Here is a 922,746-nt window from a genome sequence, read left to right as displayed (position 1 = left end):
CGGGCGGCCTTCCGCCAGATCATCGCCGAGGGTGGTAACATTGGCAGCCTGCTCAAGCAGATGGGCAGCGTCGCCAGCAGCCCGTTAGTGACGCAGTTGCTGAACGCCTTCTCCTATATGGCTCTGGCCAGCTCCTTCCTCGGCGTCTCTCTGGGGCTGTTCGACTACATCGCCGACATGCTGAAGTTTACCGATACACCGAGTGGGCGGGCCAAGAGCGCGCTGATCACCTTCGTGCCGCCGACCATCGGCGCGCTGCTGTTCCCCAATGGCTTCCTGTATGCCATCGGCTTCGCTGGCCTGGCGGCCACCATCTGGGCGGTGATCGTCCCGGCGCTAATGGCGCACGCCAGCCGCCGCCGCTTCCCGCAAGCGCACTATCGCGTGCCGGGCGGCATCGCGGTCATCGTCTTGGTGATCGGCTTTGGCCTGCTCAACGCCATCGCCCATATTCTGTCTCTGTTCAATCTGTTACCAATCTACCGCTAAACGACTCGCGCCCCGTTCTCCGGGGCGCCTCTTTTCCCGTCGAGGCCACTTTTTCCGCCGCCTCCCCTTGCCTGAAACGCGGTGTACGGGTAGTGTGTCGCCACCTGACTGCCTCCCGCCGTATCGCCAGTGGTATCCGTAACGGATGGGAGCGCGGCCGAATAACCCCGCTGTTTTTTTAAGGTATTGCAATCATGGCCAGAGCTAACGAAATCAAACGCGGTATGGCGGTAAACTACAACGGTAAGCTGCTGTTGGTCCGCGATATTGATATCCAGTCCCCCAGCGCACGCGGCGCGGCGACCCTGTACAAAATGCGTTTCTCCGACGTGCGTACCGGGCTGAAAGTGGAAGAGCGCTTTAAAGGCGACGATCTGCTGGAGACCATCACCCTGAGCCGTCGTCCCGTCACCTTCTCTTACATCGACGGCGACGAGTATGTGTTTATGGATGACGAAGACTACACCCCGTACACCTTCAAGAAAGAGCAGATCGAAGAAGAGCTGCTGTTTATCCCGGAAGGCGGCATCCCGGGGATGCAGGTGCTGACCATGGAAGGCCAGGTGCTGGCACTCGAACTGCCGCAGACCGTCGACATGGAAATCGTCGAGACCACCCCGAGCATCAAGGGTGCCTCCGCCAGTGCGCGTACCAAGCCGGCTACCCTGCCGACCGGGCTGGTCGTCCAGGTACCGGAGTATCTGAGCAACGGCGAAAAGATCCGTATTCACGTCGAAGAGCGTCGCTTTATGGGCCGCGCCGACTAAGTCGCCGCCCATGCGGCAGGTGACGCCGCTCGGTACGCAACAGGGGGGGACGCATCGCGTCCCCCCCTGTTGGTTATCTCATGCGCCAAGGCGCCGAGCGCATCACTTCATCTGCGGGAAGTAGACACGTTTAATCGCCAGCTCGACACCGCGAACCTCGGCCAACCCCTTTAGGCGCCCGATGGCGGAGTAGCCCGGGTTGGTCTTCTTCTTCAGATCGTCCAGCATCTGGTGACCATGGTCCGGACGCATCGGAATCGGACGCAGATCGCCCGCCTGCTGACGACGCTGCTCTTCCGTCAGGATCGCCTTGACCACGGCGAACATGTCGACATCCCCCTGAAGATGCGCCCCTTCATGGAAGCTCTTCGGGTTATCTTCGCGGCAGGTGGCGCGCAGATGGGTGAAGTGAATACGATCGCCGAAGCGTTCGATCATCTCCACCAGATCGTTATCGGCCCGCACGCCGTAGGAACCGGTGCACATGGTGAACCCGTTGTAGATGCTATCGACCGTCTCTTTCAGCCACTGCATGTCTTCGATTGTCGAGACGATACGCGGCAAGCCGAGGATCGGACGCGGCGGATCATCCGGATGTACCGCCAGGCGTAGACCACAGGCCTCGGCCACCGGGACAATCTCACGCAGGAAGTGAGCCATATGCTCACGCAGCTGCGCCTTGTCGATGCCATCATATTCGGCCAGGCGGGCACGGAACTGATCCAGGGTATAACCCTCTTCCGCCCCCGGCAGTCCGGCGATGATGTTGCCCGTCAGCTTGGCCACCTCGGCCTCACTCATCGCGTCGAAGTAGGCCTTGGCCTGGCGCTGCTCTTCCGCGCTGTAATCCTGTTCGGCACCCGGACGCTGCAAGATATGCAGTTCGAAGGCGGCGAAGGCGATCTGGTCGAAACGCAGGGCCTTGGAGCCATCCGGCATCAGAAACTCCAGATCGGTACGCGTCCAGTCCAATACCGGCATGAAGTTATAGCAGACGGTATCGATGCCACAGGCCGCCAGATTACGCAGGCTCTGTTTGTAATTGTCGATATGACGCTGATAGTCACCCGTCTGCGTCTTGATCTCTTCGTGAACCGGAACACTCTCTACCACCGACCAGGTCAATCCCTTTTCAGCCAGCATCGCCTTACGCTGCTCGATCTCCTCGACACTCCACACTTCGCCGTTCGGAATATGGTGCAACGCCGTCACGACGCCGGTCGCGCCAGCCTGGCGGACATCATCAAGGGAAACCGGATCGTTCGGGCCATACCAACGCCAAGTTTGTTCCATCTACTGTTACCTTCTGCGGTGTGTTAACGGGTACTGCTCTGACGGGTCAGACAGATTTCACGATTCACGGCCATCGCCGGCACAATCTGTCATACCAAATCGTCACAGATATCACTCAGCTTTACCCTGACGCATCCCGATGCGCCTGTCAAAAGCGAAAGTCTCATTGGTTGATCCGCCTCACGATTATCGGGGAATTTTGGACTAACCAATTTGATTTTCTGTCATATCAATTTAGACTGCAAGCCCATGTGATGCTGTCTGACCACCCTGTGAATGCGTGTGGGCTTAGCGCAATTCAGGTGACGGCTCTCGATAAAGTGGTCTAACACCTTTGCGTATTGCTATGAAACAGGCCGCCCATGCGGCGCTGCTTCACTCATCCATTAGATGGAGCTCCGAATGAAAAACCTCGCCAACCATACATTACCGGCCGATGTGCAGCGTCCCAGCTACGATCGCAGCGCCCTGAAGTCCCGTATCGTACACCTAGGCTTTGGCGCCTTTCACCGTGCGCATCAAGCCTTATTGACCGATCGCGTCTTGAATAAGCAAGGCGGTGACTGGGGATACTGTGAGGTGAACCTGATCGGCGGGGAGGCCTTGATCGAGCAATTGCGCCAGCAGGATCATCTCTATAGCGTGCTGGAGAAGGGCGCTAGCCACAATCAGGCGATCGTGGTCGGCGCGGTGCATGAGTCGCTGCACGCCACCCTCGATGGCATCGAGGCGGTGGTCGAGAAGATGGCCGAGCCGCAGGTCGCCATCGTCTCTCTGACGGTCACCGAAAAAGGGTACTGCATCGAGCCGGGTAGCGGACGCTTGGACCTGAACAACCCGTTGATCCAGGCCGATCTGGCCACGCCGCACCAACCCGCCTCCGCCCCTGGCGCCATCGTTGAAGCGCTGCGCCTACGTCGTGAGCGCGGCCTCGCCCCCTTTACCGTACTCTCCTGCGACAACATCCCGGAAAACGGCCATGTGGTGAAGAATGCGGTATTGGATCTGGCCCAGGCGCGTGACCCGCAACTGGCCGCCTGGATCGACGCCAATGTCACCTTCCCCAGCACCATGGTCGATCGTATCGTACCGGCGGCCACCGCCGAGACGCTGGCGGAGATCCATACGGCACTGGGCGTCGACGACCCGTGTGGCATCGCCTGTGAACCCTTTATTCAGTGGGTGGTCGAGGATAATTTCGTCGCCGGTCGCCCCGAGTGGGAGATCGCCGGCGCCGAGTTGGTCAGCGATGTGCTGCCCTACGAGGAGATGAAGCTACGCATGCTTAACGGTAGCCACTCGTTCCTCGCCTACCTGGGGTATCTGGCAGGCTATCAACACATCAATGACTGCATGGAGGATGGCGCCTACCGTCAAGATGCCCATCGTCTGATGCTGCAAGAGCAGGCGCCAACCCTGAGCGTCAGCGGCGTCGATCTGGCACGCTACGCCGCGTTGCTGATCGACCGTTACAGCAACCCCTCTCTGAAGCACCGTACCTGGCAGATCGCCATGGACGGCACCCAGAAGCTACCGCAACGCATGCTGGACTCCATCCGCTGGCATCTGGCGCACGATAGCGCCTTCCCTTGCCTGGCGCTGGGCGTGGCCGGTTGGATGCGTTACGTCGGAGCTATCGATGATGCCGGGCAGCCGATCGACGTGCGCGACCCGATGGCGGAAACCCTGAAGCAATGCGTAGCCAACAGCGCCGACGGCGCAGAGCGTGTCCAGGCGCTGCTGGGCGTCAGCGCGGTCTTCGGTGACGCGCTGCCGCAGGAGCCCCGCTTTGTCGAGGCGGTGACCGCCGCCTACCTGTCACTGATGCAGCAGGGCGCGGCGCAGAGCTGTGCCGAGCTGGCCGCTCAAGCATAAAAAAAGGCCGTCTTTGGACGGCCTCGCGTTCTCCTCGCAGGCCCCCTCCGGGGCCTGCGTTTCGCCGCTTACACGGCCAGCAACGTTTTGCTCCCCTCGCTAACGGTAAATGTCGCGACCATTTCAGTCAGTACCTTGGCCTGATCCTCCAGGACATGGGAGGCGGCGGTGGACTCCTCCACCAGCGTCGCATTCTGTTGCGTCACGGTATCCATCTGGTTGATGGCCTGGTTTATCTGGACAATCCCCCGACTTTGCTCCTCTGCACTGTCCGAGATCTCCCCCAAGACCGCAGAGAGATGGGTGATCGAATTAATGATATTCTCCATCGTAGAACCGGCCGCCGAGACGCTGGCGCTGCCTTGGTTCACCTTCTCCACCGAGGCGGAAATCAGGCTATTAATCTCCTTCGCCGCCTGAGCGCTGCGCTGGGCCAGATTGCGAACTTCGCTGGCTACCACGGAGAAGCCCCGCCCCTGATCCCCCGCGCGAGCGGCCTCAACCGCCGCATTCAGCGCCAGGATATTGGTCTGAAACGCAATGCTGTCAATGACACTGGTGATCGACGAGATATGTTGGGAGTTAGCGGAAATCGCCTCCATGGTCTTAACGACATCCGTAATCGCATGGCCGCCCGATACCACTGTCTTCGCCGCCTCATTGGCCAGCTGCGCCGCGTTGCGTGAGTTATCGCTATTCTGATTCACGATAGAGGTAATTTGCTCCATGCTGGCGGCCGTCTCCTCTAACGCCGCCGCCTGTTGTTCGGTTCTCGACGCAAGATTGCTCCCACCGGAGGAAATCTCGCCAGCCCCCGAATAAATCACCTCGGCGCTGCCTCTCACAGAGATAACAATATCCCGTAACGCCCGCTGCATCTCGGCCAGATGGCTGGACAAAACCTGCATTTCACTTTTACCCTGACAGGCGATACGCTGCGTCAAATCCCCGCGGGCAATGTATTGAATATGGCGAATGACGATCTGCAACGGCAGTAGCATCGCTTTTTTCACCGAGAGCCAACATATCAACAGGCAAAGCAGGGATAACATACCGACCAGCGATAATACCCACTTCATCACCAGGCAATCATGTTGACTCTTACTGACGCCCTGATGCATGAGTCGATCATGTTGCTCCTGCCAGGCATTATAGGCATGCTGTGTCGCAATATTCAGATCGACCAGTTTCTCATTCAGCGCCATCGCCTGCTGGATATCATTTTGCTTTAATAATGAATAGATTTGAGAAACAATGGTGAGATACTGACTGAAATTATTATTTACCCGATTAACCACATCGGCCGATAAACCATCAACATCAGGAATATCTTTATATGCCAGGTAGTTGCGGCGAGCTTCAACGATCCGCCGTTCCGCTCGGTCTGAGAGGCCTTGCACCTTCTCCTGATCAAACTTTGCTGCCGTAACCTGATTTAACGCCTCGCGTAGACTCGAGCGCGCCTGAATTAAATTGATCCAGGCCTCGCTGAAGAACATGACATTACGCCGTGACTGATAATTTTCCTGTATGTGATCATCATCGTTATTAATTACATTATAAAAAATACAGAATGAGATCGCCTGAATTGAAAAAATCGCAACGATTATTATCGGAATTAATGTTGCTATTTTTACCTTAGAAAACATAAGAACGGATTTTCCTGTCGCCGATTATTTATTAAGTAAGCGTTATCGGCACGCGCATCACTTTCTTTATCAGTTTTTTTGAAAATATAAAATATGTCTACAATGCATACAGCCAAATAATGGCTGTAGAAATAGACCGCTCGGTGATAATAACTAATGAAATAACATTTTATGTTATTTCATCGCCTGAGTTGGCACATTAGCTAACCAATGCTGGGTAAAATCCGTGAGGGATGATGGACGACCGAACCAATATCCCTGCAAGAAATCCAGATGGTAAGCGCGTAAATGCTGTAGCTGTGGCTCCGACTCCACCCCTTCCGCTAACGTCACCATGTTGAGACGCTTCGCCAAGGTGATCACCGTATCCACAATATGCTCGGATAACGCGTCGCTCCCGATCATCCGCACGAAGCTCTGATCGATCTTCAAGATATCAAACGGGTAACGCTGTAGATAAGCCAGACTCGAGTGCCCGGTACCGAAGTCATCCAGCGCCAGCTGCACCCCTAATGCGCGTAACTCATCGAAGATACGCTCCGTCAACGCGCCATCGGGCACCCGCTGACGCTCCGTCAGCTCCAACACCAGCTGAATCGGGTTCTCTTGGAAGGCGGCGAGGAAACGACGACACTCCTCGACCAGGCTGAGATCGTTAAAATGGCTGGCGCTGATGTTAAAACCGAAGTGAAAATCTGCCGGTAAACTTTTGCAGCGAGGGGCAAAATAGTCACTGACCTGCTGCATCATGTCACGCGTCATCGCGACGATAAGCCCGCTATCCTCCGCCAAGGGAATGAAGTTATTCGGTGGGATCAGCCCCAACTGGGGATGCTGCCAACGCATCAGGATCTCACAGCCGACCAGACGCTCATCCTGACCACTGACGACCGGTTGGATGTAGGGGATGAACTGATGACGACGCAACGCCTCACGCAAGTAGGCCACCGGGCTATTCACCTGCCCCGCCAGACGGTAGGTCACCACACCAAACACGATGGCTAAGCCCAAGAACAGCACCAGGCTGCCGCGCGAGTAATCCAAAATATAGGCCCAGTGGCTGTTGACCGGGATCGTCGTCACCACCGAGACGGCATAATGGGGGGCCTGCTGCACGATGCGCCGCCCCTCCACCGGCGGCAGCGCCGCGATCACCTGGCCGCGCGCATCCATCCAACGATCGCCGATATGCAGATACAGCGGGGTCGGCTCACTCAACGAACGCAAAATATTGCGCAGATAGTAGCCATCGATCCCAACTAATACACTGCTATTCTCCGGCCCCGGTGTACTGAACACCAACAGGGAGCGGTTCGGCGTCAGCTGATTATTCGGCATCAGGGTCAAGCGATGCTCGCTGTAGCGATCATGACCAAGTTTACGTTGGGTGGCGCCATACAACGACGAGCAGTAGATGGTGCTGTCTCGCGCCAGGTTGACCGAGCGCACGTCGGGCACCGTGGTCACTTGGAAGGCCAACGCGGCGTGTACCGTGGCATCACAGGGTTGTCCGGCATAGCGTAACACCGCATCGGAAGCCAGGCGGGCATTGCCCAGCGCCTCCTCGATCTGCCCCAAGGCCAGCGTAATGCGTTGATGCGCCGAATTACTCAAGCCACGCGAGGCCTGCCAGGAGACGGTGATCACCGCCAATAGCAACACCATCCCTACCGCACCCGCAGACAGCAGCGGGCGGAAATAACCGCGCCAACGCTCAGTGCCCAGTTGCGTCATTCCGCTATGCCTCGCTTTTGCCCGACGCGCCATACGGCCCGCCGCTCCCTGCGCCGACCACCCACCCCGACGCGCATCGTTCGTTACTTACAGTCTAGTCGTACCGGTGTGGAGTCAAACAGATAACCGTCAAATCCTGGATCATCCGGATTAGAGATCTCCAAGAGTTTAGCCTTCACATTTTCCAAATGCTGCCACATGGCCTGTTTGGCGGCGAGCGCGTCACGGCGCAACACCGCTTGTAAGATCTTCTGGTGATCCTCCAGCCAATTCCAGCGGTAGCTGAAGTCCTGGGTATGACCATGCAGCCCCGCCCACAGCGGATTATGCTGACGTGCCCGCCAAGCTTCCTGCACCATACCGGCCAAGACACTGTTCTGCGTCGACTGTGCCAACAAACAGTGAAAGCGCTCATCCGCGCTCTCATCCGCACAGCCGCCATTCAATGCCTGGCGCTCTTGCTCGATGGCCTCACGCATCTGCAAAATATCGGACTTGGTGGCTTGCGTCGCGGCGAAGGCGGCGACCTCGCTCTCCAATAATTGGCGCGCCTGGAGCAGCTCAAAGGGCCCAAAGGTATTCTCGTCGAGGTTGCGTACGTGCACCCCCGAGACCTGCTGGGGAAGGGCCATCACATACACCCCTGACCCCTTACGGACGTCGATCAAATGCTCTAATTCCAACATGATCAACGCCTCGCGCACCACACTCCGACTCACATCGAACTGCTCGGCGATATCACGCTCCGGAGGCAGACGCTCCCCGATAGGATAATCGCCGCGTGCGATCGCGGCCCGCAGCGTGTTGCCGACTTCCTGATACAATCTCATGGCTTGCCCCTCTGGATGTACGCCGATGCAGAGTAAAACCGCAATTGGACAGACCAATTGTCAATAATTATACGCTGTTGCGTCTAGATTGGTCTGATTGTATCACAGCGTTGATTCGTTCAGAAAAAGCAGATAAGAACACGACAATGGCACGCCTCATGATGAAGGTGCAAGAGATAGGAGGGACGTTCCCGCTCACGCCGGAACGTCCCGGACAGGAGCATTAACGATACACGACGGTAATCAGCGCCTGAGTATGCGCCGTGTCCACCCAGGTCAGACGCCCTTCGCCTACCTGAGCCGGTAGACGCCAGTCGGCATGATACTGCCTGCCGATATCGCGTTTAACCTGCTGGAGCTTACCCTCGCGATAACACGCGGAATGAACCTGATTATTTATAACAGTGAACTGACAGCCATCCTCCTCAATCATACCTCCAAAATGGACCACGCCCATGGATTGAGCTTGGGCGGGACCTGCGGCCAATCCGGCCATCAATAGCATCCCCACAGCGACAACCTTAAATAGTGATAAATACTCACGCTTCATATATCACTCCTGTCGTCAAGTTACTGCGTTTTCTCACCCTGCCTAGGCAATAATGGGTGAAAAAACAGAGACATTCCTTGTAAACCCTCTCCTTGAAACATAGCAGAACTCATTGATTAATAACGGCTATCCAGATCAAAACTTCAGTTATTTCTTCAGGTGATATAAATACAGAATTACTCGCCAAAGCACTTAGCTAATTCAGCATAAAAATCTTAAATATGATAAATAAAATGCCGAATCTAATTAAATACATGGCGTTTACGCAAACTCCCGCTAGGCGTGGGGTTGTCTCCCGGTCGATTTTTCTCAAGAATGTTTTCTTGCTCACAAAACTCCCGTCCCGGCCGTAGCGGCAAAAAAAGAGAAGGAAGAGACAATGACCCGTGTAAATGTGATCACCGGTTTTCTCGGCAGTGGCAAAACCACCACCCTGCGCCACTTACTGGCCCACAAACCGGCACAAGAGCGCTGGGCGATACTGGTCAATGAATTTGGCGAAATCGGCATCGACGGCGCACTCTTAGCCGATAGCGGAGCCCTGTTGAAGGAGATCCCCGGCGGATGCCTGTGCTGCGTTAATGGACTGCCGATGCAAATCGGCTTAAACCGACTACTGAAGGAGCAGCCCGATCGGTTGCTGATCGAGCCCACGGGATTGGGGCACCCCAGTCAGATCCTGCGACAACTCGCGAGCGACACCTATCAAGCTTGGCTGACGATCCAGGCGACCATCTGCCTGCTCGATGCGCGCCAGCTCGACAGCGCGCGTCTACGCAACGATGAGAGCTTCAATGCGCAACTGGCCGTGGCCGACATTATTGTGGCGAATAAATGCGACACCTATGACGCCGTAACACGTGAGCATTTGCAGCGCTGGTGGCAAGAACAGGGAGCCGAACGCACGCTGATCGAGACTCAGCAGGGCCAGCTCGATACACACTGGCTCGACACCCCGCGTCGCGCCACTACGCCACTCCCCACATCCGCGCATCATCACGCCTCCCCGACGCCCGCCTCCGGCATCGCCGCCTTACGCCTACAGCCGGGCCAAGGCTGGCGCCGCGCGCTCAATCAAGGCCAGGGGTACTACAGTTGCGGCTGGATCTTTAGCGATGACAGCCTCTTCGATACCGTCGGGCTGCTGGAGTGGGTTCGCCTCACCCCACTGCTACGCATTAAGGGTGTCTTACGCGTCGCCGAAGGGACGCTACGCGTCAACCGCCAGGGAGACGACTTCCACATCGAAACCAGCCCCGTCGCGCCACCGGATAGCCGCATCGAGGTGATCCACGACGCCGAAGCCGATTGGAACAGCCTACAGAGTGCCTTATTAAAGCTGCGCACACGCCGTCACTGCGACGACAGGGCTTAGAGCCTATTCCAGTAGGCTATTTTGTTTGCCATTTTGGCCCTGGGCAGTGCTCTTAATCGTGACGCCCAGCCTGCCCACGCCGGTGAGAGGGTAAAGGCTCCCGTCGCGTGTCGATGCCGTCCTCCTCGCGCTCATCACCCGCAGGCTGGCAGACGGAGGGGGAGAAAGTCCCCCACCTCGACGGCCAATCCCCTCTCCCACAACCAGAGTAAGCACGACGCAAGCAACCCGATAGCCGATGAATATTCTGCATCCCCGACGCCCTCGTCGAGTTCGCAAGGGATCAGCAGCGACCAAACGCTCGGCGAGGCACGGCAAAACGGCATGAGGAGAGGAAGAATCTGGAGAGATTACAGGCGAATATATTACTAAATGTGTCAAATTAAACTATTGCTTACTTATTGATAAGATATCTCTCCCCGTTTCGTTTTTTCCTCCATATAATAGAGCGGCACAGATCAGGAGAATAAGTCATATATTTAGCTGGTTTTACATATGATTAGCTTAGTGGCTTCTACTGAATATCCCCCGAGAGACAAGCGGTAACCTGACGTTTATTCCATAACTTTGCTTTTGCAGACGCAAATTTTTGCCGGCGATGGGAATAAAACAGGACAAAAAGTGTGTTCTGCTGCACAATTCTACCCTAGTGTGATTGTCAGCCTGTCACGCGGAAATTAGTCTCTTGAAGGGTAATTTTTAGATAGCGACATGACAGGTCGTTAAGGACAACAAGGGAAACGGTTTATAATGGTCAAGTCTCAACCAGTTCTGAGATACATTCTGCGTTTGGCACCCGCCATCGCCGCCGCAGTGTTACTTTCAGCCTGTACCACGGCACCTCGCGATCGCTACGCACAGACTGATACGCATGCAGTTACCAATCAAGATAACCTTTTACTGCAAGCGTCTCAGGATGAATTCGAAGAGATGGTGCGCAATGTGGACATCAAGTCCAAGATCATGGATCAATACGCAAGCTGGAAAGGCGTCCGCTACCGTTTAGGCGGCGACAGCAAGCGTGGTATCGACTGCTCCGCCTTTGTGCAGCGAACCTTCCGTGAACAATTCGGCTTGGAATTGCCGCGTTCCACCTCTCAGCAAGAGGGAACCGGGCGCGCCATCAAACGCTCCAAACTGCGTATCGGCGATCTGGTGCTGTTCCGCGCCGGCTCTACCGGGCGTCACGTCGGCATCTATCTGGGCAATGATCAGTTCGTGCATGCTTCCACCAGCAGCGGCGTAACCATCTCTAACCTGAACGAGACTTACTGGAAGAAACGCTACCGTGAGGCGCGTCGCGTCCTGCCGGGTGTCCAGTTAGCCCAGGCCGATACACACAGTTAATATACCTACCGTTTTCCTGTCCCGATAAGACGCTGCCTCGGCAGCGTTTTTTGTTGCTCCTCCCCCACCCCGCCGCGAAGATTTACACAAAGACATACATTTTATTAACACAATAATCTCGTCGCGGTAGGCAAAATGCGCTATAGGCCCTACTATTCATATCGCCTAGCAGCAACATGGCGGCAGCGGCGATAGCGCGCTATGACGCAAGCCGACGCCTTTCCTCAGGCTAATCAGATAGGAAGAGCAGACATGGGAAATCGCATCGCACCACCGGAAGCCCATCCCACTCCGCCCCCGGGAGAGCGACTACAGCGTCACCTCACCAACCGCCATATTCAACTCATCGCCATCGGTGGCGCCATCGGTACCGGCCTGTTTATGGGATCGGGTAAAACCATCAGCCTCGCGGGTCCCTCGATCATCTTCGTTTATATGATCATCGGCTTTATGCTGTTCTTCGTGATGCGGGCGATGGGCGAGCTACTGCTCTCCAATCTGGACTATAAGTCCTTCAGCGACTTCGCCAGCGATCTCCTCGGGCCGCGAGCCGGCTACTTTACCGGTTGGACCTATTGGTTTTGCTGGGTGGTCACCGGCATGGCCGACGTGGTCGCCATCACCGCCTATGCCCACTTCTGGTTTCCCCATCTGGCAGACTGGATCATTTCGCTCTCCTGCGTGCTGTTGTTACTGTCGCTTAACCTGGTCACGGTCAAGATGTTCGGCGAGACCGAGTTCTGGTTCGCGATGATTAAGATCGTCGCCATCATCGCCTTGATCTTGATCGGCCTCGGCATGGCCCTCTCCGGCTTCCGCGCCCCCTCCGGCGAGCAGGCCGCCTTCAGCAATCTGTGGCGCGAGGGATTCTTCCCCCATGGTATCAGCGGCTTCTTTGCCGGATTTCAGATCGCCGTCTTCGCCTTCGTCGGTATCGAACTGGTCGGCACTACCGCGGCGGAGACGCGCAACCCTCATCAGGTCTTACCCAAGGCGATCAACGCCATACCGCTACGCATCATCATGTTTTACGTCCTGGCGCTCTGTACCATCATGATCGTCACCCCTTGGCATCAGGTCGTCGCGAACAAAAGTCCGTTCGTCGAGCTGTTCGTCTTAGCAGGGTTGCCCGCCGCCGCCGGGATCGTCAACTTCGTGGTGCTGACCTCCGCCGCCTCCTCTGCCAATAGCGGCATCTTCTCCACCAGCCGTATGCTGTATGGGTTAGCGCAGAGCGGTCTGGCCCCGCGGCGCTTCGCCCGGCTATCGCGGCGCTCCGTTCCCGCCGCCGGGTTGTTCTTTTCGTGTCTGTGCCTGTTGGGCGGTGTGGTATTGCTGTATCTGATCCCTAACGTCATCACCGTCTTCACCCTGATCACCACCGTCTCGGCGGTGCTATTTATGTTCGTCTGGTCGATCATCCTGTGCAGCTATCTGGTCTATCGCCGGCGCTATCCACAGCGCCATGCGGCCTCCCAGTACAAGATGCCGTTGGGCATCGTCATGAGTTGGCTATGCCTGGCGTTTCTGTTCGGCGTGCTGATCCTGCTCACCCTCGAAAACGATACCCGCCAAGCCTTGATGGTCACCCCGCTGTGGTTTATCGCGCTGGCTATCGGCTGGCGTTTCACCCGCCACCGTCCCGCCACCACGCCCCAGCGCGAGGAGAATGGCATCATATAAAAAAGCGGGGGAGTCAACTGACTCCCCCGCTTCAGCGTGGCGAGATAAAAGGGCATGCTTAGTGTGCCGCCGCCTTCTCCGCCTGAATGGCGCCGTCCGGCTGCTTGATCAGGGCATACAACAGCCCGCTCAACAGCGTCCCGGCCACGATGGCCAACAGGTAAGGCAATACCGGCGAGATCGCGCCAGGGATCAGCAGGACAAACAACCCACCGTGCGGTGCCATCAGCTTGGCGCCAAACAGCATCGATAACGCCCCGGTCAACGCGCCGCCCAGGATACAGCAGGGCAGGACACGCATCGGGTCGCGCGCGGCGAAGGGGATCGCCCCCTCGGTGATAAAGCACAGCCCGAGGATCACCGCCGCCTTGCCGCCCTCTCGCTCGCTCTGCGCGAATTTACGCCGCGCCACGAACGTCGCTAAGCCCATCGCCAGCGGCGGCACCATCCCGGCGGCCATGATGGCGGCCATCGGGCCATAGGTCTGGGTGCTGAGCAGCCCCACCCCGAAGGCATAGGCCGCCTTGTTTACCGGCCCCCCCATGTCGGTACACATCATCGCCCCCAGGATGGCCCCCAGGATCACCGCATTGGCGGTGCCCATGGTTTGCAGCCAGTGGGTCAGCCACTCTAGGATCTTGGCCACCGGCGTACCGATGACATAGATCATCGCCAGACCGACGATCAGACTCGACAGCAGCGGAATGATCAGGATCGGCTTCAACGCCTCCATACTCGCGGGCAGCTTGAGGCCATTGCTGATGGCGCGCGCCACATAGCCGGCAAGGAAACCGGCGATGATGCCGCCGATAAAGCCGGAACCGAGACTGACCGCCAACATCCCGCCGATCAACCCAGGCGTCAGGCCGGGACGGTCGGCGATCGAGAAGGCGATATAGCCGGCCAAGACTGGCACCATCAATGCGAAGGCGGAGTCTCCGCCGATCCGCATCAACGCCGCCGCCAACGTACCCGGCTCCTTAAAGGCCTGAATACCGAAGACGAAGGAGAGCGCGATACACAACCCCCCCGCCACCACCATCGGCAGCATATAGGAGACACCGGTCAGCAGATGGCGATAGGCGCCGCCCGCCTCCTTCTTAGCGCTCGCCGACGCCGGGGCGCCCGCCGCAGAGGCCGGTTGATAGATCACCGCCTCCCGCTGCGCCTTATCCAACTCCTGCGCACTCTTCTTCAGCGCCAAGCCGGTGCTGGTCCGATACATCGGCTTACCGGCGAACTTCGCCAGATCGACCTCGATGTCAGCGGCGACCACCACCAGATCGGCCTGCGCCACCTCTTCGGGCGTAATGGCGTTACCCGCCCCTACCGATCCCCGCGTCTCTACCTTGACCTGCCAGCCGCGACGTCGTGCCTCAGCCTCCAACGCCTCGGCTGCCATAAAGGTGTGGGCCACCCCGGTCGGGCAGGCGGTGACCGCCACCAGGCGCAACGGCCGAGCGCCCGGCGCAGCTGTTTGCGGCGCCACATACTGGTAAGGCATGGCATCGCGCTGTGCTCGCGCCAATAGCGCCTCCGGCTGGCGGATCGCCTCGGCCACCGTGGCACGGTAGAAACGCTTACCGTCTAACGCCGCATCCTGCGGCGTGTCGTCGCCGATAAACAGCACCAACTCCGCCTCTTGCGGGTGGGTCACCCAGCTCACCTGCCGTTGTTCACCGGCCGCTTCCAACATTCGTCGAGCCAGGAAACAACGGGCTTCGCCCTGCGCACCTTCGGTAATCAGTAGGGTATTCATCACGCCCTCCGCAATCAGTTAAAAGGATCGAGCTCCACGCGTGCCATCATCGCCGCCAGTTGAGTCCGATCGGTAATGCCCACATTACTCTGGCTGACTGCCAAGGCGGAGACCGCCGTCGCCAGCCGTAGGGTATGTTCACTGGATTCACGCATCATCAGACCATAAATCAGCCCACCGACCATCGAGTCACCGGCACCGACGGTGCTGATGACCTCAACTTCCGGCGGCTTCGCCAGCCAGGCGCCGGAGGCGTTAACCCACAGCGCGCCTTCGGCGCCGAGGGAGATCACCACATGGGCGATGCCCTGGTCACGTAGCGCATGCGCCGCGCTGACCACATCCGCCAGCGTCGGCAGCGCACGCCCCGCCCAGATCTCCAACTCGCGACGATTCGGCTTCACCAACCAGGGCGCCGCCTTCAGGCCGGCAACCAACGCCTCGCGGCTGCTGTCGAAGATGATGCAGGGGCACTGGCTACGCAGACGACGCATCCAGTCGGTGAAGTCGTCTGCCGCCACGCCAGCCGGCAGGCTGCCGCTGACACACACCATGTCGAACTGCCCCAGCCAACTGAGCGAATCGTTGACGAAACGATCCCAGTCATTCTTGCTGACATCGAAGCCGGAGAAGTTAAAGTCGGTGACCGCCCCATCCTTCTCCGTCAGCTTCACGTTAATGCGCGTACGCCCTGGCACCACCTGGAAGCGATTGGCAATACCCAGCTCGCTGAACAGCTGCTGAAAGCCATCTTGGTTATCTCTCCCCAGGAAACCGCCTACCGTCACATCGATGCCCAGATCCTTCAGCACCTTGGCGACGTTGATCCCCTTACCCGCGGCATGCAACCCGGCGGTCTGCACCCGGTTGACTTCACCTCGCTCGATCTCGGCACAATAGCCCACCAGATCGTAAGCCGGGTTTAAGGTGATGGTTGCTACTCGTCTACTCATGATATTTCCTCGCCGAGGCCATCTGCGATGGCCTGACCAATAACGTCTAAAGCCTGCTGCGCATCACTGCCGCTGGCAGTGAAACGCAGGCGGTGGCCTTTTTTAACCCCCAGTGCGACGACTTTCATCAGACTGCGGCCATTGACCGGAATCCCACTGCCATTAAGGTTGGCAACGGTTATCTGGCTTGCAAATTGCTTGATGGTACTCACCAGTTGTGCGCCCGGACGGGCATGCAATCCATGCTCATTGCGGATGGTAAACTCGGCACTCAGGCTGAGTTGCTGATCCGTCAGCTCGCTGGTCAGCAAGGCCAGCACCTCCGCCGCGCTCTGAGCCGTCAGCAGGCGTTCAGCTTGTTGCTGTCGCAGCAAACGACTCAGATAATCCAGCATCCCTTCCGGTTGGGCATCGGCCATGGCGACCGTCAGCAACAAGGCCACTTGCTCGCTATCGACCTCAAACGGCTGACGCGGACGCGCCACGGCCGCCGCGCTGGCGCTGACGCCCAGCGCGCTATCACACAGCCAGATCCCTTGGCCGAGGCACAGTGGCGGACGACGAATGACATCGCTGACAAACTCTCCCCCCACCGCACCACATTGCTGCAAACGCCCGGCATTCAGCGCCTGCAGCGTCATCAGGTTATCCGTCTCTACATCCAGGGTAATCATGCTGATATCGAAGCGAAACTCGGCAATGCTACGCTCGCCGAGCAACAGGCTGCGCAGGGTCTCTGCCGAGGTCGTTTGCGCTAACTCGCGGCTGACGCTCTCGTCACCCAGCACATGCGTCAGCTGACGCAACAGCGCCAGGTGCTCGTCGGACTTGGCGGCAATCCCGATCGCCACATAGGCGCGCTCCCCCTCGCCCCAATCTACCCCCTGCGGGAACTGAAACACCTGAACGCCGGTCTTCAGCACCTGATCTCGCGTGTCGGTGGTGCCGTGAGGAATGGCGATGCCATTGCCCAGGTAGGTCGGCGTCTGCTTCTCACGTTGTAACATGCCCTGTACATAGCCCTCGCCGACATAGCCGGCCTGAACCAAGGCCGCCGCAACCTGCCGGATGGCCTCTTCTTTATTTCCTGCTTCCGCAGCCAGGTGAATATCCTGTGGGGTCAGATGAAACATAGATGGATGCTCCTCGTTGTCGCGCCTGCACCAAGCGCCGCCGGCGAATTGAATCGTTTCAGCTTCATGAGGTAAAAAATGGACCATCTTTACGTTGCTGGGCCACCATGACGACGCTGAATCGTTTCTTGAAGTGTGGTATTTCTCGCCGGGTTACGCAAGCACTTCTCCCGAAGCCTGATTAAATTTTAGACCTTCAGCACATTTTTGCTGAAGGCTGTCATCCCGCGATCTCACGTGCGACAATGGTAGAGCTGAAATTTGCTGATGGAGGAATAGAGATGGCAGTAAACGTAGGGGTCGGCGTGATCATCGTGAATGCGGACGGCCAGATCCTCATGGGAAAACGCTGTGGCAGCCACGCCCCCTATTGGTCGATCCCCGGCGGCCACGTCGAGGCCGGCGAGAGCTTCGAGCAGGCGGCGATACGTGAAGTGGCCGAAGAGTGCGCGCTGCAGATAGCCACACCACACTTCGTCGGTGTCACCAACAATCTACAGACCTGGCGCGACGAGGGGGTACATACCGTCTCCATCATTATGCAGGTGGCAGCCCCGAGCGTGGGCGAGGCGCAACGCTGCGAACCGCATAAGTGTGAAGGCTGGCAGTGGTGCGATCCGCGTCAGCTACCACAGCCCTGCTTCGAGGCCTGCCGCCAAGGCGTCGCGCTCTGGCTGACGCGACAGCACTATCGGGCGACACACGGCTAAGCCAGGCGCCTACGCTCCGCCATGGTGCGCCCGCACCGTCGCGGAGCGCTGAAAGATTGTATAAAAATTCCTCTACAATGAAGACGATACCTGCCGTTATTTCGCTCAATCTCCCGCACTGCACCAATCCCGCTCAACCGTCGCCCCTTCTCTGCACCAAAACAACTCACAATGCACAAAAATGGTGCAAGTTTATGGTGCTCACGCGCTCGCCCGATAGGCATTAATGGCAAAAATACTTTTAATAGATTGATTACAAATAAAAATAAATTATTGGCACGTTTCTTTCATTACTGTTCAGGAATAGATGAGGCGGTGTCCTGATTCGCGTCGCTGACGCGCAGCACCACGGGACACCGCGCAGCGGGTTATCGCCACGACAAGGAACCATTACAATGAAATCACTGTTGAAAGCCTCTGTAGCCGCACTGGCCCTGACCTTCGCCCTCGGCGCTCAGGCCGCGGAAAAACCGCTGATCGTCGCCACCGACACGGCCTTTGTCCCCTTTGAGTTCAAGAAAGGTGACAAGTATGTCGGTTTCGATATCGATCTGTGGGAGGCCATCGCCAAGCAACTGCACCTGAACTACACCCTGAAGCCGATGGACTTCAGCGGCATCATTCCGGCGTTGCAAACCCATAACGTCGATCTGGCGCTGGCCGGGATCAGCATCACTGAAGAGCGGAAGAAAGCCATCGACTTCTCCGACGGCTACTACAACAGCGGCCTGATGGTGATGGTCAAGAGCGATAACGCCGAGATCAAAGGGATTAAGGATCTGGATGGCAAGGTGGTGGCCGTCAAGAGTGGTACCGCCGGGGTGGACTATGCGAAGGCGCACGTGAAGAGCAAGGATCTGCGTCAATTCCCCAACATCGATAACGCCTATCTGGAGCTGGCGACCGGCCGTGCCGACGCCGTGCTGCATGATACCCCGAACATCCTCTACTTTATCCAGACCGCCGGTAACGGCCAGTTCAAGGCGGTGGGCGACTCACTGGAAGCCCAGGCTTATGGCATCGCCTTCCCGAAAGGCAGCGATGCGTTGCGTGAACAAGTTAATGGTGCCTTGAAGACCCTGAAAGAGAACGGCACCTACGCCGCCATCTATAAAAAATGGTTCGGCGTCGAACCGAAATAATCGTCATGCTTTGGGCGCCCGCCGGGCGCCCCCTTTGCCCGCTTGGGCGTTGCACGGTAACAACCTCGTTTTACCAGGAGAATCAACATGCAGTTTGATTGGAGCGCCATCTGGGATGCCATCCCGCTGTTGCTGGAAGGCGCCAAACTCACCCTCTGGATCTCGGTGCTAGGGCTACTCGGCGGCCTGGTCATCGGTCTGGCCGCCGGCTTCGCCCGCGCCTTCGGTGGCTGGCTGAGTAACCACGTCGCCCTAGTGTTCATCGAACTGATCCGTGGTACTCCCATCGTGGTACAGGTGATGTTTATCTACTTCGCCTTGCCGATGATGATGCCGCTGCGTATCGATCCCTTTACCGCCGCCGTCGTCACCATCATGATCAACTCCGGCGCCTATATCGCCGAGATCACGCGCGGTGCGGTGCTCTCCATCCACAGCGGCTTTCGTGAGGCCGGGCTGGCATTGGGACTGTCACGACGCGATACCCTGCGCTATGTCATCATGCCACTGGCACTGCGCCGCATGCTGCCGCCGCTGGGTAACCAGTGGATCGTCAGCATCAAGGATACCTCGCTGTTTATCGTCATCGGCGTCGCCGAACTGACCCGCCAGGGGCAGGAGATCATCGCAGGTAACTTCCGTGCCATGGAGATCTGGAGCGCCGTCGCCGTGATCTACCTGATCATGACGCTCGCCCTGAGCTTTGTCTTACGCCGTCTGGAAAGAAGATTGAAAATTATATGATTGAATTTAAAAACGTCGATAAAAGCTTCGGTCAGACCGCCGTCCTCCACGACATTAACCTGCGTATCCAGCCGGGTGAGGTGGTGGTGATCATCGGGCCATCCGGCTCGGGCAAATCCACCCTATTACGCTGCATCAATAAGTTAGAGGTGATCAGCCGTGGCCAGCTGTTGGTCGATGGGATGGATGTCAACGATCCCAAGGTGGACGAGCGGCTGATCCGCCAGGAGGCGGGCATGGTGTTCCAGCAGTTCTATCTGTTCCCCCACCTGAGCGCGCTGGAGAACGTCATGTTCGGCCCGATCCGCGTGCGTGGCATGAGCCGGGCGGACGCCGAGCAGCGCGCCCGTACCTTGCTCGCCAAGGTGGGACTGTCGGAGCGCGCCCACCACTACCCCTCCGAACTGTCCGGCGGGCAGCAACAACGTGTCGCCATCGCCCGTGCCCTGGCGGTGAAACCCAAGCTGATGCTGTTCGATGAGCCGACATCGGCACTGGATCCCGAACTGCGCCATGAGGTCCTGACGGTGATGAAAGATCTGGCCGAAGAGGGGATGACCATGGTGATCGTGACCCATGAGATCGGCTTCGCCGAAAAGGTAGCCTCCCGGCTGATCTTCGTCGATAAAGGCCGTATCAGCGCCGATGGTAGCCCGCAACAGCTGATCCATAATCCGCCCAACGAGCGTCTGCGCGAATTCCTGCAACACGTCGCGTAATACCACTGGCGGTGAGGATAAAACCCGGGGCGTGCGATGGCGCCCCGGGTGACATCTGGCGCCTAGAAGCGCCAGGCGATAAAGCGACTGACCTTCTGCCCCTGCGCCATCGTGACCTCGCGCACCTCGCGCGCCTGAACGGCCCGCAACGCCTTACGCAAGGCTGGTAGCGTCTCGCGCCGAGACACCAATGAGGTGAACCAGCCCACCTGCTCGGCGAACTCACGGCTCTCGGCGATCATCCGTAGAATGAAGCCCTGCTCACCACCGGGACACCACAACTCATCCGCCTGGCCGCCGAAGTTCAAGTCGGCCGCCGTCGTTGCCAGCCCGAGGTTGGTCCGCTTGCGCTGGCTGCCCGCCGCCGCCTCCGCGGCGTCACGGTGAAAGGGCGGATTGCACATCGTCGCAGCGTAACGCTCGCCGGGCTTGATAATGCCGTGAAACAGCGCCTGTGGCTGGCGCTGACGCCGCAGGCGAATACGCGTCGCCATGCCCGGGTTAGCCTGAATGATCGCCGCCGCCGCCGCCAGCGCCTGCGGCGAGATATCGCTGGCGGTGAAACGCCAGCCATACTCAGCCTGCCCTAACAGGGGGTAGATACAGTTGGCACCGGTGCCGATGTCCAGCACACAGGTCTGTGCGCCGCGCGGAATCTGACCATCCGCGCACTGGCTCGCCAGCAGATCGGCCAGATAGTGCAGGTAATCGGCACGTCCCGGGATCGGCGGGCAGAGAAACTGAGCGGGGATATCCCACTGGGCGATGCCGTACACCTGCGCCAGCAACGCCTGATTCAAGGCGCGTACCGCGAGGGGATCGGCGAAATCGATACTCGTCTCACCGCGCGGGGTGGTGCGTAGAAACGGACGCAAGGCCGGCGAGGCCTGACACAACGCCGCCATATCGTAGCGCCCCTGATGGCGGTTACGGGGGTGTAGGCGCGCTTTCTGCCGCCGCTCCGGCGGTGTAACTGGCTTGTTCTTCATCGTCAGATTCGAGGGGATTACGGATACAGGGCGGCAAGTATACCCATTTCACCGACGCAGACCTACCCTGTTGCTCGGCAATGCCGCCGCATCTAGCGTATACTGAGGTCGCTATCCCGCGGCCTATGGTCGCACGCCGTGTGGCACGCTCGCGTTGGCGCCCCCACGCTTACTCTCTGGAGCCTGCTTGCCATGTTTGTCTCCATCGCGCGGCCGCTGGCGGCGCTCTTTCTGTTCTGCTCGCCCTATGCGGCGGCCCAGGCCGATCACATCGACGAGCGTTATGCCCTCTCCCTCCTCGGCCCGCCTCGTTACGCCGCGGGCTTCAACCACTTCGACTATGCCAATCCGGCCGCCCCTAAGGGAGGCGCCTTACGCCTCGCCGCCCTCGGCAGCTATGATAACTTTAATCCCTATGCCGCACAGGGCACCCCGGCTATCCACAGCGCCCGCCTGTTCGATACCCTGTTCACGCGATCGGCGGATGAACCCGCCAGTGCCTATCCCCTGATCGGCTCCGCGATCCGCTACGATCGGCGCTTTCGCTGGGCCGAGATCCGTCTTAACCCAAAGGCCCGCTTTCAAGATCACACACCGATCGGCGCCGCCGATGTCGTCTTCAGCTTTCAGGCGTTGATGCAGCATGGTCCGGCCACGTTTCGCCAGCGCTTTCGCGGCGTCACGCTACGGCCGCTTAGCCCATTATCGGTACGCATCGACCAGCCCGGTCCCGACAAGGCGCGCATCTTCGCGCTGTTGACCCAACTGCCGATCTTGCCGCAGCATGCCTGGCGCCATCAGCGCCTGGATCGGCCGCGATACACGCCACCCATCGGCAGCGGCCCTTACCGCGTCGCCTGCTACCGGCTTGGCCACTCGGTGACCTACCAGCGCCTGGACGACTACTGGGCTAGCGATCTGCCGGTCAACCGCGGACGCGATAACTTCACCACGCTGACGTACCGCTATTATCCCAATGACGCCGCGGCGCGCTCGGCCTTCCTCGACGATGCGCTGGATGCCCGCCTGGAGCGCTCGCCCGCCGCTTGGGCACAACAATATACGGGACCCGCCGTACGCCAAGGACAGATCATACTCCAGGTACGCGACAGCCATGCCGCCCAGGCGACGCGCTGGCTCGCCTTCAACACGCAGCTCCCGCTGTTTCACGATCGACGGGTACGCCAGGCTATTTCGTTGGCCTTCGACTTCCCGACGCTCAATCGGCGCTGGTATCACGCGGCCTACCGCCGCGCCAACAGCTACTTTCAGCAAACCCCCTATGCGGCACACAGCTACCCCGACGCCGCCGAATTGCTCTGGCTGGCGCCGCTACAGGGGCAACTGCCGCCCGCCCTCTTCCACCATATCTATCAGCCGGGAGGGCATGGCAAGGATGCCCTGCGCCAGGCCGAGGTGCTGCTGGCTCAGGCGGGCTGGCGGCGCCAGGGTGCGCGCCTGATCAACACGCATAGCGGACAACGCTTCGCCTTTACCCTCTTGCTGCCCTACGCCAGCCAGCTGCACTATGTCGCCGCCCTAGGCGATCGTCTCGCCGCGTTGGGTATCGTGATGCATATCCGCTATGCCCCGCGCGCTCAGTTCGCCACGCTGGCTCGGCGGCATGACTTCGGCATGATCCCCGTCATCTATCCCGCCACGCCCTACCCCTCGCCCGCCTTACTGGCGCGCTGGGGCTCGCGCTACGCCGATGACGGCGCCAATCTCGCTAATGTACGCAATCCGGCGGTAGATACCCTCCTCGCGGCGATCGTCGCCCGACAAGACGATCCTCCGTCGCTGTTAGCATTGGGACGAGCGCTCGATCGGGTATTAACCTGGAATGCGTTCATGTTGCCGCTGTGGTATACCCCACAGCGACGTATCGCCTATTGGGATCGCTTCGCCATGCCGTCACAGCCGGTGCCGTATGATCTTGGATGGGATTACTGGTGGTATGATGTGAATCGCGCCGCACGCCTAGCGCCGACGCCGTCCCCCTGTCTGGGGCACTCCGCCGAGCGGGACACCACAGGGATCAAATAAAGATGGGTTGTGCCATGGGTTCGGCGATGACCACACCGGCATTCTTCAGCCGGCACATCACCGTGCTCTCATCATCGGCATGGACAAACAGGCAGGGTTCGCCTTCCAGCGCCACGATAGTGCTGGAAACCTGCATCTCTTGCAGGGAGAGATCCAGGTCACGCATCACCTGCCATGCCGCCTCACCGCGCTGACTGAGCAGTTGAATCCCGATCAGCCGGTCATCCGCCTTCTGCGACTCCGGCTCGGAGAGCGGCTCCACCTGGACACCGGTACCTCCCGATGCCCAGCGATAAGGTCGCGGCAACCGATGAACGATCGAAAGCTGGAAATTGTTCACGTTAATACCTTGCTCGGAAACACGGCACAATTTTTTCACAAAAAAATCACAACGTAAATGCTGAATCGCGTAAATTCAATTAAATTTCCAATTTTTCTATCCGTGCCCAAGCGAACTTAATTACATACTCCTAACAGAAGCGACATCTCTCCCCTCCACGACGTCGCAACGGGTGATCTACCTTGCCGGTAGCGCCGATCGTGCCGCATACAGAAACAGCGCCATCGCCGAGGTACTGCACAACGCCATCGACCCAACCAGAGGCCAAGCCGAGGTGATCGGTAACTGTGCCAGCAAGGCGCCGACCAGCGCACTGAGGCCAAAACGCAGGGTGCCGGCCAGTGAGGCGGCGGTGCCCGCCATGTGCGGGAAACTGTCCAGGATCACCGCCATGGCATTCGATGACACCATGGCGATACAACCGACATAGGCCGCCACGCCGAGCACCAAGGCCCAAAACCCCCAATCGAGCGAGACGCAGGCCAGTAGCCATAGCCCCGTCATGAACTGTACCGCCAGACCAATGCGTAGCATCGATTGCGCGCCCTGACGGCGCACATGGCGGCCATTAAGGGTGGTCATCAGGAACAGGAATACGATGTTCAAGGCGAAGTAGTAACCGAAGTGCTGCGGCGAAACACCGTGTAACTCGATATAGACAAACGGGCCGGCGCTGAAGAAAGAGAACATGCCGGAAAAGGAGAAGGCGCTGGCCAACATATAACTCAGCACTCGCCGGTGGCGAAACAGCGTGGCGAAATTGGTCAGCGTCGTATACAGGCGGAAGGGCTGACGCCGCTCACGCGGCAAGGTCTCGCGGATAAAGCGCGCCACCAGCAGTGTGGCGCATAATGCCGCCACGGCCATCACCCAGAAGATGGCGTGCCAGCTAAACCACAGCATCAACGCCCCACCCAACAATGGGGCCAGCAGCGGGGCGACGGTCATCACCAGCACCACGAAGGACATCATGCGCGAGAACTCATCCTTACTGAACATATCGCGCATCAGGGCATTGATCACCACGCTGGCGGCGGCGGCAGACAGGCCATGCAGCAGACGCAGAACGATCAGCTGATCGATACTCTGCGCCAGGGCACAGGCGGCACCGGCCAAGGCGAACGACAGGGTACCAAACAGGATCACCGGCTTGCGCCCCACACTGTCGGCCAACGGCCCATACAGCAGCTGACCGCCGGCGAAACCCAGGGTGTAGGCGCTCAACGTCATCTGCACCTCGCCACCGGAGACACCGAACTGCGCGGCGATCACCGGCAGGCTGGGCAGATACATGTCGATGGCCAACGGCATCAACATCGATAATAGCCCGAGGATCAAGATCAATCCCAGGTGAGATCCCTTCCGTTCGCCCATCCTTATGCTCCGGGCGCCAGGACGCTGGCGACTTCGTCGTCGCTCAATGCCCGGTACTCGCCCGGTGCCAGCGCCGCATCCAGCGCGATGGCACCGATACGCTCACGATGCAAGGCCACCACCCGGTTACCCACGGCGGCGAACATCCGTTTCACTTGATGATAACGCCCCTCGCTGATGGTCAGACGCACCTGATGCTCATCCAACGCCTCCAGACGCGCCGGTTTGGTCAGATCCTTCTCGCCATGCAACTGCACGCCCTGAGCGAACTGCTCCGCCGTCTGAGGATCCAACGGTTGCTCCAGGGTCACCAGATAGGTCTTCTCGCAATGATGACGCGGCGAGGTGATACGGTGTGACCACTGGCCGTCGTCCGTCAACAGCACCAGACCGGTGGTATCCAGATCCAGGCGCCCGGCGGCATGCAGTTTCTCGGCCATTGGCTCGTCGATAAAGTAGAGAATGGTGGCATGATCGGGATCGTCCGTCGAACAGACATACCCTTCCGGTTTGTTCAGCATGAAGTAGCGCGGCCCGGTGATAAAGGTCAACACATTACCTTGATAGGCGACCTCCTGCTCTGCCGTGATCTGTAGCGAGCCACTGCGCGCCACCACACCATCGACGGTGACGTACCGAGCACGCAGCTCCCGTGCGACCAGCGCGCGGCTGATCCCCAACTGCTGGGAGATAAATTTATCCAGTCTCATTAAATCTGCTCTGTTATTACTAGGCGAATAAAAACCGATTCCGGCGTAAGCATAAGCCGACGGCGAAGATCAAGCGGGGCCGCGGAGATCGCGACGAACGCAGATCGTCCAGTCTAGCATAGAGCGCCCCCCGGCAGCCATCGCCCCCACGCCGTCATGCCACTGGATCTCGCGCGTGCCATGAGTAAACTGAATCCCCTGCCCCGAACGGGCCCCTATTCTCGTCACTATCGAGGTTCTCCTATGAGCACATCTATCCACGGCCACGAAGTCATGCACATGATGCTTGCCAGCGCGACGCCCTATACTCGCGAAACGCTGATCGCCGCCATCGCACAGCGTTTCGGCGCCGATGCCCGTTTTCACACCTGCTCCGCGACCGATCTCAGCGCCGCTGAGCTGGTGGATCTGCTGGCGGCGCGCGGCAAGTTCGTCCCCGCCGACGGTGGCTTCACCACCCAGGCGAATAAGATCTGCCGTCACTGATGGCCTTTACCCTTCGCCCCTACCAGCGTGAGGCCGTCGAGGCCACGCTGGCCTATTTCCGGCGACATGACGAACCGGCCCTGATCGTCTTGCCAACCGGTGCCGGCAAGAGTCTGGTGATCGCCGAACTGGCCCGCCTGGCGCGTGGGCGGGTATTAGTCCTGGCCCACGTCAAGGAGCTGGTGGCGCAGAATCACGCCAAATATCTGGCCTGGGGGCTGGAGGCCGACATCTATGCCGCCGGTCTAAACCAGAAGGGCAGCCAGGCCAAGGTGGTGTTCGGCAGCGTGCAGTCGGTTGCCCGTAACCTGGCCGACTTCGACGACGCCTTCTCGCTGCTGATCGTCGACGAGTGTCACCGTATCGGTGACGGCGAAGAGGGTCAGTACCAGCAGATCCTGCAACACCTGCGCGGCCATAATCCTCGCTTACGCCTGCTCGGCCTGACCGCGACCCCCTACCGCCTCGGTAAAGGCTGGATCTACCGTTATCACTACCATGGCATGGTGCGGGGCGACGCCGACTGTCTGTTTCAGACCTGTATCTATGAGCTGCCGTTGCGCTACATGATCCGCCACGGCTTCCTGGTACCGCCAGAGCGCTTGGACATGCCGGTGGTACAGTATGACTTTAGCCGTCTGCAACCCTCGGAGAGCGGGCTGTTCAGCCAGGATGATCTCAATCGCGAGTTACGCGCCCAGCAACGCATCACCCCGCACATCGTCAGCCAGATCGAGGAGTATGCCGCCAACCGCCGGGGCGTGATGATCTTCGCCGCCACCATCGAGCATGCGCAAGAGGTGCTGGGGCTGTTACCCACCGGCAGTGCGGCGCTGATCAGCGCCACCACGCCGTATCAGGAGCGGGATGAGATCATCGACGCCTTCAAGGCGCAGCGCTTACACTACCTGGTTAACGTGGCGGTGCTGACCACCGGCTTCGACGCCCCGCATGTCGATCTGATCGCCATCCTGCGCCCGACGGAGTCCGTCAGCCTGTATCAGCAGATCGTCGGCCGTGGGCTGCGCCTGTGCGAAGGGAAACAGGATTGCCTGATCCTCGATTACGCCGGGAACCCACACGACCTATATAGCCCCGAAGTGGGCAGCCACAAACCGCACGCCGACAGCCAACCGGTACAGGTGTTCTGCCCGGCCTGTGGCTTCGCCAACACCTTCTGGGGTAAATGCGACGCCCAGGGGCGCATCATCGAGCACTATGGACGCCGCTGTCAGGGTTACTTCGAGGATGACGAGGGGGCGCGCGAGCAGTGCGATTACCGCTTCCGCTTTAAACATTGCCCGCAGTGCAACGCAGAAAACGATATCGCCGCCCGACGTTGCCATCAGTGCGCGGCGCTCCTCGTCGATGCCGACGATATGCTCAAGGCGGCGCTGAAACTGAAGGATGCCTTGGTGTTACGTTGCGCCGGCATGCAGCTACGCCATGGCGAGGACGCCAAAGGTGAGTGGCTCCAGATCACCTATTACGACGAGGACGGTGCCGATGTCAGTGAGCGCTTCCGTCTGACGACGCCGGCCCAGCGTACCGCCTTCGCCCAGCTGTTCTTACGCCCGCACCAACGGGCGCCGGGATGCGAGCTGGCTTGGCACCAGGCGGCGGACATCGTCGCCCAGCAAGACGCGCTACGCGCCCCCGACTTCGTGGTAGCGCGCCGCAAGGGGCAATTCTGGCAAATACGGCAAAAGGTGTTTGATTACCAAGGACGTTATCGCAAGGCGTATCAACTGCGCGGCTAATTTATTTGCCGTCCCGACGCAGATCGGCTAGAATGCCGCCCGCTTTGCCGAGGCAAGGCACACTATCCCGTCTGCTGCTGGGTCGCCTGTGGCGGACTTCATTTTTTTATCGAGATAGATCTATGTTAACTATCAATGCAGAAGTACGTAACGAGCAGGGTAAGGGTGCGAGCCGCCGCCTGCGCAGCGCCGGCAAATTCCCGGCAATCGTTTATGGTGGTAAAGAAGACGCGCTGACCATCACCCTGGACCACGACTCTACCATGAACATGTCTGAAAAAGACGGTTTCTACGGCGAAGTGCTGACCCTGGTTGTCGACGGCAAAGAAATCAAAGTAAAAGTTCAGGCGGTACAGCGTCATCCGTACAAGCCGAAACTGAGCCACATCGACTTCGTTCGCGCCTAATCGCCGTTCGGATTCAGATCAGTAAAAAAGACGCCGCTTTAGCGGCGTTTTTTTTCGCCTGTCGTGCACAGGAGGCGGCCACCCGCCTCCCATTGCGGACTCAGCGCCCGCTACCGTTACGTTGCAGCTGATCGCGCAGGTTCGGCGGTGTTCCCTTAATCGTTAGGGTATCGGTCTGGGCATCCCAGAAGATGCGCTCACCCAACAGCATGGCGTCGAAGTTGATGGTCAGGCCGCCACCGCTACCGGCATACTTGGTCAACTGACGCAGGGTGCTGCGATCCGCCGGGAAATGCTCCTCCAGCTCATAGCCCCGCTCGGCGGTAAATTGCTGAAAACTCTGCTCGCCAACCGTCGGGATCTCGCGTGATAGCGCCTCCAGGGCAATCTCCTCACCCGCCTGCAACTGTTCGTTGCAATAGTCATACACCTGCTGACGGCACGCCTGACGCTCGTTCTTGTCCAGTTGCCCTTCGTTGCAATAATCGCTCACCGCCTGAAGCAGGCCACGATTCTGCACCTTGGCGTCTAACCCCGCCTGCGCGCCGAGGAAATCCATAAAGAAGTCGGCCACCTTGCGACCAACCCGTCCCTTTAGGTAGGAGAGATAGCGCTGGGAGGCCGGATTGGTCTCCCACTCGGTCAGATCGATACGCGCGACGATGTCGGCGTGCATGATATCCAGGTAGTGCGTGGCGCTGAGATCCAGCTGCTCATTGACACGCATGCTGTTGCAATTGTTGAGCACCGCGACCAACAGGTAGTCCACCGCCAGATAACGATACTGGCAAAACAGCACGATCCCCCCATCGGCAAACGGATACTTGGCCAGCTCATCGCGCAAGCGCCCGGTCGCCGCCCGGCTGAATTGCAGAAAGGTGTCCTCCCCTTTACGATAGTGGGTCAGCGCCTGCGCCAACTCGCTGTCGGGAGTAAAAGTGCCATAGGCCTTGCTCTTGGCGTTGTAGACCCGGTGCAGCTCCGCCATGGTCTCGTCGACGACGGCACTCGGCGCCAACAACGAGTCGCGCAACACGACCTCCAACTGCTGTTCATCGCGTTTCACCAGTTGATGCAGCGCGATGTTCTCCAGATCCAGACTCATTGTTTACTCCTGTTATCCTCAGCCTGATATAGGCGCGTATTCAAACACCGTTGCCCGGCCCTCGCAAGGGGCGCTCCGCTCATCGATGCGGCGTATGCAGAAAACTGCAGAAAATCCGCCGCCCATCGGGTAATATGTGTGACTTTGTCAGTCATCGATGGTCTCTTTATATGCCACAATCATCCCGTTACAGCGATCAACGCGTTGAACAACTGCTCACTGATCTGGTCAACGTACTAGAATCGCAACATGCCCCCACCGATCTGTCACTGATGGTGCTGGGCAACATGGTAACCAACCTGATTAACAGCAGCGTTGCGCCCGCACAACGCCGCATGATCGCTCGCTCTTTTGCCGAGGCATTACAGGCTTCCATTCGGGAAGACAACGCCCACTAAATCCTCCGAGTATGGATTCGACGGAAACAGACAGAGTTTATGGTAACCAACCGTCAGCGCTATCGTGAAAAAGTCTCCCAGATGATCAGCTGGGGGCACTGGTTCGCCCTGTTCAACATTCTGCTGGCGCTGCTGCTGGGCAGCCGTTACCTGTTTATCGCCGACTGGCCCGCTACCCTCGCGGGACGCGTCTATGCCATTGTGAGTTGGCTAGGACACTTCAGCTTTCTCGGCTTTGCCGTCTACCTACTGACGCTGTTTCCGTTAACCTTTGTCGTCATGTCGCAGCGTCTGCTGCGCTTTCTCTCGGCGGCGGTCGCCACCGCCGGGCTCACGCTGTTACTGATCGACAGCGAGGTATTCACACGCTTCCATCTCCACCTGAATCCCCTGGTGTGGGAGCTGGTGGTCAATCCGTCCCAGGGCGAGTTATCCCGCGACTGGCAGTTGATGTTCATCTGCGTCCCGGTGCTGTTCCTGATCGAGATGCTCTTCGGTACCTGGAGCTGGCAGAAGCTGCGTAGCTTGAACCGGCAGACCTTCGGTAAACCGTTGGCGGCATTGTTTATTGTCTCGTTTCTCGCCTCACACCTGATCTATATTTGGGCGGATGCCAACTTCTACCGGCCGATCACCATGCAGCGCGCGAATCTGCCACTCTCCTATCCGATGACGGCACGACGCTTCCTGGAGAAGCACGGCCTGTTGAACGCCCAAGCCTATCAGGAGCGGCTGATTCGGACCGGTAACCCAGAGGCGGTCGCCATCGAATACCCCTTGGGGGAGCTCAGCTACAGTGACCAGGGCGCCGGGCTGAATCTCCTGATGATCGTCGCCGACGGTCTGCAAAGCGACGATCTGGCGCAGAACATGCCGGACTTGGCCGCCTTCGCCACGACCAGCCTGAACTTTAGCCAACACTACAGCACCGGTAGCGCCGTCGATAGCGGGTTATTCGGCTTGTTTTATGGTATCTCGCCCAACTATTTGGACAGCATCCTCGCTGGGCGTAAGTCTTCGGCGCTGATCAGTGCACTGGCACACCAGCATTATCAGTTCGGCCTCTTCTCCTCCGATGGCTTCAACGCGCCCCTGTACCGCCAGGCGCTGTTTAGTGACTTTACCCTCCCCACTCCGCAGAAGCAGAGTGACGCCGCGACCGTGCGCCAATGGGAGAGTTGGTTAGACACCCAGACCTCACAGCACCCGTGGTTTGCCTATGTCAATCTTAACGGCACCACCAGCGGCAGTAACCCGAGCGGGAGTGCCGCCAGCCGCTATCCACGCGCCGCCCAACAGTTAGATGGCCAGATCGCCGCGATGATCGATGCCCTGCGGGCGCGCCATGATCTGGCTAAGACGGTGGTGGTGATCACCGCCAGCCACGGTTTAACCGCCGACAACGAGGCGCCGGGGAATAATGCCTATCGACGTCATCAGCTCCAGGTTCCGCTGATCGTCCATTGGCCTGGCACCACGCCACAATCGATCGCTAAGATGACCAGCCACGAGGATGTGATGGCCACCCTGATGCAACGGCTGCTCCACGTCGATAGCCGAGCGCTCAACTACACCCAGGGCGAAGATCTGTTCGCCGCCAGCCGTCGCCACAATTGGTTGACGCTCGGCGATGGGCGCGATCTGGTGATCGTCACCCCGCAGCAAACCATCGTGCTCAACCGCAATGGGAGCTATCGCACCTATGACCGCGAGGATCGTGAGCTGACGGGTGAACAGCTGCCACTGCCGCTGTTGTTGCAGGTGCTGACCGACGTAAAACGCTTTATTGCCAACTAACTGCCTAAAACAACAGCGATCGATCGCGTGATGGGTTGCAAATGGTGAGGAAAACGGTAGTATACAAAACCAGTTCGGCACGTAGCGCAGCCTGGTAGCGCACTGTCATGGGGTGTCAGGGGTCGGAGGTTCAAATCCTCTCGTGCCGACCAAAATTCCCTAAAAAAACCAACCATTGCGGTTGGTTTTTTTGTTTCTGCTCGCCAATCATGTTTACCCACCTCTCCCCATCCCCTCAACGGATCTCGTCAAAATCGGAATGGCTGCCGCTTCACAGCGTCGCGCTCGCACGGCAAGATGGCAACGCGAGACTAACCGATATGACACCCCGAGGATGATGACACGAGAGGAGAGAGCGATGAGCCGTTATGACCAGGGGAAACAAGTATTTGACTACTATACGCAGCAAAGTAAACACCATCTGAGCGATGAGATAGGGGACGTCGCACCGGAAATCCAACGCTATATCGTCGAGTTTGTCTTTGGCGAAATCTATGCCCGACCCGGCCTCAGCCCGGGAGAAAAGACCCTCACCGCCATCAGCGCCTTGGCCACTCTCGGCAGTTGTGAGGCGGAGTTAACCGCCAATATCAACAACGCGCTGAATGTCGCGGTCGCACCGAAAAAGATCCTCGACACGCTGATCCATCTTATCCCTTACGCCGGCCTACCGCGTACGCTCAACGCCATTCGCGTCGCCCAACGCGTGTTCGCCGATCGGGGCATCACCCTACCTCGCCCACCCGCCAGCACGCGATCGCATGGTGCTCCGGACGGGGAATAGCCCCTATTGTCGAGGTTTCTCCTCATCAAGGTGGGGGGTATAACGCGCGGCGTGTGGCGTGCCGTCAGGGCTCCAGCGGTAGGTCCCTCGCCCCGCCCCCTTCGCCTGATAGAGCGCGTCATCGACGCGATGGATGAACGACTCCAACATCTCATCGGGGGTACTGATGCCGACCCCGATGCTGACGCTGAGCATCCGCTCCTCGGCGATGCGGATCATGCTGGCACGCTGTAACAGACGTTGTGCGCTCGCGGTCACGCTGGCGCAATCGCTCTGCTCCAGCACCAAGGCGAACTCTTCACCGCCGATGCGCGCCGGAAACGCATGATGGGTAAACTCGGCACGCAGCAGGCGACCAAACTGAAATAACACGCGATCGCCGACGGTATGACCAAACTCGTCATTGACCCGTTTGAAGTGATCCAGATCGATGATCATCAACCCGATCTGGCGCGGTTGTGGGCGTGACATCAGGTAGGAGTAGAAATGGCGTCGATTCGGCAAAGCGGTCAGATCGTCAAACATCGCCAGGTAACGTAACCGCGCGCGCACCCGCGCCAGATAACGCAGGGTATAGCCCCCACCCCAGGCGCCGATCAACATCCCCAGACTGTGTAAAACATCCTCTAGATCGCCTAGCAGGACGGGTTGTACGACAATCTCATCCAATAAATTCAGCAAACCACTCAACAGCCACAGGGACAAGCCAAAGGTCAGGCAGAGGTAGGCGGGGCGATCCAGCGCCGAGTATTGCACCGCCACCAACATCAGCAATACCGTCAAATAGTCCACTAACTCCAATGCAAAGGCGAAGCCATTAAAGCGCTGCAAGGCATAATGGGGGAGATAGGCGAGATGTAAGCCGGCGATCGCGACCATCAGTATCCCGAGTAGCATGAGGAACCACGCACGCCGACGGGTAAAGCGCCGGCGCGGTTGCGCCGGATCACCATACAACGCCATCGAGCGGTGCCGATCATCGCCAAAAAGATCCATCATTCCCCTGTGGCCTCATACTGGAGTCACCGTTAGATAAGAAAAATAATATATTGAAATTATTATAAATATTTAGAAAAGTCCCATCATAGTAACTATAGATAGCGGACCTCAGATTGACAACCTCTTTTCTACACGCCACGGTGACGCGCCAACGAGGAAGGCGGAATTTCGCGCAAAGGAGCGGGAGAGATGGTCGATGAGAAAGGCGGATGGCGGCGAAAAAAACGGCGCGACCCCGCTGGATCGCGCCGTGAAGATTAATGGGCCTTAACGGCGTTTGAAGGCGTGTTTCCCGGCAAACTGTGCCGCCGCCCCCAGTTGATCCTCGATGCGCATCAGTTGATTATATTTCTCGATGCGTTCACCGCGGCAAGGGGCCCCCGTCTTCAGATGACCCGCGCGCACCCCGACGGTCATATCGGCAATGAAACTGTCTACCGTCTCGCCGCTACGATGCGAGATGAACGTCCCCCAGTCGTGGCGATGGCAGAGCTGAACCGCCGCGATAGTTTCCGTCAGCGTGCCGATCTGGTTCAGCTTGATCAACGCCGCATTCGCCACCTGCTCATCGATGCCACGCTGAATATAACGCACATTGGTGACGAACAGATCGTCGCCCACCAGTTCGACGCGTTGACCCAGGCGGGTGTTGAGATGACGCCAGCCGCTCCAGTCATCCTCGGCCAAGCCATCCTCCAACAAGACGATGGGGAAGTCATCGAGCAGATCCGTATAGTAGTCGGTCATCTCCTGAGCAGTGAGACGACGATCCTCGCTGCGTAAGTGGTAGATGCCATCCTGATAAAACTCGCTAGAGGCCGGATCGATGCAAATCACAATATCCTCGCCGGGACGATAGCCGGCACGCTCGATAGCTTGCACGATCAAGGCCAAAGGTTCACGGTTACTGCGTACATGCGGGGCGAAGCCCCCCTCATCGCCGACGCCGATGCTCAGACCGGCATCCAACAGCACCTGACGCAACGTTTGGTAGACCTCGCTGCCCCAGCGCACCGCCTCGCGCAGCGAACTCGCGCCCCACGGTGCGATCATGTACTCTTGGAAATCGGCCCCCTGCCAACGCGCATGCACCCCACCATTGATGATGTTCATACACGGGACTGGCAGCAGCGTCGCGCCCAACCCACCAATATAACGATACAACGGTTGCTGCGTCAGCTGCGCCGCCAGGCGAGCACAGGCCAGCGAGACGCCGAGGATGGCGTTAGCCCCGAGCACGGACTTATTATCGCTGCCATCCAGCGCCAACATACACCCATCGATCGCCGCCTGCTGGCGTACATCATAACCGCGTAACGCCTCGCGTAGCGGGCCATTGACATGGGCCACCGCCTGCTGTACGCCGCGCCCACCGAAACGCGCCTTATCGCCATCGCGCAATTCGACCGCCTCACGCGAACCGGTGCTGGCGCCGGAGGGTACCGACGCGCGCGCCCAGGCGCCCGTCTCTACGCGTACATCCACTTCTACCGTAGGATTACCGCGCGAGTCGAGGATCTCGCGGGCGACAATGTCATCGATCACAAAGCTCATGTTCTACTCCTAGGTTTACAGGTGTTTCACTAGAACGTCAGTCTCAAGGCCATTGATAAAGTCAAATGAGGTGGAGACAAACTTGGCCAACGTGCGGTTATGATGACCCAGCATCAATAAGTCCACCTGTTGGCTGGTCACGAACGCGCGCACATCGTCGAGGGCGTCGATAGTCACGATCTGTTGCGTATCGATCGGATAATCTTGTTGATGTACTAACGACATCAGCAACTGGCGCGTCTCATTGATACTCTGCTGCTCCATACGCGTCAGGTTAACATCCAACATGCCACGCAGCGCGGCCAAATCGCCGCTGATATGCCCGAGCGTCAGCTGGGCCTCATTCTGGCGCGCGACCTGACAGGCGTGTGGCAATAACACCTCACCATCGTGCCGGCCATGCACCAGGACCAAAACGTGTCGATAGATCTTCATCGGGGACCTCATCTCAAATCAGCTGGGCGCTAACCCAGGGCAAAATCTCTTTCTTGCGGCTTAGCATACCGGGTAATGGCTGGACGGGTAGAATGCGACCATCGCGGGCGACACGGTAGAGCATCGTATGGCGTTGCCGAATGTCGCTGACCGCCAACATAACGTAATCCAACGCCTGTTCACGGCAACGCTGTTGCATACATGCCAACAGCGGCGTCAACTGTGCGTCGACCTGTTGCGGCGACGCCACCTCCAGTTGGGCGATCTCCAACGTATACTCACCGATGACGAAACGCTTCAGATCCTTTTCCAACAAGGCCTGCGCCGTGTAACCCGCCAAGCTCGTCTTCGCCGCCAAGAGCCCGGCGAGGAAGGTGTCATAGTCGGGGCGGCAAGCCGCGCGTAAGGCGGCAACCGCCTGGCGGTCTGCCTCGGTCGTGGTCGGGGAGATCAGGCCGATGGTATCACTCAGGATGGCGCCCAGTAACAAGATCGACTGGCTGCGATCCGGCACCATGGCGTACTCCTGGGTCAGGATCTGCCACAGCAAGGTCGCCGTACTGCCGACACGACGGATCCAGGCATCGATCGGTTCACGGCTGGTCAGGGTACCCAGACGATGGTGATCGATCAGCCCCAGCAAGTGGCTCTGCCCGAGCGTGTCCGGCCCCTGCTCGGCATCGCTAAAGTCCACCAGCCAAGTCGTTTTATCCTGCAACGATTCGGTCAACAGCGGTGGCGGCTCACACTCGGCCTGGCGCAGGATGTAGGCCGTTTCATGATTGATCTCTCCCAGACGCCAAGCGTGCGCGGGCAAGCCGCGCGCCGTCAGCCACTGGGCGGCGACCAGTGCGCTACAGATCGCGTCGCTGTCGGGATACTTATGGCCAAAAACGTAGATCATTTCTCCTCCGTATAGCGGTGGTTAACCACGGGGAGTGCAGGGATAAGCGCGGGAAAATAGTATGACGCCGATGCCCCGCTCCCCAGGAACGGTAGTCATCAGGCGTCATCATCCGTAAGTGGATTACGGCGGTTGGTTATCACGGGTGGCACGCCATCACCCTGTTTGGCAGCTAACCAGTTTAACTCATCGATGGCAAGCGCTAGAGTGTTGCAAAGCGTGTCGTTTAGCTTTCCTCGACACGCTTATGCCGGTAGGCGACAGGCCTCACATAACGCCGGCCAGACCGCCATAGTGGTCTCCACGATGGCCTGGAGATCGCCGCATTCAGCCCCCTCACGGGCGCGCACCGACATCCCCTGAATCAGGCAGCATAGGTAACGCGCCAATCCCTGAACATCGCTATAGGCGGGCAATTCACCGGCACGCTGACGCTGCTCGAGAAAGCGCGTCAGCATCGCCTCTTGTATCGGCTGACGACTCTTCAGCACTTGGCTGACCTTATCCGAACAACTGGTCGGCACCATCGATGCGCAGATGATAAAGCAGCCGCTGGGCGTGTCATCGCTGGTAAAACAACACGCCGTGACATTCAGGTAGTCACGCAGTGTATCGATCAACGGCAAGTTAACCTTGAACAGCAGACGATCGTATTTATCCTCATTACAGGCGGTGTAATACTCGACCACCGCGCGAAACAGCCCCTCTTTGTTTTCAAACTCCGCGTACAGGGTCGGCGCCTTCGCACCGGTCGCCTCGACCAGATCGGCCATCGAGGTCGCCTCGTAGCCCTTACGCCAAAACAGTTCCAGCGCCTTGCGCAACGCGACTTCCCTATCGAACACCTTTGGACGGCCGCGCCCGGCGCGTTTACAGGATGTATGTTCTGTTACCATTCCCTTTATCTACACCTCACTCACTGGATCTCCCGCTAAAGGTAGCCTTGCCCCCACGAATATGCAAACCGTGGCGCACCGCCCGTGCAGGCGCCGTCAGAACACTGCATACCCTAGGTAGAGAATAAATAATATTTTGTTAACAAACATAGAGTTAACAATTTTATTAATAAGCGTTAATAAAAAACGTTGACGACACTCCGGCGACGGAATTACCATTAAATTAACGATCGTTAAGATAATGACTTCATACGATGTGCGCCCGATGCGAACATCACCGCGATCGTCACCAGAATGACACTAAAACGCACCTGCTGTACGGATTAAACTGCTGTACACCGCGTCGTGTCACTAACCATCGCACAAAAAGAGTAAGGTGATTGCCATGTACAATACCGATTTTATCAGCGCGCTCCGTACCTGGATCGATAACAATGTTGCGACCATCTCATCCCTCGATGATGTAGCGGCGCGTGCGGGTTACTCCAAATGGCACCTACAACGCATGTTTAAAGCGCACACCGGCGTACGCCTTGGCGAGTATATTCGTAATAAGAAGTTGGATGAGTCGGCGCGTCGCCTGAAAGTATGCCAAGGATCAATCCTCGACATCGCACTGTCGATGGGGTTCGACTCCCAACGCTCCTTCACCCGCTCCTTTAAGCGCCGTTTCGACATGACGCCAGGAGTTTGGAAGCGGGAGATGGTGGCCGCGAAATCCTTCGAGCGCGCCGCCTGAGCGCCGCGCGTGATCGACCCGCTGCGGATGCAGTCTCACGACTGCCTCAGCGGCGGATCGTTTTCCGCTTAGGACGTCTCGCTTAACGCCCCTCTACCCGTCCCTTCGCCTCCGCCGCCGGACGGCGCGGACGACGATTCTGCCCCGGACGGGCCGCCGGGTTACGTTGGCCTTCCGCCGCCGAACTTTCCTTGCTGCGCGTCCCTGTTCCACGTCGCCCCTGTCCCTGCGTGCCACGCTCGTTGCGGCCATTCTGCCGTCCACCCTGACGACCATTTTGGATCGGCTCGGCCTTGATGCTGGGATCCGGCTCATAACCGGCGATCGCCATACGGGGGATCGGGCGTTTCAGCAGGCGTTCGATATCACGCAGCAGCTTATGCTCGTCGACGCAGACCAGTGAGAGCGCCTCGCCCGTCGCCTGCGCACGCCCGGTACGTCCGATACGGTGGACATAATCTTCCGGGACGTTGGGCAGCTCATAGTTCACCACGTAAGGCAGCTGATCGATGTCCAAACCACGGGCGGCGATATCCGTCGCCACCAGGACGCGAATGTCGCCACTCTTGAAGTCTGCCAGCGCACGGGTACGCGCGCCCTGGCTCTTGTTGCCATGGATCGCCGCCGCGCTGATGCCATCCTTATTCAGCTGCTCGGCCAGATGGTTGGCGCCATACTTGGTACGGGTGAACACCAGAACCTGGCGCCAATCCTGTGAGCCGATCAGGAAAGAGAGCAGCTCACGCTTACGCTTCTTGTCCACCAGATGCACGTGTTGGCTCACCAACTCGGAGGCGGTGTTGCGGCGCGCCACTTCCACCTCGGCCGGGTTATGTAGCAATGAGGCGGCCAGCGCCTTGATCTCGTCGGAGAAGGTCGCGGAGAACAGCAGGTTCTGACGCTTGGCCGGCAGACGAGCCAGCACACGGCGAATATCGTGAATGAAGCCCATGTCCAGCATGCGATCGGCCTCATCCAGCACCAAGATCTCAACCTGGGACAGATCGACCGCGTTCTGATGCGCAAGATCCAGCAGGCGTCCCGGTGTCGCCACCAGCACGTCCACGCCACCACGCAGCTTCATCATCTGCGGGTTGATGCTCACCCCACCGAACACCACCAGCGAGCGTAACGGCAGATGACGGCTGTATTCGCGGACGTTATCGCCGATCTGGGCCGCCAACTCACGGGTCGGCGTCAGGATCAGGGCACGCACCGGACGGCGCCCCTTGCCGTTCTTCGGGTTCTGGTGCAGCAATTGCAGCAACGGTAGGGTAAAACCGGCGGTCTTGCCGGTACCGGTCTGCGCGCTCGCCATCAGATCGCGACGTTGCAGCACCAGAGGAATGGCCTGCTGTTGAATCGGGGTGGGGTCACGGTAACCCTGCTCTTCCACCGCACGTAACAGTTCGGCACACAGGCCAAGGGAATCAAAAGACATGAAAAACTCCAAACCCGCCCACTCCCTGGCTTCCAGGGATGCAGTTTCCGGACGGGCGTATCAGACGAGGCAAAGCGAGAATTACCACGAGGACAGGCACAAACTGCGGGTACACAATTGGCGGCTAGTGTAACAGCAAGCACCCGCGCTGTCTGCCCTGATGTTCCGCCTGACACGACTTTACAGTGGGGGAAAAGAGGCCTAAAGTTAATCAATCAGATGATTAACTTTTTCCGAGTGTCATCGTCATGAAGAGACTTCGTCGCGCGCCACCGCCAGATCAAGCCCGCTCACGCGGCGACCAGGCACGCCAGGCACTGATCGCCGCCGGATTACGCCTGTTCGCCCAGCAGGGATTGGAGGGGGCCACCACGCGCGACATCGCCCAGGAAAGTGGGCAAAATATCGCCGCTATCCCCTACTATTTTCACTCTAAACAGGGACTCTATCTGGCCGTCGCCCAATGGATCGCGACGACACTCAGCCACAGCTTCAGCCCGCTACGCGAGGAGTGCGAGCGCCATCTCGCCGATCCCGACGCCACGCCGCAGGCGGCGCTGGCATTGATCCAACGCGCCATCGCCCATCTGTGCCACCTGATGACTCAGCCACAAACCCTGCACCTAAGCCAGATCATCTCGCGCGAGCAGATGTTTCCCAGCGCCGCCTCCCCCATCCTGCACCAACAGTTTATTACCCCGCTGCATACCCTGATGACCCGCCTGGTCTCGGGCTACGTCGGTCTGGATGCGCATCATCCCATCGCGGCGCTGCACACCCATGCGCTGATCGGTCAGGTGCTGGCCTTTCGCATGGCGCGCGAAACCATTCTTACCCGGACCGGCTGGCCACAGATCGGGCCGCAACAGGCACATGAAATCCATCAGGTGGTACAGCTCCACACCGAACTGCTGATCACCGGGCTGCGCCGTCACCTTGGCGCAGCACAGCCCACTGCATTGCGAGGAACGCGAGGAATCAACGATGAATAAAAGGCGAGTCGCCGGCGTCGTTATCGGCATCGTGCTGATAGCACTCATCGCCGGAGGATATGGCTACTACCGCAGCCAGCAGGATCAACCGCTGACCCTGTACGGTAATGTCGACATCCGTACCGTCAATCTGGGCTTCCGCGTCAGCGGCCGACTGGCCTCACTGACCGTCGATGAAGGCGCGGCGGTCAAGCCCGGCATGTTGCTCGGTCGGCTGGATGACGCCCCTTATGTCAATGCGTTGAACGAGGCGCGGGCCGCCGCCGCCGCCGCACAGGCGAACCTGGCGCTGTTGCAGGCCGGTTATCGCAGCGAAGAGATCGCTCAGGCGCAGGCCGCCGTGGTTCAGGCCGAAGCCAACTACCGCTACATGCAGAGTTTCTATGAACGCCAGCAGGGATTGTGGACCAGCCGCGCCGTCTCGGCCAATGAGTTAGAGAGTGCGCGCACCAACCGTAATCAGGCGCAGGCCCAACTGCAACAGGCGCGCGATAGGCTGGCACAGTATCAGTCCGGTAATCGTCCGCAGCAGATCGAGCAGGCGCAGGCGCAACTGCAACAGGCCCAGGCCCAAGTGGCGCAGGCCGAGCTGAATCTGCATGACACCGCGCTGTTCGCCCCGTCGCGCGGTACCGTGATGACCCGCGCCGTCGAGCCGGGTACCATGCTGGCCGCCGGTAACACGGTATTCAACGTCGCCTTAACCCGCCCGGTCTGGGTACGGGCCTACATCGATGAGACCCACCTCGATCGCGCCATCCCCGGTACGCCCATCGCGCTGTATATCGATGGACGGCGTCAGCCTTATCACGGCACCATTGGCTTCGTCTCCCCCACGGCCGAATTCACGCCGAAGAGCGTCGAGACGCCGGATCTGCGCACCTCGCTGGTCTATCGTCTGCGCGTGATCGTCGACGATGCCGATGACGCGCTACGCCAGGGGATGCCGGTCACCCTGCGCTTCCCGACCACCCCGGCGCAACGCTAGCGGAGTAGCGCATGGTCAGCCATTACATCGAGCTGGAGGGGTTGGAAAAACGCTTCGCGGGGCTGGATCGCCCAGCGGTCGCCAGCCTGACGACGCGCATTGCCAGCGGCGCCGTGATGGGATTGGTCGGCCCCGATGGCGCCGGCAAGACGACCCTGATGCGCATCTTAGCCGGGTTACTGAAACCGAGCGCCGGCCGGGTCAGCGTCGTCGGACTCGATCCCGTGCGCCAGGATCGCCAACTGCACGCCCTCCTCGGCTACATGCCACAGAAGTTCGGCCTGTATGAGGATCTGACGGTCATGGAGAACTTGGTGCTGTATGCCGAGCTGCGCGGCGTCACTGGCGCGGCGCGCGCCAGCACCTTCGCACGTCTGCTCGCCTTCACCTCGCTGGCCCCCTTCACCGATCGTCTCGCCGGCAAGCTCTCCGGCGGAATGAAACAGAAGCTGGGACTGGCCTGCACCTTGCTCGGCTCGCCACAAGTGCTACTGCTCGACGAGCCCGGCGTCGGGGTTGACCCCATCTCACGCCGCGAACTATGGCGCATGGTGCACGAGCTGGCCGACGAGGGGATGCTGATCCTGTGGAGCACCTCCTACCTGGATGAGGCCGAACAGTGCCGTGAGGTACTCCTGCTTAACGAGGGACGGCTACTGTACAGCGGCCCGCCGCAACAACTGACCCAACGCATGGCCGGGCGCACCATTCTGCTACGCGCCCCCGGCCTCTCTCACCGTCGCCTGCTGCAACAGGCCATTACCCTGCCGATGGTCAGCGACGCGGTGATCCAGGGGCAGTATCTGCGCCTGATCCTCCAAGCCGGTTGTGACCACCAGCAGATCCCGACGGCGCTTAACCTCACGCAGGCCGAGGTGTTGGAGGCCACCCCTCGCTTCGAGGATGCCTTCATCGACCTCTTAGGCGGCGGACCGCACCAGGCCTCGGCATTAGCGAGTATCATGCCGCAGGTTGAGGCCGATGCGACGCAGACGGTGATCGAGGCGCGTCAATTAACCAAGAAGTTTGGTAGCTTCGCCGCCACCGATCACGTCGATTTTCAGGTCAAACGTGGCGAGATCTTCGGTCTGCTCGGCCCCAACGGCGCCGGCAAGTCGACCACCTTCAAGATGATGTGTGGCCTGCTGGTACCCAGCAGCGGCCACGCGCTGGTGTTAGGCATGGATCTCAAGACCGATTCGGGGCGCGCGCGCCAGCATCTGGGTTACATGGCGCAGAAGTTTTCCCTCTACGGCAACCTGACGGTCGCCCAAAATCTGGCCTTCTTCTCCGGCGTCTATGGCCTACGCGGCAAGCGTCAGCGCGCCAAGATCGCCGACATGACCCGGGCGTTTAACTTTACTCCGATCCTGCAGCAGACGCCGGACGCCCTGCCGCTGGGCTTTAAGCAGCGCCTGGCCCTCTCCTGCGCCCTGATGCATGAACCGGACATCCTGTTTCTCGACGAACCCACCTCCGGGGTCGATCCGTTGACCCGGCGTGAGTTTTGGCTGCACATCAATGGGATGGTCGATAAGGGGGTCACCGTGATGGTTACCACCCACTTTATGGATGAGGCGGAGTACTGCGATCGTATCGGCCTGGTCTACCATGGGCAGATCATCGCCACCGGCTCGCCGGACGATCTCAAGGCGCGCATCGCCAGTGCCGACAATCCGACGCCCACCATGGAGCAGGCATTCATCGAGCTGGTACAGGCCTACGATCGGGAGCATGAACATGGCTGATGGGACTCTCCACTTCTCCTGGCGCCGCCTACGCGCCCTATGCCGCAAAGAGACCGCCCAGATCATGCGCGATCCCAGCAGTTTATTGATCGCCGTGGTGATCCCGTTGCTGCTGCTGTTTATCTTCGGCTATGGCATCAACCTCGACTCCAGCCGCCTACACGTCGGCATCCTATTGGAACAACAGACCCCGGAAGCCCGCCAGCTGGCCGATACCTTCCGCGGATCACCCTATATCGCCGCCACCGTCAGCGACGATCGCCAACAGCTGACGCGCCAACTCCAGGCCGGGCAGATCCGCGGCATGGTGGTGATCCCGGTCGATTTTTCCGATCGCCTACTGCGGAGCCAAGATAGCGCGCCGCTCCAGGTGATCACCGACGGTAGCGAACCCAATACCGCCAACTTTGTGCGCGGCTACACCGAAGGCGTTTGGCAGGTGTGGCTTCAGCAACGCGCCCAGGATCGCGGTTTGTCCTATCAGCCCCCTATTGATATTCAGCTGCGTTACTGGTTTAACCCGGCCGCCATCAGCCAGCACTTTATCATTCCCGGCGCCATCACCATCATCATGACGGTCATCGGCGCCATCCTGACCTCACTGGTTATCGCTCGCGAATGGGAGCGCGGTACCATGGAGGCGCTGCTGTCGACCCAGGTCACCCGTAGCGAGCTCTTGCTCTGTAAGCTGTTGCCCTACTATGTATTGGGCATGCTGGCGATGGTGCTGTGCATGGTGGTGGCGGTCTTTATTATGGGGGTACCGTTCCGTGGTTCGCTGCTGATCCTGTTCGCCATGACTAGCCTGTTTATGGCCAGTACCCTGGGGATGGGGCTACTGATCTCCACCGTCACCCGCAACCAGTTCAACGCGGCGATGATCGCCCTGAACGCGGCCTTTCTGCCGGCGGTGATGCTCTCCGGCTTCGTGTTCGAAATCGATAGCATGCCCGCCATCGTACGAGCGATCACCTACGTCATCCCGGCGCGATACTTCGTCAGCACCCTGCAATCCCTGTTTCTGGCCGGCAACATCAGCAGTGTACTGTGGGTAAACTTGGCCTTCCTGCTGGTATCGGCGCTGTTCTTCATCGGCCTAACGGCCTTAAAAACCCGGCGGCGGCTGGACTAAGGAGGAGTGAGACCATGCTGCACCGTCTACTGACCCTGATCATCAAAGAGCTACAGTCGCTACTGCGTGACCCGCAGACGCGCACCATCTTGGTGGTGCCGGTGATCATGCAGGTCTTACTGTTTCCCTTTGCCGCGACGCTTAACGTCACTAACGCCACCATCGCCATCTACAGCGCGGATAGCGGCCCGGCCTCCATCGAACTGACCCAGCGTCTGGCCAAGGCCAGCGCCTTCTCTCAGGTGATCCTGCTGGAGAGTCCGCAAGCCATCGCCCCGACCATCAACGATCAGCGCGCCCTCCTCGTGGTGCGTTTTCCAGCTAACTTTAGCCGCGATCTGCTCAGCGACCAGCCCACTACCCTGCAACTGATCCTCGATGGCCGTAGCTCTAACAGTGCCCAGATCGCCGCCAACTATATTCAGCAGATCGTCAGCGAGTATCAGCAACAGCTGCGTAGCGAACTGCATCAGCCTAGCTTGATTAATAGCCGCCTGATCGTACGTAACTGGTATAACCCTAATCTGGATTACAAATGGTTCGTGGTCCCCTCGCTGATCGCCTTGATCGCCACCATCGGGGTGATGATCGTCACCTCACTCTCCGTGGCACGTGAGCGTGAACAGGGTACCCTCGAGCAGTTGCTGGTCTCACCGCTCAATACCTGGCAGATCTTCATCGGTAAGGCGGTGCCCGCCCTGATCGTCGCCACCTTTCAGGCGACCTTGGTCCTGCTGATCGGCATCTTTGGCTACCAGATCCCCTTCGCTGGCTCGCTGTGGCTGTTCTACTTCACCCTGCTGATCTACGGCCTGTCCCTGGTCGGCTTCGGGTTATTCATCTCCGCCCTGTGTGCCACACAGCAACAGGCGTTTATCGGCGTCTTTGTCTTCATGATGCCCGCCATTCTGTTGTCCGGTTATGTCTCACCGGTGGAGAATATGCCGGTCTGGCTGCAGAATGTGACGTGGATTAACCCCATCCGCCACTTTACCGACATCACCAAGCAGCTCTACCTGAAAAATGTCGGTTTCGCGGTCATCTGGCACAATCTGTGGCCACTGCTGGTGATCACCGTCGCCACCAGCGGTATCGCCTACGCCATCTTCCGGCGCAAGATCGCCTAATGAGGCGGGGGGCGACGATGGGCGATGCCAGCGCCGCTCCCCCTTGCTATACTGCGCACAGCGTTTTTTTCGACTGACAGGATCGCCCGCGCGCTATGCAGCTAACGTCAAATTCCATGTCCCTTTCCGGCGTCACCCGCAGCTATCTGCTGTTTATCTTGCTATTGCTGCTGGGCAACCTGCTGTACGGCTATAACACGGTCAATGGCTACCTCAGCGCCAAACAAAATATGCTGTCGTCGGTCGCCCGGTTGTTACAACAACGGATCGAGACCTACCGTTTCATCACCTATCAGATCTACGAAACACCCCCCAGCGACGAGCCCGCCAACAGTTCGGCGCCGCAGCATGAATTGCGCCTACGCCCGGATATCTACTTATTGGATAAGGCGCGCCATAAGACCGATGCCTTGATCTTTGGCCTACACGATAGCGCCACCAGCGAACTGGCACAGAACCTGTCGCGCTATCTGGACACCCTCTGGAGCGCCAATACCGAACCCTATTCGCTCTACTATCTCAATGGGCAAGATAATAGTCTGATCCTGATCTCAACCATGCCGATGAAGGATCTCTCGGCGCGCTATAAGGATGGCTATCTGGGGAACCTGGTCGAGGCGCGCAAGGCCGAGATGCTCCAGCAGTCGAACGCGCTCGATCAGCGTGAAGGCTTCTCCGGGTTGCGTAAGTTTCGTTTCCAAAACGCCTACTACTTTACCCTGCGTACCACCTTCAACGATCCCGGTCATCTGGCCACCGTGATCGCCTTCGATCTTCCGGTGGAGGATCTGTTGCCGAGCAACCTACCGGCGCAGCGCTTCCAGTTACGGGAGGAGCAAGGCAACGAGGGCGAGTGGAACGCCAACGATGAGCCACCACGCGCGATGACTCAGCTGAGCTGGCCCTGGATCACCATCAACAGCCCGATCCATAACACGCCCTTGACGCTCCAGTTCCACATTCCGGCGATGGCGTTGATCATCGATCTGGCGCGCAACAACTTCTGGGTGCTGCTGATCAACCTGGCGCTGCTGGTCCTCTCCGCCATCGCCTTCTACATCGTACGCCACCAGTATGTTCGCCCCGGTAAACGCATGGCGGCTCAACTGAACGCCCAGCAAGAGATGAATCAGGAGATCATCGCGCATCTGCCGATGGGGTTGTTAATCTACCGCTTCGATAACAACACGTTGGTCGCCAGTAACAAACAGGCTGACCAGTTGCTGCCCCACCTGAGCCTGCATAAGATCGCCGCGATGGCCGATCGCCATCATGGTAAGGTGCAGGTCAGCATCAACAATGCCATGTACGAAGTACAGATGGTGCGCAGCCAACAGACGCCTCACTCGGCGCTATTTCTGATCCGGAATTTGGACACCGAGGTGCTGATGAGTCAGAAGCTCAAGCTGGCTCATGAGGAGTATGAGAAGAACCTGACGGCGCGCAAGACCATGACCGACAACCTGAGTCATGAGTTGCAAGCCCCCCTACGCGCGATCTCTCGTCTAAGCGCGGCCCTACGCGAGGCGCCGAATCAAGCGGCCCTGCTCGATGATCTGTGGCTGGAGAGCCAACACGCACAGCGCCTGATCGACGAAATCACCCTGTTGACCGCCGTCGAAAGCCAGGATTGGCATCCTCAGACCCGCCAATTCCGCCTGCATGAGCACATCGACGCCCTGTTACTGCGCAATCTCCCCGCCATGCGGCGCAAGGGATTAATGCTACTGGGGCGCGTCGATACCGATCCCGCGCAACAGTTTGATGGCGACATCACCACCCTGGAGCGGGTGCTGGAAATGCTGCTGCACTATGCCATCGTCACCACCGCCTATGGCAAGATCAACCTGACCATCGGCCTCGATCCCCAGCAACCCGACCGGCTGCACGTCCAACTGAGCGATACCGGCGCCGGCCTCACACGCACCGAGCGCCGTAACCTGCACTATCCAGCGCTATCCGCGGCACAAAGCGACCGCTTTACCCGCGGTTCGAGCCTCACCTTCTACCTCTGCGCCCAGCTCTGTCGCCGGTTAGACGGCGAGTTAACCATCGATAGCCGGCCCGATATCGGGACCCACTACCGCTTCACCTGCCGTATGCACCCCCTGCCACTCAACGAGCAGCAGGAGGAGAAACTGCTGGAGGGCATTACCATCGGCCTGCGTATCACCGCCGAGGAGATCCACGCCCGTGTCAGCCAACGTCTGGAGGGACTCGGCGCGACGCTGATCAACGCCGCCGACGAGGGCGAAGCCAACGGCGCCACGCCTCCCTGCGATCTGCTGGTCACCGATGATCCCGCCCTGGCCCAGGCAAATACCTTATTGCTGGCGGCCGACGTCGACGGGTTCGAGGAGTACGCGCCACAACGCATTCGCGCCAACTTTAATCTCAGCGATGCATTGATCGACGCCATCCTGCTGCTGATCGAGCGGCAAATGGCGGCGGCAGAGCCCCCCGTCCATTGCGAATATGCTGAAAATGCTGAAAATGCGTTATCCTCTATCGAGGAGAACCCTTTTAAATCAAAGGATTACTATTCGCTGTTTTTGGATACAGTACCCGCAGATATACAAAAACTGTATACTGAGTCGGATCAACAGGATTGGCCCACGCTGGCCCTCACCGCACATCGCCTCAAAGGTGTCTTCGCCATGCTGGCGTTCCCCGTCGGTAAAAAGCTGTGTGAACAGCTAGAAGAGGCCGTTAAACATAACGACGCGGCACAAGCGCGAGTCCTGATCAGTCATATTGACGCTTTTGTCAGCCGACTGCTTCAACTAGGTAACCAACAATATGAATAACCTGAATGTAATCATTGCTGACGACCATCCCATCGTTTTATTCGGCATTCGTAAGTCGCTGGAACAGATCGAGTGGGTGAATGTCGTCGGGGAATTCGAAGATTCCACTACGCTGATCAATAGCCTGCCTAAGCTGGATGTCAACGTTCTGATCACCGACCTTTCCATGCCCGGTGACAAGTACGGCGATGGTATTACCCTGATCAAATACATCAAGCGCCACTTCCCGGAACTGTCGATCATCGTCCTGACCATGAACAATAACCCGGCCATCCTCAGCGCCGTGTTGGATCTGGATATCGAAGGGATCGTGCTGAAACAGGGCGCGCCGACCGATCTCCCCAAGGCGCTCGCCGCCCTGCAGAAAGGCAAGAAATTTACCCCGGAGAGCGTCTCTAAACTGTTGGAGAAGATCAACGCCAGCGGCTATGGCGATAAGCGCCTCTCGCCGAAGGAGAGCGAGGTTCTGCGCCTGTTCGCCGAAGGCTTCCTGGTCACCGAGATCGCCAAGAAGCTGAATCGTAGTATCAAGACCATCAGCAGTCAGAAGAAATCGGCGATGCTGAAGCTGGGCGTCGATAACGACATCGCCCTGCTCAACTACCTCTCATCGGTCAACATCATGCCGAATGATGACAAGGAATAACACGCCCTCGCCCGCCGCCTCGGCGGCGAGCAGCCACCCCACAGCCGCCAAATCTGTGGGGTCTTTTTTTATTCACCGCGCGTGGCCGCCCGATGGCGACGGATCTCGACCGCATAGCCGCTGAGCGAAGCCAGCAGATCCTCACGCATCACCGGTTTGGAGAGGCAACTGTCCATTCCCACCTCGATACAGCGCTGCCGCTCCTCCGCCAACGCGTTGGCCGTCACGCCAACGATCGGTTGGGTACGCCCCTGCTGCCGTAGACGCGCCGTCAGCTGATAGCCATCCATGTTTGGCATGTTGACATCCGTCAGCACGATATCGGCCGGCTGTTGCTGCAACATGCCTAAGGCATCCACCCCATCACACGCCGCGCTGACCTGCGTGAAACCGAGCGAGTTCAGTTGGTCGGCTAACAAACGACGATTGATCGGATGATCATCGACGATCAGGATCGCGATATCGCTGAAGTCCTGCGGCGACATCGCCTGCTCATCATCGCCCGAGGAGACGAGCGCCTCGCTAACCACATCGCCCGGCGCGGCAAAGAGGCGGTTGAGTAGCTGCAACAGCTCCAACGGGGCGGCAGTATTCAGCACCCATGCGCCCGGTGCTTGGCTACAGGCGTGTCCCAAGTAGTCGGCGCGCAGCTGAATACGGGTAGCAAAAGGCGTCTCGGCGGCCAACGGATGATCGCTGATCACCACCGACTGCGCCGCCTCGTCTGACGAGGCGGGACAGAGACAGACCCGCGCCCCGGCCGCGCTCAGCAGCGCGTGCAGGTAACGCTCCAACCGGGCGTTGTGAATATCCAACCATAGAGTACGTTGTAGCAAGGCCGGCTGTATCGGCTGCGCCGGCACGGCCTGATACATCGGCAGACGAATAGTAAAGATACTGCCCAGCCCCGGCTCCGACTCCACCGCGATATCCCCATCCATCAGACTGACCAGCTTCTCGCAGATAGCCAATCCTAGCCCGGTGCCGTGGAAGTGACGCTGCACGCCGCTACCTACCTGGAAGAAGGGGTCGAACAGGCGCAGCACATCACGCGCCGGGATCCCCATCCCGGTGTCCCGGATACGGAACTCCAGATAAAAATCATTGACTCGCGCCTGGAGGATAATGCAGCCGGTATCGGTAAACTTGATGGCGTTGCTCAACAGGTTAGAGAGCACCTGTTGAATACGCATGATGTCGCCGCTGATCTCCGCCGGGACATCGGGCTCGATAAAGCAGTACAAGGTCAGACGTTTACGCACCACCAGCGGCAGGTAGTTGCCGATGATGTGCGGGATCACCTCGCGCGCGACGAAGCGCCCCGGCTCGATCTTCAACTGCTCCGACTCGATCTTGGAGAAGTCGAGGATGTCATTGATGATCTTCAGCAGTAGTCCCGACGAGTTGCTCATCGCCCCCAGCAGACGTTGTACCTCCTCGGGTAGCGTCTTGGTACGCAGCAGATCCAGGTTGCCGATGATGCCGTACAGCGGCGTGCGTAACTCATGGCTGACCGTCGCCAGGAACATCGACTTGGATTGGCTGGCCTGCTCTGCCGCCGCCGCCATCTCCTGCAACGACTCCTCCATCTTCACCCGGGTACTGACGTCGACCATGGCGCAGATGGCCACCTCCTCGTTGCGGTAACGCGAGCGCACGAAGCTGATTTGCAGGTTCTGATTCTGCGCGGTGATCACATCCAGCACGCTGACCTGCTCTTCATTGAGCAGGCGTACGATGCGTTGACGATCTTCCGGTGTAAATTGGCGCGTATAGTTATGGGCCAACTCGTTACTGAGGATGTTGCTGCCGTCACTCACCCGGAGGATCGAGATCCCCACCGGCGCCGACGCCACAATCTTACGGTTAAACTGCTCGTGCTCCTCGAGGCGCAGCGCGTTGTTCTCCGCCGGGAGGAACATCTTGCGCTCAAATAGCCAGGTCAGCACAAACAGCACCAGCGCGCTGATCAGGTTCAGCACGATGGCGTTGATCAACAGCAGGTTAAAACGTTCCAGCAATACCCGTACCGGTAACGAATAGACGATAGTCAGGCCGCTAGGACGCAGCTTCTTCTTCAACAGCAGGGTATCGTAGCCGCTGTTATAGCCGAAATAGTTGTCATCCTCCGGCAAACCATTCAGCAGCGGCAACGCGCCCCCGTTTTCGGCGTAACTCAGCAACACGTCTCCGTCATCGCTCAGCAGCGTCACCCCGATGGGCAGTACCGAGGGATTGGTCAACTCCTCTAGGCGCAGCGTCTGCTCGATCCCCAGCACCGCCTCCAGGTGGGTGGCCGCATAGACTGGCGCAGTGATATACAGGGCGCCGACGTCCCGTTGCGTGCCCGGCACCACCCAGTACAACACCTGCTCCTTGTCGTTGTTATTACGGAAATGGTTAACACGCTGCTGTAATAAGCGCAGGCTGTTCCCCCCCTCCAACGGTACGTTGCGAATGCTGAAATCCGCCAAGCACAGGCTGCTACCACCGATGACGAAGATGCGGTTGAGATCGTAGGCGGCGACAAAGTTCTCCTTCCAGTAGCGGATGAAGCCGCTCAATGCCCGCAGCGAGGTGCGATAGTTGTCGCTGGCTCGCCGGCAGTCCGACTCGGGGAATACCGGCAACAACGGCGGTACCTCGCCGTGGATGTCCAACAGCCCGCCGCTGTAAGGCTGGATACTCTCATCCCCCGACCAGGCCAGGCGATTCTCGGCGATATAGCGAATGTCGCGCATGGTGGCGCTAGCCTGACGGATCACCGCCTCCGCCTGATCGTAGTTCAGGTGGAAGTCCTGGCGAATATCGGACTCTTTCTGGTGGAACTGATTCAGAATATAGAAGGTGGTCAGCAGGGCGCCCAGGATCCACAGCATCAACGCCAGCGTTCGGAACAGGTAGCGCGACAGGCGGAGCGTGGTGCGAAAAGAGACAAAATATTTCAACGTGGCACCCGTAACCGTGATGACAGGAGGAATGGCGTTAAGGTAGCGGCAAACCCCGCGCGGCGCAATGACTTGACGCCGATCGCCCCCCTTGGCGCCGCGCCAGCGGGGGCTCAACAAGCGCGGAGACAGCAAAAAGGCCGGTCAAGACCGGCCTTGGTTTACTCGGGCGTGGCGACGCTTACTCCGCGTCGTCGCTCCCCTCGTCGTCGTTCTCCACCTCCGGCACGATCTCCTCGTCGCCTTCGGCGGCGCTACCGTCGATGCTGTCCAGCTCTTCGTCATCCACCGGCTCGACCACGCGTTGCAAGCCAACGACGTGCTCATCCTCGGCGGTACGGATCAGGATCACCCCTTGGGTATTACGCCCAACGATGCTCACCTCGGAGACGCGGGTACGCACCAAGGTGCCCGCGTCGGTGATCATCATGATCTGGTCACCGTCATCGATCTGCACCGCGCCCACCACGCGACCGTTACGCTCGGTCACCTTGATGGAGATGACCCCCTGAGTGGCACGGGACTTAGTCGGATACTCGGCCACGGCGCTGCGCTTACCGTAACCGTTCTGAGTCACCGTCAGGATCGCCCCCTCACCGTGCGGCACGATCAGCGAGACGACGCGATCATCGTCGGCCAGCTTAATCCCTCGCACCCCGGTGGCGGTACGGCCCATGGCACGCACAGCGTCCTCCTTGAAGCGCACCACCTTACCGGCGGCGGAGAACAGCATCACCTCATCGTTACCGTCGGTCAGATCGACGCCGATCAGTTCGTCACCGTCGTTCAGGTTCACCGCGATGATCCCCGCGGCACGCGGACGGCTGAACTCGGTCAGCGCCGTCTTCTTCACGGGCCCGCTGGCGGTGGCCATGAAGACATTCACCCCTTCGGCGTACTCGCGCACCGGCAGGATGGCGGTGATACGCTCATCGGCCTCCAGCGGCAACAGGTTGATGATCGGACGGCCACGGGCGCCACGGCTGGCTTCCGGCAGCTGATAGACCTTCATCCAATACATGCGACCACGGCTAGAGAAGCACAGGATGGTGTCATGGGTGTTGGCCACCAGCAGGCGCTCGATGAAGTCCTCTTCCTTAATACGGGCGGCAGACTTACCCTTACCGCCACGACGCTGGGCCTCGTAGTCGCTCAGCGGCTGATACTTGACGTAGCCCTGATGCGACAGGGTGACCACCACATCTTCCTGCTCGATCAGATCTTCGATGTTGATGTCCGCCGTGTTGGCGGTGATCTCGGTACGACGCGCGTCGCCGAACTGTTCACGGATGGCGATCAGCTCTTCGCGGATCACCTCCATCAGGCGTTCTGGGCTTTGCAGGATGAAGATCAACGCGGCGATCTGCTCCAGCAGCAGCTTGTACTCATCCAGCAGCTTCTCGTGCTCCAGGCCGGTCAGCTTTTGCAGACGCAGATCCAAGATCGCCTGTGCCTGCTGCTCGGTCAGGTAGTAGTGACCGTCACGGATGCCATACTGTGGCTCCAGCCATTCTGGACGAGCGGCGTCATCGCCGGCGCGCTCCAGCATCGCCGCCACATTGCCCAGCGCCCAGGCGTGGGAGACCAGAGCCGCCTTGGCTTCCGCCGGCGTCGGCGCATGACGGATCATCTCGATGATCGGATCGATGTTCGCCAGGGCGATGGCCAGACCTTCCAAGATATGCGCGCGTTCGCGCGCCTTGCGCAATTCGAAAATCGTCCGGCGCGTCACCACTTCGCGGCGGTGGCGAACGAAGGCTTCCAGGCACTCTTTCAAGGTCAGCAGCTTCGGTTGCCCCTGATGCAGGGCGACCATGTTGATACCGAAGGAGACCTGCATCTGCGTCTGGGAGTAGAGGTTGTTCAACACCACCTCGCCCACCGCGTCGCGTTTGATCTCGATGACGATACGCATGCCGTCTTTATCGGACTCGTCGCGCAGCGCACTGATGCCTTCGACACGCTTCTCTTTCACCAGCTCGGCGATTTTCTCGATCAGACGCGCCTTGTTGACCTGGTAAGGGATCTCATGCACCACGATGGTCTCGCGACCATTCTTGGCGTCGGTCTCGATCTCGGCGCGCGCACGCACGTAGATCTTGCCGCGCCCGGTACGGTAGGCCTCTTCGATACCGCGTCGGCCATTGATGATCGCCGCCGTCGGGAAGTCCGGCCCCGGGATGTGCTCCATCAGCCCCTCGATGGTGATGTTCTCGTCATCGATATAGGCCAGGCAACCGTTGATCACTTCGGTCAGGTTATGGGGCGGAATGTTAGTCGCCATCCCCACGGCGATACCGGCCGAGCCGTTCACCAACAGGTTCGGTACCTTGGTCGGCAGCACGTCGGGGATCTGCTCTGTGCCGTCGTAGTTGGGCACATAATCCACCGTCTCTTTCTCTAGATCGGCCAACAGTTCATGGGCGATCTTAGCCATGCGCACTTCGGTATAACGCATCGCCGCGGCGGAGTCGCCGTCGATGGAGCCGAAGTTACCCTGACCGTCAACCAACATGTAACGCAGGGAGAAGGGCTGCGCCATACGCACGATGGTGTCGTAAACCGCGCTGTCACCGTGCGGGTGATATTTACCGATAACGTCACCGACCACACGGGCCGATTTTTTGTATGGTTTGTTCCAGTCATTGCCCAGCACGTTCATCGCGAACAGGACGCGACGGTGTACCGGTTTCAGGCCATCCCGAACATCCGGCAGCGCACGACCGACGATAACGGACATGGCGTAATCCAGATACGAGTTTTTCAACTCTTCTTCGATATTGACCGGCGTAATCTCTCTGGCAAGGTCGCTCATGGAGCTGCTATCCCTCTACTAATTATTCATCTGCCGCTACCCTCAATACATCGAGTAGAACCAGGCGCATACACGATGACAAAGACGACAATGATACCACAAAGGCACTGCTTGTGCGAAATGCGCCACGCCATTCCTGCCTGCCTGAACGCTGCCCCTTTGCCCGTGGCGTGGAAAAGGTATAATCCGCGCTAATGGGTATTTTTTGCGCGCGCCAGCGCGCCGAATTAAAGGAGTCTGAGGTGTCACAAAACGTTGATATGCAGGAAATTGCCAAGTTTGAGGCCGTCGCTTCACGCTGGTGGGGCCCCGAAGGCGAATTCAAACCACTACACCGCATCAATCCACTCCGACTGGATTACATCCAGCAGCGAGCCGATGGGCTGTTCGCCAAGCGGGTGCTCGATGTCGGCTGTGGCGGCGGTCTGCTGGCCGAAGCCATGGCGCAGGCCGGTGCCGACGTGACGGGGCTGGATATGGGAGGAGAGCCACTCCAGGTGGCGCGCCTGCACGCCTTGGAGAGCGGAGTCACGGTCGACTACCGCCAAGAGACCGTCGAACAGCATGCCGCCGATGGCACGGCACAATATGATGTGGTCACCTGCATGGAGATGCTGGAGCATGTGCCCGACCCCTGCTCGGTCGTACATGCCTGCGCCCGCCTGGTGAAGCCCGGCGGCCAGTTATTCTTCTCGACCATCAACCGCAACCCGAAGTCGTGGCTACTGATGGTCGTCGGCGCCGAGTACCTGCTGAAGATGGTCCCCAAAGGCACCCATGATGCGCGTAAATTTATCCGCCCCGCCGAGCTGATGGGCTGGTTAGACAGCACCCCGTTAACGGTACGCCATCTGTGCGGCATGCACTACAACCCGCTGCGTGACCGTTTCACCCTCGGGACCCGCGTCGATGTCAACTACCTGTTGCACGCCCAACGCGAGGCGGACTAAGGCGAGCGTAGCGAAAAGGCAGGTAAGGCGGGCGGTAGTGGTGCGCCGTCCGTCCACCATGCGATGGCTTTTGCAGCAACCTCGAAGCAGATCAAGATTAGTGATTTTAGCAATGAATAATAAAGCGGCAGACGATCAATTTTTTTAAATCCGCCTCCATTTTATCCCCCACGGGGATGGTGCCAGAGCCGACGCCGTCTACCGTCCACTCCGTAACATTTCACCCCCAACTTATCCACAAGCCGTGCCGATTTTGTTCACTTGCAAATCGCGGCAAACACCACTATCTTGTTGCCACATCGTCACCAACCCCCTATATATTGTGTTAACACCCCAAGCAAGCCACTAGTGCGCCGGGTGTTGATGCCGCGCGGCGCTGGCCCTCAGGGCACGCCTCGCCGGGGATCACACGGACAGGAACGCATCCTATGAATCAGAGTCTGCTCGTCACTAAACGCGACGGAAGAAAAGAGCGCATCAACCTCGACAAGATCCACCGAGTCCTCGATTGGGCCGCGGAAGGGTTACAGAACGTCTCGGTCTCCCAGGTTGAGCTACGCTCCCACATCCAGTTTTATGATGGCATCCGCACGGCGGATATCCACGAAACCATCATCAAGGCCGCCGCCGATCTGATCTCCCGTGAGACCCCGGACTACCAATATATGGCCGCGCGTCTGGCCATCTTCCACCTGCGCAAGAAGGCTTATGGCCAATTCGAGCCGCCGAAACTGTACGACCACGTGGTGCGCCTGGTGGAGATGGGCAAGTATGACCGCCATCTGCTGGAAGACTTCAGCCGTGATGAGTTCGAACAGATGGATGGTTTTATCGACCACTGGCGCGACATGAACTTCTCCTATGCGGCGGTCAAGCAGTTGGAGGGCAAGTACCTGGTGCAGAACCGCGTCAGCGGCGAGATCTACGAGAGCGCCCAGTTCCTGTATATCCTGGTGTCTGCCTGCCTGTTCTCCCACTATCCGCGTGAGACACGGCTGGACTACATCAAACGTTTCTACGATGCGGTCTCCACCTTTAAGATCTCTCTGCCGACGCCGATCATGTCTGGAGTGCGTACCCCGACGCGCCAGTTCAGCTCCTGCGTGCTGATCGAGTGCGGCGACAGCCTGGACTCCATCAACGCCACCTCGAGCGCCATCGTGAAGTATGTCTCCCAGCGTGCCGGCATCGGCATCAACGCCGGGCGTCTGCGCGCGCTGGGCAGCCCAATCCGGGGCGGTGAGGCCTTCCACACCGGCTGTATCCCGTTCTACAAGCATTTCCAGACCGCGGTGAAATCCTGCTCTCAAGGCGGAGTACGTGGCGGCGCGGCCACCCTGTTTTACCCGCTGTGGCATCTGGAGGTCGAGAGCCTGCTGGTGTTGAAAAACAACCGCGGGGTCGAAGATAACCGTGTGCGCCACATCGACTATGGTGTGCAGCTCAACCGCCTGATGTATCAACGCCTGATCCAGGGCGGCGAGATCACCCTGTTCAGCCCTTCCGATGTGCCGGGGCTGTACGATGCCTTCTTCGCCGATCAGAATGAGTTTGAACGCCTGTATGTACAGTACGAGCAGGACAACCGCATCCGCCAACGCAAGATCAAGGCCGTCGAATTGTTCTCGCTGATGATGCAGGAGCGCGCCTCCACCGGGCGTATCTATATTCAGAACGTCGATCACTGCAACACCCATAGCCCGTTCGATCCCCAGGTGGCGCCGGTTCGTCAGTCTAACCTCTGTCTGGAGGTGGCGCTGCCGACCAAACCGCTGGAGGACGTCAACGACGAGAGCGGTGAGATCGCCCTGTGTACCCTGTCGGCCTTCAACCTGGGTGCCATCGACTCGCTGGACGATCTGGAAGAGTTGGCGACCCTGGCGGTACGTGCGCTCGACGCCCTGCTCGATTACCAGGACTATCCGATCCCGGCCGCGAAGCGCGGCGCCATGGGACGTCGCACCCTGGGTATCGGGGTGATCAACTTTGCCTACTACCTGGCGAAGAATGGGGTACGTTATTCCGACGGCAGCGCCAATGCCCTGACGCATCGCACCTTCGAGGCCATCCAGTACTATCTGCTGAAGGCTTCCCACCAGCTGGCGCGTGAGCAAGGCGCCTGCCCATGGTTCAATGAGACTCGTTATGCGCAGGGTATCCTGCCCATCGACAACTATAAGAAGGATCTCGACGCCATCTGCGCCGAGCCGCTGCACTATGATTGGGAGACCCTGCGCGCCGATATCGTCCGCGACGGGCTACGCAACTCGACCCTGTCGGCCCTGATGCCCTCGGAGACCTCATCACAGATCTCCAACGCCACCAACGGCATCGAACCGCCGCGCGGCTATATCAGCATCAAGGCCTCGAAGGACGGTATCTTGCGCCAGGTGGTGCCGGAGTATGAGCGTCTGCAGGAGGCCTACGAGCTGCTGTGGTCCTTGCCGAACAACGACGGCTACCTGCAGTTGGTCGGCCTGATGCAGAAATTTATCGACCAGGCGATCTCTGCCAATACCAACTACGATCCGTCACGCTTCCCCTCCGGGAAGGTGCCGATGAAGCAACTGTTAAAAGATCTGTTGACGGCGTATAAACTGGGCGTGAAAACGCTCTATTATCAAAACACCCGCGACGGTGCGGAGGATGCCCAGGAGGATCTGGGAAGTACACAGGATGATGGCTGCGAAAGTGGCGCCTGTAAGATCTAACCTTCCCGCCTCAGGCGCTCCCCGCCGGGAGCGCTGGTATCTCCGCTTGATTTTCGACGCCCCGCGCCGCGGGGCACACTAGGATTAGGGTATGGCCTACACCATCTTCTCGCAAAACAAAAACGACCAACTACTCGAACCGATGTTCTTTGGTCAGCCGGTTAACGTTGCTCGCTATGATCAACAGAAACATGAGATCTTCGAGAAACTGATCGAGAAACAACTCTCCTTCTTCTGGCGTCCGGAAGAGGTCGACGTCTCACGTGACCGTATCGACTACCAGGCCCTGCCGGATCACGAGAAACATATCTTCATCAGTAACTTGAAGTACCAGACGTTGCTGGACTCCATCCAGGGGCGCAGCCCCAACGTCGCCCTGCTGCCGCTGATCTCCATCCCGGAGCTGGAAACCTGGGTGGAGACCTGGTCCTTCTCCGAGACCATCCATTCGCGCTCCTATACCCATATCATCCGCAATATCGTCACCGATCCGTCGGTGGTCTTTGATGATATCGTCAGCAATGAGGAGATCCTCAAGCGTGCGCGCGACATCTCCGTCTACTACGATGATCTGATCGAAAGTACCGGTTACTACCATCTGCTGGGCGAAGGCACGCATCAGGTCAACGGCAAGACGGTCATCGTCAACCTGCGCGATCTGAAGAAGAAGCTCTATCTCTGCCTGATGAGCGTCAATGCCCTGGAGGCAATCCGCTTCTACGTCAGCTTCGCCTGCTCTTTTGCCTTCGCCGAGCGCGAACTGATGGAGGGTAACGCCAAGATCATCCGGCTGATCGCCCGCGACGAGGCGCTGCACCTGACCGGTACGCAACACATCCTCAACCTGATGCGTTCGGGGCAAGACGACCCTGAGATGGCCGAGATCGCCGCCGAGTGTGAGACCCAGTGCTACGATCTGTTTGTGCAGGCCGCCCAGCAAGAGAAGGATTGGGCCAGCTACCTGTTCCGCGACGGCTCGATGATCGGCCTAAACCGGGATATTCTGTGCCAGTACGTGGAGTACATCACCAATATCCGCATGCAAGCCGTCGGCTTGTCGCTGCCCTTCGAGACACGCTCCAACCCGATCCCCTGGATCAACGCCTGGCTGGTCTCCGACAACGTGCAGGTCGCCCCGCAGGAAGTCGAGGTGAGTTCCTATCTGGTCGGACAGATCGACGCCGAAGTCAACACCGACGATCTGAGCGACTTCCAACTCTGATGTCGCAGCACGCCCTAGACGCCGCCGTGGAAACGGCGGCAAGCGAGAGTGACGGTTGTGCGCCGGTGCGTTACCGCATCCGGCTGGCGCGGAGCGGACGCCAAGTCGACCACCTCGATGATGGCGGCTCCCTCTTGGCGAGCCTGGAGCGGCAACAGGTGGCGCTGGAGTACCAGTGCCGCTCCGGTTTTTGCGGCGCCTGCCGCTGTCGGCTACTACGCGGTCGAGTCAGCTACCGCCAACCGCCGCTGGCCTTCCTGCAGGCGGATGAGATCCTGCCCTGCTGCTGTCAGGTGCAGCAGGACATCGAACTGGATCTCTAACCGACCCGCTCCAGCACCACCGGAATACTCTTATAGGCAGGGATGCCACTCGCTGGGTCATGATTCTCTAAGGTCAGCATATGGTTGGACTCGGGGAAGTAGGTCGCCAATGAGCGATCGGCCATCGGGTAGATCACCACCGTTAAGCCATCCATTCGGCGAGCGCTGCGTTTCCCCTCCGACGTCAAGGCGATCAGATTGACGCGTTCGCCCGCCTGCACACCACAGCGCTGCGCCTGCTCGGCGCTGATAAACACCACATCGCGCTGGCCAAACACCCCACGGTAACGGTCATCCATCCCATACAGGGTGGTGTTGTATTGATCGTGACTACGCACCGTCGCCAATACCAACTCGCTGTTAAACGCCGAGGCGGGATCCTCTAACAGACCCTCACAGGGAATAAAATTAGCCTTACCCGATGCCGTCAACCAGCGCCGCTCCGCCGCCGCATTGGTCAGGTGGAAACCGCCCGGATGACGGATACGCTGATTAAAGTCGGCAAAGGCCGGGAATACCGCCTCGATGTCGTCACGAATACGATCGTAATCCTCCACCAGGCTCTCCCAGGCCACCACGCTATGCGGCAAGGCCGCCTGGGCGATGCCGGCCACCACGGCACACTCTGACTTCAGTAAGGCACTGGCCGGTTTTAATACCCCACGCGAGGCATGCACCATCGACATCGAGTCTTCCACCGTCACGGCCTGAGCCCCGCTCTTTTGCATGTCGATCTCGCTGCGCCCCAGTACCGGTAAGATATAGCTATGGTGCGCGGTCAGTAGGTGCGAACGGTTCAACTTGGTGGCGATATGCACCGCCAGATCCAACTGGGTCAACGGAATGGCACTCGCCTGCCGATCGGGCATCGCCAGCGCAAAGTTTCCCCCCAGGCAGATCAGCGCCCGGGCCTGGCCGCAACAAATCGCCTGCATACTGGCGACCGCCGCGTGGCCGGGAGCCGAGGGTGGCGTGAAGCCGAAGCGTTCCCCCAGACGAGCCAGAAACTCGGCCGATGGCTTCTCGGTAATGCCGACGGTACGATCGCCCTGCACATTGGAATGGCCGCGTAACGGGCAGATGCCCGCTCCCGGCCGCCCGATGTTCCCCTTCAGTAGCAGCAGATTGACCAGCTGCTGTACGTTCTGCGTCCCGTGTTGGTGTTGCGTGATCCCCATCCCATAGCAGATGATGGTACGTTCGGCGGCGGCATAGGCATCGACCAGCTCGGCGATCTGGGCCTGGCGCAAGCCGGAGATCCGCTCAATATCCGCCCAGTTCGTATTGAGTACGTCACGACGCAGATCGGCATAGCCGACGGTATGCGTCTGAATAAAGGCGTCATCCAGCAGCGGCGCCTGCCCGGCGGCGCGGGCCGCCTCATCGCGCTCGATCAATAAACGCATCATCCCCTTGAGCAACGCCGTATCGCCGCCGATGCGCACCCGGTAGTAGGCGCTGGCCAACTGGGTCTCGGCATCCGTCAACATCTCCAGCGGGTTCTGCGGCGCGGTGAATCGTTCCAGACCGCGCTCCTGTAGGGGGTTGATGGCGATCATCTTCGCCCCACGCTTCACCAAGGCCCGCAGTGAGGTCAACATGCGGGGATGGTTGGTCCCAGGATTATGGCCGATACAGATCACCAGATCGCACTGCTCGAAGTCCTCCAGCAGTACCGTTCCCTTACCGACGCCGATGCTGGCGGCCAGGCCGACGCTGGTTGGCTCATGGCACATGTTAGAGCAGTCGGGGAAGTTGTTGCTGCCATACTCGCGGGCGAAGAGCTGATAGAGGAAGGCGGCCTCGTTAGACGTGCGCCCCGAGGTATAGAACTCGACCTGGTTCGGGTCGCTATAACCTTGCAGACGAGCGCCGATCTCATCGAACGCCTGCTGCCAGCTCAACGGCAGGTAACGGTCGCTGGCGGCATCATACTTTAACGGCAAGGTCAGGCGGCCGGCGGCCTCCAGCGCGTGATCGTCCCAACTCAGCAGTGACTGCACCGTATGCGCGGTAAAAAACGGGGCATCCAGCCGCTTATCCGTCACCTCCCAGGCCAATGCCTTGGCGCCATTTTCGCACACGTCGAATGAGGCACTGTGCTTGGGATCCGGCCAGGCACATCCCGGGCAGTCGAAGCCATCCGGTTTGTTCATGTCAAACATGGCGATCACCTCACGCCGCAGATCCATCTGCTGGCGCAGCGCACCCGCCACCGCCTTCACCGCATCCCAACCGCCGGCGGCGGCCCGATAGGTTTCTATCTTCTGCTTCATGATTCCCCCACGGCACACTGTAAAACAGTAAGTATAGTCACCCCCTTAGGCCACGCTGACGCCAGGCGATAAAAGCGCACAAAAAACCCCAATGGCCAAAGGCCATTGGGGTTATCAATGCTGCCGTCGAGTGACGGTCGTTTAGCGGCGATCGCCGAAGATGCGCAACAGCATCAGGAACAGGTTGATGAAGTCCAGGTAGAGCGTCAACGCCCCCATGATCGCATAACGACGGAAACCGTCGCGATCATCACTCGCAATCTGTTCCCCCATCACACGCAGCTTCTGGGTATCGTAAGCGGTCAGACCGACGAAGATCAGGACCCCGGCGTAGGTCACGATCCAGGTCAGGGTGCTGCTCTTCAGCCAGATATTGACCAGCGATGCCAGCACCAGGCCAATCAACGCCATAAATAGCATCGACCCCATCCCGCTCAGATCGCGTTTCGTGGTATAGCCATACAGGCTCATGGCGCCAAACATCCCGGCGCTGACCACGAAGGTACTGGCGATAGAGCTGTAGGTGTAGACGATGAAGATGCTCGACAGCGTCAGGCCGGTGAGCAGCGAGTAGAACATGAACAGCCCGGTGGCGGCGGATCCGCTTAAGCGGTTAACCATCCCCGACAGCACGAACACCACCCCCAACTGCACGATGATCAGCCCGAAGAAAACCACCTTATTGGCGAAGATCAGCTCCATTAGCGCCGGCGTCCGGGCGGCATACCAGGCAACCAGCGCCGTCAGCAACAGCCCGCAGCACATCCAGCCATACACTTGCGCCATATAGGCCTGGAGGCCGCTACCGGCACGCTCAACCAGTGTGCCATTTGTTCGTGGGTAACGATCCATGGAATGCCCCTTGATAATGCATACGAAAAAATCGTGTCCGCAGGCGATAGACACTGCGAACCGCCTAGATTAACGCCTCTAAGCCTAACATAAAAAAATGCGATCTCGCTCAAACAATCACGTCATACGCCGCCAGGCACTAGCCGGGCGGCGTACAGCCAGGCTTACGCTTATGATGCCGCGCCGCCCCAACGCACAGCCAGCGTGGCCACCCGCGCACCGAAACGCCGCGCCGTCTCCAGATCGCCCGGCAATGGCGCCTCATCCGGCGTCGCGTCGGAGGGGGAGACGGTCATCAGCCCAGAGAAACCGGCGATATAGTTCACATCATTACGTTGTGCCGCCTTGCTGTTGGCTGGCAACATACCCATGCCGACCCACACGCCGCCATGTTGCTGCGACAGATGGAACAGGTAATCCAGGGTAGAGAGCTTGTCGCCGTTCATGCTGGCGGAGTTGGTAAACCCGGCGAACAGCTTGTCGCGCCACTGCTGAGTGAACCAGGGTTTAGAGGATGCGTCGGCGAACTTCTTGAACTGCCAGGAGGGCCCACCCATATAGGTCGGCGAGCCCATGATGATGGCATCGGCCGCCGCTAACTGCTCCCAGCCGTGCTCGGGCAGATTGCCCTCGCTGTCGATCGGCAGCAGTGTGATCTGCACGCCGTCGATGCCTTGCGCCCCTTGCGCGACCGCCTCGGCGGCGCGGGCGGTATGCCCGTAACCGCTGTGATACACCATAACGATGACTGCCATGATCCCGACTCCTTTTGTCTACGGATGATCACAACAGTTATAGGCTAGCCCTGGCGGGAAATCCACGTCCCTGGCACGCGGGGTGTATGCTTACCAGCGCTCGGCGGCTTGACGGTCGCTATCGCGGGCATCGACCCAACGCTCGTGGCCATTCGAGGCCTCGCGCTTCCAGAAGGGCGCACGCGTCTTCAGATAATCCATGATGAACTCCGCCGCCTGGAAGGCCATGCCGCGATGGGCGCTGGTCACGCCGACGAAGACGATCTCCTCGCCGGGCTGCATCGGACCAATACGGTGGTACACGGACACCCGTCCCAACGGCCAGCGGGCGCGCGCCTGCTCGACGATCTGCGCCAGCGCCTTCTCCGTCATCCCCGGATAGTGCTCTAGCGTCAGCGCACTGACGTCATCCCCCAGGTTATGGTTGCGCACCTTGCCGGTGAAGGTCACCACCGCGCCATCCTCATCGCACTGCGCCAGCCACGAATACTCATCGGCGACCGCAAAGTGTGCCGTGTTGACGACGATCCGACTCTGTGTCATCTCAGCCTCCGGTGACGGGGGGGAAGAAGGCCACCTCGTCGCCATCCTGCAACGGATGGTCGAAGGAGACCATGGTCTGGTTGACGGCGGCCAGCAGCTTACCCGACTCCAACGCCAGGGCCCACTTATCACCGTGCTGGATCAACTGTCGGCGCAGGGTCTCCACATCCTGACAGGCCTCACACGCTAACTGGGCACAGCCGGTCAGTTCACGTACCTGAGCAAAAAATAGCACTTGGATCATTGCGCCTCCTCGACACGAAAATCGCCCGACTTACCGCCGCTCTTGGCCAACAGGCGCACCGGCCCGATCACCATATCTTTCTGGACCGCTTTACACATGTCGTAAATCGTCAGGGCCGCTACCGAGGCGGCGCTCAACGCCTCCATCTCTACCCCGGTCTTGCCACACAGGCGGCAACAGGTCTCGATGCGCACGCGATGGTGCGCCGGTTCGACGCTCAGCGTCACCTCCACCTTGCTCAGTAACAACGGATGGCAGAGCGGGATCAGCTGCCAGGTGCTCTTGGCGGCCTGAATACCGGCGATGCGTGCGGTGGCGAACACATCCCCCTTCGGGTGTTTACCGTCGATGATCATCGCCAGGGTGTCGGGGCGCATGGTGACGTAAGCTTCGGCGCGCGCTTCGCGTACCGTCTCCGCCTTGGCGGAGACGTCGACCATGTGCGCTTCGCCGGCCGCGTTGATATGGGTTAACTGGCTCATAAGTTTTTCGCTATTCCGGATTGGCCGAACCGGCGGGCTAGCCGCCGATGAAAGAGAGATTCTGGGTATGCCCGCTATCGCCCTGGTGCAGGAAATGGCGCTCCCGCTTGTGCTGCAGGGCGGCGGCGATGCGTGCCTGTAGCGCCGGTAGCTGCGCATCCTGCTGCAGCAGATCGCGCAGCGTCATCCCCTGCTCACCGAACAGGCACAGATGCAGGTTGCCGAGTGCGGAGACCCGCAGCCGGTTGCAGCTGGCGCAGAAGTTTTTCTCGTAGGGCATGATCAGACCGACCTCGCCCTGGTAGTCCGGGTGCCAGAATACCTGAGCCGGACCATCGCTCCGCCCGGGCAAGCGGCGCTGCCAGCCGGCGGCCAGCAGTTGACGGCGGATCAGCTCCCCCGAGACGTGATGACGGCGGAACAGATCGCTGCCCTCGCCGGTCTCCATCAACTCGATGAAGCGCATCTGAATCGGACGATGGCGGATCCAGTGCAGGAAGGCGTTGAGGCTCTGATCGTTCACGTCACGCATCAGCACGGTATTCACCTTGATGCGCTCGAAACCCGCCGCGAAGGCGGCGTCGATACCCGCCATCACCTGGGCAAAACGATCCTCGCCGGTGATGGCATGGAACTGCCGCGCGTCCAGGCTGTCGACACTGACGTTGATCGCGCTCAGCCCCGCCTGACGCCAAGCGGCCACATCACGCGCCATGCGATAACCATTGGTGGTCACCGCCAGGGTTTTAATGCCCGGATTCTCACGCACGGCGGCGATGATGTCGCAGAAGTCGCGACGCAGCGTGGGCTCTCCCCCCGTTAGACGCACCTTCTCGGTACCCAGCGCGGCGAAGGCTCGACTGACCCGACGGATCTCATCCAGCGACAGGAAACGCTTCGCCTCGTGGCTGGCCGGGCGATAACCGTCCGGCAGGCAGTAGGTGCAACGAAAGTTGCAAACATCGGTGACAGAGAGGCGCAGATAATAGAACTTGCGCGCAAAAGCGTCGGTTAATTGGGAGCTCATAAACACCTTTCCAAGTCGGGAGGCACCGGCATTTCTACCTGATACCCTGGTGGCGCAAGGCCACGGCCAAGGCACCGTATCCCGCCGACTGCGTGGACTTAGGCACCATGGCTCGGAGTTCAAAGAAGTCGCGCCGGCGACGCCCAAGGCATCCTACCGTCGCGGCCATTGCCGTCACGCCGCGCGCTGCATCGCCCATCACAGCGACCACCACGAAACATCACCGGCAATCGACCCCGGCATTGTCCTTCGGGACATCTACCGTGGCCAGCGTTATATACATAAAGATATAACGCTTATATCTCAGTAAGTTACTGCACATAGTAATCAAATTAGCGCCGCTTGCAATTGATACATATCACGCCCCGGACGCCTCGCATCGCCTTTTTGACGCCAATCCGCTATCTTAGGCGCCCTCTGCGCCAGCGCCTCAACAAGGAGCCTTATGCGAAACCGTACTCTGGCCGACCTGGATTGCGTCGTCGCCCTCGGCGGCGGCCACGGACTGGGCCGCGTCATGTCGGCCCTCTGTTCCCTCGGTCCTCGCCTGACCGGCATCGTCACCACCACCGATAACGGCGGTTCGACCGGACGCATCCGCCGTGATGAGGGGGGGATCGCCTGGGGAGATATGCGTAACTGCCTCAATCAGCTGATCACCGAGCCCAGCGTCGCCTCGGCGATGTTCGAGTACCGTTTCGCGGGTAATGGCGAGCTGGCTGGCCACAACCTGGGCAACCTGATGCTCAAGGCGTTGGACCACCTGAGCGTGCGTCCCCTGGAGGCCATCAACCTGATCCGTAGCCTGTTGAAGGTCGATGCCCAACTGATCCCCATGTCGGAGCATGCCACCGATCTCTGTGCCATCGATGACGATGGTCTCCCCGTCCATGGCGAGGTTAACATCGACCAACTGACGCGGATGCCGCGCCAACTGCAGCTTTCCCCCGCCGTCACCGCCACCCGCGAGGCGGTGGAGGCCATCGCACGCGCCGACCTGATCCTGATCGGCCCCGGCAGCTATCTCACCAGCCTGATGCCGATCCTGCTGGTCGATGAATTGAGCCAGGCGCTACGTCGCAGTCGCGCGCCGCTGGTCTACATCGGAAATCTGGCGCGTGAACATAGCCCCGCCGGGCAATTGCGGCTGGTTGAGAAGTTACAGCACATGAAGGCGGCGCTGGGCGGACGCGCGATCGACGCCGTCATCGTCGGCCCACAAACCGACACACACGACCTGGCGGCGCCCTGTTGTGTCGTACAGGGCGTGCTGGCCGCCGACGACATTCCCTACCGCCATGACCGTGGGCGCCTGCACACGGCCATCGAGCGGGTACTGCAACAACTGGGTTAGGCGGCATGCTCGCAGGCTAGGCGAGTCGGCCACTCATACTCACCGAACGGCGAGGCACCATCCAAGTAGCGACACACCATATCCAAGGCGAGGGTAGCGCACACCTCACGGCGCAGCGTCTGGCTATGATGGGCGGCGGCATAACGCAGCGTCTGGCCGTAACTCCCCTGTGGCGTATGCAGCGCCAGGGTCAATTGCCCCGCCAGCAGCTCGCCGCTGGCCAGCGTCAGCGCCGCCCCACTGCGAGCGGCTAACTCGCGCGCGCGCCCCATCACCTGCGACAAGGTGGGATGTCCCCCCGCCGCCAGCAACTCGCCGTCGGCCAACGGCGCATCCGCCGCGCGCAGCCAACCATGGATCATGCCCGCGCTGAATTGCTCACTGAGCGCCATCCGCATCCCGGCCTGGCGTAAGGCCTCGCTGGCACGTCGCGCCACACTCTGCTCGCCCTCATACAACAGATTCGGCGCCACCAAGGCGCGTACCTGCGCCCAGCTCGCCTTCATCGCCGCCGCCTGCGCGGCGGGTCCGGTCAACTTCAACTCGATGATCGGCGCCGCCGAACGGTAACCGAGCCGACAATCGGCGGGCAGGCTCAGCCCATCTAACTGCTCGGCCAGGCTGCTCTCGCTACGGCCAAAGGTGGTCAGGCGCAGACAGAGCGGCGGCGCGGGCAACGCGAAACGCCGCTGTAAACGCGGCATGATCTGCTGCTCGACCATCTGGTAAAACTCACTCGGCACGCCAGGCGTAAAGAAAACAATACAATCATGCAAGTTCAAGGAAAAACCGCAGGCGGTGCCGATCGGGTTATCGAGGCGCTCCGCCCCGGCGGGCAACAACGCCTGCTTACGGTTACTCTCGGCCATCGGTCGACCGCGTTGCGCGAACCAATCCTGCATCCACGCCAACCACGCCTCATCCTCGACCAGCGGCAGATTCGCCACCCGGGCCGCCGCCTGCGTCGTCAGATCATCGCTGGTCGGCCCCAACCCACCGTTGACGATCAGCACCTGTGCTCGGCGACTGGCCGCGTCAATGGCGGCGCATAGCGCACCGATCTCATCCCCTACCGTGGCGCGTTCGCTTAACGGTAGGCCATGATCGAATAACCAACGCCCCAGCCAGGCCGCGTTGCTGTCTAGGATCTGTCCATGTAGCACCTCATCACCGCTGCTCAGCATCTCAACTCGTAACATAGTCCACTCCGTTTTAGGCTCTAGCCCACTTTAAGAAGTGCGCTCGCAGGTGACAATGGCCGCCCCATGATTTGCTCCCGAGAGTGCCAATAAAACATTACCCCAATGGAGCATGTAAAGTTATCATTACATATAATGTAACGCCGATTTGACGACGATAATAATTTCCCGTACGCTGCGCTGAAATAACTCCCTGGAGCAGTAAAGCAGAGGAAAGCGTGAAGAATCGGACTATTGGCAGTATTTTTATCGTGGCAGGTACCACGATCGGCGCAGGGATGTTGGCGATGCCTTTGGCCGCCGCCGGCGTCGGTTTTAGTACGACCCTGGTGATGCTCATCGGGCTATGGGCACTGATGTGCTACACCGCGCTATTGATGGTTGAGGTCTATCAACACGCGCCGGCCGATGAGGGATTAGGCACCCTGGCTCGCCGTTACCTCGGGCGCCCCGGCCAGTGGCTGGCTGGTATCAGCATGCTGTTTCTAATGTATGCCCTCACCGCCGCCTATATCAGTGGCGCCGGTGAGTTGCTCGCCGCCAGCCTGGAGCAATGGCTGGCGCTGCCGGTCTCCCCCCTGCTCGGCGTGTTGCTCTTTACCTTGGTCGGCGGCACCATCGTCTGCGTCGGCACCCACTCCGTCGATCTGTTCAATCGCCTGCTGTTCAGTGCCAAGATCATCCTGCTGGTGGTCATGCTGACGCTGATGATGCCGCATATTCGCGCCACCAACCTGCTCAGCCTACCGCTGGAGAAGGGGTTAGCGCTCTCCGCCATTCCCGTGATCTTCACCTCGTTTGGCTTCCACGGCAGCGTCCCGAGCATCGTCAGCTATATGAAGGGGGATATGCGTCGCCTGCGGCTGATCTTTATCGTCGGCAGCGCCATCCCACTGTTAGCCTACATCTTCTGGCAGTTAGCCACCCTGGGCAGCATCAGCAACACCACCTTCCTCGGTCTGATGGCCAGCCATGCCGGGTTAAATGGCCTGTTGCAATCGGTGCGTGCCGTGGTGGCCACCCCGCACGTCGAGCTGGCGGTACATCTGTTCGCCGATCTGGCGCTGGCGACCTCATTCCTCGGCGTCTCCCTTGGGTTATTTGATTATCTTGGCGATCTCTTTAAGCGCCGCCGTAACGCAAGCGGGCGTCTGCAGACCGGTCTCTTGACCTTCCTGCCACCGCTGGCCTTCGCCCTGTTTTACCCGCAAGGCTTCGTCATGGCGCTGGGCTATGCCGCCATCGCGCTGGCGGTACTGGCCCTGCTGCTCCCCGCGCTACTGGTCTGGCAGACCCGTCGACGTCACGGCGAGCAACGCGCTTACTACCGCGTCGCGGGCGGACGTCCGCTGCTGTGGCTGGTATTGCTGTGTGGTGGCGCGGTAATCGCCATCCAACTGTCGATCGCCGCCGGGCTCTTGCCCGAGGTGGGATAAGCGAGTAAGGTAACGGAATGAATAGCACAGTCTCTCTACACATCACGTTAGGTTGGTGGCGTCGCATCTCGCGGCGGCACGTTACTGTGTATTATTAATCTCAGTCATCAAGCCGCCGGAAGGCGGCTTGATACTTTTTAACGGGTCGCACTCCGGCGCATTTATCGCTTAAAGGGAGCACGACCATGCCATCTACCGATCTCAACCTTGCCCAACAACCCGTCTGCCTGAGCGGCGATCGCCCCACCGGGCCGCTGCATCTCGGCCATTACGTCGGTTCGCTGCGCCAACGCCTCGACTTGCAACGCCACTTCCCGCTGTATGTGATGATCGCCGATCTCCAAGGGCTGACCGATAATGGCAGCCATCCGCAGAAGGTGGCGGATAATATCCTGCAGGTGATGGCCGACTACCTGGCGGTCGGTCTCGACCCCGCCCGCACCACCCTCTGTCTGCAATCGGCGCTGCCGGCGCTGCCCGAGTTGACCATGCTGTATATGAACATCGTCAGCGTGGCCCGGGTGGCACGTAACCCGACGGTCAAGGCGGAGATCGCCCAGAAGGGATTCAGCGCTAGCCTACCGGCGGGCTTTCTGCTCTACCCGGTCAGCCAGGCCGCCGATATCACCGCCTTCAACGCCGAACGCATTCCGGTCGGCGACGATCAACTGCCGATGCTCGAGCAGACAAACGAACTGGTGCAACGCATGAATAGCCTACTGCCCCAGCCTGTACTACGCCCCTGCCAGGCGATTCTCAGCCCGGTGGGGCGTCTGCCGGGCATCGACGGTAATGCCAAGATGTCGAAGTCGCTGGGTAACGCCCTGCCCCTCGGGGCGACACCCGCGCAGATCCAGACGGCGGTACACGCCATGTATACCGATCCACAACATCTGCGTGTCAGCGATCCGGGACGTGTCGAGGGTAACGTGGTCTTCACCTACCTGGATGCCTTCCATCCCGATGCCGAGCGCGTGGCGCAAATGAAGGAACAGTACCGGCGAGGTGGCCTTGGCGACAGCCAGTGCAAGCGTGAATTGGAGGGATGCCTACAGGAATTGCTCGCGCCGATACGCCAGCGCCGGGCCGAATTTCTCGCCGATCCCGCCATGCTATTGCAGATCTTACGTCAGGGAAGTGAACGGGCGCGGGCGGTCAGCCAGCAGACGCTGATGGCGGTCAAACGCGGATTGGGATTACCCTTGATGTACTGAGCGCAGGCGATAGTGCCCGCTAAGGCTAACAGGGCGGCGAAACGCCGCCCAGAGAGACATCAGAAGCTGAGGCCGACCCCGACGTAAGGACCATCGGCGATGGCGTTGTCGCGGTGACCGTCTTTCCCGGCCAGGTTGACGTAACGATAGCCGACATCCACGCTCAACGGACGCATCACGTTCCAACGCACGCCGCCGGTCGCTTCCGTATAGTCCTTGATCCCGCTGGAAAGGGAATCCGGCGAGTAGTAGGCTGAACCATACAGGGCAAAGCTCTGCCCCAACGGCAGATTGATGCCGCCGCCGATTGCCACGGCGTAATCGTCGCTGCCGCCGCCGCTGTGCTTCGGATTCAGGTACATGGCCTTACCGCCAACAGAGATGATGGCAGAGCCCAAAGGAATGCCCAATCCCAGACCCAGGCCAACGATATCGCCGTCGTTATCGCTGTGCGCCCAGTTCAGGGTGGAGTACAGGCCCGAAGTTTCGGTCCCTAAACCGGCTTCAAAATTAGTGAAGTTTTTCCCGGCTTGCCCATTCACGCTGATCGCCTGCGCCGCCCCGCTCAGCAGTAGCGCGCTGCCAGCCACCAGGCAGTAAAACGACTTCTTCATTGAATTTTCCTTATCAATCATTAAAAAAATGTGTCCCACAACCGCCTCCCGATGCCTGGCTAATCCCCGTCGTACGGGAGATCCGCCCTGACTCATGCCAGACATTCACCGCCCTCGGGGCGGTCCTGGCCGATCCATGCCAGCCCATGGCCCGACGCAACGGAGATCCATCACGTACCGATTCGGGGGAGAGGGCGACATCGAGCAACGTGGCGCAGAGCGCCGCGGCGGCGTTAGCATAACGGGAAGCGAGCAGAAACAGAATAAAAAAAGCGCCTCGTAACCCTACGAGACTCTCACTTTAAGACTAAGCCTTATCGACGGAGGTGACACCAGCGGCAGAGAGGACTATCGTTCAGCGTTGGACGATGCCTGATAGGTCGCCTGCGCCCACTGCTGTACCTGACGTCGCGCGATCTTGATGCCGCCAGACTTCAGCGCAGCGGGCAACGGCAACCAGGCCACCGGGCGCTGAAAACGCGCCACGCGCGTCGCTAGCCACTCGCCCAACACCGCCAGGTCGACCTCACTCTCCACCACCGCCAAGGGACGCTGGCCGAACTCGACATCCGCCACCGGCACGATGAAAGCCTGTGAGACGGCGGGATGCTGCAGCAGGATACGCTCTATATCCTCCGGCTGGATCCCCTCTCCGCCGCTGAAAAATTGGTTATCCATACGCCCCTGGATGCGTAATTCGCCCGCGACCCAGGATGCGCGATCGCGCGTATGGAACCAGCCATCGGCAGCCAGCAACGGGTGCAACTGCCCCGCCTGCCAATAACCACAGGCCAGGCTACTGCCACGCAACAGCACCTCACCATCCGCCGCCAGACGCACCTCTCGCCCCGGCAACGCGTGACCGACGCCGGGTAGGCCATCGGCCCGTTTGGCGCAGACGGTCGACGCCATCTCCGTCAGGCCATAGCCGCACCAGCAACGAATACCGCGCGCCTCGGCCTCCTGCGTCAGGGCTAACGGGATCATCGCCCCGCCCAACAGCACATCGCGCAACGCCACCGGCTGCGTCGACTGCAACAGGCGCCACAGCTGAGTCGGCACCAATGAGGCGTGACTACAGCCGGCCAATGCCTGATGCAACGGATGCATCGGGCGCCAGACTAGGCAGGCTCCGGCCAGCAGCCAGCGCCAGAGGATCCCCTGCCCCGAAACGTGAAACAGCGGCAGCGACAGCAACCAGCTATCCTGCGGCGCCAATGGCATCAGGCTCAATACACCCGCCGCCGAGGCCAGATGAGCGGCGGCACTATGCACCGCCGCCTTAGGTAGGCCACTCGACCCGGAGGTCAGCGTCAGCGTCGCCTGACGTTCGGGCTGCCACGCGGCGGCGACCTCGCCCGCTAGCGAGCGCAGGGATAATGCCGCCACGCCGCGAGGCCAGGCGATGGGCGTCTCCGTAGCCAGATCCAATCCCGCCGACACCGTCAGCGATGGCAGCAGTTCGGTCAGGCGTGTCTGCGGCAACTGCGGATTTAACGGCAAGACCCGTGCGCCAAGCTGCAATAACGCCAGATAGGCATACAGCATCTCGGCGCTGTTCTTACCACGCAGGGCGATCACTGCTCCCGCCGTAACGCCTTGGGCCGCCAAGCCCGCGGCCAACGCCGTGATACGCTGAGCCAGCGTGCGCCAATCGATCGCCTGCCCCTCAAGACGCAAGGCGCAGGCGGCCGGTCGCTGTTGCGCCCAGTGACGCCATGGCCAATCGCCAAACGTCATCACGCCCGCCAGACCTCATCCAGATGTTCGACGCCCCACAACGGGAGCGTACTCTCCGGCCAAGGCCGCAGCAATTGGGCGCGCATCAGCGCCAGAGTATCCAAACCTGGCGCCGTGCCCGGCGTCAGCCAGGCGGCCAGACGCGCCAGTTGCCCCAGCCCCAGGCTGGACTCGATGCTCGAGCTGATCACCACGCCCAGGCCAGCTTGCTGGGCCTGCTGTGCCAACTGCTGACAACGTTGCAGGCTGCCGGTCAAGGTCGGCTTGATGATGATCGCGGCGACGCCCGGCTCGGCCTCGACGCGAAAATCAGGATCACGCACACTCTCGTCCCAGGCGATGGCGATCCCGGTGTCACGCGCGAAGGCCCGCGACTCATCGCGCGTCTTACAGGGCTCCTCTAGGAAGAGAATGCGATCACGCCAAGCCGGGTTAACGTACTTGGCGAAGCCATCCGCCTTGGCGCGCGTCCAGCTTCGATTGGCATCCAGACGCAGCCGCAAATCCGGCAACGCCTCCAACAGCAGGTTGACGATCATCCCGTCACGCACCGCCTCGTAGAGCCCAACCTTGACCTTGGCCACCTTCTCGCCCGGAATGGACTGTAGTGCATGAAATAGCGCGTCAGGGTCGCCGTTGCACAACGTGGCCGAGCGGTAGTTAGCCGCCTGCGGCAACGTGCCATCCAACTCCGCCAACGCGCAGCTCAGCCCAAAGGCGACCGAAGGCAGCGCGCTCTCCGCCGGGCTCTCGCCCGCCTGCCAGGCGGCCAACCAGTCGGTGGCCGCCTGCTGCGCCTCAGGCAACGTCTCTCGACTAAACTCCGGCAGGGGCGCGATCTCGCCCCACCCCTCACGCCCCGCCTCACTCAGGCGGACCAGCAACCCCTCGCGGCTTTTCAGCCGTTGGTTACGTAGCGCGACACCGGCTTCCACCGGCAGACTGTAGCGATACAACGTGACCTGACGCATTACGGATTCCGTTTAAATTTGGAAAAGTCCGGCTGACGCTTCTCATTGAATGCGTTACGCCCTTCCTGACCCTCTTCCGTCATGTAGAACAGCATGGTGGCGTTACCCGCCAGCTCCTGAAGGCCGGCTTGGCCATCGCAGTCGGCGTTGAGCGCCGCTTTCAGACAACGCAGCGCCATCGGACTGTTACGCAGCATCTCACGGCACCAACGTACGGTCTCACGCTCCAGCTCGTCCAGCGGCACCACGGTGTTGACCAACCCCATATCCAGCGCCTGCTGTGCGTCGTACATGCGGCACAGGAACCAAATCTCGCGTGCCTTCTTCTGGCCGACGATGCGTGCCATATAGGAGGCACCCCAGCCGCCGTCGAACGAGCCGACCTTCGGCCCGGTCTGACCGAACTGGGCATTCTCGGCGGCGATGGTCAGATCGCACATCATATGCAGAACATGACCGCCGCCGACCGCGTAACCGGCCACCATCGCCACCACCGGCTTCGGACAGGTACGGATCTGACGCTGGAAGTCGAGGACGTTGAGGTGGTGAACACCGCTATCATCACGGTAGCCACCGTAGTCGCCGCGGATCTTCTGGTCGCCACCGGCACAGAATGCCTTGTCGCCAGCACCGGTCAACACGATCACCCCGATGCCGTCGTCATAACGTGCATCGGCCAGCGCCTGCAACATCTCCTTCACCGTCAGAGGACGGAAAGCATTACGCACCTGCGGGCGGTTGATGGTGATTTTGGCGATCCCGTCGGCCGACTTGTGATAGAGAATATCTTCAAAGTCGCCGCTGCAATCTTGCCACGCGATCGGGGCATACAGCTCTTGTTCGCTCGGATACAGCATAATACGCTTCCTGTTAATGATGATTTCGTCCTGGTTCAGCGCGCCTGGCGCGTCAGCCGGGACGACATGTGGTTAAAAAGTCACGCAGCGCGCAGAGAAACGCCTGCGGATTGGCGCGGTGGGCGTTATGCCCGGCACCGGCGATCAGACGCGGCGCCAGTCGCCACTGCTCGGCTAGCGCGCGGAACTTGGCGTCCTGCGCACCGCACAGATAGCATAGCGGGCAGCGTAGCGTGGCCAAGGCCTCCCCCAATGGCGGCTGATTACCCAACGAGGTGGCCTGTAGCATCTGCGCCAAGGCCTCACCGGATTGCGCGGCGCGCAACGCGACCAGCGCCTGGCGCTGCGCCGTGTCCAGATCGGCGAAGACTGCTTGACGATACCAGTCCGCCAATACCTGCGCCATCGGTTCACGGCGCAAGCGCTCGGCCCAGCGAGCGTCATGCTCACGTCGAGCCTGACGGGCCGCGGGTGCCTCCAGACCGGGATTCCCGCCCTCAACCGCCAGCGCCCAGAGTCCCTCGGCGCCACGACAGGCATGGTACATCGCCAGTCGCCCCCCCAAGGAGTAGCCGACCAGTCCATAGCTGGTCACGCCGGCGGCGGCCAGGGTAGCGCGTAGCGCCGTATCGCATTGCGCGAAATCGTCCACCGCCGACGCCGCCGAGGCGCCGTGTCCCGGCAGATCGATCAACAGATGGGCGAACTCGGGCAACTGCTGCGCCAAGGGTAGCCATTCATGATGACTACCGAGAAAGCCGTGCAGCCACACCAGGGTCGGCGCCGCGGGATGCCGCCCGGCCAGACGGTGGCTGGCTAAGATCACAGCGCCGCCACCTTGGCCAGCAGACGCTGGAGTGTCTCGGCCCCCTCGGTGCTGGGGACGCGCAACTCGATCAACGTACACCCATCCTGCTCCCAGCCCTGGCTGACCGCGTCACACAGGGACTCCCAGTCCGCCGGGCAGGCATAGCGTAAGGAAAATAAGGCGGCCGCGTGGCGAAAATCCACGTTCTGCGGCATCAGATAGAAGCGCTCCCGCTCCGCCGGCGGCGTCGGCAACATGGAGAAGATCTGCCCGCCATTATTGTTCACCACGATCACCACCGTCGGGGCACTGACCTGACGCAACAACGCCAAGCCGTTAATATCATAGAGCGCCGACAGATCCCCGAGGATGGCCAACGTCGGCCGCCCCGCCGCGCGCTGCACCCCCGCGATGGTGGAAATCAATCCGTCGATGCCGCTGGCACCGCGGTTACTGTACACCGGATAGCCCGCTGGCAACTGCCCCAACGCATCGATCAGCCGCACAATCAGACTATTGCCGACAAACAGCTGCCCCTGCGCCGGTAACAATTGCGCCAGGCGATGGGCAACCTGTGCCTCGCCGAAATGGTCCCGCACCGCCTCCGCCACACACTGCGCGGCACGCTCGGCCAACACGGCCAACTCGGGTGCCCAGGGTTGGCTCGGCAGCGCCGGATGCGCCGCCAGCCATGTCTCTACCGCAGCCACATAGCGATGGCCGCGATGACAGGCCGGATCGAGCCGCCCCGGTAAAGGATCGATCAGCCAGTAGCATTGTGGCTGACAGGCCGCCTGCCACTGTAGCGCCCGCTTCCCCGTCAGGCTGGCGCCAAACTGTACCACCAGCTCGGCGCGCGCCAACACATCACGCGCGCGGGGGTGATTCAGCCACAGATCGGCGCAGGGCAGCGGCTGGCCGCTTTGCGACAAGACATCGCCGATCACCGGCCATCCCAGCGTCGCGGCCCACTCGGCCACCTGGCGCCCGGCACGCGCATTCACGCGCCCGATAAGCACCACTCCACGCCGGTTACGCCACTGCGGCCAGGCGGCCTCATCGAGGGGCTGCACGCCCGCATAGGGTGCGCTCTCCTGCAGCCAGGGCGTCTGCCCCCGCCACCAGTCGCCCAAGGCCGCCGACCAGGCCTGCTGGCCGTCGTCGTCCTCACCATACAGCGGCTCGGCGAAGGGGCAGTTGATATGTAGCGCGCCATGATCGAGACGGGCCATGGCGCTGTCGATGCTAGAGGCCAGCCAGGCGGCGGAGATATCCGGGGTCGGTCGCGGGAGATTGAGGGTTTCGGTGGGATGAGAGGCAAACATGTTCTGCTGGCGGATCGCCTGATTGGCGCCGCAGTCGATCAGCTCCGGCGGACGATCGGCGGTCAATAAGACCAAACGCTCCCCCGTCAACCCGGCCTCGATCAACGCCGGATAGAGGTTCGCGACGGCGGTTCCCGAGGTGACGATCACCGCCACCGGCTGGCCACTGACCTTCGCCAGTCCTAACGCCAAATGGCCCAGTCCGCGCTCATCGAAGTGGGTGTGGCAATGGAGACGGGTGTTGGCCGCCGCCGCCATGGTCAGCGGCGTGGAACGGGAACCGGGAGCAATACAGACATGATATACGCCGTGACGGGTCAACGCCTCAAGCAGCACCGTAGCCCAGCGACGGTTAAACAGAATAGATGACATGGCGACTCAATAGTTACTTAGCGGATTGCGCGTCCTGCGCTGAGGCGAGCAGACTGGCGGCACCAGCCACTAACGCGCGCGTTGGCGTCGCGCCCCAGCAAGCGAGGCATAACACCATGATTTAAAAGAAAATCAAATCTAAAGTATGACCAATATGGTACACCAGGCGTCCCCAGACCTCAATCGATGTGCGCTAGGCAAAATGGTGCCGTCGAGCGCTAACCACACGCCAGGATCACGCCGTCTCTCCCTCCAACAGGGTGCGCAGCCCCGCCGCCTTATTCTCGATCTCCTGCCACTCCTGCTGCGGATCGGAGCCGGCGACGATGCCTGCACCGGCATACAGGTGGATCTGTCGCTCGACGATCAACGCCGAGCGCAGGGCCACCGCGAACTCTGCCCGGGCGAGCGAGAGGTAACCGGCCGATCCGGCATACCAACCGCGATCGAACGGCTCATCCTGCATGATGAAACGCCGGGCCGGCTCGCGCGGTAACCCCGCCACCGCCGCGGTCGGCTGCAACCGGCGCAGGCAGTCGGCATCATCCTGCTGATTCAACGTGACATGAATGGTGCGCCGCAGATGCTGAACCTTACGCAACGCCACGATCTCCGCCGCCATCACCTCTAGGGTCGGCGCTCCGGCGCTCCCACGCAGACGTTGGCAGATATCATCCACCACCAGCAGATTTTCATGTTGATTCTTACCATCCTGCATCAGCCAGATCGCATTGGCGCGACACTGCTCATCGTCCTCGCCACGCGCCACCGTGCCCGCCAACGCCTCGGTCTCTAGCTTACGCCCTATGCGGCGATACAAGCGCTCCGGCGAAGAGCCGAGAAAGGCATGATGCGGCGCCAACGCCAACATAAAGTGATAGCAACGGTGGTTGACGGCTCGACTGGCGGCGAGGAACTGCGCCGCACGCAATGGCTCACGCAGCGTCAGCGTGGTGCGGCGCGCCATCACCACCTTGGCGAAATCATTACGCGCGATAGCCGCTAATGCGCTTTGCAACAGGGCACACCAGGCATCGCGATCCGGTTGATGCGCCGCGTGCAACACCGCCGCCTGCAAGCTTCCCAGTGGCTGAGGCGGTAACAGCGCGGCCAGATCGCGCAAGGCGCGAGCCAAATCGTCACGCAGCGAATGGTCGCTGTACAGATAGACCACCAGCTCCGCCTCATCGCCACGGCGCAACAGCGCTAGACGCGGTAAGAAGAGTAGGCTCTCGACCTCGCCGATCCCCTCCAACGCCACGCGATCGAAGGCATTCAGCCCCCAGATGCGTAACGCCGGATTATTCTGCTGACGAATAAAGGCCTGGGCCTGCTCGGCATCACGAAAGATCTGCAGGGCACCACACACCGCCGCCTCTTCTTCGTCGCTGCGATGGCGCCAATAAAACTGGGGATAGAGCGGCTGCGCGGCAAGCCACTCCAGCATTCCCTCCCCCGCTTGCGCACGGAAAGGGAGCGCCACTCTGACCAGTCCCGGCCCCTCGTGGGCCACTGCGTCTAACAAGGGGACGATGCGTTCGATCAGAGTGGTAAATTGATGCACGACAACCTCGGTCGGAGATAAGAGCGTTAAGCCATGAATTATACGGGGGATTAGGCAGAAAAACAGCGCATGAAGGTGATATCGCTCGCACTGGCGGACAATCGTCGAAAAAGCCGCCAGTGAGGGCCAACAGCGGGTTAACGGATGCGTACCTCATCCGTGTTAGTGGTGGCGTCAGCGGCACGGCGACCACGCGCCGCCAACCACAGTCCGCTGTTCTTCATGCCGTAGCCAAACAGCAAACCGAGTAATAGCGACGGCAACACCAGGCGCCAATCTCCCCCGGCGGCGAACGTCGCGCAACAGCCAATAAAGGTCCCCGGGACAAAAGAGAGCCAGCGTTGACGCGCCTGGACGCACATCAGGAACGCCACCACCCCGGTCAGGCCATAACCCAGCAGCTCCAGATGTGGCTGTAATGCGCTGCCATTAATGATGATCTCCGCCCAGAAGACTCCGCTACAGAGCGTACATAGCGAGATGCCTAGCCCTTTCACGCCCCCTTGCGGACAGGCGAAGTAGGCGGTACAGCCCAAGAAGCCGGCCCAGGCCGATAACCCTAGACTGATGGCGAGCCAGCCCCAGACGGCAGACAGGATGCCGGTAGTTAAGGCAATGGCAAGTAGAACGGACATCACAGACTCTCCTGATACAAAAAGCGTAGTGTAGCGGCGAATACGCCATATTCATTGACCATCATCACATCGACAATTAGTCGAGTTGTGATTATTACATCATAAAGTGAGATAAATCACATTTATTGCCGCTTTTATGCCAGGCGCGGATACGTCTATTCCACACGCCTCTTATGGTCATTTCCGCTTACAAAAGGTAACGCCGTTTTTATTAGCAGGGTTTGTAACTGACAGAGCCACGATCTAAGGTGAAGAGGCTTTACAATACTTATAACTATTGGAGTTACTTATGAAAACCACTCTGCTGGCAGCCACAATTGCGACCCTATGTATGGGCCAAGCGATGGCTTGCACCACGATACTGGTGGGCAATCAGGCCACGACCGATGGTTCTTTTATCGCTGCACGTAATGAAGACTACTCAGCTAATAATGCTAAACATATGGTCATCCATCCGGCCGCCCATAATCAGCACGGGGTGTTTAAATCTCACGGCAATGACTTTACCTATCCGCTGCCCAAAGAGGCCATGAGTTACACCGCTATCCACGACTTCGACACCCAGGACAAGTCGATGGGGGAAGCTGGCTTCAACTCGGCCGGCGTCGGAATGACGGCGACCGAAACCATCTACAACGGCCAACCGGCGCTGAAAGCCGATCCCTATGTAGAGAAAACCGGGATCACGGAAGACGCTATCCAGACCGTGGTGCTGCCGCGTATTCACAGCGCGCGTGAGGGCGTCGAACTGCTGGGTAAGATCATCGAACAGCAGGGCGCCGGTGAAGGCTTTGGCGTCGCCTTCGTCGACCAGCACGATCTGTGGTATCTGGAGACCGGCAGCGGCCACCAGTGGATGGCGACCCGCCTGCCGGCGGACAAGTATTTCGTCTCGGCCAACCAGGGGCGTCTGCGTCAGTATGATCCGAAAGACACCGCAAACTATCTTGGCTCCCCGACCCTGATCAGCTTTGCCGAACAGCATGGCCTGTACAGCCCGAAAGACGGCGCCTTCGACTTCCACAAGGCCTATTCTCAGGACGTCGACAACGATGTGACCTATAACTATCCGCGCGTCTGGACGCTGCAACACATGTTCAACCCGCAGCTGAAGACCACCATCACCGACGGTAAAAACTTCCCGGTCTTCCTCACCCCGGCGAAGAAAATCAGTATTGCCGACGTAGAGCAGGCGCTGCGTAATCATTATCAGGGGACCGCGCACGACCCCTATGCCAACAACAACCCGAAAGAGCCTTACCGCCCGATCTCCGTATTCCGCACCCAGGAGTCGCACATCCTGCAGGTGCGTCCGAACCTACCCAAAGCGATCGGCGAAGTGGAGTACGTCGCCTTCGGCATGTCCGCGCTGAGTGTCTATGTGCCCTATTATCAGGGCATCGAGCACTACTTGCCGGGTTATGACAAGGGGAGCGATCAGGCCAGCGATGACTCCGTCAACTGGAAGTTCCGTACGCTGCAAACCCTGGTCATGCAGGATTACAACGCCTATGCGCCTGACGTACAGCGCGCCTACCATCAGTTCGAGCAGCAGACGGCCCAACGTCAGCAGAGCATGGAGCAAGCATACCTGACGCTCTACAAGTCTCAGCCGAAGAAGGCCCAGCAGCTGCTGCAACAGTTTGAGGATCAGACCATGCAGGGCGCGCTGAAGCTGACCGATCAGCTGACCAGTCAGGTCGTGAGCAAAATGACCCATGCCACCGACATGAAGTATCACTTCGAAGGGGCATAATCGCCTCCGCAGTGCGCTCGATAACCGCCTCCCTCACGAGCGGGGGAGGCGGGAGATAAAAAAACACCCCGCAAAGCGGGGTGTTTACATGACACGGCAGAAAAGATTAACCGCGACGACTGAACAGCGCGCGTCGCGACAGGTCGACGTCATGCGCCTCCGCCACCGGCAACGAGAGCAGCATGGTCAAGGTGTCGCGCATCAATTGCTCGGCCTGATCCGCCTGCAGATGAGGATCGAGAGGCGACATCAGCGAACAGGAGAGCAGTTGCCCACTCTGCGGCAGCTCACCGACCATGAAGGTCATGTTGCCGCGCGGCAGTTGCAACGCCAGACGGTCGCCGATCTTACGCTCCGGCCAGGCCTGATCCGGCCCCGGCAGGATCACCACGCTCAACATCCAGGGTGTCAGCACACAACCGACCCACTGACCGTCGAACGGGCGCATCACGGCACTGACCGGGATCCCGGCGCGGAAGAACGGCAGATCATGCATCTCGCCACTGGCGATCTGCTGATACTGCTCCACCAGCAACGCGGCGGGATCGTTGTCGAACCCGACGCATGCGGCCGCCATACCCAGCGCATTCTCGTCACTGTGCATGGCATTCTCTTCACTGTGCATGAACATCTCCCTGATGCGTAGCCTGTACCCCCTGCTCTCGCAGGATGGCCAATACCCGATCCATCGCGACCGGTACGGCGCTAGCGATCGCCGGCGTCAGACCGATGTTGGGCTCCAGCGACTGCGGCTCAATCCCCACCAGCGTCAGCTGTTTCGGGAACTCGTCCGTCAGACGCAACGCCGACAGCACATCGGCCAACCCCAACTGATGTGGCGAGATCTTGCGGCTAAACATCGCCGGCACCTCATCGTCACGCAGGGTGATCACCGTACCCGGCTCGTTGCCGCTGAGTACCGCATCCACCACGATCAGGTGATCGCGGCAGGCCAGGTACTCCAACAGCTCCATGCCCGCCGTCCCGCCATCCATCAGCTCGATGTTGTCCGGGAAATGATAGTCGCGCTGCAGGCGCTCGACGATACGCACGCCGACCGCCTCATCGCTGAGCAACAGGTTTCCAATCCCGAGAATCAGCGTATTCATTACAGGATTTTTACCTTGGTCGTTTCGCCATCCAGGGTATTCACCACGTGTACCGCACAAGACATGCACGGGTCGAAGGAGTGCACGGTACGCACCACTTCCAGCGGCTTGTTAATGTCGGCGACCGGCGTCCCCACCAGCGCCTGTTCGTACGGACCCGGCTCATCCTGGCCGTTACGCGGGCCGGAGTTCCAGGTTGACGGTACCACGGCCTGGTAGTTGGCGATCTTGCCACCCTTGATGACGATCCAGTGAGAAAGCGCACCACGCGGAGCCTCTTCGAAGCCGACGCCACGATACTCTTTGTTCGGATCGATTTCGGCCGGGATATAGGCCACATGGTCGCCCTTGCCGATGTTGTCGATCAGCGCCTGCCACTGCTGCATCAAGGTATCCTTCAGCACGCAGCAACGCACCGCACGACCGATGATACGGCCCATGGTGGAGTGCAGCTGTTCGACCTGCAGCTTCTGGCCGGTCAGGGTGTGATACAGGCCATTGACCTCGTTGTAATGCTTAACGGTGTCTTCATGCTTGGCGGCCAGTTTAACCAGCAGATCGGCCAACGGACCGACTTCGACCACCTGATCATACAGGGTCGGCGATTTCACCCAGGAATACTTGCCGTCTTCCTGCCAGCCGGTGTAATTCGGCTCGGTCTTACCTTCCCACGGTTTCAGATTCGCGTCGTCCTGATACCAGGAGTGCTTACTGGATTCGGCAATACCGGCGATCAGCCACGGATCCTGCTGGCTGGTGATCGGACGGTAGTTAGCCATGTCGCCGTTTTCGATATAGCCACCCGGCAGCAGGAAGCTACCGCCGTCGCCGTCGGTCGGCAACTCCGGCACGCTCAGGTAATGCTTGGCGCCACGACCCAACGTCATCCACTCCGGATAGTTGGCCGCGATGATCGCCGCATCCACCTTGTACACCTGCTCGATGAAGTCGCCCAGACGCTCGATGAACATCTTGACGTACATCAGGCGCTCCAGGTTGAGCACGCTCGGCGCGTTGAGGTTGATCGGGTTAGCAACACCGCCGACCGCCAGGTTCTGGATGTGCGGAGACTTACCGCCCAGGATGGCGACCACGCGGTTGGCGTCGCGCTGGCACTCCAGCGCTTGCAGGTAGTGAGCGACGGCGATCAGGTTCACTTCCGGAGAGAGTTTCATCTCCTTGTGGCCCCAGTAGCCGTTAGCAAAGATACCCAACTGGCCGCTATCAACCAGGTTACGGATCTTCTGCTGTACCTTCGCGAACTCACCGGCGCTGTTCAGCTTCCAGGCGGAGACGCCCTGCAGCATCGCCTCACACTTGTTCGGATCGGCCTGCAGCGCGGAGGTGATATCCACCCAGTCCATCGCAGACAGCTGATAGAAGTGGACGATGTGGTCGTGGATGCTGTGCGCCGCCAGGATCAGGTTACGGATGTACTGTGCATTGACCGGCACCTTGGCGCCGACGGCACTCTCCACCGCACGAACAGAGGCGATGGCGTGAATGGTGGTACATACGCCGCAGATACGCTGCACGATCATCCAGGCATCGCGCGGATCGTTACCCTTCACGATGTCTTCCATCCCGCGCCACATGGTGCCGGATGACCAGGCTTTGGTCACCTTGCCGTTTTCGATTTCGCAATCAATGCGCAGGTGGCCCTCGATGCGGGTAATCGGGTCGATAGTAATACGTTGGCTCATACTTTAGCTTTCCCTTGGGCCTGATAACCTTGGTGTTTTAAATGGTCAAGCGCTGGCAATACCGGCAACAACCGGATCAGCAGCAAATAAGCAACAACCTCGATGGCGACGAAGCCCATCGAAATCAGCACCTCTTCGGAGGTTGGAAAATAGCCGTAGCCGTTGCCCGGCGAGTAAGCCAGCAACGAATAGTTCAAACGCCATAGCGCCGAGCCGAGCAGCATGCTCAGGGCGCCGACAAACAGGATACGCGAGTCTTCACGGCAGCGTGCAGAGCAGAATGCCAGCAGCGGGAACAGCATCAGCATGGCTTCACACCAGAAGCTGATGGCGTAGCGATTAAACTGGAACAGATAGTGCAGTTTATCATGCATCGCCAGTTCACCGAAGCGCAGCGCCAGGAAGACCAGCAGGAATACCTGGATTACGCGCACTAATTTGGCAAACAGCGTCTTCTCGTTCGGGCCGCGACCCCGCAACCCCGCCTGCACCAGCGAGCCTTCAAAGACCACGATGGCGAAGCCCATGATGAAGGCGGTCAGCACCGACAGTAACGGCAGCAGCTCATAGCTTTGCCACAACGGATGCACCTTCTTCCCGGCAGAGATCATCAGCGACCCCATGGAAGACTGGTGCATGGTCGGCAGCAACGCCCCCAACGCCAGAATAAAGAACATCACTTTATTCAGTCGTTTCAGCGACACCTTCCAGCCGAAGCGCTCCATGATCACCGGCGCGAACTCCAGCGCCATGACACCGATGTACACCGTCATACAGACCGCCGTCTCGAACAGTACCGAGGAGGTGTTGAAGTGCCCCGGAATGTAGAAGTACGGCAGGTTCCAGTAACGACCGACGTCGATGGTGATGGACAGACCGCCAAGGGAGTAACCGAACAGGCTGGCCAGCAGCGCCGGACGCACCAACGGATGATACTCGCCGCGGTTAAAGACATACACCGCCCAGGCCAACGCCCAGCCGCCACAGGCAAAACCGGTACCGATCAACAGGTCGAAGGCGATCCAGATCCCCCAGGGATAGCCCCCGTTCAGATCGGCGACTGAACCGATACCGAAGATCAAACGCTTCAGGATAAACATCCCACACAGCAGGATGAATGGGGCCAGCAACACGACGGGCCAGCTGACCAGACGCCCGCCGAGCGGACTGGCTTTATGCTCACTCATTATCATCGTCTCCGTCATGGTGATTCTTGGTGTTTCGATAGGTCATTACCGAAAGACCGGCCAAGACCACCAACGGCAGGATCATGCCTTTATACAGCGTATGCTGAATATGCTCAGAACGGGCGCCCGTCGACAGCTCATCCAACTGCGGCATCCCCAACTTCTCGTAGGGTACGCCCGCCAGCACCAGGACCTGAGTCCCCCCGCCCTCTTTCTCACCGTAGACACACGGCTGATAGCGCGCGACCGGGTGCAGGTAGCTGTCGTTACTGTGCAACGTCTGACGCGGATAGGCATACTCGGAGCCCGGACGCGCGGCGAGACGCTTCTTCGCCTCGGCCAGCAGCTCGTCACGGGTACCATAGATCACCGCCCCGGCAGGACACACCTCGACACAGCCCGGCAGTTTACCCTGATCGATACGCTCCAACCCTTTCTGGTTACACAGTTCACACTTGTGAATCGCCCCGAACGGGTTATCGTAATCATACTTCGGTACGTCGAACGGGCAGGCTACCATGCAGTAACGGCAACCGGTGCAGACGTCAGGATCGTACATGACGATCCCGGTGACAGGGTGCTTCTTCAGCGCCGATACCGGACAGACCGAGACACAGTTAGGATCGACGCAGTGCATGCACTGCTTCTTGATATAGGCGTAGCCGTTCTCCAGCTGATCCTTGTTGACCCCGGTGCCATCACGCCATACTTGGATGATGTTATTGGTATAAGGCGTCAACTTGTCGTTGTTCGACCAGATCGGATCGCCTTTCGGGTTCAACGCATTCTTGTTCAGGCGCTGACACTCGGCGACGCAAGCCTGGCAACCCACACACAGGGTGGAGTCATACAGCATCCCGACCGCCGTTGGAATCGGCGGCTTGTTCTCGGCCGCCGCCTGGGCGCTGCCGGACGCGGCAGTGCCGGCCGCGAGCGCACCAACGGAAGCGAATTTAAGGAAGTTTCGTCTGTTCACGGTTTACTCCTCCCGTGAATCGTGTTGATCCGCCTGATTACGCTTCTGCTGGCGACCCAGTTCACGCACCGCCATCAGGCTGACCCCGGCCAGAATACCCAGCGCACCCCCGATCAGACCGGTTGCCGTCGGCGAAATGTGGCCGCCCTCTTTATTGTCCACCAGCGGTTTTTCCGCGCGTGGGGTCGGGTTTTCTACGCTGGAGAGCTGGAAGATCCCCTTGGTGAAACCGATACCCTGCTCGTTACAGCCATAGCACGGGTGACCGATACCGACCGGCCAGATACCGCCGCCGATGTCGCAGAACTCCAGGGTCGAGCAGTTGCCGTAAGTCTCCGGCCCCTTACAACCCAGGTGATACAAGCACCATCCCTGACGGTGACCGTAGTCGCCGAACTCTTTGGCGAAACGACCAGCATCGAAGTGCGGACGACGCTCGCAGTTTTCGTGGATCAGACGCTCATAGGCGAACAGCGGGCGATGCTTGCTGTCCAGCTCGGGCAACTTACCGTAGGTGATGTAGTAGACCACGGTCGTCAGGAAGTTATGCGGGTTCGGCGGGCAACCCGGGATGTTAATCACCGGATGACCCAACGCCTCTTCCAGGCTGACCGCACCAGTCGGGTTACCCCCGGTCGCTGGCACGCCGCCCCACGCCGAGCAGGAACCGATAGCGATCACCGCTGCCGCGTCGGCGGCAGCCTTACGGATCTGATCGACGATCGGCTCGCCCGCCACCATGCAGTAAACCCCGCCATCTTTCAGCGGAATAGAACCATCGACCACCAGGACATATTTGCCCTTATAACGCTCCATGGCATTGTGCAGGTTTTCTTCCACTTGGTGACCGAACGCCGATGACAACACCTCGTGGTATTCCAGCGAGATGGTATTCAGCAGTAACGTCTCCAAGGTCGGGTGAGTCGAGCGCAGCAGGGCTTCGGTACACCCCGTACACTCCTGAGCGCCGATCCAAATCACCGGGGGACGTTGCGGGCTGGTGATCGCCGCCGCCATTTCCGCCGCCGCATTGGAGCTTAACCCTAGTGTGGCGGCCATGCCCGCGCACAGTTTCATAAAGTCACGACGATTGATGCCGTGAGCGGATAAAAAAGAATCCTCAACCATTCTGCAGTTTCCTGTTTGTGCGCATTCGTCTGGTGGAATGCTTTCAGGGGCGCAATGCTAAGGATTTGCCCCCCCCGCTGTGGTTGATCTCCATCAAGTTGACTGGCTTTTTTTACACAATAGGGATATTTATGTGAAACAAAGCGATTCAGCCTGGTCAAGCTGTACAAAAACCAGGCAAATAATTCACGTAATTACACCTAAATATTCTAAGGATATTCTTATGCATAACAGCCTATCTATTGCTTTTAGGCATTGTTTAGATTTAATTATGACGTGCCGCCAGATCCGGCTTAGCTATTCACAAACCAACACGCTGCGCTATTTTCCCGCAAATTAGGCACGATTTATCCCCCATTCTGGCAAATATTATCCCCGCGCAGCTGATCAGGCGCCACCTGATTAATTCGTGTCCTATCCCCCCTGTCGCAATAGAAAAAAGCGTATTCCTCCCCTTTATTATGCCCCTCACGCCGAATAAATTATCGCCAAAAAGATAAATAAACTTAAAGCAACGCGAGGTTAATCGACTTAATGCAGCTAATACTGCTACGCCGGCTGAAAATAATTGAGGAGGGGGATTAAATACACCGCCTTTCCATCCCCTTTCCCCTATCATGTTCTTAACTCTCCGCTACCCTCCGCTGAGTATTCATATTTGAAAATGATAATTAATAACATTTGGAAATATTCTGAAAGCACGTTTGTGGCCGATTTGCTGGCGTGGGGCTACTATTCGAATTAACGATTTCGTCTACAATGTAGCGTCCTGATAAGAGTGAGATACCATGCAACGTTTTAGTAAGATACAGATATCCCTACATTGGTTAACCCTATTACTGATTATCATCGCCTATATCAGCATCGAGTTTCGCGGCTTGTTCGAGAAAAACTCGGCACCGTATTTGCTGATGCGCGAGACCCACTATAACGCCGGCGTATTGGTCTGGATCATCATGCTCGTCCGTTTAGGGCTACGCCATATCCTGCCGGATCCGCCGATTGTCCCTACCCCGCCACGCTGGCAGCATCTGATGGCGCGCCTGATGTATCTGGCGCTCTACCTGTGGTTCCTGGCGATTCCCCTCTTAGGCGTCGCCATGATGGCTTACGGTGGGAAAACCTGGTCGTTTCTCGGCATGACCATCGCCCCCTGGGTCACCCCGGATCCGGCGACGAAGTCGCTGCTCAAAGAGTGGCATGAGGTGTTAGCGAACATCGGCTATGCGCTGATCGGGTTGCACACCGCCGCCGCCCTGTTCCATCACTATGTGATCCGTGACAACGCCCTGCTGCTAATGATGCCGCATAAGAAGACGCGCTAAGCGCGTCTCGCTACGGGGTGGCCTGCGCCGCCCCGTTTCTTTTTCACTCCCCCTTACCACACCGCTATGCCGGGCGATCCGCCCCACATAACCGATAAATCGCCGCTACGCTATCAGCATTCACCTGTATGATATATCTCCACTTATTTATCCGATTACGCTGCGTTACGCAGCCCTGGCAAAGAGAACCTGAACACCATGAAATGGCTTCGCCCCTTCGGCCTGCTCGGCGCCCTGCTCACGGCACCTGCCCTCGCCGCGACCACGCCCTACCCTGATACCTGGCCTGACCCCGCCCTACCGCGCGACGCCTTCGTCGACCAGATGCTGCAACGCATGACCCTGGAAGAGAAGATCGGCCAATTACGCCTGATCAGCGTCGGCCCCGATAATCCCAAGGAGAAGGTCTACGCGATGATCGCCGACGGCCAGGTCGGCGCCATCTTCAATACCGTCACCCGCCGCGGCATTCGCGGTATGCAGGATCAGGCGGTAAATCACAGCCGGATGGCGATTCCGTTATTCTTCGCCTATGACGTGATCCATGGTCAGCGAACCATCTTCCCGATTAGCCTCGGCCTCGCTGCCAGTTGGGATCGCGCCCTGATCGGCACCGTCGGGCGCGTCTCCGCCTACGAGGCGAGCGAGGATGGTCTAAACATGACTTGGGCACCGATGGTCGACGTCACCCGCGACCCCCGCTGGGGACGGACCTCCGAAGGCTTCGGTGAGGACACGTACCTCACCTCGGAGATGGGACGCCTGATGGTCGAGGCGATGCAGGGGCCGCGCGCCAGCGATCGCCATGCCTTGATGACCAGCGTCAAACACTTCGCCCTGTATGGGGCGGTCGAGGGCGGGCGCGACTACAACAGCGTGGACATGAGCCCGCAGCGCATGTTCCAAGACTATCTTCCCCCCTATAAGGCGGCGCTGGATGCGGGCAGCGGCGGCGTCATGGTCTCCCTCAACGCCATCAACGGCACCCCGGCCAGCGCCAATCCCTGGCTGCTAAAGACGCTGTTACGTGAGCAATGGGGATTCCAGGGCATCACCATCAGCGACCACGGTGCCATTAAGGAGCTGATTAATCACGGCGTCGCCAGCGATCCCCAGGATGCGGTGCGCCTGGCCATCCAGTCAGGCATCGACATGAGCATGAGCGACGAATACTACAGCCGCTATCTACCTGGCCTGGTGAAAAGCGGGCGTGTCAGCCTCAGCGATGTCGACAATGCCTGCCGCCACGTGCTCAACGTCAAGTATGATATGGGGCTATTCCACGATCCCTATCGTCACCTCGGCCCCGCCGCTAGCGATCCGCTGGATAGGGATGCCGAAGACCGCCTACACCGCGCCGAGGCGCGCACGGTCGCCGCTCAGAGCCTGGTGTTGTTGAAGAACCGCCTGGAGACGCTCCCGCTGAACCGTCGCGGTACGCTCGCCGTGGTGGGGCCTCTGGCGGACAGTCAACGTGACGTCATCGGCAGCTGGTCTGCCGCCGGTAATCCCGCCCAGGCGGTGACCATTCTCAGCGGCATTCGCCGCGCCATGGCTGGCCACGGCACGGTACTGTATGCACACGGCGCCAACGTCAGCGGCGACGCGGATATCCTCCAGTTCCTCAACCAATATGGCCCCTCGGTCCGTGTCGATCCCCGTCCCGCGCAGGCCATGATCGACGAGGCGGTCGCCATCGCTCGCCGTGCCGATGTGGTGGTGGCGGTGGTCGGTGAGGCGCAAGGCATGGCCCATGAGGCCTCTAGCCGTACCCACATCGGCCTGCCACAGAGCCAGCAGGATCTGATCGCCGCCCTGAAGCAGACCGGCAAGCCGCTGGTCTTGGTGCTGATGAATGGACGTCCGCTGACCCTGGTACGCGAAGATCAACAGGCCGACGCCATCCTAGAGAGTTGGTTCCCCGGCACCGAAGGGGGGAACGCCGTCGCCGATGTCTTGTTCGGTGACGTCAACCCCTCCGCTAAGTTGCCGATCTCCTTCCCCCGCTCCGTCGGCCAGATCCCGACCTATTACAGCCGACTCAATACGGGCCGCCCCTACGATCCGCAGAAGCCAGAAAAGTACACCTCGCACTACTTCGATGAGGCCAACGGCCCGCTCTATCCCTTCGGTTATGGCCTGAGCTACACCACCTTCACTCTCTCCGAAATCACGCTCTCCGCCCCGCAGTTGGCGCGTGATGGGCAGATCGAGGCCAGCATCGAGGTCACTAACAGCGGGCGGCGAGCTGGCGCGGCGGTGTTGCAGCTCTACCTGCAGGATCCCGTCGCCAGCCTCAGCCGCCCGTTGAAATCCTTACAGGACTTCCGCAAGGTGATGCTCCAACCGGGCGAGCGGCGGCGCGTCACCTTCACCCTGACGCCACAGCAGCTGCGCTTCTGGAACGCCCAAATGCGCCAGGTCACTGAGCCGGGACGCATCAACCTGTTCATCGGCAGCGACTCGCAACGCGTGAAGCGCGCGCACTTCGATCTCTTGTGATCCGCGCCCGCTGGCATTACGCGCGTACGAGCGCATAATAAAAGGCGAACGCCGCGTCGACGATGGTCGGCGCGGCGGCCTGGTCTCGCACTTCTCAGCGCTGGCCTCTTCCTGGGAGGAAATTCGATGTCTAGCTGGCCTAGCCTACTCATCAGCGTAATCTTCAGCCTTGGCATGACGCTACTGTCCATCATGATCGGCGTAGAGAGTCCCTGGATCCGTCTGTGCGTCTTTAGCATCAGCTGTTTCACCTGCGATCTGCTCTTCTCCATCCTACGCTAGCCAGGCATCCGGCAAGGAGAGAGACAAAAATGCCGGGCCCATGGCCCGGCATTTTCATCACGGCGTGACGCCCATTGGCGCCCTCACCCTTACGGCATCGGCTGCGCCAGCTGCACCAGCGAGATCAGCGTCTGCGGGAAGATACCCGTCAGCACCACCAGCACCCCAGAGAGCAGCACCACCACCCCACCGGCCGTCAACGCCCAGTTATTCGGCGTATCCCGGATCAGGGTCTGCGGTGCGCGCAGGTACATGCTGACCGCCACGCGCAGGTAGTAGTACAGGCCGATGGCGCTACCGACCACCACCGCGCCGACCAGCCACCACAGCCCGGCGCTAACCCCGGCCATCACCACGAACAACTTACCGATGAAGCCCAGGGTCATCGGGATACCGGCCAGGGAGAGCATCGCCACCGTCATCACCGCCGACAGGATCGGCTTATGCCAAAACAGGCCGCGATAGGAGTAGAGCGACTCGGCGTCCGGCCCGCTATACGGGCTGGACATCAAGCTGACGATACCGAAGGCCGCCAGGCTAGCGAACAGATAGCCAGCCAGGTAGACCCCGACGGTCTCGACGGCGATCCCCTCGCTCTGCACTGCGATCAACGCCACCAGCAGGTAGCCCAGATGAGCAATAGAGGAGTAGCCGAGCAGACGCTTGATGTTGCTCTGGGTGATCGCCATCAGGTTACCGAACAGGATGGAGCAGAAGGCGATGACCCCTAACACCACGCGCATCGCCTCGCTGTCGGTCGCCGGCAACAGGATGAACAGACGCAACAACACCGCGAAGATGGCGATCTTGCTGGCGGTCGCCAGGAAGGTAGAGACCGGTGCCGGCGCCCCTTGATAGACGTCCGGCGTCCACAGTTGGAACGGCACCAGCGACAGCTTGAAGCCGAAACCGACCAGCATCATGCCCAGACCGGTCAACACCAACGGCTGTGTCAAACGATCCCCGCCCAGGGTATAACCCAGCCCGGCGAAGGAGAGATCGCCGGATTGCGCGTACAGCAGCGCCATACCGAACAGCAGGAAGGCCGAGGCGGCCGCGGAGAGGATGGCGTACTTGATCGCCGCCTCCAGCGAACGCTTCTGGCGATAGGCGTAGCCCACCAGGCCGAACAGCGGCAGGGAGATCAGCTCGATCCCCAGGAACAGCGCCGCCAGGTGGTTGGCGCAGGCCAACAGGATGCCACCCAGGGTGGCGATCAACACCAGCAGGTAGAACTCGTCGCGGTTATCCGGATACCCCTGCAACCACGGATAGGCGAAGGTGCAGGTCGCCAGTGCCGACATCAGCACCAGCGCGGTATAGAACATCGAGAAACCATCGACATGCATCAGCGGCGTGATGTCGCTGGGCACCGCGGCGGCCACCAGGAACAGGGAGAGCAGCGCCGCGTTGAGGCCAATCACGGCCACCGTCGCGTTGACGAAGTGGTTGCGTCGCCACGCAATGCACAGCATCACAACCACCACCGTCAATCCGACGATCAACAGCGGTAGCAATGCGATCAGATTTTGAGGAGTTATTGTCATGGCGATTTACGGCCTTGTGGTTAAAGTTGAAGCAGAAGCAAACCAATGCTGAATATTACCCATCGCCGCGCTGGAGGTATCCAGCACCGGCTGCGGGAAGATCCCCAACAGCACCAGCAGGACCACCAGCAGCAGAATCAGCGACAATTCACGCACACTCAAGCTGGCCAGCGGCTGGTCGGACTTAGGCGCACCATAGTAGGCGCGTTGCATCATCACCAGCGAATAAACGGAAGCGAACACCAGACCGAAGCTGGCGACCACCGTGGTCACCGGCACCACCTGGAAGCTGCCGAACATCATCATAAACTCACCGACGAAGTTACCGGTACCCGGCATCCCCAAGGTCGCCACGGCGAAGAACAACGACAAGGCCGGCAGATACTTCAGACGTCCCCATAGCCCCCCCATCTCACGCAGGTCACGGGTATGCAGGCGCTCATACAGCTGACCGGTGATGATGAACAGGCCGGCGGCGGAGAGGCCGTGTGCGATCATCTGCACCACCGCCCCCTGGAACGCCAGCTGGCTGCCCGAGTAGATGGCGATCATCACAAAGCCCATGTGCGACACCGAGGTGTAGGCGATCAGGCGCTTGATGTCGGTCTGTACGTAAGCCATCCAGGCGCCGTAGAAGATGCCGATCACCCCCAGCGCCATGGCGATGGGCGCGAACTCGTGCGAGGCCTGCGGGAACAACGGCAGGCTGAAACGCAGCAGACCATAGGCCGCGGTCTTCAGCAGGATACCGGCCAGGTCGACGGAACCGGCGGTCGGCGCCTGACTGTGCGCGTCCGGCAACCAGCCGTGCAACGGCACCACCGGCATCTTGACGGCGAAGGCGATGAAGAAGCCCAGCATCAAGAGGTACTGCACCGTATGGCTCATCGGCGTGTTGAGCAACACCTCATAGTCGAAGCTCAAGACCCCGGTGGCGTTGTAGTGCACCCACACCAGGCCGAAGATGGCGATCAACATCACCAAGCCGCTGGCCTGGGTATAGATGAAGAACTTGGTCGCCGCGCTGATACGCGTCTTACCGTCCGACCCCTTATGGCCCCACAAGGCGATCAGGAAGTACATCGGCACCAACATCATTTCCCAGAAGAAGAAGAACAGGAACATGTCGATGGCCAGGAAGACGCCGATCACCCCCGCCAAGATCCACAGCAGGTTCAGGTGGAAGAAGCCCTGATAGCGCTGCACCTCATTCCAGGAACAGAGGATCGCCAACACCCCTAGCAGCGCGGTCAGCACCACCATCAGCAGCGACAGACCGTCGAGCGCCAGGTGGAAAGAGATGCCCAGGCTGGGGATCCATGGCACCGAGAAGCTCGACTGCCACTGCGGGATCCCCGCCGGCTGCATCAGGCCATAGTTGCCCTGTAACCATAGGTACAGGGAGAGCGCCAACGTCAGGCCCATCGCCAGCAGCGCGATCCAGCGCGGCGCTTTCAGCCCTAGGCGTTCACCCTGCCAGGACAGCAGACCGCCGATCAGCGGGATAAGAATTAGCCAAGGTAATAACATGGCGTTTTGTTTCCCTTATTCTGAATACATTCAAACGGAGGGGACGAGGGTCGCCCCCTCACCCGCTTTAACGTGCTTCACTACACCAATAACAACAGCGCCAACACGACCACTGCCCCAACACCCATCGATGCCGCATACCAACGCAGCTGGCCGTTTTCGCTGACCACCAACACACGGTTGCCCAAACGCGCCACCCAGCCGCACAGGTTCATCAGGCGATCGAGCGGATCGCGACGCACCAGCCAGGCGACAGCCTTAAACGGCTGAATAAAGATCTGCTTGTACAACCAATCGAAGCCCCAGGCATGGAACCACCAAGTAGACAGGAAACGCCCCGGCGCACTGCTGGCGATCTGGTTGACCCACTGACGCTGCCCCAAGTAGAGACGTGCCGCCAGCAGCAACCCGGCGATGGCAACGACGGCGGAGGCGATCTCCAACGTCATCTTGCCCCCTTCGCCCTGCGGCATGCCCGGCAGTACCCCCGCCAGCGGCGGCGTGATCAACGCGCCGACGAAGGTCGACAGGATCATCAACACGATCAGCGGTAGATTGTGTGTCCACCCCTTAACCTCGTGGGCCTGGGTATGCGCCTCGCCGTGAAACACGATGAAGATCATGCGGAAGGTGTACAGCGAGGTCAGGAAAGCGCCCGCCAAGCCAGCCATCATCAGGTTAACGTGACCGGAGGCCAAGGCACCCCACAGGATCTCGTCTTTACTGTAGAAGCCGGCCGTGATCAACGGCAACGCCGCCAGGGCTCCGCCCCCGACCAGGAAGCACAGATACGTCAGCGGCAATTTACGGCGCAAGCCGCCCATCTTGAAGATGTTCTGCTCGTGATGACAGGCCAAGATCACCGAACCGGAGGCCAGGAACAGCAACGCCTTGAAGAAGGCATGGGTCATCAGATGGAAGATGGCGGCATCCCAGGCTTGCACACCCAGCGCCAGGAACATGTAACCGATCTGGCTCATGGTGGAGTAGGCCAGCACCCGCTTGATATCCGTCTGCACCAAGGCGGCGAAACCAGCCAGCACCAGCGTCACCGCACCGATGATCCCCACCAGATGCAACACCTCCGGCGCCAACACGAACAGACCATGCGTCCGCGCGATCAGGTAGACCCCAGCGGTCACCATGGTCGCGGCGTGGATCAACGCGGAGACCGGCGTCGGGCCCGCCATCGCGTCAGCCAACCAGGTCTGCAACGGTAGCTGCGCCGACTTACCGACCGCCCCACCCAGCAACATCAAGGTTGCCCAGGTGATCGCCGGGGAGCCGACCGCCAGTTGCTGCGGCGCCAACACCATCAGCTCACGGATATTCAGGGTACCCAACTGGTGATAGAGGATGAACAGGCCGATGGCCAGGAAGACATCGCCGACACGCGTGACGATAAAGGCCTTCATCGCCGCCGCCCCGTTGGCCGGATTGGTGTAGTAGAAGCCGATCAGCAGATAGCTGCACAGCCCTACCCCTTCCCAACCGAGATACATCAGCATCAGGTTATCTGCCAGCACCAATACCACCATGCTGGCGATAAACAGGTTGGTATAGGCGAAGAAGCGGGAATAGCCCTCCTCACCACGCATATACCACGAGGCGAACAGATGGATCAGGAAGCCGACGCCGGTGACGACCGACAGCATGGTCAACGACAGGCCATCCAGGCTCAAGGTCACCGGAATTGAGAAGTTACCGACCGTCATCCAGTTCCACAGGTGCTGGTTGTAAACCAAACCCGCCCCCTGATTGGCACTCATAAAGTCGATAGCGATATACAGGGTGACCAGGGCAGCCAGCCCGACGGAGCCGACCCCGATGATCGCCGTGCTATTCTCCGACAACCGACCACGCGAGAAGGCCAGGATCAGGAATCCGAGCAGCGGCAGCAGAATGGTTAAATAGAGTAGGTTCATCCGCGCATCTCACTGACAGTATCAATATTCAGGGTGTTGCGGCGACGATGCAATTGTAGCAACAGCGCCAGACCGATGGAGGCTTCCGCCGCCGCCAGACTGATCGCCAAGATATACATCACCTGACCGTCGGCCTGGCCCCAGACGCTACCGGCCACCACAAAGGCCAGCGCCGCCGCGTTGATCATGATTTCCAGACTGATCAACATAAACAGCAGGTTACGCCGGATTAACAGGCCGGTTAGCCCCAGCACAAACAGAATGGCTGCCAAGATCAGCCCATGTTGTAACGGGATCATGCGCGCTCCTCCGCTTTATTACGCGGCGTGCTTGCCGCGCCGCTCTGAGCCGAGTGCTGATTGCTCAGCACCTCGCCCTGATGATGTTCACGACCGATGTGGAAGGCGACCACCAGCCCGGCCAGCAGCAACATGGAGACCAACTCCACCGCCAGCACATAGGGGCCAAACAGGGCGATACCGACCGCTTTGGCGTCCACCACCTGGCCGCTGATCGCCCCACCCTGTAGGGTGGAGATGGCGTACAGCACCACCAGCAACAGGAGCAGCGTCAGCACGGACGGGCCGATCCACACGCCGGGACGCAACCAGGCGCGCTCCTGCTCGACCACCGAGTTCCCCAGGTTGAGCATCATCACCACGAAGACGAACAGCACCATGATGGCACCGGCATAGACGATGATCTCCAGCGCCCCGGCGAAGTAGGCGCCGAGAGAGAAGAACACCGCCGCCACCGCCAGCAGTGAGACAATAAGATAGAGCAACGCATGTACCGGGTTGGTATGGGTGATCACACGGATCGTCGCCAACACCGCCACCAGCGCCGCCACATAAAAGGCAAATTCCATGCTCGGCTCCTTAGGGCAACAGACCTTTGACGTCGATCGGTTTGGCTTCGTTTTCGGCCTCGCCCTTGGCTTTGCCATCGATCGCCATCCCGGCCATACGGTAAAAGTTGTAGTCGGGGTATTTCCCCGGCCCCGAAATCAGCAGGTCCTCTTTCTCATACACCAGGTCCTGGCGCCGGAATTCACCCATCTCAAAGTCCGGAGTCAACTGCAGCGCCGTGGTCGGACACGCCTCCTCACACATGCCACAGAAGATGCAACGTGAGAAGTTGATGCGGAAGAATTCTGGATACCAACGGCCATCCTCCGTCTCCGCCTTCTGCAACGAAATACAGCCGACCGGGCAGGCGACCGCGCACAGGTTACAGGCCACACAACGCTCGGCCCCGTCCGGATCGCGCGTCAGCACGATGCGGCCACGGTAGCGCGGCGGCAGGTAAACCGGCTCCTCCGGATACATTTTGGTTTCGCGTTTGGCGAAAGCATGCAGGCCGATCATCCACAGGCTGCGTACTTGGGTGCCGAAACCAACCACTAACTCTTTCAATGTCATGGTTACACTCACCCCTTTGACTAAGCGTGATACAAAATAACAGCCGCCGTGACCAGCAGGTTGATCAGCGTCAGCGGCAGGCAGATACGCCAACCGAACGCCATCACCTGGTCATAGCGGGGACGCGGCAGGGAGGCGCGTACCAGAATGAACATCACCATAAAGAAAGCGGTCTTGATGGCGAACCAGATAAACGGTGGCAGCCACGGGCCATGCCAGCCGCCGAAGAACAGGGTGACGATCAGCGCCGAAATGGTGACGATACCGATATATTCACCGACGAAGAACAGGCCAAACTTCATCCCGGAATATTCGATATGGTAACCATCGGCCAGCTCCTGCTCGGCCTCCGGCTGGTCGAACGGGTGACGGTGACACACCGCTACCCCGGCGATGATGAAGGTCAAGAAGCCGAAGAACTGCGGAATGATATTCCATACCTGGCTCTGCGAATCGACGATCACCTGCATGTTGAAGGAGCCGGCTTGCGCCACCACCCCCATCAACGACAGACCGAGGAATACCTCGTAACTCAGGGTCTGCGCCGAGGCACGCATCGCCCCCAGCAGCGAGTATTTGTTATTACTCGACCAGCCGGCGAACAGCACCGCATACACCGCGAGTCCCGCCATCATCAGGAAGAACAGGATGCCGATGTTCAGATCGGCCCCCATCCACCCCGGCGCTACCGGCACGATGGCGAAGGAGAGCAGCAGGGAGCAGAAGGCGATCATCGGCGCCAAGGTGAAGATCAGGCGGTCGGTGAACGGCGGAACCCAATCCTCCTTGAAGAACATCTTGATCATGTCCGCCACCAGCTGCAACGAGCCGCCCCAGCCCACGCGGCTTGGCCCGTAGCGGTTCTGGAACAGCCCCAGCAAGCGCCGCTCGCCGAAGCTCATAAAGGCCCCACAGGTGACCACCACCAGCAGGATCACCACAGCCTTCAGCACGGTGAGAAGGATCTCCACCGTATCCGGCGTTATTACGCTCATACCGCAGCCTCCCGCATTGAATCTACTTTAACGCCGTTCAACACCGGCGATACTCCCGGCATCCCCAACGGCAGGCCGACCTGACCCGGTTGCAGACGTGGGCTGATCTGCAACGGCAGACGCAACGCCTCACCGGCGCAGGTCACCTCGATCACCGTCCCCTCCTGCGCCCCCATGCGCGCGGCATCCTCCGGGCTGACACGCACACAGGCCTGTGGCATGCGACGCTGGATCACCGGGGCACGTTGGGTCAGCTCATCACTGCCGAACAGATGGTAGTACGGGGCGATCACCCAGCCATGCACCTGGTATGCCGCCGGTACCTGGGTGAAATAAGGCAAGCTTCCCGCGCCGCTGGCGATCAGGCGCACACCCGGATCGCCGAAACGCAGATGGCTGCCCACCTCGTTTTGGAACTTATTCCAGGCCTGCGGCGAGTTCCAGCCTGGCGCCCAGGCGAAGGCGAACTCTTGGCGCTCAGCCTGCGGCGCGCTATAGCCCTCCATCGAGAAGGCGAAGGCGGTGTCTTTATCTTGCGGCTGGCGCTGCTCATGCACGCTGATGTTGGCCAGCATTGAAGTGCGCCCACTGTAGCGATGCGGTTCACGCGCCAACTTCTGCCCGCGTACGCGGAAGGCGGCGTTAGGGGCCGCGTCAACCATCCCGGCGAACTGTGGGCAGGCCTGCACGCAGTCGGCGATCACGTGATCGAGCTGGCTCCAGTCCGGCGCCTGCTGGCCGGCACTCACGCGCAGGGCATGCAGCCAACGCCACCCCTCCAGCATGATGGTCGGCGACTTCTTCTTCGGATCGTCGTAGAACGCGGGATCGAACACCTGGAAGAAACGCTGCGCACGCCCCTCTTGGTTGACCAGCGTACCGTCGCTTTCGGCAAAGCTCGCCGCCGACAACACCAGATCGGCGCGATCCATGATCGCCGTACGCTGATGATCGATGACGATCAGCCCATTGGCCTTGGCCAACGCCGCATCGACGCGCGCGCGCGGCGCATGACGGTAGAGATCGTTTTCCAGCACGATCGCCGTGTCGGCATAGCCTTGCTCCAGCTGTACCAACGCGTTATCCAGCGAGGAGGCTTCCAACATCGCCAGCCCCATGCTATTCGCCTCAGCCGGTACGAAGGTGATGCCGACCTCCAGCTCACGCTGTTTCAAGGCGCGCGCCACGTTAGCCGCTGCCTCGATCATCGGGGTATATCCCGCGCCGCTACCGGTGACGATCAGCGGCTTGCGGGCGCCGGCCAGCGCCTGGGCGATGATATCGACCTGACGTTGCACCTCGTCCGACAGCCCCTCGACCGCCGGGGCGGCAGCATCCAGGGCATGGGCCACGGCAAAACCGAGTCGTGCCTGGTCGGCCACCGGTGCGCAGTAATTCAGGGCGGCAATATCATCCAAGCGGGTCTCATCCACACTGGTGATAAACAACGGATACTTGGCATGCTGGCCGATATTCTGCACCGCCGCGATCTGCCAGTCGGCGACGCGTTGGGCGGCGGCCATCGCCTGTGCCTTGCCCTTCACCGCCTGACGCAGCGCCAGCGCGATACGCGCCGCCGTCTGGGTCACATCCTCACCGAGGATCAACACCGCGTCATACTGCTCCATCTCGCGCAGAGACGGGGTATAGATCCCCCCCTCACGCAGCACCGACAACATCAGGTTGAGACGCTTCAGCTCGCCCACCTCGATGCCGCTATAGAAGTTTTCCGCACCGACCAACTCACGCAGGGCGAAGTTGCTCTCCACGCTGGCACGCGGCGACCCGATGCCAATCACCTTGTTGGCGCGGCGTAGGATGTCAGCCCCCCCTTGCAACGCCTGATCGGCGTTGAGATCGATCCAATCCTGACCGCGACGCTGTTGCGGCCGACGAGGGCGATCCTTGAGGTTAACGTAGCCGTAGCCGAAGCGACCGCGATCGCACAGGAAGTAGTGGTTCACGGTGCCATTAAAACGGTTCTCGACGCGGCGCAGCTCGCCATAACGCTCGCCGGGGCTGGTGTTACAACCGACGCTACATTGCTGGCAGATGCTCGGCGCAAACTGCATGTCCCACTTACGGTTGTAGCGCTCGGAGTGCGTCTTGTCGGTGAATACCCCGGTCGGACAGATCTCCACCAGGTTACCGGCGAACTCACTCTCCAACGTCCCACTCTGCGGACGGCCGAAGTAGACGTTATCGTGCGCGCCATACACGCCGAAATCGCTGCCGCCGGCGTAATCTTTGTAGTAACGCACGCAGCGATAACAGGCAATGCAGCGGTTCATCTCATGGGAGATGAACGGCCCCAGATCCTGGTTCTCGTGGGTCCGTTTGGTAAAACGGTAACGACGTAGGCGATGGCCGGTCATCACGGTCATGTCCTGCAGGTGGCAGTTGCCCCCCTCCTCGCACACCGGGCAGTCATGCGGGTGGTTGGTCATCAGGAACTCGACCACGCTCTCGCGGAACTGCTTGGCCTCTTCATCATCGATGGAGATATAGGTGCCATCGGCGGCCGGCGTCATACAGGACATCACCAGACGCCCGCGGGTGTCCTCGGCGTTCTGATATTGCTTGACCGCACACTGGCGGCAGGCGCCGACGCTGCCCAGCGCCGGGTGCCAGCAAAAGTAGGGAATGTCGAGCCCGAGAGAGAGACAAGCCTGTAGCAGGTTCTCCGCCCCGTCGACGTCATACTCTTTGCCGTCTACATGTATTGTTGCCATTGACATGCTTCCAAAATAAGAAAACCTTATCCTGCCGCTCAAGTGCGGCGACAGGATGCAATTACCAGCGCGATTTCAGTAAGTTAGGCTGAATTCCGCGAATCGGATTGACGTTACCGACCGTCTCACGGGCGATGCCCGCCTCGAACTCGTCACGGAAATATTTAATCGCGCTCTGCAGCGGCTCTACCGCCCCAGGGGCATGGGCGCAGAAGGTATGGCCCGGCGCCAACAGGCGGCACAGCTGCTCAAGGGTTTCGATATCGCCCGGTTGTCCCTCGCCGCGTTCCAAGGCGCGCAGGATCTTCAGCCCCCACGGCAGCCCATCGCGGCATGGCGTACACCAACCACAGGACTCGCGAGCGAAGAATGACTCGAGGTTGCACAGCAGCGAGACCATGTTGACCTCATGGTCGACCGCCATCGCCAACGCGGTACCCAGGCGACTACCGGCCTTACCGATGCTGGCGAAATCCATCGGCAGATCCAGGTGTGCCTCGGTCAAAAAGTCGGTCCCCGCCCCGCCCGGCTGCCAGGCCTTCAGTTTCAAGCCATCGCGCATCCCGCCGGCGTAATCCTCCAGGATCTCGCGCGCGGTGGTGCCGAAGGGCAGCTCCCACAGGCCGGGGTTCTTCACCCGACCGGAGAAGCCCATCAGCTTGGTGCCCGCATCCTGACTCTTGCCCGCAGACAATCCCTGATACCAGGCGGCGCCGTGTTCGATAATCGCCGGCACGTTGCACAACGTCTCGACGTTATTGACGCAGGTCGGCTTGCCCCAGACACCAGCCGAGGCTGGGAACGGGGGCTTGGCACGCGGGTTGGCACGACGCCCCTCCAGCGAGTTGATCAGCGCCGTCTCCTCGCCACAGATGTAGCGCCCGGCGCCGGTGTGCACGAACAGATCGAAGTCAAAACCACTGCCGAGAATATTCTTGCCCAGCAACCCGGCCGCCCGTGCCTCCTCGATCGCGCGACGCAGATGATGCGCCGCCGCGACATATTCGCCACGCAGGAAGATGTAGCCACGATAGGCCTTCAGCGCATAGGCGCCGATCAGCATCCCCTCCACCAGCAGGTGCGGCAATTGCTCCATCAACAGTCGGTCTTTATAGGTACCCGGCTCCATCTCATCCGCGTTGCACAGCAGGTAACGGATGTTCATGCTTTCGTCTTTGGGCATCAGGCTCCACTTCAGACCGGTGGAGAAGCCCGCGCCGCCACGCCCTTTCAGGCCGGCGTCTTTAACCAGCGTCACCACCTCATCCTGCGCCATCCCTTTCAGGGCGCGCTCGGCGGCCTGGTAACCATTCTTGGCGCGATACTCATCCAGCCAGACCGGCTGTTTATCGTCGCGCAGGCGCCAGGTCAGCGGATGAGTCTCGGCGGTACGAATAATCTCTCTCATTTGTAACGCTCCAACAGTTCGATGGCGCGCTCAGGCGTCAGATGATCATGCAGATCCTCATCGATCATCATGTTCGGCCCCTTGTCGCAGTTGCCTAGGCAGCAGGTCGGCAACAGGGTAAAACGCCCATCGCACGTCGTCTCACCCGGCTGAATGTTCAGCGTCTGCTCCAGGGCGGCCTTGATCCCCTGATAGCCAGTGATGTGACACACCACACTGTCACAATAGCGCACGATGTGGCGCCCGACCGGCTGGCGGAAGATCTGGCTGTAGAATGTCGCCACCCCTTCCACGTCGGCGGCCGGGATACCCAGCACCTCGGCGATGGCGTCAATGGCCGCATCCGGCACCCAACCGTGCTCTTTCTGCACGATCTTCAACGCCTCGATCGAGGCGGCACGCGGATCTTCGTAGTGTTGGATCTCATGCTCAATCTCGGCGCGCGCGTTGTCGCTGAGCACGAAAACCGAATCCTTATCCAATACGTTTTCTGTCATGGTTAGCGGTCCACGTCTGACATAACAAAATCAATACTGCCGAGGTACACGATCAGGTCGGACACCAGACAGCCACGGATCACCGAGGGGATCTGCTGCAAATGCGCATAGCTCGGTGTACGGATACGCGTGCGATAACTCATGGTGCTGCCATCGCTGGTCAGGTAGTAGCTGTTGATCCCCTTGGTTGCCTCGACCATCTGGAATGACTCGTTGGCGGGCATCACCGGCCCCCAGGAGACCTGGAGGAAGTGGTTGATCAGGGTATCGATGTGCTGCAAGGTCCGCTCTTTCGGCGGCGGCGTGGTCAGCGGATGGTCGGCCTTGAACGGGCCCTCTGGCATGTTCTTCAGGCACTGGTGCAGAATACGTAGGCTCTGACGCACCTCCTCCACCTTCAGCATCACACGGTCATAGCAGTCACCGTTGCTGGCCGTCGGTACCTCAAACTCGAAGTTCTCATAGCCGGAATAGGGACGCCACTTGCGTACGTCGAAGGCGATACCGGTGGCGCGCAGGCCGGCGCCGGTGGTTCCCCAGGCCAGCGCGTCTTTCGCGCTATAGGCGGCCACGCCGACGGAACGCCCCTTCAGGATGGTGTTTTGCAACGCCGCCTTGACGTAGGAGTCCAGACGCTTCGGCATCCACTCCAGGAACTCGCGTAGCAGGCGATCCCACCCCTTGGGCAGGTCATGCGCCACACCACCGATGCGGAACCAGGCCGGATGCATACGGAAACCGGTGACGGCCTCGACGATGTCATAGATCTTCTGCCGATCGGTAAAGGCGAAGAAGACCGGCGTCATGGCGCCGACGTCCTGAATAAAGGTGGAGATATACAGCAGGTGGCTGTTGATGCGGAACAGCTCGGAGAGCATCACGCGGATCACCTTCACCCGCTCCGGCACCTCGATACCGGCCAGCTTCTCGACCGCCAAGACATAGGGCATCTCGTTGACGCAGCCGCCCAGATACTCGATACGATCGGTATAGGGGATGTAGCTGTGCCAAGACTGACGCTCCCCCATCTTCTCGGCGCCGCGATGGTGATAACCGATATCCGGTACACAATCGACGATGTCCTCCCCATCCAACTGCAACACGATGCGGAAAGCGCCGTGGGATGAGGGGTGGTTCGGCCCGAGGTTGAGGAACATGAAGTCTTCGTTCTCGGTACCGCGCTGCATGCCCCACTCTTCCGGACGGAACTTGAGCGACTCCATCTCCAGATCCTGCTTCTGCTTGGTCAGCTCGAAGGGATCGAATTCGGTGGCGCGTGCCGGGTAATCTTTACGCAGGGGGTGTCCCTGCCAGGTACGCGGCATCAGCAGGCGCGTCAGATGAGGGTGACCGTCGAAGGTGATGCCGAACAGGTCGAAGGTTTCCCGCTCATACCAGTTGGCATTGGGGAAGAGACGGGTCACCGTCGGCAGATGCAAGTCTTGCTCGGCCAGGGCGACCTTCAGCATGATGTCGCGGTTACGATCGATGGAGATCAGGTGGTAGAACACGGAGAAGTCCGCCGCCGGTAACCCCTGGCGATGGGTTCTCAGGCGCTCGTCCATGCCGTGCAGGTCGAACAGCATCACATAAGGCTTCGGCAACTGTTTCAGGAACGCCATCACCTCGAGCAACTGTTCACGCTTCACCCATACTACCGGCATGCCGGTTCGGGTTGGCTGGACGCTAAACGCCTCCGGCCCAAAGCGCTTGGTCAACTCCCCGATAACCGGATCGTCGAGATGGTCGTGGGTCTGCCACGCTGGCATCTCGCGATCGTGCGTCGTCGAATCTGTCATAATTTTTTATCACCACGCATTGAATGACACTTGCCACCGCGAGCGCGGGGCAAAACGGGCTAAATTCCAACGGCAAACGCGGCGGCCCGCCGCGCCGCGCTTAAATTTCGTCGGGAGTACGCAAGTTGGTTACCGCGATACGCTCCGCGCGCTTACGCTCGCGCTCGGACTGCATGTTGGCGCGGTAAACGCCCTGATCGCCCACCACCCAAGAGAGTGGGCGACGCTCTTGGCCGATCGACTCTTGCAGCAACATCAGCGCTTGCATGTACGCCTCGGGGCGCGGCGGGCAACCGGGGATATACACATCCACCGGGATAAACTTATCCACCCCTTGCACCACCGAATAGATGTCATACATACCGCCGGAGTTGGCACACGCACCCATAGAGATCACCCATTTCGGCTCCAGCATCTGTTCATACAGGCGCTGGATGACCGGAGCCATCTTGGTAAAGCAGGTGCCGGCGACCACCATAAAGTCCGCCTGACGCGGCGAGGCGCGCAACACTTCCGCACCAAAACGCGCCACGTCATGCACGGCAGTGAACGATGTCACCATTTCCACATAGCAGCAGGAGAGACCGAAGTTGTAGGGCCACAGCGAGTTTTTACGCCCCCAGTTGACCATATCGTGCAATGCATGATCGAGCTTGCCCATATAGACGCTACGGTGCACGTGTTGCTCTAAGGGATCGCCTACCACCTCCTGCTTCTGCAGCGGGTAGCGATCATTGTCACCATCAGGATCGATGCGCGTCAGCGTGTAATCCATCTTTGTTGCCTCGTATCTTGATAAAGCGGGTAAATCCTGGCGTCACGCCCAGCGTTACTGCGGACGCTTGTCGGTCATGACAATCGTACTTTCCTGTGTAATACGGCGCTTGGAGCGAGCGGGGGCCCAATCCAGGGCACCAATACGCACCAGATAAAAGAGACCGGCCAGCAATACCAAGATAAACAGGGTTGCCTCAGCAAACCCTAACCAACCGTTTTCACGCACAGAAACCGACCAGGCGTACAGATAGAGCGCCTCAACGTCGAAAATGACGAAGAACATGGCGACTAGGTAAAATTTGGCGGAGAGACGCAGACGAGCTGAACCGACCGAGTCGATACCGGATTCATAGGGAATATTTTTGGTACGCGCACGAGCCTTGCCTCCTAGCGCGTACGCCCCAAGCAGCATGAACCCACACAGTCCGAGAGCGACGAGGACAAAAACGGCGAATGCCCAATGCTGGGCGATAACTTCAGTGGCTGTTGACATACTCTATGCTTACTCATTTAACGCGGTATTTGCCGTAGCCGAATCGCTCCAGCAGGCAATGACCACAACGCCCAAGGGAGGGAAATCATCACGGAACGGGTGTGAATCAACCGATGCGCCCACCGACGCAGACGGCGTAATCCGTGTGTTTTACCCTTCTTGATAACCTTTTGTCAACATTGTCAATGTCAAATGCGACACGCGTTAACAAAAAATAAACATACGCCCTGATTTTTACACATTCAGACGTTGATAAGCAGTATAAAATACCCAATAAACGTGGCTGGAATGTAAAAAAACGTGAACGTATGGTTTCTACTATATCATTTATTGACGCTGTGCCTGTCCATAGGATGAGGTATCTGCGACATTTTTATGATCTAGCGCACATTTAATCGTGTGATGATATTAATAAAAAATCGGGGTTTATTTCAGGCGAAACGATGATGCACGCTTTTGCGCACTTTATTGATAATGATTTTTATTTGAGAAATAAAATAAAAATCGTGAGCAGAGAAAAGAGGGGAAAAAAGAATAAACCGGCGCAAAGCACCGGTAATATTCAATAAATTAATAATTTTATAGAATGATATATCGTTTCATTGATAAACATTCACGATAGATTAGCATCTAGCGGCGCGTTCAAGGCGGATGAAGCCGCCTCCAATGACGCGGTCCCTCCCTCACGCAGCGCATCGAACAACGCCTGAGCCAAAGGATTATGACATTCCGGCGCCAGACACAGGCTGTATTCAGTATCTGCCAGACGCGGCAGCCCGTCGGCCTCGCCCAAAACGCGTAACGACGAACTCATCATCTCGATCGGCCGCGCCGAGATCCCCAACCCCGCCTTCAATGCCGCCCGTAAGGCTGGCAAGGTCGTGGCGACATAGGCCAAACGCCAAGGCAGTCCCTGCGCATCCAAGGCGGCGGTCACCAGATCGCGATAAGCACTGGGCTCCTCCAGCACCACCAGATCTAACGGTGCGCCGGGGGTAAAGTCATAGTCGGTAGAACAAAACCAGACGGTCGGTGAACGACGCAACAACATCCCGGGTAACGCAGACTCGCGCCGCCCCGTGTAAATCGCCATGTCGGCGTCATTATTTAGCAACATGAGGCGAATGTCGGCGTTACGCTGCATGCGCACATCGATCGCCAGTTTAGGATAAAGTGCAGTAAAGCGGCCGAGCAGTTGCGGCAAAATGCTGTCCGCACTGTCATCGGTCGCGCCGATGACCAACGTTCCTTGCAGATGGTCGTTGATCAAGGAATGGCAAGCTTCGTCGTTAAAACGCAAGATCTTGCGGGCATAACTCAATAACTGGACGCCATGTTCCGTCAGATATTTATTGCGTCCCTGGCGGGCGAATAGCTCTTTTCCCACCAACTGCTCCAGACGCTGCATCTGCTGGCTCACGGCCGATTGGGTGCGTTGTACACAGGTTGCGGCGGCGGCGAACGTTTTCACGTCCGCTACGGCGACAAAGGTGCGTAGTAAATCCAAATCCAGATTAATGGGGGGACGTGGTCCGTTGCTCATATCTTTTCTCGTTATAAATCAAAAATAATTTACCCTGGCATTCTCGACAATAGGACAATCTTTAAGGTTAAGATTAGCCCGACTAGGGATTACAATAATTCACCTAAATCCCTAGCTAACAGAACGATAAAGATCACGCTACGTTATCAATAATTATGGCTGAAAATGACAAAGAAAACATAGGGGCAATCAAATACTTTTTTGCTGCAAAATACTACAAAGCATCGTGAGCATGACCCACGGAATGTAATTAATATTATGATATTAAAGAGTTTTTCTTTTTTGGCAGATTCAGCAGAATGAAAGCTTCGCCTATAGCGAACAGTTAAGAAAAGCTAATGCGATCCATGTAAGCGATATCCTTTGAATGGTCAAGAAATATTAATTTAAATTAATCATTAGCCGTTGGCTTATGTTTAATTGCGTAAATCATAATGCTTATTGCCGATAATACCAATAAGCCACAGATTATCATCTGCAAACTCCCGCTCAACATCGCACCAACATAGGAATAAATCAGCGTCGCAGGGAGCTGGCCGATAGCGGTCGCCAACAGAAACTCGCCGAAGCCCATCGCGGTCAGACCGGCGGCATAGCTCACCGCATCGAAAGAGACGAAAGGCAACAAGCGACAAATCAACACGGTATAACGGCCATAACGCTGAAAGAAGCGGTCACAACGCCGCAAGGTTTGCGGCGCAATCCAACGCGCTAAGGCATCGCGCCCTAATAGCCGCGCTAACGCGAAACAGATGGCGGCGGCCACCGTGGCACTAAACCAGGAGAGCAAGGCGCCCTGCCACCAACCAAACAGGGCGGCGTTAGCCAAGGTGATGACGAAGGCAGGCAAGGGAGCCGCCAACGCCTGAAAAAGCATCAGGAAAAAAGAGACCACCATCGCCCAGGGGCCGAAGCTGCGCAGATAATTGAGCAGGGCGTCGATATCCAACGACGCGAGGAGTTGCCAGATCTGCGCCAGTGGTTGGCGCAGGGCGATCCCGGCGCCCAGCAGCAACGCCGCGACCAGCGCCAGCACGATGACCCGCCCTTTCATACCGTTCGACATCGCCTCTCCCCGTCTCTCTCTCGACTAAACCGACCGCAAAGTGCCACCCGCGCCAGCCTACCCGGCCAACGACTGTGCGTTTGGCGCGGTTTGGTGTAGCATCGCCCACTCTCGCGCACTTTTGTATGATGGATAATGGTGTATGAAACCGCTCTTTGCACTGCTCACCACCCTATGGCTAGCCCTCTCGCTGAACGCTAACGCCGCCAGCCAGCCATTGCCGCTCACCGCCCTCCAGGCGCAACAGGGGATCATCATCGATACCCGCCCCAGCGCCTTCTATAATGGCTGGCCCGCGCAGGGCCGCTCCGGCCACGAACCCGGTGCCCTGAATCTGGCCGCCAGCTGGTTACCGCTGATGGATGACGACCAACTGCGCCAGTGGGCCGACACTCACCATATCACGCCACAGCAAACCTTGGCGCTATATGGTAGTCCTACCGAAATCAACGCCGTGACACAACGCCTCACTCAGCTTGGCTTCCCACATGTCACCACGCTGAGCGACGCCTTGACACAGCCAGCACGTCTGCAACGCCTGGCGCATTATGAGCAGTTGGTCTATCCCCAGTGGATCGCCGATCTCCAGCAAGGCAAGGCGGTCGCCAACGCGCCGCACGGCAAGTGGAAACTGTTCGAAGCCGCCTGGGGCGCGCCGAAGCAGTACCTGCTCAGTCATATCCCCGGAGCCGGTTACATCGACACCAATACGGTAGAGAGCGAACCGCTGTGGAATAAAGTCTCCGATGCCCAATTAAAGGCGTTATTGGCGAAGCAAGGTATTCGCCATGATACCACCGTGATCCTCTATGGCCGCGACGTCTACGCCGCCGCGCGCGTCGCCCAGATCTTACTGTATGCCGGCGTGCAAGACGTCCGGCTGTTAGACGGCGGCTTTCAGACCTGGCAACAGGCCGATCTGCCGGTCGAACGCGGCCTCCCCGCCGATCAGAAACCCGCCGCAGACTTCGGCGCACCGTTACCCGGCGCACCGCAGTTGATGCTATCCACCGCCCAGGCCCGCCAACTGTTAGGGCGCGATGACGCCTCCCTGGTCAGCATCCGCTCCTGGCCGGAGTTCATCGGTACTACCAGCGGCTATAGCTACATCAAGCCCAAGGGTGAGATCGCCGGGGCTCGCTGGGGCCACGCCGGTAGCGATGCCACCCATATGGAAGACTTCCATAATCCTGACGGTACCATGCGCTCAGCGGATGATATCGCCGCCATGTGGCGCACCTGGCATATCACCCCGAACCAACAGGTCGCCTTCTATTGCGGCACCGGCTGGCGCGCTTCCGAGGCCTTCATGTATGCCCGCGCCATGGGTTGGCCGCATATCGGCGTCTACGACGGCGGCTGGTACGAATGGTCCGCTAATCCGGCCAATCCGGAAGTACGCGGCGCACGCGGCCCGCAGAGCAGTTGGCACTGATCGCTCGCTACAGCGAGGAAGCGCCCTCCCCCTGCGCCACACGGCGCAGGGTGTGATACCCCCCCCAGATCCGTGTCAGGGTCGTAAACCAGCACAAGGCGCCGAACAGCCAGGCTAATGGCGCAAACAGGGTCGGCCAGAGACAGAACGCCACGAATAAGGCGATGGTCTCCGTCCCCTCCGTCAAGCCGCCTAAGTAATAGAATGACTTATGCGGATAAGCCAGCGCCTCCAAGCGGTGTTTCTGTGCCAAGGCGGCGAAGGCCAAGAAGCTGCTACCGGTGCCGATGAAGGCACACAGCAGCCAGGCGCCCGGCAAGGCGTTATTCGTCGGATCCGCCAGGACAAAGCCCAACGGCACCAAGGCATAGAAGAGAAAGTCGAGGGAAATGTCCAGGAATCCCCCGGCGTCGCTTAGCCCTTGCCGACGCGCTAACGCACCATCTAGGCCGTCGCATAATCGGTTTAGCCCTACCGCCAATAGCGCCGCACCGTACTGCTGCATCGCCAGCAACGGCAGTGCCAACACGCCGAGAGCAAAGCCGCCCAGCGTCAGATGGTCGGCACGCAGGCCACGACGATCCAACCCCTGAGCCAGCCGGGCCAGCACAGGTTTCAACGGTGGGTGTAGATAACGATCAAGCATCCTCTCTCCCGGAACCTTCAGTCGGTGGGGTACACAAGCCTTGTGCGGGAATAGCCAGCGCGGCGTTAAAGCGCGCCGAGAGATTCTGGAACGCCACCAGCGCCGTCAGCTCCGTCAGGGCGCGATCATCGAAATGCTGGCGCAACGCCTGTTGCAATGCCGGCGTGACCTGCGGCGGCGTCTCACTCACCGCATCCGCGTAAGCCAACGCCGCCCGTTCGGCGTCATCGAAACAGTCGGCCTGCTGCCAGTCGGCTACCGCCAAGACCTTCTCCAGCGATCCACTACGTTGTGCCAGCCGTAGGCTATTGGCATCGATGCAGAAGGCACAATCGCAACGTTGCGAGACCCGGGTCATCACCAGGGCACGCAGGCTGGGGGCCAACGTGGATTGACGACGCTCAAGGTAACCGACAAACAGGGCGATCAGCCAGAACAGGCGGGGAAAGCGCCCCCACCAGCGGACAGGATTCAGCACGGCCCCATAATGGCGCCGTTGCAGGTGCAACAGGGGAGCCAGACTAAGCGGCAGACGTGACAACGGCGCCACCCACGGCGCCTGACTTGATTTTTTCACCCGATTCACCCTCTCCTGTTATCTCAACTTTACGTAACGCGATGCCACAACCAAGATTAAAATCTATATTTATTTATTTTTTTAGTTAAATTTCCCACAAAAAAGCACTAATCCCATTTTTTTTGCTAAGTATTATGGCCAAATAATACTGTTTTGCACTAAAAACAGGCATCTATCTTCTAAAGCCCGATCGTGGGGAGTACAGTATTTTGATTGCCGTGTCAGTAAGGACACCGATCCGTCAGCGGCAACGCTGAATCAAATTAAGGCCATTGTGTTATGTCTCCGATTGAAAAATCCCATAAGCTGGACCACGTCTGTTACGACATTCGCGGCCCGGTACTGAAAGAAGCCAAACGTCTGGAAGAAGAAGGTAACAAAGTCCTCAAACTGAATATTGGCAACCCGGCCCCCTTCGGCTTCGAAGCCCCGGATGAAATCCTGGTCGACGTGATCCGTAATCTACCGACGGCACAGGGGTACAGCGATTCTAAGGGACTCTACTCGGCGCGTAAGGCCATTATGCAACACTATCAGGCCCGCGACATCCATGACGTCACCGTCGAAGACATTTACATCGGTAACGGCGTTTCCGAGCTGATCGTGCAGTCCATGCAGGCCCTACTCAACAGCAACGACGAGATGTTGGTGCCGGCGCCCGACTATCCGTTATGGACCGCCGCCGTCGCGCTCTCCGGCGGCCACGCCGTCCATTACCGCTGTGATGAGCAGGCGGACTGGTTCCCGGACATCGATGATATCCGCAGCAAGATTACCCCACGCACCCGTGGCATCGTCATCATCAACCCCAACAACCCGACCGGCGCCGTCTACAGTAAGGCGTTGCTCGAGCAGATCGTGGATCTGGCGCGAGAACACAACCTGATCATCTTCGCCGATGAGATCTACGACAAGATCCTGTATGACGATGCCGAACACATCTCCATCGCCTCGCTGGCGCCGGATCTGCTGGTGATCACCTTCAACGGCCTGTCGAAGACCTACCGTGTCGCCGGCTTCCGCCAGGGCTGGATGGTGCTTAGCGGGCCGAAGAAGCATGCCAAGGGCTATATCGAAGGATTGGAGATGCTGGCCTCCATGCGTCTGTGCGCCAACGTGCCGATGCAACACGCCATCCAAACCGCGTTAGGCGGTTACCAGAGCATCAGCGAATTTATCTGCCCCGGCGGCCGCCTGTACGAACAGCGCAATCGCGCCTGGGAGCTGATCAACCAGATCCCCGGGCTCTCCTGCGTCAAACCGCGCGGCGCGCTGTATATGTTCCCCAAAGTCGACGCCAAGCGTTTTAACATCCACAACGATCAGAAGATGGTGCTGGATCTGCTGCTACAGGAGAAAGTCCTGCTGGTACAGGGCACCGCCTTCAACTGGCCGGAACCCGACCATTTCCGCATCGTCACCCTGCCCCGGGTCGATGAACTGGATAGCGCGATCCACAAGTTGGGCCGCTTCCTGGCCAACTATCATCAGAAATACTGATCTCCGACGGCGCCGACGGGCGCCGCTCGCTTTTTTGGCGCATAATGGCAACATCCTCTCACTGCGACAGGCATAACCGCGCCATGAGTTCTACCCAGAGTCATTTCTTCGCCCATTTGGCACGTCTGAAACTGATCAGCCGTTGGCCATTGATGCGCAACGTGCGCACCGAAAACGTCTCCGAACACAGCCTCCAGGTCGCCTTTGTCGCCCATGCCCTGGCGATCATCAAGAACCGTAAGTTCGGCGGCGAGGTTGACGCAGAGCGCGTAGCGTTACAAGCGATGTACCACGACGCCAGCGAGGTCCTCACCGGCGATCTACCGACGCCGATCAAGTACTACAATCCGCAGATCGCCCACGAATATAAGAAGATCGAGGCGGTGGCGCAGCAGAAACTGCTGGCCATGCTACCCGCCGAATTACGCCAAGATTTTCTGCCACTGATCGACGAGCACCACTACCCAGAGGCGGAGCGGCAGATCATCAAGCAGGCCGACGCCTTGTGCGCCTACCTCAAGTGTCTGGAGGAGCTCTCCGCCGGCAATCAAGAGTTTCTGCTGGCCAAGGCGCGCCTCGAGAAAACCTTAGCGGAACGCCATAGCCCAGAGATGGACTACTTCATGGCGGTGTTCGTCCCCAGCTTCACCCTATCGTTGGATGAGATCAGCCAAGACACCCCGCTATAAAGCCAAAGCGCCCCCGCCGAAGCGGGGGCACACTCAGAATGGGAACAACCAGGGCACCACCGCCACGCTGACCAACATTACCAACACGGTGAAGGGGACGCCGACGCGGACAAAGTCGCCGAAACGGTAGTTACCCGGTCCGAGCACCAAGGTGTTCACCGGTGACGAGACTGGGGTCATAAAGGCGGCCGAGGCGGAGATGGCGATGATAATGGCGAAGGGATAAGGCGACATCTGCAACTCTCGCGCCACCGCGATGGCGATGGGCGCCATCAACACGGCGGTGGCGGTGTTGGAAATAAACAGCCCGATCACCGCACACAACACGAAGAGACAACCGAGGATACCGCGCGGCCCCAGGCCACCGACGGCGTCGGTCAAGCCACGCACCGCCAGCTCGATACCACCGGTCTTCTGCAATGCCAAGGCAAACGGCAGCATACCGACGATCAAGATCAGACTGGGCCAATGGATCGCCTTATAGGCGCTCTCCATATCGATACAGCGAAACTTCCCCATCAGCAGACAGGCGATCAGGGCGGCGATGACGTTAGGGATCTCCGCCGTGAGCATCATGGCGATCATCAGCGCCAGGCAGAACAGGGCGTGAGGCGCTTGCGAGAGCGCCGGGACTTCGTCATCCACCTCCGCAGGCAGGCTCAGCACCACGAAGTTACGCGCATTTTGCTGCAGCTGGCGCAACTGGCGGATCTGACGCCAACTGCCGATCACCAGCAGAATGTCCCCCATCTGCAAGGGTTCATCCACCAGCTTCCCTGCCAACGCGTCGCCGTTACGCCGAATGCCGACCACATTGAGGCCATAGCGGGTCCGAAACGTCACCTCGCGCAGGGTCTTGCCGATCACCTCGGCCTCCGGCACCAGTGTCACTTCGGCCATGCCGACATCGCGCGCCTGCTCCGAAAAATACTCGCCGCGCAACACCATCGGTTCCAACAGCTGCTCGGCGCAAAATGTGCGCACGTCTACCTCGGGATCGGACATGTCGATCAGCAACACATCGCGCGCCTTCAACTCCGTGTCGCCAAAGGCGCTGACCATCACCCGGCGGAACTTACGCCAGCGTTCGATCCCCACCACATTGGCGCCATAACGCGCGCGGAGATGCAACTCATCCAGGGTATGACCAATCAACGGAGAGCCGTGGCGTAACGCCAGGCGGCGGGCACGTCCCGCCAAGCGATAGTCGCGGATCAGATCGCGGAAGGTCCGCCGCTGCCAGTTCTCTTTATGGGGGGATTGCGTGGCGGCGCCCAACCAACGGCGCACCACCAACATATAGCCGATGCCTAACAGCAGCACGATCACCCCAATCGGCGTGACACTGAAGAAGCGTAAGCCGGAAAGCCCCTCACGCACCAACTCACTGCTGACGATCATGTTGGGGGGCGTGGCCACTAGGGTCATCATGCCGCTGATCAATCCGGCGAAGCTCAGCGGCATCATCAGACGCCCCGGCGCGGTCTTCATGCGTGCCGCCACGCTTAACACCACCGGAATAAAGATCGCCACCACCCCGGTCGAGCTCATCACCGCCCCCAGCGCGGCGACCGTCGCCATCAGCAGCACCAGCATCTTGGCCTCGCTGTCGCCGGCCACCCGCATCAACCATTCGCCGACCTGGTAGGCGACACCGGTACGCACCAAGCCATCGCCGATCACAAATAACGCGGCGATCAACAACACGTTGGGATCACTGAAGCCCGCCGTCGCCTCGGCCAGCGTCAACGTCCCGCTCAACACGAACGCCACGATAATCAGCAAGGCGACGACATCCATACGCAGCCGGTTGGTAGCGAACAAAATGATGGCGACCACCAGCAAGCTCAAAACCCACACTAACTGACCGTTCACGGGCTCTCCCTATTACACATCCCTCTCCTGCCGCTTTTCCCCGGTGACGCGGGGCATATCCATTAACCATGGATAACACAAACGGGTTAGCTGTTATTCACTATGCCATAAAATAACCGAGGGATGCAGGGGGGATTTTATCCACAGCCCCGCTTCCCTCGCCGATGCGATGGCGTGACAAGGGCGAAGGATGAGCGCACCGGGCAGGCGCTGAGGGTGCTCGGCTAAGTGATCGGCGTTCGAGCGGACCGTCATTGGATGGCTAGGCGACCCGGCAGACGCGAGTAATGTGTGAAGAATCGGCGAGGCGGAGGGGCGCGAAGAGATAGGGATGAACACGATATAAAGGGTGGCGCAGCGCAACACGTCGCTTCGCCACCCAGAGAAGTCAGCTGAACGGCTTAATCCTGCGCCACGACGATCTCGGCCTCATCGCCGACACGGGTCACGGTAATCGGCGCCAGGCTAGACAATACCAACGTCGCCTTATCCAGCTTAGGGGTCTCTGCCGGCGCATTGACGGCGATCACCTGACAACCGGCGGTTAAGCCGGCCAAGATCCCGGCGGGCGCATCCTCGACCACCGCGCAGGCGCCCGGTGCGAGTCCCAGTTTCTGTGCGCCTAATAGATAGGCATCCGGCTCCGGTTTGCCACGCTGCACCTGCTCGGCGGTAATGAATACCGCCGGCTTGGGCAAACCCGCCGCCTTACAGCGCGCATAGGCGACCGGCACTGATCCGGAGGTGACGATCCCCCAGGGGAGTTGCAACGCCTGCAGTGTGGCGATCAACTCGGCGGCGCCAGGCATGGCGACGACCCCCTCGGTATCACGCGACTCCAGCTCCTCCAGCCACTCAAACTCCTCCTGTAAACGCGCTGCATCGGCATCCGGCATAAAATGGCGCAGGGAGGTGATCGCCTGTTTGCCATGAATAAACGCCAGAACTTGCTGAGGATTGATCCCTTGACGCTTGGCCCAGTTAATCCACGAACGTTCCACCACCGGCAATGAATCCACCAGGGTTCCATCGAGGTCAAACAAAAAACCTTTACACTTCACGGGTACTCCTCATAGCAAAATCAGCCGGCGTTACGCATTCAGGATTTGCGTAATCTCCACGGCGCTTAAATGGTACTGGCGCGGACAGGCATGCCAAACGGCCAGCATGCGCAGATACTTCTCCCACATCTTGGTTTGGGCATTGAAGCCATGTGAACCGCAATCGAAATGGGTATAGCGCCCTTCGGTATTGACCAGGAAACGGACATAGCTCAGATAACGCGCCTCTGTCGCCGCATCAAATCCTAAGAACTCCAGGCGGCGGGCATCGATATCTTGACGCTCCTTCAGGTTATTGTAAGAGACTTGCAGCGCATGATGCATCTCCATTATGTCGATGATGCTGCGGCAGGTCTCTTCCGGCAACTCGCCGAAGTCGCGATCGAGCTCACGCAACTGCAGGCCGAATCCCCGTTCGATGATGGTTTGCAGGCGGCGATAACGCTCGGCATTGTCCGGATCCAACATCGACATCATCTTATACTGATTAGAGAGGATCAGGCGTTGTGCATTGGTCATTTCCATCTTTATTGTCCTTATTGGCCGACGACGGCCAGAGTTACCATAATCGTTGCTTGCCGTTCAGCATGACATATTGCCCTATTGACCAACAGAGCAATAAAAGATGTTTTTTGATCTTAACTGGGGTTCGCCACAATAAAAGGAAGAGATAATTCCCCTCTTCTGCTTTTTATTATCAAGTGTGATTTGTTTTGCTCACAACTAATTAACCAGCCAACCTGAGCGGCGCTTAAATATCGTCCAGAAAGGTCTTGTCCAATTGCTTACAGCAACGCCGCAGCAATTCAGCCAAGGATTGATAGGTCGGCGCACCGTCGAGCGGCGCCAAGGCGATACCCGATGCCGACAACTTGTCGCGTAGTTGATGAAACCACTGTAATAGCGTGGGCGGCAGCGGCGTCACCGAGCGTTTACCCAGCCACCAGAGCCCCTGCATCGGCAGGCTACAGGCGAACAGGGCCGTCGCGAGCGCCGGGCCTAATTGCCCGCCTAACGCGATCTGCCAGCACAGGGTAAACATGGCGATCGGCGGCATAAAGCGGATGGCGAAACGCGTCGCCCGAGAGACACGATGCTCGGGGAATACCGGTGCCAACCGTTTCTCATTCGGCCAGGTCTTCATATAGATCTGGCCACGCTGGAAAAGGCGGAACCAAGCGACATGGGGCGTAGGAGCTGATGACATGGCAACCTCAATTTATTCGATAAACATTCAACAAATGCAGTAAAATGACTACAAAAAATAGGCGGGCTCAAATTTATTTTGTTTTTAAAGGCCGCTATCGGTATTCTAAGCCGGCCTTGAGCCGCCGTCAGTCAAGAAGGGTAAAAAAATCCTCCCAGCCGCTGACGTTCGCACTCATCGCCCCCGTCGATGCACCAACCTTAGCCGATTCGGCGTATTGGCCGCAGACGGGCGGGCTCACAGCAGCGCACTCCCCCGCAGGGAGCGACGGACAGTGGCAGTCATGCCGCAGCGCCCAAGCGCGCTGCTGTGAACCTGCATGGTTTGAGGGGAGATCCACGGCGCCTCGCGGGCGCCTTGGCCGCTTTCCCCGGATACCGTGGCCGCCCACAGGGCGGATTATTTTGATGCAACACCGTTTATGAACGGCACGGACAGCGGCCTCGCGCCAGATCGTGCCGCGCATGATGTTAATCATAAATGCCGGCAGCGTATTGCGCTACGCTTAGCGCCTGTCTGGTACACTTTCTAACCACGCATAACAAGTAGGTACTTCCATGTCGAAGCTGGTACTGGTTCTTAACTGCGGCAGTTCTTCCCTGAAATTCGCCATCATCAACGCGGTCAACGGTGAAGAGCACCTGTCTGGTTTAGCCGAATGTTTTAACCTCCCTGAAGCCCGTATTAAATGGAAAATGGACGGTGCGAAACACGAAGCGGCGCTGGGCGCAGGCGCGGCTCACAGCGAAGCCCTGAACTTCATCGTTAACACCATCCTGGCACAGAAGCCGGAACTCTCCGCCTCCCTGACCGCCATCGGTCACCGTATCGTACACGGCGGCGAAAAATTCACGCACTCCGCCGTGATCAACGACGAAGTTCTGCAAGGCATCAAGGATGCAATCCCGTTTGCCCCGCTGCACAACCCGGCTCACCTGATCGGCATCGAAGAAGCCTTTAAATCCTTCCCGCAGCTGAAAGAGAAGAACGTCGCCGTATTCGATACCGCGTTCCACACCACCATGCCGGAAGAGTCCTACCTGTACGCCCTGCCGTACCACCTGTACAAAGAGCACGGCGTTCGTCGCTACGGCGCACACGGCACCAGCCACTACTATGTCAGCCGTGAAGCCGCCAAGATGCTGAACAAGCCGGTAGAAGAGCTGAACGTCATCACCTGCCACCTGGGCAACGGCGGTTCCGTCAGCGCCATCCGTAACGGCGAGTGCGTAGACACCTCCATGGGTCTGACACCGCTGGAAGGTCTGGTGATGGGGACCCGTTCCGGTGACATCGATCCGGCCATCGTGTTCCACCTGCACGATACCCTGGGCATGAGCGTCGCCGAGATCAACACCCTGCTGACCAAAGAGTCTGGCCTGCTGGGTCTGACCGAAGTCACCAGCGACTGCCGTTATGTCGAAGACAACTACGACACCAAGGCCGACGCTAAGCGCGCCATGGATGTCTACTGCCACCGTCTGGCTAAGTACATCGGCGCCTACACCGCCCTGATGGATGGCCGTCTGGATGCCGTCATCTTCACCGGTGGTATCGGTGAAAACGCCGCGATGGTGCGTGAACTGACGCTGGACAAGCTGGCACTGCTGGGTCTGGAAATCGACCACCAGCGCAACCTGGACGCCCGTTTCGGCAAGTCAGGCGTGATCACCAAAGATGGCAGCCGCCTGGCCATGGTTATCCCGACCAACGAAGAGCTGGTTATCGCACAAGACGCAGCCCGTCTGACCGCCTAACTCGCCTACGCCGTCCCTCGTGGGCGGCGTCGCTGGCGGCGGGGCTGCATGGTCCCGCCCACCGGCAAGACTCCCTTTTACCGCCGCCGCTCCCGTCGCCGCGGTGGACTACTCAAAAGAGGTTGCTATCGTGTCCCGTACAATCATGTTGATCCCCACCAGCACCAGCGTTGGCCTGACCAGCGTTAGCCTGGGTGTCATTCGTTCCATGGAACAGAAAGGCGTGCGCCTGAGTGTGTTCAAGCCGATCGCTCAGCCGCGTACCGATGCCGATGCGCCGGATCAGACCACCACCATCATCCGCGCCAATTCCACCATCCCGGCCGCCGAGCCGCTGCGCATGTCGCACGTCGAGGCACTGCTGAGCTCTAACCAGCAAGACGTGCTGATGGAAGAGATCGTCGCGCGCTATCACGAGAACACCAAAGACGCCGAAGTGGTGTTGGTTGAAGGCCTGGTACCGACCCGCAAACATCAGTTTGCTAACGCGCTGAACTATGAGATCGCCAAGACCCTGAACGCCGAGATCGTCTTCGTCATGGCGATGGGCAACGACAGCATCGATCAGGTGAAAGAGCGCATCGAACTGGCTCGCTCCAGCTTCGGTGGCAGCAAGAACCAGAATATCTCTGGTGTGATCATCAATAAGTTGAACGCACCGGTCGACGAACAGGGCCGCACCCGCCCGGATCTGTCAGAAATTTTCGACGACTCCACCAAGAGCCGCGTCGTGACCCTCGACGTCGCCCAGGTTGTTGCTAACAGTCCACTGCCGGTACTGGGCTGCATCCCTTGGAGCCTGGAGCTGATCGCCACCCGCGCCATCGATATGGCCAGCCACCTCAAGGCACGCGTGATCAACGCCGGCGACATTCAGACTCGTCGTATCAAGTCTGTCACCTTCTGCGCACGCAGCATCCCGCACATGCTCGAACATTTCCGTCCGGGCTCCCTGCTGGTTACCTCTGCGGACCGTCCGGACGTGTTGATCGCCGCCTGCCTGGCCGCCATGAACGGCGTCGAGATCGGTGCCCTGCTGCTGACTGGCGGCTATGAAATCGATGCACGCGTCAGCAAGCTGTGTGAACGTGCCTTCCAGACCGGCCTGCCGGTATTTATGGTCGATACCAACACCTGGCAGACCTCTCTGAGCCTGCAAAGCTTCAACCTGGAAGTTCCGGCCGACGATCATCAGCGCGTCGAGAAGCTGCAAGACTACGTCGCCAGCCATATCAATGCCGAGTGGATCGACTCCCTGAGCGCCACCTCCGAGCGTTCACGTCGTCTCTCTCCGCCGGCGTTCCGTTATGAACTGACCGAACTGGCTCGCAAGGCTGGCAAACGCATCGTCCTGCCGGAAGGCGACGAACCGCGTACCGTGAAAGCGGCCGCCATCTGCGCCGAACGTGGCATCGCACAGTGTGTGCTGCTGGGTAATCCGGATGACATCCAGCGCGTCGCCGCCGCACAAGGCGTGACGCTGGGTGACGGTATCGAAATCGTCGATCCGGCCGCCGTACGCGAGAAGTATGTGCCGCGTCTGGTCGAACTGCGTAAGAGCAAGGGCATGACCGAAGTCGCCGCGCGCGACCAGCTGGAAGACAACGTGGTGCTGGGCACCCTGATGTTGGAGCAGAACGAGGTCGATGGTCTGGTTTCCGGCGCGGTACACACCACGGCCAACACCATTCGTCCGCCGCTACAGCTGATCAAGACGGCACCGGGAAGCTCCCTGGTCTCCTCCGTCTTCTTCATGCTGTTGCCGGAACAGGTTCTGGTCTATGGCGACTGCGCCATCAACCCGGATCCGACGGCCGAACAGCTGGCCGAGATCGCCATCCAGTCAGCCGACTCTGCCGCCGCCTTCGGCATCGACCCGCGTGTCGCGATGATCTCCTACTCCACCGGTAACTCCGGCGCAGGTAGCGACGTCGAGAAGGTACGCGAAGCCACCCGTCTGGCGCAGGAGAAACGTCCGGATCTGGTTATCGATGGTCCGTTGCAGTACGACGCCGCCATCATGGCCGACGTCGCCAAGTCGAAGGCGCCGAACTCACCGGTCGCCGGTAAAGCCACCGTGTTCATCTTCCCGGATCTGAACACCGGTAACACCACCTACAAAGCGGTACAGCGTTCCGCCGATCTGGTCTCCATCGGGCCGATGCTGCAAGGCATGCGTAAGCCGGTTAACGACTTGTCTCGCGGCGCCCTGGTCGACGATATCGTCTACACCGTTGCCCTGACCGCGATCCAGTCTGCTCAGCAGAAGTAATCTCGCCTCAGGCATAAGTAAAAATCCACCTCTTGAAGAGGTGGCTTTAAATGGGGCCCCCTAAAAGGGGGCCTTGTTCGTTTTAATCCTGTAATAACGCCATTTACTGCTCGTATTCTTGATCTTTCTTATCCTGATGCCTCACGTAGCGTCTGATAATTTCTTCGTTCACTCCAACTGTGTCTGCAAAGTATCCCCTCGCCCAAAAATGATTACCCCACAGCTTCTTTCGTATATGCGGAAACTTGTTGTAGAGACGAATAGCTGTGCGCCCTTTCAGGACGCCCATCAGCGTTGAGATCGAGAGTTTCGGTGGGATCATCACGACAAGATGAACATGGTCTGTCTGAACATTCAATTCAAGTACATCACAATCTTTCATATTGCAAAGTATATAAACTGAGCGATAAAGCTCTTTACCTACCGCCCCTGTTAAAACCTTGTAGCGATACTTTGGCGTCCACACCAAGTGATATTTGCAACGCCAGAATACATGTGCTGAACTTCTATAACTGCTCATGTCAGTGATTTCCTTCTTACTTGTGGTGAGTAAGCTGGAATTTTCTGGCATGGGCTTCCTTCAGGCTATAGCCTCACAGGGACAATCACCACCTCCCGAGGAGGTGGTTTAAAGCTGACAACCAAAAGGCTCCCTCAAGGGAGCCTTTTTTATGGCGATCAAAGCGTGCGTCGCACGCGTCACGCGCGGAGATGAGGGCATAACGCCGCGCCTAACATCCCTGAGTACAGGTCGCGCCCTTAGCCGCATCGCTCTGTGCGGTTCCGGTCGGCGCCGCCGTCCCGCCCTTCTCTAGCGGATAGCCCGCCTCTTTCCATGCGGTGATACCGCCCGGTAAACGGTAGACATGCTGATAGCCCAGCTTCTTAGCCCACAACGCGGCGTTATGTGAACGCGCGCACTTGACGAAGCCGCAGTAGAACACCAGCGTACGGGCCTTGTCCGTGCCGAGCAGACGGAGGAAATCGGCCTGGGTCGTCGCCCCCATGGTCGCCTTATCCCATACGTTCATGTCGCTCATCGGGAAAGCCATGTTCACCGCCCCCGGAATATGCTGTTTCTTATAGGAGTCGGCAAACGGCATGGTGTCGACGATCAGCAGCGGCTTCTTCTCATCCATCCACTGCTTCAGCTCCTGCACCGTCAGCAGTTGATACTCACCGTTTACAGTCTCGCGCGCCAGTTGTACCGCTTGCTTTTCCGCATCCACCTCGGATGAAGAGAATAAGCCCGCCTGAGCCGGTAAAGAGGAAAGGGCGGCCAGCATCATGCCAGCGACCAGAGGCAATACAGGTTTCATCATTTTTCCTTATGTAAAAATCCCATTCTCACGGTAACTTTTTAAATAACAAATAGATGTGACAATTGTAGCAAATGCCATTTATAAACCTGATGATTGCCTTATGCCTGATGATGGCTTGATTCGCGGCACAGCACGAGGATCATGCCTGTTCGCTACCTACGGGGTCGGCGTCATCGCCGGCTTCCCGCTCGGCCAGACGCGGGGTCGAAACCAGCGGAGGCTGGCTCGCATCCACCTCGCTGCAACGCGTACATAACGCAGGCGCCTCACCCTCACTGTTACGCGCCATCCACAACGACAGGGCGTGGATAGAGTCGGGTGTGAAGCTATCACACTGAGCGGCGATCTCCTGTGGCGTCATCCAACAGACCGACTCCACCTCCTCTTCCTGTAAGGCGAAGGGGCCATGAGAGACGCAGCTAAATAGCCCCCCCCACACCCGGCAATCCGCCTGCTGATAGTAAAACAGGCCATGATCGGCGAAGGGGACTCCGGCGATCCCCAGCTCCTCCTCCGCCTCCCGGCGCGCCGACTCCAGCATATTCTCGCCACTCTGCACCACACCGCCGGCAGTGGCATCCATCCAGCCGGGATAGAAATCCTTACTCTCGGTCCGCTTCTGCACCAAGATTTGCCCCATACCGTTATGCACCACGATATAGGTGGCGCGATGACGTAGCTGCTGCGCACGCATCTGCTGCCGACTGGCCTGTGCGATCACCTCGTTGTGTTCATCGACGATGTCCACCCACTCGATCTCGCGGTTAACCTGTTGATCCACCATCCTCTGCTACCCTATGACTCATTCTCACTCGCGCTCACGCGCACTCTGCCTCTGCACCCTGCGGTGGCATGGCCCCTCGCCAAAGCAAATTACCATCTTACCTCTGCCAGTCTCTCTGTACCGTGCAGGGCCTGAACCCACATCTGATTCCCCTCCAGCATCCCGAAACTCGGCACGTTGCCCCCTTTCGGCAGGCTGATGGAGCCGGGGTTAAAGTAAATATGTTCCCCCTGGCGCTGCGCCTGCGGCAGATGAGTATGACCGTAGACCAGCACATCGCCGGCGGCCAGTGGCGGCAACTGTTGCGGATGATAAAGATGGCCGTGAGTCAGAAACAAACGCCGCTGCGGCAACAGCACCTGCTGCCACGATGCCATCAACGGGAAGTTAAGCAGCATCTGATCGACCTCGCTGTCGCAGTTGCCGCGCACGGCGATGATGCGAGACGCATAACCGTTCAGGCATTCGGCGACTGCGGGCGGATCGTAACGATCCGGTAACGGATTACGCGGCCCGTGATTCAGCACATCCCCCAACAGGATCAGCCAGTGGCTGCCACTGCGTTCGAACAGCGACAAGGCGTGTTCCGTCGCACTGAGCGAGCCGTGGATATCGGAGATAAACATCAGTTTCATCGTGGAATTCTCAACAAACAATCGACCATAGCCTGCCCCCAACCCGAGGGCATCCTGCTCAGGCACAGTGTACCCAGCCCGGGAAGCGGACACCAGCCTCAGGCGCCGCGCCGCCCCAAGGCCAGCCACTGGCATACCGAGGCGCGCTGCCATTGAAAATGTGCATACTCCGCCAAGCGCTCGGGCAGGCCGTCGTCATGTAACGCTAAACGGTTTAGCATCAACGCCAGATCGGTATCCGCGATGCACCATTCGCCGAATAGATTCTGCCGCCCAGGCGGTAACAGACGCTCCACCGCCGCCACCAGGCGAGCCGCCTCATACTCCGCCTCGGCGGAGAGTGGCGCAAAGCGCTGAGCGCGGAAGACCACCTCGCTGGGCCGCTCCCGGCGCAACGCGGCCAGATCGCTGCGTAGCCAGGCCTGCACCTCACGCGCCCGTGCGCGGGGCTGCCGCTCACGCGGATAGAGTGGCGCATAGTGCGGTGCACAAAAGGTTTCATCCAAGTATTCACAGATGGCGGAAGACTCCGACAAGGCAAACCCCTCGACCAGTAAGGTAGGGACACGGCGTGTTAGCGAGATCTCCGCATAGGGCTCCTGGCGGTTCTCTCCTTCGGCCAGATCGACCGGTATCAATTCGCAACGCAGCCCTTTCTCTTGCAGGGCGACGAAGACGGACATCACGTAGGGACTCAGATAACGGCTATCGGAATAGAGCACAATCGCAGAGGCATTCATAAACACTCCTGATGGCAGTCAACAGCGGGCAGGCATACACGCAACGTCCGGCGACAGCGGCGCCCTCTCGGACACAGTATGCCATGTTTCATCCGCCGCGAAACGCCAGCTTACCCGCTCATTGGCGATAAATGCCGTACAAGCTAAATCCGTGCTATAAGAAAACAATCTGTTAACATCGTCCTTTTTTCCCCCTGCAATTTGCTCTATAGTCGCCAGACATCCCCCCACTCGCAGGAAGAGATGATGATCGATCTTTATTATGCCCCGACCCCCAATGGCCACAAGATTACCCTGTTTCTGGAAGAGTGCGATCTCCCCTACCGTTTACACCGCGTCGCGCTCGATGCCGACGAACAGTTTTCCCCTGAGTTTCTCGCCATCTCGCCCAACAACAAGATCCCGGCGATCGTCGATCAGCAACCGGCCGATGGCGGCGCGCCGCTCAGTTTGTTCGAGTCTGGGGCCATCTTGCTCTATCTGGCAGAGAAGAGTGGGCGTTTCCTCGGCAGCGATCTGCGTACGCGCGCCGACACCCTACAGTGGTTGTTCTGGCAAGTGAGCGGGTTCGGCCCGATGCTCGGGCAGAATCACCATTTTAACTACTATGCCCCGTTACCGGTTCCTTACGCCATCGAGCGCTACCAGACGGAGGCATTACGCCTGTACGGCGTGCTAGAGCGTCAATTACAACGCCACGCCTACCTGGCGGGCGAGGCCTACAGCATCGCCGATATGGCCACCTACCCCTGGGTGGTACCGCATGCGCGCCAACGGGTCGATCTGGCCGATTACCCGGCGGTCACGCGCTGGTTCCACGCTATCCAGGCGCGCCCCGCGACCCAGCGCGCCTACCGACTCGCCCAGGCGTAACCGCCTACATTTATGAGCACGGGCGGCCCGTACCGCCCACTGTTGTTGTTACCATCCAGGATGTCTTATGAGTCAACACTTTCCCGATGCCATCATTAAAATCAAGAACCTGCGTCTACGTACCTTCATCGGTATCAAGGAAGAGGAGATCGCCAACCGCCAGGACGTGGTGATCAACATCGCGATCCACTACCCAGCCCAGCAGGCTCGCCACAGCGAAGATATCGCCGATGCGCTCAACTATCGCACCATCACCAAACGGATCATCGCCCATGTGGAGCAAAACCGTTTCGCGCTGCTAGAGAAATTGACGCAGGATGTGTTAACCATCGCTTGTGAACATCCCTGGGTCACCTATGCTGAAGTAGAGGTCGATAAACTCTACGCCCTGCGCTATGCCGACTCGGTCTCCCTGACCATGCGCTATAGCCGTGGGGATTAAGCGACGCGGATGGTGCACCGGCGTGCACCGCAAGGAGCCTACCTATGGAGATCTTGATCACCGGCGCCACCGGCCTTATCGGTAGCGCGCTTTGCGCCCGACTACAGATCCTTGGCCATCAGCTGACTGCCCTGACGCGTGACGTGACGCGAGCCCGGCAACGGCTCGGCGAGGCGGTCACCCTGCTGAGCTCGCTCGATACCCTCAGCACGTTGGATGGCTACGACGCCGTCATCAACCTCGCCGGGGAGCCGATCGTCGATAAACGCTGGAGTGCCGCGCAGAAACAGCGGCTATGCGATAGCCGCTGGCAGATCACGCAACGCCTGGCCAGCCTGATCCGAGCCAGCCAACGTCCGCCCAGCGTGTTACTCTCCGGATCTGCCGTCGGCTATTACGGCAATCAGGACGATACGCCACTCAATGAAGATGACGCACCCGTAGACGATTTCACCCATCGCCTGTGTGTTCGTTGGGAAGCGTTGGCTCGCGAGGCCGAGAGCGAGCAGACTCGGGTCTGCCTGATGCGCACCGGCATCGTGCTGGCTCCGCATGGCGGGGCCCTGGGGCGAATGCTGCCGTTATTCCGCCTGGGGCTCGGCGGCGAATTGGGCAGCGGCCATCAATATCTGTCGTGGATCCATATCGATGACATGATCAATGCCATCCTTTACTTGCTCGATAATCCCACCCTGCATGGGCCGTTTAATATGACGGCACCCTACCCGGTACGCAATGAGCAGTTTGTCGCGACACTGGGCGAGGTCTTGGGGCGCCCCACCCTGATGCGGGTACCGGCGCTAGCGCTACGCGCCCTATTGGGTGAGGCAAGCCTGATGTTGCTCGGCGGCCAGCGCGTATTGCCACGTCGCCTGGAGGAGGCAGGATTCGGTTTCCGCTACTACGATCTGCGCGAGGCATTGGATGACATCGTCAAATAGCCTGGTAAAGCATCGAATGTGCATGCGAGCGCACCGGACGTCCGGAGCGATGTAGCACGTTGACTACACTGATGGTCGGGTGCCTCTAGACGGTGTAGACCGTACAGAGTCCCCGCGACAGTTGGCGCTATACCTAGCCGCGGCGACAAGTGTCGGCGGCTACGATCCCCCGGGTACCCGATTCGGGCACGGCGCCCCATTAGTGGAGCATCTATGAACCAAGCCTTATTGCACGATAAAGTCGCGCTGGTCACTGCGGGCGCACAGGGGAGCGGCGCGGCCATCGTCCGCGCACTCGCCGCCGCGGGCGCACGCGTCGCGCTGACCTACCACCACTCGGAGCAGGAAGCCCGGTTACTGACCGCCCAGATCCGCCAGCAGGGGGGCGAAGCCGTCGCCTTGCGTACCGACGCACGCAATCCAGAGACCTGCGTGCGCGCCATCACCCGCACGTTAGAGTTGTGGGGGCGCATCGATATTCTGGTGAATCACGCCGCCGTGATCATCTGTAAGCCCTTCGATGAGATCGAGTTGCGTGAATTTGAACAGAGCATGGAGATCAATGTCCGGGCGGTGTTTCTCACCAGCCAACTGGCCGCACGCCAGATGCCGGCAGGGGGACGCATCATCCATATCAGCAGCACACGGCAAGAGGCCGATCACAGCGACGCACTTTGTGCCATGGGACGAGCCGCGCTGGGCGCCCTCACCCGAGCCATGGCGCAAGATCTCGGGCCACAAGGCATCACGGTCAATCAGTTGATCCCCAGCGTCACAACCCCACTCCCGTCGCTCACAGCGACGCGTGACGAGAAGATCCTCGGTTGCCCCGCCACGACGCACAGCATCGCGGATCTGGTGCTCTGGCTCTGTTCACCGGCGGCCGCCGCCGTCAACGGCACGCAATTCGATATCGCCGCCCAATAAGCGCCTCAGGTCGCGCTATCTGGCGTCCGATGCCCGCCCTGCCAACGAGGAAACAACTCGTGCGGCAGGGTGATATCCAGCTGATCCAATACCCGGTTCACCGTCTGATCGATGATCTCCTCGATCCGCTGTGGACGGTGGTAGAAGGCGGGTACCGGCGGCATGATCACCGCCCCCAACTCGGCGGCACTGGTCATCATACGCAGATGCCCCAGATGCAACGGCGTCTCTCGCACACATAGCACCAATGGTCGACGCTCCTTCAACACCACGTCGGCGGCGCGGATCAATAGCGTATCGCTGTAACCATGCACGATGCCGGAGAGGGTTTTGATGGAACAAGGCAAGATAACCATGCCGGCGGTCTTAAAGGAGCCGGAGGAGATCGCGGCGGCGATATCGCGCACGTCATGCACCACATCCGCCAAGGCCAAGACCTCACGCAGGCTGCGATCCGTCTCCAACGCCAAGGTCTGGCGTGCCGCCTGACTCATCACCAGGTGGGTTTCTACCTCTGGGTGGCTACGCAACACCTCTAGCAAACGGATCCCGTAAATCACGCCACTGGCGCCGGAGATACCGATAATCAGTCGTTTCATCGCCCGTTACTCACTCTCATTCACTCTGCTGCTGCGACTTTGCCGCAAGCCGACAGATGGCGCAAGCGAAAACGGGCCGCATCGGCGGCCCGTCATCGGGAAAGGAAGACGAAACGTGCGTTAGCCTTCGTTATACAGCGCCAAATCCTCGGCTTGTTGCTGATTGCTCAACGCCTTGCTGTCGTCGCTGCGCAGAGACTGTAGATAATCCAGGTAGGATTGATCCACATCGCGTGTAATGTAGACGCCATTAAATACCGAACACTCGAACTGTTCGATGTCGGGATTATCCTCGCGGACCGCGTCGACCAGATCGTCGAGATCTTGGAAGATCAAGCCATCGGCGCCGATCAACTGGCGGATCTCATCCACCTCACGGCCATGCGCGATCAGCTCACTGACGCTCGGCATATCGATGCCATACACATTCGGGAAACGGATCTCTGGCGCCGCGGAAGCCAGGTAGACCCGACGGGCGCCCGCCTCACGCGCCATCTCGATGATCTGTTCGGAGGTGGTGCCACGCACGATGGAGTCATCCACCAATAACACATTCTTATCGCGGAATTCGGCACGGTTAGCGTTCAGCTTACGGCGTACCGACTTACGCCGCAGTTGTTGACCCGGCATGATGAAGGTACGGCCGACATAGCGATTCTTAACGAACCCCTGACGGTAAGGCTTATCCAGAATACGGGCGATTTGCAGGGCGATGTCGCAAGAGGTCTCCGGGATCGGGATCACCACATCGATATCCAGATCTTCCCACTCACGCGCGATCTTCTCGCCCAGTTTCTGCCCCATACGTACCCGGGCGCTATAGACGGAGATCTTGTCGATGAAGGAGTCTGGACGGGCGAAGTAGACATACTCAAACAGGCAGGGGTGATTCTTCGGCTCCTGCGCACACTGGCGCGTAAACAGCTGCCCCAGCGTGTTGATGTAGATCGCCTCCCCCGGCGCCACATCACGGATAAAGTCGAAGCCGAGCGTATCCAGCGCCACGCTCTCCGAGGCGACCATATACTCGGTGCGGCCATCCGCCAGATCGCGCTTACCGATCACTAGCGGACGGATACCGTTGGGGTCGCGGAAGGCGACCATGCCATGACCGATGATCATCGCCACGCAGGCATAGGCCCCGCGGATCTGGCGGTGCGTCGCGGCGACAGCGGCAAAGATGTTCTCCTCGCTCAGCGGATAGCTATCGTAGCGATCCAACTCATAGGCGAACACATTTAACAGGATTTCGGAGTCGGAGGAGGTATTGACGTGGCGCCGGGCATGCTCGAACAGCTGTTGCTTCAACTGATGGGCATTAGTCAGGTTACCGTTATGCGCCAAGGTGATGCCAAAGGGGGAATTCACATAGAACGGCTGCGCCTCGGAGGCGCTGGAGCTGCCGGCGGTGGGATAGCGCACATGCCCTATCCCCATATTTCCCTGTAGGCGCTGCATGTGACGCGCCTCGAACACATCGCTCACCAGCCCATTAGCCTTACGCAGGCGAAAGGTATGGTTATCATCGATGGTAACGATGCCTGCGGCGTCCTGGCCGCGATGCTGCAACACCGTCAATGCATCATAGATGGACTGGTTTACCGGCGTAAAACCGGCGATACCGACAATACCGCACATGTTGTCATTTCCTCATCAGCGTTACCGGAGCGGCATGGCAGGCATATGCTCCGGTAAGAAACTCGACGTGCTTTGCAGATAGTCAAACGACCACCTGATGATAGGGCTGAACTGCGGGATGAGCCGGGATTGCTGCCACTCCTCGCTCTGCGCCATCGCCGTAAACGTATCCAGGAAGAACAACAGGGCCGCGACGATCAACACGCCGCGCAACGCGCCGAAACAGACGCCAAGCACCCGATCCGTACCGCTTAGGCCGGTACGTTCCACCAGGGAACCGATCACATAGTTAACGATAGCACCGACGATCAGGGTTGCGATAAACAACACCGCAATCGCAATACCGTTACGCACCAGCGCATCTTCAAAACGGGTAAAAAAGGCAGCCAGATAAGAGTAAAAATGGCTGGCAACAAAGAACGCCGCCCCCCAGGTAACCAGTGACAACGCCTCGCGCACGAATCCCCGGATCAGGCTGACTAAAGCAGAAAATCCGATGATGCCAATAATGACCCAATCAATCCAAACCATGATAATTCCAAAGCATGAATTGCCGCGCTATCCTACTCGCGGCGCATTCTAACAGAAAAAGAAAACGTTTGCGTAGCAGATTTCCCGCGCTCGGCGTAAATAAATCCGCCCTGCTACACCCCCGTTTTCATCAAAAAAACGGCCCTGCCCGCCAAGGCGGACAGCGCCGTATCCCTCTCCGCTGCGTGGCTTAGCGCACGCTGTAATTGCGGATTTGTCCATTCAGCCCGCTCAGGCTATTCAGCTCCGGCAACGCCGCCTGTAACTTGGCGCGCGAGGCTTCCGGGCCGACGAATAGCCGGGTGATCTCCCCCTGAACCGGTGTAGCAGGCACGCTGTAGGCCCGGTAACCGGAGAGGCGCAGCTTGGCGATGATTTCGTTCACCTTGCTGGCGTTACGCAACGCACCCAGCTGTACCACATATGCCTGACCGACTGGCGCTTGCTCCGCCCGTGGGGCCGGGGCGGGCGCTGGCGTCGGGGCCGGTGTGGGCGCCGGGGCCGGACGCGTCTCCTGCGGCGGCGGCGTCACTCGCTTCGCCGGTTCGACGGGCTTCGCACGGCTCTCCGCGGCTCGCGCCGTCTCGCTCGGTTTAGGACGGCTCTCGACCATCGGAGCCGGTGCCATCGTCGGCGCTTCCGCCACCTGACGCGGCTCCGGCGCGCGACTCTCGACCGGTTTCAACTCCACCAGCTCACCGGCGCCACGTGTCGGTGCGGCCGCAGCGGAAGATGCCGACGAGGGCGCCGTTGCCGAGCCAGCTGGCGTACTATTCACGCCGCCATGCGCTGCCGTACTGGGCGCCTCGCCCAATGGCTGCGTCACCGGCGGAATGGCATCCGTCGGATCATCTTCGCCGGGACGGGGCACCAACGGGATCGCCGCGAAATCATCCTGATAATGCTTCTTCTGACCATCCAACAGGCCCGGCAGTACGATCACCCCTAGCGCAACCAGGATCACCGTCCCGACCAGTCGGTTTTGGAACTTACTCGCCACCCCGTCCTCCTGACGGTAGAACCGCCATCACCTGCGCAACCGTGTGGAACGAGCCACAGACCACCACCGTATCCTCGGCGTCAGCCTCATCCATCGCCTGGCGCCAGGCCTGCTCGACATCGGCGAATACGCGTGCGCCAGCCGGCAGATGCGCCGTCAATGCAGACGCTGGCGCTCCGCGCGGCCCGCTTAGCGGCGCGCAGTACCACTCATCGACCAACGGCGTCAGGCAGGCCAGGGTGCCGGCGATATCCTTGTCGCTCAGCATGCCGATCACCATCCGCAGCCGCTTAGGCCGCGGCAATGCTTGCAGGCGTTGCGCCAGATAGGCGGCGGCATGCGGATTATGCGCCACATCCAGAATCAGGCGCGGTGCGTCCCCAACTTGCTGAAATCGTCCCGGCAAGGCGGCGTGACGCAACCCTTGGCGGATAGCCGCCTCATCGACGGCCAGCGGCCCGGCGGCCAACGCCGCCAGCGCCGTCGCCGCGTTCGCTAATGGCACCTGCGGCAACGGTAAATCATCAAGCGTCTTTTCCCCGGCGCACCAGCGCCAGCTCGTCGCCTCGGCACTGAAGTCCCAATCGACGCCACGCCGCAGCAACCGGGCAGCGCACGCCGCCGCCACCGCCGCGATAGACTCAGGCATCTGTGCCTCACCCACCACGGCGGGCTTAGCGGCACGGAAGATACCGGCCTTCTCCCGGCCGATACTCTCGCGTGAATCGCCCAACCAATCGGTATGGTCCAGCGCGATGCTGGTCACCACCGCCACGCTGGGATCGACGATATTGGTCGCGTCCAGGCGCCCACCGAGGCCAACCTCCAGGATCACCGCGTCCAACGCCGCCTGCTTGAACAGATACAACGCCGCCAGGGTGCCAAACTCAAAATAGGTTAATGATACGCCATCACGCCCCGCCTCAATGGCGGCGAAGGCGGCGGCATGCGCCGCATCATCCAACTCACGATGCTGAATGCGCACCCGCTCGCGATAGTGCAGCAGGTGGGGAGAACCATAGACCCCCACCCGATAGCCCGCCGCCATCAGGATGGCCTCCAAGGTGCGGCAAGTGGTGCCCTTACCGTTAGTACCCGCCACGGTATACACCACGGGCGCAGGCGTCAGCAGGTCCAGACGCTGCGCGACACGCCGCACGCGTTCCAAACCGAGATCGATGGTTTTCGTATGTAGCTGCTCAAGATACTCGAGCCAGCAAGAGAGTGGCGAGGTCGCCTGTGGGGTAGGAAGCGTATTCATGCTGTTTTACGTCCCGTAATTTAGCCGTTGCGGAGGGTGACCGGCCCCGGAACGGGCCGGTTCCCTAAGATGTGCGGCGCAGGCGATAATCCTGCGCCGCGCCCGGCGCTAAGCCGGGGGAAGCACGCCAGGGGGATTATGCCTGTGCGCCCTCTTCCGCCGCTGCCACGACCGGTGCCGCCTCTTCCAACGGTGTCGGGCGTCCGGTCATCTTGGCCACCAGGCTGGCCAGCTTGTCGCGCATCGCCGGGCGGCGCACGATCATATCGATAGCGCCTTTCTCCAGCAGAAACTCACTGCGCTGGAATCCTGCCGGTAGCTTTTCACGCACCGTCTGCTCGATGACGCGCGGACCGGCAAAGCCGATCAAGGCCTTCGGCTCGCCGATGTTGATATCGCCCAGCATCGCCAGGCTGGCGGAAACCCCACCCATCGTCGGATCGGTCAAGACGGAGATATAGGGCAGGCCACGCTCGCGCATTTTCGCCAACGCCGCACTGGTCTTCGCCATCTGCATCAACGACATCAGCGCCTCCTGCATACGGGCACCGCCGCTGGCGGAGAAGCAGATCAGGGCGCAGTTATCTTCCAGCGCCTGCTCGACGGCGCGCACGAAGCGGGAGCCCACCACCGATGCCATCGAGCCCCCCATAAAGGCGAACTCGAAGGAGGCGGCAACCACGGGGATACCATGCAGGGTCCCTTTCATCACCACCAGCGCATCTTTTTCGTCGGTCTCTTTCTGAGCGGCGGCGAGACGATCCTTATACTTTTTGGAGTCCTTAAACTTCAGGACATCCTTCGGCTCCAGCTCGCTGCCCAATTCGACATGGCTACCCTCGTCCAGCAGCGTATTCAGACGCATACGCGCCGTCATGCGCATGTGATGGTCGCACTTCGGGCAGACTTCTAAATTGCGCTCCAGCTCGGCACGGTAGAGGACCTGACCACAGCTATCGCACTTGGTCCATACCCCTTCCGGAATGCTTGCCTTGCGGGTTTGAGAGATATTGCTCTTATTAAGAATGCGTTCAATCCAGCTCATCGATGACCTTTCTGTTTGAACCTGGCGGAATGCCAGTCCTCTGCCCCTGCCGGGGGAACAAAATGCAAAGACCCAGCTAACGCTGAGCCTGGTTTTAGCCCGTGTCTCCTTTAATCGCCGGAGAGTGGCCATTTTTTACCGGCAGGTAACAGACCATAAATGCCGTTCATTAAACCACAACGGTTCGACCGTGTAGATAAAAAACTGGTCGAACCGTGCAGAGTTTACATTTTTTACCCACTCAGCGTGAGCGAGGGGTGGCGATTCTGTGACCTACTTACGCAGCGCTGCGCGCCGCGCCTGACGCTTGTGGCGCCAGATCTCGATCACGCCCGGCAGAATCGAAACCACGATGATCGCCACGATCAGCAGCTTCAAGTTCTCCTGTACCACGGGTACGTTGCCGAACAGATAACCGGCGTAGGTGAAAGAAAGCACCCACAGCAGCGCCCCGATCACGTTATAGGCGGCGAAATGACGATAGGTCATATGCCCCATACCGGCGACGAAGGGCGCAAAAGTGCGCACGATGGGCACAAAACGCGCCAAGATAATCGTTTTTCCGCCGTGACGCTCATAGAACGCATGGGTCTTATCCAGGTAGCTGCGGCGGAAGATGCGCGAGTCGGGATTGCTAAACAAACGCTCACCAAACAGGCGACCGATCGTATAGTTCAGCGCATCGCCGAGGATCGCCGCCGTGACCATCAACGCCACCATCAGATGCACGTTCATATCGTTACTCGGTAACGACGCTAATGCCCCGGCGACGAACAGTAACGAATCTCCCGGGAGGAACGGTGTCACCACCAAACCGGTTTCACAGAACAAGATCAAGAACAGTATGCCGTAGATCCAGACACCATACTGGGCCACCAATTGCGCCAAGTGCACATCAATATGCAGAATAAAATCAACAATCCACTGTAAGTATTCCATCACGGCTCCGGTTATCAATCGGGTAAAAACAGCGGCCCCATCGGCGGCTGTGGTAGGGCAAAGTGCGCCGGGTAATCCACGGCGACTAAATACAGGCCGGCGGCCTTGGCGGTCGCCGCTGCCAGAGTGCGATCTCGGGCGGCCAGCAACTCGGCGATCCAGCCCTCCGGTTGATTACCGCATCCCACCTCCAGCAAGCTGCCGACGATATTACGCACCATGTGATGGACAAAGGCGTTAGCCTTAATATCGACCACCACATATGGCCCATAACGGTTGACCCATAAGTGGGAAACGTTACGCCACGGGGTACGCGACTGGCACTGGGCGGCGCGAAACGAACTAAAGTCGTTCTCTCCCAGCAATGCCTGGCCAGCGCGCGCCATCCGTTCGGCATCCAGCGGATGGTAGAAGTGCGTCACGCCGCTCTGCAACACCGCTGGACGGTAGCGATGATTATAGATGACATAACGGTAACGCCGTGCCGTCGCACTAAAACGCGCGTGAAAATCGGCGCTGACCGCCTTGACCCAGCGCACCGCGATGTCCTTCGGCAGATGGGCATTGACCCCCATGGTCCACGCCCCCTCTTGGCGGCTGGCGTGGGTGGTGAAGTGTACCACCTGCCCGGTGGCGTGTACCCCAGCATCGGTACGCCCGGCACAGAACACCGTCACCGGCTCGCTGGCGACGCGCGACAGCGCCGCCTCCAGACGCGCCTGCACGCTGTCCACTTCCTGCTGACGCTGCCAGCCGGCATAGCGGCTGCCATCGTACTCAATGCCCAGCGCAATGTGATATACCGGACGTTCCTCCTGCCCGGCCAACGATGGCTGCGTCATCAGTACAGGTACTCCTGCATCAGACGCTCGGCGATCTCCAAGGCCATCAGGGCGCCGCCGAAACGAACATTGTCCGCCACCGACCAGAACTGTACCGCCTCCGGCAAGCCATAGTCGTTACGCACGCAGCCGATGCTCAGATGTGGGTTACCCGAGGCATCTCCCACCTGTGTCGGGTAATCGTCCTCTTCGCTCAGGCGGATGTCGCCGGTCTGTGCCAACAACTCGCGCGCCTCCTCGGCGCTGAGCGGACGCAGGGTCTCCAACTGCACGCACTGCGCATGGCCGTAAAAGACCGGAGACTGAATACAGCTCACCGTCAGCGGCAGCCCCGGTTCCTGCAACACCTTGCGTACCTGATCCACCAGGCGGCGCTCTTCACAGACACTGCCCTGCTCATCCGCCAGTAGCGGCAGCAGGTTAAACGCCAATTGCTTCTGGAACAGGCCCGGCTCGAACGGCATACCGTTCAGCAGGCGGGCACTCTGCCCGGCCAGCTCATCCACCGCCGCCTTGCCGTATGCAGAAGCCGAAAGCAGGCAGGTCACGCCAATGCGTGCCAGGCCATTCTCCGCGCTCAGCGGGTGGATCGCCGTCAACAGTTGGCTGGTCAGACTGTCGGCCACCGCCACGATATTGCGGTTACGGTACTCGGCCAGCGCATGCGGGTTCACTCCCGGCACCACCAGCGGCACATCGGCCTCCAGGGCAAAGGCATCGCTGCTATCGATCACCAGACACCCGGCGTTACCCGCCTCCTCGGCATAGCGCAGTGAGGCCTCGCGCCCGGCGACAAAGAACGCCAACTGGGCCTGCGCCCAATCGAAACCGGCGGCATCCTGCACCAGGATCTGGCGACCATCGACGCGAATGCTCTCTCCGGCACTGCGCTCACTGGCCAGCAGATACAGTTCTCCCAACGGGAACTCACGCGCCTGGAGCTGCTCCAGTAACGCTTCCCCAACGGCGCCCGTCGCGCCCAATACGGCAATATTCCAGCCTTCGCTCATTTTCACTCTCCTCGGACGGCTAACGCGAACCACGCCGTCCTCTCCATAACCATCAAAAATCGCCAGTGCGTATCTCGACGCACTGGCGATAAAATGTCACTGTCCGCACGCCGTTCAGGCGACGCGCGCGCTAAATCCCAACGCCGTCAACAGCTCAGCCGTGGCGCTATCGTCGCATATCACCAGGAGCGACGACCACTCCCGCCGCGCCGGATAGTGTTTACGCAGACGATCGAACGCCCCCTCCTGCCCGGCGACGCGGCGCAACGGCGCATCGTCACGGCGCACATCATACACCAGATGCATCAGACGTTTGAGCATCGCCTGATCGAGCGCGCCCTGAATACGCACCTCCGCCACCGGCGGCGGCGGCAACAACTCGGCCAAGGCGACCCGCTCCGGCCGCCCGAGGAAGGCACTAAAGGCCTCGAACACCTGAGTGGTACCACGCGCCTTGCCTTCCAGGCTATAGCCGGCGATATGCGGGGTGGCGATATCGACATGCGCCAATAGCGGCAGCGACAGCATCGGCTCCGGCTCCCACACGTCCAACACCACGCGGAGATCCTGCCCCGCCTGCAAGGCGCACAACAGCGCCGCATTGTCGACGATGGCGCCACGCGCCGCATTGATCAGGATAGGCCCCGGCGGCAACGCCGCAAGGAACGCCTCGTCCACCAGATGCCAGGTACGGTAGGGGCCGGACTTATTCAGCGGAGTATGGAAGGTGATGATGTCCGCCTCGCGTTGCAGATCCGCCAGACTATGGAAGATCTCGTTATCGCCCCGATCGGCACGCGGAGGATCGCACAGCAGGGTCCGGATGCCCAACGCCGCCAAACGGTGTTGCAAGCGGCTGCCCACATTGCCCACCCCAACAATCCCTACCGTCTTATCGCGCAGCGCGAAGCCATCGCGCTCCGCCAACATCATCAAGGCCGAAAAAACATACTCCACCACGGCGATGGCATTGCAGCCGGGGGCGGCGGAGAAGCCGATACCCGCCTGCGCCAACCAGTCGGTGTCCACATGATCGGTACCGGCGGTAGCCGTGCCCACAAAACGCACCGCCTGATCGGCCAACAACGCCTGATTGACCGAGGTCACCGAGCGCACCATCAACGCATCGGCCCCGCGTAACGCATCGGCGGGCAACGGACGGCCCCGCACCGCATGTACCTGGCCGAGGCGGCCAAACAACGCCTCGGCATACGGCATATTCTCATCGACTACAATCTTCATCGTTTCTCCTACCCGCTATGCAGCTTGGATTGAGCTGTGCTAATTCTGCCACTAAATCAACCGCAGGCCTAACCACAGCCGGTCACACATCGTGGGGACAGTGGCCCGACGCCCTGCTCGACGCCGGGCCAACACGGACTAGGCGAACCACTGCGCCCAACGCAGGCGTAACCATAAGCCGGGGTAGCTACTCCAGCCCGTGGTACTGGCGACAACCTGCCCGCGCACCAGGACGATGAAGGTCGGCGTGACGCCGACTCGCCACGCCGCGCTCAAGCGGCTATCGGCATCGTTGATCACCGGGAAGTGCAGCCCGCGGCGCGCCAGATACTGCGTCAGGCGGGCGTCATCGCCCGAACGCAGCGCCAGCGTCACCACGTTCTCGCCATTGCGCGCCAATGCCTCGACCGTCGGGCTGGTCACCCGGCAGATCCCACACCAGCTGGCCCAGACATAGATCAACAGCGGACGCTCGGTGCTGAGCGCCGCCAGCGCTACCGGGCGTCCCGCCAGATCGGTTAACTGTGTGGGTAGCGTCGCCGGCAACTGAGGACGGCGCAGAAAGTCCATCACGCCGACAACCACTGCCAACAGTAGCAACATCACTAACGCCTGCCGCACCCAGCGGCCCCAGCGCCTCATGGCCGCTGCGCCAGCGCAGTCTCGACCGCCTGCGTCAACTGGTCGTAGTCGATCGCCCCGGGGATCAATTGGTTACCGATCACCAACGTCGGCGTCCCCTGCACCCCCAACACCTGTGCCAACAGCAACGAATCGCGCAACTCCTGAATCGTCCCTTGACTATCCGCCTGGAGATCGGCGTTGCCGCTGCGCTGTAACGCCGCCTGTATCGAGCGCGTCGAGTGATAACCGCGTTTGGCCATCAAGGCCCGATGTAACGCCAGAAAACGCTCGGGCTGTTGACGCCACAGGGTCAGCGCAAGCTGAGCCGCCTGGTGGGAGCTCTCGCCCTTGAAGGGCAACAGCTTAAAGGCGACCGCGACCTGCGGATTACGCTCGACGAGCTGCTCCAACAGCGGATCGAGGCGCTTGCAGTAGGGGCAGTTATAGTCGGTAAACACCACCACCGTCAGCGCCGCATCGCTAGCACCCAGGCGCGGCGTAGCCGGGTTATGGAATAGCAGCGTCTCCGCCTCATCCGCCGCCATCGCCCCCGGTGCTGCCAGCGTTAATAGCAACAGCATCATCGTCATCATAGAATGCAATCTGATCTTCATCGCTTACTCCTTGGCTGCCGCCAATTGGGCCAGCAGTTGCTGGCGATCGAGCAGTGAGGGCAACACCACGCCCTGAGGGAGCGTCGGGCCATAAATTTGATTGAAAGGCACCGCCACCGCGCCCCGCTGGCGCAAGAAGGCCTCCAGCGACGGCGAGGGCAGCGTCCAGTCGCCGCGCAGCGCCACCACATCCTCGGCACTCAGCGCCTGCTGCACGTCGTCACGCAGTAACACATTCACCTTGTTAGCCTTGCAGGTCACACACCAGTCGGCGGTCACGTCGATAACCACACGCTTGTGCTGCTGTAACGCCTGTTGCAACGCCTGCTCGCTCAGCGGCCTCCAATCGACGCGGTCGCGTAGCGGTGTCAGCGCCGCGCCCCCATACATCACCCCCGGGACGACGGACAGCAAGGCCGTCACCAACAGCGCCCATCCCACTCCGCGTATGCCGTAACGGCGCCAGCTCGCCGCTAACAGCAACAGCGCCAATACGCCCATCGACATCATGATGATCGGCCAGCCGACATGGGCCGCCAGCAGTGACAGCAACCATAGGCTGGAAGCCAGCAGCATCCCCCCCAGGATCGCCCGCAGATGCAGCATCCAGCGGCCAGGGCGTGGCAGCCAGGTCGCCAGGCGCGGCCAGGCGGCGATGGCCAGCCAGGGCGCGCTCATCCCCACGCCCAGCGCCAAGAACACTAACCACAGTTGCGCCAGCGGAGCCGCCAAGGCGAAGGCCAGGGCCGTCCCCATAAAGGGCGCCGAGCATGGCGTCGCCAGCAGCGTGGCGAACATCCCCTGCCAAAAGTGCCCCTGTGAGGGGCTGGCCAATCGAGTCATCAACCGACTGGACAGCGTCACCGAGAAGAAGCCGAACAGATTGAGGGCAAACCCTAAGGTGATCACGCTCATCAGCGCGATAAACCACGGGCTCTGGAACTGGATCCCCCAGCCGACGGCCTGCTGAGTGAGGCGCAGGATGCTCATCAGGCCAGCCAGTAGGCCGAAGGAGGCGATGATCCCCGCCGCCGAAAGCAGAAACTGGCGACGTAACGACGCGACCGCGCGCGTAGGGGCATGCAGCACACTCCCCAACTTCAGCGCCAAGACCGGCAACACGCAGGGCATCAGATTCAGGATCAGGCCACCGGCCAGCGCCAGGAGCAGCGCACTAAGTAGCGTCGTACTCGATCCGCTTGGCACCGGTGGTGCGACAGGCGTCGCCTCCGGAGTAACTGTGATCTCGCGCGCCACACCGGCGTCGCTGATCACCAGCGCCAACGGCACGCCACGCAGATCCGGTGCGGCCCCTTGCCAGCCGTCGCTGACGGCGACACGAGCATACAGCGTCTCCGCCTGGTGCCACAGCCGTGGGGCAGCGAACTCCGCCCCCTCGGGGCCCGCCAGGAAGATCGCAGGCTGTTGCCAGCCGCCGGGCCGCTCGACGCGTAGCGTCAAGCTTCCGGCGTCATAACCCGCGCTAACCCGCGCCACCATGCCGTGGCTCAGCGGTAAAGCCCCCTCCGCCTGCGCCAGGGTATGGCGGAACGCCGCCGTCGGAGGGGCCGTGAGATCTAAATCGAAGGGGTAATCATGCAGCACGCATACGTTGCTGCACAGCGGCAGAGTCAATACCCCTTGTAAGCGCAGGGCCGAGGTATCAACCTGCAGAGGAAAGCTGACATCCTGGGTATACCCCTGCGCCGTCAGCCCCGCAACCGTAAAGCGCTGCGGCACCGGCCAGCGCCAATTCACCGATGCCGGCGGCGTACGCCACGCGATACTGGGGGCGACGCCTCCCTCACCGGGCGCGCGCCAATAGGTCTTCCACCCTGCAGCCAGCGCCACCTGCACCACCAGATCGACCCGCTGTGTATCCTGTCGGGCGGCGCTGAAGCGTACCCGAGCCTGGCCGCTACTGTCACCCAGTAGCCAGCCGCTATCCGCCGCCCAACCCAGGGGCAGCCAGAGGCACAGGCCGATGGCCAGTACCCGAAAAATCAAAGACATAATTATTCTCCGCCAATAAACGTAAGAGAGGACGCGTACTCACGTCCGACGTTATTCGCGGAAGACACACAACCTAAGATGGAGACGCCGTTGCGCCGGTGAGCAGACCGGTGGCCGATGGCCGATGAGATCGCTAAGACGACGCAATGGGCAGAGAAGCAGGAGCAGGAAGGTCAGCAAAGCGAGCGCCAGATGCTCGACGGCTAGCGGTGGCGCACTCAGCAACATCTTGACCCCCAACGAACAGGCGGCCGGCGCGCTTCCCTCTTCTTGACTGTCCGAGAGAGAGAACGACGAGGCGGCCCAGGGCGGCGACACGCTAAGCTGAGGTACGCCCGCCATACGCTGACTGGTGCAGACCAGCACCACCAGGCAAGCAAGCGCCAACAACACTTTCGCCATCCTTGTCTGTCGCACCATCGCCACCCCCATGATTTACTGAGGTTATCTTACCCGAGCGAGCGTAATTCACAATCCTCTGTCTGAATACGCCTCGGCCAAACGCACAGATTGTCATCCCTGCGTAAAAGGGGCATGGTAATAGCTCCTTATCTGGCATGGAGGTTAGCGTGTTACCCCTCTCCGCCGACGTCTGGCAACGGCTACAACGCTCGAGGTTCCGACGCCGCTTTCGCCTCAGCAACGCCGAGTGGCGCTACCTGGAGCGCCAAGGCATGGCTCAGGTATTGCGCCACGCTCACGACTTTATTGATGCACGCCTCGCTCCGGCTCAACCGCCCAACGATGGCCGCCAAACCCCGATGCGAGGACACCCGGTCTTTATCGCCCAGCATGCCACCGCCACCTGTTGCCGCGGTTGCCTCGCGAAGTGGCACCACATCCCGGCCGATCGCGCGTTAACGGGCGGGGAGAAGCTGTACATCTTAGCCTTGCTGGCATACTGGCTGGCCATTCAGACGCCTCCCGAACCACCAGCACGCTAACTCGAGCGTTTGTACATACGGTTACTTACCGACACCAAACACACACGGACAATCGTAACGCCAATACCTAACATATCCTCAACGGCTCCACTGCGGGGCTAATCAAACAGCGAATATTGAGGATAGCAAAATGAATAAAGTATTAGCTCTGGTTGTTGCTGCTGCGATGGGCCTCTCTTCTGCCGCGTTCGCTGCCGAACAGACTGCCGCCCCGGCCGCCGCCCCGGTCGCACACAGCGCCACCCCAGCCGCTCAGGATGCTGGCGCGGTCAAACATCACAGCAAGAAGCATCATAAGAAGGCGACGACTGAGCAGAAAGCCCAGGCCGCCAAGAAAGTCCATCACAAGAAGGCTGCCGTAGAACAGAAAGCCCAGGCCGCCAAGAAAGTGCACCACAAGAAGGCTGCCGTAGAGCAGAAAGCCCAGGCCGCCAAGAAAGTGCACCACAAGAAGGCTGCCGTAGAGCAGAAAGCCCAGGCCGCCAAGAAAGTGCACCACAAGAAGGCTGCCGTAGAACAGAAAGCCCAGGCCGCCAAGAAAGTGCACCACAAGAAGGCTGCCGTAGCTCAGAAAGCCCAGGCCGCCAAGAAAGTCCATCACAAGAAGGCCGCTGCCAAAGCCTAAACGCGCGCTCAGCATGCCCCCCTCGACACCCGACCATCAGGCTCGGGTGTCTTTTTTTATCTCACCTCGGTCGCACGCCGATCCTCAACGGCGGAGGCGGCAGATAAAGGCCGTCACGTCGAAGTTAACCCGCACATCGCGCTCCCCGCTGGCGGAGAGCAATGCCAACAAGCGTTTGGCATACTCCGGGCCCCCCTGCTCCGCCATATAGCGTGTTACATAACTGGTCGACAGGAAAAACGTCGCCAATTGCGCCACGCTCAAGGTCAAAATATTGGGGAATAGCTGACGCTGACTGTGTTGTAGATTGGGCTGGATCTGCATCAGCTCCAGCGTGTCATCGTAGTCCACTAAACGCCGATCGCGGAACGGCGCCCAACGCGTCGCCAGCTCATACTCCACCACGTCACGCAGCGGCCCGTAGACCAACGGAAACTCATAACGGTAGGCGCAGAAGATCCCTCCCGGCTGCAACAACTGCGCCATCCGCGACAGCATCAATGGCCGATCCATCCAGTAGAAGGCGGTCGCACAGGTCAACAAGTCGACCGGTTGCGGCGGGGTAAAGAGCTCGGCCTTCGCCACATCGAAGGTCAACTGCGGGTAATTCTGCTGTGCCAACGCGACCAGTGCCTCATCGCGATCGCAACCCGCGACCTGGGAAAAATAGGTCTGCAAACGCGCGCTGGAGAAACCACTGCCACAGCCCAGATCTAACGCGCGATCATGGTGGGTACACTGGCGCGCGAGAAACTGATACAGCGCCTCGGGATAACGGATCAACGCCCGGATTTGTTGATAGGCAATAGCGTAATGGTTGAGCTGTCCCATAGTTTTTCCTTTGGGTGATGACGCCGGCGTCATCGCGCCGTGGTTATGAGTGTACCGATCCCGACGCCGGATACCAGGCATAAAAAACGCGGTTTGGCGCACAAAGTGACGTAAACAGCTAAACCGTATTCTCCCCTTGAGATCACTCCCTCACCGTGTGGTTAGCCATAAAAAGAGCGACAACAGCAGAGGCAGAGGCAGAGGCGTTGAAAAGAAAAACCCCCTTGCCGACAACGCGGTCGACAAGGGGGAGATATCATTACGCTACCCGCCATCGCGGGTAGGCTTGGCCGATACGCTTACTTATGCTTACGCATCACCAGCGTGGCGTTGGTGCCGCCGAAGCCGAAGCTGTTGGACATCACCACATCCAGCTCACGCTCGGTCATCTCGGTGACGATGTTCATCCCGGCAGCCTGCTCATCCAGCTCTTCGATGTTGATGCTCGGTGCGATAAAGCCATGCTCCAGCATCAACAGGGTATAGATAGCCTCATGAACCCCCGCCGCACCCAACGCATGGCCCGTCATGGCCTTGGTTGAGGAGATAGCCGGCGTCTGATCGCCGAAGACTTCGCGGATGGCACCCAGCTCTTTCACGTCACCAACCATGGTGGAGGTACCGTGTACGTTCAGGTAGTCAACCGGCTTATCCAGATCCTGCATCGCCATCTGCATGCAGCGTGCCGCACCTTCGCCTGACGGGGCAACCATGTCGTAACCGTCAGAGGTCGCACCGTAGCCGACGATCTCGGCATAGATGTGCGCGCCACGCGCCAATGCATGCTCCAACTCCTCCACGACCACGATGCCGCCGCCACCGGAGATGACGAAACCATCACGCTTGGCGTCGTAGGTACGGGACGCTTTTTCCGGCGCATCGTTGTAATGGGTAGACAACGCCCCCATGGCATCAAACTCACACGCCAGCTCCCAGCACATCTCTTCCCCGCCGCCGGCGAAGACCACGTCCTGTTTACCCAGCTGGATCATCTCTACCGCATTGCCGATACAGTGTGCCGAGGTGGCGCAAGCGGAGCTGATGGAGTAGTTAACACCACGGATCTTAAACGGCGTCGCCAGGCAGGCAGAGACACCCGAAGCCATCGCCTTGGTGACCATGTAAGGGCCAACGCCACGAATACCGCGAGAACGCATGCCATCGGCACCGGCAACCTGGTTACGCGGAGAACCGCCGCCAGAGCCGACGATCAGACCGGTACGGTTATTGGAAACCATCTCGTCCGTCAGGCCAGAATCTTTGATCGCTTCCTGCATCGACAGATAAGCATAGATCGATGCATCGCTCATAAAACGCATCACCTTGCGGTCGATCAGACCAGTGGTGTCCAACTTGATGTTGCCCCACACCTGGCTACGCATACCGGCTTCCTGCAATTCAGGCGCAAAGGTGATCCCCGAACGCCCTTCTTTCAGAGACGCCAGCACCTCCTGTTGGTTGTTACCGATACTGGAAACAATACCCAAGCCAGTAATCACTGCACGTTTCATTCATTACCTCGTGAAAAAATTATGTCATTCGGGATACGAGTCGCACTTTAGCGTACACCTGTACGCCGAGGCAAGTCCGATCAGCGCTGGTAAAACCAGATCGCGTGAAATTTGCTGCCCCGTCCACAGACCGTTAAAATCATGCACTGGCTGATTTCGCGGTAAAAAAATGTGAACCATACATCGATACAGGGTGCATCGCTGAGCTGGAATCAACAGGGTACCCCTGTTTCACAGCAGTTTGACGACGTCTACTTTTCCAATCAGGATGGACTGGCGGAGACGCGCCATGTCTTCTTACAGGGCAATGCGCTACCTCAGCGCTGGCAGGAGCCGGGCCGAGCGAGCTTTACCGTCGCCGAAACCGGATTCGGTACCGGACTCAACTTCCTCACCCTGTGGCAAGCCCACGCGGCCTGCCTACAAGAGGCGCCCGAGCACGCGCCGCGCCGCCTGCACTTCATCAGCTTCGAAAAGTATCCGCTGCAACGCGACGATCTGCGGGCGGCGCACGCCGCCTGGCCGGAGTTAGCCCAATTCAGCGCACAACTGTGCGCTGTATGGCCCGATGCCTTGCCCGGTTGCCACCGCCTACATCCGGCGCCGCACATCACCCTGGATCTGTGGTTCGGCGATATCAACACGCTATTGCCACAGTTACCCGATGGGCTAGATGGCCACATCGATGCCTGGTTTCTCGATGGCTTCGCCCCGGCGAAAAACCCAGATATGTGGACCCAGACGCTGTTCGACACCATGCTGCGGCTGGCGCGTCCCGGCGCCACCTTCGCCACCTTTACCGCCGCCGGTTTCGTGCGGCGCGGTTTGTTACAGGCTGGCTTCGAGGTCAACAAGGTCAAGGGATTCGGGCAGAAACGTGAGTGCCTGGCGGGTCGTCGCCCCCTGGCGCTCCCCGCCGCTCCCGCCCGCGCGCCCTGGTATGCCCGTCCGGCGGCGACACGCCCGGATGAGGTGGCCCTGATCGGCGGCGGGATCGCCTCGGCCCTGTGCGCCTTGGCGCTATTACGCCGTGGTAGCCGCGTCACCCTGTACTGCGCAGATGCCCGCGCTGGCGAAGGGGCTTCCGGTAATCGCCAAGGGGCGCTCTATCCCCTGCTTAACGGACGTGGCGATGCCTTAGAGCGTTTCTATGCCCGCGCCTTTCCCTACGCCCGGCGCTGCTATGATGCGCTGGCCGAGCAGGGCATGACGTTCGCCCATCAATGGTGTGGCGTGAGTCAACTGGGTTACGATGACGCCAGCCGACGCAAGATTACGCAGCTGCTGGCCGCCGGTTGGCCTGCGTGGCTAGTCCAAGGCGGCGATGCCGCCGCCTTGAGTGAGCGCTGTGCCCTGCCGTTACCCCAAGGCGGCGTCAGCTACCCACGCGGCGGCTGGCTGGATCCGGGGCAATTGACCCGCCAGGCGCTGGCATTGGCCGAACAACAGGGCGCCGTCTTGCACTTCAACCAACGCGTGACGCAACTGCAACGCGAGCCACAAGGTTGGCTGCTACAACTGGCCGACGGCGCGCAACGGCGGCATGGCTGCGTAGTACTGGCCGCGGGCGCCGAGATGGATCAATTTAGCCAAAGCCGTGCACTGCCGCTCTATCCGGTGCGTGGCCAGGTCAGTCATATTCCCAGCGCGCCGGCACTGGCGGGGCTACGTCAGGTGTTATGCTACGACGGTTACCTGACGCCCTGTAGCCCGGACTACGGTAGCCATTGTATCGGCGCCAGCTACCGACGAAACTGCCGTGACCTCGCCTATAGCCCACAGGAGCAACAGGAGAATCGCCAACGGCTGATCGACTGCCTGGCGCAGAGTCGCTGGCCCCAACAGGTCGATGTCAGCGCTGGCGAGGCGCGGGTCGGCGTGCGTTGCGCCGTGCGCGACCATCTTCCCTTAGTCGGTGCGTTACCGGATCAGCCTGCGCTGCAAGCCTGTTACGCCCCCGACGCGCGCTACGACGCCACGACGGCGCCATTAGCGCCCACTCATCCGGATCTGTTTATTCTCGCCGCGCTCGGCTCGCGCGGTTTGTGCAGCGCGCCGCTGTGCGCCGAACTGCTGGCCGCCCAGATCCACGATGAGGCGCTGCCGCTGGAGCAGGATCTGCTGGCGGCACTCAGCCCCAACCGTTTCTGGGTACGTAAGTGGTTAAAGGGAAAGGAGCAGCGCGAGTCCCGCGCCGCGTCAGCGTCAGCGTCAGCGTCAGCGTCAGCGTCAGCCAGCGATAGCGATGACGCTACCCGCGTACACCACTGATGTGCGACGGCGTTGACGCGCGCCAACGGCAACGCAGGCGGGGGAGATCATTCACCCCGCCTCAATCTCTGCCGTTATTGCGCGCGCTGGTAGAGGTCTTGCCACAAGTTATATACCAACGCCTGATCGGGTGGAGAGAGTTCACCGGCATGAATGGCGCGGGCCAAACTGGCGCGCACCGCCGCGTCCAGCTGGGCTGGCGTCGCCTGCGGTAAAGGCTCCACCTCCGCCACCGCCAGGGTCAGATGGCCGCGCAGGTAGCCGCCGGCAAACAGGTCATCGTCGCTGGCATGTTCAACCATCTCGTCGATCAGTGCCAGAATACGGCATTCAAACTCTGCAATCATTGCGTTTCCTTGGATTGGGGGATCGATTACGCCCGCCGTCACTGCAACGCTTCCGGGTAAGGGAAGGCGTCCGGACTCAGCGCTGGGGTATTGTAAAACGATTGTAACGCCTGGACAAAGCGCGCCGCACGCGGCGGGATCCCCTGCGCCAGGTAGACCAAGACTTGCTCACGAACCCGACGCTGAAAGGCGATCCTATCGGGATCAAAATTCCCCTCCAGATTATCGCAACTCACGTTGAAAGGGTAACCGGCCGCAACGCAGAACAGCCAGTCCAACGCCTGCGGTTTCACCTCGACCACTTCGAACTGCGCCTGCGTCGCAGCATCGCGTCCGTCGGGGCAGTACCAGTAGCCGTAGTCCTCCAGACGACGTCGTGCCTCACCGGCGATACACCAGTGGGAGATCTCATGCAGGGCGCTGGCATAATAGCCATGGGCGAAGATGATTCGGTGCTGCGCATCCGTCTCATCGGCGGGCAGGTAGATGGGTTCCTCCTCGCCGGCCACCAGGCGAGTCTGATACTCCTGACCGAAGGTCTGCGCGAACAGATCGATTAACTGCTGATAATGATGGGTTACAGACATGGATATCTACGACTCTCATAAAGAAGTAAGGGACGGCGCCGTGCCGTGCGCGGCGATTGTCGCACAGGCGGCAGCGGCTTGCACCCGTTACCCCCATTGCCGCAGCCAGGTCAGGATTTCATCGCCATGATTGTCAAACAGCAACTTCGCGCTCATGATCAGCGACATCGTCACGATCATCGGTCGGATCAGCTTCTGCCCCTTGGTGAGCACCATCCGTGCGCCGAAGCGCGCGCCGATCACCTGCCCCACCAGCATCAATAATCCGACAACCCAGACGACATTCCCGCCGAGGATAAAGAACAGGAGCGAGGCCGCATTGGAGGTGAAATTAAGGACCTTGGCGTGCGCCGTCGCCTTGGGGAGGGTCAAACCAAGCAGCATCACATAGGCCAGGGCGTAGAATGACCCCGCCCCGGGGCCGAAGAAGCCATCATAAAAGCCGACGCAAGCCCCCCCGACGACAGCGAATAGCGCTATCCCGATACGCGGTATCCCCTCGCTTGCACCCAACGACGGGGTCAACAGGAAGTAAATACCGACGCAGATAACTAAGTAGGGTAACAACTGGCGCAGAATATCGGCCTGGAGGCATTGCACCAGCACGGTACCGATGGCGGAGGCCAGAAAGGTCAGTAAGATGACCCACTTCTGCTGGGCCAGATTCACCACCCGACGGCGCACAAAATAGAGACTGGCGGAAAAGGATCCTCCCACCGACTGCAACTTATTGGTGGCCAGCGCCTGTGCCGGCGGCAGGCCGGCGGCCAATAATGCCGGCACCGTCAGCAGGCCACCGCCGCCGGCGATGGCATCGATAAAACCGGCGAATAACGCCACGCAAAACAGAATCCCGATCAACTCGGGGGAAAGCAACAATGTTTCCATAATCCTTGCCTAAACCGTCACATCGTGTTGTGTCTGTCCTGTATCACACCGGCATTATCAGGCATAAAAATCATATGCAGCGTTATGTGATTTAGACCGCTAATTAGCGCGTTATCATGACAAACTATTTATACGACGTAACTGACTTTTATCATGTCGCCGTGTCCGCCGCTGGCTAGCGGCGCTATGCGGCTGTCGCCGAGGAGGATCTGAGGCGGAAACAGGCTGGCATCACGTCGCGCCGCGGCTTAGCGCGCGCAGTAACCTGCGCACGCCGGCTCATCAGGCCGACGTGGCGATGCCGTATGCTTAGTCGTGCAATTGTGCCAGTAACGCCTGACACGCCGGCGGCAACGGCGGTGGGGTGCGCGGTTTAGCCGGTGCGCTGGGCGCCGACGGCGGCAAGAACCAGCTAGCTAGCTCTGCGCCGCAGCCATCACCCGGCGGGGGTGGCACCTGCGCCTCACAGGTCGTACTGCCCGGTGGACAATTCAACCGCACATGCATATGCGCCCGATGGGCGAACCAGGGACGCACCTTATGCAGCCACTGGCGATCGTCGCCCGCCGTGTCGCAAAGTTGGCGCTTGATCGCCGGATTGACGAAGATGCGTGACACCTGCGCATCCTCGGCGGCCAGCTTAATCAGCTCACCAATCTTGGGCGACCAGCGCGAGGGGATCACCCGCTCCCCGCCGACCGCCACCAGATCCTGCGGCACCGGCTGGCGTAACTGTTGTTGACTCCAGCGCTGCTGAGGCAGTTGCAGCCAAATATCCACATCTAGCCCCGACTGATGGCTGGCATGACCGCCGTTGAAGCGCCCACCTGCCGGCATCGCCATGTCGCCGATCAGCACGGTACCCAGATGTTGCACCTTGGCCTGCTCGCTCAAGCGCTCGATAAACGCCAGCAACGTCGGATGGCCGAAGTAACGCCGCTGTTGGCTACGCATCACCTGGTAATCCGGCGAGGCCAACGGCAACGCCTGGGCGCCGATGATACAGCCGTTAGCATAACTGCCGATGGCCTGAGCGGGCCCCGCCACCGGTTGAGTGATGCGCTGCCAAGGCGTCTGGGCGCATACCGGCCAGACGCAGAGCGCCAGTAATAATCCCCAGCCACATCTCATCGTCCGCACTCCTTTACCAACGCGGTACCGTGCAGACCACATCCGCACACTGCGCCCGCTGGCGCAACAGGTGATCCATCAGCACCAGGGCCATCATCGCCTCGGCGATCGGCACCGCACGGATCCCGACACAGGGATCGTGGCGACCACGCGTCACCATGGTCGTCGCCTCCCCTTCACGCGTGATGGTTTGCCCCGGCACCATAATGCTTGAGGTTGGCTTCAGCGCCAGACGAGCCAACAGCGGCTGACCGCTACTGATCCCACCCAAGATGCCACCGGCATGGTTGCTCAAGAAACCCGCCGGCGTGATCTCGTCGCGATGCTCGCTGCCGCGTTGCGCCACCACCGCGAAACCGTCACCGATCTCCACCCCTTTCACCGCGTTAATGCTCATCAACGCATGAGCCAGATCGGCATCCAGGCGATCGAACACCGGCTCGCCCAATCCAGGCGGCACGCCCGTCGCCATCACCATCACTTCGGCGCCGATCGAATCGCCGCTTTTCTTCAGATCACGCATCAACGCATCCAGCGCCGCCAGTTGTTGCACATCGGGACAGAAGAAGGGATTGTGCTCAACCTGCTCCCAGTCATACTGCTGGCAGGCGATCGCCCCCATGCGCGATAGGCAGGCGCGGATGGTAATGCCATGCTGCTGGCTGAGGTATTTTTTGGCGATGGCGCCGGCGGCCACACGCATCGCCGTCTCGCGCGCCGAGGAGCGGCCACCGCCCCGGTAGTCGCGCAGGCCATATTTCTGCTCATAGCTGTAGTCGGCATGCCCCGGGCGAAACAGATCCTTGATGGCGCCGTAATCCTGCGAGCGCTGATCGGTATTCTCGATCAACAGGCCGATGCTGGTACCGGTCGTGACCCCGTCGAAGACACCGGAGAGGATGCGTACACGATCCGCCTCCCGTCGCGCAGTGGTGTAGCGCGAGCTGCCGGGACGACGACGATCGAGATCGTGTTGCAGATCCGCTTCGCTCAACGCCATGCCCGGCGGCACACCGTCCACGATGCACCCCAGCGCCGCACCATGCGACTCGCCGAAGGTGGTGACCCTAAATACCTGCCCAATGCTGTTTCCCGCCATGTCACTCTCCTGGTTACCCTGACACCATCAGGGGACTGCCTCTCTTTGCACTCGGTTTAGGGGCAGGCATAGCGCCTGCGCGACGGATCAGCTGCGATAAAGCGCGAAGTGATCGGCACACGCCAGCAACTGCTGACGGGTCAACATAAATACCCCGTCGCCGCCGTTATCGAACTCCAACCAGACGAACGGGATGTCCGGATACTGCGCCATCAGATGTACCATGCTGTTACCGACCTCGCAGATCAGCACCCCATCGTCGCTCAGATAGTCCGGCGCGCAAGCCAGGATACGGCGGACCAGCTTCAGGCCATCGCTGCCAGCGGCCAGGCCCAGTTCCGGTTCATGACGAAACTCATCCGGCAGATCGGACATGTCTTCTTCGTCGACGTAGGGGGGGTTGGTGACGATCAGGTCATAACGCAACGCCGGCAGCTCACGGAACAGATCGGAGCGGATCGGCGTAACCTGTTGCTCCAGGCCATGCTGCTGGATGTTGTGCTCGGTCACCTCCAACACCTCACCGGAGATATCCACCGCGTCCACCTCGGCCTCGGGGAAGGCATAGGCACAGGCGATGGCGATGCAGCCGCTACCGGTACACATGTCTAAAATATGTTGCGGCGAGCCGCTGATCAGGCCGGCGAAGCGGTTGTCGATCAGCTCACCGATCGGCGAGCGCGGTACCAAGACCCGCTCATCGACATAGAATTCATGCCCGCAGAACCACGCCTTATTCGTCAGGTAGGCAACCGGGATACGCTCATTGATTCGGCGGATCACCCGCTCGACGATGCGATGGCGCTCACTCAGGGTCAGGCGCGCATTGCGCATCTCTTCGGGGATATCCATCGGTAGGTAGAGGGTCGGTAGCACCAGTTGCACCGCCTCATCCCAGGGGTTATCCGTGCCGTGGCCGTAGTAAACCTCCGCGGCGTTAAAGCGGCTGACGCTCCAGCGCAGCATATCCTGAATGGTGTGCAGTTCGTTTACCGCTTCGTCGACGAAAATTTTGTCCAAAGTAGCCTCCAGCAGCGCTCGGAAAGTCATGCCTCACGGCATGGATTACAGATAGAATTGACTCGTGCCCAGGCGGGCACCGTAACGGCGTAGTGTGCCATGAAGCCACGGACAAATCAGCAAGGAATCCATTAAGACCGCGGTTTTACTTAGCGTCGCGCCCATCTGCGGTTACACTATTCGCTCTAGGTCAGCCATCAGCGAATACTCACAGCAATGAGCAAGAAACATTCCATCAGCAGCGATGACGCGGCGCTGTTCCGTACCTCTATCGCCGGAACGCGCCGATTCCGTCAAGATACCGTCACGCACCGCCCTGCACGTATTACGCGTCAGGCCGCACCGCAGAAGGTATTACAGGAGCAGATCGATGCCAGCTTCTATTTTTCCGATGAGTTTCAGCCCAATCTGAGTAGCGAGGGACCGACCCGCTACGTGCGGCCAGACATCAGCCATTTTGAGCTCAAGCAATTGCGACGGGGGGACTATTCTCCAGAGATGTTCCTGGATCTGCACGGTTTGACCCAACAGCAGGCCAAACAGGAGCTAGGGGCCTTGATCGCCGCCTGTCGGCGGGAGCATCTGTGCTGTGCCTGCGTCATGCACGGTCACGGCAAGCACGTGCTCAAACAACAAACCCCACTCTGGTTAGCCCAGCACCCCGATGTGCGCGCCTTTTATCAGGCGCCGCGCGAATGGGGCGGCGATGCCGCACTGCTGGTATTGATCGACGTTGACGAGCGGGAGACGCCGCGCCGCTAGAGGGAATGGCGGCGTCGTCATCGGGCCAAGCACACAGACGATTAGGCGATATCCGCGATCTGCGCCGGGCTGACCTGCCATTCGAAGACCCCGCCATCTTCCGCCAGGGTAACGGCTGCGATCGCCGAGGTAGAGAACATCGGTGGTGCTTCCTGTGGGCACAGGGATGAGACCAGGTAACCGACCAGCGGAAGGTGAGAGATGATCAGGACGTGCTGCGATTCTTGCGCCGCCAATGCCTCGAGGTAACTGGCGGTCACATCGGCATCACCGCCGGGCACCAGCTCGTTCAATACCTCGACCTCTTGCGGCAGCGCCAAGACTTCCCGCAATGCGGCCAGCGTCTGTTGCGCGCGGAGGTAGGGACTGACTAATACGCGATCGATTCGCGCCACTCTGTGCGCCAGCCACGCCGCCATACGTACCGACTCATCATGACCCGCCAGCGTCAACGGACGTTGCGCATCGCTTGCCGCTTCAAGCGCCGCCTCGCCATGACGCATAATAAAAACTTGCATATTGCACCGCTACTATGGGTAAACACCGACGCTACCGTGCGTGGCCCTTACACCCTGATGGAAAGAAAATATCGTTGCTCAATGCATCCTTTACCGGCATTCACCGGAAGAGCAAAGGATAACTATCGGGTCGTCGCCTGGTTATTGTGGTTGCGCGGCGCGACCGCTTGATACTGCCGGCAACGTTCTAACTCCGTGCCGTAGGAAGGGAAACTACCCCGTTCACCCACAGCTGTACAGCATTGCCGGGGAAAAGAGTTGCAGCCAGTGATCCGCCTCTCATCCACGCGTCATAACGTGCGACTGTACTGACGAGGCGAGATTCATGCGACGATAAAAAACGCACGGTTTCCCGTGCGTCCGTGATTCTGCTGAGGCTAACTTAGCGCAGACCCAGTTGGAAAATCAGTGTCTCGGCTTGGCAGCAAAATACAAAGTCGATGTTCAGCTCGTAGCCCTGCTCACTCTCGATGATGCTGCTAGTGATCTGGCATGGCTCAGACTCCACGGCTCGCGCCTTCTCCGTCAGCGTCGCCAGCATGGCCTCGGCCTCTCCCTGACTGGCGAACAGATGACGATAAGATGCGGTGCAGTCGGTGTTATCCATCACGGTACCTACGTCTACGCAACAACATGCCGCCGTTTCAGTCGCGCTGCATTTATTGATGGCATCGGTCATTTCACTTATCTCCTCATGGGGGCAGAGGCCCCGATAGTCGTGCCAATGATGATCTGGCTCAAAAAATAAGATATTTACGCTTATTTTACCTCGACTACCTAGCCCGCACTAGCACCAGAGACGAGGAATTGTATGTCGTCGCGTAACGCCGATCCTCAGCGATAAATCGGCCTTTTTTTACCCACTCTCGTCATAAAACACAACAAAAACAAAGAAAAACCAACAATTAATATACAATAAGCGCATGAATCACTAGCACATTTTCATAACATTCAACCTGAAATTCGCCGAATCCTACGACTGGTCTGATTTGTTAGACCGCCGTACACCCCTACAATCCGCCGCTCCTTGTTACGATGTGTAACATTGCTTAAAAAAAGTTCTGCGAGGCTTCGGATTATGCGCCCACAAAAACTGTTTACTCGATCGGCGTTAGCCGCAGCAGTAGCTCTATTCTCTTCCGCCAACGCGTATGCCGCGGGTTTTCAGCTCAATGAGTTCTCGGCCGCGGGGCTGGGACGCGCCTTCTCTGGTGAGGGGGCGATGATCGATACACCGGCCTCCGCTAGTCGTAACCCGGCCGTACTGAGTACCTTCGACCGTCCGGCCCTTTCCGTCGGCGGCATCTATATCGATCCCGGCGTCGATATCACCGGTACCTCGCCAACGGGACAGAGCCTGAATGCGCACAACATCGCGCCAAGCGCCCTGATCCCTAACCTGCACTATGTGCAGCCGCTGAATGACCATTGGTCCATCGGTGCCTCCGCCACCAGTAACTACGGTCTGGCTACCGAGTTCAGCGATAACTACACCGCCGGTGCCTTTGGCGGCACCACCGATCTGATGACGGCTAACTTCAACCTGAGCACCGCCTACCGCCTCAATCAGCAGTGGAGCTTCGGTCTGGGCGTCAACGCGGTCTACGCTAAAGCGAAGATCGAGCGTTATGCCGGCGATCTGCCGCTGATCATCGGCAGCAAACTGCCGCCAAAGTACCAAAATATCGCCATGGGTATCCAACCGAATACCCAGATCGCCGACCTGAAAGGTCACACCTGGGGCTATGGCTGGAACGCCGGGATCCTGTATCAGATCGACGAGCGTAACCGCTACGCCCTAACCTACCGCTCCGAAGTGAAACTTGACTTCAAAGGCGACTACAGCAGCGCGCTGCCTTCCAAGGCGAACCCAATCCTCGGCCTGATCGGTCTGCCGATGGGTAGCGATGGCCAGGTCATTCCGGGCAAGCTGAGCATGACGCTGCCGGCAATGCTGGAGGTCTCCGGCTATAACCGCGTAGCACCGCAGTGGGCCATCCACTATAGCCTCGCCTATACCACCTGGAGTCAGTTCAAAGAACTGAAGGCGACCGATAACGACAACGATACCCTGTTCCAAAAAGACGAGCAGTTCCACGATGCCTATCGTATGGCGCTGGGTGCCACCTATTACTACGACGATAACTGGACCTTCCGTGGCGGCGTCGCCTTCGATGCCACGCCGGTACCGGCTGAGCACCGTTCTATCTCCATCCCGGATCAGAACCGTGCCTGGCTGAGCGGCGGCTTTAGCTACGCCTTCAATCGAGATCTCTCCGTGGACGTCGGCGCCTCCTATATGCACGGCTCCCACGTTAACTTCAAAGAAGGCCCCTATCAGTTCCGCTCTGTCGGCAAAGCCTGGCTGTACGGTGCCAACGTCAACTACGCCTTCTAAGGCTAGCTAGCGCGTTTAATCGTTCAGTAGCGCCCTTCGGGGCGCTTTTTTATGCCGCGATGTCATCTCCCCCTGCCCCGCCTTACCCGCACCGTTCATTACCCCGCCCCGCCTCAATACCCGATGTCCCCTCACACCCTAGATAACGGGAATGCACTTCCCGGACGCGGGTAAGAGCAACGCATCCCCGCCCTAACAGGGGACGCGAGAAACAAAAAAGGCGCCCATTGGGCGCCGATCCTCAGCAACACGACCTCAGTTTGCCGAGTCGATATCCTTCAGATCATCCTGAATCGCCTGCGCATTCGGATTCACCTCGGGTTTAACCTGACCGCCATTCGCCAGGAAGTCGTTGTACTGGAAGTAAGCCTCACGCACCGTGATATAAGGATCGGGCGAGCTACGCAACAGCCCATCGGAATCCAACAACTGCGCACGCGTCTCAATGCCCTCCAAGGCCCACTTACCGGCCGACATCCAGAAGGTCAACCAGCTCAACGGGGGATACAGATGGTCCACGGCATCGCCGCCATCCTCACGCAAGGTAAAGCTACCGTAGACAGGCAGCACCAGGTAGGGACCATAAGGCACATGATAATAGCCCAACGTACTACCGAAACCCTGCGGATCCTGTTTGCCCAGCTTCGTCGGATTCGCCATCGCGGCGACATCGATCAACCCGCCCAGGCCGAGAGTGGAGTTCAGGAAGAAACGGTTAAAATGACGGAAACCATCATAGATACGTCCTTCGGCAAAGCTATTCACCATGCTGGCCGGTTCGGACAGGTTAACAAAGAAGTTCATCAGTCCGTTACGCGCCGGACGGGGAACATAGTCGCGCCATACCACCGCCATCGGTCGTACCACATAAGGGTCGAGATAGTCGTAGTTGACACTGAACATGGCCCGGTTAAACCCTTCCAGCGGATCGGTTCGCCCTTGGGAATCCGGTTGGGAAGTGCTCGTCGCACAGCCAGCCAATACCACGCTTGCCAGAGCCACTCCCGCCAGACGATATTTCATAATTCACTCCATAAACAAGAACGCCCCTGTACGGGGCGCCCTTAATACCAACATCTCCAGCAGTGAGCCGCTTACGGCGTCTGCCTATTGAGGGTTATCGCTACCGTTTTACCGCTAGTATAGGGTAAAACTGCACTTTCTCCGAACACATTGCTCGCGCCCTCTGCCACTCCCTCGGCCGGGGCTACCTGCACCCGCACCTGGAACTGGCTTAACGACGAGAGCAGGTGTTCCGGCATCATGGCATCGCTGTCCGACAGGGTTACCGACTGAGGGAAGTGACCTAACGGCAGACGCTTGACCGCCACTGGCAACGGGTTCTTACCGTCGGTTACGGTGATCAGCAACTGACTCCCCGGCGCTAATTGCCGCTCCAAGGCGGGAGCCATCGCGATATCGACCCGTATCTGGGCGGCATCGATCCCGGCCTGTACCCGAGCCTGCGCGATACTACGCTCGATCATGTCACGACGCCGATCGTCCGGCGGCAACAGCTTCAGCATCATCTCCCAGGCGCCAATCGCCTGACGGTACTCCCCCTGCTCGAAAGCATTAAAGGCCAGCAGACTCAGCACCTGGGTATTCTGGTGATCTTGGCTAAGCAAGCGACGCAGCAAGACCGACGCGTCACGGTTATCCTGCTCATCGCTGGATCGCGTCAGCACTTCCGCATAGCCCAGAGCCACCTCCGGTTCATTGGGCGCCAGTTTATAGGCATGGGCGAACGCCTGTGTCGCCGTCGTGGCGTTATTCAACGCCATACCGATACGTCCCAGCATGACCCAGTCCGCCACGTTGTTAGGATGCTGTTGTAACTCGGTACGCAACCCCAATCCCAGACGCGCCAACTCTTCACGATCCAGCGGCTTCTGCGCCTCATTCATCACCCGTTCGCGCAGTTGTGGCATCTGCGCCATCACCTGATGCCATTCGGCGACCTGACGCCAACCACCGGTCTTCAGATAGACGCCGAGTGACAAGGCCACCAATACCACCAAGCCCGGTAATAACGCCCAGCGACTGAGCGGGGCCGCGCGCCGAGTCTGCTCACCCGGCACGTCATTCAGCAGATTATGCTGCAGATCGGCCAGCATCTCCGCATGCCCCTCGACAATCCCCTGCGCCTCATCCTGTTCCAGCTCACGCAGGCGTTGATGATAGAGTTGGGTATTCAAACGATCGCGATCCGCCGCGCTAAGCTCGCGTGGGGTGCGCAACGCGGGGATCAAGAACAACGCCGCCGCACCCACCAGCAACAGCAGCACTATCAGCCAAAAGGTTATCATCGATGCTCTCCGTCATCATCCTGGTTGAGCAGGCGCTGTAGGCGCCGTTGCTCGGCGGCGCTAAGCGCTGAAGGCGTCACGCCCTCCCCCTCAGCCGGCGAAGCGGGGCGACGGCGGGCGAGACGCACCAAGATCCACACCCCGCCGAGGATCGCCAATACCGGCCCGATCCACAGGATCAACGTCGCCGGTGTCACCGGCGGCTCATAGGTCACAAAGTTGCCGTAACGCGCCACCATATAATCCACCACCTGCTGCTGGTTATACCCTTGCTGCATCAGCTCATACACCTTCTGGCGCATGTCCGAGGCAATGATAGAGTTAGAGTCGGCAATGCTATTATTCTGGCATTTGGGGCAACGTAACTGCTCCGTCAGCTCGCGGTATTGCTGTTCCTGCTGCTCACTGGTGAAGTTGTAGGTGTCGATCACCGCCGCCCACAACAACCCCGGCAGGAGAAGCCCCAGCGCCAGTAGCGCACTGCGTAGTGCGGTCATGATTGCCCTCCCTGATATTTCAACCACAGTGGTTCGATCTCTTCTTTCCAGACTCGCTCATTGAGATCACCGGCGTGGCGATAACGAATGATGCCGTTGCCATCGATCAGGAAGGTCTCCGGCGCACCGTATACCCCCAGATCCAACCCCAACATGCCATCGCCGTCATACAGGCTCAGGGCATAAGGATTACCCAGCTCATTCAGCCACTTGATCGCCTTCTGACGATCATCCTTATAGTTCAAGCCAACCACACGTACCCCGCGGGCTGCCAGCGTGTTCAAATACTTATGCTCGGCATAGCAGGTCGGACACCAGGTCGCCCAGACGTTGAGTAGCAGCGGCTTGCCATCGTGCAATACCGACTGGCTATAGGTCTTCCCCGGCGTATCCAGCGAGGCCAAACGGAAGGTGGGTACCGGTTTCCCGATCAACGCCGACTCCAGCAGGGTCGGATCTTCCCCGTCGGCATTACGCTGCAACTGCACCAGGAAGGCCACGACCAACAGTAAAAACAGCACCAGCGGGACAAAAAGCCATTTACGATTCATGCTGTTTTCTTCTCCTGACTCTCCGCCGTACGGCGCGAACGGTAACGCGGATCCAGCATACACAACAGCCCACCCACAGCCATCAGCACGCCGCCATACCAGATCCAACGAACAAAGGGTTTGTAGTACAGACGCACCGCCCAGACACCGTCGGACAACTCCTCACCCAGCGCAGCGTACAGATCGCGTGTCAGACCGCCATCCACCGCTGCCTCGGTCATCATGCTGCGCGCATTGGTGTAGAAGCGCTTCTCGGCACGTAGAATGGTTTCCAGCTGATCGTTACGGATCACATCGATCAACGCCTCCCCCCCGGTATAGTTGGGACCGCTGATCTCATGCACATCACGGAACACGAAGCGATAGTCGCGGATCTGTAGGCTGTCGCCCGACTTCATCCGCACATCGCGCTCGATGCTATAGTTCTGGCTAAAGGCGATACCAATCACCGTCACCGCGACCCCCAGATGCGCCAGCACCATGCCCCAATGGCTACGTGATAGCTTACCCAGACCACGCCATAGGCCGTCACGATGAGTCGCCCGCTGATACAACTCCACCAGCGTCAGCACTACCACCCACAACGCCATGACTAGCCCGACCACCGTCATCGCCACGATGCGATCCTGCAGCCACCACGGCAACAGCAACGCCAATAACACGCTGATCACCAGGGCACACAGCAGCGGTTTACGCAGCCGACCTAAGGTATCACGCCGCCAACGCACCAATGGCCCAATCCCCAACAGCAGGGCAAACGGCACCATCAGGTAAGTAAACATGGTATTGAAGAACGGCTCACCGATGGAGATGCTGCCCAGCCCCAGCTGCTTATGCACCAACGGCAGCAGGGTACCCAGCAGCACCACCAGCGTGGCCGCCACCAACAGCACGTTGTTGCCGAGCAACAGCGTCTCACGGGAGAACAGCTCATGGCGGGTATAACTACGCACTTGGCCACCGCGCAGCGCATACAGCAGCAGCGAGCCACCGATCACCACCACCAGATAGGCGAGGATGAACATGCCACGCGCCGGATCGGAGGCGAAGGCGTGAACCGAGACCAACACCCCGGAGCGCACCAGGAAGGTGCCCAATAGACACAGTGAGAAGGAGGTGATAGCCAGCAACACCGTCCAAGCCTTGAAGGCCCCACGCTTTTCGGTGACGGCCAGCGAATGCAGCAACGCGGTCCCCGTCAGCCACGGCATTAACGAAGCGTTCTCCACCGGATCCCAGAACCACCAGCCACCCCAGCCCAACTCATAGTAGGCCCAGAACGAACCGAGGACGATGCCCAGGGTGAGGAATACCCAGGCGGCCATGGTCCAGGGACGCGACCAACGCGCCCAGGCGGTATCCAACCGCCCGGCCATCAGCGAGGCGATGGCGAAGGCGAAGGCCACCGAGAAACCGACATAGCCCATGTACAACAACGGCGGATGGAAGATCAGCCCGACATCTTGCAGCAAGGGGTTCAGATCACGTCCGTCGATGGGAAAGCCAGGCAACGTGCGAATAAAGGGATTCGAGGTAAGCAGGATGAACAGCAAAAAGCCGATATTGATCATCCCCATCACCGCGAGCACACGGGCGACCGAGTCTTGCGGCATGCGGCGGCTCAACAATGCCACCGCCAGCGTCCACCAACTCAGCAGCATGACCCACAGCAGCAACGAGCCCTCATGCGAGCCCCAGGTCGCCGCGATACGGAAGTAGACCGGCAACTGCGAGTTAGAGTTGGCCGCCACATAGGCTACGCTGAAGTCGTTGGCGACAAAAGCATACACCAGGCAGGCAAAAGCGAGAGTGATGCTGGCGAATAACCCGAAGGCCAATGGCCGCGCCAGCGCCATCATCCGCGCGTCGTTACGTGCCGCGCCCCAGCTAGGGTAGACGCTGAGCAGCACCGACACCGCTAACGCCAACGACAGAAGAAAATTACCGATCTCAGGGATCATGATGGGTTACCGCCCTGTTGATTGTTCAGTCGTACCCGCCTGCGGCATGTGATGATTCTCTTTCATCGCCGCTTCCACCTCTGGCGGGGTGTATTTCTCGTCATGCTTAGCCAGCACCTCTTTCGCCTGGATCACATTGCCCGGCTCCAGCACGCCCTGAGCCACGACGCCCTGCCCCTCGCGGAACAGATCCGGCAGGATGCCGGTATAGGTGACATCGACCACACCATGAGCATCGTACAGCTTGAAGTTGACGCGCAGGCTATTGGGATCACGCTGTACCGAGCCCGGCATGACCATTCCGCCGATACGCAACCGCTGCCCCACCTCTGGTTTTTCATGCTGTTCGCCCTTCCCCATCAAGATTTCACTCGGGGTGTAGAACAGATCGATGTTGGCGCGCAAGGCATACAACACTAATGACACCGTCACCACTAAGCCGACCAGCACGCCGATAACCAGATACAGGCGATTTTTACGCCGTGGATTCATCATGATGTATATCCTCCTTGATCGGCGTCCGCCGCCGCTGACTGCGCCTGACGCATGCGTAACTCGCGCGCCTGATGGCGACGGATTTCACGGAACAGTGCACGCCGACGCAGGGTAGTGTGCAGCACCAAACCTAACAACGGCAATAGGCTCAACGCGACCGAGAGCCAGACGTAGAAGGCATACCCCCCCATCGCAAAGAAGGCCTGCCAAGAATCGAAGAATGGAGTCATTGCGCGCGCCTCCCTCGCGAACCCGCCGACGTCAGCAATGCCGTCACCCATGGGCGATGACGCTCTTGCTGTAGGATCAAGTTACGCAGACGCATCAGCGTCAACGTGATGAAGAAAAAGAGGAAGCCAAAAATGCTGAGGCGCAACGGGGCGCGCATACTCGGGTCGACGCTCTGCTGCATATTACTGGAGCCTTGGTGCAGGGTATTCCACCACTCGACGGAGAAATGGATGATCGGTAAGTTGACTACCCCCACCAACACCAAGATGCCCGCGGCGCGCCCGGCGAGACGTCGATCGTCAAAGGCGTGATACAGCGCGATGACACCCAGATAGAGAAACAGCAATACCAGCTCGGAGGTCAGACGGGCGTCCCATACCCACCAGGTTCCCCACATCGGCTTGCCCCACGCCGACCCCGTCGCCAGCGCGATGAAGGTGAAGACGGCCCCGACCGGTGCCATGGCGGCGCTGACCAGATCCGCCATTTTCATCTGCCACACCAATCCCACGAAGGCAGCGATGGCCATCCCGGCATAGATCCCCATCGACCAGATGGCTGCCGGGACATGCAGGTACATGATACGGTAGCTATTCCCCTGCTGATAATCGGCGGGCGCGAAGCCGAAGCCCCAGATCAGACCGGCCAGAAGAAACAGGATACCAAGCCCCCCCAACCAGGGAGTCAGTCTGCCGCACAGCCGATAGAGCCGTTCCGGCATGGCAAGCTGATGAAGCCATTTCCACATAGCGATTTGCTCACAAATAATAATGAATGGTCCGGGCTCGCGCCCGGAATGATGAAAAGTCATTCAAAGTCAGCGTTAATCCAAGAGAAACGCCGCAAATTTTGTCCTGTTGATAGCCACAGCAGCAACAAGGTTTTAGTTATCGCTGCATGTAAAGATCGCCCTATAACTATCACCTTACTGGATACTCACACGTAATGCGGCGGCGGCGGCGAATGGCGCCAGTGTCATACTCCCGGCCAGCATCGCCCCCAAGATCGCCAAATACCCTCCGATGGGCATCCCCATCGATGCCGCATCGATCGCCGAGGTGGCGAAGATCAGCACCGGAATATACAGCGGCAGCACCAAGAGACTCAGCAATACCCCGCCTTTACGCAGCCCCACCGTCAGCGCGACCCCGATCGCGCCGATAAAGCTCAATGTCGGTGTTCCGAGCAGCAGCGTCAACGCGACCGCCTGCCACGTCGCGACATTGAATGACAGCAACAGTGCGACCAACGGCGACAGAATCAACAACGGCAATCCCGTCAGCAGCCAATGCGCGACCACCTTGGCGAGGACCGTTAACGTCAGCGGGGCGGGCATCAACACCAGTTGCTCTAACGAACCATCCAAAAAGTCATCTTTAAACAGCCGCTCTAGCGAGAGCAGCGACGCCAGCAATGCGGCCACCCAGACGATACCCGGTGCGATGCGCGCCAGTAGCTGAGGCTCAGGGCCGATGCTCAAAGGAAACAGCGTTACGACAATCAGAAAGAACCACAGCGGGTTAATAATTTCAGCGCCACTACGTGCGGCGATCCTCAGCTCGCGCCGAATCACTGCCAAGATCATACCGCCCTCTCTTCACCACGCAGGCATAGCCGACGCATATTGGAATAATTCAGCTCCTGATGGGTGGTCAGGATAATCGTCCCGCCGCTGGCGGTATGACGCGCGAACAACGCGAGTAAACGTGCCACGCCACGCTTATCGATCGCCGTCAACGGTTCATCCAGGATCCACAAGGGCGCCTCACTCAACCATAGGCGCGCCAGCGCGACGCGCCGCTGCTGCCCCGCCGAGAGTTGGGCGATGGGGACATCTTCAAAACCGACCAGTTCGACTTGGGCAAGCGCCTGCCAGATAGCCTCGTCATCACGCTGGCCCAATACTCGGCAATAAAACGCCAGATTCTCAAAGGCCGTCATCACACTCTTCACGCCGGGGTGATGCCCTAGATATAACAGGTGCTGCTGGTAATGTTCCCGTTGACGACGGATCGACGCCCCCTGCCAGATGATCTCGCCGCTGTCCGGCAAGGACAACCCCGCCAACATGCGTAGCAGTGTGGTCTTCCCGGCGCCGTTCGGCCCCTCGATCTGCACCATCTCTCCCGGCTGTACCCGAAAACTCAGATCTTCAAACAACACGCGCTCATCGCGCCGACAGCCCAGGCGGGAAATCGTCAACATGGATAGATTCTGCTCTGATTGGAATCGCTGCATAATAGCATAAGCCCCCCTCTCCCCGAACCCTGTACACGCCCTGCGACCTAACTCATTCGGGGTAAAATAATGCGCCAGATCAAGGATAATCATCGGGTCTGTCCCGCTAAGGCACTGGAAATGCCGCCCATACCGACGCAGTTCACATTTTACCGTTTGGCATGCATGCAGTCAGTCGCTAACGGGCAAGAGAGCGAGGAAAGCGCAGTGTATTAATCACGGCGAGAGGACCTAGCACACCGTTATCCCCCGACAGCGATGTCATTCCCGCTGTACTGCGCTCCACTCATCCTAATCAACAATCATCATTAGGCACAATAAAGAAAGATTTCACTATTTCTTAATTAGATCAGCTTGATATATATCGAATATATATTATGGAAATAAACATTATTATCACCGATTAAAAATCGGACACGCCCTCCCCTGCGCACAACCGCCCCCAATGATGACGGGAGGCGTCCTAGCGAAGCTAGAGGTGTTCGCGCATCACACTGGCACAATAGCGGTGAGCATCTATAATAGCATAATAAATAAAATGATTTTTATCGGATCGAAACAAGTGCAGACAGCGAACGCCAGGCGAGATTGCCTAATTACGCGGCACATAAAGCCCTGTTTCATTATCCCTATGAAATAATAATGCACATTATCAATAGTGTGCTATATAATACCCGAATAGAACTACTATAATAATCGTAGGCCATTATGGAACTCTTTAACGACGTCGTGCTACTGAATGCCTTTATCCCCAAGCTGGTGGTATTAGGTATTCTTTGTTTCATTATCACGCAACTGTCGGTGAAATTTGCCGCACGTTATCGTCTATTAAGTTATTTCTGGCACCCACGCCTCATCGTCTGGGCTTATGCATCGGCCATCTATGCATTACTGGTTATCGCCATCCTTCATTTCTAACAGGTCATGATATGCTAAAGTCACCCGCTTCACGTACGGCGTTATTTCTCGCCATTACCTCCACGATCATTATCTTTGGCATCCATCAATACAACCAGCAGCTGAGTACTCGCCATGGCGTCGTACGGGCAAATATCATCGATATTACGCCGCAAGTAAGCGGCTTGGTGACACAGGTAAATGTACGCCACAATCAAACGGTCAAAAAGGGTGACTTACTGTTCTCCATCGACGATAGCGACTATAAGATCAATGTGCAGAATGCCCAAGCTAATCTGGCGAATGTCGAGCAGCAGTTGTTAGAGCAGAGCGCGGCGGTCCTGTCGGCCAAGGCCGCGCTACAAAACGCACAGAGCCAATACAGCTATATGCAGTCGAATTTTCAACGCATCAGTAACTTGAAGCAGCGTAACTTCGCCTCAACCAATGACTACCAACAGGCCGAGACCGATCTCAATGTGAGTAAAGGCAACGTCGCCACCGCCCAGGCACGGCTGCAACAGGCGATCGCCGCTCGTGGCGCACTCGGGGATGACAACGCACAGCTATTGGCCGCTAAGGCCTCACTGGCTAAAGCCGAACTGGATCTCTCGCGTACCCATATCTATGCGCCTAGCAACGGAAAAATCGCCACGGTCAATCTCAACGTCGGCGACTACGCCCGTCCCGGTAACGCATTGCTGGCCGAGGTCGATACCGATAACATCTGGGTAGAGGGTGCCTTCCCTGAAACCGTGATCGCCGGCATTCGCGCCGGCGATAAGGCCAAGGTCTATCTGATGGCCGATACCCATGTTGCCTACCATGGCCATGTACAGAGTATCGGTTCGGCGATCAACTCCAAAGAGTTGCCGAATCCCGGCTTACTCTCTGAGTTGCCCCAGGTCTTTGACTGGGTTCGCCTGGCAGAAAACGTACCAGTGAATATTCAATTAGATCCTGGCAGTAACATGGAGAATTTTATTCCGGGACTCAGTGCTACCGTCGATATCGTTAAATAAGGCGCCCCATGCTACTACAAAGCCTAAAAGCCCTCCGACTCACCCTCGCCGTGATGCTCTCGCTCTATCTCGCGATACGGCTGGGGATGCACTCACCGGATTGGGCGGTGACCAGCGCGCTGATCGTCTCGTTGGGGACGATCGGCCAAATCCGCAGCCGCTGGTGGCAACGCATCGTCGGTAACTTTGTCGGTGGCAGCCTCGGTTTCTTCGTCATCTGGTGGCTAGCCCAAGACCCCTTCACCATCATGCTCTGTGCCGCGCTGTTTGGCAGCGTCTGCACCTATATCAGCCTGACACATTTCCAATACAAGGACATGTGGCGCTGGGTGATCATCGGCTTTATCATCGTCTTTAGCGCCTCCCTCTCCAATCCCAGCCACGCCTTCAGCGTGTTGTTCGACCGCGTAGGGTGTGTCTTCATCGGCTCTTCGGTGATCTTCATCTTCAACCTCGTATGGCCTTTGGAGTACGCCGCATCATGGCAGAAGCAATATCACGTTATTCTGGAAAAGTTAGCTATCCTACTCAATAAAGAGGATGTGGATGCGGTCGCGCTATACCTGGACCTGTCACAAAAGATCGACCTGTTGCGCCAGTCGCTATCCCTAAACTATAGCGATTATCGCAGTATCTACGCTCAGGAATACAACCTGATCAATAGTATCTACGCGCTGGAGAAGCTCAGTCGCCACCTCTACTCCTTGCGTATGCAACATGCCCTAGATGATCAGGCCAAAGCATGGATTAATGCCGCCATCGCGGCGGCCAAGGCGCGCGAGGCTATCCCTCCGATTGAGATGGCGCACTCCCCACGTTATGCCTCATTACTGACGCTGATCGCCGCTGATTTGCAAGGCATAGTAGAAAAAAATGCGACCACCGATGCGCAAAGCCGCTTTCGTTGGCAGTGGCAAAACCGGATGTTTAGCGCGGGAACCGACTCCGCCTTTACCAGCGCACTGCTATTCTTCGTCAGCTGTATACTGAGTCTGCTACTCTGGCGTTATGGTTGGCCTGGTGGTCCGCAGGTGATGCTCTTGACGGCGGTACTCCTGGTGATGTGCCAATACGGTGAACGCATGTCACCCAAGGGTTTCGCCATTGGCTTTAGTATCGGCACGCTGTTCGCCTTCCCGATCTTTGTTTTCCTATTACCGAACCTGCACGATGCCAATGCCTTTTGGCTGAGCATGCTGCTTATCTACTTCCCGATGGCCTTTGTGATGAATGGGCAATATAAAGTCCGAGCCATCCCTTTTATCGCCTTCGCCGTCGCTGTCATGGTCAACGCCAACAGCCATAACTACGTTCCTGGCAATGACTATTTCAATGGCTATACCACCTTCCTGTTTGCCTTGGTCGCCGTCATCACCATCAGTTCCGCCACGCTCAGTTTGCTGGTGGTGAATGATACCGAGACACGCCTCAAGGCGCAGATCGCAGGTTGGGCGAAGGAGCGGCAGCGCTTCCTCAGCCAGCGTAACCCGGATCGCAGTAAGATACTGGCTCGTCTGGAGCGTCGTACCGACATTATTATCAGCATGTACAGTAAACTAGACCCGGCACAACAAGAACAGTGGCGCAGAAGGGTATCGACGATACCGTTAATGCTGACACGTATCCAACGCTGGGAGCAAGTCGAGGTCCCCTCCTCCGCGCTAAGCGCTTGATCGTCGAGGCGTCGCTCGCCCTTGTGGCGTGCTGCTTTCGGCACGCCGCAGGCCGTCTATTTAGCAGACAGACTATTTAATAGACGGAACTGCATAAAAATACTGCACCCTGCCCCCCACGCCGAGGATTGGCTTGAAAAAAAGAGAAGGAATACGCTAGGATAGCTCCCGGCTTTCGCATAGATAGCGTCATAATGCCTAATCTTATTCGCGTGTTCCCTTAGTTAAATGGATATAACGAGCCCCTCCTAAGGGCTAGTTGCAGGTTCGATTCCTGCAGGGAACGCCATTACACCGTTCGCACGCATCCGCAGAAGTCCGTTAAGTTCCCGCCCAGTCACACAACCCATTACCGCACTAGGCCGCGCTCACACCGTCCCAAGTGCAAAAAATTGGCAATCCAGAAAACTACCGCTCAACAGATGGCTGCCCCAAATCTGTCCCACATATGACCGCCATACGCCCTTACCAGCAGCTACTACCGTCCAGATTGCTTTATGCATCAGGGATGCGCCATAACACAACATGCTGGCCAAGAGCAAAAATGGCAGACCTCCAAGCATCGGCACATCCGGATGGCTAAAATAAAGCTTGTGCTTACCGACGCCATATGAGTTAATGACATCACGGTTTGCAGAACAGACCTTAATAAAGCAGTTTTAGTCAAGTAGCCTCAGCTCCAGTGTTATCTTCTGATTTCCCTTTATCGTGAGTCTCCTCCTTCAATGCCTTAGTAAGCTTTTCTGTCAAAGCAGGCCCATTTCGTCACCCTGAGTGACTCACAAAATTTAGAAGGTAATAACAATGTCTAATAAAATGACTGGTTCTGTAAAATGGTTCAACGCAGATAAAGGCTTCGGCTTTATCTCCCCGGCTGATGGCAGCAAGGACGTTTTCGTTCACTTCTCTGCTATCCAAAGCAATGAATTCCGTACCCTGGATGAAGGACAAAAGGTTGAGTTCTCTGTAGAGAATGGCCCTAAAGGCCCTTCAGCCGTAAACGTAGTTGCTATCAACTAATTTTATAGGCTCGATCTCCTGCGATAACGAAGATGGCTAGAGCCGGAGTAGACAGATAGATAGAGCCTATATAAGAAAACCGGAGCTAACGTGGCTCCGGTTTTTTTGGTCTCTAGTGTGATCGGTATCCCATCCACTAGCCAACCGGCGTGGCGACTGTAAATAGGCCCGTTTTAGCGCCATGCACTTTTTGAGATCCTACCTTATTATTTTGCAGGCGGAACACCTCCAATATCATGTTATTCGGTGATTCGTGCGGGCGTTTATGGTGGTATGCTGATAGTCATCTCCTCGTAATATCCCGTACTTTATTCAACGTTCTAAACAGATAAAGATCGAATGTTTCTGTATGGTATGTCCGATTCAATCATTCAATGAATGCGTTCTGCGTCCGTTTACCCGGTTGGATAACTTCCAGTTTTATTTCCTGTTTCTCGGCCCAATCAGCCAATGCCAGAGAAATAAACTCCGGGCCATGATCCATGTGAAACATAGCTGAATAGACACGCTTTCCCGCGCTCCTGTCGAGTACATACACCACCTAGGGTGGCTGGCAGATTCAGCTCGATTTCAATCGACAACGCTTCCCGGTTAACGTCATCAATGACATTGAACGTGCGAAAGCGACGACCATAAATCAGGACATCATACATAAAATCGACAGGCCAACTCTGGTTCTGCGCTTCCGATATGGCCAACGGCGAGGGAATAGCACTAAAGCCGACATATATACTGATATATCAGACTCTGATGATTACGCGACAAAAACATCCCACCTATAAATAATTTCATCTCGCGAAGTTCACATATAAATATCAATGCGACGATAACACCCTGGTTTAATGATGTAAGAATAGTGTCAGGAGCTGACTGCCATGATGCTTGTTTTTTTATTCATCTTATTAAATAATACGAATTGAAAACATCAAAGATATATTTACGTGAAGTATAGATAGAACCTACCCAGAGGATAAATATAAATGAAGAAACTCACTCTTGCGGCTATCATTGCCAGCATTTCTTTTTCGACCTATGCTAGCCAGGCACAACAGGCTGACTTTGAACTAATGCAAGCCATACCCGAAAATACTGAGCATGTTTTCCAACAGCCGGAGATAAGCTCCACGGCCACAGTCTGGCTAGAAATGATCAAACAGGCCAAGCATTCTCTTGATATTGGTACATTTTATATTACTAATAAACCTGGAGAAAAATTAGAACCCATTATTAATGCGATCAAAGATGCCGCCCGGCGAGGCGTAAAAGTTCGGATCCTAACCGAAGCTATGCATCTAGGAGGAAGCAGCGATCCCGTGCAACTATTCCAGAACATTGCTAACATCACTGTACGTCAGGTCGATTATAAAAAAATCGCCGGGGGCGTGATGCATGCCAAGTATATGATAGTCGATAACGAAAACGTTGCCGTCAATAGTGCCAACTGGAGTTGGATCTCGCTTTCTCAGATCCATAATATCGGTGTCCGCATTCGCAATCCCCAACTCGCCACGACAATCCTGGCCGTCTTTAACCTCGACTGGCAACTGGCTGAAAATAATAATGGGCCACAGGATCATCATCTGCGTAATAATATGCAAAAAACAATGTGGGTAACGGCACAGCGACCGGCCATGGTCAGTTATCATCATGAGACACTGCTGGTCCACCCCGCTTTCAGCCCCGTAGACATGCGTCCGAATGGGACTGACAGTGAGATCTCACAAATGATTGCTGCGATCGACAATGCCCATCATGATCTAAAAATGCAGGTAATGACATTTTCTGGGTTTAAAAAATATGGTTATGTTGGATATTGGGATGAACTCTACAATGCTATCGCCAATGCGGCGCAACGTGGTGTACATGTCAAAATCATCGTAGCGGATTGGAATAACAGCCAACCGGCCAATGATTTTATGAAAACGCTCCAGCTACTCCCCAATGTCGAGGTAAAAATCAGCACCATCCCACCTCTGAAGTCCCGCTACATCCCCTACTCACGGGTTGAGCATGAGAAATACTTCGTGGTCGATAATGACCTCAGCTGGTTAACCACCAGTAACTGGGAGTGGGGATATTTTTATACCACTCGTAATATCGCGCTCTTAATCAATGGTAAACAACCTGCACAAATCTTAGGGAGATTGTTCGATACCGATTGGAATGGCCCTTATACACAAATGCTAGACATCAGCAAAAACTATCAATCGCCTAAGCATAACTAATACCTCCTCCTATTACCTTCAGCGTTACTCAAGTAGCGCTGAAGGTAATATCATTATATTTAAATACTATGATCAGCATCATCAAATACGGCGTTATCGATAGAGGGTATTGATTACACCCCAGAATGACTTATTAAAATAAGCATCCCTACCACTCTGATGAGAGCCAGCAATAACGACATTTAGAATAAGTAAAATCTTACTGCCCCCCGATCTATCACTTATCGTTTTCTATTGACAAGAAAATTGCCGGCATATACCGGCAATAATACAGCGAGGATCAGGCATCAAATTCGCAAGCAAACCAATAAGGAATGTAGCCACTAACTGCGGCACAGCAAAGCATGTGCCGCCAGATGATATCATCAGAAGACACCGCTTAGATTAACCCCAAAGCCGGTATGATCATTGCTATCATAGTCATGCTGCAGATATACCCCCTCCGTCAAATACAAATTACTACTCAGCCGTGAGGAAAGCTCTAAGCTGTACTGATGTGCATACAGATCAGAGGTTAACGGAGAGTACTTATTGTATTTAGACATATACTTCAAATCATTCCTCAAGCCAAAGGCATCGCTACTACGATCATAACCCGCGATAATCTGATTCTGCACACCTAAAAGATCAAAATTATAGCTACCATTTACCGTCAGTAATGAAGGACGGACGCGCTCACTCCCCTTCCAGCCTTGGGCAAGGTCACCATCCAGTTTCATATAGTTAGAGTAGATATGATACTGATCAGTAATATCCAAACGACCGTACAGGGCATAGGCTGGCAAACGCCCGTTGGGCTGAGTTACCGCCTCAAACATGTTATTGTCCGGCATGCCAATATCATCACTATCGGTACTACCGATGCCCTTAATATCGGTAATATAAGATCCACCTAGACGCCCACCCACAGGTCCCAAACACCAGTCATAGTGGGTATCGAAGAGATAAGAGCCAATATTGGTTGCCTTGCCAAAGATCTTTTGCTCAACCGCACTAGCACTCGCAGACAGATTATCGCCATGATAGCCTAAGGTCACCGCATAGCCTTGCAGATCCATATAGGATTCGGCACTCTTGGCAATCACGGTCTGATGTCCACGGCCGCCAAAGTCCAAATACTCCAGACCAGCACTCAGATAGACGGGCAATGTATTGTAATCCCCCAGGGTAATCACCGCCGACTTCATCTCGCTAGAGCGAAAATCGTAGAGCACACTCATGGTGGCCCATTGTACCGGGTTAATCACAATTTTAGCCTTAATCTGCGGTACTTCGGTCTGGGTGCTGTAATGACCCTGAGACTGCATAAAAGGTAAATACTTGGAGCTATTGACCTGATAGCGATCGGCAATCCAGCCAGAAGTCAGCGTGAGATCCGCAATCCCCCCGATCATCAGTAACGGAGCCGCATTATGCTTCTTATACTGGAGTATCGATTGGTTATTATCGTCCAATGCATGAGTAAACTGATTACGCGTTAAAACCTTGGGATGGAGCTTCTGCACCGCTTTACTAACCAGGTTCTGTTTCAACTCACTACTTTCTTGACTTTCAGTGACGGCTCGCGCGGCACGTTTCTCCAATACTCGTGTTTGCTGCTCTAATTGGTCCAATTGCTTCTGCAACGCAGCTGTATCATCCTGAGTCGAGGCATACGCCATTCCTTGCATGGCCAGCGTAGCAACAATCAGTGAGGTAATAATTTTTTTATTCATGATTTTAAGTCCGATGCAAGATTAATGTTGTGTCTGGTGTGGCAAGGCAAGATGTGGGGAACTCACAAGTTCTGATACCCGGTAGGCGGGTGTAGCCATATCATGTGCCAGCGTCGATTTCAGCGTATTCAGTACTGTGGGCTGCTGAGTAATAATGCCCAATTCACGGTTGCGCTGTAGTGAGTTAGTCGTGAAGTTCTCCGAACCGATATATGCCTGTTTGCCATCGACTAAGATCGCCTTAGCATGAATAAATGGTGCACTATCTTCCAATACCCGTAGATTAGCGCCCTGACGATATAGCTTAATCAGATCCTGCTGACTCCAAGCAAACGGCGCCTTACTGTATATAATGCTCACATCCACCCCACGCTTCAGGGCTTGTTCGAGAGCCGATACAATCGCCGGATCACTCATCTCCAAAGCATAAATATCCATACTATGCTGTGCACTATTAATAAGTTTTACCAGTGCAGAGGTAGCATTAATCGGACTCCAGACGAGTTGCGAGGCCGTTAACTGTTGTTGCGTTAGATGTGGACGCTGATGCTGCCAATCTGCATGGTAAACATCAACGATCTGCTTCACCTCTTGTGGCTCATCGGTTAAAACCAAAAAGTTACGACTATTGGGATATCGGTCAAAATCCATATTCCCTGTACTGATCAATGCCTTTTTATTGTCAAAGATAAAGGTCTTCTGGTGAGTATAGGTAAAGTCCGGATTAGTCCGTTTAACCTCGATACCTTCATCTTGAAATTCATGGATATTTTTCCAAATAGGGGCATAGTTACCATGAATTCGAGAGGTCATCAGTACGCGTACCTTCACACCTCGTTTCTCGGCTTCTCCTAACGCTTTAATCAGCGTGGGGTCGGAGAACTCATAGATTACAACATCAATATTCTTCTTACTCTGCTGTATCAAGTTAAGAATCGGTTTCTGCTGTACTTGTGGTTCAACATACAACTGTTGCTCGGCCAGCACAGAAGATGAGATAACCAGCAGGCCAATCACTGTCGCCAGGTGAGAGATAACCTTTTTCATCTGTGCTCCTAGATAGAAACGTTAATTTCAACAGCCGTACCAATATAACGGGTTGATCCGGATTCAAAGTCAGTACTATTTGCTTGGTGTTTCCGATACCAGTTACCACCATAGATCTCACTCGAGAGATATACCCCTTTATGCAAAGGAAGATCCCAAATTAATGAAACTTGATTACGCATGGCGGCATAGGGTGTTGCACCAGATTTAGCCGCATCGCTATAATCAATCTCACTATCATTAAAGCCACCGGTAGTGTTATATACCAAAGAGACACCGTTCCACTTATGGAACAGATCGAAGTGGTGAGTAAACGCCAGAGAAACACCCCAAGGGTGACTATCAGCGAAACGCTGATTATCATTAATCTCAGCGCCAAGCACACCATCCAAGGTTTTACTGTAGGTTGCATAGATCTCATTACTACCGATGGTAAAATTGGTAAATAATGTACCTTCAGGTATCTTATGGCTCGCAGATGATCCACGGGCAGTTGCCAGGTGGTTATATTCAAAGCCGCGCACATCACTGGCATAACCGATACCGGCTTTAAAGCGATCGAATAGACCACCCCGGGTAGCGTAAACCAGCTGGCTATTCCAAGCATTAATCGAGCCATTCAATGCCTTATTACCATTATAGCTGGATGAGCTGTTCTCTCCTTGCAAGGCTGAAACGGTGGCGACAATATGCTCGCCAGCATAGCCAGCAGTGAGCGCATTCCCTACCAGTTCAAACTGTCCCTCCGCTGTACTTTCATCGACATATGGCGCATTCATCAGGCCAAAGTCGATATATTTTCTACCTACGGCAAAATAGAACGGTGAGCGGTTCAGGTCGCCAATGGTAAAATTGGCAACGCGTAACTCATCTCTACCGGAGTCACTCAAGGCATAATAGGCCGCCCCGGCAAGCCAAGAGTTAAAGTTGACCGCTCCCTTAAACTTCGCGATCGAGTGCTTATAGGCAAACGGCCTAGCCTGATTTTTATCGTTAAAGTTATCGTGATAACTCATTTTTACCGTGGCTGATACCCCGAACAAAGCCTCTGGATAATGATCCTTTGGTAGATAACGCTTATACTTCAACATCTTCACATCATCCCCGACATGCCCTACAGGGATAGAGCGACCGGCGAAGTGATAGTCAAGAAAAGGCTGCTGAGTCTGGAGCGTACGGGCTTTAATCAACTTTTCACGGATAGCTTGCGCACGCTTATTCAACAGTGCAATTTTCTCTACAATTTGCTGATGGGTTAACGTCTCCTGCATCGCGGGTGACGCTAATGGTGCCTGCTCAGCGGAGGCCGCTATCGCCTGACTCTGGCCGAAGCTCAGTCCTGCAATAGCGACAGAGATTAATATTTTTTTATCTATTTTCATAGGTTCTATCTTTGAGTTATTAACACCTATCGTCCGTCGAGTAGCTAGATAAAAAATATAGCTATGCAAATAGCTAGCATCGATACCCGACGATAAGTGTATTGCACAGAAAGAAATTAAGACCATTCCACGCTGACGTTAACTTAACCTATAGCGATGATCACCCTAGAAAAAAGTGACGACGATACTCTAACAGCTCATAGGTTATTAATGCTCGCGAAGCTAGATTGTTGTGTTCGATTACCTGGAATAGTCGCTCATTATCAGAACTGTGAGTTAATGACGACACGCTCTCCGAAACGACCATTTTTTGGCATTGGCTGATTGGTTGAGTTCAATGGGCGTAGAACTCGAATGCCTTCAGCACCGGCTAAACGCGCATTGGTAATATCATTATCTGAGTCGCCATAAAACATGGTGATATGATGTTGTTTCATATACTCAACTTTAGCGTTATGTTTGGTCCCTGCAAAGATAACCGGGTTCAACTGTGCCGCAGGAATACGAAAGTCATCCTGGAGGATTTTGGTCAAATCCTCTTTGCCGCTCGTTGGCATCGGCCGGCCAGTAATAAAGTAGACATGGTCACCACGTTGTAAATGCATAGCCAGCAGCGCGCGCCCCGATGCCTTTGGCAAGGAAAAACGGCCCCATCCGCTACTGCTAGCCGCATTCCAAAAATCAGTATTTTTCAGATAGGCATTGCTGTCCGGGGAGAATTTTTGTTTTCCATGGAAAAATACCGGACTGGAAAATAACAGTGTGTCATCAATATCAAATCCTACACTGATAGGAGCCTTACCATGCAAACTCTCTGCAATCTGCTCAATGGAAATCCAGTGGATTGGATATTGCTGGGTCAATTGCGTTAAGGTCGCACCTTGTTCACTACCTTCCGGCTGCGATTGAGCGAAAGTCGTCGCAGAACACATCAATCCGGCAGCGACCAACGCAAAAGAAATCAGTGATTTTTTTAACATGATGATAATCTCTTTTTCAGTATGTAGGGTAAGTGGCACGTTATTTAGCTACTATATTTACACAAACTGAAGTTTTATGTGACAGATTTCAAATTTCACGTTATAAGAATAACAACAGATGTTATGTTTTACACATTGAAATAACAGTAAAGTAATGGTTCATGCTGTCAGGATTACCACTCATAGATAATCTTCACCTAAAACAGTTCCGTGTTTTTATATTGCCATCAGTCATCATCACACCAATAAAGTAATCATGACCACATCAGCACATAAAAATTATTTGTGGTAATTAATCTGACAATATTAATTAATATCTCGAACTCATTGGGGATATACGTTGACATCTATTATCTAAATAATATAAGTGCTGTGGTAAAATAACCAACATCATCAAGAAACATCGCCCCCCCACTTTCTCACAATAAAAATTGCAACCTCTCCACTTGCCCGAGTTCCGCCACGACGAGCGGCCGATGGCTCATCCGCCTATGTTTCGTCCCTCACCTTATCGCCTTATCGCCTTATCGCCTTATCGCCTTATCGCCTTATCGCCTTATCGCCTTATCGCCTTATCGCCTTATCGCCCAGGATAATTGTGTTCCTCCCGAGGAGGACATCGGGAAAATAACTCTGTTGAATCAGTCTAACGATTCCGAGGTGAACGATCCGATCACACCGCATCCTGATACCACAGGTCGTACCATGGCAAAGCAGACGTTCAGAATGATCAATTAGAAGGCAGGCCGCAGCCGGGCCGTTACGGATCAGCGCCTGAGCGGATGCCATCCCGAGGGCAATGAGCAATGAGCAATGAGCAATGAGCAATGGGCAATGGGCAATGGGCAATGGGCAATGGGCAACCGATTATCCCCCTTACTCGCGCAAACGGCGATATAGCGTATTAACATGTACCGGATTAAACAGTGGTTGGAAGGCTCTGACTCGGTGCGATGACGATGGTTAGCTTGCCGAGGGTCTGACCAGAGAGTCTACGTTGAACACCATGACCAAAGTAGGGATAACAGAAAGTGTGCGTATTGCTAGGCCGCAGTAGTCGGCAACGGGGATACTCACACCCAATAGGATTTATTCACTACAACCGGTTGGGCAGTACAGAGCGCGACATTGCCACCGGTGGAATTCACTTTATCGCTGATTTTCACCTCGAATATGGCGGTATCTGCAGGGCGCAGACGCGAAAGCCCAGCCCAATCGGTGAGTTGGCCTGGAGTCTCGTCGGACTATACCGAGCCGACGAAAGCGAGCGCCGCCTTGCCTATCCCCTTCTGAGATTCGCTTCCCGCAACGAGGCATGGCGTCATCCTCCGGCTTACCGTCACGCTCGGCACCCTGGCTTGCGTTGACGCGTCGCGCACAATGGAGTGTGGCGATACGCGATCCTATTCCACGCCAGCATGCTGTGATGGAATGACTTCCCCCTGTATTTCCCCCCTCTCGCCAGAGGACTAGCATGCTAAAATGAGGTCAATCACCGAATCAGAATGAAATTATTGTTATTTCTAAGCCTGCAGGATACTTAAGGGATGAATAGACCGTTTTTCCACCGCTGCCCAAGGATCAGACACTACCTGCATGGGCGACCCCGCTTCTTGTTTTCCCTCTTTATGGCCACGATCACCTACTTGTGCCTATTACCTTTCTTTTCTCCGGCCATTCGCCTGATGTTCGCGTGGAATGTCTTTGCCTGGCTCTATATCATCTTTCTACTGGTCAAGATCATCAATCGCAAGGCGCATGATATCCGCAAGATCACCCGGCTAGAGGATGAGAGCGCTAAGATGGTGATCTTCTTTGTGGTCATCGGCTGCTGTATTAGCGTCCTGGTACTCTTCTTGGAGCTCGCTACGGCCGGGCAGACCAGTGGCCACCTAAAGATCCTCCACTTCATCATCACCGGATCGACCTTGATCTCTTCCTGGTTGTTGTTACCGATGGGCTTTACCATGCACTATGCCCATCTGTTCTATGCCAACCCACGCACGGAAGAGCCTTGGCTCCTCTTCCCCGATAAGATGCTGACCCCCTCTTATTGGGACTTTATGTATTTCTCCTTTACCATTGCCGTCGCCTCTCAGACCGCCGATGTCTGCGTCGGATCCCGCGAGATGCGTAAGGTCGTGCTATTACAGTCGGTGATCTCCTTCGTGTTTAACATGACCATTCTCGGCCTATCGATCAATGTCTGCGCCAGCCTCTTTTAAACACTCGACGCCGCCGTCCGTGCTACACGGGCGGTTTAGCCACACGATTTCCCTTGTCTCGCGTCCACAACGACGCTAACGTACAAGACTGGTTTAAACCAAAGGATGATATTATGGAGATGGCCTCGCACGCTGGGCTCGCTAAGGCTCAGATCAGTCGGTGGATCGATGAGGGGCGATTCGGCGCGGGGGAACGCTTACCGGCAGAGCGAGAGTTAAGCGAACAATTAAACGTCAAACGCATGACCCTACGCCAGGCCCTGCTAGCACTGGAGAACGACGCGAAAATCTTCCGCAAGGATCGTTGCGGCTGGTTCGTCGCCCAGCCTCGTTTTCGCTATAACCCTAACGCCACCACCAGCTACAAGCAGGCGGCAATCGAGCAGGGTCGCGTTCCCTCCTGGGGCTATTTGGAGCAGTCTCGGGTGGGGGATGCGCCGGTACATATCCAGACGTTACTTCAAGCCGACCCAACCCAGGGACTCTACCGTATCCGTGGATGGGGCGCGTTAGAGGAACACCGCATCCTGTACCATGAGAGCTATATCAACCCCTTGACGGCCCCCGACTTCCTCGACTGCCTGGGCGAGAATGCCCTGGCCGATGTATGGTCGCAGCATTACCAACGCCAGACCATCACCAGCCACCTAGCCTTCAAGCCGACTCGCCTCAATGCCACCGCCAGTCGGGTGATCGGCGGCAATACCACGACACCGGCGATCCGGGTCGAGAAATTTCGCGCCGATATGCTGCGTACCCTGCTACAGATTGATATCGAATACTGGCGTTTCGACTCCGTCGACTTCTATCTCGATCTCTAACCCGCGCGTCGGGAGCCGCGACGTGCGGGGGACGTCGTCTGACGCCCCCGCGTGATGCCTCACTGGCCAAAACCGTTAAAGGCTCGGATATCCTTACCCAACGCATTCAACGCGGGCTGCATATCCTGTAACCGCAATGGCGTCTGCTCATTGCGCAGCGGATTACCGGAGATCTTACGTACCACTTTCAACACCGGTTTATGGGTCGCCGCATCGATAAACTCCGCCTGGAGATAGACGGCGCTATCCAGCGTACGGTGCCCCGTCGCCGCCTGCGTCCCGGCGATCAACAGCGTAACCGGTAATACCTCATAGAACTGCAACCCCTGTTTTTGGGTATCGATGGCGGTGATCGCCCCACGGAAGATCAACGTCTTACCCGTCGGCTTATCCACCAGCGGATAATGGCTAGCCAGCGCCGCCTTCACCTGCTGGTTGGTGTAAGCCAGGATCTGATCGAGCGTACTCTGGCTAATTTGCGCTGTCGGTTTCGGACGCGGCGCATAGATCACCGGCTGATAGATCAGGCTGTTGAACTGCTTCATATCGATGCCGGGCGCACGCCAATACAAGACCGGCTGCCCCGATGCCGTGTTCCCCCGCGTCACGTTTTCGTAAGGGGTAAAGTAGTTACCGTATTGATCCTTACTCGGTACCGTCGAGGCGCAACCGGCTAACAGCAAGCAGGCCGGCAAGGCGATACACCCTAACGTCTTTAACCTTAATCGTTTCATCTTCCACCGCTCCTTTAGTCACGGCGCCGTTACCTCAGAGAAATCCCCATCCACGACACGGCATCAGCGATACGCCAGACACAGGGCACCCCGCCTCACCGTTATCACGGGACGCGTCGCCATCTGCTATCACACACGATCTCCACACCCGCCGGCGGGATAATAAAAGCGTAGCACAGGCTAAATAGGGCGCGGCCTGGCCAAAAGAACAGGACGAACGCCAAGAAGCATCGGTGCGACGGAATGACGATAACACCTTAAATCTGCTAAAAAAATCCCCGCTGAAAGCGGGGGAAAAAGGGGCAAGTGCCTCGCCGGCTCGGCCCATTGAGGCGCTCGCCCCCTGCAGCGGTTATCATTCGCCGGCATCATAGCCTGAGTCGCTGACACCATCAGCTAATATTTATGCTAAAGATATATATCGATATTGATATATATCTTATGGTCGAGTTCAGAATGAAAGATTATAAATTCGATGAGTTACGTATTGTGCTCGCCATCGCCGGGCAAGGGAGTATCACGCGGGCGGCCCAATTGCTGCTGATGCCCCAGCCTAACGTATCGCGCGCCCTGGCCTCCATCGAGCGTCGCTTAGGGCTGCCCCTATTCAACCGGCATAAACATGGCCTGACGCCCAGCGAATTCGGCCAGCACTTCCTATTACAAGCCGAACAGCTACTGGAACAACAACGTGCCCTGCAAGCACTCGCCGATCAACATAAACGTAGCCTCGCAGGGGGCGTCACCCTCGGCGCCCCCATCGGTATCCATGCCTTCCTGGCGCGTCATCTGCTGGCCCCCCTACAGGCGCAGATACCCGAATTGGTCCTCGATCTGCGCACCCGAATCCCGAGCGCCACCGAACGCCAATATGGCGCCATCTTCGACAGTGACTGCGACCTGCTGATCAGCCCCTTTCAGCCACAGAATGAAAATCTCATCGCGCGTCCGCTGATCGACTTCCGCATGGGGATCTTCGCCTCCGTCGATTACCTGGCGCACCATCCGCTAACCTTGCGACAGGCCGCCGATCTGGCGCCGCACCGCTGCATCACCCTCAGCATGCTGGGCGGTCAACGCAACCTATGGCGTTTCCGCGCTGCGCACGGTGAAATACAGCAGTGTGAGGTCAACGGTGTTTGTATCTGCGATAACCTATTGCCGGCCATCGAATTGGCTCGCCAGGGCATCGGGCTGCTCTATGCGCCCTATTACGCGGTGGCCGCCGATCTTCAGGCAGGAACGCTACAGGCCTGCCTGACGGACGCCGCGAGCCTGCCGATGCGGAGTTACCTGATCTACCGCCAACGCCACACCCTGCCGCACCGCGTCCAGGTGCTGGCTGAGACGCTCTTAAACACACTGCCGCGCCATGTTCCTTGAGGGGAATACATCCCATTTACACAGATTAATGGTTAATTATATGAGTTATTTCAATTAGCTACTTTCGCCGTCTCGCACCGGCATCCGAGCTGGCAAAATCGGCCTAATAGATTGATATGTAATATTATTTGTTCTATTTCTAAAAAATAGAATGATTCGCCAGCCTCGCTCAGAAGAAGAAACGGCGCCATTATTGATCTGACGCAGTTTTTACCCGCCAGTTTGGCGTAATTTTATCCACAATCTCATTTTTATTGTTTGCCGCCCCGTACCCGCTTGCCACGCCAATCGCGTCGGGCCGCTATCTTTTATCACTCGACACCGACTGCTGCGCACTGACGCTGGCGGTCTGTTTTATGGTTGTCTCTTTCCCTGTACAACAACTGATAAAGAAGCAATATGATGAGCAAAAACCAACGTGATATGACGCTGCCACCGGATCTGGGCGCCACCCTCGGCACCGGCCCCATCCGCAGCCAACGCCCTGTCTATCAGGATTCCCTGCCACCCTGTAACCATGCCTGCCCCGCTGGGGAAAATATCCAAGCTTGGCTGGCGCTAGTGCAAGAACAACGCTATGAAGAAGCCTGGCAAACCCTCATCGCCAACAACCCGATGCCGGCGATCCATGGGCGCGTCTGCTACCACCCCTGCGAACAGGCCTGTAACCGCCTGCAGGCCGATCAACCGGTCAGCATCCATGCCGTAGAGCGCTTCCTGGGCGACATGGCCCTCGAGCAGCATTGGCGCCCACGCCTCGATGCCGTCGCCAGCGGCAAGAAGGTACTGGTGATCGGCGCCGGTCCTTCAGGCCTCTCCTGCGCCTGGCACCTGCGCCGCCTGGGCCATCAGGTCGAGATCCGCGAGGCGGGGCCGATGCCCGGCGGCATGATGCGCTTTGGCATCCCCGCCTATCGCATGCCGCGCGACATCCTCGATCGTGAAATCGACGCCCTCCTCGCCACGGGCATTACCCTCACCCTGAATCATAAAGTCGAGGACGTGCTACAAGAGATGCGCGATGGCGGCTTCGACGCCGTCTTTATGGCCATCGGCGCCCATCTGGCGAAGAAGACCGACATTCCTGCGCGCGAGGCCGGCAAGATCCTCGACGCCGTCAGCTACCTGGCCGCCGTCGAACGCGGTGAAGCCCCCCAGCTAGGGCGGCGCGTCGCCATCTATGGCGGCGGCAATACTGCGATGGACGCCGCACGCACCGCGCGCCGCCTCGGTGCCGATGAGGCGATGATCATCTACCGCCGTGACATGGCCCACATGCCGGCCCACGCCTTTGAGGCGGAGGAGGCGATGGAGGAAGGGGTCAAGATCAACTGGTTACGTACCATCCGTGACATCGACAGTACCACCGTTACCGTCGAACAGATGACCATCGACGAGCAAGGACGGCCACAGCCAACCGGCCGCTTCGAAACCCTACAAGCCGACAGTCTGATCCTGGCGTTAGGACAGGACGTCGATACGCGCGTACTGACGCGTATCCCGGGGATCGCCCTGCGTCCGGACGGCATCGTCGAGGTGGATGAACACATGATGACCCGCGTCCCGGGGCTGTTCGCCGGCGGTGATATGGTGCCCTCCGAGCGCACCGTAACCATCGCCACCGGGCATGGCAAGAAGGCGGCCCACCACATCGACGGCTGGCTGCGTGGCCACCCCTATCACAAGGCGCCCAGCGGGGCGGTGTTGGAGTATCCCCGGCTGCACCTGTGGTTCAAGACCGATGCCGATGCCTCACGCCAACCGGAGGTCTCCCCCGAACAACGTGCCGGATTCGACGAGATCATCGGCGGACTGAGCGGCGAACAGGCCACCTATGAGGCCGCCCGCTGCTACTCCTGCGGCAACTGCTTCGAGTGCGACGGCTGTTACGGTGCCTGTCCTGAGGGGGCGGTGATCAAGCTAGGTAAGGGGCTGCGCTACCGCTTCGACTACGACAAGTGTACCGGTTGCCGCGCCTGTTACCTGCAGTGCCCCTGCCATGCCATTGAGATGATTAGCGAGGAGGAAGCCGAATGAGCCAGCCGGATAACGAGGTCATGCTAGACGGCAATGAAGCCGCCGCCTGGGTGGCTTATAAACTGAGTGAAGTCTGCGCCATCTACCCGATTACTCCCAGCTCTACCATGGCGGAGCTGGCGGACGAATGGGCCAGTCGGGGCATGCCCAACCTGTGGGGCGACATTCCCACCATCATGGAGATGCAGCACGAAGGCGGGGCGGCCGGTACGGTACACGGCGCCCTGCAAGCCGGTGCCCTCAGCACCACCTTCACCGCTTCCCAAGGGCTGATGTTGATGCTGCCCAACATGTATAAGATCGCTGGCGAGTTGACCAGCGCGGTGTTCCACGTCGCCTCGCGCTCACTGGCGACCCAGGGGTTGTCGATCTTTGGCGACCATCAGGACGTGATGGCGGCCCGCAGTACCGGCTTCGCCATGCTGAGCAGCGCCTCGGTGCAGCAGGCGCAGGATCTGGCGCTGATCGCCCATGCGGCCACCCTGGAGTCTCGCATCCCCTTCGTCCACTTCTTCGATGGCTTCCGTACCTCTCATGAAGTCAATAAGATCCATAAGTTGAGCGAGGACGATCTGCGCGCCATGATCGACGACGATCAGGTCCTCGCCCACCGTGCCCGGGCGTTAAACCCCGATCAACCGATGATGCGCGGCACCGCCCAGAACCCGGACACCTACTTTCAGGGACGCGAGAGCGTCAACCTCTACTATCAGCGGGTACCTGGCATCGTCGAGCGCCAGATGGCGCGTTTCGGTGAACTGACCGGGCGCCACTATCACCTGGTGGATTACGACGGCCCGGCCGATGCCCGCCATGTGGTGGTGGTGATGGGCTCCGCCTCCGCCACCCTGCGTCAAACCGCGGCCCTACTCAACCGCGACGGTGAGCACTACGGGGTACTGACGGTGCATCTCTATCGCCCCTTCCCCAGTGAGGCCCTCCTTCAGGCGCTGCCCGCCAGCTGCGAGGTATTAACGGTGCTCGACCGTACCAAGGAACCGGGCGCCCAAGGCGAGCCACTGTATCAAGACGTGTTGGCCACCCTGGTCTATGGTGTGCAACATGGCCTACGCCGCGCCTTGCCACGCCTAAGCGGCGGGCGCTATGGCCTGTCGAGCAAGGAGTTCACCCCGGCGATGGCGCGGGCCGTGTTCGAACAGCAACAGGCCGCCACGGCCCGTCCCTTCTTTACCATCGGTATCCACGACGACGTCGCCGGGCTGAGCCTGCCCTGGGACGCCGATTGGAAACCGGAACCGGACGATCAGATCCGGGCGCTGTTCTTCGGCCTCGGCGCCGACGGTACCGTCGGGGCGAACAAGAACAGCATCAAGATCATTGGTGGTCAACCCGATTACTACGCCCAGGGCTACTTCGTCTATGACTCGCGTAAATCCGGCTCACGAACCACCTCGCATCTGCGCTTCGGCCCGCGCCCCATCGACTCCCCCTATCTGATCGGTAGCGCCAACTTTATCGGTTGCCATCAGTTTAACTTTGTCCACACCGTGGAGATGCTGGAGCATGCGCTGCCCGGCGCCACCTTCCTGCTCAACAGTCCCTATCCGGCCGAGGAGGTATGGGGGCATCTGCCCGCCGCGCTGCAGCGCCAGATCCGCGCCAAGTCGCTGGCATTTTACGTCATCGATGCGGCGTCTGTGGCTCAGGCCGTCGGGATGGGCAGCCGCATCAACACCATTATGCAGACCTGTTTCTTCGCGCTCTCGGGGGTGATGGCGAAAGAGCAGGCTATCGAGCTGATCAAGAGCAGCATCCGCAAGACCTACAGTAAAAAGGGCGAGGAGGTGGTGCGCAAAAACTTCCTGGCGGTGGATAAGACCCTGGAAAATCTACACGCCGTCACGCCACCGCCCCGCGATACCCAGGCCGAGGAGCAGGGCTGGCAACTGCCCGCGAGCGCCCCCCGCTTCGTGCGTGAGGTGACCGCAGCGATGTTACTCGATCGCGGCGAGCGTATCCCGGTCTCGCTGATCCCCGCCGATGGCACCTACCCCACCGGCACCACCCGCTTCGAGAAGCGCAACATCGCGCTGGAGATCCCCATCTGGCGCCCCGAACTGTGTATTCAATGCGGTAACTGCGCCTTTGTCTGCCCGCACGCGGCCATTCGCGCCAAGTTTTATCATCAAGATCGGCTCACTGGCGCACCGGATGACTTCCGCTCTGCCCCGATCAGTGCGCGTGGCTTCCCCGAAACACGCTACACCCTCCAGGTCTATCCCGAGGATTGCACCGGCTGCGGCTTGTGCGTCGAAGCCTGCCCGGTACGCCACAGCGAGCCGGGTCAAACGGAGCCCCAACGGGCCATCAGCATGCAGGAGAAGTTGCCTCATCTCAACGCAGAAAAACGGGCGCTCGACTGGTTCGAACAACTCCCTTGGCCCGATCGGGCGCGAGTGGATTTCTCCAACGTACGCGGCGTGCAGTTCCTCGAGCCGCTGTTTGAGTTTTCCGGCGCCTGTAGCGGCTGCGGCGAAACGCCGTATTTGAAAGCCCTCAGCCAACTGTTCGGGGATCGTATGATGGTGGCCAACGCCACCGGTTGCTCCTCCATCTACGGTGGCAATCTGCCGACCACGCCCTGGAGCCATAACGCGGAAGGGCGCGGCCCCGCCTGGTCCAACTCGCTGTTCGAAGATAACGCCGAATTCGGTCTGGGCTTCCGCCTGGCCGCCGATCAACACCGTGCGATGGCGCAGACGCAACTCCAGGCGCTGGCCCCACAGATCGGGGAGGCGCTGGTCAGCGAGATCCTACAGGCCCCGCAACAACGCGAGAGCCAAATCCGCGCCCAACGCGCCCGCCTACAACAGGTACGGGAGCGACTGAGTGTGCTGCGCAGTGCGCAGGTCGATAACCTGCTGAGCCTGTTGGATCACCTGGTGCGCCGTTCGGTGTGGATCGTCGGTGGCGATGGCTGGGCCTATGACATCGGATCCTCTGGTCTGGATCACGTGTTGGCCTCCGGGCGTGATGTCAATGTGTTGGTGATGGATACAGAGGTCTACTCCAACACCGGGGGGCAGATGTCTAAATCGACCCCTCTGGGTGCGGTGGCGAAGTTTGCCGCGAGCGGTAAGACCATGGCGAAGAAGGACATTGCCATGCAGGCCATCGCCTACGGCGACGTATATGTGGCACGCATCGCCTTCGGCGCCAATCCGCAGCAAACACTGGAGGTGCTACGCGAGGCGGAGGCCTATCCGGGCCCTTCGCTGATCATCGCCTACAGCCACTGCATCGCCCACGGCATCGACATGCGTCAAGGGCTGTTACAGCAGAAGCGCGCGGTTTATGCCGGCCATTGGCCATTGATGCGTTACAACCCGGTATTACGCGAACGGCACGTCAATCCATTCATCCTCGATAGCCTACGGCCATCCCTGCCGTTGCTGGAGTACCGGCAACATGAGACCCGCTACCAGTCATTGATGAGCGCGCACCCGCAAGAGGCGCAACGCATGATGGCCAGCGCTCAACGGGTGGTCGATCTACGCTGGGCAGAGTATGAGGCGATGGCGCAACGTGACGAGAGCGCCTTCCCGGATACCCACTAAGCAGTACCCTTACCGCCGCCCGTGCGCTCGCCGGGCGGCGATTAGATACGTTGCGATTAGCGGCTCAGGCCACGATTCCACGGCATCTTCATCAACAGACGCGCCATACCGCAAAAACCACTCACACCGGCAAACAACAGTCCCGCGCCGACAAAAGCGGAGAGCAGGAAAAAGCCCGTCGACACGCCATATCCCAGAATCACCCCCAATAACACCAATGAGCCGGCGGCGATCTGCACCTGACGCATCAGCGGTAACGGTTGACGCCGATCCTCGATCGTCGGCAGACCGGCCTGTTTCCAGCCATTCAGCCCCCCCTGCAACACATAGGCTGGTGCCGGGGCGACACGTGACGCCAACAGCGCCGCATGGCTATCCGAACGCATCCCGGATTGACACATGAAGATCACCGCCGTCTCCGGTTTTAATGCGGGTAAGGCGCTGCCTTGTTGCCACTGGGTCAACGGCACCAACGTCGCCGCGGCGACATGTTCACGCGCATACTCCTGCGCGTCACGAATATCGATCAGTTGCGCGCCCTGAGCCACCATTTCACTGGCCTGACGTGCGTTAAGCACATTGACTTGCATGACAACCTCCCGTTATGGGCAATAGTGTGTTTTCAGCGTGGCGATCAGTTGCGCGACGACTGGATTCTGGATCATGTAACGCACATGGGTACCTTCACGGACGGAGTCGATCAGCCCCTCGGCTCGCATGCGTGCCAGATGCTGGGACGTCGCCGAGGGAGTCAGTCCGACCGCACGCGCCAAGTCGCCGGCACCGGTGCGGGGCTGCCCCAACAGGATGCACAGGATCAACAAACGTTGCGGATGCCCCATCGCCTTCAGTAAGGCCGCCGCCTGACTGGCACTAGCCTGTAGCTGTTGCAACTCACTCGTCTCGCTCATCGTCGCCCCATAGTTTAGATAATTCTTAATTAAGAAAATACTAAAATAAGCGGTACTTGGCAAGCCGATATCGCGCAATGATGTTCAGGGAGGGCAAGAAAGGGGGACTCCCGCCAGCGCGGATGCTGAGCGGCGGGAGCGATACGAGCAGAGGGCCGATCAATGTCCCGCCGAACGGGCCACCGCTTCACCCAACTGCCAGACGGCCATGGCATAGTGGGTACTGTGGTTATAACGGGTGATGGTGTAGAAGTTGGGCAAGCCATACCAATATTGATAGCCATCCCCGACATCGAGACGCAACAGGCTAGCCTGGCGATAATCCCCCAGCGATCCCTGAGGCGTCAAACCCGCCTGTGCCAGATCGCTCAGCGTATAGCGCGTCTTGAAGCCATGATCCAATCCCGGCGCCTGCCCCTTTGCCGGCACCGCCACGACGCCATTCGGCGTCCAGCCATGCCCCTTAAAGTAACTGGCCACGCTGCCGATGGCGTCCACCGGGTTCCACAGATCGACATGTCCATCGCCGTTAAAGTCGACGGCATAGGCTTGGAAGGCCGACGGCATAAACTGGCCATATCCCATGGCCCCAGCGAACGAACCGCGCAACGTCAACGGATCTTTCCCCTCTTCCCGCGCCATCAGTAGGTAGGTTTGTAGCTCGCCACGAAAATAGTCGGCACGCCGTGGATAGGCGAAGGCCAAGGTCGCCAGCGCATCGATGGTCCGCGTCTTACCCATCACTCGCCCCCAACGGGTCTCCACCCCGATGATACCGACGATGATCTCGGGGGGCACACCGTAGATCTGCTGCGCGCGCAGTAACTCGGCATAGTACTGATTATAAAACTGTACCCCATTCTGGATGTTATCCGGGGTGATAAACTTGGCGCGGTAGCGTAGCCAGGCGCCATTGGGGCCAGCGGCTGGCCGGCCCGTCGGGGCCTGACGATCCATCAAACGCAGCACGTAGTCCAAGCGTTGGGTCTGCGAGAGCACCGTGGCGAGTTGCTGACGATCGAAGCCATATTGCTGCACCATCTCATCGATAAACTGAGCGGCGGCGGGATCGCGGGCAAAGTCACCATTAGGCTGGTAGTCGTTATGTTCCGGCTGCAACACAAAGCCACCGCTCTGACTACGGCTCAAGGCCTCCGCCGCCGTCTCTGGGGTGGCGTTTTTCGCAGGATGATTGCTACAGGCACTGAGCAGAGTGATCAGGGGGATAAGTACGATTAATTGACGCATGATAATTCCATAGGATCAGGTCAAATAGATTGGAGTAACGTAATGGTAGAACATTGCCCGCAGCGAGAACATCCCTAGCATGCCTGTATGCTGCCTCTCCGTTTGCGCAATCGGCGTGACCATGCATGCGCGATACCATAATCGCGCGTTATCACCCACAATAAAAAGGGTTATTTTTTATAAACTGTTAACAATGGCACATTGTTCCCCCCCACTCTGCAGAGTAAAATAACTAACGCTGACGCGCCATCGCGCGCATCATGCACCGTAGGGCGGCCTCTGCCGCTATTCGGCTGTGAAGATTGTTACATATTGCAGGCCATTGCGCGTTGCGCAAACGCGGCGTATCCATCATCATTCCGATGGGTTCCTTGCCGGCAGGCAAAACCGCTTCACGCCGCCCACGATTATCTCAACGCAGTTAACCATCGCGCCTGACCGGCAAAGTCATGCGCATGTCGACCTTCAGGTTATAAAAAATGAATCAATCTCAAGACGAAACCTATTGGAAATTCTATAACACCACCAATGGTCAATGGCGCTGGTGTAAAGTCGAGAACACCGGCTATATCATCTGTTGCTCGGAAAAGACCTTCCGCCAACGCGCCGAGTGTATCCATGATGCTCAGGCGCACGGCTACGAAAGCCCGCGAGAATTAACTCACGCCTGATCGACCGCTTCGGAGGCCGATGATGCTCGGCCTTCGCATGTTCTCTCCTCGTACTCTCTCCTCCCTTCCTTACTCGACACGGGCTCATCCCCAAGACGGCTCGCGCATACCCCTAGCCTTCTCATGCCTTCTTCCCCGCCCTATCACGTAACAAGCCCTCGCGTTACATCAATGCAGAGATGATCAGTGATCACTCCTGCAATCCCACAGCAATATTGCAAAATGTAACCATGTCGCTGGCGCGATCCACTATGCTCCACTATGCGGCGTTAACTATTTGCAACCTCATTGATCTATGCATAAAAAATAAAGGCTAAAGGAATGTTATGGATAAGATCGGCAAATACCTCATCTGGATCGTACTGGCGCTACTCGGCGCCGCCTCTCTCGCCTATATCGCCCTCCATCGTGGAGAACAGATCAACGCGCTGTGGATCGTCATCGCGGCGGTTTGTGTCTATCTGATCGCCTACCGCTACTATGGGCTGTATATCGCTCGACGGGTATTGGGCGTCGATGCCACACGCATGACCCCGGCGGTGCGTCATAATGACGGCCTGGATTACGTGCCGACGGATAAGAAGGTGCTCTTCGGCCATCACTTCGCGGCTATCGCGGGCGCCGGTCCCTTGGTCGGCCCCGTGCTCGCGGCGCAGATGGGCTACCTCCCCGGTATGCTGTGGTTGCTGGCCGGTGTGGTGTTAGCCGGGGCGGTACAGGATTTCATGGTGTTGTTCGTCTCCACGCGACGCGATGGCCGCTCACTGGGTGAGCTGGTTAAAACGGAGATGGGTAACACCGCCGGGGTGATTGCCCTGGTCGCTACCTTCATGATCATGGTGATCATCCTGGCGGTGCTGGCGATGATCGTGGTCAAGGCGCTGACACACAGCCCCTGGGGAACCTATACCGTCGCCTTTACCATTCCACTGGCGCTGTTCATGGGGATTTATACTCGCTACCTGCGCCCAGGGCGCATCGGTGAGGTGTCGATCATCGGCCTACTGTGTCTGATCTTCGCCATTATCTCCGGCGGATGGGTGGCGGAAAGTCCGACCTGGGCGCCCTACTTTGACTTTACCGGCGTTCAGCTCACCTGGCTGCTGGTAGGCTACGGCTTTGTCGCCTCGGTGTTACCGGTATGGCTACTGCTGGCGCCACGCGACTACCTCTCCACCTTCCTCAAGATCGGCACCATCGTCGGACTGGCCATCGGCATCCTGATCATGCGCCCGACGCTACAGATGCCGGCGCTGACCCGCTTCATCGACGGCAGTGGGCCGGTCTGGGCGGGCGATCTGTTCCCCTTCTTGTTTATCACCATCGCCTGCGGCGCGGTCTCCGGTTTCCACGCACTCATCGCCTCCGGCACCACCCCGAAGATGCTGGCCAACGAGAACCAAGCCTGCTTCATCGGCTACGGTGGCATGTTAATGGAATCCTTCGTCGCCATCATGGCACTGGTTGCGGCCTGCGTCATCGATCCGGGGGTCTACTTCGCCATGAATAGCCCGCTGGCCCTGCTGGCACCCGCCGGGAGCGTCGATGTGGTGGCCTCCGCCGCGCAGGTCGTCAGCGGCTGGGGCTTCCACATCACCCCCGATGCCCTACACGCCATCGCCGAGGAGGTGGGGGAGCAGAGCATCATCTCACGCGCCGGTGGGGCGCCGACCCTGGCGGTCGGCATGGCCTATATCCTGCATGGCGCGCTGGGCGGGCTGATGAATGTGTCGTTCTGGTATCACTTCGCCATTCTGTTCGAGGCGTTGTTTATTCTGACGGCAGTCGATGCCGGTACCCGAGCGGCACGCTTCATGCTGCAAGATCTGCTGGGGGTGATCTCGCCATCGATGAAGAGGACCGACTCGTTGCCGGCCAATCTGTTGGCCACCGCGCTGTGTGTGTTGGCCTGGGGGTACTTCTTGCACCAAGGCGTCGTCGATCCACTCGGCGGCATCAATACCCTGTGGCCCCTGTTCGGCATCGCGAATCAAATGCTGGCCGCCATGGCGCTGATGCTGTGTGCCGTCGTGCTATTCCGCATGAAGCGCCAAGCCTATGCTTGGGTCGCCCTGTTGCCGACCGCCTGGCTGCTGGTCTGCACCATGAGCGCCGGTTGGGAGAAAACTTTCAGCAGTGATGCGCGCGTCGGTTTCCTGGCCGTGGCCAACAAGTTCCAAGCGATGATCGACAGCGGCAACATCCCGGCACAGTACACCCAGACACAACTGGCGCAATTGGTATTCAACAATCGTCTGGATGCCGGGCTAACCCTGTTCTTCATGCTGGTGGTCGTGGTATTGGGGCTCTTCTCCCTGAAGTGTGCACTGGCGGCGCTACGCAACCCACACGCCAGCGCCCATGAGGTGCCCTATCAACCGTTGCCCACGCAAGCGCAGGCGGATGCGCCTCTCTCGCCGGGCCATCGCCGCCAAGCTTAACCCCTATCCCCCGGCGCTAAAGCGTCGGGGGAGCACGGAGGAACCATGTTCGATACGCTCGCCAAGGCCGGGAAATATCTGGGACAAGCCGCCAAGCTGATGGTCGGCGTCCCCGATTACGACAACTACGTGCAACATATGCGCCTGACACACCCCGAACAGACACCGATGAGTTATGAGGCGTTTTTTCGCGAACGTCAGGATGCACGCTACGGCGGTAAGGGCAGCACGCGCTGCTGTTAACCCCCCTCGCTGCCACGGCCATCGACGCGGCAGCATCGCTCACCAGCATGACGCCCGGCCACGCCGGGCAAGCCACACAGGAGGACACTATGCAGACCCCCGTTTCCGTCACCCTACTGACCGGCTTCCTCGGTGCCGGGAAGACCACCCTACTCAATTACTACCTACGCCACGGAACGGATCGTCGCCTGGCCATCGTCGAGAATGAGTTTGGCGCCGCCAACCTCGACGGGGCACTGCTTGAGGTCGATGACAGTGTCTCCGTCACCGAGTTGAGTAACGGTTGTGTCTGCTGTAGCGTGCGCGGTGAATTCAGTGCGGCGCTGCGCGATCTGCTGCAACGACGCCAACAGGGGGCGCTCACCTTCGACCATCTCATCATCGAGAGCACCGGGCTCGCCGATCCGGCGCCGATCGTGCAGACCTTCTTCGTCGAACCCACGCTACGCGACGCGCTACGCCTGGACGCGGTGATCGCACTGGCCGATGCCCAGCACCTCGCGACACAGTTGGATCAACACCCCGTCGCCGCCGCACAACTCGGCTGTGCCGATCGTATTCTGTTGACTAAATGCGATACCGTAGACACGGCGCATTGCGAAACGCTCTTGGCCCGCATCCGACGCATCAACTCACGTGCCGAGATTTATCAAGTCGAGCACGGCGCCTGCCCGCCGGCGCTGTGGCTGGATCTGCACGCCTTCACCCTCAGCGATGAACTGAGCCTGTCCCAAGGGTGGCATACCCTCACCCCACACGGCGACGCGCCGCCGCGACTCCGCCCATTTCGCCCCCTGCCCAGCTCCGCCATCACCGTCGATGACGCCATCCAGGCGCATCTGCTTGAAGGCGGCGTCATGGATCTTCAGCGTATCGGCCAGACGATGGAGCGTTGGGTGGAACAATACGGTCATGACATGCTGCGCTATAAGGGCATTCTGGCCATCAACGAACACCCCCAACGCCTGGTAGTACAAGGCATTCATCGGGTAGTCGGATTCGACTATGGCTCGCCCTGGCGCACCGAGGAGATCCCCTGCTCGCGTCTGGTGATCATCGGGCGTCAGTTGCCCATCACCCAACTGCGGGTCGATTTTGACGCCGCCCAGGTTACTACGGATGCATTAAGCTGAAGACCGCCGACGCGACGTATTCCCGGGAAACATAGACGCTCAACAGCGGGGGAAATAATAAGCAACGAAAAGTGGCAGAATGAATGCCGCCTAGGCAAATACATCAACAAACTTAACTAGGCGGCAGAGGAAACATCCGAAGACTTTATTTGAGGTTAAAACAACCTTTACCCGTTTAATAACTTATTACTCCTTGATTGCACGCTCCACCATCCACGCCAAGGCATAGGCGACCATCAGAAATGGGATATTAATAAATACATGATACCAGCTGCTCATTTCTCCCCAAGCCAGGGAACGCACCAGGCTCATACCGAAGAAAAAAACCACTGTTAACAACAAGGTATAATCACCATGCCCCCGATAGGCTGGCATGAATGCCCAACGCAACGAACCACGAAAACCAGAATAAATAGCAGTCAACATAATATTTCTCCTTGGATTAAACAGAACCTATACCTTTTGGTTCTAAGACGCCCCATTAATCTCATGATGAAATGCTGCGTTCAAGTCAAAATACGGAAATTAACGCTGAAAATAGAATTTCTCGTAATCGTCGCGCAGTTATAAGTTTTACTAATCAAGAAATTTTATGCACTCGCCTAACCTGTCATCCCCCGCTATCAGGCAAGCGACGGGGCTCATCACCCTCAGGCGACGCATACGCAACGGGGAAAGTTGCGTAAATAGGCATATCCAAGGATGTAAGCTAACGCTTACGCGACAAAGTATAAACTCCCGGAATGATCTAATGAGTTGCAACAGTTTTCACAAATCTATATGTTCGCACGAGCAATAATGTCTACACTAACCACTAGGACGTCGATGTCACGTCCATCGGTCTGATGTAGGCTAAAAAATCAGCTAATGATATGGAAAATCACAATAAATTTTTTACCCATATCCGCCGATGCCTCCGCTTACTGAGCGTGCGGCACGGCCTATTCGAACGTTTTCACGCGGTGTCATGTTCCGCGTTTAGGGGCCAGGCGTCCCGCCTCCCACACACAGTTTACTTGAGGCTACAGCATGCAACAGTTTCTCTGCCGTTATGACCATATTCTCACGCTAACCGAGGAAAGAACGGGAAAAACCACCGCCAGTAAAGAGCAAGGTGCCTTTGTCATCAGTGCCGAATCGCGTCCCAAGGCGATGATGATGGCCAATGCGCGCCTGGCATCCATGATCGATCTGCACAGTACCTACTACCTGACTAGCGTCGACTGCTGCACCAAGTGAGCCAGTGAACACGGGACGAGCGACACCGCCAACCGTGTTATCGACTTCCTGCAGGTGGGTGGCGCACGAGGGTGTTGTGCCGCGCCACCACACAGTGGATGACTCGCACTCGCCCTCTGCCATTCGTCGAATAAAATGTGTAGAATATTCAGCCACTGTTATAGCCCCAATCCCACATAATTTACTTATTAAAAAGAGGTTGATGTGTTAGAAAGCTTTGGCGTACTCAATATCTGGACATATGTCCTGGGTGCGGTATTTATCATCTTAGTTCCCGGCCCCAACACCCTATTCGTACTGAAGACCGGGATCACCGGTGGTGTGCGCGAAGGCTATAAGGCCGCCAGCGCCGTGTTGATCGGGGATGGTGTATTGATCTTTCTGGCCTATCTTGGGATCGCCTCCTTGATCCGCTCCTCACCGTTCCTCTTCAATCTGATCAAGATGCTGGGGGCGCTCTATCTTCTCTATCTGGGGATTAAAATCCTCTACTCTACGTTGCGCCGACGTGACACGCCGCATCAAGGAGAGGAGCGTATCGAAGTCAGCCACACCTTTCGCAAGGCGCTGACCCTGAGCCTGACCAACCCCAAGTCGATCCTGTTTTACGTCTCTTTCTTCGTACAGTTTATCGACTTGAACTACGCCCATACCGGGCTCTCTTTCCTGATCCTGGCGACGATCTTGGAATGCATCAGCATCTGCTATATGACCTTCCTGATCTTTTCCGGCGCCGCCCTGGCTCACTTTCTGGGGCAGAAGCAGCGTCTGGCACGCCTGGGTAACTCCCTGGTCGGTGTTATGTTCCTCGGTTTCGCCAGCAAGCTGGCCAGTGCAACCGCCTGATCCTCCTCGCGCGGAGAGGCTTCCCTCTCCGCCCTCCCTCACATTCTCTACGTATTGCGCCGATTATTACGCTTGGAAACACCTGGCTGGCATTTCTTTACAAAACAAGAAGAAGCCTTAGTTTTTGTATAAGTCTCTCTATTTTTGTTCCGCTAACATAAAAGTCGGCTCAACGAGTGCCTGCGATTGAGGGATTGCCAATGACGACCCAGGGACAACATCAACTGTTGGTTGACGCATTAATTCAGTGGATAGAGCAGAATCTGGATAAACGCATACTGATCGACGATATCGCCGACCGGGCGGGATATTCCAAGTGGTATCTACAACGGCTGTTCAAGGAGGTAACCGGGTATAACCTGGCCGCCTACGTCCGCCGGCGTCGACTGATCCGCGCGGCGGCCGAGCTGCAGCGCAGCAATAAGAAAATCATGGAGATCACGCTGCAATATGGCTTCGACAGCCAACAGACGTTTAGCCGAGCCTTTAAACGCCGCTATGGCACGTCACCCGGCAGCTACCGCCAACGCGCCGACGCACAAGGGGGGGAGCACCTCAGCGGCCCCCTGCTGGCGCCGATGTAATCACGCCCCCTCGATGACGGGGGCGTGGCCCCAATTTATTGGGTCAGCGCATCCTGTACCTGCGGCTGCGCCTGCCAGATACGATATTTCACCTGTACCCCTTGTGGGACATAGACCACCAGCGGCAACTTGCTGTTATAACGCTGCAAGGCATCATCGCCGAGATGCACCGTGACAAACGCCTGATGGCGCTGACTGTCTGGGCAAGCCATCAGGGTGCCCACCGGCCCGGTGACCTTATCCATCACCAGATAGTCGTATCCCCATCCCTCCAGAGTCTTACTCTCCAGCTCACCCATCAGACGCTGGCGGTTGCAATCCACCGACAGCGTTTTGCCGATCAGCAACTCGACGCGCAGATCCGCCTCGTCGGCACGCGGCGGCAGAGCGATCACCTGACGCGTCATGCCTTTCTCCGCCTGCGGATAGGGGGCGATCTTATCTAACGGTTGCGGGCTCCGATCCGTCGTACCAGCCCAGGCGGTAGCAGAAGAGGCGGCGAGCAACATGCCGGCCATCACCATCGAGAATGTCTTCATCATCAAATCCTTGTTTAAGCTATCTCGGCCTCAGACTAGCACATTCTCTTGCCATCCCCCCATCGGCTTATTCTGACAAAGCGCTAGAGGTAAAAGATCATGCTACAGCCGGAATAAAAGGCAGCATAAAAAAACGGCCCCAAGGGGCCGTTATGCTTACTCGTCGATGCCTTTACTACGCAGGTAATCCTCGTAGCCGCCACCGAAGTCGACCACCTTCTGCGGGGTGATTTCGATGACCCGAGTGGCCAATGAACTCACGAACTCACGGTCATGAGAGACGAAGATCAGGGTACCTTGATATAATTCCAGCGCAATGTTCAACGCCTCGATGGACTCCATATCCATATGGTTCGTCGGTTCGTCCATCACCAGCACATTGGGGCGGCGCATCATCAGCTTACCGAACAACAGACGCCCTTTCTCGCCCCCCGACAGGACCTTGACCGACTTCTTGATATCTTCTTGGCTGAACAACAGACGGCCTAGGAAGCCGCGCACCGCCTGCTCGTCGTCCCCTTCTTGGCGCCACTGGCTCATCCAGTCGAACAACGTCATCTCTTGTTCGAACTCATACTCATGATCCTGCGCGTAGTAGCCGATCTGCGCGTTCTCGGCCCACTTGACGGTCCCGGCGTCCGGCGTCAAATCGCCGACTAAGGTCTTTAACAGCGTCGACTTACCGACCCCGTTCGTCCCCAGCACCGCGACCTTCTCGCCCGCCTCGAGCAACAACTTCAGGCCGCTGAATAGCGGGCCATTGTCGAATCCCTTGCTGAGATCCGTCAGCTCGAGAGCGTTGCGGAACAACTTCTTCTCTTGCTCGAAGCGAATAAAGGGGTTCTGTCGACTGGAGGCCTTAACATCATCCAGTTTAATCTTCTCGATCTGACGCGCACGCGAAGTGGCCTGACGCGACTTCGACGCGTTGGCGCTAAAGCGACTCACGAACGATTGAAGCTCGGCAATCTGTGCCTTCTTCTTGGCGTTATCGGCTAACAGGCGCTCACGCGCCTGAGTCGCGGCGGTCATATAGTCGTCGTAATTACCGGGATAGATGCGCAACTCACCATAGTCCAGATCGGCCATATGGGTACATACCATGTTGAGGAAATGGCGGTCATGCGAAATGATGATCATGGTGCTGTTGCGCTCATTAAGCACCGTCTCTAACCAACGGATCGTATCGATATCCAGGTTGTTGGTCGGTTCATCAAGCAGCAGAATATCCGGATCGGAGAACAACGCCTGCGCCAGCAGCACACGCAGCTTCCAGCCGGGGGCGACCTCACTCATCGGCCCATAATGTTGTTCGACAGGAATACCGACGCCCAGCAACAGCTCACCGGCGCGCGCCTCGGCGCTATAACCATCCATTTCACCGTAAGCGACTTCCAGATCGGCGACACGGTATCCCTCTTCTTCGCTCATCTCGGCCAGCGCATAGATGCGATCACGCTCTTCCTTGACCGCCCACAGCTCATGATGTCCCATGATGACGGTATCGATGACACTGTATTTCTCAAAGGCAAATTGATCCTGGCGCAACTTACCCAGACGCTCATTCGGATCCAACGCGACATTACCGGCGGTCGGTTGCAGATCGCCCCCCAGAATCTTCATCAGGGTAGATTTACCGCAGCCGTTCGCACCGATCAAACCGTAACGGTTGCCGCCACCGAACTTGACCGAAATGTTCTCAAACAAGGGTTTACTGCCAAACTGCATGGTGATGTTGTTACTTATCAGCACAGCGCGATCTCAATAGGTTAACGTGATTTTGCTCACATTATGCCACAATTGCCGCGCAAATGTCGTCCATTGTCGCCCCCTATCCTCAACACATCCCGGGTGACCGCCTTCCGCCCTCATCGCGTTAATTGGACAGTTATTGTTCGATCATCGATAAATAATCGATTAAATAGGTTCTATTATTAAATTAATATTAAAACTTTCTGCCAAACTGACGAAATACTTTATAGCGTGCAGCATTAACTGTCGCACCAGTCAATAATTTTCCAGCTGAAATTATAAACATGAAAAGGATAGTGCTAATTTAGTATAAAAAGTAAATAAACCCCATTAAGTGATAAATAGTAAACAACAAGGTTAAATAACAAACCATTTTACCGATATATTTTTAGTGCGGGTAAACGCCTTCACTTAGAGCCTATCCGAGTAGGCGTGTATTGTTGCAGCCAGTTTGGACACGGACAGCGCGCAACAACCGGAGCGTACACGCAATACCTGAGGATTATTCGCTTCGCTCACCCTGCGGGCCGCCCTGAAGGGCGTGCAAAACTGAGTTAAGTTTTGGGTGAGCACGGCCCAGGGTCAAATGGCAAATAAAATAGCCTAATGGGATAGGCTATTATATCTAAAAATAACGATATAAAGGGATCTATGAAGAATAACGAGCAAGATATTATGATGTTTTTTTTAGGGTTATTGACTCATTGGCATAAAAAAGTGTTCAGCGGCCAGCACCCTCATCCACGCCACACTAACCCAGCCATCAATGCCGGGGGACGCGGCCTATGCGAATAAACCTAGAGGTCTTACTGATCCTGGATGCATTAGATCGTCACGGCAGTTTTGCCGCCGCCGCTCAATCGCTCTATAAGACGCCGGCCGCGCTAAGCTATATGGTGCAAAAGTTGGAAAGTAACTTAAATCTACAACTCCTCGATCGCAGCGGGCATCGCGCACGTTTCACTCAAGCCGGGCGTATTATTCTCGATAAGGGACGCCATCTACTCAGCGAGGCGCACGCGTTAGAGCAGCAGGCGCTACTGCTGGAGTCGGGTTGGGAGACGGAGATCATCGTCGCGCTAGAGGGGTATACGCTGCCGGAGATCCTACACCCGGCGATCACGGACTTCCTCAGTCAACATCCGCATACCCGCCTACATTTAGCCCCCGCGCGCTCGGCCCAAATTGGCCTAGCGGGGCTCGATACCGGCACCGATATCATCATCGGCACCGCGGCGCGATTACCCGAACAGGGCGGTTATGTCTACCAGGCGCTCGGCATCATCGAAACCTTGCTGGTCGTCGCCCCGCATCACCCATTGGCACAAGCCACCACCCCCCTCACACCCAGCCAACTCGGCCAACATCGCACGATTGAGATGGGCGAACGGCTCGGCCAGCCGGCGATAACGCACACGCAGGAGGCGAGCCATGCCCCGCTCATCGTCTACGATATCTACTGCCAGATCAGCCTGTTACTCAATGGCGTTGGCATCGGTTATCTCCCCTACCATATTGCACGGCGCTATCTGACACAGCAGACGCTGATCGCCTGCCCACTTAGCTTTAGCCCCGCCCATGAGATCGCGTATATTGGCTGGCGCGCCGCCAAGAATGGGCGCGCCGTGCAGTGGTGGCGCGAACGCTTACTGAGCGGAGAGTTACGCACGCCCTTAGGTTATGCTTAATCCCCCGACCGCCCTGCCGCAGTACACGTTTTCACCATCGTACTGCGCACTGCTCCCGACATTCTGCTCGGCAGACGATTTAATTAATTAGCTAAAACATTAAAGTTTTTACTCTATCTTCCGACAGTAATAACACCTTATTCCGATCCTTTTATCCGATCGGTAGTTTTCTCATGCTGTTATGACAGGTTACACAATGTTCGAACGATTAAAAATTTCACGGGGTCTGATGGCTGTGCTCGCGCTATTCTGCGGCCTACAGATTTTTTCCGGTATTTGGAGCCTGCGTGATGCCTCCACTACCGATACCCGCCTAGATGAGATCTCGCGGGGATTTAGCCAAATTATGGCGATGGACCGTGCCTACGCCTCGATCACGCAAATCCGTGAAGAGATCATGAAAGACGCGCTGGCATTGAGTGCACACGGCGACGACGATAACGCGCGTACTTCACTCACCAATCTGCAGCAGCGTCTGGTGAGTGTCGACCAAGAGATGGAAAACTTTTATGCCCTCTCACGCGCCAGTGGCCATGACAATGGCCGCGCAGAGAAGGTCAAAGGATTATATGGCAAAGCTCGCGCCGATCTGGTGACCATGATCGAACGACTGCAGAATAACGATATTAATGGTTTCCAAACCATCCTGCAGAATCACTCCAGCACCGGCTTCATGTCCTCGCTGGACGACGCTTCCGACTACGTCGCCAACAAGATCATCCAACCGGCGGCGCAGGCAGCCTCCGCCAATTACCATCAAATTATCCCACTGACTATCGGCTTTATGCTGCTGTTCGTTGCGATCACAGCGCTGGTCATGTATTGGGTTCGTCACTACATCATCGACCGCATTCAGCAAGTTATCGCCTACCAGGCGGAGATCGCACACGGCAATCTGGCCATCGATATCCAGGCGCGTGGCGATACCGAAATTAGCCAACTGATGCAGGGATTGCGCCATATGCGCGACGAGTTGGCTAACATGGTTGGCGCGGTGCGCAACGGCACCAGCCACATCTTCACCGGGGTGCAGGAAATCGCTGCCGGTAACAACGATCTCTCCAGCCGTACCGAAGAGCAGGCGAGCTCCTTGGAAGAGACCGCCTCCAGCATGGAGCAGATCTCCAGCACGGTGAAAAACAACGCAGATAGCGCTCGTGAGGCGACCGAACTGGTGCAGAAAGCCTCCGCCATCGCCGTCAATGGCGGCGAGATCACTCGCCAGATGGTCAGCACCATGACCGAAATCGCCGAAAGCTCACGCAAGATCGGCGACATCACCGGTGTCATCGATGGTATCGCCTTCCAGACCAACATCCTGGCGCTCAACGCCGCCGTCGAAGCCGCGCGGGCTGGCGAGCAGGGACGAGGTTTCGCCGTGGTCGCGGGGGAAGTCCGTAACCTGGCACAGCGCAGTGCACAGGCCGCCAAGGAGATCAAGGGGCTGATCGAGGCCTCCGTCAGCCGCGTCGAGCAAGGCAATCAGTTGGTGGAGAATGTGAGCCAGTCGATGGGCGACATCGTCACCTCCGTGAACCATATCTCCGATACCATGCTAGAGATCTCATCGGCCTCGGAGGAGCAGAGTCGCGGTATTGCCCAAATCGCGCAGGCCATCAACGAGATGGATAAGGTGACGCAACAGAACGCCGCCTTGGTTGAGCAATCCGCCGCCGCCGCCGGTGCGTTGGAGGAGCAGGCCGATCGCCTGACCCAGACCGTCGCACAGTTCAAGATCAGCCCGCAAGAAAGCGCCATCCCGCCCGCCGCACCGAGCGTCAGCCCGCAATCCCCCATCGTCAAGAAGGCCCCACTCTCGACGCGTGAGAACGCAGACGACGATAACTGGGATACCTTCTAATTTCCCGCATACGGCATGTCAGACGGCATGCCGCCACCCCCAGCACGTGTCCGTGCGCACACGCTATGACGCCGCCTGCGCGCCACAGGTGATTACCGCGCAACTTTGCCCTACCATAGGGAACTCTATTTCTATTGCCAGCTAGCGAGAGAGCCCCATGGCCATTATCCCGAAAAACTATGCCCGCTTGGAAAGCGGTTACCGCGAGCAAGCCCTGAAACTGTTTCCCTGGGTCTGTGGCCGCTGCGCCCGCGAGTTCGTCTACTCCAACCTGCGAGAATTGACGGTACATCATCTCGATCATGATCATACTAACAACCCGACAGACGGCAGTAACTGGGAGTTACTCTGTCTGTATTGTCATGATCATGAGCACGAAAAATACACCGAGGCCGACACGTTTGGTACCCGCGTCGTCGCCGGAGAGGACGCTCAGCACGAGGTGGGCGTGGCGACCTACAACCCGTTTGCCGACCTGAAAAGCCGCTTGAGCGGGAAAAAATAGTCGCCAGCGGGGTGACGCCGCTGCGTCACCCCGCTGAGCGCTGGCGCGGATTACCAGGTATATTTCAGGCCGATACGATAGCGTCCCTGACGCCGGTCGCTGTCGCGGCTCTCCTTAATATCACCAATTTCGATAAAGGGGCGCCAGTTGGCATCAATGGCATATACCACCCTAAAGTTATTGGCATAATCCCACTTTTTACCGTTATACAACGGCTGACCATTGGCGGACATCTCACGCATCAGATCCAACTGATACTGAAAGTTCCACTGCCCCCACTTATAGCCAATAAACGTATCAAACTCTTGGATCTTTGAATGGTAAGGCTGCTGGTCTACCCCCTTCATCGAGTAGTCCCATAGTTTCCACTTATAGCGGCCATGGATATAGAAACCATTATCGAAGGTGTAATTCAGGCGCACAAATGGAATGAAGACCAGCCCCTCAGAGGTAAAGTCAAAGGAGTTTCCTGCCAGCAACAGGGTATTTTTATTTAGATCAGTATAATAAAAAACATTCAGTTCAGAGCCATTCAGGTACATCTGGTCATAGGCTTGATCATCGTGGTTACCATAGCGGGCATCGAACTCGAAGCCGATATGATTACCGGTATCTAAAAACACCTTAAACCTATCGCTATGTTTCTTTACGCCCTCGCGATACTCATGACGGTATTCAACGCTGGTTTTATAATTATTGGCCCATGACTGAGAGGCAGAAAACAAGCATGGGAGTGCGGCCAAGTAAATTAACTTGTTCATCGTATCCTTAACTCTTTTTCATAGTATTGACTGATGGGTAACCCGCGCATTGCCGTCATGACACCCGGGCCATAGCGCATTGACGCCGCACAGCGCCGGTACGTTCGGAGGCCGCCGTTAGCGTAGGGGTATACTACGCGCACTAAAGTTTCATATTATTACGCACGATCACAAAACCGCACTAAATAGAAAGCAAGCGAAAGAAATAAAAAGAAAGAATAGCGCCATAATCAAAAAAAAACGGTATCACCTTGCGGTGATACCGTCGCAGTCAAAGTAACCCCTAAAAACGCTTCGGCAATTAATTACCCTTCAGACAGTGGCCAGCGCCGAAAATAGATATGGCTAGCCTGAGCATCGACCTTGGCCACATTGTCGGCCAAGAGGTGACGCGCCACCGTAAAGGCGAATTCAAAGCTAACACCCAACCCCTTGGCGGAGATGAAACGCCCATCGACCACCACGTCACGATCGACATATTCGCCATCGGCAAAGCGCTCAGCCAACTTATCCCCGGTACTATAACGCCGACCTTCCAGCAAGCCATGCGCCGCTAAGACCTTGGCGCCGGAAGAGCACAATGCACAGATATACTTGTCGGCGGCGATATGGCGACGCAAGAAAGCCAAGACCATGGCGCTGGCATTAAGGCGATCGGTACCCTGTGGCCCGCCCGGCATCATCACTGCGTCATACAGCGTCTCTTGGCGATCGGCCAGCAGCGCATCCGCTCGGATAGGGGTCTCAAAATAGCTATTCAGTGCCAGGCTCTCCTCGCAGGAGAGGATCTCCACCTGAATATCCAGGCGACGCATGATGTCGATAAACACCACCGCCTCCCCCTCTTCAAAACCGTGTGCCAGCAATACGGCAACGCGCTTCGTCATGCTGCTCTCCTCTTACAGTTGCCCGGCGCTGCCGCAGATACGGATCTTATGCTCGACGACCTGTTGCATCGCCGCCTTACCCGGCTCCATATAATGACGCATGTCGTTGGCGGCCGGATGGCTGGCAAAGTAAGCCTTCACCGCATCGGAGAAGGCGATCTTCAGTTCGGTCGCAACGTTAACCTTGCAGATCCCCAGCGACACGCAGCGCTCCACATCCTGATCGGGAATCCCAGAGGCGCCGTGTAGGACCAACGGTACCTCGGTCTGGCGGCGGATCTGAGCCAAACGATCGAAGTCCAGACGCGGCGCCTCTTTGTACATCCCATGGGCGGTGCCGATGGCAATCGCCAGCGAGTCGATGCCGGTGGCTTGCGCAAACTCAGCCGCCAAGGCCGGATCGGTATAGCTGCCGTGCGCCGCATCGACCACCAGATCATCCTCTTGGCCGACCAGACGCCCCAACTCCGCCTCGACGGTGCAATCCAAGCGGTGGCAATACTCCACCACTTGGCGTGTCAGCGCCACGTTATCGGCAAAGCTATGATGTGAGGCATCGATCATCGCCGACTTGACGCCACTGGCCACCTTGGCACAAATGTCGTCATAGGATTCATGATGATCCAGATGCAGCGCCAGCGGAATACGGTATTCACGCGCCGCCTCACGGCAGATATCAACCAGGTAAGCGACACCGGCATAACTAAAGGTGCCCGGCGTTCCCGCCAGGATCACCGGAGAACCCATTTGCGCCGCCGTCTTGGCGATCACCTGGATGGTCTCCAGGTTATGAATGTTAAACGCCGGTACGGCGTAGCCCCTGGCCTGCGCTTGCAGCAACATATCCCGGGAAGAAACCAAAAACATCGTCACACCTCCGCATCTTCATATGCTTTCATTTAACCATCAAAATAAAACAAAGAAAACATTCAAAAGATAATAAAAGTGTGACTCCGTCCGGCGAAACTAAAAGTAAAGATCCATTTTCGAGCTATAGCAGGTGACGCCTTTACGCAACAGGTTGTTTTTCGGCCGCTCGGCGCGTCCCGTCAGACTCTCCAACAACCACTGCCAAGGACGTTGACGGCTCAAGCGGCGGCTAAGCGGGGTCTGCGTCTGGGTATAATCATGGCGAAACAGCACCACACTTTCGCCCGTCTCACGGCACCCGAACAGTTGCATCCCCGTCTCCTCGATACGTAGGGAGAAATCGTGCTGCTCGATCGGCAACGGTTGCTCCTGCGCCTGCCACAATCCATTCTGGGGCGCGCTGTACAAGGCAATATTCAAGGCGCGCAGCGACCAGAAGCTACTGGCCGGTCCACTGTAGTTGTCCACCAGGCGCGCATCATCGGCAAATAGCCCCTGAGTCGGCGCACCGGCACGCATCGCACCATTGGCGATGAAGTAACGTAGCGTCACCGCCAATGCGCGCTTGGCCAGGCCAAGGGTGGCGGGGGATGGCGCCTGACTGGCCTCAGCCAGGAGTGGCGCGGCGGCGGCCAGCCGATAACAGGCGCTACGTCCGAAGAAGGCGATGCCTTGCGGGGTCAGCAGATGGCGATAACCCGCGTTAAACTGCTGCAATGTCTGCTGAATAAAGGCCTGATCGAATTGCGGATCGATCTGATTTAGCCAATACAGGGAGTAATGGAAACCCCAGGCGTTGTAATAGTCATAGTTACCGCGTGCACCATCACGGAACCAGCCTTCGCCGACATGGAATTCCTTAATACGTTGGTATTTTTGCTGATCGACCTCCCCCTCACCGCGCAGATCGCGTAATACCATCTCGACCGTTAACCCGAACAGATGCCAGTTATTATCGACGGTTTGGCGTGCCGGTACCTGCGCGAACCAAGCCAGGACTTGTTCACGCTGGCGAGCATCGTAACGCGCCCACACCCAGCGCTTACTCAGCCAGAGTGCCAACGCCAGATCGGCACTCTCACAGATGCGCTGGTCGTAATCGTGTAACGTCCCCCAATAGCCGGGGTGGGCCGGGTCGGTACCGGCCAGAAACGCCCGACTCAACAGATCGGCGATATCCCAACGTTGACCATTCAATCCGCTCAGCACACTGCCCCGCGCCTGGCTGACTGCACCATGCAACCAGGCCGCCAGCGTCGGCAGTACCCGACTGCATCCCTCCATCGCATCGGTGCGTGCATTCTGTTGGCTGGGGCGCCCTGGGTAGTAGGCGTGGCTGTAGTCCCACACCGCATAATGATCGAAGGCCTCGGCGACGTAGCGCACCAGCATGTCACACTGCTGTTCCAGCGGCTGGCTATCATCGGCGAAACAGGCGCGCAGCGCGGCATCGTTACGCGTATAGGCACGCTTACGCCAGCGCAGCCGGACCAAGCGTTCACGCAACAGACGCAGATACATCTGCGCATCGGGATGTTCATAAGGGATGATCGGACGCGGCGCGCCGTCGATTTTCTTTTGCGCCATTTCGGTTCCTTCGCTGAAAAAAAGTCAAAAAAAGGGCAGCGCACACCACGCTGCCCCGATACAAAACTTAACTGCGGGCCGACTGCTCCAAGATATGGTAGCGATCCTGGCCCCAGGCGACCGGCTTCGGCTTGGTCTTGATCCACTCATGGTAGGCGGCCTTCATCTCGGCCACGCGCTGTGGATACTTAGCCGACAGATCCTGGGATTCCGCCGGGTCGAGGCGATCGTTGAACAACTGGACCTTATCGCTACCGTCGTCATAGAAGTAGAGCGTCCACTCCCCGTCGCGTACCGCCCAAGATGAGGGCGAGAGCTTCTCCAGGTTCGGGTTCTTCGGCGGCTGCGGGGCCTCATAGCTGATCCACTTCCAGTAGTCGAACCAGAACGGCTGGTTCTCTTCGCTGTAATGCTTGGCGCCCGGTCCGGCCCAGTACAGATAGCGGTGCGGTGAGGTCTGCGCCTTGCCGCTCAGCTGCGGCATGATGTCGCGCCCATCCACCTTCATGCTAGCGGGAATGGTGATCCCGGCGGCCTTCAGCGCGGTCGGCAGAATGTCGATGGCGCTGACCATCACGTTGCTCTGTGTCCCGGCCGGGATATGTTTCGGCCAGTAGGCGACGAAGGGAACATGCACCCCACCGTTAAACATCTGCCCCTTGAAACCCCGATCCATCCCGTTGAGCGGCATCGGCGACTCATGCACCGCTCCATTATCGGAGATAAAGAAAATCAGCGTATTATCCAACTCACCCAAGGCCTTCAGACGGGCGATGATCTCACCGATACCTTCATCTGCAGCATTAATGGCGGCGAAATATTTATCCGCCTCGACGTTACCGGTCTGGAACTTGTCCATATAGCGCGCCGGTGAGGCCTGCTCTAGCGGGATATGCGGAACGCTGTAGGCCAAGCTGATAAAGAAGGGTTTGCCCTTATTCTCATCGAGGAACTTCAGGGTTTCGTTGGTCAGGTTATGCGTCAGGTAGCCCGGCGCGGCAATATTCTTACCGTTTTGCCAGATGGCCGGTGAGTTCCACAGCGCCGCCCCGGACGCGTAATAGCTGTAGGAGTAGTCGAAACCACGCTCTTCCGGCCCGTAGCCCGGCGCGCTGATGGAGATCATGTTGTCGTGATAGTCACGGGTCTGATCGGCCTTATCGACATAGTTTTTCTTTTCGATACGCGCGTTGTGCCACTTGCCGATATTGGCGGTGGCGTAGCCGTTCTCTTGGAACAACGCCGGTAGCAATTTGATATCCAATGGCACGCCGAGCAGTGCATCATCGTTGCTGTAGGTGCCGAAGCTGGCCGGATAACGGCCGGTAAAGATGCCAGCACGCGACGGTCCACACACCGGATGGGCGACGAAGGCGTTAGTCATCTTCACCCCTTGGTTCGCCAGTTGCGCCACATTCGGCATCGCTCGGCGCGCCGCATCGATCATCTTATCCAGGTCGCCCTGATAACGGGCGGCGACGGGGCGCTGCGCTAACGCCTTGGGATCTAACGCCTCTAACGCAAAATCAAGTTGCCCCGTCCCGAGGTCATCCATGATCACCAACAGGACATTGGGGCGGCTATTGTCCGCCGTCGGGGCGGCCTGAGCTGTCGCGGCGCCGCACAGGCAGGCAGCGGCGACGAGCCCTGCCAACTGCTTCTTCTTGCTACTGAAAAACGTCATTGCCAACTCCGTTATTATGCATGCTTAAGTAAAGGCATCACATCCGCCGCCACACCGCCGCGTCGGATCACCGCCTGCATCATCTGCATCGCCTGGGCGGTATGAGTAAAAAAGTGCAAGTAGGAGGGGCACAGATAGTTGTGCCGCTGACGCTCATCGGGCAAGCCAATGAGGCGATGTTTCGGGCAGCCGCCATGGCAGAGAGGACGCACCGGACACTGTTGGCAGCGCGTCGTCAACTTATCCTGCTTAGCCTGGCCGAAACGCTGCTGACGCGCCGACGTCGCCAGCTTTAGCAACGACGTATCGGCGATATTGCCCAAGCGGTTGGCGGGATAGACGAAATGGTCGCAGCTGTAAATATCGCCGCTGGCCTCGATGATCAATGCCTGTCCGCAGGTCGCCGCCTGTACACAGGTCGAGGCGGGATAGCCCATCCATACCCCAAGCAGACTGTCGAACTCCCGCACGTAATAACGCCCCACATCCTGCGTAACCCAGGCGTCGAAGACGTCACTCATAAATTGACCGTAACCGTGCGCCGGTACGCTGAAGGGCGCCATCGTCGGTGAGGCGGGCGGCGAATAGTGACGCCCCTGGCCGCAGCCGATGGACGCATCGACCTCCACCAGCGGAATAAACTGCATGAACGTCGACCCCAGCGCCTTGAGCGCTTCATAGGTCTGACGCCCTTTATCCCAGTTCTGATCATTCACCACCGTCAGGGTATTGAACTCCACCTGATGATGACGCAAGGTTTCGATGGCACGACAGACACGATCGAAGGTGGGTTGCCCCTGTGCGGCGATACGGTAGCGGTTATGCACCGCGGCTAATCCATCCACCGAGACGCCGATCAGAAACTGCTGCTCGGCGAAGAAATCGGCCCACTGGCTATTGATGGCGATACCGTTAGTCTGGAAGCTGTTGGTGATAGTCTTGCCGTCGGCATACTTCTTCTGGTACTCCACCGCCTTCTGATAAAACGGCAATCCCGCGAGCATCGGTTCGCCACCCTGCCAGGCGAAGTCGACCTGTTCGCCCGCATGCGACTGAATATAGTCGCGCACATAGCGGCGCAGCGTGGCATCGCTCATCGTCTCCGCCGCGCGCGCGCCCGCCTGTTGCGGCACCACCTCCTCCTTCTCCAGGTAGAAGCAGTAACTACAGCGCAAGTTACAACGATAACTCGCCGGCTTGGCCATCATATGAAAATGAGCTTGCGGCGCAGAGGGAGAACGCGACATGAGAAACACCCCAATTTAAAACGATGTTTCTTATTTTACGAAAGAGAAAGCAAAGATACGCTGCGTAAAATCACAGTATCGAAAAAAATCGAAAGTGAAAAGATCCGGAATAGTGTCTAGCGTACACCTGTAACGAAAGTTGGCGAAAGAACGCCCGACCAAAGCCGGGCGTCATGTGTCATCCTGGGTCGATCAGGCGTACAGATCCAACATCGCACACCCCGCCAGCAGATAGGCACCGGCACCGTAATCGATGTTGTGCTGCGCCTGCACATCGCGCGGGTTGAAGGCGGGCAACTGCACCCAGCCCAGCATGCCATTAGGCTGGATACAGCCATGTAATGCCGCCCAGGCACGCTCGACGATCGGCTGGTAGCGCTCACGTGCCAGCAACCCCTGCGCGATGCCCCAGGCTAAGCCATAGCAGAACAACGCCGTGGCGCTGCTCTCCGCCGCCGGGAAGCGCTCGGGATCACGCATACTGGTGCGCCACATGCCATCGGCCTGCTGGTAGTCACTGATCGTCTCCGCCAGATCGCCGAACAACGCCAGATAGCGCGCACGACTCGGATGATCCGCCGGCAGGTGTGCCAAGATGCGCGGTACCGCCGCCAACACCCAACCGTTACCTCGGCTCCAGAATACTTTCTCACCATTTTCTTCCCGCAACTCACCGCCCTGCCCGTCGGGAATGTAGCGGTAATCGCGATAGAATAGGCCACTCTCAGGATCGTACAGATGGTCGACCGCATCCCAGAAGGCGACATCCATATAGTCGACGTAGCGGCTATCGCCAGTGCGCGCACTCAGCGCGGCGAAGGCCGGCGGTGCCATGAACAGCGCGTCACACCACCACCAATCTTCACGACCGGGACGCGGCTCATCCACCATCTGACCCAGCGCCTTGATGGTCGGCTCCAGAGCCTCCGGCTGCTCGACCTGGGAATAGACATCCAAATAGGCCTGGCAGCACACCATGTCGTCGGCGAAGCGGGCATTAGGGCCGGTACGGAAACCGGTGTGCAGCGTGTAGTTCATCACTCCATCGAGATAGCACTGATCGCCGGTCGCCTGCCAGGCGGCGGCGACGCAGGACCAAAATACGCCGCGCTCCCAATCGGTATCCTTAATGAAACGCGTCTTGCCGCTGCGGCGTACCACACTGCGTGTCTGGTTGGCCGCCTGATAGCGGTACACCCGCAACATGTCAGCCAGGATCTCTTCACGTGTTATCGCATTCATTGCATTATCCTCACTGGGCCCGCGCGCCAGCAACTGGCGACTCCCCTGCGGGCCTCCGATTAGTGGTGGCCATGCCGGGCATGACCCTCCCTGGTTATCATGTATCGAACCGGTACTCAGGCCCGGCTCATCACGCGTCAGGCCGAACGCCGGTAGGCGCACTCACCGTTGATATAGGTCTCGACAACCGTCATCGCCTCATCGACCACGGTAAAGTTTGCCAGTGCACCGGCGCGGATCTCACCCAAACGCTCCGTCAGACCGAGGTAGGCGGCCGGTACCGCCGAAGCCATCTGCACGGCTTCCCACGCCGGAACGCCCGCCAGATTGATCATGTTGCGTACCGCCTGATCCAGGCTACAGGTACTGCCCGCCAACGATCCATCGTCGGTGCGCGCCTCGCCGTTACGCACGGTGATCTCCTGAGCACCGAGTCGATAACGCCCCTCACCCAGTCCACCGGCACGCATACAGTCGGTGATCAGGGCGATGTGATGATAGCCCTTGCTACGATAAGCCAAGTTGAGCATCACCGGATGAACGTGGATCCCATCGGCGATCAACTCCGCCAGCATATCCAGATACAGCACCGCCCCACAGCAACCCGGCTCACGATGATGCAACCCAGACATGCCGTTATACAGATGAACGCCGCAATCGGCGCCCAAGGCATGGGCGCGCTGAACCTGAGAAAAACTGGCCGCGGTATGGGCAACGCCCACCTTGACGCCGCGCGCGCGCCACCAGGCGATGGCTTGCAGAGCCGTCTCCGATTCGGGCGCCAGCGCGGCACGTAGCAGGGTGCCATCACTGGCCTGCCACAACGCCTCTAGCGCATCGGCATCCGGTTCACACAGGAAGGTCTCGGGATGAGACCCCCGATAAGGTGCGGTAAAATGTGGCCCCTCAAGGAAGCTACCCAATAAGCGGGCACCCTGCCGTTGCCCGGCGGCGATAAACGCCCCGACCTGTTGCAGCGCCTGGCAGACATCCTGCTGTGGCGCACTGACGGTGGTACCCACCCACGCCACCACCCCACACTGCGGTAAGGCATCGGCGATGGTTTGTAGTGCCTGCGGTGTCGCATCCATCACATTGGCGCCGGCACGACCATGAATATGAATGTCGATCAATCCCGGCCATAGCGTATGACCGGCCAAGCGCACCACCTGGACGCCCGAGGGGATCGACGACCCGACAGCGGTGATGATGCCATCCTCGACCACTACGGCGACATCGCGCTCTATGCCGTGCGGGGTAAAGACCCGGTCGGCCAGATAGGCAATCGGCATCATCTTACAGTCCGTCGCTCGCTTCGCATTCGACGGGGGCCATCGCGGCTTCCAGCGTCTGACGCATATTCTGTACGCTGCTGGCGCCGATCTCTTGCAGGATCGCCACCAACTCCGCCAGCGTGGCACCATCGCGCTCGAAGGCGGCGTTGGCGATCATCGGCAGGTTGACCCCGGCTAACACCTCAACGCCGTCACGGCTCATCAGCACATTCAGCGCACGATTACAGGGCGATCCCCCCGGCAGGTCGGTCAGGAACAGGACACCTTCGCCCCCATCCACCTCATCGGCGGCCTGGCGCAAGGCGGCCTCCAGATCGTCGGTAGACATGGACTCAACAAAATCGATAAAACGCATCTGCGGCTGTTCGCCGGCGATGGCCCGTACGGCAGAAGCCATGCCGCTAGCGAAGTGGATGTGACCGGAAATGACAAGACCAATCATGGAATAACCCTTACAACTGACTCATTGGTAAACTCCCCGCCCATCGATGATGGCGCGGGGAGCGACGATTACAGAATACCCATCAGGTGGCCGACGACGCCGGCCGCCAAGGTCGAGAAGATCAGCACCGGAGGCTTAGCCCAGAAGCCGGTTCCCTTCACCATGCGGAACATAAAGAAGACCAACAGCAACGGCAGCATGTTTGGCATGATCTTGTCGAACAAGGCGCTCTGGAGATCCACCGTCTTGCCGCCCAACTCTATCGATGCCGTGGTACTGAAGCGGATAAAGGTGGCGCACAACGCCCCGATGACGAAGATACCCATGATGTTGGCGGCGCGCGCCAACTTCTCGGTGGCATCGCTCATGCTCACCATCGCCGCCGTACCGGCGCGATAGCCCATGAACATCAGGCCGAAGTAGACCAGGAAGTGGACGATCTGATACAGGATAAAGAACACGAACGGACCCGCGATGGAGCCATCGATGGCGATGGAGGCCCCCAGCGCCAGCGTCAACGGCATCAACGTCATATGGTCGATGGCATCACCGATCCCGCCGGTCGGGCCCATGCCCGCTACCTTCATCACGTTGATGGTAGACGGCTTCTCCTTGTTCTCTTCCATCGCGATGGCGGTGCCCAGCAGGAAGGTGAACAGTTTCGGACTGGCGTTAAAGAATTGCAGATGGTTCTTCAGCGACTTAGCCAGATCTGCGCGGTTATTACCGTGGATCTTCTTCAGGGCCGGGATCATCGAGTAGGCAAAGCCACCGCCCTGCATACGTTCGAAGTTGAAGTTACCTTCCATGAACAACCCGCGGAACGCGCACTTCCACAGATCCTTCTTGGTGATCACCTTGCGGACTTCACCATCCTGATAAGCATCCACGTTGTCCACCAGGCTGGCGGCCTTACGTGTTTCTTCCTGCGCCGGAGAGATAATGACTTCAGATGCCATCTTCGAATTCCTCTTTAACCTGCTGCTGTGAATTGGACTTATTACCGCTGAAGAAGTAGTACAACACGGCGATAGACGCGCCGAGGATAGCCACGGCCATGATCGGCAGCTTGAGGTAGGTGGTCATCACGAAGCCGATAAAGAACACCCCAGCCATCTCCTTGGACCACATGATTTTCAGCAACATGGCGAAGCCGATTGCCGGAACCATCTTGGCACCGATACCCAGGCCTTCCAGAAGCGCTTTCGGTGTGTTTTTGTCGATCCAATCGGCGGCATGCTCACCGAAGTAGACGGTGGCGAAAGCGATCACAAAGTAGAGCATCGAACGCGTGACGATAGTGCCGATCAACAAGCGCGATATCCCGCCGGCATCCGCCTGCTCCGCATACTCGTCTGCTTTCCCCATGGTGAACGCCGTCAGCGCGAAGAAACCGATGACGATCATCTGCATCAGTACGGCGATCGGCATGCCGACCCCCATCGCCACTTCCGGTGACTGGCCAGTCATCACGGCAAATGCCACGGCGGCGATGGTGCCCATGGTGACATCCGGCGGCTGCGCCCCGGCGTTCGGCACCAGACCCAGCCAAGCCAGCTCCAGCGTCGCGCCGGCGATCAGACCGATTTCCATATTCCCCATAATTAATCCGACCACCGGGCCGGTAATTAGTGGGCGGTGAATATTTAATGCCACATCGTATTTATCGATGCCGCATAAGAATGCCCAAATGGCAACGAGTGTCGCTTCAAAGACCATAAATATATTCCTCTACCGCAGAGTTACAATGGGGGGACCAGCCCCCCATTGAATTAGGCGCTTTTAGCCAGAGTCAGAATATCAACCGGAGATTGGTCAGGTGTATTTTGTACGGTACAGCTAACACCTAAATCAATCATGCGACGGAAAGCATCCAGATCCTTATCGTCTACCGATACGGTCTTCGCGATCTGGCGTTTACCTTCATGGAAATGCATATTGCCAATATTGCAATGTTTAATCGGCACACCGCCTTCGACTAAACGCGCGACATCGCTTGGATTATTGCACAGAATAAAAATCTTCTGGCGTGCAGCGGCTTTGTGAATCACATCGATGGTTTTCTGAATCGTGAAGAAGCGTACATCATATTCGCCGCCTGCAGAGGCCTTCATTCCTGCTTGCATGAATGCCGCGCTATCGCCTTCAGCCGCTTCGTCGTTAGCAACCAGAATCAGATTGGCCTCAGTATGTTTACCCCAGGTAATTCGGATTTGCCCGTGCAGTAAACGCTCATCGATACGAGTCCAGACAATATTAGGCTGATTCATATATTTTCCCTTCGAGTGATTTTTCAAAACCGTAAATAGTGACACCTTGTACAACCCGATTAATTTCCCCGCTAGGTGATGGGTTGTCCGGTGAATTGCCAACGGCGATTGAATTATGGAATGCAAATGCTTGCGCCAACATCAAATAAGCAAACAACAGTCCAATGTCATCGCTTTGTGCTACGCCTGGCACGATAATATGCCGGCCGGCAGTGACAGCGTGTTCTGTATAAGCAGAGACGGCAATAATTTCACTGGCAACATTATCGCTGCGTAGCTCTTGCAACAGATCGAGATCATACTTACGCGTATAAGGATCGTTGGAAATAAAAACAAAGATTAATGTTTCGCTGTTAACTATTGCCTTCGGTCCATGACGGAATCCCAATGGGGAATCGTACATGGCAGCGATTCTGCCTGAAGTTAACTCCAGCACTTTCAGTGCCGACTCCTGAGCCAATCCCTGTAATCCTCCGCTTCCCAGGTAGATAACTCGCTGATACTGCCCAGCCCGGATATTATCCACGAATTGCTGGTTTATTTGTTTGAACCAATCCGCACTTTTTTTACAAAATTCTTCGATATCTTTCGAATATTTATCAAGACCGGCAAAAATCGTAACTGCCGCCATCATCATCGAGGAGAAGCTGGAGGTCATCGCCAACGACTGATCGTTGGTCTCCGCCGGCGTCAACACCGCCAAGGCATGCTGGCTATCCTGACAGAAACGGTAGAGATGGCCCTCGGCGTTACAGGTCAGCACCAAGTGATAGCACTGGCTGAGACATTCGGAAGCGACTTGCAACGCCGCCACGCTTTCCGGGCTATTACCCGAACGGGCGAACGACACCAACAGCGTCGGAACATCTTCGCTCAGGTACTGTTGCGGGCAGGAGACCAGATCGGTGGTCGCGATCGCCTCCATGCGACGCGGTACATAACGTGACAGCAGCGGCACCAACGCGCGTCCGGCGAAGGCGGAGGTACCCGCGCCGGTGAAAATCACCCGCGCATTCTCGGCAGCCAGTGCGTGACGTAAGAAGCTGCTGATTTGTTCGTGCATGTCACTGACAATCTGTTGGGTCTTCGCCCAACAAGCCGGCTGTTGTTCAATCTCTTTCGCTGTCCATGTCGCGCCGAGACGCTGTAGGGCGTCCAGGTCATATCCCATATACTGTTGCATAGTCACGTCCTAATTAGTTGCGCAGGCAGGCCTGCGCGTAGCCGGATAAAATGTGTTTAACGTGCGCCTTAACCAACGCCTCGGGTTGCAGTGTCAGCTGACCTTCGCGCACGGCGGTGAATTCACGCGGCAGATACTGGCTGAGCAGCGGGTACGGAATCGGTGCCAGGGTCAGGTTGTCGAACAGCTTCTGCTGCGCTTCCTGGACCGCGGGTGTCGGCCAGTAGTAGCGGATGCGATCGCTAAAGCTGTAACGACGGGCAAAACGGACCTGCTCTTCGCTACCGCTGTAATATTTCTGCCAGTTCTGCGGCGCCTCCAGCATGGCTTTCTCAATGGCCTGGCGTAGACCGGAGCACTGTTCCGGCGCATACATCTCTTCTTCGATATGGCACAGGTTAAACAGCGCCTCTCGCAGGGCGAAGGTCAGGGCCGGGCCGACCTTGAGAATGGCGAAATGGTTGTCCACCAACTCACGATAGGCGCGATCGGTCTGATAATCGGTCGAGTGCGCCTCGAACACCTGGTGTGGGTAATCCTCCAGGACTTGGCTAAGCGCCTGCGCCTGCTGCGGACGGAAGTCGATCACCCCGGTATGGTCAAACTCGACGCCCGGCTGTACCACCAGGCCGATCACTCGCTCCCAGCAGTCGGCGACGCCGGCCCGCGCAAAGGCTTCACGGTGACATTCGATGGTCTGACGCGCCGCCTGCGGTAAGGTCACCTCCAGCGTGTCGATATGCTCCTTAGCGCCGCCCGGCACCGGGACTTCGGTACCGATCACATACACCAGCTGACTGCGACCGAAGTGATCGCGTGCGCTGCGTTCGGCGACGGCCGCCAGACGGGCGGCACGCTCGGCGACGATGGCATCGCTCAACGGCACCGGATCATCGGCGCAAGACATGCTGCAATCGAGGTGGATTTTTTGGAAACCGGCGGCCACATAGGCGGCGATCAGGGTATCGGCATGCGCCATCGCCTCGGCGGCGGGCAGATGCTGCCAACGGTTGGGACCGAGATGGTCACCACCGAGGATCAGACGAGCGAGTGGGAATTGCAGCAGATCGGCCTGACGGCACACATAATCGCGGAAATCGGCCGGGGTCATCCCGGTATAACCGCCAAATTGATCCACCTGGTTGGAGGTGGCTTCGATCAGCAGGAGAGAATCATCCTGCAGTGCCTGCTCCATCGCGGCTTCGATAACCAACGGATGAGCGGAACAGACTGAATAGATACCGACCGGCTCACCGGCCTTGTGACGCTGAACGAGTTGCGCTAACAGATGCATCAAAATAACTCCACAATAAACACGGACCGGTTTACCGTGGAGTCAGCGCGTCACTTCTCTTTTTCAGCGATAATCACTTCGACGTGGGCTTCCCGCAGACGCTCGACATATTCATCGGGCACCCCGGAATCCGTCACCAGGATATCGATATCCGTAAAATCCCGAATCATGTGGTAGCCGCGCTTGCCGAACTTGGTCGAGTCGGCAACGGCGATCACCTGATCGGAGATCTCGCACATCAAGCGGTTAAGACTCGCTTCCTGCTCATTGTGCGTAGTGATACCCGCTCGCAGATCGAATCCATCCACCCCGAGAAAAACCTTGTCGAAACAGAAGTTTTTCAAGCAGGCTTCGGCCTGCGAACCTGAAAAAGACATTGCGCTCTTACGTAACACCCCACCGGTACACACCACTTCGATACCCGGTGAGGAGACGAGCTCCACGGCGACATCCAGACCGTTAGTCATGACCACCACGTTTTCGAGGCCCCGTAGGTGCCCTGCGATCTCACGGGTCGTCGTACCAGAATCCAGAATCACCGCGTCACCGCTGTGAATCAGCTTGGCCGCCGCCAGACCGATCTGGGATTTCACACCGCTATTACGGTGGCGCTTCTCGTGGACACTCAGTTCGGCAATCACCCCGGTATTCGGGATGGCCGCACCATGCGAACGCACGATATAGCCGTTCTCCTCCAGAAAGGTCAGGTCACTGCGGATGGTGACGCTTGAGACGTTAAATCTTGCGGCTAACTCCTCGACGCGGGCTTTCCCTTGGGAGGTCACCACGTTGAAGATTTCCATACGCCTTTCGATTGCTGCCGCTTTCACTTTTGTCCCCTTACGAAACCGGTTGAAGCGGGCTTCAACTGGCCTCGACCTAAGATTAATAACATTACGATTGCTTTCAACATAAACAACCGAAAAACATGATTGCTTTCACAAACTTTCGAATAACTACCATCAACTTTCAAAGCTAGCCTAGCAACAACCTAACTGGGACGTCACCCGCGTGGTGACAGGCGCGGTCTATCCGCTTGCAGGAGAGCGCCATCGATAGCAGCGACAATCAGCACATATCACCGCTCTCCGCCATCAGGCTGTACACGCTACATAGTAGCAAACGAAAGCAACATTCTTCGTTAACTTACGCAAAAAATGAAATAAAAAACAAATAAAAGCGGATGAGAGAAAAACGCGGCACTTCCCGTTGGAAACGGCATAAAGGTACGACAAGGCTTGTGCTTAAACACGCTTCCCCCCTCAACAACGCTTTGGCAGCTATTTATCCAAATATTACCCGGGGAAAGCAAGCGTTAAATCCATTACCCCACCTCTGTTTTCACACATCTCTCGCTAGGATATGGACGAAAACGCTAATACCTTTCCAGCACCTACGCAAGGATACGAAAATAAAACAAGGAGATATTAAGCATACCAACGAAAAGAGAAACGCAAAGAGGAGAGAGGAGAGCGGCGGCGGCAGACTGCTACCGCCGTCCTCCGTCAACGACGCAGGAGACGCTGCCCGCCAAGGAGCAACCCCACAATCAATACCCCCAACAGCAGGCCAAACACCATCGCCAGCAACGAGGGAGCGATGCCGCCGAATAGCGCCCCCAAGGTCGGTAATGCCCCCACCGACTGGCTCAAGGCGAGGATGCCATGATGAACCCAAGGCAAGCCATGCACCACGATGCCCCCGCCCACCATGAACATGGCGATCGTCCCCGCTACCGACAGTAGACGCATCAACCAGGGCGCCGCCCGCAAGATCCCTCGCCCCACACCACGCGCCAGACGCCCTCGGCGCGCGCAAAGCCACAAGCCGGCATCATCCAGTTTCACGATCAACGCAACCAGGCCGTAAACCCCGAGGGTCATCACCAAGGCAATGCCGCATAACACCAACACTTGTTGCATGAAAGGCGCGCTCGCCACCGTCCCCAGGGTAATGGCAACGATCTCGGCGGAGAGGATAAAGTCGGTGCGGATCGCGCCCTTCACCTTACTCCGCTCATAGGCGACGCTATCTCCCTCTGGCAGCGCCGGCTCCTCCGCCGCGTCGAGTTCCCGCGGTAAACACTTATGCACCAGCTTCTCCGCACCCTCGTAGCACAAGAAGGCGCCGCCCAACATCAGCAACGGTGTAATCAGCCAGGGTGCCACGGCACTGATCAACAGGGCCAAGGGCACCAAAATCGCCTTATTTAGCAAGGAGCCGCGCGCCACTGCCCACACGACCGGCAGTTCGCGATCGGCATTCACGCCACTCACCTGTTGCGCGTTAAGCGCCAGATCGTCGCCTAACACGCCGGCGGTCTTGCGCGCCGCGACCTTACTCATCAAGGCCACATCGTCGAGTAACGAGGCAATATCATCGATCAGGGTTAATAGACTACTACCGGCCACCCTCTACCTCCTTCTTGCGGGGATCGCGCTCTGTATCATAAGACGCGACGATCAAAAAGTCGTGCGCCCTCAGGCGCACGTGGAAAACGCTAGCACATCACCCCATTATGGGGCGATACGCCTTAATTTTCGGCCAGACGCTGGCCCAGATTCTTCTGCTGTTTGTAGCTTAGCGCCGCCGCCGGTACCGGCGACGCCTTGCCCGTCAGCATCCATTCGCGCAGACGGTTAGCATCGGCGAAATGGGTATACTTACCGAAGGCATCCAACACCACCAGCGCCACCGGACGCCCGCCGATCACCGTACGCATCGCCAGGCAGTGCCCCGCCTGATTAGTAAAACCGGTTTTGGTCAGCGCGATGTCCCACTTGTCATTGCGTAACAGATGGTTGGTGTTGTTAAAGGTCTCCGTATAGGTCGGATGACGGAAGGTCACGCTCTGGGTCTCCGTCGTACTCAGCTCACTGATCAACGGATAGCGCTTCGTCGCCTGTAGCAACTTGACCAAATCACGGGCACTCGACACGTTCAGCGGCGAGAGGCCGGTCGGTTCGACGTAGTGGGTACGCGTCATGCCCAATGCCCGTGCCTTAGCATTCATGGCGCGAATGAAGGCATCGTAGCCGCCGGGATAATGATGCGCCAACGTCGCGGCGGCGCGGTTTTCCGACGACATCAACGCCAATAGCAACATCTCACGACGCGTCTGCTCACTGCCGACCCGCACCCGCGAGAAGACCCCCTTTAGCTCCTTGGTATGACGGATATCGACCGCGATCACCTCGTTGAGATCAGGATGGGCATCCAACGCTACCATCGCCGTCATCAACTTGGTAATCGAGGCGATCGGCACCTGCACATCGGGATGGCTGGCGTAGATCACCTGATGCGTATTCAAATCCATCACCATGGCGCTGCCCGACGCCAGCGCCAACGGCGCACGCTGTTGCGCGGAGGGCGTGTTGTCACTGGCCTGCGCCGTCGGCAAGGCGGTCAGACTGCCACCCAGGATCAGTAGACTTAATAGGGAATAACGGAGTGTAACAACCATGTTTCTTCATTAATCTCGCTAGGGAATGGCCCGGTATGCGCCGGGAAGCCCGCCGTACGGGTGACCAACAGTGTCCCACCCGGCGGGAATTGTGAGCCGAAAAGGCATGTCCATCATGGCATTAGCGGCTACCGTGCTCTGCACACGCGCCGATACAGTATAGACGCTGGCGGCGCGCTGGGCGCGGCGGCACACAGCCTAATCGCTCGCTGGAAAGGCGGCAAAAATAAAAATGTTTCCGTATGTGAATGGCGCGGCGTACCACAGACATTCAAAATTATCGCCGCCGTACAGGGGAAAAAACACACGAACAGATGGCATTGACTATAGTTGTTTTATCAGTGAGATAAACGGCAAAACGGCCACGGTCGCCGCACCGCCGCTCGGGAATGAAACGACAAGATGAGGGAGGCATTATGGGGCTGAAAGATACCCTGCTGGCGCTGTTGGTGGTCGCGATCTGGGGCGTCAGCTTTGTGGCGATGCAACTCGGGCTGCAACAACTCTCGCCGCTGCTACTGGGTGGCCTGCGTTGTCTGTTATTGGCGCTGCCCGCCATCTTCCTCCTGCCGCGCCCGGCCCTCGCGGCGCACACCCTGATCCTGTATGGCCTGCTGATTGGCTTCGGCCAATTCGCCTTCCTGTTTTTCGCCCTGCATGGTGGCCTCAGCGCCGGAGTGGCCGCCATGCTGCTGCAACTGCAACTGCTATTTACCGTGTTGCTGGGCACCCTCCTGTTCGGCGAGCGCATCCGCGCCAGCCAGATCCTCGCCCTCCTGTTCGTCTTCGCCGGTGTGGCCTTACTGTTACACCAGGGTGCCGATGGCCTCTCTCTGCCTGATGGCGCCATCTTATTCGCGCTGGGGGCCGCCCTCTGCCTGGCGCTGGGTAATCTGCTGCAACGCCTACGCATCCGTGACAGCATCCAGGGATCGTTACCGGCTTTGATCGCCTGGGCGGCGTTGGCGCCGATCCTGCCGTTCTTCCTCGCCGCCTGGCTCTTCGACGGGGGACAGGCTACGCTAACGGCCCTGCGTGGGATCGATCTCACCACCCTGCTAGCACTGCTCTATCTGGCCTACATCGCTACCCATCTGGCCTATGCCATCTGGGGACGCTTGCTAAGACGCAACCACACCGGCTACTTGATGCCCTTTACCCTGCTGATCCCGTTAATCGCGTTGGCCGCCGATGAGATCGTCTTTGCCACCCCGCTGAGCGCCGTACAGCTCTATAGCCTACTGCTGATCCTCCTCGGCCTGGCGCTGGCGCTATTGGGTAACCGCCTGATGGATTTTCGCCTGGTACGTCACTAAGCCGCGGCTCAGGGAGTCGGGGGGCGTCCGTCTCCCCGATTCCCCCACTCAGGCTGGGATTTTTAATTGGCCACATTAACGCTATGATACGCCGCCCTAAATCACTAACGGACTCGCTGCGCAATGTCCCTCAGCAGAGAATGGCTAGAACGCCGGCAGATCGCCCTCTATCTTGCCGCCATCCTATTGGCGATCCTACAAGGCCTCACGTTACCGACCCACGCCCCCTCTAGCCAGGCCATCTCCCTCGCCTTGGCATTGATGCTCTACGCGACCTTCTTGCCGTTACCGCTTGGAGAACTGGGACGAGCATTGCGCCAGCCCCGCTTCCTGGCGGCGTTGCTACTGACCCAGTTTTTATTGATCCCACTGCTGCTCGCCCTGCTGCTCCCGCTGCTACCCAACCAACCGCTGTTACGCCTCGGTATCCTCCTGGTGCTCTTAACCCCCTGCATCGACTATGTGGTGCCCTTCGCGCAACTCGGACGCGCCGATGTGCGTCCACTCCTTGCCGCGACCCCTCTGCTGCTCATGCTGCAAATGGTGTTGCTGCCGCTCTACCTGCATCTGTTCCTCGGCGCGCAAGCCGCGCAACACATTCAGCCCACCCCGTTTATCACGGCATTCCTTCAGTTAGTCGTATTGCCACTGTGTCTGGCGGCGCTGACGCAAACCCTATGCCGTCGCAGTCGACGCGGGCAGGCCATCGCCCACGGCCTTGCGCTATTGCCGGTACCGAGTTGTGCATTGGTGTTATGGGTTGTCGTAGCGAGCACGCTCACGCACCTGGAGGCTGCGGCAGACGCCGCCCTACAGAGTATGCCAATTTATCTGTTGTTCGCCGCCGTCGCACCGCTGATCGGCTGGGGCATGGCGCGCCTCTGGCGTCTCGATGCCCTTCAAGGCCGCGCCATCGCCTTCAGCGCCGCCACGCGCAATTCGCTGGTGGTACTCCCGCTCGCGCTCGCCATACCGGGCGCGCTGCCGCTCCTACCGGCGGTGATCGTCAGCCAGACCCTGGTAGAATTGCTGAGTGAGTTGGTTTACATTCGCCTGATCGCCCGGCTGGGACGCCGGGCAGGCGTTGACGACTAACGGCAGAGGCGGCGCGAGTCGCCGCTCACCGAGTCATGGCGGGCCGCCGCCGAGCGAGAGGCGCTTACACCTGGCCCGACAGCGCGTCGATGTGCGCCGCGATCGCCGGTGTCGCCATCAGTGGCCGCACCTGACGAAACAGCGTCTCCGCCTCGGGATAGACCTTGCGCAGGTAGCTGAGCCACTGCTTAATGCGGGCGACATGATACAAACCGGTATCACCCTGCTTCTCCAGACGGACGTAACGCTGCAACAGCGCTACCACCTCCGGCCACGCCATCGGCGCGGCGTTATCCTTCACCACCCGACTCAGATTTGGGATATTCAACGCCCCACGCCCGATCATCACGGCGTCGCAGCCGGTCTGTGCCAGGCAGGCCTGAGCGCTGGCATAATCCCAGATCTCACCGTTGGCGATCACCGGGATGGTTAAGCGCTGGCGGATCTCCCCGATCGCCGCCCAGTCGATACGATCGGCGCGATACCCATCCTCCTTGGTACGCCCATGCACCACCAGCTCCGTCGCCCCCGCCTGCTGTGCCGCATCGGCGATCTCAAAACGCTGGCTGGCACTCTCCCAGCCCAGACGCACCTTGACCGTGACCGGCAACGCCGCCGGTACGGCCTGACGCATCGCCAACACCCCGGCGTAGATCTGCGCGGGATCCTTCAGCAGCGTGGCACCGCCGCCGCTGCCATTGACCGCCTTCGAGGGGCAACCACAATTGAAGTCGACGCCGGGCGATCCCAGCGCGACCGCGCGCTGGGCATTCTCCGCCAGCCAGTGCGGTGACTGACCCAACAGTTGAATACGCACCGGGGTGCCGCTGCGGGTACGACTGTGACGATGCAACTCCGGACAGAGACGGTAGAACACCTTCTCCGGCAACAGACGATCCACCACCCGCACAAACTCGGTGATACACAGATCGTAGTCATTCACTTCGCTCAGCAGCTCGCGCACCAGGGCGTCAAGCACCCCTTCCATCGGCGCCAGCAGCACCCGTTTTACTTTCGGCATACCTTTCCCCTCGTGGATAGCGGCGCAGATAGTACTGAGTTCCTGTGCCGCCCGCAACGCGGGCGCGGCCCCTCACTCGTCGTCGCTACGTCGGCGCCAACCCTCCCACGGCGTCGAAGCGTCGGCCGCGTCATCCTGCAACGACGCCAGATAGAGCGCCTCCACCTTGGCGCGCGCCCAAGGGGTACGACGTAAAAACTTGAGGCTCGACTTGATGCTGGGATCGCTTAGGAAGCAATTGATGGCGATACGACGCCCCAATTCCGGCCAGCCATAACGCGCCACCAGCGCGGTGAGGAGAGCTTCGAGGGTGATCCCGTGCAGAGGATCGCGTGATGTGTGCATAGGGGTTATCCGCTTGGCATGAAAGGCGCCTACCCTAACGGCCTTATGGCCGCCGGGCAAGCAAAAGCGACGGCGTTATGGCGCCGTCTTGAACTGTTCGCGCAGCTGGTGAATTTCGTCACGTAACGCGGCAGCCTGTTCGAACTCCAGGTTCTGCGCATGCTGGTACATCTGGCTCTCCAGACGCTGGATCTGCTGTTCGAGCTGTTTGGCGGAGAGGCCGCTGTAGGCCCGCTGCGGCTCGGCGGCACGTTGCCCGCGCGTTCCCTTACCGCGCCCGCGCGTCGCGGCATCGCCCAGTTGTAGGATATCGGTCACCTTCTTGTTCAACGCCTGTGGGACGATGCCATGGGCCAGGTTAAACGCCTGCTGGCGCTCACGTCGCCGCTCCGTCTCGCCGATCGCCCGCGCCATCGACGGCGTAATGCTATCGCCATACAGGATCGCCTTACCGTTCAGGTTGCGCGCCGCGCGGCCGATAGTCTGGATCAGCGAGCGTTCGGAGCGCAGAAAGCCCTCCTTGTCGGCATCCAGGATCGCCACCAAGGAGACCTCCGGCATGTCCAAGCCTTCGCGCAGTAAGTTGATGCCTACCAGGGCGTCGAACTCGCCCAGACGCAGATCGCGGATGATCTCCATGCGCTCAACGGTATCGATATCGGAATGCAGGTAGCGCACCCGCACGCCATGCTCCTCCAGATACTCCGTCAGATCTTCCGCCATACGTTTGGTCAGAGTGGTCACCAAGACCCGCTCACCGATGGCGGCGCGCTGGTTGATCTCCGACAGCAGATCATCCACCTGGGTCGCCACCGGGCGCACCTCGATCTGCGGATCGAGCAGCCCCGTCGGCCGCACCACCTGGTCGATCACCTCGCCGCCCGACCTCTCCAGCTCGTAGTTGCCCGGCGTTGCCGAGACGTAGATCGTCTGCGGCGCCAACGCCTCGAACTCCTCGAAGCGCAGCGGGCGATTATCCAGCGCCGAGGGCAGACGGAAGCCATACTCGACCAGCGTCTCCTTGCGCGCCCGATCACCGCGGTACATGCCCCCGATCTGCGGAATGGTGACATGCGACTCGTCGATCACCAGCAAGCCGTCTGCCGGCAGGTAATCGAACAGCGTGGGCGGTGGCTCGCCCGGCCCACGCCCAGAGAGGTAACGTGAATAGTTCTCGATCCCCGAGCAGTATCCCAGCTCATTCATCATCTCCAGATCGAACTGGGTGCGTTGACTCAGACGCTGCTCTTCCAACAGCTTGTTGTTGGCCAACAACACCTGACGGCGCTGCGCCAACTCGCCCCGAATCTCCTCCATCGCCTGCAGGATACGTTCACGCGGAGTCACGTAATGGGTCTTCGGATAGACGGTGAAGCGTTGCACGGTACGCAGCAGTTGCCCGGTGAGCGGATCGAACAACGACAGACGTTCCACCTCCTCGTCGAACAACTCGACCCGCAACGCCTGATCCTCCGCCTCGGCGGGGAAAATATCGATCACCTCGCCGCGCACCCGAAAGGTGCCGCGCGCAAACGCCTGATCATTGCGGGTGTATTGCAGCTCCGAGAGACGACGCAGAATCGCGCGCTGATCGATCAGCATGCCCTGGGTCAGATGCAACATCATCTTCAGATAGAGATCGGGATCACCCAAGCCATAGATCGCCGAGACCGAGGCGACCACCACCACATCGCGCCGCTCTAGCAGCGCCTTGGTGGCCGAGAGTCGCATCTGCTCGATATGTTCGTTGACCGAGGCATCCTTCTCGATGAAGGTATCGGAGCTGGGGACATAGGCTTCCGGCTGGTAATAGTCATAGTAGGAGACGAAATATTCGACCGCGTTGTCGGGAAAGAACTGCTTCATCTCACCATACAATTGGGCGGCCAGCGTCTTGTTGGGCGCCATCACCATGGTCGGTCGATTGAGATCGGCGATCACGTTGGCGATGGTGAAGGTCTTCCCCGAGCCGGTCACACCCAACAGCGTCTGATGCGCCAGTCCATCCTCCAACCCCGCCTCCAGGCGACGAATCGCCTCGGGCTGATCGCCGGAGGGCTGAAAGGCGGAATGCAGTTTGAAGGTCTTACTCATGGCTCGCTACCCCATAGCTTGTGCGGCGGCAGAATGCCGACGGAAGCGCCGCACCTCACCCGCCGAATCATCGCGTGAACCCATCATGTTACTGGATGGCCCCCCCGCTTAAAATAGCCAGCCACATCGCTGGTGCAAACATTCACATTTCACTCACAACTGTCACGCTAAAATGACATTTATCCCCATTCCGGCGTGGCGAGGGGGCATTCCCGCCCCCCTCGCGTTGTCAAGGGGGACGCCCCGGCACAGACGAAAATCCCCCGCCACCTTGCTTTTGCTTAATTATTTGATATAAAAGGAAATCATTGCAAAGACGAGAATCCGAGCGGGTTAAGTGGAAGCCGCATAGATACTGGCTTTGCGTCGGTTTTCTAAACCTAATACACAAGGTTATCCACAGGAATAGTGGATAACTTCGCGCGCCCCGCAGGAGAGCGGCTGTGCGAGGCAGGCGATTTTTTTTCGCCTACCCGGGGTGATTGGTTTATTAAACGAATATATCGATTAAAAAATTACAAACAATCTAAATTAGAGTTATAAGGTGAGGTGCAACGCCACATTAGCGTTGCGTGCGAGCGAGGGAGAGACGTGCATCCCCGGCGTCGAGCAGGGGCGTCAGATCCAAGTAGGCGGCACGCGCCTGGCTGTCCTGCGCCGGATCGAAGGGGATCTCCCCCAGACAGGGCGCCGGGAGTCCCTGTTTCAGGGTCGCCAAATACTCCGCATGGCGCCGACCGGGAGGCTGGATCTGATTGGCCACCCAAGCGACCAATGGTAAGCCGGCGGCCGCGATGGCTCGCGCGCTCAGCAAGGCGTGATTGATGCAGCCCAACTTCACCCCGACCACCAGGATCACCGGCAAGCGCTCCGCTACCACCCACTGATCGAAACCATAATCCCGACTCAGCGGCGTAAACCAGCCGCCCGCCCCTTCCACCACGACCCACTGCGCCCGATGCTGTAGGGCATGTAAACCGGCGCTGAGGCAACGCGGATCGATGTCCACACCCTGCGCCGCGCTGACAATATGGGGCGAGGTCGCTTCGGCGAAGGTATAAGGATTCACCTCCTGGTAACGCAGCGCCAGGCTTGAGGCGGCCTGCAAGGCGAGGGCGTCGGCATTACGTAGCCCCTCCGGCCGCCACTCACTACCGGAGGCGACCGGCTTATAACCGGCGCAACGCAGGCCATACCGCGCCGCCGCCTGCAGCAGCGCCGCGCTGACCACCGTCTTGCCCACATCGGTATCGGTGCCGGTAATAAACCAACTCTGAGTACGACTAGTCACGCGTCAATTCTCCTACCACTAGTTGATAACTCAACGCCACGCCCTGTGCTTCGCGTGGATAGCACTGCGCCAGACGCGCCAGATGCTGGCGTCCGTTCAATCCGCCGCTGCGCCCGGCATGCAGATGGGTGGCACCGATCCCTTTCAGCGAGCGCATCAGCGCCATGACATCGGGAAAGTGATAACGCAGCGTATGCATCGTCAGGCAGTGGCGATAGGGCGCGCAGGCCGCCGCGATCTGCTCATGGCGCAGAAAGCGGTTGACGTGTTGCCGACCATCCACCTGCCGCCAGGCGCTATCCAGCTCCTGTAACGAACCGGCGGCCAAGGTGGTAAACAGCACCCGCCCCCCAGGCCGCGTCACGCGCATCAATTCGCCCAGTGCCCGGGGCAACGAGGCGCACCACTGTATCGCCAGGTTACAGAAGCAGAGATCCACGCACTCATCGGCCAGCGGCAGATGCTCCATATCGGCCAATAGATAGTGCTGTGCGCTGTCCAAGCGCCGCGCCTGTGCCAACATTCCGGGCGCCAGATCGAGTGCGGTGACACGATAGTCGTAGGCCGTCAGACGCCGGCTAAAATAGCCGGTGCCACAGCCCACATCCAAGGCCGTCTGCCCCTCGGCACGCCCCTCCAGCAGGGCCAGTAGACGTTCGCCGCTGTGACGCTGAAACGCCGCCGATTCCTCATAGCCGTGAGCGGCGCGACTAAAGGCCGCCGCCACCGCCGGTTTATTCACCCACTCATGCGTCAGCGTCATCGAGCGCCTCCAGCAGGCGTTCGATATCCTGCGTCCGATGCGCCGCGCTCAAGGTGATGCGCAGGCGAGCGCTGCCCGGCGGTACGGTCGGTGGACGCATGGCGCACACCCACAGGCCGCGCGCACGTAAGCGTTGCGCCAGCGCCAGCGCCGCTTGGTTCTCCCCGACGATCAGCGGTTGAATGGCGCTATGGGAGTCCGTCAGACGCCAACGCCCACCAGCCAAGGCCTGGCGTAGGCGCGCCACGTGGCCCGCCAGCCGTGCCCGCGCCGAGTCAGCCTGGCGCACCACCTGTAGGGCGGCCCGGAGGGCGCAAGCCTGCGCCGGCGGCATGCTGGTGCTGTAGATGAGGTGACGGGCGAACTGCAACAGGTACTCCGCCAATGGCTCACTACACAACAGCGCCGCACCACTGATGCCGAAAGCCTTGCCGAAGGTGACAATCAGCAGATCGGGACGTACCCCTTGGGCGTCGCAACTTCCGCGCCCCTCGCGGCCACAGACCCCGACGCCATGCGCGTCGTCCACCATCAGCCAGGCCGCGTGGCGATCGCACAGGGTGCGCAGCGCGGCCAACGGCGCGCTATCGCCATCCATGCTGAAGATCCCCTCGGTCACCACTAAGCTCTCTCCCTCATGTGGGCTAGCGAGCAACCGTGCCAGCGAATCGGGCTGGTTGTGTTGGAAGCGACGTAACGCACTCGGTGCCAACATGGCCGCCTCCATCAGTGAGGCGTGACTCAGTTTGTCCGCTAACACCCGATCCTGACGCTGCATCAACGCCAGGATCAGCGCCTGATTCGCGGCGAAGCCGGAGATGAACAGCAGCGCACGCGGATAACCGAGCCAATCGGCCAGCTCTGCCTCTAACGCCGCATGCGCCGTCGTTTGACCGGTGACATGGGCAGAGCCCCCGGAGCCGCTACCGTAGCGTGCCAGCCCCTGCTGCCAGGCGGCGATCGGCGCCGGATGCTGGCTCAGTCCCAAGTAGTCGTTAGCCGCAAAATTGAGATAACGCCGCCCATCGATGACGATCTCTCGCCCGCCCGACGCCTCGCGTACCGTACGCCGCCGATAGGCGTCGGCGGCCTGCCGCGCCGCCAATGCCTGTGAAAGCCGTGTCTGCCAGCCCATATCAGCGCGCCGCGTTATAGAACAGATCGCTATCGGCCTGCAGCACCTGTTCGGCCAGTTGTTGCTGCTGCTGATTGTCGCCATAAACCACCTGAGTTTGCTGTGGATTTAGCCCCAGCTTACGGAACAGCTGCCGATCGCGATCCTCCGCCGGGTTGGGGGTGGTCAGCAAGCGGCAGCCATAGAAGATGGAGTTGGCGCCCGCCATAAAGCACAGCGCCTGAGTCTGCTCGTTCATCTGCTCACGCCCGGCCGAGAGACGCACATAAGAGGTCGGCATCATGATGCGCGCCGCGGCGATGGTGCGGATGAAGTCAAACGGCTCGACGTCGGGATTATCCGCTAGCGGGGTACCCGCCACCTTCACCAGCATGTTGATCGGTACGCTCTCCGGCGGCGTCGGCAGGTTGGCTAACTCCACCAACAAGGCGGCGCGATCGCGCACACTCTCCCCCAGTCCGACGATCCCGCCGGAACACACCTTGATCCCGGCGGCGCGTACGCGCGCTAAGGTATCCAGGCGATCCTGATAACGGCGTGTGGTGATGATATTGGCGTAGTACTCCGGCGAGGTGTCCAAGTTATGGTTGTAGTAATCCAGCCCCGCCTGTGCCAGACGTTGCGCCTGGCTAGCGCTCAACGCGCCCAGCGTCATGCAGGCCTCCATCCCCAACGCCTTGACGCCACGTACCATCTGCTCCAAGTAGGGCATGTCGCGCTCATGGGGATTCTTCCACGCCGCTCCCATGCAAAAACGGGTCGAGCCGGCGGCGCGCGCCTGACGCGCCGACGTCAACACTTGCTCCACCTCCATCAACCTCTCGGCCTCCAGGCCGGTCTTGTAACGGGCGCTCTGCGGACAATATTTGCAGTCCTCCGGGCAGGCGCCGGTCTTGATGGACAGCAGGGTGCTCACCTGTACCTGACGCGGGTCAAAGTGTTGACGGTGGACTTGCTGTGCCTGAAACAACAGCTCTAATAGGGGGTGTTCGAACAACGCCTGCGCCTGCGCTAACGTCCAGCGCCCGGAATGCGGTCTCTCTGCCACGGCAGCCTCTCTCATCGGATAAGTCGATAACTCGTCGGCTCAGTGTAAGACGACAAAACACCATGTCAACCATATGGAATGCAAAATGGTTTACGAAAGTGGCTGCTGAGTTTACCTAATTACGGCACATGACATGACGAAGACGGCATGAAGCGTTACAATGTCAACTCTTATGAAGAAATGAAGGTTGACAAAATAAGTCATGGATCTCAGCGCACTCGACTTCGACCGCCGCCACATCTGGCACCCCTATACCTCGATGAGTCAACCGCTACCGGTCTACCCCGTCGTCGCGGCCAGCGGTTGCGAGCTCCAACTGGCGGATGGCCGCCGTCTGGTGGACGGGATGTCTTCCTGGTGGGCAGCCATCCATGGCTATAATCATCCTCATCTGAATCAGGCGCTGACCCAGCAGCTCACGCAGATGGCGCACGTCATGTTCGGCGGCATCACCCATCCGGCGGCGGTGGCGCTCTGCCAAAAGCTGGTGGCACTGACGCCAGCGGCGTTAGAATGCGTGTTTCTCGCCGACTCCGGTTCCGTCGCCGTCGAGGTGGCGTTAAAGATGGCGCTGCAATATTGGCAGGCGCGTGGCGAGCCGCGCCAACGCTTTCTCACCCTACGCCACGGCTACCATGGCGATACCTTCGGTGCCATGGCGGTGTGCGATCCGCATAACAGCATGCACAGCCTGTATCACGGCTACCTGCCGCAACACCTGTTCGCCCCGGCACCGCAATGCGCCTTCGGCGACGACTGGGATGAGGCGGATTTCGTCCCCTTCGCCCGCCTGCTGGCGGCCCACCACCAGGAGATCGCCGCCGTGATCCTCGAACCGCTGGTTCAGGGCGCCGGCGGCATGCGTTTCTATCACCCGCGCTACCTGCAACGCGTACGCCAGGCCTGTAGTCGCCACGGGGTATTGCTGATCGCCGATGAGATCGCCACCGGCTTTGGCCGTAGCGGCGCACTGTTCGCCTGCGATCACGCCACCATCACCCCCGATATTCTCTGTCTCGGTAAGGCCTTGACCGGCGGCTATCTGACGCTCTCCGCCACCCTCACCACCCGAGCCGTCGCCGACACCATCAGCGAGGGTGAAGCGGGCTGTTTTATGCATGGTCCAACCTTTATGGGCAACCCGCTGGCCTGCGCCGTCGCCTTGGCGAGCCTAGAGCTTATCGAACAGGGGCATTGGCGTACTCAGGTCGCCGCCATCGAGTCTCAACTGCGTGCGGAGCTACTACCGCTCAATGCGCACCCCCGCGTACGCCAGGCGCGGGTGCTCGGCGCCATCGGCGTGGTGGAGACCCATCAACCGGTCAATATGGCTACGCTGCAAGCCTTCTTCGTCGAGCAGGGCGTTTGGATCCGGCCCTTCGGTCATCTGATTTACCTGATGCCGCCCTACCCGATCAGCGCAGCACAACTCACCCGGCTGTGTGAGGCGATAGCGGCGGCCTTGTCGCATGATGCGCACTTTTTACCGCTCTCCGACACCTAAGGGGCGTTAGCCTAGCGCACGGTGATCAGGTCATCTCTGGAAGAGTGCTCGCACTCGCGATGGGGGGAATAACGGCTGTTGTCGACTGGGTATCCGGTGTAACATTCGGCGCAGAATTCATCGTTTTAAGGTATCCCTCATGCACTATCGCCTGATCGCCCTCGATCTCGACGGCACCCTGCTCAATGCCCGCAAACAGATCCTGCCGGAGTCACTGGCCGCGCTGGCCGAGGCTCGCGCCGCGGGTCTGGAGGTGATGATCGTCACCGGTCGCCACCATGTCGCCATCCACCCGTTTTATCGCGCGCTGGCGCTCGATACGCCCGCTATCTGCTGTAATGGCACCTATCTGTATGATTACTTGGGACAACGCGTATTAGCTGCCGATCCGCTGCGCGCCGATCAGGCGCAGGCGGTGCTGGATCGTCTCGAGGCACAGCAGATCCACGGATTGCTGTACGTCGATAATGCGATGCTCTACCAGCGGCCAACCGGCCATGTGCAGCGCTCCCACGCCTGGGCGGAATCCCTACCGGCCGATCAACGCCCAGTACTACAGCAGGTCGAGAGCCTGCGCGAGGCGGCACAGCACGCCGACGCCATCTGGAAGTTCGCCACCTCCGACGAGGACGGCGACCGCTTGCGGGACTTCGCCGCCGGCATCGAGCGCGATCTGGGATTGAGCTGTGAGTGGTCCTGGCACGATCAGGTGGATGTCGCCCAGGCGGGCAACAGCAAGGGACGCCGCCTGGCGGAGTACGCCGCCACACGAGGCATCACGCTAGATCAGGTGGTTGCCTTTGGAGATAATTTCAACGATATCAGCATGCTGGAATCTGTTGGCTTGGGCGTTGCCATGGGCAACAGCGATGAGGCGGTCAAGGCGCGCGCTCAGCGTGTCATCGGCAGTAACGAGACCCCGGCGATCGCCGATTTCCTGCGGCAGCACGTCCTGTAACACCCTCACGGGCACCGCCGAGGCGGCGCCCGCTTATATCCCTACTGGTTGATCGACACGCTCTTGATCTGGGCGTATAGCTGTTGACCGGGCACCAACGCCAAATCGTCGCGAGCCCACGGGGTGATGCGCGCCCACAGCGTCTCGCCCGCTAACGCCAGCTTAACGTCGATCTGCCCCTCAACCTCCACCAACTCGACCACGCTAACCGCCAGGATGTTACGGATGCTGCTGGCACGCGGCACTTCACGCACCAGCGATACGTCCGCCGCATCGATCCGTAGCCGGAAACGCTCACCCGGCTCGCCCGCCTGCCGCGCCACCCACAGACACTGATCGCCCAACGCCAACGCGCTCATGGCGTAGTGCGGATGATGGTGATCGAGGCGCACATTCAGCACGCTGCTCGGCGCCTCCTTTTGTAGCCAGGGACGCAAGGCGCTGCTGGCCCAGACCTCCTCCAAACGGCCAAAGGCACGCATCTGCCCCTGATCCAACAGCAAGACATGCTGCGCCAGCCGCAGGATCTCATCCATGCTATGGCTGACGTAGAGGATGGGGATGCGCACATCGCGCGCCAAACGCTCCAGGTAAGGCAGCAGTTCACGCTTACGCGGCAGATCGAGGGAGGCCAACGGCTCGTCCATCAGCAGCAACTCGGGGGCGGTCAACAGGGCGCGGCCGATGGCCACCCGTTGGCGCTCGCCACCGGAGAGGGTGCGCGGAAAGCGCTGTAACAAGGGGGCGATCCCCAGCAACTCAACGATGGCATCGAACTGGCTACGCATCGTCTCCGCCATGCCGTAGGTGAGATTGCCGCGCACCCGGTAGTGCGGAAATAGGCGCGCATCCTGGAAGACATAGCCGATGCGCCGCTGCTCCGGTGGTAGATAACGGCCCTGCTCGCAGTCCAGCAGCGTGCGGCCGTTGAGCACAATACGTCCCTGCTGCGGACGTGTCAGCCCGCCGATGGCGTTGATCAACGAGGTCTTCCCCGCGCCAGAGAGCCCGAAGATGGCGGTGATCCCCTCCCCCGGAAGATCGGCATTGACCCGCAGATCCAGATCGCCTAGGCGTTGACGAATATCGACATGCAGCATCTTAGGCGCCTCCCAGCCGTTTCTGGCTCCAACGCGCCAGCCACTCCGATAGCAACAGAGAGAGCAGCGATAACGCGATGGCGATGGCGCAGAGACGCGCGGCCTCTAACTCCGCCCCCGGTGTCTCGATCAGGGTATACATCGCCAACGGAATGGTTCGCGTCTCACCCGGAATATTGGAGACGAAGGTGATGGTGGCACCGAACTCGCCCAACGAGCGGGCAAAGGCCAGTACCGTTCCGGCCAAGATCCCGGGAAACGACAACGGCAAGGTGATGGTAAAGAACACGCGCAGTGGCGTGGCGCCCAGGGTACGTGCCGCCAATTCCAGACGCTGATCGACGGCAGACAGCGCCAGGCGAATGGCACGCACCATCAAGGGAAAGGCCACCACGGCCGAGGCCAGTGCGGCACCATGCCAACTGAAGCTGAAACTAAAGCCGAACCAGTGATACAGCCAAGCACCGATCACCCCTTTGCGCCCCATCGCCAATAACAACAGGTAGCCAATCACCACCGGCGGCAGCACCAACGGCAAATGGATCACGCTATCCAGCAATGCCTTGCCAGGGAAACGGTAACGGACCAACACCCACGCGGTGAGGATGCCAATCGGCAGACTAAAGAACACCGCGGTGCCCGCCACTTGCAGGCTGAGCACCACGGCTTCCCATTCATAAGGACTCAGAAACATACTCACGGATTAACGCGGGGTAAAGCCGTAGCGGGTAAAAATGGTGGCTGCCTGCGGCCCCTTCAGATAGTCATAGAAGGCATCGACCGCTGGCGATTGTTTGCCCTTGACGATCGCCATCGGGTACTCCACCGGCTTGTGGCTATCCGCCGGGAATACACCGACCACCTTCACCTTCTTACTGGCCACGGCATCGGAACCGTACACGATCCCCAGCGGGGCCTCGCCACGCTCGACCAGCGCCAAGGCGGCACGCACGTCGTTAGCGCGCGCCATCAATGGCGACACGCTCTGCCAGGCACCCAACTTCTGCAACGACTCCTTGGCATAGATCCCCGCCGGCACATGGTCCGGATCACCGACGGCTAAGCGACCACCGTCCAACAGCTTCTTCCACGGGGTCTGTGCGTCGATGGTGATCTGACCCAGCTTGCTATCGGCCGGTGCCACCAGCACCAACTGGTTGCCCAGCAAGGTGTAACGGGTGTTCGCCACCATCGCCTGCTTATCGATGGCATAATCCATCCACTTCTGATCGGCAGAGATGAACAGATCGGCCGGCGCCCCTTGATCGATCTGGCGCGCCAGCGTCGAGGAGGAGGCGAACGAGGTCACGATGCTGACATCCTTACCCTGCTGATACTGCGCGGCGATCTCCTGCAGCGCATTGGTCAACGAGGCGGCGGCGAATACCGTCACCTTCTCTGCGGCCTGGGCCCCCTGACATACCCCGGCAGCCAGCACGGCTCCCGCCACTAACTTATTCCACGCTTTCATCGCCTCTCCCCGTTGCATACAGTGATATCGTTATGTAGTGGATTATATGGCGCGAATCCATGCAATAACACTGAAAAAAATCATAAATATGACGCCGTTGGCATTTGTCCTTATGCCGGACGGAAGCCATAGCGCTCGCCGAGCATCGACGCCAGGCGCTGAAAGGCGGCCTCAACCTCATCGGGCAGATCGACGTGAGCGATAAAGTCACGCCCGCGTGGCCCATACCCCTGGGCATCGTCACGCAGACGCGGGATCTCGCCCAACAACAGCGACATGAAGCGCGCGACGGGCCACAATGTCCCCGGAGCGCCAGCGAAACACCATTGCCCCGCACGGCACACTAACTGTGGAACAAAGGTCGGCCAGCTGGCAAAGGATACCGCCGGCTGATCCTGCCAGACACGCTGAAAGGTCGCTAGGGTACGGCGTTGCATCAACGGATCCTGCACCAACAGAATGCGCGACGGCATTTCCCCCTGCGCCTGCAACAGTGCGCGACTAAAGCGCGCATTCTCGCCACAGTTCGTCGACGCCTTCTCCAGCCAGATGCGACAGCCATCGATGCCCGCCTCACTCAACGCTAACTCGGCCAACAGCTCGGCCTCCGCACGCCCGGCACACACGAGCGTCGCCCCCACGGGATCGGCAGCCAACGCCTGGTATAACAAGGGGGTAGAGTGACCAATGCCACCGGCGATCAGCAGCTGCGGCGCCACACCGGCGCGCAGCGCGGCGAAGCTGGCGCGAGCGGTCGGCAACAGGGCATTGCCCAGCAAGATCAGCAGATCGGCACTCTCCGGCGGCGGCATCTGCCCGGCGAACTCATCACAGGCGAGGAAACGGGCGATCAGGTTAATGTCATGCACTTGTGCGGTGGAAAACACGGCGGCCTCCATGGCGAAAGGTGAGATTGAAGATACAAATAGCACATCGCCCGGCAGTACCGGGCGATGTGAGGGGGCGGCAGACCAGGTCTCACCGCCACGGCGCCGCGCGCTACGCGACGCGCATTAATTAGGACTCTTTCTCTTCGGGATGACCCCACGCGGAGATCAGGTTACAGAGCTCACCCATTCCCCAGATCAGTCCCAAAATCACCGCCATCACCACCGGCACCATGATGGCGGCGACGACCAAACTCTTCAGCAATTCAAACATAGCTGACTTCACTCTCCGTTGATATGCGCGCTGCGCTAACCCTACCCTACGCCGCCGATGACGTAACGGCGGCGCTGTCCTCGTCGGATGACAGGCTCCTAATCGATAGTGTAACTCAGCCATCACCGTTTCGCATTGTTCAATCCGTGCGATAGTCCCGGTTTGCCTGTCGACGGTCAGATCGGCCACAATAGCGTAAGCAACCACGCCGAGGAGCCGCCATGCAAGCCGATATCTTACTCACTCTCAAACTTCAGGATCGTCTATTCGCCGATCCGCGCCGCATCGAGCTGCTCAAACAGGTACGCCACACCGGCTCCATCAGCCAGGGAGCCAAACTGGCCGGGATCAGCTATAAGAGTGCCTGGGATGCCATCAACGAGATGAATCAACTGGCCGATGAAGAGATCGTCGCCCGCGCCACCGGTGGTAAGGGCGGCGGCGGCGCACGCCTGACTCGCTATGGCGAGCGCCTGATCGCCCTGTACGATCTCCTGGGACAAATCCAACAGAAGGCCTTCGACGTGTTGAAGAGCGACGAGCTACCGCTCGATAGCCTGTTAGCCGCCATCGCCCGTTTCTCACTGCAAACCAGCGCGCGTAACCAATTTTTCGCCACCGTCATCGAGCGGGACGATGAGGCGGTGCAGCAACACCTACTGCTGCGCCTGGCAGACGGTAAGACCCAGTTACGCGCCGCCGTCACCGCCCAGAGCGCCCAACGCCTGGCGTTACATCCGGGTAAAGAGGTGTTGGTGCTGATCAAGGCGCCCTGGATCCGTCTGAGCACCGATCCCGCCCTGAGTGGTGCCGCCGACAATGCCCTGAGCGGACGCGTCAGCCATATTCAAGCCGGTAGCGATAACAGCGAAGTGCTGCTGACCCTGCCCAGCGGTGAAACCCTGTGTGCCACCGTCGATAATCGCACCATGAGTCAGCTCCAGCTGAGCCTAGGGATGTCCGTCAACGCCCTATTCAACGCCGATCGGGTCATCGTCGCAACCCTAGCCTAACGCCGCGCGGGCGGCGCGGCTCCCCCGCGTCGTTCTCGTCAACGCGCCTCCCCTTGACCTCCATTATGTTACCGTTAGGTTAATAATGATGTGCTAACATCGTATCCCTTTAGATAGCAGCACGATCATTCCAAGGAGGAAACATGTGGGAGATTTTACTCCTGCCAGCCCTGTTGTTGGCCTGGGCGCCGCGCGCCGCCTTTCTGAGCGCCGCCGTCGCTGTCGCACTGCTCGCATACCAAGGGCTGATCGCCCCGTTGGCGGTCGCGCTGCTGGCGTTGATGGCACTGGTTCTCTATCTGCGAGGCCGTCTGACACTGAGCACGCCCTGGCGTGCCCTCAGCGAAATCGGGCTCGTGGCCGCCATTCTGACACTCTATCTACACCACTTTCCCGGCTTCCATAACCCGCTGCTGCTGGATAAGGTGCGTGTCGGCGCGCACAGCGCCCCCTTTACCCTGTACGCTAATCTCGACAAGGCATTGGCACCGCTACTGCTGCTGGCGCTGTATCCTACCCTGCTGCGCCGCCCCGACGCCCCGCGTGTCCCGGCCTGGCGCTATGGCGCCTTGCTGCTTAGCCTGCCTGCCCTACTGCTGCTGGCGGTCGCCCTGGGAGGCCTACGCATCGAGCCCCACTGGCCCCACTGGCTCCTGACCTTTTCCCTCCTCAACCTGCTGTTCGTCTCGCTGCCAGAAGAGGCGCTGTTTCGCGGCTACTTGCAACAGCGTCTGAGCGCCTGGTTTGGCCCCTGGGTCGCCCTGCTACTCGCCGCCCTGCTCTTCGGCCTGCTGCATCTAGCCGGTGGCCCGTTACTCGTCCTCTTCGCCACCCTCGCCGGGGGAATTTATGGCCTGGCGTGGCAATGGAGTGGGCGATTATGGGTGGCGGTACTGTTTCATTTTGCGTTGAATATGTTGCACCTGCTGTTCTTCACCTACCCACTCTACCGCCCCTAGCGCGCACATTAGTGTAAACGATACCACTCACACCGCTACTGACGCGGCGCCATCCGGATAAAATAGAACGGTTGCCGCGATAGTTAAAGGGGTGAGTGGGTATCAGCCACTGTGTAAACGATTCCATTTTTACCACCTAGATCACCTTTTCACCTGCTGGTGCGTGTTACCTTTTTAACCATCAGAGTCGCACTGGGAGTTCATCATGATTGTATTAGTCACCGGGGGAAGCGGTTACATTGGCAGCCATACCTGTCTCCAACTGCTCCAGGCGGGCCATACACCGGTCATCGTCGATAATCTCTGCAACAGCAAAGTCAGCGTGCTAGATCGTATCGCCGCACTCGGCGGCACACGTCCCGTGTTATATCAAGGAGATGTTCGCGACCGAGCCCTGCTCACACGCATCTTCGCCGAGCACGCCATCGACGCAGTGATCCACTTCGCCGGTCTGAAGGCGGTCGGCGAGTCGGTGCAACGCCCCTTGGCCTATTACGACAACAATGTCGGTGGAACGCTGGTACTGCTGGAGGTGATGCAGCAGGCGGGAGTGCATAACATCATTTTCAGCTCCTCGGCCACCGTCTATGGCGACCAACCGCAGGTGCCCTATGTCGAAGCGATGCCAACAGGGATGCCCTCCAGCCCCTATGGCCGCAGCAAGCTGATGGTCGAACAGATACTGCAAGATCTACAGCACGCCTCGCCGGCATGGAGCGTGACACTGCTGCGCTACTTCAATCCGGTCGGCGCACATCCCTCCGGTACCATGGGCGAGGATCCTCAGGGTATCCCCAACAACCTGATGCCCTATATCTCGCAGGTAGCCATCGGCCGCCGCGACTCACTGGCCATCTTCGGTAATGACTACCCGACGCCTGACGGTACCGGGGTGCGCGATTACATCCATGTGATGGATCTGGCCGACGGCCACCTGGCCGCGTTACAGGCCAAGTGTCATCAGCCAGGGGTACACATCTATAACCTCGGCGCGGGCGTCGGTTACAGCGTGTTACAGGTGGTCGACGCCTTCAGCCAGGCCTGTGGCAAAGCGGTTCCCTACCATTTCGCCCCTCGTCGCGCCGGCGATCTGCCCGCCTACTGGGCCGACGCCGCCAAGGCTGAGCGTGAGCTAGGTTGGCGCGTTCATCACTCCCTGGCGCAGATGGCCGAAGATACCTGGCGCTGGCAATCCCGTAACCCGAATGGCTACCCACAATAAGGAGTGTGGCGATGACGACGACCTTTAACCCGGTGGATCATCCCCACCGCCGCTACAATCCGCTCAACGATCAGTGGGTGCTGGTATCCCCCCATCGCGCTAAGCGCCCCTGGCAGGGCGCGCAGGAGACCCCCGCCAGCACACAGCTGCCGGCACACGATCCCGACTGCTATCTGTGCCCGGGCAATCTGCGTGTCACCGGCGATCGCAACCCGGACTACCGCACGACCCATGTCTTCACCAACGACTTCGCCGCATTGATGCCGGACACGCCAGATGCGCCGTCCAGCGACGACGTGCTGATGCGTAGCGCTAGCGCCCGTGGGACGAGCCGAGTGATCTGCTTCTCTCCCGATCACAGTAAGACGCTGCCCCAGCTCTCATTAGCGGCGTTAGAGGCGGTGATCGCCACCTGGCAGAGCCAGAGCGCCGAGCTGGGCCGCCGCTATCCTTGGGTTCAGGTATTCGAGAACAAGGGGGCGGCGATGGGCTGCTCCAATCCGCATCCTCATGGCCAGATCTGGGCCAACAGCTTCCTCCCCAACGAGGCGGCACGCGAGGATCGCCTGCAGCGAGACTACTTCCTCCGTCACCATCGCCCGCTGCTGCTCGACTACGTACAGCGAGAGTTAGCCGACGGCAGCCGCACGGTGGTGGAGACCGCGCACTGGCTGGCGGTCGTGCCCTACTGGGCCGCCTGGCCGTTTGAAACGCTCTTACTGCCGAAACAGCCGTTACGACGCCTGCCCGAGATCGATGCAGCACAGCGTAGCGATCTGGCCGTAGCCATAAAAAAACTGACCAGCCGTTACGATAACCTGTTCCACTGCGCCTTCCCCTATTCGATGGGCTGGCACGGCGCCCCCTTCGATCAGGTCGATACCGATCACTGGCTGCTACATGCCCATTTCTACCCACCCTTGCTGCGTTCCGCCACGGTGCGCAAGTTCATGGTCGGCTACGAGATGCTGGCGGAAACCCAACGCGATCTGACCCCGGAGCAAGCGGCCGAACGCCTGCGCGCCGTCAGTGACATTCACTTTAGCGAAGCCTAACGCCCGAGAGGATACAACCATGCGCCTCCATGATCTGACTCGCCTGACCCGTGAGATCTTTACCCGTGAATTTGGCTACGCGCCGACCTGCTGCGTCCAGGCGCCGGGACGCGTCAACCTGATCGGTGAGCACACCGACTATAACGATGGCTTCGTCCTCCCTTGCGCCATCGACTACCAGACCGTCATCAGCTGCGCGGCGCGTCCCGACCGCCAGGTGCGCGTCATCGCCGCCGACTACGCCAATCAGCAGGATAGCTTCAGCCTCGATGCGCCGATCGTCGCCCACGACAGCATGATGTGGAGTAACTATGTGCGTGGGGTGATCAAGCATCTCCAGCAACGTTGTGACACCATCGGCGGCGTCGACATGGTGATCAGCGGCAACGTACCGCAAGGGGCGGGACTCAGCTCTTCCGCCGCCTTGGAGGTCGCCGTCGGCCAAGCGCTCCAGGCCCTGTATCAGTTGCCGCTGGATGGCGTTGCACTGGCCCTCAATGGCCAGGAGGCGGAGAACCGTTTCGTCGGCTGTAACTGCGGCATCATGGATCAACTGATCTCCGCCCTCGGTCAGGCACAGCACGCGCTGCTGATCGATTGCCGTTCGCTGGCGACCCAGGCGGTGCCCTTGCCCGCAGAGGCGGCGGTGGTGATCATCAACTCCAACGTCAAACGTGGCCTGGTCGATAGCGAGTACAACACTCGCCGCCAACAGTGTGAAGAGGCGGCGCGCTTCTTCGCCGTCCCGGCATTACGCGACGTGACCCCGGAGCGCTTCGCCGCCGAGGCGCATGCCCTGCCCGCACTCACCGCCCGGCGCGCCCGCCACGTCATCAGTGAAAATGCGCGGACCGTAGCAGCCGCCGAGGCGCTCGCTGCCGGCGATCTGGGTCGGATGGGGGAATTGATGGCCGCCTCACATGCCTCGATGCGCGATGACTTCGCCATCACCGTGCCACCCATCGACACACTGGTCGAGATCGTCAAGGGCGTCATCGGCGATCGAGGCGGGGTCCGTATGACCGGCGGGGGATTCGGCGGCTGTATCGTCGCCCTCATGCCACACGCGCTCGTCGAGGCGGTGCGCAGCGCGGTCGCGCGCGACTACCCGGCGCGCACCGGCCTACACGAAAGCTTCTACGTCTGTCAGCCATCGGCGGGAGCCAGCGTATGTTAAGTGACAACCTCGAACGGGCGCCGGACGGCGATCCCTTTCAATTTACCGCCCTGCATAACGCTCGCGGCACTACCCTGCTGTTGATGGACTGGGGGGCCAGTTGGCTCTCCTGCCGCCTGGCGCTCGGCGGCGGCCAGGCGCGCGAGGTATTACTCGGTTGCCGACGCGCCAGCCAGTATCCCGAGCAGCAGGCCTTCCTCGGTGCGACCATCGGTCGCTATGCTAACCGCATCGCCAACGCGGCCTACCTCGACCACGGGCGGCGCGTCGCCCTGCTCCCGAGCCAAGGCGTCAATCAGCTGCATGGCGGGCCCGAGGGGTTTGACAAGCGCCGCTGGCAACGCGTCACCCACGACACCCATTCGGTCACCTACCGCCTGCACTCGCCCGACGGTGATCAGGGCTATCCCGGTAACCTGACGGTGGAGACACGTTATACGCTGGATGACGAGGATCGGGTGACGATCGACTGGCAGGCCCGCGTCGATCGCCCCTGCCCGGTCGGCCTGACCAACCACGCCTACTTTAATCTTGGCGGCGATGGCCAGGCGGATGCCCTCATGCAGCAGTTGCAGTTAAATGCCGACGAGTATTTGCCGGTGGATGAGCAGGGGATCCCCTGCGCGCCCTTACGCACGGTCGCGGGCAGTGGCATGGATTTCCGCCAGAGCAAAACGCTGCGCGGCGACCTGCTACGCGACGTCGATCAGCGCCGCGTCAAGGGGTACGACCACGCGTTCCTGCTACAGCCCCGTTGTCGCGACGGCGCCTACCCCGCCGCCACGCTCCGCGCGGATGATGGCCGGGTCAGCCTCCAGGTTTACACCAATGCACCGGCCTTGCAGCTCTACAGCGGCAACTACCTCGCCGGGACGCCCGACCGACAGGGGGGCCACTACGCCGACTATGCCGGGGTGGCGTTGGAGTGCGCCTTTCTCCCCGATAGCCCGAATCATCCCGAATGGCCTCAACCCCGCTGCCTGCTGCAACCCGGCGAAACCTACCACGCCTTCGCGCAGTATCACTTCCATGTCGCGTGATGCAACGGGGCGCTCGGCGGCGCCCCGCTGACTTAACGCCAGAACAGCCAGGCAAACAGGCTCAGGGCGAAGATGCTCACCAGGTTGAGCCAGAAACCGACGCGCACCATCTCCTGCTGGCGGATATGACCGGAGCCGAACACGATGGCGTTGGGCGGGGTCGCGACCGGCAACATGAAGGCGCAGGAGGCCCCGATCCCGATCACCAGCGTGAGCAGGCTCTCCGGCATGCCCAGCGCCTTGGCAACGGTGGCGAACACCGGCACCAACAGCGCGGCGCTGGCGGTATTACTGGTGAACTCCGTCAGGAAGATGATGAACGCGGCCACCGCCAATAGAATGATAAACCAGTGACTTTGGCCGAAGATATCCGCCATCCCATGCGCCAAGATGGCGCTGGCCCCCGATCCCTCCAGGATCAGGCTAAGCGTCAGGCCGCCACCGAATAGCATCAACACCCCCCACTCGGTGTTACGCTGGATCTGATCCCAACTGGCGACTCCGCTGGCCCCGATCAAAACCGCCGCCCCGACGGCGACCAAGGTATCGAACTGCTTGATCCCGCCCAGCATGGCGCTAATTTGGCTACTGAAGATCCAGCCGAATACCGTCAAGGCAAAGATCAGTAAGGCGATCACCCGCGACGCGGTCCACTCCAGTGGCTCGACATGGAGCGTCACCTTATGCTGCAGGTTAGGGCGCAGCAGCAAGTAGAGTAGCCCCATCATCAGGGGCATCATTACCACCATCACCGGAATGCCGTACTTCATCCAGGTGAGGAAGTCGATCCCCAACTGGGCGGCGGCGATGGCGTTCGGCGGACTACCGACCAAGGTCCCCAACCCGCCAATACTGGCGCTATAGGCGATCCCCAACAGCAGGAAGACATAGGTATTGCGTTCACGCACCGGATCGAGATTAGTGAGAATTCCCAACGCCAGAGGCAACATCATCGCCGCCGTCGCGGTGTTGCTGATCCACATTGAGAGCGCCGCGGTCACGCTAAACAACATCAGTACGGCGGTTGCCATCCGCCCACCGGCCAGTAGTAGCAACTGATTCGCGATCAACCGATCCAGCCCCTGCACATGCAGCGCCGTCGCCAACACGAAACCGCCGAAGAAGAGGAAGATGGTCGGGTTGGCGAAAGATTTCAACGCGCCCGCGGCATCCAACAAACCAAAGCCGATCGCCAACAACGGGATCAGCAATGCGGTGATGGTTACATGCACCGCCTCTGTCAACCACAGCACACCGACGAAGATCGTCAGTGCCAAGCCCGTATTCGCCTTCTCATCAAAGGGTAAGATCTGTAACAGAATCACCAACAGCGCGATGTCGAGCGCCATAATGAGTAAACCTCGCTGCGAAGGCGGACTGGCCATCGCGGCGGTTAATGGGGTGGCATCCATGGGCAACCTCGCTATCCTAGAGTTATTTATTGTTAACATTTGAAACAAGGTATTAACTATAAACAACGCGGCGGCATACACAAAACAGCTAAGCGCAAAAATGAGAGGCCGATAGGATCCTCGTCGCCACCCGCGCCCCACGGGGCGCGAAGGGGGATAACGTGCGAGCGCGCATCGACTACACTGAGACGGTGACACCGCGCGGCAACACGGCAACACGTTTGCCGTCGCCATCGCGACCATTGCATTTCACAAGTTATAATGATAATTATTATCAATATGCTAACGCAATTAAGGAGTCTCTCTATGGCTGTCACCAAACTGGTTCTGGTTCGCCACGGCGAAAGCGAGTGGAACAAGGAAAACCGCTTCACCGGCTGGACCGATGTTGAACTGTCGGATAAAGGGCGTCAGGAGGCCCGGGCGGCGGGACGCCTCTTACAGGAGCAAGGGTTCAGCTTCGACTTCGCTTACACCTCCGTGCTCAAACGGGCTATTCATACCCTCTGGCATATCCTGGACGAGATCGATCAACCCTGGCTAGCGGTCGAGAAGTCATGGAAGCTCAACGAGCGCCATTACGGCGCCCTGCAAGGATTGAATAAGGCCGAGACCGCTCAGAAGTATGGCGATGAACAGGTCAAGCTATGGCGGCGCGCCTTCGCTATCACCCCGCCGGCCCTGACACCGCAGGATGAACGCTACCCAGGGCACGATCCACGTTATGCCGCGCTGAGCAGCGATGAGTTACCGCTAACGGAGAGCCTGGCCACGACCATCGAGCGCGTGATCCCCTACTGGCAGCAGCAGATCATGCCGCGCATCGCCGCCGGCGAGCGCGTGATCATCGCCGCCCATGGCAACTCACTGCGTGCCTTAGTGAAACACCTGGATCAGATCAGTGAGGCGGAAATCGTCGAGCTGAACATCCCGACGGGGGTGCCGCTCGTGTACGAGTTCGATGAACAGATGCGCCCGCTACGCCATTACTACCTCGGCGACGCCGCCGAGATCGCCGCCCGCCAGGCGGCGGTAGCGAATCAGGGCAAGGCAGGCTAAGCCCGCCTTGGGCGATAATGACGGTGCCGAGCTAGCGCCGTCAGCCATTTTATGCAACCGAATGGGCGCGACGCGCGCGTACCGCTTGAGCGAGCTGGCGTAACGCCCGCTCGCTATCTTCCCAGCCGATGCAGGCATCGGTCACACTCTGGCCATAGCGTAACGTGGCGCCGTTGTCCGGGCTTTGGTTACCCTCGACCAAATTGCTCTCGATCATCACGCCCATGATGGCACGCTCACCGGCGGCTAACTGGCCGCAGACATCCTCACACACCACCATCTGGCGCTGAAACTGCTTACTGCTATTGGCGTGACTGAAGTCGATCATTACCTGTGCGGGCAGCCCGGCTTGGCTGAGTCCCGCCTTCACCGCCTGTACATCGTCCGCACGATAATTCGGCTGGCGCCCACCGCGCAGGATGATATGGCAGTCACCGTTCCCACTGGTGCTAACGATGGCCGAGTGCCCCCACTTGGTGACCGAAAGGAAACAATGCGGCGCCCCGGCGGCATTGATCGCGTCGATCGCCACCTTAATGGTGCCATCGGTACCGTTCTTGAAACCGACCGGACAAGAGAGGCCTGAGGCTAACTCACGATGCACCTGTGACTCGGTAGTCCGTGCCCCGATCGCCCCCCAACTCATCAGATCGGCCAGGTACTGCGGAGTGATCATATCCAAAAACTCACCCGCGGTCGGCATGCCACTGTCGTTGATCTCAAGCAGCAGGCGACGTGCGTTACGCAAACCATCGTTGATACGGTAACTACCATCCATATGCGGATCGTTGATCAGCCCTTTCCATCCCACCGTCGTCCGTGGCTTCTCGAAGTAAACACGCATCACAATCTCCAACTCACCGGCTAACGCATGACGTAGCGCCAGCAAGCGGGAGGCATACTCTTTCGCCGCCAGGGGATCGTGGATCGAACAGGGGCCAATGATCACCAGCAGACGATCGTCTTGCGCCTGAAGAATACGGTGAATGGCGTTACGGGTCTGCGCTACCGTCTGTGCGGCACTGTCGCTAGCCGGAAAGGCCTCTAACAAGGCCACTGGCGGTAATAACTCCTGGATCTGGTTGATGCGTAAATCGTCGTTCTGATAACTCATAGTGCGTCCATCACAGTCAGAGAAAAGGCTTGTCACAAGCGTTTCAATCTATCCGCTTTTTTACGCGCTTGTAAATGACTGACCCAGCAGGAGATTTTTTACATAATCACATGATTTAATTAAATAAAAATAATAAAGCAAAATATCAGGCTGGCTCCAGCGCTGTATTCACGCTATCGGGATGATGGATAGCCAGAGAAACAGACTAATTCACTACCAGTAAACCTGAGATAGCGGCGTGAAAGTGCAGAGAACAGGCAAAAATAGGCGAGTCGCCTGGACAAGAGGTGATGATCGGCGCGCTACGCCATAACGTCAGCTAACGAAATAGGCCGCATTGGGTCGCTGAATAATCACGGGGGGAGGCTCGGCTTTCGTGCATCGATGGATCCATGCTAAGCGATGTGATCCTTCACGCTAAACAATGGTTTCTCATCGGGAGAATGGTGGGTCGTGCAGGGTTCGAACCTGCGACCAATTGATTAAAAGTCAACTGCTCTACCAACTGAGCTAACGACCCGCTCGGATAATCATTCGCCAACGGCCAATGATCTGATAAAAGGTATGACACGACGGAGCGTGTAAAACAGACGGGGATATCACCCTGGTGGCCTATCGCTACACGGGGTTATCCTTGACGCTAAACACCGATTACTCATCGGAAGAATGGTGGGTCGTGCAGGATGACTCAGCTGACGCCTCGCCCTAATGGGCCATCGCTATGCGATGTTATCCTTCACGCTAAACACCGATTTTCACCGAAAGAATGGTGGGTCGTGCAGGATTCGAACCTGCGACCAATTGATTAAAAGTCAACTGCTCTACCAACTGAGCTAACGACCCGCTCGGATAATCATTCGCCAACGGCCAACGATCTGATAAAAGACATGACACGACGGAGTACGTAAAATACATCAGGAGACAACCCCGATGGGCTACCGCTAAGCGATATATCCCTTTACGCTAAACACCGATTTCTCACCGAGAGAATGGTGGGTCGTGCAGGATGACTCGGCTGATGCCTCGCCCTAATGGGCCATCGCTACGCGATGTTATCCTTCACGCTAAACACCGATTTTTCACCGAGAGAATGGTGGGTCGTGCAGGATTCGAACCTGCGACCAATTGATTAAAAGTCAACTGCTCTACCAACTGAGCTAACGACCCGCTCGACGTGCAATGCGACTCTGACTATCCATATCTCGGAATAAACGGCGGATGATCCAGGATAACTTGGCTGACGCCTCATCCTAGTGATGCCATCGCTAAGCGATGCAACCCTTCATGCTAAACACCGATTTCTCACTGAGAGAATGGTGGGTCGTGCAGGATTCGAACCTGCGACCAATTGATTAAAAGTCAACTGCTCTACCAACTGAGCTAACGACCCATACCAGAGTATGACTCACAGAAAAACCAGATGACCGATGTGGTCTGAGACGTAGTGTGCTAGCACACCTTACTCAGCGCGTCCCTTTCTCATCAAGAAAAGGGTGGAGAATGCAGGATGACTCGGCTGACGCCTCGCCCTAACGGGCCATCGCTACGCGATGTTATCCTTCACGCTAAACACCGATTTCTCACCGGGAGAATGGTGGGTCGTGCAGGATTCGAACCTGCGACCAATTGATTAAAAGTCAACTGCTCTACCAACTGAGCTAACGACCCGCGCTATGGCTTACTGCTGATTACAGAATATCATTCTAGACAAAGAATGGTGGCTCGTGCAGGATGACTCGGCTGACGCCTCGCCCTAACGGGCCATCGCTACGCGATGTTATCCTTCACGCTAAACACCGATCTCTCATCGAGAGAATGGTGGGTCGTGCAGGATTCGAACCTGCGACCAATTGATTAAAAGTCAACTGCTCTACCAACTGAGCTAACGACCCATTCTGTATGCCGCCGCGACTCGCTTTACAGTTTGTCTTGGCAACGGCGGCATATATTACCCATTTATCTCGACAGCGCAACCAAAAAATCTCATAACCGGGTCAATTGCTTGCACTTCATACATCCAGGCATGGAAAATAGCCAGAATGTCTACTCCCTACCCGACGACCCGTTATCCCAAACGCTTCTGCGCCAACTTGGCCGCTTCACTATTCGGATATTGCTTGAGCACTTGCTGGAATACGGCATGCGCTTTATCGCTCTGCCCCTTCTCCTGCATGATCACGCCGACCTTATACATCGACTCGGGCGCCTTAGGCGACTTAGGGTAGTTTTTCACGACCACGGCGTAATAATAAGCCGCATCATCCTTCTTCCCTTTACTGTAGTACAGCTGCCCCAGCCAGTAGTTGGCATTGGGCTGATAAGTCGAGTCGGGGTACTGTTTGATAAAGGTCTGGAAAGCCGAAATCGCCTGATCGTTCTGCTTCTTCACCAATACCAGATCGACGGCACGGTTATAGTCCGTATTGGCATCACCGCTGGCCGCTGCCGCCTGTGGCGCCGCCGCCGGTGCACTCGCCGCCGGTGCCGTACTATCGGCCGGTTGCGCGCTGGCCGCTGGCGTATTGCCCTGCGCCGCATTGCCGCTACTCAAGCTATCTATCTGCTGGTAGATCTGTTTCTGGCGTTCCACAATCTGATTCAGTTGATATTGGTTTTCCTGGATCTGCCCACGCAGAGTGTCAATATCACGCTGGTTATCGGAAAGCTGTTGTTGAAGTTGGGTCAATAACTGACCCTGAGCGTTGGTAATACGCTCGAGAGAGGTGACTCGATCTTCGACCGAGCCTGAGCCGACGCTACTGATTGGCGCTTGGGCAGTAGCGGCCCAAGGGGCCGCTACGCCAACCAGCAACGACAGCGCCATCACATGACGTCTGAAGTTACTGCTCATTCGTTACTCGTCTACACAAGAAATTAGTAAACCAGTACGGCACGACGGTTCTTAGCGTAAGCCGCTTCGTCGTGACCCAGCACTGCCGGCTTCTCTTTACCGTAAGAAACGATATCGATCTGATCGGCGCTAACGCCTTTACCCTGCAAATACATCTTCACCGCGTTAGCACGGCGCTCGCCCAGGGCGATGTTATATTCCGGCGTCCCACGTTCGTCGGTATGACCTTCTACGGTTACCTTGTAAGACGGGTTGTTACGCAGGAATGCCGCGTGAGCGTCCAGCTCCTGCATGTATTCCGGCGTTACATCATATTTGTCCAGACCGAAGTAAACGATGTTGTTTTTCTGGAGCTCCTGCATCTGCAAACGAGCCTGTTCCTCAGAAGAGAGATTGCTGCTGCTGTTTTCCATACCGTTGGCGCCCACGCCCATACCGGACTGATCGTCGTTGGTGTTTTTCTTAGAACTACAGGCAGCCACGGCCATGATCGGCAGTACTAGCATCAGCCCCTTGAGAACTTTGTTCAGTTGCATCTTATTGATCCTTTTAAATTTATATAAGTATAGTTTTATGTATGCATCACAGATACGGCGACCAGGCCGGGAACTTCACCTGACCATCCGTCGCCGGAAGACGCGCTTTAAAACGCCCATCAATCGACACGAGCTGCAACACGGAGCCCAGTCCCTGGGTAGAACTGTAAATCACCATGGTGCCGTTCGGCGCGATGCTCGGCGTTTCATCCAGGAACGTATCCGTCAGAACCTGAGTGGCATTCGTTCCAAGATCCAGTTTGGCAATGTGTTGCGCACCGGCGTTAGAGCTCACCATGACCAGGAATTTCCCGTCAGGGCTCACCTCGGCATCCTGATTCTGGGCACCTTCCCAGGTCAGACGTTGCGCGGCACCGCCATTGATATTGATTTTATAAATCTGCGGACGACCCGCCTGGTCAGAGGTAAAGGCCAGGTTTTGGCTGTCCGGGAACCAGCTCGGCTCCGTATTGTTACTGCGACCATCGGTCACCTGACGAATGGCGCCAGAAGCGAGGTCCATCACATACAGGTTGAGGCTACCCGTCTTCGACAAGGCGAAGGCCAGTTTAGTCCCATCCGGAGAGAAGGCCGGAGAACCATTATGGCGCGGGAAAGAAGCCACCTGACGGATAGCGCCGTTAGACAGCGTCTGGATCACCAGCGCGGAACGGCCGCTCTCGAAGGTGACGTAAGCCAGCTTGCTGCCATCCGACGACCAGGCCGGAGACATCAGCGGTTCGGCAGAGCGATGCACCACGAATTGGTTGTAACCATCATAGTCGGCGACGCGCAGCTCATAGGGGAACTGGCCACCATTGGTCTGCACCACATAGGCGATGCGCGTGCGGAAGGCGCCCTTGATACCGGTCAGCTTCTCAAACACCTCGTCGCTGGCGGTATGAGCGGCATAACGTAACCACTGCTTGGTGACCTTATACTGATTCTGCGCCAATACGCTCCCCGGATTCCCGGAGGTATCCACCAGTTGGTAGGAGACCAGATAACTGCCGTCCGCCCCCGGTTGTACCTGACCGACCACCACGGCATCAATGCCCAGCGCCGTCCAGGCCGCCGGCGTCACCTCAGCCGCCGTCGCCGGTTGCTGCGGCATGCGGCTGGCATCGATCGGATTAAACTTGCCGCTGTTGCGCAGGTCGGCGGCGATAATACCACCAATATTTTCCGGCGCCGCGCCCGGGCCCATCCACTTAAACGGCACCACACCAATCGGGCGGGCAGAGTCCACCCCCTGGGTGATCACGATTCGGACTTCGGCATGGAGCACGCTGGCCCACAGGACGAGAAGCCCCACCATCAAACGAAACGCCTGCTTCATCTTATCTCCCTTATCCGACCCTCTGGCCACGATAATTAGCAGAATTTTAACAAAACAATCTCAACAACACTACATGCCACCTCGGCACGCCATCGGCGAAATCCGATAACCCTTCCGCGACAGGCACCCAGGTGTCGAGTCTCACCATCACTGCGGCTGGAACACCACCGGCGCATTCTTAAATACCTGATACACCGCCTCGCTCGGCGGTTTCGGGTAGCGTGCCTGACGGGCAGCAGAGAGTGCCGCCTGACACAACGCCGGATCCCCGCCCTCTGCCTTCACATCGAGCAGCAGGCCATCGGGCGCCAGCTTGATACGCAGATCACAGGTTTTTCCGGTATAACTGGGATCAGTATAAAACTTCGCCATGATTGCGCTCTTTATTTGATCCGCATAACCGCTAATTTCTGCACCGGAGGCCCCCGACGTCTTGCTATTCCCCTTACCGGCCGGGCCTGCCTTGCCGCTGTTACCCGGCGTGCCGCCGTTGGCGGTGCCTTTTGGTGCGTTCTTCGACGACGCCAGGCCGCCAAACAGATCATCGACCTCATCGGCCTGCTTCGCCGCCGCTGCTGCCGCCGCCTTCTTCTTGGCCTCGGCGGCCTTCTTGGCGTCGGCTTTCGCCTTCGCTTCAGTCTCCGCCTTCGCCTTAGCCTCTGCTGCCGCTTTGGCTTCCGCGGCGGCTTTCGCCTCCGCCGCGGCCTTCGCTTTCGCGGCGGCTGCCGCCTGTTTCTTCGCCTCTTCCGCCGCCTGCTTCTTCGCGGCCTCCTCGGCCTGTTTCTTGGCTTCTGCGGCGGCTTTTTTCACCTCTTCCTCGGCTTGCTTCTTCGCCGCGGCGGCGGCCTTAGCCGCCTCTTCTTTCGCCTGCTGTATCGCTAATGCGGCTTGCTTCTTCGCCTCTTCGGCCGCCTGCTTCGCCTCTTCCGCCGCCTGTTTCTTGGCCGCCTCGGCGGCCTGTTTGGCCTCTTCCGCCGCCTTGCGTGCGTCCTCTTGGGCTTGTAGGCGCTCTTTCTCTAATGCCTTGAGACGCTGTTGTTCTTCCGCCTGTTTACGCTGCATCTCCTGCGCCTGCTTCTCCGCCTGTTTCTGGCGTTGCTGCTCCGCGCGTTGTGCCGCGTTCTGTTGTTCTTGCTGGCGGTTATATTGCTGTACGACCGCGTTCGGATCGACCATCACCGCATCGATCGCCGAGCCACCGCCGCCGCCATCGCCGCCCTCACTCATCGGGTTATCTTGCAGCATCGATCCCCAGACCAGCAGCCCGATCAGGACGATGTGCAGAATCACCGAGATGATGACAGAGCGATTCAGCTTATCTTTTTGCTCAGTTGCGTTTCCCACAATTTTGATTCCAACCGCTAGTCGCTGCCTAGACGCCGCCGTGCTAGACGGCATCCACCGCACTGGCGTCGCAAAATAAAGACACGCAGCCCATACAGGCTGCATGTCTGCTTACACTATGCTGCAGCGAATCCGTTAAATCGGCTGCGTCATCAGACCGACCGAAGTCACACCCGCCTGATGCAATAAGTTGAGCGCCTTGATGATCTCATCGTAGGGCACCTCTTTGGCGCCACCGATCAGGAACACCGTCTTCGGATCCGCTTTAAGCTGCGCTTGCGCCTCGGCGATCACCTGTTCCGGCGGTAACTGTTCCATACGGTTATGATTAACCACCACAGCGTACTGCCCCACACCGGAAACCTCAACGATCACCGGAGGGTGATCATTACTGCTGACGGTCTTGGAGTCCGTCGCATCCGGGAGATCCACCTCTACACTCTGCGTAATGATCGGCGCCGTCGCCATAAAGATCAGCACCAGCACCAACAGCACGTCGAGCAGCGGGACGATATTGATTTCCGATTTGAGATCGCGCCGTCCACCTAATCTTGCCATGCTATCCTCGACTTACTTACCATCAGCGGCAAAGGCCTGGCGATGCAGAATGGCGATGAACTCTTCCATGAAGTTTTCATAGTTCTGCTCCAGCTTATTCACACGCAGATTAAGACGGTTATAGGCCATTACGGCAGGAATAGCGGCGAACAAACCGATCGCCGTCGCGATCAACGCCTCGGCGATCCCCGGCGCCACCATCTGCAAGGTCGCCTGCTTCACGGCGCCCAGGCCGATAAAAGCATGCATGATCCCCCAAACGGTACCGAACAGGCCGATATAGGGGCTGATCGAGCCGACGGTGCCCAGGAACGGAATGTGGGTCTCCAACGCCTCGACCTCGCGATTCAGGGAGATGCGCATGGCGCGCGATGCCCCTTCGATCACCCCTTCCGTCGCATGGCTGTTCATCCGATGCAGACGGGCGAACTCTTTAAAGCCCGCGTAGAAGATCTGCTCCGACCCATTCAAGGTGTCACGTCGGGTCTGGCTCTCCTGATACAGGCGAGACAGTTCGATGCCCGACCAAAATTTATCCTCGAAAGCTTCGGCGTCACGCGTTGCCGCGTTCAGGATACGGGTGCGCTGGATGATGATCGCCCAAGAGGCGACCGAAAAGCATATCAATACCAGCATGATAAGCTTTACCAGCACGCTTGCTTTCAGGAATAAATCCAGAATATTCATGTCAGTCACTGCTTAAACTCCGCGACAATAGACTTAGGAAGCGCGATCGGCTTCATTAGATTTTGATCGATACATGCAATCAGCACATCGGCCCGGCTGAGAACCAAACCTTCTGAATTAACGATGCGCTGCGCAAACGTAAGGGAAGCCCCCCGCAGCGCGGATATCTCGCTCTCCACCACCAACAGATCGTCCAGGCGGGCGGGAGCCAAATAGTCCACGGTCATGCGACGGACCGCAAAAGCGACATGCTCAGTCAGTAACTGTTGCTGACTAAAATGGTGTTGACGCAGCATCTCCGTGCGCGCTCTTTCATAAAAGGCGACATAGCGTGCATGATAAACAACGCCACCGGCGTCGGTGTCTTCAAAGTAAACCCGTACCGGCCATCGAAATACCATATGACTCACTCTACATCCCAGTATAGCTAAACAACGCGGATACTATACGCAAGTGAAATCGGGTTGGGAATGGGGGAGAAAGGGGAGAACTAAAATAATTATGGGCCACGGAATGGCCCATAGGGAAGTAAACGGTTACTGACCTAACTCAGCTTAGAGAAAGAAGAAACCGAGACCGGCGGCCAGCACGATCAAGGCCGGCAGTGGCGAAAAGAAGGCGCGCCACCAGGCGCGTTGCGGACGGAAACCGACGCCGTGTACCACACCGCAGCAAACCGCCCACATGATCAATAACCCTTGCCAGATCTCCAGAGCACTGGTTTTCGCCGCGAAGCGTGTCGGATCCCAAAAGATACAACCCGCCAGAACCAGTGCGAGGATGAGGGAAAGGGCCCGTAACGGGCCCTTGTCCATCAGGTTATACAGCTTATCTGCCAACCCGGTCATCATTTACCGTCTTGGGCCGCTTTCTTAGCCTCGCTGTTCTCGATCGCCATCGCGGTGATGATGGCGAAGAAGCAGGCCATAAGCGTTCCCAAAACCCAGGCAAAATACCACATGCTTAAGCTCCTCAGCGGATCAGTACAGTGAGTGATTGTTGTTTTCGATGTAGTTCTTATCCAGTCGGCCAAACATCTTGTAGTAACTCCAGATGGTGTACAGCAGCACGATAGGAACGAAAACAATCGCCACGACGGTCATCACCTTCAGTGTCAGCAGACTTGAGGTGGCATCCCACATGGTCAGGCTCATGCTCGGGTTAGTGATGGACGGCATCACGAACGGGAACATGGTAATACCGGCGGTCAAGATCACACAGGCGATGGTCAGCGAGGAGAACAGGAACGCCCAGCCACAACGATCCAGACGCGAGGTCAGGATGGTCAGCAGCGGCAGTACCACGCCCAACGCCGGGATCAGCCACAGGATCGGGTGCGCCTCAAAGTTCACCAGCCAAGCTCCCGCCTGATGGGCGACTTCTTTATGCAGCGGGTTAGACGGTGCGGCATAGTCCAGCGCCGAGGTCACGATATAACCATCGATCCCTTTCACCACCCATATCCCGGCCAGCAAGAAGGCGACCATCATGATCAGCGCGCAGATCTGCGTCGCCGCTCGGGCGCGCAGACGCAGTTCGCCGGCGGTCTTCATCTGCAGGTAAGCCGCGCCTTGTACCAACAACATGGTCAGGCTGACAACCCCGGCCAGCAGGCCAAACGGGTTAAGCAGCTGGAAGAAGTTACCGGTATAGAACAGACGCAGATACTCATCGATGTGGAACGGTACCCCTTGCAGCAGGTTACCGAAGGCCACGCCGAAGACCAGCGCCGGCACGAAACTACCGATAAAGATGCCCCAGTCCCACATGTTACGCCAACGCGGATCGGTGATCTTCGAGCGATAGTCGAAGCCGACCGGGCGGAAGAACAAGGCTGACAGCACCAGGATCATCGCCACATAGAAGCCGGAGAAGGCGGCGGCATACACCATCGGCCAGGCGGCGAACAACGCCCCGCCGGCGGTGATCAACCACACCTGGTTGCCGTCCCAATGGGGGGCGATGGCGTTAATCATCACCCGGCGCTCGGTATCGGTCTTCCCGAGGATGCGGGACAGAATCCCGACCCCCATGTCAAAGCCATCGGTGATGGCAAACCCGATCAGCAACACACCGACCAGCAGCCACCAGACAAAGCGCAATACTTCATATTCGAACATAGTGTGGACTCCTGTTTACCGTGCGTCGACCGCATGCGTCTGTTCAAAGTGATAACGACCAGTCTTCAGGCTGCTCGGCCCCAGACGGGCAAACTTGAACATCAGATACAGCTCAGCTACCAGGAACAGTGTGTACAGACCGCAGATCAGGATGATCGAGAACCACAGATCGCCAGTCGTCAACGAGGAGTTCGCCACAGCGGTCGGCAACACCTCACCGATCGCCCACGGCTGACGACCGTACTCGGCCACGAACCAGCCCGCCTCACAGGCAATCCACGGCAACGGGATCCCCAGCAGCGCGGCGCGCAGTAACCAACGTTTCTCACCGATGCGACCACGTGCGACGCTATAGAAGGAGGCGAAGATCACCAGCAACATCAGGATGCCGCAACCCACCATGATACGGAAAGCGAAGTACAACGGCGCCACTTCTGGGATGGAGTCTTTGGTCGCCTTCGCGATCTGCTCTTCGCTCGCCTGAGCCGGGTTATCGGTATAGCGTTTCAGCAGCAGGCCATAGCCCAGATCCTGTTTCGCATGATTAAAGGCATCACGCACCGCCGGATCGGTATTGCCGGTACGCAACTCTTGCAGCAACTGATAGGCCTTCATCCCGTTACGGATACGCACCTCATGCTCCTTCATCAGGTCTTTCAGACCGATGACCGGCGTATCGAGGGAACGTGTCGCGATCAGACCCAGCAGATAAGGGACCTGAATGGCGTAGTGGTTACTTTCCGTCTGCTGATCCGGCAGGGCGATCAGGTTAAAGGAAGCCGGTGCCGGCTGCGTTTCCCACTCGGCCTCGATGGCGGCCAGCTTGGTCTTCTGCACGTCGCCCATCTCGTAGCCGGACTCATCACCCAGCAGGATAACGGCGATCACCGACGCCATACCAAACGCAGCGGCGATGGCGAAGGAGCGCTTAGCGAAGGCTAAATCACGCCCTTTCAGCAGGTAGTAAGCGCTGATGCCCAGAATAAACATCGCACCGGTAACATAACCGGCGGAGACGGTGTGCACAAACTTCACCTGGGCGACCGGGTTCAATACCAGCTCGGAGAAGCTCACCATCTCCATACGCATGGTTTCGAAGTTGAAGTCGGAGGCGATCGGGTTCTGCATCCAACCGTTAGCCACCAAGATCCACAACGCAGAGAGGTTGGAGCCCAACGCCACCAGCCAGGTGGTCAGCATGTGCTGCACCTTGCCCAGACGATCCCAACCAAAGAAGAACAACCCGACGAAGGTCGATTCCAGGAAGAACGCCATCAACCCTTCGATGGCCAGCGGCGCACCAAAGATATCCCCGACGTAGTGAGAGTAGTAAGACCAGTTAGTCCCGAACTGGAACTCCATGGTCAGACCGGTAGCGACCCCTAGGGCAAAGTTGATACCAAACAACTTTCCCCAGAACTTGGTCATGTCTTTATAGATTTGCTTGCCGGTCAGCACATATACCGTTTCCATGATGGCCAGCAGGAACGCCATCCCCAGCGTCAGCGGGACAAATAGAAAATGGTACATCGCCGTTAAGGCAAACTGTAAACGTGACAGTTCGACAATATCAAACATCTTGACTCCTTGCTCCTCGCAGGAAGACTCCGACTTGTGGCAACCCGGCTTCCGTTTCTACGGAAGTCACATAACAACCAGCAATGAATGCCCTTTACCCACAAATGCGACCCATCCCAATTCTCAACGGCCTACCCTCTCTACCCCGCGATGACTCATGCAAGCATAGCGTAGCGCAGAAAACGTTCGCAGCTAAAAACCGGGAAAAGATAACAAATATAACAATAGATCTGACCCTGTATTACAGTCTGATAAATCTTACCCTCACAGACATATACAATAAATAGCTATTTGCGTGACCGTGATTGGATTTCCATTGTTAGGTCAATATTTGCCTAGATACCATCTATAGACAACTATTGATCTAGCGCAAGATTACCAAAAAGCTACGCTAAAATCATTAGTTACAATACCAAACTAGATCAAAGTGCGCAGAAATCAAACAGAGCAAAACACCCCCTTGCGTGTGTATTTATTGTTAATCAATCTGATATTTATTGTTGAACGCTTTGCTATCTATGGGATATCTCACCATTATTTATGGCCGCGCCATTACATCACGAAAATATTTCTGCTCAGACCTATTTTTACAATAGGGAGAAAAAATAACCTCATCGTCACCGCAAGCGGGGAATGAATAAAAAAAGACCGCCCCAAGGGCGGTCTCCATACCGTGACGCGGTAAGCGTCGTCGCAATCAACCGAGCACGCGCAGCAACGCCTGACCAATATCAGCCAGGCTACGCACCGTCGTCACCCCGGCCGCCTCCAGCGCGGCGAACTTCTCATCCGCCGTCCCCTTACCCCCGGCGATGATCGCCCCGGCATGCCCCATGCGTTTCCCCTTCGGCGCCGTTACCCCCGCGATATAGGCCACCACCGGCTTCGTCACATGCTGCTTGATGTAGGCCGCCGCCTCCTCTTCCGCATTGCCCCCGATCTCGCCGATCATCACGATGGCATCGGTTTGCGGATCGGCTTGGAACAGCGCCAGAATATCGATAAAGCTCGACCCCGGAATCGGATCGCCACCAATCCCCACGCAGGTTGACTGGCCCAAACCGACATCGCTGGTCTGCTTGACCGCCTCATAGGTCAGGGTGCCCGAACGGGAAACGATCCCGATGCGCCCCGGTTGATGGATATGCCCCGGCATAATGCCGATCTTGCATTCGCCCGGCGTGATCACCCCCGGGCAGTTGGGGCCAATCATGCGCACTCCTGGACACTGATCGAGCTTGGCCTTCACCAGCAGCATGTCCTGTGTCGGGATACCCTCGGTGATGCAGATGATCAACGTGATGCCGGCGTCGATCGCCTCCAGAATGGAGTCCTTGCAGAACGGTGCCGGGACATAAATCACGCTGGCGCTCGCCGCCGTGGCCTGAACCGCCTCACGCACGGTGTTAAACACCGGTAGCCCAAGGTGTTCGCTGCCGCCTTTACCGGGGGTGACCCCACCGACGAGTTGGCTACCGTAGGCCAATGCCTGCTCGGAATGGAATGTCCCCTGGCTGCCGGTAAATCCCTGGCAAATCACCCGAGTCTCTTTATTGATCAATATCGACATTATTTCCCCTCCACGGCAGCAACTACCTGGCGCGCGGCATCCGTTAGACTGGTGGCCGCAATGATATTCAAACCGCTGTCGGCCAGTATTCGGGTCCCCAACTCGGCGTTATTCCCCTCCAGACGGACCACCACCGGGACATGTACCCCGACCTCGGCCACCGCACCGATGATGCCGTCGGCGATCAGGTCACAACGCACGATGCCACCGAAGATATTAACCAGCACCGCCTTGACGTGCTCATCGGAGAGGATGATCTTAAACGCCTCCGTCACTCGCTCCTTGGTGGCGCCACCACCGACATCCAAGAAGTTCGCCGGCGCACCGCCGTGCAACTTCACGATATCCATGGTGCCCATCGCCAGACCAGCTCCGTTCACCATGCAGCCGATGTTGCCCTCCAGGGCGACATAGTTCAGCTCCCACTGTGCCGCATGCGCCTCACGCGCATCGTTTTGTTCGGGATCTTCCATTTCGCGCAGCGCCGGCTGGCGGAACAGAGCATTACTGTCGACATCTAACTTACCATCGAGGCACAGCAGATCGCCCTGCGGCGTGATCACCAGCGGGTTGATCTCCGCCATGGTCAGATCGCACTGCAGGAACAGCGTCGCCAAGCCAAGGAAGATCTGACCAAACTGTTGCGCCTGCTTGCCGCTCAGACCCAGTTTGAAAGCCAGTTCACGCCCCTGATAGGGTTGCGGCCCCGTCAGCGGGTCCAGCGCCACGCGGTGGATCAGGTGCGGCGTCTGCTGCGCGACCTGTTCGATCTCCACCCCGCCCTCGGTCGAGGCCATAAACACCACCCGACGTGAGCTACGGTCGATAACCGCCCCCAGATAGAGCTCGCGGGCGATCTCGGTCGCACCCTCGACCAGGATTTGGCGTACGGGCTGGCCCTGAGCATCCGTTTGATAGGTTACCAGGCGTTTCCCCAACCACTGCTCGGCGAAGGCACGGATCTCCTCTTTGCGCGCCACGCACTTGACACCACCCGCCTTGCCACGCCCGCCGGCGTGTACTTGGCACTTCACTACCCAGGGGCCGGCGCCGATCTTCGAGGCGGCCTCCTCGGCCTGACGCGGCGTGCTGCAGGCATAACCCACCGGCGTCGGGAGTCCATAACGGGCAAACAGCTGTTTGGCCTGATATTCGTGTAAGTTCATGATGTTCTATCCCTATAGGGGCTGAATCTTATTGTGAGGTTCAGGCCCGCCGGCGCGGGCCTATGCATAGCACAGCGTTAGACATCCAACAGCAGGCGTGCCGGATCTTCCAGCATCTCTTTCACGGTCACCAGGAAGCCGACGGATTCGCGCCCGTCGATCTGGCGGTGATCATAGGAAAGCGCCAGGTACATCATCGGCAGGATCACCACCTGACCATTGACCGCCATCGGGCGATCCTTGATGGCATGCATGCCCAGGATGGCACTTTGCGGTGGGTTGATGATCGGCGTCGACATCAACGAACCGAAGACCCCCCCGTTAGTAATGGTGAAGTTACCTCCGGTCAGCTCCTCAACCGTCAGCTTGCCATCACGCCCCTTCACGGCCAAGGTCTTGATGCGCTTCTCGATCTCCGCCATGCTCAGGGTATCGACATCGCGGATCACAGGCGTGACCAGGCCACGAGGCGTGGAGACGGCGATGCTGATGTCAAAGTAGTTGTGGTAGACCACCTCCTCACCGTCGAGGGCGGCGTTAACCTCGGGATAACGCTTCAGCGCCTCCAGCACCGCCTTAACATAGAAGGACATAAAGCCCAAACGGACACCATGGCGCTTCTCGAATGCTTCACCATACTGGCTACGCAGATCCATGATCGGCTGCATATTCACTTCATTGAAGGTGGTCAGCATCGCGGTGCTGTTCTTCGCCTCCAACAACCGCTCCGCCACACGCTTACGCAGACGGGTCATCGGCACCCGCTTCTCCCGACCGGCGGTCAACGGTGCCTCGCTGGCGCGAGCGGCCGGTGTCGGCGAGGGTGCCGCAGCAGACTGGGCGGACAGATGTTTCTCCACATCCTCGCGCGTCAGGCGTCCACCGACACCGCTACCCTGCAAGGCTGCCGGATCCAGATCATGCTCCGCCACCAAACGGCGCACCGCGGGGCTCAACGCATCGCTATTACCGCTATCCAACGCGGCGGTATGACGCTCGGCTGGCGCCGCCTGCGCGACCTGCGGCCCACTGCCGATCGCTACGCCACTGACGTCCGCCGGGCGCAGGCGCCCCAGCAGTTGACGCGCCGTCACCGTCGCCCCTTCTGGCTCGAGGATCGCCTCCAGCACGCCCGCCTCCAGTGCCGGCACCTCTAACACCACTTTATCCGTTTCGATTTCAACCACGACCTCGTCACGGGCCACGCTCTCACCGACTTGCTTATGCCAGGTGGCGACCGTCGCATCGGCGACTGACTCGGGCAGATCGGGAACCAGAATTTCTACGCTACTCATTATTTTTCCTTATTTCAAAGCGTGTCTCGCATGCGGACCCGCGGGTCCGCACCCTGAACTCATTCCACATGCAATGCATCGTCCACCAGCGCCTGCTGCTGCTCGCGGTGAACCGACATATACCCTACCGCCGGCGAGGCCGAGGCGGGGCGCCCCGCATAACGCAACACCGCACCGAAAGGGATCACCTCGCGGAAGTTGTGCTGGCTGCAATACCAGGCGCCTTGGTTAAGTGGCTCCTCCTGACACCAGACGAAGTCATGCGCCTGGGTATAGGGAGCCAATACCGCCTGCACCGCCTGATGCGGGAACGGATACAGCTGCTCGATGCGCACGATAGCCACGTTCTCTTGGCCATTCTTACGCCGCTGCTCGAGCAAATCGTAGTACACCTTGCCGGAACACATCACCACCCGCTTAACCTGTTGTGGATCGATCGGGTCGATTTCGCCGATCGCCGGCTGGAAGCTCCCCTGCGCCAACTCCTCCAGTGAGGAGATCGCCAGCGGATGGCGCAGCAACGACTTGGGCGACATCACCACCAGCGGGCGCCGCATGCCACGTAGTGCTTGGCGCCGCAACATATGGTAGACCTGCGCCGGTGTCGAGGGCACACAGACCTGGATGTTCTGTTGGGCGCACAGTTGCAGGTAACGCTCCAAACGCGCGGAGGAGTGCTCCGGTCCCTGACCCTCATAGCCATGCGGCAACAACATCACCAGGCCACACAACCGCCCCCACTTCTGCTCACCGGAACTGATAAACTGGTCGATCACCACCTGGGCACCGTTGGCGAAGTCCCCGAATTGCGCCTCCCAGATGGTCAGGGTGCGCGGCTCTGCGCTGGCATAACCGTATTCGAAGGCTAATACCGCCGCCTCGGAAAGCACCGAGTCCCAGACTTTAAAGTCGCCCTGAGCGTGATGCACATTCTCCAGCGGCACATACAACGACCCATCCTTCTGGTTATGGATCACCGCATGGCGGTGGAAGAAGGTGCCGCGGCCACAATCCTCACCGGAGAGACGCACCGGGATCCCCTCATCCACCAGCGTCGCATAGGCCAGCGTTTCCGCGCCCCCCCAGTCGAATGGCTTACTGCCGTCGGCCATTTCCGCGCGATCGGCATAGATCTTGGCGACCCGCGCCTGCATCTCCACTTCCTCAGGCACCCGACTAATACGGCGGGCCAACTCTTGCAGGCGCTGCGTCTCGACGGCGTGGGGATACGCTTCGTCCCATTCGTGGTGCAGGTAGGGGTCCCAGGTCACGCTGTGCATGGTCATCGGCCGCCACTCCTCGACCACGCATCCCCCGCTGTCTAAGGCGTCACGATACAGATTGACCATCTCGGTGGCATCCTCCAAGGAGACCACCCCCTGCTCCGTCAGGCGATCGGCGTACAGCTTGCGCGGCGTCGGGTGTTTCTTGATCTTCTGGTACATCACCGGCTGGGTCGCACTCGGCTCATCGGCCTCGTTATGGCCGTGACGGCGGTAACACACCAGATCGATAAACACGTCGCGCTTAAAGGTATTACGGAAATCGAGCGCCAGTCGGGTGACGAAGGCCACCGCCTCCGGATCATCGGCATTGACGTGGAAGATCGGCGCCTGCACCATCTTACCTATGTCGGTGCAATACTGGCTTGAACGCGCATCCAGCGGATTGGAGGTGGTGAAACCGATCTGGTTGTTGATGACGATACGCACCGTGCCCCCCACCTCGTAGCCGCGCGCCTGAGACATGTTCAACGTCTCCTGCACGATGCCCTGGCCGGTGACGGCCGCGTCGCCATGAATGGTGATCGGCAGCACGATGTCACTGCGCGTCCGATCCAGTCGATCACGGCGGGCACGCACCGAGCCCATCACCACCGGGCTGACGATCTCCAGGTGGGACGGGTTGAAGGCCAGCGCCAGATGCACCGGGCCACCCTCCGTCGCCATATCTGAGGAGAAGCCCATGTGGTACTTCACGTCGCCGGTGCCCAGATGGTCCTTATGCTTGCCAGCAAACTCGTCGAACAACTCATCGGCATGTTTACCCAGTACGTTGATCAGCACGTTCAAGCGCCCGCGGTGTGCCATGCCCAGTACCACCTCACGGGTACCGTGCAGGCCGGCGTGGCGGATCAGCTCCTTCAGCATCGGGATCAACGCATCGCCCCCCTCCAGCGAGAAGCGTTTGGCGCCGGGGAACTTCGCGCCAAGATAGCGCTCCAGCCCCTCGGCGGCGGTCAACTCGCGCAGGAAGCGGCGCTTCTCCTCCGCGTTAAAGGAGGGCTGTCCCATCACCGACTCCAGACGCTGTTGCAGCCAGCGTTTCTCGTCGGTGTTAGTCAGGTGCATATACTCGGCGCCGATGGTGCCACAGTAAGTCTGTTGCAACGCACGGTAAATATCCGCCAGACGCATGGTTTCGCTGCCGACAGCGAAGGAGCCCACGTTAAACGTCTCGTCGAAATCCTCTGCGCTAAGGTTATGGAAGGCCGGGTCGAGATCGGGCACCGGTTCTTGTTTCCACAACCCGAGTGGATCGAGGTTCGCCTGCTGATGGCCACGAAAACGGAAGGCATTGATCAATTGCAACACCTTCACCTGCTTCGCATCGGTCTGCGGATCGTTAAAGCTCTGGCCGAAACGCGCCGGATCTTTAGCCAGACGGCGGAAGTAGTCACGTGTTTGAGAATGAAACTGATCCGGCGGCAATCCATTAGCCGGCAGTTGTTGAAAGAGGATTTTCCAGCTGTGCTCCACCGAGTCGGGGTCCGTGAGATAGTCCTCATACAGTTGCTCTATATAAGACTGGTTCGCGCCCGCCAGATAGGAGGAATCCAGCCAGGCCTTCATTGTGCCGTTTTGCATCGTGATCCCTTAAGCTTATAAAGCCCGTAGTTCGCCGTGGTGAATATCCTATTTTTAACAGATATTCTTGTATTAACTTAATGTTATTAAAAATTTTATCCAATTTACCAACAACATAATCACTGCGTGATAACCCTGCCGCTATTGTATCCACCTCTCGGGGCGGTTTTGACATCAGCGGACAAGTGGATGCCGCCAACGACGGCATACTCAGGGAACCGCTAAAAACCGGCGCAAACCCACGGCGAAAGCGGCTTTTAGCGGTTCTCTGCCCGCCCCTCTCGACAGCGGGGCGGGACAGTGCATTATCCGGCCTATTAGGCTGAATACTATATTTTTCTTAGTGTTAGGCCTCGCGATGCAGCAGCATGGATTTAATGTGACCAATGGCGCGCGTCGGGTTCAATCCTTTCGGGCAAACACTGACACAGTTCATGATGCCATGGCAGCGGAATACGCTGAATGCATCGTCCAAACCATCCAGGCGCTGTGCCGTCGCGGTGTCGCGGCTGTCGATCAGGAAGCGATAGGCCGCCAGCAGACCCGAAGGACCGACAAACTTATCCGGGTTCCACCAGAATGAAGGACAGGAGGTGGAGCAGCAGGCACACAGGATGCATTCATACAGCCCATCCAACTTGGCGCGCTCCTCCGGCGATTGCAGATACTCCCGCGCCGGCGGCGTACGGCCATCGTTGATCAGATAGGGTTTAATCTTTTCGTACTGGGCATAAAACTGCCCCATATCCACCACCAGATCACGCACCACCGGCAGGCCGGGTAAGGGGCGGATGACGATCTTGCGTCCCCCCTGACGTAACGCGGAGATCGGCGTGATACAGGCCAAGCCATTCTTGCCATTCATGTTGACCCCATCGGAGCCACAGACGCCTTCACGACAGGAGCGGCGGAAGGCCAGCGTCGGGCCCTGCTCCTTCAGGCGGATCAGGGCGTCCAACAGCATCATGTCACGCCCCTCTTCGGCCTCCAGGGTGTAATCCTGCATATGCGGCGCGCTGTCTACGTCGGGATTGTAACGATAGATAGAAAATTCGAGTTTCATCACCTATTCCTCGGCAAATCAGTAAGTCCGCACCTTCGGCGGGAACGCCGCGCGTAGTTTAGGCTGCATATTGACGTGGCGTTGTACCATACGCTCGCTCTCTGGCAGATAGAGGGTGTGGCACAGCCAGTTGGCGTCATCACGCTCCGGGAAGTCGAAGCGGCTGTGGGCCCCGCGGCTTTCGGTACGGTAGTTCGCCGCCATGGCGGTGGCGAAGGCCGTGGCCATCAGGTTATCCAGCTCCAGGCACTCGATGCGTTGGGTGTTGAACTCGCTAGAGGTGTCATCCAGGCGGGCATCGGCCAGGCGGTCACGAATATGCTTCAATTCAGCCAAACCTTGCGCCATCGCCTCGCCTTCGCGGAACACCGAGAAGTTATGCTGCATACACGCCTGCAGATCTTTGCGGATCTGCGCCGGATCCTCCCCCTTGCGGGCGCCGTTCCAGCGGTTTAGCCGTAGCAGACTCGCCTCAATGTCCGATTCGCCGGCATCGCGCAACGGCCCCTGCTCTTGCAGACTCTGCGCCAGATGCAGGCCGGCAGAGCGGCCAAAGACCACCAGATCCAGCAATGAGTTACCGCCCAAGCGATTGGCCCCATGCACCGAAACGCAGGCGATTTCGCCGACGGCGAACAACCCCGGGATCACCTGATCGTTGCCGTTCGCGTCCTGGGTCAACGCCTGGCCGCTGATGCGGGTCGGAATCCCGCCCATCATATAGTGACAGGTCGGGATCACCGGAATCGGCTCCTTGACCGGATCGACATGGGCGAAGGTGCGCGACAACTCCAGGATGCCCGGCAGACGGGACTCCAGCACCTCTTTACCCAGGTGATCGAGCTTCAGCTTGGCGTGAGGACCCCATGGCCCCTCGCAGCCACGCCCCTCGCGGATCTCGATCATGATCGACCGGGCAACCACATCCCGTCCCGCCAAGTCCTTCGCGTTCGGCGCATAGCGCTCCATAAAACGCTCGCCATGCTTATTCAGCAGGTAACCGCCCTCGCCGCGACAGCCCTCTGTCACCAAGACCCCTGCGCCGGCGATGCCGGTCGGATGGAACTGCCACATCTCCATGTCTTGCAACGGTACCCCGGCGCGCAGCGCCATGCCGACGCCGTCACCGGTATTAATGTGCGCGTTAGTGGTCGACTGGTAGATACGCCCGGCACCACCGGTCGCCAGGATCGTGGCGCGCGACTTGAAGTAAACCACCTCCCCCGTCTCGATGCATAAGGCGGTACAGCCGACGACCGCACCATCCTGATTCTTCACCAGATCCAAGGCATACCATTCGGAGAAGATGGTGGTGTGATTCTTCAGGTTTTGTTGATACAGGGTATGCAACAAGGCGTGTCCGGTACGGTCCGCCGCCGCCGCCGTGCGGGCCGCCTGCTCACCGCCGAAGTTTTTCGATTGACCGCCGAATGGACGCTGATAAATACGCCCATCATCCAGCCGGGAGAAGGGTAGTCCCATATGCTCCAGCTCTAGGATGGCATCGGGGCCGGTCTTACACATATATTCGATGGCGTCCTGATCGCCAATATAGTCCGACCCCTTCACGGTGTCGTACATGTGCCATTCCCAGTTATCTTCATGGGTATTGCCCAACGCGACGGTGATGCCACCTTGCGCCGAGACGGTATGGGAGCGGGTAGGAAAGACTTTCGATAGTAAGGCGCAACGGAATCCCTGTTGCGAAATCTGCAATGCGGCACGCATGCCCGCACCACCCGCGCCGATCACGACGGCGTCAAACTCTCTCACTGGCAGCTTCATTTATATCCCCCAGACGACCAATGTGCCATAAACCAGATAAACCACCAGTACCACCACGATCGCCAGCTGTAGCAGCAGACGCAGTGCCAGAGGTTTGACATAATCCGTCAACACCTGCCACATCCCGATCCAGGCATGCACCAAGACACACAATAGAGTCAGCAGGGTAAACACCTGGGTCAACCGAGAGGAGAAGAAGTCGAGCCACACGCCATAGTTAAGCGGGCCAGCCCCGACGATAAAGGCCACCAGGTAGATGACGTACAACGTCATGATGATGGCGGATGCACGCAACAGTAACCAATCCTGGATCCCGTTGCGCCCCAGCGCCGATGCATTGCTTACCATACCCACACCCCCGCACAGATGGAGAGCAGCACGGTCGCAGCGAACGCCACCTGCGCCGAACGACATCCCACACTAAACGTCTCTTCCAGATAACCAAAATCCATCAGTAAATGGCGGATACCACCACAAATATGGTAAGCCAACGCCGTCAGGATGCCCCACAACACCAGCTTGACCAGCACACCATCCACCACCGCCGACACCTGCGCGAATCCCTCAGCCGACGAGAGCGAGAGACCGAGCAACCACAGAAGGATACCGATGGAGACGAAGACGATGACCCCGCTAACGCGGTGTAGGATCGAGGCAATGGCAGTAATGGGGAAGCGGATTGTTGGCAAGTCAAGATTGACAGGTCTTTGTTTTTTCACAGTGTTGCCCACATAGCTCTTTTTATTTTCCCTCCTCCGGACCTGGGCGGCGTCAAGCAGCATCCCAAGGCCACGTGATCGCGGGCAGACAGCGTCGGCAAACGGATATCTGACCACACCGGGCGATGGGCGCTGGGTGCTCCACAACAGGCATGCCTACCGACGGCGGTAAGTCCCGGAGACCTGGCGGCAGTATAGGGTCACCACATTATGATTACAATTCAAACACAAAATGATTAACAACATTTAACCAAAACAGTGAGCATGGTCACGCATTCATCAAAAGTTAATAAATAGGCTAACCTCATTGACAATAAATCAACATTTCGATTACAAAAAGAGAATTAAAAGTGTGCGTTATGATTAGATGTTGCCCAATTCGCTTTCGTATGAGACAACGTTAGCCAGCTGTGTTGGAAATTCCTTTCCACGCCGTCAACATGAATAATCATAATCCTTACGCCACCTTGGAAACACATTTTTAACAATTAGTAACGGCAACCACGTGACAAGGAGAGGCCACTACGCCGCTTGACGCCAACGAAAGACGCGAGACGGCCATATCACGTGCCAGGGAAGCTTACCTCGCCGCATCCCGTGCGGCGTCAATGGTTCTAAAAATAGATGTCCCAAAGGAGACTGTAATGGCAGACAAGAAAGCAACGCTGACGGTGGGTTCTGAGCGCATTGAACTGGATGTACTGTCCGGGACGCTAGGTTACGATGAGATCGATATCCGTAAACTTGGCGGCCACGGCTACTTCACCTTTGATCCGGGCTTTACCTCTACCGCCTCCTGCGAGTCCCAGATCACCTATATCGACGGTGATGAGGGGATCCTGTTACATCGCGGCTATCCCATCGATCAACTGGCGAAACACTCCTCATTCCTTGAGGTCTGTTACATCCTGTTGAATGGCGAGCCACCGACGCAGGCAGAGTATGACACCTTCAAGACCACCGTCACCCGCCATACCATGATCCACGAGCAGATTACTCGCTTATTGCAAGGGTTCCGCCGTGACTCACACCCGATGGCGGTCATGTGCGGGGTTACCGGCGCGCTGGCGGCCTTCTACCATGATTCGCTGGATATCAGTAACGAACGTCACCGCGAGATCGCCGCCTTCCGCCTGCTATCTAAAATGCCGACCGTGGCGGCGATGTGTTACAAGTACTCCCTGGGGCAACCCTTTATCTACCCACAGAACGATCTCTCCTATGCAGGCAACTTCCTGCGCATGATGTTCGCCACGCCCTGTGAGGAGTACCAGGTTAACCCGGTATTAGAACGTGCCATGGATCGCATCCTGATCCTCCATGCCGACCATGAGCAGAACGCTTCGACGTCGACGGTGCGTACCGCCGGCTCCTCCGGCGCCAACCCGTTCGCCTGTATCGCCGCCGGTATCGCCTCGCTGTGGGGACCGGCGCACGGTGGGGCCAACGAGGCCTGTCTGAAGATGCTGGAGGAGATCAATCATGTTGATCATATTCCCGCCTTTATTAAGCGCGCCAAGGATAAGAACGACTCCTTCCGCCTGATGGGCTTCGGCCACCGGGTCTATAAGAACTATGATCCACGCGCCACGGTAATGCGGGAGACATGCCATGAGGTGCTCAAAGAGTTGGGAATGAATGACAACCTGCTCGAAGTGGCGCTGGAGCTGGAGCATATCGCGCTGAATGATCCCTACTTTATCGAGAAGAAACTCTACCCCAACGTCGACTTCTACTCCGGTATCATTCTCAAGGCGATGGGGATCCCCTCGACCATGTTTACCGTCATCTTCGCTATCGCCCGTACCGTCGGCTGGATCGCCCATTGGAACGAGATGCACGAAGATGGCCTGAAGATCGCCCGCCCGCGTCAGCTGTACACCGGCTATACCCGCCGCGAATTCAGCTCCCAGCTGGAACGTCGTTAATCTCCCCGTCCCGGTCAGCCAGTCTGGCCGGGTTCACTCCCCCCACCACTCACTCAGCACGCCACGCGGGTACCCGCCCTCCTCTCCACCTCGCCATCGCGTTATACTGCCCGCCAACAAGGGCGGCGCTACGCCCGGGAGACATCATGCAACACACTATCTTACTCGCCGGTCCCGAACTCTATCTGATCCCGGCACATCCGCGCTTTGCCCAGGCGCTGTTCACGCTGGTGGAGCAGAATCGCGAACACCTCTGTCGTTTCCTCAGCTGGCCGCATAGCATGGCGCATGTCGACAATCTCACTCAGACGCTACACGCCCAAGCCGAGGCGCATCAGGCAGGCAGCGCACGCCATTACGTCATCCACTATCAGCAGCACTGTGTCGGCGTAATCTCCTTAAATAGCATCGATCTCCAGCGCCGTTGCGCACCGATAGGCTATTGGCTGGCTCAGCCTTACCAAGGTAAAGGCCTCGTCTCGGCATCCCTCCAGGCATTGATGCGACACTATGTGGCGCAGCGCGAAGTCACCCGCTTCGTGATCCAGTGCATCAGCGTGAATCTGCGTAGCAACGCCGTCGCACGGCGCAATGGCTTCACCCTGGTGGAGACACGTCACCAAGCCTGCGAGCTCGAAGGCGTACGCTACGATCAAAACACCTATCTACGCCGTTTCGATTGAGGCAGGCCAGACGAATAAAACGAACTTTTTAGCACTTTGATAACCAGAGCGCGCCATACGAGAAAATCGCCAACAACTTCAAATAACCAATTGAATAAAAACAATAAAATAAAAAAATTAAGTATACTAAACCGATAGAAATACGATACAAACGGGGGTAAAAGAAAGATTTATCAACAAAAATATCGACGAATGAGGTATTATGGTTGGGTAAAGTTTATTTTCACTACTTTTCCGCCCGATGCCGAGCAAAGCGCCCGCATCCCGGCGGTTTTTACTTTTGCGAGGCCTTATCATGCAACTGCCACACTGCCCGAAGTGTCATTCAGAGTATACCTATCAAGATAATGACATGTATATCTGTCCAGAATGCGCCTACGAGTGGAACGACGCCACCGACGCCGCCCAGGAAGAAGAGACTCTAGTCGTCAAAGATGCCAATGGCAACCTGTTGGCCGATGGCGATAGCGTCACCGTCATCAAGGATCTGAAGGTCAAAGGCAGCTCCTCGATGCTGAAAATCGGCACCAAGGTGAAAAACATTCGCCTGGTCGAGGGTGATCACAATATCGATTGTAAAATCGATGGTTTCGGTCCGATGAAGCTCAAGTCGGAATTTGTGAAAAAGAATTAAGCTTTAGCCGATGCCAGCTAACGGCACTCAGATTCTCGCTCCATTCGACGAGCGAGAATCTAAGACCAATATAAGACAATTAACCGCGCGCATGCTTAATTGAATACGTTTGTAGGACAAAGTCAGTAGAAACTATAATTTGTCACGCTTGTTTTACAATGCGGCAGCAATATTTGTAGATCGATAGTATCACTATTCATATGACAACGAGTGCCGTTCAAGAAATAACCGATAATAATAAATCGATAAAAATCAAAGAATAAGATTAAATAAAATAATAAGAATTAATATTACTAAGTATAAGCAAAGGATTCATTTTTTTCTCCTCTGTAAAGTAGAGAAAAAAGATAGCGCAGGGTCTATATTCTGCTGACATTTTTATGTAAGCTGTGCCTGAAAAGTCGTAGCAGAAACAGAATGAGGACGATTACGATTAGATGAATAGTAACGGGCATGGCCATTAGGCGATGCGTCGTAAGGATAATCAGGCGTACTTTCTCTATTTGTAGTATCTGGAAAGTATCAACCTGATTGTAACGTTTTCCCTGGTGTTGGCCAAATTGGCAACCTGATCCATCGATGGGTCAGGTTTTTTTTTGCCCTCTTAACCTGGCACTTATTCTATTAAGCGATGACAATAACGTCTAGTTAGACTAAGGTATAGCTATCCCGCTGATAATGCAGGAGGCCCTCTACGACTCATGTCAATATCTAGTATCATGGTAGATAGAGGATGTAATTCACCACAGAACGTATTATTGTATACCTAATAGTAGGTGGTGATGCCAATGAGGAGAAAGAAGTAGAGTGATTGCTGATAACGAGAGCCTGGCGCAGGATATCAAGCGGTTTATCGATCAATCTTTATCCTACTATGGGCAACTACAGTTTGCCTATTTATTGCTCAACAAAAAGAATCCCACAGAAATCACCATCATCTCCAACTACCCCGATGAATGGGTAACCTTGTACAAAGAGCACCATTATCAACAGATCGACCCGGTAGTGATCTATGCGCTACGTCGCGTTTCACCTTTCCTCTGGGATGAAAAGATCACGGTGAACGCCAAGCTCAACCTGTCCAAGATCTTTAGTCTGGCCAAAAAATATCAGGTCAACAAAGGCTATACCTTTGTCCTGCATGATGCCGATAACCAACTGGCAATGCTCTCACTGATGGTTGACGATCATAGTCTTAGTATTGTCGAGCAGAATCAAGGAGCGTTACAGATGTTATTGATCAACGCTCATGAGCGCTTCATGACGGGGCAACGGCAACTTCAAGTACAACAGCATAATATTAAAAGTAATAACATGGAGAATATCTTCTCCGCACGCGAGAATGAAATTCTGTATTGGGCCAGCATGGGTAAAACCTATCAGGAGATCGCGCTGATCTTAGGGATTAAAAGCGGCACGGTGAAGTTTCATATCGGCAACGTGGTAAAAAAATTAGGGGTGCTCAACGCCAAGCATGCCATCCGACTCGGCGTTGAATTACAACTGATCAAACCGATTGAGCGCTAATCGTCTCTTCTTCTAGCAGCAAGGGCCAAGCCTGTAGCAATGCCTGCGGATAGGGTTGCTCCAAATCTTGATTAATCCGCTCAATCAGGCAACGCTGATTCTCAGCATCAGCCGGCAAATAGACTAAATAAATCGCCTGATCCTTTTCTGAAGTACCTTTCTCGACGACCGAAACATCCCAACCGGAGCGGGTCAGAATCCGTAGCATCGGATGGCTGACGATGGTATAAATCCCCTGATGGCCTGAGGATAAGGTGTAATTAATCATCGCCAAAAATAACAGATGACATAGCGGATATTGGTTGGCCAACAAGGTACGTGCCCGGCGTTTATCGACAAAGAATCGGCTGGATTCGAAGAACTGGCTGCTGGCAGGGATCTCCGCCTTAGCGAAATACTGGCAAAAGGTACCCACAATCATGTTGTGATAACGCGTCTCGATTAAGCGCACGCTACACACCACATCATTATCCTTTACACCCAGTAGATAGGTCGTATGCTCGCTGTCATACTCATCGAACTCCATGCCATCGCTACAGTTGACAGCCCAATTCAAACGATCTTTAAACGTGCCTTTGCGCAATGAGAATAGCTCGGTAGATGTCGTTCTTGACAGCGACTGATAGTCAACAGCGAAAATTTCAAACATATCCATTCCTTTAACGCCCGTCTATGTAGCTCTCTCCGATCACGGCTTTAGCCAACCGAAAAAAACGCTTCAGGTTGACCATGATAGCGACCGGCACAATCCTATCTTGCCTCTTCCAAGGAGATGTCCGAATTTAGTTTTTAATGATCGCTCGCCTCGACAGATAAGTGTTGTAAGACAACATATAACGATATGGGGGGAGGTCATTCAACGCCGATGAAATACGACTAAGGGCGCTGTATCGAAGCGCTAAATTCATTTGAAAATAAAAGCATTGCTACTTGTCAATATAAATTTAATGCTGCAATAAACTATTCGGATTAACCGTTAGCATACAGGGAAATGGGGGGATAAGACAAACAGAATATGAGAAAGTCAGTCGGGTGATCATTAAAAAAATAATAGCGCGATGGCGTAATTTTTGCAGGCGATTATTAATAGGAAAACAGCCGTGACAACGGCAGGCGCGGCGTACCGCGCAGAATACCGACGCAAGACGCGACAGCGCCTGGGAAATAATGCGCCATTAGGTTGTGGTATTAAATTGGTAATAACATGCTCCACGGGTGGCCGGCCGCGCCGACCCTCCGTGGCACACTCAGGCCGGGTTCGCAATATCGATAAAGGTCACCTCGAGGCCATGCTCGCGCGCCAACCACTCCCCTAACGCCCGAATGCCCCCCCGCTCCGTCGCGTGATGGCCTGCGGCAAAGAAATGCAGCCCCATCTCCCGGGCGATATGAATGGTTTGCTCCGAGACCTCACCGGTAATAAACGCATCGACACCGAACTGCGCCGCCTGTTCGATGAACCCCTGTCCGCCCCCGCTACACCACGCCACACGCCGGATCTTCGCCGGTGCATGATCGCCACAATGCAGTACGCTATGATGCAGTTTACGTTCCAAACGGCCAATCAACTCCCCGGCACTGCAAGGTTCAGCCAATTCACCATAGGGCAGTAGCGGAGCAATAAGCCCTTGTGGCGTAATCTTTAGCACCCGAGCCAACTGAGCGTTATTGCCCAACTGTGGATGCGCATCCAAGGGCAGATGATAGGCATACAGATTAATGTCGTTCGCCAGCAACGTCTTAAGACGCTGACGCCGCATGCCACGGATGGTCGGCGCCTCGTTTTTCCAAAAATAACCATGATGGACTAAGATCGCATCCGCCTCGGCCTGCAACGCGGCATCCAACAGGGCCTGACAGGCGGTCACCCCAGTGACGACGCGCCGTACCTCGCGACGCCCCTCGACCTGCAGACCATTGGGGGCGTAATCCTGCATCTCAGCCACATTCAACAGCTGATTCATCTGTTGCTCTAACAGCCAATTATCCATGCACTCTCCTCAGTCGCATCATTCAATCGCCATCTCGATCCTCGAATAATACGCTACTCACGCCCCGAAAACAGCGCATGCTCCCCCTGCTGCAGATGCCGAAACGCCACCCCGTTACGATTCCCCGCCGCCAACTGTGCCATGATGGTCTGCGCCGCCGTCTCGCCAGCCTGTAGCGACGGTTTAATATGAGCGATCACCACCGGGAATCCGGCCAAGGCAGAGGCGCCACCGCTATAGCGCGCCAGGTTAGTCAGCTCCTGATTGAGCAAATGCGGCGTAAGATGGCCGAAGAGGCGCGCTTGGGGTACCGCGTCACTGAACGAGGTCTCGATGATCATGCCTTGCAGCGCGCCACTGGCCAACAAGGGGCCCAACCGGCGCCAGATGCGATCGAGATGGCTGCTCTGTTCCACACTATCGGCCCCGGTATCGCCAAAATAGGCGAAGTATTCGCCCGATCGCTCCAGCAGGATCATCGCCGAGGTCACGCCGCCGTGGCTCAACGGGTACACCTGAGCGCTCATCCCGCTATTGCCGAGGGCAAAACGCTGCGCCGGGCGCACGCTGTGAATGCGATAGGTCCCCAGACGCTGCCCCTGCCCGGCATCGCTAAAATTGGGCCAGCTTTTCCAGTTAAAGTAGTGATTACGTAGCGTCTCGGCGCTGTTCGCCAGGGTATAGATCGGCTTGCGGCTGTCCTCCGGCGCGGCCAGTAGCAGCCCGGCGACATGGTCGAGATGGGCATGACTGATAAAATAGGCCACGATCAACTCACGCAGCACGTACCCTTGTGGCGTCCAAGGCGCGGCACGTTCGGCGCTCGCCTCGGGGAAGGCGCCCTGCGCCAACGCCTTGGCGATCCCGGGTAAGGTCGACCCCGCATCCAGCCCCAGATAACGCGTATCACGCTCGTGGCGGATCAGATAGGCGGGCAGATTGTCGCCGCTGAGCCCTCCGCCACTGCCTAATGCCACGACCTGAAAACCCGCTAGCGCGGGCAGCGCCAACAGGCCATATAATACAACCCCCACGACCCCACAGCCGATGGTTCTCCTGCTCCACATCCCCTCACCCTCCCTGTCGTCTCGAATCGACTCACCCGCCATCGTCCTCCGTCATACGGGCGCGCTGAAAGGCCAATAGCGTATCTTGCCGCGCCCGAGCGTGATCGACCATGGGGTCGGGGTAGTCTAGCACGCGTCGCTGGCGTAACGCCCAGCGTTGAGGGTGATGGATCTCACTATCCGGCACATCCTTCAACGCCGGTAGCCAGCGGCGAATGAACTGCCCCTGCGCATCATAACGTTGCCCCTGCGTCGTCGGATTGAAAATACGAAAATAGGGCGCGGCATCGCAGCCCGTCGAAGCGGCCCACTGCCAGCCGCCGTTGTTCGCCGCCAGATCGCCATCGATCAGCTGACTGAGGAAATAACGCTCGCCGAGACGCCAATCGATCAACAGATCTTTGACCAGGAAACTGGCCGTCAGCATACGGAGACGGTTATGCATCCAACCGCAGTGATTGAGTTGACGCATAGCCGCATCAATTAATGGAAAGCCGGTCATCCCCTGCTGCCAGCGCCACAATCCCTGTTCGTCGTCGCGCCAACGAATGCGCGCCGTCCAGGGGAGGAAGGGGCGATGGCGACACAGATCGGGCCACGCCACCAGCAGGTGGCGATAAAACTCGCGCCAGATCAACTCATTCAACCAGGCGGCGCCGCCGCCAGAGGCCGCGTTCGGCGAGTCGAGCATCCCCGACTGCAGCGCCGCCAGGCACTGACGCGGCGACACCACCCCCAACGTCAAGTAGGGCGACAGCAGGCTGGTTCCCGCCTGCGCCGGAAAGTCACGCCGCACAGCATAGGTCGCCAGATCGGTGCGGCAAAAATGCGCCAGCCGCGCCTGAGCCGCCGCCTCTCCGGCGGGAAACAACGTCGCATCGACCGTCGCCGCGGGGTAGTCGAAGGTAGGCAGCACTGGCGGCGGTGCACAGGGGTAAGCCCGCCGGGTCGGTGCCGGCAACGGTGCATTATCCTGTTGACCCAAAGCCTGTAAGAAGGCGTGTTTAAACGGGGTAAAAACCTTGAACATCTGCCCCGCGGCGGTCAGGACGGCGCCGGGGGGCAATAGCAAGGCATCGTCGAAGCCATGGCAAGGAATGGACAGCGTGGCGCATAACGCCTCATCCCGCCGGCGCTCATTCAGCTCATACTGGCGATTGAAGAACAGGGCCGTGGCCTGATGCTGAGCACAAAAGTGCGCCACCGCCTGTCGCTGGGCGGCATAGTCCGCCACACTCAGGCCATGCAGCGCGATATGACGAGCCGCGAGCTCAAGCCGCAGGCACTGCAGATTCTGCCAAATGAACTGCGCCTGACGGGGCGCCATATCCTGCGCTTGCCACTGACGCGGCGTCGCCACATAGAGCGCCAGCACGCGCGCGTCAGGATCGGCGCAGGCGGCATGCAATGCGCGGTTATCGGTCACACGCAGATCGTTGCGTAACCAGACGACATGGGTTGTCATCGGCGCCACCTAATGGCCATAGCGCAGACGCAACGCGTCTGGATAGGGCGAAAAATAACGCTGCGAGGCCAGGTACTCATCGGGATATTCACGCAGATAATGTTTCAGCAGCGTCAGAGGGGCCAGCAATGGCTGTGTCCCCTGACGATACTGCAAGATCAACTCGCTCAGCTCGGCGCGCTGAGCGGCACTCAGACGCAGGCTGAAGTAGCCCTGCACGTGTTGCAGCACATTGGTATGGTTACGCCGCGTCGCAGGCTGGCGCATCAGCGCCATCAAGCGCGCGCGATACTCCACGGCGAACTGCGCCAATGAATCATATTGAGCGATAGCCGCCACCAGACGCCCTAATGCGCGATAATCGGGTTGTGAGTGGGCCAACAGCAACAGTTTATAACGGCTATGAAAGGCCACCAGTGCGCCACGGCTCAATCCCTGGTGCCACAGCTGATTGAACTCGTGCAAGGCATACACCCGTGCGATAAAGTTCTCGCGCAACAGCGCATCGCTCAGGCGCCCATCCTCCTCAACCGGCAACCAGGGCATCGCCGCCATCAGGGCGGCGGCAAACAGCCCTACCCCGCTCTTCCGCGCCTCCTGCGCCGTGTAGACCTTGACCCGCTCCATACCGCAACTGGGCGAGCGCGCACAGAGGATAAAGCCACACAATGCCTGCAGGTGCGGCAATTGATGCGCGGAAAAGGCCTGCATCGCCGCCGTATAATCCAAGCTAGGGTCACGACTATCGACCAGGGCGATGTCCGATGACGCCTCGCGCCGCAACAAACGTAAGGCGGGGCGCGGCGATGGCAAGCCGATGCCCATCTCGGGACAGAGGGGTAAGAAGCGAAAAAATGGCGCCAGCGTCTCACAGGCCAAGGCCAGACGCTTATGTCCACCATCGAAGCGCACCGTCTGACCGAGCAGACAGGCACTGATACCGACCGGGATCGTAGATGACATGGTAAGCCTCCCTTCACAGCGACAAACGATTTCCGGGATCCTTACGCAAGTGTAGACCGCCGCGCCACATCTGCGAGTCTCGCCGGCGTTGCCGTCAGAAGAAGTCGGGCTTCACTTTTTCTGATTCGCTCAGCCACACCGGTTTATCACTGGTCTTGCACCACACCCGATGCAGGTAGCTGTAGAAACGGGCGCGATCCTTACGCAGCAGCATCACCGGCAGCGCGAGTGTACCAATGACGATAACGCCGCTACGGCGTAACAGAATGCGTGGCCAAGAATAGGGGGGATACAGCATCGTGACCTCCTTGCAAATTCGCCTAAAGCCTAGCGGCGAGGCGGGAACAGCGTGGCCAGAAGCGCTGGCCTGAGTGGAAACAACATAGCCCCTCGCTGCACAGAAAGCAAGCACTCCTCCGACCACCTATACCCTGGATGGCGATACCGCATCACAGGCGTCCAGGTCGACACACGCCGAGAGGTCAACGCGTCGCCATCGTGCGTGATCGCGCCACGCTTTCCACTTAATCACGCCATAGCCTCGCGCGCTGACTGACCTTATCTGCGCCGTAGCCCCGCGTGCGCCTAACTCCTGATAGGCCGTTGACGGTGGATGATGCATGGGCCGCTTGCCCCCGCACCTGCGACGTCGCCACACCGTCACGACACACGACGCACAACGACCTAACCTGCGCCGCCCTTAGCCGATTTAATCGGCGATATCTGTATGAATAATATTCATTTTTATATCTTTTTTACAGCCAGCCCCGCCTTTTTTACCCTTTTTATGCCTCGCTCTCCCTATGCTGAAGGCGTCATTAAGCCAGACATAATGAGGAGAACACAATGACCGTGGGACTGATTGCCTGCACCGTTTTGGTGCTGCTACTGCTGGTATACCTGGTGTATGCACTGTGGCATGCGGAGGACTTCTGATGTTACTCAATGCACTGATGCTCATCGGGCTACTCTTGCTGGCGCTGCTGGTCCTGGCCCCCCCGCTCGGTAGCCTATTGAGCCGCCTGATCGACGGAGAGCCTTATCGCGCCATGGTGCGCACAGAGAATACCCTATGGCGCTTATGCGGTATCACGCCACGCGACATGGATTGGCGCCGCTATCTGTTGGCGATCCTCGCCTTTAATCTCCTGGGTATCGCGCTACTGTTCATCCTATTGTTGGCCCAGGGTAGTCTGCCGCTCAACCCGCAGGGCTTTCCCGGCCTACGCTGGGATTTGGCCCTCAACACCGCCGTCAGCTTCGTCACCAACACCAACTGGCAAGCCTACAGCGGCGAGAGCAGCCTGAGCTACCTCAGCCAGATGGCCGGACTCGGCGTACAAAACTTCCTCTCGGCGGCCAGCGGCATCGCCATCCTGTTCGCCCTGACTCGCGCCTTCAGCCGTCACGCCGATGCGGCATTGGGTAACGCCTGGGTCGATCTATGGCGCATCACCCTGTATGTCCTGTTGCCCCTGTCGCTCTTACTGGCGCTGTTCTTCGCCGGCCAGGGGGTGGTACAAAACTTCGCCGCCTATGTCGATGTCAGCCCATTGGAGGGAGGGAAACAGCTGTTACCGCTGGGGCCGGTCGCCTCCCAAGAGGCGATCAAGCTGCTGGGCACCAACGGCGGCGGTTTCTTCGGTGCCAACTCCGCCCATCCCTTCGAAAACCCCAGCGCGCTGAGCAATCTGGTTCAGATGGTGGCGATTTTCCTGCTACCCAGCGCACTCTGCTTCGCCTTCGGCCGCAGCGTCGGCGATAGTCGCCAGGGCCACGCCTTGCTATGGGCCATGGCGTTGATCTTCATCGTCGCCGCCAGCGCCGTGATGTATGCCGAACTGCAAGGTAACCCACATCTGATGACGCTGGGCGCCGACAGCAACGGCAATATGGAGGGGAAAGAGAGCCGCTTCGGTATCCTCGCCTCCGCCCTGTATGCCGTCGTAACTACCGCCGCCTCCTGTGGCGCGGTCAATGCGATGCATGACTCGTTTACTGCCCTCGGCGGCATGGTACCGATGTGGCTGATGCAGATCGGCGAGGTGGTCTTCGGCGGCGTGGGCAGCGGACTCTACGGTATGTTGCTGTTCGTCCTGCTCACCGTCTTCATCGCCGGATTGATGATTGGCCGCACCCCCGAGTACCTGGGGAAAAAGATCACGGTCTTCGAGATGAAGATGACCGCGCTGGCCATCCTGATCCCCCCGGCCCTGGTCCTGGTCGGCAGCGCCATCGCCCTGCTGTGTGACGCCGGACGCAGCGCCATCCTCAACCCGGGTGCCCACGGCTTCAGCGAGGTGCTATACGCCTTCTCTTCCGCCGCCAATAACAACGGCAGCGCCTTCGGTGGGCTGAGCGTCAACACGCCGTTCTACAACCTACTGCTGGCGCTCGTCATGCTGCTCGGCCGCTTCGGGGTGATCATCCCCGTCATGGCGATCGCCGGTGCCTTGGCGCTGAAAAAACGCCAACCGGCCGGTAACGGCACCCTGGCGACCCATGGCGCGCTGTTCGTCGGCCTACTGATCGGCACCATCTTGCTGGTCGGCGCCCTAACCTTCATTCCGGCACTGGCGCTCGGGCCAGTCGCCGAGCAGCTACAAACCACGCTGCTACACACCCAGCCGTAAGTGTAAGGACATAGAGAGAATTATCATGAGTCATCAACAGCGAGCCTTGTTCGACCCCGCTCTGCTCAAGACCGCGTTACGGGACGCCCTGCGCAAACTGGACCCACGCGTACAATGGCGTAACCCGGTGATGTTCGTCGTCTACCTGGGCAGCCTGCTAACCAGCTTTATCTGGTTGATGATCCTCAGTGGTCATACCGACGGCAGCGCCGCCTTCACCGGCAGCCTGGCTGTCTGGTTATGGTTTACCGTACTCTTCGCCAACCTGGCCGAGGCCTTGGCCGAGGGGCGCAGCAAGGCGCAGGCCGAGAGCTTAAAAGGCGTGAAGAAGAGCGGTTGGGCCAAGAAACTGCAACAGGCGCAGTATGGCGCACCATGGCAGAAGGTGGCCGCCGAGAGCCTGCGTAAAGGTGACGTGGTGCTGGTCGAGGCGGGTGATACCCTACCCTGCGACGGCGAAGTCCTGGAGGGCGGCGCCTCGGTCGACGAAAGCGCCATCACCGGCGAGTCCGCACCGGTCATCCGCGAGTCGGGCGGCGACTTCTCCTCCGTCACCGGCGGGACGCGGGTCCTCTCCGACTGGCTGGTGGTGCAGTGTAGCGTCAACCCCGGCGAAACCTTTCTCGATCGCATGATCGCCATGGTGGAGGGCGCCAAGCGACGCAAGACCCCCAACGAGATCGCCCTGACCATCCTGCTGATCGCCCTGACGCTGGTATTCCTGCTGGCTTGCGCCACCCTGTATCCCTTCTCACTCTTCGGGGCCCAGGTCAGCCAGATGGGGAGTCCGGTCACCGTCACGGTGCTGGTGGCGCTGCTGGTCTGCCTGATCCCCACCACCATCGGCGGTCTGCTCTCGGCTATCGGTGTCGCCGGCATGAGCCGCATGCTGGGTGCCAACGTCATCGCCACCAGCGGACGAGCCGTCGAGGCCGCTGGCGATGTCGACGTGCTGCTGCTGGATAAGACCGGTACCATCACCCTCGGTAACCGCCAGGCCTCCGAGTTCCTGCCGGTCAATGGGGTCAGTGAGCAACAATTAGCCAGCGCCGCCCAACTGGCTTCACTGGCGGATGAGACCCCGGAAGGGCGTAGCATCGTCGTACTGGCCAAGCAGCGCTTTAACCTGCGGGAACGCGATCTGCACAGCCTGAATGCCACCTTCGTCCCCTTCTCCGCCCAGACACGCATGAGCGGGGTCAACATCCAGGGGCGCATGATCCGTAAAGGCTCCGTCGATGCGATTCGCCGTTATGTTGAATCGGCCGACGGTCACTTCCCGCGCGCCGTAGATGAGACCGTCGAGCGCGTCGCTCGCAGCGGGGCGACCCCCTTAGTGGTGGCCGAAGATGCCTGCATCCTGGGGGTGGTGGCGCTCAAAGATATCGTCAAGGGGGGGATCAAGGAGCGCTTCGCCGAGCTGCGCCGCATGGGGATCAAGACGGTGATGATCACCGGCGATAACCGGCTGACCGCCGCCGCCATCGCCGCCGAAGCCGGGGTAGACGACTTCCTGGCCGAGGCGACACCGGAAGCCAAACTGGCGCTGATCCGCCAATATCAGGCCGAAGGCCGCTTGGTGGCGATGACCGGTGACGGTACCAACGACGCCCCGGCGCTGGCCCAGGCCGACGTGGCCGTGGCGATGAACTCCGGCACCCAGGCCGCCAAGGAGGCGGGCAACATGGTCGATCTGGACTCCAACCCGACCAAACTGATCGAGGTGGTACATATCGGCAAGCAGATGCTGATGACGCGTGGCTCGTTGACCACCTTTAGCATCGCCAACGACGTGGCGAAATACTTCGCCATCATCCCGGCCGCCTTCGCCGCCACCTATCCGCAACTGAATCGACTAAACGTGATGCACCTCAGTTCGCCCTCCTCGGCCATCATGTCGGCGGTGATCTTCAACGCCCTGATCATCGTCTTCCTGATCCCCCTCGCGTTACGCGGCGTGAGTTACCGCCCGCTGAGCGCCGGGGCGCTGTTGCGCCGTAACCTGTGGATCTATGGCGTGGGCGGACTGGTGGTGCCCTTTATCGGCATCAAGCTGATCGATCTGTTATTAACCCTATGCGGCCTGGCTTAAAGGAGCCCACCATGACACAGCCCTTACTACGCCCCACCCTGGTCATGATGCTGGTGCTTACCCTGATCACCGGTATTCTCTATCCCCTGTTAACCACGGCGCTGGCACAGTTGATGTTCCCCTGGCAGGCCAACGGCTCGCTGCTGCAACGCGACGGGCGCCCGGTCGGATCGGCGCTGATCGGTCAATCCTTCCAGCGTGATGACTATTTTTGGCCGCGCCCCTCGGCGACCGCCGACCACCCCTACAACGCCCTGGCCTCCGGCGGCAGCAACCTGGCGGTCAGCAACCCGCTGTTGACCCGCACCCTGGCCGAGCGCGCCGCGCAGCTGCGTCAGCGCGATCCGCTGGAGCCCTACAGCGAGGCGTTACCGGTCGATCTGCTCACCAGCTCTGCCAGCGGCCTCGACCCCGATATTTCGCCGCAGGCGGCCTACTATCAGGCGGCGCGCGTCGCCGCGGCGCGTAGTCTCGCGCTGAGCCGCGTCGAGGCACTGATCGCCGAGCTGCAGCGCGACAGCTGGCCGGCCTTCATCGGTCGGCCGACGGTCAACGTCTTGGCGCTCAATCTGGCGCTGGATCGGCTATCATCGGAGGCAACACCCCGCTTACGCTAACCGTTTTCGCTCGCTAAGGATGTTTCATGGTTGATGATGAACAGCGCCCCGATCCCGACGCCCTGCTGGCACAGGTCGGCGAGCCGGCGCGCGGCAAACTCAAGATCTTCTTCGGTGCCTGCGCCGGTGTCGGGAAAACCTATGCCATGCTCCAGGAGGCGCAGCGTCTGCGCACCCAGGGACTGGATGTGCTGATCGGCGTCGTCGAGACCCATGGGCGCAGCGAGACGGCCGCCCTGCTCGACGGGCTGGAACGCTTGCCGGCCAAGCGCATTCATCATCGTGGCCGTCAGTTGCGTGAGTTTGACCTCGACCGGGCGTTGAGCCGTGCGCCAGCACTGATCCTGATGGATGAGCTGGCGCACACCAACGCCCCCGGTTCACGCCATCCCAAGCGCTGGCAGGATGTCGAGGAGCTGTTAGTAGCGGGCATCGATGTGCTGACCACCGTCAACGTACAGCACCTGGAGAGCCTGAACGACGTGGTCGGTAACGTCACCGGAGTTCAGGTGCGAGAGACGGTACCCGATCGGCTATTCGATGCCGCCAGTGAGGTGGTACTGGTCGATCTGCCACCGGACGATCTGCGCCAGCGCCTCAAGGAGGGCAAGGTCTACATCCCCGGCCAGGCCGAGCGCGCTATCGAGAACTTTTTCCGCAAGGGGAACCTGATCGCCCTGCGCGAACTAGCGCTGCGTCGCACCGCCGACCGGGTCGACGAGCAAATGCGGGAGTTCCGCAGCGGCCCGGGAGGCAGCCGAGTCTGGCATACTCGCGATGCCCTGCTGCTGTGCATCGGTCACTGCGCCGACAACGACAAGCTGGTGCGCACCGCCGCACGTCTGGCCACGCGCCTCGGTTGCGTCTGGCATGCGGTCTATGTTGAAACGCCACGACTTCATCGCTTGCCGGAAAGCGAGCGACGCGCCATCCTGCGTAGCATGCGCCTGGCACAGGAGTTGGGGGCAGAGACCGCCACCCTCTCCGATCCGGCCCCAGAGCGCGCGATTCTACGCTATGCCCGCGAGCATAACCTCGGGAAGATCGTCATCGGCCGCCGCCAACGCGAGACACGACGACTCTCTTGGCCTACGGCCCGCTTCGCCGATCGACTGGCACGCCTCGGCCCCGATCTCGATCTACTGATCGTCGCGGTGGAGGAGCGCCCCGTGGGCCCCCGCGAGAACGATCCCCGTCCCTTCGGGGAGCGCTGGCGCGTACAGATCCGTGGCTTTATGGTCGCCGCGGCGCTGTGCGCCCTGATCTCGCTACTCGGTAAGCTGCTACTCCCCACCTTCGATCAGGTTAACTTGGTGATGATCTACCTGCTCGGCGTGGCGCTGGTGGCGCTCTTCTTCGGCCGCTGGCCCTCGGTGTTCGCCGCCTGTATCAGCGTCGCCAGCTTCGATCTGTTCTTCATTCAACCGCAATGGTCGTTCGCCGTCAGCGACGTCCAGTATCTGGTCACCTTCGGGGTGATGTTGATCGTCGGCATCCTGATCGGCAACCTCACCGCAGGCATGCGCTATCAGGCGCGCGTGGCGCGTTACCGCGAGCAACGCGCCCACCATCTGTATGAGATGTCCAAGGCGCTGGGCAATGCCCTCAACCAAGAAGCGGTAATCCGCAGTAGCTGTGCCTCGCTCAACCACAGCTTCGGCGCCCGTACTACCCTGCTGTTACCCGATGCGGAAGGCCAGTTGCATTGCCATCAGGGGGATGAGGCCGGGGTCGCCAACGTCGATCTGGCCATCGCCCAGTGGTGCCGCGATCGCGGCCAACCCGCCGGTGCCGGTACCGATACCCTACCCGGCGTCCCCTATCAGCTGTTACCGCTCTCCAGCACCCAGACCACCTACGGGGTGCTGGCTATCGAGCCCGCGAATCTGCGTCAGCTGATGGTGCCGGAGCAACAACGCCTATTGCAGACTTACAGCGTCCTGATCGCCAACGCGCTGGAGCGTTTACATTTGGCGCATAGCGCGGCGGCGGCGCGCCTGGAGGCCGAACGCGAGCAACTGCGTAACTCACTACTGGCCGCGCTCTCACACGATCTCCGCACCCCGCTGACGGTACTCTTCGGTCAGGCGGAGATCCTCACCCTGGATCTGGCCAGCGAAAACTCCGTTCATGCCCCGCAGGCTGGTGAGATCCGCCAACAGATCCTCAATACCTCGCGCCTGGTCAACAACCTGTTGGATATGGCGCGTCTTCAATCCGGCGGCTTCCGCCTACGCCAGGAGTGGCAATCCCTGGAGGAGATCGTCGGCAGCGCCCTACACACCCTGGAACCGATGCTGGCCGCCCATCCGCTACACCTTCACCTGCCGCCAGATCTACCGCTGGTCTACTGTGACGGGGCGCTGCTCGAACGGGTGTTGCAGAATCTGCTGGAGAACGCCGGGAAATACGCGGGGGGCACCGCAGCCATCACCATCAGCGCGTGCGTCACGGCGGAGGGGCTGGAAGTCGAGGTCAGTGATGATGGCAATGGCATCGCCAACGCGCAACGCCAGCAGATCTTCAACAAGTTCACCCGTGGCGATAAGGAATCCGCCATCCCCGGCGTCGGTTTGGGGTTAGCGATTTGTCGTGCCATTATTGAGGTACACGGTGGTAAAATCTGGCTGGAATGCCCGCCAGACGGCGGTGCCCATTTTCACTTTACGCTACCGTTGCAAGCCGCACCGGAGATTGAACCGGAAACCGATGTGGAGATGACAGATCAATCGTGACCACGACCCCGATAACCATCCTGATCGTCGAAGACGAACAAGCCATCCGCCGCTTCGTGCGCGCCGCCCTGGAAAACGAGGGGTGGCGAGTTAACGAGGCCGACGGCCTACAACGCGGTTTGATCGAGGCGGGCACTCGCCAACCCGATCTGATCATCCTCGATCTCGGCCTACCGGATGGCGATGGGATCGAGTTTATTCGTGATCTGCGCCGCTGGAGCGCCATTCCGTTGATCGTGTTGTCGGCTCGCAGCGACGAGGCCGACAAGATCGCGGCGCTGGACGCCGGGGCGGAGGACTTTCTCAGTAAGCCATTCGGCATCGGCGAATTACTGGCACGTGTACGCGTCGCCCTACGGCGCCATACGCGCCAGCAGCAGGAGAGTCCATTGGTTTGCTTCGGCGAGGTGCAAGTCGATCTGCTACAACGCAGCGTGACACGCGCCGGCGAGTCGCTACACCTGACCCCGATCGAGTTCCGTCTGCTGGCCGAGCTGATCGCCAACAGCGGCAAGGTGTTAACGCAACGCCAGTTACTCAACAGCGTCTGGGGACCCAACTACGTCGAGCATAGCCACTATCTGCGCATCTATATGGGGCATCTACGCCAGAAGCTAGAGCTGGAGCCGGCGCGCCCGCGCCATCTCCTCACCGAAACCGGCGTCGGTTACCGTTTTATGCCCTGAAGCCAAGGAGGCCCCGCGCCTCAACCGGGCCGTTGCGCGCGATAAAACAACGCCGCGCAAGGCGCGGCGTTGGTCAGGCTATCAGACGAGCAGCGGCGATTAGGCGTTAGCCAATACGGCGCTAACAATATCGACCGCCTCTTTCTCAATACGTTGGCGATGCTCTGCCCCCAAGAAGCTTTCACAGTAAATCTTGTAAGCTTCCTCGGTACCGGAAGGACGCGCAGCGAACCACCCGTTGTCGGTCATGATCTTCAGCCCCCCGATCGGCGCATCGTTACCCGGCGCACGGGTCAAGCGTGCGGTGATCGGGTCGCCGGCCAACCGATCGGCCTGCACCATCTCGGGAGAGAGGCGAGACAAGGCGGCCTTCTGGGCATGCGTCGCCGGCGCTTGCAGGCGGTTATAACTCGGTGAGCCGAAACGCTCAGCCAGCGCAGCGTAGTGTTGCTGTGGATTCTTACCGGTCTGTGCGGTGATCTCCGCCGCCAGCAGACACAGGATGATGCCATCCTTATCAGTGGACCACGGCGTACCGTTGAAGCGCAAGAAGGAGGCACCGGCGCTCTCTTCTCCGCCAAAGCCCAGACTGCCATCAAATAAGCCATCGACGAACCACTTGAAGCCGACCGGAACCTCGACCAGACGGCGATCGAGCGCCTTGACCACTCGATCGATCATCGCGCTGGAGACCAGGGTCTTACCGACGGCAACCTCGGCCCCCCACTGCGGGCGATGACGGAACAGGTAGTCGATGGCAACGGCCAGATAGTGGTTCGGGTTCATCAATCCGGCAGGCGTCACGATGCCGTGGCGGTCGTAGTCCGGATCGTTGGCAAAGGCCAGATCGAAACGGTCACGCAACGCCAACAGACCCGCCATGGCGCTCTCGGAGGAGCAATCCATACGGATCACGCCATCGTGGTCCAGGTGCATGAAACGGAAGGTCTGATCGATATGGTCGTTGACCAGGGTCAGATCCAGACCGTAATGCTCGCCGATACGCTGCCAATACTCGATGCCGGAGCCACCGAGCGGATCGACACCCAGCTTCAGCCCGGCACGCTGGATGGCCGGCATGTCGACGATATCACGCAAATCTTCGACATAAGGCTGTACCAGATCGCGCGCATGGATCTGCCCACTGCGCCAGGCGGCCGCCAGGGTCAGGCGCTTCACGCCCGCCAGATCCGCGGCCAACAGCTGATTCGCGCGCTGCTCGATCACCTGAGTCAGGTTGGTGTCAGCCGGACCGCCGTTGGTTGGGTTGTATTTGATGCCGCCATCTTCCGGAGGATTATGAGAAGGGGTGATGACAATCCCGTCGGCCAGCGCGCCGCCGTGGCGATTATGCGTCAGAATGGCATGCGACACCGCGGGCGTCGGCGTGAAGCCATTGTTCTCCTGCACCACCACCTCGACGCCATTCGCGCTCAATACCTCCAGCACGCTGATAAAGGCCGGCTCGGAAAGGGCATGGGTATCCTTACCAACGAAGCAGGGGCCGGTGACGCCATTGGCCTTACGCACCTCGGCGATGGCCTGGGCGATGGCCAGGATATGTGCCTCATTGAAGCTCTGGCGCTGAGCGCTCCCCCGGTGGCCGGAGGTACCAAACTTCACGGCATGAGCCGGATTATCCACCTGCGGACGCAGGCTGTAATACTGTGCAACCAGCTGAGCCACATTGATCAAATCGCTCTGCCGGGCAGGCTGCCCGGCGCGCGGGTGATTTGCCATCTGCGCTTCTCCCTAACGCTTGTTATTCATTAGATTGTGCCGCAAACTTTCTCGATCAGCTCCCCAGGGAACTGCATCGCTTGCATGATATGTTCAATCATGGCGCGCTTACGACCCGAGTTGGTATTGGTGATCACCCAATAAGGGGTGTCGGGGACTTGCTTGGGTTTCGTGTGGTTGCCACTCTGCAACAGCGTGTTCCTATCGCCGGCAAAGTAGACGCGGGTGCGCCCATGCAGGGCATCCGTTGCCGCCGCAAACCCTTCGGCGTCAATATGGTAGAGCGTGGTCAACACCAGCATGAAGCGGCCGACCGCTCTGTTCTGTTCTGCGTATTCGTCCGACAACAGCAATTCGCGCACGCTACGCACGCGATCCTGCGGTTGCGGCGCGCGAATAGCCAGGGGGGCTACCGGGAGCGGGGCGGCGACGTTGGCCGTCTTATTCTCCATGCCGACCTTCAACAGCCGGCGCAGAATGTCGGAAGCACTCTCGCCAATACGCTGGGTGTGGCTGGCAATATAGCGGTAAAGCTCCTCATCGACTTCAATCGTTTTCATCGTTATCCAGTACTTTTGCTACTCAGTCAGCCTGGATTATAAGGTCAAACGCCGTGAGCGGATAGCGTTTAGCGCCACGCCGAGGCGATTAAGACGCATTTTGTGGTGTCATGCGCGGCTATCCCGCGACGGACAATCGGCCTACGCCTGTGGTAACCTAATGGTAACATTCCACCTACAATTCGTTGAATGATGATCCTACACCTGAACCACCAGCTGCATCCTGCACAACAGACGCGACGTTATCCTCCGTTGCTACTGATCCACGGACTCTTTGGCTCCTTGGACAATTTAGGGCTACTCGCGCGCGAACTGAAACGCGACCGCGACGTGTTGCAGGTCGACTTACGTAATCATGGTCTCTCCGGCCACACCCCACAGATGAGTTACGATCTGATGGCCGAGGATCTTGCCGCGCTGATCGCCCATTACGATCTGGCACCGATGGACATCATCGGCCACTCGATGGGCGGCAAGGCGGCGATGCGTCTGGCGTTACGCCATCCGCAGCAGGTGCGCCGCCTGGCGGTGCTGGACATGGCCCCGGTCGCCTACCCGACTCGCCGCCACGATGCGGTCTTCGCCGCCCTCTATGCGGTAGAGGAGGCCGCCGTCGAGACACGCCCGCAGGCCGCCGCAATCCTGCGCCGCTATCTCCAGTCGGAGGGCGTGGTGCAGTTCCTGCTGAAATCCTTCCATCGCGGCCAATGGCGCTTTAACCTGACGGCACTAGACCAGCACTACCCCGCCATCCTCGGCTGGGATGAGCAACCGCCCCATCCGGGCGATACACTGTTTATCAAGGGTGCCGACTCCCCCTACCTGCTCGATGACTACCGTCCGGCGATCCTGCGCCAATTTCCCCATGCCCGCGCCCATGTCATCTATGGTACCGGTCATTGGTTGCACGCCGAACAGCCGGAAAAGGTACTCCATGTGCTGCATCGCTTCCTCGATACCCCTGACGAGGCGTCGCGATAACCACCGGTAGCGGCGCGAAACACACGCCATCCACGCCAGGCCGAGAAAGGATTGTCGCTGCTGCGCTCCCTAGGGTATGATGGCGCGCTAAAATCGACGGCAGGTCAATGCACGCTGCCGATGGGGAAAATCCCGAATATATGTTAATCGGAGCGCGGATTTCCCGCGCTCTCTTCTCCTTGCAGTACCGCTACCTGAATATGGCCAAAGAACAAACGGACCGCACGACGCTCGATCTGTTCGCGGATGAACGTCGTCCAGGTCGTCCTAAAACCAACCCGCTCTCCCGGGAAGAGCAGTTGCGGATCAATAAGCGTAACCAGCTGCGCCGCGATCGGGTCAAGGGGCTACGCCGCGTCGAGTTGAAGATGAACGAGGAGGCGGTAGCCATCCTCAATCGCCTGGCGCACGAGCGTAATATCAGCCGCAGCGAGCTGATCGAGCAGATGCTGCTCAGTCAGCTACCGACGCACGACTGAGCGGCGAAGCACGCCTCATCCAGACACCGGCGGCGCAACGCACAATGACGATAAAGGCGTGATGCCAAAGGTGTTATAGTATCGACTGGTAGGTAGGCTGGTAGCGACGCTCGCCCACGGCCACACCCGGTGGGTTCCCGTGGCGGCGGCACACAGCCTGATTCAATTTCTGAGATAAAAGGTAAATTCGCGATATGGCAATCGTAGGTATTTTCTTTGGCAGCGACACCGGCAACACGGAAAACATTGCTAAGATGATCCAGAAGCAACTGGGTAAAGACGTTGCGGAAGTTCATGACATTGCCAAAAGCAGCAAAGAAGATCTCGCCGCGTTCGACATTCTGCTGCTCGGTATCCCGACCTGGTACTACGGCGAGGCACAGTGTGATTGGGATGACTTCTTCCCCACCCTGGAAGAGATCGACTTCTCTGGCAAGCTGGTCGCCCTGTTTGGTTGCGGTGATCAGGAGGACTATGCCGAGTACTTCTGTGACGCGATGGGCACCATCCGCGATCTGGTCGAAGCGCGTGGCGCGACCCTGGTTGGGCACTGGCCGACCGCTGGTTACCACTTCGAGGCGTCCAAGGCGCTGGTGGATAACGAGACCTTCGTTGGCCTGGCCATCGATGAAGATCGCCAACCGGAACTGACCGCCGAGCGCGTCGACGCCTGGGTAAAACAGATCAGCGCCGAGATGCATCTGGCCGAGATCCTGGGTTAATCCCTCACGGGTACCTGCCGGTCGCCAGCTTGGCGTCTGATAGCCGGCAGGTATCCCAGCCATCAATAAAAACGATACCCTGACTAATCATCGCGTCTTTTCTCCCTATCCTCCTGATTATACTGATACTCTCCTGTTTATTCCGTCCCTATCCCCCGCGCGGGGCGGCGGCGGCGCGGTTCCCATTTCCGCCTATCGGCCTTATAATCAAACTCACTATTATTTCTGTTCGGCAGCGGCCTCTAGGTTCTGCCGGGCTCTGTGACAGGACAGAATCCGAATGACTGACAACAATATTGCGCTAAAGAAAGCTGGCCTGAAAGTCACGCTTCCCCGTCTCAAGATTCTGGAAGTACTGCAAGATCCCGTGTGTCATCATGTCAGTGCCGAAGAGTTATATAAGAAGCTGATCGATATGGGTGAGGAGATCGGTCTGGCCACGGTCTACCGTGTACTAAACCAGTTCGACGATGCAGGCATCGTCACCCGCCACAACTTCGAGGGCGGTAAGTCAGTCTTCGAACTGACCCAACAGCATCACCATGATCATCTGATCTGCCTGGATTGTGGCAAGGTGATCGAGTTTAGTGATGAGTCCATCGAGAAACGCCAGCAGGAGATCGCCAAGAAGCACGGCATCCAGCTGACCAACCACAGCCTCTATCTGTATGGTCACTGCGCTTCCGGGGCCGATGGCGAGGGCGACTGCCGTAACGACGAGTCGCTACATGACGAGAAGGCATAACGGCGTCTACGGCGTTCCATATACGGCCCTATGAGGCCGTTTTTTTTCGCCATCGGATAGGATGGCGCCCATCGGGACGGGTTAAAGGCCCTCACAAAAAGGCGCGGCCTGTTCTGAACGCGTTAAATCCAAAGACAATAAGGCAGAGCCAATACCTGTCGCGGCCCCCCACCCTAGGCGGAGGCTTATGTCGGGATAAAAAAAATGCCCTCATGATGAGGGCAATCACTACTTACTACTCAGTTCGAAATCGGAAAGTTCTGCGCAGCGAGGGCCGAAGGGCCGCACCGCGAAAGCCCCCGCGCAAGCGGGGGCATGAGAGGGTAACGTCCTCGCGAGCCGTTAGGACTTGACGGACTCGACGCGGCTAAAGCGCTTGCCATCCGGCGATACGGTACGGACCTGTACCTCACCACTCACGGCCGGCTTCGCCTTGGCATCGTAACGCTGCCAGTGTTTACCGCCGTCGATGGAGTACTCAACCACCAGACCCGGCATCGCCACGTTGGTCTCCAGCTTGCCGTCGACCACACGCGCCCCCGGCTGCGGTACACGATAGGCCACGCCAGACTTATCCATCTTCGCCAGTTCACGCTGTCCCATCAGGTTGGCGAAACGCTGCCAATCCTTCAGCAGAGCCTGCTGATCGACCAGGTGAGTCTCGCCGCCCTTATACTCACGACCCGCCTGATACGGCTGCTCCCAACCCGCCTGATGCCAGGCGCGCTCGGCCACCGCCATGATGCGCGGATAGATCTTGTACTCCATCATGTCGTCGGTACGCACCACCTCGCTCCACAGCTGCGCGGAGAGGCCATAGGCGCCCGGCCACGGCTTGTCACTCTTGGCGCTGAAGTAGTTACCGTCGCGATCGACCGATGTTTCGGCGTTCTGCGGCAGGTTATCCGGCGCGAAGGCGAAGATCTTACGCTCATCGTTAAAGCGGGTACCCCAGTAGTAACCGTTCTCTTTCGGGTTCACCTCATACGGGAAGTCCATGTAGACATAATCCGGGCTGGAGATGATCACCTCATAGCCTTTATTCGCCCAATCGTTGGCCGAATCGAAACCACCCCAATACAGGGTATCCCAGAAGTTCACCCCGACGCGCGGCGTCGCGAAGGCCTTGGCATCCTTGGCATCCTTCAGGCCATCCTGCCAGGCCTGCATCTTGCCGATGCCGTGATCCTTGACCATCTTGCTGACTTCAACGGCGAAGTAGCTCGGTAGGTGCTCCATATCGGCCACCTTGCCCTCTTTGATCATCGCCTGACACATCTGGGACTTAGCCCACGGCTTGTCCTCTTTGCTCAGGTCGATCATCCCCTTGCCCGCTTCCGGCTTGTTCACGTCGGTGTAACCCGGCCCTAAGCGGATGTTCTTCGCCTCGTCACCACCGAAGTGCCAAGTGGTCAGCGGTTGACCCGCCTCGCGGTGCATCTGGGCGATTTCGCCGATCACCTTATCCACGAAGCGCTTGGAGGAGTCCAGGCACGGGTTGAGGTAGCTGTGGCGATCGTAGAACTGCACCGAGGTGGTGTTGGAGTCATCGGTCGGATCCAGCAGGCGGTACTCGTTAGCGCCCTTCTCGTCGCCTGCCGCCTTCAGCTTGTTATAACGCGCCTCCATCGCCACCACCGCCGCACGGGCGTGGGCCGGCATGTCGATCTCTGGGATCACCTCAATCTGGCGTGCCTGAGCATATTTCAGCAGCTTGATATAGTCGGCACGGGTGAAGTAGCCGCTGCCATTGTTGTCGCTATCTGGGCCTGAGCCCAACTGCGGCAGCAGGCACGTCTGCTCGCTCAGATCGTGGCAGCGCTTACCGCCGATCTCGGTCAGTTCCGGCAGCCCCGGGATCTCAATACGCCACCCTTCATCATCCGTCAGATGGAAGTGGAATTTGTTCAGCTTATAGGCGGCCATCTGATCCAGCAGACGCTCGATGGAAGCCAGTGAATGGAAGTTACGTCCCACATCCAGCTCGATACCACGGTACTGGAAGCGCGGCGCATCCTCGGCGTCCAGCGTCGCGATCTTAGCGCTGCCATCGGCTGGCAACAGCGACAGAATGGATTGCAGACCGTAGAAGACACCCGCCTGGTCGTAACCGGTCACCTCGGCACCCTTGGTACCGATCTTCAACTGATAGGCGCCCGGTACCGCCATCTCGCCCTTAAACGCTTTGGTGGCGATCTGGGCTTTGATCGGATAGCCCCCCTTGACCTGCTTCACGCCCAACTGGGTCAGGCGCGCCTTGATGACGTCGGCACTGGCCGTGTTCAGTACCGTCAGATCCAGACTCACACCACGTGCCAGGTCGGCATCCTGCTGATGTACCTTCAAGGTCGTCGGCGTCGGCATGATCTGACCACGCAGGCTAGAGGCCGGCAGGGTCTTCACATCGGCATTCTTGGCGAAGCGATTCTCCGGCGTCATCAGGATGTTCTTGTCATCCTTGGTACGCTTCCACAAGTCACCGGTAAACGGCGTGACGAACTGGCTCAAATCTTCGGTATCGGTATTGGCGATCACCTTCGGCTTCGCATCCGGCGACGTCACATACCAACGCGGCAATACGTCGCTCTCGAATAACTGCCAATATTCGCCGACGATGGGGATCTCGACGCGTTCCCCGGCGGCAAAGCCCTTAAACTTATCCGTCGGCTCGATCTTATGCAGATCGCCGGTAATGAAGGTGATCTTGAACTGATCGTTGCCGCTCTTCAGGATCTGACGAATATTATGGAAATAGATGGCCCAATCTTTCCCCTCGATGGCGTTACCATCGTTGGTCAGGCTGATCACCGCCTGATTACAGGAGGCCCAGTCCGCGCCCAGGGCGGCACAGTTGACACCATTCTCCGCGCCACGGTTATCGGTAACGGCATAGTTCACCTTCACCTGGCTGCTGATGCGGTCAACCAGTTGCTGATCCGCCTGCGCCATACCACTCATGCCCAACAGACCCAGGGTCGTCGCCACTACGCTCAGTTTATAGCCTTTCATCATCATCGCTTCCCTTCTCTCAGTTCGCGTTACTGGCGCGGATTTCTTGCCACAATGTACCGCAACGTGCGGTGTAGTTATCGCCAGCGCCGCTCATCGCCGCCTCGATACACTGTTGGTAATTCAACACACTCACACTCTCTTTCTGCGCGAATGTCGCCTGTGCCGGGCTCTGTTTCATCACCTCCAGAATCGTCTTGCAGGAGGCGACCTTGTCATGGTTGCCCTTCGAATCTTCAATACACTTGCTATAGGCTTGCTTCAGTAGTTGTCCATCCTGCGACGGCGCGCTCGGTTGCGCACAGCCAGCCAATACGATTGCGGCCACGGCCACACCCAGAATCGCTTTCATCTTCTCTCTCCCTTGATTCGCTTAACGCCCCTCCGCGCGTGCGGAGGGGGGATCAACTCAGAATACGGTGAACGGTGCGATGACGATAAACTTCACGTCACGCTCATCCTGGAACATGTTGTTGTAACCACCGCCCCAGCTCGGGTTGTCGGAGTGGTTGTCGTACTGGGTGTAGTGCAGCTTAAACATCGTCCCTTTCGCGCGGCCGTCTTGGACCACATACATCGCATCCAGGCTATAGGCGCTCTCTTTCACCCGCTCGCTCTGATCGGCCCAAGTGCTGTTCGGCTTGGCATCCCAAGCATAGACATAGGAGGCACCAACGCCCCACCCGGGCATGTCCCACTTGCTCAGGTCATACATCACGCCGGCGAAGACCGCTTTCTCACCGTTGGCGTTGAAGTCGGAACGGTTATCCCACCAGATATCCAGGCGGCCGTTGGAGGAGGCATAGGCCGGCGTCATACGCTGCAGGAAGTAGCCCTGCTTACCTTCCGCCTTCACCCAGGTCCCTTCCAGACGCAGATCGAACTGGCCGAGCTTGTAACCGAAGGTCAGGGCTTGCAACCAGGCGGTGCCGTCATAGATATTGGCCGCGCTGTTGGCATCGGAGATGCGATCGTGCGCGCCGTAGAACTGGTAGCTACTGGTCAGCGGGCTACCGGCGACGTCGAACTTGTAGGTCCCCTTGGCGAAGTACTGATTCATAAAGCCCTGCGCCTGGCCGAAGGCCGCTTCCAGCACCAGGCCGTTCTTGAAGTCATACTTCCCGCCCAGGGAGTGCAGGTAGGACACCTCTTCGCCGCGATTATCCCCCAGCCCACCCTGATAGAACTTGTCCATCTCCAGGTGCCATGGCGCCTTGTAACGGTCGGTCCACATATAGGAGAAGCTCAGCGCGCCGGCGGTATCGAAATCGAAGTTAGCCCCGGTCTCGAAGCCCTGATAGGTGCCCGGCATGAAGCTCCAGTGCGGGGCGATCAGCGTCTGACCCGTCGGTTGGATCCAACCGATACGCGCCCACATCGGCCCCATCTTCAACTTGGCGGCCGCCTTATACAGGCTGATGCCGCTCTTATCGCCGCTGTAGTTTTCGTCATAGGCTTTGTTGATAGAGGAGAAGGCGATTTCGTTCGGGTGGCCACTTTCAGCCGACTCGGCCATCTCGATGGCGGTGAAGGCGCCGACATCCACACCGATAAAGTCGGCGGCATAGCCGGAGGAGAAATCGAGACTGGCGTTCCACGTCGAATGCGACAGGTTAGTCTTATACTGGCCGGTCTCTACATCCTTGCGATCACGCTCGCGCTGCCAATAGTAGATTCCACCGGTCATGGTTGAATCGTCAATGAACCCTTCTGCCTTCGCCTGCGATGGCGCCATGAAGCCGGTGCCCAGCGTTGCCGCTGCAACAGCAAGCGCCAGCACGCTGCGCTTAGCACGATGCGTAACCATAGAAAAATTCCTCTTTGACTGTAAAAACGCGGCTGGCGGAACAGCGCCCGACCAGGTCGCCAATAGCCCCATTGGGGTAAAAGTTATTGGGTGACGAGAAAAAAGCCTCGTTCACTTACTGCACTACTAGACTATTTTTCGCGACGCGAATTATCAAATGAAAAGTAAATTAGATGTATCAATTTTTGACCGAGTGCACATATTCTTATATTTAGTTACACAACGGTATAATTTAGAAATCAAGTAAAAAATAGCATTAAAAAACAGCGATATGTTTGTAATACCATTTATAAATGCAGACTAGATCACAGTAATGGGCTGGGTATAACTACGCGATGTACGAATAACTATTACATTACAACATGTTATTAATTTGCATCGCGAAATCAATTTTCGATACTACACGGTGTAACATCGAGAAAGAGAGGAAGGGAAAAAAGAAAGAGCGTGAGGTAAAAAAAGTCGTCGACAAAAAAAACCACGGACCTTGAGCCCGTGGTTTTTATCTCAGTTAGCCGTGACGACGCTTAGGCGCCGCTCTTAGCCCAGGTATCGCGCAGACCGACGGTACGGTTAAATACCAGATGATCGGCCGAGGAGTAATGACTGTCGGCGCAGAAATAGCCCTCACGCTCGAACTGGTAGGTCACGCCAGCCACCGCAACGGCCAGGCTCGGCTCGACGAAGCCCTGACGGATCACCAACGACTCTGGGTTGATGGTGGAAAGGAAATCCTCCGCCGCCCCCGGATTCGGCACACTGAACAGACGATCGTACAGGCGGAATTCGGCCGCAACGGCATGGCTCGCGGAGACCCAGTGGATCACCCCCTTCACCTTGCGCCCATCGGCTGGATCCTTGCTCAAGGTATCCGCATCGTAGCTGCAATAGATGGCGGTGATCTCGCCGTCGGCATCCTTCTCGACCCGCTCGGCACGGATCACGTAAGCGTTACGCAGACGCACTTCCTTACCCAACACCAGACGCTTGTACTGCTTATTCGCTTCCTCACGGAAGTCGGCGCGATCGATGTACAGCTCGCGCGCGAACGGCACCTCGCGGCTGCCCATCTCCGGCTTATTCGGATGATTCGGCATGGTCAACATCTGCACGCTATCCGCCGGCAGATTCTCGATCACCAGACGGACCGGATCCAGCACCGCCATGGCGCGCGGCGCGTTTTCGTTGAGATCGTCGCGAATACAGGATTCCAGCGCGGCCATCTCGACGTTGTTATCCTGTTTGGTGACCCCGATACGGCGGCAGAATTCGCGCACCGCGGCGGCGCTATAGCCGCGACGACGCAGACCAGAGATGGTCGGCATCCGTGGGTCATCCCACCCCTCGACGATCTTCTCGCTCACCAACAGGTTCAGCTTACGCTTAGACATGATGGCATATTCCAGGTTCAGGCGAGAAAACTCATACTGACGCGGATGGCACGGAATGGAGAGATTATCCAACACCCAATCATACAGGCGACGGTTATCCTGGAACTCCAGCGTACACAGCGAGTGGGTGATCCCCTCCAGCGCATCGGAGATGCAATGGGTGAAATCGTACATCGGATAGATGCACCACTTGTTACCGGTTTGATGGTGTTCGGCAAACTTGATGCGATACAGCACCGGATCGCGCATCACGATAAACGGCGACGCCATATCGATTTTAGCGCGCAGGCAGGCACTACCTTCGGCGAACTCGCCCTGACGCATCCTCTCAAACAGCGCCAGGTTCTCCTCCACGCTACGATCGCGGAAGGGGCTATTTTTACCCGGTGAGGTCAGGGTACCGCGATATTCGCGGATCTGCTCGGCGCTCAACTCATCGACGTAGGCCAGCCCTTTGCTGATCAGCTCGATGGCGTATTGATGCAGCTGGTCAAAATAGTCAGAGGAGTAACGCACCGCCCCACTCCACTCAAAACCTAGCCACTGCACGTCACGCTTGATGGACTCGACGTATTCGATGTCTTCTTTAACCGGGTTAGTGTCATCGAAACGCAGATTGCACAGCCCTTGATAATCTCTGGCAATGCCGAAATTCAGGCAAATGGACTTGGCGTGGCCGATATGCAGGTAGCCGTTCGGCTCCGGCGGGAAACGGGTATGCACGCTGGTGTGTTTACCGGACGCCAGATCTTCATCGATAATCTGACGGATAAAGTTGGTTGGGCGGGCTTCAGCCTCACTCATCTTCGGCTCCTCTTGCCAAAAAATACGTTCTCATCGTGTCATGATCTAACAACCACCGGCAGGACACAACCACTGTAACGGTAAAATCCCCACGTTTTTTTGCCGTCCCCCCGTGCCATCGCTTACTCGCTCAGCACGATCCCCCCACCCGCGCAAGCGAGGCGCGGTAAAGCGCGCATAAAAAAAGCGGGAGGCCCCTTTCGGCACCTCCCGCGATCAACGACGCTGATGCGTCAAGCGTTACTTGTTCAGCAGGGTATACAGCTTGCTTTCCCCGGCGACAACTTGGCCAGAGGCCTGCGCGCCAATCCCACCGAACTCATCGATATTGCTGACGACAACCGGGCTGATCATCGAGCGAGCGTGGGCGTTCAGGTAATCCAGATCCATCTCCAGCACCGGCTGGCCGACCTTGACGACATCCCCCTCGTTCACCAGACGCTTGAACCCTTCACCGTTCAACGCCACGGTATCGATACCCATGTGTACCACCACCTCGGCCCCCTCATCGGTCTCCAGGCAGAAGGCGTGGTTGGTATTGAAGATCTTCACCACCGTCCCGTTAGCCGGGGCCACCACGATGTTGCTGGTCGGGCGCACGGCCACACCATCACCCACCGCCTTGCTGGCGAATGCCTCATCTGGCACTTCGCTCAGGGCAACCACCTCACCGCTGATCGGCGAGACCAGGGTAGCGCGCACACCGGCGGCAGCATTAGGCGTAGCCTGTGCCTTGGCGGCTGGCGCGGCGGTAGATGCAGCGCTGCTAGCGGCGGCAGCCGGAACATTGCCGACGTTACGCATCGCATTGGCGATCTTCTCGGCCACGAAGCCGACGATGATCTGGACGCTGGTCTTGTTCAGGCGGATCACGCCGGATGCACCCAGCTTCTTAGCCAGCGCCTCATTCACCAGCGAGGAGTCCTTCACCGTCAGACGCAGACGGGTGATGCAGGCATCGATACCAGTCAGGTTAGCGGAACCACCGACACAGGCGATGTACTGACGAGCCAGTTCACTCACATCCGCATCTTTGGTCAGATCCAGATCTTCATCGTTACCATCGGCCTCTTCACCGGCGCCGCTCAGCTCACGCCCCGGCGTCATCAGGTTGAATTTAGTGATGGTGAAACGGAACACCACGTAGTAGATAACGAAGAACACCAGCCCTTGCAGGATCAGCATGTACCAGTGTGTGGCTAGCGGGTTGCGTGACTGCAACACCATATCCACCAGGCCGGCGCTGAAGCCGAAACCGGAGATCCAGTGCATGCTGGCGGCGATAAATACGGAGATACCCGTCAGGATGGCATGCAGCACATACAGTACCGGCGCCACGAACATGAAGGAGAACTCCAGCGGCTCGGTGATACCGGTAAAGAACGCGGCGAATGCGGCGGCCAGCATGATACCGGCGACCTTAGCCTTGTTCTCCGGACGCGCGCAGTGGTAGATAGCCAGCGCGGCACCCGGCAGACCGAACATCATGATCGGGAAGAAGCCCGCCTGATAGCGGCCAGTGATACCGACCACGGCCTTGCCGCTCTCGATAGACTGTGCCCCGCCCAGGAAGTTCGGGATATCGTTAATACCGGCCACGTCGAACCAGAATACGGAGTTCAGGGCGTGATGCAGACCGACCGGAATCAGCAGACGGTTAAAGAAGGCGTAGACACCCGCACCGACGGAACCCAGTTTCTGGATATGCTCACCGAAGTTCACCAGACCGTTAAAGATCACCGGCCAGATGTACATCAGGATGAACGCCAGGATGATCATCAAAAACGAGGTCAGGATCGGTACCAGACGACGGCCACTGAAGAAGGAGAGTGCCTTCGGCAGCTCAACACTGCTGTAACGGTTGTACAGCTCGGCAGAGATAATACCGACCAGAATACCGATAAACTGGTTGTTGATCTTACCGAACGCGGCCGGGACCTGATCCACCGGAATCTTTTGGATCATCGCCACGGCAGCCGGCGAGCACAGCGTTGTAACCACTAAGAACCCGACAAAGCCGGCCAGCGCAGCGGCGCCGTCTTTATCTTTTGACATACCATACGCGACACCGATAGCAAACAGCACCGACATATTGTCGATGATGGCTGAACCGGACTTGATGAAGAACGCCGCCAGTGCGTTATCTCCACCCCAGCCGACCGGGTCGATCCAATAACCGACACCCATCAGTATTGCTGCGGCGGGTAGCGTCGCTACCGGCACCATCAGCGCACGGCCTACCTTCTGCAAATAACCGAGAATACTCACATTTCCCCCTATTGGGCCTACAATGTCATTAACACCGACGACCCGATCATCACTGATTTAATATATCAATATATTCGCAACAATTATGGACTAACGTTCAGGAGTGTAAAAAAATTATTTTTCTCCGCAAATTAAAACCTCCTGATTTGTGATAATTATCACCAATAATCGGTGAAAAGTTGTCTACATGCTGGCTATCAGCGAAAACTTATTTTATCATTCGAAAAATCGATCGGCGGGCTGACATTCCCCTCGCGCGGAGTGAGGAAATGGAAGGTCTTGCCTGACGCCGAACCGGCTTTCTGTCCAGTTTCCCGTATTGTAAAAGGTGCCCTATGAGACTTATTCCGCTGCATAACGCGACCGACGTTGGTCTGTGGTCTGCCCGTCATATCGTCAAGCGCATCAATGCGTTCCAACCGACTGCCGAGCGCCCGTTTGTGTTGGGCCTGCCGACCGGCGGCACACCGCTGCAAACCTACAAGCGTCTGATCGAACTCTACCAGGCCGGTGAGGTCAGCTTCCGCCACGTCGTAACCTTTAACATGGATGAATACGTGGGGCTGCCCGAGGCGCATCCGGAGAGTTATCACAGCTTCATGTATAATAATTTCTTCAATCATATTGATATTCAAAAAGAAAATATCAATCTGCTCAATGGTAACGTGCCGGATGTGGACGCTGAGTGCCGTCGTTATGAAGAGAAGATTAAATCTTACGGTAAGATCCACCTGTTCATGGGTGGCGTGGGCAACGATGGCCATATCGCCTTCAACGAACCCGCCTCCTCACTGGCCTCACGTACCCGCATCAAGACCCTGACCGAAGATACGCGCATCGCCAACTCGCGTTTCTTCAACGGCGACATCAATCTGGTACCGAAGTATGCACTGACCGTTGGTGTGGGTACCCTGCTGGATGCGGAAGAGGTGATGATTCTGGTGACCGGCCATGGTAAAGCTCTGGCGTTGCAAGCGGCGGTCGAGGGCAGCGTCAACCACATGTGGACCATCAGCGCCCTGCAACTGCATCCCAAGTCCGTGGTGGTCTGTGACCAGCCGGCGACCATGGAACTGAAGGTCAAAACTGTTAACTACTTCCGCGAGTTAGAAGCGGAAAATATGAAAGATCTTTGATAACTACGCTCCGGGGGAATGTGATGTACGCTTTAACCCACTGTCGGATTTATACCGGCCACGATATTCTTGACGACCATGCAGTTGTGATCGCCAATGGTTTAATTGAAAAAATCTGTCCTGAGTCCGCTCTGGCGCCAGACATCGCCACGCGCGATCTGGGCGGTGCCATCCTGGCCCCCGGCTTTATCGATGTCCAGCTCAATGGCTGTGGCGGCGTGCAGTTTAACGACTCCGAGCAGGCCGTTAGCGAGCAAACGCTGGAGATCATGCAGCGCGCCAACGAGCGCTCCGGCTGCACCAGTTATCTGCCGACGTTGATCACCTGTAGCGATCAGATGATGCAGCGTGGCATCACCGTGATGCAGGCCTACCTGCACAAACACCGGAATCAGGCGCTGGGCCTACATATCGAAGGGCCGTACATTAGCCTGGAGAAGAAAGGGACCCACAATCCGCACTATATCCGCCGTCCGGATCACGCCATGCTCGACTTTATCTGCGACCACGCCGACGCCGTCGTCAAAGTCACCATGGCGCCGGAGATGAGCGACGATGCCGCCATTCGCCAGTTACGCGCCGCCGGGATCGTGGTCTCTGCCGGGCACTCCAATGCCAGCTATGAAGAGGCGCGACGCGGCTTCGCGGCCGGGATGCGCTTCGCCACTCATCTGTATAATGCCATGCCGGCAATCAGCGGGCGGGCTCCGGGGCTGATGGGGGCCATCTTCGATACGCCGGAGGTCTATACCGGCATCATCGCCGACGGCCATCATGTCGCCTGGCCCAACATCCGCATGGCGAAAAAGCTCAAGGGTGACCATCTGGTGTTGGTGACCGACGCCACCGCTCCGGCGGGATCCGACATTGACAGCTTCATTTTCGCGGGGAAAACAGTATATTACCGCAATGGCTTGGTCGTAGACGAAAATGGAACCCTGAGCGGATCCGCGCTGACCATGATCGAAGCCGTACAAAATAGCGTCGAGCACGTCGGTATTGCCCTGGATGAAGCGCTGCGTATGGCCAGCCTCTACCCGGCACGCGCCATTGGTGTCGAACACCGCCTCGGCAGCATCGAGGCGGGTAAGGTGGCGAACCTGACCGCGTTTACCCGTGATTTCCGGGTAACCACGACCATCGTTAACGGCGAAACCGTCTACCAACACGGCGGTTAATAACAACAGACGGGTGAATGAGTGATGGCCACTGGCGGACCAGGACAGATCGGTAACGTCGATCTGGTAAAACAGTTAAATAGCGCGGCGGTATACCGCCTGATCGACCAACAGGGCCCGATCTCGCGCATTCAGATCGCCGAGTATAGCCAGCTAGCCCCGGCCAGCGTCACCAAAATCACCCGTCAGTTATTGGAGCGCGGGCTGATCAAAGAGGTCGATCAGCAAGCCTCCACCGGCGGACGACGCGCCATCTCTATCGTCACCGAGACACGCCATTTTCAGGCTATCGCCATCCGCCTCGGCCGTCACGACGCCACCATCACCCTGTATGATCTGGCGGGCAAGGTGCTGGGCATCGCCCACTATCCGCTGCCACAGCGTACACAGGAAAGCGTCGAAGACGCCCTGTTTCAAGCCATTGACCACTTCATCCAAGAGCACCAGCGTAAGGCGCGCGAGCTGATCGCCATCGCCCTGATGCTGCCTGGCCTGGTCGATCCCGAACGCGGCATCGTACGTTACATGCCGCACATCGCCGTCAACGACTGGCCGCTGGTACAACGCCTGGAAGATCGCTTCCATCTGGCCTGCTTTATCGGCCACGACATCCGTAGCCTGGCGTTGGCCGAACACTACTTCGGCGCCAGCCGTGACTGCCGTGACTCCATCCTGGTGCGCGTCCACCGCGGCACCGGCGCCGGGATCATCATCGATGAAAATATCTTTCTCGGCAGTAACGGCAACGTCGGCGAAATCGGCCACATTCAGATCGATCCGCTCGGCGAGCGTTGCCATTGCGGTAACTTCGGCTGCCTGGAGACCGTGGCGGCCAATGCCGCTATCGAACAGCATACCCGACGGCTGCTGGAGCAGGGCTATCCCAGCAGCCTGACGCGCGAGGAGTGCTCCATCAACGCCATCTGCCGTGCAGCCAATCGCGGCGACGCGCTGGCCGTCGAGGTCATCGAGCGCGTCGGACGCAACCTGGGGCGCGCCATCGCCATCACCATCAACCTGTTCAATCCGCAAAAAATCGTCATCGCCGGCGATATTATCGAGGCGCGCAAGACACTCCTGCCCGCCATCGAGCGCTGTATCCAGACGCAGACATTGAAGGATTTCCGCCACAATCTTCCGGTCGTCACCTCGGAACTCGACCACCGCTCGGCCATCGGCGCCTTCGCCCTGGTCAAACGCGCCATGCTGAACGGCGTGCTACTTCAGCGCCTGCTGGAGCACCACGACTGATATCGTGCGGGGCGCTCAACGGCGCCACGCGCTCCCCACTCCCTGACGAACCGCGACGCGCGCGTAGGGTGTCCCCTTACCCATAGCAGCCTCCGCTGCGGCGACACACGCCGCCAGCGCGAAGCGGATACGCGATCCGTGACACGTGTTATAGTAAGTCTCTGCATTATCAACGAGAAGCTCGAACCTATGACAATAAAAAGCGTGATTTGCGATATTGATGGCGTATTGATGCACGACAACACGCCGATTCCCGGTGCCCGCGAGTTTTTACAGCGTCTACAGCAACAAGAGATGCCGTTGGTGATCCTGACCAACTACCCGTCACAGACCGGGCAGGATCTGGCCAACCGTTTCGCCGCCGCCGGCATCGAGGTGCCGGAGCAGGTGTTCTACACCTCGGCCATGGCCACCGCCGACTTCCTCAAGCGCCAGGAGGGCAAGAAGGCCTATGTCATCGGCGAGGGCGCGTTGATCCATGAACTGTACAAGGCCGGCTTCACCATCACCGATATCAATCCGGACTTCGTCATCGTCGGCGAGACACGCTCCTATAATTGGGAGATGATCCACAAGGCGGCCTATTTCGTCGCCCATGGCGCCCGCTTCATCGCCACCAACCCCGACTCCCATGGCCGTGGCTTTTTCCCCGCCTGTGGCGCCCTGTGCGCGCCGATCGAATTGATCGCCGGACGCTCCCCCTTCTACGTCGGCAAGCCCAGCCCCTGGATCATTCGCGCCGCCCTGAACAAGATGCAGGCCCACTCAGAAAGCACGGTGATCATCGGTGATAACCTGAAGACCGACATTCTGGCCGGCTTCCAGGCGGGACTGGAGACCATCCTGGTGCTCTCCGGCGTCTCGACCCTGGAGGATGTGGATACCATGCCCTTCCGCCCCAGCTATATCTACCCCTCGGTGGCCGACATCGATATCCTGTGATGCCGATAACGGGCGGCGCTCGCCGCCTTTTTTATATATCCACTAATAAAATCGTCATTTTTTTATATATCTTCTAAAGCTAGAACCATAAAAAAATCTTTTTTCGCCAAATAAGGCAAAATGCTTGATTTCCATTCAGCGAATGTCGCATGTTGAATGTCATACCGGGGCCGCCCCGTCGTCATTACCATCCGTCATGTCGTAGAGGAAACGCTATGTGTTCGATCTTTGGAGTGCTCGATCTCAAAACCGACCCGCAGGAACTGCGCAAAACCGCGCTGGAAATGTCCCGCCTGATGCGTCACCGTGGCCCGGACTGGTCCGGTATCTATGCCGGTAATAACGCCATCCTGGCCCATGAGCGCCTCTCCATTGTCGACGTCAATACCGGCGCCCAGCCGCTGTACAACCAGCAGCGCACCCATGTGCTGGCGGTAAACGGCGAAATTTACAACCATCAGGCGCTGCGTGAACGCCTCGCCGATCGTTACGCCTTCCAGACCGGCTCCGACTGCGAGGTGATCCTGGCGCTGTACCAAGAGTACGGCCCCGACTTCCTCGACCAGTTGCGTGGCATGTTCGCCTTCATCCTGTATGACGCCAAACGCGACGCCTACCTGATTGGCCGCGACCACCTGGGGATCATCCCGCTCTATATGGGGCATGACGAGCACGGCAACCTATTCGTCGCCTCCGAGATGAAGGCGCTGGTTCCCATCTGCCAGACACTGCGTGAATTCCCCGCCGGCAGCGCCCTATGGAGCCGCGACGGGGAGATCCGCCGCTACTATCAACGCGACTGGTTCGACTATGCCGCCGTCGAGCAGAATCCCACCGACAGCGCCGCCCTACGCTGCGCCCTGGAGGAGTCGGTGAAGAGCCATCTGATGTCCGACGTGCCCTATGGCGTGCTGCTCTCCGGCGGTCTGGACTCCTCCATCATCTCCGCCATCACCAAGAAGTTCGCGGCACGCCGTGTCGAGGACGACGAACGCAGTGCCGCCTGGTGGCCCCAGCTACACTCCTTCGCCGTCGGCCTGCAAGGGGCGCCGGATCTCAAGGCAGCGCAGGAGGTGGCCAACCATTTAGGCACGGTACACCATGAGATCCACTTCACCGTGCAGGAGGGGATGGATGCCATTCGCGACGTGATTTATCACATCGAGACCTACGACGTCACCACCATCCGCGCCTCGACGCCGATGTACCTGATGGCGCGCAAGATCAAGGCGATGGGGATCAAGATGGTGCTCTCCGGCGAAGGGGCTGATGAGGTATTCGGCGGCTATCTCTACTTTCACAAGGCGCCCAACGCCAAAGAGTTCCATGACGAGACGGTGCGCAAGCTGCTGGCGTTGCACATGTATGACTGCGCCCGCGCCAACAAGGCGATGGCCGCCTGGGGCGTCGAGGCACGGGTTCCCTTCCTCGACAAGGCGTTCCTCGACGTGGCGATGCGCCTCAACCCGCACGACAAGATGTGTGGCAATGGCCGCATCGAGAAACAGCTACTGCGCAAGTGCTTCGAATCCTACCTGCCCGCCAGCGTCGCCTGGCGCCAAAAAGAGCAGTTCTCCGACGGCGTGGGCTACAGTTGGATCGACTCACTGAAGGCGGCAGCCGAGGCGCAGATCAGCGATCAGGCGCTGGCGAACGCCCATTTCCGCTTCCCCTACAACACCCCGACCTCGAAGGAGGCCTACCTCTACCGCGAGATCTTCGCCCAGCTATTCCCGCTGCCTAGCGCGGCCGAGTGTGTCCCTGGTGGCCCCTCCGTCGCCTGCTCCTCTGCCAAGGCGATCGAGTGGGATGCCTCGTTCCGCCGGATGGACGACCCCTCAGGCCGCGCCGTCGGCGTCCATCAATCGGCCTATTAAGCGACGACTGGCGATGTGGGGCCGTCCACACACTTCGCCAGGATGACGTAAAGTCGGCGCGCAACGCCGACTTTTTACCGATTTTTGTTGCTTTTCACAGCGACCTGTATAATCCACAGGCAAACGGTGCGTCAAAGGGAATTTGGCGTAAAAAAGGGGTTGACGCTTCCCCCCCATATCCGCATAATGCGCCCCGCAACGCCGATTAAGGCAAGCGAATAAAGAACGGCTACGTAGCTCAGTTGGTTAGAGCACATCACTCATAATGATGGGGTCACAGGTTCGAATCCCGTCGTAGCCACCACTCTTTATCGTATTGTTGGGCGGGAGTGGCGAAATTGGTAGACGCACCAGATTTAGGTTCTGGCGCCGCAAGGTGTACGAGTTCAAGTCTCGTCTCCCGCACCATTTCAACCCGGCTTGCGTCGGATGGGGTATCGCCAAGCGGTAAGGCAGCGGGTTTTGATCCCGCCATCCCCAGGTTCGAATCCTGGTACCCCAGCCATATTTTTCTGTCTCGGTAGAGACTGGTTACAGTCCCGATTGGGGTATCGCCAAGCGGTAAGGCAGCGGGTTTTGATCCCGCCATCCCCAGGTTCGAATCCTGGTACCCCAGCCACAGAAAAATAATGCATTGAAATTCAATGCATTATATGATTTACTCAGTACTACATTGATGGCTACGTAGCTCAGCTGGTTAGAGCACATCACTCATAATGATGGGGTCACAGGTTCGAATCCCGTCGTAGCCACCACTCTTGGGGTATCGCCAAGCGGTAAGGCAGCGGATTCTGATTCCGCCATCCCGAGGTTCGAATCCTCGTACCCCAGCCAAATTTATTCGGTTCGCCTAGGCGGGCCGCGCATCGCGAGATGTCACTCACTCTTGGGGTATCGCCAAGCGGTAAGGCAGCGGATTCTGATTCCGCCATCCCGAGGTTCGAATCCTCGTACCCCAGCCATTAAAGAAGCTCACCCTCGGGTGGGCTTTTTTTTCATCGCAAGCACGCCGACATCCGGCCGCCCTACCCGGCGACGCGCGCCGGGTCCTCGGGTCGCACATCACAGTCCGATGGCATAACGCAATGCTCGCGTCTTGAGTCCCCCGGCACGCTCCGCCGCCATCAACCCCAGGTTTCGTAGTAAGACCAGCGGGGGAAGACGGTTGCTGAAGGCGACATAGAAGAGATCCATCCCACTCTGCATCAACAGATTATCGGGACGACGCCGACGCTGATAGCGTTGTAATACCGCCAAGCTCTGCCAATCCTCGCCACGCGCGCGCGCCGTCAGCAACGCTGACAACAACGCCTCGACATCGCGATAACCCAGATTCACCCCCTGCCCGGCGAGGGGATTGATGGTGTGCGCCGCATCGCCCAACAGTGCCAACCCCGCCTGCACATAGTGCTGAGCATGACGGCGGGTCAAGGGAAAGGCCGCGGCGGCCACCGCCTGCACCGGCCCCAGGCGGGCGGGGAAAGTCGCCTGGATCGCCTCAGTTAACTGCGGCAGCGGCATCGCTAACAACTGGCGGATGCGGGCCGGGCTGTCGTACCACACCAACGAGGCCCAGCCGGGCCACAACGGCAAGAAGGCCCGCGGCCCCGCCGGGGTAAACTGCTGCCAGGTCACATCCTGTGGCGTTGCCGGCGTCTTGACGCTGATCAGCATACAATCTTGGCGATACTGCCAGCCCTGAATGCCGATACCGGCCTGGCTGCGCACCCGCGACTCGGCGCCGTCGGCGGCGATCACCAGCCCGGTACGCAGGGTCGAACCATCCGCCAACTGCAACTGCCACCCCTCGCCCTCGCGTCGCAGCTGGCGCAGGGCCGTGCCGGTCCGCAGCGTAACGCGCTCGTCCGCCGCCAGCGCCTGCCATAACGCCCACTGCAACACCCGGTTTTCCAGCATATACCCCAGGCAAGGCAAGCCGAGACTCTCGGCCCGAAAGGCCACCCGAGCATCCTGCCATTCCCACGTCTCCAGACCGCGATACGGCACGGCACGCATGGCACACACCGACGCCCACACCCCGAGGCGCTCCAACAGACGCACGCTGGCCATGCTGATGGCCGAGATACGCAGATCGGGATCGCTACCGGGGATGAAGGAAGCCGGAGGCTGCGGCTCCAGTACCGTGACCGCCAGGCCAGCCTGCGCCAACCCCAATGCCGCCGCCGCGCCAACCATCCCGGCCCCGACCACGACGATGTTATCCGCTCGTTCCGCCATCTCGCTGTGCTCTCCTCGCTCTCAACGCCGCCGCTGCGGCACCGCACATTTTGCGCTAGTGTAACGGATTTCCCCCGCCTTGCCCCCTGCTATCTGACTGGTCACGACAGCGCCAAGCGATTACAATAGCCGCCCTGCCGCGGACGCAACGGTCACCGCCGGTGGGCGCCTCATCGGCGTTCGCGCGTCCCTGATCCACCTGCACTGAGCAATGGCAAGTCGATGACAAAAAAACTGCATATTAAAACCTGGGGCTGTCAGATGAATGAGTATGACTCATCCAAGATGGCCGATCTGCTGGGCAGCACGCATGGCCTTGAGCTGACGGATAATGCCGAGGACGCCGATGTCCTGCTGCTGAATACCTGTTCGATCCGTGAAAAGGCGCAGGAAAAAGTGTTCCATCAGCTTGGCCGCTGGAAGATGCTCAAAGAGGCCAAACCGGATCTGATCATTGGCGTCGGCGGTTGCGTCGCCTCACAAGAGGGTGAGCACATCCGCGAGCGCGCCAGCTTCGTCGACATCATCTTCGGGCCACAGACCCTACATCGCCTACCGGAGATGATCGAGCGCGCACGCGGCAGCCACAGCCCGGTAGTCGATGTCAGCTTCCCAGAGATCGAGAAGTTCGACCGTCTACCGGAGCCACGCGCCGAGGGTGCCACCGCCTTCGTCTCCATCATGGAAGGCTGTAACAAGTACTGCACCTACTGCGTCGTGCCCTATACCCGTGGCGCCGAAGTCAGCCGCCCGTGCGACGACGTCCTGTTCGAAATCGCCCAGCTGGCCGCCCAAGGGGTACGCGAAGTCAACCTACTGGGGCAGAATGTGAACGCCTACCGTGGTGCCACCTTCGACGGCGGTATCTGCACCTTCGCCGAACTGCTGCGCCTGGTGGCCGCCATCGACGGCATCGACCGTATTCGCTTCACCACCAGCCATCCGATCGAATTCAGCGACGATATCATCGCCGTGTATGAGGACACGCCGGAGTTGGTCAGCTTCCTGCACCTGCCGGTGCAGAGCGGCTCCGACCGCATCCTCAACCTGATGAAGCGCACCCACACCGCACTGGAGTACAAGGCGATCATCCGTAAGCTGCGCAAGGCGCGCCCGGACATTCAGATCAGCTCCGACTTTATCGTCGGCTTCCCTGGGGAGACCCAGCAGGACTTCGAACAGACCATGCAGCTGATCGCCGACGTCGACTTCGACATGAGCTACAGCTTCATCTTCTCCGCCCGTCCGGGGACCCCGGCCGCCGACATGGTGGACGATGTCCCGGAGGAGGAGAAGAAACAGCGCCTGTATATCCTGCAAGAGCGTATCAGCCAACAGGCGATGCGTTACAGCCGCCGGATGCAGGGCACCGTGCAGCGCATCCTGGTCGAGGGCACCTCACGCAAGAACGTGATGGAGCTCTCTGGTCGTACCGAAAACAACCGCGTGGTCAACTTCGCCGGCCAACCGGAGATGATCGGCCGCTTCGTCGATGTGGAGATCACCGAGGTGCTGCCGAACTCCCTGCGCGGCGTGGTGGTACGCAGCGAAGAGGAGATGGGACTACGCATCAGCGAATCACCGCAGTCGGTGATCGCCCGTACCCGTAAAGAGGACGATCTGGGCGTCGGCCGCTACCAGCCGTAAGCCATCCCGTTCACCCTCCCCCCGTCAACGCCCGGTTCTGGACCGGGCGTTTTTCATACACCAGGGGCGGAAAACGGTGGAGGAAGTGGTAGAATATCCCGCCTAAAAGGCAATGATTACATCGGATTAAACCAACGCCTCCAGCCTGCTCTCCGTGCCGGAAACGGCGCCGAACAGCAACGCATATCGGGCCATGCGGCCAGCCGGGATTGGTAATTGTTCCCTCCTGGCATGTATGATGGAGAGCGTTTTCTTGCGCGTGACCGCCAGGCGGCACGCATTGAGGCGCGCCCGACACCGTCAGCCCTGACGGCGCTTGAGCGCAGCAACGAACCAATACATTCGAGGATCGATTTGAACGTCACTACCGAAGAGCTTCTGCTTGAACCCGCTGATAATCAGCGACTGAACAGCCTATGCGGCCCGTTTGATGACAATATCAAGCTGCTAGAGCGCCGCCTGGGGATCGAAATCAGTCACCGTGACAATCACTTTAAACTGGTCGGCCGCACCCCCTGTGTCCGCGCCGCCATCGATATTCTCAAAAATCTGTATGTGGAGACCGCCCCGCTACGCGGCCAGGTCGGCGACATCGATCCCGAGCAGATCCACCTGGCACTCAAGGAGAGCCATGTGCTGGAGCAGGCCGCCGAACACGTGCCGGACTACGGCAAGGCGATCCACATCAAGACCAAGCGTGGGCTGATCAAGCCGCGTACCCCGAATCAGGCGCAGTACATCGCCAACATTCTCGATCACGACATCACCTTCGGCATCGGCCCCGCCGGGACCGGTAAGACCTATCTGGCGGTGGCCGCCGCGGTCGACGCCCTGGAACGCCAGGAGATCCGCCGCATCCTGCTGACCCGTCCGGCGGTCGAGGCGGGGGAAAAGCTGGGCTTTCTCCCCGGGGATCTCAGCCAGAAGGTTGACCCCTATCTGCGCCCGCTGTATGACGCCCTGTTTGAGATGCTCGGCTTCGAGCGGGTCGAGAAACTGATGGAGCGCAACATCATCGAGGTCGCGCCGCTGGCCTACATGCGCGGACGCACCCTGAACGACGCCTTTATCATCCTGGACGAAAGCCAGAACACCACCATCGAACAGATGAAGATGTTCCTGACGCGCATCGGTTTTAACTCCAAGGCGGTGATCACCGGCGACATCACCCAGGTCGACCTGCCACGCAACCAAAAATCCGGCCTGCGCCACGCCATCGAGGTGCTCTCTCCGGTCGACGAGATCAGCTTCAACTTCTTCCACAGCGAAGATGTGGTTCGCCACCCCGTCGTCGCCCGCGTCGTCATGGCCTACGAGGCGTGGGAAGCCGCCGATCAGCAACGTAAGGCAGCGCTGGCCGCCGAGCGTAAACGCGAGGCTCAAGCCTCTCAGCAACAGGAACAAGCATGAGTAATATTATTCTCGACCTACAGATCGCCTGCGACGACGCCCCCGGCCTCCCCGCCGAGGGCGACTTTCTCCGCTGGCTCGAGGCGGTACTGCCGCGCTTTCGTGACGAGGCGGAGGTCACCATTCGCCTGGTGGATGAGGCGGAGAGCCACGAACTTAACCTCACCTACCGCGGTAAAGATCGCCCGACCAACGTGCTCTCCTTCCCGTTTGAGGCCCCGCCGGAAATTGAGCTGCCGCTACTCGGTGACATGGTGATCTGCCGTCAGGTGGTGGAGTTAGAGGCGCAGCAACAGAACATAACCCCGCTCTCACATTGGGCGCATATGGTTGTGCATGGCGCGCTTCATCTGCTAGGGTATGACCACATCAGCGACGAAGAGGCTGAAGAGATGGAGTCTCTGGAGGCCGACATCATGCAGGCATTGGGTTATCCCGATCCCTACGCGGCCGAAAAAGAGTCCGACTGAACGAACCCCCGGGTTCATGTTTGCGCTGGCCGCCAGGCGGCCGGCGTTAAGATTGACCAGACAAAGAGTAACCACACACATACGCTATGAGCGACGACCATTCTCAGAATAGCGACAGCCCCAGTCCCCATAAGAAAGGCTTCTTTTCCCTTTTGCTCAACCAACTGTTCCACGGCGAACCGAAAAACCGCAACGATCTGGTTGAGCTGATCCGTGACTCCGAGCAGAACGATCTGATCGACCCCGATACCCGCGACATGCTGGAGGGGGTGATGGATATCGCCGAACAACGCGTCCGCGACATCATGATCCCACGCAGCCAGATGGTCACCCTGAAGCGTAATCAGACCCTGGATGAGTGCCTGGACGTCATCATCGACTCCGCCCACTCCCGCTTCCCGGTGATCAGCGAGGATAAAGATCACATCGAAGGATTGCTGATGGCCAAGGATCTGCTGCCCTTTATGCGCAGCGATGCCGAACCGTTCAGCATCGACAAGGTGCTACGCCAGGCAGTCGTGGTGCCAGAAAGCAAACGCGTCGACCGGATGCTGAAGGAGTTTCGCTCCCAGCGTTACCATATGGCCATCGTCATCGACGAGTTCGGCGGTGTCTCCGGGCTGGTGACCATCGAGGATATTCTGGAATTGATCGTCGGCGAGATCGACGACGAGTACGATGAGGTCGAGGACCGCGACGTGCGCCAGATCAGCCGCCACCTATACACCGTGCGGGCGCTGACCCAGATCGAGGACTTCAACGAGGCCTTCGCGACGCGCTTCAGCGACGAGGAGGTCGACACGATCGGCGGCTTAGTGATGCAGGCCTTTGGCCATCTACCGTCACGCGGCGAGAGTATTGAGATCGATGGCTACCTGTTTAAGGTCGCCATGGCGGACAGCCGGCGCATCATCCAGGTACACGTCAAGATCCCGGATAACGCCCCCCTGCCTAAACTGGACGTCGAGATCTAAAACGAGGGGGCGGCTCGCCCCCCGTTTAGCGCGCTTACGCCAGTAGGCGGTGTGGATCGGTGTAACTCAGGCCATGTGCCTGCGCCACCGCCTGGCAGGTCAGCTGCCCCGCCATCACATTCAATCCAGCCAATAATCCCGCATCCTGACGCAACGCCGCCAAGCCGTGATCGGCCAAGGCCAGAATGTAGGGTAGCGTCGCGTTGTTCAACGCCTGGGTCGCGGTGTAGGCCACCGCCCCCGGCATATTCGCGACGCAGTAGTGCACCACGCCCTCCTCGACATAGGTCGGCGCCTGATGGGTGGTTGGATGCGAGGTTTCCACACATCCCCCCTGATCGATCGCCACGTCGACGATCGCCGACCCCGGACGCATCATCGCCACCTGCGCACGCGATACCAACTTCGGCGCGGCGGCACCGGGCACTAACACTCCGCCGATCAGCAGATCGGTCGTCGGCAACAGACGCCCAATCGCCTCGTGGCTAGAGTAAACCAGCTTCACCCGCCCCTGAAACTCACTGTCCAAGCGTTGCAACACCGCCAGGTTACAATCCAGCAGCGTCACATCGGCGCGCATCCCCAGCGCCATACGCGCCGCATTGGCGCCGACCACCCCGCCGCCGAGGATCACCACCTTAGCCGGCTCGACGCCGGGTACGCCCCCTAATAGGATGCCGCGCCCGCCCTGTGTCTTCTCCAGCGCCTGGGCCCCAGCCTGGATCGACATCCGCCCGGCCACCGCCGACATCGGTGCCAATAGGGGCAGGCCCCCCTCACGCTGGGTCACCGTCTCATAGGCGATGCAGGTCGCGCCGCTGGCCAGCAACGCCTGGGTCTGAGCCAGATCGGGTGCCAGGTGCAGGTAGGTAAACAGGATCTGCCCCGGCCGCAGGCGGGCACATTCCGCCGCCTGCGGCTCTTTCACTTTGACGATCAGCTCGGCGCTGGCGAATAGCGTGGCGGCATCGGCAACGACCTCGGCGCCAGCCTGACGGTACAGCTCGTCGCTATAGCCGATCCCCGCCCCTGCCGTGCTTTCCACCATAACTCTATGGCCTCGCAACGTAACTTCACGTACACTGCTCGGCGTCATACCGACACGATATTCGTGGTTTTTTATTTCTCTTGGTATGCCAATAATCATGTTACCCTCACGTTATCTGCTGGTTACCGCACCATAAAAAACAGCCGAATCATTGCTTTATTTTTCACCAGTATAGGCACTGTGGGATAGAATTTGTCACCATTTTTTAACAACGATTGGGCTACATCTCCATTCTGAAGTGAAAAGAGTAGAATTAATGACTATCGCTGCTTTACTGCAACGCCAACGCATTCGTGCGTTATTGGCCTTGGCCTGCGGGGCCTGCGGCACCCTCGCCTTCTCGCCCTACGATATCTGGCCTGCGGCACTGATCTCCCTATGCGGCCTACTCGCCGTCACCCTAAACCGCACCACTCGCCAGGCGATGCTACTGGGCTTCCTCTGGGGGCTAGGGCTGTTCGGCAGCGGCGTCAACTGGGTCTATGTCAGCATAGAACAGTTTGGCGGCATGCCGACGGCGATCAGCGTCTCCCTGGTGGTATTACTGGCCGCCTACCTGGCGCTCTACCCGCTGCTGTTCTGCGCCGTACTCAACCGCCTATGGCCACGTGCCACCGTCTGGCGTCTGGTCATCGCGGCGCCTGCGCTGTGGCAGGTCAGCGAGTTTCTGCGTGGTTGGGTACTGACCGGCTTCCCCTGGCTACAGTTTGGCTATAGCCAGCTCAACGGCCCGCTGAAAGGGATCGCACCGCTGGCTGGCGTCGACGCCATCACCTACCTGTTAGTCGCCATCAGCGGCCTGCTGGTCTTGGCCGCCGTGCAACGCCGCCTCCTACCGGCACTGCTGGCGCTGGTGCTCTTACTCGCCCCCTGGCCACTCCGCCAACTGCACTGGTATCAAAGCCTGCCGCAGAAGTCGGTCAATGTCGCCATGGTGCAAGGCGACATCGCCCAATCGCTAAAGTGGGACCCGAATGCGCTGATCACCTCGCTGCAAGCCTATCTCGACACCACCCGTCCCTATCTGGGCAAGGCGCCGATCATCATCTGGCCCGAGTCAGCCATCGCCGACACCGAAGCCAACGAACAGCCCTTCCTGACCATGATGGATCGCCTGCTGCGTGCCCACCACAGCAGCCTGATCACCGGTTTGGTGGACGAACGCCCCGGGCCGAACGGCATGCGCTTCTACAACTCGGTGATCGTGCTAGGTGGCGAGACGCCTTACCACTATCCGGCGCGCCAACGCTACAGCAAGCATCACCTGGTGCCGTTCGGCGAGTTCGTCCCGATGGAGGATCTGCTGCGCCCGCTGGCGCCCTTCTTCAATCTGCCGATGTCGGCCTTCAGCCGTGGCGACTATGTGCAACCGGCGCTCCAGGTGCAGGGCTACAATCTGACCACCGCGATCTGCTATGAGATCGTGCTGGGCGAGCAGGTGCGCGCCAACTTCCGGCCCAATACCGACTTCTTGCTCACCGTCTCTAACGATGCTTGGTTCGGCAACTCCATCGGCCCGTGGCAACACTTCCAGATGGCGCGTATGCGCGCGCTGGAGTTAGGCCGCCCACTGCTGCGTGCTACCAATAACGGCATCACCGCCGCCGTCGACGCCTCCGGTAACGTCATCGCCAGCCTGCCGCAGTTCAAACGCTTGGTCCTCGAGGTGAACGTCACCCCGACGCGGGGCGAAACGCCTTACGCCCGCCTAGGCAGCACACCCCTCTGGATCCTCAGTGCGCTGATGGGCGCCTTGGCGCTGCTCTACACACTGCGCCGCCGTTAATCTCGCTCACGGGCGATCGCGAAGATCGCCCGCCTCCCCCACCTTTGGCATATCCCTTGCAATATCTCCCCGTAGTGGGGCAAACGTGTCGCCTAACGGTGGCATACGGCCTCGCTTGCACCACACTGGCGCAACCGGCCGCCCCAACGGCGTGCATCTCTACGCCAACGCCATAAAATGGTGCGCGTTACATCTCATTTTATAAACATATTGATATCAATTTATTTACATTGCGTTATGTTTTCAGCAACGCTACTCACGCTAACGTTCGGCGTGAGACGGATGTGAATAAGCATTATAAAACAAATAGATAGACACAACACCCTCGACAGGAAGGAGTTAGGCATGCATAAGTCTGTGTTAACAATGGCACTTTTAGCATTATCTCTCCCGCTGTATGCCGTAGCGGATAACGGTGCCGCCGACTCGGCCACGTTAGCGAAGATCAAGCAGAATGGGGTCATCGTGGTCGGCCACCGTGAGTCGTCGGTCCCCTTCTCTTATTACGACAATAAGCAGCAGGTAGTCGGCTACTCGCAGGACTACAGCAACGCCATCGTGGCGGCGGTAAAGAAGCAACTCGGTCTCCCCAACCTGCAGGTAAAGCTCCTACCGATCACCTCGCAGAACCGTATCCCGTTGCTGCAAAACGGTACCTATGATTTCGAATGCGGCTCGACCACCCATAACGCCGAACGCCAGCAACAGGTCGCCTTCTCCAATACCCTGTTCATCGTCGGTACCCGCTTGTTAACCGCCAAAGACAGCGGGGTACATGACTTCCGCGATCTGGCCGGTAAACCGGTGGTGGTCACCTCCGGAACCACCTCGGAGATCCTGCTCAATCGGATGAACGAGAAAGAGGGCATGAAGATGCGCATCATCAGCGCCAAGGATCATGGCGATGCCTTCCGTACGCTGGAGAGCGGCCGCGCCGTGGCCTTCATGATGGATGATGCCCTCTTGGCGGGCGAGCGCGCCAAGGCCAAGCAACCCGAGCGCTGGGTCATCGTCGGTACGCCGCAATCCTATGAGGCCTACGGCTGCATGCTGCGTAAGGACGACCCCGCCTTCAAGAAACTGGTCGATGACACCATCGCTCAGGCACAAACCTCCGGTCAGGCCGCCAGCGGATATCAGCGCTGGTTCGAGCAACCGATCCCGCCGAAGAATATGAACCTGCACTTCGCCCTCTCCGAGGAGATGCGTAAGTTATTCGCCTCACCCAACGATCGCATCGCCGAATAAACATAACCACGCCGCGTCGTCCCGTAGCCCCCTACGGGACACGGCATCGCTCTCCTCGCGCGCCCGCTGGCGGCGCGCGGGTTAACCGGAGTCATCTATGTCTATCGATTGGAACTGGGGCATCTTCCTCGAGCCGGCACCCTTCGGCGGTACCACCTACCTGGGCTGGATCGGCTCCGGGATGCAGGTGACCCTCGCCCTCTCCGCGGCAGCCTGGTTGATCGCCCTGCTGTTAGGTTCGTTGTTGGGCATCCTGCGTACCCTGCCCAGCCGCCCATTGGCTACCCTCGGTGCCCTCTACGTGGAGTTATTTCGCAACGTCCCGCTGATCGTGCAATTCTTTACCTGGTATCTGGTGGTGCCGGAGTTATTGCCGACGGACTGGGGCAACTGGTTTAAGGGCGAGCTGGATCCGCCGATTCAGTTCTTCGTCTCTTCGCTGTTGTGTCTGGGGCTCTTTACCGCCGCGCGCGTCTGCGAACAGGTGCGCGCCGCGATCAACGCCCTGCCGCGAGGGCAGAAGAATGCGGGGCTGGCGCTCGGTTTCACCCTGGCACAAACCTACCGCTATGTGCTGCTGCCCAACGCCTACCGCGTCATCGTGCCGCCGCTCACCTCCGAGATGCTGAACCTGGTGAAGAATTCGGCCATCGCCTCGACCATCGGTTTGCTCGACATGGCCGCCCAGGCGGGCAAGCTACTAGACTACTCGGCACACGCCTATGAATCCTTCACGGCCATCACTCTGGCGTATATCGCTATCAATGCGCTGTTGATGCTGGGCATGCATCTACTGGAGCGCCGCCTCCAGCTACCGGGCAATATGGGGAGCCGCTAATGTATCAATTTGACTGGAGTTCTATCGTCCCCAGCCTGCCCTATCTGTTGGATGGCATGGTGATTACCCTACAGATCACCGTCACGGCGGTCATCGTCGGTATCCTGTGGGGCACCTGTCTGGCGGTGATGCGCCTGTCGCGCTGGAAACCCCTGGCCTGGTTCGCCGCCCTGTACGTCAACCTCTTCCGCTCGGTTCCGTTGGTGATGGTACTGCTGTGGTTCTATCTGGTGGTGCCGAGCCTGTTGCAACAGGTGCTCGGTCTCTCCCCCAAACAGGATATCCGGCTGATTTCGGCGATGGTCGCCTTCGCCCTGTTCGAGGCCGCCTACTATTCCGAGATCATCCGCGCCGGGATCAAGAGCGTCGCACGCGGGCAGAACGCCGCCGCGCTGGCGCTCGGCATGACACCGTGGCAATCCATGTATCTGGTGATCCTGCCGCAGGCGTTCCGCGCCATGGTACCGCTGCTGCTGACCCAAGGGATCGTGCTATTTCAAGACACCTCGTTGGTGTATGTCCTGAGTCTGGCCGACTTCTTCCGCACCGCCTCGACCATCGGCGAACGCGACGGCACCCAACTGGAGATGATCCTGTTCGCCGGCTTCATCTACTTTATTATCAGCCTCAGCGCCTCGCTGCTGGTCAACCATCTTAAGAAAAGGAGCGCAGTATGATCGCCCTGCAACACGTCAGCAAATGGTATGGACAGTTTCAGGTGCTGAACGACTGCAGCACCCATGTCGATAAGGGCGAAGTGGTGGTGGTCTGCGGCCCCTCCGGTTCGGGGAAGTCGACCCTGATCAAGACCGTCAACGGGCTGGAGCCGATCCAGCAGGGGCAGATCACCGTCAATGGTACGGCGCTGCACGACCGCCACACCAATCTGGCGCAGCTGCGTGCCCAGGTCGGCATGGTCTTCCAGCACTTCGAACTGTTTCCCCATCTATCGATCATCGACAACCTGACGCTGGCGCAAATCAAGGTGCTGGGACGGCCGCGCGCCCAAGCCGTCAGCAAGGGACAGGCGCTGCTGGAGCGGGTCGGTCTGGCCTCGCACGCCGCCAAGTTCCCTGCTCAACTCTCCGGTGGCCAGCAGCAACGCGTGGCCATTGCCCGCGCCCTGTGCATGGATCCGGTGGCGATGCTGTTCGACGAGCCGACCTCGGCCCTCGATCCGGAGATGATCAACGAGGTCTTGGATGTGATGGTCTCCCTGGCACGCGACGGAATGACCATGATGGTGGTTACCCATGAGATGGGCTTCGCGCGCAAGGTGGCCAACCGCGTGATCTTTATGGATGAGGGGCGGATCATCGAGGATCGGGCCAAGGATGACTTCTTCACCCAGCCCCATTCGCCGCGGGCGCGCGATTTCCTGGCCAAAATCATCCACTAACCTCGCGACGGCTCGGCATATCCGGAGTGCGCCCTGACTCACGCTTTGCCGCGCAACGACTGTCCGCGCTCGCGTCACGGGAGTATGGTGTAAGCCAACCATCCCGTGACGCGAACCGGAGGGTTCCCCATGACACTACCCCTGATTATCGATTGCGACCCCGGCCACGATGATGCCATCGCCCTGATCCTGGCGCTGGCCAGCCCAGAACTGGATGTGCGGGCCGTGACCACCAGCGCCGGCAATCAAACCCCGGACAAGACCCTGCGCAACGCCCTGCGCATCCTCACCCTGCTGCGCCGCAGCGACATCCCGGTCGCCGCGGGCGCCGCCAAACCGTTGCTGCGCGAGCTGATCATCGCCGATAACGTGCACGGCGAGAGCGGGCTGGACGGCCCAGACCTCCCCGAGCCGGGCTTCGCACCACGCCCCGAAGGCGCACTGGCGCTGATGGCGCAGACACTGCGCACCACGACGCAGCCGCTCACCCTGGTGGCCACCGGCCCGCTGACTAACGTGGCACTGCTGCTGGCCGCCCACCCGGAGCTGAAGCCGCGCATTGAGCGCATCGTCATCATGGGCGGCAGCGCCGGGGCGGGGAACTGGACGCCGGCGGCGGAGTTCAATATCTACGTCGATCCCGAAGCCGCCGAGATGGTATTCCAGAGCGGGGTGCCCATCGTGATGGCCGGCCTGGATGTGACCCACCGGGCCCAGATCCTCGACGCCGATATCGAACGCTTACGCGGCCTAGGCAACAGGGTGGCGCGTACCGTCGCCGAGCTACTCGACTTCTTTATGCGCTATCATCGCCAAGAGAAGTGGGGCTTCCAGGGGGCTCCGCTGCACGACCCCTGCACCATCGCCTGGCTGTTACGCCCGCAGATGTTCACCCAGCATGAGTGTTGGGTTGGCGTAGAGACCGCGGGGCAATACAGCGACGGTATGACGGTGGTGGATCGCCTCGGCCTGAACGGCCTGCCCGCCAACACCACCTTACTGACCGATATCGATCGCCAGGCCTTCGTCGATCTGCTGGCCGAGCGGATCGCCACGGCGTATGGCGACTTCACGGAGGAAACACGATGAAACTACCGCTGATCATCGACTGCGATCCTGGCCTGGATGATGCTATCGCCCTGGCGATGGCGCTGCGTGCACCGCAACTGGAGGTGTTGGCCGTGACCACCAGCGCCGGTAACCAGACCCCGGATAAAACCCTCAACAATGCCCTGCGCCTGCTGACCCTGATGGGGCGCGACGACATTCCGCTGGCCGGCGGCGCCGCCCAGCCACTGCTCTCCCCGCTGCGTATCGCCGAGGAGGTGCATGGCAGCACCGGGATGGGGCATACGCAATTACCCGACGCCCCTCGGCATGCCGATGCGCGCGGTGCGCTGGCGCTGATGGCCGAGGTGCTGCAGGCCAGTCCCGAGCCCGTCACCTTAGTGGTCACCGGTCCGATGACCAATGCCGCCCTGCTGCTGCGTAGCTACCCACAGCTGGCCTCACGCCTGGCGCAGATCGTCTTCATGGGCGGGGGAATGGGCGCGGGTAACGCCACCCCCTGCGCCGAATTCAACATCCTGGTCGATCCCCACGCAGCGGAGATCGTCATGCAGTCCGGCGTCCCGCTGGTGATGGCGGGATTGCATATGACACACCAGGCCTTGGTGTTGCCAGAGGAGGTCGAGCGTATCCGCGCCCTCGCCAACCCGGTGGCGTGCGCGGTAGCCGAGATGCTCGATTTCTACCTGCCCATCTACCTCAACGGGCCGAACCGCTTGCCCGGTGCGGCGATGCACGATCCTTGCACCATCGCCTGGCTGCTGGCGCCACAGCTGTTCAGCAGCGAGCGCTATTGGGTGGGGGTGGAGACGCGTGGGCGCTATACGACCGGGATGACGCTGGTCGATCGCGATCGGCTGACGGGGCGTGATGCCAACTGCGAGGTGTTGTTGACCATCGACCGCCCGGCCTTTGTCGAATTACTGATCGCCACGCTACGGCGTTATGCGGTGTAGCGTGGGAGGGTGAGCCACGATGCCATCGCCCTCAGGGGCGGAAGGGGCGGCGCTGGAACTGGTCATGACCACAACGCGGGCAGCGCGGGAGGATCTCCGGGGTGTAGACATCCAGGTTGAAGTGGCACTTCTCGCACACCAAGTGTCCCAGGCCGACCACCTCGCCGCTGTGGTAGACCCCGTGATGGCTGACATCCTGTAACACCTCGCGCCACTCGAGCTGTGTCTTGTCGGTGATGTCGGCCAGCTCCTGCCACAGGCTCTCCTTGATCACCCGCATGAAGACGCTGTCCTCCATCTCATCGCGGCTCTCCTGATAGGCACGGGCAAACTCCTCCAGATCGCGGCGCATCGCCAGACGGATCTGCTCGATGTCGGCCTCGCTCAGGTCACTGGCATGGCGCAGTTGCTGCTCCGCGCTCTCCAGCAGCGCGTCGATGTCGCGCTCCCCCTTCTTCAGGCGTTCGGTCAACGCCGCCAGCCATTGCTGATAATAGTGCGTCACCTTACTCATCGTCCTACCTCCATCTCACAGCGGTCAGAAAAGCGAACGCGCCGGCCCCTCTGCATCGGCCTGCACGAAAATCCCCAAACTCCAGTCTGTTAGTTATAGTTTAGCCATGATTAATTGTCAGACTATCATCTTCATCGTCACGGAGTAACAAAAGGTGACAAGCTCACCGCCGGGGAAAGAATTCGCCACACAGCCACGCTCGGCGGTTGTTGCCTGCGGCGCTTATCGGCTATTCTATGCCGATCACTATCACACATCAGGCTACAGGTGTAGCTGTTTCACTAACAGGACTTCCAGCTGCCATGCAAGAGCAATATCGTCCAGAGGACATCGAATCCCACGTCCAGCGCCATTGGGATGAACAGAAAACCTTCCAGGTCACCGAGGATGCCAGCAAGGAGAAATACTACTGCCTCTCCATGCTGCCGTACCCGTCCGGCCGTCTGCATATGGGCCACGTCCGTAACTACACCATCGGTGATGTGATCTCCCGCTATCAACGCATGCTGGGCAAGAATGTGCTGCAGCCCATCGGCTGGGACGCCTTCGGTCTGCCGGCGGAAGGCGCCGCGGTCAAGAACAACACCGCACCGGCCCCCTGGACCTATGCCAACATCGATTACATGAAGAACCAGCTGAAGCTGCTGGGATTCGGTTATGACTGGAGCCGCGAAATCGCCACCTGCAAGCCGGACTACTATCGCTGGGAGCAGTGGTTCTTCACCAAGCTGTATGAAAAAGGCCTGGTCTACAAGAAGACCTCGGCGGTCAACTGGTGCCCTAACGACCAGACCGTGCTGGCGAACGAGCAGGTGATCGACGGCTGCTGCTGGCGCTGCGACTCCAAAGTGGAGCGCAAGGAGATCCCGCAGTGGTTCATCAAGATCACCGACTATGCCGATCAGCTGCTCAACGATCTGGATAAGCTGGAGGATTGGCCGGAACAGGTCAAGACCATGCAGCGTAACTGGATCGGCCGTTCCGAAGGGGTCGAGATCACCTTCCGCGTCGCCGATCGCGACGAGACCTTCGCCGTCTATACCACGCGCCCGGACACCTTCATGGGGGTCAGCTATCTGGCGATCGCCGCCGCGCACCCGTTGGCCCAAGCGGCCGCGGCCAACAACCCGGCGTTGGCGCAGTTTATCGACGAATGCAAGAACACCAAGGTCGCCGAAGCCGACATGGCGACCATGGAGAAGAAGGGCATGGCCACCGGCCTGTACGCCGTGCACCCGCTGAGCGGTGAGCGCCTCCCCATCTGGGTCGCCAACTTCGTGCTGATGGACTACGGCACCGGCGCGGTGATGTCCGTCCCGGCCCATGACCAGCGTGACTGGGAGTTCGCCAGCAAGTATGACCTGCCGATGAAGGCGGTGATCCTGACCGCCGATGGCCAGGTCCCGGATATCGCCGCCGCGGCGATGACCGAAAAGGGCGTGCTGTTCAACTCCGGCGAGTTTGACGGGCTGGACTTCGCGGCCGCCTTCGACGCGGTAGCCGCCCGCTTAGCCGCCCTCGGCGTCGGCGAGCGTAAGGTCAACTACCGCCTGCGTGACTGGGGTGTCTCCCGTCAACGCTACTGGGGTGCGCCGATCCCGATGATCACCCTGGAAGATGGCAGCGTGATCCCGACCCCGGAAGATCAATTACCGGTGATCCTGCCGGAAGACGTGGTGATGGATGGCATCACCAGCCCGATCAAGGCCGATGCCGAATGGGCCAAGACCACCGTCAATGGCCAACCGGCGCTGCGTGAAACCGATACCTTCGACACCTTTATGGAGTCCTCCTGGTACTACGCCCGTTACACCTGCCCGCAGTTCGACCAAGGCATGCTCGATCCGGAGGCCGCCAACTACTGGCTGCCGGTCGATCAATATGTCGGCGGTATCGAACACGCCATCATGCACCTGATGTACTTCCGCTTCTTCCACAAGCTGATGCGTGATGCCGGCCTGGTGGATTCCGACGAGCCGGCCAAGCGCCTACTGTGTCAGGGGATGGTACTGGCCGACGCCTTCTACTACACCGGCGTCAACGGCGAGCGCAACTGGGTCTCTCCGGTCGATGTCACTGTCGAACGCGATGATAAGGGGCGTATCACCAAGGCCACCGACCGCGATGGGCGCGAGCTGATCTACGCCGGCATGAGCAAGATGTCCAAGTCGAAGAACAACGGCATCGACCCGCAGGTGATGGTCGAGCGCTACGGCGCCGATACCGTGCGTCTGTTCATGATGTTCGCCTCGCCGGCGGAGATGACCCTGGAGTGGCAGGAGTCTGGCGTCGAGGGGGCCAACCGCTTCCTGAAGCGTGTCTGGAAACTGGCCTATGACCACGTACAGAAGGGCCCAACCGCCGCGCTCGACCTGAGTGCGCTGAACGACGATCAGAAAGCCTTGCGCCGCGATCTGCACAAGACCATCGCCAAGGTGAGCGACGACATCGGTCGCCGTCAGACCTTCAACACCGCCATCGCCGCCGTGATGGAGCTGATGAACAAGTTGACGCGCGCCCCGCAGGAGAGCGAACAGGATCGCGCCCTGATGCAGGAGGCCCTGCTGGCAGTGGTACGCATGCTGTATCCGTTCACCCCGCACGTCTGCTTCACTCTGTGGCATGCCCTGGGTGGCGCCGGCGATATCGACGTCGCACCGTGGCCGGTCGCCGATGAAGCGGCGATGGTCGAAGAGAACAAGCTGATCGTGGTCCAGGTCAACGGTAAGGTTCGCGCCAAGATCACCGTTGCCGCCGACGCCAGCGAGGAGCAGGTACGCGCCCTGGCGGCTCAAGAGCCGCTGGTCGCCAAGTACCTCGACGGCGTCACCGTGCGTAAGGTGATCTTTGTAGCGGGCAAACTGCTTAACCTGGTTGTCGGCTAAGCCGAGGAGGACGTGTGCGACATCGTATCACTACGCTGTTGCTAGGATTGGCGGTGTTACTCACCGCCGGATGCGGATTCCACCTGCGCGGCGACGCGCAGGTTCCCTCCGAGTTCCATAAGCTCATCTTAGACAGTAGCGACCCGTATGGTCCCTTTACTCGCGCGGTGCGCGAACAGCTACGCCTGAACGACGTCATCATCGTCGATGCCGCGAGCCAGCCGACGCAAACGCGCGCCAAGACGGAGGGTGACCAGGCCAACGTGCTGCCCTCACTGCGTCTGTTAGGCGTCAGCCGGAGTCAGGACACCGTCTCCATCTTTAAGGATGGGGTGACGGCGGAATACCAGATGGTGATGACCGCCAACGCCCAGGTGCTGGTGCGCGGCCACGACATCTATCCGATCACGGTACGCGTCTATCGCAGCTTCTTCGACAACCCGCTGGCCGCCTTGGCCAAGGATGCCGAACAGGCAATGCTGGTCCAGGAGATGTACCAACAGGCGGCGCGGCAACTGGTTCGTAAGCTGATGAGCGTCCAGGCAGCCGAATTGCAGAGCAATGATCAGCGGATGCGCGTCGATGCCAGCGCCCCAAAGGTCCAAGGCAGCGACGACTTTGATCGGGTCAACACCGGCGTCATCGCCGCGCCGGCCTCTACGGCCGGACAGACGGCGCAATGAACCGGATCTACCCCGAACAGCTCGGCGCGCAGTTGCAGGATGAACTGCGCGCCTGCTACTTCATTCTGGGCAACGAACCCCTACTGATCCAGGAGAGCCTGGATCTGATCCAACAACGGGCGCGCACGCTGGGATTCGACGAGCACTATAGCGTCACCCTCGATCCGCACACCGACTGGGAGGCGCTCTTCAGCCAATCCCAATCGCTGAGCCTGTTCGCCAGCCGCCAGATCCTCACCCTGACCCTGCCGGATAATGGTGTCAATGCGGCGATGGGCGAGCGGCTGACTCAACTGGCCGGGCTGTTACACCCCGATCTGCTACTGCTACTGCGCGGTCCCCGTCCGACACGCGCCCAGGAAAACGCCGCCTGGTACAAACAACTGAGCGCACAGGCTACCCTGATCAGTTGCCAGACACCGGAGCAGGCGCAACTGCCGCGCTGGGTCGCCAACCGCGCCCGCCAGATGCAACTCCAGCTCGACGAGGCGGCACTGCAACTGCTGTGCTACTGCTACGAGGGCAACCTGTTGGCGTTAGCGCAGGCCCTCGGCCGCCTCGCCCTGCTCTACCCCGATGGGCGGCTCACCCTGCCGCGCGTCGAACAGGCGGTCAACGACGCCGCGCACTTCTCCCCCTTCCACTGGGTGGATGCCTGCTTAGCGGCGCGCGCCAAACGCGCCTGGCATATTCTGAGCCAGTTACGCCAGGAGGGCTGCGAGCCGGTGGTGCTGCTGCGCACCGTCCAGCGCGAAGTGCTGCTGCTGTTACAGTTGAAGCGAGCGAGCCAACAGACGCCGCTGCGCACGCTGTTCGACCGGCATAAGGTGTGGCAAAACCGCCGCCCGCTGTTGACCCAGGCGTTACAAAACCTGGCGTTACCCCAGTTGTATCAGGCGGTGGCGCTGCTTAGCCAATGCGAACAGATCATCAAACAGGATTTCGGCCAGTCTGTCTGGCCACAGCTGGAATCCTTGACCCTACTACTGTGCGGCAAGACGCTGCCGGAGAGTATGCTGCATGCCGAGTAAATCCTGCCCGGCGGCGCCAGCCCTGCTGGCGCTGTTTGGAGGCACTTTCGATCCCATTCACTATGGTCACCTCAAACCGGTAACGGCCCTGGCCCAGGAAGTCGGCCTCAGCCACATCACCCTGCTGCCCAACCATGTGCCGCCGCACCGTCCCCAACCGGAAGCCAGCGCCGCCCAACGCCTGGCGATGGCGCAGCTGGCGATCGAAGACGATCCGCTATTCTCCGTCGATGACCGCGAGCTCCGCCGCGACAGCCCCTCCTATACCATCGATACCCTAGAGGGATTGCGCGCCGAACTGGGTGTCAACCAACCGCTGGCTTTCATCATCGGGCAAGACTCGCTGCTCAGCCTGCACCAGTGGCAGCGCTGGCAGGATATCCTGCGCTGTTGTCACCTGCTAGTCTGTGCCCGCCCCGGCTATCCCGATCGTCTGGCGACGCCGGAGCTGCAAGCCTGGCTGGAGCGACACCGCACCCAAGATAGTGACCGTCTGCACCAACACCCTCACGGCTTTATCTACCTGGCCGACACACCGCTCTACTCCGTCTCCGCCACCGATATTCGTCAGCGTCGCCACCTGGGCATCAGCTGTGACGATCTCCTGCCGCGGTCGGTACAACGTTACATCGAGCTACAGGGCCTCTATCGCTAAGCATGCCTCATCGGTCGGTCGCTTTCGCCCGTTCGGTGATTGACAGGGATTTGCAGGCTGCTATTCTCCGCAGCTACGCATGACAGGCACGCCATTCACGCGTGCCTCACGCCGGGAGACCCCGCGTCATCCCGGCTCATGCCGGATACATTTATCACCTTTTGATGAGGGGGAACCTTTGCAAGGTAAAGCACTCCAAGATTTCGTTATTGATAAGATTGATGATCTGAAGGGGCAAGAGATCGTCGCCATCGATGTGTGTGGCAAATCCAGTATCACCGACTGCATGATCATCTGCACCGGCACCTCTAACCGCCACGTGATGTCCATCGCCGACCATGTGGTCCAGGCGTCCCGTGCCGCCGGGCTGATGCCGTTGGGCGTCGAAGGGCAAAACGGCGCCGAATGGGTGGTGGTCGATCTCGGCGATGTCATCGTACACGTGATGCAGGAAGAGAGCCGCCGCCTGTACGAGCTGGAAAAGCTGTGGGGTTGATGCGGTGAAACTGCAACTGGTGGCGGTCGGCACCAAGATGCCCGACTGGGTACAAACCGGCTTTCTCGACTATATCAAACGCTTTCCCAAGGATATGCCGTTTGAGCTGACCGAGGTGCCAGCCGGTAAACGCGGTAAAAACGCCGACATTCGCCGCATCCTGGAACGAGAGGGCGAGCTGATGCTGGCGGCGGTGGGGAAAGGTAACCGCATAGTCACCCTGGATATTCCCGGTAAACCGTGGGATACCCCGGCATTGGCCGGGCAGTTGGAACGCTGGAAACAGGATGGCCGCGACGTGAGCCTGCTGATCGGTGGCCCCGAAGGGTTGGCGCCGGCCTGCAAGGCGGCGGCCGAGCAAAGCTGGTCGTTGTCACCGCTGACGCTGCCGCACCCGCTGGTGCGCGTGTTGGTCGCCGAGAGCCTCTACCGCGCGTGGAGCATTACGACCAATCATCCTTATCATCGTGAGTAATCGCCTGCCGGCCTACGCCGGCAATGACGTTAATCCCGGCAGTACGCTAGAGCATGACGGAACGGAATGAAACCAGATCGTAACCCCTTTCGTGACTATTCGGCAGAGTCCGCCCTGTTCATCCGGCGCGCGCTGGTCGCCTTCGCTGGCGTCCTGCTGCTGACCGGGGTTCTGATCGCCAACCTCTATCACCTGCAGATCCTGCGCTTCGAAGATTACAAGACGCGCTCTAACGAGAACCGTATCAAGCTGGTGCCCATCGCGCCCAGCCGCGGCATGATCTACGATCGCAACGGGACCCCGCTGGCCTTTAACCGCACCATCTATCAGTTGGAAGTGATCCCGGAGAAGGTCGAGGGGCTGCAAGAACAGATCGCGGCGCTGGGCCCCATCGTCGATCTCAGCGCGGACGATCTCGATAACTTCCAGAAGGAGCGTAAGCGCTCGCGGCGCTTCACCTCTATTCCGCTGAAAACCGCCCTCAACGAGGTGCAGGTGGCGCGCTTCGCCGTCAACCAGTTCCGTTTCCCCGGTTTCGAGGTCAAAGGCTATCAGCGCCGCTACTACCCCTATGGCTCCGCCCTGACCCACGTCATCGGCTACGTCTCCAAGATCAACGATAAAGACGTCGAGCGACTGGATAAAGAGGGCAAACTGGCCAACTACGCCGCCACCCATGACATCGGCAAGCTGGGCATCGAGCGCTACTATGAGGATGTGCTGCACGGCAAGACCGGTTACGAAGAAGTCGAGGTCAATAACCGTGGCCGCGTGATCCGCCAACTACACGAACAGCCCCCGCAGGCGGGGAAAGACATCTACCTCACGCTGGATCTCAACCTCCAGCGCTACATCGAGCAGCTGCTGGTTGGCAGCCGCGCCGCGGTCGTGGTCAGCGATCCACGCACCGGCGGCATCCTGGCGCTGGTCTCTACCCCCAGCTATGATCCCAACCTGTTTGTCGATGGCATCTCAAGCAAGGACTACCGCGCCCTGCTCAACGACGCCAATCGGCCGCTGATCAATCGCGCGACCCAAGGGGTCTACCCACCCGCCTCGACGGTGAAGCCGTATGTGGCGGTCTCGGCGATGAGCGCCGGGGTGATCTCACGCAACACCACCCTCTTCGATCCCGGTTGGTGGCAGCTACCGGGCTCCGAGAAACGCTTCCGCGACTGGAAGAAGTGGGGGCACGGGCGGCTGAACATCACCAAGGCACTGGAGGAGTCGGCGGATACCTTCTTCTATCAGGTGGCCTATGACATGGGGATCGACCGCCTGAGCGAGTGGCTCAGCAAGTTCGGCTATGGCCAGTATACCGGCATTGACCTCTCCGAGGAGCGTTCCGGACTGATGCCGACCCGTGAATGGAAACTTAAACGTTACAAGAAACCCTGGTATCAGGGTGATACCATCCCGGTCGGTATCGGCCAGGGCTATTGGACCGCCACCCCGATCCAGATGGCGAAGGCGCTGAATATCCTGATCAACGACGGCAACGTCAAAGTGCCGCACCTGCTGTTGAGCACTCGCATCGACGGCCAGCTGGTACCATTCCGCCAGCAGGAGAGCCAGCAGATCGGCGACATTCACTCCGGTTTCTGGGAGATCGCGAAGGATGGCATGTTCGGCGTGGCTAACCGCCCCAACGGTACCGGTTACAAATACTTCAACGGCGCGCCCTATAAGATTGCCGCCAAGTCAGGTACCGCCCAGGTATTCGGCTACGAGACCTATAACGCGCACACCATCGCCGAACACCTGCGTGACCATAAGCTGATGACCGCCTTCGCCCCCTACGATAATCCGCAGGTCTCGGTGGCGATCATCCTGGAGAACGGCGGTGCCGGTCCGGCGGTCGGTACCATCATGCGCCAGATCCTGGACCACATCATGCTGGGCGATGACAATACCCAGCTTCCCAATGCTACCCCCGCGCCCCCCGGCGTGGAGGGTGACTGATAGGCATACGGATTCACCATGACAGAGAATCAACAAAAGCGCTCGATCTGGGCCAAGATGCACATCGATCTGCCCTTCCTGCTCTGCATCCTGGCGGTGCTGGTCTATAGCGCCATCGTGATGTGGAGCGCCAGCGGCCAAGACATGGGCATGATGGAGCGCAAGATCGGCCAAATCGTGATGGGGTTGGTGGTCATGCTGGTCATGGCGCAGATCCCGCCGCGCGTCTATGAGCACTGGGCGCCCTACCTGTATATCTTCTGCGTCATCCTGTTGATCCTGGTGGATGCCTTCGGCCAGATCAGTAAGGGGGCGCAACGCTGGCTGGATCTTGGCTTCGTGCGCTTCCAGCCGTCGGAGATCGCCAAGATCGCCGTGCCATTGATGGTGGCCCGCTTCATCAACCGCGATGTCTGCCCCCCCTCGCTCAAGCATACCGGCATCGCCTTGATCCTGATCTTCCTGCCGACCCTGCTGGTCGCCGCTCAGCCGGACCTGGGCACCTCGATCCTGGTTGCCGCCTCCGGGTTATTTATCCTGTTCCTCGCCGGCATGAGCTGGCGCCTGATCGGCTTGGCGGTGCTCTTGGTTGCCGCCTTCATCCCGGTGCTTTGGTTCTTCCTGATGCACGACTACCAGCGTGACCGCGTGATGATGCTACTCGATCCAGAGAGCGACCCGCTGGGCGCGGGCTACCACATCATTCAATCCAAGATCGCCATCGGCTCCGGCGGATTGAGCGGCAAAGGCTGGCTGCACGGCACCCAGTCACAACTGGAGTTCCTACCGGAGCGCCACACCGACTTTATCTTCGCCGTATTGGCCGAGGAGTTGGGGCTATTCGGGGTACTGCTGTTGTTGGCGCTGTATCTGCTGATCATCATGCGCGGGCTGTATATCGCCGCCCGAGCGCAGACCACCTTCGGTCGGGTGATGGTTGGTGGTTTAATGTTGATTCTATTCGTTTATGTTTTCGTTAATATCGGGATGGTCAGTGGCATTTTACCCGTGGTTGGCGTACCTTTGCCCCTAGTCAGCTATGGTGGCTCGGCGTTGATCGTCCTGATGGCCGGGTTTGGTATCGTGATGTCGATCCATACCCATCGCAAAATGTTATCCAAAAATCTGTAGAGGTCGCGATGCGAATGGCGCACAAATCCTGGCTCAGCCTGAGCCTGGCCTGCCTGATCCTGGCGGGTTGTACCACCAACGACGACGGCGTGATCCAGGCGCCGCCGCAGCCGGCCTATAACGGGCCCGTCGTCGAGATCCCCGGCGTCGAACCGCGCTATGAACCCTACATTCCCAGCGCCAACCAGGATTACAGCCGTAACGGTCAGCGTTATACCATCGTCAAGGATCCGAGCAACTTCTCGCAGATCGGCCTGGCGGCCAGCTACGGCGAGGAGAATCGCGGTAATGTCACCGCCAGTGGTGAACAGTTCAATCCCGATGCCATGACGGCGGCGCACCCGACCCTGCCGATCCCCAGCTATGTGCGCGTCACCAACCTGGCCAACGGCCGCCGTTTGGTGGTACGCATCAACGATCGCGGTCCCTATACCCCTGGGCGTATCATCGATCTGTCGACTGCCGCCGCGAATCGTCTGAATCTGACCCAGCATACCAAGGTGCGCATCGACTTTATCGATGTGGCGCCGGACGGCACCCTCTCTGGCCCGGGCACCATCGGTACCCGTGTCGCCAAACAGAGCTATGCCCTGCCGGCTCGCCCGCAGATCGACATGACGGCGTCCCAACCCGCCGCCGCCAGCCTGTCGACCTCCTCGGCCATGCCTTCGCAAGCTCAAAGCGCCTCCCCGGCGCAGGAGCAACCGGCGGTACGTGCCATCGGTAACCCGACGCCAGCCACTCTCGCCCCCGGTCACGAAAACAGCAGCATGCCGCTCAGCGCCCCGGCCAGCCACAGCGGTGGCTTCCTCGGCGCCCCGCAGCCGCTACCTAGCGGCGTGTTAGAGGAGAGCGCCCCAGCGGCCCCAGCCACACCGGCAGCGGCCAGTACGCCATCGGCGACGAATGGCGCCAGCGCGGCAGCACCCGTTGCCCGCCACGCTGCCGCCAACGGCCATTACCTGGTGCAGGTCGGCGCGGTCAGTAGCAGCACGCGTGCCCAACAGTGGCAGCAGCAGCTCAGCCAACGCTTCGCGGTGCCGGGCAAGGTCGAGGCCAAAGGTGCGATCTTCCGCGTCCAGTTGGGGCCCTTCGCCACCCACGGCGAGGCCAGCGCGCTGCAACAACGCCTATCCCGCGAAGCCGGTCAGCAATCCTTTATCACCAGCGCGCCTTAATCTGTGCGTGGCTCGCCCCTCGTCGAGCCACGCAATACTTATACACATATTGCTTGTGTAAAAAACCATTGCCACACTATGCGTTAACGTTCCATCTGCTATAGTGTGGCTCGTTTTTCACTCTTTAATTCACGGATGTTGTAGTCCCCATCATGAAACGCAAAGCTGCTTCCTTAACCCTGAAATACGTTGCCGCCGGCAGCCTGCTGGCCGTAGCCCTCACCGGCGCGGCGCGCGCCGACGACGTCAATCTGAAGACCATGATCCCGGGCGTGCCGCAGATCGATGCCGAAGCCTATATTCTGATCGACTACAACTCCGGCAAGGTCCTGGCCGAACATAACGCCGACGAGCGGCGTAACCCGGCCTCACTGACCAAGATGATGACCAGCTACGTCATCGGCCAGGCGATGCGCGCCGGCAAGTTCGGTGAAAACGATGTGGTCACCGTCGGTAAGGATGCCTGGGCGACGGGCAACCCGGTGTTCCAAGGCTCCTCGCTGATGTTCCTGAAGCCGGGCGATCAGGTCTCCGTCGGTAATCTGATCCGCGGCATCAACCTGGTCTCCGGTAACGACGCCTGTGTCGCCATGGCCGACTACGTCGCCGGTAGCCAAGACGCCTTCGTCGGGTTGATGAACAACTACGTCAAGGCATTGGGGCTGCAAAACACCCACTTCGAGACGGTGCACGGCCTGGACGCGCCGGGTCAGTTCAGCTCCGCGCGTGACATGGCGCTGATCGGCCAAGCGTTGATCCGCGATGTGCCGCACGAATATGCCATCTATAAAGAAAAAGAGTTTACCTACAACAATATCCGTCAGATGAACCGTAACGGCCTGTTGTGGGATACCAGCATGAATGTGGACGGCATCAAAACCGGCCATACCGCCTCGGCGGGCTACAACCTGGTCGCCTCGGCGACGGAAGGCAACATGCGCCTGATCTCGGCGGTGATGGGTGGACGGACCTTTAAGGGCCGCGAGACCGAAAGCAAGAAGCTGCTCACCTGGGGCTTCCGCTTCTTCGAAACCGTCTCGCCGCTGAAGGCTGGACGTGAATTCGCCTCCGAGCCGGTCTGGTTCGGCGATACCGATCGCGCCCAGTTGGGGGTGGATAAAGACGTCTACCTGACCATCCCGCGTGGCCGGATGAAAGATCTCAAGGCCAGTTATGTGCTGAACAGCAATGAACTGGACGCCCCGCTGGCTAAAGATCAGGTGGTCGGCACCATCAACTTCCAGCTGGATGGCAAGACCATCGAACAGCGCCCCCTGGTGGTACTGAACGAGGTGCAAGAGGGCGGTTTCTTCAGCCGCATGATCGATCATATCAAGCTGCTGTTCCATCGCTGGTTTGGTTGATTTCTGTGCGCCAGGCTTGAAAATGGCGCCCACATCCCCACATACTGTATAAGTCAGACTCCCGCTACGGCGGGAGTTATCATTGGTAGAAAGTGCAATACGCTGGAGCTTAGATGAAAACCAAACTGAATGAACTGCTCGAATTCCCGTGCGAGTTTACCTATAAAGTCATGGGGCTGGCACAGCCTGAGCTGGTCGATCAGGTTGTTGAAGTGGTACAGCGCCATGCACCGGGCGACTACACCCCGCAGGTGAAGCCGAGCAGCAAGGGCAACTACCACTCGGTCTCCATTACCATCAATGCGACCCACGTCGAACAGGTCGAGACGCTGTACGAAGAGCTGGGTAATATCGAAATCGTCCGCATGGTTCTGTAATTACAGTTATTTAACCAAAATACAGCATTTGTCGCGGCCCGGTACGGCATCATCGCCTTACCGGGCCGTGCTTTTTTCCCCTATGGCACTGGTGAGTCAGGGCGACACTCGGTATAATGGCCTTACCAATTTTTTAACCTGAAGATGACGCCATTGCAACAAGAGACTCTCATACTGCGTCAACTGGGGTTGCAGCCCTATGCGCCGGTATCCCAGGCGATGCATACCTTCACCGATCGCCGTAGCACCGAGACCCCGGATGAGCTGTGGTTGGTCGAGCATCCTGCCGTGTTTACCCAAGGGCAGGCCGGTAAGGCCGAACACCTGCTCAATCCCGGCGATATCCCGGTGATCCAAAGCGATCGCGGTGGCCAGGTCACCTACCATGGGCCCGGCCAGCAGGTGATGTATGTCCTGCTCGATCTACGCCGTCATCATTGCGGCGTGCGTGAACTGGTCACGGCACTGGAGGAGAGCGTGGTGCGTACCCTGGACGAGTTAGCGATTCACGCCTACCCACGTCCCGATGCGCCCGGCGTCTATGTCGATGGTAAGAAGATCTGCTCCCTCGGCCTGCGCATTCGTAAGGGGTGTTCCTTCCATGGCTTAGCGCTGAACATCGCCATGGATCTCGCGCCCTTCCAACGTATCAACCCCTGTGGTTATGCTGGCTTGCAGATGACCCAGGTCAGTGACCTGAAGGCCGGCGCCACCCTGGCGCAGATCCAACCCCGCCTGGTACACCATTTTACCCAACTGCTCGGCTATCATCGGCTCGAGCACAGCCAGTGGAATCCGCAAGATTATGAGTAAACCAATTCAGATGGAACGCGGCATCAAATACCGCGACGCCGACAAGATGGCGCTGATCCCGGTGAAATCCGTCGCCGTTGAGCGCGAGCAACTCCTGCGTAAACCGGAATGGATGAAGATCAAGTTACCGGCCGATTCCAGCCGTATCCAGGGCATTAAGGCGGCGATGCGTAAGAATGGCCTGCACTCGGTGTGTGAGGAGGCCTCTTGCCCCAACCTGGCCGAGTGTTTTAACCACGGTACCGCCACCTTCATGATCCTCGGCGCCATCTGCACTCGCCGTTGCCCATTCTGCGACGTGGCGCATGGCCGCCCGCTGGCACCGGATGCGAACGAGCCGGAGAAACTGGCCCAGACCATCGCCGACATGGGGCTACGCTACGTGGTGATCACCTCCGTCGACCGCGACGATCTGCGTGACGGCGGTGCGCAGCACTTCGCCGATTGCATCCGTGCGATCCGCGCCAAGAGCCCGCAGATCCGCATCGAAACCTTGGTGCCGGACTTCCGTGGCCGAATGGATCGCGCCCTGGAGATCCTCAGCGATAATCCACCGGACGTGTTTAACCACAACCTGGAAAATATTCCACGCCTCTATCGTCAGGTACGTCCCGGCGCCAACTACGAGTGGTCGCTGCGTCTGCTGCAACAGTTTAAGCAGCAGCATCCCGACATCCCGACCAAGTCCGGCCTGATGGTGGGCCTGGGTGAAACCAACCAGGAGATCATCGCGGTGATGCGCGATCTGCGCGCGCACGGGGTGACCATGTTAACCCTGGGGCAATACCTGCAACCCAGCCGCCATCACCTGCCGGTGCAGCGTTACGTCAGTCCGGATGAGTTCGCCGAGATGAAAGAGGCCGCGTTGGCGATGGGCTTCACCCACGCCGCCTGTGGGCCCTTCGTACGCTCCTCCTACCACGCCGATCTTCAGGCGCAGGGCATTGAGGTTAAGTAAGCGTATCCGGCCCGCTGGCGGCGGCAAGGCACAAAAAACGCCCCAGGCGGATCGCTCTGCCTGGGGCGTCGTGTCGCCAGCGCTGGCGCGCAGGGTGTCTCCGCCCTTACCTCGCCGCGCTCAAATACGCCATGATTGAGACGGTACGCAAGCCACCCGCTCAACGACTGCATCAATAATGACAAAGGGCTGACGCCGTCAGCCCTTTGTCTTGTCTAGGTTATCGCCTAGACAAAACTGGTTACAACTTTGGGATGTTCCTTCTTCCCCGCGCCCGTCGCTCCGACGCCGGCCCTGCGGATTACTCTTTGTGCTCGACCCGCGGCGTCGCCTCGTCGTTATTGTTTTTCTTGGCCGCCGGCGTCTCGTCGTTCATCGCCTTCTTAAATCCCTTCAGTGCCGCGCCAAGATCGGAGCCTAGCGTGCGCAGCTTGTTGGTCCCAAACAGTAAGACGATCAGCACGGCAATAACCAGAAGCTTGGTAATACTAATACCTTCCATAAATACCTTCTTATGTTGTATACAGCACCGCTCAGGCGGCTGAAGAAACATCACCACAGTAAACCTGAGTTATTAACCGTAAAAATGGCTAACGGCGCAAAGCCAAGATGTAACAGAGTTAAACGGCCTAGGTCGCTAAGAATACGCCACGCCAGAGTGGCGCGACGCGAAGGACACCGAGCGCGGATGCGCCTCGGTGGGTAGAGAGGATCAAGAGTGGTTGCTATCCTGGTAATGCAGGCTCGCCAGATAGGCGTTAAAGGCCGCCGCATCCTGTGCCAGCGCCTCAATATGGCAGCCGACGATTTTAAACTGACGCAGCAAGCTATTATTCTCCGGCAACGAACCGAGGTCGACTAACTTACGGGTAAGCAGTTCATTCTGTTGCAACAACGCCGCCTCGCGCTGACGTGCCTGCGCCAACTGCATGCGCATGCCCTCACACTCCTGTTGCCAAACCTGGCGCTGCTGCTCAAAACTCACCTTCAGATCATCCAGCGCCGCCAATGAATTCCGCAGTTGTACTTCCAAGTCAGACATGACACCTTCCCCCGGACGGCGCGCACCGTCACCTCACCACGCCAATACGCTTCTCGCCTACGTCCGCCATCATAGTGAGCTTGGTGAATAAATGCGACCCTTTGCCGGAAGATCCTGCGGGAATTCAGCGAAAATCCGAATTCTCTCGCGATGTATTAGGGGAGCGGATGGCCCGCCGCCCGATAAATCTGATACCAGCTTTCCCGGCTTAAGTTCAGCGCGCATGCCTGACTGATCTGCGCCAGACGCGTCGGATTCATGCTCCCGGCGATGACCTGCATCTGCGCCGGGTGGCGTAGGATCCACGCCGTCGCCAACGTCGTCTTACTAACATTGAGTTCGGCGGCGAGGGTCGCCAGGGTCTGGTTGAGATCGGCAAAGTCGGGATGGTCGAGGAATACCCCGCTGAACATGCCGAACTGGAACGGAGACCAAACCTGGAGGGTGATGTCGTGTAGACGGCAGTAGTGCAGCACATCGCCACTACGATCGATGGCCGCCTCGCTCTCGACATTCACATTGATGCCGCTGCGCACCATGCCAGCGTGCGCGATGCCGAACTGCATCTGATTAACCCGTAATGGCTGCGGCAGAAACTTCTGCAATAACGCGATCTGTAGCGGCCCATAGTTGGAGACGCCAAAGGCGCGCACCTTCCCCTGTTCCACCAGCCGGGAAAACGCCTCGGCCACCTCTTGCGGCTCGATCAGGGTGTCGGGACGATGCAACAACAGCATATCCAGATAGCCACACTGCAAACGCTGGAGGATACCATCGACCGACGCCAAGATATGGCGATAGGAGGAGTCATAAAATCCGCTACGGATGCCGCATTTGGATTGGATAAACATCGCCTCACGGCGCGCGCCTTGTGGGCGGGCGGCTTGGGCAAAGCGGCGTTCACACTCCCCCGCCCCATAAATATCCGCATGGTCGAAGGCAGTAATCCCCAGCGCCAACGCATGATCGATCAGGTTAGCGGCCTGGCCGTCATCCAACTCCGCCAAACGCATGCAACCCAATGCAATGGCGGATACCTGAGGGCCGGCGGCACCCAATGTCAGTTGTTTCATCATTCACTCCTGTCTCTGCGGGGCAACGCCCGATGGCTGGGGAACGCGATGCAACGCGCAATAAGTGACCACTATGCCACAGTGACGGAAAGTCTGCCGATGGGGAGGTAACATTTATCGCGCAATCTGTAACAGATATATACGTTTACCTTTATGACAATTTACAAAAAAGATCATACATTTTTATCCCGTCGTCACGCGGCAGAGTGCGGCGTGGCGATCTGGGCAGACGTCAGCATGATGCTGGCGTGTCATCATCGGCCGAACAACCTGCCGGCCGCCACGGGAGGATCACCCCATCATGTACGGGATCTCAGATAAACAACGCGGGCTGGCACTGCTGGCACTCCTCATCACCCTCAATCTCGCCGCCTGGTTATGGGCCTTCATCGCCTTTCGCCACCACGCGGTGATGATGAGTGCGGCGCTACTGGCCTATGGCTTCGGCCTCCGCCACGCGGTCGATGCCGACCACATCGCCGCCATCGATGCGGTGACGCGCAAGCTGATGCAGCAGGGAAAGCGCCCGTTGGGCGTCGGTGCCTTCTTCTCACTCGGCCACTCCACCATCGTGGTGCTCGCCTGTCTGGCCATCGTACTCACCTCGCTCGCCTTCCGTGACCGTATCGACAGCCTACACCAGTACGGTGGGTTGATCGGTACCGCCGTCTCGGCCCTATTCCTGTTGGCGATGGCGCTGCTGAATCTGCAAATCCTCTTCGGCGTCTGGCGCCAATTCCGCCGCCTCACTCGCGCCAATGGGCAAGGCGGCGAGTTCGTGGCTGACCAGGCGCTGCCCGGCGGAGTGATGACGCGCCTGTTTCAACGCACCTTTCGCCTGGTAACCCAGAGTTGGCAGATGTACCTGGTCGGTTTTCTCTTCGGGCTGGGCTTCGATACCGCCACCGAAGTCGGCCTACTGGGGATCTCCGCCTCCGCCGCCACGCACGGCCTCTCACTCTGGTCGCTGATGGTCTTTCCGGCGCTGTTCACTGCGGGCATGGCGCTGATTGACTCACTGGATAACTTCGTCATGGTCGGCGCCTATGGCTGGGCCTTCTCCCACCCCATCCGTAAGCTGTACTACAACATGACCATCACCGCCGCCTCGGTAGGCGTAGCGCTGGTGATCGGCGGCTTGGAGGCGTTGGGGCTGCTCGCCGACAGCCTGCAACTTCAGGGGGGATTCTGGCAGTGGATCGGCCGACTCAACGATCAGATGGGGAACGTCGGTTTCTGGGTCATCGGCGGCTTCGTTCTGTTCTGGCTGCTGTCGTTACTCAACTACCGCTGGCGCGGCTACGACCGCATCGCAACCGCGAGCGTCGAGTAAAGTTACAATTGCTGTCGTGATCTGCCTCGCTATTAACGCTATGATCCTGCGCCGAACCGCCGCGCCTTAGCGCCGGTGGCCGGACACAAGGAGAAACGGTCGCCCCGGCGACCCGTGCGAGACACAGCCTCATGACACACACCACGCAACGTATCTATGTTATCGGCATCGGCCTGCTGCTGCTGATGGTAGCGGGCTGCTCCAGCCGTCATCACCGCCCGGCGGCCAGCTACAACCCTAACGCCTATGATGGCTTGATCCAGACGGCGGCGACTCAATACCACCTCGATCCCAAGCTAATCAAGGCGATCATTCAGGTGGAGTCCTCCTATAATCCCAACGCCGTCAGCCCCTCCAACGCCATCGGATTGATGCAACTGAAGGCCGATGGAGCCGGTTGCGATGCCTACCGCTACCAGGGTAAGCGCGGCTGTCCCGACAGCGATGACCTGTTCGATCCCGCCACCAATATTCGGCTCGGCGCCGCCTATCTCGGGGCCCTGCAAAATCAACAGCTGTACTGGATCAACGATCCCCTCACTCGCCGCTACGCCACCGAGGTCGCCTATGCCAACGGTGCCGGCGCATTGCTGCGGACCTTCTCCGCGAACCGTCAAACGGCCATCGCCATGATTAACCGCCTCAGCCCGGCCGCCTTTCACTGGCACGTACGCCAGCATCATCCGGCCGCCCAGGCGCCGCGTTACATGCAGAAGGTGGAAACGGCGTACCGCAATCTCTAATCCCCGGCGCTGACGCGCAAAAGACGCGTCGGAGCCCGACGAGATAACGCCTCATCCTATGCATGGCGACTCAATGGCGTCTTTGCCGACCCGCGCGCGCCTACTCCGCCCCGTCGGGCTCGACGCGGCACAGCGGCACGTTTTCGCGGCAATAGGGGCACCAGGTATGACAACGGCTTAACACGCTATGCAGCCGGACGCGGATGCGGCGCCCACAACGGGCGCAGGCGGTATAACGCAATGCCAGCAGCCCGTGCACCGCACTCTCAACCTCATCGGCCCCGCGGCTCCCGCGCCGCTCACCGCTGGCGCCAGATCGGGGGATAACCTCCGCTGTACCCTGCATAGCTCGCTCGACGACGGTTAGCCGCGACACAGACGCAGACGCTTCTTATCCACCTTACCGGAGCAGGTGCGCGGAAACTCGCTGACAAACTCCAATAGGGTCGGCACCTTGAAGGCGGCCAGATGGGCCGCGCAGTGCTCGATCAGCGTCTGCGCCGCCACCTCGGTGCCCGGTGTGAGCTGGACGATGGCCTTCACCGCCTGATCGCGTAGCGCATCCTCGACGCCGATCACCGCCGCCTCGCACACCGCCGGATGACGCTCCAGTACCCGCTCTACCTCGCTGGAGGCGACATTCTCGCCCGAGCGCTTGATCAGATTCACCGCCCGATCGACGAAGTAGAACCAGCCCTCCTCATCGTAGTAACCGGTATCCCCGGTGTGCAACCACCCATCCTCGCGCAACAGACGGGCAGTCGCCTGCGGATCATCATAATAGCCCTTGAACAGGGTACGGCCAGGGACGCCACGCAGGCAGATCTCGCCGATCTGATTCGGCGGCAACGGCTCTCCCCGCGCATCGACGATACGCGCCTGATACCCCATGCCTGGCCGCCCGATCGATGGGTAGCGCCGCTCACGGCCCGGCGTATCGCCGATGGCCCCGACCACCGTCTCAGTCATGCCGTACGAGTTAAATAATTGCACCCCGAAACGCCGCTCAAAGTCGCGCTTCTCCGTCAAGCTGATGTTGAGGTAGAAGAACAGATCGCGCAGGCAGTGGTGACGCTCCCAGGCGCGTACCGGCTGCAACATTAAGGTACGAACGATCAACGGAATGGCGTGACTGACGGTGGCGCGATGTAGGCAGATCTGCCGCCAGAAGCGACGGGCGCTGTACTTCTCCAACAGGATTAAAGTGCCGCCGGTCATCAGCATCGGCATCGCCGCGCTGCATTGAAAATCGATGTGGAAATTGGGCATGCAGCTCAGATAACGATCGCGCGCCGTCATCTGCCCCTGCCAGGCGGTGTAGTGGCCGCCGAACAGCAGGTTGGCGTGGGTCAGTTCGACCCCCTTCGGCGCCGAGGTGGTTCCCGAGGTAAACAGGATCTCGGCCACATCATCGCCGCCGATCGTCACCGTTTGACGCAACGTGTCCGGCTGGGCATCGCGCGCGGCGTTAAACGACTCCGCCACGTTCTGCTCGGCTCCCCAACTCAATATATGGCGCAGCATAGGGCGAAGACGATGATACAGCGGTAAAAACTCCGCCTGGCAGACCAGCAGGGAGACGCCACAACGCCGCACCAGATACTCGCACTCCTCGGCGGTATAACCGGTATTGATCGGCACGGCGATGGCCCCGATGTAGGCCAGCCCGAACCAACAGAACAGAAACTCCGGGCAGTTGCGCATCTGCAGCCCCACCCGATCGCCCTTCTCGACGCCCCGCGCCAAGAATAGGTTGGCCGTCTTGACAATCTCCACCTGCATCTGGCGGTAACTGTACTCTTGCGTCGCCCCGTCGCGATCCTCATACACCAAGGCGCATGCCTCTCCCTGTTCGCGCGCGCGCGCCTGCCACACATCCCGCAGGGTGGCGTTCCCGATCATATCCATAGTCCCTCTCGCTACCGTCATCGCCGACAGGCTATCCCCTGCAATCCACGCACCAGATCCTGCTAGCGAATATAATGCCATATGGTTTATTTATTTCTGACATTAATGATTTTTCCTACCGATAAAATTATAAACTTTGGCGTTAATCACACTCGCAAAATAAATAGCCGAGCGATGGTCGGTGGCGCGCGAATAAATACAACAGATGCTCAAAATAATTAAACAAACCAGAAACCAGAAAATAACACCCTTTATCGATCATGCCTCGAGCTACCCGACTAGGGGCAAGGAGATCAAATGGATAGCATCAACATCAAGGGGTGTGGCGCATGCAAGCCTCGCCGTTAGCGTAGCATCTCTAGCCTTTCCGACGGATAACAGCGCCGCGGGGAATCGCTGGCCAGCGATATTTCCCACGTGACACGTGGATAAGGCGAAATAAGAAGGGGAAGTTCGGCGGATCGTAAAAAATTTATTAATCGTTAAATATTTTTTTAATTAAGGCATGGAGACGGCGATGTTACGGATGCCTCACTCGCCGCCTGGCGACGTATCACGCCCATGTCGGGCGCCGCTATGCGACGCCCCGCCGCGCTAGGCTATCCCGCCGCACTGGGCGGCGGGATGTGGCCGGGATTAACGCCCCTTCCAGACCGGTGCGCGTTTTTCGGCGAAGGCCTGCGGCCCTTCCAGCGCATCCTCGGAGTGCAATACCGCCGGGTAATGCTTCAACACGCCGCTACGCGTCAGACGGTAGCCCTCTTCCACCGACAGCTCGGCGGTGGCACGGAAGATCTCCTTCAACGCCGCCAATGCCAACGGTGCGCTCTCAGCCACCTGCTGCGCCAACTCGCGCGCCGTCGCCAACAGTTGATCGCTAGGCACCACCTGATTCACGATCCCCCAACGCAGCGCCTCTTCGGCCTCCATACGGCGCCCGGTCATCATCAGCTCACAGGCGATCGCCGGCGGGAGACACTTCGGCAGGCGTAGCATGCCGCCGCTATCCGGTACGATGCCCAGCTTGGCTTCCGGCAGGGCGAAACAGGCGTTTTCGGCGCAGACGATCATATCGGCCGCCAACGCCAGCTCAAAACCGCCGCCGAAGGCATAGCCGTTCACCGCCGCGATCACCGGCTTATCCAGATCGAACAGCTCCGTCAGGCCGGCGAAACCGCCCGGGCCAAAGTCGGCGTCTGGCGCCTCACCCTCGGCTGCCGCCTTCAAATCCCAACCGGCGGAGAAGAAACGCTCGCCAGCCCCGGTGATGATAGCGACCCGCAGCGTCGGATCGTCACGAAAGGCGATAAACGCCTCGCCCATCGCCAGGCTGGTCTTGGCGTCGATGGCGTTGGCCTTGGGGCGGTTTAGCGTAATTTCCAGAATTGCGCCGTTGCGTTCTATCTGTAATGACTCGCTCATCCTCATTCTCCATTCCGATTTTAACAGGGTTATCGCACCGGCTCTCTGCCCTGGAGTCGAGGCGGGAGATCGTCTCCCGCGACACGCGACTCCGATGCGGCCTAACATAAACTTTTCTTAATCACCTTGCCCGAACAGCTGCGCGGTAGGCTGTCGCGGATCTCCAAGAAGGAGGGCACCTTAAACTTGGCCATGCGCGTCTCGCAGAAGGCGAAGAACGCCTCTTCGCTCAGCGTCTCGCCAGGGTTGAGTACGACCACCGCCTTGATCGCCTCGTCGCGCAGTGAGTCTTTCAACCCGACCACCGCCACATCCATGATCTTGGGATGGGTCGCCAGGATGTTCTCGATCTCCACACAGGACACGTTCTCGCCACAGCGTTTGATCATGTTGCAGCTGCGATCCACGAAGTAGAAAAAACCCTCGTCGTCGCAGTAGGCGTAGTCGCCGGTGCGTAGCCAGCCATCGGCGTGCAACACCCGCGCCGTCTCCTGCGGCAGGCCGTAGTACTCCTTAAACAAGGTCTTGCCAGGAATACCCCGGACCCATAGCTCGCCGGTCTCGCCGACGCCTAACGCCTGGCCTTCCGGCGCGCGGATCGCCGCCTCGTAGCCCATTCCGACCCGTCCGATGGAGGGCCAGCGCCGCTTGTCGCCGGGGCGATCACCGATCAGGCCGACGATCGTTTCCGTCATGCCATAGGAGGTCAACAGCCGCACGCCAAAGCGTTGCACGAAGGCCTCCATCTCCTGGTTAGAGAGGTTGAGGTAGAACAGCACCTCTCGCAGGCAGTGATTACGCTCCCAGGGCATCACGGGCTGCATCATCAATGTCTTGATCATCAGCGGAATACATTCGGTCAACGTCGCACGATACTTACAGACCTGCCCCCAGAAGGCGCGCGCACTGTACTTCTCCAGCAACACCAACGTTGCCCCGGCGCTGAAGGTCGCCATCGCCACGGTACATTGGCAATCGATGTGGTAGGCAGGCATCGCTGTCAGGTAAACGTCATCGGCGCGTAACGCGCACTGCCAGGCGGTGTAGTAACCGGCGAACAGCAGATTGTAGTGGGTGATCACCACCCCTTTCGGTGCCGACGTGGTACCGGAGGTAAACAGGATCTCCGCGGTATCCAGCGCGTTGAGCGCCGGGGCATGCAGCAGCTGGGGCGGCTGTTGCGCTAACAGCCTCGGGAAATCCCAGCGCCCATCGGCGGGCAGAGTCGCGCGGTCGCCGTCGATCAGCAGGATCGTCTGCAAGGGGGAGTCTGCCTCCTGACGCAAGCGCGCATAGACGGGATAGGCGGCCTGGCTGGTCACCACCAGCCGGGCATCACACTGGGCGATGATAAAGGCGCACTCATCATGTAGCAGATTGGCGTTGATCGGTACCGCCACCGCGCCGATCTTCGCCAGGCCAAACCAGCAGAAGATAAACTCGGCGCAGTTATTCAGATGTAACGCCACCCGCTGACCCGGCTCGACGCCCAGGGTGAGAAACAGGTTGGCCGTGCGGTTGATCTCATCGTTCAGCCGCGCATAGCTGTAACTGCGCGCCTCGCCGCGTAGATCTTCGACGATCAGCGCGATCTTCTGCCCATGCATCTGCGCCAGATCATCCCACGCCTGACGCAGATTTCGTTCCCCTATCATGTCCATACACTACCGCCCTTGCCCGTCACCCGCCGCCGCCCGCTTACCGCAGGCGACGACGCTCACGGCTTATCTTACTTGCTGGTCTTGGCCAGTCCCTTCTCGACCAGCGCGTCGATCGCCGCCTGGTCATAGCCGATGCTGTTCAGGATCGCCGCGGTATCCATGCCGTGATTCGGCATGCCGCGCCAGATCTGGCCGGGGTTGTTCTTGAACTTCGGCATCACGTTCGGCCCCTTGCAGGTATGACCGTCGATGGCCTGCCAGGTGGTGATGGATTCGCGCGCTACGTACTGCGGGTTACTCTCCAACTCATCCACGTTCAGCACCTTAGCGCAGGCGATCTTCAACTCGGCGAAGCGTGCTTGCACCTCGGCGATGGTGTGCTGCGCCAGCCAGGCGTCCAGCTTCTCTTCCACCAGCTCGCCATGCGGGCATTCGATGCGGTGGATCAACTGGGTACCCTCCGGGATCTCAGGGGTATCCAGCAGATGAGCCAGGCCGATGTCGCCAAACAGCTCGCGGATCTGGTTGATACCCACCAGCTCCATCACGATGTAGCCATCGCTACAACGATAGAGACCGCAACCGGCGTAGTAGGGATCTTTGCCCTTGGTCATCCGCGGGCACATCTCGCCACCGTTGAAGTAGTCCATCATGAAGTACTGGCCCATGCGCAGCATCACTTCATACATCGCCACGTCGATGCTTTCGCCGACGCCGGTCTGCTGTGCCTTGTACAGGGCGGCCAGGGCGGCGGTGGTCACCGTCATACCGGAGAAATAGTCGGCGGTATACGGGAAGGCGGGCATCGGCTGATCCTTATCGCCGTTCTGGATCAGATAACCGCTGAAGGCCTGGGCGATGGTGTTATAGGCGGCCAGGTTGGTGTACTCCGGCGAGCCATACTGGCCAAAGCCGGACAGATGAGCGATCACCAGTTTCTTGTTACGTTCCCACAGCACCTCGTCGGTGATGCCGCGGCGGGCGAAGGCCGGGCCCTTGCTGGCTTCGATGAAGATATCGGTGCTCTCCATCAGGCGCAGGAAGGCTTCACGCCCCTCGTCCTTGAAAATGTTCAGCGATAGCGCATGCAGGTTGCGGCGCGACAGCTGCGGATAGTTGGGTTGTACTCGGATGGTGTCGGCGTAGGCGACATTCTCGATCCAAATGACTTCCGCCCCCCACTCGGCAAACATTTGCCCGGCAAAGGGACCGGCGATCTCGATGCCGGAAAATACGACGCGTAGGCCAGAAAGCGGACCAAATTTGGGCATGGACAGACAGTCAGACATAGCATGATCCTTCTTTTGCAAAATCAGCGGGCCCGAGGGCGGAGCCTCCGCTCCGGGCATCATGGCGGAGAGACGGCCGCCGTGGCGGCCGTCGTTGGCGTTTAGCGATACTGTTTCAGTACCGCGCGCCCCAGAGTCAGGATCTGCATCTCATCGGAGCCGCCAGAGACGCGGTCCACACGCAGATCGCGCCAGAAGCGGGTGATGCGGTGATCGCCGGCGATCCCTACCCCACCCAGGACTTGCATCGCGCTATCCACGACTTCGAAGGACGCATTGGCGCAGAAGTACTTACACATCGCCGCATCGCCGGACGTCATCAGGCCGTTGTCGCTCTTCCATGCCGCTTCCAACAGCATGTTTTTCATCGAGTTCAACTTGATGGCCATGTGGGCGAACTTCTCTTGGATCAGCTGGAAGCGGCCGATGGTTTCACCGAACTGCACACGCTGGTTGGCGTAGCGGGCCGCATCTTCGAAGGCGCACATCGCGGTGCCGTAGTTCGTCAGGGCAACCAGGAAGCGCTCGTGGTCAAACTCCTCCTTCACGCGGTTAAAACCGTTGCCTTCGCGGCCGAACAGATCCTTCTCTTCCAGCTCGACGTTGTCGAACACCACTTCGCAGCAGCTGTCCATACGCAGACCCAGCTTCTCCAGCTTGTTGACCTTGATGCCCGGCAGGCTCATGTCGACAAACCACTCGGAATAGATGGCCTTATCCGGTGACGCGCCATCGCGCGCCATCACCACCAGGTAGGGAGTGTAGGCGCTACTGGTGATGAAGCACTTGCTACCGTTGAGGTAGACCTTGCCGTTCTTACGGGTGTAGGTAGTTTGCAGGCTACCCACGTCGGACCCCGCACCCGGCTCGGTGATCGCCGAGTTCCACATCTGCTTACCGGTACCGCGGAAGGCCATGATGCGGTCGATCTGCTCCGGAGTCCCTTCACGCAGTACGGTGTTGAAGCCGCCCGGCAGTTGATACAGCACATAGGTCGGCGCGCCCAGACGCCCCAGTTCCATCCAGACCGCGGCCAGGGTCACGAAGCCGGCGTCCAAGCCGCCCTGATCTTCCGGCAGCAGCAGTGAGTCGATGCCCATATCCGCCAAAGCCTTGACGAAACGTTCGGGATACTCGCTGTTGCGATCGCACTCGGCGAAGTAGGCTTCCCAGTTTTCCTGCGCCATCAAATCGCGAATCCCGGCAACGAACAGTTCCTGTTCGTCAGTCAGTGTAAAATCCATGTGTCAGACCTCTTGGTTGGCAGTTAACGGTTTAATATTTCCAGTACGTGGACTTGGCATCTTTCAAGAAAGATATTGTTATCAATATGTTGACAAAGAACAGCGGGCAACCGCCGGCGATAATCGCCGTCTGAATCGGCTTCAGTCCGCCCAGTGCCAGCAGGATGATGCCGATGATGCCGACCAGCACCGACCAGCCCACACGTACCCAAATCGGGGGTTCTTGATAGCCACTGGCCTCTTTACAGGTCGACATAGCCAGGGTGTAGGAGCAGGCGTTGATCAGCGTTACGGTGGCGATGAAGCAGAGGATGAAGAACGCCCACATCGTCGCCGTACTCATCGGCAGCGCGGCCCAGGTCTCGATGATGGCGCGCGCTACCCCGTGCGACTCGATGGTCTTCGGCAGATCGATCACGCTGTTGTTCATCAGCGACAGGGTGTTACTCCCCAGGATGGTCCACAGCAACCAGGTGGAGGCGGTCAGGCCACCCACCATCCCCAGGCACAGCTGGCGCACGGTACGTCCCTTGGAGATACGGGCCAGGAAGATACACATCTGAATGCCGTAGACGATCCACCATGCCCAGTAGAACACGGTCCAGGCCTGTGGGAAGCCGCTCTTACCGACGGCGTCGGTGTAGAACAGCATGCGGCCGACGTTCATCAGCAGCACCCCGATAGAATCGGTGAAGTAGTTCACGGTGAAGCTGGTCGCACCGATGATCAACACCCATGCCAGGATGATGATGCTCAGGTAGTTACGCACATCACTGGCGACCTTGACCCCCTTCTGCAGACCGAAGGCGACGCACACGGCGTTAAACACGATCCAGCAGCAGATGATCAACGCATCCAGTTCCAGCGTATGCGGCACACCGAACAGATACTGGATACACTCGGTCACCAACGGCGTCGCCAGACCCAGGCTGGTCCCCATCGCCAGGATCAGCGCCACCAGGTACAGGTTATCCACTACGACGCCGAACAGGCCGTTACAACGCTTCTCTCCCATCAGGGCGACCAGGGTGCCGCTGGGGCGTACCACACTGATCTTACGGACAAACAAGAAGTAACCGAAGGCCACCGCCAGGAAGCTGTAGGTCGCCCATGGCAACGGTCCCCAGTGGAACAGACTATAGGCCAAGCCCATCTCTTTAGCGGCGTTGGAGAACGGCGTCAGGCCGAAGGGCGGCGTGGCGACGTAGTAATAGATCTCGATGGAGCCCCAGAACAATACCGCCGCCGATGTACAGGAGGCGAACATCATGAAGATCCAGCTGACAGTGCTGAACTCCGGCGCCTCATCCCCCAGGCGACGCTGGGCAAAGGGCCCAAAGATCAGCCAAAACCATCCCCCCAACATCACCACCATGTACCATTCGAATGCCCAACCCCATGTGTAGGTGATGTAATTAAATACCGAGTTAATCACCGCATTGGAGGCATCCAGGTCACGAATAGTGAGATAACAAAGTAACGCGACAATAATCAGTGAAGGGAAAAAGACTTTCGGCTCTATCCCTGTTTTCCGTTTGCTATTTTCTGTCTGCATTTGCGTTTCTTCCCCTCATAGCAAGGCCTGGCCCGCCATGACCACGTTAAGTGTAAAGGTTCTGAATAAGCCACGTTAGCGCAGATATAACTCGGCGTAGCGCGACATGAGTCTCTCTATTATTTGAGATAAAAAAGCAATTGATTACCAAATTACCAATATTACATTTCTCAACGCAGCTTATCCTGCGCGGTAAGCGAGAGCGAATGATTAATGTGTGATTATAATGAAATTGGACCGTTCAATAATCTGTGATCTTAATCAAATTATTTCTCTGGTTGCTCGCCACGCCTGATGTTCACCACAGAATAGAGCGAGGCGATGATTGAAATAACTTAATTAAAAATAACTAGTTACGTGAAAATCGGAGGTGATGAACGTAATGCAAACGCAATGTAACACCTTCAATATTGGTGATCTAGGTATTATTTTGGCATTTTGAATCATGGTATTTCTATTGGCGTCAGAATGATTTCAGCACCAGGATACGCGATGAAGGAATATTAAATTACACCGACTCTATTTGCCGCCGATTTATTTATAGAACAGGTTAAAGGTATTTAACAAGCCTATTACCAAAATATAATTTAATTTTTCTTCCCGGTCTGCTGCCTGATTCTGGACAGTAGCGTCGTACCCCAATTTATATTGCCTAGCGGAGAAGTGATGAAAATTATCGCATGTTATAAACTCATCCCCGAAGAGCAGGATATCACGGTAAACAGTGATGGCTCCCTGAACCTCAGTAAGGCGGATGCCAAAATCAGTCAGTTCGATCTTAATGCGATTGAAGCGGCCAACGCCTTAAAACAGCAGAATAGCGATATTCATATCGTCGCCATGAGCGTCGGCGGCGACGCCCTGAACAACGCCAAGGCACGTAAAGATGTGCTGTCACGCGGCCCGGACGAGCTGATTGCCGTGACGGAAGCCGGCCTAGAGAAAAGCCTACCGCATCAGACCGCCAGCCTGCTGGCCGCGGCGGCACGTAAGAGCGGCTTCGACCTGATCCTGTGCGGCGACGGTTCCGCCGACCTCTACGCCCAGCAGGTCGGTCTGCTGTTAGGCGACGCACTCGGCGTACCGGCGATCAATGGCGTCAGCCGGATTCTGGCGCTCGGCACCGATCACATCGAGGTAGAGCGCACCCTGGAAGATGAGATCGAAACCCTCACCCTGCCGTTGCCGGCCGTCATCGCCGTCTCGACCGACATCAACGCGCCGCAGATCCCGTCGATGAAAGCCATCCTCGGCGCCGCCAAGAAGCCAGCGCAGACCTGGGCATGCGCCGATCTCGACGCGGGCGATGTGCAATCCTACACCACCCTGCTCAGCGTCCAGGCGCCGCAGCAGAAGGCGCGTGCGCGGGTGATCATCGAAGGGGACGGCGAAGAACAGATCGCCGAGTTTGCAGAACAGTTGCGCAAAATCGTGCGTTAATGGGGAATAACATGAGCAAATATGCAACCGTATGGGTATTCAGTGACAACCAATCACGCCTGGCTGAAGTGATCGGCGGCGCCCGCGCATTGGGCGAGAACGTGCAAGCCGTTGTCCAGGGCGAAGCGCAGGCCGCGCAGGCCTTCCGCCTCGGTGCCGACGCCGTCCACGATCTCGGTTCGCTCCCCGCCGAGCGCATCGTCGAGTCCTATGCCGATACCTTGGCGCACGCCATTCGTAGTCACGGCGATCGCGCCCTGGTCCTACTGCCCGCCACCCGTCGCGGCAAGGCGCTGGCAGCCCGTCTCGGTGCTCGCCTGCAAGCCGGTGTCGTCAATGACGCCAGCGATGTCGCCCTGGACGACGGCCAACCGGTCGCCACGCACATGGTGTACGGCGGCCTGGCGCTAGGTAAAGAGCGTATCGATACCCCCTATGCCGTGATCACCCTGGCCAGCGGCGCCTTCGCCGCCGCCGAAGAAGATGCCACCCGTAGCGGCAGCGCCAGTGCGCTAGCCTTCGTCGCCCCGGCCAAGGAGATCGCCTGCGTCTCCCGCCGCGCGAAACAGGGAGAAAGCGTCGATCTGGGCAAAGCCCGTTGGGTCGTCAGCGTCGGACGCGGCATCGGCAGCCAGCAGAATATCGCACTGGCGCAAGCCTTCAGCGACGCCATCGGCGCCGAACTGGGTTGTTCACGCCCGGTTGCCGAGAACGAGAAGTGGATGGAGCGCGAACGCTACGTCGGCATCTCCGGCATCATGATCAAGCCGGAACTGTATCTGGCGCTGGGCATCTCCGGCCAGATCCAACACATGGTCGGTGCCAATGGCGCCCAGACCATCATGGCGATCAACAAGGATAAGAACGCCCCGATCTTCCAGTATGCCGACTATGGCATCGTCGGGGATCTGACCAAGATCGTCCCCGCCCTGACCGAGGCCCTGAAACGCTAGCCCTCTGACCGGCGCCCCTGATGGCGCGCCGGTCGCTTTACCTGCTACTGGAGACACCATGTCTGAAGATGCATTTGACGCCATTATCGTCGGCGCAGGTCTGGCCGGCTGCGTCGCCGCCCTGGTGCTGGCGCGCGCCGGCGCCAACGTCCTGGTGATCGAGCGCGGCAACTACGCCGGCGCGAAAAACGTCACCGGCGGTCGTCTGTACGCCCACTCCCTGGAGCGCATCATCCCGGGCTTCGCCGAACAGGCCCCCGTAGAACGCCGCATTACTCACGAGAAGATCTCATTCCTCACCGCCGATAGCGCCGTCACCCTGGATTATCACAATGGCCGAGAGGGCGAAGCCAACGCCGCCTCCTATTCGGTATTGCGCGGTAAATTCGATACCTGGCTGATGGAGCAGGCCGAAGCGGCCGGCGCCCAGTTCATCCCCGGCATCCGCGTCGATCGGCTGATCCAACGCGATGGCCGCGTCGTCGGCGTCGAGGCCGATGGCGACGAGCTGGAGGCGAACGTGGTGATCCTGGCCGAAGGGGTCAACGCCCTACTGGCCGAGCAGATCGGCATGGTACAACCGCGCGTAGCGGCCAAGAACGTCGCCGTGGGGGTGAAAGAGCTGATTGAGCTGCCGCGTGAGCTCCTAGAGGCCCGCTTCGCCCTCCAGGGGAACGACGGTACCGCCTGGCTGTTCGCCGGCACCCCCTCCGACGGCCTGATGGGCGGCGGCTTCCTCTACACCAACGGCGACTCGCTCTCGCTCGGCATCGTCTGTGGCCTGCACCACATTGAGCAGGCGGGCAAATCGATCCCGCAGATGTTGGAAGACTTCAAACAACACCCGACGGTGCGCCCGCTGATCGAAGGCGGTAAGACCGTCGAGTACGCCGCCCATGTGGTTCCCGAGGCTGGTATCAACATGCAACCGAAACTGGTGGCCGATGGGGTGCTGCTGGCGGGCGACGCGGCGGGAATGTGCCTCAACCTCGGCTTTACCATCCGCGGCATGGATCTGGCGATCGCCTCCGGTGAAGCGGCGGCGCAGGCCGTCCTGGCGGCACGCGAGAAGCAAGACTTTAGCGCCGCCGGACTGGCCGATTACCCCCGTCTGCTGGAGAGCCTGCCGGTGATGAAGGAGCTGCGCCACTACCGCAAGGTGCCGGAGATGATGGATAACCCGCGCATGTTCACGCAGTACCCGCAGCTGGCCGCCGACATTATGTCCGCGCTGTTTACCGTCGATGGCCGCCCCCCGCAGCCGCTGCGTAAGACCCTGCTGCAACACTGCAAACAGGTCGGCTACCTGAATCTGCTGAAAGACGGCATTAAAGGAGTGACAGCACTATGAGTGAACCCGTTAACGTCGATGTCAAACTGGGCATCAATAAGTTCCATGTCGATGAGGGGCATCCGCATATCGTCATCCGCGAGCACCCCAACATGGCCGCCTTACGCACCCTGACCCTGGCCTGCCCGGCGGGGTTATATAAGCTGCAGGACGATGGCAGCGTCCAGTTCGACTATGCCGGCTGTCTGGAGTGCGGCACCTGCCGCATCCTGGGTGTCGATGACGTGCTGGAACAATGGAACTACCCACGCGGCACCTTCGGTGTCGAATACCGCTACGGCTAACCTCTCGACGGAGACGGGTCCCCCCGTCTCCGTCGCCTAATCACAATAACGCACCTGCCGGCCCCCCCGCCACGGCGGGGATTGCATCGCAACCTTTATAGATACCAGGATTATGGAACAGCATAAAAGATTCGATGACATCAGTTTTACGCCGGTGCACCGCAAGATCATGCTGTGGGGGAGCGGCGGCCCGTTCCTCGATGGCTACGTACTGGTGATCATCGGCATCGCCTTAGAGCAGCTGACACCGCTGCTGCAACTGGATGCCAACTGGATAGGCTTAGTCGGCGCCGCCACCCTGGTCGGCCTGTTCATCGGTACCTCGCTATTCGGCTATATTGCCGACCGCGTCGGCCGCCGCCTGATGTTTCTGATCGACATCATCGCCATCGGGGTGATCTCCGCCGCCACCATGTTCGTCAGTTCACCACTGGAGTTGGTGATCCTGCGTTTCCTGATCGGCATCGTCATCGGCGCCGACTACCCCATCGCCACCTCGATGATCGCCGAATTCTCTTCCACCAAGCAGCGCGCCTTCACCATGGGATTCATCGCCGCGATGTGGTACATCGGCGCCACCGCCGCCGATCTGGTCGGCTACCTGCTGTATGACGTGGAAAACGGCTGGCGTTGGATGCTGGGCAGCGCCATCATCCCCTGTATCGTCATCTTACTGGGGCGGGTCGAGTTGCCGGAGTCGCCACGCTGGTTGATCCGCAAGGGACGCCATGCCGAATGCCAGGCGCTGATGATTAAACTGTTCGGCCAACCGGTCTCCTTCGACGACGAGACGCAGCAAGAGACACGCTACCGCGACATCTTCAGCCGGCGTCACCTCTCCTCGATCCTGTTCGTCGCCCTGATCTGGACCTGTCAGGTGATCCCCATGTTCGCCATCTACACCTTTGGCCCGCAGATCGTCACCCTCCTGGGACTCGAGCAGGGGCGCGAGGCGGTACTGGGCAACGTGGTGATCAGCCTGTTCTTCATGTTGGGCTGCCTACCGGCCATGTATTGGCTGAACAGTATCGGGCGCCGCCCGCTGTTGATCGGCAGTTTCGCCGTCATGACCCTGGCGTTACTGATGTTAGGCCTGATCGATCAGCCGGGTATTCTCTTGATCGTCAGCGCCTTCGCCCTGTATGCCTTCTTCTCTGGCGGCCCGGGTATTCTACAATGGCTCTATCCTAACGAACTGTTCCCCACCGCCATTCGCGCCTCGGCGGTCGGTGCCGCCATGTCACTGAGCCGCATCGGCACCGTCGTCTCGACCTATGCCCTGCCACTGTTCATGCAGCAACACGGCATCTCCGCCACCATGCTGGTCGGCGCGGGGATCTCGCTGGTCGGCCTGTTAGTGTCGGTGATGATGGCGCCAGAAACGCGCGGTCTGACGCTGGAAGAGACCAGCCAGATGAGCTTGCGCCGCAGCCGAGGTTAACCCCGGCGCGACAAACGGGTTGCCCTTGGGCAACCCGTTCTGCCGTTAGGCGATCGGCAACTGGCGGTAAAAATAGTCGGCACCATCACGCAGCGCCTGATCGGCGGACGCCATCATGCGCGAATAGTGCAGGAAGGCATGCAGCACCCCAGGATAGATGTGATAGCTGCACGGTTGCTGATGCTCACGCAAGGTCTGATACAACGCCGCACTGTCATCCAGCAGCGGATCGAACTCCGCCCCAGCGATAAAGCAAGGTGGAATATCGTGAGTTAAGTCATTGTTAAAAATGCAGTAATAGGGAGACTCCCGCGCCGCTTCATTCGGTAGGTAAGCCTGCTCATAGCTCAGCAGATCCGCCTGAGTCAAGCCATCCCAAACGCCACCATACAGGCGACGCGTGGCGGAATCCTGCAAGCCGTACAATCCGTAATAGAGCAACACGCCACGGATGTCGCCGCAGTCGATGCCATGATCGCGCAACCACAAAACCGTCGCTATGGCCAGCATGGCACCGGCCGAGTCCCCGGCAAAACCGATATGGGTCATCGGCAGATCGTAGTCGGCGGCATGCTGATGAAAGAAACGACATACCGCGACACTCTCCTCGATCGCCTGTGGGAAACGTGCCTCAGGTGAGAGGGTATAATCGATGCCCACCACGGCGCAGTGACTATAATCCGCTAATAGACGCATAATCCGATCATGGGTATCAAGATTACCCAAAATAAAACCGCCGCCATGCAGGTAAAAGATCACTGCCCGCGCCGGGTGATGCGGATAATAGATTCGCGTGGCAACGGAACCATAAGGCGTCGCCACCGAGAGCGATTCACAGCGCGCCATTTCGGCCCCACCCTGATTCCAATATTGTCGCTCTTGAATATAGGCCTGACGCATCGAAGAATAATCCGAGCAAGCTGGCTCTTGCGTTGCATTATCCTGTTGAAACTGCAAAACACGTTGCATCTCCGCGGAAACCCGCTGGAGAACATTCACTTTATTGTTCGCCTTCATTATACCCTCCAGATAAGATAGGGATTATTTTATGGCATAATAAAATAGGTTCTGTGAGCCATGACATAAGCATAAAAATTCATAATAAATAATAGCATAGCAACAGAAGCGACAAGAGGAAGACACTAATCATCACCATCGCTGATGTGCGCAGCAATAATATTCAATCTCAAAATTACTCGGCTAACGGCAACGATATCGGCAACACCGCCACATGCTAAATTACGTAAATCAAACCTAGATAAAACATTAAATTAACAATGCGTCATAGACGACACTTTCCCCAAAAATAATAAAAATTTCATTGTTAATAGTAGGAGAGCTTAGGTATATTCGAAATATCCATGGCCGAGGGTAAGCCAACCATGAATATATCGATAAGGGCGGCTAATCATATTCTACCTTAAGCCACAGAATATTGTTAAATGGATTAACCATTCTGGTTAAATGGGTGAAAATATGTGTACAGAGTATGCTCAGGAACCTTTATATCTGTCGGTTGCCCGTTGGGTGATGCAACAGCAACGTTGGGTCAGTGCCCGCGAAATCGCCCAGCAGTTCGACCTTTCTACCTGTAAGGCCATCAACACCGTCTCCTATATTCTTTCCGGCGTGGAAGAGATCACCTGCCAGACCAAGACCGTCCCTAATCAACTCGAAGGGCGCGGCTGCCAGTGTCAACGCTTGATTCAGGTCACGCATATCGATGAGCTGATCGCCACGCGTATTCGTAATGCAATCAATATGGAGAATGAGGAGAGTCCCAGCGTCAGTGAAGCAATGGCACGCCAGGAGGCTCAGGCCGATGCGGAAGCGGTAGCTCGCATGGCGATCCGTGTTCCTCCCGATGAATTAAACCGCGAACAGAAATGGCAGTGGATGCTTTCCAAGGCCCAGCGTAAATAACCGCGAGTCGAATGAGTTTACCCATCCGTACTCTCTACCCCGCTACCGACGCCCAGAAGGTAGCCGCGCGCATGGGTACGGACGGGTAATCATCCGACAGGATAAAGCGCCTCTCGGCGGCGTGGGAATAATAATCGGTAACGCCGCGTAGCGTGCCGTCAACCACTCCTGTTAGTACCGTTATACAATATATTAGCGGTCGCACGGTATATTTATTTTATTTGTAATTATCCGTTTTCTTCTCCATCTAATGGCGATAAACCGGCCTGCGTCACGCCGCCGATACATCCCCCTCTCCGTACCGTTTTCTGCTCGACGACAGCGACCATAACAGGGCAAAGTACACCCCAATGGCCCCTTTTCTTCTCTAAAAAGCCACCGTTTTCACAGGCGTGAGCGCCGAGTCTTTTCTCCCGTGGCGATTCGATCCACGCTATTTACCGGTATAACGCTTGACGCCGTAGCGACATCTTTCCAATATATAAAACAATATATAACGTATGCCGACGCGTATGCCGTGCCACAGACAACGCCGCGGCCCCACAAGGAGAAGGGTAATGCTAATCGATGAGATTGACTTCGCCGCACTCTATCGCCAACAGTTGGCGCTGGCGCAGCGTACTCCGAAGTCGCCGGAACATTGGGATCGCCGCGCCCAGGCCATGTCGGTCACCTGCGCCGCCCCCAACGATCCCTACCTACAACAACTGACGGCGGCGATCGATCTGCATCAGGCAGAGACACTCTTGGACGTCGGCTGCGGCCCCGGCAGTGTCTGCCTGGCGCTCGCCCCTCGCCTACGCCAGGTGTATGGCTTGGACTACAGCCAAGGGATGCTGGCGGTGGCCGCCCAGCGCGCCAGCCATCAAGGGATCGAGAATGCCACCCTGCTACGACGCGCCTGGGAAGATCCCTGGGACGATATTCCACGCTGCGACATCGCCGTCGCCTCACGCTCAACCTTGGTAGACGATCTGCGTCCGGCGCTGGCCAAACTCAATCAGTATGCCCGCTTAGCGGTCTATACTACCCACCCGGTCAGCGGCAGCTTCGTCGACGGCGAGATCTTGCGCGCCATCGGCCGCCCGGTGCGCGAGCTACCCAACTACATCTACGCCGTCAACATCCTCTACCAAATGGGGATCCATGCCACGGTCAGCTTTATCCGAGCGCCCGCCTGCCAGCAATTCACCGAGTCGGCCGCCCAGTTCGCCGATGCCTTGAGTATCGCGCTTGGTGACGTCAGCGCCGACGAGCGCCAGGCACTGGAAGCCTACTACCGTCACTGCCGCCTACACGGACGCACCCCGGCCGGCGCGCTACGCGACTGGGCATTGATCGCCTGGCAGCCTCTCGCCGAGGAGGGCGTATGATCTTTATCAGCGATAGCCAGCTGGATGGCTGGCTACAAGAAGATATTCAGGGAGGCGACATCACCACCCGTGCGCTGGGCATCGGCGATCGGCGTGGAGAGATACGCTTCTATCACCGCCAGGGGGGCTGCGTCAGCGCCATCACCCTGGCTTGCCGCCTGCTCGCCCGTCTCGGTCTAGCGGCGACTCCCGCCGTCAACGACGGGGACACCGTCGAGCCTGGCGCCCTGCTGTTACAGGCGCGAGGTTCTGCCGGCGCATTACATCAAGGCTGGAAGGCGTGCCAAAATCTCTTGGAGTGGAGTTGTGGGGTGAGCGATTACACCGCACGCATGGTCGCCATCCTGCGGCGCTATCAGCCCGATGGTCAGATCGCCTGCACCCGTAAGTCGGTGCCGGGGACTCGGCTGGCCGTGATGCAAGCCGTACTCGATGGCGGTGCCATCCTGCATCGAGCAGGCTGCGGGGAGACCGTGCTACTGTTCGCCAACCATCGCCGTTTCTGGCCCGATCCCGACGACTGGCAAGGCATGGTGTCGCGCCTACGTCGTCAGGCGCCCGAGAAATGCATCATCGTCGAGGCGGACACGCCCGATGAGGCCCGGGCGGCACTGTATGCCCAACCCGATATTCTGCAACTGGATAAGTTCACCCCCGAGCAAGCGCTGGCGATCCGCCGCTTGGCCGACGATCTGGCCCCCGCTTGCCGCCTATCACTGGCGGGAGGAATCAACCTCAAGAGTGTCGAGAGCATGGCGCAATGTGGTATCGGCTTATTGGTCACCTCGGCGCCCTATCATGCCGCGCCGGCCGATATCAAAGTCCGGCTATTGCCCGATGCCTGACCGGCCCCTGGCGGGTGGCGTGACGCCGCCCGCCGTCACGGTCGCTTAGAAACGGTAGCCAACGCCCAGGTTGAAGCCGTTGATGCTGTGCTTACTGCCACCCAGATCGACCCGGGAGCCTTCATAGCCGATATCTACGCTCCAATTAGCCAACGGATTGATCTGCACGCCGGCGCCGTACATCACCGCTCCCTTGCTACGCGATTCCTGGAGGCTGCCTTCTTGATAGCTGCCGAACGAGACCTCGCGCCACGTACTCGATACCGTGGTCTTATTGACGTTAACGCCGACCAAACCATAGAGGCTAACGGTGTCACTGATGCGCCAGGCCGGGCCCGCGGCCAGAGAATAATATTTTACATCGCCATTACCACGGGAATAATCCAGCCCCGCCTTATCTTCGAATGACTTACTGCCACTCATATAGGTAAACGAGGTCATCAGACTCAAGGGAGAGTCCCACTCATAACGGTACTTCAGATTGACCCCGGCAATATTTTTAAAGTCGGCGACCTTCGCCTGGGCATAGCCCAAGGAAACAGTCTGCGCATCGGCCATGGCCGGTGCTGTGATACCCATGGTGATCAACAGAGATAATGCACGCCAGCGTGTTTTCATTATGGTTATTCCTGAAACAGAGTAACGAGTCAAAATAGGATGAGCGCGGAGCGTCAACCCCGTGCTAAAAAACATATTAGATACAGCCTGTTAATCATTACTGGCGGCACAGAGGCCGTGCCGGGACGATCGCCCAGAGCCAGCGTACTACGCACACGCTCTGCCGCCGTAATGCCGCTACCATAGCTCCAGAAAAATATACCCAGGCTAAACGAAAGCGTACCTTCAGCGACGTTCTCAGCCTAATTAGGAATAGACCGAAAGCTCACATCGATTTTGCCGAAGGAATAGCTCGACATAACTTTATTTGTATTGCAAATGAATCTTTACTCTAAATAGCGACATTAAGAATAATACCAAACTATTTAAAATCGCTTGATCTCAAAATTGAAGAATGAATAATAGCCGACCTGCTAGGACAGGGCATAATAAATAACTAACGAGAAATAGGTAGACACAATGAAAAATACCACGCGGGGTAAGATCCTCTTTAGCATTAGCGCCACATTGCTGCTGGCGGCTTGTAGCGACATGAGCATGCATCCCTATGCCGCCTACGGGACACCGGTCGACGTCATCGCACCGGCGGGACGCTATAGCGAGTGGCACACGGATAGCCGCAGCCACACCACCGGAGACAGCCAGACTCAGTCACAAGGAAATTGTACTCAGAGCGAGGATAGCCAATACCATGATAATGGCTTCACGCGTACACGCCAGAGCAACTGTAATACCCATAGCCAAACCCACAGCAGCAGCACCACGAAAACGCGCTCCAGCAGCGTTGGCTTCAGCGTCGGCGGCCCTATCGGCGCCAGCCTGGGATTGATCAAGCAGATGGAGTCGATGAACCACCCACAGGACAACGGCATGGGAAGTCATGACATGTTCAAAGAGTTCGGCTTCTAAGCCTCTGGTGCCGCAGGCCTCCTCCTCGGCGCCAGCCGCAAGATAATTTCGGACCGGCCACACGCACCCGCCATCCGACGGCGGGGCGCGCCCCTGCGCATCTCACTATGCCACACCACCAACAACCGCGACGCTCGATACACGGCGTAATTCGCCGTGCGAGCGGCCAGCGAGAGGTGACGATAAAGACGCGCAGACAAGGGGGTGAGACGCCGAGGCAATCGCCGGATTGGCGCGGCGTTTTATGCTAACGATCCTGTTTCTATCGTCAGAGGAGACTATGATGATCGCACGTACCCTGTTCTTACTGGCGCTATGCCTGCCGTTTATCGCCCGCGCCGCCGCCCCGCAAGGAGATGAGATGACCCTGAGCCAGATCAGTCCCTATGACTTCGCGCAAACCCGCCAACGCCTATTGACCGCCCTCCAGGCTCGCCAGCTCACCCTCTTCGCCGAACTGGATCACGCCACCGCCGCCCAACAAAATGGACTCACCATGCCGCCGACCACGGTATTGGTGTTCGGCAATCCCAAGGGGGGCACACCCCTGATGTTAGCGCACCCCTCCCTGGCGCTGGATCTGCCTTATCGAGTCCTGATCGCCCGCCAGGAGGATGGCCGCGTCCGAGTCAGCTACCCCGATAGCCGTAGCTACGCCCGCCATGGCCTCACCCCCGACGAACTGGCACAGATGGCCAAGATGCCCGCCGTGGTTCAGGCCGCCTTGCAACCCGACACGCACTAAAGCACAGAGCGACTATAGCACGGTCCACGCCTGGCTGTAGTCGCCCTCACTGAACAATTCACTCAACCCACTGATCTGTTTGAGGCGTAACACCTCGTCGGCATCCATGCCCAACTCCTCGCCGATGCGCGCCTCACTCCACCCCAAACGATGCAAATCACGCACGATGTCCGACATCGAGGCGATCTGATGCTTACCCCGGGCACGATTGTGACGAATGGTGGCCGCGATGCGCGCCGCCTCGTCGGCACGCTCCATCGGCAATTGCGCCACCGGCAGATAACCCTGCAACCGCTGACGCAGCGCCGCCTTCTTGCTCCCCAGCAGGTAGCGGTGAAAGCCATCCACTACCACATAGCTCGCCGCGCTCCCCTGCTGCACCACCACGATCGGCTGGGTATAGCCATCCGACGTTAGCGAGCGCAGCAATAGGCGCTTCTCCACCGGCGCCATCACGTTGGGGTTATAGTCATTGGCCTCAACCTGTTCCGCCGCCACCCATAACACACAATCCACCGGCTCGGCGGCGAAGGGACTGTGACGATGTAGCCGTAACCGTAAACGATTGATCAGCGCGGTGCGCTGTGCCAGATCCGGCTGGGACTCCAGCAGGGTATCGATAGCCTGCTCTAACGCGTCTAGGTCCATCTCAGATAATCTCCCATTGATGACGCTTGGCCTGAATACGCTTGACATAACGCTCATAGGATTGCGGCCGGTTGGGACTAAAGGAGAGCGATCGACACCAAAAATCATTCTTGATCATCGTCTTGCAGATACGACGCCAAGAGGGAATATCTTTGGCTCCCAGATCCTTCTCCTGGCTATCGGGAATATCCTGCGGATAACCGTGCGCCTGATACCAGCGCAGATAGATGGCGATCTTATTGCGGTAGTGCTCCGCCGTCTTCTGCGGCATGCTGGCCAGCAGGTAGTGCGCATAACTCTTCCAGCTATGGTGTGCGGGTTTGCTGATCTGGCGATTCAAGGCGTAAAACTCACCGCTCTGATTCGCATAGAGGGCACCGCTGTTGGCCCCGGCCACCCGCGAGCAGGCGCGGCTCCATGTCTCCGGCTCCAGCACATGATACAGCCATAACCCCTTGCGCTGCTCCGGGCCGAACGGCTCGCAGATACGCATCTGGCGCAGCGGTACTCCGGCGCGATACATCAGATCATACAAGGGGTTATAAGGTAGACGCTGCTGTGCATTGAAACGCCAGATATCGCTGACCTTCCAGTCATACAACGGGTAGGCGGTATAATAGAAACCATCGGGTGAGGCGGTGGTCCAGGGTTTATCCTCAGCGTAACGCAACTTACTGCGCGAGGCGACCGCCATAAAACGGTTCAGCGATTCATCGGCACGGATCCCCACCAGCGTCACCATGCTCTTACGCTGCGACAGCCAGAGGGAGAAATCGACGACAAAACTTTCGAAGGTGATCCCCGGATAATAAAAGGGAAAATAGGCCGGATCACTAATCGCATCGGCCGGTGGCTGACGCACCCATTCGACATCCGGTTGCCAACAGACCCACTCCGTCTCATGTTGCGAGACGCCGCTGGCCGTGGTCAGCGGCAGCGCCACCCAAAAGAAATGCTCGACCACATCGCGGTAACGGTCGCGCATCTGCGCCACATGTTGAATGGTGTAATTAAACTGCACCTCCCAGTCGATAAAGAGCACGAAGAAACGACGTTTTTTCTGCCGCGCCACCTCGGCGGCGATATGCAGCAACACCGTCGAATCCTTCCCCCCGGAAAAAGAGAGGCAGACACGTGGAAAGGTATTAAATATCCAAAGCATCCGTGAATAAGCTGCGACAAACACATTCTCAGGCAACGGGATCTTTTTCATATTTTCTATAGTGTTATAAATACAATCAATTATTAAAATAAGTAACACACTTAACAGAATTAATATTCTTAAAACTTACCGCCATCCTATACCAGCTTTTTTATGGCAAAGAGCAAATCAGATCACACTTTATTTCCCATGACCGATTAACATATAAATGTCAGAAATATATAAAGTGAAATAAATCATTTCTCAGATATGATTCATTATTTATTTCTTACATTGATAGCCAGACGAATAACAATATCTATCAATTGCAGCCACATCGCCGAAATCCCCTATGCTATACTATGTAAATCAAGTAATTATAAGGAGATCGATAATGTCCGAGCGTATGGATGCGGACGCATCGAACGGCAAGCGTCTGCCGATCCTGGTATTTGGTGCGCTGGGCATCGTCTTCGGCGACATTGGCACCAGCCCACTGTATACCCTGAAAACGGTTCTCACCCTGGCCGGTAATCCCCACTCCCCCACGATGGTCCTGGGCCTCCTCTCCTTGGTGTTCTGGACCTTGGTGATCATCACCTCCCTCAAGTATGCGCTCTGCGTGATGCGCATCGACAACCACGGCGAAGGGGGAATTCTGGCACTGATGTCGTTATTGGTACGCCACAAGCATTCACGCCCGGCCATCGTGACCGCCGCCCTACTCGGCGCGGCGCTAATCTATGGCGATGGCGCCATCACCCCCGCCATCTCGGTGCTCTCGGCGCTGGAGGGGTTAAACCTGGTGATGCCGGAGCTTAACCCCTATATTCTACCGGCGACCGTGGTGATCCTGGTGGTGCTGTTCGCCTTGCAACACTTGGGCACCGCCAAGATCAGCAAGCTGTTCGCCCCCATCATGACGCTCTGGTTTCTCTCCATCGCCGTGCTGGGGATCTGGGGCATCTGCCGCCACCCCGCCGTCTTGCTGGCGCTGAACCCCTACTACGCGGTTCACTTTATGTTAAGCAACGGCATGCTGAGTTTCGTGGTGCTCGGCGGCGTCTTCCTGTGCGTCACCGGGGCGGAGGCGTTATACGCCGACATGGGTCACTTCGGCCGTCGCCCCATCTGGTGCGCCTGGTTCGGCATCGTCTTCCCCAGCCTGCTGCTAAACTACGCCGGTCAGGCGGCGCTGGTACTGTCCGGCGCCGATCTCAGCCAGAATATCTTCTACCTGCTCTGCCCCTCGCCGCTGGTCCTGCCATTAGTGGTTCTCGCGACACTGGCGACCATCATCGCCAGCCAGGCGATCATCAGTGGCGCCTTCTCCATGACGCGCCAAGCCATCCAGCTCGGCTGGCTGCCGCGCCTACAGATCAAGCAGACCACCGAAGAGAGTTATGGACAGATCTACATCGGCAGCATCAACCTGATGCTGATGATCGTCACCCTGTTGTTAGCGATCTTCTTCAAGACCTCCGAGAACCTGGCCTCCGCCTACGGCATAGCCGTGTCGCTGACCATGACCCTGACCTCGTCGTTGCTGTTTATCGCCATGCGGGAAATCTGGCATTGGTCGCTGCCGCGCAGCCTGTGTGCCGCAGGTTTCTTCCTGTGTGTGGATCTGCTCTTCCTCGGCGCCAACCTGACCAAGCTCCTGGACGGCGGCTATATTCCCCTGCTGCTGGCGCTGGCCATCTTCACCCTGATGTTGACTTGGCACCAGGGCGGGGTACTCATCCGGCGTAAGACGCAGGAGCGCATGATCTCGCTCGCCACCTTCCTCAACACCATCGCCGCACAGAACATCCCACGCGTTCCCGGCACCGCCGTGTTCCTGACCCGCTCGGCGGCGGGGGTACCGTCGGTGATGCGCCTGCATGTGCAGCGTAACGGCTCACTGCACCGCAACGTCCTGCTGCTGACGATTCAGGTCGACAACGTCCCCTACATCGCCGCGCACGATCGGGTGACGCTGACCCAGATCACCGCCAACCTGTGGCGCTGCACCGCCCACTACGGCTTTATGGAGCACCCCAACATTCCACAGCTGTTGAGCATGCCGGATTTCGATCACTGCGCGATCGACAACGCGGCCCTGACCTATTACATCGGCCACGAGTCGTTGATGCTCAAGGAGCGCAATCGCGCCTTCCCGAACTGGCAGCGTAAGATCTTCCACGTCATGATGCGCAATAGCGCCCATGTCACCGATTACTACTACCTACCCAGCGATCAGGTGGTCGAACTCAACCGCATCGTGGCGATGTAAGCCGAGATCCAAGCAAACAACAGGGCGCCCCTCGGCGCCCTGTTCTCCTTACGCGATCGACGAACTCAGCGCTGAGACACGCAATGCCAGATGTCGCGGCAATAACCCTCGATGGTGTAATCGCTCGAAAAGCCCCCCATCTGACTCATCCCCTGTAGCGTGCGACGATACCACTCCCGATGCTGGCTGAAGTCGCTCTGCGCCTGTTGCTGAGCCTGACGATAGCCCTCGAAGTCGACCAGATGCATATAGTAATCCGTGGCGGTCAGCATCTCGTATAGCGGCCGGAAGCGCGTGCGATCGGCGCACAGTTCGCCGGAGATCAGCGTATCGATCGCCGCTTGGAGTGCGGGTTGCTGCCACAGTACTTCATAAGGGCGGTAGCCTTGCGCCTTCAATTGGGCGATCTGCAGGGTGTCGTGGCCGAACAGATAAAAGTTCTCGGCCCCCACGGCCTCGCGGATCTCGATATTGGCGCCGTCCAACGTCCCGATCAGCAACGCCCCGTTCATGGCGAACTTCATGTTGCTGGTGCCGGAGGCTTCGGTGCCGGCCATCGAGATCTGTTCCGACAGGTCGCAGGCCGGGATCAAGCGCTCGGCCAGCGAGACGCTGTAATCCTCCAGGAAGATCACCCGAATCACCCCATTGACCCGAGGCAACTGGCTGATGCGCCGAGCCACGCAGTTGACCAGCTGTAAGATGAGCTTGGCCAGGGTGTAACGCGGCGCCGCCTTCCCCGCGAAGAAGTAGATCTTCGGCGTCGCCAGCTCCGCCCCCTCCTGAATACGCTGGTATTGATAGATGATGTGCAGCACGTTGAGTAGCTGACGCTTGTATTCGTGGAAACGCTTGGCGTGGACGTCAAACATCGCCAGCGGATCGAGCGCCAGGCGGTAGCGGCGGTAGACCTCGTTGCTCAGCGCCAGCTTATTGTCGCTCTTGATACGGCGAATGCGATCCACCACCTGATCGTCTGCGCAATAGGCCGACAACGCCGTCAGACGGCGGGGATCATCCAGCCAATCCGGCCCGATCAGCTCGGTGAAAAGCGCCGCCAGACGCGGGTTCGCCAAATGCAGCCAGCGCCGATGCGAGATGCCATTGGTCTGGTTAACAAACTTCTCCGGTGACAGACGACTAAATTGCGGCAACAGCAGGTCACGAACCAACGCCGAATGAATCGCGGAGACGCCGTTGACCCGGTGGCTCCCCAGGGTCGCTAGGTTGACCATCCGCAGGCGCTTCTCCCTACTCTCATCGATCAACGACAAGCGCGGCAGCAGGCGGGCCACCTCATCGGGATAGCCACGGCTGACCGCCGTCAGGAAGCGGTGGTTAATCTCATAGATCAATTGCAGATGGCGCGGTAGCAAACGCTCTACCAGCGGCAGCGACCAGCACTCCAAGGCTTCCGCCATCAGGGTATGGTTGGTGAAGGAGCAGGTGCGGCAGGTCAACGACCAGGCCTCATCCCAGCCGATGCGGTACTCGTCGACCAGCACACGCATCAGCTCGACCACGATCAACGCTGGATGGGTATCGTTGATATGCACCGCCGCCCAGGAGGACAACTGATGAATGTCGTCGTGTTCGGCGAAAAAGTCATGCAGCAGATCGCGTACGGTGCAGGCCACCAGGAAATACTCTTGGGTGAGACGCAACTCCTTACCGCTGAGGATCTCGTCGGAGGGATAGAGGATCTTGGAGATATTCTCGCTGCTGATCTTCTCCCCGACCGCCTGCAGGTAATCGCCCTGATTGAAGATGGCGATATCGAAGGAGTCGGATGCGGCGGCGTGATACAGCCGCAGGCGATTGACCCCCTTGCCCTCGCCACCACTGACATAGTAGTCGTTCGGGATCCCCAGCAACACCTTCCACTCCAACCACATCGGGTTGTAGTTTCCCTGGGCATCGAAGCCGTGTTCGATGCGGCCATAGATCGGAATCAGCATGCTCTGAGTCTGATGCTGCACCATCCAGGGCGAGGCGGTGGCGTGCCACTCATCCGGTTTCTCGATCTGTTGATCGTTGATGATCAATTGGCGGAACAGGCCATACTCATACTTGATGCCGTGGCCGCTGGCGGCGACATCCAGGGTGGCTAACGAATCCATAAAGCAGGCGGCCAGACGCCCCAAGCCACCGTTGCCCAGCGCCGCATCCGGCTCGCTATCAAACAATGCCTCCAGATCCTGCCCCTCGGCCGCCAACGCCGCCTGCGCCGTCGCGTACAACCCAAGATTCTGCAGGTTGAAACGCAACGACTGTCCGATCAGAAACTCCATCGACAGGTAATAGACCCGTTTACGCTGTTGCTGGCAGTGACGTTGATAGGTCTGGCAGTAGGCGTCATACAGACGATCCCGCACCACCAGCGCCAAGGCATTGAACCAATCGCGCGTGTTGGCCGCCGCCGACTCGATGCCCAAACGATGGCGCAATGCATCGACCACCTGACGTTGCATCCGGCTTTCACTGCTTTCGGCTACTTCAGAATAGGACATAAGCCGCCCCTCGGTAATTACGGCGAGATCCGCCCTTGGCCCGGCGGCCTGACGCCGTCCTGCGACCGCTTCGACCGCGCCACGACGAGACGACACGGGCCCCTTCGCCCCGTCGATCGCCGACTTCGGCCGCCCGACTCACGACTGCCGACGCGGCAGCACATACTTAATCAAACGTTGTTCGTTCCCCATCCCACCCGGACGATAGCGATACTCGTCGGTCATCTGCCGGATCAGCAGTATTCCCATCCCATGCTCCGGCCAACTCTGTGGATCGTCGCGTTGTGGATCGGGCGCCATCGGCTGCAACGCCGCCGCCGGGATCGGGCGGCCACGATCGAGCAACACCACCTCCAGGTAACGCGGCTTACGCGCCAGCGTCACCCGTACCGGATGCGCCCCACACTGACCATGGCGCACGATGTTGCTAAAGGCCTCGTTGGCGGCCAATTCGAGTTGAAACAACGCATCCGGCGGCGCACCCTGAAAAAACTCCTGCAACGCCGCCCCCAGCAGAGCCAGGCTCTCCAGGTTGGCCGCCAGCGGAAAGGAGTAGCTACGCAGCTTCATCGCGCCGCCTCAGGTATGAGGGCGCGCCAGCGCCTGCTGCCGATCGGCGCCGATGTGAAAGACCCGATCCATGCGTGTAATGCGAAACATGCCGAGGATATTGTCATTTAGGCCACACAAACGCAGATCGCCGCGATTATTCAATAACTTCAACAATGAGACTAACGCCCCCAGGCAGCTACTATCGATAAAATCCACCTGGCTAAAGTCGAGCAGTAACTGGTGGTGCCCCTGCTCGATCAGCGACACCACCTCCTGGCGAAAGACCCCGGCCACCGAGGCATCCAAACGGCGAATCAAGGGCGCAACGACGGTCACCCCTTCCCACTCTTCCACGGCAATATTCATACGCGCTCCTCCCGCGAGGCGCCTGAGGCGGCGCAACGGGTAATCATCAACAAGGAAATATCATCGGCAAACGGCTGACGCGGCATCGCCGCCTCAGGGCTATGCCACTGCGCCAGCGCCTCGGCCAACGTCGCCAAGGCCTCGGGGACCGTCGCCCGCCGCTGCGCCTGCAATAGCTGGCACAGGCGCGCCTCGCCAAACTGCTCGCCCTGCGGGCTATAGCATTCGCTAATGCCGTCACTGTACAGACAGAGGCGGTCGCCCGGCGCCAGGGTCAACGCCTGCTCCTCATAGGTTGCCCAGTCGAATAAACCGATCGGCAAACCGCCGTCACCGACGCGACGCAGCCCGCCCTCCGCCTGCAACCAGAGTGGCGTCGGATGCCCGGCCTGACATAAGCGCAGCCGCCCGTCACGGGTATCCAGCACCCCATAGATCAGGGTGAAGTAACGCACGATGCCATCATCCTGCTGCTCCAGACAGAAGCGGCGATTTAACTCCCCGGCGACGGCCTGTGGCGGCGCCGGGCTGGCATCCTGCGCGCTAAACAATAGGCTGTGCGTCAATAAGGCGCTGTTAAACTCGCGCGCGACCGACTGCGCCAGCATCGCGGCGCTGACGCCGTGACCGGCCACATCCACGCAATAAAATCCCAGATGATGGGTATCCAACATGAAGTAGTTCAGCAGATCGCCGGACACATAGGTCGAAGGCAGGAACAACCAGTCAGCATGGACGCCGTTGAGGATCTGATCGTGACCAGGCAGCAGGCTACGCTGCATGGCGGCGGCGGCTTGAAGGTCGGACTCGATCTGTTGGTAGGCGTGCGCCAGGGTGGCGTTGCGGGCCGCCAGGGTACTCTCCAATGAGATGATGCGCTGCGCGGCATGTAAGCGGCTCCGCAACTGTCCTTGATTGAGGGGTTTGGTCAGGAAATCATCGGCGCCGGCCTCCATCCCCGCCACCAGATCCTCGCTCGACTGGCGAATGGTCAGCAGGATCAGGTAGACATAGTGACCATAATCCCGGGCGCGAATGGCGCGGCACAGCGTGGCACCATCCATCAGCGGCATCTCCCAGTCGCTGATCACGATGTGGACCTGGTGGCGCGCCAAACAGGCCAGAGCCTGCTCGCCATCCTCCGCCTCGATCACTCGGTAGTGCCAACGCGCCAGGATCGTCGCTAACAGGCGACGATAGCCCGGCGAATCATCCACGATCAATACCGTGTCGGCCAGCAAGGAGTTCTCTGCCACCACGCCCATCCTCCGGGCCACGCCCGTTATCAGCTCTCAGCGGATTCCCTGTAGCAAAGATAGATAACAACCCAGCGACACACCAAGTTTTGCCGCGGATTTTCTCTGTCAACGACCCGGCCGGTGTAGCCTAGCGGAGATTAAAACTGAAAGCGTAGCCAGGCGAAATAGACGTTACCGTTATTGTAGGTACCTGGAATGTAGGTCATTTGCATCGTCACCGGTCCATAGCCCAACGAGGCCATCGGCAACACCACCGGAATGGGAATGTATTTCCAATTATCGCGCATGGTGACCCCCAGGGTATAACCCGCCCCCCAGTGGAAGTCCGCGCCGTCGATCGGCCGCCAGGTCGCCTCCCAGCCATAGCCCCCGATCGGCTCCCACTTGTTAAACGAGTCCTTGAACGCCATCAGATACAGGCCATGCCAGTTCCCCTTCTCGTCCCAGCGCGACTGGCCGAAACCCGCGCCCCATGGCCGCTCGTTGTAACTGTCGATCTTCTCGCGACTGTAGGCGAAACGGGCATGCCAGGTAATCGCGGGGAGGTAAAAATCATAATGTTGCGGTTGCTGCCAGGTCTGAACCACATTATCGCGCAGGGTATCCAATACGCTCGGCGATGCCGCAGACGCCCCCCAGGCGGAAAACGCGCAGAGCGAGGCCAGCGCGGAAATATAGCGATGCATTTTCACGATAGTGATTTCTCACGAATGTACGGTATGAGTTATAGGCTAGTCAGCCTAACGATATTAAGCTGAACAATTCACTAACGCGCTTTCACTATCAGACAATTCTCCAAGATATATTTCTCCGGTTCTGCTTAGCGCATAGGGAGAATTACGGCCAAGGATTGCCCCCCTAATCCGAAAGAGGGATAAGGCGGGGGGAAATACTCAGACGCGCGAGAAAATAGCGCCAAGAAAAGTAAAGGGAATTGAGCGCGAGTGCCCGACGCCGCGCCGGGATAACCAGCCATCGATGCCGCGTCTTAAACCATAAACACCATGCAATGCGCTGCCTTAGCTCGCCGCCGTTACTGCCCGGCGAGTTAGTGCTATGATGAATTCACCTCTGCCTGACGGGGAAAAAACCGAGTATTGCGTCTATTTTTTAACCGCCCGTCAGCTCCAGCAGCGTTATATTGAGGTCAGGATCATGAGCGTAGATACACACCACAATGACGCCCCTTTCGGTACCCTGCTTGGCTATGCGCCGGGTGGCGTCGCAATTTATTCTTCCGACTATAGCACGCTGGATCCCCGGGTTTACCCGGATGAAGCCTCCCTGCGCAGCTACATCGACGACGAGTATATGGGCCACAAGTGGCAATGCGTCGAGTTTGCCCGCCGTTTTTTATTTATTAACTATGGCGTCGTCTTTACCGATGTCGGCATGGCCTACGAAATCTTCTCTCTGCGCTTTCTGCGCCAGGTGGTTAACGACAATCTCCTGCCACTGTGCGCGTTCGCCAACGGCTCACCACGCCCACCGGTCGCGGGAGCGCTGCTGATCTGGCAAAAAGGCGGTGAGTTCAAGGGTACCGGTCACGTCGCGGTGATCACACAACTGCGTGGCGACAAGGTCAGGATCGCCGAGCAGAATGTCATTCATGCTCCGCTGCCGCCGGGACAACAGTGGACGCGAGAGCTCACGCTACGCCTCGACGATGGCCGCTACACCATCCAAGACACCTTCGACGATACCGAAATCCTCGGTTGGATGATCCACACCGATGACGCACGCGACAGCCTGCCTCAGCCGACCTTGGCTCCCGAGGCGTTGGCGATCCATGCCGCCCAGCGTCACGATGGCTCTCTCTTCGACGGCCACTGGCTGAACGAGCGTGACCCCGTGGAACAAAGCTATGTCCAGGCCAACCAAGGGCATGTCATCAACCAGGACCCCAGCCAATACTTCACCATCTCGGAAAGCGCCGAGCAGGAGCTGATCAAGGCGACCAACGAGTTGCACCTGATGTATCTGCACGCGACGGACAAAGTATTACGCGACGACAGCCTGCTGGAATTGTTCGACATTCCGAAGATCCTCTGGCCACGGCTACGCCTCTCCTGGCAACAACGCCGCCACTGCATGATCACCGGGCGTCTCGACTTCTGCATGGATGAGCGCGGGCTGAAGGTCTACGAATACAACGCGGACTCCGCCTCCTGCCATACCGAGGCCGGATTGATCCTGCAACACTGGGCCGAGCGGGGCAACGGCGTCGAGGGGTATAACCCAGGCGAGGATCTGCTCAATGAGTTAGCGGGAGCCTGGCGCCACAGCCACGCGCGGCCATTCGTCCACATCATGCAGGATGAGGACGAAGAGGAGAGCTACCACGCCCTATTTATGCAACGGGCGCTGAGCCAAGCCGGTTTCGAGAGCAAGATCGTCAAGGGACTGAACGCCCTACGCTGGGATAACACCGGTCAATTGATCGATGATGAGGGACGCCTGGTCAACTGCGTCTGGAAGACCTGGGCCTGGGAAACGGCCATCGAACAGGTACGCGAAGTCAGCGATGCCGAGTACGCCGCCGTGCCGATCCGCACCGGTAAACCGGAGAAACAGGTACGGCTGATCGACGTGCTGCTACGCCCGGAAATCATGGTATTCGAGCCGCTCTGGACGGTGATCCCCGGCAACAAGGCCATCCTACCGATCCTCTGGTCGCTGTTCCCCAATCACCGTTACCTGTTGAACACCGACTTCACCCCCAACGAGGCATTAACCCAGAGTGGCTATGCGGTCAAACCGATCGGCGGGCGTTGCGGTAGCAATATCGATCTGGTGAGCCGCCATGAGGAGGTGCTCGATACCACCAGCGGGAAATTCCACGATCAGAAAAATATCTACCAACAGCTCTGGTGCCTGCCACGCGTGGCGGATAAGCATATTCAGGTCTGTACCTTTACCGTCGGCGGGAGTTACGGCGGTGCCTGCCTGCGCTCCGACAGTTCGCTGGTGATCAAGAAAGAGAGCGATATCGAACCCTTAGTCGTGCTCAACGATAGTGAGTTCTTGCGCTAAGTAAGTACGCAGCCCGCCGTCCATGCGGCGGGCGACAATAAAAAAATAACGGCCCAGCGCGTGCCGGGCCGTTATTATTGCGAGAATACGCTCAGCGCTTTATTCACTGATCAGATCTTGAATCTGATTACGGAATTCGACGATCTTTTTACCCGGCTGTTCCTTACAAATCTTCACCACTTTCGGCACCATGATAGTCTGGATCTGCTGCCAATCAACATAGTCACCACCCTTGTATTGGCGATCCTGATTGACGACCCATACCATTACCGGCGTCATCGCCTTAGGATTCATCTGAGTAAATTCATGACAGGTCATGGTTTCTGGCGTCGTTACGGTGGTCATGGTCATCTCTTGCGCCAAAGCGTTGCCAGACAGCGCCAGCGTCAATGCTAATGCGGAAGCGCCGAGAAATGTAGTTTTAGCTTTCATCGTAAACTCCTTAATGAAAATAATATCCGCGTCGGACACGCTCGATATTGACCCGTTAATCATTATCAGTTTTTGCACGTTTGTATAATTAAATTAATGAAAAACATCCTCGCGCGGCGTACAACTTTATTGACAGCATAAATAAAAGCACCCCTACTATCATTATATGATTATAGAATAAAAGCCAATGCGCATTTATTGTATAAAGATAGCGCCTAATTAATTATAAGCTCGAGATAACTACAGTAAGTCAAATAACTCGCCTTAATAAAACAAAACAAAATATTTCCGCCAGATGTCTCATCCCCTTCTCGGCAATAAAAACCCATCAAGGTATAGGCAAGCGTCGATGACCCACGGTACGCACAGCGGCGGCAAACCGTACCTCTCTTGCTTAGCGCCTATCCCAGTAGGCGTGTATGGTTGCCGCCAGTTTGAACACGGACAGCGCACAACAACCGGTGCCAAGCGCGGAAAAACACGCACGTGCAGCATACATCGAGCGCTTAGCGCTCCAGACAGAGACGCACCATCGTGGCGCCGGAGACGGCCAAGCTCAACGGTAACAAGAAATCCTGAGCGATATGGGTTAATTCAAACACCAAGACCAGGGCGGTTAGCGGCATCCGCATCGAGGCGGATAAGAAGGCCGCCGCCCCCACCACGGCAAAGGCGCCCAACGCCGTGCCCGGAAACCAATGCAACCATAGACTCCCCAGGATACAGGCCAGCAAGGCACCATTGGCTAAGGCGGGCGTCATCAGGCCACCGCGAGCCCCGGCGCGCAAGGCGGCATACTGTACCGCCACCTTAGCGACCAGCAACAGGGCGGCCAGGGCGATGCCGACATCGCTGTTAAAACTGAGCCAGGTCGCCCCCTTGCCGTTCCCCGGCAAGGCCGGCAGCCACAGGGTTAATAAGGCTAGCAACAGGAAAGCCAGCAGATTATCGCGCACCAGGCGGCCATCCCGCGCTGAATGGGACTCCGCCAGGCGCCCCAAGCGAGCGAAGACGACCCCCGCATAACCCAATAGGGGACCGAAGAGCAGCGACCAGAGCAGTAAACTCGCGGTCACCGGGTAAGCGGGAAAATGGTACTGATACTCGTCGCCCAGGCCGAAGCGAGCCACCTCGGTCGCGATGGCGCTACAGGCCAATGCCGGCAGCACGGCCCTCGCCCGCCAAGTACGCAGCAGGACCTCCAGGGTAAACAACGCGCCAGCCAACGGCACGTTATACACCGCCGCCAGCCCTGCGCCCGCACCACAGGCGATCAGGGTACGCGTCTGCCCCGCGCCGATCCCCAGCCAGCTGGCCAGACGCGCCGCCCCCAGCGCCCCCATCTCACGTGGCGCCGACTCTCGCCCTAACGGCGAACCCATCCCGACGGTAACCACCTGCAAGATGGCGTGTAGCACACTCTCCCACCCCGGCATACGTTGGGCCGGGCGCTGAAGCGCCGCCCTCACGCCCACCAAAGGGCGGCCATAACGGTACAACGCATACCAGCCAACCCCTGCGACCACCCCCGCCGTCATCAATGCCACAAAGCGGCGTCCCGGCGTGGCCGCGCTCACCCCTTGCAAGAAGGACTCCTCGCTGATCACCGCATGGAGGCTGTAGCCATAGGCCAGATGCTGCACGCTATGCAGCAGTAAGGCTACCAGCCATCCGGCCAGGCCGGCGACCACGCCGATCGCCAACATCGCCACGGCCTCACGGCTGGCGACGGCCACACGTTTAGATTGCAAGGGGGAGGAAGGCTTCTGCACGTCTCACTGCACCGATACGCTAACATTCGGTGACAATAACACATCACAGCGAATCTTCGGCCGCCCGCCATGGCGTGAAATTGTTATCTTTTCTTACCTGGGCAAGATGACACGCCATAAGGCTCATCGACGGCATAGCCGCCAGGGAGACATAGCGCGGCATGCACAGCATTTCCCACGCCCATCGCTATTTTTAGTCACGTCAGAGACATCAGCTCTGGACAAATATCGCCGTTACCTGAATAGACGCTCTTAATAAAAATATCATGGCAATTTTTAAATCGAATAAATAAAACAAAATAAGAAATATAATAAAGAGAAAATAACATTATCAATTAATACATGCATCAAATAAATTATTCAATAATAGTCTTTATTGATATTCTTTTTTCGGCAATATCACTGCGCCTCCAAGATATTAGGCCAACGATTGGAATATAATATAAGGATATCATAATATGAAACGCCACACCCTTGCTGCGCTGATTTCATCGCTATTTGTCCTCAGCAGCGCTTATGGCTATGCCGACGACACGATCCCCGATGCCACGGCAACGCTACCGGTGCTCTCTCCCGAGGTGCCCGTCGCCCCACCAGCCGCCCCCGCAACATTAAACGCTGCCGAACTGGCGGCGGTTGCCAAAGGACTGCCACAGATCGGTACTTATCTTATCCAAGCGCAAGCCGAACAAACGATCCAAACCGCGCTGCAGGCGTCTATTCGGGAGTCATTAAAAGCGCCGACCTATTTTCATGACGAGATAGCAAAAGTCATTCAAGCTGGCAGTGAGGCGGAAGAGTTTCGAAATATAGTCAATGCGGCAGTGAATACCCCACTAATCCGTAATTCTATATTAGAACCGGCGGCAAAATACAAAGTCCAAGTCGATGGGATCAAAGCCGTAGAAAACTATGCGGGCTATATGAGCTCGGTCTATCGATCCAGTGCCGATATGGCAGCCATCGCCGCGTTAAAGGCGGCAAGCGAGGCTAATCAGCAAAGTTTTCTATTTAACGCCGCGTTGCATGATGCCCTGACATCGAATCAAGCCCGCGCACATCAAGTGTATGATACGCTGCATGCTTACACCTCGACGCACGTGGTTGATTATAACCTTGGTAAACTCGCGCAACGGGTGCTTGTCGATCAGCCGAAGATCGACACCCTGTTGGGGAACATGATCCAAACGGTCTTTCAACCCGTCTATCAAGAGAATGTGGTCGGCTTATTAGCCTCGCTCCAGCAAGCCGATGCCAGCATCAAGTCTTCACTGGCCTCATCCATTAGTAACGTTACTCAAAACGCACAACAAAATACGGCACAGTATTCGGCTTATCTCACCGACAATAAGGTTGCCGATAAGCTTAATCGCGCCGCCTTGGTCGCCGCCGTACAGGAGAGTTACCAGGGGGTACAGAGCAACCAACGGGCGCTCACCCAACTGCAACAGGCACATCAGGCCGACCTGACGATGGCCCATGTCGTCGCCATCGGTGCCGCCGATGCGGTGAAGAAGGCGAATGAGGCTAACATCGCCACTACCGCCGACAAGGTGAAGAAGGCGAATGAGGCAGCCCTGCGGGTAGCCCAGAAAGCCAATGCGGATGCCATCCACGAGGCCAAGGAGGCATTAAGTCAAGACATCCACGGGAATCAACAGAATACGCTAGCGGCAAACTTGATGGCGCTGGGGGCACTCAAAGGAGTCCAGGAGACGACGACAGAGCTGCAAAATCTCCAACGGAGCAGCAATGCCAGCAGTCATGCCTTTAACACTGCCCTAAATGACAGCAAGCGCGAGTTGAGCGCCGCTATCCAGGCGAATAGCCACTCCCTAAGCCGACGCATCGATGAGAATCGCAAAAAAGCGGCCGCGGGTATCGCCGGCGTGGCGGCGATGAGCAATATCCCCATTCCCTATGCTGAAGGCTCCTTCACTGTCGGCGTCGGTGTCGGCTACTACGATAGCCAGAGCGCCGGTGCCATTGGGATCGGCAAGGGCTTCGAGAACGGCTTGGCCATCAAAGCCTCCGCCTCCTTCGCTACCGACAGCAACGTTGCCATCGGTGGAGGCGCCTCCTGGAACTTCTGAGTTATCCCACCTTCCCGGCTCACGCCGGGAAGGTGCTTTCCCTCGCGCCTGTGATGCCCGCTATCCTTGCTGAGCTCCGTGCCAGAATTTAATTCCGCCCAGAATAATTTCCATAGCAATATTTAATTCCTCTCGGGCATACTTTATCTAGCCTACTCATATGAGCAGGAATAATAAACGGCAGCCCTAGCACCTAGTCAGTTTTTACCTCGTAAAGCAATGGGGAAGAAAAAGAATATTATCATCTAAAAATTACTTTCTTATTTAAAGATCGCCACGCCGCTCACGCCATTAAAAAAATGAATTAAAGGAATAGTAAAAAATGCCGTTGTAAGCGCTACCCCCATAAAAAAGAGATAGCGCATCATGACCTGGAAAAATACGCAGGGAAGGATCGTCCTGTTATTCATTAGTTTTTTTATTGTGTTGATCGTTGTCAGCAATATCATTATCAAGCTATTCATCTCACCTCAACTGGTCGAAACCGAAGTCAGAAATATCAAGGTTAGCGCTGAGGCACAAAGCGATATCATTAAAGAGCAGATGAACCGGGTAAAGGCGCAACAACGCGCTATCACCGAGTTGGTCAGCAACCTCCCCAGTGAACAACTCGATCACCTATTACCTCCGCTGATTAATCAATATGGCGACAGCAATATTTTTGGCGGTGGGATCTGGCCGCTACCCGGAAAACGCGATCCGGCTAAAGAACGCTTCAGCACCTTCTATGCCCGTGACGCCAGCGGTGTACTCCAGCTCAATAGCGTATGGAATCAGCCCACCTCCCAGAAATATTGGCAACAGAGTTGGTATCTGGCGGGATTAAACGCGCCCGCCGGCGAATGCGCCTGGGCCAATGCCTACCAGGATGCGGCGAGCTCACAGCCAAGAACCAACTGCGCCATGGCGATAAGTAAAAATGGCCAGCCTTGGGGTGTCTCGACCATCGATGTGACCTTGGGATTCTTTAATCAACTCGCCCAACAGATGAGCAAGACGATTGACGGCACGGTGTTGATCGTCGAGGCCGATGGTAAAATCATCGGCGACGGCACCCCCAATGCCGAACACGCTACACTGGCTAACTTGCGCGATCTCTCCCTGCCATTGGCGACACCGCTACTGACGCTACTCAAGCAAGAGAGCAAGGGGGAGAGGCAAGGCGAATACCAGGGGGAGGATGGGCGTCATTCACTCTTCCTGCTCCCCATCGCCGGGACGCCTTGGTATTTGGCGGTCGACGTCACTAATCGCCTCTTAGAGCATCACTCCTTCGAGGTGCTGAGCCAACTGGCCATCATACAGGGGGTGATGGGGGTGATCATCGTACTCATCCTGATGGCCATCATTCGTAACGTCTTTGCTAACGTGACTCTGCTGAATAACAATATTAAGGCGCTCTCCAGCGGAGGAGCCGACCTGACGCGTCGACTCGCCGCCAGCCGTAGCCCTGAATTCAATCAGGTGGTCGATAGCTTTAATGCGTTTATCAGTTTCCTCCATCACCTGATGCGCCAAGTGGAACAAAGCGCCTTGGCCATCTCCAGCGCCTCACGCCAAATAGCCGGGGGGAATATCGATCTCTCCTCACGCACCGAGGAACAATCTGCCGCCATCGTCGAAACCGCCGCCTCGATGGAGGAGTTAACCGGTACCGTACGCCTGAATGCCAACAATGCCCAACAGGCTCATCAGTTGGCTACCCAGGCCACCACTGCCGCCAAGGCGGGCACCGCCGTGGTGAATGAGGTCGTCACCACCATGGGGCACATCAGCCACTCCTCAGCAGAAATCGTCGAGATCATCGCCGTCATCGATGGCATCGCCTTCCAGACCAATATCCTGGCCCTTAACGCCGCCGTCGAGGCGGCACGAGCGGGAGAACATGGTCGAGGCTTCGCCGTGGTCGCCAGCGAAGTCCGCGCCTTGGCGCAACGCAGCGCCCAGTCGGCACAGGAGATCAAGAAACTGATCGAAACGTCCGTCAGCAACATTGGGCAAGGCAGCGATCTGGTTCGTCAAGCCGGCGACAGCATGCATGCCTTGGCGCAGAAGGTAGAAGGCGTCAACCTGCTGATCTCGGAGATCAGCCACTCCAGCGATGAGCAAAGCCGTGGTATCGAACAGATCAATGTCGCCATCACCCAGCTGGACAGCACTACCCAGCAGAATGCCGTATTAGTGGAAGAGGTCGCAACCGCCGCGCAATCCATGGAGGAACAGACCGTGCAATTGGCACAGGTTGTCCGCAGCTTCAAGCTCTAACCCCGCAGCGCCCCGCCTTACCGATCGACATTCGCGGCAAAGGCGGGGTCTAACCAAGAGGATCCCATACCGTCTCCACCATCCATCATGAGGAAGACCTTTCCTTTTCACACCGTCTCAAAGCTTATATTTTGCATAATAGTCAAACAGCGACTCGCCATACTTACGATGAAACAGGCGGGAGGCCGCATACACCGAACGAAAGCCGCTGTTCACTACGATATCCTGTAATGGCCGGGCGGGATCACTGCGAATCTGTTGCTGTACAACCTCGATACGAAATTTGGTAATGAGATCCTTAAATCGCGTCTGCTCACGAGAAAATATGTATTGAATCGTACGTAGTGATAGACCGCTCAAATCGACTAAGTCCTTCAATGAAAAATCATCTAGATGACTATTCTGTTGTATTAATGCACATAGTTTATTAAACCGTGAGCTATGGTAACGCTTGGCTGAGCCCGTCGATAAGTTAAGTATATCAATAAGTATTTGTAGTTTTTCTCGTTGAGCATGCTGACTCGAAATCTCTGCCATCACTTTGTTGATCAGCGAACCAAACTGAAGTGTAGAGGCCATCCGGCCATCGAACAGCGTAGTAATCGATGCGTTATTCGACCCTAGTTGTGATAGCGTAAAAATCACCGTCGTGGAATGACGAAGATATTTCGAACCTAGGGTAAATGGGTTGCCGCCATTTACCAGCAATGTATCCTTCCCCGCCCCCTCAATCAACTTATCACGATAGACACAATAAAGTGGCGTATCCATATAAATCAAGGCAAATACATCATTGCTTCTCTCATTTTTTACCACACTACTCGGTGTACTAAAGACGTTCATGATCGTTCCCTTATCAGGTGTAATTGATAAGTTAACCTCACCATAAAAGTCCAAATGCTCCGGAGTAAACAATTGAATATCACCGCAATAGGTATTCTCTTTTAGAAAAACGACCCATTGGTTAATATCTTCAATAGTATGCACGGTAAGTGATTTAGTCAGAGTATTCATGCTGAACACCTCTAGAGAATTGGTTGTTTTTCTATCATCATTAGTAATATCAGCACATTCATCTGACGAAATTAAGCCAACAAAGTGCAGCGTTTTTAGAAAAAAATAAAAATGCATGAATCTATAAAATCTGCACATTTTAAATCATTAACAGACACTAAAAATAATATGTTAAGCGCATCACATCACGCCAATTCAAATGAGGCGTTGATGAGTAAGCGACTAGGATTGGATCTGCTGCATGAGATAGGCGATATGAAAAACAGGGTAAGTTGTGCCATCGTTTCTACGTCGACAAGCGTCAAAAAGCGTCGACAAATGCTGACTTGGGTTAACGTGATCTGCCAGATCCTTTCCCCTATCAGCATGACATTTACCCCCGTTATCGTTGCGCGTGCCGAGGTGCCGCCGCGGCCAGTTTATACATCCACGCAGCCTTATATATTACGCAACGATGACAGCATCGCTAGTATCGCGGCTAAATTTAACACAACACCAGCTCAGCTCGAGAAACTCAATCAATTTCGCCACTTTGCGCATGGCTTTATGCAGGTAGGGCCCGGGGATGAAATCGATGTCCCTAACCCAGCGATGGAGAAGCGGCGGCAACATGACGAGGAGAGCGCGGCACAACGGAGTCGCGTGGACTCATCACGCCGAGAAACCTGGCTGCAGCCGCCAGCACCGCTGATGCAGGCAGGCATGGCGCTCGCCTCATCCCATCCCTCTGAGGCGACCACGTCACTGGCACGCACGCTGGCTACCAGCGCAGCCAATGAGGAAATTCAAACCTGGTTGAAACAATATGGCACAGCACGTGTTCAGTTAAACGTCGATAAGAACTTCTCCCTGCAAGAAAGTGCATTGGATTGGTTACTCCCGCTCTCGGATACCCCCAACCTAACGCTCTTTACTCAGCTCGGTGCTCGAAATAAGGATCATCGTCATACTATGAATATCGGCGTAGGCGCTCGAACTTTATTCGGCAACTGGTTATTCGGCCTCAACACTTTTTATGATCGCGATCTCACTGGCCATAATTCACGTATTGGCATAGGAGCCGAAGCATGGACCGATTATTTACAGCTATCGGCGAATAGCTATTTTCGATTGGGTAGTTGGCATCAGTCACATGATTTTGCCGACTACGATGAACGAGCCGCCAATGGTTTTGACCTACGCGCCAATGGTTGGCTACCGGCATTACCTCAATTAGGTGCCAAACTGGTTTATGAACAATATCAGGGGGAGCACGTCGCATTATTCGGCAAAGATAATCTCCAGCGCAACCCATCCGCACTGACTGCTGGAATTAACTACACCCCCTTCCCATTATTAACGATCGGCATCGATGAACGTCTAGGGAAAGAGGGGCATAATGACACCCAATTTAACATCCAATTAAATTATCATCCTGGTGCCGAATGGCAGTCACAAATTGATCCCGGCGCCGTCGCAGCAACCCGCCGTATCGATGAGGCACGCTACAATCTCGTCGAACGGAATAACAACATCGTGTTGGAGTATAAGAAGCAAGATCTTATCCATCTGGCGTTATCGAGTCATGCTATCCGCGCTTGGCCTGGAAGCGTACATACACTCAGCGCAATACTGCAAAGTAAATATGGCATTGAGCAGATAAGCTGGCAGGATGGCGGCCTCGCCGCCGCCGGTGGCCAGTTGATCGCACTCGATAAAACGCATTTTCGCTTAACGCTACCGCCCTATAAGGTAGCGCGCGCGCGCAACGCCGCCCCCACGCCCACGGCAGAGGAGATCGCCGCTAATACCTACCATCTGACGGCGATAGCTTTCGATAGCCAGGGCAACCCGTCCAACAGCGAAACCTTGGTGGTCACCGTACAGCCGCTCCAGGCGGTATTGCGCAGCGCCCCAATCGTTACCGGCGACTATGCCCTTGCCAACGGCAGGGATCAGATCGGTGTGGATTTTATCGTGCAAGATAGCCAAGGCAATCCCTTGGTCGATCGCGAGGTGATCCTCCATACCAATAATGGCGCACAACCTACCACGCTCACCGTGAAAACCGACTCCCGTGGCATCGCCCACATCGCTGTCACCAACACGAATGCAGGCATCACCCGCGTAACTGCGGAAATAGATGGCCAGACACAGTACCAAGATATCACCTTTGTCCACCCGGATATCAGCATCACCATTAGCGGACTAGTGAAGGGCTATCCCTTGGTCGGCGAGACGTTGAGTGCACAGGTCAGTTGTGGAACGGCTGGATGCCCAAGCGCGTTGCGTTACCAATGGCAAATCGAGGACGCCATTAACAGTGGGCGTTATAGCGATATTCCGGGAGCCAACGCTACGACCTATACCCCCATAGGGAGCGATCAGAAACGCCGTATTCAGGTCATCGTCAATCCAGAATAGCGCGCGGTACCGCACGCATGCGGAGCGCGCCCCGTCGTCGCGTCCAATGGCGAAGATAGGCGGCTAGCGCGCAACGAGCAATGCCGTGTGGATCTATTCACAAGCAGTCAATCAAATGAAAAAACTGGAGTAGGTAATGAAGACAGGAATCATGCAATTTAAGAAACGAGCGCTATCGGCCTCGCTCATTCTCGCTATCTCGGGTGCCGCCTTGGCGGCCACCTCTCCCCCGACGGAAAGCGTAAAGGGACATAAGCCAGCATATAACGATATCGGGATTCAGTTTCATGATCTTGATGGCAATAAGGTCGCCAGCGTCGGAGATACCCTCTCCGTGACGAAAGGCATCTTTAACGATCAGGATGGCGATAGCGAGAACAGCTCGACCTATCAATGGTATAGCGACGGCTCTCCCATCGGCGGTGCGACCGGTGATAGCTATACACTGAGCCAAGGCGATATCGGTCACACGATCAAGGTCGGCGTCATTGCCCACACCGATCCCACGGTAACCGACCCGGCGGATGGCGATGAAATGTACTCCAGCCATGGCGGCGCTACCGATGGTTCAGACAACGGTAACGGCAGTGTTGTCACCGATGCCAACGATGTCGTCTCGGTGGTCATCAGCGGCATGAGCGGCGCAAACCCTCTCGTCAACGAGACACTGACCGCCACGGCTACCTGTACCTCGGGCTCCGTCTGTAGCGGGCCGGTCAACTACCAATGGCAGATTGAAACCACACCTGGCTCCGGTAACTATCAAGATATCGGCTCGAATACTAACACTTACACCGTTCAAGGCACTGATCAGAAACGCAAGATCCAGGTAATTGCGACGAAACAATAAACGGGCACGACACCGACTGACCCGTTCTTCTTACCACCGCCAACATCGGATAAATCATCGATTTACCCGACGGTAATAACGATATCCTCCCTCTCGTCATGCAACAGGAGGGAGGATGCGCGACAACGCACTTAATACCAGCAGCAGGGGATAACTACATGTGTAAATTCCGCAGAGTGGGAGGCAGCCCGGTCATGGCACTGATATGGGGGCTAATGACAAGCTTGGCGGTATGGTCGGCATCCGACAATACGCCGCCCGTCAAAGGGCATGCGCCGACTATCGACGGAGTCGCCATCGCCATGCCCATTGGTCGTCCAATGGTCGGCGATACCCTACAATCATATGGTTCTCCTTTGTTCAGCGATCCCGATAATGATCCCGAATTCGGTAGTCTCTTACAGTGGTACCGTGAGGGGAGCCCTACGCCTATTGCCTCAGGCGGGCAATATACATTGGTCGATGCCGACATCGGGAAAAACATTGAATTTGGCTATACTCCGGCAACCGACCCGCTATCAACCGATCCCTATTTAGGGCGTGAAGTACGGGCTCCCGCAACCCCGTCCATCGTCGGTCGCCCGTTGGTGAGCTCAACGTTTAACAGTGATAAGATGACGCTTACCGCGAATAACAGCGACAGCGCGAAACTGACACTTAGCCTGATCGACAACGCCACGCGACCGGTGAGCGGAATTAGTCCGCGTTTAACGTTCTCCTATAGCGTTAACAGCGGCATCACCAGTGGAGCGCTGCAAATTAGTCAACCCAGCGAAACCAGCGAGGGCAGCGGAGTCTATACGGCCACCGTCAGCGGCACATCGGTGGGGCAGATCACCGTGACACCCACACTGGATGGCACCACACTGCCCACCACTCCTGCCATGCTTCAGCTGACACTCACCGCGCCGTTGACGATTCTCAGCGCCACCACGGAGAAGAACCCCCACACCTTCCTCACAAACTTTCCAACGACGGGCTTCGCGGGAGCGACGTTTAAGCTAAACCTCAGCGACAACGCCCCAACGGCATATCAATGGGCTGTCGATGGACAAAATGACGGAACCAGCTACACCGCGGTGAGCCCAAATGGCGTCGTCACACTCAAAAGCGCGCATATAGGGACACAAACCGTCAGCGTGAAATCTCGCGCCACCGGAGACACCTTAGCCAGTTGGTCTTTCACCCTGGCGGGATGGTTCGCCAGCGGTGGCAGCACGCCGATCCCCTGGGCCAATGCCGATGCCTATTGCCGCGCCAACGGAGGCGCCTTGCCGCTCAGGAGTCAGGTTTCGTTGGGCCAGGGTGTACGCGGTAGTGGCTCGCTGTTTAGTGAGTGGGGCGATCTCACCCAACTGAATGCCGGCTTTATTCTCAGTGTCTACTGGACGGGTGAAATATACGATACGGCCTACCACTACGATGTCGTCCTCGCCAGCGGCGCTATAACCTATAACGTCAGCAGCAATGTGGAATATGTCGTCTGCCGACAGGGGCTATAAATCCATATCATGGTCGGGTTGCGAGATACCATGCAACGCAACTCGGCCATGACGCCCGCCGCTTGTGTGTCTGACGCCATGATGGCGCACATCAACCGAGACCGAGATACGCCGACGATCACCTTGATGCCACCCCGTTCCTTGCTCAGTGGAGGTCTTTGACCTCCGCTCCCCACTCACGCCTCTCATGTCACAAGCCAGAATTCCCCCCCATCCTGGCTCGATGGTCAGTCACATGGCTAAACGGAGAAAATGTGCCTGACAGCAAGATGCACCGGGATCCCCTTCATCGCCGAAGGCCGTGCTAAAGGTGGTCCGCCACCGAGGCCTCGAACCTCGCACCTACAACCTCAAGGTTATCGGCTCTACCAGACTGAGCTAGTGGCGGATAGGTTGGAGCGGGCAGCGGGAATCGAACCCGCATCATCAGCTTGGAAGGCTGAGGTAATGGCCATTATACGATGCCCGCCTATATGGTGGCCCTTGCTGGGTTTGAACCAGCGACCAATCGGTTATGAGCCGACTGCTCTCACCGCTGAGCTAAAGGGCCGAGTGCCATAATGAGGTGGCTTATCCCCAGACTGAAGCACCCGACGCTAACCAAGGGCCCCATGACAGCGGAGGAGGATGTTATCGATGGTCGTGGCGATGAACAATGGCTCGAGGAAATTTTCAGACATTCCCTACCCCGTGTCGCCAGACGCGCGCCCCCCTTATATGCCCCAGAGGCGCGACATTTCCCCCTCGGCATGACGCCGCAAGATACCATCCTCCCCCATCATCGCGCCCACTGATTAGGCCGTAAGGGCGCGAAGGGCGCGTCAATCGATGGCCTTCAGTGAAGCAGGATAACCGCACTCAGCCCATCGGCCTGCTGAGAGCTCGTCTCTTTAGGTTTTATCGCCGCCCTCTCGCAGAGCGTTAAGGCAGCTCGTCCCACGCGACGAGCAAAGCGCGTCGTTTTCACGCACAGCGCCTCGTCTAAACGAGCGGACGTACCCCGCACTGTCTTGCAAGAAATGGGCGGATGGGGATCAATCACTCTGATTGCGCAGATAGGCACGTCTGGCCGTCAATCACCTGACCGAATTCGACCAACTTTCTGAGGTTGCGACACAAAAACGACACAGGAGGAAAAGCAAGTAGGATTGAAAACCGCTTAATCAATTGATTTTCAATGGTGCGCCCTGCAGGATTCGAACCTGCGACCCACGGCTTAGAAGGCCGTTGCTCTATCCGACTGAGCTAAGGGCGCATCGGGGGTAACCGGTGCATCTGCCTGATGTTTCAAGCGGGATGGGATTATACGGCCCCACTCTGATGAGTCAATGCCTTTCACGGGAAATCACGGATTTCCGCCCGAGAATGGGAGTCTATACAACAGACTCCTCGTTACGCGCACTCTTGATAGAGATCAACATTTACCTGACAGCACGCCGACCATCTGCGACAATAGTCGCTTCCCCCGCAACATAACCAGGATGGATCAACTCACCATGACAGCAAAAATTATTGATGGGAAAACGATTGCGCAGCAAGTCAGAAGTGAAGTCGCGGCACGGGTACAACAGCGCCTAGCGGAAGGTAAACGCGCGCCAGGGCTGGCCGTCATCATGGTCGGCGACGATCCGGCCTCTCGAATCTACGTCGGTAGTAAAAAACGTGCCTGTGAGGAGGTTGGCTTCCTCTCGCGCTCCTATGCGTTACCGGAGGACACCAACCAGGCCGACCTGCTCGCGCTGATCGATACACTCAACGCCGACGCGGCGATCGATGGCATTTTAGTGCAGTTGCCGCTGCCCGACGGGATCGACAATACCCTGGTCCTGGAGCGTATCCGTCCGGATAAAGACGTAGATGGCTTCCACCCCTATAACCTGGGGCGTCTGTGTCAGCGGACCCCCAAGCTGCGCCCTTGCACCCCGCGCGGCATCATCACCCTGCTAGAACGTTGCGCTATCGAAACCCAGGGACTGGATGCCGTGATGGTCGGCGCCTCCAATATCGTTGGGCGCCCGATGGCGCTAGAGTTGCTGCTGGCGGGTTGCACCACCACCATTACCCATAGCCGTACGCGGAACCTGCAGCAACACGTCGAGCGCGCCGATCTGATCGTGGCCGCCGTCGGTAAGGCCCATTTTATTCCCGGCGAATGGGTGAAACCCGGGGCCGTGGTGATCGATGTCGGTATCAACCGCCTGGAGAACGGTAAGGTCGTCGGCGATGTCGACTTCGCCGCCGCCGCTCAGCGCGCCAGCTGGATCACACCGGTACCCGGTGGCGTCGGGCCGATGACGGTCGCCACGCTGATGCAAAACACCTTGCAGGCCTGCGAAGCGTTCCACGACTGCTGATAGCCGCCTGCGCCGCACCGGGCGCACCTTTCCCGTGCGCCCGGCGTCCCACACTGGCACAATAGTGCCGTGTCCGCCCGTGCGGCGGTTAATTTTTCAGGCAAGAGACAAAAGCATGCAAACTTTCCATCTGGACAATCACCCACACGTCGAGCTGTGCGATCTGCTGAAGCTACAGGGCTGGTGTGACAGCGGCGCCCAGGCCAAAAACCTGATCGCCGACGGGCAGGTCAAGGTCGATGGCGCCATCGAGACGCGCAAACGCGCCAAGATTGTCGCCGGTCAGGTGGTCGACTTCGCCGGGCAACAGGCGCGCGTCGTCGCCTAAACCAAACGCCAGGCGTAAAAAAGCCGGACCCCAGAGTCCGGCTTTTTACATGCTGGCGCGCTTACTTACGACGCCAGGTGGTCCCCTGCGGGCCATCCTCCAGCACGATCCCCAAGGCATTCAACTGGTCACGCGCATCATCGGCACGCGCCCAATCCTTGGCGGCTCGAGCATCGTTACGCTGCTTGATCAACGCCTCGATCTGCGCCGCTTCACCGTCATCGGCGCTCGCCCCACTCTGCAAGAAGGCATCCGGATCCTGCTCCAGCAGACCCAGCACCCCAGCCAGACGACGTAGCTGCGCCGCCAGCGCGTTAGCCTGCGCCATATCCTCCCCTTTCAGGCGGTTCACCTCGCGCGCCATGTCGAACAGCACCGAGTAAGCCTCTGGGGTATTGAAGTCGTCATCCATCGCCGCCCGGAAACGCCCTTCGAAGGCCTCATCCGCCGCCGGTTGGGCCGTGGCATCGGTACCGCGCAGCGCGGTATACAGACGCTCCAGGGCCGCACGCGCCTGCTTCAGGTTCTCTTCGCTGTAGTTCAGCTGGCTGCGATAGTGACCAGACATCAGGAAGTAACGCACCGTCTCCGCATCGTAGTGCGCCAGCACGTCGCGGATGGTAAAGAAGTTACCCAGCGACTTGGACATCTTCTCACGGTCGATCATCACCATGCCGGAGTGCATCCAGTAGTTGACGTAGGCGCCGTCATGGGCGCAGGTCGACTGGGCGATCTCATTCTCATGGTGCGGGAACATCAGATCCGACCCGCCGCCATGGATATCAAAGTGGGAACCGAGTTGCTTGCAGTTCATCGCCGAGCACTCGATGTGCCAGCCGGGACGCCCTTCGCCCCACGGTGACGGCCAGCTCGGCTCACCCGGCTTGGACATCTTCCACAACACGAAGTCCATCGGGTTGCGTTTCACCTCTGCCACCTCGACGCGCGCGCCGGCCTGCAACTGCTCCAGATCCTGGCGCGACAACAGGCCATAGTCCGGATCGGTATCGACGGCGAACATCACGTCACCGTTGCTGGCCACATAGGCGTGACCACGGGCGATCAATTGCTCCACCAGCGCGATGATTTCGGCGATGTGGTGAGTGGCGCGCGGCTCCACGTCCGGACGGGCAATATTCAAGGCGTCGAAATCGCGATGCATCTCCGCCAACATGCGCTCGGTCAACTGCTCGCAGCTCTCTTTGTTTTCCAGCGCACGCTTGATGATCTTATCGTCCACGTCGGTCACGTTGCGCACATACTTCAGCGTATAGCCCAGGTAGCGCAGATAGCGTGCCACCACGTCAAAACAGACGAAGGTACGGCCATGCCCGATGTGACACAGATCGTAAATGGTTACCCCACACACATACATGCCGACTTCTCCGGCATGGATGGGTTTAAATTCCTCTTTCTGTCGACTGAGTGTATTAAAGATTTTAAGCATCGGGGGTATCCGTGATGGTTGCTGATAACAAGGAAACGTTGGAGTTATACTAACGCAGCGCCAAGGGAGAATGAAGCCCACACAGGCGCGGCTGGCGAATATTCCCCGAGAAAGAGGTGCCAGCGGCAGGGGCATCGGCTACAATCATCCCGCTCGCTTCAATCATCATAAAACAGGATTATTGTTATGGTTACTTTCCACACCAATCATGGTGACATCGTCATCAAAACCTTTGACGACAAAGCACCGGCTACCGTTGCCAACTTCCTGGAATATTGCCGCGAAGGCTTCTACGACAACACCATCTTCCACCGCGTAATCGATGGTTTCATGATCCAGGGCGGCGGTTTTGAGCCGGGCATGAAGCAGAAGGCCACCAAGGCACCGATCAAGAATGAAGCCAACAATGGCCTGAAGAACAGCCGCGGCACCCTCTCCATGGCGCGGACCAACGATCCGCACTCGGCTACCGCCCAGTTCTTCATCAACGTCGTCGACAACGACTTCCTGAACTTCCGCTCCGAGCGCCCGGACGGCTGGGGTTATGCCGTATTCGCCGAAGTGGTAGAGGGTATGGATGTGGTCGACAAGATCAAAGGCGTCTCCACCGGTCGTCACGGCATGCACCAGGATGTCCCGCGTGAAGACGTGATCATCGAACGCGTTACCGTGAGCGACTAATCGCCCGAATGGCAACGCTGTTCATTGCTGATTTACATCTCAGCCAACAGGAACCGGCGATCACCGCCGGTTTTCTGCGTTTTCTCGCCACGGAGGCGCGCCAGGCCGAGGCGCTCTATATCCTCGGCGACTTCTTCGACTACTGGATCGGCGACGACGATCCGCAACCGCTACACCAACAGGTCGCCGACGCGCTACGTCGCCTGAGCGACAGCGGTGTACGCTGTTACTTCATTCACGGCAATCGCGACTTCCTGCTGGGCAAGCGCTACGCCGCACGCTGCGGCATGACCCTATTGCCGCAAGAGCAGGTGATCACCCTATATGGGCGACGTATCCTGCTGCTACACGGCGATACCCTATGTAGCGATGATCAGGCGTACCAACGCTATCGGCGTAAGGTGCATAACCCGTTACTCCAGTGGCTGTTCCGCCGCCTCCCCCTACGGCTACGCCTGAAGATCGCCGCCGGTATGCGTCAACAGAGCGCACGCAGCAATAGCGCCAAGTCGATGACCATCATGGACGTCAATCAACAGACGGTCTGCGCCACCTTGCAGCGCCACGCGGTACACTGCATGATCCACGGCCACACTCATCGCCCCGCGATCCACCATTTTTGTCTGCCTGACGGCAGCGGTGCTCAACGCGCGGTACTCGGCGCCTGGCACCAGCATGGTTCGATGATCCGCGTCGATGCCGAGGGATTGGCGCTGATCGATCTGCCTAGCCATCCCGCCTAAGGCGTCGAGGCGGCCAAGACCACCCGATTACGCCCCGTCTGTTTGGCTTGGTACAGCGCACTGTCCGCTCGTACCATGTACGCCTCCGCGCTACACCGCGCGGGGCGGCAGAGCACGCCCCCGATGCTTAGCGTTACCGTCACGGGCCGCCCATCCTGCGCGCTGAGGGTCAGCGCGGCGACGCGCGCCCGGATCTGTTCCGCCCGAGCCTGAAGTACCGCCTCATTCTCCACCGCGGGCAACAACACACAGAGCTCATCGCCGCCGATACGCGCCAGGACATCCCCGGTGGCGAGAACCTGCTCGATCGCCCGCGTTACGGCGATCAACGCCCGATCGCCGCTCAGATGACCATACCGATCATTCACCTGTTTAAAGTGATCGATATCCATGATCAGGATCGCCGGTGGATACTCGACACTCGCCCGTTGTAAGGCATGCTGCAAGGCGTCGTAGTAATAACTACGGTTATACGCACGCGTTAATCCATCACGAATCGCGTTATCGTGAGTGACGACATAGGCATGCTGCATGCGGCGATAGCGTTGAAAGATGTCATAGAGGAAGATCTCCATCACGCAGAAATTCGCCAACAGGCCAAACAGCAACGAGCCGTACCAGCCGACACTGTTTACCTGCGGCGCGCGCCACTGCAAGAGAAAGCCGCCGACGATGACCAGGCAAGCCAACGTCACCGCCAGCCAAAAGCGCGTCGCCAGACGCGTCCGCCACACCAGCAATAACGCTAATCCCCACCATAGGGTACACATCGTCGGTAACAGGAGACGCCGGTAATCGGCGCGATAAGCGAGGCTCTCCTGCAGGAGAGTAGGACTCAGCCAGGCCGTTTGACTAGAGAGTAGCAGCGCCGTCGCCGTGACCAGCACGACGGCGAGCGTGCAGATCACGGACACCGAGCGCGGCTGAACCGGGCCGCGACGGGAAAACAGATACAGCGCATACAGGAATAACAGTCCCATGCCACCGTAGCGCAGTAGATAAAATAGCACGAAGTCATTCAGTGTCAGCGAGTGGGCATTCCGGCTCTGAAATACATCGGGATAAAATAATAAACTATAGGTTAAAATAAGCGCCGAAAGAATATAGGCAGCGATCAATGGTAACTTATATACATGCGCCCGCTCGCAATTAAATTGCATAAAAATAAATAGCGCAATTAATATATGAAGGATAAGCAAAACGGCGTTACAGACCGCGACAAAGCCATACAATAAGGTAATCGGATAGGCGGCGGCATACAGTATCAATAGGTAGCTAACGATCGTCAGCAATAATAACGAGACGCCGAGCGGCCCCCCACAACGCGATACTAGCGACGCTTTTCCTTCCATGGCATTCCTTAATTCACAACATATTTTCCCGCTTATTCGCATTCCTCCGACAGCACAACGCAATAATAGGCGGGGGTCATTACTCTACTATTTTTAGCTTAGTATAGTGTCTATCGTGGATAGATTAATAATATTCATCTAGGCCATCATCCCCCTTCCCCACTCACCCAACGACCCGTCCTCGCGCGCTTCCGAGCAAAAACGGTGCCTAATCGCCTCTTTTTCCCTTCTTGAGGGCTACGCAAACGTTTTCCTGGGCGGAATAGCTATGTTATCCTTGCCCCCACTGAATACCGCTCATCGGCGGTATCTATCGATAACTGAGCCACGAGAGGAGCACGCCATCTATGTCCGCCAGCGCCGCACCGGCCAAGATCGCCATCATCATGGGATCGAAAAGCGATTGGGCCACCATGCAGTTCGCCGCCGAAATCCTGAGCCAGCTTGAGGTGGCGTACCACGTCGAGGTGGTCTCCGCACACCGTACCCCGGATAAGCTGTTTCGCTTCGCCGAACAGGCCGAGGAGCGCGGGCTTCAGGTGATCATCGCTGGCGCAGGCGGCGCCGCGCATCTGCCTGGCATGCTCGCGGCCAAGACCCTGCTGCCAGTGCTCGGCGTTCCGGTGCAGAGCGCCGCATTAAGCGGGGTCGATAGCCTCTACTCCATCGTCCAGATGCCGCGCGGTATTCCGGTCGGCACCCTGGCAATCGGTAAGGCCGGCGCCGCTAACGCCGCGCTGCTGGCTGCCCAGATCCTGGCGCTGCATGACGCCGCCCTCGCAGGCCGCCTGGCCGCCTGGCGTCAAGCCCAGAGCGACGACGTACTCAACCATCCCGACCCGCGGGAGGCGCTATGAAGCCGGTTTGCGTCTTAGGTGATGGCCAATTAGGGCGCATGTTGCGCCAGGCCGGAGAGCCGCTGGGCATCACAGTCTATCCCGTCGGCATCGAGGCCGATCCGCACTCTGTCCCCTGGCAACAGGCGGTGATCAGCGCCGAGATCGAGCGCTGGCCCGACACGCCACTGACCCGCGAGCTGGCCCGCCATCCCGCCTTCGTCAACCGCGATGTCTTCCCACTGCTGGCCGATCGCTACAGCCAAAAACAGCTACTGGATGAGTTGGCGTTACCCAGCGCGCCCTGGCAGTTACTCGCCCATCCCGAGGAGTGGCCGGCGCTATTCGCACGCCTCGGTCCGTTAGCCATCGTCAAACGGCGCACCGGCGGCTACGATGGGCGCGGCCAGTGGCGGGTTCGCCCCGGTGAACAACAGCAACTGGATCCGGCACTGTATGGCGAATGCATCGTCGAGCAGGGGATCGCCTTTCGCGGCGAAGTGTCGCTGATCGGCGCGCGCGGACGCGACGGCCGCTGCGTCTTCTATCCGCTCACCCATAACCTGCATCAGGACGGAATCCTGCGCGCCAGCGTGGTCTTCCCTCAGCCAGAGAGCTTCCTGCAAGAGAAGGCGCAGGCGATGCTGCAACGTCTCATGCAGCGCCTGGAGTATGTCGGTGTCATGGCGATGGAGTGCTTCGTGGTGGATGATGACACGCTGCTCATCAACGAGTTAGCCCCACGCGTACACAATAGCGGTCACTGGACGCAGAACGGCGCCTCCATCAGCCAGTTCGAGCTACATCTGCGGGCGCTGCTCGATCTGCCGCTGCCGCACCCCGATGTCTCGACCCCCTCGGTGATGATCAACCTGATCGGCACCGACTACGACACCGCCTGGCTGGCGGGCGCGCTGGTGCATCTGCACTGGTATCACAAGGCGGTGCTCCCCGGGCGCAAGGTCGGCCACCTCAACCTGAACCACTTCCAGTCTCAGCGCTTGGTCGGCGCGTTGGAAACCCTGCGCGGCCAACTGCCAGCGGAGTACCAGAGCGGCTTAGCCTGGGCCATCGCCCACTTGAGCTAACCCTAACGCAGGGGGCGCCCATGCCCCCTCGCCAACGGCCCCTGCGGCGCAGGTTCCCCCATGCGACGAACAGTGAGGCCGACGCTCCGCGCCATCCTGCGTCACCACACGCCACAACCATGCCGATCGCCAGCCGTCACGCAGGGATCGCCGCCTCAGCGGACAACCGCCCGCTCCCCACACCGCATGCCGGGCAAGCGACAACCTCAACGCGCCCGCCGACGCCCGAGCAGGCGCACGCCCAACAGCGCGCCGCAACCGCCTAGCAGCAACGCCGCCCCCGGTGGCAACAGCAGCCACAGCGACCAGGTTGGCTGCCAAGGGAAGTCGAAGACCCGACTCTGCAACAGCCACAAGGCCGCCTCGGCGCCGGCGGCGGCCACGAGCCCGACCACCGCCCCCAGCAGGATAAACTCGGCATACAACGTGGTATGCAACAGGCGGCGCGGTGCGCCGAGGATACGGTACACCCACAGCTCGCGCCGCCGTTGCTGCATGCCGACCTGAACCTGTGCCAAGAGCAACAACACGCCGCACAGTACCACCAGCGCCACCATGACCTCCAACGCGCGGCCAACCTGTGTCAGTACCTGTTGCGCCTGTTGCAGGATCGCCCCCATGTCCAGCAGGGTCAGCGTCGGGAACTGACGATTCAGCTGCACCAGCAGACGCGTATCCCCCTGATAACGGAAGCTGGTCAGCCAGCTCTGCGGTTGCGCATCCAGCGCGCCGGGGGGAAAGATAAAGTAGAAGTTGGGGCGCAGGCTCTCCCAGTCCACCCGGCGTAGGCTGGTGATCTCGGCGCTAAACTGGCGGCTATCGCCGCTAAAGGTCAGTTGATCCCCCAGTTTCAATCCCAGGCGTCCGGCCAGCCCCTGCTCCACCGAGACCCCGCCCTCGCCCGGCGGCCAATGACCGGCCGTCAAGGGATTCCCCGCCGGCAAGTCCGCCAGCCAGGTAAGGTTTAACTCGCGATTGAGCGACTCCTCCTGCCCCTGAAGCGCGGGCGGCTGACCATTGATCGCCGTCAGACGCGCCAGCACGATGGGATAGAAACGCGATGGAGTCACCCCATGCTGTTGCAGAAACGCCGCCAGCGCGGGACGCTGATCGGCGTCGATATTCAGCAGGAAGTAGTTCGGGCTATCGGCGGGTAACTGCTGACGCCAGCGATCCAGCAGATCCCCCCGCAACGTCAGCAACAGGGCCAACAGCATAAAAGAGAGGGAGAAGGCCGCCATCTGACTCAGGGTCGCGCCGGGCTGGCGCAACAGACGCCCCAGCGCCAGACGCAGCGCCAACTGCCCAGGCACCAGGCGGCGTACCCCCCAGAGCGCCAACCAGCCGACCAAGGCCAACAGCGCCGCCAGCAACGCGATGCCGCCTAGCAACGCCCAGAGCAGTGGGCTGGCGCCTAGCAGCCCCCACAATACCGCCAGCAGTAACAGCGCCATCGTCGGCAGATAGTAGCGTAACGGCCAGAGCGGATGCAGCGCATCGGCGCGCAGTACCCGCAACGGAGGCGTCGCCAACAGCTGGCGATAGGGGCGCAACCCCACCAGTAACGCCATCAGCGGCATGCCTACCAAGGTCCATAACCAGGGCCAGGCGCTGGGGGCCGGTAGCGCAGCAGGCAGCATGGGCGCCAGCAACCGCAGTAGCCCCGCCTCGACGGCGAGCCCTACCCCGGCGCCGACCAGCAACGCCGAGGCCAGCAGCGATAGCCACTGGCCCGCGATCCAGCGAAATAGGGTGCGCCGACCTCCCCCGAGCGTCTTCAACAACGCCACCAGGGCATAGCGGCTACGGCAATAATGATTCATCGCGATGGCGACGGCGGCCATCGCCAACAGCAGCGTTAACAGCGCCGACAACAGCAGAAACTGCTGCGCGCGCGCCAGCGTACGCCCCAGCACGTTCGATCCTTGCGCCGCCTGAGTCAACCGCTGATCGGGCTGCAGACGCGTACTCAGATAGGCGTCGTAACGCGCCAACGCCGCACGACTCCCCGCCAAGCCATAGCGATAACTCACTCGGCTCCCCGGTTGCACGATGCCGCTGCGCCGGGCATCCGCCAGGGTGATCAACAGACGCGGGGCGGTACGCAGCAGGCTGAAGGCGGCATCCGGCTCCTGCGTCAGTTCACCGGCGACACGCAGGGTGATATCGCCCACCTCTACGCTATCGCCGGGCCGCAGGGCTAATTGCGCCATCAGACGCGGGGCGAGCAAGGCTTCGCCGGGGCGCAGCGCCAACCCCGGCGGCTGGGTCGCCAGGCGACCATACAGCGGATAGGCGGCATCGACCGCCTTCACCTCGGCCAATTGGAGTTGGCCGGCGGCGTAAACCATGGTCGAGAAGACCCACTGCTGACTGACGCGCACCTCATCGTTACGCGCCTGCGTCAGCCACGCCTCAGCCAACGGTTGGTAACTGCGTAACACCCGATCGGCGGCGATCGCCTCGCGCCCTTGACGCTGTAACCCCTGATCCAAACGATCGCCGATGCGTCCCAGCGCCAACACGCAGGCCACCGCCAGCACCAACGCCAACCAGACGATCAGTAATGATGGCGTGCGCCATTCGCGCCAGAACCAGCGCCGGATCACGCCACCTCCTGCAGGCAACCATCCTGCAGGCGCAAACGCCGCTGACAACGCGCCGCCAACTGCGCATCGTGCGTCACCATCACCAAGGTCGTCCCCTGGCTCTGGTTCAGTTCGAAGAGTAGATCGGCGACCCGCTCCCCGGTCTGGCGATCCAGATTACCCGTCGGCTCGTCGGCGAACAGGATCTGCGGCCGGGCGCTGAAGGCGCGTGCCAGCGCCACCCGCTGTTGTTCGCCACCGGAGAGTTGGGCCGGAAGATGCCGCAGGCGTTGCCCTAGCCCGACCTGTTGCAACAACGCCTCGGCCCGCTGGCGACTCTCGCGCTCCCCCTCGCCGCGCAGCAGCGCCGGGAGTTGCACGTTTTCTACGGCCGTCAGGGTCGGTACCAACATAAACGCCTGAAAGACAAAGCCGATGTCGTGGGCCCGCAGCGCGGCGCGCCGATCCTCGTCAAGCTGCGACAGACATTGCCCCAGTAACCACACCTCGCCGGTGCTGGCATCATCCAATCCGGCGAGGATCCCCAATAGCGTCGATTTCCCCGAGCCGGACTCTCCAATCAGCGCCAGACTCTGTCCGCGTTTGACAACCAGCTCGACAGCAGTGAGGATGGAGATCTGACTTTCACCCTCACCGACGCGTTTGGCAACATGATGAACTTCAATAACGTTTTGCGCTGGCATCTCCCGCTCCTGTTTGTGATGTTCCTATTCGGCCTGACGACGGCGCGCGCCGACACGCTGCTGGTGTTAGGAGACAGCCTGAGCGCCGCCTACCGCTTACCGGAACAGCAAGGCTGGGTCGCCCGCCTCGCCCTCCGTGGACAAACCCTGACGCCGCCGCTGACGGTGATCAACGCCAGCATCAGCGGCGATACGGCCGAGCAGGGACTGCATCGTCTACCGGCGCTCCTACGCCAACACCAGCCCCGCTGGGTCTTGATCGAGTTAGGCGCCAACGATGGACTACGCGGCTTTCCCCCCGATGCCATCGCCGCCACCCTGACGGCGATCGTCGCTCAGATACGCGAAGCCGGAGCCACGCCACTGTTGATGCAGATCCGCCTGCCCCCTAACTATGGCCGACGCTACGGCGAGGCCTTCGCCGCCCTCTACCCCCAACTGGCCGCGCGTCTCCATCTGACACTGCTGCCCTTCTATATGGAGCAGGTGGTCACCCGCCCCGAATGGATGCAGGATGATGGCCTACACCCCAATGCGCAGGCGCAGCCGTTCATCACCGACTGGATGGAGCAACACCTTCTGCCCTTGCTGAGGCCGGTGGAAAAAAGCACGCCATCCCATTAATTAAACATGAATATTCAGCGACCAACAGAGCGACTTAAGTAAAATTATGCAAAAAGCCATCTTAATCACCGGTTGTTCTAGCGGCATCGGCCTGGCCGCGGCGCAGACCTACAGTTGCGCGGCTACCGGGTACTGGCCGCCTGCCGCAAAGCCGACGACGTGGCGGCGATGAACGCCATGGGCATGGAGGGGATCCAACTGGATCTCGACGACGCGCACAGCGTCGAGCAGGCCGCCGAGCAGGTGCTCGCGTTGACCGATGGCCATCTGTACGCCCTGTTCAATAACGGCGGCTTCGGCCTCTATGGGCCGCTCAGCCAGATCAGCCGTGCGGATCTGGAGCGCCAGTTTTCCACCAACCTATTCGGCACCCATCAACTGACGCGTCTACTGCTGCCGGCGATGCTGGCGCAAGGCGAAGGACGCATCATTCAGACCAGTTCGATTATGGGAGTGGTGGCGACGCCGGGCCGTGGTGCCTACGCCGCCAGTAAGTTTGCCCTGGAGGGCTGGTCGGATGCGTTACGCATGGAACTGCGTGGCAGCGGGATACATGTGGCGCTGATCGAACCCGGCCCCATCACCACCCGCTTCAGCCACAATGTACGCCAGTGCGATCACGACCAGCCGGTCACCAACCCCGGTATCGCCGCCCGCTTCACCCTGACGCCGGAGGCGGTGCTGCCCAAGCTACGCCACGCGCTGGAAAGCCCACGCCCGCGCCAACGCTATCCCGTCACCGTGATCGCCCATGTACTCAGCCTGTTACGGCGCCTCTTGCCCGGTCGACTGCTGGATAGACTCCTCAGCGGCCATTCGACGGCGCGCTAGGCTTGCAATCGTGACGAGCGCCCCCATATCTACCGTTATCTAGCCGAAGGGATCGAGAGAAACCACCATGATCAACGCTACCGTAGTCAATATTACCGAAGCCAACCTGCACCAGACCCTGGAACAATCCATGTCCGTGCCGGTGCTGTTTTATTTCTGGTCGGCTCGCAGCCAGCATTGCGAGCTGCTCACGCCGCTGTTGGATAAGCTGGCCAACGAATACGCCGGGCAGTTTATCCTGGCGAAAGTCGACTGCGACGCCGAGCAGATGGTGGCGGCACAGTTCGGCCTGCGCGCCATCCCCACGGTCTACCTGTTTAAGGATGGTCAGCCGCTTGATGGCTTCCAGGGGCCGCAACCGGAAGAGCAGATCCGCGATCTGCTGGCCCGCGTATTGCCCAAAGCGGAAGAGTTGAAGGCCGCCCAAGCCGCCGAGTTGATGGCCAATGGTGATATGGCCGGCGCACTGCCGCTGCTGAAGGAGGCCCATGCCCTGGCCCCAACCCGTAGCGACATCGCCCTGGCGCTGGCGGAGGTGCTGATCGCGCTCAACCGTAGCGAGGATGCCAGCGAGCTGCTAAGCCATATTCCGTTGCAGGATCAGGACAGCCACTATCAGAGCCTCATCGCCCAGATCGAACTGCTGAAGCAGGCGGCCGATACTCCGGAGATCCAGCTGTTGCAACAGCAGGTCGCCGAGCAGCCGCAAGACATCACCCTGGCCGTGCAACTGGCGTTGCAACTGCACCAGGTGGGGCGTAACGAAGAGGCGTTGACCCTGCTGATGGATCACCTGCGCCACGATCTGAACGCCGGTGACGGCGCCGCGCGTAAGACGCTGATGGATATCCTGGCGGCCCTGGGCACCGGTGACGCGCTCGCCGGTAAGTTCCGCCGTCAACTCTACGCCCTGATGTATTGATCGCGCGGCCGTGCCCCGCGCCGCATGCTGTTAATCACGCCCCCGCCCGCGTCCCGCCGGCGGGGTTTTTTGTCGCTCGCCGCCAAACGTTCCCGGTAACATTTCTGTGATACCGAAGGGTTAGCACGGAATTTCAATTTTTCCACATGCCAGACCTCAAATTCTCGATAAATCATATAAATAACTACTCTTTTTATTGAGCGAGGTCATATATTCTGCAAAAGTATTGCTGAATATTCTAAATCTTGTATTTTGTAACACTTCTACCCCAGGCATAAGGAAATGATCCATGAGTAGTCCAATCTCCCCCCATGTACCGCCCAGCGAGAGCGAACCGCGCGTCGGTTTAGGGGCCTATATCGCCCTGCTGTTTGCCATGGTGTTCTTCTCCGGTCTATTGGGCGGAAAAGAGTGGTATGGCGTATTCGACTTCACCACTCTGAATGGTGCGTTCGGTAAAGTCGTCACCGGCGTCAACGGCGCAGGCGAGGCCATCAACGCCGCCACCAGCTCCTTCCGTGGTAAGGGCGGCTCCGGCGCGATGGACGGTTTTCTGTTCGCCGTCGGTCTGATCCCGGCGGTGATGTTTGCCCTGGGAATGATCAACGTGCTGGAGCACTACGGTGCATTGAATGCGGCGCGTAAGCTGTTAACCCCGCTGCTGCGTCCGCTGCTGGGCATCCCGGGCTCCGCAGGCCTGGCAATGATCGGCTCCCTGCAAAGCACCGACGTCGGTGCCTCGCTGACCCGTAATCTGTCCGATGAAGGGCAGATCGCCGAACATGAGCGCGATGTCTTCACCATGTTCCAGTTCTCTGCCGGCGCGATGATCACCAACTTCTTCTCCTCCGGCGCGGTCCTGTTCACCCTGATGACCATCGACGGCACCCCGGCGGTACCGGCCTCCATCGGCCTGTGCGTGGCGGTGATGTTCGTGATGAAGATCTTCGGCGCCAACCTGCTACGCCTGATCTTGCGTTTCACCGAGCGTAACCGCGTTAAAACTGATACCACTCCGGCACAGGGAGAAGCCTAATGTCTGCACCAACCTCAAATCCGATGATCACCGATGTCTTTGTCGCCGGCGCGCGCAAAGGTTGGAATATCGCGACCACCAGTACCCTGCCCAACGTCTTGATGGCCTTCGTGCTGATCAAGGCGCTGGAGATCACCGGCGCCCTGAAGGGACTGGCGCTGGTCTTCGGCCCACTGATGGGGCTATTCGGCCTGCCGGGTGAGGCTGCCGCCGTCCTGATCGGCGGCTGGATGTCGATGGGGGGTGGCGTCGGCGTCGCCGTGGCGCTGTTCGACCAGGGCATGCTCACCGGGACCCACCTGGCGATCCTGGCACCGGCCATCTACCTGATGGGTTCGCAGATCCAGTACGCCGGGCGCATCCTCGGGGTGATCGGTACCGCCGCGAAACGTATTCCGCTGATGATCGGGATCTCCGTCGTCAACGCCTTCCTCGCCATGTTGATCATGCGCGTCATCCTGTAACGTCACGGAGAGATAAGACGATGCAAATGGAACAGTATCTGGACGAACTGCGTAGCGTAGTCAACGTCGATTGTGGCACTCAGACCCGTGAGGGTGTGGCCCAGATCGCCGACATTTTCACCCGCCTGTATCGCGACGCCGGTTGGCACGCCGAGCAGGTCGATCTCGGCGAGCAGGTCGGGCCGGGGGTCTTTGTCACCAACCAACCGCAGGCCGAACACTACGATGTGTTGTTGGTCGGCCATATGGATACCGTCTTCCCGCCGGGTACCGCCGCCGAACGCCCGCTGAGCGTGCGTGACGGGCGAGCCTATGGGCCGGGGGTCTCCGACATGAAGAGCGGGCTCCTCAACATCCTGTGGGCCTTGCGTGGCCTGGAAGAGACCGATCGTCAGCGTCTGCGTATCGCCGTCGCCATGAACCCAGACGAAGAGACTGGCTCGGTGCACTCTCATCAGTGGATCGGTGAGCTGGCTAAGCGCAGCGGCTGCGTGCTGGTGTGCGAGGCGGCACGAGCCGACGGCTCGCTGGTCAAGGCGCGTAAGGGCATGGCCCGTTATCGCCTCGACTTCCACGGCGTCGCCGCCCATGCCGGTAACGATCCGGAGAAGGGGCGCTCTGCCATCACCGCCCTGGCTCACGCCATCATCGCCATCAACCAGCTGGCGGATAGCGCTAAAGGCACCACCCTCAACGTCGGGGTGATCAGCGGTGGCGACGCGGCGAACATCGTCCCCGATCACGCCCAGGCGGTGGTCGATCTGCGTTTCTGGTGCAACGACGAATACCAGCGCGTCAGCCAGGCGTTACAGGCGCGCTGCCAGCAGCCTTTCCTGGAAGGCGTGAGCTGTGAGTTGCATCAGGACGCACACACGCCAGCCATGGCACCGTCGGCAGATACCGAAGCCCTGATGGCGCGCGTCGAGCAGGCGGGGCGTGAAGAGGGGATCGCCATCACTTGGCAGGCGGTCGGTGGCGGCTCCGATGCCAACCACACCGCCGCGCTGGGAATCCCCTCGCTGGATGGTTTTGGCCCGATCGGCGCCGGCTTCCACAGCCCGGCGGAGTACCTGGAACTGGAGAGCATCGCCCCGCGCGTACGCCTGCTGCGCCGAGTGATCGCTGGCCTGTAATCTCCCGCAACAAGACCCGGAGGTCGTGCCAGGCACGGCCTCTGTTTTTTTATCCCCCTCCCTGCGCTGATCCTGCGCGGCGAAGCGACAAGCTGAGAGCCTGGTTACAAACTCGCCACCATTTCTGTGCCATAGTTAACGATGGGTTCTGACCAAAAGGAGGGCTTATGTTCCCAGAGTATCGTGATCTGATCTCCCGTCTGAAAACCGAAGACGTCCGATTTGCCACCCTGTTCCATGAGCATAACCAGCTGGATCATGAAATCAGAAGGGCCGAAAACAGACCCGGCGCGCTATTCAATGAGCAGATTGCCGCCATGAAGCGCGAAAAACTGAGGATCAAGGATGAGCTGTACCAGATCCTGCGCAGTGAGGAGGCGGTCAGTTGATCGTTACACCGCGGACATAAAAAAACCCGCCATATGGCGGGTTTTTTGCATCGGTGAAACGGCAGCGATTAGTGCTGACCTTTCACTTCTTTCAGACCGTTGAACGGTGCAGCCGCGCCCAGCGCTTCTTCGATACGGATCAGCTGGTTGTACTTGGCAACACGGTCAGAACGGCTCATGGAACCGGTCTTGATCTGGCCTGCCGCAGTCCCTACCGCCAGGTCGGCGATGGTGGCATCTTCGGTTTCGCCAGAACGGTGAGAGATGACAGCGGTGTAGCCAGCATCTTTCGCCATCTTGATAGCCGCCAGAGTTTCGGTCAGAGAACCGATCTGGTTGAACTTGATCAGGATGGAGTTAGCGATGCCTTTCTCGATGCCTTCTTTCAGGATCTTGGTGTTGGTTACGAACAGATCGTCACCGACCAGCTGCAGCTTGTCGCCCATCACTTTGGTCTGGTAAGCGAAACCGTCCCAGTCAGACTCGTCCAGGCCGTCTTCGATGGAGACGATCGGGAACTCTTTGGTCAGACCTTCCAGGTAGTGAGTGAACTCGTTAGAGGTGAAGGATTTGCCTTCGCCTTTCAGTTCGTACATACCGGTTTCTTTGTTGTAGAACTCAGAAGCGGCGCAGTCCATCGCCAGGGTAACATCTTTACCCAGCACGTAACCGGCTTTCTCAACGGCTTCTTTGATGGCAGCCAGCGCAGCGGCGTTGGATTCCAGGTTCGGCGCGTAGCCACCTTCGTCACCCACAGCGGTGTTCATGCCTTTGGCTTTCAGAACTTTAGCCAGGTTGTGGAACACTTCAGAACCGATGCGTACCGCTTCTTTCAGTGTCTTAGCGCCAACCGGCTGGATCATGAATTCCTGGATGTCGACGTTGTTGTCGGCGTGCTCACCACCGTTGATGATGTTCATCATCGGCAGCGGCATGGAGTATTTGCCCGGAGTGCCGTTCAGTTCGGCGATGTGCGCGTACAGCGGCATGCCTTTAGCGGCAGCGGCAGCTTTCGCGTTAGCCAGGGAAACCGCCAGGATGGCATTAGCACCGAACTTGGATTTGTTTTCGGTACCGTCCAGTTCGATCATGATCTGGTCGATGTTAGCCTGGTCTTTCGCGTCTTTGCCGATGATGGCTTCAGCGATCGGGCCGTTGACGGCGGCAACCGCCTTCAGGACGCCTTTACCCAGGAAACGTGACTTGTCACCGTCGCGCAGTTCCAGCGCTTCGCGAGAACCGGTAGAAGCACCTGACGGCGCAGCAGCCATACCGACGAAACCGCCTTCCAGATGAACTTCGGCTTCTACAGTCGGGTTACCGCGGGAGTCGATGATTTCGCGACCGATGACTTTAACGATTTTGGACATTAGGTTTTCCTCGATACAAGTTAAACTAAAACTCCAGACGACAGACGCGGAACAAAAGTCCCGCGCCTGCCCATAATCACTTATTTCACCTGACGTTTCTGGTATTCCGCCGCCGCTTTAACAAAGCCGGAGAACAGCGGATGCCCATCACGCGGGGTGGAGGTGAACTCCGGGTGGAACTGCGAGGCGACGAACCACGGGTGATTCGGCAGCTCGATGATCTCCACCAGGCTGTTGTCCGCTGAACGACCGGAGACACGCAGGCCTGCGGCTTCGATCGGCTTCAACAGCATGTTGTTCACTTCGTAACGATGACGGTGACGCTCAACGATGCTCGGGGCGCCGTACAGCTGGCGGGCCAGCGTACCGTCCACCAGGTTGCACTGTTGACCGCCCAGGCGCATGGTACCGCCCAGGTCACTCGCTTCGTCACGCACTTCAACATTACCTTCTTCGTCACGCCACTCGGTGATCAACGCCACGACCGGGTATTTACAGTCCGGCATGAACTCCGTTGAGTTGGCGCCTTCCATGCCCACGACGTTGCGAGCAAACTCCATCAGGGCAACCTGCATACCCAGGCAAATGCCCAGATACGGGATGTTGTTTTCACGCGCGTAACGCGCGGTGGCGATCTTTCCTTCGATACCACGGTAGCCAAAACCACCCGGTACTAGGATAGCATCCAGATCTTTCAGGATCTCGGTGCCTTTCGTTTCCACATCTTGCGAATCGATCAATTTGATGTTCACGCTAACACGGTTTTTCAGCCCACCGTGCTTCAGCGCTTCGATCACCGACTTATAGGCATCCGGCAGCTCGACATACTTGCCGACCATCCCGATGGTGACTTCACCGGCCGGGTTGGCTTCTTCGAAGATCACCTGTTCCCACTCGGAGAGATCGGCCGCCGGGCAAGTCAGGTTAAAGCGTTTACAGATGAACTCATCCAGGCCCTGAGACTTGAGCAGACCCGGGATCTTATAGATGGAGTCCACATCCTTCAGGGAGATGACCGCCTTCTCCGGTACGTTACAGAACAGCGCGATCTTGGCGCGCTCGTTCGCCGGGATGGCACGGTCGGAACGGCAGATCAGCACGTCCGGCTGGATACCGATGGACAGCAACTCTTTCACCGAGTGCTGGGTCGGCTTGGTCTTCACCTCACCGGCTGCCGCCATATACGGCACCAGGGTCAGGTGCATGAACATGGTGTGTTCACGACCGACATCGACCGCCAACTGACGGATGGCTTCCAGGAACGGCAGCGATTCGATATCACCGACGGTACCGCCGATTTCGACCAGAACCACGTCGTGGCCTTCGCCTCCTTCCAGGATGCGCTCTTTGATGGCGTTAGTGATATGCGGGATCACCTGCACGGTGGCGCCCAGATAGTCGCCGCGGCGCTCTTTGCGCAGCACATCGGAGTAGATACGCCCGGTGGTGAAGTTATTGCGGCGGGACATCTTGGTGCGAATGAAACGCTCGTAGTGACCCAGGTCCAGATCGGTTTCCGCGCCGTCTTCGGTGACGAAAACTTCCCCGTGCTGGATCGGGCTCATGGTACCCGGATCGACGTTGATGTACGGGTCGAGCTTCATCATGGATACATTGAGGCCACGGGCTTCAAGAATGGCCGCCAGGGAGGCTGCGGCAATGCCTTTACCCAGAGAGGATACGACCCCGCCGGTCACAAAAATATAATTCGTTGTCATGCTGAACCTGAGAGTTAGGTTTAAAGACGATGGAAGAACCAGGACGGGACAGTAGTATACCCGAAGGTTTTATTTGCCACAAACGATCTGATCCCACCCGCGCCCTTTACTGCGCTAAAACACCGCCCGCAATATTCTACTTTTACTTCTTAATCAAAAAGATAAATGGAAAAAACTCCAAAAAATCCCATTGATGCCTATCAATTTATGTCAACCCGGTAAAATAAAGTGGAAAACTCACCGAACAAGGCGCTCCACCCTACTGTTTTTCTTGCTGTTTTACCTGTTGCCATACCGCTTCCATCTCGGCGAGCGAGGCCTGTTCCAGGGTGCTTCCCCCGGCGATCACCGCCTGCTCTACCGCACGAAAACGGCGTTCAAACTTACGATTGGCCTGTTCCAGCACATTCTCCGCGCGGCAACCGAGGTGACGCGCCAGATTGACCGTAGCAAACAGCAGATCCCCGACCTCTTCGCTCAGTCGCGCCTGATCCACCACCGCCTGCTGCGCCTCCTCCATCACCTCGTCGATCTCTTCGTACACCTTGTCCAGCACCGGTCCCAAGGTGTCCCAGTCGAAGCCCACCGAGGCGCAACGCCGTTGGATCTTATCGGCGCGCATCAGCGCCGGCAGCGCCAACGGGATATCATCCATCAGCGAGTCCATCGCCTTCTGCGCTCGCTCCTGTTGCTTACGCTGTTCCCAACGCGCCACGGAAGCCTGAGCACTCTCGTCGTAGTCCGCGTCGAACACGTGAGGATGGCGGCGTTCCAACTTGTCGCAGATGCCGTCGCATACCGCGTCAAAGTCGAACAACCCCTGTTCCTGGGCCATCTGTGCGTGAAACACGACTTGAAATAACAGGTCGCCTAGCTCTTCTTTCAGTCCATTGAAATCGTTGCGCTGAATCGTGTCAAGCACTTCATAAGTTTCTTCCAGCGTATAGGGGGCGATTGTGGCAAAAGTTTGACGTAGATCCCATGGACAGCCACGCTGTGGGTCGCGTAGCGTGCGCATGATGGTCAAGAGGCGTTGTAAGGCTGGGGGGGTCATCGCAGTCGTTCCACTCACAAAAAAGCCGCCGCAGAGGCGGCGAGAAGCCCGGTGCGGCGAAGGCCACCCCGGGCAGAGGGTCATCCGGTCACACGGCGCTGCCGCGCCCGGCATTCAGCCGACGCGCGTCTAACACGTCCGGCAACTGATTCAGCTTGGCCAATACTCGGCCCAGCACTTGGAGGTTATAGATCTCGATCTCCATGTCGATGGTCGCCATCTGCTGCTTGGTATCGCTGCGGCTGGCCACCCCCAACACATTCACCTTTTCGTTGGCCAGGATGGTGGTAATGTCACGCAGCAACCCGCTGCGATCGTTGGCCGTCACCCGCACCACCAGCGCATAGCCACTGGAGTAGCTCTCCCCCCACACCGCGTCGATGATGCGCTCCGGCGCATGGCGGCGCAGCTCATCCAACTGGTCACAGTCGGCACGGTGGATCGAGATACCACGCCCCTGGGTGATAAAGCCGACGATCTCATCGCCGGGGATCGGCTGGCAGCAACGGGCGATGTGGTGCATCAGGTTACCGACCCCTTCGACCACCACCCGGCCACTGCTCTTATCGCTGCGTGTGCTGGAGGTCCCCTTCTGCGTCAGCTGCTTCAACGCCGCGCGATCCGCCTCCTCCGCGCTGGGCTTGTTGATCTTACCCTGCAGGAAGTTAACCATCTGGTTGAGCCGAATGTCGCCGCCACCGATGGCGGCCAGCACCTCATCCAGGCTATGCACGTTGTAGCGCGGCAGCAGGAGCTTCTCTGCCTCCTTCAGGCTGATGCCCAGCCGCGCCAACTCATCGTCCAGGATCTGGCGCCCGGCCAGGATATTCTTGTCGCGATCCAGCTTGCGGAACCAGTTATGGATCTTGGCGCGCCCGCGGCTGGTGGTGACATAGCCCAAGTTGGGGTTGAGCCAGTCACGGCTCGGGTTGGGCTGTTTCTGGGTGATGATCTCCACCTGATCCCCCATCTGTAACTGATAGGTGAAGGGGACGATGCGCCCGCCGATCTTGGCGCCGATACAGCGGTGGCCGACATCGCTGTGGATGTGATAGGCGAAGTCGAGCGGCGTAGAGCCGGCGGGCAGATCGACCACATCCCCCTTGGGCGTGAAGACATACACCCGGTCATCCAGCACCTGGCTACGCACCTCGTCGATCATCTCACCGCTGTCGGCCATCTCCTCCTGCCAAGCCAGCAACTTACGCAGCCAGGCGATGCGGTTCTCGTAACCGGCACGTCCCCCCGCCTGCGGCCCCTCCTTGTACTTCCAGTGCGCCGCCACCCCCAGTTCGGCATCCTCATGCATCTGACGGGTGCGGATCTGGATCTCGAGGGTCTTGCCGTGCGGGCCCAGCACGACCGTGTGGATCGACTGGTAGCCGTTAGGCTTAGGATTCGCTACGTAGTCGTCGAACTCGCTGGGCAGATGGCGATAGTGAGTGTGTACTATCCCCAGTGCCGCATAGCAGTCTTGCAGCCGTTCGACCACCACGCGCACCGCGCGTACATCGAACAGCTCGTCGAAGGCCAACGACTTCTTCTGCATCTTGCGCCAGATGCTGTAGATATGTTTGGGACGGCCATAGATCTCCGCCTTGATGCCCTCTTTCGCCATCGCCTTGCGCAGATCATGCACGAAGTCGTCGATAAACTGTTCGCGATCGATGCGCCGCTCGTGCAGCAGCTTGGCGATGCGCTTGTACTCCTCCGGGTGCAGATAGCGGAAGCAATAATCCTCCAGCTCCCACTTCAGCTGGCCGATGCCTAAGCGGTTGGCGAGCGGCGCATAGATGTTGAAGCTCTCCTTGGCCGCCAGCACGCGTTCCTCTTCCGGCGCATCCTTCACCTCGCGCAGGTGGGCGATGCGCTCCGCCAACTTGATCACCACGCAGCGGAAATCTTCCACGATGGCCAGCAGCATACGGCGGATGCTATCCACCTGCTCCGACCCGGCCGCCCCGCTCTGTGTCGCCTTCAACTCGCGGATGGCGTCCATCTCCATCACCCCACGCACCAGATCGGCGATGGCACCACCAAAGTCGTCGCGCACCTGCTGATCGTCGATCACGGCGCCATCCACCAGCGGGAACAGCAGCGCAGCGCGCAGACTGTCGTTATCCATGCTCAGGGTCGAGAGGATTTCGACCATCTCGACGCCGCGCCAGAGCAACAGCGGCGCCGCCGCATTACCGGCGGTTTTCTCCTGACAATAGCGCCAGGTGGCGGTGAGACGCTCACACGACTCGGGGCTGGCTATATTTAAGCTTGCCACCCACTGCTCAGGGACAAATTCACCAGCCGTATTCAAATGAGCGCTTCTTACCGCGACCATGGTACTCTCCCTCTGACTGCTTAACCGCTAATCCACTGTCTATGGCGCCGTAGACTCAAACAGCGCCATCGACTCCAAATGCCCCGTATGGGGAAACATATCCAACAGGCACAATCGTGTCAGCTGATAACCGCCCTGTAACAACACCCGGCTATCCCGCGCCAGTGTGGCCGGGTTACAGGAGACATAGACCACCCGACGCGGTGCCAAATGGACGATATGCTGCATCACCCCGGGAGCGCCGGCACGAGCCGGATCGAGCAGGACTTTATCAAACCCCTGCGCCGCCCAAGGCTGACACGTCACGTCCTCTTCCAGATTCTGATGGAAGAATTCTACATTACTCAGCCCGTTGTGACGTGCATTATTCTGCGCTCGGGCCACCAGCTCGGGGACCCCTTCGACGCCCACGACCCACTGTGCCTGGCGGGCCAACGGTAGCGTAAAGTTCCCCATGCCGCAGAACAGATCCAACACACGCTCGTCGGCACGCGCATCGAGCCAATCGAGGGCGCGGGCGACCATCTGCTGGTTGACCTGGCCGTTAACCTGGATAAAGTCCTGCGGATCGAAGGCGAGGCGGACATCGGCCACCTGATAATAGGGGGCCTCGCCGAGCAGGCGCCGCGGCGCCCCTTGGCCGTCGCTCAGATAGAGCGCCAAGCCATGTTGACGCGCGAACGCCTCCAGTGCCGCCTGATCGGCGGAGTGCAACGGGTCGAGATGGCGTAATACCATCAGCGGCCCGTTGTCGGCCAGCACCAACTCCAGATGGCCCAGACGACGGCGAGCGCGTAGCGCCGATAAGCAATCCCCCAGCGGCAGCAACAACGCCTCCAACGGTGGCGCCAATACCGGACAGGCACGCAACGCCACCAGATCGTTCGAGGCCGCCTGGCGAAAGCCCAAAATCACCCGCTGACGCTTGGCGTCGAATTGCAGGCCGAAGCGGGCGCGCCGCCGATAACCATAAGCTTCGCCGGCGATCAGCGCCGACGGCGTGATGGTGACGCCCGTCTCACGCGCCATCAGACGCTGTAACATCTGCGACTTGCTCTGCTGCTGCAACGCGATTGACGCATGTTGCTGCTGGCACCCGCCGCATACGCCAGCGTGCGGACAACGCGGCGCCACCCGCTCGGGACTCTGGCTGTGCAGACGCTTAACGCGCCCACGGGCAAACTGGCGTTTATCCTCCGTCAGGATCACCTCGGCCTGTTCGCCGGGCAACAGGCCGCTGATAAACAGCGTCTTACCGTGATCGCGTGCCACCCCTTGGCCGAAGGCATCCAGATCGTTGGCGGTCACAATCAGGGTTTTCCGGGTCGCAGTACGGCGCCCCGGTGTGTAAAATTGAGCCATGTCGATTGCTTATCTGTGCGGTGGGTTAAGCTTAGGCTTAACCGAGTCTGTGTTTACCGCCAATTCTCCCACATCGGAACGCCATGACCAAATATAGCCTGCGGGCGCGCATGATGATCCTGACGCTGGCCCCGACGCTCCTGATCGGATTACTGCTCAGCACCTTCTTCGTTGTGCACCGCTATAACGAACTCCAGGATCAACTGGTCGATGCCGGCGCCAGCATCATCGAACCGCTGGCCGTCGCCAGCGAATATGGCATGACCTCGCGTAATCGTGAGGCGGTGCGTCAATTAATCGGCCTGCTACATCGCCGCCACTCCGACATCGTGCGCGCCATCGCCGTCTTCGATGGTCAGAACCAGCTGTTCGTCACCTCGAACTACCACCATAACTATGCCCCGCTACAGCTACCGGAGAACAGCCCGCCACCGACGGATCTGATGCTCAGCAAGCAGGGTGACGCACTGATCCTGCGCACGCCGATCATCTCGGAGAATAGTCAGGCGCAGACGCCCAACGGCGCCGACTCGCTGGGTTACATCGCCATCGAGCTGGATCTGCGCTCGGTGCGATTACAGCAGTATAAAGAGGTGTTCGTCGCCACCCTGCTGTTGCTGATCAGCATGTGCATCGCCCTATTATTCTCCTACCGGCTGATGCGCGACGTCACCGGCCCGATCCGTAACATGGTCAACACCGTCGACCGCATCCGGCGCGGCCAACTCGACAGCCGCGTCGAGGGCCATATGCTGGGCGAGCTGGACATGCTGAAGAACGGAATTAACTCGATGGCCATGTCGCTCACCGCCTATCACGAGGAGATGCAGCAGAATATCGACCAGGCCACCTCGGATCTGCGCGAGACCCTCGAACAGATGGAGATCCAGAACGTCGAGCTAGATCTGGCCAAGAAGCGCGCCCAGGAGGCGGCGCGCATCAAGTCCGAGTTCTTGGCTAACATGTCTCATGAGCTGCGCACCCCGCTCAATGGGGTGATCGGCTTCACTCGCCAGGTGTTGAAGACGCCGCTGAGTGCCACCCAGATAGACTACCTGCATACCATTGAACGCTCGGCAAACAACCTGCTCAGTATCATCAACGACGTGTTGGATTTCTCCAAGCTGGAGGCGGGCAAGCTGGTGCTGGAGCATATTCCCTTCATGCTGCGCGAGACCATCGACGAGGTGGCGACCCTGTTGGCGCCTAGCGCCCACGATAAGGGGTTAGAGCTGACACTGAACGTGCGTAACGACGTCCCGGAGCACGTGCTGGGTGACCCGATGCGCCTACAGCAAGTACTCACCAACTTGTTAGGCAATGCGATCAAGTTTACCGAGAAGGGCAACATCGACATCCGCATCGAACAGCGTAGCCTGAACACGCAAGCCGTGGAGCTGGAGGTGCAGGTGCATGATACCGGCATCGGGATCTCCGAACGCCAACAGTCGCAGCTGTTCCAAGCCTTCCGCCAGGCGGACGCCAGCATCACCCGCCGTCACGGCGGCACCGGGCTGGGGCTGGTGATCACCCAGAAACTGATCAACGAGATGGGCGGCGATATCGCCTTCCACAGCCAGCCGCACAAGGGGTCGACCTTCTGGTTCCACATCCGTCTGGAGTTGAACCACAACGCGCCCCCGGCCTCACTGCCGTTGGAGCGGCTCGACGGCCAGACGCTGCTGTATATCGAGAGCAACCCCGTCGCCGCACAGTGTACCCTCGACATGCTGAAGGTCACCCCGCTGGAGGTCACCTACTGCCCGCAGTTTGCCCAGGTGATCCCGGACAGTCACTACGACATCCTGCTGTTCGGCCTGCCGGTACAGACCTCCCTCACGTCGGAGCACATGCAGGAGAAACTGAGCCGGGCGCTGCGTCTGGCCGATCGGGTGATCCTGGCGCTGCCCAGCCATACGCTGCACGACAGCGACACCCTGAAGGCGCGCGGCATCCGCCGCTGTCTGTTCAAGCCGCTCGCCAGCAGCCGCCTGTTACCCGCTCTGCTGGACAACGCCCTACCACCCCGCGCGCCGCAGGTGATCTCCCCATCGGGGGATCGTCTGCCCTTAACGGTGATGGCGGTGGATGACAACCCGGCCAACCTGAAGCTGATCGGCGCGCTACTCGGCGAACAAGTGCAACACACGCTCCTCTGCCACAGCGGCGAAGAGGCGCTGGCCGCCGCGCGCGATCGCCCGTTAGACATCATCCTGATGGATATCCAGATGCCGGAGATGGATGGGATTCGCACCACCGAACGCCTACGCCAACAGCCGATCCACGCCCATACGCCGATCATCGCCGTCACCGCACACGCGCTGAATGGTGAGCGTGAGCGTTTACTTCGCGCCGGGATGGATGATTATCTGGCGAAACCGATCGACGAGAATCGCCTGCGCCAACTGCTCACCCGCTATAGCGCCGGGGGGAGCACCAACACGGCGAGCGCGGCGTCGACGGCGGCGACGGCCAGCGATCACTCCTTCGACTGGGCCTTGGCGCTGCGTCAGGCGGCGAACAAGGCCGATCTGGCGCGTGACATGCTACAGATGCTCATCGAGTTTCTGCCGCAAGTTCGCCAGCGCATCGAGCGCCAACTGGCCGGGGAGGCCGAGGAGACGGCGGGGGAATTGTGCGCGCTGATCCACAAGCTGCACGGAAGCAGTAGTTACAGTGGGGTACCGCGTCTACGGCGGCTGTGCCACTACCTGGAGCAGCAGCTCCGCGACGGCACGCCGGCCAGCGATCTGGAGCCGGAATGGTTGGAGTTGTTGGACGAGATCGATAATGTCATCCGCAGCGCCCAGCCCTATCTGAAGGCGACGCCGCCGCAGGCCTCAGCCGACAGCGGCGCGGCCCACGGGCCCAGCGAGACGACGCCTTAACGCCACCCGCACGGCCAGCAGGCGGCGTATGGTCTGGCGGAGGGAGGATTACTCCCCCTCCGCAATCACCGTGGCACAGGCGTAGCGGCGCTCGTCGGCCAGCGAGACATGCAGCGTGCGGATCCCCAGCTCGGCGGCCAGTTCGGCGGCCCGGCCATGGAGTACCAGCCCCGGCTTGCCTAACGCATCATTGACCACTTCGAACTGGGCGAAGGCCAGCCCCTGGCGAATGCCAGTGCCCAGCGCCTTAGCCGCCGCCTCTTTGACGGCGAAGCGCTTAGCCAGATAGCGAACACGCTGAGCATGCGCCTGGTACTGCTGCCACTCCGCCGGTGCCAGGATGCGCCGCGCCAGTTGGTCGCCGCTGCGCTCCACCACCGCCGCGATACGAGCGATCTCGACGATATCGGTACCCAGCCCCCGTAGCGCCATCAGCGACGCGCCTCCAGCAGCAGCTGTTTCATGTCACGCACCGCCGTACTCAACCCATCGATCACCGCGCGACCGATGATACTGTGGCCGATATTCAGCTCATGCATCTCCGGCAGGGCGGCGACCGCCTGGGCGTTGTGGTAAGTCAGACCGTGACCGGCGTTGACCTTCAGCCCACGCCCGGCGGCGAAACGTGCCGCGACGGCGATCCGTGCCAACTCCGCCGCCTGAACCAACGCATTCTCGGCATCGGCATAGGCGCCAGTGTGGATCTCGATGTAGGGCGCGCCGACGGCGACCGCGGCCTCGATCTGGCGCTCATCGGGGTCGATAAACAGCGAAACCTGGATCCCCGCCGCACTCAGGCGCGCCACCGCCGCCGCCATCTTGTCGCGTTGACCGGCGACGTCCAGCCCCCCTTCGGTGGTCACCTCTTGGCGCTTCTCTGGCACCAGGCAACAGAAGTGCGGGCGCAGCTCACAGGCGATGTCGAGCATCTCATCGGTCACCGCCATCTCCAGGTTCATACGCGTCTGGATGGTCTGCCGCAGCAGGCGCACGTCGCGGTCGGTGATATGACGACGATCCTCACGTAGGTGAACGGTGATACCGTCGGCGCCGGCCTGCTCGGCGACGAAGGCCGCCTGTAGCGGATCGGGGTAGAGAGTCCCGCGCGCATTACGCAGTGTGGCGATGTGATCGATGTTAACGCCCAGCAGAATATCGGCCATGACAGCTCCTCAAGGATGATCGGTCGGGATAACCCGGTTATCAGACACCATATTACCCAGCCGTCGCGCGCAGACAAGCGGCGACCAGCCATCTGACTAGTCTACCCTCAGCGCAGCCACAACGAGTGGGACAGCCATGAGGCAAACAGGGGGACAGTGCGCTCGGCTCAGGCCGAGGAGGTCGCCGAGGGGCGACGCGGGACGAACTGGCGAAACAGCTCGCGACTCTTGAGCGGCTTACCGCCCAGATAGGGTTTCAATGCCATGCGGGTAAAGCGTTTGGCGGCGCGCAGGGTGGCGACATCAGGGAATTCACGACTGGCCAGCGCCTTGAGATCGCGCCCGGTAAAACTGTGCTGATCCACCACCAGGCTAGCGATAAAGCCCTTCTCTTCACGGTAGCGGTAGGTCATACCATCCGCCACCGGCTCGCCGCTGCCGGCGCAGTGCAGGAAGTCGATGCCGTAGCCCAACTGAGCCAACAGCGCCAACTCGAAACGCCGCAACACCGGCTCCGGCGAACCGCTGTGCCCGGCCAGTTGTTGGATGCAATGCAGGTAATCGAAGAACAGCGCGCTGTAGCAGGTCTCCTGCTCCAGCACTCGGGCCAAGAGCTCGTTGACATACAGCCCGCTGTAGAGGGTGATGCCACTCAGCGGCAGCGCCAGCGAAACCGCCTCGGCGCTGCGCAGGGTCTTCACCTCCCCCTTACCGCCCCAGCGGATCAGCAAGGGGGTGAAGGGTTGCAAGGCACCCTTCAGTTGAGAACGACGGCTCCGCGCGCCTTTCGCCAGCAGCCGCACCCGCCCCTGCCCCTCGGTGAAGGTGTCCAGCAGCAAGCTGGTTTCACTGTAGGGCCGCGCGTGCAGCACGAAGGCGCGTTGCCAGCCGTCCATCATCTGACTTACAGGTCGTCGACGTAACCCAGGCTACGCAGTGCACGTTCGTCGTCCGCCCAGCCGGATTTCACCTTCACCCACAGCTCAAGATGCACCTTGGCGTCGAACATCGCCTCCATATCCTGGCGCGCTTCGATACCGATGGTCTTAATCTTGCTGCCTTTGTTACCGATCACCATCTTCTTCTGGCCATCACGTTCCACCAGGATAAGGCCGTGAATATCGTAGCCGCCGCGCTCGTTAGGCGCGAAGCGTTCGATCTCCACGGTGACCGAATAGGGCAACTCCTCGCCGAGGAAACGCATCAGCTTCTCGCGGATGATCTCCGAGGCCATGAAGCGCTGGGAACGGTCGGTGATGTACTCCTCGGGGAAGTGGTGTTCCGCCTGCGGCAGGCGCTGACGCACGATGCGCGCGATGGTGTCCACATTGGTGCCCTTCTCCGCCGAGATCGGCACCACGTCCAGGAAGTTCATCTGCTGGCTGAGGAACTGAATGTGCGGCAACAACGCGGTCTTGTCGACCACGTTATCCACCTTGTTGATCGCCAGGATCACCGGGCACTTCAGATCGCGCAGCTTGTTGACGACCATCTCGTCATCCGGCGTCCAATGGGTGCCTTCAACCACGAAGATCACCAACTCGACATCGCCGATGGAGCTGCTGGCCGCACGGTTCATCAGGCGGTTGATCGCCCGCTTCTCCTCGATGTGCAGCCCCGGGGTATCCACATAGATAGCCTGGTAGGGGCCTTCCGTATGGATGCCCATGATGCGGTGACGGGTGGTCTGCGGCTTACGTGAGGTGATGGAGACTTTCTGCCCCAACAACTGGTTCAACAGCGTTGACTTACCGACATTGGGACGGCCAACGATGGCGATAAAGCCGCAGTAGTTTTTTTCTTCGCTCATTCAAGCTCCAACTGTTTTAACGCCTGCTCGGCGGCGGCCTGCTCGGCCTTACGCCGGCTCGAGCCGACGCCGACTACCGGCGCGGACAGCCCGCTGACCTGGCAGTGAATAGTAAATTCCTGATCATGCGCCTCGCCGCGCACCTGCACCACCAGGTAGGAAGGCAGTGGCAGATGACGCCCCTGCAAGAACTCCTGTAAGCGCGTCTTGGGATCTTTCTGCTTGTCCCCCGGGCTGATCTCCTCCAAACGGGAGTGATACCAGGCGAGGATCAGGCGTTCAATGGTCTGAATGTCGCTGTCGAGGAAGATGCCGCCGATCAGCGCCTCAACCGTATCCGCCAGGATCGACTCGCGGCGAAAACCGCCACTCTTCAGCTCGCCCGGCCCCAGGCGCAGACACTCGCCCAGATCGAACTCGCGCGCCATCTCCGCCAAGGTATTGCCGCGTACCAGCGTGGCACGCATGCGGCTCATGTCGCCCTCATCCACGCGCGGGAAGCGGTGATACAGGGCATTGGCGATGACGAAGCTCAGAATCGAGTCGCCCAAAAACTCAAGCCGTTCATTATGTTTGCTGCTGGCACTGCGATGAGTCAGCGCCTGCATCAGCAGATCCTGTTGTCTAAAAGTGTAGCCCAGCTTGCGTTGCAGCCGGTTAATTACGATGGGGTTCATGAGATACCAATAAATTCAGAATGCGTCAAAAACCGCAGCATACGGAACAGGCCTGCCTTGCCATTAGCCAATCCAAAGCTGTTTCGTTTGCAGTGGCCCCCACTAGAGGGGGCCAAACATGTCACGCGGAATATTCTACAACGACTGGAGGGAGAATGCTGCGTAAATAGGGGGGTTATTTAATGAATTCCCCCGATCCGCTCCAGGCGTACGCCGGTCGGCCACTGGCCTTCCTGCTTCTTGAAGCTCATCCAGATGGCAGTCGCCTTACCGACCAGGTTCTTCTCCGGCACAAAACCCCAATAGCGGCTGTCCGCGCTGTTGTCGCGGTTATCCCCCATCATGAAGTAGTGACCGGCCGGGACCACCCAGGCCCCCAGCGGTTGACCCGGCTGACGGTAGTAGCGCGAAACCATGTCCTGAGCCTGCGGCACCGTTAGGATGCTATGGGTCACCGTGCCCAGCGTCTCCTGACGCTGATCCATGCGATAACCGTTCGGCACGCTCTCGTCGATCGGATACTGGTGGAAGCCGCTGCTCGGCTCATTGCTACTCATCTGGTTAAAGGTCTGCACCCACTCGCTTGGACGCGACGGGCTATAGGTGATCGGCAGCAGGCGATCACAGCGCTCGCCCTGCTGGCAAGCGGGGTAGACCGTCAACTCCTTGCTATAGGGATCATACACCACCTTGTCGCCCGGCAGACCGATGGCGCGCTTGATATAATCCAGACGCGGATCGAGCGGATACTTAAACACCACGATGTCGCCGCGCTTGGGATGGCCGGTCGGGATCAGCGTCGTTTGCGTCACCGGATCCTTCAGGCCATAGGCGAATTTCTCCACCAGAATAAAGTCACCGATCAACAGGGTCGGCATCATCGATCCCGAAGGGATCTGGAACGGCTCATAGACAAAGGAACGGATCACCAATACCAGGGCCAACACCGGGAATACCGAGACACAGGTCTCGATCCAACCGGGTGCCTTGGTCGCCAGACGGGCATTTTCTACATCCAGCCCCTGTTCGGTCTGGCTATTAATCGCCGCCAGTTTGGCACGCCGCGCCGGCGCCAGTTTGAAACGGTCGATACACCACACGATACCGGTTACCAGTGTGGCGATAACCAGGATCAAGGCAAACATATTTGCCATGTCCATCACTCCTTACACTCAATACCTAACATGACTCAAGCAGGCAGAAACACGACGGGCGCGGAATCGACCGCGCCCGTCTGCATCGCTGTTAATCCTTGCCGACGTGCAGAATGGCCAGGAACGCTTCTTGCGGCAGCTCGACGTTGCCGATCTGCTTCATGCGTTTCTTACCTTCTTTCTGTTTCTGCAGCAATTTCTTCTTACGGCTGACGTCACCGCCGTAGCACTTCGCCAAGACGTTCTTACGCAGTTGCTTCACGGTCGAACGGGCGATGATCTGGGTACCGATCGCCGCCTGGATGGCGATGTCGAACTGCTGACGCGGGATCAGCTCTTTCATCTTCTCCACCAACTCACGACCACGCGTGTGCGAGTTCGCCCGGTGGGTGATCAACGCCAGGGCATCAACCCGCTCACTATTCACCATCACATCGACACGCACCATGTCCGAGGCTTGGAAGCGCTTGAAGCTATAATCCAGCGAAGCATAGCCACGCGAGGTGGACTTCAGACGGTCGAAGAAGTCCAACACCACTTCGGCCATCGGGATGTCATAGGTCAGCGCCACCTGATTACCGTGGTAGACCATGTTGGTCTGCACGCCACGCTTCTCGACGCACAGAGTGATCACGTTGCCCAGAAACTCCTGCGGCAACAGCATGTGACACTCGGCGATCGGTTCGCGCAACTCTTGGATGTTGTTCACCGCCGGCAGCTTCGAGGGGCTATCGACGTAGATCACCTCATTGCGGGTGGTCACCACCTCATACACAACCGTCGGCGCGGTGGTGATCAGATCCAGATCGTACTCACGCTCCAGACGCTCCTGGATGATCTCCATGTGCAGCAGGCCGAGGAAGCCGCAGCGGAAGCCGAAGCCCAGCGCCGTCGAGGTTTCCGGCTCATAGAACAGCGAGGCATCGTTCAGGCTCAGCTTGCCCAACGCATCGCGGAACGCATCATAGTCGTCAGAGCTTACCGGGAACAGACCGGCATACACCTGCGGTTTCACCTTCTTGAAGCCCGGCAACGCCGCGTCGGCGGGGTTACGCGCCAGAGTCAGCGTATCGCCTACCGGCGCGCCGTGGATGTCCTTGATGGCGCACACCAGCCAACCAACCTCGCCGCAATTCAGCACGTCGCGGTCAACCTGTTTCGGGGTGAAGATCCCCAGACGGTCGGCGTTATAGGTCTGCCCGGTGGTCATCACCTTGATCTTATCGCCCTTGCGCAGGCTACCGTTCTTGATACGGATCAGCGACACCACGCCCAGGTAGTTGTCGAACCAGGAGTCGATGATCAACGCCTGCAACGGTGCCTCTGGATCGCCTTCCGGCGGCGGAATGTCACGCACCAGGCGCTCCAACACATCGCCCACGCCCACGCCGGTCTTCGCCGAGCAGCGTACCGCATCGGTGGCATCGATGCCGACGATATCTTCGATCTCCTGAGATACACGATCCGGATCGGCGGCTGGCAGGTCGATCTTGTTCAGTACCGGCACCACTTCGAGATCCATTTCGATGGCGGTATAGCAGTTGGCTAGCGTCTGCGCCTCAACCCCCTGCCCGGCATCCACCACCAGCAACGCCCCTTCACAGGCGGCCAGCGAGCGGGAGACTTCGTAGGAGAAGTCCACGTGCCCCGGGGTGTCGATAAAGTTCAGCTGATACACCTGGCCATCCTGCGCCTGGTAATCGAGCGTGACGCTCTGCGCCTTGATGGTGATGCCGCGCTCGCGCTCCAGATCCATGGAGTCCAATACCTGAGCCTCCATTTCGCGGTCGGACAAGCCACCGCAAAGCTGGATGATACGGTCAGACAGCGTCGACTTACCGTGGTCAATGTGCGCGATAATGGAGAAATTACGTATGTTCTTCATTATTAATATATTTGCCTGATGATTTCTGAATGACTCGCCTAAGGACACGCGGACGGGCTCAAAGCGATGATTTTGGGTTTGTGGCGCCAGGCGCCGAATCGCTGCATTTTACACAGCCCCTCGGTCAAAACCTAGCGCTCTTCACTCGCGATCGGATGGATTCGTTACGCTACGCAACTGACTGGACGGCAAGGCGACTTGCAACAGCACCGGTTGATAGTCGATACCCCGAGCCATGCGGCGGGCCTGACGACGCGCCAGCGCAAAACCGGCCACGCCCCCTAACAGGGCCCCCAACGCACTGGCGCCATCCGATGCCAGCCACAGCTGCCCGATGGCGCCACCGCCTAACAAGCCGACCAATGGCGTCAGGTAGACTAACAGCGCCGAACGCAGCACACTCGCCTCCTGCAGGCCAATCTCGACTCGCTGACCGACTTGGAGAGGTTGTGATACCGCCAGGCGTAGCTGATGAAGTGTCTGCGGCCCCAGCTCGGCCAAGGCCGCCGTGCCGCAGCCATGACGCGCCCGGCACCCCGTACAACCGGCGTGCGCCTCGCACTGCAATAGCGCCTCGCCGGCGTGCCAGCTGATCACCGTCGCCCATTCGCGCATCATACCGGCATCACCGATTAAAGCGGACGGCTTCTGCCACCCGTTTGGCGGTCATCGGCGGTAACTCGCCGACGATGCTGATTTCGGCGTTATTACGCACCTCGGTATGGATGGTGCGCCGCCCTTGGCGTAGATATTGGCCGTCACCGCTACTCGCGCGGGCCGGACTCACATTGACCGAGAAGCTGAACAGGCCGTCGCTGTAGAGACGGGACTCGACCGGCTCGGCCACCGAGGGCAGAGTACGGCGGCTGCGTGAAATCTCTTTGAAGCCATCCGGCACCCAACCGGCGCGCCAGTTGAAACTAACACTGTCGTTCGGCGGCAGGCGCAGCAACGGCGGCAAGGTCAGACGCGAGAAACTGCGCATCTCATTGGCGACCTGTTGGCCGACATCGAAGGCGATTACGCGGAATTGCTCCAGGGTTTCACCGTCGCGATCCAGCAGATCGACGCGCAACGGCAACTTGGAGTCCTCATCGATCCAAACGATATAACTGAAACGCATGCCATCGCGCGCCACCACGCGGATCACCTCGCAGGGGCGATCGGCCACTCGCGTGCGGCCCACGGAGATGAAGTTATAGTAGGGGGCGAGCAGTTTAACATCGGCGAAGATCACCGACGGCAAGGCATCGACGATGTGATCGCCGTTGAGGGTGAACGGCTCCAGACCGGGTTCGAAGTAGCTGATCTCATTGCCGCGCAGCACCACCTCGCGGCGCGGACCGTCCATCTGCAACAGCTGGGCCAGAGTCTGTTGGTTCTCTAGCGCATGGCGATAGCGCAACGACTCAACGCCCTGCTTAGTGATATTGATGAAGGCCAGTTCGTAATCGAGTGAGCGGCTGGCCTGGTTCATCTGCTGCAACATCAGCCCCGGCGCAGTATCCTGGGCCAGGGCTGAGGTAGAGATAAACAGGCTGCCGGTCAACAGAGTCAGGGCAAACCAAAATTGCTTCATTACTGCTGCTGGGTTCCTAATGACAGCGTACCGGGCACCTGAATCGATGCCTGTGCATTGTTATCTTCGGCCTGCAATTGCTCGGCGTGAAGACGACGCTGCAACTCGTAGTCCTGCAGGATAGCATTAATGCGCTTACGCTGCTGCTGGATCTGCTGCTGGGCGTTGTTACCCTCGTTCGGTACACCGAAGCTGACCGGCGACGCTTGCCCGCCTAACGGCAGGGTGTTGAACACCGGTGATTCCGGCTCGGCCACCCCTTCCTGCGGCGCGTTGTAATGCTGCACACCGAGCAGAACCGCCAGCGAAACCCCGGCGGCGATGCCCATCTGTGAGAGTTGACCAACCCACGGGCGCACCTTGTGCCAGAAAGGCATGCGTTGCCATTGGGCGGGTTGGGGTTGAGACTCGGGGATCGCATTGGGAACCAGGCGCACCGGCTCCGCGTCCAACGCGGCGGCGATGCGATCGGTAAGGTCGATCTGTATCGTCTCGCCGACGTCACCACGCAGCGTGTCACGAACCAGGTGGTAGCGCTGCCAGGTCTGTTGCAACTCGGGATCCTTGACCAGCGAACCAATCAGCTCGCTATCCAGCAATTCGCCATCCATGAGAGCCGAAAGTTTTTCTTTCTGCATGCCTTATACCCTTTGCTGTGACCGCATGACTAACGCTGAATCAGCGGCTGAACTTTATTGTCGATCGCTTCCCTCGCCCGGAAGATGCGCGAACGCACCGTACCCACCGGACAATCCATGATGGCCGCTATCTCTTCATAGCTCAGCCCATCCAGCTCCCTGAGCGTGATTGCCATGCGTAAGTCCTCCGGCAACGACTCAATGGTGCGAAAAACGATCTGCTTTAGCTCATCTGACAACATTAAGTTCTCAGGGTTCGAAATTTCTTTCAGCGCGCTGGCACCTTCAAAATTTTCGGCCTCGCCGGCATCCACATCGCTGGATGGCGGACGGCGCCCCTGAGCAACCAGATAATTCTTTGCCGTATTCACGGCGATACGATAGAGCCAGGTATAAAACGCGCTATCACCGCGGAAGGAATCCAGCGCGCGATAGGCTTTGATGAACGACTCCTGCGCCACATCCGGCACATCGCCCGACGGCACATAACGGGATACCAGACTCGCAACCTTATTCTGGTAGCGCGCTACCAGCAGATTAAACGCCTTCTTGTCCCCCTTCTGGACGCGTTCGACCAATACCTGATCCGTTAACTGCTCGCTCATCCGAGGTAATGTCTCCCCAAATCTGTCTCCACGTATGAAATAGATTGCCAGTCGTCACAAAAACTTGAGCAAGCATTAAGTTAGAGTTCATACGCGCCCAAAAGTTCCCTGCCCGTTATTTTTCCATACAGGCAGACAGTCCGGCGGCGGCAGCTCACACCCCGAGATGCCATCCCCAATACCGGCCATAGGCTAACACGATTTTTCTCATTCGGCTGCACTCAGACGGGCCTGCCCTAAAAAATCGGAAAGCGCCAGAAAAAACGGGCGCCCATAAGGACGCCCGCGATGAGGGGGAGATGCGTGCTCGGTTTTACGCCGCCTGCGGCGCACCGGCATCACGCGCACCCGGCAGCATCAACGCCACCAGTAAGGCCAGCGCGGAAGGCAGGACCCAAGCCATGCCATCGGCGGCCAACGGCATGGTACGCATCTGCCAAGCCAGCAGTTCGCCCAACCAGCCGCTCTCGGCACCGGCGGCGCGGGCACCATCCATCAGGCTGCACAGCAGTGCCACCAACATCACCAGGCGATAACCCAGCACCGGATTACGTAACCAGCGGCGGATGAAGGTCAATACCACCAGGGCGATCGCCAGCGGGTAGAGCGCCATCAACACCGGCACCGACAGCGCGATCAGACGGCTCAGGCCAACGTTAGCCACCACCGCACAGGTGATGCTCAGTACCACCACCCACTGACGGTAGCTCAGACGCGTCAGGGTCGAGAAATAATCGGAGCAGGCGCTCACCAGGCCGACCGCAGTGGTCAGACAGGCCAGCAGCACCACCAGCGACAGGATCCACTGCCCCGGTTGACCGAACAGCGCCTGAACATAGGCCGCCAACACCACCCCACCATTGTTCGCCCCAGCGGCGATGGTGGAAGAGGTCGCGCCCAACCAGAACAGCGAGACGTAAACAAAGGCCAGGCCGATGGCGGCGATCACCCCGGCGATGCTCAGGTAACGGAAGCAGGCACGCGGTGAGGTCACCCCCTTGCCACGCAGCACATCCACCAACAGCATGCCAAACATCAGCGCGGCGAAGGTATCCATGGTGTTGTAACCACCGATAAAGCCCTTGCTAAATGCCATCGTCTGATAGGCCTCGACCGGAGCGGCGATCTCGCCCTGCGGGCGGAACAGGACGCCCAACGCCAACACCACCAGCAGCAGGAACAGCATCGGTGTCAACAGCTTACCCACGCTATCGATCAGCTTGCCACGGCTCCAGGCCAGCGCCAGGGTCAGCAGGAAGAACAGTGCCGTGACACCCATCTGTACGCCGTCCAGCGTCACACCCGCCAACTGGAACGGGCTTTCGCCCTGGCTGCCCAGCAACGGCTTGATCGCCATCTCAAAGGCCACCAAACCGGTACGCGGCGCGGCGAAGGCCGGGCCGATGATGATAAACAGCAGCACGGCGGCGAAGGTACCGGTGCCGCGCGGCAGGTCACGGGTCATCGCCGGCAGACCACCACCGGCGCTGGCGACGGCAATAATGGAAACCAGTGGTAGGCCGACGGCGGTCAGCAGGAAGCCGCTCATGGCATACAGCACGTTCTCACCGGCCATCTGACCTTCTAACGGGGGGAAAATAATGTTGCCGGCGCCCAGGAAGAAGGCAAAGGTCATCAACCCTAATCCTAATGTATCCGCCATAGATAAACGTTGTTGCATATTCTGCCCTCTTATCTCTTTTTACCCGCCGCATACGCCGCAGAAACGCACGGGGGTACCGCATCGAAACGCTGTCTGTCCAAAGGTAAATTCAGGTGTCGCGCTCTCTCGTAGAGGTGCGTAGGGGATCACTCCCTGAATCCCTGAAATATCCCACCCTCCTGGTGGGATAGCAGGCAGGATCATCCCTGCCCTAAGGGGCATATTGGAATAACGTGCTGACTAAAGCAACAGCGTTAGAAGAAAAGGTAAAAATCTTTCGTGAGTGAGCGAAAAATACAGGAGTATTCACTACTATTATCGCGGATAACCAGTGTATCTGACTGAAAGGGCCCCGGAGTACGTCCCAGCAACAGTAAGGCACGGCGTACCGGCTTCTCCGCCCGGTCGCGTACCGCCGTCTGATGCAGCGGAAACCAACCACAGGCCTGAGCGTGGCGGATCACCGCCTCGGCGGCGTCAATCGGCAGTACCAACGCCAGTCGCCCTTGCGCGGAGCTCAAGGCCGCCGCCTGACGCAACAGCGTCTGATGATCGAGGGAGTCGGTATAGCGCGCCGTCGCGCGGGCGGCCGTGCGGCAGGCAACGCCAGGAGAGAAATAGGGCGGGTTACTCACGATCAGATCGTAGCACCGCGTCGTGACTGCCGCGAACGCCTGTAAGGAGAGCGGGTGCATCGTCAGCCGATCCGGCCAGGGTGAGGCGAGAAAGTTCTCCGCCCCCTGCCCCGCCGCCAGCGGCTCGATCTCCACGCCATCGATCTGTGCACGACTCCGCTGCGCCATCATCAGGGCCAGAGCCCCGCTACCGCTACCGATATCCAAGATATGGCGCTCGTCGCCCGATAGCGTTAGCCAGGCGCCGAGTAAAATGCTGTCGGTGCCCACTTTCATCTCACAACGATCGTGGGCGACAAAGAAACGCTTCAGGGTAAATCCATTACGTGGCAGGGGTTGGTCGGCTGGGGTCGGACACGGCACAGCGGGCTCCTTGGAACGAGTTCGATCTCCGGCATACCATACCTGCCCGGCTATAAAAAGGAAATGCGCGAAAAGCGCGCCGTGACAGGCTGCGAATGGGGTATTGACCCGAGCGCAGATAACGATGAACGCGCGCCATGCGCTTTAATGGGTGAAGATCGCCGCCAACCCGTCTATAATCTGCGCCCCAAGCAGAGGTAGACCATGACAGCAACCAACTTTTCCGAACTCGAACTCGACGAGCGCCTGCTCGACGCCCTGCGCGATAAAGGCTATGAGCGCCCAACCGCCATCCAGATCGCCGCCATTCCGCCCGCCATGGACGGGAGGGACGTTTTGGGTTCCGCGCCGACGGGGACCGGCAAGACCGCCGCCTTCCTGCTGCCCGCGTTGCAGCACCTGCTCGACTTCCCACGTAAGAAGTCCGGCCCGCCGCGCATCCTGATCTTAACGCCGACGCGTGAGCTGGCCATGCAGGTAGCCGATCAGGCCCGAGAACTCGCGCGTCATACCACGCTGGACATCACCACCATCACCGGCGGCGTCTCCTACATCAACCACGCCGAGATCTTTAGCACCAACCAAGATATGGTGGTCGCCACCCCTGGCCGTCTGCTGCAATATATTAAAGAAGAGAACTTCGACTGCCGCTCGGTAGAGACCCTGATCCTGGATGAAGCCGATCGCATGCTCGACATGGGCTTCGCCAAAGACATCGAGACCGTCGCCGCCGAGACCCGCTGGCGTAAGCAGACCCTGCTGTTCTCCGCCACCCTGGAATCGGACGCGGTGCATGATTTCGCCGATCGTCTGCTCGAGGATCCGGTCGATGTCAGCGCCGAACCGCCGCGCCGCGAGCGCAAGAAGATCCAGCAGTGGTACTACCGTGCCGACAGCCTGAAGCATAAGACCGCCCTGCTGTGCCACCTGCTGCGCCAGCCGGACGTCACCAAGTCGGTGATCTTCGTCCGTAAACGAGAGCGCGTCCATGAGCTGGTCACCTGGCTGCACCAGGCCGGCATTCAGGCCTGCTTCCTGGAAGGCGAACTGGTACAGGCCAAACGTAACGAAGCCATCAAACGGATGTTAGACGGGCGCGTCAACGTGCTGGTCGCCACCGACGTGGCCGCACGCGGGTTAGACATTCCCGACATCAGCCATGTATTTAACTTCGACATGCCGCGCAGCGCCGACGTTTACTTGCACCGCATCGGCCGTACCGCTCGCGCCGGGCGCAAGGGTACCGCCATCTCGCTGATCGAGGCGCACGACCAGCTGCTGCTCGGCAAGGTGAGCCGCTACGTGCAGGAGCCGATGAAGTCACGCGTCGTCGATGAGCTACGCCCCGAGACCAAGGCTCCCAGCCTGAAGAACAAGGGCAAGCCGTCGAAGAAGGTGCTGGCCAAGCGGGCCCAGAAGAAGCTCGATGAGCAGAAGAAGAAGGGCAAGACGAAGGTGCGCCATCGCGACAGCAAAAACGTCGGTAAACGCCGTCAGCCTAGTACCGGCCACCAGCCGGCGACCGAGGGCGGCGAGGAGCAAGGCGCATAATCGCCCGCTCCCCTCAGCACTGCACGCGCGCGTCCACGACAACAAACAACAAGGAGCCACCCGGCTCCTTTTTTATTACGCCGCAACCGGGCTCAGGCCAATGCCGGCGACGAAACGCAAAACGAACAAAGGAGCCTTTCGGCTCCTTTGTGTTCAACGCGTCCCACCGTGCGGCTTACGCCGCCGCCCTTACAGGCTTTCGGTAAAGGTACGGGCGATAACGTCGCGCTGCTGTTCCGGGGTCAGGGAGTTGAAACGCACCGCATAACCGGAGACACGGATAGTCAGCTGCGGGTACTTTTCCGGATGCTTCACGGCATCTTCCAGCGTCTCGCGACGCAGCACGTTCACGTTCAGATGCTGACCGCCTTCGACACGCACGGTCGGGGCGACGTCCAGCTCAACTTCACGGTACTCGAAGTTGCCCAGCTCGCTCTGTGCGACGACCTGATCGTCAGCGTAGCCCGCCTTGGCACACAGGCAACGGGCTTCGCCCTTTTCCGTGTCCAGCAGCCAGAATGAGTTCAGCAGATCGGCGTTGTCAGCTTGGGTGATCTGGATACCTTTAATCATTTGTTGCCTCCAATTGAGATAGAGCAAAAATCCACTAATTCGGTCAGGGTTGCGACCCCATCATGGGCCATTTGGTAAAACCAATGTTGTCTTGATGTGTTATATACCAGTTAAAACAGCCGCATTCTTTGATCTAAATCAATTTTATTCGGTCTGTCATTTTTACCATATCGGCAATTTTATGTTTTACATCAATTTAGGTAAAAACACGCATAATTAAAAAAGGGTAAATTTTTCGCCATCGGAGCGCCGGGCGGCGGCCGCACGCCAAGAAGCGGCAGAGAAATGCGCGGCGCGGCGGTTTCCCTCCCTGCGGCGACAAGGTAAGCTAGCCACATGGCCTCTCCACGCCATACGCAGGCAATCAGCGTGGCGGGAATAAGTGGCAACTATTTGATAAGCTATGAATAAATGACAAAGGAAGCGCAGATGACCCCGTCACTCACCTGGCATGACGTAATCGGTGCCGAAAAAGAGCAACCCTATTTCCGCGACACCCTGGCCTTTGTCGCCGCCGAGCGGCAAAATGGTAAGACCATTTATCCACCGCAGCAGGATGTATTTAACGCCTTCCGCTTCACCGAGTTTAACGACGTCAAGGTGGTGATCCTCGGGCAAGACCCCTACCACGGTCCGAATCAGGCGCATGGCCTGTCGTTTTCGGTCCGTCCCGGTGTCGCGACGCCGCCCTCGCTGCAAAACATGTATAAAGAGCTCCAGAACGACATCCCCGGCTTCACCATCCCACCTCACGGCTATCTGAAGAGCTGGGCCGATCAGGGGGTGTTGCTGCTCAACACCGTATTGACCGTCGAACGCGGCCAGGCTCACTCCCATGCCCATCTCGGCTGGGAGCAGTTTACCGACCGTGTCGTGGCGGCGCTGAATAGCCAACGTGAGGGTATCGTCTTCCTGCTCTGGGGCGCGCATGCCCAGAAGAAGGGGCGCATCATCGATAGCCAGCGTCACCATGTCCTGAAGGCACCGCACCCCTCCCCGTTGTCGGCGCATCGCGGCTTCCTCGGCTGCGGCCACTTCTCGGCCACCAACCGCCTGCTCCAAGAACAGGGCCTGGCACCCATCGATTGGCAACCCCAACTGCCGCAAGCGGACGATGTACCGGCATAAAAAAACCAGCCCGAGGGCTGGTTAAGCGCGATACCTGTCCCCGATAGCGGCGGGACAGGCTGAATCGGGGGCGGGATTAGCCCTTGGAGACGGCCACCATCGCCGGGCGGATCAGGCGACCGTTCAGGGTATAGCCCTTCTGCATCACCATCATCACCTGATTCGGCGCATGCTCCTCGGACGGCAGCATGGTCATCGCCTGGTGAACGTCTGGGTTAAACGGGACATTCACCTCGGCCACCTGTTCAACGCCGAACTTACGTACCACGTCCAGCAGGGACTTCAGGGTCAGCTCCACGCCTTCGATCATCGATACCAGCTCGCTATTGGACTTGTCGGCCACTTCCAGCGCGCGCTCCAGGTTATCGATCACCGGCAGCAGTTCACTGGAGAATTTCTCCAGGGCGAACTTGTGCGCCTTCTCCACGTCCTGCTCGGCACGACGACGGACGTTGTCCATCTCGGCACGGGCACGCAGCATGATGTCGCGCTCCTTGTCCCCCATGGCCTTCAACTGAGCTTCCAGCTCGGCGATGCGGGCATCACGCGCATCCGGCTCTGCCCCGGAAGCCTGAGTCTCAGCCTGAAGCTCTGCGTTTTCAACCTGTTCTGCGTTGGCCGGCTCTTGCGTCATGTTTTGTTGTTCACTGCTCATGGAATTCTCCGCGGTTTTTGGCATTTATCTCGCTACTTGGCTTATTATGGGGATGAAAGTTGGCGATTCAAGAGAGCCAGGCATAATGGGCGTCATTCTGTCGTCCGTACCAGGAAAACCGGAACATGAACAAACGCTTTGAATCCATCGGGCTGGTCGGGCACCCGCGCCATCCCGCCGCGCTGGCCACCCATGAGATGCTGTTTCACTGGCTGGTGGGTAAAGGCTACTCGGTGATCGTGGAGCAGCAGATCGCCCGCGATTTGAAGCTACAGAACGCACAGACCGGCACCCTGGCCGACATCGGCCAACGGGCCGATCTGGCGGTGGTGGTCGGCGGCGACGGCAACATGCTGGGGGCGGCTCGCATCCTGGCGCGTTACGACATCAACGTCATCGGCGTCAACCGTGGCAACCTGGGCTTTCTGACCGATCTCGATCCCGACAACGCCAAGCAACAGCTCTCCTGCGTGCTGGAGGGGGAGTACAACCACGAGCGCCGCTTCCTCCTGGAGGCCCAGGTGTGCCGCGAACAGCAGATGCATCGGCGCAGCACCGCCATCAACGAGGTGGTCTTACACCCCGGCAAGGTGGCGCATATGATCGAGTTCGAGGTGTATATCAATGACACCTTCGCTTTCTCGCAACGCTCCGATGGGCTCATCATCTCCACCCCCACCGGCTCTACCGCCTACTCACTCTCTGCCGGCGGGCCGATTCTGGCACCGACCCTGGATGCCATCGCCCTGGTGCCGATGTTCCCTCACACCCTCTCGGCGCGGCCGCTGGTGATCGACAGCAACAGCAAAATCCACCTGCGCTTCTCCCACTTTAGCAGTGAGCTGGAGATCAGCTGTGACAGCCAGATCGCCCTGCCGATCCAGCACGGCGAGGAGGTGCTCATCCAGCGCAGCCAATATCACCTCAACCTGATTCACCCTAAGAATTACAGCTACTTCAACACGCTGAGTAGCAAACTGGGTTGGTCGAAAAAGCTGTTTTAACCCCGCCGTCGCGTCACACCACGGCGCGGCAGGTAAAAATTTGCGTCGCTCACTTTACTGGATAAAAAACCAGTTTATACTGGCATTAAATACAGTAGTGTGATTCCGTACAGGGGAATAGCCATGCTGACGCAGCTCACCATATCCAACTTTGCCATCGTGCGGGAACTGGAGATCGACTTCCAGCGCGGGATGACCGCCATTACCGGGGAAACCGGCGCCGGTAAATCCATCGCCATCGACGCCCTCACCCTCTGCCTCGGGGGGCGCAGCGAGGCCGCCATGGTGCGGATGAATATGCCTCGGGCCGACATCTGTGCCCGCTTCTCGCTGGCGGACACCCCCTCGGCGCGCGCCTGGCTAGAGGAAAACCAACTGGACGACAGCAACGAGTGCCTGTTGCGTCGGGTGATCAGCGCCGATGGCCGCTCACGTGGCTTTATCAATGGCACCGCGGTGCCACTCTCCCAGCTGCGCGATCTCGGCCAGCTGTTGATCCAGATCCACGGCCAACATGCCCATCAGCTGCTGCTAAAACCGGAACATCAGCGTCACCTGCTGGATGCCTACGGTCAGCAACAGACGCTGCTGCAGGAGATGCGCGCGGCCTATCGCCAGTGGCACCACAGCGTGCGCCTGCTGGCCGACCACCGGCGTCAAGTCAGCGAGCGCGAGGCGCGCCGCGAACTGTTGCAGTACCAGCTGAAAGAACTGAACGAGTTCGCCCCGCAACCCGGCGAGTTCGAGCAGATCGATGAGGAGTACAAGCGCCAGGCCAACAGCGGCCAGCTACTGAGCCTGAGCCAGCAGATCCTGGCGGCGCTCGCCGACGGCGAGGATGGCAATGCCCTCAGCCTGTTGCACGGCGCGCGCCACAGCCTGAACGAACTCGTCAGCTACGATGCACGTTTCGCCCCGCTGCTGGAGATGCTGGAGGAGGCCGCCATTCAGATCGATGAGGCTAGCAACGAACTGCGCCACTATGGCGACAGCATCGAGATGGATCCCGCCCGCCTGCAACAGCTGGAGCAACGTCTGTCGCGCCAGATCACCCTGGCGCGCAAGCATCAGGTGGCGCCGGAAACCCTGCCGCATCTGTATCAACAGTTGCTGGATGAGCAGCAGGCGCTGGATCGCCAACAGGATGACGAGGCACTGCTGGAGGAGAATGTACGCCACTATCATCAGCAGGCCCTCAGCCTGGCGCAATCCCTGCACCAGCAGCGTAGCGCCTATGCGCAAGAGCTGTGCAGCCAGATCAGCGCCCGTATGCAGGAGCTGTCGATGCCCCATGGCCGCTTCGCCATCGATGTCACCTTTACCCCGGATGCGCTGAGTGCCGAGGGGGCCGATCGCATCGAGTTTCGCGTCACCACCAACCCCGGCCAGCCGCTACAACCGCTGGGTAAGGTCGCCTCCGGCGGCGAACTGTCTCGCATCGCACTGGCCATCCAGGTGATCACCGCGCAGAAGATGGATACCCCGGCGCTGATCTTCGATGAAGTCGACGTGGGGATCAGCGGCCCGACCGCCGCCATCGTCGGGCGTCTGCTACGCCAACTCGGTGAGTCGACCCAGGTGATGTGCGTCACCCACCTGCCCCAAGTGGCAGGCTGCGGCCACCAACACTACTTCGTCAGCAAGGAGACCGACGGTGCAGAGACGGAGACGCGCATGCAGCCGTTGAACAAGAAGGCGCGGCTGCAAGAGCTGGCGCGTCTGTTGGGCGGCAGCGCCGTCACCCGTAACACGCTGGCCAACGCACGCGAACTGCTGGCGGCCTAAGCGGTAGTGCTTGGCTCCCCCGGCCGGCGGCGCGTGGCTCTCGCCTGCCGGGAGGGCCGAGAATCAGGGAACCATCCCGCCGCGCCGTTGCCTATACTCCCGTCGGCGTGGTAATCTCGACGCCCAGAGAATCCTGCAGCGAGATGCAGGGTTGCGCCGCAGCTACCCTGGCTTCGTGTCCAAAAGGAATGAATGAACTATGCGTTGTAAAATGCTGACTGCCGCCGCCGTGGTTCTGGTGATGCTGACCGCCGGTTGTTCCACCGTGGAAAAAGTGGTGTATCGCCCCGATATCAATCAGGGCAACTATCTGACGGCAGCCGAAGTTGCCAAAATCCACCGTGGCATGACGCAGCAGCAGGTCGCCTATACCCTGGGTACGCCGCTGTTGCAGGATCCCTTCGGCAGCAGCACCTGGTATTACGTCTTCCGCCAAGAGCCAAGCCATGAGGGCATCAGCCAGCAGACGTTAACCCTGACCTTCAACGGTAACGGTATCCTGACCGGCATCGACAACAGCAAGAAACTGCCGGATGCGGACAACGACAACGACTGATCGTTAGCCGTCTAAAAAAATAATGAGAAAGGCGCCGATGGCGCCTTTTTTATACCGCTGAGGAGGGCCGTGTTACTTCTTGCTGGCGCGCTCGGCTCGCTGGCGGCGCAATTCGCGCGGATCGGCGATCAACGGGCGGTAAATCTCCACCCGATCGCCGTCATGCAACGGATCATTGAGCTTCACCGGGCGGCTAAAGATCCCCACCTTATTCTTGCTCAGATCGATCTCGCTACGCAGATTCAGCAACCCAGAACGCTCGATGGCCTGCTCGACGTTACTGCCCTGCGGTAACGTCAAACGCTGTAGATACTGTTTTTCCGGCAGTGCGTACACCACCTCGATATTCATCTCAGACACGGTAAACCTCTTTGGCCCGCAGGGTAAACGCCTGCACCATACTGCCAGCCAACTCCTTAAACACCTTGCCGAAGGCCAGTTCGACCAGCTTGTTGGTAAACTCAAACTCCAAATGCAACTCGACCTTACAGGCCTCCTCGCTCAACGGGGTAAAACGCCAGTCCCCCATCAGGCGGCGGAAGGGCCCCTCGACCAGGCGCATCTGGATATTACGACTGTCGTCCAGGGTATTACAGGTGGTGAAGGTCTTGCTGATGCCCGCCTTACAGACATCCACCGAGGCGGTCATACGCTTCGGCGTGCTCTCCAGAATGCGGCTACCGACGCAGCCCGGCAAAAAGTCCGGGTAGGCGGTAACATCATTGACCAACTGATACATCTGCTGGGCGCTGAACGGTACCAGCGCGGAACGGCTAATCTGGGGCATATCGATTCCTGGACGACGTAAACCTAGGCATAATACCATTTATTGCTAGACAGAGAGAATTGGCTTACGCACACTGGATGCCGACCATAAATCTGCGGCCCGCCGCGGCGAAGGGTATTCAGGCGCCGGTCGTAACAGTATAATGACGCTACTATGACAAAGAAAAAAGCACATAAACCGGGTTCGGCAACCATTGCCATGAACAAGCGCGCGCGCCACGAATACTTCATCGAGGATGAGTTCGAGGCCGGGCTGTCGCTGCAAGGCTGGGAGGTCAAATCCCTGCGGGCCGGTAAGGCCAACATCAGCGAAAGTTATATCTTGCTGCAAAACGGCGAGGCATTTCTGTTCGGCGCCACCTTTTCCCCGCTGAACGTCGCCTCCAGCCATGTGGTATGCGATCCGACGCGTACTCGTAAGCTGCTGCTCAAGGAGCGCGAGCTGGCGAGTCTGTTCGGTAGCGCCAACCGCGACGGTTACACCATCGTTCCCCTGTCGTTGTACTGGAAGAACGCCTGGGCCAAGCTGAAGATCGGTGTGGCTAAGGGTAAGAAAGAGCACGATAAACGCGATGACATCAAAGATCGCGAGTGGAAGCAGGACAAAGCGAGAATTATGAAACACGCCAACCGCTAAGGCTGGCACAACGGCGGTAAACTCTGGTATACTGCCGTCTACACACTTGGGCCTGATTCTGGATTCGACGGGATTTGCGAAACTCAAGGTGCATGCCGAGGGGCGGTTTGCCTCGTAAAAAGCCGCAAAAAAATAGTCGCAAACGACGAAAACTACGCACTCGCAGCTTAATAACCTGCGCAGAGCCCTCTCTCCCTAGCCTCCGCTCTTAGGACGGGGATCAAGAGAGGTCAAACCCAAAAGAGATCGCGTGGAGCTCCTGCCTGGGGGTGAAGCGTTAAAACTAATCAGGCTAGTTTGTTAGTGGCGTGTCTGTCCGCAGCTGGCAAGCGAATGTAAAGACCAGACTAAGCATGTAGTACCGACAGTGTAGTAATTTCGGACGCGGGTTCAACTCCCGCCAGGTCCACCAAATTTGGAAAGTGAAAAGCCCGCCCGGCGCAAGTCTGGCGGGCTTTTTTGTATCTATCGTTTGTCATCGCCCGAGGCGATCCGGCTGAATTCGATGATTATTGGTATATGTTTAGGTATACGCGATACTGTAGCCGATTAAGCGTATATCCATTATGGCCAGGCACCGGCAGGCATGGTATGCGTCACACGCCCCTCTCACGAACCCAATCTCGTCGGCAAACCAGCCAACAACCTCTACTACCCTTAGCCGAGTCATTGGTGGAATGGCTCCCTTGCCTGATGCCTTATCTCAAGCAGCGCTTAATTCATCGCTAGAAAAGAGTAAAAATGAATAATAAAAACGTGCTGGTGGTGAACCTATGCCAGACCGACCCAACGAGCCGCCTCGTTATTGATTGCGCGCTCTTCTTTGGCGCTTGATAGCGACAAAGCCTCATTTATTGATACCAGGGTCGGGGTATATCAAGACACGGTAAGGGTCGTTATCAAGGGCTGCACCTTAGTACCATCCACTCCCGATGTAGTAGGACAATATTGGGATGAAGGGTGTAAGGGCGTTAGTATGCGCTGGGAGGCGAGGCATATCACGAGAGACAGGTATTCACCGTGAAAGCAGCATGCCCCCAGATCTTGCAAACGCTAGCAAGCATGCAGGGTATCCGTTACCTCACTCAGGAGCAGTTCGAACGTATACCGGAAGGCATTACGTTGAAGTAAAAACGGGTGTCAGCTCTTGTGATGAATTGCCTCATGTGATGCAACCACACCGTTTTGACGCCACCCTACCTAGCGTTTCATGCGGCTAATTGACCACCCACTTTTTCAAAATTGGCAATCAACAACAGACCCCATTAACCCACCGTCAAAAGCCTGCAACTGCATCAGGATCGGCAAGCGGCTTTACCCGTTCAGCCTAGCATTACCCTGCGCGCTTTACGTTTAGCATGCCTCCGGCAGACTCATTCTGCCATCAATGGCCATCTCTCGACGTAAAGCGCGACATGGCACGCTCCCGCTGCTCACTGACGATTACCGATTCGCCGCATTAGCGCTAACTTTACTCAATGCAAAATAGACAAACGCGCCTAAGAATAGGCCAAAAACATACGATGAATCATACAGCCAAGCCAGAGCGTCTATATTTTTTGATAGCATTATCCCGCCCCAAACGCTCAGCAAGGCAATGACCGCATTTTTATTGACACCCTGATACCTGCCACTATCCACTTTGTAGAGATCCACCATGTCGATTTTGGTCTTATTCTCGATCCAGTAGGAGACCAGATATATCCCGGTAATCGGCCCCAGCAGCGCACCCAACATACCAAGAACCACAAAAATAAGATTGTCGGGATCCGCCAACACCTTCCAAGGCATGCCAAAAACGGAAAGTAAGGCAACCAGCACCACTGCATACCAATATTTAAAAGCTTTTACCTTGTTTGATATTAAGGTGTTGAACACATTAGCTGGCGGTATTAAGTTTGCCGGTACGTTTGTCGTCAGTGTAGCCAGTAGAATAAATGCTGAAGTGATAATAACCAAGGATGGGCTTTCAAATCTTGATATTAAAACGACAGGATCCCAGATTATTTCGTTAAAGGTAATGGATGACCCGGCAGTCATGGCTACACCGACAAACACGATATAGGCGGTAGCTAACGGCGCAAAAATTATTTGCCCTAAAAACTGAGAACGTTGATTTTTAGCATTCTTGGTAAAATCTGACATATTAAGGGCAATGGTACTATCAAATGCAATAAATGATGATAAGGCAGGGAAAAATATTATCCAAAAATTTTCTAGATCCTCCTTCCCGGAGACGGCCGGTTGAGATAAAAGCTCGCTCACACTCCAACCTGACACCGATAGCGCCCACAGAATAACCAGTAAAGAAAGGAAAATCAAAATGACCGCTGATTTATCTGCCAACCATTTAACCCCAGCGTTTTCATTAAACGCCACGATAATATTGAGCAGTACAAACAAAAAGAAAGACAGAAACGCTGAAACAAAGCCTAGCGAGGAATACGCTGGGAAAAAGATAGAGATAATATTAGTAATGGCTTGACCGCCAATCCACGCCGTCACCCCAAACCAAAAACAACCCAAGATAGCCCTAACCAAGGTCGGTATGATACTTCCTTTTATGCCAAATACGGCCCGAGATAACAGGGGGAAATTAATGCCATATTTGGCGCCAGGATGCCCCAGCAAAACAGCGGGGAGCATCACTATCGTATGCCCCAACACGACGGTGAAAAGTGCCTGCGACCATGACATACCAACCTGTATAATACCGGTACCTAACATCAAGGCAGGAATCGACACCATAATGCCAATCCACAGCGAGGCGAAACTCCCGATACCCCATGTTCGCTTTACCACGGGTTTGGTGTATTCATTGTAAATATTCTTACATCCTGATAAGGCTGAAGGAATGCTTCCCATTATTCCGCTCCTCACTATTATTTATAAATAAATTAAAGAGTGTCCTATGCATGGAAAGTTTTTACATCCAATTATCATGCCAGATGTTATTTATTTGGATGATAATATTAACAGATGGTTAATACCTGTGATGGTTATCCCAAATAAAAATAAATGCTGACGGGAAAAACTCAGCATAAGATAACTATCTCTAATCATTGAGCCTGACCCGACGCAATATATTCTCATAATGAGAGTTTCTATCATCCGCGATGATAAAATCAAAAGATATTGAGAATAGTGTCCCCGACAGGAGGACTAACGTTAAAAATGCCACGCAAGCCGGTTGTTCCACTGGGACGGCGCCCCACACGTATGCCTCCCGAAGCCCCGATAACGCTCATCGCGATTCGACGCTGCCGTGCTAACGTGCTAGCGTTTAACGACGGTGCCGCTGGTGCCGGGTAAGCCTGGCCTAACGGGGCACGCCACTATGCACCACCGTGGGCCGAGCAACACGTTGTCTTCTTTTCACGAGATCATCCGATGAGCGTTATTTACGTTGTAGTCCTTACCTATATCAAACCCCTATCCGAGATCGATGCGCACCTGGCGGCGCATATTGACTGGTTAAATCAAGGCTATGAGCAGGGAGTATTCCTGAGCTCCGGGCGACGTATTCCGCGCAATGGCGGCGTGATCCTGGCGCGTAGCGAGTCGCTAGAGGCCTTACAGGCCCGGTTACAGCGCGATCCGTTCCAGCAGCACGGATTGGCCCGTTGTGACATCATCCCCTTCGAGGCCAGCCGTTGTGCCGCGACGATCCAGGGACTGATCGACTAATCTCTCCCACCGCCCTGGCGCGTCCGCGATCCGCGCCTAGCGCGCAAGACGCACACGATGGAACAGAGCTCGCCACCTACCCGTCCCTCCTCACCCCCACGGCTGTCAGTGCGTGGCATGGCGGCCAAGCAGCGAGCTCATACGTCAGATCCATCCAAGTTACAGGCAGCGCTCCAACGCGCCCTGACATGGGACGAGCAACGGCTCAACGCACAGCAACAACGCCTGGCGGCGGTGATCCTCGATGAGATCGTGACGCTTCCTGCCACACCTCTGGCCCTGGCCTACCCTAGCGCTCCCCGCCTGCAACGCATCGCCTACGCCCTGACACAGACACCGGCAGATCCCCGCAGCGCTGAGGCGTGGGCCCATGTGGTCAGCCTCTCCCGCCGCACGCTCAGCCGCCGCTTCGTGCAGGAGACCGGGATGCACGTTACCGCCTGGCGGCAGCGACGGCGCCTATTACACGCCTTGCCGCTGTTAGCCCAGAGCGACGCGGTCAGCGCCGTCGCGCTCCAACTCGGCTACGCCAATATCAGCGCCTTTATCACCCGTTTCCGCCAGCAGTTTGGCCTCACCCCTAGGCAATATCGGCAACAGGGTTAAGGGGACGCCCCCCCATGCCCCCCGTCACTAATAGAATGGCAGTCGTGTTTACCAAGATGAACATGGTGTAATACACGCGCTGCCCGGCCAAGGCGGCGCTAACCTCATTCTTAACCCTTTGCTCGCGATAATTATCACCCGGGGTATTACCTCGCCAAACTAACGTTAAAAATAATATCTAACTTTATCTGAGAAATGATGAGGTTAAATTGTGGCGCGTGAATTCCATCACAATTAACTAATATAGCAATAGACAAATAAATTGGCTGTGTGCATTTTATACTTACAAAAGTCACTAAGGATGTTTGCATATCATGAAAAAGCTATGTGAAACATACATTCCTAGCAAGTGGTTTAATCTCGACACCATCCTGGTCGAATTCTTTTCTTAATATCTCATCCGCGACACTTACACCTTTGACAAACTCGCATAGGATAACGCATTGCGGGATTTGCTCTATAGACATGCGCTCTACGATATAACTATTTCGTTATATTCACGCGCATTCACCCGATATTTTATTTATCTATAGCGTTCTTTACCGCCGGTAAAGAACCCCCTACCTGTATAGCTAAAAGGGTAAGCACCATGGATAACTTTAAACATTTACCAGAACCATTCCGTATTCGTGTTATTGAGCCAGTGAAAAGAACCACGCGTGAACATCGCGAGCTGGCGATCGTCAAATCGGGGATGAACCCTTTCCTGCTGGATAGCGAAGACGTATTTATCGATCTGCTCACCGACAGCGGCACCGGCGCCGTCACGCAGAGTATGCAGGCCGCCATGATGCGTGGCGACGAGGCCTATAGCGGTAGCCGTAGCTACTACGCGCTGGCCGATGCCGTTAACCAGATCTTTGGCTATCAATACACCATTCCAACCCACCAGGGACGCGGTGCCGAACAGATTTATATCCCGGTATTGATCAGGAAGCGTGAACAAGAGAAGGGGTTGGATAGAAACAAGATGGTAGCCTTCTCCAACTACTTCTTCGACACCACCCAGGGTCATAGCCAGATCAACGGCTGTACCATCCGTAACGTCTACATCGAAGAGGCCTTCGATACCGCCGCACGCCATGATTTTAAAGGCAACTTCGACATTGACAAGCTGGAGCAAGGTATCCGTGAGGTCGGAGCCAACAATGTGCCCTATATCGTGGCGACCATTACCTGTAACTCGGCGGGGGGCCAGCCGGTCTCCATCGCCAACTTGAAGGCGATGTATGCCGTCGCCCAGAAGTACGACATCCCGGTGGTGATGGACTCGGCCCGTTTTGCCGAAAACGCCTACTTCATCCAGCAACGCGAGGCGGAATATCGCGATTGGAGCATTGAGGCGATCACTCGCGAAACCTACAAGTTTGCCGATATGCTGGCCATGTCGGCGAAGAAAGATGCCATGGTGCCGATGGGCGGTCTGTTGTGCTTTAAGGATGAGCACTTCTTCGACGTCTACACCGAATGCCGCACGCTGTGCGTGGTGCAAGAGGGCTTCCCGACCTATGGCGGCCTGGAAGGTGGAGCCATGGAGCGTCTAGCCGTCGGGTTGCACGATGGCATGAACCAGGACTGGCTGGCCTACCGCATCGCCCAGGTGCAATACCTGGTCGATGGGCTGGAGGCGATCGGCATCACCTGCCAGCAGGCCGGGGGACATGCCGCCTTCGTCGATGCCGGTAAGCTGTTGCCGCATATCCCCGCCGAGCAATTCCCCGCCCAGGCATTGGCCTGCGAACTGTATAAAGTGGCCGGAATCCGCGCCGTCGAAATCGGCTCCTTCTTACTCGGCCGCGATCCGAAGACCGGTAAACAACTACCCTGCCCAGCCGAATTGCTGCGTCTGACCATTCCTCGCGCGACCTATACCCAGACGCATATGGATTTTATTATCGAGGCATTCCAACAGATCAAACAGAATGCCAAGAATATTAAGGGACTGGAGTTTATTTACGAGCCGAAGGTTCTCCGCCACTTCACCGCCAAATTAAAAGAAGTTTAACCCTAGAAAATAGGAGCCTGCGCCTCGCCGCGGGCTCCTCTCCGCCACAAGAAGTCATCACGCTCTGAATAAGAGGAGAGTCTTATGGAGCCGGAGTTTAAAAATAAACACTCTGCGTTTTGGGGCATTATGGTTATCGCCGGTACCGTCATCGGTGGAGGAATGTTTGCGCTGCCCGTCGACCTGGCCGGTAGTTGGTTTTTCTGGGGTGCATTTATTTTAATTATCACCTGGTTTTCCATGCTGCATTCCGGGCTATTATTACTTGAGGCAAACTTAAATTACCCTATCGGCTCCAGCTTTAACACCATCACCAAAGATCTCCTGGGTAACACCTGGAATATCATTAACGGTATTACCGTCGCCTTTGTACTGTATATTCTGACCTACGCCTATATCTCCGCTAACGGCGCGATCCTCAGCGAAACCATCGCCATGCAGTTGGGCCATCAGGTTAATCCTCGCCTAGTCGGCATCGCCACGGCACTGTTCGTCGGCGTGGTATTATGGTTCAGTTCGTTAGCGGCCAGCCGGATCACCTCGCTATTTCTCGGCATCAAGATCCTCGCCTTCGTTATCGTCTTCGGCTCATTTTTCTTCCGCGTCGACTACGCCACCCTGACCGACGCCAGCGCCGGGATGGGCCAGAGCAACCACTACTTCCCCTATATCTTTATGGCGCTGCCGGTCTGCCTCGCCTCGTTCGGTTTCCACGGCAACATTCCCAGCCTGATCATCTGCTATGGCAAGCGCAAGGATAAACTGATCAAGAGCCTGGTCTTCGGATCGCTCCTGGCACTGGTGGTTTACCTGTTCTGGCTGTACTGCACCATGGGTAACATCCCCCGCGAGGCGTTTAAGGGCATCATCGCCTCGGGCGGCAACGTCGACTCGCTAGTGAAATCCTTTATCGGTACGACGCCGGGCCGGGTGATCGAATTCTTCCTGTTGGTGTTCTCTAACCTCGCCGTCGCCAGCTCCTTCTTTGGCGTCACCCTGGGGCTGTTTGACTACCTGGCCGACCTGTTTAACATCGATAACTCGCCTATCGGCCGCTTCAAGACGGTGCTGTTGACCTTCATCCCGCCAGCGTTGCTCTATCTGCTGTTCCCCAACGGCTTCATCTATGGGATCGGCGGCGCCGGACTATGCGCCACCATCTGGGCGGTCATCGTCCCGGCGATCCTCGGGCTGAAATCACGTCAGAAGTTCCCCCAGCAGCGCTTTACCGTCTGGGGCGGCAAGATCATCCCGATCTGGGTGATGGTGTTTGGCTTGTTGGTCATCGCCTGCTGGTTCGGTAAGGCATTCAACCTGTTGCCGATATTCAGTTAACACCAGGTCAGTCGACGAGAGGCGAATACCGGGCTAGCCAAGCCCGATTGCAGAGCGGCGCATGGAGGCGCCCTCGCGCCAGCCCACCTTACAGCGTCTTCAATTCACGATGTTTCAATCGGTTACGGCCACTATTCTTCGCCTGATACAGCATCTCATCGGCATGGTGTACCAAGGCATCGAAGTCGTTGGGGGTCACACTCTGCCGTGGCAGCAGCACACAGCCGATACTCACGGTGAGATGCCCCTGCAATGCCTTATCGCTGCCGTAATCCAGCGTCTCGCGCAAGCTATCCAAGCGCGCCAACGCACCACAGGCATGCTCGGCACTGCACAAGACGATGAACTCCTCGCCACCGAAGCGGCCGATCAGGCTCTCCGGCTCGCGAAAATGGTGGCGCAACGCGTCGGCAAAATAGACCAAGGCCTCGTCGCCCGCCTGATGGCCATAAGTGTCGTTGTAGTGTTTGAAGTAATCCAGATCGAACAACGCCAGCGCCACCAAGGAGCCCGACTGCGCTAACATCGCCGCGAACTGTTGTATCAGGCTGCGCCGGTTACGGATGCCCGTCAGGTAGTCGATATTCGCCTGGAGGGTCAACGCCTGATTCAGGCGCTCCAACTGTTCGCGCTGTGCCGCCAGCTCACGCAATGCCGTACGCTCGGCTTGAATATCCTGGATCTGCGAGATGTAAAACAGCACCGCCTCCTCGTCGTAGATGGCCGAGACGCTCAGGCGCACCCAGAGGTAGGTCCCCGCCTTCATCAGGTAGCGCTTCTCCACGGTATAGAAGTCGATGTGCCGCTGCGCCAACGCCTCCAGGTTCTGCAAGTCCAACGCCAAATCGTCCGGGTGCGTGATGCTCTGAAAACAGATACTACGCATCTCCGTCTCGCTGTAACCCAGCATCTTACAGAAGGTACGATTCGCGCGACGGAAATAGCCGCCCGGTGCCACCAGCGCCATACCGATCGCCGCATATTTAAATGCCTTATCGATGACCGTATTGATGCGTTGATTCTCGCGTATCAGTTGCTGGTTCGCTTGGCGTAGTTGCGCCTGATGCAGCAGGTAACCGATGCTACGCGCTAACAGCGCGACATCGGCCAGTTGCGCCTCACTGAACGGCGCCATCGGCGCCTGGGTGGAGAGTAACTCCAGTAGGCCGTAGCGCTCCGCCCCCAGCCACAGCGGTACCCCGATATAACATCCCAACGGCTGCGCCCGATAGGCCGCGGGCAGTTGCTGAACGGCCTCGGCGGGCGGATCGGCATACACCACCAGACGATCCTCATCTATCACCCGTCGACTAAAATCGGCGCTGAGGCTCAATCGACTACCGGGCGGAAAGGCCGCCGACACGGGATAGCAATAGAGGACGCTGGCGATGTTGTTACTGACCCGGCTGATCACCCCTAACTGCATATGCAAATTCGCGAGCCCCATCCGCAGGATAGCGCGGTATACCTCGTCATCGTCCGCGGGAGATGCGGTCGACACGGGCGGGATGGCATGGGTCGGCGACGGATCGGGGTCGTTCACGGCGTCTCTCCTTCTCGGGCTAGGGCATCAAGCGGCGGCAACGCAAGCAGCCTGACGTTATTACTATAGAACAGTGGAGGCGGGATGCAGGGTGCGGGGTGGGAGAAATAAAAAACCCCGGCCGACGGGCCGGGGAAAGCGATACAACGATTACAGAGTCATTACATCTTTAGAGAAACAGGGCCCATACGCTACACACGACGAACAGCAATACGGCCAGTAACGGTGCAACAGAGACGGCGCGACTATTCATTAACATCACTCTCCATCAAGCCATCGGTTTACATGAGGTGTCATGCTTATTGCTCAGACGCAATCCCGGCAGCCAGTAGTTGTGGGCATAACGCAGGGCGACGTAAGCGATAATCACCGTGGCAATCGCCACCTCGACCGTCGCCATCAGGTGCAGTTGAGCGGCATACTCTTCCGCCCCCGGATACTGCGCGACCAGATGAGACATCTTGTACAGCGCGGTAGCACCGATTGCCATCGGGAAGGTGAAGGCCGCATAACCCGGGCTGAACGGCAACTGCAACAGACGGAAGAAGGAGCAGTAAATCACCACCGTCATCAGTAACGCGATACCCAACAGGATGGCGCAGATCAGCAGAGAGGGTTGCTCTACCACGGTCAGATAACCCGCCAGAGAGAGGCTTGCCGGTGCCGCCATGATGGCGATGGTCGGCTTCGCCGCATCCGGTACTTCGTTACAGAACATGAAGCGGTAGATCATCAGCGGCAGCATGATCAGGTAGCTCACCATCCCGATCACCAGCAGCCACTGGGCAAAACCGACAAACGGCGCGCCCGGACAGCAGACATCGGCGACGATGATACCCACCGGCGGCACGAACCAACTCGGTACCATATGGTGCATACGCGGTTCACGGGCACGATGGAAGAAAAACAGCGCCAGCGCAATCAGGTGTACCGCCACCGCGCCCAGCCACAAGGCCATGCCGACTCGTGGCAGATAATGCCCAACGGCAACGGAGACAACCATCGTCGCCATGGCGAAGGTCGGCACGATACTGCCCACCACCGGATGTTTGATGTCTTGCATCAGCGTGTCTGGGTGAAAAATAAAGCGCACGGTTAATGCCAGCAGGATCGCGCCGGCGATCAGTGCCCCAATGTTCTGCCCGATACCATTCAGCGGCAGCGCATTCTCCAAACACCAACCGATACTCGCGATACCCAGAGCCAGCCCGGCTGCCGGGGTGGGCATGCTACGAACTTTGCGATGAATTAATCTCAACACCTGAACACCTCATATGTTTTTCATTGTTTCTATGGCTCATACTATAGCCACAGGATATTATTTAAAAAATCAATAAATATCTTACCATTGGTTTAGAGAAACTAAACAATGAACATCACCTTCAAACAGCTACGCGTCTTCGTCGCCATCGCGCGCGGCGGCACGCTGACGCAGGCCGCCGCCCAACTGTTCATGACCAAGGGCGCCCTCTCCCAGACCCTGAGTGAACTGGAGAGCCAACTCGGGGTACGGCTGTTCGAGCGTCAGCACGCCCGCCTCCTGTTAAACCACGAGGGGCAGCGCCTACTGCCGGTCGCCGACGAATTATTGACGCGTATGCAGGGCGTGGAGGCCCTGTTCGACAACGGTAACGGCGACACACGCCTGCTGGTCGGCTGCACCAAGACCATCGGCAGCTACCTATTACCCGATCTGCTCTGTGCCTTTCAGCAGCGCTATGGCTGGCTGCCTCTGCCGATCATCGCCAATACCCAAGCCATCGCCGGTATGGTGGCCGGCTTCGAGTTGGATGTCGCACTCCTTGAGGGGCCGGTCACCGATCCCGCCTTGCTCTGCCATCCTTGGATCGAAGATGAGATGGTGGTCGTCGCCAGTCTGGCACACCCACTCGCGGGGAGCGGGCCGCTGACCTTTGAGCAACTCAGTCGGGAACGCTGGTTACTGCGCGAGGCGGGCTCCGCCAGCCGCGCCTTCTTCGATCACCAGCTAGCGCCATGCTTGGATAATCCGCAGGTGGTGTTGTCGCTGGACGCCTTCGACGCCATCCTGGCCTGTGTCAAAAACAATCTGGGCATCACCTTTATCTCACGCCGCATGTTGGAGCAGCCGCTGTACGCTGGTCAATTCTGTACCCTGCCTTGCGAGCAGCGTTTTAGCCGCCACTTCTCGCTCTGTCTGCAACGCAGTAAGTATCTCTCTCCCACCCTCAACCTATGGCTGGATTTTTGTCGTAATTGGCGCACATAACACCGAGCTGTAACGATTACTGGCCGCATCTGTTTGAAACGCTATGTATTATAAATAAACCCCTACTAACGAAGGATGATCTATACTGCTTGGGTACTGAGCACTACTGCTGCTTTGATTATCTAATTCTAAGGAGATCAAGATGAGCACGGTTAAGAAAAGCGACGTCCAAGCACGCCAACGTCTCCCCCTGTCTACCCCGACCGATCTGGGTCATGAGGCAACCAAAGCAATCAGCGCAGCAATGAATGCACTGTTGGCCGACATTTTTGCCCTTTACCTGAAAACCAAGAATTTCCACTGGCACATGAGTGGGGCACATTTCCGTGACTACCACCTGCTGCTAGACGAGCAAAGCGCACAACTGTTTGCCATGACCGATGACCTTGCCGAACGCGTACGTAAAGTGGGCGGCACTACCCTGCACTCCATCGGTGAAATCGCCCGCATCCAACGCATCAAAGATAATGATGCTGAATATGTCGATCCGCTCGATATGCTGGCCGAGCTGTGCGAAGACAACAAACAGATTGCCGCCGAACTGCGTGCCGCCCATGCAGTCTGCGACGAATACCACGATATCTCCAGCGCTAGCCTGATTGAGAACTGGATCGACGAAACTGAACGTCGTGTCTGGTTCCTGTTCGAGGCTTGCCGTCGCTCATAATCGTGACTCACGGCGCCCTAGGGGCGCCGTTTTCTTTCTCTCGCGCCAATCTCCCCACTCATCCCCTTCCTATTCCGTGCTGCCGACGGCGGGATCGCGCCGCCACGCTGGCCGATCGTTCACTTTGCCCGTATGATGTCCCCTCTGTTACTTGCGGAGAGCGGCATGATCTGGTTAATGCTCGCCACGCTGGCATTGGTGTTTATCGCCGGCTTTCGTGTGCTTAATACCCCCACCCGACGGGCGTGCCAACGCTTAACCCAGCGTCTCAACATCGAGCCGGTACATGTCGAGTCCTTACTCAGTCAGATGGGGAAACAGCAAGGTGAGGCCTTTGTGCGTTATCTGCTCAATGGCACGGAATCGCATCTCAATAATGCGGCGATGGTGTTATTGATCTATCAGACTTTCATCGTTAATGGGTCTGATGACAATCTGAATTATTGGCGTTCGCTAATACGTAAGGCCGGGTTAAATGCCGATATCAGCCCACAACAAGTAAGATTGGCTCTCGATTTTCTATGCGAGTTAGAGCCTGATCCCGCAGAGATGCTCGCTTTTCGCCTACGTTACCAGCAGCTTTTTGCCCCAGCGAGCGAAGAAATAGGCGAAAAGGGTGATAATATCTATATCCTTGACCATTTCAGATAACTATAATAAGCACCGTTAACGTTTCTTGTAGTGTATGTCACAAATCTGACATGTGATTTATTGCATATTAGTAGCATAACTTTTTATTCTCACTCTAATTAGTTAACGAAATGGTTCAATCCATGCGCTTCGTCCACCATCCGCCTCAGCAGATCGTCCCTGCGGCATCGTGTGAGTGGGTCGCGCGGGTCCCTTGAACCCCGCCACGTCCAGCGCCATCGACGGGCGGTATAAGCAGGTGTCCACGGCGGAGACCTGTGCCGGATCGGAATCCCGGCGCCATCGAGTAAGGACATTTTTTATAAAAATAAAGAGTTACTGGCCTAACTCGATAATAGTGAAAAAATGTATAGCCCACACCTGCACGCTTCAGTAAGCATCGCCAGTCGCTGCCCGTTGGTTCACTGCGACTGTCCGCCATATCTCCGTTGCGACGATCTCGTCTCTCGACCCACTATAAATAATTCATTAAAAACAATAAATTACTCCATTATAATTTCCTCAGTAAATTTATTACCACACCGGTTAGCGCTTTCTCAGAAACATCGTTTACAAAACTGATAACCGAAGTTACTATAATCAATGAAACTAATGAGGTCATTACTCAATGCCACGTTCTATCACTCAAATCGAAGAAATGCTGAAGCAACGCGCAAAGCGACAGAGCGATTTTCCTTACCAGGAGATCCTGCTGACCCGCCTGTGCATGCATATGCAGAATAAGTTGCTGGAAAACCGCAACAAGATGCTGAAAGAACAAGGAATTAATGAGACGCTGTTTATGGCGTTGATCACGCTGGATGCGCAAGAGGACTATAGTATTCAACCTTCCGAACTCAGCGCGGCATTAGGGTCATCGCGTACCAATGCGACTCGCATTGCCGATGAGTTGGAAAAACGTGGCTGGATTGAGCGGCGCGAAAGCGACAATGATCGTCGTTGCCTCCATCTGCATCTGACGGAAGCGGGGAAGGCATTTTTAGCCGAAATCATCCCGCCACAGCATAAGTGTCTACACTTCTTATGGTCTACGTTAACACAGGAAGAGCAACAACAATTGGAAGTATTGACACGTAAGCTGTTATCGCGCATTGAAGAGATGGAGCAGTCAGGATTGACACAGTAAGCCGGTGAGCCGATAGCACCCCTTATTTATGTAGACGATCGCGCGTCCGCCCCTTTGCCCTGACTCGCTGGTTCCCGAGCGTTACGGTGGCGGGGTTCCTTTGCGCGCGATCCGAATCCTGTCCCGATTGCCGAATTTCTCCGCATCCGACGATATAGCGCACGTATCCGCCAGACGATGGGTATGACGGTCTGTTTCAATGCGCGTCTAAGACTCTTTACCGTTTGACTCCCTCCGCGACTCTTCTCCTGCGCCTATTTCAGGCTGCGGGAATCGCTGGGCGTTGGCCCATGGCGGGAGGAATACATGCAGCATAAAAAAACCAATTAAACTCTATAGAATCAAGAAGAAACTCGGAGATACACCATGAGTGACAATGTGGCGAAACAGGTTCAGCAAGCCCCCGCCCCGAATAAGAAGAGACAGCGTAAAACCTGGATGTTGGCGATGACCTGTGTGTTCATTCTGATCGCCCTCGCCTATCTAGCCTACTGGTTCATCGTGCTACGTCACCACCAGGATACCGACGACGCCTATGTCACCGGCAACCTGGTGCAGATTAACGCCCAAGTCTCCGGCAGCGTAACGCAAGTCAATTTCGAAGGGACCGATCTGGTGAAGGCTGGCGACGTGCTGGTCACCCTGGATAAGACCGATGCCCAACAAGCCTACGAGCGTGCCAAGACGGCCTTAGCCAATAGCGTGCGCCAGACCCACCAGCTGATGGTCAACGCCAAGCAGTACCAGGCCAACATCGTCGTGAATCAGGTCGCCTTGAGTAAGGCCAGCAGCGACTATCAACGCCGTCTGGCGCTGAGCCGTTCCGGTGCCATCGGCCGTGAGGAGTTACAACACGCCCAGGACGCCATGGAGAGCGCCCGCGCCGCGCTGGATGTCGCCATCCAACAATACAACGCCAACCAGGCGCTGATCCTGAATACCCCGCTAGAGAAGCAACCGGCCGTCTTGCAGGCGGCGGCACAGGTACGCGATGCCTGGCTGGCGCTGGAGCGGACCCAGATCCGCAGCCCGGTGACCGGCTATGTCTCACAGCGTAGCGTTCAGGTCGGCGCGCAGATCTCGCCGAATACCCCATTGATGGCCGTCGTCCCCGCCAATCAGATGTGGGTAGATGCCAACTTTAAAGAGACGCAACTGGCCAATATGCGCATCGGCCAACCCGCCACCGTCGTCAGCGACATGTACGGCGACAAGGTGGTGTACCAGGGTAAGGTCGTCGGCCTGGATATGGGGACCGGCAGCGCCTTCTCCCTGCTGCCCGCACAGAACGCCACCGGTAACTGGATCAAGGTGGTACAACGTCTGCCGGTGCGTATTGAGCTGAACGCCCAGCAACTGGCTCAGTACCCACTGCGTATCGGCCTCTCCACGCTGGTCACGGTTAACACCGCCGATACGCAGGGTGCGGTGCTGGCCCAACAGGTGCGTAAGACCCCGGCCTATCAGAGCGACGTGCTGACGCTGGATCTGGCGCCGGTGAACCGCGTGATCGCCGAGATCATCCAGGCGAATGCCGCTTAATCCGCGCCGAGGTGCCCGTGCAACAAAAACCGCTTGAAGGAGCCAAGCTTGCCTGGATGACCATCGCCCTATCGATGGCGACCTTCATGCAGGTGCTGGATTCCACCATTGCCAACGTGGCCATCCCGACCATCTCGGGTAACTTGGGGGCCTCCAACTCCCAGGGGACCTGGGTGATCACCTCGTTCGGGGTGGCGAACGCCATCTCGATCCCCATCACCGGCTGGCTGGCGAAGCGTTTCGGCGAGGTCCGGCTATTCCTGTGGTCGACCGGCCTGTTCGCCCTCACCTCTTGGCTGTGCGGGATCTCGCAGAGCCTGGAGATGCTGATCCTGTTCCGTGTGCTGCAAGGCCTGGTGGCCGGTCCGTTGATCCCGCTATCTCAGAGTCTGCTGCTTGGCAACTATCCTCCCGCCAAGCGCAACATGGCCTTGGCCCTCTGGTCGATGACGGTGATCGTCGCCCCGATCTGTGGGCCCATACTCGGCGGCTACATCAGCGACAACTACCACTGGGGCTGGATCTTCTTTATCAACGTACCGCTCGGCATCGGGGTGGTGCTGGTGAGTATGTCGACCCTGAAGGGACGCGAGACCCGCATCGAACAGAAGCCGATCGATACCGTCGGCCTGGTGCTGTTGGCGTTGGGCGTCGGTTGCCTACAGGTGATGCTGGACAAAGGGAAAGAGCTGGACTGGTTCAACTCGCCGGAAATCATCCTGTTGACGGTGGTGGCGGTGGTCGCGCTGGTCTTCCTGCTCATCTGGGAGCTGACGGACGAGCATCCGGTGGTGGATCTGTCGCTATTCAAGATCCGCAACTTTACCATCGGCGTGCTGTGCATCAGCCTGGCCTATATGCTCTACTTCGGCGCGATCGTACTGCTGCCGCAGCTGCTCCAGGAGGTGTATGGCTACACCGCCACCTGGGCCGGGTTGGCCTCGGCGCCGGTCGGCTTCATTCCGGTCTTGCTGTCGCCGATCATCGGCCGCTTCGGCGCGCGTCTCGACATGCGCCGCCTGGTTACCTTTAGCTTTATCATGTATGCCATCTGCTTCTACTGGCGCGCCTACAGCTTCGAACCGGGCATGGACTTCGGTGCCTCGGCCTGGCCGCAGTTTGTGCAGGGCTTCGCCGTGGCCTGTTTCTTTATGCCGCTGACCACCATTAGCCTGTCGGGTCTGCCGCCGGATCGCATCGCCGCCGCCTCCAGCCTGAGCAACTTCTGCCGCACCCTCGCCGGTTCGATCGGGGTCTCGATCACCACCACGCTGTGGACGCGGCGCGAGGCGCTACACCACACGCACCTGGCCGAATCGATTACGCCCTACAACCCCGTCGCCCAGCAGGCCTATGGCGAGATGGAGAAACTGGGGTTGAGCAGTCACCAGGCCTCCGCCCTGATCGCCCAGGACATCACCGCCCAGGGCCTGATCATCTCGGCCAACGAGATCTTCTGGGCCTCGGCTGGCGTCTTCCTGGTGCTGTTGGTGCTGATTTGGTTCGCTAAGCCTCCCTTCTCCAGTGCCGGTGACAGCGGCGGCGCCCACTAATCCCGCGCCACGCCGAAATAGCTGCCGCGTCCTCCCCTCCAGGGGGGGACGCGGCCCCTCCCCGCCTCGCACCACACTCACCCTCCATTCTTATGCTGACTCGTCACAGCGGCGACTCAGCGGCCTACTGATCTGTCGCGGGCATCGGTTACAGTAAAAAGAATTAAATTGAAATTAAAAGTCATTATCATTTACAATTCGATTCACTTGGAACGGCGCCGCCGGTCGCGCGCCGCCCCCCGTTGATCTGGAGAATAATCGATGATGCGCACTCTATCCTCTCGTATAAACACCTGGCTACGACTGGGCGCAGCCAGCCTGCTGTTCGGCCTGAGCGCCCTGCCTGCCGGCGCGGCCAGCGAATCGCTCACGCTGTATACCACCCGCGAGCCAGGGCTGATTAAGCCGCTGCTCGAAGGATGGAGTCAACAGAGTGGAGTCCAGGTCAACACGGTCTATATCAAAGATGGCATGTTGGAGCGTCTGAAGGCCGAAGGGGCTAACTCCCCCGCCGATCTGCTGATGACCGTCGATGCTGGCAACCTGCTGGATCTGGTCGAGGCTGGGGTGACGCAGCCCGTCAACTCCGCGACGCTGATCCAGGCCATTCCGGCCAACCTGCGTGGCAGCGATAACCAGTGGTTCGCGCTGTCGATGCGCGCTCGCGTGCTGTATATCGCCAAGGATCTTCCCAGCGGCGCGATCCAGTATGAGGATCTGGCCAAGCCGGAGTGGAGCAAGCGGATCTGTATGCGTTCCGGTCAGCATCCCTATAACACCGCGCTGGTGGCGGCGATGATCGCCCACCAGGGTGAGGCGAAGACCGAACAGTGGCTGCGCGCGCTCAAGGCCAACCTGGCGCGTAAACCGACCGGCGGCGATCGCGACGTGGCGCGCGATATCCTCGGGGGTATCTGCGACATCGGCATCGCCAACTCCTACTACGTCGGTCACTTGAAGAATGCCAAACCGGGTAGCGACGCACGCCAGTGGGGCGAGGCGATCAACGTGATCAAACCGACCTTCGCCACGGGTGGCACCCACGTTAATATCAGCGGCGCCGCCGTCGCCCGCCATGCCCCCAACCGCCAGGCGGCGGTACAACTGATGGAGTATCTGGTTTCGCCCGAGGCGCAACAGCGCTATGCCCGTGCCAACTATGAGTACCCGGTACGCCAGGGGGTGGAGCTGGATCCGGTCATCGCCCAAACCATCGGTACCATCACGCCCGACCCGTTGCCGTTGACCGAAATCGTTAAACAGCGTAAACAGGCCAGCCTGTTGGTGGATAAAGTTGGCTTCGATCAGTAAATTCCTTCCCCGCCGGTTTATACCGGCGGGCGGCCCGCTCCGCTCTCCCTTGGCGCCCGGCGCCATCTTGGTGGCATTGCTGGCCGTCACCCCGTTGCTCTCGCTGTTGTGGTTGGCACTGGACGGCGGCGTGGCCCACTGGACTAATCTGCTGTGCTATGTCCTACCGCAGGCCACGTTCAACACCCTACTGCTGTTGCTCGGCGTCGCGCTGCTGGCCGGCGCCATCGGCGTCGGCTGCGCCTGGGCGGTCAGCGCCTTCCAGTTTCCCGGTCGACGCTTATTAACCTGGGGCCTGCTGCTCCCGCTGGCGATGCCGACCTACATCGTCGCCTTCTCCTGGCTGGATCTGCTGCATCCCATCGGCCCGCTACAGAGCGCATTGCGCCAGCTACTCGGCTACGACAGCCCGCGCCAGTTCCGTCTGCCGGACATCCGATCCGTTGGCGGGGCCATCGTATTGTTCAGCCTGGTGCTCTATCCCTACGTCTACCTGACGATGCGGGCGATGTTCATCAGCCAGCCGGCCCATCTGCTGGAGGCGGCGCGCACCTTGGGCGAGAATGGACGCACGACCTTCTGGCGCGTGGTCCTGCCCCTCGCCCGCCCGGCGTTAGCCGTCGGCATTAGCCTGGCGCTGCTGGAGACCCTGAACGATCTCGGCGCCTCGGAGTTTCTCGGTGTCCAGACGCTGACCGTCGCCGTCTACACCACCTGGATCACCCGTTCTGATATCGCCGCCGCCGCCCAGATCGCCTGCATGATGTTAGGCTTTATCTTCCTGCTGCTCACGCTGGAGATGTATGGCCGCCGCCGCCAGCGCTACGCGGGGCGTGGTCTGCGCACCCTCCAGCCTCAACCGTTGCATGGCGCGCGCGCCTGGCTGCTGACGGCCGTGACTGCCCTGCCGCTGCTGTTGGGCTTCGTCGTCCCGCTGGTGCATCTGATCGGGCAAAGCATAAAACGCCTAGAGAGCCAAACCTTGCCATCGGGCGAACTGTTGTCCGCGTTGAGCAACACCCTGATCCTGGCGCTAAGCGTGACTCTGCTGGCCGTGGCGATCAGTCTGGCGCTCGCCTGGTACGCCCGCATTCGCGCGCTGGCGCCGGCTAGCTCACCGCTGCGCCGTCTGAGCCTGCGCCTGGCCTCGCTGGGGTATGCCGTACCGGGGACGATCCTCGCCATCGGCTTTATGCCGCCGGCGCTGTACGCCGATCGCTGGCTGGCTGGCGTGCTGGAGATACGCGGCCTGCCGCTGTTCTCCTGCGGCCTGCTGCTGGTGCTCTGCTGTACCCTGCGCTTCCAGACCATCACCCTGGGGGCATTAGACGCCGGACTGGCGCGTATCCCGCCCAGTCTGGAGCAGGCCGCCCGCTCCCTCGGTGCCAACGAGCGCGCGACCTTCTGGCGCGTACACCTGCCGCTGCTGCGTCCGGCGCTGATCGGGAGCGCCCTGCTGGTCTTCGCCGACACCATGAAGGAGCTGCCGATCACCCTGCTGCTGCGTCCGGTGAATGTCGAAACCTTGGCGACCCTACTGTACGCCGAGGCGGCGCGCGGCAGTTATGAAGACGGCGCCATCGCCGCGCTGTTGATCGTGTTGGCCGGCACGTTACCCATGGCCTTGTTGGTTCGCAATCAGTTGAAACAGGTGGGAGAATGATGATACATAGCCTGGCCCTCAGCCTCGATAATCTACACGTCAGCTATGGCGAAGGACGCCATGCCCAGGCGGTACTGAACGGCTTCGATCTACGCCTACAGCAGGGCGAGCTGGCTAGCCTCCTCGGCGCCTCCGGCAGCGGGAAGACCACCGTGCTGCGGGCCATCGCCGGCTTTGAACGCCTCAGCCAGGGCAGCATCCACATCGCCGGACGCTGTGTCGCCTCGCCACAGCACCATCTACCACCAGAGCAGCGCCGCGTCGGCATGGTCTTCCAAGATTATGCGTTGTTTCCGCACCTGAACGTGGCGCAGAACATCGCCTTCGGCCTGCGACGTCAGTCGCGCCAGCAACAGCAGGCACGGGTACACGAACTGCTGACGCTGATCGAGCTGGAGGGGATCGGCGAGCGTTATCCCCATGCGCTCTCCGGCGGCCAGCAACAGCGCGTCGCCCTGGCGCGCGCCCTGGCTCCGCAACCCGATATCCTGCTGCTGGACGAGCCCTTCTCCAGCCTGGATGAGGCGACACGCGAGCGGCTCGGTCAGGAGGTGCGCGCTATCCTCGCCGCCGCCGGTCAGACCGCATTACTGGTGACCCATAGCGTCCACGAGGCGCGCACGATGGGCGGGCCGATCCTGCACATCGCCCAGGGACGCGCCATCGGCTGTGCCGAGGCGGCGTAAGCCAGACAACCATGGCGCTCAACGTCGCCCCAGACAAAAAAAATCGCCCGGCCTAAGCCGGGCGATTGACGTTGGATAAGACGGACTCGCCGAGTTACTGCATCAACAGATACAGGGTGTTGTCGCCACGCTGAATGTTCAACGCCAGAACCGGCGGTTTCGCATCCAGGATCTTACGCAGCTCGCCGATATTGGCGATCGCCTGCTGGTTAACCCCGAGGATCACATCCCCTTTCTGTAACCCGATGCGCGCGGCGGTGGAACCTTTCTTCACATTATCCACCTTCACGCCCTTGCCACCGGCGGCATTGCTCAGCTCGGCCCCTTCGATACCGCTGAAGATATTATCGGACGCGACCTGGCTCTGGCTACTCTGCTCCAGCGTCGCCTCAACCGTCATCGGCTTGCCGTCACGGATGATCCCCAGCGACAACTTACTCCCGACCGGCATGGTGCCAATTTCTGCCCGGAAGGAGGCGAAGCTAGAGATGCTCTTGCCATTCAGCGAGACGATGACGTCACCGGCCTTCAGGCCCGCCTTCGCCGCCGCCGACTTCGGCAGCACCTGGCTGATGAAGGCACCACGCTGGGCATCGATCTTCATCGCCTTGGCCAGCTCGGAGTTCAACTCGGTCCCCATGATGCCCAACTCGCCGCGTTTCACCTGGCCGTACTCGACCATCTGACCCGTCAGGTTTTTCACCATGTTGCTCGGGATAGCGAAGCCGATACCGATGTTACCGCCATCCGGCGCCAGGATAGCGGTGTTGATCCCGATCAGATCCCCGTTCAGGTTCACCAGCGCGCCACCGGAGTTACCCCGGTTGATTGCCGCATCGGTCTGAATAAAGTTTTCGTAGTTCTCGACATTCAAGCCACTACGCCCCAACGCAGAGACGATCCCCGAGGTTACCGTCTCACCCAGACCATACGGGTTACCGATCGCCACCGCATAGTCGCCGACGCGCAGCTTGTCGGAGTCGGCCATCTTGATGGCGGTCAGGTTTTTAGCGTCTTTCAGTTGGATCAGCGCGATATCGGTACGCGGATCGGTGCCGATCACCTTGGCATCGAAGCGACGGCCATCGCTCAGTTGCACCTTAATGCTGTCGGCATTCGCGACAACGTGATTATTGGTCACCACGTAGCCCTTGGCCGCATCGATGATCACCCCAGAGCCCAGCGCCTTAAAGCGCTCTTTAGACGGTGCATTGCCGCCACCCTGACACATCGGGGAACCGCCGAAAGGGGAACCCGGTTGACACAGCGGGGAGTCTTCACCGAAAAATTGTTGGAACTGTGACGGGACGTTGTTATTCACCGTCGCACTGCCTTCAACGTTGATGCTGACCACGGACGGCATCACTTTCTCCAGCATTGGCGCCAGGCTCGGCAACGCCTGAGCGGTGGTGGCGGAAGAAGTCTCTGCCGCGCTGGCAGACATCGGGCTCAGCGCCATACCCAGGCTCAATGCGACGGCACTCAATACTAAAGTGGTTTTTTTCATAGCACGATTTTCTCTCGTATTTAGCAACGATAAAACGGATTCATTCAGTAGTCTTACTTTTCGTAAAGCTACTATCACCGCGATACATCGACAGTGATATTATGTTTACTAAGAGTAGGAAACGGAAATGAAGTTCACCACAATAAGGTCAAGGAAGCGTAAATATTTATACACCCACATTTACAAAACTCCCGCCCTGCATACCTACGCCAATAGGTGATTATTCTGCCGCCATCAGCCTGCGATACTCATCGTAGGCATATAAATCGGTCATGCCACTGATATAGTCCTGAATCAGGCGGGCGCGGTAATAATATTCCTGCACCCTCAGCGCCGCCTCACCCAACGTCGCCAGGCCATCCACCGCCTCACGGTAGGCCAGACGATGCTTGACCGAGAGCTTATGAAACAACCGCGTTTCAATCAGATAGTCACCGTGGCGGTCATCACGGACCAGCCGTTGGAAATCCTCTAACGGCATCGCCAACAGCGGGCTATAAATATCCAGCAGTCCCTTAATCACCCGATACCCTTGCAACTCCAGTTGCTCCACCTCGAAATGATTAAATACATGCTTCAACGCCACCTGCTTAAATATATTCAACAGGCGGTACTCTTCCGATCCGGCAGCGAGTAACGGACCATTAAATGCACCAATAAAAATCTGTTGCAAATTATTTAAAAAGCACGCCGCAGCATGGGGCACCAACAGCTTCATGACATTCACCCGCAGATACATAAAAAAGAGATCGTCTGCGCCGCGCCGCCCATATTTCTTATTGCAGCGATCGAAGGCGTCCTGCACCGCGATGCTAAACAGATCGCCGTCGTTCACCGTCCCCCACTCATCCTTCAGGTAGCCATACAACTGCTCGACGCTCAGCAGATGCTTCTCCACCGTGTCCTCGAGATCCGCCACGCAGTAAGAGATATCATCCGCCGCCTCCATGATGTAGGTCAGTGGAAAACGCTGGTACAAGGGCATCGCCACCTGCTCGCGTAGCTGCGTGACAAAACGCTCCTCCGCCCAGTAGTAGCCGGGTTTCTTCATCAAGTAGTCGAAGCCCTGCGGTAGCGGCCCCTGCCAGTAGGCTGGGCGGGTGTACTTCAACACACAAGCCGTCTGACCATAGGTCAGATTCAGTTTCAGCAGGGTATGGATCAGGCGAATGGATTGGGCGTTCCCCTCGAAGTTGCTCAGATCGATGCGCAACTGCGCGCGTAGGCGATCCAACGCCGCATCGCGCCCATCAGGACGCAGGAAGGGCACTTGGCAGGCCTCGTCATCCAGCTGATTATGGCCGTCGGCGCTCACCCCCAACTCGCGGCCAAACCACGACTTGATCGCCGCCTCGCCGAAGTGACCAAATGGCGGATTGCCCATATCGTGCATCAGGCAGGCCATCTCGACGCAGCTCTCGAAGGCGTCGGTATAGTGCGTTAGACCCAGCGCATCGATACGCCCCTCTTTGGCCAGGCAATGCAGGATCTCGCGCGCGATGTGGCGCCCGACCTGCTGGACCTCCATCGAGTGCGTCAGACGCGAACGCACCGCCGCATTACGCTCCAACGGGAATACCTGGGTCTTCTGTTGCAGGCGACGGATGGCCGCCGAATTGATGATACGCCCACGATCGCTTTCGAACTGACGGCTGATGTCATAGGCATCGTGCAGGAGCGGCGCCTCGCCCGCCGAACGTGAAGGACGCTGGTAACTGAGTTTGGCGGCGAAATCGATACGCATGGCTAACCTCCTATCATCGTGGGCGCGGCAGGTGACGCGACGCGTCACCGTTTTTTCACAGCCTAACAGATATTTACCCATCTTGCCGCCCCACCCCCAGCCTCGGGGATATCCTGCCGCGCCGCGCGCCTCAGCAGCCGCCACGCGGCTATGGTAGACTGCCGAGACGATCCCTCGTTTTTCCATCCAAGATAGGTATTGATATGAAAGTAGGCATCATTGGCGCTATGGAGCAGGAAGTCACCCTGCTGCGCGAACGCATCGAAAACTGCCAGACCCTCACCCTGGCCGGCTGCGAGATCTACACCGGCCGCCTGCACGGTGTCGAGGTGGCGCTGTTGAAGTCCGGCATCGGCAAGGTCGCAGCCGCGATGGGCACGACCCTGTTGCTGGATCACTGCCAGCCTGACCTGGTGATCAACACCGGCTCCGCCGGTGGCCTGGCCAGCACCCTACGCGTCGGCGACATCGTGGTCTCCGATGAAGTCCGTTACCACGACGCCGACGTCACCGCCTTTGGCTACCAACCGGGTCAGATGGCGGGTTGCCCGGCGGCCTTCAGCGCCGATGCGGCACTGATCGCCCTGGCTGAACGCTGCATCGGTGCATTGCAACTGAACGCGGTACGCGGCTTGATCTGTAGCGGCGACGCCTTCATCAACGGCGCCGAGCCGCTGGCCCGCATCCGTCACACCTTCCCACAGGTGGCGGCCGTCGAGATGGAAGCCGCCGCCATCGGCCACGTCTGCCATGCCTTCGCCACCCCCTTCGTGGTCGTTCGCGCCATCTCCGATGTGGCCGATCACGTCTCACACCTCAGCTTCGATGAGTTCCTCAAAGTCGCCGCCGAGCAGTCCACCCTGATGGTGGAAGCGATGCTGCGCGAACTGGCCCAGCAGTAAGCCATGTTCGCCCTACGCCGGCTAGGCCGTCGCGGCAGACGCAGACAAGGTGCCATCGCCCTGGCCGCCCTGCTGCTCGGCGCCAGTCTGTGCGCTCCGCTGCAGGCGGCGGCGCTGCGGGTCATCAGCCTCTCGCCGCATACCACCGAGCTGGCCTATGCCGCCGGACTGGGCGATCGCATGGTGGCCGTCAGCGCCTATTCCGATTATCCCCCGGCCGCCGCCAAGTTGGAGAAGGTGGCGTCATGGAACGGGATCAATCTGGAGCGGATCCTGGCATTGAAGCCCGATCTGATCCTAGCCTGGCATGGCGGTAACCCGCGCCGGGCGATCGATCAACTCGCCTCCTTCGGCATTCCGATCTTCTACGCCGATCCGCAGCGGGTCGAGCAGATCGCCGACGATCTCGACCGGCTCGCCGCCTACAGCCCCCACCCGGAGCAGGCGCACCGCGCCGCGAACGCGTTTCGCCAGCGTTTGGCTGAGCTGCGCCAGCGCTATGCGCAAGGGGCGCCATTGCGGGTGATGATGCAGTTTGGCAGCCAACCCCTGTTCTCCACCTCCGGCCAGACGTTACAAAGCGATCTGCTGGCGCTGTGTGGCGCGCAGAATATCTTCGCCCAGAGCCCGGTACCCTGGCCACAGGTGAGTCGTGAACAGGTGATCGCGCGCCATCCCCAGGCGATCGTCATCGGCGGCGACGCCAAGCAGGCAGCCAGCGTCGCCGACTTCTGGCGCCCGCAACTGACGGTGCCGGTGATCGCCGTCGAGCGCGACTGGCTCAATCGCAGCGGGCCACGCATCCTGCTGGCTGCCGAGTCGCTCTGCAGCCAGTTACAGGCCTTATCCCGCGCGCACCCCGCCACTTGAGTGCCTCGGGGCGCGCCACCGCGCGCCCCATTTTCCCCCCTCCGCCCACCTCCCCTTGTCAGACAAAAGGCCGCCAGATTCGGTGGGATCGGCCATCGGTGCGAGCCACCGCACAGAATAGCGAAAAGCCCGCGACCACTCGCCTCGTCGACATAGCAACGCCACGATTTTCACGCTATCTTATGCGCCGCCTCTGGAAGGTGATTCCTAACAAAAACAATAAGATCACAAATCATTATCGACATAAGCAATTCTGCCGGGGGTCGGCGGCATTAACGAGGTAAAGGTTATGCTGGTTTATTGGTTGGATATTTTGGGTACCGCCGTCTTTGCCATCTCCGGCGTCCTGCTGGCGGGGAAGTTGCGTATGGACCCCTTCGGTGTCTTGGTGCTGGGGGTCGTGACCGCCGTGGGGGGCGGTACCATTCGTGACATGGCGCTGGATAATGGCCCCGCGTTTTGGGTTCGTGATCCGACGGATCTGGTGGTGGCGATGGTCACCTGCCTGTTAACCATCGTCTTAATACGCCAGCCCCGCCGCCTACCGGGCTGGGTCCTGCCGGTGCTGGATGCCGTCGGCCTGGCGGTCTTCGTCGGCATCGGTGTCAATAAGGCCTTCGCCGCTGGCGCGGGGCCGATGATTGCCGTCTGTATGGGGGTGATCACCGGCGTCGGTGGCGGCATCATCCGCGATGTACTGGCACGAGAAATCCCGATGATCCTGCGCACCGAAATCTACGCCACCGCCTGTATCATCGGCGGTATCGTTCATGTGACCGGTTACGTGATCTTCGCGATGCCGCTGCAACAAGCGATGATGTTAGGCATGATCATCACCCTGGGGATCCGTCTGGCCGCCATCCGCTGGCACCTGAAACTCCCCACGTTTAGCCTCGACTGATGCCCGCTTTCTCTACCGCAGGCACGAATAGGCAGACGCCAGGCACCTGACGTGCATGCAGGATACACGCTACCGCCACGGGCACACGCGGTGATACGCATAAAAAAATGGCGCGCTCCGAGGGAGGCGCCATTTTTATTTGCCGTTAACCCAATGATTCAGATGCTGAACGACGATCCACAACCACAGGTGGTCTTGGCGTTCGGGTTATTCACGATGAAGCGTGACCCTTCCAGCCCCTCGGTATAGTCCACCGAGCCGCCGACCAGGTATTGCAGACTCATCGCATCGACCACCAGCGCAACCCCCTGGTTTTCGATGGTCATGTCGCCATCATTGATCTTATCGTCAAAGGTAAAACCGTACTGAAAGCCGCTACAACCGCCGCCGGTAATGTACACACGCAGCTTCAGGTTCGGGTTATCCTCATCCGCGACCAGCGATTTCACCTTGTTTGCCGCCGCATCGGTAAATTGCAGCGGCACTGCCATTTCGTCACTCATTGATTGCTCCAGCCAGTGTACATATCAGAATGCCGCTTGGCGTCGGGCATACTGACTCATCGGGCGATTATCCGATACCCGACTAATCCATTCAAGTATTGTGCGCTTATTGCCCACTCTGCTCCGCCCGTTTCTGTGCGTCCTGCTGCTCCTGCATCTGGCGGTGTAACGTCCGCTCCAAGATACGGGAGTACAACGGTTTGCCGCCCAAAAACTGCGCCAGTAGTGTAGCGCCAAGACAGGTAATGATCATCGGCAAAATAAGCTGATAGTTATCGGTCATCTCCAGCACCAACACGATACCGGTCAACGGCGCACGCACCGTGGCGGCGAACAGTGCCCCCATGCCGGCGATGGCGAAAGTGCCCGGATCGATGCCGTAATGGGGAAACAGATAGGCCGCCGCCATACCGAAGGCGGCCCCGAGCAGCGTACCGAGCGCCAGCATCGGGGCGAAGATACCGCCCGGCGCACCAGAGCTGAAGCACAGCAGCGTGGTCACCACTCGGGCGATAAAGATAAACAGCAGCATGCCAACGGTGTAGTTCCCCTCCGCGGCGATGGGGATCAGGGCGAAGCCGCCGCCGGCCGCCTCTTGCTGGATCAGTCCCAACGCGCCGCACAGGCCGCCCAGCGCCGCGCCGATCCACATCAGCTTACGCCAGTCACCGCCATGCATCCGCATGAACATATCCTGGGTGCGAAAGACCCCTTGGTTAAACAGCACGCCGACGATGCCGAACACCATGCCCAACACCAGGTAGAGCCACAGGGTGTTGATCTCCGCCACGCCCAGACGCCCCACCTCGATCACCGAGTGTTCGCCATTGAAGAAGCGGAACACCACGCACGACATGATCACGCCGATAAACACCGCCTTGATCGACACTAGGCTATAGTGGAACTGCGGGCGCATCTCTTCGATGATAAACAGGATACCAGCCAGCGGGGCGTTAAACGCCGCGGTCAGACCCGCCGCCGCACCGGTAGCCAACAGGGTATGGCGCGTCTCGTTGTCGCGCTTAGGCAGGCGGAACAGGTCATACACCATCTGTCCGAGGTTACCGCCCATCTGCACCGTCGGCCCCTCACGCCCCAATACCATCCCGGCACCGAGGGTGCCCATGCCACCGAGGAACTTCACCGGGATCACGCGCCACCAGCGCGCCGGGCGCAGATCTTCCAATGCCCCCTCGATCTCCGGGATCCCCGAGCCCCCCGCCTCTGGCGCGAAACGGCGCACCAGATAGTAGCCAAACATCGCCAACACCGCCGATCCCAAGATCGCCGCCGGCCAGACGATATACCAGTAGTTGGCGACTTCGGCCAGACTGGCCAGGCGCTGTTGCTGCACCCAGTCCACGCTGCGCTCAAAGGCGACGCCCATCAGCCCGGCCAAGGTTCCGACGATCGCCGCCAGCACCAAGGTGGCGAGCGGTGTCTTATCCCGGTGTATTACGCGTCTCAGCACGTTACTGCGCCGTAGATGGGGCGTCGTCGGCTGAGAGATCGAGTCTTGTTGCGTAGTCATAGTTAATTCAGTCAGTGAAGTTGGTCAAGGAATAGATAAATAGTACAAATAGGTTGAGCATTTTACTCTCTCTGAAGGGCGCCGTCTCCGCAAACTATTCGACAATGTTTCTCTCGGCCAAAATCGACACGCCATGCCATGGCGCATCACGATGCATTTCATCTCGCGGCAGACTTCTTTAGAATAGCATAGGGTTATTTCTCTATTTTTTATCAGCCTGGAGCCGAGAATGAATAAGTCCGAACGACTGTATGAGCAGGCCAAAACGCTAATCCCCGGCGGAGTGAACTCCCCGGTTCGCGCCTTCACCGGCGTTGGCGGTACGCCGCTGTTTATCGAACGGGCCGACGGCGCCTACCTGTATGATGCCGATGGTAAGGCCTACATCGACTACGTAGGCTCCTGGGGACCGATGATCTTGGGGCACAACCATCCGGCGATCCGCGACGCGGTGATCGCCGCCGTCGAACACGGGCTGAGTTTTGGTGCCCCGACCGAGATGGAAGTGCGCATGGCCGAACTGGTGACTTCGCTGATCGACAGCATGGACATGGTGCGCATGGTGAACTCCGGTACCGAAGCCACCATGAGCGCCATCCGCCTGGCGCGTGGCTTCACCGGGCGCGATAAGATCATCAAGTTCGAAGGCTGCTACCATGGCCACGCCGACCACCTGCTGGTCAAGGCCGGTTCCGGCGCACTGACCCTCGGTCAGCCGAACTCGCCGGGCGTTCCGGCCGACTTCGCCAAACATACCCTGACCTGCCAGTACAACGATCTGGCGTCGGTACGCGCCGCCTTCGCCCAATATCCGCAGGAGATCGCCTGTATCATCGTCGAACCGGTGGCCGGAAACATGAACTGCATTCCGCCTCAGCCGGGCTTCCTGCAAGGCTTACGCGAACTGTGCGATCAGTATGGCGCGCTATTGATCATCGACGAGGTGATGACCGGCTTCCGCGTCGCTTTGGGTGGCGCGCAGGAGTACTACGACGTGACCCCGGATCTGACCTGCCTGGGTAAGATCATCGGTGGCGGCATGCCGGTAGGCGCCTTCGGCGGGCGCCGTGAGGTGATGGAAGCGCTGGCACCGACCGGCCCGATCTACCAGGCCGGTACCCTGTCCGGTAACCCAGTCGCCATGGCCGCCGGCTACGCCTGCCTGAACGAGATCAACCAGCCGGGCGTCTACCCGCAGCTGAGCGAGCTGACCGACAACCTGGCCGCGGGCCTGTTGGCCGCCGCGCGCGAGGAGGGCATTCCGTTGGTGGTGAACCATGTCGGTGGCATGTTCGGCATCTTCTTCACCGATCAGCCCAGTGTAACCGGCTACCAAGACGTGCTGCGCTGCGACGCCGAGCGCTTCAAGCGCTTCTTCCACCTGATGCTGGAAGAGGGCATCTACCTGGCGCCGTCCGCCTTTGAGGCGGGCTTCATGTCCCTGGCCCATAGCCAGGAAGATATCCAGAAGACCATCGACGCCGCCCGCCGCAGCTTCGCTAAGATGAAGTAACCTCCGCCTCGCCCCCTACGGGGGGCGTTAACGGGGCGACCACGCGAAACCGCCAAGCGCATAGCCATCCCCACACAGGGTACTCCGCCGGCGGCGCGCGGGTTAGGCATGATGATGTACGGCAACCGCCTCATATGGATAGGTAACCAGGCTAACCTATTGGGAAGTAGCCTGGAGCTTAGCTAGTGCGTGGATTTTCCCCTATATTCAGAGCACAGTACTGTACGACCTTACTGCCGAAAAGCGCCATTGTTCGTCGAGTGCATTCAGCCCCATCATTTACTCATCAGCATCTCTGCGGCCTCCTGGGGGTCCGCGGACAAAAACCGTCTGATTTCCCGGTTAGAAACAATGACCAACATCGCAATAAAGCATAATACCGACAGCATAAGGAAGATGTTATATACCCCTAGCAAATCCATCAGATAGCTAAACAGCAGCATTGCCACTGGCATATTGATCATGGCGAAAAATGACAGGTTCGACAGTACACGTGTCCTTAAATGTTTAGGTAGATTAATCAGCAACAGAGAGTCGATCACCACGTTAATCCAGTTCCGTGATAACCCGATGATAAATTGCCCAATAAAAAGTACGATGACATGATGACACAAACTTATCAGCAATAAAGAGAGAAAAAAGAGTGACGAAGAGACATAAACCAGAGACTTATTATCAAATCGAGAGCGTAAATGAGGGAAGATAAACGATCCAGTTATCATCCCTGCCCCCATGCAGGTCGCAAGCAATCCGACATAGAAAGGAGACAGTCCTTTTATTTCTTTGAAAACATAGGGAAAGGCTACCATCATTGGTGCCAAGGCAAGGCTAATAATAAGGCTGTATATAAAAAATCCAGAAATCACCTTATTATTCGTTGTGTAGTTAAACCCCTCCCTGACATCATCCAGCCATCGAGTTCGATGGCCCGCCCTCTGGCTATCCTGAGAATGACAGCGCATGCTTATGCAGAATACGCAGGCAAGACTGATACAGAATGCTAAAAAAAGAAACGAATTAGCGACCCCAAATAAAGTCACCATTGCACCACCGGAAACGCCACCAATAATGGACATCGTGGAGGTAACACGGTGGGTAATATTCATGCCATCGATGATCCTGTTTTCAGGGATAAGGTGAGGAAGAATACCGATTGAGCCTGCATTAAACAAAATTCGTCCTGAAGCAGACAGGAGCTCAAGTGTAACCAGCAGCGACAATTTCATTCCACCAGACATGAAAACAAAAGCAACGGTGATATAGCTTAAAAACTGGAGAGCAAGACCGGACAAGATCAACAATTTCTTATTGTAGCGATCGCCAGCAGGCGCAATCAGTGGCTGAGCCAGCGCAGAAACGATCAATGGCGGGACGATAAGATATGAGACATAGATCATCTTCTGGTATTCACCCAGAATCCACCAGACAACCGCAATCGACGATGCGCTGTAACCCAGTGCCGTCGCGATCTGAGCACATCGGTAGAACCAGAAGTCCCGCCCTAATCCCTCCCCCATGTTTCCTCCAGCACATGACATGACGTATCCAGCCTCATAAGACCACAAACAGCATTCACGCTGGAGTACAAAGCCACTGGCAATAAAAATCAATGAGATAACCGAATATCAGTGATATACCAGGGCAGTGCGTCGCAGGTTACCCTTAGCCGGACTAGTATGGTGCAGAGCTGCCCTTCGTATCGGTGACCCGCATAAAAATGAAAAGATGGCCGCAATCCATAAAACGCTAGACGAATACAGCGCCGAGCATCCGCTCTTTTATGAGGATGAAGTCGATATCCATCTCAACTCCAAAATCGGCGCAGATAGACTGACCCCGAAACCATAGACAAACGCTATCCTCACGAACAGACCCGGTCAAAGACCTCTGGAGTGATGCCGCCCAAGTAGCGGCGGCGGCGGGCCCGGTTGTAGAAGGCTTCAATGTAATCGAAGATATCCGCCCTAGCCAGTTCCCAGGGTTGATAAACGCATTTTCTGATGCGCTCTTTTTGCAGCGAACTGAAGGACACATGATTTTTTCAAATCTGAATTCAAAACCAGAGAGTACCATCAAAAATTCCATTGAAAAAACCGTGCCTCCCGTTGCTAACAGCGGCCAGACAGTGCCAGAGACAAAAACAAAAAAGCCCGCAGTGATGCGGGCTTAGCGGTGTTTTACGGCTTGTCCGTTCAGGCTAGCGCCAGGCGGGAAATCATTCCCACTCGATGGTGGCCGGCGGCTTGCCGGAGATGTCGTACACCACGCGAGAGATGCCGTTGACTTCGTTGATGATGCGGTTGGAGACGCGGCCCAGGAAGTCGTAAGGCAGATGCGCCCAGTGAGCGGTCATGAAGTCGATGGTCTCTACCGCACGCAGCGAGACGACCCAGTCATATTTACGCCCATCGCCCATCACGCCGACGGAGCGTACCGGCAGGAAGACGGTGAAGGCCTGGCTGACCTTGTTATACAGGTCGGCCTTGTGCAGCTCTTCGATGAAGATGGCGTCGGCGCGGCGCAGCAGATCGCAGTAGGACTTCTTCACTTCGCCCAGCACGCGCACGCCCAGACCCGGTCCCGGGAACGGGTGACGGTACAGCATGTCGTGCGGCAGACCCAGCTCCAGGCCGATCTTGCGCACTTCATCCTTAAACAGCTCTTTCAGCGGCTCGACCAGACCCAGCTTCATCTCTTCCGGCAGGCCACCCACGTTATGGTGTGACTTGATCACGTGCGCCTTGCCAGTAGCAGAGGCGGCGGATTCGATCACGTCCGGGTAGATGGTACCCTGAGCCAGCCACTTGACCTGAGGCAGCTTGGCGGCCTCCTCATCAAACACCTCGATGAACACGCGACCGATGGTCTTACGCTTGGCTTCCGGGTCGGCGATGCCGGCCAGCGCGGCGAGGAAGCGATCTTCGGCGTTGACATGGATGATGTTCAGGCCGAACTGGTCGCCAAACATCGCCATCACCTGCTCGGCCTCATTCAGGCGCAGCAGGCCGTTGTCGACGAAGACACAGGTCAGGCGCTTGCCGATGGCGCGATGCAACAGCAGCGCAGTGACGGAGGAGTCGACACCACCGGACAGACCGAGGATCACCTCGTCGTCGCCGATCTGCTCGCGCATGCGCGCCACGGCGTCTTCGATGATGGTCGCCGGCGTCCACAGTGCGGCACAGCCGCAGATATCCAGGACGAAGCGTTGCAGCATACGCTGGCCCTGATGGGTGTGAGTCACCTCAGGGTGGAACTGCACGCCGTAGAAACGCTTCTCTTCGTTTGCCATGATGGCAAACGGGCAGCTCTCGGTGCTGGCGACGGTGGTGAAGTCAGCCGGAATGGCGGTCACCTTGTCACCGTGGCTCATCCACACATCCAGCACGGCCTTGCCGTCGTCGCTGAGGGAATCCTGAATGCCGTCGAACAAGGCGCTGGGCGACGTGATCTCTACCTTGGCATAGCCGAACTCACGCTCGGTAGAGCTTTCTACTCGGCCGCCCATCTGCATGGCCATGGTCTGCATGCCGTAACAGACGCCCAGTACCGGGACGCCAGCCTGGAAGACATACTCCGGCGCGCGCGGGCTGCCGCTTTCCGTCGTGCTCTCCGGGCCGCCGGAAAGGATGATGCCGCTCGGGTTGAAGTCACGGATCTGCGCTTCGCTGACATCCCATGCCCACAGCTCGCAGTAAACGCCGATTTCACGTACGCGACGGGCCAACAACTGGGTGTACTGTGAACCGAAATCCAGGATCAGAATGCGGTCTTGATGAATATTTTGCGTCATTAGTGGCTCTATATTGGCAAATTGAACGGGCAAAACGGTACAAACTCAGTGGGTCAGGCAAATGCCTGACCCGGCTCGCCGGATTATGAACCCAGGCGGTAGTTAGGTGATTCTTTGGTGATGGTGACGTCATGCACGTGGCTTTCCTGGATACCGGAGCCCGTGATACGAACGAATTGCGCCTTGGTGCGCAACTCGTCGATGGTCGCACAACCGGTCAGCCCCATGCAGGAGCGCAGGCCACCCATCTGCTGATGGACGATCTCTTTCAGGCGGCCCTTATAGGCCACGCGCCCTTCGATGCCTTCCGGCACCAGTTTGTCGGCGGCGTTGTCGCTCTGGAAGTAACGGTCGGAGGAGCCTTTGGACATCGCGCCCAGGGAGCCCATGCCACGGTAAGACTTGAAGGAGCGCCCCTGATACAGTTCGATCTCACCCGGGGACTCTTCGGTACCGGCCAGCATCGAGCCGACCATGACGCAGGCGGCGCCAGCGGCCAGTGCCTTGGCGATGTCGCCAGAGAAGCGGATGCCCCCATCGGCGATCACCGGGATACCGGTGCCTTCCAGGGCGGCGACGGCGTCGGAGACGGCGGTGATCTGCGGCACGCCAACACCGGTGACGATACGGGTGGTACAGATGGAGCCCGGACCGATACCCACTTTAACGGCGTTGACGCCCGCGTCGGCCAGTGCCTTGGCGCCAGCGGCGGTGGCGACGTTACCGCCGATGATCTGCAACTGCGGGAACTTGGCGCGCGTCTCGCGAATACGCTGCAACACGCCTTCGGAATGACCGTGTGAGGAGTCGATCAGCAACACGTCGACACCGGCTTCTACCAGGGCGGCAATGCGCTCTTCGTTACCGGCACCGGCACCGACGGCGGCACCGACGCGCAGGCGACCGTGCTCATCCTTACAGGCGTTCGGCTTACGCTCGGCCTTCTGGAAATCTTTTACCGTGATCATACCGCGCAGATGGAAGCTATCGTCCACCACCAGCGCCTTCTCAACGCGCTTCTCGTGCATGCGCTGTAGCACTACTTCGCGGGCCTCACCCTCTTTCACCGTCACCAGACGCTCTTTCGGCGTCATCACGGCGGTCACCGGCAGATCCAGATCGGTCACGAAGCGCACGTCGCGGCCCGTGATGATGCCCACCAGCTCATTACCTTCGGTCACCACCGGGTAACCGGCGAAGCCGTTACGCTCGGTCAGCGCCTTGACTTCGCGCAGGGTGGTGGTCGGCGTGACGGTCTGCGGATCGGTCACGACACCGGATTCGTGCTTCTTCACCCGGCGCACTTCATCGGCTTGACGCTCGATGGACATGTTTTTGTGGATAAAACCGATACCGCCTTCCTGCGCCAAGGCAATCGCCAGGCGTGCCTCGGTGACGGTGTCCATCGCGGCGGACAACATCGGAATATTTAGGCGGATAGAGGCAGTCAGCTGAGTGCCAAGTTCGGCGGTATTCGGCAGAACGGTAGAATGGGCAGGAACTAAGAGAACGTCGTCGAACGTCAGGGCTTCTTTAACAATACGTAGCATGAGCAATATCTCACCAGAGTGGAAGGTCAAACCAGATTTAATATTGCCGCGGCATTATACAGGCCGGAATCGGTTGCCTCCAGCATTTTTTTCAAAAATATCTTGCGATGCATGTTCATGCATGTAGTATCGACTAATTAACAGTATGATTTTAAGTTTGATCTAGGTCACATGACGCAGCCTGTTACCCCCACCATCTTTACCGTCAGCCGGTTGAACCAGACCGTGCGCCAACTGTTGGAGCTGGAGATGGGGCAGATCTGGCTGTCGGCCGAAATCTCCAACTTCTCCCAACCCGCCTCCGGCCACTGGTACTTTACCCTTAAGGATGACAAGGCCCAGGTGCGTTGCGCCATGTTTCGCAACAGCAACCGGCGCGTCACCTTCCGCCCGCAGAATGGCCAACAGGTGCTGGTCCGAGCCAGCATCACCCTGTATGAGCCGCGCGGCGACTACCAGCTGATCGCCGAAAGCATGCAACCCGCCGGTGACGGCCTATTGCAGCAACAGTTCGACGCACTCAAGCAACGTCTGCAAGCCGAGGGATTATTCGACATCCGCCATAAGCAGCCCTTGCCGCAGCCGGCACGTTGCGTCGGGGTGATCACCTCGGCCAGCGGGGCGGCGCTGCACGATGTGCTGCATGTGTTGCGCCGGCGCGATCCGGCCCTGCCGGTGGTGATCTACCCCAGCGCGGTGCAGGGGGCCGAGGCTCCGGCGCAGTTGGTTGGCGCCATCGAACGCGCCAACCAACGGGCGGAGTGTGACGTCTTGATCGTCGGACGCGGCGGCGGATCATTGGAGGATCTGTGGAGCTTTAACGACGAGCGAGTCGCGCGGGCGATCTTCGCCAGCCGTATCCCCATCGTCAGCGCCGTGGGCCACGAGACCGACGTCAGCATCGCCGATTTCGTCGCCGACCTGCGTGCGCCGACCCCCTCGGCGGCGGCGGAAGTGGTCAGCCGTAACCGTGATGAGTTACTACGCCGCCTACTGAGTCAGCGTCAGCGCCTGGAGATGGCGCTGGACTATGCCCTGGCGCGCCAGCGTCAACGTCTGCAACAGCTACACCACCGCCTGGCGCAACAGCATCCCCAACTGCGCCTGGCGCGCCAACAGGCGCAGTTACTCGTCCTGCGCCGCCGTCTGGCGCAAGCCATGGATACCCGTCTGCGTCTGGCGGAACGGCGTTGGCGCCACGGAGCCGAACGTCTCGCCCAACACTCACCGCAACATAGCCTGCGCAACCGGGCCTACCAACTGCAGCAGCTGCAACACCGCCTAGAGAGCCAGCTGCAACGGCGCATGGCTGAGCAGCGCGAATGCTTCGCCACCCTGTGCGCCCGCCTCGAAGGGGTCAGCCCTCTGGCCACGCTGGCGCGCGGCTTCAGCGTCACCCAGTGCGCCGATGGCCACGTGCTACGCCGACGGGCTCAGGCCGCCGTGGGTGACGTGCTACGCACGCGTCTGGAGGATGGCTGGATCGAGAGTCAAGTGACGGGAAGCGTGCCGCTCGCGCCTCGCCGCCGCCGGCGTAAGCCGCACGATGAAACCTAACGCCATACCGACCGGCGGCGTACTCAGCGGGCACGCGCCTGCTCCAACAAGCGCGCGGTGGCGATAGCCTCGATCAAGCGCGGGCGATTGATACGGGGCGAAGCGCCGTCCAATAGGCGCTGCCAGAGAGCGATCGCCCGTGGGTAATCCGCCTGTCTAAAGGCCGCCTCCGCCAGCAACATCAAAGCCGACACCTCTTGCGCGTCTAAACGCAATGCCGCCGTCACATCGGCTTGCGCTGGCGGCGTCATACGCTGCCCGGCGGCGTAGTAGTGTGCCGTCGCCCGCGCTGCCAGCAACTCGGCATTTTCGCCACGGAGCTGCAACGCCCGATCATAGGCGCGCAAGGCCTCGCGATACTCGTTCCGCTCCAGGTAGCGCTGCGCCAAGGCTGCCCACGCCGCGCTATCTTGCGGCGCCGCACGCACCGCCAACCAGCGCTGAGTCAACTGCCGATCGGCCTGCTGCTGAGCGCTCATCTGCGCCGCCTCCTGCTGCTGACGTTGCGCCTGCCACACCATGCTGCCCCGCCCACTCAGCCCATACAGCAGCAACGCCAGTAAGATGGCCAGCAGCGGCCCGAGTAGAGCACCTCCACGCACGCTCATCGCCGCCTCCGCCATAGACCGATCAGTATCAACGCCAACAGCAACGGCGGTAATCCCCATAACGGCATGGTATGGCGATTGATCGCCGGCTGATAGCGGACAAACTCGCCGTAACGCGCCGTCATAAAGTCGACGATCTGCGCCTCGCCCTGCCCCTGCGCCACCCGGCGGAAGACCTCATGACGCATCGCGACGGCCACCGGCGCGTTCGACTCTAACAGGTTTTGATTCTGGCACTGGGGACAGCGCAGCTGGGCGGCGATGGCTAATCCCTGCTCGCGCGCCTGTGGCGTCGGGAATTCCCAGGTATCCACCACCTGCGCCCACAGTGGGCCCGCTAAGGCCAGCCACAACCCGCTCGCTCTCCAGAGCATCGCCATACGCATCAACGCCGCCCTCCTTTCACCAGGCACAACAGTGCCCCAACGATCATCAGGATCGCCCCGGCGCCGATCCAACGGATCCCCTGGCGCAGGTAGAGACGAAGCGCATAGCGCTCCCCCTGCTTCTCCGCCATCAAGCCATACCAATCGTAACGCCAGCCCCAGGCGATGCCCGGTTCGAACATCGCCTGATTACGGGCGAGGTAATAGCGCCGTTCCGGGTAGAGATGCGCCACCTGCCGTCCCTCATGCCATACCGTGATCTCCCCTCGCTCGGCGGTATAGTTGCTGCGGGCGAACTGCGTCACCCCCTGTAAGGTAAAACGATACGCGTCTAACTGTACCGACTCACCGGGCGCCAACACTACGCTGCGCTCCTGCTGCCCGCTGGCGTAGGCCGCGATCCCCAGCGCGCACAACAACGCTCCCAAATGCGCCAAACGGACGCCCGCCGCCGACGGACGGCGCAAGCCACGATAGAGCATCAACGCCAGCGCCAGCAGAGCGAAGGGCAACAATACGCTATTGAAATAGGGCGCCCCGACCGAGATACGCCCCCATCCCAACAAGCCATACAGCATCGGATAGAGCGTCCCCACCAGCACGATCAGCGTGGCGGCGCTAAACAACCACAGTATCCCCTGCAAGGCGCGCGTGGGCACGGCCGAGACACGGCTCAAACGCCCGGCGTAGAGGGCGTATAGCGTCAGCGCGCCGATGGAGAGGCCGCCGAACAGCAGCAATAAGGCCAGCGCCCGCTCCTCATCCAGGGCGAAGGCATGCACCGACAGCAGGACGCCGGAGCGCACGATCAACGTCCCCATCAGGGTGAAGATCAGCGAGGCCAAGGCCAGCAACAACGACCAATGCGCTAAGGCGCCAGTGCGTCGGGTGACGTTCAGGCTATGCAATAAGGCCGTGGCCGTCAGCCACGGCAGCAGCGAGGCATTCTCGACCGGATCCCAGAACCAGAATCCCCCCCAGCCCAGCTCGCTGTAAGCCCACCAGGAGCCGAGCAGAATGCCACCCGTCAGGCAACCCCAGGCGGGTAACAGCCAGCGCCAGCAGCCATCGGCCATCGCCTGCGCCGTCTGATGCGCCAACAGCCCGGCCAGGAGGCGCGCAGCGCAGAGCGCCAGACCGGCATAGCCTAGGTAGAGTAACGGCGGATGGAAGATCAGCCCGGGATGCTGCAACATCGGGTTGAGATCTCGCCCCTGTAGGGGCGCAGGGAACTGCCGGGCGAAAGGATCGCCCAGGGTAACGATAAACACCAAGAAGGCGGCGATCATCAGCGCCATCAGCCCCAGGGTATAGTCGCGCGCCGGCGTCGCCTGTCGGCGAGCGCCCCAGGCGAATAATGCATTCCAGCCAGCCAGACACAACAGCCATAACAGCAGCGAACCTTCGTGTCCCCCCCAGGCGGCGGCCAGTTTCAGCCCCCAGGCCAGCGCCGAATGGCTATGCTGTGCCACATAGTGCAGGGTGAAATCATCCGCCAGTAGGGCCTGTAACAGCAGCAGAAAGGCGGCCAGTACCAACCCCCCTTGCGCCCATGCCCAGCACCGAGGATGCCACGCCGGCAGGCGACGCGCTAAGACGAGACCGCGCAACGCCGCCAGCAGACTGACACACAGCGCCAACAATAAGGCAAAGAAGCCCAGTTCAGGCCACCACAGCATGACGCCTCCTTAGGCGTGAGGAGTGCGTCATACTCAGGCGACGGTCAATTGGCCGGCATACAGCACGAAGAAGCGTAACAGCAGCACCCCACACAGAGTCAGCCCCGCGCTCCACAGAATACGCCGTGCCTCGCTCCAACGCCGGTAGGCATGCACCAACTGCGGTGCCGCCATCCCCACACCGACGACCCCTAGCCAGAGCCACCAGCTCCAGAAGCCCCCATCCACCACGCTGTGAAAGGCGCGTACCTTACCCTCATCCCCCAACGCCAGGCCGACCAGGAAGGCCGCCAGGAGGAAGATCTCCAGCCAGACGATGGGGGCCTCGACACGATGCAGGAAGCGCCGCTCCCGATGCCCCGCCTCTCCGTGCCCCCAGCGCCCCAGCGAGGCAAGCAGTGCCACCGCCACGCCGGAGGAGAGGCCGGAAAACAGGAACAGCGCAGGCAACAACGGGTGATTCAGCATCGGATACGACTTCAGCGCCGACAGCAGGAAACCGGTGTAGGCGCCCAGCAGGATCGCCAGCACCAGTAAGAGGGTCTCCAAGGGGCGTAAGGCGGCATGTAGGCGTGCCAGCCAACGTGGCAACCACACCGCGCGCGGCAACCAACGATGTTGCAAGGCACTCAGCTCGGTATGGAATACCAATGCCAACCACAGCAACAGCGCCAACATGTAGACCTGAAACAGCATAACCCCCATCGACATCACCGAGGTCGGGCTGTAGTGCAGCATCAGCTTCCAGAATGTCCAGGGACGCGCCAGATGGAAGATCAGGATCAACAGCCCCAACATGACCGAGCCGGGTGCCAACCATAAGGTGACGCGCATCAACGCACTCTGACTCTCACCGGCTCCCGGCGTGCTACGACGCAGCACGATCGCCAAGACCACCAGCCCCGAGGAGATGCCGATCAGAAACAGGTACACCGCGATCGGCCAGTCCCACACCAGCGACGGAAAATGAAACGGCGATGTCATTGAGTCACCTCCCCGTAACGGAACGGAATGCGATACAGCTTGGGACGCGTGCCCAACGCCAGCTTGTAGCGATAGGTCGTCTGGCTACGCAACAGGCGGCTCACCGCACTGTCGGGATCGTCCAAATTGCCAAAAGTCAACGCCTGGGTCGGGCAGGCCAGCACGCAGGCTGGCGCCTTCCCCGCCTTCAGGTTGGTCTTGCGACAGAAATCGCACTTATCCGCCGTCTTGCTGACCGGGTGGATAAAGCGCACCCGGTAAGGACAGGCGGCGATACAGTACTGACAGCCGACGCACAGGTCGGGATCGACGTCGACGATGCCGCTAGCGGCATCGCGAAACGACGCTCCCGTCGGACAGACCTCGACACAAGGTGGCGAGTCACAATGCTGGCAGGAGTGGCGAAAGAAACGGTATTTCACCTCGGGGAAACTACCGATGGGGTCGCTGCGCAGGATCTCCAGGCGGGAGACGCCCTCCGGCACCTGATTGACCTCGCGACACGCCTCCATACATGCGGTACAACCGATGCAGCGCGTCTCGTCATACACCATCCCCAAACGGACGCCCTGCGGCGTCGTGCTAGCGGCCACCACCCGCGGCAAGACGCCGCCGGACAGGGCCATCACCCCCAACCCGGCAATAAAGCGGCGACGCGAGCAACTCATGGCTGTGGCTCCTTAGTCGGCGTTGCCGACGGCAGGGTCAGCGTCACCGCCGCGCCATCGAAGGCCGGGTTATTCTGCTGTTGACGGTGGCAGTCGACGCACAGCGTGATACGCTCACGCTCGTTCAGCCGGATGACCGGATCGACGGCGGGATGGGCGCGATGACAGGCGGCGCAGGTGACATTCGCCAGATGCACGTCATGCGGCCAGAAGGCCTTCTGTAGCTTCTCCGGCAGATGACAGGAGAGGCACACACTGTTCTGCTGTGCCGCACTGTGACCATCGCGGTTGAAGCGCATCACATCCGGCGCGCCATCGCGATGCGTCTCCAACGACACATTGCCGTGACAGTTGGTGCAACTGATAGCCTGTTGGGTATTGGGGTTCAACTCCTTCGCGTGACGCCCATGCAGGGCATCCTGCGGCTGTTTATGACAATCCAGGCAAGCCTGGTTCGGGTCGCGTTGCGCCGCGACCTCCGCCGAGGCGGCCGACACGGCACCGGGCGTAGCCTGTGCTACGGCCAATGATGGGGCAGCCAGCGCCAGACCTCCGAGCAGCACCCCAACGCTAAAAAACGAACGCAGTCGGTTCATGATGACTCCATCTGCCATGCCCCGCTAACGCGGGGCCGTGGGGTTAATTATCCAGGCGCCCGGCGCTACGCGCCTGAGCTTCCCACTCGGGAACAACCGTGTTCAGGAAGCGCTGCTTCTCGTCGGTCATCTGCGGCATATTCATCCCCAGCGCCTGCTGAGCCAGTGCCTTGGTGGAAATATCCGGCAATGCGACCGCCTCGTTGACGCCATGACGCGCCAAGACACGCACCAACTGAGTACGCGCGTTAGCGGCCTTATCCAACGCGCTGCCCAGCATGTGCAACGCCACATCCGGCGCATGCATCTGCACCCCGTGAGAGGCGATGGCGAAGTCCCAACGCCATTGGGCATGACGGATATCCGTCAGGATCGGCTGCATCTCGGCCTCCGTGGCGCCGGCGGCCCAAGCGGCCTTAGCCTCGAAGTGCGCTCGCACCAACTGATCCTCCGCCTTCAGCTTGAGATCTTGGATGTCTTGCTTACGCTTGGCTACGGTCTGCTGCAAGGTGGCCTTATCCTGAGTGTGGCAACTGCGGCAGGTCTGCTCGAAGTTATCGAAGGGATTACCGATCTTGTGGCTGGTGTAGAGCTTACCCTCGGCATTCTGTACCTTGGGCATGTGGCAATCGACGCAAGAGACATTATTCTGGCCGTGGATCCCGACGCGCCAGGTCTCATATTCGGGGTGCTGCGCCTTTAACATCGGCGCCTTGGAGAGCGGGTTCACCCAATCGGTGAAGCCAATACCGTCGTAATAGGCCTCGATCTCATCGACCTGGGTCCCTTTATCCCAAGGCAGCTTGACGTGCTTCTCCTTGCCGGAGAAGTAATACTCCACGTGGCACTGGCCGCAAACCATCGACTGCTGATCGAAACGATTACCCTGTTCGAAGGGCTTGCCGATCGCCTCTAGGGCGCGTATCGCGTAGGGACGTGACAGGTGCAAGGCCGGTTTTCCGGCGGCAAAATCGGCCGACGCGGTGTTGTGGCAATCGGCGCAGCCCAAGGCATTGACGATCTGTGGCCCGCCGCTCGCCCAGGTACCATGGTAATAGGCATCCTCGCCCTGTTCGGCGATCACCCGCGCCACGTCGGGGCTCTTACAACTCCAACAGGCCATCGGCTGCGGGCCATCCTCCGGCTTCATCGGTGCTCCGGTACGCAATGTCTCGCGTACATCGGTTAACGCATAGGCGTGCCCGCGCGGCTTGTTATAGTCTTTGGCGAAGGCGTAACCGGCCCACAAGATCACCAGGCGGGGATCCTCGGCCAAGGCATCGGCTCGCTCGCCCTGCTCCGACGTTGCCAGCCAGGAGGCGTATTGATCGGGGTGAATGGCGGCGAAACGATCGTTGCGCGCCTCCACCGCCACGCCAGCAGGCGGCGGCGCCGCGTTTCCTTTCTCTGTCGCGTCGGCGGCCTGCGCGCCCCAACCCCATAACCCTAACACCACCCCGCACAGCATCCGTTGTAGTGCATTGCTTACCTTGCTCATAAGCGTTCCATCCACCGTTATAACACCTGCCTGGTAGCTAACCCGCAGGTTAGGATTAACACAGCGCACATCCCTGGGCGTGAGGATGAAAATAATTGCCAGAGCGAAGTAAAACAGCCAGCAGCGACATAAATAATGGTATCTCGCCTAATAAATATTTAATGCACCCCAGTCTGCGCGCAGTTTATTTTTATTGATCGCCCACCATAAATAGCAAAAACCACATAAAAAATATTGCTTTCGATCAAGGCGAGAAAAAACCATACATAACAATGAAATATTCTGTAGATAAGGCCACGAAGAGGAATGAAAACATGGTCTAATACACGCCAGAGCTGAGGAAAACCCGACAAAACAAATAAAAAACAACTCGCGCTTATCACAACAAATAAAAAATACCCCAAGCGGGGTATTTTAATTTAAATAAAATAGAGTCGTTGCGTTAGCAGGGAATATAGCGAAAATGTACCTGCTTTTTCGAAATCAGACCATGACCCTGTTGGCAAAAATAGTCGACGGCACCGCACGCCTGCAATACTTGCAAAGGGTGTTGGCATTGCGGGCACAAAGCCTCGCGGCGGTAGGCTTGCTGACAGACGGGGCACACCCAGCGCCCATCTTGCCACGTTAGCGCCTGCTGGCACTGCGGACAGGTGTCTTGCATCATACGCTCCTAAATCACTCCCCACTGACGTAGAAAGTAGAGTCCCAACGCCGTGGTGAAAAATGAACCCAATGTGGTGATCGCGATGATATTCGCCGCCAGCGTCGCATTACCGCCCATCGCCCGCGTCATCACATAGCTCGCCGCCGCGGTCGGCGTCGAACTCAACAAGAAAATCACCCCCAGCGTAACATGGCGGAAACCGAACAACCAGGCACCACCGGTCATGAAGAGCGGCAAGAGCAGCAGCTTGGCCAGCGAGGCATAACCAGCCACATTCGATGCACCGAACATGGCCCGCCAATCGATACTGGCACCGGCGCACAGTAACGCCAACGGTAGGGCCATCGCCGCGAGGAAGTTACCGGTGTCATGCACCACCTGCACCATCGGCCAGCCGCTGGCGGCCCACAGCAGCCCAAGGATGATGGCGATGATCAGTGGATTCAAGGCGATCCCGCGCAACATGCTGCGCCAACCGATCCCCTGTTGAGTATCGCCGTAGAGCGAGCGTGTCAGGGTGATCACCGACAAGACATTAAACAGGATCACCGTCACCGCCATATACAGTGAGCCGATCGCCACCCCTTCGCTGCCATAGGCGCTGGCGCAGTAGGCTAAGCCGACGATCGCCGTATTGGCGCGAAAGCCCCCCTGGACGAAGATCCCCCGCTCGCGTGCATCACGCACCAGCCAGCGAGAGACCCACTCTAACAACAGGAAGCTGAGTAGCGTCGCCCCGGCACCGTACAGCACGAAGGGCAGGTTTTGGCGTAGCGAGGCTTGGCTGGTGGCAATGCTGAAAAACAGCAGACAGGGCAGCGACAGGTTAAACACCAGGCGCGTGGCGCTATCGCAGAAACGATCGTCGAGCAGACGCCAACGGCGCAGCAGGATGCCGATCAACAACATCAGCAGATTGGGAACGGTCACGCCAAAGGCGAAACTCCAGGTCTCCCAGGACATAGCACATCCTTGTTGCAAGGCGGGAAAGAGTGGGCATTTACGTTAGCACAGCGCCAAAAAAAACGGGACACTTTCGTGTCCCGCTTGGCGTCGTTACTTGGCCTTTCTCAGATGGCTCAGTAAGCGCTTACGCTTACGCATCTGGTTAGGCGTCAAGGTATTACGCTTACCGGCGAACGGGTTATCCCCCTCTTTAAACTGGATACGAATCGGGGTCCCCATCACGTTTAACGAGCGACGGAAGTAGTTCATCAGGTAGCGCTTATAGGAGTCCGGCAGATCTTTTACCTGGTTGCCATGGATCACCACGATCGGCGGGTTGTAGCCACCGGCGTGCGCATACTTCAACTTCACGCGGCGTCCACGCACCATCGGCGGTTGGTGGTCATCTTGCGCCATGGTCATGATACGCGTCAGCATCGAGGTACTGACACGACGGGTGGCGCTTTCATAGGCCTCTTGAATCGACTCGAACAGGTTGCCGACCCCGCTGCCATGCAGCGCGGAGATAAAATGGATGCGCGCGAAGTCGACGAAGCCCAGGCGCAGATCCAGCATATCCTTCACCTGCTCCTTGACCTCCAGACTCAGGCCGTCCCACTTGTTGACCACCACCACCAGTGAGCGCCCACTATTCAGGATGAAGCCCAGCAGCGAGAGATCCTGATCGGAGATGCCCTGGCGCGCATCGATCACCAGCAGTACCACGTTAGCGTCTTCGATCGCTTGCAGCGTCTTGATCACCGAGAATTTTTCTACCGTATCCGTCACCTTGCCGCGCTTACGCACCCCGGCGGTGTCGATCAACACGTATTCGCGCTCATCGCGCTCCATCGGGATGTAGATACTGTCGCGCGTGGTGCCCGGCATGTCATACACCACCACACGATCCTCACCCAGGATGCGGTTGGTAAGCGTGGACTTACCCACGTTAGGACGACCGACGATGGCGATCTTAATCGGTTGCCCGATCGGATCAAACTCCTCCTCTTCGTCGGCCTCAGCCTCAGCCTCGGCCTCTTCCGCCTCAAGCTCGGCCCAATAGGCGGCATTCGCCTCCTCTTCGCTCAGCTCCGGCGCCGGCTCCTCCTGCGGGATGAACGGCACCAGCGCATCTTCGATCAACTGGGTCACACCACGGCCATGCGAGGCGGCGATCGGATGAACCTCACCCAACCCCAGGGAGTAAAAGTCGCCGATGGCGACATCGGCATCGATGCCATCGGTCTTGTTCGCCACCAGGAAGGTGGACTTATCACGGCTACGCAGATGACGGGCGATCGCCTCATCCGCCGGCAGCAGCCCGGAGCGGGCATCGACCAGGAACAGTACGATGTCGGCCTCTTCGATCGCCAGCAGCGACTGCTCCGCCATGTGGGTTTCGACCCCATTCTCGCTACCATCGATCCCACCGGTATCGATGATGATAAACTCGTGACCGTTCACTTCAGCACGACCATACTTGCGATCTCGGGTTAACCCGGGGAAGTCGGCGACCAGCGCATCACGGGTGCGCGTCAACCGGTTAAATAAGGTGGATTTCCCCACATTCGGGCGCCCGACTAGCGCGACGACAGGTATCATTGTTGAAGCCTCTATTACGTAATCTCATCCTGCAGCGCCGCTCGGCGTACAGGAATATGCAGAAGATGAAACGGCCCCTGAGGTCATCAGGAGCCGTTCCGGGCGGTAGAAAACCACCCTATATCATTTTATAAATCAACGGGAAATAGCGTAAACGTCACCACCACGCGCCTGAATAATCAGGTTATCCCCCGCGACCTGACCGGCGCTGAGCAGACCCGAACTATCCAGTTTCTGCTCCACCACCAGGCGTCCATCGTCCGGGTTGATCCAGTACAGGTACCCTTCCGCATCGCCGACCACCAGGTAGCCGCGATACAGTACCGGCGCCGTCACGCCACGGTGCAACAGCTCACTGTTCTTCCACAGCACCACACCGCCGTTGATACCCAGGGCGGCAACGCGGCCATCCTGATCCACCAGATAGATGCGCCCGCCATCGACGATGATGTTATTCACCCCGCCCATGTCGCGCTTCCAGACGATCTGGCCAGAGCGCAGATCCAGCGCCGACAGGCTGCCGTTGTAGCCCAGGGCGTAAACCACCCCATCAACCACCACCGGCGTCATGTCGATGTCGTTCAGGCGATCGATCTCAGTCGCACCGGTCGGCTGCGCCACCCGCTGCTGCCAAATCATCTGCCCTTGTTGCAGCAATACCGCACTGACGCGGCCGTTATCGCCACCGACGATCGCCGCGCCATAGGCGACGGCAGGTGCCGACTCGCCACGCAGCGTCAGCGACGGCATATCCAGGCTCACGGTCCACTTGATCGCGCCGTCGTTCTCATCCAACGCCTGCAACATACCATTGCTGGTGTGGATCAGCACCAAACCATCGCTGACCACCGGACGGGAGATAGCCTCACCGGCCACCGTCGTCTTCCAGGCCACGCTGCCGTCGTCGCTATTCAGCGCATACACCACCGCGTGCTCGGAGCCGACATACAGCTTACTACCGGCAACGGTCAGCCCGCCGGAGAGCAACGCGTCGCTACGTGAGAACCAGCCGTCCTTCTCACCCAGATTCACCGACCACAGCTTGTCGCCATTTTCGGCGTTCATCGCCATCACCAGCCCCTGACGATCGGCGGCATAGATATGATTATCTTGATACGCCGGACGCAGGTGGGAGTAAAAATCACCGACACCGTTACCCACCGAGCGGCTCCAGACCGTCTGTGGAGTAAACTGGTTTTCAACCTGCGGCAACGGCGCCATCACCACCGTATCCGTCTCGCCGCTAAACCAGGAGCACCCGCTCAGCATGGTTGCTGACAGTAAGCCGACCAGGAGCGTTTTACGCAATTGCATCGATTATCCCCTTAACTGGATAAATTATTCAGTTTCATTCGCAGTAGCGCCTGCAATGACTGAGAGGCCCCCTCTGCCAGCCCTTTGCTGTAGGCCTCGCGCGCGCCCTTGGCGTCACCCTTCTTCAGCAACACATCACCGCGCACATCCTGAGCCAACGCCTGCCACCCTTTGGCGGTGACGCCATCCAGGGTCTTCAGCGCGGCATCCAGTTGGTTATCCTGTAGTTGTACCCGCGCCAGACGTAGATCGCTCAGCGCCTTCAGGTTTTCATCCTTTGCCTGTCCTGCCGCCCAGGCTAACTGGCTCTGCGCCTTGCTAAACTCGGCCTTATCGACCTCGTGTTGCGCCAGCTGAAGCGCAGCCAAGACACCATAGTTATTGGCGTTCTCTTTGATGAAGGCCTCGCTGAGCGCGACCCCATCCTGCTTGCCGCCGCTCAGCGCCTCACTGGCCTGCTGGTAAGTTTGGGAAGCCTGCGCCATGCCGGCCTGTTGATGGTTGGCCCAATAACGCCAGCCAAACAGTGCGCCGACGCCGATCACCACCCCGACCACCAGCGTTTTACCATACTCTTGCAAGAAATGGCGGATGGCATCAACCTGTTCGTTCTCTGTGCTATAGACTTCCACGGTTTCTTACTCCTTAGCCCAACATGGTCGCCAACAACGCCGCGGCCTGATCCTGCGCCACGCTCTGCTGTTCGCCGCTTGCCAGGCACTTCACATTCACCTGACCGCTCTGCACTTCGCTCTCTCCCAGCACCAGGGCGATACGGGCGCCCCACTTGTCGGCACGAGCGAACTGCTTCTTAAAGTTACCGCCGCCGTAGTTAGTCATCAGACGCATCTGCGGCAGCGCATCACGCAGCTGCTCGGCCAGGCGCATCGCCGCGCTCTGGGTCCCCTCGCCGACGGCGATCAGGTAGACATCGACCGTACGCTGCGGCAGGAAGTCCGGGTTAACCGCTTGTACCAGCAGCACCAGACGCTCCAGCCCCATGGCGAAGCCGACCGCCGGTGTGGCGTGGCCGCCCAATTGCGCCACCAGACCATCGTAACGGCCACCGGCACAGACGGTGCCCTGGGCGCCCAGGCTGTTCGTCACCCACTCGAATACGGTACGGTTATAGTAGTCCAAGCCACGCACCAGGCGTTCATTCACCGTGTAGGCAATACCGGCGTCGTCCAGCAGGCGGCATAGCCCGGCGAAGTGGGTGCGAGACTCCTCGTCCAGATAATCTGACAGACGCGGGGCATCGTTCAACAGCGCCTGCACGTCGGGATTCTTCGAATCCAGCACACGCAACGGGTTGCTGTACATGCGACGTTTGCAGTCTTCGTCCAGCTGATCTTTATACTGCTCCAGATAAGCGACCAGCGCATCGCGATAGTTAGCGCGCGCCTCCAGCGAGCCGATGGAGTTCAGTTCCAACGCCACGTGCTCGGCGATGCCCAACACTTTCCACCAGCGAGCGGTCATCATGATGATTTCGGCATCGATGTCTGGACCGGCGAGGCCAAACACCTCGGCACCCAACTGATGGAACTGGCGATAGCGCCCCTTCTGCGGACGCTCATGACGGAACATCGGCCCGATGTACCACAGACGCTGCTCCTGATTGTACAGCAGACCATGCTCGATCCCGGCGCGCACGCAACCCGCGGTCCCTTCTGGACGCAGCGTCAGGCTGTCGCCATTGCGGTCTTCGAAGGTATACATTTCTTTCTCAACCACATCGGTCACTTCGCCGATGGCGCGTTTGAATAACGGGGTCTGCTCTACAATCGGCAAACGGATCTCGCTGTAGCCGTAGCTGGCCAGCACCTGCTTGAGCGCCGCCTCGATCGGCTGCCACAGCGCCGTGTCTGCCGGCAGATAGTCGTTCATGCCACGAATGGCCTGGATATTCTTAGCCACGTCAACTCTCTATGTAATTTGCAAAAACTGGCCCGATTATAGAGGCAACGCTAGTCCCTCTTCAACGCGGGCAGACTACGGCGCCGCCGACGCGGCGCCGTGCATGTCATTAGGCGTCCAGTTGGGTGATGCCGATTCGCATCTTCTCATCCAACTGCGCCGCCTTGGCGCGGATCTTCGCCTCCAACTGATCGATGATGGCGCTGTTGTCGAAACGCTCTTTCTGACGCACGCCATCTTCGTAAAACCCGCTCTTATTATGGCCGCCTGTCACCCCCAGCGTCGAGACCAACGCCTCGCCCGGGCCGTTAACTACACAGCCAATGATGGAGACATCCATCGGCGTGACGATATCTTCCAGACGCTGCTCCAACGCATTCACCGTGCCGATCACGTCAAACTCCTGACGCGAACAGGTCGGGCAGGCGATGAAGTTGATGCCGCGAGAACGGATACGCAGCGACTTGAGGATGTCGAACCCGACCTTGACCTCTTCCACCGGATCGGCGGCCAGCGACACACGCAAGGTATCGCCGATCCCTTCCGCCAACAGCATGCCCAGCCCGATCGCCGACTTGACGGAGCCACTACGGGCGCCGCCCGCCTCGGTGATCCCCAGATGCAGCGGTTGATCGATACGCTCCGCCAATAGGCGATACGCCCCGACCGCCAAGAAGACGTCGGAGGCCTTCACGCTGACCTTGAACTGATCGAAGTTGAGCCGATCCAGAATGTCGACATGACGCATGGCCGACTCCAGCAACGCCTGCGGCGTCGGTTCGCCATACTTCTCCTGGATATCCTTCTCCAGCGAGCCGGCGTTCACCCCGATACGGATGGGAATACCGCGCTCACGCGCGCAGTCGACCACCGAACGGATGCGACTCTCGTTGCCGATGTTGCCGGGGTTAATGCGCAGGCAGTCCACGCCGTACTCCGCCACCTTCAAGGCGATGCGGTAGTCGAAGTGGATATCCGCCACCAGCGGCACCTGGGCCTGCTGCTTAATCAGCTTAAAGGCCTCGGCCGCCTCCATGGTCGGCACCGAGACCCGCACGATATCGACCCCGACCCGCTCCAAGGCGCGGATCTGGGCCACCGTCGCCGCCACATCGGTGGTACGGGTGTTGGTCATAGACTGGACGGCAATCGGAGCGCCGTCACCGATCGGCACACTGCCGACATTGATACGCGTCGATTTACGGCGCTTGATGGGGGATGCGTTATGCATGACTTCTCTCCGCCCTTGCCGTAACTCAGTTAGCCGCCGCAGGTTGTGCGTCTAACGTCAAACGGGCAACCTGGCTTGACTTGATAAAACGACTCAGATCGACCGGCTTGCCCAGATACTGGATCTGCACCGCCGCTGGCGCGCCGATCTTCAGACGGTAAGGCGCCTTACCGGAAAGTTCGAGCTTCGCCCCTGCCGGTTGCAAGCCGCTGAACAGGATCTTACCGCTGGCATCACGCACTTCCAGCCAGCACTTGTCGTTAAAGTGCATGACCAGAGGCTGTGTGCTCGCCGCCTCGCTCCCTGCCGCAACGCTAGCCGCCGCCGTCGGCAACGCCGTAGATAACGGCGTGACATCGGCTTGGCTCGGCGCCACTACCGCGCCGGGTGCCGTCGTCGCGCTCGGTGCCGGAGTCGCTTGCGCGCTCCCGTTGGCGGCGTTGACGGCCGGAGGGGTGCTCTCACCCTGCGCCGCCGGGGCCGCGCTATCGCTGCTGGTCGGGGCGATAGGGGTCGCAGGCTGGGAGGAGGATGCCGTGCTGGCCGCCGCGTCATCCGCCGCCGACGCCGCGGAGGCGGACAAGTCGACGGGCTGAGCCTGCTGCTGTTTCGCCAGCTGCGCCGAGGACTCATCGGCCATCTCGACGATATCCTGCTGCTGAGCCTTATGGTTCTGCCACCACCATGACCCGGTGATGCCAATTACCACAAAGATCACCAGCCAGGTGAAGGTCATCAACCAGCCTTCGCGTTTCTTACGCCGCTTGCCCAGCGAAAAGCTTTGCATCGGCGCCATTTTTACCGCCCGGACCGGTGCCTGCTTGGCCAGCAGCGGTGCGATCTCCTGCTCGGGGATCTGTACCAGCTTGGCATAGGCGCGGATATAGCCACGGACGAAGGTTGACACTAAGCCATCGGGGGCCTTGTCTTCTTCGATATCTCGTATTGTCGAGAGCTTCAGACACAGGCGTTCTGCCACCTGCTGCTGGGTAAGCCCTAAACGTTCACGGCCCTGGCGCAGACGCTCGCCAGTGCTCATCGGTGCTGCTTGATCTTGGGAGGCTTCAGTATTCATTCGCTAGGAACTGCTGGTACTGTTGGGATTGTGGAAAATTTCGCGCCAGTTGTTTGCCATAACGTTCAAGGTTCGTCTGGCGCCCATCTAACGCAGCGAAACGGATTTGTAACCATAAACTATCGGCGCTAGCCGGTAAAATATGATTGTAAACATCCAACATCAGTCGTGCTTCCGTGCGCTTACCCTGTTGTAGCGCTTGCGAGGCCGCCGCCAGCAGGTGCGCGCCCTGCTGCGGATCCGCCTTCAACGCACGGATGAAAAGTCTACGCGCCTCATCGGGACGGGCGGCATGCAAGAAGCAGCTTCCTGCGCTGAAAAATGCGCCGGCAACCCATCCCTCATCGGAGCGGGAGGCCGCCGCGTTAAACTGTTGTTGCGCCGCTACATACTGCCCTAAAGTGCAGAGAAACGCACCGTAATTATTCATCACGGTGGCGCTGTCCGGCGCCGCCGCCAGTGCCTGGCGATAGCCTTGCGCGGCCGTTTGCAACTGACCGCGCTGTTGCTGATACATCGCCGTCAGCAGCAAGGTACGATAGTCATCAGGCGCGGAGGCCGAGAGTTGTGAGAGCGCCTGTTGTGCCTGCGGCAGATCGCCGCGTGCCAACGCCGTAAATGCCTGCTGCGGAAGCGGTAACGCCGCCGCGCGATCCGGTGAGGTCTCGACTGACCGTTCAGCACACCCGGCCAGCACGACGGCCAACCCCCAACTCATCACCGCCCTTATCGTTCTCATCCCTTGCTCCCGCACTCTCGCATGCGAGCAAGCCTCGATGTGAGGCGCGCGCCGCCAATCAGCGACGGGCGCCCTGTTACATCAGACTTCGCGCACGTTGATAGGTTCCCCGGCCGCCTGCTTCTTCAGGGTCCGTTTGGTTCGGTCGATGACCTCGCCGGCCAACTGACCGCAGGCCGCGTCGATGTCATCACCACGCGTCTTACGCACGATGACGGTAAAGCCATACTCCATCAACACCTTAGAAAAACGGTCGATCCGGCTGTTGGAGCTGCGGCCAAAGGGCGCGCCCGGGAAGGGGTTCCATGGGATCAGGTTGATCTTACATGGGGTATCCTTCAGGCATTCCGCCAGTTGGTGGGCGTGCTCCGTCCCATCGTTGACATGGTCCAGCATCACATACTCGACCGTCACCCGCCCCTGATTGGCATTGGATTTCTCCAGGTAACGACGCACCGACGCCAGGAAGGTTTCGATGTTGTACTTACGGTTGATCGGCACGATCTGGTCGCGGATCGCGTCATTCGGGGCATGCAGCGAAATAGCCAACGCCACGTCGATCATGTCGCCCAGCTTATCCAGCGCCGGCACCACCCCTGAGGTGGAGAGGGTGACACGCCGCTTGGAGAGGCCGAAACCAAAGTCATCCAGCATGATCTCCATCGCCGGGATCACGTTGGTCATATTGAGCAACGGCTCACCCATCCCCATCATCACCACGTTGGTGATCGGACGGTTGCCGGTGACCTTCTGAGCGCCAATGATCTTGGCCGCGCGCCAGACCTGACCGATGATTTCCGACACCCGTAGGTTACGGTTAAAGCCCTGTTGTGCCGTCGAACAGAATTTGCACTCCAGCGCGCAGCCCACCTGGGACGAGACACACAGGGTGGCCCGATCGTCTTCCGGAATGTAGACCGTCTCGACTCGCTGGTCACCGACCTGGAGAGCCCACTTGATGGTGCCATCGGAGGAGCGCTGCTCCACCGCCACTTCCGGCGCCCGGATCTCCGCCACCTGTTTCAACTTGGCGCGCAGCACCTTGTTGATATCGGTCATCGCATCGAAGTCGTCGCAGCAATAATGATAGATCCACTTCATGATCTGATCGGCACGGAACGGTTTTTCGCCCATCGCGGCGAAGAATTCACGCATCTGCTTACGGTTCAGATCAAGCAGGTTAATTTTTTCCGCCGGCTGGGCTGCGCAAGGCGCCCCCTCGGCAGAGAGTGGGTTAAGATGAATATCAGACAAGGGAGACTCGACGGCAGTGGCATCGGGCGCACGGCCCGCATGCGATGAAGGATTCTTGGACATAAAAATAGCTAGGCCTCGTTGTTACACTTTGCGGCTCATTGCCATCGCGCCGCCTGCGGCGAGATGGAAAAACGGGTAGACAATAACGCCCCGGTAGAAACACGGGGCGCTATATTGTACTCACTCTCGCCAGACGATGCCATGGCGATCGTGCATCCGGGGCGGATTTCACCGCCAGACTACGGCTTCAACGCGTGCGCGGGCAGAGCTCGTCGGCGCTGAAGAAGTAGGCGATCTCCCGCTCGGCGGAGGCGGGCGAATCGGAGCCATGCACCGCATTCTCCGTCAGGCTATCGGCATAATCCGCACGCAGTGTGCCCGCCAAGGCATTCTCCGGGTTGGTTGCCCCCATGATCTCACGGTTGCGCCGAACCGCGTCCTCCCCTTCCAGTACCTGTACCATGATCGGCCCAGAGGTCATAAAGTTGACCAAGCCAGTAAAGAAAGGACGCTCGCGATGCTCGGCATAGAAGCCTTCCGCCTGCTCGCGCGTCAGGTGCACCATCTTAGCGGCGACGATCGACAACCCTGCCGCCTCAAAGCGTGCATAGATGGCGCCGATCACATTTTTGGCAACCGCATTCGGTTTTACGATGGAAAAGGTACGTTCTAAGGTCATGTCTACCCCTGTCAGACTGCTTGAATCAAAATCCGCGCGGGATTCTACGGCGCCACGGCGCCGGAAGAAAGCCGACCGGCCATGCTAACGCCATGAGCAGACGGAAGATTTTACTTACGGATCCCTCCGGCGACGGCGCAACGCCGGCCCGATATCACCCCAAAGGGTATCCTGGCCAAGCGCGTCGATTATAAGGTGAGCGCCGGGGCGTTGCCTATGGTGCCCGGCGTTAATTTGTTAAAAAGATATGAATTTTTTGATGCCTACCACAGCGATGCACACGGTGGTAGGCGAGGTGCGCTTAACAACTCGGCGCGATGGGAATGGCATTACGTAACCATCCCCCCCAACGCCGTTGGTAGGCGGGGGTGATATGGGTACGTAGATAGTCAGCCAGCGGATCGGCTTGCGTGCGGCGAATACAGCAGACATCCACCACCTCATCCTGCTCCAGCAAGCCACTGACCAGGGTTCCCGCCTCGTGGATCAACACCTGGTGAGCCGCCTCGTCGTCGCCCTCCAACTCCAATGCCAGCAACAAGACGGGCTGCTCATCACACTGCGGATCTTGGAAATGCACCAACCAAGCGCTACGCACCAGCTCGCGTTGCCCGCACAGCGTCGCCAGTCCCGCTTGCAACGCCTCTGGCGGGCTCTCCAACGGCCCGATACGAATCGACTGCCCACCGTCGATCACCAGACTCTGCGACGGCGCCATGCCATCACTCGCTAGGAGCATGGCAATCTCTTGTGGATAGAAGGCTTTGCCCTGTTCACACTTCGGGTTGAGGAATAACTGCTCGCCACGGGTCAGGCTAAACAACTCGCGCGCCGGCAACGCCGTCACCGCGCCTGCCGCCTCACCGCCCAGCGCCTGTTGCAGACGCTGAGGCGATGAGAAGAAGGGGATGACGCTACTTCCATCGCTCATCTCCCAGTGTTCGATCTCCACCCCCTCATCCTGCTCGCCCTCTGCGCTCGCCGCACGCAACGGTAGATAGACCGTCGCCGCCAGCAGCTCGCGGTAGAATAACGCCAGGTAAGCGGGATCGCGGCTCGCCTGCATCAGGCTCGCCTCGAGCCGCTCCTCCGGCGTCGCATGGTGATGATCATGGTGATGATCGTGCGGCTGTTCGCCAGGCTGTGGATGATTATCGCTTGCGCACACCGTACTCACTCCTGTTATCCGATTCCATCTTCTCTCAGGCTAACGGCCCCGCCATGCAGGCGAGGCCAACAGCATCACGTTAGCAGCACGCGGCCTGATTAAGCAGCAGGCGCGCCAATGTCCGCACCCCGATACCCGTCGCGCCAGCCGCCCACTGATCCACCGCCGACTTGCGGTAGGTGGCGCTACAGTCGATATGCAACCAACCGTGGCGATAGTCGCTGACGAAGTGTGACAGGAATGCCGCCGCCGTGCTGGCACCGGCGGAGTGCGCCGCTCCGGCCACGTTGCTGAGATCGGCGAAGGAAGATGGCAACTGGCTGCGGTGGAACTCGGCCAGCGGCAGACGCCAGAAGGGCTCATCCTCCTGGGCCGCGCTCGCCTGCAATGCCGCCGCCAAGGCGTCGTCGAAGGAGAACAACGCGTGATAGTCGCCACCGAGGGCGGTCTTGGCGGCACCGGTCAGGGTGGCACAGTCGATGATCAGGCGAGGATTCTGACGCGAGGCATCGATCAAACCATCGGCCAGCACCAAGCGCCCTTCGGCGTCGGTGTTCATGATCTCAACCCGCTTACCGTTACGGTAATGGATGATGTCGCCCAGCTTAAAGGCGTTACCGCTCACCAGGTTATCGGCGCAACACAGGTAGAGTTTGACCCGCGCCTGAAGCCCCTGGGCGATGGCCAGCGCCAGCGCGCCGGTCAGCAGTGCCGCACCACCCATGTCGGACTTCATCGAATCCATGTAGGCGCTCTGCTTCAAGCTATAGCCACCGGAGTCGAAGGTGATACCTTTACCGACCAGGCAGGCCAGCACCGGCGTCGCCGGATCACCGCTCGGGTTATAATCCAGCTCTAACAGAGCCGGAGAGCGAGACGAGCCACGCCCGACGCTGTGCAGCCCCATATAACCCTGCTCACGCAGATCCTCCCCCTTGGTGATGCGGTAGTGGATGCTGTCGCAGGCCTGAGCGCACAGCAGATCGACCGCACGTTGCGCCAGTTGGGACGGCCCCAAGGCCTCCGCCGGGGTATTGATGATCTCGCGGACCCAGTCGACACTCGCCAGACGCCGATCCAGCTCGCTGCGATCGGCGGCGCTCAACGCCGGCCATTCGATCTGCTGGCCGCCTTTCGGGTTACGGTAACCCAGCCAGAAGGCCCAACTGGCGGCCAGGCTCCAATCATCGCCGACCAAGGCGACACGCTTCACGCCTTGTCCATCGAGGCGACGCGCCGCACGCTGGATCAGCCCGATATCGACCCCTTCTCCGGCATGGATGGTCATCCCTTGGGCGTCGGCGCTCACTAAGGCATCGTTGCCCCAACGTGCATCGGCGGCCTGACGCGATAAACGGATCGGCATCAATTCATTCGTCATGCTAATTCTCCCGCTTGCTTACACGGCCCGCACCAGCCCTTGCTGGCACGGCGCCAATAGTAAAAAGCCACCCCTACGGGTGGCTTGCCCGGGCGGCACCCACACGCCAGATTCGACGGCGGGGCTGCCCTGCTCACTCTGCCTCATCTAACCAAACCAGCAGGATCGCTTCCAGAATTTTTTCATTCGAGGCCGCCGGATCGTCGTCGAACTCATCGAGCGCGCAGATCCAACGGTGCAGGTCGGTAAAACGTACGCTCTGCGGCGAAACGTCGGGATGCGCGTCATACAATGCCTCGCCGATGGCGCGGCTATCGTGCCATTTCAGTCCCACCTTAGTGCTCCCGCGCATGGTTGACGGTATAACGCGGGATCTCGACGACCAGATCCTCTGCCGCGACCCGAGCCTGGCAGCTTAAACGGCTCTCCGGCTCCAAGCCCCAAGCCTTATCTAGCATGTCATCCTCCAGCTCGCTGCTCTCCGCCAAGGAGTCGAAGCCTTCACGAACGATGCAGTGGCAGGTGGTGCAAGCGCAAGACTTCTCGCAAGCGTGTTCAATTTCAATCCCGTTGCGCAGCGCGGCATCAAGGATCGTTTCACCTTCCTGGGCCTCGATCACCGCGCCCTCGGGGCAGTGTTCCTGATTGGGCAGAAATACGATTTTTGGCATGTTTAAACCTCATCCACAGAGTGACCGGCCAGTGCACGACGGATGGAGGCATCCATGCGTCGCGCGGCAAATTCTTGGGTTTGTGCATCCAGTGCTTGGATCGCCGCTTCGATCGCCGCCGTATCATCGCCGGCGGCGGCCGCTTGCAGCCCATCCTCAACCTGGCGGATCGCCGCCAGTTCCTCTGCGCTCAGCAGGGCACTGTCCTGCTGCAACGCGCCACGCAGGCTTTCCAGCACGCGCGCGGCCTCGACTTTTTGCTCCGCCAACATGCGAGCGCTGAGATCGCCTTCGGCGTTCGCCATCGACGATTGGATCATGCCGACAATCTCATCCTCGCTCAGCCCATAGGAGGGCTTCACCTGGATCGCCGCCTGCACCCCGGTGGATTTCTCCATCGCAGTGACGCTGAGCAACCCGTCGGCATCAACCTGGAAGGTGACGCGAATATGGGCGCCGCCCGCCGGCAGCGGCGGAATACCGCGCAGGGTGAAGCGCGCCAGGGAACGGTTGTCTTGCACCAGCTCACGTTCGCCCTGCACCACATGGATCATCATCGCCGTCTGACCATCCTTGAAGGTGGTGAACTCTTGTGCTCGGGCCACCGGAATGGTGGTGTTGCGCGGGATGACCTTCTCGACTAAGCCGCCCATGGTTTCCAGCCCCAGAGAGAGCGGGATCACGTCCAGCAGCAGCATCTCGGCGTCCGGCTTGTTGCCGACCAGAATATCGGCCTGGATCGCCGCCCCGATCGCCACCACCCGGTCGGGATCGATGGCGGTCAACGGCGGGCGACCGAAGAAATCCCCCACCAGGCTACGCACCAGCGGCACACGCGTCGAGCCGCCGACCATCACCACCTCGAGCACCTCTTCGACGCCGACGGCGGCATCCTTCAGCGCGCGACGGCAGGCTAACAGGGTACGCTTCACCAGCGGAGCGATCAGCGCGTCGAACTGCGCACGGCTTACCTGCCCCCGCCAATCATCGACACAGACCTCAACCTGCTCCTGGCTACTGAGGGCGATCTTGGCCGCCACGGCGGCATCCAAGAAGCGGCGTGCCAATCCGGCATCGCGGCGATCGTGCATCCCGGACTGTTCACGCAGCCAATCGGCCAACAGGTGGTCAAAATCATCCCCCCCCAATGCAGAGTCACCGCCGGTGGCCAGCACCTCGAAGACGCCACGGCTCAGGCGTAGGATGGAGATATCGAAGGTCCCGCCCCCCAGATCGTAGACGGCGATCACCCCTTCCTGGCCCGAATCCAGGCCATAGGCGATCGCGGCGGCCGTCGGCTCGTTGAGCAGGCGCAAGACATGCAGCCCGGCCAGACGCGCCGCGTCTTTCGTCCCCTGACGCTGAGCGTCATCGAAATAGGCTGGAACGGTGATCACCACCCCGTCCAGCTCGCCCCCCAGCGACGCCTGCGCCCGCGCAGAGAGCGCGGCGAGGATGTCGGCAGACACCTGGATCGGGTTGACGTTGCCTGCGGCGGTAGCCAACTGCGGCATCCCGCTCTCGCTGGCCGTCATCTGGTAAGGCAGATGGGGATAGCGCGCCTGAATGTCGGCCAGTGAGCGCCCCATCATGCGTTTGATCGAGCTGACGGTGTTGAGCGGATCCGTGGCGGCCTGCGCGCGCGCCTCCGCACCCACCAGCAGCCCCTCCGCTTGGTAGCGCACCACCGAGGGCAGCAGGTGGCGTCCCTGCTCATCGGCCAGCGTTTCGGCCTGGCCGCTACGCACGGTCGCCACCAGAGAGTTGGTGGTGCCCAGATCGATACCCGCCGCCAGCCGACGCTGATGCGGCGCGGCGCTTAGCCCCGGCTCACTGATTTGTAATAACGCCATGTTCGCTTCCGTTAATCCGTCAAAATAGGGTTACATCCCCAGCAGTCGCTCTTCGAGCTGTTCGACCTGCTGGTGAAGTTTGTCGAGAAAGCGCAGCTTGCGTACGCTGTCGGCCGCCGATGACCACGCCTGGCGGTCCAAATCGTTGACCAGCTGCGCGCTGCGTGTCTGTACCATTTTAGCGATCCTGGCGGCAAAGTTCATTAATGCCGCTTCGGCGTCGGCCTGCTGCGCCAACGCCTCCAGCTCCTCGCGCAACGCCATCTGTTCCATCAGAAAGGCCGTATCGTGCATCGTCTGCTGTTCATTATTGATGTCGAAACCATGGAGCGAGAGCAGATATTCGGCGCGCTTGAGAGGATGCTTCAGGGTCTGGTAGCCGTCGTTGATGGTGGCGGCCTGTTGGATGGCCAGGAGACGCTCGCGCTCGGGCGCGGTGGCGAAACGATCGGGATGAAACTGGCGCTGCAACTCCTGAAAACGCGCAGCGAGCAGATTGCCGTCGACTTCATAACGTGTCGGCAGCCCAAAAAGCGTGAAATAGTCCATGCCGTACTCTGATGCTGATAACGGAAATGCGGCGCCGTATGGCGCCGACGGATGACGATGCGTGGGATTAGACGTTGAAACTTTCGCCGCAACCACACTCGTTCTTGACGTTCGGGTTGTTGAACTTAAAGCCCTCGTTCAGCCCCTCTTTGACGAAGTCCAGCTCGGTGCCGTCCAGATAGACCAGGCTCTTACCGTCAACGATGACTTTCACCCCTTTATCTTCGAAAACCACATCGTCCTCGTTCAGGACATCGACAAACTCCAGCACATACGCCATGCCCGAACAGCCCGAGGTCTTCACCCCCAGACGCAGGCCCAATCCCTTACCGCGATTGGTCAAAAATGTCTGTACGCGCTTTGCAGCGGAGTCGCTCATGGTAATCGACATACAACAACCTCAGTCAAAAATAGTCAGGGTGACGGCGGCCGAAGAGGCCGCCGAAGTCCGCGGCAATTACTCCGCGTTATGTTTGCTCTTATAATCGGCGATCGCCGCCTTGATGGCGTCTTCCGCCAGGATAGAACAGTGGATCTTCACCGGTGGCAACGCCAACTCCTCGGCGATATCGGTGTTCTTGATCTCTGCCGCCTGATCCAGGGATTTCCCCTTGACCCATTCGGTCACCAGCGAGCTGGAGGCGATGGCGGAACCACAGCCATAGGTCTTGAAACGAGCGTCTTCAATAATACCCTCGTTGTTGACTTTAATCTGCAACTTCATCACGTCGCCGCAAGCCGGCGCGCCGACCATGCCGCTGCCGACGCTCGGATCGCTGTTGTCGAAGGATCCGACGTTGCGCGGGTTTTCATAGTGGTCGATCACTTTATCGCTGTAAGCCATATCGATGCTCCTAAAATGGTGTCCTGAGGATTAATGGGCAGCCCATTCGATGGTGCTGAGATCCACGCCCTGCTTATGCATCTCCCACAGCGGAGAGAGGTCACGCAGACGGCCGATGGAGTTACGCACCAGATCGATGGCGTAGTCGACTTCTTCTTCCGTGGTAAAGCGCCCCAGAGAGAAGCGGATGGAGCTGTGCGCCAGCTCATCGTTCAGGCCCAGTGCACGCAGCACATAGGATGGCTCCAGACTGGCGGAGGTACAGGCCGAACCGGAAGAGACGGCCAGATCCTTCAGCGCCATGATCAGGGATTCCCCTTCAACAAAGTTAAAGCTGACATTCAGGATATTCGGCGCCCCCTGCTCCAACGAGCCGTTCAGGTACACCTCTTCGATATCCTTCAGCCCGTTCCACAGGCGATCGCGCAGGGCGCGCAGACGCGGTACTTCCGTCGGCATCTCTTCCTTGGCGATGCGATAGGCTTCCCCCATCCCGACGATCTGATGCACCGGCAGCGTACCGGAGCGCATACCACGCTCGTGACCACCGCCATGCATCTGCGCCTCGATACGAACACGCGGCTTACGACGCACATACAGTGCCCCGATGCCTTTCGGGCCGTAGATCTTATGACCGGAGAAGGACATCAGATCCACTTTCAGTTTGCTCAGATCAATCGGCAGTTTGCCCACGCTTTGCGTGGCGTCGACATGGAAAATGATGCCACGCGCGCGGCACATCTCGCCGATGGTCTCAATATCCTGAATGATGCCGATCTCGTTGTTGACATGCATGATGGAGACCAGGATGGTGTCATCACGCATCGCCGCTTCCAGCTCTTTCAGATCGATCAGGCCGTTGGGTTGTGGTGCCATATAGGTCACCTCAAAGCCTTCACGCTCCAGCTGACGGCAGGTATCCAGCACCGCCTTATGCTCGGTCTTGCTGGTGATAATGTGCTTGCCCTTCTTCTGATAGAAGTTCGCCGCCCCTTTGATCGCCAGGTTGTCGGCCTCGGTCGCGCCCGAGGTAAACACGATTTCACGCGGATCGGCACCTACCAGCTCGGCAATGTTGTTGCGCGCCACATCTACCGCCTCTTCAGCCTGCCAGCCAAAGCGGTGAGAGCGGGAAGCCGGGTTACCGAAAGTACCGTCTAGCGTCAGATACTGCATCATCTTCTCGGCCACACGCGGATCAGCCGGCGTCGTGGCGGAGTAGTCCATATAAATCGGTAATTTCATTCTATTGCTCCGTACATCACTTCCAAAAATGATTTGTTTACGGGTGATCATTCAACGCCGTGCCTGCGCTTAGGCGCGCAGGTTCACGTTAATCATGTCCTGACGTCCTGATGGCACGATGTTGCGCCGAACGTCCATATCCTGCCGGTCGGCCACAACCAAAACCTCTTGGTTATTGACCAGCTCCGCCAGTGAAATGTTATTGAGAAAACCGCTGATGCGTTCGCTCAGATCGCGCCATAAGGCGTGAGTCAAGCAACGCGTACCGCCTTGGCAGCCCCCCTTACCCTGGCAACGGGTGGCGTCAACCGACTCATCGACGGCCGTAATCACCGCCCCAACGGCAATGTCTGCGGCGTCTTTGCCCAGCAGATAACCACCGCCGGGACCGCGCACGCTGGCGACCAAGCCGTTTTTACGCAGGCGAGAAAACAGTTGCTCCAGGTATGAGAGAGAGATCCCCTGGCGTTCTGAAATATCCGCCAGCGGTACCGGCCCTTCCTGAGAGTGAAGTGCCACATCGAGCATGGCAGTTACGGCATAACGCCCTTTGGATGTCAGTCTCATGGCTAATAGTCCCTTTGGGAGTAAGAAGTGAAACATGCACGATTATTTAACAAGTTCATCCTCTCATTCCTGACTATTTCAGTCAACTATTTATCCTACTATTTTACTCAGGTATTACCGTACCGCTCGTAGTATTTATCAGTGAAAACCGAATGATAACGCGATGAACACTCGTCGCCGGAATACCCTAGTATTCTACTATGCTATAACGGCCGGGAGTGTTAACTTTCGTGCCGTTCTGCGTGGTACTTATCAATCGACGCCAAAATACCGCGCAAAATATTCAGCTCCTGCGCCTCGGGACGCGCGCGGGTAAACAAGCGACGTAGACGGTTCATCACCTGACCCGGATTCTTTTCACGGATAAAGCCGGTATGATGCAGCGTCTGCTCCAGGTGGCTATAGAAGCGCTCCAAATCATCGACCAGCGGGTAGGCCTCTTCGCCTACCGGCGGGTACTTGGCCGCCTGACGATCCAGATGGGCGACGCGGATCTCATAGCTGAGGATCTGCACCGCCATCGCCAGGTTCAGCGAGGTGTATTCCGGGTTGGCCGGGATCTGCACATGGTAATGGCACTTCTGCAACTCATCATTGGTCAGACCGACGCGCTCGCGACCAAACACGATGGCGACCGGCGCATGCTCCGACTCCTGCGCCGCACGCTGGCCGCACTCTCGTGGTTCCAACATCGGCCAGGGGAGTGAGCGCGAGCGAGCGCTCGTCCCCACTACCAGGCTGCAACCGGCAATCGCCTCGTCGAAGCTGTCCACGATGGTGGCGTTGCCAATCACGTCGCTGGCGCCCGCCGCCAAGGCGATAGCCTGCGAGTCGGGGCGCACCAGCGGATTCACCAGGTACAGGTTGGTCAGCCCCATGGTCTTCATGGCGCGAGCCGTCGACCCCATGTTGCCGGTGTGGGACGTTTCCACCAGCACGATGCGAATATTGTCCAGCATGGTTACTCATTACACGGTTGAATTGAGCTGACCATTTTACCATAAGCGACTATTAATGGTTTCTATTGATTTATTCGTCACAAACTCACATAGATAACCCCTTGATCTACATCACAGCTTCAATTTGCTCACACCTAATCGCAAAACGGCATGGTTGTTTGCCATACGCTTTGCTATAATATCTGCCGTCTAAATTTCCCGTTCTTTAACATCTAGTGGAAGATTCCCATGCATCCGATGCTGAACATCGCCGTGCGCGCCGCGCGCAAGGCTGGTAACCTGATTGCCAAAAGTTACGAAACGCCCGACGCAGTAGAAGCCAGCCAGAAAGGCAGCAATGATTTTGTGACCAACGTCGATCGCGATGCTGAACACCTGATCATCGAGACCATCCGCAAGTCTTATCCTCAGCACACCATTATCAGTGAAGAGTGTGGTGAACTGTTGGGTGAAGATCACGAGATCCAATGGGTAATCGATCCGCTGGATGGCACCACCAACTTCATTAAGCGTCTACCGCACTTCTCCGTTTCTATCGCCGTCCGTATCAAAGGGCGTACCGAAGTCGCCGTGGTCTACGATCCTATGCGTAACGAACTGTACACCGCGACCCGCGGTCAGGGCGCGCAGCTCAACGGCTACCGTCTGCGTACCGGCCAGGCGAAAGATCTGAACGGCACGATCCTGGCTACGGGCTTCCCGTTCAAGGTGAAACATCACGCCGCCACCTACATCAAGATGGTCGACAAGTTGTTCACCCAGTGCGCCGACTTCCGTCGCACCGGCTCCGCCGCGTTGGACCTGGCCTATGTCGCCGCCGGCCGAGTGGATGGATTCTTCGAGATCGGCCTGAAGCCGTGGGATTTCGCCGCCGGTGAACTGCTGGTACGCGAAGCCGGCGGCCTGGTCACCGACTTCGTCGGCGGTCATGGTTACCTGGCGAGCGGCAACGTTGTCGCCGGTAACCCGCGCGTGGTCAAGTCCCTGCTGGGCGCCCTGCGTGACGAACTGAGCGACGCGCTGAAGCGCTAATAGCTCATCCCCGCTAACAGACACCCTGCCCGCTTGCGTGCAGGGTGTTTTTTTATCTGCGCCTCCGGGCGACCCGCCGCGTCGACGCGCATCACGTCTGCGTGCAAATTCAGCCTACTCCGACGGCGTGCCATGACGGACTTTGCTATGCTTATGCTTGATTAATTCCAGTATGATTCAGGCCGGGGGAATACCGATGCAGAACGCAAGCCCGCCGTCCGAGGCTCGCACGCCCGCCGCGCGTCGCTGTACACTGGCACTGGCCTTGCTACTTGCCGACGCACCGCTGACGTCGCAGCGTCTATGCCAGATCAACCACCAGCCGTGCCAGGAGGCGGAGGCCGATCTGAGCCATCTGGTCGGTGAAATGATGCGCTACCACGCCTTGCATCTCAGTTACCATCCACGCCAAGGCTATCGTCTGTATGGCTCAGCCTATGAGTGGCGCCTGTGTCTGCTGCACTGGCTGCAACGCGGAATGCGTCTCGCCCCTGGCGTCTCAGAGGCGCAACTATTCAGCGCATTGCAACAGGTCGCTCCGACGCTACAGCCTGAGGCGTGCTTGGCGCGCTTCGCGGCCTTGCTCGATCAACACACCACGCTGCCCTGCTTCACCTTTACGCCTCGTCAGAAACAGCTCGTCGGCTTGATGTTGCTATTTGCCTCTCTGCAACAACAACGTCATCCGCTGACGAGCCTGCTGCCTTGCTGGCTACCCGACATCCATCGCCGCGCCTTACAGCAGAAGTGTGAATATGGCTGCGCGGGCGCGCTGTGTCAGATCCTCTTCGATCGGCTCGATCCTGAACTGCGCCAGCAGGAACAGCTATTCACCACGCTGATGCTAAGCCTACTCAAAAATCACGCCGCCACGCCCCGGGATAACGACCAGGATCGGACCTTGATGCAAGAAGTCGAGGAGAGCGTCGAGCGCGTAGAGGCATGTAGTGGCATTCGTTTTCCTCAACGAGAACAGCTCTGCTCCCGGCTGTTCGCCCATCTGGGTGCCGCTATCGAGCGTGCCCGCTTCGGCATTCGCATCGGTACGCCACTACTGGCCGAGTTGGAATTACATCATCCGGGATTGCTGACCCTGACCCGCGACAGCATCGCCGGCTTGGAGCACCATTATCGTATCCGCTTCTCGCCCGAAGAGCTCAGTCTGATCGCCGTCAGCCTCGGCGCGTGGCTGATGCAGGCGGGCAAACTCCAGGAGACGGCGACGTAAAAAAGCCCGCACACAGGCGGGCTCAAGAACAGCGGTGAAACCGATGATTAGGCATAAACCGGCAGGCGGGCGCAGATCGCCAGAACCTTCTGCCGGGTATTGGCGATCACCGCCTCATCATGAATGTTATCCAATACGTCACACATCCAACCGGCCAGCTCTCGCGAGTCCGCCTCGTTGAAGCCACGGCGCGTGATGGCCGGGGTACCGACACGGATGCCGGAGGTGACGAACGGACTTTGCGGATCGTTCGGTACGCTGTTCTTATTCACGGTAATGTTGGCACGCCCCAGCGCGGCGTCCGCCTCTTTACCAGTGATCTGCTTATCGACCAGATCCAGCAGGAACAAGTGGTTTTCGGTTCCGCCGGAGACGACCTTATAGCCACGCTGCAAGAAGACCTCGACCATCGCCTTAGCGTTCTTCGCCACCTGCTGCTGGTAACGGGTAAACTCCGGCTCCATCGCCTCTTTCAGCGCCACCGCCTTGGCGGCGATAACGTGCATCAGCGGGCCACCCTGCGCCCCAGGGAATACGGCGGAGTTCAGCTTCTTATACAGCGTCTCGTCCAAGCCCTTCGCCAGGATCAGACCGCCGCGCGGACCTGCCAGGGTCTTGTGCGTGGTGGTGGTGACGACATGAGCGTGAGGGAGCGGGTTGGGATAAACACCGGCGGCAACCAATCCCGCCACATGCGCCATATCCACGAACAGATAGGCGCCAATGCTGTCGGCGATCTCACGCATCCGCGCCCAATCGACGACGCCGGAATAAGCGGAGAAACCGCCGATGATCATCTTCGGACGATGTGCCTGCGCCTGTGCCGCCAAATCGTCATAGTCGATACGGCCCTGGGCATCGATGCCGTAAGGCACCACGTTATACAGCTTACCGGAGAAGTTAACCGGAGAACCGTGAGTCAGATGGCCGCCGTGCGCCAGGTTCATCCCCAACACCGTATCGCCCGGTTGCAGCAGCGCGGTATACACGGCGAAGTTAGCCTGTGAGCCAGAGTGTGGCTGTACGTTGGCATAATCGGCTGCGAACAACGCCTTGGCGCGATCGATCGCCAATTGCTCGACCTGATCCACATACTCGCAACCGCCGTAGTAGCGCTTACCCGGATAACCTTCAGCATATTTATTGGTCAGTTGGGAACCCTGAGCCTGCATGACCCGAGGACTGGTGTAGTTCTCTGAGGCGATCAGCTCAATGTGCTGCTCCTGACGCTCTACTTCCCGCTGCATTGCCTGCCACAGATCGGCATCGTAATCGGCAATGTTCATTTCACGCTTTAACATCCGTTTCTCCTGACTCAGCTAACCGTTTTTGAGTAAATTTTGGCTCCCACAGCCAATACATCCTCACCCAAACGGGCAATCGACCACAGTGTAATATGTTTTTAGCTTGTTAAAAACACTCTTCCCTGATTTTTACGCAAACGTTTGGCTATAGGCGACACAAGGTGGGAGCGACATCCTGAATCGTGTTGCATTTTTGTGCCAAGCCACGTGTGCTCGCATAAAAAATCATCACTACCGTAACGCCAATCGCATCGGGTCGGCAATGACTGATTTACAACGACAGGAAAAATGATTAAGTTGTATTTTAAATGCATCTTAACCATCATTATGAATAACACCTGCCAAGGAAACGCTATGCTGGATCAAAACACCATCGCCATCGTGCAATCCACCCTGCCCTTACTACAACAGTATGGTCCTGGGCTTACCGGCCACTTCTATCAACGTATGTTTAGTCATAACCCTGAGTTGCAAGCCATTTTCAACCTGAGTCATCAGCGCAACGGCGATCAGCGTGAAGCGTTATTCCATGCTATCTGTGCCTATGCCGCGCATATCGATAATCCCAGCGCGTTGAGCGCCGCCGTAGAGCGTATCGCCCACAAACACGCCAGTTTCGATATCCAAGCGGAGCAGTACGCCATCGTCGGCCACCATCTGCTCAAGACCCTGGAGGAGCTATTGAATCCCGGCGAGGCGGTGTTAGCGGCCTGGGGGAAGGCCTATGGCGTCTTGGCGCAGATCTTTATCGATCGCGAGGCTCAGTTGTATCGGCAGCAGGCGGCGCAGCCGGGTGGCTGGCAACACCAACGCGCGTTCCGTATTCGTGAGAAGCGCGAGGAGAGCACGCTGATCACCCGCTTCATCCTAGAGCCGGTAGATGGCGGCCCCGTGGCCGACTTTATCCCGGGGCAATACCTCGGCGTATACATTCGCCACCCAAGCCTGCCTCGCCAAGCGATCCGCCAGTACTCCTTGACCCATGCGCCGAATGGACGCGACTACCGCATCGCCGTCAAGCGCGAGGAACAGGGGGTCGTCTCACGCTATCTGCATGATGTCGCGCAACCTGGCGATACCCTATTCCTGTCTGCCCCCTGTGGGGAGTTCACGCTCGACACCACGCCACAGACACCGGTGACGCTGATCTCCGCCGGCGTCGGCGTAACACCGTTGCTCAGCATGCTCGCCACCTTGAGCGCACAAGGACATCCAGCCGCGCTCAACTGGTTACACGCCGCCGACAACGTGCAAGCGTGGGCCTTCGGCGCGGAGGTTGAGCGGCTGCTCGCTCCCCTTCCCCAGGCCCAGGCTCATCTCTGGCTGCGTCAATCCGCGCACCAGGTACCGGTCAGCCCACAGACACGGTGCCACGCCGGGATGATGGACCTCTCTGCGCTAGGTGAGACGCTCAGCGATACTGACATGCAATTCTATTTCTGTGGTCCAGTCGGCTTTATGCAACACGTGGCTCAGCAACTACTGGCCCAAGGTGTCGATGCCGCGCGTCTGCACTACGAGTGTTTCGGGCCCCATAAAATCCTGTAAAGCCGCTCGTCACGAGCGCTAGCGAATCTACAGCGCGCACAGCATGTGTGATGACAAGTTGCACATGCTGTGTGTTGGGTACGCCTCTCCGCCCGCTTCGCCTAGCGGCATCCCCCTCTCTCGGCGACCTGGCCGGCTATGCCCAGAACGACCCCGTAACTCAGCGCGGCTGACGCCGAGTTGATCGCATAGTCATGTCAATCGATGAGGCGCTTAAGCAGACGGAAGGGATACACGGAGCAGGCTCGCAGGGCGCTGGTCGGGCTTGCGCCACGCCAGGGATCAGGAATAAAGAGAGAGAACGAAAAAGAAAAAACCCCGGTTCATTGCTGAACCAGGGCTTAGAATGTTGGCGGAACGGACGGGACTCGAACCCGCGACCCCCTGCGTGACAGGCAGGTATTCTAACCAACTGAACTACCGCTCCGCGTTGTTCCCGTTGGGGAACGAGGCGCATATTACGGTGAGTGCCGGGTGGCGTCAACCCTTTTTCTTCTCGCGTTTATCGTTCGCGCATATTTTGTACTTTCTGGCGATTTTTCAGTAAGTTTTCGCCTTTCAGCTACGCCACAAGCAGCTGCCGCCCTTCTTCTGCACCAAATCCAGACGTTGTTCATGTGCAGCCAGCTCCGCTTCGCTGGCATACACCACCCGTAGCCCTTGGGCACCGCGCACCACGCGACGGATCTCCGCGGCCTGCACCTGCGTCGCGCTATCCCCTTCGCTAGCGAAGGACAACGACGTCTGACCGCCGGTCATGATCAGATAGACATCGGCCAGGATCTGGGCATCGAGCAAGGCCCCGTGCAGGGTTCGCTTGCTGTTATCGATCTCATAGCGGTTGCATAATGCATCCAAGCTATTGCGCTTGCCGGGGAACAGGCGACGCGCCATCACCAAGCTATCGGTGATGGTGCAGAAGGTCTCCGTCTTGGGAAGATCGCGCCCCAGCTTGGCAAATTCGTAGTCCATAAAGCCGATATCGAACGGCGCGTTATGGATCACCAACTCCGCCCCACGGATAAATTCGAGGAACTCATCGACCACATCGGCAAAGCTCGGCTGACCCAACAAGAAGTCATCGCTGATGCCATGCACCATAAACGCTTCTGGATCGACCAAGCGATCCGGCTTGAGATAGACGTGAAAGTTGCGGCCAGTCAGACGACGGTTAATGACTTCGACGGCGCCGATCTCAATGATGCGGTGCCCCTCGTAGTGGGCACCGACCTGGTTCATACCGGTGGTTTCCGTATCGAGGACAATTTGGCGGGCGATTGGGGTACTCATTTTGCTGTGCTCATCGTGTCACTTTATGTCAGACTCACGGTTTTGATCAGGGAGTAGTCTACCAGAGATGTTAAAGCAGGTTGAGATTTTCACCGATGGCTCCTGCCTGGGGAACCCGGGGCCGGGCGGCTATGGCGCCATACTACGCTACCGACAGCATGAGAAGGCGCTCAGCGCGGGCTATCACCTGACGACCAACAACCGCATGGAGTTAATGGCGGCGATCGTCGCGCTAGAGGCGCTGACCAGTGACTGCCAGGTGAAACTATACAGCGACAGCCAGTACGTGCGCCAAGGCATCACCCAATGGATCCATGGCTGGAAGCGGCGGGGCTGGAAGACGGCAGACAAGAAGCCGGTCAAGAATGTCGATCTCTGGCAACGCCTAGATCAGGCCATTCAGGCACATCAGGTTGAGTGGATATGGGTCAAGGGCCATGCCGGCCATCCGGAAAATGAGCGCTGTGATGAGTTGGCGCGCCAGGCCGCGGGCAAACCGACGCGAGAGGACGAGGGCTACCGCCCCGACGGAAATTAACCCGGGCGTCGCAGGATCTTCGCCGCGCCGCCCAAGGCGCGACGCATGCCAGGACGGGCATGCAAGGCGCGCTGTGGCGTTAAGGTCAACGGAATAGTGCGCTTACGCGCCACGATCAGCATCAGGCAGCCCATCGCCGGGAAATGGCGACTCAGTAACGACATGGATGGCTGATGCCAGGGTAACACCTGAAAGCGCGAGGCTTCCAACACCTCGTAATTCAATAGCGTCAGCCAGTCCATGATGCGCCCCATACTAAACATCCGGCTATTGTAGGGGGGGCGACGACGTAATCCCGGCACTAAACGCCCGACACCGAGCAGGCTGAACGGACTGAAACCGCTGATGATCAGCCAGCCATCATCCACCAAGACCCGGTCGACCTCACGCAGTACCCGGTGTGGCGCCGCCGCATACCCCAACGAATGCCCCAGCAGACACGCATCCACCGACTTCGCGGCAAAGGGTAAGTGCGCTAAGTCGGTGATGACCTGAAGATGCTCTCCCTCGGCAGCCACATTCACCTGATGTGATATGGTACAACGGTCTGTCGCCAGATCGGCGCTCAACGCCCCCAACTTCAGTAGGTGGTAGCCAAACAGCTTCGGCCACCAGGGCGTCAGGCGTAACTCCAATGCGGCCCGGTAGTGCATTCCCCAGGGGATTTGCCGCCAGGTAAAGGGTTCACTAAACGGGGAGTTGCTGAGTGCCGCTTTCATCGCCACCTCTGACTTTGGAGAAGATAACATCATGGATCTTATCGGCCTTCCTGTCCTACAGGATAACTACATCTGGCTGCTAATCAATCCGCAGCGTCACTGCCTCATCGTCGATCCAGGCGTCGCCGCGCCGGTTTTACACTATTTGACAGAGAATCGGATAACCCCTAAAGCCATTCTGCTCACCCATCACCATAATGACCACGTTGGCGGCGTTGCAGAAATCGTCCAAGCCTACCCTGATCTGCCGGTTTACGGCCCGGCAGAAACCCGCGAGGCGGGATGTAATCAGGTGGTGGCCGATAACGATAGGTTATCCCTGCTCGGGCTCGAAGTGACTGTACTCGCCGTACCAGGGCATACGCTAGGCCATGTGGCCTACTACAGCGCACCCTACCTGTTTTGTGGCGACACCCTGTTTTCCGCGGGCTGCGGCCGTCTGTTTGAGGGGACAGCGCAGCAAATGTTTGACTCGTTACAGCGTATTTTGCAACTTCCCGATAACACTCTGGTTTGTTGCGCGCACGAATATACTGAGTCAAATCTGCGGTTTGCACGTCATGTCTTACCCCAAAATAGGCTAATAGAAACATATCAGCAACACGCGGCGGCGTTGCGGGCAAAACACCAACCTACGGTGCCCACAACCCTACAGATTGAGAAGGAAATAAATCCTTTCTTACGCTGTTATGATGATGATTTGCAAAGGAATGTAGGCTTTCCTACGCAACCTAATGAGATTTGGCGAGTTTTTGCCTGTCTACGTGACATGAAAGACAGCTTTTAAAGCTTTTTCTTGTGTTGCGCGGCCAAGCAAAGTATTATTGCTCGTCTTTTAATCACCAGTGACAAACACATGAAGGCTAGAGCGATAATCTTCGCCTCTGTGTTGTTAGCTGGCTGCCATGGGGGTTCCCAGTCGCAGCCAGAACAGCATGCACAGAGTTTGTCTTCTGTCAGTCGAAGTGAAGCAGGACAGCCCTCGGCCGCACGAGCGACCTCCGCGCGATGGGGAGACACCAGTAGTACCATCGCGCAGGATGATTTATGGGGCTTCATTAGTGACGACATGAAGATGAAGGTTCCGGATAACTACCGGGTCCGTGAACAAAGAAACAAGTATTTACGCAATAAGAGCTATCTCCACGATGTAACATTACGGGCAGAGCCGTACATGTACTGGATTGTCGAGCAGATTAAGAAACGTAATATGCCGATGGAACTGGTACTGCTACCCATAGTGGAGAGCGCTTTTAATCCGCATGCAACGTCATCGGCCAATGCCGCAGGGCTATGGCAGATCGTGCCTCAAACGGGTCGTAATTACGGATTAAAACAGAATCAATGGTATGACGGTCGCCGAGACGTCGCCGCCTCCACCACCGCCGCGCTGGATATGATGCAGCGTATGAACAAGATGTTCGGTGGTGACTGGCTGCTGACCCTCGCCGCCTTTAACAGCGGTGAAGGGCGTGTCATGCAGGCGATCAAGGCCAATAAACGCAAAGGGCGTCCGACCGATTTTTGGTCGCTCTCTCTGCCGCGTGAAACGTCGATCTATGTGCCCAAGGTGTTAGCGTTAAGCGACATCATCAAGCACAACCAGCGCTATGGGATTAAACTGCCGAAGTCGAGTCAGGAGCGAGCCTTGGCACGCGTTGACGTCGGGCAGCAGATTCAGCTCAGCCAAGCCGCCGAAATGGCAGGTATGTCGCTGACCAAGCTGAAGTCATTTAACTCAGGCTATAAGCGCAATGTGACCGCACCACGAGGCCATGGCCCGCGTTACATCATGGTTCCTTTGGCGCATGTCGATCGTCTGAAAGACTCGTTGGCCGAGCGTGAGATCGCCGCGATTCAGCCCGATACGCAGTTGGCTGATAACCGGACGAGCTCGACCTACAAGGTTCGTAGCGGCGATACCATTTCGGGGATTGCCCGTCGCCTGAACATGACGCAACAGACGCTGCTGAGCATGAATAACCTGCGCGGCAGCACACTGAAGGCGGGGCAGACCTTGAAGGTCGCGGCTAACGGTAATGCGAAAGCGTTGGCGGACAACACCATCACCTACAAGGTGCGTAAAGGTGATTCGCTCTCCAGCATCGCGCGCCGCCATGGCGTCGATCTCGATGATGTCATGCGCTGGAATAGCAAGGTTAACGATAACGGCCAGATCCAGCCGGGTGACTTGCTGACGTTGTATGTGAAAGATAAGCAAGACGGCAATAGTTGACGTTTTCCTGCAGCAAAAAAAGCGCCCTCGCGGCGCTTTTTTTATTGGCTCACAGATCCCAGCGCTATTCCGGGCGGAACTCGACCAATAGCGGATTATGATCCGATGCCTGGGTGACTAATACCGAGGCCTCAACCACTCCCAAGCCACGATAAAACACAAAGTCCAGCGGGCGGCCAAAGGCGGTACGACGCTGATCATTCGTAAAATGCACCTCACGAAGCTCCATCCCACTGGCGAAGCGTCGTAGCGCGTTGAGGCGGCGATTGCTCCAGGCATTAAAATCCCCCGCCATGATCACCGGCCCCTTATGCAAGGCGATCTGCTCGCCGATGGGATCTAACTGCTTACTATACACCTCGACGCCGAGACTAAAGTTCACCGCATGGATGTTAACCACCATCAGCAGGCGCCCATCGAATAGAGGATAGACCGTCACCAACGCCGACTTCGCCAAGCGGATCAGCGGCTCTTTCTCACGCAACGGGCAACAATAGATGGGATGAGCCGCCGCCAGTGTCATCACCCCGGAGGGGTGCTGCGGTAGGGAGAAGGCGGGTACCTGATCGGCCGTAAGATAGTTACTGGTGGCGAAACGGACTAGCTCAGGCGTCGTCTGTGCCTCTTGCAGCAACACCAGCTGCGAACGCCGCCCATACTCCTTCAACACCGAGAGCCAATCGGCTCGTTGCTGCTTGAAGATATTCCAGACCATGATGCGTAGGATGTCATCGCTTGGCAGCGCATGTGTCGCCGCCACGGGTTGACCAAGCTCATGAATAGCGCCGGGGAAAATACGCGTCGCCGGCATACCCGCCGTATAGCGCATAGCAAAGTTCTTTTTGCGCACGTTTACCGCCTGTTGCTCAAAATACACCGTAGAGATGAGCCGCGATGGCGCACACACTACGTTATCTTAACGAGTCTACTCTTCTGTTATAGGTATGCACAGCTCGAATTACAACCGTCTCTTTCATCATGGAGGTAGCGGTCTCTGCATCTCAGCGACGTAGGAGGCTACGCACAGATCCGAACCGCAAGCGAACAATAGCGCGATACCTTAACGGCTAACAGACTTATGACGACAATCAGCGGGAGCGATCTGGCGGCATCAGCGAAACGCGTTATCACCGGTATCGCCTTCTGTTGATAACCAAAGAATGGCACACAGCGCAACGGATTAATCAGTGAAACGTCGATCAAGGGGATGAGTCGGTGAATCGGCTAAGGCTAACTAATCGACCAGGAAGTGCATATGAAAAAAGGCCCGCTATAAATAGCGGGCCTTTTAAAATGAGTGGCGGAACGGACGGGACTCGAACCCGCGACCCCCTGCGTGACAGGCAGGTATTCTAACCAACTGAACTACCGCTCCACCGAATTTTGTATCACACCCGTTTCCGGGGTACTGCTAAATTTGATGCCTGGCAGTTCCCTACTCTCGCATGGGGAGACCCCACACTACCATCGGCGCTACGGCGTTTCACTTCTGAGTTCGGCATGGGGTCAGGTGGGACCACCGCGCTATCGCCGCCAGGCAAATTCTGTTTCACCAACCGCCATTCAGGCCATCGGTTCCAATCTTGAACAAGCTAAATTCGTCTCTCTAAAAACACCTTCGGTGTTGTAAGGTTAAGCCTCACGGATCATTAGTACTGGTTAGCTCAACGTATCGCTACGCTTACACACCCAGCCTATCAACGTCTTAGTCTTAAACGTTCCTTCAGTGGACTCAAGGTCCAAGGGAAGACTCATCTCGAGGCAAGTTTCGCGCTTAGATGCTTTCAGCGCTTATCTCTTCCGCACGTAGCTACCGGGCAATGCAATTGGCATCACAACCCGAACACCAGCGGTGCGTCCACTCCGGTCCTCTCGTACTAGGAGCAGCCCCTCTCAATCTTCCAACGCCCACGGCAGATAGGGACCGAACTGTCTCACGACGTTCTAAACCCAGCTCGCGTACCACTTTAAATGGCGAACAGCCATACCCTTGGGACCTACTTCAGCCCCAGGATGTGATGAGCCGACATCGAGGTGCCAAACACCGCCGTCGATATGAACTCTTGGGCGGTATCAGCCTGTTATCCCCGGAGTACCTTTTATCCGTTGAGCGATGGCCCTTCCATTCAGAACCACCGGATCACTAAGACCTGCTTTCGCACCTGCTCGAGCCGTCACTCTCGCAGTCAAGCTAGCTTATGCCTTTGCACTAACCTCCTGATGTCCGACCAGGATTAGCTAACCTTCGTGCTCCTCCGTTACTCTTTGGGAGGAGACCGCCCCAGTCAAACTACCCACCAGACACTGTCCCTATCCCGGATTACGGGACCAGGTTAGAACATCAAACATTAAAGGGTGGTATTTCAAGGTCGGCTCCATGCAGACTGGCGTCCACACTTCAAAGCCTCCCACCTATCCTACACATCAAGGTTCAATGTTCAGTGTCAAGCTATAGTAAAGGTTCACGGGGTCTTTCCGTCTTGCCGCGGGTACACTGCATCTTCACAGCGAGTTCAATTTCACTGAGTCTCGGGTGGAGACAGCCTGGCCATCATTACGCCATTCGTGCAGGTCGGAACTTACCCGACAAGGAATTTCGCTACCTTAGGACCGTTATAGTTACGGCCGCCGTTTACTGGGGCTTCGATCAAGAGCTTCGCCTTGCGGCTGACCCCATCAATTAACCTTCCAGCACCGGGCAGGCGTCACACCCTATACGTCCACTTTCGTGTTTGCAGAGTGCTGTGTTTTTATTAAACAGTTGCAGCCAGCTGGTATCTTCGACTGGCTTCGGCTCCATCCGCGAGGGACTTCACCTACATGCCAGCGTGCCTTCTCCCGAAGTTACGGCACCATTTTGCCTAGTTCCTTCACCCGAGTTCTCTCAAGCGCCTTGGTATTCTCTACCTGACCACCTGTGTCGGTTTGGGGTACGATTCAGTGTTATCTAGAGCTTAGAGGCTTTTCCTGGAAGCAGGGCATTAACCACTTCAGCACCGTAGTGCCTCGTCATCACGCCTCAGTGTTAGAGATAACCGGATTTGCCAGGTCATCACACCTACACGCTTAAACCGGGACAACCGTCGCCCGGCCGGTCTAGCCTTCTCCGTCCCCCCTTCGCAATAACACCAAGTACAGGAATATTAACCTGTTTCCCATCGACTACGCCTTTCGGCCTCGCCTTAGGGGTCGACTTACCCTGCCCCGATTAACGTTGGACAGGAACCCTTGGTCTTCCGGCGAGCGGGCTTTTCACCCGCTTTATCGTTACTTATGTCAGCATTCGCACTTCTGATACCTCCAGCAGCCCTCACAGGCCACCTTCACAGGCTTACAGAACGCTCCCCTACCCAACAACACATAGTGTCGCTGCCGCAGCTTCGGTGCATGGTTTAGCCCCGTTACATCTTCCGCGCAGGCCGACTCGACCAGTGAGCTATTACGCTTTCTTTAAATGATGGCTGCTTCTAAGCCAACATCCTGGCTGTCTATGCCTTCCCACATCGTTTCCCACTTAACCATGACTTTGGGACCTTAGCTGGCGGTCTGGGTTGTTTCCCTCTTCACGACGGACGTTAGCACCCGCCGTGTGTCTCCCGTGATAACATTCTTCGGTATTCGTAGTTTGCATCGGGTTGGTAAGTCGGGATGACCCCCTAGCCGAAACAGTGCTCTACCCCCGAAGATGAATTCACGAGGCGCTACCTAAATAGCTTTCGGGGAGAACCAGCTATCTCCCGGTTTGATTGGCCTTTCACCCCCAGCCACAAGTCATCCGCTAATTTTTCAACATTAGTCGGTTCGGTCCTCCAGTTAGTGTTACCCAACCTTCAACCTGCCCATGGCTAGATCACCGGGTTTCGGGTCTATACCTTGCAACTAGACGCCCAGTTAAGACTCGGTTTCCCTACGGCTCCCCTATTCGGTTAACCTTGCTACAAAATATAAGTCGCTGACCCATTATACAAAAGGTACGCAGTCACACCCCGAAGGATGCTCCCACTGCTTGTACGTACACGGTTTCAGGTTCTATTTCACTCCCCTCGCCGGGGTTCTTTTCGCCTTTCCCTCACGGTACTGGTTCACTATCGGTCAGTCAGGAGTATTTAGCCTTGGAGGATGGTCCCCCCATATTCAGACAGGATAACACGTGTCCCGCCCTACTCATCGAACTCACAGCTGTGCACCTTCGTGTACGGGGCTATCACCCGGTATCGCGCGACTTTCCAGACGCTTCCACTAATACACAAACTGATTCAGGTTCTGGGCTCTTCCCCGTTCGCTCGCCGCTACTAGGGGAATCTCGGTTGATTTCTTTTCCTCAGGGTACTTAGATGTTTCAGTTCCCCTGGTTCGCCTCGTTAAGCTATGTATTCACTTAACGATAGTGCAACGAATTGCACTGGGTTTCCCCATTCGGACATCGCCGGCTAATAATGCTTCATATCAGCTCACCGACGCTTATCGCAGATTAGCACGTCCTTCATCGCCTCTGACTGCCTAGGCATCCACCGTGTACGCTTAGTCACTTAACCTCACAACCCGAAGGTGTTTCACTTCGTGCTGCAAGCATTTGAGAGACTCTCGAATCACTTGTTAAAAGCAATTCGATTGTTTTCGAATTTTCAGCTTGTTCCAGATTGTTAAAGAGCAAAATATTGCAAACATGACTCGCAAGTCCGTTTTGCAATATTGTTGGCACCGTCTTTCACCCGATACCGCAAATGGCGTCCCCTAGGGGATTCGAACCCCTGTTACCGCCGTGAAAGGGCGGTGTCCTAGGCCTCTAGACGAAGGGGACACTGGGTCGACTTCGCAGACGCTTTGCTCGAACATCTATCAGACAATCTGTGTGAGCACTACACAATATTTCGTATCTTCAGGTAAGGAGGTGATCCAACCGCAGGTTCCCCTACGGTTACCTTGTTACGACTTCACCCCAGTCATGAATCACAAAGTGGTAAGCGCCCTCCCGAAGGTTAAGCTACCTACTTCTTTTGCAACCCACTCCCATGGTGTGACGGGCGGTGTGTACAAGGCCCGGGAACGTATTCACCGTGGCATTCTGATCCACGATTACTAGCGATTCCGACTTCATGGAGTCGAGTTGCAGACTCCAATCCGGACTACGACGTACTTTATGAGGTCCGCTTGCTCTCGCGAGGTCGCTTCTCTTTGTATACGCCATTGTAGCACGTGTGTAGCCCTACTCGTAAGGGCCATGATGACTTGACGTCATCCCCACCTTCCTCCAGTTTATCACTGGCAGTCTCCTTTGAGTTCCCGGCCGAACCGCTGGCAACAAAGGATAAGGGTTGCGCTCGTTGCGGGACTTAACCCAACATTTCACAACACGAGCTGACGACAGCCATGCAGCACCTGTCTCAGCGTTCCCGAAGGCACTCCCGTATCTCTACAGGATTCGCTGGATGTCAAGAGTAGGTAAGGTTCTTCGCGTTGCATCGAATTAAACCACATGCTCCACCGCTTGTGCGGGCCCCCGTCAATTCATTTGAGTTTTAACCTTGCGGCCGTACTCCCCAGGCGGTCGATTTAACGCGTTAGCTTCGGAAGCCACGCCTCAAGGGCACAACCTCCAAATCGACATCGTTTACAGCGTGGACTACCAGGGTATCTAATCCTGTTTGCTCCCCACGCTTTCGCACCTGAGCGTCAGTCTTCGTCCAGGAGGCCGCCTTCGCCACCGGTATTCCTCCAGATCTCTACGCATTTCACCGCTACACCTGGAATTCTACCTCCCTCTACGAGACTCTAGCTTGCCAGTCTTGGATGCAGTTCCCAGGTTAAGCCCGGGGATTTCACATCCAACTTAACAAACCGCCTGCGTGCGCTTTACGCCCAGTAATTCCGATTAACGCTTGCACCCTCCGTATTACCGCGGCTGCTGGCACGGAGTTAGCCGGTGCTTCTTCTGTAGGTAACGTCAATTGCACGTGCTATTAACACGTACACCTTCCTCCCTACTGAAAGTACTTTACAACCCGAAGGCCTTCTTCATACACGCGGCATGGCTGCATCAGGCTTGCGCCCATTGTGCAATATTCCCCACTGCTGCCTCCCGTAGGAGTCTGGACCGTGTCTCAGTTCCAGTGTGGCTGGTCATCCTCTCAGACCAGCTAGGGATCGTCGCCTAGGTGAGCCATTACCTCACCTACTAGCTAATCCCATCTGGGTTCATCTGATGGCATGAGGCCCGAAGGTCCCCCACTTTGGTCTTGCGACGTTATGCGGTATTAGCTACCGTTTCCAGTAGTTATCCCCCTCCATCAGGCAGATCCCCAGACATTACTCACCCGTCCGCCGCTCGTCGGCGAGGAAGCAAGCTTCCTCCCGCTACCGCTCGACTTGCATGTGTTAAGCCTGCCGCCAGCGTTCAATCTGAGCCATGATCAAACTCTTCAATTAAAAGCTTGATGCTCAAAGAAATTAAACTGTTTATTCGTAATGAATTAACTGCTGTCACTCTTCAAGACTTTAAATATTTTGGCATTCCGAGGAATGCTTAATACGAATCTTGCGAGTGCCCACACAGATTGTCTGATAATTTGTTAAAGAGCAGTGACTTAGCAAGTTTCCCTTACCAAGTCGAGGTTGCGTATATTACGCTTTCCTCGGTGAGTGTCAACGATTAATTTCTCGCTTTTCACTTCACTCTCCCCGGCTCATCTTGTGATGTTGTTCACAAGTGCCGTGTCGATGGAGGCGCATTATAGGGAGATTACGCCGCCTGACAAGCCCTAATTACAACTTTTTTATCATTCGACCACTTTACATACAGAGTGCGTTATTTTCATACCTTTTCCGGCCTCCGCTGATGGGAAATAGCTAAAAGAAAGGGCAGCCATCGGGCTGCCCTCGTATTGCGCCATCGTGAATTACTGCTGTGCCACGATCTGCTCGCCGTCCAACGCCAGGGTAATTGGTTTGCCCGGCAACAGTTTCCCGGACAGGATCTGTTGTGCCAACGGGTTTTCGATCTCCTGTTGGATGGCACGCTTCAACGGACGTGCGCCATAAACCGGGTCGAAGCCGGCCTGAGAGAGCTGATCCAACGCCGCCTCGCTCATCGTGACGCTGTAGCCCTTCTCTTCCAACCGCTGATACAACCGCTGCAACTGGATGCGGGCGATCGCCTTAATGTTCTCCTGACCCAACGGATGGAAGACCACCGTCTCATCGATACGGTTGATGAACTCTGGTCTAAAGTGGTGGGTGACCACGCTCATGACCAACTCTTTCATCTCGCCATAGCTCAGCTCGCCGAAGCGATCCTGGATCAGATCAGAGCCCAAGTTTGAGGTCATGATCACCACCGTGTTACGGAAGTCCACGGTACGACCCTGGCCATCCGTCAAGCGACCATCATCCAACACCTGCAGCAGGATGTTAAACACATCCGGATGCGCCTTCTCGACCTCGTCGAGCAGGATGACCGAGTAAGGACGACGACGCACCGCTTCGGTCAGATAACCGCCCTCTTCATAGCCGACATATCCCGGAGGCGCCCCGACCAAACGCGATACGGAGTGCTTCTCCATAAATTCAGACATGTCGATACGCACCATGGCGTCATCGCTGTCGAACAGGAAGTTGGCCAACGCCTTGCACAACTCGGTCTTACCTACCCCGGTCGGCCCCAAGAAGAGGAAAGAGCCGATGGGACGATTCGGATCGGACAAACCGGCCCGGCTACGACGGATGGCGTTAGAGACCGCCTCAACCGCCTCATTCTGGCCGACGACGCGTTTATGCAGCTCATCTTCCATACGCAGCAGTTTCTCTCGCTCACCTTCCAGCATGCGCGATACCGGAATACCGGTCCAGCGTGCCAACACTTCGGCAATCTCGACATCGGTAACCTTATTACGCAGCAGCTTCATGCTCTTGCCTTCAGCCTGTGTCGCCGACTGCAACTGCTTCTCCAGATCTGGCAGCTTGCCATACTGGATCTCCGACATCTGCGCCAAATCGCCGCTACGCCGTGCCTGCTCCAGGGCGATCTTCGCCTGCTCGATCTCGGCTTTAATATTCTGGGTGCCCGTTAACGCGGCCTTCTCCGCCTTCCACTCTTCCTCTAGTGAGGCGTAGTCACGCTCCTTCTCCTCCAGCTCGCTATTCAGGATCTCCAGACGTTTCTTACTGGCCTCGTCGGACTCCTTCTTCAGCGCCTGCTGCTCCAGTTTAAGCTGGATGATACGCCGTTCCAGACGATCCAACGCTTCCGGTTTAGAGTCGATCTGCATCCGGATGCTGGAGGCGGCCTCATCGATCAGGTCGATGGCCTTATCGGGCAACTGTCGATCGGCAATATAACGATGTGACAACGTCGCCGCCGCCACGATAGCCGGATCGGTGATCTGCACATGGTGGTGCAGTTCATAACGCTCTTTCAAGCCACGCAGGATAGCGATGGTATCCTCGACGGAGGGCTGCGCGACATAAACCTTCTGGAAACGGCGCTCCAGCGCGGCATCCTTCTCAATATATTGACGGTATTCGTCCAGGGTCGTTGCCCCGACGCAGTGCAACTCGCCGCGCGCCAATGCCGGTTTCAGCATGTTCCCGGCATCCATCGCGCCGTCGGCCTTGCCGGCGCCGACCATGGTATGCAACTCGTCGATAAACAGGATGACGCTGCCCTCCTGCTTCGCCAGATCGTTCAGCACCGCCTTCAGGCGCTCTTCGAACTCCCCACGGAACTTCGCCCCGGCGATCAACGCCCCCATATCCAAGGAGAGCACACGCTTATTCTTCAAGCCTTCCGGCACTTCACCGTTAATGATGCGCTGAGCTAACCCTTCGACGATGGCGGTCTTACCGACCCCCGGCTCCCCGATCAGCACCGGGTTATTCTTGGTACGGCGTTGCAGAACCTGGATGGTGCGGCGGATCTCTTCGTCACGCCCGATCACCGGATCCAGCTTGCCCTGCTCGGCACGTTCGGTCAGGTCGATGGTGTACTTCTTCAGCGCCTGGCGCTGATCTTCGGCATTCTGATCTTCCACTTTCTCTCCTCCACGCAACTGCTCAATGGCAGCGCTAAGTTTCTGCGCAGAGGCACCGGCGGCCTTCAGCATATCGGCCAATTTGCCGCGCTCTTCCATCGCGGCCAAGATAAACAACTCGGACGATATGTACGTGTCGTTGTGCTTTTGCGCTAACTTATCACACAGGTTGAGAACCCGAATTAACTCATTGGATGGTTGAACATCGCCACCCGTACCTTCTACCTGCGGTAGACGGCTAATAGCCTGCTCCAGCGACTGGCGAAACGCGCCGATATCGACGCCCGCAGAGGCCAGCAGCGGACGAACCGTGCCCCCATCCTGATTGAGCATCGCGCTCATCAGATGTATCGGTTCAATAAATTGGTTGTCACGCCCGAGTGCCAAAGACTGGGCGTCAGCGAGGGCTAACTGGAACTTGTTGGTTAAGCGATCCAGACGCATGATTCCTCCGAGACATATGCAAATTGCTTCTGGAGAATAAGTGTGGTCTAGACTGCACTTTTCAACCAAACTGTGACAATTATTTAATTATTTTTTGTGCAACGGAGGGTGGCACGCGAAGCGTACAGCGCTGTCGCCCCCCTGGGCGCGCCTCGGCGATCCAGTAGGCGAACAGAGATTCAGGAGAACCAGATCAGCGAGGCCATACGCCCGGTCTGGGCGGCTCGGCGGTAGGAAAAGAAGCGTTGTGGATCGCTCAGCGTGCAACAGTCGCCACCGCTGATATCGCGGACACCGACCGCCTGGAGACGCAGGCGCGCCAGCGCGTAGATATCCGCCAAATATTTGCCCCCCGCGACGGGTTGGAAGGCCGTCACGCTGGCGGCATCTTGCTCGATAAACTGCTCACGCACCTCGGGCCCCACCTCGAAAGCCGTCGGTCCGATGGCTGGCCCCAGCCAGGCCAGGATGTGTGAGGGCTCGGCGGCAAAGCAGGCTAAGGTCTGCTCTAACACCCCATGACACAGCCCGCGCCAACCCGCATGGGCCGCTGCGACCTCATCGCCCCGTAGGCTGGTGAACAGAACCGGCAGACAGTCCGCCGTCATCACCGCGCAGACCTGCCCCGGAGTACGGGTATAGGCCGCATCGGCGCGCACATCTCTCTCTTCCGCCGAATCCGTCAGCGTCAATACTCGAGTACCGTGCACCTGCTCTAACCAGATCGGCGGCGTCGGGAGTTGCAATGCCTGACACAGGCGCTGGCGGTTGGCCTCCACCTGCTCGGGCACATCGCCCACATGCAGCCCAAGATTGAGTGAGGCATAGGGTGCCTGGCTCACACCGCCCTCACGGGTCGTGGAGCACGCCGAGACGCGCGCTGGCGCCGCCCAGCGCGGCGTGATCAGTTTCATAGCCAGTCCATCTCATCCTTAAAGGTTTCGGCATCCTCTTGCATCACCGCGATCAGACGCTGCATATCTTCCGGAATCGGCGCGTGCCACTCCATCTCGATACCGCTAATCGGGTGGTAAAGACGCAGCATGGTCGCATGCAGAGCCTGGCGATCGAAGGCGCGCAGCGTCTGGATAAATTCCGGCGAGGCATCACGCGGCGGACGCGGGCGGCCACCGTACAGTTGATCGCCCACCAGCGGGTGGTTGATGTGCGCCATATGAACACGGATCTGGTGCGTTCGTCCGGTCTCCAGACGTAGGCGCAGGCGTGTATGGGCACGGAAATGTTCCATGATCCGGTAGTGAGTCACCGCCGGTTTCCCCATCGGATGCACCGACATATGGGTACGTTTCGTCGGATGGCGCGCGATCGGCTCACGCACCGTGCCCCCCGCGGTCATGGTACCAATCGCGACGGCCTCATATTCACGGGTGATTTCACGCAGCTGCAACGACTCGACCAGACGCGTCTGCGCCGGCACCGTCTTCGCAACCACCATCAACCCGGTGGTGTCTTTATCCAGGCGATGTACGATCCCGGCGCGCGGCACATCGGCGATCTGAGGGTAATAATGCAGCAGCGCATTCAACACCGTGCCGTCGGGATTACCGGCGCCCGGGTGAACCACCAGATCACGGGGCTTATTGATCACCAGGATATCCTCGTCTTCATAGACGATATCCAGCGCGATATCCTGCGCTTCCCAGCGGTTCTCTTCCTCAATCAGCGCATCAATGGCAATATGCTCACCACCCAGCACCTTCTCCTTGGGCTTATTGATGATGATCCCATTGACGCTGACGCGATCCTCAAGGATCCACTCTTTGATGCGTGAACGTGAATAATCAGGGAACAATTCCGCCAACGCCTGATCTAAACGTTGGCCGAGCTGGGATTCCGTCACCGTCGCGGTGAGTTGTACTTGTTGTGCCATAGTGAGTTTCTTTCGTTAACGTTGGGTTTTCTCGGCGTTGCCGTTTAAAATAGTGTGCTATTGTAGCTGGTCTTTGCCGGGAGCTTAACGGAGAGCCGCCCGGAACAACATAAAAAGGGTAAGCAAAACGTCATGACGCGTATCAAATATCTGGTGGCTGCCACCACGTTGAGCCTGGCGCTGGTTGGTTGCTCCAGCTCTAAAGAGGCGGTGCCCGACAATCCGCCTGCCGAAATCTACGCTACCGCACAGCAAAAGCTGCAGGACGGTAACTTTAAAGCGGCGATTACGCAACTGGAAGCGCTGGATAACCGTTATCCATTTGGCCCTTACTCTCAGCAGGTACAGTTGGATCTGATCTATGCCTATTATAAGTCGGCCGACCTGCCGATGGCACAGGCTACCATCGATCGCTTCATCCGCCTAAATCCAACCAGCCAAAATATGCCCTATGTGCTCTACATGCGCGGCCTGACCGACATGGCTATGGACGATAGCGCATTGCAAGGCTTCTTCGGTATTGACCGCTCCGACCGTGACCCGGAGCATGCCCGCCAGGCTTTCCGTGATTTCAGCCAGCTGGTACAGCGTTATCCCAACAGCCAATACAGTAGCGATGCGACCAAACGACTCATCTTCCTAAAAAACCGTCTGGCAAAACATGAGTTAGCCGTCGCACGCTTCTATACCAAACGCGGTGCCTATGTCGCCGTGGTCAACCGTGTCGAGCAGATGCTACGTAACTACCCGGATACTCAGGCGACGCGTGATGCGCTGCCACTGATGGAGAACGCCTACCGTCAGTTGGGTCTGATGAGCGAAGCCGCCAAAGTACAGAAGATCATCGCCTTCAATGGCGACAACGCCTAATAGCATAGTCGCATAACGGCTATGAGTAACGACAAAAGGCAGCCAATGGCTGCCTTTATTTTTATCATCCTGGCGAGCGAGGCAATGGAGTGAACGGAAACAACGCCATCCCCATGCTAGATTTCAGCCAAAGCACAGCCCAGGCTATACCACCTTTTCTGCCGCCAACCTTTTCATCATGCGCATAAATTTCCGCTGACTCAAGCGCTATTTTCAGCACTTTTCACCAGAGTCACAAAACCATCTAACTTTGCAAAAAGTGACAAAAATCCGTGATTTTCTTCTCACACTTTGCGCCACGGCGCGTTATGCTGAAATCACCAAGACGGAAAAGACAGAGAGGTATCTGTATGACTATCAGCATCACCAGCAAACAAATGGAAATCACTGCTGCCATCCGTGAACATGTCGAAGACCGTCTCAGCAAACTGGACAAATGGCAAACGCATCTGATCAACCCGCACATTATTCTGTCCAAGGATCCGCAGGGGTTCGTGGTTGACGCCACCATCAATACCCCCAATGGGCAACTGGTCGCCAGCGCTAAACATGAAGATATGTATGCGGCGATCAACGAGTTGCTGAATAAATTGGAGCGCCAGTTAAACAAGGTACAGCATAAAGGTGAGGCTCGCCGCGCACACACCAGCGTAAAAGAGGCCAATTTGCAGGCGGCTAGCGAAGAATAGCCTAGAAGTAGCGACTTAACCTGCCATAACGCGCCCCATCGGGCGCGTTTTTCGTTATGGCAAAAACGTTGACAGAGAAAAAGTATCACAGGTAACGTAAGGCTATCCCACACACTGGAGCCGCCTCATGCCGGGTCGTTTATCTTTCTTTCATTGCCGCTTTTTTCCCCCCTGTCGCTTGGGAGGCTGCTTTCTACCTTAAAAGGGCAACGAAAGAACGATGTGCAGCCTCCCCCGGGGAGGCTTTTTTATGTGCGTAAACTATGGCATCAAATCGATTAATAAGGGCAACCGATGAGCACATCCAATCCGTTACTGACGCTACGCGAGCAGATCAGCGCCGTCGACAGCCAACTGTTGACCCTGCTGGGTGAACGTCGTCGCTTGGCCGAGCAGGTCGCCCAGGCCAAGCAGGCGCTACACCATCCGGTACGCGACCTCACCCGTGAACGCGAACTGCTACAACGGCTGATCGAGCAGGGCAAACCCCTACAGCTGGATGCCCACTTCATCACACGCCTGTTTCAACTGATCATCGAGGAGTCAGTCCTCACTCAGCAAGCCTTGCTGCAACAGGCTCACCAGGCGGCAGAGACCTCGGCACGTATCGCCTTCCTCGGCCCGAAAGGCTCATACTCCCATCTGGCCGCCCGGCGCTATGCCGCCCGCCATTTCGAGCAAGCCATCGAGTGCGGTTGTCAGCGTTTTGCCGATATCGTCGCCCTGGTCGAGAGCGGCCAAGCCGACTATGCCGTACTACCGCTAGAAAATACCTCCTCCGGCTCGATCAACGAGGTCTATGATCTGCTGCAACACACCAGCCTGTCGATTGTCGGCGAGCTGACGCTGACGATCGATCACTGCCTACTGGTCAACGGCGAGAGCGATCTGAACCAACTGACCACCATCTATAGCCATCCGCAACCCTTCCAACAGTGCAGCCAGTTTCTCAACCGCTACCCACAGTGGAAGATCGAATATTGTGAAAGCACCGCCGCCGCGATGGAACAGGTCGCCGCCTTGCGCTCTCCTCAGGTAGCGGCACTCGGCAGCGCCGCCGGCGGCCAGCTATATGGCCTACAAGCCCTGGCTCACGATCTGGCTAACCAGACACAGAATATGACACGCTTCATCGTGTTGGCGCGTAAGGCCATCGAGGTCAACAGCCAGGTCGCCGCCAAGACGACCCTGATCATGGCCACTGGGCAACAGCCTGGCGCACTGGTCGACGCACTGCTGGCCTTCCGCGAGCAGCACATCGTCATCACGAAGTTGGAGTCACGTCCCATCAACGGCAACCCGTGGGAGGAGATGTTCTATCTGGATGTGCAGGCTAACCTCAATCATCCCGCCATGCAGCAGGCGCTGCATGCGTTGCGCTCACTGACGCGCTCACAGAAAGTACTGGGCTGCTACCCGAGTGAGAACGTCATACCGGTCAGCAACGGCACACCATCGTAATAGCGCCCCACGGATCGCCGCCGCTCAACGGCGGCGATCGTGCGCCTGGCGCAACAACGTCCGGCTCTCTTGCTGAAAGTGTTGAGCATGGTCGCCAAACCAGTGTGCGACACGTTGAAAAGCGGTAACGAAGGCCGCCTTATCTCGCCCCTCCAGCAGTCGTATCGCCTCACCGAAGCGCTGGTGATAGCGCTTAATCAAGGCCAGATTGTCTGCCGATGCCATGATGATATCAGCATACAGTTGGGCATCCTGGGCGAACAGCCGCCCAACCATCATCAACTCCAGGCGATAGATCGGCGATGATAGCGTCAGTAACTGTGCCAGGCTGACATTCTCCTCCGCCAAATGCAGACCATAGGCAAAGGTCGTGAAATGGCGCAGCGCCTGGATGAAGGCCATGTTCTGATCATGATCGACGGCACTGATAGGATGCAGACGCGCCCCCCAAACTTGTAACTGCTCCAGCAGCCATTGATAAGCCTGCGGCTGACGCCCATCACAATACACGATCACCTGCTTGGCAAAACTGTCCACATCGGGACCAAACATGGGGTGTAATCCCAGCACAGGACCGGTATGGGCCGCCAACATCGCCTGCAACGGCGCAGCCTTCACCGACGCCAGATCGACCAGCAAACAATCCGCCGGTAAGGTCGGCAGGCGGGCGATCACCGCCTCGGTGAGAGGGATCGGCACGCTCACCACCACCATCCCCGCATCGGCGCATAGCGCCTCGGCCTGCGGCCAGTCCTGTGGCTCAAGGATGCGTACCTGATACCCGGAGAGACGGAGCATCCGAGTAAACAAGGCGCCCATCTTTCCGCCGCCACCGACGATCACCACCGGACGCAAGGTGGGATTTAACGCCTTAAAGCCTTTCTCATTCTCGCTGGAGTACGATTCCCGCATCACCCGGCGTAAGACATCCTCGATCAGATCCGGTGAGACACCGAGCTGCTCCGCCTCGGCCCGGCGCGAGGCGAGCATCGCCGCCTCGCGTTCTGGCACATAGACCGGCAACCCGTAATGGCTCTTCACCTCGCCGACCCGCGCGACCAATTCCAGGCGGCGCGCCAGTAGCGCTAATAACGCCTTATCAACCTCATCAATCTCGTCGCGCAACGCGCTCAGTTCCGCCACCATGAGCTTACCTCTCCCCTCGCCCTATGCCTGACAGCTGCTGGTGCATCGCACGCAGTAAGGTTTCTGTCGTCGCCCAATCAATACACCCATCCGTCACCGAGACACCATATTGCATCGCGCTACGCGCCTGCTCCGAACTCTGATTACCGGCAAACAGGTGACTCTCCAGCATCACGCCGATGATCGAACGATTACCCGCAGCCAGTTGCGCCATCACCGCCTCGGCGACCTGGGGCTGACGGCGATAATCTTTATTGGAATTACCATGACTGCAATCGATCATCAGGCGTGGAGGAAGGCCGGCCTGTACCATCTGCGCCTCACATTGCGCCACATCCTGCGCGCTATAGTTCGGCACCGCGCCACCGCGCAGGATCACATGACCGTCGGGATTGCCTTGCGTCTGCAACAAACAAACCTGCCCCGCCTGATTGATACCCACAAAACGGTGTGGCATCGCCGCCGCCTTCAACGCGTTGATCGCCGTCGCCAGGCTACCATCGGTACCATTTTTAAACCCGACGGGCATCGACAGGCCTGAGGCCATCTCACGATGGGTCTGTGACTCGGTGGTACGGGCGCCGATGGCAGACCAGCTAAACAGATCACCCAGGTATTGGGGCGAGTTAGGGTCCCAGGCCTCCGTCGCCAGTGGCAATCCCATTTCGACCAGTTGCAGCAGCAGGCGCCGCGCAATATGCAGACCCGCCTCAACATCAAATGAGCCATCCATATAGGGATCGTTAATCAATCCCTTCCACCCCACGGTGGTACGCGGCTTCTCGAAATAGACCCGCATGACGATATAGAGCCGATCGCTCAGTGTCTCAGCCAAGCGCCGTAAACGGGCGGCATACTCCAGGGCCGCATCGACATCGTGGATCGAGCAGGGGCCACAGATCACCAACAACCGATCATCATCGCCGGCAAGGATCCGCGCGATCGTCTGGCGCGAGGCAGCGATCTGCGTCTGCTGTGCCGCATTGAGCGGGAAACGCGCCTTCAATACCTCCGGCGTGATCAAGATCTGTTCGTCGCTGATATGCACATTATTAACCGCATCTTTTTGCATCATCGAAATATCCGCCTGTCTGGTCATGGTGCCCGGGGTCAACCCGGGACGCTCTCCTGTGGTGTTTACATTAACAGCTATCGTAAAGTTTTCAATCCATAAACGTAAAGATAATCGCACAGTTATCTTTACAGGCTCAACGGCAGCAAATTTTGAAGCAACACGCAGTTTCCTGGTGACTCACCCCCACCGGTTAATATCACATGATAAGATGGCGCCGTTTTCAGGAGGGAGCATGTTAACAGTCATCATTGTCGACGATGAGCAACCGGCACGCGACGAACTCGCTACGCTGCTCCAACGCTATCCAGATATCGAGCTGGTCGCCAGTTGCGCCAATGCGTTGGAGGCCATTCCCCAGATCCATCGCCTGCGGCCCAGCGTGCTCTTCCTCGATATTCAAATGCCACGCATCAGTGGGCTAGAACTGGTGAACATGTTGGATCCCGACACCTTGCCCTACATCGTGTTTATCACCGCCTTCGACGAATACGCCATCCAAGCCTTTGAGCGGCATGCCTTCGACTATCTCCTTAAACCGATCGATACGGCCCGACTACACAAGACCCTTGAGCGCCTACTCCGTGGCAACGAATTACGCCAGAATTTGCATCCCCTGCAAGAACCGCAGCTTAAACACATTCCTTGCCACGGCTTAAACCGTATCTTCTTGCTCAAGCTGGAGGAGGTCGAGTATCTGTCATCGGAGCTCAGCGGCATCCATGTTGTCGGTAACCAACAAAGTGGTTACACCCAGCTGACACTCAAAACCCTGCAAGAAAAAACACCGCTGATCCGCTGCCATCGTCAATATATGGTTAACGTCGATCGTCTCAAGGAGATCCAGTTACTGGATAATGGTGCGGCAGAAGTCCTCACCCAAAGTGGTAAGCGTATTCCGGTCAGCCGACGTTACTTAAAAAACTTAAAGGAGCACCTCGGTATCGCCTAAGTGCCCACCATCGATTAGCATGGCTAATAAAAATCGCCGGAAAGAATTAAGCATGGTCCAACCATCGCATCTCCTCCATGATGGCTAATGCCTCTCTTGCCATGAGAAACGAGCCTCTTGTTTAAGCCAGTGTATTGATTAATAAGATAACGACTCCAGTCAGCGCCGCGCAATATTCTCGCGTCTCGATTTTTCGCCCCGCGCACTCAAACACATTGCTCAATAAATACCTCTAGCGGGTTAATCTGATGCAATGCTTACTAATATCTTGCGAGTATCTATAATAAAGAGAGACTGATTGTTGTGGCGTAGCTCGGTAATTCCGAGTAAATTCTGCGTAAATACAGCAGATTAAAAATCTCACTGCTTTTTTGCACTTTTATATCGGATTTGCACTAAATAACCAGTATATTGTCCAGGTTATATTAATTTATAGCGATGTGATGAGTCCTCTCTGACGGTGTTAGTTATGATGAATACAACAGTCACCTATGAAGCCAAAGGCTATGAAGATATCCCGGCACTGTTATCCTTTATGCAACAACAGTTACAATGCGGGCGACTCACCCTCGACATGACCTCGGAAGACTTCTATGCCAAGGCGATGATTAGCCGACTGAGTAATGGTGCGCGCTTTATGACCATGAGCGCCTGTGGCTATAATATTACCCATCACATCGCGCATGCTCAGCAAAGCCGGGTACTCTACCTCATCTACTCAGACCATAAGATGCAATGGGGCGAGGAGGGGTTAAACTGCACCTTACCTTACCGCGACTCCTTTCTGATCGACAGCTCAAAAGGCTTTCAAATCTCGTCACCGGGTTACCAGCAAACGCGTTCCTTTGCTATCCCCTTCTCGTTACTGGGGGATCGCTTAGAGCATGTCATCCAAGGCTTGATCGGGCGTAAACTCTCATCGATTAAATATGGTGACGAGATCAATAAAATCATGTCAACCACGCAGCATGCCCCCGGCCTAGCCGAGCGCTTAGATATTGTCACCAACTTAATCAAGGTCATCACTTATAATGAAAAGCAAGAAAACAACAGTAAATATGAACTGATCGTCAAGAAAATCACTATGAATATCTATGACGAATCATTATCACTCCCCCAGTTGGCACAACTATGCGCCATGTCAGCGCGCAACATTCAATATATACTCGCCTCTCATGGCACCACCTTCAATCGTCTCAGTGCCGATATTCGCCTGAAGTTACTCTGTGATAACCTACAGAAGATGAAGCATAAGAAATTGAATGAGATCGTTTTTCTAAGTGGTTACAACTCCTTCTCAACCGCGGCCCGCCACTTTAAGCGGAAGTTTAATCAGTCGATTACCGACTACCTCCAGCAAAACCAAGCTTAATCCAGCAATATGGCTATAAGGCATATTTAATATAATAGCTAGGCAATGACTCCTGGTAATAGTCACGAAAGTGGCGTGATGCCGTCAAAAAGGAGCGATAGCCACAGCGCTTGACAATGTCACTTAACGAGCGAGTGGGTGTATGCTGCATCTCCTGTAACAAACAGGTCAGACGCGCCTGTACCAAGAGTACCTGAAAACGTGTATTTTGCTGAGAGAATACATACTGGATAGAGCGTTTCGACATACCACTGATGTGTACTAACTTGGCAAGCGAAAAGTCGGTACTCCGACAATGTGTGAGAATGAGGTTATTAAGATAATCGAATTTATTAAGCGCGCGCCGTGTCGAAATATTACTCGAGATAATCAAAAGATTAATCAGCACGGTGATCTTCTCGGTTAACGCTGCCGCGGTATGGCTTTCCGCCGCCATGCTGGTGATCAGTTTACCGAAGGGAAGTGTCGATGCCAGCCGTCCATCGAATAGGCGTTCGACGGCTGCAGCATATTGTCCAAAACACGCTTCCGGCAATAATACCGACACTGTCGAGCGCAATAGTGATGAGGCCATACTAAATGGCTGCGCACCATTCAGCAAAAGACACTCTTTACTCCGCACCGTAATAGCACGGCCATCGAGAGTACATTGCAACGGTGTTTCCGTGTATACCAGACCATAAACGGGTCTTGAATGCTCATACTTCTCGATCATCCCGGGCGTGGTCCGGATCACCACGACACGAGCACCATTAGCTAGCTGATGTATCTCGCTCTCGCCAAAAAAATCATCCTGTTGTGCATTAATTCTTATCCTACCACACGCCGTATGCTGCTGAAAAAAATGGCTCCAAGCAGTAAAATTTTCAATACCATAAGTGAACAGCGAATGTGTAATGATCTCGGCCATCGTCGCTCCGCACCCGCATAAAAATGGAACAAGTCAAAGTGCTATCATGATTAATCCGCTGATAACGTCATACATCTCTTATCAATATTTTTATTCACGCTCAGCGACATCCTATCGATACGATTAATAAAACATCTCGCAACGGAGTAATAAATACCCCTGGTTGCTAATAGATAATTATCGCGTAGTAATCCCGCCATACCTATCGCTATCTCAGCATATTCTCTCCAGATAACAATATCTGGGGAGATCATTTTCACCAATAGACTAATGAACGCTATCTTTTATTATTAATCACACTCCATAATAAATAATCCCTGGCGCTGCTTAAATTGACTATAAAATTAATTAAACGCTATGATTGCCCTTCCAGCCTCAGCGAATCCCTCCAGAACAGCATCTGCCGCTATCGGGTGCCACGCCTCACATCCTGCCCACGCACTGTGAGGCGGGACTCCAGCGGCATACTCTCGCCCTGCTTGGCTATGATAGAACGCACACTCATCACATGTATTCAATTCGCGCAATTAATTACATAATGTGCATAACATTCTGTTCAATTAATTAACCCTATGCACGGGCGCTCCCAGCGGCATGCCACTAAGAAAACACGGCGACTTAAGTCATTACCACGACGCTATAGGCTCAGATAAATAGGTAAGAGGACTCCATTCCCAGAGCGGCAAAACAACACATCGATAATTATAAGCAGAATAATTAATTTTACTTGTTCGCTACCACGTATGGGAAAGCACACACTACGTGACTGTTTACCACCATCATCAAAGTTATTAACAAAAAAAGGATGTCTTACCGCTAAGCCAGACCGTCTCAGCTGACTCACTCGATATTTCCTTTTATTTTCTCAACAATAGTTTATGCAGATCAATTTCCATTCTGATTATATTCTTTATTTTTATAAAGGGAGAGCAATCTCCCAGAATCATAGCCAGAACAACTAGAGTATTAATCCACATATATCACAAGCGATATCGTTAATCCCCGGTTCTCGCATCATCTTGCGCAAAGATCCGGGAGAATAAGAAAAAAGGGAATCTATGGTCACGCTACAATTTGCCATTATCATCATCTGTCTATTGCTGGGAACACGCTATGGCGGGATGGGGCTCGGATTGATCAGTGGTATTGGTCTCTTCGTTCTCACTTTTGTTTTCGACTTAGTCCCCGGGAAGCCCCCTGTCGAGGTGATCCTGACCATTCTAGCCGTCATTGGCTGTGCCGCGGTACTGCAAACGGCCGGCGGGCTGAATGTCATGATGCAGTTCGCCGAGCGCCTGCTGCGTCGTCACCCACAACACATCACCATCCTGGCTCCCCTCACCACCTGGACGCTAACCTTCCTGTGCGGAACGGGCCATGTGGTCTATACCATGTTCCCCATCATCGCAGATATCGCCCTGAAAAAGGGTATCCGCCCAGAACGTCCGATGGCTGTCGCCTCCGTGGCCTCACAGATGGCGATCACCGCCTCTCCGGTCTCCGTCGCGGTCGTCTCGTTAGTCTCCATCCTCGGTGCGGCGCACGGTATTGGTCAAGCATTCACTATCCTGGATATTCTGTCGGTTTCCGTACCGGCCTCCTTGTGCGGGGTTCTGGTCGCCGCGCTGTGGAGTCTCCGTCGCGGTAAAGATCTGGATAAGGACCCGGTCTTTCAAGAGAAGCTCAAAGATCCCGAACAGCGCGCCTATATCTACGGTGACAGCCAAACCCTGCTGAATCAGACGTTCCCTAAGCAGGCTTACTGGGCAACCTGGATCTTCTTCGCCGCCATCGCCGTCGTGGTCCTGCTCGGTGCCTTTGCCGATCTACGTCCCGCCTTTGAGGTCAAAGGGGTTCTGAAACCATTATCGATGAACCTGGTGATTCAGATGATGATGCTGATCGCCGGCGCCATCATCCTGATGTCTTGCAAAGTGAAGCCGGGTGAAATCTCTAACGGGGCGGTCTTCAAGGCGGGCATGGTCGCGATCTTCTCCGTATTCGGCGTCGCCTGGATGAGCGATACCTTCTTCCAAGCCCATATGCAGGATCTACGTCTGGTGCTAGAAGATGTGGTCAAGAGTCATCCCTGGACCTATGCCTTGGTACTGTTCCTGGTTTCCAAGCTGGTCAATAGTCAGGCCGCGGCGCTGACCGCCATCGCACCGATGGGATTATCCTTAGGCGTCGAACCCAAGATGTTGCTGGCGTTCTTCCCGGCTGCCTATGGCTACTTCGTTCTGCCGACCTACCCCAGCGACCTGGCCTGTATCGGTTTCGACCGCTCTGGCACCACGCGCATCGGTAAGTTTATTATTAACCACAGCTTTATCCTGCCTGGCTTTATTGGGGTTATCACCTCTTGCTGTGTAGGCTATCTGCTGGTCGCCAGCTTCTACTAAGTCTCCCCCCGATATCGGCCTCCTTCTGGAGGCCGATATAAAAAAAGCGTATAACACCGCCTATCTGCAATAAAAAATAAGCTAATAATTACCATTTTTGGCCACATTATCACCCGCTATAATGTGACGCCTGTCAACTTTGGCATTATCCTTTTTCTATTGGAAACATCATGCTCCGCTCACGCGTCACCCAAACATTACCGACACTGATTGGCCTCACCGTCATACTCAATTACACCAGTGCCTTCGCCGATAGCACGCTATTTACCGCGTTAGACGATCCCTCCACCGCCAAGCAGCCCTTTATTGGCAATATCCAAGCGGGTTATAACTCCCAATCGGGCAACAGTAATAACTCCAGCCTGCTGGCCAACACCACCATGACCTGGTTCAACCGGGATGCAGCTACCGCCTACAGTCTATGGGGCACCGCCAATAATGCCGAGTCGAATGGCACTCGCTCGGCAGAGAAATATCAAGCCGGCGGCCGTACCCGCTTTAACGTTACCCAAGAAAACTACATGTTTGGTCAAGTGAACTGGTTGAATGACCGTTTCGCTGGCTATGCCTCACGGACTACCGGTACGGCGGGCTATGGTCGTCAGATCTTCTCCTCTCCAACCCAGGATCTGCGCGTCGAATTCGGCCCCGGCGTACGCCATGACGAATATCAGGGGGGAGGACGTGCGACACGCGCGCTCGCCTATGGTGCCGCCAACTACACCTACCAAGTCACGACCAACACCCAGTTCACTCAAGGGGTCTCCGCGCTCTCCAACGAAGACACCACGCTGAACTCGGAGACCGCGTTAAACGTCGGCATCAACGATGCGTTCTCCCTACGCCTCTCCTACAACGTGACCTATAACAGCGAACCGCCGGCCAGCGCGCCTAAGCACACCGACCGCACCAGCGCCATCACGCTACAGTACAACCTGTAACGTCCTCCGCTTGCCATGCGTAGTAACGGCCGCCTGCCTCGACAGTACGGCGGCCGTTTGACCCTTCTTTATTCTTCTTTACGTAGTTAATTAATATCCAGTTAAGCTTTCGGCGCTGTAATACCCGATACACCTCAAAGCCTATAGGAGGCGGTATCATGCTCTTTACCGAATCACTCAAAACAACAGCCGGCTTTATCACACAGTTTGTCCGCTCTCCCCGTACGGTAGGGGCCATCTCGCCCTCGACGCCCTTCCTGTGCCGTGAAATGGTACGCCCTGTCGATTGGCGACAGACCCACTCCATCGCCGAGTTTGGCGCGGGAACCGGCGTATTAACCCGCCATATTCAGCGCCGCATGCGTCACGATGCTCACTTGGATATCTTTGAGACTAATCCCCATTTTTGCCAAGCCCTACAGCAATTAGCCGATTGGCGCACTCAGGTGCACAACACCTCCGCCAGCGAGATCAGCCAACGCTACGATGTGATCTTCTCTGGCTTACCCTTACTGGCCTTTAGCGCCGAACTGCGCCACACCATCCTGAGCGCTGCCGCACTCGCGCTCAAACCTGGCGGGTGCTTTATTCAGTTCCAATACAGCCCGTTGCTCGAAAGCCACCTGGCCCGCCACTTTCACTGGCAACGCTCACTGGTATGGCGCAACCTGCCCCCCGCCTTTGTCTACCTGTGCCGTCCTCGTTAAACCCGCCCGTGTCACCATCCTGGTCACCCTGAGCCAAGCCTAGGCGACATCAGCGTGGGCATAATCGGGACACAAACATAAAAAAAGGGGCTGACCAGATGGCCAACCCCTTATCACTTAACTACTTTCGGATGTAGCGAAAGCGTTATCTTAGTTCAGACGCTCTTTAATACGAGCTGCCTTACCAGTACGCTCACGCAGGTAGTACAGTTTAGCTTTACGAACGGCACCACGGCGCTTAACAGCGATGCTGTCGATAACCGGTGAGTGAGTCTGGAATACACGCTCAACACCTTCGCCGTTAGAAATCTTGCGAACAGTGAATGCAGAGTGCAGACCGCGGTTACGAATAGCGATAACCACGCCCTCGAATGCCTGCAGACGCTTCTTAGAACCTTCAACGACCCATACCTTAACTTCCACGGAATCACCCGGACGGAACGCAGGTACGTCTTGCTTCATCTGCTCTTGTTCAAGCTGCTTAATGATATTGCTCATAATAATCTCTTACCCTAGGTAAACTGATATACGGCTCGACCCTACGGTCTCAGCCTTCATGTTCCTGCTGCGCGGCATGCTCCTCACGGAACTGCGCCAGCAGCTTTGCTTGCTCGTCAGTCAGAGCTAGGCTTTCTAGAAGTTCAGGTCTTCTCAGCCAGGTTCGGCCCAGCGACTGCTTTAAGCGCCAGCGACGGATCTCGGCATGGTTGCCCGACAGTAATACTGGCGGAACTTCCTTGCCTTGTAACACCTCAGGTCGGGTATAGTGCGGGCAATCCAGCAGCCCGTCGACGAATGAATCTTCCTGCGCCGAGGCCTGATCGCCCAATACCCCCGGGACAAACCGTGAGATAGAGTCGATCAAGGTCATGGCCGGCAGTTCACCGCCGCTGAGAACGTAATCACCGATCGACCATTCTTCATCGACCTCGGCTTGGATCACGCGCTCATCAATACCTTCATAACGCCCGCAGACCAGAATCAGCTTCTGAGCCGCGGAGAGTTCACAAACTCCTTGCTGGTCGAGTTTGCGCCCCTGAGGCGAGAGATAAATCACTTTCGCCCCTTCGCCTGCCGCTGCCTTTGCCGCATGGATGGCATCCCGCAAGGGTTGTACCATCATCAACATCCCCGGTCCGCCGCCATAAGGACGGTCGTCCACGGTACGATGCCGATCGTGGGTGAAATCACGAGGATTCCAGCACTGCACGCTAAGCAGGCCATTTTTTACCGCCCGGCCAGTTACCCCGTAATCGGTGATGGCGCGGAACATCTCGGGAAACAGGCTAACAACACCAATCCACATTGTCGTGTCCCACTCGCTGCAACCGTTAGTCTCGGAGGTCAAAAACCAGGATCCCAATCTACTTCAATACTCTTAGCAGTGAGATCGACTTTCTTGATCACCTGCCCGTCGAGGAACGGAATCAACCGCTCCTTGATACCGAATGCATCTTTCAGGTTCGCCTTGACGACTAAGACGTCGTTAGAGCCGGTTTCCATCATCGCAGTGACTTTACCCAACTCATAGCCGGCGACGGTGACCACCTGGCAGCCCATCAGGTCTTTCCAGTAGTAGTCGCCCTCTTCCAGCGCAGGCAGTTGCGACTCGTCCACGGCGATCTCTCGATTCACCAAGGCGTTAGCCGCATCGCGATCATCAATACCTTTGATCTTGATGACCAGATCCTGACTGTGGTTACGCCAGCTTTCCAGCTCAATCGCAACCCACTTACCCCCCTGCTGAATAAACCAGGGCTGGTAATCGAAAATGCTCTCGGCATCCTCGGTGGAGGAAAACACTCTGAGCCAGCCGCGGATGCCGTACGCAGAACCGAGTTTCCCCAGAATGACTGCTTTGTCCATCGCCGGCTTATTTTGTATGCTCATCGTGACCACCGCAACGGATTAAGCCGCTTTCTGAGCTTCTTTGATCAGCGCAGCTACGCGATCAGAAACGGTCGCGCCCTGGGAAACCCAGTGGCTTACACGATCCAGGTCCAGACGCAGGCCTTCGGCGCTACCGGTTGCAACCGGGTTGAAGAAGCCAACGCGCTCGATGAAACGACCATCACGAGCATTACGGCTGTCGGTCACTACTACTTGATAAAACGGACGCTTTTTCGCGCCGCCACGTGCTAAACGAATGGTTACCATAACATCCTCATTAGTAAATAAAACACCAGACCCCATCGAGGAACGGAGCCCGGTGTCCTTGTTCATACGAACATAAAAGCCCGAAAATTTTACTCATTTTGGCGCGAAAAGCAACTGCCAGCGCCGCTTTTCGCTCCGAGAGCCGCGGATTAACGCCCCGGGAATCCTGGCGGCATCATGCCACGCATGCCGCGCATCATCTTCGCCATTCCGCCTTTCTTCATCTTCTTCATCATGCGCTGCATCTCGTCAAACTGCTTCAGCAGGCGGTTGACGTCTTGCACCTGCATGCCAGAGCCCTGCGCGATGCGACGTTTGCGCGACCCTTTGATGATCTCCGGATGGTTGCGCTCTTTCAGCGTCATCGAGCTGATGATCGCCTCCATTCGCACCAACACCTTATCATCCATCTGCGCTTTAACGTTATCCGGCAACTGACCGACGCCCGGCAATTTGGCCAGCATGGAGGTCATCCCGCCCATGTTGCGCATCTGCTTAAGCTGCTCCATAAAGTCGTTCAGGTCGAAACCATCGCCCTTCTTCAACTTGGTCGCCAGCTTCTCGGCCTGCTCCCGATCGACCTTGCTCTCCAGCTCTTCGATCAGCGACAGGACGTCGCCCATACCCAGGATACGTGATGCAACGCGATCCGGATGGAACGGCTCCAACGCATCCGTCTTCTCGCCGACACCGAGGAACTTGATCGGCTTACCGGTGATATGGCGAATCGAGAGCGCCGCACCGCCGCGTGCATCGCCATCGACCTTGGTCAGTACCACACCGGTCAATGGCAGCGCCTGATTAAAGGCGCTAGCGGTATTGGCCGCATCTTGGCCGGTCATGGCATCGACGACAAACAGCGTTTCCACCGGGGTGATTGCCGCGTGGATCTGTTTGATCTCCTCCATCATCGCTTCATCGACATGCAAGCGACCGGCGGTATCGACGATCAATACATCATAGAATTTCTGCTTGGCGTGGGTCAGCGCACGCTGCACGATATCCAGCGGACGCTCTTGCACATCGGAAGGGAAGAAATCGACGCCTACGCCCTGTGCCAGGGTCTCCAACTGTTTGATCGCCGCCGGGCGATACACGTCGGCGGAGACAACCAGCACCTTTTTCTTTTGTTTCTCTTTGAGGAAATTACCCAGCTTACCGACGCTGGTCGTCTTACCGGCCCCTTGGAGACCGGCCATCAGCACCACCGCTGGCGGCTGCGCGGCCAGGTTCAACTCGGTGTTCGCCTCGCCCATGGCGCGCGTCAATTCGTCCTGCACAATCTTGACGAACTCTTGCCCCGGCGTCAGGCTCTTATTCACCTCTTGGCCCAGTGCGCTCTCTTTCACCCGATTGATGAAATCACGCACCACCGGCAACGCCACGTCGGCTTCCAGCAGCGCCATGCGCACTTCGCGCAGGGTATCTTTGATGTTATCTTCGGTCAGTCGCCCGCGGCCACTGATGTTGCGCAGCGTGCGCGACAATCGATCGCTTAGATTCTCAAACATGGTTTATGCTCAACGTAGTACCAATGCAAAACGGGCCGTCAGGCGACGACATCGCTAAAGATGGCGGCGAGTATAACACGAAGCCCTGCGATTCTCTCCCCCACGGCGCGCATTGCTAGCCGGCAGCGGTTGGAGCGTGACCCCGCTAACGCTATACTAAGATCCTCATTCACTCAGTCAGAATAAACTCGCTATGCCCGTATTTGCCATCACGGCTATGATTGCCTATCTGCTCAGCCTGGGGCTGATCGTTCCCGGTCTGGCGCGTAATAATCGCACCTATCGGCGGCTGGCGCTCACCTTCGCCAGCGGCGCCTTGTTGTGCCATGCCGTCGCACTCTATCAACGTATCTTCGACGTCAGCGCCGGGCAAAATCTGAGCTTGTTGAATATGGGGTCATCCGTCAGCCTGCTGATTTGCCTGGTGATGACCGTCGTGGCCTCACGCGATCGCGGTTGGTTTCTGCTGCCTATCGTCTACAGTTTCGCCCTGATCAACCTGGGGCTCGCCAGTTTTGTCCCCGGCGAGTTCATCACCCATCTGGAGGCGACCCCCTCATTGCTCGTTCACATCGGCCTGGCGCTCTTTTCCTATGCCACGCTGATCATCGCGGCGCTGTACGCCTTCCAGTTGGCCTGGATGGACTACCTGCTGAAGAATAAGAAGCTTACCCTGAGCGCCGACATGCCGCCGCTGATGAGCATTGAACGCAAGATGTTCCACATTACCCAGGTCGGTGTAGTGCTACTGACCCTGACACTGATTACCGGCGTGCTGTATATGGAGCACCTGTTCGATGCCGAGAACATGCACAAGGCGCTGTTGTCGGTGCTGGCCTGGATCGTGTACGTCACCTTGCTCTGGGGCCATTACCGCCGTGGCTGGCGTGGCCGCCCCGTGGTCTGGTGCAGCCTGGCCGGGGCCTTACTCTTAACCCTGGCCTACTTCGGCAGTCGGATCATGATGGGGGTTGTCCAGTAACCCCCGCCAGCATGCCAGTATCATCGCCCCGCCGCCCTTGCGCGGGGCAGATCGTTAATCACCATAAGGAATACCCGCTTGGAGCACGTCTCTACCGGCACACTGATCGCCATCCTGCTGCTGATGGTGATTATCTCCGCCTACTTCTCCGCCTCGGAAACCGGGATGATGACCCTCAACCGCTACCGCCTGCGCCATCTGGCAAAGCAGGGCGTGCGGCCCGCCCGGCGTGTCGAGCGCCTATTGCAGCACCCTGATCGCCTGATAAGCCTGGTGCTGATCGGGAATAACCTGGTCAACATCCTCGCCTCGGCCTTGGCTACCATCGTGGGCATGCGGCTATACGGCGACAGCGGCGTCGCCATTGCCACCGGTATCCTCACCTTCGTCATTCTGATCTTCGCCGAGGTCATGCCCAAGACCTTCGCCGCCCTCTACCCGGAGCGCGTCGCCTTTCCCAGCAGCTTATTACTCGGCCCGCTACAAAAGGTGATGATGCCGTTGGTCTGGCTACTGAATGGCATCACTCGCCTGTTGCTGCGGATGTGCGGTATTCAGCCGCACGTCAATCGCAGCGATGCGGTGAGTAAAGAGGAGCTACGTACCATCGTCAACGAGTCACGCTCGCAGATCTCACGCCGTAATCAGGACATGCTGATCTCGGTGCTGGATCTGGACAAGATCTCGGTGGAGGACATCATGGTGCCGCGCAACGAGATCGTCGGCATCGACGTCAATGATGATTGGAAATCGATCCTACGCCAGCTGACCCACTCACCCCATGGTCGCATCGTCTTGTTTCGCGACGGCCTGGATGATGCCATCGGCATGCTGCGCGTGCGCGAGGCTTACCGGCAACTGATCGAGAAGCAGGAGTTCAATAAGGAGAACCTACTGCGCGCCGCCGACGAGATCTACTACATTCCTGAGGGGACACAGCTCAATGTGCAGTTGCTCAAGTTCCAGCGGAATAAGGAGAAAGTCGGTATCGTAGTCGACGAGTACGGCGATATCAAAGGGCTGATCTCCGTCGAGGATATCCTGGAGGAGATCGTCGGCGACTTCACCACCTCCATGTCCCCCTCCCTGGCCGAAGAGGTGCTACCGCAGAGCGATGGCAGCGTACTGATCGACGGCAGCGCCAATATCCGTGAGCTGAATAAAGCCTTCAATTGGACACTGCCCGCCGAAGGCGCACGCACCATCAACGGCATGCTATTGGAGACGCTGGAAGAGATCCCGCAACCGGGCGCCCAGGTGACCATCGGCAACTACTTCATCGAAATCCTCGATGTACAGGAAAACATGATCAAGCGGGTGCGCGTCTCGCTGTTACGCGCCCCACTCGCGGGCGAACACACCTAACGCCTGGACGATAAGCACTAAAAAAGCCCCCGCAGATCATCTCTGTGGGGGCTTTTCTATCGGGCCGCGCGTGACCGTTATTGCCGGGTATCGCGCTCAGCGTGCCCTCACGCTTACGGGTGCAAACGCGCCAGTTGTTCGGCAGACAGCGCCAGATCGTCATTGTGGTTGATGCCGATGCCGCTAGCCAGAATATCACGGGCGATCTGCTGCGCCTCCGTCAGGGAGTGCATGTTACAGGTCCCGCACTGGAACTCATTCAACTCGGGGATATGATGCTGATCCTGGACCTGCAACACATCCTCCATCGCCGCCGTCCAAGCCGCCGCGACACGCGCTTCGTCCGGCGTACCGATCAGGCTCATATAGAAGCCGGTACGGCAACCCATCGGTGAAATATCGATGATCTCGACCCCATCGCCGTTGAGATGGTCGCGCATAAAGCCGGCAAACAGATGCTCCAACGTATGAATGCCGCGCTCCGGCAGAATGGCCTTATTCGGGCGGCAGAAGCGCAGATCGAATACCGTAATCTGATCGCCATGCGGCGTCGTCATCTTTTTCGCGACACGAACCGCCGGTGCGGCCATACGCGTATGGTCGACAGTGAAGCTATCCAATAATGGCATTTCATCACCTCCTCAAGGTAAAAAAATATTTTTTTCGCTTTTTAGGAAACCTTTTCCCATCGTACGACTCTCAGTATATGAAAGACGCGCATTTGTTATCATCATCCCTGTTCTCAGAGATGCATATTTGGCCACAGGTATCGTGGCCTTTTTCTTTTCTTACCCTTATGCGCCGGCATGTCGATGGAGATAGTGCTCGAACGGCTCGCTATCTGCCGACTCCAACGCCGCCTGGCGATCGATAGACGCCTGCGCCTGGCGGGCCAACTCTGCCTCATCCAACAACGTCAACGGCTCGGCACACAGTTGCTCACGATAACGCTGCGCCAAGGCCAAGCCATAACCGCCGATACCGTTATTCTCCATCTGAGCCATCACGCGCGCCGAGTAGGTCAAGGAGACATCCTCGAAGGCGGCGACCAAACGAGTACACACCTGCTGATAACAGCGATCGCCGTTGATCCCATCCAAGACTTCGGCGACCCGCAGCAGATCGGCAAACAACGCCTTCCCGACATAGGGCAACGGCTGACGCGCATCGTGACAACCGATGCCGATCGTCTGCCCCGGCTTACGCCCCTCCAGGATCACGCGATTCCAGTTCTGACGCGTACACAGCAGCTCATCGCTACTCATCTCCGGCGCATCGGCCAACACACACCAGATCAGGAATAGATCGAGGAAACGGCACTGCTCGGCCTCGACCCCGATGGGGCTGAACGGGTTAATATCCAGGGAACGCACCTCGATATACTCGATTCCCGCGCGCAATAAGGCATCCGACGGCGACTCGTCGTCACGGGTCACCCGCTTGGGACGGATCGGGGCGTACAACTCGTTTTCGATCTGCAGCACATTGGCGTTCAACTGGCGATAGTGCCCCTGATCGACGACGCCCAGGCGAGAAAACTCCTCGGAAGGCGTGTGAATCGCACGCTTCAACGCGACAACGTACTCATCCAGATGGTTGAAGGTAATACCGAGGTTACTCTGCGATTTATTGGTATAGCCCAGGTCGCTCAGGCGTAACGAGGTGGCATACGGCAGGAACAACGTACCGCCCTGGCGTTCGAACGGCAACGCCGTCTCTCGCCCATTCAGGAAGGAGCCACAGATCGCCGGTGAGGCACCGAACAGATAGGGGATCACCCAACCGAAGCGATAATAATTGCGGATCAGACGGAAATAACCATCGGAGATCGCCGCCTTACCACTCTCAGCGTCTTGCACGCCGGCACGCGCCTGCCAGAAACGCAGTGGCAAGGAGAAGTTGTAATGCACGCCAGAAATGGTCTGCATCAGCGCGCCATAGCGGTTCTTCAATCCCTCACGGTAGAGGGTCTTAAAGCGCCCCAGATTGCTGCTGCCATACTGCGCCAAGGTAATATCCTGCTCATTGCCGATAAAACAGGGCATGCTCAGGGGCCACATCCGCTCATCCCCCAGATGACGCGCCACATAGCGGTGGATATCTCGCAGGAAATCCAGCATGTGGTCGATATTGCCATCGACCGGGGTGATAAACTCTAGCAGACTCTCGGCAAAGTCGGTGGTGATCCAAGGATGGGTCAAGGCCTTTCCCAGCACCGCAGGATGCGGCGTGTGAGCCAGGTGCCCATCGGGAGTGACGCGTAACGTTTCGCGTTCGATACCACGCCGAATACCATCCAGGGCATCCGGGTGAGATTCTAGCCAGCTAAGGGCTTGAGATACGTCCGGGATCAAATTGACCTCCCGCTAATTTTAAGAAGAGTTAACGCATCCACCGCATCCAGCGGCAAGGACGCCTAATGCCACCACGACATGCCATACAGCGTTAGCCAAGCCAACAAGGCATAACGCACGGCCTTACCCAGAGTTAGGTACAGCAATACCGCGCCCCACGGTAGGCGCAACCAGCCAGCCAACACACACAGCAGGTCGCCAATGACCGGCAACCAACTCAGCAGGAGTGCTGCTGCGCCATAGCGTTGCAACCATCCAAGCGCTACCGCCAATCCTCGCTGCGGGGTAACTTGAGGAAGGGCTCGACCGATGACCACATTCGTCGCGCCCCCCAAGACATTACCGACAATCGCCGCCACTAACAGCCCAAACACCGGGGCCTGCGCGGCAATCAATAGCCCGCTCAATACCACTTCGGAATTTCCAGGCAGCAGGGTCGCACTGGTAAAGCTACTGACAAACATGCCAGCGATAGCCCAAAATTCACTCATTGCAGACAGCGCACATCTACCCAATCCATTCCAGCGGCCACGGCCGCCTGAATACCGTAATCGGCATCCTCGAATACCACGCAACGTGCCGCTGCCACGCCCATCAGCGCCGCACAACGTAAGAAGGTTTGCGGATCCGGTTTATGACGTTGGACATCATCCGCGGCCACGATGACCTGAAAACAGTCACCGAGCCCTAACCGACGCAGCAACGCCTCGGCCAGTCGGTGCTCACTGCCGGTACCGATAGCCATCGGACGCCGCCCCTTATAGGCACGCGCGACTTCCGCCAACGGCAACGGCCGCACCCCATCTAACAACATCCCCTCAACCAGCCGGTTTTTCTCGGCAGCCAGGGCATGAGGATCGAGTGTGGAGTGATTATGTTCAATAATAGCCTGAGCGATGCGCACTGTGGGAGAGCCATTGAGTGCGATCATTGCCATTAGGTCATAATCCATACCATAACGCCCTACGACCTCCTGCCAAGCCTGGCGGTGAATGGGCTCGCTGTCGAGCAAGGTACCATCCATGTCAAAAATCAGCCCATCATAATGGTCATATTGCGCCATGCTCATCCTCTAAGCCTGGGGGAAATGGAGCATCACTTTAGCGTAAAACGAGGCGGGTTGTCGCGGACAGGAAACGCATCGTCAGCACGAGGCACGGACTAACGCACTTACGGTGCGTTACTGCTTGAACGGGAAAGAGAGCGGGAGCGTGAAACAGATGCAACAAAGCCCGCATAAGCGGGCTTTGTCAGTAAAGATGGTGCATCCGGGAGGATGATTCGACGCGTTGCGTCTCACCGCAAGGGCCGTTGCTACGCAACGTTATCCTCCCTTTTTACTACTAAGGCAACCGCTGTTGCCGGCAAAACATGTTATAGCAATCATGCTCTGCGAAAGATGGTGCATCCGGGAGGATTCGAACCTCCGACCGCTCGGTTCGTAGCCGAGTACTCTATCCAGCTGAGCTACGGATGCACAGAATAACATAATCGGCAGCGTTGGATTCTACTGCCTGATTCATCGTTGAATACCATGAATCTAAAGGATGGTGCATCCGGGAGGATTCGAACCTCCGACCGCTCGGTTCGTAGCCGAGTACTCTATCCAGCTGAGCTACGGATGCACAGAATAACCTAGTCGACAGCGCTGGACTCCACTGTCTGATTCATCGTTGATCACCATGAACCTAAAGAATGGTGCATCCGGGAGGATTCGAACCTCCGACCGCTCGGTTCGTAGCCGAGTACTCTATCCAGCTGAGCTACGGATGCACAGAGAACTTACTTGACGACACGGGGCGTTCTGATTCCCGCATCCAGCTTACCGCACTAAGCCGTAAGCCTGAAAGATGGTGCATCCGGGAGGATTCGAACCTCCGACCGCTCGGTTCGTAGCCGAGTACTCTATCCAGCTGAGCTACGGATGCAAAATGGCGGTGAGGGGGGGATTCGAACCCCCGATGCAGCTTTTGACCGCATACTCCCTTAGCAGGGGAGCGCCTTCAGCCTCTCGGCCACCTCACCACACGCGACTCTTGCGAGTTGTGCCCACTCAACGTTTCGTTGTCTCATCGGCACTGCGTGGCGCACATATTACTTTCACGGGCTGATAAGTCAAACAATTTTTCCTGAGTTTTTGTGCAATCCGAATCGTTTGCACATTTCACATCCAAAGCGCTGCGAATAACACCAGAATGTCGTTTTTATAAACGGCAAAATCGTGTCTAACCCAGGCTAGCCCGGTACGCCTCGCGCCCCACTTTCTCTCCGCCGACGGCATGACGCCATGTATGGCATGCGACAAAGGACGAAAAAACAGCGACGAAAAGCTAACACGGCCAAACAACGTCTCGCTCAGGCGAGGTGCTCGGCGAAAATATCAACCCTGTCAACGCGCAATAGGTTGAGATAAAGACGCATCTACGCGTCTACGTGAACCAGGGCAGAGCAAGTCAGCAGTCAGCAGTCAGCAGTCAGCAGTCAGCAGTCAGCAGTCAGCAGTCAGCAGTCAGCAGTCAAAGGATAACGGGATAACGGGATAACGGGATAACGGGATAACGGCTAAGAGGTGATGTTAAGGGGGAAGGCGGCGGCAAGTCAGACAAGTAATGCGTAAGCGTCCCGCCACGTTGCGAGACGCTACACAGGAATCAGTAGGTCGTCGGTTGAGACTTTTCCGCCTGAATGCGCTGATAGATCTCTTCTCGATGCACAGAAACCTCTTTCGGAGCATTCACACCGATACGAACCTGGTTTCCCTTCACCCCCAATACGGTGACCGTTACCTCATCGCCAATCATGAGGGTCTCACCAACTCGACGAGTCAGAATAAGCATTCTTTGCTCCTTGAAAGATTAATTAGAGTCGGGTCTCTCAGTTTATCCCCGCCATTATCCATCATCTGTAGTAAAAACGTAAACAGCAACAACTTCATAATGTGTAAGCAGATTATCGTGCGCTACATCATGGGTACAAGTTTAGCGCAAATCATCAGCAATATTGCAAAATTTATCACGAAGAAAACAGCGTGAGATAAAAAAACGCCGTATCCAACAATAGGATACGGCGTTCTCGTGTTAACAGGTTAGATTACAGCTTCGCGGTAACCCAATCGCTAACGCTGGCCAGGGCCTGCGGCAGTGCGGCAACATCGCTGCCCCCCGCCTGGGCCATGTCCGGACGGCCCCCGCCCTTGCCACCAACCTGCTGAGCGACCATACCGATCAGCTCGCCAGCTTTAACCTTCGCGGTCAGATCCTTGCTGACACCGGCGATCAGGCTCACCTTGCCCTCTTCCGCCGTCGCCAACACCACGATGCAGCTGCCCATCTGGTTCTTCAGGTCATCCACCATGGTACGCAGCATCTTCGGCTCAACGCCGTGCAGCTGACTGACCAACAGTTTCACCCCGTTCACCTCGACTGCCTGCGCACTCAGCGATGCACTCTCCTGAGCGGCCTGCTGATCCTTAAGCTGCTGTAGCGCCTTCTCCAGCTGACGGCTCTTCTCCATCAGCCCGCGGATCTTCTCGGCGACACTCTGCGTATCCCCTTTCACCAGGGAGGCCGCCTCGCGCAGCATATCGCTCTCCTGATGCATCGCCTGCAAGGCCTGCTCACCGGTCACGGCCTCGATACGACGCACGCCCGCCGCCGTACCGCTTTCGCTCACGATGCGGAACAGGCCGATATCGCCCGTACGCTCGGCGTGGGTACCGCCGCACAGCTCAGTCGAGAACTCACCCATACTCAGTACGCGAACCTGGGCATCATACTTCTCGCCGAACAGCGCCATCGCGCCCTTCGCCTTCGCCTCTTCCAGGCCCATCTCCTGCGTCTCAATCGGCAGGTTACGGCGGATCTGCGCGTTGACGATCTCTTCAACCTGACGGATCTGCTGCGGCTTCATCGCCTCGGGGTGCGAGAAGTCGAAACGCAGATAACCATCGTTCACCAATGACCCCTTCTGCGCCACATGCGTGCCCAATACGCTACGCAGCGCGGCATGCATCAGGTGAGTCGCCGAGTGGCTCAGACGAATACGATCGCGGCGAGCGACATCGATGCTAGCCTGCAGCGAAGCGCCGACCTGTAGATGCCCCTGGACGACCTTACCGAGATGACCGATGGCCTGACCATACTTCTGGGTATCGTCGACGACGAAGCTAACGCCAGAGGCGCTCAACTCGCCCCGATCGCCAACCTGGCCGCCGGACTCGGCATAGAACGGCGTCTGATCCAATACCACAACCCCTTCCTCACCGGCCTGCAAGGCGTCGACCGCCTGGCCGTTGCGGAACAGCGCGGTGATCGTCGCCATCTGCTGCTGACGCTGATAACCGGTAAAGTCCGTGCTGCCTTCGACGCGGATCAGGCTGTTATAGTCGGCGCCGAAACCGCTGGACTCACGCGCCCGACGACGCTGCGCCTCCATCGCCTTCTCAAAGCCGACCTCATCAACCTTCAGATTACGCTCGCGGCACACATCGGCCGTCAGATCCAGCGGGAAACCATAGGTGTCGTACAGACGGAACGCCGTCTCGCCATCCAGGGTATCGCCATCCAGCTGCGCCAACTCGTCATCGAGCAGGGCCAGACCGCGCTCCAGCGTACGAGCGAACTGCTCCTCTTCGGTCTTCAACACCTGCTCGACCATCGCCTGCTGGCGGGCCAGCTCATCGGCGGCGGAGCCCATCACCTGGATCAACGGTGCAACCAGTTTATAGAAGAAGGACTCCTTGGCTCCCAGCATGTGACCATGACGGACCGCGCGACGAATGATGCGACGCAGCACATAGCCACGCCCTTCGTTCGACGGCAACACGCCATCTGAGACCAGGAAGGCACAGGAGCGAATATGGTCGGCGATCACGCGCAGCGATTTGCTGCTCAGATCGTCCACGCCGATCACCCGTGCCGTCTCGGCGATCAGGGTACGGAACAGATCGATGTCGTAGTTGGAGTTAACATGCTGCAACACCGCGGCGATACGCTCCAGCCCCATGCCGGTATCGACGGAAGGCTTGGGCAGCGGCAACAGGGTGCCGTCGCTCTGGCGGTTGAACTGCATGAAGACGATGTTCCAAATCTCGATGTAACGGTCGCCGTCCTCATCCGGGCTACCCGGAGGCCCACCGGCGATGTGGGCGCCGTGATCGTAGAAGATCTCGGTGCAGGGGCCGCATGGCCCGGTATCACCCATCTGCCAGAAGTTATCGGAGGCGTAGGGGGCACCCTTATTGTCACCGATACGGATAATGCGCTCACGCGGTACGCCGACTTCGTTGGCCCAGATGTTGTAAGCCTCGTCGTCGCTCTCGTACACCGTCACCCACAGTTTTTCCTGCGGCAGGTTAAACCACTGCGCGCCGGTCAACAGTTCCCAGGCAAACTTAATCGCATCATGCTTGAAGTAGTCGCCGAAGCTGAAGTTACCCAGCATCTCGAAGAAGGTGTGGTGACGCGCGGTATAGCCGACGTTTTCCAGGTCATTATGCTTACCACCGGCTCGCACGCAGCGCTGTGCCGTGGTCGCACGGCTGTAGCTACGCTTGTCGATGCCAAGGAAAACATCTTTAAACTGGTTCATCCCCGCGTTGGTAAACAACAAGGTCGGATCGTTGTTCGGCACCAGGGAGCTGCTGTCCACCACCTGGTGGCCCTTACTGTGATAAAAATCGAGAAACGCTTGACGGATCTCAGCGGTACTCTTGCTCATAAATGTCCCGGAGTCAGGCTAGAAGAACAGTCCGTGAACAAACCAGCCCGCATTCCGCTGCCGACGCCCGCTCACGAACACAAAGTGACACTAAGATAAAATTTCTTCACCGTGAAGTAAAACACCGCGTGCATTCACCGGCTTAAATCGCGCAGCGCATCCTGGATCTCTTCCTGGAAGAAGCCACGATAGAGGAGATAACGTTGTACCTTAGCTCGCGTCGCCCAATCGCTGGCTAGCGGCAGAGAGAAGTGGCGTTCCAGCGTGCGACGCGCCTGGGCATGCCAGTCGACCGTGCACTCCGCCAACGCCTGCTGGATCACGTCGCGCGCCACACCGCGTACCCCCAACTCCTGGCGAATACGCTGTGCTCCGTACCCCTTACGGCTACGCGAGACGATATAACGCTCGGCGAAACGCGCATCGTCCAACCACTGATAATGGTAACAATGGGCGATGACCGGTGCGATCTCCGCCTCAGAAACGCCTTGCGCCGCAAGTTTGCGGCGCAATTCATTTTCGCTGTGATCACGCAGGGCCAACAGACGCATCGCCCGGTTAAGCGCATCGCTCACACGCGCCGCGCTCTGCCCCGCGTTAGCCTCCGACATGATTAGAAGTTCTCGTCGTCCGGCATCGCGTCGTCATCGACTTCGCCCTTGGCGCGATCGGCATCGGTCGCGGCGGCATGGCTCAACAGCAGTTCGCGTAACTTGCCTTCCAGCTCGGCAGAGATGGCCGGGTTCTCCTGCAGGAACTTCATCGAGTTCGCCTTACCCTGGCCAATCTTGTCACCGTTATAGCTATACCAGGCGCCAGACTTATCCAGCAGCTTATGCTTGACGCCCAGATCGATCAGCTCGCTCTCCTTGGAGATACCGGCACCGTACAGGATCTGGAACTCGGCCTGACGGAACGGCGGCGCGACCTTGTTCTTCACCACCTTCACGCGGGTCTCGTTACCGACCACCTCGTCGCCCTCTTTGATCGCGCCGATACGACGGATATCCAAGCGTACGGAGGAGTAGAACTTCAGCGCGTTACCGCCCGTGGTGGTTTCCGGGTTACCGAACATCACCCCGATCTTCATACGGATCTGGTTGATAAACACCACCAGGCAGTTGGCGTTCTTAATGTTGGCGGTCAGCTTACGCAACGCTTGCGACATCAGACGCGCCTGCAGGCCGACATGGGAATCCCCCATCTCACCTTCGATCTCCGCCTTCGGCGTCAGCGCCGCCACGGAGTCCACGATGATCACATCGACCGCCCCGGAACGCACCAGCGCATCACAGATCTCCAGCGCCTGTTCACCGGTATCGGGCTGGGACACCAGCAGGTCATCGACCTTGACCCCCAGCTTAGCGGCATAGATCGGATCCAACGCATGCTCGGCATCGATGAAGGCGCAAGTCTTACCCGCCGCCTGTGCCCGCGCGATGACAGAGAGCGTTAGCGTAGTTTTACCGGAGGACTCCGGCCCGAAGATCTCGACGATACGCCCCATCGGCAAGCCGCCGATGCCGAGCGCCACGTCCAGACTCAGAGAACCGGTTGAAATGGACTCAATGTCCAACGTTTGGGTATCGCCCAGACGCATGATAGAACCTTTACCAAACTGCTTCTCAATCTGGCCTAATGCCGCAGCCAGGGCACGTTGTTTGTTCTCGTCCATCCGTTTACTCCACGCATAGCAAATCTGAAATTGATTTTGATTATACTGTACACTCGTACAGTATCAAGACTCCGTAAGAAATTTTTCCAGCAGTGTCCGCAGGGCGAATTCGGTTGCCTGCCGACGCACGGCATCGCGATCGCCGAGAAAGTGGCGACAGCAACACCAGGGCGGCGCGTTACGGGTCGCGAAACCAAACCACACCGTACCGACGGGTTTCTGCTCGCTGCCGCCGTCCGGCCCGGCGATGCCGCTCACCGCGATGGCAAAATCCGCCCCGGCCGCACGCAATGCCCCCGTCGCCATCGCCGCGACCACCGGCTCACTAACCGCGCCGTGTTGGGCTAGCACCTCACTGGCAACTCCCAGCATCTCCGCTTTGGCCCGATTGCTGTAGGTCACAAAACCGCGCTCAAAATAGCACGAACTGCCGGCGATATCGGTCAACGACTTGGCGATCCAGCCGCCGGTACAGGACTCGGCACAGGTGACCTGCTCCCCGCGCGCGCGCAGACGTTCGCCCACCTCTCGGCTTAATGCCGCTAACTCGCTCATCGCGCTCACCCCTCTCCCCTCGGTTCAACGGAGCATCATAGTAACACTTTCCACCCAGGAAAAACGCGGCGCGCCACGTAAGCACGCCGTCATCTGACGCGCTTACGTTTCCCCGATGTCGCCTAGCGTGGTCAGCGGTGCGAGACGCTCGTCTAATGGGGTTTGACGGCCAGGTATTGTAAGACTAACTGACTCAGGCCAGAGGCCAACAGTTGTAACGCGAGGGTCACCAGAATAATGCCAGCGATACGCGCCATGGCATCGATGGCACCGGCGGAAAGACGGCCATGTAGCGGCCCGACGGCCAAGAAGGTACAGGCGATGGTCGGCGCCATCGCCAGGATCACCGCCGATAGCTGCAACAACCCCGAAAGTGAAGCATTGTGGCTCGCCAGCGAGATCCCGACGGCGATGGTGCCACCGCCGATCGTTAACGGGAACAGCAATGGCACCAACACCATCTCCTGCACATTGACGTGACTCTCGGGCATGCGGGCCGGCTCGGCCTTGGTCCCCTTCGTCATCAGCGGCCAGCCCTGAAACAGCAACGCCGCACCACCGGTCGCGGTGAGCGCATGGGCATTCAACCCCAACGCCGTCAGTAGAAAGTTACCGATCCAGATGGCGATCAGCATCACCGCCACATATTCGCCAGCAACCTTCCAGGCCAGCTGGCGCAAGGTATGGGCCGGAACCTGACCGAGCAGAATGGTCGCCGCAGTGATGGTTGCCGGTGGGCAGAACATCGACAAAAAGGTGACATAGGTAAGGAGAAACTCGATTAGCCACGCTTCCATGGCCCCTCTCCTCGCCGACAGAGCAAGGCCATTACCAGGCTCAACACTAACGCCGCCGCCACCCACAGCAACGCCGTACCGCCCTGTTGCCACAGGCTAGTGATAAAGCCGACGATCACCAACATCATCACCGACGCCCCACCAATCAGCAGCCATGCCGAGGCTCCGATAATCGCGCGTAGGCGCCAGGCCACCACGAAAACCGCCAAGTAACAAAAGAGAAAGGTGGCGCTGGCGACGCTGGCCAACGCCCCTAGGTCGAGCAACAGCGTCATCAACATGATTAACGCCACAACCGCCAGGTTACCGACGGTGCTCTGACGCCACAGCGCCTGGCGAAAGGCACCTGGCAGCTGGCCCTTCTGAGCCATACTGGCCATGATATTAAAGGCGGCAAACAGGGTGGCGTTGATCGCCGAGGCCGTCGCCAATAGGGCCCCGATCGCCACAATGGTATAGCCGACGCGCCCCAACAAGGGATACGCCGCATGAGCCACCGCCGTGTCGGCATAGCGTTCTAGCTCTGCCGCCGGCACATCACTGACTAACACCCATGCCAAGATAATATACAGCAACGCCGTCACCCCGATGGCCAAGGCGAAGGCGCGCGGCATGGTCGCCGCGGGGTTGCGTACCTTATCCGCCGCATTGGCCATCATGCCAAAGCCGGCATAGGCGAGGAAGGTGATACCGATGGCGGAGAAGAAGGCACCAGAGCCGATGTGCGAGGCGATCGTCAACGGTGCCGGATGCAGACTCCAGACCCCGGCGACGATCAACAACAGGAGAATGGCCAGCTTCACCGCCACCAGCCCCAGCTCCAAGCGCCCCACCACATGGCTGCTCAAGGCATTAAACAGCGCCATCACGGCGATCACTCCCAAGGCGTAGCTCAGGATCACCCGCTGGTCTTGGCTACCGTCATGCAACAGATCGGCGGCATAGGCGCCAAACGCACGCGCCACCATGGCAATGGTCAGCACTAAAGTCACCAGATACAGCAACGACAGCGCCAACGTCAGCACCCCGCTCCCGAATCCCTGCTGGAAGAAGTCGATGATCCCGCCGTTACTGGGATAACGCGCCCCCAGGCGTGCATAGGCGTAACCGGAGAACATGGCGACGATCCCACCAAAGGCAAACGCCAGCCAGGTCGAGTCCCGCATCAACAACGCCGCTTGTCCCAGCAGCGCGAAGATCCCGGCCCCGACCATCGCGCCGATGCCGATGGCCACCACATGCCACAACCCCAAGGGTTTCTCTTGCTCGCGCGCGCTCATGATGCTTAGGCCTTAAACAGGTTATACCCCAGCTGTGCCGCCACCGCCGCCACCATCTTCTGCCCGCGGACGCTGTTGCCCGCCTCATCCAATGGCGGCGAGAAGGCCGCGATCCCCATGACGCCGGGCACCACAGCCAGAATGCCGCCGCCCACGCCACTCTTGCCCGGCAGACCGACATGGTAGGCCCAGTCACCGGAGCGGCCATACAACCCCTCCATGGTCATCTCGGCCAAGATATAGGGCACGTTATCGGCCTGTAATACTCGCTGCCCGCTACGCGGATTCACCCCACCCGACGCCAGAGTCGCGCCCAGCGTCGCCAACTCGACGGTATCGATCAGCGTCGAGCACTGGCGGGTATACACGTCGCAGGCCTCCATCGGATCGCAGTACATGGTGCCTGCCGAATAGAGCAGCCAGGCGATGGCGCGGTTATGAAAATTGGTGGTTTGCTCCGACTGGTTCACCTCGTCCGACAGCGCCACCTTCTCCCCCGCCAGCTGTTGCTGGATCGCCAAGATACGTTGCCAACGCTGCTCACGATCAGGCGCCTGAATCAGGCTGGCCGCGGCCATCGCCCCGGCGTTAACCAACGGTGATAACGGCTTGCCGCCATGCAACTCGAGCGCCATCACCGAGTTAAAGGGCAGGCCGGTCGGATCGGCGCCGATCTTGTCCTGTACCGCCTGCGGGCCGACATCCTCTAGCGCCAGCGCCAAGGTACACACCTTCGAGATCGACTCCAGAGCGAAGCGGTAAGCGCTATCACCGGCGCAGTACACCGCGCCGTCACGCGTCACGATGGCCACCGCCGCCAACTGACTCGGCACGCCCGCCAGATAGGGGATATAGTCCGCATTCTTGCCGCCAGGCAACGCACCATACTGGCGGTGTGCCTGATCGACGGCCTGTTGTAAAGCTGCTGCCTCTAGCGTCATGGTACGACTCCTCTCGCGAAAAGGGGCAGGGTCTATGCCCTGCCCGACTACCTCATCCAACCACTGACCTACGACACGGCGAGTTTCAGCGGCCCGCCGCCGGAGGCGTGTTGCCAGGCTCGTGCGGTGTGTCAGCGCGCGCCTGAGCCGCCAGCACGCTAGGATGGGCGGAGGAGTCCGTCGGAATGCCCGGATGCCCCCCTTCCGCCTGCCAGGTGAAGGGGGCGAAATCGTTGTTCTCCGCCCGCCAGTGTGGCTTACGCAACGCATAGATGGCGAAAGGCACCAGGCAGAAGAACAGCGACAGGGCGATCAGGATCCCGACATACGCCATCGGGCTCCCCACCGCGATCTGGCTCGGCGGCACGAAGCTGAGAATGAAGGCCAAGATCGATCCCACCAGACCCGCACCGCCGATGATCCACATCCCTATCGCTCCGCCGGGGATACGGTAGGGGCGAGGACGGTTCGGCTGGCTGTAACGCAGGTAGATCGCCGCACAAAACATCAGGATGTACATGATCAGATACAGGATCACCGTCAGCTGACTGAGGATCTGATAAGTCGCCTGTACCGACGGCAGAATGACGAACAGGATGGAGAGGATGGTGACGATCACCGCCTGCAGCAGCAGGATATGAGTCGCCATGCCATTCTGATTAGTATGCTGCCACCAGCGCGGCAGATAGCCCGCCTTCGCCACCTCAAGCAGACCGGAGCTGGGGCCGCCGACCCAGGTGACCACCCCGGCCAGCACCCCGATGGCCAATGCGCAGGCCATCACCGGCCCGAGCCACTCCACATGCGCCCACTTGAACATGTCATCAAAGGCCACCAACAGGCTCTGAGTCAGGTTGATGTCGGACTGCGGAATGATAAAGGCGATAGCCAGGGTACCGAAGACGAAGATCACCACGGTCCCCAATGCCGCCAACATGATGGCAATCGGGTAGTTTCGCTGTGGATTCTCCACATCCTTGACGTGAATGGCGTTCATCTCCATCCCGGCATAGAACAGGAAGATACTGGCCGCTAACACCACGTTGTTGAAGTTGGTGAAGTCGGGCACCACCTGATCCCAGCTCAGGGTGATCTGCGGCGTCCCACCACCGATCAGGTAGGCGAAACCTAACACGATCAGAATCGCCGCCGGAATGATGGTGCCGATCATGCCTCCCCACTTGGAGACCTTGGCGAAGGTGTTCACCCCCTTAAACGCGATGAAGGTCGCCAGCCAGTAGATACAGAGTACGATCGGTAGGATGAAGAAGCGGTTAGCCGAGAGCGCCTCATCCCAACGTTGATCGGGACCGATAAATGCCAGGGACACCGCACCGAAGGTTAGCGCGGTCGGAAACCACACCGTCACCTCTGTCCACAGCATAAACATCGCCAGGAAGGCCCAGTGTGGCCCGAAGGCCTCACCGACCCAGCGAAACACCCCGCCCTTCTCCGGCCAGCCGGTGGCCAGCTCCGCCGCCACCAGCGAGACCGGGATCAGGAAGAAGATCGCCGCAAACAGATAGTAGAAGATCGAGCTAAGCCCATACTCCGCCTCCGCCGGTAAGCCACGTAAGCTGACCACCGCGACAATATTCATGATCGCTAGGGTCATGATGCTCAGTTTCTTCACCGACACGGGGGCGCCAGCGGTTGTTTTCGTAGCCATGATAGTCACTCCTTACGCCAAGGGTGGACGGTTCGGTTCAGGAATGCTTGAAGCTATTCTGATGCGCGACATGCGCCACCGCCGGGTGCGCCTTGAGGTAAGCCAACGCCGCGCGGAAGTCGTCCATCAACAGTTGGGCGAAGTCCATCTCGAAACCACGCCGGCACATGATGCGCATCACCACCACGTCGGACAGCTCACCATTCAACGCGAAAGCTGGCACCTGCCAGCCACGCAGGCGTAGACGTTCGGAGAGGTCATACAAGCTATAGCCCAGCTCCTTACCCGCCGGGATGCGGAAACAGACCGCCGGGATCCCCTGTTGCGGATCGCCGCTGCAGATGAACTCATAGGGCCCGAGCTTGGCGATCTCCGCCGCCAGGAACTGCGCCACCTGGTAGCTCGCCGTGTGGACCTTGGTATACCCCTCTCGTCCCAGACGCAGGAACTCATAGTACTGGGCGATGACTTGGCCTGCCGGGCGGGAGAAGTTGATCGCGAAGGTGCCGACCTGGCCGCCGAGGTAATCCACCTTGAACACCAGATCGTCCGGCAGCGCGGCGGCGTCGCGCCAGACCACCCAACCGCAGCCCAACGGTGCCAGACCGAACTTATGCCCAGAGGCGCTTATGGATTTGACGCGTGGCAGACGGAAGTCCCAGACGATGTCAGGCGCACAGAATGGTGCCAAGAAGCCACCGCTGGCGGCGTCGATATGCATATCGATATCCAGGCCGGTACGCGCCTGCAGATCATCTAACGCCTGATGCAACGCATCGGGCATCTCATAGTTGCCGGTATAGGTGACGCCGAAGGTCGGCACCACGCCGATGGTGTTCTCGTCGCAGGCGGCGATCATCCGCTCCGCATCCATGAACAATTTGCCGGGCGCCATCGGGATTTCACGTAACTCGACATCCCAGTAACGGGCGAACTTATGCCAGCAGACCTGCACCGGGCCACACACCAGATTCGGCTTATCCACCGGCTTACCCTGAGCCAGACGCTTGGCGCGCCAGCGCCACTTCATCGCCATTCCCCCCAACATGCAGGCCTCGGAGGAGCCGATGGTATTGGTGCCAGTCGCCTGACCGTTAGCAGGGCGTGGCGCGTGCCACAGATCGGCGACCATGTTAACGCAGCGCAGATCGATGGCCGCCGATTGTGGATACTCCTCTTTGTCGATCCAGTTCTTATTGATCGAAATATCCATCAGACGATGCACATAATCGTCATCCCAGGTCTGGCAAAAGGTCGCCAAATTTTGCCGGGCGTTTCCGTCTAAAAACAGCTCATCGTTGATCACCTGGAAGGCGATATCCTCACGCATCTCCCCCTGAGGAAATTGATGAGCCTCCGCCGCCGTACGGATCGCTTCCGAGCCAAAACGAGAATCCAAATACTCCCCATGAATATCATGACCTTTTTTCATTCTCTCTCTCCCAACAAGCCAATCGTTGACGACAGATACCGAAGGGTGAAGCGCGATCGCCACACGTCGTCCTATGCCCTTTAAGTGATCGCCAAAATAGGTGAACAGGCAAATTATTGAGAGTGATTATTTATAGAAAGATTAGGATAAGGATTAAATAAATAACGCTAAGCAATGAGAAAGTAAGGAATAAAAAAATATCGGCGAGAAGGGGCTAATGTGAGCGCCCGCAAGGGGCGCTCCAGTGGAGTATTAGATCCGGAAACGATCGATACTGCCATGCAGCTCCTGAGCGTGTCCCTCCAGCGCACGGGCATCGCCGGCCAGCTGTTCGGAGAGCGCGGCATTCTGGCGAATACTCTCATCCATAAAGGCCACGGCGCTGACCACGCCATCAACCGTCCCCGCCTGCTCGGCGGAGTCGGCACTGATCAGATTCACCGCCTGTTTCACCTGCAACATCGCCGCATCGATCCGCGCCATGCAACTGGCCGCACTATCGACCGAGTCGGCATTACGACGTACCCGTTGGACCGATTTCGCCAGCAATTGGCCGATATCGCGAGCCGCCAGCGAAGAACGTTGCGCCAAGGCCCGGACCTCGGAGGCGACCACCGCAAACCCGCGCCCCTGACTCCCGGCCCGCGCCGCCTCGACCGCCGCATTCAGCGCCAAAATATTCGTTTGAAACGCGATAGACTCGATGATCTGCGTAATGTCGGAAATCTCCGCAGAATCCTTAATAATCAACTCCATATCAGCCACCACATCATGGATCACGCGACTGCCCTCAGACACCTGCTCGCCGGCATCGGCCACTAGGCTATCCGCCTGAGCGGCATTCTCCGAGTTACGCTTCACCGCCGCGGCAAACTGCGCGATCGCCGCCGCCGTCTGTTGAATCGAAGAGGATTGACTATCACTGCGCGCGGCCAGCTCGCCACTACCGCTGGTCAGCCCTTGGCTAACGCCAGCCAACTGCTGCTCTGAGTTTTTTACCTGCCCCAACAGGTGAGTCAAGGCACTCTGCATCGCCTGTGTCGTCGCCAGAATACTGCCCGGCGCCGCCGATTGCGCCAGGCGGTACTGCAAGTCACCCTGCGCAATGGCATTGATCAGGCGCCGCAACGCCACCGGTTCCGCTCCCAGGGTCACACGAATCGTGCGCCGGATGGAGCGAGCGATCCACACGACCGTGGCCGCCGCCAGTCCGGCCAAGATCAGCATCAGGAAGCGGAAGTGCTCGGAGACACCGCGCGCCAGTTGCGTCTGGGCGTTACTGTAGCCCTCCTCGACGCTGATAAAGGCGTTGATCTGCTTAAGCCAGGTCACAAAGTGAGGGCCCGCTTGTTGCAACAGGAGTTGTGCCGCCGCCCCGCTCTGCCCCGCCTCACGCAGGGCGATGATCTGCCGCATCAACGGCAAGGTCTGTGACTCCGTCGTCGCCAGCTGGTGCAACAACGTCTGCTCCTGGGCGCTTAACCCCACTTGCCCGGCACGCAACTGCTCCAAATGCTGCCAGGCGCGCTGATAATCGCCGCCTAAGCGCTCGATATCGCGCACGACAGCGGGCAACGCCGCGCTATCCACCAAGAGCACATCACGCAGCGCGATCGCGCGATCGTGCACGCTACCGCGCAAGTCGACGGCCAGCTGCTGTTTTACATTGTTAACGTCATTGATTTGCTCTAACGAACTATTTATTTTCTCAACTTGCCAGACGCTAACGCCCACTAACACTAAGACCAGTACCAACACCAGCGCAAAACAGATAACAATCCTGCCGCCGATGGAGACCCGCTGAAGATAATCGCGTACTGCCGCCAACATGACCTTCCCTCAAGTAAAACGCCGCCACTCCGGCGGCAAAATCGTGTTTTCGCACTCCCTTCGTTGACTCGCGCAACGCTATCACCACCGAGCCAGCCCATCGGCCCGACGTCTCCCTGGATCGTTATCCACCCTGACACTATCGGCGCGAAAGCGAGATGATTCAGACGATTATCGCGAGATATCGCCTATCAATAGGATAGGAATGACGAATTGATCGTGGCGGGCTTCCCATGATGGCGTCGGATAATCCGCGTCAGCCCGCGCCATGCGCCCGTGACGGGCGGGCGATGGCCCCTCTACAAAGCAGACAAAAACAGCATTCATTCAGATGAAAAATAATATTTATAATATAATTAGGCCGTTCCGTTATTCTCGCTGAAATGAGGCTATGACCATAATGAGCATACTGAAGATGACACGCGTCACCCTATTCGCCGCCCTAGCATGCGCTACCGTCAATCTCGCACACGCGGCGACAGACACCACCCCGCAACAGATGACCTGCAAGGAGTTCATCAACCTCAATCCCAAGGCGATGACGCCTGTAGCGTTCTGGCTGCTCAACAAAGATACCGACTACCGTGGCGGCGATTACGTTGACTGGAGCGAGGTCGAAACCTTCTCGGTGCCGAAGGTCCTGGAGAGCTGTAAACAGCATCCGCAGCAAAAACTCCGCGATCTGAAAGACGCCATGAAATCCGCCGTCAAGACCGCACACTGATCGTCCCATCGTGCCTGACGTCACACGATGCCAGGCACGGTTCCACGCGCCGCCGCCGAAATGGACAGCGTGCCGACAACGCCTACACTTAATGGGCTCTTGTCGCACACCCTGGAGGCGTTATGCACAGCGTTCCCCTTCCCCCATCCCCATCGAGGCAGCGCGTCTATATCGTCACCCCGAACCCACTCTTTGCCACCGGGCTGGCCGCCTTACTCACGCCCCATCTCGAGACCCAATGTTTCCCCTCACTCACCCCCTTGCTCACTCATCCTGCGCTGAACGGTCGCCTCATCGTCTGCCCCGGCCAACTCAATAGTCAGCGTCTGGCGGAGCTCAGCCAACAGATGGCACGGCTGACACGGCGCCACGCCGACAAACTCCCGGCCCTCGCCATCGTCGAGCCGCAACACGCCGGGTTAGCCAGCGTGCTCTGTGCGCTCGGCTTCGATGCCGTCCTCTATGATTCGCGCGACCTGTCACGCTGGCTATTTCAACTCGCCTGCTGGCTCGACGCTTCGCCCGAGAGGCTAACGGCGACAGTGCGCCCCTACCTGACCGAGCGCGAGTTGCGGGTCTTAAAATGGAGCGCACAGGGCGTTCCCCTCGCACAGATGGCCGAACAATGCGGCGTCAGCGTCAAGTGTCTCTATACCCAACGCCGTACCGCGCTGCATAAGCTAGGGCTGACGCGAACCCGAGAATGGCTGCAACTCTCCGCCTCGCTACTGCAGTCGCCCACCTTCGCCATCAAGCGACGCCGCACCCCCTTACCCTGAAACCACGGCGAAATCGCACCGCGTATCCGCTGGTGCGGTTTCCCCGTCCGGCAGAGTTGGTTATCATGCTGTGCTAACGGTTTCCGGCCCTAGCATCCGAGCGCGGCGGCAAGCTTTCCGCGCCCACTACCCCAGGCCGGCATCAATCACACGGATAACGCAGACTCATGACCACCACGGACAACTTTGACGCCCACACCCCGATGATGCAGCAGTATCTCCGCCTCAAGGCGCAGCACCCGGACATCCTGCTGTTCTATCGGATGGGGGACTTCTACGAACTGTTCTATGACGATGCCCGCCGTGCGTCTCAACTGCTGGATATCTCGCTGACCAAGCGCGGGGCCTCGGCCGGAGAGCCGATCCCCATGGCCGGGGTGCCCTATCATGCGGTGGAAAACTATCTCGCCAAGCTGGTGCAACTGGGTGAGTCGGCCGCCATCTGCGAACAGATCGGCGATCCGGCCACCAGCAAGGGACCGGTCGAGCGCAAGGTGGTGCGCATCGTCACCCCCGGTACCGTCAGCGACGAGGCCCTGCTCAACGAACGTCAGGATAACCTGCTAGCCGCGATCTGGCAGTCTGCCAACGGCTTCGGTTACGCCACATTGGATATCAGCTCTGGTCGCTTCCGTGCCGCCGAGCCACAGGATGCCGAGAGCATGGCCGCCGAGCTGCAGCGCACCAATCCGGCCGAACTGCTCTATCCGGAGGAGTTTGCCGCCATGGCGCTGATCGAACAGCGTCGCGGCCTACGCCGCCGACCGATGTGGGAGTTTGAACTAGAGACCGCTCGCCAACAGCTCACGCTACAGTTTGGCACCCGCGACTTAAGCGGTTTCGGCGTGGAGCTGGCCCCACTGGCGCTACGCGCCGCCGGCTGCCTGTTACAGTACGCCAAGGATACCCAGCGCACCATGCTGCCCCACATCCGCGCCATCACCATGGAGCGCCAACAGGATGGCATCATCATGGATGCCGCAACCCGGCGTAACCTGGAACTGACGCAAAACCTGGCGGGCGGCCAGGAGAACACCCTGGCGGCGGTATTGGACGCCAGCGTCACCGCGATGGGCAGCCGTATGCTGAAACGCTGGCTGCATATGCCGATCCGCGATCGGCAGGTCCTGCAGCAGCGACAGGACGCCATCGCGGCACTACAGCCCATCGTGGCGGATCTGCAGCCCCTGCTCCGCCAAGTCGGCGATCTGGAGCGGATTCTGGCGCGCCTGGCGCTGCGCAGCGCACGGCCACGCGATCTGGCGCGCATGCGCCTCGCCTTCCAACAGTTGCCCGCAGTGCAAACCCTACTCGCTGAACAGGGTGGCTCGGCGCTGGCGCCGCTGGCGCATCAGGCGGGGCGCTTCGACGCCCTGTGCGAACTGTTAGAACGGGCGCTGGTCGAGACGCCGCCGGTGCTGGTACGCGATGGGGGCGTGATCGCCAGCGGCTACCATGCCGAGCTGGATGAGTGGCGTGCTCTGGCGGAGGGCGCCAGCGACTACCTCGATCGGCTGGAAATCCGCGAACGCGAGAAGCTCGGCCTAGACACCCTCAAGGTCGGCTTTAATGCGGTCCATGGCTACTACATCCAGGTCAGCCGTGGCCAGAGCCATCTGGTACCGATCCACTATGTGCGCCGCCAGACGCTGAAAAATGCCGAGCGCTACATCATCCCCGAGCTGAAGGAGTATGAGGACAAGGTACTCACCTCCAAGGGGAAAGCGCTGGCACTGGAGAAACAGCTGTATGACGAGCTGTTCGATCTGCTGCTGCCGCACCTGGCCGAGTTGCAGCAGAGCGCGGCCGCGCTGGCCGAATTAGATGTGCTCAGCAGCCTGGCCGAGCGCGCCGAACGCTTCACCTACGTGCGACCGGAACTGGTCGAGCGCAGCGGCATTCGCATCGATGAGGGGCGTCATCCGGTGGTCGAGCGAGTGCTGAAAGAGCCGTTTATCGCCAACCCGCTGCATCTCTCACCGGCGCGCCGCATGCTGGTCATCACCGGCCCGAACATGGGCGGTAAGAGCACCTACATGCGTCAAACGGCATTGATCGTGTTGTTGGCCCATATCGGCAGCTTCGTCCCCGCCGAACGCGCCGTCATCGGCCCGGTCGATCGCATCTTCACCCGCGTCGGCGCCGCCGACGATCTCGCCTCCGGCCGCTCCACCTTCATGGTAGAGATGACCGAGACCGCCAACATCCTGCATAACGCCACCGAGCATAGTCTGGTGCTGATGGACGAGATCGGCCGTGGCACCTCTACCTACGATGGCCTCTCCCTGGCCTGGGCCTGTGCCGAGAGTCTGGCGAGTCGCATCAAGGCGATGACCCTGTTCGCCACGCACTACTTCGAGCTGACCACCCTGCCGGAGCAGTTAGAAGGGGTGTACAACGTACACCTCGACGCCCTGGAGCACGGCGATACCATCGCCTTTATGCACAGCGTGCAAGAGGGCGCGGCCAGTAAGAGTTATGGCCTGGCCGTCGCGGCACTGGCGGGGGTTCCACGCGATGTCATCAAGCGGGCGCGCCAGAAGCTGCGAGAGCTGGAGCTCTTATCACAGCAGGGTAGCCACAGTCAGGCGGAGCGCGCCCAACTGCCGTTACTGGCCGAGGTCGAACCGAGCCCGGCGCTGGAGGCACTGACGACGCTCGATCCCGATAGCCTGACCCCGCGTCAGGCCTTGGATTGGTTGTATCGTCTCAAGGGGATGCTGTAAGCCCGCCTGATACGGCCACACAGTCTCGACATAAAAAAACGGTGAAGCCCTAGCTTCACCGTTTTTTCTTAGCGCACATCCCGGAGTTAACGGAACAGCGCCTCAATACTCAGCCCCTGTCCCTGCAAGATCTCACGCAGGCGCCGCAACCCCTCCACTTGGATTTGCCTCACCCGCTCGCGCGTCAGACCGATCTCCCGACCGACATCCTCCAAGGTGGCCGCCTCGTAGCCCAACAGGCCGAAACGACGCGCCAACACCTCACGCTGCTTGGCGTTCAATTCGAACAACCATTTGACGATACTCTGCTTCATATCATCGTTCTGGGTGCAGTCCTCCGGACCGCTCTCATTCTCATCGGTCAGAATATCCAGCAGCGCCTTCTCCGAATCGCCACCCAACGGGGTATCGACCGAGGTGATACGCTCGTTAAGACGCAGCATGCGACTGACATCATGCACCGGCTTCTCCAGCTGCTCGGCGATCTCCTCTGCACTCGGCTCATGATCCAGCTTATGTGACAGTTCGCGCGCGGTACGCAGATAGACGTTCAGCTCTTTGACAATATGGATAGGGAGGCGAATGGTGCGGGTCTGGTTCATAATGGCCCGTTCGATAGTCTGACGGATCCACCAGGTGGCATAGGTAGAAAAACGGAAACCGCGCTCGGGGTCGAACTTCTCCACCGCCCGGATCAAACCCAGGTTGCCCTCTTCGATCAGATCGAGCAATGCCAGACCACGATTACTGTAGCGCCGGGAGATTTTCACCACCAGACGCAGGTTACTTTCGATCATACGCTTACGCGATGCCTCATCCCCACGCAAAGCGCGGCGGGCGAAGAAAACCTCTTCTTCGGCAGTCAGCAGCGGTGCATAACCGATTTCACCAAGATAAAGTTGCGTCGCGTCGAGGACGCGTTGCGAGATAGCCTGAGACAGCAATTCATCATCGACGAGGTCATTTTCCATGGACTCGTCAACGAGAGCCTTCTCGTCAAAACCATCCTCAACGCCATCCTCCAATTCGATTTCGTCATGTAATTCGTTAGCTTTCAGCGTAGTATGACTCATAGCTGTACCCTACCCGTGATTTGCGAGCAGGATACAGCGACCCTGCTCAAACTATCGCTGCGGCAGATATTGCAGCGGGTTTACGGATTTTCCCTTGTAACGAATTTCAAAATGCAATCTTACTGAGCTGGCACCGGTACTGCCCATGGTGGCAATTTTTTGACCCGCCTTCACCTCTTGTTGCTCCCGGACCAGCATGGTGTCGTTATGGGCGTAGGCGCTCAGGTAGTCATCATTGTGTTTAATGATGATCAGATTTCCGTAGCCGCGTAACGCATTCCCGGCGTACACCACCCGCCCATTGGCGGTGGCCAGCACCGGTTGCCCACGCGAACCCGCGATATCGATCCCCTTGTTGCCCCCTTCGGCAGACGAGAAGTTTTCGATGATCTTACCGTCAGCAGGCCAACGCCAAGTCCCTACCGGCGCCGAGCTGGATGACGATGCAGAAACCGCCGTCGCACTGCTTGCTGCGCCGGCCGCAGGCAACATCTTGCCTACATTCTGTTTACCCGAAGAGTCAGAATACGCGCTGGCTGATTTAGAATCAATATTCGCCGATTGAATTTGTGCGCTGCTTGGCTGACTGGGAACAATATTATTATTGGCCGCCAACATACCACCGCCGCCACCATTACCGTTAATGCGAATCACCTGGCCAACATTCAAGCTATAAGGCGCCTGAATATTATTACGTGAGGCCAGATCGCGAAAATCGTTGCCGGTGATCCAGGCGATATAAAACAGCGTATCGCCACGCTTAACGGTATAGCTTTCGCCGTTATAGCTCCCCTTAGGAATCGACTGATAACTACGGTTATAAATAATATGTCCACTGGCATCGGTCTGGACATGGCCACCCGAAGAGAGCATGCGGCCACCGCCGCTTGAGCCATTGACCGAGCTGATCGGCGCAGAATTCTCGTTGCTGCTACACCCCGCCAGCCACATGGTAACCAGCGTACACATCGCCACCCGGCGCCACTTAATCATTGGGCTTCCCGTGCTCATGATTCCCCCATGACAGCATTCTTTTCTTAAAAAGATCATTCATTCGATATACCCGAAAATGCCGAATCGCGCGCGGCCCAAACCGGCCAAAAACGACGGGTATTCACCGCTTAGCGCGGTAGCCTATAGCGTAAGAGGATGAATTGGACACTAAAAAGCCCATCTAGGTCAAATCGGGATGCCGTCAACATCCCCCTTATTCTCGCGCTTTCGGACTCTTCCCCCGCCCTTACCGACCCTCTCCCCTCGCTCCCTCTCGGCGCGATGGACGCCGCCTCGGCTACGGCGTGGCGCGTGGTGAATGAAGCATAATGGTAATCTCGTCACCCTGCACGGCGCCGTGTGCCATTAATTCTTCACGCTAACTCGCCCCCCACCAACGGGACGAAACGTACCGGCTCGATAGACTCGACCAGATACTCATCGCCCCGCCGCTGGATACGACGCAGAAATTGTGGCTGAGCCGCTTCGCCGACGGGCAACACCAAGCGCCCCCCTTCGGCCAGTTGCGCCAACAATGCCGGCGGGATCTCCGGCGCGGCGGCGGTCACGATAATCGCATCGAAGGGCCCCCGTGAGGCCCAACCTTGCCAGCCATCACCGTGACGCGTAGAGACGTTATGCAGATCCAATTGTTTGAGGCGGCGCTTCGCCTGCCACTGTAGGCTCTTGATGCGTTCGACCGAATAGACATGGGGGGCCAGATGAGCCAGTACCGCCGTCTGGTAACCGGAACCGGTGCCGATCTCCAACACACGCGAGTTGGGCTGTAGGGCCAACAGCTCGGTCATGCGCGCCACCATGTAAGGCTGCGAAATGGTTTGCCCCAACCCGATCGGCAAGGCCGTATTATCGTAGGCCTTGTGGGACATCGCCTCGTCGATAAAGCGCTCACGCGGCACCTCGGCGATGGCCTTCAGCACGGCCTCATCGCGGATCCCTTGACGCATCAACTGTTGGATCAGTAACAATACTCGGCGATCTACCATGCCGCACCGCCCTTATCGGCACGCCCCAGCCAATCGCTCAACCGTTCACGCGCGCTGTGCGCCGTGAGATCCACCTGCAGCGGCGTCAGCGAGACGTAACCCGCCGCTAGCGCGGCGAAGTCAGTGTCGTCGCCCGCATCCTGCTTGGCGCCCGGCGGCCCGATCCACATCAGCGGTTTACCGCGCGGATCCTGCTGATGGATCACCATCTGCGCCGGTTGGCGACTCCCGCAACGGGTGACTCGCCAGCCGCGGATCGCCTCCAACGGCAGATCGGGCACGTTGATATTCAAAATACGCCCGCTACGCAGCGGCTCGCCGGCCAGCATTCTCAGCAAACGGCAGGTAATCGCCGCTGCCGTCTCATAATGGCGCTCGCCATCCAGCGACACGGCCAATGCGGGGAAGCCCAGATGACGCCCCTCCATCGCCGCGGCCACCGTGCCCGAATAGATGACGTCATCGCCCAGATTGGGACCGGCGTTGATGCCGGCGATGACGATATCGGGACGCGGGCGCATCAGGGCGTTCACCCCCAGATAGACGCAGTCGGTCGGCGTGCCATCGATGATGCTGATATCGCCGTTAGCCAGCGTCTCACTGCGCAGCGGTGACTCCAACGTTAAGGCATTCGACGCCCCGCTGCGGTTACGATTAGGGGCGACGATCTGTACCTGGGCAAACTCACGTAAGGCGCTAGCCAGCGTCTGAATGCCCGGCGCCCTCACACCATCGTCATTACTCAGCAAGATCCGCATCGGGGTTTTCCTGACAGAACAGTTCACGCACCACACTGGTGGCGAAACTACCGGCGGGCAGCGCAAAGGTCAGCTCGACGGTGGCGTCATCCCACCAGTTCCAGGCCAGCGCCTGCGGTTGCAACAGTACCGCCCGGCGTGCCGGTTCGACTCGCTCGCGCGCCAATAGCGCCAGCAAGTCAGGATAAGCCTCAAGGACGCGGCGCTCGAAGGCTAACGCCTCGCCGCAGATACCGCCATCACCGTCGCCGGGCAAGGCGGCCGTGATACGCAACTCGCCCGCATCCAGACGCTGTTGGAGCGCCGCCAGCTCCGTCTGTGGCGCGACAAACCAGCTACCGCGTCCGGCTAACTGCAAGGCGTCACCCTCCAGCACGCGGCCAAAACAGCCGGCAGCCAGTCGCTCGCTCACCAATTGGTTGAATAGCGCGCTGCGCGTGGCGGAGAGGTAGAAGCCGCGCTTGGCACGCTCCTTGACACGGATCTGATCGGCCGCCCAGCGACGTGCCTGATGTAGGTTGTTACCACCACGCCCAAAACGCTGCTCACCGAAATAGTTGGGCACCCCCTGCGCCGCCACCCGGCGTAGACGCTCTTCGACCTCGGCGCTGTCGCTGATGTGGCGCAGCACCAGACGGAACGCATTGCCGCGCAGCGTACCGATACGCAACTTCTTACGATGGCGGGTTACCGCCAATACTTGGCAGCCTTCCAACACAAACTGACTGAAATCCGGCGTATCCGCTCCCGGCAGATGCAGACAGAACCATTGCTCCGTCACCGCGTGACGATCCTTCAACCCGGCGTAGCTGACGGCACGCGGCGAGAGACGTGCAAAACGCGCCAGATTCTCCGCCACAAACTGGGTATTACAGCCCTCTTTGCGCAGGCGTACCAACACGTGCTCGCCGTCGCCGTCAGGCGTGAAGCCCAGATCCTCGGCGACAAAGAAATCCTCGGCGAACGCCTTGAGCACCCCGGTCGCCGTCGGGCGGCCATGCAAATACTGTAGCGAGGCAAAATCCATCGATCACTCCTTGACCAACAACGCCACCGCCTCGCAGGCGATCCCCTCGCCCCGGCCGGTGAATCCCAGACGCTCGGTGGTGGTCGCCTTGACGTTAACGTCGTCGATATGGCAGGCCAGATCCTCCGCGAGGAAGACGCGCATCTGCGGAATATGCGGCGCCATCTTCGGTGCCTGGGCGATGAGAGTAATATCCAGGTTCCCCAGACGATAGCCCTTAGCGCGAATGCGGCGATAGGCCTCGCGCAACAGCGCGCGGCTATCCGCACCCTTATAGGCCGGATCGGTATCCGGGAACAACTTGCCGATATCCCCCAGCGCCGCCGCCCCTAACAGGGCGTCCGTCGCGGCATGCAGGGCGACATCGCCATCGGAATGGGCCAATAATCCCTGCGGATGCGCGATACGCACGCCGCCGATAATCAGCGGCCCCTCACCGCCAAAGCGGTGGACATCAAAACCGTGACCAATTCTCATCGGTTATTACTCCTGTCAATGCGCCAAGGAGGTCGAGCGCGCCAGATAGAACTCTGCCAACGCCAAATCTTCCGGACGGGTAACTTTGATATTATCCGCTCGCCCGTGCACCAATCGCGGATGGTAACCACAATACTCTAGCGCCGACGCCTCATCGGTCACCGTTGCCCCCTCATCCAGGGCGCGTTGCAAGCACTGCAACAGTAGATCCCGTGGGAACAGCTGCGGCGTCAACGCATGCCACAGATCCTGGCGATCGACGGTATGGGCGATCAGCGGGCGGCCCGCCTCGGCACGCTTCATGGTATCGCACACCGGTGCCGCCAGTATCGCCCCCTGGTGCGCCGTATTCACGCAGCTGAGTAAACGGGCCAGATCATCGGCGTGGAGGCAGGGGCGCGCGGCGTCATGCACCAAAACCCACTCGGCCTCCGAGGCCGCCTGCAGCGCGGCGAGCACCGATTCGGCGCGGGTCTCTCCCCCGGCCACGCGACTCACCCGCCCATCATCCGCCAAGGCGAGCGTGGAAAAGTGTCGATCCTGCGGATGCAGCGCGACGATCGCCTGCGGCACCGAGGGGTGGCGGAGCAGCGCCGCGACGGCGTGCTCCAGAATGGTCTTTCCGGCCAGCGGTAAATACTGCTTAGGCGTACTGCTTTGCATCCGGCTACCGATGCCAGCGGCCGGCACAATGGCGACGATGGACGGCGCCCTACCTGAATCGTGATCGTTCATCAGCGAGTTTCGTTATCGACTATGAAGGCATGGCCGTCGCCATGCAGAGAATTCAGCGATTCGACATCACCGATGGGGACGTCGAGTTTGGCTGGGGAGCGCTCCCGGCCATGCGGCGTTTGTTCTGATCGGGCACCAAGCGGTAGAAGGTTTCCCCCGGCTTGATCATGCCCAACTCATTGCGGGCACGCTCTTCGATCGCCTCCTGCCCACCGTTCAGATCGTCGATCTCGGCGAACAGTTGGTCGTTGCGCGACTTCAGCTTAGCGTTATTCGCCTGCTGTACCGCCACGTCTTGCTTCACCCGCATATAATCATGGAGGCCATTCTTACCGACCCACAGCGAATACTGTAGCCAGCCTAACAACACCATCAACAATAGCGTCAGTTTACCCATTCACGCCCCCTGAAAAACCGCCCAATCATCCCATAACTTCCGTCGGGACTCCATAATGGGCGGTAAAATTCCCCGCGTGCACACGGCATTACATCCCCCCACGGATCAGACCGCCGACGCCGCGCCGCTCTAAGAAAGAGGCCGTCAGGTGGCGAACCTCGGTCGAGGAGTGGGTCGCCACCATGCGGGCGGCCAGCCGCTCCATATCCGCCAGATCCAGATGACGCAGCAGGTACTTAATACGCGGTACGCTGTGACCGTTCATGCTCAGTTGGCGAAAGCCCAGCCCGACCAACAGCAACGCCCCCATCGGATCGCCCGCCATCTCGCCACAGACACTGACCGGCAGGGCGAGCGTATTACACTCGCGCACCACCTGCTGTAGCAGGCGCAACATCGCCGGATGCAGCCCGTCATACAACGCAGCCACCCGAGTATTGTTACGATCCACCGCCAGCAGATACTGGGTCAAATCGTTGGTGCCCACGGAGATAAAGTCGACGCGCGTGGCCAGCTCCGGCAGCATATAGGCCAACGCCGGGACCTCGAGCATCACGCCGACACGCGGGCGCGGCAGGGCATAGCCCAACATGGTCTCCACCTCGCGTCCGGCACGCTCGATCAGCCGACGGGCCTCGTCGACCTCCGCCAGGGTGGTCACCATCGGCAACAGAATACTCAGGTTGCCGCTGGCGGCGTTGGCACGCAGCATGGCGCGCAGCTGTACCAGGAAGATCTCCGGCTGATCGAGGGTGATACGCAGCCCGCGCCACCCCAGGCTCGGGTTCTCTTCGCTGATCGGCATGTAGGGCAACTGCTTGTCGGCGCCGATATCCAGGGTGCGTAGCACCACCGGTTTCTCGGGATTGATCTGCAACATCCCTTGATACTGGGCGACCTGCTCCTCTTCCGAGGGAAAACCGCTCTGTAGCATGAAGGGGATCTCGGTACGATACAGCCCCACCCCGTCGACGCACCCCTCCAGACGCTGTTCATGTTCGGCACTCAGACCGGCATTCAGCAGCACGCTGATACGCTCACCGCTGCGCAACTGAGCCGGGCGATCCGATTCCGCCTCGGTCTTACGACTCAGCGCCAGCTCCTCACTGATCAAGCGCTGGTACTCCTGCACCAGCACCGGCTCCGGCTCCACCAACACCTCGCCACGGTAGCCATCGATCACCAGCAACCGTTCATGCAACAGGGCGGGACGGATATCCGCCCCCATCACCGTGGGCACCCCCATCGCTCGCAGGATGATCGCCGCATGGGAGTTAGAGGCGCCGTCGCGCACCACCACCCCCAACAGACAGGATTGCGGGATCTCGGCCAGCAGACTCGGCGTCAACTCGTCGGCGACCAGAATGAAGCGATCCGGCCAAGGCGCCGGGCCGATCGCGTTATCATCCAAATGGAACAACAGACGTTGGCCAAGTGCGCGGAGATCGCTGGCGCGCTCGCGCATGTAGCTATCTTGCAGGCTGGCGAACTGTGCGGCGAAATGCTCCGTCACCTGCTTCACCGCCCACTCCGCCACCGCGCCGCCATCCACGTGGCGCATCAACTCGCGTTTCAGGCGCGGATCATTGAGCAGGTGAGAGTAGAGATCGAAGATCGCCGCGCTCTCTTTCTGTGCGCTGGCACCGAAGCGTTTACTGTAGCGGCGAAACTCGCTGGCCGCCTCTTCCAAGGCCCGCGCCAGGCGTTCGCGCTCACTCTCCGTGTCCAGGGTCGAGGCCTCATAGACATGCTCCAGCGCCGGCTGGCTGATATCCATCCACCCCTTACCCACCGCGACCCCGGGCGAGGTGGCGATAGCGCGCAGGCGGTTCTGGCGTAGACGGCCGAACAGGCTATTGAGTTGAGTCTGCGACAAGATACCCGCCAGCTGCGTGGCCAGCGTGACCAAGAAGGACTCTTCGACCTCATCGAACTGGCGTGAGGCGCGCTGCTGAACCACCAAGACCCCCAACAACTGGCGGCGGTAGATCATCGGCACCCCGAGGAAGGCGCGATAACGCTCCTCCCGCACCTGGGGAAGGTATTTAAAACTGGGATGTTTCGGTGCATCCGCCAGGTTGACCGGCTCGGCCAGGCGGCCAACCAGGCCGACTATCCCCTCGTCGAAAGAGAGCGCCACTACCCTGCCGCGTGGCTTCTGCAGGCCACGCGTGGCCATCAGGTAGTAACACTGGCGATCGTCATCGGCCAGGTAGACGGAGCAGACCTCCGTCTCCATCGCCCGGCAGGTTTCATCCACCAACACATTCAGCGCTTCATTCAGGCTGGCGGCGGCGGCCACCTTCTCCACGATCTCGCGCAGGCGCGTAAGCATGATAACGGCCACTTAACCTCTTTTACGGCGATAGCCGGGAGCCGAACGCCCCCCCTGGGCTACGCTCTCCTGCAAAGACATCACAACGGATGAGAACTCCTTCATCACCCGACGGTAGACATCGCGTTTAAACGACACAACCTGACGCACCGGATACCAGTAGCTGACCCAGCGCCAGCCATCAAACTCCGGTGTGTTGCTGCGCTGCATATTGATCTCTGCCTCGTTACACTGGAGCTGCAGTAAAAACCAGCGCTGCTTTTGGCCAATACAGACCGGCTTGGTATCCCAACGCACCAAACGTTTTGGTAATTTATAGCGTAACCAGTTACGCGTGGAGGCCAGTATTTTCACATCCTTACGCCCCAGCCCCACCTCTTCGAACAGTTCGCGATACATCGCCTGCTCAGGCGTCTCTCCGGCATTGATCCCACCTTGGGGGAACTGCCAGGAGTTTTGCCCATAACGGCGAGCCCACAACACCTGTCCCTGACGATTACAAATTACAATACCCACATTCGGGCGGTAGCCATCATCATCGATCACCAGACTACCTCGATAGCAAAATCGCAAGATACCCTGATTGTTTCACACTCCCACCAAGCGGTAAACCATTGGCGCTACGCCAAGATTAGGATCCGTCCTACCGTATAAATCCGGGATAACTCACAGATAAGTGCAAAGTTATAAACACAGGGCAGGATGTCATGACACGTTTATTCACTTTTTCTGTGGATATAGGTGTGCAGAACTGTCTGGAAAGAAGGGTAAAACTTCTCGCGACGGCCAAATGGTCAAAATGACCATAATAAATATTTCAATATGATTCATGGTGTTAATATTGAAAGTAGTGTTATCCACGGAGATAAAATGTGATCTAGGCACGCTTAGGATCCTGCGCTGTCTAAAGATCGCACAATGCCGATTTTATCCACAACATATCCGCAAAACTTGCACACTGCGGCAGCAATTTCGTAAAAACCCCCCCTCGTCAAGGCTGTAAATCAAACCAGTGTCGACGGTGATAATGGGTTATCCAAAATATCTGTGGATAAATAGGTGTAAGATCCTGTTCATTGCCAGTGGCTAGTAGTGCACAATAGCGTCGTGTCGCCGAAGGCGCAGAGGATATGATGAAAAATCTTATTATGAATCATCGTATTAATCATGCCGCTGGCCATCCGTGGCCCCATTGTTGATAAGCGTAAAATGAGCGTACATTTTTTAACCAGATGATAAACGATCCCTTTCCACCGCTGACCCCCCCCGCCGATCGCCAGATATTATTGCAGCGAGCCTGGCGCTTGGCTGGCTATAGCTATGCCGAGTTGGCGCAACTGGCCGCGATCCCGCTACCGCACGATCTCCGACGGGACAAGGGGTGGGTCGGCACGCTGCTGGAACGCTGTCTCGGAGCCCGCTCCGGCAGTAAAGCGCAACAGGACTTCCCCGATTTGGGCGTCGAGCTGAAGAGTATTCCCATCGACGCTCACGGGCGCCCGCTAGAGACCACCTTTGTCTGCGTCGCCCCGCTCACCGGCAACACCGGCATTACCTGGGAGAGTTGCCACCTACGGCAAAAACTGCAGTGCGTCCTGTGGATCCCTGTCGAGGGTGAACGTCAGATCCCGCTGGCACAACGCCGCGTCGGCGCGCCACTCTTGTGGAGCCCCTCGGCACAAGAGGAGCAGGCGTTACGGCATGACTGGGAGGAGTTGATGGAGTTGATCGTCTTAGGGCGCGTCGACACCATCAGCGCGCGCCACGGTGAGGTGTTACAGCTACGCCCCAAGGCGGCCAACAGCCGCGCATTGACCGAAGGTATCGGGCCGCACGGTGAGCCGATCATGACGCTGCCACGCGGTTTCTATCTGAAGAAGCATTTTACCGCGGCGCTGCTGGCACGCCATTTCCTGGTGTAAACACAGATTTCTCCCGTCGCACACTGCGCGGGACGGGGCTATCGGTGTATACTGCTCGTTTATGGTTCGTTTAGGTATTTATCTCTATGTTTGCGTGGATTGTCGATCCGAATGCCTGGCTTGCACTGGGTACGCTGACGATTCTGGAAATCGTACTGGGCATTGATAACATCATCTTCCTCTCTCTGGTGGTAGCCAAACTCCCCAAGAAACAACAAAACAAGGCGCGCCGTATTGGCCTATTAGCAGCAATGGGGATGCGTCTGTGTCTGTTGGCCTCCATCGCCTGGGTGGCACATCTGGTTCACCCACTCTTCGAGATCATGGGTCATCCGGTCTCCGCTCGAGATCTGATCCTGCTACTCGGTGGGCTATTCCTGATCTATAAGGCCAGCAAAGAGGCCCATGAAACCATCGAAGGGAATAATGATAACCTCGCCACCCACGTGCACTCCTTTATGGGGGCCATCGTGCAGATCATGATGTTGGACATCATCTTCAGTCTCGACTCGGTGATCACCGCCATCGGCCTGTCCGACCATCTGTTCATCATGATGGCGGCCGTGGTCATCGCCGTCGGCGTCATGATGTTCGCCGCGCGGCCGATCGGTGAGTTCGTCGCCCGCCACCCCTCCGTCAAGATGTTGGCATTGGCGTTCCTGATCCTGGTCGGTTTCACCCTGATCCTGGAAAGCTTCGCCGTCCACGTTCCTAAGGGCTACATCTATTTCGCCATGTTCTTCTCCATGGCGGTCGAAAGCCTCAATCTGATCCGCAACAAGAAGAGCAACGACGGCGAATAACGCCTAGCCTGTTCGGTTCAGTGACACAGAGGGGGGGCATTCGCCCCCCCTCTTTTTTATCTTTCCACCGACGCGCTAACGCGCTTGCGCGTCGCGATCCGGGCAATCCTTACGGTTCAACACCTGAATACGCTCCTCCTCCTGGACGTGGTACACATACATCACCTTCATCCCGAACTGATTGACTCCCCGTTCGTGGCAATGTTTGATGAAGTGATTCAGGGCGTGACGCCGCAAACGCGCATCGCTGGCCTCCTCGCCCGTTAAGTGTACCCGATAGACCAGCACCAAGGTGCGCCCCTCCAGTCGAACGCGCCGCAATCCGATCCCCGGCGACTGTGGCGTCTCGCGTCCTGCCAGACGCTGATAGTGATCCAACATCTGGCGGCGATACTCGACCCAAAGCAAGGGATTTTCCTGTTTCTTCGCCAGCCAGCGTAGGACGAAACCGCTACTTAACCCACTCATCAGCAAGGCTAATAGCACCAGCGCCGAGATGGGCCGCCAGCCACGCCGCACTAGCCACAGCGTGCGCCGACGCGCGCGTTGGACCGCCGCGACGACCCCCAGCATGAAAAACAGCACGAACAGAAAGCTGATCACCAGGTTGAAAGAACTTCCCTGATAAAACAGGTAGAGCAGTAAGGCGTTAAACCCCAGCAGTAACGCCCAGCTCGCGCTGCGCGGGAAACGCAGCATCGCCAGTAAGAGCAGCAGGGTGACCGGCCCCAGATAGCCCGCCGCCACCCGAAAAGGACGGGCCGAAAAGTCCTCGGGGAACATGACCAGCATCAACAGCGTCAGCAGCACGCAACTCGCCGCCGCCATCACCCCGCATAACTGATAAAAACGCAGATGATCATCGGATTCCGCGTTATGGTCCTCATCGGCGCCGAGCGAAATGGGATGTTTTATGAGCATATTTAATTAATATCTTGAATAAATGCACATAAAACATACCACAAGAATAATAAGTAGGTCACAGATAGTTTTATTATTCATCAGAATGATAACGGCACGGGCGATGCCGTGCCGTGTCTGTGCCACTGCGGCGTGTCACGTCCCGCTTATTGATTATTCTGAGCCGGCAATCCCAGGGCATCGCGCAGGGTAAAGAACAGATCGGTCTGATCCGTTAACCCCACCACATTGCCCGCATGGGGGCCATAGGCGGCGATACGCAGTTGAGCGCCGGTATGCTCCTGGCTATCGTCCTCTTCCGAGGCCCCGTAGCTGATGGTCATCGGCGCGCCATCACGGGTCAGCAGGGTCTGCGTCAGCCCCGGCGCCTTCGCGTCATTGGGGATAATCTGGCTGGTATGGGCATGATCGGCCGTCACCACCACCAGCGTATTCCCCTCGCGCCGGGCGAAATCCAATGCCGCCTGTACCGCCTCATCCAGATCGACCGTCTCACCGAACTGGCCGCACGGGTTAGCGGCGTGATCCTGCTTATCGATCGAGGCGCCCTCGACCTGTAAGAAGAAACCGTTTGGATTCTTGCTCAACAGGGAGATCGCCTTATTGGTCATCTGCGCCAACGTCGGCTGGTCGGCATTACGCTGTGGGTTAGGCTGACAGGTCACTGGTGCTTGCTGGTTACCATGGCGGGTCGCCTTGGGGCCTAGCCAACGCACCGGCATGTTGCCGGCGGCGAACAGCCCCAACAGCGGGCGCTGCTGATCTGCCGTCGTGACGGCATCCATCCCGGCCAGATCATTGACGATGTGGTAACCCTGGGCTTGGGCCTGCTGCAACAACGTCTTCCCCTTAAACTCACCGGCACCCACCGTCTGAGCGAAGCTCTTTGCCCCGCCCCCCAGCGTCACATCGGCGCGAGTCTGTAGCATCTGCTCGGTGATCGATCCGGCGCCGCCATTCTCCAGGGCATTCTCCGGGCATTTCTCGCGCGTCTCTTGCGGACCATAACACTTACGTCCGCTGACATGGGCGAACATCGCCGCCGGCGTGGCGTCCTGTAATTCGGCGGTAGAGACGTTGCCGGTCGCCTTGCCGGCGGCGCGCGCCATCTCTAATAGCGTCGGATAGGCCTTCCCCGTCACATCGATGCCCAGCGCGCCATTGTAGGTCTTCACGCCGCTGCTCCAGGCGGTGGCCGAGGCGGCCGAATCGGTCACATAATTGGGCTTATGGGTCTTACGATCCAAGGCGTAATGCGTGTATTGCCCGGTCAACGGCAAGGCATCGATACCGGGCAACATGCCGCCGGCACCCGCCGCATAGTTGCGCGCCGCCGTAATCTCCGCATCACCCATCCCATCGCCGATCAGCAGGATCACATTCTTCGCCGGACGATTGCTCAGCGAAGCGCGCAAGGCCTCGGTCTGATCGCCCAACAGGCGGCGGGCACCGCCCTGGCGGGTAATGTCGCCTTGGGCGGCACGATCGCTGAGGATACGCTGCGCATCGGCGCTGGAGGGAGCCGCCTGCGAGGCCTGAAGCGGCAGGGCCAACGTCAACGACAACATCAATAGAGAAAGGGAAAAGCGCTTATCACATGCCATGACAAAACTCCGTGTCGAAGGAAATAAATATTGGTTATTTAATGAATTGACTCGGAGTATAAGGAGAGAAGATGTCTATGCGGTGACAGCCCGATGACCGCGCGATGACAGCGCATCTCGGGCCGTCCCGCTACGCCTCAGCGTCGTCCCCAGCGCCAAACGGCGACGATGGCCAGGGCGAAGAGTAGACCGAAGCCCATGCCAACCCACACCACCCCGGCCCCACAACGGATAGCGACCGAGTAGGCGGCTAACATCAGCAACATCGCCACATTCTCCCCGAGGTTTTGTACTGCGATGGCGTGGCCGGCACCGACACTCTCCCGCCCACGCTGCTGTAACAGGGCGTTCAGCGGGACCACGAAGAAGCCGCCGCAGGCGCCGACCAGCAACAGTAGGCCATACGAAAGCGGCAGACTGTGCTGGAGGGAGAAGGATAACACCAGCAGGCCGATCAGGATCCCCGCCGGCATGCAGCGCCCCACCGTACCCAGCGTCACCCAGCGTCCGGCGGCGGCGGCGCCGGCCACGATGCCGACCGCCACCATCGCATTGAGCAGGGTCGGTGTGGTGTTGTCCGTCAATCCCAACACCGTCGGCACCCATAGCACCAACAGGAAGCGTAGCGTCACCCCGGCGCCCCAAAATAGGCTGGTTCCCACCAGCGAGAAGCGGGCCTCCGTGTTATGCCACAGCGTGCGGCAGGCGGCGCTAAACTCCGTCCACATCCCCCCCGGCCGCCAATCATCAATGCGCCGAGCCGGGGCGAGACGAGGAATCGCGACGTTGGCAATCAACGCTGCAGCATAGATCAACGCGCACACCGTGAACGCCGCTGGCAGATGCCAGTCAGCCAGCATGCCACCAGCGACGGAACCGATGAGGATCGCCGCGATGGTCGACGCCTCCATCAAGCCGTTGGCCTTCACCAGGTGAGCGCCACCGGTCAACTCGCCGAGAATGCCGTACTTCGCGGGGGAATAGGCCGCCGCACCGATGCCGACCAGGGTGTAACCGATAAACGGATTAACGCCGAGACAAATCAGCAGCGCCCCCAGCAGCTTTAGGCCATTGGCCAGCATCATCACCCGTCCCTTGGCAAAGCCGTCGGCCAGGCGGCCGACAAACGGCGCGCAGACGATATAGGCCGCAACAAACGCGATCTGCAACGCCGGCTGGCTCCACGGTGGAAAATGCAGTGTCTGCAATAACGCCAGGGTAGCAAAGAGTAAGGCATTATCGCCAAAGGCCGAGCAGAATTGGGCGACGATCACCGCCTTCATGCCACGCCCGGCGATGCCGTCGTCGCCGATGGGGACCTCACGCATCCGCCACCTCCGTCGATTCTGCCGACTCTGCCATGCGGCGCAGCGTCACGAAGTCAACCTTACCGCTACCTAACAACGGCAAGGTGCGCAGATAACGAATATCGCGCGCCACCGCCAACTCCGGAATCCCCGCGCGGCGGGCGGCTGTCAGTAAGCCTTCGCGCCCTAATGTCGCATCAGTCGTAAAGAGGACCAAGGCCTCCCCCTTCTGCCGATCGCCCCGTGCGCTGGCGGCGTGCTCCCCCGTAGGACTCGCTTCCCGCGCCAATTGCTCCACCAGCTCCAGCGATATCATCTCTCCGGCCAGTTTAGCAAAACGCTTTAAGCGCCCTTGAATGGTGCAATAACCTTGCTCGTCCAGCGTCACAATATCCCCGGTGTCGTACCAGCCAGACTCCCGCACGCCGTCGACATTCGTCGCCTGCGGCGGTTCCAGCACGCCCGGCGCCTCGACCCGCAGGTAACCCCGCATGATGTTGGGGCCTCGCAGTTGCAGGCACCCACCCTGGGCGATGCCCGCCACCGGGATCAGACGCGCCTCCATGCCGGGAAGAATACGCCCGACGCTGCCCACCCGCGCGGCCATCGGCACATTGATCGCCACCACCGGCGCGCACTCGGTGACGCCATACCCTTCGAGGATGCGGATACCGAACTTCTCGAACCAGATCCGAGCGGTATCTGCGGCCAGTTTCTCCGCGCCGGCCACCACATAACGCAGGCGGGCGAAATCGTAAGGATGGGCGAAACGCGCATAGTGCCCCAGGAAGGTCGAGGTAGCAAACAACACGGTGCAGTTACGGTCGTAGACCATCTCCGGCACCATGCGATAGTGCAGCGGGCTAGGATAGAGAAACACCCGGCTACCGCACAAGAGCGGCGTCAATAGGCCGACCGTCAAACCAAAGGCATGAAACAGCGGCAACGCCGACATGAAACGATCGCGCGGCGTGAAGTCCGCCACGCAACGGATCTGTTCCACATTCGCCAGCAGGCTCCGGTGCGAGTGCACCACCCCCTTGGGATTCCCCTCCGAGCCGGAGGTAAACAGGATCAAGGCCGCCTGATCGGGATCACGCGCCAACATCGCCTGGGCTGGACGCAACAGATGCCACAAGATCCAGATCTTATCGCGCACGCGCAGACTCGAGCGCAGATCCTCCAGATAGACCCAACGAGCCTGTGGCAGTTGGTCCGGCAACGCCTCCAGGCGCGCCTTGAGCAGAAACTGGCGTGAGGTCACGATAGTCGCAATGTTACCCGCGAGTAACGCGTTGCGTAGTCCGGCCGCGCCGGCGGTATAGTTCAGCATCGCGGGCACGCGATTACGCAGCGTCGCGCCGAGGATGGTCGCCGCCGTGATGGTGGCGTTGGGTAACAACAGGCCGACGTGCTCCTCTTCGCGGGTAAAGCTTTGCAGGATGCGGCTCACCGCGAGGCTCTTCTTCAACAAGCCGCGGTAGCTATCTTCGCACAGATTAATATCATCGATGGCCTTGCTGCCCGCCCCATAACGCCGCATCGCCGCCAGATAGGCGGCAAACAGCGTGGTGACCGGCTGCGTATCCAGGCGGGCACGCATCATGATGGCATGCAGGCGCTCCCCGGCCAATTGGCGGCGTTCACGCGCCCGCGCAGCCTGCGGCATCGCCAGTCGGGTGACCGGTAGCAGGTGGATCGCCAGCGGCGGCAACCAACGCAGCGGGAACAATCCCTTCAAGCGACCGAAGTGGCTAAACTCGGCACCTTCGATCCGCACCGGCATCAGGGTAGCGCCGGAGCGCGCCGCCACGAAGGCCGCCCCCTCGTAGACCTTCATCAATGATCCGGTCACGGTAATGCGCCCCTCGGGGAAGATCACCACCGGGCGTCCCTGTTCGACCAGGCGGATCAGGCGCTTCACCGCCATCGGTTTACGCGGATCTAACGCCACAATATCGACGAAGCGCCCAACCAGGCGCATCAACCTACTGTCGGCGATGGAGCTGTAGACGGCGAACACCGGACGCACCGGCAGATACAACGCCAGGAGAACCCCATCGAGAAATGAGACATGGTTGGGAACAATCAACAATTTGTCATAATCAAAACGCTGATCGAAACCGCTTAGGCGCAGGCGAAACAACCGTTTCAGCAACGCGCCGATCAATCGGTACAGCATGAACATCTCCCTATGTGCGGCAGAAATGGGGGGCGCAAGCATACTACCCCATGGCCGCAAGCGCGCAAACCGCAGGGAGGGGAATATCTGCGTCGACACACAGCGAAGAGCGACAGGCAAAAAAAAACCTACGCATCCGCGTAGGTCGGTGTAATTGTTGGTCGATCTTCCGGCGGGAAGATCCTCACATCACCAATCAATACCTCTGGGATAATCAGTGTAGGAAAAGATCGGCCATCACCACCACGAATAATTCGCAAGCTAGCAGTAAACAATGAAACAGAATGTAAGCGGAGTCGGCGTGGCGTAACCGCGTCGCGCGGTTCGACAAAAAATAGGCAAAAAAAAACCTACGCATCCGCGTAGGTCGGTGTAATTTTGTTGGCTTCAGCAACTGAAAACTGAACTCTCACCAATCAATACCTCTGGGACATTCAGCATACGAGGCTTCGTGCTCATCCATGAAGTCCCGAATAGCAACATTCGGCAGCAAAATGTAACTAGCGGTGAACTTTGTTGATTTACGCAAATATTAGACGCTCAAACGCGCACACCCGCTTGCAGGCTGAGCGCTTTTCCGCAACACTGGTGTAAACGTTTACCACTTGCAGTTGGATACTCCCGATCATGGCTACGATCAAGGATGTTGCCAGACTGGCCGGCGTATCAGTCGCCACCGTCTCCCGCGTCATCAATAATTCCCCGAAAGCCAGCGATAGCTCGCGTGAAGCGGTGCAGGCCGCCATGGCGCAACTACGTTACCACCCCAACGCTAATGCCCGCGCCTTGGCCCAACAGGCGACGGAGACCCTCGGACTGGTGGTCTGCGATGTCTCCGATCCCTTCTTCGGCGCCATGGTCAAGGCGGTCGAGCAGGTGGCTTACCAGACCGGTAACTTCCTGCTGATCGGTAATGGTTACCATGAGCAGCAGAAAGAGCGTCAGGCCATCGAACAGCTGATCCGCCACCGTTGCGCGGCGCTGGTGGTCCACGCCAAGATGATCCCCGACGACGAGCTGGCCGCCCTGATGCAGCAGATCCCCGGCATGGTGCTGATCAACCGCACGCTGCCCGGGTATGAGCAGCGCTGTGTGGCGCTGGACGATCGCCATGGCGGCTGGCTGGCGACGCGCCATCTCATTCATCAGGGGCACCGCCGCATCGCTTGCATCTGCTCCAATCACGCCATCTCCGATGCCCAGGATCGCCTGCAAGGCTATCTCGACGCCATGCATCAGTATGAACTCCCGATCGACGAACGCCTGATCGCCTATGCCTCCCCCGATGAGATCGGCGGGGAGCAGGCCATGACCGAGCTGCTCGGTCACGGCAGCGATTTCAGCGCCGTCACCTGCTATAACGATCCGATGGCTGCCGGCGCCTTGTCGGTGCTTAACGATAATGGCATCGACGTGCCGGGTAGCGTCTCGCTGATCGGCTTCGATGACGTCCTCATCGCGCGTTATCTGCGCCCGCGCCTCACCACCATCCGCTACCCGGTCATCGCCATGGCGACCCAGGCCGCGGAGTTGGCCTTAGCGCTGGCCGCCGGGCGTGAGCTCCCCCCTACCACCAACATGTTTAATCCGACCCTGGTCTGCCGCCACTCCGTCTCTCCTCGTAAGGCGGTGTGATACACTGTGTGCCATCACCGCCACACGCTGTAACGAGAGGAAGGATTATGATCACCATGCTTGACGTCGCACGCCGCGCGGGCGTGTCTAAAGCCACGGTATCGCGCGTGCTCAACGCTACCGGGCAAGTCAAGCAGAGCACCCGCAACGCCGTATTTCATGCCATGGAGGAGTTAGGCTATCGGCCAAACCTGCTGGCGCAGGCGCTGGCCAATCAGACCTCCAACACCCTGGGGTTGGTGATCTCCCACTTTGACGGCCCCTACTTTGGCCGACTACTGCGCCAGGCGGCGAGCCAGGTGGAAGCCAGCGGCAAACAGCTGATCGTCACCGATGGCCACGATACGCCCGAGGGTGAGCGCCAGGCGGTACAGATGCTGAGCGACCGGCGCTGCGACGCTATCGTGCTGTATACCCGTTTCATGTCCGAGGCCGATCTGATGGCCCTGGTGCGCCAATACCCCTCGCTGATGGTGATCAACCGCGCCTTACCCCAGGCACCAGAACGCTGTGTCTACTTCGAACAGCGCGCCGCCGCGCGCCAGGCGGTCGAGTACCTCATTAGCCGCGGTCATCGCCACATCGGTTGCATCACCCTGACCATCGATACGCCGACCGGGCAGGCACGTCTGCAAGGCTACCGTGATGCCCTGCTGGCACAAGGCGTTAGTCTCGCGCCACACGGCATCGCCCACGGCGACAACAGCATCGCCGGCGGCTACCAGGCCTGCCAACGCCTCTTGGCCACCGGAGCACCGCCGTTCAGCGCCCTCTTTTGCTGCAACGACGACATGGCCATCGGCGCGCTACGCGCGCTGAATCAGGCCGGACTCCGCGTGCCGCAACAGGTCTCACTGTTCGGCTTCGACGATGAACCGAGCGCCGCCTACCTTACTCCGGCGCTCTCCACCGTCTACCTCCCCATCGATGCCATGATCACCGCCGCCATTCAACAGGCGCTACGCCTCAGTCGGGGCGAGGCGGTCGACGCGCTTGCCCCCTTTGGCGGTGAAATGCGCCTGCGGGAATCCGTCGCCGATTTCGTCACGACGGCATGACGTGTCGACAAAAGTGTCGATATGCCATGCCGGATATCGACATTGTCCATCCACCTTGCGAGGTGGAATATCACAATGCATTGTTTTAAATGAAATAAATAATATCAATATAATTGGCACGGTTTATGCTTAGCTCGGGCGGATCTTTTTTGTAGTCTGTCTCTGAGGACATAACATGAACCGCTTTGTGATTGCGGATCCCCGACTGTGCATCGGGTGCAATACCTGCATGGCCGCCTGCGCGCAAGAGCACGAGGCGCAAGGTCTCCAGGCACAACCGCGCCTGACGCTGGTCAGGACCAGCCATGAGTCGGCGCCCCAGATGTGCCACCACTGCGAAGATGCACCCTGCGCCCTGGTTTGCCCGGTTAACGCCATTACCCACCAAGACGGCGCCGTTCAGCTCAATGAAAGCCTGTGCGTCGGCTGCAAGCTGTGCGGTATCGCCTGCCCCTTCGGCGCCATCACCTTGGCCGGCAGCAAACCGTTGCATATTCCGGCTAACAGCAACTCGCCCCTGGCCCCCCCGGCGCCACCGGCGCACCTCAGCGTTGGCCCCTTCTTAGATTGGTATCCCGGCATCCGCAGCATCGCGGTGAAGTGCGACCTGTGCCAGTTTAGCGAGGCAGGCCCCGCCTGTGTTCGCGCCTGTCCGACCCACGCCATCATGTTGGTGGATGAGCGCCGCCTGGAGGCTGCCAGCGCCGCCAAACGTCTACACGTTCTCGATGCCCAACGCGCCGATCTGCTGGCGCTCGCAAGCCTATCCGGGGGAAATGACGCCCAATGAGTATTCTGCAACTGTTTAATCTGATGCTGGCACTGTATCTGATCAGCGCCGTCATCGCGCTGGCACTCGGCGGCCTTGGCCGTTGCGCCGCACGCCTCGCCGCCACGGGCGGGATCCTGGCGGGCCTATGCGGCAGCGTTGCCGCCGCCTCGCTGCTGCTGCAGGCGTCACCGCTCTCTCCCAGCACGCTGTTATTCGGCAGCGTCCCATTACTGTTCAGTCCACTAAACAGCCTGATGCTGCTGCTCACCTCGTTACTGAGCCTGCTCTGCGCCCTGTACGCCTTCGGTACGACGCCGCACGCCGGCGGCAAGGCCGCCTGCCACGCTGGATTGATGAACCTGCTCAGCGCCGCCATCAGCCTGCTGGTGGTATGTAACGACGCCCCGACCTTTATGGTGATGTTGGAGCTGATGAGCCTGAGCGCGGCGCTGCTGGTCTGGCTGGGGGGCAACGCCAAGGCGCGCCGCGCCGCCGGACTCTATTGGCTGATGTCTCGCCTCGGCTCTCTGGCGCTGCTGCTCTGCTTCTGGCTACTGTGGCGCGCCAGTGGCACCCTGGTATTGAGCGAGTTCCATCTGGCGCTCCTTAGCCACGGTCAACAAGCGGCGATCCTGCTGCTCGGGCTGCTCGGCTTCGGCATCGTCACCGGCCTGGTACCGCTGCACGGCTGGATCCCCGAGCTACACGCTAACGCCCCGGCACCGGCGGCGGCGCTGTTTGCCAGCGTGATGCTCAAGATCGGCCTGTTCGGTCTCCTCAAGCTCAGCATCGACTGGCTCGGTGTCCCTCCGCTGTGGTGGGGACTGCTGCTGCTGATCGTCGGCGCCGTCACCGCGTTCATCGGGGGGTTGTATGCCCTGGCTGAGCACGACCTGCGCCGCCTGCTGGCCTATCACACCATCGAAAACAGCGGCATCATCCTGCTCGGCCTAACGGCCTGCGTCATCGGTTTCAGCCTAGGTAACCCACTGCTGGCCGTCATGGGCCTGCTCGCCGGGCTATTCCATCTGATCAACCACACCCTGTTTAAGGGCGGGTTATTCTTCGGTGCCGGCGCCGTGATGCATGCCACCGGATTACACGACATCGATAAGATGGGGGGACTGCTACGCCGCATGCCGCTGACCGGTCTACTGATGTTATTGGCCCTGATGTCGATGGCGGCCCTGCCGCCGCTCAACGGCTTCGTCAGCGAATGGTACACCTACCAGTCCCTGTTCAGTCTGAGCCAGCAAAGCCCTGGGGCGTTGCGGCTGCTGGCCCCGCTGGCCATGGTTGCCCTGGCGATCACCGGAGCGTTGGCGGTGATGTGCGTGGCGAAGATCTTCGCCATGACCTTCCTCGGCGCGGCGCGTAGCGAGGCGGCCGCCAATCCGGGCCGCACGCCCTGGAGCCTGTTACTGCCCGCGCTACTGCTCAGCCTGGCCTGTGTGCTGTTCGGTGTCGGCGCACCGTGGATCGTCCCCGCGTTGCTACACCTCTGCGCCAACACGCTGCAACTGGTGATGGGTAACGACGCGCTGACCATGGGCGCCATCATGTCGCCGGGCAGCAGCAACATGACCCTGCTGTCACCACCGCTGATCGCCCTGCTGTTGCTGGCCTTCCCACTGCTACCTCTGCTGCTGAGCGCCCTGTATCGCAGCAGCCGCCTGCCGGCGCGCCGCCACGGCGACGCCTGGACCTGCGGCTACGGCCACGAACCGGGCATGGTGGTCACCGCTGGCGGTTTCGCCCAGCCACTGCGTGTCCTGTTTGCCCCGCTGTTCACCCTACGTCGCCTCTGCAACCCGGCGCCGCTGTGCGGCGGACTGCTGAACGAGGGCGCCCTGCGTGTCTACCCGGTACTGGCGCTGTGCGAAATGGCGCTGCTGCTAGTCGCCGTGTTCTCCTGAGGAGATGATGATGAGTTCACTTTCCATTCTGCTGCTGGCGCTGTTCCAGGCGCTGATCCTGCTGGCGTTGGCACCGCTAGCCTGCGGCATCTCGCGGGTATTGCGCGCGCGGATGCACAGTCGACGTGGCCCCGGCCTCCTGCAAGAGTACCGGGACATCGGCAAACTGCTGCGCCGCCAGAACATCGCGCCACACTGTAGCGGAGCCCTGTTCCAGATGATGCCATACGTCATGGTCGGCACCATGCTGACCATCGCCAGTGCCCTGCCGTTGGTGACTCGCAGCACCCCGCTGCCAGCGTTGGGCGATGTCATCACCCTGGTCTATCTGTTCGCCGTCGCCCGCTTCTTCTTCATCCTGGCGGGATTGGATACCGGTAGCCCGTTTAGCGCCATCGGTGCCAGCCGCGAGTCGCTGCTCGGCATCCTGGTCGAACCGATCCTGATGTTGGCGTTGTGGGTCACCGCGCTGCTGGCGGGCTCCAGCAATCTGGGTCTGATGGGCGATTATGTCCGTGACTGGTCGCAACACGCCTCGCTGGCGCTGGCCTTGGCGCTATTGGCCTGTGCCTTCGCCACCTTCATCGAGATGGGCAAGTTGCCCTTCGATCTGGCCGAAGCCGAGCAGGAGCTCCAAGAGGGGCCGCTGACCGAATACGCAGGCCCAGGGCTGGGCATCCTCAAGCTGGGCATCGGCCTGAAACAGCTGGTGGTCTTGCAACTGTTCATCGCCGTGTTCTTCCCCTGGGGGCAGAGCGCCACCCTGAGTGCTGGCGCCCTGCTGCTGGCGACAGTGATCGCACTGGTGAAGTTGCTCGTCGGCATCGTCATCGTCGCCCTACTGGAAAACAGCATGGCCCGGCTACGCTTCCTGAAGACCGGCTACACCACCTGGGCCGGCTTCGGCCTGGCGCTACTGGCCTTCTTCTCTTGGCTGATCGCGTGAGGTGAACCATGACATTCCCTATTTCGGCGACCCGTTTCTCCTTTTTTGCCCTAACTCAGAAGGCCGCAAAGTAAAATGACTCAACACATCGGACAACACTACATTGCGGCGCTGCGCCAGCAGTTCCCCCACGCCATCCTCGACGAGAGCTGGCAGACCGCGACGCAGGCCACCATCACGGTGAAGACCGGCATGCTGCCGGAGGTGGTCGAATACCTGTACTACCAGCAAGGCGGCTGGCTCTCGGTCCTGTTCGGCAACGACGAGCGCCCGCTGTGCGGCAGCTATGCGGTCTACTATGTCTTGTCGATGGAGCAAGGCACCAAGTGCTGGATCACCGTCAAGGCGCTGGTCGACGCCAACACGCGCGAATACCCCTCCGTCACCCCGCGTGTCCCCGCCGCCGTCTGGGGCGAGCGCGAGGTGCGCGACATGTATGGGCTGATCGCCGTCGGCCTGCCGGATGAGCGCCGTCTGGTGCTGCCGGACGATTGGCCGGACGATCTCTATCCGCTGCGTAAGGATGCCATGGACTATCGCCAGCGTCCGGCGCCGACCACCGACCAGGAGACCTACCCCTTCGTTAACGAGAGCGGCAGCGGCAAGATCGTCCCCATCGGCCCACTACACATCACCTCCGACGAACCGGGCCACTTCCGGCTATTCGTCGATGGCGAAGACATTGTCGATGCCGACTACCGCCTGTTCTATGTCCATCGCGGCATGGAGAAGCTGGCGGAGACCCGCATGGGCTACAACGAAGTCACCTTCCTCTCCGATCGCGTTTGCGGCATCTGCGGCTTCGCTCACAGCACCGCCTACACCAGCTCGGTGGAGAATGCGTTAGGCATCGAGGTACCGTTGCGCGCCAAGGCCATCCGCTCGATCCTGTTGGAGGTGGAGCGGTTGCACAGTCACCTGCTCAACCTGGGACTCTCTTGCCACTTCGTCGGTTTCGACGCCGGCTTCATGCAATTCTTCCGCGTACGCGAGAAGTCGATGAAGATGGCGGAGATCCTCACCGGCGCGCGCAAAACCTACGGCCTGAACCTGATTGGCGGCATCCGCCGCGACATGCTGAAAGCGGATATGATCGCCACGCGCCAGCTGGCCGCCGAGATGCGCGCCGAGGTGAAGGCGCTGATCGACATCCTGTTCAGTACCCCCAACATCGAGCAACGCACCGTCGGCATCGGCCGCCTCGACCCGCAGATCGCGCGCGACTTCAGTAACGTCGGCCCGATGGTACGCGCCAGCGGCCACGCACGCGACACCCGTGCCGACCACCCGTTCGCCGGGTACGATCTGCTGCCGATGACGGTGCACAGCGAACAGGGCTGTGACGTCATCTCACGCGTCAAGGTGCGCATCAACGAGGTGTTCACCGCCCTCAATATGATCGAGTTCGGCCTGGATAATCTGCCGGGCGGCCCACTGGCCGTCGAAGGCTTCAACTATGTGCCGCACCGTTTCGCCCTGGGCTTCACCGAGGCGCCGCGCGGCGACGACATCCACTGGTCGATGACCGGCGACAACCAGAAGCTGTACCGCTGGCGCTGTCGGGCGGCGACCTACGCCAACTGGCCGACCCTGCGCTACATGTTACGCGGCAACACCGTGTCCGATGCTCCGTTGATCATCGGCAGCCTCGACCCCTGCTACTCCTGTACCGACCGCGTCACCCTGGTGGACGTCAACCGCCGCAAGTCGGTGACCGTTCCCTACAAGGAGATCGAGCGCTACGGACTGGAACGCAAGGATTCACCGCTGAAGTGATCGCCGGAGACCCGAGACCATGTTGAAACTACTCAAAACTGCCCTACGGCATCGCCACGCCACCGTCGCCTACCCGGCACGGCCGCTGGATGTCGACCCCAACTTTCGCGGCAAGCCGCAATATGACGCCCGCCAGTGCATCGCCTGCGGCGCCTGCACCGCTGCCTGTCCGGCCAACGCCTTGACCATGGAGAACGACGTCGCCAACGGGCTGCGCCGCTGGTCGCTCAACCTGGGACGCTGCATCTTCTGCGCCCGCTGTGAGGAGGTCTGCCCCACCGCCGCCATCGTGCTCTCACCGGAGTTTGAACTGGCGGTGTGGCGCAAGGAGGATCTACAACAACGCGCCGACTTCGCCATCTGCCATTGTGTCGAGTGCGGTGCCCCCTACGCCGCCCAGAAGGAGATCGACTACGCCATGGCCCTGCTGGTGCAGGCGGGTCAACTCAGCGCCGAACAGGCCGAGGCGCGCCGCGCTCAGTTCGAAACCTGTCCGGCCTGTAAGCAGAAACACAACACCATTCCGACGACACGCATTACCCTGAGTCGTCACCTGATGCCGGAGGCGTCACAATGAGCCACATCCTCACGACCCCGTCCGCACAAGGTCATCTAATCGGTCCGCGCGACGCCAACGGCCAACCCATCCCGATCACCCTGGATGAGCAGGCCGCTCGCCTGAAGCAGACCCTGCTGAAGGACATCCGCCGCTCCGCCTACGTCTACCGCGTCGACTGCGGCGGCTGCAACGGCTGCGAAATCGAGATCTTCGCCGCCATCTCGCCGCTGTTCGATGCCGAGCGCTTCGGTATCAAAGTGGTCGCCTCGCCACGCCACGCCGACATCCTGCTGTTTACCGGTGCCGTCACCCGTGCGATGCGCGTCCCGGCGCTACGCGCCTACCAATCGGCCCCCGATCCCAAGATCGTGATCTCATACGGTGCCTGCGGCTGTAGCGGCGGCATCTTCCACGATCTCTACTGCGTCTGGGGCGGCACCGACAAGATCGTGCCGGTGGATGTCTATATCCCTGGTTGCCCGCCAACGCCAGCGGCGACGCTGTATGGCTTCGCCGTGGCGCTCGGCTTACTGGATCAAAAACTCAAGGCGGAGCACCACCCGCAAGGCGAAGACGAGCAGGCCGCCATCCTGCATCCGGCGATCCCGCAACCCCTGCGCGTGTTGATCGACCGTGAGGCACGGCGCATGTCCGGCTACCGTTATGGCCGCCAGCTGGCCGACAAATTCATGACCCTGCTGGCCAGCCGCGATGCGCTGAGCGTGGAGGAGCGCCTGGCGCGCTTCCTCGCCGACGAGAATGATCCACGCTTAAACGAGGTGATGGGCCGTCTGTTGCAGGTATGCAACCAGGCCGCCCCCAACGGAGGCATACGATGAACGATCGCGCCGCCGCCTACTTCCCCGATCCGACGGTGGTGTTCCACATCCTCAACGCCAAGTTTATTCAACAGGCCGAAGAGGAAGCGGCGACACCGCCGGCGGCCCGTGAGGTGATCTACTACAGCCTGGCCATCGGCCACCACCTGGGGGTGATCGACTGCCTGAAGCCCTGTCTCTCCCTGCCCCTGAGCGACTATCGCGACTGGATCGGTCAGTTGGAGGAGGGGGAGGCACGACGTAAGCTGGCGGGGCTGCTACGCTTCGGCGAGATCACCATCGACAGTAGCCACACCCATCTGCTGGCCTGTGCCCTGGATCGGGCGCGGCCGACGATGACCGCCCAGCAGCAGGCGTGGAGTCACGCGCTGATCGACGCCCTGCGGCTGATTGAGAATGAACCGACAATCTATCTGATGGTGAAACGACACAATGGCTGACAATCTTATCCTGTGTGTAGGCAACAGCATGATGGGCGACGACGGCGCCGGTCCGCTGCTGGCCGAGAAGCTATGCGGGCACCCGATCCCCGGTTGGCGTGTCATCGACGGCGGCAGTAGCCCCGAGAGCTACGCCCACCAGATCCGAGATCTGCGGCCAGACAAGCTGCTGATCGTCGATGCGACAGAGATGGGATTGGAGCCGGGCGAGATGCGCATCATCGACGAGCGCGATATCGCCGAGCTGTTTATCGTCACCACCCATAATCTACCGCTGAGCTACCTGATAGCCCAGCTGCGCGAGGATGTCGCCGACATCACCTTTATCGGTATCCAACCGGCCATCGTCGCCTTCTATGCGCCGATGATGCAGCCGGTCAAGGAGGCGGTCGAGGCGTTGTATCAGCGCCTACACCATTGGCAGGAGGATGGCGGCATCCCTCGTCTGGCCGTGCCGGACGACGAGGTCATGCGCTGAGTCACGCGACGACGGGATCGACACTTTTGTCGAGTCCGTCGGCACTTTGATGCGGATCATCACGGGCTTCCCCCACCTGCCTTTATAGTTCAGGCAATTAAGCCACTCGGCTTGATGGGAAAACCTGGCACGCATCATGCATATATAAACGGGAGAGCGCGGCGGAGAGGTCATGACGCCGTCCGTCACCGGGCGGGGCAGCAACGCGATGCGCCCCGGCTCTCTGTAGCATCGTTACATCGGATGGGCCATAAGCCGCCGGTGATCATAATAATAGGAGCAATGTTGATGAAAAAAGTCATCACGGTCTGCCCTTATTGCGCCTCAGGTTGCAAAATCAACCTGGTGGTGGATAACGGCAGGATCATTCGCGCCGAAGGGGCGAATGGCGTGACGAACCAGGGTGAGCTGTGCCTGAAAGGGTATTACGGCTGGGATTTTATCCACGACACCAAGATCCTGACGCCTCGCCTGAAGTCACCGATGATCCGTCGCGAGCGCGGCGGCAAACTGGAAGCGGTTTCCTGGGACGAGGCGATCGCCTTCGCCAGCTCCCGACTGCTGGCGGTCAAAGAGAAGTATGGTCCCGATGCCATCATGACCACCGGTTCATCGCGCGGTCCCGGCAACGAAGCCAACTACGTGATGCAAAAGTTTGCCCGTGCGGCGATCGGTACTAACAATATCGACTGTTGCGCACGCGTCTGACACGGCCCTTCGGTTGCAGGTCTGCAGCGATCGGTCGGTAACGGCGCCATGAGCAACTCCATCGTCGAAATTGAAGATACCGACTGTATTTTTGTCTTCGGCTACAATGCCGCGGACTCTCACCCCATCGTCGCGCGCCGTATCATCAAGGCGAAGGCGAAAGGGGCAAAAATCATTGTCTGCGATCCGCGGCGCATCGAGACCGCGCGCATCGCCGATATTCACGTGCCGCTGAAAAACGGCTCCAATATCGCGTTCCTGAACGCCATGGCGCAGGTGATCATCGCCGAAAACCTGCATGACCGGGCCTTCATCGAGCAGCATACGGAAGCGTTCGAGACCTTCCGCGATCTGGTCGCCACCTATACCCCGGAGTCGGTGGAAGAGACCACCGGCATCAGCGCACAGATGATCCGCGAGACGGCGCGCATGTACGCCAAGGCGCCGACCGCCACCATCCTGTGGGGAATGGGTGTGACCCAATTCTACCAAGGGGTGGAGACCGTCCGTACCCTGACCAGCATCGCGTTGCTGACCGGCAACCTGGGCAAGCCTTACGTCGGTGTCGGCCCGGTACGCGGCCAGAACAACGTGCAGGGGGCCTGTGACATGGGCGCACTGCCCAACACCTTCCCCGGCTACCAGTACGTTAACCAGCCGGAGGTGTTGGAGAAATTCGCCAAGGCCTGGGGCGTCGAGAAACTGAACGATAAGATCGGTTATGCCCTGAGCGAGGTGCCGCACAACATCGAGCACGGTCTGCTGAAGGCGCACTATGTGATGGGCGAAGATCCGCTGCAAACCGAACCGGATCTGGCCACCATTCGCCGCACCTTCGAACAGCTCGATCTGTTGATCGTACAAGATATCTTCATGACCAAGACCGCGGCCATCGCCGACGTGATCTTCCCGGCCACCAGCTGGGGCGAGCATGAAGGGGTCTATACCTCGGCGGATCGCGGCTTCCAGCGTTTCTATAAGGCGGTAGAGCCCGAGGGTGACGTGAAGCGTGACTGGGAGATCATCAGCCTGATGTCAACGGCGATGGGCTACCCGATGCACTACCACAACACCCAGGAGATTTGGGACGAGCTGCGCGAGCTGTGCCCGATCTACTATGGTGCCACGTACGAGAAGATGGCGGATCTGGCCTATGTCCAGTGGCCGTGCCCGACCCTGGATAGCCCCGGCACGCAATATCTGTACCAGGGCGGTAAGTTCGATACGCCGAATGGCAAAGGCCAGTTCTTCACCTGCGAATGGCGTCCGCCGATCGATCGCGTCAGCGACGACTATCCGCTGGTGCTGGCGACGGTACGTGAAGTCGGCCATTACTCCTGCCGCTCCATGACCGGTAACTGTAAGGCGCTGGCCGCGCTGGCCGACGAACCGGGCTACGTTCAGATCAACACCGCAGACGCCAAGACCTTCGGCATCCGCGATCAAGATCTGGTGTGGATCCGCTCACGCCAAGGCAAGGTCATCAGCCGGGCGTCCGTCAGCGAACGTGCCAACCGCGGGGCGGTCTACATGACCTACCAGTGGTGGATCGGCGCCTGTAACGAACTGGTCGCCGAGAACTTGAGTCCGATCACCAAGACGCCGGAATACAAGTACTGCGCCGTCACCCTGGAAGCCATCGCCGATCAAGCGGCGGCGGAAGCCTATGTGGTGCGCGAGTACGACAGCATTAAGCGTCATCTACGCGAAAGCGCAGAGGGTTGACGGGCCGACGGCTCTCAAAACAATAACGCGCCTTTAAATGGCTTATCAACGGGGTACGCGGTGCCGTATCAAACTAACACACCGCGTATCACTTTTGATAATCCCCCCGACGGTGAGGGTCTATGCCCCCCGTCGGCACGATACGGCGCGACACTATAACGATATCGGGAGTAATTGAATGAATCGGTTTGTCATTGCGGATCCCAAGAAATGCATCGGCTGCCGTACCTGCGAAATCGCCTGCGTCATGGCCCATCGGGAAGAGAGCGAGCTGCATAACCTCAGCCGCGACAACTTCACGCCACGCATTCACGTCATCAAGGGAGACAACATCAGCACGGCGATTCTCTGCCGCCAGTGCGAAGATGCCCCCTGTGCCAATGTCTGCCCCAATGGCGCCATCAGCCGTCAACAGGACTTTATCTGCGTTGACCAGGAGAAATGCATCGGTTGTAAGACCTGCGTGGTCGCCTGCCCCTACGGCACCATGGAGGTGGTCACCACGGCGGTGACGCAACGCTATGGCAGCCAAGGGTGCCTCAGCGGCAGCAAGGCCGAGGCCAATAAGTGCGATCTGTGCCACCACCGCGCCAACGGTCCAGCCTGCGTAGAGGCCTGCCCGACCGAGGCGCTGCGCCTGATCGACCGCAATGCCATGCAGGCGCTGATCCAAGAGCGCCGCCAACGCGCCGCCTTCGATAATCTCGGCGATCTGCTGTAATCGCCGCCTCCCCCGCCGCGCGCCGCGTTGCGCGGGGGCGTTCGTCTGGGCGGCTCGCCCGCCACGAAAGCGAGAACTATCCCTCAGATATGACATGCCGCATTGCGTCCCCCGCGGCCCATTTGCGACAATTTATTCACCGTTCGCTTTATTTAACGCGGCGCGATTTGCGTGTAGGCTGCCTGGTTATACGGTAGGGTGCCGCCACCATCGCAAGACCGTCGTCCTCAGCGCGTAGGGCGTAACGCCGCGCTTCCCGCTTATATAGCAACATCGCCAGCCCCGCGGCGCGCTGGCTCGGAGTTATTTTTTTGGAACACAACGCCATCGCACTACGGATAAAAGGAAAGGTTCAGGGCGTCGGTTTTCGCCCCTATGTCTGGCAGATAGCCCACGAGATGGGGCTACATGGCGAGGTCAGCAACGATGCCGGCGGCGTCTGGCTGGTGGTGCGGCTACCGCTGGATCTCGCGGCGCTCTGCCAACGGCTGTATGCCGACTGCCCGCCGCTGGCACGCATCGATAGCATCGAGCCCCAACCTTGGCCGACCTGCCCCGCCGACGGTTTTCGCATCGTCGAAAGTCGCCAGGGAGCCATGGACACCCAGATCGTGCCCGATGCCGCCACCTGCCCGCACTGCCTGGCGGAGATGCGCGATCCGCGCAATCGACGCCATGGCTACCCCTTTATCAATTGCACCCACTGTGGCCCACGCTTCACCATCATCCGCCGCATGCCCTACGATCGGCCCAACACCGCCATGGCCGACTTTCCACTCTGCCCGCGTTGCGCGCGCGAATATGGCGATCCCGCCGATCGCCGCTTTCACGCCCAGCCGACCGCCTGTGCCCTGTGTGGCCCAACGCTGTGGGCCCTGTGAGGCGGGCGGGCAGGCGCGGCGCGACGGTGAGGAGGCTTGGCAGGCCGTCTGCCAGGTACTGGAGAGCGGAGGTATCGTCGCCATCAAGGGATTAGGCGGATTTCACCTCGCCTGCGACGCCAGCGATGCCGCCGCCATCGCCCGCCTACGTACCCGTAAGCAGCGTCCGGCGAAGCCGCTGGCCCTGATGTTGCCGGGAATAGACTGGCTGGCACGCTACTGCCGCACCACGCCGGAGGCGGGACTCGTGGCCCTGTTGAACAGCCCCGCGGCGCCCATCGTCCTGATCCCCGCCTCCGACGCGGTACCGACCGGGGTCGCTCCCGGCCTGGATGAAGTCGGCGTGATGCTGCCCAGCACCCCGCTGCACCATCTGCTGCTGGCACGCCTCGGCCGCCCGCTGGTGATGACCTCCGGCAATGCCAGTGGTCAACCGCCGGCATTGAGCAACGACCAGGCGTTGAGCGATCTGGAGGGCATCGCCGATCTGTGGCTGATGCATAACCGCGACATCGTACAACGCGCCGACGATTCGTTGCTGCGCTACCATCCCGACGGCAGCGAAATGCTACGCCGGGCACGCGGCTATGTGCCGGATACGCTCGATCTCCCCGAGGCCTTTCAGCGGTTGCCCGATGTGGCCGCCGTCGGCGGCGATCTGAAAAATACCTTCTGCCTGCTACACAAGGGGCGCGCCCTACTCAGCCAACACCTCGGTGATTTGGGGGAGGCGCGTATCCAGCAGCAGATGCGCCAAACTTGGCAACTGCTACAACAGATCTACCAATTCACCCCGCAGGCCATCGCCTGCGACCGTCATCCCGGCTATCACAGCCGCCGCCTGGCACAGCAGTTGGCCGAGCAACAGGCGCTGCCGTTGATTGCGGTGCAACATCATCACGCTCATCTGGTCGCCTGCATGGCCGAGCATGGCATCACCCCGCAGCAGACTCCGCTGATCGGCCTGGCACTGGACGGTATCGGTTACGGCGAGGAGGGCGAGTTCTGGGGCGGCGAGTGTCTCCGCGTCGACTACCGTGATTATCACCGGCTGGGTGGGCTGCCGGCGGTGGCGCTGCCCGGTGGAGATCTGGCCGCACGCCAGCCCTGGCGTAACCTACTGGCACAACTGCTGCGTTTCCTCCCCGATTGGCAACGCTACCCGGAGACACACGCCCTCCAGCAGAAGAACTGGCCCCTGCTGGCTAAGGCGATCGAACGGGGACTCAACTGCCCGCCCGCCTCCTCCTGTGGCCGTCTGTTCGACGCGGCGGCGGCGGCGTTAGGCATCTGCCACGAGGCGATCAGCTTCGAGGGTGAGGCGGCCTGCCGCCTGGAGGCACAAGCCTGGCAGGCCTGGCCGCAAGCGACCCCCATCACCCTGCGATTGACCCCTCAAGGCGAGTTGGCGATGGGGGACTTCTGGCACGATTGGCTCAGCTGGCAAGCCCCGCTCCCGCTGCGCGCGCTGGCCTTCCACCGCGCACTGGCCGATGGCCTGGCGGCGCTGCTGCGTCACCATGCCGCGCGGGAAGGGTGCCAAACGCTGGTATTGTCCGGCGGGGTGCTGCACAATCGACTGCTGCGCCAACTGTTGCAGGAGCGCCTGGCGGACTACCGCCTGCTACTCCCCCAACGCCTCCCCGCCGGTGACGGTGCATTGGCGCTCGGCCAGGCGATCATCGCCGCTTATCGCCAAAATGATGCGATCTCCGCCGCTGATGCGCCATCCGGCGAAGAGGAATCGGTGAACTGATGACGCGCATCAAAGTTCAGCCGCCCGCTTTCCCCGAGGATAGGCCGGCACAACAAAAGAAGAACGATCATGCATGAATTATCCCTTTGCCAAAGCGCATTTGACATTATCGAACGCCAGGCGCGCGCCAGCGACGCCCAGCGCGTCACCGCGGTCTGGCTGGACATCGGCGCGCTCTCCTGCATCGAGGAGAGCGCCTTAACCTTCTGTTTTGACATCGTCTGTCGCGGTACGCTAGCCGAGGGCTGCGCGCTGCATATCAACACCATCCCGGCGCAAGCCTGGTGCTGGAGTTGCAGCCAGCCCATCACGGTGACCAGCCATGATGCCGGTTGCCCGCACTGCCAGAGCCATAACCTGCGCGTCGATGACGGCGATAGCATGCAAATCAAACAGATTGAGATTGAGTAACCTTAACGCTCAGGAGACCCCTTATGTGTACCACCTGCGGCTGTGCAGCCGGCGAACTGCATATTGAAGGCGACGAACACCATCACGCCCACGCTCACGACGGGCACGCGCATCGCCATGGTCACCACCATGGTCATCATCATGAGCATGACCATCATCACGACCATGAGGGGCAAGCGTCCGCGCGCGTCGTCAACGTCCACCACCACTACCACCATAATGGTGATGTGCATCACCACTACCACTATGTGTTCGCTACGCCAGAACAGGCGCAGGCGCACGAACACACACATGAACATGAACACGCGCATGAACATGCTCACGATCACGCGCATACACACGCCCATAGCCACGAGCACGAGCACGAGCACGAGCACGAGCACGAGCACGAGCACGAGCACAATAGCGCATTCGTTCCGCATCAACACCACGACGATCTGCACTATGGCCACGGCGAGGCGGGCGCACACGCCCCCGGCATCAGCCAGCGCCGCATGGTGCAGATCGAGCAGGATGTGCTGAGCAAAAACAATACGCTGGCCGAGCATAACCGCGAGCACTTCACTCAGCAGCACATTGCGGCCCTCAACCTGGTCTCCAGCCCGGGATCCGGTAAGACCACACTGCTGACCGAAACCCTGAAACGCATCGCCGATCGTATTCCTTGCGCGGTGATCGAGGGGGATCAACAAACCACCAACGATGCCGAGCGTATCCGCGCCACCGGCGTCAGCGCTATCCAGGTCAACACCGGCAAAGGGTGTCATCTGGATGCACAGATGGTGCATGACGCCATGCATCGCCTGGATCTGCCGGATCACAGCCTGCTGTTTATCGAAAACGTCGGCAACCTGGTGTGCCCGGCCAGCTTCGATCTGGGCGAGCGCCACAAAGTCGCGGTGCTGTCCGTCACCGAAGGTGAAGACAAGCCGCTGAAATATCCGCATATGTTTGCCGCATCCAGCCTGATGATCATCAACAAGATCGATCTGCTGCCCTATCTGCAATTCGATGTCGAGGCCTGCATCGCCAATGCGCGCCGCATCAACCCGCAGATCCAGGTGATCCAACTGTCCGCCAGCCGTGGCGACGGGATGGAGGCTTGGTTGGCTTGGCTGGAAACCACGCTGGGAGAGAATCAATAATGTGTCTGGGAATACCGGGAAAAGTGGTCGCCGTGGGCGACGATATCCATCAGCTGGCGCAAGTCGATGTCTGCGGCGTCAAGCGCGAAGTCAACATCGCGCTGGTGTGTGAAGGGGCGCCGAGCGATCTGCTTGGTCAGTGGGTACTGGTGCATGTCGGCTTCGCCATGAGCATACTGGACGAGCAAGAGGCACAGGATACTCTGGAGGCCTTACAGGCGATGGAAGCGGTTGAGGCCGACGTGGCGCATTTCATGCGCGGCGGCGCCGGCGCGGCACGCAGCGGGGAGTGATCGATGCAGTTTGTTGATGAATTCCGCGATCCCCAACTGGCCGAGGCGCTGTTAGCGCGGATCCGCCAGCGCGTCGCCGACCTACCGGCCGACTGCCGCCTACCCTTACAAATCATGGAGGTGTGCGGTGGCCATACACACGCCATCTTCAAGTTTGGCCTCGACCAGCTGCTACCGCCGGAAATCGAGTTTGTCCATGGCCCGGGTTGCCCGGTCTGTGTGCTGCCGATGGGGCGTATCGATCAATGCGTCGAGATTGCCCGCCGTCCCGGCGTGGTGTTCTGTACCTTCGGCGACGCCATGCGTGTCCCGGGACGCAACGGCTCCCTGCTAGACGCCAAGCGCCAAGGTGCGGACGTCCGCATCGTGTACTCGCCGCTCGACGCCCTGACGCTGGCGCAACAGCTACCTGACCGTGAGGTGGTCTTCTTCGGCCTCGGCTTCGAAACCACCATGCCCAGCACCGCGGTCACCCTGCAGCAGGCGCGTCGCCAGGGCGTCAATAACTTCAGCGTATTCTGCCAACACATCACCATCACCCCCACCCTGCGCAGCCTGTTGCAACAGCCCGATGTCCGCATCGACGGCTTTATCGCACCGGGGCACGTCAGCATGGTGATCGGCGCCCACCCCTACGCCTTCATCTGCGACGAGTTCCACAAGCCGTTGGTGATCACCGGCTTCGAGCCGCTGGATATTCTGCAATCGTTGGACATGTTGCTGGCGCAGCTGTGCGAGGGACGCTGTGAGGTAGAGAACCAATATCGCCGCATCGTCCCCGATAGCGGCAATACCCTGGCGCAGCAGGCGTTAGACGAGGTCTTCGTCACCCGTGAGCGCAGCGAATGGCGCGGCCTGGGTGAGATCGAACACTCCGGGGTCGCCCTGAGTCCGGCCTACGCCGCGTTCGATGCCGAGCGGCGTTTCCAACCGCAGAGCCAGCACGTCGCCGATGATCCACAGGCACGTTGCGGCGATGTCCTGACCGGGCGCTGCAAACCGGCGGATTGCCCGCTGTTTGGCGCTCGTTGTAACCCACAGAATGCCTTTGGCGCACTGATGGTCTCTTCGGAAGGGGCCTGTGCGGCGTTCTACCAATATCGTCGAGGAATGGAGCAATAACCGTGAGTAGTAAATGGTCTGAAGACGATGTGATTACCATGGCGCACGGTAGCGGCGGCCTGGCAATGCAACAATTGCTGGAGAGCCTGTTTCTGCCGTTGTTTGATAATCCGGCGCTCAATGCGCGCGAAGACCAGGCGCGTCTGCCGCTGTGTAGTTTTAACCAGCAGGGTGACCGCTTGGCCTTTACCACCGACAGCTATGTGATCGATCCGCTCTTCTTCCCCGGCGGTAACATCGGCAAGCTGGCCGTCTGCGGCACCGCCAATGACCTGGCGGTCAGCGGCGCTCATCCCAAATACCTCTCCTGCGGCTTCATCCTGGAAGAGGGGCTGCCACTGCGCGATCTGGAACAGATCGTACAGAGCATGGCGCAAACCGCCCGTGAGGCGGGCATCCAGATCGTCACTGGCGACACCAAGGTTGTGCAGCGCGGCGCGGCGGATAAGCTCTTCATCAACACCGCCGGGATCGGCGCCATTCCTGCGGATATCCGTTGGGCCGCCAGCGAGATCCAGCCTGGCGATCGTCTGATCGTGAGCGGCACGCTGGGGGATCACGGCGCCACCATCCTCAACCTGCGGGAAAAGCTGGGACTGGAAGCGCAACTCTCCAGCGACTGTGCCGTCCTGGCGCCGCTGATCGCCCCGCTGCGTAACATCCCTGGGGTACGCGCCCTACGCGATGCGACGCGCGGTGGGGTGACCGCCATCCTGCACGAGTTTGCCCAAGCCAGCGGCTGCGGCATGGATGTCAACGAGAAGAGCCTGCCGGTGAAGGATGCGGTACGTGGCATCTGTGAACTGCTCGGCCTGGAGCCGCTCAACTTCGCCAACGAAGGCAAGCTGGTGCTGGCCGTCGCACCGGAGGCGGAACAGGCGGTATTGGATTGCCTGCACGCGCACCCGTTAGGCGTCGATGCGGCCACCATCGGGGTCGCCACCGATCGGCGTCAGGTGCGTCTGGTCGGCCTGTTCGGCGCCGCACGCCTGCTCGATCTGCCACACAGCGAACCGCTGCCGCGCATCTGTTGATGCCACGCAGCTTTGGCCGGGTGCACCCGCACCCGGTCGATTTCGCCCACGCCATCGGGCCAGATGGCGGCGATGCGGGAGCCGTAACCGGCCACGCCGGCATCAGTGGGGAAGGCTTCCCCTTAAACGCCGACGGCGGTTCGCATCAGACGCTAGCCGTGGCGCCCCAACGCGCTAACAGCACCTCATTCAATGGGCGGGTATCCTGCATCGCGTGGTACAGGGTGTCATACAGCGACTGGATCTTCTCCAGATAGTGCTCCAGTACCCCATCCCGATCACGGTTGTTGACTCGGCCGTCCAGCATCCCCTCATCATCGAAGCTCGCCCGTCCCAGTTCGACAAAACGCGCCTCATCGCCCGTATCCAGACGCAAACCATATTGGATCGTCTTACTGTAAAACTCGCCCGCCAGACGGATCTCCACCATAAAGTGGTCGAAGACCGTGAAGTTGACGCTGTCGCCATCACCACAGCTGAACTCATGGAAAATCTTCAGCCGGGAAGAGGTGGTCGCCTTAATGAGACTGCTCTTATAGGTCGCCCACTGCGCCATCAGTTTTTCATTTTTATTATGGATAAATAGCGACTTCTCGGTTAGTTCGCTGACCTTCATAGTAAATACTCCACCATACTCCCAAAGATTGTACGCATCGCGATGTGATGCGCCGCACACCAGACGGAGGCATATATCGCTCCCTCTGCGGTAATAAATAAGCAGGATACATGCCAGCTTTAATTATTAATTATTTGTATGATGTTTTACAGAAAATTAGTAACGTTAATAACTAATTTCGGCGAGGATGGCGACTTTATCGCCGAATCTGACTGCGCGCTGACCTGCCACGCTCACGCTGGCAAGCGGCGTCGACATAACTGTCGACGCCGTCAGACAACGCTGACGTCACACGCTGAGATCGTGAACAGAGATCCCCAGACGCTGCATACGTGAGATCAGGGTCGTTCGCTTCACGCCCAGACGCATCGCCGCCCCACGCGGACCGGCGACAATGCCATTGCATTCACGCAACACCTGTAGGATGCGCTCGCGCTCGCTCAACGCCGTGTCCGCCTGCGCGGCGGCTGGCAGGGTCGGCAACGTTTCCAATCCCGCCGGCGCACGGTTGGCCAGCGGAGGCGAGAGGTGATACTGCAATTCGTTCATCGGCAGGGTGAGCACCGGGCCACGGCTAAGGATCACCGCGCGCTCGATAATATTCTCCAACTCACGCACGTTGCCCGGCCAGGGTAACTGGCTCAACATGCGAATGGTCTCCGTCGGAATACTGTCGATGGTGCGATTCATCCGCTTGGCGATCTTGCGGGTGAAGAACTTGACCAACAGTGGGATATCTTGTGGCCGCTCCCGTAACGGTGGGATCACGATGGGAAAGACATTGAGCCGATAGTAGAGATCGCTGCGGTATTGACGATCCTGCACCATCTGCTTGAGATCGCGATTGGTGGCGGCGATCAACCGGACATCGACCGGGATCACCTTGCTGCCGCCCACCCGCTCGATCTCCCGCTCCTGCAATACGCGCAACAGCTTAGGCTGTAGCTCCAGCGGAATGTCCCCCACCTCATCCAGAAACAGGGTGCCATGGTTAGCCAATTCGAAACGCCCCATACGCTGAGCGCTCGCCCCGGTGAAGGCCCCCTTCTCGTGACCAAACAGATCGCTTTCGAGCAACCCGCTGGGAATGGCGGCACAGTTCATCTTCACCATGCGTTTCTGATTCCGCAGGCTAAGATTGTGGATAGCCTGGGCAATCAACTCCTTGCCGGTCCCCGTCTCCCCCAGAATCAACACGCTACAGTCGCTGGCCGCCACCATCTCCACCTGCTCCAGCACGCTGCGCATCGCCTCACTTTGACCGACGATCTCGCCGAAATCCCCCTCTTGGCGGATGCATTCCGTCAGATAGCGGTTCTCATGCACCAGGCTATCCTTCAGGCGCGAGATCTCGCCGTAGGCCAAGGCATTGTCGACGGCGATGGCGATACGCGCGGCGATCTGGCGCAATAGCTTGAGGTTACGCGGTGTGAAGATCCCCGGTTGGCACTGCGCCAGTTTCAAGACCCCCAACACCTTATTGCCAAAGATCAACGGTAACTGGCAGATGGTGCGATGACCGAAGTTGAGCATCTGGGCCAATTGGCGATCTTGTGGTGCCAGGCGTGCCGAATCGGAGAGATCCATCAACAACATGCTCTTGTCACGGATCACTTGCTGCGCGAGAGAGCCGGCCAACGGCAACAGCTTCTGCTCACGCAGTACCGGCTGGCCCTCTTGGTAACCGGTGATGTAGGAGCGTAGACGATCGTCATGCTGCTCCACCAGCGACAGGCCGATATAGTCGATGCCAAAGAAGCGATGGATCTCTTTCGAGACCTCTGCCGCCAACGCATCCAGCTCCAGTTTGCTGGTCACCGCGTTCGTCACATCGACCAGAATGCGAAAGTGGTCGCGTTCACGCCGCAGCTGCTCCTCTTGCTGCTGAAACTGTTCTCGCTCGAGCAAGCGTTCGAAGATCTGCGCCACCACCTCGGCCAGCGGCGCCGCCAGCGCCAACTCCCCTTCGCTGAAGGCGTCAGCCCCCTCTTTAATCAGTTCGAGGCCGCCCAGGCGTTGTTGCTCCGTGGTCAGCGGCATCTGGCAGTAAGTGCCAATCGCGGCGTACTGTGGCAGCGCGGCCAAGGCGGCGAAATCGTGGCGAAAGGTCGCCCCAGAGCAACAGACTGGGCGTTGTTCGGCCCAGACGCGGCCGCCGGGACCGTCGGCCAGCAGCACATCGCTATCCTGTGTGACGCAATCCCGTTGTGGATCGTAGCGGTACAGGGTGATGCGGTTATGCAGCGGGTCCAGCCGCAGAATGTTGACGCGATCGAAGCGGATCACCGAGAAGGAGAGCTGGTGCAGGGCTCGCATCAGCCCTGGCAAGTTACGCTGGGCCAGTAGACTACGCGTCGCCTGATGCAGCAAATCTTGCCAGACCGGCTCCATACGCGACAAGGAACAGGTTGCTTTATTATTCATAACCAAACCAATTACGCGGTAAGAAGTCAGGCTGCTGAGTCTAGGCGATCCGAGTCCGGCTAAATATGATCTAATTAGTTAAATAAGGTTATTGTTGGGTTATGAAACATAAGGCAACAATTTAATTAAGCGTCAATCCGCTGCATACGGTGTGTTTTATTATAGCTGCTCCAAGGCGAATAATTCCTCCATCCGCTGGCGACGACGGATCAAGGTGACCCCCTGCTCCGTCACCAAGACCTCCGGCAACAATGGCCGGCTGTTGTAATTCGATGACATCGACGCACCGTAGGCCCCCGTGTCATGAAACACCAACCAATCGCCGACTTGCGCCGCCGGTAGGGCGCAGGCGGTAACCGTTCCCCCCTCGCGCTGGGTAAACACATCGCCCGACTCACACAATGGCCCCCCGACGACCGTCTCGATCAGCGGACCACTTAGCGCACGGCCATCCCGCGCTAACAGAGAGATATGATGATGACTGCCATACATCGCCGGACGCATCAAGTCGTTAAACCCCGCATCCGCTAGGACGAAGTGGCGCTGCCCCATCGTCTTCACCGCACGGACCTCAGCCATCAACAGGCCTGACTGGGCGACCAGATAGCGCCCCGGTTCGATCTCCAGACGCACCGGATGCCCCAGATGCGCGGCGATACGCCGCCGCGCGGCGTCCCACAGACCAAAATAGTGCGTCACATCGACCGATTGCTCGTCGGCGCGATAGGGAATACTCAAGCCGCCTCCGGCTGAAATCGCCTGAATGTCGCGCCCCAGGGCAATCGCCTGATTAGCCAGCGTGTCGCACACCCGCGCCAAGTGATCGTAATCCACGCCCGACCCGATATGCATATGCAGCCCGACGAGGCGCAGATCATAGGCATCGATCAGCGCCAAGGCCTGATCCAGATCCTGATGCCAGATACCATGCTTACTGTTCTCGCCACCGGTATTGGTCTTCTGACTATGACCATGCCCGAAACCGGGATTGATGCGCAGCCAGACCGGATGGCCGGGCGCACGCTCCCCCAGTTGACGCAACATGTCGCATGATCCGGCGTTGACCGGGATCGCCAATGCACACACACGATCCAACGTCGCCTCATCGATCACATCGGCGGTAAAGACGATCTCATCCCCCCCCGGCTGGAAACCCGCCAACAAGGCGCGTTCGATCTCCCCTAGCGAGACCGCATCCACCCTGACGCCCGCCTGACGCATCAGACGCAAAATATGGAGATTGGAGCACGCCTTCTGCGCAAAGCGAATGGTATCGAACTGGCGCAGGGTGTCGATCTGGCGCGAGATCACCCCCGCATCGTAGATCCATAGCGGTGTACCGAACTGTGCCGGTAAGGCGCCGAGTAGGGTGTCATTTAAGGCATAACCAGCCTGATTAAGGGGATAAGGCATGACGCGAGGCTCCTGAAGCAGTCGACCATGGATTATATGTAACAGCCCGCGCGGCGTGGAAAAAATATCTATTTGTCGCAAGTCTATTCATTTATGATATGGATTAGCTATCTCGCCGCGCTCACGCGTGCCAACGGAGGACGCCATGCGCCGTGTTTCCCTACGTCAAATAGAGATCTTTCACGCCGTGATGACCAGCGGTAGCCTGACCGAGGCGGCGGCACTCTTACAGACCTCACAGCCCACCGTCAGTCGCGAGCTCGCCCAGCTAGAGCACCTCCTGGCGCTGAAACTCTTCGATCGTGTACGGGGACGCTTACGCCCCACGGTACAAGGACGCCAACTGTTCGAGGAGGTGCAACGTGCCTATCACGGCTTGGAGCGCATCGTGGATGCCGCCGGTCAGATCCGCCAGTTCCGCCGGGCTAGCCTCAGCATCGCTTGTCTACCGGCCTTCGCCCAGTCTCTGCTGCCGCTCGTCTGCCGCCGTTTTCTCGGCCAGTATCCCGATGTCAGCCTGACCATCACCCCCCAGGAGTCCCCTCTGCTGGAAGAGTGGCTCTCCGCACAGCGTTACGATCTCGGGTTAACGGAAGAGAGTCGCACGCCCCCGGGTTGCCAACGCCATACCCTGGCGGTCATGAACGAGGTCTGCGTGCTCCCCGCCAACCATCCCCTGTTGCGCTACGCCTGCCTGACGCCGGCGCATTTCGCCGACCAGCCCTACATCAGTCTGGCGGCAGACGATAGCTACCGCCACACGCTGGATGCGCTCTTTCTACAGGCCGGCGTGCGGCGTCGTATGGTCGCGGAAACGCACAGTGCCGCCGCCATCTGCGCCTTGGTGCGACAGGGGGTGGGTCTATCCATCGTCAATCCGCTCACGGCGCTCGACTTTGCCGAACAGGGATTGGCCTGGCGGCCATTCAGTATCGCCGTCCCCTTCACCATCAGCCTCATTCGGCCTCAACATCGTCCCGGCTCGGCGCCGGTCGACGCCTTTATCAGCGCGTTGCACGCCGAAGTTATCGCGCTCACGCAATGCTTAAATACCAGCCACACGAAAGACAACGAAAACAAACTGAGCGATTTTTAATCACAAATCGATCACCAAACGGCTTTCGTTTTAAATTTATTAAAACGAAGCGCCGCTAATCACATAATTTATAGTTAATTATCTATTAATCACTCGGCTTTCGATCGTGAGATTAACGCCGTACGCGACAATGTCGAAAGCGACAATGAAAGATCACTCACCCCCGCTGATACGACGGAAATCCTGCGTCTTATACTCCGCGATTACCGAACCCTCAACCGGTTATAACTCCATGAATAATAGGATGACAAATCGCTATCCTTGTTAACTCCCTCACAGTTTTCCTCCTCACTCGCCCTTCCACTACGGGGATAAGAGACGATTTAGTGTGATCCCGCTTCTATTTCCAAAAGTTTCGTTAATTTATGATTTGAGCTGCACAAAAAGTATAAATAAGATGTGTAAAAACCAATCGAAAGAAAACGCAAAGAACAAGAAGGGGGGTTAATGTCCGTTACTCGCAGGAGCTTTCTGAAAGGGTTGGCCGCCGGAGGCGCCGCCATCTCGGCGCCGGCGACCCTCGCCGCCACGCTAGGGCAAACGCAGGGCCAAGACAAGCCAGGCCGGCCCAAGGATGCGCCTAACCTGCTGATCGTCTTTCCCGATGAATTCCGCACACAGGCGCTACAGTTTATGGGGCAGGATCCCTCGCTGACCCCCAACCTGAACGCCTTCGCCAAGCAATCCCGTGTGATGCGCCAGGCCGTCTCTAACTACCCATTGTGTACGCCGTTTCGTGGCATGCTGATGACCGGTCAATACCCGATCCGCAACGGCATCACCGGCAATGCGCACGACTTCGGCGGTAAGGTCGGCATCGAACTGTCACGCTACGCTCAGTGTTGGTCCGACGTGCTGAAGAAGCTGGACTACAGCACCGGCTACATCGGTAAATGGCATCTGGATGCCCCGCATGCCCCCTACATCGAAAGCTACAACAACCCGATGGAGGGCCGTTACTGGAACGACTGGACCGCCCCGGATCGTCGCCACGGCTTCGACTTCTGGTACTCCTATGGCACCTACGATCTGCACATGCGTCCGATGTACTGGGGCAACACCACCCCACGCGAGAAGCCGATGTTCGTCGATCAGTGGAGTGCCGAACATGAGGCCGACATGGCCATCAAGTTCCTGCGTAACGATGAGGGTAACTTCCGCGCGGCGGATAAGCCGTTTGCGTTAGTGGTTTCCATGAATCCCCCCCATTCGCCTTACGACCAGGTGCCGCAAAAATATCTGGATCGCTTCGCGGGTAAGACCTCGCGCGATCTCAATACCCGTCCCAATGTCGATTGGCAAGCCAACTACCAAGAAGGCTACGGCCCGCAATACTTCAAAGAGTATATGGCGATGGTCAACGGGGTCGACGAGCAGTTTGGTCGTATCCTGGCCGAGTTGGATAAGCAGGGGCTGGCGGATAACACCCTGGTGGTGTTCTTCTCCGACCATGGCTGCTGCCTGGGCGCTAACGGCCAACCGACCAAGAACGTTGCCTACGAAGAGGCGATGCGTATCCCGATGATGTTCCGCCTGCCGGGCAAGATCGCGCCGGGCAACGACGACGCATTGATGTCGGCACCGGATATCTACCCGACCATCCTCGGCTTGATGGGGCTGGAGCAGTGGATCCCGGGGACGGTCGAGGGCAACAACTTAGCCGAGCGGATCACCAGCGGTAAGGGTGAAACAGCCAGCTCACAGCTGTACTTATTCGTCCCCTATGGTGAGCCCTCCTTCGGACGTCGCGGCGTACGTACCGCCAGCCATACTCTGGTGATCGATCGCCAAGATGGTCAACCGCTAAAATATACCCTGTACGACAATATTAACGATCCCTACCAGATGAAAAATATTGCGGCGGGTAATCAAGCATTGATTCAAAAGCTGACCGATGAAGAGTTGCTCCCTTGGTTGGAAAAAACCGGCGACTCCTGGCGCCCGGTTGAATTCACCACAGCGACCACCAATAAACTGAATAAGAAAGTGGCCGAGTGCGCCAAAGCTAGCTAATCGCCACTCACCATAGGTAATTACCCTACAGCACCTTACTATCGTCTACGGCGATAGTAAGGATGCCGTCTGGCCTGCGTTGACATCATTACCATAACAAAATAAATAACGGCATTAATGCATCACGATTATTATCGTAAGGAATGCTATGAACAAGAATAACCAATTATTTCTGGGCTCGCTGCTGGCGCTTTCACTGACTTCATTGAGTGCGCATGCCGCTAATATCAATACCGTCTTCTCCTGGGAAACCGCCGATTACGATACCCCTGCTAACTATTCCGGCTATCGTCTCGACATCAACATTAACCCAACCAAATCTAACTGGTACTTCGACGCCGGCCTGCGTCAGCGCGAAGCCGATAACAACAGTCGTTATCAGCGTCTGGATCTCCAAGCGGGCTACCGCTACAAGATCAATAATGGCTGGATCCAACCCAGCTTCAAGGTACGTCAAGATATTACCTCTTATGATAATGGCAACCGCCTCACCGTCGATTTCTATAGCACCAAGACCTCCTATTACTACAACCTCTCGAATAACTGGGCGCTGGCCGGTAGCGGCATGTTCAGCATCGAAAAGAAAGAAGATCTGAAGAAAGGCTTGACCACTAACACCGATTATCTTTCATGGGAGTTTGAACCTGGTATTCGCTACTTTATCACCCCCAAGATCAACACTACGCTGGCCTATTACCAAAGCGGCAAGCATGCCAATAAGCAAAATGATTTCGATACGCGTGAAATCCAGCGCAACCAACAGGTACGTTTATACCTAAGCTGGAACACGCCTATCGGCCTGGTCATCTCACCATCTACCCGTCAATCGGTATTCGGTGAAATAACCGAGCGTAATGCCTTGGGTGATGTGATCAAGAAAGATATGTCACGTTACAGCCTGCAATTAGCTTATCCGATTAATAATCAGTGGCGCCTTATGACTGAATATTATCACGAGAAAATCAAAACCAAAGATAGCGATAAGAAAACCGAGTACGACTACTTTAAGGTCGCCGTACGCGCGAGTTTCTAATTCATCAATAAAAATTGCCAACGCCGAGGTTATCACGTGAATAAATACCAGCACCTTTTCCTTTATACCGCCATTGTCTCTGCCCTCTATAATACTGCCTGGGCGGCAGAAGTTTGCGATCCCAATAATGCGACCTGTGACACCATCATCGTCGGAGAAAAGGGAACCACCATCGCCAACGATGTCCTGGTGAATACGCCAAACGCACCGGCGATTCTGGTTGAGAAAGGCACCACCGTCACCAGCAACATCTACATCAACAGCGCCAACATCGTCAGCGAGCAAGGCCCAGCCATTCAGGTCGATGGTCAGTTCTCCAGCGGTCGCATCATCAGCGTGAAAGGTGGCTCGACCATCCAAGGCAACGGTATCGCCATGGACTTCCGCCAGGCAACCGGCGCGATGCGCGCGGATATCACCGATGGCAGTACCATTATCGGCGATATCCTCGGCAATGGTGACACGGGGAAAGGGAATAAAATCAACTTTGCCCTGAATAACTCTAGCGCCACCTTTGATGGTAAGAATATTACCGGTTTTAATACGATCGAAAACTGGGGAACCCTGACCATAATGGGTCAGGATGAAACGATCAATTTTGGGGGAACCTTCGTCAACCAGAAAGGCAGTAACCTGGTCTTCCTGCTTAATGATAAAACCAACCTGAATGATGCCATCCTGCGGGTCGACAAACTCTCCCTGCATAAAGATGGCAGTACCGTCAGCATGGGCTACAACGGCAGTAATATTTCCAGCATTATCAATAAAGATATCGTGCTGATCGAAGCCACCCAGGGCATCACCAATGCCGATAAGGTCACCATCGCCGGTATGGATGGCACCCAGCTGGATATCTCTCCGCTATTGACGGCAACCGACTCCTGGATCGAATCCTCTCCACCGCAGATAAACGGTGGCGTCAGCGATAATAAGCTGATCGTTAACTATGGCGTCAGCTATGGCGGGGCCAGCACCTTTGCCACCTTGGCCGAACAGGGTGGCGCCTCGGCGAACGCCCTACGCGCTACCGAGTTTATCGTCCCCAACGTACTCAACGAGTTTAACGGCACCCACAGCGCCGCCTCCGATCAAGCCTTGGCACTGCTGGTCTCTGCCGGCAACAACGCGAGCTCCATCGCCAACCTGGCCAACCAAATGACACCGAACAGCGATGGCAGCGAACTCCGCGCCGCCAATCAATTGGTCGGCGACATGCGCAACCACATCGCCCAGCGCCAGCTCGGCTACCTGGGGCAACTGCCAGCACAAGAGCGCGACAGTGGCTGGAACCTGTGGGTCAATACCCTGTATGGCCACGGTTCACAGAGCGGCAACGACTATGCCAACGGGTTTACGATGAACCGCTATGGCATCAGCCTCGGTGCCGATCAGGAGATCGATGATAGCGCGATGCTCGGCTTTGCCCTGGGCTACAGCCACAACCAGGCCGACAGCCGCGGCGTCGATCAAAGCAAACGCATCGATACCGTCGAGCTGATGCCCTACCTCGGTTGGCGCAGCGGCATGCTGTTCGCCGATGGTAACCTCAATATCGGCTACCTGCGCGTCAAGAGCGAACGCCGTATCGACGGTGGTAATGGCTGGCAGGGCGAGACCCAGGCCAACGGTGATTACACGGGGATGCAAGCGGGCTATCAGCTCAACGCCGGTCTGAATCTGGAGGTGGCAGGCTTCAACCTACGTCCGATGCTGACCTACCAATACCAGTGGGTCAATCTCAACTCCTGGCGTGAGAGCGGTTCGGTGCTGGCACTGAGCAACAGCAGCCAAAAATATAGCCTGAACCACCTGGGTGGTGGCATGAGTGCCTGGACCCAACTCGCCACAGGCTGGGGCACGCTAACACCGTCCCTCCAGGCCAGCTACCTGCATGACCTCGATGGCGACCGCCGTATCCGCCAGCGCCATGCCCTGGTGTCGATCAACAACGGCGGTTCCACCTTCGAAACCATCGGGGCTCGCGTGGGCGGTAACCAGGTACGTGTCGATGCCAATGCTCGCCTCGACATCAGCGAGTCACTCAATCTGGGCATCGGTGTGGGCTACAACCGCGACGATCGCTACGGTGAGGGCGTTATCGGTCTGACCCTGGGCAACCGTTTCTAATCGGGCTATTGAGAAGGGAATTTATCATGTCATCCATGCATCGCACCCTGCTGGCGGCCTCGATTGCCGCCCTGCTACTCAACGCCCCGCTCTACGCGGCGCCGAACGACGCCGCCGCCAAGAAACGTGCCGAGATCATGCGCGCGCAGATCTACAGCTTCGATCAGCCCGCCGATCTCGCTGACATCACCACGACCCCCGGCTCCCATGTCGCGCTGAGCGATAAACGCGCCATCATGGGCGAACGCGCACTGGTCTGGGATTGGCAACGTGGCGCCAGCCTATTGCTGCGCCACGACATGGAGATCCCGTCGGATGCTCAGGTCTCCAAAGCCTGGGGACGCTCCGCCACGCCGGTGCTCTCCTTCTGGATCTACAACGAGAAGCCGATCGACGATGTGCTTATCGTCGATCTCGGTAACGGCCTTAATGCTAACAATGAGGCCGACGCGGGCACTCAGGTCAAACTGAACTTCCAGGGCTGGCGCGCCGTCGGCGTCTCGCTCAACAACGATCTGGCCAATCGGGAGATGAGCGGCGTCGGTGTACGCAGCGACGAAGATGCCGGCGAACCCAGCGTCAGCCGCTCACTCGGTAAGCATATCGATACCATCCGCTTCCGTGCCCCCTCCGGGGAGAAGTCCGGCCGCCTGTTCATCGATCGCGTGATGATCTCGGTCGATGATGCGCGTTATCAATGGTCGGACTACCATGTCAAGACGCGCTACGACGAACCGGAGATCGCCTTTCATCACGCCGAGCCAACGCTGGCGCTGACGGCGGCGAACCAGGCTGGCGTCGATCTGATCCGCCAACGACTGATCGATGAGTTCGTCAATGGACCACAAGACAGCAACCTGAAGGCCGAAGCCGATCTCAATAAGCTACGCGCCGCCTTCCAGGCGTTGCAGATCCGCGTGGCGGCCGATGGCACGCTGAGTGGACGCCATCTGATCACCGACAAACAGAAGGTGCTCTATCAACCGGAGTATCTGAGCGCGCAAGATAAGGCGAAATTCGATCGTTATGTCATCCTGGGCGACTACACCACACTGATGTACAACATCAGCCATGCCTACCTCCAGAGTCACGACGCAGCGACCCGGAAAACGTTGGCCGACATGTATCTGCTGATGACCCGTCACCTGCTCGATCAAGGTTTTGCCAAAGGCAGCGGCCTGGTCACGACCCACCACTGGGGATATAGCGCCCGCTGGTGGTACATCTCGGCACTGTTGATGAATCCGGTGCTGGATCAGGCCAAATTGACACAGCAGGTCTACGATGCGCTGCTGTGGTATTCGCGTGAGTTTAAAGCTAGCTTCGACATGAAGGTCGGCCCGCAGAGCAGTAACCTAGATTACTTCAATACCCTGTCGCGCCAGCATCTCGCCCTACTGCTGCTGGAGCCTAACCCGCAACAGCGTATCGACTTGCTGAACACCTTCAGCCATTACATCAGCGGAGCTCTGGCTCAGACGCCGCCGGGCAGTAACGATGGCCTGCGCCCAGATGGCACCGCCTGGCGCCATGAGGGGAACTACCCAGGCTACTCCTTCCCGGCCTTTAAGAACGCCGCTCAGCTCGCCTACCTGTTGCGCGATACGCCTTTCGCCCTACAGCGCGCGGGGCTGGACAAGCTCAAGCAGGCGATGGTCGCCGCCTGGATCTACAGCAACCCGCAGACCGGGATCTCGCTGGCCGGGCGCCACCCCTTCAACTCGCCGTCGCTCGCCAGCCTGACCAACGCCTACTACTGGCTGGCCATGGCCTACGGTAAAAAGCCCGATCCGACCCTGGCGGCCATCTACCTCCGCCTGGCGGGGAAGAGCGAGGCCGATGCCAAGGCGCTATTCGGTAGCGCCATCCCGCCGGCAGCCTTACCGCAAGGCTTCTACGCCTTTAATGGCGGCGCCTTCGGCATCCACCGTTGGCACGACAAGATGGTGACGTTGAAAGCCTTTAACAGCAACGTCTGGTCCTCCGAGATCTACCAGAAAGATAACCGCTATGGTCGCTACCAGAGCCATGGCGTGGTGCAGATCATCAACCAGGGCTCGCAAGAGGATCAGGGCTATCGCCAGGCGGGTTGGGACTGGAACCGGATGCCCGGAGCCACCACCCTGCATCTGCCGTTGGAAGCACTCAACAGCCCCAATCGTCATACCCTGATGCAGCGCGGGAGTCACCCCTTCAGCGGCACCTCATCGCTGGATGGCCGCTATGGCATGCTGGCCTTCGATCTGCGCCCAATGCGTGATCAGCCCAGTTTCGATCAGGCATTGAGCGCGCTGAAAAGCGTCCTGGCCGTCGATGATCGCCTGATCATGGTCGGCAGCAATCTCAAGAGCAGCGACAGCAAGCACGACTTGGAGACCACCCTGTTCCAACTGGCCAATCAACCGGGACGCGACAGCGCCATCTGGGTCAACGGACAGCGCATTGATGCCGCCTCCTGGCAGGGTAGCCTGCACAACGGGGACTGGCTGATCGATGCCAACGGCAACGGCTATCTGCTGGTGAAGGGGCCGACGGCGGAGGTCCGCCGCCAGTTACAACACTCGGCCGACAATAAGAGCATGGCGCCGACGGAGGGGGAATTCAGCGTCGCCTGGCTCAATCATGGCAAGGCGGTCAAGAATGGCGCCTATCAGTATCTGGTGGTGCTCGACGCCACCCCGCAACGCATGAACCAATTGGCGCAACAGCTGAAGCAGGGTAAAGCCCCCTTCACCGTCCTGCGCAGTAACGACGGGGTTCATGTCATCCGCGACAACCTCAGCCAGGTGACGGGGTATGTCTTCTATCGCACGCAACGCCTCAACGAGGGCGAGGTGATCGGCGTCAACCGCCCGGCTATCGTGATGACCCGTCCGCAAGAGGGTGGCCTGGTGCTCAGCGCGGTAACCCCGGATCTCAACATGACACGTCAGAAGGCGGCGAAACCGGTCACCATCGACGTCACCCTACGAGGACGTTGGCAACCGGCCACGCCGGAGCAGGGCATCGACTGCTCAACCAGCGGCGACGAGACGCGACTCCGTTTCCGCATCGACTTCGGCATTCCCCAACAGATTGCGCTGAAGAAACTGCCCTAAACGCAGCGCGGGCGAGGGGCCTCCCCTCGCCCGCCTTGTTCCACGCTTGATAATGGAATACCCGCCCATGCAAAACCATCACGGTATCAATCTCATTACCCTCGGTGTGCTAGCCTGCCTGTCGGCGCCCCTCGCCGCCGCCCTCCCCTCCGTCAGTCAGGAGCCCAGCGGCAACGCGGTCTATCTGTTCGAACAGACCGTGCCGGACTCGCTAAGCAGTCAGCATGGCGTCATCAGCATCAGTGACCAACGAGCCAAAGATGGGACACACGCCCTGAAGTGGCAGCACGAACCCGCCGCGACCCTAACCATCCGGTCACCGATCGTCTATCGTGACGCGGCTGACAGCGCCACCCCGCTGACCTTTATGGCCTGGATCTACAACGAGCGCCCGGTAGACGATGTCCTGACCTTTCGCTTCGCCCAGGGCGATCGCGCAGCGGCCAGTTTCCAGGCCAAACTGAACTTTAGTGGCTGGCGGGGCATCGCCGTGCCTTACCGCGACATGCAGGGAAAACCCAGCGCCCAGATGGACCGCGTCACCATCACGGCACCGGCTCAAGCCGGCACGCTCTATTTCGACCAGATCATGTTGGGGGTGCCGGTCGATAACCGTTGGCCGCTGCCTGACTACACCACGCCGTTCGCCAACACCGCCGTCAACGAGATGGTCAGCAAGAACTGGAGCGCGTTGTTGATGTATGACGAGATGTTGAGCCAGCGCTTCCCCACCCTCAACTTCGACGTCCCCTTCGACGATCAGCGTGGTCCCAGCGCCCCAATCTATCGCCGCTTCGACGACTACCATGGCATTCGACACGACAGTCCGGTCAGCGCCGAGCAGGTGGCTCAGAACCTGGCGGCCTACCGCCAGTTGGGTATCCATCCGCTGGCCGACGGCACCATCGGTGGACGCCCGCTCGACCACCCCAACCGTCAGCACTTCATGAAAGTGAAAGGCGTGTTTACCCCGCAGACGCTTGAAGCCATCACCGATGCCAACGCGATTCGGAACGTCGGCAAGATCCTATTGCAGACCGCCCGTTACCTGCGAAGCGATACCCTGAGCGCCCAACAGCGCGATGCCCTACAACGCCAATTCCTTGATACCACTCGCTATGTCCTCGACCAGGGCTTTGCACGGGGGAGTGGCTACCAGATCATCACCCATGTCGGCTACCAGACGCGTGAACTATTCGATGCCTGGTTCATCCAGCGTAATCTATTGGCACAACACCAATTACTGGCGCCGACCCAACAGGCGATGATGTGGTACAACGCTACAGGGCGCATCTTCGAGCCTGATGCCCAGATCGTCGATGCCAACGTGGATATCCTCAACACCCAGCTGCAATGGATGGTGAAGAGTATTCTGATGTTGCCCGATCCCGCCCAACGCGACGCATTGCTCAACCAGACTCGCGAATGGTTAGCCAAGACGGTGTTGCGCTCTCAAGGCGTGAGCGGCGGCTTCAAGCCGGATGGCTCGATCTTCCATCATTCGCAGCACTATCCAGCCTATGCCAAGGATGCCTTCGGCGGACTGGCGCCCACGGTCTATGCCTTGAGCGAGTCTCCCTTCCGCCTCCCGACAGAGGCGCATCAACGCCTGAAAGAGGTGTTGTTGAAGATGCGGATCTACACCAAGGAGACCCAGATCCCGTTGACACTCAGCGGGCGCCATCCCACCGGGCTGCACGCCATCACCATCGCGCCGTTTAAATGGATGGCGTTAGCCGGTTCGCCGGATGGTAGTCAAACGGTCGATCCTGAACTGGCCGCCGCTTACGCGCGCCTGGCTGGCGAGGCGCGCTTCGCCGATATCCCTGCCGAAGCCGAACCTAGCGGTGCCTGGGCGATGAACTACGCGGCGATGGCCATCCAACGCCGCGCCGGACAACAAGATCCGGGGCGCTCTTGGCTCGCCATTGCCCGTGGCTTCAGCCGCTATCTGGTAGGCAACGAGAGCTACCAGAACAACAACCGCTATGGCCGCTATCTGCAATATGGACAGTTAGAGATCATTCCGGCCGACGCGAAGCGCCAAGGCTTTAGCCACGCGGGCTGGGACTGGAACCGCTATCCGGGTACCACCAGTGTGATCCTGCCTTATCCCCTGCTGAAGGCTCAGCTTAATCAGTTGCCGGGAGCCGGGATCGAGGAGATGTTGCTGTCGACGGAGCGCTATGTCGGTGCCAATACCCTGGATGGCAACAGCATGTTTGCGATGAAGTTGCATGGCCACAGTAAGTATGGCCAAGAGAGCCTGCGTGCTAACAAATCCTACTTCCTGTTTGATAATCGGGTGATCGCCCTCGGCTCGGGGATCAGCAACGAGGATCGCCGTCATCCGACAGAGACGACGCTGTTCCAGTTCGCCGTGCCACAACAGCAAGCCATCCAGGTCAACGGGAAAAGCATCAACCAGTTAGGCAGCCAGCAGGTATTGCAAGGCGCCAGCCATCTGGTCGACCCGGCAGGCAACAGCTACTGGCTACCGGCGGGTCAGCAGCTCCGCGTCAGCTACCAGCGTCAACACTCTGTCGATGACCGTAACGATGCGCCGACCGAAGGGCTATTCGCCGTCGCCAGCCTGCTACATGGCAATGCGCCGCAACAGCAGGGATATGAGTATGCCATCATCATCGATGCACCCGAGGCGACGGCACCGGACTACCAGGTACTGCAGAAGGATAACCGCCTACACGCCGTCCGAGATCAAGCCAGCGGCCAAGAGGGATACGCCTTCTTCCAGCCCACACGCCTTCAGCGTGACGGTCTATTGCTCGCCAGCGATGCACCGGTAATGGCACTACTCGCCCCGCAAGGCGATACGCTACGCCTGAGCGTCGTCAACCCGGATCTGGCGTTGTACGCAGGACAGGATCCCGATCAGATCGGCGCCGATGGTAAGCAGCGCGAGGTCAGCATCTATTCGCGCCCCTGGCGTAGCAGCGAACCCACGCCGCAACATGCCCAACTGACGCTGAAGGGGCGCTGGCAACTAGCTCAGCCGATCGCCGGCGCGCATCTGCAGCACCAGGATGGCAATACGCTGTTACGTGTGACGACCCAGGCGGCACACCCGCTCGCCCTCACCTTAACACGCAGCTAAGCGTCACCACGGCCCCTACGGGGGCCGCTCTCCCACGCACTATATATTACCGATGAAATAAAATAACTCGCATGACTTAAACACATTTAATAAATAACTTGGGCAACGATTATTACATTATAAGTCATGTTCCTAATCCCCTTCGTCACAATAAAATAGCGCTTGCGAAAAGCCTGGCCCCATGAGTTAATGCCAACACTGGTTTGACCAACAAGGCAACCCTAACGCAGCCATTCACCCCGTTCAGCATCCGCCTTTTTCCGTGATCGGCCTCCACTCGCTGGGCCGCTGTTCCCGAATGAACATAGGATACTGCCGAAAATCGAGAATTGACGCACGATCCAAGCGTGCTATGGCTTCGCACCTACGCGCTCCCTGTGAGCAAGCTCATGCCAGGCATCCACGCACACACCGTCAATGACGATCGGAAAGATAGGGCAAAAAGGGCTTTCGCCAGGATGACTTATTCATATCAAAAATAATATCAAGGTGTTATGGCCGCAGTTGTGTCAACGCGGTCAGAGGCTACGATCAAATAAAAAATAATTTACCCACGATTATCAGGTAACAATGAAAAAAACGTTTCACTTCCGCCGGGAATTTTTACACCCTCGTTATTTTATGCTGTGGTTAGGCATCGGCTTACTCTATCTGCTGGTGCAGATGCCCTACCGCTGGATCTGTGGACTGGGTAGTCTACTCGGCCTCTGCGCCATGCGCCTGATGGCGCGACGCGCCTCCATCGCCCGCCAGAATCTCACGCTATGCTTCCCGGAGAAGAGTCCTGAGCAGATCGCCCATATCGTGCGGGAAAACTTTAAATCCCTGGGGATCTCGCTGTTTGAGCTCGGCATCGCCTGGTTCTGGTCGGATCGCCGCATCCGGCGCTGGTTCAACGTCTCCGGCTTGGAACACATGCAGGCGGCACGGCAAAAAGGGAAAGGGGTGTTAGTGGTCGGCGTCCACTTTATGTCGCTCGACCTCGGCGGTCGCGTGATGGGACTGTGCAACCCGATGATGGCGGTCTACCGTCCGCACAACAACCCGGTGTTAGAGTATCTGCAAACCCGAGGGCGTTCGCGCGGCAATAAGCAGATGCTGGATCGTAAGAATCTGAAGGGCATCGTCGGGGCCCTGAAAAGCGGCGAGGCGGTCTGGTTCGCCCCCGATCAGGATTATGGCCCACGCGGCAGCTCCTTCGCCCCGTTCTTTGCCGTCAGCAGCGCCGCCACCACCAATGGCACCGCCACGCTGGCGCGCTTGTCGAATGCCGTCATGCTGACCACCGTTTTGATCCGTAAACCCGGCGCCCAAGGCTATCAGTTGATCATCGAGCCAGAACTGGATGGCTACCCGGCACACGACATGGTACAAGCCGCCACCTTCATGAACCGGATTGTCGAACGCGAGATCCTGCGCGCGCCAGAACAATACCTGTGGCTACACCGCCGCTTTAAGACCCGCCCAGAGGGCATGCCGTCGTTGTATACCCGTTAGGTTATACCGCTCACGGCATCGTTTACCCGGCAGTTGATATCCTGATAGACCCTCGCTGCCGGGTTAACAAACAGAAACGCCTATCGTCTCTCGGCAATAACGCGTAATGCACTAACTTATACAACATAAAATAACAACACAGCGTGTAATAGAGAAAATCAGACAACAGCAATGCAATAAACTGAGAAAACCAAACCAACATTAACCCACTTTTTATACTATTACGGCCTCCAGTTTGACCATCATCAAATAAACTGACAGTTTATCTCTATCGCTAAATACACGACAAACACATTAACTCATTTTATATATTCCCTCTTATCTACCTCAGCACGGCAAACTAAGCCAAATCATCAGCCAGTGATAGCGCACTAAGTCAAATGTTAAGTGTTTTCCAAAGTGCAATGAGCCAGCCTCTGGGTTTACAGCATGAGACATCGGTCATAGAATCTCTCCCGCAAGATAAAAAGCGTTAAATCCAATCAGTTATGAATTAATCTGTTGTTCCTTACACGGCGTGTAGGGACGATCATCATCGCCTAGCATGCAAATGCATCAGCTTTTATAATCAAATCAGCAGAATAATTAGACTGTCCAAATCCTCTTCCTCTCACTCACCGTCACAGACGGCGAAGGAACTCTTGCGTAACGATATTCCGCTGCGGCATTTCGTGCCGCTATGCGTTTTTTGACAGAGAATGGTATATTAAATGAAAGTAAAAACTTCCTGTGCACTGCTGGCATTATCCTCCTCTTTATTCCTTTCCGGTTGTATGAATAATGCAGATCAATATGCTGCCGATGTCTATAATCCGACTCAGCTAAATCAGAAACAGGAGAGCAAAACCGTCAATATTATTTCTATTCTGCCGGCCAAGGTTGCTGTAGATAATAAAGAGAACAAAGAAATGGCGCAAACCGTCGGCGCGATCCTGGGCACCGTTGCTGGCGCCGCCGGCGGCTACAATCTGGGACATGGCTCCAAGGCAGGCGCCGTTGCTGGTGGTGCTGCTGGCGCAGCAACTGGCGCCGCGGCGGGCTCACTGGTCAAAGACAAGGTACTGGTACACGGCGTCTCCCTGACCTACAAAGAGGGCAGCAAGATCTACACCTCGACTCAGGTTGGCGAAACCTGCCAGTTCCAGCCGGGTATCGCGCTGGTGATCTCCATGGAACAAGGGGAAACCCGTATCCAGCCAAACGCGGCCTGCCCGAAAAAGTCATAAGCGGGGTCTAACATGCGCAAGCCATTAATCGCCCTGTTGCTGGCGATACCGACGCTGACCTGCGCCAGTCCCCTTTCATCCCAGCTAAACGCGGTCGCCGCCGCCGAGCAGCAGGGGGTGAGGGAGGAGGCCAACAGGCAGGCACAGGAAGAGGCCGCCCGCCAGGCCCATCTACGCCATGAACAGGCCGTCGCCGCACAGCGCCAGCATGCCGCCGCACAGGCCCGCCTCAAGCGGGAACAGCAGCAGCTTGCCGCACAGCGGGAGGCGCATCAAGAGCGGATGGCCGATAAGCAGCGCGAGCAGTCCTACCAAGATCAACTGCGGCAGATGGAGCTGGAAAACATGAAAATGGAGATGGACGCGCGCCGCGCGGAGCTGGAGCTGTCCAAAGCCCGTAATCATGCCCGCAGCAAGCTGGTGGATGAAGAGCAGAAAAACCAGATGCAGCTGGATGCGGCTGAACGACGCGCTGAAATCAGCAACAAGTCCGCCGTCGGTGACGCCATTCGCAACGAGAGCGAGGGCGATAAGCACCTCAAGGAGCGGATGGGAAGCGGGATTGAGAATGCGGGCAAGGCCGCCGCAGACAAAGCCAGCGGATGGTTTAACTAATCCTCTCTGACGCGATGGGACAGGCGACGGCCTGTCCCTTTTTTTATCTCGTGAAAACCACGAGCGATGCCGGGGATATCGGTTGACCGTACATGGAACCCGAAAAGCAAAAACCCCCGCCGAGGCGAGGGTTGCTAATTTGGAGCGGGCGAAGGGAATCGAACCCTCGTATAGAGCTTGGGAAGCTCTCGTTCTACCATTGAACTACGCCCGCGATATGCAGACCATTATAATCACTTCCGCCGGCGCAGCAAGAGGCAATGATGCTAAGTGATGAATATTTCAACATATATCATAGAACATCTCATCTCAGACGTAGGAACCGCCATCGACTAAGCGGGTCGGCGACAAGCACACGGCCTGACCTTAGCCCCCCTACGCCCTCTCCGGCAATAAGAGCCCGTGCAATATGCACACTCCCCCCGACAGGTCCCGTTACCCCTATCTCGTTTAGCTCGTACGCTAAGAATTAATCACAGAAATAACAAACCACGCGATATAGCCATTAATTGTTTCGCGGTAATAAGGGGTAATAGAAAAATGACATCAGTAGACAATAACGAAAAATATCCCATTCAATTTGCAAAAGAATACGGACGACTATCGACACAACACCATAATATATAAAGACATTATGTTGTGTTCTGTATCAGCTCACCTCGATATATCGGGTAAACATAACTCATCGCATCGGCGCGGAGTCATGCTGCCCCCTGTCGCACACACCCTATTCGGCGTCCGGCAGGAGGAGCCCACGCGGATCATCCGATAAACCTGGACTCGGGCCTCTCGCCGCCGACAGCGGGCTGTCATCACCGCCGTCCAACGCTGTCCGCCACTCAGAACATGACCGTGTATGGTTCTTCACTCAATGGAACAGAGGATTACATCATGTCCCTAGCTCGTATCCGGATTGCCTCGTTATCATGTTTCTGTAGTGTCATACCCTTAGCCATCGCCTCCGCCGCCCCACTCCCCACAGTCGCTCTCTCTGCGATCAATACACGCAGCGAGCTCAACCTCCACTTAGGGAACAACAGCGGTTGCGGCCAAGGCGACTACAATACGGCGTTAGGCAGTAGTAGCCGTACCCACGGTAGCGCGGCCAGCGCCATCGGCGCCGATGCCGATGCCGACGGCACCAACAGTGTCGCCATCGGTAGCGCCAGTCGCAGCCAACAATCCGGGCTGGCGATCGGGGCTGCCAGTCATGCCGCCTTACACGCCTCCGCTCTCGGTGCCGGCGCCCACGCCAGCGCCGATAACAGCATCGCTGTCGGGGACGATGCACAGGCCAACGCCCCCTACGCCACCGCCATCGGTGTCAGCGGACACGCCTCCGCCTATAACAGCCTCGCCCTAGGTAGCGCCAGTCAGGCCGATAACATCAATAGTGTCGCCATCGGGGCCAACAGCCGCACCAATCGTGCGAATAGCGTCTCCATCGGCGCCGCAGGCAATCATCGTCAACTCACCGATCTGAGCGCGGGGACACAAGCCAGCGATGCGGTTAATGTCGCACAGATGAGCAATAGCCATCGCGCGATGATGACCATCGAACACGATGATATTCGCTCGGCCAATACCCGTATCGACCATCTCGGCAAGCTGTTCAGTGGGCAGATAGCCCATCTCCAACAGCAGATGACGCAACAACATAACCAGAGCAACGGTGGGATCGCCTCCGTCGCGGCGATGGCCGATATCCCCTATACCAACCAACAGACCTTTAGCACCGGTCTCGGCGTCGCCAATTACCGTAACGCCAACGCCGTAGCCATCGGCGCTCAGTATCGACTGACACCCCGTACCGATATCCGTCTGGCTTCGGCATGGGATAATCATGATGGTGAGGTGATCGGGGCGGGTATCGCCTATGGTTGGTAAGCGGGTCAAGAAACGATAAAAAAAGCCCCGGCATAGCCGGGGCTGATAAGCGATGAAGATAACGCTTATTTTTGCGGACGCATCGCCGGGAACAGGATGACGTCACGGATGGTGTGGCTGTTGGTGAACAGCATCATCATACGGTCGATACCCACGCCCAGACCGGCGGTCGGCGGCAGACCGTGCTCCAGCGCGGTCACATAGTCTTCGTCGTAGAACATGGCTTCGTCGTCGCCGGCATCTTTGGCTTTCACCTGATCCTGGAAACGTTCGGCCTGATCTTCGGCATCGTTCAACTCGGAGAAACCGTTACCGATCTCACGGCCGCCGATGAAGAATTCGAAACGGTCGGTGATGAACGGGTTCTCGTCATTACGACGCGCCAGCGGGGAGACTTCCGCCGGGTATTCGGTGATGAAGGTCGGCTGGATCAGCTGGCTTTCTGCCGTCTCGTCGAAGATCTCGCACTGGATGCGGCCCAGGCCCCAGCTCTTCTCGATCTTGATGCCCAGAGATTCGGCGATCTTGCACGCCTTCTCCATGTCATCCAGATCGGCAGAGGCGATGTCCGGACGATAGTGGCAGATGGCTTCTTTCATGCTCATCTTGATGAACGGCTTGCTGAAGTCGAAGGTCTGATCACCGTACTGCACCACGCTGCTGCCCAACACATCCTGGCTGATGGTACGGAACAGTTCTTCGGTCAGAACGATCAGGTCTTTATAATCCGCGTAAGCCATATAGAGTTCCATCATGGTGAACTCAGGGTTGTGACGCGGAGAGACGCCTTCGTTACGGAAGTTACGGTTGATTTCGAACACACGCTCGAAGCCACCGACCACCAGACGCTTCAGATACAGTTCCGGCGCGATACGCAGGTACATATCGATGTCCAGCGCATTGTGGTGAGTGATGAACGGACGGGCAGAGGCGCCCCCCGGGATCACCTGCATCATCGGAGTCTCGACTTCCATGAAGCCTTTGTTGACCATGAAGTTACGGATAGCCGCCAGAATCTTGGAGCGAGTACGGAAAGTCTCGCGGGATGATTCGTTAGCGATCAGATCCAGGTAACGTTGACGATAACGGGTTTCCTGGTCAGCCAAGCCGTGGAACTTGTCCGGCAACGGACGCAGCGCCTTGGTCAGCAGACGGATAGAGTGGCAATGAATAGACAGTTCGCCGGTCTGCGTACGGAACAGTTTACCGCGCGCACCGATGATGTCACCCAGATCCCACTTCTTAAACTGCTCGCTATACACGTCATCTTTCAGGTCATCGCGTGCGATGTACAACTGGATACGGCCGCCCATATCTTGCAGCGTAACGAAGGAGGCTTTACCCATGATACGACGAGTCATCATGCGCCCGGCGACGGAAACTTCAATGTCCAGTGCTTCCAGCTCTTCCTTGCTCTTACCATCGTACAGGCTGTGTAGCTTATCGGAAGTGGTATCACGACGGAAGTCGTTAGGGAAAGCGACGCCTTCCTTACGCAGGGCTGCCAGCTTCTCGCGGCGAGCCTGCATTTCGTTGTTTAAGTCCAGAGCCTGTTCGGCGCCTTGTTGCTGTTGTTCAGACATAGTGTTTCCTCATAACCCGGCTTTTAAACTTGCCTCAATAAACCTATCCAGGTCGCCATCTAACACGGCCTGTGTATTACGTGTCTCAACGCTGGTACGTAAATCTTTAATGCGGGAGTCATCCAGCACATAAGAACGGATTTGGCTACCCCAACCGATATCGGACTTGTTCTCTTCCATCTGTTGACGTTCAGCATTTTTCTTTTGCACCTCAAGTTCATAAAGCTTAGCTTTCATCTGCTTCATGGCTTGATCTTTGTTCTTATGCTGTGAACGGTCATTCTGGCATTGCGTCACCAGTCCGGTCGGAATATGGGTAATACGCACGGCGGACTCCGTCTTGTTGACGTGCTGACCACCGGCACCGGAGGCGCGGTAAACATCGATACGCAGATCCGCCGGATTGATATCGATATCGATATCATCATCCACTTCAGGATAAACAAAGGCGGAACTGAACGACGTGTGACGGCGACCGCCGGAGTCGAACGGGCTCTTACGCACCAGGCGATGTACGCCGGTTTCGGTACGCAGCCAACCGTAAGCATAGTCGCCGCTGATTTTGATGGTGGCGGACTTCAAGCCGGCCACTTCACCTTCGGATTCTTCGATAATTTCGGTTTTGAAGCCTTTGGCTTCTGCCCAGCGTAGATACATACGCAGCAGCATGCTGGCCCAGTCCTGGGCTTCGGTGCCCCCGGAACCGGCCTGAATATCCAGGTAACAATCGGCACTATCGTATTCGCCAGAGAACATACGGCGGAACTCCAGTTGCCCCAGTTTTACTTCGAGCTGATCCAATTCGGCGACGGCCTCATCGAAGGTCTCTTCGTCGTCGGCTTCGACGGCCAGCTCCAGCAATCCGGATACATCCTCCAATCCCTGATGCATCTCGTCGATGGTATTGACGATACTCTCCAGGGAGGAACGCTCTTTGCCCAGTGCCTGTGCACGCTCCGGTTCATTCCATACGTCCGGCTGCTCCAGCTCGGCGTTAACTTCTTCTAGGCGCTCTTTCTTGGCATCGTAGTCAAAGATACCCCCTCAGAACATCTGTCCGCGCAGACAGGTCCTGAATACGGTGTTTTACCGGATTAATTTCAAACATATGCTGTTATCTTCTATAAAAAGTACACCGACCGGGAAAAACGATTACCGCCCTACGCCCCGGCCAAGATGGAAAAACGCAAAGCAACGGGATATCCAACCATGTGATAGCGGATGGGTGGCATAATTGCCCGCGTTATCTCTACAGACTATAGCAACTCGTTTAGCGAAATGGCAGACCTTACAGCGAGATCCTGCACTGTTGCTATAAAATCCGGCACTTAACGCAGCAGTTCAACGAATTTACTAATCTGCGCGCCCTCGTTATTAATTATGCTAATAAAGTAGAGGGGTGATAAATATCACCCCTCTACAATACATGATTTTGTGCACTCTGCCTCAACGCGGCCAGAGGTGCTCGATCATTAACTGTACACTGCGATTTCCACGGTACTCATTGACATCGAGACGGTAGGCCAGCTCTACCTCACGCACGCTCGCGTCCGGCCACAACGTGGTATCAACATTAAAGGCGATGCCGTCCAATAACGGCCCGCCCGCCAACGGCTCCAACATCAACTTCAAGTGGCGCTCTCCCACCAGCCGTTGCTGGAGAATGCGGAAACAGCCGTCGAAGGTCGGCTCGGGAAACGCCTGGCCCCAAGGGCCAGCCTCGCGCAACTGCTCGGCGACCGGCAACGTCAACTCGTCTCCCCCTAACGCACCATCCGACCAGACCACTCCCTCCAACTGCGCCGGATCGAGCCACTCGCCGACCAAGGTTGCGAAGTGGCGGCGGAAGTCCTCGAAACGATCCGCCTCAATGGTCAGTCCGGCGGCCATCGCATGACCACCAAACTTCAACATCAATCCGGGATGCAAGGTATCCAGACGCTCTAGGGCATCGCGCATATGCAACCCAGGCAACGAACGCCCGGAGCCTTTCAGCAGGCCATCCCCCGCCGGTGCGAAGGCGATCACCGGACGATAAAAACGCTCCTTGATGCGTGAGGCCACGATACCGACCACCCCTTGATGCCACTCGGGATGGTACAACGCCAAGCCATAGGGTAGCTCGGTCAGCGTACGCTCCAGCGAGGCACAGATCGCCAACGCCTCACTCTGCATCCCTTGCTCAATCTCGCGCCGGGTCTGATTCAGGTTATCTAAGTCGCAGGCCAATGCCCGCGCCTGCGGCATATCCTCACTCAGTAACAGCGCCACCCCGAGCGACATGTCATCCAGTCGCCCCGCCGCATTCAGACGCGGCCCCAGGGCAAACCCCAGATCACCGGCAGTCAGACGGGCGGCATCGCGCTTGGCGACCTCCAGCAGGGCCCGGATCCCCGGGCGGCAACGGCCGACGCGAATGCGGCTCAATCCCTGATGAACCAGGATCCGATTATTACTATCGAGCGCCACCACATCCGCCACCGTCCCCAGCGCCACCAGATCGAGTAGCTCGGCCAGATTGGGCGCCGGACGCCCGAGTCGCTCAAACCAGCCCTGATCGATCAGATGACGCCGTAGCGCCAACATCAGGTAAAAGGCGACCCCGACCCCCGCCAGTGACTTCGAGGGGAAGGCGCAATCGGCGAGGTTAGGATTGACGATGGCCTCTGCCGCCGGCAGTGTCTCACCGGGTAGGTGGTGATCGGTCACCAGCACGCGGATACCGCGCGCATGGGCCGCCTCCACCCCGGCATGGGAGGAGACGCCATTATCGACGGTCATGATCATCTCGGCGCCCATCTCGGCGGCCTGAGCGACCACCTCCGGGCTGAGGCCATAACCATCTTCGAAACGATTGGGAACCAGATACTGCACGTGGTCGCAGCCCATGGCGCGCAATGCCAGTACCGAGAGCGCGGTACTGGTTGCCCCATCCGCGTCGAAATCGCCGACGATCACCAGGTGCAGACGCTGCTCCAGCACCTCCTGCAACAGCGCGACCGCTGCTTCGATACCGCTCAGCGACGCATAGGGGAGTAACCCCTTGACGCCACGCTCCAGCTCAGTAGCACTGCGCACCCCGCGGTTCGCGTACAGACGACGCAGCAGCGGCGGCAACGCATCCGGCAATTGGCTCTCTGCCACCGCCTCACGCCGGCATAACCGTGTCTTGATCGCCAATGCCTTAACCTTTCTTCTGACTCATCTGCGCCTGGGCATCCAGCATCGCCAGCATCTCTTTCGGCCCCTGATAACCCGGGATCACCATCCCATTGCTCAGGACGATCGCCGGCGTCCCCTGAATGCCGAACTGTACGCCTAACTCATAGTGAGACTTAATATTGATGTCACAGGTGGCCGGCGAGATCGCCTCCCCTTTTACCGCCTCGTCGAAGGCCTTACGTCGATCGGCCATACACCAGATGGATTGCATATCCTTCTCCGCTTTCGAGTCCAATCCCTGACGCGGGAAGGCCAGATAGCGTACGGTGATCCCCAGATCGTTATACTCCTTAATCTGCGAGTGCAACTTATGGCAATAGCCGCAGGTGATGTCGGTAAAGACGGTGATCACATACTTCTGCTTCGGTGCCTTATAGACGATCATCTCGGGCTCCAGCTTATTGAGACGCTGGAGCAGCAGTTGATTGGTCACATTTTCCGGCACCGCGCCGCTGACATCATACATCGGCCCTTGCAGGATATACTTGCCGTCATCCGTCACATACAGCACGCCACCCTCGGTGAAGACGGTCTTTAGACCCGCCAGCGGCGAAGACTGGATCTGTGTCTGCTGGATCCCCAGCTTCTTCAACGACTGTTGGATAGTGGCATCATCTGCCCGGGCCAGGCCGCTGACGGATGCCGCCAGTAATGCCAACCAAATCACGCTTTTTTTCATAACCAATTCCTTTGCATTGCCCTCCGCTCAAGCGCGGGGATGATGCTGTTGATGTAGCTGTCTGAGCCGCTCCGTCGCGACATGGGTATAAATCTGGGTGGTAGAAAGATCACTGTGCCCCAAGAGCATCTGTACGACACGTAAATCCGCGCCATGGTTCAACAGATGGGTGGCAAAAGCATGGCGCAATACGTGCGGCGACAGGCGCTGCGTATCGATACCCGCCAACACGGCATAATGCTTGATGCGATGCCAAAAGGTCTGGCGCGTCATCTGGCGCGCACGATTACTGGGAAACAGCGCCGCCACCGTCTGGCCATTCACCAGCCAGGGACGACCATACTCCAGATAGTATTCGATCCAATAGATCGCCTCTTCGCCCAACGGCACCAGGCGCTCCTTGTTTCCCTTGCCGATCACCCGTACCACCCCTTGGCGCAGACTGACATCCTCCTGCCCCAGGCCAACCAGCTCGGAAACGCGTAGACCGGTGGCGTACAGCAACTCCAGCATCGCCTTATCACGTAGCTCTAGCGGATTATCGATCGCCGGTGCCTGTAGCAAGGCGTCTACCTGAGCTTCGGAGAGATCTTTCGGCAGCCGCTGCGGCAGCTTCGGCGCCGCCAGCTGTGCGCTTGGATCGTCAGTTCGCAACGTCTCACGATAGAGATACTGGTAGCAGCGGCGCAGCGCGCTCAGCAGACGCGCAGAGCTGGATGCCTTGTAGCCACCATCGACGCGTTGGGCGAAGAAATTCTGCAGGTCGCCGGGCGACGCCGTCAGCAATGAGAGGTCATGATAGGCCAGCCACTCGGCGAGGGTACGCAGATCCTGGCGGTAAGAGGCCAAGGTATTTTCGGCCAGATTCTTCTCTAGCCATAACGCATCCAAAAATTGTTCGATCAGCGCCTGATCCTGCTCGTGCACTCCGACTCCTCAATCCCCATGATAACCTTGCGCAGCGCGTGCGGCGCGTCGTTGTCGGCCAGCCTACATGATGCCGGCAGTGGATTCAAATCTGTTACACTGACGTTATCCGCTTTGGCAACCATGGCAAATGCACAATGAAAATCGGTCTTTTTTACGGCTCCAGCACCTGCTACACCGAGATGGCAGCAGAGAAAATTCGCGATATCCTCGGCGCCGATCTGGTCACCCTACATAACATCAAAGAGACGCCGATCACGGCGATGACCCAGTACGACATGCTGATCCTCGGCATTCCTACTTGGGACTTCGGCGAATTACAGGAAGATTGGCAGGCGGTATGGGACACCCTGCCGACCCTACCGCTACAGGGCAAGATCGTGGCGTTGTATGGGTTGGGCGATCAGTTAGGCTATGGTGAATGGTTCCAGGATGCACTCGGATTGTTGCACGACCAACTGCTGCCCTTAGGGGTCAACATGGTCGGCTATTGGCCGACGGCGGGCTACGAGTTTAGCGCCTCACGCGCCACCCTGGATGAGGGGCGCCTCTTCGCGGGCCTCGCCTTGGATGAGGCCAACCAGTATGACCTCAGCGATGCACGCCTGCAGCAATGGTGCCAACAGATCATGCTGGAGGCGGCGGAACTACTCTAACCCCCGCCCCCCTCATACCCGAGGCGCTCCCCCCGCTGGAAGAAACACGAGAAGAACGATGGGCCCCTTGACGATACCGACGCTCAGTCGTTGGTCTCGGGAGCGTTCAGTAACAGGGCCCGTAACTCACTCCACTCCTCCTGGCTCATACTGTCTGCCGCCAACCACAGGCGGCGTCGACGTGCCGGCCCGGCGCTGCTTTGTAGCAATAACAATACGCCCATATCGCTGATCCACGGCCGGCGGGCAAGCCGCCACTCACGCTGTTGCCAACGCCACTCTCCCGTAGCGCTGTATTGCAACTCCCCGCGATTACGCGCGATACGGCGCTGGCTACGGATACACTCGAAGATCACCACCACCAATAGCAGCAACCAGAAAGCGCTGACGCCATAACTCTCAGGCCAGGGGGCCAGGAGGATCGTCAACACCAGCGCACCATATCCCAACAACGCGATCACCTGGGTGCGCCAGGAGACATGGACATTACAGCACCATGGGGCCACGTGCTTTATTTCGCGTCTGAATCAGGGTAATCATCCGTGCCAGATCGGCATCCTCCGGCACGCCTTGGTTCATCAGCCACTTGAACAGCTCGGGATCATCACAGTTCAGCAGGCGGACAAACGTCTGCTTATCGGCGTCACTCATCGCATCATACTCATGCTCGAAGAAGGGCATAATGGCGATGTCCAGCTCACGCATTCCGCGGCGGCATGCCCAGTGAACCCGTGCTTTATTATTGATATCCATGACTCATTCACTCCGGCTTTATATTTAAATTTTTCTACGGCTAACAAAAGACGGGGGACCTCCCCACGTGGCGGCCTGGTTTATGCCCGTCGCTAATCGCTCTCTATTCTAGCGTGAAAAAACACTTCATTGCGGGAATCCCTTCATACTCTGTCATATTTTGCCTTACTTCAGCACGACAAGATTTGTTATCTGTGCGCTTTTATTCTGCAATTGTAATACGTTACGCAATACTATCCTCAAATTACGGCCTATTTCTGACGATGACGCTATTCGGTTAGCATCTCTCATCATTCACGGTGAGCAAACTCAGACGCGACGCGGCCATGACCCCACATAGCGGCCCCGGCTACGGCCATAAGACACGCATCACCTGGCGCGACACCGTACGACTGGCCCACGATAGGGTCCGCCCACTTCACTAACGAGGCTCCGTGGTTACCCGGCGTAGGCACACACGCTCGGGAATGCTTGAACAAGACGTGGCCTGGATGCAATTAACCATTGGCATCGCGAGCCGGCTTTCTTACCATGGACACTACTTCCGATATGACCTTACAGGGAACTATCATGAACCTTAACGCCCAATTCACCTCGCAGCCCGTACTGGCCGCCGCACAACTCCCGCTCACCCTGATGGCTCTGACAGACTGGCAACTGGTCGGCGTCAGTGGCGCGGATGCGCAGAGTTACCTGCAAGGCCAGCTCACCCTTGATGTCCCGGCCCTCACGGCGCAACAACATGCTCTGTGTGCGCACTGCGACGCTAAGGGCAAACTGTGGAGTACGCTACGCCTGTGGCGGCGCGCAGATGGCTTCGCCTACCTGCTGCGTCGCAGCGTAGCTGAAATTCAGTTGCTGGAATTGAAGAAATACGCCGTCTTCTCTAAGGTCACCCTCGCCGATGAGCCGCACGCGATCGTGCTAGGCCTCGCCGGCGCACAGGCACGCGAGGCGCTCGGTGAGTTATTTAGCGAGCTGCCCGATGCGGCTTGCCCATTGCGCCAAGCGGCACATAGTCAACTGCTATTCCTCGCCGAACCTCAGCCGCGCTACCTGTTAATCTGCGACGATGAAGATGAGGCCAAACGCATCATCCAGCAGTTAAGCGGCCGCGCACGGCTCAGCGATGGCGCACAATGGCTGGCTCTGGATATCGAGGCGGGTCTCGCGATCATCGATGAGGCAAGCAGCGACCAGTTCCTGCCACAGGCGATCAATCTCCAAGCCCTCGGCGGGATCTGCTTCAATAAGGGATGCTATAGTGGCCAAGAGATGGTGGCGCGCGCCAAGTTCCGTGGCGCCAATCGGCGCGCCCTGTTCTGGTTGCGTGGTAGTGCCGGGCGCCTGCCACACGCCAGCGAGGATCTCGAACTGCGCTTAGGCGACAGTTGGCGCCGCAGCGGAACCGTATTGGCCGCGCTGCGCCTCGCCGACGGTGAAGTCTATATTCAGGCGGTCTTAAGCAGTGATCTCGCCGCCGACAGCGTATTGCGCGTACGCGACGACGACCTCAGTCAACTGACCATTGCCCCATTACCCTATGGGCTCGACGAAGCCGAGTAACCGGCAATCTCCCGTCGCCCTGATGGGTGACGGGAGCGCCAACGCTCGCGCTTCACGCGCCTCGAGCATAGGCGGCAGCCTGTAAGAACAGGGCATGCTCTGGTCGAATGCCGGTATACAAGACAAACTGCTCCACCGCCTGAATGGCGAAGACTTCGGCGCCGGTGATCACAACCTTCCCGGCTGCACGCGCCGCCTGTACCAAGGGGGTCTCGATCGGCTGTGCCACCACCTCGAAGATCGCGCTGGCGTGGGCAATGCGTTCCGGGCTAAAGGAGAGCACGCCAGCAAACTCGCTGCCCAGCATGCCGATCGGTGTGGCGTTGATCAACAGATCGACCGAGGCCTCGGGAGGCAGCGTCTGACACCAGCTATAACCGTAGAGTTGCGCCAACTGCTGGCCACTTACCGCGTTCTTCGCCACGATATAACCACGGGTAAAACCGGCATCCTTGAGGGCACAGGCGACCGCCTTGGCCATCCCACCACTGCCGTGCAGGGCAAACGTCAGCGTCGGATCGAGCGCATACTGGCGCAGCAGTTGAGCGATAGCGATATAGTCGGTGTTATAGGCCTTGAGCCAACCGTCACTATTGACGATGGTATTCACCGAGCCAATCCCCGCCGCCGAAGCATCCATCTCATCCATTAATGGGATCACCGCCTCCTTAAAGGGCATCGAAATGGCACAACCGCGTACCCCCAATGCACGCACACCGCCGATGGCGGCCACGATATCCTGCGTCGTAAAGGCCTTATACAGGTAGTCGAGATCGAGAGCATCATACAGGTAGTTATGAAAGCGGGTACCGAAGTTACCTGGACGTGCCGCCAATGACATGCACAACTGGGTATCCTTGCTGAGGTGTCGGGTCATGATTGCTCCTTAAAGAGGGAAAATGTGTGCTAGACGACGGCCACCATCATCGCGTAAAACCGGTCGCGAAAAAACGGTTCGATTTTCCACGCCAGTTCCCCCTTTCGGTGGAGACATAAGCAGCGAATCGCCGGCGGATACGACACCTCCGCAGGCAAAAAAAGAAAAGGCCCCGTCGAGACGGGGCCTAGATCACCGGAAATAGAGGAATTAGAAGTTGTAACCCAACACCAGGTAGTAACCCCAACCGGTCGGATGCAGATCTTCACCCAGCGCCGCGCCCTCTTTCCACTGACCACCGTTATGGAAGTAACGCGCCACCACCGAGTAGTGCCAATGGGTGTAGTTCAACGCCAGGATATGGCTGGAGGCGATGGAGTTGTTGGAGCGCAACTGGTTACCGTTAGAACCGACGCCAGACTTGTCGCCCAGACGAGAGCCGAAGTCGAAGTTGGTAAAGCCGATATAGCTCAGGTTACCGCCCCACAGCTCGGTCAACGGCACGAAGTATTTCACCTTCACCCGATAGCCGTCCCAGCTATTCTCGTTGGCCGCACCGTAGTTTTCCCACTGATACTTGCCGTACACGTTCAGTGACAGGCTCATCGGCAGGCCCGTATCGATGTCGGTCCCCAGACCCATATACCAGGTGTTCTGGCGGTTAGCGCTGTTATGCCCCATGTCGAAGACATAGTCGTTCGCGAAGTACCACTCCTTGAACGGTCCAAAACCCAGGTCCAGGCCGGTCAGCTTATCGATGGAGAAACGCGGCTCGATCTCCATGAATAGTGGAGAGCCTTTGTCCCAGATACCCTTATCGACGCTGTTACCGGCCCCGAAGAACTTCGGTACGTCGACATAGCCATAGAAGTCGAGCCAATCCTTCTTGGCGAAGGCTTCATATTCTAGATAGACGTCATTGGTACGGAACGGCCCAAAACGAGTGTGATAACTGCCTACCACGTTGACGCTCTGGTGCCACCAATCAGAAAGATACTCGCCGTTGTTGTCTGCCGCCGTTGCATTCATGCTGGTGGTGGTAAGACAGGATAACAGCGCGCCCGCAGCTAAAATTGTTTTTTTCATATGAGTGCCACATACCTTAAAAAGCTCCCCCGCGCAGAGGGAGACAACGACAACATGTCAACATCGCCACAAATCAGCCATCACTCGCTCTAATGCCTGCTCGCTGGCCACGCGCATTATAGAAATAACCAGATACAGAAACCGTGATCCAGCAATAGTTTTTAAAAAGCGTAATCGATTGCGTTCACGTTTGCGGCGAAATAGTTCGTAGAAATGATACATTAATTGGGACTCTTATCAAATTAATAAATTGGCGATTTTCTGTGCAAAATGTCTAGTTTTTACTTAAAAATCAGCTCAATGAATTCAATAAGATAAAAATATCTGCGCCGGTTATGCTTTTCTCGCGGCGTACACCCCGCTAATGCACACCTTACGCTGTTGTAAAAATAATAATCATGGTGATTATATGTGATTCTAGCCACATCGCGCCGAGGTGAGGATGCCACACATCCTGACTCTTTTTTAGCGTACACGTGTACACTGGAATTGTTCTCAGCTAACCTAGAGGGCGTGAATTTTGGGTCGGTCGCATACAACCTAGGGCCGACTCTCACCCTGTGAGGTTACTAACGATGACAACAGTCAGCGCCCCCCTATCGAGTTACTCCTTGGCGGAAGAGGTGGCGAATAGCATTAGCCACGGCATTGGCTTTATCTTGGGGATCGTCGGCTTGGTGCTCCTGCTGGTGCAAGCCAGCGACAGTGGTGCCGACGCCACCGCGATCACCAGTTATAGCCTGTATGGCGGCAGCATGATCTTGCTGTTTCTCGCCTCGACGCTCTACCACGCCATTCCACATCCGACGGCCAAACGTTGGTTGAAGATCTTCGACCACTGCGCCATTTATCTCCTGATCGCCGGGACCTATACCCCTTTCCTACTGGTCGGCTTAGACTCACCGCTCGCTCGTGGTCTGATGGCGGTGATCTGGTCGCTGGCGCTGGCGGGGATCATCTTTAAACTGGCCTTCGCCCATCGCTTCAAGGTGGTATCACTGATCACCTACCTCACCATGGGCTGGCTATCGCTGATTGTCATCTATCAGCTGGCGCTACGTCTCTCCGGCGGTGGACTCACCCTGCTGGCCTTAGGGGGGATCATCTATACTCTGGGGGTCATCTTCTATGTCTGCAAACGCATCCCCTACAACCATGCCATCTGGCATGGCTTTGTCCTGGGAGGCAGCGCCTGCCACTTCTTCGCTATCTATCTCTATCTCTAACAACGACAACGGCGGCCGGGTTACCCCGTCCGCCGTCTTCTCGCCTCGACATCACACCATCAAGATCACTGCGATGCCGCTTATTCGCCTTCCGTCGCCACCTCACCATGACGACGCGTCGCAATCTCACGCGTCAGACGGATCACCACCGGAGACAACAGTAACAACGCCGCCAGGTTCGGCAACACCATCAGGCCGTTAAACATATCGGCCATGTTCCATACCAGTTCCACATGGAAGAACGACGCGATAAAAATAAAGACGATCACCAACAGCTGATAGACCCGTACCGCTTTCTGCGAGTTAAACAGATAACGTACGTTCGTCTCCGCATAGTAGTACCAACCGATGATGGTCGAGAAGGCGAAGAAGAACAACGAGGCCGAAATAAACAGGCTACCAAAGTGGCCATAGACATAAGAGTAAGCCTGCTGAGTCACCGCGATCCCCTGGCCAGAGAAGACGCCGAGGAAAGAGGCTTGAGTCTGGCCGCCCTGCTGCCACATAGCCATCCCCGAGGTAATGATCACCAACGCCGTCAGGGTGACGATCACGCACACCACGAAGACCCCCATCATGGCGATAAAGCCCTGCTGCTCGGGGTGTTTCACCTTCGCCACCGCGTGAGCATGCGGTGTCGACCCCATCCCGGCCTCGTTAGAGAACAAACCCCGGGCAATACCAAAGCGCATCGCCTGCTGAATGGCGATACCTGCCCCGCCACCGAGTACCGCCTGCGGGTTAAAGGCAGCGACGAAGATCGCCTTAAAGGCCGGCAGGATGTAATGCGCGTTCAAACCCAAGATCAGCAGTGCCCCCACCAGATAAAAGATCGCCATGGTCGGCACGACCTTCTCGGTGAAGGAGGCGATGCTACGCAACCCCCCCATGATCACCCCACCGGTCAACAAGGCCAACACCACCCCGACGATCCAACCGGGAACCCCGAGAGAGCCCTCGAAGGCGGCGGCGATCGAGTTGGATTGCACCATATTACCGATGAAACCCAGGGCGAAGATGATCAGGACGGAGAAGAGCGCCGCCAACCATTTGCATTTCAGTCCCTGCTCGATGTAATAAGCCGGGCCACCGACCACGTGCCCCTGTTTATCGAAAGACTTATATTTCTGCGCCAGGATCGCCTCGGCATAGATGGTCGCCATACCAAGAAATGAGGAGACCCACATCCAGAAGATGGCGCCCGGGCCACCGGCGACGATCGCCGTTGCCGGACCGGCTAAGTTACCCGTCCCCACCTGACCGGCGATCGCCGTGGCGACGGCCTGGAATGAACTCATCCCCTGCTTATCCGCCTTCGCACCGGACAACGACATTCCCCCAAAGAGGGCACGGAAACCGGATCCGAAATGACGGATCTGGATAAAGCCCAGACGCAGGGTGTAATAAATCCCCGTGCCACAGAGTAAAAAGATCAAAAGCTCATCCCACAACAGACTATTGATGCGATTAACCCACTGTGCCAAAAAGTCCATACCTGTCATTACCCGTTTTTATTTTTACCTGTCGGTGTATAGGGCGTTTAACGGGGAATAGCATGCCGCCGTCGCCCGATGAACGGGCGCGGTGATCTCAACCGAATAAACGCAGGAATTGTGCGTCGCCGCCGCAGCGCAGGAAGCCTCTACAGGGAATGGCAACAGCTCACGATGAGAACTCTATCACACTTTATCGGGAGGAATAGCCGAGGAAGTGAGCCAGCGATGCATGAATAAAAGTGATGATAAGTGAAAGTAATAACAGCCAATAAAAATATAACACTATGTTTATAATGAGTTTTATTCAAAAAAGCGGCGAGTACGCCGTTCGGCGGCGAGAGAGAAATGAATTAGAATATTTCATTCGAGAAAATGGTACGTGGACACGCAACCAGGTGAAATCAGATACGTGATGACGCCCTCAAGGCGTATCAGGGGGCGCAACCATAACATTGCCGCGCCCCTCTGGCAAATCGATACACGGTACGTAGCCGATAGGCGGGCAACCGGGTACACTCCCCCGGTCGCCTTACACCTATGCCCAGTCGCTCACCGGTGGACAGGCGCATTGCAGATTACGATCGCCATAGACATCGTCCAAGCGCTTCACCGCCGGCCAGTACTTATTGTCACGGCTTTGGGGCGTCGGGAACACCGCCACGTCGCGACTGTAGGGGTGCGTCCACTCTCCGGCTAGCTCCGTCTGGGTATGCGGGGCGTTGACCAGCGGGTTATCCTGCAACGGCCACTCACCCGTCTCGACCCGAGCAATCTCGCCTCGAATGGCCAGCATCGCCGTGATAAAACGATCCAACTCGCGCTTATCCTCTGATTCCGTCGGCTCCACCATCAAGGTCCCGGCAACCGGAAACGACATGGTTGGTGCATGGAAGCCATAGTCGATCAGGCGCTTGGCGATATCCATCTCGCTGATGCCGCTGCTCGCCTTCAGTGGACGCAGATCCAGAATACATTCATGCGCCACATAACCATCCTGCCCGCTATACAACACCGGGTAGGCGGCGCGCAGACGCTGAGCGATATAGTTGGCGTTAAGGATCGCCACCGCGCTGGCGCGCCGCAGTCCCTCCGCCCCCATCATGCGGATATACATCCAGCTGATGGGCAGAATCGAGGCGCTACCGAACGGGGCGGCGCTGACCGCGCCCTGGCGTGTCGTCATGCCGGGGATATGCACCACCGTATGGCCGGGAACGAAAGGCGCCAGATGGGCCTTAACGCCGATCGGCCCCATCCCCGGACCACCGCCGCCGTGAGGAATGGCGAAGGTCTTATGCAAGTTGAGGTGCGAAACATCGGCGCCGATATAACCTGGCGTAGTGATACCGACCTGAGCATTCATATTGGCACCATCCAGATAGACCTGGCCGCCATACTGATGCACGATCTGGCACACCTCGCGGATGGTCTCCTCATAGACGCCATGCGTCGATGGGTAAGTCACCATGATCGCCGCCAACGTCTCGCCCGCCGCCTCGGCCTGACGCCGCAGATCGTGCAGATCGATGTTGCCGCGCTCGTCACAGGCCACCACGACCACCTCCATCCCGGCCATCTGTGCCGAGGCCGGATTGGTGCCATGGGCCGAAGCCGGGATCAGGCAGCGGGTGCGCTGCCCCTCGCCACGGCTCTCATGATAACGGCGGATAGCCAGCAACCCGGCATACTCCCCTTGCGCGCCAGAGTTGGGCTGCAGGCAGACCGCATCATAACCCGTCAATTGCGTCAGCCAACCGGCCAATTGGTTTAGCAGGATCTGGTAGCCACGCGCCTGCTCCGGCGGGCAGAAGGGATGCAGCTCCGCGAAGGCCGGCCAGGTGATCGGGATCATCTCCGCGGCGGCATTCAGCTTCATGGTGCAGGATCCCAGCGGGATCATCGCCTGATCCAACGCCAGATCGCGCCGCGCCAGACGATGCATATAACGCATCAGCGCGGTTTCGCTGTGGTAACGGTTAAACACCGGGTGTGTCAGGATCGGCTCGCTACGTAACAGTGCGGCGGGAATACTGCCTTCACTCGCCTCCTGCGCCAAGGTATCCAGCGTATCGATGTCCAAGCCATGGTCATCGCCAAGCAGGATGGTAAACAGCGCCTCCAGATCGTCGCGCGTGCTGCACTCATCGAAGGCGATCCCTACCGCCCCCGTCAGATCGGCGCGCAGGTTGATACCAAATCCCTGCGCCCGCGCCAACACCGCCGCTTTATCCGCCACCGTGACCGTCAGGGTATCGAACCAGCTGTGATTACGTAGCGTCACGCCCTTTTGTTGTAGCCCCAACGCCAAGATATCCGCCAAACGATGTACCCGCTCGGCAATACGCCGCAACCCCTGTGGGCCATGGTAGACCGCATACATCCCGGCGATGTTGGCCAGCAGTACCTGGGAGGTACAGAGGTTGGAGTTGGCCTTCTCACGCCGAATGTGTTGCTCGCGCGTCTGCATCGCCATACGCAGTGCCGGATTACCGGCGGCATCACGCGCCACCCCGATGATGCGCCCCGGCATGGCGCGTTTAAACGCCTCGCGGCAGGCGAAGAAGGCGGCATGCGGCCCGCCATAGCCCATCGGTACACCAAAGCGTTGGGCCGAACCGAACACCACGTCGGCCCCCTGCCGCCCCGGCGCCTGCAACAACACTAACGCCAGCGGATCGGCGGCCATGCAACAGATCACTCCGCGCTCATGCAACGCCGCCATCAGCGCGCGGTAATCATGCAGCTGCCCCTCGCTACCGACCTGTTGCAGCAACACACCGAATAGATCGCGATGATCGACGGCGTGACGCGGATCGCCGATGACCACCTCGACGCCACAAGTCTGTGCCCGCGTGCAAACCACATCGATCGTCTGTGGATGCACATCCTGGGCGATGAAGAACACCGAAGCCTGCTTCAGCCGGCTGGCGCGCCGCGCCAGCGCCATCGCCTCGGCGGCGGCCGTCGCCTCATCCAGTAACGAGGCGGAGGCCAGATCGAGGCCGGTAAGATCCAGCGTCATCTGCTGAAAGTTAAGCAACGCCTCCAACCGCCCCTGAGAGACCTCGGGCTGGTAGGGGGTATAGGCGGTGTACCAACTGGGATTCTCCAGCATGTTGCGGAGGATCGCTGGCGGCGTCTTCACCCCGTAGTACCCCATCCCGATAAAGGATTTATAGATCTGATTCTGCTCGGCGATCGCCCGCAGTTCACCCAGCGCCTGCTGTTCATCACAGGGCGCACCGATGGGTGGTGCGGCTGGAAGTTGAATGTCGACGGGAACCAGGCGTGCGATCAACGTCGCCAGATCCGGCGCCCCGGTCTCCGCCAGCATCTGCTGCTGCTCGGCCGGCGTCGGCCCGATATGGCGGGCAATAAACGCCTCACCGTTTTCCAGCGTAGAGAGAGTCTGCGTCATAGCTTATGCATTCCTTGGTTGCGCCGCCGCCCGGCGCCCGGCATATCATAGGCCAGGGCCGCCCAACGAGGGCGGCCCTGGAGTTGGCGCGCTACGCCTCCAGCGCGCGTTGATACTCATCGGCGCTGAGTAAGGCCGCATATTCGGCAGGATCGTCGGCACGGATCTTAAACAACCACCCCGCCTGATAGGGCTCGCTATTCACCAGCTCCGGCGCGTCCACCAGCGCCTCGTTCACCGCCACGATCTCCCCGGCCAGTGGACTATAGATGTCGGATGCCGCCTTAACGGACTCGGCCACGGCGCAATCGGCACCGGTTTCGACGTGTTCCCCCAGCTCGGGGAGATCCACAAACACCATATCCCCCAGCAGGGATTGGGCATGATCGCTGATGCCAACGCAAAAGACCCCCGCCTCCTCGGCACGCACCCACTCATGAGACGCGCTATACTTCAACTCTGTCGGTACATTGCTCATCGCCATCCTCTCCTGGAATTGAGTACTGTCTAGCTTGTTTGTCGACTGAGACGCCCCGGCGCCTCGGGTTAAATCAGACTGCGGCCCTGACGGACAAAGCTCGGCTTCACTAACGTGACCGCCACCTCGCGCCCACGAATATTGACGCGCCCTTCCCCCGCGATGCCCTGTGGTACGCGCGCCAATGCGATGCTGCACCCCAGCGTCGGTGAGAAGGTACCGCTGGTGATCACCCCTTGCACCACTTCGCCTTGCTCCGTGCAGAGACTCACCGTCATCCCGGCACGCAACACCCCCTTCTCCCGCATCAGCAAACCAACCAGTTGCGCATGCGGCTGATGACGCTGACGCATCAAGGCATCACGGCCGATAAAATCGCGCGTCTCAGGCTCCCAGGCGATGGTCCACGCCATATTGGCCGCCAAGGGCGAGACCTGCTCATCCATCTCTTGGCCATACAGGTTCATGCCCGCCTCCAGACGCAGCGTGTCGCGTGCCGCCAAACCACAGGGACGCACGCCGGCCTGCTCCAGACGCCGCCAGAAGGGCACCGCCTCGGCGAGCGGTAAGGCGATCTCATAGCCATCCTCCCCGGTATAGCCGGTGGTGGCGATAAACAGTGAGTCAATCTGGCGGGCGAAGAAGGGCTTCATATCGGCCAATGCCAGACGTTGCTCGGCATCCAACAACTCCGCCACTCGCTGACGCGCATTCGGCCCCTGCACCGCGATCAACGCCAAATCATCACGGACCCGTAACTCGACGCCGAACGGGGGCAGATGCTCGCCGATCCAGGCCAAATCGCGCGCGCGCGTGGCGGAGTTGACCACCAGACGGAAATAATTCTCCGCCAGGAAGTAGACGATCAGATCGTCGATAACCCCCCCGCTCGCATTAAGCATCGCGCTATACAGCGCCTTACCCGGCTGCGTCAGTCGTGCCACATCGTTGGCCAGCAAGTAGCGCAAGAAGGCACGCACATTGGGGCCGTGTAGATCGACGATAGTCATGTGCGACACATCGAACATCCCGGCGTCACGCCGCACGGCATGATGCTCCTCCAACTGGGAACCATAGTTCAACGGCATCAACCAGCCATGAAAGTCCACCATACGTGCGCCATCGGCCACATGTTGCTCATAAAGCACGGTCTGTTTTGTCATTCTCATCCTCGACTGAGTAACGCGGCTTACGCCGCACGCGCAGGCATGCCCCCAGGCATGGCGCCGCCATACGCAAACGATGACATCGCTCCGACGGTAGCACCGAAAAATGGGATTAACCATAAGATAAAATAGGTGTAATGCGTCTAGCGTGCATAGATGCACGCAAACGATGATGCAGAATATTGCGCCGGAAAAATGCGCACAGATGCACACAATTAACATTTATGCTGCATTTTCATTGCCGATAAATAACCTTATCGACTTAAAAAGCAGCATAAAACGGCAAGAGCAAGGTAAGGCGGGGCAAGAAAAATTAATGCGAAAGGAGACATGACATTAGAATATTTCACGCGAGGGCGGCCGATGCCGCCCCGGCGCTTAGCGCGTCTCGTTGTTGTGCGCTTGGAGGAGTGCGGGCAGATCCACCAGCCCCATGGCATGACGCACCAGCTGTGGCTTGATGCCGGGCAAGCGATCGGCCAGCGTCAGTCCCACGTCACGCAGCAGCTTCTTCGCCGGATTGGCTCCGGCAAACAGATCGTGGAACCCCTGCATCGCCGCCAACATCGCCGCCGCGCTCTGCTTGCGTCGCCGCTCATACCGGCGCAGGTAGAGGTGATGACCGATATCCTTACCCTGAGCCTGGAGGCGACGCAACTCACCGGCCAACTCCGCCGCATCCATCAACCCGAGGTTGACCCCCTGCCCGGCCAGTGGATGAATGGTATGCGCCGCATCCCCCATCAAGGCCAGGCGATGGCCTGCAAAACTGCGCGCATAGCGTCCTCGTAACGGGAATACCTGCCGCTCGCTGACACAACGACACAGACCGAGACGATGATCGAAGGCGATCGTCAGCTCACGGGCGAACGTCTCATCGTCAGCCGCCTGCAGGCGCTGCGCCTCGCCAGGCGGCAGCGACCAGACGATAGAGCAGTGGAACTCATCACTCAGCGGCAGGAAGGCCAGGATACCTTGCGGGCGGAAGATCTGCCGCGCGATCCCGGCGTGCGGCTGCGCGCAACGGATGGTCGCCACCAAGGCATGCTGTTGATAATCCCAAAAGGTCAAGGGGACATCGGCCAACTGACGTAGCTGAGAGTGGGCGCCATCGGCGGCGACCAGCAGCCGCGCACTGAGCATGGTCCCCCCCTCCAGGGTCAAGAAGGCCTCATTCTCCCCCCAGGCCACCTGCGCCACACGGGCGGGCGCCAACAGGGTGATCGCCTTATCTTGCTCGGCGCGCTGCCACAATGCCTGTTGCACCACCCGATTCTCGACGATGTGCCCCAGATGAGCATGACCATAGGCCTCGGCGTCGAAGGCGATGCGGCCGAAGCTATCCGCCTCCCACACCTCCATGCCGCGACAGGCACTCGCCCGTTGTGCCAGGATCGCCGGCCATACGCCAAGCTGTTGTAACAGGCGTTCGCTGGCGATATTCAGCGCCGAGACACGCCCGTCTTCCGCCAGCGCTGGCCGAGGGGGCTGCGGCTCGACGAGGGCGATGCGCAGCCCGCTGCCCGAAAGGACGTTGGCCAACGCCAGCCCAACCATGCCGCCACCGACGACAATGAGATCGAATGATTGCATAACTTACTGTCTTCCCAAGCAAAAAGGCTTAGCGTGCGACCTGACCCAACATCCGTCGCACCAGCGGCGTACGCAACGCGGGCAACAGTGCCAAGGTCATCAGGCCCAGATTCCGCCCCACCACCAACGGGGGCAGGCGATTGGCAAATAGGCGCACCAGACTGTCGGTCAAGGCCACCGTCGCCTGACAGTCAGGCCGGCGACGACGCTGATAATCGGCCAAGGTCGCGTAACTGCCGGGATCTTGCCCCGCGCACCAGGCGCGACTCAACGTCTCCGCCAGCGTCATCACATCACGCAGTCCCAGATTAAAGCCCTGACCGGCGATGGGATGCAGCGTCTGCGCCGCATTCCCCACCAACACCAGACGATGGCTGACATGCGCCTGTGCCTGGCGCAAGGCCAACGGATAGCAGTCACGTCGCCCCGTACGCGTAAAACGCCCCAGGCGCCAACCGAACGCCTGTTGCAAGCGCGCCAAAAAGGTCGCCTCGTCCCACTGCGCCGCCTGTGCCGCCTGCTCAGGCGGTAGGCACCACACCAGGGCGCTACGCCCCTCGCTCATCGGCAACAACGCCAACGGCCCGTCGGCGGTAAAGCGTTCGAAGGCGCGACCCGCATGCGCCTCGCTGCTGGCGACGTTGGCGATCAGCGCCGCCTGCGCATAGGACTCGCTCTGCCAACGCATACCGCACAGGGTCGCCAACGCCGAGGCAGAGCCATCGGCCGCCACCAGTAACTGGCCGGAGAGGCTACGCCCATCCGCCAGCCAAGCCGTCACGCCTTCAGCCTGCCGTTCGACCCGAACCACCGTCGCCGGGCAGTGTAGCGTCACGCCCGGCGCCGTCGCCAACAGCCGAAACAGCTGCTCGCCGGCACGATGCAGCTCCACCACCTGCCCCAAAGCGGGCAGATCGTAGGCGGCCGCATCCAGCCACAGCGCGCCGCCGTGACCCCGATCGCTGATCTGCACCTGATTGATGGCCGTGGCATGCGACGCCAAAGCCGGCCAGATGCCGATCCGCGCCAACTGCTGGCAGGTGCCCTGCGCCAACGCGATGGATCGCGCGTCGAAGCCGGGGTGATGCCCGCTCCCCGGCGCAATCGACTCCACCAGCGTGACCGGACAACGCCCCGCACTCAACGCCGACAGCGCGAGGGCCAGCGTCGCGCCCGCCATGCCGCCTCCGGCGATGATGATACTCATGCGGTAACCCGCGCCGCCGCCATCAACGCCTCGATCTCCTCGATCGATTTAACCACGCCCGCCGTTAGGATCTCGCACCCCGTGTCGGTGATCAGAATGTCATCTTCGATACGCACCCCGATGCCACGATAGGCTTGCGGAACGTCGGCGTCCGGCGCGATGTACAATCCCGGCTCACAGGTGAGCACCATCCCCGCTTCGAGCACTCGGTCACGCGCCGGGGTGGCATAGTCGCCGACATCATGCACATCGAGTCCCAGCCAATGCCCCAGGCCATGCATAAAGAAGGCGCGGTATTGCTGTTCGGCGATCAGCGTTTCCACGTCACCCTGCAAGATCCCTAATGCGACCAGCCCCTGCACCATCACACGCACTGTCGCTTCCTGGGCCTGGCGAATACTGCTGCCGGGACGATAATGGGTGATGGCCGCCTCCATCGCATCCAACACCAGCTGGTAAATCTGGCGCTGCGGCTCGCTGAAACGTCCACTGACCGGGAAGGTGCGGGTGATATCCCCGGCATAGTGGCGGTATTCGGCTCCCGCATCGACCAGCACCAGGTTGCCATCGCGCAGCTCACTTTCATTCTCGGTGTAATGCAGGATGCAGCCGTTTTCACCGCTGCCGACGATCGTATTAAACGAGGGAGAGCGGGCACCATGCCGGTTAAACTCGTGCAACAGCTCGCCTTCCAACTGATATTCATACATTCCCGGACGGCACTTCTCCATCGCCCGGGTGTGCCCCATGGCGGTGATCTCGGCGGCACGCCGCATCACGGCGATCTCCTCCGCCGACTTAAACAGACGCATCTCATGCACCCAGGGGCGCCAATCCGTCAGCGTCGCCGGCGCGCGCAGATTCTGGCGAGCACCTCGGCGCAGGGTTTCCAACGCGGCAAACACCTGCTCATCGGCGAAGTCATATACGCCCTGGGCGTGGTACACCACATCCAGGCCATTCAGCAGTAACGGTAACTGTTCCGCCACATCGCCATACGGCAAGGCCCGATCGATATTCAGGCGCGCCGGCGCCGCCTCTTGCCCGAGTCGACGCCCGAACCAGACCTCCGCCGTCACGTCACGCACCCGATTGAATAACACGCTGTGGCTATGGTTTTCGTCGCTCTTGATCAGCACCAACAGCGCTTCCGGCTCATTGAAACCGCACAGATACCAAAAGTCGCTATTTTGACGATAGGGGTATTCATTCTCAGCATTCCGGCAATGAACCGGGGCGGCAAAAAACAGCGCCGCACTGCCCGGCTGCATCTTCGCCAGCAACGCCTGACGGCGACGCTGATACTCTTGCGGGGTCATATCCATCTCCTGAAAATCGGCTAGTAAATGATACGGCTGGCGCGACGCCTACGCGTCGTGCCCCACGACACAAGCCTGTAGCGGTCATTGGATAAAGGAGGCTGTGCGTGCCATGGCGCCTAATCCGTCCGTGCGCGCGTGAACAGTACGCATTGGGTCTAGACTACCACGATAGGAAAAACAAAGGGTAAGGCAAATAGCATCGACAGCCCATGGCGTCGATTCCCTAAGGAAAGGCGGCATCGATCCAGTCAGGCGCCGACAGCGATGATGAAGATCTACGCCGCGGTTACGCTGACACGCCACGGCATTGCGCCGTGGCGGCGAGGAGATTAGTGCAGTTGAGGCTGTGCCGGCGCCGCATCCTGTTGGTGGAACTCACCGTGGCATAGCATGGCGGCCATACGCACATATTCGGCCACCTCCTCCAACGAGTGAGCCAGCTCCTCCTGATCCTCGTCCTCATCGTAGCCCAGTTGAGCGATGCTGCGCAGATCGTCGATCGACTCACCCACCTCGCCCTTCACCTGGCCCAACTTGGCCTGCATCATGCCCAATCCCAATAGGAAGTGGTTCACCCAGCCAGCCAAGGCATCGGCACGCACGAACACCGAGGCCTCCTCTTCTGTGGGCAGCAACAGTTGAAAAGCGAACTCGTCACCCTCTAAGGTCGCGCGCGTCTGCGCATAGAGCGCCTGTAGCGGCTGGGCGAGTGACTGGGAGAAGGCCACCCCTTCATTCGTCAGATCATGTACCAGCGTCAGCCAGCTCGCATCACGGTTGCCGCCACACAACAATCCGCTCACTAAGCCATGCATCTCGGCGGCGGTCAGTGCCACCCCCTGTTGCTGTAAGGCCTGCGTCAGTACGGCGTAATCCGCCAAGCTATTCTCTGTAGACATACGTATTGGTCATCGTTGACAGGTAAAGTTCGTGTTATGCTACCACTAAGATGAGTCGCTATACCAGAAAGGGCCGTATCGCAAGCCGAGGGCTTGTCACTGCATAGCGGGGTAGATATAGTTAGCGCCCACAGCGTTCCCGGGGGGACGCGGCGCAAAATTGAGCGGGAAGGTAGTATGTCTGCACAGCCGGTAGATATTCAAATTTTTGGCCGCGCACTGCGTGTTAATTGTCCGCCAGAACAACTGGATGCTTTGAACCAGGCCGCGGAGGATCTGAATCAGCGGTTGCAAGATCTAAAAGTTCGCACTAGAGTCACCAATACGGAACAACTGGTCTTCATTGCGGCGTTGAATGTGTGTCACGAACTGGCACAGGAGCGGTTGAAAACCCGCGATTATGCCGCCAATATGGAGCAAAGGATCCGCATGTTGCAGCAGACGATAGAGCAGGCGCTGCTGGAGCAAGGACGCATTACCGAGCGTCCCGGTACTTCTTTTGAGTAAAATTAACTTACTGATTATACAACAAAATTTACAAAGAAAAGCGTTCCATAAAGTGCAAGTTGTGTTAGTATAAACAGTAAGAAAACAGCAAGATTCCAAATTTCTCTGAGGTGTTCGTGCGCGGGCCAGTCCCCTGAGCCGATATTTCAAACCTTAAGAATGTGGCGCTCCACAACCGGTGAGCATGCTCGGTCTCCGAGAAGCCTTAAAGTTGCGACGTTACGTTCACCTTGAACCGCGGGTTCAAGGGTTACAGCCTGCTACGGCACCTCGGAGATTCCCTAATACGCCAATCCTGCCACGGAGTCGACTCCATGCCTCAGGACCTCGCGTTCACATCCCGTCACGCTTTCCGTCAACGCCAACGCGCATTGCGACGTTCGCTGTCGCCGACGCAACAACATCAAGCCGCCTTGGATCTGAAGGATCGCCTACTGGCGCTGCCCTATCTGGCCCGTCCATGTCACATCGCCCTGTATCTTCCCTTTGATGGCGAGCCCGATACGCGACCCTTGATCACCGCCCTGTGGCAACGCGGCCACCAGGTCGCCCTGCCGGTATTACACCCCTTCAGCCGTGGCCAACTGCTCTTTTTGCGTTACACGCCGGAAACGGCGATGCGCCGCAACGCGTTTGGCATCCACGAGCCCTGCCTGGATGCGACACGCGTCGTCCCCTTGGCACGGCTAGACCTGATGCTGACACCACTGGTCGCCTTCGATACCGCGGGCAACCGGCTCGGCATGGGCGGCGGTTTTTACGATCGAACCCTGGCCCATTGGCGCCCACGGCGACAACGGGGATTGGGGCCCTATCCGATTGGGATCGCACACGACTGCCAGCGTGTAGCAACCCTGCCCGTAGCCGACTGGGATGTCCCCCTGCCGGAGATCATCACGCCATCGGCGCACTACCGCTGGCCTCAGGCCGGAGCAATGGAGGACACGCCTCACGCCGCGCCCTCGCCGGGCTAACGCTGAGGCCGCCACTCCCGCGACGGCCTTAAGGGGCTTAGTATAATAAACGGGCCCGCACGGTGCCGGGGATGGCGCGCATACGCTGTAGCGCCGCTTCGGCGCGCTCGACCTCCGTCTCGACATCGATCACCACATAACCGATGGTCGGTGTCGTTTGCAGATACTGAGCGGCGATGTTCACCCCCTCCTCGGCAAAGATCTGGTTGATCGCCTTCAACATCCCGGGGCGGTTTTCATGAATATGTAGCAGGCGGCTGACATGCTCCTCATGCATCGGCAACGAAACCTGCGGGAAATTTACCGCCGACAGCGTCGAACCGTTATCGGAATACTTCGCCAGCTTACCGGCCACCTCGACCCCGATATTCTGCTGTGCCTCCTGCGTCGAGCCACCGATATGCGGCGTCAGTAACACGTTATCGAAACGGCACAGCGGTGAGGTGAAGGGATCGCTGTTGGTGGCCGGCTCCGTCGGGAAGACATCGATAGCGGCCCCGCTGAGATGGCGGCTCTCCAATGCCTGGCATAGCGCATCGATATCCACTACCGTGCCGCGTGCCGCGTTGATCAGGATTGCCCCCGGCTTCATACGCGCCAGCTCCGCCTCACCGATCATATTGCGGGTCGACGCCGTCTCCGGAACATGCAATGACACCACGTCGCTCATGTTAAGCAGCTCAGACAGATGGCGCACCTGGGTGGCATTGCCCAGCGGCAGCTTGCCTTCGATGTCATAAAAATAGACATCCATACCGATCCCTTCCGCCAAGATCCCCAATTGGGTACCGATATGGCCATAGCCGATGATCCCTAGCTTCTTGCCGCGCGCCTCATAGCAGCCAGCCGCCAGCTTGTTCCATTCGCCACGATGGGCGCGGGCATTGGCCTCGGGAATATTACGCAATAACAGTAGGATCTCTCCCAACACCATCTCCGCCACCGAGCGGGTGTTGGAGAAGGGGGCGTTAAATACCGGTATCCCACGGCGCTGTGCCGCCGCCAGATCGACCTGGTTGGTGCCGATGCAGAAGCAGCCTACCGCCACCAGCTTCTCTGCCGCGGCGAACATCTCTTCGCTCAACTGAGTCCGCGAACGCAGGCCGATAAAGTGCGCGTCACGGATCGCCTCGCACAACGCTGCGCTATCCAGCGCGCCCTTATGGTATTCGATGTTGTTATAACCGGCGGCCCGTAACACCTCGACGGCGCTTTGATGTACGCCCTCTACCAGCAAAAACTTAATCTTATCCTTATCCATAGAAACTTTGGCCATGATCTACCCTACTGTCCGAGAAAAGCGTATGTGTGTTATGCAGATGGTTTGTTTAAACTCTAGTCAACATAACAAAATTTACCTCGGCGGCAAGCCATGGCAGGAGTCGGCCTCCGACGAATGCGCACGACGGGGTAGCGAAAAGTTGCGGAAAATTTTAATAAACAACGAGCTATCAGCGGGAAAAATTGAATGGCGGCAATTCTGTGATAGATGTCACCGAATTCTCGGCGTGCAGAAAAAAATGGGTGTAGCGGCTAGGGTGCCCCATCAAACGAGGGCACCCCGACACGATCAGGCCGTCAGGGTTTTCACCCCCTCCGCGCAGCCGACCAACACCACATCGGCACCACGATTGGCAAACAGCCCCACCGTCACCACACCGGCGATGGCATTGATGGCGTTTTCCAGCTTGCAGGGCTCCATGATCTGCAGATTGTGTACATCCAGGATCACATTGCCGTTATCGGTGAGCACCCCCTGGCGGTATACCGGCTGACCACCGAGTTTCACCAGCTCTCGCGCCACGTAGGAGCGCGCCATCGGGATCACCTCGACCGGCAACGGGAAGTTACCCAGGATATCGACCTGCTTAGAAGCATCGACGATACAGACAAACTTCTTCGCCACCGCGGCGACGATCTTCTCGCGCGTCAACGCCGCGCCGCCGCCCTTGATCATCTGCATCGCGTGATTGATCTCATCCGCGCCATCCACATAGATATCCAGCGCATCCACCTCATTGAGGTCGAATACCGGGATCCCCAGGCTCTTCAGCTTGGCGGTGGAGGCATCGGAGCTAGAGACTGCGCCTTCGATCTGACCCTTCATGGTCGCCAGCGCATCAATAAAATGAGAGGCGGTGGAGCCGGTGCCAACCCCAACAATCGTACCGGGCTGCACATACTGCAATGCGGCCCAACCCACAGCTTTCTTCAATTCATCCTGCGTCATACCGTATCCTATGGACTTTGCTACGAAAACGTGTGCGTATTATAGAGCAGCGCACGAAAATACCCCACCATGGGAGCGCAAATTTACGCCCTCGTCCTGTGTTTTTCCCGTTGCACCCCCCGATTTTATCCGCGACAAGCGGAAAAATGTGGCATATTGCGGTAACGGCCACGCCGCCAGCCGCCACGCGGCGCCTGACTCGAGCCTCCCTCTCCACGAGGGGGATAGTTCGCTTGTGCCGTTTTCCAACGTGAGCAATTGCGCTTTACCGATAACAAAAAATGGATCCAAGGGGATAAAGACCATAATGAAACGCCCGGACTACCGGACCTTGCAGGCACTGGACGCTGTCATCCGCGAGCGCGGCTTCGAACGCGCGGCACAGAAACTTTGCATCACGCAGTCGGCGGTATCGCAACGCATCAAGCAACTGGAAAATCTCTTTGGTCAACCGCTGCTGGTGCGTACCGTACCGCCGCGTCCGACCGAGCAAGGACAGCGTCTCCTCGCGCTACTGCATCAGGTCGAATTGTTGGAAGAGGAGTGGCTGGGCAACGACAATAGCAGTGATGGCCCTCTGCTGCTCTCTCTGGCGGTCAACGCCGACAGTCTGGCGACCTGGTTGCTGCCAGCGCTCAAACCCGTCTTAGCCGACTCCCCGTTGCGCCTCAACCTACAGGTCGAAGACGAAAGTCGCACTCAGGAACGCCTGCGGCGTGGTGAGGTGGTCGGGGCGGTGAGTTTGCAGCCTCAGCCGCTGCCGAGTTGCCTGGTGGATCGCCTGGGCGCCTTAGACTATCTGTTCTGCGCCTCGCCCGCCTTCGCCGAGCGCTACTTCCCTAACGGAGTGACACGCTCCTCCCTGCTCAAAGCGCCGGCGGTGGCATTCGACCATCTGGACGACATGCACCAGGCCTTCCTGCAGCAAAACTTCGAGCTGCCGCCGGGGAGTGTGCCCTGCCACATCGTCAACTCCTCCGAGGCCTTCGTCCAATTGGCGCTTCAAGGCACCACCTGCTGTATGCTGCCGCACCTGCAGGTCGAGCGGGAGCTCCGCGAGGGCGTCTTAGTCGATTTGACCCCCGGGATGGTACAGCGCCGCATGCTCTATTGGCACCGTTTCGCCCCGGAGAGCCGCCTGATGCGCCGCGTCACCGATGCGCTGCTCAGCCACGGCCGTAACGTCCTGCGCCAGGACTGATCCTCCGCTTTCGGCGTCGCCATCAGGCCGAAACGGAGTTGGCATAAGCACACATAAAAAAAACGGGATCGCATGCGATCCCGTCACTCACCGACCAGTCGTTATTTATTCAGATTAAACACCACCTCGACGCGATCGTCGAAGTGAATAGTCTGTTGCTCATAAGTCTGCGCCGCCGAGGTCTGATTCGCCGAAGGGGCCGCCGCATACATGCGCGTCACCGGCTCCGGTTGGAAGTTGGAAACATGATAACGGATGCTATACACCGGCCCCAGCTTGACGCCAAAGCCCTGCGCCAGCGACTCGGCCTGGGAGATCGCATTCTTGATCGCCATCTGGCGCGCCTGCTCGCGATACACCTCCGGCTTGGCGACACCCAGCTCGACGGAGCGGATCTCGTTGAGGTTCGCCTTTAAGGCGCCATCCAGCAGGCTGTTTAACTTATCGAGCTGACGCAGTGTGACCTGCACGGTACGCACCGCGCGATAGCCCTTCAGCTGGCTCTTACCATCCTTCTGGTAATCATACTCCGGCATGGTATACAGGTTGGCGGCGCTGATATCCTGCGTCTCGATACCGTTACGCTTTAAAAAGTCGAAATATTTCGCCACGCGTTGATCAACCTGCGACTTGGCACCGGCGGCATCCTTGGCACTGGCGCTGACCTGGAAGGTCAGGGTCGCCATATCAGGAACGGCGTCGACGCTGGCGGTGCCCGACGTCACCACATGCGGACCTTCTGGCATCTCGGCCGCCTGCGCATTCAACGCTACCCCACCGACACCCATCATTGCGGCCAAGGCCAATACTGTTAGTTTCACGCTTATCCTCCGCTTTACTGCCTCATTGCCAGGGGAGTCGCCCTGCGCCACACACCGGGATAGCGTACCTCCCGGCCATTTCCCACCGCCGTAGCGGTAGACTCCCAAATAGCATAGCGCGCCAACGGCATGACGGGTATCGGATAATTGCCTACTGTGCCCATCCTTGGCGCGCCAGCTCCAGCGCGATAAACCACATTACCGCACCGACCAACAGATTGATGGCGCGTTGCGCCCGGGGACGCCGCAGCCAGGGTGCCAACCAAGCGGCCAACAGCGCCAGACTAAAGAACCACACCACCGAGGCGCTCACCGCGCCGAAGGCGAACCAGCGACGCGGCTCCGCCAACAGCTGCCCCCCCAAGCTGCCCAACACCACGAAGGTATCCAGATAGACATGCGGATTGAGCCAAGTGACGGCCAACAGGGTGACGATGATACGCCAGCGCCCCTGCTGTAATAGGCTATCGTCCCGCTCCGTCGTCGCCGGACGCCAGGCGGCTCGCCAAGCGCCCCAGCCATACCACAACAGAAAGGCCACCCCGCCCCAAGTCACCCCCTGTAACAACAGCGGCGAGCGCAATAACAGCGCACTGCCACCGAAGACACCGGCGCAGATCAGCAGCAAATCGCTCAGGGCACACAGGCTGGCAATGGTCAGATGGTGGTGACGATGGATGCCATGGTTAAGCACGAACAGATTCTGCGGTCCCAAGGGCAAAATCAGGGCCGCACCCAGGGCGAAGCCCTGAGCAAAGATGGAGAACATGATGAATATTTCCTTAAAAATTGAGCAATTAGCACAATGAGCGGATGCGAGACATCATAATCAACTGCGTAGGAGAGCGGAAATGGGGATTTCTTATCGACGATTAGGCGGGCTTATCGTTGCTGGCCAGGGCAGGCCCGGCCAGCAAGCGGGGGCGGTTACTCGGCGCGAGCCTTGCTAACCTGGCTACGGTAGAGGTGCACATCCATCTGTGGGAAGGGAATGCCGATATTATTGGCATCCAACGCGCGCTTAAAATTCTCCATCAAATCAAAATAGATGGCCCAGTAGTCGGCGTTGTTACTCCAGACACGCACCACAAAATTGAGTGAGGAGGCCGCCATCTCGTTCAAGCGAATGGTCACGCCATCGTCATGCAGAATACGCGTATCCGCCGCGACGACCTCGCCGAGCACCCGCTTCACCACATCGATATCGGCGTCATACGCCACCCCGACGGTGATATCGACGCGCCGTTTCGGTTCGCGCGAGAAGTTGATGATGTTGCCGGCGATGATCTTACCGTTAGGCACCACGATAATCTTGTTGTCCGCCGTCGCCAGGGTGGTCGAGAAGATCTGCACCTCACGCACCGTCCCCACCACGCCGCCTAAATCCACTACCTCACCGGCGCGGAACGGGCGGAACAGCACCAGCAGGACACCGGCGGCGAAGTTAGACAGCGAGCCTTGCAGCGCCAGGCCAATAGCCAAACCGGCGGCGCCGAGTACCGCGATCACCGAGGTGGTCTGAACGCCGAGACGCCCCAGGGCGGCGATAATGGTGAACGCTAAAATACCGTAACGGACCATCGCCGCCAGGAAGTGAACCACCGTCACATCCAGGCCGCGCGCCTTCAGCAAGCGGGTCAGCGTCGAAGAGATGCCACGCGCGACCAACGAACCGACGATCAGGATCACCACCGCGGCGACCAGATTGACGGCATAGCTCAACAGCAGATCCTGATTACGCAGGATCCAGCCACCGGCGTTTTGAATCCCATCTACCACATCCAATTCTTTCATCTTATTGTTTAACCTCCAATATCATTGTCTGCCCACGGCCCATTCGTCGACGGCACAGGCAAAAGCAGGCCACAGATCGCGGCCCAAAACAGCTTCAGAGTAGCTAACAATAGCGAGAGACTCCACTTTTCATTCACACTAAAAATCTGAAAATAAAAACTTATAACTACTAATTTTTATTCATCCTCGGCATAGCCGCGGCGGATGCGCCACATAAAAAAACCCCGCCTAGGCGGGGTTTCTCAACGCGTCGCGACGATTACAGTACGTCGATGCAGTTCAGTTCTTTGAACGCCAGTTCCAGACGCTCGATCATCCCGGTCTGGCCGGCACGCAGCCATACACGCGGATCGTAGTATTTCTTGTTCGGCTTATCGTCGCCTTCCGGGTTACCCAGTTGACCCTGCAGATAGCCTTCGTTCTTCTTGTAGTACTTCAGCACGCCTTCCCAGGTCGCCCACTGAGTATCGGTGTCGATATTCATCTTCACCACACCGTAGCTGACCGCTTCTTTGATCTCTGCGGCGGTTGAACCAGAACCACCGTGGAAGACGAAGTTCAGGCTGTTGTGCGGCAGGTTATGTTTCTTGGAAACATACTCCTGAGAGTTTTTCAGGATCACCGGCGTCAGCTGCACGTTGCCCGGCTTGTACACGCCGTGTACGTTACCGAAGGAGGCGGCGATGGTGAAACGCGGGCTGATCGCGTTCAGTTTGGTGTAGGCGTAATCGACATCTTCCGGCTGAGTATACAGCGCGGAGTTGTCCAGATGGCTGTTGTCCACGCCATCTTCTTCACCGCCGGTACAACCCAGTTCCAGCTCCAGGGTCATGCCGATCTTGGCCATACGTGCCAGGTACTGAGAGCAGATCTCGATGTTCTCTTCCAGAGACTCTTCAGACAAGTCGATCATGTGAGAAGAGAACAGCGGCTTACCGGTCGCGGCGAAGTGCTTCTCGCCCGCATCCAGCAGCCCGTCCAGCCACGGCAGCAGTTTCTTGGCGCAGTGGTCGGTGTGCAGGATAACCGGAACACCGTAGTGCTCGGCCATCTGATGAACATGGTGTGCACCGGCGATCGCACCGAGGATGGCCGCCTGCTGGCCTTCCAGCTTCAGCCCTTTGCCGGCGATGAAGGCAGCGCCGCCGTTAGAGAACTGAACGATGATCGGCGCGCGAACTTTAGCAGCCGCTTCCATAACCGCGTTGATGGAGTCGGTACCGACGCAGTTGACTGCCGGCAGAGCGAATTTGTTCTCTTTCGCTACCTGGAATACTTTCTGAACGTCATCGCCAGAGATGACACCCGGTTTAACAAAATCAAAGATTTTAGACATGTCTAATCGTCCTGTTTCGTGGGCGTGAGTGTTTTCCAATCGGAACAACATTACCGCGCGCCAGGGCGCGATAAAACAACGGGAGGCGCGAGGGCCTCCCGTTAACGGGTATTACTGCTTGGCGCGCTCTTCGAGCATCACCACGGCCGGCAATTTCTTGCCTTCTACGAACTCCAGGAAGGCGCCGCCGCCGGTGGAGATGTAGGAAATCTTGTCGGCGATGCCGAACAGGTCGATCGCCGCCAGCGTATCACCGCCACCCGCGATAGAGAACGCGTCGCTCTCGGCGATGGCGTTAGCCACGATTTCGGCCCCTTTACGGAAGTTCGGGAACTCGAAGACGCCGACCGGGCCGTTCCACAGGATAGTCTTCGCGTTTTTCAGGATAGCGGCCAGCTGCTCGGCAGAGGCGTCGCCCAGATCCAGAACCTGCTCATCATCTTTGATTTCGCTGACGGATTTCATGGTCGCCGGTGCGGTTTCAGAGAACTCGGTCGCCACACGTACATCGGTCGGAACCGGGATGTCGCAGGTGGTCAGCAGCTTCTTCGCTTCCGGGATCAGGTCGGCTTCGTACAGAGATTTACCCACATTGTGGCCTTCGGCCGCGATGAAGGTGTTAGCGATGCCGCCACCGACGATCAGCTGATCGGCGATCTTGGACAGGGAATCCAGCACGGTCAGCTTGGTGGAGACTTTAGAACCACCGACGATAGCGACCATCGGACGAGCCGGGTTGCTCAGGGCCTTGCCCAGCGCTTCCAGCTCACCAGACAGCAGCGGACCGGCACAGGCGATCGGCGCGAACTTGCCCACACCGTGGGTAGACGCCTGGGCGCGGTGCGCAGTACCGAAGGCATCCATCACGAAGACGTCGCACAGTGCGGCATACTTCTTAGACAGGACCTCGTCGTCCTTCTTCTCACCTTTGTTGAAACGGACGTTTTCCAGCACCACCAGCTCGCCCTGTGCGACATCGACGCCGTCCAGGTAATCTTTAGCCAGGCGTACCGGCGCGCTCAGATGATCTTTGAGGTAATTCACCACCGGCAGCAGAGAGAACGCTTCGTTGTACTCGCCTTCGGTCGGACGGCCCAGATGGGAAGTCACCATCACGCACGCACCCTGTTTCAGCGCCAGCTCAATGGTCGGCAGGGACGCACGGATACGCGCATCAGAAGTCACTTTACCGTCTTTAACCGGAACGTTAAGGTCCGCACGGATCAGGACGCGTTTACCCGCCAGATCCAAATCGGTCATCTTAATTACAGACATGGTGAATCCTCTCATTGATTCTCTAAAAGTTGCTTTAAGCTGTGTCGCCGCGCACGGCTACGACGCATTAGAAACTGCCTGAGACATCGCCAGCGTGGTATCCAACATCCGGTTGGCGAAGCCCCACTCGTTGTCACACCAGACCAACGTTTTAATCAAATGCCGACCACTCACCCGCGTCTGAGTACCGTCCACGATGGCGCTGTGCGGGTCGTGATTAAAGTCGGTCGAGACCAGCGGTAATTCTGTGTAGTCAACTATACCATGAAATGAGGTGGATGCCGCCTTTTGCAGCAAGTGGTTCACCTCGTCGACCTGCACCGCCGCCCGCACACTGACGCTGAGATCGATAGCCGTCACATTCAGTGTCGGCACCCGTACCGAGATCGCCTCGAAACGATCGCGAAACTGGGGGAGCACACGTGCGATACCCGCCGCGAGCTTGGTATCCACCGGAATAATCGAGTGGCTGGCCGCGCGAGTACGGCGTAAATCCGGGTGATAGGCATCGATCACGGGCTGATCATTCATCGAGGAGTGGATGGTGGTCACCGCCCCCGATTCAATGCCGAAGGCATCATCCAACACCTTAATCACCGGGATGATACAGTTGGTGGTACAGGAGGCATTGGAGACGATGCGATGCGCCGCCTGCAGACTCTCCTGATTCACGCCATACACTATCGTGGCATCGAGGTCATGGCCGCCGGGGTGGGAAAACAACACCTTCCCAGCCCCCGCCAGAATATGAGCTTCACCATCCGCCCGGCTGCCATAAACGCCGCTACAGTCCAGAACGACATCCACCTGCAACGCGTCCCACGGCAACGCCGCGATCTGCGGTTGATGCAACAGGCGGATACGATCGTCCCCGACCCATAACCAATCATCCTGCTGACGCACCGGCCAGGCAAAGCGGCCATGGCAGCTATCATACTGCAACAGGTGCGCCATCCCTTCCGACGCCGCTAACTCATTAATCGCGACGACCTGGATCTGCGCCCGGCGCCCAGACTCATACAACGCCCGCAGTACATTGCGACCGATGCGCCCAAAACCATTGATGGCGATACGTAAGGACATCTCACTCAATTCCTCATCCGCAAAAGAGGATCCAGAGTAATCGATGCCCGCGACATGAGGATCGCTTTATGCAGCAAAAACACCACTGTCCCCATCGATTCGTCGCCGCTTGCCCCATCAACTGAAACGCTTCAGCTAAGAATAAACCAAACCTCGGGCAAAGAAAATACGGTAGGAGAAAAGCGCGTGACTTGAGCGAGAATTTGAATAGAAACGTGCATCCCATCACAAATTTAGCGCAAAAGTGGGAAAGGGCAGCCCGGCGATAACCCGCGAGCCAAAAAAAACGGGGCCGTAGCCCCGTTCTCTCATGCTGCGACGTCAACGACGCATTAGCCTAACAGCGCGCGCGCCTTCGCCAACACGTTATCGACGGTGAAGCCGAACTCAACGAACAGCTGTTCGGCCGGCGCAGACTCACCGAAGGTGGTCATGCCGACGACGGCGCCGTTCAGACCGACATACTTGTACCAGAAGTCGGCGATACCCGCCTCGACCGCCACGCGGGCGCTGACGGCAGACGGCAGTACCGCTTCACGGTAGGCGGCATCCTGCTTGTCGAACACTTCGGTTGACGGCATGGAGACCACGCGAACCTGACGCCCTTCGGCGCTCAGCTGCGCGGCGGCTTTCATCGCCAGCTCCACTTCGGAACCGGTAGCGATGAAGATCAGCTCCGGCTGTGCGTCGCAATCCTGCAGGATGTAGGCGCCGCGCTCGATATTCGCCAGCTGTTCAGCCGAGCGATCCATCTGTGTCAGGTTCTGACGAGAGAAGATCAGCGCAGACGGCCCATCCAGACGCTCGATGGCCTTCTTCCATGCCACCGCAGACTCGACCTGGTCACACGGACGCCAGGTGTTCATATTTGGCGTGGTGCGCAGGCTAGCCATCTGCTCGACCGGCTGGTGCGTCGGGCCATCTTCGCCCAGACCGATGGAGTCATGGGTGTAGACCTGAATGTTGTGGATCTTCATCAGTGCCGCCATACGCATGGCGTTACGGGCATATTCCATGAACATCAGGAAGGTGGCACCGTAGGGGATAAAGCCGCCGTGCAGCGCGATACCGTTGATGATGGCGGTCATGCCGAATTCGCGCACACCGTAGTGAATGTAGTTGCCTGCGGCATCTTCATTCAGGGCCTTGGAGCCGGACCACATGGTCAGGTTGCTCGGTGCCAGGTCGGCGGAGCCACCCAGGAATTCCGGCAGCAGCTTAGCGAAGGCTTCCAGCGCATTCTGGGAGGCCTTACGGCTGGCGATCTTAGCCGGGTTCGCCTGCAACTGCTCGATGAACTTACGCGCTTCACTGTCCCAGCTGGCCGGCAGTTCGCCGTTGATACGGCGTTTGAATTCGGCGGCCAACTGCGGGAAGGCGGCCTGATAGGCGGCGAAACGCACGTCCCATGCCTGCTCTTTCGCCAGACCGGCCTCTTTGGCATCCCACTGCGCGTAGATCTCCGGCGGGATGACGAACGGCGGGTAGTTCCAACCCAGTTGCGCGCGGGTCGCAGCGATCTCGGCATCGCCCAACGGCGCACCGTGGGAATCGTGGGTACCGGCCTTGTTCGGTGAACCAAAACCGATGATGGTTTTGCACATCAACAGAGACGGCTTATCGCTCACGCTGCGCGCCTCTTCGATAGCGGCCTTAATCGCGGCGCTATCGTGGCCATCGACGCCACGTACCACATGCCAGCCATAGGCTTCGAAACGCTTGGCGGTGTCGTCGGTAAACCAACCGTCGACGTGGCCGTCGATGGAGATCCCGTTGTCATCGTAGAACGCGATCAGCTTGCCCAGCTTCAGGGTACCGGCTAAGGAGCAGACTTCGTGGGAGATGCCTTCCATCATGCAACCATCACCCATAAAGGCATAGGTGAAGTGGTCGACGATATCATGCCCCGGGCGGTTAAACTGCGCCGCCAGCGTACGCTCGGCAATGGCCATGCCGACGGCGTTGGCAATGCCTTGGCCCAGCGGACCCGTGGTGGTCTCGACGCCCGGGGTATAACCGTATTCCGGGTGACCTGGGGTCTTGGAGTGCAGCTGACGGAAGTTTTCCAGCTCGGACATCGGCAGATCATAGCCGGTGAGGTGCAACAGGCTGTAGATCAGCATAGAACCATGGCCGTTGGACAGCACGAAACGGTCGCGGTCGGCCCAGTGCGGGTTGGCCGGGTTATGGTTCATGTAATCACGCCACAGGACTTCGGCGATATCCGCCATCCCCATCGGGGCGCCCGGGTGACCGGATTTGGCCTTCTGCACCGCATCCATGCTCAGGGCACGGATAGCATTGGCAAGCTCTTTACGAGAGGACATGTTCTACTCCAAGTCGGATTGTATGAAAACAAGGGTTCGCCGTATTGTCTCAGACTCGGAGTGAAAACGGCAATCCTTATCGTGGCGCGGCCAGGGAGGGAGAGCACAAATCCACGATCCGGCGTATGCACGCCGCCGAGTAGAGCGCGCGATGTGTTACGGCTTATCGTATGACGCGTAGCGTAACATACTCTCCTCGCCCCGCCGCTGAGTGCTGCGCAGCAATTGCGCAACTGCGGCATTTTATTGACCTGCATTGCGCAAATGGCGGTTTTCCCACCGCTGTCTTATCGCCACATTTTTCTCAGCAAAAATCTTTCTTTTCCTTTTGATTGTACGTTATGCGATCACAATCGCGGTAAAACAACGTTTCAAATTGTTATCTTTGCTTTCGAACAATAAAAAGGAATCGATTATGACACTCTCACGACGCGCGTTTTTGCAGCGTACCGCCGGCGGAATCGCCGGCGTCGCCCTCGGCGCACCGGCGCTGGCCGCTGACGGTGCCGCAGATAACGCACCACAACGGGCGACGCCCCCGCGTAACATCGTCATCATCACCGCCGATCAGCTGGCGCGCCGCGCCGTTGGCGGCTATGGCAACCCGCAGGTCACGACCCCGGCCATCGACAGCCTGATCGCCCACGGCACTCGCTTCGAACGCGCCTACTGCCCCTACCCGCTGTGTGCGCCATCGCGTGCCTGCTACTGGACTGGACGCCTGCCGCATCAGACCGGGGTGATCGCCAACGACAGCCCGAACATTCCACAAGATATGGTGACGCTGGGCGAGCTGTTCAGCCAGGCCGGCTATGAGTGCCGCCACTTCGGCAAGCGCCATGACTACGGCTCGCTCAAGGGCTTCGACTGTGCCGAACAGATCGAGCTGCCCTATGACAGCCCCGCCGCCTATCCGGTCGACTACGACACCCGCGAGGATGTCTATTGCCTGCAGGAGAGCCTCAAGTATATCGACACCCTGAAGGGGCGCGGCGCCGATGCGCCGTTTATGCTGGCGATCGAATTCAATAATCCCCATAACATCAACGGCTGGACCGGCGCCTTCGCCGGCCCCCATGGCGAGATCGACGGGCTGGGTCCCCTGCCGCCGCTATTGGATAACTTCGACACCGCCGCCGATCTGCCCAACCGGCCGCAAGCCATCCAGTACGCCTGCTGCACCCATAACCGCGTGATGCAGTCCGCCAACTGGAACGAACTCAACTTCCGCCAGTATCTCAAGGCCTACTACCACTTTACCGCCTTAGCCGACGACTGCATCGGCCAGGTGCTGGCGGCGCTACGTGCCAGCGGCCACGGCGACGATACCCTGGTGGTCTTCTTCGCCGATCATGGCGACGCGATGGGTGCGCACCGCCTGGTGGCCAAGATGAACTGGTTCTATGAGGAGTCGACCAACGTCCCGCTGGTCTTCGCCGGCCCCGGCATCCGCCCGCAGGCCAGCAGCGATCATCTCACCTCCCTGTGCGATCTCGTGCCGACGCTGTGCGACTACGCCGGGATCACCCCACCGCCCGGCCTATATGGCCGCTCGCTGCTGCCGATCCTGCGCGGCGAGCAGCCAGCCGCGTGGCGCGATGAGGTCATTACCCAGTGGAATACCGATCGCAACGTGGACGTACAACCCGCCCGCATGCTGCGTACTGATCGCTACAAGTACATTATCTATAAAGAGAATGAGGAAGAAGAACTGTACGATCTCCAGCAGGATCCGGGCGAAACCCGCAACCTGGCTCGCTCGCCGCAGCATCAGGAGCAGCGGCGCGCCCTGCGTGCGCGTTTCGACGACTATGTGCGTAACCAGGTCGATCCCTTCTACAGCCAGGAGGCGATCATCGATCGACGCTGGCGTAGCCATCCTGTCGGCTATCAGCACCATCGGGGAGAGACCAGCATTCAGGTCTACCAGAAGGAGATCCGCCCGCTGATCATGGACAAGGAGTTCGAGAAGGCGCGCGAGGTGCGGCTTGCGCTCTACCGCCAGGCTCGCGCCTCCTACGGCGGTGCGGGTTAACCGCCGCGACCAGACTCGGCCCTCTCGGCGGCGTCGCGGGAATAAATACTCCCCGGCATAATCGGAGAGGAGCGAGACATAAAAAAGGCCGGGCAATGCCCGGCCTCTGCGTTCTCTGGTGCAGGATTACTTCTTCGCCGCCTGGATATAGAGCATCTCCAACGCTAGGGTCGCCGCCGCCAGGGCGGTGATCTCTGACTGGTCATAGGCTGGCGCCACTTCCACCACATCCATCCCGACGATGTTCAGATCTTGCAGGCCGCGCACCAATTTCAGGGCGCGATCGGAGGTCAATCCGCCGATGACCGGCGTGCCGGTGCCCGGCGCATGGGCCGGATCCAAGCAGTCGATATCGAAGGTCAGATAGACCGGCATGTCGCCGACGATGCGTTTCACCTCGGCCAGGATCGTCTCGACGCCACTGTCGTTCACCTGAGCGGCATCCAGCACGGTGAAGCCGTTGTCGTGATCGTATTCGGTACGAATGCCGATCTGCACCGAATGCTGCGGATCGATCAACCCTTCATTGGGTGCATGGAAGAACATGGTGCCATGATCGAACTGGCTGCCGTGAGCGTAGGTATCGGTATGCGCGTCGAAGTGTACCAGCGCCATCTTACCGAAGTGCTTGGCATGGGCGCGCAACAACGGCAGGGTGACGAAGTGGTCACCGCCGAAGGTCAGGCAGCGTTTGCCGCTGGCCAGCAGACGCTCGGTATGCGCCTGTAAGTTATCGCTCATCTCCTGGGCGTCGCCGAAACTAAACACCACATCGCCGCAATCAACCACCTTCAGGCGGTCGCGCATGTCGAAGTTCCACGGCCAACGCTTACCTTCCCAGGCCAGATTGGTCGAGACCTGACGGATCGCCGCCGGTCCATGACGCGCACCGGCGCGGCCAGAGGTGGCCATATCGAACGGCACCCCGGTGATCACCCAATCGGCGTCGCCGTCGTACGGCATGAAGTCCAGCGGTAGGCGCAGGAAACCGAATGCGTTGGATACCAAAGAGTTATCAGGTTTATGCCCTAGAGTACACATACTCGCTCCTCATTATAAGTCCCGCCGCCGTGGCCTGAAGCCCGACGGACTGGCGGCGTCGCGATGAAAAAAAATCCCTCCCGCGTCGTTGGCCCGACGAGGAAGGGATTATCAGTTCGCTAAATAGCGTATTGCTGTCGATTATGGCGGCAAGCTGGCGGGACTGCAAGCCCGCCAACCTACGTCGCTGCCACACCGCACGCCGGCGGCGCTTACTCCTCTTCCAGGTAGGTATACCCGTACAGCCCCGCCTCGAACTCTTCCAGGAATTGCGCCTGTAAGCCCTCATCCAGCTGCGCGGCGCGCACCTGATCGCGGAAGTGCGTCAGCAACACCTGCGGATCGAGCTGCACGTACTCCAACATCTCCGCCACGGAGTTGCCGTCGTAAGACTCATCCACCTCGACGCTGCCGTCCTCGAACACATACACGTCGACCGTGGCGGTATCGCCAAACAGGTTATGCATGTTGCCGAGGATCTCTTGGTAGGCGCCGATCATGAAGAAGCCCACCAGCGGCGGATCCTGCGGATCGTACTCCGGCATCGGCATGGTGGTCGCCACCCCGTCGCCATCGATATAGTGATCGATGGTGCCATCCGAGTCGCAGGTGATGTCCAGCAACACGGCGCGGCGCGTCGGCACCTTGTCCAAGCCACTGAGCGGCAGGACCGGGAACAGCTGATCGATCCCCCAGGCATCCGGCATCGACTGGAACAGCGAGAAGTTGACGTACAGCTTGTCGGCCATCCGCTCTTGCAGTTCATCGATGATCGGGCGATGGGCGCGATTGCTCGGGTCCAACTGAGTCTGCAACTGATTGCAGATGGCCAAATATTGTTGCTCGGCCCAGGCGCGTTGGCTCAGGCTGAGAATGCCGTGTGCATACTGGCTGTGGACGTCGTGCAGGTCTAGCTGGCTGTCATGCAGCCATTCGCGCAGCGAGCGGCGGCCGCCCGGCGTCTGCATCTCCTCCCAGGTGGCCCAGAGGCTCTGCAACGCACGCGGCGCATCGCTGGCCGGCGGCTGCGGCTGCGGGAATTCATTACGCTCCACGCCGATGATGTTGGAGACCAGCACCGTATGGTGTGCCGTCACCGCCCGTCCCGATTCGGTGATCACCGTCGGATGCGGTAAGCCATGCTCATTACAGGCATCGCCTATGCCCCAGATCACGTTGTTGGCGTACTCGTTCAGACCGTAGTTGACGGAGCAGTCCGACTGGGAACGCGTTCCCTCGTAGTCGACCCCCAGGCCGCCGCCGACGTCGAAACACTGGATGTTCACACCCAGCTTATGCAGTTCGACGTAGAAACGCGCCGACTCACGCACCCCGGTGGCGATGTCACGAATATTGGCCATCTGCGAACCGAGATGGAAATGCAGCAGTTGCAGGCTCTCCAGATGCCCGGCCTGGCGTAGCGTCTCCACCAGATGCAACACCTGGGTCGCCGACAGACCAAACTTAGACTTCTCGCCGCCGCTGGACTGCCACTTACCGGAGCCCTGCGAGGCCAGACGCGCCCGCACGCCGAGACGCGGCACCACATTCAGGCGCTGCGCCTCCTCCAGCACCAGGTCGATCTCGCTCAGCTTCTCGATGACCAGATAAACCTTATGGCCCAGCTTCTCGCCGATCAGCGCCAGACGAATGTATTCGCGGTCCTTATAGCCATTGCAGACGATGACACTACGCGTCATCCCGGCATGGGCCAGCACCGCCATCAGCTCAGCCTTCGAACCCGCCTCCAGCCCTAACGGTTCGCCGGAGTTGACCAACGACTCGATCACTCGACGCTGCTGATTCACCTTGATCGGGTAGACCAGGAAGTAATCCCCCTGGTAGCCAAACGAGGCGCGCGCGCGACGGAAGGCGGCGTTAATCGAGCGCAAGCGATGTTGCAGGATCTGCGGGAAACAGAACAACGCCGGCAGGCGCTGCTGACGATCGGCCTGGATCTGTAATGCCAACGCCGTCAGATCGACGCGCGCCTGCGGCACATCGGGATCGGGGCACACGGAGATGTGGCCCAGCTCATTCACATCGTAATAGTTGCCACCCCAATAGGCGACGTTGTAGGTGCTCAGCATCTTGCTGGCATTACTATCGCTCATGGCGACCTCCTGCATGGAACGCAACGGGGAAGTATCCGCCGTATCCTGCGGATACTGTGCAATCAGATCAGACACGAGCGACTCCTTCGATGGCAGTGTGGCTAACCTTTGCGCCAGTCACTATCGCAGCATCATCTGCATAGAACAACCCACACGCCGGGATTTTTGGCGTGACCACAAAGCTCAGCGCCGGACGAAATGCCGGGCCGATATCAGCATAAGAACAAAACACGTCGTTGACTCCGTGGGTCGGGGAAACCGCCTGTAACGGCATAACCCCTATGAATAAATGCCTGTAGCGAACGCCACAGGTTACCCTTGTTCAGTCATCAGATGCCGTAAACGGCGCACGAATCCTGAGGTACACCCAAGCCTTCATCTCAAGGATAAATAACATCGGGCAAAAGCAAGAAATGAGGATAAAAAGGAAGGAAGGCGCATTGCGCAAAACGCGTCATCATGACGCAAGACGCTGCCGGGAGCAGCTCGTTTCACCACAGCCTCAACACGGATCATTACCTGAACCACCTCCACCGCTGCCATTTGGCACGACAGCACTTCAAAGTTAACAGCATGATAGAACTGACAGTAGGGATAACCCATACCCTCCTCGGCCGGAAGTGGGACACATAGCCGCCCCGGAGTGTGCCGCCCGACGTCGCGATCGACGCCGAAAAACAGCAACAAGCCGGTTAAAGCGTTATGTACCGGTAAGCCGCGCGCCGTTTATACCGACAACCAGACAAAAAAGCAAAATGAAATTATGTCGATTCCTCGATCACCGGCATCGCGTGGGCGATGACACGCCGTTATCGTGCGTTTCCGCAAAAAAAGGGGTGGAAAAAACCTAGTACCTTGACCTAGAATAGCCGTCCAGATGTTAATCCATCTATACTTTTTAACCGATAAACTGCTTAACGGCTTTGCCTGAGGGGCGTTGCAGGAAGCATCAGACAGCAGAGGGGCGCACGATGTCTCCCCCTGATGACTCACCCCACGCAGCACGCAGTGTCAACGCAGCGCAGTAGAATCAACCCGTCTTTTGAAGGTAAAGAACACAATGGCCAAACACCTTTTCACCTCCGAATCCGTCTCTGAAGGACATCCGGATAAGATCGCCGACCAAATCTCCGACGCCGTACTGGATGCCATCCTGGAACAGGACCCCAAGGCACGCGTCGCCTGTGAAACCTACGTTAAGACCGGGATGGTACTGGTCGGCGGTGAAATCACCACCAACGCTTGGGTCGATATCGAAGAGCTGACCCGTAAGACCGTAGCCGATATCGGCTATGTCAGCTCCGACATGGGCTTCGATGCCAACTCCTGCGCGGTACTGAGCGCCATCGGTAAGCAGTCTCCGGACATCAACCAGGGCGTCGATCGCTGTGACCCGCTGGAACAGGGTGCCGGCGACCAGGGCATCATGTTCGGTTACGCCACCAACGAAACCGAAGTGCTGATGCCAGCTCCGATCACCTACGCGCATCGTCTGATGGAGCGTCAGGCCGAGGTGCGTAAGAACGGCACCCTGCCGTGGCTGCGTCCGGATGCCAAGAGCCAGGTCACCTTCCTGTACGACGACGGCAAGATCGCCGGTATCGATGCGGTGGTTCTGTCCACTCAACATGCCGATAGCATCGGACAGAAAGAGTTGCAGGAAGCGGTGATGGAAGAGATCATCAAGCCGGTCCTGCCGGCCGAGTGGCTCTCCGCCGCCACCAAATACTTCATCAACCCGACCGGGCGTTTCGTCATCGGCGGCCCGATGGGCGACTGCGGCCTGACGGGTCGTAAGATCATCGTCGACACCTACGGTGGCGCAGCACGTCACGGTGGCGGTGCCTTCTCCGGTAAGGATCCGTCCAAGGTTGACCGTTCAGCCGCCTATGCTGCGCGCTATGTCGCCAAAAACATCGTCGCCGCGGGCCTAGCCGACCGCTGCGAGATCCAGGTCTCTTACGCCATCGGCGTCGCCGAGCCGACTTCCATCATGGTAGAGACCTTTGGCACGGAGAAAATCGCGCAAGAGCAACTGATCCAACTGGTCCGCGAATGCTTCGATCTGCGCCCGTACGGCCTGATTCAGATGCTGGATCTGATCCAGCCGATCTATCGCCAGACCGCAGCCTACGGCCACTTCGGGCGCGAGCAGTTCCCGTGGGAGAAGACCGACAAAGCGGCGCTGCTGCGCGAAGCGGCCGGCCTGAAATAAGCCTTGCCACCCAACAGGCGCGACGGCGTCTGTTGGGGCTGACGCGCGGCCTGGTGCCGCGCGCATCCCTGTCCAGCGCATCCGCTACCGTCTACCATCTACCGTCTACCATCTACCGTCTACCGTCTACCGTCTACCGTCTACCGTCTACCGTCTACCGTCTACCGTCTACCGTCTACCGTCTACCGTCTACCGTCTACCGTCTACCGTCTACCGTCTACCGTCTACCGTCTACCGTCTACCGTCTACCGTCTACCGTCTACCGTCTACCGTCTACCAGACCGAGTGTAATCGATTACACAAGTTACACAAACTAAGCATAAATTCATTATCTATCCCTATCATTCATCGGATAATTCGCTAATAAAAGCGACATCCCCCGTCTCTAGAAAGATTGCTTACGCTAAATTACAACTAAAAACAGCGCATAGATTAACACCCCGCTAACATGCATCAGTACATTTTATTTAATACAAATGGTGTAAACGATTACATTTATGTGATCATGCGCACTTTATAAACAGCGGACAATTCTTACCATGGCGACATCAAAGAAATAGTCTTGTTGGGAGGCAGTATGAGTACTACCGTCAATACATCCGCCACACCCCATGCCCGCAGTAATGCCGGCATGACCTTCTTCGTCTGTTTCCTCGCCGCGCTGGCGGGGTTGTTGTTTGGCCTGGACATCGGGGTTATCGCCGGGGCGCTCCCCTTTATCACCGATACCTTTAGTATCACCAGCTCACAGCAAGAGTGGGTGGTCAGCTCGATGATGTTCGGCGCCGCCGTCGGTGCTGTCGGCAGCGGTTGGATGAACCATGGCCTCGGCAGGAAATACAGCCTGATGATCGGGGCGATCCTGTTCGTCGCCGGCTCCCTGTTCTCCGCCTTCGCGCCGAACGTCGAGATCCTGATCCTGTCGCGCATCCTATTAGGCCTGGCCGTCGGTATCGCCTCCTACACCGCGCCGATCTACCTGTCCGAGATCGCGCCGGAGCGTATTCGCGGCAGCATGATCTCGATGTATCAGCTGATGATCACCATCGGCATCCTCGGCGCCTACCTGTCCGATACCGCCTTCAGCTACAGTGGCTCCTGGCGCTGGATGCTGGGCGTCATCACCATCCCGGCCTTGGTATTACTGGTGGGGGTGTTCTTCCTACCGGACAGCCCACGCTGGCTAGCCTCACGCGATCGTCACGATCAGGCGCGCCGCGTCTTAGAGAAGCTACGCGACAGCAGTAAACAGGCGCAGGATGAGCTGAATGAGATCCGTGAGAGTCTGAAACTGAAACAGAGCGGCTGGTCGCTATTCAAGCAGAACAGCAACTTCCGCCGGGCGGTCTATCTGGGGATCCTGTTGCAGGTCATGCAGCAATTCACCGGGATGAACGTCATCATGTATTACGCGCCGAAGATCTTCGATCTGGCGGGCTTCGCTAGCACCGAACAACAGATGTGGGGGACGGTGATCGTCGGTCTGGTCAACGTGCTGGCCACCTTTATCGCCATCGGCCTGGTCGATCGCTGGGGACGTAAGCCGACGCTGATCCTCGGCTTTATCGTCATGGCCATCGGCATGGGCACCCTGGGAACCATGATGAACATCGGCATCACCTCCAGCGTGACGCAGTACTTCGCCATCTTCATGCTGTTGATGTTTATCGTCGGTTTCGCCATGAGCGCCGGCCCACTGATCTGGGTGCTGTGTTCCGAAATCCAGCCGCTGAAAGGGCGTGACTTCGGTATCACCTGCTCAACCGCCACCAACTGGATCGCCAACATGATCGTCGGTGCCACCTTCCTGACCATGTTGAACAATCTGGGCAGCGCGCATACCTTCTGGGTCTATGCCGCACTGAACCTGATCTTTATCTTTATCACTCTGGCGCTGATCCCCGAAACCAAAAATATCTCGCTGGAGCACATCGAACGTAACCTGATGGCTGGCAAACCGCTGCGTAACATCGGTTCCCGCTAATCCTCTCCCCCTCACACCGCATGGCCTCGGTCATGCGGTTTTTTTGTCCCCTAAGCTGTCGCCAAGACCAACGTCTGCCGTGATCTCCCCGCACTCAGCAGCGAGCCTAAGGAGATCGCGTGGCTGCCGAGCGCATATGGCGTATCCGCTGGGCCGTGGTCGCTCAGCGTCTGGCGATGAAAATGGGCGCAGGAGATGATCGCAACGGGGAGCGATCGGCGCGGCAGAGAAGCGCCGCGTTAGCCAGTATGACGGACAGGAAACCGATAAGAGATAAGGAATACAGCACGCGAGGCATTAGCACGCCGCATCCTCGTGTTGGCCCGCACACTCAGCGGAGCCGTGCAGATCGTGCAGAGCAAGGTGGAGGTCCAGCCCGCGGCATGGCCGCGGGCTGGACTGGTTTAGTGCGCCGTTACTCCCCGGCGATCTTCATGCTGTCGAGCAACACCGAACCACACTGAATGTTGCTGCGCGTCTCGATATCATCACCGATGGTGACCATGTTGGCCCACATGTCACGTAGATTCCCGGCGATGGTCACCTCACTCACCGGGTATTGGATCTCGCCATTCTCGACCCAGAAGCCGGAGGCGCCGCGCGAGTAGTCGCCGGTCACCGTACTCACCCCTTGCCCCATCAGTTCGGTCACCAAGAAGCCGCGGCCCATCTCGCGCACCATCTGCTGGAAGTCCAACCCGCGCCCTGCGATGCGCCAGTTATGGATACCACCGGCATGACCGGTGCTGTGCAGCCCCAATTTACGCGCCGAATAGCTGGTCAACAGCCAGGTTTGCAGCACCCCATCCTGCACGATATGACGCGGCGTGGTGCGCACCCCCTCACTGTCGAAAGGCGTCGAGGCCAAGCCGCGCAGCAGATGCGGTTGCTCCTCGATAGTGAGCCACGCCGGCAGGATCTGCTGGCCAAGGCTATCGAGCAGGAAAGTGGACTTGCGGTATACGCTGCTGCCGCTGATGGCGCCGACCAAATGACCAAACAGCCCGGTCGCGACCTCGGCAGCGAACATCACTGGCGCCTGCATGGTCGGGAGACGACGCGGCGCTAAACGCGCCAAGGTGCGACGCGCACACTCCTCCCCGACCCACTGCGCCGAGCGCAGCTCGGCCATATCACGGGCGATGGTATAGGCATAGTCACGCTCCATATCACCCTCCTGCTCGGCGATGACACAGCTCGATAGGGAGTGACGGCTCGAACAGTAACTTTGCAACATACCGTGACTATTACCGAATACCCGGATGCCATAGTGGCTATTGAAGCTACCGCCCTCGGTGTTGCTGATGCGCGCATCGGCGGACAAGGCCACCCGCTCCGCCTCGGCGGCCAAGGCGATGGCGCGATCGGCATCTAACTCCGCCGGATGGAAGAGATCCAGATCCGGCGCCTCAAACGCCAGCAGCGCCGCCTCTGCCGGCCCGGCATAGGGGTCAGGCGAGGTATAACGCGCGATATCTAACGCCGCCTGCACCGTGCGGGCGATGGCCTGGGGGCTGAGATCGGTGGAGGAGGCGCTCCCCTTACGTTGCTGGTGATACACGGTGATCCCCAGTGCGCCATCGCTGTTAAACTCCACATTCTCCACTTCACCAAAACGGGTGCTGACGCTGATGCCGGTGGTACGCGTCACCGCAACCTCCGCCGCCTCCGCACCGGCCTGCGCCAGCGTCAACGCCTGCGCCACGGCCTCTTCCAGCGCCTTGCGCTGCTCTGCTACCTGATTGATGACTTTCATTAATCCGCCATGATTGCAAAACGGTTAAACCGGCCGGCCAACAGCCGACGGCTATGACAACAGGCCAGGGCCTGAGTGATGCTATGAGTGTAACAGGAAGCGCGGCGAATTTCGTTGCCGCTGCATGCTCGGCGCACAGGTTGCGTGCCTTGCCAAGCGGAGAGACGATCGTAGGAAATAACCGGAGAAGCGCGCCGCGACGCTGAACAAAATAACGGGAGTAAGGTAAGGCGATAGCGCGAGGAGAAGATTAACGAGAACGCCCCAATAATTGGGGCGTTACACTTAGCGCGGCACGTTATGTGCCAAGCTCAATCTGCGAGCGACAGATTATTTAATCAGGAAATCATCCAGGGATTTACCCGCTTCGATTTCCTGCTTAATCATTTTCGGCATGCGGCCCTGACCGGTCCACTGCTGAATTTCACCCTGCTCATCCAGATACTCATATTTAGCCGGGCGCGGTGCGCGCTTTGTCTTCACCTTACGCTCGGAGACTTTTTCCATCGCCAGTAAGTCATCCAGCGAGATCCCTTCGGCCAGCAACATCTCACGATAAGCATGCAGCTTTTCTTCGCGCTCGTGACGAACTTTCTCGGCCTGTTCGATCTCTTCACGGCGCTCGCTGACCACGGTGCGCAGCTTATCCAGCATCTCTTCCAACGCGCTGAGTTGCGTTTCACGCGCATAAGCACGCAGCGTACGAATATTATTCAGGGACTTCAGCAAATCTGACATAACCAACCTATATTAATTTAGACCGCGGCATTATAGTTATATAATCTTTTGAGTCAAAACCTATGACGGATTAATTTCCCCGCGCACACGCTGTGCCGCCGCAGCACTGTATGTTTTTCAGTCTAATGAAAAGTTTGAAAATACATAATGGGTCAATAATTATATATCAACTCGGCGTTAATGATTTGCCAATAAGAGAGAGTTAGACATTATTAATCAGAACATTAAATTTGATCTGAGGGCGACATTCCCCCCGCTTAGCCTGATTACAGACAAACCGTAAGGTCTATTTGACTACAGCCGCAGGCCATCCTCTTCTTCTATGCTTCCCCTCTCCTTCATCTCTCTGGCGGAACATTCCCTGCCGCAAGCACGGTGCTAGGTATATACTGCTGAACAGGCGCACAGCAACGAGGAAGGTGTAGCATCATGCCACGCCGATCCTCGCCGAGAATTGCGCGACACACGCAGCGACACCTGTTAGGATGTGCGCCATTTTTTAAGGAAACTGCCATGCATAAACATCCAGACGAAGAGTGGCTGGACGAGATCCCCGGCCAGGAAGAAAACGACGATGATGACGAGATCATCTGGGTCAGCAAAAGCGAAATCAAACGCGATGCCGAAGCCCTAAAGGACCTGGGCGCCGAACTGGTCGATCTCGGGAAAAATGCCTTGGATCGCATTCCGCTGGATGAAGATCTGCGCGCCGCGATCGAGCTGGCCCAACGCATCAAGAAAGAGGGGCGTCGTCGCCAACTACAGTTGATCGGCAAACTGCTGCGTCAACGCGACCCCGAACCGATTCAGACCGCGTTGGATAAGCTGAAGAACCGCCACAACCAGCAAGTCGCCCTGTTCCATAAACTGGAACAACTGCGCGACCGTTTGATTGACGACGGCGACCTGGCGATCACCGAGGTGATTAACCTCTATCCGCAGGCCGATCGCCAGCAACTACGCGCCTTGATCCGTAACGCGAAGAAGGAGCGTGAGGGAAACAAGCCACCGAAATCGGCACGCCAAATCTTCCAGTATCTGCGCGTTCTGGCCGAAGAGAACGAGTAATGATAGACACGCCCGCCGGCCAGTTGGTCGGCGGTAGCGTACTCAGGCCGCCTTATCGTAAGTATTAAAGCGTAACTCGCCCTCTAACTCCGCCTCCGCCGCCTCAAACAGCAGCACCAGCGCAGCAAAACGCCGCTTCTTGCCAGCATCGAAGTTGATAAAGTCGATCTCCAACGGCATCGCGATATCGCCAGTCACCACATCCCATAACGCGTCAAGATTGGCGCCGAACGCCGACGACAAGGCGAAGACATGCGAGAATTGGCGATAGAAGGCCGCTAAATCGGTTATCTGGTTAAAATCAAATTGGACTTTTTGCATAGCGATCACTCCATACGGATAAAGTGTCGATAGTGATCACGGGTGACATAGATCAGACCGTCATTGGAATATAACACGCGATCCGCCTGGCGGCGGCCACAGCGATAATTCACATCCGCCTCACGCCAGATGCGATCCGCCTGTTGGGGTAGACGCCCCTCACGGTTGGCGAAGCGATCGCCACCGATGGCGCGCCCAGGCAAGACCTGGCACAGGTTACCTTTAGCCGGATCCCAACCGGCGGCACGCGCCTGGCGCTTGGTAATATAGTAATCCGGTAGCTGCCGATGCGCCTGCAGATAGGCCACCACTCGCTCCTGACGCGTCAGTTGGCTGATCGAAGCCTGCGCCGCCGGATTATTCTGTGCCGCGCCGGGCCCCCACCACAGCGCACCCGCCGCCAATAGCGCCAAGGGCAGAAACAGGCCAACGAGACGCCTAAACCGTTTGTTCATCGTTATCGCTACATCACGCCTAACGGCGGTAATCGTTCGCCAATTATCCGCCAGACAGCCGCCTCATGGCGGCACCCTGCCTTCATCATAAACGCTGACGCGGGAAAAACCAGCCATATGGCGAAGATAAGCAGGCGGCGGGCCGTCAGCCAGACCGCCCAGCAGAGCGAATTAGCGCTCGGCGCCGTTGCTGCGAATCACTTGCTGATACCAGTAAAAGCTACGCTTCTTACGCCGGGCCAGATCCTGCTGACGATCGACATAGACGAAGCCATACTGCTTCTGATAGCCATTCAGCCATGAGAGCAGATCGATAAACGACCAGGGATAGTAGCCACGAACATCAGCCCCCTCGGCGATGGCCTGCTCCAACGCCGCGATATGGTCGCGTAAATAGTCGATACGCGCCTGATCGGCGATCTCACCCGCGACGATCGGATCCTTGGCGCCGAGGCCATTTTCGGTGATGTAGATAGGGATCTCGCCATAACGCCGACGAATACGGGCGATCGCCTCCGTCAGCCCCTGCGGATAGATCTCCCAATCCCAATCGGAATAAACGCCGTCAGGATTACGCACGATCTTAAATAATCCCTTAAAGCCCATTCCCCCGCTGCTCCCCTTCTCACCGCTGGTATTGAGATCGAAGCCTTGAATCTCCTCGTTAGCGGCGATCATCTCGCGTTTGTAGTAGTTCAGCCCGATAAAATCGACGATATTCTCCCGTAGCAGCTCGGCATCGCCTGGCGCGAACTGTGGCACGCCGAAAGCCTGCTGAGCCATCGCCAACAGCTCCACCGGGTACTCCCCCTTCAGCACCGGATCGAACAGCCAGTGGGTGTAGATCCCCTCGGCCAACGCACAGGCACGCAAATCCTCTGGCCGTTGGCTGATGGGATCGTTGGGTTGCATCACATTGACGAAGCCGATCTGGCCGGCTACCTCCAACTCGCGGAAGCTTTTCACCGCTCGCGCGTTGGCCAGGAACACATGATGGCACGCCTGAATAGCGGTTTTAGTCTCTTTCAGCGCGGGAGGATGCTGACCGGTAACGTAGCCCATACCGATAAAGACGATGGTCTCGTTAAAGGTCGACCAGAGATCGACGCGATCGCCGAAGCGGGCATAACACAGACGCGCATACTCGTCGAAGGCATCGACAATGCGCCGATCCGCCCAACCACCGAAGCGATCCTGTAGCGCCTGCGGTAGATCCCAGTGGTACAGGGTGATCATCGGCCGGATGTTATGTTGCAACAGCGTATCGATCAGCTGGTTGTAGAAGGCGACACCCGCCTCGTTGACGCGTCCGGTTCCCTCCGGCAGCAGGCGCGGCCAAGAGAGGGAGAAGCGGTATGAAGTCATTCCCAGCTCGGCCATCAACGCCACATCCTCTCGAAAACGATGATAGTGATCGGCGGCCACATCCCCATTGCTCCCCTGATAGGTCGTTCCGGGTTGATGAGCATAGACATCCCATATCGAAAGCCCCTTGCCATCAACATCGTGTGCCCCCTCCACCTGGTAAGCCGCCGTCGCCGCCCCCCATAAGAAATCTGCTGGAAATCCCATCGCCACTCTCCCTTCGCTACTACGCTCCACACGCCGCCAAACGGCGCACCATAGCGTCAGTATACGCGCTGCGAAAAAATAACTGCAACCGGTTTCTGAAACCGGTTTCTATCATAAGGGAGAGTTCAGCCGAGTGGCGATATATCGGGCCGATCGATAGCCTAACGCGCGAAAAGCAGAGGCAGAGGCAGAGGCAGAGGCAGAGGCAGAGGCAGAGGCAGAGGCAGAGGCAGAGGCAGAGGCAGAGGCAGAGGCAGAGGCAGAGGCAGAGGCAGAGGCAGAGGCAACGTCGCACATCACCGTGGGGAAAAAAGCGAAAGCAGAGGGGGAGAGCCGCTCTGCTTTCTGGCCCCAATCTGTCAGAATCGGGAAGCACACAGTGAGATTTTAGCCGAACCTCACCGGCCAAATAATTATCTCACAGACGCCAGACGATGCAATTCACCGTACGAAGAAATCTACTTTTTGTGAGCTATCAGGGAGTAACGCTCTGCTATACCGAATTGAGTCGCCGGTTTTACTGAATCCTCTGCTAGCGCGCCAGGTTACAGGCCCCAGCGAGATGATCCCTCACCTCGCCCGAGGCGCAAATAACGGGGCGCAGTAAAAATCCACCTCTTGAAGAGGTGGCTTTAAATGGGGCCCCCTAAAAGGGGGCCTTGTTCGTTTTAATCCTGTAATAACGCCATTTGCTGCTCGTATTCTTGATCTTTCTTATCCTGATGCCTCACGTAGCGTCTGATAATTTCTTCGTTCACTCCAACTGTGTCTGCAAAGTATCCCCTCGCCCAAAAATGATTACCCCACAGCTTCTTTCGTATATGCGGAAACTTGTTGTAGAGACGAATAGCTGTGCGCCCTTTCAGGACGCCCATCAGCGTTGAGATCGAGAGTTTCGGTGGGATCATCACGACAAGATGAACATGGTCTGTCTGAACATTCAATTCAAGTACCTCACAATCTTTCATATTGCAAAGTATATAAACTGAGCGATAAAGCTCTTTACCTACCGTCCCTGTTAAAACCTTGTAGCGATACTTTGGCGTCCACACCAAGTGATATTTGCAACGCCAGAATACATGTGCTGAACTTCTATAACTGCTCATGTCAGTGATTTCCTTCTTACTTGTGGTGAGTAAGCTGGAATTTTCTGGCATGGGCTTCCTTCAGGCTATAGCCTCACAGGGACAATCACCACCTCCCGAGGAGGTGGTTTAAAGCTGACAATAAAAAAGGCAGAGCCATGCTCTGCCTTATGTTGGTACTCTGTCTGGCTTACATCAGACCAAACAGGCGCGGTACGAACAGCGAAATCTGCGGGATGTAGGTGATCAGCATCAGTGAGGCAATCAACGCCAGGTAGAAGGGCAGCAACGGCTTGATCAGTTGCTGGATCTTCACCCCAGAGATGGAGCAGCCGACGAACAGGGCACTCCCCACTGGCGGCGTCAGCAGACCGATACACAGGTTAGCCACCATCATGATGCCGAAGTGGACCGGATCCATCCCCAACTCCTGCGCGATGGGCAGGAAGATCGGTGTGAAGATCAGCACCGCCGGCGTCATATCCATGAAGATACCGACGATCAGCAACACGATGTTGATCAGCAACAGGATGATAAGCGGATTCTCGGAGATCCCCATCAACGCATCGCTGATCATGTAGGGGATATCGGCGTTGGTCATCGCCCAGGACATACCGACGGAGAAACCGATCAGCAGCAACACGATCGACGTCGTCACCACCGACTCCAGGATCAGCTTCGGCAGATCGCGCCACTTCACCTCACGATAGATCAGCACCGACAACACGAAGGTGTACACCACGGCGATCGCCGAAGCCTCGGTCGCGGTAAACACCCCACCCAGGATGCCGCCCATCACGATAAACACCAACAGCAGACTCGGCCAGGCGTCCCAGAAGGCCTTCCCCGCCTGACGCAGCGTCGGGCGCGCGCTAACCGGATAGTTACGCGACTTGGCGATAAAGGCGCACACCACCATGATCGACAGCCCCATCAGGATCCCCGGCAGATACCCCGCCAGGAACAGCGAGGCCACGGAGACACCACCGGCCGTCAGAGAGAAGACGATCAATACGTTAGAGGGCGGAATCAACAGACCGGTGATACAGGAGGAGACGTTCACCGCCGTGGAGAAGGCCGGATCATAGCCTTCCCGCGTCTGGATCGGATGCAGGGTGCCCCCCACCGCCGCCGCCGCCGCCACGGCGGAGCCAGAGATGGAGCCAAACATCATGTTCGCCAGCACGTTAACATGCCCCAAGGAGCCTGGCACACGCCCGACCATCACCTGAGCCAAGTTGATCAAACGGATGGCGATACCGCCGCTATTCATCAGCGTACCGGCAAAGATAAAGAATGGGATCGCCAGCAACGCAAAGTTATCCAACCCATTGGCCAGGCGCTGTGCCACGGTGATGGTGGCGATCTCCCAAGGGAACATCAGCAACATCGAGGCGAAGGTGGCGATACCAATAGAGAAAGAGATCGGGACGCCGACAAACACCAGGAAGAAGAAGCTACCGAACAGGGTCAAGGCAATATAGCTATCCATCAGTGACTCACTCCTTGCTGGCCGGTCAGTTTCTTGATGCCATGGGCGACGAAATAGAGGTTATAAAAGATGATGATGGCGCCGCTCAGCGGCAGAATGAAGTAGACGTACCCCATCGGGATCTGCATCGCCGCCGACAGCTGCGCCGTCGCCAGCGTCTTGTCGATCAACATCCGCCCACCGACGATCATGACCAGGAAGGAGAACACCATCACCAGCAGATTCACCAACACGCTCAGCATGGCCTGAGTGCGGGCTCGAACCGACATGGCCAGCAGATCGATGGACAGGTGGCGCTGCGCGCCCACGGTGTAGGCGGCACCCAGCAGGCCAACCCAAATCATCAGAAAACGCGCCAGCTCATCGGTCAGGGTACTGGGCTGACTAAGCACATAACGGCTGAATACCTGCCAGACGACACAGGCCACCAACGCCACCATCACCACCACCGCAAACGAGGCGATGCAGCGGTCGACGATTTTTTTGATCCGATCGAGAATCATACGGTCTATCCAAATAGCGGGATGAAACGGCGCGGACAACGGATGTGCCCGCGCATAACGGCCTGATTACTGCGCGGCGGCTTCGAACTTGTCCAACAGGGCAGCCTGCTTCGGATCCTTACGGAACTCGTCATACAGCGGCTGAACGGCGGCACGGAACGGGGCCTTATCGACGCTAACAATGCTGGCGCCCATCGCTTTCGCCTGAGCACGAGATTCGGCATCGACCTGATCCCACAGCTTCTGCTGATACACTTCGGAGTCACGCGCGGCCTTGGTCAGGATCGCCTGCTGCTCCGGCGTCAACTTCTCCCAGGTCTTGGTGGCGATAACCAGGTAATCCGGAATCGAGGCATGTTCGTCTTCAGAGAGGACGTTAGCGATTTCGATATGGCGGGTCTGTACCCAGGACGGTACGTTATTCTCGGCGCCATCCACCACACCCTGCTGCATCGCGGTGTATACCTCGCCGAAGGAGATCGGCGTCGGTGAGCCACCCATCAGCTCGATCATCTTGATGGTGGTCGGGCTGGCCTGGACGCGGATCTTCATCCCCTTCAGATCGGCCGGTGAGGTGATCGGCTTCTTGGCGTAGAAGCTACGCGTACCGGCGACATAGGCGGCCATAGAGAAGAAGCCCTTATCCTTGGTCGAGTCCATGATCTCTTTGCCGACCGGACCGTAAACGACGTTATTAAAGTGCTGCTGATCCTTAAACAGGTACGGCATATTATAAATGGCATACACGTTATCGAAGGATTCCAGATCGCTGGCGGAGCCTTTCGTCATATCCAGCGCCCCGTTCTGCAACAGTTCTAAGGTCTCACGCGCGCTCCCCATCTGGCTGCTGGGGTAGATGCGAATACGCATGGTGCCGTTAGAAAGTTGTTGTACCTCTTTCGCCATCTGCTCGAAGGCCTGATGTACCACGTGGCTGCGCTCCAGATTATGCGCCAGCTTCAACGTCACCTTCTCAGCCGCCTGCACGCCACCCGCGATCAGAGAAAGCACCGCTGCACAGAGGATATGACGGGAAAAAGTTTTCAGTTTCATATAGCAAGGCTCCCTGATATTGGTTGAATATGTGTTACTTTTGGTCTGGACAAATAAGTAATTGCATTAATTTCTGTATGACATCTTATTTTAGCTATCGGATAAGTAGGCAGTGCATGCCTCACATTTCCGTTAATTCATTTACCAGAGATACAATTCTGCGCTTGTGATCACCAAATAGTTCGCATTGAACAGCTTAATTACATCGTAAATACCGATGTGTTTATGTCGGTATTCATCTCGCGAATTATTTTTCCCCAACGCATCTCGTCGAGAACGGGTTAGAATCGGTACGGCGGGGTTGTCATACCACCTGCCCGACAGGCAGGATAGCGCGACGAGAGACGAGGTTAACGAGGGGGGAGAGCGCAATGGAGATGGGGTGGCTGGAAGACTTTCTGGCACTGGCGGAGTTGCGTAATTTTTCCCGCGCCGCCGCCAGCCGTCATATTACGCAGCCCGCCTTCGGGCGCCATATCCGGGCATTGGAAGAGAGCGTGGGGCAACAATTGGTCGATCGCAGCACCACCCCCGTCACGCTGACACCGGCCGGCTATCAGTTCCGCTTACTGGCCCACGCCATGGTGACCCAATGGCGCGAGGGGTTAAATAGTCTGCAGGGACGCCCGCCGGTTCTGCTCCATCCGATACGCTTCAGCGCCCCACACTCCCTCTCTTCGCCCTTTCTACTCGATCTGGTGGCGGCGGTCGGCGCCGACGAGGCCACCCCCTTGCCTTTCGCCGTCGACATCCTGCGTGTCGACTTCGCCGTCGAGGCCTTGATCGAAGGTGCCAGCGACTTCCTTCTGGGCTTCGACAGCCACGCCCTGTTACAGCCCCCTTTCGACAATCTACTACTCGGCCACGGCGCGATGTTGCTGGTCGGCGCCCCCGGCCCCGACGGCAGAGTACGCTTTACGCCGGGCGAACAAGCGGTGCCGGTGCTACGCTACACGCCAGACTCCTACAGCGCGCGCATGGTCGAACGGCTAATGCCACAGCATCCGTTTGCGGCTCAACCGGTGTTCGAGGCCTCACTGTGTGACCTACACCGCCAGATGGCGCTACGCGGCCACGGGCTGACCTGGCTGGCCGACTGCCAGATCCACGCGGAGCTGGCCGAGGGCCGCCTGGTGGCGGTGGATCGCCAACGCTGGTGCGTGCCCTACCAGATCCGCCTGTACCGTAACCGCGCTCGTCTGCACCAACGCGCCGAGGCCTTCTGGCAACGCCTGGCGGCGCGCATCGCCGCCGGTGAGCGTTTCTGGCCGCCACGCGACGAACCGGCCTAAGCACCGCGTGGCGCCGAGCCAAGCATCATGCCGAATCGGCCTGGCCCATGCCGGAATAGCATTTCCCTGGCATGGCCGGCTCCCCTAAGATGCGCCTTTTCTCCCCGCTGTCACGAGAGACGGTCATGCCTGCGACGCAAACGATTACCTGGACTGAGTTCCTGACGCAATTTCCCAAGGTCGATCTGCACTATCACCTGCTGGGTGGGGTGCGCCTCACGACCATGCGTGACCTGGCGCGGCGCGCCGGTGTGGCGCTGAGTGAGCAAGAGGCCAAGAGTTTCTACCGCCGCTATCAGGCGGAGACCGGCCAGGCCAAAGGCGGCATCGCCGCGCTCAACTTCCTCTACCCGCTATTGCGCAGTCCGCAAGACTACTACCGGGTGATGCTGGAGGTCGCCGAAGACGCCGCCGCCACCGGGGTTCGCCACCTGGAGCTCTTCTGGAATCCCTCGGATACCCCGCTGCCTTATGACGAGGTCACCGCCGCCCTGGCGCAGGGGTTGGCCGACGCCGCTCGCCGCTGGGAGATCCACGCACTGTTCCTGCCGGCGATCAATCGCGAGAAGAGCCCCGAAGAGGCCGTGCGCATGGTGGAGACCGTATTGGCCCATCCCCATCCGCTGGTGGCCGGGATCGGCATCGACTACCGTGAACACGACGCGCCGATCGAGCACTTCTGGAAAGCCTACCGTCTCGCGCAACACGGCGGTCTGCGCCTGACCGGCCACTGTAGCGAGTTCGGCCTACACTGGCGCAACGTGGAGAGTGGCCTGGATCTGCTCCAGCTGGAACGCATCGACCACGGCTATAGCATCATCGACAACCCCGCACTGCTGGCGCGCTACGCCCGTGCCGGCATCCCCTTTACCGTGGTGCCGAGCAATACCTATTTCCTCAAGTGCTGGCCCGATCACGACGACTGGCGACGTCATCACCCGATCCGCCGCATGGCGCAGGCCGGCCTCACCCTGATCCCGGCGACCGACGACTGGCATATGCACGACACCAACGGCGCCGAATGTTACCGGGTGATGGTGGAGGAGTTTGGCTTCGATCTCGATGGTGTGCGCCACCTGCTGGCCAACGGTATCGATGCCTGCTGGCAACCGGAGGCGCTCAAGACGCGCTGGCGCGCGCAGTGGCTGGCGGAGTTTGATGCGTTGCGCGCCCGCCTGGAGCGAGAGCCCAGCCCCGAGGCGGGACACCACCTTATCTACCAACCTCATCATGGGGAGTAAGTCATGTTAATTCTTGTCGGCATCGCGATCCTGATCGTGACGATCATCCTGCTGATCAAGCGCCAGGATACCCGTACCGTCCTGCTGTTCTCCGGCCTGTTGATGTGCCTACTGGCCGCCGATCCGATGGCGGCGATGAACAGCTTCGCCCAGAAGATGGTGTCCGAAGGGCTGATCCAGGCGATCCTCTCCGCCATCGGCTTCGCCACCGTGATGAAGTTTACCGGCTGCGATCGCCATCTGGTGCGTCTACTGAGTGTTCCGCTACGCCGTGTAGGGCTGCTGCTGATCCCCGGCACCATCCTGCTGACCACCTTCGTCCAGCTGGCGCTGCCTAGTGCGGCCGGAGCGGCGGCGGCGGCCGGTATCACCATGATCCCGCTACAACTGGCGGCGGGCATCCACCCGGTGATGGCCGGGGCCTCGGTCTTGGCCGGAACCTTCGGCGCCAGCCTGCTGAACCCCGGTAGCCCCCATATGGCGTTAGTCGCCAAGATCGTCGGTGGCGACGTGATGACCATCATCGCCTCACGCGCCATGACCGTGGTGTGGTTGGGGCTGCTGATCATGGTCGGCATGACCCTGACCGCCCTGTTACGTCGCGAACACAAGGGCTACCACTCGACGCTGGAGAGCGACATCCAGGCCGACCACCAGCCGATCAACCTACTGGCCGCGCTGATGCCGCTGCTGCCCGTCACCCTGCTGATGCTCGGTGCCTTCGGCGGCGTCGCCTGGCTGAAGATGGGGGTACCGCAGGCGGTGATGTGGGGCATCCTCGCCACCCTGCTGGTCACCCGGACCCATCCCGGCAAGGCGATCCCGGCCTTCTTCGACGGTATGGGCAAGGCTTACAGCGACGTATTCGGCATCATCATCTGCGCCGGGGTCTTTGTCGCCGGCCTCAACGCCATTGGCCTGATCGAGGCGGCCAAGACCCTACTGATCGACTACCCGCAGGCCGCCCGTTTCGGCGGCACCATCGGCCCCTTCCTGATGGCCATCGTGATCGGCTCCGGTGATGCGGCGGCCTATGCCTTCAACGAGGCGATCACCCCCCATGCCGCCGCCTTTGGCATGGATGGCACTAATCTGGGTACCGCCGCCGCCTTCGCCAGCTACCTGGGGCGCACCGCCTCGCCACTCTCCGCCGCGGCCATCGTGGTCGCCGGCATGGTCGGTGTCTCGCCCCTCGATCTGGTCAAACGTACCGCTCCCGTCATGTTGGTCGGGCTGCTATTACTGATCGCCCTGATCTAACCCGCGCTCCACACTGGCGATGGGTGAAAGCCGATCGCCATCACACATTACTCTCCCTTTCTCTCCGCCCGAGACATTTGTCCCGGGCGGATGTGTAATATCAGAACCCATCGACACTTTTTCTCCCGCTATCATGGTGAGTGCGGACGGGCGTCCTGTCCGTGAATTGAAGGAAAACCTATAGTGTTCAAAGTCAAACACACTCTGCAGAACGAGACCTGGTTAAGCCTCGTCGAGCTCGTCACCCGCAACGCCGTCTTATACGAGTGGGTAAAAAATTGTCCGCTGAGTGTCATGCGCAGCTGGATTGGACAAACCGTCGCTCCCGGCGAACTAATCTGCCGCCAAGGAGACACCTGCCAACACTTTTGGCTAATACTTCAGGGAGAAGCAGACATTTTCTTTGAGGCCGAGGACGGACGCCGTTATCGGCAAGCACGCTACCACCAGGGAGACATCTTGGGGGAGTTGGAAATATTTGAACAACGCCCCTATATTTGCTCGGTCGAAGCCACCCGTGAGACGCAGCTGTTACGACTCAACCGGGAAGACTTCCACCGTTGGCTGGCGCTGGATAACCATTTTAATCAACGCATATTGCGCACCAGCAGCCAGCAGTATTACCACTTGTCCGCCAAGGCGGGCGCCGACAGCCTGTATACCCTGCAACAACGGGTTGCGCTGGCGTTGTGGCAACGTTTTAACCAACAGGGGCACGATCGCATCACGCTGGACAAGCAGCAACTCAGCCTCGAGTTCGCCGCCGCCATGCGTAGCATCAATCGCATCCTGTTTACGCTGAAGGAACAGCAGATCATCGCCGTCGAAGGCGAGAGCATTATCCTGCTAGACGCGGCGCGTCTACAGCGTGAGGCTGGCCTGCCAGGTGCAGCGGCCTATCATCCAGAGTCATAAGGAACCCGATGGAACTACAACCGCATATTCGCCTGAGCCGGGCCATGACCCAGGCGCGTTACGCCTTATTGCCCGGCGATCCGCAACGCGTAGAACATGTCGCCCGCTTCCTGGATGACGTCGAGCCATTGGGGCAAAACCGCGAATACCGCGCCCTACGCGGCTATTTCCACGGTATTGAGATCCTCGTGCTCTCCACCGGTATCGGCGGCCCCTCCACCGCCATCGCCGTCGAGGAGTTGCGGCGTATCGGCGTCGATACCCTGATCCGCATCGGGAGTTGCGGCGCCCTGCAAGACGCCATGGCGCTGGGGGATCTGGTGATCGCCAACGCCGCCGTACGCGACGAGGGCACCAGCCACGCCTATGCCCCCGCCGCCTATCCGGCCTGCGCCGATCAGGGGCTCGTCGAGTTACTACGACGCGAAGCCGCGCGCCTAGGCTACCCGGCACACTGCGGCTACGTACGCAGTCACGACAGCTTCTATACCGATCGCGAGATGCAGTTGGATGCCGAATGGTCGGCGCGCGGCATCCTGGCCGCCGACATGGAGACGGCCCCGTTGATGGTCGTTGGCGCGCTACGCGGCCTACGTACCGCCTCCATCCTCAACGTCGTGGTGACCCACAACGCCGAGCTGGAGCAAGGCATCAACGATTATCAGCAGCAGGAAGCCTGTAGCCTGCGCGGCGAGGCGCGGGAGATCGAACTCGCCCTGCACGCCATCCGTCTGGATCATAACAAGGAGAATTGATGATGGATTTCTTTAGCATTAACAATGTGATGGTTAACATTCCACTCGGCGAGGGTGGCTATGCTCTCTCTTGGATCGAGGCGATCGGTACCCTGTTCGGCCTGCTGTGCATCTGGTTCGCCAGCAAGGAGAAGATCATCAACTATCTGTTCGGGCTGATTAACGTCACCCTGTTCGCCGCCATCTTCTTCCAGATCCAGCTGTATGCCAGCCTGTTGCTGCAGGTGTTCTTCTTCGCCGCCAATATTTATGGCTGGTATGCCTGGAGCCGCCAGAATGCCGATAACGAGGCCGCGCTTAAGGTTCGCTGGCTGTCGCGTGGTAAGGCGCTGACCCTGACGCTGGTCTGCCTGGTCGCCATCGCCCTGATGACGCGCTTCATCGACCCGGTATTCGCCGTGCTCACCCGCATCGCCATCGATCTGCTGCAAGGCATGGGTGCCAACGTGGTAATGCCGGAGCTGCAGCCGGATGCCTTCCCGCTCTGGGACTCCACCATGCTGGTCCTCTCCATCGCCGCGATGGTGCTGATGACCCGCAAGTATGTCGAAAACTGGCTGCTGTGGGTGGTGATCGACGTCATCAGCGTGGTGATCTACGCGATCCAAGGCGTCTACGCCATGTCGCTGGAGTACATCCTGTTGACGGCCATCGCCGTGATGGGCTCCTACACCTGGATCCACAGCGCGCGCCGCCACGGATCCCGCCCGCTGGCTAGCCTGGCCTAACCCCTCTGACACGCCGCGCCCGGTGCGCGGCGTGCTTCACGCGAGCGGCAAGCGGTAACGCACCCGCCGCGCTCCCGGCGTAAAACCCAACGCCTGATGCATCTGCTGCTGTCCCCGATCGTCTAAGCTGACCTCCGACACCAGCTCGTCACAGCCATGTTGCCGCCCCCAGGCGCAGGCCACCGCTACCAGCTCGGTCGCGACCCCCTGTAAACGCCGCTCCGGCAGGACAAACAGGCAGCCTAAACGCAACTGGGCCGGTGCCTGACGATGCAGCGTATCCGCTTGCAATGCCAGCTCGATAAATCCCAGCCCCTCCCCCTGCTGACCTAATGCCAGAAACGCCATAAAGGGCTCGGCATCCAGCAAGGCACACCCTTCGAGCCACTGCTGGCTCAACGGCGTCTGTGGTGCTAACTGGGCGCGCAGCCCCACCCACAGACGCATCATGGTCTCATCCAACGGTACAATCGTCATCGCTCCTCCGCAGAATTCGGCTCACCCTAACGCAGCCAAGCGTAGCCCAATCCCAGCGTGGCGACGGACAGTGAATGCGCCGCCGCCTCGGTGCGTCCTTGTCAGGCGTCCGACGGCACCCCCGCTGGCCGCTGATGATGGTAACGGAACAGGAAGGAGAAAATGATGGCCAACAACACCGAGTAGGCGGCAAAGATCAGCCATACCATCCGCCAATCGGTGGCGCCGTCAGCGTGACTATACAGCTCAACCACCTTGCCGCTGACCAGTCCACCCAAGATCGCCCCTAATCCACTGGACATCATCAGGAACATGCCCTGCGCACTGGCGCGGATGGCCGGCTTCACCTCTTGATCGACAAACACCGAGCCGGAGATGTTGAAGAAGTCGAAGGCACAGCCATAGACGATCATCGACAGCGCCAACAGCACGGTACCGAACGGCGACGGATCGCCATAGGCAAACAGGCCGAAACGCAGCATCCAAGCCACCATGCTCATCAGCATCACATTCTTGATGCCATAACGGCTCAGGAAGAACGGGATGGTCAGGATAAACACCGTCTCAGAGATCTGCGAGAGCGACAACAGCACCGAGGCATGCTCGACGATAAAGCTGCCGCTAAATACCGGGTTCTGATCGAAGCTATGCAGGAATGGGTTGCCGAACATGTTGGTGATCTGCAACTCGGCGCCCAGCAACATGGCAAAGATGAAGAAGACCGCCATACGCGTATTCTTAAACAGGCTGAAGGCGTCTAACCCCAGCATCGCCACCCACCCTTGCTGTGCTTGACGGTGGGCCACCGGGATCGTCGGCAGCGTCAGCGCGAATAGGCTCAGCAGCAACGAGACCAGCGCACCGATATACAGTTGCATATGGCTCAACTCAAAGCCGGCGAAACTGACGCCCCACATCGCCAAGATGAAACCGATGGTGCCCCAGATACGGATCGGCGGGAACTCACGCACAATATCCCTACCGGCACTCTGCAAGCGATAATAGGAGATGCTATTCGCCAGCCCCAGTGTCGGCATATAGGCCAGCGAGTTCAGCAAGATAATCACGAACATGGCCCCGGGCGTCGTCACCTGCGCGGCCAGAAACAGGGTAATGGCATTCACCAGGTGACAGAGGGCATACACCCACTTGGCGCTGATCCACTTGTCCGCCACGATTCCTAACAGCGCCGGCATAAATAGCGCGGCGATACCTTGTGAACTGTAAATTGCCCCAATCGCCGTCCCGTCAAACTTCAGCGTAGCGAACATGTAAGAGCCGAGGGTGGTCAACCAGCATCCCCATAGCCCGAATTGCAAGAACGACAGGATTTTTAACTGCAGCGTCAGATTCATGTTAGTTCCCTCACAGATAGCCGTCCCGATAGATGAAATAGCGTGTGCGATGCTGCTTGCGTGCGCCTCACCTTATCACTGCGTGACACAGCCAGAGTGTTAGCAAGCTCGAAAAACACGGGGGCGACGGCGAGAAGATTGCGACACTAACTCATTAAATTTAAATATATTTTTGTGATTTATCAGTGCCGGCACGGCAAGATCTCGCGAATATGCGGGAACAACGCCGGCGAGGATAGCCGCATGGCAAGCGTGAGGAGGGTGAGAAGCGCGGCGGTACAGATAGGAGGGTATTCAGTATTCAGTATTCAGTATTCAGTATTCAGTATTCAGTACCGTAACCCATAAAATGGGCCACGCCTTGATGGCATGGCCCAGAGAGTGAAAAGCGGTGTGATTAAGCCTGTTGTCCCACGCTCGCCGCTTGTCCCTGCGGACGCACATAGTGATAGCGGAACAGGAACAGGAAGGCGACGGCCAGCAGCAGCGAATACCCCGCGAAGATCAGCCACACCGTCGGCCAATCGGTCACGCCGCCCTGCGTGTAGTACTCCACCACCTTACCGCTGACGATGCCGCCCAAGATGCAGCCGAAGCCGTTGGTCATCATCAGGAACATCCCCTGCGCACTGGCGCGAATGGCCGGTTTCACCTCTTGATCGACGAACACCGAGCCGGAGATATTAAAGAAGTCGAAGGCGCAACCGTAGACGATCATCGACAACACCAGCAGCACGGTGCCGAACGGTGACGGGTCACCGTAGGCAAACAGACCAAAACGCAACATCCAGGCCACCATGCTCATCAGCATCACGTTCTTGATACCGTAGCGGCCGAGGAAGAACGGGATGGTCAGGATGAACACCGTCTCAGAAATCTGCGAAACCGACAGCAGTACCGAGGCGTGCTCGACGATAAAGCTACCGGCAAACAACGGATTCTGATCGAAACTATGCAGGAACGGGTTGCCGAACATGTTGGTGATCTGCAACTCGGCGCCCAGCAGCATGGAGAAGATGAAGAAGATCGCCATACGCGAATTCTTGAACAGGCTGAAGGCGTTCAGACCCAACATCTCCACCCAGCCTTGTTTTTCCTGAGTTTTGTTCACCGGAATATAGGGCAGCGTGGTAGAGAACAGACTCAATAGCAGCGAGGCGCCGGCACCGATATATAGCTGCATATGGCTCAGCTCGAAACCGGAGAAACTCACCGCCCACATCGCCAGGATGAAACCGATGGTGCCCCAGATACGGATCGGCGGGAATTCGCTGACGATATCCATACCCGCATTCTGCAGACGATAATAGGAGATCGTGTTGACCAAACCCAACGTCGGCATATAGGCCAACGAGTTCAGCAAGATCACCACGAACATGGCGCTGGGGGTGGTGACTTGGGCCGCGAGGAATAGCGTCAACGCGCCGACCAGATGGCAGGCGGCATAGACCCATTTGGCGCTGACCCATTTATCCGCCACGATCCCCAACAGGGTTGGCATAAATAACGCGGCGATACCCAACGAGCTATAAACCGCCCCGATGGCCGCCCCGTCAAACTTCAGGGTGACAAACATATAGGAGCCGAGCGTGGTCAGCCAGCTCCCCCATAGATAGAATTGCAGAAATGACAGTATCTTCAGCTGTAGCTTCAGATTCATGTTATTTTCCTCACACATAGGGCCGGATATAAGATTAGATAAAAACATTTTTTCTTTATTATGATTTAATCCTATCACCCCTAACTGAAAAGGTTTTGCTACCCCGGTCAAAAAATGAAAAAGCATCACAAAAACGACACAGATTAGTGATGCAGTTAACATTTATGCGTTAAAAATAGGCGCAGCAAGCGCAGATCCCCCCGCACGACGATGCGGTCACGCGGCCGACCTCATGCCCGTACCATACGGTGTGACCACATAGCGCAACGCAAGCAATGCGATCTAAACCAGCTCAGATGACCAACGAGGGAATAAAACGGTGACGGCGCATATCGCCCCGCGCAGATGCGGGCATCGGCTGACACAATAAGGGAGGAAAATAACGCCCTCTTCGGGCGGCAAGTGAAACCATCGCGCCTCCTCGCCTGCCATAAGGCGATCCTCGCTCACGGCAAGATAGCTCGGCGTCCCCCCCGTCACGTGTCGAGGGGGAAGCGCGTATTTAGCATGGTACTCAGAGTGGGGAGAATCCGGCGCTCGCCGGCTAACCAGGATACGGAGAACATCGCCATCAGGCGGTGCGATCTTTGCTATATGCCACAGGAGACCTCCCGCCCGACGGTAAGCGATCCGCTTATTTCTACCGTGTGGTATGCGCTATTCAAAAAGTGCCCGTGAACGTTAGCGGAATAAGCCGATCGCACTAGCCGATACTTTCCTCGCTGACACCGTTCGGAGCGATCCACTCTATCAGATAAAACTCAACTTAATAAAAAGACTAGCCGATTGAAACACTCATCACAATGAAAACAATCTCATGGCGAGCGCTCAATGAAAACGTAATAAGCTCGCGACATCATAGCAATAATAAAAATAAACGGAATATTTCCCCCCTTATCTTTTTATTCTATCACTTTATGCCATAAGGGAATTTTTATATGCTTTGTTGTCTCAGAGATAGGGCGGATATGATGCGGGAAATTTTATCAATGGAATAAATATGAGTACCATCGTCAGCGCAATAAACACCCCCTCCCGTAGCTATCGTATTCTGCAACCCCTCTTACAACAGGCCGACATCCAGATCGATGGCCATCGCCCCTATGATATTCAGATCCATAATCCACAGCTGTTTCGCCGCATCATGCAAAACGGCTCGCTGGGATTGGGGGAAAGCTATATGGACGGCTGGTGGGAGTGTGAACGTCTGGATATGTTCTTCGAACGCGTCCTCCGCGCCGGACTGGATCGCCAACTGCCCCACAACCTGCACGATCTGCTCTATCTGGCCAGCGCGCGTCTCTTCAACCTACAGTCACGCCGCCGCTCGGGTCAGGTGGCGCGCCAACACTACGATCTGGGCAATGATCTGTTCGAAGCCATGCTCGATCCGCATATGCAGTACTCCTGCGCCTACTGGAAAGAGGCCACGACCCTGGAACAGGCGCAAGAGGCCAAGCTGGATCTGATCTGCCGTAAGCTCGATCTACAACCCGGCCAGCGGGTACTCGACATCGGTTGTGGCTGGGGCGGACTCGCCGCCTACATGGCGCGCCATTATGACGTACAGGTCACCGGGATCACCATCTCACAGGAGCAGTGCGCGTTCGCCAGCCAACGCTGCGCCGACTTACCGGTCACCCTGCGTCTGATGGACTACCGCGATCTGGACGAAACCTTCGATCGCATCGTCTCCGTCGGGATGTTTGAGCATGTCGGGCCGAAGAACTACGCCAGCTACTTCGCCACCGTCAGTCGCTGCCTACACCCCGAGGGGCGCTTCCTACTGCACACCATCGGCAGCAATCGCTCGCGTCAGGGTGTTGATCCCTGGATTAACCGCTATATTTTTCCTCATGGCCGCCTGCCCTCTCAGTGCGATATCACGAGGCATAGCGAAGGTCTATTCGTGATGGAGGACTGGCATAACTTTGGTCCCGATTACGATAAGACCCTGATGGCCTGGGAGGCACGCTTTTGCGCCGCCTGGCCACGGCTGAAGGCGCGTTACGATGAACGCTTCTACCGCATGTTCCGCTATTATCTCTGTGCCTGCGCCGGCGCCTTCCGCGCCCGTGACATTCAACTGTGGCAGGTGTTATTCAGTCCGCAGGGTATCCACGGCGGCGTGCGCGTCGCGCGTTAACACTCTGCCCGCGTCGCGTGGCTGTCACACCGTGGCGGCCACGCTATGAAGCGTCACGAACGCTTACGATCCAACCCGATACAGGTGACGCCATGTCGCACGATAACTTTTTAAAGTCCATGTTTGAAACCCACTACGGCGCCTTGGTCGCCTTGACGGCGCTGAATGAGGCACAAAGCGTCAGCCGAGCCGCCGAGTACCTAAACATCAGCCAGCCCTCAATGAGTAAGCTGTTGATGGAGCTACGCAAGGAGTTCAACGATCCGTTGTATACCAAGTGCAATAATCTGTTCACCCTCACCCCGGTCGGGGAGACGTTATGCGCCATCGTGCGCAACACCCTGTATACCAGCCAGTCTATGATCGAGCAGCTGCGCTGCGGCGTGAAGCACCGTTACAACATCTGCCTACCGCACTGGTTTAATATTCAAGAGGTCTCCGCGCTGATCGGTAATATCCGCACCCTGTATCCCAACTTGGTGATCAACTTCCGTCCCCCCAGCGCCACCACGGCGGAAGATATTGTGCAGAGCCTCAAACAGGGTAGCGTCGACGTGGCGGTACGCCACTTCCCTCACGCCCCCCCCAGCGGTATTCACCTAAAAACCCTCGGGACCTCCGAGTTTATCTTCCTGCGCCGCGCACGCGCCTCCCAGCACACGACGCCGCCTCTGCTCAGCCTGAGTCAGGAACAGTTACTCACTAACCCCCTGATCATTTACAACATCAGCCCCTACCTGTGGGAGAGTTTCCTGCAAGCCAACCGCCTGGATGAAGGGTTGCTCAACATCACCTTGACGCTGACCAACAACTTCCGTCGCTGGCTGGATCAGTTGGTCGACGACGACACCCTACTGGTCACCTTACGCAGCACCGGCGATCCGCTGCTCGCCAGCGGCGAATACCAGGCCGTCTCCATCCCCAGCCTGGCGGTCTACTACCCCTATCATCTGATGTGGCATGAGCGCGCCTCACACGATCCGGTACACCACCTGATCCGCAAGGCGCTGATCGCCATGAGCAGCAATGCCCCCGCGACGCCCGCCACACGTTAAGCCTCCTCAGAACGAAAAACGGCAGCCGAGGCTGCCGTTTTGCATGCTAGACCCGATCTGGGTCCGCCAACGCCCGATAGCGCCCATGCCTCACCCAGATGCGCAGGGTGAACAGCAGCAAGGCCAACAAGGCGGGCAACAGGCTATAGAACCCCATCTGCCGACTCAGTAGCGCCGTGATCAGCGCCCCAATGAAGAAGTGGCCGATCACCAGCAGATAATGCATCCCTTCATGGAACAGCACCACGCGCTCGCGCCGCGTACGTTGACCCGCGAAGAGGCTCGACAGTCGACTCATCATCAGCACATAGACGCTCGTCACCACCGAGGTCGCCGTCGGTTGACGCGTCCCGCCGTGTTTAATCACAAAGTTTTGGATATACATAAACACCAGGCCCAGGGTCACCAGCGGCATCACCGCCAGCGTCGGTTTATCCCCGAGTTGGCCATGACGCATCAACGCCGCCCCCAGTAGCATAAACGCCAGCAACAGCAGGCAATTGATACTCATGGCGATGGCATACCCCTGCCACGGGCTCGTCAGACGCGCCTGGTAGCGATTGGCCAGTAACGGGTGTAACGCCGCAAGCAGCATCCAGATCAGGATGATGGCGATGTGATAGTACGACTCGAAATCCATTCCTCCCTGGGCCAACGCCGCGATACCGAAGATCATATTCGAGGTCATATAGCCGATTAATGCCTTGTATAAAAACATAAAACTGACGATCTCCAGGCAACCGCCAATAAAGCTCATCATATAGTGGATCTCATAATTCAAGTTGCGGTAGATGCGGGACAAGGGTTGGTGAGGCATGAGATAACTCGTGGTAATAAACATGCGGAAATTTTATCACCCGTGAATAATAACCAGGAGGTAGTATGATGATATTACTCAGCGGAATAAATCTCACCGCGAGCGTACAGACGGGTTAAGGGAGTAGCGCGGGTCAACAGGCGATCGATGAGGGCGTCGAGGGGAACGGGGCGGCCTAGGCCGCCCCGCAGGGTGAAGCGCTTATTTCAGGCGCGGCTCAAGCCACACCAGTACCAACGTCGACAGCGTACACATCAGCAAGATGCCGACAAACCACAATAAATACCACATCGCTTCCCCTCCTCAATACAGTTCATGATCGTGACGGCGGATGGTCTCCGGCGTGATCCGCCCCAGCATCTTGTAATAGCTCCACAGGGTGTAGAGCAACACAATCGGCAAGAAGACCAGCACGATCACCAGCATGATGCTCAGCGTCATCTGGCTAGAGGTACTATCCCATAGGGTCAGGCTCGAGATCGGATTGATGCTGGAAGGCATCACAAACGGGAATAGCGTGACCCCGGCGGTGAAGACCACCCCGGCCTGCGCCAAGGAGGCCAGCAGGAACGCCCAACCGGCGCGCGCCCGTGCGCTGGCGAGTAGCGTCAGCAGCGGGCACAGCACCGCGAGCGCCGGGAAGATCAGCAACCACGGTGAATGGAAGAAATTCCCCATCCAGGCGCCAGGCAGCACCGCCACCGCCTTCAGCAACGGGTTGGAGGGGCCATTCGCATCCTGGCTGAGCAGCACGTAGCCATCGATGCCGACCCACATCCAGTAACCGGCCAGCACGAAGCACAGCACCACCAACAACGCGCTGCGGTTGGTGGCCGACTGCGCCCGCTGACGGATCACGCCATCGGTCTTCAGTTGCAACCAGACCCCGCCCTGCATGATCACCATACACAGGCTTAACAGGCCACACAGTAAGGCGAAGGGTGACAACAGCTGCCAGAAGGTGCCGAAGTATTCGACGCGCAGTTGCGGGGTAAAGGCGAAGGGAACCCCGAGGAGCAGGTTACCGAACGCCACGCCGAAGACCACCGGGGGCACCAGGCTACCGATCACCAGCCCAATGTCCCACAGGGTGCGCCAACGCGCATCGGCGATCTTACCGCGATAGTCGAAGGCCAGCGGGCGGAAGAACAGGGCGCACAGCACCAAGATCATCGCCACATAGAAGCCGGAGAAGGCGGCGGCATACACCCGCGGCCAGGCGGCAAACAACGCGCCGCCCGCCAGGATCAACCATACCTGGTTCCCTTCCCAGTGCGCGCCGACGCTGTTGATCAGCACCCGGCGCTCGTCGTCGTTACGCGCCACCAGCGGCAGCAGGCAACCCACCCCCATATCGAACCCGTCGGTCACCATGAAGGCCACCAGGATCACCCCGATCAGCAGCCACCAAATGAAGCGCAACGTTTCATAATCAAACATGACAGTCTCCTTTACCCCTATTGCTGCGCCGGTTGTTCACTCTGCATCGCACTCGGCCCAAGACGCGCATACTTCTGCATCAGGTAGACCTCGGCGATTAAGAACAGGGTGTAAAGCCCCAGGATCAGCCCCATTGAGAAGGCTAACTGACCGGTGGTCAGCGCAGAATGGGCGGAATAGGTCGGCAGAATATCCTGGATAGCCCAGGGCTGGCGGCCAAACTCGGTCATAAACCAACCGGCCTCGATGGCGAGCCAGGGTAGCGGCAGGCTATAACACACCATACGCAACACCCAACGTTTCTGATCGATACGCCGACGTAGGGTCTGTACCAGAGCGATCACCATCACCAGCAGCAGCAACGAACCACAGGCCACCATGATGCGGAAGCTCCAGAACACCGGTGCCACCTGTGGGATGGCGCCGCGTTGGGCCGCCTGATACTGCGCCGGGGTGACATTATTCATATCCGGAGCATAACGGGTCAGCAGCATGCCATAGCCCAGATCAGGCTCTACCGCGCGGAAGGCGGCCAGGGTTTGCGGCGAGCGATCGCCCTGCGAGATTTGCTGCATCAGCAGCCAGGCTTCGCGCCCACGTTGCAGACGCGGCAACGCGTCGGCCATCAGGTTTTTCAACCCAGGAACCGGCGTATCCAGCGAGTGGGTCGCCAACAGGCCGAGTAGCGCCGGCACCTTGATGGCGAAGGCGTTACGCTCCTGCTCTTGCTCCGGCCAGGCCACCAGATGGAACGGGGCCGGGGCCGGTTCGGTCTGCCACTCCCCTTCCATCGCCGCCAGCTTGACCGGTTGAACCTTGGCAACTTCATAGGCTGAACTGTCGCCCAACTGCAGCGTACCGATGATCGCCAGGGTGCCAAACACCGAGCCGATGGCGAAGGAACGCAGCGCCACGTCACGCTCACGACCACGCAGCAGATACCAGGCGCTGATGGCCATGATAAACATCGCCCCCGCTACATAGCCGGACATCACGGTATGCACGAATTTCACCTGGCTGACCGGGTTAAAGACCAACTCGCTGAAGCTGGTCATCTCCATACGCAGGGTATCGATGTCGAAGTGCGCCCCGGTCGGGTACTGCATCCAACCGTTGGCATTCAAGATCCACAACGCGGAGATGTTGGAGCCGAAGGCGACCAACCAGGTCACCAGCAGATGCTGATACTTAGTCAGACGTTGCCAACCGAAGAAGAACAGGCCGACGAAGGTCGATTCGAGGAAGAAAGCCATCAAGGCTTCCATCGCCAAGGGGGCACCGAAAATGTCGCCCACATAGTTAGAGTAGAACGACCAGTTGGTCCCGAACTGAAACTCCATGGTCAGGCCGGTCGCGACCCCGAGCGCGAAGTTAATGCCGAACAGTTTACCCCAGAAACGCGTCATATCGCGGTAGATCGCTTTGCCAGTCACCACGTAGATGGTCTCCATGACGGCCAGCAAAAAAATCAATCCCAGGGTAAGCGGTACAAAAAGAAAGTGATACAGCGCGGTCAGTGCGAACTGCCAGCGCGATAAGTCAATGACATCCCACATGCGGACTCCTGTAGGCGATAAGAGAGAGGGAATTGCCTAGTAATAGTAGATCGTCAATCTCTCTCCCGCCGTCCAAGAATGTCGTTATCGGCCAATCACGCTACACAAAAGCCCAAAAACCTTATTTTTTTCCAGGATAATCACTCACCGCCCGCAATATGACTACGCCGCCCAGAAGGCGGCGTAGTCATCGCGAACGGGGAGTAACACCCCGCCTCACTCCAGTAACAAGAAGTGTTGCTTATCGGCATCGCACTGTGGGCAACGCCACTGCTCCGGCAGGGCATTAAAGGGCGTGCCCGCCGGGATCTGGCCGATGGCGTCGCCCAATGCCGGATCGTATACCCACCAACACAGGTTACACTCCAGACGCGCCTCGTCCGGGATGGCATGGCCATAGCCGCGCTCAAACATCGGCGCTCTCCTCAAGCCAGCGGCACACATCGCCCAGGCGCTGAGCCGAATCGGCCAGATCCTCAGGCGCCGCCAAGACCAGCTCCGGCAACACGCACACCTCATAGCTATCGAGCAGCGTCCCCTTCAGGGTATCCAAGCAACGCAGATGCCAGACATGGCGTAATCCCGTCGAGTCGATGCGGCTCTCACCATAACCGAAGGTGCGGATCTGGATCCGCCCCTGCCCGCACAGGCGTGCCAGGAACAGACGGTCGGCCTCGCTCAGCGGCAACTGGGTGAGGTTGATGCTGTGGGGCTGCCCCGCCGGATCGCGCACATGGGCTAACAGCTCATGGGCTAACGGCAGGCCATTCATCAGCCCGTCGATGGGGGGCGGCAGTAACGAATCGTTGGGTAGCGTGTCGGCGTTTGCCGCCTGCCACAAGGGCAACGGCGCACAGCCCGCCTCCAGTCGATCCGCCAACACCTCGCCATCCCGCAGGCATCGTACCCGCCACAGGCCGCAGAAGATCGCCTCCTGGATCTCACTTTCGCTGCCATCGGCATGCTGAATGCGCACCGAGACCTCGCCCTCGCCCAGCAGGGCGTTGAGGAACTGAATGTCTTCCGCCTGCAGCGTGGTCAGATCCCAAGCCAGCACCTCACCTAACGGCGGAATACGCTGGGCTAACTGCGCCAGCAGTCGATTCAGCAGCGTCATCACCGCCGCGCTGTGGGCACAGTGCTCCAGCGCCGCCATGCTCGGATCGCCGTTCACCTGACAGGTGATCGGCAACGGGTTCATGCTAAAGCTCTCATCGTTTGGCTGGGTTCCCGGCCCTAACAGATGGAAAAAGGTCTCACTCATGACTCTGACTCCTGCGGGGTGGGGCTTTCAACCAAAGGACGCATCAGGGCGATCAGATCGGCCCAGGGATGAATGCCGCTCAGCACGCCGCGCAGCTCGCCACTGAGAAACACCAGCGTTGCCGGGAAACGCCGCACGCCGAAGCGATCGCCGATCGCCTCGCTCTGCGCCAGATCGGCCATCGCCACCCGCCAGTCGATATGCGGAAACTCGCGCAATAGCTCGGCGATCATCACCGGGTTGTCGCTCACCTCCGGCGTACGACGCGGATCGCAGCTCAGCAACACCACGCAATCCGGCGCCTGCGCCAGCCAATCGTCCAGATTCGTCTCATCCACCGGCTGCCAGCCGCGCGTCAGCATGCGCTGCCACAGTGCGGAAAATGGGTTGTCGTTTAACACTCCTCTTGCCCCTCCAACGTCATGCGATACTGGCGAATGCGTACCCCCTCGTAGTTTTCCATCGACAGACATTCATAGTTCAGGCAACGCCCCTCCTCGCTCGGCTGTGGGACGATCCCCCAGGCGGCCAGTTGTGCCAGGGCCGCCTGCTCCGCCGCGGGCAACTGGGCGCGCGCCACCTCGGTCAGGCTGCCGCCATAGTCATCCAGCAACGCCGGCTGCAAGCCGACCAGCGCGACATGAGACGGCATGTGGCCGCGAATATCCGCCAATGCCAACACCTCGGAGAAGCTGCTCTGATGCAGACTCATCTTCTTGGCGCTGAGGTAGGCTGGCACCATCTCCCCGGCGTAAGTACGCAGGGTGCCTGGCGCCAGACCATAGTCGATGGCATCGAGGATCAACAGGTGGCTGGCGCTCTCGACATAGCCCAGCAGGTTGAGCCCCTGGGTACCGCCGTCGACAATCTCCACCGTCTCCGGCCAGTGATAATGGGCATACAACCGCTCGGCCACCCGTACGCCGAAGCCTTCATCGGCCCACAGCAGGTTACCCAGCCCCATCACCACCACGCGCTGCTCACTCATGACGCCTCCTTGTCGCGTTTGCCTTTACCAAACTTATGGCTGCGGAATCCGTTGATCATCGTCGAGATCACCGTGTCGTTAGACATGATGTCCTCGCGGATAGCCATATACACATGGCCGATGATAAAGGCGCCGATCAGCCACATGCCGAGACGGTGCCAACTGTGAATGTCGATGGAGTTGCCCCCGGTCCAGTAGAAGAACTCGATCACATAGTGGAACGGGGCGAAGATGGCGTACTGACTATGCTCGCTAAACAGCGCCAAGCCGGTAAGGATCATAAACACCGACATCAGGAAGTAGCCAAACATCGCCGCCTGCGCCACCGGATTATGGCCGATGTCGCCGCTCGGACGCTTCTCCAGGAACAGATACCAACGCACCTCGTACCATACTCCCTGCCACCAACTGCGACGCCAGACCGGCACCACGAACAGTTCACGCGAGTAGTGGTTACCGACGAAGGCCCAGTAGATGCGCCCCAGCAACAACACGGTGAACAGCATCCCTGCGCTGAAATGAACCAGACGGATATAGCCCATGTAGAACAGATAGGTGGCCTCCCCGCTGACCGACGGTAACGGACGGCCGATGAAATAACCGGTCACCATCAGTACCAACATGCAGCCAACCGTCAGCCAATGCCAGAGGCGCACCGGCGCCTCGAACACATAATGACTGACGGCATCATCACGCGCCTCCTCGGCGCGTGGGGATGTCTTTTCACTCATCGCTCTTCTCCTTAGCCCTTAACGAACCTGGACAGAGATCAGTTCACTGCCGTCGTCGCCGAGCACGTGGGTGGAACAGGCCAGGCAGGGGTCGAAGCTGTGCAGGGTGCGCAGGATCTCCAACGGCTGATCGGGGATCGCCATCTGGGTGCCCATCAGCGCCGCCTCATAGGCGCCGATCTGCCCTTTAGGATCACGCGGGCTGGCGTTCCAGGTGGTCGGTACCACGCACTGATACAGCTCGATCTTCTGATCACGGATCGACGCCCAGTGACCCAAGGCCCCGCGCGGCGCCTCGGTAAAGCCGATGCCACGGCAGTGTTGCGGCCAGGTGGCCGGTTCCCATTTTTCGGTATTGGCGGTAGCCAGGTTGCCGTTCTTCAGGTTGGTCATCAACTTGTCGAAGAAGTATTGCAGCTTGCCAGCGGCCCATTGCGCCTCGTGCGCACGACACAGAATACGCCCCAAGGTGGATTGGATGCCGGACAGCGGCAGCTTCAACGCAGACATCATGCGATCCACCGACTCGACGGTCGCCGCGTCGCCCTTGTGGTAGGCGATCAGGGTACGCGCCAGCGGGCCGACCTCCATCGGATGGCCGCGCCAACGCGGCGCCTTGATCCAAGAGTACTGCGCCTGCTCGTCGAGCTGCTGGATATCGGTGGCGCTCCCCTTGACGTTGCCCGGGTTGTACCACGGATCGGTGATGCCATCGAACGGATGACGCCCCTGCTGCTCGTTGGGATAACGGTACCAAGAGTGGTCGACGAACTCCTGCACCTGCTGCGGATCGGCCAGATCCACCGGCAGCACGTTGGCGAAGTCACCGTTGATCACCGCACCGCCCGGCAACAGCAGGCTCTTCTGGCTGAAGTCGTTGGCAATATCCGGGAAGGCACCATAACTCAGCACGCACTTATCGGACAGGCCGGTACCGATCTGGCTCCACGGCTTGTTAAACAGGCCGATGGCCAGGGCGTCCGGGATCATCACGTTATTGATAAAGTCGGCGGTGCGCGTAATGATCGACTGCACCAGGTTGAGACGCTCCATGTTGACCGCCCCGACCGCGCCACTCTGATCGATGTTGATCGCACACGGCATGCCGCCGACGATCCAGTTCGGGTGCGGGTTCTTACCGCCGAACACCGTATGGATCTTGACGATCTCACGCTGGAAGTCGAGCGCCTCCAGATAGTGCGCGAAGCCCATCAGGTTGGCCTCCGGCGACAGCTTGTACTGCGGGTGACCCCAGTAGCCGTTGCGGAAGATACCCAGCTGGCCGCCTTCGACGAACTTCTTCAGACGATTTTGCACGTCGAAGAAGTAACCCGGCGAAGACATCGGCCAGGAGGAGAGACTCTGCGCCAGCTGCGAGGTAGCGCGCGGATCGGCCTTCAGAGCATCCAGCACATCGATCCAGTCCATCCCGGCCAACTGATAGAAGTGCACCAGGTGATCGTGGCACCACAGGGTGGCCAGCATGATGTTACGGATGATGTTGGCGTTATCCGGCACCTTGATACCGATGGCATCTTCGATGGCGTAGACCGAGGCCAGGGCGTGCACCCCGGTGCATACCCCACAGATACGCTCCACGAAGGCCCAGGCATCGCGCGGGTCGCGCCCCTGTAGGATGATCTCCAAGCCTCGGAACATGGTGCCGCAGGAGACGGCGTTGGTGATAATGTTCTGATCGTTGATGTTCACTTCACAGCGCATATGTCCTTCGATACGCGTGATCGGGTCCACCACCAGACGACGGCCGGCATCGCTTAAGGTATATCCTTGGGTTTGATACTGGTAACTCATGCCTGTTTATCCTCATTGCCCGGCTGTTGTTCTGCCTGTTTTAGTTGTTGGTTATGGCGTTTACGCTGGTTGACGGCGCTGGCCACCGCATGTACCCCTACCCCGGCGGCGACCACACCCAGCGCGGTCAGGCCGACGGTATCGGCGGTAGAGTGGGTCCCCATCTGCGGAATGTCGACCACGCGGCTGTAGAAGGAGCCGCGATCCCAGAAGCCGTTCTCGGAGCAGCCTAGGCAGCCGTGACCCGACTGGATCGGGAAGGAGACCCCGTCATTCCAACGGGTGGAGGAGCAGGCGTTATAGGTGGTCGGCCCCTTACATCCCATCTTGTACAGGCAATAGCCCTTACGTGCGGCGTCATCGTCCCAGCTCTGTACGAACTCACCGGCGTCGAAGTGGGCGCGGCGGTAGCATTTATCGTGGATACGCTGGCCATAGAACATCAGCGGACGGCCCATGCGATCGACCTCCGGCAGGCGGTCGAAGGTCACCATATAGGTGATGATGGCGCTCATCACATCGGGGATCGGCGGACAACCCGGTACCTTGATGATCGGCTTGTCGGTGATGACCTTATCGATGGGGGTGGCTTGGGTCGGATTGGGACGCGCGGCCTGTACGCAACCCCAGGAGGCGCAGGTACCCCAGGCGATGATGGCGCTGGCGCCAGCGGCGGCGCGCTTCAGTTTTTCGATGAAGGGTCGGCCGCTGCTGATGCAGAACATCCCCTGCTCGCCCAGCGGCGGGTTGCCTTCCACCGCCAGAATATATTTACCGTTATAACGGGTGATGATGTCCTCGAATACCGCCTCAGCCTGCGTACCGGCCGCCGCCATCAGGGTATCGTCGTAATCGAGGGAAATGAGCGAAAGGATGACATCTTTCGCCAGTGGGTGTGAGGAGCGAATGAACGATTCGGTACAGCAGGTGCACTCCAGACCATGGATCCACACCACCGGGATACGGGGTTTATTCTCCAATGCCCAAGCAATCTTCGGTGCCATCCCGGCCCCTAGCCCCAACGATGTGGCGGCCAGACTGCAATACTTGAGAAAACTACGCCGTGTCACTCCTTGACGGCGCATGGCTTGGTAAAAAGTATCCTCATTATTCATAACGCACGTCTCTTCTCCTTGCCGCACCGGCGGGGACACCGGGCGCGTTTAATCGGCCAACGGCATTCCCCCCGCGGCAAAGGATAAGGCCGCTCCGTGCATGCAGGGCACGGCGAGACGGCAACCATCCCCTCTGCGCGGGCCTACGCCGTCAGGTGATGTTGTAAAAAAAGCGTAGCTAAATTTTTGCAAAAAACAATATAAAACCTATGGATATGTCTTTTTGCGATGCATTCAGAACCATAATCTATTTTTCTGTCAACGCTGCCATTTTCCTCTACATTTCGGCAGGTTAAGCGTTATCTCCCGCCAGGTCTCACGCCCACAGCTAAAGCGGAGCCAGACGCCATAACGCACAGAATGTCTCTACCCTACACGCGTAACGACAGTGTGCCATCACCCGATAATGCTATTTGGTGTTTTCCTGCCATTCCCGCTGGCACACCATTCGGTGATAGTCACAACGCAATAATTTCACCATGGGAAATCATCAACGATAAATAAAATCGCGACTTAAGAATAAATTTAACCATTATTCAACAGTGCCCCCATTCATTATTGAAATACGATTATCCGTGATGCTTAACGCCTAAGAAAACAGAAAAATAATCGGGTGAAAATATCGCAAATTAAATTTCATGATAAACATGAGTTAATAAATCAATTTCATCAATAGTGATGAAAATCACAGTATCGTCAGGGCGACGACTTACACTATCGATGCTGTCCAAGATGATCCGAGTACCATACGACCATCTCATCCGCGTTTAGGTTTGCTTTATTTATCTCATAGCGAGAGAGTCGACAATGGAAAACAACAACAAAAACTGGCCGCATATCCGACGCGTGACCCACATTATGATGATGGCTCACCGTAGCTGCTTCGATTTTCATCTGTTCAACGCCCGATAACTCCCCCCACTCGGCAGCCGCGCGGTGCGGCGTGTCATCCCATTGATCTCAATAGCCGATTAGGCCGCATTCATATGCAGTCCTACCCTGCTTATGGCCGAGATCAAACTGATTTCAGACACCCCACAGCACGCTATGCTGCATGATGGCGTAAGCCATTCGACAACGCTATTTTCCCGTTACAGTACGGTCTTTGCGATCCGTTACTGCGCTTAACGTTGTCTAGGAAAAATGAAAAAGCTCAACGAATTTATCCCTAATAAATTCGACGGGTTCCGTTTGCCTGAAATAATTTAGCGAGACGTGCCAAATGGAAAAGTTAACAATAGCAGTGAGTGACGGCATTAAGCCAAGCATTAATAGCGAGCGTCCGATTGTGGCGCTAAATAATAGTGACCTCTGCGAGGTCGCGGCGGTGGTGCTCTCCGTCGCCGATATCCTCGCCGGTGAATTAGACAAGATCGAACAGAGTGCCTTCGGCTTGCCGGTCTTCGCCGCGCTACACAACGATGAGAGCCTACCCGCCGATTATTTGCCACGCCTCGCCGGGGTATTTACCTGCGACGATGGCAACCAGGATTTCTATGGCAAACAATTGGAAAGTGCCGCGCAGAAATATGAGGCCGCCCTGTTGCCGCCCTTTTTTGGCAGCCTCAAGGCTTATGTTCAACAGGGCAACGCCGCCTTCGACTGCCCGGGGCACCAAGGCGGCCAGTTCTTCCGCCGCCATCCCAGCGGTCGCCAATTCTTCGACTACTTCGGGGAGACGCTATTCCGCTCCGATCTGTGTAACGCCGACGTCTCGATGGGCGATCTGCTGATCCATGAGGGGGCGCCTTGCGCCGCTCAGCAGCACGCCGCCCAGGTGTTCAACGCCGACAAAACCTACTTCGTGCTCAACGGCACCTCCTCCTCCAACAAGGTGGTGCTCAACGCCCTATTAACGCCCGGTGATCTGGTGCTGTTCGACCGTAATAATCATAAATCTAACCACCACGGCGCATTGATTCAGGCCGGCGCCACGCCGGTCTACCTGGAGACCGCACGCAACCCGTTCGGTTTTATTGGGGGCATCGACGCACACTGCTTTGACGAGAACTACCTGCGCGATCTGGTGCGTGAAGTGGCACCGGAGCGGGCTGGCGAGCGGCGACCGTTCCGCCTGGCGGTGATCCAGCTCGGCACCTACGACGGCACCATCTACAACGCCCGCCAGGTGGTCGACAAGATAGGTCACCTGTGCGACTACATCCTGTTCGACTCCGCCTGGGTCGGCTACGAGCAGTTTATTCCGATGATGAAAGAGTGCTCACCGCTGCTGCTGGAGCTGAACGAGAACGATCCGGGGATCCTGGTCACCCAGTCGGTCCACAAGCAGCAGGCCGGCTTCTCCCAGACCTCGCAGATCCACAAGAAAGACCGCCACATCAAGGGACAGGCGCGCTACGTCAACCATAAACGGCTGAATAACGCCTTCATGATGCACGCCTCCACCAGCCCGTTCTACCCGCTGTTCGCCGCCCTGGATGTCAACGCGCGCATGCATGCCGGGGAGAGCGGGAAACGCATGTGGATGGAGTGCGTACGCCTCGGGATCGAGACGCGCAAGCTGCTGCTGCAAACCTGCCACCATATCCGCCCCTTCGTCCCGGAGACGGTCGATGGCCGCCCGTGGGAATCGTTCGACACCGAGGAGATGGCCAACGATCTGCGCTTCTTCGACTTCATCCCCGGTGAGCGCTGGCACGCCTTCGACGGCTATGCCGCGCACCAGTACTTCGTCGATCCCTGCAAGCTGATGCTGACCACGCCCGGCATCGATGCCAAGAGCGGCGAATACCAGGCCTTTGGGGTGCCGGCCACCATCCTGGCCAACTTCCTGCGAGAAAACGGCATCGTGCCGGAGAAGTGCGACCTTAACTCGATCCTGTTCCTGCTCACTCCGGCGGAGGATCTGGCCAAGATGCAGCACCTGGTGGCGCAGATCGCCCGCTTCGAACGCCTGCTGGAGCAAGACGCCCCGCTGGCCGAGGTCCTGCCTTCGCTCTACCAGGCCCATGAAGCCCGTTACCGGGGCTACACCCTGCGCCAACTGTGCCAGGAGATGCATGACCTGTATGTCAGCCACGACGTGAAGCAGTTGCAGAAGGAGATGTTCCGTAAGGCGCACTTCCCTCGCGTGGCGATGAACCCGCAGCAGGCCAACATCGCCTTCGTGCGCGGCGAGGTCGAGCTGGTGGCGCTGGCGCAGATCGAGGGGCGCATCGCGGCGGAAGGGGCGCTGCCGTATCCGCCGGGGGTGTTGTGTGTCGTCCCGGGCGAGATCTGGGGTGGCGCGGTACAGCGCTACTTCCTGGCGTTGGAAGAGGGCATCAACCTGCTGCCCGGCTTCGCCCCGGAACTGCAGGGGGTCTACCTCCAGCAGGAGGCGGATGGCCGCACCCGAGCCTACGGCTATGTCATTAAAAATAATTAATTTACATCAATAAATTAACTCATCGATTGAACAAGGCTCGCGGGGGATCGTGCCACCAGCGTCGTCACGTGCGGCGCGCCCCCCGCCCATTGCGAGAGAGAAACTATGAGTACGTCTAACGGTAATAAAATGGGCGTAGTACAGCTCACCATCCTGACGGCGGTGAACATGATGGGCTCCGGTATTATCATGCTGCCAACCAAGCTCGCCTCCGTCGGCACCATGTCGATCCTCTCCTGGCTGGTCACCGCCTTTGGCAGCCTATGCCTGGCCTATGGCTTCGCCAAGTGCGGTATGTTCAGCCGGAAGTCCGGCGGGATGGGGGGCTACGCCGAGTACGCCTTCGGCAAGTCCGGCAACTTCATGGCTAACTTCACCTATGCCATCAGCCTGGTGATCGCCAACATCGCCATCGCCATCTCCGCCGTCGGCTACGGCGCGGTCCTGTTCGACTGGCACCCCAGCCCGATCATGACCTGTGTCGCCACCATCGCCGTCATCTGGCTGACCACCGTGGCGAACTTCGGTGGGGCGCGCATCACCGGGCGCATCGGTTCCGTCACCGTCTGGGGGGTGATCATCCCGGTGGCCGGGATCTCGCTCATCGGCTGGTTCTGGTTTAACCCCGAGATGTACATCCAGGCCTGGAACCCGCATCACCTCTCCTTTGCCTCCGGTCTGGGCGCCTCCATCGCCATGACCCTGTGGGCCTTCCTGGGGCTGGAGTCCGCCTGCGCCAACTCTGACGCCGTGGAAAACCCGGAGAAGAACATCCCGGTGGCCGTGTTCGGTGGCACGCTGATCTGCGCCATCGTCTACATCCTCTCCACCAACGTGATGGCCGGCTTCGTCCCCAATATGGATCTGGCTAACTCCACCGCACCGTTCGGCCTGGCCTTCTCCTACATGTTTGATCCGACGGTGGGTAAGGTCATCATGGCGCTGATGGTCGTCGCCTGTATCGGCTCGCTGCTGGGCTGGCAGTTCACCGTCGCCCAGGTGTTCAAATCCTCCTCCGACATCGGCTACTTCCCGCATATCTTCGCCAAAGTCACCGCCAAGGATGCGCCGATCGCCGGGATGATCATTCTGGGGGTGGCGCAAACCATCCTGTCATTAATGACCATCAGCCCCTCGCTGAATAATCAGTTCAATTCCTTGGTTAACCTGGCGGTGGTCACCAACCTGATCCCTTACATCCTGTCGATGGCGGCGCTGATCCCGATGCACCGGCTCTACAAGATGGCCAACAAGACCCATGTGATGATCCTGTTCACCGCCATCATCGGCACGGTCTACAGCTTCTACGCCCTCTACTCCTCCGGTTCCGACGCCATGCTGATGGGATCACTGGTCACCTTCGCCGGTTGGAGCTGCTACGGCTTGTTCGTGCGGGACAACAACACCTGCCCGAAAGACAAGATCCAACATGTTTAACATGGAGACGGTTCAATGAAAGACATCCTATTTTTGTGTAACCCGGCGCCGACCTTCAAGCGCATCCCGCTGGACGAGTTGTATGCGCAGCTGCGCCAGCGGGGTTTCAACATCGTGGAAAGCACCTCGGTCGACGATCTGCTGGATCTGGTGCGTAACAACGCCCAACTGGCCGGGGTGGTGTTTGATTGGGACAGTTACAGCCTGGATCTGTGCACCCAGATCAGCGCACTCAACGAGCTGCTGCCGCTGTATGCCTTCGCCAACACCCACTCCACCCTGGACGTTAGCCTGGGTGATCTGCGCATGAATATTCGCTTCTTCGAGTACGCGCTGGGTGCGGCGGCCGATATCGCCGCCAAGATCCGCCAGGGCACCGACCAGTATATCGACGCCATCCTGCCACCGCTGACCAAGGCGCTGTTTCACTACGTGCAAGAGGGCAAATATACCTTCTGCACGCCCGGCCACATGGGCGGCACCGCCTTCCAGAAGAGCCCGGTCGGCAGCCTGTTTTATGACTTTTTCGGCGCCAACACCATGAAGTCCGACATCTCCATCTCCGTCTCCGAGCTGGGTTCGCTGCTGGGCCACTCCGGGCCCCATAAGGAGGCCGAAGAGTACATCGCCCGCACCTTCAACGCCGATCGCAGCTACATGGTGACCAACGGCACCTCCACCGCCAATAAGATCGTCGGCATGTATGCCGCACCGGCCGGTAGCACCATCCTGATCGACCGCAACTGCCACAAGTCGCTGACCCACCTGATGATGATGAGCGACGTGACCCCGATTTATCTGCGCCCGACGCGCAACGCCTACGGTATCCTGGGTGGCATTCCGAAGAGTGAGTTCGCCCACGACACCATCGCCGAACGAGTGAAGAACACCCCGCACGCCACCTGGCCGGTACACGCCGTGGTGACCAACTCCACCTATGATGGCCTGTTCTATAACGCGGAATATATCAAGCGGACCCTGGAGGTAAAATCCATCCACTTCGACTCCGCCTGGGTACCCTACACCAACTTTAGCCCGATCTACCAGGGCATGAGCGGCATGAGCGGCGAGCGGGTCGAGGGCAAGGTGATCTATGAGACCCAGTCGACCCATAAGCTGCTGGCCGCCTTCTCTCAGGCATCCATGATCCATGTGAAGGGGGACTACAATCCCGAGACCTTCAACGAAGCCTACATGATGCACACCTCCACGTCGCCGCACTACGGCATCGTGGCCTCCATCGAAACCGCCGCCGCGATGATGAAGGGCCAGGCGGGCAAGCGACTGATCCAAGGCTCCATCGAACGCGCCATTCGTTTCCGTAAAGAGATCAAACGGCTACGTGCCGAATCCGACGGATGGTTCTTCGATGTCTGGCAGCCGGATAACATCGACGACGTCGCCTGCTGGAAGCTGGAACCCAACGCGACCTGGCACGGCTTCAAAGAGATCGACGACAACCACATGTACCTCGACCCGATCAAGGTCACCCTGCTGACGCCGGGGATGAAGGCCGATGGTACCCTGGCGGACGAGGGCATTCCCGCCGCCATCGTCGCCAAGTATCTCGACGAACATGGCATCATCGTCGAGAAGACCGGGCCGTATAACCTATTGTTCCTGTTCAGTATCGGTATCGACAAGACCAAGGCACTCAGCCTGCTGCGGGCGCTGACCGACTTCAAGCGCGCCTACGATTTGAACCTGCGCGTCAAGAACATGCTGCCGTCGCTGTACCGCGAAGATCCCGAGTTCTATGAAAACATGCGCGTCCAGGCGTTGGCCCAAGGGATCCATGCCCTGATCCAACACCATAACCTGCCGGATCTGATGTACCGCGCCTTCGCGGTGTTGCCGACCCCGGTACTGAATCCGCACGACGCCTTCCAGCAGGAGTTACGCGGCCAGGCCGAAGAGATCGCGCTCGACGAGATGATAGGCCGGGTGAATGCCAACATGATCCTCCCCTACCCACCGGGCGTACCGCTGGTGATGCCGGGAGAGATGCTGACGGAGGAGAGTCGCCCGGTGCTGGAGTTCCTACAGATGCTGTGTGAGATCGGCGCGCACTATCCCGGCTTCGAGACCGACATCCATGGCGCCTATCGCCAGGCCGACGGGCACTATACTGTCAAGGTGCTGAAGTCGGCCTCATGACGCCGCGCCGGCGCCCGCTCACGGGGCGACGCTGATCGCCTCACCGTGTGGGAGCTCCCACCCACACGCCATTGATGACGCGGCGGGCCGTCGCCGTGTCATCCTGCCCACGGCCCGCACGTCACCCGGCGCGGTATGCGTCGACGTGTCTCGGCCGTAGGCCTTGATGCCGGCGGATGAGGAGGTGCTCCTCAGCCAACCTTCCTCGGTCCACGTCCCCTCCGTCGGCTTTTTTTTCACGCACCTGACCCGCGAGGGCAGGCTGTGTGCCACATCGCAAATAATAAAACACAATTTCAATTTAATTGAATTGATAGACCGCTGACAGTAGACTACCCCCAGACACGCGGATGGATTTCCGCCCCCGCGGGCCTTCCCCCGGCGGAGATCGCCGCCCTTCTCTTGGGTTACGATGTAAGGATATGTTGTGAAAATTGCACTAATGATGGAAAACAGCCAGGCCGCCAAGAACGCCGTGGTGTTGCAGGAGCTTAACGCCGTCGCGCAGGCTGGCGGACATCAGGTCTATAACGTCGGCATGAGCGACGAACAGGATCACCATCTGACCTACATTCACCTGGGGATCATGGCCAGCATCCTGCTCAATGCCAAGGCGGTCGACTTTGTGGTCACCGGCTGCGGCACCGGCCAGGGCGCCCTGCTCTCCCTCAACGCCCATCCGGGCGTGGTGTGCGGTTACTGCATCGATCCGGCCGACGCCTTCCTGTTCGCCCAGATCAACAACGGCAACGCCCTCTCCCTGCCGTTCGCCAAGGGGTTCGGCTGGGGCGCCGAGCTGAACCTGCGCTACATCTTCGAGAAGGCCTTCGCCGGTGAGCGTGGCCAAGGGTATCCGCAAGAGCGTCGCGAACCACAGGTCCGCAACGCCGCCATCCTCAACCAGGTCAAGGCCGCGGTGATCAAGGATGACTACTTAGACACCCTGCGCGCCATCGATGGCGATCTGCTGAAGACCGCCGTCGGCGGTGCTCGCTTCCAGCAGTGCCTATTCGAACAGGGCCAGGATGCGGCGATCATCGACTTCGTGCGTAGCCTACTGGCCGCCTAAGGCGATACATCCATAGCGCAACGCCGCCCAATGGGCGGCGTTGTCGTTTCGGCGAAAGCCAAGGGCGTTATGACTCCAGCGCCAGATTCCCGGAAGGGAGCGTCGCCTGCTGCGGACGCGAGACTCGCAGCGAGCAACACAGGGTGACCAGCAACAGGGCGAAGATCAGATAGAAGGTCGCCATAAAGCCGCCGAACAGCGCCGCGACGATCGAGCCGATGATGCTGCCGACGCCGAAGCCCAGGTAGATCACGCCGTAGTTTTTGGTCAGGTTATTCAGGCCGAAGAAGTCGCTGACCAGCGAAGGATAGACGGTGATGGTGCCACCGAAGCTAAAGGCGATACAGGCGACCGCCAGGTAAAACAGCGTCTCATTCAACGGTACGAACAGCAACAGCGCCATCCCCAGCAGCGTCACCACTTGCGCCAACGAGATCACCCGAATGCGCGCCATCTTATCCGACAACACTCCCAACACCAGACGCCCAGCCAGGTTGGCGACGGCGATCACCGCGACCGCCCCGGCGGCGATGCCGCTGGCGAGATGTGCCATATGCTCGCCGATATCCTTCGCCACCCCGATGACATACAAGCCGCTCATGCAGGCGGAGAGGAAGATCAGCGCCAAGACCCAGTACTGCGGCAGGCGCATCGCCTGAGCCAGCGTGAAATCGACCCGGCTGCCCGCCTCGGCGCTCTGCGCGCTGGCCTCCTGGCGCTGCGGCGCGTCGCGCATCAGCAGACTGCCGCACAACACCATCACCATGGCGATGATGCCCCAGTAAACGAAGGCCTGTGCCAGGCCGACGTGGCTCAACAGCACACCGTTAATAAACTTGAAGCCCAGACTCCCCAGGCCATAGGCGCCGATGGCGCAGGCGGAGACCAGCCCCTTGCGCTGCGGGAACCATTTCACACAGTTGGAGAGCGTCATCAGGTAACCGGCGCCGTCGGCCAGCCCGACCATCACCCCGGCGCACAGATAGAGCATCAGCAGATTATGGGCGTGAGCGGTCAGGAAGAAGCCGACCCCCAAGGCGATCCCCGCCCCCTGCGTCACGCGCCGCACGCCGAAACGCTCCTGTAACTTACCCGCCAAGGAGGAGGCCAGCGCCAACGACAGGCTGAGTAGGCCGAAGGTAAAGGCGACCTGGCTCACCGGCTCATCGAGGCGCTGCGACAGTTGGGCGTTGAACAGGCTCCAGGTGTACACCGAGCCGAGGGCAAACTGGGTAATGACCGTACCGATCAGCGTCAGTACGCGGGTGCGTTGGCGGGAATGCGGATCCATAGTTACCTCGTGAATGTCAGTTGGCGGCAGCGGCGGGCTGCCGAATACTGGGCACTATAGGCGCACGCCCGCGCGAGGCGGGCGAAAAAGGCATGAGATGCACGATGAGAGGAATGAAATGCAGCCCATGGGGAATGGAATGCAGGCTATAAACGCATCAACTGGCGGAAGGCCTTGATGTTGCTGCGGCTAACGGGCACCTCAAACGTCAGATCATGCAGGTGGATCAAGTAGGTGCTATTGAACCAGGGGACGATCTCGCTGATCTTATCGATGTTGACGCAGTAGGAGCGGTGGCAACGAAAGAAGCGCTCCGTCGGCAAGCGGCTGATAAACTCGCTTAGGCTCATCGACAAGACGAAACGATCATCGCGGGTATACACGTAGGTCAGCTTCTCGTCGGCCTCGGCATAGTAAATCTGCTCACAGGGGGTGACGATGATACGTTCACCCTTGGTGAGGTTGACCGTCGCCGCCGGGGCGGCGCTCTCCGCCGTGCTGAGCGGCGGGCGACGCGCCTGCTGCTCCAGCTGTTGCAGCACCTGGATGATACGCGCCTCGTTATAGGGCTTGAGAATGTAGTTAAACACCTCCAGCTCGAAGGCCTCGGCGGCAAACTCCTTGTAGGCGGTCACGAACACCACCGCCGGCCCCTCCTCGCCATGCTGCTGGCTCAACAGGTTGCGCGCCAGCATCATCCCGTCGATGGAGGGGATCTGGATGTCGAGAAACAGCACATCCACGCGATGCGTCTGGAGGTATTTGAACGCCGCCAAGCCATCCTCAAACTGCGCCTGCACCCGGATCTGGCTATGACGGCCGATCAGGTAGGCCAACTCTTCACGCGCCAGATATTCGTCTTCAACAATGATCGCTGTCAGCATGCGCCCCTCCCGCTTTCGGCAAATAGAAACAGACTTCGGTTCCCGGCTCCAGGCGGCGAATGCGCAGCCCCTCGCCGTAGAGCAGTTGCAGACGCTGCTGGACATTGCTCAGGCCGATGCTATCCCCGCTCGGCTCGCCGCGCGCCACCTGTTCGATCACCGCCTGGCTGATGCCATAACCGGTATCGCGTACCGCGATGCGCACCCGCTCCGGCTCATCACGCACCTCGATGGTCACCCGTCCCGGCCCGCTGCGCGGCTGAATGCCATGCAGGATGGCGTTCTCCACCAGCGGTTGCAACAGCAGGCTGGGCAGGGAGATCGACACCGGATCCAGGGCGAAGATCACCTGCAAGCGATCGCCGAAGCGCGCCTGTTCGATGGCGATGTAGTTACGCACCTGCATCAGCTCCTCCGCCAGATCGATCAGCCGATCGCCGCGCGCCAGATTGTAACGCAGGTAGTCGGCCAGCGAGGCGATCAACTGGCGCGCCTTATCCGGATCGAGGCGGATCAGCGACGAGATGGCATTCAGGGCATTAAACAGGAAATGGGGATTGATCTTGCTCTGCAACGCGCTGAACTCGGCCTTACGCGCCCCTTCGCGTAGCTGCTCCATGCGCGCCACCGCCATCTGCGTCGACATCAGTTGCGACAATCCCACCGCCAACTCGCGCAGCGCGCCGGTGATGCGATAGCGGCGACGGTAGTAGATCTTCAACGTCCCGGTCACCGCCTCCTGCTGCTCACGCAACGGAATGATGATCACCGAATGGAAGTCCGACAGATTGTAGCTACGTAGGTTATTGTTCAGCAGGATCTGCCCGCTCTCCACCGCCTCGCGTGTCAGCTGACTGATGGCGTGATGCCCCTCCAGCGCGTAGCATTCACGCCCGGTACCGGCATAGGCCAGCACATCCTGCGTATCGGTGATCGCCACCGCATCGGCGCCGATCTCGCGGCGAATGATCTCGCATACGGACTCGAAGGCGCTGCGCGTGATCTGGTGAAAATAGGGCAAGGTCTGGTTGGCGACATCCATCGCCAGCTTGGCCTGACGCGCGGCGATCAGCTCCTTCTCATCGTTGAGATCCTGCACCAGGCGGATGATCAGGCCGATGCAGATCGCCCCGACGATCATCGGCACCCCAATCTTACTGACGATGGCGATCCCCACGGCATGGGGCTTGGTCAGCAGCAGGATCAACAGCATGGTCAACCCCTCGCACGCCATCCCGGCCAGGATGCCATACAGCCAGAGGCGCGAACGGCGCGCGCGGTAGTAGATCAGCGTCGCCAACAGCCCGGCCACCACGCTGCTCAGCAGACAGGGCAACGAGGTGTAACCGTCCACATCGATCAGATAACGATGCACCCCGGAGACGATCCCGGCGGGGATCCCCACCCAGGGGCCAAACAGGATGCCGCCAGCGATGATGGCGATGATGCGCACATTGATCAGCGCCCCTTCGACCCGCAGGCCGGTATAGGTGCTAAACACCGCGAAGGCGCAGAACAGTACCGACACGGTAGCCAGCTCCAGGGCCGAACGATTCTGTTTCTGCAATAACGATTGAAAGGGGCGGATGCGGGTCAGGAAGAACAGCATCATCAACATCAACGCCGCCCGCTCGAACACGGCCAGCAGCCGCAGGAAATCACTGATCACGTCGCTACCTCACCGGGTAGTAGGGCCGCTCGCGGCCGGAAGGAACCTGTGCGAGGCCGCGCCGGGTCACCCCCACGCGGCCCCGTCGCTTAGGCCGACATCCCTGCGGCGCGAAACTGTGGCAGCCACTGACGCTGGGCGGCGAACAGCTCATCGAACATCTGTTGGATCTGATCCAGGGTACAGACCGCGGCGGTCAGCGGATCGAGGGAGAGGGCATAGCGCGCCGCCTCCAGATCGCCGCTCAGCGCCGCCTGCACCACCAGCTCCTGCACCGCGATGTTGCTCTTACACAGGCTGGCGCACTGGGTCGGTAAGCGCCCCATCGCCTGCGGATGCAGGCCGTCGCCATCCACCCAGATCGGCACCTCCACCACGCACTCCGCCGGCAGGTTCTCTACCAGCAGCCCCTGCGGCTGACGGTTGGCCATATTGCCGTTGATACGGGTCCGCTCACCGCTGAGCTGCGCGCTGATCAGCTTCGGCGCGTTGAGCATGTTCGGCGCGATGACGAAGGGCCGCTCGCCCGCCAGCTGGGCATCGATCTCCGCCTTGCCGGCGGCGTGCACCTGCTCCTCCAGCGCCAACAGATTCCAGCGCTGCGGCAGAAAACGGTCGATCATCGCCGGGTTCTTGCGGAAATAGGGCAGATAGTCGCTACAGTGCCAATGGTTCTCGGTACACCACAGGCCGAAGAAGCGCAGCACCTCGCAACGCACCCCATCCGCCTGACGCACCCGCTCCTCCTCCGCCAGGGCGCGGACCCTTGGCAGCAGATCCTCGCCATGGCGAGACAGCGCCGTGATCCAGGTCATATGGTTGATACCGGCGAAGTCGTATTCGATGTCCGCCGGGACCTCATGGTACATCAGACGCTGCCAGCGCTGCGGCGTCGAAGGGTGGTCGACCCACGGCCCCAGCCCCAGGTAGCCGGCCAGTTGCGCCACGGTATAGCGCACCCCGTAGCACAGGCCGATGCTACGCACCGCGCTGGCCTCCTTCGCCGCCCAGGTCAAGGGGGCCAGTGGGTTGGCATAGTTGATGAACAGCGCCTGCGGACACAGCTCCTCCATGTCACGCAAGATAGCCAGCATCGGCGGGATATGGCGCAGGGCACGGAAGATACCACCCGGCCCCAGGGTATCCCCCACCTCCTGGATCACCCCATAGCGCGCCGGAATCTCCATATCCAGCCGCCAGGGAGCCAGGCCGCCGACCTGGATGGCATTGATGACGAAGTCGGCACCGCGCAACGCGCTGCGGCGATCGGTGGTGTGACGTACCGTCACCCTCACCCCAGACTGGGCCACCATCATGCTGATCAGCCGCTGGCTACGCGCCAGAGCCTGCTCATCCAGATCCATCAGGATGATCTCGCTACCCTCCAGCACCGGGCTGGCCAATAGGGCAGAAATGATCTGACGCGAAAACATGATGCTGCCCGCGCCGATCAGTGTGATTTTGCTCATGGAATTGCCTTACTCAATACGCTGCGCCGCGGCGCAGCCTTAACGCCGCCGTGGGCGGCGTTGCAACAAGGCGCCGTGTGTCACCAGCGCCAGCAGGATGATCACCCCATACACCAACCGGGCCCAGAAGCCGTCTAGCCCGGCGCTGATGATCCCCGCCTCCAACATGCCGATGATGCAGGCGCCGAACAGACTGCCGATCAGCGAGCCGCGTCCGCCCAGCACCGAGGTACCGCCGATGAACACCGAGGCAAACACCAGCAACATGTAACCCTGCCCCTGGTTCGGCCACCAGCTGCTCATCTCGACGCTCAGCAAGACCCCGACCAAGGCGGAGAGAATGCCCATCACCATAAACAGCCAGAAGCGGGTGGCGTTGACCGGTACCCCCATCAGACGCGCCGACTCTGGATTGTCGCCGATGAAGTTGATCTGATCGCCGAAGCGGTGACGCGCCAGGTAGAGCCACATCACCAGGGTAGCCAGCAACCCCCACAGGCTCTGCGCCGGTAACCAATCGCCCAGACGCCCCACCAGCAGGGTGGCCAAGCCATCGTCACGCAGCGTCGGCAGGCTGATCGCCAGCCCATTAGCCAACACCGTCGACAAGCCGCCGAGGAAGAACTGAGTACCGATGGTGGCGATGATCGAGGGGATGTTGAGACGCACCACCAGTAGGCCATTCAACAGCCCGCACAGCAGACCGCTGAACAACGCCCCGATCAACGCCAGCAGACCGGAGCCGGTATGCTGATACAGCCAGGCGAAGACGAAGCCGCCCAGCGCCACCACGGAGGGGAAACTGAGGTCGATCTCGCGGGCGATGATCAACAGCGTCATCCCCAGCGCTAGCAGCACCGTCAGCGGAATGGTAGAGAGCAGCGAGGTATAGATCCGCGCGTGCAGAAAGGTCACCGGGCTGATGACGGCGAACAGCAGCCACAGCAGCAGCAAGATCAGGCCGGTCAGCAACGGCGCCCGATGACGGGAAAAAAACAGTTTCATCGACTCATGACCTCACGGCATCTAACAACGCCTGCTGCAGGCTGGCCAGCGTCAGCTGATCCTTACGATAGGCGGCGACGATCGCCCCGCGATCCATCACCACGAAACGGTCCGCCACCCGGTAGGCGTCGGCCATATTGTGGGTGATCAGCAGACAGGCGCGCGCTTGACTACGCAGCTGTTCGATGAAGCGCAACACCTTCTCCACCTCACCGAGGGAGAGAGCGGTGGTCGGCTCATCCAGGATCACTAGGCGCGCGTCAAACAGCATCGCCCGACCGATGGCTAGCCCCTGGCGTTCGCCGCCGGAGAGTTGGCCGACCAACGCATCGACGTTGGCACCAACGCCGCGAAAGTTCAGCTGGTGTAGCAGCGCCTGCGCCCGGCGCCGCTCCTCACGCTCATCGATAAAGCCCCAGCGATTGCGCAGATGGCGCCCGAGGAACAGGTTACGCCACAGCGATTGACCCAGTCCCAGCGCGCCGTTCTGGTAGACGGTCTCGATCCCCTGGCGGCGCGCGCCCAGCACGTCGTAACGCCGCCCATCGACCGCCTGCCCCGCCACCTTCAGCGTACCGCTATCGAAGCGCTCGGCGCCGGCGATCGCCCGGATCAGGGTCGATTTGCCGGCACCGTTATCCCCCAGCAAGGCCACGACCTCACCGGGGAACAGCTGAAAGTGAATATCGCGCAGGGCATGAACCGGGCCGAACCATTTGTTCAGCCCGATCAGTTCCAGCGCAGGTTGCATCATCAACGCAGACCTTTGCTGGCCAGCGGCGCGATCAGCCCGATGTTCTCTTTAGAGACGAAGCCCGCGCCGGTGTTGATATCCAGACCGGAGAAGCCATAACGCTTGGTCAGGACGATCTGCACCACGGAGAAGTAGCCCATCAGGTAGGGCTGGGCATCGGCCACCAGCTGCACATAACCGGATTTGATCGCCTCGGCGGTCGCCGGTGACAGGCTGAAACCGGCCACATAGACTTCGCCCGGCTTGATACCGGCATTACGCATCAGGTTGCCCATCTGCGCGGTCAAGGCGCCGTGATCGACCAGCACCATCTTCACGTCCGGGTGGGTCGCCATGTAGGCGGTAAAGGCTGGGGCACCCAGAGAGGGATCTTTATCCACCTCCGGTGAAATCTGCAGGAAGTCGACCTTCACGCCGGCCTGCTCCAGCCCCTTGATCAGCCCCAGGGTCGATTCGCTACGCGCGGCCCGATCCTTCAGCCCCCAGACCAACGCGCGATCGCCCGCCTTCAGGCCACTGCGACGCACCGCCTCTTTCGCCAGACGTAAACCACGCACCGCGTTGTTATCGCCGACGTAACCGAAGCCCTTGCTCTGCTCAGCCTCCATGGTGCCCGGCAGCTCGGTATCGATGGAGGTCACCAGGATGCCCTTATCGATCGCCTCCTTGATCAACGGCTGGTAGGCGGTATCGCCCGGCAGGCCGATCACCACGATGCCGGTCGGCTTGGCCGCCAACGCCTGCTTAAAGTTTTCGATCATCTTCTGCGGCTGCCAGTCGGAGTAGACCAGACGCAGATCGACGCCCAGATCTTCCGCCGCCTGCTTAGCCCCGTTCTGCACCACCGTCACGTAGGACTCGCCGACCGGGCCGCCCACGTCGAACCAGATGCTCATCCCCTTACCCGACGGCTCGGCCGACGCCGTATTCGCCCCGACGCAGCCCAATGCCAACAACGCGGCCGCCGCAATACCTTTAATCTTGCGAGAAATACCCATCATTATCACCTTAATTATTCGTAGGGTGAGCGGCCCTTACCGCTGACCGCCCCATCGTCGCGTCCGGGACATAAAAAAGACGACCCTCTCGTCGTCCTTCGTCATGCCACCCGCTTACGCGGAGGAAATATATTAGGCGTTTTTATGCTCGCGCTAAAGCCCCGTCTTGCCGCCGGGGCGATACCACTGCAACGCGCTCTGCGTTAAACTACACTCCCGCTCTCCCCGCACAGCATCTCCTCGCGGCAGAGAGGCGGTCAACGAACAATAATAACGCACGGACCTCACCTGGGCGGCTCGACATTTGGCGGCCCCCAGAGATAACCATTTTCATCTGTTAAAGGAAAAGACCATGTCCAACTCACGGGCCGCACTTCTGGTCGAACGCATCAAGGATGCGCTGAAAGGCAACCGACCACAGACCAGCGAGATCAACGTACAGCTGGTCGAAGACAGTTCCTTTGGCCCCGTCAAGATCGTCATGTTTCTGTGGAGCGTGGCGGACAACGACCTCAATGCCGACATCGTCGCCCAAGAGGCGCTGTTTCTGCTGAGAGATGAAGACATCTACGTCTCTTTCCACAAGACGCGCCGCCGCGACGGCGAGCGCCTGCTGACCGTCACCCAACCGCTGGAACCGAACAACCCGAAATACAGCTATGGCAACCTGCGCGGCTTCACCTCGCTGTGGCTGATCCAGGCCACCGGAGCAGAGAAACTGAAACAGGCCAATGCCGAGCATGGCGACGGACGCATCATCCGCCGCTAAACGCCCGCGCGGCGCCGTCGCCACGGCGCCTCCTCCCCCACCTTACGGTTTAGCGGCCGCCTGCGCCGCCGGGGCGCTGAAGTCGTAACGCGCCAGCACCGTACGGCTCTGACCATTACTATCCGTCTCGCTGATCCCCAAGCCGATCGCCTCGACGCGCTGCGCGCTAAAGTGTTGACCGTAGCTTTGCATAAACTGGCTCAAGGCGGCATGGTCGCTCTGCGCCAGCAGGGTGATATGGGGATCGAAGTGTGTAAAGACGTTCGGGCTACCATATTGGGCAAACGCCGCCTTCTTCTCCGGATAGGCATTGACCCAGGCCGGCATCGCCGCCGACTTATCACGATAGGGCGAGAGGCGCTGCACCAGGCTGTCCGACAGGCGCTGCAACGACGGGCTGTTTTGCACCGCGATCATCAGCCAGTCGCCACGCGTCTGGGTCAGATGGGTTAGCTGCAACGGGAAGGGCTGCCATTGGCGACTCAACGCCGCCACCTCACGCTGTAAGCGCGGCAAGGCATCCGGCCCATAATCGGCCAGATAGAGCGTGACATGGGGCATAAACCCCTGGCGCGCCAAGCTGGTGAGGCCACACTCTGCCAGCTGTTCGCTGGTCTGCGCGATCAGGGTGTTAACCCCCGCGCTCGGGATGATGAACACATCATAGCTTTTACCCGGCGCCGCTCCCCAAGCCGTCCCCGCCAACAGACACATCAGTGCGCACGCGCTTAACCCCCGTCTCATCTTGCCTCCTCGTCGCTCATCTCACCACCGGGCCAACGTCCGCGCGCTGCGCAGTTCGACCCGCTTAAGCGGATTATCATCCCCGGCTCACGTCGGTAAAAATGCGATCGCACTCAAGAAAGCGCCTGTCGATATAGCCAAAAGCCAGCAACGTAAGCCGTTATAGTTAACACTTTCACTCACGGCCCCGCGCTTCAGTCGTCGTACAATCCCTCGCGCCTAACGGCGCGGTGGCTACGCATCCGGCTAGCTCCGCGCCGTTCCCTGACGGCGCGCCGCCATGGCATAGTCGGTGAGCGCCTCATAACTGCGCCGATCGACAATGAAGAGAATACTGAACAGAAAGATCACCATGAAGATCACCGCGCTGCCAAACGCCAGCGGAAAACCATAGGCCGAGGCGATGGCGGTCAGGATCAGCGAGTTCAATGCCCCCATGATGTTCAACACCCCATTAAAGATGCCATACACCATCCCGGTCGATGCCTGATTGGGTGAGATGTCGATAATATTGACCGCCCAGGCGCCGACGGTCAGATTCATAAACAGCTGCACCAGGCCGATCAAGATGGCGGTCAGCCGTCCCAGCCCGCTTTGAGCGGTCATCAACGACGCCACGACACACAATACCGCTAAAAACATCGGCACGGCCGTACCAATACGGCGCGCCGTCAGACGGTTATAACGCCGTACCAGACGATCATTAAAGGGACCGGAGAGGAGAAAACCAATAAAGCCCATAAAGGCACCGAGGCTCGACCACAAGGCACTTTTCAGAATATCCATGTGGAAGGTGTAATACATGTAACTGGGCACCCAGTTAAGAAAGGTAAATAAAATATAACCGAAGGTCAGGTAAATCAGCAGCATCCCTACCCCGGTACGGGAGGTAAATACCCGGCGGATCCCCGGCCAGTCTATCTGCTCTTGACGCGCATCCACCATATTGCCAATCCAGGCCAACTCCTGCCGATTGACTCGCCGATCATCCGCCGGACTATCGCGCACCACCCACAGCCAGACCGGCAACAGGAGCAGACCTGCCCCACCAAAAATGACGAAGGCCCAACGCCAGCCCAGGGAAACGACAATCCAACCTACCAAAATACTGCCGATGGCAGGGCCAAGATATTGCCCAGAGCCAGCTAAGGTATAGGCCGTAGAGCGTTCCGTCGGCGCCGCCCAACTATTCGCCGCCTTGGCATTAAAGGGCCAGATCGGTGCCTCACCGACTCCCATCAAGCCACGGAGAATAAACCATCCGGTGAGCGTTGTGGCAAAGGGAGAGGCGATGGTAAAGAGTGACCACCAGCCAAAGGCGGCAAAGATCCCCCAACGTAGCCCTAATTTATCCGCCAACCATCCCCCCGGGAAATTAAACAGGGCATAGGCCATCCCCCAGACAAAAGAAATATCACCGATTTCTGCCAGGCTAAAATGCAAATCTTTTTGAATGTCAGGGATAGAGACAGAAAAGTTAACCCGATCCATGTAATTAATTGCGATGACTATAAACATCAGCAATATAATTAAGTAACGCCGTCTGGTCATAGAGACTCCTTAAAAATAAGGCAGCTATCTCAGCACTGAGCACGGCATATCATTTGTGACAGCAATCAAAGTCACGGGTAACAGTTCTCACCATTTTATTGCGGTAGACTGTTTTTTGTTAAGGTTCATGTAGCCGAGGCTGGCGGAAAAATAGTAGCGGTCGCGGCTTACCTGATCGTATCGTCAAATAAAATCATCGTTGCGCGTTACCCCCCCTTAATGGCCGCGATTCGGTTAAACGATCGACCGGCCCGATGGGGCACCTAGCCCTTGCCGTGGCGTACGATTGCCTGAGGTCGATGTACGCGGATCCCTCCCACCACCGCCCACACGATGCTACGCAGCGCCGATGCCCACTTCACCGCCTGGCATTGGCCATCACCGGATACGCTAACGACTGACGGCACGGCCTAGCCGGAAAAACGAGTCAGCCTGATGGAATACCCGCCGTAACCCAATAAGCGCGTAACGCGTGGGTATCAGGCGCTCTGTCGGGCGACAAACTTATAGGGGAAGATCACCGTCTGCGGCGCGCCGGGACGCTCGCCATCCGGGGCGGCCAGCCATTGCTGTAGGCGTTTCGCCGCCTCATGCGCCATCTTGTCGTAATCGATGCGTAGCGAGGTTAACGAGGGGTGGATCTGGTCGCAGTTGGCGGAGCCTTCGACGCAGGCCAGCGCCAACATGCCGGGCAGCTTAATCAGCCGCCGTTGGCATTCAAACAGCACCCCCAGCGCGATCGCCTCGTGGCTGCATACCACCGCCTCCAGCTCCGGCTGGCGGGTCAACATGTCGCTGATAGCCTGGCGGCCAAACTCCATCGTCGCCACATAGGGCGTGGTAATGCTCTGTTCGGCGCTGTAGTTATGGTGCAGCATCGCCCGGCTCCAGCCGCTCAGCTGTTGCCCTTGCATCTTGCGCCCCATCTGGGCGCCGATATAGCCGATGCGCTGGTGCCCCTGCCGCAGCAGGTACTCGGTGAGGAAGTAGGCTGCATCGCCGATATTGCTCTGCAGGTTCAGGGCGAAGGGGTATACGGCCTCGCCGGCGGCGCAGATCACCGGTAACGCGCTGTTGGCGAGCAGCTCGACGGCCTGCTCCGCATTCAGCGCGCCGAACACCACCAGGGCCGCCGGACTACTCTGCAGCAGCGTAGAAAGCACCTCGGCCTCCCTCTTCGCCTGGTAATCGTGACAGCCGATGACCACCTGATAGCCGTTGTCGTTCAACGCCGCCTGCAATGATTGCAGGAACACCGAGCTAGCGTAATCACGCAGCGAGGGGACGACCACCGCCACCGTCCGGCTCTGCCCCGATGCCAGGATCCCCGCCGCCGAGTTTGGAATATAGCCTAACTCGGCGATCGCCTGATCGATCTTGGCGCGCAGCTTAGCGGAGACCAGTTCGGGGGTGCGTAACGCGCGCGATACCGTCATCGAGCCGACACCGGCTCGTTGTGCGACCTCTTGTAGGGTGACGCGCCCGGTGCCTTTTCTCTTGCGTGTTTTTTCCATGAAGTAGGGTGTATTCACATTGATCACTGACCGTCTTACGGTAGCACAGCTTGCCGCCGATGATCAGCGCAGCGACGTGCTTTGAGCGCCGGCGGATTAATTTCGCAGCAAAATGATAGCGCTATCACGAAATCACTTCCTCGAGCTAGATAGCGCTACCATTGCTCTCTACTATGCCTTTCACAAGAGAATCATTTTAAAAAAACAGCCGACATGACCAGGAGCCGATTGAATGTTGACGAAACTGCTTACCCCCAACGTCATTCAGGTTATCGAGCAGGTAACGGACTGGCGTGAGGCGATTCAAACCGCCTGTGCCCCACTGATAGCAAATAATGCGATTACCCCTGGCTATGTCGATGCCATTATTCAGTCGCATAACAAAATCGGCCCCTATTATGTGCTGGGCCCAGGCATGGCCATGCCGCATGCACGCCCGGAAGATGGCGTGAATCAATTGGCATTAGGCCTGACCGTGATTAAACACGGCGTCGAATTCGGCTCCGCCGGTAACGATCCGATTAAATTACTGATCGTATTGGCCGCCACCGATAGTAATAGCCACATCGGCATCATCGCCAAACTCGCCGAGCTGTTCGATAACCAAGACGATATCGATAGGCTGCAACAGGCAGAAAGCGTCGATGAGATCCTACAAGTCATCGCGCGTTATTAATTACGAATTACACCGAGGGAATAATTATGAATATCACAGTGGTATGCGGTAACGGTTTAGGCACCAGTCTGATGATGGAAATGAGCATCAAGACCATCCTAAAAGATCTGCAGGTCAACGCCGAGGTTAACCATGTCGATTTAGGCTCCGCCAAAGGCACCGCCAGCGATATTTTCGTCGGTACCGCCGATATCGCCGAGCAGTTGGTCGCCCAGCAGGTCGGCGGCGAGATCGTCGCGCTGGATAACATGATCGATAAAGTGGCGATGAAAGAACGTCTGAGCGTCGCCCTGCGTAAACTCGGCGCATTGTAGTGGAGGCACTATGTCATTCTTCCGTTTTCTGATGCAGGATGTGCTATCCGAACCGGCGATATTAGTCGGCCTGATCGCACTCATCGGCTTAATCGCCCAGAAAAAACCGGTTACCGAATGCATTAAAGGCACCATCAAGACCATCATGGGTTTTGTCATTCTGGGTGCCGGCGCCGGTCTGGTGGTCAGCTCGCTGGGTGACTTCTCCGCCATCTTCCAACATGCCTTCGGCATTAATGGCGTGGTGCCGAATAACGAGGCCATCGTCTCCATCGCCCAGAAGAGTTTCGGGCGTGAGATGGCGATGATCATGTTCTTCGCCATGCTGATCAACATCGTTATCGCCCGCCTGACACCGTGGAAGTTTATCTTCCTCACCGGTCATCACACGCTGTTTATGTCGATGATGGTGGCGGTGATCCTGGCGACCGCCGGGATGCAGGGCACGATGCTGGTGCTGGTCGGTTCGCTGATCGTCGGCTTCTGTATGGTGTTCTTCCCGGCCATCGCCCATCCCTACATGAAAAAGATCACCGGCTCAGACGACGTGGCCATCGGCCATTTCTCGACGGTATCCTATGTACTGGCCGGCTTTATCGGCAGCAAGTTCGGTAACAAAGAGCACTCTACCGAAGACATGAATGTGCCGAAGAGCCTGCTGTTCCTGCGTGATACGCCGGTGGCGATCTCGTTCACCATGTTCATCATCTTTATCATCACCTGCCTGTTCGCCGGCAGTGACTATGTGCGTGAGGTGAGCGGCGGCAAGAACTGGTTTATGTTCTCGCTGATGCAATCCATCACCTTCGCCGCCGGGGTGTACATCATCCTGCAAGGTGTGCGGATGGTGATCGCCGAGATCGTCCCAGCCTTTAAGGGGATCTCCGACAAGCTGGTGCCCAACGCCAAGCCAGCGCTGGACTGCCCGGTGGTGTTCCCCTACGCCCCCAACGCGGTACTGGTTGGCTTCTTGAGCAGCTTTGCCGCCGGGGTCATCGGCATGTTCGTGCTGTACGCGCTGAACATGACGGTGATCATCCCCGGCGTGGTACCGCACTTCTTCGTCGGTGCGGCGGCGGGTGTGTTCGGTAACGCCACCGGTGGGCGGCGCGGCGCCATCCTGGGCGCCTTCGCCCAGGGGCTGCTGATCACCTTCCTGCCGGTGTTCCTGCTGCCGGTACTCGGCCAGATCGGCATCGCCAACACCACCTTCAGCGACGCCGACTTTGGCGTGGTGGGCATCCTGCTGGGCATTATCGTGCGCTGATAGCGCGACCGCCCTACCTCACAGACGCCCCGTCACCTCGCATGATGGGGCGTTTTTTATGGTGCCAGCCTGCCCTCGCGCCCCTCACTCACGCCGACGTAGCAACGTGGGCCATCAACGCATCTGCTGATGGCGGAAAACAACGCGCACATCGCCCACGATCCCACTATATGGGAAAACAGTACGGCAGCACGCCCGTATGGTGGAACCGTCCGGAGAACGTTGTAACGGCAAAAAATGACCCTATTTTATGGCTGAACGACAGCGAAACCACGGAGAAACTGACCGATGATACCCCGGACACACCGCCAACTCGTCAGCGTTGAAGTGACGTGGCCTGCACAAACGCTGCCTCTTCCCTTGCAACAGGTGGTGGAAGCGCTGACGCAGGGAGAAACGCCCGATCAAATTATCACCCGGATGAATTTACAGGGATTTCAGGCATGGCGCGAAGCGACATCGCCGCAGGATGAACACGACATTTTTCAGATACGGCTGGATGAGGCGCACGAGGCGCGGTTCCTCTGCCGCTACATTACGCTGCCGCTGCACTGATGCCCGACCCTGCGCCACTCCCCATGCACCGTCCCGGGCGGCTCGGTTGGATCGCATGACTTCCCGGCATGCGGATTGGCTGTTGCCTCGGCGCATGGCAGCTGGCGATAGCGCTGGAGTGGCCGGGTGAGGCATTTTTTATTGTGCCAGCCGGCCCCAGTTCCACCCACTCACGTCGGCGTGGCAACGTGGCTAATTAGCTGATCCGCTAACTGCGCCAAATCATGGGCGACAAACTGTGGCTGGGGGCCGACGCCGAGCGGTGCATTACCGGCCCGCAGCAGCATCGCCCCCTGCCAGCCCGCGCTACGTGCGCCCAGAATGTCCCAATGATGGCAGGCCACCAGACACAACGCGCTCCCCGCCAAGCCGAGCCGCTGCTCGACGGCGCGATACACCACGGGCGCGGGCTTAAAGGCGGCGGCGAGTTCATCGACGCTGAAACACGCCGTAAAGTGGTGGGCGATCGCGGCCGCATCAAGCTGCGCGTGCAACACTTCCGCGCTGTTGTTGGTCAGCGTATACAGGGAGAATCCCGCGGCCTTCAGCCGCGCCAATGCCTGCGGCACCTCCGGCCAGACGGGCAAGGTGGCGATGGCGCGCTGCAGATCATACGATGCCCCCGCCGGAAGCGTCTTACCGTGCGTCGCGGCGACCATCTTTAACACCTCGCCGCCTAAGACGCCAAAGGGCAGCGAGTGGTGATTCAAGGTTAGGGATTGTGCATACAGCACCAACTGAGCGAACCACTCACGCAGCACGTGGGGCGAGCCGAATAGACGGTTAAACAGTGGCGCGAGATGATCGAGATCCAACAGCGTCTCGTTGACATCGAAGATCAGGGCAGGCTTATGATCCATCGTTTCCTCCGCTAGATAGCAACGGCCCTCAAGCTAACCCGCCCCAGCGTCTGAGCGCCATCGTTTTGCCGACAATCGCACTTTAGCGGTTAATCCGCGGGAGCAGGCCAACGCATTCTCCTGCACACCGGCTCTTTTCACTATTCATCGTACCCGCTAGCGCCTCTTCTCTATTCTTTTTGCTATGAATAATCCCGGTGAACAAAAAATAAAGCAGGCGCCAACCCGGCGCCTGCTTTAGATCATTAATGATAAAACCTTACTACAGCGCCAGTCGGCAGAGTACATAAGCGCGACTATAATTGTAGTTCCCCGAGATATCGCCATCAGTCGTACGCGCATTCGCGTGCCCGGGACCATCTGGCCCTGTCGCAGTCTCGGAGGTCCAATGATAGTTATTAACAAAACCAACGTTATAACTCGTCAAATTACCCCACTCATTCCACAGCGGACCTACTGTACGTGCCGTGTTTTTCCCCTTGGAGACTTGGGGACCTAAGGCAAGTCCGCCTTTATCGCTACACCAATCCTGAGCTTCGGTCCATAACGCATAAGCACTGTCATGTTCAAACCATGCATTAACAGTAAAGGTGTAGCTTACCGTACTCCCGCCCGCTTTTGGCTCTGCACTGAGCGTCACTGAATTGGTCGCACTCGATGGTTTCCCCATAATACGGACGCCCCCTGAAGCATCAACGCTCGTCCAGCCCGGTTGATCCGTCGACCACGTATATTGGCCATTATTGGCGGCAGTATCGTTAATAAGTACCCGGAAGGCTGCGCCGGTAAATGCCGTGGTCGGGAAGCCAGAGCTTGCCGAGAACTGATATGGATTCACTGTTGTTGTCAGTCCCGTGACGGCTGCAAAGGTGATAGCCAGACTCGTCGGCGTCATCGCGAGATCGGTGCCACTGAGCTCAGGTATCACCGACACTTGACCAAAAGACGAACTCTTCACTGTTGCCGTATAAACCCCCGAGCCTGCTGTGGACTCTACTGGGTGAGTGATAACAGGAGAGCCATCGCTGAATCCATCCTGGATCTCATAACGTAATGTTAAACGGCTCTCTATGCCTGTAACGGGTCGATTCTCGCTATCCCTCAGCGTGAGCGTTAGCGTGGCCGTGTCGCTGCCATCGCCGATGACCGTGGGCTTATCCAGCGCAAATATTGAGTTAAGCGCAGCCGGCATCCCTTGTACCACCAATGATGCATCCGATCGCACCTCTTCTCCCAAGTATGGTTCGCTAGTGGCCGGATCGGTCGCGGGCGTATAGCCATATATTATTTTTTTGCCGATATCATCGACCATCAAAGTATGCTTATCACCGGTATCGATCACGGCATCCTCGCCTTCACGATACCAATGTAATTGGCTATTCAGCTCGGTATCGCCATCCACATCATTAAATAAGGGTGGACCATCGGATCGCAATATATCCCCCTCCAGCGGATTACCCGTGATAGGAGCTATCGCCACGCCACTTACCGTCGGGACATGTCCTTGAACCGGATCGGTATCGCTTGATGCCGCCCACGCCGGGCCCCCGCCCAGTAACCCTAACATCAGCGCAATGGCCGGGGAACATCCCGTCCTGCGTATTGTTCTCATGTAATTATCTCCAGCGTCTGTTCCCGTACGGCTACTCTTTGCGGCGCCTCTACTCTACAATACCCGCCAGGCATCATGCCCGGCGGGTATATTGCGCTCTCACCGCCACCCTAAGCTGACGAATTAACCTACTTGCGGGTGAGGGATCACGCATTATCACTCTCTTGCTTTATCCTCTCGTCGCATCGACCTGGATCTTGCGCTTCTGATCGTTACCGACCGGGGTATAGGTGCTGCTGGTCGCACCACCAATGTCGACATAAACCCCCGAGCCAATGGCTGACTCAATCTTCCACTGGTAATTCACCGTGCCAGTACAGGTTGCCCCGGTCGTACAGGTGGCGACGGCGGTCAATTGCTCGCCAACCAGCGGATAACCGTTAGTCATACCCGTAATGGCCACGGAGAGAACATCGTTGCCATCCGTGGTGACAGAACCATCGCCGCTACCATCGATGTTACCGCCACGCGAGGAGAGCTGCTCGCTGCCGTCAGCAGGATCGGTATTCGTCGGGTCGGTATGCGCAGTCACGCCAACCTTGATGCTGTGTCCGATATCCGCTGCGGTTAAGGTATAACTATCCCCCGTCTCACCCGGGATGGCGGCTCCATCGCGATACCACTGGTATGTCGCCGTCCCCTCCGTATCGCCATCCACATCCTGGAAGGCACCCTTATCGATGGAGATCGTATCGTCCGCATTCACCAGACCATTGCCATCCGCATCATGGAATTGGATGCCGATATCAGCATAAGCCGGTATATGTCCTTTGACGGTATCTGTCGGCGTAGACGTCGCAGCGAGAGCCGCGCCAGAAATGGCCAAAATGACAGAAGCCAAAAGCGCTTTTTTATTAAATTGCATGATCCCTACCTTCATTATTAAACTCTCCAGTTTTATATTTTCACTACACATATTTTGTGGATAGATTCCACATATCACATTGCCATTAGCCCGACAGGTCATTACACGACGCGGTTAGATAGTAAATAAATTAAACCTCCATAATTACGGTATAGCTGGCGTTCCCTCTCCCCCAATCACTACTTGAATACGACGCTTCTGATCCGTTCCCACCGGGATATAATCAACCGCTGTTGCGGCGGGAATATCGACATAGTTACCACTATTAATGGCATCTTCTATCTGCCACTGATAAGTCAATGAAGCCGGGCACTCACCCGTCGCACATGTCACCTCGGCATGTAACGGCGTTCCGACCAAGGGATAACCATTAACTAATCCCGTGACGATGACACTATTCACCGCATTGGCGAAGGTAATATCGATGCCCTGAGTCTGATCATCGAAGGTCGCACTCACATGGGTCGTACCTGCGCTAGTATTAGTCACATCAAAGTGAGCGATGCCATTATCATCGGTCGTGACGGTAATCGTCCCCGGCTGGGCGCCATTGTTGGTGTGAAACACCACCTCTCGGTTAGCGAGCGGATTACCATTGCTATCTTTTATAATAAAATCGACACCAATCTTATCGCTACCATTCGCCCGCGCCCCGTCACCGCTAATAACGAACGTACCCTGTGCGGTTACCTGAGGAGGCTGTACCACGACCCTCAACGTCTCACTATTGGATTGGTTCCCCTGGTTATCAAAGGCTACAGCGATTAATTGATAAGTATTTGCAGCAATCTCCGCAGCCGATGTTTGGTGAGCATCGCTTTTAGCTTGAGCCAGCCGATAAGGCGGCAACATTAGACTAAAATGGTTTTTATCTATAACGGTCAATTGCCCGCCGGCAGCAACTAATCCACCATCTTGCCAACTCACCTGATCTAGCGCATATTTACTTTTCAGATTTGCACTAACGGTATACACCGCCCCAGCCAAATCATTAATAGCATGATGAGACAATGCAAGCTTAATAACTTCCTGCTTTTTATATTCCAAGACAATATTATTATTACGATCGACTAGGTTATAACGACTTTCAGCAATCTGACGAGTTGCCGCTACCGAGCCAGGATCGATTTGTGACTGCCAGCTAAGGCCAGGATGATAACTCAACTGAATACTAAACTGAGTATCATTGCGTCCAGCCTTGCCCAAACGCTCATCGACACCAACGGTTAATAGTGGGAATGGCGTATAGTTGACCCCGGCTGTCAGTGCATACGGGTTACGTTGCAGATTCTCCTTACCGAATAAGGCAACGTTCTCCCCGACATACTGTTCATACACTAACTTTCCCCCCAACTGAGGCAAAGCCGGTAGCCAAGCGTTAGCCCGGATATCAAAGCCATTGGCGGCGCGCTCATCGTAATCCGCAAAATCGCGGGACTGATGCCAATTACTCAGCCGCATATAGCCGTTAGTCGACAACTGCAAATAGTCCGTCCACGCCTCAGCACCAATACCCAAGCGTGAGTTATGTCCTGTCAGATCATGGTCGTAGAACATGTTAACGCCCAACATCCAACGATCTAGCAAGGTTCGAGCGCCCACCCCTAGGTTAATGGTGTTACGCCGGTCTTTATTCCGCGCCCCAAGTTGAGTAAATGCAGTGAGGTTCGCGCTATCCCATACCGGGATAAACCAGTCCAATGCGCTTTCACTCAAGGAAAAGTTTTTATCTACATTCAGTTGAACGCGAGCCGTACCATACTTACTTAACCACTGTTGAATTTCTTCATTCGCCGCATTGGTCGCCATGGAGCGAGCCATACCCGCCGCCGCCTCCGAAGGACGAGTCGAAGAAAGTGTCGCTCCCACACTCATCAACTGACCCACTGCCTGAGCCTCTTTTTCCGCCCGAGAGGGTTCCCTCATGGCAGACGATAACTTGGGCGCTTGCCCCGCCTGAGTATTCAGCGATGACATATCCACGGGTATGTCGATCTCATCACCGACGCCCACATGCTCAAATCCACGCGCAAAAATTCGGTATGCATTAACCTGCTTCAATTGTGCTACCGAGATACCCAGCTTTTGCGCCACAGTCGTCACCGATTCCCCCTCTTTCAACACATAGGGTTGCGTCGCACTCGCCAATAACGCCTGCTCATCAACCTTTGGCGCCTGTGCGATGGCAGGGGTAAAAGAAAGACCTAGCGGAAAGGCAATCTGCAAGGCCATCGTCAACCAACCGATTACACGCTCACGACGTACAATGGCATATCCCTGGTGTGGCAATCGTTCATTCTGCTCTGCACAGGATGTACACGGTTTCCGTAATCCTCTTTTTCTAGTTGGCAGAGAAGACAGTATATATATGATATTTTTTGGACTATCCTTTTTCATCTTTCACCCTACGCTAACCCACATCCCATATTAAATGAAACCGATAGATGGATAACTCACCCATTAACCTCGACCATAGCGCTTATTCTTCATATAATGCGTCCTCCTCGCAGAGGATGTTATTAAGTCAGTAGTACACCCTCATCTGGCATTCTGTTAATAATGCTTTTATTACTACAAAAATTCAGTAATTGCCGAAATGTTCGCGTATCAAACACACCTATTTTTCTTAGTGCCTTTTGACGCCGTGCATATACGGCCTTAACATTGACGCCTCGACGTTCAGCGACTTTCTGCAAAGGAATACTTTTCATAGTGGAGTAAATGGTTTCCCACTCAAAATCAGTCAATGTATCAACCGCTTCCTCCGGCATAAAACCATGCTGTTGCGGCTCTGGTTCATTTAACCAAATGGCCATCTCTCCATATAATTTATTTATCTCCCAATTTTTACCAAAAAGTGGAAAGTGACCACGTAGCAAGGCCATCGTTAAACTATGAACCTGACGATCTGGCATCACAGCAATATGGGGAGCAGCACGCTGTGAACACAACCAGCGAAGTAACGCCAATGAGTCGCCAATACTCTTAAATGATGGTGAAATCAATAAATGTGATATTGCTAGTGAAGCGTAATGCTCATAAAAACAATGAGTATCACTAAATAAGTAAAGTTGATTAGTCTCTGCAGACAATACATGCCGTAACGCTTCACGTGTATAAGCACAACTCTCAATAATGCACAATGATGGCTGGTTTACTCGCGCTCTCTTTGCCGGAGATAGGCAAGTGCTCCGCCACTCCTTCCTGGAGATAGACAAAGCCGGCCGAGTCATCTCCTCCAGCTGTCCCTGTGGTTCCGGAACGGTTTGCCTGCCATCCACTTGTAAAATACGTACGGTAAACTGCTTGTACCCACAATCGACAGCTTGCCATCCTGGCTGGCAAACAATCGAGTCAATCAGGGAGAGCGAATCAAGCAACTTACCGGCCTGACGCGGAGAAATGCGAAAAGCCAAGGCAACATCGACACGAGTAATGGGGGCGTTTTTATATAATCCCCACCACGCAACAGACAAGTCGAGGGGTAAAACCCCCAAGTGTTTTATGCACGCAGGGGTGCGCCATGCACCGTTGACTGCGGTGACGGATTTCTCCCAAATCTGACGCTGACTCAACTCCATAAGTACCGCCCAAAAACTGGATAAAAACAGACCGACCAACGACACAATTAGGACCATTTTGACTACTTTGGTTTAAAAAACTGCCAGCAAGATAGAAAATGGTTAATCAAACCAACAAATAATGAAGTTATAGTTTTTTTAACTTTCGAAAGTGGGAAGAGAGGAGAGGCTATACCCGATTGAGCGATAGTGAGAGGTGGATAAAAAACAGACTACAGAAGCTAATGATCGGAAAAAAGTGATTTAAATTTGATTTAGATCAAATTAATTAGGGGGTGAGCGATGGATTTACGCTCAATTATATGGATGATAAGCGAACCAACCGAGGGACCTGACACTTTGGTCCTAATTGACCCGTCACAAGGCGCTTTTTACGCTGCCACACTCCCTGAAATCGAGCCGCATTACTCGCGGTATAGCGTACCGTATGGCGAATGTTACGATGCCCAAGGTAGTCCTGGATCAGTCGGGTATCGATTCCCCGATCCGCTAAGGCATAGCCACAAGCATGGCGTAACATGTGCGGATGCGAACAAATCGAAATTTCGGCTTTCTTACCGTAGTCAGTGATGATTTTATAGAACTGTTGCCGAGTCAGGCGTGTACCTAAGCGAGAGAGGAAGAGCCACTCAGAATCTGCCGCATAGCGAATTTTCCGGCGTGCCTGAAGCCATACCCTGATCACCTCAACCTCTTCTGGTAGCAATGGATGGTTAGTCGAGAGCCCATTTTTCAATCGATGGATATAGATTGATTGATCATCTAAGTCAATATCTGACAGACGCAAACTCAGTAATTCACTCACGCGTAACCCATGTATAAATCCCATATAAATCATACAATAATTGCGTTCTGCGAAGTACGAATAGCGAGCTTGCTGTAACAGTCGCTCAACCTCGGATTGGGTAAGGTGCTTACGTTTAGACATCTGTAATTCCTGGGAGTTAGAGAGTAGTGATCTTGAGGCCGTAACAGAGTAAATAACGTAGATAAAGATAAGAGGGTAATAGATGAAGATGCTAAAAAGCGGAGTATATCTAATAACTTACTAACTAATCTTTATAATCTTGCTATGGTCCTAGAATAAATGAAATTGTATTATAAATAAACAGGTACAAAAGTCAACTCTCAATGCATCGTTATGCAATCCCTTAAATACCTGCGTATGATAATGGATAACGTCTCACCCTCTAGCCCCTAGAACAGCATTAATGTATGGTTAGCCGACGCTATATTACCAGCAATCAAAAACAATAGATAAAATATATTATTAAGAAAAGGATGAAAGATAACCATTATGATCAACGGTGATTATTCGCACAAGCCATTCCTAGCGATTCGTCACCAGGGATAGTCATCCTATTGCATAGGCATGCATACTTTTTTATTCAGGAGGGTAAGTTTGCAATATATATAAAGGGGCTCCAGAATGGAGCCCCTGTTAATTTTGTTTCCATACGCGAGAGAAACGCTTACAATTACTCGCAGTATAATGTACCGTATGTCTAATATTCCTATGGCCCAAATAATCTTGGATCAATCGCGTATCAATACCTTGATCAGCCAATGCATAGCCACAAGCATGTCGGAGTACATGTGGATGTAAACGGATTGGCAGATTGGCACTCTCGCCATAACGCCGAACTAATGCATATACCTGTTGGCGAGAGAGACGAGTCTTGCGCTTAGAGATAAAAAGCCATGGATAACTGACACCATTGAGTACTTCATGCCTTCTCTGTAACCATGCAGCTAATGATTTCCCCTCCTCATCCTGAATAGGATGTGTCGTAGATAATCCATTTTTAAGACGGCGAATATAAACCTCACCACTCTCTAAATCCAGGCTCGACATTGTCATGTTTAATAGTTCACTAACTCTTAAACCATGCATATACATCATATAGAGTAAACATCTATCTCTAGCATACTCAGGAGTATCAGGTATCGAGCCGATTAATTTCTTCCACTCTCCCTGGGTGATATAACGTCTATTCATTAAAATCTCTTGGTATCCACAATGATTAGCACCCACAGATATTATCTCAAACCGCTCTTATCTAATATAAAAATCCAAAAAATGCATAAATTAAGGTTTTTTATCTTATTTTTATTTATTTTTTATATCTTTATCCCGTTATCGATGCATGTGTGCCATTTTGATATATAGCTTTAGAACGTAGCAATCACTACTCATGCTGATGTTTGAGAGGTAGATGGGTATGTATAGGCTTAATGAACATGTACTTTATAATGAACAAGAGGCCGAATTGAGAACCACCGTAGATGGTGATGCCATCCTGCTTGCTCCATCCACGAACCGTTTGCTACACTTGCTCATTCTCAATCAGGGCATACCTGTAACACGCGACACGCTATTCAAGCTAGTTTGGGATGATCACGGCTTGCGCTCCTCTAATGCAAATCTGAACCAATATATTAGCTTATTAAGAAGACAACTGAGTGATGTAGGCCTACCCAAAGATATCATCGTTACTATACCTAAAATTGGTTTTATGATAGATAAAACCATTGATATAACCTTAATCGACGAGTCACCGTTCCCTAGCTTACTCCCTGGCGAGGGAGAAGAAAAATGGAAATACAAATCAAAAATCGCCATAATATCAGCCTGCACAACTCTATTTTTACTATTTCTTTTGGCGTTTTTTTTCATTAGCGGAGATGAGCAGCAACTACCAAAGTTTAAATTTCAACCCATCGCGAATAACTCCATTGAGTGTAACATATACTCGTTATCAAACACTACGACATCACTGTCCGACGCCAGTGAATTAAAACGGTTAAAAGATTGCAATACCTCCTTTGATTACTTTATTTACTTTAACCATGAGCAAAAGGGAAGAGAGTTAATTTCATGGTGTAAAAAAGATCCTGAAAATCCAAATGCATTTATTTACTGTAAAAATGAATCAAGGAATGTTATATGAATAAAACAATAATAGCATTCTTCGTTGCATTAATCGTGGCTCTCGCCACCCTTGGCTTTGTTATATTCAAAAGGGAGACCACCATCACCCTGCACTGTAAAGGTGATATAGATATCTATATGGCAAATGATGAATACATCAAAGGAATAATATCATTTGATTTCTTAAATAATAACACAGGTGTGGCACATATTATTGGAAAGTTATATGTTGGCAACACCCCCCATAAAATAAATGGGGAAAGTGGCTTTCAATACAGACTAATAGACACCAAGAGAGGGCTGTTTGAAATAGACAAAACTTACTCAAAACTAATACTACAGGATGCGGAGGTCGATGAGATAAAAAACAGTCTATTAATTAAGAAGATGTTTGAAGGTAGTCATTACTTGATAATGAAAAAAGTAAATAGCAATACGTATTTTATTAGCTATACTGGCTACCCGATTATGCTCTGCGTCAATGAATATAATAAAGTTATGTGATGTGACAAGTAAAATATTAATCCTCATCGATTGAGGGTGAGACCATTGATCTCACCGCCTAGCGACCCGTTTTTACGGGCGAACGTTACCCCCGCAGGCGGTACACGCCTCGGAGACTTTGCCAGCAACGCGAGTAGCACGATTACCTGCGCTCATTCACTCCAGATATTCAACCCGCCAATGGATGATAAATTCACCACGGAATACCTGCACTAGATAGCAACGGCCCTCAAGCCCGCCCCCACACCTGAGCGCCATCGTTTTGCCGACAATCGCGCCCCAATCGCACTTTAGCGGTTAATCCGCGGGGGAAGGCCTTAACTCGATGGCGGTGACGAATGCGGCGGCATCACCGGCTGGCGGGTGTAGAGCTCCAGCAGATGCGCCGCTAAATCCTGTAACATCATGGCATTCATCAGATGATCCTGTGCATGCACGGTGATCAGGTTAACGGGGAATTGACCGCTGCCCTCATCCCGCGCAATCAGTTCGGTCTGCATCGCATGCGCGCATTGAATATAACGCTGGGCCTCCGCCAACGCGTGCTCGGCTTCATGCCTATTCCCTTCACGCGCGCGCTGGAGCGCCGCCAGCAGCAGACTGCGCGCCGTACCGGCGTTAACCAACAGCTCCATGATGATGCTTTCAGCCTTATCCATGCTTATCTCTCCAGCAGCGTTAACGCCATCGTGAGTACGGCATCCCCATCCATCAAGCCATAATCCCGCATCTCGATGACCGCTACGCGTTTACCTTGCCGCTGCGCGATAGCCTGTACATGCGCTTGCTGGTAACGCACCTGAGGGCCCAGCAAAATAATATCGGCATCGGCCATATTTTCCGCAAAGGCGGCAATTGGCACGGCGCGAATCGCAATATCAACCCCGCGCTTTGCCACCGCCTGTTTCATTTTTTGCACCAGTAGGCTGGTCGACATCCCAGACGCACAACACAGTAGAATGTTTTTCACGGAGATCCTCCGTATGCTTAACGGCAACACGCACTTCTCCAGGCGAGTTAAACCGTCATGGTTTACGCTTACCCTAGCGATTCACGGAAGCGGCAATCATATGGATCGTATGCCGATCGCCACGCAACACCCGGGATGCCTCTAAGATATTGAGGTAAGGCGCCATCCCGCAATAACCCGCATCACCGATATGCTGTATATCAACACCGGCTATTTTATTCATTAGGACAATATCTCTAATGGTGGAAACATCGGCGCTCTCTTGGCTCGTACCAATAGCAGAGAGACTCAACGCCCCGCGTTGCCTGATCACCTTAACGGCTTCCGCGATCATCGCCATGGAAATACCGGGTACGGTACCCACGGCAGGCAACAGAATGATATCCGCCCCCTGATCGATAAAGGCATTAATCACTGCCAGATTGACCACCTCCTCATCGACACCGGCTCCGTGCATTTTCCCGGCAATAATTAAACCGTGATAACATTCCTTCGCCACAGCAATAGACTCGATGATGGCATGATTACTCACCCCGGCGCCCGGGTTGCCCGTCAAACAGATAAAATCAAACCCCATCTCGTTAGCCTTGCATAAGGTCTCACGCGTCGCCTGCCGACCAGAGGAAATGATGACTCTCTCCTCGGCCATCTTGGCCGCCGTATCGACGGGTTCGAGGTTAACACCGATAGGCCGCCCCACCAGATGCTTCAGCTGTGCAATCGGGGTACGCTCACTCGAAGTTAACCCGGCAATCTCAGGATTAAAGAGATCGAGTTTATTTAAAAGAATTAAATCAGCACCGAATGCTCTGGCCACTTCACTATTGGTGATATCATGACCGACGGGGAAACGTGTGGCGATATTCTCGGAAAGCAATGTACGCCCCTCACTGGCACGGATAGCCGACTTCAACTCCGTAGGAGACATCTGCAAGAAATCGCTAGCAAAACAGTTTAATAGCCGCTTATTCATAATCTGCTCCCTTCTCACTTTCACTCTGATATTGTTGTCTATCTACAAAAATAAAAAATGGATAATAGATTACGGTTGATAGAATAATCCCGACCAACTGGATCACAGCACCGCTAATATGCCCCCCTGTAGTGAAATAACCACTCACCAAGGGAGGCATGGTCCATGGCATCGTCACCCCGATGGGTTTCTCGACCCAGCCATATAACATGCTGAGATACGTCACCACCGCAATTGCCACGGGAGATAATAGAAAGGGGATCGCCATTTTCAGATTAAGCACAATCGGCAAACCAAAGATAAGCGGCTCGTTGATGTTAAAGATCCCCGGCAGCATGGCGAGGGAGCCTAATGTTCTACTCTGCCGACTGCGCGAGAAGAATAGGAGGCATATCACCAGGCCTATCGTCGCACCACCGCCGCCCATCCAGACAAAATTATCCATAAACGGCTGAGTAATGATGTTGGGCAACTCCAGCCCATTCGCCAGCGCGATCCGGTTTTGATCGGTATTGATCAGCCAGATAGGTGCCATCACGGCATTGATCGTGCCGCCAGGATGAATGCCAATTAACCAAAAGAGTGAGTTGAGTACGATGGCAATCAAGGTTCCCACCAGGGTTCCCCCCAGAAAACTCAAGGGAGCATGCAGCACGGTGGCCAATACCTCATGAATATTCCCTAGGTTCGCCTTAACCAGCACAAACTGCACCCCACCCGCCAGTAAGATCATCACCGCCCCTGGGATCAACGAGATAAACGAGCGATTGACCGCCGGTGGAACCCCCTCTGGCATTCGGATAACGATGTTTCGTTGTATAAAAAAATGGAAGACTCTGGCTGTCACCATACTGATCACTATCGCCGCAAATATCCCCTTACTTCCCATATAGTTCAGGGGATAACTTGCCGCCCCGCCACTCTCCATCAACGTAGATAAATAGGGGGTGAGGATCAAATAACAGGAGAGCGAGATCACACCGGAGGCGACACCATCCTCCTGCCATGAGGTGGTGAGATGATACGCGATGCCAAAAGAGGCAATCAGACCGATGATACCAAAAGAGCCATCGACGATTTTATCCAACCAGGGGGATACCCCCTGCTCATTTAATAACGCGATCCAACTGTCTACCGGGAAGTCACCAATAATAAGAAACAGCGAGCCAATGATAATCAATGGCATACACAGAACAATGCCATCCCGCAATGCGCGCAAATAGCGGTTAGCGCTTAACCGCCCCGCCTCACGTTCGATCGTCTCAATAATCATATGAGTTTATCCTTCCATGAAATCACATATTCTTTTCTTTTATTATTCGATTGATATCGTTATTAGGTAATAATACATAACCGTCTACAGAATCGAGAATATCCTATTTTGGGATAATTATGTAAATGAACGACATTCGATTTTGGGATAGAGATCGGATATTAACCATGTCATCAATTTATTCATATGAATATCGATTAATTATAAAAACGCTGAAAGTTAGAAGGATCGAGTTGAAGATCACCCAAGCCCAGCTCGCGCAAGTGCTGGGAAAACCACAATCATTTGTATCAAAGATAGAGAGTGGCGAACGCCGCCTGGATATCATTGAATTTGTCCATATCGCCCGCCAGTTATCGCTGGATCTTAATGAAGTTTTAGAGAAGATCCGCTGAGGGAAGTTTAACAATTAACAAATTTAGTTTAACTCTAATAGAATTAGTTAAATATTTCACGCTGAATACTGAGCTAAAAACGAGAGAAACTAAAAACATTTAATATATTACGTCATAATTAATAACTAGAGCACACAAATAAAATACAACCAAAAATATAAATATCACATGATCTATACAGTACAATTCTTCTCGATTTTTATATCAATGGTAATATCACCAGTTACTGCATGTTAATTGTTTATGATGATAATTATATTTTAATAAATAAATGTAATTAAATTAGTGCCATGTGGTTATCATTTATGTCGGTTATAGTGAAGAGATTCAAAATAAAAGTTAGTGATTGCCGTCTAATTGATGCATAGAGTATCTTGACCCATGTTAACTTTCATTTTAAACAACCCTATGAGTTTTCTGTTCATCAGTAAGGAGCTTACTTTGGGCCAATTAGAATGCCTCTCATGGTTAAAATACCTCACCTGGTTAAATCGTTTTCTTAGCCGTAGAGGGATAAGAGCTCCTGATGGACGCCCGTTGTACGAATACCATACAACCAATGATGAATATAATGAACTAGTACAATTAATTAAGCTGATTGGCCAATCAAAAAATAATATACATGATAAAGGATTCGCTGCTTGTTTTGTTCTTTTCTGCGCCGAATGGTATCGCAGAGACTATGAGAGTCATTTCGGATGGACATGGGATCCTATTTATAATAGATTAGGAACCTCATTAACAGCAAGTGAGCTACGCTATATCATCCCAAAAGGGATGGAGGAGTACTGGGCACGGCCAATTAGATTTTATGAATCAGAACGTCGTAATTTTCTCGGAACCTTATTTAGTGAGGGAGGATTACCATTTCGGTTACTTAAGGAAGCGGACAGCCGTTTTCAAGCTGTATTTTCCCGTCTCCTAAACAAATACAATCAGACTGAATTAGTAGGCATTTCCATTCCTTCACTAGCAAGAGATGTTATAGAAAAATCAGCGCTGCCAACTATATTCAGTGAAGATACTTCCGTAGAACTCATCAGTCATATGACAGATAAGCTCAATTCGTTAGTTTTGATGTATAATTTGAGTAGTAATAATGAGCCGGTGACGCAACTTGATAAAGTTCATCCTAAATGGAGGGATGAGTTCCCAATACCATTGGACGATGAAACAGGCACACGCTTTCTTAATGGACTGCTATGTACTGCCTCCGTAGAAACTAAATCTCTCTTACAAAAAAATAAGGGCTCAGGTTGTAGATTCTATTGGTCTGAAAACCATCCCAATCAAATCCAAGCGATAATATCGCTGCCTAATGAACTTACCTTCCTAATAATCAGCAAGCCCTCAACGACACGATTTGAGATTGCTATTTATGAAGATGGTGAAGAAGTCGCCAGTCTCGGCCCTGCCTATGCATCCCTGGAGAACGACCATGCTAAAGTTCGCCTACGTAAAAAGGAATCAAGATTCTTTAGACGCCAGCCAGATGCGAGCTTATCGATCGTTGCACGAACTGGAGGAATGATTGTTGGCACAATAAAACTGGAGGATAGTGAAATCGCTATTGGCGAGGTACCACTTACTTTTGTTGAACATAAAGAATGCTGGTTATTACAAGGGCAAGCCTCTTGTAGTATACGTAATAGTAATGTTCTTATTGTATTACCTCAAGAAGAAACTACCATTTCAGGATACGAAAGTTCTTCAAATGCAGTGTCATTATTAGGACTTAGAACACTATCCGTAAAAGGACGCCAGGATGTAACCATTTGCGGAAATGAAAAATACAGGATCCGTACTGGAAGAGAGCAATCGAATCAGGATGAGTTTAATTTTTATGGGAAACCTGTAACCTGGAATTGTCATCCTGATAAAACATTTCTAGGCGTACCTAAAATTACGGCAAAAAACCTGGATATTGAAGATATACAATTAAAACGTTACCTTAATTGTAAGTTGTTAGATGAATGTCAAGTGCAAGAGATGATGGGCACACAATATATTTCCATCAGAAATACTCACAATGAAACACTACTTCGCCGCAAAATTGGAATCTTGCCAGCAGATTTCAACATAGAAATAAAAGGTGGCGAGCTAGCTAATGAAGGTTCTATTATTATCTCAACTCTGCACCCATGCATTTCTATCTTAAGAGATAAAGCACTAGAGGTTGCACGCAAACGCTCAGAAGGAAAAATAGAGATATTACTTAAGGCTGAAGGACTACCGCCTGCATTTGTCTCTCTCCAGATTTACCCAAATTTGAGAGCAGATCCAGTGGAGATAACACTACCTTTCCCAGCAAAAGGTTGTCTGGCCTTTGATGCAAATAGATGTGCCCTTGATAAAAATCTTACCCTGCATGATTTACTGGGTTCCAGAGCCTTTTTATTTGGTAATAATGGCGATCCGACACGTTTTTCACTGGAATTACATTTACGCTCTAAAAGTGGGTTACAAGCCTGGCATGAATGGTGTTATACCGCAGGAAAATATCCCGTCGAGCTCAATTTATATAGTCTGAAAGAGTATATTGAAAACTTACTATCTCTTGAAACAGGAATAGACCAAGTTGTAGAGATGCAAATCAAAGGCGCTGGTTCTGTGATGAGTTGGCAGATTCGTCGTTATAAATATATTTTACACTATGATTACGAAAAAGAGCTCCTCATCAGCCAGTCAACCCATTATCGTACCAGTCAAATGCCTTCTCCTGTTATTATGCTACTGAGTGAACCTGAGAGGAAAACCACTCCATTATCATCAAGAATTAGCGAAGGTGTGCCGGTAGGTGAATATGAACTGAGCTCGATTGTTAACAAAAATGGACCATGGTTAGTCATTCCTAAACCTGGTGAAGAAATGGCGTTTCGCCCCTGCTTTATTCGTGGAGAATTTTCGCTACCCATGGATGAGAGTAGTATCCGCTCATTACAGAAAGCGACCCAGCTTTTTAATCCCCTATCTGAAGTCAATACCATTACACTAGTACTTGATCAGATGGCTAACGATCCCGCTCATTCCGGTTGGCAATTTATGCGTAACCTATACGACCAATTTAGCTATCTACCACTGGCAACCTTTGAAGTTTGGCGAGCGCTTGTTCATCATCCTCAAGCACTGGCGATGTCGCTGTTTAAATTTGAGATGTCAGCTGAGTATCTGAGCCGCATTGAAAATGAATTCCCTATTTTATGGGAGTTCTTACCCATCTTTGAAATAAAATCCGCGGCCGATCGATTTAAATCATTCCTGAGACTAAAAGGTGCACCAGAAGAAACTCTTAACTTACTGGTGAAGAGCATGTATCAGCGATTGGGACTCGTTTTTCCAACATATGCCGACGAAGTTGAGAAATGGTTAGTCTATGGTAAATATCCTCCTTCTATTCCTGAGAGCGTCATTCGTGAGTGGTATCAGGAGCTTTTACGTGAGCACAGTGACGTTCGTTGGCCAGAGTATGGTTGTAAACGCCTGCACAATTGGATGTCGTCACAAGATGATCCTATGATCGGCATCTATCCTGACACAGACTATCGCTATGCTGTAGCCTGGTTACCCGTCTTCGCTGCAGCTGTAGCAAGCGGAAATACTTCTTTTGAAGCTGTATTTGACCATAAACCCGGTGCTGTATTTTTCCTGAGGCAAGTCAGAGACTTCGACTCCCGCTGGTTTAAGGCCATCTTCCAGTGCAACCTATTGCGTTATGTCGCTAACAAATAAAAAGGGATAACGATGACCACTCGCTATTTTTCGTCACTTATTGAACAATCATTGTCCCGTTCAACCGAAGCAACGCTAAGTATCATGGGGATCACAAACCCGCAGTTGCGCGAGCACCTCGCGCAGCAAATGGGTGCCGATTGTGGGGAATCAGGCTCATTTCTTGCTGCACCGGTATTCCAGCAAATGTTTGGCTGGAAAGCGTCAAGCAACACGATGCGCAGCCTAACGGAAGGCAAGGCATTACTAAGTAAAGCCGTTGTTGACTCGCTCGATGATAAGAACAATGGTCGCTACCGTTTTGGTGCTGACTGGAAACCCTTCACTCACCAGCTAGCCAGTTGGAAGGCTTTACTAGAAGAGAAACATTCAGTTGTGGTGACAAGTGGTACAGGTTCAGGCAAAACGGAATGTTTTATGGTGCCGGTGCTAGAAGATCTCTACCGGGAACTACATGAAAATGGCAATAATCCGCTGGTCGGTGTCAGGGCGCTTTTTCTCTATCCACTTAACGCCCTGATTAATTCACAACGTGAGCGCCTAGATGCCTGGACACGTGGTTTTGGCACCGGGATCCGATACTGCCTCTATAACGGTAATACTGAAAATCTCCACGCTGCAGTAAAAAGCGAGCAGGTAAAAAGGCCGAATGAAGTGCTCTCGCGTGAAAAGATGCGTGAAGAACCTGCTCCGATTCTGGTAACCAACGGCACAATGTTGGAATATATGATGGTCCGCCAAATCGATGCACCGATTATTCAGCAGTCCAAAGCTCAAAAGTCACTACGCTGGATAGTACTGGATGAAGCACATACCTATGTCGGCTCGCAGGCCGCTGAACTGGCACTCCAGCTGCGTCGTGTAATGACAGCATTTGGCGTGACGCCAGATGACGTGCGCTTTGTGGCAACCTCTGCAACTATTGCTGGAGGCGATGCCAAAAAACAGCTGAAAAAATTCCTCTCTGAATTATCCGGTATACCTCAGGAGCGTATTGACGTACTGGACGGAACTCGGGTGATTCCGGAACTCGAACCGTGCAAACACATTTATATTCCGTTAGAAGAAATTGAGCAAATCCCTGATACAGACATAAAGGGCGTAAGTCCAGAGCGCTTTGATGCACTTACGCATTCACCTGAAGCGCATTACTTGCGTGAGATGTTAGTCACTCAGCCGGATCCAATGAAGCTGGATACGATGACGCAGCGGTTAAATACGCTGACCAAGCAACATTATAGCCAGCAGGATGTGCTACGCTGGATCGACGTTTGCTCCGGCACTCAACCTAATACTAAAGATCCGGCATTTCTGAAGGTCAGAGCGCATATATTCCAGCGCAATACCCAGGGTGTGTGGGCTTGTGTTGATAAAGAGTGCAGAAAAAAGCACGGCACTCCGCTGGAAAAGGGCTGGCCCTTTGGCTATGTATATGTGAATCAGCGGCAAAATTGTGATTGCGGATGCCCAGTCTATGAATTGGCATTCTGTAATGATTGTAACGAGCCTCATCTTCTGGCACAGGACAAAAAGGGGAAATTAGTCCAATGGGAGAATAAAGGGGGCGATGAATTCTCTTTGCAGGATGAAGTATCTGTGGATCACGACGCTACAGAAGAAAAAGTTGAAAAAGAGAGCGGTTTCCAACCTCCACTTATTATTGCAGCAGAAAAGACCAGTGAAGAGGGCTACACCATCCAAAGGCTGGACCGCCAGACGCGTCGTATTGGCGTTGGTAACAGTGAAAGTATCCCATTGGTTATTAACGATATTGAGCAAGTTTGTAGCGCTAGTGGCTGTGGCTACAGGGGGACCAGCGGGAAACAACCGTTCCGTCGAGCTTTATTGGGTGGACCATTTTATATCACCAACATTGTGCCCACCGTTCTGGAGTATTGTCAGGACTTCGCCAGCGATGAAGGAAAAGAGGGAGTCGGACCAGATTCATTGCCAGGGCGAGGTCGTCGACTGATTACCTTTACCGATAGCCGGCAAGGAACGGCCCGAATGGCGGTACGCATGCAGCAGGAAGCTGAGCGCAGTCGTTTACGCGGTAGCGTGGTGGAAATTCTGAGCTGGCATCAACGAACGCAGACTACCGTCACACCGAATGCCAATGCCGATCTTGAAAAGTTATCCGCAAGGGCAAAACAGGCCCGAAATGAGGCAGAAGAATATAGAAGCTGGGGAATGCCAGAACAAGCAAAACTGGCAGAAGTGCAAGCTGAACAGCTTGAACAGGCTATTCAGCTTGCGACCGGTGGCAAAGCAGCGACGGTTCTGCTGTCCCGGACCTGGACGGAAATGGTTAATGAGCTTAAAGAGAAAGCTGATATTCGCGGTCCTATTCTGCAATATAACCACTACCTGAAGCCTGAAATCTTCAACGAAAATGGAGGCCCACTGAAGCTTTCAGAAATGTTGCTTTTCCGGGAGTTCATGCGTCGCCCTAAACGAACTAACAGTCTGGAAACGCAAGGGCTAGTCCAGGTTGGTTATCAGGGGTTGGAGAAAATAATTAAACTCCCGGTGCACTGGGAGGAAAAAGGGCTGACGCTGGGTGACTGGCAGGATTTTCTTAAGGTTACACTGGATTTATACGTTCGTGAAAGCAACTTCACGCAACTGGACGATGAATTGAAAAACTGGATTGGTAGTCGTTTTTCATCGAAATTCGTCCGTAACCCGGAAACGAAAGATCCTGAAGATAATCAGAACAAACGCTGGCCGCAAATCCGTAATGGCAACTTATCCCATCGTTTAGTGAAGTTGTTGATGTTGGGAGCGGGTTTCAAAACAGCAAATACGGCGACGATTGATATTATCAACGCGTGGCTGAAAGAAGCATGGAATCAACTTACCGGACCACTTGCCGTACTGAAGCCTGATGGTAACCGTTTCTATCTTCCAAAAGAGCATCTGACTTTTTCTTTAATCACGGATGGCTGGATTTGCCCGGTAACCAACAAAATTCTGGATACCACCTTTAAAGGCTTAACCCCTTATCTGCCAACCCATATTTCGTTTGAACATCTTAGCCAGGTGCAGTTCGACACGTTTGTTGCGCAAAAGGTCACCATGCCGGAAATCTGGAAGCTGGACCGTTCGCAAGAAGACTACGCGGCAGGTCTGGCGAAAGTTCGTGACTGGGTCAGCAAGGAGCCGCTGATCGCGCAATTACGTTCGGAAAACGTCTGGACGGATATCAACGATCGTATTGTGGAAGGGGGCTTCTATTACCGCACGGCTGAGCACTCAGCCCAGCAATCGTCGGAACGTCTGCAAAGTTACGAAAAGATGTTCAAAAACGGGCAACTGAATGTTCTCAACTGTTCCACCACCATGGAAATGGGGGTTGATATTGGCGGTATTACTGCCGTGGTGATGAACAACGTACCGCCGCATCCGGCCAACTATTTACAGCGTGCAGGGCGGGCCGGGCGTAGTAAGGAATCGCGAGCGATCTCTTATACCCTATGTAAAGGGAACCCGCATGACCAGCAGGTTTTTGCCAATCCGCTGTGGCCGTTTGAAACCATGATCCCGGCCCCGATGGTGGCGATGAATTCTGCCCGGCTGGTACAACGCCACGTCAATGCATTATTACTGTCCGACTTCCTATGCAACGTTATTGGTGAAACGGAGAAAGAAAAAACCAACCTCGACAGTCTCTGGTTTTTTGGTGAGGACGACGGGCAGTCAAAATGTGAACGCTTTAAAGTCTGGCTGGAGCGCCCGGTGCTTGATATCGACGCAGCGCTGGAACGGCTGGTGAAAGGTACGGCGCTACATGGTGCCAGACCTGACCTGCTGCGGGATAAAACCATTAACGCGATTACTTTCCTGCAACAGCGATGGCTTTCCGTCTATCGCGATCTTGTGGCTCAAGAGCGCGAATCACAGCCGCAAACGCCTTATCGCAAGCGCATCGAACTGGAGAAAAAACGTCACTGTGGCGAGTATTTGTTGCGCGATCTGGCAGCCAGAACCTTCCTGCCTGGTTATGGCTTCCCGACGGATGTGGTGACGTTTGATAACTTCACGATGGAGGACTATGTCCGTGAAAAATCGCGGAAAAGTCGGGATAAAAAAGATCGCGAAGATAACGTGTCACGCTACAAAGGGCTGCCCTCCCGTAACCTGGGAGTCGCCATCCGGGAATATGCGCCAGGCGCAGAGATCATTCTTGATGGTCGGGTCTTCCGCTCCGCTGGTGTCTCGTTGCACTGGCACAATATTAACGCGGATACCAATGAGGCCCAGCGTCTGGATTGCGCCTGGCGCTGCCACAAATGCGGTACGATTGGCTATAAAGAGGGGATGAGCAACTCCGGGACGCTCTATTGCACCAACAGCGCGTGTGGTGAAAAAATTATCACTGAAAATCGCCGTCAGGTGCTGCAGCCTGCCGGGTTTGTGACCGATGCGCATGCGCCAGTGACCAACAATATTGAAACCATGAAATTCATCCCGGTGGTCCCTGCATGGGTATTTGTTAAAGCCGAACCAATGCCGCTGCCTAACCCAATAATGGGATATATGACCTCTGGCGCTGACGGGCATGTCTTCCAGCAAAGCCTGGGAGAAGGTGGGCATGGTTACGCGTTATGTCTGAGCTGTGGACGTGCAGAGTCGATGTTGAATGCCAACGACGCACCGAAGAGTATGGAAGCACACTACCCACCGCGCCCGGGAAAAGCGGATCGCGATAGCCAGAATCAACGTCTAATTTGTCCCGGTTCGACGGCGCTTATGAAGAAGGTCACGCTGGGGGCTCTGGCGCGAACGGATGTCTTTGAAATGGTACTACGCAAGCCGCAAAACGGTGAATATCTGCCGGATAACACTGAAGAGGGGCGGGTTGTCGCCATGACCCTTGCTGTTGCGCTGCGCCAGGCGCTGGCGGGTGTTCTGGGTATCTCTGCCGCAGAGCTGGGCTACGCTGTTCGTCCGGTCCGGTTGGAGGACGGGCAATCGGTTTTAGCCGTTCAGCTGTATGATGTGATCAGTGGTGGGGCTGGTTTTGCCTCCAGTGCGCCATTGCATATTGAGTCTATTCTTCAGGGAATGGTCAAACAGCTAGGGTGTCATCATTGTGATACCTCCTGCAGTGAATGCCTGCTCGACTCCCAGACTCGCCACGATCACGATTTACTGGACCGAAAGGCGGCACTGGCCTGGCTTGGGGATGACTTCGTCTACTATGTTGGTTTGCCGGATACGGAGACATTCTCGCTGCCGGATGCCCGCTACTGCCCGGGAGCCATTAGCGACACTCTTCGCCGGGCGATTAACGAAGGGGCTGAAAAACTCACGCTGTGGATGAACGGGCCGCTCAATGAGTGGGATCTCTATGCCCGCCAGTTCCGGGCTGCTATACAGAACTACCGGGTAAAAGATAACGTTGCGGTTGATCTTGTCATCCCGGCAGGCGTCGATGATCCTGAATTGATGCACGAGCTTTCGCAGTTTACTGCTCTGGGTGTACGGTTATGTCATAGCGAACAGGCTCCGGAACTGCCGATTGTGGCACAAATCGCCTTTGCCGATCGGGTCATGACGCTGGCTTCACGCAGCCAGCAGGCAACGATCCCGGGACCGGGCTGGCATCTGAATGACGAGCTGGTGGTTCGTAGCTTTGGTTATCAACCGGTAGCGCTGAACGAGTTTGTTCTGCCGGGGAAAGCCGCGAGCGCGGCTGAACGCGTCAAAGATATTGCGATCCATAAAGAGCTGAACGGCCCGCTTTCGCTGTTCGGACAACGCTTCTGGGACGTTCTGTTTAACGACCATGAAGAGGCGCAGTCGCTGATGAAAAATCAGCGGATCATCGGCGTTCACTATACCGATCGCTATCTGCAAAACCCGGTTGCGCTGGTGCTACTGGCGGCGTTATTGAAACCGCTGAAGCCGTTACTGACTGATGACGCTAAGGTGGCGATTGATACGTTATTCAAACCTAAAGATCGCGCCGGTAACCGGCCTTTCCATGACTGGATGAGCGACGCGGATTTTCAGGATTTCGCCGACCAGTGGTTTGCCGCGGCAATGGGCAGGGCGGTAGCGCTAAGAGTATTCGACTCGCTGCGCGACATTCCCCACCATCGTAAACTGACGGTGACCTTTGAGAATGGTCAGGTATTAAAGATTCGTTTTGATCAGGGGATGGGGTACTGGCGTATCAACTTTGCATCGAAATGGTATTACTTTGACTTCAGCGATGACGTTTCCTTCCAGTTAGGCAATATGGCGCAGGCCTGTCAGGATGGCAAGGTGCTTAACAGCGAAGAAAGCTGGGCAACGGATGTGCTGGTGGAGGTGATGGCAGCGTAAGGGACATCGCTCCCGACTCGCTGTCGGGAGCGATGTGCGTCAGGTAGTACGTTTGCCAGTAATCACATCGATAAATTCCTGTACCTGCCGCTGCTTACGGGCGGACAGTTTGCACACCCGACGCAGCGACTGCAATAACGCCGGTTCTTCCGGCTCAGGCAGTTTTGTCGTCAGCACGATGCAGCCAGGCATCACTCTGACATCGAATTTGCAGCCAGTGGTAAAACCGGCGGTTTCCAGCCACTGGCCTTTCATAATAATTGCCGGAACATGCGTGTAATCCGGATAACGGCTCGCATAACTCACGGTAAGATGACGGTTATTTGTTGGGGAGACTTCTGGATCGCACGGATCTGCAATAGAATGGGTATCAGTCATGACTGCTATTCCTTGAAAATAGTGATTGTGATGAGCGATGCGGTTGTGTTGGCGCACGACCGCATCGCGCTAAATACCTGGCTATATCAACAGTAAATAAAAGAAAAGTCCAGCTAAAAACAGAACGTAATAAGCGCGATTCGGAATAAATAAGATATATTTTTGCGGGTTATAAATGGACGTGAATAGATAAAAGCGCACGCTTTCGGTGCGCTTTTATAAGGATTATGCTTTTTTACGCGAGGCTTTTTTACCGCCGCTGGCGGCGCGTTCAGCCTTAATTTTTTCCAGCAGCGCGGCTGCGCTGTTTTCACCGCTGATCAGGTCCGGGTTTTCAGCCCGCCACTGGGCGGTAAGCTCGCCGCGGAAGGCCTTCGCCAGGATCGACTGGGTGAGGCTGTTGACGCGGGTCAGGGCGCTGTTGACCTGCTTTTCGATGGTGTCGGCGTAGGCGAAGAGTTGTTCGACGCGGCGGACGATTTCGTGTTGTTTCTTAAGGGGAGGAATATCAAAACTCAATGAGCGTAGCGTTCTGAGATTTATCCTTGGACGAGTAATCCCCTGCACCTTTTCCTTAATTTGTTCGTAAGAGGTTTTGCTGGCTAAAACAAGTGCAAGATAATGTGGTGATGCTAGTGATGGATCAATTCTTAAGCAAAAACAATCAGCTTTATTGATAAATATTTCATCACTTTTCGGCACGAGGCATACTCTTACATCCTCATCAACAAATGAGGAAAAAAGAAGATCGTCTTCTTTCAATGTATTACTGTATAAATTTTCATATTTCACATAGCTAATGAAGGTTTCTTTTGCACTTTTGAACTCCAGGTGGCCTATATTTTCTAATCTCACGACTCTGACTCCGGAATCAGTATAGTCAGATGTTTTAAGCTTTGATCCAAATGGCCCATCGAATGAAGTAAGGCATAAGGAGCCTATAGTACAATTTTTATTGTTTGCTGGCTCCGCTTGTAATTTACCATTGACTGCCGATACCAACACCGCCTGACGAAAACGTTTCAGAATTTGTGGGATTTGCTCAAGACGTGCTTTGGTGCTGTCTACCTGCGCCAGTAGCGTGTCGAGCTTTTCGGCGATGATTTTTTGTTCGGCAAGTGCCGGGATTGGTATATTTATTAAATCAAAGCTTGCTGGCTTAATATTATTAATATTTGCACCAGCAGAAAGTGATGAAATTTTGTTCCTATAAAAGGAAGATTTTGTGAAATGAGCAATAAAACTCGGGGATATGCATTTCTCAGGACGTAATGCCCCGCAAAATGCGCCGAAACTACATTCAAATGGTAGGCGCTGATGTGCGGATTTACCGACTACAGATTTACTCCCTGAAGACATCGCAATAACAATATCTTCAGGAGATATTTTTTGACTTTCTTTAACAAGGTTTTTAGGCACAAAAACCAAGTCTGTAGTATCAAACTTGCCATTTTGAATATTGTTTGCACGGATAAGAGGCAAATAATCATCTTGTAGATAATTGATTGCCTGCTCTTTTTTATATGTGACCCCTCGGATTAGGGTTGTGACTGTCGATACTGGAGCTATAGCCCACCCCTCCGGCAATTTCCCCCCACTCATGCCTTCACCTCACCAAACGCTTCTTCCAGCAACTGACGCTGTGCATCCGCCTCATCCCCCGCGCCCAGCTCGCGCATCAGCGCGTCCAGCTCGCCCAGCGCCTGCACCAGTTCGCCCATCGCTTCTGCGGCCAGCACGTCCGGCTCCGGCAGGCTGTCGGCGTCGATGCTGTCCTTATCCTTCAGCCAGGAGATATCCAGCGAATCGGATTTTGCGCTGCGGATCCACTCGCGGCTGAACTTGCGCCAGCGGCTGGTGGCCTGGTGCTGGTCGGTGTTTTTGTTCTCTTCGCTGTCGGCGACTTCGCTCTCTTCGGCGTTAAAGCTCCATTCACCTTCTTCACGCGGGCTTAAGCCGTGCGGATCTTCACCGTAGACGGTTTCAAACGGCTGCAGGTGCTGCTCGGTAAACGGCGTGCGTTTGCCGAAGCTCGGCATATTGGTCCGCAGGTCATACACCCACACGTCGTCGGTGCAGTTTTTATCCTGGTTCGGATTCGCCACCGTGCCTTTGGTGAAGAACAGCACGTTGGTTTTAACGCCCTGGGCGTAAAAGATGCCGGTCGGCAGACGCAGGATGGTGTGCAGATGGCATTTGTCCATCAGGTCGCGGCGAATATCGGTACCCTTGCCGCCTTCAAACAGCACGTTATCCGGCACCACCACCGCCGCGCGGCCGCCGGGGTGCAGGGTGTCGATAATATGCTGCATAAAGCACAGCTGTTTGTTGCTGGTCGGATGGACGAAGGTACGGGTGATGTTGGTGCCTGCGGCGCTGCCAAATGGTGGGTTGGTGACGACAATATGCGCCTTCGGCAGGTTTTCGCCGTCGCTGCCCAGCGTGTTGCCCAGACGGATGGCGCCGCCGTGGTCGAGGTTGCCTTCAATATCGTGCAGCAGGCAGTTCATCAGCGCCAGACGACGGGTGCCGGGCACCAGTTCGAGGCCGATAAACGCTCGGTGGATCTGGAAATCCTGGGTGTCGCCGTCGAGATCGTCCAGATCGTGAGTCTGCGACTTCACGTAGCGATCCGCTTCAATCAGGAAGCCCGCCGTACCCGCCGCCGGGTCCTGCACCACTTCACGCGGCTGCGGCTTCAGCAGATGGATAATGGTTTTAATCAGCGGACGCGGGGTGAAGTACTGGCCCGCGCCGGATTTGGTTTCGTTAGCGTTCTTTTGCAGCAGCCCTTCGTACATATCGCCGAAGTCATCGCGGGACTTCCCGTGGTTGCCGTTGTACCAGTCCAGCGCGTCCATATAGCTGACCAGCTCCGTCAGCTGTTTGGGTTGCTCAATGGTGGTGCTGACATTATGGAACACCGCCTGTACCAGCTTTTTCTCATCAGCGCCTAACTGGACCAGCAGGTTACGGTAGAACTGCATCTGCTCCTGGCCAATGCGCGATTTCAGGTCATCCCAGCGGTAGCCTTCCGGCAGGTAGTCCGCTTCCTGGCCGGTCTCTTTACACATTTTCAAAAACAGCAGCGAGGCGAGTTCATTGACGTAGTTTTGATAGGAGACGCCGCCGTCGCGCAGGTTGTCGCACAGTTTCCATAATTTGGCGACCAGATCGTTATTGTTCATTGAAGATCCCATGTAAAACAGCGGCCCTTATCGGGGCCGCAGAAGAAGAAATTGCCGGGGATGATAACGCGTCAGGCGAGCTCATCCCAGATGTAATCGCTGAACTTATCCAGCACCTTGTCGAGGTTGTCGTCAAAGGTGCGCTGTAACATCGACTTACCGCCGCGACGGTGGAAATTGCCGGTTTTAAACACGTCATCGTCGAGCACCACTTTTTCTTTTAGCGCCTGCGCTAAACGCTCGAGCCAGCTTAGCTGCTCGCTGTTCCAGTCGTTCTCGCCTTTAATTTTTTCCAGCGCATGGTCGACGCGCTGGTCGAACGGTTTCAGCGCATCGCCCACCGCCGCACGGCGGATATGGCCAATCAGTCGGGCGGCGATGTCTTCGTTGCGCGTCTCTTTCCACGCCTTACGCAGAGATGATTCTTCAAAATGCTGGCGGTCAAACCACTCCTGCAATTCCACCAGCCCTTTACGGGTAAGGTCGCGCGGGCGATTGATCACCGCCTGCAGCGCAGGCTGGGCGTTAGGAGCGTGCTGTACCAACGCATCGAAGGCTTCGAGGAAATCCTGCGGCGTGTCGTAATCGCCGTACAGCGATTTGACGCTCACCACCTCATCATCAATATCGAGGAAGATAGGCGCATCGCGCAGGGCGTTGATATCGGTTTTCAGCCTTTCGAGGCGGGCGATAAAGCCGGGGAGCTTATTGAAAATCTCGGCGCTCCAGTGCGGCCCTTTTTCCCGCAGACGAGAAGCCAGACCGCCGAAGTTAACGCCCGCCGCATCCAGGCACAGCTCATCCAGACGGCGGACCTGCTTATCCACCGCTTCGCTGCGGTCGCGGTTAAAGGTGGCGAGGCCGATAATGCGCTGCAGCTTGGCGACCAGCTGTTCATGGCTGTGTTCGGCAAAGCTGCGGCCATCCGCTTCAATGGTTTTATAGGTTTCTGAGTCGGTAATTTCATTGACCAGCGTTTGCAGCTCCACCTGCGGACGCACAACCACCGGGCGCATGGTGTCGACGCTTTCCAGCGAGCTGTAGATATCGACGCAGTCGAAAATCTTAAAGCTGGTTTTCCCCACCGACGGGCACAGACGCGTGGCGCGGCCCTTCATCTGCTCGTAGAGAATGCGGCTTTTCACTTTGCGCAGGAACACGATATTACAGATAGACGGGATATCGACGCCGGTGGTCAGCAGGTCGACGGTGACCACGATATTCGGCAGCCGCTCTTTGTTGAAGCGGACGATCATGCTTTGCACTTTCTTCGCATCTTTATCGGCATCGCCGGTGATCTTGACGATCGCGTCGTGCTCAAGCTGCGGGTACTTTTTCTTGAACGCGGTACGCAGCTCGTCCACCACCATATCGGCATGGGTGTTGGTGACGCAGAACACCAGCGTTTTTTGCTGCCCGGTGGGATCCAGATATTTGGTGAGCTCACCGCATACCGCGCGGTTAAACGCTGGGATCACCAGGCCACGGTTAAAATCGGCAACTTCAAAATCCTGATCGTCAGCCAGCGTGTCGTTGATCAGCTCGCCCTGCGGGTTCAGGCGTTCCACCTGTTCACCCTCGGAAAGATAGACCCCATCCTGCGCGTTGCGGGTGACGATCTGAATCGGCGGATCCTGGTCGATCAGGAAGCCGTCGATCACCGCTGTCCGGTAGGTGTAGCGGTAAACCGGCTCGCCGAAAATATCCACCGTGTGCAACGCTGGCGTGGCGGTCAGGGCAATTTTTACCGCATCGAAGTGGTCGAGAATGCGACGATAGGCAGAAACGTAATCCAGCTGGCTGCGGAACTGCAGCTCGCCTTCGGTCTGCTCTTTATCGAGAATGTAGCCGCGGTGCGCTTCATCGACGACGATACAGTCGTAGCGGCCGACCGGCATGGGTTCATCGGATTGCAGCGTGCGCTTGACCAGTGACTGCACCGTGGCAACGTGAATTTTGGTACTGTCTTCCGGGAATTTGTCGGTCAGACCTTTAATATCGAAAATACTGTTAAAGGTATCGCCGTTAATGCGCGTGTCTTCAAACGACCCCAGCGCCTGCTCGCCGAGCGAGCGGCGGTCGACCAGGAACAGCACGCGTTTGAAACGCTGGGACTGGATCAGGCGGAACATTAAAGCAATGGCGGTACGGGTTTTACCGGTACCGGTTGCCATCGCCAGCAAGATGGCTTGCTGGCCGTTAACGATAGCGTTTTCCACCGCGCGGACGGCATCTTCCTGGTAATAACGCAGGCCGAGTTCGCTCATTCCGGGATTTTCGGCAAACCACTGGTTTTTTTGCTGCGGGTCGCTGCCCAGCATCTCCAGCAGCTCTTCCGGGCGATGCCATTCCGGCAGCGCTTTCGACATGTTGGTGGTGTGGCGGACGTCGCGATACCAGATACCGCTTTTGGTCTTCATTGCCGCGCGGTATTCGCGCCCGTTGGTGGAGTAGCAGAAGGGGATTTTAAAGCGCTGTTTACCGCTGGTATCCTGCCAGCTTACCTCATATTCCGGTACCGCTTCATGCACCTCATCGGGCGAGTAATGTTCCAGCAGCGTATCGCGCAGGAAGGCGTTATCGAAGTATTTACTGTAGCGATACGACTCGGCGAGCTTGCTGAAAACATCCGTGTTTTTGCGCTTGGCTTCAATCACGGCGATGGGTTTGAGGCCGATGAACAGAACGTAGTCGGCAAAGCCGGGATTACCCGTTTCATCTTTGCCGGTCGGCCATTCCGCAATCGCCTTGTTGACGCCCGCTTCCGGGCGCGCGCCTTTGGCGAAGCGCAACGTTTTGCTATCGGCCTGCCAGCCCGCTTTACGCAACTGGGCGTCAATCAGGAAGCGACTCTCTTCTTCGCTGAGATTCAGCGTGCGCTTGATCGCCTGGTCGGTGATCTCTTTGTGATAAGCCTTACGTTCCTGCTCGGTCTGTTTTGCTAACTCGGCATTTTTTGCAGCGAGCTGTGCTTCCAGGGCAGCCACGCGGGCTTTGATCTGGGCTTCGGTTTCCTGTTGCTTACCTTCGAGAACGGCAATGTAGCCATTGAGTGCAATTAAGCGTTGCTGCTGAGCTTCCAGCTCTGCCTGGCTGTGTGCTTTTTCCTGTGTCTGCTGCTCCAGCTGCTGTTTGAGCGTGAGAACTTCGGCGTGGTAGCGATCATCGCCGTGCTCAGGCATCACAAAAGTTGGTACCGGGAAATCGTAATCTTTGGTCACCAGCCGGTAGTACCAAACAGCAAGACGGAATCCGAGGCGCAGACACATCTGGGCATCATCGAGATCGTTATGGTATTCGTGAACGGCCTGATTGCCGATACGGCGCAGCTTATGGAAAACGGAAAGAATGCTATCGTCAATGAAGGCAATTTTGCCCAGCTCACGCAGCAGGTCGTGCTGGTTTTCACATGGAGGAATATCCAGTAATAACCCCAGGTGTTTGGCCGTCGCTTCGCCAAACATGCGCATTTTTACCAGTGTCGTATTCGGATCGTCGGGGTAGTTGTTTTCTGCCGCGCAGGCAATGGCGTAAGTGAAATCGTTTACGCCTTTTAGGAAATCGAAGTTGGATTTGTTCATCATTGTTGTTAATCCATGACAATGTTGACCTTATCGTATATTTAAGGCCTATAACTTTTTATTTTATCCTTTCGTATTCTTCTAAACAATGACCATAGTCACAGCCACAAACGTAACCGATTCAAGGTACGCAAAAGATGAACATCCCCATCATACAATTACCTTTTGACGAGGTTTAAACCGGCATCATACATTTTACCTCCGTACAATAAACCCAAAAAACCACAAAAAAACTCCAACATAATTTCTATGTTATTTTCGCTGATATAGAGAAGATTATTACCGCATCATCAAAATAGGCTATCGTACTTTTACAAAAATTCGTGTCATTAAAATGCTGAGGAGTTGGGGTGTATATGTCGATGAGGCTTTTTCCTCGGAGGCGTAGAAAAAACAAAAATTCTCAAAGCGTTTAAGCCACATATTTTCTTTGACGATCAGGATGTGCATTTGATCGCAGCGGCAAAGGTTGTACCTTCTGGAAAAGTCCCTTATGCCAGTGACTCCGAGCTTGCCGAGCATGACGCATCGTGATTATCGCTGACAAACCATTTAGTCATCAAGGCTGAATGGTTTGTATACCTCACGCAAAATAACTGCCCTACCCCAGCTCAATACTCTCCTCTGAACACCTCTTTCCTATGCCATTCCACAAACCGCTCGCCCGGATAATTTTCTTTAACCGGTGGCAACGCAATCGACTTTCCCGCAAAATCCCAGAACAGCCGCTGTACCACCCATCCACCATTTACCGCGTCGGAAACTATCACACGCATATTTTCATCTAGACCAATCGAACCGCGATCAAACGCTTTATGATGGATTGCGCACAATGCCAGGCCATTAGGGACTTCACAAGGGCCATGATGCTGCTTCCATCTGATATGGGCAGCTTCCAGAGCAATCGGCGCATTGTCATGGCGCATGTTAAAGCCGCAGATAGCGCACTGATAATTGTAAGCACGTAGCACCATCTGGCGGAACTTCGGATCGCGTTGTCGAAGAGAGGTGCGAATATCAAAACCCATCTCGTCAGCGATGTCTTCCTGAATACTGGCCGGGAAATGCGCCTCCAGGAGCTGCTGCGCCAGCGTATCAATTAACCTGTGATTTTTTGCCACCAACGCAAAATTATCGGCATCAAATCCACCCGCGACATTATATTCAATGAGTTCACGCCGAGGCGGCTGGCGGCTACCATTGGTTGAGCACAGTTCCGCGTTTTGTAGTTCCCAGAAGCCGTCACCCTTCAGACGCCAGAACGGCATATCTGGACGCTGGTCACGGCGCTGCGGTCCATAACGTTCCAGGAGATCCAACAGGGGTTCGTAGATTTCAGAACCATAGTTAAACAGGCGATCATGACCCTGCCGATAGTGTGAGAGGACGAGCAGCAGCAATAATGGCTTATGTGGCGCACGCTGTTCGCCTTTGCGCCAGATGGTAATGTTGGCTATCGCTTGCCGGAGAGTTTTGTCGGAAACCATGATTCTGGATTATCTCTATGTATTTCGATATATGCCAATAATATATCTTTTAATCAATTGATTATTAAAATGACGTTATTACCTATCTCCCATATCTTCGAAACTACCGTCACCATGAATACTCACCCACACGCTCTTCTCTGGAAGAATTCAGAGTCTCACTCTACACCAAAATCGCCGCTGACTTGTTGCCGATCTCTACAATCTTTGCTTTATCTCCTCATCATGGCCAAATACCTACACTCAGCCATCGCGCATTGTAGACTTTATTGTAAGGTTTGAGGCAGGCGAGGGAAAAACAGGCAGTTACCTTGCGTAACACAGATTTCAGATACAAAAAAACCACCTTTCGGTGGCTTAATCGCATCACTTGGTGCCGAAGGCCGGACTCGAACCGGCACGTATTTCTACGGTTGATTTTGAATCAACTGCGTCTACCGATTTCGCCACTTCGGCACTGAAGGGGATGCGGAAAACAGGTGCATTATACCTAGTGGGCGTCGCCTTGCAACAGTTATCCACTCGCGATCTTTTCAAGTGCTGAAAAAAACGGCGCTCGCAGGTGGGTAAGTTTTTCAGAGGGTTAGCCCAAGAGGCGCGGCGCTTCCGCTCCGCCGCCCGGCGCGTTTCATCCGGGCGAAAAAAAAGCGGGCCCATCCGGCCCGCCTGGTATCACGGCTAACGCATCGGCTTAGTTGATCTTCACCGGCATGCCGGAGCGAGCCTTCAGCGCCTCGTCCACCGCATGGGTGTTGACGCTCGGATCGGCGATAATCTTGGTCACCGCGGCGTTGAGCTGGATCGGCACCGGCGCGCGTGACTGCCACTCGGCCTCGGTGGTAGAGAGCGGGTTGTGCACCTCGATATAGCGCGAACCGTCCGGCTCCACGGTAGCCTTCACCGGCTCGTTGATAAACTGTACGCGTGTCCCCACCGGGATGTTCTCGAACAGCCACTTGATGTCCGGGTCGCGCAGACGCACGCAGCCGTGGCTGACGCGCAGACCGATACCGAAGTTGGCGTTGGTGCCGTGCACCGCATACAGGCGGCCAACATACAGGGCGTACAGCCCCATCGGGTTATCGGGACCGGCCGGGAAGACGGCAGGCAGGTACTGGCCGTTGGCGGCGTACTCTTCATGCATCTTCTTGGTCGGGGTCCAGGTCGGGCCTGCCTTCTTACGCTGTACCGAGGTCACCCAGTTCATCGGGGTATCACGGCCCAGCTGGCCGATACCGATCGGCAACACCACCACCGTCTTACTGCCTTTCGGGTAGTAATACAGGCGCATCTCAGCGCTGTTGATCACGATCCCCTCGTGGGGCGTGTTCGGCAGGATCAGCTGCTGCGGAATCGTCAGGCTACGGCCTGCGCGCGGCAGATAGGGGTCGACGCCGGGGTTAGCCTCCAGCATGTTGCTTAGCCCCATCTGGTATTTCGCAGCGAAATGCTCAAGTGGGTACTTACTATCTTCCGGGACTTGGATGTGCAGATTCTCACCAACCACTCGGCTGTTGTTCGCCGGCAGGGGGTATACCACGGCAAACGCAGACTGCATGCAGGCAGCCGCGGCCAGAAGTACCGTGAAAAGCGCACGGATACTCATTTTCATGTTTCTCTTTCCTGTTGGGTGCTTAACGCCGCGCAGGCGGTTGTTCGATTTAGGTTACAGTCCTCACAGACCGCTGCGCATTATATGTTCACGGAAGACAAAGAGGAAAAAATAACTGCACTACAGTATAAAATTTCCCACTATCACGCCCGTGCGCGTCCCTAATGTAAAGCGTAGCAAGGTTACCCTTGCATGTGCGCCACGTCACATTCATTTTTACCCTCCGCAGCACTCTGCGGCGCTTTTTTACAAAATTTCCTGGCAAAAGCGCTGCTGTGCAGCGCGGGCAAGCATTACTATACTTACCCCTCTTATTCCCTTGCGTTCTGAATGACATGGATACTCATTTTCGCCCCTTTTTTTCCCTGGCCGCGCTGGCCATCGGCTGTGTGCTGAGCGGGGTATCCGCCCATGCCGCCACCCCGGATGCCCAGATCCGCACCACCGTCGATCGCTATGCCGAGCATATCTTCTATAACAGCGGTGCCACCGGCATGGCGCTAGTCGCCATCGACGGTAAAGAGCAATTGTTTCGTAGCTACGGCGAGACCCGCCCCGGCAACAATCAGCGGCCACGCCCCGACTCGCTGATCCGCATCGCCTCGCTGACCAAGCTGATGACCAGCGAGGTGCTGGTCAAACTGGACGCCGAAGGGAAGGTCAAGCTGACCGATCCCTTGTCGCGCTATGCTCCGCCAGGAAAGCGAGTGCCCACTAACGACTCGGGGCGGCCGATCCGCCTGATGCATCTGGCCTCGCACACCAGCGGCCTGCCGCGTGAGCAGCCGGGCGGCGCCGCCAACCGGGCGGTGTTCACCTGGCCGACCTACAGCCAGCGTTGGCAGTGGCTGCAACGCGCCCGGCTGAGCGTCGCGCCGGGTAGCGCCGCCGCCTACTCGAACCTGGGTTACGATCTGCTGGCCGATGCCTTGGCCCACGCCACTCGCCAGAGCTACCCGGCGCTGTTTCAGCGCCTGATCACCCGTCCGCTGGGCATGAGTAATACCACCTACACCCCGACGGCGGCGCAGTGCGCGCGCCTGATGATCCCGGCGCGCAGCGCCAGCCCGTGTATCTCCTCGCTGGCGGCCATCGGCAGCGGTGGGGTCTACTCCACCCCGGACGACATGCGCCGCTGGATGCAGCAGTTTCTGGCCGGCGGCCAGCAGCCGCGTAGCCCCTACGCCGCGCGTCTGTTGAAGATGTACTACCCACGCGCCAAGCTGGATCAGGTGAAGGGGATGGATGTGCCGGGTAAGGCCGCCGCCTTGGGGCTGGGCTGGGTGGCTATGGCGCCGCAGGATGGCCATCCGGGGATCATTCAGAAGACCGGCGGTGCCGGGGGGTTCATCACCTATATGGCGCTGATCCCGGAGAAGAACATCGGGGTATTCGTGGTGGTCACCCGTAGCGACCTGACGCGCTTCAAGAACATGAGCGATGGGGTGAACGATCTGGTCAGCGCCTTGGCGGCGCAAAAGCGTTAAGGCCTAAGGCCAAGGGGAAGGCGCGCGAAGTGAGTCATCACTGACATCGCGCCAGCGGGCCAGTCTGACTCCCCCCCCTGCACTCACGCCTCGCCCGGGTTTTTTACTCATCAGATACCAGCGGGGCGCCCTTAGGCGCCCCGCGTATCTCATCCCCACACCGTTAGCTGCGGCGCAGCAACAGGTAGATACTGATCGCCAGGAACAACGCGCTGGGCAGTACCGCGCCAATCACCGGCGGCACGTTGTACACCAGGCTCATCGGACCGAAGATCTGATCCAGCACGTAGAAGACGAAGCCGAAGCAGATGCCGGTCAACACCCGTACCCCCATCGGCACGCTACGCAGCGGACCGAAGATGAACGACAGCGCCATCAGCATCATCACCGCCACGGAGAGCGGGGCGAAGATCTTGCTCCACAGATTGAGCTGATAACGGTTGGACTCCTGGCCGCTCTGCTGCAGGTACTTCACGTAGTGATACAGGCCGCTGATGGAGAGCGAGTCGGGGCTGACCGCCACTACCCCCAGCTTGTCCGGCGTCAGGTTGGTCTTCCACACCCCGGTCAGGGTGCGCGAGCCGGTGATCTGCGCAGGGTTTGTCAGGTTGGACTCCTCCACCTGGGTCAGCTTCCACTGCTTGCCGTCGAAGGTGGCCGCCGTCGCGTAACGCAGCGAGGTCAGCTTACGCTGGTCGTTGAGTGTGTAAATACTCACCCCCGCCAGGGTGCGGTCGTTCACCACCTGGGAGATATAGATAAACTGGTTGCCATCTTTAGCCCACAGGCCGCCCTGGGTCGACAGCAGCGAGCCGCCGTACATCTGCTGGGCGCGGTAGTTACGCGCCGCCTGATCACCCTGCGGTGCCACCCATTCGCCGATGGCCATGGTCAGCAGCACCAGCGGAATGGCGGTCTTCATCACCGCCGACGCCACCTGCATGCGGGTAAAACCGGCGGCCTGCATCACCACCAGTTCGCTGCGCTGCGCCAACATCCCCAGGCCGAGCAGCGCGCCGAGCAGCGCCGCCATCGGGAAGAAAATTTCGATATCCTTGGGGATGCTCAACAGGGTGAACAGCCCGGCACCCGCCACGGAGTAATCCCCCTGGCCCACCTTGCGCAGCTGGTCGACGAACTTGATGATGCCAGACAGCGACACCAGCATGAACAGGGTCATCATGATGGTGTTGAAGATGGTGCGGCCAATATAACGATCGAGAACGCCAAACATCAGGCCACTCCTTTTCCGCTTAGGCGCGCACGAATGCGGCGCATCGGCACGGTATCCCACAGATTAAGCGCCAACGCCAACAACAGGTAGCCGCCGTTCACCGCCCACATCCAGATCATCGGGTCCAGCTTGCCCTTGCCGCCGTTGGAGCGCAGCGAGCTCTGCAACAGGAAGAAGATCAGGTAGAGCAGCATCGCCGGTAGCATCGACAGCACCCGTCCCTGGCGTGGGTTCACCACGCTGAGCGGCACCACCATCAGCGCCATCACCAGCACCGAGAACACCAACGTCAGGCGCCAGTGGAACTCGGCGCGGAAACTTGACTCGTCGGAGTGCCACAACGCGGACATGCTCGCCTGATCGGCGTTGTTCGGGTCCAGCATCGTCGACTTGTGGCCGATGAGGGCGGAGTAGTCGACGAAGTCGGTGATGCGGAAGTCGCGCAGCATCGCGGTGCCCTCGTAGCGCGTTCCGCTATCCAGCACCACCTTCTGCCCGCCATCCTTCATCTCGACCAGATGGCCGCTATCCGCTACCACCACCGAGGGGCGCTGCGAGCCGCTCGGGCGTAGCTGCGCCAGGAAGACGTCGTGGAATTTCTTGTCCTTCACGTTGCCGACGAACAACACATAGTTGCCGTCTTGCGAGGGTTGGAACTGCCCTTCGGCCAGCGACGCCAGGCCGGGGTTGGCCTTGGCCTCCGCCATCACCTCATCGGAATGCAGCGAGGACCAGGGGCTGAGCCAGAAGGCGTTGGCCAGCGCCAATGCCCCGGTGAAGAAGGCCAGCACCATCGCCGCCTTGATCAGCACCGTCTTGCTCAACCCACAGGCGTGCATCACCGTGATCTCGCTTTCCGTATACAGCCGGCCTAGGGTCATCAACAACCCTAAAAATAGGCTGAGCGGCAAGATGAGCTGAGCCATCTCTGGGATCCCCAGCCCAAGCAGGGAAAACACCAGGTTGGTCGGGATATCGCCATTCACCACCGCCCCTAAAATCCGCACCATCTTTTGGCAAAAAAAGATCAAGAGCAGAATAAACAGGATGGCGACCTGACTCTTAAAGGTTTCCCGTACTAGATATCTAATGATGATCACGCTTATTACGCCTGTGAAAACTTGTATTTTTGCAGGAAAATAGATAATTTCTACGCTAACGCGCCATTTTTATGATGATTATGGCCGCGGCAACAATGGGTAGCACGATTACAGCCTTGGCTGCCTGGGTGGCGTAAAACAGCTCACCGGGACCGTGACCAGATCCCAAAACGCCAACCACTTGTCAGGTAAACTGATTGTACTGCAAACCGATTGTACCGTAATCGTTAGTCACGAAAACGACAAATTTAACTGCCGCCCGCGCGAAAAAACAGCAAAAGCCGCAACGGAAGCCGGGTCATCGCTATGTCGGCATGATTTTACCGTTAGGCAGCCTAAAACGTGTGGCAATAATTGTTTCTAGTCAGTTCAACGGCAAGGGGCCGTAACGTCTTTGAGTATAGTTTATCCGCCCCTCTAGCCGCTGTCTTTAAGATTCAGGAGAGTGCATGGAGTTCAGTGTAAAGAGCGGTAGCCCGGAAAAGCAGCGTAGCGCCTGCATCGTCGTCGGTGTATTCGAACCTCGCCGCCTGTCCCCGATTGCCGAACAGCTCGATAAGATCAGTGATGGCTATATCAGTGCCCTGCTGCGCCGCGGCGAGCTGGAGGGTAAGGTCGGGCAGACGCTGTTGCTGCATCATGTGCCCAACGTACTCTCGGAGCGTATCCTGCTGATCGGCTGCGGCAAAGAGCGTGAGCTGGATGAGCGCCAGTATAAGCAGGTGATCCAAAAGACCATCAACACCCTGAATGACACCGGCTCGATGGAGGCGGTCTGCTTCCTCACCGAGCTGCACGTCAAGGGGCGCAACACCTACTGGAAGGTGCGTCAGGCCGTCGAGACCGCCAAGGAGACCCTGTATACCTTCGATCAGCTGAAGAGCAACAAGGTCGAGCCGCGCCGTCCACTGCGTAAGATGGTGTTCAACGTGCCGACCCGCCGCGAGTTGACCAGCGGCGAGCGCGCCATTCAACACGGTCTGGCCATCGCCGCCGGAGTGAAGGCGGCCAAAGATCTCGGCAACATGCCGCCGAATATCTGTAACGCGGGCTACCTGGCTTCCCAGGCGCGTCAGCTGGCCGACAGCTACGCCGGCTCCGTCACCACCCGGGTGATCGGCGAACAACAGATGAAAGAGCTGGGCATGAACGCCTACCTGGCCGTCGGCCAAGGTTCGCAGAACGAATCGCTGATGTCGGTGATCGAATATAAGGGTAACCCGAACCCGGACGCACGCCCGATCGTGTTGGTGGGTAAAGGGCTAACCTTCGACGCCGGCGGCATCTCCCTCAAGCCGGGCGAAGGCATGGATGAGATGAAGTACGACATGTGTGGCGCCGCCTCGGTGTATGGCGTGATGCGCATGGCCGCCGAGCTGCAACTGCCGCTCAACATCGTCGGGGTGCTGGCGGGCTGTGAAAACATGCCGGGCGGGCGCGCCTATCGTCCGGGGGATATCCTCACCACCATGTCCGGCCAGACCGTCGAGGTGCTCAACACCGACGCCGAAGGCCGTCTGGTGCTGTGCGACGTGCTGACCTATGTCGAGCGTTTCGAACCGGAACTGGTGGTGGATGTCGCCACCCTGACCGGCGCCTGCGTCATCGCCCTGGGTCACCACCTGACCGGCCTGATGGCCAACCACAACCCGCTGGCCTCCGAGTTGCTGAGCGCGGCGGAACAGGCGGGCGATCGCGCCTGGCGTCTGCCGCTGGGGGACGAGTTCCAGGAGCAGTTGGACTCCAACTTCGCCGACATGGCCAACATCGGTGGCCGTCCGGGCGGGGCGATCACCGCCGCCTGCTTCCTGGCGCGCTTCACCCGCAAATATAACTGGGCGCATCTGGACATCGCCGGCACCGCCTGGCGCTCCGGCAAGGCCAAGGGCGCCACCGGCCGTCCGGTGGCGATGCTCTCCCAGTTCCTGCTCAATCGCGCAGGCCTCAACGGCGAAGAGTGATCCCGCCTCTCCCCTCCCGCACGGGAGGGGAAGCATGAATATTCCCGCCATTGCTGTAGAATAGTAAGGCAGGGCCGTCCAACACACGGGCGGCCACGCCGTGTCACCGCTCCCGGCGGCACGGCCATCACCAAGCAGGATAGATCCGACTCCCGATGAAACAGGCAACCTTTTATTTGCTGGAGCAACCGCAGGCGGCGGATGCGCCGGACGATGTGGAAACGCTGGCCTGCGAGCTGGCGTGCCAACACTGGCGCGCCGGCAAGCGCGTGCTGTTGGCCTGTGCCAGCCAGGCGCAGGCCGAGCGCCTGGACGAGGCGCTGTGGGCGCGCGATCCGCAGCAGTTTGTGCCGCATAATCTGGCCGGGGAAGGACCGCGCTTCGGCGCACCGGTGGAGCTGTCCTGGCCGGGCAAGCGCGGCAGCGCGCCACGCGAGCTGTTGATCAGCCTGTTGCCCGACTTCGCGGATTTTGCCACCGCTTTCCATGAAGTGATAGACTTCGTGCCTTACGAAGACGCATTAAAGCAGTTGGCGCGCGAACGCTATAAAGCCTATCGCAGCGTCGGCTTTCACTTGACCACGGCGACGCCGCCAACTCACTGACCGATCAGACGAAACAGACGAAGAATGGAAAAAACATACAACCCGCAAGACATCGAACAGCCGCTGTACGCGCACTGGGAACAGCAGGGCTACTTTAAGCCGAACGGCGACACCAGCAAAGAAAGCTTCTGCATCATGATCCCGCCGCCGAACGTCACCGGCAGCCTGCATATGGGCCACGCGTTCCAGCAGACCATCATGGACACCATGATCCGCTACCAGCGCATGCAGGGTAAAAACACCCTGTGGCAGGTGGGGACCGACCATGCCGGTATCGCCACCCAGATGGTGGTTGAGCGTAAGATTGCGGCCGAAGAGGGCAAGACTCGCCACGACTATGGCCGCGACGCCTTCATCGACAAGATCTGGCAGTGGAAGGCCGAATCCGGCGGTACCATCACCCGCCAGATGCGCCGTCTGGGCAACTCCGTCGACTGGGAGCGCGAGCGCTTCACCATGGACGATGGCCTGTCCAACGCGGTGAAGGAAGTCTTCGTCCGTCTGTATCAGGAAGATCTGATCTACCGCGGCAAGCGTCTGGTCAACTGGGATCCGAAACTGCGCACCGCCATCTCCGATCTGGAAGTGGAAAACCGCGAGACCAAGGGCTCCATGTGGCACCTGCGTTACCCACTAGCCGACGGCGCCAAGACCGCTGACGGCCAGGATCACCTGGTGGTCGCCACCACCCGTCCGGAGACCCTGCTGGGGGATACCGGCGTGGCGGTCAACCCGGAAGATCCGCGCTACAAGGATCTGATCGGCAAGTTCGTCATCGTCCCGCTGGTCAACCGCCGCATCCCGATCGTCGGCGACGAACACGCCGACATGGAGAAAGGCACCGGCTGCGTGAAGATCACCCCGGCGCACGACTTCAACGACTACGAAGTGGGTCGTCGCCACCAGCTGCCGATGATCAACATCCTCACCTTCGACGCCGACATCCGTGATCAGGCGCAGGTGCTGGACACTAACGGCGTCGAGTGCGATGTCTACAGCAGCGAGCTGCCAGCCGAATTCCGCGGCATGGAGCGTTTCGCCGCCCGTAAGGCCATCGTCAAGGCCTGTGACGAGGCCGGTCTGCTGGTCGAGATCAAGGCGCATGATCTGACGGTGCCTTACGGCGACCGTGGCGGCGTGGTCATCGAGCCGATGCTGACCGACCAGTGGTACGTGCGTGCCGCCCCGTTGGCCAAACCGGCCATCGAAGCGGTCGAGAATGGCGACATTCAGTTCGTGCCGAAGCAGTATGAGAACATGTACTTCTCTTGGATGCGTGACATCCAGGATTGGTGTATCTCCCGTCAGCTGTGGTGGGGTCACCGCATCCCGGCCTGGTACGACGCCGACGGCCACGTCTACGTGGGTCGCAGCGAAGAAGAGGTGCGCAGCGAAAACGGCCTGGGCGCCGAGGTGACGCTGACCCAGGATAACGACGTGCTGGACACCTGGTTCTCCTCCGCCCTGTGGACCTTCTCTACCCTGGGCTGGCCGGAGAACACCGAGGCGCTGAAGACCTTCCACCCGACCAACGTGCTGACCAGCGGCTTCGACATCATCTTCTTCTGGATCGCGCGCATGATCATGATGACCATGCACTTCATCAAGGATGAAGACGGCAAGCCGCAGGTGCCGTTCAAGACCGTGTATATCACCGGCCTGATCCGCGACGACGAAGGGCAGAAGATGTCCAAGTCCAAGGGCAACGTCATCGATCCGCTGGATATGATCGACGGCATCAGCCTGCCGGCGCTGCTGGAGAAGCGCACCGGTAACATGATGCAGCCGCAACTGGCCGAGAAGATCGCCAAGCGCACCGAGAAGCAGTTCCCAGATGGCATCGAGCCGCACGGCACCGACGCCCTACGCTTCACCCTGTCCGCTCTGGCCTCGACCGGCCGTGACATCAACTGGGACATGAAGCGCCTGGAAGGCTACCGTAACTTCTGTAACAAGCTGTGGAACGCCAGCCGTTTCGTGCTGATGAACACCGAAGGCCACGACTGCGGCTTCAACGATGGCGAGAAGATCTACTCGCTGGCCGATCGCTGGATCCTGGCGGAGTTCAACCGCACGGTGAAAGCCATGCGTGAGGCGCTGGACAGCTACCGCTTCGATATCGCCGCCAATATCCTGTACGAGTTCACCTGGAACCAGTTCTGTGACTGGTATCTGGAGCTGGCTAAGCCGGTGATCAACGGCGGTAGCGAGGCCGAGTTGCGCGGCACCCGCCACACCCTAGTGACCGTGCTGGAAGGGCTGCTGCGTCTGGCACACCCGATCATCCCGTTCATCACCGAGACCATCTGGCAGCGCGTCAAGCTGCTGGCCGGCATCGATGCCGACACCATCATGCTGCAGCCCTATCCGCAGTATGACGCGGCACAGGACGACGCCCAGGCGCTGGCCGATCTGGAGTGGATCAAGCAGACCATCATCGCGGTACGTAACATCCGCGCCGAGATGAACATCGCCCCGAGCAAGCCGTTAGAACTGCTGCTGCGTGACACCGATGACAACGCGCAGCGTCGCGTGGAGCAGAACAGCAGCTTCATCCAGTCGCTGGCTCGTCTACAGAGCATCACCCTGCTGCCAGCCGGTGACAAGGGACCGGTCTCCGTCACCAAGCTGGTCGATGGCGCCGAGCTGTTGATCCCGATGGCCGGTCTGGTCGACAAGGCCGCCGAGCTGGATCGTCTGGGCAAGGAAGTGGCCAAGATCGACGGCGAGATCGCCCGCATCGAAGCCAAGCTGTCCAACGAAGGCTTCGTGGCGCGCGCACCGGAGACGGTGGTCGCCAAAGAGCGCGAGAAGCTGACCGGTTATGCCGAGGCGAAAGCCAAGCTGATCGAACAGCAGGCGGTGATCGCCGCGCTGTAAGCCGTCGCACACGCTAAAGACACGGGGGCCTGACGGCCCCCGTTTTGTTTCCTGTACGCTTAACGCCTAACCTTTCTGCGCCATCGCTCGGCCTGCCGCGCCCGTGCGGCTATACTCAGCAGCAGCGTCATCATTCACTTTCTGCGGAGAAGAGACAGGTCATGCTCGGCCTCTCCCCCGCGTGGCCACGCCGCACACGGCGCCGCCTGATGCGAGGAGCCCGATGGATAGCCGCCGATCCGAATCCCGCGAACCCTTGAGTCTGCATCCTAACCGTTGGGATGTCGTCGCCTTTCCGCTGATCATCAGCCTGATCGCCATGATGGCCATCGGCTTCCACCAGACGTTGCAACCCCTGGCCAGCCTGGAGAAACAGAGTATCTCTCTGGCTCCCGCCGCCCTGCCGGAGTATGCCCTGCGCACCACCCTGCGCATGTTGGTCGCCATGCTGGCCTCGCTGCTGTTCACCCTGATCTACGGCACCCTGGCGGCCAAGAGTCGACGCGCGGCCAAGGTACTGGTGCCGATGCTGGACATCCTGCAATCGGTGCCGGTGCTCGGCTACATCTCCTTCACCGTCACCTTCTTCGTCGCCCTGTTTCCGGGGCAGGTGCTCGGGGTCGAGTTGGCGGCCATCTTCGCCATCTTCACCAGCCAGGCGTGGAACATGACCTTCAGCTTCTACCAGTCCCTGCGTACCGTGCCGTCTGATCTCGACGAGGTGGCGCGCGGCCTGCACTTCACCGGCTGGCAACGCTTCTGGAAGCTGGATGCGCCCTTCGCCATGCCTGGGCTTATCTGGAACATGATAATGTCGATGTCCGGCGGCTGGTTCTTTATCGTCGCCTCGGAGGCGATTACCGTCGGCCATACCCACTTCGTCCTGCCAGGCATCGGCGCCTATCTGGCCGAGGCGATCCTACAGCGCGATCTGCACGCCATCGGCTGGGTACTGCTGACCATGGTGGCGGTGATCCTGGCCTATGATCAGCTGCTGTTTCGCCCGCTGGTCGCCTGGGCGGATAAGTTCCGCATGGAGACCACCCGCTCGGCCACGCCCCCCACCTCCTGGCTGTTTAACCTGCTGCGCCGCACTCACCTGTTCCATCGCCTGTTCGCCCCCTTGGGCCAGCTGCTGGGCTGGCTGGCACGCCTGCCGCTACGCTGCCCACGCCGCCGCCCGACGCAGAGGGCGGTCACGCCGAGCCGCATCGGGCCGACGATTGACCGCCTATGGGGGGGCGCGATCCTGCTGCTGACCCTCTATCTTAGCGTGCGTGTCGGGGCGTATGTGCAGAGCGGTGTCTCGCTGCACGAGGTGGGCCATGTGTTCCTGCTGGGCCTGATCACCCTACTGCGCGTCAGCCTGCTGATCCTGATCTCCTCGTTGATCTGGGTGCCGCTCGGGGTACTGATCGGCCTGCGTCCGGCGCTGGCCGCGAAGATCCAGCCGCTGGCCCAGTTCCTGGCCGCCTTCCCGGCCAACCTGCTATTCCCGGTGTTCGTCATCGTCATCGTCCATTTCCGCCTCGACCCCGACATCTGGTTATCGCCGTTGATCGTGCTGGGCACCCAGTGGTACATCCTGTTCAACGTGGTGGCGGGCACCATGAGTTTCCCCAATGACTACCGCGAGGCCGCCGCCAATTTCCATATTCACGGCTGGCAGTGGTGGCGCCAGATCATGCTGCCCGCCGTCTTCCCCTACTATGTCACCGGGGCGATCACCGCCGCCGGGGGCGCCTGGAACGCCAGCATCGTGGCGGAGTATGTGCAATGGGGCGACGCCCGGCTGATCGCCCATGGTCTGGGGGCCTACATCGCCGAGAACACCGCCAGCGGCAACTTTCCCCATATCATCCTGGGGATCGCCATGATGGCGCTGTTCGTCACCCTGTTTAACCGCCTGCTGTGGCGCCCGCTGTACGCCTACGCCGAGACACGCTTTCGCGCCCACTAACCCCATTCGAGGAGGATCATCATGACCGACGCTCGCCCTTCGCTCCCGCCCGTAGCCCCGCCGCCGATCTTGGCCGTGCGCGCCGTCGATCATGGCTACGAGCAGGCGCATGGCCGACAGACCATCCTCCAAGGGGTGAACCTAACCCTGCAGACGGGCGAGATCGTCGCCCTACTCGGCCGCTCCGGCTCCGGCAAGTCCACCCTGCTGCGCATCATCTCCGGCCTGATCGCCCCCAGCTCCGGCGAGGTCGAGTATCTCGGCGCCCCGCTCCAAGGCCCGGCCGACGGGGTGGCGATGGTATTCCAGACTTTCGCCCTCTTTCCCTGGCTGACGGTGCTACAGAACGTGGAGGCGGGGCTGGAGGCACAGGGGATGCCCGCCGCCGAGCGCCGTCCGCGCGCGCTGGCAGCCATCGATCTGATCGGCCTGGATGGTTTCGAGAACGCCTACCCGCGCGAACTCTCCGGCGGCATGCGGCAACGCGTCGGCTTTGCCCGCGCCTTGGTGGTCGATCCCACCCTGCTGTTGATGGACGAGCCGTTCTCGGCGCTCGATGTGTTAACCGCCGAGACCCTGCGTACCGATCTGCTCGATCTGTGGAGTGAGGGCAAGCTGCCCATCAAGTCGATGCTGATCGTCACCCATAACATCGAGGAGGCGGTGTTCATGTGCGATCGCATCCTGCTGCTCTCCTCGCACCCCGGGAAGATCATCGCCGAGATCGCCGTCCCCTTCCGCCACCCGCGCAACCGCCTCGATCCCGCCTTCCGCCATCTGGTGGATGAGGTCTACGCCCAGATGACGGCACGCAATAGCGACAACACCCTGCGCAACGAGCTGCGCCTCGGCTCCTGGCTGCCACACGTCTCCACCAACCTGATCGCCGGGCTGTTGGAGAGCCTCTCCGCCGCCCCCTATCACGGGCGGGCCGATATGCCGGATCTGGCGCTGGCGCTCCACATGGAGGTCGACCGGCTGTTTCCCGTCGCCGAGGTGCTGCAACACCTGGACTTTGCCAGCGTGCAGCAGGGCGACATCATCCTCACCCCGGCCGGGGAGCAGTTTGCCGCCATGGATACCCAGCCGCGCAAGGCGTTATTCGCCGAACACCTGCTACGTCATGTCCCCCTGGCGATGTTGATCAAGAGCGTGCTCGACGAGCGCCCGGGCCATCGCGCGCCGCGGGTACGCTTCGAGCAGGAGTTGGAGGATGCCCTCTCCGATCAGGCCGCGCGTGAGACGCTGGATAGCGTGATCAACTGGGGACGCTACGCCGAGATCTTCTCCTATAACGATCAGACGGAGACCTTCAGTCTGGAGGATGTGGAGTTCTAACGCCGTGCCGTCGCCCTGACGGCACTTGCATTCAGGCGGGTTAGGGTGCTATTTAAAGGGTTCCCTTATCCGCCCACTTGCACATGGACCGTCCCATGACCGAGCCACACACCGCCGATATTCTCATCCGCCCGCTGACCCCCGCCGACAACGCCGCGATCGCCGCCGTGATCCGCCGCGTCTCCGCCGAGTGTGGCCTCAGCGCCGACAAGGGGTTCACCGTCTCCGATCCCAATCTGGATCGTCTGGCGCAGAGTTACGCGGCGGCGCGCAGCGCCTACTGGGTGGTCGAGCTCAACGGCGAGGTGGCGGGCGGCGGCGGTATCGCCCCGCTGGAAGGGGCCGCGGCGCACCTGTGTGAGCTACAAAAGATGTATTTCTTACCGGCGCTGCGTGGCCGCGGGATCGCAAAGCGTTTGGCGTTGCAGGCGCTGGATTTCGCCCGGGGCCAGGGGTTCACCCACTGCTATCTGGAAACCACCGCCACCCTGCTCGACGCCATCGCCCTGTACCAACATCTGGGATTTTCGCGCATCGACCAGGCGCTGGGCGCCACCCGCCACGTCGACTGCGAGGTACGCATGCTGCGCGCGCTCTGATCGGCGTGGCCCATAGACAAAAAAAGGGAGCCGCTCGGCTCCCGGAGACGCGCTCGACGCGCGTTATCAGCGGTGATTAGTGGCGACGGCCGTCGTCATCTTCGTCGACGTCATCCTCGTCATACTCCCCCTCGTCGTCGCCCTCTTCGCCGTCCGGATCCTCAAAGTAGGTTCCCCAGCCGTCGTAGCTGACGCCATGCTTCTCCGCCAGGGTCATCAACTGCTCGACCTGTGCGTCGATGGTGTCGGCATTTAAGCCCACCTCGCTGATCACATCACAGCACATCAGCAGGACGCCCTCTTCGACCTCCAGCTCTTCGGCGTCGGTCACTTCGTAGCCCAGCTTGAACGCCTCGACGGCGGCCTGCTCTAACGTCTCAAAGCGCTCCGCCGACAGGTGGTGCTCGATGGTGTACAGCGCATCCGGATCGCTGCCGTCATCCAGCAACTCTTCGATAATCATGCGGGTTTCTTCACGCTGTTCTTCTAGCAGCTCTCGGTTTGCCATTTCACTGATCCTCAATCGCTAAGCCTTTCGCGCATTCTCCCACAGGCGGCGACGCCTCACCACTCCCGCAAAAACAATATTTCCGCCTCAGGGGTTGAAATTGAATTTTAATACACATAATGTGAATATAAATTCATCAGCACATCACATTCCACAACGGAGACAGGCCATATGGATCAGCTTCATCAGCATCACTTCCTGCGCTTACTGGATTTCACCCCACAACAGATTGCATACCTAATCAATCTTGCCGCCGAGCTTAAGCACGCCAAGAAACAGGGGAGTGAGGTGGCGCGCCTGACAGGAAAGAATATCGCCCTGATCTTCGAGAAGGACTCCACCCGTACCCGCTGCGCCTTCGAGGTCGCCGCCCACGATCAGGGGGCCCACGTCACCTATCTCGGCCCGAGCGGTAGCCAGATCGGCCATAAGGAGTCGATCAAGGACAGCGCGCGCGTGTTGGGGCGGATGTATGACGCCATCCAATACCGTGGCTTCGGTCAGACGGTGGTGGAGACGCTGGCGCACTACGCCGGGGTGCCGGTGTGGAACGGGCTGACCGATGAGTTCCACCCCACGCAGATCCTGGCGGACTTGCTCACCATGCGCGAACACTGCGCCAAGCCGCTGTCGGCCATCAAGCTGGCGTACCTCGGCGATGCGCGCAACAACATGGGCAACTCGTTGCTGGAGGGGGCGGCGTTGATGGGCATGGAGTTGCGCCTGGTGGCCCCGCGCGCCTTCTGGCCGGAGGCGGCGCTGGTGGCTCAGTGCCAGGCGGTAGCAGAGCAGACCGGCGCCAAGCTGATCCTGACGGAGGAGGTCGCCGAGGGGGTACAGGATGCGGACTTCCTGTATACCGATGTCTGGGTCTCAATGGGAGAGGCCAAGTCCGTCTGGCAGGAGCGTATCGCCCAGCTGCTGCCCTACCAGGTCAACATGCAGACGCTGCAACTGAGCGGCAATCCCCAGGTGAAATTCCTGCACTGCCTGCCCGCCTTCCATGACACGATGACCGCCGTGGGGAAACAGATGGCCGAACAGTATGGCTTACACGACGGGATCGAGGTTACCGATGAGGTGTTCGAGTCGCCGCACAGCATCGTCTTCGATCAGGCGGAGAACCGCCTGCATACCATCAAGGCGGTGATGGTGGCGACGCTGGCCGGCGCCTGACGCCGCTATCGGGGCGGCCTCGGCCTACCTGGCCGTACCGCCCTCTCGCCCTTAGTCGGCCAGCAGGCCGAGCGCGCGCGCATCCAGCTTGATCACCGCCTTGCACACCGGTGCGGGAGCCCCCAGCGCACACAACGGCTTATGCACCTCGCCCGGATAAAACACCACAAAGTCACCCGGCTGCAACGTCAAAGACTTCTCCTGTAGGCCACCTGCACCCAGCGGCAGGAAGGCGATATCCTTATCCGCCAACCGATCCTCGCCGGGCACCCCAGGAGCCAGGTTGCTAAAGCCCATACCCTCCTGCCCCTCCAGCACAATCTGCACATCCAGATAGCGGGCGTGGTATTCGGCACGGCGCGTCTCGGCGGCGGCGGTCTCGTCGTGGGCGATCAAGACAAACTGGCGCTGGGCGTCGATCTCATAGCGTCCTGCCGGCGTCGCCGCGCTGAAGTTGGCCATCACATACTCGATCGCCTGGCGGATCGCCACCGGCAGATAGGGCATCTGGGCGAGGTAGTGAACATTACCCGTCAACATGATTTTTCATTCCTTTGTTTATAAAACCATGTTTTATTTTATCGGGAAGTGGACGACGTAACTGCGCCGCCCGCCACATTTATCGGTGCGGGCGCCAGAAAGAAAAAAGGTCTCGGCAACCGCCGAGACCAAGTAGGGACACTCACTCAAAAATTATCATGACAAGTTAGGGGAAAATAGCGTATCAAGCCTTACGCCAAGGCCTGCGCCAGCAGGGTGATCGGATGCTCGCAGCGCTTGCTGGTCGACATCTCGATCTGCCACTTGCAGGTCTCGCAGTCGGTCACCACCAGATCCACCCCACTGGCTTCGATCTGGCGGAACAATCCGGCGCCGATGCCTTGGGCGGTCTCGTAGTTCTCCTTCTTGAAACCGTAAGTACCGGCGATCCCGCAGCATTGAGAGTCGAGGATGATCAGTTCGACGCCGGGGATCATCTGCAACAACGCCAGGGTATAGGGCGCCCATCCCATGCGTTCCATATGGCACGGCGTATGGTAGGCGATCTTCAGATTCAGCGGCTTGAGGGGCAGCGTGCGGCCAGCGTCGAGCAGGCGATAGAGATGACGCGTCGCCAGCTCCACCCGATCCCGCACCGGCGTGGTATCGATATCCAACACATGTGGATACTCGTCGCGCAGCATAAAAGTACAGCTCGACGAGGTCGCCACCACCGGGATCCCCTTCTCTAACACCGCCTCGCTCAGGGAGTCGGCGTTCACCCGCGCCTGCTTCTTGGCCTGCTCGATGAAGCCGTTGGCCACCAGCGGCACGCCGCAGCACTTCTCGCGCGACAGCAGTTGAACCCCGATGTCCATGGCATTAAATACCCGCACCAGATCCTTGCCCAGCTGCGGGTGGTTGTAGTTGACGTAGCAGCCGTGGAAAAACGCCACCTGCTCCGTGAAGCGTGCCTGCTCGCTCGCCTGCTTGCGCATCCAGCTACGGAAGGTGCCGTGGGAGTATTTGGGCAGCTCACGACGATGGTCGATCTTCAACGCCTTATCCAGCAGTTGACGCACCGGCTTCAGACCGGTGGTGGCGTTGATCAACGGTGCAAACGGCGTCGACAGCGTCCCCATCAGATCGGTATGGCTGAGGATGGCGTCGCGCAGCTTCGGCTTGTGATTACCGTACTGGGTCTTGGCGCGCAGGATGATGTCGCCGATCTTCACGTCGGACGGGCAGGCCACCTCGCAACGCTTACAGTTGGTGCAATACTTCAGCGCCTCATCATACAGTTGCGGATCTTTCAGACGCAGGCGCTCGCCATCCGGGCCGGCCTGCTTCGGGCCGGGATAGGCCGGGTTAACCTTCGCCACCGGGCAGTAGGTGGTGCACACGGTGCATTTGATGCATTGTTCAAAGCTGTTGTCAGCAGGCAGACTCATTGTGCCTCCTCCGCCAAGATCTGTTGCGCGGCGTGCAGGGCGGTAAGCAGGGAGACCCCTGCGCCACAGCCCTGATGGATCGGATCATAACCGCCCAGCACGGCGCCGGCGGCATACAGGTTATGCAGGGTCGCGCCATCGACGCGGGCGCGTTGGCTGGCGTCGGTACGCACCCCAAACTGGAGATAGGGTTGCGGGGCAAACATCGATGCCTGGCACCACGCGCCACGCTCGGCCTCCGCGATCACCTCCAGGCCAAACACCGGCTCGCGCACGCCGGCAAAGTCGGCGCGTAACCCGTTGCTAAAGAAGCTACCGCTAGCCAGCACCACATGGCGAGGACGCAAGGGGATGTCGCCGTGGTTGCGGGTATACAGGCGCGTCACGCGCCCCGCCTCACACTCGGCACTCACCACCGTGTCGCCCGGCATGATCAGGCCGCCCAACGCCTGGAAACGGCGACGCAGCTGCTGATGAATATGGATCCCTAACACCGACGGCGGCAGGGTCGGCAACAGCATCAACGGGCGTGAGACCGCCGCGCGTAGCTGCGCCAAGGCATCGTCGCAATCCACCCCGATACAGGCGGGCAGGAAGATGGCGTCAACGTCAGCCGCGTGGCGATTGAGTTCGTCGGCCAGCAGGCGGCGATTCTCCGCCACGTCGAGCACCCGGGCGATGTTGACCGCACGGAACTCGCTCGGGTTGGCGCGTAGGCGATCCAACGCCGGCAGCGTCAGCTCCACCACCTGGCAATGCGCCCCCTGCTCCTGTAGGGAACCCGCCACCAATTGCGGCTGGAAGTCGAGGAATCCCTCGATGCCCGCCACCAGAATGCGTTGCCACGGCAACGCGCTCGCCACATCGCTGACCGGCACCTCATTCGGGCTCAACCAAGTCAGGCGACGGGTCCCCAGCGGGGTTACCCGCAGGTGGTTGCGTCGATGATCGCCGACCAGCGCCAGACCGCTACGCTCCAGCAGGCGCTCGGCCTCCAGCGCATAACGGGAAAAGTGCTCGCCGCCCAGCAGGCTATAGGGGTGCTGCGGCGCCTGACGCTGCAGCTCGTCGATCGCCGCACGCGGCTCGGTGACCGCCGTACCATCCGGCAGGCGCGACAACAGATCGAAGGAGCCGGAGGAGAAGTGCAGCGCGCTCTGCCCGGCGCTGACGATGGCGCAACGCTGTCCGGCCTCCGCCAGGCGAATGCCGCACACCAAACCGGCCAGACCGCCACCGATCATCACCGTATCAAATTTCATCGTCATTCTCCCCACGCTGCGGCGGCACGGCATCCATACCGCACAACCCCTGATAAACCCAACTGGTAAATTCGCTTTCGCGCAATGCATCGCCCCAGGCGATCGGGCGGATCCCCTTCCAACGCTCGTTCAGGAAGTGAGAGAGCTGCTCGATGGATTGTTGCGGCGTGGTGACCTTAAAGCGATTCAGCAGACCGGCGGCGCGGCACGCGCACAGCTCGCCCTGGCAGGTCCCCATCCCCACTCGGGTACGACGGCGCAGATCCACCAGGTTATTCACCGTCAGGGAGTCGACCGCGTAGCGGACCTCACCGGCGGTCACCGCCTCGCACTCGCATACCAGGCTGCTATTCAACCGATCGCCGCTCAGCAGACGGTCGGCGCGATCGCCATGGCGATACACCGCCGAGCCGCGGATCGGCGCCGGTAGGGAGATCACCTTGCGCAGCGTCTCTTCAGCCGACTGTTCAGAGCCAGGCAGCGGCTCGCTGGCGGTGGTACAGGGTGTGGTGACGCCCAACTTCTCGCACACCTTATCCGTGGCCCATTCGGCCATCAGCCGGTAGGTCATCAGCTTGCCGCCGGTGATGGTGATGAACCCCTCCATCCCATCGCGCGCGGCGTGATCGAGCAGCACGATACCGCGGCTCACGTTACGACCGCTCGGGTCATCGTCGCTGGCCACCAACGGACGAACCCCGGCATAGGCGCGCAGGATGCGGGTTGCCGCCAGCTTCGGCGCCAACTTTTCGCCCTCACGGATCAGGACATCGACCTCCTGCGGCGTGACCAGCATGTTATCGATCTGATCGTAGTCGATATGGGTCGAGGTGGTGCCGATCAGCGAGATGGTGTCGCCCGGTACCAGGATGTCGGCATCCGCCGGCTTACGGCAGCGGTTGATCACCATGTTATTGATGCGGTGGCCGAGGATCAGCAGCGCCCCCTTGGCGGGGAACATCTTGATGCGCAGATCGGCGTATTCGGCGATGTGCTGCCCCCAGATCCCGGCGGCATTCACCACGATCTGCGCGTGAATGTCGTAGCGCTGCCCCGACTTATGGTCGAGAACGCGCACCCCGTTGACCCGATCGCCTTGGCGCAGCAGGCCACACACTTCGTGATAGGTCAGTGCCTGGGCGCCATGTTCGCGCGCATCCAGCATGTTGGCCGCCGTCAGGCGGAAAGGGTCGACCGTGCCATCCGGCACACGTACCGCCCCAATCAGACGCGGGTTAGCCGCCGGCTCAAGGCGCAGCGCCTCAGCCGGATCGATGGCCTGCGCCTCGATACCGGCGGCCCGGCAGGCCTCGACAAAACGCGGTTGATAGGCCAGATCGTCTTCCGGCAAGGTGATAAACAACCCATCGGTGCGCTCGACACAGTGGCGGGCGATGCGTTTTAGAATGCGGTTCTCTTCAATACATTCACGCGCTGATTCACCGTCGGTCACCGCATAACGGGCACCGCTGTGTAGCAAACCATGATTACGGCCTGTCGCGCCCGTGGCGATGTCGTGACGCTCCAGCAGAATACAACGCAGGCCGCGGCGCGCGCAGTCACGGGCGATACCGGCGCCGGTGGCGCCGCCGCCGATAATGACGACGTCAGTTTCCTGTGATGCGGGGCTCTGTAACATGAGTGGCTCCCAAGCCAAAGAGTGGTAATGCGCTTAGTAAGCCATATTGCGGACTAAAAATGTTTGATAAGGAGCAAATACGCGCACAAAACGAAAATAGAAAGACCATAAAAGCTCATCAATGTGATCAATATCACCCTAGCTAGACGCATATATCATACAAATTACCTTATTTTTTTACTCAATCGGTTAATTTGTCGCTCAATTTCATAAAAGTGTAACAATATGAGGACTCTCTCACAGTCTGATTGTTCGCAATTGCCTATCCTGCGCTCGAAAATGAAAACGAAAAGGGTATCTGGCGGCATAATTCACTGCTAGGCGCGCCTATTTTGTTTTTTTACCTATGAGCGTGTGCCTTAACCGATTTCACTGGGGAAGCGGATTTAGGACCAAACAAACAATAAATAACGTCATCGGAGAGAGTTATGTTAAGCATGTTTAAGCCCGCGGCGCATAAGTCGCGGTTGCCAGACGCGCAGATAGACCCGACCTATCGTCGTCTGCGCTGGCAGATTTTTATGGGGATCTTCTTTGGCTACGCCGCTTACTACCTGGTGCGTAAAAACTTCACCCTGGCGATGCCCTACCTGGTCGAGCAAGGCTTCTCCCGTGGCGATCTCGGTTTTGCCCTCTCCGGCATCTCCATCGCTTACGGCTTCTCTAAATTCATCATGGGGTCGGTCTCTGACCGCTCCAACCCGCGCGTCTTCCTGCCGGCCGGCCTGATCCTGGCCGCCGTGGTGATGTTGGTGATGGGCTTCGTCCCGTGGGCCACCTCCAGCATCATGGTGATGTTCGTGCTGCTGTTCTTGTGCGGCTGGTTCCAGGGAATGGGGTGGCCGCCGTGTGGCCGTACCATGGTGCACTGGTGGTCGCAGAAGGAGCGCGGCGGGATCGTGTCGGTATGGAACTGCGCCCATAACGTGGGCGGTGGCCTGCCGCCGCTGCTGTTCCTGCTGGGGATGGCCTGGTTCAACGACTGGCATGCCGCACTCTATATGCCCGCCTTCGCCGCCATCCTGGTCGCCCTGTTCGCCTTCGCCATGATGCGTGACACCCCGCAATCCTGCGGCCTGCCGCCGATCGAAGAGTATAAGAACGACTACCCGGACGACTACTCCGCCAAGGCGGAGCAGGAGCTGACCGCCAAGCAGATCTTCATGCAGTATGTCTTCCCCAACAAGCTGCTGTGGTATATCGCCATCGCCAACGTATTCGTCTATCTGCTGCGTTACGGCATCCTGGACTGGTCACCGACCTACCTGAAAGAGGTGAAACACTTCGCGCTGGATAAGTCCTCCTGGGCCTACTTCCTGTACGAGTATGCCGGTATCCCAGGGACCCTGATCTGCGGCTGGATGTCTGACAAGGTCTTCCGCGGTAACCGTGGTGCCACCGGGGTGTTCTTTATGACCCTGGTCACCATCGCCACCATCGTTTACTGGCTTAACCCGGCAGGTAACCCCAACGTCGATATGGCCTGCATGATCATCATCGGCTTCCTGATCTATGGTCCGGTGATGCTGATCGGCCTGCACGCCCTGGAACTGGCACCGAAGAAAGCGGCCGGTACCGCGGCAGGCTTCACCGGCCTGTTCGGCTACCTGGGTGGCTCCGTGGCCGCCAGCGCCATCGTCGGTTACACCGTCGACTTCTTCGGCTGGAACGGTGGCTTCATGGTGATGATCGGCGGCGGCATCCTGGCCGTCATCCTGCTGCTGGTGGTGATGATCAACGAACACAAACAGCATCTGCGCGAGCAAGCAGAGAAGCGAGCCTAAGCCTCAACGGCGGCGCCTCATGCGCCGCCCTGCTTAACCGAAGGCTGTGCCGCGCATGCGGGGTACAGCCTTTTTTGTAGCCTTAACCCCACCAGAGATAAGGATAATTCTATGAAAATTAATGCAATAGTAGCCAGTCTCCTGCTCGGCGGCACCTTGGCGATGAGCGCCTATGCCGCGAATGATAAAGTGGTCATCGCTCACCGTGGCGCCAGCGGCTATCTGCCGGAGCATACCCTGCCAGCCAAGGCGATGGCCTACGCCCAAGGCGCTGATTTTCTAGAGCAGGACCTGGTGATGACCAAGGACGATCAGTTGGTGGTGTTACATGACCACTATCTGGACCGGGTAACCGACGTCGCCGAGCGCTTCCCCAACCGAGCCCGTAAGGATGGCCGCTACTACGCCATCGACTTCACCTTAGATGAGATCAAATCCCTCAAATTCACCGAAGGGTTCGATCTCGAAAAGGGTAAGAAAGTACAGAGCTATCCGGGCCGCTTCCCGATGGGGAAATCCGACTTCCGCGTGCATACCTTTGAGGAGGAGATCGAGTTTGTCCAGGGGCTCAACCACTCGACCGGTAAGAACATCGGCATCTATCCCGAGATCAAGGCGCCGTGGTTCCACCAGCAGGAGGGCAAAGACATCTCCGCCAAGGTGTTGCAAGTCCTCAAACAGTACGGCTATAGCGCTAAGGATGACAACGTCTACCTGCAATGCTTCGATGCCAACGAGCTCAAACGTATCAAGCATGAGCTGATGCCGAAGAACGGACAGAACCTCAAGCTGGTACAGTTGATCGCCTACACCGACTGGAACGAAACCCAAGAGAAGAAGCCGGACGGTACCTGGGTCAACTACAGCTACGACTGGATGTTTAAACCGGGCGCGATGAAACAGATCGCCCAATATGCCGACGGCATCGGGCCGGATTACCACATGCTGGTCAGCGCCGACTCACGCAAGGGCGACATCAAGCTGACGGAAATGGTGAAGGAGGCGCATGCCAACAAGATGGCAGTCCACCCCTACGCCATCCGGGCCGATAAGCTGCCGGACTACGTGAGCAACGTCGACCAGCTGTATGAGGTGATCTACAACCAGGCGGGCGTCGATGGGGTATTCACCGACTTCCCGGACAAAGGCGTGCAATTCCTGCAGAAGCAGGGGCAGCATCAGTAAGTCATCACCGGGGGGATAGCGGCACCTCTCCCCTCACCTCGCATTGTGGCGGGTCGGGCGTCATCATCGCCATGCCTCAGCGACACGCTCCCCCGCCCACTCGCGCCGAGTGCATTCTCGCCAACGCGAGCACAGTCTCATCGATCAAAACTCTGCCATACTAGAGCACGGCGGCGCATCCCCTTCCCCTTTGCGCACGCGCCGCCCGCTAACCGGAGGCCCGCATGAAACTGATCGGCAGCTATACCAGTCCCTTTGTGCGTAAGATCTTTGTGCTGTTGTTGGAGAAGCAGCTCACCTTCGAATTCGTCAGCGACAACCCCTATCTCGACGACGCACGCGTGCTCGCCGTCAATCCGCTGGGTAAGGTTCCGGCCCTGATCGCCGACGACGGGGAGATCGTCTTCGACTCCCCTCTGGTCGCCGAGTACCTCGACGCGTTGACGGCGGCCCCCCGTTTCCTGCCGCAGGATCGTACCGAGGCGTTGCGTGTACGCCAGGTCGAGGCGCTGGCCGATGGGATCTGCGACGCCGCCGTCACCATCGTCCGTGAGCTACGCCGTCCGGCGGAGCGCCAAGATAGCGCGGAACTACAACGCCAACGCGCCAAGATCCAGCGCGGATTGGATGCGCTAGAGCGGCAGGTCGCCGAACGGCGCTGGCTGAATGGGCCAGAACTCAACCTGGCGGATATCGCCACCGGCTGCTGCCTGAGCTACCTCAACTTCCGCCGCGTCTATCCCAACTGGTGTGTCGGGCGCCCGGCCTTGGTCTGCCTGGCGGAACGTCTATTCCAACGCGACAGCTTCCTGCGGACCGTACCGCCTGCCGACTAAGGCAGACACCGGCGGCGGCATGTCACTGTATTCCTCCGCCGCCAGCCTTTATCATGGGGGAAATGTCGCCCAGCGTAGCTAGCAGATAAAGGTACGGAATAGTCCAATGAGTTCAGATCATCAGGCGCTTTACAGCCAGATCCCCGCGATCGACACCCTGTTGCGTACGCCGCCCTGCGTCGCCCTACAGGCGCAATACGGCAGTCAACTCGTGACCCAGACCCTGCGGGCGCTGCAACAGCAGGCCCGCGATGCCATTCAACAGCATCAGGCGTTACCCGACTGGTGCGTGGACTGGGCGCAGGCCTGTGCCAGGCAGATCACCGCCGCCCTCACCCCCGCCCTGCGCCGGGTGTTCAATCTGACCGGAACGGTACTGCATACCAACCTGGGGCGGGCGCTGCTGGCCGAGCAGGCTATCGCCGCCGCCAGCCAGGCGATGGAGAGCGCGGTCACCCTGGAGTACGATTTGGACGATGCCGGACGCGGCCACCGCGACCGCGCCATCGCCGAGCGGCTGTGCGCCCTGACCGGAGCCGAGGATGCCTGCCTGGTGAACAACAACGCGGCGGCGGTGCTACTGATGCTGGCCGCCCTGGCGCCGGGACGCGAGGTGATCGTCTCGCGCGGTGAACTGGTGGAGATCGGCGGCGCCTTCCGCATCCCTGACGTGATGACCCAAGCCGGCTGCCGTCTGCATGAGGTGGGCACCACCAACCGCACTCATCTGCACGACTACCGCCAGGCCATCAATGAACAGAGTGCGCTGTTGATGAAGGTGCATACCAGCAACTACGCCATCAGCGGCTTCACCGCCGCCGTCGGCGAGGCCGAGCTGGTCGCCCTGGGGCATGAGCATGGCCTGCCGGTGATCAGCGATCTGGGCAGCGGTTCGCTGCTGGACATGACCCGCTACGGCCTGCCGGCCGAACCGATGCCGCAACGTCTGCTGGCCGACGGCGTCGATCTGGTCAGCTTCTCCGGCGACAAGCTACTGGGCGGGCCACAGGCCGGGATCATCGTAGGACGGCGCGATCTGATCCGCCGCCTGCAACGCCATCCGCTCAAACGCGCCCTACGCTGTGGCAAGATAACCCTGGCGGCGCTGGACGCCACCCTGCAACTCTATCAACAGCCGGAGAAACTGAGCCAGGCGCTGCCTACCTTGCGCCACCTGACGCGCGAGGCCGGTGCGATCGCCGCCTGCGGCGAACGCCTACTCAGCCGACTACGCCCCCACTACCAGGCGACATTCGACCTGGCGTTGGAGGCGTGCCTCTCTCAGATCGGCAGCGGCTCGCTACCGGTGGATCGCCTGCCCAGCTACGCCATTACCCTCACGCCTCGCGATGGACGCGGCGGCACCCTGACGGCGCTGGCCGAACGCTGGCGCGCCCTGCCTTGCCCGGTCATCGGCCGGATCCAGGAGGGTAAGCTATGGCTCGATCTCCGTTGCCTAGAAGATGAACAGGCGTTACTACAGGAGCTGTGCCAATGATCATCGCTACCGCCGGACACGTCGATCACGGCAAAACCACCCTACTGCACGCCTTGACTGGGGTCGATACCGACCGTCTACCGGAAGAGAAACGGCGCGGCATGACCATCGATCTCGGCTACGCCTACCTCCCCTTGGCGGATGGACGCGTGCTCGGCTTTATCGACGTGCCCGGACATGAGAAGTTTCTCGCCAACATGTTAGCCGGCATCGGCGGCATCCCACACGCCCTGCTGGTGGTCGCCTGCGATGACGGCGTGATGGCGCAGACGCGCGAACATTTACTGCTGCTGCGTCTGGCGGGGCGTCCGGCACTGACCGTGGCGCTGACCAAGGCGACGCGGGCGGATGAGGCGCAGCGAGCACGAGTACGCGCCCAGGTGCAGGCCCTGCTGGCCGAGCAGGGCTGGCCCGACGCACCGCTGTTCGAGACGGATGCCCTCAGCGGCCTGGGCATCGACGCCCTGCGTCAACACCTGCTTAGCCAGAGTGCGGTCCCGGCCCGCGTCGATCGCCGCTTCCGCTTGGCCATCGACCGCGCCTTCAGCGTCAAAGGCAGTGGCTTGGTGGTGACCGGTACCGCGCTGGCGGGCCGAGTACGCGTCGGCGATACCCTGTGGCTGACCGGCTGCGACAAGCCGGTGCGGGTGCGTACCCTGCACGCCCAGAATCGCGACACCCTGGAGGCCGAGGCGGGCCAACGTGTGGCGCTGAACATCAGTGGCGACGTCGAGAAGGCGCAGATCCAACGCGGCGACTGGCTACTGGCCCAACGTCCCGCCGTTCCGCCGGCCCAACGGATCCTGGTGGCGTTGGATGGCGTCGCCCCGTTGCAACACTGGCAACCGTTGCATCTGCACCATGCCGCCCGCCACATCACCGGGCGCCTCTCGCTGCTGGAGACGCACTCCACCGCCCAAGGGGAGGATCTGGCGGAGCTGATCCTCGATCAGCCCCTGTGGCTGGCGGAGGGCGACACGCTGATCCTGCGCGACATCGCGGCACGCCACACCCTAGGGGCCGCACGGGTGTTACAGCTCACGGCGCCACGCCGGGGTAAGCGCCAACCCGTCTTCCTCGAGACGCTACGTCGCCTGACACAGGCGAGCGACGATGCCGCGGTGCTGGCGTTACGCCTGCCCAACGCGACACTCAGCGTCGCCGAGCTGAGTTGGGCGCGTCAACTGAGCGACAGCGCCTGTCAGGCGCTGCTGGCGCGTGACGATCTGCTGCTGGTTGGCGACCATCTGCTCAGTCGGACGACGGCAGAGCAGCTGCGCCAACGCCTGCTGGAGACGCTGGCGCAATACCATCAACAGCATGGCGATCAGCTCGGTGTCGGGCGCGCTCGCCTGCGACGCATGGCGCTGCCGACCGAAGCGGAAAGCCTGGTGTTCCATCTCCTCGGCGAGTTGCTGGCCGAAGGGGCGCTGTGCAACAGCCGGGGGTGGTTACATCTGCCGCAGCACAACATCGCCATGACGCCGCCACAGCTCGCCCTGTGGCAACGCGCCGCCCCGCTGTTTGCCGATGACCCCTGGTGGGTGCGCGATCTGGCGACCACGCTCGGCGCCGAGGAGGATGAGATGCGCCAAACGCTACGCCAGGCGGCGCTGCTCGGCCACATCACCGCCGTGGTGCGTGACCGCTACTATCGTACCGAACGCCTCTACCAATTCGCCGATCTGATCCGCCAGATGGATGTCCGCCAAGGCAGCACCAGCGCGGCCGACTTCCGTGATCAGCTCGGCATTGGCCGTAAGCTGGCGGTACAGATCCTCGAGTTCTTCGATCGCAGCGGCTTCACCCGGCGACGCGCCAACGACCATCTGTTACGCGATCGCGCGCTCTTCTGTAGCGATGAAGTCAATTAAGTGATGCAAAAAAGTTGCTAAATCTGTGAGCCACAGCGGATATTACTCGGTGGTCGGTGTCGAGGCGGCGGAATGCCGCCTATGCTGACAGGATGACTGCGTTATTGCCTGTTACCCGCCAGCCTCGCTGGCGCCATCTGCCAAGGAGACAGTAATGACCGATCACCACCCCTTTACACCGGCCAGCGCCGGCTCTCCGCTACAACTCAAGGCGCGCTACGACAACTTCATCAACGGCCAGTGGCAAGCGCCCGTAGACGGCCACTACTTCATCAACCTAACGCCCATCACCGGCCAACCCCTGTGTGAGATTGCCAGCTCGGGGCGGCGCGACGTCGATCTGGCATTAGATGCCGCCCATGCCGCCCGCCAAGCCTGGGGGGAGACCTCGGTGCAGCAGCGCGCCACCCTGCTGAATAAGATCGCCGATCGTATGGAGCAGCACCTGGTGCAGCTGGCCCACGCCGAGACCTGGGACAACGGCAAGCCGATCCGCGAGACCCTCAACGCCGACGTGCCGCTGGCCATCGACCACTTCCGTTACTTCGCCGCCTGTATTCGCGCCCAAGAGGGCGGGATTAGCGAGCTGGACCATGAGACCGTCGCCTACCACTTCCATGAGCCCCTCGGCGTCGTCGGCCAGATCATTCCCTGGAACTTCCCGCTGTTGATGGCCTGCTGGAAACTGGCGCCGGCGCTGGCGGCCGGTAACTGCGTGGTCCTCAAGCCCGCCAAACTGACCCCGATGTCGATCCTGGTACTGATGGAGTTTATCGGCGACCTGCTCCCGCCTGGGGTAATCAACGTGGTCAACGGCTCAGGGGGCGATATCGGCGAGTACCTGGCCACCTCGCCGCGTATCGCCAAAGTCGCCTTTACCGGCTCGACCGAAGTCGGCCAACGCATCATGGGCTACGCCGCCCAGAATGTGATCCCGGTGACCCTGGAGCTGGGCGGAAAGTCGCCCAATATCTTCTTCGAGGATGTGATGGATCGGGAGGATGCCTTCTTCGACAAGGCATTGGAAGGGTTGGCCATGTTCGCCTTCAACCAGGGCGAGGTCTGCACCTGTCCCAGCCGGGCGCTGATCCAGGAGTCGATCTACGAGCGCTTCATCGAGCGGGCCCTGCGGCGCGTCGAGGCCATCCGCTGTGGCAACCCCCTCGATCCCCATACCCAGATGGGCGCCCAAGTCTCCGCCGGCCAGATGGAAACCATCCTGAACTACATCGCCCTGGGGCAGCAGGAGGGGGCGCAGTTACTGACCGGCGGCGGCGTACAGCGCCTGGAGGGGGCGTTGGCCCAAGGCTACTACCTGCAACCCACCATCCTGCGCGGTGACAACGCGATGCGCATCTTCCAAGAGGAGATCTTCGGCCCGGTGCTGGCGGTGACCACCTTCCGCGATCGCGATGAGGCGCTGGCGTTGGCTAACGATAGCCACTATGGTCTCGGCGCCGGTGTCTGGACGCGTAACGGCACCCTGGCCTACCAGATGGGGCGGGGTATTCAGGCCGGTCGCGTCTGGACCAACTGTTACCACGCCTACCCGGCCCACGCCGCCTTCGGCGGCTACAAGCAATCGGGGATTGGCCGCGAGACCCATAAGATGATGCTGGAACACTACCAGCAGACCAAGTGCCTACTGGTCAGCTACAGCGACCGGGCGCAGGGCTTTTTCTGATTTTTATTTTTCACCGCTCCGCGACCCGCCGCTCTGGCGGGTCGCCCTATTCATAAACGCATATTCGCGTTACACTTTTTATTATTTCCTTTAGCACGAATCGCCATGAAAAGACTGTTCCACCGCGTCTATAACCTGTTTCACCCCTCTTGGGTTCTCGCCCTATTGGTCGCCCTCGAAGGCTACCTGTTTGCCGAACCGGTGGTGATCCAGGCGTTTCGTTATGTCCCCGGCGCCTTGCAGACCTTCCACAGTTGGAAGGAGGCGCTCTCCATGGTGAACCTGTTGGAGATCCCGCGGGTAATGCTGGGGGTGGCGCTGATCCTGATGTCCATCGGCCTGGTGTTACGCGCCCGTGTCGCCTGGGCATTCACCCTGCTGCTGCTGCTCGCCATCGCCATCTTGTCGCTGATCCAGGATCCCAGCCTGCCCATCTGGCAGGCCCAAGATCTGGTGCGCCTGCTGTGGCATGACTTCAGCCAGTGGACCTGGCAGGATATCTCGCTGACCAGCCTAGAGAACTACAGCCATAACCTGACGCTGTATACCCTGGTGTTGCTGGCTCTGCTGATCCGCTATTGGGAGCGCTTCGACCGGGCCAGCCTGGCGGCCGGTTCTCTGTTCGCCTTAGTCAGCTTTGTCTCGTTGCTGATCTACGCCCTCTTCGGCTCGCTCTATCTGGGCGATGAGTTCAAGCCGCCGATCCTCGACGTGGTCACCGCCTTCTACTTCTCGGTGGTTAGCATGTCGACCGTCGGTTACGGCGATATCGTGCCCTATACCGCGACGGCACGGCTGTTCACCCTCTCGGTGATCGTGATGGGGATTACGGTATTCGCCACCTCAGTCAGCGCCATCATCGGCCCGGTGATCGGCGGCAATCTTAAACGCATGGTTAAAGGCAGGATCTCTCACGTGATGCGGAAAAACCACTTTATCATCGCCGGCGCCTCGCCGCTGGCCCTCAGTATCTACAACGGATTGAAAGCGCGCGGCGACGCCATCACCGCCATCGTGCCGATGGGGATCCCGCACGAGTATCCCCAGGACGCCGACGTGGTGGTCGGCGATCCCTCCAGCGCCGAGGTGCTGACGGAGGCAGGCGCACCACGGGCGCTCTACATCCTGGCGCTGCGCGAAGATGACGCGGAGAACGCCTTTATCGTCCTGGCGGCCAAAGAGGTGGCGGGGAGCGGCACCAAGACCATCTCGCTGGTCAACGCCAGTAAGCATCTCCAGAAGATTAAGCGGGTACAGCCGGATATGGTGTTCTCGCTACAGCAGTTGGGCAGCGAGCTGTTGGTGCGAACCCTGAGCGGAGAGCCGATCGACAATAAGCTGATCACCGAGCTGTTCTTCGGCAAAGAGGAACCGGTAGAGGGCGAGAGTTAATCCCGGTGAGTGGCGGTAAGAGACGGTCAGCCCGAATGGGCTGACCGACGTCATCAGCGACGCAGCGCGATGGCTTCGATTTCGATCTTCACATCTTTCGGCAGACGAGCCACTTCGACGCAAGAACGGGCCGGGAACGGGGCGTTATGCTCCTTGAAGAACGCTTCATAGGTGGCATTCACCGTTGCAAAGTCATTCAGATCCTTGACGAATACCGTCGTCTTCACGATGTTGGCCACGCTCAGGCCAGCGGCTTCGACGATCGCCTTGACGTTCTCCAGCGACTGGCGCGCTTGGGCAGCGACATCGTCCGCGACCAGGCCAGTTTTCGGATCGACCGGGATCTGACCGGAGGTGATGACCATGTTGCCCAGATCAACGCCCTGAACATAGGGTCCAATGGCGGCCGGTGCGTGCTCAGTGCTGATAATACCAGACATATCTGCTCCTTAGGGATGATGGATGGGCCGTTACCGAGGGACTCCGGTAACCGCCCCCATTATAGGGAGTCCGCCCCCATCCTCTCAATGACGCAGGTCGTCATTTTTCCCCTGCATCTCCCACGATGGGCATCGCGCCCACCCGCGACGCACATCGTATGGCGGAAGAGGCGCTTTACTGCTCCATCACCGCGTGGTGCTCGAACTCTTTCTCGCAATACTTGCACTTGAGCAACACCTCGCCGTCGCGGGCGCGCACGCTGAAGCTGGAGTGTACCGGCTCGCTGCGGCTGATGCAGTTGCTGTTCGGGCAGCTCAACACCTCATCGATACGCTCCGGCAGGCTCGGTACCATCTTGCGCACCACCTCATAGTTTTCGATGCAGTTGACGGTGGCACGTGGCGCGTAGATCGCCAGCTGGTTGACCTGGGCCTCGGTGAGGAACACGTTCTCGATCTTGATCAGATCCTTGCTCCCCTGGGCATTGGAGGGCAGGTTCAGGCCGATGGTGACACGCTGGTCGGTCTCGGTCAGTTTAAACAGGGTCAACAGCTTAAAGCCGATGCGGGCCGGGATATGGTCAATGACGGTGCCGCAGTTAATCGCTTCAACTTGTAGTTTATTGTCGTGAGTCATCTCATCTCTCCCTTAGAAATTCAGTTCGGCATTCAGGATCAGGGCCAGCAACGCCTGGCGGGCAAAGATACCGTTGCCTGCCTGCTGGAAGTAGTAAGCGTAGGGGGTAGTGTCGACATCGGTAGTGATCTCGTCGATACGCGGCAGCGGATGCAACACCTTCAGGTTGTCGCGTGCCGACTCCAGCATAGCGGCGCGCAGGATGAACTGCGACTTGACGTTAGCGTACTCCGAGGGGGCCAGACGCTCTTTCTGCACGCGGGTCATGTACAGGATATCCAGCTGCGGCATCACCTCTTCGATGGTTTCATGCAGACTGTAAGTGATGCCCTTCTCCTCCAGCATCGCCAGAATATAGTCCGGCATCGCCAGCGCCTGCGGGGCGATGAAGAAGAAGCGATTACCCTCGAACTTAGCCAGCGCCTGGGTCAGTGAATGCACGGTACGGCCATACTTCAGGTCGCCGACCATGGCGATGTTGATGTTGTTCAACCGTCCCTGCGTCTCCTGAATGGTAAACAGATCCAGCAGCGTCTGGGTCGGATGCTGGTTGGCACCATCACCGGCGTTAACCACCGGAATGCGGCCACAGAACTCTGTCGCCAGGCGCGCGGCCCCCTCCTGCGGGTGACGCATCACGATGGCATCCACATAGTTCCCGATCACCGAGATGGTATCCGCCAGCGTCTCCCCCTTCTTGCCCAGCGAGGTGTTGCTGCTATCGGCGAAGCCCACCACCGAGGCGCCGAGGCGATGCATCGCGGTCTCGAAAGAGAGACGAGTACGCGTCGAGGCTTCGAAGAACAGGCTGGCGATCACCTTGTGGCGCAGTAGTTCCGGCTGCGGCTCGGCCTTCAGGCGGGCGGCGGTCGCCAGCACCAGCTCCAGTTCACTGCGGCTCAGATCGTTGATGGAGATAATATCTTTTAGATACAAGGGATTGGCCATTCTTTACTCTCCTATTCAGGCGCCGGCGTCACGCGGCGCTGGCAGACTGTTCACTCGGGTTAATTTTTCGCCTTGCCGTCTTACGGGCAAAAAAAAACCCCTCAAATGAGGGGTTTTCCACGATCGAGAATGCGACGGGAGAAAAACGGCTGGTGGCTGCCCGGGTAGGGCAGGTGCTGCGGCCGCATCACGACCGACGAACCACGGTGACCGATACTGTTTTTCATGCTCTCTCCCGGCAAATTGTCCGGCATTATACTCAGCGACCGCCGCACCGCAAGCACAAAATGTAGGGAGATTTGATGCGGCGCAAACGGTTTTCTGCTTAAACAAGCGCCATCTTGCCTAATTCAGCAACACCGCGCGATAGCGATGCAACACGCGCTGTAGCTGCCGCAGTGGCTGGATCTGGGCGGCCTCACGCCCGGCGGCATCCCACGCCTCGGCATAGGCCGCTAAGTGCCGAACCACCTGGCGCAGGGCCAGCGCGCGGCGTATCGCTGACGAGGCGCTCAGCCCAACGGCGGCCTGGCGTAGTGCCTGCAAGCGCGCGCTATCACAGGGTAGCGCCGCCTGGTGCAGGCTTTGGCGCAACACGATCAGCGTCAAGGCGAGGCGATAACGGGCGATATCCTCGGGAAACAGCGTTAAGACCATCGCCAACTGACGATATAACGCAGGCAACAGATTGCCGCGAGTGCCCTTCGCACCCAGCGTCGCCAGCGCGGCACATAGCAGGCGACGTTGCACCATCCGCCCGGTATGTACACGCGAGTGATCGCGTACCAGCAGCAAGACCAGCCACGCCAGCGCACAGCCGATCACCTGACCGAGGGCGTTGTCGAGAAAGCTCTGTAGCGGAAAATGCATCGGGTTGCTTAACACCAGGATGTTGAGCGTCGACGCCAGGGTTCCCAGCGAACCGAGACGGCGCTTCTGCACCTCCATCCCACAGAGAAAGGTCAGCGTCCCGAGGCTCAGGCATAGCAGCATCAGGCTCTGCTCGGTGGCAGGCAAGATCAGCAGGTAATACAGGGCGCCGATAGGCAACGCCAGCAACGCCCCCAGCAAGAAGTCGATCGCCGCCATACGCGGGTTCGGCGTACGTACGGCCAACGACGTGACGACCGCGATCATGATCATACAGCCACTGCCGGCCTGCCAGCCGCTCCATAGCCAGAACAGCGTCCCCAGCGTGGTAGCCAGCCAGGTACGCACCCCGTTGATCAACGCATGGCGCCCCACGCTGGTGCGCAGCGGGCGCCCTGGCACGCCCTGACGCAGCAGCGCCGCCTCCTGTTGACCGATGGGCAGCGCGCTCACGACGCCCTTACTCAGCCACTGTAACTGGCTGGCGGCGGCGATCCAGGCGATCAACGCCGGGGAGACGCGGCTACCGCCATACGCCGCCAAGAGACGACGCAGCCGCTTCAAACGCTGATACGCCTCGGCCGGGGTGGTCAGTGGAACACTGATCAACGCCTGAAAGCAGCTGGGCAGCGGCTGCCGCTCGCGCTGTAGGCAGATCTCACACGCCCGCGTGATCAGACTTAGGGTCAGGGTATGCAGATGCGTCAGGCGGCGGCAGGTTGCCTGCCAACGTAGCGACTCCAAGGCCAGGCTCGCTCGCATCCCCTCCAACGCCTGGCCCTCACGCATCAGGGTATGCCAGTGGCGATCGAGCGCCGCGCGATCGTCGTTCACCACACAACGCTGCAGGAGTTGCCAGTGGTTCAGCAATAGCCCGCCGACCACCCGATCCACCTCGCCCTTGACCGAGCGTGGTGCCAGCAGGGTATCCGCCAATATGGCACAGACGATACCCAACACGATCTCGCCGCAACGCTCCAACGCCAATTGCAGAATAAACTGCGGCTCGGTGAGGCAGGAGATCACGATGATCAGCGTCGTGTAGCCGGAGAGTCCCCAGGCGTAGGCGTTCTCGATGCGCACCAGCGACGACAGCCAGGTACACACCCCGGCCCATAGGCAGCACAACAGCAGCATCAGCAACGGCGCGCGGATGAAGATCATCATCAACAGCAGCGCACACAGGCAGCCAATCAGGGTGCCGATGATGCGCAGCCAACCACGATAGCGGATGGCGCCGGCGAAGGGCTCCCCGCCAGCGGCAAAGGCGGGGACCGGCGGCGACCAAGGCGGCGGTCAAGGCCGACCAGCGGGGCGTGGTGAGCCCGAAGGCGAAACCGAGCAATAAGGCCATCAGGATCGCCAGCGTCAGTTTGCAGGCGAAACGCAGGCGGATCGAAAGTGGATGCATCCGGTCGTTCCCCTCGCTTAACCCAGCTCTCGCAGGCGTTGTAGCAGATGGCGCAACGGCGCTGGCGTCACCTCACTGCGACCGATCACCACCGTCGCGGTGGTGCCGGCCGGATAAGGATGAGCCTGGGCCGCCGCATCCAGCCGAATGCGTACCGGTACCCGCTGCGCCAGGCGCACCCACTCAAGGTTGGAGTCTACCGCCGCCAATCCCTTGCGCCCCGGCGTCGCGCTGCTGTCATTGACCCCGGCCGAGATGCTGTCCACCGTTCCATGCAGGACGCGATCGCTGCCCAACGGCGTGATCGCCGCCGCCTCACCACGCTGTACTCCGGCCAGCTTAGTCTCCTCCATATAGGCCAAGACATAGAAACTGTGTTGCTTGATCAGCGCCACGGCGTTCGCGCCGCGCTGGATAAACTCGCCACCATGGACTTGGAGGTTCGTCACCCAACCGTCGGCGGGGGCCCGTACCACGCTACGCTCGACATCGAGTTGAGCCAATGTGCATGTCGCCTGCGCTCGCGCCAGTTGTTGACGCGCCGCCGCCAGGGCGCTGTCAGCCTGATCGATCGCCTCTTGGGCCACCAGACGATTACCCAGCGCGCGCCGCCGTTGCGCCTCGCGTTGCAGCTCCGAGAGTCGATCCTGGTAATAGCGCTCGTCGGCCTCGGCCTGTGCCAACGCCGCGCGATAGCGCCGATCATCGATGCGAAACAGCACCATCCCCTGCGCCACGTGCTGGTTATCCTGCACCGAGACCGCCTCCACCAATCCACTGACATCGGGGGCGATGGCGACCACATCGGCGCTAAAGCGTGCGTCGCGCGTCCAGGGCGAGGTGGTATAAAATCCCCAGGCACGCATCACCGCCCAGGCCGCCAGTAACACCAGCAGCAGGGTGATGGCGACCGACATCAGACGGTTCATCCACGGTTTCACACAGCCCCCTTCAAATAAATAACCCACTCACGCAATAAAATAGGCCGGCATACAGCGCGCAATTGAACAACGCCGGATGCCAGATCCACTGATACACCCCACAGGCTAATAACAGCCGACGTAACAACCAAAACAGCGGCAACGCCGCCAACAGCACGCAAAAGGCGGGGGGAAACGAGAGCCCCCAGAGCACCATCACGGGAAGCGTTCCCATGCATCATCCTTACTCAACGATAACGGCCCACGCGACACGGGTGGGCGGAGAGAAACGGCAGAGGTCGCGCGCTGAACGCACGCATCGAATCGGCGGCGCCGCCATTGACGGTACCGAGAGATGTTAGCCTAATGTGTCAGTGGGATATATAATCTGTGACGCAAATCACTTTTCACTTGAGATAAACAATCTCGTGATCTACTTCGCACTATGACCCTATAAGCGGTTATAAAACCAACTGTTCTGGCGGACGACGGCGAACACCATTAAGACAGGATGAAGAATGGAACGATTGAAAGGCATGGCGATCTTCGCCAAGGTCGTCGAGTGCGGCTCCTTCACCGGTGCGGCGACCCAACTGGCGATGAGTGTCTCTTCCATCAGTCAAAGCGTCAGTAAGCTGGAGCAGGCGCTGCAAATCCGCCTGCTGAATCGCAGCACCCGACGTATCAGCCTGACCGAGGCCGGACGCATCTACTACCAAGGCTGTCGTAAGATGCTGCAAGAGGCGCAGGAGGTGCATGAGCAGTTGTACGCCTACAACAACACCCCCAGCGGCACCTTGCGCATCGGCAGCTCGGCCACCATGGCACAGAAGGTGTTGGCACCGATCAGCGCCCGCATGCTGGCTGCCTATCCGGGGTTAGCCGTCAACCTGGTCACCGGTGTTCCGGCTCCCGATCTGGTCGCCGACGGTTTGGATCTGGTGATCCGCGCCGGTGAGTTGCAAGACTCCAGCCTCTTCTGCCGCTCCCTCGGTGCCATGCCGATGGTGATCTGTGCGGCCAAGAGCTATCTGCAGCAGCATGGGACGCCGCACCATCCGGCCGAGCTGGTCAACTACAGCTGGCTCGACTTTAGCGGCCAACCCGCTAACGATCTGACCCTGATCACGCCGGAAGGGCACACCCTGCGCCCGATGCCCGTTGGTCGCTTTCACACCAACGATGCCCAGACGCTGCTGAGCTGGCTGCACGCCGGCGCCGGAATCGCCTACCTGCCGCTGATGTGGGTCATCGATGCGGTACGGCGCAAACAGGTGGAGATCTTGTTTCCCCACTACCAATCCACGCCGCGTCCGGTCTATGCCCTGTATGCCCATAAGTCGCCGTTACCGCTCAAGGTGCGCCTCTGCCTGGAGTACTTAAGCGATTACTTCACCCAGATGGCGGAGACCTTCCGCGACTCGCGTCAGGCCAAATAAGCGGGGCCGGCAATGCCGGCCCCGCTTGAGATCAATGCACAACGTCAAGCCCTTAAGCGGTGCCACCGACGGTCATCGCATCCAGCTTCAGGGTCGGTTGGCCGACGCCGACTGGTACGCTCTGCCCCTCTTTGCCGCACACGCCGACCCCCTTATCCAGCGCCAGATCGTTGCCAACCATCGAGATCTGCTGCATCGCCTCGATACCTGAGCCGATCAGAGTCGCCCCCTTCACCGGATGGGTGATGCGCCCCTTCTCGATCAGATAGGCCTCTGAGGTGGAGAAGACAAACTTGCCAGAGGTGATATCGACCTGACCACCGGCAAAGTTGGGGGCATACAAGCCATACTCGACGCTCTCGATGATCGCCTGCGGCGTGCTCTCGCCCGCCAGCATATAGGTGTTGGTCATACGCGGCATCGGCAGATGGGCGTAGGACTCGCGGCGGCCGTTGCCGGTCGGCGCCATGCCCATCAGACGGGCGTTGAGCTTATCCTGCATGTAGCCGCGTAAGATACCCTTTTCGATCAGTACGTTATACTGACCCGGTACCCCCTCGTCGTCCACCGCCAGGGAACCGCGGCGCCCCTCCAGGGTGCCGTCATCCACCACTGTGCACAGCGGCGAAGCCACCTGTTGCCCCAGCTGGCCGCTGAAGACGGAGGTGCCACGCCGATTGAAGTCCCCCTCCAACCCGTGACCGACCGCCTCATGCAGCAAGACACCCGGCCAGCCGGCGCCCAGCACCACCGGCATGGTGCCCGCCGGCGCCGCCACGGCGTGCAGGTTAACCAGCGCCATGCGCACCGCCTCGCGGGCATAGGCCTCGGCGCGGACCTCACCGTCGCTCGAGGCGAGGAAGTAGTCATAACCGCAACGGGCGCCGCCGCCGCAACTGCCCCGCTCACGGCGTCCCTCCTGCTCCACCAGCACACTGACGGAAAGGCGCACCAGCGGACGGACATCGGCCGCCAGAGTGCCGTCGTTGGCGGCGACCAGCACCAGCTCATACACTCCGGTCAGGCTGGCGTTGACCTCCTGCACGCGGGCATCTTCCGCCCGCGCCACGCGGTCCACCAATGCCAACAGGGCGATCTTCTCCTCACGCGGCAGGCTATCCAGTGGGTCGTGCATGGCATAACGCGCCACCGCCTCCAGCCCCCCCAGGGTGTGCGCCCGACCATCCCCCTGCTCACGCACGATGCTGCGCGCGGCATGGGCACTCTGGGTCAACGCCTGCAGCGTGATCTGATCGGCATAGGCAAACCCGGTCTTCTCACCGTGGATCGCCCGCACCCCGACCCCCTGATCGATGTGATAGGAGCCATCCTTGATGATGCGATCTTCCAGCACCCAGGATTCGTGCACGCTGGATTGAAAGTAGAGATCGGCATAGTCCAGGCGACGTTCGCCCAGTTGCCCCAATACGTTATAGAGATCCTGATGATTCAGGTTGTTGGCAGCCAGTAACTGCTCACTGACAAACGTCAGACTCATGGTGTTTTACCCTTGATGAAGGTGGATCAGCTCAGGCTGGAATCGGTTATGTTGCGCCAGCGGCATCTGCTGCCGCAGCGCCGCGAGCGAGTCGGTATTCACTTTAATCTTCAGCGGACGCACCGCATCGGCATTTTGCTGGAGCACGCTGCCCCAGCCATCCACCGCCATGCTGTGGCCCCAGGTGCGCCGCGTGGCGCCGTGGCTGCCGACCTGGGCCGGCGCCAGAATATAGCACTGGTTCTCGATCGCCCTCGCGCGCAACAACACCTCCCAGTGCGCCTCACCGGTCACGCGGGTGAAGGCGGCGGGCAGCGAGATCAGCTCGGCCCCCTGCGCGCGTAGCGCCTGGAACAGGCCAGGAAAGCGCAGATCGTAGCAGATGGCCATCCCCAGGCGGCCGACCGGTGTATCGACCACCGTCAACTGCTCGCCATAGCGATAGATATCGGATTCGCGATAATGGTGATGGCTATCGCGCACATCGACATCGAACATATGCAGCTTATCATAGCGGGCGCGGAGCGCTCCCGTGTCATCAAACAGCAGACTGCTGGAGGTAATACCGCCATGACGATCGGCGGCAAGCAACGGCATCGCCCCGACCAACAGCCAGACCCCATAGCGGCGCGCTAAATCGCGCACCGCCTGTTGAAGCGGCCCGTCACCCTCGCGTTCGGCATGCTGGCGGTAACCGGCGGCATCGCTAAACAGCAGCGCATTCTCCGGGGTCAACACCAGCTTAATCGCGCCATTCAGCTGCTTGAGCTGCTGCTCGATCTGAGCCAGGTTGTCGCGACTGTTTTCACCGCTACACAGTTGCAATAAGGCGACGTTGGCATTCCTCATGGAGCCTTCTCCTTCTTCGGCTGACGTAACACTTCATGGATCGTCGGGCTGTCTAGCCCGCCGCTTATGTTGTAGCGTATCAGCGATATCTTATTCCACAATGGCGCCAGCACTTTTGAGGCGGCAAAGACCGCGGCCCCCACCACCGGGTTGACGGCGAAGGCGGTGGCCACGCCAACCGTCGCCGAGAGCTCTGGCGCGATCACCGCCTGCATATCGATACGACGCCGGACCAGATCGACCGAGCCACTCATCGCCACATCGGCGGACAGGCCATCGACCACCAGGTCGTCGGTAGACATCACGCCGTCGCGCAGGGTGGCGCTGCCCTTGATACCATCGAAGTAGAAGCCGGCGCCGAAGGTATCGCGGAAATCCAGCCGCAGCTTGCGCAGCAAGGCGTCGAAACTCACCAGACGCAGCAACTGCCCGGCGTGTCCGGTGTCCACGCTCTCGATCACCCCCTTGCCCAGGCTGGTGCGGAGCGTACCGTTCAAGGTCGCGATACGCGGCTGCCACGGTGTCCCCTGCCAATTAAGATCGAATTGCCCCTTAAACGGCGCCTGTTGCAACGGCAGCGTCAGGCCGAAGAAGTCGGCGCTATCCGTCAGATTGGCCCCCTTGAAGGCGCCCGTCAGCCCGCTCTGGCTTTGTCCCGCCTGCTGCTGCCAACGCCCGTTCAGCGTGAGGCGTAGATTGCCGTTGTCGAGTAAACCATCGCTAAGGAGCAGGGTGTCGCCGGCGACACGCAGATCGGCCTCGACCCGTCCCAGGCTCTGGCCCATAAACCAACAGGCGTGGCAGCGTAGCTGCATCGCCGGCCAGTCGGCGAAGAGCGGGGCCGCCCGATTGTCGCTGGCGAAGGAGGCCTCGCTACGGGCGGTCGTCAGGCCCAAGGCATCCGGCTGCGGGTTGTAGTAGAGAAAGTCGAACGCCGCCGTCAGCCGTTTATTCGCCAGCGTCGCGCTGGCGCGGATCTCCTGACCGTCGACGCGAAACTGCGTCGTCTCGCCTTGACGATCGAGACGCAACTGCAACTGGTTCCACGCCTGCCCGGCCAGTTGCAACTGTGGGGTGGTCAGGGTTAATCGGGCCGGTAAACGTAGCACGCTGTGGCTATCCAGCTGACCGGCGAGCGGCGCGGCCAAGAGGGCCAACCATTCGGCGCCATTCAGTGCCGGCAAGTGCAGTCGAGCCTCACCGGGCACTAGCGTCGGCGCTACACCACGTTGCCGCTCCCAACTTAGGCTCTCCAGCGCCGCCCCCACCGCCGCGAGCTGCACCCGCGCGGCGAAGCGATCGTCGCGCCCCAGACTGCCGTCGAGGAGGAAGTCATCCATGCCACCGTCGACGTTTACCTTCAGGATCTGCGGCGCACCAGCCGCTTTATTCAGCGGTGCCGGCAGCGTGCTGCCTACCGCCCCCAGATTGGCGTCGATCGCCACCTGATAACGGCTGGCGCCGCGATCCGGCAGGGTGATCGCCACGTTGCCTTGCCAGGGCGCGCTCCCCTGCAGGCGACTCGCCAGCCCCGTCGGTAACCAAGGCAGGCGAGCCGGCAACCAATCCCCTTGCAGATCCACCGCCACCTGATACTGCTTGGGCTGCGGCGTGGTCGCGAATTGCACACTGAGCGGTTGGCCCAGCCACTGCGCGCTCAAGGTGTCGCTCTGCAAGCGATCGTCATCGAAACGGAAGCGCCCACTAACCGCCTGCATCGCGCTGCCCAGCGGCTTGATAAACAAGCTGTTGTTACGCAGCCGCACCTCACCACTGGCGTGGGTGACGCCACCATCGAGCGGGATCGCCAACCGCAGATTACCGCTGACATCGCCGCCGACCTGCAACTCGCCCAGCGTCGCGCCGACCGAGCCCTTCAGCGGCGATTGCATAAAGTAGTCATGCACGGCCTTGCCGCTACCGGCGACATCGGCGTTGATCAGCAGCCGCTCCTCGCCATAGCGTGGAATGTCGGCGTGAATGTTGCTGCCACGCGCCGCGCCAAGATGGGCCGAGGGCGCGAACATCCATAGCCCGTCGTTGAGGAAGTCGAGATCGATGGTCAGATCGGTCAACGGGGCCCAGTCCGGCTGGAAACGGAAGGTCGCCTGGCGCAGCGGTACATATACCTGGAACTGCCCCTCGTGGTGCGCATAGGGGAACTGCTGTGGATCGCCGTCATACAGCAAGGTGGCGTTGTCGACCTGCCCCCCCTCCAGTGCCGCGCTCAGGTAATCGGTCAACTCCGTCCCCATCAACGGCTCGGGGAAGTAGCGCCACGCCTGGCGCGCGTCCGTCAGGCGAATGCCCGCCAGGATGCTGAGCAGTGGCCGCCCCGTCGTCGGTTGCTGGTAGCGGAAGCCACCGTGCGTCCAGAGCGCCCGCGCCTGCACGTCGAGATCTTGGCCGCTCAGCGTCCAACCCGCGTCGTCACGCTGGAAACGCACCTCCCCCGTCGCCTGCGCCACCGCCAGCGGCGCACGAAACAGGGCGGCATAGGGCAGCGTGCTATCGTTCAGCGTGAAGCGCAGACGGGCATCTTGCCCGCTGCCACGCAGCGAACCGCTGAAATGGTCGATGCCAGGCAGCAGCTGCCAAGGTTGCCAACTGAGATCGTGCCAATCGGCCAGCACCCGGCTACGCGCTGGCTGACGCAGCGGAATGTCCAACCCCAGGCGGGTGATCGTCCCCCGTGGCTGTAGCGCCTGTAGCGGTTGCATCAACGCTGGCGAGAGGAGATTGAGGGTCGATAGCAACGGCGTGATTCGGGCCAGCTGTAGATCGGTGGCGCGCAGCCGCAGCTCATCCCCCTCATCCTGGGCACGCGGCGGTAGGTAGAGCAGGCTCAGGCTCCCCGCCGGCCAAGATTGGCCATCCGTCGCCAGATTCAGGCGCGGGACATCCAGGCGCCAGCCATCCTGATAACGCGCGGCGCGCAGCGTCAGATCATCGACGGTCAAACGGTGGCGCTGGCCGGACGCTTGCCAGTCAGCCTGACCGTCACGCAGGCGGATCTGCGCCGCCTGCATCTCGCCTTTGTGGATGGTCAACCAGGCATCTAAGCTGAAGTCGGCGCCGCTCACCCCGGTATTACGGTTGACCCAACGGCTCAGCCAGGGGGTGAGATCGATCTGCTGCGCCTGTAGGTAGAGTTCGCCATCGCTGAGCAAGCCGTTCTTATCGCGCAGATCCATGCGGACCTGGAGGGTGCCATGCTGCCCCTGTGGGGTGGTAAAACTCACCTCCCCCTCGGCACGATGACGATCCGGGCTGTTCAGCCAGGTCAGTTGCGGAATGGTCAGTTGCAGTTGGGTGCCCGAGGGCGAGGGGAAACTCAGGCGACTGTCGCGCAGGGTAAAGTGATCGAACTGGCGCAGGAAGATGTCGCTCAGCTCATCGCCTTGCAATCCCCCACCGCCTTGTTCGCGCGCCAACGGACGATCGGTGGCCGCCTGGAGCTGGTAAAAGGTGAGATCGCGGAACTGAAGCCGGGCGTGTAGCAGCGATTGCCACACGTCCAGCGCCAAGGTCACACGCCGCACCTTGAGTTGCCCCGCGCCGCCACTCATCGCCAGATCGCGCACCTCCAGGGTCGGCCCGAAGGATTGCCAACTGGCCTGTAATGCGCCGATGGTCGCGGATGTGCCGGTCAACTCACTGAGTTGCTCGGCGATCTGTGGACGCACCCGATCGAGATGGGGCAGCAGTAAGCGCAGCCCACTCACCAGCAGAGCGACCAATACAATCAGGGTCGCCAGCGTTACCAACAGGTAACCGGGCAGTCGCCTCACAGCGTTCTCCTATCCTTCCAACCCATCCTATGGGGTCATTCCCCTGAGCCGGTACCGCGTTACATCATCACCACATCAAACTGCTCTTGGCTATAGAGCGGCTCGATCTGTACCTTAACCTGCTTCCCGACGAAGAGCTCCACCTCGGCCAAGGCGTGAGACTCTTCGCTCTTCAGCGCCTCGCCCACCGCCGGCGAGGCGTAGACCAAGAAGCGATCGCTGTCGTAGGCGTGATGCACGCGCACGATCTCGCGCAACACCTCATAGCATACCGTCTCCACCGTCTTCACCGTACCGCGACCGTGGCAGGTCGGACACTCACCACACAGCACATGCTCGATGCTCTCACGGGTGCGTTTACGCGTCATCTCTACCAAGCCTAGCTGCGAAAAGCCGTTGATGCTGGTTTTCGCCCGATCTTTGCTCAGGGCTTGCTCCAGAGAGTGCAGCACCCGCCGACGATGATCCTCGCTGTTCATATCGATAAAGTCGATGATGATGATCCCGCCTAGGTTGCGCAGGCGCAACTGGCGGGCGATGGCTTGCGTCGCCTCGACGTTGGTGTTGAAAATCGTTTCATCCAGGTTGCGGTGGCCGACGAAGGCGCCGGTGTTGATGTCGATGGTGGTCATCGCCTCGGTCTGATCGATGATCAGATAACCGCCGGACTTCAGCTCCACCCGCCGCTCCAACGCCCGTTGGATCTCGTTCTCCACGTCATACATGTCGAAGATGGGCTGCTTGCCACTGTACAGATCGAGGCAGGGCGTGATCTCCGGCATGTACTCCTGGGTGAAGTCTTGCAGCAGATCGTAGGTCAGGCGCGAGTCGACCCGAATACGATCCAGCGAGGCCCCGGCGAAGTCGCGCAGCACCCGTTGCGCCAGCGCCAACTCGCCGTACAACATGCACTTGCTCTGGTTACGCCGCTTGCGCTCCATCACCTTGATCCAGAGGCGCTTGAGGAAGGCGGCATCCTGCGCCAACTCCTCGTCATCCGCCCCTTCGGCGGCGGTACGGATGATAAAGCCGCCCAGCTCGTCACAGTGGGGGGCGACGATGGCCTTCAGCCGCTCGCGCTCCGCTTCGCTCTCGATTCGCTGCGAGACGCCGACATGGCTGGCGCCCGGCATAAACACCAGGTAACGCGATGGCAGGGTGATGTCGGTGGTCAGGCGCGCGCCCTTGGTGCCGAGCGGATCCTTCACCACCTGCACCATCAGATCCTGCCCCTGACGCACCAGCTCGGCGATATCGCGCACGTGAAAGTTCTTCTGCTCATCACCGGCGACACACTCGGTGTGCGGCATAATGTCGGAGGCATGCAGAAAGGCCGCCTTCTCCAGACCAATATCTACAAAGGCCGCCTGCATACCGGGCAGCACCCGGCTCACACGCCCTTTGTATATATTGCCGACAATACCGCGCTTCGCCTCGCGTTCGATGTGGATCTCTTGCAAGATGCCGCCATCGATATAGGCCACCCGGGTCTCCGATGGCGTAACGTTAACCAATAATTCAGTCGTCATGCTCTTTCTTCTCCTCCCTTAACGCCATAAAGCGTGCCAGCAGTTCACGGGTCTCCACCAACGGTAGCCCCATCACGGCGTGATAGCTGCCGTTGATCGCCCGCACGAAGCAGCCGCCTTTACCCTGGATGCCATAGGCACCCGCCTTATCCAGCGGCTCACCACTGGCCACGTAGGCGGCGATCTCTGCCTCGCTCAACGGGCAGAAGGTCACCTCGGTGACCACGTAGTCGTCCAGACAATGATGCCGGTCGGCCAAAGCCAGCGCGGTGATCACCTGATGGCTGCGCCCCGCGAGGCGGCGCAACATCTCGGTGGCCTGAGCCGGGCTCGCCGGCTTCTCCAATACCGCCCCATCGAGCAGCACGATGGTATCGGCGCCCAATACCGGGCGATCCTGTGGGGCGACGTCCACCCCGGCCTGCGCCTTGTCGCGTGCCAGACGGCGGACATAGGCCAGCGGCGTCTCATCCGGCTGACGCCGCTCCTCTACCGCACAACTCAGACGCGCGAACGGAATCGCCATCAGCGTCAACAACTCACGCCGCCGGGGCGAGCCCGAGGCCAGATAGATCTCACACATACGCTTTCGAGAGTCCTGTGTCTAGCCGCATCGCCTCACTGCACGGCGAATTGACGGCGCACCTTACGCATCAGTAAAAATAGCCATGGCCACAGTAACCCATTGACTACACTACTCCACCACACCTCGGGCCGGAAGGCGGTATTGGCGACGACAAACTCGCCCCAGAAAATCACCGCCTCCATCGCCGCCGTCAGCACCATCACCATCAAGGCCTGCTGCCACAGCGCCATGTTGCGCAGCAACTGGAACTTGAAGGCCACCAGATAGGCCAGCAGACTGAAGGCCAAGGCCCGGATCCCCAGGGTCGAGCCGAGGATCAGATCCCACACCAGCCCCAACAGGAAGCCGGTACCGACGTTGACGCGATGTGGCAACGCCATCGTCCAGTAGATCAGGAACAGCGCCAGCCAGTTCGGGCGGAACATGGCGATATTGTCCGGCCAGGGCATAATCTGCAACACATAGGCCAGCAGGAAAAACAGCCAGATGATCCAACGACCATGGCTACGGTAACCCCCCATCAGCGCACCTCCTGACTACGACGCGGTGGCGTCTTCGGGGTGACGGCGGGGGCCGGTACAGCCGGTTTCGCCGCGGCATCGGCCGCACTCGGCGCACTCGGTGTCGCCGGTGTGCCGCTGTCAGGAGCCGGAGGCCCCATGACGGCGGGGGCAGGCAAGACCTGCGGCATCATCTGCATCAGCCGTTCATTGGCGACGCGCTGCACCGCATCCGGCGGCAGAGGGACGCTGCCCTCGCGATCACCGCTCCACAGTAACAGCAGATAGCGCAGGCGCTGTAGCCCCGCGGTCGGACGTGCCTTGATCACCGTATAGGCGCGTTGATTATCCACCTTCACCGACGAGACGACGGCCACCGGATAGCCCTCCGGGAAACGCCCCCCCAGGCCGGAGGTGACCAACACATCCCCGACGCGAATGTCGGTGTTGGCCGGCAGATGCTCGAGCTGGAGATCATCGCTACAGCCGTTACCCGCCGCCAGCACGCGGATATCGTTGCGCAGCACCTGGATCGGTAATGCATGGGCGGCGTTACAAATCAGCAAGACGCGGCTGGTCGCCTTACCGACGGCCACCACCTGACCCACTACCCCCTTGTCGCTGATCACCGGCTGACCGAAGTAGACACCACTGTTGCTGCCCTTATCGATCACCACCTGATCGCTGTAGGGATCGGGCAGCGTAGAGATCACCTGCGTGACCATCTTGTGTTCATCCTGGCGCAATGGCGAGCCAAGCAGCTCGCGCAGGCGCGCATTCTCTTGTTTTAACTGTCCCTGTAATAACAGATCGCTATTTTTTAATAAGAGTTCTTGGCGTAGCGCCCGGTTCTCCAGCTCCAACTGATCGCGGGTGGCGAAGGTGTTAGAGAGCGTATCCAGGAGCTGACGGGGAGCGTTGGACAGATAATAGAACGGACTCACGGAGGTATCGAGATAGGTACGGATCTGCTGAAACATGCCCAGACGGCTGTCAGCCACCACTAATCCTACCGCCGCCACCACCGCCAGAAAAAGTCGTAGTTGCAGAGAAGGCCCTCTGCTGAATATCGGCTTCATAAATTTGCGTTATCCTCGACGTCGGCGCCGCGTCGTGCGCAGCACCGCGCATGTAGCGATCGCGCGATACGCGAACACCGGACGGAGTGCCTCTCCGCCCGGTGCCCGGCATTCGTCTCATCCACGGCGGCGCAATGCCCGCGCCGTAGAGGAATTACTCTTCGCTGAACAGATCACCGCCATGCATGTCGATCATTTCCAACGCCTTGCCACCACCGCGCGCCACACAGGTCAGCGGATCTTCGGCCACCACCACCGGGATACCGGTCTCTTCCATCAGCAGACGATCCAGGTTACGCAGCAGCGCGCCGCCACCGGTCAGGGCCATACCACGCTCGGAGATGTCGGAGGCCAGTTCCGGCGGGCACTGCTCCAGAGCCACCATCACCGCGCTGACGATGCCGGTCAACGGCTCTTGCAACGCTTCCAGGATCTCGTTGGAGTTCAAGGTGAAGCCTCGCGGAACCCCTTCAGCCAGGTTACGACCGCGCACTTCGATCTCACGCACCTCATCGCCAGGATAGGCGGAGCCGATCTCATGTTTGATACGCTCGGCCGTCGCCTCACCGATCAGGGAGCCGTAGTTACGGCGCACGTAGTTAATGATCGCCTCGTCGAAACGGTCACCACCGATGCGAACGGAGGAGGAGTACACCACGCCGTTCAGGGAGATCACCGCCACTTCAGTGGTACCGCCACCGATGTCCACCACCATCGAGCCGGTCGCCTCGGAAACCGGCAAGCCTGCACCGATCGCCGCCGCCATCGGCTCTTCGATCAGGAAGACTTCACGCGCGCCGGCGCCCTGCGCCGATTCACGAATGGCGCGACGCTCGACCTGGGTGGCACCGACCGGTACACACACCAGCACACGCGGGCTTGGCCGCATAAAGCTGTTGCTATGCACCTGTTTGATGAAGTACTGCAGCATCTTCTCGGTCACGAAGAAGTCGGCGATCACCCCATCCTTCATCGGACGGATGGCGGCGATATTGCCCGGCGTACGGCCGAGCATCTGCTTGGCCTCATGCCCCACGGCGGCAACGCTTTTCGGAGAACCCGCGCGGTCCTGACGAATGGCGACCACCGAAGGTTCATTCAAAACAATGCCTTGTCCTTTTACATAAATCAGGGTATTGGCAGTACCCAGGTCGATGGACAAGTCATTGGAAAACATGCCACGAAATTTTTTAAACATAACTGAAGGATAATCCTGAAAGCTGGAGGCGAAAAATAAAATCCGCTTACTTTACCAACCACGCGGAACAGCGACAAGGCGCAAAAACGTCCTGCTCCGGTGAAAAATTACACCATGTTTACCATTCAACAGATTAGGGTGCTCATGAGCATGGCACCACAGCGGAAGAGGGAGGCAACACTGACGATCTCCCGCCAGCCGTCGCACGGCAAAACACTCCGCATCGCCACGTTATCGCACCACGCATCCGTTCCCGGCTACAACACAGCGCATAACAATTCATCACAGATAATGTCTATCACGACGGTAGCAAAGGGTAGACGCGCGCTGAATTCATTCCACCGCCGAGGGCATTCGTCTCGACGGCACGTAAGCGCCTACCAACCGTATAAGCATAGATTGCACGCTATTCTACGTGAATTTTTCCTGACAAAAAGGCCAATTCATTATCCGTCACAATATTTTTTCCAACTAGAGAACCGGTCGCGATTTTGCAAAAAAATCTCCCTGCCCGCCGGCGATCCCTTTCTCCTGTAATACCCGCCACTCCTCGCGACTACGCACCCCGGTGGCGAAGACCTGTGCCAGCGTTCCCTCACAGGCACCGGTGATACTTTGCACAAACAGCTGGTTTTCGATGCGTTGGTCAATGTTGCGCACCAACGCCGGATGCAGCTTGATCAACGCCACCTGCAACTGCTTGATATAGGTAGTACTGACGATACGTAACCCCGCCTGAGATACCACCAGCTGACACTCCAGGCCGCGCAGCAGACGTAGCATCGGCGCCAGGCGTGCCTGATGTGCACAGACATCGGCCTCATTCAACTCGATGAGGATACGCTGACGCACCGAACGCTCACTCTGCAACAAGGTATCGCGCAGCCAACGCTGGAAACTGCGTTGTAATAATGAGTCAACCGTCAATGGAAAGGCCAGCCTTTGCCCCGGCAAGCGGCGCAATAACGGAATAATCTGACTCACCATTTGACGATCGAAACGCTCCGCCAGGCCGAGCTGTTGCACCAGCGGCATAAATTCGGCGCTGGGGATGGGCTGATTGCCGTCGTAGATAAACGGCAAGATATAGTGGTGATGCACCGCACCCGCCACCGTCACCGCCGGTTTATGGAATAGGCGAGCCCCGCCACGCGTTAGCGTCTGCTCTAACAGGGTGCGCCAGCGCACGCTACCACGCACCATCTCCGGTTGCGGAATGGGGTCGACATACCAGCCGTTGCCGCCTTGCAGGCTGGCGTTACGCGCCGCCTGCTCGGCGCGATCCATCACCGCCTCGACCTGCTCACCGGCGCGATAGAGGGTAATACCGATATGCAACACCTCATCGGCGACCACGCCAGGGGCCGACGGGATGGCGGCCAGAGAGGCTAACAACTGAGCGGCGAACCCCTCCGCCTCTTTCTGCGAGCGGTGAGGCAGCAGCACGGCAAAATTATTCTGGAAGTAATGTGCCAAGAGGCCGGAGGGATAACGCATCACATAGGTCGACAACATATTGGTCAGCGCGTAGCGGAACTCCTCGCGTTCACGTCGGCCCGGCTGATCGGCTAAGGCCTCCAAGTCGGGCAGACGCAAGATCATCACCACGCCATGCGCCGCCTCATCCTCCAATAACGTCGTGAGCTGGTTGTCGAAAAATAGTCGATTATTCAGTCCGGTACGGGAGTCCTGGGCCGCAAAGGCGCGGATCAGCGAGTCGATACGGCTGCGCTCCTCTCGCGCCTCGGCCAGCTCCCGCAACAGGCGGTCCAAGGCGCTGCTGGCACTGGCTGGCAACTCATTGAGACTGCCGATGGCACTCAGATCGCGTTCGCCCGCGAGGATGCGGCGAGCCCGCCGTTCGAGGCGCTCCACACCCAACGTCTGGGTGCGGAGCCAACGGTAGGCAAACACCAGCATGATCACCATGATGACGATGGAGAGTGAGAGTGGGAACATGCGCTCTAACGAGTGGCTATAGCTGGCCGTCGGTTCGATATAGACCATCTTCAGACGATAGCCTGGGTGTTGCAGCAACGGCGCCTCAAAGGTGCGCAGGTTGTCGCGCGTATGCCAGGCCCGATAGAGCGCCGGGAGATGGTGGGAATAGACCTGACGATCGTCGTGGTAGACCGCCAGGTCGACCGCGCCTGCCGAACGCATCATCACCGGCAGCCAACGCTTCACACTGTCGGAGGACTCGACCAGCAGCTGTTGGTCGATCATCGTCGTCAGGATGTTAAGTTGTGTCTCGGCGCGCTGATGCGTCTGGTTATAAAAGCTATAGGTGCTGCCCAACAGCATGAGGAACATGCCCAGCGCCACCAGCAAGGTAATGAAGGCAAAGAATTTGGTCGTAATACGCATCCCTGTCCCTACCCGATCCGTTACACATCGCGGCGCCGCAACTCATTCCGCTCGACGATGCTCCACCACCCGGCGCAGGCCGGACAGGCTCTCAGTAAAAACTCCCTTTCTTGGAGGCATAGTATCACTCCTGTGAATTATTTTAGCCGACTTCATCTTTACTTTTACTACAAATAACGCCCCTCGCCTATCGCCGACGCGCTAACCCCACGGGGGGACTCCCGACTAGGCAAACGGGCGCGTCACCCCGTGCCTCGCGGACACCCACTCGCCGCCTGTACCCGCGAAGTAAGGGCGGTAAGTACCCGCCCCGGCAGGCCATTTCCTCACATCGCTCATAGCTGCGATCACGGCCATAGCGGGCGGGGGGCGATTCCTGGTATAGAATAGGCTACGCGCCATCCTCTGCGCGGGGACGGTAATTAAGCTACTTTATCAACAGGATGCCATCATGAAAGCACTGCTACTCGAACAGCGCGACGGTCAGACCCACGCTCACATTCACATCCTAAGCGGTGATGACCTGCCGGCGGGCGAGGTGCTGGTCGACGTCGACTGGTCGAGCCTGAACTATAAGGATGCGTTAGCCATTACTGGCCAGGGTAAGATCGTCCGCCAGTTTCCGATGGTACCCGGCATCGACTTCGCCGGCGTCGTCAATCAGAGCAGCGACGCGCGTTTCACCCCTGGCCAGGCGGTGTTGCTAACCGGTTGGGGGGTGGGTGAACACCATTGGGGCGGGCTGGCGCAGCAGGCCCGAGTCCCCGCCGATTGGCTGTTGCCGTTGCCTCAGGGGTTAGACGGACGCCAGGCGATGATCATCGGCACTGCGGGTCTCACCGCCATGTTGTGTGTGCTGGCCCTGGAGGAGGGCGGCGTCACTCCCGAACGCGGCGAGGTCGTGGTCACCGGGGCCAGCGGGGGGGTCGGCAGCACCGCCGTCGCCCTGCTCAGCCAACTGGGCTACCGGGTGGTCGCCGTCAGTGGACGCGAGGAGAACCGTGACTATCTGCTGGCGCTCGGCGCCGAACAGGTCTTGCCTCGCGCCGAGTTTCAAACGCCGGCCCGCCCACTGGAGAAGCAGCGCTGGGCGGGCGCCATCGATACGGTCGGCGGCGAGGTTCTGGCCAAGGTCCTGGCCCAGATGGACAGCAACGCGACCGTTGCCGCCTGCGGACTCGCGGGGGGATTTACGCTACCTACGACGGTGATGCCGTTCATTCTGCGTAACGTCCGCCTACAGGGGGTAGACTCGGTGATGGCCTCGCCAGAACGCCGCACCCTCGCCTGGCAGCGTCTGGCCGCGCTCTTGCCGGAGCGCTTCTACCAGCAGTGCGCCCAAGAGATCACGCTGGAGCAGGCGATCCCGGCGGCGGCCGATCTGCTGGCTAACCGCATCACCGGACGTACCCTGGTACGCTTACGCTAACGTCGCCGATGCGCGGTGGCTTGCCTGCCGCGCATAACTATAACAATTTTGTGATACTCCCCGCGCCAGCCCCATTTCCTGCCATGATGTCATCATCACCCTCATCATCAAGGAGTGCGAGTATGGCCCGATACCCGAAACTGCGCGACAGCGATGTCACCCCGGAAGCGCTATTCTTTCAGCGTCGCCGCGTGCTCAAGGCGCTCGGTATTAGTACGGCGGCGCTAGCCCTCACCCCCTCAGCTCAGGCCAACTTATTGTCCTGGTTTAAAGGCAACGATCGTCCCCCGGCACCGCCGGGCGATCCACTGACGTTTACCCGCCCCGCCGCCTGGCAGGCCGACCTTCCTCTGACACCCGAGGATAAGGTCAGCGGTTATAACAACTTCTACGAGTTCGGTCTGGACAAGGCCGATCCGGCAGCGAATGCCGGATCGTTGCGTACCGCCGGCTGGAAAGTCACCATCGATGGCGAGGTGGCCAAACCGATGACCCTGGATATGGACGATATTCTGCGCCGCTTCCCGCTGGAGGAGCGTATCTATCGCATGCGCTGTGTGGAGGCTTGGTCGATGGTGATCCCCTGGGTCGGCTTCGAGCTGGGACACCTACTGCGCCAGGCCGAGCCCACCAGTCGGGCGCGCTATGTCGCCTTCACCACGTTGTACGATCCCGAGCAGATGCCGGGGCAGAAGGATCGCTTTATCGGTGGCGGCTTGAAGTATCCCTATATCGAAGGGTTACGGATGGATGAAGCCATGCATCCGTTGACGCTGCTCAGCGTCGGTGTCTACGGCAAGGGATTAGCACCGCAGAATGGGGCGCCGATCCGCCTGACGGTACCGTGGAAGTATGGCTTCAAGAGCATTAAGTCCATCGTCCATATTCGCCTGGTAGAGAATGCGCCACCGACCACCTGGAACCAGCTCGCCCCAAGCGAGTATGGCTTCTACGCCAACGTCAACCCACAGGTGGACCATCCACGCTGGTCTCAGGCCAGCGAACGTTTCATCGGCAGCGGTGGCCTACTGGACGTCAAACGCCAACCGACGCTAGCGTTTAATGGCTATGGCGCACAGGTGGCGGCGTTATATCAGGGGATGGATCTGAGGAAGTTCTATTGATGAAACGACTGAGTCCTGCCCAGATTACCCTGCTGAAGATCGCCATCTGGCTGGCCGCCGCCTTGCCACTGATCTGGTTGCCATTAGCGGCGTCGCTGGGAGCGTTGAGTGCCGATCCGGCCAAAGATATCCAGCATATTACCGGGCTGATGGCGCTGAAGCTGCTGCTGGCGACCCTGCTGGTCTCTCCCCTGGCACGCTTCACCCGTCAGGCGGCGTTGATGCGCACCCGGCGCCTATTGGGACTCTGGTGTTTCGCCTGGGCCAGCCTGCATCTGCTGAGCTACCTGATGCTGGAGCTGGGTGGCAACCTGAGGTTATTGGGTAGCGAATTGCTACGGCGCCCCTACCTCACCCTCGGGCTGGCCGCGTGGCTCATCCTGCTGGCCTTGGCCCTCACCTCGACGCGACGCGCCATGTCCGCACTGGGTACGCGTTGGCAACGCCTGCACAATCTGATCTATCTGGCGGCGATCGCCGTGCCGATCCACTATCTATGGTCGGTGAAGACCCTCTCACCGCAGCCGTTTTTTTACGCACTCGGCGCGCTGATCTTGTTAGCATTGCGTTATCAAAAAATCCGCCAATGGTGGCGATAACCAGTGGAACTTGCAGCCATTTTTAGTATCTAATCGCTAACATGTCGACTCGTCCGTCACACGGACGGGTTGCATATCTTCGCTGATTCGACCAGTATTCAGCTGCGAATTGAACCGAAATCATTATAATGCCCGACCTTGTATGCCGATCGATGCCACAAATTGGCAGAGAAAGAGTGACAAGGCGGCGACATCGGGTTATTTTGGCAAAATTCGTCTGATTGCCGGAGATGGCGGCACAATGGCCAACAAGTTCAACATTTTGCTTCTCAATGGTCCCAATCTGAATATGCTGGGCGTTCGTGAGCCGGAAAAATATGGTTCCCAGACGCTGGCGCAGATTACGGCACGGTTGGATCAGCGGGCACAGACACTCGGCGTGCAGTTACGCCATGTGCAGTCCAATGCGGAACATGAGCTGATCGCACAGATCCACGCCGCCTTCGGCAACACCGATTTTATATTGATTAACCCGGCAGCGTTTACCCATACCAGCGTAGCGCTGCGCGATGCCCTGCTGGCGGTGCAGATCCCGTTTATTGAGATCCACCTGTCCAACGTGCATGCCCGCGAGCCCTTCCGCCACCACTCCTATCTGTCGGATGTCGCCGTGGGGGTCATTTGCGGCCTGGGCGCCGAAGGGTATGAATATGCCCTACAGGCGGCGGTTAACCGCCTGAACGTATCACGCTAAACCGGAGTGTGCGCCTGTCTGCCGCCGTGCGCGGCGTGCATCCACAATCTTCGTAACAACAACGAGTACGGAATCACACATGGATATTCGTAAAATCAAGAAACTGATCGAACTGGTTGAAGAGTCCGGCATCGCTGAGCTGGAAATCTCTGAAGGTGAAGAGTCAGTACGCATTAGTCGTGCCCCGGCGATGGCCAGCATGCCGGCCATGCAACCGTTCTACGCCGCCGCTCCCGCCGTAGCACCGGCCCCGGCGGCAGTGGCCCCGGCAGCCGCACCGGCTCCGGCCGATAACGGCAATGCGGCCCTGAGCGGCCATGTCGTCCGTTCTCCGATGGTCGGTACCTTCTACCGTACGCCGAGCCCGGAAGCCAAGGCGTTCGTCGAAGTCGGCCAGCAGGTCAATGCCGGCGATCCGCTGTGTATCGTTGAAGCGATGAAAATGATGAACCAGATCGAAGCCGATAAATCCGGTGTGGTGAAGGCGATCCTGGTCGAAAACGGTCAACCAGTTGAATTCGACGAGCCGCTGGTCATCATCGAATAACGGGGCGAACATGCTAGATAAAATTGTTATCGCTAACCGTGGTGAAATCGCCCTGCGGATCCTGCGCGCCTGTAAGGAGCTGGGGATCAAGACCGTAGCGGTGCACTCCACGGCGGATCGCGATCTGAAACACGTGCTGCTGGCGGACGAGACCATTTGTATCGGTCCGGCGCAGTCCGTTAAAAGTTACCTCAATATTCCAGCCATCATCTCCGCTGCGGAGATCACCGGTGCGGTGGCGATCCACCCGGGATATGGGTTCCTGTCTGAAAACGCCGACTTCGCCGAGCAGGTGGAGCGTTCCGGTTTTATCTTCATCGGCCCCAAGGCGGAAACCATTCGCCTGATGGGGGATAAAGTCTCTGCCATCAGCGCAATGAAGAAAGCCGGCGTGCCGTGTGTACCGGGCTCCGATGGCCCGCTGGATGATGACATGGAGAAGAACCGTGCCATCGCCAAGCGTATCGGCTATCCGGTGATCATCAAGGCCTCTGGCGGCGGCGGCGGTCGCGGCATGCGTGTCGTGCGTGGTGACAAGGAGCTGGCTCAGTCCATCCTGATGACCAAGGCGGAGGCGAAAGCGGCCTTCAATAACGACATGGTCTACATGGAGAAGTACCTGGAGAATCCGCGTCACATCGAGATCCAGGTGCTGGCCGACGGCCAGGGCAACGCCATCTATCTGGCCGAACGCGACTGCTCGATGCAACGCCGTCACCAGAAAGTGGTGGAAGAGGCACCGGCTCCGGGCATCACGCCGGAACTGCGTCGCTATATCGGCGAACGCTGCGCCAAGGCGTGTGTCGACATCGGCTACCGCGGGGCGGGGACCTTCGAGTTTCTGTTCGAAAACGGTGAGTTCTACTTTATCGAGATGAACACCCGTATTCAGGTTGAACACCCGGTCACCGAGATGATCACCGGCGTCGATCTGATCAAAGAGCAGCTGCGTATCGCGGCCGGTCAACCGCTGTCGATCAAACAGCACGAAGTACAGGTGCGCGGCCACGCGGTCGAATGCCGTATCAACGCCGAAGATCCTAAGACCTTCCTGCCCAGCCCGGGTAAGATCACCCGCTTCCATGCGCCGGGTGGCTTCGGTGTGCGTTGGGAGTCCCATATCTACGCCGGTTATACCGTACCGCCGTACTATGACTCCATGATCGGGAAACTGATCTGCTACGGCGAAAACCGCGACGTGGCCATCGCCCGCATGAGAAACGCGTTGGCGGAGCTGATCATCGATGGCATCAAGACCAACATCGAGCTGCAGCAGTCGATCATGACCGATCCGAACTTCCAGGCCGGTGGCACCAACATCCACTACCTGGAGAAGAAGCTGGGCCTGCAGGACAAATAATCGCCGTCCCTATGGCACACCCTCTCAAAGGCCGGGCAACCGGCCTTTTGCTTTCCTGATTATCAGCCGACGCTGCATCGACGGGCGCATTGCCGTACAATTCCCTGCTTTTGCTTATTGGCTTACCGACACTGGGAGATCCCATGGATGCACGTTTCGCGCAGGCGCACCGTGAGGCCCGCTGGGCCTTATGGCTGACGCTGGCCTATCTGCTGGCCTGGGTTGCCGCAGGCTATCTACCCGATAGCCTGTTGGGTATCACCGGCCTGCCGCACTGGTTCGAAATGGCCTGCCTACTGCTGCCGCTGTTATTTATTCTGCTGTGCTGGGCGATGGTTCGCCTGATTTTCAAGTCTATACCGCTGGGGAGCGATAATGCAGACTGACGTAATCCTGCCTCTGATTGGTTACCTGGTTCTGGTCTTCGGCCTGTCGATTTACGCCTACCGCCGCCGCCAGAAAGGCAACTTTCTCAACGACTACTTCCTCGGTGACCGCTCGATGGGCGGCTTCGTCCTGGCGATGACCCTGACCGCGACCTATATCAGCGCCAGCTCATTCATCGGTGGCCCAGGCGCGGCCTATAAGTACGGCCTCGGCTGGGTGTTACTGGCGATGATCCAACTACCCGCCGTGTGGCTCTCTCTGGGCGTTCTGGGGAAGAAGTTCGCCATCCTGGCCCGTAAGTATCAGGCCGTCACGCTGAACGACATGCTGTACGCACGCTATGGTAGTCGCCTGCTGGTGTGGGTCGCCAGCCTCAGCCTGTTGATCGCCTTTATCGGCGCGATGACGGTACAGTTTATCGGCGGGGCCCGTCTGCTGGAGAGCGCCGCCGGCATCCCCTACGATGCCGGGTTGCTGATCTTCGGGGTCACCATCGCCCTATACACCGCCTTCGGGGGCTTCCGCGCCAGCGTGCTCAACGACGCCATGCAGGGCGTGGTGATGCTGCTCGGTACCCTGCTGCTGTTGGTGGGGATCATCCACGCCGCCGGTGGCATGCACGCCGCCGTCGAGACGCTACAACGCATCGATCCCAAGCTGGTCTCGCCCCAGGGAGCCGACGACATCCTGAGCCTGCCGTTTATGGCCTCCTTCTGGATCCTGGTCTGCTTCGGCGTCATCGGCTTGCCGCATACCGCCGTGCGCTGCATCTCCTACAAGGACAGCAAGGCGGTGCATCGCGCCATCATCATCGGGACCATCGTCGTCGCCCTGCTGATGCTCGGGATGCACCTGGCAGGCGCGCTCGGACGGGCGGTGCTGCCCGATCTGACGGTGCCGGACATGGTGATACCGACGCTGATGGTGCGGGTGCTGCCGCCCTTCGCCGCCGGCATCTTCCTGGCCGCGCCGATGGCGGCGATCATGTCGACGATCAACGCTCAATTGCTGCAATCCTCGGCGACTATCGTCAAAGATCTGTATCTTGGCCTACGACCCCAGGCGGTGAATAACGAACGCCGCCTGGCTCGCCTGTCGGCCGCCTCGACCCTGATCCTCGGCGCGCTACTGCTGCTGGCGGCCTGGCGGCCACCGGAGATGATCATCTGGCTAAACCTGTTGGCCTTCGGTGGTCTGGAGGCGGTGTTCCTCTGGCCGTTAGTACTGGGGCTATACTGGGAGCGGGCCAACGCGCACGGCGCCCTGAGCTCGATGATCGTCGGCGCCGCCAGCTATGCCTTACTGGCCAGCCTGAAGATCCAACTGTTCCACCTGCACCCGATCGTGCCCTCCCTCGTGCTGGGATTACTGGCCTTCTGGGTAGGAAACTATTTCGGCAGCCGAGCGCAGCCTGTGCTCGCTGCCAGCGAATCAACCGACTAGTAAAAGAGACATGCCATGCCTTGGATCCAAATCAAAATCAACTCCACCGGTAGTCAGGCGGAGACCCTGAGCGACGCGCTGATGGCGTGCGGCGCCGTGTCCGTCACCTTCCAGGATAGCCACGATAATCCGGTGTTCGAGCCGCTACCGGGCGAGACCCTGCTGTGGGGGGATACCGACGTCATCGGCCTGTTCGATGCCGAGACCGAGATGGCCCAGGTGGTCGCTGAGCTGGCGCGCCATCCGGCGCTGGGCGCGGACTTCCGCCATAAGATCGAACAGATCGAAGATAAGGACTGGGAACGTGAGTGGATGGATAACTTCCACCCGATGCAGTTTGGCCGTCGCCTGTGGATCTGCCCGAGCTGGCGTGAGATCCCCGATCCCGAGGCCGTCAACGTGATGCTCGATCCGGGACTGGCCTTCGGTACCGGTACCCATCCGACCACCGCCCTGTGCCTGCAATGGCTCGATGGGCTGGATCTGGCTGGTAAGACGGTCATCGACTTCGGCTGCGGCTCCGGCATCCTGGCGATCGCCGCGCTGAAGCTGGGCGCCGCACGGGCCATCGGCATCGACATCGATCCGCAGGCGATCCAGGCCAGCCGTGATAACGCCGAACGCAACGGCGTCTCCGAGCGACTGGAGCTCTATCTGCCGCAGGATCAACCGGCCAACCTCAGCGCCGATGTGGTGGTCGCCAACATCCTGGCGGGCCCTCTGCGCGAGCTGGCGCCGTTGATCAGCTGTCTACCGCGTCAGGGGGGGCATCTGGGGCTCTCTGGCATCCTGGCGAGCCAGGCGGAGAGCGTCTGCGAAGCCTACCGTGACCAGTTCGCGCTGGATGCGGTGGCCGAACGCGAAGAGTGGTGTCGCATCACCGGCGTGCGCCGTTAAGCGCCATGGCTGGCGGCCTCATCGGTCGCCAGCCGATCCTCGCCCTCCCGCGCCCTTCCTGGACGCTGCTTATCAGAAGAGGGGGCGCCATCCTCATCCCCCCTCACCCCGTCCTCCCTTCGTCGCTTTCCCTCTCCGCGCGTCCCCTTTCGCTGCCGCACGGCTGGCGTGTCGCAGGCCAATTTTGCAGCGCATTCGAGAAGAAAATGAGACTCCGCTCGCATAAAATAGTGTGATTGTGCTGATAAAAACAGCAATCGCATGGAGTTGCACTGTTTCCTTAGCGTGACAGTCACAATAACTTTAGAGAAAATCGCCCAGCGCAGTTTTTGCGCAAAAATAGATAACTAATTGTTTATATTGTATTATTTTTACTAGGTGTCGAGAGCATCCCTCTTTCCTTGATCTACGACAGTCGATTGTTCAAAGTTTGGCCTTTCATATCTGCGCAAAAATGCGTAATATACGCGCCCTTGCGGACACAGTATGGTCACTCTTTGTCTATGCGCATCGGAAATATCCAACTTAAAAATCGTCTTATCGCTGCGCCCATGGCGGGCATCACCGATCGCCCCTTTCGCACCCTGTGCTATGAGATGGGCGCCGGTATGGCGGTTTCCGAGATGCTCTCTTCCAATCCGGAAGTGTGGCGTACGGATAAGTCACGTCTGCGCATGGTACATATGGATGAGCCAGGCATCCGAGCTGTGCAGATCGCCGGTAATGACCCCGACGAGATGGCCGCGGCAGCCAAGATCAATGCAGATTTCGGCGCGCAGATCATCGACATCAACATGGGTTGTCCGGCCAAGAAGGTAAACCGCAAACTGGCGGGTTCTGCCTTGTTGCAGTACCCCGACCAGGTGGAACAGATCCTCCGCGCCGTAGTCGGCGCGGTGGCGGTTCCGGTGACCCTGAAGATACGCACCGGCTGGGATCCGGCACACCGTAACTGTGTCGAGATTGCCCAATTGGCTGAACGCTGTGGCATTCAGGCCTTGACCATTCATGGCCGAACCCGTGCCTGCCTGTTTAACGGCGAGGCCGAGTACGACAGCATTCGGACAGTTAAGCAGCATGTTTCCATTCCGATTATCGCGAATGGAGACATAACTGACCCGCATAAAGCCAAGGCGGTGCTCGACTACACCGGAGCGGATGCTCTGATGATTGGTCGCGCCGCCCAGGGAAGACCCTGGATCTTCCGGGAAATCCAGCATTATCTGGACACAGGGGAGCTGCTGCCGCCCATGCCCTTGGGCGAGATAAAGCAGCTATTGGCCGGGCATGTCAAAGAGCTGCATGATTTTTACGGCTCGGGAAAAGGACTGCGCATCGCCCGTAAACACGTGTCCTGGTATCTCCAGGCACACGCCCCGAATGACCAGTTTCGGCGCACATTCAACGCCATTGAGGACGCCAGCGAGCAGCTGGAGGCGTTGGAGGCATACTTCGAAAAACTTAGCGTAAAAAAAGAGCTGACAGAACTATGTTCGAACAACGCGTAAATTCTGACGTACTGACCGTTTCTACCGTTAACTCTCAGGATCAGGTGACTCAAAAGCCCCTGCGTGACTCGGTTAAACAAGCACTGAAGAACTATTTTGCTCAACTGAACGGTCAGGACGTAAACGACCTGTATGAGCTGGTACTGGCTGAAGTGGAACAGCCTCTGTTAGACATGGTGATGCAGTACACCCGTGGTAACCAGACCCGTGCGGCCCTGATGATGGGCATCAACCGCGGTACGCTGCGCAAGAAACTGAAAAAATATGGCATGAACTGATTAACGTCAGTTAACCTATTGAAAAAAGGCGCTGTTCCTCTCCGGATACAGCGCCTTTTTTATCTTCTTCTCCCTCACAGATGCCAGGCAGCTCGCTCCGGAACCGCCCTCAACGGTAGCGCAGCAACGCCCCGATCACGGCACAGAGCACAAAACCGAGCGACACCACACCCAGGGTGGCCCAGCGCCGCGCCTGCATCACCCGCGCTAAGAGCAACGCCATCACGATGATCAATAACAGCGTGATGACGGCCGGGAGCCAAGGTAGGCCAGGGAACGGCCATGCCAGCAGAAAGGGCAAGCCGAAGCAGAGCAAGTAGGCGAGCGCGGCATACAGGGTCGCATGCAGCGCCTGGCGCAAGATCTTACGTCCCAGGATGCCACTGGCCAGCCGCCCAGACGCCGTCAGATTCAGCTGGCGCTCGGCATGCAACAAGTCGTCACGCAGCCCGGCATAGTGGGAGAGCAGGAAGGCGAAAGCGCTGGAGAGGGCGCTCACGGTACCGATAGTCAGCAGCATCGGTCTGGCAAGGGGTGTGCCATCGGCCCATAGCGCACCAATGGCGAGCAGCGCGGCGCTCATCGTTCCCGAGACCGCGCCACCCAATAAGGCCACGAGATTATAGCTATGATGCTCTCGTCGTAGCAGGCGCATGTTTAGCGCGCTCGCGGACTACGTTCGACGATCTCACTGCCACAGACGATTTGATCGACGCTGTGCACCGCCGCCCCGGTATTCTCCATCGCCTCGACCAGCTGATCATGGTCGAGATACTCACCGACAATGGTCACATCCATCCCGACAGTTTCGATGTCGATATCACTCACCGTGATATTAAAGGCACTCACCCCGCTGCAAGCGTGGATCGCCTGCGCGATCTCAATGATCGTCGGTTGAGAGATCGCCTTATCGACATCGAAAGTCAGACGCCGAATATTCATTCTGTCACTCATCGCCTAGGACTCCGTTTCGCCTACTCATACCCATGTTCTATTGGCAATGCTACGCCGCCACTCGCGCTACCCTGCCTTTTTTTAGCAAATAAATATTTCCCCGCCTGACCCTGATTGACATTGCGCCATAGCGGCGCGCGGCCAGGGAACCCTGGCGAACGCATGCTGTCATAAATTTTTGCATTGCCCCGCTAGACGCCACAGCGCGTTTCCCTACACTAGGCGGTGCTTCTTACTGCGCCACGGATGACGTTGGCGGCATTTTTTTGGCTGCAAAGAGGCTTGGCCTCGGCTGCATTTTGACGACACTGACGTCCTTGATTACATCAGGCAGACACGATGATGAAAAAAACGTTTATAGCTTTACTGACGGTGGCTTCCCTCTCTGGCATCGCCCAGGCGGCCGACATGATCGGCCCCTATCCGGTTGTCGGGCAAACCAACTGTGGCGGGTTAAAGGTACTCTCCACGGCGATCAATAGTGACAATATGATGGCACTGAAGATCACCGATCCATCGAATAACCTGACGCAAACCTACGTTGCCAAGCGTACCGCCGATATGTCCGATGACGTGGTCTATACCCTGTCGCGTTATGATCAGGCCAGCGGCACCTTTACCCCGGATCCGGCCCATATCACCATCCGCTTCGGCATCAAGATGCAGAGTGGCCTGCCGGGTACCGACCGCTACAACATGACGATAGGTAATCAGCAGTTTGTCTGCTCACCGTTCACCATCTTCTCTTAAGATATTAGCAGGGCGCGTGCTCGAACGGGCGCCCTGCTCCCCACCTTGCCACCTCTTACGGTTGACCGACACGCGGACAGCCATGGCCTACTCACGCGATAACATCGCTACGATCAGCGTAAAAGCCAGTCATTGAGTAGCGTTCGCCGACGATCTCAGCCATTCCGGAAAAGTCCGCTTGTGACACCCTCGCAATCCGTTAAGGTCATAGGGCAAAAATAAATAGGGAGAATGGTGATGTATTTACGTCCCGACGAGGTCGCGCAAGTCCTGCTGCGCGCCGGATTTATTCGCGATGCCGTCTGCGATCAAGCCTATGGTTTTCACAAGGGGGAGCACTATGTCTATGTCAATCGGGAGGTCCGACTCGGGCGTACCGCGCTGCTGATCCACCCCGATCTGGCTCAGCGTAGCCTGCGCTTCGCCCAGCCCTCCGACGCGCAACGCAGCAGTCCGGCCTATGTGCGCTTTCCGCTACTGCCCGATGCCGCATCACCGACCTATGTCGGCATCCCGCACGGCTTCACCTCACGCGATCGCTTAACACACTATCTGGCGCAGATGTTTCCCTGACGAGGACGCCCCGTCCTAACGACGGGGCCTGACTGGTGTTACCACAACAGACGACCGATCAACGGAGAAAGCAACACGGTCACCACCCCCGCCAGCATCATGACCAGGCTGGCGACCACGCCCTCGGTCTGTCCTAACTCATAGGCCTTGGCCGTGCCTGCGCCGTGGGATGAGGCGCCCAGTCCCGCCCCCTTAGCCATGCCACTCCGCACCGCCAGACGCAATAACAACATGTCGCCTACCGCCATGCCAAACACCCCGGTGATCACCACGAACAGGGCCACCAGATCCGGCTGACCACCCAGGCGCTTGGCCGCCTCGATGGCAAAGGGGGTGGTGATCGACCGTACCGCCAGGCTACGTTGGATGCTCTCCGGCAGGGTCAGCAGGCGAGCCAACCAGACCGAACTGAGCACCGCCACCAGCGTCGACGTCAGCACCCCGATCGTCAACGATAACCAGTGGCGACGTATGATCGCCAGGTTCTCATACACCGGTACGGCAAAGGCGATGGTGGCCGGCCCCAATAGCCAGAGTAACCAGTGACTCTCGCCCATATAGTCACGGTAAGAGATATGCCCCAGTAACAGCAACAGTACCAGCAGCAGCGGCGTCAAGACCAACGGCATCAGCCAGATGCGATGGATGCGTCGGTAGAGGCGCTTATTGGCGAAGTAGAGCACCAGCGTCACCGCCAGACACAGCAGACTGAGCGCGAGGCTATTCATGACGGCTCCACCACGGCGCGGCGTCGCCGCTGGAGGCGCAACTCTAAACGGTACACCCGATCCACCACCAGCGCCGTCAGGCCAAGTGTCAACACGGTACTCAGGGCGATCACCGCCACGATGCGCCAGCCCTCGACCATCAGCAACGCGGCATAGTTCACCACCGCCACCACCGCCGGGACGAAGAACAACAGCATCTCCGCCAGCAACCAGCGGGAGCCCGCCTTCACCCACGCCAGCGGCACAATACGCAACGCGATCAGTATCAGCATCAACACCATACCGACGATGTTAGCCGGTAACGGCAGGGAGAAGCGGCTGACCAGCCATTGGGAGAAGACAAACAACAGCGCATACAGCGCCACCTGTGCGGGGACCCGCATACGGGCGCACAGCGGCACCACTCTATGGCGTAACGCCAGCGACATACTAACCTCAGAAGGGGAATTTATGTGATAAGGCGCACAGTATAGGCAGAGAGGATCATAGGCATAAAATGAATTAAAATTATTGGCGCCATTGATAAATGGCATACCTATCCCTGTATAGCGGAGTCCTGCATGGACGTAAGAACGTTACGTTATTTTGTTGAGGTGGTGCGTCAACAGAGCTTCACCCGCGCGGCGGAGAAGCTGTTCGTCACCCAGCCGACCATCAGTAAGATGTTACGCAACCTGGAGGAGGAGTTGGGCTGCACCCTGCTGATCCGCGAGGGGCGTGGACTGCGGCTGAGCGATAGTGGCAACGTCGTCTACCAGCGAGCGTTAGCCATCCTCGACCAATTCGCCCAACTGAAAACCGAGCTGGACGATCTCGGCACCCTGACGAAGGGCAGCCTAAAACTGGGTATCCCGCCGATGGTAGGTACCCAGATGGCTGGACTGATCGGCGAATTTCGCCAGCGCTACCCCGGTATCGAGCTGCATATCGCTGAGTTTGGCGGCCTGGCGGTTGAGCAAGCGGTACTCTCCGGTGAGTTGGATCTGGCGCTGACCGCCTTGTCGACCCAGCCCGATCCGGCGATCGCCTCACTCCCCCTGTTCAGTCATCCGCTGTATGTCTTACTGCCACGCCAGGCCCCCTGGCTCAACCGCACGGCCCTGAGCATGAGCGACCTCACCCAGCAAAATATTCTGCTGTACAACGAGGACTTCGCGCTCTATCAACAGTTGATGCAGGCCTTCACCGCCGCCGGGGTACAACCGCAGATCGCGGTACGTAGCGGGCAGTGGGACTTCTTGGCCGCCATGGTGCAAGCCGGCGTCGGGATCGCCATCCTACCGCAGCCGATCTGTCAGCGCCTCGATCCGCACAGCCTGCTATGGCTGCCGCTGGAGCCCGCGTTGATGTGGCGCCTGGGGCTCATTTGGTGTCACGGACGCTATCTGTCACACAGCGCCCAAGCCTGGATCGCCCGCTGCCGTGAATTCTGGCCGGCAGGGACGATGCACCCCGAGCGGCTGACGCACTGCGCCAGCGATGAGACACCGGAGACCCCGCACCCCTGAGACCACACAGAGTCGCAAGAAAAAAGCCCCGGCCGTCTAAGACGAGCGGGGCCCGAGCCAGCGACGCGGCCTCCACTTATCCCTTATCGATCAGTAACGCCTCCAGCAGATCCAGATCGTGCAACATCTTCTGCAGCGTCTCGTTGCTGATCTTCTGTGTGGCGCGCAGGTGATACAGCTCGCCCCGCTCGGCACGCAACGCCGTTAAGCGGAAACGGCGCTCCAGGTTCTCTACCTCGCGGATCTCGTCGACATTCTCCTTGGTCATCACCCGCCGCCGCAGGCTACCGATCACCCGGGAGCTGACCTCGGTAAGCAGCTGCGGATCGATGTTCTCTTCGGTGTCTGCCTCCAAGCGCTCCTGCATCTTCTTCAGGCTCTCGATGGCCACCTCGGCGCTGATCGACTTCGCCATCAGCTCCTCGTCGCGATAGGTGGCGCCATCACTGACCTCGACGCCACGCAACAGCAGCGGCAACGCCACCACGCCGATCAGCAAGGAGAACAGGATCACCCCGGCGGCGAGGAACACCAACTGATAACGCCCAGGGAACGGCGAGCCATCGCTCAGGAATAGCGGAATAGAGAGGACACCCGCCAGCGTAATCGCCCCGCGTACCCCGGCGAAGGAGGCGATCCACAGATCGCGCATGCTATAAGAGGCAAACTGCAACGGATTACGTTGAAAAAAGTGGAGGCTGATACGCTTCATGCCCCATAGCCAGAGGAAGCGCAGCACCAATAGCAACGCATACACCAACACCACATCGGCGAACAGATACCAGGTTTCGATATTGGGGTCGCGATCGGCCTGGATGATGGAGTTCTCCAGGATCCCCGGTAATTGCAGCCCCAACATGATGAATACCATGCCGTTAAACACGAATTCCAACATCGCCCATACGCTATTGGCGCGTAGGCGCATGGTCAGCGGCGCGTTGCGGATCACTCCCGACTGACTGATGGTCATCCCGGCCGCGACGGCGGCCAGGATGCCGGAGACGCCAATATGTTCGGCGATCAGGTAACTGGCGAAGGGCAGCAGCATCAGAAAGACGATCTGGGTGGCCGGGTCATCCCCCGCCCAACGGCTCATCACCCGTAACGACTTGCTGTACAGCCAGGTGACCGCCGCGCCGGTCAGCAGACCGCCCAACGCCACCTTGATAAACTCCAGCGTGGCACCCGAGATGGTGAACACCATGGTGCCCATCGCCACGGCGATGGCAAACTTCAAGGCGACCAGGCCGGAGGCGTCGTTCATCAGCGCCTCCCCTTCTAACACCCCCATGATGCTCTTCGGAATTCGCCCCTGACCGACGATCCCACCGAGCGCCACGGCGTCGGTGGGCGACAGGACGGCGGCTAATGCGAAGGCCGCCACCAACGGTACCTCCGGTAGCAGCAGATGCAGGAAATAGCCGACGCCGATCACGGTGATCAACACCAATACTAATGCCAAGCCGAAGATCTCACGCCCATGGTGGAGAAACTCACGCGTCGGCGTCTTCCAGCCGTCGGCGAACAGCAAGGGGGGAATGAACAGCACCAGGAACAGCTCTGGGTCGAAATCGACATGCAACCCAAAATGCGGCCAGGCCAACAGTGCCCCGATGACAATCTGCATCAACGGCAACGGGACTTGAAACGGCAGCATACGCGTCAGCACACCGGAGAGTGACACCACCAAAATCAGGATCAGGATTGTGAAGAATATTTCCATGCTAGTTCCGACTCACAGCCTAGGTAATTAATGCAACACGTTACAAAATATCATCTTATGAATTTTTCACCGAAGGGAAATCTAGCGTAAACGGTTAGGCGGGGTCGGAAAATCGTGACTGGTAGCACTGGTGTTGAAGTTTCGCCCTCTCAGACAGCAGAAAAGCGCCCGTAGGCGCTTTTCCAACATGGAGAGACCAGGCGGTTAGATAGCCCATCCCCCGGCGTAGAAGCCGACCAACACCACCGCGATCACCACGGTACCGATGTTCAGGCGGTTCCACTCTTTCGAGCATACGCGGCCGATCACCAGGGTGCTGAAGCCCAGCATAATCCCGGTAACGATGTTACAGGTCAACACGATAAACACCGCGCAGACCAGGCCGGACATAGCATCGACGAAGTCGTTGAAGTCCAGCTTGGCGACGTTGCTCAGCATCAGCAGGCCGACATACATCAGCGCCGGTGCCGTCGCGTAGCCCGGTACCAGATAGGAGAGCGGAGAGAGGAACAGGATCAGCAGGAACAGCACCCCGACCACCACGGCGGTCAAACCGGTCTTCCCACCGGCAGCGGTACCGGCAGCCGATTCGATGTACACCGCCGCCGGAGCGGCACCGACCAGGCCGGAGAAGATCGAGCTGACGGAGTCGGCGGTCAGCGCCTTGCCACCGTTAATGATCTGCCCCTCTTTATCCAGCAGGTTGGCTTGACCGGCCACCGCGCGAATGGTGCCGGTCGCATCGAACACCGCGGTCATCACCAGCGCCAGTACGCTCGGCAAGACCACCGGCTGCAAGGCGCCCATGATATCCAGGCTAAAGATCAGTGACTGGCCATCGGCCCCCGCCAGACTCGGCATCGCCACCAGGCCGTGATACTGTACGGTCGGGTCGAAGATCAGGCCGATAATAGAGATACCGATGATCACCAGCAGGATCCCGCCCGGCACCTTCAGTTTTTCCAATCCGAAGATCACCGCCAGCCCCAGCAGCGACATCATCACCGGGAATGAGGTGAAGGCCCCCAGCGCCACCGGCAGCCCCTCTAATGGGTTCTTCACCACCAGGCCGACACCGTTGGCGGCAATCAGCAACAGGAACAGGCCGATACCGATGCCGGTGCCATGGGCGATCCCCATCGGCAAGTTACGCAGGATCCAGGTTCGAATCCCGGTCACCGAGATGGCGGTAAACAGAATACCCATCAGGAATACGGCGCCTAACGCCACCGGCACGCTGATCTGCTGCCCCAGCACCAGGCTGAAGGCGGTAAAGGCGGTGAGGGAGATGGCGCAGCCGATGGCCATCGGCAGGTTAGCCCACAACCCCATCACCAGCGAACCAAAGCCGGCCACCAAACAGGTCGCCACAAAGACAGCACTCGGCGGGAATCCGGCCTTGCCCAGCATGCCCGGTACCACGATCACCGAATAGACCATCGCCAAAAACGTCGTTAAACCGGCGAGCACCTCCTGACGTACGCTGCTACCACGCGCAGAGATCTTAAAAAAGCCATCGAGTGATCCCTGTGACTTCCCTGCCGTCGATACCTGAGAAGAATCGCTAGACATGATGATGTCCTCTGAGTGATTTAGAAAACTAATCTGTAACGTAATCGATTACGTCTGTTGATGCAGAGCGGCCTATGATTCTTATCTGCCCTCCGCCCCATGTCGGCTGCCCTACCGGCAGCCGTTACTCCCTGCCACTACATCCTGCGACCAAATTCGGGTAAAAATGGGACGGAAGTAAAAGGCAAACGATTATCTGGCCTAATAGCTCGTCATTTCAACCCAAAAATGGGCCATTTTAGGTGCGTTCGTACACTAAACGACCATCCACATAAGTACGATATATGGTGCGATCGTCGCCCAGTGTCATGGTGACGAACAGCTTATCCACCAAGGAGACAGAGTTGTCGTAGCGCAGTTGCTGCAACGGCGTCGCCGTCGGCTCCAGCACCACAAAGTCCGCCTCTTTCCCTTCCTGGAAGTTACCGATGCGATCATCCAGTCCCAACGAGGCCGCACCGCCCAGCGTCGCCAGGTAGAACGCCTCATAGGCGGAGAGGCGGCAACCCTGGAGCTGCATCACCTTGTAGGCCTCATTCAGGGTTTGCAACATGTTGAAGGTGGTGCCGGCGCCGATGTCGGTCCCCATCCCGACTTTCACCCGCTTACGCCAGGCTTTTTGTAAGTTGAACAGCCCGCTGCCGAGGTACAGGTTGGAGGTTGGACAGAAGGCGATCGACGAACCGGTATCGCTCAGGCAATCCCACTCCTTCTCTTCTAGGTGGATACAGTGAGCGAACACGCAGTTCTTCCCGGTCAAACCATACTGGTGATACACATCCAGGTAGCCATCATGCTGCGGGTAGAGCGACTTCACCCAGGCGATCTCCTCACGGTTCTCGCAGAGATGGGTGTGCAAATAGGTATCGGGGTACTCTTCACGCAAGCGCTGAGCCATCGCCAACTGCTCGGGGCTGGAGGTCGGGGCGAAACGCGGCGTGATCGCGTACAGCAGGCGGCCATTCTTGTGCCAACGCTCGATCAGCGCCTTGCTCTGGTCATAGCTGCTCTGGGCATCGTCCAACAGATAATCGGGCGCGTTGCGGTCCATCATCACCTTGCCGGCGATCATGCGCATATTGATATGGCTGGCCGCCTCGAACAGTGCGTCCACCGACTCGGGATGCACGGTGCCGAACACCAAAGCGGTGGTGGTACCGTTACGCAACAACTGCTTGAGGAAGAAGTTAGACATCTCGCGCGCATAATCGAGATCGTTGTAACGCCGCTCGGTGGGGAAGGTGTGCTTGTTCAGCCACTCCAACAGCTGCTCGCCATAGGCACCGATCATCTCGCTCTGTGGGTAGTGAATATGGGTATCGACGAAACCGGGCACGATCAGCTTACCGCGATAATCGCGCACACGGATCGACGCGGGAATACGCGCCTTCCCCTCTTCCCAAGTACCGCACCAATCAACCTTACCGTTGCAGATCAGCAGCAGGCCATCTTCGATAAAACGCAGTGCGGATTCGACCTCTTGCGGATCGCTTACCGTGCGGGTGACATCCAGGATGCTGCCGCGTACTGCCTTGAGCGTGTGTTCACAAACCATGTTTAACTCCTCGTCAGCCAACTCGTTGACTCAATCCATCTCTTCTTCGCCGCGTAACGACTCGACCGCCGTATCCTTCTCTTCGCGAACCTCGGCCTTGTTACGCATCGGGATCAGCAGGTTCAGGATGATGGCAGTCAGGCCACCGGCACAAATGGGGTTTTCCACCAACACATACAGGGAGTCCGGCAACACCCGGAATACCGCCGGATCATAGGAGACGCCTAACCCGAGCCCGAGGGAGGTGGCGACGATGATCGTCTCGCGCCGGCGTAGACCGTTGGAGATGATGATGCGGATCCCGGCGATGGCGATCATCGAGAACATCAGCGTCATCGCGCCCCCCAATACCGGAGCGGGAATGGTGGTAAAGAAACGGCCGATCACCGGGAACAGCCCCAGGATCACCAGCATCACGGCGATAGCCCGACCGACATAACGCGAGGCCACGCCCGTCATCTGGATCACCCCGTTATTCTGCGCAAAGGTGGTCAGCGGCAGCGAACCGAGGGCGGAGGCGATGACGGAAACCAGCCCATCGGCCAGCACACCACCGCTCAGGCGCGACTGGTACTCCGGCCCCTCGATGGGACGGTTGGAGACCATGGCGGTCGCGGTGATATCCCCTACGGCCTCCAGCACACTCAGCAGATAGATGGTGCCGGCCACCAGGAAGGCGTGCATGTCGAAGGTAAAGCCATACTTGAAAGGAACCGGCACGGTCACCAGCGGCAGGTCGCGCAGGGCGCTGAAATCGACCATGCCCAGGCACAGCGCCACGATATAGCCGACGATCAGCCCGATGGCGATGCCGCCCATCCGCAGCAAGGGGTGGCGCGCACAGTTAAAGCCGATCACCACCAGCAGTACCAGCAGACCGACGCCGATGTTTTCATAGTTGCCAAACGTGCCGCTGCTCTTGGCGGCGAAGCCGCCGCCGAAGTCGATGATGCCAACCTTGATCAGGCTCAGGCCGATCATCAGCACCACCACCCCGCTTACCGTCGGGGTGATCACCCGGCGTAGGTAGGGCAGGATAAACGAGGCACCCACCACCAGGAAGGCACCGACGAAGGAGACGCCGAGCAGCGTCGAGACGATCAGTTCTTCATGGAGTCCATCGTGTTTCATCGCACCGCCGAGGGCGATCATCACGGTGACGAAGGAGAAGTTGACCGACTGGATCGACAACAAACCTGAACCGACGCAGCCATAGCGGTTGACCTGTAGCCAGGTGCCGACGCCGGAGGCGATCATCGCCATCGAAACCAGGTAGGCGGTGATTTCAGTCGATAGGCCCAAGGCGGTGCCGACGATCAATGCCGGTGCCACCATGGGGACGAAAATAGCTAATAGATGAGTCACCGCGCCCACCATTAATTGGTGAAAGGGCGGTTTGTCCTCGAGTTGATAAATAAGATCGGATCCAGCACGCGGTATATCAGACATCCCTTTACTCCTCAGGTAAATTTGATCATCTGATTCAATTAATAAATATCCACCTACGCGTTTTCCTCGCTAACGGCAAAGGGCGTCCCTGAACCTCACGTCCTCATTCATCCGTCTGTCGCTGTGTAGGGCGGATATTTATTATCCAACGGCTAATTGAATCGTTGGCATAGGGCCGCCCCCCGCGGGGCGGCGCCATGCGGTCTTACAGTTTTCCTAACGCGTTCAGTATCTTCTCCGGAGTGAAATGCCATTCACGCAGCCAAACACCGCAGGCATCGTGAATCGCCGTGGCGATGGCCGGTGCCGCCCCGTTAACCCCGATCTCCGAGATCGACTTGGCGCCGTACGGGCCGACATGATCGTCGCTCGGTACCAGGAAGGCGCGGAAGTCACGCGGAATATCGCCGATCATTGGGGCACCGTAGGTGCGCAGATCGCGGGTGATCGGCCGCCCCTCACTGTCGTAACGGATCGCCTCGCTCATGCTGTGGCCGATGGCGCGCATGGTGGCGCCGTAGATCTGCCCCAACGCCAGCTCGGGGTTCACCGGGGTACCGCAGTCGAGCAGGGCATAGAACTTGTCCAGCCGGATCTCACCGGTACGCACGTTGACCGCCACTTCAGCGAAGTTAGCGCCATAAGGGAAGGCGAAGTCCGCCGTAATGTAGCTGGCTGTCGCCACCAAGGTCCCGAAACCGGTACCGGTCTCGGCCTTATGCGCGATGTCGGCATAGCTGACTTCACCACGCTTACCGCGCACGATCCCCGGTGCGACCAACACGACATCCTCTTGCGGCTCACCCAGCATCTGCGCGCCGTGGAACAGGATCTTCTCGCGCAGATTCTCTGCCGCTTTCTTGGCGGCGTTACCGGAGAAGCAGGTCCCGGATGAGGCGTAAGCCCCCTTGTCGAACAGCGCGTGGTCGGTATCGCCGGAGATGACATGCACCTCGGACATCGGGCACATCAGCACCTCGGCCGCCAACTTGTTGACCACCGTATCCAACCCGGTCCCGATGTCGGCACCGCCGGAATGGACGATAAAGGTGCCGTCCGACTCCAACTTGATCATGCAGTTGGCCTGATCGATATCGGGAATACCAGACTTCTGCATGATGATCGCCACGCCACGTCCGACACGCCAATCACCGTCGGCCGGTTTCGGGGAATCCCAATCGATCAGCTCACGCCCTTTACGCAGGATCGGCTCCAACGCACAGCTGGCGGCGGAGGGAACCGAGGTCGGCATCTTGCCTTCGCCGATCGCGCCGAGGATCTTCAACTCCTGTCCCTCATGCACCCGGTTCAGCTCGATGATATCCAGCAGGTCGATGCCCAGTTGGTCGGCCAGTTCGGCCAGCGCCATGGTCAGGGCGAAGTTCCCCTTCGGCGCCCCGTAGCCCTGATAGGCCCCGGTCGGACAGATATTGCTGTAATAGGTGGTGACCTGGAAATTGACGTTATCGCAGGGATAGAGCGGCAACGACAGCGCCGGGCCGTTACTCGGCACCGTCAAGGAGTGGTTACCATACGGACCGGTATTGGCGCGGAAGTCCATGTCGATGGCGGTCAGACGCCCCTCTTTGGTGGCGCCGATCTTCACCTTCACCTTGGCGACATGACGCGAGGTGTTGGCGATAAACTCCTCTTCACGGGTATAGCGGAAGTAGACCGGACGCCCGGTGACGCAGGTCGCCCAGGCACACACCTCTTCCAACAGGATATCCTGCTTGGAGCCAAAGCCGCCGCCGACACGCTCCTTGATGATGTGAACCTTATTCTGTTTCATCCCCACGATACGCGCCACCTGGCGGCGTACGTGCCACGGCACCTGGGTAGAGGCATGCACCACCAGACGATCGCCATCCATATAGGTGTAACAGACGTGCGGCTCGGTCGGGCACTGCTGAGCCTGGGTTGACTCGTAGGTGCGTTCAATGACGACATCCGCCTGAGCGAAGCCTTGTTCAACATCCCCAATACGGCCGTGAACGCTGGCGGCAATATTGTCGTGCGGGCGTGCCCCGATCGGGAAGTTGATGATCATGTGTTCGCCGCGCTGTGCCGAGCCCCGATTCTGCACCTCCAGATCGCTAGGCGCCCCGTTCACATACACGATGGGTTCGTCGTGGATCAACGGCGCATCGTCGGCCATCGCCTCGTCGATGGACATCACCGGACGCAGGATCTGGTATTCCACCTCGATCAGCTTCAACGCCTCCAGGGCGATCGCCTCGCTTTCCGCCACCACGGCGGCGACACGATCACCGACATGGCGCATCTTCTTGCCGAACATGCGGCGATCGAGCGGCGACGGCTCCGGCGCACTCTGGCCGCCAGGCGTGTAATAGACATCCGGGCAGTTCAGATGGGTGATAACATGCACCACCCCTGGCAACGCCTCGGCACGGCTGACATCCAGATGCGTGATCAACGCATGAGGATGCGGGCAGCGCAACATCTTGATGATGCAGGCGTCCGCCGCGATACGATCCTCAACGTAGCAGGGCTTGGCCTGCACCATCTTAGCCGCATCCACCTTCGGGCAGTTCTTACCGACGACTGTCAGATCGTCACGAAACTCTGGAGCGACCTCCATCTGGTACTGCGGATCGCGCATCCGCGCCGCGGCCAGTTCCACTACCTGGTAGAACTGCTGGTAGCCCGCATCACGGCTGAACAGCCCGGAGAGCGCATCGTCGATATCCTGGCGACTCGGCGCCGGAATACGCTCTAACAGATCGGTCAGGATCAGCGCCGCCGCCGGATCGTTATAGCCGGACTGCACCACGCCGACATCGACCATCGCCTGCTGGACCGGACTCAATTGATTCCACGCACCGAGTGATTCGGCGGTACGCACCACCGCGCCCTCTAACTGGGCGGCGATCAGCAGGGAGGCGTTGATCACCACCCCGTCGAAGATAATGGCATCGGAGCCGGCAAAGCCGAAACCGTCGTCGCTATTACGGACGGAGTGCATGCCGAGTCCAAACAACAGGTGCTGCACATTCTCGCCCGGCTGGCATGCCAGCGTGCGTGGCGTACCGTTCAGCGTAAAGCGAATTGTCATTTTGCTTCCTCCCTCATCTGCTGGCAGTCGGCCAACAGTTCAGCCACTACGACGCCCGCGATATAGCGTTTGTATGCCTCGCTGCCGCTCAAATCGGCGCGCGGTGCGATCGCAGCGCTGACCGCCTGCTCCAATTGCTCGCCCTCCAGGCCCTGCCCCTCCACATCGCGCAGACGCGACGGGCGCTCGCCGACACCATCCAGGGCGATGCGCATGCCCCCCTCATCCGGCAGGGCGACGGCCGCCGTCACCACCGACCAGCCCGCCGCCGAACGGCTGACTTTACGTGTGGCGCAGCAACGGAAGGGATCGGCGATGATCACCGCCGTCAGCAGACGATCGTCCGGGGCGGCCAGGTAATCCTCCAACGCGATCTCCGCGCCGTCGGCGCTCTGCACACGGGCATCCAGCGCCAACAGCACCGGTGCCAGCACCGATTCCGCCTGTTGAGCCGCCAGCTCGCCGCCCAGCGTCGACTGGTTACGTAGATGACGCGAGTAGACGAAACCGAGCGCCTCCTGCAACGCCTGCGGCAGCAGCGCCGTATCGCGCAACTGTTGCAGCGTACTCATCGCGCCAAGGTGCAACGCCCCGCCATGCCAGGTCACCTGATCCAGACCCAGTCCTTTCAGGGCGATGGCGACACGCTTCTCGGTACGCGTCGGCGTGGCGTTTAATTTACTTCCTCCGGCGAAGTAGACGGCCTCGTCCTGCAAGCGGCGCTTAAGCTCCAACGCCTGCTCTATGGAGTCCGGCCGGAAAAATTGCTCAATCATGTTCCACCCTCTTTGTGCAAAAGCGCCTCGACCACAGGTCGAGGCGCTTTATGGTCTCAGTTCAGTGCATCCATACGCTGCCACATGCGGGCGGCGACCTTGCGGGCCTCGGCGTAAATCGGCTCGATATCGAACGGGAAGGCGCGATCCTCGTACACCATTACCCCTTCGACCATCACGCTATGTACGCTGGAGGAGCCCAGACCGAAGGCCAGATGCCCACCGATATTCTGTGCCGCCAACGGGGTCGGAGACGGGTAATCACAGATGGTGAGATCCGCCTTATATCCCGCCTCAAGACGCCCGAAACGCGCGCCAAAGTTACGGTTAAGCAGCTGGTTGCCGTTGTAAAGGAAACGGGTAAAGCTATCTGGCCACAGCGGACCACCGGCATCGCGATGCTTGAAGAAGGCGAACTTCAGCTCTTCGAACATATCTGCGCCGATACCGTCGGTACCCAACGCCAGGTTACGGAACTGTGCCAGGCGCTGGTTGTAACCGACATGGTTGTTCATGTTGGAACGGGCGTTATGCACCAGGAAGGCATCCTGCTCGTTGAGGATGCGAATATCCTCATCGGAGAGATAGAGCCCATGGGCTAACAGGGTCTTATCGTTGATCAAGCCATACTCGGCCAGGCGCACGACCAGATCCTGACCATACTTGTCATGGCTGTGGGAGACATCGTAGCGATCCTCCGCCGCGTGGATATGCAGCCCGCGGCCCGTGGCGCGCAGGGCCTCAGCCAACATCTCTAACCCGGCGTTGGAGACGGTAAACGGTGCGTGCGCCCCGATATGTGCCTCGACCAGATAGGGCTCACTCCCCTTCGCCTTGGCCTCGTCGATCAACTGGGCGAAACGGATATTCTCCTCGACGCCCTGCTGCAACTCACGGGTGCCACCGTTACGATCGGTGGTTTCAAAGCAGGTCATGCCACGCAGACCGGCCTTCAGGAAACCTTTACGCAGCGTCGCCAGGGAGCCCGCGATATAGTTGGGCGAGGCGTGATGGTCAATCACCGCGGTACAACCGCTCTTGATGGCCTCCAGCGAGCAAATCAGGCCGCTGTAGTAGAGCGACTCCTCATCCAATGCCCGATCCAGGCGCCACCACAGATTTTTCAGGGTGGAGATGAAGTCCGGGCAGGGGGCGATGTTCGCCATGATGCCGCGCGACAGACCGGAGTAAAAATGGTTGTGCGCGCAGACGATGCCTGGCATGACCAGGCGCCCGTGCATCTCTTTCACCTGCGCATCCGGGAATTGGGCATGCAGGTTGTCGCCGATGGCGCGGATCTCCGCGCCGTCGATGGCGATATCGACGCCTTCCCGCACCTGCGCCGGCTCGAACTGCACGGCGGTGACATTCTTCAGAATCAGCATGATTATTCCTCCACGCGGCCAAGCAGATAATGGTGGTGGTTGTGAACATGGCTGATGATGCGGCACATGTCGCTCAATACCGGCGGCACCTCGGCGAACTCACCGGACTCATCGATGCGTAGCTGCCACTCTTGGCCATCCTGACGCACGCTCACCTGGGAACCCTCCACCAGGAAGCCGGGGTTGGTGCTGTTGGTAAAGTCCTGCGCCAGGCTGAAGATAGTGACCTTATCTTTGTAAGGCTTACCCTGCCACGGACAGAACTGGGCACAGTTGCCGCACTCGTTGCAATAGGCGTCCAGATGCAGCGTCTGGAAACGGTTCTGGAATCCCGGTACCGCGATGGAGACGTTGGCGCGGTTCGGACAGACATCCACACACTTGCTGCAGACATAGTTACACTCCAGGCAACGCTGCGCCTCCTGTGCCACGAAGGCATCACGCTCCTCTTTGTCTACCAGGGTGACAGCAATCGCCCCCTTGCGCTGGTAGATGCGCGCCGGATCGACGTTGTTCCAGTACTTATCGCCGTAGCTGTTGGCAATGTTCTCGCGGGCCAGGATGGCGTCCGTCGCCCGACGGGCGGTACCGATGGCGGCCACGATGGAAGAGGGGCCGCTCTGCACGTCACCGATCAGGAATACGTTGTCGCGCGTGGTCTCGCCGCTGGCATCGCGTACCGCCGGCCAGCCACTGTCGTCCAACGGCACGCCGATGGCGGCCAAGTGCTCACAGTCGGCCTGTTCGCCGATGGCGGTGATCAGGGCATCCATCTGCAGGGTGACGGTCTGCTCGGTCGCTACCGGGCGGCGACGTCCCTGCTCATCCGGCTCGCCAAGCACCATGACACGCGCCACCAGGGTGCCGTCCTGATCGAAACGCTCCGGGTTGGTCAGGAACATGAATTTCACCCCGTCCTCTACCGCCTCTTGGTACTCCTCACGATAGGCCGGCATCTCATTCAGGGTACGGCGATACAACACCGTGACATCCTCGACCCCGGGAACCCGGAGGGCGGCACGGGCGCAGTCCATCGCCGTGTTACCGGCGCCGACCACGGCGACGTGCTTGCCTAACTTCAGGGACTCGCCACGGTTGTAATCGCGCAGGAACGGCAGAGAGCGGTAGACGTTACGGTTATCCCCCGCCAGGCGCACGCCGCTGTTCTTATCGGTCCCGACCCCCACCAGCACGTAGGCGAAGCCCTGCTGTTGTAGCTGCTCGACCGTCAGATGCGGATCGCAGCCGAACGCAAACTTCACCCCATGAGCGGCGACGAAGTCGATATCATGCGCGATCAACTCGCCTGGGATGCGGAACTGCGGAATGATGTTTTTCACCACCCCACCGGCGTTGGCCTCACGCTCAAACAGGGTCACCGGATGACCGGCCCGAGCCAGGAAGTAACCGGCAGAGAGACCCGCAGGACCGGCACCGATCACCGCCACCGGGTGCTTGTCACCGGATCCGGCCGGCTTGTGCCAACGCTGTTGATACTCCGGCCAGCCGCGCTCCAGCGCCACCTTCTTCAATTCACGGATATTCAAGGCACTGTCATAATCCAGGCGGGTACAGTTGTACTGGCACTGATGGTCGCAGATATGACCGGTGATGGCCGGCAGGGCGTTACGTTGGTAGATCACCTCCAGGGCATCGGCATAACGCCCCTCGCCCATCAGGCGGATATATTCGGGGATGTCTTGCTTGATGGCACAGGCTGTCACACAGGGCGCCACATAGCAGTCGGTCAGAGGCAGAGGGCCACCGGCATCGATGCGGTCCTCGGACTTCCAGTGTTTCTGGGTGTACTCCATGCTGACGGCGCGGGCGGCCAACGCCTCCAGTCGGGCGACATCGACCCTCGGCATCTCCCAATATTCGGAGCGATCCAGCTCGCGCATGCATTCGGTCAGGCGCAGATAGCCACCCGGCTTCAGCAGATCGGTCGCCATGGTGATCGGACGGATACCGGTCTCGAAGATATCGCGGATATTGAACTTGCTGGCGCCACCGGAATAGGAGATCGGCAGCTCGCCGTTGAAGGCGCGTGACAACACCGCCGCCACGTTGATGGAGAGCGGGAACAGGGCGCGACCGGACATGTACATCTCTTCGCCGGGCAACGCCCCCTTATTGTTGATGGTGCCCAGGGTATTGGTCAGCTTGACGCCGAAACTCAGCTGTTTCTCACGCCCCAACGCCATCAGGCGCTGCAGCATCTCTAACGCCTGCGCCAGCTTCAGATCGTGCTCGAAGGACTCCTCCTTCAGGCCGATATAGTCGAAACCACAGGTATCGAGGATCTCGCGCACTCGCGCGTAACCCAGCAGGGTCGGGTTCAGCTTAACGAAGGTGTTCAGCTGTTTCTCTTCCAGCATGTAACGGCAGATGGCTTCGATCTCATCTGGCGGGCAACCATGCATGGTAGAGAGGGTAACACCGTGCGCCATATCGCCAGGGATCGCCTCCGCCAATGCGGCCAGGCGGTCGCGCCGCTCTGTAAGCCCCAGGCGGGCCAAGAATGCCTCATCCTTGACCAAGCGCGCCAGGATGCGGCGATATTCGGCAAACTTAGGATGCTTGGCGGAATCCATCATGTCGTGGATGAATTGCTGCATCGGCGGTTGTTTGATGCCGTCGAGGTTATAGCCCACGCTCATATTAAAGATGAAGGACTTGGCCTCACCCTGGATACGCGGATCGAAGATCTCCTCCAGCAGATGCAGCGCGAACCAGGCTTTCAGATATTCGTCGTGCGCCTTCAGCAGAGTAAACTCGGTAGACCATTCGGTGTTGAAGCACTCATCTTCGGCATCGATACAGGGCTTATCCAGCTCCAGACGGTCGAGGATCTGCACGGTCTTCAGTTCGATAAAGCGGCCGCCAGTCAGCCAAGACACGATGATATTTTGCGCCAGCTGAGTATGCGGGCCGGCGGCGGGGCCGATGGGGGTCTCACAGGTTTCACCGAACACCTTGATCAGGTTCTGATTCTCTTTGCGGTAAAACTGCTGCTCGGGGATCCCAAAGATAGAGCGGTTTTGATGGTATTCATCAAAAATGCGCGTCAGAAGCTCCTCGAACGGAACGGGACGCATAATATCACCCATGACTCTCTCCTTGCTGCGACATAACGCTGATATTGATTTACCGGGGTACGTCCCGCGCACACCGGCGGCTACCCAGATATCAGCAACAATCACGCCAAATCTTTATTACTTTCCCTTGGATGATAAAAATCGTGAGTAATATCTAATTGTTTTATCTATTTGTGAAACAGCTCACATCGGCTAAATGAGAATACCAATCACTAAAACAGGCTCACTTCTCTGCCGTTTATTCGGCGCGAATGAGATTATCAAAAAAAGAGAATCCGTATCACTTTGATATGCGAATTTTGCGATAATTATTTTAACTGTGAACGCAATCGCTTAAATATAAAAACTAAACAGCTTATTTTTGCAAAAGCAATTGATACGCCTGCGGTGTATCGACATCAAAAATAATTTCTTCTGAATTTATATCGAGATAACGATAATCTTTTGCCAGCAAATATTCACGCATACTACGCTGAGGATACGCCTGCCCAACCTGCGGCAACCACGTGCGTGGCAGCAGCACCGGATGACCGGGAACGCCACGATAACGCGGCAGTAAGGCATAGGGCCCACGCTGCCGCCACAACTGGGCGAATAGCGCCGATGTCAGGCAAGGCATGTCACCATGGCAGATAAAGCAATAGTCGCTCTGTACCGACGCCGCTCCGCAACGAATAGAGGAAAATAAACCGCTGGCATAATCGTTATTTACCACCAGTTTAATGCGAGGATGATCGCCATAACGTTGTAATAACACCTCGGCGCGAAAGCCCACCACTAATATTATTTGCTGACAAAATACCAATGCGTTATTAATACTGGCATCCAGGATGGTACCATCGCGATAGGGCAGCATCATTTTCCACTGTCCCATCCGTGACGAGAGCCCGGCGGCAGGAATGATCGCACTCACCGCCTCGGGATTAATATATTCTTCTGCTGGCATCATTCTATTTTTCCACTGGATTAATCACATTATTCATAGCCTATGACGGTGAACCGCATAATACCCGAATTCAATACGCTGTTTTGTGATCGTGAAACGCGCGCGCGGCCACTGCTGATCAGCCTGATCGGCGCCGGGGGCAAAACCAGCGCCTTACACTGGCTGGCGCAGGCCTGGGCCGCCCAGCAGCGACGGGTAGTGGTTACCACCACGACCCGCATGTATCTCCCCGACACGCTCCCTACCCTCTTCTGCCATCAGCCGGCAGCCTTACCGGCTGATGCGCTCCACGCCCCGATCACCGCCTGCTTCTCCGCCTGGGATGCTGCCAACGGCAAGGTGCGCGGCTTCACGCCGGAACAGGTTGATGCGCTGGCCCAACGCCCGCTAGCCGATGTGATCTTGGTCGAGGCCGATGGGGCTCATCGCCTAGCGATGAAGGCGCCTGCGGGGCACGAACCTTGCATCCCTGAACGTAGCCATTGCGTGATCGCGGTGAGCGGGGGAGCGGCGTTAGGGCATCCCGTCGGCGCACAGAACGTACACCGTTGGCCGCTATTCGCCGCCTGCAGCGGCCTGGCGCAGGGAGAACGCCTGGATATGGCGGCGATGAGCCGCTTCATTCGCCATCCAAACGGTATGTTTAAGGGCGTCCCCGATGGGGCGCGACGGGTCTGGCTGATCAACCGCTTTTATCAATCTGATAATGTGACGGACGCCGATCTGTATGCCCTGTTGCATGACGGTTTGCTGGATGCCATCTGGCTCGGTGCCGTCCGTGAACATCCCCCGATTACGCGTATCTTGCAGCGCCATGACAACAACTCTCCCCGCGGATGCCCGCGGCAGCGCTGGGAATAACAACAAGGCAGTAAACATTGAGGTCTTTATGAATATCTTTGCACAAGCCGCGCAACTTGAGGAACAGAACCGCCCCTTCGCCATGGCCCAGATCATCGAGAGTCGGGGCTCTACACCGCGCCATTCGGCCCAAATGTTGGTTTTAAAAGACGGCAGCATCATCGGCACCATCGGTGGCGGGATGGTCGAACGCCTGGTCATCGAACAGGCCATGCAGGCACTGGCCGAGCGTAAACCACGCGTCTTTCATGGCCGTATGGCACGCAGCGGGCAAGATGCGGTCGGCTCCGACTGTGGCGGCGCCATGTCGGTATACATCGATGTTCACGGCCTGCGCCCCCGCCTGGTACTGATCGGCGCCGGGCACGTCAATCGTGCCATCGCTCATGCCGCCGCGCCGCTAGGCTTCGATATTCATGTCGGCGATACTTATCAGGAGAGCCTGGATCCGGCGCTCTTTCCTGCGGGTACTCGCCTACACCATGCCGACAGCTATACCCATCTCATCGCGGCGATGCAGATCGAAGCGGAGAGCTTTGTCATTATCGCCACCAATAGCCAGGACAAGGAGGCCCTCGACTGCCTGATCGATAAGCCGCTCGATTACCTAGGGCTGTTAGGTAGCCGTCGCAAGGTACAGACCTTCTGCCAACAACTGCGCCAGAGCGGCATCGACGAGGAGCAGTTAGCACGCCTGCACGCCCCCATCGGCTATAACATCGGCGCCGAAACACCGGAAGAGATCGCCGTCAGCATTCTGGCCGAAGTGTTGCAGATCAAGAATCGCGCCGCCGGCGGCCAGATGAAGCAGAACATTCGTCTACAGCGCAATCGACTGGTGGCCATCCGGGGTGCTGGCGACATCGCCACCGGCGTGGCGCTGCGCCTGTATCATGCTGGCTTCCGCATCTTGATGTTAGAGGTGGCCAAACCGACGGTGATCCGCCGTAGCGTCGCGTTCGCTCAGGCGGTATTCGATGGCGAGACGACGGTCGAAGGGGTGACGGCGCGGCGCGCCGAGGGTGCGGAGCAGGCCTTCAGCCTGATCGAACAGGGCATCATCCCGGTGCTGGTCGATCCGCAGTGCCTCACCCTGGCGGCGCTGCAACCCCACTACCTGGTCGATGCGATCCTGGCCAAGCAGAATCTGGGGACGCGACGCGACATGGCCCCCGTCACCATCGCCCTCGGCCCGGGCTTCGATGCCGGCCAAGACTGCGATGCGGTGATCGAAACCAACCGGGGCCACCACCTGGGACGGGTGATCTACCGCGGCTTTGCCCAGGCTAACACCGGCATCCCTGGGAATATCAACGGCCACACCACCCGTCGAGTGATCCGGGCACCGCACGCCGGCATCATGCACTGCTGCGTCAAGTTGGGCGATCTGGTTAACGAAGGCGATACCCTTGCCCATATCGATAACACGCCGGTGATTTCGCCGCTGCAGGGCATGGTGCGCGGTCTGCTGAGTGAGGGACTGGAGGTCAGCGCTGGCTTTAAGATCGGCGACGTCGATCCGCGTGGGGCCCAGGCCGACCACACCACCGTCTCCGATAAGGCGCGCGCCATCGGTGGCGCGGTGTTAGAGGCGATGATGAAACTGAGCCCACAATCCTGATCCATCAGCGCGCGGCAATCCCGCGCATAGCGTGCCGACACGGCACGGCCTAACCGATAACACCGAGGGGGCGCTAAGCGCCCCCTCGGTCATTGCTGTTCAAGTGATGGCCTCGGACGCGACACCCAAGGCCCGGTGAGGATCACTGGCACACCACGGTACCGGTCTTACCCTCGATCCCCTCTTTCGCCTTATCCAGCACGGTGATCAATGCCTCTCGGCCCGCTCGAGTCCGCGCGAAGGAGAGCGCCGCCTCGACCTTGGGCAACATCGAACCCTTGGCAAAGTGCCCCTCATCGATAAAACGCTGGGCATCCTCCAGGCTGAGGCGATCGAGCCACTGCTGATTCGGCTTACCAAAGTTGATCGCCACCTTCTCGACCGCCGTCAGGATGATCAGCATATCGGCATCGATCATCTCCGCCAGCTTGGCGCTGGCCCAATCCTTGTCGATCACCGCGCTGGCGCCACGCAGATGATTCCCCTCGCGGATCACCGGGATCCCACCGCCACCGACGGTGATCACCACCTGGCCGGCGTTGATCATCGCTTTCACCGTCTCTTTCTCGATGATATCGACCGGTTTCGGCGAAGCGACCACACGGCGATAACCCCGTCCGGCATCCTCCTTCATGTTGTAGCCGTTGCGCGTCAGGATCTCCGCCTCCTCCTGGCTGAAGAACGATCCGATCGGTTTGCACGGATTGAGGAAGGCGGGATCCTTACCATCCACCTCAACCTGAGTGATCAGCGTCGCGACCGGCGTATCCATCCCCCGATCCCGCAGCTCCTCACGCAGCGCGTTTTGCAGATCGTAGCCGATATATCCTTGACTCAACGCGACACAGACCGACATCGGCAGCATCGGGGTGTGCGCTTCGGTCTTCGCCGCCGCCTCGAACGCCTGGTTGATCATGCCAACCTGTGGGCCGTTGCCGTGGGTGACCACCACCTGATGGCCCTGGGCGATCAGATCGACGATCGCCCGTGCCGTGGTTTTCACCGCCTTCATCTGTTCGGCCAGCCCTTCGCCCAGTGCGTTTCCCCCCAGCGCGAGCACGATTTTTTTCTTCATCATATCCTCACTCGTATGTTGTTGGGCCGGACTGCATCCCGTCGCGCAAGCTTCCCGGCGGTATGCGGGCGCAGCCGTACTGCCTATAGCGGTGCCTGAAACGCTTTACGCTTCAGAAAACGCCCGCGCCCCGGTTCGGCGCTAAACTGCCCTTCACTGAAAATCCGTTCGCCGCGTGCCAGGGTATGACGGATCTCCCCCCGGCAGACCATGTCCTCGTAGGGACTGTAGTCGGCGTTATCATGCAATGCGCTGTGATGAATAGTGGTGGTGCGGCGCGGATCGATGATCACCACGTCGGCATCGGCGCCTGGGGCGATCAGCCCCTTTTGCGGCCAGAGGCCGAACAGGCGCGCCGGGGTGGCGCTGGTCAACGCCACGAAATGTGGCAACGAGATACGTCCGGTCATCACCCCGGCGGAGAACAACAGCAACATACGGTTCTCGACGCCCGGTAACCCATTGGGACAACGACTGAAGTTACCGCCGGAGAGTGCCTGTCGCTGGCTGTAAGGGAAGGTACAGTGATCGGTGGCCACCACATCGATGGCGCCGTCGCTGATGCCACACCACAAGGCATCCTGCTCGCGCAGATTACGTAGCGGCGGGCTAAGGATAAACTTCAGCCCATCCTCACGCAGGTAACAACGCTCATCCAACAGCAGATACTGCGGGCAGGTCTCCACCCACACCGGCTGATGGCGCGCACGCGCCAGGCGCAGGTACTCCAGCCCTAAGCCATTAGAGAGGTGGACGATATACAGCGGTGCATTGCCGGCCAACTGCGCCAGGTTAATCATCCGGGCGATGGCCTCCGCCTCGCACTCCAAGGGACGGCTGCGAGCGTGAAAGATCGGTGCGACCTCGCCTTGCGCCAGATAATGGGCGCGACGTTGGGCGATGGCGGCATCGTTCTCCGGATGCACCGTGGTCAAGGCCCCGACCTGATGCAAACGACGCAAGGCACGCAATACCGCGTCATCGTCCAGCTTGAAACCATAGGTCAGATAGAGCTTAAAGCTGCTGATGCCCTCGTCATGCACCATCGAGGCCATCTCGTCGAGGATCGCCTCGTCGATATGCTGAATCACCCCGTGGAAACTGTAGTCGATCACCGCCTTGCCGGCGGCATAGTCATGATAGGCCGCCAACTGATGATGCAGGCAGCAGCCTTTCGGGCCGAAGCCCATATGGTCGATAATGGTTGTTGTACCGCCACACGCCGCTGCGCGGGTGCCGGTAAAAAAATCATCACAGCTCCGCGCCAAGCCAACATCGATGTTGAAGTGGGTATGGACATCGACGCCGCCGGGCAACACATAGCAGCCTTGCGCATCGATCACCTCATCCGCCTCGTCCTCGCTCAGGCCGGGGTCGACGCGACTGATGATGCCATGCTCAATCAGCACATCCGCCAACCGTTCGCCGTCGTGGTTCACCACCGTGCCATTCTTAATTAGCGTTCTCATCGTCGTGACTCCGCAGAGGAGCCCCGGCACCACGGGTGCCGGGGCGGGGGGCATTAACTTACTTCTTCAGCTGTTCCATATAGGTCAGCGGGATGGCGGCATACATCGCCGCACAGGTCACCAGATGATCCTTCCAGGTCTTCTCGTTCGGCGCATGCGCCTCCGGCTCTTTACCCGGACCGAAACCGATCACCGGGATGCCATGACGACCCATGATGGAGACGCCGTTGGTGGAGAAGGTCCACTTGTCGACCACCGGCTGCTTACGGAACAAGCCTTGATAAGCTTGGCTCAGTGTCTTCACCGTGATGTGATCTTCTTCGACCTTCCAGGTAGGGAAGTAGCATTCGGTCGGATAGACCAGCCCGGTGTAGGAGGGGCGATCGTAGTTGTACATGGAGACGGTCGCGTTAGCGGCTTTCACCGCCGGCAGGGCACGGATCTCCTCCAGTGCACCTTCCCAGGTTTCGCCCCAGGTCAGGCGACGGTCGATGGAGACGGCGCAGCTGTCGGCGACGGCGCAACGGCTCGGTGAGGTGAAGAAGATCTCGGAGACGGTCAGCGTCCCCTTGCCGAGGAACTCGTCATACCCCAGATTCTGTGACAGCTCTTGTAACTCGTTCAGGATCGGCCCCATCTTGAAGATGGCGTTATCGCCGCGCTCCGGTGCAGAACCGTGGCAGCTGATACCCTGTACATCGATACGGATCTCCATACGCCCACGCTGGCCGCGGTAGATCTGACAATCGGTTGGTTCGGTACTGACCACGAACTCCGGACGGATCTTAGATTGCTCGATGATGTACTGCCAGCACAGGCCGTCACAATCCTCCTCCTGTACCGTCCCGGTCACCAGCAGGGTGTACTGATCTTCCAGCCCCAGATCCTTGATGATCTTACCGGCATATACCATGGAGGCCATGCCGCCTTCCTGATCCGACGCGCCGCGTCCGCCGATCAGTTCATCGGTCTCCATCCCCTCATAGGGAGCGAAGGTCCAGTTCTTGATGTTACCCACCCCGACGGTGTCGATGTGGGCATCCATGGCAATCAGATGCGGGCCGTGACCGACATAGCCCAACACGTTACCCATCGGGTCGATCTCGACACGATCGAAGCCCACTTTCTCCATCTCTTCTTTGATACGCAGTACTACACGCTTTTCGTCGCAGCTTTCACTGGGGATGGCAATCATGTCGCGCAGGAAACGGGACATGTCGTCTTTATACTGATGCGCCTTCTCCAGAATCATATCGAACGGAACTTGCTTAGCCATTATATTCTTCTCCAGTGGTGATCCCCCCGCCGGGCGGGGAGCATGAATTCAACGATGCCCCCGCGCTTATTCACACGCCGGGTATTTCCCTTCCCAAACCACTTCACGGTAGTGCTTCACGTCGGTATCCCCTTCGGTACTGATCAACAGCACCACGGAGTCGCGATTCAGCCCTAACGTCTTCATCAGTTCTTCACGACGCGGGTGATGGTGAACGGCAGCCAAGACCCCGAGACCAACGGCACCCGATTCGCCAGAGATGATGCGTGCATCCTGACCCAACGGGTTACCCAACACACGCATCCCCAGCGCCGCCACCTTGTCCTGGCAGGAGATAAACTGGGTGGCACAATTGCGCAGCAGCGGCCAGCCCAACGGGTTCGGCTCGCCGCAGGCCAGGCCAGCCATGATGGTGGACATGTCGCCGCCGACGTTGACGATCTCCCCCTTCACCCCGGAGCGGAATACGCAGTCCGCCAGATCCGGCTCGACGATCACCGAGTGCAGATTATTCGCGCCATACACATCGACCAGATAGCCCAACACGCCCCCCGCCATGGCGCCGACGCCAGCTTGCAGGAAGACGTGAGTCGGGCGCTCAATGCCCATCTGCGCCATCTGCTCCACCGCTTCGTCCGCCAGCGTGGCGTACCCCTGCATGATCCAGGTCGGGATCTTGGTGTAGCCTTCCCACGCGGTATCCTGCACCACTTCCCAACCCCGCTCCTGCGCGGTCTTCATGGTCAGACGTACCGTGTCGTCATAGTTCATATCGGTAACGATGCATTCGGCGCCCAGGTTACGGATATGCTCTACCCGCTCACGCGCCGAGCCCTTCGGCATGTACACCACCGCATGCTGCCCCAACTGCTGCGCGGCCCAGGCCACGCCACGACCATGGTTACCATCGGTAGTGGTGGCGAAGGTCATGCGCTCGGTCAGTGTGGATTTGAGCTTCTCGAAGGAGAAGTCATTGATATCCATGTGATACTTATCACACAACAGGCGAGCGATGGCGTAGGCACCGCCCAGCATCTTGAAGGCGTTGAGGCCGAAACGCTGCGACTCATCCTTCACTAAGATCTTGCCGATGCCGAACAGGTGAGACAGTTCATCCAGGGCATATAGCGGCGTGGGACGGTAGCCGGTAATTTTTTTATGAAAGGCCCGCGCTTTCTGTGCTTCGGCACGGGAGAACAGTGGCGACGTTTCACCATTGAAGAAACGGTTCTGCGCAATATCCACCTTCAACGAGAAAACAGACATAAACCAACCTCATCCATCGAAAAAGAGATCCGCGCTGGCGGAGGGGCCGGCCCTGTCGGCCGGCCGACGGTGTTACTTAATACGTTTCTGCGCCTCTTTGAGCAGTTGCTCCAGCAACAGACCCGGTTTCGGGAACTTACGGGCGACGATCATGGCGGCGATGATATACGGCTTCCAGCTGGCCTCTTTGTAAGTGGCGATGCGGTATTTTTCGAATACGCCTTCAGTGACCTCACCCTCTTTGCAGGAGACACCGGAGATATCAGCCGGCAGGCAGTGCATATACAGGGCCTCACCGCCACGCGTCAGCTTCATCATCTCTTCGGTGCAGTGCCAATCTTTATGGTTGGCGTTCTGGGCCAGGCACTGTTTTTCCAGCGCCTTCAGGCCATCGTGGTCATTGGCGCGCAGCAGTTCGGTGCGCTGCTCCATCACCTGATACGGAGCCCAGGACTTGGGATAGACGATATCCGCATCCTTGAAGGCTTCGGCCATCGAGTTCACCTGGCGGAAGCTGCCGCCGGATGCCTTGGCATTGTTACGCGCGACCTCGACCACATCCGGGATCAGGTCATAGCCTTCCGGGTGAGCCAGGGTGACATCCATACCGAAGCGCGTCATCAGGCCGATGATGCCTTGCGGTACGGACAGCGGCTTACCGTAGCTCGGTGAGTAGGCCCAGGTCATGGCGATCTTCTTGCCCTTCAAATTCTCCAGGCTGCCGAAGTGCTCACGCAGCCAAGCCAGGTCGGCCATGGATTGCGTCGGGTGGTCGATATCACACTGCAGGTTGATCAGCGCCGGACGCTGCGGCAACACACCCTGCTCATAGCCTTCATCCAACGCGGCACCGACTTCGCGCATATAGGCGTTACCAGCCCCCAGATACATGTCATCACGGATGCCGATGGCATCGGCGCAGAAGGAGATCATGTTGGCGGTCTCACGCACGGTCTCTCCGTGAGCGATCTGGGATTTGCCCTCATCCAGGTCCTGCTGAGCCAGACCCAGCAGGTTCAAGGCCGAGGCATAGGAGAAACGAGTACGGGTTGAGTTATCACGGAATACGGAGATACCCAGCCCGCTATTAAAGATTTTGGTCGCGATATTTTCTGCACGCATCGTCTTCAACGCGTCGGCGACATCCAGCACCAGCTTTAGCTCTTCCGGACTCTGCTCCCAGGTCAGCAAAAAGTCCTTGTCATGAAGGTTAGACTTGAGCGCGTTGATATCCTTGATAATTTCATTAACAGTTTTCATCGTATGGCCCTAATGAGTAAGTGACTGGCTACCTGACAACCTGCTACGCCGCCCAGGCGGTGAGAGTCCGACCTGCAAACAGCCGATAACAGCGACTGATAAGACTTAAACAATAACTGTGCCAAATTTGTTTTCTGCCAGTGTGGAGCGAGAGCGCCCATGATATTGTGCGAGAGGCATCACAAAATAAGACTCAAAAGCCCTGAAAGGGGACCTGTTTTATCTGTTGGATGCATATTATCAGCAGAGTAAATACACTAAACACTTGCTTGCGGAGTCAGCGGCGGCCATTTTTTTTCACTGTTCAGTAACCCATATTGATAACATATCCGCCATTAGTCTCATTTTGATAATAAAGTGTGATGGCTATTACATATTTGTCGTATCGCGCGCGAAAAAAAATCCATATTTATCAAAATTCAATTTTGCTGAGTTAGTATCATGCGATAAATGAAGATGCATGTGACCTAATGGAATAGGTTGTCACCACCGCCAAAATATCCGCGACACCGGGTAACTGGTTAAGTGCTAAAAGAAAGGTTTAATTATGACGTCGGCAAACACGCAATCCGTTTTAATGCAGATCCAACCCATCATTCTGCGCTTTACCAAGATGCTGTCTAGCGTACTGCAACTGGAGGTTGAAATCGTCGATGCCGCCATGACACGCGTCGCCGGCACCGGCCCGTATGGCAAGTTCTTCGGCCGCAAGCTCAACAGCAATTCACGCCTACTGCGTTACGTCCTCGATACTAAACAGGAAAAGGTGGTGATCCGCTCACGTTTCGATCCGGTCTGTGAAGGATGCAACAGTAAGGATAACTGTAAGGAGAAGGCTTTCCTTGGTACGCCCATTCTGTTCCAAGGAAACTGTATCGGGGTGATTAGCCTGGTCGCCTTTACCCAAGAGCAACAAGAACGAATAAAAGATAATTTACACGAGTTCTCCGATTACGTTCGCCATATATCCAACATATTCGTCTCTAAACTATTGGAAAGCCAAGGAGCAAACGATGGCGTCAGCAAAATACTGCTAAGCCTAATCGAGAATATGGATCAGGGGGTGGTCGTCCTTGACGAAAATAATCAGGCGAAATTTGCCAACGCGACGGCATTAAAACAATTGAATGCCATTAATGAGCAAGTTATAGGTAAAACTTTTAATATTCGCCCGCTGACCTATCAACAAAACTATCTCAGCGGCCATCTGCAACATATCGTCACCTTCGATCAGCATCAAGAGTTGGTCATCGGGCAGCTACACGATATACAGGACCACCAGCTGTTCCTGATGGCGTTCCATCAGTCTCACTCGCCGATGAACGTCGAGCTGAATCCGGACGATCCGCGTATCGAACATCTGGTGGGGGAGTGTCGTCCGATGCGCACCCTCAAACGCTTAATCAGCCGCGTGGCGCCCAGTCCCTCCAGCGTGCTGATCGTCGGTGAGAGCGGCACCGGTAAAGAAGTGGTGGCGCGGGCCATCCACCAGTTGAGCGATCGTAACAATAAGCCCTTCATCGCCATCAACTGCGCCGCCATTCCCGACCAACTGCTGGAGAGCGAGCTGTTCGGCTATGTGAAGGGGGCCTTCACCGGGGCTTCGGCCAACGGTAAGGTCGGCCTGATCCAGGCGGCTAATCACGGTACGCTATTCCTCGATGAGATCGGCGACATGCCCCTCACGCTGCAAGCCAAGCTGTTGCGGGCCATCGAGGCTCGGGAGGTTCAGCCGATCGGCTCCAGTAACCCGGTCTCCGTCGATATCCGCATCATCTCGGCGACCAACCAGAATCTGGAGCAGTACATCGCGGAGGGAAAATTCCGCGAGGATCTCTACTACCGCCTCAACGTCATCCCCGTCGCGCTACCGCCACTACGCGAGCGTAATGGCGACATCGAGCTGCTGATCCACTACTTCCTTAACCTGCATACCAAGCGTATCGGCCTGGTCTACCCGGGGATCTCCCCGCAGGTGATGATGTTACTCAAACGCTACCGTTGGCCGGGTAACGTACGCGAGCTGAGTAACCTGATGGAGTACCTGATCAACGTGGTGCCCAGCGGCGAGGTGATCGATACGGCGTTGCTGCCGCCGAACCTGGTCAATGGCCAGGTCACGCCGGTCTACCGCGAAGACAACAGCCACTATCAGAGTAGTGTGGCCTGCGATGACCATGGCAGCACGGCGCTGGAGGAGATGGAGAAGCAGATGATCCGCGAGGCGCTATCACGCCACAGTAACAAGAAGCAGGCGGCGGAAGAGTTGGGGATAGGCATCGCGACGCTCTACCGCAAGATCAAAAAGTATGAGCTAACGACACCGTAATGCACCGAGTGGGCCCATCCAACGGGCCCACTCAACCATGTAGCCAGAACAGGCCGGCGACGAACATGGCAAACAATAGCGGTAGGGCCAACACCACAAGCTCGACCATACGCTGGCCTGGCCGCACACTTTCCGGCGTACTGCGTGCCAGGGCGAGCGCCCCCACCAGCAACGCCAATAATGACAGAAGGCCGGCAAAGGCCGCATCGGCCAGCAGTACCGTCATCTGCCAGCTTCGATACGCCTGGGCGGAGAGCGCAGCCTGATAACGCCCCGTCTCCAGCCACTGCCAGAGCAACAATACCCATGGCATCAGCCAGGCACCACTGCCCACCATCCAGGAAAGTCGTCGTAATACCATCACACCCTCTCAGCTCGCCGAGCCGCAGAAATAGTAGGCCATCTCCACCGCATCACCCTTCACGATGCTTCGCCACGCCTCATGGCCGATTACGCCAAAGAAAAAGCCCCGCATCGCGGGGCTCTCTGACCGTCTACCCGCGCGATCAGAACGGGATATCATCATCGAAATCCATCGGCGGCTCGTTGCTCTGCGGTGCGGCCGGTTGTGCTGGCGCGGCATAACCCCCCTGCTGCTGACGAGGCGCGGATTGCCCACCGCTGAAGGCGGCGCCTTGCGGCTGCTGCGGCTGGCCCCAGCCCCCTTGCTGGCCTTGGTTACCTTGGTTACCCATCGGAGCCCCGCCACCCTGACGTCCCCCCAGCATCTGCATAGAGCCGTTGATGTCGACGACGACTTCGGTGGTATAGCGGTCCTGGCCGCTCTGATCCTGCCACTTACGCGTACGCAGTTGCCCCTCAACGTATACCTGAGAGCCTTTGCGCAGGTATTCGCCGGCGATCTCCGCCAGCTTGCCGTACAGCGCAACACGATGCCATTCGGTGCGCTCTTTCTGCTCACCGGTCTGCTTGTCACGCCAAGATTCAGAGGTCGCCAGCGTCAAGTTGGCAACGGCACCGCCGTTCGGCATATAACGGACTTCCGGATCCTGACCCAGATTACCGATAAGAATCACTTTGTTTACGCCTCTGCTGGCCATATCGACTCTCCTGATGAAGTAAATTTATTCAGTCTAAACGGTAAATTCTAACACGCCAGCGGCGCTTGAGCACTCTCGATCGTTTCTGCGGCGCACGCCGTAATCCGTCAGCGGTACGGCTATTGAATACTGGATATTCATTCAGTTTTGAATATGTCATAATTATTGATCACGTTTGTGCACGCAGAGATCGATAACTGTTAATCCGGGAAGTCGGTAATGGATAAAATAGAAATACGGGGTGCTCGCACCCACAATCTCAAGAATATCAACCTGATCATTCCCCGCGACAAACTGGTGGTCATCACCGGCCTGTCCGGATCCGGTAAGTCCTCTCTGGCGTTCGATACGCTGTATGCCGAAGGACAACGGCGCTACGTCGAGTCACTCTCCGCCTACGCCCGCCAGTTTTTGTCGTTGATGGAGAAGCCCGATGTCGATCATATCGAGGGCTTATCACCCGCCATCTCCATCGAACAAAAGTCAACCTCACATAACCCACGCTCTACCGTCGGCACCATCACCGAAATCCATGACTATCTACGTCTGCTGTTCGCCCGTGTCGGCGAGCCACGTTGCCCGACGCATGGCACGCCGCTGGCGGCGCAGACCGTCAGCCAGATGGTCGACAATGTGTTGGCGCAACCGGAAGGTAAGCGTCTGATGCTGCTGGCGCCGATCATCAAGGATCGCAAGGGCGAACACAGTAAGACCCTGGAAAACCTGGCGGCGCAAGGGTATATCCGCGCGCGGATCGATGGCGAGGTCTGCGATCTCTCCGATCCGCCGAAGCTAGAGCTGCAAAAGAAACACAGCATCGACGTGGTGGTCGATCGCTTTAAGGTTCGCCCTGACATGGCACAGCGCCTGGCCGAATCATTCGAGACCACGCTAGAACTCTCTGGCGGCAGTGCGGTCGTGGCCGATATGGACGATCCCCAGGCGGAAGAGTTGCTGTTCTCCGCCAACTTCGCCTGTCCTCTGTGTGGCTACAGCATGCGGGAGTTAGAACCGCGCCTGTTCTCCTTCAATAACCCGGCAGGCGCCTGTCCGACCTGTGATGGCCTGGGTGTTCAGCAATACTTCGATCCCGATCGCGTGGTGCAGAATGGCGAGCTCTCGTTAGCCGGTGGTGCGATTCGCGGTTGGGATCGCCGTAACTTCTACTATTTCCAGATGCTGCGCTCGTTAGCCGACCATTATCATTTTGATATCGAAGCGCCTTTCGACTCACTGAGCGAGGCGGTACGGAAGGTAGTGCTCTACGGCTCAGGCAAAGAAGAGATCGAGTTCAAGTACATTAACGATCGCGGCGACACCACGGTACGCCATCACCCCTTCGAGGGGGTGCTGCACAACATGGAGCGCCGCTATAAAGAGACCGAGTCCAGCGCGGTACGCGAGGAGCTGGCGAAGTTTATCAGCAACCGTCCCTGCGCCGCCTGCGGTGGAACCCGTCTGCGCGAAGAGGCGCGTAATGTCTTCATCGAGGACACCACCCTGCCGCAGATCGCCGATCTCAGCATCGGCGCGGCGTTACGCTTCTTCCACCAACTGGCCCTCAGCGGACAACGCGCCAAGATCGCCGAAAAGGTGCTGAAAGAGATCGGCGAACGCCTGCAATTCCTGGTCAACGTCGGGCTCAACTATTTGACCCTGTCGCGCTCGGCCGAGACGCTGTCCGGCGGCGAGGCGCAACGCATCCGCCTGGCCAGCCAGATCGGTGCCGGGCTGGTCGGGGTGATGTATGTACTGGATGAACCCTCCATCGGCCTACATCAACGCGATAATGAGCGCCTGCTCGACACATTGATGCATCTGCGCAACCTGGGTAACACGGTGATCGTCGTCGAGCACGATGAAGACGCCATCCGTGCCGCCGATCATATCATCGACATCGGCCCCGGTGCCGGCGTGCATGGTGGCGAGATCGTCGCCCAAGGCGACGTGGCGCAGATCATGGCGACCCCCGCCTCCCTCACCGGCCAATATCTGAGCGGACAACGTAAGATCGCCATCCCCAGCGAGCGGGTCGCCGCCGATCCAACGCGTGTGCTCAAGCTGAGCGGTGCGCGTGGTAATAACCTGAAAGAGGTGACATTAACCCTGCCCGTCGGGCTGTTCACCTGCATCACCGGTGTCTCTGGCTCCGGCAAATCGACGCTTATCAACGATACGCTGTTCCCCATCGCGCAACGCCAGTTGAATGGCGCCACGCTGAGTGAACCGGCCCCCTACCGTAGCATTGAGGGGCTGGAGCACTTCGACAAGGTGATCGACATCGATCAAAGCCCCATCGGACGGACGCCACGCTCTAACCCGGCGACCTACACCGGTATCTTCACCCCGATCCGTGAGCTGTTCTCCGGGGTACCGGAGTCGCGCGCCCGTGGTTATACCCCTGGCCGCTTCAGCTTTAACGTACGCGGGGGGCGCTGTGAGGCCTGCCAGGGCGATGGGGTGATCAAGGTGGAGATGCACTTTCTACCGGACATCTACGTACCATGCGATCACTGCAAAGGTAAGCGCTATAACCGCGAAACCTTGGAGATCAAATACAAAGGGAAGAACATCCACGAGGTGCTGGAGATGACCATCGAGGAGGCGCGCAGTTTCTTCGACGCCGTCCCGGCGCTGGCGCGTAAGCTACAGACGCTGATGGATGTTGGCCTGGGTTATATTCGTTTGGGACAATCGGCCACCACCCTATCCGGCGGCGAGGCACAGCGCGTTAAGCTATCACGAGAGCTCTCTAAGCGCGGCACCGGGCAAACCCTGTATATTCTGGACGAACCGACCACCGGTCTACACTTCGCCGATATTCAGCAACTCCTGGCGGTATTGCACCAGCTACGTGACCAGGGCAATACCATCGTGGTTATCGAGCACAATTTGGACGTGATCAAAACGGCGGACTGGATCGTCGATCTGGGGCCGGAAGGCGGCAGCGGTGGTGGACAAATCTTGGTCGCCGGGACGCCGGAAACCGTCGCGCAATGCGAAACCTCGCATACCGCACGCTTCCTGCGCCCGATCCTCGAACACGCGTGATACGTACCACGCCGCCGGGACATCGCCCGGCGGCCGGTACAGCTTCGCGGGGAACTTACTGTAACGGGTGCTGCTCGCTGGCTTGATGTAGCGCCAACTGGTAGGAGCCATCCACCAACTGATAAAGCAACGAATCGTTGAGGGCACCGTCGAGGAACACGGTGCTCCAGTGCGCCTTGTTCAGGCGACTGCTCGGTACGATATCCTTGTGAAGACTGCGCAGCCTGGCGGCCTGCTCACAGCTGGTCTTCACCGCCACCGCCGGGCGTGCCTCGCCATTCTCCACCATCGCGAATAATACCCCGCCAACACGCACTTGGTGGGTACGCCAGCGGTTCTGTAAGGTTTGCTGCGCCCCGGGCTTCGACAGGCAATATTGCATAAATGCCGAATTATCCATCAATCCTATCCCCTTGTATGGTTGCTACGATACGGCGTATCCCGCCCTGTATACGGTGTTCGCCAAGCCAAATACCCTGCCAGGTTCCAAGCTGTAACGCGCCCTGGCGTATCGGCACCACCAGCGAGGTTCCCAGCAGAGACGACTTGATGTGGGCGGGCATGTCGTCCGCACCTTCGTCGTCGTGCGCATAGGGAGCATCTTCCGGCACCGCACGCAAAAAATAACGTTCCATGTCATGACGCACTGTGGGATCACAGTTTTCATTGAGGGTAAGCGACGCCGAAGTGTGTTGTAACAGCAGATGCAACAGCCCCACCCGTACCTGACACAAGGCCGGTAATGCGGCGGTGATCTCCGCCGTGATCAGATGGAAACCGCGCGCTCTCGCCCGCAGCGTCAAGGTTTGCTGATACCACATTCTTACAACGTCCTCGATAAGTATATTCTTTGTACAGCTGGCAGCAAGAAAACGCAGCGGAAAGTTCTGTAAAGATAGCCAGACGCCGCGTCAGAAAAGGACAAGGGGCGCCAAAGCGCCGGGAGCAAACGCAGAATCTACGCCAGTCTCAGTCATAAGAGAGGGGCGCAGTATTACGCCCCCCTTCGCGCTGAAACACTATGTACCTCAGGCCATCACGCGCGCCAATGCCGCCGCTACGCGCGCCAGATTACCCTCATTCAAGCCGGCCATACAGATTCGACCGCTCGCCACCAGATAGACTGCGTCCTGCTGCTGCAGTTGCGCCACCTGCTGAGGCGACAGCCCGGTATAGCTGAACATCCCACGCTGGCGGCGTAGATAGTCGAAGTTACGCTGCGGCAGCGCCTGATTGAGCAGGGAGGCCAACTGCTTACGCATATCGATGATACGCAAGCGCATCGCCTCGACCTCTCCCCGCCATTGGCGATGTAATGCCGGATCGCTGAGCACGCCAGCCACCAGCGTCGCACCGTGTAACGGTGGGCTGGAGTAGTTACGTCGTACCGTTGCCTTTAGCTGCCCCAAGACGCGTGCCGCCTCGGCGCTATCGCCACATAGCACTGATAAGCCGCCGACCCGCTCGCCATACAGCGAGAAGATCTTGGAGAAGGAGTTGCTGATCAGACATGGCAGCCCGGCATCAGCGATGGCGCGAATGGCGTAGACATCGTGATCCATGCCACCGCCGAATCCTTGATAGGCGATATCAAGGAAGGGGATCAGGGTACGTCGACGCAACAGCGCCACTAGCGTGTCCCACTGCGCAGGCGTTAGATCCGCGCCCGTCGGATTATGGCAGCAGGGGTGCAACAGCACGATGCTCTGCGGCGCTAACTGCTCCAATGCCGCCAGCATGGCGTCGAAGCGTACCCCTAACGTCTGTGAGTCGAAATAGGGATAACGATGCACACGAAAACCCGCCCCCTCGAAGATCGCGACATGGTTCTCCCACGTCGGATCGCTGACCCATACCTCAGCGGCAGGGAAATAGCGTCGCAAAAAGTCGGCACCGATCTTCAAGGCCCCCGATCCCCCCACCGTTTGCACCGTCGCCACGCGTTTCTGGCGCAACGCCGGGTGATCGGCGCCCAATAGCAGCGACTGTACGGCGCCACGATAACTGGCCAAGCCTTCCATGGGTAAATAAAGCGGTGCCGTCGGCGGCGCCGCATTCAGGCGATCCAAGACGGTGGCGACCGAGGAGAGCATCGGTACCTCGCCCCGCTGGTCATAATACAGTCCGATACTCAGGTTCACTTTCTCGGGACGAGGATCCTGCTGGAAACGCTCCATGAGAGAGAGGATCGGGTCGCCGGCATAGTCATCTACATGTTCAAACACGGGGTGGCTCTCCTTTTGGCTGATAGCCATAACATAACCCTATATCACAGAAAAATACTAGCCGGCTCACGCGTTACGCATGCCGACCCAGTCGGACGATCCACGATAATAGGGAGTGTGCTAAGGTAAAAATCTGATGAGTACCTCTTCGATACAACCCACACTGGAGATCGTCATGCCTACCCCTCCCTCTATTACGCTGAATGATGGCAACCGCATCCCACAACTCGGATTAGGGGTCTGGCAGGTCAGCGATGTCTTAGCGCGCGACGTCGTCGGCGAGGCGTTACGCGTCGGTTACCGCGCCATCGATACAGCCGCGATCTACGGTAATGAAAGCGGTGTCGGCCAGGCATTGCAGCAGAGCGGCCTGGCGCGTGAGTCGCTGTTCATCACCACGAAGCTGTGGAATGCCGACCATCTGGAGGTTGAGCGCGCCCTGCACGCGAGCCTACATAAGCTACGTCTGGAGTATGTCGATCTCTACCTCATCCACTGGCCGATGGCGCTGCAGGACACCTTCGTCCATGCCTGGCGCCACCTGATCGCCCTGCGCCGCCAAGGCGTGGTCAAGAGTATCGGAGTCTGTAACTTCAATCCCGAGCATATCCAACGCCTGCTGGATGAGACCGGTGTGGTACCTGCCATCAATCAGATCGAACTTCATCCCTTGATGCAGCAAGCGACATTGCAAGCCTGGAACCGCCGCCACGGTATTGCGACCGAGGCCTGGAGCCCCTTGGCTCAGGGGGGAGAGGGCGTGTTTGACGCCGAACCGATTCGCCGCCTGGCGGCCAAGTATGGTAAGACGCCGGCGCAGATTGTCATTCGTTGGCATCTGGATTGCGGGCGCATCGTGATCCCGAAAACCGTCTCGGCGATGCGTCTGAAGGAAAATATCGCCGTATTTGACTTTAAACTGGAGGCGGGCGAACTGGCACAGATCGCCCGTCTGGAGTGCGGCAAGCGGCTGGGATCCGATCCCGCCACCTATATGCGCCTGTAGGGCATGAGTATGGCCCTGATGCGATGCATCAGGGCCACTCATGAGACCTTTAGCGCGGCTTCTTGCTCTGCCCGGCAGGACGACGGGTATTGCGCCCCTCTGGACGAGCAGGACGGCCATTGTCCCCCTTCCCGCCCGAACGCGACGCGGGCTGCGCCGCTCCCTTCACCGCCCCACTCTTCGCCGGCCGACTACTGCTCTGAGCATTAGCGGCAGGACGGCGTGGCGCACCGGTGTGTTTCGTCATCGCCGGCGTCATGTTGCGCTGATAACCCCGGCGAGCGGCGCGCTGCTCCTCCAGCGTCGGTGCGGGGACCAGGCACTCGCGGCGATTACCGATCAGATGTTGCAGCCCCATCTCCTCCAGCGCGGCGCGGATCATCGGCCAGTTCGCCGGATCATGATAACGTAACAGCGCTTTATGTAGACGGCGTTGGCGTTCTCCCTTCGGCACCACCACCTCTTCGCTCTTATAATCCACCTTAGAGAGCGGGTTCTTCCCGGTGTAGTACATGGTGGTCGAGTTGGCCAGCGGCGATGGGTAGAAGTTTTGCACCTGATCGAGGCGGAAACGATGCTGCTTAAGCCAAAGCGCCAGGTTCACCATGTCCTCGTCGCGTGTTCCCGGATGCGCGGAGATGAAATAGGGGATCAGATACTGCTCTTTGCCCGCCTGCTTCGAATAGCTATCGAATAGCTCCTTAAAGCGGTAATAGCTGCTCATCCCCGGCTTCATCATCTTCGACAACGGCCCCTCTTCCGTATGCTCCGGGGCGATCTTCAGATAACCGCCGACGTGATGCGTCGCCAGCTCCTTGATGTAACGCGGATCTTGCACCGCCAGATCGTAACGTACACCGGAGGCGATCAGGATCTTCTTCACCCCGGCCAGATCGCGGGCACGGCGATAGAGCTTAATCGTCGGCTCGTGATTGGTATCCATGTGACGACAGATATCCGGATAGACACAGGAGGCTCGGCGGCAGGTCTGTTCGGCGCGCGGCGACTGGCAGCGCAGCATGTACATGTTGGCGGTCGGGCCGCCGAGATCGGAGATGATCCCGGTAAAGCCCGGGACCTTATCGCGGATCTCTTCGATCTCGCGAATGATGGAGTCTTCGGAGCGGCTTTGAATGATGCGCCCCTCATGCTCGGTGATCGAACAGAAGGCACAACCGCCGTAGCAGCCACGCATGATGTTGACCGAAAAACGGATCATGTCATAGGCCGGTAGACGCGCCTTACCGTAGGCAGGATGCGGTACCCGTTGAAACGGCAGGGCATAGACGCTATCCATCTCTTCGGTACTCAGCGGAATGGCCGGTGGGTTGACCCAGACATAGCGATCGCCATGTTTCTGCATCAGGGCGCGTGCGCAACCGGGGTTGGTTTCATGATGCAGAATACGCGAGGCGTGGGCATACATCACCTTATCCCCTTTCACCTTCTCGAAAGAGGGCAATAGAACGTAGGTCTTTTCCCAGGGTTTGGGCTTGGGCGCACGCACGGTGATCGGCGCCGCCTCGTCGACCGGCTTGGGCGAACAAGCCAGATCGTCGCCGTAGGGATTGGGGATCGGCTCAATCCGCCCTGGGGTATCGAGGCGAGTCGAATCGACGCCGCTCCACCCCGGTAACGGCTCCTTGCGCATGATGGCGGTGTTACGCACATCGCAGATGCTGCTGATCGGTTCGCCTGCCGCTAAGCGGTGTGCGACTTCGACCAATGGGCGCTCCCCGTTGCCATACATCAGCATATCGGCCTTTGCATCCACCAGGACCGAGCGACGCACCGTATCCGACCAATAGTCGTAGTGCGCCACACGGCGCAGGCTGGCCTCGATCCCCCCGAGGATCACTGGCACGTCACTGAACGCCTCCTTACAACGCTGGCTATAAACCAAGGTGGCGCGATCCGGGCGCTTTCCCCCCTCGTTATTCGGCGTATAGGCATCGTCATGACGTAGCTTGCGATCGGCGGTATAGCGGTTGATCATCGAGTCCATGTTGCCGGCGGTCACGCCGAAGAAGAGATTCGGCTTACCCAGGCGCATAAAGTCGGTTTTACTGGTCCAGTCCGGCTGCGCGATGATGCCGACCCGGAAGCCTTGCGCTTCCAGCATACGGCCGACGATGGCCATACCGAAGCTGGGATGATCCACGTAGGCATCACCGGTCACGATGATAATGTCGCAGCTGTCCCACCCCAGCTTATCCATCTCTTCACGCGACATCGGTAAGAACGGTGCGGTGCCGAAACATTCGGCCCAATAAGGGGTGTAGGAGAACAGATCGCGCTCCGGTTGGATTAGGCTGACACTACTCATGACGCTACTCTTGTATTGGTAAGACAGGCGGGTCTGGTGAACAAATCATCAGGATCAGGGCGGCGATTATACGCATTACGGCCAAGAAAAGAAATCAAGAGGATGTTAGCCCATGCGCCATCCCCAAACGGGAGGGCGCGTGACGGCCTGGCGCTGACACCCAACGCAGTGCGACGATGGAGCGCCATCTGGAGCGGCGGCTTACTCCAGGGTTGGATTCATCTGGCGCAGATCATAAGGGGTTATCTGGTAAACATAATAGTTCAACCAGTTAGTAAATAGCAGATGTCCATGGCTGCGCCAGGTCGCCCTGGGGGTACGTGTAGGGTCATCCTGGGGAAAGTAATTGAGCGGCAGCGTTGGCGCCAGGCCAGCATTCACATCACGCTGATATTCATCAGCCAACGTATGGGGGTCATATTCCGGATGACCGGTGACGAACACCATACGCTTATCGGCGCTGGCGAACAGGTAGGCGCCCGCCTGTTCCGACTCGGCAAAGATCTGCAGGTCGGTCTCCGTGCGGATCAGCGACGCCGGAAAATCGGCATAACGCGAGTGTGGCGCCCAAAAAGCCTCATCGAAACCGCGGGTCAGCAACGCTAAGGGGTGTAACGTCTGATGGCTGTAAACCCCGGAGAGTTTCTCGCTGCGTGTCATCTTCGGTAGTCCATATAGCACGTTGAGCGCCGCCTGCACCGCCCAGCAGACGAAGAGCGTCGAGGTCACATGGGATCGCGCCCATTCGATCACCCGCGCGATTTGCGACCAGTAGGCGACATCACCAAAATCGACCAAGCCCAATGGAGCACCGGTGACGATCAAACCATCGAAATTCTGCTGCTGAATCTCCTCAAAATCGCAATAGAAGTTGTTCAGATGTTCGCTCGGCGTATTTTTTGATTCACGCCGATCGATGCGTAGTAATTGGATGTCGATCTGCAGTGGAGAGTTCGATAACAGACGGAGAAATTGATTCTCTGTCTCGATCTTCTTCGGCATCAGGTTCAGCAACAACACCTTCAACGGGCGGATCTCCTGCCCTGCGGCACGCGAGTGCGTCATGACAAAGACGTTTTCATTACGCAAAAAATTAACGGCGGGTAAGGCATCGGGGATCCTGATTGGCATGCGTGCACTCCAGCGGTGATGAAAGACGGTCCATGTTCACTTTTAGACATCTGGATAGCCAAAATAATCCGTTTTATCCCGCTTGTACAGGGTAAGGCCCGTGAGAAATTTTCATTCAGTGGCCAGAGGCGGCGCCACAGCGCCGCACAAGGGAGGATTACTGGAGATGTTGCAGAATGGTGTAGGCAGCTTGGACTCGCTGCGGGTTCGGATAGTTTTTATTCGCTAGCATCACGATGCCTAACTGAGCCTGAGGAATAAAGGCGATATACGCGCCAAAGCCATTCGTCGAGCCGGTCTTATGCACCCAGGAGGCGGCCTGCGGCGCACTCGGCGGGGTAATCAAGCGCACGACGCGAGGCTGTAAAGCGACGCTATTCGCGCTATCAGCAATCAGCGTCTGCGCGTTCAGCGGCCAGTTCAGCATCTCCCAACCTAATCCCTGGTATAACGCACCGGCCTGATAGTAACGCGACTGCGCGAAGTCTAGGGCTTGGCGCAACGTCTTATCTTTAACCTGAGCGGGATCCATGTTGGCCTGTAGCCAGCTGGCCATGTCCTGCGAGGTTGATTTGATACCATAGGCCTCCTCATCTAACGCTCCCGGCGTCACACGCAGTGGATGACCGTCACGGTAACCCCAAGCATAGTTAGCCATGGCTGCGGCGGGAACGTTCAGATAGGTATGGCGCAATGCCAGGGGCTGCAAGATCCAACGCGCCATCGCCTGGCTAAAGCTCAAGCCGCTCGGCTGAACCGCCAACATACCAAACAGACCGATACTGGCATTAGAGTAATAACGCGTCGTTCCGGCGGCCCATTGGGGTTGCCAACGCTGATAGAAGTCCAGCAGTTGCGCCTTATCGCCCACGCTCTCCGGCACCTGTAGCGGTAATCCCCCCGCGGTATAGGTTGCCAATTGCTGGAGGGTAATGTTATGCCATTGCGTACCGCTTAGCGCCGGCCAAAGCGTAGCCGCACGATCTTGCAGGCGAATGTCGCCTCGCTGTAAGGCATAACCGCCCAGAACGCCAGTAAAGGTTTTACTTACCGAGCCTAATTCAAACAATGTCTGTGGGGTCACCGCACGCTGAGTCGCCTGATCGGCAACACCATAGTTGTAGTAGTAGGATTTGCCTCGATAGACCACCGCCACCGCCATGCCGGGGATCTGCTGCTGTTGCAGCAATGGCACGATGGTCTGCTCCACCGCTACGGCGACGCGTTGCGCTTCCGTCGCTGGTTGTGCGGCCTGTGTAAAAGGAGAGAAGGACACCGCGCACAACGCGAGAGCACAAGAGAATCGTTGAATTATCATCGCCAAGCACCATCAAATCAGAGAGGAAGAGAGCATCATCACTCGCGCATCAATGCCGCCATGGCAGCTTTTAGCCCCGAGGCAGACAGACAGCGCGCAGCATTCGAAACGCCTGGCGATCGATCCCAGAGATGCATCGGAGCATTTAACGAGAAGGCTGGCCGACGGTCAATCGCTTTTCCGGTGAAAGCATTGCGCCATAGCGTGATTCACAACAAAAGGAGGATAAAATAAAGGGGATATACAGTCAGCGAAGACAAGAGAGTAAACGATAGAAAAAGAAAAAGCCCCACGCATCAGCGTGGGGCTTTTTCTCTATTTGATGCCTGGCAGTTCCCTACTCTCGCATGGGGAGACCCCACACTACCATCGGCGCTACGGCGTTTCACTTCTGAGTTCGGCATGGGGTCAGGTGGGACCACCGCGCTATCGCCGCCAGGCAAATTCTGTTTTACCAACCGCCATCAAGGCCATTGGTTCCAATCTTGAACAAGCTAAATTCGTCTCTCTAAAAACACCTTCGGTGTTGTAAGGTTAAGCCTCACGGATCATTAGTACTGGTTAGCTCAACGTATCGCTACGCTTACACACCCAGCCTATCAACGTCTTAGTCTTAAACGTTCCTTTAGTGGACTCAAGGTCCAAGGGAAGACTCATCTCGAGGCAAGTTTCGCGCTTAGATGCTTTCAGCGCTTATCTCTTCCGCACGTAGCTACCGGGCAATGCAATTGGCATCACAACCCGAACACCAGCGGTGCGTCCACTCCGGTCCTCTCGTACTAGGAGCAGCCCCTCTCAATCTTCCAACGCCCACGGCAGATAGGGACCGAACTGTCTCACGACGTTCTAAACCCAGCTCGCGTACCACTTTAAATGGCGAACAGCCATACCCTTGGGGCCTACTTCAGCCCCAGGATGTGATGAGCCGACATCGAGGTGCCAAACACCGCCGTCGATATGAACTCTTGGGCGGTATCAGCCTGTTATCCCCGGAGTACCTTTTATCCGTTGAGCGATGGCCCTTCCATTCAGAACCACCGGATCACTAAGACCTGCTTTCGCACCTGCTCGAGCCGTCACTCTCGCAGTCAAGCTAGCTTATGCCTTTGCACTAACCTCCTGATGTCCGACCAGGATTAGCTAACCTTCGTGCTCCTCCGTTACTCTTTGGGAGGAGACCGCCCCAGTCAAACTACCCACCAGACACTGTCCCTATCCCGGATTACGGGACCAGGTTAGAACATCAAACATTAAAGGGTGGTATTTCAAGGTCGGCTCCATGCAGACTGGCGTCCACACTTCAAAGCCTCCCACCTATCCTACACATCAAGGTTCAATGTTCAGTGTCAAGCTATAGTAAAGGTTCACGGGGTCTTTCCGTCTTGCCGCGGGTACACTGCATCTTCACAGCGAGTTCAATTTCACTGAGTCTCGGGTGGAGACAGCCTGGCCATCATTACGCCATTCGTGCAGGTCGGAACTTACCCGACAAGGAATTTCGCTACCTTAGGACCGTTATAGTTACGGCCGCCGTTTACTGGGGCTTCGATCAAGAGCTTCGCCTTGCGGCTGACCCCATCAATTAACCTTCCAGCACCGGGCAGGCGTCACACCCTATACGTCCACTTTCGTGTTTGCAGAGTGCTGTGTTTTTATTAAACAGTTGCAGCCAGCTGGTATCTTCGACTAGCTTCAGCTCCATCCGCGAGGGACTTCACCTACATGCCAGCGTGCCTTCTCCCGAAGTTACGGCACCATTTTGCCTAGTTCCTTCACCCGAGTTCTCTCAAGCGCCTTGGTATTCTCTACCTGACCACCTGTGTCGGTTTGGGGTACGATTCAGTGTTATCTAGAGCTTAGAGGCTTTTCCTGGAAGCAGGGCATTAACCACTTCAGCACCGTAGTGCCTCGTCATCACGCCTCAGTGTTAGAGATAACCGGATTTGCCAGGTCATCACACCTACACGCTTAAACCGGGACAACCGTCGCCCGGCCGGTCTAGCCTTCTCCGTCCCCCCTTCGCAATAACACCAAGTACAGGAATATTAACCTGTTTCCCATCGACTACGCCTTTCGGCCTCGCCTTAGGGGTCGACTTACCCTGCCCCGATTAACGTTGGACAGGAACCCTTGGTCTTCCGGCGAGCGGGCTTTTCACCCGCTTTATCGTTACTTATGTCAGCATTCGCACTTCTGATACCTCCAGCAGCCCTCACAGGCCACCTTCACAGGCTTACAGAACGCTCCCCTACCCAACAACACATAGTGTCGCTGCCGCAGCTTCGGTGCATGGTTTAGCCCCGTTACATCTTCCGCGCAGGCCGACTCGACCAGTGAGCTATTACGCTTTCTTTAAATGATGGCTGCTTCTAAGCCAACATCCTGGCTGTCTATGCCTTCCCACATCGTTTCCCACTTAACCATGACTTTGGGACCTTAGCTGGCGGTCTGGGTTGTTTCCCTCTTCACGACGGACGTTAGCACCCGCCGTGTGTCTCCCGTGATAACATTCTTCGGTATTCGTAGTTTGCATCGGGTTGGTAAGTCGGGATGACCCCCTAGCCGAAACAGTGCTCTACCCCCGAAGATGAGTTCACGAGGCGCTACCTAAATAGCTTTCGGGGAGAACCAGCTATCTCCCGGTTTGATTGGCCTTTCACCCCCAGCCACAAGTCATCCGCTAATTTTTCAACATTAGTCGGTTCGGTCCTCCAGTTAGTGTTACCCAACCTTCAACCTGCCCATGGCTAGATCACCGGGTTTCGGGTCTATACCTTGCAACTAGACGCCCAGTTAAGACTCGGTTTCCCTACGGCTCCCCTATTCGGTTAACCTTGCTACAAAATATAAGTCGCTGACCCATTATACAAAAGGTACGCAGTCACACCCCGAAGGATGCTCCCACTGCTTGTACGTACACGGTTTCAGGTTCTATTTCACTCCCCTCGCCGGGGTTCTTTTCGCCTTTCCCTCACGGTACTGGTTCACTATCGGTCAGTCAGGAGTATTTAGCCTTGGAGGATGGTCCCCCCATATTCAGACAGGATAACACGTGTCCCGCCCTACTCATCGAACTCACAGCTGTGCACCTTCGTGTACGGGGCTATCACCCGGTATCGCGCGACTTTCCAGACGCTTCCACTAATGCACAAACTGATTCAGGTTCTGGGCTCTTCCCCGTTCGCTCGCCGCTACTAGGGGAATCTCGGTTGATTTCTTTTCCTCAGGGTACTTAGATGTTTCAGTTCCCCTGGTTCGCCTCGTTAAGCTATGTATTCACTTAACGATAGTGCAACGAATTGCACTGGGTTTCCCCATTCGGACATCGCCGGCTAATAATGCTTCATATCAGCTCACCGACGCTTATCGCAGATTAGCACGTCCTTCATCGCCTCTGACTGCCTAGGCATCCACCGTGTACGCTTAGTCACTTAACCTCACAACCCGAAGGTGTTTCACTTCGTGCTGTAAGCATTTGAGAGACTCTCGAATCACTTGTTAAAAGCAATTCGATTGTTTTCGAATTTTCAGCTTGTTCCAGATTGTTAAAGAGCAAAATATTTCACAACATGCTGATTTCTCAGTATGTTCTGAAATATGGTGGAGCTATGCGGGATCGAACCGCAGACCTCCTGCGTGCAAAGCAGGCGCTCTCCCAGCTGAGCTATAGCCCCATGACTTTACTGCCGATACCTTATTACCCGCTCCACTTCACCCAGGAAGGGAGTTGGTAGGCCTGAGTGGACTCGAACCACCGACCTCACCCTTATCAGGGGTGCGCTCTAACCACCTGAGCTACAAGCCTGCATAAGGTATTTGCTCGTTGACATTTACCAGACAATCTGTGTGAGCACTACACAATATTTCGTATCTTCAGGTAAGGAGGTGATCCAACCGCAGGTTCCCCTACGGTTACCTTGTTACGACTTCACCCCAGTCATGAATCACAAAGTGGTAAGCGCCCTCCCGAAGGTTAAGCTACCTACTTCTTTTGCAACCCACTCCCATGGTGTGACGGGCGGTGTGTACAAGGCCCGGGAACGTATTCACCGTGGCATTCTGATCCACGATTACTAGCGATTCCGACTTCATGGAGTCGAGTTGCAGACTCCAATCCGGACTACGACGTACTTTATGAGGTCCGCTTGCTCTCGCGAGGTCGCTTCTCTTTGTATACGCCATTGTAGCACGTGTGTAGCCCTACTCGTAAGGGCCATGATGACTTGACGTCATCCCCACCTTCCTCCAGTTTATCACTGGCAGTCTCCTTTGAGTTCCCGGCCGAACCGCTGGCAACAAAGGATAAGGGTTGCGCTCGTTGCGGGACTTAACCCAACATTTCACAACACGAGCTGACGACAGCCATGCAGCACCTGTCTCAGCGTTCCCGAAGGCACTCCCGTATCTCTACAGGATTCGCTGGATGTCAAGAGTAGGTAAGGTTCTTCGCGTTGCATCGAATTAAACCACATGCTCCACCGCTTGTGCGGGCCCCCGTCAATTCATTTGAGTTTTAACCTTGCGGCCGTACTCCCCAGGCGGTCGATTTAACGCGTTAGCTTCGGAAGCCACGCCTCAAGGGCACAACCTCCAAATCGACATCGTTTACAGCGTGGACTACCAGGGTATCTAATCCTGTTTGCTCCCCACGCTTTCGCACCTGAGCGTCAGTCTTCGTCCAGGAGGCCGCCTTCGCCACCGGTATTCCTCCAGATCTCTACGCATTTCACCGCTACACCTGGAATTCTACCTCCCTCTACGAGACTCTAGCTTGCCAGTCTTGGATGCAGTTCCCAGGTTAAGCCCGGGGATTTCACATCCAACTTAACAAACCGCCTGCGTGCGCTTTACGCCCAGTAATTCCGATTAACGCTTGCACCCTCCGTATTACCGCGGCTGCTGGCACGGAGTTAGCCGGTGCTTCTTCTGTAGGTAACGTCAATTGTACGTGCTATTAACACGCACACCTTCCTCCCTACTGAAAGTACTTTACAACCCGAAGGCCTTCTTCATACACGCGGCATGGCTGCATCAGGCTTGCGCCCATTGTGCAATATTCCCCACTGCTGCCTCCCGTAGGAGTCTGGACCGTGTCTCAGTTCCAGTGTGGCTGGTCATCCTCTCAGACCAGCTAGGGATCGTCGCCTAGGTGAGCCATTACCTCACCTACTAGCTAATCCCATCTGGGTTCATCTGATGGCATGAGGCCCGAAGGTCCCCCACTTTGGTCTTGCGACGTTATGCGGTATTAGCTACCGTTTCCAGTAGTTATCCCCCTCCATCAGGCAGATCCCCAGACATTACTCACCCGTCCGCCGCTCGTCAGCGGAGAAAGCAAGCTTTCTCCCTGCTACCGCTCGACTTGCATGTGTTAAGCCTGCCGCCAGCGTTCAATCTGAGCCATGATCAAACTCTTCAATTAAAAGCTTGATGCTCAAAGAAATTAAACTGTTTATTCGTAATGAATTAACTGCTGTCACTCTTCAAGACTTTAAATATTTTGGCATTCCGAGGAATGCTTAATACGAATCTTGCGAGTGCCCACACAGATTGTCTGATAATTTGTTAAAGAGCAGTGACTTAGCAAGTGTTCCTTACCAAGTCGAGGTGGCGTATGTTACGCTTTCCTCAGTGAGTGTCAACCGCTAATTTAGCAGTTTCACCTCATTTCGAAAGATCACTAAACAATGATCTTTGGAAATGGATGCCTGGCAGTTCCCTACTCTCGCATGGGGAGACCCCACACTACCATCGGCGCTACGGCGTTTCACTTCTGAGTTCGGCATGGGGTCAGGTGGGACCACCGCGCTATCGCCGCCAGGCAAATTCTGTTTTACCAACCGCCATCAAGGCCATTGGTTCCAATCTTGAACAAGCTAAATTCGTCTCTCTAAAACACCTTCGGTGTTGTAAGGTTAAGCCTCACGGATCATTAGTACTGGTTAGCTCAACGTATCGCTACGCTTACACACCCAGCCTATCAACGTCTTAGTCTTAAACGTTCCTTTAGTGGACTCAAGGTCCAAGGGAAGACTCATCTCGAGGCAAGTTTCGCGCTTAGATGCTTTCAGCGCTTATCTCTTCCGCACGTAGCTACCGGGCAATGCAATTGGCATCACAACCCGAACACCAGCGGTGCGTCCACTCCGGTCCTCTCGTACTAGGAGCAGCCCCTCTCAATCTTCCAACGCCCACGGCAGATAGGGACCGAACTGTCTCACGACGTTCTAAACCCAGCTCGCGTACCACTTTAAATGGCGAACAGCCATACCCTTGGGACCTACTTCAGCCCCAGGATGTGATGAGCCGACATCGAGGTGCCAAACACCGCCGTCGATATGAACTCTTGGGCGGTATCAGCCTGTTATCCCCGGAGTACCTTTTATCCGTTGAGCGATGGCCCTTCCATTCAGAACCACCGGATCACTAAGACCTGCTTTCGCACCTGCTCGAGCCGTCACTCTCGCAGTCAAGCTAGCTTATGCCTTTGCACTAACCTCCTGATGTCCGACCAGGATTAGCTAACCTTCGTGCTCCTCCGTTACTCTTTGGGAGGAGACCGCCCCAGTCAAACTACCCACCAGACACTGTCCCTATCCCGGATTACGGGACCAGGTTAGAACATCAAACATTAAAGGGTGGTATTTCAAGGTCGGCTCCATGCAGACTGGCGTCCACACTTCAAAGCCTCCCACCTATCCTACACATCAAGGTTCAATGTTCAGTGTCAAGCTATAGTAAAGGTTCACGGGGTCTTTCCGTCTTGCCGCGGGTACACTGCATCTTCACAGCGAGTTCAATTTCACTGAGTCTCGGGTGGAGACAGCCTGGCCATCATTACGCCATTCGTGCAGGTCGGAACTTACCCGACAAGGAATTTCGCTACCTTAGGGCCGTTATAGTTACGGCCGCCGTTTACTGGGGCTTCGATCAAGAGCTTCGCCTTGCGGCTGACCCCATCAATTAACCTTCCAGCACCGGGCAGGCGTCACACCCTATACGTCCACTTTCGTGTTTGCAGAGTGCTGTGTTTTTATTAAACAGTTGCAGCCAGCTGGTATCTTCGACTGGCTTCAGCTCCATCCGCGAGGGACTTCACCTACATGCCAGCGTGCCTTCTCCCGAAGTTACGGCACCATTTTGCCTAGTTCCTTCACCCGAGTTCTCTCAAGCGCCTTGGTATTCTCTACCTGACCACCTGTGTCGGTTTGGGGTACGATTCAGTGTTATCTAGAGCTTAGAGGCTTTTCCTGGAAGCAGGGCATTAACCACTTCAGCACCGTAGTGCCTCGTCATCACGCCTCAGTGTTAAAGATAACCGGATTTGCCAGGTTATCACACCTACACGCTTAAACCGGGACAACCGTCGCCCGGCCGGTCTAGCCTTCTCCGTCCCCCCCTTCGCAATAACACCAAGTACAGGAATATTAACCTGTTTCCCATCGACTACGCCTTTCGGCCTCGCCTTAGGGGTCGACTTACCCTGCCCCGATTAACGTTGGACAGGAACCCTTGGTCTTCCGGCGAGCGGGCTTTTCACCCGCTTTATCGTTACTTATGTCAGCATTCGCACTTCTGATACCTCCAGCAGCCCTCACAGGCCACCTTCACAGGCTTACAGAACGCTCCCCTACCCAACAACACATAGTGTCGCTGCCGCAGCTTCGGTGCATGGTTTAGCCCCGTTACATCTTCCGCGCAGGCCGACTCGACCAGTGAGCTATTACGCTTTCTTTAAATGATGGCTGCTTCTAAGCCAACATCCTGGCTGTCTGTGCCTTCCCACATCGTTTCCCACTTAACCATGACTTTGGGACCTTAGCTGGCGGTCTGGGTTGTTTCCCTCTTCACGACGGACGTTAGCACCCGCCGTGTGTCTCCCGTGATAACATTCTTCGGTATTCGTAGTTTGCATCGGGTTGGTAAGTCGGGATGACCCCCTAGCCGAAACAGTGCTCTACCCCCGAAGATGAGTTCACGAGGCGCTACCTAAATAGCTTTCGGGGAGAACCAGCTATCTCCCGGTTTGATTGGCCTTTCACCCCCAGCCACAAGTCATCCGCTAATTTTTCAACATTAGTCGGTTCGGTCCTCCAGTTAGTGTTACCCAACCTTCAACCTGCCCATGGCTAGATCACCGGGTTTCGGGTCTATACCTTGCAACTAGACGCCCAGTTAAGACTCGGTTTCCCTACGGCTCCCCTATTCGGTTAACCTTGCTACAAAATATAAGTCGCTGACCCATTATACAAAAGGTACGCAGTCACACCCCGAAGGATGCTCCCACTGCTTGTACGTACACGGTTTCAGGTTCTATTTCACTCCCCTCGCCGGGGTTCTTTTCGCCTTTCCCTCACGGTACTGGTTCACTATCGGTCAGTCAGGAGTATTTAGCCTTGGAGGATGGTCCCCCCATATTCAGACAGGATAACACGTGTCCCGCCCTACTCATCGAACTCACAGCTGTGCACCTTCGTGTACGGGGCTATCACCCGGTATCGCGCGACTTTCCAGACGCTTCCACTAATGCACAAACTGATTCAGGTTCTGGGCTCTTCCCCGTTCGCTCGCCGCTACTAGGGGAATCTCGGTTGATTTCTTTTCCTCAGGGTACTTAGATGTTTCAGTTCCCCTGGTTCGCCTCGTTAAGCTATGTATTCACTTAACGATAGTGCAACGGATTGCACTGGGTTTCCCCATTCGGACATCGCCGGCTAATAATGCTTCATATCAGCTCACCGACGCTTATCGCAGATTAGCACGTCCTTCATCGCCTCTGACTGCCTAGGCATCCACCGTGTACGCTTAGTCACTTAACCTCACAACCCGAAGATGTTTCACTTCGTGCTGCAAGCATTTGAGAGACTCTCGAATCACTTTATTAAAAGCAATTCGATTGTTTTCGAATTTTCAGCTTGTTCCAGATTGTTAAAGAGCAAAATATTGCAAACATGACTCGTAAGTCCGTTTTGCAATATTGTTGGCACCGTCTTTCACCCGATACCGCAAATGGCGTCCCCTAGGGGATTCGAACCCCTGTTACCGCCGTGAAAGGGCGGTGTCCTAGGCCTCTAGACGAAGGGGACACTGGGTCGACTTCGCAGACGCTTTGCTCGAACATCTATCAGACAATCTGTGTGAGCACTACACAATACTTCGTATTTTCAGGTAAGGAGGTGATCCAACCGCAGGTTCCCCTACGGTTACCTTGTTACGACTTCACCCCAGTCATGAATCACAAAGTGGTAAGCGCCCTCCCGAAGGTTAAGCTACCTACTTCTTTTGCAACCCACTCCCATGGTGTGACGGGCGGTGTGTACAAGGCCCGGGAACGTATTCACCGTGGCATTCTGATCCACGATTACTAGCGATTCCGACTTCATGGAGTCGAGTTGCAGACTCCAATCCGGACTACGACGTACTTTATGAGGTCCGCTTGCTCTCGCGAGGTCGCTTCTCTTTGTATACGCCATTGTAGCACGTGTGTAGCCCTACTCGTAAGGGCCATGATGACTTGACGTCATCCCCACCTTCCTCCAGTTTATCACTGGCAGTCTCCTTTGAGTTCCCGGCCGAACCGCTGGCAACAAAGGATAAGGGTTGCGCTCGTTGCGGGACTTAACCCAACATTTCACAACACGAGCTGACGACAGCCATGCAGCACCTGTCTCAGCGTTCCCGAAGGCACTCCCGTATCTCTACAGGATTCGCTGGATGTCAAGAGTAGGTAAGGTTCTTCGCGTTGCATCGAATTAAACCACATGCTCCACCGCTTGTGCGGGCCCCCGTCAATTCATTTGAGTTTTAACCTTGCGGCCGTACTCCCCAGGCGGTCGATTTAACGCGTTAGCTTCGGAAGCCACGCCTCAAGGGCACAACCTCCAAATCGACATCGTTTACAGCGTGGACTACCAGGGTATCTAATCCTGTTTGCTCCCCACGCTTTCGCACCTGAGCGTCAGTCTTCGTCCAGGAGGCCGCCTTCGCCACCGGTATTCCTCCAGATCTCTACGCATTTCACCGCTACACCTGGAATTCTACCTCCCTCTACGAGACTCTAGCTTGCCAGTCTTGGATGCAGTTCCCAGGTTAAGCCCGGGGATTTCACATCCAACTTAACAAACCGCCTGCGTGCGCTTTACGCCCAGTAATTCCGATTAACGCTTGCACCCTCCGTATTACCGCGGCTGCTGGCACGGAGTTAGCCGGTGCTTCTTCTGTAGGTAACGTCAATTGCACGTGCTATTAACACGCACACCTTCCTCCCTACTGAAAGTACTTTACAACCCGAAGGCCTTCTTCATACACGCGGCATGGCTGCATCAGGCTTGCGCCCATTGTGCAATATTCCCCACTGCTGCCTCCCGTAGGAGTCTGGACCGTGTCTCAGTTCCAGTGTGGCTGGTCATCCTCTCAGACCAGCTAGGGATCGTCGCCTAGGTGAGCCATTACCTCACCTACTAGCTAATCCCATCTGGGTTCATCTGATGGCATGAGGCCCGAAGGTCCCCCACTTTGGTCTTGCGACGTTATGCGGTATTAGCTACCGTTTCCAGTAGTTATCCCCCTCCATCAGGCAGATCCCCAGACATTACTCACCCGTCCGCCGCTCGTCGGCGAGGAAGCAAGCTTCCTCCCGCTACCGCTCGACTTGCATGTGTTAAGCCTGCCGCCAGCGTTCAATCTGAGCCATGATCAAACTCTTCAATTAAAAGCTTGATGCTCAAAGAAATTAAACTGTTTATTCGTAATGAATTAACTGCTGTCACTCTTCAAGACTTTAAATATTTTGGCATTCCGAGGAATGCTTAATACGAATCTTGCGAGTGCCCACACAGATTGTCTGATAATTTGTTAAAGAGCAGTGACTTAGCAAGCGTTCCTTACCAAGTCGAGGTGGCGTATGTTACGCTTTCCTCAGTGAGTGTCAACCGCTAATTTAGCAGTTTTATCTCATTTCGAAAGATCACTAAACAATGATCTTTGGAAATGGATGCCTGGCAGTTCCCTACTCTCGCATGGGGAGACCCCACACTACCATCGGCGCTACGGCGTTTCACTTCTGAGTTCGGCATGGGGTCAGGTGGGGACCACCGCGCTATCGCCGCCAGGCAAATTCTGTTTTACCAACCGCCATCAAGGCCATTGGTTCCAATCTTGAACAAGCTAAATTCGTCTCTCTAAAAACACCTTCGGTGTTGTAAGGTTAAGCCTCACGGATCATTAGTACTGGTTAGCTCAACGTATCGCTACGCTTACACACCCAGCCTATCAACGTCTTAGTCTTAAACGTTCCTTTAGTGGACTCAAGGTCCAAGGGAAGACTCATCTCGAGGCAAGTTTCGCGCTTAGATGCTTTCAGCGCTTATCTCTTCCGCACGTAGCTACCGGGCAATGCAATTGGCATCACAACCCGAACACCAGCGGTGCGTCCACTCCGGTCCTCTCGTACTAGGAGCAGCCCCTCTCAATCTTCCAACGCCCACGGCAGATAGGGACCGAACTGTCTCACGACGTTCTAAACCCAGCTCGCGTACCACTTTAAATGGCGAACAGCCATACCCTTGGGACCTACTTCAGCCCCAGGATGTGATGAGCCGACATCGAGGTGCCAAACACCGCCGTCGATATGAACTCTTGGGCGGTATCAGCCTGTTATCCCCGGAGTACCTTTTATCCGTTGAGCGATGGCCCTTCCATTCAGAACCACCGGATCACTAAGACCTGCTTTCGCACCTGCTCGAGCCGTCACTCTCGCAGTCAAGCTAGCTTATGCCTTTGCACTAACCTCCTGATGTCCGACCAGGATTAGCTAACCTTCGTGCTCCTCCGTTACTCTTTGGGAGGAGACCGCCCCAGTCAAACTACCCACCAGACACTGTCCCTATCCCGGATTACGGGACCAGGTTAGAACATCAAACATTAAAGGGTGGTATTTCAAGGTCGGCTCCATGCAGACTGGCGTCCACACTTCAAAGCCTCCCACCTATCCTACACATCAAGGTTCAATGTTCAGTGTCAAGCTATAGTAAAGGTTCACGGGGTCTTTCCGTCTTGCCGCGGGTACACTGCATCTTCACAGCGAGTTCAATTTCACTGAGTCTCGGGTGGAGACAGCCTGGCCATCATTACGCCATTCGTGCAGGTCGGAACTTACCCGACAAGGAATTTCGCTACCTTAGGACCGTTATAGTTACGGCCGCCGTTTACTGGGGCTTCGATCAAGAGCTTCGCCTTGCGGCTGACCCCATCAATTAACCTTCCAGCACCGGGCAGGCGTCACACCCTATACGTCCACTTTCGTGTTTGCAGAGTGCTGTGTTTTTATTAAACAGTTGCAGCCAGCTGGTATCTTCGACTGGCTTCGGCTCCATCCGCGAGGGACTTCACCTACATGCCAGCGTGCCTTCTCCCGAAGTTACGGCACCATTTTGCCTAGTTCCTTCACCCGAGTTCTCTCAAGCGCCTTGGTATTCTCTACCTGACCACCTGTGTCGGTTTGGGGTACGATTCAGTGTTATCTAGAGCTTAGAGGCTTTTCCTGGAAGCAGGGCATTAACCACTTCAGCACCGTAGTGCCTCGTCATCACGCCTCAGTGTTAAAGATAACCGGATTTGCCAGGTTATCACACCTACACGCTTAAACCGGGACAACCGTCGCCCGGCCGGTCTAGCCTTCTCCGTCCCCCCTTCGCAATAACACCAAGTACAGGAATATTAACCTGTTTCCCATCGACTACGCCTTTCGGCCTCGCCTTAGGGGTCGACTTACCCTGCCCCGATTAACGTTGGACAGGAACCCTTGGTCTTCCGGCGAGCGGGCTTTTCACCCGCTTTATCGTTACTTATGTCAGCATTCGCACTTCTGATACCTCCAGCAGCCCTCACAGGCCACCTTCACAGGCTTACAGAACGCTCCCCTACCCAACAACACATAGTGTCGCTGCCGCAGCTTCGGTGCATGGTTTAGCCCCGTTACATCTTCCGCGCAGGCCGACTCGACCAGTGAGCTATTACGCTTTCTTTAAATGATGGCTGCTTCTAAGCCAACATCCTGGCTGTCTATGCCTTCCCACATCGTTTCCCACTTAACCATGACTTTGGGACCTTAGCTGGCGGTCTGGGTTGTTTCCCTCTTCACGACGGACGTTAGCACCCGCCGTGTGTCTCCCGTGATAACATTCTTCGGTATTCGTAGTTTGCATCGGGTTGGTAAGTCGGGATGACCCCCTAGCCGAAACAGTGCTCTACCCCCGAAGATGAGTTCACGAGGCGCTACCTAAATAGCTTTCGGGGAGAACCAGCTATCTCCCGGTTTGATTGGCCTTTCACCCCCAGCCACAAGTCATCCGCTAATTTTTCAACATTAGTCGGTTCGGTCCTCCAGTTAGTGTTACCCAACCTTCAACCTGCCCATGGCTAGATCACCGGGTTTCGGGTCTATACCTTGCAACTAGACGCCCAGTTAAGACTCGGTTTCCCTACGGCTCCCCTATTCGGTTAACCTTGCTACAAAATATAAGTCGCTGACCCATTATACAAAAGGTACGCAGTCACACCCCGAAGGATGCTCCCACTGCTTGTACGTACACGGTTTCAGGTTCTATTTCACTCCCCTCGCCGGGGTTCTTTTCGCCTTTCCCTCACGGTACTGGTTCACTATCGGTCAGTCAGGAGTATTTAGCCTTGGAGGATGGTCCCCCCCATATTCAGACAGGATAACACGTGTCCCGCCCTACTCATCGAACTCACAGCTGTGCACCTTCGTGTACGGGGCTATCACCCGGTATCGCGCGACTTTCCAGACGCTTCCACTAATGCACAAACTGATTCAGGTTCTGGGCTCTTCCCCGTTCGCTCGCCGCTACTAGGGGAATCTCGGTTGATTTCTTTTCCTCAGGGTACTTAGATGTTTCAGTTCCCCTGGTTCGCCTCGTTAAGCTATGTATTCACTTAACGATAGTGCAACGGATTGCACTGGGTTTCCCCATTCGGACATCGCCGGCTAATAATGCTTCATATCAGCTCACCGACGCTTATCGCAGATTAGCACGTCCTTCATCGCCTCTGACTGCCTAGGCATCCACCGTGTACGCTTAGTCACTTAACCTCACAACCCGAAGGTGTTTCACTTCGTGCTGCAAGCATTTGAGAGACTCTCGAATCACTTGTTAAAAGCAATTCGATTGTTTTCGAATTTTCAGCTTGTTCCAGATTGTTAAAGAGCAAAATATTGCAAACATGACTCGTAAGTCCGTTTTGCAATATTGTTGGCACCGTCTTTCACCCGATACCGCAAATGGCGTCCCCTAGGGGATTCGAACCCCTGTTACCGCCGTGAAAGGGCGGTGTCCTAGGCCTCTAGACGAAGGGGACACTGGGTCGACTTCGCAGACGCTTTGCTCGAACATCTATCAGACAATCTGTGTGAGCACTACACAATACTTCGTATTTTCAGGTAAGGAGGTGATCCAACCGCAGGTTCCCCTACGGTTACCTTGTTACGACTTCACCCCAGTCATGAATCACAAAGTGGTAAGCGCCCTCCCGAAGGTTAAGCTACCTACTTCTTTTGCAACCCACTCCCATGGTGTGACGGGCGGTGTGTACAAGGCCCGGGAACGTATTCACCGTGGCATTCTGATCCACGATTACTAGCGATTCCGACTTCATGGAGTCGAGTTGCAGACTCCAATCCGGACTACGACGTACTTTATGAGGTCCGCTTGCTCTCGCGAGGTCGCTTCTCTTTGTATACGCCATTGTAGCACGTGTGTAGCCCTACTCGTAAGGGCCATGATGACTTGACGTCATCCCCACCTTCCTCCAGTTTATCACTGGCAGTCTCCTTTGAGTTCCCGGCCGAACCGCTGGCAACAAAGGATAAGGGTTGCGCTCGTTGCGGGACTTAACCCAACATTTCACAACACGAGCTGACGACAGCCATGCAGCACCTGTCTCAGCGTTCCCGAAGGCACTCCCGTATCTCTACAGGATTCGCTGGATGTCAAGAGTAGGTAAGGTTCTTCGCGTTGCATCGAATTAAACCACATGCTCCACCGCTTGTGCGGGCCCCCGTCAATTCATTTGAGTTTTAACCTTGCGGCCGTACTCCCCAGGCGGTCGATTTAACGCGTTAGCTTCGGAAGCCACGCCTCAAGGGCACAACCTCCAAATCGACATCGTTTACAGCGTGGACTACCAGGGTATCTAATCCTGTTTGCTCCCCACGCTTTCGCACCTGAGCGTCAGTCTTCGTCCAGGAGGCCGCCTTCGCCACCGGTATTCCTCCAGATCTCTACGCATTTCACCGCTACACCTGGAATTCTACCTCCCTCTACGAGACTCTAGCTTGCCAGTCTTGGATGCAGTTCCCAGGTTAAGCCCGGGGATTTCACATCCAACTTAACAAACCGCCTGCGTGCGCTTTACGCCCAGTAATTCCGATTAACGCTTGCACCCTCCGTATTACCGCGGCTGCTGGCACGGAGTTAGCCGGTGCTTCTTCTGTAGGTAACGTCAATTGTACGTGCTATTAACACGCACACCTTCCTCCCTACTGAAAGTACTTTACAACCCGAAGGCCTTCTTCATACACGCGGCATGGCTGCATCAGGCTTGCGCCCATTGTGCAATATTCCCCACTGCTGCCTCCCGTAGGAGTCTGGGACCGTGTCTCAGTTCCAGTGTGGCTGGTCATCCTCTCAGACCAGCTAGGGATCGTCGCCTAGGTGAGCCATTACCTCACCTACTAGCTAATCCCATCTGGGTTCATCTGATGGCATGAGGCCCGAAGGTCCCCCACTTTGGTCTTGCGACGTTATGCGGTATTAGCTACCGTTTCCAGTAGTTATCCCCCTCCATCAGGCAGATCCCCAGACATTACTCACCCGTCCGCCGCTCGTCGGCGAGGAAGCAAGCTTCCTCCCGCTACCGCTCGACTTGCATGTGTTAAGCCTGCCGCCAGCGTTCAATCTGAGCCATGATCAAACTCTTCAATTAAAAGCTTGATGCTCAAAGAAATTAAACTGTTTATTCGTAATGAATTAACTGCTGTCACTCTTCAAGACTTTAAATATTTTGGCATTCCGAAGAATGCTTAATACGAATCTTGCGAGTGCCCACACAGATTGTCTGATAATTTGTTAAAGAGCAATGACTTAGGAGCTTTGCTTCACTAAGTCGAGGCAGCGTATGTTACGCTTTCCTCGGTGAGTGTCAACGATTAATTTCTCGTTTTTCACTTCACTCTCCCCGGCTCATCTTGTGATGTTGTTCACAAGTGCCGTGTCGATGGAGGCGCATTATAGGGCCCAATTCGCAGCGTGCAACCGCTATTTTACGGCAAAAGTATCGTTTGACGCATTACACAGCAATTGAACTGCTTATACCTGATTACACACAGAGTTATCCACACGACATGACGTTTGACGATTGAATTTCCCCAAGCGTACGCTACGATCAACCACTCTCAGCCCCTCTTTATATCGATATATAGGCACCCATCATGTCTTTCTCTATCCGTCCTTATCTTTCTTTTACTCCGCAATTAGGTGAACGCGTCTTTGTCGATGCTAACAGCAGCGTGATCGGTCAAGTCGAACTGGGTGACGATGTCAGCATCTGGCCACAAGTCGTCATCCGCGGCGACGTCAACCGCATCGTCGTGGGCGCGCGTAGTAATATTCAGGATGGTACGGTGATCCATGTCGGCCACTGCACGGAGAGCAACCCGCTCGGCCACCCAACACTAATCGGCCACGAGGTGACGGTAGGGCATAAAGCTATGTTACACGGTTGCACCATCGGCAACCGGGTCTTGGTTGGAATGGGGGCGATTGTGCTGGACGGGGCCCAGATTGAGGATGAGGTGATTCTGGGTGCCGGTAGCCTGGTGCCGCCGGGCAAATGCTTAACGAGCGGTTATCTGTACTTTGGCAATCCGGTACGCCAAGTACGCCCCCTCACGTCGGAGGAACGGGTGAGACTGCGCGAGTCTGCCGTCAATTATGTCAAATGGAAGGAAGATTACCTTACTCAAGCGGCGATCCATACCCAGCCCTGAGCATCATAGTCTTCTCGAGCGATCGCCTGTTCGGCCGCCTCCTCCAGTTGCCAACGTAAGGCGTTAAACAACACCAAGGGCGCCGACTGTGTGTCCAGGCCCGCCTGATTGGCCAGGCGTCGTAAGTCCACCAGCCGAATGGCGCAGGTGACTTGAAAACCACCGACCATCGCCGGGAAGGTCACTGCGGCTAACGATGCCTGCCACCGCTCAAGATCAGGAAAAAGGATTGCCTGATTCATGCCTCTCCCTCCTGGCGCAGTTGTGCCAAGACCGGCTCCATCTCCGGCAGGACACCATGCCACAATTGAAAGGCGTGTGCGGCCTGCGCTACCAACATACCAAAGCCATCCGCCACCTGACATGCGCCCTGCTGACGCGCCCAAGCCAGGAACGGCGTTAGTGATGACTGATAAAACATATCGTAACAAGCACACTCAGCCCGAATCACAGAAGCCGGTATAGGAGGGACCTCGCCCTGTAGACCGGAAGCGGTGGCATTGATGATTAAATCAAACTCTCGCTCCACCAGCATGGAATAAGGCAGGGCTTCGATCACCCCTTGTGTCTGAAATGCTGCGGCCAGCGCCTGTGCCCGCGCTGGCGTCCGGTTAGCTAACACTATTCGACATTGCTGTTGTAGCAGCGGTAAGATCACGCCACGCGCCGCGCCGCCAGCGCCCAGCAATAATATGCGCCGCCCCGGTGCCAACATCGCTAGGCGCGTCAGATCGCTCACTAATCCGACGCCATCGGTGTTATCCCCTAACAGGATGCCATTCTGCCAGCTTAGCGTATTCACCGCCCCAGCCTGGCGCGCCCGATCCGTCAGTTGATCCGCCATGTGCCATGCCGGCTCTTTAAAGGGGGTCGTGACATTGGCGCCTCGCCCCCCTTGCCGGAAAAACGCCTGCACGAAGGCGGGAAAATCCTCCAGTGGCGCTAACATCGCCTCATAGTGTAATGCGATCCCCGTCTGCTGCGCGAAGAGATGATGGATACGCGGGGACTTACTGTGCCCGATCGGGTGACCAAAAACGGCGAATCTCTGCATGACTTAGCCCTGACGGAACAGTTCACCGCTGAGTGCATCGCGGATCTCGGATGGATTTTGCCGCCCGCCAACCGCAGCATCGAGTACCGGGAAGCGGGCGCCAAACTGCTCGCGTACCTCGGACGCGCTACGGCAGGGGGCAAGCCCGCTCAGGTTCGCACTGGTGGAGACCAGGGGCTTACCGTAAGCACGGCACAATTGCTGTACCATCGGATGCGCGCTCACGCGTACGGCGAGCGTACTAAAACGACCGGTCAGCCAACGCGGAGTATCGTCACGCGCTGGCATTACCCAAGTTACCGGGCCTGGCCACCGGGCAAATACCGCCGTACGCCGCTCCCCTTGTAATGCCTCATCACAGACATAGGGCAATAGCTGCTGATAATCAGCGGCGATCAGGATCAACCCCTTATCCCAGGGACGCTGTTTAAGATCCAATAGAGCCTGTACCGCAGACTCGCTGTCCGGATCGCATCCCAGACCAAATACCGCCTCGGTGGGATAGGCAATCACACGCTGCTGACGTAAGGCCGCCAACACATAGGCCAAGGAGTCATTCTGTGGTTTATCTATCATTGTCTTATGATTCTACCGATTCGTCGCCGCGCGCATCGACTGCCTTGCCACAGCACTTACTGGCGCAATAGCGCCGTACTCCACCCGCACCTTTCTTCTCGACTAAGAGTGGGTAATGGCAATGCGGGCAAGTGCCGGCGATGGGTTTTAAATTCAGGCTAAACTGGCACTCGGGATAACGCTCACAGGCATAGAATGTCTTGCCATAGCGCGAACGGCGCTGGAGCAATTTTCCCTTCGCACATTGCGGGCAGTCGAGTCGCGTCTCATCCGGCTTATCGATCGCCTCTGTATGTTCACACTGCGGATAATTGTGGCAGCCGATAAACATACCGTAGCGCCCCTGGCGTAGTACCAGCACATCGCCACACTGCGGACATGGCTGCCCCTCCAGAACCTTCACAATATGTCCATCGGCAGATTTCAGCGCGCGGATATATTGGCACTCTGGATAGCGGGAACAGCCCAAAAAAGGGCCATGCCTACCATTGCGGATCACCAGATCGGCTCCACACTCCGGGCATGGCTCATTTTTCTTGGCAGCAAATAATGTGCCTTGCGTCATAACGTTATTTCTTTCAATAAACTAACTGGCCATCCACTCAATGCAGGTGACCTTCATGAACCTCAAACAGGAGTTCTTCCATTTGCCGATAGGTATTCTCATGCCCTGGGGCGTTAAAGAGCACCATTAACACGACCCATTTCAGATCATCCAACTCAAACTGATCGATCTCCAACGCCATCACCCGATCGATCACCATCTCACGGATCTCTGGCGTCAACAGTTGGATCTGCTCCAAAAACAACAGGAATCCACGGCACTCACTATCTAGACAGGCCATTTCTTCCGCGGTGTAAATCCGCAACGCATGCGGATCCGCCACCGGCAGACTTACATTCCCCTCTTCCTGCATCATTGCCAGCTTTTCTAGCCAGTTCAGTGCTCGGAAGATATCCCCACGTTCAAAACCCGCGCTGGTCAAATCATCGGTCAGCTTATCCTGATCGATGTGCATCCCGGCCGTCGTGTGGATATAGGTCTCAAATAGGTACATGAGTACGTCGAACATGGCCAGCCCTCTTCACTCGGACATAGCCGCCGGACACTGCCTTAATCCATCCTGCTAACTCCAGCTCGAGCAGGGCAACTGCTGCGTCTGGCACAGATCGGCCGATGCGTTCGGCGACAGCGTCAATAGTTGTCACCTCGTCCCCTACGTTAGCCAACACCTCGGCAAATGGCAATTGAGCATCGCCCTCACAGTGAGAAATATTGTCTGCGGCAGGTGGAGGCAACCAATGTAGCGACCCATTGAGTTGTTCGAGGAGATCTGCCGGGCTGGCACACAGGTAGGCGCCCTGTTGGATCAGCCAGTGACAACCGGCACTCTGCGGATTCCCCAGATCACCGGGAATAGCGAAAACTTCACGCCCCTGCTCCAACGCCAGACGCGCCGTGATCAGCGATCCGCTGCGCAACGTCGCTTCGACGACTAAGACACCTAGGCTTAAGCCACTGATGATACGATTACGACGCGGAAAGTGGCTGGGCCGAGCGCCACACCCTGGAAAGAATTCAGAAATCACCGTACCCCCCGCCGCCAGGATTGTCTGTGCTAATCCCCGATGCGCCATCGGCGTGATGATATCGGGCCCACTCCCCAACACGGCGACGGTCTTTCCCTCGGCCGATAGCGCCCCACGGTGAGCCATGGCATCGATACCAAATGCCAAACCGCTGACGATCGTCAGCCCACTGGCGGCCAACATCCGGGCGAAGAACTGTGCCTGTTCCTGACCATAGGCGCTCGGTGTCCGACTGCCAACGATAGCCAGCGCTGGCGCAGATAAATGGACGCCATTACCACGCACAAAGAGTACTGGCGGCGCATCGTCGAGCTGACGCAAGGCGCTGGGGTAGGCGCTATCCTCTAACGTCAGCATCTCCCCCTCCCCTGAGGCCAACCACGCCAAGGCATCCGCGATCCCATGAGCCGACCAAAATTGCCGCTGTTGCATCGGCAGTAAGCCGCTACGCAGCAAGCGTGCGCCTAGATCCATCCCCTGAGATAAGACGTGCGCTAACGGAACGAGATGCCCCGCCTTGATCCCCCTCACCTGGGCTAGACGCAGCCAAATCTCATTGCTCTCCATCCACCCCCCGGCACGCTGCGGCCTATGTGTTCAATCGGTGAACAATACTGTCAATCGGGGGGAGAACTGTCTAGAATAGGAGTGAAAATCATTCCCTAACCCAGAGGAAGTTTAAAGAGATTTATGGCGGTATTGCAGGTATTACATTTTCCCGATGAGCGGCTTCGCACCATTGCTAAGCCGGTAAATGAAGTGACGCCCGAAATCCAGCGTATTGTCGACGATATGTTCGAGACCATGTACGCCGAGGAGGGCATTGGCCTGGCTGCCACTCAGGTAGATATTCACCAACGTATTATCGTCATCGATATCTCGGAGAACCGCGATCAGCGCCTAGTGCTGATTAACCCCGAACTGCTGCAAAAGGGTGGCGAAACCGGTATCGAAGAGGGGTGCCTTTCTGTTCCCGAACAGCGAGCGCTAGTGCCGCGTGCCGAGACGATCACCGTGCGTGCGCTGGATCGTGATGGCAAGCCTTTTGAGTTGGAGACCGACGGTCTGTTGGCTATCTGCATCCAGCATGAGATGGATCATCTGATGGGTAAGCTGTTTATCGACTACCTGTCGCCGCTGAAGCGCCAACGCATCCGTCAAAAGCTGGAGAAGCTGTACAAACAGCAGGCTCGCTCCGCTAACTAATTCAAGGCAGGTATTCCCGTGTCTCAATCGCTTCGTATCATTTTTGCCGGTACGCCCGATTTCGCCGCTCGCCATCTCGCGGCATTGCTCGGCTCTGAACACCAGATCGTCGGGGTATTTACCCAACCCGATCGCCCGGCGGGGCGCGGTAACAAGCTGACACCCAGCCCGGTAAAGGCACTCGCAGAGCAACATGCACTGCCTGTCTTCCAGCCAGCATCATTACGGCCCGCCGAAAACCAACAGCTGGTCGCCGACTTACAGGCTGATGTGATGGTCGTCGTGGCCTACGGCCTGATCCTCCCTCAGGCGGTACTGGATATGCCGCGTCTGGGTTGTATCAACGTACATGGCTCCCTGCTCCCGCGCTGGCGCGGGGCGGCGCCGATCCAACGCGCCCTCTGGGCGGGTGATGCGGAGACGGGCGTTACCATTATGCAGATGGACGCCGGCCTGGATACTGGTGCGATGTTGCTGAAACTGGCCTGTCCAATCACTCAAGAAGATACCAGCGCTACCCTGTACGATAAGTTGGCCGAGCTGGGTCCCCAAGGGTTGCTAACGACGCTGGCTCAACTCGCCGATGGCCGTGCCCAGGCACAGCAACAGGACGATGCACTCGCCTGCTACGCCGAGAAGCTGAGCAAGGAGGAGGCACGCCTAGATTGGCAACTCCCTGCCGAGCAGTTAGCGCGTTGTGTCCGAGCCTTCAACCCTTGGCCTGTCAGCTTCTTCATGCTGGAAGGACAACCGGTGAAGGTCTGGGGGGCAAACGTCCTTCATCAAGAGAGCGACGCACAGCCAGGCACGATCGTCGGGGCCGATAAGCAAGGGATCGCCGTCGCGACGGCCCAGGGTATCCTGTTGTTAACTCAGCTGCAGCCTGCCGGTAAGAAAAGCATGGCCGCCCGTGATCTGCTCAACTCACGCAAAGAGAGTTTCCTCGCGGGAACCCTCCTCGACTAAGCATCCTTAGCCCGGTGAACGCCGGGCTACCTCGCTAAAGCGCCCTCCGACGCGGCGTGTCCAATGCGCCATTTCTGCCCCAATCCGTGATAAACTCCAGGCCATATTCGACTTAACTTGCAGCGACGGTCTCTTGCATCCATGAAAACTACGTCCTATAACCTGCGCGCTATCGCCGCCCGCACGCTGAGTGCTGTCCTCGATCAGGGACAATCTCTGAGTAGTGTCCTGCCCAGCGCCGCCCAATCGCTCAGCGAAAAAGATCGCGCCCTGTTACAGGAGCTATGCTTCGGCACCTTACGCGTATTGCCGCAGCTGGAATGGATCCTACAACAGTTGATGGCCAAGGTACTGACCGGCAAACAACGTCCGCTTCATTACCTGCTGATGGTTGGCCTGTATCAACTCGTGTATACCCGTATCCCACCCCATGCCGCCCTGGCCGAAACGGTCGATGGGGCAACCGCCCTCAAACGGCCGCAGCTCAAGGGGCTGATCAATGGCGTGCTGCGCCAGTTCCAACGCCAACAAGAGGCTCTACTGCTTCAGTCTCAACAACATGCTAGCCACTGGTTACACCCCTCATGGTTGCTCAAGCGTCTGCAACACGCCTACCCGGAGCAATGGCCTGCGATTGTCGAGGCCAATAACCAGCGTCCACCGATGTGGTTGCGTGTTAATCGCCGCCATCATACCCGCGACGCCTACCTCACTCTGTTACAGCAGGCTGGCATTGAAGCGGTGGCACATGACCACTTCCCCGATGCCATCCGTCTACTGGCGGCACAGCCGGTAACACGCCTACCGGGATTCGAACACGGATGGGTCACGGTGCAGGACGCCAGCGCACAACATTGCGTCGATCTACTCGATCCGCACGATGGCGAACAGATCCTCGATCTCTGCTGTGCCCCAGGCGGTAAGACGACCCATATTCTCGAAGCCGCGCCCAAGGCGCAGCTACTGGCCGTCGATGCCGATGAGCAACGACTCAAACGTGTGCGGGAGAATCTTCAACGCTTGCAACAACAGGCCGAAGTCCGCTGCGGCGATGGCCGAACCCCCGACGCCTGGGCCAATGGACGTCAGTTCGATCGCATTCTACTGGATGCCCCCTGTTCTGCGACGGGGGTCATTCGCCGTCATCCCGACATCAAGTGGCTACGGCGCGATAGCGATATTGCCGAATTAGCCGCCTTACAACGCGAGATCCTCGAAGCCGTCTGGCCTCTGCTGAAACCGGGCGGTGTCATGGTGTATGCCACCTGTTCTGTCCTGCCACAGGAAAATCGGGAGCAGATCCTCGCCTTTCTGGCGCACCACGACGACGCGCGCCTCGCGGAAACCGGTGACGCCCAGCAACCCGGCCTACAGTATTTACCCCAGTCCGAGGGCGGGGACGGCTTCTTTTACGCTAAGCTGATAAAAGCATAATCCGTCGGTCGCCCACCCGCTGGGCGACTCGCGCTAAGCAGAGAAAAGCATCATGAAAATTATCATATTAGGTGCCGGCCAGGTGGGGGGAACTCTGGCGGAAAACCTGGTGGGTGAGAACAACGATATCACCATCGTCGATACCAACAGCGATCGCCTGCGCCAGCTACAGGATAAATTCGATCTGCGCGTGGTACAGGGGTACGGCTCGCATCCTCGCGTGTTGCGTGAGGCTGGCGCCGATGATGCCGACATGCTGGTCGCCGTGACCAGCTCGGATGAAACCAACATGATCGCCTGTCAGATCGCTTATTCCCTGTTTAGCACCCCCAACCGTATCGCGCGTATTCGTTCAACCGAATATATCCGTGAACATGAGCGCCTGTTCAATCCCGAGGCGGTTCCCATCGATCACCTGATCGCGCCCGAGCAACTGGTCACCGACTATGTCTATCGTCTGATCGAGTACCCGGGGGCACTGCAGGTGGTTAACTTCGCCGAAGGTAAGGTCGGCCTAGTGGCGGTGAAGGCCTATTATGGCGGGCCGCTGGTCGGTAATGCTCTAACCTCGCTGAAAGAGCACATGCCGCACATCGATACCCGTGTAGCGGCGATCTTCCGCCAAGATCGCCCCATCCGGCCACAAGGATCGACGGTGATCGAGGCTGGCGATGAGGTCTTCTTCGTCGCCGCCTCGCACAACATCCGTGCCGTAATGAGTGAGTTACAGCGCCTAGAGAAACCCTATAAACGTATCATGATCGTCGGTGGCGGTAACGTCGGCGCCGGTCTGGCACAGCGATTGGAGAAGGATTACAGCGTCAAGCTGATCGAACACAATGCTCAGCGCGCCGCCGAACTGGCCGAGAAGTTGCACGACACCATCGTCTTCTATGGTGACGCCTCCGACCAGGAACTACTGACTGAGGAGCATATCGATCAAGTCGATGTCTTCATCGCCCTGACCAATGATGACGAAGCCAACATCATGTCCGCCATGCTGGCCAAACGCCTCGGCGCCAAGAAGGTGATGGTACTGATCCAGCGCAGCGCCTACGTCGATCTAGTACAAGGCAGCGTGATCGATATCGCCATCTCTCCACAGCAGGCAACCATCTCTGCCCTGCTCGGCCATGTCCGCAAGGCCGATATCGTCAGCGTCTCCTCACTGCGCCGTGGTGTGGCAGAGGCCATCGAGGCCATAGCTCATGGTGACGAAACAACCTCCAAGGTGGTGGGGCGACGCGTCGAGGAGATCAAGCTGCCGCCCGGTACTACTATCGGTGCCATCGTACGCGGGGATGACGTGTTGATCGCCAACCGTGAGTCCAAGATCGAACAGGGGGATCACGTGATCATGTTCCTGACGGATAAGAAGTTCATCTCCGACGTGGAACGCCTGTTTCAGCCCAGTCCTTTCTTTTTGTAACTACGGCTATGCTCAACTATCGTTCCGTTCTCTATATCCTGGGGATGATGCTGTCGAAGGTGGCACTACTGATGTATGTGCCGCTACTCTATGCACTGCTCACCGGTACTGGTGGCGTCTACGAGTTCCTTCAGGCGGTGATCATTACGCACCTGATCGCGCTGTTTCTCATCGCCCAAGGACGCGGGCAGAAGTTCTATCTGCGCATCCGTGATATGTTCCTGACCACCACCCTGGCATGGCTGACAGCCTGTTGTTTCGGCGCATTGCCCTTCGTGTTCATCAAGCACATCACCTTTACCGATGCCTTCTTCGAGACCATGTCCGGGTTAACCACGACCGGCTCCTCCGTACTCTCGAATCTCAATCAGATGGAGCCGAGCGTACTGTTGTGGCGCTCGTTACTCCAGTGGATGGGGGGGGTTGGCTTTATTGTCATGGCGGTCGCTATTCTCCCCTTCCTCGACGTTGGGGGGATGCGCCTCTTCCACACCGAATCCTCCGACTGGTCGGAGAAATCCTCACCCCGCATGAAGGATGTCGCCAAAGGCATCATGGCGGTGTACGCCGTGCTTACCTTCCTGTGTTATCTCGGCTATCGTTACGCCGGGATGAGCAACTTCGACGCGGTCAATCACGCCTTTGCCACTATCTCCACCGGCGGTTTCTCGACCAATGATAAGTCGATGGCCGCCTACTCCGTGTTGGCGCAATGGAACGCGATTATTTTTATGTTCCTCGGTTCGCTGCCGTTCCTCTTGTTTATCCAAGCACTACGCCAGCGCAGTCTAAAGGCATTACTTCGCGATCAACAGCTAGTCGGCTTCAGTCGCTTCGTGCTGATCGTCGGACTGATCCTTACCCTATGGTTATGGCACAAACACGTCTTCGACTTCGAAGACAGTTTACGTATCGCCTTCTTCAACCTGATTAACATCCTATCGACGACTGGCTATTCGCTAGGTAACTTCGATCAGTGGACCCCCTTCACCACCGTGCTGTTCGCCTCGGTGATGCTACTGGGCGGCTGCTCCGGCTCTACCGCCGGTGGGATCAAGATGTTCCGGGTACAGATTGGCTTTGAAAGCCTGCACATCGAGGTGCGCAAGCTGATCCATCCCAATGCCGTATTCCCACGCCGTTACAATAACCGGCCAATTACCAACGAAGTCAGCCGCTCGGTCATCGCCTTTATGATGGCATTCATCGCCATTACCATGCTGATCGCCGCCGTGCTGGGTCTCTGCGGTGTCGATGCGTTATCGGCGATCACCGGCGCCATGACCGCGATGGCCAACGTCGGCCCGGGGATGGGGCCACTCATCGGGCCAAGCGGCAACTTCGCCCCGCTGCCCGATGTCGCCAAATGGGCCTTGGCGCTCGGTATGCTGCTTGGCCGCCTCGAGGTTATGACCATGCTGGTGCTATTCTTCCCTAGCTTCTGGAAGCGCTGATCCGCCGCCTAGCAAAGTGGCGGCGAGTGATTACACTTAGAGTAGGATTTGTTGTGGGGGTAGCTATGAGCTTACTAAAAGAGTTCCGCGAGTTCGCCATGCGCGGCAATGTGGTCGACATGGCCGTGGGTGTCATCATCGGCGCCGCATTTGGCAAGATCGTCTCTTCTCTGGTCGGCGATGTGATCATGCCAGTTCTGGGGCTATTGATCGGTGGGGTCGATTTCAAACAGTTTCACTGGGTGCTGCGTGAAGCCGCCAATGGAGCCCCCGCCGTGGTCGTCAACTATGGCCAGTTCATTCAGACCATCTTCGACTTTGTCATCGTCGCCTTCGCCATCTTTATGGCGATTAAGCTGATGAACAAGCTACGTCGCCAGAAGGCCGAGGCGCCTGCCGCACCACCGGCACCCAGCGCCGAAACGGTACTCTTGAGTGAGATCCGTGATCTGCTAAAGGCACAGCAAGATAAACAGCCCTAACCCGCCATCCGGCGATGAGGCCGCATCGCCATACCGCCGATGCGGCTAACCCAGCGAAGAAGAGGAGGTGAAGTGGCCGCGCAGATCGACTCGTGGCAACAACGCCTCCGCCCCACTCTCCAAGGCCTCCAGAATCGAACAATACGCGCTACTGTGTGCGGTGCCGCAGCAAGCGTCGCTAAGACGCCGCAACGAATCACGCATATGTTCCAATTCTCGCAGTTTCTCCTCAACCTCACGCAACCGGCGCTCCACGATGGCCTTTGACTCTTGGCAAGTGTGGTGTGCCGGATCGACGCGAATAGAGAGTAACTCGCGAATCGCCTCCAGCGGCAAACCTAGGTGCTTAGCATAGCGAATAAAGCGTAGACGCTGCAGATCGGCGTCACTATACAAGCGATAACCGCCCTCGGTACGCACCTCATGCGCCATCATCTGCTGCTTCTCATAATAGCGAATGGTATCCGGTGTCACACCAGCCAGTTTTGCCAATTGCCCTATGCGATACATCGCTACTCCTCGCTTTTACACAGTCGGTCGCGTAGTAATACACCATAACTACCGCGCAGGAAGGCCGTATCCATTCCCGCCTGACGCAGACGTAGCTCCAGTAATGCCAGACGTTTACTCAACGCACTGTAGTCGGGGTGATCCGTTTGAATGCCGCGCAACATCTCGGCCAGGGAGAGCGCCTCGCGCCGCTGTTCCAATTCCGGAGGTAAACAACCGGCATTTTTCAACAGGCGATACCCTGCCCGCAACTCAGCGGGGATATGACTATCATCATCCAGACACAAGGGGCGTCCTTCACCGGGTAGGGCAGAAAGCTCACCGCGTGCCTGAGCCTCAGCAATATGACGCTCGGCCCACTCATCGATAATCGACATAATGATCTCGCTTAACTCGTTATCTGCAGAGTAAAGCCAGAGGAAGGGAAATGAAAGGGTAAAAAAATACAATAAAAAAACCGGGCCAAAGGCCCGGCTTTCTTAATGCTTTAGCAAATTACTCTGCTGCAGCTTCTGCTTCAGATACAGAACGATCAACCAGCTCGATGTAAGCCATCGGCGCGTTGTCGCCTGCACGGAAGCCACACTTCAGAATGCGAGTGTAGCCACCGGCACGGCTCGCGAAGCGCGGGCCCAGCTCGTTAAACAGTTTTGCCACGATCTCGTTATCACGAGTACGGGCGAATGCCAGACGACGGTTAGCAACGCTGTCGGTCTTGGCAAGAGTAATCAGCGGCTCAACCACGCGACGCAGCTCTTTCGCTTTAGGCAGGGTCGTCTTGATGATTTCATGACGAACCAGAGAGCCGGCCATGTTGCGGAACATAGCCTGGCGATGGCTGCTGTTGCGGTTCAGTTGACGACCACTCTTACGATGGCGCATGACCTTATCCTTCTCAGTAAAACCTTAACCTGTGATCCAGTTACTCGTCAGCGATACTTGCCGGCGGCCAGTTTTCTAGGCGCATGCCCAGAGACAGACCGCGTGAGGCCAGCACGTCTTTAATCTCAGTAAGAGATTTTTTACCCAGGTTAGGCGTTTTCAGCAACTCAACCTCGGTACGCTGTACCAGATCACCGATGTAGTGGATAGCTTCTGCCTTCAGGCAGTTCGCAGAGCGGACAGTCAATTCCAGATCGTCAACAGGGCGCAGCAGGATCGGATCGAACTCAGGCTTCTCTTCTTTCACTTCCGGCTGACGTACATCACGCAGGTCAACGAAAGCTTCCAGTTGTTCAGCCAGGATAGTTGCCGCACGGCGAATTGACTCTTCCGGGTCAATGGTACCGTTGGTTTCCATCTCGATGACCAGCTTGTCCAGGTCGGTACGCTGCTCAACACGCGCTGCTTCAACATTGTAGGCAATACGCTCTACAGGGCTGTAGCAGGCGTCAACCAGCAGACGGCCGATTGGGCGCTCATCTTCTTCCGAATGAATTCGGGCAGACGCCGGCACATAACCACGACCACGCTGAACTTTGATACGCATATTGATAGATGCGTTCTCATCGGTCAGGTGACAGATCACATGGTGCGGCTTGACGATTTCGACATCACCGTCGTGGGTGATGTCGGCTGCAGTCACAGGGCCAATGCCAGATTTATTCAGGGTAAGAATTACTTCATCTTTGCCTTGAACTTTCACCGCCAGCCCTTTCAGGTTGAGCAGGATTTCCAGGATATCTTCCTGTACGCCTTCTTTGGTGCTGTACTCGTGCAGTACACCATCAATCTCAACCTCGGTCACCGCGCAACCCGGCATGGATGAAAGCAGAATACGGCGCAGTGCGTTACCAAGAGTATGGCCAAAGCCACGCTCTAACGGCTCAAGGGTCACCTTGGCGTGCGTCGAACTCAGTTGCTCGATATCTACCAGGCGCGGTTTTAGAAACTCTGTCACAGAACCCTGCATTGTGTCCTCTCTTTGGTACTAAGCTTTACTTGGAGTAAAGCTCGACGATCAGGTGTTCGTTAATGTCCGCAGACAGGTCGGAACGCTCAGGCTGACGCTTGAACACACCTTCCATTTTAGCAGCATCAACTTCCAGCCAAGTCGGCTTTTCACGCTGCTCAGCCAGCTCCAGAGCGGCTTTAACGCGAGACTGCTTCTTCGCTTTCTCACGGACGCTGACTACGTCATTCGGAGATACCTGATAAGAAGCGATGTTAACAACGCGACCGTTTACTACGATAGCCTTGTGGCTAACCAGCTGACGTGCTTCTGCGCGAGTCGCACCGAAGCCCATACGGTAAACAACGTTGTCCAGACGACCTTCCAGCAGAGCCAACAGGTTTTCACCGGTGTTGCCTTTCAGACGTGCTGCTTCTTTGTAGTAGTTACGGAACTGACGCTCCAGGACGCCGTAGATACGACGAACTTTTTGCTTCTCACGCAACTGAACACCGTAGTCAGACAGACGCGGCTTGCGCGCACCGTGCTGGCCAGGTGCCTGTTCAATTTTACACTTGGAATCGATCGCGCGAACACCTGACTTCAGGAACAGGTCGGTGCCCTCACGACGGCTCAGCTTGAGCTTAGGACCCAAATATCTTGCCATTTTCTTTCTCCAACTATCCGAGAAACGACGTTATACGCGACGTTTCTTCGGCGGACGACAACCGTTATGAGGGATCGGAGTCACATCAGTGATGTTCGTGATGCGGAAACCGGCCGCGTTCAGAGCGCGGATGGTAGATTCGCGACCCGGACCCGGTCCTTTGACCATAACTTCCAGATTCTTGATACCGTACTCTTTTACAGCGTCAGCGCAGCGCTCTGCTGCAACCTGAGCGGCAAACGGAGTAGATTTACGAGAACCACGGAAACCGGAACCACCGGCTGTTGCCCAACCCAGTGCGTTACCCTGACGATCAGTAATGGTAACGATGGTGTTGTTGAAAGAAGCATGGATGTGAGCCACACCGTCAGATACTTGCTTTCTTACGCGCTTGCGTGCACGAATTGGTGCTTTTGCCATTGTTCAATCACCCCGACTATTTCTTGATCGGTTTACGCGGGCCCTTACGGGTACGTGCGTTGGTCTTAGTACGCTGACCGCGAACCGGCAGACCACGACGATGGCGTAAACCACGATAGCTACCAAGATCCATCAGACGCTTGATGCTCAGGGTAATCTCACGACGCAGATCGCCTTCTACACTGTATTTGGCGACTTCGTCACGCAGCTTCTCGATTTGCTCTTCAGACAGCTCACTGATCTTAACATTTTCGGCAATGCCCGTAGCGGCGCAGATGGCCTGAGAACGGGTTTTACCGATACCGAAGATCGCGGTCAGCGCGATTACGGTATGTTTCTGATCAGGAATGTTAATGCCTGCTATACGGGCCACTATGCACTCCTAGATTAATATACGACGGCACCACTCTGAAAAGCCCGTTTTCAGGATACTCAAATGGCGCCGTTGCAACAAACAAAAGATTGGCTGGCTAATCTAGCCAGCTCAACCCAACTTTGCAAGAAAAATATGCGAGATAATCAGCCTTGACGCTGCTTATGCTTCGGTTCTACGCTGCAAATCACTCGCACAACACCGTTGCGCTTAACGATTTTGCAGTTACGGCATAATTTCTTGACGGAAGCACGAACTTTCATTTTACTCTCCGTAACTTCTCAAACTCACCTGGATTAGCGGTTATAGCCTTTCAGGTTCGCTTTCTTCAATGCAGACTCGTACTGACTAGACATCATCAGAGTTTGCACTTGAGCCATAAAGTCCATGATGACGACTACTACGATGAGTAGTGAGGTACCACCGAAATAGAACGGTACTTTCATCGCATCACGCATGAACTCCGGGATCAGGCAGATAAATGTAATGTACAGCGCACCAACCAGAGTCAGACGGGTCATTACCTTATCGATGTACTTCGCCGTTTGCTCTCCCGGACGAATTCCTGGTACAAATGCACCGGACTTCTTCAGGTTATCCGCTGTTTCACGCGGGTTGAAGACCAACGCCGTGTAGAAGAAACAGAAGAAGATGATTGCAGACGCATAGAGTAACACATAAAGCGGTTGCCCAGGCTGCAAATACAGCGAAATTGTAGTCAGCCAGTTCCAACCTGTACCGCCCCCAAACCAAGATGCAATCGTGGCCGGGAACAGAATGATGCTGGAAGCGAAGATTGCCGGGATAACCCCTGCCATATTCACTTTCAACGGCAAATGTGTGCTCTGTGCTGCGTAAACACGACGACCTTGCTGACGCTTGGCATAGTTAACGACGATACGACGCTGACCACGCTCCACGAAAACAACGAAGAAGGTTACTGCGAATACTAACACTGCAACCAACAGCAACAGAAGGAAGTGCAGGTCGCCCTGCCGCGCTTGCTCGATAGTATGGCCAATCGCCGGCGGAAGACCCGCCACAATCCCTGCGAAGATAATGATCGAGATACCGTTGCCGATACCACGTTCAGTAATCTGTTCGCCCAACCACATCAGGAACATTGTCCCGGTGACCAAGCTCACTACCGCAGTGAAGTAGAAAGCAAAGCCCGGATTAATTACCAGGCCTTGCATCCCAGGCATATTCGGCAGACCGGTAGCGATACCGATCGACTGAAATATGGCCAGCACCAGTGTACCGTAACGGGTGTACTGACTAATCTTACGACGGCCAGCCTCCCCTTCTTTCTTAATCTCTGCCAGGGTGGGGTGAACCACCGTCAGCAGCTGGATGATGATCGACGCCGAGATATACGGCATGATCCCCAACGCAAAGATAGAAGCACGGCTCAGAGCACCACCGGAAAACATGTTAAACATGTCGATGATGGTGCCCTGCTGTTGCTCAAGCAGTTTGGCAAGTACAGCGGCATCAATACCAGGGATCGGAATAAAAGAGCCAATGCGGAAAACAATCAGCGCCCCAATAACAAACAACAGTCTGCGCTTGAGTTCGCCCAGTCCACCTTTGGCACTTTGAAAATCTAATCCCGGTTGTTTAGCCATCTGCTACTTATTCCTCGATTTTACCGCCAGCAGCTTCAATCGCAGCACGAGCGCCTTTGGACACACGCAGACCGCGCAGGGTTACTGCACGATTGATTTCGCCAGACAGCATAACTTTGGCGAATTCGATCTGCGGGCCAATCACGTTAGCCGCTTTCAGCACGTTCAGGTCGATAACGTCGCCTTCGATCAGTGCGATCTCAGACAGACGAATTTCAGCAGTCACCATCGCTTTGCGAGAGGTGAAGCCGAACTTCGGCAGACGACGGTACAGCGGCATCTGGCCACCTTCGAACCCGCGACGTACGCCACCGCCAGAACGAGATTTCTGACCTTTGTGACCACGGCCACCGGTTTTACCCAGGCCAGAACCGATACCACGACCCAGACGCTTGGAAGCGTGCTTGGAGCCTTCGGCCGGAGACAGAGTATTCAAACGCATCTGTTACTCCTCAACTTTAACCATGTAGGAAACCGCGTTGATCATACCACGAACGGCAGGAGTATCCTCACGCTCTACGGTGTGACCGATGCGACGCAGACCCAGGCCAAGCAGCGTTGCCTTGTGTTTCGGCAAACGGCCGATCGCACTGCGGGTTTGAGTAATTTTGATAGTCTTTGCCATGGTCTATTACCCCAGAATTTCTTCAACGGATTTACCACGCTTGGCAGCGACCATTTCCGGAGATTTCATACTTTCCAGACCGTCGATAGTTGCACGAACCACGTTAATCGGGTTGGTGGAACCATATGCTTTAGCCAGAACGTTACGAACTCCAGCGACTTCCAGGACGGCGCGCATTGCACCACCGGCGATGATACCGGTACCTTCAGAAGCCGGCTGCATGAACACACGAGAACCCGTGTGAGCGCCCTTAACCGGGTGCTGCAGGGTGCCGCTGTTCAGCGCGACGTTGATCATGTTGCGACGGGCTTTCTCCATCGCTTTCTGGATCGCTGCCGGGACTTCACGGGCTTTGCCGTAACCAAAACCGACGCGACCGTTGCCATCACCCACTACAGTCAGTGCGGTGAAGCTAAAAATACGGCCACCCTTAACAGTCTTAGATACGCGATTTACCGCGATCAGCTTTTCCTGCAGTTCGCCAGCTTGTTTTTCGATGTGCGACATCTTACACCTCTACCTTAGAACTGAAGGCCAGCTTCACGGGCAGCATCTGCCAGTGCCTGGACACGACCATGATATTGGAAACCAGAGCGATCGAAGGACACGTCCTTGATGCCTTTTTCCAGCGCGCGTTCAGCGATAGCTTTACCTACAGCTGCTGCGGCTTCTTTGTTCCCAGTGTATTTCAGTTGTTCACTGATTGCTTTTTCTACGGTAGAAGCGGCAACCAGGACTTCAGATCCATTCGGGGCAATAACCTGTGCGTAGATGTGACGCGGGGTACGATGTACCACCAGGCGAGTTGCACCCAGCTCTTTGAGCTTGCGGCGTGCGCGGGTCGCACGACGGATACGAGCAGATTTCTTATCCATAGTGTTACCTTACTTCTTCTTAGCCTCTTTGGTACGCACGACTTCGTCGGCGTAACGGACACCTTTGCCTTTGTAAGGCTCAGGACGACGGTAAGCGCGCAGATCCGCTGCAACCTGACCGATCAGCTGCTTATCAGCGCCTTTCAGCACGATTTCAGTCTGAGTCGGGCATTCAGCAGTGATGCCTGCCGGCAGCTCATGATCAACCGGGTGAGAGAAGCCCAGGGCCAGATTCACCACGTTGCCTTTAATCGCTGCACGATAACCAACACCTACCAGCTGCAGCTTCTTAGTGAAGCCTTCGGTAACACCGATAACCATTGAGTTCAGCAGTGCACGAGCGGTACCCGCCTGGGCCCAACCGTCCACGAAGCCTTCACGCGGACCAAAGGTCAGTGCGTTATCAGCATGCTTAATTTCAACAGCGTCGTTGATAGTACGAGTCAGCTCGCCGTTTTTACCCTTGATCGAAATAACCTGACCGTTGAGTTTTACCTCTACGCCGGCAGGAATGACGACGGGTGCTTTTGCAACACGAGACATTCTTTCCTCCGATTACGCTACGTAGCAGATAATCTCGCCACCCAGGCCAGCTTGGCGGGCAGCACGATCAGTCATGACACCTTTAGAGGTAGAAACAACTGCGATACCCAGACCGGCCATAACTTTCGGCAGCTCATCTTTTTTCTTATAGATGCGCAGACCAGGGCGGCTGATACGCTGAATGCTTTCTACTACCGGCTTGCCCTGGAAGTACTTCAGTACCAGTTCCAGAACAGGCTTGGCGTCGCCTTCGATTTTGAAATCTTCAATAAAACCTTCTTCCTTCAGCACGTTGGCAATTGCCACTTTCAGCTTGGAGGAAGGCATGGTGACCGCAACTTTGTTCGCGGCCTGACCGTTACGGATACGGGTCAGCATATCCGCGATCGGATCTTGCATGCTCATCTGTCTTTACTCCCGTGATTCAATTGGTGACAATTACCAGCTAGCCTTTTTCAGACCCGGGATTTCACCGCGCATAGCGGCTTCACGGACCTTGATACGGCTCAACCCGAACTTACGCAGGAAAGCGTGCGGACGGCCAGTTTGGCGGCAGCGATTACGCTGACGGCTCGGGCTGGAATCACGCGGCAGAGTCTGCAGCTTAAGAACCGCATTCCAACGATCTTCGTCGGAAGCGTTGACATCAGAAATGATAGCCTTCAGTTCAGCGCGTTTGGCAAAGAACTTTTCAGCTAACTTCACGCGCTTGACTTCGCGTGCTTTCATGGATTGCTTAGCCATTAGTAACCCTACCTTACTTGCGGAACGGGAAGTTAAAAGCAGTCAGCAGCGCACGGCCTTCTTCGTCAGATTTCGCAGTAGTGGTAATGGTGATATCCAAACCACGAACGCGATCGACTTTGTCATAGTCGATTTCTGGGAAGATGATCTGCTCACGTACGCCCATGCTGTAGTTACCACGGCCGTCGAAAGACTTCGCAGACAAGCCACGGAAGTCACGGATACGCGGTACAGCAATAGAGATCAGACGCTCAAAGAACTCCCACATGCGTTCGCCACGCAGAGTTACTTTACAGCCGATCGGATAGCCCTGACGGATTTTGAAGCCTGCAACTGATTTGCGTGCTTTGGTGATCAACGGTTTTTGACCGGAGATTGCTGCCAGGTCAGCTGCTGCGTTATCCAGCAGTTTCTTGTCAGCGATCGCTTCACCAACACCCATGTTCAGGGTGATCTTCTCGACCCGAGGGACTTGCATGACAGAATTGTAGTTAAACTCAGTCATGAGTTTTTTAACTACTTCGTCTTTGTAGTAATCATGCAGTTTCGCCATCGTACTACTCCAAATTACTTGATAGTTTCGCCATTGGACTTGAAGAAACGGACTTTTTTGCCGTCTTCAAACCGAAAGCCTACACGGTCCGCTTTACCGGTCGCCGCATTGAAGATTGCAACGTTGGAAACCTGAATTGCGGCTTCTTTTTCAACGATGCCACCCGGTTGGTTCAGGGCCGGAACCGGCTTCTGATGTTTCTTAACCAGGTTGATGCCTTCAACGACAACTTTACCAGAAGACAGGACGTTTTTTACTTTACCGCGCTTACCTTTATCTTTGCCGGTCAGCACGATTACTTCGTCATCACGACGGATTTTCGCTGCCATGGATTCGCTCCTTAGAGTACTTCTGGTGCCAGAGAGATGATTTTCATGAACTTTTCAGAACGCAGTTCACGAGTCACCGGCCCAAAAATACGCGTACCGATCGGCTGCTCACTGTTGTTGTTCAACAGTACACAAGCATTGCCGTCAAAGCGAACGACAGATCCGTCAGGGCGACGAACACCCTTCTTGGTGCGCACCACTACCGCCTTCAGCACATCGCCTTTTTTGACCTTACCACGCGGAATTGCTTCCTTGATGGTGATCTTGATGATGTCGCCGATGCCTGCGTAGCGACGGTGCGAGCCACCCAGAACCTTGATACACATTACGCGACGCGCGCCGGAGTTATCGGCGACGTTCAGCATAGTCTGTTCTTGGATCATTTCAGTGCTCCGCTAATGTCAACTACTACTTCGAGACCCAGTTGGGCCGTTAAAAATCCCCATGATTGAGGGCGCAGCATTATAACACCGCTTCCAAAATATGGGTAGAAAAAATAAACGGCTCAAAATCTGAGCCGTTTATCATTGCTGAGACAGTGTACTGTATTACAGTACAGCTTTCTCTACAACGCGAACCAGCGTCCAGGATTTGGTCTTGGACAGCGGACGGCATTCGCGGATTTCAACCACGTCACCGATACCGCATTCGTTGTTCTCGTCATGTACGTGCAGTTTGGTCGTACGTTTGATGAATTTACCGTAGATCGGGTGCTTCACCATGCGCTCGATAGCAACAACAATGGATTTCTCCATTTTGTCGCTAACAACACGACCTTGCAGAGTACGGATTTTATCGGTCATTACGCACCCGCCTTCTCGTTCAGTAAAGTCTTAACACGTGCGATATTACGACGCACTTGCTTCAACAGGTGAGACTGTTGCAGCTGGCCGCCTGCTGCCTGCATGCGCAGATTAAACTCTTCGCGCAGCAAGTTCAGCAGCTCGGTGTTCAGCTCTTCAACACTCTTCTCACGCAGCTCGTTTGCTTTCATTACATCACCGTCTTAGTTACAAAGGTGGTTTTGATAGGCAGTTTCGCTGCTGCCAGTTTGAAGGCCTCACGGGCCAGCTCTTCAGGCACACCGTCCATCTCGTACAGGACTTTACCCGGCTGAATCAGGGCTACCCAGTACTCAACGTTACCTTTACCTTTACCCATACGAACGGCCAGCGGTTTCTCAGTGATCGGCTTGTCCGGGAACACGCGAATCCAGATTTTACCCTGACGCTTAACAGCACGAGTCATTGCACGACGCGCTGCTTCGATTTGGCGGGCAGTCAAACGGCCACGGCCAACAGCTTTCAGACCGAAAGTGCCGAAGCTAACATCCGTACCCTGCGCCAGACCGCGGTTACGGCCTTTATGCACTTTACGGAATTTTGTACGCTTAGGTTGTAACATCAGCGACTCTCCTTACTTGCGGCCTTTACGCTGCTGCTTCTTAGGCTGAGCAGCCGGTTTTTCCGGTTGTTCAACAGCAGCCATACCACCCAGGATCTCACCTTTGAAGATCCATACCTTAACGCCGATTACACCATAAGTGGTGTGCGCTTCAGAGGTGTTGTAGTCGATGTCCGCACGCAGCGTGTGCAACGGTACACGACCTTCACGGTACCATTCGGTACGCGCGATCTCAGCACCGCCCAGGCGGCCGCTGACTTCAACTTTAATACCTTTAGCGCCCAGACGCATAGCGTTCTGTACAGCACGCTTCATAGCACGACGGAACATAACGCGACGTTCCAGCTGAGAAGTGATGCTGTCAGCCACCAGTTTGGCGTCCAGTTCCGGTTTACGCACTTCGGCGATGTTGATCTGTGCCGGTACGCCTGCAATTTCTGCAACGCCCTTGCGCAGTTTTTCTACGTCTTCGCCTTTCTTACCGATAACGATACCCGGGCGAGCGGTGTGAATGGTCACACGGATGCTCTTCGCCGGACGCTCGATCACGATGCGAGAAACGGACGCTTTTTCCAGCTCTTTGTTCAGGAACTGACGAACTTTAAAGTCGCTGTCCAGGTTGTCAGCGAATTCTTTCGTATTCGCATACCAGGTAGAGTTCCAAGGCTTCACAATACCCAGGCGAATACCATTAGGATGTACTTTCTGACCCATTGCTAGTCTCCAGAGTCTCAGCGATCGGACACAACCACAGTAATGTGGCTGGTGCGCTTCAGGATACGATCAGCGCGACCTTTTGCACGCGGCATGATGCGCTTCATGGTCGGGCCTTCGTCGACGAAGATCTTGGATACTTTCAGATCATCGATGTCAGCGCCATCGTTGTGTTCTGCGTTAGCAATGGCAGATTCCAGAACCTTCTTGACCAGTACAGCCGCTTTCTTGTTGGTGTAGGTCAGAATTTCCAGAGCCTGTGACACTTTCTTACCGCGGATCAGGTCAGCCACCAGGCGAACCTTCTGAGCAGAAGAGCGAGCATGGCAATGCTTGGCAATAGTTTCCATCTCTTCCTCCTACCTTATTTCTTTTTGGCTTTTTTATCAGCCGCATGGCCGCGATAAGTACGAGTCGGCGCGAACTCACCCAGCTTGTGGCCGACCATTTCGTCGACGACAAATACCGGTACGTGCTGACGACCATTATGGACAGCGATGGTCAAACCGATCATGTTTGGAAAGACCGTTGAACGACGGGACCAAGTCTTAAGTGGCTTTTTGTCTCCGCTTTCCACCGCTTTCTCTACCTTCTTCAGCAAGTGCAGGTCAATAAAAGGACCTTTCTTGAGAGAACGTGGCATGGTTTATCCTCTAATTATTTTTTACTACGGCGACGTACGATGAATTTATCAGTACGCTTATTGCTGCGGGTCTTCTTACCTTTGGTCTGAACGCCCCACGGAGTTACCGGGTGCTTACCAAAGTTACGACCTTCACCACCACCGTGCGGATGGTCTACCGGGTTCATCGCCGTACCGCGAACGGTCGGACGAACACCACGCCAGCGTGCAGCACCTGCTTTACCCAGAACGCGCAGCATATGCTCAGCGTTACCGACTTCGCCCAGAGTGGCGCGGCAGTCAGCCGGGATTTTGCGCATTTCGCCAGAACGCAGACGCAGGGTGACATAAGCACCTTCACGCGCAACGATCTGAACGTAAGCACCAGCGGAACGAGCCAGCTGGCCGCCTTTACCCGGCTTCATTTCTACGTTATGAACGGTAGAACCAACCGGGATGTTGCGCATCGGCAGGGTGTTACCCGCCTTGATCGCAGCGTCGACGCCAGATTGAATCTGATCGCCAGCTTTCAGGCCTTTCGGTGCCAGGATGTAACGGCGTTCGCCATCTTTGTACAGAACCAGCGCGATGTTCGCGGAACGGTTCGGATCGTACTCCAGACGCTCAACTACAGCCGGGATACCGTCTTTATTGCGTTTGAAGTCAATCAGACGATACTGCTGCTTGTGACCACCACCGATGTGACGAGTGGTGATGCGGCCGTTGTTGTTACGACCACCGCTCTTGCTGTTTTTTTCCAGCAGCGGGGCGAAAGGTTTGCCCTTGTGCAGCTCAGGGTTAACCACTTTAACAACGTGGCGACGACCCGGAGATGTCGGTTTACATTTAACAATTGCCATTGTTCGCTACTCCTCCGACTTACTCTGCGCCGCCGATGAAGTCCAGATTCTGGCCTTCTTTCAGGGTGACGTAAGCTTTTTTCCAGTCGCTACGACGACCGATACGCTGACCGTGACGCTTCACTTTCCCTTTAACAACCAGGGTGCGAACGGTGTCAACTTCAACTTCGAACAGTTTCTTAACTGCGGCTTTGATTTCTGCTTTGGTTGCATCAGTAGCAACTTTGAGAACGATGGTGTTGTTCTTTTCCATCGCCATAGACGCTTTTTCAGAAACGTGCGGCGCGCGCAGTACTTTCAGCAGACGTTCTTCACGGATCATGCCAGCATCTCCTCAACTTGCTTAACAGCGTCAGCAGTCATAACCACTTTGTCGAAGGCGATCAGGCTAACCGGGTCGATGCCTGCTACGTCGCGTACGTCAACCTTGTACAGGTTGCGAGCGGCCAGGAACAGGTTCTCGTCGACTTCGCTGGTTACAATCAGCACATCATCCAGCGCCATCTCTTTCAGTTTCTGTGCCAGCAGCTTGGTTTTCGGTGCTTCAACAGAGAACTTCTCGACGACGATCAGACGATCTTGACGTACCAGTTCGGACAGGATGCTTTTCAGCGCGCCGCGGTACATCTTTTTGTTAACTTTTTGACTGTGATCCTGCGGACGTGCAGCGAAGCTCACACCACCAGAACGCCAGATCGGGCTCTTGATAGAACCAGAACGCGCACGGCCGGTGCCTTTCTGACGCCACGGTTTTTTACCGGAGCCAGTAACTTCAGCACGGGTCTTCTGAGCACGAGTACCCTGACGGGCACCGGCTGCATAAGCCACAACAACCTGGTGAACCAGCGCTTCGTTGAAATCACGACCGAAGGTAGTTTCGGAAACAGTCAGCGCGCTTTGCGCGTCTTTCAATACTAATTCCATTGCTATCTCCTCACGCCTTCACAGCCGGTTTAACGATCAGGTCGCCACCGGTCGCACCCGGGACTGCACCTTTAACCAGCAGCAGGTTGCGCTCAGCGTCAACACGTACTACGTCCAGGCTCTGAACGGTTACACGCTCGTTGCCCAGGTGACCTGCCATTTTCTTACCCTTGAACACTTTGCCCGGAGTCTGGTTCTGACCGATAGAACCCGGAACGCGGTGAGACAGGGAGTTACCATGGGTAGCGTCCTGAGTACGGAAGTTCCAGCGCTTAACAGTGCCGGCGAAACCTTTACCTTTGGAGATACCGGTAACGTCTACTTTTTTAACGTCAGCGAAGATTTCTACGGAGATGTTCTGGCCGATGGTGAACTCTTCACCTTCAGACAGACGGAATTCACGCAGAACGCGGCCAGCTTCAACGCCAGCTTTCGCGAAGTGACCCGCTTCCGGTTTGGTTACACGGTTAGCTTTCTTGCTACCAGTGGTAACCTGGATGGCGCGGTAGCCGTCGTTGTCCAGATCTTTGACCTGAGTAACGCGGTTTGCTTCGATTTCGATAACGGTTACAGGGATAGAAACGCCATCTTCAGTGAAGATGCGGGTCATACCCACTTTTTTCCCGACTAAACCAATCATTGTTTCAACCTCTCAATCGCTCAATGTCCTGATTAACCCAGGCTGATCTGCACGTCTACACCGGCAGCCAGATCCAGACGCATCAGAGCATCAACGGTTTTCTCGGTTGGCTCAACGATGTCAACCAGACGCTTGTGAGTGCGGATTTCGTACTGATCACGCGCGTCTTTGTTGACGTGCGGGGAGATCAGAACGGTAAAGCGCTCTTTGCGGGTCGGCAGCGGGATCGGACCACGGACTTGCGCACCAGTGCGCTTAGCAGTCTCGACGATTTCCGCGGTTGATTGATCGATCAGACGATGATCAAATGCTTTCAGGCGGATACGGATTCTTTGGTTCTGCATGAGACCAGAGCTCCAATTATTTTATAAACGTAGAAAATTACTCCTCGCACCCATTTCGATTGACGGGGGAGTGTAATCGTTCATTTCATAACTCCCATATCGGGAGTATTGTTTGGCGGAAGATACCGCCGCTGATCGAAATCAGGCTGCCAATATTAGGCAAGCCCGCGCATTATACTTAGATCTGGCCAGGAAGCAAGGCCGGATGCAAAATAACCAGCGTTAGCGGCGCATCTCACCATGAAAAAGGGCGCCATAGCGCCCTTTCTCGTGTCATTGCCTGACTATCGATTACTCGATAACTTTAGCAACAACGCCCGCACCAACGGTACGGCCGCCTTCGCGGATTGCGAAGCGCAGACCGTCGTCCATGGCGATCGGGTGGATCAGGGTAACAACCATCTTGATGTTGTCGCCCGGCATTACCATCTCTACGCCTTCCGGCAGTTCGATGGTACCAGTCACGTCAGTAGTACGGAAGTAGAACTGCGGACGGTAGCCTTTGAAGAACGGAGTATGACGGCCGCCTTCATCCTTGCTCAGGATGTACACTTCAGATTCGAACTTGGTGTGCGGAGTGATGGTGCCCGGCTTAGCCAGTACCTGACCACGTTCGATTTCGTCACGCTTAGTACCACGCAGCAGAACACCAACGTTCTCACCAGCACGGCCTTCGTCCAGCAGTTTGCGGAACATTTCAACGCCAGTACAGGTGGTCTTGGTGGTCGGCTTGATACCAACGATTTCAACTTCGTCGCCTACCTTGATGATACCGCGCTCTACACGACCGGTAACAACGGTACCACGGCCAGAGATAGAGAATACGTCTTCGATCGGCAGCAGGAACGGCTTGTCGATGTCACGCTCAGGTTCCGGGATGTAGGAGTCCAGAGTTTCAGCCAGTTCGATGATCTTCGCTTCCCACTCGGCTTCGCCTTCCAGCGCTTTCAGCGCAGAACCGCGGATTACCGGCGTGTCGTCGCCCGGGAAGTCGTACTGAGACAGCAGTTCGCGAACTTCCATCTCAACCAGTTCCAGCAGCTCTTCGTCATCAACCATGTCGCACTTGTTCAGGAACACGATGATGTACGGAACGCCTACCTGGCGACCCAGCAGGATGTGCTCACGGGTCTGCGGCATCGGGCCGTCAGTCGCAGCAACAACCAGGATCGCGCCGTCCATCTGCGCCGCACCGGTGATCATGTTCTTAACGTAGTCGGCGTGCCCCGGGCAGTCTACGTGAGCGTAGTGACGGGTCGGGGTGTCGTATTCAACGTGAGAGGTGTTGATGGTGATACCACGAGCCTTTTCTTCCGGCGCGTTATCGATCTGGTCGAATGCGCGAGCGCTACCGCCGTAGGTCTTAGCCAGTACGGTGGTGATAGCAGCGGTCAGGGTAGTTTTACCGTGGTCAACGTGGCCGATAGTACCGACGTTAACGTGCGGTTTAGAACGTTCAAATTTTTCTTTAGACACGGTTATATTCCTTATCTTGCGCCCTCACCTAAGGAGAGGGCGCGGGATCAATATGTTTAAAGCAGAGGCTTATTTGCCACGTGCTTCAATAACGGCCTGAGCGACGTTAGTCGGTGCTTCAGCATACTTCAGGAACTCCATGGAGTATGAAGCACGGCCCTGGGTCTGAGAACGCAGGTCAGTAGCATAACCAAACATTTCAGACAACGGAACCTGCGCACGAACAGTCTTGCCAGTCGCAGTATCTTCCATACCTTCGATCATGCCGCGACGACGGTTCAAGTCACCGATAACGTCGCCCATGTAATCTTCCGGAGTCTCTACTTCAACCTTCATGATCGGCTCAAGCAGAACCGGCTTAGCGCGTTTGAAGGCTTCTTTAAACGCGATAGAGGCAGCCAGTTTGAACGCCAGTTCAGAGGAGTCAACGTCGTGGTAAGAACCGAAGTGCAGACGCACGCCCAGGTCAACTACCGGATAACCGGCCATCGGACCAGACTTCAGCTGCTCCTGGATACCTTTGTCAACCGCCGGGATGTATTCACCCGGGATTACGCCGCCCTTGATGTCGTTGGTGAAGGTGTAACCTTCGCCACCCGGCTCCAGCGGGAACATGTCGATAACGACATGGCCGTACTGACCGCGACCACCAGACTGTTTGGCGTGCTTACCTTCCACATCCTTGACAGTCTCACGGATGGTTTCACGGTAGGCAACCTGCGGTTTACCGACGTTGGCTTCAACGTTGAACTCGCGCTTCATACGGTCAACGATGATTTCCAGGTGCAATTCACCCATACCGGAGATGATGGTCTGGTTGGATTCTTCGTCAGTGCGTACGCGGAAAGACGGGTCTTCCTTAGCCAGACGGCCCAGTGCCAGGCCCATTTTCTCCTGGTCAGCCTTGGTTTTCGGCTCAACAGCGATGGAGATTACCGGCTCAGGGAATTCCATACGCTCCAGGATGATCGGCGCGTTCGGATCACACAGGGTATCACCGGTGGTGACGTCCTTCAGACCGATTGCCGCGGCGATGTCACCCGCGCGAACTTCTTTGATCTCTTCACGCTTGTTGGCGTGCATCTGAACGATACGGCCGAAACGCTCACGTGCAGACTTCACGGAGTTCAGTACGGTATCACCAGAGTTAACCACACCGGAGTATACGCGGAAGAAGGTCAGGTTACCCACGAACGGGTCGGTGGCGATTTTGAACGCCAGCGCCGCGAACGGCTCGTTGTCGTCAGAGTGACGCTCAGCCGGGGTATCTTTACCGTCGTCCAGGATACCTTTGATCGCCGGAACATCGGTCGGTGACGGCAGGTACTCGATGACAGCATCCAGCATTGCCTGTACGCCCTTGTTCTTGAACGCGGAGCCACAGGTAACCAGGATGATTTCGTTGTTCAGTACGCGCTGACGCAGAGCATGTTTGATCTCTTCTTCAGACAGCGTTTCACCGCCCAGGTACTTGTCCATCAGCTCTTCAGACGCTTCGGCTGCGGACTCAACCAGGAACTGGTGCCATTCGTTAGCCAGTTCAACCATGTCAGCCGGGATGTCTTCATAGGTGAAGGTCACGCCCTGATCGGCTTCGTTCCAGTTGATGGCTTTCATTTTAACCAGGTCAACAACACCGGTGAAGGCTTCTTCAGCACCGATTGCCAGCTGCAACGGAACCGGGTTAGCACCCAGACGGGTTTTGATCTGGTTAACAACTTTCAGGAAGTTCGCACCCATGCGGTCCATTTTGTTAACGAACGCGATGCGCGGAACATGATACTTGTTGGCCTGACGCCATACGGTTTCAGACTGCGGCTGAACACCACCAACGGCGCAGTAAACCATGACCGCACCATCCAGTACACGCATGGAACGTTCTACTTCGATGGTGAAGTCAACGTGCCCCGGGGTATCGATGATGTTGATACGGTGCGGCTCAAACTGTTTGGCCATGCCAGACCAGAAAGCGGTGGTCGCAGCGGAGGTAATGGTGATACCACGCTCCTGCTCCTGCTCCATCCAGTCCATGGTGGCAGCACCATCATGAACTTCACCGATCTTATGGTTTACACCGGTGTAGAACAGGATACGTTCGGTAGTAGTGGTCTTACCGGCGTCGATGTGAGCGCTGATACCGATGTTACGGTAACGCGAAATGGGTGTTGTACGAGCCATTTGATTCCTCTATATCCTAGGGCGTTCAAGTTAAGTTACCCAAAGCGGGCGGCTTAAGCTTAAGCGCCCGCTTGGTGACTAACATACCGATGATATTACCAACGGTAGTGAGCGAACGCCTTGTTGGCTTCTGCCATACGGTGAACGTCTTCACGTTTCTTAACTGCAGTGCCTTTGTTTTCTGCAGCGTCAGAAAGTTCGTTCGCCAGACGCAGAGCCATGGATTTATCACCGCGTTTACGAGCAGCTTCTACGATCCAACGCATTGCCAGGGCATTACGACGGACCGGACGAACTTCAACCGGAACCTGGTAGGTGGAGCCACCAACGCGACGAGACTTAACTTCGACGGTCGGGCGCACGTTTTCGAGAGCGATCTCGAAAGCTTCCAGTTCAGTTTTGCCAGAGCGCTGAGCCAGGGTCTCCAGCGCGCTGTATACGATTGATTCTGCAGTAGATTTTTTACCATCTACCATCAGGATGTTAACAAATTTAGCCAGCAGTTCTGATCCGAACTTCGGATCCGGCAGAATTTTACGCTGACCAATTACGCGACGACGTGGCATGGAAATACTCCGTTGTGAATTCAGGATTGTCCAAAACTCTACGAGTTTATTTTGACATTAAAGTTAAAACGTTTGGCCTTACTTAACGGAGAACCATTAAGCCTTAGGACGCTTAACGCCGTACTTAGAACGCGCCTGCTTACGGTCTTTAACACCGGAGCAGTCAAGAGCACCGCGCACGGTGTGATAACGCACACCCGGCAGGTCTTTAACACGACCACCACGGATCAGGATCACGGAGTGCTCCTGCAGGTTGTGACCTTCACCACCGATGTAGGAAGTCACTTCAAAACCGTTGGTCAGACGAACACGGCATACTTTACGCAGTGCGGAGTTCGGTTTTTTCGGAGTGGTGGTATATACACGGGTACATACACCACGTTTCTGCGGGCAGGCTTCCAGCGCGGGAACGTTGCTTTTCTCAACTTTCTTAGCGCGTGGCTTGCGAACCAGCTGGTTGATAGTTGCCATCAAAAGCTCCTGGTTTTTGCTTTTCGTAAACACGTAATAAATCGCCCCATACTGCTCACTGGATAGACCAATGGCAAAATATGGGGACGCAGAATTTTATGGCTGAGGCGGGAGGGTGTCAAGAAATATACAAGATATTCGCTGCACGCGAGCAGGATAAGCTCGCTTACCACGCCATCTGACGAGGATGCGCGGCGCTCAGGGCGACGAACTGCGTATAGTCGATCAACACACTCTCCGGGGCGAGGTATGCCGCCAACCCACGCGCCTGAACGTCGGCCTGCAGCAAATGCAGCGTTACCGGCAAGGCGCGTAAGGTTGCCAACGCCGCCGTCCCATCAAGCGCACACAGTACACCATCCTGCAATAAGACCAGCGCATCCCCGGGACGGACCAAGGCGCTCAATGTCGCCAGATCGGCCCCGCCCTGCGGAGAGCGGCTCAGAGTATGTAACATAAGCGTAGTCTCCTGGATTAAAAGGTCAGGATCGTGTCACACGCATCGAGATGCGTGCGTAGATCATCCGCCGATAAGGCCGCGGCAGGAACGACCCAAGGGATCGTGGCATCTAAGCCGCGCTGCGCCAACGACTCGGCACACAGATAGATTTGCTCGATATCATAGAGGCTCATCACGCCAAAGGTGGCGATATAATCACGCGCCAAGATCGCATCGGGACGTTGCTCAGGCAGCAATTGGAAGACCCCATCACCGATAAAAAACACCGCAATATCGTCGCTAAACGCGGAGGCGGCTAACAAGGCATCCAGCCCTTCGCGGCCCGCACTCGTCGTATGGGGGGCATGGGTAAAAACAAAGGCTAACCTTCTCATCTTGTTACTCCGCCCTCCTAAAACTGCATGACGCGATCACAGGTCAACATCGCCTCGGCCAGCGCACCGAGGCCGCTCAAGGCGAAGCCAGGCTGCAGATTCCCCACCGCCGCCCCCTCACCCGCCGACACGCCACGACGCAACGCCGCCGCGACACAGACATTAAGCGTGACATCATGCTGCTGCGCCAATGCTTGCCAGGCACGCACCAAATCGAACTCATCGCCAGCGGGCTGCGTCAGCTGATTGGCATTCAGCACCCCTTCACGATAAAAGAAGATGCTGTCCAGCACATGCCCCGCTGCCAGCAGTGCACACGCGAACTGATAGGCACTACTAGCCGCCTGGGTGCCATAGGGTGCGCCATTCACTACCAGAGCATAACGCAACATCGCTTAGTTACCCTGCACGTCGCCGTTCTTAAACTGGCGGATATAGAGATAGACCGTATGTTTCGAAATATTCAGACGGTCCGCCACCTGATTGATGGCATCCTTAATATCGAAAATTCCCTTTTCATGTAGGTTAAACACGATCTGGCGATTTTTCGCATTGTTCGAGACCGTCCGATCGGCGTTAACCTCTTCGATGGTGTACTCCAATGTCTGCGCCACCAGTTCATCGACCGAGGAAGCGAAGTTCACCGCCGAAGAGACCTCCTGCGTTGCTTTCGGAATAAAGGTCTCCATTATCTGAGAGAAAGGCACATCCAGATTCATGTTGATGCACAGCAGGCCGATCACTCGCTGCTCACGATTGCGGATAGCAATAGTGACCGACTTCATCAGATCGCCACTCTTGGCGCGGGTGAAATACGCACGGGAGACACTGCTGTCTTCACCGGCCATATCGTGCAACATCCGCAATGCCAAATCGGTAATCGGAGAGCCGATTTTTCGCCCCGTATGCTCGCCATTAGCGATACGTACCGCCGAGCACTTTAGATCCTCCAGGGAATGCAGGACGATCTCACAATGCGGGCCGATCAGCATGGCCAAACCATCCACCACCGCCTCATACGATTTTAGGATCGCCTGATCCAGCGGGGTAAAGGGGCGTTCATCTAATAGATCCAGCTCACTGATATCAGCCGTAACAAGCGTATTTGACATTAACTACTCCCATCCACGAACCAGACTCGCCCATCCCTGACTGGCCCAGAAAAAATACAGTAATTCTTAAAAAATATTAGCAAACTCCATCTATTTAAATCCTTGATGACACCAAGGTAAATGTCTTTTTCACTCGTTCGGCTAGCCAACAGGCAAGAAAAACCCCCTGAGGGCAAAGCCATCAGGGGGTTGCATGTGTGAAAAAACGACTTATTTCGCGCTTTTTTCGTTACCGGTAGCGGCTTTCTCCGCTGCGCTCGGTGCAGCATCAGCCTTTGCTGCCGGCTTCACGTCCAGCAGTTCGACTTGGAACACCAGCGTAGAGTTAGCCGGGATCCCCGGGACACCGGTCTTGCCGTAAGCCAGATCCGGTGGGATAACCAGCTTGATCTTGCCGCCTTTCTTGATGTGCTTCAGGCCTTCAGTCCACCCCGGGATCACCCCATCCAGACGGAAGGAGAGCGGCTCGCCGCGCGTGTAGGAGTTATCGAACTCGGTACCATTGATCAGCGAACCCTTATAGTTCACCACCACGGTGTCGCTATCCGTCGGTGTCGGGCCTGAGCCTTCTTTCTCGACCAGATACATCAACCCGCTGGCCGTGGTCTTCACGCCCTTCTCTTTAGCAAAAGCGGTACGGAACTTCTGACCCGCTTCAGCATTTTCTTTTGCTTCCTGCTCCATCTTCGCCTGTGCAGTGCTCTTCACGCGGTTCTCGAACGACTGCAACGTCTGCTCGATCTCTTGATCGCTCAGCTTGCTCTTGCCTGCGAAAGCGTCTTGAACACCGGCAATCAACTGATCTTTATCCAGTTTAATCCCCAGCTTCTCCTGCTCCTTCAGAGAGTTATCCATATAACGCCCCAGAGAAGCCCCCAGTGCATAGGCCGCCTGCTGATCGTCATTTTTGAACTTGCTGCTGGCTGCGGCAGCCGGAGCGGCCGTATCAGCCTTGGCTGCGTCCGCTGCAAATGCCGAGGCATTCAGCGCCAGAGCCATCGTCGTGGCTAGCGCGGTAACTTTAAAAAAAGATTTCATCCATTTCTCCAAAATTAAGGCACTTGCCTTAAATCACGATGAGCACAGTTAGGGATATGTCCTGAGTTACTATAGTCGCCACGCTTACCAGAAAACAATCGCAAAGCGAGCAAACAATGTAAATTCAGACCAGGATTGCGTAAAAAAGTTTCCAGCGGAGGATCTTCGACGCTAACGGCTACGCAGCACAGGTCGATTCGCGCTACCATACCTCTCGGATAGCCGCGCCATCCGCTGTAATAAAGAAATATCGCCAATGCAATAATCTAAAAATAGAGGAATTTCTTATGGAATCATCGTCCCATGGCCTGAGTGAACTGGAGGCCCGTCTGGAACAGCTGGAAAGTCGGATTGCCTTCCAGGAGATCACCATTGAGGATCTCAACCAGACGGTGATCGATCTACAGCGTGAGATGGGAAAATATCGCGAGCAAATGCGTCTCCTGATCGACAAGTTTCGCACCGTACAACCCTCGCAAATGGCACACCCTTCCGAAGAGACGCCACCACCTCACTACTAAGTGCGGCGAGATGAGGCAATAAAAAAAGCGGTCATATGACCGCTTTTTTCACGCATTAACCACTCAGTGGCAACCGCAACCGCCGTGGCCTTTGCCTTTACCCTGACCACCGCAGCATTCGCCATCGGCATGATCATGGTCGTGCTCATGACCACCACAGCACTCGCCCTCACCGTGGCTATGACCGTGGCCGCCACAGCACTCGCCTTCACCGTGGCCATGACCGCCGCAGCAGCCTTCACCATGATCGTGCGCGCCATGCACATGACCGTGCTCCAGCTCTTCAGCGGTCGCTTCACGAATGGCGACAACTTCGACGTTGAAGTTCAGGTTCTGACCCGCCAGCATGTGGTTACCATCAACCACGACATAGTCATCGCCCACTTCGGTGATTTCAACCGGTACCGGGCCCTGATCGGTTTCCGCCAGGAAACGCATGCCAACCTGCAGCTCATCGACGCCCATAAAGACATCCTTCGGTACGCGCTGTACCAGGTTGTCATCGTACTGACCATAGGCATCGTTGGCCGGAACATGCACGTCGAAACGATCGCCGACATCGTGTCCTTCCAAGGCTTTCTCCAGACCGGCAATCAGAGAGCCATGGCCGTGCAGGTAGTCCAGCGGTGCAGACACCGGAGACTCATCAACCAACACCCCGTCTTCCGTACGCACCTGATAGGCCAGACTGACCACCAGGTCTTTAGCTACTTTCATGATATCTCCTAGCGTTTGAAACGTAATCCGTGCGGATTGTAGCGGAATTTCGCGCTACTGTACTGTTCGGGATGAAAAAAGCTGCGCTACCGCACCCGTTTCCTCCCCTAAGGCTTAAAACGCCCAATCAACTGTTCCGACGCCAGGGGATCCTCCGATGGCGAAGTGGGTGAAGCCAGCCGATGACCACAACGCACACACTGCACCTGCTCGCCCTGAGCATCGCGCCATAGCGCCAAGCTATCCATGGCATGACAGGCCGGACAACGCGCCCCGGCGATAAAACGTCGCTTCATTTCTCCTCCTTCCACTCCTCATCCCAATCATTCATCTGGAGCTGCTCATGCTGCATCTCGCGCTGGAAGATCTCCTCCAACTCACGCCGCGCCTCACGAATACGCGAGATCTGCGCCACATCCCCCTGACGATGTGGCATCAGCTCACGCAGCATACGCATATCCAAACGGCGAAAATGTTGCTGAGCACGATAGGCTTGATGCGGATGCATTCCCGTCTCAACCAACGTCTTGCGTCCCAACTCCAAAGCGCTGGAGAAGGTCTCGCGCGTAAACTGGCTCACGCCCGCCTGTAACAACTCATGCGCCTCGACCCGCCCACGCGCGCGCGCCAAGATGCGCAGATGTGGAAAGTGCTGTTGACAGAGATGTACCACCGCCATGGTCTCTTCCGGTTCATTGCAGGTGATGACGATGGCCTCTGCCCGCTGCGCCCCCGCCGCCTGTAACAGGTCCAACTGCGTCGCATCACCGTAATACACCTTATAGCCGTAGCGACGCATCATGCTGACCACGCTGACATCGCGCTCTAGCACGGTGACCCGCGTCTGATTCGCCATCAACAGCCGTCCGATCACCTGACCAAAGCGGCCAAAACCGACCAAGATCACCTGGGGTTCATCATCGGCCACATAGGGCGCCTCCGTACTCTCTTCCGGCGGATTCAAGCGCTGCGCCAACAGGCGGTCAAGCAACTGCATCAACGGTGGCGTGGTCATCATCGAGAGTGTCACCACCACCAGCAGCAAGGCGCTCTGCTCCGCACTCAGCACCCGCTGTGCCGCGGCGGCAGAAAACAACACGAAGGCGAACTCCCCCCCTTGACTCAACACCGCCGCAAACTGAAGACGAACGACGCTACGCACCCCCGACAACCAGGCAAGTAGGTACAGCACCATGCTCTTTATCACCACCAGCGCCGCCACCGCCAACAGGATCGATTGCCAATAGGCGTACAATACGCCCAGATTGAGCGCCATCCCCACCGACATGAAGAACAACCCTAACAACAACCCCTTGAAGGGTTCGATGGCGATCTCCAGCTCATGCTGAAACTCACTCTCCGCAAGTAATACCCCGGCGATGAAGGTACCCAACGCCATAGAGAAACCCAAGGCATCCATCAATAGCGCCGAGCCCAACACCACCAGAAGGGCGGCAGCGGTAAAAATCTCCCTTACCCCGGTCGCCGCGATATAGTGAAACAGCGGACGCAGCAACAGGCGGCCACCGACCCAAATCCCCGCCAGCGCACCGATCTTCAGCGCGATATGACCCCAGTTGATCGCCTGATCTTCGCCTCCGGCCAGGATCGGCATCAATGCCAGCGCCGGTACCACCGCGATATCCTGGAACAACAGCACCGCGAATCCGAGACGTCCGCCCGGGTTACGGTTCATCCCCTTTTCTCGCATTATCTGGAGTGCCATCGCCGTCGACGACATGGCCAGACCGACTCCACCGATGACCGCCGCCTGCCAGGCGAAACCGGTGGCTATCAGTAGCCCACCGAGCAGCAATGCGCTCAACAGTAACTGGGCGGTACCCGTACCGAAGATCAGGCGCCGCAAGCGCCAGAGCTTAGCGGGATTCAATTCCAGCCCGATGATGAATAATAGGAAGACCACCCCCATCTCAGAGAAGTGCAGGATCTCCTCCACATCGCGGATCAAGCCAATCCCCCACGGCCCGATGACGATACCGGCGATCAGAAAGCCGAGTACCGCACCGATGCCGAGACGACGCGCGATCGGTACCGCCAGCACGGCGGCAAACAGAAACAGCACCACCGCTGGCAGTAAAGAGGGATCAGACGGCATCGAGCCCTCCTATCGATAAGGGGGCCGCCAGCCAGTCGGCATATGCCTGTGCCTGGGCGTGCAACACCGCCATCTTCTGGCGACGGGCCCAATAGATGGTCAAGGGTGCCAACCAGTGCATATGGCAACGCAACGCCGTCAATTCGAATGGGCGCAACACTTCACGCATGGTGTAATGGTTGTAGCCTGCCACCTGGTAAGCTCCCTCGGGTTCGCCGGTTGTCACCACCGAGCGCCAATATTTATCACGTAGGGCGTATCCCCCTACCCCACTGGCAAAGCCGCGCGCTAAGACGCGATCCAGCCACTCCTTCAGCAAGGCGGGACAACTGTAATTATATAAGGGGTGCTGAAACACGATGACCTGATGCTCTCGCAACAGACTTTGCTCATGATAAATATCGATAAAGAAGTCTGGATACTGGGCGTATAGATCGTGGATGGTCACGTTTTCCAACGGCCGAGCGGCCTGTAACAACACCTGATTGGCAATGGAGGACGGTGACTCGGGGTGGGCATAAATCAGCAACACCTTCGGCGGCTGCGACATGGTTCATTCTCCTCACTACCTCAGAACGTCGTCATTGCCGGACTTTTCGGCTACCATGCGACCCAGAAAGACAGAATAGCGCCGCATATCGCCGTTACCTCGCCGCGTTATTTACGTCGCCACAACGCCAATTTAACACACACTCAATAGACGACGCTTTATGATTGTTTTCTCATCGCTACAAATTCGTCGCGGCACACGCGTGCTGCTGGATAACGCCTCGGCAACGATCAACCCCGGCCAGAAGGTAGGCCTGGTCGGGAAGAATGGCTGTGGGAAATCAACGCTACTGGCGCTGTTAAAGCAGGAGTTGAGCGCCGACGGTGGCAGCGCCAACCTCCCGGCAAACTGGGCGATGGCCTGGGTTAACCAGGAGACACCAGCCCTGGAGACGCCGGCACTGGAGTATGTCCTCGATGGCGATCGGGAGTTCCGCCAATTGGAGCGCCAGCTCGAAGAGGCCAACCTGCGCAACGACGGTAACGCCATCGCCCTGATCCACGGCAAGCTGGATGCGATCGCCGCCTGGACCATTCGTGCCCGCGCCTCCAGCCTGTTGCATGGACTCGGCTTCAGCCAGGAGCAACTGCTGCAACCGGTCAAATCCTTCTCCGGCGGCTGGCGCATGCGCCTTAACCTGGCGCAAGCCCTGTTGTGCCGCTCCGATCTGTTACTGCTGGATGAACCGACCAACCACCTGGATCTGGATGCGGTGATCTGGCTAGAGCGCTGGTTAAAAAGCTACCCCGGGACGCTGATCCTGATCTCTCATGACCGCGACTTCCTCGACCCGATCGTGGACAAGATCATCCATATTGAGCAACAACAATTGTTTGAGTATAGCGGCAACTACTCCTCTTTCGAGCTACAGCGTGCCAGCAAGCTGGCGCAGCAGCAGGCGATGTATCAGAGCCAACAGCAACGCATCGCCCATCTCCAGGGTTATATCGACCGCTTTAAGGCAAAGGCCAGCAAGGCCAAGCAGGCACAGAGCCGCGTGAAGATGCTCGAACGGATGGAGCGCATCGCGCCCGCCCATGTCGACAACCCCTTCCACTTCAGCTTCCGCCCGCCGGAAAGCCTACCGACGCCACTGCTGCGTATGGAGCAGGTCAGCGCGGGATACGGTGACCACACGGTACTCGCCTCGATCAAACTCAATCTGGTTCCCGGCTCACGCATTGGCTTGTTGGGGCGTAACGGGGCCGGTAAGTCGACGTTAATCAAACTGCTAGCCGGTGAATTGGCCCCTCAGCATGGTGAGGTTGGCCTGGCGAAGGGCGTACGCCTGGGCTACTTCGCCCAGCATCAGCTGGAATACCTGCGCGCCGATGAGTCGCCATTACAACATTTGGCCCGTCTGGCGCCACAGGAGAGCGAACAACAGTTACGAGACTACTTGGGCGGCTTTGGCTTCAACGGCGATAAGGTCGGGGAGGCGACACAGCGTTTCTCCGGTGGGGAGAAGGCGCGCCTGGTGCTGGCACTGATCGTCTGGCAGCGTCCCAACCTACTGCTGCTCGACGAGCCGACCAACCACCTGGATCTGGATATGCGTCAGGCGCTGACCGAAGCATTGATCGACTTCGAAGGCGCGCTGGTCGTGGTCTCGCACGATCGCCACCTGTTACGTTCGACCACCGACGACCTCTATCTGGTGCACGATGGTCAGGTCGAACCCTTCGCCGGTGACCTCGAAGATTACCAGCAGTGGTTGAGCGAGTGGCAACGGCAAGAGAACCAGAGCTCGACAACAGAGCAAGAAGGTGGGCTAGCGGTCAATAGTGCTCAGGCGCGTAAGGATCAGAAGCGGCGCGAGGCCGAGTTCCGTAGCCAAACACAGCCGCTACGCAAGCAGATCACCGCCCAAGAGAAGCGGATGGAGACGTTCGCCGCCCAACTGAGCGAACTGGAGGAGCGTCTGTCCGACAGCGCGCTGTACGACCCTGCCCGGAAGGGGGAGTTAAACGAGATCCTACAGCGACAAAGTCAGGCCAAGGCCGGCTTGGAGGAGGCCGAACTCTGTTGGCTCGACGCGCAGGAGCAACTGGAAGAGATGACCCGCGCATTTAACGATGCCCCGTAACCCCAAGGGCGGCCTCAGGCCGCCGCGGGTACCACGCTAGCCAGCGCCCGCCCCAGGCGGGCCATGCCCTCATCGATCTCCGCTTCGGGGATTAATAACGAGGGAGTAAAACGGAGTGTATCTGGCCCGGCATTCAGCAACATCACCCCCTGTTGTGTCGCCGCGTTCAGGATATCCCTGGCGCGCCCCTGGTAGGCGGGCGCCAACGCGGCCCCCAGCAGTAATCCTTGGCCACGGATCTCACCAAACACGCCATAGCGTTGATTCAACGCCTGGAGATGACGTTCAAATAGCTGTCGGCGCTGCACGACCCCGGCCAGCACCGCAGGCTGACTAATGATGTCGAAGGCCGCCTCGGCCACCGCGCACGCTAGCGGATTACCACCGTAGGTGGTGCCATGGCTGCCGACCGTCATCGCCGAGGCGATCGCCTCGCGGGTCAACATAGCGCTGATGGGGAAGCCGCCCCCCAACGCCTTCGCACTGGTCAGGATATCCGGCGTCACGCCGTAGTGCATATAGCTGAAAAGGGCGCCACTGCGTCCCATACCGCTCTGTACCTCGTCGAAGATCAGCAATGCCTGATGACGGTCACACAACGCACGCAGACCATGCAAGAATGCCGCTGTCGCGGGCAATACACCGCCCTCCCCCTGGATCGGCTCGACGATCACCGCACAGGTCTGCTCACCGATCAACGCCTCAACCGCGGCCAGATCGTTGAAGGGGACGTGGACGATATCCGCTGGCTTCGGGCCAAAACCCTCGGAATATTTGGCCTGCCCACCCACCGAGACGGTAAATAGCGTACGCCCATGGAAGCTCTGATTGAAGGCGATGATCTGGCTCTTATAGG

At 58.2% G+C, this 922,746-nt stretch carries 797 protein-coding genes, 33 tRNA genes, 12 rRNA genes, 2 other RNA genes, 8 pseudogenes and 2 riboswitches (2 of these 854 only partly in view); of the genes and pseudogenes, 322 read left to right on the top strand and 530 right to left on the bottom strand.

The window, feature by feature from the left end; all coding sequences use genetic code 11:
- Positions 1 to 489 carry the 3' portion of a tryptophan permease gene (gene mtr, locus DCL27_RS05590; RefSeq protein WP_005287909.1) on the top strand. 762 nt of this gene lie to the left of the window's left edge, so 489 of the gene's 1,251 nt are visible here — the last part of the coding sequence; the start codon falls outside the window, past its left edge; the stop codon is at positions 487 to 489.
- Between the two features lie 194 nt (positions 490 to 683).
- The gene (gene yeiP / locus DCL27_RS05585) at positions 684 to 1,256 is read left to right on the top strand and encodes an elongation factor P-like protein YeiP (RefSeq protein ID WP_005287912.1); all 573 of its coding nucleotides are present in this window, start codon (positions 684 to 686) and stop codon (positions 1,254 to 1,256) included.
- 102 nt (positions 1,257 to 1,358) lie between these two features.
- On the opposite strand, the gene uxuA is transcribed toward yeiP, so the two are convergent.
- Positions 1,359 to 2,549: a mannonate dehydratase gene (uxuA, locus tag DCL27_RS05580; RefSeq protein ID WP_005287915.1), complete on the bottom strand. Its 1,191-nt coding sequence runs from the start codon at positions 2,547 to 2,549 to the stop codon at positions 1,359 to 1,361.
- Between the two features lie 402 nt (positions 2,550 to 2,951).
- On the opposite strand from uxuA, the gene DCL27_RS05575 reads away from it, so the two are divergent.
- Positions 2,952 to 4,424: a mannitol dehydrogenase family protein gene (locus DCL27_RS05575; protein ID WP_005294705.1), complete on the top strand. Its 1,473-nt coding sequence runs from the start codon at positions 2,952 to 2,954 to the stop codon at positions 4,422 to 4,424.
- A 68-nt stretch (positions 4,425 to 4,492) separates the two neighbouring features.
- On the opposite strand, the gene DCL27_RS05570 is transcribed toward DCL27_RS05575, so the two are convergent.
- From DCL27_RS05570 to DCL27_RS05555, 4 genes are all read right to left on the bottom strand, one after another.
- The gene (locus DCL27_RS05570) at positions 4,493 to 6,073 is read right to left on the bottom strand and encodes a methyl-accepting chemotaxis protein (protein WP_035600066.1); all 1,581 of its coding nucleotides are present in this window, start codon (positions 6,071 to 6,073) and stop codon (positions 4,493 to 4,495) included.
- A gap of 174 nt (positions 6,074 to 6,247) precedes the next feature.
- Positions 6,248 to 7,807, bottom strand: coding sequence for an EAL domain-containing protein (locus tag DCL27_RS05565; protein WP_035600065.1), 1,560 nt, complete (start codon positions 7,805 to 7,807; stop codon positions 6,248 to 6,250).
- An 83-nt stretch (positions 7,808 to 7,890) separates the two neighbouring features.
- Positions 7,891 to 8,637, bottom strand: a complete 747-nt coding sequence (locus DCL27_RS05560) for an FCD domain-containing protein (protein ID WP_005287930.1) — start codon at positions 8,635 to 8,637, stop codon at positions 7,891 to 7,893.
- 223 nt (positions 8,638 to 8,860) lie between these two features.
- Positions 8,861 to 9,187 (bottom strand): hypothetical protein, encoded by a 327-nt coding sequence (locus DCL27_RS05555; RefSeq protein ID WP_005287933.1) that lies wholly within the window; start codon positions 9,185 to 9,187, stop codon positions 8,861 to 8,863.
- Between the two features lie 379 nt (positions 9,188 to 9,566).
- Between DCL27_RS05555 and DCL27_RS05550 the strand changes: the two genes are divergently transcribed.
- The 3 genes from DCL27_RS05550 (at position 9,567) to cycA (ending at position 13,592) form a co-directional block, all read left to right on the top strand.
- The gene (locus DCL27_RS05550; RefSeq protein WP_035600064.1) at positions 9,567 to 10,562 is read left to right on the top strand and encodes a CobW family GTP-binding protein; all 996 of its coding nucleotides are present in this window, start codon (positions 9,567 to 9,569) and stop codon (positions 10,560 to 10,562) included.
- A gap of 750 nt (positions 10,563 to 11,312) precedes the next feature.
- Positions 11,313 to 11,909, top strand: a complete 597-nt coding sequence (gene mepS / locus DCL27_RS05545) for a bifunctional murein DD-endopeptidase/murein LD-carboxypeptidase (RefSeq protein WP_005287948.1) — start codon at positions 11,313 to 11,315, stop codon at positions 11,907 to 11,909.
- A 252-nt stretch (positions 11,910 to 12,161) separates the two neighbouring features.
- Positions 12,162 to 13,592, top strand: coding sequence for a D-serine/D-alanine/glycine transporter (gene cycA, locus DCL27_RS05540; RefSeq protein ID WP_005294694.1), 1,431 nt, complete (start codon positions 12,162 to 12,164; stop codon positions 13,590 to 13,592).
- A gap of 58 nt (positions 13,593 to 13,650) precedes the next feature.
- On the opposite strand, the gene fruA is transcribed toward cycA, so the two are convergent.
- From fruA to fruB, 3 genes are read right to left on the bottom strand one after another with little or no spacing between them, the layout of a single operon-like run.
- Positions 13,651 to 15,351: a PTS fructose transporter subunit IIBC gene (fruA, locus tag DCL27_RS05535; protein ID WP_005294691.1), complete on the bottom strand. Its 1,701-nt coding sequence runs from the start codon at positions 15,349 to 15,351 to the stop codon at positions 13,651 to 13,653.
- A 14-nt stretch (positions 15,352 to 15,365) separates the two neighbouring features.
- Positions 15,366 to 16,304: a 1-phosphofructokinase gene (gene fruK, locus DCL27_RS05530; RefSeq protein ID WP_035600063.1), complete on the bottom strand. Its 939-nt coding sequence runs from the start codon at positions 16,302 to 16,304 to the stop codon at positions 15,366 to 15,368.
- Positions 16,301 to 17,437, bottom strand: a complete 1,137-nt coding sequence (fruB, locus tag DCL27_RS05525; protein WP_035600060.1) for a fused PTS fructose transporter subunit IIA/HPr protein — start codon at positions 17,435 to 17,437, stop codon at positions 16,301 to 16,303. Before fruB ends, fruK begins: the two co-directional genes overlap by 4 nt.
- A 281-nt stretch (positions 17,438 to 17,718) precedes the next feature.
- Between fruB and DCL27_RS05520 the strand changes: the two genes are divergently transcribed.
- The 4 genes from DCL27_RS05520 to glnQ all read left to right on the top strand — a co-directional run bounded on the left by DCL27_RS05520 (position 17,719) and on the right by glnQ (position 20,752).
- A complete protein-coding gene (locus DCL27_RS05520) occupies positions 17,719 to 18,147 on the top strand; it encodes a nucleotide triphosphate diphosphatase NUDT15 (RefSeq protein WP_035600058.1) in 429 nt (142 codons plus the stop codon).
- Between the two features lie 395 nt (positions 18,148 to 18,542).
- On the top strand, positions 18,543 to 19,289 hold the full coding sequence (glnH, locus tag DCL27_RS05515) for a glutamine ABC transporter substrate-binding protein GlnH (protein WP_005287968.1): 747 nt from the start codon (positions 18,543 to 18,545) through the stop codon (positions 19,287 to 19,289).
- Positions 19,290 to 19,376: 87 nt separating this feature from the next.
- Positions 19,377 to 20,033, top strand: a complete 657-nt coding sequence (gene glnP / locus DCL27_RS05510; RefSeq protein ID WP_005287972.1) for a glutamine ABC transporter permease GlnP — start codon at positions 19,377 to 19,379, stop codon at positions 20,031 to 20,033.
- Positions 20,030 to 20,752, top strand: a complete 723-nt coding sequence (glnQ, locus tag DCL27_RS05505; protein ID WP_005287976.1) for a glutamine ABC transporter ATP-binding protein GlnQ — start codon at positions 20,030 to 20,032, stop codon at positions 20,750 to 20,752. Before glnP ends, glnQ begins: the two co-directional genes overlap by 4 nt.
- Before the next feature lie 62 nt (positions 20,753 to 20,814).
- Here glnQ and rlmF read toward each other — a convergent pair whose 3' ends face one another.
- On the bottom strand, positions 20,815 to 21,741 hold the full coding sequence (gene rlmF / locus DCL27_RS05500) for a 23S rRNA (adenine(1618)-N(6))-methyltransferase RlmF (protein WP_005287979.1): 927 nt from the start codon (positions 21,739 to 21,741) through the stop codon (positions 20,815 to 20,817).
- Between the two features lie 192 nt (positions 21,742 to 21,933).
- Here rlmF and DCL27_RS05495 point away from each other — a divergent pair, with 192 nt between their 5' ends.
- Positions 21,934 to 23,787: an extracellular solute-binding protein gene (locus DCL27_RS05495; RefSeq protein WP_005287982.1), complete on the top strand. Its 1,854-nt coding sequence runs from the start codon at positions 21,934 to 21,936 to the stop codon at positions 23,785 to 23,787.
- Here DCL27_RS05495 and DCL27_RS05490 read toward each other — a convergent pair.
- The 3 genes from DCL27_RS05490 to rsuA form a co-directional block, all read right to left on the bottom strand.
- The gene (locus tag DCL27_RS05490) at positions 23,780 to 24,127 is read right to left on the bottom strand and encodes a YejG family protein (protein WP_005294676.1); all 348 of its coding nucleotides are present in this window, start codon (positions 24,125 to 24,127) and stop codon (positions 23,780 to 23,782) included. The two genes, DCL27_RS05495 and DCL27_RS05490, sit on opposite strands and share 8 nt — an antisense overlap.
- A 177-nt stretch (positions 24,128 to 24,304) precedes the next feature.
- Positions 24,305 to 25,501: a Bcr/CflA family multidrug efflux MFS transporter gene (locus DCL27_RS05485; protein ID WP_005287987.1), complete on the bottom strand. Its 1,197-nt coding sequence runs from the start codon at positions 25,499 to 25,501 to the stop codon at positions 24,305 to 24,307.
- Between the two features lie 2 nt (positions 25,502 to 25,503).
- Positions 25,504 to 26,211: a 16S rRNA pseudouridine(516) synthase RsuA gene (gene rsuA / locus DCL27_RS05480; protein WP_005287990.1), complete on the bottom strand. Its 708-nt coding sequence runs from the start codon at positions 26,209 to 26,211 to the stop codon at positions 25,504 to 25,506.
- A 243-nt stretch (positions 26,212 to 26,454) separates the two neighbouring features.
- On the opposite strand from rsuA, the gene DCL27_RS05475 reads away from it, so the two are divergent.
- From DCL27_RS05475 to rplY, 3 genes are all read left to right on the top strand, one after another.
- Positions 26,455 to 26,697 carry a YecH family metal-binding protein gene (locus DCL27_RS05475; protein ID WP_005287995.1) on the top strand — a complete coding sequence of 81 codons (243 nt, stop codon included), beginning with the start codon at positions 26,455 to 26,457 and terminating at the stop codon, positions 26,695 to 26,697.
- Positions 26,697 to 28,457, top strand: coding sequence for a DEAD/DEAH box helicase (locus tag DCL27_RS05470; protein ID WP_035596248.1), 1,761 nt, complete (start codon positions 26,697 to 26,699; stop codon positions 28,455 to 28,457). Before DCL27_RS05475 ends, DCL27_RS05470 begins: the two co-directional genes overlap by 1 nt.
- A 122-nt stretch (positions 28,458 to 28,579) precedes the next feature.
- The gene (gene rplY / locus DCL27_RS05465) at positions 28,580 to 28,864 is read left to right on the top strand and encodes a 50S ribosomal protein L25 (RefSeq protein WP_005288000.1); all 285 of its coding nucleotides are present in this window, start codon (positions 28,580 to 28,582) and stop codon (positions 28,862 to 28,864) included.
- A gap of 100 nt (positions 28,865 to 28,964) precedes the next feature.
- On the opposite strand, the gene yejK is transcribed toward rplY, so the two are convergent.
- Entirely contained in the window at positions 28,965 to 29,969 is a 1,005-nt protein-coding gene (gene yejK / locus DCL27_RS05460) for a nucleoid-associated protein YejK (RefSeq protein WP_005288003.1), read from the bottom strand.
- Between the two features lie 170 nt (positions 29,970 to 30,139).
- On the opposite strand from yejK, the gene DCL27_RS05455 reads away from it, so the two are divergent.
- The 4 genes from DCL27_RS05455 to DCL27_RS05440 all read left to right on the top strand — a co-directional run bounded on the left by DCL27_RS05455 (position 30,140) and on the right by DCL27_RS05440 (position 32,948).
- Positions 30,140 to 30,367, top strand: coding sequence for a YejL family protein (locus DCL27_RS05455; protein WP_005288010.1), 228 nt, complete (start codon positions 30,140 to 30,142; stop codon positions 30,365 to 30,367).
- Between the two features lie 39 nt (positions 30,368 to 30,406).
- Positions 30,407 to 32,164 carry an LPS biosynthesis-modulating metalloenzyme YejM gene (yejM, locus tag DCL27_RS05450; RefSeq protein ID WP_005288012.1) on the top strand — a complete coding sequence of 586 codons (1,758 nt, stop codon included), beginning with the start codon at positions 30,407 to 30,409 and terminating at the stop codon, positions 32,162 to 32,164.
- Between the two features lie 75 nt (positions 32,165 to 32,239).
- A tRNA-Pro gene (locus DCL27_RS05445) sits at positions 32,240 to 32,316 on the top strand.
- Positions 32,317 to 32,522: 206 nt separating this feature from the next.
- Positions 32,523 to 32,948: a carboxymuconolactone decarboxylase family protein gene (locus DCL27_RS05440; protein ID WP_005294665.1), complete on the top strand. Its 426-nt coding sequence runs from the start codon at positions 32,523 to 32,525 to the stop codon at positions 32,946 to 32,948.
- 3 nt (positions 32,949 to 32,951) lie between these two features.
- On the opposite strand, the gene DCL27_RS05435 is transcribed toward DCL27_RS05440, so the two are convergent.
- The 5 genes from DCL27_RS05435 to corR form a co-directional block, all read right to left on the bottom strand.
- Entirely contained in the window at positions 32,952 to 33,947 is a 996-nt protein-coding gene (locus DCL27_RS05435; RefSeq protein WP_035598439.1) for a GGDEF domain-containing protein, read from the bottom strand.
- Between the two features lie 267 nt (positions 33,948 to 34,214).
- Positions 34,215 to 35,501, bottom strand: a complete 1,287-nt coding sequence (eno, locus tag DCL27_RS05430) for a phosphopyruvate hydratase (protein ID WP_005294660.1) — start codon at positions 35,499 to 35,501, stop codon at positions 34,215 to 34,217.
- 15 nt (positions 35,502 to 35,516) lie between these two features.
- Complete coding sequence (locus tag DCL27_RS05425; protein WP_005288032.1) at positions 35,517 to 35,936, bottom strand: universal stress protein; 420 nt, start codon at positions 35,934 to 35,936, stop codon at positions 35,517 to 35,519.
- A gap of 13 nt (positions 35,937 to 35,949) precedes the next feature.
- Positions 35,950 to 36,840 carry a DHHA2 domain-containing protein gene (locus tag DCL27_RS05420; RefSeq protein WP_005288035.1) on the bottom strand — a complete coding sequence of 297 codons (891 nt, stop codon included), beginning with the start codon at positions 36,838 to 36,840 and terminating at the stop codon, positions 35,950 to 35,952.
- 92 nt (positions 36,841 to 36,932) lie between these two features.
- Positions 36,933 to 37,010: riboswitch (Fluoride riboswitch) on the bottom strand.
- Between the two features lie 75 nt (positions 37,011 to 37,085).
- Positions 37,086 to 37,736 carry a copper stress response transcriptional regulator CorR gene (corR, locus tag DCL27_RS05415; protein ID WP_005294656.1) on the bottom strand — a complete coding sequence of 217 codons (651 nt, stop codon included), beginning with the start codon at positions 37,734 to 37,736 and terminating at the stop codon, positions 37,086 to 37,088.
- Between the two features lie 385 nt (positions 37,737 to 38,121).
- Here corR and DCL27_RS05410 point away from each other — a divergent pair, with 385 nt between their 5' ends.
- Entirely contained in the window at positions 38,122 to 38,475 is a 354-nt protein-coding gene (locus DCL27_RS05410) for a helix-turn-helix domain-containing protein (protein ID WP_005288047.1), read from the top strand.
- Positions 38,476 to 38,557: 82 nt separating this feature from the next.
- Here DCL27_RS05410 and rhlE read toward each other — a convergent pair whose 3' ends face one another.
- Positions 38,558 to 39,916 (bottom strand): ATP-dependent RNA helicase RhlE, encoded by a 1,359-nt coding sequence (gene rhlE / locus DCL27_RS05405; RefSeq protein ID WP_005288049.1) that lies wholly within the window; start codon positions 39,914 to 39,916, stop codon positions 38,558 to 38,560.
- A 248-nt stretch (positions 39,917 to 40,164) separates the two neighbouring features.
- Here rhlE and cecR point away from each other — a divergent pair, with 248 nt between their 5' ends.
- The 7 genes from cecR to rcsB all read left to right on the top strand — a co-directional run bounded on the left by cecR (position 40,165) and on the right by rcsB (position 49,356).
- Positions 40,165 to 40,908, top strand: coding sequence for a transcriptional regulator CecR (gene cecR / locus DCL27_RS05400; protein ID WP_005288052.1), 744 nt, complete (start codon positions 40,165 to 40,167; stop codon positions 40,906 to 40,908).
- Positions 40,901 to 41,896, top strand: a complete 996-nt coding sequence (gene hlyD, locus DCL27_RS05395; RefSeq protein ID WP_035598436.1) for a secretion protein HlyD — start codon at positions 40,901 to 40,903, stop codon at positions 41,894 to 41,896. The genes cecR and hlyD overlap by 8 nt, the downstream gene beginning before the upstream one ends.
- 11 nt (positions 41,897 to 41,907) lie before the next feature.
- Complete coding sequence (locus DCL27_RS05390; protein WP_035598434.1) at positions 41,908 to 43,644, top strand: ATP-binding cassette domain-containing protein; 1,737 nt, start codon at positions 41,908 to 41,910, stop codon at positions 43,642 to 43,644.
- Entirely contained in the window at positions 43,637 to 44,776 is a 1,140-nt protein-coding gene (locus DCL27_RS05385) for an ABC transporter permease (RefSeq protein WP_005294642.1), read from the top strand. The genes DCL27_RS05390 and DCL27_RS05385 overlap by 8 nt, the downstream gene beginning before the upstream one ends.
- Positions 44,777 to 44,790: 14 nt before the next feature.
- Positions 44,791 to 45,903, top strand: a complete 1,113-nt coding sequence (locus DCL27_RS05380; RefSeq protein WP_005288071.1) for an ABC transporter permease — start codon at positions 44,791 to 44,793, stop codon at positions 45,901 to 45,903.
- A 95-nt stretch (positions 45,904 to 45,998) separates the two neighbouring features.
- Positions 45,999 to 48,710 (top strand): phosphotransferase RcsD, encoded by a 2,712-nt coding sequence (gene rcsD / locus DCL27_RS05375; RefSeq protein WP_035598430.1) that lies wholly within the window; start codon positions 45,999 to 46,001, stop codon positions 48,708 to 48,710.
- Entirely contained in the window at positions 48,703 to 49,356 is a 654-nt protein-coding gene (gene rcsB / locus DCL27_RS05370; RefSeq protein WP_005288075.1) for a response regulator transcription factor RcsB, read from the top strand. The genes rcsD and rcsB overlap by 8 nt, the downstream gene beginning before the upstream one ends.
- A gap of 68 nt (positions 49,357 to 49,424) precedes the next feature.
- Here rcsB and rcsC read toward each other — a convergent pair whose 3' ends face one another.
- Positions 49,425 to 52,304 carry a two-component system sensor histidine kinase RcsC gene (gene rcsC / locus DCL27_RS05365; RefSeq protein ID WP_035598445.1) on the bottom strand — a complete coding sequence of 960 codons (2,880 nt, stop codon included), beginning with the start codon at positions 52,302 to 52,304 and terminating at the stop codon, positions 49,425 to 49,427.
- Between the two features lie 181 nt (positions 52,305 to 52,485).
- The gene (gene gyrA / locus DCL27_RS05360; RefSeq protein WP_228594481.1) at positions 52,486 to 55,119 is read right to left on the bottom strand and encodes a DNA topoisomerase (ATP-hydrolyzing) subunit A; all 2,634 of its coding nucleotides are present in this window, start codon (positions 55,117 to 55,119) and stop codon (positions 52,486 to 52,488) included.
- A 194-nt stretch (positions 55,120 to 55,313) separates the two neighbouring features.
- On the opposite strand from gyrA, the gene ubiG reads away from it, so the two are divergent.
- The 4 genes from ubiG (at position 55,314) to yfaE (ending at position 60,325) form a co-directional block, all read left to right on the top strand.
- Entirely contained in the window at positions 55,314 to 56,069 is a 756-nt protein-coding gene (ubiG, locus tag DCL27_RS05355; protein ID WP_228594480.1) for a bifunctional 2-polyprenyl-6-hydroxyphenol methylase/3-demethylubiquinol 3-O-methyltransferase UbiG, read from the top strand.
- A gap of 428 nt (positions 56,070 to 56,497) precedes the next feature.
- Positions 56,498 to 58,780 (top strand): class 1a ribonucleoside-diphosphate reductase subunit alpha, encoded by a 2,283-nt coding sequence (gene nrdA, locus DCL27_RS05350; protein WP_035598427.1) that lies wholly within the window; start codon positions 56,498 to 56,500, stop codon positions 58,778 to 58,780.
- A 91-nt stretch (positions 58,781 to 58,871) separates the two neighbouring features.
- Entirely contained in the window at positions 58,872 to 60,002 is a 1,131-nt protein-coding gene (gene nrdB / locus DCL27_RS05345) for a class Ia ribonucleoside-diphosphate reductase subunit beta (RefSeq protein ID WP_005288097.1), read from the top strand.
- Positions 60,002 to 60,325, top strand: a complete 324-nt coding sequence (gene yfaE, locus DCL27_RS05340) for a class I ribonucleotide reductase maintenance protein YfaE (protein ID WP_005288099.1) — start codon at positions 60,002 to 60,004, stop codon at positions 60,323 to 60,325. The genes nrdB and yfaE overlap by 1 nt, the downstream gene beginning before the upstream one ends.
- On the opposite strand, the gene ydeP is transcribed toward yfaE, so the two are convergent.
- The 7 genes from ydeP to moaA all read right to left on the bottom strand — a co-directional run bounded on the left by ydeP (position 60,322) and on the right by moaA (position 66,504).
- On the bottom strand, positions 60,322 to 62,601 hold the full coding sequence (ydeP, locus tag DCL27_RS05335) for an acid resistance putative oxidoreductase YdeP (RefSeq protein ID WP_035598424.1): 2,280 nt from the start codon (positions 62,599 to 62,601) through the stop codon (positions 60,322 to 60,324). The genes yfaE and ydeP overlap by 4 nt on opposite strands.
- Before the next feature lie 141 nt (positions 62,602 to 62,742).
- Complete coding sequence (locus DCL27_RS05330) at positions 62,743 to 63,453, bottom strand: Bax inhibitor-1/YccA family protein (RefSeq protein ID WP_005288103.1); 711 nt, start codon at positions 63,451 to 63,453, stop codon at positions 62,743 to 62,745.
- A 170-nt stretch (positions 63,454 to 63,623) separates the two neighbouring features.
- The gene (locus DCL27_RS05325) at positions 63,624 to 64,208 is read right to left on the bottom strand and encodes a flavodoxin family protein (RefSeq protein ID WP_005288106.1); all 585 of its coding nucleotides are present in this window, start codon (positions 64,206 to 64,208) and stop codon (positions 63,624 to 63,626) included.
- A gap of 90 nt (positions 64,209 to 64,298) precedes the next feature.
- Positions 64,299 to 64,751 carry a molybdopterin synthase catalytic subunit MoaE gene (moaE, locus tag DCL27_RS05320; RefSeq protein WP_005288109.1) on the bottom strand — a complete coding sequence of 151 codons (453 nt, stop codon included), beginning with the start codon at positions 64,749 to 64,751 and terminating at the stop codon, positions 64,299 to 64,301.
- A gap of 1 nt (position 64,752) precedes the next feature.
- Positions 64,753 to 64,995, bottom strand: coding sequence for a molybdopterin synthase sulfur carrier subunit (gene moaD / locus DCL27_RS05315; RefSeq protein WP_005288112.1), 243 nt, complete (start codon positions 64,993 to 64,995; stop codon positions 64,753 to 64,755).
- A complete protein-coding gene (moaC, locus tag DCL27_RS05310) occupies positions 64,992 to 65,477 on the bottom strand; it encodes a cyclic pyranopterin monophosphate synthase MoaC (protein ID WP_005288115.1) in 486 nt (161 codons plus the stop codon). Before moaC ends, moaD begins: the two co-directional genes overlap by 4 nt.
- Positions 65,478 to 65,514: 37 nt before the next feature.
- A complete protein-coding gene (gene moaA / locus DCL27_RS05305) occupies positions 65,515 to 66,504 on the bottom strand; it encodes a GTP 3',8-cyclase MoaA (RefSeq protein ID WP_035598421.1) in 990 nt (329 codons plus the stop codon).
- Positions 66,492 to 66,634, bottom strand: a riboswitch (molybdenum cofactor riboswitch). (Overlaps the previous gene by 13 nt.)
- A gap of 315 nt (positions 66,635 to 66,949) precedes the next feature.
- Between moaA and yvcK the strand changes: the two genes are divergently transcribed.
- On the top strand, positions 66,950 to 67,858 hold the full coding sequence (yvcK, locus tag DCL27_RS05300; RefSeq protein WP_005288124.1) for a uridine diphosphate-N-acetylglucosamine-binding protein YvcK: 909 nt from the start codon (positions 66,950 to 66,952) through the stop codon (positions 67,856 to 67,858).
- Here the strand turns inward: yvcK and DCL27_RS05295 are convergent.
- Entirely contained in the window at positions 67,855 to 69,057 is a 1,203-nt protein-coding gene (locus DCL27_RS05295) for a nicotinamide mononucleotide deamidase-related protein YfaY (RefSeq protein ID WP_035597200.1), read from the bottom strand. The two genes, yvcK and DCL27_RS05295, sit on opposite strands and share 4 nt — an antisense overlap.
- Before the next feature lie 218 nt (positions 69,058 to 69,275).
- On the opposite strand from DCL27_RS05295, the gene tyrP reads away from it, so the two are divergent.
- Positions 69,276 to 70,493: a tyrosine transporter TyrP gene (tyrP, locus tag DCL27_RS05290; RefSeq protein WP_005288136.1), complete on the top strand. Its 1,218-nt coding sequence runs from the start codon at positions 69,276 to 69,278 to the stop codon at positions 70,491 to 70,493.
- A 185-nt stretch (positions 70,494 to 70,678) separates the two neighbouring features.
- Positions 70,679 to 71,707, top strand: coding sequence for a tryptophan--tRNA ligase (gene trpS, locus DCL27_RS05285; RefSeq protein WP_050979563.1), 1,029 nt, complete (start codon positions 70,679 to 70,681; stop codon positions 71,705 to 71,707).
- Between the two features lie 59 nt (positions 71,708 to 71,766).
- Here trpS and DCL27_RS05280 read toward each other — a convergent pair whose 3' ends face one another.
- From DCL27_RS05280 to DCL27_RS05245, 8 genes are all read right to left on the bottom strand, one after another.
- Positions 71,767 to 72,321 carry a YfaZ family outer membrane protein gene (locus DCL27_RS05280; RefSeq protein WP_005294613.1) on the bottom strand — a complete coding sequence of 185 codons (555 nt, stop codon included), beginning with the start codon at positions 72,319 to 72,321 and terminating at the stop codon, positions 71,767 to 71,769.
- A 348-nt stretch (positions 72,322 to 72,669) separates the two neighbouring features.
- Entirely contained in the window at positions 72,670 to 74,061 is a 1,392-nt protein-coding gene (menE, locus tag DCL27_RS05275) for an o-succinylbenzoate--CoA ligase (RefSeq protein ID WP_035597203.1), read from the bottom strand.
- Positions 74,061 to 75,032 (bottom strand): o-succinylbenzoate synthase, encoded by a 972-nt coding sequence (menC, locus tag DCL27_RS05270; protein WP_005294608.1) that lies wholly within the window; start codon positions 75,030 to 75,032, stop codon positions 74,061 to 74,063. The genes menE and menC overlap by 1 nt, the downstream gene beginning before the upstream one ends.
- The gene (gene menB / locus DCL27_RS05265; protein WP_005288159.1) at positions 75,032 to 75,889 is read right to left on the bottom strand and encodes a 1,4-dihydroxy-2-naphthoyl-CoA synthase; all 858 of its coding nucleotides are present in this window, start codon (positions 75,887 to 75,889) and stop codon (positions 75,032 to 75,034) included. Before menB ends, menC begins: the two co-directional genes overlap by 1 nt.
- A gap of 52 nt (positions 75,890 to 75,941) precedes the next feature.
- On the bottom strand, positions 75,942 to 76,715 hold the full coding sequence (gene menH, locus DCL27_RS05260; RefSeq protein WP_035597205.1) for a 2-succinyl-6-hydroxy-2,4-cyclohexadiene-1-carboxylate synthase: 774 nt from the start codon (positions 76,713 to 76,715) through the stop codon (positions 75,942 to 75,944).
- On the bottom strand, positions 76,712 to 78,394 hold the full coding sequence (menD, locus tag DCL27_RS05255; RefSeq protein ID WP_035597208.1) for a 2-succinyl-5-enolpyruvyl-6-hydroxy-3-cyclohexene-1-carboxylic-acid synthase: 1,683 nt from the start codon (positions 78,392 to 78,394) through the stop codon (positions 76,712 to 76,714). The genes menH and menD overlap by 4 nt, the downstream gene beginning before the upstream one ends.
- Before the next feature lie 235 nt (positions 78,395 to 78,629).
- Positions 78,630 to 79,958 carry an isochorismate synthase MenF gene (menF, locus tag DCL27_RS05250; RefSeq protein WP_005288166.1) on the bottom strand — a complete coding sequence of 443 codons (1,329 nt, stop codon included), beginning with the start codon at positions 79,956 to 79,958 and terminating at the stop codon, positions 78,630 to 78,632.
- A 137-nt stretch (positions 79,959 to 80,095) separates the two neighbouring features.
- Complete coding sequence (locus DCL27_RS05245; RefSeq protein WP_005288167.1) at positions 80,096 to 80,593, bottom strand: DUF1097 domain-containing protein; 498 nt, start codon at positions 80,591 to 80,593, stop codon at positions 80,096 to 80,098.
- Positions 80,594 to 80,882: 289 nt separating this feature from the next.
- Between DCL27_RS05245 and DCL27_RS05240 the strand changes: the two genes are divergently transcribed.
- A complete protein-coding gene (locus DCL27_RS05240; protein ID WP_035597211.1) occupies positions 80,883 to 82,349 on the top strand; it encodes a C69 family dipeptidase in 1,467 nt (488 codons plus the stop codon).
- Between the two features lie 106 nt (positions 82,350 to 82,455).
- Here DCL27_RS05240 and hybE read toward each other — a convergent pair whose 3' ends face one another.
- The 6 genes from hybE to hybO are packed head-to-tail and all read right to left on the bottom strand — an operon-like array spanning position 82,456 to position 88,452.
- Positions 82,456 to 82,974, bottom strand: coding sequence for a hydrogenase-2 assembly chaperone (hybE, locus tag DCL27_RS05235; RefSeq protein WP_005294597.1), 519 nt, complete (start codon positions 82,972 to 82,974; stop codon positions 82,456 to 82,458).
- Complete coding sequence (locus DCL27_RS05230; protein ID WP_005288174.1) at positions 82,964 to 83,458, bottom strand: HyaD/HybD family hydrogenase maturation endopeptidase; 495 nt, start codon at positions 83,456 to 83,458, stop codon at positions 82,964 to 82,966. The genes hybE and DCL27_RS05230 overlap by 11 nt, the downstream gene beginning before the upstream one ends.
- Positions 83,458 to 85,161 (bottom strand): hydrogenase 2 large subunit, encoded by a 1,704-nt coding sequence (hybC, locus tag DCL27_RS05225; protein ID WP_005288177.1) that lies wholly within the window; start codon positions 85,159 to 85,161, stop codon positions 83,458 to 83,460. The genes DCL27_RS05230 and hybC overlap by 1 nt, the downstream gene beginning before the upstream one ends.
- Positions 85,158 to 86,348, bottom strand: a complete 1,191-nt coding sequence (gene hybB / locus DCL27_RS05220; protein ID WP_005294592.1) for a Ni/Fe-hydrogenase cytochrome b subunit — start codon at positions 86,346 to 86,348, stop codon at positions 85,158 to 85,160. Before hybB ends, hybC begins: the two co-directional genes overlap by 4 nt.
- Complete coding sequence (hybA, locus tag DCL27_RS05215; protein WP_005288183.1) at positions 86,341 to 87,324, bottom strand: hydrogenase 2 operon protein HybA; 984 nt, start codon at positions 87,322 to 87,324, stop codon at positions 86,341 to 86,343. The genes hybB and hybA overlap by 8 nt, the downstream gene beginning before the upstream one ends.
- A 3-nt stretch (positions 87,325 to 87,327) precedes the next feature.
- Positions 87,328 to 88,452 carry a hydrogenase 2 small subunit gene (hybO, locus tag DCL27_RS05210; protein ID WP_005288186.1) on the bottom strand — a complete coding sequence of 375 codons (1,125 nt, stop codon included), beginning with the start codon at positions 88,450 to 88,452 and terminating at the stop codon, positions 87,328 to 87,330.
- A 788-nt stretch (positions 88,453 to 89,240) separates the two neighbouring features.
- On the opposite strand from hybO, the gene DCL27_RS05205 reads away from it, so the two are divergent.
- The 3 genes from DCL27_RS05205 to DCL27_RS05195 all read left to right on the top strand — a co-directional run bounded on the left by DCL27_RS05205 (position 89,241) and on the right by DCL27_RS05195 (position 92,561).
- Complete coding sequence (locus DCL27_RS05205; protein WP_005288191.1) at positions 89,241 to 89,777, top strand: cytochrome b; 537 nt, start codon at positions 89,241 to 89,243, stop codon at positions 89,775 to 89,777.
- Between the two features lie 198 nt (positions 89,778 to 89,975).
- A complete protein-coding gene (bglX, locus tag DCL27_RS05200; protein ID WP_005288193.1) occupies positions 89,976 to 92,279 on the top strand; it encodes a beta-glucosidase BglX in 2,304 nt (767 codons plus the stop codon).
- Between the two features lie 126 nt (positions 92,280 to 92,405).
- Positions 92,406 to 92,561, top strand: a complete 156-nt coding sequence (locus tag DCL27_RS05195) for a hypothetical protein (RefSeq protein WP_005288196.1) — start codon at positions 92,406 to 92,408, stop codon at positions 92,559 to 92,561.
- 89 nt (positions 92,562 to 92,650) lie between these two features.
- Here the strand turns inward: DCL27_RS05195 and nuoN are convergent, their stop codons facing one another.
- From nuoN to DCL27_RS05120, 15 genes are all read right to left on the bottom strand, one after another.
- On the bottom strand, positions 92,651 to 94,108 hold the full coding sequence (nuoN, locus tag DCL27_RS05190; RefSeq protein ID WP_005288199.1) for an NADH-quinone oxidoreductase subunit NuoN: 1,458 nt from the start codon (positions 94,106 to 94,108) through the stop codon (positions 92,651 to 92,653).
- Between the two features lie 6 nt (positions 94,109 to 94,114).
- The gene (gene nuoM / locus DCL27_RS05185; protein ID WP_035597214.1) at positions 94,115 to 95,638 is read right to left on the bottom strand and encodes an NADH-quinone oxidoreductase subunit M; all 1,524 of its coding nucleotides are present in this window, start codon (positions 95,636 to 95,638) and stop codon (positions 94,115 to 94,117) included.
- 80 nt (positions 95,639 to 95,718) lie between these two features.
- Positions 95,719 to 97,563 carry an NADH-quinone oxidoreductase subunit L gene (gene nuoL, locus DCL27_RS05180; protein ID WP_005288205.1) on the bottom strand — a complete coding sequence of 615 codons (1,845 nt, stop codon included), beginning with the start codon at positions 97,561 to 97,563 and terminating at the stop codon, positions 95,719 to 95,721.
- On the bottom strand, positions 97,560 to 97,862 hold the full coding sequence (nuoK, locus tag DCL27_RS05175; protein WP_005288207.1) for an NADH-quinone oxidoreductase subunit NuoK: 303 nt from the start codon (positions 97,860 to 97,862) through the stop codon (positions 97,560 to 97,562). Before nuoK ends, nuoL begins: the two co-directional genes overlap by 4 nt.
- Positions 97,859 to 98,431: an NADH-quinone oxidoreductase subunit J gene (gene nuoJ, locus DCL27_RS05170; RefSeq protein WP_035597216.1), complete on the bottom strand. Its 573-nt coding sequence runs from the start codon at positions 98,429 to 98,431 to the stop codon at positions 97,859 to 97,861. Before nuoJ ends, nuoK begins: the two co-directional genes overlap by 4 nt.
- Before the next feature lie 10 nt (positions 98,432 to 98,441).
- Entirely contained in the window at positions 98,442 to 98,984 is a 543-nt protein-coding gene (nuoI, locus tag DCL27_RS05165; protein ID WP_005288223.1) for an NADH-quinone oxidoreductase subunit NuoI, read from the bottom strand.
- A 20-nt stretch (positions 98,985 to 99,004) separates the two neighbouring features.
- The gene (gene nuoH, locus DCL27_RS05160; RefSeq protein WP_005288225.1) at positions 99,005 to 99,979 is read right to left on the bottom strand and encodes an NADH-quinone oxidoreductase subunit NuoH; all 975 of its coding nucleotides are present in this window, start codon (positions 99,977 to 99,979) and stop codon (positions 99,005 to 99,007) included.
- A complete protein-coding gene (gene nuoG, locus DCL27_RS05155) occupies positions 99,976 to 102,711 on the bottom strand; it encodes an NADH-quinone oxidoreductase subunit NuoG (RefSeq protein WP_005288228.1) in 2,736 nt (911 codons plus the stop codon). The genes nuoH and nuoG overlap by 4 nt, the downstream gene beginning before the upstream one ends.
- Before the next feature lie 61 nt (positions 102,712 to 102,772).
- Entirely contained in the window at positions 102,773 to 104,119 is a 1,347-nt protein-coding gene (gene nuoF / locus DCL27_RS05150) for an NADH-quinone oxidoreductase subunit NuoF (protein WP_005288230.1), read from the bottom strand.
- A complete protein-coding gene (nuoE, locus tag DCL27_RS05145; protein ID WP_005288234.1) occupies positions 104,116 to 104,616 on the bottom strand; it encodes an NADH-quinone oxidoreductase subunit NuoE in 501 nt (166 codons plus the stop codon). Before nuoE ends, nuoF begins: the two co-directional genes overlap by 4 nt.
- A 2-nt stretch (positions 104,617 to 104,618) precedes the next feature.
- Positions 104,619 to 106,415 carry an NADH-quinone oxidoreductase subunit C/D gene (gene nuoC / locus DCL27_RS05140; protein WP_005288236.1) on the bottom strand — a complete coding sequence of 599 codons (1,797 nt, stop codon included), beginning with the start codon at positions 106,413 to 106,415 and terminating at the stop codon, positions 104,619 to 104,621.
- 100 nt (positions 106,416 to 106,515) lie between these two features.
- A complete protein-coding gene (locus DCL27_RS05135) occupies positions 106,516 to 107,190 on the bottom strand; it encodes a NuoB/complex I 20 kDa subunit family protein (protein ID WP_005288239.1) in 675 nt (224 codons plus the stop codon).
- 54 nt (positions 107,191 to 107,244) lie between these two features.
- A complete protein-coding gene (locus DCL27_RS05130) occupies positions 107,245 to 107,685 on the bottom strand; it encodes an NADH-quinone oxidoreductase subunit A (RefSeq protein WP_228594479.1) in 441 nt (146 codons plus the stop codon).
- A gap of 613 nt (positions 107,686 to 108,298) precedes the next feature.
- Entirely contained in the window at positions 108,299 to 109,228 is a 930-nt protein-coding gene (locus DCL27_RS05125; RefSeq protein ID WP_035597219.1) for a LysR substrate-binding domain-containing protein, read from the bottom strand.
- 391 nt (positions 109,229 to 109,619) lie between these two features.
- On the bottom strand, positions 109,620 to 110,294 hold the full coding sequence (locus tag DCL27_RS05120; protein ID WP_035597221.1) for a TVP38/TMEM64 family protein: 675 nt from the start codon (positions 110,292 to 110,294) through the stop codon (positions 109,620 to 109,622).
- A gap of 142 nt (positions 110,295 to 110,436) precedes the next feature.
- Between DCL27_RS05120 and DCL27_RS05115 the strand changes: the two genes are divergently transcribed.
- Positions 110,437 to 111,729 carry a rhodanese-like domain-containing protein gene (locus DCL27_RS05115; RefSeq protein ID WP_005288252.1) on the top strand — a complete coding sequence of 431 codons (1,293 nt, stop codon included), beginning with the start codon at positions 110,437 to 110,439 and terminating at the stop codon, positions 111,727 to 111,729.
- A 7-nt stretch (positions 111,730 to 111,736) separates the two neighbouring features.
- Here the strand turns inward: DCL27_RS05115 and DCL27_RS05110 are convergent, their stop codons facing one another.
- A complete protein-coding gene (locus tag DCL27_RS05110) occupies positions 111,737 to 112,375 on the bottom strand; it encodes a CDP-alcohol phosphatidyltransferase family protein (protein ID WP_035597224.1) in 639 nt (212 codons plus the stop codon).
- On the bottom strand, positions 112,368 to 112,952 hold the full coding sequence (locus DCL27_RS05105; protein ID WP_035597227.1) for a carboxymuconolactone decarboxylase family protein: 585 nt from the start codon (positions 112,950 to 112,952) through the stop codon (positions 112,368 to 112,370). Before DCL27_RS05105 ends, DCL27_RS05110 begins: the two co-directional genes overlap by 8 nt.
- A gap of 279 nt (positions 112,953 to 113,231) precedes the next feature.
- Here DCL27_RS05105 and DCL27_RS05100 point away from each other — a divergent pair, with 279 nt between their 5' ends.
- Both DCL27_RS05100 and yfbR read left to right on the top strand, forming a co-directional pair.
- The gene (locus DCL27_RS05100) at positions 113,232 to 114,452 is read left to right on the top strand and encodes a pyridoxal phosphate-dependent aminotransferase (RefSeq protein ID WP_005288261.1); all 1,221 of its coding nucleotides are present in this window, start codon (positions 113,232 to 113,234) and stop codon (positions 114,450 to 114,452) included.
- 83 nt (positions 114,453 to 114,535) lie between these two features.
- Positions 114,536 to 115,141 (top strand): 5'-deoxynucleotidase, encoded by a 606-nt coding sequence (yfbR, locus tag DCL27_RS05095; RefSeq protein ID WP_005288262.1) that lies wholly within the window; start codon positions 114,536 to 114,538, stop codon positions 115,139 to 115,141.
- A gap of 33 nt (positions 115,142 to 115,174) precedes the next feature.
- Here the strand turns inward: yfbR and DCL27_RS05090 are convergent, their stop codons facing one another.
- The 4 genes from DCL27_RS05090 to yfbV form a co-directional block, all read right to left on the bottom strand.
- The gene (locus DCL27_RS05090) at positions 115,175 to 117,016 is read right to left on the bottom strand and encodes an SLC13 family permease (protein WP_005288266.1); all 1,842 of its coding nucleotides are present in this window, start codon (positions 117,014 to 117,016) and stop codon (positions 115,175 to 115,177) included.
- Between the two features lie 401 nt (positions 117,017 to 117,417).
- Positions 117,418 to 118,077, bottom strand: coding sequence for a sugar phosphatase (locus tag DCL27_RS05085; protein WP_005288269.1), 660 nt, complete (start codon positions 118,075 to 118,077; stop codon positions 117,418 to 117,420).
- Positions 118,078 to 118,107: 30 nt separating this feature from the next.
- A complete protein-coding gene (locus DCL27_RS05080) occupies positions 118,108 to 118,602 on the bottom strand; it encodes a YfbU family protein (protein ID WP_005288271.1) in 495 nt (164 codons plus the stop codon).
- A 226-nt stretch (positions 118,603 to 118,828) separates the two neighbouring features.
- Positions 118,829 to 119,284, bottom strand: a complete 456-nt coding sequence (gene yfbV, locus DCL27_RS05075) for a terminus macrodomain insulation protein YfbV (protein ID WP_005288277.1) — start codon at positions 119,282 to 119,284, stop codon at positions 118,829 to 118,831.
- A gap of 557 nt (positions 119,285 to 119,841) precedes the next feature.
- Between yfbV and ackA the strand changes: the two genes are divergently transcribed.
- Positions 119,842 to 121,041 carry an acetate kinase gene (ackA, locus tag DCL27_RS05070; protein WP_005288281.1) on the top strand — a complete coding sequence of 400 codons (1,200 nt, stop codon included), beginning with the start codon at positions 119,842 to 119,844 and terminating at the stop codon, positions 121,039 to 121,041.
- A gap of 130 nt (positions 121,042 to 121,171) precedes the next feature.
- Positions 121,172 to 123,313, top strand: a complete 2,142-nt coding sequence (gene pta, locus DCL27_RS05065) for a phosphate acetyltransferase (RefSeq protein ID WP_035594686.1) — start codon at positions 121,172 to 121,174, stop codon at positions 123,311 to 123,313.
- 103 nt (positions 123,314 to 123,416) lie between these two features.
- Here pta and tnpA (DCL27_RS05060) read toward each other — a convergent pair whose 3' ends face one another.
- The 5 genes from tnpA (DCL27_RS05060) to yfcF all read right to left on the bottom strand — a co-directional run bounded on the left by tnpA (DCL27_RS05060) (position 123,417) and on the right by yfcF (position 126,794).
- Positions 123,417 to 123,833: an IS200/IS605 family transposase gene (gene tnpA / locus DCL27_RS05060; RefSeq protein ID WP_115377637.1), complete on the bottom strand. Its 417-nt coding sequence runs from the start codon at positions 123,831 to 123,833 to the stop codon at positions 123,417 to 123,419.
- A 211-nt stretch (positions 123,834 to 124,044) separates the two neighbouring features.
- A complete protein-coding gene (locus tag DCL27_RS05055; protein ID WP_005288286.1) occupies positions 124,045 to 124,635 on the bottom strand; it encodes a rhodanese-like domain-containing protein in 591 nt (196 codons plus the stop codon).
- Positions 124,636 to 124,774: 139 nt separating this feature from the next.
- On the bottom strand, positions 124,775 to 125,419 hold the full coding sequence (yfcD, locus tag DCL27_RS05050; protein WP_080582845.1) for an NUDIX hydrolase YfcD: 645 nt from the start codon (positions 125,417 to 125,419) through the stop codon (positions 124,775 to 124,777).
- Between the two features lie 89 nt (positions 125,420 to 125,508).
- Positions 125,509 to 126,054 carry a phosphodiesterase gene (gene yfcE, locus DCL27_RS05045; protein ID WP_035599347.1) on the bottom strand — a complete coding sequence of 182 codons (546 nt, stop codon included), beginning with the start codon at positions 126,052 to 126,054 and terminating at the stop codon, positions 125,509 to 125,511.
- 98 nt (positions 126,055 to 126,152) lie between these two features.
- The gene (gene yfcF / locus DCL27_RS05040) at positions 126,153 to 126,794 is read right to left on the bottom strand and encodes a glutathione transferase (RefSeq protein ID WP_005288296.1); all 642 of its coding nucleotides are present in this window, start codon (positions 126,792 to 126,794) and stop codon (positions 126,153 to 126,155) included.
- Between the two features lie 246 nt (positions 126,795 to 127,040).
- On the opposite strand from yfcF, the gene DCL27_RS05035 reads away from it, so the two are divergent.
- From DCL27_RS05035 to DCL27_RS05020, 4 genes are all read left to right on the top strand, one after another.
- Positions 127,041 to 127,667 (top strand): glutathione binding-like protein, encoded by a 627-nt coding sequence (locus DCL27_RS05035; RefSeq protein ID WP_035599350.1) that lies wholly within the window; start codon positions 127,041 to 127,043, stop codon positions 127,665 to 127,667.
- Between the two features lie 67 nt (positions 127,668 to 127,734).
- A complete protein-coding gene (gene folX / locus DCL27_RS05030) occupies positions 127,735 to 128,109 on the top strand; it encodes a dihydroneopterin triphosphate 2'-epimerase (RefSeq protein ID WP_035599353.1) in 375 nt (124 codons plus the stop codon).
- 44 nt (positions 128,110 to 128,153) lie between these two features.
- Positions 128,154 to 129,050, top strand: coding sequence for a TIGR01777 family oxidoreductase (locus tag DCL27_RS05025; protein ID WP_035599356.1), 897 nt, complete (start codon positions 128,154 to 128,156; stop codon positions 129,048 to 129,050).
- A gap of 213 nt (positions 129,051 to 129,263) precedes the next feature.
- Entirely contained in the window at positions 129,264 to 129,977 is a 714-nt protein-coding gene (locus tag DCL27_RS05020; RefSeq protein ID WP_035599359.1) for an SDR family NAD(P)-dependent oxidoreductase, read from the top strand.
- 5 nt (positions 129,978 to 129,982) lie between these two features.
- On the opposite strand, the gene DCL27_RS05015 is transcribed toward DCL27_RS05020, so the two are convergent.
- From DCL27_RS05015 to DCL27_RS04950, 14 genes are all read right to left on the bottom strand, one after another.
- Positions 129,983 to 130,576 carry a UbiX family flavin prenyltransferase gene (locus tag DCL27_RS05015; RefSeq protein WP_005288309.1) on the bottom strand — a complete coding sequence of 198 codons (594 nt, stop codon included), beginning with the start codon at positions 130,574 to 130,576 and terminating at the stop codon, positions 129,983 to 129,985.
- 120 nt (positions 130,577 to 130,696) lie between these two features.
- Positions 130,697 to 132,214 carry an amidophosphoribosyltransferase gene (gene purF / locus DCL27_RS05010; RefSeq protein WP_005288313.1) on the bottom strand — a complete coding sequence of 506 codons (1,518 nt, stop codon included), beginning with the start codon at positions 132,212 to 132,214 and terminating at the stop codon, positions 130,697 to 130,699.
- Between the two features lie 21 nt (positions 132,215 to 132,235).
- Positions 132,236 to 132,745 carry a colicin V production protein gene (gene cvpA, locus DCL27_RS05005; RefSeq protein WP_005288316.1) on the bottom strand — a complete coding sequence of 170 codons (510 nt, stop codon included), beginning with the start codon at positions 132,743 to 132,745 and terminating at the stop codon, positions 132,236 to 132,238.
- A 190-nt stretch (positions 132,746 to 132,935) separates the two neighbouring features.
- On the bottom strand, positions 132,936 to 133,745 hold the full coding sequence (gene dedD, locus DCL27_RS05000; RefSeq protein WP_035599362.1) for a cell division protein DedD: 810 nt from the start codon (positions 133,743 to 133,745) through the stop codon (positions 132,936 to 132,938).
- Positions 133,735 to 135,006, bottom strand: coding sequence for a bifunctional tetrahydrofolate synthase/dihydrofolate synthase (gene folC, locus DCL27_RS04995; RefSeq protein ID WP_035599365.1), 1,272 nt, complete (start codon positions 135,004 to 135,006; stop codon positions 133,735 to 133,737). Before folC ends, dedD begins: the two co-directional genes overlap by 11 nt.
- A 136-nt stretch (positions 135,007 to 135,142) precedes the next feature.
- On the bottom strand, positions 135,143 to 136,051 hold the full coding sequence (gene accD / locus DCL27_RS04990; RefSeq protein WP_005288326.1) for an acetyl-CoA carboxylase, carboxyltransferase subunit beta: 909 nt from the start codon (positions 136,049 to 136,051) through the stop codon (positions 135,143 to 135,145).
- A 273-nt stretch (positions 136,052 to 136,324) separates the two neighbouring features.
- Complete coding sequence (locus DCL27_RS04985) at positions 136,325 to 136,990, bottom strand: DedA family protein (protein ID WP_005288328.1); 666 nt, start codon at positions 136,988 to 136,990, stop codon at positions 136,325 to 136,327.
- Between the two features lie 14 nt (positions 136,991 to 137,004).
- Positions 137,005 to 137,832 carry a tRNA pseudouridine(38-40) synthase TruA gene (gene truA / locus DCL27_RS04980; protein ID WP_005288332.1) on the bottom strand — a complete coding sequence of 276 codons (828 nt, stop codon included), beginning with the start codon at positions 137,830 to 137,832 and terminating at the stop codon, positions 137,005 to 137,007.
- Entirely contained in the window at positions 137,832 to 138,842 is a 1,011-nt protein-coding gene (locus DCL27_RS04975; RefSeq protein ID WP_005294543.1) for an aspartate-semialdehyde dehydrogenase, read from the bottom strand. The genes truA and DCL27_RS04975 overlap by 1 nt, the downstream gene beginning before the upstream one ends.
- A 114-nt stretch (positions 138,843 to 138,956) precedes the next feature.
- Complete coding sequence (gene pdxB / locus DCL27_RS04970) at positions 138,957 to 140,084, bottom strand: 4-phosphoerythronate dehydrogenase PdxB (protein ID WP_109691553.1); 1,128 nt, start codon at positions 140,082 to 140,084, stop codon at positions 138,957 to 138,959.
- Positions 140,085 to 140,222: 138 nt separating this feature from the next.
- Positions 140,223 to 140,726 carry a protein disulfide oxidoreductase gene (locus tag DCL27_RS04965; protein ID WP_035599371.1) on the bottom strand — a complete coding sequence of 168 codons (504 nt, stop codon included), beginning with the start codon at positions 140,724 to 140,726 and terminating at the stop codon, positions 140,223 to 140,225.
- On the bottom strand, positions 140,723 to 141,322 hold the full coding sequence (locus tag DCL27_RS04960) for a DsbA family protein (RefSeq protein ID WP_005288342.1): 600 nt from the start codon (positions 141,320 to 141,322) through the stop codon (positions 140,723 to 140,725). The genes DCL27_RS04965 and DCL27_RS04960 overlap by 4 nt, the downstream gene beginning before the upstream one ends.
- Before the next feature lie 3 nt (positions 141,323 to 141,325).
- Complete coding sequence (locus DCL27_RS04955; protein ID WP_035599374.1) at positions 141,326 to 143,335, bottom strand: protein-disulfide reductase DsbD family protein; 2,010 nt, start codon at positions 143,333 to 143,335, stop codon at positions 141,326 to 141,328.
- A gap of 51 nt (positions 143,336 to 143,386) precedes the next feature.
- On the bottom strand, positions 143,387 to 143,755 hold the full coding sequence (locus tag DCL27_RS04950) for a hypothetical protein (RefSeq protein ID WP_035599385.1): 369 nt from the start codon (positions 143,753 to 143,755) through the stop codon (positions 143,387 to 143,389).
- 137 nt (positions 143,756 to 143,892) lie between these two features.
- Here DCL27_RS04950 and DCL27_RS04945 point away from each other — a divergent pair, with 137 nt between their 5' ends.
- Positions 143,893 to 144,279, top strand: a complete 387-nt coding sequence (locus tag DCL27_RS04945) for a DUF4186 domain-containing protein (protein ID WP_035599377.1) — start codon at positions 143,893 to 143,895, stop codon at positions 144,277 to 144,279.
- Between the two features lie 130 nt (positions 144,280 to 144,409).
- Positions 144,410 to 144,904 (top strand): acid resistance repetitive basic protein Asr, encoded by a 495-nt coding sequence (gene asr, locus DCL27_RS04940; RefSeq protein WP_109728359.1) that lies wholly within the window; start codon positions 144,410 to 144,412, stop codon positions 144,902 to 144,904.
- 84 nt (positions 144,905 to 144,988) lie between these two features.
- On the opposite strand, the gene DCL27_RS04935 is transcribed toward asr, so the two are convergent.
- Together DCL27_RS04935 and fabB are read right to left on the bottom strand one after the other, a co-directional pair.
- Positions 144,989 to 145,735 carry a class I SAM-dependent methyltransferase gene (locus DCL27_RS04935; RefSeq protein ID WP_005288364.1) on the bottom strand — a complete coding sequence of 249 codons (747 nt, stop codon included), beginning with the start codon at positions 145,733 to 145,735 and terminating at the stop codon, positions 144,989 to 144,991.
- Between the two features lie 299 nt (positions 145,736 to 146,034).
- Positions 146,035 to 147,246: a beta-ketoacyl-ACP synthase I gene (gene fabB, locus DCL27_RS04930; RefSeq protein ID WP_005288367.1), complete on the bottom strand. Its 1,212-nt coding sequence runs from the start codon at positions 147,244 to 147,246 to the stop codon at positions 146,035 to 146,037.
- Between the two features lie 171 nt (positions 147,247 to 147,417).
- On the opposite strand from fabB, the gene mnmC reads away from it, so the two are divergent.
- Positions 147,418 to 149,517, top strand: coding sequence for a bifunctional tRNA (5-methylaminomethyl-2-thiouridine)(34)-methyltransferase MnmD/FAD-dependent 5-carboxymethylaminomethyl-2-thiouridine(34) oxidoreductase MnmC (gene mnmC, locus DCL27_RS04925; RefSeq protein ID WP_109691551.1), 2,100 nt, complete (start codon positions 147,418 to 147,420; stop codon positions 149,515 to 149,517).
- A gap of 74 nt (positions 149,518 to 149,591) precedes the next feature.
- Here mnmC and DCL27_RS04920 read toward each other — a convergent pair whose 3' ends face one another.
- The 6 genes from DCL27_RS04920 to prmB all read right to left on the bottom strand — a co-directional run bounded on the left by DCL27_RS04920 (position 149,592) and on the right by prmB (position 154,589).
- Positions 149,592 to 149,864 (bottom strand): YfcL family protein, encoded by a 273-nt coding sequence (locus tag DCL27_RS04920; protein ID WP_005294498.1) that lies wholly within the window; start codon positions 149,862 to 149,864, stop codon positions 149,592 to 149,594.
- A gap of 38 nt (positions 149,865 to 149,902) precedes the next feature.
- Positions 149,903 to 150,451: an elongation factor P hydroxylase gene (locus DCL27_RS04915; RefSeq protein ID WP_035600394.1), complete on the bottom strand. Its 549-nt coding sequence runs from the start codon at positions 150,449 to 150,451 to the stop codon at positions 149,903 to 149,905.
- Between the two features lie 87 nt (positions 150,452 to 150,538).
- Complete coding sequence (locus DCL27_RS04910) at positions 150,539 to 151,339, bottom strand: sulfite exporter TauE/SafE family protein (RefSeq protein ID WP_035600396.1); 801 nt, start codon at positions 151,337 to 151,339, stop codon at positions 150,539 to 150,541.
- 309 nt (positions 151,340 to 151,648) lie between these two features.
- A complete protein-coding gene (gene mepA / locus DCL27_RS04905; RefSeq protein ID WP_005288387.1) occupies positions 151,649 to 152,470 on the bottom strand; it encodes a penicillin-insensitive murein endopeptidase in 822 nt (273 codons plus the stop codon).
- Positions 152,471 to 152,483: 13 nt separating this feature from the next.
- A complete protein-coding gene (gene aroC, locus DCL27_RS04900; protein WP_005288389.1) occupies positions 152,484 to 153,569 on the bottom strand; it encodes a chorismate synthase in 1,086 nt (361 codons plus the stop codon).
- Positions 153,570 to 153,656: 87 nt separating this feature from the next.
- Entirely contained in the window at positions 153,657 to 154,589 is a 933-nt protein-coding gene (prmB, locus tag DCL27_RS04895) for a 50S ribosomal protein L3 N(5)-glutamine methyltransferase (protein WP_005294493.1), read from the bottom strand.
- Between the two features lie 216 nt (positions 154,590 to 154,805).
- Here prmB and smrB point away from each other — a divergent pair, with 216 nt between their 5' ends.
- Positions 154,806 to 155,351: an endonuclease SmrB gene (smrB, locus tag DCL27_RS04890; protein WP_005288395.1), complete on the top strand. Its 546-nt coding sequence runs from the start codon at positions 154,806 to 154,808 to the stop codon at positions 155,349 to 155,351.
- A 41-nt stretch (positions 155,352 to 155,392) separates the two neighbouring features.
- Here the strand turns inward: smrB and sixA are convergent, their stop codons facing one another.
- Both sixA and DCL27_RS04880 read right to left on the bottom strand, forming a co-directional pair.
- Complete coding sequence (sixA, locus tag DCL27_RS04885) at positions 155,393 to 155,869, bottom strand: phosphohistidine phosphatase SixA (RefSeq protein WP_005294491.1); 477 nt, start codon at positions 155,867 to 155,869, stop codon at positions 155,393 to 155,395.
- Positions 155,870 to 156,251: 382 nt separating this feature from the next.
- On the bottom strand, positions 156,252 to 156,548 hold the full coding sequence (locus DCL27_RS04880) for a YfcZ/YiiS family protein (RefSeq protein ID WP_005294489.1): 297 nt from the start codon (positions 156,546 to 156,548) through the stop codon (positions 156,252 to 156,254).
- A gap of 399 nt (positions 156,549 to 156,947) precedes the next feature.
- Here DCL27_RS04880 and fadL point away from each other — a divergent pair, with 399 nt between their 5' ends.
- The gene (gene fadL / locus DCL27_RS04875) at positions 156,948 to 158,267 is read left to right on the top strand and encodes a long-chain fatty acid transporter FadL (RefSeq protein WP_035600398.1); all 1,320 of its coding nucleotides are present in this window, start codon (positions 156,948 to 156,950) and stop codon (positions 158,265 to 158,267) included.
- A gap of 255 nt (positions 158,268 to 158,522) precedes the next feature.
- On the opposite strand, the gene mlaA is transcribed toward fadL, so the two are convergent.
- From mlaA to ccmA, 10 genes are all read right to left on the bottom strand, one after another.
- A complete protein-coding gene (mlaA, locus tag DCL27_RS04870) occupies positions 158,523 to 159,290 on the bottom strand; it encodes a phospholipid-binding lipoprotein MlaA (protein WP_005288417.1) in 768 nt (255 codons plus the stop codon).
- Positions 159,291 to 159,361: 71 nt separating this feature from the next.
- Positions 159,362 to 160,576, bottom strand: coding sequence for a c-type cytochrome biogenesis protein CcmI (ccmI, locus tag DCL27_RS04865; protein ID WP_080582862.1), 1,215 nt, complete (start codon positions 160,574 to 160,576; stop codon positions 159,362 to 159,364).
- Positions 160,573 to 161,073, bottom strand: coding sequence for a cytochrome c-type biogenesis protein (locus DCL27_RS04860; protein ID WP_005288424.1), 501 nt, complete (start codon positions 161,071 to 161,073; stop codon positions 160,573 to 160,575). Before DCL27_RS04860 ends, ccmI begins: the two co-directional genes overlap by 4 nt.
- A complete protein-coding gene (locus DCL27_RS04855; RefSeq protein WP_005288427.1) occupies positions 161,070 to 161,624 on the bottom strand; it encodes a DsbE family thiol:disulfide interchange protein in 555 nt (184 codons plus the stop codon). Before DCL27_RS04855 ends, DCL27_RS04860 begins: the two co-directional genes overlap by 4 nt.
- The gene (locus DCL27_RS04850; RefSeq protein ID WP_228594478.1) at positions 161,621 to 163,585 is read right to left on the bottom strand and encodes a heme lyase CcmF/NrfE family subunit; all 1,965 of its coding nucleotides are present in this window, start codon (positions 163,583 to 163,585) and stop codon (positions 161,621 to 161,623) included. Before DCL27_RS04850 ends, DCL27_RS04855 begins: the two co-directional genes overlap by 4 nt.
- 6 nt (positions 163,586 to 163,591) lie before the next feature.
- Positions 163,592 to 164,077, bottom strand: a complete 486-nt coding sequence (gene ccmE, locus DCL27_RS04845) for a cytochrome c maturation protein CcmE (protein WP_035595120.1) — start codon at positions 164,075 to 164,077, stop codon at positions 163,592 to 163,594.
- Positions 164,077 to 164,310, bottom strand: a complete 234-nt coding sequence (gene ccmD / locus DCL27_RS04840; protein ID WP_005288434.1) for a heme exporter protein CcmD — start codon at positions 164,308 to 164,310, stop codon at positions 164,077 to 164,079. Before ccmD ends, ccmE begins: the two co-directional genes overlap by 1 nt.
- On the bottom strand, positions 164,307 to 165,059 hold the full coding sequence (locus DCL27_RS04835) for a heme ABC transporter permease (protein ID WP_005294483.1): 753 nt from the start codon (positions 165,057 to 165,059) through the stop codon (positions 164,307 to 164,309). The genes ccmD and DCL27_RS04835 overlap by 4 nt, the downstream gene beginning before the upstream one ends.
- 177 nt (positions 165,060 to 165,236) lie before the next feature.
- Entirely contained in the window at positions 165,237 to 165,896 is a 660-nt protein-coding gene (gene ccmB, locus DCL27_RS04830; protein WP_005288437.1) for a heme exporter protein CcmB, read from the bottom strand.
- A complete protein-coding gene (gene ccmA / locus DCL27_RS04825) occupies positions 165,893 to 166,516 on the bottom strand; it encodes a cytochrome c biogenesis heme-transporting ATPase CcmA (protein ID WP_035595123.1) in 624 nt (207 codons plus the stop codon). The genes ccmB and ccmA overlap by 4 nt, the downstream gene beginning before the upstream one ends.
- Before the next feature lie 741 nt (positions 166,517 to 167,257).
- On the opposite strand from ccmA, the gene DCL27_RS04820 reads away from it, so the two are divergent.
- The 5 genes from DCL27_RS04820 (at position 167,258) to cspE (ending at position 171,161) form a co-directional block, all read left to right on the top strand.
- Positions 167,258 to 167,467 carry a DUF1656 domain-containing protein gene (locus DCL27_RS04820; protein WP_005288440.1) on the top strand — a complete coding sequence of 70 codons (210 nt, stop codon included), beginning with the start codon at positions 167,258 to 167,260 and terminating at the stop codon, positions 167,465 to 167,467.
- A gap of 11 nt (positions 167,468 to 167,478) precedes the next feature.
- Positions 167,479 to 168,468 carry an HlyD family secretion protein gene (locus DCL27_RS04815; protein ID WP_035600403.1) on the top strand — a complete coding sequence of 330 codons (990 nt, stop codon included), beginning with the start codon at positions 167,479 to 167,481 and terminating at the stop codon, positions 168,466 to 168,468.
- Positions 168,469 to 168,476: 8 nt separating this feature from the next.
- Positions 168,477 to 170,141, top strand: a complete 1,665-nt coding sequence (locus DCL27_RS04810) for an FUSC family protein (RefSeq protein WP_005288456.1) — start codon at positions 168,477 to 168,479, stop codon at positions 170,139 to 170,141.
- A gap of 214 nt (positions 170,142 to 170,355) precedes the next feature.
- A tRNA-Arg gene (locus DCL27_RS04805) sits at positions 170,356 to 170,430 on the top strand.
- A 515-nt stretch (positions 170,431 to 170,945) separates the two neighbouring features.
- Positions 170,946 to 171,161 carry a transcription antiterminator/RNA stability regulator CspE gene (gene cspE / locus DCL27_RS04800; RefSeq protein WP_005288610.1) on the top strand — a complete coding sequence of 72 codons (216 nt, stop codon included), beginning with the start codon at positions 170,946 to 170,948 and terminating at the stop codon, positions 171,159 to 171,161.
- Between the two features lie 173 nt (positions 171,162 to 171,334).
- Here the strand turns inward: cspE and DCL27_RS04795 are convergent.
- Positions 171,335 to 171,868: pseudogene (locus tag DCL27_RS04795) on the bottom strand (integrase core domain-containing protein); the annotation flags it as partial.
- A 273-nt stretch (positions 171,869 to 172,141) separates the two neighbouring features.
- Between DCL27_RS04795 and DCL27_RS04790 the strand changes: the two are divergent.
- On the top strand, positions 172,142 to 173,386 hold the full coding sequence (locus DCL27_RS04790; RefSeq protein WP_181880784.1) for a phospholipase D-like domain-containing protein: 1,245 nt from the start codon (positions 172,142 to 172,144) through the stop codon (positions 173,384 to 173,386).
- Positions 173,387 to 173,751: 365 nt separating this feature from the next.
- On the opposite strand, the gene DCL27_RS04785 is transcribed toward DCL27_RS04790, so the two are convergent.
- The 4 genes from DCL27_RS04785 to aphA all read right to left on the bottom strand — a co-directional run bounded on the left by DCL27_RS04785 (position 173,752) and on the right by aphA (position 178,510).
- Positions 173,752 to 175,101 (bottom strand): hypothetical protein, encoded by a 1,350-nt coding sequence (locus DCL27_RS04785; RefSeq protein WP_035600069.1) that lies wholly within the window; start codon positions 175,099 to 175,101, stop codon positions 173,752 to 173,754.
- Positions 175,102 to 175,122: 21 nt separating this feature from the next.
- Entirely contained in the window at positions 175,123 to 176,148 is a 1,026-nt protein-coding gene (locus DCL27_RS04780) for a phospholipase D-like domain-containing protein (protein WP_005288618.1), read from the bottom strand.
- 8 nt (positions 176,149 to 176,156) lie between these two features.
- On the bottom strand, positions 176,157 to 177,530 hold the full coding sequence (locus DCL27_RS04775) for a hypothetical protein (RefSeq protein WP_035600071.1): 1,374 nt from the start codon (positions 177,528 to 177,530) through the stop codon (positions 176,157 to 176,159).
- Between the two features lie 263 nt (positions 177,531 to 177,793).
- Complete coding sequence (gene aphA, locus DCL27_RS04770; RefSeq protein WP_228594477.1) at positions 177,794 to 178,510, bottom strand: acid phosphatase AphA; 717 nt, start codon at positions 178,508 to 178,510, stop codon at positions 177,794 to 177,796.
- 1,628 nt (positions 178,511 to 180,138) lie between these two features.
- On the opposite strand from aphA, the gene DCL27_RS04765 reads away from it, so the two are divergent.
- On the top strand, positions 180,139 to 180,735 hold the full coding sequence (locus DCL27_RS04765; protein WP_005288633.1) for a DUF1345 domain-containing protein: 597 nt from the start codon (positions 180,139 to 180,141) through the stop codon (positions 180,733 to 180,735).
- 113 nt (positions 180,736 to 180,848) lie between these two features.
- The gene (locus DCL27_RS04760) at positions 180,849 to 181,556 is read left to right on the top strand and encodes a GntR family transcriptional regulator (protein ID WP_035598784.1); all 708 of its coding nucleotides are present in this window, start codon (positions 180,849 to 180,851) and stop codon (positions 181,554 to 181,556) included.
- A gap of 59 nt (positions 181,557 to 181,615) precedes the next feature.
- On the opposite strand, the gene DCL27_RS04755 is transcribed toward DCL27_RS04760, so the two are convergent.
- Entirely contained in the window at positions 181,616 to 182,290 is a 675-nt protein-coding gene (locus DCL27_RS04755; protein ID WP_005288639.1) for a DUF3313 domain-containing protein, read from the bottom strand.
- 456 nt (positions 182,291 to 182,746) lie between these two features.
- On the opposite strand from DCL27_RS04755, the gene DCL27_RS04750 reads away from it, so the two are divergent.
- The 3 genes from DCL27_RS04750 to nifJ all read left to right on the top strand — a co-directional run bounded on the left by DCL27_RS04750 (position 182,747) and on the right by nifJ (position 189,288).
- The gene (locus DCL27_RS04750; RefSeq protein ID WP_035598807.1) at positions 182,747 to 183,673 is read left to right on the top strand and encodes a LysR family transcriptional regulator; all 927 of its coding nucleotides are present in this window, start codon (positions 182,747 to 182,749) and stop codon (positions 183,671 to 183,673) included.
- 399 nt (positions 183,674 to 184,072) lie between these two features.
- Positions 184,073 to 185,710 (top strand): NAD(P)-binding protein, encoded by a 1,638-nt coding sequence (locus tag DCL27_RS04745; RefSeq protein ID WP_005288648.1) that lies wholly within the window; start codon positions 184,073 to 184,075, stop codon positions 185,708 to 185,710.
- Complete coding sequence (nifJ, locus tag DCL27_RS04740; protein ID WP_035598788.1) at positions 185,707 to 189,288, top strand: pyruvate:ferredoxin (flavodoxin) oxidoreductase; 3,582 nt, start codon at positions 185,707 to 185,709, stop codon at positions 189,286 to 189,288. Before DCL27_RS04745 ends, nifJ begins: the two co-directional genes overlap by 4 nt.
- 56 nt (positions 189,289 to 189,344) lie before the next feature.
- Here nifJ and DCL27_RS04735 read toward each other — a convergent pair whose 3' ends face one another.
- From DCL27_RS04735 to mltB, 3 genes are all read right to left on the bottom strand, one after another.
- On the bottom strand, positions 189,345 to 189,878 hold the full coding sequence (locus DCL27_RS04735; protein WP_035598790.1) for a rhodanese family protein: 534 nt from the start codon (positions 189,876 to 189,878) through the stop codon (positions 189,345 to 189,347).
- Between the two features lie 12 nt (positions 189,879 to 189,890).
- Positions 189,891 to 190,199, bottom strand: coding sequence for an ArsR/SmtB family transcription factor (locus DCL27_RS04730; RefSeq protein WP_035598809.1), 309 nt, complete (start codon positions 190,197 to 190,199; stop codon positions 189,891 to 189,893).
- Positions 190,200 to 190,358: 159 nt separating this feature from the next.
- Complete coding sequence (mltB, locus tag DCL27_RS04725) at positions 190,359 to 191,447, bottom strand: lytic murein transglycosylase B (RefSeq protein WP_035598792.1); 1,089 nt, start codon at positions 191,445 to 191,447, stop codon at positions 190,359 to 190,361.
- 479 nt (positions 191,448 to 191,926) lie between these two features.
- Here mltB and DCL27_RS04720 point away from each other — a divergent pair, with 479 nt between their 5' ends.
- The 4 genes from DCL27_RS04720 to DCL27_RS04705 all read left to right on the top strand — a co-directional run bounded on the left by DCL27_RS04720 (position 191,927) and on the right by DCL27_RS04705 (position 195,935).
- A complete protein-coding gene (locus DCL27_RS04720; RefSeq protein ID WP_005294393.1) occupies positions 191,927 to 192,118 on the top strand; it encodes a hypothetical protein in 192 nt (63 codons plus the stop codon).
- 326 nt (positions 192,119 to 192,444) lie between these two features.
- Positions 192,445 to 194,559, top strand: a complete 2,115-nt coding sequence (cstA, locus tag DCL27_RS04715; RefSeq protein WP_035598795.1) for a pyruvate/proton symporter CstA — start codon at positions 192,445 to 192,447, stop codon at positions 194,557 to 194,559.
- 45 nt (positions 194,560 to 194,604) lie between these two features.
- Positions 194,605 to 194,802 carry a YbdD/YjiX family protein gene (locus tag DCL27_RS04710; RefSeq protein ID WP_005288677.1) on the top strand — a complete coding sequence of 66 codons (198 nt, stop codon included), beginning with the start codon at positions 194,605 to 194,607 and terminating at the stop codon, positions 194,800 to 194,802.
- A gap of 89 nt (positions 194,803 to 194,891) precedes the next feature.
- A complete protein-coding gene (locus DCL27_RS04705; protein ID WP_035598798.1) occupies positions 194,892 to 195,935 on the top strand; it encodes a CobW family GTP-binding protein in 1,044 nt (347 codons plus the stop codon).
- 186 nt (positions 195,936 to 196,121) lie between these two features.
- On the opposite strand, the gene DCL27_RS04700 is transcribed toward DCL27_RS04705, so the two are convergent.
- Positions 196,122 to 196,361, bottom strand: a complete 240-nt coding sequence (locus tag DCL27_RS04700) for a hypothetical protein (RefSeq protein ID WP_005294386.1) — start codon at positions 196,359 to 196,361, stop codon at positions 196,122 to 196,124.
- A gap of 603 nt (positions 196,362 to 196,964) precedes the next feature.
- Here DCL27_RS04700 and DCL27_RS04695 point away from each other — a divergent pair.
- The 3 genes from DCL27_RS04695 (at position 196,965) to DCL27_RS04685 (ending at position 198,604) form a co-directional block, all read left to right on the top strand.
- A complete protein-coding gene (locus DCL27_RS04695) occupies positions 196,965 to 197,174 on the top strand; it encodes a hypothetical protein (RefSeq protein WP_005288687.1) in 210 nt (69 codons plus the stop codon).
- Between the two features lie 204 nt (positions 197,175 to 197,378).
- The gene (gene leuE, locus DCL27_RS04690) at positions 197,379 to 198,020 is read left to right on the top strand and encodes a leucine efflux protein LeuE (RefSeq protein ID WP_035598801.1); all 642 of its coding nucleotides are present in this window, start codon (positions 197,379 to 197,381) and stop codon (positions 198,018 to 198,020) included.
- A gap of 200 nt (positions 198,021 to 198,220) precedes the next feature.
- Positions 198,221 to 198,604 carry a helix-turn-helix domain-containing protein gene (locus tag DCL27_RS04685; protein ID WP_005288695.1) on the top strand — a complete coding sequence of 128 codons (384 nt, stop codon included), beginning with the start codon at positions 198,221 to 198,223 and terminating at the stop codon, positions 198,602 to 198,604.
- Between the two features lie 35 nt (positions 198,605 to 198,639).
- Here DCL27_RS04685 and eco read toward each other — a convergent pair whose 3' ends face one another.
- Together eco and DCL27_RS04675 are read right to left on the bottom strand one after the other, a co-directional pair.
- Positions 198,640 to 199,143, bottom strand: coding sequence for a serine protease inhibitor ecotin (gene eco, locus DCL27_RS04680; RefSeq protein WP_035598804.1), 504 nt, complete (start codon positions 199,141 to 199,143; stop codon positions 198,640 to 198,642).
- 156 nt (positions 199,144 to 199,299) lie between these two features.
- Positions 199,300 to 200,895, bottom strand: coding sequence for an ABC-F family ATPase (locus DCL27_RS04675; RefSeq protein ID WP_005294378.1), 1,596 nt, complete (start codon positions 200,893 to 200,895; stop codon positions 199,300 to 199,302).
- 785 nt (positions 200,896 to 201,680) lie between these two features.
- Between DCL27_RS04675 and DCL27_RS04670 the strand changes: the two genes are divergently transcribed.
- The 3 genes from DCL27_RS04670 to yajD all read left to right on the top strand — a co-directional run bounded on the left by DCL27_RS04670 (position 201,681) and on the right by yajD (position 204,949).
- Positions 201,681 to 202,583, top strand: coding sequence for a LysR family transcriptional regulator (locus tag DCL27_RS04670; protein WP_035600753.1), 903 nt, complete (start codon positions 201,681 to 201,683; stop codon positions 202,581 to 202,583).
- Positions 202,584 to 202,779: 196 nt separating this feature from the next.
- The gene (locus DCL27_RS04665; protein WP_035600750.1) at positions 202,780 to 204,444 is read left to right on the top strand and encodes a methyl-accepting chemotaxis protein; all 1,665 of its coding nucleotides are present in this window, start codon (positions 202,780 to 202,782) and stop codon (positions 204,442 to 204,444) included.
- A gap of 157 nt (positions 204,445 to 204,601) precedes the next feature.
- Positions 204,602 to 204,949 (top strand): HNH nuclease YajD, encoded by a 348-nt coding sequence (yajD, locus tag DCL27_RS04660; RefSeq protein ID WP_005288716.1) that lies wholly within the window; start codon positions 204,602 to 204,604, stop codon positions 204,947 to 204,949.
- A 50-nt stretch (positions 204,950 to 204,999) separates the two neighbouring features.
- Here the strand turns inward: yajD and DCL27_RS04655 are convergent, their stop codons facing one another.
- From DCL27_RS04655 to pbpG, 17 genes are all read right to left on the bottom strand, one after another.
- Positions 205,000 to 205,710 (bottom strand): oligogalacturonate-specific porin KdgM family protein, encoded by a 711-nt coding sequence (locus DCL27_RS04655; protein WP_005288720.1) that lies wholly within the window; start codon positions 205,708 to 205,710, stop codon positions 205,000 to 205,002.
- Positions 205,711 to 206,015: 305 nt separating this feature from the next.
- Positions 206,016 to 206,597, bottom strand: coding sequence for a DJ-1/PfpI family protein (locus tag DCL27_RS04650; RefSeq protein ID WP_035600747.1), 582 nt, complete (start codon positions 206,595 to 206,597; stop codon positions 206,016 to 206,018).
- Between the two features lie 12 nt (positions 206,598 to 206,609).
- The gene (locus DCL27_RS04645) at positions 206,610 to 207,464 is read right to left on the bottom strand and encodes a tagatose bisphosphate family class II aldolase (RefSeq protein WP_005288725.1); all 855 of its coding nucleotides are present in this window, start codon (positions 207,462 to 207,464) and stop codon (positions 206,610 to 206,612) included.
- Between the two features lie 99 nt (positions 207,465 to 207,563).
- Positions 207,564 to 209,054, bottom strand: coding sequence for a DUF2264 domain-containing protein (locus DCL27_RS04640; RefSeq protein WP_035600743.1), 1,491 nt, complete (start codon positions 209,052 to 209,054; stop codon positions 207,564 to 207,566).
- A 67-nt stretch (positions 209,055 to 209,121) separates the two neighbouring features.
- Positions 209,122 to 210,738, bottom strand: coding sequence for a sulfatase family protein (locus DCL27_RS04635; protein WP_005288731.1), 1,617 nt, complete (start codon positions 210,736 to 210,738; stop codon positions 209,122 to 209,124).
- Positions 210,739 to 210,752: 14 nt separating this feature from the next.
- A complete protein-coding gene (locus tag DCL27_RS04630) occupies positions 210,753 to 211,985 on the bottom strand; it encodes an anaerobic sulfatase maturase (protein WP_035594708.1) in 1,233 nt (410 codons plus the stop codon).
- A 192-nt stretch (positions 211,986 to 212,177) separates the two neighbouring features.
- The gene (locus DCL27_RS04625; RefSeq protein WP_005288740.1) at positions 212,178 to 213,227 is read right to left on the bottom strand and encodes a glycoside hydrolase family 88/105 protein; all 1,050 of its coding nucleotides are present in this window, start codon (positions 213,225 to 213,227) and stop codon (positions 212,178 to 212,180) included.
- Positions 213,228 to 213,364: 137 nt separating this feature from the next.
- Positions 213,365 to 214,519: an N-acetylglucosamine-6-phosphate deacetylase gene (gene nagA / locus DCL27_RS04620; RefSeq protein ID WP_035600756.1), complete on the bottom strand. Its 1,155-nt coding sequence runs from the start codon at positions 214,517 to 214,519 to the stop codon at positions 213,365 to 213,367.
- Positions 214,520 to 214,523: 4 nt separating this feature from the next.
- Positions 214,524 to 214,964 carry a PTS galactosamine/N-acetylgalactosamine transporter subunit IIA gene (gene agaF, locus DCL27_RS04615; protein WP_005288746.1) on the bottom strand — a complete coding sequence of 147 codons (441 nt, stop codon included), beginning with the start codon at positions 214,962 to 214,964 and terminating at the stop codon, positions 214,524 to 214,526.
- Positions 214,965 to 215,032: 68 nt separating this feature from the next.
- On the bottom strand, positions 215,033 to 215,923 hold the full coding sequence (locus tag DCL27_RS04610) for a PTS system mannose/fructose/sorbose family transporter subunit IID (RefSeq protein ID WP_005288749.1): 891 nt from the start codon (positions 215,921 to 215,923) through the stop codon (positions 215,033 to 215,035).
- Complete coding sequence (gene agaW / locus DCL27_RS04605) at positions 215,913 to 216,683, bottom strand: PTS N-acetylgalactosamine transporter subunit IIC (protein ID WP_005288753.1); 771 nt, start codon at positions 216,681 to 216,683, stop codon at positions 215,913 to 215,915. The genes DCL27_RS04610 and agaW overlap by 11 nt, the downstream gene beginning before the upstream one ends.
- Before the next feature lie 53 nt (positions 216,684 to 216,736).
- The gene (gene agaV / locus DCL27_RS04600) at positions 216,737 to 217,234 is read right to left on the bottom strand and encodes a PTS N-acetylgalactosamine transporter subunit IIB (protein ID WP_005288756.1); all 498 of its coding nucleotides are present in this window, start codon (positions 217,232 to 217,234) and stop codon (positions 216,737 to 216,739) included.
- Positions 217,221 to 218,417: an SIS domain-containing protein gene (locus DCL27_RS04595; protein ID WP_005288758.1), complete on the bottom strand. Its 1,197-nt coding sequence runs from the start codon at positions 218,415 to 218,417 to the stop codon at positions 217,221 to 217,223. The genes agaV and DCL27_RS04595 overlap by 14 nt, the downstream gene beginning before the upstream one ends.
- Before the next feature lie 13 nt (positions 218,418 to 218,430).
- On the bottom strand, positions 218,431 to 219,711 hold the full coding sequence (gene kbaZ / locus DCL27_RS04590) for a tagatose-bisphosphate aldolase subunit KbaZ (protein WP_035600741.1): 1,281 nt from the start codon (positions 219,709 to 219,711) through the stop codon (positions 218,431 to 218,433).
- A 50-nt stretch (positions 219,712 to 219,761) separates the two neighbouring features.
- Positions 219,762 to 220,541, bottom strand: a complete 780-nt coding sequence (agaR, locus tag DCL27_RS04585; protein WP_005294363.1) for a transcriptional repressor AgaR — start codon at positions 220,539 to 220,541, stop codon at positions 219,762 to 219,764.
- A 675-nt stretch (positions 220,542 to 221,216) separates the two neighbouring features.
- Positions 221,217 to 222,122 (bottom strand): DUF808 domain-containing protein, encoded by a 906-nt coding sequence (locus tag DCL27_RS04580; RefSeq protein ID WP_035600738.1) that lies wholly within the window; start codon positions 222,120 to 222,122, stop codon positions 221,217 to 221,219.
- A gap of 122 nt (positions 222,123 to 222,244) precedes the next feature.
- Positions 222,245 to 223,174, bottom strand: coding sequence for a D-alanyl-D-alanine endopeptidase (pbpG, locus tag DCL27_RS04575; protein ID WP_005288777.1), 930 nt, complete (start codon positions 223,172 to 223,174; stop codon positions 222,245 to 222,247).
- Positions 223,175 to 223,590: 416 nt separating this feature from the next.
- Here pbpG and DCL27_RS04570 point away from each other — a divergent pair, with 416 nt between their 5' ends.
- Positions 223,591 to 224,490, top strand: coding sequence for an EamA family transporter (locus tag DCL27_RS04570; protein ID WP_005294358.1), 900 nt, complete (start codon positions 223,591 to 223,593; stop codon positions 224,488 to 224,490).
- Positions 224,491 to 224,613: 123 nt separating this feature from the next.
- Positions 224,614 to 225,585: an arsenic resistance protein gene (locus tag DCL27_RS04565; protein ID WP_035600735.1), complete on the top strand. Its 972-nt coding sequence runs from the start codon at positions 224,614 to 224,616 to the stop codon at positions 225,583 to 225,585.
- 64 nt (positions 225,586 to 225,649) lie between these two features.
- On the opposite strand, the gene dusC is transcribed toward DCL27_RS04565, so the two are convergent.
- The 7 genes from dusC to bioB form a co-directional block, all read right to left on the bottom strand.
- Positions 225,650 to 226,606, bottom strand: coding sequence for a tRNA dihydrouridine(16) synthase DusC (gene dusC / locus DCL27_RS04560; protein ID WP_035600732.1), 957 nt, complete (start codon positions 226,604 to 226,606; stop codon positions 225,650 to 225,652).
- Between the two features lie 72 nt (positions 226,607 to 226,678).
- On the bottom strand, positions 226,679 to 226,951 hold the full coding sequence (locus DCL27_RS04555; protein ID WP_035600729.1) for a VF530 family protein: 273 nt from the start codon (positions 226,949 to 226,951) through the stop codon (positions 226,679 to 226,681).
- Between the two features lie 75 nt (positions 226,952 to 227,026).
- Positions 227,027 to 229,045, bottom strand: coding sequence for an excinuclease ABC subunit UvrB (gene uvrB, locus DCL27_RS04550; RefSeq protein WP_005294350.1), 2,019 nt, complete (start codon positions 229,043 to 229,045; stop codon positions 227,027 to 227,029).
- 562 nt (positions 229,046 to 229,607) lie between these two features.
- A complete protein-coding gene (gene bioD / locus DCL27_RS04545; protein ID WP_035600726.1) occupies positions 229,608 to 230,336 on the bottom strand; it encodes a dethiobiotin synthase in 729 nt (242 codons plus the stop codon).
- Positions 230,329 to 231,099, bottom strand: a complete 771-nt coding sequence (bioC, locus tag DCL27_RS04540) for a malonyl-ACP O-methyltransferase BioC (RefSeq protein WP_035600723.1) — start codon at positions 231,097 to 231,099, stop codon at positions 230,329 to 230,331. Before bioC ends, bioD begins: the two co-directional genes overlap by 8 nt.
- Positions 231,083 to 232,234, bottom strand: a complete 1,152-nt coding sequence (gene bioF / locus DCL27_RS04535) for an 8-amino-7-oxononanoate synthase (protein ID WP_035600721.1) — start codon at positions 232,232 to 232,234, stop codon at positions 231,083 to 231,085. The genes bioC and bioF overlap by 17 nt, the downstream gene beginning before the upstream one ends.
- A 1-nt stretch (position 232,235) precedes the next feature.
- Positions 232,236 to 233,297 carry a biotin synthase BioB gene (gene bioB, locus DCL27_RS04530; protein ID WP_370555537.1) on the bottom strand — a complete coding sequence of 354 codons (1,062 nt, stop codon included), beginning with the start codon at positions 233,295 to 233,297 and terminating at the stop codon, positions 232,236 to 232,238.
- A gap of 187 nt (positions 233,298 to 233,484) precedes the next feature.
- Here bioB and bioA point away from each other — a divergent pair, with 187 nt between their 5' ends.
- Positions 233,485 to 234,786 (top strand): adenosylmethionine--8-amino-7-oxononanoate transaminase, encoded by a 1,302-nt coding sequence (gene bioA, locus DCL27_RS04525; RefSeq protein ID WP_109579314.1) that lies wholly within the window; start codon positions 233,485 to 233,487, stop codon positions 234,784 to 234,786.
- Between the two features lie 139 nt (positions 234,787 to 234,925).
- Positions 234,926 to 235,744, top strand: a complete 819-nt coding sequence (locus DCL27_RS04520) for a pyridoxal phosphatase (RefSeq protein WP_005288832.1) — start codon at positions 234,926 to 234,928, stop codon at positions 235,742 to 235,744.
- 41 nt (positions 235,745 to 235,785) lie between these two features.
- On the opposite strand, the gene modC is transcribed toward DCL27_RS04520, so the two are convergent.
- The 5 genes from modC to DCL27_RS04495 all read right to left on the bottom strand — a co-directional run bounded on the left by modC (position 235,786) and on the right by DCL27_RS04495 (position 239,476).
- Positions 235,786 to 236,844 carry a molybdenum ABC transporter ATP-binding protein ModC gene (gene modC / locus DCL27_RS04515; RefSeq protein ID WP_035600650.1) on the bottom strand — a complete coding sequence of 353 codons (1,059 nt, stop codon included), beginning with the start codon at positions 236,842 to 236,844 and terminating at the stop codon, positions 235,786 to 235,788.
- A gap of 1 nt (position 236,845) precedes the next feature.
- A complete protein-coding gene (gene modB / locus DCL27_RS04510; protein ID WP_005288837.1) occupies positions 236,846 to 237,538 on the bottom strand; it encodes a molybdate ABC transporter permease subunit in 693 nt (230 codons plus the stop codon).
- Between the two features lie 9 nt (positions 237,539 to 237,547).
- A complete protein-coding gene (gene modA, locus DCL27_RS04505) occupies positions 237,548 to 238,315 on the bottom strand; it encodes a molybdate ABC transporter substrate-binding protein (protein ID WP_005294337.1) in 768 nt (255 codons plus the stop codon).
- Positions 238,316 to 238,425: 110 nt separating this feature from the next.
- Positions 238,426 to 239,202 (bottom strand): YdcF family protein, encoded by a 777-nt coding sequence (locus DCL27_RS04500; protein WP_080582864.1) that lies wholly within the window; start codon positions 239,200 to 239,202, stop codon positions 238,426 to 238,428.
- A gap of 130 nt (positions 239,203 to 239,332) precedes the next feature.
- A complete protein-coding gene (locus tag DCL27_RS04495) occupies positions 239,333 to 239,476 on the bottom strand; it encodes an AcrZ family multidrug efflux pump-associated protein (protein ID WP_005288848.1) in 144 nt (47 codons plus the stop codon).
- 221 nt (positions 239,477 to 239,697) lie between these two features.
- On the opposite strand from DCL27_RS04495, the gene modE reads away from it, so the two are divergent.
- The 6 genes from modE (at position 239,698) to galM (ending at position 245,942) form a co-directional block, all read left to right on the top strand.
- The gene (gene modE / locus DCL27_RS04490) at positions 239,698 to 240,489 is read left to right on the top strand and encodes a molybdenum-dependent transcriptional regulator (RefSeq protein WP_005288851.1); all 792 of its coding nucleotides are present in this window, start codon (positions 239,698 to 239,700) and stop codon (positions 240,487 to 240,489) included.
- A 143-nt stretch (positions 240,490 to 240,632) separates the two neighbouring features.
- A complete protein-coding gene (locus DCL27_RS04485) occupies positions 240,633 to 241,448 on the top strand; it encodes a CPBP family intramembrane glutamic endopeptidase (RefSeq protein ID WP_035600643.1) in 816 nt (271 codons plus the stop codon).
- A 205-nt stretch (positions 241,449 to 241,653) separates the two neighbouring features.
- Positions 241,654 to 242,670, top strand: coding sequence for a UDP-glucose 4-epimerase GalE (gene galE / locus DCL27_RS04480; RefSeq protein WP_005288857.1), 1,017 nt, complete (start codon positions 241,654 to 241,656; stop codon positions 242,668 to 242,670).
- 11 nt (positions 242,671 to 242,681) lie between these two features.
- Entirely contained in the window at positions 242,682 to 243,725 is a 1,044-nt protein-coding gene (gene galT, locus DCL27_RS04475; protein WP_035600640.1) for a galactose-1-phosphate uridylyltransferase, read from the top strand.
- A gap of 19 nt (positions 243,726 to 243,744) precedes the next feature.
- Positions 243,745 to 244,902, top strand: a complete 1,158-nt coding sequence (gene galK, locus DCL27_RS04470) for a galactokinase (RefSeq protein ID WP_035600637.1) — start codon at positions 243,745 to 243,747, stop codon at positions 244,900 to 244,902.
- Positions 244,896 to 245,942, top strand: coding sequence for a galactose-1-epimerase (gene galM, locus DCL27_RS04465; RefSeq protein WP_035600633.1), 1,047 nt, complete (start codon positions 244,896 to 244,898; stop codon positions 245,940 to 245,942). The genes galK and galM overlap by 7 nt, the downstream gene beginning before the upstream one ends.
- Positions 245,943 to 245,974: 32 nt before the next feature.
- Here the strand turns inward: galM and DCL27_RS04460 are convergent, their stop codons facing one another.
- A complete protein-coding gene (locus DCL27_RS04460; protein ID WP_005294328.1) occupies positions 245,975 to 247,354 on the bottom strand; it encodes an SLC13 family permease in 1,380 nt (459 codons plus the stop codon).
- A 306-nt stretch (positions 247,355 to 247,660) separates the two neighbouring features.
- Between DCL27_RS04460 and gpmA the strand changes: the two genes are divergently transcribed.
- On the top strand, positions 247,661 to 248,413 hold the full coding sequence (gene gpmA / locus DCL27_RS04455) for a 2,3-diphosphoglycerate-dependent phosphoglycerate mutase (protein WP_005294325.1): 753 nt from the start codon (positions 247,661 to 247,663) through the stop codon (positions 248,411 to 248,413).
- Between the two features lie 49 nt (positions 248,414 to 248,462).
- Here gpmA and aroG read toward each other — a convergent pair whose 3' ends face one another.
- The 26 genes from aroG to sdhC form a co-directional block, all read right to left on the bottom strand.
- Positions 248,463 to 249,527: a 3-deoxy-7-phosphoheptulonate synthase AroG gene (aroG, locus tag DCL27_RS04450; protein ID WP_035600629.1), complete on the bottom strand. Its 1,065-nt coding sequence runs from the start codon at positions 249,525 to 249,527 to the stop codon at positions 248,463 to 248,465.
- 444 nt (positions 249,528 to 249,971) lie between these two features.
- A tRNA-Lys gene (locus DCL27_RS04445) sits at positions 249,972 to 250,047 on the bottom strand.
- Between the two features lie 247 nt (positions 250,048 to 250,294).
- Positions 250,295 to 250,370 (bottom strand) — tRNA-Lys (locus DCL27_RS04440).
- A gap of 248 nt (positions 250,371 to 250,618) precedes the next feature.
- A tRNA-Lys gene (locus tag DCL27_RS04435) sits at positions 250,619 to 250,694 on the bottom strand.
- Between the two features lie 147 nt (positions 250,695 to 250,841).
- A tRNA-Lys gene (locus DCL27_RS04430) sits at positions 250,842 to 250,917 on the bottom strand.
- 202 nt (positions 250,918 to 251,119) lie between these two features.
- Positions 251,120 to 251,195, bottom strand: a tRNA-Lys gene (locus tag DCL27_RS04425).
- Between the two features lie 148 nt (positions 251,196 to 251,343).
- Positions 251,344 to 251,419, bottom strand: a tRNA-Lys gene (locus tag DCL27_RS04420).
- Between the two features lie 173 nt (positions 251,420 to 251,592).
- Positions 251,593 to 252,378, bottom strand: a complete 786-nt coding sequence (gene cpoB, locus DCL27_RS04415) for a cell division protein CpoB (RefSeq protein ID WP_005295388.1) — start codon at positions 252,376 to 252,378, stop codon at positions 251,593 to 251,595.
- Positions 252,379 to 252,401: 23 nt separating this feature from the next.
- Complete coding sequence (pal, locus tag DCL27_RS04410; RefSeq protein WP_005288881.1) at positions 252,402 to 252,914, bottom strand: peptidoglycan-associated lipoprotein Pal; 513 nt, start codon at positions 252,912 to 252,914, stop codon at positions 252,402 to 252,404.
- Between the two features lie 46 nt (positions 252,915 to 252,960).
- Entirely contained in the window at positions 252,961 to 254,253 is a 1,293-nt protein-coding gene (gene tolB, locus DCL27_RS04405; protein WP_005288883.1) for a Tol-Pal system beta propeller repeat protein TolB, read from the bottom strand.
- Positions 254,254 to 254,400: 147 nt separating this feature from the next.
- Entirely contained in the window at positions 254,401 to 255,597 is a 1,197-nt protein-coding gene (gene tolA, locus DCL27_RS04400) for a cell envelope integrity protein TolA (protein WP_005295382.1), read from the bottom strand.
- A gap of 135 nt (positions 255,598 to 255,732) precedes the next feature.
- Positions 255,733 to 256,155 (bottom strand): colicin uptake protein TolR, encoded by a 423-nt coding sequence (gene tolR / locus DCL27_RS04395; protein ID WP_005288888.1) that lies wholly within the window; start codon positions 256,153 to 256,155, stop codon positions 255,733 to 255,735.
- 12 nt (positions 256,156 to 256,167) lie between these two features.
- On the bottom strand, positions 256,168 to 256,851 hold the full coding sequence (tolQ, locus tag DCL27_RS04390; protein WP_035594717.1) for a Tol-Pal system protein TolQ: 684 nt from the start codon (positions 256,849 to 256,851) through the stop codon (positions 256,168 to 256,170).
- Positions 256,848 to 257,252, bottom strand: coding sequence for a tol-pal system-associated acyl-CoA thioesterase (ybgC, locus tag DCL27_RS04385; RefSeq protein ID WP_005295375.1), 405 nt, complete (start codon positions 257,250 to 257,252; stop codon positions 256,848 to 256,850). Before ybgC ends, tolQ begins: the two co-directional genes overlap by 4 nt.
- 144 nt (positions 257,253 to 257,396) lie before the next feature.
- Positions 257,397 to 257,690 (bottom strand): cyd operon protein YbgE, encoded by a 294-nt coding sequence (gene ybgE / locus DCL27_RS04380; RefSeq protein WP_035595147.1) that lies wholly within the window; start codon positions 257,688 to 257,690, stop codon positions 257,397 to 257,399.
- Positions 257,690 to 257,803, bottom strand: a complete 114-nt coding sequence (gene cydX / locus DCL27_RS04375; RefSeq protein ID WP_005288900.1) for a cytochrome bd-I oxidase subunit CydX — start codon at positions 257,801 to 257,803, stop codon at positions 257,690 to 257,692. Before cydX ends, ybgE begins: the two co-directional genes overlap by 1 nt.
- 19 nt (positions 257,804 to 257,822) lie before the next feature.
- On the bottom strand, positions 257,823 to 258,962 hold the full coding sequence (gene cydB, locus DCL27_RS04370; protein ID WP_005288903.1) for a cytochrome d ubiquinol oxidase subunit II: 1,140 nt from the start codon (positions 258,960 to 258,962) through the stop codon (positions 257,823 to 257,825).
- Positions 258,963 to 258,977: 15 nt separating this feature from the next.
- Positions 258,978 to 260,540 carry a cytochrome ubiquinol oxidase subunit I gene (gene cydA / locus DCL27_RS04365; protein ID WP_005288906.1) on the bottom strand — a complete coding sequence of 521 codons (1,563 nt, stop codon included), beginning with the start codon at positions 260,538 to 260,540 and terminating at the stop codon, positions 258,978 to 258,980.
- A 697-nt stretch (positions 260,541 to 261,237) separates the two neighbouring features.
- Positions 261,238 to 262,110 carry a succinate--CoA ligase subunit alpha gene (gene sucD / locus DCL27_RS04360; RefSeq protein WP_005288913.1) on the bottom strand — a complete coding sequence of 291 codons (873 nt, stop codon included), beginning with the start codon at positions 262,108 to 262,110 and terminating at the stop codon, positions 261,238 to 261,240.
- Positions 262,110 to 263,276, bottom strand: coding sequence for an ADP-forming succinate--CoA ligase subunit beta (sucC, locus tag DCL27_RS04355; RefSeq protein WP_005288915.1), 1,167 nt, complete (start codon positions 263,274 to 263,276; stop codon positions 262,110 to 262,112). Before sucC ends, sucD begins: the two co-directional genes overlap by 1 nt.
- A 77-nt stretch (positions 263,277 to 263,353) precedes the next feature.
- The gene (gene odhB / locus DCL27_RS04350) at positions 263,354 to 264,571 is read right to left on the bottom strand and encodes a 2-oxoglutarate dehydrogenase complex dihydrolipoyllysine-residue succinyltransferase (RefSeq protein WP_005288918.1); all 1,218 of its coding nucleotides are present in this window, start codon (positions 264,569 to 264,571) and stop codon (positions 263,354 to 263,356) included.
- A 59-nt stretch (positions 264,572 to 264,630) separates the two neighbouring features.
- Entirely contained in the window at positions 264,631 to 267,438 is a 2,808-nt protein-coding gene (gene sucA / locus DCL27_RS04345; RefSeq protein ID WP_005295365.1) for a 2-oxoglutarate dehydrogenase E1 component, read from the bottom strand.
- Between the two features lie 346 nt (positions 267,439 to 267,784).
- Positions 267,785 to 268,501, bottom strand: a complete 717-nt coding sequence (locus tag DCL27_RS04340) for a succinate dehydrogenase iron-sulfur subunit (protein ID WP_228594476.1) — start codon at positions 268,499 to 268,501, stop codon at positions 267,785 to 267,787.
- Between the two features lie 18 nt (positions 268,502 to 268,519).
- Positions 268,520 to 270,286, bottom strand: coding sequence for a succinate dehydrogenase flavoprotein subunit (sdhA, locus tag DCL27_RS04335; RefSeq protein WP_005288932.1), 1,767 nt, complete (start codon positions 270,284 to 270,286; stop codon positions 268,520 to 268,522).
- Positions 270,287 to 270,634, bottom strand: coding sequence for a succinate dehydrogenase membrane anchor subunit (gene sdhD, locus DCL27_RS04330; RefSeq protein WP_005288935.1), 348 nt, complete (start codon positions 270,632 to 270,634; stop codon positions 270,287 to 270,289). It lies immediately after the preceding gene.
- Complete coding sequence (gene sdhC / locus DCL27_RS04325; protein WP_035597897.1) at positions 270,628 to 271,017, bottom strand: succinate dehydrogenase cytochrome b556 subunit; 390 nt, start codon at positions 271,015 to 271,017, stop codon at positions 270,628 to 270,630. The genes sdhD and sdhC overlap by 7 nt, the downstream gene beginning before the upstream one ends.
- A gap of 632 nt (positions 271,018 to 271,649) precedes the next feature.
- On the opposite strand from sdhC, the gene DCL27_RS04320 reads away from it, so the two are divergent.
- The 4 genes from DCL27_RS04320 (at position 271,650) to DCL27_RS04305 (ending at position 275,777) form a co-directional block, all read left to right on the top strand.
- Positions 271,650 to 272,933 (top strand): citrate synthase, encoded by a 1,284-nt coding sequence (locus tag DCL27_RS04320; RefSeq protein ID WP_005295356.1) that lies wholly within the window; start codon positions 271,650 to 271,652, stop codon positions 272,931 to 272,933.
- Positions 272,934 to 273,079: 146 nt separating this feature from the next.
- Positions 273,080 to 273,616 carry a GNAT family N-acetyltransferase gene (locus DCL27_RS04315; protein ID WP_005288942.1) on the top strand — a complete coding sequence of 179 codons (537 nt, stop codon included), beginning with the start codon at positions 273,080 to 273,082 and terminating at the stop codon, positions 273,614 to 273,616.
- A 295-nt stretch (positions 273,617 to 273,911) separates the two neighbouring features.
- The gene (locus tag DCL27_RS04310; RefSeq protein ID WP_005295353.1) at positions 273,912 to 274,250 is read left to right on the top strand and encodes a zinc ribbon domain-containing protein YjdM; all 339 of its coding nucleotides are present in this window, start codon (positions 273,912 to 273,914) and stop codon (positions 274,248 to 274,250) included.
- 807 nt (positions 274,251 to 275,057) lie between these two features.
- Positions 275,058 to 275,777, top strand: a complete 720-nt coding sequence (locus DCL27_RS04305; RefSeq protein ID WP_005288957.1) for a LuxR family transcriptional regulator — start codon at positions 275,058 to 275,060, stop codon at positions 275,775 to 275,777.
- On the opposite strand, the gene DCL27_RS04300 is transcribed toward DCL27_RS04305, so the two are convergent.
- The 6 genes from DCL27_RS04300 to DCL27_RS04275 form a co-directional block, all read right to left on the bottom strand.
- Positions 275,758 to 276,426: an acyl-homoserine-lactone synthase gene (locus DCL27_RS04300; RefSeq protein WP_005295349.1), complete on the bottom strand. Its 669-nt coding sequence runs from the start codon at positions 276,424 to 276,426 to the stop codon at positions 275,758 to 275,760. The genes DCL27_RS04305 and DCL27_RS04300 overlap by 20 nt on opposite strands.
- Positions 276,427 to 277,024: 598 nt before the next feature.
- Positions 277,025 to 277,768 (bottom strand): type 2 GTP cyclohydrolase I, encoded by a 744-nt coding sequence (locus DCL27_RS04295; protein ID WP_005288963.1) that lies wholly within the window; start codon positions 277,766 to 277,768, stop codon positions 277,025 to 277,027.
- A 53-nt stretch (positions 277,769 to 277,821) separates the two neighbouring features.
- Entirely contained in the window at positions 277,822 to 278,835 is a 1,014-nt protein-coding gene (locus DCL27_RS04290; protein ID WP_035597549.1) for an MBL fold metallo-hydrolase, read from the bottom strand.
- 31 nt (positions 278,836 to 278,866) lie between these two features.
- On the bottom strand, positions 278,867 to 280,300 hold the full coding sequence (gene phrB / locus DCL27_RS04285) for a deoxyribodipyrimidine photo-lyase (RefSeq protein ID WP_035597546.1): 1,434 nt from the start codon (positions 280,298 to 280,300) through the stop codon (positions 278,867 to 278,869).
- Positions 280,301 to 280,309: 9 nt separating this feature from the next.
- Positions 280,310 to 281,263 (bottom strand): YbgA family protein, encoded by a 954-nt coding sequence (locus DCL27_RS04280; RefSeq protein WP_035597540.1) that lies wholly within the window; start codon positions 281,261 to 281,263, stop codon positions 280,310 to 280,312.
- A gap of 94 nt (positions 281,264 to 281,357) precedes the next feature.
- Positions 281,358 to 281,561, bottom strand: coding sequence for a YbfA family protein (locus DCL27_RS04275; protein WP_005295342.1), 204 nt, complete (start codon positions 281,559 to 281,561; stop codon positions 281,358 to 281,360).
- A 548-nt stretch (positions 281,562 to 282,109) separates the two neighbouring features.
- On the opposite strand from DCL27_RS04275, the gene DCL27_RS04270 reads away from it, so the two are divergent.
- Genes DCL27_RS04270 through kdpE form a run of 6 tightly spaced genes read left to right on the top strand, consistent with a single transcriptional unit; the run spans position 282,110 to position 290,026 of the window.
- Positions 282,110 to 282,199, top strand: coding sequence for a potassium-transporting ATPase subunit F (locus DCL27_RS04270; protein ID WP_035594725.1), 90 nt, complete (start codon positions 282,110 to 282,112; stop codon positions 282,197 to 282,199).
- The gene (gene kdpA / locus DCL27_RS04265; RefSeq protein ID WP_035597537.1) at positions 282,199 to 283,896 is read left to right on the top strand and encodes a potassium-transporting ATPase subunit KdpA; all 1,698 of its coding nucleotides are present in this window, start codon (positions 282,199 to 282,201) and stop codon (positions 283,894 to 283,896) included. The genes DCL27_RS04270 and kdpA overlap by 1 nt, the downstream gene beginning before the upstream one ends.
- A 25-nt stretch (positions 283,897 to 283,921) precedes the next feature.
- Positions 283,922 to 285,988 carry a potassium-transporting ATPase subunit KdpB gene (gene kdpB / locus DCL27_RS04260; RefSeq protein WP_035597534.1) on the top strand — a complete coding sequence of 689 codons (2,067 nt, stop codon included), beginning with the start codon at positions 283,922 to 283,924 and terminating at the stop codon, positions 285,986 to 285,988.
- Between the two features lie 11 nt (positions 285,989 to 285,999).
- Positions 286,000 to 286,605 carry a potassium-transporting ATPase subunit KdpC gene (gene kdpC / locus DCL27_RS04255; RefSeq protein WP_035597531.1) on the top strand — a complete coding sequence of 202 codons (606 nt, stop codon included), beginning with the start codon at positions 286,000 to 286,002 and terminating at the stop codon, positions 286,603 to 286,605.
- 26 nt (positions 286,606 to 286,631) lie between these two features.
- Entirely contained in the window at positions 286,632 to 289,340 is a 2,709-nt protein-coding gene (gene kdpD / locus DCL27_RS04250) for a two-component system sensor histidine kinase KdpD (protein ID WP_035597528.1), read from the top strand.
- Positions 289,337 to 290,026: a two-component system response regulator KdpE gene (gene kdpE, locus DCL27_RS04245; RefSeq protein ID WP_005288998.1), complete on the top strand. Its 690-nt coding sequence runs from the start codon at positions 289,337 to 289,339 to the stop codon at positions 290,024 to 290,026. The genes kdpD and kdpE overlap by 4 nt, the downstream gene beginning before the upstream one ends.
- Positions 290,027 to 290,125: 99 nt before the next feature.
- On the opposite strand, the gene pgm is transcribed toward kdpE, so the two are convergent.
- Both pgm and seqA read right to left on the bottom strand, forming a co-directional pair.
- A complete protein-coding gene (gene pgm / locus DCL27_RS04240; protein ID WP_035597525.1) occupies positions 290,126 to 291,766 on the bottom strand; it encodes a phosphoglucomutase (alpha-D-glucose-1,6-bisphosphate-dependent) in 1,641 nt (546 codons plus the stop codon).
- 29 nt (positions 291,767 to 291,795) lie between these two features.
- Complete coding sequence (gene seqA / locus DCL27_RS04235; protein WP_035597522.1) at positions 291,796 to 292,326, bottom strand: replication initiation negative regulator SeqA; 531 nt, start codon at positions 292,324 to 292,326, stop codon at positions 291,796 to 291,798.
- 192 nt (positions 292,327 to 292,518) lie between these two features.
- Here seqA and DCL27_RS04230 point away from each other — a divergent pair, with 192 nt between their 5' ends.
- The 4 genes from DCL27_RS04230 (at position 292,519) to fur (ending at position 295,253) form a co-directional block, all read left to right on the top strand.
- Entirely contained in the window at positions 292,519 to 293,307 is a 789-nt protein-coding gene (locus tag DCL27_RS04230; RefSeq protein WP_035597552.1) for an alpha/beta fold hydrolase, read from the top strand.
- Between the two features lie 200 nt (positions 293,308 to 293,507).
- Positions 293,508 to 293,786: a LexA regulated protein gene (ybfE, locus tag DCL27_RS04225; RefSeq protein ID WP_005295322.1), complete on the top strand. Its 279-nt coding sequence runs from the start codon at positions 293,508 to 293,510 to the stop codon at positions 293,784 to 293,786.
- 194 nt (positions 293,787 to 293,980) lie between these two features.
- Positions 293,981 to 294,508, top strand: a complete 528-nt coding sequence (gene fldA, locus DCL27_RS04220; protein ID WP_005289017.1) for a flavodoxin FldA — start codon at positions 293,981 to 293,983, stop codon at positions 294,506 to 294,508.
- A gap of 280 nt (positions 294,509 to 294,788) precedes the next feature.
- Complete coding sequence (gene fur / locus DCL27_RS04215; RefSeq protein WP_005289020.1) at positions 294,789 to 295,253, top strand: ferric iron uptake transcriptional regulator; 465 nt, start codon at positions 294,789 to 294,791, stop codon at positions 295,251 to 295,253.
- A 342-nt stretch (positions 295,254 to 295,595) separates the two neighbouring features.
- Here the strand turns inward: fur and DCL27_RS04210 are convergent, their stop codons facing one another.
- From DCL27_RS04210 to nagE, 5 genes are all read right to left on the bottom strand, one after another.
- Positions 295,596 to 298,262 carry a beta-N-acetylhexosaminidase gene (locus DCL27_RS04210; protein WP_035595155.1) on the bottom strand — a complete coding sequence of 889 codons (2,667 nt, stop codon included), beginning with the start codon at positions 298,260 to 298,262 and terminating at the stop codon, positions 295,596 to 295,598.
- Positions 298,263 to 298,281: 19 nt separating this feature from the next.
- Positions 298,282 to 298,614 (bottom strand): ChiQ/YbfN family lipoprotein, encoded by a 333-nt coding sequence (gene chiQ / locus DCL27_RS04205; protein WP_005289026.1) that lies wholly within the window; start codon positions 298,612 to 298,614, stop codon positions 298,282 to 298,284.
- 57 nt (positions 298,615 to 298,671) lie between these two features.
- Positions 298,672 to 300,069, bottom strand: coding sequence for a chitoporin ChiP (gene chiP / locus DCL27_RS04200; RefSeq protein WP_005295315.1), 1,398 nt, complete (start codon positions 300,067 to 300,069; stop codon positions 298,672 to 298,674).
- Between the two features lie 527 nt (positions 300,070 to 300,596).
- Positions 300,597 to 302,264: a glutamine--tRNA ligase gene (gene glnS / locus DCL27_RS04195; protein ID WP_035597519.1), complete on the bottom strand. Its 1,668-nt coding sequence runs from the start codon at positions 302,262 to 302,264 to the stop codon at positions 300,597 to 300,599.
- Positions 302,265 to 302,504: 240 nt separating this feature from the next.
- On the bottom strand, positions 302,505 to 304,532 hold the full coding sequence (gene nagE / locus DCL27_RS04190) for an N-acetylglucosamine-specific PTS transporter subunit IIBC (protein ID WP_005289041.1): 2,028 nt from the start codon (positions 304,530 to 304,532) through the stop codon (positions 302,505 to 302,507).
- Between the two features lie 335 nt (positions 304,533 to 304,867).
- Between nagE and nagB the strand changes: the two genes are divergently transcribed.
- The 12 genes from nagB to DCL27_RS04130 all read left to right on the top strand — a co-directional run bounded on the left by nagB (position 304,868) and on the right by DCL27_RS04130 (position 311,878).
- The gene (gene nagB / locus DCL27_RS04185) at positions 304,868 to 305,668 is read left to right on the top strand and encodes a glucosamine-6-phosphate deaminase (RefSeq protein WP_035597516.1); all 801 of its coding nucleotides are present in this window, start codon (positions 304,868 to 304,870) and stop codon (positions 305,666 to 305,668) included.
- Positions 305,669 to 305,691: 23 nt separating this feature from the next.
- Positions 305,692 to 306,846 carry an N-acetylglucosamine-6-phosphate deacetylase gene (gene nagA / locus DCL27_RS04180; protein WP_005295309.1) on the top strand — a complete coding sequence of 385 codons (1,155 nt, stop codon included), beginning with the start codon at positions 305,692 to 305,694 and terminating at the stop codon, positions 306,844 to 306,846.
- Positions 306,847 to 306,870: 24 nt separating this feature from the next.
- A complete protein-coding gene (nagC, locus tag DCL27_RS04175) occupies positions 306,871 to 308,097 on the top strand; it encodes a DNA-binding transcriptional regulator NagC (RefSeq protein ID WP_005289054.1) in 1,227 nt (408 codons plus the stop codon).
- A 189-nt stretch (positions 308,098 to 308,286) separates the two neighbouring features.
- Positions 308,287 to 309,039: an HAD-IIA family hydrolase gene (locus DCL27_RS04170; protein ID WP_005289055.1), complete on the top strand. Its 753-nt coding sequence runs from the start codon at positions 308,287 to 308,289 to the stop codon at positions 309,037 to 309,039.
- Between the two features lie 215 nt (positions 309,040 to 309,254).
- Positions 309,255 to 310,916, top strand: a complete 1,662-nt coding sequence (asnB, locus tag DCL27_RS04165) for an asparagine synthase B (RefSeq protein WP_035597513.1) — start codon at positions 309,255 to 309,257, stop codon at positions 310,914 to 310,916.
- A gap of 227 nt (positions 310,917 to 311,143) precedes the next feature.
- Positions 311,144 to 311,220: transfer RNA gene (locus tag DCL27_RS04160), tRNA-Met, on the top strand.
- A gap of 19 nt (positions 311,221 to 311,239) precedes the next feature.
- A tRNA-Leu gene (locus tag DCL27_RS04155) sits at positions 311,240 to 311,324 on the top strand.
- Between the two features lie 22 nt (positions 311,325 to 311,346).
- Positions 311,347 to 311,421 (top strand) — tRNA-Gln (locus DCL27_RS04150).
- Between the two features lie 39 nt (positions 311,422 to 311,460).
- Positions 311,461 to 311,535, top strand: a tRNA-Gln gene (locus DCL27_RS04145).
- A gap of 59 nt (positions 311,536 to 311,594) precedes the next feature.
- Positions 311,595 to 311,671, top strand: a tRNA-Met gene (locus DCL27_RS04140).
- 4 nt (positions 311,672 to 311,675) lie between these two features.
- Positions 311,676 to 311,750 (top strand) — tRNA-Gln (locus DCL27_RS04135).
- Between the two features lie 53 nt (positions 311,751 to 311,803).
- Positions 311,804 to 311,878, top strand: a tRNA-Gln gene (locus DCL27_RS04130).
- 100 nt (positions 311,879 to 311,978) lie between these two features.
- Here DCL27_RS04130 and ubiF read toward each other — a convergent pair.
- Positions 311,979 to 313,154, bottom strand: coding sequence for a 3-demethoxyubiquinol 3-hydroxylase (gene ubiF / locus DCL27_RS04125; RefSeq protein WP_035597431.1), 1,176 nt, complete (start codon positions 313,152 to 313,154; stop codon positions 311,979 to 311,981).
- Positions 313,155 to 313,376: 222 nt separating this feature from the next.
- Here ubiF and miaB point away from each other — a divergent pair, with 222 nt between their 5' ends.
- The 4 genes from miaB to corC all read left to right on the top strand — a co-directional run bounded on the left by miaB (position 313,377) and on the right by corC (position 317,655).
- A complete protein-coding gene (gene miaB, locus DCL27_RS04120) occupies positions 313,377 to 314,801 on the top strand; it encodes a tRNA (N6-isopentenyl adenosine(37)-C2)-methylthiotransferase MiaB (protein ID WP_005289066.1) in 1,425 nt (474 codons plus the stop codon).
- Positions 314,802 to 315,155: 354 nt separating this feature from the next.
- Entirely contained in the window at positions 315,156 to 316,211 is a 1,056-nt protein-coding gene (locus tag DCL27_RS04115) for a PhoH family protein (protein ID WP_005295300.1), read from the top strand.
- Entirely contained in the window at positions 316,208 to 316,681 is a 474-nt protein-coding gene (gene ybeY, locus DCL27_RS04110) for an rRNA maturation RNase YbeY (protein WP_005289073.1), read from the top strand. Before DCL27_RS04115 ends, ybeY begins: the two co-directional genes overlap by 4 nt.
- Positions 316,682 to 316,767: 86 nt before the next feature.
- Positions 316,768 to 317,655 carry a CNNM family magnesium/cobalt transport protein CorC gene (gene corC / locus DCL27_RS04105; protein ID WP_005289077.1) on the top strand — a complete coding sequence of 296 codons (888 nt, stop codon included), beginning with the start codon at positions 316,768 to 316,770 and terminating at the stop codon, positions 317,653 to 317,655.
- A 34-nt stretch (positions 317,656 to 317,689) separates the two neighbouring features.
- On the opposite strand, the gene ald is transcribed toward corC, so the two are convergent.
- Positions 317,690 to 318,802, bottom strand: a complete 1,113-nt coding sequence (ald, locus tag DCL27_RS04100) for an alanine dehydrogenase (protein ID WP_035597433.1) — start codon at positions 318,800 to 318,802, stop codon at positions 317,690 to 317,692.
- A gap of 157 nt (positions 318,803 to 318,959) precedes the next feature.
- Between ald and lnt the strand changes: the two genes are divergently transcribed.
- From lnt to rihA (DCL27_RS04065), 7 genes are all read left to right on the top strand, one after another.
- On the top strand, positions 318,960 to 320,489 hold the full coding sequence (lnt, locus tag DCL27_RS04095; protein WP_005289086.1) for an apolipoprotein N-acyltransferase: 1,530 nt from the start codon (positions 318,960 to 318,962) through the stop codon (positions 320,487 to 320,489).
- A gap of 345 nt (positions 320,490 to 320,834) precedes the next feature.
- Positions 320,835 to 321,737 carry a glutamate/aspartate ABC transporter substrate-binding protein gene (locus DCL27_RS04090; RefSeq protein WP_005289096.1) on the top strand — a complete coding sequence of 301 codons (903 nt, stop codon included), beginning with the start codon at positions 320,835 to 320,837 and terminating at the stop codon, positions 321,735 to 321,737.
- Positions 321,738 to 321,834: 97 nt separating this feature from the next.
- The gene (locus DCL27_RS04085) at positions 321,835 to 322,575 is read left to right on the top strand and encodes an amino acid ABC transporter permease (RefSeq protein WP_005289099.1); all 741 of its coding nucleotides are present in this window, start codon (positions 321,835 to 321,837) and stop codon (positions 322,573 to 322,575) included.
- Complete coding sequence (gene gltK, locus DCL27_RS04080) at positions 322,575 to 323,252, top strand: glutamate/aspartate ABC transporter permease GltK (RefSeq protein ID WP_035597435.1); 678 nt, start codon at positions 322,575 to 322,577, stop codon at positions 323,250 to 323,252. Before DCL27_RS04085 ends, gltK begins: the two co-directional genes overlap by 1 nt.
- Positions 323,249 to 323,974, top strand: coding sequence for an amino acid ABC transporter ATP-binding protein (locus DCL27_RS04075; RefSeq protein WP_005289105.1), 726 nt, complete (start codon positions 323,249 to 323,251; stop codon positions 323,972 to 323,974). Before gltK ends, DCL27_RS04075 begins: the two co-directional genes overlap by 4 nt.
- A 129-nt stretch (positions 323,975 to 324,103) precedes the next feature.
- The gene (rihA, locus tag DCL27_RS04070; protein WP_035597437.1) at positions 324,104 to 325,063 is read left to right on the top strand and encodes a pyrimidine-specific ribonucleoside hydrolase RihA; all 960 of its coding nucleotides are present in this window, start codon (positions 324,104 to 324,106) and stop codon (positions 325,061 to 325,063) included.
- Positions 325,060 to 325,998 (top strand): pyrimidine-specific ribonucleoside hydrolase RihA, encoded by a 939-nt coding sequence (gene rihA / locus DCL27_RS04065; protein ID WP_035597441.1) that lies wholly within the window; start codon positions 325,060 to 325,062, stop codon positions 325,996 to 325,998. The genes rihA (DCL27_RS04070) and rihA (DCL27_RS04065) overlap by 4 nt, the downstream gene beginning before the upstream one ends.
- A gap of 31 nt (positions 325,999 to 326,029) precedes the next feature.
- Here rihA (DCL27_RS04065) and DCL27_RS04060 read toward each other — a convergent pair whose 3' ends face one another.
- Positions 326,030 to 326,512 carry a zinc ribbon-containing protein gene (locus DCL27_RS04060; protein ID WP_005289114.1) on the bottom strand — a complete coding sequence of 161 codons (483 nt, stop codon included), beginning with the start codon at positions 326,510 to 326,512 and terminating at the stop codon, positions 326,030 to 326,032.
- A gap of 302 nt (positions 326,513 to 326,814) precedes the next feature.
- Between DCL27_RS04060 and leuS the strand changes: the two genes are divergently transcribed.
- From leuS to lipA, 13 genes are all read left to right on the top strand, one after another.
- Complete coding sequence (gene leuS / locus DCL27_RS04055) at positions 326,815 to 329,397, top strand: leucine--tRNA ligase (RefSeq protein ID WP_035597444.1); 2,583 nt, start codon at positions 326,815 to 326,817, stop codon at positions 329,395 to 329,397.
- Positions 329,398 to 329,411: 14 nt separating this feature from the next.
- Positions 329,412 to 330,080, top strand: coding sequence for an LPS assembly lipoprotein LptE (gene lptE, locus DCL27_RS04050; protein ID WP_035597447.1), 669 nt, complete (start codon positions 329,412 to 329,414; stop codon positions 330,078 to 330,080).
- Complete coding sequence (gene holA / locus DCL27_RS04045; protein WP_005289126.1) at positions 330,077 to 331,111, top strand: DNA polymerase III subunit delta; 1,035 nt, start codon at positions 330,077 to 330,079, stop codon at positions 331,109 to 331,111. Before lptE ends, holA begins: the two co-directional genes overlap by 4 nt.
- Positions 331,101 to 331,766, top strand: a complete 666-nt coding sequence (gene nadD / locus DCL27_RS04040; RefSeq protein ID WP_005289129.1) for a nicotinate-nucleotide adenylyltransferase — start codon at positions 331,101 to 331,103, stop codon at positions 331,764 to 331,766. Before holA ends, nadD begins: the two co-directional genes overlap by 11 nt.
- 178 nt (positions 331,767 to 331,944) lie before the next feature.
- A complete protein-coding gene (gene rsfS, locus DCL27_RS04035; protein ID WP_005289131.1) occupies positions 331,945 to 332,262 on the top strand; it encodes a ribosome silencing factor in 318 nt (105 codons plus the stop codon).
- Positions 332,263 to 332,266: 4 nt separating this feature from the next.
- Positions 332,267 to 332,737, top strand: a complete 471-nt coding sequence (gene rlmH / locus DCL27_RS04030) for a 23S rRNA (pseudouridine(1915)-N(3))-methyltransferase RlmH (RefSeq protein WP_005289134.1) — start codon at positions 332,267 to 332,269, stop codon at positions 332,735 to 332,737.
- A 66-nt stretch (positions 332,738 to 332,803) separates the two neighbouring features.
- The gene (gene mrdA / locus DCL27_RS04025) at positions 332,804 to 334,699 is read left to right on the top strand and encodes a peptidoglycan DD-transpeptidase MrdA (protein ID WP_005289136.1); all 1,896 of its coding nucleotides are present in this window, start codon (positions 332,804 to 332,806) and stop codon (positions 334,697 to 334,699) included.
- A gap of 18 nt (positions 334,700 to 334,717) precedes the next feature.
- Positions 334,718 to 335,830 carry a peptidoglycan glycosyltransferase MrdB gene (gene mrdB / locus DCL27_RS04020; protein ID WP_005289139.1) on the top strand — a complete coding sequence of 371 codons (1,113 nt, stop codon included), beginning with the start codon at positions 334,718 to 334,720 and terminating at the stop codon, positions 335,828 to 335,830.
- Between the two features lie 8 nt (positions 335,831 to 335,838).
- A complete protein-coding gene (gene rlpA / locus DCL27_RS04015; RefSeq protein ID WP_035597450.1) occupies positions 335,839 to 337,008 on the top strand; it encodes an endolytic peptidoglycan transglycosylase RlpA in 1,170 nt (389 codons plus the stop codon).
- A gap of 152 nt (positions 337,009 to 337,160) precedes the next feature.
- Positions 337,161 to 338,372, top strand: coding sequence for a D-alanyl-D-alanine carboxypeptidase DacA (gene dacA / locus DCL27_RS04010; protein WP_035597453.1), 1,212 nt, complete (start codon positions 337,161 to 337,163; stop codon positions 338,370 to 338,372).
- A gap of 113 nt (positions 338,373 to 338,485) precedes the next feature.
- Positions 338,486 to 338,749, top strand: coding sequence for a DUF493 family protein YbeD (gene ybeD / locus DCL27_RS04005; RefSeq protein ID WP_005289148.1), 264 nt, complete (start codon positions 338,486 to 338,488; stop codon positions 338,747 to 338,749).
- 153 nt (positions 338,750 to 338,902) lie between these two features.
- Positions 338,903 to 339,562: a lipoyl(octanoyl) transferase LipB gene (gene lipB, locus DCL27_RS04000; protein ID WP_172460003.1), complete on the top strand. Its 660-nt coding sequence runs from the start codon at positions 338,903 to 338,905 to the stop codon at positions 339,560 to 339,562.
- On the top strand, positions 339,555 to 340,520 hold the full coding sequence (lipA, locus tag DCL27_RS03995; RefSeq protein ID WP_035597455.1) for a lipoyl synthase: 966 nt from the start codon (positions 339,555 to 339,557) through the stop codon (positions 340,518 to 340,520). Before lipB ends, lipA begins: the two co-directional genes overlap by 8 nt.
- 301 nt (positions 340,521 to 340,821) lie before the next feature.
- Here the strand turns inward: lipA and tatE are convergent, their stop codons facing one another.
- The 3 genes from tatE to DCL27_RS03980 form a co-directional block, all read right to left on the bottom strand.
- Positions 340,822 to 341,022, bottom strand: a complete 201-nt coding sequence (gene tatE, locus DCL27_RS03990) for a twin-arginine translocase subunit TatE (protein WP_005295271.1) — start codon at positions 341,020 to 341,022, stop codon at positions 340,822 to 340,824.
- Positions 341,023 to 341,232: 210 nt separating this feature from the next.
- A complete protein-coding gene (locus DCL27_RS03985) occupies positions 341,233 to 341,562 on the bottom strand; it encodes a hypothetical protein (RefSeq protein ID WP_005289159.1) in 330 nt (109 codons plus the stop codon).
- Positions 341,563 to 341,717: 155 nt separating this feature from the next.
- Entirely contained in the window at positions 341,718 to 342,635 is a 918-nt protein-coding gene (locus DCL27_RS03980; RefSeq protein WP_005295268.1) for an aldo/keto reductase, read from the bottom strand.
- A 301-nt stretch (positions 342,636 to 342,936) separates the two neighbouring features.
- Here DCL27_RS03980 and DCL27_RS03975 point away from each other — a divergent pair, with 301 nt between their 5' ends.
- Positions 342,937 to 343,968: a HoxN/HupN/NixA family nickel/cobalt transporter gene (locus DCL27_RS03975; RefSeq protein ID WP_035597458.1), complete on the top strand. Its 1,032-nt coding sequence runs from the start codon at positions 342,937 to 342,939 to the stop codon at positions 343,966 to 343,968.
- Positions 343,969 to 344,099: 131 nt separating this feature from the next.
- Positions 344,100 to 344,711, top strand: coding sequence for a transglycosylase SLT domain-containing protein (locus DCL27_RS03970; RefSeq protein WP_005289172.1), 612 nt, complete (start codon positions 344,100 to 344,102; stop codon positions 344,709 to 344,711).
- 100 nt (positions 344,712 to 344,811) lie between these two features.
- Here DCL27_RS03970 and DCL27_RS03965 read toward each other — a convergent pair whose 3' ends face one another.
- From DCL27_RS03965 to caiT, 7 genes are all read right to left on the bottom strand, one after another.
- Complete coding sequence (locus tag DCL27_RS03965; RefSeq protein ID WP_035597461.1) at positions 344,812 to 345,057, bottom strand: hypothetical protein; 246 nt, start codon at positions 345,055 to 345,057, stop codon at positions 344,812 to 344,814.
- 17 nt (positions 345,058 to 345,074) lie between these two features.
- Positions 345,075 to 346,619 (bottom strand): crotonobetaine/carnitine-CoA ligase, encoded by a 1,545-nt coding sequence (gene caiC, locus DCL27_RS03960; RefSeq protein WP_035597464.1) that lies wholly within the window; start codon positions 346,617 to 346,619, stop codon positions 345,075 to 345,077.
- A gap of 636 nt (positions 346,620 to 347,255) precedes the next feature.
- Positions 347,256 to 348,041 (bottom strand): crotonobetainyl-CoA hydratase, encoded by a 786-nt coding sequence (caiD, locus tag DCL27_RS03955; RefSeq protein ID WP_005295256.1) that lies wholly within the window; start codon positions 348,039 to 348,041, stop codon positions 347,256 to 347,258.
- A 101-nt stretch (positions 348,042 to 348,142) separates the two neighbouring features.
- Positions 348,143 to 349,702, bottom strand: a complete 1,560-nt coding sequence (caiC, locus tag DCL27_RS03950) for a crotonobetaine/carnitine-CoA ligase (RefSeq protein ID WP_005289186.1) — start codon at positions 349,700 to 349,702, stop codon at positions 348,143 to 348,145.
- 68 nt (positions 349,703 to 349,770) lie between these two features.
- Positions 349,771 to 350,991 (bottom strand): L-carnitine CoA-transferase, encoded by a 1,221-nt coding sequence (gene caiB / locus DCL27_RS03945; RefSeq protein WP_035597467.1) that lies wholly within the window; start codon positions 350,989 to 350,991, stop codon positions 349,771 to 349,773.
- A gap of 101 nt (positions 350,992 to 351,092) precedes the next feature.
- Positions 351,093 to 352,235 (bottom strand): crotonobetainyl-CoA dehydrogenase, encoded by a 1,143-nt coding sequence (gene caiA / locus DCL27_RS03940; RefSeq protein ID WP_005289193.1) that lies wholly within the window; start codon positions 352,233 to 352,235, stop codon positions 351,093 to 351,095.
- Between the two features lie 31 nt (positions 352,236 to 352,266).
- Entirely contained in the window at positions 352,267 to 353,790 is a 1,524-nt protein-coding gene (gene caiT, locus DCL27_RS03935; RefSeq protein ID WP_005295250.1) for an L-carnitine/gamma-butyrobetaine antiporter, read from the bottom strand.
- Between the two features lie 666 nt (positions 353,791 to 354,456).
- Between caiT and fixA the strand changes: the two genes are divergently transcribed.
- The 5 genes from fixA (at position 354,457) to DCL27_RS03910 (ending at position 359,259) form a co-directional block, all read left to right on the top strand.
- A complete protein-coding gene (fixA, locus tag DCL27_RS03930; protein WP_005289203.1) occupies positions 354,457 to 355,230 on the top strand; it encodes a putative electron transfer flavoprotein FixA in 774 nt (257 codons plus the stop codon).
- A gap of 11 nt (positions 355,231 to 355,241) precedes the next feature.
- Positions 355,242 to 356,183, top strand: a complete 942-nt coding sequence (locus DCL27_RS03925) for an electron transfer flavoprotein subunit alpha (protein WP_005295246.1) — start codon at positions 355,242 to 355,244, stop codon at positions 356,181 to 356,183.
- A 58-nt stretch (positions 356,184 to 356,241) separates the two neighbouring features.
- A complete protein-coding gene (gene fixC / locus DCL27_RS03920; RefSeq protein WP_005295244.1) occupies positions 356,242 to 357,534 on the top strand; it encodes an FAD-dependent oxidoreductase FixC in 1,293 nt (430 codons plus the stop codon).
- Entirely contained in the window at positions 357,531 to 357,818 is a 288-nt protein-coding gene (gene fixX / locus DCL27_RS03915; RefSeq protein WP_005289213.1) for a ferredoxin-like protein FixX, read from the top strand. Before fixC ends, fixX begins: the two co-directional genes overlap by 4 nt.
- A gap of 112 nt (positions 357,819 to 357,930) precedes the next feature.
- A complete protein-coding gene (locus DCL27_RS03910) occupies positions 357,931 to 359,259 on the top strand; it encodes an MFS transporter (RefSeq protein WP_005289215.1) in 1,329 nt (442 codons plus the stop codon).
- 45 nt (positions 359,260 to 359,304) lie between these two features.
- On the opposite strand, the gene aes is transcribed toward DCL27_RS03910, so the two are convergent.
- Positions 359,305 to 360,276: an acetyl esterase gene (gene aes / locus DCL27_RS03905; RefSeq protein WP_035598175.1), complete on the bottom strand. Its 972-nt coding sequence runs from the start codon at positions 360,274 to 360,276 to the stop codon at positions 359,305 to 359,307.
- 459 nt (positions 360,277 to 360,735) lie between these two features.
- Between aes and caiF the strand changes: the two genes are divergently transcribed.
- From caiF to modD, 3 genes are all read left to right on the top strand, one after another.
- Complete coding sequence (gene caiF / locus DCL27_RS03900; RefSeq protein ID WP_005295240.1) at positions 360,736 to 361,182, top strand: carnitine metabolism transcriptional regulator CaiF; 447 nt, start codon at positions 360,736 to 360,738, stop codon at positions 361,180 to 361,182.
- 557 nt (positions 361,183 to 361,739) lie between these two features.
- Positions 361,740 to 362,555 carry a class I SAM-dependent methyltransferase gene (locus DCL27_RS03895; protein ID WP_005289226.1) on the top strand — a complete coding sequence of 272 codons (816 nt, stop codon included), beginning with the start codon at positions 361,740 to 361,742 and terminating at the stop codon, positions 362,553 to 362,555.
- Positions 362,552 to 363,400, top strand: coding sequence for a ModD protein (gene modD, locus DCL27_RS03890; RefSeq protein WP_035598172.1), 849 nt, complete (start codon positions 362,552 to 362,554; stop codon positions 363,398 to 363,400). Before DCL27_RS03895 ends, modD begins: the two co-directional genes overlap by 4 nt.
- Before the next feature lie 45 nt (positions 363,401 to 363,445).
- Here the strand turns inward: modD and DCL27_RS03885 are convergent, their stop codons facing one another.
- The gene (locus tag DCL27_RS03885) at positions 363,446 to 364,018 is read right to left on the bottom strand and encodes an Ail/Lom family outer membrane beta-barrel protein (RefSeq protein WP_035598169.1); all 573 of its coding nucleotides are present in this window, start codon (positions 364,016 to 364,018) and stop codon (positions 363,446 to 363,448) included.
- A 459-nt stretch (positions 364,019 to 364,477) separates the two neighbouring features.
- Here DCL27_RS03885 and DCL27_RS03880 point away from each other — a divergent pair, with 459 nt between their 5' ends.
- Both DCL27_RS03880 and DCL27_RS03875 read left to right on the top strand, forming a co-directional pair.
- Positions 364,478 to 364,927: a hypothetical protein gene (locus tag DCL27_RS03880; RefSeq protein ID WP_035598166.1), complete on the top strand. Its 450-nt coding sequence runs from the start codon at positions 364,478 to 364,480 to the stop codon at positions 364,925 to 364,927.
- A gap of 283 nt (positions 364,928 to 365,210) precedes the next feature.
- On the top strand, positions 365,211 to 365,672 hold the full coding sequence (locus DCL27_RS03875) for a DUF302 domain-containing protein (protein ID WP_223931193.1): 462 nt from the start codon (positions 365,211 to 365,213) through the stop codon (positions 365,670 to 365,672).
- A 12-nt stretch (positions 365,673 to 365,684) separates the two neighbouring features.
- Here the strand turns inward: DCL27_RS03875 and DCL27_RS03870 are convergent, their stop codons facing one another.
- Both DCL27_RS03870 and DCL27_RS03865 read right to left on the bottom strand, forming a co-directional pair.
- Entirely contained in the window at positions 365,685 to 366,320 is a 636-nt protein-coding gene (locus DCL27_RS03870) for an IbrB-like domain-containing protein (RefSeq protein ID WP_005289243.1), read from the bottom strand.
- Position 366,321: 1 nt separating this feature from the next.
- On the bottom strand, positions 366,322 to 367,533 hold the full coding sequence (locus tag DCL27_RS03865) for a phosphoadenosine phosphosulfate reductase (protein ID WP_005289246.1): 1,212 nt from the start codon (positions 367,531 to 367,533) through the stop codon (positions 366,322 to 366,324).
- Positions 367,534 to 367,855: 322 nt separating this feature from the next.
- On the opposite strand from DCL27_RS03865, the gene DCL27_RS03860 reads away from it, so the two are divergent.
- Positions 367,856 to 369,736 (top strand): potassium transporter Kup, encoded by a 1,881-nt coding sequence (locus DCL27_RS03860; RefSeq protein ID WP_035598162.1) that lies wholly within the window; start codon positions 367,856 to 367,858, stop codon positions 369,734 to 369,736.
- Between the two features lie 65 nt (positions 369,737 to 369,801).
- Here the strand turns inward: DCL27_RS03860 and DCL27_RS03855 are convergent, their stop codons facing one another.
- The 5 genes from DCL27_RS03855 to pagP all read right to left on the bottom strand — a co-directional run bounded on the left by DCL27_RS03855 (position 369,802) and on the right by pagP (position 375,109).
- Complete coding sequence (locus DCL27_RS03855) at positions 369,802 to 372,246, bottom strand: glycogen/starch/alpha-glucan phosphorylase (protein WP_181880783.1); 2,445 nt, start codon at positions 372,244 to 372,246, stop codon at positions 369,802 to 369,804.
- Between the two features lie 138 nt (positions 372,247 to 372,384).
- The gene (locus tag DCL27_RS03850) at positions 372,385 to 372,816 is read right to left on the bottom strand and encodes an ATP-binding protein (protein ID WP_005289256.1); all 432 of its coding nucleotides are present in this window, start codon (positions 372,814 to 372,816) and stop codon (positions 372,385 to 372,387) included.
- Between the two features lie 9 nt (positions 372,817 to 372,825).
- Positions 372,826 to 373,164, bottom strand: a complete 339-nt coding sequence (locus DCL27_RS03845; RefSeq protein ID WP_035598160.1) for an STAS domain-containing protein — start codon at positions 373,162 to 373,164, stop codon at positions 372,826 to 372,828.
- Positions 373,161 to 374,429, bottom strand: coding sequence for a PP2C family protein-serine/threonine phosphatase (locus DCL27_RS03840; RefSeq protein WP_005289261.1), 1,269 nt, complete (start codon positions 374,427 to 374,429; stop codon positions 373,161 to 373,163). The genes DCL27_RS03845 and DCL27_RS03840 overlap by 4 nt, the downstream gene beginning before the upstream one ends.
- Before the next feature lie 131 nt (positions 374,430 to 374,560).
- Positions 374,561 to 375,109 carry a lipid IV(A) palmitoyltransferase PagP gene (gene pagP, locus DCL27_RS03835; RefSeq protein ID WP_080582831.1) on the bottom strand — a complete coding sequence of 183 codons (549 nt, stop codon included), beginning with the start codon at positions 375,107 to 375,109 and terminating at the stop codon, positions 374,561 to 374,563.
- 469 nt (positions 375,110 to 375,578) lie between these two features.
- On the opposite strand from pagP, the gene gss reads away from it, so the two are divergent.
- Positions 375,579 to 377,456: a bifunctional glutathionylspermidine amidase/synthase gene (gene gss, locus DCL27_RS03830; RefSeq protein WP_005295213.1), complete on the top strand. Its 1,878-nt coding sequence runs from the start codon at positions 375,579 to 375,581 to the stop codon at positions 377,454 to 377,456.
- Between the two features lie 99 nt (positions 377,457 to 377,555).
- Here the strand turns inward: gss and DCL27_RS03825 are convergent, their stop codons facing one another.
- Positions 377,556 to 377,888 carry an HdeA/HdeB family chaperone gene (locus DCL27_RS03825; RefSeq protein WP_005295210.1) on the bottom strand — a complete coding sequence of 111 codons (333 nt, stop codon included), beginning with the start codon at positions 377,886 to 377,888 and terminating at the stop codon, positions 377,556 to 377,558.
- Positions 377,889 to 378,394: 506 nt separating this feature from the next.
- Positions 378,395 to 379,660, bottom strand: a complete 1,266-nt coding sequence (locus DCL27_RS03820) for a chloride channel protein (protein ID WP_050979583.1) — start codon at positions 379,658 to 379,660, stop codon at positions 378,395 to 378,397.
- A gap of 458 nt (positions 379,661 to 380,118) precedes the next feature.
- Between DCL27_RS03820 and DCL27_RS03815 the strand changes: the two genes are divergently transcribed.
- Both DCL27_RS03815 and DCL27_RS03810 read left to right on the top strand, forming a co-directional pair.
- Positions 380,119 to 381,753: a YadA C-terminal domain-containing protein gene (locus DCL27_RS03815; RefSeq protein ID WP_035598157.1), complete on the top strand. Its 1,635-nt coding sequence runs from the start codon at positions 380,119 to 380,121 to the stop codon at positions 381,751 to 381,753.
- A gap of 366 nt (positions 381,754 to 382,119) precedes the next feature.
- The gene (locus DCL27_RS03810; RefSeq protein WP_035598154.1) at positions 382,120 to 384,018 is read left to right on the top strand and encodes a methyl-accepting chemotaxis protein; all 1,899 of its coding nucleotides are present in this window, start codon (positions 382,120 to 382,122) and stop codon (positions 384,016 to 384,018) included.
- Positions 384,019 to 384,135: 117 nt separating this feature from the next.
- Here DCL27_RS03810 and DCL27_RS03805 read toward each other — a convergent pair whose 3' ends face one another.
- Positions 384,136 to 385,032, bottom strand: a complete 897-nt coding sequence (locus DCL27_RS03805; protein WP_223931150.1) for a helix-turn-helix domain-containing protein — start codon at positions 385,030 to 385,032, stop codon at positions 384,136 to 384,138.
- A gap of 111 nt (positions 385,033 to 385,143) precedes the next feature.
- Between DCL27_RS03805 and DCL27_RS03800 the strand changes: the two genes are divergently transcribed.
- The 3 genes from DCL27_RS03800 to DCL27_RS03790 all read left to right on the top strand — a co-directional run bounded on the left by DCL27_RS03800 (position 385,144) and on the right by DCL27_RS03790 (position 389,787).
- The gene (locus DCL27_RS03800; protein WP_223931151.1) at positions 385,144 to 387,435 is read left to right on the top strand and encodes a ZirU family protein; all 2,292 of its coding nucleotides are present in this window, start codon (positions 385,144 to 385,146) and stop codon (positions 387,433 to 387,435) included.
- Between the two features lie 136 nt (positions 387,436 to 387,571).
- Positions 387,572 to 388,285, top strand: a complete 714-nt coding sequence (locus DCL27_RS03795) for a ZirU family protein (RefSeq protein ID WP_035598151.1) — start codon at positions 387,572 to 387,574, stop codon at positions 388,283 to 388,285.
- Positions 388,286 to 388,479: 194 nt separating this feature from the next.
- Positions 388,480 to 389,787, top strand: coding sequence for an invasin domain 3-containing protein (locus DCL27_RS03790; protein ID WP_080582832.1), 1,308 nt, complete (start codon positions 388,480 to 388,482; stop codon positions 389,785 to 389,787).
- Between the two features lie 311 nt (positions 389,788 to 390,098).
- Here DCL27_RS03790 and DCL27_RS03785 read toward each other — a convergent pair.
- From DCL27_RS03785 to DCL27_RS03770, 4 genes are all read right to left on the bottom strand, one after another.
- A tRNA-OTHER gene (locus DCL27_RS03785) sits at positions 390,099 to 390,175 on the bottom strand.
- Positions 390,176 to 390,181: 6 nt separating this feature from the next.
- A tRNA-Gly gene (locus tag DCL27_RS03780) sits at positions 390,182 to 390,256 on the bottom strand.
- Positions 390,257 to 390,261: 5 nt separating this feature from the next.
- Positions 390,262 to 390,337 (bottom strand) — tRNA-Ile (locus DCL27_RS03775).
- A gap of 628 nt (positions 390,338 to 390,965) precedes the next feature.
- A tRNA-Arg gene (locus DCL27_RS03770) sits at positions 390,966 to 391,042 on the bottom strand.
- A 241-nt stretch (positions 391,043 to 391,283) separates the two neighbouring features.
- On the opposite strand from DCL27_RS03770, the gene folD reads away from it, so the two are divergent.
- Entirely contained in the window at positions 391,284 to 392,141 is an 858-nt protein-coding gene (gene folD / locus DCL27_RS03765; RefSeq protein ID WP_005295193.1) for a bifunctional methylenetetrahydrofolate dehydrogenase/methenyltetrahydrofolate cyclohydrolase FolD, read from the top strand.
- 115 nt (positions 392,142 to 392,256) lie between these two features.
- A complete protein-coding gene (gene ybcJ / locus DCL27_RS03760; RefSeq protein WP_005289327.1) occupies positions 392,257 to 392,469 on the top strand; it encodes a ribosome-associated protein YbcJ in 213 nt (70 codons plus the stop codon).
- Positions 392,470 to 392,530: 61 nt separating this feature from the next.
- Here the strand turns inward: ybcJ and cysS are convergent, their stop codons facing one another.
- Positions 392,531 to 393,916, bottom strand: a complete 1,386-nt coding sequence (gene cysS, locus DCL27_RS03755) for a cysteine--tRNA ligase (RefSeq protein ID WP_005295190.1) — start codon at positions 393,914 to 393,916, stop codon at positions 392,531 to 392,533.
- A 186-nt stretch (positions 393,917 to 394,102) separates the two neighbouring features.
- On the opposite strand from cysS, the gene ppiB reads away from it, so the two are divergent.
- Both ppiB and lpxH read left to right on the top strand, forming a co-directional pair.
- On the top strand, positions 394,103 to 394,597 hold the full coding sequence (ppiB, locus tag DCL27_RS03750; RefSeq protein ID WP_005289336.1) for a peptidylprolyl isomerase B: 495 nt from the start codon (positions 394,103 to 394,105) through the stop codon (positions 394,595 to 394,597).
- 8 nt (positions 394,598 to 394,605) lie between these two features.
- Positions 394,606 to 395,340: a UDP-2,3-diacylglucosamine diphosphatase gene (gene lpxH, locus DCL27_RS03745; protein ID WP_005289338.1), complete on the top strand. Its 735-nt coding sequence runs from the start codon at positions 394,606 to 394,608 to the stop codon at positions 395,338 to 395,340.
- Here the strand turns inward: lpxH and DCL27_RS03740 are convergent.
- On the bottom strand, positions 395,337 to 396,692 hold the full coding sequence (locus tag DCL27_RS03740; RefSeq protein ID WP_035597489.1) for a sensor domain-containing diguanylate cyclase: 1,356 nt from the start codon (positions 396,690 to 396,692) through the stop codon (positions 395,337 to 395,339). The two genes, lpxH and DCL27_RS03740, sit on opposite strands and share 4 nt — an antisense overlap.
- Positions 396,693 to 397,039: 347 nt before the next feature.
- On the opposite strand from DCL27_RS03740, the gene purE reads away from it, so the two are divergent.
- Together purE and purK are read left to right on the top strand one after the other, a co-directional pair.
- The gene (gene purE, locus DCL27_RS03735) at positions 397,040 to 397,549 is read left to right on the top strand and encodes a 5-(carboxyamino)imidazole ribonucleotide mutase (RefSeq protein ID WP_005289343.1); all 510 of its coding nucleotides are present in this window, start codon (positions 397,040 to 397,042) and stop codon (positions 397,547 to 397,549) included.
- Positions 397,546 to 398,616, top strand: coding sequence for a 5-(carboxyamino)imidazole ribonucleotide synthase (purK, locus tag DCL27_RS03730; protein ID WP_035597492.1), 1,071 nt, complete (start codon positions 397,546 to 397,548; stop codon positions 398,614 to 398,616). The genes purE and purK overlap by 4 nt, the downstream gene beginning before the upstream one ends.
- A 206-nt stretch (positions 398,617 to 398,822) precedes the next feature.
- Here purK and ybbP read toward each other — a convergent pair whose 3' ends face one another.
- Both ybbP and ybbA read right to left on the bottom strand, forming a co-directional pair.
- On the bottom strand, positions 398,823 to 401,225 hold the full coding sequence (gene ybbP / locus DCL27_RS03725) for a putative ABC transporter permease subunit YbbP (protein ID WP_035597495.1): 2,403 nt from the start codon (positions 401,223 to 401,225) through the stop codon (positions 398,823 to 398,825).
- Entirely contained in the window at positions 401,222 to 401,908 is a 687-nt protein-coding gene (gene ybbA / locus DCL27_RS03720; RefSeq protein ID WP_005289351.1) for a putative ABC transporter ATP-binding protein YbbA, read from the bottom strand. Before ybbA ends, ybbP begins: the two co-directional genes overlap by 4 nt.
- On the opposite strand from ybbA, the gene tesA reads away from it, so the two are divergent.
- The 7 genes and pseudogenes from tesA (at position 401,879) to DCL27_RS03685 (ending at position 407,307) form a co-directional block, all read left to right on the top strand.
- Complete coding sequence (gene tesA, locus DCL27_RS03715; RefSeq protein ID WP_035597504.1) at positions 401,879 to 402,532, top strand: multifunctional acyl-CoA thioesterase I/protease I/lysophospholipase L1; 654 nt, start codon at positions 401,879 to 401,881, stop codon at positions 402,530 to 402,532. The genes ybbA and tesA overlap by 30 nt on opposite strands.
- Before the next feature lie 46 nt (positions 402,533 to 402,578).
- Positions 402,579 to 403,363, top strand: a pseudogene (locus DCL27_RS03710) (SDR family oxidoreductase).
- A gap of 67 nt (positions 403,364 to 403,430) precedes the next feature.
- Entirely contained in the window at positions 403,431 to 404,285 is an 855-nt protein-coding gene (locus tag DCL27_RS03705) for a thioredoxin family protein (RefSeq protein ID WP_035597501.1), read from the top strand.
- A gap of 289 nt (positions 404,286 to 404,574) precedes the next feature.
- Entirely contained in the window at positions 404,575 to 405,321 is a 747-nt protein-coding gene (locus DCL27_RS03700; protein ID WP_005289362.1) for a nucleoside recognition domain-containing protein, read from the top strand.
- On the top strand, positions 405,321 to 405,785 hold the full coding sequence (locus tag DCL27_RS03695) for a YjiG family protein (protein WP_005295172.1): 465 nt from the start codon (positions 405,321 to 405,323) through the stop codon (positions 405,783 to 405,785). Before DCL27_RS03700 ends, DCL27_RS03695 begins: the two co-directional genes overlap by 1 nt.
- A 20-nt stretch (positions 405,786 to 405,805) precedes the next feature.
- Positions 405,806 to 406,918 carry a M20 family metallopeptidase gene (locus tag DCL27_RS03690; protein WP_005295169.1) on the top strand — a complete coding sequence of 371 codons (1,113 nt, stop codon included), beginning with the start codon at positions 405,806 to 405,808 and terminating at the stop codon, positions 406,916 to 406,918.
- A 167-nt stretch (positions 406,919 to 407,085) separates the two neighbouring features.
- Complete coding sequence (locus DCL27_RS03685; protein ID WP_005289369.1) at positions 407,086 to 407,307, top strand: YdcH family protein; 222 nt, start codon at positions 407,086 to 407,088, stop codon at positions 407,305 to 407,307.
- Positions 407,308 to 407,375: 68 nt separating this feature from the next.
- Here DCL27_RS03685 and eno (DCL27_RS03680) read toward each other — a convergent pair whose 3' ends face one another.
- The 5 genes from eno (DCL27_RS03680) to rlmD form a co-directional block, all read right to left on the bottom strand.
- The gene (eno, locus tag DCL27_RS03680) at positions 407,376 to 408,677 is read right to left on the bottom strand and encodes a phosphopyruvate hydratase (protein WP_005289371.1); all 1,302 of its coding nucleotides are present in this window, start codon (positions 408,675 to 408,677) and stop codon (positions 407,376 to 407,378) included.
- A gap of 80 nt (positions 408,678 to 408,757) precedes the next feature.
- Positions 408,758 to 410,395 carry a glutamine hydrolyzing CTP synthase gene (gene pyrG / locus DCL27_RS03675; protein ID WP_005289374.1) on the bottom strand — a complete coding sequence of 546 codons (1,638 nt, stop codon included), beginning with the start codon at positions 410,393 to 410,395 and terminating at the stop codon, positions 408,758 to 408,760.
- 259 nt (positions 410,396 to 410,654) lie between these two features.
- Positions 410,655 to 411,449 carry a nucleoside triphosphate pyrophosphohydrolase gene (gene mazG, locus DCL27_RS03670; protein WP_005289378.1) on the bottom strand — a complete coding sequence of 265 codons (795 nt, stop codon included), beginning with the start codon at positions 411,447 to 411,449 and terminating at the stop codon, positions 410,655 to 410,657.
- A gap of 88 nt (positions 411,450 to 411,537) precedes the next feature.
- On the bottom strand, positions 411,538 to 413,784 hold the full coding sequence (gene relA, locus DCL27_RS03665; RefSeq protein ID WP_005289380.1) for a GTP diphosphokinase: 2,247 nt from the start codon (positions 413,782 to 413,784) through the stop codon (positions 411,538 to 411,540).
- 39 nt (positions 413,785 to 413,823) lie between these two features.
- Entirely contained in the window at positions 413,824 to 415,146 is a 1,323-nt protein-coding gene (gene rlmD / locus DCL27_RS03660; protein WP_035598280.1) for a 23S rRNA (uracil(1939)-C(5))-methyltransferase RlmD, read from the bottom strand.
- Positions 415,147 to 415,229: 83 nt separating this feature from the next.
- Between rlmD and barA the strand changes: the two genes are divergently transcribed.
- Positions 415,230 to 418,034, top strand: a complete 2,805-nt coding sequence (gene barA, locus DCL27_RS03655; RefSeq protein WP_035598277.1) for a two-component sensor histidine kinase BarA — start codon at positions 415,230 to 415,232, stop codon at positions 418,032 to 418,034.
- A gap of 48 nt (positions 418,035 to 418,082) precedes the next feature.
- Here the strand turns inward: barA and acpS are convergent, their stop codons facing one another.
- The 13 genes from acpS to DCL27_RS03590 form a co-directional block, all read right to left on the bottom strand.
- On the bottom strand, positions 418,083 to 418,466 hold the full coding sequence (gene acpS / locus DCL27_RS03650) for a holo-ACP synthase (RefSeq protein ID WP_005289386.1): 384 nt from the start codon (positions 418,464 to 418,466) through the stop codon (positions 418,083 to 418,085).
- Positions 418,466 to 419,197, bottom strand: a complete 732-nt coding sequence (pdxJ, locus tag DCL27_RS03645; RefSeq protein ID WP_005289388.1) for a pyridoxine 5'-phosphate synthase — start codon at positions 419,195 to 419,197, stop codon at positions 418,466 to 418,468. The genes acpS and pdxJ overlap by 1 nt, the downstream gene beginning before the upstream one ends.
- A 167-nt stretch (positions 419,198 to 419,364) precedes the next feature.
- Complete coding sequence (gene recO, locus DCL27_RS03640; RefSeq protein ID WP_035595167.1) at positions 419,365 to 420,093, bottom strand: DNA repair protein RecO; 729 nt, start codon at positions 420,091 to 420,093, stop codon at positions 419,365 to 419,367.
- A gap of 8 nt (positions 420,094 to 420,101) precedes the next feature.
- Complete coding sequence (era, locus tag DCL27_RS03635; RefSeq protein ID WP_005295160.1) at positions 420,102 to 421,007, bottom strand: GTPase Era; 906 nt, start codon at positions 421,005 to 421,007, stop codon at positions 420,102 to 420,104.
- Positions 421,004 to 421,684 (bottom strand): ribonuclease III, encoded by a 681-nt coding sequence (rnc, locus tag DCL27_RS03630; RefSeq protein ID WP_005295156.1) that lies wholly within the window; start codon positions 421,682 to 421,684, stop codon positions 421,004 to 421,006. The genes era and rnc overlap by 4 nt, the downstream gene beginning before the upstream one ends.
- Before the next feature lie 179 nt (positions 421,685 to 421,863).
- Positions 421,864 to 422,838, bottom strand: coding sequence for a signal peptidase I (gene lepB / locus DCL27_RS03625; protein WP_228594475.1), 975 nt, complete (start codon positions 422,836 to 422,838; stop codon positions 421,864 to 421,866).
- Between the two features lie 91 nt (positions 422,839 to 422,929).
- Positions 422,930 to 424,723 carry a translation elongation factor 4 gene (gene lepA / locus DCL27_RS03620; RefSeq protein ID WP_005289398.1) on the bottom strand — a complete coding sequence of 598 codons (1,794 nt, stop codon included), beginning with the start codon at positions 424,721 to 424,723 and terminating at the stop codon, positions 422,930 to 422,932.
- 141 nt (positions 424,724 to 424,864) lie between these two features.
- Positions 424,865 to 425,341 carry a SoxR-reducing system protein RseC gene (gene rseC / locus DCL27_RS03615; RefSeq protein ID WP_035598273.1) on the bottom strand — a complete coding sequence of 159 codons (477 nt, stop codon included), beginning with the start codon at positions 425,339 to 425,341 and terminating at the stop codon, positions 424,865 to 424,867.
- Positions 425,342 to 425,348: 7 nt separating this feature from the next.
- Complete coding sequence (rseB, locus tag DCL27_RS03610; protein WP_005289403.1) at positions 425,349 to 426,302, bottom strand: sigma-E factor regulatory protein RseB; 954 nt, start codon at positions 426,300 to 426,302, stop codon at positions 425,349 to 425,351.
- Complete coding sequence (gene rseA / locus DCL27_RS03605) at positions 426,302 to 426,940, bottom strand: anti-sigma-E factor RseA (RefSeq protein WP_005289405.1); 639 nt, start codon at positions 426,938 to 426,940, stop codon at positions 426,302 to 426,304. Before rseA ends, rseB begins: the two co-directional genes overlap by 1 nt.
- Before the next feature lie 29 nt (positions 426,941 to 426,969).
- Positions 426,970 to 427,545: an RNA polymerase sigma factor RpoE gene (gene rpoE, locus DCL27_RS03600; RefSeq protein ID WP_005289407.1), complete on the bottom strand. Its 576-nt coding sequence runs from the start codon at positions 427,543 to 427,545 to the stop codon at positions 426,970 to 426,972.
- A 313-nt stretch (positions 427,546 to 427,858) separates the two neighbouring features.
- Positions 427,859 to 429,226: a branched-chain amino acid transport system II carrier protein gene (gene brnQ / locus DCL27_RS03595; RefSeq protein WP_005295150.1), complete on the bottom strand. Its 1,368-nt coding sequence runs from the start codon at positions 429,224 to 429,226 to the stop codon at positions 427,859 to 427,861.
- Between the two features lie 236 nt (positions 429,227 to 429,462).
- Positions 429,463 to 430,206 (bottom strand): tRNA1(Val) (adenine(37)-N6)-methyltransferase, encoded by a 744-nt coding sequence (locus DCL27_RS03590; protein WP_410470719.1) that lies wholly within the window; start codon positions 430,204 to 430,206, stop codon positions 429,463 to 429,465.
- A gap of 204 nt (positions 430,207 to 430,410) precedes the next feature.
- Between DCL27_RS03590 and srmB the strand changes: the two genes are divergently transcribed.
- A complete protein-coding gene (gene srmB / locus DCL27_RS03585) occupies positions 430,411 to 431,757 on the top strand; it encodes an ATP-dependent RNA helicase SrmB (RefSeq protein ID WP_005289415.1) in 1,347 nt (448 codons plus the stop codon).
- 189 nt (positions 431,758 to 431,946) lie between these two features.
- Here the strand turns inward: srmB and grcA are convergent, their stop codons facing one another.
- Positions 431,947 to 432,330 (bottom strand): autonomous glycyl radical cofactor GrcA, encoded by a 384-nt coding sequence (grcA, locus tag DCL27_RS03580; RefSeq protein WP_005289419.1) that lies wholly within the window; start codon positions 432,328 to 432,330, stop codon positions 431,947 to 431,949.
- 429 nt (positions 432,331 to 432,759) lie between these two features.
- Here grcA and ung point away from each other — a divergent pair, with 429 nt between their 5' ends.
- A complete protein-coding gene (gene ung, locus DCL27_RS03575; RefSeq protein ID WP_005295143.1) occupies positions 432,760 to 433,458 on the top strand; it encodes a uracil-DNA glycosylase in 699 nt (232 codons plus the stop codon).
- 76 nt (positions 433,459 to 433,534) lie between these two features.
- On the opposite strand, the gene grpE is transcribed toward ung, so the two are convergent.
- Entirely contained in the window at positions 433,535 to 434,113 is a 579-nt protein-coding gene (grpE, locus tag DCL27_RS03570; RefSeq protein ID WP_035594747.1) for a nucleotide exchange factor GrpE, read from the bottom strand.
- 125 nt (positions 434,114 to 434,238) lie between these two features.
- Here grpE and nadK point away from each other — a divergent pair, with 125 nt between their 5' ends.
- From nadK to bamE, 3 genes are all read left to right on the top strand, one after another.
- On the top strand, positions 434,239 to 435,117 hold the full coding sequence (nadK, locus tag DCL27_RS03565; RefSeq protein WP_228594474.1) for an NAD(+) kinase: 879 nt from the start codon (positions 434,239 to 434,241) through the stop codon (positions 435,115 to 435,117).
- Between the two features lie 123 nt (positions 435,118 to 435,240).
- Positions 435,241 to 436,902, top strand: a complete 1,662-nt coding sequence (gene recN / locus DCL27_RS03560; RefSeq protein ID WP_035598265.1) for a DNA repair protein RecN — start codon at positions 435,241 to 435,243, stop codon at positions 436,900 to 436,902.
- A gap of 199 nt (positions 436,903 to 437,101) precedes the next feature.
- Positions 437,102 to 437,458, top strand: coding sequence for an outer membrane protein assembly factor BamE (gene bamE / locus DCL27_RS03555; protein ID WP_035598262.1), 357 nt, complete (start codon positions 437,102 to 437,104; stop codon positions 437,456 to 437,458).
- A gap of 72 nt (positions 437,459 to 437,530) precedes the next feature.
- Here the strand turns inward: bamE and DCL27_RS03550 are convergent, their stop codons facing one another.
- Positions 437,531 to 437,809 carry an RnfH family protein gene (locus tag DCL27_RS03550; RefSeq protein WP_005289435.1) on the bottom strand — a complete coding sequence of 93 codons (279 nt, stop codon included), beginning with the start codon at positions 437,807 to 437,809 and terminating at the stop codon, positions 437,531 to 437,533.
- Position 437,810: 1 nt separating this feature from the next.
- A complete protein-coding gene (locus tag DCL27_RS03545; protein ID WP_035598259.1) occupies positions 437,811 to 438,245 on the bottom strand; it encodes a type II toxin-antitoxin system RatA family toxin in 435 nt (144 codons plus the stop codon).
- Between the two features lie 153 nt (positions 438,246 to 438,398).
- On the opposite strand from DCL27_RS03545, the gene smpB reads away from it, so the two are divergent.
- Both smpB and ssrA read left to right on the top strand, forming a co-directional pair.
- Positions 438,399 to 438,881: an SsrA-binding protein SmpB gene (smpB, locus tag DCL27_RS03540; RefSeq protein WP_005289441.1), complete on the top strand. Its 483-nt coding sequence runs from the start codon at positions 438,399 to 438,401 to the stop codon at positions 438,879 to 438,881.
- 48 nt (positions 438,882 to 438,929) lie between these two features.
- Positions 438,930 to 439,293, top strand: a transfer-messenger RNA (tmRNA) gene (ssrA, locus tag DCL27_RS03535).
- A gap of 1,031 nt (positions 439,294 to 440,324) precedes the next feature.
- Here ssrA and DCL27_RS03530 read toward each other — a convergent pair.
- Positions 440,325 to 441,746, bottom strand: coding sequence for an NCS1 family nucleobase:cation symporter-1 (locus DCL27_RS03530; RefSeq protein ID WP_050979587.1), 1,422 nt, complete (start codon positions 441,744 to 441,746; stop codon positions 440,325 to 440,327).
- A 525-nt stretch (positions 441,747 to 442,271) separates the two neighbouring features.
- On the opposite strand from DCL27_RS03530, the gene DCL27_RS03525 reads away from it, so the two are divergent.
- From DCL27_RS03525 to tnaB, 4 genes are all read left to right on the top strand, one after another.
- Positions 442,272 to 442,568 carry a YciI family protein gene (locus DCL27_RS03525; RefSeq protein ID WP_005289448.1) on the top strand — a complete coding sequence of 99 codons (297 nt, stop codon included), beginning with the start codon at positions 442,272 to 442,274 and terminating at the stop codon, positions 442,566 to 442,568.
- 57 nt (positions 442,569 to 442,625) lie between these two features.
- Positions 442,626 to 443,174 carry a helix-turn-helix transcriptional regulator gene (locus tag DCL27_RS03520; RefSeq protein ID WP_223931153.1) on the top strand — a complete coding sequence of 183 codons (549 nt, stop codon included), beginning with the start codon at positions 442,626 to 442,628 and terminating at the stop codon, positions 443,172 to 443,174.
- 589 nt (positions 443,175 to 443,763) lie between these two features.
- Positions 443,764 to 445,179 (top strand): tryptophanase, encoded by a 1,416-nt coding sequence (gene tnaA, locus DCL27_RS03515; RefSeq protein WP_005289460.1) that lies wholly within the window; start codon positions 443,764 to 443,766, stop codon positions 445,177 to 445,179.
- An 84-nt stretch (positions 445,180 to 445,263) separates the two neighbouring features.
- Complete coding sequence (tnaB, locus tag DCL27_RS03510; RefSeq protein WP_035598253.1) at positions 445,264 to 446,514, top strand: low affinity tryptophan permease TnaB; 1,251 nt, start codon at positions 445,264 to 445,266, stop codon at positions 446,512 to 446,514.
- An 88-nt stretch (positions 446,515 to 446,602) separates the two neighbouring features.
- Here tnaB and DCL27_RS03505 read toward each other — a convergent pair whose 3' ends face one another.
- The gene (locus DCL27_RS03505) at positions 446,603 to 448,057 is read right to left on the bottom strand and encodes a GGDEF domain-containing protein (protein WP_035598250.1); all 1,455 of its coding nucleotides are present in this window, start codon (positions 448,055 to 448,057) and stop codon (positions 446,603 to 446,605) included.
- Between the two features lie 268 nt (positions 448,058 to 448,325).
- The gene (locus DCL27_RS03500; protein WP_005295109.1) at positions 448,326 to 449,318 is read right to left on the bottom strand and encodes a TDT family transporter; all 993 of its coding nucleotides are present in this window, start codon (positions 449,316 to 449,318) and stop codon (positions 448,326 to 448,328) included.
- A 108-nt stretch (positions 449,319 to 449,426) separates the two neighbouring features.
- Here DCL27_RS03500 and DCL27_RS03495 point away from each other — a divergent pair, with 108 nt between their 5' ends.
- The 9 genes from DCL27_RS03495 to DCL27_RS03455 all read left to right on the top strand — a co-directional run bounded on the left by DCL27_RS03495 (position 449,427) and on the right by DCL27_RS03455 (position 459,504).
- A complete protein-coding gene (locus DCL27_RS03495; RefSeq protein ID WP_005289469.1) occupies positions 449,427 to 450,305 on the top strand; it encodes a LysR substrate-binding domain-containing protein in 879 nt (292 codons plus the stop codon).
- Positions 450,306 to 450,447: 142 nt separating this feature from the next.
- Entirely contained in the window at positions 450,448 to 450,972 is a 525-nt protein-coding gene (locus DCL27_RS03490; protein WP_005289471.1) for a Dps family protein, read from the top strand.
- A gap of 165 nt (positions 450,973 to 451,137) precedes the next feature.
- Complete coding sequence (locus tag DCL27_RS03485) at positions 451,138 to 451,623, top strand: DUF1198 family protein (protein ID WP_005295105.1); 486 nt, start codon at positions 451,138 to 451,140, stop codon at positions 451,621 to 451,623.
- A 607-nt stretch (positions 451,624 to 452,230) separates the two neighbouring features.
- A complete protein-coding gene (mprA, locus tag DCL27_RS03480) occupies positions 452,231 to 452,749 on the top strand; it encodes a transcriptional repressor MprA (protein WP_005289478.1) in 519 nt (172 codons plus the stop codon).
- A gap of 366 nt (positions 452,750 to 453,115) precedes the next feature.
- A complete protein-coding gene (gene emrA / locus DCL27_RS03475) occupies positions 453,116 to 454,291 on the top strand; it encodes a multidrug efflux MFS transporter periplasmic adaptor subunit EmrA (RefSeq protein WP_005289480.1) in 1,176 nt (391 codons plus the stop codon).
- 17 nt (positions 454,292 to 454,308) lie between these two features.
- On the top strand, positions 454,309 to 455,844 hold the full coding sequence (emrB, locus tag DCL27_RS03470; protein ID WP_005289483.1) for a multidrug efflux MFS transporter permease subunit EmrB: 1,536 nt from the start codon (positions 454,309 to 454,311) through the stop codon (positions 455,842 to 455,844).
- A gap of 261 nt (positions 455,845 to 456,105) precedes the next feature.
- Positions 456,106 to 457,155: an extracellular solute-binding protein gene (locus tag DCL27_RS03465; protein ID WP_005289484.1), complete on the top strand. Its 1,050-nt coding sequence runs from the start codon at positions 456,106 to 456,108 to the stop codon at positions 457,153 to 457,155.
- Positions 457,139 to 458,818, top strand: coding sequence for an ABC transporter permease (locus tag DCL27_RS03460; protein WP_374189221.1), 1,680 nt, complete (start codon positions 457,139 to 457,141; stop codon positions 458,816 to 458,818). Before DCL27_RS03465 ends, DCL27_RS03460 begins: the two co-directional genes overlap by 17 nt.
- A complete protein-coding gene (locus DCL27_RS03455) occupies positions 458,815 to 459,504 on the top strand; it encodes an ABC transporter ATP-binding protein (protein WP_005289488.1) in 690 nt (229 codons plus the stop codon). Before DCL27_RS03460 ends, DCL27_RS03455 begins: the two co-directional genes overlap by 4 nt.
- A 94-nt stretch (positions 459,505 to 459,598) precedes the next feature.
- Here the strand turns inward: DCL27_RS03455 and degP are convergent, their stop codons facing one another.
- Positions 459,599 to 461,011, bottom strand: coding sequence for a serine endoprotease DegP (gene degP, locus DCL27_RS03450; protein ID WP_005289490.1), 1,413 nt, complete (start codon positions 461,009 to 461,011; stop codon positions 459,599 to 459,601).
- A gap of 220 nt (positions 461,012 to 461,231) precedes the next feature.
- Positions 461,232 to 462,755, bottom strand: a complete 1,524-nt coding sequence (gene dgt / locus DCL27_RS03445; RefSeq protein WP_035598247.1) for a dGTPase — start codon at positions 462,753 to 462,755, stop codon at positions 461,232 to 461,234.
- A gap of 203 nt (positions 462,756 to 462,958) precedes the next feature.
- On the opposite strand from dgt, the gene mtnN reads away from it, so the two are divergent.
- The 3 genes from mtnN to DCL27_RS03430 all read left to right on the top strand — a co-directional run bounded on the left by mtnN (position 462,959) and on the right by DCL27_RS03430 (position 465,428).
- Positions 462,959 to 463,657 carry a 5'-methylthioadenosine/S-adenosylhomocysteine nucleosidase gene (gene mtnN / locus DCL27_RS03440; RefSeq protein ID WP_005289495.1) on the top strand — a complete coding sequence of 233 codons (699 nt, stop codon included), beginning with the start codon at positions 462,959 to 462,961 and terminating at the stop codon, positions 463,655 to 463,657.
- A gap of 3 nt (positions 463,658 to 463,660) precedes the next feature.
- Positions 463,661 to 464,527, top strand: coding sequence for a vitamin B12 ABC transporter substrate-binding protein BtuF (gene btuF, locus DCL27_RS03435; RefSeq protein ID WP_035598245.1), 867 nt, complete (start codon positions 463,661 to 463,663; stop codon positions 464,525 to 464,527).
- Positions 464,528 to 464,816: 289 nt separating this feature from the next.
- Positions 464,817 to 465,428 carry a TRIC cation channel family protein gene (locus DCL27_RS03430; RefSeq protein ID WP_005289499.1) on the top strand — a complete coding sequence of 204 codons (612 nt, stop codon included), beginning with the start codon at positions 464,817 to 464,819 and terminating at the stop codon, positions 465,426 to 465,428.
- Between the two features lie 158 nt (positions 465,429 to 465,586).
- On the opposite strand, the gene erpA is transcribed toward DCL27_RS03430, so the two are convergent.
- Both erpA and clcA read right to left on the bottom strand, forming a co-directional pair.
- Positions 465,587 to 465,931: an iron-sulfur cluster insertion protein ErpA gene (gene erpA, locus DCL27_RS03425; protein ID WP_005289503.1), complete on the bottom strand. Its 345-nt coding sequence runs from the start codon at positions 465,929 to 465,931 to the stop codon at positions 465,587 to 465,589.
- A 106-nt stretch (positions 465,932 to 466,037) separates the two neighbouring features.
- Positions 466,038 to 467,462 carry a H(+)/Cl(-) exchange transporter ClcA gene (clcA, locus tag DCL27_RS03420; RefSeq protein WP_228594473.1) on the bottom strand — a complete coding sequence of 475 codons (1,425 nt, stop codon included), beginning with the start codon at positions 467,460 to 467,462 and terminating at the stop codon, positions 466,038 to 466,040.
- A gap of 229 nt (positions 467,463 to 467,691) precedes the next feature.
- Here clcA and hemL point away from each other — a divergent pair, with 229 nt between their 5' ends.
- Positions 467,692 to 468,975 (top strand): glutamate-1-semialdehyde 2,1-aminomutase, encoded by a 1,284-nt coding sequence (hemL, locus tag DCL27_RS03415; protein WP_035600806.1) that lies wholly within the window; start codon positions 467,692 to 467,694, stop codon positions 468,973 to 468,975.
- A gap of 275 nt (positions 468,976 to 469,250) precedes the next feature.
- Here the strand turns inward: hemL and DCL27_RS03410 are convergent, their stop codons facing one another.
- Positions 469,251 to 470,492: an MFS transporter gene (locus DCL27_RS03410; RefSeq protein WP_035600807.1), complete on the bottom strand. Its 1,242-nt coding sequence runs from the start codon at positions 470,490 to 470,492 to the stop codon at positions 469,251 to 469,253.
- A 49-nt stretch (positions 470,493 to 470,541) separates the two neighbouring features.
- Between DCL27_RS03410 and DCL27_RS03405 the strand changes: the two are divergent.
- Positions 470,542 to 470,802: pseudogene (locus DCL27_RS03405) on the top strand (IS630 family transposase); the annotation flags it as partial.
- 34 nt (positions 470,803 to 470,836) lie between these two features.
- Here DCL27_RS03405 and DCL27_RS03400 read toward each other — a convergent pair.
- The 3 genes and pseudogenes from DCL27_RS03400 to guaB all read right to left on the bottom strand — a co-directional run.
- Positions 470,837 to 471,001: pseudogene (locus DCL27_RS03400) on the bottom strand (IS3 family transposase); the annotation flags it as partial.
- 189 nt (positions 471,002 to 471,190) lie between these two features.
- A complete protein-coding gene (gene guaA, locus DCL27_RS03395; RefSeq protein WP_035600811.1) occupies positions 471,191 to 472,768 on the bottom strand; it encodes a glutamine-hydrolyzing GMP synthase in 1,578 nt (525 codons plus the stop codon).
- Positions 472,769 to 472,851: 83 nt separating this feature from the next.
- Entirely contained in the window at positions 472,852 to 474,318 is a 1,467-nt protein-coding gene (gene guaB, locus DCL27_RS03390) for an IMP dehydrogenase (RefSeq protein ID WP_035605329.1), read from the bottom strand.
- 171 nt (positions 474,319 to 474,489) lie between these two features.
- Between guaB and xseA the strand changes: the two genes are divergently transcribed.
- Positions 474,490 to 475,875: an exodeoxyribonuclease VII large subunit gene (gene xseA / locus DCL27_RS03385; protein ID WP_035601105.1), complete on the top strand. Its 1,386-nt coding sequence runs from the start codon at positions 474,490 to 474,492 to the stop codon at positions 475,873 to 475,875.
- Positions 475,876 to 475,898: 23 nt separating this feature from the next.
- On the opposite strand, the gene DCL27_RS03380 is transcribed toward xseA, so the two are convergent.
- The 29 genes from DCL27_RS03380 to trmJ form a co-directional block, all read right to left on the bottom strand.
- The gene (locus DCL27_RS03380; RefSeq protein ID WP_035601103.1) at positions 475,899 to 476,483 is read right to left on the bottom strand and encodes a TPR domain-containing protein; all 585 of its coding nucleotides are present in this window, start codon (positions 476,481 to 476,483) and stop codon (positions 475,899 to 475,901) included.
- Positions 476,480 to 476,869, bottom strand: a complete 390-nt coding sequence (locus DCL27_RS03375; protein ID WP_005289523.1) for a cytochrome c-type biogenesis protein CcmH — start codon at positions 476,867 to 476,869, stop codon at positions 476,480 to 476,482. Before DCL27_RS03375 ends, DCL27_RS03380 begins: the two co-directional genes overlap by 4 nt.
- The gene (nrfE, locus tag DCL27_RS03370) at positions 476,869 to 478,548 is read right to left on the bottom strand and encodes a heme lyase NrfEFG subunit NrfE (protein WP_109691549.1); all 1,680 of its coding nucleotides are present in this window, start codon (positions 478,546 to 478,548) and stop codon (positions 476,869 to 476,871) included. The genes DCL27_RS03375 and nrfE overlap by 1 nt, the downstream gene beginning before the upstream one ends.
- Before the next feature lie 33 nt (positions 478,549 to 478,581).
- Positions 478,582 to 479,532: a cytochrome c nitrite reductase subunit NrfD gene (nrfD, locus tag DCL27_RS03365; RefSeq protein ID WP_228594472.1), complete on the bottom strand. Its 951-nt coding sequence runs from the start codon at positions 479,530 to 479,532 to the stop codon at positions 478,582 to 478,584.
- Positions 479,529 to 480,200 (bottom strand): cytochrome c nitrite reductase Fe-S protein, encoded by a 672-nt coding sequence (nrfC, locus tag DCL27_RS03360; protein ID WP_035600146.1) that lies wholly within the window; start codon positions 480,198 to 480,200, stop codon positions 479,529 to 479,531. Before nrfC ends, nrfD begins: the two co-directional genes overlap by 4 nt.
- The gene (nrfB, locus tag DCL27_RS03355; protein ID WP_035600147.1) at positions 480,197 to 480,796 is read right to left on the bottom strand and encodes a cytochrome c nitrite reductase pentaheme subunit; all 600 of its coding nucleotides are present in this window, start codon (positions 480,794 to 480,796) and stop codon (positions 480,197 to 480,199) included. The genes nrfC and nrfB overlap by 4 nt, the downstream gene beginning before the upstream one ends.
- A gap of 43 nt (positions 480,797 to 480,839) precedes the next feature.
- Positions 480,840 to 482,264 carry an ammonia-forming nitrite reductase cytochrome c552 subunit gene (gene nrfA / locus DCL27_RS03350; protein WP_309573983.1) on the bottom strand — a complete coding sequence of 475 codons (1,425 nt, stop codon included), beginning with the start codon at positions 482,262 to 482,264 and terminating at the stop codon, positions 480,840 to 480,842.
- A 472-nt stretch (positions 482,265 to 482,736) separates the two neighbouring features.
- Positions 482,737 to 482,958 carry a zinc ribbon domain-containing protein gene (locus DCL27_RS03345; RefSeq protein ID WP_005289535.1) on the bottom strand — a complete coding sequence of 74 codons (222 nt, stop codon included), beginning with the start codon at positions 482,956 to 482,958 and terminating at the stop codon, positions 482,737 to 482,739.
- Between the two features lie 9 nt (positions 482,959 to 482,967).
- Complete coding sequence (locus tag DCL27_RS03340) at positions 482,968 to 483,924, bottom strand: AEC family transporter (protein ID WP_005289536.1); 957 nt, start codon at positions 483,922 to 483,924, stop codon at positions 482,968 to 482,970.
- Between the two features lie 93 nt (positions 483,925 to 484,017).
- Positions 484,018 to 485,508, bottom strand: coding sequence for a ribosome biogenesis GTPase Der (der, locus tag DCL27_RS03335; protein WP_005289538.1), 1,491 nt, complete (start codon positions 485,506 to 485,508; stop codon positions 484,018 to 484,020).
- Positions 485,509 to 485,643: 135 nt separating this feature from the next.
- On the bottom strand, positions 485,644 to 486,822 hold the full coding sequence (bamB, locus tag DCL27_RS03330) for an outer membrane protein assembly factor BamB (protein ID WP_035600152.1): 1,179 nt from the start codon (positions 486,820 to 486,822) through the stop codon (positions 485,644 to 485,646).
- Between the two features lie 11 nt (positions 486,823 to 486,833).
- Positions 486,834 to 487,454 carry a YfgM family protein gene (locus tag DCL27_RS03325; protein WP_005289543.1) on the bottom strand — a complete coding sequence of 207 codons (621 nt, stop codon included), beginning with the start codon at positions 487,452 to 487,454 and terminating at the stop codon, positions 486,834 to 486,836.
- 13 nt (positions 487,455 to 487,467) lie between these two features.
- A complete protein-coding gene (gene hisS / locus DCL27_RS03320) occupies positions 487,468 to 488,742 on the bottom strand; it encodes a histidine--tRNA ligase (RefSeq protein WP_035600154.1) in 1,275 nt (424 codons plus the stop codon).
- A 109-nt stretch (positions 488,743 to 488,851) separates the two neighbouring features.
- On the bottom strand, positions 488,852 to 489,973 hold the full coding sequence (gene ispG / locus DCL27_RS03315) for a flavodoxin-dependent (E)-4-hydroxy-3-methylbut-2-enyl-diphosphate synthase (RefSeq protein WP_005289547.1): 1,122 nt from the start codon (positions 489,971 to 489,973) through the stop codon (positions 488,852 to 488,854).
- 25 nt (positions 489,974 to 489,998) lie between these two features.
- A complete protein-coding gene (rodZ, locus tag DCL27_RS03310) occupies positions 489,999 to 491,048 on the bottom strand; it encodes a cytoskeleton protein RodZ (protein ID WP_035600158.1) in 1,050 nt (349 codons plus the stop codon).
- A complete protein-coding gene (gene pilW, locus DCL27_RS03305) occupies positions 491,038 to 491,787 on the bottom strand; it encodes a type IV pilus biogenesis/stability protein PilW (RefSeq protein WP_071526379.1) in 750 nt (249 codons plus the stop codon). Before pilW ends, rodZ begins: the two co-directional genes overlap by 11 nt.
- Positions 491,788 to 491,868: 81 nt before the next feature.
- Positions 491,869 to 493,041, bottom strand: a complete 1,173-nt coding sequence (locus tag DCL27_RS03300; RefSeq protein WP_172953296.1) for a bifunctional tRNA (adenosine(37)-C2)-methyltransferase TrmG/ribosomal RNA large subunit methyltransferase RlmN — start codon at positions 493,039 to 493,041, stop codon at positions 491,869 to 491,871.
- A 250-nt stretch (positions 493,042 to 493,291) separates the two neighbouring features.
- On the bottom strand, positions 493,292 to 493,723 hold the full coding sequence (gene ndk / locus DCL27_RS03295) for a nucleoside-diphosphate kinase (RefSeq protein ID WP_005289558.1): 432 nt from the start codon (positions 493,721 to 493,723) through the stop codon (positions 493,292 to 493,294).
- Positions 493,724 to 494,024: 301 nt separating this feature from the next.
- The gene (locus tag DCL27_RS03290) at positions 494,025 to 494,891 is read right to left on the bottom strand and encodes an enhanced serine sensitivity protein SseB C-terminal domain-containing protein (protein WP_035600162.1); all 867 of its coding nucleotides are present in this window, start codon (positions 494,889 to 494,891) and stop codon (positions 494,025 to 494,027) included.
- Between the two features lie 79 nt (positions 494,892 to 494,970).
- Positions 494,971 to 496,272 (bottom strand): aminopeptidase PepB, encoded by a 1,302-nt coding sequence (pepB, locus tag DCL27_RS03285; protein WP_035600163.1) that lies wholly within the window; start codon positions 496,270 to 496,272, stop codon positions 494,971 to 494,973.
- A 133-nt stretch (positions 496,273 to 496,405) separates the two neighbouring features.
- The gene (iscX, locus tag DCL27_RS03280; RefSeq protein ID WP_005295068.1) at positions 496,406 to 496,606 is read right to left on the bottom strand and encodes a Fe-S cluster assembly protein IscX; all 201 of its coding nucleotides are present in this window, start codon (positions 496,604 to 496,606) and stop codon (positions 496,406 to 496,408) included.
- 1 nt (position 496,607) lies between these two features.
- Positions 496,608 to 496,943, bottom strand: a complete 336-nt coding sequence (fdx, locus tag DCL27_RS03275; protein WP_005289566.1) for an ISC system 2Fe-2S type ferredoxin — start codon at positions 496,941 to 496,943, stop codon at positions 496,608 to 496,610.
- Positions 496,944 to 496,945: 2 nt separating this feature from the next.
- The gene (gene hscA / locus DCL27_RS03270; RefSeq protein ID WP_005289568.1) at positions 496,946 to 498,796 is read right to left on the bottom strand and encodes a Fe-S protein assembly chaperone HscA; all 1,851 of its coding nucleotides are present in this window, start codon (positions 498,794 to 498,796) and stop codon (positions 496,946 to 496,948) included.
- 30 nt (positions 498,797 to 498,826) lie between these two features.
- Positions 498,827 to 499,345: a co-chaperone HscB gene (hscB, locus tag DCL27_RS03265; protein ID WP_005289570.1), complete on the bottom strand. Its 519-nt coding sequence runs from the start codon at positions 499,343 to 499,345 to the stop codon at positions 498,827 to 498,829.
- 67 nt (positions 499,346 to 499,412) lie between these two features.
- Entirely contained in the window at positions 499,413 to 499,736 is a 324-nt protein-coding gene (iscA, locus tag DCL27_RS03260) for an iron-sulfur cluster assembly protein IscA (protein ID WP_005289574.1), read from the bottom strand.
- Positions 499,737 to 499,802: 66 nt separating this feature from the next.
- Positions 499,803 to 500,189 carry a Fe-S cluster assembly scaffold IscU gene (gene iscU, locus DCL27_RS03255; protein ID WP_005289576.1) on the bottom strand — a complete coding sequence of 129 codons (387 nt, stop codon included), beginning with the start codon at positions 500,187 to 500,189 and terminating at the stop codon, positions 499,803 to 499,805.
- A 30-nt stretch (positions 500,190 to 500,219) separates the two neighbouring features.
- Positions 500,220 to 501,434 (bottom strand): IscS subfamily cysteine desulfurase, encoded by a 1,215-nt coding sequence (locus tag DCL27_RS03250; protein ID WP_005295063.1) that lies wholly within the window; start codon positions 501,432 to 501,434, stop codon positions 500,220 to 500,222.
- 69 nt (positions 501,435 to 501,503) lie between these two features.
- Positions 501,504 to 502,001: a Fe-S cluster assembly transcriptional regulator IscR gene (iscR, locus tag DCL27_RS03245; RefSeq protein WP_005295060.1), complete on the bottom strand. Its 498-nt coding sequence runs from the start codon at positions 501,999 to 502,001 to the stop codon at positions 501,504 to 501,506.
- Positions 502,002 to 502,222: 221 nt separating this feature from the next.
- Positions 502,223 to 502,960 carry a tRNA (cytosine(32)/uridine(32)-2'-O)-methyltransferase TrmJ gene (trmJ, locus tag DCL27_RS03240; protein ID WP_005289581.1) on the bottom strand — a complete coding sequence of 246 codons (738 nt, stop codon included), beginning with the start codon at positions 502,958 to 502,960 and terminating at the stop codon, positions 502,223 to 502,225.
- A gap of 228 nt (positions 502,961 to 503,188) precedes the next feature.
- On the opposite strand from trmJ, the gene suhB reads away from it, so the two are divergent.
- Positions 503,189 to 503,992, top strand: coding sequence for an inositol-1-monophosphatase (gene suhB, locus DCL27_RS03235; protein ID WP_005295055.1), 804 nt, complete (start codon positions 503,189 to 503,191; stop codon positions 503,990 to 503,992).
- A gap of 196 nt (positions 503,993 to 504,188) precedes the next feature.
- Positions 504,189 to 505,220 (top strand): PRD domain-containing protein, encoded by a 1,032-nt coding sequence (locus tag DCL27_RS03230; protein ID WP_035600165.1) that lies wholly within the window; start codon positions 504,189 to 504,191, stop codon positions 505,218 to 505,220.
- Between the two features lie 47 nt (positions 505,221 to 505,267).
- On the opposite strand, the gene glyA is transcribed toward DCL27_RS03230, so the two are convergent.
- Positions 505,268 to 506,521 carry a serine hydroxymethyltransferase gene (glyA, locus tag DCL27_RS03225; protein WP_035600167.1) on the bottom strand — a complete coding sequence of 418 codons (1,254 nt, stop codon included), beginning with the start codon at positions 506,519 to 506,521 and terminating at the stop codon, positions 505,268 to 505,270.
- Positions 506,522 to 506,878: 357 nt separating this feature from the next.
- Here glyA and hmpA point away from each other — a divergent pair, with 357 nt between their 5' ends.
- Complete coding sequence (gene hmpA, locus DCL27_RS03220) at positions 506,879 to 508,072, top strand: NO-inducible flavohemoprotein (RefSeq protein WP_035600170.1); 1,194 nt, start codon at positions 506,879 to 506,881, stop codon at positions 508,070 to 508,072.
- Positions 508,073 to 508,422: 350 nt separating this feature from the next.
- Here the strand turns inward: hmpA and DCL27_RS03215 are convergent.
- A tRNA-Asp gene (locus DCL27_RS03215) sits at positions 508,423 to 508,499 on the bottom strand.
- A gap of 131 nt (positions 508,500 to 508,630) precedes the next feature.
- Positions 508,631 to 509,362, bottom strand: coding sequence for a DNA polymerase III subunit epsilon (dnaQ, locus tag DCL27_RS03210; RefSeq protein WP_035600474.1), 732 nt, complete (start codon positions 509,360 to 509,362; stop codon positions 508,631 to 508,633).
- A 67-nt stretch (positions 509,363 to 509,429) separates the two neighbouring features.
- Here dnaQ and rnhA point away from each other — a divergent pair, with 67 nt between their 5' ends.
- Positions 509,430 to 509,900 (top strand): ribonuclease HI, encoded by a 471-nt coding sequence (gene rnhA, locus DCL27_RS03205; RefSeq protein ID WP_005289597.1) that lies wholly within the window; start codon positions 509,430 to 509,432, stop codon positions 509,898 to 509,900.
- On the opposite strand, the gene DCL27_RS03200 is transcribed toward rnhA, so the two are convergent.
- The gene (locus tag DCL27_RS03200) at positions 509,897 to 510,619 is read right to left on the bottom strand and encodes a methyltransferase domain-containing protein (protein WP_005295048.1); all 723 of its coding nucleotides are present in this window, start codon (positions 510,617 to 510,619) and stop codon (positions 509,897 to 509,899) included. The two genes, rnhA and DCL27_RS03200, sit on opposite strands and share 4 nt — an antisense overlap.
- Before the next feature lie 31 nt (positions 510,620 to 510,650).
- Here DCL27_RS03200 and gloB point away from each other — a divergent pair, with 31 nt between their 5' ends.
- A complete protein-coding gene (gloB, locus tag DCL27_RS03195) occupies positions 510,651 to 511,406 on the top strand; it encodes a hydroxyacylglutathione hydrolase (protein WP_035600477.1) in 756 nt (251 codons plus the stop codon).
- A gap of 69 nt (positions 511,407 to 511,475) precedes the next feature.
- Positions 511,476 to 512,855: a murein transglycosylase D gene (gene mltD, locus DCL27_RS03190; RefSeq protein ID WP_035600480.1), complete on the top strand. Its 1,380-nt coding sequence runs from the start codon at positions 511,476 to 511,478 to the stop codon at positions 512,853 to 512,855.
- Positions 512,856 to 512,919: 64 nt separating this feature from the next.
- Here mltD and DCL27_RS03185 read toward each other — a convergent pair whose 3' ends face one another.
- From DCL27_RS03185 to rluD, 9 genes are all read right to left on the bottom strand, one after another.
- A complete protein-coding gene (locus DCL27_RS03185) occupies positions 512,920 to 513,705 on the bottom strand; it encodes an endonuclease/exonuclease/phosphatase family protein (RefSeq protein WP_005295044.1) in 786 nt (261 codons plus the stop codon).
- Between the two features lie 448 nt (positions 513,706 to 514,153).
- Positions 514,154 to 514,230: transfer RNA gene (locus tag DCL27_RS03180), tRNA-Asp, on the bottom strand.
- 47 nt (positions 514,231 to 514,277) lie between these two features.
- A 5S ribosomal RNA gene (gene rrf / locus DCL27_RS03175) occupies positions 514,278 to 514,393 on the bottom strand.
- Between the two features lie 90 nt (positions 514,394 to 514,483).
- Positions 514,484 to 517,390, bottom strand: a 23S ribosomal RNA gene (locus tag DCL27_RS03170).
- A 190-nt stretch (positions 517,391 to 517,580) separates the two neighbouring features.
- Positions 517,581 to 517,656: transfer RNA gene (locus DCL27_RS03165), tRNA-Glu, on the bottom strand.
- Between the two features lie 83 nt (positions 517,657 to 517,739).
- A 16S ribosomal RNA gene (locus tag DCL27_RS03160) occupies positions 517,740 to 519,281 on the bottom strand.
- Together the 16S, 23S and 5S rRNA genes with 2 tRNA genes alongside form the textbook arrangement of a ribosomal RNA operon.
- Before the next feature lie 470 nt (positions 519,282 to 519,751).
- A complete protein-coding gene (clpB, locus tag DCL27_RS03155; RefSeq protein ID WP_005281848.1) occupies positions 519,752 to 522,325 on the bottom strand; it encodes an ATP-dependent chaperone ClpB in 2,574 nt (857 codons plus the stop codon).
- A gap of 179 nt (positions 522,326 to 522,504) precedes the next feature.
- On the bottom strand, positions 522,505 to 523,239 hold the full coding sequence (gene yfiH / locus DCL27_RS03150; protein WP_005281850.1) for a purine nucleoside phosphorylase YfiH: 735 nt from the start codon (positions 523,237 to 523,239) through the stop codon (positions 522,505 to 522,507).
- The gene (gene rluD, locus DCL27_RS03145; protein ID WP_005281851.1) at positions 523,236 to 524,216 is read right to left on the bottom strand and encodes a 23S rRNA pseudouridine(1911/1915/1917) synthase RluD; all 981 of its coding nucleotides are present in this window, start codon (positions 524,214 to 524,216) and stop codon (positions 523,236 to 523,238) included. Before rluD ends, yfiH begins: the two co-directional genes overlap by 4 nt.
- A gap of 132 nt (positions 524,217 to 524,348) precedes the next feature.
- Here rluD and bamD point away from each other — a divergent pair, with 132 nt between their 5' ends.
- From bamD to pheA, 3 genes are all read left to right on the top strand, one after another.
- A complete protein-coding gene (gene bamD, locus DCL27_RS03140; protein WP_005281854.1) occupies positions 524,349 to 525,086 on the top strand; it encodes an outer membrane protein assembly factor BamD in 738 nt (245 codons plus the stop codon).
- Positions 525,087 to 525,436: 350 nt separating this feature from the next.
- Positions 525,437 to 525,775 carry a ribosome-associated translation inhibitor RaiA gene (gene raiA / locus DCL27_RS03135; protein WP_005281856.1) on the top strand — a complete coding sequence of 113 codons (339 nt, stop codon included), beginning with the start codon at positions 525,437 to 525,439 and terminating at the stop codon, positions 525,773 to 525,775.
- Positions 525,776 to 526,069: 294 nt separating this feature from the next.
- Complete coding sequence (pheA, locus tag DCL27_RS03130; protein WP_035598451.1) at positions 526,070 to 527,236, top strand: bifunctional chorismate mutase/prephenate dehydratase; 1,167 nt, start codon at positions 526,070 to 526,072, stop codon at positions 527,234 to 527,236.
- A 24-nt stretch (positions 527,237 to 527,260) separates the two neighbouring features.
- On the opposite strand, the gene tyrA is transcribed toward pheA, so the two are convergent.
- On the bottom strand, positions 527,261 to 528,382 hold the full coding sequence (gene tyrA / locus DCL27_RS03125) for a bifunctional chorismate mutase/prephenate dehydrogenase (protein ID WP_035598454.1): 1,122 nt from the start codon (positions 528,380 to 528,382) through the stop codon (positions 527,261 to 527,263).
- 4 nt (positions 528,383 to 528,386) lie between these two features.
- Positions 528,387 to 529,454 (bottom strand): 3-deoxy-7-phosphoheptulonate synthase, encoded by a 1,068-nt coding sequence (locus tag DCL27_RS03120; RefSeq protein ID WP_228594498.1) that lies wholly within the window; start codon positions 529,452 to 529,454, stop codon positions 528,387 to 528,389.
- A gap of 235 nt (positions 529,455 to 529,689) precedes the next feature.
- Between DCL27_RS03120 and btsR the strand changes: the two genes are divergently transcribed.
- A complete protein-coding gene (btsR, locus tag DCL27_RS03115) occupies positions 529,690 to 530,406 on the top strand; it encodes a two-component system response regulator BtsR (RefSeq protein WP_005281865.1) in 717 nt (238 codons plus the stop codon).
- Positions 530,407 to 530,875: 469 nt separating this feature from the next.
- Complete coding sequence (locus DCL27_RS03110; protein ID WP_005281867.1) at positions 530,876 to 531,778, top strand: helix-turn-helix domain-containing protein; 903 nt, start codon at positions 530,876 to 530,878, stop codon at positions 531,776 to 531,778.
- Between the two features lie 13 nt (positions 531,779 to 531,791).
- Here DCL27_RS03110 and DCL27_RS03105 read toward each other — a convergent pair whose 3' ends face one another.
- Positions 531,792 to 532,688 carry a helix-turn-helix domain-containing protein gene (locus tag DCL27_RS03105; RefSeq protein WP_005281869.1) on the bottom strand — a complete coding sequence of 299 codons (897 nt, stop codon included), beginning with the start codon at positions 532,686 to 532,688 and terminating at the stop codon, positions 531,792 to 531,794.
- A gap of 1,058 nt (positions 532,689 to 533,746) precedes the next feature.
- On the opposite strand from DCL27_RS03105, the gene DCL27_RS03100 reads away from it, so the two are divergent.
- The 3 genes from DCL27_RS03100 (at position 533,747) to DCL27_RS03090 (ending at position 536,738) form a co-directional block, all read left to right on the top strand.
- The gene (locus tag DCL27_RS03100; RefSeq protein WP_005281876.1) at positions 533,747 to 535,090 is read left to right on the top strand and encodes an anaerobic C4-dicarboxylate transporter; all 1,344 of its coding nucleotides are present in this window, start codon (positions 533,747 to 533,749) and stop codon (positions 535,088 to 535,090) included.
- A gap of 170 nt (positions 535,091 to 535,260) precedes the next feature.
- Positions 535,261 to 536,031 (top strand): DUF481 domain-containing protein, encoded by a 771-nt coding sequence (locus tag DCL27_RS03095; protein WP_035598457.1) that lies wholly within the window; start codon positions 535,261 to 535,263, stop codon positions 536,029 to 536,031.
- A gap of 158 nt (positions 536,032 to 536,189) precedes the next feature.
- Positions 536,190 to 536,738, top strand: a complete 549-nt coding sequence (locus DCL27_RS03090; RefSeq protein ID WP_035598460.1) for a class I SAM-dependent methyltransferase — start codon at positions 536,190 to 536,192, stop codon at positions 536,736 to 536,738.
- A 150-nt stretch (positions 536,739 to 536,888) separates the two neighbouring features.
- Here DCL27_RS03090 and rplS read toward each other — a convergent pair whose 3' ends face one another.
- The 5 genes from rplS to ffh all read right to left on the bottom strand — a co-directional run bounded on the left by rplS (position 536,889) and on the right by ffh (position 540,406).
- Positions 536,889 to 537,236 carry a 50S ribosomal protein L19 gene (gene rplS / locus DCL27_RS03085; protein ID WP_005281885.1) on the bottom strand — a complete coding sequence of 116 codons (348 nt, stop codon included), beginning with the start codon at positions 537,234 to 537,236 and terminating at the stop codon, positions 536,889 to 536,891.
- A 49-nt stretch (positions 537,237 to 537,285) separates the two neighbouring features.
- Positions 537,286 to 538,044: a tRNA (guanosine(37)-N1)-methyltransferase TrmD gene (gene trmD, locus DCL27_RS03080; RefSeq protein WP_005281887.1), complete on the bottom strand. Its 759-nt coding sequence runs from the start codon at positions 538,042 to 538,044 to the stop codon at positions 537,286 to 537,288.
- Positions 538,045 to 538,082: 38 nt separating this feature from the next.
- Positions 538,083 to 538,628: a ribosome maturation factor RimM gene (gene rimM, locus DCL27_RS03075; protein WP_005281888.1), complete on the bottom strand. Its 546-nt coding sequence runs from the start codon at positions 538,626 to 538,628 to the stop codon at positions 538,083 to 538,085.
- A gap of 18 nt (positions 538,629 to 538,646) precedes the next feature.
- Positions 538,647 to 538,895, bottom strand: coding sequence for a 30S ribosomal protein S16 (rpsP, locus tag DCL27_RS03070; RefSeq protein WP_005296478.1), 249 nt, complete (start codon positions 538,893 to 538,895; stop codon positions 538,647 to 538,649).
- Between the two features lie 149 nt (positions 538,896 to 539,044).
- On the bottom strand, positions 539,045 to 540,406 hold the full coding sequence (gene ffh / locus DCL27_RS03065) for a signal recognition particle protein (RefSeq protein ID WP_035598462.1): 1,362 nt from the start codon (positions 540,404 to 540,406) through the stop codon (positions 539,045 to 539,047).
- 193 nt (positions 540,407 to 540,599) lie between these two features.
- On the opposite strand from ffh, the gene DCL27_RS03060 reads away from it, so the two are divergent.
- Positions 540,600 to 541,388: a cytochrome C assembly family protein gene (locus tag DCL27_RS03060; RefSeq protein ID WP_005281898.1), complete on the top strand. Its 789-nt coding sequence runs from the start codon at positions 540,600 to 540,602 to the stop codon at positions 541,386 to 541,388.
- Positions 541,389 to 541,466: 78 nt separating this feature from the next.
- On the top strand, positions 541,467 to 542,753 hold the full coding sequence (locus DCL27_RS03055) for an HlyC/CorC family transporter (RefSeq protein ID WP_005281900.1): 1,287 nt from the start codon (positions 541,467 to 541,469) through the stop codon (positions 542,751 to 542,753).
- Between the two features lie 113 nt (positions 542,754 to 542,866).
- Here the strand turns inward: DCL27_RS03055 and luxS are convergent, their stop codons facing one another.
- The 20 genes from luxS to DCL27_RS02955 form a co-directional block, all read right to left on the bottom strand.
- Complete coding sequence (luxS, locus tag DCL27_RS03050) at positions 542,867 to 543,382, bottom strand: S-ribosylhomocysteine lyase (protein WP_005281902.1); 516 nt, start codon at positions 543,380 to 543,382, stop codon at positions 542,867 to 542,869.
- A 165-nt stretch (positions 543,383 to 543,547) separates the two neighbouring features.
- Entirely contained in the window at positions 543,548 to 545,107 is a 1,560-nt protein-coding gene (gshA, locus tag DCL27_RS03045) for a glutamate--cysteine ligase (protein WP_035598463.1), read from the bottom strand.
- Between the two features lie 62 nt (positions 545,108 to 545,169).
- Positions 545,170 to 545,598: a YqaA family protein gene (locus DCL27_RS03040; protein ID WP_005281908.1), complete on the bottom strand. Its 429-nt coding sequence runs from the start codon at positions 545,596 to 545,598 to the stop codon at positions 545,170 to 545,172.
- Positions 545,595 to 546,170: a fructose-1-phosphate/6-phosphogluconate phosphatase gene (yqaB, locus tag DCL27_RS03035; protein ID WP_035598469.1), complete on the bottom strand. Its 576-nt coding sequence runs from the start codon at positions 546,168 to 546,170 to the stop codon at positions 545,595 to 545,597. Before yqaB ends, DCL27_RS03040 begins: the two co-directional genes overlap by 4 nt.
- Before the next feature lie 337 nt (positions 546,171 to 546,507).
- A tRNA-Arg gene (locus DCL27_RS03030) sits at positions 546,508 to 546,584 on the bottom strand.
- A 71-nt stretch (positions 546,585 to 546,655) separates the two neighbouring features.
- Positions 546,656 to 546,732: transfer RNA gene (locus DCL27_RS03025), tRNA-Arg, on the bottom strand.
- Between the two features lie 71 nt (positions 546,733 to 546,803).
- A tRNA-Arg gene (locus tag DCL27_RS03020) sits at positions 546,804 to 546,880 on the bottom strand.
- 78 nt (positions 546,881 to 546,958) lie between these two features.
- A tRNA-Arg gene (locus DCL27_RS03015) sits at positions 546,959 to 547,035 on the bottom strand.
- Between the two features lie 4 nt (positions 547,036 to 547,039).
- Positions 547,040 to 547,132, bottom strand: a tRNA-Ser gene (locus DCL27_RS03010).
- A 626-nt stretch (positions 547,133 to 547,758) separates the two neighbouring features.
- On the bottom strand, positions 547,759 to 547,944 hold the full coding sequence (gene csrA / locus DCL27_RS03005) for a carbon storage regulator CsrA (RefSeq protein ID WP_002209449.1): 186 nt from the start codon (positions 547,942 to 547,944) through the stop codon (positions 547,759 to 547,761).
- Positions 547,945 to 548,197: 253 nt separating this feature from the next.
- Positions 548,198 to 550,825, bottom strand: a complete 2,628-nt coding sequence (alaS, locus tag DCL27_RS03000) for an alanine--tRNA ligase (RefSeq protein WP_005281915.1) — start codon at positions 550,823 to 550,825, stop codon at positions 548,198 to 548,200.
- A 134-nt stretch (positions 550,826 to 550,959) separates the two neighbouring features.
- Entirely contained in the window at positions 550,960 to 551,400 is a 441-nt protein-coding gene (locus tag DCL27_RS02995; protein ID WP_035594274.1) for a regulatory protein RecX, read from the bottom strand.
- 38 nt (positions 551,401 to 551,438) lie between these two features.
- Positions 551,439 to 552,500 carry a recombinase RecA gene (gene recA, locus DCL27_RS02990; RefSeq protein WP_005281921.1) on the bottom strand — a complete coding sequence of 354 codons (1,062 nt, stop codon included), beginning with the start codon at positions 552,498 to 552,500 and terminating at the stop codon, positions 551,439 to 551,441.
- 63 nt (positions 552,501 to 552,563) lie between these two features.
- Positions 552,564 to 553,055, bottom strand: coding sequence for a nicotinamide-nucleotide amidase (gene pncC, locus DCL27_RS02985; protein WP_035600246.1), 492 nt, complete (start codon positions 553,053 to 553,055; stop codon positions 552,564 to 552,566).
- A 152-nt stretch (positions 553,056 to 553,207) separates the two neighbouring features.
- Complete coding sequence (locus DCL27_RS02980; RefSeq protein ID WP_005281925.1) at positions 553,208 to 553,852, bottom strand: MarC family protein; 645 nt, start codon at positions 553,850 to 553,852, stop codon at positions 553,208 to 553,210.
- Positions 553,837 to 555,132 (bottom strand): APC family permease, encoded by a 1,296-nt coding sequence (locus DCL27_RS02975; protein ID WP_035600244.1) that lies wholly within the window; start codon positions 555,130 to 555,132, stop codon positions 553,837 to 553,839. The genes DCL27_RS02980 and DCL27_RS02975 overlap by 16 nt, the downstream gene beginning before the upstream one ends.
- Positions 555,133 to 555,137: 5 nt before the next feature.
- The gene (glsA, locus tag DCL27_RS02970; protein WP_035600242.1) at positions 555,138 to 556,073 is read right to left on the bottom strand and encodes a glutaminase A; all 936 of its coding nucleotides are present in this window, start codon (positions 556,071 to 556,073) and stop codon (positions 555,138 to 555,140) included.
- An 85-nt stretch (positions 556,074 to 556,158) separates the two neighbouring features.
- Positions 556,159 to 557,742 (bottom strand): putative glutamine/gamma-aminobutyrate antiporter GadC, encoded by a 1,584-nt coding sequence (gadC, locus tag DCL27_RS02965; protein ID WP_005281931.1) that lies wholly within the window; start codon positions 557,740 to 557,742, stop codon positions 556,159 to 556,161.
- Positions 557,743 to 557,779: 37 nt separating this feature from the next.
- Complete coding sequence (locus tag DCL27_RS02960; protein WP_005281933.1) at positions 557,780 to 559,174, bottom strand: glutamate decarboxylase; 1,395 nt, start codon at positions 559,172 to 559,174, stop codon at positions 557,780 to 557,782.
- Positions 559,175 to 559,426: 252 nt separating this feature from the next.
- Positions 559,427 to 561,004 (bottom strand): methyl-accepting chemotaxis protein, encoded by a 1,578-nt coding sequence (locus DCL27_RS02955; protein WP_005281935.1) that lies wholly within the window; start codon positions 561,002 to 561,004, stop codon positions 559,427 to 559,429.
- A 400-nt stretch (positions 561,005 to 561,404) separates the two neighbouring features.
- Between DCL27_RS02955 and hdeB the strand changes: the two genes are divergently transcribed.
- From hdeB to mutS, 3 genes are all read left to right on the top strand, one after another.
- On the top strand, positions 561,405 to 561,728 hold the full coding sequence (gene hdeB / locus DCL27_RS02950) for an acid-activated periplasmic chaperone HdeB (protein WP_035594255.1): 324 nt from the start codon (positions 561,405 to 561,407) through the stop codon (positions 561,726 to 561,728).
- Positions 561,729 to 561,850: 122 nt separating this feature from the next.
- Positions 561,851 to 562,507: a helix-turn-helix transcriptional regulator gene (locus DCL27_RS02945; RefSeq protein WP_005281941.1), complete on the top strand. Its 657-nt coding sequence runs from the start codon at positions 561,851 to 561,853 to the stop codon at positions 562,505 to 562,507.
- Between the two features lie 167 nt (positions 562,508 to 562,674).
- Entirely contained in the window at positions 562,675 to 565,233 is a 2,559-nt protein-coding gene (gene mutS / locus DCL27_RS02940; RefSeq protein WP_035596889.1) for a DNA mismatch repair protein MutS, read from the top strand.
- A gap of 86 nt (positions 565,234 to 565,319) precedes the next feature.
- Here the strand turns inward: mutS and rpoS are convergent, their stop codons facing one another.
- The 10 genes from rpoS to rppH all read right to left on the bottom strand — a co-directional run bounded on the left by rpoS (position 565,320) and on the right by rppH (position 574,581).
- Positions 565,320 to 566,306: an RNA polymerase sigma factor RpoS gene (rpoS, locus tag DCL27_RS02935; protein WP_005281944.1), complete on the bottom strand. Its 987-nt coding sequence runs from the start codon at positions 566,304 to 566,306 to the stop codon at positions 565,320 to 565,322.
- Positions 566,307 to 566,357: 51 nt separating this feature from the next.
- Positions 566,358 to 567,299 (bottom strand): murein hydrolase activator NlpD, encoded by a 942-nt coding sequence (nlpD, locus tag DCL27_RS02930; RefSeq protein ID WP_005281946.1) that lies wholly within the window; start codon positions 567,297 to 567,299, stop codon positions 566,358 to 566,360.
- A gap of 374 nt (positions 567,300 to 567,673) precedes the next feature.
- Positions 567,674 to 568,306 carry a protein-L-isoaspartate(D-aspartate) O-methyltransferase gene (locus DCL27_RS02925; protein WP_005281948.1) on the bottom strand — a complete coding sequence of 211 codons (633 nt, stop codon included), beginning with the start codon at positions 568,304 to 568,306 and terminating at the stop codon, positions 567,674 to 567,676.
- Positions 568,300 to 569,064 (bottom strand): 5'/3'-nucleotidase SurE, encoded by a 765-nt coding sequence (gene surE / locus DCL27_RS02920; RefSeq protein WP_035596886.1) that lies wholly within the window; start codon positions 569,062 to 569,064, stop codon positions 568,300 to 568,302. Before surE ends, DCL27_RS02925 begins: the two co-directional genes overlap by 7 nt.
- The gene (gene truD / locus DCL27_RS02915; protein ID WP_005281953.1) at positions 569,045 to 570,091 is read right to left on the bottom strand and encodes a tRNA pseudouridine(13) synthase TruD; all 1,047 of its coding nucleotides are present in this window, start codon (positions 570,089 to 570,091) and stop codon (positions 569,045 to 569,047) included. The genes surE and truD overlap by 20 nt, the downstream gene beginning before the upstream one ends.
- Positions 570,092 to 570,094: 3 nt before the next feature.
- On the bottom strand, positions 570,095 to 570,568 hold the full coding sequence (gene ispF, locus DCL27_RS02910) for a 2-C-methyl-D-erythritol 2,4-cyclodiphosphate synthase (RefSeq protein ID WP_005281955.1): 474 nt from the start codon (positions 570,566 to 570,568) through the stop codon (positions 570,095 to 570,097).
- 15 nt (positions 570,569 to 570,583) lie between these two features.
- Positions 570,584 to 571,303, bottom strand: a complete 720-nt coding sequence (ispD, locus tag DCL27_RS02905) for a 2-C-methyl-D-erythritol 4-phosphate cytidylyltransferase (RefSeq protein WP_005281957.1) — start codon at positions 571,301 to 571,303, stop codon at positions 570,584 to 570,586.
- Between the two features lie 52 nt (positions 571,304 to 571,355).
- Positions 571,356 to 571,700, bottom strand: coding sequence for a cell division protein FtsB (ftsB, locus tag DCL27_RS02900; RefSeq protein ID WP_005281959.1), 345 nt, complete (start codon positions 571,698 to 571,700; stop codon positions 571,356 to 571,358).
- 88 nt (positions 571,701 to 571,788) lie between these two features.
- Positions 571,789 to 574,035 carry a phosphoenolpyruvate--protein phosphotransferase gene (gene ptsP, locus DCL27_RS02895; RefSeq protein ID WP_035596894.1) on the bottom strand — a complete coding sequence of 749 codons (2,247 nt, stop codon included), beginning with the start codon at positions 574,033 to 574,035 and terminating at the stop codon, positions 571,789 to 571,791.
- A gap of 12 nt (positions 574,036 to 574,047) precedes the next feature.
- Entirely contained in the window at positions 574,048 to 574,581 is a 534-nt protein-coding gene (rppH, locus tag DCL27_RS02890; protein WP_005281964.1) for an RNA pyrophosphohydrolase, read from the bottom strand.
- Positions 574,582 to 575,267: 686 nt separating this feature from the next.
- Here rppH and mutH point away from each other — a divergent pair.
- Entirely contained in the window at positions 575,268 to 575,957 is a 690-nt protein-coding gene (gene mutH, locus DCL27_RS02885; RefSeq protein WP_005296423.1) for a DNA mismatch repair endonuclease MutH, read from the top strand.
- 86 nt (positions 575,958 to 576,043) lie between these two features.
- Positions 576,044 to 576,760: a TerC family protein gene (locus DCL27_RS02880; protein ID WP_228594471.1), complete on the top strand. Its 717-nt coding sequence runs from the start codon at positions 576,044 to 576,046 to the stop codon at positions 576,758 to 576,760.
- A gap of 75 nt (positions 576,761 to 576,835) precedes the next feature.
- Here DCL27_RS02880 and DCL27_RS02875 read toward each other — a convergent pair whose 3' ends face one another.
- The 4 genes from DCL27_RS02875 to aas all read right to left on the bottom strand — a co-directional run bounded on the left by DCL27_RS02875 (position 576,836) and on the right by aas (position 582,774).
- Entirely contained in the window at positions 576,836 to 577,681 is an 846-nt protein-coding gene (locus DCL27_RS02875; RefSeq protein ID WP_035596883.1) for a hypothetical protein, read from the bottom strand.
- A 146-nt stretch (positions 577,682 to 577,827) separates the two neighbouring features.
- Positions 577,828 to 579,285 (bottom strand): alkaline phosphatase, encoded by a 1,458-nt coding sequence (gene phoA, locus DCL27_RS02870; protein ID WP_228594470.1) that lies wholly within the window; start codon positions 579,283 to 579,285, stop codon positions 577,828 to 577,830.
- 137 nt (positions 579,286 to 579,422) lie between these two features.
- Positions 579,423 to 580,613, bottom strand: a complete 1,191-nt coding sequence (gene lplT, locus DCL27_RS02865; protein ID WP_035596878.1) for a lysophospholipid transporter LplT — start codon at positions 580,611 to 580,613, stop codon at positions 579,423 to 579,425.
- Positions 580,606 to 582,774, bottom strand: coding sequence for a bifunctional acyl-ACP--phospholipid O-acyltransferase/long-chain-fatty-acid--ACP ligase (gene aas, locus DCL27_RS02860; protein ID WP_035596874.1), 2,169 nt, complete (start codon positions 582,772 to 582,774; stop codon positions 580,606 to 580,608). Before aas ends, lplT begins: the two co-directional genes overlap by 8 nt.
- A gap of 627 nt (positions 582,775 to 583,401) precedes the next feature.
- Here aas and galR point away from each other — a divergent pair.
- From galR to hypE, 18 genes and pseudogenes are all read left to right on the top strand, one after another.
- Positions 583,402 to 584,409, top strand: coding sequence for an HTH-type transcriptional regulator GalR (gene galR, locus DCL27_RS02855; RefSeq protein ID WP_005281987.1), 1,008 nt, complete (start codon positions 583,402 to 583,404; stop codon positions 584,407 to 584,409).
- 47 nt (positions 584,410 to 584,456) lie between these two features.
- A complete protein-coding gene (locus tag DCL27_RS02850; RefSeq protein WP_005281988.1) occupies positions 584,457 to 585,467 on the top strand; it encodes a LacI family DNA-binding transcriptional regulator in 1,011 nt (336 codons plus the stop codon).
- Between the two features lie 175 nt (positions 585,468 to 585,642).
- Positions 585,643 to 586,257 (top strand): 4Fe-4S dicluster domain-containing protein, encoded by a 615-nt coding sequence (locus DCL27_RS02845; protein WP_035598676.1) that lies wholly within the window; start codon positions 585,643 to 585,645, stop codon positions 586,255 to 586,257.
- Positions 586,254 to 588,155: a proton-conducting transporter transmembrane domain-containing protein gene (locus tag DCL27_RS02840; RefSeq protein WP_035598673.1), complete on the top strand. Its 1,902-nt coding sequence runs from the start codon at positions 586,254 to 586,256 to the stop codon at positions 588,153 to 588,155. Before DCL27_RS02845 ends, DCL27_RS02840 begins: the two co-directional genes overlap by 4 nt.
- 7 nt (positions 588,156 to 588,162) lie before the next feature.
- Positions 588,163 to 589,101 (top strand): respiratory chain complex I subunit 1 family protein, encoded by a 939-nt coding sequence (locus DCL27_RS02835; RefSeq protein WP_077999820.1) that lies wholly within the window; start codon positions 588,163 to 588,165, stop codon positions 589,099 to 589,101.
- A 75-nt stretch (positions 589,102 to 589,176) separates the two neighbouring features.
- A complete protein-coding gene (locus tag DCL27_RS02830; RefSeq protein WP_035598670.1) occupies positions 589,177 to 590,877 on the top strand; it encodes a hydrogenase large subunit in 1,701 nt (566 codons plus the stop codon).
- 19 nt (positions 590,878 to 590,896) lie between these two features.
- Positions 590,897 to 591,454 (top strand): formate hydrogenlyase complex iron-sulfur subunit, encoded by a 558-nt coding sequence (locus DCL27_RS02825; RefSeq protein WP_005282001.1) that lies wholly within the window; start codon positions 590,897 to 590,899, stop codon positions 591,452 to 591,454.
- Positions 591,451 to 592,275 (top strand): NADH-quinone oxidoreductase subunit B family protein, encoded by an 825-nt coding sequence (locus tag DCL27_RS02820; protein ID WP_005296401.1) that lies wholly within the window; start codon positions 591,451 to 591,453, stop codon positions 592,273 to 592,275. The genes DCL27_RS02825 and DCL27_RS02820 overlap by 4 nt, the downstream gene beginning before the upstream one ends.
- A complete protein-coding gene (locus DCL27_RS02815) occupies positions 592,272 to 592,715 on the top strand; it encodes a formate hydrogenlyase maturation HycH family protein (protein WP_005282010.1) in 444 nt (147 codons plus the stop codon). Before DCL27_RS02820 ends, DCL27_RS02815 begins: the two co-directional genes overlap by 4 nt.
- A complete protein-coding gene (gene hycI / locus DCL27_RS02810) occupies positions 592,708 to 593,193 on the top strand; it encodes a hydrogenase maturation peptidase HycI (protein ID WP_035598667.1) in 486 nt (161 codons plus the stop codon). The genes DCL27_RS02815 and hycI overlap by 8 nt, the downstream gene beginning before the upstream one ends.
- A gap of 288 nt (positions 593,194 to 593,481) precedes the next feature.
- Positions 593,482 to 595,626 (top strand): formate dehydrogenase H subunit alpha, selenocysteine-containing, encoded by a 2,145-nt coding sequence (locus DCL27_RS02805; RefSeq protein ID WP_005296397.1) that lies wholly within the window; start codon positions 593,482 to 593,484, stop codon positions 595,624 to 595,626.
- A 178-nt stretch (positions 595,627 to 595,804) separates the two neighbouring features.
- Positions 595,805 to 596,347: an electron transport protein HydN gene (hydN, locus tag DCL27_RS02800; protein WP_005296393.1), complete on the top strand. Its 543-nt coding sequence runs from the start codon at positions 595,805 to 595,807 to the stop codon at positions 596,345 to 596,347.
- Between the two features lie 311 nt (positions 596,348 to 596,658).
- Positions 596,659 to 598,984 (top strand): annotated as a pseudogene (gene hypF, locus DCL27_RS02795) (carbamoyltransferase HypF).
- 69 nt (positions 598,985 to 599,053) lie between these two features.
- Positions 599,054 to 599,395, top strand: coding sequence for a hydrogenase maturation nickel metallochaperone HypA (gene hypA, locus DCL27_RS02790; RefSeq protein WP_005282024.1), 342 nt, complete (start codon positions 599,054 to 599,056; stop codon positions 599,393 to 599,395).
- Positions 599,396 to 599,418: 23 nt separating this feature from the next.
- On the top strand, positions 599,419 to 600,540 hold the full coding sequence (gene hypB, locus DCL27_RS02785) for a hydrogenase nickel incorporation protein HypB (protein ID WP_109691567.1): 1,122 nt from the start codon (positions 599,419 to 599,421) through the stop codon (positions 600,538 to 600,540).
- Positions 600,540 to 600,833 carry a hydrogenase maturation factor HybG gene (gene hybG, locus DCL27_RS02780; RefSeq protein WP_005282030.1) on the top strand — a complete coding sequence of 98 codons (294 nt, stop codon included), beginning with the start codon at positions 600,540 to 600,542 and terminating at the stop codon, positions 600,831 to 600,833. The genes hypB and hybG overlap by 1 nt, the downstream gene beginning before the upstream one ends.
- Positions 600,834 to 600,836: 3 nt before the next feature.
- On the top strand, positions 600,837 to 601,955 hold the full coding sequence (gene hypD / locus DCL27_RS02775; RefSeq protein ID WP_005282033.1) for a hydrogenase formation protein HypD: 1,119 nt from the start codon (positions 600,837 to 600,839) through the stop codon (positions 601,953 to 601,955).
- Positions 601,956 to 601,993: 38 nt separating this feature from the next.
- On the top strand, positions 601,994 to 602,989 hold the full coding sequence (gene hypE / locus DCL27_RS02770; RefSeq protein ID WP_005282035.1) for a hydrogenase expression/formation protein HypE: 996 nt from the start codon (positions 601,994 to 601,996) through the stop codon (positions 602,987 to 602,989).
- A 145-nt stretch (positions 602,990 to 603,134) separates the two neighbouring features.
- Here the strand turns inward: hypE and hycA are convergent, their stop codons facing one another.
- The 3 genes from hycA to lysA all read right to left on the bottom strand — a co-directional run bounded on the left by hycA (position 603,135) and on the right by lysA (position 607,442).
- The gene (hycA, locus tag DCL27_RS02765; protein WP_005282037.1) at positions 603,135 to 603,605 is read right to left on the bottom strand and encodes a formate hydrogenlyase regulator HycA; all 471 of its coding nucleotides are present in this window, start codon (positions 603,603 to 603,605) and stop codon (positions 603,135 to 603,137) included.
- Between the two features lie 288 nt (positions 603,606 to 603,893).
- Positions 603,894 to 606,029, bottom strand: coding sequence for a formate hydrogenlyase transcriptional activator FlhA (gene flhA, locus DCL27_RS02760; RefSeq protein WP_080582815.1), 2,136 nt, complete (start codon positions 606,027 to 606,029; stop codon positions 603,894 to 603,896).
- 159 nt (positions 606,030 to 606,188) lie between these two features.
- Positions 606,189 to 607,442, bottom strand: a complete 1,254-nt coding sequence (gene lysA, locus DCL27_RS02755) for a diaminopimelate decarboxylase (protein WP_005296384.1) — start codon at positions 607,440 to 607,442, stop codon at positions 606,189 to 606,191.
- A 145-nt stretch (positions 607,443 to 607,587) separates the two neighbouring features.
- Between lysA and DCL27_RS02750 the strand changes: the two genes are divergently transcribed.
- From DCL27_RS02750 to DCL27_RS02710, 9 genes are all read left to right on the top strand, one after another.
- The gene (locus DCL27_RS02750; protein WP_005282044.1) at positions 607,588 to 608,538 is read left to right on the top strand and encodes a LysR family transcriptional regulator; all 951 of its coding nucleotides are present in this window, start codon (positions 607,588 to 607,590) and stop codon (positions 608,536 to 608,538) included.
- A gap of 447 nt (positions 608,539 to 608,985) precedes the next feature.
- Complete coding sequence (locus DCL27_RS02745; protein WP_035596591.1) at positions 608,986 to 610,551, top strand: sulfatase-like hydrolase/transferase; 1,566 nt, start codon at positions 608,986 to 608,988, stop codon at positions 610,549 to 610,551.
- 148 nt (positions 610,552 to 610,699) lie between these two features.
- On the top strand, positions 610,700 to 611,584 hold the full coding sequence (locus tag DCL27_RS02740; protein WP_035596589.1) for an OmpG porin family protein: 885 nt from the start codon (positions 610,700 to 610,702) through the stop codon (positions 611,582 to 611,584).
- A gap of 36 nt (positions 611,585 to 611,620) precedes the next feature.
- A complete protein-coding gene (locus DCL27_RS02735) occupies positions 611,621 to 613,711 on the top strand; it encodes an autotransporter family protein (protein ID WP_005282049.1) in 2,091 nt (696 codons plus the stop codon).
- A gap of 26 nt (positions 613,712 to 613,737) precedes the next feature.
- Positions 613,738 to 616,809, top strand: a complete 3,072-nt coding sequence (locus DCL27_RS02730; protein WP_035596587.1) for a chondroitinase family polysaccharide lyase — start codon at positions 613,738 to 613,740, stop codon at positions 616,807 to 616,809.
- Positions 616,810 to 616,876: 67 nt separating this feature from the next.
- Positions 616,877 to 619,924, top strand: coding sequence for a chondroitinase family polysaccharide lyase (locus tag DCL27_RS02725; protein WP_035596584.1), 3,048 nt, complete (start codon positions 616,877 to 616,879; stop codon positions 619,922 to 619,924).
- Positions 619,925 to 620,494: 570 nt separating this feature from the next.
- Positions 620,495 to 621,421: an LpxL/LpxP family Kdo(2)-lipid IV(A) lauroyl/palmitoleoyl acyltransferase gene (gene lpxL, locus DCL27_RS02720; protein WP_035596582.1), complete on the top strand. Its 927-nt coding sequence runs from the start codon at positions 620,495 to 620,497 to the stop codon at positions 621,419 to 621,421.
- Between the two features lie 710 nt (positions 621,422 to 622,131).
- The gene (locus tag DCL27_RS02715) at positions 622,132 to 622,647 is read left to right on the top strand and encodes a hypothetical protein (protein ID WP_005296376.1); all 516 of its coding nucleotides are present in this window, start codon (positions 622,132 to 622,134) and stop codon (positions 622,645 to 622,647) included.
- Positions 622,648 to 622,659: 12 nt separating this feature from the next.
- Positions 622,660 to 623,262 (top strand): DUF5384 family protein, encoded by a 603-nt coding sequence (locus DCL27_RS02710; RefSeq protein ID WP_035596581.1) that lies wholly within the window; start codon positions 622,660 to 622,662, stop codon positions 623,260 to 623,262.
- A 140-nt stretch (positions 623,263 to 623,402) separates the two neighbouring features.
- Here the strand turns inward: DCL27_RS02710 and DCL27_RS02705 are convergent.
- Positions 623,403 to 623,476 (bottom strand) — tRNA-Gly (locus tag DCL27_RS02705).
- Positions 623,477 to 624,153: 677 nt separating this feature from the next.
- Between DCL27_RS02705 and DCL27_RS02700 the strand changes: the two genes are divergently transcribed.
- Positions 624,154 to 625,149 carry a YadA-like family protein gene (locus DCL27_RS02700; RefSeq protein WP_035596579.1) on the top strand — a complete coding sequence of 332 codons (996 nt, stop codon included), beginning with the start codon at positions 624,154 to 624,156 and terminating at the stop codon, positions 625,147 to 625,149.
- A 65-nt stretch (positions 625,150 to 625,214) separates the two neighbouring features.
- Here DCL27_RS02700 and lysS read toward each other — a convergent pair whose 3' ends face one another.
- From lysS to xerD, 5 genes are all read right to left on the bottom strand, one after another.
- The gene (gene lysS / locus DCL27_RS02695; protein WP_035596576.1) at positions 625,215 to 626,732 is read right to left on the bottom strand and encodes a lysine--tRNA ligase; all 1,518 of its coding nucleotides are present in this window, start codon (positions 626,730 to 626,732) and stop codon (positions 625,215 to 625,217) included.
- Positions 626,733 to 626,741: 9 nt separating this feature from the next.
- A protein-coding gene (gene prfB, locus DCL27_RS02690; protein WP_097364358.1) for a peptide chain release factor 2 occupies positions 626,742 to 627,840 on the bottom strand; the annotation gives its coding sequence in 2 pieces (ribosomal slippage) (positions 626,742 to 627,764 and positions 627,766 to 627,840; 1,098 coding nt in all).
- 338 nt (positions 627,841 to 628,178) lie between these two features.
- Positions 628,179 to 629,912, bottom strand: a complete 1,734-nt coding sequence (gene recJ, locus DCL27_RS02685; protein WP_005296366.1) for a single-stranded-DNA-specific exonuclease RecJ — start codon at positions 629,910 to 629,912, stop codon at positions 628,179 to 628,181.
- Positions 629,913 to 629,916: 4 nt separating this feature from the next.
- Positions 629,917 to 630,633 carry a bifunctional protein-disulfide isomerase/oxidoreductase DsbC gene (gene dsbC, locus DCL27_RS02680; protein ID WP_005282080.1) on the bottom strand — a complete coding sequence of 239 codons (717 nt, stop codon included), beginning with the start codon at positions 630,631 to 630,633 and terminating at the stop codon, positions 629,917 to 629,919.
- A gap of 27 nt (positions 630,634 to 630,660) precedes the next feature.
- Positions 630,661 to 631,560: a site-specific tyrosine recombinase XerD gene (gene xerD, locus DCL27_RS02675; protein ID WP_005282082.1), complete on the bottom strand. Its 900-nt coding sequence runs from the start codon at positions 631,558 to 631,560 to the stop codon at positions 630,661 to 630,663.
- A 137-nt stretch (positions 631,561 to 631,697) separates the two neighbouring features.
- Between xerD and fldB the strand changes: the two genes are divergently transcribed.
- Complete coding sequence (gene fldB / locus DCL27_RS02670; protein WP_005282086.1) at positions 631,698 to 632,216, top strand: flavodoxin FldB; 519 nt, start codon at positions 631,698 to 631,700, stop codon at positions 632,214 to 632,216.
- A gap of 83 nt (positions 632,217 to 632,299) precedes the next feature.
- On the opposite strand, the gene DCL27_RS02665 is transcribed toward fldB, so the two are convergent.
- Both DCL27_RS02665 and sdhE read right to left on the bottom strand, forming a co-directional pair.
- A complete protein-coding gene (locus DCL27_RS02665; RefSeq protein ID WP_005296363.1) occupies positions 632,300 to 632,722 on the bottom strand; it encodes a protein YgfX in 423 nt (140 codons plus the stop codon).
- Complete coding sequence (gene sdhE / locus DCL27_RS02660) at positions 632,703 to 632,969, bottom strand: FAD assembly factor SdhE (RefSeq protein WP_005296359.1); 267 nt, start codon at positions 632,967 to 632,969, stop codon at positions 632,703 to 632,705. Before sdhE ends, DCL27_RS02665 begins: the two co-directional genes overlap by 20 nt.
- Before the next feature lie 570 nt (positions 632,970 to 633,539).
- Here sdhE and ygfZ point away from each other — a divergent pair.
- A complete protein-coding gene (gene ygfZ / locus DCL27_RS02655) occupies positions 633,540 to 634,535 on the top strand; it encodes a tRNA-modifying protein YgfZ (RefSeq protein WP_005296356.1) in 996 nt (331 codons plus the stop codon).
- A 52-nt stretch (positions 634,536 to 634,587) separates the two neighbouring features.
- On the opposite strand, the gene DCL27_RS02650 is transcribed toward ygfZ, so the two are convergent.
- Both DCL27_RS02650 and DCL27_RS02645 read right to left on the bottom strand, forming a co-directional pair.
- Positions 634,588 to 635,412: a shikimate 5-dehydrogenase gene (locus DCL27_RS02650; protein ID WP_005282094.1), complete on the bottom strand. Its 825-nt coding sequence runs from the start codon at positions 635,410 to 635,412 to the stop codon at positions 634,588 to 634,590.
- 210 nt (positions 635,413 to 635,622) lie between these two features.
- Positions 635,623 to 636,498 carry a nucleoside-specific channel-forming protein Tsx gene (locus DCL27_RS02645; protein WP_005282096.1) on the bottom strand — a complete coding sequence of 292 codons (876 nt, stop codon included), beginning with the start codon at positions 636,496 to 636,498 and terminating at the stop codon, positions 635,623 to 635,625.
- A gap of 575 nt (positions 636,499 to 637,073) precedes the next feature.
- On the opposite strand from DCL27_RS02645, the gene trhA reads away from it, so the two are divergent.
- Positions 637,074 to 637,724, top strand: a complete 651-nt coding sequence (trhA, locus tag DCL27_RS02640) for a PAQR family membrane homeostasis protein TrhA (RefSeq protein ID WP_035596573.1) — start codon at positions 637,074 to 637,076, stop codon at positions 637,722 to 637,724.
- 80 nt (positions 637,725 to 637,804) lie between these two features.
- On the opposite strand, the gene DCL27_RS02635 is transcribed toward trhA, so the two are convergent.
- From DCL27_RS02635 to DCL27_RS02600, 8 genes are all read right to left on the bottom strand, one after another.
- Positions 637,805 to 639,217 (bottom strand): alanine/glycine:cation symporter family protein, encoded by a 1,413-nt coding sequence (locus tag DCL27_RS02635; RefSeq protein ID WP_005296352.1) that lies wholly within the window; start codon positions 639,215 to 639,217, stop codon positions 637,805 to 637,807.
- Positions 639,218 to 639,755: 538 nt separating this feature from the next.
- Positions 639,756 to 642,638 (bottom strand): aminomethyl-transferring glycine dehydrogenase, encoded by a 2,883-nt coding sequence (gene gcvP / locus DCL27_RS02630; RefSeq protein WP_035596570.1) that lies wholly within the window; start codon positions 642,636 to 642,638, stop codon positions 639,756 to 639,758.
- A 91-nt stretch (positions 642,639 to 642,729) separates the two neighbouring features.
- On the bottom strand, positions 642,730 to 643,116 hold the full coding sequence (gene gcvH, locus DCL27_RS02625) for a glycine cleavage system protein GcvH (RefSeq protein ID WP_035596567.1): 387 nt from the start codon (positions 643,114 to 643,116) through the stop codon (positions 642,730 to 642,732).
- Positions 643,117 to 643,184: 68 nt separating this feature from the next.
- Positions 643,185 to 644,279, bottom strand: coding sequence for a glycine cleavage system aminomethyltransferase GcvT (gene gcvT / locus DCL27_RS02620; RefSeq protein WP_005296344.1), 1,095 nt, complete (start codon positions 644,277 to 644,279; stop codon positions 643,185 to 643,187).
- A gap of 381 nt (positions 644,280 to 644,660) precedes the next feature.
- On the bottom strand, positions 644,661 to 645,875 hold the full coding sequence (ubiI, locus tag DCL27_RS02615; protein ID WP_035596564.1) for an FAD-dependent 2-octaprenylphenol hydroxylase: 1,215 nt from the start codon (positions 645,873 to 645,875) through the stop codon (positions 644,661 to 644,663).
- A gap of 28 nt (positions 645,876 to 645,903) precedes the next feature.
- Complete coding sequence (gene ubiH, locus DCL27_RS02610; protein WP_035596561.1) at positions 645,904 to 647,082, bottom strand: 2-octaprenyl-6-methoxyphenyl hydroxylase; 1,179 nt, start codon at positions 647,080 to 647,082, stop codon at positions 645,904 to 645,906.
- Complete coding sequence (pepP, locus tag DCL27_RS02605) at positions 647,079 to 648,401, bottom strand: Xaa-Pro aminopeptidase (protein WP_005296340.1); 1,323 nt, start codon at positions 648,399 to 648,401, stop codon at positions 647,079 to 647,081. The genes ubiH and pepP overlap by 4 nt, the downstream gene beginning before the upstream one ends.
- A 332-nt stretch (positions 648,402 to 648,733) precedes the next feature.
- On the bottom strand, positions 648,734 to 649,303 hold the full coding sequence (locus tag DCL27_RS02600; protein ID WP_035596558.1) for a YecA/YgfB family protein: 570 nt from the start codon (positions 649,301 to 649,303) through the stop codon (positions 648,734 to 648,736).
- 177 nt (positions 649,304 to 649,480) lie between these two features.
- On the opposite strand from DCL27_RS02600, the gene zapA reads away from it, so the two are divergent.
- From zapA to DCL27_RS02585, 3 genes are all read left to right on the top strand, one after another.
- Entirely contained in the window at positions 649,481 to 649,810 is a 330-nt protein-coding gene (gene zapA / locus DCL27_RS02595; RefSeq protein WP_005282128.1) for a cell division protein ZapA, read from the top strand.
- 99 nt (positions 649,811 to 649,909) lie between these two features.
- A non-coding RNA gene (gene ssrS / locus DCL27_RS02590) (6S RNA) lies at positions 649,910 to 650,091 on the top strand.
- 33 nt (positions 650,092 to 650,124) lie between these two features.
- On the top strand, positions 650,125 to 650,784 hold the full coding sequence (locus DCL27_RS02585; protein ID WP_035596555.1) for a 5-formyltetrahydrofolate cyclo-ligase: 660 nt from the start codon (positions 650,125 to 650,127) through the stop codon (positions 650,782 to 650,784).
- A 37-nt stretch (positions 650,785 to 650,821) separates the two neighbouring features.
- Here DCL27_RS02585 and serA read toward each other — a convergent pair whose 3' ends face one another.
- Positions 650,822 to 652,060 carry a phosphoglycerate dehydrogenase gene (serA, locus tag DCL27_RS02580; protein ID WP_035596552.1) on the bottom strand — a complete coding sequence of 413 codons (1,239 nt, stop codon included), beginning with the start codon at positions 652,058 to 652,060 and terminating at the stop codon, positions 650,822 to 650,824.
- 294 nt (positions 652,061 to 652,354) lie between these two features.
- Positions 652,355 to 653,014 (bottom strand): ribose-5-phosphate isomerase RpiA, encoded by a 660-nt coding sequence (rpiA, locus tag DCL27_RS02575; RefSeq protein ID WP_005282135.1) that lies wholly within the window; start codon positions 653,012 to 653,014, stop codon positions 652,355 to 652,357.
- Between the two features lie 307 nt (positions 653,015 to 653,321).
- Between rpiA and DCL27_RS02570 the strand changes: the two genes are divergently transcribed.
- Positions 653,322 to 654,215 (top strand): LysR family transcriptional regulator ArgP, encoded by an 894-nt coding sequence (locus DCL27_RS02570; RefSeq protein WP_005282136.1) that lies wholly within the window; start codon positions 653,322 to 653,324, stop codon positions 654,213 to 654,215.
- A 101-nt stretch (positions 654,216 to 654,316) separates the two neighbouring features.
- On the opposite strand, the gene DCL27_RS02565 is transcribed toward DCL27_RS02570, so the two are convergent.
- The 7 genes from DCL27_RS02565 to tkt form a co-directional block, all read right to left on the bottom strand.
- A complete protein-coding gene (locus tag DCL27_RS02565; RefSeq protein ID WP_005296335.1) occupies positions 654,317 to 655,036 on the bottom strand; it encodes an oxidative stress defense protein in 720 nt (239 codons plus the stop codon).
- Positions 655,037 to 655,187: 151 nt separating this feature from the next.
- Complete coding sequence (argO, locus tag DCL27_RS02560) at positions 655,188 to 655,805, bottom strand: arginine exporter ArgO (protein WP_005282141.1); 618 nt, start codon at positions 655,803 to 655,805, stop codon at positions 655,188 to 655,190.
- A 158-nt stretch (positions 655,806 to 655,963) separates the two neighbouring features.
- Positions 655,964 to 656,830 carry a small-conductance mechanosensitive channel MscS gene (gene mscS / locus DCL27_RS02555; RefSeq protein ID WP_005282142.1) on the bottom strand — a complete coding sequence of 289 codons (867 nt, stop codon included), beginning with the start codon at positions 656,828 to 656,830 and terminating at the stop codon, positions 655,964 to 655,966.
- A gap of 259 nt (positions 656,831 to 657,089) precedes the next feature.
- Positions 657,090 to 658,166 (bottom strand): class II fructose-bisphosphate aldolase, encoded by a 1,077-nt coding sequence (gene fbaA / locus DCL27_RS02550; protein WP_005296332.1) that lies wholly within the window; start codon positions 658,164 to 658,166, stop codon positions 657,090 to 657,092.
- A 111-nt stretch (positions 658,167 to 658,277) separates the two neighbouring features.
- Positions 658,278 to 659,441 (bottom strand): phosphoglycerate kinase, encoded by a 1,164-nt coding sequence (gene pgk, locus DCL27_RS02545; RefSeq protein WP_228594469.1) that lies wholly within the window; start codon positions 659,439 to 659,441, stop codon positions 658,278 to 658,280.
- A 57-nt stretch (positions 659,442 to 659,498) separates the two neighbouring features.
- Positions 659,499 to 660,524 carry an erythrose-4-phosphate dehydrogenase gene (gene epd / locus DCL27_RS02540; protein WP_035596549.1) on the bottom strand — a complete coding sequence of 342 codons (1,026 nt, stop codon included), beginning with the start codon at positions 660,522 to 660,524 and terminating at the stop codon, positions 659,499 to 659,501.
- 332 nt (positions 660,525 to 660,856) lie between these two features.
- Positions 660,857 to 662,851 carry a transketolase gene (gene tkt, locus DCL27_RS02535; RefSeq protein ID WP_035596546.1) on the bottom strand — a complete coding sequence of 665 codons (1,995 nt, stop codon included), beginning with the start codon at positions 662,849 to 662,851 and terminating at the stop codon, positions 660,857 to 660,859.
- A gap of 415 nt (positions 662,852 to 663,266) precedes the next feature.
- Here tkt and DCL27_RS02530 point away from each other — a divergent pair, with 415 nt between their 5' ends.
- A complete protein-coding gene (locus tag DCL27_RS02530) occupies positions 663,267 to 664,886 on the top strand; it encodes a sulfatase family protein (protein WP_068870361.1) in 1,620 nt (539 codons plus the stop codon).
- Positions 664,887 to 665,012: 126 nt separating this feature from the next.
- Here DCL27_RS02530 and speB read toward each other — a convergent pair whose 3' ends face one another.
- Both speB and speA read right to left on the bottom strand, forming a co-directional pair.
- Positions 665,013 to 665,927, bottom strand: coding sequence for an agmatinase (gene speB, locus DCL27_RS02525; protein ID WP_005282158.1), 915 nt, complete (start codon positions 665,925 to 665,927; stop codon positions 665,013 to 665,015).
- Between the two features lie 212 nt (positions 665,928 to 666,139).
- A complete protein-coding gene (gene speA, locus DCL27_RS02520; RefSeq protein WP_005282162.1) occupies positions 666,140 to 668,056 on the bottom strand; it encodes a biosynthetic arginine decarboxylase in 1,917 nt (638 codons plus the stop codon).
- A 1,045-nt stretch (positions 668,057 to 669,101) separates the two neighbouring features.
- Between speA and metK the strand changes: the two genes are divergently transcribed.
- The 3 genes from metK (at position 669,102) to DCL27_RS02505 (ending at position 672,240) form a co-directional block, all read left to right on the top strand.
- Complete coding sequence (gene metK, locus DCL27_RS02515) at positions 669,102 to 670,256, top strand: methionine adenosyltransferase (protein WP_005282174.1); 1,155 nt, start codon at positions 669,102 to 669,104, stop codon at positions 670,254 to 670,256.
- 32 nt (positions 670,257 to 670,288) lie between these two features.
- Positions 670,289 to 670,573: a hypothetical protein gene (locus DCL27_RS02510; protein ID WP_181880782.1), complete on the top strand. Its 285-nt coding sequence runs from the start codon at positions 670,289 to 670,291 to the stop codon at positions 670,571 to 670,573.
- A 260-nt stretch (positions 670,574 to 670,833) separates the two neighbouring features.
- Positions 670,834 to 672,240, top strand: coding sequence for a sugar porter family MFS transporter (locus tag DCL27_RS02505; RefSeq protein WP_035600441.1), 1,407 nt, complete (start codon positions 670,834 to 670,836; stop codon positions 672,238 to 672,240).
- A 415-nt stretch (positions 672,241 to 672,655) separates the two neighbouring features.
- On the opposite strand, the gene pmbA is transcribed toward DCL27_RS02505, so the two are convergent.
- Both pmbA and DCL27_RS02495 read right to left on the bottom strand, forming a co-directional pair.
- On the bottom strand, positions 672,656 to 673,996 hold the full coding sequence (gene pmbA / locus DCL27_RS02500) for a metalloprotease PmbA (protein WP_005296311.1): 1,341 nt from the start codon (positions 673,994 to 673,996) through the stop codon (positions 672,656 to 672,658).
- Positions 673,997 to 674,326: 330 nt separating this feature from the next.
- Positions 674,327 to 674,734 carry an H-NS family histone-like protein gene (locus DCL27_RS02495; RefSeq protein ID WP_005282191.1) on the bottom strand — a complete coding sequence of 136 codons (408 nt, stop codon included), beginning with the start codon at positions 674,732 to 674,734 and terminating at the stop codon, positions 674,327 to 674,329.
- Between the two features lie 513 nt (positions 674,735 to 675,247).
- Here DCL27_RS02495 and yjgA point away from each other — a divergent pair.
- On the top strand, positions 675,248 to 675,802 hold the full coding sequence (gene yjgA, locus DCL27_RS02490) for a ribosome biogenesis factor YjgA (protein ID WP_005282196.1): 555 nt from the start codon (positions 675,248 to 675,250) through the stop codon (positions 675,800 to 675,802).
- 42 nt (positions 675,803 to 675,844) lie between these two features.
- Here yjgA and DCL27_RS02485 read toward each other — a convergent pair whose 3' ends face one another.
- From DCL27_RS02485 to DCL27_RS02455, 7 genes are all read right to left on the bottom strand, one after another.
- Positions 675,845 to 676,123: a barstar family protein gene (locus tag DCL27_RS02485; RefSeq protein ID WP_005296307.1), complete on the bottom strand. Its 279-nt coding sequence runs from the start codon at positions 676,121 to 676,123 to the stop codon at positions 675,845 to 675,847.
- Positions 676,124 to 676,128: 5 nt separating this feature from the next.
- On the bottom strand, positions 676,129 to 676,578 hold the full coding sequence (locus tag DCL27_RS02480; RefSeq protein WP_035600438.1) for a ribonuclease domain-containing protein: 450 nt from the start codon (positions 676,576 to 676,578) through the stop codon (positions 676,129 to 676,131).
- A 171-nt stretch (positions 676,579 to 676,749) separates the two neighbouring features.
- Positions 676,750 to 678,150 carry a GH1 family beta-glucosidase gene (locus DCL27_RS02475; protein ID WP_035600435.1) on the bottom strand — a complete coding sequence of 467 codons (1,401 nt, stop codon included), beginning with the start codon at positions 678,148 to 678,150 and terminating at the stop codon, positions 676,750 to 676,752.
- 668 nt (positions 678,151 to 678,818) lie between these two features.
- A complete protein-coding gene (gene tnpA, locus DCL27_RS02470; protein ID WP_109610406.1) occupies positions 678,819 to 679,256 on the bottom strand; it encodes an IS200/IS605 family transposase in 438 nt (145 codons plus the stop codon).
- A gap of 169 nt (positions 679,257 to 679,425) precedes the next feature.
- A complete protein-coding gene (locus DCL27_RS02465; protein ID WP_005282210.1) occupies positions 679,426 to 680,727 on the bottom strand; it encodes a TRAP transporter large permease in 1,302 nt (433 codons plus the stop codon).
- A complete protein-coding gene (locus tag DCL27_RS02460; RefSeq protein WP_035598937.1) occupies positions 680,727 to 681,230 on the bottom strand; it encodes a TRAP transporter small permease in 504 nt (167 codons plus the stop codon). Before DCL27_RS02460 ends, DCL27_RS02465 begins: the two co-directional genes overlap by 1 nt.
- Positions 681,231 to 681,296: 66 nt before the next feature.
- Positions 681,297 to 682,283, bottom strand: coding sequence for a TRAP transporter substrate-binding protein (locus DCL27_RS02455; protein WP_035598940.1), 987 nt, complete (start codon positions 682,281 to 682,283; stop codon positions 681,297 to 681,299).
- A gap of 371 nt (positions 682,284 to 682,654) precedes the next feature.
- Between DCL27_RS02455 and DCL27_RS02450 the strand changes: the two genes are divergently transcribed.
- The 6 genes from DCL27_RS02450 to pnuC all read left to right on the top strand — a co-directional run bounded on the left by DCL27_RS02450 (position 682,655) and on the right by pnuC (position 688,474).
- A complete protein-coding gene (locus DCL27_RS02450) occupies positions 682,655 to 683,575 on the top strand; it encodes a LysR family transcriptional regulator (protein WP_005297531.1) in 921 nt (306 codons plus the stop codon).
- Between the two features lie 125 nt (positions 683,576 to 683,700).
- Entirely contained in the window at positions 683,701 to 684,816 is a 1,116-nt protein-coding gene (locus DCL27_RS02445) for an adenosine deaminase family protein (protein WP_005297528.1), read from the top strand.
- Between the two features lie 3 nt (positions 684,817 to 684,819).
- A complete protein-coding gene (gene dcuC / locus DCL27_RS02440; protein ID WP_005282227.1) occupies positions 684,820 to 686,076 on the top strand; it encodes a C4-dicarboxylate transporter DcuC in 1,257 nt (418 codons plus the stop codon).
- Positions 686,077 to 686,259: 183 nt separating this feature from the next.
- Entirely contained in the window at positions 686,260 to 686,991 is a 732-nt protein-coding gene (locus DCL27_RS02435) for a Crp/Fnr family transcriptional regulator (RefSeq protein WP_005282230.1), read from the top strand.
- A gap of 8 nt (positions 686,992 to 686,999) precedes the next feature.
- On the top strand, positions 687,000 to 687,746 hold the full coding sequence (locus DCL27_RS02430; protein WP_005282234.1) for a nucleoside phosphorylase: 747 nt from the start codon (positions 687,000 to 687,002) through the stop codon (positions 687,744 to 687,746).
- Positions 687,747 to 687,748: 2 nt separating this feature from the next.
- Entirely contained in the window at positions 687,749 to 688,474 is a 726-nt protein-coding gene (gene pnuC, locus DCL27_RS02425) for a nicotinamide riboside transporter PnuC (RefSeq protein ID WP_035594290.1), read from the top strand.
- Positions 688,475 to 688,510: 36 nt separating this feature from the next.
- On the opposite strand, the gene DCL27_RS02420 is transcribed toward pnuC, so the two are convergent.
- The 3 genes from DCL27_RS02420 to DCL27_RS02410 all read right to left on the bottom strand — a co-directional run bounded on the left by DCL27_RS02420 (position 688,511) and on the right by DCL27_RS02410 (position 691,966).
- Complete coding sequence (locus DCL27_RS02420; RefSeq protein ID WP_005282240.1) at positions 688,511 to 688,951, bottom strand: GNAT family N-acetyltransferase; 441 nt, start codon at positions 688,949 to 688,951, stop codon at positions 688,511 to 688,513.
- 101 nt (positions 688,952 to 689,052) lie between these two features.
- Entirely contained in the window at positions 689,053 to 690,306 is a 1,254-nt protein-coding gene (locus tag DCL27_RS02415; protein WP_005282243.1) for a nucleoside permease, read from the bottom strand.
- A gap of 397 nt (positions 690,307 to 690,703) precedes the next feature.
- Positions 690,704 to 691,966: a nucleoside permease gene (locus DCL27_RS02410; RefSeq protein WP_005297523.1), complete on the bottom strand. Its 1,263-nt coding sequence runs from the start codon at positions 691,964 to 691,966 to the stop codon at positions 690,704 to 690,706.
- Positions 691,967 to 692,960: 994 nt separating this feature from the next.
- On the opposite strand from DCL27_RS02410, the gene cfa reads away from it, so the two are divergent.
- Positions 692,961 to 694,112 (top strand): cyclopropane fatty acyl phospholipid synthase, encoded by a 1,152-nt coding sequence (gene cfa / locus DCL27_RS02405; RefSeq protein WP_370555082.1) that lies wholly within the window; start codon positions 692,961 to 692,963, stop codon positions 694,110 to 694,112.
- Between the two features lie 92 nt (positions 694,113 to 694,204).
- A complete protein-coding gene (locus DCL27_RS02400) occupies positions 694,205 to 695,167 on the top strand; it encodes a LysR family transcriptional regulator (RefSeq protein WP_005282260.1) in 963 nt (320 codons plus the stop codon).
- A 46-nt stretch (positions 695,168 to 695,213) separates the two neighbouring features.
- Here the strand turns inward: DCL27_RS02400 and DCL27_RS02395 are convergent, their stop codons facing one another.
- The 11 genes from DCL27_RS02395 to hyaA form a co-directional block, all read right to left on the bottom strand.
- On the bottom strand, positions 695,214 to 695,984 hold the full coding sequence (locus tag DCL27_RS02395) for a DUF1275 family protein (RefSeq protein WP_035600668.1): 771 nt from the start codon (positions 695,982 to 695,984) through the stop codon (positions 695,214 to 695,216).
- 201 nt (positions 695,985 to 696,185) lie between these two features.
- Positions 696,186 to 696,275: a cytochrome bd-II oxidase subunit CbdX gene (cbdX, locus tag DCL27_RS02390; RefSeq protein ID WP_068870376.1), complete on the bottom strand. Its 90-nt coding sequence runs from the start codon at positions 696,273 to 696,275 to the stop codon at positions 696,186 to 696,188.
- 12 nt (positions 696,276 to 696,287) lie between these two features.
- Positions 696,288 to 697,424, bottom strand: a complete 1,137-nt coding sequence (gene appB, locus DCL27_RS02385) for a cytochrome d ubiquinol oxidase subunit II (protein ID WP_005282265.1) — start codon at positions 697,422 to 697,424, stop codon at positions 696,288 to 696,290.
- 17 nt (positions 697,425 to 697,441) lie between these two features.
- Positions 697,442 to 698,980: a cytochrome bd-II oxidase subunit 1 gene (appC, locus tag DCL27_RS02380; RefSeq protein ID WP_005282268.1), complete on the bottom strand. Its 1,539-nt coding sequence runs from the start codon at positions 698,978 to 698,980 to the stop codon at positions 697,442 to 697,444.
- A gap of 216 nt (positions 698,981 to 699,196) precedes the next feature.
- Positions 699,197 to 699,394: a rubredoxin gene (locus tag DCL27_RS02375; RefSeq protein ID WP_005282271.1), complete on the bottom strand. Its 198-nt coding sequence runs from the start codon at positions 699,392 to 699,394 to the stop codon at positions 699,197 to 699,199.
- On the bottom strand, positions 699,387 to 700,244 hold the full coding sequence (locus tag DCL27_RS02370; protein ID WP_005282274.1) for a hydrogenase expression/formation protein: 858 nt from the start codon (positions 700,242 to 700,244) through the stop codon (positions 699,387 to 699,389). Before DCL27_RS02370 ends, DCL27_RS02375 begins: the two co-directional genes overlap by 8 nt.
- The gene (hyaE, locus tag DCL27_RS02365; RefSeq protein ID WP_005297516.1) at positions 700,241 to 700,645 is read right to left on the bottom strand and encodes a hydrogenase-1 operon protein HyaE; all 405 of its coding nucleotides are present in this window, start codon (positions 700,643 to 700,645) and stop codon (positions 700,241 to 700,243) included. The genes DCL27_RS02370 and hyaE overlap by 4 nt, the downstream gene beginning before the upstream one ends.
- On the bottom strand, positions 700,639 to 701,232 hold the full coding sequence (hyaD, locus tag DCL27_RS02360; protein WP_035600273.1) for a hydrogenase 1 maturation protease: 594 nt from the start codon (positions 701,230 to 701,232) through the stop codon (positions 700,639 to 700,641). Before hyaD ends, hyaE begins: the two co-directional genes overlap by 7 nt.
- Positions 701,229 to 701,963, bottom strand: coding sequence for a Ni/Fe-hydrogenase b-type cytochrome subunit (gene hyaC / locus DCL27_RS02355; protein WP_005282280.1), 735 nt, complete (start codon positions 701,961 to 701,963; stop codon positions 701,229 to 701,231). The genes hyaD and hyaC overlap by 4 nt, the downstream gene beginning before the upstream one ends.
- Before the next feature lie 18 nt (positions 701,964 to 701,981).
- Positions 701,982 to 703,775 (bottom strand): Ni/Fe-hydrogenase large subunit, encoded by a 1,794-nt coding sequence (gene hyaB / locus DCL27_RS02350; RefSeq protein ID WP_005282283.1) that lies wholly within the window; start codon positions 703,773 to 703,775, stop codon positions 701,982 to 701,984.
- Positions 703,772 to 704,890, bottom strand: coding sequence for a hydrogenase 1 small subunit (gene hyaA / locus DCL27_RS02345; protein ID WP_005282286.1), 1,119 nt, complete (start codon positions 704,888 to 704,890; stop codon positions 703,772 to 703,774). Before hyaA ends, hyaB begins: the two co-directional genes overlap by 4 nt.
- A gap of 807 nt (positions 704,891 to 705,697) precedes the next feature.
- Between hyaA and speFL the strand changes: the two genes are divergently transcribed.
- The 5 genes from speFL to DCL27_RS02320 all read left to right on the top strand — a co-directional run bounded on the left by speFL (position 705,698) and on the right by DCL27_RS02320 (position 712,941).
- Positions 705,698 to 705,802 (top strand): leader peptide SpeFL, encoded by a 105-nt coding sequence (speFL, locus tag DCL27_RS02340; protein ID WP_109579372.1) that lies wholly within the window; start codon positions 705,698 to 705,700, stop codon positions 705,800 to 705,802.
- A gap of 310 nt (positions 705,803 to 706,112) precedes the next feature.
- Complete coding sequence (speF, locus tag DCL27_RS02335; RefSeq protein ID WP_109691565.1) at positions 706,113 to 708,278, top strand: ornithine decarboxylase SpeF; 2,166 nt, start codon at positions 706,113 to 706,115, stop codon at positions 708,276 to 708,278.
- A 105-nt stretch (positions 708,279 to 708,383) separates the two neighbouring features.
- A complete protein-coding gene (potE, locus tag DCL27_RS02330) occupies positions 708,384 to 709,715 on the top strand; it encodes a putrescine-ornithine antiporter (protein ID WP_047059124.1) in 1,332 nt (443 codons plus the stop codon).
- Positions 709,716 to 709,730: 15 nt separating this feature from the next.
- On the top strand, positions 709,731 to 711,872 hold the full coding sequence (gene cadA, locus DCL27_RS02325) for a lysine decarboxylase (protein ID WP_228594468.1): 2,142 nt from the start codon (positions 709,731 to 709,733) through the stop codon (positions 711,870 to 711,872).
- Positions 711,873 to 712,299: 427 nt separating this feature from the next.
- Positions 712,300 to 712,941, top strand: a complete 642-nt coding sequence (locus tag DCL27_RS02320) for an RpiB/LacA/LacB family sugar-phosphate isomerase (RefSeq protein ID WP_005296273.1) — start codon at positions 712,300 to 712,302, stop codon at positions 712,939 to 712,941.
- A 67-nt stretch (positions 712,942 to 713,008) separates the two neighbouring features.
- Here the strand turns inward: DCL27_RS02320 and DCL27_RS02315 are convergent, their stop codons facing one another.
- The 7 genes from DCL27_RS02315 to DCL27_RS02285 form a co-directional block, all read right to left on the bottom strand.
- On the bottom strand, positions 713,009 to 714,232 hold the full coding sequence (locus DCL27_RS02315; RefSeq protein WP_005290015.1) for an L-lactate MFS transporter: 1,224 nt from the start codon (positions 714,230 to 714,232) through the stop codon (positions 713,009 to 713,011).
- Positions 714,233 to 714,378: 146 nt separating this feature from the next.
- Positions 714,379 to 715,113: a LytR/AlgR family response regulator transcription factor gene (locus DCL27_RS02310; protein WP_205439320.1), complete on the bottom strand. Its 735-nt coding sequence runs from the start codon at positions 715,111 to 715,113 to the stop codon at positions 714,379 to 714,381.
- Positions 715,094 to 716,785: a LytS/YhcK type 5TM receptor domain-containing protein gene (locus DCL27_RS02305; RefSeq protein ID WP_005290011.1), complete on the bottom strand. Its 1,692-nt coding sequence runs from the start codon at positions 716,783 to 716,785 to the stop codon at positions 715,094 to 715,096. Before DCL27_RS02305 ends, DCL27_RS02310 begins: the two co-directional genes overlap by 20 nt.
- Before the next feature lie 89 nt (positions 716,786 to 716,874).
- Positions 716,875 to 718,254 carry an alpha-glucosidase/alpha-galactosidase gene (melA, locus tag DCL27_RS02300; RefSeq protein WP_228594467.1) on the bottom strand — a complete coding sequence of 460 codons (1,380 nt, stop codon included), beginning with the start codon at positions 718,252 to 718,254 and terminating at the stop codon, positions 716,875 to 716,877.
- A gap of 39 nt (positions 718,255 to 718,293) precedes the next feature.
- The gene (locus DCL27_RS02295) at positions 718,294 to 719,259 is read right to left on the bottom strand and encodes an ABC transporter permease (RefSeq protein WP_228594466.1); all 966 of its coding nucleotides are present in this window, start codon (positions 719,257 to 719,259) and stop codon (positions 718,294 to 718,296) included.
- A 4-nt stretch (positions 719,260 to 719,263) separates the two neighbouring features.
- Positions 719,264 to 720,013, bottom strand: coding sequence for an ATP-binding cassette domain-containing protein (locus DCL27_RS02290; RefSeq protein ID WP_035597859.1), 750 nt, complete (start codon positions 720,011 to 720,013; stop codon positions 719,264 to 719,266).
- Positions 720,013 to 721,014, bottom strand: a complete 1,002-nt coding sequence (locus tag DCL27_RS02285; protein ID WP_005290002.1) for a sugar ABC transporter substrate-binding protein — start codon at positions 721,012 to 721,014, stop codon at positions 720,013 to 720,015. The genes DCL27_RS02290 and DCL27_RS02285 overlap by 1 nt, the downstream gene beginning before the upstream one ends.
- Before the next feature lie 349 nt (positions 721,015 to 721,363).
- On the opposite strand from DCL27_RS02285, the gene DCL27_RS02280 reads away from it, so the two are divergent.
- Entirely contained in the window at positions 721,364 to 721,780 is a 417-nt protein-coding gene (locus DCL27_RS02280; protein ID WP_005289998.1) for a hypothetical protein, read from the top strand.
- Positions 721,781 to 721,822: 42 nt separating this feature from the next.
- Here the strand turns inward: DCL27_RS02280 and DCL27_RS02275 are convergent, their stop codons facing one another.
- From DCL27_RS02275 to DCL27_RS02260, 4 genes are all read right to left on the bottom strand, one after another.
- Entirely contained in the window at positions 721,823 to 722,524 is a 702-nt protein-coding gene (locus DCL27_RS02275) for a 2'-5' RNA ligase family protein (RefSeq protein ID WP_035597862.1), read from the bottom strand.
- A 246-nt stretch (positions 722,525 to 722,770) separates the two neighbouring features.
- Positions 722,771 to 724,075, bottom strand: a complete 1,305-nt coding sequence (locus DCL27_RS02270; RefSeq protein WP_005289994.1) for an MFS transporter — start codon at positions 724,073 to 724,075, stop codon at positions 722,771 to 722,773.
- A gap of 263 nt (positions 724,076 to 724,338) precedes the next feature.
- Positions 724,339 to 724,482, bottom strand: a complete 144-nt coding sequence (locus DCL27_RS02265) for a hypothetical protein (protein ID WP_161598456.1) — start codon at positions 724,480 to 724,482, stop codon at positions 724,339 to 724,341.
- 72 nt (positions 724,483 to 724,554) lie between these two features.
- On the bottom strand, positions 724,555 to 725,589 hold the full coding sequence (locus DCL27_RS02260; protein ID WP_005289980.1) for a LacI family DNA-binding transcriptional regulator: 1,035 nt from the start codon (positions 725,587 to 725,589) through the stop codon (positions 724,555 to 724,557).
- Positions 725,590 to 725,821: 232 nt separating this feature from the next.
- Between DCL27_RS02260 and DCL27_RS02255 the strand changes: the two genes are divergently transcribed.
- The 5 genes and pseudogenes from DCL27_RS02255 to DCL27_RS02235 all read left to right on the top strand — a co-directional run.
- Positions 725,822 to 726,265 carry a PTS sugar transporter subunit IIA gene (locus DCL27_RS02255; RefSeq protein ID WP_035597866.1) on the top strand — a complete coding sequence of 148 codons (444 nt, stop codon included), beginning with the start codon at positions 725,822 to 725,824 and terminating at the stop codon, positions 726,263 to 726,265.
- A 26-nt stretch (positions 726,266 to 726,291) separates the two neighbouring features.
- Positions 726,292 to 726,579, top strand: coding sequence for a PTS sugar transporter subunit IIB (locus DCL27_RS02250; RefSeq protein ID WP_005289977.1), 288 nt, complete (start codon positions 726,292 to 726,294; stop codon positions 726,577 to 726,579).
- A 10-nt stretch (positions 726,580 to 726,589) separates the two neighbouring features.
- Positions 726,590 to 727,846 carry a PTS ascorbate transporter subunit IIC gene (locus tag DCL27_RS02245; RefSeq protein WP_005289975.1) on the top strand — a complete coding sequence of 419 codons (1,257 nt, stop codon included), beginning with the start codon at positions 726,590 to 726,592 and terminating at the stop codon, positions 727,844 to 727,846.
- 288 nt (positions 727,847 to 728,134) lie between these two features.
- Positions 728,135 to 728,401: a hypothetical protein gene (locus DCL27_RS02240; protein WP_005289972.1), complete on the top strand. Its 267-nt coding sequence runs from the start codon at positions 728,135 to 728,137 to the stop codon at positions 728,399 to 728,401.
- Positions 728,401 to 728,541 (top strand): annotated as a pseudogene (locus DCL27_RS02235) (integrating conjugative element membrane protein); the annotation flags it as partial. The gene DCL27_RS02240 and the pseudogene DCL27_RS02235, both read left to right, overlap by 1 nt.
- A 30-nt stretch (positions 728,542 to 728,571) precedes the next feature.
- On the opposite strand, the gene DCL27_RS02230 reads toward DCL27_RS02235, so the two are convergent.
- The 7 genes from DCL27_RS02230 to DCL27_RS02200 form a co-directional block, all read right to left on the bottom strand.
- The gene (locus tag DCL27_RS02230; protein WP_035597868.1) at positions 728,572 to 729,261 is read right to left on the bottom strand and encodes a haloacid dehalogenase type II; all 690 of its coding nucleotides are present in this window, start codon (positions 729,259 to 729,261) and stop codon (positions 728,572 to 728,574) included.
- A gap of 262 nt (positions 729,262 to 729,523) precedes the next feature.
- Positions 729,524 to 730,873 (bottom strand): invasin domain 3-containing protein, encoded by a 1,350-nt coding sequence (locus DCL27_RS02225; RefSeq protein WP_050772776.1) that lies wholly within the window; start codon positions 730,871 to 730,873, stop codon positions 729,524 to 729,526.
- 169 nt (positions 730,874 to 731,042) lie between these two features.
- Positions 731,043 to 731,714: a ZirU family protein gene (locus DCL27_RS02220; RefSeq protein WP_223931156.1), complete on the bottom strand. Its 672-nt coding sequence runs from the start codon at positions 731,712 to 731,714 to the stop codon at positions 731,043 to 731,045.
- 168 nt (positions 731,715 to 731,882) lie between these two features.
- Positions 731,883 to 734,135 (bottom strand): ZirU family protein, encoded by a 2,253-nt coding sequence (locus DCL27_RS02215; protein ID WP_035600387.1) that lies wholly within the window; start codon positions 734,133 to 734,135, stop codon positions 731,883 to 731,885.
- A 122-nt stretch (positions 734,136 to 734,257) separates the two neighbouring features.
- Positions 734,258 to 735,376: a hypothetical protein gene (locus DCL27_RS02210; protein ID WP_035600386.1), complete on the bottom strand. Its 1,119-nt coding sequence runs from the start codon at positions 735,374 to 735,376 to the stop codon at positions 734,258 to 734,260.
- A gap of 241 nt (positions 735,377 to 735,617) precedes the next feature.
- Positions 735,618 to 736,247: a tyrosine-type DNA invertase gene (locus DCL27_RS02205; protein WP_005296238.1), complete on the bottom strand. Its 630-nt coding sequence runs from the start codon at positions 736,245 to 736,247 to the stop codon at positions 735,618 to 735,620.
- A gap of 513 nt (positions 736,248 to 736,760) precedes the next feature.
- The gene (locus tag DCL27_RS02200) at positions 736,761 to 737,318 is read right to left on the bottom strand and encodes a tyrosine-type recombinase/integrase (RefSeq protein ID WP_005289957.1); all 558 of its coding nucleotides are present in this window, start codon (positions 737,316 to 737,318) and stop codon (positions 736,761 to 736,763) included.
- 223 nt (positions 737,319 to 737,541) lie between these two features.
- Between DCL27_RS02200 and DCL27_RS02195 the strand changes: the two genes are divergently transcribed.
- On the top strand, positions 737,542 to 738,270 hold the full coding sequence (locus DCL27_RS02195) for a winged helix-turn-helix domain-containing protein (protein ID WP_223931158.1): 729 nt from the start codon (positions 737,542 to 737,544) through the stop codon (positions 738,268 to 738,270).
- Complete coding sequence (locus DCL27_RS02190) at positions 738,267 to 738,755, top strand: hypothetical protein (RefSeq protein ID WP_047059104.1); 489 nt, start codon at positions 738,267 to 738,269, stop codon at positions 738,753 to 738,755. The genes DCL27_RS02195 and DCL27_RS02190 overlap by 4 nt, the downstream gene beginning before the upstream one ends.
- Positions 738,756 to 739,072: 317 nt before the next feature.
- Here the strand turns inward: DCL27_RS02190 and DCL27_RS02185 are convergent, their stop codons facing one another.
- The 4 genes from DCL27_RS02185 to celB form a co-directional block, all read right to left on the bottom strand.
- Positions 739,073 to 739,414, bottom strand: a complete 342-nt coding sequence (locus tag DCL27_RS02185) for a PTS lactose/cellobiose transporter subunit IIA (protein WP_035598951.1) — start codon at positions 739,412 to 739,414, stop codon at positions 739,073 to 739,075.
- A gap of 2 nt (positions 739,415 to 739,416) precedes the next feature.
- Positions 739,417 to 739,725: a PTS sugar transporter subunit IIB gene (locus tag DCL27_RS02180; RefSeq protein WP_035598954.1), complete on the bottom strand. Its 309-nt coding sequence runs from the start codon at positions 739,723 to 739,725 to the stop codon at positions 739,417 to 739,419.
- A 73-nt stretch (positions 739,726 to 739,798) separates the two neighbouring features.
- A complete protein-coding gene (locus DCL27_RS02175; protein WP_005289947.1) occupies positions 739,799 to 740,698 on the bottom strand; it encodes a DUF7916 family protein in 900 nt (299 codons plus the stop codon).
- Positions 740,691 to 741,971, bottom strand: coding sequence for a PTS cellobiose transporter subunit IIC (gene celB, locus DCL27_RS02170; protein ID WP_035598956.1), 1,281 nt, complete (start codon positions 741,969 to 741,971; stop codon positions 740,691 to 740,693). Before celB ends, DCL27_RS02175 begins: the two co-directional genes overlap by 8 nt.
- A 125-nt stretch (positions 741,972 to 742,096) precedes the next feature.
- Between celB and DCL27_RS02165 the strand changes: the two genes are divergently transcribed.
- The 3 genes from DCL27_RS02165 to DCL27_RS02155 all read left to right on the top strand — a co-directional run bounded on the left by DCL27_RS02165 (position 742,097) and on the right by DCL27_RS02155 (position 752,428).
- The gene (locus DCL27_RS02165) at positions 742,097 to 742,366 is read left to right on the top strand and encodes a helix-turn-helix domain-containing protein (protein WP_080582840.1); all 270 of its coding nucleotides are present in this window, start codon (positions 742,097 to 742,099) and stop codon (positions 742,364 to 742,366) included.
- A gap of 441 nt (positions 742,367 to 742,807) precedes the next feature.
- Positions 742,808 to 746,095 (top strand): STY4851/ECs_5259 family protein, encoded by a 3,288-nt coding sequence (locus DCL27_RS02160; protein ID WP_071526338.1) that lies wholly within the window; start codon positions 742,808 to 742,810, stop codon positions 746,093 to 746,095.
- A 12-nt stretch (positions 746,096 to 746,107) separates the two neighbouring features.
- A complete protein-coding gene (locus tag DCL27_RS02155) occupies positions 746,108 to 752,428 on the top strand; it encodes a DEAD/DEAH box helicase (RefSeq protein WP_035598017.1) in 6,321 nt (2,106 codons plus the stop codon).
- 39 nt (positions 752,429 to 752,467) lie between these two features.
- Here DCL27_RS02155 and symE read toward each other — a convergent pair whose 3' ends face one another.
- The 4 genes from symE to hsdR form a co-directional block, all read right to left on the bottom strand.
- Positions 752,468 to 752,806, bottom strand: coding sequence for an endoribonuclease SymE (gene symE / locus DCL27_RS02150; protein ID WP_035598018.1), 339 nt, complete (start codon positions 752,804 to 752,806; stop codon positions 752,468 to 752,470).
- Positions 752,807 to 753,031: 225 nt separating this feature from the next.
- On the bottom strand, positions 753,032 to 754,408 hold the full coding sequence (locus tag DCL27_RS02145) for a restriction endonuclease subunit S (protein ID WP_035598019.1): 1,377 nt from the start codon (positions 754,406 to 754,408) through the stop codon (positions 753,032 to 753,034).
- Positions 754,405 to 755,994, bottom strand: a complete 1,590-nt coding sequence (gene hsdM / locus DCL27_RS02140; RefSeq protein WP_035598020.1) for a type I restriction-modification system methyltransferase — start codon at positions 755,992 to 755,994, stop codon at positions 754,405 to 754,407. The genes DCL27_RS02145 and hsdM overlap by 4 nt, the downstream gene beginning before the upstream one ends.
- Positions 755,995 to 756,065: 71 nt before the next feature.
- Positions 756,066 to 759,578, bottom strand: coding sequence for a type I restriction-modification system endonuclease (gene hsdR / locus DCL27_RS02135; protein WP_035598023.1), 3,513 nt, complete (start codon positions 759,576 to 759,578; stop codon positions 756,066 to 756,068).
- A 310-nt stretch (positions 759,579 to 759,888) separates the two neighbouring features.
- On the opposite strand from hsdR, the pseudogene DCL27_RS02130 reads away from it, so the two are divergent.
- Positions 759,889 to 760,109: pseudogene (locus DCL27_RS02130) on the top strand (5'-nucleotidase); the annotation flags it as partial.
- A gap of 77 nt (positions 760,110 to 760,186) precedes the next feature.
- On the opposite strand, the gene DCL27_RS02125 reads toward DCL27_RS02130, so the two are convergent.
- From DCL27_RS02125 to DCL27_RS02115, 3 genes are all read right to left on the bottom strand, one after another.
- Entirely contained in the window at positions 760,187 to 761,062 is an 876-nt protein-coding gene (locus DCL27_RS02125; RefSeq protein ID WP_035598026.1) for a phosphorothioated DNA-binding restriction endonuclease, read from the bottom strand.
- A gap of 371 nt (positions 761,063 to 761,433) precedes the next feature.
- A tRNA-Leu gene (locus DCL27_RS02120) sits at positions 761,434 to 761,518 on the bottom strand.
- Between the two features lie 235 nt (positions 761,519 to 761,753).
- Positions 761,754 to 762,674 carry a L,D-transpeptidase family protein gene (locus tag DCL27_RS02115; RefSeq protein WP_005289907.1) on the bottom strand — a complete coding sequence of 307 codons (921 nt, stop codon included), beginning with the start codon at positions 762,672 to 762,674 and terminating at the stop codon, positions 761,754 to 761,756.
- 335 nt (positions 762,675 to 763,009) lie between these two features.
- Between DCL27_RS02115 and ampH the strand changes: the two genes are divergently transcribed.
- Positions 763,010 to 764,161 (top strand): D-alanyl-D-alanine-carboxypeptidase/endopeptidase AmpH, encoded by a 1,152-nt coding sequence (gene ampH / locus DCL27_RS02110; RefSeq protein ID WP_035598030.1) that lies wholly within the window; start codon positions 763,010 to 763,012, stop codon positions 764,159 to 764,161.
- Positions 764,162 to 764,324: 163 nt separating this feature from the next.
- On the opposite strand, the gene lptG is transcribed toward ampH, so the two are convergent.
- Positions 764,325 to 765,395: an LPS export ABC transporter permease LptG gene (gene lptG, locus DCL27_RS02105; RefSeq protein WP_068870434.1), complete on the bottom strand. Its 1,071-nt coding sequence runs from the start codon at positions 765,393 to 765,395 to the stop codon at positions 764,325 to 764,327.
- Positions 765,395 to 766,495, bottom strand: coding sequence for an LPS export ABC transporter permease LptF (lptF, locus tag DCL27_RS02100; protein ID WP_035597080.1), 1,101 nt, complete (start codon positions 766,493 to 766,495; stop codon positions 765,395 to 765,397). The genes lptG and lptF overlap by 1 nt, the downstream gene beginning before the upstream one ends.
- Before the next feature lie 449 nt (positions 766,496 to 766,944).
- On the opposite strand from lptF, the gene pepA reads away from it, so the two are divergent.
- The 6 genes from pepA to DCL27_RS02070 all read left to right on the top strand — a co-directional run bounded on the left by pepA (position 766,945) and on the right by DCL27_RS02070 (position 775,838).
- The gene (pepA, locus tag DCL27_RS02095; protein WP_005289896.1) at positions 766,945 to 768,456 is read left to right on the top strand and encodes a leucyl aminopeptidase; all 1,512 of its coding nucleotides are present in this window, start codon (positions 766,945 to 766,947) and stop codon (positions 768,454 to 768,456) included.
- A 155-nt stretch (positions 768,457 to 768,611) separates the two neighbouring features.
- Entirely contained in the window at positions 768,612 to 769,061 is a 450-nt protein-coding gene (locus DCL27_RS02090; RefSeq protein ID WP_005296201.1) for a DNA polymerase III subunit chi, read from the top strand.
- Between the two features lie 24 nt (positions 769,062 to 769,085).
- Positions 769,086 to 771,941 (top strand): valine--tRNA ligase, encoded by a 2,856-nt coding sequence (locus tag DCL27_RS02085; protein ID WP_035597077.1) that lies wholly within the window; start codon positions 769,086 to 769,088, stop codon positions 771,939 to 771,941.
- Positions 771,942 to 772,164: 223 nt separating this feature from the next.
- A complete protein-coding gene (locus DCL27_RS02080) occupies positions 772,165 to 773,901 on the top strand; it encodes an ABC transporter permease (protein WP_035597074.1) in 1,737 nt (578 codons plus the stop codon).
- Positions 773,902 to 773,922: 21 nt separating this feature from the next.
- Positions 773,923 to 775,239, top strand: coding sequence for an ABC transporter ATP-binding protein (locus DCL27_RS02075; protein WP_035597071.1), 1,317 nt, complete (start codon positions 773,923 to 773,925; stop codon positions 775,237 to 775,239).
- A gap of 95 nt (positions 775,240 to 775,334) precedes the next feature.
- A complete protein-coding gene (locus tag DCL27_RS02070) occupies positions 775,335 to 775,838 on the top strand; it encodes a GNAT family N-acetyltransferase (protein ID WP_005296197.1) in 504 nt (167 codons plus the stop codon).
- Between the two features lie 76 nt (positions 775,839 to 775,914).
- On the opposite strand, the gene rraB is transcribed toward DCL27_RS02070, so the two are convergent.
- Positions 775,915 to 776,346 (bottom strand): ribonuclease E inhibitor RraB, encoded by a 432-nt coding sequence (gene rraB / locus DCL27_RS02065; protein WP_005289885.1) that lies wholly within the window; start codon positions 776,344 to 776,346, stop codon positions 775,915 to 775,917.
- A 171-nt stretch (positions 776,347 to 776,517) separates the two neighbouring features.
- On the opposite strand from rraB, the gene argF reads away from it, so the two are divergent.
- Complete coding sequence (gene argF / locus DCL27_RS02060; protein ID WP_035597068.1) at positions 776,518 to 777,522, top strand: ornithine carbamoyltransferase; 1,005 nt, start codon at positions 776,518 to 776,520, stop codon at positions 777,520 to 777,522.
- Between the two features lie 51 nt (positions 777,523 to 777,573).
- Here argF and DCL27_RS02055 read toward each other — a convergent pair whose 3' ends face one another.
- The 4 genes from DCL27_RS02055 to glpA form a co-directional block, all read right to left on the bottom strand.
- A complete protein-coding gene (locus tag DCL27_RS02055; RefSeq protein ID WP_005289881.1) occupies positions 777,574 to 778,062 on the bottom strand; it encodes a YhcH/YjgK/YiaL family protein in 489 nt (162 codons plus the stop codon).
- A 191-nt stretch (positions 778,063 to 778,253) separates the two neighbouring features.
- Positions 778,254 to 779,453, bottom strand: a complete 1,200-nt coding sequence (gene glpC, locus DCL27_RS02050) for an anaerobic glycerol-3-phosphate dehydrogenase subunit GlpC (RefSeq protein ID WP_005289875.1) — start codon at positions 779,451 to 779,453, stop codon at positions 778,254 to 778,256.
- Complete coding sequence (glpB, locus tag DCL27_RS02045) at positions 779,450 to 780,715, bottom strand: glycerol-3-phosphate dehydrogenase subunit GlpB (protein ID WP_035597066.1); 1,266 nt, start codon at positions 780,713 to 780,715, stop codon at positions 779,450 to 779,452. Before glpB ends, glpC begins: the two co-directional genes overlap by 4 nt.
- On the bottom strand, positions 780,705 to 782,354 hold the full coding sequence (gene glpA, locus DCL27_RS02040; protein WP_005289871.1) for an anaerobic glycerol-3-phosphate dehydrogenase subunit A: 1,650 nt from the start codon (positions 782,352 to 782,354) through the stop codon (positions 780,705 to 780,707). The genes glpB and glpA overlap by 11 nt, the downstream gene beginning before the upstream one ends.
- Positions 782,355 to 782,782: 428 nt before the next feature.
- On the opposite strand from glpA, the gene glpT reads away from it, so the two are divergent.
- The 7 genes from glpT (at position 782,783) to kch (ending at position 792,607) form a co-directional block, all read left to right on the top strand.
- The gene (gene glpT / locus DCL27_RS02035; RefSeq protein WP_005289867.1) at positions 782,783 to 784,138 is read left to right on the top strand and encodes a glycerol-3-phosphate transporter; all 1,356 of its coding nucleotides are present in this window, start codon (positions 782,783 to 782,785) and stop codon (positions 784,136 to 784,138) included.
- A gap of 111 nt (positions 784,139 to 784,249) precedes the next feature.
- On the top strand, positions 784,250 to 785,323 hold the full coding sequence (gene glpQ / locus DCL27_RS02030; RefSeq protein ID WP_035597062.1) for a glycerophosphodiester phosphodiesterase: 1,074 nt from the start codon (positions 784,250 to 784,252) through the stop codon (positions 785,321 to 785,323).
- A 224-nt stretch (positions 785,324 to 785,547) separates the two neighbouring features.
- Positions 785,548 to 786,159 (top strand): glutathione S-transferase, encoded by a 612-nt coding sequence (locus DCL27_RS02025; protein WP_005289863.1) that lies wholly within the window; start codon positions 785,548 to 785,550, stop codon positions 786,157 to 786,159.
- A 106-nt stretch (positions 786,160 to 786,265) separates the two neighbouring features.
- Positions 786,266 to 787,657 carry an L-seryl-tRNA(Sec) selenium transferase gene (gene selA / locus DCL27_RS02020; protein WP_035597059.1) on the top strand — a complete coding sequence of 464 codons (1,392 nt, stop codon included), beginning with the start codon at positions 786,266 to 786,268 and terminating at the stop codon, positions 787,655 to 787,657.
- Positions 787,654 to 789,531, top strand: coding sequence for a selenocysteine-specific translation elongation factor (gene selB, locus DCL27_RS02015; protein ID WP_035597056.1), 1,878 nt, complete (start codon positions 787,654 to 787,656; stop codon positions 789,529 to 789,531). The genes selA and selB overlap by 4 nt, the downstream gene beginning before the upstream one ends.
- 154 nt (positions 789,532 to 789,685) lie before the next feature.
- Positions 789,686 to 791,215 (top strand): acetaldehyde dehydrogenase ExaC, encoded by a 1,530-nt coding sequence (gene exaC, locus DCL27_RS02010; protein ID WP_005289856.1) that lies wholly within the window; start codon positions 789,686 to 789,688, stop codon positions 791,213 to 791,215.
- A 105-nt stretch (positions 791,216 to 791,320) separates the two neighbouring features.
- Positions 791,321 to 792,607 (top strand): voltage-gated potassium channel protein, encoded by a 1,287-nt coding sequence (gene kch, locus DCL27_RS02005; protein ID WP_005289854.1) that lies wholly within the window; start codon positions 791,321 to 791,323, stop codon positions 792,605 to 792,607.
- A 53-nt stretch (positions 792,608 to 792,660) separates the two neighbouring features.
- Here kch and ridA read toward each other — a convergent pair whose 3' ends face one another.
- The 7 genes and pseudogenes from ridA to aaeX form a co-directional block, all read right to left on the bottom strand.
- Positions 792,661 to 793,047, bottom strand: a complete 387-nt coding sequence (gene ridA / locus DCL27_RS02000) for a 2-iminobutanoate/2-iminopropanoate deaminase (protein WP_005289852.1) — start codon at positions 793,045 to 793,047, stop codon at positions 792,661 to 792,663.
- A 175-nt stretch (positions 793,048 to 793,222) separates the two neighbouring features.
- On the bottom strand, positions 793,223 to 793,684 hold the full coding sequence (gene pyrI, locus DCL27_RS01995) for an aspartate carbamoyltransferase regulatory subunit (RefSeq protein ID WP_005289849.1): 462 nt from the start codon (positions 793,682 to 793,684) through the stop codon (positions 793,223 to 793,225).
- A gap of 12 nt (positions 793,685 to 793,696) precedes the next feature.
- The gene (pyrB, locus tag DCL27_RS01990) at positions 793,697 to 794,632 is read right to left on the bottom strand and encodes an aspartate carbamoyltransferase (protein ID WP_228594465.1); all 936 of its coding nucleotides are present in this window, start codon (positions 794,630 to 794,632) and stop codon (positions 793,697 to 793,699) included.
- 101 nt (positions 794,633 to 794,733) lie between these two features.
- Positions 794,734 to 794,859 carry a hypothetical protein gene (locus DCL27_RS17680; protein ID WP_255212196.1) on the bottom strand — a complete coding sequence of 42 codons (126 nt, stop codon included), beginning with the start codon at positions 794,857 to 794,859 and terminating at the stop codon, positions 794,734 to 794,736.
- 118 nt (positions 794,860 to 794,977) lie between these two features.
- Positions 794,978 to 796,913, bottom strand: a pseudogene (aaeB, locus tag DCL27_RS01985) (p-hydroxybenzoic acid efflux pump subunit AaeB).
- A gap of 17 nt (positions 796,914 to 796,930) precedes the next feature.
- Positions 796,931 to 797,842, bottom strand: coding sequence for a p-hydroxybenzoic acid efflux pump subunit AaeA (aaeA, locus tag DCL27_RS01980; RefSeq protein WP_181880789.1), 912 nt, complete (start codon positions 797,840 to 797,842; stop codon positions 796,931 to 796,933).
- Between the two features lie 22 nt (positions 797,843 to 797,864).
- On the bottom strand, positions 797,865 to 798,068 hold the full coding sequence (gene aaeX, locus DCL27_RS01975; protein WP_005289842.1) for a p-hydroxybenzoic acid efflux pump operon protein AaeX: 204 nt from the start codon (positions 798,066 to 798,068) through the stop codon (positions 797,865 to 797,867).
- Positions 798,069 to 798,351: 283 nt separating this feature from the next.
- Between aaeX and aaeR the strand changes: the two genes are divergently transcribed.
- On the top strand, positions 798,352 to 799,272 hold the full coding sequence (aaeR, locus tag DCL27_RS01970) for an HTH-type transcriptional activator AaeR (protein ID WP_005289839.1): 921 nt from the start codon (positions 798,352 to 798,354) through the stop codon (positions 799,270 to 799,272).
- Between the two features lie 52 nt (positions 799,273 to 799,324).
- Here the strand turns inward: aaeR and tldD are convergent, their stop codons facing one another.
- The 9 genes from tldD to csrD form a co-directional block, all read right to left on the bottom strand.
- Positions 799,325 to 800,770: a metalloprotease TldD gene (gene tldD / locus DCL27_RS01965; protein WP_005289837.1), complete on the bottom strand. Its 1,446-nt coding sequence runs from the start codon at positions 800,768 to 800,770 to the stop codon at positions 799,325 to 799,327.
- Positions 800,771 to 800,776: 6 nt separating this feature from the next.
- On the bottom strand, positions 800,777 to 801,619 hold the full coding sequence (gene nit1, locus DCL27_RS01960; protein ID WP_035597047.1) for a deaminated glutathione amidase: 843 nt from the start codon (positions 801,617 to 801,619) through the stop codon (positions 800,777 to 800,779).
- Complete coding sequence (yhdP, locus tag DCL27_RS01955) at positions 801,616 to 805,410, bottom strand: AsmA2 domain-containing protein YhdP (protein WP_035597044.1); 3,795 nt, start codon at positions 805,408 to 805,410, stop codon at positions 801,616 to 801,618. The genes nit1 and yhdP overlap by 4 nt, the downstream gene beginning before the upstream one ends.
- 59 nt (positions 805,411 to 805,469) lie before the next feature.
- Positions 805,470 to 806,939 carry a ribonuclease G gene (rng, locus tag DCL27_RS01950; protein ID WP_005289829.1) on the bottom strand — a complete coding sequence of 490 codons (1,470 nt, stop codon included), beginning with the start codon at positions 806,937 to 806,939 and terminating at the stop codon, positions 805,470 to 805,472.
- On the bottom strand, positions 806,929 to 807,522 hold the full coding sequence (locus DCL27_RS01945) for a Maf family protein (protein WP_005289828.1): 594 nt from the start codon (positions 807,520 to 807,522) through the stop codon (positions 806,929 to 806,931). Before DCL27_RS01945 ends, rng begins: the two co-directional genes overlap by 11 nt.
- A gap of 35 nt (positions 807,523 to 807,557) precedes the next feature.
- A complete protein-coding gene (gene mreD, locus DCL27_RS01940; protein WP_005289825.1) occupies positions 807,558 to 808,046 on the bottom strand; it encodes a rod shape-determining protein MreD in 489 nt (162 codons plus the stop codon).
- Positions 808,046 to 809,104 carry a rod shape-determining protein MreC gene (gene mreC / locus DCL27_RS01935; RefSeq protein ID WP_035597041.1) on the bottom strand — a complete coding sequence of 353 codons (1,059 nt, stop codon included), beginning with the start codon at positions 809,102 to 809,104 and terminating at the stop codon, positions 808,046 to 808,048. The genes mreD and mreC overlap by 1 nt, the downstream gene beginning before the upstream one ends.
- Before the next feature lie 154 nt (positions 809,105 to 809,258).
- On the bottom strand, positions 809,259 to 810,302 hold the full coding sequence (gene mreB / locus DCL27_RS01930; protein WP_228594464.1) for a rod shape-determining protein MreB: 1,044 nt from the start codon (positions 810,300 to 810,302) through the stop codon (positions 809,259 to 809,261).
- Positions 810,303 to 810,773: 471 nt separating this feature from the next.
- Positions 810,774 to 812,669, bottom strand: a complete 1,896-nt coding sequence (gene csrD, locus DCL27_RS01925; RefSeq protein WP_035597038.1) for an RNase E specificity factor CsrD — start codon at positions 812,667 to 812,669, stop codon at positions 810,774 to 810,776.
- Between the two features lie 451 nt (positions 812,670 to 813,120).
- On the opposite strand from csrD, the gene acuI reads away from it, so the two are divergent.
- The 11 genes from acuI (at position 813,121) to fis (ending at position 822,935) form a co-directional block, all read left to right on the top strand.
- The gene (gene acuI, locus DCL27_RS01920) at positions 813,121 to 814,098 is read left to right on the top strand and encodes an acrylyl-CoA reductase (NADPH) (protein WP_035597035.1); all 978 of its coding nucleotides are present in this window, start codon (positions 813,121 to 813,123) and stop codon (positions 814,096 to 814,098) included.
- A gap of 122 nt (positions 814,099 to 814,220) precedes the next feature.
- A complete protein-coding gene (msrP, locus tag DCL27_RS01915; RefSeq protein WP_035597032.1) occupies positions 814,221 to 815,222 on the top strand; it encodes a protein-methionine-sulfoxide reductase catalytic subunit MsrP in 1,002 nt (333 codons plus the stop codon).
- Positions 815,222 to 815,821: a protein-methionine-sulfoxide reductase heme-binding subunit MsrQ gene (gene msrQ, locus DCL27_RS01910; RefSeq protein ID WP_035597029.1), complete on the top strand. Its 600-nt coding sequence runs from the start codon at positions 815,222 to 815,224 to the stop codon at positions 815,819 to 815,821. The genes msrP and msrQ overlap by 1 nt, the downstream gene beginning before the upstream one ends.
- Before the next feature lie 241 nt (positions 815,822 to 816,062).
- Positions 816,063 to 816,515, top strand: a complete 453-nt coding sequence (aroQ, locus tag DCL27_RS01905) for a type II 3-dehydroquinate dehydratase (protein ID WP_005296171.1) — start codon at positions 816,063 to 816,065, stop codon at positions 816,513 to 816,515.
- A gap of 79 nt (positions 816,516 to 816,594) precedes the next feature.
- Positions 816,595 to 817,062 (top strand): acetyl-CoA carboxylase biotin carboxyl carrier protein, encoded by a 468-nt coding sequence (gene accB / locus DCL27_RS01900; RefSeq protein WP_005289800.1) that lies wholly within the window; start codon positions 816,595 to 816,597, stop codon positions 817,060 to 817,062.
- Between the two features lie 10 nt (positions 817,063 to 817,072).
- Complete coding sequence (accC, locus tag DCL27_RS01895; protein ID WP_005289798.1) at positions 817,073 to 818,422, top strand: acetyl-CoA carboxylase biotin carboxylase subunit; 1,350 nt, start codon at positions 817,073 to 817,075, stop codon at positions 818,420 to 818,422.
- A gap of 143 nt (positions 818,423 to 818,565) precedes the next feature.
- Positions 818,566 to 818,808, top strand: coding sequence for a YhdT family protein (locus DCL27_RS01890; RefSeq protein WP_005289796.1), 243 nt, complete (start codon positions 818,566 to 818,568; stop codon positions 818,806 to 818,808).
- Positions 818,798 to 820,252: a sodium/pantothenate symporter gene (gene panF, locus DCL27_RS01885; RefSeq protein ID WP_005289795.1), complete on the top strand. Its 1,455-nt coding sequence runs from the start codon at positions 818,798 to 818,800 to the stop codon at positions 820,250 to 820,252. Before DCL27_RS01890 ends, panF begins: the two co-directional genes overlap by 11 nt.
- Before the next feature lie 15 nt (positions 820,253 to 820,267).
- A complete protein-coding gene (prmA, locus tag DCL27_RS01880; protein WP_035597026.1) occupies positions 820,268 to 821,149 on the top strand; it encodes a 50S ribosomal protein L11 methyltransferase in 882 nt (293 codons plus the stop codon).
- 503 nt (positions 821,150 to 821,652) lie between these two features.
- Complete coding sequence (gene dusB, locus DCL27_RS01875) at positions 821,653 to 822,657, top strand: tRNA dihydrouridine synthase DusB (RefSeq protein ID WP_035597019.1); 1,005 nt, start codon at positions 821,653 to 821,655, stop codon at positions 822,655 to 822,657.
- On the top strand, positions 822,639 to 822,935 hold the full coding sequence (fis, locus tag DCL27_RS01870; RefSeq protein ID WP_000462905.1) for a DNA-binding transcriptional regulator Fis: 297 nt from the start codon (positions 822,639 to 822,641) through the stop codon (positions 822,933 to 822,935). The genes dusB and fis overlap by 19 nt, the downstream gene beginning before the upstream one ends.
- A 109-nt stretch (positions 822,936 to 823,044) precedes the next feature.
- Here fis and DCL27_RS01865 read toward each other — a convergent pair whose 3' ends face one another.
- On the bottom strand, positions 823,045 to 823,590 hold the full coding sequence (locus DCL27_RS01865) for a hypothetical protein (RefSeq protein ID WP_005289784.1): 546 nt from the start codon (positions 823,588 to 823,590) through the stop codon (positions 823,045 to 823,047).
- A gap of 2 nt (positions 823,591 to 823,592) precedes the next feature.
- Positions 823,593 to 823,889, bottom strand: coding sequence for a DUF211 domain-containing protein (locus DCL27_RS01860; protein WP_005289782.1), 297 nt, complete (start codon positions 823,887 to 823,889; stop codon positions 823,593 to 823,595).
- A gap of 339 nt (positions 823,890 to 824,228) precedes the next feature.
- On the opposite strand from DCL27_RS01860, the gene DCL27_RS01855 reads away from it, so the two are divergent.
- Together DCL27_RS01855 and DCL27_RS01850 are read left to right on the top strand one after the other, a co-directional pair.
- Positions 824,229 to 824,639, top strand: coding sequence for a hypothetical protein (locus DCL27_RS01855; RefSeq protein ID WP_005289779.1), 411 nt, complete (start codon positions 824,229 to 824,231; stop codon positions 824,637 to 824,639).
- 237 nt (positions 824,640 to 824,876) lie between these two features.
- Complete coding sequence (locus DCL27_RS01850; RefSeq protein WP_005289778.1) at positions 824,877 to 825,212, top strand: DUF2002 family protein; 336 nt, start codon at positions 824,877 to 824,879, stop codon at positions 825,210 to 825,212.
- 38 nt (positions 825,213 to 825,250) lie between these two features.
- Here DCL27_RS01850 and DCL27_RS01845 read toward each other — a convergent pair whose 3' ends face one another.
- Together DCL27_RS01845 and DCL27_RS01840 are read right to left on the bottom strand one after the other, a co-directional pair.
- On the bottom strand, positions 825,251 to 825,940 hold the full coding sequence (locus DCL27_RS01845) for an LrgB family protein (protein WP_035597012.1): 690 nt from the start codon (positions 825,938 to 825,940) through the stop codon (positions 825,251 to 825,253).
- On the bottom strand, positions 825,937 to 826,368 hold the full coding sequence (locus DCL27_RS01840) for a CidA/LrgA family protein (protein WP_005296158.1): 432 nt from the start codon (positions 826,366 to 826,368) through the stop codon (positions 825,937 to 825,939). The genes DCL27_RS01845 and DCL27_RS01840 overlap by 4 nt, the downstream gene beginning before the upstream one ends.
- A 132-nt stretch (positions 826,369 to 826,500) precedes the next feature.
- Between DCL27_RS01840 and DCL27_RS01835 the strand changes: the two genes are divergently transcribed.
- Positions 826,501 to 827,448 carry a LysR family transcriptional regulator gene (locus DCL27_RS01835; protein ID WP_005289772.1) on the top strand — a complete coding sequence of 316 codons (948 nt, stop codon included), beginning with the start codon at positions 826,501 to 826,503 and terminating at the stop codon, positions 827,446 to 827,448.
- Between the two features lie 76 nt (positions 827,449 to 827,524).
- Here the strand turns inward: DCL27_RS01835 and DCL27_RS01830 are convergent, their stop codons facing one another.
- The 9 genes from DCL27_RS01830 to mocA form a co-directional block, all read right to left on the bottom strand.
- Positions 827,525 to 829,171 (bottom strand): Na+/H+ antiporter, encoded by a 1,647-nt coding sequence (locus DCL27_RS01830; protein ID WP_035597009.1) that lies wholly within the window; start codon positions 829,169 to 829,171, stop codon positions 827,525 to 827,527.
- Between the two features lie 204 nt (positions 829,172 to 829,375).
- Complete coding sequence (locus DCL27_RS01825) at positions 829,376 to 830,743, bottom strand: NCS2 family permease (RefSeq protein WP_005289768.1); 1,368 nt, start codon at positions 830,741 to 830,743, stop codon at positions 829,376 to 829,378.
- A gap of 238 nt (positions 830,744 to 830,981) precedes the next feature.
- Positions 830,982 to 832,298 (bottom strand): guanine deaminase, encoded by a 1,317-nt coding sequence (gene guaD, locus DCL27_RS01820; protein WP_005296149.1) that lies wholly within the window; start codon positions 832,296 to 832,298, stop codon positions 830,982 to 830,984.
- A 30-nt stretch (positions 832,299 to 832,328) separates the two neighbouring features.
- A complete protein-coding gene (locus DCL27_RS01815; RefSeq protein ID WP_005289763.1) occupies positions 832,329 to 833,747 on the bottom strand; it encodes a nucleobase:cation symporter-2 family protein in 1,419 nt (472 codons plus the stop codon).
- Positions 833,748 to 833,952: 205 nt separating this feature from the next.
- Positions 833,953 to 836,823 (bottom strand): molybdopterin-dependent oxidoreductase Mo/Fe-S-binding subunit, encoded by a 2,871-nt coding sequence (locus DCL27_RS01810; RefSeq protein ID WP_005289762.1) that lies wholly within the window; start codon positions 836,821 to 836,823, stop codon positions 833,953 to 833,955.
- A complete protein-coding gene (ygfM, locus tag DCL27_RS01805) occupies positions 836,820 to 837,599 on the bottom strand; it encodes a molybdopterin-dependent oxidoreductase FAD-binding subunit (protein WP_109691562.1) in 780 nt (259 codons plus the stop codon). The genes DCL27_RS01810 and ygfM overlap by 4 nt, the downstream gene beginning before the upstream one ends.
- Positions 837,600 to 837,655: 56 nt before the next feature.
- On the bottom strand, positions 837,656 to 838,984 hold the full coding sequence (gene ssnA / locus DCL27_RS01800; RefSeq protein ID WP_005289756.1) for a putative aminohydrolase SsnA: 1,329 nt from the start codon (positions 838,982 to 838,984) through the stop codon (positions 837,656 to 837,658).
- Between the two features lie 2 nt (positions 838,985 to 838,986).
- Positions 838,987 to 842,094 carry a putative selenate reductase subunit YgfK gene (gene ygfK / locus DCL27_RS01795; protein WP_035597003.1) on the bottom strand — a complete coding sequence of 1,036 codons (3,108 nt, stop codon included), beginning with the start codon at positions 842,092 to 842,094 and terminating at the stop codon, positions 838,987 to 838,989.
- Positions 842,095 to 842,437: 343 nt separating this feature from the next.
- Positions 842,438 to 843,031, bottom strand: a complete 594-nt coding sequence (gene mocA / locus DCL27_RS01790) for a molybdenum cofactor cytidylyltransferase (protein ID WP_035597000.1) — start codon at positions 843,029 to 843,031, stop codon at positions 842,438 to 842,440.
- A 39-nt stretch (positions 843,032 to 843,070) separates the two neighbouring features.
- Between mocA and yqeC the strand changes: the two genes are divergently transcribed.
- Positions 843,071 to 843,889 carry a selenium cofactor biosynthesis protein YqeC gene (gene yqeC / locus DCL27_RS01785; protein WP_035596997.1) on the top strand — a complete coding sequence of 273 codons (819 nt, stop codon included), beginning with the start codon at positions 843,071 to 843,073 and terminating at the stop codon, positions 843,887 to 843,889.
- A gap of 28 nt (positions 843,890 to 843,917) precedes the next feature.
- Positions 843,918 to 845,510, top strand: coding sequence for a selenium-dependent molybdenum cofactor biosynthesis protein YqeB (gene yqeB, locus DCL27_RS01780; RefSeq protein ID WP_035596993.1), 1,593 nt, complete (start codon positions 843,918 to 843,920; stop codon positions 845,508 to 845,510).
- A 142-nt stretch (positions 845,511 to 845,652) separates the two neighbouring features.
- Here the strand turns inward: yqeB and arcC are convergent, their stop codons facing one another.
- The 5 genes from arcC to ygeW all read right to left on the bottom strand — a co-directional run bounded on the left by arcC (position 845,653) and on the right by ygeW (position 851,856).
- A complete protein-coding gene (gene arcC / locus DCL27_RS01775) occupies positions 845,653 to 846,585 on the bottom strand; it encodes a carbamate kinase (RefSeq protein ID WP_035595328.1) in 933 nt (310 codons plus the stop codon).
- A gap of 83 nt (positions 846,586 to 846,668) precedes the next feature.
- The gene (gene hydA, locus DCL27_RS01770; RefSeq protein WP_005289740.1) at positions 846,669 to 848,054 is read right to left on the bottom strand and encodes a dihydropyrimidinase; all 1,386 of its coding nucleotides are present in this window, start codon (positions 848,052 to 848,054) and stop codon (positions 846,669 to 846,671) included.
- 58 nt (positions 848,055 to 848,112) lie between these two features.
- Positions 848,113 to 849,330, bottom strand: coding sequence for a YgeY family selenium metabolism-linked hydrolase (locus DCL27_RS01765; RefSeq protein WP_035596990.1), 1,218 nt, complete (start codon positions 849,328 to 849,330; stop codon positions 848,113 to 848,115).
- Positions 849,331 to 849,396: 66 nt separating this feature from the next.
- Entirely contained in the window at positions 849,397 to 850,596 is a 1,200-nt protein-coding gene (gene dpaL, locus DCL27_RS01760) for a diaminopropionate ammonia-lyase (protein WP_005289735.1), read from the bottom strand.
- 72 nt (positions 850,597 to 850,668) lie between these two features.
- On the bottom strand, positions 850,669 to 851,856 hold the full coding sequence (ygeW, locus tag DCL27_RS01755; protein ID WP_005289733.1) for a knotted carbamoyltransferase YgeW: 1,188 nt from the start codon (positions 851,854 to 851,856) through the stop codon (positions 850,669 to 850,671).
- Positions 851,857 to 852,403: 547 nt separating this feature from the next.
- On the opposite strand from ygeW, the gene DCL27_RS01750 reads away from it, so the two are divergent.
- Positions 852,404 to 854,185 carry a sigma-54 interaction domain-containing protein gene (locus tag DCL27_RS01750; RefSeq protein WP_005289730.1) on the top strand — a complete coding sequence of 594 codons (1,782 nt, stop codon included), beginning with the start codon at positions 852,404 to 852,406 and terminating at the stop codon, positions 854,183 to 854,185.
- Between the two features lie 31 nt (positions 854,186 to 854,216).
- On the opposite strand, the gene DCL27_RS01745 is transcribed toward DCL27_RS01750, so the two are convergent.
- Both DCL27_RS01745 and DCL27_RS01740 read right to left on the bottom strand, forming a co-directional pair.
- Positions 854,217 to 854,546 (bottom strand): hypothetical protein, encoded by a 330-nt coding sequence (locus DCL27_RS01745; RefSeq protein ID WP_005296137.1) that lies wholly within the window; start codon positions 854,544 to 854,546, stop codon positions 854,217 to 854,219.
- A 145-nt stretch (positions 854,547 to 854,691) separates the two neighbouring features.
- The gene (locus DCL27_RS01740; RefSeq protein ID WP_005289723.1) at positions 854,692 to 855,246 is read right to left on the bottom strand and encodes a single-stranded DNA-binding protein; all 555 of its coding nucleotides are present in this window, start codon (positions 855,244 to 855,246) and stop codon (positions 854,692 to 854,694) included.
- 219 nt (positions 855,247 to 855,465) lie between these two features.
- On the opposite strand from DCL27_RS01740, the gene uvrA reads away from it, so the two are divergent.
- Entirely contained in the window at positions 855,466 to 858,297 is a 2,832-nt protein-coding gene (gene uvrA, locus DCL27_RS01735; protein WP_005296133.1) for an excinuclease ABC subunit UvrA, read from the top strand.
- Between the two features lie 55 nt (positions 858,298 to 858,352).
- Here uvrA and DCL27_RS01730 read toward each other — a convergent pair whose 3' ends face one another.
- From DCL27_RS01730 to DCL27_RS01720, 3 genes are all read right to left on the bottom strand, one after another.
- Positions 858,353 to 858,697, bottom strand: a complete 345-nt coding sequence (locus DCL27_RS01730; RefSeq protein ID WP_005289715.1) for an MmcQ/YjbR family DNA-binding protein — start codon at positions 858,695 to 858,697, stop codon at positions 858,353 to 858,355.
- Positions 858,690 to 859,118, bottom strand: coding sequence for a secondary thiamine-phosphate synthase enzyme YjbQ (locus DCL27_RS01725; RefSeq protein ID WP_005289714.1), 429 nt, complete (start codon positions 859,116 to 859,118; stop codon positions 858,690 to 858,692). The genes DCL27_RS01730 and DCL27_RS01725 overlap by 8 nt, the downstream gene beginning before the upstream one ends.
- Positions 859,119 to 859,325: 207 nt before the next feature.
- Complete coding sequence (locus tag DCL27_RS01720) at positions 859,326 to 860,522, bottom strand: amino acid aminotransferase (RefSeq protein WP_035597085.1); 1,197 nt, start codon at positions 860,520 to 860,522, stop codon at positions 859,326 to 859,328.
- Positions 860,523 to 860,697: 175 nt separating this feature from the next.
- Between DCL27_RS01720 and dkgA the strand changes: the two genes are divergently transcribed.
- Entirely contained in the window at positions 860,698 to 861,528 is an 831-nt protein-coding gene (dkgA, locus tag DCL27_RS01715) for a 2,5-didehydrogluconate reductase DkgA (protein WP_035596986.1), read from the top strand.
- Between the two features lie 49 nt (positions 861,529 to 861,577).
- Here the strand turns inward: dkgA and DCL27_RS01710 are convergent, their stop codons facing one another.
- From DCL27_RS01710 to DCL27_RS01635, 16 genes are all read right to left on the bottom strand, one after another.
- Complete coding sequence (locus DCL27_RS01710; protein WP_035596985.1) at positions 861,578 to 863,854, bottom strand: YgiQ family radical SAM protein; 2,277 nt, start codon at positions 863,852 to 863,854, stop codon at positions 861,578 to 861,580.
- 201 nt (positions 863,855 to 864,055) lie between these two features.
- Positions 864,056 to 864,985, bottom strand: a complete 930-nt coding sequence (metA, locus tag DCL27_RS01705) for a homoserine O-acetyltransferase MetA (protein WP_035596983.1) — start codon at positions 864,983 to 864,985, stop codon at positions 864,056 to 864,058.
- Positions 864,986 to 865,142: 157 nt separating this feature from the next.
- Positions 865,143 to 866,303: a class C beta-lactamase gene (gene ampC, locus DCL27_RS01700; RefSeq protein ID WP_005289704.1), complete on the bottom strand. Its 1,161-nt coding sequence runs from the start codon at positions 866,301 to 866,303 to the stop codon at positions 865,143 to 865,145.
- 324 nt (positions 866,304 to 866,627) lie between these two features.
- Positions 866,628 to 866,743 (bottom strand): 5S ribosomal RNA (gene rrf / locus DCL27_RS01695).
- A 90-nt stretch (positions 866,744 to 866,833) separates the two neighbouring features.
- Positions 866,834 to 869,740 (bottom strand): 23S ribosomal RNA (locus tag DCL27_RS01690).
- A gap of 161 nt (positions 869,741 to 869,901) precedes the next feature.
- Positions 869,902 to 869,977 (bottom strand) — tRNA-Ala (locus DCL27_RS01685).
- A gap of 54 nt (positions 869,978 to 870,031) precedes the next feature.
- Positions 870,032 to 870,108 (bottom strand) — tRNA-Ile (locus tag DCL27_RS01680).
- Between the two features lie 73 nt (positions 870,109 to 870,181).
- A 16S ribosomal RNA gene (locus tag DCL27_RS01675) occupies positions 870,182 to 871,725 on the bottom strand.
- A gap of 284 nt (positions 871,726 to 872,009) precedes the next feature.
- Positions 872,010 to 872,125: ribosomal RNA gene (rrf, locus tag DCL27_RS01670) — 5S ribosomal RNA — on the bottom strand.
- An 89-nt stretch (positions 872,126 to 872,214) separates the two neighbouring features.
- A 23S ribosomal RNA gene (locus tag DCL27_RS01665) occupies positions 872,215 to 875,122 on the bottom strand.
- A gap of 191 nt (positions 875,123 to 875,313) precedes the next feature.
- Positions 875,314 to 875,389: transfer RNA gene (locus tag DCL27_RS01660), tRNA-Glu, on the bottom strand.
- 83 nt (positions 875,390 to 875,472) lie between these two features.
- Positions 875,473 to 877,014 (bottom strand): 16S ribosomal RNA (locus DCL27_RS01655).
- 284 nt (positions 877,015 to 877,298) lie between these two features.
- Positions 877,299 to 877,415, bottom strand: a 5S ribosomal RNA gene (gene rrf, locus DCL27_RS01650).
- Positions 877,416 to 877,505: 90 nt separating this feature from the next.
- Positions 877,506 to 880,413: ribosomal RNA gene (locus DCL27_RS01645) — 23S ribosomal RNA — on the bottom strand.
- A 190-nt stretch (positions 880,414 to 880,603) separates the two neighbouring features.
- Positions 880,604 to 880,679: transfer RNA gene (locus tag DCL27_RS01640), tRNA-Glu, on the bottom strand.
- 83 nt (positions 880,680 to 880,762) lie between these two features.
- Positions 880,763 to 882,305: ribosomal RNA gene (locus DCL27_RS01635) — 16S ribosomal RNA — on the bottom strand.
- Between the two features lie 505 nt (positions 882,306 to 882,810).
- Here DCL27_RS01635 and DCL27_RS01630 point away from each other — a divergent pair.
- Positions 882,811 to 883,368, top strand: coding sequence for a gamma carbonic anhydrase family protein (locus DCL27_RS01630; protein ID WP_035600124.1), 558 nt, complete (start codon positions 882,811 to 882,813; stop codon positions 883,366 to 883,368).
- Here the strand turns inward: DCL27_RS01630 and DCL27_RS01625 are convergent.
- The 6 genes from DCL27_RS01625 to dprA are packed head-to-tail and all read right to left on the bottom strand — an operon-like array spanning position 883,341 to position 887,155.
- Positions 883,341 to 883,610, bottom strand: coding sequence for a DUF1488 family protein (locus DCL27_RS01625; protein WP_035600123.1), 270 nt, complete (start codon positions 883,608 to 883,610; stop codon positions 883,341 to 883,343). The genes DCL27_RS01630 and DCL27_RS01625 overlap by 28 nt on opposite strands.
- A complete protein-coding gene (aroE, locus tag DCL27_RS01620; protein ID WP_035600121.1) occupies positions 883,607 to 884,422 on the bottom strand; it encodes a shikimate dehydrogenase in 816 nt (271 codons plus the stop codon). The genes DCL27_RS01625 and aroE overlap by 4 nt, the downstream gene beginning before the upstream one ends.
- 3 nt (positions 884,423 to 884,425) lie before the next feature.
- Positions 884,426 to 884,998 (bottom strand): L-threonylcarbamoyladenylate synthase type 1 TsaC, encoded by a 573-nt coding sequence (gene tsaC / locus DCL27_RS01615; protein WP_098142817.1) that lies wholly within the window; start codon positions 884,996 to 884,998, stop codon positions 884,426 to 884,428.
- A 4-nt stretch (positions 884,999 to 885,002) separates the two neighbouring features.
- On the bottom strand, positions 885,003 to 885,563 hold the full coding sequence (locus DCL27_RS01610) for a DNA topoisomerase family protein (protein ID WP_005290327.1): 561 nt from the start codon (positions 885,561 to 885,563) through the stop codon (positions 885,003 to 885,005).
- Positions 885,564 to 885,600: 37 nt separating this feature from the next.
- Positions 885,601 to 886,071, bottom strand: a complete 471-nt coding sequence (locus DCL27_RS01605; protein ID WP_005290329.1) for a DUF494 family protein — start codon at positions 886,069 to 886,071, stop codon at positions 885,601 to 885,603.
- Complete coding sequence (dprA, locus tag DCL27_RS01600) at positions 886,043 to 887,155, bottom strand: DNA-processing protein DprA (protein ID WP_035600119.1); 1,113 nt, start codon at positions 887,153 to 887,155, stop codon at positions 886,043 to 886,045. The genes DCL27_RS01605 and dprA overlap by 29 nt, the downstream gene beginning before the upstream one ends.
- 123 nt (positions 887,156 to 887,278) lie before the next feature.
- Between dprA and def the strand changes: the two genes are divergently transcribed.
- From def to mscL, 6 genes are all read left to right on the top strand, one after another.
- A complete protein-coding gene (def, locus tag DCL27_RS01595) occupies positions 887,279 to 887,794 on the top strand; it encodes a peptide deformylase (RefSeq protein WP_005290333.1) in 516 nt (171 codons plus the stop codon).
- A gap of 18 nt (positions 887,795 to 887,812) precedes the next feature.
- Complete coding sequence (gene fmt, locus DCL27_RS01590) at positions 887,813 to 888,760, top strand: methionyl-tRNA formyltransferase (RefSeq protein WP_005290336.1); 948 nt, start codon at positions 887,813 to 887,815, stop codon at positions 888,758 to 888,760.
- Between the two features lie 141 nt (positions 888,761 to 888,901).
- Positions 888,902 to 890,194, top strand: a complete 1,293-nt coding sequence (gene rsmB / locus DCL27_RS01585; RefSeq protein WP_035600118.1) for a 16S rRNA (cytosine(967)-C(5))-methyltransferase RsmB — start codon at positions 888,902 to 888,904, stop codon at positions 890,192 to 890,194.
- A gap of 52 nt (positions 890,195 to 890,246) precedes the next feature.
- Entirely contained in the window at positions 890,247 to 891,623 is a 1,377-nt protein-coding gene (gene trkA, locus DCL27_RS01580; RefSeq protein ID WP_005290339.1) for a Trk system potassium transporter TrkA, read from the top strand.
- Positions 891,624 to 891,631: 8 nt separating this feature from the next.
- Entirely contained in the window at positions 891,632 to 893,077 is a 1,446-nt protein-coding gene (locus DCL27_RS01575; protein WP_005290343.1) for a TrkH family potassium uptake protein, read from the top strand.
- A 65-nt stretch (positions 893,078 to 893,142) separates the two neighbouring features.
- Positions 893,143 to 893,559: a large-conductance mechanosensitive channel protein MscL gene (gene mscL, locus DCL27_RS01570; RefSeq protein ID WP_005290344.1), complete on the top strand. Its 417-nt coding sequence runs from the start codon at positions 893,143 to 893,145 to the stop codon at positions 893,557 to 893,559.
- Positions 893,560 to 893,604: 45 nt separating this feature from the next.
- Here mscL and zntR read toward each other — a convergent pair whose 3' ends face one another.
- The 39 genes from zntR to fkpA form a co-directional block, all read right to left on the bottom strand.
- Positions 893,605 to 894,069 carry a Zn(2+)-responsive transcriptional regulator gene (gene zntR, locus DCL27_RS01565; protein ID WP_005290347.1) on the bottom strand — a complete coding sequence of 155 codons (465 nt, stop codon included), beginning with the start codon at positions 894,067 to 894,069 and terminating at the stop codon, positions 893,605 to 893,607.
- 2 nt (positions 894,070 to 894,071) lie between these two features.
- Positions 894,072 to 894,446 carry a DnaJ family domain-containing protein gene (locus tag DCL27_RS01560; protein WP_035600115.1) on the bottom strand — a complete coding sequence of 125 codons (375 nt, stop codon included), beginning with the start codon at positions 894,444 to 894,446 and terminating at the stop codon, positions 894,072 to 894,074.
- Between the two features lie 118 nt (positions 894,447 to 894,564).
- On the bottom strand, positions 894,565 to 894,951 hold the full coding sequence (gene rplQ, locus DCL27_RS01555; protein ID WP_005297556.1) for a 50S ribosomal protein L17: 387 nt from the start codon (positions 894,949 to 894,951) through the stop codon (positions 894,565 to 894,567).
- 40 nt (positions 894,952 to 894,991) lie between these two features.
- On the bottom strand, positions 894,992 to 895,981 hold the full coding sequence (locus DCL27_RS01550; RefSeq protein ID WP_005290354.1) for a DNA-directed RNA polymerase subunit alpha: 990 nt from the start codon (positions 895,979 to 895,981) through the stop codon (positions 894,992 to 894,994).
- Between the two features lie 25 nt (positions 895,982 to 896,006).
- A complete protein-coding gene (rpsD, locus tag DCL27_RS01545; RefSeq protein WP_005290355.1) occupies positions 896,007 to 896,627 on the bottom strand; it encodes a 30S ribosomal protein S4 in 621 nt (206 codons plus the stop codon).
- Positions 896,628 to 896,657: 30 nt separating this feature from the next.
- Positions 896,658 to 897,047 carry a 30S ribosomal protein S11 gene (gene rpsK / locus DCL27_RS01540; RefSeq protein WP_001029684.1) on the bottom strand — a complete coding sequence of 130 codons (390 nt, stop codon included), beginning with the start codon at positions 897,045 to 897,047 and terminating at the stop codon, positions 896,658 to 896,660.
- A 16-nt stretch (positions 897,048 to 897,063) separates the two neighbouring features.
- Positions 897,064 to 897,420, bottom strand: coding sequence for a 30S ribosomal protein S13 (gene rpsM / locus DCL27_RS01535; protein WP_005297560.1), 357 nt, complete (start codon positions 897,418 to 897,420; stop codon positions 897,064 to 897,066).
- Positions 897,421 to 897,566: 146 nt separating this feature from the next.
- Positions 897,567 to 897,683: a 50S ribosomal protein L36 gene (rpmJ, locus tag DCL27_RS01530; RefSeq protein WP_008815462.1), complete on the bottom strand. Its 117-nt coding sequence runs from the start codon at positions 897,681 to 897,683 to the stop codon at positions 897,567 to 897,569.
- Positions 897,684 to 897,716: 33 nt separating this feature from the next.
- Positions 897,717 to 899,048 (bottom strand): preprotein translocase subunit SecY, encoded by a 1,332-nt coding sequence (secY, locus tag DCL27_RS01525; RefSeq protein ID WP_005290357.1) that lies wholly within the window; start codon positions 899,046 to 899,048, stop codon positions 897,717 to 897,719.
- A 7-nt stretch (positions 899,049 to 899,055) separates the two neighbouring features.
- Positions 899,056 to 899,490 carry a 50S ribosomal protein L15 gene (rplO, locus tag DCL27_RS01520; protein WP_005290360.1) on the bottom strand — a complete coding sequence of 145 codons (435 nt, stop codon included), beginning with the start codon at positions 899,488 to 899,490 and terminating at the stop codon, positions 899,056 to 899,058.
- Positions 899,491 to 899,493: 3 nt separating this feature from the next.
- Positions 899,494 to 899,673: a 50S ribosomal protein L30 gene (gene rpmD / locus DCL27_RS01515; RefSeq protein ID WP_005290362.1), complete on the bottom strand. Its 180-nt coding sequence runs from the start codon at positions 899,671 to 899,673 to the stop codon at positions 899,494 to 899,496.
- Positions 899,674 to 899,679: 6 nt separating this feature from the next.
- A complete protein-coding gene (gene rpsE / locus DCL27_RS01510) occupies positions 899,680 to 900,180 on the bottom strand; it encodes a 30S ribosomal protein S5 (RefSeq protein WP_005290366.1) in 501 nt (166 codons plus the stop codon).
- Positions 900,181 to 900,194: 14 nt separating this feature from the next.
- Positions 900,195 to 900,548: a 50S ribosomal protein L18 gene (gene rplR, locus DCL27_RS01505; RefSeq protein ID WP_005290368.1), complete on the bottom strand. Its 354-nt coding sequence runs from the start codon at positions 900,546 to 900,548 to the stop codon at positions 900,195 to 900,197.
- A 9-nt stretch (positions 900,549 to 900,557) separates the two neighbouring features.
- Positions 900,558 to 901,091 (bottom strand): 50S ribosomal protein L6, encoded by a 534-nt coding sequence (rplF, locus tag DCL27_RS01500; protein WP_005290371.1) that lies wholly within the window; start codon positions 901,089 to 901,091, stop codon positions 900,558 to 900,560.
- A gap of 12 nt (positions 901,092 to 901,103) precedes the next feature.
- Entirely contained in the window at positions 901,104 to 901,496 is a 393-nt protein-coding gene (rpsH, locus tag DCL27_RS01495) for a 30S ribosomal protein S8 (RefSeq protein ID WP_005290373.1), read from the bottom strand.
- A gap of 33 nt (positions 901,497 to 901,529) precedes the next feature.
- On the bottom strand, positions 901,530 to 901,835 hold the full coding sequence (gene rpsN, locus DCL27_RS01490; protein ID WP_005290375.1) for a 30S ribosomal protein S14: 306 nt from the start codon (positions 901,833 to 901,835) through the stop codon (positions 901,530 to 901,532).
- Positions 901,836 to 901,848: 13 nt separating this feature from the next.
- Positions 901,849 to 902,388, bottom strand: coding sequence for a 50S ribosomal protein L5 (rplE, locus tag DCL27_RS01485; RefSeq protein WP_005290377.1), 540 nt, complete (start codon positions 902,386 to 902,388; stop codon positions 901,849 to 901,851).
- A gap of 14 nt (positions 902,389 to 902,402) precedes the next feature.
- The gene (gene rplX / locus DCL27_RS01480) at positions 902,403 to 902,717 is read right to left on the bottom strand and encodes a 50S ribosomal protein L24 (RefSeq protein ID WP_005290378.1); all 315 of its coding nucleotides are present in this window, start codon (positions 902,715 to 902,717) and stop codon (positions 902,403 to 902,405) included.
- Positions 902,718 to 902,728: 11 nt separating this feature from the next.
- Positions 902,729 to 903,100, bottom strand: a complete 372-nt coding sequence (gene rplN / locus DCL27_RS01475) for a 50S ribosomal protein L14 (RefSeq protein ID WP_005290380.1) — start codon at positions 903,098 to 903,100, stop codon at positions 902,729 to 902,731.
- Between the two features lie 165 nt (positions 903,101 to 903,265).
- The gene (gene rpsQ, locus DCL27_RS01470; protein ID WP_005290382.1) at positions 903,266 to 903,520 is read right to left on the bottom strand and encodes a 30S ribosomal protein S17; all 255 of its coding nucleotides are present in this window, start codon (positions 903,518 to 903,520) and stop codon (positions 903,266 to 903,268) included.
- On the bottom strand, positions 903,520 to 903,711 hold the full coding sequence (rpmC, locus tag DCL27_RS01465) for a 50S ribosomal protein L29 (protein WP_005290385.1): 192 nt from the start codon (positions 903,709 to 903,711) through the stop codon (positions 903,520 to 903,522). Before rpmC ends, rpsQ begins: the two co-directional genes overlap by 1 nt.
- Complete coding sequence (rplP, locus tag DCL27_RS01460; RefSeq protein ID WP_005290387.1) at positions 903,711 to 904,121, bottom strand: 50S ribosomal protein L16; 411 nt, start codon at positions 904,119 to 904,121, stop codon at positions 903,711 to 903,713. Before rplP ends, rpmC begins: the two co-directional genes overlap by 1 nt.
- Positions 904,122 to 904,133: 12 nt before the next feature.
- A complete protein-coding gene (gene rpsC, locus DCL27_RS01455; protein WP_005290389.1) occupies positions 904,134 to 904,835 on the bottom strand; it encodes a 30S ribosomal protein S3 in 702 nt (233 codons plus the stop codon).
- Between the two features lie 17 nt (positions 904,836 to 904,852).
- Positions 904,853 to 905,185 carry a 50S ribosomal protein L22 gene (gene rplV / locus DCL27_RS01450; RefSeq protein ID WP_005290391.1) on the bottom strand — a complete coding sequence of 111 codons (333 nt, stop codon included), beginning with the start codon at positions 905,183 to 905,185 and terminating at the stop codon, positions 904,853 to 904,855.
- 14 nt (positions 905,186 to 905,199) lie between these two features.
- Positions 905,200 to 905,478 carry a 30S ribosomal protein S19 gene (gene rpsS, locus DCL27_RS01445; RefSeq protein WP_005290393.1) on the bottom strand — a complete coding sequence of 93 codons (279 nt, stop codon included), beginning with the start codon at positions 905,476 to 905,478 and terminating at the stop codon, positions 905,200 to 905,202.
- Positions 905,479 to 905,492: 14 nt separating this feature from the next.
- Positions 905,493 to 906,317: a 50S ribosomal protein L2 gene (gene rplB / locus DCL27_RS01440; RefSeq protein WP_005297575.1), complete on the bottom strand. Its 825-nt coding sequence runs from the start codon at positions 906,315 to 906,317 to the stop codon at positions 905,493 to 905,495.
- Positions 906,318 to 906,336: 19 nt separating this feature from the next.
- On the bottom strand, positions 906,337 to 906,639 hold the full coding sequence (gene rplW, locus DCL27_RS01435; RefSeq protein ID WP_005290397.1) for a 50S ribosomal protein L23: 303 nt from the start codon (positions 906,637 to 906,639) through the stop codon (positions 906,337 to 906,339).
- The gene (gene rplD / locus DCL27_RS01430; RefSeq protein WP_005290399.1) at positions 906,636 to 907,241 is read right to left on the bottom strand and encodes a 50S ribosomal protein L4; all 606 of its coding nucleotides are present in this window, start codon (positions 907,239 to 907,241) and stop codon (positions 906,636 to 906,638) included. The genes rplW and rplD overlap by 4 nt, the downstream gene beginning before the upstream one ends.
- 10 nt (positions 907,242 to 907,251) lie before the next feature.
- On the bottom strand, positions 907,252 to 907,881 hold the full coding sequence (rplC, locus tag DCL27_RS01425; protein ID WP_005290401.1) for a 50S ribosomal protein L3: 630 nt from the start codon (positions 907,879 to 907,881) through the stop codon (positions 907,252 to 907,254).
- A gap of 32 nt (positions 907,882 to 907,913) precedes the next feature.
- Positions 907,914 to 908,225 carry a 30S ribosomal protein S10 gene (rpsJ, locus tag DCL27_RS01420; protein WP_001181005.1) on the bottom strand — a complete coding sequence of 104 codons (312 nt, stop codon included), beginning with the start codon at positions 908,223 to 908,225 and terminating at the stop codon, positions 907,914 to 907,916.
- Positions 908,226 to 908,516: 291 nt separating this feature from the next.
- Positions 908,517 to 909,701 (bottom strand): elongation factor Tu, encoded by a 1,185-nt coding sequence (gene tuf, locus DCL27_RS01415; protein ID WP_024522593.1) that lies wholly within the window; start codon positions 909,699 to 909,701, stop codon positions 908,517 to 908,519.
- A gap of 69 nt (positions 909,702 to 909,770) precedes the next feature.
- On the bottom strand, positions 909,771 to 911,879 hold the full coding sequence (gene fusA / locus DCL27_RS01410; protein ID WP_005290408.1) for an elongation factor G: 2,109 nt from the start codon (positions 911,877 to 911,879) through the stop codon (positions 909,771 to 909,773).
- Between the two features lie 95 nt (positions 911,880 to 911,974).
- Positions 911,975 to 912,445 (bottom strand): 30S ribosomal protein S7, encoded by a 471-nt coding sequence (rpsG, locus tag DCL27_RS01405; RefSeq protein ID WP_005290410.1) that lies wholly within the window; start codon positions 912,443 to 912,445, stop codon positions 911,975 to 911,977.
- Between the two features lie 96 nt (positions 912,446 to 912,541).
- Positions 912,542 to 912,916: a 30S ribosomal protein S12 gene (rpsL, locus tag DCL27_RS01400; protein ID WP_005297501.1), complete on the bottom strand. Its 375-nt coding sequence runs from the start codon at positions 912,914 to 912,916 to the stop codon at positions 912,542 to 912,544.
- A gap of 166 nt (positions 912,917 to 913,082) precedes the next feature.
- Entirely contained in the window at positions 913,083 to 913,373 is a 291-nt protein-coding gene (gene tusB / locus DCL27_RS01395; RefSeq protein WP_005290414.1) for a sulfurtransferase complex subunit TusB, read from the bottom strand.
- Between the two features lie 17 nt (positions 913,374 to 913,390).
- On the bottom strand, positions 913,391 to 913,750 hold the full coding sequence (tusC, locus tag DCL27_RS01390) for a sulfurtransferase complex subunit TusC (protein ID WP_035600186.1): 360 nt from the start codon (positions 913,748 to 913,750) through the stop codon (positions 913,391 to 913,393).
- Between the two features lie 17 nt (positions 913,751 to 913,767).
- On the bottom strand, positions 913,768 to 914,142 hold the full coding sequence (tusD, locus tag DCL27_RS01385) for a sulfurtransferase complex subunit TusD (RefSeq protein ID WP_005290418.1): 375 nt from the start codon (positions 914,140 to 914,142) through the stop codon (positions 913,768 to 913,770).
- Between the two features lie 3 nt (positions 914,143 to 914,145).
- Positions 914,146 to 914,862, bottom strand: a complete 717-nt coding sequence (locus DCL27_RS01380) for a helix-turn-helix transcriptional regulator (RefSeq protein WP_005290420.1) — start codon at positions 914,860 to 914,862, stop codon at positions 914,146 to 914,148.
- Positions 914,863 to 915,072: 210 nt separating this feature from the next.
- Positions 915,073 to 915,900, bottom strand: a complete 828-nt coding sequence (gene fkpA / locus DCL27_RS01375; protein WP_035600188.1) for an FKBP-type peptidyl-prolyl cis-trans isomerase — start codon at positions 915,898 to 915,900, stop codon at positions 915,073 to 915,075.
- 287 nt (positions 915,901 to 916,187) lie between these two features.
- Here fkpA and DCL27_RS01370 point away from each other — a divergent pair, with 287 nt between their 5' ends.
- Entirely contained in the window at positions 916,188 to 916,421 is a 234-nt protein-coding gene (locus tag DCL27_RS01370) for a SlyX family protein (protein ID WP_005290423.1), read from the top strand.
- A gap of 63 nt (positions 916,422 to 916,484) precedes the next feature.
- On the opposite strand, the gene slyD is transcribed toward DCL27_RS01370, so the two are convergent.
- The 4 genes from slyD to kefG form a co-directional block, all read right to left on the bottom strand.
- A complete protein-coding gene (slyD, locus tag DCL27_RS01365; protein ID WP_035600001.1) occupies positions 916,485 to 917,138 on the bottom strand; it encodes a peptidylprolyl isomerase in 654 nt (217 codons plus the stop codon).
- A gap of 107 nt (positions 917,139 to 917,245) precedes the next feature.
- Complete coding sequence (locus DCL27_RS01360) at positions 917,246 to 917,434, bottom strand: YheV family putative zinc ribbon protein (RefSeq protein ID WP_005297495.1); 189 nt, start codon at positions 917,432 to 917,434, stop codon at positions 917,246 to 917,248.
- Positions 917,431 to 919,254 (bottom strand): glutathione-regulated potassium-efflux system protein KefB, encoded by a 1,824-nt coding sequence (gene kefB / locus DCL27_RS01355; RefSeq protein ID WP_035600002.1) that lies wholly within the window; start codon positions 919,252 to 919,254, stop codon positions 917,431 to 917,433. The genes DCL27_RS01360 and kefB overlap by 4 nt, the downstream gene beginning before the upstream one ends.
- Positions 919,244 to 919,804, bottom strand: a complete 561-nt coding sequence (kefG, locus tag DCL27_RS01350) for a glutathione-regulated potassium-efflux system ancillary protein KefG (RefSeq protein WP_035600004.1) — start codon at positions 919,802 to 919,804, stop codon at positions 919,244 to 919,246. Before kefG ends, kefB begins: the two co-directional genes overlap by 11 nt.
- 160 nt (positions 919,805 to 919,964) lie before the next feature.
- On the opposite strand from kefG, the gene DCL27_RS01345 reads away from it, so the two are divergent.
- Positions 919,965 to 921,890 (top strand): ABC transporter ATP-binding protein, encoded by a 1,926-nt coding sequence (locus DCL27_RS01345; RefSeq protein ID WP_035600009.1) that lies wholly within the window; start codon positions 919,965 to 919,967, stop codon positions 921,888 to 921,890.
- A gap of 14 nt (positions 921,891 to 921,904) precedes the next feature.
- Here DCL27_RS01345 and DCL27_RS01340 read toward each other — a convergent pair whose 3' ends face one another.
- Positions 921,905 to 922,746, bottom strand: partial view of an aspartate aminotransferase family protein gene (locus DCL27_RS01340; RefSeq protein WP_035600013.1) — the 3' portion only. The gene runs 382 nt beyond the window's last position; the window shows 842 of its 1,224 coding nt (coding positions 383–1,224); its start codon lies off the right edge, out of view; the stop codon is at positions 921,905 to 921,907.

The organism is Edwardsiella tarda ATCC 15947 = NBRC 105688, assembly GCF_003113495.2.
Lineage (GTDB): Bacteria > Pseudomonadota > Gammaproteobacteria > Enterobacterales > Enterobacteriaceae > Edwardsiella > Edwardsiella tarda.
Note: the sequence above shows the minus strand (reverse complement) of the source record. Positions and strands in the feature narration are given on the sequence as shown.

Bases quoted from the DNA above. Each gene is read 5' to 3' on its own strand.
- yeiP (WP_005287912.1), top strand. From the start codon at position 684: ATGGCCAGAGCTAACGAAATCAAACGCGGTATGGCGGTAAACTACAAC.
- uxuA (WP_005287915.1), bottom strand. From the start codon at position 2,549: ATGGAACAAACTTGGCGTTGGTATGGCCCGAACGATCCGGTTTCCCTT.
- DCL27_RS05575 (WP_005294705.1), top strand. From the start codon at position 2,952: ATGAAAAACCTCGCCAACCATACATTACCGGCCGATGTGCAGCGTCCC.
- DCL27_RS05570 (WP_035600066.1), bottom strand. From the start codon at position 6,073: ATGTTTTCTAAGGTAAAAATAGCAACATTAATTCCGATAATAATCGTT.
- DCL27_RS05565 (WP_035600065.1), bottom strand. From the start codon at position 7,807: ATGACGCAACTGGGCACTGAGCGTTGGCGCGGTTATTTCCGCCCGCTG.
- DCL27_RS05560 (WP_005287930.1), bottom strand. From the start codon at position 8,637: ATGAGATTGTATCAGGAAGTCGGCAACACGCTGCGGGCCGCGATCGCA.
- DCL27_RS05555 (WP_005287933.1), bottom strand. From the start codon at position 9,187: ATGAAGCGTGAGTATTTATCACTATTTAAGGTTGTCGCTGTGGGGATG.
- DCL27_RS05550 (WP_035600064.1), top strand. From the start codon at position 9,567: ATGACCCGTGTAAATGTGATCACCGGTTTTCTCGGCAGTGGCAAAACC.
- mepS (WP_005287948.1), top strand. From the start codon at position 11,313: ATGGTCAAGTCTCAACCAGTTCTGAGATACATTCTGCGTTTGGCACCC.
- cycA (WP_005294694.1), top strand. From the start codon at position 12,162: ATGGGAAATCGCATCGCACCACCGGAAGCCCATCCCACTCCGCCCCCG.
- fruA (WP_005294691.1), bottom strand. From the start codon at position 15,351: ATGAATACCCTACTGATTACCGAAGGTGCGCAGGGCGAAGCCCGTTGT.
- fruK (WP_035600063.1), bottom strand. From the start codon at position 16,304: ATGAGTAGACGAGTAGCAACCATCACCTTAAACCCGGCTTACGATCTG.
- fruB (WP_035600060.1), bottom strand. From the start codon at position 17,437: ATGTTTCATCTGACCCCACAGGATATTCACCTGGCTGCGGAAGCAGGA.
- DCL27_RS05520 (WP_035600058.1), top strand. From the start codon at position 17,719: ATGGCAGTAAACGTAGGGGTCGGCGTGATCATCGTGAATGCGGACGGC.
- glnH (WP_005287968.1), top strand. From the start codon at position 18,543: ATGAAATCACTGTTGAAAGCCTCTGTAGCCGCACTGGCCCTGACCTTC.
- glnP (WP_005287972.1), top strand. From the start codon at position 19,377: ATGCAGTTTGATTGGAGCGCCATCTGGGATGCCATCCCGCTGTTGCTG.
- glnQ (WP_005287976.1), top strand. From the start codon at position 20,030: ATGATTGAATTTAAAAACGTCGATAAAAGCTTCGGTCAGACCGCCGTC.
- rlmF (WP_005287979.1), bottom strand. From the start codon at position 21,741: ATGAAGAACAAGCCAGTTACACCGCCGGAGCGGCGGCAGAAAGCGCGC.
- DCL27_RS05495 (WP_005287982.1), top strand. From the start codon at position 21,934: ATGTTTGTCTCCATCGCGCGGCCGCTGGCGGCGCTCTTTCTGTTCTGC.
- DCL27_RS05485 (WP_005287987.1), bottom strand. From the start codon at position 25,501: ATGGGCGAACGGAAGGGATCTCACCTGGGATTGATCTTGATCCTCGGG.
- rsuA (WP_005287990.1), bottom strand. From the start codon at position 26,211: ATGAGACTGGATAAATTTATCTCCCAGCAGTTGGGGATCAGCCGCGCG.
- DCL27_RS05475 (WP_005287995.1), top strand. From the start codon at position 26,455: ATGAGCACATCTATCCACGGCCACGAAGTCATGCACATGATGCTTGCC.
- DCL27_RS05470 (WP_035596248.1), top strand. From the start codon at position 26,697: ATGGCCTTTACCCTTCGCCCCTACCAGCGTGAGGCCGTCGAGGCCACG.
- rplY (WP_005288000.1), top strand. From the start codon at position 28,580: ATGTTAACTATCAATGCAGAAGTACGTAACGAGCAGGGTAAGGGTGCG.
- yejK (WP_005288003.1), bottom strand. From the start codon at position 29,969: ATGAGTCTGGATCTGGAGAACATCGCGCTGCATCAACTGGTGAAACGC.
- DCL27_RS05455 (WP_005288010.1), top strand. From the start codon at position 30,140: ATGCCACAATCATCCCGTTACAGCGATCAACGCGTTGAACAACTGCTC.
- yejM (WP_005288012.1), top strand. From the start codon at position 30,407: ATGGTAACCAACCGTCAGCGCTATCGTGAAAAAGTCTCCCAGATGATC.
- DCL27_RS05440 (WP_005294665.1), top strand. From the start codon at position 32,523: ATGAGCCGTTATGACCAGGGGAAACAAGTATTTGACTACTATACGCAG.
- DCL27_RS05435 (WP_035598439.1), bottom strand. From the start codon at position 33,947: ATGATGGATCTTTTTGGCGATGATCGGCACCGCTCGATGGCGTTGTAT.
- eno (WP_005294660.1), bottom strand. From the start codon at position 35,501: ATGAGCTTTGTGATCGATGACATTGTCGCCCGCGAGATCCTCGACTCG.
- DCL27_RS05425 (WP_005288032.1), bottom strand. From the start codon at position 35,936: ATGAAGATCTATCGACACGTTTTGGTCCTGGTGCATGGCCGGCACGAT.
- DCL27_RS05420 (WP_005288035.1), bottom strand. From the start codon at position 36,840: ATGATCTACGTTTTTGGCCATAAGTATCCCGACAGCGACGCGATCTGT.
- corR (WP_005294656.1), bottom strand. From the start codon at position 37,736: ATGGTAACAGAACATACATCCTGTAAACGCGCCGGGCGCGGCCGTCCA.
- DCL27_RS05410 (WP_005288047.1), top strand. From the start codon at position 38,122: ATGTACAATACCGATTTTATCAGCGCGCTCCGTACCTGGATCGATAAC.
- rhlE (WP_005288049.1), bottom strand. From the start codon at position 39,916: ATGTCTTTTGATTCCCTTGGCCTGTGTGCCGAACTGTTACGTGCGGTG.
- cecR (WP_005288052.1), top strand. From the start codon at position 40,165: ATGAAGAGACTTCGTCGCGCGCCACCGCCAGATCAAGCCCGCTCACGC.
- hlyD (WP_035598436.1), top strand. From the start codon at position 40,901: ATGAATAAAAGGCGAGTCGCCGGCGTCGTTATCGGCATCGTGCTGATA.
- DCL27_RS05390 (WP_035598434.1), top strand. From the start codon at position 41,908: ATGGTCAGCCATTACATCGAGCTGGAGGGGTTGGAAAAACGCTTCGCG.
- DCL27_RS05385 (WP_005294642.1), top strand. From the start codon at position 43,637: ATGGCTGATGGGACTCTCCACTTCTCCTGGCGCCGCCTACGCGCCCTA.
- DCL27_RS05380 (WP_005288071.1), top strand. From the start codon at position 44,791: ATGCTGCACCGTCTACTGACCCTGATCATCAAAGAGCTACAGTCGCTA.
- rcsD (WP_035598430.1), top strand. From the start codon at position 45,999: ATGCAGCTAACGTCAAATTCCATGTCCCTTTCCGGCGTCACCCGCAGC.
- rcsB (WP_005288075.1), top strand. From the start codon at position 48,703: ATGAATAACCTGAATGTAATCATTGCTGACGACCATCCCATCGTTTTA.
- gyrA (WP_228594481.1), bottom strand. From the start codon at position 55,119: ATGAGCGACCTTGCCAGAGAGATTACGCCGGTCAATATCGAAGAAGAG.
- ubiG (WP_228594480.1), top strand. From the start codon at position 55,314: ATGGGTATTTTTTGCGCGCGCCAGCGCGCCGAATTAAAGGAGTCTGAG.
- nrdA (WP_035598427.1), top strand. From the start codon at position 56,498: ATGAATCAGAGTCTGCTCGTCACTAAACGCGACGGAAGAAAAGAGCGC.
- nrdB (WP_005288097.1), top strand. From the start codon at position 58,872: ATGGCCTACACCATCTTCTCGCAAAACAAAAACGACCAACTACTCGAA.
- yfaE (WP_005288099.1), top strand. From the start codon at position 60,002: ATGTCGCAGCACGCCCTAGACGCCGCCGTGGAAACGGCGGCAAGCGAG.
- ydeP (WP_035598424.1), bottom strand. From the start codon at position 62,601: ATGAAGCAGAAGATAGAAACCTATCGGGCCGCCGCCGGCGGTTGGGAT.
- DCL27_RS05330 (WP_005288103.1), bottom strand. From the start codon at position 63,453: ATGGATCGTTACCCACGAACAAATGGCACACTGGTTGAGCGTGCCGGT.
- DCL27_RS05325 (WP_005288106.1), bottom strand. From the start codon at position 64,208: ATGGCAGTCATCGTTATGGTGTATCACAGCGGTTACGGGCATACCGCC.
- moaE (WP_005288109.1), bottom strand. From the start codon at position 64,751: ATGACACAGAGTCGGATCGTCGTCAACACGGCACACTTTGCGGTCGCC.
- moaD (WP_005288112.1), bottom strand. From the start codon at position 64,995: ATGATCCAAGTGCTATTTTTTGCTCAGGTACGTGAACTGACCGGCTGT.
- moaC (WP_005288115.1), bottom strand. From the start codon at position 65,477: ATGAGCCAGTTAACCCATATCAACGCGGCCGGCGAAGCGCACATGGTC.
- moaA (WP_035598421.1), bottom strand. From the start codon at position 66,504: ATGAGCTCCCAATTAACCGACGCTTTTGCGCGCAAGTTCTATTATCTG.
- yvcK (WP_005288124.1), top strand. From the start codon at position 66,950: ATGCGAAACCGTACTCTGGCCGACCTGGATTGCGTCGTCGCCCTCGGC.
- DCL27_RS05295 (WP_035597200.1), bottom strand. From the start codon at position 69,057: ATGTTACGAGTTGAGATGCTGAGCAGCGGTGATGAGGTGCTACATGGA.
- trpS (WP_050979563.1), top strand. From the start codon at position 70,679: ATGCCATCTACCGATCTCAACCTTGCCCAACAACCCGTCTGCCTGAGC.
- DCL27_RS05280 (WP_005294613.1), bottom strand. From the start codon at position 72,321: ATGAAGAAGTCGTTTTACTGCCTGGTGGCTGGCAGCGCGCTACTGCTG.
- menE (WP_035597203.1), bottom strand. From the start codon at position 74,061: ATGACGTTTGGCGATTGGCCATGGCGTCACTGGGCGCAACAGCGACCG.
- menC (WP_005294608.1), bottom strand. From the start codon at position 75,032: ATGCGTCAGGTCACGTTGTATCGCTACAGTCTGCCGGTGGAAGCCGGT.
- menB (WP_005288159.1), bottom strand. From the start codon at position 75,889: ATGCTGTATCCGAGCGAACAAGAGCTGTATGCCCCGATCGCGTGGCAA.
- menD (WP_035597208.1), bottom strand. From the start codon at position 78,394: ATGTCATCTATTCTGTTTAACCGTCGCTGGGCTACGGTGCTGCTTGAG.
- DCL27_RS05245 (WP_005288167.1), bottom strand. From the start codon at position 80,593: ATGTCCGTTCTACTTGCCATTGCCTTAACTACCGGCATCCTGTCTGCC.
- DCL27_RS05240 (WP_035597211.1), top strand. From the start codon at position 80,883: ATGAAAACCACTCTGCTGGCAGCCACAATTGCGACCCTATGTATGGGC.
- hybE (WP_005294597.1), bottom strand. From the start codon at position 82,974: ATGCACAGTGAAGAGAATGCCATGCACAGTGACGAGAATGCGCTGGGT.
- DCL27_RS05230 (WP_005288174.1), bottom strand. From the start codon at position 83,458: ATGAATACGCTGATTCTCGGGATTGGAAACCTGTTGCTCAGCGATGAG.
- hybC (WP_005288177.1), bottom strand. From the start codon at position 85,161: ATGAGCCAACGTATTACTATCGACCCGATTACCCGCATCGAGGGCCAC.
- hybB (WP_005294592.1), bottom strand. From the start codon at position 86,348: ATGAGTGAGCATAAAGCCAGTCCGCTCGGCGGGCGTCTGGTCAGCTGG.
- hybO (WP_005288186.1), bottom strand. From the start codon at position 88,452: ATGGTTGAGGATTCTTTTTTATCCGCTCACGGCATCAATCGTCGTGAC.
- DCL27_RS05205 (WP_005288191.1), top strand. From the start codon at position 89,241: ATGCAACGTTTTAGTAAGATACAGATATCCCTACATTGGTTAACCCTA.
- bglX (WP_005288193.1), top strand. From the start codon at position 89,976: ATGAAATGGCTTCGCCCCTTCGGCCTGCTCGGCGCCCTGCTCACGGCA.
- DCL27_RS05195 (WP_005288196.1), top strand. From the start codon at position 92,406: ATGTCTAGCTGGCCTAGCCTACTCATCAGCGTAATCTTCAGCCTTGGC.
- nuoN (WP_005288199.1), bottom strand. From the start codon at position 94,108: ATGACAATAACTCCTCAAAATCTGATCGCATTGCTACCGCTGTTGATC.
- nuoM (WP_035597214.1), bottom strand. From the start codon at position 95,638: ATGTTATTACCTTGGCTAATTCTTATCCCGCTGATCGGCGGTCTGCTG.
- nuoL (WP_005288205.1), bottom strand. From the start codon at position 97,563: ATGAACCTACTCTATTTAACCATTCTGCTGCCGCTGCTCGGATTCCTG.
- nuoK (WP_005288207.1), bottom strand. From the start codon at position 97,862: ATGATCCCGTTACAACATGGGCTGATCTTGGCAGCCATTCTGTTTGTG.
- nuoJ (WP_035597216.1), bottom strand. From the start codon at position 98,431: ATGGAATTTGCCTTTTATGTGGCGGCGCTGGTGGCGGTGTTGGCGACG.
- nuoI (WP_005288223.1), bottom strand. From the start codon at position 98,984: ATGACATTGAAAGAGTTAGTGGTTGGTTTCGGCACCCAAGTACGCAGC.
- nuoH (WP_005288225.1), bottom strand. From the start codon at position 99,979: ATGAGCGTAATAACGCCGGATACGGTGGAGATCCTTCTCACCGTGCTG.
- nuoG (WP_005288228.1), bottom strand. From the start codon at position 102,711: ATGGCAACAATACATGTAGACGGCAAAGAGTATGACGTCGACGGGGCG.
- nuoF (WP_005288230.1), bottom strand. From the start codon at position 104,119: ATGAGAGAGATTATTCGTACCGCCGAGACTCATCCGCTGACCTGGCGC.
- nuoE (WP_005288234.1), bottom strand. From the start codon at position 104,616: ATGACAGAAAACGTATTGGATAAGGATTCGGTTTTCGTGCTCAGCGAC.
- nuoC (WP_005288236.1), bottom strand. From the start codon at position 106,415: ATGACAGATTCGACGACGCACGATCGCGAGATGCCAGCGTGGCAGACC.
- DCL27_RS05135 (WP_005288239.1), bottom strand. From the start codon at position 107,190: ATGGATTACACGCTGACGCGCATCGATCCTGATGGTGACAATGATCGC.
- DCL27_RS05130 (WP_228594479.1), bottom strand. From the start codon at position 107,685: ATGTCAACAGCCACTGAAGTTATCGCCCAGCATTGGGCATTCGCCGTT.
- DCL27_RS05125 (WP_035597219.1), bottom strand. From the start codon at position 109,228: ATGAGCAACGGACCACGTCCCCCCATTAATCTGGATTTGGATTTACTA.
- DCL27_RS05120 (WP_035597221.1), bottom strand. From the start codon at position 110,294: ATGTCGAACGGTATGAAAGGGCGGGTCATCGTGCTGGCGCTGGTCGCG.
- DCL27_RS05115 (WP_005288252.1), top strand. From the start codon at position 110,437: ATGAAACCGCTCTTTGCACTGCTCACCACCCTATGGCTAGCCCTCTCG.
- DCL27_RS05110 (WP_035597224.1), bottom strand. From the start codon at position 112,375: ATGCTTGATCGTTATCTACACCCACCGTTGAAACCTGTGCTGGCCCGG.
- DCL27_RS05100 (WP_005288261.1), top strand. From the start codon at position 113,232: ATGTCTCCGATTGAAAAATCCCATAAGCTGGACCACGTCTGTTACGAC.
- yfbR (WP_005288262.1), top strand. From the start codon at position 114,536: ATGAGTTCTACCCAGAGTCATTTCTTCGCCCATTTGGCACGTCTGAAA.
- DCL27_RS05080 (WP_005288271.1), bottom strand. From the start codon at position 118,602: ATGGAAATGACCAATGCACAACGCCTGATCCTCTCTAATCAGTATAAG.
- yfbV (WP_005288277.1), bottom strand. From the start codon at position 119,284: ATGTCATCAGCTCCTACGCCCCATGTCGCTTGGTTCCGCCTTTTCCAG.
- ackA (WP_005288281.1), top strand. From the start codon at position 119,842: ATGTCGAAGCTGGTACTGGTTCTTAACTGCGGCAGTTCTTCCCTGAAA.
- tnpA (WP_115377637.1), bottom strand. From the start codon at position 123,833: ATGAGCAGTTATAGAAGTTCAGCACATGTATTCTGGCGTTGCAAATAT.
- DCL27_RS05055 (WP_005288286.1), bottom strand. From the start codon at position 124,635: ATGATGAAACCTGTATTGCCTCTGGTCGCTGGCATGATGCTGGCCGCC.
- yfcD (WP_080582845.1), bottom strand. From the start codon at position 125,419: ATGGTGGATCAACAGGTTAACCGCGAGATCGAGTGGGTGGACATCGTC.
- yfcE (WP_035599347.1), bottom strand. From the start codon at position 126,054: ATGAAACTGATGTTTATCTCCGATATCCACGGCTCGCTCAGTGCGACG.
- yfcF (WP_005288296.1), bottom strand. From the start codon at position 126,794: ATGAATGCCTCTGCGATTGTGCTCTATTCCGATAGCCGTTATCTGAGT.
- DCL27_RS05035 (WP_035599350.1), top strand. From the start codon at position 127,041: ATGATCGATCTTTATTATGCCCCGACCCCCAATGGCCACAAGATTACC.
- folX (WP_035599353.1), top strand. From the start codon at position 127,735: ATGAGTCAACACTTTCCCGATGCCATCATTAAAATCAAGAACCTGCGT.
- DCL27_RS05025 (WP_035599356.1), top strand. From the start codon at position 128,154: ATGGAGATCTTGATCACCGGCGCCACCGGCCTTATCGGTAGCGCGCTT.
- DCL27_RS05020 (WP_035599359.1), top strand. From the start codon at position 129,264: ATGAACCAAGCCTTATTGCACGATAAAGTCGCGCTGGTCACTGCGGGC.
- DCL27_RS05015 (WP_005288309.1), bottom strand. From the start codon at position 130,576: ATGAAACGACTGATTATCGGTATCTCCGGCGCCAGTGGCGTGATTTAC.
- purF (WP_005288313.1), bottom strand. From the start codon at position 132,214: ATGTGCGGTATTGTCGGTATCGCCGGTTTTACGCCGGTAAACCAGTCC.
- cvpA (WP_005288316.1), bottom strand. From the start codon at position 132,745: ATGGTTTGGATTGATTGGGTCATTATTGGCATCATCGGATTTTCTGCT.
- folC (WP_035599365.1), bottom strand. From the start codon at position 135,006: ATGAATACGCTTCCTACCCCACAGGCGACCTCGCCACTCTCTTGCTGG.
- accD (WP_005288326.1), bottom strand. From the start codon at position 136,051: ATGAGCTGGATTGAACGCATTCTTAATAAGAGCAATATCTCTCAAACC.
- DCL27_RS04985 (WP_005288328.1), bottom strand. From the start codon at position 136,990: ATGGAATACTTACAGTGGATTGTTGATTTTATTCTGCATATTGATGTG.
- truA (WP_005288332.1), bottom strand. From the start codon at position 137,832: ATGACGCAGCCATCGTTGGCCGGGCAGGAGGAACGTCCGGTATATCAC.
- DCL27_RS04975 (WP_005294543.1), bottom strand. From the start codon at position 138,842: ATGAGCGAAGGCTGGAATATTGCCGTATTGGGCGCGACGGGCGCCGTT.
- pdxB (WP_109691553.1), bottom strand. From the start codon at position 140,084: ATGAAGATTGTAGTCGATGAGAATATGCCGTATGCCGAGGCGTTGTTT.
- DCL27_RS04965 (WP_035599371.1), bottom strand. From the start codon at position 140,726: ATGAGGCGCTGGGGCCGCTGGGTGCGGCAGGCGTTAGTGATGTTGCTA.
- DCL27_RS04960 (WP_005288342.1), bottom strand. From the start codon at position 141,322: ATGAAGATCAGATTGCATTCTATGATGACGATGATGCTGTTGCTATTA.
- DCL27_RS04955 (WP_035599374.1), bottom strand. From the start codon at position 143,335: ATGTCTTTGATTTTTCGGGTACTGGCCATCGGCCTGTGCCTCTGGCTG.
- DCL27_RS04950 (WP_035599385.1), bottom strand. From the start codon at position 143,755: ATGGTGCGACAGACAAGGATGGCGAAAGTGTTGTTGGCGCTTGCTTGC.
- DCL27_RS04945 (WP_035599377.1), top strand. From the start codon at position 143,893: ATGGAGGTTAGCGTGTTACCCCTCTCCGCCGACGTCTGGCAACGGCTA.
- asr (WP_109728359.1), top strand. From the start codon at position 144,410: ATGAATAAAGTATTAGCTCTGGTTGTTGCTGCTGCGATGGGCCTCTCT.
- DCL27_RS04935 (WP_005288364.1), bottom strand. From the start codon at position 145,735: ATGGGACAGCTCAACCATTACGCTATTGCCTATCAACAAATCCGGGCG.
- fabB (WP_005288367.1), bottom strand. From the start codon at position 147,246: ATGAAACGTGCAGTGATTACTGGCTTGGGTATTGTTTCCAGTATCGGT.
- DCL27_RS04920 (WP_005294498.1), bottom strand. From the start codon at position 149,864: ATGATTGCAGAGTTTGAATGCCGTATTCTGGCACTGATCGACGAGATG.
- DCL27_RS04915 (WP_035600394.1), bottom strand. From the start codon at position 150,451: ATGTCTGTAACCCATCATTATCAGCAGTTAATCGATCTGTTCGCGCAG.
- DCL27_RS04910 (WP_035600396.1), bottom strand. From the start codon at position 151,339: ATGGAAACATTGTTGCTTTCCCCCGAGTTGATCGGGATTCTGTTTTGC.
- mepA (WP_005288387.1), bottom strand. From the start codon at position 152,470: ATGAGATGTGGCTGGGGATTATTACTGGCGCTCTGCGTCTGGCCGGTA.
- aroC (WP_005288389.1), bottom strand. From the start codon at position 153,569: ATGGCGGGAAACAGCATTGGGCAGGTATTTAGGGTCACCACCTTCGGC.
- smrB (WP_005288395.1), top strand. From the start codon at position 154,806: ATGAGCAAGAAACATTCCATCAGCAGCGATGACGCGGCGCTGTTCCGT.
- sixA (WP_005294491.1), bottom strand. From the start codon at position 155,869: ATGCAAGTTTTTATTATGCGTCATGGCGAGGCGGCGCTTGAAGCGGCA.
- DCL27_RS04880 (WP_005294489.1), bottom strand. From the start codon at position 156,548: ATGACCGATGCCATCAATAAATGCAGCGCGACTGAAACGGCGGCATGT.
- fadL (WP_035600398.1), top strand. From the start codon at position 156,948: ATGCGCCCACAAAAACTGTTTACTCGATCGGCGTTAGCCGCAGCAGTA.
- mlaA (WP_005288417.1), bottom strand. From the start codon at position 159,290: ATGAAATATCGTCTGGCGGGAGTGGCTCTGGCAAGCGTGGTATTGGCT.
- ccmI (WP_080582862.1), bottom strand. From the start codon at position 160,576: ATGATAACCTTTTGGCTGATAGTGCTGCTGTTGCTGGTGGGTGCGGCG.
- DCL27_RS04860 (WP_005288424.1), bottom strand. From the start codon at position 161,073: ATGACCGCACTACGCAGTGCGCTACTGGCGCTGGGGCTTCTCCTGCCG.
- DCL27_RS04855 (WP_005288427.1), bottom strand. From the start codon at position 161,624: ATGAATCGTAAATGGCTTTTTGTCCCGCTGGTGCTGTTTTTACTGTTG.
- DCL27_RS04850 (WP_228594478.1), bottom strand. From the start codon at position 163,585: ATGATCCCTGAGATCGGTAATTTTCTTCTGTCGTTGGCGTTAGCGGTG.
- ccmE (WP_035595120.1), bottom strand. From the start codon at position 164,077: ATGAATCCACGGCGTAAAAATCGCCTGTATCTGGTTATCGGCGTGCTG.
- ccmD (WP_005288434.1), bottom strand. From the start codon at position 164,310: ATGACTCCATTCTTCGATTCTTGGCAGGCCTTCTTTGCGATGGGGGGG.
- DCL27_RS04835 (WP_005294483.1), bottom strand. From the start codon at position 165,059: ATGTGGAAATGGCTTCATCAGCTTGCCATGCCGGAACGGCTCTATCGG.
- ccmB (WP_005288437.1), bottom strand. From the start codon at position 165,896: ATGATCTTGGCAGTGATTCGGCGCGAGCTGAGGATCGCCGCACGTAGT.
- ccmA (WP_035595123.1), bottom strand. From the start codon at position 166,516: ATGTTGACGATTTCCCGCCTGGGCTGTCGGCGCGATGAGCGCGTGTTG.
- DCL27_RS04820 (WP_005288440.1), top strand. From the start codon at position 167,258: ATGGAACTCTTTAACGACGTCGTGCTACTGAATGCCTTTATCCCCAAG.
- DCL27_RS04815 (WP_035600403.1), top strand. From the start codon at position 167,479: ATGCTAAAGTCACCCGCTTCACGTACGGCGTTATTTCTCGCCATTACC.
- DCL27_RS04810 (WP_005288456.1), top strand. From the start codon at position 168,477: ATGCTACTACAAAGCCTAAAAGCCCTCCGACTCACCCTCGCCGTGATG.
- cspE (WP_005288610.1), top strand. From the start codon at position 170,946: ATGTCTAATAAAATGACTGGTTCTGTAAAATGGTTCAACGCAGATAAA.
- DCL27_RS04790 (WP_181880784.1), top strand. From the start codon at position 172,142: ATGAAGAAACTCACTCTTGCGGCTATCATTGCCAGCATTTCTTTTTCG.
- DCL27_RS04785 (WP_035600069.1), bottom strand. From the start codon at position 175,101: ATGAATAAAAAAATTATTACCTCACTGATTGTTGCTACGCTGGCCATG.
- DCL27_RS04780 (WP_005288618.1), bottom strand. From the start codon at position 176,148: ATGAAAAAGGTTATCTCTCACCTGGCGACAGTGATTGGCCTGCTGGTT.
- DCL27_RS04775 (WP_035600071.1), bottom strand. From the start codon at position 177,530: ATGAAAATAGATAAAAAAATATTAATCTCTGTCGCTATTGCAGGACTG.
- aphA (WP_228594477.1), bottom strand. From the start codon at position 178,510: ATGTTAAAAAAATCACTGATTTCTTTTGCGTTGGTCGCTGCCGGATTG.
- DCL27_RS04765 (WP_005288633.1), top strand. From the start codon at position 180,139: ATGGCCACGATCACCTACTTGTGCCTATTACCTTTCTTTTCTCCGGCC.
- DCL27_RS04760 (WP_035598784.1), top strand. From the start codon at position 180,849: ATGGAGATGGCCTCGCACGCTGGGCTCGCTAAGGCTCAGATCAGTCGG.
- DCL27_RS04755 (WP_005288639.1), bottom strand. From the start codon at position 182,290: ATGAAACGATTAAGGTTAAAGACGTTAGGGTGTATCGCCTTGCCGGCC.
- DCL27_RS04750 (WP_035598807.1), top strand. From the start codon at position 182,747: ATGAAAGATTATAAATTCGATGAGTTACGTATTGTGCTCGCCATCGCC.
- DCL27_RS04745 (WP_005288648.1), top strand. From the start codon at position 184,073: ATGATGAGCAAAAACCAACGTGATATGACGCTGCCACCGGATCTGGGC.
- nifJ (WP_035598788.1), top strand. From the start codon at position 185,707: ATGAGCCAGCCGGATAACGAGGTCATGCTAGACGGCAATGAAGCCGCC.
- DCL27_RS04735 (WP_035598790.1), bottom strand. From the start codon at position 189,878: ATGCAAGTCAATGTGCTTAACGCACGTCAGGCCAGTGAAATGGTGGCT.
- DCL27_RS04730 (WP_035598809.1), bottom strand. From the start codon at position 190,199: ATGAGCGAGACGAGTGAGTTGCAACAGCTACAGGCTAGTGCCAGTCAG.
- mltB (WP_035598792.1), bottom strand. From the start codon at position 191,447: ATGCGTCAATTAATCGTACTTATCCCCCTGATCACTCTGCTCAGTGCC.
- DCL27_RS04720 (WP_005294393.1), top strand. From the start codon at position 191,927: ATGAATCAATCTCAAGACGAAACCTATTGGAAATTCTATAACACCACC.
- cstA (WP_035598795.1), top strand. From the start codon at position 192,445: ATGGATAAGATCGGCAAATACCTCATCTGGATCGTACTGGCGCTACTC.
- DCL27_RS04710 (WP_005288677.1), top strand. From the start codon at position 194,605: ATGTTCGATACGCTCGCCAAGGCCGGGAAATATCTGGGACAAGCCGCC.
- DCL27_RS04705 (WP_035598798.1), top strand. From the start codon at position 194,892: ATGCAGACCCCCGTTTCCGTCACCCTACTGACCGGCTTCCTCGGTGCC.
- DCL27_RS04700 (WP_005294386.1), bottom strand. From the start codon at position 196,361: ATGTTGACTGCTATTTATTCTGGTTTTCGTGGTTCGTTGCGTTGGGCA.
- DCL27_RS04695 (WP_005288687.1), top strand. From the start codon at position 196,965: ATGCAACAGTTTCTCTGCCGTTATGACCATATTCTCACGCTAACCGAG.
- DCL27_RS04685 (WP_005288695.1), top strand. From the start codon at position 198,221: ATGACGACCCAGGGACAACATCAACTGTTGGTTGACGCATTAATTCAG.
- eco (WP_035598804.1), bottom strand. From the start codon at position 199,143: ATGAAGACATTCTCGATGGTGATGGCCGGCATGTTGCTCGCCGCCTCT.
- DCL27_RS04670 (WP_035600753.1), top strand. From the start codon at position 201,681: ATGCGAATAAACCTAGAGGTCTTACTGATCCTGGATGCATTAGATCGT.
- DCL27_RS04665 (WP_035600750.1), top strand. From the start codon at position 202,780: ATGTTCGAACGATTAAAAATTTCACGGGGTCTGATGGCTGTGCTCGCG.
- yajD (WP_005288716.1), top strand. From the start codon at position 204,602: ATGGCCATTATCCCGAAAAACTATGCCCGCTTGGAAAGCGGTTACCGC.
- DCL27_RS04655 (WP_005288720.1), bottom strand. From the start codon at position 205,710: ATGAACAAGTTAATTTACTTGGCCGCACTCCCATGCTTGTTTTCTGCC.
- DCL27_RS04650 (WP_035600747.1), bottom strand. From the start codon at position 206,597: ATGACGAAGCGCGTTGCCGTATTGCTGGCACACGGTTTTGAAGAGGGG.
- DCL27_RS04645 (WP_005288725.1), bottom strand. From the start codon at position 207,464: ATGTTTTTGGTTTCTTCCCGGGATATGTTGCTGCAAGCGCAGGCCAGG.
- DCL27_RS04640 (WP_035600743.1), bottom strand. From the start codon at position 209,054: ATGGCGCAAAAGAAAATCGACGGCGCGCCGCGTCCGATCATCCCTTAT.
- DCL27_RS04635 (WP_005288731.1), bottom strand. From the start codon at position 210,738: ATGACGTTTTTCAGTAGCAAGAAGAAGCAGTTGGCAGGGCTCGTCGCC.
- DCL27_RS04630 (WP_035594708.1), bottom strand. From the start codon at position 211,985: ATGTCGCGTTCTCCCTCTGCGCCGCAAGCTCATTTTCATATGATGGCC.
- DCL27_RS04625 (WP_005288740.1), bottom strand. From the start codon at position 213,227: ATGAATGCGATAACACGTGAAGAGATCCTGGCTGACATGTTGCGGGTG.
- nagA (WP_035600756.1), bottom strand. From the start codon at position 214,519: ATGCCGATTGCCTATCTGGCCGACCGGGTCTTTACCCCGCACGGCATA.
- agaF (WP_005288746.1), bottom strand. From the start codon at position 214,964: ATGATTGGTCTTGTCATTTCCGGTCACATCCACTTCGCTAGCGGCATG.
- DCL27_RS04610 (WP_005288749.1), bottom strand. From the start codon at position 215,923: ATGGCATCTGAAGTCATTATCTCTCCGGCGCAGGAAGAAACACGTAAG.
- agaW (WP_005288753.1), bottom strand. From the start codon at position 216,683: ATGGTCTTTGAAGCGACACTCGTTGCCATTTGGGCATTCTTATGCGGC.
- agaV (WP_005288756.1), bottom strand. From the start codon at position 217,234: ATGAATCAGCCTAATATTGTCTGGACTCGTATCGATGAGCGTTTACTG.
- DCL27_RS04595 (WP_005288758.1), bottom strand. From the start codon at position 218,417: ATGCAACAGTATATGGGATATGACCTGGACGCCCTACAGCGTCTCGGC.
- kbaZ (WP_035600741.1), bottom strand. From the start codon at position 219,711: ATGCATCTGTTAGCGCAACTCGTTCAGCGTCACAAGGCCGGTGAGCCG.
- pbpG (WP_005288777.1), bottom strand. From the start codon at position 223,174: ATGGTTGTTACACTCCGTTATTCCCTATTAAGTCTACTGATCCTGGGT.
- DCL27_RS04570 (WP_005294358.1), top strand. From the start codon at position 223,591: ATGGGGCTGAAAGATACCCTGCTGGCGCTGTTGGTGGTCGCGATCTGG.
- DCL27_RS04565 (WP_035600735.1), top strand. From the start codon at position 224,614: ATGTCCCTCAGCAGAGAATGGCTAGAACGCCGGCAGATCGCCCTCTAT.
- dusC (WP_035600732.1), bottom strand. From the start codon at position 226,606: ATGCCGAAAGTAAAACGGGTGCTGCTGGCGCCGATGGAAGGGGTGCTT.
- DCL27_RS04555 (WP_035600729.1), bottom strand. From the start codon at position 226,951: ATGCACACATCACGCGATCCTCTGCACGGGATCACCCTCGAAGCTCTC.
- uvrB (WP_005294350.1), bottom strand. From the start codon at position 229,045: ATGAGTAAGACCTTCAAACTGCATTCCGCCTTTCAGCCCTCCGGCGAT.
- bioC (WP_035600723.1), bottom strand. From the start codon at position 231,099: ATGACGCTGACGCATGAGTGGGTGAATAAACCGGCGGTGGCGGCGGCC.
- bioF (WP_035600721.1), bottom strand. From the start codon at position 232,234: ATGGGCTGGCAGACACGGCTTTCACAGGCATTGGCGGCGCGGCAGGCC.
- bioB (WP_370555537.1), bottom strand. From the start codon at position 233,297: ATGAGAGAGGCTGCCGTGGCAGAGAGACCGCATTCCGGGCGCTGGACG.
- bioA (WP_109579314.1), top strand. From the start codon at position 233,485: ATGGATCTCAGCGCACTCGACTTCGACCGCCGCCACATCTGGCACCCC.
- DCL27_RS04520 (WP_005288832.1), top strand. From the start codon at position 234,926: ATGCACTATCGCCTGATCGCCCTCGATCTCGACGGCACCCTGCTCAAT.
- modC (WP_035600650.1), bottom strand. From the start codon at position 236,844: ATGCTGCATGTCGATATTCGTCAACGCCTAGGCGATCTGGATCTGCGG.
- modB (WP_005288837.1), bottom strand. From the start codon at position 237,538: ATGTTTCTGAGTCCTTATGAATGGGAAGCCGTGGTGCTCAGCCTGCAA.
- modA (WP_005294337.1), bottom strand. From the start codon at position 238,315: ATGAAAGCGTGGAATAAGTTAGTGGCGGGAGCCGTGCTGGCTGCCGGG.
- DCL27_RS04495 (WP_005288848.1), bottom strand. From the start codon at position 239,476: ATGTTTGAATTGCTGAAGAGTTTGGTCGTCGCCGCCATCATGGTGCCG.
- modE (WP_005288851.1), top strand. From the start codon at position 239,698: ATGCAAGCCGATATCTTACTCACTCTCAAACTTCAGGATCGTCTATTC.
- DCL27_RS04485 (WP_035600643.1), top strand. From the start codon at position 240,633: ATGTGGGAGATTTTACTCCTGCCAGCCCTGTTGTTGGCCTGGGCGCCG.
- galE (WP_005288857.1), top strand. From the start codon at position 241,654: ATGATTGTATTAGTCACCGGGGGAAGCGGTTACATTGGCAGCCATACC.
- galT (WP_035600640.1), top strand. From the start codon at position 242,682: ATGACGACGACCTTTAACCCGGTGGATCATCCCCACCGCCGCTACAAT.
- galK (WP_035600637.1), top strand. From the start codon at position 243,745: ATGCGCCTCCATGATCTGACTCGCCTGACCCGTGAGATCTTTACCCGT.
- galM (WP_035600633.1), top strand. From the start codon at position 244,896: ATGTTAAGTGACAACCTCGAACGGGCGCCGGACGGCGATCCCTTTCAA.
- DCL27_RS04460 (WP_005294328.1), bottom strand. From the start codon at position 247,354: ATGGATGCCACCCCATTAACCGCCGCGATGGCCAGTCCGCCTTCGCAG.
- gpmA (WP_005294325.1), top strand. From the start codon at position 247,661: ATGGCTGTCACCAAACTGGTTCTGGTTCGCCACGGCGAAAGCGAGTGG.
- aroG (WP_035600629.1), bottom strand. From the start codon at position 249,527: ATGAGTTATCAGAACGACGATTTACGCATCAACCAGATCCAGGAGTTA.
- cpoB (WP_005295388.1), bottom strand. From the start codon at position 252,378: ATGAGCAGTAACTTCAGACGTCATGTGATGGCGCTGTCGTTGCTGGTT.
- pal (WP_005288881.1), bottom strand. From the start codon at position 252,914: ATGCAACTGAACAAAGTTCTCAAGGGGCTGATGCTAGTACTGCCGATC.
- tolB (WP_005288883.1), bottom strand. From the start codon at position 254,253: ATGAAGCAGGCGTTTCGTTTGATGGTGGGGCTTCTCGTCCTGTGGGCC.
- tolR (WP_005288888.1), bottom strand. From the start codon at position 256,155: ATGGCAAGATTAGGTGGACGGCGCGATCTCAAATCGGAAATCAATATC.
- ybgE (WP_035595147.1), bottom strand. From the start codon at position 257,690: ATGACCGGGTTGGCAGATAAGCTGTATAACCTGATGGACAAGGGCCCG.
- cydX (WP_005288900.1), bottom strand. From the start codon at position 257,803: ATGTGGTATTTTGCCTGGGTTTTGGGAACGCTTATGGCCTGCTTCTTC.
- cydB (WP_005288903.1), bottom strand. From the start codon at position 258,962: ATGTTCGAATATGAAGTATTGCGCTTTGTCTGGTGGCTGCTGGTCGGT.
- cydA (WP_005288906.1), bottom strand. From the start codon at position 260,540: ATGTTTGATATTGTCGAACTGTCACGTTTACAGTTTGCCTTAACGGCG.
- sucD (WP_005288913.1), bottom strand. From the start codon at position 262,110: ATGTCGATATTGATCAATAAAGAGACTCGGGTGATTTGCCAGGGATTT.
- sucC (WP_005288915.1), bottom strand. From the start codon at position 263,276: ATGAACTTACACGAATATCAGGCCAAACAGCTGTTTGCCCGTTATGGA.
- odhB (WP_005288918.1), bottom strand. From the start codon at position 264,571: ATGAGTAGCGTAGAAATTCTGGTTCCCGATCTGCCCGAGTCAGTCGCC.
- sucA (WP_005295365.1), bottom strand. From the start codon at position 267,438: ATGCAAAACGGCACAATGAAGGCCTGGCTGGATTCCTCCTATCTGGCG.
- DCL27_RS04340 (WP_228594476.1), bottom strand. From the start codon at position 268,501: ATGAAACTCGAATTTTCTATCTATCGTTACAATCCCGACGTAGACAGC.
- sdhA (WP_005288932.1), bottom strand. From the start codon at position 270,286: ATGAAGCTGCCAGTGAGAGAGTTTGACGCCGTCGTGATCGGCGCGGGT.
- sdhD (WP_005288935.1), bottom strand. From the start codon at position 270,634: ATGGTAAGCAATGCATCGGCGCTGGGGCGCAACGGGATCCAGGATTGG.
- DCL27_RS04320 (WP_005295356.1), top strand. From the start codon at position 271,650: ATGGCAGACAAGAAAGCAACGCTGACGGTGGGTTCTGAGCGCATTGAA.
- DCL27_RS04315 (WP_005288942.1), top strand. From the start codon at position 273,080: ATGCAACACACTATCTTACTCGCCGGTCCCGAACTCTATCTGATCCCG.
- DCL27_RS04310 (WP_005295353.1), top strand. From the start codon at position 273,912: ATGCAACTGCCACACTGCCCGAAGTGTCATTCAGAGTATACCTATCAA.
- DCL27_RS04300 (WP_005295349.1), bottom strand. From the start codon at position 276,426: ATGTTTGAAATTTTCGCTGTTGACTATCAGTCGCTGTCAAGAACGACA.
- DCL27_RS04295 (WP_005288963.1), bottom strand. From the start codon at position 277,768: ATGGATAATTGGCTGTTAGAGCAACAGATGAATCAGCTGTTGAATGTG.
- DCL27_RS04290 (WP_035597549.1), bottom strand. From the start codon at position 278,835: ATGTGGAGCAGGAGAACCATCGGCTGTGGGGTCGTGGGGGTTGTATTA.
- phrB (WP_035597546.1), bottom strand. From the start codon at position 280,300: ATGACAACCCATGTCGTCTGGTTACGCAACGATCTGCGTGTGACCGAT.
- DCL27_RS04280 (WP_035597540.1), bottom strand. From the start codon at position 281,263: ATGTCATCTACGATCCCGGTCGGTATCAGTGCCTGTCTGCTCGGTCAG.
- DCL27_RS04275 (WP_005295342.1), bottom strand. From the start codon at position 281,561: ATGCTGTATCCCCCCTATTCTTGGCCACGCATTCTGTTACGCCGTAGC.
- DCL27_RS04270 (WP_035594725.1), top strand. From the start codon at position 282,110: ATGACCGTGGGACTGATTGCCTGCACCGTTTTGGTGCTGCTACTGCTG.
- kdpA (WP_035597537.1), top strand. From the start codon at position 282,199: ATGTTACTCAATGCACTGATGCTCATCGGGCTACTCTTGCTGGCGCTG.
- kdpB (WP_035597534.1), top strand. From the start codon at position 283,922: ATGAGTCATCAACAGCGAGCCTTGTTCGACCCCGCTCTGCTCAAGACC.
- kdpC (WP_035597531.1), top strand. From the start codon at position 286,000: ATGACACAGCCCTTACTACGCCCCACCCTGGTCATGATGCTGGTGCTT.
- kdpD (WP_035597528.1), top strand. From the start codon at position 286,632: ATGGTTGATGATGAACAGCGCCCCGATCCCGACGCCCTGCTGGCACAG.
- pgm (WP_035597525.1), bottom strand. From the start codon at position 291,766: ATGGCAAATCACCCGCGCGCCGGGCAGCCTGCCCGGCAGAGCGATTTG.
- seqA (WP_035597522.1), bottom strand. From the start codon at position 292,326: ATGAAAACGATTGAAGTCGATGAGGAGCTTTACCGCTATATTGCCAGC.
- DCL27_RS04230 (WP_035597552.1), top strand. From the start codon at position 292,519: ATGATCCTACACCTGAACCACCAGCTGCATCCTGCACAACAGACGCGA.
- ybfE (WP_005295322.1), top strand. From the start codon at position 293,508: ATGGCCAAAGAACAAACGGACCGCACGACGCTCGATCTGTTCGCGGAT.
- fldA (WP_005289017.1), top strand. From the start codon at position 293,981: ATGGCAATCGTAGGTATTTTCTTTGGCAGCGACACCGGCAACACGGAA.
- fur (WP_005289020.1), top strand. From the start codon at position 294,789: ATGACTGACAACAATATTGCGCTAAAGAAAGCTGGCCTGAAAGTCACG.
- DCL27_RS04210 (WP_035595155.1), bottom strand. From the start codon at position 298,262: ATGAAAGGCTATAAACTGAGCGTAGTGGCGACGACCCTGGGTCTGTTG.
- chiQ (WP_005289026.1), bottom strand. From the start codon at position 298,614: ATGAAAGCGATTCTGGGTGTGGCCGTGGCCGCAATCGTATTGGCTGGC.
- chiP (WP_005295315.1), bottom strand. From the start codon at position 300,069: ATGGTTACGCATCGTGCTAAGCGCAGCGTGCTGGCGCTTGCTGTTGCA.
- glnS (WP_035597519.1), bottom strand. From the start codon at position 302,264: ATGAGTGAGGCTGAAGCCCGCCCAACCAACTTTATCCGTCAGATTATC.
- nagB (WP_035597516.1), top strand. From the start codon at position 304,868: ATGAGACTTATTCCGCTGCATAACGCGACCGACGTTGGTCTGTGGTCT.
- nagA (WP_005295309.1), top strand. From the start codon at position 305,692: ATGTACGCTTTAACCCACTGTCGGATTTATACCGGCCACGATATTCTT.
- nagC (WP_005289054.1), top strand. From the start codon at position 306,871: ATGGCCACTGGCGGACCAGGACAGATCGGTAACGTCGATCTGGTAAAA.
- DCL27_RS04170 (WP_005289055.1), top strand. From the start codon at position 308,287: ATGACAATAAAAAGCGTGATTTGCGATATTGATGGCGTATTGATGCAC.
- asnB (WP_035597513.1), top strand. From the start codon at position 309,255: ATGTGTTCGATCTTTGGAGTGCTCGATCTCAAAACCGACCCGCAGGAA.
- ubiF (WP_035597431.1), bottom strand. From the start codon at position 313,154: ATGGCGGAACGAGCGGATAACATCGTCGTGGTCGGGGCCGGGATGGTT.
- miaB (WP_005289066.1), top strand. From the start codon at position 313,377: ATGACAAAAAAACTGCATATTAAAACCTGGGGCTGTCAGATGAATGAG.
- ybeY (WP_005289073.1), top strand. From the start codon at position 316,208: ATGAGTAATATTATTCTCGACCTACAGATCGCCTGCGACGACGCCCCC.
- corC (WP_005289077.1), top strand. From the start codon at position 316,768: ATGAGCGACGACCATTCTCAGAATAGCGACAGCCCCAGTCCCCATAAG.
- ald (WP_035597433.1), bottom strand. From the start codon at position 318,802: ATGATTATTGGCATACCAAGAGAAATAAAAAACCACGAATATCGTGTC.
- lnt (WP_005289086.1), top strand. From the start codon at position 318,960: ATGACTATCGCTGCTTTACTGCAACGCCAACGCATTCGTGCGTTATTG.
- DCL27_RS04090 (WP_005289096.1), top strand. From the start codon at position 320,835: ATGCATAAGTCTGTGTTAACAATGGCACTTTTAGCATTATCTCTCCCG.
- DCL27_RS04085 (WP_005289099.1), top strand. From the start codon at position 321,835: ATGTCTATCGATTGGAACTGGGGCATCTTCCTCGAGCCGGCACCCTTC.
- gltK (WP_035597435.1), top strand. From the start codon at position 322,575: ATGTATCAATTTGACTGGAGTTCTATCGTCCCCAGCCTGCCCTATCTG.
- DCL27_RS04075 (WP_005289105.1), top strand. From the start codon at position 323,249: ATGATCGCCCTGCAACACGTCAGCAAATGGTATGGACAGTTTCAGGTG.
- rihA (WP_035597437.1), top strand. From the start codon at position 324,104: ATGACACTACCCCTGATTATCGATTGCGACCCCGGCCACGATGATGCC.
- rihA (WP_035597441.1), top strand. From the start codon at position 325,060: ATGAAACTACCGCTGATCATCGACTGCGATCCTGGCCTGGATGATGCT.
- DCL27_RS04060 (WP_005289114.1), bottom strand. From the start codon at position 326,512: ATGAGTAAGGTGACGCACTATTATCAGCAATGGCTGGCGGCGTTGACC.
- leuS (WP_035597444.1), top strand. From the start codon at position 326,815: ATGCAAGAGCAATATCGTCCAGAGGACATCGAATCCCACGTCCAGCGC.
- holA (WP_005289126.1), top strand. From the start codon at position 330,077: ATGAACCGGATCTACCCCGAACAGCTCGGCGCGCAGTTGCAGGATGAA.
- nadD (WP_005289129.1), top strand. From the start codon at position 331,101: ATGCCGAGTAAATCCTGCCCGGCGGCGCCAGCCCTGCTGGCGCTGTTT.
- mrdA (WP_005289136.1), top strand. From the start codon at position 332,804: ATGAAACCAGATCGTAACCCCTTTCGTGACTATTCGGCAGAGTCCGCC.
- mrdB (WP_005289139.1), top strand. From the start codon at position 334,718: ATGACAGAGAATCAACAAAAGCGCTCGATCTGGGCCAAGATGCACATC.
- rlpA (WP_035597450.1), top strand. From the start codon at position 335,839: ATGCGAATGGCGCACAAATCCTGGCTCAGCCTGAGCCTGGCCTGCCTG.
- dacA (WP_035597453.1), top strand. From the start codon at position 337,161: ATGAAACGCAAAGCTGCTTCCTTAACCCTGAAATACGTTGCCGCCGGC.
- ybeD (WP_005289148.1), top strand. From the start codon at position 338,486: ATGAAAACCAAACTGAATGAACTGCTCGAATTCCCGTGCGAGTTTACC.
- lipA (WP_035597455.1), top strand. From the start codon at position 339,555: ATGAGTAAACCAATTCAGATGGAACGCGGCATCAAATACCGCGACGCC.
- tatE (WP_005295271.1), bottom strand. From the start codon at position 341,022: ATGGAAGGTATTAGTATTACCAAGCTTCTGGTTATTGCCGTGCTGATC.
- DCL27_RS03985 (WP_005289159.1), bottom strand. From the start codon at position 341,562: ATGTCTGACTTGGAAGTACAACTGCGGAATTCATTGGCGGCGCTGGAT.
- DCL27_RS03980 (WP_005295268.1), bottom strand. From the start codon at position 342,635: ATGAAACAACTGACATTGGGTGCCGCCGGCCCTCAGGTATCCGCCATT.
- DCL27_RS03975 (WP_035597458.1), top strand. From the start codon at position 342,937: ATGTACGGGATCTCAGATAAACAACGCGGGCTGGCACTGCTGGCACTC.
- DCL27_RS03970 (WP_005289172.1), top strand. From the start codon at position 344,100: ATGACACACACCACGCAACGTATCTATGTTATCGGCATCGGCCTGCTG.
- DCL27_RS03965 (WP_035597461.1), bottom strand. From the start codon at position 345,057: ATGCAGGGTACAGCGGAGGTTATCCCCCGATCTGGCGCCAGCGGTGAG.
- caiC (WP_035597464.1), bottom strand. From the start codon at position 346,619: ATGGATATGATCGGGAACGCCACCCTGCGGGATGTGTGGCAGGCGCGC.
- caiD (WP_005295256.1), bottom strand. From the start codon at position 348,041: ATGAGCGAGTCATTACAGATAGAACGCAACGGCGCAATTCTGGAAATT.
- caiC (WP_005289186.1), bottom strand. From the start codon at position 349,702: ATGGACATGATAGGGGAACGAAATCTGCGTCAGGCGTGGGATGATCTG.
- caiB (WP_035597467.1), bottom strand. From the start codon at position 350,991: ATGTCTGACTGTCTGTCCATGCCCAAATTTGGTCCGCTTTCTGGCCTA.
- caiA (WP_005289193.1), bottom strand. From the start codon at position 352,235: ATGGATTTTACACTGACTGACGAACAGGAACTGTTCGTTGCCGGGATT.
- caiT (WP_005295250.1), bottom strand. From the start codon at position 353,790: ATGCAGACAGAAAATAGCAAACGGAAAACAGGGATAGAGCCGAAAGTC.
- fixA (WP_005289203.1), top strand. From the start codon at position 354,457: ATGAAAATTATCGCATGTTATAAACTCATCCCCGAAGAGCAGGATATC.
- DCL27_RS03925 (WP_005295246.1), top strand. From the start codon at position 355,242: ATGAGCAAATATGCAACCGTATGGGTATTCAGTGACAACCAATCACGC.
- fixC (WP_005295244.1), top strand. From the start codon at position 356,242: ATGTCTGAAGATGCATTTGACGCCATTATCGTCGGCGCAGGTCTGGCC.
- fixX (WP_005289213.1), top strand. From the start codon at position 357,531: ATGAGTGAACCCGTTAACGTCGATGTCAAACTGGGCATCAATAAGTTC.
- DCL27_RS03910 (WP_005289215.1), top strand. From the start codon at position 357,931: ATGGAACAGCATAAAAGATTCGATGACATCAGTTTTACGCCGGTGCAC.
- aes (WP_035598175.1), bottom strand. From the start codon at position 360,276: ATGAAGGCGAACAATAAAGTGAATGTTCTCCAGCGGGTTTCCGCGGAG.
- caiF (WP_005295240.1), top strand. From the start codon at position 360,736: ATGTGTACAGAGTATGCTCAGGAACCTTTATATCTGTCGGTTGCCCGT.
- DCL27_RS03895 (WP_005289226.1), top strand. From the start codon at position 361,740: ATGCTAATCGATGAGATTGACTTCGCCGCACTCTATCGCCAACAGTTG.
- modD (WP_035598172.1), top strand. From the start codon at position 362,552: ATGATCTTTATCAGCGATAGCCAGCTGGATGGCTGGCTACAAGAAGAT.
- DCL27_RS03885 (WP_035598169.1), bottom strand. From the start codon at position 364,018: ATGAAAACACGCTGGCGTGCATTATCTCTGTTGATCACCATGGGTATC.
- DCL27_RS03880 (WP_035598166.1), top strand. From the start codon at position 364,478: ATGAAAAATACCACGCGGGGTAAGATCCTCTTTAGCATTAGCGCCACA.
- DCL27_RS03875 (WP_223931193.1), top strand. From the start codon at position 365,211: ATGATCGCACGTACCCTGTTCTTACTGGCGCTATGCCTGCCGTTTATC.
- DCL27_RS03870 (WP_005289243.1), bottom strand. From the start codon at position 366,320: ATGGACCTAGACGCGTTAGAGCAGGCTATCGATACCCTGCTGGAGTCC.
- DCL27_RS03865 (WP_005289246.1), bottom strand. From the start codon at position 367,533: ATGAAAAAGATCCCGTTGCCTGAGAATGTGTTTGTCGCAGCTTATTCA.
- DCL27_RS03860 (WP_035598162.1), top strand. From the start codon at position 367,856: ATGTCCGAGCGTATGGATGCGGACGCATCGAACGGCAAGCGTCTGCCG.
- DCL27_RS03855 (WP_181880783.1), bottom strand. From the start codon at position 372,246: ATGTCCTATTCTGAAGTAGCCGAAAGCAGTGAAAGCCGGATGCAACGT.
- DCL27_RS03850 (WP_005289256.1), bottom strand. From the start codon at position 372,816: ATGAAGCTGCGTAGCTACTCCTTTCCGCTGGCGGCCAACCTGGAGAGC.
- DCL27_RS03845 (WP_035598160.1), bottom strand. From the start codon at position 373,164: ATGAATATTGCCGTGGAAGAGTGGGAAGGGGTGACCGTCGTTGCGCCC.
- DCL27_RS03840 (WP_005289261.1), bottom strand. From the start codon at position 374,429: ATGGGCGTGGTGGCAGAGAACTCCTTGCTGGCCGACACGGTATTGATC.
- pagP (WP_080582831.1), bottom strand. From the start codon at position 375,109: ATGCATCGCTATATTTCCGCGCTGGCCTCGCTCTGCGCGTTTTCCGCC.
- gss (WP_005295213.1), top strand. From the start codon at position 375,579: ATGAGCGTAGATACACACCACAATGACGCCCCTTTCGGTACCCTGCTT.
- DCL27_RS03825 (WP_005295210.1), bottom strand. From the start codon at position 377,888: ATGAAAGCTAAAACTACATTTCTCGGCGCTTCCGCATTAGCATTGACG.
- DCL27_RS03815 (WP_035598157.1), top strand. From the start codon at position 380,119: ATGAAACGCCACACCCTTGCTGCGCTGATTTCATCGCTATTTGTCCTC.
- DCL27_RS03810 (WP_035598154.1), top strand. From the start codon at position 382,120: ATGACCTGGAAAAATACGCAGGGAAGGATCGTCCTGTTATTCATTAGT.
- DCL27_RS03805 (WP_223931150.1), bottom strand. From the start codon at position 385,032: ATGAATACTCTGACTAAATCACTTACCGTGCATACTATTGAAGATATT.
- DCL27_RS03800 (WP_223931151.1), top strand. From the start codon at position 385,144: ATGCATGAATCTATAAAATCTGCACATTTTAAATCATTAACAGACACT.
- DCL27_RS03795 (WP_035598151.1), top strand. From the start codon at position 387,572: ATGAAGACAGGAATCATGCAATTTAAGAAACGAGCGCTATCGGCCTCG.
- DCL27_RS03790 (WP_080582832.1), top strand. From the start codon at position 388,480: ATGGCACTGATATGGGGGCTAATGACAAGCTTGGCGGTATGGTCGGCA.
- folD (WP_005295193.1), top strand. From the start codon at position 391,284: ATGACAGCAAAAATTATTGATGGGAAAACGATTGCGCAGCAAGTCAGA.
- ybcJ (WP_005289327.1), top strand. From the start codon at position 392,257: ATGCAAACTTTCCATCTGGACAATCACCCACACGTCGAGCTGTGCGAT.
- cysS (WP_005295190.1), bottom strand. From the start codon at position 393,916: ATGCTTAAAATCTTTAATACACTCAGTCGACAGAAAGAGGAATTTAAA.
- ppiB (WP_005289336.1), top strand. From the start codon at position 394,103: ATGGTTACTTTCCACACCAATCATGGTGACATCGTCATCAAAACCTTT.
- lpxH (WP_005289338.1), top strand. From the start codon at position 394,606: ATGGCAACGCTGTTCATTGCTGATTTACATCTCAGCCAACAGGAACCG.
- DCL27_RS03740 (WP_035597489.1), bottom strand. From the start codon at position 396,692: ATGGAAGGAAAAGCGTCGCTAGTATCGCGTTGTGGGGGGCCGCTCGGC.
- purE (WP_005289343.1), top strand. From the start codon at position 397,040: ATGTCCGCCAGCGCCGCACCGGCCAAGATCGCCATCATCATGGGATCG.
- purK (WP_035597492.1), top strand. From the start codon at position 397,546: ATGAAGCCGGTTTGCGTCTTAGGTGATGGCCAATTAGGGCGCATGTTG.
- tesA (WP_035597504.1), top strand. From the start codon at position 401,879: ATGAACTTCAATAACGTTTTGCGCTGGCATCTCCCGCTCCTGTTTGTG.
- ybbA (WP_005289351.1), bottom strand. From the start codon at position 401,908: ATGCCAGCGCAAAACGTTATTGAAGTTCATCATGTTGCCAAACGCGTC.
- DCL27_RS03705 (WP_035597501.1), top strand. From the start codon at position 403,431: ATGATCAACGCTACCGTAGTCAATATTACCGAAGCCAACCTGCACCAG.
- DCL27_RS03700 (WP_005289362.1), top strand. From the start codon at position 404,575: ATGAGTAGTCCAATCTCCCCCCATGTACCGCCCAGCGAGAGCGAACCG.
- DCL27_RS03695 (WP_005295172.1), top strand. From the start codon at position 405,321: ATGTCTGCACCAACCTCAAATCCGATGATCACCGATGTCTTTGTCGCC.
- DCL27_RS03690 (WP_005295169.1), top strand. From the start codon at position 405,806: ATGCAAATGGAACAGTATCTGGACGAACTGCGTAGCGTAGTCAACGTC.
- DCL27_RS03685 (WP_005289369.1), top strand. From the start codon at position 407,086: ATGTTCCCAGAGTATCGTGATCTGATCTCCCGTCTGAAAACCGAAGAC.
- eno (WP_005289371.1), bottom strand. From the start codon at position 408,677: ATGTCCAAAATCGTTAAAGTCATCGGTCGCGAAATCATCGACTCCCGC.
- pyrG (WP_005289374.1), bottom strand. From the start codon at position 410,395: ATGACAACGAATTATATTTTTGTGACCGGCGGGGTCGTATCCTCTCTG.
- mazG (WP_005289378.1), bottom strand. From the start codon at position 411,449: ATGACCCCCCCAGCCTTACAACGCCTCTTGACCATCATGCGCACGCTA.
- relA (WP_005289380.1), bottom strand. From the start codon at position 413,784: ATGGTCGCGGTAAGAAGCGCTCATTTGAATACGGCTGGTGAATTTGTC.
- rlmD (WP_035598280.1), bottom strand. From the start codon at position 415,146: ATGGCTCAATTTTACACACCGGGGCGCCGTACTGCGACCCGGAAAACC.
- barA (WP_035598277.1), top strand. From the start codon at position 415,230: ATGACCAAATATAGCCTGCGGGCGCGCATGATGATCCTGACGCTGGCC.
- acpS (WP_005289386.1), bottom strand. From the start codon at position 418,466: ATGGCGCTACGGGGGCTGGGTACCGATATCGTCGAGATCGCTCGTATC.
- pdxJ (WP_005289388.1), bottom strand. From the start codon at position 419,197: ATGGCCGATATTCTGCTGGGCGTTAACATCGATCACATCGCCACACTG.
- recO (WP_035595167.1), bottom strand. From the start codon at position 420,093: ATGGACGGCTGGCAACGCGCCTTCGTGCTGCACGCGCGGCCCTACAGT.
- era (WP_005295160.1), bottom strand. From the start codon at position 421,007: ATGAGCGAAGAAAAAAACTACTGCGGCTTTATCGCCATCGTTGGCCGT.
- rnc (WP_005295156.1), bottom strand. From the start codon at position 421,684: ATGAACCCCATCGTAATTAACCGGCTGCAACGCAAGCTGGGCTACACT.
- lepB (WP_228594475.1), bottom strand. From the start codon at position 422,838: ATGGCAAATATGTTTGCCTTGATCCTGGTTATCGCCACACTGGTAACC.
- lepA (WP_005289398.1), bottom strand. From the start codon at position 424,723: ATGAAGAACATACGTAATTTCTCCATTATCGCGCACATTGACCACGGT.
- rseC (WP_035598273.1), bottom strand. From the start codon at position 425,341: ATGATGCGCGAATGGGCGACGGTGATCAGCTGGCACGCCGGCGAGGCG.
- rseB (WP_005289403.1), bottom strand. From the start codon at position 426,302: ATGAAGCAATTTTGGTTTGCCCTGACTCTGTTGACCGGCAGCCTGTTT.
- rseA (WP_005289405.1), bottom strand. From the start codon at position 426,940: ATGCAGAAAGAAAAACTTTCGGCTCTCATGGATGGCGAATTGCTGGAT.
- rpoE (WP_005289407.1), bottom strand. From the start codon at position 427,545: ATGAGCGAGCAGTTAACGGATCAGGTATTGGTCGAACGCGTCCAGAAG.
- brnQ (WP_005295150.1), bottom strand. From the start codon at position 429,226: ATGCAACAACGTTTATCTATGGCGGATACATTAGGATTAGGGTTGATG.
- srmB (WP_005289415.1), top strand. From the start codon at position 430,411: ATGACAGCAACCAACTTTTCCGAACTCGAACTCGACGAGCGCCTGCTC.
- grcA (WP_005289419.1), bottom strand. From the start codon at position 432,330: ATGATTAAAGGTATCCAGATCACCCAAGCTGACAACGCCGATCTGCTG.
- ung (WP_005295143.1), top strand. From the start codon at position 432,760: ATGACCCCGTCACTCACCTGGCATGACGTAATCGGTGCCGAAAAAGAG.
- grpE (WP_035594747.1), bottom strand. From the start codon at position 434,113: ATGAGCAGTGAACAACAAAACATGACGCAAGAGCCGGCCAACGCAGAA.
- nadK (WP_228594474.1), top strand. From the start codon at position 434,239: ATGAACAAACGCTTTGAATCCATCGGGCTGGTCGGGCACCCGCGCCAT.
- recN (WP_035598265.1), top strand. From the start codon at position 435,241: ATGCTGACGCAGCTCACCATATCCAACTTTGCCATCGTGCGGGAACTG.
- bamE (WP_035598262.1), top strand. From the start codon at position 437,102: ATGCGTTGTAAAATGCTGACTGCCGCCGCCGTGGTTCTGGTGATGCTG.
- DCL27_RS03550 (WP_005289435.1), bottom strand. From the start codon at position 437,809: ATGAATATCGAGGTGGTGTACGCACTGCCGGAAAAACAGTATCTACAG.
- DCL27_RS03545 (WP_035598259.1), bottom strand. From the start codon at position 438,245: ATGCCCCAGATTAGCCGTTCCGCGCTGGTACCGTTCAGCGCCCAGCAG.
- smpB (WP_005289441.1), top strand. From the start codon at position 438,399: ATGACAAAGAAAAAAGCACATAAACCGGGTTCGGCAACCATTGCCATG.
- DCL27_RS03530 (WP_050979587.1), bottom strand. From the start codon at position 441,746: ATGGGAAGCATTCCTTCAGCCTTATCAGGATGTAAGAATATTTACAAT.
- DCL27_RS03525 (WP_005289448.1), top strand. From the start codon at position 442,272: ATGAGCGTTATTTACGTTGTAGTCCTTACCTATATCAAACCCCTATCC.
- DCL27_RS03520 (WP_223931153.1), top strand. From the start codon at position 442,626: ATGGAACAGAGCTCGCCACCTACCCGTCCCTCCTCACCCCCACGGCTG.
- tnaA (WP_005289460.1), top strand. From the start codon at position 443,764: ATGGATAACTTTAAACATTTACCAGAACCATTCCGTATTCGTGTTATT.
- tnaB (WP_035598253.1), top strand. From the start codon at position 445,264: ATGGAGCCGGAGTTTAAAAATAAACACTCTGCGTTTTGGGGCATTATG.
- DCL27_RS03495 (WP_005289469.1), top strand. From the start codon at position 449,427: ATGAACATCACCTTCAAACAGCTACGCGTCTTCGTCGCCATCGCGCGC.
- DCL27_RS03490 (WP_005289471.1), top strand. From the start codon at position 450,448: ATGAGCACGGTTAAGAAAAGCGACGTCCAAGCACGCCAACGTCTCCCC.
- DCL27_RS03485 (WP_005295105.1), top strand. From the start codon at position 451,138: ATGATCTGGTTAATGCTCGCCACGCTGGCATTGGTGTTTATCGCCGGC.
- mprA (WP_005289478.1), top strand. From the start codon at position 452,231: ATGCCACGTTCTATCACTCAAATCGAAGAAATGCTGAAGCAACGCGCA.
- emrA (WP_005289480.1), top strand. From the start codon at position 453,116: ATGAGTGACAATGTGGCGAAACAGGTTCAGCAAGCCCCCGCCCCGAAT.
- DCL27_RS03465 (WP_005289484.1), top strand. From the start codon at position 456,106: ATGATGCGCACTCTATCCTCTCGTATAAACACCTGGCTACGACTGGGC.
- DCL27_RS03455 (WP_005289488.1), top strand. From the start codon at position 458,815: ATGATGATACATAGCCTGGCCCTCAGCCTCGATAATCTACACGTCAGC.
- degP (WP_005289490.1), bottom strand. From the start codon at position 461,011: ATGAAAAAAACCACTTTAGTATTGAGTGCCGTCGCATTGAGCCTGGGT.
- dgt (WP_035598247.1), bottom strand. From the start codon at position 462,755: ATGCGTATCGATTTCGCCGCCAAACTCAGTTACCAGCGTCCTTCACGT.
- mtnN (WP_005289495.1), top strand. From the start codon at position 462,959: ATGAAAGTAGGCATCATTGGCGCTATGGAGCAGGAAGTCACCCTGCTG.
- btuF (WP_035598245.1), top strand. From the start codon at position 463,661: ATGTTCGCCCTACGCCGGCTAGGCCGTCGCGGCAGACGCAGACAAGGT.
- DCL27_RS03430 (WP_005289499.1), top strand. From the start codon at position 464,817: ATGCTGGTTTATTGGTTGGATATTTTGGGTACCGCCGTCTTTGCCATC.
- erpA (WP_005289503.1), bottom strand. From the start codon at position 465,931: ATGAGTGACGAAATGGCAGTGCCGCTGCAATTTACCGATGCGGCGGCA.
- clcA (WP_228594473.1), bottom strand. From the start codon at position 467,462: ATGACTACGCAACAAGACTCGATCTCTCAGCCGACGACGCCCCATCTA.
- hemL (WP_035600806.1), top strand. From the start codon at position 467,692: ATGAATAAGTCCGAACGACTGTATGAGCAGGCCAAAACGCTAATCCCC.
- DCL27_RS03410 (WP_035600807.1), bottom strand. From the start codon at position 470,492: ATGGGGGAGGGATTAGGGCGGGACTTCTGGTTCTACCGATGTGCTCAG.
- guaA (WP_035600811.1), bottom strand. From the start codon at position 472,768: ATGACGCAAAATATTCATCAAGACCGCATTCTGATCCTGGATTTCGGT.
- guaB (WP_035605329.1), bottom strand. From the start codon at position 474,318: ATGCTACGTATTGTTAAAGAAGCCCTGACGTTCGACGACGTTCTCTTA.
- xseA (WP_035601105.1), top strand. From the start codon at position 474,490: ATGACGCAGCCTGTTACCCCCACCATCTTTACCGTCAGCCGGTTGAAC.
- DCL27_RS03380 (WP_035601103.1), bottom strand. From the start codon at position 476,483: ATGAGCGTGCGTGGAGGTGCTCTACTCGGGCCGCTGCTGGCCATCTTA.
- DCL27_RS03375 (WP_005289523.1), bottom strand. From the start codon at position 476,869: ATGCGTATGGCGATGCTCTGGAGAGCGAGCGGGTTGTGGCTGGCCTTA.
- nrfE (WP_109691549.1), bottom strand. From the start codon at position 478,548: ATGCTGTGGTGGCCTGAACTGGGCTTCTTTGCCTTATTGTTGGCGCTG.
- nrfD (WP_228594472.1), bottom strand. From the start codon at position 479,532: ATGACATCGCCGTTTCATTTTCCGTCGCTGGTGTGGGACTGGCCGATC.
- nrfC (WP_035600146.1), bottom strand. From the start codon at position 480,200: ATGAGTTGCTCGCGTCGCCGCTTTATTGCCGGGTTGGGGGTGATGGCC.
- nrfB (WP_035600147.1), bottom strand. From the start codon at position 480,796: ATGAACCGACTGCGTTCGTTTTTTAGCGTTGGGGTGCTGCTCGGAGGT.
- nrfA (WP_309573983.1), bottom strand. From the start codon at position 482,264: ATGCTGTGCGGGGTGGTGTTAGGGTTATGGGGTTGGGGCGCGCAGGCC.
- DCL27_RS03345 (WP_005289535.1), bottom strand. From the start codon at position 482,958: ATGCAAGACACCTGTCCGCAGTGCCAGCAGGCGCTAACGTGGCAAGAT.
- DCL27_RS03340 (WP_005289536.1), bottom strand. From the start codon at position 483,924: ATGTCCTGGGAGACCTGGAGTTTCGCCTTTGGCGTGACCGTTCCCAAT.
- der (WP_005289538.1), bottom strand. From the start codon at position 485,508: ATGATACCTGTCGTCGCGCTAGTCGGGCGCCCGAATGTGGGGAAATCC.
- bamB (WP_035600152.1), bottom strand. From the start codon at position 486,822: ATGCAATTGCGTAAAACGCTCCTGGTCGGCTTACTGTCAGCAACCATG.
- ispG (WP_005289547.1), bottom strand. From the start codon at position 489,973: ATGCATAACGCATCCCCCATCAAGCGCCGTAAATCGACGCGTATCAAT.
- rodZ (WP_035600158.1), bottom strand. From the start codon at position 491,048: ATGAATACTGAAGCCTCCCAAGATCAAGCAGCACCGATGAGCACTGGC.
- pilW (WP_071526379.1), bottom strand. From the start codon at position 491,787: ATGAGAACGATAAGGGCGGTGATGAGTTGGGGGTTGGCCGTCGTGCTG.
- ndk (WP_005289558.1), bottom strand. From the start codon at position 493,723: ATGACCTTAGAACGTACCTTTTCCATCGTAAAACCGAATGCGGTTGCC.
- pepB (WP_035600163.1), bottom strand. From the start codon at position 496,272: ATGACGAATGAATTGATGCCGATCCGTTTATCGCGTCAGGCCGCCGAT.
- fdx (WP_005289566.1), bottom strand. From the start codon at position 496,943: ATGCCAAAAATCGTATTTCTGCCCAATCAGGAACACTGCCCCGAGGGC.
- hscA (WP_005289568.1), bottom strand. From the start codon at position 498,796: ATGGCGTTATTACAAATCAGTGAGCCGGGGCTAAGCGCCGCGCCGCAT.
- hscB (WP_005289570.1), bottom strand. From the start codon at position 499,345: ATGGACTATTTCACGCTTTTTGGGCTGCCGACACGTTATGAAGTCGAC.
- iscA (WP_005289574.1), bottom strand. From the start codon at position 499,736: ATGTCGATTACCATGAGCGACTCCGCTGCAAAGCGCGTACAGACATTT.
- iscU (WP_005289576.1), bottom strand. From the start codon at position 500,189: ATGGCTTACAGCGATAAAGTGATCGACCACTATGAAAACCCGCGCAAC.
- DCL27_RS03250 (WP_005295063.1), bottom strand. From the start codon at position 501,434: ATGAAATTACCGATTTATATGGACTACTCCGCCACGACGCCGGCTGAT.
- iscR (WP_005295060.1), bottom strand. From the start codon at position 502,001: ATGAGACTGACATCCAAAGGGCGTTATGCCGTAACTGCCATGCTCGAT.
- trmJ (WP_005289581.1), bottom strand. From the start codon at position 502,960: ATGCTGGACAATATTCGCATCGTGCTGGTGGAAACGTCCCACACCGGC.
- suhB (WP_005295055.1), top strand. From the start codon at position 503,189: ATGCATCCGATGCTGAACATCGCCGTGCGCGCCGCGCGCAAGGCTGGT.
- DCL27_RS03230 (WP_035600165.1), top strand. From the start codon at position 504,189: ATGCAGAACGCAAGCCCGCCGTCCGAGGCTCGCACGCCCGCCGCGCGT.
- glyA (WP_035600167.1), bottom strand. From the start codon at position 506,521: ATGTTAAAGCGTGAAATGAACATTGCCGATTACGATGCCGATCTGTGG.
- hmpA (WP_035600170.1), top strand. From the start codon at position 506,879: ATGCTGGATCAAAACACCATCGCCATCGTGCAATCCACCCTGCCCTTA.
- dnaQ (WP_035600474.1), bottom strand. From the start codon at position 509,362: ATGAGTACCCCAATCGCCCGCCAAATTGTCCTCGATACGGAAACCACC.
- rnhA (WP_005289597.1), top strand. From the start codon at position 509,430: ATGTTAAAGCAGGTTGAGATTTTCACCGATGGCTCCTGCCTGGGGAAC.
- DCL27_RS03200 (WP_005295048.1), bottom strand. From the start codon at position 510,619: ATGAAAGCGGCACTCAGCAACTCCCCGTTTAGTGAACCCTTTACCTGG.
- gloB (WP_035600477.1), top strand. From the start codon at position 510,651: ATGGATCTTATCGGCCTTCCTGTCCTACAGGATAACTACATCTGGCTG.
- mltD (WP_035600480.1), top strand. From the start codon at position 511,476: ATGAAGGCTAGAGCGATAATCTTCGCCTCTGTGTTGTTAGCTGGCTGC.
- clpB (WP_005281848.1), bottom strand. From the start codon at position 522,325: ATGCGTCTGGATCGCTTAACCAACAAGTTCCAGTTAGCCCTCGCTGAC.
- yfiH (WP_005281850.1), bottom strand. From the start codon at position 523,239: ATGAAACTGATCACGCCGCGCTGGGCGGCGCCAGCGCGCGTCTCGGCG.
- rluD (WP_005281851.1), bottom strand. From the start codon at position 524,216: ATGGCACAACAAGTACAACTCACCGCGACGGTGACGGAATCCCAGCTC.
- bamD (WP_005281854.1), top strand. From the start codon at position 524,349: ATGACGCGTATCAAATATCTGGTGGCTGCCACCACGTTGAGCCTGGCG.
- raiA (WP_005281856.1), top strand. From the start codon at position 525,437: ATGACTATCAGCATCACCAGCAAACAAATGGAAATCACTGCTGCCATC.
- pheA (WP_035598451.1), top strand. From the start codon at position 526,070: ATGAGCACATCCAATCCGTTACTGACGCTACGCGAGCAGATCAGCGCC.
- tyrA (WP_035598454.1), bottom strand. From the start codon at position 528,382: ATGGTGGCGGAACTGAGCGCGTTGCGCGACGAGATTGATGAGGTTGAT.
- DCL27_RS03120 (WP_228594498.1), bottom strand. From the start codon at position 529,454: ATGCAAAAAGATGCGGTTAATAATGTGCATATCAGCGACGAACAGATC.
- btsR (WP_005281865.1), top strand. From the start codon at position 529,690: ATGTTAACAGTCATCATTGTCGACGATGAGCAACCGGCACGCGACGAA.
- DCL27_RS03110 (WP_005281867.1), top strand. From the start codon at position 530,876: ATGATGAATACAACAGTCACCTATGAAGCCAAAGGCTATGAAGATATC.
- DCL27_RS03105 (WP_005281869.1), bottom strand. From the start codon at position 532,688: ATGGCCGAGATCATTACACATTCGCTGTTCACTTATGGTATTGAAAAT.
- DCL27_RS03100 (WP_005281876.1), top strand. From the start codon at position 533,747: ATGGTCACGCTACAATTTGCCATTATCATCATCTGTCTATTGCTGGGA.
- DCL27_RS03095 (WP_035598457.1), top strand. From the start codon at position 535,261: ATGCTCCGCTCACGCGTCACCCAAACATTACCGACACTGATTGGCCTC.
- DCL27_RS03090 (WP_035598460.1), top strand. From the start codon at position 536,190: ATGCTCTTTACCGAATCACTCAAAACAACAGCCGGCTTTATCACACAG.
- rplS (WP_005281885.1), bottom strand. From the start codon at position 537,236: ATGAGCAATATCATTAAGCAGCTTGAACAAGAGCAGATGAAGCAAGAC.
- trmD (WP_005281887.1), bottom strand. From the start codon at position 538,044: ATGTGGATTGGTGTTGTTAGCCTGTTTCCCGAGATGTTCCGCGCCATC.
- rimM (WP_005281888.1), bottom strand. From the start codon at position 538,628: ATGAGCATACAAAATAAGCCGGCGATGGACAAAGCAGTCATTCTGGGG.
- rpsP (WP_005296478.1), bottom strand. From the start codon at position 538,895: ATGGTAACCATTCGTTTAGCACGTGGCGGCGCGAAAAAGCGTCCGTTT.
- ffh (WP_035598462.1), bottom strand. From the start codon at position 540,406: ATGTTTGAGAATCTAAGCGATCGATTGTCGCGCACGCTGCGCAACATC.
- DCL27_RS03060 (WP_005281898.1), top strand. From the start codon at position 540,600: ATGCCCGTATTTGCCATCACGGCTATGATTGCCTATCTGCTCAGCCTG.
- luxS (WP_005281902.1), bottom strand. From the start codon at position 543,382: ATGCCATTATTGGATAGCTTCACTGTCGACCATACGCGTATGGCCGCA.
- DCL27_RS03040 (WP_005281908.1), bottom strand. From the start codon at position 545,598: ATGAGTGAATTTTGGGCTATCGCTGGCATGTTTGTCAGTAGCTTTACC.
- yqaB (WP_035598469.1), bottom strand. From the start codon at position 546,170: ATGGCGCAATATGACCATTATGATGGGCTGATTTTTGACATGGATGGT.
- csrA (WP_002209449.1), bottom strand. From the start codon at position 547,944: ATGCTTATTCTGACTCGTCGAGTTGGTGAGACCCTCATGATTGGCGAT.
- alaS (WP_005281915.1), bottom strand. From the start codon at position 550,825: ATGAGCAAGAGTACCGCTGAGATCCGTCAAGCGTTTCTCGATTTTTAT.
- recA (WP_005281921.1), bottom strand. From the start codon at position 552,500: ATGGACGAGAACAAACAACGTGCCCTGGCTGCGGCATTAGGCCAGATT.
- pncC (WP_035600246.1), bottom strand. From the start codon at position 553,055: ATGAGCGAGTTAGCGGCATTAAGCCGAGAGGTGGGCGAACGTCTGCGC.
- DCL27_RS02980 (WP_005281925.1), bottom strand. From the start codon at position 553,852: ATGGAAGCGTGGCTAATCGAGTTTCTCCTTACCTATGTCACCTTTTTG.
- DCL27_RS02975 (WP_035600244.1), bottom strand. From the start codon at position 555,132: ATGAGCGCGCGCGAGCAAGAGAAACCCTTGGGGTTGTGGCATGTGGTG.
- glsA (WP_035600242.1), bottom strand. From the start codon at position 556,073: ATGACGCTAGAGGCAGCAGCTTTACAACAGGCCGTCGATCAGGCACAC.
- gadC (WP_005281931.1), bottom strand. From the start codon at position 557,742: ATGGCTACGAAAACAACCGCTGGCGCCCCCGTGTCGGTGAAGAAACTG.
- DCL27_RS02960 (WP_005281933.1), bottom strand. From the start codon at position 559,174: ATGAAAAAAGGTCATGATATTCATGGGGAGTATTTGGATTCTCGTTTT.
- DCL27_RS02955 (WP_005281935.1), bottom strand. From the start codon at position 561,004: ATGTTGGCGGCAGTACGCGATTATCTTCAGCGGGTCTCCATCGGCGGC.
- hdeB (WP_035594255.1), top strand. From the start codon at position 561,405: ATGAGCATACTGAAGATGACACGCGTCACCCTATTCGCCGCCCTAGCA.
- DCL27_RS02945 (WP_005281941.1), top strand. From the start codon at position 561,851: ATGCACAGCGTTCCCCTTCCCCCATCCCCATCGAGGCAGCGCGTCTAT.
- mutS (WP_035596889.1), top strand. From the start codon at position 562,675: ATGACCACCACGGACAACTTTGACGCCCACACCCCGATGATGCAGCAG.
- rpoS (WP_005281944.1), bottom strand. From the start codon at position 566,306: ATGAGTCATACTACGCTGAAAGCTAACGAATTACATGACGAAATCGAA.
- nlpD (WP_005281946.1), bottom strand. From the start codon at position 567,299: ATGATTAAGTGGCGCCGGGTGGCGATGTGTACGCTGGTTACCATGTGG.
- DCL27_RS02925 (WP_005281948.1), bottom strand. From the start codon at position 568,306: ATGGTAGATCGCCGAGTATTGTTACTGATCCAACAGTTGATGCGTCAA.
- surE (WP_035596886.1), bottom strand. From the start codon at position 569,064: ATGCGGATCTTGCTGAGTAATGACGATGGTGTGAGGGCGCCGGGCATT.
- truD (WP_005281953.1), bottom strand. From the start codon at position 570,091: ATGGATTTTGCCTCGCTACAGTATTTGCATGGCCGCCCGACGGCGACC.
- ispF (WP_005281955.1), bottom strand. From the start codon at position 570,568: ATGAGAATTGGTCACGGTTTTGATGTCCACCGCTTTGGCGGTGAGGGG.
- ispD (WP_005281957.1), bottom strand. From the start codon at position 571,303: ATGAACGATCACGATTCAGGTAGGGCGCCGTCCATCGTCGCCATTGTG.
- ftsB (WP_005281959.1), bottom strand. From the start codon at position 571,700: ATGGGTAAACTGACGCTATTGTTGATGGTGTTGTTAGGCTGGCTACAG.
- ptsP (WP_035596894.1), bottom strand. From the start codon at position 574,035: ATGCTTACGCGCCTGCGCGAGATCGTGGAGAAGGTGGCCGCCGCCGCC.
- mutH (WP_005296423.1), top strand. From the start codon at position 575,268: ATGATAAACGATCCCTTTCCACCGCTGACCCCCCCCGCCGATCGCCAG.
- DCL27_RS02880 (WP_228594471.1), top strand. From the start codon at position 576,044: ATGTTTGCGTGGATTGTCGATCCGAATGCCTGGCTTGCACTGGGTACG.
- DCL27_RS02875 (WP_035596883.1), bottom strand. From the start codon at position 577,681: ATGCTCATAAAACATCCCATTTCGCTCGGCGCCGATGAGGACCATAAC.
- phoA (WP_228594470.1), bottom strand. From the start codon at position 579,285: ATGGCATGTGATAAGCGCTTTTCCCTTTCTCTATTGATGTTGTCGTTG.
- lplT (WP_035596878.1), bottom strand. From the start codon at position 580,613: ATGCGTGAGGTCCCCATCGGCGACGACGGCATCGCCGGGCGTGGCATG.
- aas (WP_035596874.1), bottom strand. From the start codon at position 582,774: ATGCTGTACCGATTGATCGGCGCGTTGCTGAAACGGTTGTTTCGCCTG.
- galR (WP_005281987.1), top strand. From the start codon at position 583,402: ATGGCTACGATCAAGGATGTTGCCAGACTGGCCGGCGTATCAGTCGCC.
- DCL27_RS02850 (WP_005281988.1), top strand. From the start codon at position 584,457: ATGATCACCATGCTTGACGTCGCACGCCGCGCGGGCGTGTCTAAAGCC.
- DCL27_RS02845 (WP_035598676.1), top strand. From the start codon at position 585,643: ATGAACCGCTTTGTGATTGCGGATCCCCGACTGTGCATCGGGTGCAAT.
- DCL27_RS02840 (WP_035598673.1), top strand. From the start codon at position 586,254: ATGAGTATTCTGCAACTGTTTAATCTGATGCTGGCACTGTATCTGATC.
- DCL27_RS02835 (WP_077999820.1), top strand. From the start codon at position 588,163: ATGATGAGTTCACTTTCCATTCTGCTGCTGGCGCTGTTCCAGGCGCTG.
- DCL27_RS02830 (WP_035598670.1), top strand. From the start codon at position 589,177: ATGACTCAACACATCGGACAACACTACATTGCGGCGCTGCGCCAGCAG.
- DCL27_RS02825 (WP_005282001.1), top strand. From the start codon at position 590,897: ATGTTGAAACTACTCAAAACTGCCCTACGGCATCGCCACGCCACCGTC.
- DCL27_RS02820 (WP_005296401.1), top strand. From the start codon at position 591,451: ATGAGCCACATCCTCACGACCCCGTCCGCACAAGGTCATCTAATCGGT.
- DCL27_RS02815 (WP_005282010.1), top strand. From the start codon at position 592,272: ATGAACGATCGCGCCGCCGCCTACTTCCCCGATCCGACGGTGGTGTTC.
- hycI (WP_035598667.1), top strand. From the start codon at position 592,708: ATGGCTGACAATCTTATCCTGTGTGTAGGCAACAGCATGATGGGCGAC.
- hydN (WP_005296393.1), top strand. From the start codon at position 595,805: ATGAATCGGTTTGTCATTGCGGATCCCAAGAAATGCATCGGCTGCCGT.
- hypA (WP_005282024.1), top strand. From the start codon at position 599,054: ATGCATGAATTATCCCTTTGCCAAAGCGCATTTGACATTATCGAACGC.
- hypB (WP_109691567.1), top strand. From the start codon at position 599,419: ATGTGTACCACCTGCGGCTGTGCAGCCGGCGAACTGCATATTGAAGGC.
- hybG (WP_005282030.1), top strand. From the start codon at position 600,540: ATGTGTCTGGGAATACCGGGAAAAGTGGTCGCCGTGGGCGACGATATC.
- hypD (WP_005282033.1), top strand. From the start codon at position 600,837: ATGCAGTTTGTTGATGAATTCCGCGATCCCCAACTGGCCGAGGCGCTG.
- hypE (WP_005282035.1), top strand. From the start codon at position 601,994: ATGGCGCACGGTAGCGGCGGCCTGGCAATGCAACAATTGCTGGAGAGC.
- hycA (WP_005282037.1), bottom strand. From the start codon at position 603,605: ATGAAGGTCAGCGAACTAACCGAGAAGTCGCTATTTATCCATAATAAA.
- flhA (WP_080582815.1), bottom strand. From the start codon at position 606,029: ATGAATAATAAAGCAACCTGTTCCTTGTCGCGTATGGAGCCGGTCTGG.
- lysA (WP_005296384.1), bottom strand. From the start codon at position 607,442: ATGCCTTATCCCCTTAATCAGGCTGGTTATGCCTTAAATGACACCCTA.
- DCL27_RS02750 (WP_005282044.1), top strand. From the start codon at position 607,588: ATGCGCCGTGTTTCCCTACGTCAAATAGAGATCTTTCACGCCGTGATG.
- DCL27_RS02745 (WP_035596591.1), top strand. From the start codon at position 608,986: ATGTCCGTTACTCGCAGGAGCTTTCTGAAAGGGTTGGCCGCCGGAGGC.
- DCL27_RS02740 (WP_035596589.1), top strand. From the start codon at position 610,700: ATGAACAAGAATAACCAATTATTTCTGGGCTCGCTGCTGGCGCTTTCA.
- DCL27_RS02730 (WP_035596587.1), top strand. From the start codon at position 613,738: ATGTCATCCATGCATCGCACCCTGCTGGCGGCCTCGATTGCCGCCCTG.
- DCL27_RS02725 (WP_035596584.1), top strand. From the start codon at position 616,877: ATGCAAAACCATCACGGTATCAATCTCATTACCCTCGGTGTGCTAGCC.
- lpxL (WP_035596582.1), top strand. From the start codon at position 620,495: ATGAAAAAAACGTTTCACTTCCGCCGGGAATTTTTACACCCTCGTTAT.
- DCL27_RS02715 (WP_005296376.1), top strand. From the start codon at position 622,132: ATGAAAGTAAAAACTTCCTGTGCACTGCTGGCATTATCCTCCTCTTTA.
- DCL27_RS02710 (WP_035596581.1), top strand. From the start codon at position 622,660: ATGCGCAAGCCATTAATCGCCCTGTTGCTGGCGATACCGACGCTGACC.
- DCL27_RS02700 (WP_035596579.1), top strand. From the start codon at position 624,154: ATGTCCCTAGCTCGTATCCGGATTGCCTCGTTATCATGTTTCTGTAGT.
- lysS (WP_035596576.1), bottom strand. From the start codon at position 626,732: ATGTCTGAACAACAGCAACAAGGCGCCGAACAGGCTCTGGACTTAAAC.
- dsbC (WP_005282080.1), bottom strand. From the start codon at position 630,633: ATGAAAAAAAGCGTGATTTGGTTGGCATTACTGGCGGCATCCGTCAGC.
- fldB (WP_005282086.1), top strand. From the start codon at position 631,698: ATGAAAATCGGTCTTTTTTACGGCTCCAGCACCTGCTACACCGAGATG.
- sdhE (WP_005296359.1), bottom strand. From the start codon at position 632,969: ATGGATATCAATAATAAAGCACGGGTTCACTGGGCATGCCGCCGCGGA.
- ygfZ (WP_005296356.1), top strand. From the start codon at position 633,540: ATGAACCTTAACGCCCAATTCACCTCGCAGCCCGTACTGGCCGCCGCA.
- DCL27_RS02650 (WP_005282094.1), bottom strand. From the start codon at position 635,412: ATGACCCGACACCTCAGCAAGGATACCCAGTTGTGCATGTCATTGGCG.
- DCL27_RS02645 (WP_005282096.1), bottom strand. From the start codon at position 636,498: ATGAAAAAAACAATTTTAGCTGCGGGCGCGCTGTTATCCTGTCTTACC.
- trhA (WP_035596573.1), top strand. From the start codon at position 637,074: ATGACAACAGTCAGCGCCCCCCTATCGAGTTACTCCTTGGCGGAAGAG.
- DCL27_RS02635 (WP_005296352.1), bottom strand. From the start codon at position 639,217: ATGGACTTTTTGGCACAGTGGGTTAATCGCATCAATAGTCTGTTGTGG.
- gcvP (WP_035596570.1), bottom strand. From the start codon at position 642,638: ATGACGCAGACTCTCTCTACGCTGGAAAACGGTGAGGCGTTTATTGCC.
- gcvH (WP_035596567.1), bottom strand. From the start codon at position 643,116: ATGAGCAATGTACCGACAGAGTTGAAGTATAGCGCGTCTCATGAGTGG.
- gcvT (WP_005296344.1), bottom strand. From the start codon at position 644,279: ATGACAAAACAGACCGTGCTTTATGAGCAACATGTGGCCGATGGCGCA.
- ubiI (WP_035596564.1), bottom strand. From the start codon at position 645,875: ATGCAATCATTCGATCTCATTGTCGTCGGTGGCGGCATGGTTGGGCTG.
- ubiH (WP_035596561.1), bottom strand. From the start codon at position 647,082: ATGAGTATCATCATCGCCGGAGGCGGCATGGCGGGCGCGACGCTGGCC.
- pepP (WP_005296340.1), bottom strand. From the start codon at position 648,401: ATGACCCCGCAAGAGTATCAGCGTCGCCGTCAGGCGTTGCTGGCGAAG.
- DCL27_RS02600 (WP_035596558.1), bottom strand. From the start codon at position 649,303: ATGTCTACAGAGAATAGCTTGGCGGATTACGCCGTACTGACGCAGGCC.
- zapA (WP_005282128.1), top strand. From the start codon at position 649,481: ATGTCTGCACAGCCGGTAGATATTCAAATTTTTGGCCGCGCACTGCGT.
- DCL27_RS02585 (WP_035596555.1), top strand. From the start codon at position 650,125: ATGCCTCAGGACCTCGCGTTCACATCCCGTCACGCTTTCCGTCAACGC.
- serA (WP_035596552.1), bottom strand. From the start codon at position 652,060: ATGGCCAAAGTTTCTATGGATAAGGATAAGATTAAGTTTTTGCTGGTA.
- rpiA (WP_005282135.1), bottom strand. From the start codon at position 653,014: ATGACGCAGGATGAATTGAAGAAAGCTGTGGGTTGGGCCGCATTGCAG.
- DCL27_RS02570 (WP_005282136.1), top strand. From the start codon at position 653,322: ATGAAACGCCCGGACTACCGGACCTTGCAGGCACTGGACGCTGTCATC.
- argO (WP_005282141.1), bottom strand. From the start codon at position 655,805: ATGTTCTCCATCTTTGCTCAGGGCTTCGCCCTGGGTGCGGCCCTGATT.
- mscS (WP_005282142.1), bottom strand. From the start codon at position 656,830: ATGAAAGAATTGGATGTGGTAGATGGGATTCAAAACGCCGGTGGCTGG.
- fbaA (WP_005296332.1), bottom strand. From the start codon at position 658,166: ATGTCTAAAATCTTTGATTTTGTTAAACCGGGTGTCATCTCTGGCGAT.
- pgk (WP_228594469.1), bottom strand. From the start codon at position 659,441: ATGTCTGTAATTAAGATGACCGATTTGGATCTGGCGGGTAAACGCGTC.
- epd (WP_035596549.1), bottom strand. From the start codon at position 660,524: ATGTCCTTACGTATCGCCATCAATGGTTTTGGGCGCATCGGTCGCAAT.
- tkt (WP_035596546.1), bottom strand. From the start codon at position 662,851: ATGTCCTCTCGTAAAGAGCTTGCCAATGCTATCCGTGCCCTGAGCATG.
- DCL27_RS02530 (WP_068870361.1), top strand. From the start codon at position 663,267: ATGACACTCTCACGACGCGCGTTTTTGCAGCGTACCGCCGGCGGAATC.
- speB (WP_005282158.1), bottom strand. From the start codon at position 665,927: ATGTGTACTCTAGGGCATAAACCTGATAACTCTTTGGTATCCAACGCA.
- speA (WP_005282162.1), bottom strand. From the start codon at position 668,056: ATGCAGGAGGTCGCCATGAGCGATAGTAATGCCAGCAAGATGCTGAGC.
- metK (WP_005282174.1), top strand. From the start codon at position 669,102: ATGGCCAAACACCTTTTCACCTCCGAATCCGTCTCTGAAGGACATCCG.
- DCL27_RS02505 (WP_035600441.1), top strand. From the start codon at position 670,834: ATGAGTACTACCGTCAATACATCCGCCACACCCCATGCCCGCAGTAAT.
- pmbA (WP_005296311.1), bottom strand. From the start codon at position 673,996: ATGAAAGTCATCAATCAGGTAGCAGAGCAGCGCAAGGCGCTGGAAGAG.
- DCL27_RS02495 (WP_005282191.1), bottom strand. From the start codon at position 674,734: ATGTCAGATTTGCTGAAGTCCCTGAATAATATTCGTACGCTGCGTGCT.
- yjgA (WP_005282196.1), top strand. From the start codon at position 675,248: ATGCATAAACATCCAGACGAAGAGTGGCTGGACGAGATCCCCGGCCAG.
- DCL27_RS02485 (WP_005296307.1), bottom strand. From the start codon at position 676,123: ATGCAAAAAGTCCAATTTGATTTTAACCAGATAACCGATTTAGCGGCC.
- DCL27_RS02480 (WP_035600438.1), bottom strand. From the start codon at position 676,578: ATGAACAAACGGTTTAGGCGTCTCGTTGGCCTGTTTCTGCCCTTGGCG.
- DCL27_RS02475 (WP_035600435.1), bottom strand. From the start codon at position 678,150: ATGGGATTTCCAGCAGATTTCTTATGGGGGGCGGCGACGGCGGCTTAC.
- tnpA (WP_109610406.1), bottom strand. From the start codon at position 679,256: ATGAGCAGTTATAGAAGTTCAGCACATGTATTCTGGCGTTGCAAATAT.
- DCL27_RS02465 (WP_005282210.1), bottom strand. From the start codon at position 680,727: ATGGATAGCTATATTGCCTTGACCCTGTTCGGTAGCTTCTTCTTCCTG.
- DCL27_RS02460 (WP_035598937.1), bottom strand. From the start codon at position 681,230: ATGATTCTCGATCGGATCAAAAAAATCGTCGACCGCTGCATCGCCTCG.
- DCL27_RS02455 (WP_035598940.1), bottom strand. From the start codon at position 682,283: ATGAAACTGAAAACTTTTTCCCGTCATATCCTCTGTGCAGCGGTGCTT.
- DCL27_RS02450 (WP_005297531.1), top strand. From the start codon at position 682,655: ATGGAGATGGGGTGGCTGGAAGACTTTCTGGCACTGGCGGAGTTGCGT.
- DCL27_RS02445 (WP_005297528.1), top strand. From the start codon at position 683,701: ATGCCTGCGACGCAAACGATTACCTGGACTGAGTTCCTGACGCAATTT.
- dcuC (WP_005282227.1), top strand. From the start codon at position 684,820: ATGTTAATTCTTGTCGGCATCGCGATCCTGATCGTGACGATCATCCTG.
- DCL27_RS02430 (WP_005282234.1), top strand. From the start codon at position 687,000: ATGGAACTACAACCGCATATTCGCCTGAGCCGGGCCATGACCCAGGCG.
- pnuC (WP_035594290.1), top strand. From the start codon at position 687,749: ATGGATTTCTTTAGCATTAACAATGTGATGGTTAACATTCCACTCGGC.
- DCL27_RS02420 (WP_005282240.1), bottom strand. From the start codon at position 688,951: ATGACGATTGTACCGTTGGATGAGACCATGATGCGTCTGTGGGTGGGG.
- DCL27_RS02415 (WP_005282243.1), bottom strand. From the start codon at position 690,306: ATGAATCTGACGCTGCAGTTAAAAATCCTGTCGTTCTTGCAATTCGGG.
- DCL27_RS02410 (WP_005297523.1), bottom strand. From the start codon at position 691,966: ATGAATCTGAAGCTACAGCTGAAGATACTGTCATTTCTGCAATTCTAT.
- DCL27_RS02400 (WP_005282260.1), top strand. From the start codon at position 694,205: ATGTCGCACGATAACTTTTTAAAGTCCATGTTTGAAACCCACTACGGC.
- DCL27_RS02395 (WP_035600668.1), bottom strand. From the start codon at position 695,984: ATGCCTCACCAACCCTTGTCCCGCATCTACCGCAACTTGAATTATGAG.
- cbdX (WP_068870376.1), bottom strand. From the start codon at position 696,275: ATGTGGTATTTATTGTGGTTTGTCGGCATCTTGCTGATGTGTACGCTG.
- appB (WP_005282265.1), bottom strand. From the start codon at position 697,424: ATGTTTGATTATGAAACGTTGCGCTTCATTTGGTGGCTGCTGATCGGG.
- appC (WP_005282268.1), bottom strand. From the start codon at position 698,980: ATGTGGGATGTCATTGACTTATCGCGCTGGCAGTTCGCACTGACCGCG.
- DCL27_RS02375 (WP_005282271.1), bottom strand. From the start codon at position 699,394: ATGTTTGAGCGCGGCTATGGCCATGCCATCCCGGACGAGGCGCGTCTG.
- DCL27_RS02370 (WP_005282274.1), bottom strand. From the start codon at position 700,244: ATGAGTGAGACCTTTTTCCATCTGTTAGGGCCGGGAACCCAGCCAAAC.
- hyaD (WP_035600273.1), bottom strand. From the start codon at position 701,232: ATGAGTGAGCAGCGCGTGGTGGTGATGGGGCTGGGTAACCTGCTGTGG.
- hyaC (WP_005282280.1), bottom strand. From the start codon at position 701,963: ATGAGTGAAAAGACATCCCCACGCGCCGAGGAGGCGCGTGATGATGCC.
- hyaB (WP_005282283.1), bottom strand. From the start codon at position 703,775: ATGAGTTACCAGTATCAAACCCAAGGATATACCTTAAGCGATGCCGGC.
- hyaA (WP_005282286.1), bottom strand. From the start codon at position 704,890: ATGAATAATGAGGATACTTTTTACCAAGCCATGCGCCGTCAAGGAGTG.
- speFL (WP_109579372.1), top strand. From the start codon at position 705,698: ATGGAAAACAACAACAAAAACTGGCCGCATATCCGACGCGTGACCCAC.
- speF (WP_109691565.1), top strand. From the start codon at position 706,113: ATGGAAAAGTTAACAATAGCAGTGAGTGACGGCATTAAGCCAAGCATT.
- potE (WP_047059124.1), top strand. From the start codon at position 708,384: ATGAGTACGTCTAACGGTAATAAAATGGGCGTAGTACAGCTCACCATC.
- cadA (WP_228594468.1), top strand. From the start codon at position 709,731: ATGAAAGACATCCTATTTTTGTGTAACCCGGCGCCGACCTTCAAGCGC.
- DCL27_RS02315 (WP_005290015.1), bottom strand. From the start codon at position 714,232: ATGGATCCGCATTCCCGCCAACGCACCCGCGTACTGACGCTGATCGGT.
- melA (WP_228594467.1), bottom strand. From the start codon at position 718,254: ATGAGCAAAATCACACTGATCGGCGCGGGCAGCATCATGTTTTCGCGT.
- DCL27_RS02295 (WP_228594466.1), bottom strand. From the start codon at position 719,259: ATGAAACTGTTTTTTTCCCGTCATCGGGCGCCGTTGCTGACCGGCCTG.
- DCL27_RS02290 (WP_035597859.1), bottom strand. From the start codon at position 720,013: ATGATGCAACCTGCGCTGGAACTGATCGGGCTGAACAAATGGTTCGGC.
- DCL27_RS02285 (WP_005290002.1), bottom strand. From the start codon at position 721,014: ATGATGGGTATTTCTCGCAAGATTAAAGGTATTGCGGCGGCCGCGTTG.
- DCL27_RS02280 (WP_005289998.1), top strand. From the start codon at position 721,364: ATGTCCAACTCACGGGCCGCACTTCTGGTCGAACGCATCAAGGATGCG.
- DCL27_RS02275 (WP_035597862.1), bottom strand. From the start codon at position 722,524: ATGAGACGGGGGTTAAGCGCGTGCGCACTGATGTGTCTGTTGGCGGGG.
- DCL27_RS02270 (WP_005289994.1), bottom strand. From the start codon at position 724,075: ATGACCAGACGGCGTTACTTAATTATATTGCTGATGTTTATAGTCATC.
- DCL27_RS02260 (WP_005289980.1), bottom strand. From the start codon at position 725,589: ATGGAAAAAACACGCAAGAGAAAAGGCACCGGGCGCGTCACCCTACAA.
- DCL27_RS02255 (WP_035597866.1), top strand. From the start codon at position 725,822: ATGTTGACGAAACTGCTTACCCCCAACGTCATTCAGGTTATCGAGCAG.
- DCL27_RS02250 (WP_005289977.1), top strand. From the start codon at position 726,292: ATGAATATCACAGTGGTATGCGGTAACGGTTTAGGCACCAGTCTGATG.
- DCL27_RS02245 (WP_005289975.1), top strand. From the start codon at position 726,590: ATGTCATTCTTCCGTTTTCTGATGCAGGATGTGCTATCCGAACCGGCG.
- DCL27_RS02240 (WP_005289972.1), top strand. From the start codon at position 728,135: ATGATACCCCGGACACACCGCCAACTCGTCAGCGTTGAAGTGACGTGG.
- DCL27_RS02230 (WP_035597868.1), bottom strand. From the start codon at position 729,261: ATGGATCATAAGCCTGCCCTGATCTTCGATGTCAACGAGACGCTGTTG.
- DCL27_RS02225 (WP_050772776.1), bottom strand. From the start codon at position 730,873: ATGAGAACAATACGCAGGACGGGATGTTCCCCGGCCATTGCGCTGATG.
- DCL27_RS02215 (WP_035600387.1), bottom strand. From the start codon at position 734,135: ATGAAAAAGGATAGTCCAAAAAATATCATATATATACTGTCTTCTCTG.
- DCL27_RS02210 (WP_035600386.1), bottom strand. From the start codon at position 735,376: ATGGTCCTAATTGTGTCGTTGGTCGGTCTGTTTTTATCCAGTTTTTGG.
- DCL27_RS02205 (WP_005296238.1), bottom strand. From the start codon at position 736,247: ATGTCTAAACGTAAGCACCTTACCCAATCCGAGGTTGAGCGACTGTTA.
- DCL27_RS02200 (WP_005289957.1), bottom strand. From the start codon at position 737,318: ATGAATAGACGTTATATCACCCAGGGAGAGTGGAAGAAATTAATCGGC.
- DCL27_RS02195 (WP_223931158.1), top strand. From the start codon at position 737,542: ATGTATAGGCTTAATGAACATGTACTTTATAATGAACAAGAGGCCGAA.
- DCL27_RS02190 (WP_047059104.1), top strand. From the start codon at position 738,267: ATGAATAAAACAATAATAGCATTCTTCGTTGCATTAATCGTGGCTCTC.
- DCL27_RS02185 (WP_035598951.1), bottom strand. From the start codon at position 739,414: ATGGATAAGGCTGAAAGCATCATCATGGAGCTGTTGGTTAACGCCGGT.
- DCL27_RS02175 (WP_005289947.1), bottom strand. From the start codon at position 740,698: ATGAATAAGCGGCTATTAAACTGTTTTGCTAGCGATTTCTTGCAGATG.
- celB (WP_035598956.1), bottom strand. From the start codon at position 741,971: ATGATTATTGAGACGATCGAACGTGAGGCGGGGCGGTTAAGCGCTAAC.
- DCL27_RS02165 (WP_080582840.1), top strand. From the start codon at position 742,097: ATGAACGACATTCGATTTTGGGATAGAGATCGGATATTAACCATGTCA.
- DCL27_RS02155 (WP_035598017.1), top strand. From the start codon at position 746,108: ATGACCACTCGCTATTTTTCGTCACTTATTGAACAATCATTGTCCCGT.
- symE (WP_035598018.1), bottom strand. From the start codon at position 752,806: ATGACTGATACCCATTCTATTGCAGATCCGTGCGATCCAGAAGTCTCC.
- DCL27_RS02145 (WP_035598019.1), bottom strand. From the start codon at position 754,408: ATGAGTGGGGGGAAATTGCCGGAGGGGTGGGCTATAGCTCCAGTATCG.
- hsdM (WP_035598020.1), bottom strand. From the start codon at position 755,994: ATGAACAATAACGATCTGGTCGCCAAATTATGGAAACTGTGCGACAAC.
- hsdR (WP_035598023.1), bottom strand. From the start codon at position 759,578: ATGATGAACAAATCCAACTTCGATTTCCTAAAAGGCGTAAACGATTTC.
- DCL27_RS02125 (WP_035598026.1), bottom strand. From the start codon at position 761,062: ATGGTTTCCGACAAAACTCTCCGGCAAGCGATAGCCAACATTACCATC.
- DCL27_RS02115 (WP_005289907.1), bottom strand. From the start codon at position 762,674: ATGAAAATGAGTATCCGTGCGCTTTTCACGGTACTTCTGGCCGCGGCT.
- ampH (WP_035598030.1), top strand. From the start codon at position 763,010: ATGGATACTCATTTTCGCCCCTTTTTTTCCCTGGCCGCGCTGGCCATC.
- lptG (WP_068870434.1), bottom strand. From the start codon at position 765,395: ATGTTTGGCGTTCTCGATCGTTATATTGGCCGCACCATCTTCAACACC.
- pepA (WP_005289896.1), top strand. From the start codon at position 766,945: ATGGAGTTCAGTGTAAAGAGCGGTAGCCCGGAAAAGCAGCGTAGCGCC.
- DCL27_RS02090 (WP_005296201.1), top strand. From the start codon at position 768,612: ATGAAACAGGCAACCTTTTATTTGCTGGAGCAACCGCAGGCGGCGGAT.
- DCL27_RS02085 (WP_035597077.1), top strand. From the start codon at position 769,086: ATGGAAAAAACATACAACCCGCAAGACATCGAACAGCCGCTGTACGCG.
- DCL27_RS02080 (WP_035597074.1), top strand. From the start codon at position 772,165: ATGGATAGCCGCCGATCCGAATCCCGCGAACCCTTGAGTCTGCATCCT.
- DCL27_RS02075 (WP_035597071.1), top strand. From the start codon at position 773,923: ATGACCGACGCTCGCCCTTCGCTCCCGCCCGTAGCCCCGCCGCCGATC.
- DCL27_RS02070 (WP_005296197.1), top strand. From the start codon at position 775,335: ATGACCGAGCCACACACCGCCGATATTCTCATCCGCCCGCTGACCCCC.
- rraB (WP_005289885.1), bottom strand. From the start codon at position 776,346: ATGGCAAACCGAGAGCTGCTAGAAGAACAGCGTGAAGAAACCCGCATG.
- argF (WP_035597068.1), top strand. From the start codon at position 776,518: ATGGATCAGCTTCATCAGCATCACTTCCTGCGCTTACTGGATTTCACC.
- DCL27_RS02055 (WP_005289881.1), bottom strand. From the start codon at position 778,062: ATGTTGACGGGTAATGTTCACTACCTCGCCCAGATGCCCTATCTGCCG.
- glpC (WP_005289875.1), bottom strand. From the start codon at position 779,453: ATGAGTCTGCCTGCTGACAACAGCTTTGAACAATGCATCAAATGCACC.
- glpB (WP_035597066.1), bottom strand. From the start codon at position 780,715: ATGAAATTTGATACGGTGATGATCGGTGGCGGTCTGGCCGGTTTGGTG.
- glpA (WP_005289871.1), bottom strand. From the start codon at position 782,354: ATGTTACAGAGCCCCGCATCACAGGAAACTGACGTCGTCATTATCGGC.
- glpT (WP_005289867.1), top strand. From the start codon at position 782,783: ATGTTAAGCATGTTTAAGCCCGCGGCGCATAAGTCGCGGTTGCCAGAC.
- glpQ (WP_035597062.1), top strand. From the start codon at position 784,250: ATGAAAATTAATGCAATAGTAGCCAGTCTCCTGCTCGGCGGCACCTTG.
- DCL27_RS02025 (WP_005289863.1), top strand. From the start codon at position 785,548: ATGAAACTGATCGGCAGCTATACCAGTCCCTTTGTGCGTAAGATCTTT.
- selA (WP_035597059.1), top strand. From the start codon at position 786,266: ATGAGTTCAGATCATCAGGCGCTTTACAGCCAGATCCCCGCGATCGAC.
- selB (WP_035597056.1), top strand. From the start codon at position 787,654: ATGATCATCGCTACCGCCGGACACGTCGATCACGGCAAAACCACCCTA.
- exaC (WP_005289856.1), top strand. From the start codon at position 789,686: ATGACCGATCACCACCCCTTTACACCGGCCAGCGCCGGCTCTCCGCTA.
- kch (WP_005289854.1), top strand. From the start codon at position 791,321: ATGAAAAGACTGTTCCACCGCGTCTATAACCTGTTTCACCCCTCTTGG.
- ridA (WP_005289852.1), bottom strand. From the start codon at position 793,047: ATGTCTGGTATTATCAGCACTGAGCACGCACCGGCCGCCATTGGACCC.
- pyrI (WP_005289849.1), bottom strand. From the start codon at position 793,684: ATGACTCACGACAATAAACTACAAGTTGAAGCGATTAACTGCGGCACC.
- pyrB (WP_228594465.1), bottom strand. From the start codon at position 794,632: ATGGCCAATCCCTTGTATCTAAAAGATATTATCTCCATCAACGATCTG.
- DCL27_RS17680 (WP_255212196.1), bottom strand. From the start codon at position 794,859: ATGAAAAACAGTATCGGTCACCGTGGTTCGTCGGTCGTGATGCGGCCG.
- aaeA (WP_181880789.1), bottom strand. From the start codon at position 797,842: ATGAACCGTCTGATGTCGGTCGCCATCACCCTGCTGCTGGTGTTACTG.
- aaeX (WP_005289842.1), bottom strand. From the start codon at position 798,068: ATGGGAACGCTTCCCGTGATGGTGCTCTGGGGGCTCTCGTTTCCCCCC.
- aaeR (WP_005289839.1), top strand. From the start codon at position 798,352: ATGGAACGATTGAAAGGCATGGCGATCTTCGCCAAGGTCGTCGAGTGC.
- tldD (WP_005289837.1), bottom strand. From the start codon at position 800,770: ATGAGTCTGACGTTTGTCAGTGAGCAGTTACTGGCTGCCAACAACCTG.
- nit1 (WP_035597047.1), bottom strand. From the start codon at position 801,619: ATGAGGAATGCCAACGTCGCCTTATTGCAACTGTGTAGCGGTGAAAAC.
- rng (WP_005289829.1), bottom strand. From the start codon at position 806,939: ATGACGACTGAATTATTGGTTAACGTTACGCCATCGGAGACCCGGGTG.
- DCL27_RS01945 (WP_005289828.1), bottom strand. From the start codon at position 807,522: ATGTGTGAGATCTATCTGGCCTCGGGCTCGCCCCGGCGGCGTGAGTTG.
- mreD (WP_005289825.1), bottom strand. From the start codon at position 808,046: ATGGGGGGTTACCGTAGCCATGGTCGTTGGATCATCTGGCTGTTTTTC.
- mreC (WP_035597041.1), bottom strand. From the start codon at position 809,104: ATGAAGCCGATATTCAGCAGAGGGCCTTCTCTGCAACTACGACTTTTT.
- mreB (WP_228594464.1), bottom strand. From the start codon at position 810,302: ATGTTTAAAAAATTTCGTGGCATGTTTTCCAATGACTTGTCCATCGAC.
- csrD (WP_035597038.1), bottom strand. From the start codon at position 812,669: ATGCGTATTACGACCAAATTCTTTGCCTTCATTACCTTGCTGGTGGCG.
- acuI (WP_035597035.1), top strand. From the start codon at position 813,121: ATGAAAGCACTGCTACTCGAACAGCGCGACGGTCAGACCCACGCTCAC.
- msrP (WP_035597032.1), top strand. From the start codon at position 814,221: ATGGCCCGATACCCGAAACTGCGCGACAGCGATGTCACCCCGGAAGCG.
- msrQ (WP_035597029.1), top strand. From the start codon at position 815,222: ATGAAACGACTGAGTCCTGCCCAGATTACCCTGCTGAAGATCGCCATC.
- aroQ (WP_005296171.1), top strand. From the start codon at position 816,063: ATGGCCAACAAGTTCAACATTTTGCTTCTCAATGGTCCCAATCTGAAT.
- accB (WP_005289800.1), top strand. From the start codon at position 816,595: ATGGATATTCGTAAAATCAAGAAACTGATCGAACTGGTTGAAGAGTCC.
- accC (WP_005289798.1), top strand. From the start codon at position 817,073: ATGCTAGATAAAATTGTTATCGCTAACCGTGGTGAAATCGCCCTGCGG.
- DCL27_RS01890 (WP_005289796.1), top strand. From the start codon at position 818,566: ATGGATGCACGTTTCGCGCAGGCGCACCGTGAGGCCCGCTGGGCCTTA.
- panF (WP_005289795.1), top strand. From the start codon at position 818,798: ATGCAGACTGACGTAATCCTGCCTCTGATTGGTTACCTGGTTCTGGTC.
- prmA (WP_035597026.1), top strand. From the start codon at position 820,268: ATGCCTTGGATCCAAATCAAAATCAACTCCACCGGTAGTCAGGCGGAG.
- dusB (WP_035597019.1), top strand. From the start codon at position 821,653: ATGCGCATCGGAAATATCCAACTTAAAAATCGTCTTATCGCTGCGCCC.
- fis (WP_000462905.1), top strand. From the start codon at position 822,639: ATGTTCGAACAACGCGTAAATTCTGACGTACTGACCGTTTCTACCGTT.
- DCL27_RS01865 (WP_005289784.1), bottom strand. From the start codon at position 823,590: ATGCGCCTGCTACGACGAGAGCATCATAGCTATAATCTCGTGGCCTTA.
- DCL27_RS01860 (WP_005289782.1), bottom strand. From the start codon at position 823,889: ATGAGTGACAGAATGAATATTCGGCGTCTGACTTTCGATGTCGATAAG.
- DCL27_RS01855 (WP_005289779.1), top strand. From the start codon at position 824,229: ATGATGAAAAAAACGTTTATAGCTTTACTGACGGTGGCTTCCCTCTCT.
- DCL27_RS01850 (WP_005289778.1), top strand. From the start codon at position 824,877: ATGTATTTACGTCCCGACGAGGTCGCGCAAGTCCTGCTGCGCGCCGGA.
- DCL27_RS01845 (WP_035597012.1), bottom strand. From the start codon at position 825,940: ATGAATAGCCTCGCGCTCAGTCTGCTGTGTCTGGCGGTGACGCTGGTG.
- DCL27_RS01840 (WP_005296158.1), bottom strand. From the start codon at position 826,368: ATGTCGCTGGCGTTACGCCATAGAGTGGTGCCGCTGTGCGCCCGTATG.
- DCL27_RS01835 (WP_005289772.1), top strand. From the start codon at position 826,501: ATGGACGTAAGAACGTTACGTTATTTTGTTGAGGTGGTGCGTCAACAG.
- DCL27_RS01830 (WP_035597009.1), bottom strand. From the start codon at position 829,171: ATGGAAATATTCTTCACAATCCTGATCCTGATTTTGGTGGTGTCACTC.
- DCL27_RS01825 (WP_005289768.1), bottom strand. From the start codon at position 830,743: ATGTCTAGCGATTCTTCTCAGGTATCGACGGCAGGGAAGTCACAGGGA.
- guaD (WP_005296149.1), bottom strand. From the start codon at position 832,298: ATGGTTTGTGAACACACGCTCAAGGCAGTACGCGGCAGCATCCTGGAT.
- DCL27_RS01815 (WP_005289763.1), bottom strand. From the start codon at position 833,747: ATGTCTGATATACCGCGTGCTGGATCCGATCTTATTTATCAACTCGAG.
- DCL27_RS01810 (WP_005289762.1), bottom strand. From the start codon at position 836,823: ATGACAATTCGCTTTACGCTGAACGGTACGCCACGCACGCTGGCATGC.
- ygfM (WP_109691562.1), bottom strand. From the start codon at position 837,599: ATGATTGAGCAATTTTTCCGGCCGGACTCCATAGAGCAGGCGTTGGAG.
- ssnA (WP_005289756.1), bottom strand. From the start codon at position 838,984: ATGCTGATTCTGAAGAATGTCACCGCCGTGCAGTTCGAGCCGGCGCAG.
- ygfK (WP_035597003.1), bottom strand. From the start codon at position 842,094: ATGGGTGATATTATGCGTCCCGTTCCGTTCGAGGAGCTTCTGACGCGC.
- mocA (WP_035597000.1), bottom strand. From the start codon at position 843,031: ATGATGCCAGCAGAAGAATATATTAATCCCGAGGCGGTGAGTGCGATC.
- yqeC (WP_035596997.1), top strand. From the start codon at position 843,071: ATGACGGTGAACCGCATAATACCCGAATTCAATACGCTGTTTTGTGAT.
- yqeB (WP_035596993.1), top strand. From the start codon at position 843,918: ATGAATATCTTTGCACAAGCCGCGCAACTTGAGGAACAGAACCGCCCC.
- arcC (WP_035595328.1), bottom strand. From the start codon at position 846,585: ATGAAGAAAAAAATCGTGCTCGCGCTGGGGGGAAACGCACTGGGCGAA.
- hydA (WP_005289740.1), bottom strand. From the start codon at position 848,054: ATGAGAACGCTAATTAAGAATGGCACGGTGGTGAACCACGACGGCGAA.
- DCL27_RS01765 (WP_035596990.1), bottom strand. From the start codon at position 849,330: ATGGCTAAGCAAGTTCCGTTCGATATGATTCTGGAGAAGGCGCATCAG.
- dpaL (WP_005289735.1), bottom strand. From the start codon at position 850,596: ATGTCTGTTTTCTCGTTGAAGGTGGATATTGCGCAGAACCGTTTCTTC.
- ygeW (WP_005289733.1), bottom strand. From the start codon at position 851,856: ATGAAAACTGTTAATGAAATTATCAAGGATATCAACGCGCTCAAGTCT.
- DCL27_RS01750 (WP_005289730.1), top strand. From the start codon at position 852,404: ATGACGTCGGCAAACACGCAATCCGTTTTAATGCAGATCCAACCCATC.
- DCL27_RS01745 (WP_005296137.1), bottom strand. From the start codon at position 854,546: ATGGTATTACGACGACTTTCCTGGATGGTGGGCAGTGGTGCCTGGCTG.
- DCL27_RS01740 (WP_005289723.1), bottom strand. From the start codon at position 855,246: ATGGCCAGCAGAGGCGTAAACAAAGTGATTCTTATCGGTAATCTGGGT.
- uvrA (WP_005296133.1), top strand. From the start codon at position 855,466: ATGGATAAAATAGAAATACGGGGTGCTCGCACCCACAATCTCAAGAAT.
- DCL27_RS01730 (WP_005289715.1), bottom strand. From the start codon at position 858,697: ATGGATAATTCGGCATTTATGCAATATTGCCTGTCGAAGCCCGGGGCG.
- DCL27_RS01725 (WP_005289714.1), bottom strand. From the start codon at position 859,118: ATGTGGTATCAGCAAACCTTGACGCTGCGGGCGAGAGCGCGCGGTTTC.
- dkgA (WP_035596986.1), top strand. From the start codon at position 860,698: ATGCCTACCCCTCCCTCTATTACGCTGAATGATGGCAACCGCATCCCA.
- DCL27_RS01710 (WP_035596985.1), bottom strand. From the start codon at position 863,854: ATGAGTAGTGTCAGCCTAATCCAACCGGAGCGCGATCTGTTCTCCTAC.
- metA (WP_035596983.1), bottom strand. From the start codon at position 864,985: ATGCCAATCAGGATCCCCGATGCCTTACCCGCCGTTAATTTTTTGCGT.
- ampC (WP_005289704.1), bottom strand. From the start codon at position 866,303: ATGATAATTCAACGATTCTCTTGTGCTCTCGCGTTGTGCGCGGTGTCC.
- DCL27_RS01630 (WP_035600124.1), top strand. From the start codon at position 882,811: ATGTCTTTCTCTATCCGTCCTTATCTTTCTTTTACTCCGCAATTAGGT.
- DCL27_RS01625 (WP_035600123.1), bottom strand. From the start codon at position 883,610: ATGAATCAGGCAATCCTTTTTCCTGATCTTGAGCGGTGGCAGGCATCG.
- aroE (WP_035600121.1), bottom strand. From the start codon at position 884,422: ATGCAGAGATTCGCCGTTTTTGGTCACCCGATCGGGCACAGTAAGTCC.
- tsaC (WP_098142817.1), bottom strand. From the start codon at position 884,998: ATGATAGATAAACCACAGAATGACTCCTTGGCCTATGTGTTGGCGGCC.
- DCL27_RS01610 (WP_005290327.1), bottom strand. From the start codon at position 885,563: ATGACGCAAGGCACATTATTTGCTGCCAAGAAAAATGAGCCATGCCCG.
- DCL27_RS01605 (WP_005290329.1), bottom strand. From the start codon at position 886,071: ATGTTCGACGTACTCATGTACCTATTTGAGACCTATATCCACACGACG.
- dprA (WP_035600119.1), bottom strand. From the start codon at position 887,155: ATGGAGAGCAATGAGATTTGGCTGCGTCTAGCCCAGGTGAGGGGGATC.
- def (WP_005290333.1), top strand. From the start codon at position 887,279: ATGGCGGTATTGCAGGTATTACATTTTCCCGATGAGCGGCTTCGCACC.
- rsmB (WP_035600118.1), top strand. From the start codon at position 888,902: ATGAAAACTACGTCCTATAACCTGCGCGCTATCGCCGCCCGCACGCTG.
- trkA (WP_005290339.1), top strand. From the start codon at position 890,247: ATGAAAATTATCATATTAGGTGCCGGCCAGGTGGGGGGAACTCTGGCG.
- DCL27_RS01575 (WP_005290343.1), top strand. From the start codon at position 891,632: ATGCTCAACTATCGTTCCGTTCTCTATATCCTGGGGATGATGCTGTCG.
- mscL (WP_005290344.1), top strand. From the start codon at position 893,143: ATGAGCTTACTAAAAGAGTTCCGCGAGTTCGCCATGCGCGGCAATGTG.
- zntR (WP_005290347.1), bottom strand. From the start codon at position 894,069: ATGTATCGCATAGGGCAATTGGCAAAACTGGCTGGTGTGACACCGGAT.
- DCL27_RS01560 (WP_035600115.1), bottom strand. From the start codon at position 894,446: ATGTCGATTATCGATGAGTGGGCCGAGCGTCATATTGCTGAGGCTCAG.
- rplQ (WP_005297556.1), bottom strand. From the start codon at position 894,951: ATGCGCCATCGTAAGAGTGGTCGTCAACTGAACCGCAACAGCAGCCAT.
- DCL27_RS01550 (WP_005290354.1), bottom strand. From the start codon at position 895,981: ATGCAGGGTTCTGTGACAGAGTTTCTAAAACCGCGCCTGGTAGATATC.
- rpsD (WP_005290355.1), bottom strand. From the start codon at position 896,627: ATGGCAAGATATTTGGGTCCTAAGCTCAAGCTGAGCCGTCGTGAGGGC.
- rpsK (WP_001029684.1), bottom strand. From the start codon at position 897,047: ATGGCAAAAGCACCAATTCGTGCACGCAAGCGCGTAAGAAAGCAAGTA.
- rpmJ (WP_008815462.1), bottom strand. From the start codon at position 897,683: ATGAAAGTTCGTGCTTCCGTCAAGAAATTATGCCGTAACTGCAAAATC.
- secY (WP_005290357.1), bottom strand. From the start codon at position 899,048: ATGGCTAAACAACCGGGATTAGATTTTCAAAGTGCCAAAGGTGGACTG.
- rplO (WP_005290360.1), bottom strand. From the start codon at position 899,490: ATGCGTTTGAATACTCTGTCTCCGGCCGAAGGCTCCAAGCACGCTTCC.
- rpmD (WP_005290362.1), bottom strand. From the start codon at position 899,673: ATGGCAAAGACTATCAAAATTACTCAAACCCGCAGTGCGATCGGCCGT.
- rpsE (WP_005290366.1), bottom strand. From the start codon at position 900,180: ATGTCGCACATCGAAAAACAAGCTGGCGAACTGCAGGAAAAGCTGATC.
- rplR (WP_005290368.1), bottom strand. From the start codon at position 900,548: ATGGATAAGAAATCTGCTCGTATCCGTCGTGCGACCCGCGCACGCCGC.
- rplF (WP_005290371.1), bottom strand. From the start codon at position 901,091: ATGTCTCGTGTTGCAAAAGCACCCGTCGTCATTCCTGCCGGCGTAGAG.
- rpsH (WP_005290373.1), bottom strand. From the start codon at position 901,496: ATGAGCATGCAAGATCCGATCGCGGATATGCTGACCCGTATCCGTAAC.
- rpsN (WP_005290375.1), bottom strand. From the start codon at position 901,835: ATGGCTAAGCAATCCATGAAAGCACGCGAAGTCAAGCGCGTGAAGTTA.
- rplE (WP_005290377.1), bottom strand. From the start codon at position 902,388: ATGGCGAAACTGCATGATTACTACAAAGACGAAGTAGTTAAAAAACTC.
- rplX (WP_005290378.1), bottom strand. From the start codon at position 902,717: ATGGCAGCGAAAATCCGTCGTGATGACGAAGTAATCGTGCTGACCGGC.
- rplN (WP_005290380.1), bottom strand. From the start codon at position 903,100: ATGATCCAAGAACAGACTATGCTGAACGTCGCCGATAACTCCGGCGCG.
- rpsQ (WP_005290382.1), bottom strand. From the start codon at position 903,520: ATGACCGATAAAATCCGTACTCTGCAAGGTCGTGTTGTTAGCGACAAA.
- rpmC (WP_005290385.1), bottom strand. From the start codon at position 903,711: ATGAAAGCAAACGAGCTGCGTGAGAAGAGTGTTGAAGAGCTGAACACC.
- rplP (WP_005290387.1), bottom strand. From the start codon at position 904,121: ATGTTACAACCTAAGCGTACAAAATTCCGTAAAGTGCATAAAGGCCGT.
- rpsC (WP_005290389.1), bottom strand. From the start codon at position 904,835: ATGGGTCAGAAAGTACATCCTAATGGTATTCGCCTGGGTATTGTGAAG.
- rplV (WP_005290391.1), bottom strand. From the start codon at position 905,185: ATGGAAACTATTGCCAAGCATTGCCATGCTCGCTCTTCTGCTCAGAAG.
- rpsS (WP_005290393.1), bottom strand. From the start codon at position 905,478: ATGCCACGTTCTCTCAAGAAAGGTCCTTTTATTGACCTGCACTTGCTG.
- rplB (WP_005297575.1), bottom strand. From the start codon at position 906,317: ATGGCAATTGTTAAATGTAAACCGACATCTCCGGGTCGTCGCCACGTT.
- rplW (WP_005290397.1), bottom strand. From the start codon at position 906,639: ATGATCCGTGAAGAACGTCTGCTGAAAGTACTGCGCGCGCCGCACGTT.
- rplD (WP_005290399.1), bottom strand. From the start codon at position 907,241: ATGGAATTAGTATTGAAAGACGCGCAAAGCGCGCTGACTGTTTCCGAA.
- rplC (WP_005290401.1), bottom strand. From the start codon at position 907,881: ATGATTGGTTTAGTCGGGAAAAAAGTGGGTATGACCCGCATCTTCACT.
- rpsJ (WP_001181005.1), bottom strand. From the start codon at position 908,225: ATGCAGAACCAAAGAATCCGTATCCGCCTGAAAGCATTTGATCATCGT.
- fusA (WP_005290408.1), bottom strand. From the start codon at position 911,879: ATGGCTCGTACAACACCCATTTCGCGTTACCGTAACATCGGTATCAGC.
- rpsG (WP_005290410.1), bottom strand. From the start codon at position 912,445: ATGCCACGTCGTCGCGTAATTGGTCAGCGTAAAATTCTGCCGGATCCG.
- rpsL (WP_005297501.1), bottom strand. From the start codon at position 912,916: ATGGCAACTATCAACCAGCTGGTTCGCAAGCCACGCGCTAAGAAAGTT.
- tusB (WP_005290414.1), bottom strand. From the start codon at position 913,373: ATGTTACATACTCTGAGCCGCTCTCCGCAGGGCGGGGCCGATCTGGCG.
- tusC (WP_035600186.1), bottom strand. From the start codon at position 913,750: ATGAGAAGGTTAGCCTTTGTTTTTACCCATGCCCCCCATACGACGAGT.
- tusD (WP_005290418.1), bottom strand. From the start codon at position 914,142: ATGTTGCGTTATGCTCTGGTAGTGAATGGCGCACCCTATGGCACCCAG.
- DCL27_RS01380 (WP_005290420.1), bottom strand. From the start codon at position 914,862: ATGTCAAATACGCTTGTTACGGCTGATATCAGTGAGCTGGATCTATTA.
- fkpA (WP_035600188.1), bottom strand. From the start codon at position 915,900: ATGAAATCTTTTTTTAAAGTTACCGCGCTAGCCACGACGATGGCTCTG.
- DCL27_RS01370 (WP_005290423.1), top strand. From the start codon at position 916,188: ATGGAATCATCGTCCCATGGCCTGAGTGAACTGGAGGCCCGTCTGGAA.
- slyD (WP_035600001.1), bottom strand. From the start codon at position 917,138: ATGAAAGTAGCTAAAGACCTGGTGGTCAGTCTGGCCTATCAGGTGCGT.
- DCL27_RS01360 (WP_005297495.1), bottom strand. From the start codon at position 917,434: ATGAAGCGACGTTTTATCGCCGGGGCGCGTTGTCCGGCCTGTCATGCC.
- kefB (WP_035600002.1), bottom strand. From the start codon at position 919,254: ATGCCGTCTGATCCCTCTTTACTGCCAGCGGTGGTGCTGTTTCTGTTT.
- kefG (WP_035600004.1), bottom strand. From the start codon at position 919,804: ATGTCGCAGCCGCCGAAGGTGTTGCTGATTTATGCCCACCCCGAGTCA.
- DCL27_RS01345 (WP_035600009.1), top strand. From the start codon at position 919,965: ATGATTGTTTTCTCATCGCTACAAATTCGTCGCGGCACACGCGTGCTG.